The following is a 906,972-nucleotide window of genomic DNA, read 5'->3' as shown; positions in this document are numbered from 1 at the left end:
GAAGACCGGCGAAACGTGGAGCGGCCGCGGGCGCGCGCCGGCATGGCTCGGCAAGAACCGCGCGCGTTTCCTGATCAAGGACTGATTCCCGAAAAGTCTCACCTTTCACGCGCTGACTGACGGTGCGCATGGCCGAATGGCCATCGCACCGTTTTGTTTTGGTGCGCGCGCCGATCATTTGAGTCCCCTGCAGCGTGACGCGCTGATGCGCGATCGCCGCTCGCCGTTTCGGCAAATCGCTGCGATTTATCCGCGTTTCGCGCCGATTTCCGGTAAACAGCTGCGCAAACGCATGTCGCGCGTGCGTATCCGCAGGCGAATTGCGCGGTGCATGTGTCGAGGATGTTTCCATCACCTTTCGCCGTTTCGCGCATTCCCATGCGCAATTCCCGAACCTTCTCACCTTGGCTCCTGTAAATCCTCACCATTGCCGGACCGGCGCGGAGCAACGCATTTGCGTTTCGCGTGACGCTGCATGCCGGATGCCCGTGCATGGTGCACGGCTTGACCCAGGTCGAGTAGCTGGCCGTTCGGCATATAGGCAGCCGCGGGCGGTTCGCCTATGCTTTGAATTCGCGTCGGCCGGAGGGCGGCTCGTCGAGCCGCATCCGGGTCCGGCCGTCTTTCGTTACCGTATGGAGCCGATGTGACCGTTCGCCATCTCGATGCGCTGTTCCAGCCTAAATCCGTTGCGGTCGTCGGCGCGTCGTCGCGCGCGGGCAGTATCGGCGCGATGGTATGGGCGCGCGTGCTCGACGGCGCGTTCCAGGGGGCCGTGTGGCCCGTCAATCCGAAATACGACGCGCTGAACGGCTACAAGGTCGTGCCGGATGTCGACCGGTTGCCCGCGCCACCGTCGGTCGCGGTGATCTGCACGCCGCCCGCGACGTGGCCCGGCATCGTGCACAAGCTCGGCGTCCTCGGCGCGCGCGTCGCGGTGATCGTCGGCGAGGCGCGCACGGGTGCGCATCGCGCGGCGCTCGATCGCGCGCTCAAGGCGGCGAGGCCGTTCGTCCTCCGTATCGTCGGGCCGGGTAGTCTCGGCGTGCTGTCGCCGGCGCGGCATGCGCATTTCGGCGCGCCGGCGTATACGGTGCGCTCGGGCGGCGTCGCGTGGGTATCGCAGTCGAACGCGTTGACGAACGCCGTCCTCGGCTGGGCGGATGCGCGCGGCCTCGGCTTCTCGCACGTCGTGGCGCTCGGCGGCGAGGCCGACGTCGATGCGGGGGACGTGCTCGACTACCTTGCGAGCGATCCCGGCACGCGCGCGATCCTGCTCGAGCTCGACAGCGTGCGCGCCGCGCGCAAGTTCATGTCGGCGGCGCGCGCGGCCGCACGCAACAAGCCGGTGCTCGCATTGCGCACCGGCCGCGCGGACCCGGGCGACGCGCTGTACACGGCGGCGTTCCAGCGCGCGGGGATGGTGCGGGTCGACGCGCTCGACGATCTGCTCGACGAGATCGAGACGCTCGGCGTCGGCCGCGTCGCCGCACGCGGCGCGGCGACGCTCGTGACGAGCGACGCGGGCGTCGCGAAGCTCGCGGTCGATGCGGTCGCGGAGGTGCGCGACGTGCTGGCCGAATGGCCGGCTGCGGCAACGGCGGCTGTCGCGCAAGCGCTCCCGCACCTCGATGCCCCCGGCAATCCGCTGACGCTCGGCGACGATGCGCGCCCCGAGCATTTCGGCGCGGCGATCCGCGCGCTCGCGCCGTTTCCGCAGACCGGCACGCTGTTCGTCGTGCATTCGACGTCGCACAGCGCGCCGGCCGACGCGGTGGCGCGCACGCTGATCGACACGCGCCAGCACGCGCATCGCGGCATCCTCGCGTGCTTCTTCGGCGCGGTCGATGCGTCGACGCGCGACGCGCTGCACGCGAACGGCATTCCCGTGCATACGACGCCGCGGCGGCTGGCGCGCGCGTATGCGCGTCTTGTCGATTACAACCTCGGCCGCGAACTGCTGATGCAGACGCCCGAAGGCACGCCGCCGCAGCCGGCGGCATGCGTCGCGTCCGCACGGGAGGCGGCGCGCGGGTGGCTCGACGCGGGGCGGCACGAACTTGCCGGCGAGCCTGCGCTGCAATGGCTGGCGCATTTCGGCCTGCAGGGCGCGGCGCCGTCCGACGAGCCGCGCGATGCCGTGGTCGTCGACGTGACGGTCGACATGCACGACGACCCGAATTTCGGTCCGGTATTCCGCTACCTGGTGCCCCCCGCGGACGGCGTGTCCGCGCCGTTCGTCGTCTACGGGCTGCCGCCGCTGAACACGGTGCTTGCACGCGCGGTGATGGAACGCTCGCCGTATGCGCGCCGCGCGCCGGTCGAACCCGCGCTCGGCGCGTTCACAGCGCTGTCGCAGGTGGTGTGCGACGTGCGCGAGGTGGTCGCGCTGTCGGTCACGCTGCGCGTGCTGCCCGACCGCGTGCGCGTGATCGCGCCGCGCATCATGCTGGCGGAGGGGCGCAGCCGGCTCGCGATCATGCCGTATCCGCGTCATCTCGAGCAGACGCTTGCGTGGCAGGGCGACACGATGACGATCCGGCCGATCCGTCCGGAAGACGAGGCCGCGCACAACGAACTGCTCGGCGCGATGACGCCGGAGGATCTGCGGATGCGTTTCTTCGGCGCGGTGCGCAGCTTCGATCACTCGCAGCTCGCACGCATGACGCAGATCGATTACGACCGCGAGATGGCGTTCATCGCGTCGGTCGACGACGGGGCGGGCCGGTCGCACACGCTCGGCGCGGTACGAGCGGTGACCGACCCGGACAACGAGACGACCGAGTTCGCGATCGGCATTCGGCCCGACCAGAAGGGCAAGGGGCTCGGGCGTCTGTTGATGGCGCGCATCATCGAGTACGCGCGCTCGCGCGGCACCGCGTGGATGATCGGCGAGGCGCTGCGCGAGAACACCGCGATGATCGCGCTCGCGCGCGCGTGCGGGTTCACGATCACCGCGACAGAGGAGCCCGGCATCGTGGGCTTCAGGATGAAGCTGCAGGCGTGACGCGCGGCGCTTCTCGCCCTTTGCCGAATACGGCGTGCCGCACACCTATTCGCCCCGGATCGGATTGTGGGCGAAGGCGAGCAACGACGCCTTCGCACCCCCAACGTGTCAAAGGTGAGCTTTTTCGGGGGGCGTGCGTGAGCCTTTCCGGGAACGCGGGGGTGAGCTGTTTCGGGAGCCTTCGGTGAGCCCTTTCGGGAAGGGCCGGTGAGCGTCTCCGGGAGACGCCGGTGAGCTTTTCCAGGACTCAATGGTGAGCCTTTCCGGGAAGCCTCGGTGAGGACTTGCAGGAAGCACGGGTGAGCTGCTCCGGGAGCCCTCGGTGAGCCCTTTCGGGATATGCAGGTGAGCCCTTTCGGGACGTGCAGGTGAGTGCTTGCGGGAGGCTGAGGTGAGATTTTTCGGGAGCCCGTTTCGGCGGGGCTCCCGTGGGCACGGCGCCGGCCGTCGCGATGCGCGCGCCGGTGTCGGCCGTGCCGGGGGCCCGGTCAGGCGGCCAGTTTCGTCGCCGCGTCGTTCACCTGCTCGCGCGAGATCGCGAGTTCGGTCAGGTGCGCGTCCGCGTACACGGCGCCCGTTTCGTGCTCGAGACGGGCGATCGTCAGCGCACAGCGAGCCAGGTCCTTCGGCATCGCGATGAAGCGCTTGACGGACTCGCCGGCCTTGAACGCGTCGAACAGCGCGCCACGGACGTCGTCCGGCAGCGTCTTGGTCCATTGATACGGCTTGCCGTTGAACGTGATCGACGGCGGCAGCGTGCGTTCCTTCTTGGTCGCCGTGATGAGCCCGTAGGTGCGGGCGGCGTCGCCGATCTGGTCGGGCGAGAAGAGCTCGTCGGGCGTGATGTCGAACTGCTCGATGTAGTTTTCGATCGCCAGCATCGCGGCAGCGCGGTCGTCGCGCTTCTTCTGCGCACGCGCGACGATGTCGCGCAGTTCGTCCGCTTCTTCGGGCGTGATCGTGAAGCTTGCCTGCTTCTGCTGAAGTTCGGAGAAACGCTGGAATTCGAGATCGTTCAGAAGTTTGGCCATGACATTCATCAGACACGACAGCCGGCATCGCCGGCCGTCGTAGTTTTGGAGAGGGCCGCTATTCTAGCGTAGCGACCCTGCATGGCGCGGCCGTGCGAAGCATCGCGACACCACGCGATACGTGCGTCGTCGCGCGTGCCGCGTCGCGGCGCGCGTTGCCGCCGCACCCGCATCGGTCCGGCGCGGGCGGGGCCGCCGGTCAGTTCACGTCGATGCGGCTCATCGACAGCGTCGCGGCGGTGGCGCGCAGGCGCTCGAGGGCCGCGTCGACGGAAGGCGCCGCGTGCGCGTCGATGCGGCGCATGTACGGACAGGTCAGCGCGGCGATCGCGTGGCCGGCCGGGCCGACGATCGGGACGCTGATGTCGACGACGCCATATGCCTGGCGGCTGTCGCTGCACAGGAAACCGTCGCCGCGGATCGTCTGGCCCGCCTGCGCGAGCGCCTCTCCGTCGAGCGGCGCCTCGCCCTTGACCCTGCGGTGCTCAGCCAGCATATGCGCGCGTTGATCCGAGGCCTGGAAAGCCAGCATGACGCGTCCCGACGCGGTATCGGCGAGCCCGATGCGCGAGCCGAGCCGCACCGACACGCCCCACGGGCCGGGGCCGTCCACCTGCGCGATCACGAGCAGGTTGCCGTGGTCGTAGATGGCCAGGTGACAGGACTGTTCCGCTGCATCGGCGAAGCGCTGCATCGGCGGCAGCGCTTCGGTGATCAGGCGGCTCATCGGCGGATGGCGGTGGGCGAGCGCGAACAGCTTGAGGCTGAGCGTGTAGCGGTCGCCGCCCGTCGAGCGCATCACGTAGCGGCGCGCGACCAGGCGCTCGAGCATCCGGTAGATTTCGCTCGCGTTGCGGCCGAGTTCCTTCGTGATTTCGGTACGGGTGAGCCCTTCCTTCTGTTCGGACAGGAGTTCGAGGATGTCGAGCCCCTTGTCGAGCGCGGGGGCGCGATAGCGTTCAAGTCCCCCGCCGTCTCCATGGGCGTCGTTACCGGGGGACCGGTCGTTGATCATCTGCATCGTCTTGGTATCGTGGGTCGGTGAAATGCTCACGATCGGTCGGCAGCGCACGCGCAACGGCTCTGCAACGCCCATGTGCCAAGCCCGTGCGCGCCGGCGAGCGCACTTCGATCGAGCATAACAATAAACAATTGCGAATCAATTCGGCAGATTCTTACCGATTATTACCAATTGGGAACGGGTGAGTGACCACTTTCGGTGATAAATATGACAAGAATATGCATGTTTATTTTATGCGATGAAATAGTCGCAGTGAACCGATCACGCCCGTATGGCGAGTATTCATGTCGTGTTGCCCGGGGGAGCTGGCCGGCGCCCGCTGCCGCGTGACACCGGCACGGAACCTCGATGCTGCGCCGCAAGGCCAGCATGCGCTGCAATAGTCGGTATCCGTCGCGGGTCATTTCATGGCCGGCGGCGGGTGGTACAAAGTACGGCAGGCAAGCGCAGAAGCGCGCCATGCGGGCGGCCGGCAACGGTGGCCGCCGAGCGCGCCCGTTTCGCCGGCGTCGATCCGCACACCGACGGCCGCCTGTGCGTTGCGCGTGGCGGCAGGCCTTTGCGTGCGTCGGTACCCTGTCACATCCGATCAGAGAGGTTGAACTCGATGAAACTGCTTCGCTATGGCCCGCCCGGCCAGGAAAAACCCGGCATGCTCGACGCGGACGGCCGGATTCGCGATCTGTCGGCGCACGTCGCCGATCTCGCCGGCGACGCGCTGTCCGATGCCGGACTCGCGCGGCTGCGCGCGCTCGATCCGGCGACGCTGCCGCTCGTGCCCGGCGAGCCGCGCATCGGCCCGTGCGTCGGGCGGATCGGCAAGTTCATCGGCATCGGGCTGAACTACGCCGATCACGCGGCCGAAGCAGGCATGCCCGTGCCGAAGGAACCGGTCGTGTTCGGCAAGTGGACGAGCTCGGTGTGCGGCCCGAACGACGGTATCGATATCCCGAAAGGCTCGGTGAAGACCGACTGGGAAGTCGAGCTGGGCGTCGTGATCGGCGCGCCGTGCAAGGACGTCGACGAGGCGCGCGCGCTCGACTACGTGGCCGGCTATTGCGTGGTCAACGACGTGTCCGAGCGCGAATGGCAGCTCGAACGCGGCGGCCAGTGGGACAAGGGCAAGGGCTTCGACTCGTTCGGCCCGATCGGCCCGTGGCTCGTCACGCGCGACGACGTGCCCGATCCGCAGCGGCTCGACCTGTGGCTCGAGGTCGACGGCCATCGCTACCAGCAAGGCAATACACGCACGATGGTGTTCACGGTCGCGCAGCTCGTCGCGTACCTGTCGCGCTGCACGCGCCTGCAGCCGGGCGACGTGATCACGACCGGCACGCCGCCGGGCGTCGGCATGGGCATCAAGCCGGCGCCGGTGTACCTGAAGCCCGGGCAGACGGTGCGGCTCGGCGTCGAAGGGCTCGGCGAGCAACTGCAGCGCACGCGCGCCGCGCAATAGCCATTCGCGCGGCATGCCGATACGCTCCGGCCGCGCGCAGCGAGGCGGTTGACGCATGCGAAAAAGCAAAGGCCCGATTTGAACTGAACCCCAAGAGTTGGACATAGATCCGACCCTTGGGGTTTTTTCATGTTGAAGCACGACGACGCCTTGAATGGCTCGACGGCGCGCGCCATTGCGTCGCAACCGGCGGCGCCTACCTGCCGGACAGCTTCCGCCACATCGTCGTCTTGCTGATGCCGAGCATCGCGCATGCGCGATCGCGATCGCCGCCGCATGCGTCGAGCGCCGCGCGGATCTCGTCGGCTTCCGCGCGGCGGCGGCGCGCCTGCAGCGTCGGCGCATCGTCCGGATCGTCGCGCGCATCGGCCGGGTTCGCGAACAGTTCCGGCGCGATGGCCCGCAGTGCGTCAGGATCGAGCACGCCGCACGTCCCGGCCTGCCCGGCGTCGCCCGCTTCCTCCGCCAGCTCCACCGCGATCCGCTCGATCACGTTCTGCAATTCCCGCACGTTGCCGGGCCACCGGTAGCGCATCAGGATCGCCTGCGTCGTGTCGAGCACGCGCGCCGCGTCGCCCGCATCGCGCAGGGCGTCCGCGAGCCGCGGCTCGCGCCGCGCGGCCTGTACCAGCAGCGCGGCGGCGAGCGCGGGAATGTCGGCCGGGCGCTCGCGCAGCGGCGGCAGCCCGACGTTCAGGATGTTGAGCCGGTAGTAGAGGTCCGCGCGGAACGTGCCGTCCTCGACGGCCGCCAGCAGCGGCCGGTGCGTCGCGGCGATCACGCGCACGTCGATGCGGATCGGCTCGGTCGAGCCGAGGCGGATCACCTCGCGCTCCTGCAGCACGCGCAGCAGCCGGCTCTGCAGCGACGGCGGCATCTCGCCGATCTCGTCGAGAAACAGCGTGCCGCGATGCGCGGCCTCGAACAGGCCCGTCTTGCCGCCGCGCCGCGCGCCGGTGAACGCGCCCTCCTCATAGCCGAACAGCTCGCTTTCGAGCAGCGCTTCCGGAAACGCGCCGCAGTTGATCGCGACGAACGGATAGCTGCGCCGCGCGGACAGCGCGTGCAGGCTCTGCGCGATCATCTCCTTGCCGGTGCCGCTTTCGCCGAGCACGAGCACGGTCGCGTCGGATTTCGCGTAGCGGCGCGCGAGGTCGCGCACGCGCGTCATCGGCGCGGACGCGCCGACCACGTCGTCGAGCGTATAGCGCGCCGCGAACTGCTGCGTGCCCGGCTGCGAGCGCAGCGCACGGTCGAGCCGTTCGACCGCGCGCGATTCCTGGAAGGTCAGCACGCTGCCCGACGTGACGCCGCGATCGACGAGCGGGCCGCGATGCACGACGTAGCGCACGCCGCGCACGGTCGCGAGCGCATCGCCGTCGTCGCCGCGCAGCGTGCGCAGCTCCGGCGTCAGGTCGACGAGCGCGCGCCCGACGGCCGCCGCGGGTTCGACCCCGAGCGCCAGCGCGAGCCGTTCGTTGATCGCCTCGACCCGGCCGCGCGCATCGAGCGCGACGACGCCGTCGCGCAGGTGCTGGAGCAGGTTGTCGAGGCGCTGGCGGCGCAGCGCCTCCGCGTGCGTCGCATAGGCGACCTCGAGCGCGGTGTCGACGGCCTTGCGCACCGACGCATGCGAATACAGGAACACGGCGCCCATGCCGACGCTCGCGGCGAGGTCGGTGACGAGGCCGGGGCCGACGATCGTCTCGATGCCGCGGTCGCGCAGGTCGTGCACGCAGGTTTCCGCTTCCTGAGCGGACTGATATGACGCAAACTCCACGTCGAGGCCGTACGCGGCGACGAAGCGGCGCACCTCGGGCGGCGTCTCGCCGACGCTGACGAGCGCGATCCGCGACGCGTCGCGGCGGGCGCGCGCAAGCGCCTGCATCACGTCGAAGCCGGTCGGCGAGACGACCACGACCGGTACGCTCGCGCGCGTCTTCAGGAAGCCGCCGTTCGAGCCGGCCGCGACGATCACGTCGGGCCGCGCGGCGCCGGCCTCGGCGATTGCGTTGAGCGCCTCTTCATACGCGCGCGACACGATGCGCACGTCGGCGCGCTCGTCGAATTCGCCGGCGATCTCGCGAAAGAGGTCCCGCAGGCGGCTGATGCCCATCGCCCAGACGCGCGGGCGCACCGCGCGGTCGGCGGGGCCGACGGGCTTGATCGAGGAGAGGTCCATGACGACCGATTATGCGCGCGCGATTTCATTTTTGGAACGTGAAGTTTCTAAATTGAAATCATTCGACCACGGTGGCATGCGGCCGGTTGCTTAAGAATCAGTGGGTTAGCGACGACATACGAGCTGGCCCGGTACTTGCTGTGTAGCAGGCATTCCATCAGGAGGCCGTTCATGAGCAACACGCATCTTCAAAGCGCCGGCGCGAAATTCCGCGCGGCAGTCGCGGCCGAGCAGCCGCTGCAGGTGGTCGGCGCGATCACCGCCTACGCGGCCAAGATGGCCCAGGCCGTCGGCTTCAAGGCCGTCTACCTGTCGGGCGGCGGCGTCGCCGCGAATTCGCTCGGCATCCCCGATCTCGGCATCAGCACGATGGAAGACGTGCTGATCGACGCGAACCGGATCACCAACGCGACCGACCTGCCGCTGCTCGTCGACATCGATACGGGCTGGGGCGGCGCATTCAACATCGCGCGCACGGTCCGCTCGTTCATCAAGGCCGGCGTCGCGGCCGTGCACCTCGAGGATCAGGTCGGCCAGAAGCGCTGCGGCCATCGTCCGGGCAAGGAAGTCGTGCCGACCGAAGAAATGGTCGATCGCGTCAAGGCCGCGGTCGACGCGCGCACCGACGACCAGTTCGTGATCATGGCCCGCACCGACGCGGCCGCCGCCGAAGGGATCGACTCGGCGATCGAACGCGCGGTCGCCTATGTCGAGGCCGGCGCGGACATGATCTTCCCGGAAGCGATGAAGACCCTCGACGACTATCGCCGCTTCAAGGCGGCGGTCAAGGTGCCGATCCTCGCGAACCTGACCGAATTCGGCTCGACGCCGCTCTTCACGCTCGACGAGCTGCGCGAGGCGAACGTCGACATCGCGCTGTACTGCTGCGGCGCGTATCGCGCGATGAACAAGGCCGCGCTGAACTTCTACGAGACGCTGCGCCGCGACGGCACGCAGAAGGCGGCCGTGCCGACGATGCAGACGCGCGCCGAGCTGTACGACTACCTCGGCTATCACGCGTACGAGCAGAAGCTCGACGAGCTGTTCGCGCAGGGCAAGAAGTAACGCGGCCCGCCCCCCACGAGACACGATTCTGAGCTTTGCATGGGGCCAGAGTGCGCTTTGCGTGGGACCGGAGTAAGTGCTGAAGCACTAACACCGGTCGACAAGCGCTGAAGCGCCAACACTGGCCGACAAATTGGAGAACGGAAACATGAGCGAGACGAAAGACGCAGCAGCACCGGCCGCCGCAGGCGCGTTCAAGCCGAAGAAGTCGGTCGCGCTGTCGGGCGTGACGGCCGGCAACACGGCCCTCTGCACGGTCGGCAAGACCGGCAACGACCTGCACTACCGCGGCTACGACATTCTCGACGTCGCCGAGTCGTGCGAGTTCGAGGAAATCGCGCACCTGCTCGTGCACGAGCGGCTGCCGAACCTGACCGAACTGGCCGCCTACAAGTCGAAGCTGCGCGCGATGCGCGGCCTGCCGAGCGCGCTGAAGGCGGCGCTCGAGCAGATCCCGGCGTCCGCGCACCCGATGGACGTGATGCGCACGGGCGTGTCGGTGCTCGGCACCGTGCTGCCGGAGAAGGACGATCACAACCTGCCGGGCGCGCGCGACATCGCCGACCGCCTGATGGCGTCGCTCGGCTCGATGCTGCTGTACTGGTATCACTTCTCGCACAACGGCAAGCGCATCGAGACCGAAACCGACGACGATTCGATCGGCGGCCACTTCCTGCACCTGCTGCACGGCAAGGCGCCGTCGAAGTCGTGGGTCGAGGCGATGCACACGTCGCTGATCCTGTACGCGGAGCACGAATTCAACGCATCGACGTTCACGGGCCGCGTGATCGCGGGCACGGGCTCGGACATCTACTCGGCGATCACCGGCGCGATCGGCGCGCTGCGCGGGCCGAAGCACGGCGGCGCGAACGAAGTCGCCTACGAGGTCCAGAGCCGCTACCGCTCGCCGGACGAAGCGGAAGCCGACATCCGCCGCCGCGTCGAGAACAAGGAAGTCGTGATCGGCTTCGGCCACCCGGTCTACACGATCTCCGATCCGCGCAACAAGGTGATCAAGGGCGTCGCGCACAAGCTGTCGAAGGAGGCCGGCGACCTGAAGCTGTACAACATCGCCGAGCGTCTCGAATCGGTGATGTGGGACGCGAAGAAGATGTTCCCGAACCTCGACTGGTTCAGCGCGGTGTCGTATCACATGATGGGCGTGCCGACCGCGATGTTCACGCCGCTGTTCGTGATCTCGCGCACGTCCGGCTGGAGCGCGCACATCATCGAGCAGCGCGTCGACAACAAGATCATCCGCCCGAGCGCGAACTACACGGGTCCGGAAGACCTGCAGTTCGTGCCGATCGAGAAGCGCTGACCCGCAAGCAGCGCGCGCCGGCCCCCGCCACGCGGGCGGCCGCCGCGCGCTGAACGTCATACCCTGGTTGCCCCCACATCATGAATACCGCCTACCGCAAACCCCTGCCCGGCACGTCGCTGGACTACTTCGACGCGCGCGCTGCGGTCGACGCGATCGCGCCCGGCGCCTACGACACGCTGCCGTATACGTCGCGCGTGCTCGCCGAAAACCTCGTGCGCCGCTGCGATCCGGCGATCCTCGCCGATTCGCTGAAGCAGATCGTCGAGCGCAAGCGCGAACGCGATTTCCCGTGGTTCCCGGCGCGCGTCGTGTGCCACGACATTCTCGGCCAGACGGCGCTCGTCGATCTCGCGGGCCTGCGCGACGCGATCGCCGAGCGCGGCGGCGACCCGGCGAAGGTGAACCCGGTCGTGCCTGTGCAGCTGATCGTCGATCACTCGCTCGCCGTCGAGTGCGGCGGCTTCGATCCGGACGCGTTCGCGAAGAACCGCGCGATCGAGGATCGCCGCAACGAGGACCGCTTCCACTTCATCGAGTGGACGAAGAAGGCGTTCGAGAACGTCGACGTGATCCCGCCGGGCAACGGCATCATGCACCAGATCAACCTGGAGAAGATGTCGCCGGTGATCCAGGCGCAGGACGGCGTAGCGTTCCCGGACACCTGCGTCGGCACCGACAGCCACACGCCGCACGTCGACGCGCTCGGCGTGATCGCGATCGGCGTCGGCGGGCTGGAGGCGGAGAACGTGATGCTCGGCCGCGCGTCGTGGATGCGCCTGCCGGACATCGTCGGCGTCGAGCTGACCGGCAAGCGCCAGCCCGGCATCACCGCGACCGACGTGGTACTGGCGCTGACCGAGTTCCTGCGCAAGGAAAAAGTGGTCGGCGCGTACCTCGAATTCCGCGGTGAAGGCGCGGCGAGCCTCACGCTCGGCGACCGCGCGACGATCTCGAACATGGCGCCCGAATACGGCGCGACGGCCGCGATGTTCTTCATCGACGGCCAGACGACCGACTACCTGCGCCTCACCGGCCGCAGCGACGAGCAGGTAAAGCTCGTCGAGACCTACGCGAAGCAAGCGGGCCTGTGGGCCGACACGCTGAACCACGCGCAGTACGAACGCACGCTGACGTTCGATCTGTCGTCGGTCGTGCGCAACATGGCCGGCCCGTCGAATCCGCACAAGCGGCTGCCGACGTCGGACCTCGCCGCGCGCGGGATCGCCGGCCAGTGGGAAGAGAAGGCGGGCGAGATGCCCGACGGCGCGGTGATCATCGCCGCGATCACGAGCTGCACGAACACCAGCAACCCGCGCAACGTGATCGCCGCGGCCCTGCTTGCGCGCAACGCGAACGCGCGCGGCCTGGTGCGCAAGCCGTGGGTGAAGAGCTCGCTCGCGCCGGGCTCGAAGGCGGTCGAGCTGTATCTGGAAGAAGCGAACCTGTTGCCGGAACTCGAGAAGCTCGGCTTCGGCATCGTCGCGTTCGCGTGCACGACCTGCAACGGGATGTCGGGCGCGCTCGATCCGAAGATCCAGCAGGAGATCGTCGAGCGCGACCTGTACGCGACGGCCGTGCTGTCCGGCAACCGCAATTTCGACGGCCGCATCCACCCGTATGCGAAGCAGGCGTTCCTCGCGTCGCCGCCGCTCGTCGTCGCGTATGCGATCGCGGGCACGATCCGCTTCGACATCGAGAAGGACGTGCTTGGCCACGATCAGGACGGCAAGCCGGTCACGCTGAAGGACATCTGGCCGACCGACGAGGAGATCGATGCGATCGTCGCGTCGAGCGTGAAGCCGGAGCAGTTCCGCAAGGTCTACGAGCCGATGTTCGCGCGCAGCGCCGACGCGGGCGAGCGCGCGGCGCCGCTGTACGACTGGCGCGCGCAGAGCACGTACATCCGCCGTCCGCCGTACTGGGAAGGCGCGCTGGCCGGCGAGCGCACGCTCAAGGGCATGCGTCCGCTCGCGGTGCTCGGCGACAACATCACGACCGACCACCTGTCGCCGTCGAACGCGATCCTCGCGAACAGCGCCGCCGGCGAATACCTCGCGAAGATGGGCCTGCCTGAAGAAGACTTCAACTCGTACGCGACGCACCGGGGAGACCACCTGACCGCGCAGCGCGCGACCTTCGCGAACCCGACGCTGGCCAACGAGATGGCGGTCGTCGACGGCGCGGTGAAGAAGGGCTCGCTCGCGCGCGTCGAGCCGGACGGCACGGTGATGCGGATGTGGGAAGCGATCGAGACGTACATGAATCGCAAGCAGCCGCTGATCGTCGTCGCGGGCGCCGACTACGGCCAGGGCTCGTCGCGCGACTGGGCCGCGAAGGGCGTGCGGCTCGCGGGCGTCGAGGCGATCGTCGCCGAAGGCTTCGAGCGGATCCACCGCACGAACCTGATCGGGATGGGCGTGCTGCCGCTCGAGTTCAAGCCGGGCACCAACCGGACGACGCTCGGCATCGACGGCACTGAAACCTTCGACGTGATCGGCGAGCGCAAGCCGCGCGCCGACCTGACGCTCGTGATCCATCGCAGGAATGGCGAGCGCGTCGAGGTGCCGGTCACGTGCCGGCTCGATACGGCCGAGGAAGTGTCGATCTACGACGCGGGCGGCGTGCTGCAGCGTTTCGCGCAGGACTTCCTCGAATCGTCGCAGGCGGCGGCTTGACCGAGTCACATTGGGATAACACGGACATGGCTCACATTCCTCAAATCAGGATTCCCGCGACCTACCTGCGCGGCGGCACCAGCAAGGGCGTGTTCTTCCGCCTGCAGGACCTGCCCGAGGCCGCGCAGGCGCCCGGCGCCGCGCGCGACGCGCTGCTGCTGCGCGTGATCGGCAGCCCCGATCCGTACGGCAAGCAGATCGACGGGATGGGCGGCGCGACGTCCTCCACCAGCAAGACGGTGATCGTGTCGAAGAGCACGCGGCCCGGCCACGACGTCGACTACCTGTTCGGGCAAGTGTCGATCGACAAGGCGTTCGTCGACTGGACCGGCAACTGCGGCAACCTGTCGGCGGCGGTCGGCCCGTTCGCGATCGGCGGCGGCCTCGTCGATCCGGCCCGCGTGCCGCGCGACGGCGTCGCGACCGTGCGGATCTGGCAGGCGAACATCGGCAAGACGATCGTCGCGCACGTGCCGATCACGAACGGCATGGTGCAGGAGACCGGCGACTTCGAGCTGGACGGCGTCACGTTCCCGGCCGCCGAAGTGCAGCTCGAGTTCATGGACCCGGCCGCCGAGGAAGAAGGCGCGGGCGGGTCGATGTTCCCGACCGGCAACCTCGTCGACGATCTCGCGGTGCCGGGCGTCGGCACGCTGAAGGCGACGATGATCAACGCGGGCATCCCGACGATCTTCGTCGAGGCCGAGGCGATCGGCTATACGGGCACCGAGCTGCAGGATGCGATCAACGGCGACGCGAAGGCGCTCGAGAAGTTCGAGACGATCCGCGCGCACGGCGCGCTGCGCATGGGCCTGATCGACACGCTCGACGAGATCGCGACGCGGCAGCACACGCCGAAGATCGCGTTCGTCGCGAAGCCGGCCGACTATGTCGCGTCGAGCGGCAAGCGCGTCGCGGCCACCGACGTCGACCTGCTGGTGCGCGCGATGTCGATGGGCAAGCTGCATCACGCGATGATGGGCACGGCGGCGGTCGCGATCGGCACGGCCGCCGCGATTCCCGGCACGCTCGTCAACCTGGCGGCGGGCGGCGGCGAGCGCCAGGCGGTGCGCTTCGGGCATCCGTCGGGCACGCTGCGGGTCGGCGCGCAGGCGAAGCAGGAAAACGGCGAGTGGACCGTCACCAAGGCGATCATGAGCCGCAGTGCGCGCGTGCTGATGGAGGGCTGGGTGCGCGTGCCGGGGGATGCGTTCTGACGCGGCGCGACCGGCCCGGTCTGTCGCGCGAAGGCTAGCCCGATCCCTGCGAAGCGGACCCCGCCGAGCAGGGATTTTTCATTTGCAGGGGGCGTCGCGAACGCCATCCGACCGCCAAGCATGGAGAACCGCATGCCGCTCGATTCGCCGCTGAAAGGCGTCCATCTCGTCGAATTCGAAGGCCTCGGCCCCGGCCCGCTCGCGGGCTGGATTCTCGCCGGGATGGGCGCGCAGGTCACGCTGATCGCGCGTCCGTCGGGCCGCACGAGCGCGCCGGACGCGCTGCAGGGCCGCGACGGCGACCTGCTGCGCGAAGGCAAGACGATCGTCCCGCTCGACCTGAAAACGCCGGCGGGGCGTGACGAAGCGCTCGCGCTGATTTCACGGGCCGACGCGCTGATCGAAGGGCTGCGGCCCGGCGTGATGGAGCGCCTCGGGCTCGGTCCGCAGGACTGCGCACCGCACAACCCGCGGCTCGTCTATGGCCGGATGACCGGCTGGGGCCAGGCGGGCCCGCTCTCGGCTGCCGCCGGCCACGACCTGAACTACGTCGCGTTGACCGGCCTGCTGTCGCTCGCCGCGCCGCGCGGCGACAAACCCGGCCTGCCGCCGACCGTCCTCGGCGATGCGGGCGGCGCGCTCGGGCTCGCGTTCGGGATCGTCTGCGCGCTGTTCGACGTGCGCGCGGGCGGGCCGGGGCGGGTGGTCGACGGCGCGATCGTCGACATCGTCGCGATGCTCGGCACGCTCGCGCTGTGGGCGCGCGCGAACGGCCAGCTCGACGGCGCGCAGCCGAGCCTGTTCCACGACGCGCCGTTCTACGACGTCTACCGCTGCGCGGACGGCGAATGCGTGACGATCGGCGCGCTCGAGCCGCCGTTCTATGCATTGCTGGTCGAACGGCTGGGGCTGACGGACGTCGATCCGGCGTCGCAGTATGACCGCGCGCGCTGGCCGGCGCTGAAGGCGCGTTTCGCGGAGGTGTTCGCGCGGCAGCCGTCCGCGCACTGGCGCGCGCTGCTGGAGGGCACCGACGCGTGCTTCGCGCCGGTGCTGAGCGTCGCGGAGGCGGCGCAGCATCCGCATAACGTCGCGCGCGGGATCTATTGCACCGATGCGGGCGGCAACGTGCGCGCGAAGGTCGCGCCGCGTTTCCTGCCGCTGGCGGGTGATGGTGCGGAGTAGGCGCGTCTGCATGCCGGTGTAGTTGCGCCTCCTCACGGGATGAGTGTCAGCGGCTCAGGCAATTGCGCAAGCTGTTGATGCGCGGCGCATCGGACCTTGCAGCGGCAGAGAGCTATGCCGGGCGCGATTCGCGCGGCAGGGCTTCGAGGGTGCGAGAAGACTAATTTTGGCGCTAAATTTGGTGCTAAATGACGTACGATTGGCTCTTATTTGAAGAAGGAGCCGAAATGCCTCACACGATCCTGGCAAGCGTTACGGCGAGCGTCTCCGAGCTGAAGCGGAACCCGATGGGAACCGTCGCGGCGGGAGAGGGTTTCCCGGTGGCGATCCTGAACCACAACGAACCGGCGTTCTATTGCATCCCGGCGAAGACTTGGGAGGCGATGCTCGAACGTCTGGAGGATATCGAAGACAACGCGCTGGCTGATGCGCGTATCAAGGAGAAGGCCGTCAAGGTCAAGCTGAATGACCTTTGAACTCGCATTTCTCGAACCCGCATTGAGAGAGTGGAAGAAGCTTGATCGCACAGTTCGCGACCAGTTCAAATCCAAACTCGCCGAGCGGCTTGAAAAGCCTCGCATACCCTCGGCAAAGCTGCACGGCCACCCGGATCGCTACAAGATCAAGCTACGCAGCGCCGGCTACCGACTCGTCTACGAAGTGCGCGACACGGAGGTCATCGTGCTGGTTGTCGCAGTCGGTCGGCGCGAGCGCGATGCAGTCCATCTTGCTGCAATGAAACGTTAGAACGAGACGCGCAGCGCATCGGCTGCGGCCGCTTGTCCGCATGCTTGGCCGTTCAGGTCGGGCGCGCCTCGTTGCCCTGCAGCTCGATTTCTGTCCGCGCAGCGCCTCAGGCCGTTTCCTCCGGCGCCCCCGGCACCTTTCCGTCGCCGACGCGGTTGATCGTGCCCTGCGCGATCGCGACGAGCCGCTCGTGATCGCCGTCGATGACGAACACGTGACACTGGCAGGTCGCCTGTTGCCGCCCCGCATAGACGAGCTTCGCGCGGGCGACGAGCGTGCCGTTCACCGCCGGCCGCAGGTAGTTGATCTTGTATTCGGCCGTGATGACGCGCGGCCCGAGCGCGAGCGCGCCGGCGAACGTCAGCGCGTTGTCGGCGAGGTAGCTGATGACGCCGCCGTGCACGTAGCCGTGCTGTTGCCGCAACTCGTCGCGCACGGGCAGGCACAGCGACACTTCGTGCTCGCCGATGTGCATCAGCTCCGTGCCGAGCAGCATGCTGAACGGTTGCGCCCGCAATGCGCCGCGGGCGTGATCCACGATGTCCGTCATCGACTTGCCTCGCAATGAGTGGCCGCTTGCGCTGAACTCTAGGAAGCGGGGCGCGGATAAGCAAGGAAATCTGTCCGCATTTCCTGCGATTGGCGGCGCCGCGCAGTGCGATTATTGCGTCGCACGTGCGCGACCTCCCTAATTTGGAGGAGATTCTCGGGCTTACCTGACCGGCGAGCCTAAAGTCCGCCCGGGAAATGCCGCTAACGCCGGGGCATTGCTCCATCGTCGCTTTCCAGGAATTTCCATGTTCAGCAAAATCAAGCTCGCGTCGGGTCTGCTCGGCGTGTTGACCATGTTCTGTCTCTTCATGCTGGCGGTCGAGGCGCTCGGCTTCTGGTCGCTCACCTCGACACGCAGCGGCGTCGACGACCTGTCGAACGTCGCGATCGCGCAGGTCGGCGCGGCGAACCAGGCGACCGAACGCCTGCTCGACGCGCGCATCAACCTGTCGCGCGCCGGCACGCGGATGGTGCGCGGCGGCCCGAAGCCGGACGACATCATCCGCCATGCGAGCGATTCGCTCGCCGAGGCGGACAAGGCATTCGCCACGCTCGCCGCGGCGCAGCCCGTCGACGAGGAGAACCGCACGCGCGTCGCGGCGCTCACCGACCGTTACCGGAAAATCCACGCGGCGCTCGTGGAACTCGTGCAGTTCCTCGACGGCGACAACATCCAGGCGTTTCTCGACCAGCCGACCCAGAGCATCCAGGATGCGTACCTGACCGAGCTGCATCGCTTCGTCGAGTACGGCAGCGCGTCGAGCCGCACCGCGCTCGGCACGATCGACGCGGGCATGAGCTGGTTCAAGTGGGTCGGCATCGTGCTGCTGGCCGCGATGCTGGCGAGCAGCGCGGCGATCTACGCGGCCGCGCGGCGCGCGGTCGTCGCGCCGCTCGACGAGGCGGGCCTTCATTTCGAGCGGATCGCGCAGGGCAAGCTCGACGAGGATGTGCGCGCCGGCGGCGTGTACGAGATCGACCGCATGCTGCGCGGGCTCGCCACGATGCAGGCGAGCATCGCGGAAACCGTGCGCGTCGTGCGCCACGCGTCCGACGCGATCCACCTCGGCGCGGGCGAGATCGCGAGCGGCAATGCGGACCTGTCGGCGCGCACCGGCACGCAGGCCGCGTCGCTCGAGGAAACCGCCGCGAGCATGGAGGAGCTGACCGCGACCGTGCGCCAGAACACCGACAGCGCCCGCGCGGCGAGCGTGCTGGCCGACGACGCGCTCAAGGCGACGAGCCACGGCGGCGGGGTCGTCGACAGCGTGATCGACAAGATGCGCGGCATCGCGCAAAGCTCGGGGCGCATCGCGGAGATCATCTCGGTGATCGACGGGATCGCGTTCCAGACCAACATCCTCGCGCTGAATGCGGCGGTCGAGGCGGCGCGCGCGGGCGAGCAGGGCCGCGGCTTCGCGGTGGTGGCGGGCGAGGTGCGCTCGCTCGCGCAGCGCAGCGCGCAGTCGGCAAAGGAAATCAAGACGCTGATCGAGGATTCGGTCGCACAGATCAACGGCGGCGCGGAGCTCGTCGAGCGCGCGGGCGAAGCGATGCGCACGGTGTCGACGTCGATCTCGCGCGTCGTGCAGACGATGACCGAGATCACGTCGGCGTCGGTCGAGCAGACCGTCGGGATCGAGCAGGTCAATCAGGCCGTCACGCAGATGGACCAGCTGACCCAGCAGAACGCGGCGCTGGTGGAGCAGGTCGCCGCGGCGGCCTCGTCGCTGAGCGACCAGACCACGCACCTGATGCAGGCGGTGTCGGTGTTCGAGCTCGGCGACGTGCGGGCGCTCGGCGGGCGCGCCGCGCCGTCGTTCGGTGCGCCGGCTTACGCGTCGGCGGGCAGCGCCGCGTAAGCGGTCGCGAGGTGGTAGGGCGTCGTCGACGGCATGTCGGCGCGCGCCACCTGCCCATCGGCCGTCTTGCACTCGAACCAGCCGCGCGGATGCAGGAAGCGCGCGGCGAAGCGCTCGATCTGCGCCGCCAGCGGCGCGGATGCCGGCGTGCCGCCGTGCGTCGCGAGCGCGCGCAGATACTCCGTCTGCGCCCAGATCCGCTGCGTGCCGTCCAGGCACGCGCCTTGTGCGTCGAGCGCGGCGCTGACGCCGCCCGTCTGCGCATCGACGCCGTGCCGTTCGGCGAACGCGAAGGCCCGCGCGAGCGCGTCGCGCAGGCCGGTATGCGCGACCCGCGCACCGGCCGCGTCGACCAGATAGAACCATTCGAATTGATGTCCCGGCTCGAAGCGGTTGTCCGCCGAGCCGAGCGGCAGCTCGGCGACGCAGCCGGTGGCCGCGTCGACGAATGTGCGCTCGACCGCCTGCGCGGTGCGCGCGAGCGCGTCGTCGAACGCGGCGTCGCCGAACGCGTCGGACGCGGCGAGCCACGCTTCCGTCAGATGCATCAGCGGATTCTGCAGCGGGCCGCTGCCCGACACCGAGAAATCGGCATAACGCGCGGCGTCGAGCAGCGCGTCGCCGCGTTGCGGCGCGAAGCGGTCTTGGATCAGCGCGGCCGTGTCTTCGGCGACCGTGCGCGCGGCGCGCTCGCCCGAGGCCGCGTGATAGGCGGCACAGGCGAACACGATGAACGCGTGCGTGTACAGGTCCTTGGTCGTGTCGAGCGGCGCACCGGCCGCGTCGATGCTGTAGTGCCAGCCGCCGTGGCGGGCGTCGCGGAAATGGCGGCACAGCGCGTCGAACAGCGTCGCCGCGTGATCGGCCTCGCCCGCCTGCGCGAACACGAACAGCTGCCGCGCGCAGGCCATCGCGCGATAGCGCTCGGCCGGCAGCGGCGCGTGGGTGGCCGGATCGACGGCTTCGAACGGCAACTGCAGCGTGCGTTCGAACCCTGAACCCCGCCAGATTGGCAAGACGACGTGCGCGAAATGGCGGCGCAGTTGAGCGGCCTGGGCGGAAGCGGAGTCGAAATCGGACATGACGGGGTTGGGCGCGTGAATCGAAACGTGTCGGCGCGCGCCGGATGCGCGCGGCCGGGGCCAAGGATAAAGCATTCGGCGGCCCGCACTGCAAAAAGGAGGGAAATCCGATGCTCGGCAACGTTGAACGCGTGATGCGGCTCATCCTGGCGGCGGCTCGGCGCTGTTCATGATCGTGTCGGCGTTCGGCTTCTTCGACGTGCTTGGCCCGCCGCACATCGTGCTCGATCCGTCGCGGGGCGTCGCGCGGGTCGTGTCGGGCATCGGCTTCCTCGGCGCGGGGGCGATCCCGCTGCGCGGCGAGATCGTGCGCGGGCTGACGACGGCCGCGGACCTCGAATACCAGGCGATTCGCGACAAACTGCGCGCGCTGCCCGGCGTGACGCGTTGCGACGACGGCAACGGCGGGTCCGGAGATGAATAGGCGACAGGTCATGCGACAATGCGCGGTCACTGATTCCGTTTGACGCCCCGGTCCCGCGTTCGCGGGGCCACGCATCCCGACCTCCATGACCGAATCCGTAGCCACGCCCCATTCCCGTTCCAACCGTCCGTCCGCGAAGCCGCGCCGTCGCGCTGCTGCCGCCGCGGGCCGCGCGCCGGCTCGCGCGTCGATACAGCCCGGCGGCGACGCGCATCGCGACGAGCGGACGCTCGACCTGTTCGGCGATCCGGTGATGGAGGCTGGCGAAGTGGCGCCGGCCGCGGTGCGCAGCGAGGCGGCCGAGGCCGCGGCGAGCGATGCGCCGGATCATCAGCAAGCGACGCTTGATGGGTTCGGCGCGTCGGAGGCGCGCGTCACGGACGGCGAAACCGATGACGGCGGTGCGCGGGAGGTGGCTGCGCCTGGCGGCGAGGTTGCTGCCGATGGCGTAACGGCGGAGGCCGGGCATGCGCCCGGGGCTGCTGACGCCGCAGCGGAGGCGGCGTTCGAGTCGACGGGGAAAGACATGCCGGCTCGTGCGGATTACGAACTGACCGCCGAGGCGGCGGTGGAAGTCGCCCCCGACGTGACGGCGCAGGATGTGTCGGTTCACACCACCGACGCCGCGTCGGCGGACCGCGTCGTGCCGAACAGTACCGAGGACATCGCGATCGCCGGTGCAGCGGCGACGCTGCCGCTTGCAGCGGCTGCCGCCGTTTCCACGAAAGATGACGGCGGCGCGGCAACGAAGCCGGCGACCCCGCGCGCGGCAGGCGCCCGTTCGTCGACGGGGACGAAGCGCCGCACGTCGACGGCAGCTGCCCGCGAAGCGGCCGCACAACCCGCGCCGGCAGCGGCCGACGCAGTTTCCGAGCCGCGCATGACCGCCCCTGCCGTGAGCGCCGAGCCTTCCGTCGCCGCGCCCGAACGCGACGCTGCGGCTGCGTCGGCCGCGCGGCCGGCGGCCTCCGCGGCGACGTTCGTCACGAAACCGTCGGCGGACCGCGCCGAGCCGTCGTTCGACGCCGATGCGCATCTGCGTCCGCTCTCCGACCGTCTCGCCGCATTGCAGGCGGAGACGACCGCGCTGCACCGCGCGGCCGATCGGGAAATGCGCCGGGTGAACCGCCTGTTGCTGGCGCTGGCCGTCGTCGTGCTGGCCGGGCTCGTCGCGCTGGTGATGCAGACGATGCAGTTGTCGCACCTGAAGCTCGGCGCCGTCGCCCAGCAGCAGCGAATCGATCGCCTGACCGCCGATCTGGCGACGCAGCAGGCCACGATCACGACGCTCGAGCAGCACAACGACGCGCTCCTGTCGCAAGTCGACCGCCTGGAACGCCACGCGAGCCGCCAGCCGGCGGTGGCGAAGCGGGTCCGTCGCGGCCGCTGAACGTTCAGACCCTACCTGGCGAGCCGCGCCGCGCCTGGATCGGCATGTGCAGCGCCTGGCTCGTCGTCGACCGGTTGCGGCAAATTGCTGCGGCACGCTGGCAGAGTCTAGGGAAAACCCTTAGAATGGAGTCCATCTAAGGGATAACCCTAGCCATACTTGTCGGGAGTCGCACATGAGCTTCATCCTCGCCCTGCTGCAAAAGATCGACGATCTCTTCGTTTCGCCGCACCTGCCGCTCGATGCGGAATACTCGTACGCCGCGCGTCGCGCCGAAGCCGAGCGCGTGCGCCAGTCGCACCTCGTGCCGCTTTGCCTGTACCGTCGCTGATTCGCTGATTCGCTGATTCGCTGATTCAGCGCGGCGCCCGCCGCACCTGCCCGCCCGTTTCCGCCGCCGCACCGCACGTGTGCGTGCGCGACCGTCCCGCTACACTGGAAGTCGGATTCCTCTCACGGCGACCGGGCCATGCTGCAGATGCGGCCGATGACGGCCGGTGAATTTCATGCGTACCGCACGCGAGCCATCGACGGCTACGCGCGCGACCTTGTCTCATCCGGGCAGAACGCCGTCGAAGACGCGCCCGCCCGCGCCCGGGCCTGTTTCGACACCTTGTTGCCGGACGGCCTGCTGACACCCGGCCAGATACTCGTCTCCCTTGTCGACGCCGCCGATGGCGATGCGCTCGGCGATCTCTGGTACGCGATCGTGACCGAAGGTCCGAACCGCACGCTGTTCATCTACGATCTCGAAATTGCACCGTCCAGGCGACGCCAGGGCTGGGCCACGCGCGTGCTCGACGCGCTCGAGGCCGAGGCGCGCCGGTACGGCGTGACCGAGATCGGCCTGTCCGTGTTCAATCACAACACGGCGGCGCGGGCGCTGTATCGCGCGTGCGGTTTCGTGCCGATCACGACGACGCTGATCAAGCCGGTCGTGTCGGGCTAACGACGAAGATTTGAATGCTCGCACGTGTAGCGTTTGCAGTTCGACACGCTTTCGCGTCAGAGCGCAGATTGGGTGGTAGTTCGCTTCGTATAGGCCTGTGAGCTCGATTCAACGTCTTGAGGGTGGCGCGCTCGAATCCGCAGACCAACTGGCACCCTGCAGCGCAGCTTATGATCGGCAGGCCAATGCTTTGGCACACTCGAATTGCTAAAAAAAGCCGAGGATAACGAACGATGGAGAACAAGTACGCCGCCGAACGCGGTAATCCGAGTGTACCCGCGTGCGCGCGCGCTTCCATTTCACTCCGATTCGATGGCCGCTTTTTTGGCCATGACTGGTAGTGCGACCAAGATATATCCCGCTGTTTCCGGCCGTCCGGATAATCATGGCAATTTTGATTATTCGAGCGCTCGACAACAGATGGGAAATGTTGGCCCTATACCGCCTGGACAATACTGGATTCAACCTTCCCAGATGTGGACAAATCGCTGGTACAACATCGATCCGCGTGCAGCGTGGGGAGATCACCGACTGACCATCCACGTGATGCCCGGCACCCAGACGTACGGTCGCGGTGGATTCTTTATTCACGGCGGCGATCACGCCGGGTCCGCCGGTTGCATCAATCTTCACGCAGGAATGGAGGATTTCGTTCGCGACATCGAGGCGGCAACGAAGGCTGCGTCGGAGTGCTACATTCCGCTGACGGTTCAATACTGACATGCGAAAGCACCCGTTGCGCATGTTGACCGGTGCGGCACTGCTGGTCATGCTCGTGCTCGTTTTCGCGTTCAATGCGATCAACCTCAAGGAGGCGTACGGCGACGGTCCGCCCTACTACGCACGCACAACCAACATGGACAAATGGACGGACCCGCTTCCGATGCTCGGTATCGTCGATGGAGCGATGTTGGTCGCGATCGGAGCGTACTTCTTCTGGATTCGTCGACATCGATGAACCGGTTCTCCAAGCGGCTCCATGCAAACGGGCCCGGCGAAACCGGGCCCGTCCTTTCCTCTCCTTTATTGCGCCGCGCTCCGTCGCGCGGCCCGCCGCGTCACCGCGCGCGCCCCTTCCATCTCCGCAGCAGCAGCGCGTTCGTCACCACGCTCACGCTGGAAAACGCCATCGCCGCGCCCGCGATCACCGGGTTCAGCCAGCCGAGCGCCGCGAGCGGCACGCCGACCAGGTTGTAGACGAACGCCCAGAACAGGTTCTGCTGGATCTTGCGGTACGTGCGCTTCGAGATGTCGATCGCGTCAGCGACGAGACTCGGGTCGCCGCGCATCAGCGTGATGCCGGCGGTGTGCATCGCGACGTCGGTGCCGGTCGCCATCGCGATGCCGACGTCGGCCGCGGCGAGCGCGGGCGCGTCGTTGATCCCGTCGCCGACCATCGCGACGATGCCGTCATGCGTGCGCTTCAGTTCCGCGACGACGCGCGCCTTGTCGTCCGGCAGCACCTGCGCATGGACCTCGCCGATGCCGAGCGACGCCGCGACGGCCGCCGCGCTGCCGCGGTTGTCACCCGTCAAGAGCACGCTCGCGACGCCGCGCGCGGCGAGCGCCGCGATCGCGTCGCGTGCGCCGGGCTTCACGGTGTCGCCGAACGCGATCAGCGCGAGCGGCGCACGCGGCGCGTCGGCGCGCATCAGCCACGAGATCGTGTTGCCGGCGCGTTCGAGCTCGGCCGCGCGCGCGTCGAGCGCGGGCGGCACGGCGACGCCCAGCTCGTCGCGCCAGCGCGTGCTGCCGAGCGCCAGCAGCCGGCCGTCGACACGCGCCTCGACGCCGCGTCCGGCGACCGCCCGCGCGTCGGCCGCGACGCTCGCCGCGGTTGCGCCGCCGCGCGCCGCGACGTCGGCATGGTGCGCGGCGACCACGGCGCGCGCCAGCGGATGATCGCTGTGACGCTGCACCGCCGCGGCGAGCGCGAGCGCTTCGTCGCGCGGCAGGCCGACCGCGTCGAACGCGGTGACGGACGGCTTGCCTTCGGTCAGCGTGCCGGTCTTGTCGAACGCGATCACGGTCGCGCGCTGCGCGAGCTCGAGCGCCTGCGCGTCCTTGATCAGCACGCCGTGACGCGCGGCGACGCCGGTGCCGGCCATGATCGCGGCAGGCGTCGCGAGGCCGAGCGCGCACGGGCACGCGATCACGAGCACCGCGACCGCGTTGAGGATCGCGGTTTCCGCGCCCGCGCCGGCGATCAGCCAGCCGATCAGCGTCAGCGCCGCGATGCCGAGGATCGCCGGCACGAACACCGCGCTGACGCGGTCGACGAGCCGCTGGATCGGCGCCTTCTCCGCCTGCGCGGATTCGACCAGCCGGATGATGCGGGCGAGCGTCGTCTCCGCGCCGATCGCGGTGGTCTCGACGACCAGCGCGCCTTCGCCGTTGATCGAGCCGGCCGTCACCGGATCGCCGTCGTCCTTCGCGACCGGCAGGCTTTCACCGGTGATCAGCGATTCGTCGATGTGCGAGCGGCCCGACACGACCCGGCCGTCCACCGGCACCCGTTCGCCGGGCCGGATGCTGACGGCCGTGCCGACGCGCACCTGCGCGAGCGGCACGTCGCGTTCGACGCCGTGTTCGACGATGCGCGCGCGGTCCGGCCGCAGCGCGTTCAGCGCGCGGATCGCTTCGGTGGTCTGGCGCTTCGCGCGCGCTTCGAGCCATTTGCCGAAGCGCACCAGCGTGATGATCACGGCCGACGCCTCGAAATACAGATGGCCCGGATGCATGGGGTCGCGCAGCAGCATCCACAGGCTCAGGCCGTAGGCGGCCGACGTGCCGAGCGCGACGAGCAGGTCCATGTTGCCGGCGCGCGCCTTGATCGCGTGCCAGGCCGCGCGGTAGAAGCGTGCGCCGAAGCCGAACTGGACGACCGACGCCAGCGCCAGCTGGAGCCAGCCGTTGAGCATTGCGTCGACGCCGAACGGCGCGGCGAACATCGGCGCGATCAGCGGCGCGCTCAGCAGCGCTGCGGCGATCACGAGGTTGCGTTCGCGGATCGCTTCGCGGCGCTTGCGCGTGTCGGCGTCCGGTTTCGTGCCGGCGGGCGCGTCGGATGCGCCTGCCGACGGCGCGGCGGCGCGCGACGCCTGATAGCCGGCGGCCGTGACGGCGGCAATCAGCGCGGCCGGGTCGAGCGGGGCGACGCCTTGCACCGTGGCGCGCTCGGTCGCGAGATTGACGGATGCGCGGGCGACGCCCGGCACGTTCGCGAGCGCTTTTTCGACGCGGCCGGCGCAGGATGCGCAGGTCATGCCGCCGATGTCGAGCTCGACAGCGCCGGACGCGGCCTCCGGCGCGATGGCGGCCTCCGGTTCCGCGACCGGCGTCGCCTGGTAGCCGGCCTGCTTGACTGCGTCGACCAGTTGGGTGGTCGTCACGCCGGCCGCCGCGTCGACCGTGGCGCGCTCGGTCGCGAGATTGACGGACGCGCGGGCGACGCCCGGCACGTTCGCGAGCGCCTTTTCGACGCGGCCGGCGCAGGATGCGCACGTCATCCCGCCGATGTCGAGCTCGGCATGTAGGGCAGCGGGAGGCGGTGCGACGGCCGCGTCCGGTTCGGCGACGGGGCGCGCGACGAGTGTCGCGAGATAGCCGGCCTGCTTGACCGCGTCCGCCAGCCGGGACGCTGGAACGCCCGCCGCGTCGACCGTCGCGCGCTCGGTCGCGAGATTGACCGACGCGCGCGTGACGCCCGGCACGCCGGCCAGCGCCTTTTCGACGCGCGCGACGCACGATGCGCAGGTCATCCCTTCGATTTCGAGTTCGATTGGCGCGGTCGCGGTGGTGGCCGGCGATGCCGGCGCAGGCTCGTCGGCGTGGCGCCCGTTTGCGTCCGCCGGCTCGCGCAACGTCGCGCGATAGCCCGCGTCGCCGATCGCCTCGACCAGCCGGGCCGGATCGACCGTGTCGTGCGCGCTCACGGTGGCCGAGCGATCGTCGAGATCGACGATGGCGTCGACGACGCCCGGCACGCCGGCCAGCGCGCGCTGCACACGCCCGGTACAGCCGCCGCAATGCATGCCGTCCACCGTCAGCACGATCGTGTTCAGTGCCGCCGAGGCGATAGGTTCTGTCATGTCGGGTCCCCAAAAAACGCGGTCTGAGCCGCAGACAGGTCGAGTATCAACATTCCCATGGTGGGAAGGTCAAGCGGCAGCGGCGATGCGCCGCAGGGGCGACGCCCGGTCCGCCACGCCGCTTGGTGTACGAACAGATTACGGTCAACGCCGTCATAAAGCTGTTCAAGGGTTCCGGCTGTAAAATCCGATGCTTTATACAAACAATAAGGGCCGCGGGATGTTTGATTTCAAGAATGCCACCAAAGAAGCACTGAAGATCGAGTATGACCGCATCGCTCGTGAAATCGGCGACGATCAGTTTTTCACGAAAAAGGAACTGAATCACCTTCCCGAAATCCTGATGGACGGTGAGCAGGTGCTGGCCTTCTCGTCTGGAATGATGGATGGCAATACGTGGCTGATCGTGCTGACCGACCACCGAATCCTGTTCCTCGATAAAGGTCTGATCTACGGCCTCAAGCAGATCTCGATCAACCTCAACAAGATCAATGCGGTATCGGGAAAGACCGGCATGATGCTGGGTGAAATCCGCATCGAGGATGGCGCCAGTGAGCGGATCATCAAAAACGTCTGGAAGAAGACGGTCGTGCCGTTCACGAACAAGGTGAGAGATGCGATTCACGAGTACTCGCGCGCGGCGCATTCCCCCGCCGCCGCGTCCGCGCCGCCGGCTGCGGACGACGTCGTGTCGAAACTGGAGCGACTCGCCGCGCTGAAAGAGCGAGGAATACTGACCGACGCGGAATTCGCCGAGCAGAAGGCGAAGATCCTGGCGTAAAGGCACAGTGGCGGGTGGTACATGGCGGCCCATTGCACCGCCGCAAGCAATGGGTCCTTTTAAATCCAGTGCCGCCTGCGACCGTTTTACCCCCCCAAAAAGGGAAGGCGGTACTTTTCACTCCACGCCCGGACAGTCGATCTCCGGCACCTCGCTCGCGTTGACCTCCGGGTCGAGATTCGGCATACGACCTCCGCTGCAGTCCGACGGGTGCGCGATTCCGTCGCCGCACCCTGAGCCAGGAGCGGGCCATGTAACAACGCGAGCGGTCTCCGCACGCTCCTGTCGCCTTCCGCAGCCTTCATGCCGTCAACGGCGGCAATATCAGGCATTCGGCACATTGGGGAATGCCCCGAGGCGCTATGATACCGGCCTGACGATAGCGCCCACTGCAGTGAAATTGCAGCGTGGCCAGGCCGGGGCAGCCTTGATTGACCTTGTTTAGCCTTGGATTCGCAGTTTGCGAGTTGAGCAAGGCATTGATTTATAAAGAATTAGATACGGCCAAGAATCAATGATTAAAACCCGACGAGAATCCGTTTCTCTGCGGCGCGCCTGTGCGTCGCTGGCCATCGCGGCCCTCCTGGCCGGATGCGCCACCCAACCCGACGCGATTCCGCGCAAGACCGGCTGGATGCGTGCCGAAGTGGCCGACGCCTATATCTATGCGTACCCGCTCGTGATGATGGACGTCGCGAAGGACGCCGCCACCGGCGGCGACGGCGCGCAGCCCGGCCAGGCGCCCGTCAACACGCTGCGCCACGCGCAGGCGCTGCCGCCCGTCGGCGCGGTCAATCCGCCGCTGCCGGGCGTCGACACGCTCGATTCGACCGGCTGGCTCGACGTGGCCGCCGAGCCGGTGATCGTCACGCTGCCCGACACTCGCGGCCGCTACTGGGACGCCCGCGCGCTCGACATGTGGACCAACGTGCTGTGGTCGTCGAATTCGGCCGCGCGCGGCCCGCGCGGCGGCCCCCGATCGCAAACGATTGCCTTCGCCGCGAAGGACTGGCAGGGCACGCTGCCGAAGGGCGTGACGCGCGTCGACGCGCCGTCGCGCAACGCGTGGCTCGAAGTGCGCCTGCAGACGAGCGGCGGCCGCGACCTGACCGCCGTGAAGAAACTGCAGCGCGCGATCCGCGTGGTGCCGCTGTCGGTGTATACGGGCGCGGCGCGCGGCGCGTCGGTCGCGGTGCACGCCGGCAGCGCAGCCGCTGAGGCGGCGAGCGGCGGCACGCCGGCCGAGCAGGTCGCGGCGCTCGACCCGAAGGCGTACTTCACGCGCTTCGCACAGGCGCTGCAGGACAACCCGGCGCCCGCCGACGACGCGCATGCGCAGCAGCAGCTCGACGAAATCGGGGTGATGGCCGGCTATCCGGTGCTGTGGACGGGCGACCGCCTCACGGCCGCGACGGCGGGCGTCGCCGAAGCGCGCGCGCGGCTCGCGGCGCCACCGCCGAACCTGCTGAACGCGAACGGCTGGAGCTGGATCGGCGACACCGCCGGCAAGTACGGTCAGGACTACGCGCTGCGCGCCTACGCGGCCTACACGCAGTTCGGCACCGCGACGCGCGACGACGAGACGCTCGCGGTGGTGCGCGTCGACAGCGACGGCCATGCGCTGAACGGCGCGAACCGCTACACGCTGCATTTCGCGCCGAGTGCGCTGCCGCCGGTGCGCGCGTTCTGGACGCTCACGCCCTACACGATGGGCGGCGCGCTGCCCGACGTCGGCGCCGCCCGCCGCTCGCTCGGCGATCGCGACCGGCTGCGCCGCAACCGCGACGGCTCGATCGACATCGTCGTGTCGGCGACGTCGCCGGGCGGCGCGAACGCGGCGAACTGGCTGCCGGCGCCGCGCGCGGACTTCGCGCTGGCGCTGCGGCTCTACGCGCCGAAGCCGAAGGCGAGCGACGGCTCGTGGATGCCGCCCGTCGTCGTGCGCAAGTGAACGCGCCGCCGCCGCGCCGGTCCGACCGACAGGCGCGGCGGCGGACCCATCTGCGTTCCGTCATCCCCTGAGCCTATACTTGCGGGAAACGGGCCGGATCGCTCCGATTCCCCGGATTCCCTGAACGTTGCTCCCAAGGCAATCCAGCATGGCAAGCCCCAATAAAGAAACCGTTTCCTCGACGCTGCATGCGCTGCGCGACGTCGCGCGCGCGCGCCGGACCCGGCGCATCGGCCTCGGCGTGCTGATCTTCCTCGTTTTGTTCGGACTGCTCGGGTTCTTCGCCGCGCCGCCGCTGATCCGCCACATCGCCGAACAGCAGTTGAGCCGGCAGCTCGACCGTCCCGCGACGATCCGGCGCATCGCGCTCAACCCGTACACGCTGAACCTCGAAGCCGACGGCATCCATCTCGGCGAGCGCGGCGGCCAGGGCGATTTCATCGACATCGGCAAGCTCGTCGTGCGCCCGTCGTGGACGTCGCTGTTCCGCGGCGCACCGATCGTCAACGAAGTCCGCCTCGATGCGCCGCGCTTTCACATCGTGCGCTACGACGCGCAGCGCTTCAACTTCACCGACCTGATCGAGAAGTTCTCGACGCCGTCGAAGCCCGAAAGCAAGCCGACGCACTTCTCGGTGTCGAACATCCAGATCAACGACGGCCGGATCGACTTCGACGACCGCCTGCTGAATGAGAAGCACGTCGTCGACAACTGGACGCTCGGCGTTCCGTACATCGCGACGCTGCCGTCGAAGACCGACATCTTCGTCCAGCCGAAGCTGCGCATGCGATTCGACGGCAGCCCGATCGCGATCGACGGCCGGACCAAGCCGTTCGCGCAGTCGCGCGAATCGGAGATCGAGCTGAAGTTCGACAAGCTCGATGTGCCGAAGCTGATCTCGTATGCGCCGGCGAAGCTGCCGGTCGCGGTGACGAGCGGCCTGCTCAGCAGCAACCTCAAGCTCAATTTCGTGATGAGCGGCGAGACGCCGACGCTGCGCGTGTCGGGCACCGTCGACCTGAACGACGCGAAGGTGACGAGCGCGGCGTCCGAGCCGCTGTTCGCCGCGCGCGGCGTGCACGTCGCGGCGGCCGGCCTCGAGCCGCTGCGCAACGTGCTGCATTTCGACGAGATCCGGGTCGACCAGCCGGTCGTCGATCTCGCGCGCGACCGGCAGGGCGTGCTGAATGTCGAGAAGCTGGCCGCGCACCCGGCGGCGCAGCCCAACGCGAAGGCGCCGTCGGCCGCGCCGGCGGCGTCGGGCGTGGCCGCGCCGGCAACGGCGAGCGCGGCGCAGGCCGCATCGGGCGCCGAAGCGCCGGCCGAAACGAAAGCGCCGCCGCTCGACCTGACGATCCGCCATGTCGCGATCGACGGCGGCACGATCAATCTGGACGACCGCGTGCCCGCGACGCCGACCGCGCTGTCGCTCACGAAACTGGCGGCGACGCTCGACGGCTTCACGCTGCAGGGCAACACGCCGGCGAAGTACACGCTGTCGACGTCGCTGTCGCGCGGCGGCGACGTGAAGGCCGAAGGCGCGTTCAGTGTCGCGGCGAAGCAGGCCGACACGAAGCTGACGGTCGATGCGCTCGCGCTGCCCGCGCTGCAGCCGTATCTCGGCGAAGCGACGCGCGCGCGCGTGCTCGACGGCACGCTCGGCGCGACGGTCAACGCGAAGGCCGACTGGGGCAAGACGCCGCTCGACGCGCAGGTCGCCGACAGCGTGGTGAGCCTGAAGTCGCTGAAGATCGCGACGCCGGACGCGAAGACGCCGGCCATCGTGCTGCCCGACGCGAGCGCGAAGATCGCGAAGGTCGATCTCGCGACGCGCACCGCACAGATCGCGAGCGTCGACGCGAGCGGGCTCGCGCTCGACGTGAAGCGCCTGAAGGACGGCACGATCGACCTCGCGGCGCTGGCGGGCCCCGAGCAGAAGGCGCTGCCCGCGCGCACGGTCGCGCACAAGGCGGAGGCCGCCGCGCCGTCGTGGCATTACCGGATCGACGCGCTGAACGTGAAGGATTCGGCGGCGAACTACACGGACCTGTCGACGCCGCGTCCGGTGAAGCTCGCGATCAAGCCGCTGGCGTTGTCCGTCCAGAAGATCAGCGACGACCTGACCAAGCCGCTGCCGGTGGAGCTGAAGGCGACCCTGAACCGCAAGGGCTCGCTGAACGTGTCGGGCGACGTCACCGCGCAGCCGCTCAAGCTCGGCCTGAAGATCAACGGCAACCGCCTCGACGCGGCCGCGTTCGAGCCGTATTTCGGCAGTGCGCTGAACGCGACCGTCGCGAGCGCGCTGCTCAATGCGAACGGCAACCTGGCGTTCGCGCAGGCGAACGACGCGATCCGCGCGTCGTATCGCGGCGACGCGGCGCTCGTCGACGTGCGGATGCTCGACAAGGCGACGTCCGACCCGTTCGCGGGCTGGCGCTCGCTCGCGCTGTCGAACCTGAAGGCGACCTACGACGAGAAGGGCACCGACGTCGACGCGGCGCGCGTGACGTTCTCGAACTTCTACGGCCGCGTGCTGCTCGACGCGCAAGGGCGGCTGAACCTGAAGGACATCGTCGCGAAGGAATCGGGCCCCGCGCAGTCGCTGACGCGCGACACGAGCAAGGGCGAGCCGGTGCCGCTGTCGCCGCAGGGCGCGTCGGCGACGGCCGTCGCGCAGGCGGCGTCGGCCGCGCAGCAGGCGTCCGCGCCGGCCGCCGCGTCGGCGACGGCGGTCGTCAAGGCCGCGCCGCCGCCGCAGAACCCGGTGCGGGTGCATTTCGGCGAGTTCGTGCTGCAGAACGGCCGCGTGAACTACACCGACAACTTCATCAAGCCGAACTACACGGCGAACCTCGTCGCGATCAAGGGCACGATCGGCGCGTTCGGCACCGATTCGACCACGTCCGCACCGGTCGACGTCGCCGCGAACCTCGCGGGCAACGGGCCGATCTCGATCAAGGGCTCGGTCAACCCGTTGATCGCGAAGCCGGCGCTCGACCTCACCGCGACCGCGCACGACATCGAGCTGACCAACCTGACGCCGTATTCGGCGAAGTACGCGGGCTATCCGATCACGAAGGGCAAGCTCAACGTCGACCTGCATTACGAGCTTGCGAACGACCAGCTGTCGGCGAACAACCACATCTTCATCGACCAGCTGACGTTCGGCGACCGCGTCGAGAACGACACGGCGACCAAGCTGCCGGTGAAGCTCGCGATCTCGCTGCTGAAGAACTCGCGCGGCGAGATCGACGTGAACCTGCCGGTGTCGGGCTCGCTGTCGAATCCGGAGTTCAGCGTCGGCGGGCTGGTCTGGCGCGCGGTGCTGAACCTGATCGCGAAGGCGGTCACGTCGCCGTTCACGCTGCTCGCGCACGCGTTCGGCAGCGGCGGCGAGGAGCTCGGCTACGTCGAGTTCGCGCCGGGCTCGGACGAGCTCGCCGACGCGCAGCAGAAGAAGCTCGACACGGTCGTGAAGATGCTGAACGAGAAGCAGTCGATCCGCCTCGACCTGATCGGCCGCGTCGATCCGGACAAGGACACGCCGGGGCTGCGCCAAACCTACGTCGAGCGGCTCGTGCGCCAGCAGAAGCTGAAGGACGTCGTCGGGCAGGGCGAGAGCATCGATCCGCGCTCGGTGAAGGTCGAGCCGGCCGAATACCACACGTACCTGACGCGTGCGTACAAGGCCGCCGACTTCAAGAAGCCGCGCAACCTGATCGGCCTGCAGAAGACGCTGCCGGACGACGACATGAAGCAGGCGCTCGCCGAGCACGCGCCGGTCGACGAAGGCAGCCTGCGCACGCTCGCGCAGGCGCGCGCGCAGTCGGTGCGTCAGTACCTCGAAGGGAAGATCGATGCGAGCCGGATGTTCATCGTCGCGCCGAAGCTCGATGCGAAGGGCATCGAGGACAAGGGCGCGACGACGCGCGTCGACTTCGGGTTGAAGTAATCCCGCCGCGCGCCGTCACCGCCGTGCCAGGCGCGCGGCGGTGACGGCAGCGTGTTCAGCGCGCGACTTCGGGTTCGCGCTTGTCCAGCTCCTTCCTCGCCGCCAGCGGCAGGCGCGCATCGTCCCATTGCGTCAGCCACTGCACTTCCTTCGCGGTGAAGACCTGTCCGTAGTTGCGCAGCGCGTACTGCAACGCGTCGACGACGTGATGACGAATGATTTCGGGGGTGCGTGCATCGTCCAGCACGAACCGGAAGGCTTCCAGGGTCGACATTCTCGTGCTCCGGGTCAGGGAAAACCCTTTATCGCATGACAATAGTCGGGCGCCAAGGTGGAAGAAATTCCTGGTGGATTTTCGGGGATGTCGCTTGCCGACCCCGATCCGCCGTTCGTATAAACAAACCTCTAGTTACGACCGCAATCGGAGCTAGGCGGTCGTGTGGCCGTGAGTCAAAGGCGTGTGTTACAAGCCTCCTAAGGGCCTTCACCATCTGCAATCTACTGAACTCACTCGGACGGTGGTACGGCTTGCTATGCGCATTGTCTGGCTCGATAGATTTCTGTCATTGAGGACGCGCGGTCATTTTTTGTGAACCTGCCGCATCTGTTCCTGTTACGTGGTCGAGGCTTTCTTGGTGGTAGCGCTCTTCTTGCTACCTTTTCTCCTATGCAGCTTGCTCGTCCTTGAACTGCGATCCGTGCTTGCTTAACCCTTGTATGTAGTCCAGTAGACGCACCTTCTCTGCACTCGCATCACGAAATGTACTTCTGCGACGTGTGCGATTGAGTGTAAAGTTGTGGAAGTAAGCAGATGCTAAACGCGTATGCAAAACACATATGGTGTTTTAATGGGCCGTCACTGGGCGATAGTCTACGTCCGGCACTTGCTAGTCTCGACTGTCAGTTAGATTAAAGAAGGGGAAAATGCTTAATAAGCTTGAAAGAGTTCGGGTTGTCGGCCTTCATGGTTCGACGACAATCGACGCGGAAGTCGTGGATGGGACGCTGATTATTGTTGGCGAAAACGGCTCCGGGAAAACAACGTTTCTTCGGATTATTTTCTACGCACTTGCGGGGCGCTGGATTTCACTATCCGCATTTAAGTTTAATTACATAACTCTCGTTATTGGTGGGGTGGAATTCAAGATATTAAAAAAAGATATCCTGGCCACAACAAAATTTGATAGAGCTGCACTGTACTCGATGCCGTCCGCATCACGTCGACGCTATCAACTCGCTCTTGAAAACGGAAACTTACCTGAAGATGTGGCAATTGAGTTGCAGCGCGCGTACCGACACGGCGATTTCGCATCTGCTGATTTATTGAGGCAAGCTGAATTGTTTGATGGTCGCCTCAAGGGTGCTGCAAAGGAATTGCAAGAGTTGCGAGTCAAAATCAGAGCGGCAATCGATGCTCAAATTTTGTATTTGCCTACTTATCGTCGAATTGAGCGAGAATTGGGCAGTATTTTTGAGGGTGTGGATTCTGATGGCATAAAAAAGGGGAGGCTACGCAATCGACAGCCGGAAAACGAATCTGCCTATATCGAACTTGTAGAATTCGGCATGAGAGATGTCGAATTTGCTATCGAGCGAACCTTGGATGGCTTGAAGGAGTTTGAGCGTGAAAATCTTAATAGCTTGACGTTGCGTTACTTGGGCGACGTAGTGAATAGGGAGTACGAGCGCACTGATGTTAGTGAAATAACTAATGCATCCGAAAATACTATCCGTTCAGTATTGAATCGGATTCACGATACGATTTTGGGTCAATCTGATCGAGAGCATCTATATAATGTAATTGCATCTGCGCAGTCGAAGGGTGCTATAAATGAGCACGCTAAGATCGTTACTCACTATTTTATAAAGCTGCTTAGATTTCAGCAATCTCTCTCGGAAAGGGAGATGAATATTGCGCGATTTTGCGAGCTTTGCTCTCAATATATCACCGATAAAAAATTCAATTACAATAGTGCGACGTTCTCTTTCGAGATTGTGCCCAAAGAGCCGAGGGCGGGCCTGGAGCGTATCGATTTGAAGGAGCTGTCTTCCGGTGAAAAGCAGATTGTTTCGCTATTCAGTCACGTTTATCTTTCTGGAAATAAGAACTATCTGGTCCTCATCGACGAGCCAGAGTTATCACTTTCCGTGCCTTGGCAGCGTCGATTCCTGCTGGATATCTGGAAGGCGACGTTCTGCTCTGGATTGATTGCTGTTACGCATTCTCCGTTCATTTACCAAAATGAACTTAAACCATATGCCCATTCAATGGGTGAGTTTGTAAGTAACTGATAATCGTCGTATGGAAATGCTAAAAGAACATGAGATCGCGGCGGATGGCGCGGAGACGATTTACCACGAGTTTTTACTCTGGTACAAGAGGGGCAAAAGAGAGGTCTACGCGATTGTAGAAGGCGACGAGGATCCCATCTTTTATCGTGGCGTTGTTGAGAACATACTTCCAGACGGTTGGAATGTTCGAACCATCGCGGCGGGGAGGAAAGATAAGGTTCTGGGCACTTTGGCATCTATGGACTGGTCAAGATTTTCGACGAAACGGATTTGCTTTTTTGTTGATCGTGATCTTTCGACGTTCTTAGGCGGTCAAGTTGCGAGTGAGCATGGCAATCTCTACGTAACTGATAAATACTCGCTAGAAAACGAAATAGCAAATGAGTCGACATTGCTTCGTGCTCTCCGGGAAATCATGGGGGTTGCAAACATCTCTCCAGACGAAGAGGAAGTAATTTGCGAAGCCTACAGGCAAAGCTTTATAGATTTTTCGGAAGCATTCTCTGTGGTGATGGCACAGATCGTCTCATGGATGAGGGCGAAAAAGAGTCCCTGCCTGAAGAATATTGATCCATCAGTAATGTTCCGATTTAATGGTGAATTGGTGCAGCTAAAGCATGAATTCTTGCCTGCGCGCGCAAGGGTCGAATATGCAGCTCAGCAAGTTGGGCAGCAGCCTGACGACCAAGACGTGCTCGACGCGGTCTTAGAGGAGTTTCTGCAAGCGAATGGTTCGCAAGCGTTCGTTCGTGGTAAATACGTTTTCTGGTTCTTTACCAAATCTGTTCTGCAGTTCCATGCAAACATTGGAAAATACTGTGGGACTTACCCGGCGCCGCCGCGAGCGAAAGTAGCGTTCGGGCCGAAGAACGCAATGGCTGTACTGGCGGGTAAAGCGCGGTGTTGGGCTTCGCTGCGAGAATTTATCGAAGGGAATTTCGTAGCACATACGGCAGCTCATGGCTGATTAGTCTCGTCGTCGTGTTCGATTGTGCGCTATGATCGTCCGAAAGAGCCCGCTTGAAGTGGGCTTTTCTTTTTCGTTGGCTTCCTTGCGCGACGAGCCGTGACACTCACCCATCCAATCAATCACTCGATTTTTTATTGGGAGTCGCGCTTCATTGTATCAACTGTGGATGGAAGACCTGCGGCGCTTGCGATTCTTGACCAGTCAGGGTATTTATCCGCACAGGCCATTAGCCGATACCAAATGCGTTGAATGACCGAAACGCGTCGAGCTTCAGCCATTTATCGCCGTTGATCGGCCGGCGCTTCCTAACCGAACGCGGACAGTCTGAATTGCGTTCCACGGTGATCTTCGATGAACCCCCAAAAAACTGATGAAAGCCGCACGACGCGCGCCATTGGCCCGCATGCACCCGCCTGGTGCGGCTTCATGCGAAATTACCGCCGCATCGCACCCATCTCATCACGATCCCCTCACGCCACTTGCGATTGGTTACGTTTGACAGACAACAGAAAGCCTTGCTTCACGGAGCCGCCGCACGGCTCGGCGATATTGACGCGCCTGTTCGCAGGCCTCGCAGTTCAACGTCTATCGATGAGGTGGGGTGATGATTTCGTTCTTCGGCAAGCAGCGGAAGATGGCAATGGTGGTGGCGGGCGCGCTGGCGCTCGCGAGCGCGGGCGTCCACGCGCAGGGCGACAACGAACAGCATGAGCACGGCCGCCGCGTCGTGAAGCACGTGCTGCTGCTCAGCATCGACGGCCTGCATGAGCAGGATCTCGCGCGCTGCATCGGCGCGAACACGTGCCCGAACGTGGCGGCGCTCGCGCAAAGCGGCGTGACGTATACGAATGCGCACACGCCGGGCCTGTCGGATTCGTTCCCGGGCCTCGCGGCGCTCGTGACGGGCGGCTCGCCGAAGACGGCCGGCCTGTTCTACGACGTGTCGTATGACCGCAACCTGTACGCGCCGACCGACACGACCTGTTCGGGCAAGCAGGGCTGGAACGTCGTGTTCGACGAAACGACGGGCAAGGACGCGATGAACGGCGGCCCGCTCGTGAACCTCGACGGCGGCGGCGGATTCAACCCGCAGGCGATCCCGAACGCGCTCGTCGGCGGCCAGTGCGTGCCGGTCTATCCGCACAACTACGTGAAGACGAACACGGTGTTCGAGGCCGTGAAGTCGGCGATGCCGAGCGCGCGCACCGCGTGGGCCGACAAGCACGCGTGGGGCTACGACTGGCTGAACGGCCCGTCGGGCAAGGGCGTCGACGATCTCATGCGCACCGAGATCAACTCGATCGACCCGGTGACGAAGACGGACTACACGGACGTCTATTCGCATACCGCGCAGTTCGACAACCTGCACGTGCAGGCGCTGATCAACCAGATCGACGGCCTGGACTCGACCGGCAAGACGGCCGCGCCGGTGCCGACACTGTTCGGCGCGGACTTCCAGACGCTGAGCGTCGCCCAGAAGGCGCTGGTGACGAAGGGCGGCGGCTACGTGGACGCGAACTTCACGCCGAACGGGGAAGTCGCGAACGCGATCACATATGTCGACAACTCGATCGGCCGGATCGTCAACGAACTGAAGCAGCGCAACCTGTACAGCACGACCGCCGTGATCGTGACGGCGAAGCATGGCCAGTCGCCGACCGATCACACGAAGCTCGTGAAGAACGGCGACACGCTGACGGCGCTGCTCGAATCGAAGAGCTACCTCGACCCGAACGGCAACTTCGGCCAGAACAACACGAAGACGGGGAACCTGAACGACGGCACGGGCCTCGTCGGCACGGGCTTCGTGCAGACCGACGACGTCGGCTTGATCTGGCTGCGCGACCGCAGCCAGCGCAACGCCGTCGTCACGACGCTGAAGGCGAACCTCGGCTGCAACGCGCCGGGGATCTGCGCGGACGGCCCGCAGGCGTACATCCTGTACGGCTCGGCGCTCGCCGAGCGGTTCGGCGATCCGGCCAACGGCCGCACGCCGGACATCATCGTGCAGCCGAACCCGGGCGTGATCTACACGTCGAGCAAGAAGAAGGACGAGGAGCACGGCGGCAACGCGCCGGACGATAACCACCTCGGCCTGCTCGTGTCGTATCCGGGCCTCCATCGTGCGCGCGCGGTCAACGACTATGTCGGGACCAAGCAGGTCGCGCCGACGATCCTCGGGCTGCTCGGCGTCGAGCCGGAACTGCTGCACGCGGTCGTCGCCGAGCACACGCACGTGCTGCCGGGGCTGGGCATCGAGCACTGACCGGGAGAATCGCCTGCCGCCCGCGTGCGGCAGGCGCACTGCGCGGCGCCGGGCGGTCGACGGCGCCGCGCTTGGCGCATGCGAGCGACGCGCGGCGCTGCGGTCACTTCGCGAACAGCACCGGCATCATCTTCACTGCACAGTCGCGCATGCGCTCGCCGCTTGCCCGGATTTCCGGATCGTCGTTGGCGGCCAGCGCGTCGCCGACGTTTTTCATTGCCGAATAGCTGCCGCGCATCGCCGCGTACAGGTAGATCGGCGAGCTGGGGCCCGGGCTGGGGCCCTCGAAAAAGCCGGTCGAGGCAAGCAGGTTCAGGTAGTGCGTGTAGAGCGCGCCCACGTGGTTGGCCTGCAGCCACGTCATCAATTGCGTCCGCCGGTATGCGCTGACGAGATCGTCCTGCGGCCGCGAGTTGAGCGCGAAGTAGAGCTGCAGCCGCGCGAGCCAGTTGCCCTTGCGCGCAGCCTCGACGAGCGCTCGCCATTGCTGGCGCGTCGTCGCTCCGGGCGTGCGCAGGCTGTCCAGATAGTCGACGACGGCCTGCTCGTCAGGCGCAGGCCCGATCTGGTCCGGCGACTTGCAGACGAAGCGCGTCACGTCGACGTCGGCGGCGCTCATCGTGTCGAGGTCGTGCTCGATCTTGTGGAAGACGTCCTTGATCTGCCGGCTAACGTCGTCAGCGGACCACTCGGCCGGCAGCGGGCCAAGCCACGCGAGTTCGTCGTCGTTGGCGGCCGCGGCCTTGCGATAGCGAGCCAGCGCCGCATCGCGCCGTGTCTTCGCTTCCTCGTCCTCGGCGTGCTCCTCCTCTTCGCGCTGCTGCGAGACCTTGTCCACGGTGTCGACCATCTTGACGCAGCGCCCGAAGTCGGCGCCCTGGCGCGCCCAGCACGCGTCGTCGACCGTGTAGTTCCAGCGGAGATTGATCGTGTCCAGTGCGTAGCGCGTCTCGCCGGCTTGCCGCGCGACGGCCGCGCGTCCATTTGCGTCGGTCACGCCCTCGCGCAGCACCTTGCCGCCGTGCGTGATCCAGCTATAGGGTTCGTCGCTCCACGGCAGCTTGCCGGCGCCGTCGCGGCTCAGGCTCAGATAGTGGCGGGGTGCGGCGTTGTCGGCGGCTTGCGCGGCGCTGGCCATGCCGGCCATGCATGCCGCGGCGAGCGCGGTTGCCGCGATGCGTTTCCAGACTGGACCGCGCGCGCCGGCATGATGCTTGTTCATTGCCCTCTCCGAATTCGTTTTTGTTGATTGTTGGAAGGCGGCAAGTATAGCCGGCGCGTTCAGGCCGGCTTCGTGACGGCGTACGGCCGGCGGCCTCGCTTCACCCGTTCGCGCACTCGTCCAGCATCCATTCCCTGAAGCGCCGCAACGCTTCGCTCGTCTCGAGGCGCTCCGGCGCGTAGCACAGGTAGTGTCCCTGCGCGTCGACGTCGACCGGCGCGTCGAACGGCTCGACGAGCGTGCCGGCCGCGAGATTGTCTAGGATCAGGAAGCGCGGCACGAGGGCGATGCCGAGCCCTGCCTGCGCCGCCTGGATCAGCACCGAATACTGTTCGAAGCGAGGCCCCGCGAGCGCGTTCATCTGCGTCGCGCGATGACGCTCCGCCCATGCGGACCACGCGATCTCGGCCTGTTCGTGCACGAGACGCGGCGCGGCCGCGGCGTCGGCGGGCGCGCGCAGCGCATGCCGGTCCGCGAATTCGCGCGTGCACACCGGCGCGAAGGTCCGCCCGTCCAGGTAATCGCTTCGCACGCCTTCCCATGCGCCGTCGCCGTAGCGGATCGCCGCGTCGAGCCCGAACGGGAACATGTCGCCGTGCGCGAGATGGCGGCGAAAGCTCAGCGTGACGCTCGGCGCGGTGGCGAGAAAGCGCGCGAGCCGCGGCACGAGCCACTTGGTCGTAAAGGTCGGCACGCTCGCGATCGTCAGCAGGTCGCTGTTCTCGCGTGCGCTCAGCAGTTCGATCGATGCGTTGCCGATCTCGCGCAGCGGCCCGACGACACGTGCGTGATACACCTGCCCGGCGCGCGTCAGCGCGAGATTGCGTCCCTCGCGCACGAACAGCTTCACGCCGAACAGCGCTTCGAGATTCGCGATCTGCCGGCTCACCGCGCTGGGCGTCAGGCCAAGCTCCCGCGCCGCGTACGAGAAATTCAGGTACTTCGCAGAACTGGCGAACGCGTGCAGTTCCGCCACGTTCGGATACAGGTGCTTCATCTCCGACTATTCCTTGCGCGCACAGATCGATGCGGGCTTTGTACGTTTTTTTCATGACGATGCCATGTCGAAACCGCACACTGCGCCTGTCTCGATCAAGCGTGCAGGCCCCGTCCGGCGGGCGTTGCGCGACGTTTCTCCTCATCGGCAGCGAGCGTACCCATGCATCCGTCTACCGCCCCGGCACTGGCCGATGGTGTTCCGATTCGTCGTAACAATGCCGTGCGCCCGAGCGCGTGGCGCTTCGTGCTGCAGGCGCTCGTCGCGGTGTTCGGGGTCTACCTGCTGCTGCCGATCGCACTCCTGCTGATCGGCTCGGTCGGGCAGTCGTGGACGAACACGCTGCTGCCGACCGGCGTCACCGGGCACTGGTTCGCGGATCTCGCGGCGAACCGCAGCTTCACCCGCGCGTTCGGCGTGAGCCTCGTCGTCGCGCTGGCCTGCTGCGCGATCAACGCGGTGCTGGGGCTGCCGCTCGCCTATGCGCTGCATCACCGCGCGCAGGCCGGCCGCGGCCTCGCGACGCGCGTGGTGATGCTGATGCCGATCGCCGTGCCGGCGCTGACGCTCGGCTTCGGCTACATCGCGATCTTCAGCGGCGACACGCTGCCGTGGCTCGGCACGCTGCCGCTGATGATCGCCGCGCACGCGGTGCTGACGCTGCCGTACCTGCTGCAGACGCTGCTGAGCGACCTGCGCCACCTGGGCCTCTCGCATCTGGAGGCGTGCGCCGCGACGCTCGGCGCGACGCCGCTGCGCCAGTTCGTCACGATCGTGCTGCCGAACCTGCGGCACAGCCTGTTTTCCGGCCTCGTGATGGTGGCCGCGCTGTCGATCGGCGAATTCCAGATGTCGAACCTGATCGCGGGCTTTCGCTACCGCAACTACCCGATCGTGCTGCTGCAGGCGTTCTACGGCGCGTCGGGAATGGCCTGCGCGGCGACCGTCGTGCTGCTCGTCCTCGCCGTGCTCGCGACGCTCGCGTCCGTCGGCACCGTGCAACGCTTGAAGTGAAACCGTCATGAGCCTCGATTTCGAAAACGTCAGCTTCCAGTATCCGGGCGCCCGTCACGGCGTCGACGCGGTCACGCTCGCCGCGACGCCGGGCGAACTGCTCGCGGTGATGGGCCGCAGCGGCTCCGGCAAGTCCACGCTGCTGCGCCTGGCCGCCGGCCTGCTCGACGGCTATCGCGGCCGCATCGCGATCGGCGGCGACGACATGGCCGGCGTGCCGGTGTGGCGGCGCGAGGTCGGGATGGTGTTCCAGCATTACGCGCTGTTCCCGAACCTGTCGGTCGTCGACAACGTCGGCTACGGCCTGAAGATGCGCGGCGTGCCGGCGGCGCAGCGGCGCCGGCGCGCGCTCGAGATGCTCGAGCGCGTCGGCCTCGCGGCGCAGGCGGATCGACGCACGACGATGCTGTCGGGCGGCCAGCAGCAGCGCGTCGCGCTGGCGCGCGCGCTCGTGATCGAGCCGAAGCTGCTGCTGCTCGACGAGCCGCTCGCGGCGCTCGACGCCGGCATCCGTCACCAGCTGCGCGACGAGATCCGCGCGCTGCAGCGCGCGTGCGGCGCGACGACGCTGCTCGTCACGCACGACCAGGACGAGGCGCTCAGCATGGCCGACCGCGTCGCGATCGTCGACGGCGGCCGCGTGTTGCAGGCCGGCACGCCGCGCGACCTGTACGAGCGCCCGGCGAGCGCGCAGGTCGCGCGCTTCGTCGGCCATTCGACGGTGCTGCGCGGCCGCGTGCTCGCGCAGGGCGCGGTCGACGTGCGCTTCACGACGCTGTGCGCGGAAACGGGCGCGCACCGGCCGGGCGACACGGTCGACGTGCTGGTGCGGCCCGAACACGTGCAGCCCGATCCGCCCGCGTATGCGGTGAACCGCATCGACGGCCGGGTCGGCGAGGTGCGCTACTTCGGCGCGACGCAGCGTTTCGACTTCATGCCGGCGGGCGCAACCGATGCATTGCTGGGCGAAGGGCGCGAACTGCCCGCGCGCTGCATCGCGATCGAGCCGCGCCATCTGCTCGTGCTGCCCGCCGCGTAACCATGCGGGCGACCTCATTCATTCAACGGAGAACCTCGATGTCCGCACGCAGCCTCTTCCTCCATGCCTTCCGCCGTGAGATTGGCCGCCGCCTGCTGGCGCTCTGCGCGCTCGCGACGCTCGCGCCGTTGAGCGCCCATGCCGCGCCGCTTTATTCCGGCGAAGACGCGCTGTACGAGAAGGCCGCCGACGAAGGGCTCGTCGTGTCGTTCGACACCGGGCCGGAATGGGCGAACTGGAAGGCGCTGTTCGCCGAATTCCGCAAGCGCTATCCGAAGGTCGAGATCACGTACAACGACATCGGCTCGGCGGCCACCGTCGTCGCGCTCGACAAGTCGCGGCGCCGCCCGCAGGCCGATACCGCGTACTACTTTGCGGCGTCGGCGCTCGACGCGGCGGGCAAGGACGTGGTCGCGCCGTTCAAGCCGCTCAACTTCGACAAGCTGCCGACGGTGTTCCGCGCGGCCGACGGCCGCTGGTTCGCGGTGCACTCGCTGAACATCGCGTTCCTCGTCAACAGGAAGCTCGTCAAGAACGTGCCGCAGCGCTGGTCCGACCTGCTGAAGCCCGAGTACCGCAACGCGGTCGTCTATCTCGATCCGCGCTCGACCGGGCAGGGGCAGGTCGCGGTGTTCGCGGCCGCGTATGCGAACGGCGGCAGCGTCGAGAACCCGAAGCCGGGCGCGGAATTCTTCGGCAAGCTGAAGAACGCGGGCAACGTGCTGCGCGTCGAGGGCACGACGCCCTACGCGAAGTTCGTGAAAGGCGAGATCCCGATCCTGATCGGCTACGAGAACGACGGGCTCAAGGCGAAATACGCGGACGGCATGGGCGACGCGGCGGAAGTCGTGATTCCGCAGGACGGTAGCGTGTCGGCACCGTACGCGATGAGCCTCGTGAAGAACGGGCCGAACCCGGCCGCCGCGCAGCTGTGGCTGAACCTCGTGATGAGCGACGTCGGGCAGGCGCTGTTCGCGCAAGGCTACGTGCGCCCGGCGGTGCCCGGCACGCCGGTGGCGCAGGACGTCGCGGCGAAGCTGCCGAATGCGCCGCAGGTGCGCCCGCTCGACGTCGCGAAGGCCGCGGCGCGCAAGGCCGAAGTCGACCAGCTGTGGTCGCAGGCGACGCTCGGCAAGTAAGGGGCGCACGATGCGGATCTCGTCCATGGAGCGCGGCGTGATGCGCCGCTACGGCGCCGTGCCGGCCGCCGCGCTGCTCGCGGTGTGCTTCGCGCTGCCGCTCGCCGCGCTCGTCGGCGCGGCGTTCACCGACGGCGGCCGCGCGTTCGCCGCGGTGCTCGGCGATCCGCTCGTCGCCGATGCGATCGTGCGTTCGCTGGCGCTCGCGGTGGGCGCCGGCACGCTGTCCGTCGGCATCGGCGTGCCGGTCGCGTTCGCGCTCGCCGGGCAGTCGCCGGCGCGGCGGCGCTGGTCGCTCGCGCTGCTCGGCGTGCCGCTGGCGTTTTCCGGGCTGGTGATCGCGTATGGCTTCATCCTCGCGTTCGGCCGGGCCGGCTTCGTGACGACGCTGCTCGCGTCGCTCGGCGCAGACGCCAACGTCGTGGGCGGCGCGATCTACACGATGCCGGGGCTGGCGCTCGCCTACGCGTACTACCTGATCCCGCGCGTCGCGCTGATTCTCTATCCGGCGCTCGCGAATCTCGACCGGCGCCCGCTCGAGGCGGCGCTGACGCTCGGGGCGCAGCCGTGGCGGGCGTGGCTCGACGTCGCGTGGCGGGAGCTGTGGCCGTCGGTCGCGTCGGCGTGGTGCCTCGTCAGCGCGATCGCGCTCGGCACGTACGGCACGGCGCTCGCGCTCGCGGGCACGCAAATCAACATCCTGCCGCTGCTGATGTACCTGAAGCTGTCGGACGGGCAAACCGATTTCTCGCAGGCGGCCGCGCTGTCGATCGTGCTGACGGCGCTCTGCACCTGCGTTCTTGCACTGGGGGAAGGCCTTGTTCGGCAACGGCGTCATTGAATGGTCGGAAGCCACGCGCGACGCGCTCGCGCGGCTCGCGGAGCGGCAACGCGGCGCGCGCCGGCACCGGATGCCGGTCGGCGTGATCGGGCCGCGCGACGCGACGCAGATGCAGTTGCGCGTCGCCGAGCAGATCGCGCACGGGATCGCGGCGGCGGGCGTCGCGCTCGTCGGCGGCGGCAAGCAGGGCGTGATGGAAGCCGCCGCGCGCGGCGCGCATGCGGCCGGCGGATGCGCGATCGGGCTGTTGCCCGAGGATGACGCGCGGGAGGCGAACCCGTACCTGAGCGTCGCGCTGCCGACCGGCCTCGGCATCACGCGCAACGCGCTGATCGCGCGCGCGTCGCTGTGCCTGATCGCAGTGGGCGGCGGCCTCGGCACGCTGTCCGAGATCGCGCTCGGCCTGCAATGGGGCAAGCCGGTGTTCACGATTTGCGACGCGCCGCAGGTGGCGGGCGTCGAATGCTTCGACGAAGCGGATCAGCTCGTCGCGCGTGTCGCGCGCTGGCTGTCCGATTCGGCGTAGGTCGGCATCTCGCTCGGGGGGATGCATCGTTTCAGGCGGCATCGGTTCAATAAACAGGATTCCTATTCATGAAGAAGATCACTTTCGCGCTCTGCGTCGCCGGCGGCCTCTGCACCGCGGCGCATGCGCAAGGCACCGTCACGCTCTACGGGATCGTCGACGCGGGGCTCGGGTACGCGAGCAACCAGCGCGTCGCGACGAGCAAGGGTTCGCTGGGCGCGCCGGTCGCGTATCGCGGCGCATCGAGCTACAGCTTCGCGAGCGGCACGTGGTCCGGCAGCCGGTGGGGGCTGAAGGGCAAGGAAGACCTCGGCGACGGGCTCGCGGCGGTGTTCCAGCTCGAGAACGGCTTCAACATCGGCACCGGGCAGCTCGGCCAGGGCGGCCGGATGTTCGGCCGCCAGGCGTGGATGGGGCTGTCGAGCACGCGCTACGGCACGCTGACGATGGGCCGCCAGTACGACCCGATCGTCGACTTCGTCGGCTCGATCGGGCCCGGCTCGTTCCTGACCGGGATGGGCGCGCATCCGGGCGATCTCGACAACATCGACAACCAGGCGCGCGAGAGCAACTCGGTCAAGTACGTCAGCCCGAAGTTCGGCGGCTTCACGTTCGGCGCGCTGTACGGCTTCGGCAACCAGGCCGGCAGCGTGAAGAACCAGAACACGTGGAGCGTCGGCGGCCAGTACGTGAACGGGCCGTTCGCGATCGGCGCCGCGTACCTGTACGCGACGAACGCGTTCGGCGCGAACGGCGGCGCATGGACCGGCTCGTACGACGGCACGTTCGCGTCGTCGATCAACGAGGGCTTCGCGTCGGCGAAGAGCATGCGGATCGTCGCGGCCGCGTCGACCTACCAGATCGGCGCGGTGACGATGGGCCTGTCGTACAGCAATACGCAGTACCGGGCGGGCGCGTTCTCGACGTTTGCCGGCACCGCGACCTACAACTCGGTCGGCGGCACCGTGTCGTGGCAGGCGTCGCCCGCGCTGCGCGTCGCGGCGGGCTACGACTTCACGCGCGGCAGCTCGGTCGGCGGCGAAGCCGCGCCGAAGTATCACCAGCTGAACCTCGCGTCGTATTACTTCCTGTCGAAGCGTACCGCGCTGTACGGCCTCGTCGGCTACCAGAAGGCGAGCGGCAGGACGCTCGATCCGTATGGCAACGTCGTCAATGCGACGGCGTCGGTCGGCGACGTCGGCAACGGCATTTCGTCCGCGAGCGATACGCAGACGCTCGTGCGGGTGGGCGTGCGGCATACGTTCTGATCGCCACGCGAGATTTTCTCCGGCGCTTTGACACGGCCCTCGTGCGATGCGAGGGCCGTTTCCTTGACGCATGGGTGGAGCGGAATGCGTCGAAGGCCGGGGGCGGAAGTTCGTCGACGAACTCCCGCGAGGGTTGACCGGAGGACGTCATGTATCGCCGGCTTGCTTGAATTCCACCGGGCGCAGCGCCATATTGATCGCGCACGCTCCTTCGACAACGTCCCAAGAGGTCTCCGATGCGCCTGCTTCTCGCCTTGCTGGTCCCGTGGCTGCAATTCTTCACGATCGGTCGCCCGTTTGCCGGGCTGATCTGCCTGATCCTGCAACTGACGCTGATCGGCTGGATCCCGGCCGCGATCTGGTCGGTCTACGCACTGAGCCAGTACAAGACCGACCGCAAGATCGAGGAAGCGTTGGGCGCCCGCCGCTGAGCGGGGCCCGATATCCAACGCTTTGCATCATGGGGTTTTCTGTTCGTCATTCTCATATTTAGGCAGAAATCTATATAATTCATGTAGGTGAATCGGCATGAATGATATAGATTTCTACTGAAATGAGCCAAGCGTGCACCATCCAGCTCCATGCCGACGGCATCTGGCATGACGTCGGCGCTGTCAGTCTGCTCGGTCAATCCGGGGAGGGCTGGCGTTGCCGCACGTACACGGGATATGACGTCGAATGGGCAGTCGAACACCAGCCTGCCAGGGACGCGCACGCGATGACGTGCCGCTTTCCGGTGGGACTCGAGTCGCTGGAACAGCCGCATTGGCCGGTATTCCTGATTGACTTGCTGCCGCAGGGTTTCGGCCGATTCGAACTGCTTCGTCGCGTCGGGTTGCCGGAGACAGCGGAGGAGGGCGCCGACTGGCCGCTGTTGCTGGCGGGTGCGGGCAATTCGATCGGCAACCTTCGCGTCAAGGAGGCGGCGCAGTGGCTGGCCGAGAGGCGCGGGCCAATGCGGGGCTTCACGGACGACGAGGTCGCCGCGCGCGGCGATGCGTTCAGCGAATATCTCGCCACACACGGGTTCTTTGTTGCCGGCTCATCCGGTGTACAGGGCGAATGGCCCAAGCTGCTGCTGACTCGAGCCGACGACGGCCTCCTCTATCTGGACCACACGCTGCCCGACGAGCGAGCGATGGAACACTACATCGTAAAGTTCGGACGCGGCCCGAACGAGCGCCTCGCACAAATTCTGCGGCACGAGGGGCCGTACATGGCGCTCGCGAAATTTCTCGGCCTGCGCGTGCATGCGCCGCTCACGCTGCGCGGCCGATCCCTCTTCATTCCTCGCTTCGACCGCGTGCGTGGCGTGGCCGGCGTCGCCCGCCTTGCTCAGGAAAGTATTGCGTCGCTGACCGGCAAGGCCGGTTTCGGCGTCGTGCCGACTCACGATGAGGTTTGCTGGAATCTCGTACGCGAATGCACGGATCCGCAGGCCGAAGTGAGTGAATATCTGTGTCGCGATGTCGCGAACCTGGCGCTTGGCAACAAGGACAATCACGCGCGTAACACCGCGTTGCAGCGCGATTTCGACGGCCGCATCACGCTTACGCCGCTGTACGATTTCGCGCCGATGTACTTGCATCCGGACGGCATCGCCCGGCGCATTCGCTGGCAAGACAATGACGGTGGCAGGCCGGATTGGGCGCGAGTGCTCGACGCAGTCGTCCGAGCGAGCGAGCCACAACCCGGCGAAACACATCGCGCGCTCGATCGCATCGCATTGGCGGCGCGGCTTCGCGACATGGCGCCCCGCCTGCGGGACGTCGCCGATCGCGGCACGGATTTCGGCCTCGAACCGGACGTGCATGCGCAACTGCGGCTGGGCATTGCATGGCTTGCGGACGAACTGGCCCGGCTCTGACACGACAGAAGACACGATGGACAAACGCTACACCGCACTCTCGCTTCCGGATCAACTGGCGCTGCGGCGGCAGGCGGTCGAGGATGTCCTTTCGCATCCCGAATGGACGCTGCGGGAATCCGTCTGTCATCTCAAACGCACGATGCGTCTGACCAGCGCGGAAATGGCGAAGCTCGCGGGCGTGTCGACGAAAACGATGCAGGATATCGAACAGGGGCGCAGCGATGGCACCGTGCAGACGATGAATCGCGTCTTCGGCATGCTGGGGCTGAAGCTCGGCGTGGTGCGTCAGTCGTCGTAACGGCGGCTGCCGTCGTCACCCCTGCACCGGCCCGTCGAGTTCCTCTGCCCGCGCGAACAGCCAGTCGACGAACGTGCGCAGCGGCTGGTCATCGTCATCGTCGCGATACAGGCAATGAAACGGCGGCCCTTCGAGCCGGACCTCGGGAAACAGCGCGACGAGCCGGCCGTTTTCGACGTCGTCGCGCACGACGGCGCGCGTGGCGAGGCATACGCCGAGCCCGCTGGCGGCGGCCTTGAGCAGCAGGAAGAAGTCGCGATAGAACGGGCCGCGCAGCGTCTCGCTGACGTCCGTGCCGGCCTGATGGAACCAGTACTGCCAGGCCTGCGGCACGCCCGCGTAGTGCAGCAGCGGCGCATTGCGCAGGTCGGACGGCACGCGCAAGCGCTCGAGCAGCGGATGGCCGGGCGCACAGACGGGCACCGCGACGCCCGCGAGCAGCGGCCGCGACACGAAGCCCTTGCGGCGCAGCTCCGGCGTATAGCGGCGGATCACGACGTCGCAGGTCTCGTCGAGCCGATCCTGCTCGGCGTCGGGCGTCGCGGCGAGCTGCACGTCGATGCCCGGATGCGCGGCCTGGAACGCGGCCAGTTGCGGCAGCAGCCAGCCGTGCGCGAACGACGCGGACGTATCGACGCGGATCGGCGGGCGGCCGACGGCGTCGAACATCTGCCCGGTCGCCTGCGCAAGCCGCCCGAGGCAGCTCGCGACGTCGACCAGATAGTGCCGCGCGCGCGGCGTAAGCCGCAGCGAGCGCCCGTCGCGCTCGAACAGCTTCTGGCCGAAGAACGATTCGAGCACGCGGATCTGCTGCGCGACCGCGCTCTGGGTCACGTTCAGCTCCTCCGCGGCGAGGGTCAGGCTTTGCAGGCGTCCGGCAGCTTCGAAGCTGCGCAGCGCGTTCAGGGGCGGCAGTCGGCGCATCGTGCGATCGCGAAGAAAAGCTACACAGTCGGTCAGAAAATGTCGTTTGTCGAGGGCAGCGCGCGTCCCTATCATGGCGCCGACAGGAGAACGCCCGATGACGATCATAGTGCCGCCCGATTGCCGATCAACCGGATTCCGCCGTTTTCGGCGGGTCCGGCGGACACTGCCGCGATCGGCGCGCAGCGGCCGCGCGCGGGTGTTCGCCTGTGCAGGCTTGTTCGCGGTGCTGACCGGATGTGCCGCCCAGCCGGCGACCGAGCGCCAGATCGGCAGCGGCGGCTCGCTGGTGCGCTACAGCTCGAGCCAGACCGAGGTCGACCTGACGGAGGCGGAGCAGCAGGCGCTGCGCATGCTCAGCGATCGCCGCTATGCGGGCGCGACGCAGGCGCATGCGCTCGACGTGGTGGCGGACGTGCTGCGCGCGCAGGGCTATGCGCCGGTGACGGTCGAGCGCGACACGGGGCTGGTCGAGGCGGGCCGCAGCGATACGCTGCTCCCGAAGTGGAGGCAACTGCTGCGCGGCGCGGTGAAGGCCCGCATCGGCTTTTTGCCGGCGAAGCCGGATCACGAACGCGTGGCCGCGATCGTGACGGTACGGGAGACGAGCACGCGCGACATGGTCGTGCGCGCGCGCTTCAACCGTACGGTGTGGGACAGCAACGGCGACTCGCGCACCAAGACCGTCGTCGAGCCGGCGTTCTATCAGACGTTTTTCGAGGAAGTGGACAAGGCGATGTGCGCGGCGCCGTGCGGGCGCTGACCGGTGCCGCGCACGGCGCATCCGCTGCGCCGCCACGGATGGCGCGGCGCGCTTACTTCACCGCGAACAGCGTCAGGTTCATGAAGATCTTGAACGCATAACCGAGCGTGACCGCGCCGGCGACGCCGCCTGCCCACAGCAGGACGAACCACATCCAGCCGCGCAGCCGCGAGCGCGGCGCGGGCTGATGTTCAGTGGTGGTAGTAATGCTGGTCTTCATGGCGCACCTTGCCTCGGAATACCCAGTAGCCCATCGTCGTGTAGGCGATGATGATCGGCAGGATAACCGCTGCGCCGACCAATGTGAAGGTCTGGCTGGAGCGCGGCGCGGCCGCTTCCCAGATCGTCATGCTCTGCGGGATCGCATACGGGAACAGGGTGACGAGCAGGCCGACGTAGCCGAGCAGCACGAGCGCCAGCGCGAGCACGAACGGCGTCATGTCGTGCCGGTCGCGCACCGCGCGACGCATCCACATTGCGCAGCCGACCACGAGGAACGGCACCGGCAGCAGGCGCCAGAACAGTCCCGAATCGAACCAGCGCTGCGCGATTGCCGGGTCCTGCAGCGGCGTCCACAGGCTGACGATCGCGATGAAGCCGAGCAGCACGACGGTCAGCGGCCACACGACGCGATGCAAGCGGCGCTGCAGGTCGCCTTCGGTCTTCGCGACGAGCCAGCAGCAGCCGAGCAGCGCATAGGTGGCGACGAGGCCGAGGCCCGTCAGCAGGCTGAACGGCGTGAGCCAGTCGAACGCGTCGCCGGCGAACACGCCGTCCTTCACGTTGATGCCCTGCAGGAACGCGCCGAGCGCGATGCCCTGGAACAGCGTCGCGCCGGTCGAGCCCCCGATGAACGCGAGATCCCACAGCTGCTTGGTGCGGCGCGCCTTCGCGCGGATCTCGAACGACACGCCGCGGAAGATCAGGCAGATCAGCATGAAGACGAGCGGCAGGTACAGCGCGGACAGCACGGTCGAGTAGACGACCGGAAACACCGCGAACAGGCCGGCGCCGCCGAGCACGAGCCACGTCTCGTTGCCGTCCCACACGGGCGCGACCGTGTTCATCATCAGGTCGCGTTCCTTCTCGTCCGGGAAGAACGGGAAGACGATGCCGATGCCGAGGTCGAAACCGTCGAGCACGACGTACATGAAGAGCCCCAATGCGATGATCGCGGCCCAGATTACGGTGACGTCCATGAATATCCTCGTATGCGTGTGTGGTGAGCCGGTCAGACGGTCTCGATCAGCTCGTCGACGGCCGACATCGGGCGGCGCGCGGTGTGGTCGGGGCGCGTGTCCGGCGTGTCGTCGTGCTTGACGTCGGGCAGCGCGGGGCCGGCCTTCATCAGCTTGAGCATGTAGTAGACGCCGGTGCCGAACACGAGGAAGTACACGACCACGAACGTCATCATCGAGATGCTGACCTGCTGCGCGGTGAGCGGCGACACGGCATGCGCGGTGCGCATCACGCCGTACACGACCCACGGCTGGCGGCCCGCTTCGGTCGTCACCCAGCCGGCGAGCAGCGACACGAAACCGGTCGGGCCCATCACGAGCGCGAAGCGCTGGAACCCTTTCGATTCATACAGGCGGCCGCGGCGGCGCAGCAGCCACGCGAGCGCGGCGAGGCCGATCATCGCGAAACCGAGTCCAACCATGATCCGGAAGCTCCAGAACACGACGGTCGAGTTCGGACGGTCTTCCGGCGGGTATTCCTTCAGGCCGCGGATCTCGCCGTCCCAGCTGTGCGTGAGGATCAGGCTGCCGAGGTGCGGGACCTTCACCGCGTAGCGCGTCGTTTCGGCCTTCATGTCGGGAATGCCGAACAGGTTGAGCGGCGTGCCGCCCTTCTCGGTTTCCCACAGGCCCTCGATCGCGGCGATCTTCGCCGGCTGGTACTTCAGCGTGTTGATGCCGTGCTGGTCGCCGATCAGCGCCTGCACCGGCGCGAGCACCAGCAGCAGCCACAGCGCCATCGAGAACATCTTCTTCACGCCCTGGTCGCGGCGGCCCTTCAGCAGGTGCCATGCGCCGGTCGCGGCGACCACCAGCGCGGCCACGATGAACGCGGCGATCGCCATGTGGAAGAGGCGGTACGGGAACGACGGGTTGAAGATGATCGCGAACCAGTCGGTCGGCACGACGCGGCCGTCGACGATCTCGAAGCCCTGCGGCGTCTGCATCCAGCTGTTCGACGCGAGGATCCAGAACGTCGAGATGATCGTGCCGATCGCGACCATCAGCGTCGCGCCGAAGTGCGCGCGCGGGCTCACGCGGTTCCAGCCGAACAGCATGATGCCGAGGAAGCCGGCTTCGAGGAAGAACGCGGTCATGACCTCGTACATCAGCAGCGGGCCGGTGACCGAGCCGGCGAAGCTCGAGAAGCCGGCCCAGTTGGTGCCGAACTGATAGCTCATCACCACGCCGGAGACGACGCCCATCCCGAACGCGACGGCGAAGATCTTCGACCAGAAGAGGCAGAGGGTTTTGTAGTACGGCTTGCCCGTCTTGAGCCAGCGGTATTCGAGCACGGCGATGAAGCTCGCGAGGCCGATGCTGAGCGCCGGGAAGACGATGTGAAACGAGACGGTGAACGCGAATTGCAGGCGGGCCAGATCGAGGGCCGAAAATGCGGTATCCATACCAGTTGACCGAAGCTGTCGATACCCGCCGGCGGGCCTGCCGGCGGACCCTGGCCGAAGGCGGTTGCAGGGTTGGCTGGAGTATGGGACGCGATATTGCGGCGCGAAATGTGCCAACTCGTCGCAGATGTCCAGACCCCGCGCGGCGGCGGCGCGTTAAATCGTTGATTCGTATCAAGATCGCGGCGTGGCGCGCGGCGAGTGGGGCGCGGCGGCCCGCCGCACCTGCGTCAATATGGCGCGTCGCATCGTCGGGAACACGACGCCCGCGCGTCCGTTTCAACCCGTTGGCCGGTAACGCACGCGCACGCGCCGACGGCCGCCGCGCGCGGCTTTCGTGACGCCGGTAACGTCTTGCAACATTGCCGCGCGCCTTCGTAATGGATGCGGGAGCGGGTGCGGCGTAGCGTTGAAGACATCGGGTTCGCGTGGCGAGCCGGTTTGTCGGAGAACGAGACGTGAACGCATCGAAGCTTGCGCTGGGCGCGCTCGCCGCCGTCGCAATCGGCGCGGCGGGCGTGGCCCACGCCGCCCGCGTCGGGGTCTACATCGGCCCGGGCTATCCGTACTACTACCCCGTCGCGCCCGCGCCCTATTACTACCCGCCGCCCGTCGTCGCGGTGCCCGTCGCGCCGCCCCCGCCGCCGGAGTACATCGAGCAGGGCCAGGCGCAGGAGGGCCCCGACGCGAACGACGGCGGCCTCTGGTACTACTGCGACGCGTCGAAGCACTACTACCCGTACGTGAAGACATGCAAGTCGGGCTGGCGGTCGGTGCCGGCGCGGCCGCAATGATGGAGGCGCGACGATGAGCAACACGATCCGATATGCGCGCTGGCCCGTGCTGGCGGTGTTGGCCGGCCTCGTCAGCGCATGCGCGTTCGTGCCGAACGGGCCGACCGTGCTGGCGCTGCCCGGCACGGGCAAGTCGTTCGACCAGTTCCGCGCCGACGACGCGAACTGCCGCCAGTACGCGTTCCAGCAGTCGGGCGGCGTGACCGCCGGGCAGGCGTCGACGGCGAGCGCGGTCGGCAGCGCGGCGGTCGGCACGGCGCTCGGCGCGGCGGCCGGCGCTGCGTTCAACGGCGGCAGCGGCGCGGCCGTCGGCGCGGGCGCGGGGCTGCTCGCGGGCAGCGTGGTCGGCGCGGGCGCCGCGCAGGGTTCGGCATACGACGTGCAGCGCCGCTACGACTATGCGTACCTGCAGTGCATGTACGCGACCGGCAATCGCGTGCCGGTGCCGGGCGGCATGAGCGGCGGCTATGGGGGCGCGCCCGCGCCGCGCGCCGCGCCGCCGATGCCGCCTCCGGGCGTCCAGCCGCCGCCGCGTTATTGACGCGTCCGGCAGGCGCCCGACGAATTGCGTACACTCTGAGTCTCGTTTCGGCAGGCCGGTTCGGGCGCGCCCGTGCCGGCCCGCGTTCACTCAGGGACCACCGATGATCGATCTGCGCAGCGATACCGTGACACGCCCCAGCCCCGCGATGCTGGCCGCCATGACAGCCGCCGAAGTCGGCGACGACGTATGGGGCGACGACCCGACCGTCAACCGCCTGCAGGCCGTGACCGCCGAGCGCGCAGGCAAGGAGGCGGGCCTGTACCTGCCGAGCGGCACGCAGAGCAATCTCGCCGCGCTGATGGCGCATTGCGAACGCGGCGACGAATACATCGTCGGCCAGCAGGCGCACACCTACAAGTACGAAGGCGGCGGCGCGGCGGTGCTCGGCAGCATCCAGCCGCAGCCGATCGAGAATGCGCTCGACGGCACGCTGCCGATCGACAGGATCGTCGCCGCGATCAAGCCGCTCGACGACCACTTCGCGCGCTCGCGGCTGCTCGCGCTCGAAAACACGATCGGCGGCCGCGTGCTGCCGACCGGTTATGCGGAAGAGGCCGTCGCGGTCGCGCGCAGCCACGGGCTGTCCGCGCACCTCGACGGCGCGCGCGTGTGCAACGCGGCCGTCGCTTCAGGCCGCACGATCGCGGACGTGTGCGCGCCGTTCGACTCGGTGTCGATCTGCTTCTCGAAGGGGCTCGGCGCGCCGGTCGGCTCGGTGCTGGTCGGCAGCCGGCCGCTGATCGAGCGCGCCCGACGCTGGCGCAAGATGCTCGGCGGCGCGATGCGGCAGTCGGGGCTGCTCGCGGCGGCGTGCCTGTATGCGCTCGAGCACAACGTCGAGCGGCTCGCGGACGATCACGAGAACGCCGCGCGCCTCGCCGCGGGGCTCGCGCGCATCGACGAGGTGAAGGTGCTGTCGCAGGCGACGAACATGGTGTTCGCGCAGTTCCCCGAGGCCGATTGCGCACCGCTCGAGGCGTGGCTCAAGGAACGCGGGATCCTCACGCAGATGCTGTACGCATCGCGTTTCGTCACGCACCGCGACGTGTCGCGCGACGACGTCGATACGTTCGTCGCCGCGGTCGGCGCGTATTTCGCGCAGCGGCGCGCGTAACCGGGCGGCGGCGCAGCAGCGCTGCGTCGTCGAAGCGATCAGCGCGCGAGCGGCGCGAGCAGCCGCCGCGCCGCTTCGACGACGCGCGCGGACAATGACGCCATCGCCGGCGACTGCACGGTCCACGCGTGCCAGTACAGCGTGACGTCGGTCGGATGCGCGGGCGCGAGATCGACGAGGCCCTGCGCGTCGAGCGGCGTGTCGCCGAGCAGCGGCGCCGGCACCATCGCATAGCCGAGCCCGTGCTGGACCGCTGCGAAATGCGCGTGCGTGCCCGGCACGTAGTGGCACGGGTATGCGCCGACGGGCAACCCGAACTTTTCCTCGAGAAACGACGATTGCAGCGTGTCGCGCCGCGAATACGCGACGACCGGCGCGCGGCGCGCGCTCGCGCGATTGAGGCCGCGCGGAAACCAGCGCGCGGCGAACGCGGACGCGGCGAGCAGCCGGTAGCGCATCATGCCGAGCGGCGTCGCGACGCAGCCGCGCATCGGCTTCGGCTCGGTCGTCACGCAGCCGACCGCCATCCCGCTTTCGAGCAGCGCGAACGTATGGTCCTGGTCCTCGACGATCAGCTCGAACAGGATGCGCTCGCCGGCGAGCACCGACGTCAGCGCGGGCAGGAACCAGGTGCCGAGGCTGTCGGAATTGAGCGCGATCGTGACGGAGATCGGCGATGCACGCTCGACCGCGAGCGCGCTCTGCAGGTCGGCCTGCAGCAGCGCGACGCGGCGCAGGTGCTGCAGCACGCGCTGCCCGGCGACGGTCGGCCGGCACGGCCGCGTGCGCAGCACGAGCGGCGTGCCGAGGCTCGCCTCCAGCGCGCGCACCCGCTGCGTGACGGCGGACGCGGTCACGTGCAGGCGCACCGCCGCCTGCTCGAAGCTGCCGGTGTCGGCGACGGCCAGCAGCGCGGCGGCCTGCTTCGGATCGATCGTCAGCGGCATGCGCGGAACACGACGTCCGGTATCCAGTTGCGCTTGCGGCGAGCGAGACGCTCGTCCGTACCCTCCCCGTCGAACGAAGCGGCAGCGGCCGGCTCGATGAGCGCAGCGTCGACCCCATCGAACGTGTTGACGTTGACGACCCCATAGAGCCGGCCGTCCACTTCGCTCGTCACGACCGGCACGACGCCGCACGTGCCGCACACGTGGAATCGCGCGGTGCGCGTGCCGAACGCATAGGCGCTGACCTGCGCCGGGTCCTTCACGGTGACTTCGAGCGAGCCGACCGGACAGGAGGTCCAGGTGCCGCCATGCTTGCGGCAAAACGAACAGGTGCAGGCGCGCGCGGCAATGCGAGGCGGGGCATCGCGCCAGTCGAGCGCGAAGGAGATGTTGCCGCAGTGACAGCTTCCCGAGGTGATCATTGATCCGCTCCTAGGCTGAGTCGCCGGATTCCGGCTGAAGGGGAAGCGGGATTGTTTCACAGATTTCCGAGTGATCCAAAGGCGCCGGCCGGCGCCCGGGCTGTGGATAAAAAACGCCCGCCTTGCGGCGGGCGTCGTCAACTCGCGCCTCCGTGACGCGGTATGCCTGTCGACATGCTATTGCCAGGCGGGCGCCGGCGCGATCGGCATCGTATAGGCGGCCGCAGGGAGCAACGTGATCGTGGAGTTGCTCTGGCCGCCATACGTTTCGTGCACGGTGCCGAACGTCACGCCGGTGATCGGCACCACGACGGGTTGCCCGTCGCTTCGCGGCGGTGCGCTGACGATGATCGACACGCCGGGCTTCAGCGTGGCCGTCACGTTCGACGAGTTGAACACGAGCCGCTGCTTCGCGAGCACGCCTGCGTCGGACAGGTACGGACTGCGAATCGGCAGACCCTTGTAGTACTTGTTGTACTTCGTCAGCACCGCGTTCAGCAGGTCGCCGAGCAGCGTACTGGTGCCGCTGTACGCGCGCAGGTTCGACTGGTGGAACATCAGCGGGCGCATGTCGAACGTGAGCAGGTAGGACACCAGCGTGTCGGACACGTGGTCGAGCACTTGCGCGTAGGTCTGATCGACGCCCCACCGTGTCGGATCGATCCCGTTCGCGCCGTAGAAGTAGTTGTATTCGGCGACCCATTCCGACGGTTGCGACACGTTGTAGAACAGCGCCGTCGGATAACGCGGGATTTCGAAGATGTTCTGGTTCACGCAGTTGTACTTGCCGGCATTGAACGGCGGAAGCGACCAGGCGACGCCGTTGTTGTTCGTCGGGCAGCCGGCCGTGCCGACCGGCGGCGTCGGCTTCGACGAGTCGGACACGAGCACGTTGATGCCGTACGACTGGAGCGCGCCCAGCGTCGGCGCGTAGTAGAGGCCGGAGATCTCGGGCGTCACGATAACGGTCTTGTTGTATTTTTCGAAGCCGAAGCTCTGCGCGACCGCGTTGTTGTTCTGCAGCTCGGTCGTCACCTGGCTGGGCGTGATCGTGATCGGCGGGTTTTGTATCGGCTCAAGCAGTGCGTGGTCGTATGTATGGGTAATCCACTTGAATTCGAACTCGTTTGCGTTCACCTCGGTGCTCAACGAGTCGGTGCCGCTCGGCGGGTAGTTGCCGAGACCGCCGTCGGCCGTGTCGAAGCCCGCGCCGTTGAACGCGAACGTGAGTTTCAGCGCGCCCGCGTTCGCGGTGCCGGCGTTGACGTTGTCCTGCCAGGCCATCATGTTGTCGAAATCGGCGCCGGTCATCCGGTACTCGCACGCGGTCATGCCGGTGGTCGGCGAGACGTCGCCGAGCGGGCACAGGCCCGGAGGGCTCGTGCTCGTCGTCGCGCCCGTCGTCACGTTGTACCAGTAGCCGTAGAGCGACTCAGCATACGGGTAGATCTCATCCGGGATGCCGATATCGTCGACCTGCGGATCCATGTACGCGTGCCGCACGCCGACGAACAGCCCGCGCGTGACCCAGTTGACGAGGCCATACGACAGCGTCATCGAATGCATCAGGTACGGGTTGTTGTCGAACGACACCGCCATGATTTCGCGCGACGTGCTGTCGCCCGCGAGCGGCGTCGTGTTGCCGAACAGGCAGGTTGATGCGACCGAATAGGTGGCGCCGGTCGACGCCGTGCCCTGGATCTGCGTCGTCGTGGTCGTGCCGGCCGGCAGCGGGCTCGCGGGCGACATGAAGTACGTCCACGCGTTTTGCACGGTCAGCGGATTCGTCGTGGTCGTGCCGGCGTTCATGTACGGGAACAGCGTCTTGCCGGTGGCCGTCAGCGTCGTGTTGAGCGGCGACGCGGTCGTATCCCGGTAGCCGACGTACTGCATGCAGCCGGTGTCGCCTGGCCATGTGTAGGCGCTCGCGAGCCGCACGTTGTACTTGAACTGGTAGCGCGCGAGCGTCGTCGCGAGCGCGCCGCCGGAAAACGGGTTCATGTAGCGCGCGTCGCTGATCGGCATGATGACGCCCTGGTACATCGCATGGTCGCCGGTTTCGAGCGTCGGCAGCGTCGGGGCGGTGGTGTCGTAGTAGTAGATCGTGTACGGCACGCCCAGCCGGTCGAGGATCGTCAGCGTTGCCTGCAGCTCGGGCGTATTGCCGGCCTGCTGGCTGGCGAGCACCAGCACCTTCAGGTCGATCAGCGCATCCAGCGGGACGGCGTGGACGACCTGCGCCGCGACGCAGAGCCCGGCCGCGGCGAGCCCGCGCGCCAGCGGCCCGGAGGAGCGGAACAACGTTCGTATTGCACTCATGGCAAACCTCACGCATCGGTGATCGAATGAATGAAACTTTTCCCCGACAATGACTTCAGCGTGATGCCTATAGTTGTTGCGGCTTGAACTTGCCTGCGTTCTTCGCCTCGCTCGGATGCGGGCTCGTCGGCAGCGTCGGGAACTTCGCCGGGATGTTCCCTTTCGACGGCAGCGAACCGTGGCCGGTGTGACGGGGCCCCTTGCCGGCGGCGAACGCTGCCGGCGTGCCGAGCGCGGCGAACGCGACGGCGCTCGCGCAAAGACCGGTCAGCACCGCGCGCCACACGCGCAGCGATCCGGTCGTTCCTCGCACTTTCATGGTGTCCTCCTGAAGCGACTCGCATCGTTCGAGACGTTGCAAAAATGACCGACCGTCCGGCGGCCGGTCCGGCGCGTCGCGCCGGGCAGCGGCCCCTGGAGGCGTCGGGTTCAACGAAATGGGTCTCCCGTGCGGGCCGGCGGCCTGCTCTGGCGCGGCATTCGCGATGCCGCCGTGTCGCTGCGGGCGCGGCCGTGCCGGCGTGCGCATGCCGGCTGCACGCGCGTGCGGACCTGCCTACCGTTGTAAGCGAGCACCGTGCCATTGAAGCTAACGTGATGATTCAATGGATGAATTTCTTCACGTGACGGGCGCGTTACGCGGCAACGCGGGCAAAACGTTTCACACGTGATCCACGCGGGGAACGGTATGCGAGTGGTGCGGCTGCGCAGCGCGCCGGCCGGCGAGGCGTGCCGGCGCGGCGGGGGCGAAGGGGAGGCGCTGCGGGGTGAGGGGTCGGCTGAAGGCGCGTCAGCGGAGTGGGCGGGCCGGTCACGCCTGCCGGGGCGCTTCGGCGGGCGGCGTGCCGTCGTGGAACAGCGTCGCCAGTTGCGCGCGCAACTCGGGCGTGTCGGTGTGCTGGTGCACCGCGACCGCGTGCTGGACCGCGGCCTCCAGCAGCTCGCTGTCGGAATCGGCGGAGATCGCGACCGAGCAGTGCGTCGCGCTGGGAAACTCGCGGCAATCGATATAGCGGCGAGACATGATCTTCTCCTCACAGGAAAGGGGGCCGGCCGGGTTCGCGCGACCGCCGGTGCATCGCGACGCGGGCGCGCGTCGCGTTCGGGGAATCGATGAAAAAAGTATAGGCGGCGCAGCGCGGCGATTCGGCGCCGCGGCGGGCGCATGCGGGATCGGACACCTTGCGGCCGCGCGCGTCGCGCAGCGTCGCCCGTGACGCGCGCAATTTGACCTACGCTATAAGCGCGCGCGGGACGCGGCGCGTGCCTGCCTGCGTCCCGCGCGCGTCATGAGGGTTTCGAGGGTTCCATGTCATGGAGGACGAAATGTCGATTCGACTAGGAGAAGACGCACCCGACTTCACGGCCGAGACCACGGAGGGGACGATCCGCTTTCACGAGTGGATCGGCGACCACTGGGCGATCCTGTTCTCGCATCCGAAGGATTTCACGCCGGTATGCACGACCGAGCTCGGCTACATGGCCGGGCTCAAGCCGGAATTCGACAAGCGCAACACGAAGATCATCGGGCTCTCGGTCGACCCCGTCAGCGATCACCAGCGGTGGGTGAAGGACATCGAGGAGACGCAGGGACACGCGATCAACTATCCGATGATCGGCGACGACAGCCTGGTGGTCGCCAAGCTGTACGACATGATCCACCCGAACGCGAGCGGCGGGCCGCGCACCGCGGTCGACAACGCGACGGTGCGCTCGGTGTTCATCATCGGCCCGGACAAGAAGGTCAAGGCGATGCTGGTGTACCCGATGAGCGCGGGGCGCAATTTCGACGAGGTGATGCGGCTGCTCGATTCGCTGCAACTGAATGCGCAGCACACGGTTGCGACGCCGGTGAACTGGAAGCCGGGCGACGATGTCATCATCCCGACGTCGGTGTCGGACGACGACGCGAAGAAGAAATACCCGCAGGGCTTCAGGACCCTGAAGCCGTATCTGCGGTATGTCACGCAGCCGCGTTGACGCGCGGCGCCGGGAAAGGCGACAGGACAGGTGGCAGGACAAGCGGCGGAGCGACATCGTGATGATCTTCCGGCAACTCTTCGATCAACAATCGTCTACCTATACGTACCTGCTGGCTGATCGCGCGTCGCGCGAAGCCGTGCTGATCGATCCGGTGTTCGAGCAGGTGCGCCGCGACGCGGCGCTGATCGACGAGCTCGGCTTGCGGCTCGACGTGACGATCGACACGCACGTGCACGCCGATCACGTGACGGGCGCGTGGCTGCTGAAGCAGCGCACCGGCAGCGACATCGCCATTTCCGCGGCGAGCGGCGCGGCGGGCGCGGACCGCTATCTGCGCGACGGCGACCGCTGCGCGTTCGGCGGACGCTACCTGACCGTGCGCGCGACGCCGGGCCACACGAACGGCTGCATCAGCCTCGTGCTCGACGACGAATCGATGGCGTTCACCGGCGATTGCCTGCTGATCCGCGGCACCGGCCGCACCGATTTCCAGCAGGGCGACCCGCGCGCGATGTATCGCGCGGTGCACGGCCGGCTCTTTACGCTGCCGGAAAGCTGCCTGCTCTATCCGGCGCACGACTACCGCGGGCTGACCGTGACGAGCGTCGGCGAGGAGCGGCGCTTCAATCCGCGTCTCGGCGGCGATCTCAGCGAGGACGATTTCGCCGGCTACATGACGAACCTCGGGCTGCCGCACCCGCGCCAGATCGACGTCGCGGTGCCCGCGAACGTGAAATGCGGGATCGCGGCAAGCGCGCCGGAGCGGCAGGACGAGCCCGGCTGGGCGCCGCTCGTCTACACGTTCGCCGGATTCTGGGAAATCGATCCGCAGTGGCTCGAGGATCATCTGAACGCGGTGCAGGTCGTCGACGTGCGCGAGCCCGCCGAATTCACCGGGCCGCTCGGGCACATTCCGGATGCGACGCTGATTCCGCTCGGCGAACTGGCCGCGCGCGCGGCCGAGCTCGCGCGCGACCGGCCGATCGTGACCGTGTGCCGCGCGGGCGGGCGGTCCGCGCAGGCGACCGTGATCCTGCGGCACGCGGGATTCGACGCGATCGCGAATCTCGGCGGCGGCATGCTGCGCTGGCGCGCCGACGGGCGCGCCGTCGTGAACGGCCGGCTTTAGGGTCTATTTACATATGGACCGCGCATGCGTTGCCACGAGAACGGCCGCTCGCGAGGCGCTGGACGTATTCGCAAGGCGCGCAACGCGGCGAGCGGCCGTTCTCGTGGCAACCCCAAATTTAAATTTCATTCCAGGGGAATGCCCGAAATCGCCCGTATGGCGGCGTCGCTCGTCGCTTGTTTGGCTCGGCCAAACGGCGCTCCTCGCTTCTTGCCATACGGGCGATTTCGGGCATTCGCATGCGCGTTCCATATGTAAATAGACCCTAACGCCGCCGGTGGCGGCGCGGCGACATCCCCGTTCCATGCGTACCGGACGTATCGCGCGTACTTTCCGCGCCGCACGTCCGATCGAGATCGACGCGCGGGCCGGCGGCCGCATCGCGGGACGCCGGCGGGAGCGGCCGGCAGCGCGCGGTGGTTCGACGTGACAGCAGCAGCGGCAGCATCGCGACACCCCCCGATTACAGCGTGTGCTTGGCCGACAGCGCGAGCGTCAGCAGCTCGTCGAACTGCGTGATCAGCTCGAAGCACAGCAGGAACGCAAACGTGTACGCCGGCGCCGGAAAGCGCCCGATCAGCCGCAGCACCGCCGGCGCATAGTGCGCGCGGATCGCGTCGCGCGTCATCAGCCACGTGATCGCGACGCCGATCGCGGCGCCCGCCAGCAGGTCGGTCGGATAGTGAAAGCCGAGATACGCGCGCGGCACGCAGATGAACACGATCGTGTACAGCAGCGCGATCGCGCCGATGCGGCGCGACATCAGGAAAATGCCGGTCGAGATCGCCATCCACAGCATCGCGTGGTCGCTCGGAAACGAACTCCAGGTCTGCAGCGTCGCCGCGCGCAGTTCCGCGGACGGGAAGTGCAGGTGCAGCTCCGGGTTGTAGATCGGCCGCAAGCGGAACGGCAGCGTCTTCGCGAGCAGCCGGCCGGCCGCGAGCGCGACGAGGCCGCTCGCGATCGTCGCGACGATCATCTCCCGCTGCCGCTCGCTGTGCGGGCCGGGCTGGAACCACAGCCAGCACAGCACGGGAACGAGCACGAAGCCCTTGAACGTGTACAGGCCGGCGACGACGCGGATGGCATGATTCAGCAGCGGGCTGAGCGTGATCCGGGTGAGGTAGAACTGGATGGCGGTATCGAAATGGTTCATGGTCTGCGGTCACCGGCGGACGCGCCGCGCATCGGATGAGCGGCCGGCGGGATTCGAAACGCGCTTGGGCTGCAAGCGCAACGGGGGGCAAGTATGTCCACCCGGAATTGCGAAGAAAATGCGAAAAAATACCGGGAATCCCCTGATGAAACGAATCGTTCGACAGAGGGACGGATGCGTGCGGGCCGTGCCGCAATGCGCGTGCGTCGTTGTGCCGGTGCGGACGCGATCGCCTGAAAAATATTTCGGTGAACTGGAAAATTGAACCGATTGGTCTGCGCATTGCATCGCATGAGCGCATCGCGGTTGCGAGCCGGGTGATCCTGCCGGACGGTGCGCGCGCGTACGTGCGCCACACGAAAAATAAAAAAAACGGGCGGGCGCGATGTGCGCCCGCCCGATGTGCAACGCGTCGGCCGTGCCGCCCCGCGTGCCGCGTCAGCGCCGCCAGATCCGCGCGGCGAGCGCCGCGAGCGACGTCGCGACGGCGAGGGCGAGCACCGCGGTCCAGCCGAACTGCGCGAGCAGCTGGCTGCCGATCGCGGCGCCGGCCGCCATGCCGATGAACATGCCGACGAACAGCACCGCGTTGAGGCGGCTGCGCGACGCGGGATCGATGCGATACACGATCGACTGGTGCGCGATCAGCGTCGCCTGCACGCCGAGGTCGAAGCCGATCGTGCCCGCCGCGAGCAGCGCGAGCTGGGCGTGCGCCGGCAGCATCGGCGCGAGCGCCATGATCGCGAACGACAGCGTGGCGATGCCGATGCCGAGCCGCGTGACCCGCTCCGGCCCGTGGTGGTCGGCGAGCCGTCCGGCGACCGGCGCGGCCAGCGCGCCGGCCGCGCCTGCGAGACCGAACGCGCCGGCCGCCGCGCTGCCGAGATGGAACGGCGCGCCGTGCAGCATCACCGCGAGCGTCGACCAGAACGCGCTGAAGCCGACCGACAGCAGGCCCTGCGCCAGCGCCGCGCGCCGCAGCGCGGGATGACGGCGCCACAGCTCGCGGAGCGAGCCGATCAGCGCGCGATACGGCAGGCGTGTCGTCGGCTCGAAGCGCGGCAGGCCGCGCGCGGCCACGACGCCGATCGCCGCGACGCTCGCGGCGGCGATCACGAACATCGCGCGCCAGCCGACGTTCTCGGCGACGAAGCCGCTGACCACCCGCGACAGCAGGATGCCCATCAGCAGGCCGGTCATCACGGTGCCGACCGTGCGGCCGCGATGCGCGTCGTGCGCGAGCGTGGCCGCGGCCGGCACGACGTCCTGCGCCATCGTCGCGGACAGGCCGATCGCGAAGCTCGCGGCCAGCAGCAGGCCGATCGACGGCGCGGCCGCGGCGAGCAGCAGCGCGCCGACCAGCACGGCCGCCTTGGTCACGATGACGCGGCGGCGGTCGAAGCGGTCGCCGAGCGGCGCGAGCAGCAGGATGCCGAGCGCATAGCCGAGCTGCGTCAGCGTCGGCACGAGGCCGACCGCGCGCGCGGACGCGCCGAGATCGGGCCCGAGCACGCCGAGCATCGGCTGGCTGTAGTAGAGCGGCGCGACCGCCAGGCCGGCCGCGGTGGCGAGCAGCAGCACGAGCCGGCCGTCGAGCGGCGCGGCGGCGGTCGCCGCGTGCGGCGGGGCAAGCGGCGCGCGGGCCGCGGCATCGAGGTTCGTCGGGGTGGACATGAGGGACATCCTGCGTCGGGTGAATGAATGGACGCGAGTGTGCCGGCGTGGCGCAGGCGACGGTAGTACCGTGCGGTGCAGATTTGTTATACGCTCGACGTATGAAAGAAAAATCTCCTGTCAAGTCCGATGCTGGCGGGTCTGCGCGACATCGCACGGTTCCGATGGAGGGCGCCGGCTATCGCTTCGAGCTGATGGAAACCTTCGTGCGCATAGTCGAATCGGGCAGCCTGTCGGCTGCCGCCGCGCAATTGAACACGACCCAGCCGACGATCAGCCGCCGGCTGCAGGCGCTCGAGCGCTCGCTCGGCGTGCGGCTGCTGCAGCGTACGACGCACACGATGCGGCTGACTGTCGACGGCGAGCGCTGTTTCAAGCGCGCGAAGGAGCTGCTGGCGAGCTGGGCGTCGTTCGAAGCCGACCTGCGCGGCGCGCAGGAGGAGCCCGAGGGGCTGCTGCGGGTCGCGGTGCCGCACGCGTTCGGGCAGGAGCGCTTCGTCGGGCCGCTGGCGCGGTTTCTGCGCGACTATCCGCGCGTGTCGGTGGAATGGCTGCTGCAGGACGAGGTGCGGGATTTCATCGGCAGCGGCATCGACTGCGCGATCCAGGTGGGCGAGCCGACCGATCCGGGCGTCGTCGCGATCCGGCTGTCGAAAGTGCCGCGCTTCGTGGTCGCCGCGCCGTCGGTGCTGGACGGCGCGCCCGTGCCGGTCGAGCCCGATGCGCTCGCCGCGCTGCCGTGGCTCTCGCTGAGCACTTACTATCGCAACGAACTGGCGCTGACGCATGCGGTCACGGGCGAGACGCGGCGCATCGCGATCCGGCCGCGCGTCAGCACCCTGAACCTGTATGCGCTGCGCAGCGCCGCGCTGCTGGGCGTTGGCGCGTGCGTCGGCTCGTCGTGGCTGCTGGCGGACGATCTGGCGCACGGGCGCCTCGTGCATCTCGCGCCGCAATGGGAGGCCGCGCCGCTGCCGGTCTACCTGACCTATCCGCACGCGCAGTTCTATCCGTCGAGACTCGTGCGGTTCGCCGCGCTGATGCGGGAGGCCGTGCCGGGGCTGGTCGAGGGACACGCGCGCTGACGCCCGGCGCCGCTGCCGGCGCCGGCGTTGCGGCAAGCGCGCTCAGCCGCGCCGGATGCCTTCCGGCAGTGCGCTGATGCGTTGCACTTCGGGCGAGTCGAGCCACGCGCGCGACGCGACGCAATCGACGAACATCGCGGTCGCATCCTCGCCCCAGAACAGCTCGCCGTCCCATTCGAACGTCGGCACGCCGAACACGCCGCGCGCGATCGCGTGGTCGGTATGCGCGCGCAGCGCGTCCTTCACGGATGGCGCGTCGACGGCCGTGACGCCCTCCGGAAACCCGACCGCATCGCACAGCGCGGCGAAGCCCTCCGGCGACCCGACGTCGTGGCCGTCGCGCCAGATGTGCCGGAAGATGCGCCGGATCACGTCGAGCGAGCCGCCCATCGCGATCGCGAGGCGCAGCGGGCGGATCGGATTGAACGGATGCGCGGGCGGCATCCGGAACGGGATGCCGAGCTTGTCGGCGCGATACTGCGCGTGACGATAGGTGAAGACGCGCTTCGCCGCGATCTCGGCGGGGGCCTTTTGTCCCCAGTGCGCGAGCAGCGCGCCGAGTACGATCGGGCGCGGCTCGATGGTCAGCGTCGGCGGCAGGCGCTCGAACTGCTCCTGCTGCAGATAAGCGAACGGCGAAACGAAATCGAAATACCAGGTGGCGGTGGTCGCGGTGCTCATCGCGGGTGCCCTCCGAGGCGTGTGCGGGTGCGGCCGCCGGTGACGACGGCGGCAATGCACGGCATGTCGAGGCGGTCGCGGATGCGGGCCAGTGTCGCATGCGGGCGGGTTTCGCGCACCCTCGTTACGCGAGCATCGTTGCCACGGGCATGGAGTAGGAGCGGTGCGCGGCGCGTGGGTGGGCGTCGAGGCCAGCGAGCAATCCGATGTGGTCGCTCTTCGGTTGCGTGTGGTGCTACATACGCGATATCGGCCGGACCGTTTGCGTTACGCATTTCAATATATGCTGAAGCCCGTTCTCGACGCGCCGCGGATGACAGGAGAAAGAATGCCAAACATCAGACTGCATCACCAAGTATGTGCGTTTATCGACGTGCTCGGAGGCGCAAGGCTATTCAGGGGTAAGGATCGTCAGCGGGCCCGGGAGTTCTTTTCTTGTTTGGACGTGTTCGAACAACGCATGAACGGCTGGTCAGGACATTTTCCGAAGAAGCGACAGACGAGAGCCCTCGTCAAGACATTTAGCGACAACATATTCGTGGCATTTCCTCTGCGATCGAATCCGAAGTTGACGAACGAGCGGGTCGTTGCCATGTTTCTGACAGAGCTCACGGATCAGATCGCTCAACTCACGCTCATGTCGAGATTCCCGCTGCGTGGAGCAGTTACCGTAGGTCCGCTGATGTTCTCGGAGAAATTTCTCTTTGGTCCGGCATTGGTCGAAGCGGTTGAACTTGAGAAAGCCGCCGTGTTCCCGAGAATCATGCTGAGTAAGTCTGTACTCCGCCATATCACGCCGGACAGTCCGTACCAGTCGCTGGTGCTACGGGACGCCGATGGCAGTGCGTTCCTGGACTATCTCGGCAGGAAAGCCTTAATTCCATCGGCGATCAAATGGCATCGCGAATTTGTTCAGAAGGGACTGGCAGAAAACGCCTCTCGTGTTCGCGAGCGCCAGAAATACGAATGGCTCGCTCAATATCACAATTTTCACGCGATGAAGGTCGGCATGTCGGATCAGTGTGTTTCGATCGATCGCGGGATTGCATTTGAGCCATACGGTGACGAGGTCGACGTCATTTCTCCGGTCAAGCAACGTCGCTCGGTGTCGGCTACCGGTCGAAGCCAAGAGTAGGGAGCATGGTACCGAGGCTCAGACAGCAGGGCGGCGATTTGGCCGCAGCACCCGCATCGCGTGGTGTTTGACCCTCAACCGGTTTCGACCAGCGCCGCGAGCTTCGCGAGCGCCATGCGCCAGCCCGTCTCGTTGTCGGCGGCCGGCACGCCGGGCGGCAAGCCGTCGTGCGTCGCGTCGATGCGTGTGCCGCCCGCGTCGTCGGACAGCGTGATCGTGATCGTCATTGCGCCGCGCAGCGCGGGATCGTCGGTTTCGAATGCGTCGATCTCGACGACGCGTTCATCCGGCACGAGCGTCACGAAGCGGCCGTGATAGGAGTCGGTGCGTGCGGTGGTCTTGCCGGCGTCGGTCGGTGCGTCGTAGGTCAGCGTGATGCGGAACGCGCCGCCTTCGCGCACATCGAACGCATCCACACGGCAGGTCATGCCGTCGGGCGCCTTCCACTGCTCGATCGCATGCGGATCGAGCAGCGCGCGATAGACCTTCGCGCGGGGCGCGTTCAGATGCCGGCTGACGTGGGTCGAGTTCATGCGAGCCATGTCGTTCCCTCCGGAAGAACGTTCGAGCGAACATGGGGTGTGCAGCCGCGCGCCGGCCGTCAGCGCAACGCGCCCGCCAGCTCGTCGAGCTGCGTGATGCAGATGTTCCAGCCGTCGAAGAAGCCGAGTTGCTCGTGCCGGTCGCGCGTCGCCGCGTCGGGATGCATCACGCGGGCTTCGTAACGGCATCCTGCGTCGTCGTCGCGCATCGTGACGATCGCCGTGAACCCGAGCCACGGCGTCTGCGGCCGCCAGCCGCCGGTGAGCATCGACGAGAACACGATGCGCGTTTCGGGTGCGACCTCGAGGAAGCAGCCAGGGTTGTCGCTGGTACCGCCGTCGGGGCCGCGCATGAACGTGTGGAACGCGCCGCCCGGCCGCAGATCGAACGCGCGCACCTCGGTGGTCCAGGGCTTCGGGCACCACCATGCCTTCAGCAGTTCCGGATCGGTCCATGCGCGCCACAACGCGGCGCGTGGCGCACGCAAGACGCGGGTGATGACCAGGTCGTGGGTGTCGGCGGGTTCGGCGGGAGGGGATGACATCGGCTTGCTCCTCTGCATCGACATGATGGCGTTCGACGAATTCGGCCACGCGGTCCAACGGCGCCACCAGCGCGGATACGGTCTGCTCGCCGCGGCCGAGCGCGCTGACGATCGCGCAGCGGGTCGGATCGGACAGCGCATGGAACACGTCGCTGATGCCGGCATCAAGGTTAGCCATGCGGCCAAATATAGGACAGGGCCGGGCGAATCGCCAGGCGTCGATCGATTAAATTCCGATCTGAATTATATAAATAATAGAAACGATTTGATTTTCAGTGCGGCAATTTGATTTGCATCTGGAATGTTGCTTTCGCACGGGATCTGGTCCGAAATAACGTCCTGATATCCCGCCCTTATATTGGCTGGCCGCGGTTCGGCCGGAAATGTAAAGCATTGCAATATCTGATCCTGGATGGCGCTTTGCGGTTGCGGTTGGCTGATTTATTTGGCAGGATTTTCAGTGAGTTGCTCAGATTTAAAATAACAAAAAGGTCGATTGTTTTATTGGCCGAAAAAATGTGCCGGGCGGGCAACGATTCAACAGATGGCTGACGGAAACAGGTAACGAGGCGGCGAACATGCCGAACGTGTTCGCGATCATTGAATCAATCGCTTGCCCGGCTGCGTCGATGCTTCTCTCGAGCGATCCGGGCGAATCCGAAACGGGGCAGTCATGGCGACGCTCAAGAACGATTCTTCTGGGGAAGCATGCCTGCTCCGCCCGCATCACGTGTTCGGTCGCGACACCGCGCGCTGCGACACGGTCATCCTGGATCCGTCGGTATCCCGCGTCCATGCCCATATCCGCTGGATCGGCAGGTGCTGGGAACTCCACGATCACAGCAGCAACGGCACGTCGGTATCGGGCACGCCGCTGCGCGACGGCGAGCACGCGGTGCTGAAGCACGGCGACGTGATCCGGTTCGGGAAGATGGGCCTCGCGCCGTGGCGCGTCGATTCGCTCGACGACCCCGCCGATACGCTCTGGCCGATCCGTGGCGCGGCGCATCCGATCGTGCTCGAAGCGCGCCAGATCCTGCCCGCGCACGCGGCGCGGCCGGTGACGATCGTCAAGTCGCCGGCCGGTGAATGGCTCTGCGACGACACGTTGCCGCCGCGAACCTTGCGTCACGGCGACGAAGTCGCCGCCGGAGACGCCGTGTGGCGCCTGGCGCTCGTGCGCAGCAGCTCGACGATGCTGCTCGGCGCGCCCGCCGATCTGGCCGCGCCGGCGCAATTGCTCGAATTCCTCGTCAGCCAGAACGAAGAGCACGTGCGCATGCTGCTGCATGTTCGCGGAGGCGTGGTCGACCTCGGCGAGCGCGTCCATCACTACAGCCTCGTCACGCTTGCGCGAGCGCGCGCCGTCGACATGCAGGCAGGCTACGACGCCGCCGCGCAAGGCTGGATCGAGCTTGACCGGCTGGCACGCATGCTCGGCATCGATAACTCCCATGTGAACGTGCAGATTCACCGCGCGCGGACGCAATTCGCGGCCCTGCCGGGGCTCGACACGAACCAGCTCGTCGAGCGCCGGCGCGGCAGCGTCCGCTTCGGCGACTTTCCGTTCCGCATCATTCGCGGCGAGCACGTCGAGTGCCAGTCGGCAGCGGGCATCGATCCGCGCATCGGCATGCGCCGCCTGTCGCCGGCTCCGGCCGTCCAGACGCCATGAGCACGACGGAAACGGACGTGGCGCTTCCCGCGTACCGCGAGCCGGTCGTGCCGGGCGCGCCGTTCGCCGAACTCGCCGGCAAGCGGCGCTACCGTCTCGGCCCGCTGCTGGGCGAAGGCGGCTACGGCGTGGTTTTTCGCGCCACCTGCGGCGACACGGGGCAGGACGTCGCCATCAAGCTGATGCGGGACGATGCGGCGAAGTCCGCGGCGGAGCGCGCGCGCCAGCGGGCGCGCTTTCGGCGCGAGACGCATCTGTGCGAAGGGCTGCGACACCCGAATATCGTGGCGCTGCTGGACAAGGGGGAAGCGCCTGACGGGCGCCTGTTCGCCGTATTCGAGTTCGTGCAGGGCCGAACCCTGCACGACCGGCTTGCGGACGACGGGCCGCTGTCGGCCGTCGACACGGGCCGACTGATGACGGAGGTGCTCGACGCGCTCGCGGCCGCGCATCGGCGAGGCGTCGTGCATCGGGACCTGAAGCCGCAAAACATCGTGATCGCCTTGGCCGACGACGGGCCGCACGCGAAGCTCCTCGATTTCGGCATCGGCGCATTGCTGCCCGGCACGGAGGATGTCGAGAGCCGGACGGCGACGCAGGCGACCGAAGTGCTCGGCTCGCCGCAATATTGCGCGCCCGAGCAATTGCGCAACGAGGCGCCGACGCTCAAGAGCGATCTGTACGCGTGGGGCCTCGTCGTCATCGAATGCCTGACGGGCGAGGTCGTCATGCATGGCGCGAGCGTGGCCGACATTCTCTATCAGCAGCTCAGCCCGGTCGATATCGCGCTGCCTCCGTCGATCGCGTCGCATCCGCTCGGCTCGGTACTGCGCCGCGCGTTGAACAAGAATCCGGAGCAGCGCGCCGCATCGGCCGACGAACTCGCCGTGCAGTTTCGCGCGCTCAACTTCGCCGCGCTCGTCGGCCAATTCGATGCGTGCCGTGCGAGCCGGCGCGCGCGCACGCTCGCGCCGCGCGGCGAGACGACCGGCGCGGTCGGCGAGTACCGGCAGATCACCACGCTGTGCTGCTGCGTCACGATCGCCGGAGAGGGCCGGCAGCGGCATGCCGGCGCCGATCACGGGGACGCGCTCGACGGCTATGAAGAGCAATGGCTGACGAAGTGCGCGGACATCGCCGTCGGTTATGGTGCACAGGCCGGCGGGCGGCTCGGCGACACGCTGCTGTTCCATTTCGGCGTACAAGGCGATATCGACCGGCCCGCGCGCCGTGCGGCGCGCGCGGCGCTCGACATGGTGCGGGTCGCCGCGCGCGCGCGGCTGCCGGCGCCGCCGGCTTCCGGCAGCCGCACCGCCGGCGAAAGCTGGCGCGTGGAAGTGGCCGCCGCGATTCACGTCGGGCAGGTTCTCGCTCACGCGTCGCTGATGTCGGGCGTGTCGACGCCCGCCGCGACGTCGAGGCTGCTGCGTCTTGCCGAGCCGGGGCAGATTCTGATCAGCGACGATGCCCGGCGGTCCCTCGAACGGCATGCAGACTATCGGCCGACCCCGCTGCGGCTGACGCGCGCGGGCCTCGCGCCGCAGCCGGTCCATGAATTGCTCGGCGAGCGTCGCGCCGACACCCCGTTCGATTCGCTCGACGAGCGCGTGATGGCGCCGATGGTCGGCCGCGCGCGCGAACTCGACGCGCTGCTGCGCGCGTGGCAGGCGGCGCTCGCATGGCAGCGTCGCGAGACGCGTGGCGAGCCTGCGCCGCACGGCGTGCCGAAGCTCGTCGTCGGCGAGGCCGGCATCGGCAAGTCGCGCCTCGTCCACGAGCTGTGCGAGGCGGTCCGGGCGCAGGGCCATGCGTTCGCGCATTGCGCATGTCTGCCGGAGCGGGAGAATCATGCGCTGTTTCCGATCCTGCGGTTTATCGGCGCGCATTGGCACATCGACGCCGATTGCCCCGTCGATCTCGCACTCGCGGCGATCGACGAGATGATCGCGCCGCTCGAATGCGATCATGCGGCGGCCCGTGTCGCGCTCGCGACCTGGCTCGGGCTGCCGTGCGACGCCAAGGGGTTCCTGTGGTCGAGCGCGCGCGAACAGCACGCGCTGTTCGACGTCCTGGTGCAACTGATCGTCTCGCTCGGCCACGATGCGCCGATCCTGCTCGTCGTCGAGGACGTCCAGTGGCTCGACCGCTCGACGGAGGACTTTCTCGCGTTCCTGCGGCGTTCGTCGCGCGCGCGGGCCATCTGCGTCGTGCTCACGTCGCGCCCCGACAAGCTCGGCCGCTGGCGCGGCTCGACCGAGCGCCTCGTGCTGCGCCGCCTGTCGCGCGACGACGCGCAGCGCCTGGTCTCGGCGCTGCTCGGCCAGCGCGCGCTCGATCCGGCCTGGCTCGGCCAGCTTGCCCAACGCACGGCGGGCATTCCGCTGTTCATCGAGGAAGTCGCGCGCGAGCTCGTGACGAGCGGTGCGATGACCCACGCGGACGGCGCGCTGCCGGGGCTGCGGACAACGGACCCTGATCCGCTGCCGGTCAGTCTCGGCGGCATGCTGGGTCTCGCGTTCGACTGGATCGACGACGCGCGCGACACCGCGCAGCTCGCCGCGACCATCGGGCTCGAAGTGGATGCGCAATTGCTCGCCGGCGCGTCGCCGCACGATCGGGCCACGCTCGACGCGCATCTGCGGCTCCTGCTCGAGGAGCGCATCGTGTACGCGCAGCATCGGCGCGATCGCGTGTTCTATTCGTTCCGCCACGCGCTGATTCGCGATGCGGCCTATGAATCGATGCCGCCCGCCGTGCGGCGCAGCAACCATGCGCGCGTGGGCCGCGCGCTGGCCGTGGAAGCCGATCGCGGGGCCGGTGCGCATGCGTTCGGCGTCGCCAGGCACTTCGCGCACGCGGGCGCCTTCGCTGACGCGATCGGCCATGGGATCACAGCCGCGCGTCGCGCACTCGAACGTTCCCGGTACGACGACGCGATCCGCTACGGGCAGGCCGTGTCCGACTGGCTCGTCGACGCCGACTACGCACAACGCGAGCACGACAGCGCGCGCATCCGCGCCACGTTGACGCACGCGACGATGGCGCGGTTCGGCTGGGCCGATCCGCAGGTGCGCGAGCATGCGGAGCAGCTGTTGCGGCAAGTGCAGACGCTCGACGACCAGGAGCTCGCGATCAGCGCGCTATGGACGCTGTCGACCTACTACCACGTCGCCGGCGATCGCCCCACCGTGCGCGGGATCAGCAGGCGGCTCGACGCGCTCGCCGCCGAGCGCGGCGACGCCGGCGTCCAGGTCGCGGCGGACGCGATGCGCGGCATGGGCCTGTGGGTCGACGGCCACTATGCGCGCGCCCGGGTGGCTTTCGAGGCGGCGCTGGCCGGCTACGACGTGCGGCGCGACGTGGACCATCGGCGCATCCTGGGGCTCGATACGCGTGCGTGGACGATGGCGTCGCTCGCAAGCGTGCGCTGGTGCGTCGACGACGATCCGCAGGGGGCGCTCGCGATGGCGCGCGAGGCCGTGTACTGCGCGGCCTGCCTTGACCATTTGCCGACGCTGGGCGTCACGATGATGTACCTCGCGCGCATGCACCAGCTGGCCGGCGACCGCGGCGCGGCCCGCGCCGCGGCGGACGCGATTCTCCGCCTGTCGGACGCGCATCGGCTGCGCGCGGTCGAGCACTACGTCGCGATCATTCATGCATGGACGCGAGCGGATCGCGCGGAGGCCGCCGTGCACCTCGAAGCGCAGCGGCAATCCGGCGGGCTGCTCGGCCTGACCTACTACGCGTCGCTGCTCGCCGAGATGGATGCCGAGCGCGGCGACTACGACGCCGCGCTCGCGCAGATCGAGCAATGCCTCGCATGGTGCGATGCGACCGGGGAGCGTTATTACGAAGCGCAACTGCTGCTGAAAAAGTGCGAGTACCTGCGCCAGGCCGATCGGCGCGGCAGCGGCGAGGCTGGGTTGGCCGCGTGCCGGCGCGCATTCGGGATTGCAACGACGGCGGGCATGGTCCGTATCGTCAGGCAAGCCGAAGAGATGTTGCATGCGTTGCAGTAAGTGGTTCCATTCTTCTGTCAGGAGAACACACCGATGAACGAAAAGCACCGTTTGCCGACGTACGAACAGTTTCTCGAATATCGAGCCGTGATCATCCGGGCGATCGCCCTCGCATGGCAGTCCGAGGATTTTCGCAAGGAACTGGAGAAACATCCGGTCAAGACGTTGAAAAAACAATTCAAGTACGACTTTCCATTTCAGCTCGACCTGAAGGTGCAGGACAAATCGTCGAAGTGGACACCGGACGTCAACGGAGACTGGACCTCCGGCCACAACAACAAGCTCACCCTGGTCCTGCCTCCCGCACCGAAGGATGAAGCGCAATTCGCGCAGGCGCTCGCCGCCTATAACGCGAACCACATCACCATCATGGATTGATGACACCAGGGAATCCGACATGGCAAAGAACAACGCTAATCCGACGCTCGAATCGATGCTCGAGTTTCAGAAGGTCTATTTGCGCGCGATCGCGCTTTCCTGGAAGGATCCGGAATTCAAGAAGGATTTGCTGAAGAATCCGTTCGATGCGCTTGCGAAACATTTCGGTTATCAAAGCCCATGGATCATCGACCTCGAGATCGTCGAACCGGGCAGTGCCTATGGCTGGAAGAGTAGCGGTGACGGGAGCGGAGAAGGGAAGTGGCACCTGCCGCTGAACACCATGTGGGTCGGCATACCGGAGAAACCGGCGCCCTTGAGCGAGGAGGCTGTCGCGCTCGCGGCCTATTGCGACGCCGGGCCGAGCTACCTGTTCACCTGCTGCTGATCTTGCGCGCCTGAGTCACGCACCGCGGTGTGGCCCGTGCCGGACGGACGGGCCGCGCCGACCTCGCTAGCGATTCCTTCCACGGAACCCGACGATGCTCGACGATTTTTCCCGCGTGTTGCGCTTCAAGCCGCATTTGCTCGTGCTAGATGTGGGGCTCGAGACGCTGTTCGTCGTCGACGAATTCAAGCGCGCGATGCTGTCCGGCGCGATCTTCGTGCGGATTGCCGCCTGCTTGCGGGCGCGGATGACGATCGCCGAGATCGTGACATCGCTCGCCGGCACGTTCGGAGAATGGGACGTGCTTGCCGGACTCGATCATCTGGTGCGTCGCGGGTACGTGCGCGCCGATTTGCCGCACGACGACGATTCGGCGCGCGGCTTTTTCGAACGCGCCGGACTCGACGGCGACGCCGCGTGCGCGCGCGCCGCGCAGCTTCGCGTCGCGGTCGAAGCGTTCGGCGCCGACGCTGCCGCGTTCAGGCAAGCGCTTGCGACGGCAGGCATCGACGTCGCGCCGGACGCCGCATTGACCATCGCGATCGTCGACTCCCACGACCGCGACGATCTTGCCGATTTCGCCGCGCGCATCACGTCGCGCGGCGGCGCGCTGCTCGTCGTGGCGGCGAACGGCGTGCAGACGCTGATCGGGCCGCTGCTGGCCGACGACGGCACGCTTGCCGATGCACCGTGCATCGAATGCGTGCGCTACTGGATTCGCATCAACCGGCCTGTCGAAGCGCTGCTCGCGCGCCACCACGGCAGCGGCGCGATTCGTCTGCCGCCGGCCGTCTCGCGCGCCGGGGCCGCCGCCGCCGCGGCGCTCGTTGCGGCGGCGGTCGAGCAGATCGCGGTCGGCCGCGCCGCAGCGGAGCGCGCGCGAACGCGTATCGTGTCGCAGCGCATCGACACGCTGGCCACCGAGCAGCACCGTGTGCTCAGGCGACCCCAATGTCCGCGCTGCGGCAATCCCGCATGGATGCACGAGCAGGCGGCGCGTGCGCCGCAACTCGCCGATCGCACGCTGTTCAAGCGTGCCGACGGCGGCTACCGCACCGCCGATCCGCACCAGGTGTTCGAGCGCCATGCCCATCTGATCTCGCCGATCTGCGGCGCGATCACCTATCTGCACCCGATGCCGAAACGACACGCCGGCATGCGCAAGGTCTATGCGTCCGGTTTTCTCGTGTGTCCGGCCGCCGTGCCGAGCAGCAACCGGTTCGACCGGATCTGCTCCGGCAAGGGCCGCACCGACGATCAAGCCCGCGCGAGCGCGCTGTGCGAGGCGCTCGAGCGATTCAGCAGCGTTTATCAGGGTGACGAAGCGACGGTGACCGGCAGCATGGAAGGGCTTCTCGCCGATCCGGCAGGTGATGTCGCACCGATTCACGTCAACGATCTTCAGCAGTTCAGCGAACGGCAATTCGACGAGCGCGAGGCCATCAACGCATTGACGCGCGACGTTCGAAAGCAAGTGCCGCCGCGCTTCACGGCGCGTGACGTCATCGACTGGACGCCTGCGTGGTCGCTCGTGACGGGCAAGCGCCGCCTCGTGCCGCTGAGCTACTGCTATGCAGAGACACCTGACAGCGCGCAACCCGACGCGGCATGCGTGCACAACCCCAACGGCTGCGCGGCGGGATCGTGCCTCGACGAGGCGATTCTGCAAGGCATGCTCGAATTGATCGAGCGCGATGCGGTCGCGATCTGGTGGTACAACCAGATCCCTCGCCCCGGCATCGATCTCGCGAGTTTCGCTGATCCGTATTTCGATGCGCTCGTGCAGGAATACGAAGTGCTCGGGTGGCGTCTGTGGGCGCTCGATATCACGCACGATCTCGGCGTGCCGGCAGTGGCCGCGCTTGCCGAAAATCCGGTCGACGGACGCTTCTCGATCGGCTTCGGCTGTCATCCGGAAGCCCGTATCGCTGTGCAGCGCGCGCTGACCGAAGTCAACCAGTTGCTCGATCTCGCGGCGGATGCACCGCACCCGTGGGATCGCACGCAGCTTTCCGTTACGGAATTCCTGTATCCGGCGAACGGCGTGCGCTGCACGACAAGCTCGACGTGGCAGTCCGTCGACGCGGACACGTTGTCGGAGGCCATTGCGCATTGCGTCGGGAAAATCGCGTCGGCCGGCATGGATGTGCTCGTGGTCGACAAGACGCGGCCCGACATCGGGTTGTCCGTTGCGCAAGTCATCGCGCCGGGGCTTTGTCATTTCTGGCCGCGTTTCGGTGCGCGGCGTCTCTATGCGGTTCCGGTGGAGTTGGGGTGGTGCGAGCAGCCGCGACGCGAATCGTCGTTGAACGACGCACTGCTCTTTCTTTGACGCCGTGACCCGGCTGATCAGCTTTCCGGGCACGTTCTCGGTGACGGTAACCAACGTTACGACGACCGGATTCAGCGTCAACATTACGCGGGAAGATGCGGTGTTCTCGGAATATTCGGGCAGCAGCTGGGGGCAGAATCTATATATTTCGTATATCGCCGAAGTTCCGAGCAAATAAAAATCAAACTGGAATCAGGCGGCTGGTGCTTTTTTGAGCCGAGGCGGTTCTGCCGCTGAACATTTGACGGGGTCGTGCAGGAGATGGCCAGCCGCCGTGGTCCACGGCGGCTGGCCGTTTTCGCCGAACGCATTGGCCATGCGTCGCCCCCCACGATCCGTGCATGGGGGCAGCATGCGGCTCGACGCGCGCGATGCTGGATGCGTTGGCGTGAGCGCATTGATCGATGTCGCCGCTCCGCGAGGGAGCGCCCTTGTTTTGTCGCGACCAAGGAGGCATTTACTCGATTCCCCTCGTCAGGGTGCGCGCAATACCGGCTGAGATGAATTTGATGTCGGTATTGGTGCAAGGTATTGGTCGGAGTAAATGCCTGTGCGGATCGTGATTTAGCTGGTCTGGCCTTGCTTTATTTGAACCGATCCAAGTGGTATTGCATAAATTGGCGGGGTATTTTGAGCGTCCTCGGGAGTTCTGGATGTGCGGCGCTCGCGTATAACTCCGAGCTTTTGCTCTTCCTCGAAGAGCGATGCCGATACGCCTCTTTCAGTGGGAATTTGATCATAGTAGATGGTGAAGGTGGCATCTTTCGGGAAAGGGCTGCCATTTGCGGTGGAAAACGTGAATGCCATAGTCATCGGTTGATTCAAGGTCGAGTTGCCGATGTTGGCTGGCACTGTGAGATCGAAGTGATCCCAGCCATCTTTATAAAGAGAGTTATAGGGTTTGTCGAGAAAGCCACGGTCGGTGAAGGGGGTGGTCTCCAATCTTTGGTCGCCACAGTAAGCAGCCCACGACGTATCAGATGGAATGTTCTGTCCAAGCATGGAAAATCTGAAGGTGCTTGGTAGCCAGTTTGCATTGCCGAACGTCATGTATTCCGTTATGCGGGAGTTCGAGCCGGGGTGGATTGAAATGTTTCGCTGGGCTACGTTGGGATGGTCCAGAACCCAAGCGGCGAATGCTGCGTTGCTCGAAAAGCTATCCGGGATTTTGAATTTTACGTTGTCGTTGTTGACAACGGCGATGAAGCAATAATGGCGGTCGGGTGGGAGATGGCTTAGATTGAAAGGCGCTGTTACGAGTGCGATCTCTCCTGGAGGAATACTGCGGATCGGGTCTCCGTGTTGGCTGGTTGTAAAGACATTGCCATTGGTCGGCGACATAAGCTGCCAGCCGGTGGGATATAGAAATAGCGAGGCGTCGGCGTAGTACAGATTTACATTGCCCTGCATTGGGGTGTTAGCCAGGTTCTTGCAGCGAACATAGATGTTGTTGTTGAGATTGTTGGTTATCGCTTGCCCTATGTCCTGATTGTAGGTTGAAAGGGCGCGATCGTAAGTGAGCGTTCCCTGCCCATACGGAATAATGTCCGGAGATACCCAGTGGGGACCCGAGGCAGGTTCGTTGCCAACGTCCTGAAGGTTGACGCGCACTAATAATCCTGAATAATGTGACATGACATTTATCCCAATGCGTGCAGTTTAATGATTAAAAGTGATCGCTTGGTTTCCCCTTTAGGGGGGCTTGCGTCAGCCGCGCGATCGTTGTGTTCCGATGCAGCAGTGCATATCAATCTATCGCCTGCACTATGGCGATTGGCGCTTGCCTTTGTGGTGAAATAATGCGATGGAGTATTGATTGATTCGTGGGATCGAGGCTCTATGGTGAGATTGATCTGGGGCTTATATATTGTCGGGCGGCAAAAGCAATGCGTGAAAGGTCTGTCTTAATGATTTTATGTTTTGATGGTTAAATCAACTGTCAAAAATAATAGGCATTCAAATTGGTCGACAAATGACAAGCCCGCTGCGCTTTCAGTTGGCTACTAGCGCCAGATCCGGACGTCACCGGCGCAATCGTCGAACCCATCTGCGGTGCGTAGCACCCCCGATACCGGAACAGTCACTCATCTTTTCCCGCTTGCGCGCGGCGCGTAAGCTGTCTGCGGCCCTGAACCGGAGATCGGCATGGCGACTGCCACGAGACACGACGAGCGTTACCGCGTCGCATTGACGTCCGGCCGCCACCGGATCGTTGCGGACACCAGCAAGAACGGTATCGGCGGCGACGCCGGCATGCGCCCTCACGAACTGTTCGAATGCGCGCTCGCGGCATGCATCTGCATGTCGATCGAAATGGCGGCCGACCGCGCGGGCATCGTGCTGCCCACCGCCACGATCGACGTCACCGTAGCGCGATACGACACCGAGACCCGCTTCAACGTGAGCGTGCGATTCGACGCGATGCTGCACGACGACGAGGGGGGCATGGTGCGCGCCGCGGTGCTCGCATCGCCGGTCGCGCGTACGCTCGGCAAGCCGGTTCAGGTCGTGCTGTCTTCAATCGAATCGACGTTGCGAACGGAGGATTGAATGGACCGGATCACGATCGACACCTACGACACGGCGGCGCAGGCGTTTGCCGACGAATGGCAGGACCAGCCCGCGCCGGCCGACATGTATGCGCTGTTGGCGCAGCACTTCACGCCGGGTGGGCGAACGGCGGATATCGGCTGCGGCGCCGGGCGGGACGTCGCGTGGCTGAATGCGAACGGCTTTCCCGCCGAGGGCTATGACGCGTCGCCGGGGCTGCTCGAACAGGCGCGCACGCGCCATCCGCATCTGCGCTTCTTCAACGCGGCGCTCCCGGCGCTCGACGGGATCGACGACGCGTCGTTCGACAACCTTCTGTGCGAGACGGTCATCATGCATCTCGCGCCCGAGGAGATCGGCGACGCGTGCAGCCGCCTGCTCGCGATCCTGAGGCCGGGCGGCGTGCTCTACCTGAGCTGGCGCGTGTCAGAAGGCGAGAGCCGGCGGGATGCGTCCGGGCGACTGTATGCATCGTTCGATGCGGCGCTGGTCACCGCGGCATTGCGCAATGCGACGATCGTTTCGGATACGGAAACGATCAATCAGTCTTCCGGCAAGCGCGTGCATCGCCTGATCGTCCGGCGCGCGTCGTGATGGTGTACTGTCTTGCTTCGCCGGCCTGTCAGGTTGACGCCCTTCGCATATCGCCATGAAACGAAGATCCCTCGCAGTTATCGCCATCACCGGCCTCCTGATCGCACTCCCGATCGCGGCATTCGCGTTCGTGAAGCCGCTGCGCGTCGTCGCGCCCGCGCTGATTCCGGGCGTCACGTGCCCGGACGCGGACATCTGCACCGACGACGCCTCAAAGCTCGGCGAAGCCCGGCAACTGTACGGCGCCGGCTACGCACGCGCGGCGGCGGTCACCGGCCGGTTTCACGCCGCGCCGCGCGTGGTGTTCTGTGCGACGCAAGCGTGCGCCGACGCGTTCGGCCTCGGGCGGCGCGCGGCGGAAGCGGTCGGGAATGCCGGCGTGGTGGTCGCGCCGCGCGGCTGGCAGACCTTCTATCTGGCGCACGAGCTGATCCACTTCCGGCAGGCCGAAGTGCTCGGCAACGTGGCCGTCGCGACCCGGCCGAGATGGCTGATCGAAGGGATGGCGTACGCGCTGAGCGACGACCCGCGCCACCCGCTCGGCGAGCCGTTCGAATCCTGGCGCACGCAGTTCGACGCGTGGCATGCGGCGCTGGGTGCGCGCGATCTCTGGGACGCGGCGCGCGGCGTGCGGTGACGTGCGCCGCCTGCCTGCGCGCCCGGCGTCACGCCGGCGTCGACGGACGATCGAGCGCGTCGGCGAGCGACCGGCGGCCCGCGTCGAGGATTTCGTCGGCGAGCGCCGGATCGGCGTTGGCGATCGCGCGCGACAGCAGCAGCGTGCCGACCATCTGGCTGAATGCCGCGATCGCGTCGCGCCGGCTTTCCGGCGTTGCGCCGCGTTGCGCTGCGACGCGTTCGGCGAACCGGTCGAGATACGTCGCCAGCCCGCCCGCGTAGCATTCGCGCGCCGCGGCGCCCAGCCGCGGCGCGTCGCCGGCGAAGCCGGCCAGCGGGCATCCCGCTGCGACGTCGTCGCGATGCCGGGCGGACAGATAGCGCTCGACCTGCCGCTGCGGCGAGTCGGCCGGCGCATCCGCGCGATCCTGCATCGCCTTCTCCATGATCGCGGCGACCAGCGCGTCCTTCGACTTGAAATGGTTGTAGAAGCCGCCTTGCGTGAAGCCGGCCTCCTTCATCAGCTCCGTCAGCCCGACCGCATCGACGCCGCGCGCCCGGAACAACCGTTCGGCCGCCGCGACGATCGCGCTCCGGTTCTCGGCCGCCTGCTGCCTCGATACGCCCATCGATTCCTCCCTGTTTCCTCAATCCCGTTCATCGACTATGACAATTGCGATCACCATTGACATCGCCGGCGGCACGCTGACACAATGCCCGTCAAAGACAATGGTGATCGACATTGACATCAAGTGTAGCCGACTTCGCGTGGACTGCGAAACGGCCGGTGCGCACGCGGTGCCGCGCGATCGAGGTCTTTTTTGCCGGGGCCGCCCGGCCCCCTCGTTTCCAGCGGATTTCGCGTGCGTCGCGTGCTGGCGTGCGTGCGGTCCAATGACGCTACAGGACGAATCATGAAGATCGAAGGCGCTGTCGTTTTTGTCACGGGTGCGAATCGCGGGCTCGGCCTGCAGTTCGCGCAGCAGGCCCTGGAAAGAGGGGCGAAGAAGGTCTACGCGGGCGCGCGCGATCCGTCGAGCGTGACGCTGCCGGGCGTCGTGCCGGTGAAGCTCGACGTGACCCGCCCGGCCGACGTCGCGGCCGCCGCCGAGGCTGCGCGCGACGTCACGCTGCTCGTCAACAACGCGGGCATCGCGCGGGTCGGCAGCCTGCTGGACCCGGATGCGGAAGCCGCGTTGCGCGACCATCTCGAAACCAACGTGTTCGGGATGCTGGCGATGGCCCGGGCGTTTGCGGGCATTCTCGGCGCCAACGGCGGCGGCGCGCTGCTGAACGTGCTGTCGGTGGCGAGCTGGGTGAACCGGCCGATCCTGTCGGGCTACGGCGTGTCCAAGTCCGCCGCGTGGGCGTTGACCAACGGGCTGCGCCACTCGCTGCGCGAGCAGCACACGCAGGTCGTCGGGCTGCATGCGGGGTTCATCGACACGGATCTGACGCGGGACCTGCAGGTGCCGAAGGCGTCGCCGGCCGATGTCGTGCGCCAGGCGTACGACGCAATTGAAGCCGGGGCGGAGGAAGTCGCCACCGACGAACGCACCCGGCAGGTGAAGCAGGCGCTGTCGGCGGGCGTCTATCTGGAGGACGGCGCGGCGCTCTGAGCGCGCCGCGCGTCAAGCGGCCCGTCGTGCGCCACGCGGCGCGCGACGGGCGCGATGCGGCCTGGGGTCAGGCCGACACTTCGATGATGCCGGGGATCTGCACGTCCGGGTTCACGTCGGCGTCGTAGTCGACGCCGGCGATCGCGAAGCCGAACAGGCGCAGGAACTCCGTCTTGTAGCCGGCGAAATCGGTCAGCTCGTACAGGTTGTCGTTGGTGACCTGGTCCCAGAGCGCGACGACTTTCGCCTGCACCTGCGGATCGAGCTCCTTGTAGTCCGCGCGCAGGCGGCCTTCGTCGTCCACGTGCGGCGTCGCGCCGTACAGGCTGTCCTTGAGCAGCCCGTAGACCTGCTCGATGCAGCCTTCGTGCGTGCCCTTTTCCTTCATGACCTTGAACAGCAGCGACAGGTAGAGCGGCATCATCGGGATCGCCGAGCTTGCTTGCGTGACGACCGCCTTCAGCACCGACACGCGCGCATCGCCGCCGGTCGGGGAGAGCGTGTCGCGAATCGCGAGCACCTTCTTGTCGAGATCCTTCTTCGCGGCGCCGATCGAGCCGTTCCAGTAGATGTCGTGCGTGATCTGCTCGCCGAGATACGTGAACGCGGTGGTCTTCGCGCCGTCGGCCAGCACGTCGGCTTCGCGCAGCGCGTCGATCCACATCTGCCAGTCCTCGCCGCCCATCACCGCGACGGTGCCGTCGATCTCTTCCTGCGTCGCCGGCTCGAGCACGGTTTCGCGGATCACTTCCTTGTCGGTGTCGAGGCCGCGGAAGCTGACCGACTTGCCGATCGGCTTCAGCGTCGAGCTGATCGTCTCGCCCGTCTTCGGATGCGTACGGCGCGGCGCGGCGAGGCTGTAGACGACGAGGTCGACCTTGCCGAGATCGCGCTTGATGGTGTCGATCGTGACCTGCTTGACCGCGTCGGAGAACGCGTCGCCGTTGATGCTGCGCGCATACAGGCCCTTGGCGGCCGCGAATTTCTCGAATGCCGCGCTGTTGTACCAGCCGGCCGTGCCGGGCTTCGTTTCGCTGCCGGCGCGCTCGAAGAACACGCCGAGCGTGTCCGCGCCCGAGCCGAACGCTGCCGTGATCCGGGCGGCGAGGCCGTAGCCGGTCGATGCGCCGATCACGAGCACCTTTTTCGGGCCGTCGGCAATCGGGCCATGCGAAGTCACATAGTCGATCTGTTCCTTGACGTTGGCTTCGCAGCCGACGGGATGAGTCGTCACGCAGATGAAGCCACGCACGCGCGGTTTGATGATCATGGAACCCTCTTGTGTAAAAGCGGAAAGCCTGGAAACGGCGAAGTTCGCGCATTGTAAAGGAAGCGGCGGCCGACGCGGCAAGCGCCCCCAAAACCCGCCGGCCCTCCACCGGTTATTTCTCTCTTGACAGAAATAACTGAAACGCCTAAATTTCGCGACATGGAACTCACACCGATTGCCGAACGATTCATCCTCCACTGGGGCGAAATGGGCTCCCGCTGGGGCGTCAACCGCACCGTCGCGCAGATTCACGCGCTGCTGTACCTGCTCGGGCGGCCGGTCGCCGCCGACGAGATCGCGGAGACGCTCAACGTCGCGCGCTCGAACGTCAGCACGAGCTTGAAGGAACTGCAGGCGTGGCGGCTCGCGAAGGTGGTGCACGTGATGGGCGATCGGCGCGATCACTTCGAGACGTCGACCGACATCTGGGAGCTGTTCAAGCTGATCGTCGAAGGGCGGCGCCAGCGCGAGATCGAGCCGACGCTCTCGGTGCTGCGCGATTGCCTGACGAGCCCGGAGCTCGCCGACGAAAGCCGCGAGACCGAGCAGCGCCTGCGCGACACGCTGCAGTTCGTCGAAACGCTGACGACGTGGTCGGACGAAATGCTGCGGCTCAAGCCGGACACGCTGATGAAGGCGCTCGGCATCGGCGCGAAGATCAGCCAGACCGTCAGGCGCAAGCCGTCGTCGAAGTAAGCCGGAGCGGGCGCGCAGCCCGCTTTTTTTGGGGTATAAATTTCTGTCAATACAGAAATAACTGTAATGAGAGGATAAAAATGAGTGCAGCCACGCTGCTGGTGTTCCGGTTCACGGTCTCTTTCACGGCCTCCATCGCGCGCGATCTGCCACGCGATGCGCAGCCGGCGCGCGCGACGGAGGCCTCGGCATGAACATCCTGGTCTGCGGGGCGAACGGATTCATCGGGCGTGCGCTGTGCGCACGTCTCGAGGCCGGCGGCCATCGCGTCGTGCGTGGCGTGCATCGTGCGGCGGGCCCCGGCGAGATCGCGATCGACTATGCGCGCGACGTGCGGCCTGAACACTGGCGCGCGCGGCTCGACGGGATCGATGCGGTGGTCAATGCGGTCGGCATGCTGACCGGGCGGCACGGCGTGACGCTCGACGCCGTGCATCGTGCGGCGCCGTGCGCGCTGTTCGATGCGTGCTGTCGTGCCGGCGTCAGGCAGATCGTCCAGATTTCCGCGCTGGGCGTCGAGCGCGGCGACACCGCGTATTTCGCGAGCAAGCTCGCTGCCGACGCGTACCTGCAGACGCTGCCGATCGATTTCCGGATCGTGCGGCCGGCGCTCGTGTACGGCGCGTCGGGCGCATCCGCGCGCTTTTTCCGGATGCTCGCGAGCCTGCCGGTGCACGTGCTGCCGGCCGGTGGCCACCAGTTGCTGCGGCCCGTGCACGTCGACGACCTGGCCGAGCTCGTCGCGCGGCTGATCGAGCGGCCTGCCGCGTGCGAGCGGATCGTCGAGCTGGTCGGCGCGGACGAAGTCGAGTACCGCGAGATGCTCGCGACCTACCGGCGCGCGATGGGGTTTCCGCCTGCAATGCGCGTCAGTGTGCCGGGCGCGCTGTGCGCCGCGGCGGCGGCGCTGTCCGGGCGGATGCCGGGGGCGATGCTCACGCGCGACACGTGGGCGATGCTGCGCTCAGGCAATACCGCGGACGTTACCGCGTCGAGCGCGGCGCTCGGCCGGCCGCCGCGCGGCCTGCGCGCGTTCATCGGCGCGGAGTCCGTCGCGCTGCGCCGGGAAGCGCTCGCGGCGTGGCGGCGTCCGCTGCTGACGGGTTCGCTCGCGATCGTCTGGATCTGGACGGCCATCGCGAGCGCGTTCATCCATCCGCTGCGCGACAGCCTGGCGCTGCTTGCGCAAGTGCACCTGACGGGAATTCCCGCGCTGGTCGCGCTCTATGCGGCATGCGCGCTCGATTTCGGGTTCGGCGTCGCGACCGTCATCGCGCCGTCGCGCCGCCTGTGGGCCGCGCAATTCTTGTTGATCGTCGCGTATTCGGCTGTCATCGCGGTCGCGATGCCCGGCCTGCTGGCTGAACCGTTCGGCCCCGTGCTCAAGAACGTGCCGATTCTCGCCGTCCTGTTGATCCTGTTTGCTGAAGAGGAGCGTTCGTGAATACCTATCTCGTCGTCAAGGCATTGCATATCGTGTCGTCGGTGCTGCTGGTCGGCACCGGGCTCGGCACCGCGTTCTACCTGTTCTTCGCGAACCGCACGCGCTCGGTGCCGGCGATCGCCGCCGTGTCGCGTCTCGTGGTGCGCGCCGACTGGTGGTTCACGACGCCGGCCGTGATCTTCCAGCCCGCGTCGGGGCTGTGGCTCGCGCATGCGGCCGGCTGGCCGTGGGACACGCCGTGGCTCGTCGCGTCGCTCGGTCTGTACCTGCTCGCGGGCGCGTGCTGGCTGCCGGTCGTGTGGCTGCAGATCGAGCTGGCCGCGATGGCGAGGCTCGCGCATGCGAACGGCGCCGCCGAGCTCCCGGACCGCTACTGGCGTTACGCGAAGACCTGGGAACGGCTCGGCTACCCGGCGTTTCTCGCGATGCTGGCCGTCTATTTCCTGATGGTGCTGAAGCCGATGTGAGCAAGGTGTGCGAACCGTGAATTCGGCCGAACAGGCACTGCGCGATCTGACGAACCGATGATTCGCCGCGTCCGGGCTTTTCGCGTCGAACGCGAGCATCGATGGAGCCGATCCGCGATAATCGGACGATTCCGGAATCGCCGTACCCGACCTCACCAGGAACAAGGAGCCTGCATGCTGCACATCCTCGGCAAGATCCCGTCCATCAACGTGCGCAAGGTGTTGTGGCTGTGCGCCGAACTGAACCTGCCGTTCGAACGCGAAGACTGGGGCGCCGGCTTCCGTTCGACCAACGATCCGGCCTACCTCGCGCTGAATCCGCACGGCCTCGTGCCGGTCATCAAGGATGACGATTTCGTGCTCTGGGAATCGAACACGATCATCCGCTACCTCGCGAACCGCTACGGCGGCGAGTCGCTCTATCCGGCCGAACCGCAGGCTCGCGCGCGGATCGACCAGTGGCTCGACTGGCAGGCGTCGGACCTGAACCGTTCGTGGGTTTTCGCGTTTCAGGGCCTCGTGAGAAAGTCGCCCGATCACCAGGATCCGGACGCCATCGCGCAGTCGATCGCGAACTGGACGAAGCACATGCGCGTGCTGAACGCGCAACTCGACGCGACTGGCGCATTCGTGGCCGGCGACCGCTTCACGCTCGCCGACATCGCGATCGGGCTGTCGGTGAACCGCTGGTTCGGCACGCCGTTCGAGCATCCGGATTTCCCGGCGCTCACGCGCTATGTCGAGCGCCTCGCCGCGCGTCCGGGCTTCGAGGCCTATGGCGGCAGCAAGAATCCCTGACCGGGGCTAGCGGCGCGAACCGCGGCCGGCGCACCCCGGCGCGCGGCCCCGGCCGCCTTCACTCGCCGCGCGCCGGCACCGCGTCGAGCACGCGCGCGAGGAATGCTTCGTGATTCCACGCGGATTCCGGCCGCGACAAACCGAGCCGCACGACCACCAGCTGCCGGCTCGGCACCACGCTCACGAACTGGCCTTCGTGCCCGACCGCATGGAACGCGTCCGCCGGCAGCGCCGGCGCATGCGGATCGGGGTCGTTGAACGGTTCGGGCACCTTCACCCACAGATGCGCGCCGAATTCCTGGCGCGGCGCTTGCGGCGTCGCGCGCGTCATGTAGCGCACCCAGCCTTCCGGCAGCAGGCGCCTGCCGTCCCACACGCCGTCCTGAAGCAGCAACTGCCCGAACTGCGCCCAGTCGCGCGCGCTCGCGTACATGAACGACGCGCTCGCGAGCGTACCGGACGCATCCGGCTCGAAGAACGCATCGCGCATGCCGAGCGGCGCGAACAGCGCGCGGTGGGGGAACGCGAGATAGTCGGCTTCCGTGCCGCCCATCGCTTCGCGCATCACGCGCGCGAGAATCGCGCTCGTGCCGCTCGAATAATGCCAGCGCGTGCCCGGCGGCACCGCGAGCGGCTTGGCCGACGCGAAACGCGCGGTGTCGGGCTGCGTGAACAGCATCACGGCGACGTCGGACAGCGGGTCGTCGTAGTCTTCGTTGAATCGCAGGCCGCTCGTCATCCGCAGCAGTTCGTCGAGCGTGATGCGCGCGCGTGGATCGCCGGCGTCGCGCCATTCGGGAAGCAGCGCCGATGCGTCCGGCGACAGCTTGTGCTGCGCGACGAGCATGCCGATCAGCGCGGCGGTCACGCTCTTGCTCATCGACCAGCCGGGCAGCGGCATGTCCGCCGAAAAGCCCGGCGCGTAGCGTTCGGCGATCACCTGCCCGCGATGCAGCACGACCACCGCGCGCGTGCGCCGCGGCCGCGCGGGATCGGGCTCGTCGAACGCGCGGTCGAGCGCCGCCTGCAGCTTGCGCGCGTCCACGCCGTCGTCCGGCACGGGCGTTGCCGCAGGCGCGGCGGGCGGCGCGGCCGGGTCGGGCAGCGCAGCGGGCAGCGCGTCGGTCGACGGCCCGAGCGCGAGCGTGCAGCCGAGCCCCGGCCGGAATACCGCTTCGCGCTCGGCGAAGCCGGCGAAGGTGGCGCGCGCCAGGTGACGGGCGGGGTCGACGGACGGACGGACCAGCTTGAGCAGTGGATGCACACCCGCCATGATGTCCACGTCGATCACCGACGCCGCCTGGCGTCCCGAGACGAACACGCCCGAGCACAGCGCCTTGGCCGCATAGCCGGTCGCGATCGGCGCGAGCCGGGACAGCATGTAGCCGGCGTAGCCGAGCGCGGCGATCAGCGCGAGCGCGGCGGCGCGTCGAAGCAGCGGCGTGAAGGGTGTCGTCATGCGCGAGCGTCCTGGGTTGTCTGCCGGGCGGGCAACGAATCGGCAGTGTCGCAGGTTCGGGCGCGTAGTGGCAATCGCGGGCGTGTCGCGGCGCGGCGCATGATACCGCCGTCCCCCCGGGCAAGGCCCGGGGGCGAGCGGACTCCCCCCGGCCGGAACACAAGGAACAGGCCGACGCGCGGCGCGCCCCCGGCTGCGCATCGCCTGTGATCGAACGGGCCGCGGCCGATTCCGGCGTGGGCGGCTCGCCCGCTTACCGCGTTATTGCTGATTGTTGCCGTTCAGACGCAGCGTCCAGACGGTCGCGGTATTCGTGTTGTCGTTGACGGCGGCGAACTGCGGCTGGCGCTGGCTGCCGAGCCCGAACGCGAGCCCGAACGCCGCTCCCGGGACGATATCGACCTGCATCTGCGCGACGAATTGCCCGTCCACCGTGAACTCGACGATCTCGCTCGGCTGTTGCGGATCGGGGTTCACCGCGTCGCCGTTGGCGGTCACGAGATGGCCGTTCGGCGCGAGCGCCAGCGCGAGCGGACCATGCAGGTGTTTCTTGTCGAAGTAGATCAGCCGTCCGGTGCCGCCGCCATTCGTCGACGCTGCGTTCTGGATTGCGAACACGGCGTTGTCGCCGGTGGACGCGACATACAGGATGTCATTGTCGGCGTCGTACGCGAGGCCGGTCGGGCCGACGACCAGCGCGCTGGGATCGGTCCGGAACGTGTAACCCGACGCGATGATGCGCGAGCTCTTCAGCATCGTGACGCCGCCGTTGTTGTCGAACATGAGATCGATCCGCGCAACCGTTCCGTTCAGCACGTTCGACACGAACGCGGTCACGCGCTGGCCACGGTCGATCACGGTCATGTCCCATGGTCCGTCGAGCAGCGTGGCATCGACCAGTGGCTTGACGAGATTGCCTTGCGGATTGATGACGAGCAGCGAGCCCGGCGGGACGACGTGCTGGCCGTCCGACGTCGGCACGTTGCCGACCAGCACGAAGCCGTTGCGCAGCGCCGCGAGTGCGGTCGTGAGACCCAGGTTCTGGCCCTGGAAGAAGACCGTCGGCGAGTTGTCGGGCGACAGCTTCACGATCGTCGTGCCGGTGCCTTGCAGGTTCGCGCTGTTGTTGAAGTTCGACACGATGACGTCGCCCGGTTTCAGCGTGCTCCATGCCGGCACGTCGGGCGGGACGAAGGCGATGCCGTACGGGTTGAGGTCGCCGTTCGCCGGCGCTGCTGGCACCGTCGACGCGATGACGGACGACGGCGGCAGGATCGTTCCGCCGTCAGCCCATGCGAAGGTCGACGATAGCGCGACCAGGCCGGCGCCGCAGACCACTCGGCGTAGCGTGCGGGCCATCGCGCGCGACGTGCGGGCGATGGCCGGCAGGTCGGGGGAACGACAGGACGGGAGAGGGTTCATGGCATGACTCCGGTAGACGATCACGAAAGATCATCCGGGCTGCCGGGCAGCGCAGTCGACGGGTGTCCGGCGCCGGCTCGCGCGCGGGGGTGCGGCGCGAATCGGCGCTGTCGGTTAACGAATTGCCGCACACGCTTATTCCTTTCGTCTGCTGCATAGGTTGCGCATGCATCGATGCGTGCCGCGCACCGGCGCAACCTGACAGGTTGAAATCCGTCCAGCGGTCGGCCGATAATCGTCCGGACTCGATCGACATCCCGGACTCACCTCTTTGGAACCTGCCATGTCTTACGACCACAACAACCCGTTCGCAAAAATCCTTCGCGGCGACCTGCCGTGCGTCAAGGTCGCGGAGGACGACGCCACGCTCGCGATCATGGACCTGATGCCGCAGGCGGACGGTCACGTGCTCGTGATCCCGAAGGAGCACGCAGCGGAAATCTTCGACCTGTCCGCCGATGCCGCGGCTGCCGGCATCCGCATGACGCAGCGCGTCGCGACCGCCGTGCGCGATGCGCTGCAGCCGGACGGCATGTTCATCGGCCAGTTCAACGGTCGCGCCGCGGGCCAGACGGTCGCGCACGTGCACTTCCATGTGATCCCGCGCTGGGAAGGTGCTGCGCTGAAGCTGCATGCGCGTGATGTCGCTGATGCGGCGACCCTCGAATCGATCGCGCGGCGCATTCGCGAACGCTTCGTCTGACCAGGGCGGTAGCGTCCGGCTCGCCGGGTGTTTCAGCGGTCATCCCGGGTAACACGTGTAACGGCGCGCGAAACGTGTGGCAGGCGCGCCGGCGCTACACTCGGTTCATTGCTTCATCGGACGATATGGACCGCTGTTCGAGCCTTTCGTAGTGGGCGCATCGCGTCCCGCGGCGCAGCCTTGGCACGGCGTCATTCGTCCTGTACCGGAAACCCTCATGTCCAGACTTTTCCTCACGCTCGCGCTGATCGGCGGCCTGTCCGGCTGCGTCGTCGCGCCGCCGTACGGCTATGCGCCTGCGCCGGCCTACTACGGCTACGCGCCCGCCTATTACGCGCCGCCGGTCAGCATCGGTATCGGCGGTTCCTTCCGCGTTCGCTGACGCGGCGCCGGCCGCAAACAGGCGCCGGCTCGCTGGGCCGCGCACCGCGACGCGAGCGGCGGGACGCCGTCCTATACTTCTGCGGAAAGCGCTCGTCCCAGCGAGGCAGCCATGACGCTCACGCCCAAGGTCGCGGCCCTGTCGGTCGCGGCCACGCTCGTCTACCTCGGGCTCGCCGTGCTCGGCAGCGGCGGGTTCGCCGCGTTCTTCTCGCATCCCGCGCTGACGGTCGTCGCGATCGCGACGATCGTCATGACCGTCGTCGCGGCCTTCAGCAGCGGCAATCTGAGCCCCGGCGAGCGCGAGGATCGCGGCAATCGCTGGGTGCTCGCCGCGTTCGGCGCGATCGGTTTCGGCGCCGCATACCTGCCCGCGGTCACGGACCGGCTGGACGTCTGGACGCTCGATGGGGAAACGCTGCGCTGGGTCGGCGTCGCGCTGTATATCGCCGGCGGCGCGTTGCGCCTCTGGCCGGTGTTCGTGCTGGGCCGCCGCTTCAGCGGACTGGTCGCGATCCAGCCCGGCCATACGCTGGTCACGGACGGCATCTATCGCGTGATCCGCAACCCGAGCTATCTCGGCCTGCTCGTCAATTCGCTCGGCTGGGCGCTGGCGTTTCGCGCCGGCGTCGGCGTGCTGCTGACCATGCTGACGATTGCGCCGCTCATCGCGCGCATCCGTTCCGAGGAAGCGCTGCTGCGCTCGCATTTCGGTGCCGAGTACGACGCGTATTGCGCGCGAACCTGGCGGCTGATTCCCGGCGTCTACTGACCCTCTTTGCCCGTCGCGCACAACCGCGAGCCCTCGATCGGCGTCCGGCGTTGCCGCGAGTTGCGTTTGCGCGACGCGGCCGGCGCCTCGTTCCAGAGGTGCCGGAACCTCTGCGCAAGCGAGTGCCGGCGCGGGTTTCCGGACTTGCCGCGACATGTACGCCGAGTGTTTCCAAAGCGCAAACATCTTGTTACCACAATGTAGAGGGCAAGCGCCGGGGACCGATGCTATTCTTCGCCGCAAGCTCGTTGAAATGAATTCGTCCGACCCTCCGCACGCTGCATCGAACGGCCCGGTCGACACGAATCGTCATACCAGAGCGAACTCTCGATAACCAGATTGCGAACAAGGAAGAATACGGGCATGTGGAAGAAGATCGCCCCCACCCTCGTCGTCGCCGCTCTTGCCGGCGCGACTGCGCTGCCGGCAGCAGCTAGCGATTTGAACAACGCGCTTGGCGGCGCGCTCGGCGGGGTAGCCGGCGCGGCGGTCGGCGGCGCGGTCGGTGGCAGCACCGGCTCGGTGATCGGCGGCGCGATCGGCGGTGGCGCCGGCGGCGCGATCACGTCGAACCGTCGCGAGCGCACCGGCGCGATCATCGGCGGCGCGCTCGGCGGCGGCGCAGGCACCGCGGCGGGCAACGCGATGGGCGGCCGCTCGGGCGGCCTCCTCGGCGCGGCCGTCGGCGGCGGCGCAGGCGCGGCACTGGGCGGCAACGTGTCGCGCAGCAACTCCTATGACGACGATCGCGGCTATCGCCGTCACAAGCATAAGCATCATCGTCGCGACTGGGACTGATCGTCCCCGCGTGTGACACGCCGGCGTGAGCGGTGCGCGACTGGCGCGCCGCAGTACGCGGCGGTCACGCTCAAGACCCGGCCGGGCGGCACGCGCCGCCCGCGTCCGCCGGGCACTGCAGGTTTCCTCGCCACACCCGCTTCCCTGAATTTCTCCCGATCCGCACGCCGCGTGCGTGTGCCTTCCTGATTCCACGCATATTTTTCGTACGCCGCTGCGCGCCGCGCGGGCAGTGCGAAAACGAATGGCATCCATCCCAACATTTAATTGGTGAATCGCGGACGACTCCGATATCGTCAACCGTGCCCGCCGCCGTTGCGTCACCGCAAGGCCGTGCGGGCCGGCGAGCGCCGCCGCGTCGCGAACCTGGCCGACCGACCGGAAGCCGAACCGCTTTCACGTTTCCCCGGCAACGGCGTCACGCCGCCGGGGAACGGACCAACCCATTGCCTGGATGCTTATGTCTAAGACAACGTATTACGCGCCGCACGGCGGCCACCCGCCGCAGACCGACCTGCTGACCGATCGCGCGATGTTCACCGAGGCGTACGCGGTGATTCCGAAGGGCGTGATGCGCGACATCGTGACGAGCTGGCTGCCGTTCTGGACGAACACGCGCCTGTGGGTGATCGCGCGTCCGCTGTCGGGCTTCGCCGAGACCTTCTCGCAGTACATCGTCGAAGTGAACCCGGGCGGCGGCAGCGACAAGCCCGAGCAGGACAAGGAAGCCGAAGCCGTGCTGTTCGTCGTCGAGGGTGAAGTCGAACTGACGCTGCAGGGCTCGAAGCACGTGCTGAAGCCGGGCGGCTACGCGTTCATTCCGCCGGGCGCGAACTGGACGCTGCACAACGTCAGCGATGCCGCCGCGCGCTTCCACTGGATCCGCAAGCGCTACCAGGCCGTCGACGGCATTGCGCTGCCGGAAGCGTTCGTGACAAACGAGCAGGACGTCGAGCCGATTCCGATGCCGGGCACCGACGGCGCCTGGGTGACGACGCGTTTCGTCGACATGAGCGACATGCGTCACGACATGCACGTGAACATCGTGACGTTCCAGCCGGGCGGCGTGATTCCGTTCGCGGAGACGCACGTGATGGAGCACGGGCTGTACGTGCTCGAAGGCAAGGCCGTCTATCGCCTGAACCAGGACTGGGTCGAGGTCGAAGCGGGCGACTTCATGTGGCTGCGCGCGTTCTGCCCGCAGGCGTGCTACTCGGGCGGCCCCGGCCGCTTCCGCTACCTGCTGTACAAGGACGTGAACCGTCACATGAACCTGACGCTGAACGCGGCGCGCTGAGCGAAACGCGTGATCGTTGAAAAAGCCTGCCGGCGAAAGTCGGCAGGCTTTTTGTTTTCGTTCGTCGAAATGTGCTTTACGGTATTTATTCCGAACTATTCAGCGAGAGATCGCGTGATGGCCGGTTTGCTATCCTGTTATGCCGCCGACATTTCGAACGATCTGCAAGCTCGATCGCACGCACAGGAAAACAGTTCATTGAAGACAGCTCGTCACACGATCAGAGGATTTTCAGCCTGCTGGATTGCCCTTGTTCTCTTCCTCGGTAATGGGAGCATGGCGTCCGCTTCGCCAAAGCCGAAGGCCTTGCCGGCTCCGGTGGAGTCAAAGTGGATCCAGGCCGTCAAGCAACACCGGACGAAAGATGGTGCGACCGTCTCCGACGTGCTGGCGTATGCGGAGAAGATGAGGCCGGAGAAGTTCAAGGTCGGCCGATTCGATATTGGCTACAACGGCGCGACGGGGGCCGCCCAATCGGTGACCATCACCTATTGGATCGGAACGCTACGCTCATCAGACGATGCTTTCGTGGATCTCGGCTACGCTATGTCGCCTGACGGACGCGTCATGCCCGTACCGTCCGCAGAGCATCTTGCGGTGGCCTTGGAGGGCGGACGCAAGGCATTTCTGCGCGCCGTGGATAAAACTTATCTGGAGGTATGCCAGGCGGATCCGGATCACGAACCGTCGTGCTGACATCACCGGAATCATCAGATGAAGTTTGATCTGCCATCAAGCCGTTCGCCAAAGCCGATCTTGAGCAGTTGACCCGGCACAAGGTTGAAGTGGCCGTCGACGGTATTCAAACGAATACTTTTGCGTTGATCCACGTACCCAAGGGTTGGAGCGACGGCCCATTCACATCGAAGACCGGCTACTTTGTGTTCGCATTGGTCGGGCCGATGGAAGTGCAGAAGCTGTGAGCTCAGTCGGCAACCGATGACTGCGCCGTCACCTCGCGATAGAACGCATCGATCGCATCCACCATTTGACCGAGCCCCGGCTGCTCGAGCGGATAGTGCCCCGCGTTGTCGAGCATGACGACTTTCACCGGCACCTTCCGGATCCGCTCGAGGAACGGCTCGCTGAGATGCAGCGGCGTCCATCGGTCGGCCGCGGGCTGGGTCAGCAGGACCGGGCAGACGTCGAAATCCTCCGGCTCCGTCACAGGCCGATACGACACATAGGAACTGAGAAAGGCCATCGTCATCGCGTTGCCCGCGGAGCGCCGGTCGGACAGCCAGACCTTCAGCGCGGCGTCGTTGTTGACCAGCGCGGACATCTTGCTCGCCAGCGTCATCGGTACGCGCAGCGTCTTCAGCGGCGTCTTCGCGGCGAAGTTCGTCATCGGGCCGCCGACGCGGCTCATGAACAGATTGCGCGCGGTCTCGTCGCGCACCTGTTGAGTGCGCTGATCGAGAAACGTCATGCCATCCCCTTCACCTTCCGGTTCATCGCCGCAACGTGGTACGTGAGCATGCCGCCCGCGCTCAGTCCGTAGAGCACGATGGGACGGCCGTCGCGGGCTCGCTCCGCGTCGACGAGATCGCTGCCGGCGCGCACCCAGTCGTCGTAACGGATCAGCGCGCCCTTGGCGACCTCGGTCATCCCGTATTCCGGCATGTCGACCGCGATCGTCTCGTAGCCGCGCCGCGCGAGCTGCTCGCCGAGGATCATCGACATCTGCCGCCCGTTGGTGCCCACGCCGTGGAACAGGATGACCTTCACCAACGCCCGCGGATTGCGGTACGTGTCGAGATGGAGGCGATTGCCGTGCCAGCTCCACCATTCCTCTCGGGGCAGCTGGTCGTCCTTCCACTGGAAGTCGGGCGGGAGGAACTTCTGCATGTCGCGCCAGACGGTCTGGCTTGCGTAGGTCTTGGGCATGGTGGCGGTGTCCGGTGGGTTGAACGGGGCGGCGTCGTCGGCGTGCGCGGGTGCGCCCAGGCCGCTCGACAGGCCGAGGACGAGCAGCAGGGCCCGGGCTCGACGGATAACTGGGGCGACGTTCATGGCGACGTTGCGGTGCGGGTTGCGATGCCGCCAATCTTGATCCGGCGGCCCCGGTGCGGTCCATGCCGGGACAGGCCAATCGCTTTAGAATCTAGGCCAACCCCCGTGGCGAGGCGCCCCATGAACGTCTGGAACTTTGCACGCAGTCCGGCTTCCGTCCTGCTCATGATCGAGTATGGACGCGGCAGGCAGATCGCGCCGTCGGCGTTGCTCGAGGGCTCGCAACTCACGCTGAAGCAACTCGCCGACCCCGACTTCACGGTGCTGGCCGCGCAGGAGCTGACGGTCGCGTCGAACCTGTTGCGGTTGACCCGGCACGAATCCGGCCTCGGCCTGAAGGTCGGCCTGTCCTACCACCTGTCGGCCTACGGGCTGCTCGGGTACGGCCTGCTCAGCAGCGCGACGGGCATGGCGGCCGTTGCGCTCGCGCGCCGCTATCCGGCGCTGACCTATACCTTCGTCGGAATCGCGCATCGCCGCGCGGGGCGTGATGACGTGATCACGTTCGAGCCTTCGCCGGAGCTGTCCGGGCCATTGCAGCGCTTCTTCGTCGAGCGGGCGATGGGTGCGACCTGCCGGGTGCTGCGCGACGTGATCGGTAGCGCGTTCGAACTCGCCGCGTTCGACCTCGCTTACGGCGACGAGCCGGGCGGACGGAGCCACGTGCTCGGCGCCAAGGTCCGGTCGGGTCAGCCCGCCAACACGCTCACGTTCGAGCATGCCCATCTCGAACGGCCGCTGCCGCAGGCGAATGCCGTCACGGCGGCGATGTGCGAGCGCATGTGCGCCGAGCTGCTCGCGCGCAGGCGCACCCGCCTCGACATGGCGTCGTTCCTGAACGAATACCTGGCCACCCGCACATTCGACAGCCCTCCGAAGCTGAAGGACATCGCGACGCTGCTCAACACCAGCGAGCGCACGCTCAAGCGCCGGCTTCAGGAGCAAGGCGCATGCTTCCGGGACATCTCGAACGCCGTGCGCAAGGCCCGCGCGCAGGTACTGATCGCCGAGGGGCGCCTGCCCATCAAGGAGATCGCGCAGGCGCTGGGGTTCTGCGACGTGTCGTCGTTTTCGCAAGCCTACAAGCGGTGGACCGGCGAGGCGCCGAGCGTTGCGCGACAACAGGCGAATCGCTCGCCGCGCGCGACTCCGACCGATCCCTAAATAAAATTTAGCCAGCCCAACATTGGCTAAAGAATGTTCCGGTTTCGGGGCATCCCTTCGACAATGCGCGCCTTTCGCGACGAGCGGCGACAGGCCGCGCGCCGCTGATTCACGGCATCGAAGAAGGAGCCCGACATGACCGACACCCCCGCTTCCCCACCTCCCGCACCGTCGCGCCGCCGCGTCTGGCGTACGCTCGCCGGCGTGCTGCTGGGGCTGACGGTCGCGTGCGCCGGCATCGGCGCGTGGACGATCCATCGCATCTGGACGCAGTTGCCGTCCGTCGAGCATCTGGCCATCTATCGTCCGGCGCTGCCGCTGCGGGTCTTTGCGCGCGACGGCGAACTGCTCGCCGAATACGGCGTCGAACGCCGCGAGTTCGTGCCGCTCGAACGCATGCCGCCGCTGATGCGCGACGCGCTGCTCGCGGCCGAGGACGCGCAGTTTTACCGCCATGGCGCGGTCGACCTCGGCGGGCTCGCGCGCGCGACGTTCGCGAACCTCGTCACCGGGCAGCCGGGCCAGGGCGGCAGCACGATCACGATGCAGGTCGCGCGCAACTTCTACCTGACGCGCGACAAGGTGCTGAGCCGCAAGCTCGCCGAGATCCTGATGGCGTACAAGCTCGAGCGCGAATACAGCAAGGACAAGCTGCTCGAGCTGTACATGAACGAGATCTACCTCGGCGAGCGCGCATACGGCTTCGCGGCCGCCGCGTCGGTGTATTTCGGCAAGCCGCTCGCTGCGCTGAGCGCGGGCGAGGCGGCGGTGCTGGCCGGATTGCCGAAGGCGCCGTCCGCGTTCAACCCGGTCGTCAATCCCGCGCGCGCGACTGCGCGCCGCAACTACGTGCTCGGCCGCATGCATGCGCTCGGCCGGCTCGACGACGCGACGTATCGCGCGGCCGTCGACGCGCCGATCGCGCTGTCGACCACGCCGCCGCCCGGCATTCTCGCCGCGCCGTATGTGGCCGAACGCGCGCGGCGCATGATGGTCGAGCGCTTCCACGACGATGCGTACACGCTCGGCCTCGACGTGACGACGACGATCTCGATGCGCGACCAGCACGCGGCCGAAGCGGCGCTCGCGCGCGGGCTGCGGCGCCAGCCGGCGGCGCGCGATGCGAAGCCTGCGCTCGAAGGCGCGCTGGTGTCGCTCGACGCGGCGACCGGCGACATGCTCGCGCTCGTCGGCGGCGCGGATTTTGCCCGCAACGGGTTCGATCACGCGCTGCAGGCGTATCGCCAGCCGGGGTCCAGCTTCAAGCCGTTCGTCTATTCGGCGGCGCTGGAGAAAGGCTATTTCCCGGGCGTGCTCGTCGACGATGCGCAGCGCACGCTGACCCGCGCGGAAACCGGCGCGCAGTCGTGGCGGCCGCGCAATTTCGGCAACCGCTACGAAGGCTTCATCCCGGTGCGGCGCGGCCTCGTGCGCTCGAAGAACCTCGTCGCGGTGAGCCTGATGCAGGCGGCCGATCCGCAATACGTGCAGCAGCATGCGATGCGCTTCGGGTTCGACGCGCAGCGCAATCCCGCGTCGCTGCCGCTCGCGCTCGGTTCGGGCGCGGTCACGCCGCTCGAGCTGGCGAGTGCGTATGCGGTGTTCGCGAACGGCGGGATGCGGCTGGAGCCGCGCCTGGTCGCGTCGGTGAAGCAGCGGCACGGCGGCGTGCTGTACGAAGCGCCGCCCGCGGCCGGCGCGCGCGTGATCTCCGCGCGCAACGCGTTCATGATGGACAGCATGCTGCGCGACGTCGTGAGCGCGGGCACCGGACGCGGCGCGCTCGCGTTGCGCCGCGACGACGCGGCGGGCAAGACGGGCACGTCGAACAGCTCGAAGGACGTGTGGTTCGCCGGCTATTCGTCGGGCGTCGTCGCGGTCGCGTGGCTCGGCTACGACACGCCGCGCGGCGTGGGGCGCGCGACCGGCGCGACGCTCGCGCTGCCGGTGTGGCTCGACTACATGAAGACGGCGGTCGACGGACGCGCGCCGGTCGTTGCCGCGCAACCGCACGACGTCGCGATCGTCGACGGTGATTTCGTCTACGCGGAATACACGCAGGGCACGTGCACGGCCGACGTGCCGCCGTTCGTGCGCAGCGACTTCGCGTGCGCGGCCGCGCCTGCGCCGGTTGGCGCGTCCGAGGCGGCGGCGGGCGTTGCGATGCCCGCCGCGGTCGACGCGGCCGAGCGCGAGCGCGTGCTCGACCTGTTCCGCACCGACGACTGAGGCGACGCGACATGCATACGCTGTATCTGATCGCGATCGTCGCGGAAGCGATGTCGGGGGCGCTGATGGGCATGCGGCGCGGGATGGACCGCTTCGGCCTCGCGCTCGTCGGCGCGGTGACGGCGCTCGGCGGCGGCACGGTGCGCGACGTGCTGCTCGGCCACTATCCGCTCGGCTGGATCGCGCATCCGGAGTATCTCGTCATCACGCTGGCCGCGGCGACCGTCGCGTCGTGGGCGGCGCGCCGTCTCGCGCGGATGAAGACGCTGTTCGTCACGGTCGACGCGCTCGGCCTCGCGGCGTTCACGATCATCGGCTGCGACATCGGCGCGAAGACCGGCAGCGCGCCGATCATCGTCGTGCTGGCCGGCGCGATCACCGGCGTGTGTGGCGGGATGCTGCGCGACCTGCTGTGCAACGAAATGCCGCTGATCCTGCGCGAGGAGCTGTATGCGAGCGTCGCGTTCTGCACGGGCGCGCTCTACGTCGGGATGCAGTACCTGGGCATCGACGCCGGCGTGGCGACTGTGATCTCGCTGGTGTCCGGCTTCGCGATGCGGATGCTCGCGGTGCGGCAGGGCTGGAAGATGCGGACGTTCGGCGTGGCCGACGTCGAGCATTGACGGGCGCGACCGGCGTTCAGTCTGCCTGCATCACCTGAAACACATTGCCCTCCGGATCGTGCCCGTCGTACATCCGGTACGGGAAGCCCTCGTAGCGCTTGACTTCCCGGACCGCGACGCCGTCGCGGGCGAGCCGCTCGCGATGCGCGTCGATGTCCGATTCGATCGAGAAGACGAGCTTGACGTGCGTCGCGTCCGGGCGCACGGACGCCACCGCGCGCCGAAACGCCGGGCCGGCGAGATGCAGCGCCAGCTCGACGTTGCCTGCGTCGAGCACGACCCACTCGCCGTCGATTTCCTCGACGACGCGCAAGTCGAAGCAGCGCAGGTAAAACGATTTGAGTGAAGCGACGTCGTGCACGTACAGCAGCACGCGGGTCATCGGAAGCGGCATGCGAGTCTCCTGTTCCTGATTAAAAAATTGGCGGGCCTGCGCACGCTCGCGATCGGCGTGAACGGACCCTAAGCCGGCACCATCACCGGCGGCGCGCCGTCGCCGGTCTCGACCATCCTCACCGAAAACCCGTAACAGCGCGCGATATGCGCGGGCGTCATCACGTCGCGCGGCGCGCCGTGCGCGATGATCGTGCCGTCGGCCAGCATCGCGATGCGGTCCGCGTGACGCGCGGCGAGGTTCGGATCGTGGACGATCGCGAGCACGCCGAGCCGCCATTCGCGCGCGACCGCGCGCACGGTCTCGAGCAGCCGATGCTGGTGCGCGAGATCGAGCGCGGCGGTCGGTTCGTCGAGCAGCAGATAGCGGGGTTGCGCGGCATCGTCGCCGTCGTCGTCGGGCCACAGCTGCGCCAGCACGCGCGCGAACTGCACGCGCGCGAGTTCGCCGCCCGACAGCGTCGTGACGTCGCGGCCGACCAGCATGTCGGCCCCCGCGCGTTCAAGCGCGCGCCACGCGATGTCGCGGTCCCGGCGCGACGCCGCGCCGCCGCGGCGCGCGTGCGGATAGCGGCCGAGCAGCACGATCTCGTCGACGCTGAACGGAAACGCCGGCTGCGCCGCCTGCGGCAGCACGGCGCGCAGGCGCGCGAGCCGGGTCGCATCGATCTGCGCGAGCGATTCGCCGTTCAGCGTGACGGCGCCGGACACGCGCGCGCCGGCCGGCGTGCCGCGCCCGGTCAGCTCGCCGGCGAAGGTCTTCAGCAGCGTGCTCTTGCCGGCGCCGTTGCGGCCGAGCAGCGCAGTGACGCAGCCGGGCTCGATCGACAGCGACAGGTCGCGAAGGATGACGGCGCGGCGGCGCGCGACTTCGAGTTGATGGGCGATCAGCATGGTCGTGAAGGAAGGGCTCGCTGGCGTGGAAAACGGCGGGGCGTCAAACCGCGCCGGGCGCGGTCTCGGAGATGTGCCACAGCACCCCGGCCGGATCGAACAGGAAGGCGACGCGTCGCCCCCACGGCTGCATCTTCGGCTCGATCGGCGCGTTGACGGCATAACGCTCGCTCAGCCTGAGCGCATCGATGTGCCGCCACCACGCGTCGAGATCGCTCACGACCATCTGCAGCATGCTGTTGTTCGCATGGGCCGGCTCGTAGAAATCCTGCAGCAGGATGCTGTACCGGCCGAAGTGCAGTTCGGTGAGGGCGTCGCCGTCGTAGGTCAGCGTGAAGCCGAGCTCGACATAGAAGCGCTTGCTCGTGTCGAAATCCCGGGACGGCACGAACGGGCGCAATGCGTTGATCGTCGATGCGAGTGATGACAAGGCAATCTCCAACGGGGTGGGGCGGATCGATCCTGCAAGACGTCGAACGTCCGGCGCGCTCATCCGCCGAGCGCGCCGCGGCTTTTCCACAGCAGCGCGAGAAAGAACGGCGCGCCGAGCAGCGCGGTCAGCACGCCGAGCGGAATTTCCGCCGGCGCGGCGACGGTGCGCGCCGCGAGATCGGCGGCGAGCGTCAGCAGCGCGCCGAGCAACGCGGCGCCGGGCATCACGATCCGCTGGTCGGGGCCGCACGCGAGGCGAATGCAGTGCGGCGCGACGAGCCCGATGAAGCCGATGATCCCCGCGCACGACACGAGCGCGCCGACGGCGAGCGCGACCGCGACGAGCACGCGCCGCTTGAGCCGCTGCACCGGCACGCCGAGGTGCAGCGCCTCGGTTTCGCCGAGCTGCAGCGCATTCAGCGCGTCGCGCTCGCGCGCGAGCAGCGCGCAGCCGATCGCGACGCACGGCGCGACCGCCGCGAGCGCCGGCCATTGCGCGCCGCCGAGGCTGCCGAGGCTCCAGAACGTCAGAGAGCGGAGCTGCGCATCGTTCGCGGCGAACGTGAGCAGCCCGATCGCCGCGCCGGCGAGCGCGTTGATCGCGATGCCGGCGAGCAGCAGCAGCGGCAGCGCGAGCCGGCCGCGCGACGCGGCGAGCCGGTAGACCAGCGTCGCGACCGCGAGCGCGCCCGCGAACGCGGCAAAAGGGAGCACAGCGGGCAGCACCGCGGCGCCGAGCACGATCGTCGTGGTCGCGCCGAGCGCCGCGCCGCTCGACACCCCGACGAGCCCCGGGTCCGCGAGCGGATTGCGGAACAGCGCCTGCATCGCGGCGCCCGCCGCGCCGAACCCGCCGCCGACCAGCAGCGCGAGCACGACGCGCGGCGCGCGGATGTCGAGCAGGACCGCGCGCGCCTGCTGCGCGGCGGCGTCGCCGGTCAGCGCGGCCCAGAGTTCGGCGGGCGGAATGCGATACGCGCCGACGCACAGCGCGGCGACGGCGGCAGCGGCGACCAGCACGGCAAGGGCCGCCAGTGCGAACGGCGCGAGCCGGCGCGATGCGCCGACGCGCGCGGCGCCGGATGAGGCCGCGTGCGGTGTTGCGGCAAAGGGCGAAGCATGAGCGGGCATCGGGACGATCCGGAATCAGGCGAGCGCATCCGACAGTTGCCGGTGCAGCGTGGTGAGGGCGAGCGGCAGGCGCGGGCCGAAGCCGAGCAGCAGCAGCGCGTCGAGCGACACGACGCGCCGCGCGCGGCCGGCCGGCGTCGCGGCGAAGCCCGGCGCGGCCAGCAGCGCCGCCAGGCCGCCGACCGCGGCGAGCCCTTCGTCGGAGATCAGCACGACGTCGGGCGCGGCGGCGGCGAGCGCCTCGGTCGTCAGCGGCTTGTAGTGATCGAAGCCCTGCATCGCGTTGCGCGCGCCCGCGTAGCGGATCATCGCGTCGGCGGCGGTGCGCTGGCCCGCGGCGAGCGCCTGGTTGCCGGTGTGGTTGAGCACGAACAGCACGCGCGGCGCCTGCGCGCCGCCGGGCGGCTGCGCCGCGACGGTCGCGCGCGCGACCTGCCAGTCGCGGTCGAAGCGCTGCAGCAGCACCGCGCCCGCGTCGCGCACGTCGAGCGCCTGCGCGACGCCGGTGATCTTCGCGCGGGCGGAATCGACGTCGTGGCCTTCGTGGAACGTCGTCACCGCGACGCCCGCGCGCTTCACCTGCGCGAGCGCGATCGGCGGCCCGGCCTCGGCCGACGCGAGCACGAGGTCGGGCCGCAGCGACAACAGGCCCTCGGCCGACAGCGCGCGCTGGTAGCCGACCTTCGGCAGGCGGCGCGCGGCGTCGGGATAGGTGCAGGTCGTGTCGGCGCCGACGAGCGCATAGCCGCGCGCGTCGGCGGCGCCGAGCGCGAATGCCGTTTCCGCGAGCGCGCCGCCGATCACGACGACGCGCTTCGCCGGCGTCTGCGCGTGCCCCCGGCCCGGCAACGCGCCCGCGAGCGCACCGACCGCCGCGCTCGCGAGCAGGATGCGGCGCTGCCGGTTGAACGGCCCGCCGCTCACCGTGCGTCTCCGTGCTCCGCCGGCGGCAGGCCCGCGACCAGCGCCCGCCAGTCGTCGCGTTCCGGCCGGCCCGGCTTGCGTTCGCCGAACAGCAGCGCGACGTGCTCGCCCTGTCGGTCGAACAGCTCGAGCGACGTGACGATGCCGTCGCTCGTCGGCTTCTTCACGACCCACGCGGCGGCGATCATGTCCTCGCGCACGTGCAGGTTGAAGCCGGGATCGAGCACGTTGATCCACGCGCCGACGTCGCGCACGTTCGCGATAGGCCCGGTATGGATCTGGATCATCCCCGCGTTGCCGACGAACACCATGATCGGCTGCCCGCTGCCGGCCGCGCGTTCGAGTGCGTGACGCAGTGCACGCGTGCCGACCGGGTAGGCGTACTGCGGAGCGGCGAGCCGCAGCGCCTGCATGCGGCTCACGCCGAAGCGCTGCGTGATGCCGAAGAACTGATGCGTGTCGGTCATCGCGTCCCACGCCGCGCGGAAGCCGGCGACGTCGATCTCGCTATCCGCGCGCTCGGGCGCCTTCGGCGCGGCCGGCGTGACCGCGAGGCCCGGTTCCTGCGACGGCGCGCGCCAGCGCGCGACGAATGCGTCGTACGCCGCGTGATCGCTGTGCGTGCGCAGATAGACCTTGTGGATCGCGTCGCCGTGCGCGTCGAAGAACTGCAGGCTCTTCAGCGTGCCGTGCGCGGTGGCGTCGCTGACCGCGAACGCGGAGGCCCAGTGACGGTAGAAGATGCGCAGGTCGATGTCGCCGAGCGCGAGGCCGACCGGGCCGTCGTGACTCATCTGCGCGTACTCGCCGTCTTTCTCGTGGACGGCGGTCTCGTTGCGCGTGAGCGCCATCACGCGGCCGAGCCGCGGCATTTCCTCGAACATCGCCGGGAAGCGCGCGTCGAGCCGCACGACGTGCTCGCCGACGAACGCGGCGAGCGCCTCGCCTTCGCTGACGCCGAGCGCCTGTGCGGCGTCGCGGTTGCGCAGCTGGCGCTCGGCCTTGAGCTTGACGAACGCGTCGCGCAGCGCGGCGGCCGTGCGCACTTGAGCGGCCGGTTGACCGGAAACGGCGGATTGCATCATGTCGGACTCCTTCGGGTGACGGGGGGAGGGAAAACGGGCGGCGGGCATCAGAAATCCACCTTCATGCTGACGGCGACGGTGCGCCCCGGCGCGGTATATGCGTCGAGCACCTGCGAATCGGCCGCGATGCCGCGCACGTCCGACCAGTTCCAGTACTTGCGGTCGAACAGGTTGCGGATGCCGATCGTTGCGCTCACGTGCTTGTTGAAGCGATAGCCGCCGCGCACGTCGACGACGAACGACGACGGCGGCGCGAAGCACGGCTTGTTGGCCTGCGAGCACGCGCCGGCCGGGATGTCCTTGTCGCGCTTCGCGGCCTGGAACAGCAGGTCGGTCTGCACGAACCAGCGTTCGCCCGGCTCGTAGCGCACGCCGAACACCGCGGAGAACGGGTTGATCGAGTCGAGCGGCTGGCTGGCCGCGCCGTTGTTCCGCGTCGAACCCTTCGTGAAGGCCAGCGCGGTCTTCAGCGTGATGCCGTTGGGCATGATCCATTCCGCGCGGCCTTCGAGGCCGTGAATGCGCGCGTCGGAGAAGTTCACGTACTGGAACACGAACGGATCGTTCGGCCGGCCGCTGCCGGCGATCGTGGTGCGAGAGATGAAGTTGCGATAGCGGCCCGTGAACGCGGCGGCGCTGTAGCGCACGACGCCGTAGCCGGTGCCCGTCTTGCCGCGCAGGCCCGCCTCGAAGGTGTCGCTCGTCTCGGGCTTGAGGTCGGGATTGCCGATCGACGTATAGCCGAATACCGGATTCGAGAAGCTGCTGTTGACCTGGTCCGGCGTCGGCGTGCGGAACCCGTGCGCGTACTGCACGTACGGAATCAGCGCCGGCGTGATCTCGTACAGCACCGCGACGCGCGGCGACAGTTCGCGCGCGCTCGTCGACACGGCCTTGCCGGTGAACAGCGGATCGTTCGCGCCCGGGTTCAGCCGGTACGCGTCGAAGCGCAGCCCCGGCGTGACGAGCAGCCGCCCGTAGCCGATCTGGTCCTGCACGAACGCGCCGAGCAGCGTGTAGTCGGTGTCTGGAAACGCCTTGTTCGGGAATGCCTCGCCGACACCCGGCACCGTGCCGTTGCGGGTGTTCTTCACGCGCGACAGGCTGCCGTCGACGCCGTACAACAGCTTGTGCGCGAACGGGCCGGTCGAGAAGCCGCTTTCCGCGAACGCCGAGCCGCCGAACGTGCGCTCCTCGTAATGGTTGTCGCGCGAGCGGGAGCGCAGCGAGCCGCCGCGCGTCTCGAATGCGAACTGGTCCTGCGTCGCTTCCTGGTAGTAGAACTGCGCGTGCGCGTTCTGGAACCAGCGGTAGGCATCGTCGTGGAAGTCGTAGTCGATGCTGAAGCGGTTGCGCTCGAGCCGGTCGCTCGTCGTGAGGCCGAGCGTCGTCGGCGGATTGATCGCCGACAGCACGTTCGTGCTGATGCGCCGCTGCACGGTTTCCGCGGTGAGCTTGATCGTGTCGCGCGAGGTCGGCTTCAGGACCAGCTTGCCGAGCAGCGATTCCGAGTAGACGTCCTGAGGATTCGACGTGGTGCGCAGCGTGCTTGCCGTGTTGTTGCTGCCGCGCGTGTCGATCTCGTGGCCACGCCGGCCGTCGGCGATGATCATCCCCTGCACGCGATCGTTGCCGGCCGCGGCCGACACCGTCGCGCCGATGCTGCGGTCGGTCGAGTCGTAGCTCGGCCGGAACGAGAAGTAGTAAGGCTTGCGATAGATCGACAGCAGGTCTTGCGGGTCCTTCGTGATGAAGTTCACCGCGCCGGTGAGGCCGTCGCTGCCGTACAGCGCCGACGCCGGCCCGCGCAGGATCTCGATGCGCTTCAGCGTGTCGAGGTCCGCGTAGTCGCCGCGGCCCGCCTCGAGCGGGCCGAACGAGAACGCGCTCGGCAGGCGGATGCCGTCTTCCATCAGCAGCACGCGATTGCCTTCGAGGCCGCGGATGTTGATGCTCGAGTCGCCGTCGCGGCCGCCGCCGAGCGCGGCGCTGCCGGGCCGGTACGCGGTGCGCCGCACGGTGACACCCGGCTCGTAGCGCAGCGCGTCCTTGATGTTCGCCGCCTGCTGTTCCTCGAGATCCTCGTCGGTGATCACCGATACGGACGCGGCCGTGCGGCTCGCCGCCGTCGCGGTGCGGGTGGCCGTGACGGTGACGGGGTCGAGCAGCGCCGCCGCGCCGCGCGTCGACGCGGCGAGCAGGGTGGGCGGGGTGGCGCCTTGCGGCAACGAATCGGCGAAAGCCGGGGCGACGGACAGGCCGAACGCGCCGAACAGCGCAGCGCAAATCGGCCGCCGCGCCAGGGTGTAGCAATGCACAGGTGGTCTCCCAGTGATGAAACAAGCCCGAAGGCTGGCTGGGTGACGCGTTCACCTGGCTGGCCCGTTCGCGCGCGCGAGGCGGCGAACGGCTGGATGAAAGGAAAAAGGGTAAAACGTGCCGAATTGTAAATGAGAATTATTATCAATTCAAGGCGGATGAGCGCGTCGGGTGCCGCGAGGCGGCAATGACGCGCGGATGCCGCATGCGCGTACGCCGCGTTACGACAGCGATTCGAGGCGGATCAGCAGATTGCGCGCATGGGCGATGAACGCATCGTGCGTGTCGTGCTCGCTGCGGCTTTCGAGGTGGCGCTCTTCGGCGAACGCGATCTGCTCGGCGAAGATTTCGCCGAGCGCGTGGCGGGCGTCGGGGGGAAGCGCACGGATCATCGAGACGAGCAGTAATTCCTGCGCGCGGAGCATGCCGGACAGCGATTGAGCGTTCATGCCGACCCCCTTTGGTCGATGCGGCGCCGGGCGCCGGTCTTTCCATACTAGGCGGTTGGCGCGCGAGCGTCGTATTCGCGGGAGCGTGCGGAGGCCCGCGCCCGTCACACGTAACGGAGAGAAGGCGACGGAATTGATGTCACCAGATTTCCTATAAAAATCAGCGATTTAATAGAGTTGTGAGTGTGTTTCTTGCTGCCAATCGCGCTACCACAGGTGTGTTTCCTGCAGTATTTCACATTCGTTCACAATAGGATGGCCACGATTTCAGGCATGTCATACGATGCGGCCTCGTTCCATTGAGGAAATGAGGGGGGAGAGAAAATATTTATGGTAAATACATATAATTATGGAATTCACGCCAATCTTACACCGTCAGAGCTTTTTTTGCTTGATTGTTATTGACGTTGCTTGTGATGAGTTGGGTATTGATGATGTTGTCGGGGTTGCAATGATTTTATTGGGTCAAAGGTTTCTGCCGACAAGAGGGAAATTCGGTGGGGCAGTCAAGGGAACATCGGTAGCTTCCAGAGTTTCCCGAAAATTACTTCCTTATGAGATCAAGCACAAGATTCTTCCAACGGTAACGTCGTTCAAGAGCCTCATGCTTCTTAGGGTTAAGTTTACGAGAGAACTTGGCGTATTTGTTGGGCGGGCGATCCCGGTGGTCGGATGGGTTATTACCACGGTCGACATATCAATCATAATGCATCGGTCTGGAGTCAAGTACAATGGTTTGGTTAAGCCGGAGGATCGCCTTTAATGGATGCTCGTCTAATAGAAATGGTGAGGGATGAGGCGGATTCACCGTTGTGGGGAGAGCTTGAAATCACCCCGGAGACGGATCTCTGCATTGATCTGGAAATTTCCGATAGAGCCATGTTGAGGCTGATGAGGAAATTTTCGGTAACTTTTGGCGTTGATATCAGTGATTTTGATATAAATTATTACTATCCGTCAAGAAATTTGAAATTTGGTCGATTTATTTTTGAAACATTGAAGTCGCCATTCAGTGCAAGCGCAAGAGATAAAGTACTGGAACGCCCTCTCACAGTTGGGATGATGGAAGTTGCAATTAAAACTGGGCGGTGGGAAATGTGATTGGTCCATGCACATGAAATGGCTCTATGCTTCCCTGACTGAACGGAACGAATGAGCAACAAAGCCTGGAAACATTGGCGAGAAGCCGGTGATTGGTCCGCTCACGAGGCTGCGTGAGCGTTTGATGGTCGATTCGAGTGCTATAAAACAGAAACCCCGTTAAATCAATGATTTATGGGGTTTTGTGCCATATTCTGGCGGAGAGAGGGGAAAAGCAGCCTGAACCGGTCAGTCGACAGCGGTGGCCGCCGCCTGCGCATCGCGCACGACCTGCGCGACCTGCTCGACGAACCCGACGTCGACGCTCGACAGCGCCTCGCGCTTGCCGTCGGGCATCTCGACGATGAGCCGGTACGTGACGTCCTGCGTCGTCCATGCAAGGTAGCCGACGACGGTCAGCATCACGCCGACGACGAGCGCGGCGTTCGACCCGTAAAGGCCGCCCGCGACGGCCGACACCGCGCCGATCAGCGAGATGAGCGACGGCACGAGTTTGTTTTTCGGGATCTTGACGACATCGACGCGACGAATGTCACGCAAGGGAAAGACTTGCCCGGCGGCCGACAGGCCGTTGCGCGTGACCGTCACGCCTCGTTCGTTGAAAGCGTGTTCCATCGTGTGTGGCGTTGACGAAAACGCGCAGCGTAACAGACTTCAATGCCGCGTCAAACGGGGCCGAGTGCCGCATGCGGAGCGGCAGGACGTCAGAACTGCAGCCGGCCGTCGCCGTAGAGCCGACCCGGCACGTGCGACGCGACCACTTCGGCGATTTCCGTGTCGGTCGATTCGGCCGGCACGACCTGGCGCCGCGCGGGCGCGTCGAGATGCATCGTCCATTCGACGAGCCGGTACGGGCGCCCCCACGGGCGCTGCATCTCGACCGACACGCGGCAACTCTGGACGGGCAGCGAGTGCTCGCGCGTCAGAATCGCATGCAGATGGCTGAAAACGGTATCTTCGATCATCATGGCCTCCGATCCTGTCTCGTGGTGGCCGGCGACTGCGCCGCCGGAGTCTCAAAAAAAAAGCCGCCGATGCTCAGGCGGCCAACAGGGGGGGTGAGTGCATCGTCGCAGCCCAGAATTAAGCGAAACTTAAAAGCCCATAAAAAAGCGCCCCGCCTTGGAGGCGGGGCGCTTTTGCCGTCGTGATCCGCGTGTTAAGCGAACGCTTTAGAACTTGTGACGGATGCCGACGCGAGCGGCGACCTGGTTCGACGAGTTGGTGCCCGACGTGCCGAAGTAGCTCGACGCGTTCGAACCGATCTGCGCCTGGACGTTGTCGCCCGACGCCTTCTGGTAGATCACGAGGCCGTACACGTCGGTACGCTTGCTGAGCGCGTAGTCGAGCGCGAGGTTGCCCTGGTTCCAGTGGGCCGAACCGCCGTTTTGCGTCGCGTTCGTGTACGTGTAGCCCGCAGCGGCCGACAGGGCCGGCGTGATCGCGTACTTGAGGCCGGCTTCGTACGCGTTGTAGAACGTGCCGCCCGAACCGGAGACCGTGGAGAACTGCGTGCGCGTCCAGAGCGCCCATGCCGTTGCCGGGCCCCAGATGTAGCGGCCGCCGACACCGTAGGTGCGCAGGTCGCGGACGTTGCCCGTGACGACGTTCGCGAACGTCGACGAGATCGCCGGCGTCGACTGGCTCGGGTAGCGGATGTCCGTGTACGCGGCGCCGACCGAGAACGGGCCGTTCGCGTAGTTCAGGCCGAAGCTGTATGCACGCGACGAACCGCCCGAGTTCGAGGCGCCCGAGCCCGGTGCGCCGGCGAAGTCCGTCGAATTCGAGAAGCCGTACAACGCGCCGAACGTGAAGCCGGCGTAGTTCGCGCTCTGGAACTTGACCGCGTTGTTGATGCGGCTCGACGTGAGCTGGTCGACGTCGTTGGCGTGGTAAGCGTAGTTGCCCGCGACTGTGTTGCCGCCGGTCGAATAGTTCGCGCCGAGGATGTCGGTCGAGAACGAGTACTGACGGCCGAACGTCACTGTGCCGTACTGGGCCGTGCTCAGGCCGACGTAGGCCTGACGGCCGAACATCGCGCCGCCTTGACCCGCCGCGCCCGTGCCGACGTTGAAGCCGTTCTCGAGCACGAAGATCGCCTTCAGGCCGCCGCCCAGGTCTTCCGTGCCGCGCAGGCCCCAGCGGCTGCCTTGCGCAATGCCGTCGTCAAACTTGAACAGCTTGCTGCCGACGCCCGAGGCCTTGGGGCTGCTGTGGTTCACATAGCTGATACCAGCGTCGATCAGGCCGTACAGCGTGACGCTGCTTTGTGCATGGGCCGCGCTGGCCGTGGCTGCCAGGACGGCAGCGGTCAACAGTTTCTTGTTCAAAGGAATCTCCGAGCGAGTAAATGGCGTGTCCAGTTGCGGTTCCGGCGCTCTTCAGGCGCTTTCACGGACCGGCCACAACTTTACCGAGAGGCGGCGTAATGAATGTGACAGTTACTGTCATATGAAGAATGTGTGGCGCCGATGCGACACCAAATCATGCCCGGTTGCCGTCGCAGCGGTTATGCCGATTTCGGGTGACCTTCGACCCGGATCGGGAATATGCACATGAAATAAGTTTCGTTGGTGTCGGTCTGGCCCCGTGCGACGATGCGCGCTCATACAACGACATGCGACAGAGGACACCCACATGCGACGCTCGAACTGGTTGACCGGCCTTGCCGCGCTCGGCGCGGCCCTGATGTTCGCGGCGCCCGGCGCGCACGCCGACCCGCAGGCGCTGAAGATCGGCACGATGAGCGGCCCCGACGCCGACATCTGGGCCGTGGTGACGAAAGTGGCCGCGCGCGACGGCCTCGCGATCAAGGTCATCGAATTCAACGACTACGTGCAGCCGAACGCCGCGCTCGACGCCGGCGATCTCGAGGCGAACGGCTTCCAGCACCAGCCGTTCCTCGACAGCCAGGTCAAGCAGCGCGGCTACAAGATCGTCAGCGTCGGCCTGACCTACACGATGCCGATGGCCTTCTATTCGAAAAAACTCAAGTCGATCAAGGATTTGCCGGTGGGCGCGAAGGTCGGCATCCAGAACGACCCGTCGAACGGCAACCGCGCGCTGCTGCTGCTGCAGAAGTACGGCGTGATCAAGCTGAAACCGGGCGCGGGCACGAACGGCGTAAACGCGACGCCGCTCGACGTCGCCGAGAACCCGAAGAAGATCAAGCTCGTCGAGCTCGACGCCGCGCAGCTGCCGCGCGCACTGCCGGATCTCGACGCCGCCTCGATCAACACCGATTACGCGGTGAAGGCCGGGCTCACGCCGGTGAAGGACGCGATCGCGATCGAGGACCTGAAAGGCCCGTACGCGAACCTGATCGCGGTGCGCGCGCAGGACCGGGACAAGCCTTGGGTGAAGAAGCTCGTCGCCGCCTACGAGTCGAACGACGTGCGCCAGTTCATCGAGACGAAGTTCGGCGGCGCGATCGTGCCGGCGTTCTGACGCAACGGGCCGGCGCGCGTCGCGTGGCCGGCTGTGGAAACGACATCGCCCGCGCAAGCGGGCGATGGTCTTTTGAAGGCCGCCTGGCCTGGCGGGACGCTCAGGCCGTCAGCAGCGAGCCCGTGCGGATCGGCGTCGCGCCGGCGATGCGCGCGACTTCCATGCCGGCGGTCGCGAAGCGCACCACTTGGCGCGCGTACAGCACGCCCGACACGCTGCTCTTCAGCGTGACGACGCGGTCGGTCAGCGGATCGACGATGTCGGCCACTTCCTGTCCCGCCTCGATCCACGCGCCCACCGGCGTGCGGAACACGATCACGCCCGACACCGGCGCGACGAGCGGATCGGTGCCCGCGAGCGGCGTCGCCGGATACGCGAGCGGCGGCAGCGGCGCGGGCGTGCCGTCGATCACGCCGCGCGCGGTCAGGTATTCGACGATCGCCTGCGCGTCCTTTTCCGCGAATTCGTACGACACGTCGCGTTCGCTGCGCAGCTCGACGGTGACCGAGATCGCGCCGTTCGGGATCGGGAAGCGGTCGCCGAAGCGCTCGCGCAGGTCCGACCAGCAGAAGCTGTGGATCTCGTCGAACGGATTGCCGACCGAGTTCAGCGCGAGCAGCGACGCCTGCGCGTCGAGGTAGCGTGCGAGCGGCTCGACGTCTTCCCACAGGTCGGGGTTCGTGTACAGGTGCATCACCGCGTCGTTGTCGCAATGCAGGTCGAGCACGATGTCGGCGTCGAACGACAGCTTCTGCAGCGCGAGGCGCTGCGATTCGAGCTCGGTGCGCGGCGCCTGCTCGTCGAGCGCTTCGCGCATCGCCGCGCGCACGGCCGCGACGTTGCGCGCCCCGTCCTTCGTCAGGCGTGCTTCGACGCGCGGCAGCACGAGCGCCGCGAGATCGTAGAAGTTGCGGTTGAAGTTCTGCATCGAGCCGAGCTCGAAGCGGCCGAGGTGATCGCCGAACACGTGCTGCGCGAGGCCGATCGGGTTCGGCACCGGCACGATGACGATTTCGCCGCGCAGCTTGCCGGCCGTCTCGAGCGCGGCAATCTTGCGGCGCAGCAGCGTGGCGACCAGCATGCCGGGCAGCTCGTCGGCGTGCAGCGACGACTGGATATAGATCTTGGTGCCGCCACGCGGGCCGTAGTGGAAGCTCGTGATGTGGCGCTCGGTGCCGACGGCGGGGGAAATCAGCGGATGGGTCTGCGTTTGCATGATGAGAAGAGTGCGGCGCAGCCGCGAATGATCCGGTGTGCGGGGAAGATCGATTGTACGTTGCCTTTCGCGAACCCATCAAACCGCTTCCGCCGCACCGTTTTTTCCGTTGCGAATCATTCGGTTAACGCGGAAAAAAACGTGCATTCCGGCACCGGCGCCAGCGTGTTTCACGCGATTCGTTGCGCGTGCGCATGAAAAAATTGCTGCGGCCAATGCCTGGGCGCAGCCATGCGGCAGCGAAAAAGTCATCGGCACCAAGGTATCCGGCGATATCCGGCAGGATCGCCTTGGCGAGGCTCGACTCCGCGACCCGCTTCTCGAGCCGCACATCCTCAATCCGAAGCTGCTTCGGATCGCGGACCTGGTTCGATGCCAGGCCCGCGTACTGCTCCTTCCAGCGGTAATACGTCTGCTCGGCAATCCCCAACTTCCCGTTTACATTGGGAAACTCGCGTCGAAACACCAACACTCATTTCTGTGCAGGATCTCTATGGCAGATCACCGGGAGACCCCACATATCCTGTCAATTGGACGCAGAGGGAGAGAGTTTCGATTGGTCTGTCGGACATAGGCGATCCCAAACGAACACGGCGAAAAGTCCTGCCGACAGACATACCAATGGCACCGTTGGCGTCCCGCTCATGTCGGCAACCATGCCGAAAATCAACGGTACTGCCGCTATCGCCACCTGATTGACTGCCATGGCGGCACCGATGACCTCGCCCACCTTGTTGTGATCGGTTGATTCCGATAGCCACACGACCCAGGGTCCGTACCAGCCGAAGCAAAAAAATCCGGTAAAAGCGGCGCACGCCAGAATAGGGAATCCATGGCAAGAACTGGGCAACAACGCCGTGGCCAGCAGCGCCACGGGTGCCAGCACCAGGCAGATAATGACGACGCGTCGCCGCCCGCCTCGGATATGATCGCTCAAGGCAGAAAGCGTGATTCGGCCAAGCGAACCGCTCATTTGCACAACGAACAGCGACCATGCCGCAACCGATGGCATGAGATCGAAGCGGCGTTGGACGAACATGATCCAGAAAACGGCCACGGCCGTCTGCAAGGCAACAAGCATCGCACCAATCAATGCAATCCGCCGGAATGCGGCTTCCGAGAAATTCCCCAACAGGTGCTGCCACATTGATCTGGCCGATGGCGATCCCATGTCAGGCCTGGAGGCATTGCGGAATACCGCAAGATAGATCCCCGCTGTAACGGCGATGACAACCGCCGCCACGGTCATGGTGGAGGCCCACCCGGCGCGCAGCATCAGTCCCGGGAAAAAGACGGCTGCGCATGCTCCGCCCAGGGGCAAGGCCGCTTGCCGCACGCCCATCGCCATCCCTCGCTCGTGCGTAGGGAACCAGTGGTAAATCGCCTTGCTTCCGCCGGGCTGGATCGGGCTATATCCAATGCCCATCATCAGCATCGCAACAGCTAGTGCTCCGTATCCGGTAGACACAGCCAGCAGCAGCATCGAGAAGCTCAGCACCAGCATTCCGAGGAAAACCGGCAATCGCTCCCCATGCCGATCAAGTGCTCGTCCGACTAATGCCAAACCGAAAATCGGTACGATATTTGCGAGCGTTGCAAGGCCGCCGATCTGCTGGGCAGAAAGATGCAAGGTATCTTGAGCGTAGAGGCCCCACGCGCCGATGCCTTGGCTCGCCAGCCCTGCGACGAGCTGTGTCAGGGTGGATACCCCCAGTATCCACCACCGGTAGTAGTGACGCATTCGTCAGTCTCCTGCTGTTCAACCTTTGCCGAGATCGTCGTCCCACGCCCCCGGGGGGGGGCGTAGGCGACAGCGTCAACTTATGCTGCAAGCGGGAGCGCTGGCATTTGCGTGTTTTGAATCTTCGGATCGAAAACCCGCTCTTGCAGCCGGGTGAACGATCGGAAGTTCCAAAGATTTCGCGCGACGAATACACGTTGAACCCATCGGTAGGCTCGTCCGTTCTCGTCGTATTGCGGTGCGAATTTGTCTCGAGAATGAAGCGTAAAACTGTTGTTGATGAGGACGAGTTTCCCCGGGGTGATTTGCACGCCGAAAGAAATTTCCCTTATCGCCTGATACAGGTTGTCGAGTGCCTGTTTGGCTCGCGAGTTGGCGGCAAGCACCATGTCCGGATAAAACGCCACCGTCACATGCGGAGATTCGTATGGACCTGACAGGATGGGGCGCAAGTCAGTGTTGTCGCGCGGTGTAGAGGTTGCACCTCTCCAGCGATATGGAACGCGGATGATGTAATTATTTTTGTAAAGCTGATCGATATCCTCGGGCGAGAGCAATCGAAGTGCCTTTCGCGCGTCGGCAAGGCGAGTCATCGGCCCCCCGCCTGGTTCAGCTCTTACGCCCAGCAGCAAGAGGGCTGACGGAGATGTGTCTCCTTCGGGCATATGAACCTGAGCAGCATTCTCGATGTGGAAGTCCAGTTCTACATCGGAGCCCAGACCGGTGTATTCTTGGGCGTTCTCCTTGTGCGGGGTGAGGTTGTTGACGAGCTCACGGCCTTCATGAGCGATCGAATACGGCTCGCCTGCCAGCGCCCCGATGGCGACAAGAAGGTTCTCGCTCAGGACGCCATCCTTGAATGCCCGGCCACTCTCTGAAAAGAACGGGCTACCACATACGCCGTGGTCCACCGGAAGACCATCGATTTCCAAATAACCTAGCGCATCCGCGCCGACACTTTTGGTTCGTTCGATGGCGTCAACAACCCTGGCCGGCAATGCGGTGTACGCGGTCTTTCGTAACGCATTGAGGTACCGGGATCCTCCTGCCGGGTCATATGGAATACTGCTAAAGGCATCTTTCAGTTGGTCTGCATCCCTTGCAGTCAATACAACTCGTTCATCTACCTGAGTAATCATGATCCATTCCAATACTGGTGGCGGGGTCTCGCATCCTTATCTTTCTGCCCCGTGCGAACGCCATTCGGTGTTGACGATTGACCCGAGTGGTATCGGGTGCTCGCATTATAGTGAATATTGGTTATATATAGTTAATTTTATGTATAAGAAGTGATTATATGAACGTTGCACTTTTAGAAATTTTTTGCGCAGTTGTTCGAGAAGGCAGTGCCTTGCGAGCAGCGGAGAAATTGGGTTGTTCACAACCCAACGTCACCTCTCGAATCAGGCAACTGGAAGAGTCGCTGGAAACACCGCTGTTCGAGCGACAGGGCAAGCGTCTTGTGCTGAACGATGCAGGCCGTCGGCTCATCCCCTACGGCGATCGGATATTGCAACTCATCCAGGAGGCCGAGCGAGCTGTTCTGGAGAAACCATTGACCCAAACACTGAGTTTGGGGGCGATGGAAAGTACCGCGGCCACACGGCTGCCGCACATTCTGGCAATGCTGAAGCGTGAGCAGCCCGAACTCACGATATCTGTTGAAATAGGATCGGAGCTCGTGCTGTTGGACCGGATTGAAAGCGGGCGGTTGGATGCTGCTTTGACTGCACGCACAAAGCAGCGAGAGGGATTCCGATATCACCCTGCCTTCAACGAAGAGGTCGTCGTAATAAGCGCGCCCGGCATTGGGCGCCACCAGTTATTCGCCGGCGGAACCACCACGCTTTTCGCATTCAAGGAGGGGTGTCCCTATCGGGTAGCCGCGCAAGAATGGTTACGGGAACAAGGCATTAAGGATTACGTGACACTCACTTTGGACAGCTATCCCGCCATCATTAATTCCGTCGTGGTGAATATGGGAGTGGCGGTCGTTCCCCGGAATGTCACTACGGAACATGTCGTGCGAAACGAGTTGGTTGCGCACAAGTTCGCCAATCTCAGGGAGGTGCCAACCTACCTCATTACAAAGCACGCAGACAGGCCGGATCTGGAGGTAGAGCTTCTGAAGCGCATGTTGACTACCGGTTCCACGCGTATCCCTCTGCTGCAATAACCATGGGATCAAGTCGCCGGACTGCGGGCGAGTGCGGTTCCACCCTTCAAAGCCTATGCAGCAGAGTTGCCACGGCAGCGGCCCGTTTCCGTGCAGCGTCTTGCACGCATAGGCTGAACTCGCCTAAATCCTTGATAAACCTGACGTATCGTGGTCAGGCATCGTCCGGCGGATTTCAGTGCCGGAGCCATCGTGAAATAAAAAACGGGCTCCTCGCGGAGCCCGTTTGCGGGCGCGGAAACCGCGCCGATCGATCCTGCTTGCGTTACTTGCCGTAGACGTCGAAGTCGAAGTACTTCTTCGCGATCTTGTCGTACGTGCCGTCCTTGCGCATGTCGCCGATCGCCTTGTCGATCTTCGTCTTCAGGTCGCCGTCTTCCTTGCGCAGGCCGATGCCCGCGCCGTTGCCGAGCGTCTTCGGATCGTCGAGATCCGTGCCGACGAACTGGAAGTCCTTGCCGCGCGGGGTCTTCAGGAAGCCGATGTCGGCCTGCACCGCGTCCTGCAGCGCGCCGTCGAGGCGGCCCGCGATCAGGTCGGCGTAGACCTGGTCCTGGTTCTGGTACGGCACGACCGTCGCGCCGGCCGGCGCCCAGTAGGTCTTCGCGTACGTTTCCTGGATCGTGCCCTGCTCGACGCCGATGCGGTGGCCCTTCACCGACTTCGCGTCGGGCAGCAGCGCGGAGCCCTTCTTCGCGACCAGGCGCGTCGGCGTGTTGAACAGCTTCGCCGAGAACGAGATCTGCTCCTCGCGCGCCGGCGTCATCGACATCGACGACAGCACGCCGTCGAACTTGCGGGCCTTCAGCGCCGGGATCATGCCGTCGAAGTCATTCTCGATCCACACGCACTTCGCGCTCATGCGGCGGCAGATTTCGTTGCCCAGGTCGACGTCGAAGCCGACCACCTTGCCGTCCGGGCCTTTCGATTCGAAAGGCGGGTAGCTCGCGTCGACGCCGAAACGGACGGTCGACCAGTCCTTCGCGTATGCGCCGCCGGCCGATACGGCGAGCAGGGCAACCGTTACAGCCGCAAGAATTTTTTTCACTCGGTGACTCCTCGTTTTGTTCGATGGGTGCGCGGTCGTGCCGCGCCGTAAGCCTTCGGCCCGGCGCGGCTTCGCGTCGGACTGTCCGTTTCGCCCGCCCGATGGGGCGCACGACGTGCGCAGATTATCAAGACAAAATACCGGTGGTGCGCCTAGGACATGCCCTTAGGGGTTGTTGGCGCGGATAACGGGCCTGCGCGACCGTATCAGTGAGAGGAACGAATCAGCCCAGCGTTTCGTTGACGGCGCGCCGCAGGCACGTGACGAACCGGGTGACGGCCGGCGTCGGCAGCAGGTCGCGCCGCGCGATGATCGACAGGTCGAAGCGCGGCAGGCGTTCGTCGAGCTCGGCCGTGCGGATGCCGAGCGGCGCGACCATCGCCGCCAGCGGGCGCGTGAAGCAGCCGATCACGTCCGAGCGCGCGACGAGCCCGAGCGTCACCGCGAACGACATCGGCGAGTGCAGCAGGCGTTGCGGCGGCGGCAGACCGTGCGCGTCGAACATCGCGATCATCACGCTGTGCGGGAACTCGTCGGGGCCGACCGTGACGATCCATTCCGCGTCGACCAGGTCGGCGAGCCGGCTCGCGCCGGCGAGCGGATGGCCTTCGCGCATCGCGACGACGAACTCGGTCGAGAACAGCGGCCATTGCGTGAAATCGCGGTCCAGCGCGGGGACATGGTGCATCGCAGCGATGTCGAGCGTGCCGTTGCGCAGCTGCGCGAGCGCTTCCGGCACCGTCACTTCCTCGAGATGCAGGTTCACGCGCGGCATCGCATGCCGGAACGCCGTGACCGCGTGCGGCAGCGCGGTCAGCGCGATCGACGGCATCGTGCCGACCGCGACGCGCCCGGACATTTCCCCCTTCACCTGCTCGACCGCCTCGACGGTGCGGCGCATGTCGCCGAGCAGCTGCTCGGCGCGCGGCAGCAGCGCATGGCCGCACGCGGTCAGTTCGACGCCGCGCACGGTGCGGACCAGCAGTTCCGCGTTGAGCGCCGTTTCCAGCTCGCGGATCGTGTGCGTGATCGCAGGCTGCGTGACGCCGAGCTCGCGCGCGGCGGCGCGCAGGCTGCGGTGGTGCGCGGCGCAGACAAAGGCCTGCAACTGCGCGATGTTCAGGGGGCTGCGGATGCGGGTCATCGATCGGGTCCTGAAGTGCGGGAACGCCCGCGCGCGACTTCGAGCGGGATGTTCATTCTGCCTGCGACCGCCGAATTTCCATGACGCCCTACGCGCCCGACCGGGCCCGGAACGCCTGACGATACCGCTGCGGCGACGTGCCGACGATGCGGGCGAACCGCTCGCGGAACGCGGTGACCGAACCGAACCCGGCCTCCGTCGCGACATGCTCGATCGACAGTTCCGTGACCTCCAGCAACTGCTGCGCATGCCTGACGCGCGCGGTCTGCAGCCATTGCCGCGGCGATGTGCCCGTCTGCTCCTGAAAGCGCCGCGTCAGCGTGCGCACGCTCATCGACGCCTTGCGGGCCATCGCGTCGAGCGTGAGCGGCTCGCGCAGGTTCGCGTGCAGCCAGTCCAGCAGGTTTTGCAGCCCGTCGCCGCCGGCCGGCCATTCCGGGGCGATGAATTGCGCCTGCCCGCCTTCGCGGACGCGCGGCGCCACCGCGTAGCGTGCGGCGTCGACGGCGACCGCGGCGCCGTAGTCGGCCTGGATCATGTGCAGGCAGAGATCGAGGCCCGCCGCCGCGCCGGCCGACGTCAGCACCTGCCCGTTGTCGACGAACAGCACGTTCGGGTCGACCGTCACGCCCGGATAGCGGCGCGCGAGTTCGCCGGCCGCCAGCCAGTGCGTCGTCGCGCGCAAGCCGTCGAGCAGCCCCGCTTCCGCCAGCACGAACGCGCCGCTGCAGATCGACGCGATCCGGCAACCGCGTGCGGCCGCCGCGCGCAACGCCGCGATCACGCGGCGCGAGGTGGGCGCGAGCGGCACGGACGTGCCGGGGACGATGATCGTATCGGCATCGGCAAGCCCGTCGAGACGAAACGCGGGCCGCAGTTCGAACAGGTCGCCGGCGACGCGCGGATGCTCGCTGCACACGCGCACGCGGTAGGCGTCGTCGACGTTGGGCGAACGCACGCGTGCGAACGTGTCGCACGCGACGCCCAGATCGAACGGGACGACGTCGGGCAGCGCAAGAACGGCGACGGTGTGCATGACGATGAGGTGAGAGGGGGCGTGGCCAGAATCCGTTGGAATGTGGCATTTTAGCCAATGGATCGCGCCTGCTCCACACGCGATAATCGCCTCCGGCAAACATGGAGGCCTGCACATGAAACAAGACGACCGCAATGCGTTGCGGAACCTGCAATACCTGTCGTTGCTGGAAGCGACCACGCTCGTCGCGCTGGTTTGCGTCGCCGTGCCGCTCAAGCATCTGGCCGGCTATCCCGCCGCGGTGTCGATCATGGGGCCGATTCACGGCATCGCGTTCGCGATGTACGTGTGGGCGGTCGTCGGCACCGCGTCGAGCGGGCTGTGGAGCAAAGGCGAGGTCGCGCGGCTCGTGCTGTCGGCCGTCGTGCCGTTCGCGGGGCTGGCGAGCGCCGGATGGATCGCGCGCAGGCGGGCTGCGCAATGAGCTACCTGTTGCTCAAGGCCGTTCACGTTCTGGCCATCGTCACGTTCGTCGGCGGGCTGCTGATGTTGTCCGTCGGTGTCCGGATCGCCAATTTGGCAGTGCATCGCGCGGTGCGGCGCTGGGATCGCGCGGTGACGGCGCCGGCGCTCGCGATCGTGTGGATCACCGGAATCGCGATCGCGTTGCAAGGACACTGGTTCGGCGATGGATGGCTGTCGGCGAAGCTCGTGGTCGTCACCGCGCTGTCGGCCTTGCACGGCATCCTGGGCGGCACGCTGCGGCGCATGGCGCGCGACGACCTCGTCGTCGCGCCGGCGCAATGGCTCGGGCAGGCCGGGGGCGCCGTCATTGTCGCGACGGGAATCGTCGTCGGGCTGGTCGTGGTCAAGCCGTTCTGAGGTGCGCGGCCGCTCCCGTCACGCTAGGCGAGCGCCGTCTCGACGGCCGCCAGCGTGCGGCGGCGGATCCAGCCGCTCGCCAGCCGGATCGCCATCCAGTAAGGCGTGAACAGGAGTCGCGTGCGCATCGTCGGGCAATGCACGAAGGTTTCGGTGCGCAGCGCGTGTGCGCCGCGACCGCACTCGACCACCTGGAAACGCAGCACGAGCTTCGCATCGCGCGGGGCGGCGTGGCGCATGAAGCTGTCGGCGTCGTCGATGGTCCGTATGTCGGGATCCGGGCGCCAGAACCGTCCGACGAGGCCGAGCGTCAGTGACCGATCGTCCCGCTGCAACAGTGTGAACGTGTCGAAGCCGAAGCGCTCGCGGCGCGCCGCTTCGTTGCGCAGCGCACCGATGACGGTCGACGGGAATTCGCGCACGGTCAGCAGCGCGTCGACGATCGGGTCGGCGCGCATGTCCAGCGACGCGACGGCGTCGATGATGCGGCGCGCGTCCGCGTCGATCGGCCGCGATTGATGGATTTCATGGAAGCCGAACGACGGAATGAACGGCGGCTTGCGGTCGGACGTCCGGCTCGCCGATTCGGAAATGATCCCCAGCGCGTTCATCGCGGCTCCGTGGCGTAAAGCCCGATCGTAGCATCGGCCCCGGGATGCCGTACTTTTGCGTTGCCGCGGCATGAACCCGACGACGAAGCGCTACGAGAGCGCCCGCAACTGGTCGCGTAGCCGATCCATCTCGTCCGGTGAAAACGGCTTCTCGATTTCGGCGTGCGTCTGTTGCCACAGGGGAAACGCCTTGGCCAGCAGGCGATGGCCGGCCGGCGTCAGGCTGAGCAAGCGGCTGCGCTTGTCGTCGGGGTCCGGCTCGATGGCGACGAGGTTGCGGCGCTCGAGCGGCTTGAGCGCGGCCGTCAGCGTGGTGCGATCCATCGCCAGCAGCGACGCCACGTCCTTCATCGCGGGCGGATGAGGGCGATTGAGCGACATCAGCAGCGAAAACTGCCCGTTCGTGAGATCGAGCGGGCGCAGTGCGTCGTCGAAGATGCGCGCGAGGTTTCGCGCCGCCCGCTGCATGTGCAGGCACAGGCAGCAGTCGCGCACCATCAGGGTCGTTTCGAAGGGGAGCTTGGCTGTGCGGGACATGTTGCAATTGTGTTGATATCAACCTATTGTGTCAAGGGCCGGGAGCGACATCCCGTTGCTCCTTTGATCTGACGGAGGCGTCATGAGCGATCAACAGTTGTTTCTCGTGGTTTTCCTCGCAGGCAAGGACAGCCCGCGCATGAAGGCGTGGCAGTCGATGACGGAACAGGAGCGGCATGCCAGGGAGCGGGAGGGCATCGCGGCCTGGAAGGCGTGGGTTGAAAAGCATCAGACGTCGATCGTCGAGCTCGGCGGGCCGCTCGGCAAGACCAAGACGATCGGCGAACGCGGCATCGCCGATACGGCCAATGCGCTGACGGCGTTTACGGTCGTGCGCGCTGCTTCGCACGAAGACGCGGCCAGGATGTTCGAAAGCCACCCGCATTTCACGATCTTCCCGGGCGAGACGATCGACGTGATGCCGGTCCTGCCGATTCCCGCCGCGTGAACGTCGCCGGCGGGCGCTTTTCCCGACACTTCGGAGATTCGCCATGAAACTCTACGGATTCGCCGGAACCCGTTCGCAACGCGCGCTATGGGGGCTCAAGGCGCTCGATGCGGATTTCGAATTCATCTCGGTCAACCTGCTCGAAGGCGAGCACAGGCGGCCCGAGTTCCTTCGCCTCAATCCCGCGGGCAAGGTTCCCGTGCTGGTGGACGGCGACCTCGTGATTCCCGAATCGGCGGCAATCGTGCTGTACCTCGCGGACAAGTATCCGCAGAAGGCGTTGCTGCCTGTCGATCTTGCCGCGCGGGCGCAGGCCTATCGCTGGGTCATGTTCGCGGTCACCGAGCTCGAGCAGCCGCTGTGGAGAATCACCCGGCATACGATGCTCTATCCGCCTGACAAGCGCCTGCCGGCCGATATCGCGCTGGCGCGCGAGGATTTCCAGAACATGGCGGCGATCCTCGACAGGCATCTCGAAGGGCGTGCGTTCATTGTCGGCGACACGCTGACGGTTGCCGACTGCGTGACCGCCTATCTGATCGACTGGGCCAATGAGTTCCACCTGATCGACGCATTTCCGCAATTGCAGGCGTATCTCGAACGCCTGTATGCGCGGCCCAACGCGCCGCAGCGCATCGCCGACGCGCGCAGGGCGGCGTGACGACGCAGGTCGGCGAAGCGATGCGGTAGCGCGTCCGGCCGACGGGGAGGGGGCGATCGTGCAACGATCGCGTCCCTCGTCGGCGCTTGTCCCCTTGCGGGATAACCCTGATAAAAAAACCTTATCGCGGTGAAAAATTCCGCATCTTATTGAACGGGATTTGGCTCGATATAGTGGCTCGCCTTCATCGCCCCATCGACGCGGGCGCTATACGAGACACAGGAACCCGAGCCGGAGCCCGTTCATGACCGACCCCCGCTTCACCGAAATCGACGATCTGCAGCCCGCCGCCGACAGCCTGCGCGAGATCCGCCATCACCTCCACCGCCATCCCGAGCTCGCGTATGAGGAAGTCGAAACCGCCGGGCTCGTCGCCGACAGGCTCGAACAATGGGGCTGGCAGGTCACGCGCGGCGTCGGCAGGACCGGCGTGGTCGGCACGCTGCGGGCCGGCGACGGCGCGCGCAGCATCGGCATCCGCGCGGACATGGACGCGCTGCCGATCGTCGAGGCGACGGGCCTGCCGTATGCGAGCGCGACGCACGGCAAGATGCACGCGTGCGGGCACGACGGCCACACGACGATGCTGCTCGGCGCCGCGCAGCATCTCGCGAAGACCCGCAACTTCTCCGGCACCGTGCACCTGTATTTCCAGCCGGCCGAGGAGCACGGCGTCGACAGCGGCGCGAAGAAGATGATCGACGACGGCCTGTTCGAGCGCTTCCCGTGCGACGCGGTGTTCGGCATACACAACCATCCGGGCGCGGCGCCCGGCGTGTTTCTGACGCGGCGCGGCCCGTTCATGTCGGCGGGCGACAAGGCGATCATCTCGATCGACGGCGTCGGCGGGCACGCGGCGCGGCCGCACCTGACGGTCGATCCGGTCGTCGTCGCCGCGAGCATCGTGATGGCGCTGCAGACGATCGTCGCGCGCAACGTCGATCCCGCGCAGCCCGCCGTGGTCACGGTCGGCTCGATGCACGCGGGCACCGCGAACAACGTGATTCCGCACGGCGCGCGGCTCGAGCTGAGCGTGCGCTCGTTCAGCCCCGACGTGCGCGCGCTGCTCAAGCGCCGCATCGTCGAGCTCGCCGAGTCGCAGGCCGCGAGCTACGGCGCGAGCGCGCAAGTCGAGTACATCGAAGGCTATCCGGTCGTCGTCAATTCGGATGCCGAAACCGATTTCGCCGCGCAGGTCGCGCGCGAGCTGGTCGGCGACGCGAACGTCGTCGAGCAGGCCGACCTGCTGATGGGCAGCGAGGATTTCGCGTTCATGCTGCAGCGGCGCCCCGGTTCGTTCGTGCGCCTCGGCAACGGCGCGGGCGAGGACGGCTGCATGGTGCACAACCCGAAATACGACTTCAACGATCGCAACCTGCCGATCGGCGCGGCATTCTGGGCGCGGCTCGTGGAGCGTTACCTGGGCCGCTGACACCGGCAGCACGCGGCCGGCGGTTCCGGCCGATTCGATCGGAGACCTGAACGATGCGGAAAGATCATCTTGCATTGCCTGCCGCCGCGACTGCCGCCATCGCGGCCGACGCCCGGCCCGACTCCCCGCCGGTCACCCGGCGCGGCGCGATCGCGGCGGCCGTGATCGGCAACTGGCTGGAATTCTTCGATTTCACCGTGTACGGGTTCTTCGCGGTGCTGATCGGCAAGCTGTATTTCCCGTCGGGCGATCCGACGACGTCGCTGCTGCTGTCGGTCGCGACGTTCGCGGCGGGCTTCTTCACGCGGCCGCTCGGCAGCATCATGCTCGGCGTCTACGCGGACCGCAACGGCCGCAAGGCCGCGCTGAACCTGACGATCATGCTGTTGACGTCCTCGCCCGTCTAAAGGCAGGCGATTCCCACACCTGGCGATGCACGTCCGCATCGGAGCATGTTCAACGCAGCGTTGGTATCACGATCATGCACGACACCACAGCCATCGCAGGTCCACTCTCTTATTCTCAGTCCCGCGATACCTTTCGGCCGCGTCGTGCTGTCTTTCGATCCGCACGCCGAACAGGACTGGGTCGAACCGCTTTCGTCCACTTCCTCGAACGTGGCTCCGTGCGCCATCGCCTTGTAACGGAGCTTGTCCCGGAAGGACGACCAGGATGCGTCGTAGACGCTTTTCGCCATCCTGGTTCTGGCGAGTTTCACGGCCGACACGTTGCCGACCGCGATGTAATCGAAGCGTCGCACCAGATCGAGCGCGAGCTTGTGCTGGAAGTCGGCGCGGGCATTGGCCACCTTGGCGTGCAGTTTCGCGATATGCCGCTTGTGCTTGCGTGCCCGTTGCGCTTTCGCCAGCTTCTCGGCCGCGCATCGGCCGAACCGGTCATTGGGCAGCTTCTCGCCGGTCGAAAGTGTGGCGAAGTCTTTCAGGCCGAGATCGATGCCGACACCGGAGCGGATCGGGCGCGCCGGAACCTCGGGCTTCTCGATCACGATGTTGAGGAACCAGTTACCGCGCGCATCCTGCGCGAAGTTGGTGCCGTCCTTGATCTTGCCTTCGGGAAGCGGGCGACTATTGAACACCCGGAAGGTGTGGCCGGCGAAGCGAAACGCGTCGCCCTCGCGTTTCAGGTCACGGCCCTTCAACGGCACCCAGCCGAGCGACTTCCTGCCGCGATAGCGCAAGTACGGGCGGCGGTGCTGGCTGCGCGATTTCGCGTACTGCTCGCACGTTGCGTTGACAGTGCCGGAGTGGATGCCGAGTTCCTTGCTGCTGCCAGTCGTCAGCACATTCAGGTCGAAACCCGTCGGCCACTTCTTGCTCCACTTGAGTGCGTGCTTCTGCGTGTCATTGCAAAAGTTCCACACGTAGTTCACCGCTCGGCTCTGCTTGTTAAGGAGTCCGTTGAGCGACTTCACCCGGTAGCGGTAGACAAGGATCATGCCGGCCATCCTAACCGGTGGAAGAAGCGGCCTGTCAAGCGCACTCCTTTCCTCCCCGCCATCAACGACGGGTTTCTCGGATCTACTGATGAACCGCCATCCGTCGCTGTCGGTCATCATGCCGCTGACCGCGCTGATGCTGCTGTTCTATTCGATGGGTTCCGCATCGGAGTTCGCACTGATGTGCGAATCCTTTCCGCGCCGCGTGCGCGCAACCGGGATCTCGATCGCGTATGCGCTCAGGGTGACGATCTTCGGCGGCACGTCGCAGCTCGTCGCGACGTGGCTCGTGCAGTCGACCGGCAGCAAGCTCGCGCCGGCGGGCTACGTCGCGGTGTGCGTGCTGGTGTCGCTGGCGGCGGTGGCGATGCTGCGGGAGACGGCGGGGGAGCGGGGCGACTGACGGCGCAACGGCGCGTCCGATTTGCCGCTTGCCGGCCCGTCATCCCCGCCGCGCAACCAGTTCCGACACCGTCTGCGCAGCCTGCTGCAGCGGCCCTAGAAACTCCTTCACCATCTGCTTGGCGTTGTGCCGCTGCGCGTTGCCGCTCACGTTCATCGCCGCGATGATCTGTCCGCGCCGGTTGCGGATCGGCGCCGAGATCGACAGCAGCCCCACTTCCAGCTCCTGGTCGACGATCGCCCAGCCCTGCTGGCGCGCGAGCGCGATCGAGGCCTTCAGTTCGCCGAGGTCCGTGATCGTGCGCGGCGTGTGCGCGCGAATGCCGCTTTGCGCGAGCGTGGCGTCGAGTGTCGCGTCGTCGAGCGCGGACAGCAGCACGCGGCCCATCGACGTGCAGTACGCGGGCAGCCGGCTGCCGATCGACAGGTTGATCGTCATGATCTTGTGCGTCGGCACGCGCAGCACGTAGACGATCTCGGTGCGGTCGAGCACGGCCGCCGAGCAGCTTTCGTGGATCTGCGCGGACAGCTGCTCCATCACCGGTTCCGCGAGATTCCAGAACGGCATCGACGTCAGGTACGCGAAGCCGAGCTCGAGAATCTTCGGCGTGAGCCGGAACAGCCGGCCGTCCGCCTCGACGTAGCCGAGCGTCTGCAGCGTGAGCAGGATCCGGCGCGCGCCGGCGCGCGTCAGGCCGGTCGCCGAGGCGACCTCGGTGAGGGTCTGTTCGGGACGATCCGCGTCGAACGCGCGGATCACCGCGAGCCCGCGCGCGAACGACTGGACGTAGGAGTCGCCGGGTTTTGCCTGGATGTCTTCGGTAGTCATGACCTGTCGGAATATCGTGCAGCCGAGAAGATAGCGCATGGGGCCTGACACGCCAACCGCGCGGCCGCCGCCGGCGCTTGACAGGCCATCCCCGCACTCCCTATGATGCATCGAACGTTCGATACACGATCTAATGTTCGTATAAAGAACATTTAAGCGCATCCCGGCGGGCAATGCAATGGGGGCGCCCATTTCATTTCCTCCCGGAGACACTGATGACCGAAGCTTTCCTGTGTGATGCGATCCGCACGCCGATCGGGCGTTACGGCGGCGCGCTGTCCGGCGTGCGCGCCGACGATCTGGGGGCGGTGCCGCTCAAGGCGCTCGTGGAACGCAACCGAGACGTCGACTGGTCGGCGATCGACGACGTGATCTACGGCTGCGCGAACCAGGCGGGCGAGGACAACCGCAACGTCGCCCGCATGTCGCTGCTGCTCGCGGGCCTGCCGCAGGTCGTGCCGGGCTCGACGATCAACCGCCTGTGCGGCTCCGGGATGGACGCGGTCGGCTCCGCCGCGCGCGCGATCAAGTCCGGCGAGGCCGGGTTGATGATCGCGGGCGGCGTCGAGAGCATGACCCGCGCGCCGTTCGTGATGGGCAAGTCCGCAAGCGCGTTTGCGCGCCAGGCCGACATCTTCGACACGACGATCGGCTGGCGCTTCGTCAATCCGCTGATGAAACAGCTGCACGGCGTCGATTCGATGCCGGAGACGGCCGAAAACGTCGCGACCGACTACGGCATCAGCCGCGCCGACCAGGACCTGTTCGCGCTGCGCAGCCAGCAAAAGGCCGCACGCGCGCAGCAGGACGGCACGCTGGCGGAGGAGATCGTCGCGGTGACGATCCCGCAGAAGAAGGGCGACCCGCTCGTCGTGTCGCGCGACGAGCACCCGCGCGAGACGTCGCTGGAGACGCTGGCGAAGCTCAAGGGCGTCGTGCGCCCGGACGGCACGGTCACGGCCGGCAACGCGTCGGGCGTCAACGACGGCGCCGCGGCGCTGCTGCTCGCCAACGAGGAAAGTGCGAAGCGCTTCGGCCTGACGCCGCGCGCCCGCGTGCTCGGCATCGCGACGGCGGGCGTCGCGCCGCGCGTGATGGGCATCGGCCCGGCGCCGGCCACGCAGAAGCTGCTCGCGCGGCTCGGCATGACGATCGACCAGTTCGACGTGATCGAGCTGAACGAGGCGTTCGCGTCGCAGGGGCTCGCGGTGTTGCGCATGCTGGGCGTCGCGGATGACGACCCGCGCGTGAACCCGAACGGCGGCGCGATCGCGCTCGGCCATCCGCTCGGCGCGTCCGGCGCGCGTCTCGTGACCACCGCGATGTACCAGCTGCATCGCACGAAGGGCCGCTATGCGCTGTGTACGATGTGCATCGGCGTCGGCCAGGGCATCGCGCTCGCGATCGAACGCGTCTGACGCGACGCACTGCGGTGAAGCGGCCGGACATGGGCCGCTTCACTGTTTGACCCGACACCGTCAGGCTCACCGCGCGGCGGCATCTTCCCTCCCTCCTTTCGTTCCGGCGTCGCCTACACGGCGGATAACTGCTGAATTCGGCACACGCAAGAGTTTGCCGGCGTGTTAATCCGGAAATTGCAGTTTCTTGCCTGATAGGCAAATTTCACGCGGGAAAATATCCGCGTTTCCGCCTCGATTCGTTTTCCGTTTTAAAACTCGAAATAATCGCATTGCTATTCATTTCATTTCGGCTATTCGTCGCAAGACCGATAGTGGCGGCGGGAATAATCGCGCGATAACCCGGAGAGGCTTGTTCGGCGCCGAATTTGTTTTGCCGCAAACGATAGGGTTGACATAAATCAATGCGCGCCATTTCTTGACATATTTTTTACACACAAGGGGTAAGGTTTTAGAAAAGTTTGCCGAAAGAGCAGAGGCATGATCATTCGCGAATGGTGAAGCCGGACGCGAATGGTCCCGAGTCGTCAATCCTGAAGCGGGCGCAAGACCCGCCAATCGGAGCTCTGCTTGATGCGCAACAACCAGCCCGTTACCCAACAAGAATTCGAATTCCCCGACGATGCGACGCTGATGTCGACCACTGACGCCGACAGCATCATCACCTATGCGAATGCGACATTCGTCCACATCAGCGGCTATTCACGCGAGGAGATAGAAGGCCAGCCGCACAACCTCGTCCGCCACCCGGACATGCCCAAGGAAGCGTTCGCCGACATGTGGGCGACGCTCAAGGGCGGCGAGCCGTGGACCGCGCTCGTGAAGAACCGCCGCAAGAACGGCGACCATTACTGGGTGCGCGCGAACGCGGTGCCGGTGAAGCGCAACGGCCGCACGGAAGGCTACCTGTCGGTGCGCACGAAGGCGCCGCGCGACCAGATCGCGGGCGCCGAGGCGCTGTACCGCGCGTTTCGCGAAGGCCGCGCCGGCAAGCGGCGTTTCCACAAGGGGCTGGTCGTACGCACCGGCCTGTTCGGCTTCACGTCGCTGTTCCGGACGATGTCGGTGCGCTGGCGTCTCCATTCGGTGCTGCTCGCGTTTGCGCCGGTGGTCGTCGGGGCGGGCTGGGCGTGCGGTCTCGACGGCGGCCCGCTCGCGGCGTTCGCCGCGGTAACGGCCGGCGCCGCCGTGGCGGCCGGCCTGTGGCTCGATGCGCAGATCGCGCGCCCGCTGAAGCAGTTGCGCGAACAGGCGCTGAACGTCGCGTCCGGCGATCGCCGCGGCGGCGCCGGCATGGATCGCGTCGACGAGATCGGCATGACGCTGCGCACGATCAACCAGCTCGGGCTGATGTTCCGCTGGCTGGTCGACGACGTCAGCGAGCAGGTGCTCAACGTGCAGCGCGCGAGCAACGAGATCGCGCAGGGCAACAACGACCTGAGCGCGCGCACCGAGCAGGCCGCGTCGAGCGTGCAGGAGACGGCGGCGTCGATGGCGGAGATGACGGCGACCGTCGACAGCAACGCGCAGACCGCGCTGCAGGCGAACCAGTTGTCCGTCTCGGCCAGCGAGGCGGCGGAACGCGGCGGGCATGCGATGTCGGAGATCGTCGATACGATGAACGACATCACGGACAGCTCGCGCCGGATCTCGGACATCATCGGCGTGATCGACGGGATCGCGTTCCAGACCAACATCCTCGCGCTGAACGCGGCGGTCGAGGCGGCGCGCGCGGGCGATCAGGGGCGCGGTTTCGCGGTGGTCGCGGGCGAGGTGCGGGCGCTCGCGCAGCGCAGCGCGAATGCGGCGAAGGAGATCAAGACGCTGATCGAGAACAGCGTGGGGCGCATTTCATCGGGCGCGCAGCTGGTCGACGGCGCGGGGCGGACCATGGAAGACATCGTCGCGCAGGTGAAGCGGGTGTCGGACCTGATCGCGGAGATCAGCGCGTCGACCGCCGAGCAGAGCTCGGGTGTCACGCAGGTCGATCAGGCGGTCGTGCATCTCGACAGCATCACGCAGCAGAACGCGGCGCTCGTCGAGCAGAGCACGGCGGCGTCGGAGAGCCTGAAGCAGCAGGCGACGCGGCTCGTCGACGCGGTGAACGCGTTCAGGTGACGCGGGCGCGGCGCCAAGGTGCCGGCCCGCGTCGGGCCGCCCGGTTCCGGCCGGGCGGCTTAGGGCCTGTTCCCGCTAATAACGGGCTTGCGAACGTGCCGTTCCGCCCGCAGTGCAAGGAAAGAGGAGGCGCAATAGCCGTAGCTATTGCAACGACGAACGACGCCGCAATGCGGGCGGAACGGCACGTTCCCCTGATTGAAAAAACCTTCGTGGGGCTGGCCGCCAGAAGGGCCGATCGCGGCGTCATGTTCCTTGCGAATACGTTGAGTATTCGCTTCGTCGCATTCCTTGCGCTCGGCCCTTCTGGCGGCCAGCGCAAGCCCGTTATTAGCGGGAACAGGCCCTAACCGTCAGACAGCCAGGCAGAGATACTTGATCACGACGTAGTCGTCGATGCCGTAGTGCGAGCCTTCGCGGCCGAGGCCGGACTGCTTCACGCCGCCGAACGGCGCGACCTCGTTCGAGATCAGGCCGGTGTTGACGCCGACCATCCCGTACTCGAGCGCCTCGGCGACCTTCCACACGCGGCCGATGTCGCGGCTGTAGAAGTACGCGGCGAGGCCGAACTCGGTGTCGTTCGCGAGGCGGATCACCTCGTCGTCGCTGCCGAACTTGAACAGCGGCGCGAGCGGCCCGAACGTCTCTTCCTTCGCGACCTTCATCGCCGGCGTGACGCCCGTCAGCACGGTCGGCTCGAAGAAGCCGTGGCCGAGCGCGTGGCGCTTGCCGCCCGTGACGACGGTCGCGCCCTTCGCGAGCGCGTCCTCGATGTGCGCCTCGACCTTCAGCACGGCCGCTTCGTTGATCAGCGGGCCCTGCGTGACGCCCGGCTCGGTGCCGCGCCCGACCTTCAGCTGGCCGACCGCCGCCGCGAGCTTCTGCGCGAACTGGTCGTACACGGCTTCATGCACGTAGAAGCGGTTCGTGCACACGCAGGTCTGGCCGCTGTTGCGGTACTTCGACGCGATCGCGCCCTGCACCGCGGCGTCGAGGTCCGCGTCGTCGAACACGATGAACGGCGCGTTGCCGCCGAGCTCCAGCGACACCTTCTTGACCGTCGGCGCGCACTGCGCCATCAGCAGGCGGCCGACCGGCGTCGAGCCGGTGAACGACAGCTTGCGCACGACCGGGTTCGACGTCAGCTCGCCGCCGATCGCCTTCGGGTCGCCCGTTACGACGCTGAACACGCCGGCCGGCACGCCCGCGCGCTCGGCCAGCACGGCCATCGCGAGCGCGGAGAACGGCGTCGCCTCGGCCGGCTTCACGACGATCGGGCAGCCTGCTGCGAGCGCCGGGCCGACCTTGCGGGTGATCATCGCCGCCGGGAAGTTCCACGGCGTGATCGCCGCGCACACGCCGACCGGTTCCTTCGTCACGACGATGCGCTTGTCGCTCGCCGGCGTCGGGATCGTGTCGCCGTACACGCGCTTGCCTTCTTCCGCGAACCATTCGAGGAACGACGCGGCATAGCCGATCTCGCCCTTCGCCTCGGCCAGCGACTTGCCTTGCTCGGTGGTCAGGATCAGCGCCAGGTCGTCGGCGTTTTCCATCATCAGGTCATGCCACTTGCGCAGGATCGCCGCGCGTTCCTTCGCGGTCTTCTTGCGCCACGCGGGCCACGCGGCGTTGGCGGCGTCGATCGCCTGGCGCGTCTCGGCCGCGCCCAGCACCGGCACGACGCCGACGAGGCCGCCCGTCGCCGGGTTGCGGACCTCGAACGTCTCGCCGTTCGCCGCGCCTTGCCATGCGCCGTTGACGTAAGCCTGCTGGCGGAACAGCGACGGGTCCTTCAGGGACAGGGATTCCTGGACAGTGCTCATATGAATAGTCTGCTTTGAAGATGAAACGGCCGCCGCCGTCCTGACGACGGCGGCGGCGCGATCGGTTGACTGGACTGGACCTCAGGCCGGCACGCCGACCGTTTCCTTCAGCACTTCCTCGAGGATCACGAGCGCTTCGTCGAACACGGCCTGGGTGATCGTCAGCGGGAACAGGAAGCGCACGACGTTCGAGTACACGCCGCAGACGAGCAGCAGCAGGCCGCGCTCGAGCGCGCGCGCCTGCACGCGCTTCGTGAATTCGGCGTCCGGCTCGCCCGTGCCCGGCTTCATGAACTCGACCGCGATCATCGCGCCCGGGCCGCGCACGTCGGCGATCTGCGGCACGTCGGCCTGCAGCGCGTTCAGCTTCGCCTTCAGCACGTCGCCGAGCTGCGTCGCGCGCTCGCACAGCTTCTCTTCGTCGATGATCTCGAGCACCGCGTGCGCCGACGCGACCGCCAGCGGGTTGCCCGCGTAGGTGCCGCCGAGGCCGCCGGGGGCGGCCGCGTCCATCACGTCCGCGCGGCCGACGACGCCCGACAGCGGCATGCCGCCCGCGAGGCTCTTCGCCATCGTGATCAGGTCGGCCAGCACGTCGTAGTGCTGCATCGCGAACAGCTTGCCGGTGCGCGCGAAGCCCGTTTGCACTTCATCGGCGATCAGCAGGATGCCGTGCTCGTTGCAGATCTTGCGCAGCGCGCGCACGAACTCGGCCGGCGCCGGGTTGAAGCCGCCTTCGCCCTGGACCGGCTCGAAGATGATCGCGGCGACGCGCTTCGGGTCGATGTCGGCCTTGAACAGCATCTCGATCGCCTTGATCGAGTCGGCGGTCGTCACGCCGTGCAGCGCGTTCGGGTACGGCGCGTGGAACACGTCGCCCGGGAACGGGCCGAAGTTCAGCTTGTACGGCGCGACCTTGCCGGTCAGCGCCATGCCCATCATCGTGCGGCCGTGGAAGCCGCCCGAGAACGCGATGACGCCCGGACGGCCGGTCGCCGCGCGCGCGATCTTGATCGCGTTCTCGACGGCTTCGGCGCCGGTCGTGAAGAACGCGGTCTTCTTCGTGAAATCGCCCGGCGCGCGCGCGTTGATCTTCTCGGCCAGCTCGACGTACGACGCATACGGGACGATCTGGTACGCGGTGTGCGTGAAGCTGTTCAGCTGGTCGGCGATCGCCTTGACGATCTTCGGATGGCGGTGGCCCGTGTTCAGCACCGCGATGCCGGCGGCGAAATCGATGAAACGGCGGCCTTCGACGTCCCACAGCTCCGCGTTCTCGGCGCGGGCCGCGTAGAAGTCGCACATCACGCCGACGCCGCGCGGGGTGGCGGCGTTCTTGCGGGCCTGCAGGTCGGCATTCTTCACGGTCATCTCCTTGATGTTTCGTATCCGGTGGGAAGGAAGTCGGGCGCGCTTCGGCAGCCCATGACGGCGACTATAATCAGATTTGGCTCTGACAATCAGAGCCATTTCAATAAATAGTTAGGAGCCAATCATGCGGGCAAGCGTGTTGTCGGACTGGCTGGCGCAGCGTCTCGTGCGCGGCGGCGCGCAGCCGATCTACCGGCAGCTGCACCGGCTGCTGCAGCAGGCGATCCTGTCGCGGGAGCTGCCGGCCGGCACGCGCGTGCCGTCGTCGCGGCTGCTCGCGGCCGAGCTCGGGATCGCGCGCAACACGGTGACCCAGGTGTACGAGCAGCTCGCGCTCGAAGGCTATGTGAGTTCGGCGACCGGCCGCGGCACGTTCGTCGCCGACAGCGCGCCGGATGAGCTCGTCGGCGTGCCGGCGGACGCCGCGGGCCCGAACCCGGCCCCGCGGGCCGCCGCGCGGCCGCTGTCCGCGCGCGGCGCGCGGCTCGTCGAAGGCGCGGGCGTGTCGAAGCGGCAGGGCGGCGCGTTCATGCCGGGCGTGCCCGATGTGTCGCGATTTCCGGCGCGCGTGTGGACGCGCCTGCACAACAAGTACTGGCGGCGCCTGCGCCCCGACCTGCTGACCTACGCGCCGGGCGGCGGGCTCGCGCTCCTGCGCGAGGCGCTCGCCGACTACCTGCGCACGTCGCGCTCGGTGCGCTGCGCGCCGGAGCAGATCGTGATCACGACCGGCATCCACCAGTCGATCGATCTCGCGGTGCGGCTCTTGACCGACCCGGGCGACGCGATCTGGACCGAGGACCCGTGCTACTGGGGCGTGCGCAGCGTGCTCAACGTGTCGGGACTGACGACGCGGCCGATCCCGGTCGACGACGAGGGAATCGCGCCGTCGCCCGCCGATCGTGCCGAGCCGCCGAAGCTGATGCTCGTCACGCCGTCGCACCAGTATCCGCTCGGGATGGTGATGAGCCTCGCGCGGCGCCGGATGCTGCTCGAATACGCGCGGCAGCACCGCTGCTGGATCATCGAGGACGACTACGACAGCGAGTTCCGCTACGGCAGCCGGCCGCTCGCGTCGCTGCAGGGGCTCGACACGGCGGGGCAGGTGATCTACGTCGGCAGTTTCGGCAAGACGCTGTTTCCGGGGCTGCGGGTCGGCTACCTCGTCGCGCCGGAGCCGCTCGCGGAAAGCTTCGCGACGGCGAGCGCGGAGCTGTACCGGGAAGGGCAGCTGCTGCAGCAGGCGGTGCTCGCGGAATTCATCGCCGAAGGGCATTTCGTGTCGCACATCCGCAAGATGCGCACGCTGTACGGGCAGCGCCGCGAGATGCTGCTCGACGCGGTCGCCCGCCGCTACGGCGACGCGCTGCCGGCGGCCGGCAGCGATGCCGGGCTGCACCTCGTCATGCGGCTGCCGGACGGCGTCGACGATCGCGCGGTCGCGCAGGCCGCGCTCGCGCGCAACATCGTCGTGCGGCCGTTGTCCGGGTATTACGCGGACAGCGCGCGCGCGGCGTCGGGGCTGCTGCTCGGTTACGCGTGCGTGCCGGAGGAGGAGATCGAGCCGGCGTTCGCGACGCTGGCGGAGGCGATCGACGAGCGGGCGTTCGGGCGGGCATTCGGGCGGGCAGGTGTCGTCGCCGCGTGATCGTCGTGTTGCCCGATTGAATCTCTCCCCGTCGCGGAGAGATTCCTCGTGCGTAACCGGCTCGTTCCGTCAGGTGGCCGCACGCGCGACGGCGGCGGGCGGCGCAGCCCGGGTCAATACCCGCTCCACACCGCCAGCGTCAGCACCACGCACGACAGCGCGAGCAGGATCGCGAACAGCGGCAGCACGAAGCGGATCCACGCGCCGAAATCGACGCGCGCGGTCGCGAGATACGCGAGCAGCATCCCCGAGGTCGGCGTGACGAGATTCGTCAGGCCGCCGCCGAGCACGAACGCGAGCACCGACGTCTGGCCGCTCACGCCGGAAAGCTGCGCGATCGGCCCGATGATCGGCATGCTCACCGCGGCCTTGCCGGAGACCGACGGAATGAACACGTCGAGCACCATCTGCACGGCCATCAGCCCGTTTGCGACCCACACCGGCGACTGGCCGTCCGCGAGCCGCGTGAAGAAGTGGATCAGCGTGTCGAGCACGAGGCTGTTCTGCAGCAGCAGCTCGACCGACGCGGCGAGCCCCATCAGCAGCGACGCGAGCATCATGTTCTTCATCCCGTCGACGAACGCATCGGACGCGCTGCGCGAATCGAGCCCGCCGATCGCCGCGGTGACGAGGCTGACGAACGCGTAGAACGCGGCCAGCTCGACGTTGCCCCACTTCAGTTCGCGCGTGCCGACGATCAGCATCGCGACGGCCGCGGCGAACACGGCGAGCGTCGCCTTGTGGCGCAGCGACAGTTTCGCGGGCGGCTGCGCGCCTGCCGTGGTCTGCCCGGCGCGATAACCGCTGTTCCGGACATAGCGCAGCAGGTACAGGATGCCGATCGTCAGGAACACGACGAACACGGCTGCGCGCAGCGCGACGCCGCTGAACAGCGGCACGCCGACGAGCGGCTGCGCGACCGCGAGCGCGAGCGGGTTCGTGACCGACGCGATGTAGCCGATCTTCGCGGCGAGCGCGACCAGCGCGACCGCGAACAGGTCGGACAGGCCGAGGCGGCGCGCGATCACCATCACCATCGGAATGATCACCAGGTACTCGGAGATGAAGCCGAGCAGCGTGCTGCCGAGCCCGATCAGGATCATCAGCAGCGGCGTCAGCAGGTACGCGTTGTTGCCGGTGAGCTGCAGCAGCCGGTCGATGCCCGCATCGACGACGCCCGTCCGGCGCATCACGCCGAACATCCCGCCGACGAACATCACCATCACGATCAGCGGCGCGTTCTTCAGGAGGCCCTGCGGCACCGCGACGAAGGCGGACACGAGGCTCGCGGGCGTCGCTTTGTCGGGGGTGCTCCTGCTGACGGCGGGCGCGACGAGCGTCGCGAGCGCGGTCGTCTTCGGCACGACGTGATAGGTGCCCGGCACGACGAGCCGGCCGTTGCGCTCGAAGCGGCCCGAGTCGACGCTCCACGTGAGCGCGATCGCGGCGGCGAGCACCCACAGCATCATCACGACCGGATGCAGCATCTTGCCGTGCGGACGCGGCGCGCTGCCGGCAGGCTCGGCGGCGGACCGCGTGTCGGCATCCGGCGCAGGCGCGGCCGGGCCGTCGACGGGGGATTGGGCAGCGCGCGCGCTGGACGGATTCGGAAGGGAAGCGGGCATCGGTTCCTCGCGGGTGACGGGGCCGTCAGGCCGGTTGCAGCGCGGCGCGCGCCGGGACGTAGCCGAGTTCGGCGGAAATCGCCTGGCTGCAGGCCTGCAGGCGTTCGAGATAGTCGGGGATGTCGGCATGGCTGATGCGCACCTCGGGACCTGCCACGCTGACCGTTGCGACGGTCGCGCCGCTCAGGTCGCGCACGGGCACCGCGATCGCGACCGCGCCGGGCGTCACTTCGCCGCTGCTGACCGCGTAGCCCTTGCGCGCGACCGCGTCGAGTTCGCCGGCGAGCTTCGGCGGATCGGCCGCCTGACCGAGCTTGCGCAACTGCGCGAAGAACTCGTCGCGCACCGCGTCGGGCGCGAACGCGAGCAGCACCTTGCCCGATGCGCCGAAGTGGATCGGCCGGCGGTTGCCTACCGCGCCGACCGTGCGGATCGCGTGCGTCGTCTCGCAGCGCGCGACGCACACCGTTTCGAGCCCTTCGCGCACGCGCAGCACGACCGTTTCGTTGATCGCCTGGTTGAGCGCGAGCATGTGCCGGTGCGCGGCGCGCACGATCGCGTTCTGCTGCGACGCGGCCACGCCGATCACGAACGCCTGCGGCCCGAGCGCATAGGTGGACGTGCGCGGGTCCTGCACGACGAAGCGGTGCAGCTCGAGCGTGCACAGCATCCGGTAGGTGCGCGACTTGTTGATGCCGAGCTGCGATGCAAGCTCGGTCACGCCGAGGTTCGGATGCTCGGCCACGTAGGTCAGCAGCTTGAGCGCGCTGTCAACGGCGTCGACGATGTAGGTCATCGGGTGTCTCCGGGTTGCGCGAGCCGCATGCGGACGTAGTGCGCGAGCGCGTCGAGGTACGCGTCGACCGCGCCCTTCAGCGCGTCGAAGCCCGCGTGCTTCTCGCACGTCGCTTCGTCCATGTAGCGCGCGCGGTTGAATTCGATCTGAATGCTGTGGCGCCGCCGCGCCGGATCGGCGAGCGCGGTCAGCAGGTCGCCGCCCTGGTACGGCTCGTTGATCTGCACGCGGTAGCCGGCATCGGCGAACCACTGCGCGGTCCACGCGGTGAACGCGGGATCGGCGCTCGTGCCACGCCGGTCGCTGACGACGACGTCCGGCCGCGCGGCGCCGGCATCGACGTTCATCGCGTTGCCGCGCGATTTCATCGAATGGCAATTGACGTGCCACAGCGCGCCGTGCGCGGCGTACAGCGGCTCGGCCACGTCGGCCAGCGCGCGGCGGTACGGCCGGTAGTACGCGTCGATGCGCCGGCGCACCGCGTCGAGCGGCAGCTTGCGGTCGTAGAGCGGCACGCCCGGCAGCGCGAAGCGCCGGATCAGCCCCATGCCGCGCAGCGTGTAGGCCTGCGGCGCGAGCGGCGCGGGCCACGGCTCGGCGAGCAGCTCGGCGTCGATATCGGTTTCCGCGCGGTTCGGGTCGATGTACGCGCGCGGGAACGTCGCGCCGATCAGCGTGGCGCCGCGCGCGCACGCGCCGGCCCACAGCTCGTCGACGTACGCGTCCCACGACGTGCGGATCGCGTCGTGCGGCGCGACGGGCGCGAAGTCCGGCGGATAGGCGAAACCGCTGTGCGGGGAGTCTACGACGATCGGCAGCGCGCCGGCCGACGGCCGCGCGACGAAGTACGCGGACGGTTCGCAGCCGTCGGCGGTGTTGCAATTAAACGTCACCATGGGGATCAGGATCTTTACCTAGTTGCTCGATTTGTTTTGATCGCTCGTTTTAATCATTAAAACAGCGTATCAATATTTCACAACGACCGAAAAAACCGGTCAAGCGCTTTTTGCAGCGTCACGGTTGAACCGCTGAATCCGGCGCTTTCCCTTGTCGGCATTGGGTTTGTTTCATTCATCGAAACGGCGGTGGAACAGGCCATGGCGCGAGCGTTCGCATGATTTTTGACGCAGATTGACGTCCATAACGTCCGAATTCAAAAATTAATAAGACGATGTTTTATTCAATAAAACACGTCTTGGGCGAATGAAATCGCTCCCCATATACAACCGACAAAGGGGTCAGAGATATGAAACGGACGGAAATGGCGGCGGCGCTGATGGGTGTCGCGATCGGCGCGGGCGCGTCGCAGGCTTGCGCGCAGTCGAGCGTGACGCTGTACGGGATCGTCGATTCGGGCATCACGTACACGAACAACCAGAAGGGCCACGCGACCTGGCAGGCGACGGGCGGCAACGAGCAGGGCACGCGCTGGGGGCTGCTCGGCAAGGAGGACCTGGGCGGCGGCACGAGTGCGGTGTTCCGGCTCGAAAACGGCTTCAACCTCGAGACCGGCGCCGCGAGCCAGGGCGGGCGCCTGTTCGGGCGGCGCGCGTACGTGGGCCTCGCGAACGACCGCTGGGGCACGCTGACGATGGGCCGCCAGTACAACGCGGCGCAGGAAGTGCTGGAGCCGCTGCAGATCGGCGCGACCACCGCGCTCACGCAGTACGCGCTGCATCCGTTCGATGCCGACGACCTGAACAACACGTTCCGCACCAACAATTCCGTGCAATACCGGACGCCCACATGGGGCGGGTTGAGCGCGGTCGGCATGTACGGCTTCTCGAACACGACGTCGTTCGCGCAGAACCGCGTGTGGAGCGTCGGCGCGAGCTACGAGCACGGCCCGCTGCAGCTCGGCGCGGCCTATGTGCGCGTCGACCACCCGGCGCTCGACACGACGGGCGCGGTCGCGTCCGACAACTACTACACGTTCATCAAGGGCGTGACGCGCCAGCAGATCTGGGGCGCGGGCGGTGCGTATGCGTGGGGCAACGCGACCTTCGGGCTGCTGTACACGAGCGCGCTGTTCAACCTGCAGACGGGCGGCGCGACGCGCTTCAACAACTTCGAAGGCAGCGTGCGCTACCGCGTGACGCCGGCGCTGCAGGTTGCGCTCGGCGAGACCTACACGCAGGTGATCGCGTCACGGAGCGCGACGCCGAGCGCGCACTACCTGCAGACGAGCACCGGCGTGCAGTACTTCCTGTCGAAGCGCACCGACGTCTACCTGAACGCGTTCTGGCAGCGCGCGTCGTCGAACGCGGTGGCGGCGATCGAGGGGATTTCGAACCCGTCGAGCACGCGCACGCAGATCGTCGCGGTGACGGGGATCCGCCACCGGTTCTGACCCGGCGCCGGCGCGCTCGCGTGCGATCACAGCCGGATCAGCGCCGCGCCCGCGACGACCAGCGCGCACGCGACGAGGCGCTGCGCGCCCGGTCGCTCGCGCATCGCGAACCAGCCGATCGCGACCGCGAAGATCGAGCTCGTCTCGCGCAGCGCCGACACGGTCGCGACCGGCAGGTGGCGGTACGCGAGCACGACGATCCCGTATGCGACCAGCGAGATCGTGCCGGCCACGACGCCCTGCCGCAGCGCGTCGCGCGACCCGAGCACGCTGCGCGGGCCGCCGCGCACCGCGCACACCAGCAGGATCTGCGGCACGCTCCACAGCAGGTACACCCATGCGATGTAGCCGAGCGCGCTGCCCGCGACGCGCGCGCCGATGCCGTCGCAGATCGAATACGCGGCGATGAACACGCCGGTCAGCAGCGCATACGGCACGCTTTCGCCGGAGAACTTCAGCCCGCGCCGCAGCGCGAGCGACATGATGCCGAGCGACACCAGCGCGATGCCGGCGAAGCCGAGCGGCGTCGGCCGCTCGTGCAGCGCGGCGAACGCGAGCACCGACACGAGCAGCGGCGACAGGCCGCGCGCGATCGGGTAGATCTGCCCGAACTTGCCGCTGCGGTACGCGCGCGCGAGCGTGAAGCAGTACGCGACCTCGAGCGCGGCGGACCCTGCGACATACGGCCACGCGGCGCGATCCGGCGCCGGCAGCAGCCACGCGCCCGCGATGCCGAACGCGAGATACGGCAGCGACATCGTGCCGAGCTGCGCGAGCCGGTCTTCGCTGACGTGCAGGAAGGCGTTCCAGACGGCGTGCAGCAGCGCCGAGCACAGCACGAGGCCGATGAAGAGGTGGTCCATGAAAGACGGTCGGACGGTCGACGGGGAGGGTGGACGGAGGCAGCGCCGTCATTATCTGGGCGGCGGGCACGCCGGCGCGGAATTGTCGATAATAGGACGTTGCTATTCACCCCGATGCCGACGATGACCGAAGCCACCCAGACCCCGCCCGCCGTTCCGCGCCTCACGAGCCTGTCTCATGGAGGCGGCTGCGGCTGCAAGATCGCGCCTGGCGTGCTGTCCGAGCTGCTGAAGCGCGCGACGCCGCCCGCCCTGTTTCCGGACCTGCTCGTCGGCACCGAAACCTCCGACGATGCCGCGGTCTACCGCCTGAACGACGAGCAGGCGATCGTCGCGACCACCGATTTCTTCATGCCGATCGTCGACGATCCGTTCGATTTCGGGCGCATCGCGGCGACCAACGCGCTGTCCGACGTCTACGCGATGGGCGGCAAGCCGCTGCTCGCGCTTGCGCTGGTCGGCATGCCGATCAACGTGCTGCCGCACGAGACGATCGCGGCGGTGCTGCGCGGCGGCGAGTCCGTGTGCGCGGACGCCGGGATTCCGGTCGCGGGCGGCCATTCGATCGACTCGGTCGAGCCGATCTACGGGCTCGCGGCGATCGGCGTCGTGCATCCGTCGCGCGTGAAGCGCAATGCGGCGGCGCGCGCGGGCGACGTGCTGGTGCTCGGCAAGCCGCTCGGCGTCGGCGTGCTGTCCGCGGCGCTGAAGAAGAACCAGCTCGACGACGCCGGCTACGCGCAGATGATCGCGACCACGACCAAGCTGAACCGGCCGGGCACCGAGCTGGCCGCGCTGCCGGGCGTGCACGCGCTGACCGACGTGACCGGCTTCGGCCTGCTCGGCCACACGCTCGAGCTCGCGCGCGGCGCGGGGCTCACGGCGCGCGTGAACTACGCGGCGCTGCCGTGGCTCGCGGGCGTCGAGGCGTTCGCGGCGGCCGGCGTGTTCACCGGCGCGTCGGGCCGCAACTGGGCGGCCTACGGCGCGGACGTGCGGCTCGGCGACGCGCTGCCCCCGGTCGCGCAGGCGCTGCTGACCGATCCGCAGACGTCGGGCGGCCTGCTCGTCGCGTGCTCGCCCGATGCGGTCGACGACGTGCTCGCGTGCTTCCGCGCGGACGGTTTCGATCGCGCGGCGGTGATCGGCGAGATGACGGACGGGCCGGGTCGCGTCGACGTCGCCTGACGCGCTTGCACCGAACATTTTTGCGCTCGCTAGAATCGGCGTTTTCCATCGAAGACGTCGATTCCCGATGAACGACTTCCTGTTCGGGCTGATGATCGCGCTGTCGGTCGGCCCCGTCGCACTGATGATCGCGAACTACGGGATGCGCGCCGGCACCGCGAGCGGCGTGCGCGCGGCGGCCGGCGTCGCGACGGCCGACGGTTGCTATGCGGTCGTCGCCTTCACGATCGGCGCGCTGCTCGCGAGCACGCTCGCGTCGCACCTGTCGCTGTTCCGCCTGGCCGGCGCGCTCGTGCTGCTCGCGATGGGCGCGCGGATGATGTGGCAGGCGTTGCGGGATCGCCGCCGCACGCTCGACGGCGACGCGCCTGCACCCGGCAGCCGCCCGTTCACGTCGATGTTCTTCGTCACGCTCGCGAACCCGCTCACGATCCTGCTGTTCTACGGCTACGCGACGGCTGCCGCCGCCGCGCATCGTCACTGGCTGATCGGCGCCGCGTGCGTGTTCGCGGGCAGCCTCACCGGCCAGCTCGTGTTCGCGTTCGGCGGCAGCGCGATCGGCCGGCTCGTCACGTCGCCCGCGCTGCTCGCCGCGAGCCACGTCGTCGCGGCGCTCGTCGTGCTCGGGTACGGGGTCGCGGGGCTCGCGCGGCTGTAGCCGACGCTCGCCCCGATAGCATTCCTCACGTTCTCGCGGAACCGGTCGCACCGCGTTGCTGCGTGTTCGGCCCACCATTGCGCATCGCAATCGAGTTCCGCATCGGACACCGGCCGTTCTATACTCCGTCGCGCAGTCTCCGAGAGTCGTTCACACTCAACATCACCAACACAAAGACACAAAGGACACTGATGCTGACTCGCTCCATTCTTTCCGCCGCCGCATTTTCGCTCGCGGCCTGCGCGACCGCGCCGTCGATCGCGCAGGGCAACAACGCGGACCAGGCATTTGCCGACACCGGTGCACAGGGCCGCCCGGTCAAGGTCATGATCATCACGATGTTCGCGCCGGAAGGCCAGGCCTGGCTCGACCGCCTCGGCCCGTGGCGCGACGTGACGGTGCCGGGCCTGTCGCCCGATTACCCCGCGGTCCACTGCAACAAGCAGGACGTATGCGTGATGACGACCGGCATGGGCTATGCGAACGCCGCGGCGTCGATCATGGCGCTGACGTTCTCGCAGCGCTTCGATCTGCGCCGCACGTATTTCCTGGTCTCCGGCATCGCGGGCGTCGATCCCGCGCAAGGGACGGTGGGCTCCGCCGCGTGGTCGAAATACCTCGTCGATTTCGGCCTGCAGTGGGAGCTCGACGCGCGTGAAATTCCCACCGGCTGGAACAGCGGCTATCTCGGCATCAATACGAAGAGCCCGAGCGACAAGCCGCCGCTCGACTACCGCAGCGAAGTGTTCCAGCTGAACCCGCAGCTGGCCGACGCCGCGTACGCGCTGTCGCGCAACGTCGTGCTCGCCGACAGCGCGCAGGCGCAGGCCGCGCGCGCGAAATTCAGCTACGCGCCCGCGAACCAGCCGCCTTCGGTGATCCGCTGCGACACGTCGTCGGGCAATACGTGGTTCTCGGGCACGCTGCTCGGCGAGCGCGCGCGGCAATGGACGAAGATCCTGACGGACGGCAAGGGCACCTACTGCATGACCGCGCAGGAAGACAACGCGACCTTCGAGGCGCTCAAGCGCGCGGCGAGCGTGAAGCGGGTGGACCTGTCGCGCGTCGCGGTGCTGCGCACCGGCTCCGACTTCGACCGGCCGTATGCGGGCCAGACGAGCGTCGACAACCTGCTGAACTACGCGGACCAGGGCGGCTTCGTCCCGGCGACCGAGAACCTGTACCGCGCGGGCAATCCGCTCGTGCAGGACATCGTGTCGCACTGGGGCGAATGGCGCGACGGCGTGCCGCGCCGTTGACCGTGCGTCAGTGCGATTGCGGGCGGAACGGCGTCCAGACCGGCGTATCGCTGTCCCAGTGATCGAGCGGCGAGGGCAATTGATCGTTCATGACAAGCTCCTGCAACGAATTGGCTGACTGATTGATGCGAACACGACGCCGCGCGCGGGGCGACCCGATGCGCGGCGTCGTCCGTTTACCGGCCCGCGCCGGCGAGCTGGTTGCCTTCCGGCGTTGCGCGATACGGGCGCGGCACGAGGTCGAGCCCTTGTGCGTACGACGTGGCCTTGCGGATGTACGCGACGGTCCCGTCGCGTTGCGCCTGTTCGAGTTCCGCGCGGACTTCGGCGCGGGTGCGCGGGCCGTTGCTTTGCGTGTACCACGACGTGTTGCCGTAATCGCCGGCGTGGCCCGTGTTGGTGTCGGCGAAAGCCGGCGCGGACACGACGAGTGCGAGGGCAAGGGCGGAGAGCAGACCGCGGCGTTTCATGATGGGACTCCTGTCGATTCGATGCGCATGTTGCTGCGCGACAGGATCTACTCTAGGAGCACGAGCGCCGCCGATAAATGGTGTTGCGGTGAATTGAATTGTCGCCTCAGTGGAACAATCGGAAACCGCACCGTGGATAGGGATTTCGCGGAACGCCTTGCCGCGCGAGGCTGGGCGAGGCGCGGCGCGTGCCGTTTCGGGGGCGCAGTGCGTGCCGCGTAATTCGATTGGTACTATCGGCGCAATAGTCTTGTGCGGATCGAGGAGAGAGCGCACATGCTGCGATGCGGCGTCGTCAGGCCGCTTCGAGCCGGTAGCCGAGCGTGTAGATCGTGCTGAGCCGCACGCCGTTCGCCGGATGGAGCGCGAGCTTCATCCGCAGCCGGTAGATGTGCGTGTCGAGGCTGCGGGACACGCCGGCCATATCGCGTCCCCACAGCGAGCGTATCAGCTCGTCGCGCGGCATGATGCGCCCGAGATTGCGAAACAGCAGCACGGCGAGATCGAATTCGCGCGGCGTCAGCCTGACCGGCACGTCATGCAGCAGCACGGTCCGCGCCTTCGTGTTGATCCGGTAGCCGCCGACGTCGAGCACGTTCTGCTGGACGCCGCCGCCGTGGTACGCGCGGCGCAGCAGCGCATTGACCCGCGCCAGCAGTTCGAACTCGTTGACCGGCTTGACCATGTAGTCGTCGGCGCCCGCGTTGATTGCGGAGTACATCACGTCCTCCCGCACGCGATTCGTCAGGAACAGGATCGGCAGGCGCCCGCCGATGCGTTCGCGGGTCCATCTGAGCACCTCGAATCCGGACAGCCCCGGCACCAGCCAGTCGAGGATCAGCAGATCGACGACAGCGCTTTCCAGATGACGGATCGCATGGTGGCCGTTGCTGACCGCATGCACGTGGTATCCCGATTTTTCCAGTATTGCGGTGATCAATTCGACATAAGCTTTGTCGTCCTCGAGATATAGAACGTTCATCTTCAGTACTCCTTCGGTAGCGAGCGAATCGATCGGGCTGCATCGGGCGTATGAGGGGAGAGGCTCACGATTCGCGTGAAACCGGCCGGAAACGGGCAATCAGTCGCGATATTCGCATCGGTGCTTGATTTAATTGTCAACAATTTTGAACGTTGAAAACGTTATCCAATAAGCAAGAGGCTGAATTTCGTCCATTTAAAAATCGCTGTCGATGGAGGTTTGTCGACAAAAGTTGTCAATTGGAACGGCTCGGACGATTACGCTTGGACGTGCCGTCATGGCGCCGATGCGACGACGGCGGCCGCGCGTTTTTCGGAGGCAGGCATGCTGATTTACAGATCGTTCATGGAAAAGAAGGCGCTGCTCGAAGAGCAGCTCGAGCGGGAGCGTCTCGCCATAGCGGCAACCGTGTTGCTCGAAGTGCGGCGGTGCATCGAAGAATTCGGGTTCAGCCATGACGTGGTTTTTCCGGGTATCGGTGCTCGGGGCAAGAAGCGTCGCGTGAAGTATTTCAATCCGCAGACCGGGCAGACGTGGTCTGGCGTCGGCCGGGAGCCGACGTGGCTGCGCGGTCAGGATCGCAGCCGGTTCGAGATCGATGCGCTGTCGGCTGAATCGCCTGAGGGTGAGGAATCCTGATCATCTGATGAATGAAGTGTCGCCTTATCGGTGTCGAGAGGAAGCAGCGTGTCGTATGCCGCATCGGCAGTTGCTGCTGCTGACGGGTGATGCGATGCGTGGGCGGAGGTTCGCCGTGCGACGGCCGCGAATGCGCTGCTGTCGCAGATGGAACCAGTTCCATTTAGTTATCTTACATTTTGTTTGTGACAGTTCTCGCTGTCAAGATCGACGTTCACGCCGGTTTGTGCGGGTGGACGGGGACACCACGGGGGTGCGAAATCGTATGAGCAATTGGGCAACCCAACAGGAAGGCGAGGTGCTGGCGCCCGATCAGGTGTGCGTCGGCATCAGCGTCGCGACCGAGATCGTCGAAATCTCCGTGTCGTCGCTGAGCGCGATCCTCGGATACCGGAACGAAACGTTCGGCATCGAGTCGCTGACCGATGCGATTGCCGAATGGTCGCCGGCGCTCGTCGTGCTGGAGGCGGCCGGCGGCTTCGAGGTCGAAGTGGCGTGCGCGCTGCAGGCCGTGCGGCTGCCGGTCGTGGTGGTCGATCCGCATCATGCCCGCGATTTCGTCGCGGGCGCGGCCGAGCGGCCACTCGAAGGGAAAGGGGTGCGCGCACGTGTGCTGGCGGAGCTGGCGTGCGCGCTCGTCCGGCATCCGTCTTGCGGTCGGATCGCCGCGCCGCTACCCGATCCGCAACTGCGATACGTGCAGGCGCTGGTGCAGCGCCGCCGGCAACTCGCGCGCACGCTGGTGGCCGAGTATCAGCTGCTGACGTGGTGCCACGCGAGCGTGCGCGGCGGCATCGAACAGACGATCGCGTTCCTGAAGAACCAGATCGGCGTGGTCGACCGCCATTGCGCGCGGCACGTGAGCGCGCAGCGCGCCGACGTTGCGCGGGCGCTGGTGCGAGTGAAGCGAACGGAGCGCGGCGCGCTCGCCGGCCGGGCCGGCGAATTCATGAGTGCTTGGCGGGCGAAGTGACGGGACGGGACGGCCGACGTGCGTCGGCCTTGCGCACTCCTTATGCGACCCACTCGTTGAGCACCGGCGTGTCGAGCGCCGGCGCGCGTTCCGCTTCCTCGAACGTGCGCTTGCTGCACGTCGCGTCGAGGCTGCCCTTGCCGCTCAGCAACGGACAGCGGTCGAACACCTCGGCGATCCAGTCGACGAACACGCGCACCTTCGGCGACAGGTGGCGGCTGTGCGGATAGACGACCGAGATCGGCATCGGCAGCGGCTTGATGCCGGGCAGGACTTCCTTGAGCCGGCCCTCGCGCAGGTGCGGCAGCACCATGAACAGCGGCGGCTGCACCAGCCCGAAGCCTTCGAGCCCGCACGTCAAGTACGCGTCCGCGTCGTTCACCGACACGACGCTGTCCATCTTGATCTCGACTTCCTTGCCGTCGATCAGGAACGTCCAGTCGATCACGCGGCCCGTGCGGCTCGAGAAGTAGTTGACGGCCTTGTGCTGGCTCAGGTCCTCGATCGACTGCGGCTCGCCGTACTTCTCGAGATAGGCGGGCGACGCGACCGACGTGCATTCGAACAGGCCGATGCGGCGCGCGACGAGCGACGAGTCCTGCAGCGCGCCGACCCGGATCACGCAGTCGACGCCTTCCTGCAGCAGGTCGACCGGGCGGTCCGACAGGCCGAGCTGCAGGTCGATGTCCGGGTAGCGCGAATGGAATTCGCATAGCGAAGGAATCACGAGCAGCCGCCCGATCGAGCCCGGCATGTCGATACGCAACTTTCCGTGCGGCTTGCGGTTGTTGTTCTGGAAGCTTGCCTCGGTTTCCTCGACGTCCGCGAGGATTCGCACGCAGCGCTCGTAATAGGCGGCGCCGTCGGGCGTCAGCGACAGCCGGCGCGTGGTGCGGTGCATCAGCCGCACGCCGAGGAAGGCCTCCAGGTTCTGGATGATCGTCGTGACGGATGCCCGCGGCAGGCCGAGCGTCTCCGCTGCCTTGGTGAAGCTGCTTGTGTCGACGACGCGTGTAAACACCTGCATGGCCTGAAGCCGGTCCATCGCAACCTCCGCATTTGACGGGCCGAACAAAGAGGCTGCGTTGCCTCGAAAGCAAACGCAGCCCGTGATTGTTCGGAGTCGTTGAATTGTGTTGCCGGATTATAGGCATTTATCCGGATGTCTGCCGGAGCCAGAATGCGTTCCATCTTGAAATGGATGCCGTTTCCTCATGGACGCCTCTGAATTCAGCAAATTCCTGAAAGCCGCGTTGCCGGCGGAACCCAGCGCCGGTGCGGCTCTGACGGTTACCGAGGTCGAAATTCCCGGCTACGCGCAGGACATCGCGCTGCGTCTGTACCGTCGCCCGGACAAGACCGGGCTGCCGGTAGTGCTTTATTTCCACGGCGGCGGGTTCGTGCGCGGCACGCTCGACGACGCCGATTTCGCCGCGCGCTTTTTAGCAGAACGCTTACCGGCGCTCGTCATCTCCGTCGATTATTCGCTCGCGCCGGCCTATCCGTTTCCGGCCGCGCCGGAGGACGCGTATCGCGCGGCGGTGTGGGCCGCGACCCGCGCCCGCGCGTTCGGCGGCAATCCGAAGAAGATCGGCGTGGCCGGCCACGACGCGGGCGGCCAGCTCGCGAACTGCCTCGCGTTCATCGCGCGCGACCGCGGCGAGGTGCCGATCGCCGCGCAGGCGCTGTTCGGCCCGATGCTCGACCCCAGCATGACGCGCATCGGCGACGCCGAGCGCCTCGCGTCCGACATCACCGCGCGCGAATGCGCGGCGTGCTATCGCGCGTACCTGCCGCAAGCGGCGCAGCGGATGCACCCGTACGCGGCGCCGCTCGAGTCGGTGCGGCTCGCGGGCCTGCCGCCGACGCTGATCGTCACCGCGCAGAACGACGTGCTGCACGTCGAGGCGGAAAAGTATGCGGGCTGCCTGATCGAATCCGGCGTGCTCACGCAGGTGATCCGCTATCCGGACATCACGCACGCGGCGCTCGCCACGCACGAACTCGCTTACGAGGAAGCCGTGCGCTTCTTCCAGTGCCGCTTCCAGGCGCGTCCACCGAACCGAATCGCGAATTGAACTGCGAATTGAACTGAATAACCAATCCAATCCACGTTCACTGGAGATCTAAATGGCCATCCTACGCACCCCTCGTTCCCGGATCGCAGCCGCGGTCGCGACGCTCGCCGTCGTCGGCCTGGGCACGTTCGGCGCGATCCGCGTCAGCGCGAGCGCGCCGGAGAAGCCGGCGGCGCCGCTGCCGGAAGTCGACGTCGCAACCGTCGTGCCGCAGACCGTGACGGACTGGCAGGCCTATTCGGGCCGCCTCGAAGCCGTCGAGAAGGTCGACGTGCGCCCGCAGGTGTCGGGCACGATCGTCTCGGTCAACTTCAAGGACGGCGCGCTCGTGAAGAAAGGCGACGTGCTGTTCGTGATCGACCCGCGCCCGTACCAGGCGGAAACCGACCGCGCGGCCGCGCAGCTCGCGGCCGCGCAGGCGCGCAACGGCTACGCGCAGAGCGACTGGCAGCGCGCGCAGCGGCTGATCGGCGACAACGCGATCGCGAAGCGCGACTACGACGAGAAGCAGAACGCGGCGCGCGAGGCGAGCGCGAACCTCAAGGCTGCCGACGCCGCGCTCGAGACCGCGCGCATCAACCTCGGCTATACGCGGATCACCGCGCCCGTGGCGGGCCGCGTGTCGCGCGCGGAGATCACGGTCGGCAACGTGGTGTCGGCGGGCGCATCGGCCGCGCCGCTGACGACGCTCGTGTCGGTGTCGCCGATCTACGCGTCGTTCGACGCGGACGAGCAGACCTACCTGCAATACATCGGCGGCGCGCGCGACGGCCGCAAGGTGCCGGTCGAGCTCGGCCTCGCGAACGAAGCCGGTTATTCGAGGAGCGGCGTGATCGACTCGGTCGACAACCGGCTCGACACGTCGTCCGGCACGATCCGCGTGCGCGCGCGCTTCGACAACGCGGACGGCTCGCTCGTCCCGGGCCTCTACGCACGCGTGAAAGTCGGCGGCAGCGCGCCGCACCAGGCGCTGCTCGTCGACGACGCGGCGATCAACACCGACCAGGACAAGAAGTTCGTGTTCGTCGTCGACCAGCAGGGCCGCGTGTCGTACCGCGAGGTGCAGCAGGGGATGCAGCACGGCAACCGGCGCGTGATCGTCAGCGGCCTCGCCGCCGGCGACCGCGTGATCGTGAACGGCACGCAGCGCGTGCGGCCGGGCGAGCAGGTCAAGCCGCACATGGTGCCGATGACGGGCGGCGATGCGCCGTCCGCGCCGCTCGCCGACAACGCGAAGCCTGCCGCGCCGGCCAAGGCGAATTCGTAAGCGCGCCAGCGCCACGCATTCGCGTCGAACCAGACAGAGCCAGCCATGAACATATCCAAATTCTTTATCGACCGGCCGATCTTTGCAGGAGTCCTATCGGTGATCATCCTGCTCGGCGGGGTGATCGCGATGTTCCTGCTGCCGATTTCGGAATACCCGGAAGTCGTGCCGCCGTCCGTCATCGTCAAGGCCCAGTATCCGGGCGCGAACCCGAAAGTGATCGCCGAGACGGTCGCGTCGCCGCTGGAGGAGCAGATCAACGGCGTCGAGGACATGCTGTACATGCAGTCGCAGGCGAACAGCGACGGCAACATGACGATCACCGTCACGTTCAAGCTCGGCACCGATCCGGACAAGGCCACGCAGCTCGTGCAGAACCGCGTGAACCAGGCGCTGCCGCGCCTGCCGGAAGACGTGCAGCGGCTCGGCATCACGACGGTGAAGAGCTCGCCGACGCTGACGATGGTCGTGCACCTGATCTCGCCGGACAACCGCTACGACATGACGTACCTGCGCAACTACGCGCTGATCAACGTGAAGGATCGCCTGTCGCGGATCCAGGGTGTCGGCCAGGTGCAGCTGTGGGGCTCGGGCGACTACGCGATGCGCGTGTGGCTCGATCCGCAGAAGGTCGCGCAGCGCGGCCTCGCCGCGGAGGACGTCGTGCAGGCGATCCGCGAGCAGAACGTGCAGGTCGCGGCCGGCGTGATCGGCGCGTCGCCGTCGCTGCCGGGCACGCCGCTGCAATTGTCGGTGAACGCGCGCGGCCGCCTGCAGACGGAAGAGGAGTTCGGCGACATCGTCGTGAAGACGACGCCGGACGGCGGCGTCACGCACCTGCGCGACATCGCGCGCATCGAGCTCGACGCGTCCGAGTACGGGCTGCGCTCGCTGCTCGACAACAAGCCGGCCGTCGCGATGGCGATCAACCAGTCGCCGGGCGCGAACTCGCTGCAGATCTCGGACGAGGTCCGCAAGACGATGGCCGAGCTGAAGCAGGACATGCCGGCGGGCGTCGACTACAAGATCGTCTATGACCCGACGCAGTTCGTGCGTTCGTCGATCAAGGCCGTCGTGCACACGCTGCTCGAAGCGATCGCGCTGGTCGTGATCGTCGTGATCGTGTTCCTGCAGACCTGGCGCGCGTCGATCATTCCGCTGATCGCGGTGCCGGTGTCGATCGTCGGCACGTTCTCGCTGCTGCTCGGCTTCGGGTATTCGATCAACGCGTTGTCGCTGTTCGGGATGGTGCTCGCGATCGGGATCGTCGTCGACGACGCGATCGTCGTCGTCGAGAACGTCGAGCGCAACATCGAGAGCGGGATGACCGCGCGGCAGGCGACCTACAAGGCGATGCAGGAGGTGAGCGGGCCGATCATCGCGATCGCGCTGACGCTCGTGGCCGTGTTCGTGCCGCTCGCGTTCATGTCGGGCCTGACCGGCCAGTTCTACAAGCAGTTCGCGATGACGATCGCGATCTCGACGGTGATCTCGGCGTTCAACTCGCTGACGCTGTCGCCGGCGCTGTCCGCGATCCTGCTGAAGGGCCACGGCGACAAGGAGGACTGGCTGACGCGCGTGATGAACCGCGTGCTTGGCGGCTTCTTCAAGCGCTTCAACAAGGTGTTCCATCTCGGCGCGGAGAACTACGGGCGCGGCGTGCGCGGCGTGCTGTCGAGAAAGGCGGTGATGCTCGGCGTGTACGTGGCGCTGGTCGGCGCGACCGTGATGGTGTCGAAGATCGTGCCGGGCGGCTTCGTGCCCGCGCAGGACAAGGAGTACCTGATCGCGTTCGCGCAGCTGCCGAACGGCGCGTCGCTCGACCGCACCGAGAAGGTGATCCGTGACATGGGCTCGATCGCGCTGAAGCAGCCGGGCGTCGAGAGCGCGGTTGCGTTCCCGGGGCTGTCGGTGAACGGCTTTACGAACAGCTCCAGCGCGGGCATCGTGTTCGTTACGCTCAAGCCGTTCTCGCAGCGGCACGGCAAGGCGCTGTCGGCCGGCGCGATCGCGGGTGCGCTGAACCAGCAGTACGGGGCGATCAAGGATTCGTTCGTCGCGGTGTTCCCGCCGCCGCCGGTGCTCGGTCTCGGCACGCTCGGCGGCTTCAAGCTGCAGATCGAGGATCGCGGCGCGGTCGGCTACGCGAAGCTCGCCGATGCGACCAACGACTTCATCAAGCGCGCGCAGCAGGCGCCGGAGCTGGGCCCGCTGTTCACGAGCTACCAGATCAACGTGCCGCAGCTCAACGTCGATCTCGACCGCGTGAAGGCGAAGCAGCTCGGCGTGTCGGTCACCGACGTGTTCAACACGATGCAGGTGTACCTCGGCTCGCTGTACGTGAACGACTTCAACCGCTTCGGCCGCGTGTACCAGGTGCGCGTGCAGGCGGATGCACCGTTCCGCCAGCGCGCGGACGACATCCTGCAGCTGAAGACGCGCAACGCCGCGGGCGAGATGGTGCCGCTGTCGTCGCTCGTCTCCGTGACGCCGACGTTCGGCCCCGAGATGGTGGTGCGCTACAACGGCTACACGGCCGCCGACATCAACGGTGGCCCGGCGCCGGGCTTCTCGTCGGGGCAGGCGCAGGCGGCGATCGAGCGGATCGCGCACGAGACGCTGCCGCGCGGCGTGCGCTTCGAGTGGACCGACCTCACGTACCAGCAGATCCTCGCGGGCAACGCGGCGATCTATGTGTTTCCGATCAGCGTGCTGCTCGTGTTCCTCGTGCTCGCCGCGCTGTATGAAAGCCTGACGCTGCCGCTCGCGGTGATCCTGATCGTGCCGATGAGCATTCTGTCGGCCTTGACGGGCGTGTGGCTCACGCAGGGCGACAACAACATCTTCACGCAGATCGGCCTGATGGTGCTGGTCGGGCTGTCGGCGAAGAACGCGATCCTGATCGTCGAGTTCGCGCGCGAGCTGGAGCACGACGGCAGGACGCCGCTCGAGGCGGCGATCGAGGCGAGCCGGCTGCGGCTGCGGCCGATCCTGATGACGTCGATCGCGTTCATCATGGGCGTCGTGCCGCTCGTCACGTCGACCGGCGCGGGGGCGGAGATGCGCCACGCGATGGGTGTCGCGGTGTTCTTCGGGATGCTCGGCGTGACGCTGTTCGGGCTGATGCTGACGCCGGTGTTCTACGTCGTGCTGCGCACGCTCGCGGGCGGCAAGATCCACGTCGCCGGCAAGGACTCGGCCGGCTACGGCGTGCCGGCTCCGGGCGTACCGGCTTCGGATGCTTGAGGACAACAACATGGATAACTCGAAGACTCAATCTGGCTTGATGCGCATCGCGAAGCTGGCGGCGGCGAGCGGCCTGCTCGTGTCACTGCTGGCCGCATGCGCGGTCGGGCCCGACTACAAGCGGCCGGATGTCGCGACGCCCGCCGCGTTCAAGGAAGCGCCGACGCTCGCACCGGGCGAGCAGGCCGGCACGTGGAAGACCGCCGAGCCGTCGGACGCCGCGCATCGCGGCGAATGGTGGAAGGCGTTCGGCGATCCGGTGCTCGATTCGCTCGAGGCGCAGGCGCTGGCCGCGAACCAGAACCTGAAGGCCGCGGCGGCGCGCGTCGAGGAAGCGCGCGCGTCGACCCGCGCGGCGCGTTCGCAGTGGTTCCCGCAGATTGGCGCCGGCTTCGGGCCGACGCGCCAGGGGCTTTCGTCGGCGTCGCAGTCCTTGCCGCAAGGCAGCGGCCCGACTACCTCGACGCTGTGGCGCGCGCAGGGCACGGTGTCGTATGAAGCCGACCTGTTCGGCCGCGTCGGCCGCAACGTCGAGGCGTCGCGCGCTGACCAGGCGCAGAGCGAAGCGCTGTTCCGCTCGGTGCAGCTCGCGCTGCAGGCGGACGTCGCGCAGAACTACTTCGAGCTGCGCCAGCTCGATTCGGACCAGGACCTGTACCGCCGCACGGTCGAGCTGCGCGATCAGGCGCTGAAGCTCGTGCAGCGCCGCTTCAACGAAGGTGACATCAGCGAGCTCGACGTGTCGCGCGCAAAGAATGAGCTGGCGACCGCGCAGGCGGATGCGGTCGGCGTCGCGCGTCGTCGCGCGGCGTCCGAGCATGCGCTTGCGATCCTGCTCGGCAAGGCGCCGGCGGATTTCGCGTTCAAGGAAACGCCGCTCGTGCCGGTCGCGGTGAAGGTGCCGGCCGGCCTGCCGTCGGCGCTGCTCGAACGGCGACCCGACATCTCGGCGGCCGAGCGCGCGATGGCGGCGGCGAACGCGCGGATCGGCCTCGCGAAGTCCGCGTACTTCCCGAAGCTAGACATCACCGGGGCGTTCGGCTATGAAGCGTCGACGCTCGGCAGCCTGTTCATGTGGTCGAGCCGTACGTTCCTGCTCGGGCCGTTCGCGGGCACCGCGCTGACGCTGCCGCTGTTCGACGGCGGACGGCGTGCGGCGGGTGTGCAGCAGGCGCGCGCGCAGTACGACGAGCAGGTCGCGAACTACCGGCAGCAGGTGCTCGTCGCGTTCCGCGAGGTCGAGGACAACCTCGCCGATCTGCGGCTGCTCGACGACCAGATCCGCGCGCAGGATGCGGCCGTCAACGCGTCGCGCCGCGCGGCGAAGCTGTCGCGCACGCAGTACCAGGAAGGTGAGGTCAGCTATCTCGATGTGATCGACAGCGAGCGTTCGGTGCTGGTGTCGCAATTGCAGGCGAATGCGCTGACGGGCACGCAGGCGGTGTCGACCGTGAACCTGATTCGTGCGCTGGGCGGTGGGTGGGGGGATGCGCCGGCGGCGGTTGGTGATGCGGCGCGCAAGGAGGATGTTGCTGCGCGTTGAGCAAGTGGTGCGCGTGGCGGCTTGTGACGGGCCGCCGGAACAGGCGCGTAGCGAAGAACCCCGATCCGTGGTGACGCGGATCGGGGTTTTTTGTCAGAACATCGAGGATTATCGGGGAGCGCGGGGCTGGCTGTCGGCGTTCGTCCAGGAAGCGTCACTCGTCCGTGGCGCCATCGGGACGTCCAAGCGTCTGTTCGGCGCCGGAAAGCGGCCATTGAACGTTGAATATGTTTTGTGGCTGAAGATCGGCGCTACAGCGCCGGATGGATTCCTGCTGCCGTGGAATTTAAGCCCCTGTCACTTCCACGTACTGTCCGAACGACTCTATCAGCAGAGACAGTATCGCTCGGATTTTCTTACCAAGGTCGTCGGGTGTGACGACTTCCTTGTCAAAAGTTTGATGTGCCAAGCGGTGGCGCAGTTCGGTGATTTTCTCAATGGCGTCAGCTTTGAGCTTTCTCACCGTGTCTTCGTCGGCATCAGGAGCTAATTCTCGATCAAGACACAGTTTTGCAAAAGCCGTCCCGCCATAATCGGCCGCAGCGCGTGCGCCATACTGATGGTTTACATTCCAGTTGAGGCTTGCCCTGCAATATTCGCGTAACTGCAACATTGATCCCGTAAATTCGAGCTGGGCTTTAAGAGACATCAGCCCCTTCATGGGGAAAAAGAATTCGAAGATTCTGTAAAGGGCTAGATACAGATGCTCTGGTCGTCGGCAGGATATAGCAAAATAAACCTGGTCGAAGAGCCAATCATGATCTTTCTCCGGCAAAGTTACCGCAAGCTCAGCAAAATCCAATCCATTTTGCCGTACGAGAGCATTGTCAATTTCTAGGTTTACTAACGCTTTAGAGACTAATACTCGATCACTCTCGACCCGAGACGGGTCATCCATGCTAAGTGACCACGTCTCCACTTTGGGAAGATAATCTTCCAAATCCGCCTCAAGAATTGGCTCTTTTGACGTGGTTGCACTCAGCAATATACGATTGGGAATTGGGCGTACGGCAGAAAGCCCCATTTCTATTATGAGGTCAAGTCGCTGCAAAAAGGTCGATTTCCCAATTTCGAACGGAAATAGAAACCCTGCTTCACTGGTTTCGAAGAAACCGCGAAGGTTGGCAATCATCACCTGTCGAGCCCCGGATTCGTCAACAATACGGAAGCGCCAGAGATCGACCTCATGCTGACTCGTCACTTTCGTTGACTCGAAACGGGTGATAAGCTGCTTTTCCTTCTCGGTTGGTTTCGAATCTGTCTTTACGAATGGCTGAATCCAAAAATTCTTGCGATTCAACCCAGCAACCTGTGCTGGGTCGGACGAATTTTGCACGAGCCAATCGAAAATATCATTCTGTATGAAATTTTTTATATTTTTACTCATTTTTCGACCCTAGCGCGCTTGCCAGCATGGGGTCATTGAGTTTTGCTTGATAACTTGCGCCGTCTTCTCCATGAGCACCGTGAACGCTTTCTTGTAGACGTTTCGTTGGTATTCACCTATCCGACTCGACTTTACTGTGAGTACTTGATTTAGGGTTCCCAGATCGAGAAATTCGGCGAGATCGGTATCAGATTTTTTCTTAAGAAAAGTAATGAGCTTATCCATTTGGGCGCGGACGATTTTGAGCTCGCTTTTCGCGGCCGCCAGATCGTAATCGAAGCCGGCCGCGCCCAACAATTTTTCCGCCACTGCGGCCATAAAACCAATAGAGCCAGGCGCAGAAGTGAAAATATCGCGACCCGCTTTGATTTTTGCCTCAGCTATGGCGCCCGCTTTCCTATTTGCGCGGTCAAAAGCACCGTCGACTGCGATCATCAATTTCATTGAGTCAATGAATAAAGGCATGAACTCTTCGTTCGCTGTCGCCTCAGTTATGTCGATCTTAGCGAACTCTTCAGCAACGCGCTCCTTGATATCTACGTCCGTAGATCGAGAGGTAAACGCCAAGAAAAGTTCAATAATCCGAGTGCTCCGATATTCGCCTGCCTGGGAACGACGGAACGTCTCATCCAAAGCAATAATTCTTGCCCCCGGGACGGACTGTTCGACCTTCTTTACGATCGGCCGATACAAGGTGTCCAACTGTCGCTTTAGATCCCAAGGTACTTGACCAGTATTGAGCACCAACATTCTATAAATCAAACTATCAACCTTCTTTGCGACCCATAACTCAATTCTTATCAGAGTTTTGTTGGCATTTAGCTTGGCGTCTTGCAAAGCAGTCGTGCGCTGCATGCCGTCGATAATCGACAGATCAACACTCTTCGCGCGAAGCAAGTCGACTAGTTCCTGTGAGGTCGTCAGTCGTTGAAGTTGACTCACGATCGTAGAAGCGCAAACGGCACCCACAACAATTGGCGGGATTACTGCGCCATTTTTTAGGTCGTTGACGAGCCGGCTCCGGATTTTCATGCCGGTCTTTGTAGTAATCGGGGCTCGCTGCCCGTCTAAGCCGCCTTGGTCTTCGTATGCTCCTGCAATGAGGGCAAAATAGTCAGTAAGAGTAACGGTCGCAAGCAGTGAGAGGCATTTGCTATTCTTGTCTTCCAAAATTACTAATGGTTGGCCGCTCAATTATTCGCTCCTCAGATGTCGGGCATAACGCTATGTCGAACCCCATCGCCTAGCTGATCGAGATGAAGGGGGTGACGTGAACAGCGCACTATATCGCAGGTGCGCCGGCTTGCGGTTAACCCCCTGTCCGTGGGGATGGCCTCGCCTAACCGTATGGCGCTCAAAGTGACGAGTCGGTTATCTGATGACCGGCTGGACAATCTAGGAACGAGTGACAGTTGTATCTTCGAAGCCGTCGTTAGCGTTCGGTCGGGCCGCAGGGCTGAAATGGGTTGGTAAGCGACATCCACGGAAATCCACGAAGAACCGTCTTATCTGCAGTCCGCTATTCCCGTTTCTCCGGCTGCGCCTCCTTGCCTTCCGCAATCACGACCGCATACCGCCCGACAGCATCTGCGATCCGCTCCGCCAGCGCGGGATCGCGCACCGCGCGCGCGAGCGTGGTGCCACCCGAAAGCAGCGCGAGAAACGCGATCGCGCGCGCATCGTCGGGCGCATCCCCCATCCCGGCCGACACTTCGTCGACGATCTGCCGCAACGCCTGTTCATAAGCATCGCGCGTGTCGTCATCGGCGCGCATCACTTCCGGCGACAGGCTCGGCAGCGCGCAACTCTCGCCGAGCGCGCAGGTGCGCCGCGGCCCCATATAGAACGACACGAACGGCGACCACCAGCGCGCGCCGTGCTCGGCCTTGAACGCCGCGACACCTTGCCGGAGCTGGTCGAGGCCGGCGAGGACCACATTGCGGAACGCTTCGCCTTTCGATTTGAAGTGGCCGTAGAACGCGCCGTTGGTGACGCCCGCCGCCTTCGTCAGCGGACCGATGCCGGAGCCGCCATACCCTTCCTCGCGGAACAGGCGGCTCGCGGCATCGAGGATGCGCGCGCGGGTTTCGTGCTTGTGCTCGATCGAATAACGCATGACTGGCTCGTTTCAGAGAGACCGCTCTTTATCTTGAATAGAGAGCGATCAGTGTCTAAGGTATAGAGAGTGACTGATATTTATATTACGTCACGATTCCGATGACCTGACCAGGAGGTGTGCGATGCCGATCACGCTGACAGTATCCGAAGGGGTTTTCACGCCGGACGACGAGGGGCCGGTGTTTGCCGAGCTGACCGATGCGCTGCTGGATGTCGAAGGACTGACCGGGAATGCGTTTCTGGCGCCGAACGTGGTGGGCACGCTCACCGTGCTGCCGCGGAACCGGACTTTCGTGCGCGGACGCGCGGATCTCGCGGCGTTCGTCGAACTGAAGCTGCCCGCCGTGGCGCTCGCGGCGCCCGACGCGCAGCGGCAATTCGTCGAACGGGCGACCGCGATCGTGCTGCAGCGAGCGGGCGGGCGGCTGACGCCGGCGCAGGTCTGGGTGAATGTCGTCCATGCGGTCGACGGCGGATGGGGCATCGCCGGACGACGCTACGACAACGCGTCGCTCGTCGATTCGATCCGGAGCGCCGCGGCGGCACAGTGACCGCAACTAACGGTCGACCCCGCCCGGCGCCGGCCAACGGTGCGACGGTATCCCGCCGCACCGGTCACACCTCGTCACCGGCCGCCCGCAGCGCGCGCACCAGCTCTCCGGCCGCCTTGCCGAGCCCCGTGTGCTTCGGCAAGCGCAGATACACGGGCAGCGCCAGGCCGTTGCGGATATTGGCGAACGTCAGCGGCGCGAGCTCGCCGTCGGCGACGTGACGCCCGATGACCAACTCGGGCAGGTTCGCCCAGCCGTGGCCGGCCTTCACGAGCGAGATCGCGGTGGCCATGTCGTCGACCTTCCACGTCCGGTTGCCGATCACGGGCCGGATGTCGGTCAACGGCCGATCCGCGTCGGCGATGACGATCTGCCGGAAGCCCGACAGCCGCTCGATCGCTTCCGGCCGCGCGCATTCGGCGATCAGCGGATGGTCCGGCGCGGCGACCGCGACGAGGGTCTCGGTCCACAGCGCATGAATCTGCTCCTGCGGATGGAGATCGAGCCCGCCGTAGGCGACGCAGAGATCCACGGCGGAACGGTGCAACGCGTCGACGATCACGTCCTGCAGCGCCGTGACGACGCTGATCGCGAGCGCGGGGTATTTCGCGGCGACGGCGGTCAGCGCCCGCGCGACGGGCGCGCCGTCGATCTCGGCGGCGATGCCGATCCGCAGCGTGTCTTCGACGCCTTCCGACAGGTGCTGCGCATGCGCGCGAAGCGCCTGCAGCCGTTCGGCGATCGAGCGCGCGTCGGGCAGCAGCGCCGCCATCGCCGCGGTCGGCGTGGGCTCGCGGGTGCCGCGGTCGAACAGCACGAGGCCCAGTTCGGCCTCGAGGTTCGCGATGGCCATGCTGACGGCCGACGGCGTGCGGCCCAGCGCGCGCGCCGCCGCGGAGAAGGAGCCTTTGTCGATGACGGTCAGCAGCATGTCGATGTGGTCGCTGGTGAGCACGGGAGGCCTCCTTTAAGCGAAATTGAAAGAACCTGACTTTTGCGGACCGCGGGTCCACTGCTAGTCTCGACGCCTTGTCAGATTCGAAGGTGGATGTTCATGCAAGGATGGAAGAGACGCATAGTCTATGTCGTGCTGTTCGAGGTGCTCGGCATCCTGATCGCCTCGGCGACGCTGGGCGCGCTGAGCGGCGCGGGCGCCGCGAAAAGCGGCATGCTGGGCGTGATGATCTCGACGACGGGCGTCGTCGTCAATTTTCTGTACAACCTCGCGTTCGAGGCGTGGGAGCGTCGTCGCGCGGCGACGACCCGCTCCGTGGGGCGCCGCGTGCTGCACGCGATCGGCTTCCAGGTCGCGCTCGTGACGTTCCTGATCCCGCTGATCGCGTGGTGGCTCGATGTGTCGCTGCTGCAGGCGTTTCTGTATGACGCGGTACTGATCGTGTTCTTCCCGATCTTCACGTTCGTCTACAACTGGTCGTTCGATGGCGTGTTCGGGCTGCCGGACGCGGTGACGCGCAAGGCCGAGCCGCAGGTCCAGACGGCGTCGGAGGCCCATTTGTAGAACACCTCTAATGTCGCAATCGTCCGGTTTTTCGTCGCGGCTTAACAAAATTGTCCGGTCACGCTTCCTAGAATTCGTCGCAGCGATATCGTGCGTGGCGGGCAAGCGGGGGCCGCCGACGCGCCGCGTTCCGGCTTGAGCCGGCGCGGAGAGGCCGGTTCGACGGTCGCGCATCGCAGCGCGCGACATCGTTGCGCGCTCATCCATTCCACCCCGTCCGCCAGAAGAACGAGGAGAGTGTGTCGATGCCGCGACTCGATCGCCGTACGTTTTTGATCCGCTCGGCGCAGGCCGCCGGCGCTACCGCGCTCGCGGCCGGGGTGCCCGAATCCATCCGGCGGGCGCTCGCCGTCGAGCCGGCCCGCGTGACGGGAACGATCCGCGACGTGCAGCACATCGTCGTGCTGATGCAGGAGAACCGCGCGTTCGACCATTACTTCGGAACCTTCCCGGGCGTGCGCGGCTTCAACGATCCGCGCACGGTCGCGCGCCCCGACGGCAAGGCGATCTGGTATCAGAACTACAAGGGCCGCGACTACGTGCCGTGGCATCTCGACACGTCGAAGACGTGGGCGCAGTGGATGACGTCCGAGTACCACGACTGGGACCCGTTCCACCAGCTGTGGAACGAAGGCCGCAACGACAAGTGGATGGCCGTGCAGTGGCCCGAGGCGATGGGCTATTTCAAGCGCACCGATTTGCCTTACTACTATCCGCTCGCGAGCGCGTTCACGATCTGCGACGCGTATCACCAGTCGATGATGGGGCCGACCAACCCGAACCGGCTGTACCTGATGACGGGCCGCGCGTCGCCGAACGCCGACGGCAGCCAGGTCGCGACCTCGAACTTCATGGGCGACCGCACCGGCACGGTGTCCTGGACGACGTTTCCGGAACGCTTGCAGCAGGCGGGCATCGACTGGCGCGTCTACCAGGAAGGCGGCGTCGGCTCGTACCAGGACGTGTGGAATTTCGTGTCGAGCCGCTACTGGATCGACAACACGAACAATTTCGATTGCAACGCGCTGGCGTGGTTCGCGCAGTTCAAGTCGGCGCCGACGAACTCGCCGCTGTACCAGCGCGGGATGACCGCGCGCGGCATCGCGTCGCTGCGCGACGACGTGCTCGCCGACCGCCTGCCGCAGGTGTCGTGGATCGTGCCGCCGTTCTCGTCGTCCGAGCATCCGTGGTGGGGGCCGTCGTTCGGCGAGGAATTCGTGTCGCGGATTCTGGATGCACTCACGTCGAACCCGGCCGTGTGGGCGAAGACGGTGTTCCTGCTGTGCTACGACGAAGGCGACGGCTTCTACGATCACGTGACCGCGCCCGTGCCGCCGTGGAAGGCAGGCAAGGGGCTGTCGACGGTCAGCGTCGAAGGGGAGATCGAGCAGCAGTCCGGCTTGCCGATCGGGCTCGGCACGCGCGTGCCGCTGCTCGCGATCTCGCCGTGGTCGAAGGGCGGCTGGACCTGCTCCGAGGTGTTCGATCACACGTCGGTGATTCGCTTCATCGAGAAGCGTTTCGTCGACGATCATCCGGCCGTCCATGAAACCAACATCACGCCGTGGCGTCGCGCGGTGTGCGGCGACCTGAGCTCGGCGTTCGATTTCGCGGGCGACGCCGATCGCGCGGTGCCGCCTGCGCTGCTCGACCTGACCGCGACGAAGGCGCAGCTCGACAACGCGTACTGGGTGCAGTACTACCTCGCGAAGCCGAGCTATCCGGCGGGCTATCCGGCCGAGAACGCGCCGCTGCCCGTGCAGGAGCCGGGGCAGCGCAAGCTGCGTCCGGTGCCTTACGAGCTGTTCGTCGAGGCCGCGCTCGACACGCGCGCGGGCGTGCTGAACGTGAGCTTCGCGAACAACGGCAAGGCGGTGCCCGGCAACGCGGCCGGCGCGTCGGCCGCGGTGTTCCATGTGCACGACGCGGTGGCGCAGAACGGCCCGCGCTTCTACACGATCCAGAGCGGCCGCGTGCTGAGCGACCAGTGGTGGCCGGTGCGCGACACGCAGGGGCGCTACGATCTCGCCGCGTACGGGCCGAACGGCTTCTATCGGCGCTTCAAGGGCGGCGCGACCGCGAGCGCGGCGCTGGTCGACGTGACGGTCGGGTATCGCGCCGACGGCGGGCTCGTCGTGCGGATGCGCAACGCCGGCCGCGCGCGGCTCACCGCGACGATCGCGGACAACGGCTACGGCGCCGCGTCGCGCTCCGGCGCGATCGAGGCGGGCGCGATCGTCGAGACGGTCTGGGACCTGTCCGCAAGCGGCGGCTGGTATGACTTGAGCGTGACGGTCGATGCGGACGCGGACTATCTGCGCGCGCTGGCCGGTCACGTCGAGACGGGCGCCGCGAGCGTCACCGATCCGCTCTTCGCGCGCGTGACCGGGAGCGCGTGATGAACCGCAATCGAGTGGGGCGGCGCGGCGCGGCGCTGGCGGCGGGCGCGGTGGCGTCGGCCGTCGCGCTTTGGGCCGGCCGCCCGGGCATCGAGCGGCTGGCCGCCTTGCAATTCGCTTCGCAACCCGTTCTTCACCAGGAAGCCAGCATGACGAACGATTCGATTGCGTCGCCCGCCGATTTCCATGCGCAGCTCGACGGCTATGCGCGTGATCGCGCGGCCTTGGGCGGAGCCGATCGGCAGGCGCGCGCTCGCGCGCTGCTCGCGCAACTGCGCGCCGATGCGGATGCGGGCACGCTCGATCCGCACGAGGCGTCCGGCATCGCGGATCTGCTGTGGCAGGACGCGGAACCCGACGCGGCGGCGCGGCGGGCGGGCAGCGATGCGCTGCGCGAGCACCTGCGCGATCTCGCGATGGGCGCGCGGCCGCCGTCACCTGCGCGCGAGCGGCAGGACGCAGCCTATGTTGCGGAGAGCCGCAAGATCATCGAGGAAGTCACGCGAACCGTGCCGGATCGCGAGCAGCAGCGCGCGGCGCTCGATAGCCGGCTCGCCGAACTGCGCAAGCGGATCTACGGGACCGCGGCGCCGGCGCCGCATGGCGGGTGAGAGAGCGGGCGCGCCGCTCGAAAGATTACGCCGCGATGAACTCGTGAACGTAGCGATTGAACACGGCCGGCGCCGCGGCGTTCATCCCGTGCGACGCGCCGGCGACGGTTTGCCGTTGCGCGTCGCCGAGCCACTGCGCGAGCGTGTCGACGTTGTGGCGGAACATCTTCGGGCTGCGCTGACCGTCAATCAGCAGCGTGCGGCATGCAACGTCGGCCGCCGCGTCGCGCGAATATGCGGGCAGCGGATCACGAAGCTGCTTCGGCAGCGTGCTCGCGTTGTCGATCGCCATCGTGCGGAAGGATGCGGTGCTCTTGTTCCACGCGCCGGGGATGCTGACGGAGTCGACGAACATCTCGAGCCCTGCCTCGACGTCGCCGTTCTCGATCAGGCTCACGGCCTTCGTGCGCAGCGCGATCGCGGCCGGCGGCAGCGTGGCTTCATGCACGCCTTCCTGCCGCAGCGGGCCGCCCGGATCGGCGAGCGTCAGCGTTTCGACGAGGTGGGGATGGTGGCGCGCGACGTTGAACGCGACGCTGCCGCCGCGCGAGTGGCCGACGAGATGCACCGGGCCGAGATCGAGCGCGTCGATGAATTCGGCGAGCTCGTCGACGTGGTTCTGCCAGCCGAACTCGTTCTGGATGCCGGCTTCGACCGCCGGCCAGTAATGGCTGAGGCTCGGCGCGATGCAGCGATAGTGCGCCGACAGTGAAGCGAGCTGCGGATCCCAGTAGCGATAGTCGCAAAGCGATCCATGAACGAACACCATCGGCGCGCCCGTGCCCCGCTCGACATACGGCAGGCTGATGCCTGACGACAGCGTCGCAAATTGCAGGTCGGGGTTCGCGAGCACCGAAGGCTCGATTCGCATGTTCATGACTGAAAAAACTCACAGGTGCGTCATCACGTCGCAACTATGCCCGAGCGCGGCATTTAAGCAAAACGCATAATTTTCATCGCATCGATCAATTTTATTGATGGCGATCCCGCAAAGCCCGATCAGGTCGAGAGCGCTCGATCGAGCAGGATATTTGTCTGATGGTTGTATGCGAAACGAAAGGCGGAATGCCGCGTGCCGACGCGGCGCGAAGGAGGGGCGGGAGAGGGGCTTGGAGGTTGGAGGCGGCGGGTTTACGCCCGCCGTCAGCGCACCACGAAGCCGGTCGCGGAGCGCGCGTCGACCGGCAGGTCGTTGTCGTCGGCAAACCGCATCACGAACTCGAATGCGTCGGGGCACGCGGCCCGCAATTCGTGCGACACGAGCAGGCACTTGACGCCGCCGTCGACGACGGGCGTTGCAAGCCGCGTCAGCGCGCTCGGGAAGCCCGGCCGCTTTTCGCCGACGAACAGCGTGATCACGCCCGCGAGGCGCTCGGGCCAGTCGCCCGGTCGGAACGTCTTCTGCGCGCGGGTGACGCCCCGGATCAGATAGCCGTCGGTTTGGCCTTGCTCGGTGAGGTTGATGCGATCCATGCCTGTACGATCCTCGTTCGCCTGCTGTATGCGTTACGCGTCGCCGCCTTCAGCCGGCGCGTCACCGCGCAAGTGGCGCAGCTTGTGATAAAGCGTCTTCTTCGGCATGCCGAGCGCGTCGCTGGCGTCCGCGACGTTGCCGTTGTGCCGGCGCAGCATGTCCTCGATCAGCATGCGTTCGAAGTACGCGAGCTGTTCCGCGAGCGTGCCGCCCTTCGCCGGCGCGCCGCCGGCCGTCGACAGCAGGCTGTCGCCGGTCAGCCCGAGCACGAAGCGGTCGGCGACGTTCTGCAGTTCGCGCACGTTGCCGGGCCACTGGTGCGTCATCAGTTCGGACACCTGCGCAGCGCTCACGACCGGCGCGGGCTGCCCGAAGCGGCGCGCGGCCGCGAGCACGAAGTGCTCGAACAGCAGCGGCACGTCCTCGCGGCGCTCGCGCAGCGGCGGCAGCTCGATCTGCGCGACGTTCAGCCGGTACAGCAGGTCCGCGCGAAAGCGCCCGTCGGCCGCGAGCTCGGCGAGGTCCGCCTTTGACGCGGCGACCACGCGGCAATCGACCGGAATCAGCTCGTTCGCGCCGAGCCGCTCGACCACGCGCTCCTGCAGCACACGCAGCATCTTGACCTGCAGCGCGACCGGCATCGTCTCGATCTCGTCGAGGAACAGCGTGCCGCCGTGCGCCCACTCGACCTTGCCGATGCGCTTCTTGATCGCACCCGTGAACGCGCCGGCCTCGTGGCCGAACAGCTCGCTCTCGAACACCTGCTCCGGCAGGCCGCCGCAGTTCAGCGCGACGAAATGCGCGTCGCGCCGCCCGCCGAAATCGTGCAGGCTGCGCGCGATCAGTTCCTTGCCGGTGCCCGTCTCGCCGGTGATCAGCACCGACACCGACGTATCGGCGAGCCGCAGGATCTTCTTGCGGACGTCCGCCATCGCCGGCGACTTGCCCAGCACGAGCGCCTCGATGCCCTGCCAGTTGTGGAGCGCCGCGCGCAGGCCCTGCACCTCGAGCGTGAGGCGGCGCTTCTCGACCGCGCGCGCGACGCGCCCCGCGATCACGTCGGACGAGAACGGCTTCTCGATGAAGTCGTACGCGCCGACCTGCATCGCGCCGACGGCCGTCGAGATGTCCGCGTGGCCGCTGATCAGCACGACCGGGATCTGCGCATCGATCGCCATCACGCGGTCGAGCAGCTGCAGCCCGTCGATGCCCGGCATCCGCACGTCCGACACGATCACGACCGGCGCGCCGGGTGCAACGTGCGCGAGCGCGTCGGCCGCCGACGCGAACGCGCTCACCGGAAACCCGGCGAGCGCGACCGCTTGCTCGACGCCGATCCGGACGTTCTCATCGTCCTCGACGACCAGCACCCGAATCTCATCTTCCATGCTCTGTCCTTTGCGGCGTGGCCGCCGCGAATTCGATACTGAATGCCGCGCCGCCGTCGGCGCGGTTGGCCGCGGCGATCTTCGCGCCGAACCCTTCGACGATGCGCGACGTGATCGCGAGGCCGAGCCCGAGGCCCTGCCCGCGCGGCTTGGTCGTCACGAACGGCTCGAACAGGTGCGGGAGCACGTCCGGCGCGATGCCCGCGCCGCTGTCGGCGATCGTGAAGCGCACGCGGCCTTGCGGATCGGGCTCGCCAGCTTCGATGACGATCGTGCGCGCGGCGGCGTCGCGCACCGCGTCGAGCGCGTTGCCGAGCAGGTTCACGATCACCTGCTGCAACTGGCTCGATTCCGCGTACACGGTCGTGCCGGCCGGAATCCGCACGTCGAGCGTCACGCCTTCGTCGCGAATCCGCGCATCGTAGATGAGCCGCGCATGCGCGACCGCTTCGGCCAGCGACACCGCGACGCGCTCGATGTCCGGCTTGCGCGCGAACGTCTTCAGTTCGCCGGTGAGCACCGCCATGCTGTCGACGAGCTTGCCGATGCGCTCGAGATTGGCGAGCGCCGGTGCCGGCTGGCCGCGTTCGAAGAAGGTGCGCGCGTTGTCGCACAGCGTGCGGATCGCGACGAGCGGCTGGTTCAGCTCGTGCGTGAGGCCCGCGGCCATCTGCCCGAGCACCGCGAGCTTGCCCGCATGCACGACTTCCTGCTGCGAATCGCGCAGGCGCTGCTCGGTGCGCTCGCGCTCGACGATCTCCTGCTGCATCCGTGCGTTCGCAGCCGTCAGCGCGGCCGTGCGCTGCGCGACGGTCAATTCGAGCTGGTCGTTCGCGCGGCGCAGCGCGTCCTGCGCATTGAGCCGCGCGGCGAGCGTGCGGCGGCGCTGGATCGCATACGCGGCATAGAGCGCGGCGATCAGGAACGCGCCCGTCACGAACGCGAACGCCATCTGCTGCTGGCGCCGCGCGCCGGCGACGTCGAGCAGCACCATCAGCGAATCGCCGGCCTGAGGCGCGGGCCGCGACATTACCAGATAGCGCGCGGTGCGTCCCGGGCGACGCAGGTCGGGAAACTGGCCGAGCCACGCGGCGGCGTTCCAGCCGCCGACGCGCCGGTACGGCAGCGCCTCGACCGTGCGGCCCGCGTATTGGCGCGAGGCCTGGATGTCGCGCTGCTGCTGCGCGGTGATCGGCTGCAGCGCGGCGAACTTCCATTCGGGTTCGGTCGAGATGACGATCACGCCGTTGCCGTCGACCACCATCGCCGCGACGCCGGGCGCGCGCCACGCGAATTCGAGCGCGTCGACGCTGACCTTGACGGCTGCCGCGCCAAGCGTGCGGCCGTCGTCGCGGACCGCGCTCGCGAAATAGAGCCCGGGAATGCCGGTGTTGGTGCCGATGCCGAAGAAGCGGCCGCTGCCGTGCGCGAGCGCGTCCTTGAAGTAAGGCCGGTACGACACGTTGGTGCCGACGAAGCTGACCGGCTGGTTCCAGTTGCTCGCGGCGATCACCGAGCCTTGCAGGTCGATCACGTCGACCGCGCCGCTGCCCGCGTCGCGGTTCACGGCTTCGAGGTAGGTGTTGACGGTGTGCAGCAGGTCGGGCGCTTCAGCAGGCGGCGTCTTCAGCAGCGTGCGCACGCCGTCCTGCCGCGCGACGAGCGCGGGCAGCAGCTCGAAGCGGCCCAGCTCGCTCTTCAGGCTCGCCGCGTACAGGTCGAGCCGGTGCGCGCCGACTTCCTCGAGCCCGTCGATCGCGCGGTCCCATGCGAACTCGACCGCGGCGGCCGTCACGCCGACATACAGCGCGGCCGCCGCCGCCCAACCCCACCACGCGATTCCCTTGAAACTCGTCTGCACGTTCGCCCTCATCGATGCCCGCCGCCGGCCTGCCGCCCACCCACCTAATGCAAGCGCCGCGCGCCGGGCGAACCGGCGGCGGCGCTGCGCGTCATGCGGCCGTCGCGAGCGGACGCGCGGCGACGCGTCATCCGAGATGCGCCAGCAGGATCAGCGTCACCGTGACGACGATCGCGCCGCCGATGCGCGTCGCGATCTGCGCGAACGGCATCAGCTGCATCCGGTTCGCGGCGGTCAGGATCGCGACGTCGCCGGTGCCGCCTTGCCCGCTGTGGCACGCGTTCACGATGGCCGTGTCGATAGGGTACATCTTCATCAGGCGGCCGACCACGAAGCCCGTGCCCATCAGCGTCGCGACGGTCGCGACGATCGTGATCACGTTGACCAGCGTGAACGCGGCGGTCAGCTTGTCCCACGGCGTCATCGCGACGCCGATCGCGAACAGCAGCGGATAGGTGACGGCGGTCGAGAAGAACTTGTAGACGACGAACGCGCCTTCCTGCAGCGGCGGCGACACCGCGCGCGCGAGCTTCACGAGCACCGCGAGGAACAGCATCGCGACCGGCGCGGGCAGGCCGAACAGCTTGTGCGCCATCAGGCCGACGAGGTACAGCGTGATGGCCGTGATGCCGGCGCCCGCGATGTGCGTAACGTCGACGTGGCCGCGGATTTCTTCGTTTTCCGGCGTCATGTCGCCGGTCTCGCCGACCTGCAGGCGGCCGTTGCCGGTCAGGTGCGGCAGGCGCTTGCCGAGCATGTCGAGCGCGCCCGACAGGATGATCGCGGTCAGGCTGCCGAGCATCACCGGCGGCAGCACGGCCGCGAACATCTCGCCTTGCGGCAGGTGCAGGATTTCCGAATAGCCGATCGACAGCGGAATCGCGCCTTCGCCGACGCCGCCCGCCATGATCGGCACGACGATGTACAGCAGCGTGTGCCGCGCACCGAGGCCGAGCGCGGTGCCGACGGCCGTGCCGACGATCGCCGCGGCGACCGAGCCGGCCGCGAGCGGGATGAAGATCTTCAGGAAGCCCTGGATCAGCACGCGCCGGTCCATGCTCAGGATGCTGCCGACGATGATCGACGCGATGAACAGGTACAGGAAGTTGGTCGACTTCGTGAACTCGGTCGTGAGGTTGAGCACGGGCTTCGGCAGCACGTGATAGTAGGTCAGCGCGGACGGCACGAAGGTCGCGAAGATCGCCGCCGCGCCGATGTTGCGCAGGAGCGGCAGGCGCTTGCCGAGCTCGGCGCAGGTGAAGCCGAAGAACGCGAGCACGGCGATCGCCATCGAGATCTCGCCGGGCACCTTGCCGGTGACCGAGAAGCCGACGATCAGCGCGAGCAGGATGAAGTAGACCGGCAGCGGGATGATGCCGATGCGGACTTCCATCAGCTTCCACCAGCCTTCCGGCCAGAAACGGGTGCTGGTGGCGGAACGGGGCTCGGCGATCGGCTCCGCGTGGATCGGGGTGGGCGTAGAGGTCTGCAAGACGTGTCTCCTTGGATTTTGAATGCCGGCGTTGCTTCGCGGCATGTGTGCGAACCATCACGCAACGTTCATGCCAGAAAAGGACCAGCCGGTACGTTTGCAGGCTATTGATTTTTAACGGATTTGTTTGGTCTTCGGAAAGGGCTGCAGGGTGGTCGTTCCGATGTTTCGGAATTCCGCCTGCCGGCCGGGCCGAGATTTCAGCCTGGTCTCGGTCGCCGCTATGGCGTCGCTTGCCACGGATACGTAGCCCCCGGCATGAATGAGGCGACAACTACCTTGGCGCGCGGCAGTTCATCGCGCTTGTTTTTTTGAGAGGCATCTCATATCAGATCAGATAACCTTGCGTTATTAATTTGAAAGGAAAGGAGGCCATGCCAAAGTCAAATCCACCCGGGGTCATCGATTCTGGCGACAGCAAATCTCTCGAAATCGCGCTAGCTGAGCTACAAGCAACAGCAGCCCAGTTCTCAGCAACATGTATCAGCGATTCACGCGCTCGCACACGGTATGCAAAAGACATTGCCGCCGCCGCCAACGAGTTCCGGCTAGCAGCCTACTCTGGTCGACTTTCGATGCGAGATGCAGCAGAACAGGCTCGCGCGATGCGGAACCAGATCATGGAGTTATCACGTCTTCGCAGCAGTCCTGTGATTCGCGCCTATGCCACCCGTATCAAAGGAAAGGGGCGCTCCCTTTCATTTCTCACTGAGAAATATGCGCAGGTACGGTATAGCATCCCTTTCAGTGTGCTATCCGAACAGCAACAAGCCAGCGTCTATGCGGACATCATTCGCGCCTCGGGTAGGCCAGACCAAAACATCATGAAACTGGCCGAGAAAATGGGGAGAGCCGGTCGGCGTGCGCTGCTTGTATCGCTGGCGATTGCCGTTTATGAAGTCGCGGAATCGGACAACAAGCCGCGCGAAGTCGTTCGACAAGGAACCTTGGCCGGCGCCGGAATCGTCGGTGGCTGGGCAACTGGCGCGGCCGCGGTGGCGGGTGGACTATGCGCTGCTACCGCACCGGTATGTGTCGCCGTTGTCGGGTTCGTATGAGGCATGCTGGCCGTCTATGGTGCGGACGCTGCCTTTGGTACGCTATACCCACGAACCCGGCCGATAACACCGTGATGGAACCATTGGACACGAAGCGCCGCGCTCCCGTATGGCAAGCGCTAGCCGAACTCTTCGTCGGCCGCGAATTGCAGGACCACGACTATAAGTGGGTCGCTGGCGTCCTGCAGACCTCCGGATATTCGATTGACGAGCTTGAACACATACTCAGGGAAGAGGTTGCGCCAGTCTATCGGCACAACATTTCTGCTTTGGCGATGCCTGATGAAATGGACGGCTGGACCCTGGACGAAGTGACGACCGACATTCGCGCTTATCTGGCACACCCGCGCCACGGTTTGCAGGAGCGATTGAAGCGCTTCGTGACACGTAAGCTTCCGGTGCCCGTCGATATCCGATGGGACAAGGTTCGGTCGCTGCTCCCCATGACGGCATGAACGAGGCGGCAACGACCTTGACGCGCGCCGCCCGCCATATCTTCTGGTGCGATTTTCTTCGCACGATCGCTTCGTAGACCGCTTCCCCCAACGCGCTCTATCATCGGCTGATCCTTTTCCGATGCGACGACCGTCCGGAGAACGCCCGCGCGTTCGCCGCGGGTTCGCTCATGCGTCGATACCGTCTTTGGACAGGAGAGTGGTTTCTATGCCCCATGCCGTTTTTTTTGCCCGCTTTTCCTTCTGGTCGCTCGCGCGTCCCCTTCGCCTGTTCGCGGTCGCGCTGCTCGGCGCGACCCTGCTGGCCGGCGCGCAGGCCGAACCCGCGCCGCTGAAGGTCGGCGTGTCGACCACCCCGCAGATCGACGCGCTGAAGATCGCCGCGAAGGAAGCGAAGGCGCAGGGGCTCGACGTGAAGATCATCGAGTTCACCGACTGGAATACGCCGAACGCGGCGCTCGCGAACAAGGACATCGACGTCAACTACTTCCAGCACATCCCGTTCCTCGAGAACGCGAAGAAGCAGCGCGGCTACAACTTCGTGTCGATCGCGCCGGGCACGATCATGAAGATTGGCCTCTATTCGAAGAAGGTGAAAAGCTTCAGCGAGCTGAAGGACGGCGCGACGGTCGCAATCGCGAACGATCCGGTGAACGGCGGGCGCGGGCTGTTGCTGCTGCAGCGCGCGGGGCTCGTCACGCTGACGCCGGGCGTCGACTACCGCGCGACGACGCACGATATCGTGTCGAACCCGAAGCACCTGAAGATCATCGCGCTCGAGGGGTCACAGCTCGCGCGTTCGCTCGACGACGTCGATCTCGCGCAGGGCTACCCGAGCTTCATCAAGCTCGCGGGCACGACCGACCCGAACAGCGCGCTGCTGTTCGACGGCACCGAGAACAAGAGCTACGCGCTGCAGTGGGTCGTGCGGCCGGAGAGCGCGAACGACGCGCGCATCCGCAAGTTCATCGCGATCTACCAGACCTCGCCCGCGGTGCGCAAGGCGCTCGACAACGCGTTCGGCTCGCTGTACGCGATCGCGTGGTGACGGAGGCGCGCATGGCGAACCAGAAGAAGATCCTGCTCAACGCGTTCAACATGAACTGCGTCGGGCACATCAACCACGGCCTGTGGACGCACCCGCGCGACCGCTCCGCGCACTACACCGATCTCGACTACTGGGCGGATCTCGCGAGGACGCTCGAGCGCGGCAAGTTCGACGGCATCTTCCTCGCGGACATCGTCGGCGTGTACGACGTGTTCGGCGGCGGCCCGGACGCCGCGCTGCGCGAAGCGGTGCAGGTGCCCGTCAACGATCCGCTGCTGCTCGTGCCCGCGATGGCGCAGGTCACGCGGCATCTCGGCTTCGGCGTGACCGCGAACCTGACCTACGAGCCGCCGTACCTGTTCGCGCGGCGCATGTCGACGCTCGATCACCTGACGAAGGGACGTGTCGGCTGGAACATCGTCACCGGCTATCTCGACAGCGCGGCGCGCGGGATGGGCCTCGCGCAGCAGATCGGCCACGACGATCGCTACGAGCGCGCGGACGACTACATGGAGGTCGTCTACAAGCTGTGGGAACAGAGCTGGGACGACGACGCGGTGATCCGCGACGCGCACGCGCGCGTGTTCGCGCAGCCGGGCAAGGTGCGGCGCGTGAAGCACGACGGGCCGTTCTATTCGCTCGACGCGATCCATCTGTGCGAGCCGTCGCTGCAGCGCACGCCGGTGCTGTACCAGGCCGGGTCGTCGGCGCGCGGCGTCGAGTTCGCGGGCCGGCACGCGGAGTGCGTGTTCGTGAACGGTCAGAGCAAGGCGGCCGCGCGCGCGGCGGTGCTCGATATCCGCGCGGCGGCGGCGCGGCAGGGACGCGATCCGCAGTCGATCAAGATCTTCGCCGGCGTAACCGTCGTCACCGCCGAGAACGAACGGCTCGCGCGCGAGAAGTTCGACGAATACCGGCGCTATGCGAGCCCCGAGGCCGGCCTCGCGCATTTCGCGAGCTCGACCGGCATCGACTTCGCGAAGTACGGGCTCGACGAGCCGATCTCGTATGTGAAGACCGATTCGATCCAGTCCGCGGTCGACGCGATCTCGAAGAAGAGCACGAGCGGCGCGTGGACCGTGCGGCGCATGCTCGACCAGATGTCGCTCGGCGGCCGCTATCACCCGATCGTCGGCTCGCCGTCGCAGGTCGCGGATGAACTGCAGGCGTGGATCGACGAAACCGGCATCGACGGCTTCAACCTGACCCGCACGGTGATGCCCGAGTCGTTCGAGGATTTCGTCGACTGGGTCGTACCGGAGCTGCAGAACCGAGGCGTGTACAAGGAAGACTACGATCCCGCGCCGACGCTGCGCGAGAAGCTGTTCGGCGCCGGCGCGCGCCTGCCTGCGTGGCATGCAGGCGCGCGGCACCGGCCGGCGCCCGAGCAGGCGCATGCGTGAGCGCGACGGAGTAGAGCGATGACGCAATTCCTGGATACGCTGGGCTTCGTCGAAGCGTCGGCCGCGCATGCGGGGCGCGCTGCGCGTGCTGAGGCGGTTTCGCTGGCCGGCGGCAGCGCCGTCGCGTTCGAACACGTCGGCAAGGTATTCGCGTCGCCGCGCGGGCAGGCCGCCGCGCTGCGCGATGTGACGCTGGACGTGCGGCGCGGCGAGGTGTTCGGCATCATCGGCCGCAGCGGCGCGGGCAAGTCGACGCTGCTGCGGCTCGTCAACGGGCTCGAACGGCCGACGTCGGGCCGCGTGCGCGTGCAGGGCGTCGACGTCGGCGCGCTCGACGAGGACGGCCTCGTCGCGCTGCGCCGCCGCACCGGGATGGTGTTCCAGCATTTCAACCTGCTGTCCGCGAAGACGGTCGCCGAGAACGTCGCGCTGCCGCTGAAGATCGCCGGCGTGCCGAAGGCCGAGCGCGCGCGCAAGGTCGCGGCGCTGCTCGAGCTGGTCGGCCTCGCGGCGAAACGCAACGCGTATCCGGCCAGCCTGTCCGGCGGCCAGAAACAGCGCGTCGGCATCGCGCGCGCGCTCGTGCACGATCCGGAAGTGCTGCTGTGCGACGAGGCGACGTCGGCGCTCGATCCGGAGACGACGCAGTCGATCCTCGCGCTGCTCGCCGACATCAATCGCCGCCTCGGCCTGACGATCGTGCTGATCACGCACGAGATGGAGGTGATCCGCGCGGTGTGCGACACCGTCGCGGTGATCGAGCAGGGCGAGGTGGTCGAAACGGGGCCGGTGTGGCGCGTGTTCGGCGCGCCGCAGCACGGCGCGACGCGCGCGCTGCTGAGCACGCTGGTGCACGACCTGCCGGCCGAACTCGCCGCGCGCGTGCAGCCGCTGCCCGCGCACGCGGCGCTGCCCGACGGCGCGCAGGTCGTGCTCGACCTCCGCTATACGGGCGAGAGCGGCGGCGAGCCGGACGTCGGCGCGCTCGCGGCGGCGCTCGGCGGCTCGGTGCGGTTCCTGCACGGCGGCATCGAGCGCATCCAGGGGCGCGCGCAGGGGCGCCTCGTGATCGCGTCGGCGGCCGACGCGCGCGCGCCCGGCGCGCTCGCCGCGCTGCTCGAACGCGTGCGCGTGCATGCGAACCACGCGGAGGTGCTCGGCTATGTTTGAGCTCTGGTGGCCCGAACTGCTCGACGCGATGCGCGACACGCTGTCGATGGTCGCGGCGTCCGCGGCGATCGCGGCGCTGTTCGGCATCCCGCTCGCGGTGATCCTCGTGACGACCGCGCCGGGCGGCATCTACGCGCGGCGCGGCCTGAACGCGGCGCTCGGCGCGCTCGTCAACGTGTTCCGCTCGACGCCGTTCATCATCCTGCTCGTCGCGCTGCTGCCGTTCACGCGCATGCTGATCGGCACGACGATCGGCGTGTGGGCGGCCGTCGTGCCGCTGTCGATCGCCGCGATCCCGTTCTTCGCGCGCGTCGCCGAGGTGAGCCTGCGCGAAGTGGATCGCGGGCTGGTCGAGGCCGCGCTCGCGATGGGCGCGAAGCGCCGTCACATCGTGTGGCACGTGCTGCTGCCCGAGGCGCTGCCCGGCATGCTCGGCGGCTTCACGATCACCGTGGTCGCGCTGATCGGCTCGACCGCGATGGCGGGCGCGGTCGGCGCGGGCGGGCTCGGCGATCTCGCGATCCGCTACGGCTACCAGCGTTTCGACACCACCGTCATGGCGACCGTGATCGTGATCCTGATCGCGCTCGTCTCGGCCGTGCAAGCCACGGGCGACCGCCTGGCCCGACGACTGGCCAGGCGCACCTGAGCGGGCGCCACAAGCGCCCGCGCTTTCAATCAACGATCCTGAGAGACCGATTCATCATGACTTTGCCCATCGGCGCGCCGCGCGAGTGGAACGCCCAGTTCGAGGAAGCCCTGTTCCTGGACGTGGCGCGACGCCATCGTCCCGATTTCCCGGCCAAGCTCGCCGCGCCGCCGCGCGAGCCGCGCAACGCGGACGAGCTGGCCGCCGTCGCGGACTACTACACGAAGATGGCGTCGCACGACCTGTTCATCGTGCAGGTCGTCGCGAAGGCGATCGACACGCTGTTCCGCGACGATCCGCATTTCCAGCTGATCCTGTCGCGCCAGCTCGGCGACGACGGCGCGCACGCGGTGATCGGCCGCGAGCGCGTGCTGGAGCTGACCGGGCGCGATCCGCTGCCGGAGATCGACGCGCTCGTCGCCGCGCACTGGGCGCGCGTCGGCGATCTGCCGGTGCGCGATCTCGCGGGCTTTCTCGCGTTCGAATGGCATTACGAGCTGCATATCCTCGCGAAGCTGTGGATTCAGCGCAAGACCGGCCGCATCGCCGACGGCGCGATGCGCGAGCACGGCGAGAACCGCATCCGCCCCGACGAGGAATGGCATCGCGTGCAGATCGTGCAATGGTGGTTCGAGAAGCTGGCCGCGTTGCCGGCGGCCGAGCGCGATGCGCTGATCGAGCGCGTGATCGACGCCGACGAGGAAACGCAGCGGCGGCTCGACGGCTATCTGCACGACGAATACGCACACACTGCCGAGGTGTTCGGCGCGGACATTGCCGACTATCGCGCGATCTACGACGACTGGCGCCGCGAGATCCTCGCGCGGCTGGTCGGGCGGCCCGCGCTCGGTTCGCTGGTGCCGCTGTCGGGCGCACCGGTTGCGCAGGAAGCGCTCGCATGAACGATCCGCGCGGCCCGGCGACGCTTGCCCCGCTTGTTCCGGACGCGGGCGCGTCCGCCTTCGATCCGGCGGCGCTTCCCCGCGTGATCGACGCGCTGCGCGCGAGCGCAGCCGCGCGCGATCGCGCGGGCGGTCACGCCGCGCAGGAAAAGCAATGGCTCGCCGATGCGGGCCTGCTGACGCTCGCTGTGCCGCGCACGTTCGGCGGGCAGGAAGCCGCCTGGCCCGTGATCTACGACGCAATCCGGCAGATTGCGCGCGTCGACAGCGCGCTCGCGCATCTGGTCGGCTTCCAGTGCCTGCAGGTCGTGAGCGTCGACGTGTGGGGCAGCCCCGCGCAGCGCGAGCGCTATCTGCGCGGCACCGTCGCGCATCGCTGGTGGTGGGGCAATGCGGTCAATCCGCTCGACACGCGGCTCGTCGCGACCGCGACGCCCGACGGCGGCTACCGGCTCGACGGCGTGAAAGGCTTCTGCTCGGGCACGCGCGGCTCACAGCGGATGACCGTGTCCGCGCACGATCCGGCACTCGGCCGGACCGTGTTCGGCGTGGTGCCGACCGCGCGCGCGGGCATCGCCGTGAACGACGACTGGGACCCGATCGGCCAGCGCCAGACCGACAGCGGCAGCGTGACGTTCGACGGCGTGACGCTCGCGCCGGACGAAGTGCTGCACCGCTCGGAAGCGCCGCCGACGCCGCGTGCGACGCTGCGCACGCTGGTGTCGCAACTGGTGCTGACGAACCTGTTCGTCGGGCTCGCCGAAGGCGCGCTGGCCGACGCGCGCGAGTACGTGCTGCGCAACGGACGGCCGTGGATTCATGCGGGCGTCGAGCGCGCGACCGACGATCCGTACACGCTGCAGCGCTTCGGCGACATGCGCGTGCAGGCGGTGGCCGCCGCTGCGCTCGCCGATCGTGCGGCCGACGCGCTGCAGCAAGCGTGGTTGCAGCACGATGCATTGACGGCCGACGGGCGCGCCGAAGCGGCGCTCGCGATTTCCGATGCGAAGATCGTCGCGCAGCGGGCCGCGCTTGCGAATGGCGAAGCGCTGTTCGACGCGTGCGGCGCGCGCGCGACGGCCGCGTCGCTCGGGCTCGACCGGTTCTGGCGCAATGCGCGCACGCATACGCTGCACGATCCGCTCGACTATCGGCTGCGGGATGTCGGCCGGTTCGCGCTGACGGGGGAGTTGCCGCAGGCGTCGTTGTATACGTGATGTGTTGCGCCGCGACGGACGCGCGCGGCGCATTCAGGTGATCCCTACTTCGAATAGAGCGCGTAGACCTTCCCCGAAGGGGCCTGAGCCACGAACCTGACGTCGGGCATCGCGCCCTTTTCCTTGCCAATAGCCGGTTGGCCTGGTTCGAGGCTAAAGACCCAGGTACCGGGATATTTTTCTCGCAGGCCGCGCTGGGCCGAGGAGACCTCGGTTCCGGCAGGGTAGGTGATATCGCCGAGGGTGAATGCACGCGCCAATTCGGCGTAACTGAAAGCGACGACGTTGTGCTGCTTGTCCAGTTGCATACTCGGATGCCGCAGCGGCAGGCCCGCCAGTTCGAATACGCTGCCGTCGGGGACATCAATGCGCCAATAGTCGTTGTCGCGCAGACCGTCGCCATAGGTGGTGGTGCTTCTCATCAATGTCGAATTGACCGGAATGACGGAATGGGCCACCCGATTGCCTTCAGCCAGATGGCACGCCCAAAGCGTCTTGATCCTGGCGTCGCGACGCAAGACGATTTCCAGCGGTCCGCCCGTGCCGCAGACCCAGCCGTCGACCGTCGCGTTGCCGGTTCCGGTAAGCGACAGGGCGGTGAGGGAGGGCGGGAGTTGGCCGTCGTCCCGGGGGGCCTCGTCGTCATACTCTGCCCTGACTCCCAACGCCGTGGCCGGAATTCCGTACACGCTGACCGCGTGCGGAAACTCGGCGTCGCTTATCGAGGTCATGTCGCCGGCTCTCGTAAGCGTCAGCTTGGTGCCGGACGGCATATCGATGCCAAGCAGGTGTTCGGCGTGCGCCAGTGTGGGATGCAGCGCGGCTTGCTCTCGGCTAATTTTCCGGTCGACCTCCAGTGATACGAGCGTGACATGCACAAAGACGAGGCTCATCACGCACAGCGCGCCGAGTATGCCGATCGAGCGTCCCTGGCGCGCACGAAAGGATCGCCGCACACGTGGAATCAAGATCAGCGCGGCGGCCCAGACAAGGACGGACACGGCCGCCAGAAACGAAATGCCGAGAATGATAAGGAAGACACCGGAGAAAATCGGGACGGGAATCATGGAAAAAATCAGCTCGGAATCGTTTCCGGAGTTGCCCCTGTAACGCAGGACACTCGGCTATTGTTATTGAATCAAGGCTGCTCCTGCTCTCTTGAGCCCCCGTGGCGAACGGCATTTCAACGCCTTGTGCGAATGGCGCTCATTGTAGTGTGCAAACGCAACGCCGACCGGCGTGGGCATGACCTCCGAGGCAGGCATCTCGCTGCGCTACCATAGCGCCGTGCAACCTGAGAGGCGGCGCCGGACCGGCAGCCGCGCACATCGACAACAAGCCATTCCAGGGGAATCCAACCATGAGAAAAATCGTCGCACTGTTCGCCTGCACGGCGTTCCTCGCGCTCGCCGCCACGACCGGCCGCGCGCAGACCGAATCCGCGCAAGCGGAAATGAAGGCCGCGGCGGCGGCCGTGAACAAGGCCGTCGTGAAGGGCCCGGCCGATATCGACCTGAAGCATCAGGCGATGCTGAAGCTGACGCAGGGCGAGGCGTTCGTGCCGGCGGCCGAGGCGGGCCGCTACCTGCGCGCGATGGGCAACACCGTCGACGAGTCGAAGCTGGTCGGCATGGTGCTGCCCGCCGATCCGGACGCCGACTGGATGTCGGTCATGTCGTTCGAGCCGAGCGGCTACATCCGCGACGACGACGCGAAGGACTGGAAGCCGGACGAACTGCTCGCGAGCCTGAAGGAAGGCACCGAGGAGGGCAACGCGTCGCGCAAGGAGCGCGGCCTGCCCGAATTCGAGGTGGTCGGCTGGGCGCAGCCGCCGGCGTACGACGCCAGCAAGCACCGGCTCGTCTGGTCGTCGATCATGCGCGACAAGGGCGCGCTCCCGAACCCGATGACCGACGGCGCAAACTACCGGACGCTCGCGCTCGGCCGCGACGGCTATCTGTCGCTGACGATGGTGTCGAGCCTCGAGGACCTGCAGAAATACAAGCCGTCGGCCGACGATCTGCTCGCGCACATCGATTTCAAGGACGGCAAGCGCTACGCCGATTTCAACAAGTCGACCGACCACGTCGCCGAATACGGCCTCGCGGCGCTGATCGTCGGCGTCGGCGCGAAGAAGCTCGGGCTGCTCGCGGTGATCGGCGCGTTCGCGGTGAAGTTCTTCAAGGTCGGCCTGGTCGCGTTGCTGGGAGGCGGCGTGGCGCTGAAGCGCCTGTTCAAGCGCAAGCCGAAAGCGGCCGCCGTGCCCGCCGTCGCGGAAGCGGCCGACGCGGAGCGCAAGGAATGACCAAGCTGCTGCTGCTGATCTTCGGCGGCCTGAAGCTCGGCAAGGTGCTCATGTCGGCGGGCACGATGCTGGTTTCGATCGCGGTCTATGCGCTGTTCTACGGCTGGCGGTTCGCGGCCGGCTTCGTCGCGCTGCTGCTCGTGCACGAAGCCGGCCACTACCTGGCCGCGCAGCGGCGCGGGCTGGCCGTCGGGCTGCCGACCTTCATCCCGTTCGTCGGCGCGTGGATCCAGCTGAAGGAGATGCCGCACGACGCCGAGACCGAAGCCTACGTCGGGCTCGCCGGACCGTTCGTCGGCACGCTCGGCGCGCTTGCCTGCTACGCGGCGGCGCGCCATTACGGCAGCGATCTGCTGCTCGCGCTCGCGTATACGGGCTTCTTCCTGAACCTGTTCAACATGATTCCGCTGTCGCCGTTCGACGGCGGGCGGATCACCGCGGTGCTGTCGCCGCGGATCTGGTTCGCGGGCGTGCCGGTGCTGGTCGCGTTGTTCGTGTACCGGCCGAGTCCGCTGCTGATCGTGATGGCGATCCTCGCGCTGCCGCAGTTGATGCGCGCGTGGCGCTATGACCCCGACGCGCCGGAGAACCGCGTCTATTACGCGACGTCGATCGAGACCAAGGCGACCTATGCGCTCTGCTACGTCGGCCTGCTGGCGTTTCTCGCGCTGATGACGTCCGGCGTGCACGACATGCTCGGCGCCGTGCGTTCCGCGAGCTGATGCAAACGGCGGCCGCTGCGCGCGGCCGCCGAACCCCCGCCGAACCTTCACGCGGCGCGATGCCGCAATTCGACCCGCCGGATGTCCTTCACGATCACGAGGTAGCTCAGCACGGTGACGAGCGCGTTGAGCCCGACGAACACCAGCGCGCCGTTGAACGAGCCGCTCGCGCCGACCAGGTAGCCGATCGCGATCGGCGCGACGATCCCCGCCGTGTTGCCGAACATGTTGAAGAGGCTGCCCGACAGGCCGATCGCTTCCTTCGGCGCCGTATCCGCGACGACCGCCCAGCCGAGCGAGCCGATCCCCTTGCCGAGGAACGACAACGCCATCAGCACGATCACGAGCGCTTCGCTGTCGACGTAGTTGCAGCCGATGATCACCATCGACAGCAGCATGCCGGCGACGATCGGGATCTTGCGCGCAAGCGTCAGCGACACGCCGCGCCGGATCAGCGCGTCCGACAGCATCCCGCCCAGCACGCCGCCGAGGAACCCGCAGATCGCGGGCAGCGACGTCATGAAGCCGGCCTTCAGCAGCGACATCCCGCGCGCCTGCACGAGATAGATCGGGAACCACGTCAGGAAGAAGTACGTGAGCACGTTCACGCAGTACTGGCCGAGATAGATGCCGATCAGCATCCGGTTCGACAGCAGCTGGCGCACGTAGTACCAGCCCGCGACCCTGCTGCCTTCGGACGGCGCGTCCTGGCCGCGCGCACGGGTCGGCCCGCCCGTCGTGCGCACGAGGCCGCCGCCTTGTTCGATGTGCTCGAGTTCCGCGCGGTTCACCGCCGGATGATCGGCCGGGTCCTTCACGACGCGCAGCCACAGGAACGCGAGCGCGATGCCGGCGAGGCCGAGCCACAGGTACACGTGATGCCAGCCGTAGGCGTGCGTGAGCCACGCCATCAGCGGCGAGAACACGACCGCCGCGAAGTACTGCGCGGAGTTGAAGATCGCCGACGCGGTGCCGCGCTCGGCGGTCGGGAACCAGCTCGCGACGACCTTCGCGTTCGCGGGGAACGCGGGCGCCTCGGCGACGCCGACCGCGAAGCGCATCGCGAACAGCGCGGCGACCGCGAACGCGGCGCTGCCGCCGAGCCCGATCGTGCTCTGCAGCAGCGTGAACGCCGACCACAGGAAGATGCTGCCCGCATAGACGCGCCGCGCGCCGAAGCGGTCGAGCAGCCAGCCGCTCGGCAGTTGCGCGAGCACGTAGGCCCAGCTGAACGCGGAGAAGATGTAGCCCATCGTCACCGGGTCGATGCCGAACGCCTGGCGGATCGGCGTGCCGGTGATCGACAGCGTCGCGCGGTCCGCGTAGTTGAGCGTCGTGACGACGAACAGCATCGCGAGGATCCAGTAGCGCACGGCGGTGCGGCGCGCGGCCCGGGCCAGGTCGATCGGGAGATCGCGGGAGGAGGTCTGATTAGGCACTTTAATGTACGTCGTCATATGACATGGCGTGCAGTTTAGTGACGGGCGGCAGCGTGGCGTAACTCGGGTTTTCCCTTTTGTGGGCAGATGAGCAGGCCTTGATAGGCTGGAAATCCAGTCTCTGCAAGGATGTGAGGCGATTGCACGGCCCACGGTCGGACGCTCAATCTCGAAATGAAGTCGGCAGACATCGTATCAGTTGGGCTACAATGGCCCATCCAACCCATTCCCGAACCACGGAGCACACCCCATGCAACTGACAGGTGAGATGCTGATCGGCGCCGATGCGGTCTACGGCTCGGCCGGAACCTTGCACGCGTTCGACCCGACGCGGGGCGCGCCGATCGACGCGCCGGCGTTCGGCGTCGGCGGGCTGGCCGACGTCGAGCGCGCGTGCGAGCTCGCGCGCGACGCGTTCGACGCGTATCGCGCGCAGCCGCTCGCGGCGCGCGCCGCGTTGCTCGACGCGATCGCGGACGAGATCGTCGCGCTCGGCGACGCGCTGATCGAGCGCGCGCACGCCGAAACCGGCCTGCCGGTTGCGCGCCTGCAAGGCGAGCGCGGCCGCACGGTCGGCCAGCTGCGCCTGTTCGCGCGGGTCGTGCGCGACGGCCGCTTCCTCGCCGCGTCGATCGATCCGGCCCAGCCCGCGCGCACGCCGCTGCCGCGCGCCGACCTGCGGCTGCAGAAGATCCCGCTCGGGCCGGTCGCGGTGTTCGGCGCGAGCAACTTCCCGCTCGCGTTCTCGGTCGCCGGCGGCGACACCGCGTCGGCGCTCGCGGCCGGCTGCCCGGTGATCGTGAAGGCGCACGAGGCGCATCTCGGCACGTCCGAGCTGGTCGGCCGCGCGATCCGCGCGGCGGTCGCGAAGTGCGGGATGCCGGCCGGCGTGTTCTCGCTGCTGGTCGGGCCGGGCCGTGTGATCGGCGCGGCGCTCGTCAGCCATCCGGCGATCCGGGCGGTCGGCTTCACCGGTTCGCGGCAGGGCGGCGTCGCGCTGACGCAGCTGGCGAACGCGCGCCCGCAGCCGATTCCGGTCTATGCGGAAATGAGCAGCATCAACCCGGTGCTGCTGTTCCCGGCCGCGCTGGCCGCGCGCGGCGACGCGATCGCGACCGGCTTCGTCGATTCGCTGACGCTCGGCGTCGGCCAGTTCTGCACGAACCCGGGGCTCGTGCTCGCGCTCGACGGTCCGGATCTCGACCGTTTCGAAGCGACCGCCGCGCAGGCGCTCGCGGCGAAGCCGGCGGGCGTGATGCTGACGCGCGGCATCGCCGATGCGTACCGCGCCGGCCGCGGCCAGCTCGCCGAGCTCCCGGGCGTGCGCCCGCTCGGCGCGGGCGGGGCGGCGCAGGGTGCGTGCGACGTGAGCGGCGCGCTGTTCGAGGTGTCCGCGCACGCGTTTCTCGCCGAGCCGGCGTTCAGCCACGAGGTGTTCGGGCCGTCGTCGCTGATCGTGCGCTGCCGCGACGTCGACGAACTGGCGCGCGTGCTCGAGGCGCTCGAAGGCCAGCTGACGGCCACGCTGCAGATGGATGCCGGCGACCGGCCGCTTGCGCGCCGCCTGCTGCCGGTCCTGGAGCGCAAGGCGGGGCGTCTGCTCGTCAACGGGTTCCCGACCGGCGTCGAGGTGTGCGATGCGATGGTGCACGGCGGGCCGTTCCCGGCGACGTCGAACCCGGCGGTGACGTCGGTCGGCGCGACCGCGATCGAGCGCTTCCTGCGGCCGGTGTGCTACCAGGACTTCCCGGACGACCTGCTGCCGGAAGGGCTGCGGGAAGCGAATCCGCTCGGGATTCCGCGTCTGCGCGACGGCAACGCTGAGTGAGCGCGGACCTGCGGGAACGCTGAAGAGGATGGCGCCCGCTCGCGGGCGCTATCGCGCTGTTCCTCGTACCCCGGTCAGGACAGGTCGTCGGGTCCGCCGAGCGCGCAACACAGCATCGACAGGTCGTGAATGGTGAGGTGCGGCGAGCGGGTGTCGGGCTCCACGCGCTTCATCCCGGGATGATTCCGGCGCACCAGCCACGCAGCCTGCAGCCCGGCGTTCAACGCCCCGAGAACGTCGAGATGAAAATCGTCGCCGACATGCAGCAACTCGGCGGGATGCACGTCCACTGCCCGCGCGGCCGCATGGAATATTCCAGGCTCCGGCTTCGCGGTGCCCAGCGCGCCCGCACTGAACGTGTCCCGAAAGAATTCGCTGCCGCCCGTCTGCCGGAGGTCCGCGTTGCCGTTCGTCACGGCGACGAGCGGAAACCTGGCGCTCAGCCATTCCAGCGCCGGCCAGACGTCTTCGTAGAACTCGACCTGCTGCCGCGCGGAAAAGAACACGCGGTATGCGTGTTCAGCCAGGTCGACATCTTCCTTCGCCAGTTCCAGCGCGAGTCTGATCGAACCGATTCTCAACGCACGATAGTCGTTGACGAGGTCCGGGCGCGAGCGCTCGTACTCGTTGCGCAACTGGCTCAGCGTTTGCCGCGTCGGCAGGATGCGCGCCGTGTTGGGCGCATGCTCGAGCAGCCATGCATGCAGCGTCGCTTCGGCCCGCTCGACGGCCGGCCCGAATGGCCACAGGGTGTCGTCGAGGTCGAACGAGATTGCGGATACTTTGCCTAGACGCATAGCGGCTGAAGGAGGGGATTGGCGATCCGGACGTAATCGGCCGAGCTGAGCACGATGGACCTGTCGAGCCGGCCGGCGTTGAACGCGATTTCATCGAAGCCGCCGATCAGGTCCGGATCGACGATCAGCCTGATCGTCGACGAGAACGAGAACGGCGGGATTGCGCCGATCGCGCACCCGGTTTCATGCTGCGCTTCGTCGGCTGACGCGAGCGTGGCCTTCTTGAGCCCGGCCGCTGCCGCGACCTTCTTGAAGTCCAGCTTCCTGTCCCCGGGCAGGATCGCGAGAACCAACGCTTGCCCGGCATCCTTGCCCTTGCAGAGCATCGCCTTCGCGCCTTGCCCCGGCGAGGTCCCGCGAATGGCCGCGACCAGGTCGGAGCGTCCCTCCGCCGGGTGTTCGATCACCCGATACCTGGCGCCTTCGCGGTCGAGCAACGCGACCAGCTTCTCGTACATGGATGACATGGTATTCAGTTGTCCAGACACATTGCAGGTCGCGTCGCCAGGATTGCACTTACGACGCCACGAGGGCGCAGAACCGCTCGAGGTCGATATTGCCGCCGCTGATGATGATGCCGACGCGCTTGCCCTTCAGCGATTCCTTCGCATTCAGCGCGGCGGCCAGCCCGAGGCATCCGGTCGGCTCCACGATCATCTTCATGCGGGCCGCGAAAAACTTCATGGCGTTTACCAGATCGCTATCCGACGCGGTGAGGATATCGTTCACGTCGCGTTTGATGATGCTGAACGTGTAGTTCCCGAGGTGCTGGGTTTGCGCGCCATCGGCGATGGTCTTGGGCGTATCGATGTGGACGATTTGTCCGCTGCGCAGCGAGCGCTGGCCATCGTTCCCGGCCTCCGGTTCGACGCCGTACAACATGCATTGCGGCGCGAGCGCGCGGGTCGACAGCGCGGTGCCGGAAAGCAGCCCACCGCCGCCCAGCGGCACGAACAGCGCATCGAGCGCACCCACTTCGTCGAACAGCTCCTTCGCGGCAGTGCCTTGTCCGGCGAGCACGTCCGGGTGGTCGTAAGGCGGAATCAGCGTGAGGCCCTGCTCGTCGGCGAGACGGCGGCCGATTGCTTCGCGGTCCTCGGCATAGCGGTCGTAAGTGACGACGTCGGCGCCGTATCCTTTCGTCGCCGCGATCTTCGCTGCGGGGGCATCGTGCGGCATCACGATCGTTGCCGGGATGCCCAGGATCTTCGCGGACAGGGCAATGCCCTGCGCGTGGTTACCGGAGGAGAACGCAACGACGCCGGCCTTGCGTTGTTCCGGCGAAAATCTCGACAGCGCGTTGAAGGCGCCCCGAAACTTGAAGGCGCCCATGCGCTGGAAATTCTCGCATTTGACGAACACCTCGGCGCCGATCAGTTCGTTCAGCGTGCGTGACGTGTGAACGGGCGTGCGATGTGCAATGCCGGCGATGCGCGTTGCCGCGGCCTCGACGTCGGCAAAGGTGGGGAGTTCGAAAGTCGTGGTCATGTGAGATTCGCTGGTCAGATGTCATTCACCAGGGCCACGGAACGGAGATGCCGGTTCCGTTCTCGATGGCCCGTTCATACAGGAAACGCGCGACCGTCAAGTCCTGCAGCGCGAGCCCGGTCATATCGAATACCGTGACGTCACTCGACGCGCGATCGAAGGACGCCGTTCCCGCCAGAAGGTCGCCGATTTCAGCGCACGGCAGCGCCGGCGCCCATTGACACTCGCCAATGCTGCGCGCCTGCTCGCGGTCGTCCACGACGATGCGTGCACGCGCCAGCACGCCCTCCGGAAGTTCGCGCTTGCCTGCCGTGTCGGCGCCCACGCAAGTCAGGTGGGTGCCCGGCTGAACCGCATCGGCATCGAACAACGCGCCGCCGCCCGGCGTGGCGGTGATGACCACGTCGCTGTCGGCCACCGCATCGTTACGGTCACGTGCGACGCGGATCGCGCATCGGTCCTGGAATGTCGATTCGAACGCCGGATCCGGCTCGCCGCTGACGTTCACATACTGCACCGTGCAGCGTTGCGGCAGCAGCTTCAGTGCGTAGGCGAGCTGGACGCGCGCCTGCACCCCCGTGCCGAATACGCAGATTCGGGTGCTCTCGGGGCGCGCGAGCAGTTGCAGGCCCAGGCCGCCCGCCGCGCCGGTCCGGGCCGTGGTGATCGCATTGCCGTCCATGATGCAAAGCGGGCGGCCCGTATGCGGGTCGAACAGCGCGACGGTCGCCTGGTGAGGCTCGCCGCCTCGGCCCCGGTTGCCCGGCCAGAATCCTGCCGCCTTGAAGCCGAGCAGGTCCTGGCTTGCGACGTCGCCGGACTTGATGCCGAATACGCCGCCCGTGTGCAGCTTCTCGCGGACCACCGGAAAAACCCGTCCGGCCCTTTGACTGTGCAGCACAAAGGCCTCGCGAACCGCAGCCATGACTTGCTCGGCTTGAAGGGCGGGTGCGACGGCATCCCGGTCGAGGAGTAGGAGTTGGGCGTCTGTCGGCATCGTCAGGTCAGCCTGTCTGGCGCAACGCCAGTCGAGGGTTTTGCAGTGTGTCTAAATTTAGACAAACAGTCAAGGCGTGGACGGCATGAAGAACCTATACAATGCGACCAAATTTAGATGAAGAGTCCAGGATGGCTAAGAAAAGACTGACCAGCGAACAGCAGGTAATTCTTGAGCAGGTCAAGCAGATCGCGGCGGCGCTGGGCGAGACGTTGGCGCCGTTTACCGAGGTGGTGGTTCACGACCTTCGCTCGCCGAAGCACGCGATTCTCGCCATCCACAACAACCTGTCCGGGCGCGAGGTGGGCGACCCCGCGACGGAACTCGGCCTGGCCCGCATTGCGGACGACAGCTACCCGCAAGTGCTCGCGAACTATGCGAACCGGTTCAGCGACGGGCGCCAGGCCAAAAGCACGTCGATCGGCATCAAGGATTCGGACGGGCATTATTTCGCCGCCCTGTGCCTGAACGTCGACGTGACGCTGTTTCGCGGCATCACGACATTGCTGGAACAGTTCTCGGCGCCCAGCGGGGAGGTGGTCAAGGAGTCGCTGGACCCGTCGCGCGCCCACTCGCTTCGCGAGCGGATCGACCGCTTCGCGGTCGGCCTGGCGACCACGCCGCAAGCGCTCCGTACCGACCAGCGCAGGGCGCTGATGCAGGCGCTCAAGGAAGAGGGCTATCTGGACTTGCGGCGGTCGATGGAGACGATTGCGCAACACCTGGGCGTCTCGCGCGCAACCGTGTACAACGACACCAAGTAACGGCGAACGCCGCGCATTGCGGCATGCGTCCCGGCCCGGGATGTCGCTCACCATCCGTAGAATCGCGGCCACGTCTGTACGGCGCCGTCTTCGCCTACGGCGTGATACTCGGGATGTTGCGCGCCGGTGGCGCACGCGTGGTTCGGCAGAATGCGCAGGCGGGTTCCGATCGGGAATTGCTTCGCGATGTCCGGGTCCGGCGCGCCCAGGCGCGACACGATGCCGTGCTCCTGGTTGGCTGCGCTCACGACATACTCGCCGAGCACCTCGCCGTCTTCCGCGCATACCTGTCCGTAGCCGAAATCCCGGGCCTGACGCTGCGTTCCACGGTCCCGGCTCATGGCCATCCAGCCCGCGTCGATGATCGCCCAGCCTTTCTCTTCCTGATGTCCGATGACGGTGGTCAGCACCGAGAGCGCGATCTCGGACAGCGTGCAAACGCCCACGTTGTGCATGACGAGGTCGAACATCACATAGACGCCGGCCCGAACTTCAGTGACACCGTCGAGGTTTTCCGCCGAGAGTGCGGTTGGCGTCGACCCGATGCTCACGACCGGGCAAGGCAACCGCGCGGCCCTGAGGCGTTCCGCGGCGCGCACGGTGCGGCTGCGCTCCTGCTCGGCGATCTGCGCCAACGCTTCCCGCGTGCTGTATTCGTAGCTGGAGCCGGCGTGAGCCAGGACGCCGCCGAGGATCATGCCGCCATCGACGAGTGCACGCCCCACGTCGATCAACAGGTCGTCCTCCGGCGGGATGCCCGAGCGATGACCGTCGACGTCGATCTCGATCCAGACTTCGAAGCGCTCGCCTTGCTCGCGCCCGAAGTCGGCGATCGCGTTCGCGGCATGCAGGCTGTCGGCGACGATCTTCAGGTCGCAGCCCTGCCGGCGCAGCGCAAGCGCCTGGCCAAGCTTGGCGGGAACCATGCCGACCGCGTAGACGATGTCGCGGACGCCGCCCGCGAGGAACTGCTCGGCTTCCTTGAGCGTCGAGACCGTGATGCCTTGCGCGCCCGCCGCGATTTGCGCGTCGACGACGTGCCGGCATTTGGTCGTTTTGACGTGGGGCCGGAACTTGACCCCGAGTTTGTCCAGATGCGCTTGCATGCGGTCGACGTTATGACGCATGCGCGCGGCATCGATCAATGCGGCGGGGGTGTTGAGCGTTTGCATGCCCATGATGCGTTTGCCTCGATGTGATATCGACGCGAACACTATAGGCCCGACGATTGCCGCCGTGCTTAACGACGGCCTAATCCGTCATTAAGCGCCATTTAATCGTCATGCATTGCTGCGCCAGGGCGGCGGACTGAGAAATTGCTTGGCGGTTTCGAGGAAAATCCGCTGTCGGACGGACCGGCCGGTTCGCGACGGCAAGAGCGCGGTCACCGGTGCCGACGGCAGGCGCCAGCCGGGCAGCAACCTGACGAGCTTGCCGTCCGCCAGCAAATGCGCGACGTCCCACTCGGAGCGCTCCACGATCCCGAGCCCGTCCAACGCCCATTCCGTGATGACGGTGCCGTCGTTGGAGGAGAGCGCGCCCGCGACGCGGATGACGGCGGACCGTCGAGGGTCGCCTTCACCGGCGCCTTCTTGCGAGAAGCGCCAGCGCGGCACGTCCTCGTCGTTTTCCCGCAGGCACAGGCAGTTGTATCGCGCCAGGTCGGACGGGTGATTCAGCGCGTCGATGCGGCGTGCGTACATCGGGCTCGCGCACAGGAATCGCTCGTTGGGCGCGAGCGGATACCCGACCCAGGATGACGACTTGAGGGTGCCGATGTGCACGACCACGTCGGCGCCCGCCGCATTGGCTAACGGGCTCTCCGACAGGTGCAGCGATATTTCGAGCTTGGGATGAGCCAGTTGTACGTCGCGCACGATCCGGGACACGTACTTCCGCCCGAAGCCAAACGGGGCGACCACGCGGAGCGTGCCGTGCACCTCGCCGTGGTCTCCCGAGATGTGGACCGGGAGCGCTTCCACGCGCTCGAGAATATCCAGCGCTTCGTGGTACAGCCGCTGCCCCTCGTCGGTCAGCGAGATCCCGTTCGATTTCCGCACGGCGAGCCTGACGCGCAATCGCTCCTCCATTCTCTGCAGGCGAATCGTGACGGCAGGGGGCGTGAGATCGAGCAACCGCGCGGCGGAGGCCAACGAACGCGACGCCCCGATGGCGCGAATGAGGCGAAGGTCTTCCAGATCGAGCATTTTGCGTACCTTAATGGCCGGGCATTATGCGTTGCCGGCTTTCGCGTCGCCGGATTTTCTCCTACAGTAGCGGAGCTTCGGGCCGTCAGGTCCGCGAGCGGAGCCTGAGAGATCGAGAAAAATCAGAACGAGGGAACAGACGCAATGAACATCAGCAAGCGTGGCGATCACCTGTTCGCCGCCGGATTGTGGAAGGTGATCGGCGACGTCGCACGATCGGTCCGCAGCCAGGTCGGCGAATACAGCGAAGGGCGCGTCCTCAGCAACGAACTGTTCGCACTGCAGCGCGAATTGGGGGGCAGCGATTTCGACGTGACGATCAACAAGGGCCGCCCCGTCACCGGGGCCGATGCGCATTCGCTCGCCTTCGGCGTGGCCGTGCGCCGCTTCAAGCTGGATATGGAAGCGCTCGTATTCGCGCTGCAGTACCGGCGCAGCATCGACGACACGGATCAGGCCGCCCGCTCCGCCGCACTGACCCAGGCCAACGAGCAGCTCGCACACGCGAAGCAATACGCGACGCTGACCGTGCGGCAGTTCTTCGATACGGTCGTCGACCCGAGTGTCCGGGACCAGCTTCTGGGCGACAAGCCGAGCGGCGGCGACAGCACCCGTTTCGCCGTGGCCAGCGCGAAGCTGGAGCGGGTGCGCCGCGCGATCGTCGCGAGCATTTCGAAGATGTGACGGCGGGGGCCGTTCCCGCCCGAACGCATACAGCCCGGCGCGTGCCGGGCTGTTTTTCATCATGCGCGAAGCGGCGGCCGGCCGCGCCGTCATACCCGAGCGCGAACCGCTTACTGCGGCCCCATCTTCCTGATCAGCGCGTCGAGCTGCGCGACTTCGTCGTCGTTCAGGTCGACGAGCGGCGCGCGCACCGGGCCCGCATCGCGGCCGACGAGCTTCGCGCCCGCCTTGACGATGCTGACCGCATAACCCGCACGGCGGTTGCGGATCTGCAGATACGGCAGGAAGAACGCGTCGAGCAGGCGGCCGACCGTCGCGTGATCGTCCTTCGCGATCGCTTCGTAGAAATCCATCGCGGTCTTCGGGATGAAGTTGAACACTGCCGACGAATACACGGGCACGCCGAGCGCCTTGTACGCCGCCGCATAGACTTCGGCGGTCGGCAGGCCGCCGAGGTACGCGAAGCGCTCGCCCAGGCGGCGGCGGATCGTGACCATGCTCTCGATGTCGCCGACGCCGTCCTTGAAGCCGATCAGGTTCGGGCAGCGGTCGGCGAGGCGCTCGAGCATGTCCGCGTTCAGCTTCGAATTCGCGCGGTTGTAGACCACCACGCCGATCTTCAGCGCGCGGCACACCTGCTCGACGTGCTCGGCGATGCCTTCCTGGCTCGCTTCGGTCAAATAGTGCGGCATCAGCAGGATGCCGCTCGCGCCGAGCCGCTCGGCTTCCTGCGCGTATTCGATCGCGACCCGCGTCGCGCCGCCCGCGCCGGCCAGGATCGGCACCTTGCCCTTGCAGGTCTCGGTCGCGACGCGGATCACGTCCGAGTACTCGCGCTGCGTGAGCGAGAAGAATTCACCCGTGCCGCCCGCGGCGAACAGCGCCGTCGCGCCGTACGGCGCGAGCCATTCGAGGCGCTCGGCGTAGGTCGCCGGGTGGAAGTTGCCGTTCGCGTCGAAATCCGTCAGCGGAAACGACAGCAGGCCGTGGGAAATGATCTGTTTGAGTTCTTGCGGATAAGTCATGGTTGGGTCGTCCGTCTAGCGCGAGTGCTGGGTTCGTCGGGAACGGCATGCGGGCCAACAGTGGCGATGTCGTTGTATGTCATCGTACAACATGGGGCGTGGCGGTGCAAGCGGTTTGCTATTGGAACGGTGGTAGGGTCTTTCCGGATAGGGGTTTACGGATGATGCTCCGGTGGTGTTCAATGTCATATGATGACTAACGATTTGGCCGGTAGCCTCCAGGAATTCCGATGACTGCTTCTCCTCTTTATATCCGCGTGCATCCGGACGACAACGTCGCGATCGTCGTCAACGACGGCGGCCTGCCCGAGGGCGCGACGTTCGCCGACGGGCTGACGCTGCGCGAGGGCGTGCCGCAGGGGCACAAGGTCGCGCTGGCCGATCTCGCGGCCGGCGATCCGATCGTCCGCTACAACGTGGTGATCGGCTATGCGCTCACCGACCTGCGCCGCGGCAGCTGGGTCAACGAGCGCACGATGCGCATGCCCGAGCCGCCGGGCCTCGACGACCTGCCGCTCGCGACCCGCCGCGCGCCGCCGCTGCCGCCGCTCGAAGGCTATACGTTCGAGGGCTTCCGTAATCCGGACGGCTCGGTCGGCACGCGCAACATCCTCGCGATCACGACGACCGTGCAGTGCGTGGCGGGCGTCGTCGAGCACGCGGTGAAGCGGATCAAGGCCGAACTGCTGCCGCGCTATCCGAACGTCGACGACGTGGTCGGGCTCGAGCACACGTACGGCTGCGGCGTCGCGATCGACGCGCCGGACGCCGACATCCCGATCCGCACGCTGCGCAACATCAGCCTGAACCCGAACTTCGGCGGCGAGGTGATGACGGTGAGCCTCGGCTGCGAGAAGCTGCAGCCGGAGCGCCTGCTGCCGCCGGGGACGATCCCGGTCGCGGCCGGCGACGACGCGGGCGTTCCGGGTGGCAACGCCGGCGTCGTGTGCCTGCAGGACGCCGCGCACGTCGGCTTCAACTCGATGATCGACTCGATCATGACGATGGCCGAGTCGCATCTCGAGCGGCTGAACCGCCGCCGTCGCGAGACCTGTCCGGCGTCGGATCTCGTGGTCGGCGTGCAGTGCGGCGGCAGCGACGCGTTCTCCGGGCTGACCGCGAACCCGGCGGTCGGCTTCGCGGCGGACCTGCTGGTGCGCGCAGGCGCGACGATCATGTTCTCCGAGGTGACGGAAGTGCGCGACGGCGTCGCGCAGCTCACGTCGCGCGCGGCGAACGAGGACGTCGCGCGCGCGATCATCCGCGAGATGGACTGGTACGACCGCTACCTGCAGCGCGGCCGCGTCGACCGCAGCGCGAACACGACGCCCGGCAACAAGAAGGGCGGCCTGTCGAACATCGTCGAGAAGGCGATGGGCTCGATCGTGAAGTCGGGCAGCGCGCCGATCGCCGGCGTCGTGCCGCCGGGCGAGCGCGCGCGGCAGAAGGGGCTGCTGTACGCGGCGACGCCCGCGAGCGATTTCATCTGCGGCACGCTGCAGCTCGCGGCGGGCATGAACCTGCACGTGTTCACGACCGGGCGCGGCACGCCGTATGGTCTCGCGCAGGTGCCGGTGATCAAGGTCGCGACGCGCAGCGACCTCGCGCGCCGCTGGCACGACCTGATGGATCTCGATGCCGGGCAGATCGCGACCGGCGCGGCGACGATCGAGGACGTGGGCTGGGAATTGTTCCGGCTGATGCTCGACGTCGCGAGCGGCAAGCGCCGCACGTGGGCCGAGCAATGGCAGCTCGCGAACGCGCTGGCGCTGTTCAATCCGGCGCCGGTGACCTGACGCGCGGGCGATCGGAAGGTCGATCGGCATGCGGGCGCCTTCGCGGCGCCTGTATTCGTTTGGGGCGCGCGCGATGCGCGAAGCCTGCTTGCCTCGAACGTAGCCCGCCGCCGGCGTGTCGTGAACGTCGTGCGCCGAGCGCAGCGGCCGCCGGGATCGGGTAACGTATGCGGTTCGTTCACGATTCCGGAGACCTGCCGTCATGTTGAAGAACCTCGATCCGCTGCTGCACGCCGACATCCTGCACGCGCTGCGCGCGATGGGCCACGGCGACGAAGTGGCGATCTGCGATGCGAATTTTCCGGCGGAGTCCGTCGCGCGTCATACGGCGGTCGGCCGCGCGCTGCGCATCGACGGCGCCGATTCGGCGCGGGTCGTGCGTGCGGTGTTGTCGGTGCTGCCGCTCGACACGTTCGTCGATGCGCCCGCGGCGCGGATGGAAGTCGTCGGCGATCCGGTCGCCGTGCCGCCGGTGCAGCGCGAAGTGCAGGCCGAGATCGACCGCGCGGAAGGGCGCGCGGTGCCGCTCGCCGGCGTCGACCGGTTCGCGTTCTACGCGCGCGCGCAGCAGGCGTATGCGGTGATCGTCACCGGGGAATCGCGTGGCTATGGCTGCTTTCTGTTCAAGAAGGGCGTGTTGTTGAGCGACGCGCGTTGAACATTTGTGAGGTTTCTCCGCGCAGTGGCTCCTGCGTCGTCTTAAGACGTGCTGCGACGTTACCTGGCCGCTTTGATTCCATTAAGCATTTGATTTGAAGGGGGAATATTTTTCTTGCATCCGACAGCGAATCGAATCAAGCAGATACGCCCGTCGCGTTTTCATACACGATAAAGCCGGTCCTGAAGCGGCGAGCCGTTTCTACGTTTCCCGATCAGATAATGTAGCGACTTCGCGCGATATGCCCTTGCGCCGAGAGAGCAGCGCCGCCACGCTTGAAAATTTGGGAAACGATGAGCGATAACCGATATACCTATGGCGTTCACCACAACCTCACGCCTGCCGACCTGTTCGTGTATGTGGCGATCGACGAAACTCAGAAGCAACTCGGATTCTCCGACCTTGCCGGTGCAGCAGCAATATTGCTAGGTCAGAACGATGTGCCGGTTTCGGGGAAGCTCGGCGGTGCGGTACCTGGAACATCGGTTATATCGATGGCCGCGCGAAATATGCTGCCCTACAATGTCCGAATTCGCTTGCCTACCATTACGAAGGCAGGTGTTGGCGGTCTCCGCATCGCAACGACTCGGAATCTTGGGGCGTTTGTCGGGCGGTCTATTCCTGTGGTTGGGGTCGTGGTAGTGTCGGTAGATGTTTTTCTCATCATGCGAAACACGGTGGTATCGTACAACCGGATCGTGAAACCTGAAGATCGGGTGCTGTAATGGCGGATGCGATTTGGGATCAACTTGAAGCCTTTGCCCGGGAAGAACTAGGCAAGCCGATCTTCGGTGGTCCGTTGAAGTTGACGCCGGACAGCAGACTCGAAGAGGACTTGCGCTTGACGGGCCTTGATGCCGTCGAGTTCGTCGACAAATGGGCCGAGAAGTTCGGCGTGGAGGCCCAAGGCTTTCCATACAGTCGGTACTTCGGTCCCGACAGTCTCGACGTAATCAAGTCGATTCTTGGGCTGTTCTCGAAGAAGCATCGAGACGCGGACCTAGTCCCGCTGACGCTTGGGATGTTGGCTGAGGCGATGCGTCGAGGACGTTGGGATACCACTGATATTGAAGCGCTAACGGTCAACAGCCGGTAGCGGGCAGGACGATGGACGAGTTAAGCCGCCTTCGGGCGGCTTAACTATTTCCGGGGAGAGGATTAACGGTGACAACCCTAACCGCAAATGGTCGCTCTCATGGCCGGTAGACAGGTCGCAGTCCCCGTCGCGTTTGCCGTCACGTAGAAGGAGTCGGTGCACCGCCACTCGCTTTACATGGGCAGGGTAAGACCATGAATCTGCTGATGAATTTTCGGCAGATGCGTCGGGATTGAACGAGGTTGCAACGTTTTGCTACAACCTTTTGCTTTGACTCGCCCGAAAGAGCCTCTATTCTGGCCCATTTGCCGGGCCCCCCAGGCCCGCGAGCCGCACGGGTCGCGATCCCGCGCGGCAGGCCGAACTGCAACGAGGAGAAAGGCATGACGCGTCCCGTCGATTCCGGCGTCATTTTTTTCGCGCGCCTGGCGCTGGCGGCGCTGTTTCTGTGGGGCGGCGTGATGAAGCTGCTCGGCTACGGCGATTTCGTCGGCTATCTGCGGGGCCTGAACGCGCCGTTTCCGACCTATGTCGCGCCGGTCATCGTCGCCATCGAAGGGCTCGGCGCGCTGCTGCTGATCGTCGGCTACAAGGTGAAGCCGCTCGCGTTGCTGATGGCGTTCTACACGCTCGCGACCGCAGTGATCGGGCACAATTTCTGGGACGCGACCAACCCCGCCGTCCAGCACGAGATGGTGATCCATTTCTGGAAGAACGTCGCGATCGCCGGCGGCTTCCTGCTGCTGTTCGTGACCGGCGCGGGCGGCGTGAGCATCGATGGCGTGCGCCGGCCCGCTTCGTCGTACGGCTCGGGCCTGCGCTGAACGCGCGCCCGGCCGCTTACTGGAACGGCAGGCCCGGCGGCTCGGCGCGCGCGGCGGACGCGGGATCGTGACCGGACAGGAAGTGCAGTAGCGTCCAGTTGAACGTGTCGGCGCGATCGACGTTCGGATGGTGACCGCTGCCCGGCAGCGAACCGAACTGCGCGCCCGGGATCATCGCCGCGAGACGCCGTCCTTCGACCGGCGGATACACGCCGTCGTCCTCGCTGTGCAATACCAGCGTTGCGCTGCGCACGAGATTCAGGCGGCGCCGCACATCGTAGTTCGCGATGCCGTCGCACATGCGTGCGAGATGCGCCGGGTCGGTCGCGGCCGCGCGCGCATGACCGACCTGATACGCAATTTCCCCTCGCTCCGACTGCGCGAATTCCGCGCTGACCAGCGACGGCCACATCTCCTCGAACCAGCGCACCGCGCCGTCGCCGCGCTGGAATCCCGCTTTCCACTGCCCGACGCGGCGCACGTGGTCGTCGGCGACCAGATTCGAACAGCCGTTGCATACCACCAGCTTGCCGACCCGCGACGGCGCGTCGATCGCGACCGTCAGCGCAATCGCGCCGCCGAGCGACAGGCCGACGAGCGTCGCGCTGTCGAGACCGAGATGATCGAGCAGACTCTCCAGGTCGGCGGCGAGCTCGCCCATCCCGAGCGTGCGCATCGGATACGACGACGCGCCGTGACCGGGCAGGTCCGGCACGATCACGCGATAACCCGCGTGACGCAGGAACGGCACCTGGCGTGCCCAGACGAGTCCGCAGCTGCCCAGATCATGAATCAGCATGATCGGCAGGCCGCTGCCGATGTCCGCGTAATAGAGATCGTGGTCTTTGAATGATAGTTTTGCCATTTATGCTCCGTTGCGCGCCCACGTGCGCTCTCGTGGTTATCTTAATATTGAGATATATTCATGACAAGCGGGGTTCGATGACCTCTTCAGATGCGAGGATATTCATGGGCGCTCAGGCATCCAGCGATCAAGTCGATCACGTCGACCGGGTCGTCGCGCAATGGCGCGACGAGCGGCCCGGGCTCGACGTGACGTCGATGGAGATCTTCGGCCGGCTGGCGCGGCTGGCGAAGCACTGCGAAAAGGCGCGCACCGAGGCGTTGTCGCCGTTCGGCTTCAAGGAAGGGGAGTTCGACGTGCTCGCGACGCTGCGGCGCGCGGGAAAGCCGTATGAATTGTCGCCGACGCAACTGTATCGCTCATTGATGATCACGTCGGGTGCAATCACCAACCGGCTGATGCGGCTCGAACAGGCGGGCTTCGTCGAGCGCGTGCCGAATCCGCACGACGGCCGGGGGCTCGCGGTGCGGCTCACGCCGGACGGGCTCGCGCTGATCGACCGGGCGGTGGCGGTGCACGTCGAGACGCAGGACCTGCTGCTCGGCGGGCTGACCCGCGACCAGCGCGGGGCGCTCGCCACGCTGCTGAAGACCGCATTGCTCGCGCTGCCGGGCGAGGCGCTGGCGCCGGACGACGGGACCGGCTAGCCACGCGGCCGGCACGCATGGACCGCGCGCCGGACCGTCCGGGCTTGAGAGGGCCCGCACGCATCACAACGACAACGAAAACGACCAGGACATATCGTGCTCAACAACAACGTATTGCGCCAACTCGACTTGCAGGACGTGATGGTGTTTCTGTGCCTGTACGAACACAAGAGCGCGCGCCGCACCGCAGAGGTGCTGAGCATCAGCCAGCCGACCGTCAGCTATTGCCTGAAGCGGCTGCGTAACTGCTTTCACGACGTGCTGTTCGATGTCGACCACGGCAGCCTCGTGGCGACGTCGAAAGCCGAGGCGATCGAACCGTATCTGCGCAACGTGATCGATGCGGTCAACCATTGCGCGGACATGGACGACGACCAGGTCGCCGCGGCGGCGCACCGCGTGATCCGCGTGTGCGCGCCGGAGTATTTCGAGCTGCTGCTGCTGCCGGGCGTGCTCGAATCGTTCATGAAGCGCGGCCGCGAGACGTCGCTGATCGTCGAGCGGCTCGGCCGCGAATTGCCGGTCGAGCGGCTGCTCGCCGGCGAGATCGATTTCGCGACCGGCTTCGGCCCCGGCTATCACCGGCTGCATCCGGACCTGCAATGGGAATCGGTGCTGTCCGACACGTTCGTGTGCCTGACCGCGTCGCGCAAGCTCGCGCCGACGACGCGCGTGACGCTCGACGAATTCTGCGACATGCATCACGTGTTCCCGACGCCGTGGATCTCCGAGCGCAACATGATCGACGGCTGGCTCGAGAAGCTCGGGCGGTCGCGCAACATCGTCGCGCGGGCGAACACGTATCAGGCCTGCCTGAACATCGTCTCGCGGCTGCCCGTCGTGCTGACGCTGCCGCAGCGGCTGATTCCGTACCTGTCGATCCCGCCGTCGGTGCAGATCTGCGACGTGCCGCTCGGCTTCCCGACGTTCACGCTCGACGTGATCTGGGCGACCCAGATGGAGAAGAACCACGACATCCGCAGCATGCGGATGCTGTTCAAGGACCTCGCGAGCGCGAACGCGCTCGAACCTGGCGCGGCGCACGCCCTCTGAGCGGGGGCCGGGCGGCGCGCGCCGCCCGGCCGATTCTTTCGCGTGAGGCAGCACCCGGGCGCTTTCTCACGAATCTCTCAACAAAATTACATTCAGCTTTTAATTTTTAAAACGGCGTGCCGCTTCGTGTCGGTAAATTGGGTGGTGTTCGACGAGGCCAAGACTCGAACACACCAACACTAACCACACTGAGAGTGAGAGGCACACATGATGGATGTTGACGTAGTCACCGCGCAGGTCCACCACAAACCGTTGCCGCGTTTCGGTTTCGAACTGATCGAGAGCCTGGAGCCGGGCCAGAAGGCGATCGACATCGTCGATACCGATCAGTTGTACGAAAATCTCGCCCACTCGGGCGTCGTGATCTACCGCAATTTCGCGGACACGCTCGAGGATTTCAACCGTTTCGTCAGCCAGCACTCGGCGCGCGTCACGTTCGATCCGGCGCGCAAGGCGTCGACCGAGAACACCGCGGAAATCGACGCGGGCCACCTCGAGATGGGCCTGCACCAGGAAAACGGTAACCTGCCGTTCACGCCGGACCTGCAGTGGTTCTTCTGCCTCGAGCCGGCGCGCGTCGGCTCCGAGACGACGATCTGCGACGGTCAGCGCGTGCTGCACGAACTGTCGCCGGCCACCCGCCGCCTGTTCGAGCAGCGCAAGATCAAGTACGCGCGCCGCATTCCCTGGCCGAACGTGCAGCGGTTCCTGAGCATCGAGCTGCAGGTGCCTGCGCATGAGGTGAACGACACGCATCTCGAAGTCGTCAACCAGCGCGTGCCGGGCCAGCACTACCGCCGGCTCGACCCGTTCCTCGTGTCGTCCGAACGCGTGACGAACGCGATCACCACGAGCTGCTTCTCCGGCCGCCGCGCGTTCTGCAATTCGCTGCTCGGGCCGAGCGTGAATTACGAACCGCCGCTCATCACGTGGGAAGACGGCACCGACATCGATTTCGAGGTGTGGGACGAGATCAAGGACGCGACCGCACGCTACACGTACGACCTGTTCTGGAACAAGGGCGACATCGTCGTGATCGACAACACCCGCGCGATGCACGGCCGCCGCCGCCTCGTCGACACGGGCCGCCGGATCTTCGGCGCGCAAAGCTATCGCAAAGGAGCCATTGCATGATCAGCGCACTTCTCGAACGTCATTTTGCCGAAGCGCCGGACCGGATCGTCGTGCGCGAGATGGAAGGCCGCGACTATTCGCTCGCGGAACTGCGCGCCGACGTGGAGCGCATCGCCGCGACGCTGCAGGACGTGTACGGCGATTGCAGCGGGCTCGTGTTCGGGATCGCCGCCCGCTCGAGCTACACGTGGGTCGCGACGATGCTGGCGATCTTCCGCGTGAAGGCCGTGCTGCTGCCGGTGCCGATCGAATTCGCCGACGAGCAGATCGGCAGCCTGCTGCACAAGGCCACCGCGATCTTCGCGCAGGACGCGCGCACCGCGGCGCGCATCAGCGCGATCCTGCCGGGCATCGCGTGCCTCGACGCCGCGAGCGAACGCAGCGCGTGGCCCGCGCAGGGCGCGCCGGCCGGCGAGCGGATCGAGCCCGGCATCTGCGGGATCATCCATACGTCCGGCACGACGTCGAAGCCGAAGGGCGTGAAGATCCGCGACGAGGCGGTCGGCCTGCTCGTGACGAACGTGCTGAAGCGCGTGCCGCAGGCGCCGCTCGACTACCTGTCGATCGTGCCGATGAGCCTGCTGATCGAACAGGTGCTCGGCGTGTTCCTGCCGATCCTGTCCGGCGGCTCGCTGACGCTGATGCCGGCGCGCTATGCCGAGTACGGCGCGCGCAGCGGCAATGCGCGCGACTACCTGGACCTGATCGCGCAGGTCGATCCGAACTTCCTGTACCTGCCGCCGAAGCTGCTCGAGGAAGCCGACGCGCTGCTCGATTCGACCAGCGTCACGAGCCTGTTCGGCCGCCGCAATCCGCACATCATCACGGGCGGCGCGAAGATTCCGGCCACCGTGCTCGAATCGCTCGACAAGCGCGGCGTGCAGGTCTATGAAGCGTACGGCCTGAGCGAGAACAGCTCGATCATCTCGCTCAACTATCCGGGGCATCGCCGCATCGGCTCCGCCGGCCCGCTGCTCGACGGCATCGTGCCGACGATCGTCGACGGCGAGCTGCGCGTGCTCACCCCGACGCTCTGCGCGGGCTACTACAACTCGGACGACACGTCGTGCGAGCTCACCGACGGCTATCTGCACACGGGCGACATCGCGGAGATCGTCGACGGCTACCTGTACATCACCGGCCGCAAGAAGCACGTGATCATCCTGTCGACGGCCCGCAACATCTCGCCGGAGTGGGTGGAGACGGTCTACAAGGAAAGCGCGCTGATCGACGACATCGTCGTGTTCGGCGAAGGCCGGGAAGAGCCGGCGGCGATCGTGCTGTCGCAGCACGACGAGGCGGCGATTCGCGGCGAGATGGCGCGCCTCGAGCCACGGCTCGCGGATTTCGCGCGGGTGCGGCGCGTGCGGGTCGTGACCGACATCGAGGGCTTCCGCAAGGACTATTACACGGTCACGGGGCGGCCGCGCCGCCAGCTGATCGAGCGCGATCTCGCGGCGTCGCTGTACTGATCGGGAGCCGAACGTGCACATCGTACGAACTTTCCATCCGGGGCAGGCCGCCTATCGCGCGATGCAGCTGGCGGTCGCCCAGAACTACTACCAGGCGCACGGCGCGCGTCCCGAGCCGCGTCCCGACCAGTTCTGGTGCCTGACCGACCGCGCGATGACGCTGCCCGGCTACGCGTGCGTCGGGTTGAGCTGGGGCGACAGCGCCCAGCTTTTCTCGGAGCATTATCTGGACGAGTCGCTGACGAACCTGTACGGGCTGTCGCGCGCGGAGCTCGTCGAACTCGGGCAGTTCTCGTCGTTCGGTTCGAAGGGCGCGGGGCGCTACCTGATCGCGAACGTGTTCCGCACGCTTGCCCAGCATCACTACCGGTACGTGCTGATGACGGCGACCGAGCGGGTGCGGCACATCGTGCAGTCGCTGCAGATCGGCTATGACGATCTCGGTCACGCATGCGTGAGCCGCGTGCGCGACCCGCACGTCGACTGGGGCACTTACTACGACAACGCGCCGCGCGTGATCATGGTGAAGATCGACGGCATGGCCGCGCGCGGCGAGCTGCCGGCCTGGAGCCCGCTCGACGACAAGCCGCCGCCGCGCTGCGCTTCCCGGCACGTCGCGCTTGCCGCGACCGGTCATTGATCCCGGTGGGCCGTGCGCTTCGGCGCCGGCCCGCCTTGTTACATCTGGAACGTCCCCATGTCCGATTCCAAACGATACGAAAACTTTCTCGTGTTCCTGGCGCCGCTGATCAACAGCGTCGGCGGGATTGCGATCGACCTGTACGCGCCGAGCATTCCGGCGATCGGCCGCGAGCTCGGCGTCGCGCCGAGCATGATGCAGAACACGATCACCATCACGCTCGTGTTCTATGCGATCGGCCAGCTCGCGTTCGGCATGCTCGCCGACTGGTGGGGGCGACGGCCGTCCGTGCTGGCCGGCCTCGTGCTGTTCATCGCGGGCAGCGCGCTCGCGGTCGCCGCGCCGACGTTCGAGGCGCTGATGATCGGCCGCGCGATCCAGGGCTTCGCGATCGGGTCATGCCAGGTGGTCGCGCGCGCCGTGCTCGTCGATACCGTGAAGGGCGACCGTTTCCGCGTCGCGATCGTCTACCTGAGTCTCGCGTTCGGGCTCGGCCCGGTGATCGCGCCGTACGTCGGCGGGATCGTGCAGGAGATGGCGGGCTGGCGTTGGAACTTCGTCGTCTATTGCGGCTACGGGCTCGTCGTGCTGTCGTTCGCGTTCGCGGGGCTGCGCGAGTCGCTGCGGCCCGAGATGCGGCGCACGCCGGCGCAAACGATAGCGGGCTACCGCGAGATCCTGTCCGATCCGCATTTCCTGTCCGCCGTCGGGATGCTCGGGATGAGCTTCTCGGCGTTCCTGATGTGGAACGTGATCGGGCCGTACATCGTGCAGCATCGCCTCGGGCACAGCGCGTCGTACTTCGGCTCGACGGCGCTCGCCGTCGGCCTGTGCTACCTCGGCGGCACGACGCTGAACCGCAGCCTGATCAAGCGCTTCAGCGGCGAGCAACTGATGCGCGGCGGGATCGTGCTGTTCGCGCTCGGCGTCGCGTGCGTCGCGTCGAGCGGCACCGCGCTCGTGCTCGTCACCGCGCTCGGCGGGATCATGCTGATCGCGTTCGCGCAGGGCTTCATCTTCTCGAACGCGATGGCCCGCTCGATGGCGCTGTTTCCGGGGCGCGCGGGCGCCGCGGCGAGCCTGCAGGGCTGCCTGATGCTGGTGCTCGGTTCGCTCGCGTCGGGCGTCGTGAGCGCGCTGCCGATCGCGACCAACGCGGCGATCGCGGCCATGTTCGTCTGCCTGCTCGGGGTGACCTCGCTCGCGTTCCGGCAACTGCATCGGCTGCACGTCCAGGTGGCGCGATGAGGACGGCCGCCGCGCTCGCGCTGCGGCTCGTGCTCGGCGCGTTCTGGGCGTGGGCCGGGCTGTCGAAGCTCGCCGGGAGCTTCGATGCCGCACCGTTCCTCGCGGCCGTGGCGTCCCGCTCCGCCGCGGCGCCCGACGCGGTGCGGCTCGCGCTCGTCGACGCGATCGGCCGCTTCGCGCTGCCGCACGTCGCCGCGATCAACGTCGTGGTGCCGTGGCTCGAGCTCGGCGCGGGCCTGTCGATCCTGCTCGGCGTCGCGGCCGGCTGGGGGATCGCCGCGGCCGCCGCGATGTCCGCGCTGTTCCTGATGTGCGGGGCCGTGAGCACGAACCCGTTGCTGCTGCTCGGCGCTGTGCTGCTCGCGATGTGGCATCCGTATGCGCGCGCGTGGTCCCTTGACGCGCTGCGCCCGCCCACTCCCCGATCCTGACCACGGCGGTGGGCGATTTCTCGCCGCACGTCCGGTTTTCGCCTGACGTGCGGCGCTTTTTTTTGTACGGACGCCGCACGAAATATTTAAACGGGCCTTCAAAAAATTGACATCTGGCGCGTGTGGGCCCGACCACACTGACACCATGACTCACTTCATCGGGAAGATTCGAATGAGACGCTCAACGTTCTATACCGTCGGCGCGCTGGCCGTCCTGTTCGGCGCGCTGTTCCTGTGGCGCATGGAACGCGTGTCGGCCGCCGATCGGCCGGCCGCGCCCGCCGCGCCGCTGCCTGTCGAAACCGTCGTCGTCGCGCCGCGCGCCGATCAGCCGTCGCTCGATGCGGTCGGTTCGCTCGAAGCGGTGCGGCAGGTGACGATCGCGCCCGAAGTCGCCGGGCGCGTCGTCGACATCCGCTTCGTCGCGGGCTCGCGCGTGAGCGCCGGACAGCCGCTCGTGCAGCTCTACGATGCACCCGAGCAGGCAAAGCTCGCCGGGCTGCAGGCGAAGGCCGACTACACGCGCCGGCAGTTCGCGCGCGCCGAACAGCTGGTGCCGAACGGCGCCGAACCGAAGGCGACCTTCGACGCGCGCCGCTACGAGCTCGACGCTGCGCGCGCCGACATCCGCGAGACGCAGGCCGTGATCACGCAGAAGCTGATCCGCGCCCCGTTCTCCGGCGTGATCGGCCTGCGGCGCGTGAACCTCGGCCAGTACCTGAATCCGGGCGACGCGATCGTGACGCTCACCGATCTCGACGCGCTGCACGCGAACTTCACGGTGCCGCAGAAGGCGCTGAGCCGCGTCGCGCTCGGGCAGACCGTGCGCGTGACGACGGATGCCTACCCGGGCCGCACCTTCGAAGGGCGCGTGACCGCGATCGAGCCGCAGGTCGGCGACGAGACCCGCAACATCACCGTGCAGGCGACCGTGGCCAACGCCGACCAGCTGCTGCGCCCGGGCATGTACATCGATGCGCACCTGGCGCTGCCGGGCCGCGATACGGTAATCAGCGTGCCGGATACCGCGGTGCAGACGTCGCAGGCGGGCGACACCGTGGTCGTGGTCGAGCAGCGCGACGCACGCGGCGTCGGCGTGGCGCGCGTGCGCCAGGTGCGCATCGGCGCGCGCGACCGGGGCCGCATCGTCGTCGAGGACGGGCTGCGCGCCGGCGACGTGGTCGTGACGACCGGGCAGCTGCGCGTCGCGCCGGGCGCGAAGGTGCAGGCGCTCGCCGATGCGTCCGCGCAACCGGAGGCCGTGCGATGAGCCAGCCCACGCAGGGACCCACGCAAGGACCCACCCAAGGCGCGCGCTTCACCGACATCTTCGTCCGGCGGCCGGTGCTGTCGCTCGTCTGCAGCCTGCTGGTCCTGCTCATCGGCCTGCGCTCGCTCGGCGCGCTGCCGGTGCGCCAGTACCCGATGCTCGAGAGCGCGACGATCAGCGTCGAAACCGCATACCCGGGCGCGTCGCAGGCGCTGATGCAGGGCTTCGTGACGACGCCGATCGCGCAGTCGATCGCGACCGCGGACGGCATCGAGTACCTGAGCTCGACGTCGACGCAGGGCAAGAGCGTCGTGAAGGCGCGGCTGCGCCTGAACGCGAACGCCGACCGCGCGATGACGGAAATCATGGCGAAGGTGCAGGAGGTCAAGTACAAGCTGCCCGAAGGCGCGTACGACTCGGTGATCACGAAGCTCACCGACGCGCCGACGGCCGTCATGTATCTCGGCTTCTCGAGCGACACGCTGTCGATTCCGGAGATCACCGACTACGTGGTGCGGGTGGCGCAGCCGCTCGTCACGACCGTGCCGGGCGTCGCGTCGGCCGAGATCGTCGGCGGGCAGAACCTCGCGATGCGGGTCTGGCTGGACGCGTCGCGGCTCGCCGCGCACGGGCTGTCGGCCGCGGACGTCGCGAGCGCGCTGAAGGCGAACAACGTGCAGGCCGCGCCGGGCCAGGTGAAGGGCGCGCTCACGGTCGCCGACATCTCCGCGAATACCGACCTGACCGACGTCGGCGCGTTCGGCAACCTCGTCGTGAAGTCCGACGCGAACGGCAGCTTCGTGCGGCTGCGCGACGTCGCGACCATCGAGCTCGGCGGGCAGCAATACAACGCGAGCGCGCTGATGAACGGCCATCGCGCGGTGAACATCGCGATCAACGCGACGCCGTCGGGCAACCCGCTCGACATCGTGCGCGGCGTGCAGGCGCTGCTGCCGACGATGGAGCGCAACAAGCCGGCCAGCATCCGGATCGGCGACGTGTTCGACGTCGCGCGCTTCGTCAATGCGTCGATTGACGAGGTGCGCGAGACGATCATCGAGGCGATCGCGATCGTCGTCATCGTGATCTTCCTGTTCCTCGGCTCGTTCCGCGCGGTCGTGATCCCGGTCGTGACGATCCCGCTCGCGCTCGTCGGCTCCGCCACGCTGATGCTCGCCGCCGGCTTCTCGCTGAACCTGCTCACGCTGCTCGCGATGGTGCTCGCGATCGGGCTCGTCGTCGACGACGCGATCGTCGTCGTCGAGAACATCCATCGGCACATCGAATCCGGCGAGCCGCCCGCGCGCGCGGCGCTGCTCGGCGCGCGCGAGATCGCGTCGCCCGTGATCGTGATGACGATCACGCTCGTCGCCGTGTACGCGCCGATCGGCCTGATGGGCGGGCTGACCGGATCGCTGTTCCGCGAATTCGCGTTCACGCTCGCGGGCGCGGTGTGCGTGTCGGCCTTGATCGCGCTGACGCTGTCGCCGATGCTGAGCTCGCTGCTGCTCGACAGCCGGATGTCGGAGGGGCGCATCGCGCGCGCGATCGAGCACACGCTGTCGCGCGTCACGCACGGCTATCGGCGGATGCTGCACGCGAGCCTGGCCGCGCGGCCGGCGGTGCTGGTGTTCGGCGCGGGCGTGCTGCTCGGCATCGGGCTGCTGTTCAGCGGCGTGAAGCGCGAGCTCGCGCCGCAGGAGGACCAGGGCTCGATCATGCTGCAGGTGAAGGCGCCACAGTACGCGAACCTCGACTACCTCGAACGCTACGCGCCGCAAGTCGAGAAGGTGTTCCGCTCGCTGCCGGAAGCGGATACGAGCTTCGTGCTGAACGGCGTCGGCGGCGCCAACCTCGGCTTCGCCGGCGTGAACCTCGTCGACTGGTCGAAGCGCACGCGCGGCGCCGCCGATCTGCAGGCGCTCGTGCAGGCGCGCGCGAACGCGATTGCCGGCGACCAGGTGTTCACGTTCCTGCTGCCGTCGCTGCCCGCGTCGAGCGGCGGCCTGCCGATCCAGATGGTGCTGCGCGCGCCGGCCGACTTCAAGGACATCTTCGCGACGATGGGCAAGCTGAAGGAAGCTGCGGCGAAGAGCGGGCTGTTCGCGGTCGTCGACAGCGACCTGACGTTCGACAGCCGCGCGGTCGGCGTGACGATCGACCGCAACCAGGCGAACGCGCTCGGCGTGACGATGAAGGACATCGCCGATACGCTCGCGGTGCTCGTCGGCGAGAACTACGTGAACCGCTTCGACCACAACGGGCGCTCGTACGACGTGATTCCGCAGGTCGCGCGCGCGGAGCGCCTGTCGTCCGACATGCTGAACCGCTATTACGTGAAGACGCGCAGCGGCAAGATGGTGCCGCTCGCGACGGTCGTGCACGTGTCGAACGGCAGCCAGGCGAACGCGCTCACGCAGTTCAACCAGATGAACTCGGCGACGCTGTCGGCCGTGGCCGCGCCGGGCGTGACGATGGGGCAGGCGGTCGAGTTCCTGCAGAAGCAGCCGCTGCCGGCCGGCTACGACATCGACTGGCTCGGCGAATCGCGCCAGTACGTGCAGGAGGGCAACCGGCTGACCGTCACGTTCGTGTTCGCGCTCGTCGTGATCTTCCTCGTGCTCGCCGCGCAGTTCGAGAGCCTGCGCGATCCGCTCGTGATCCTCGTGTCGGTGCCGCTGTCGGTGTGCGGCGCGCTCGTGCCGCTGTATCTCGGCTTCGCGACGCTGAACATCTATACGCAGATCGGGCTCGTCACGCTGATCGGGCTGATCTCGAAGCACGGGATCCTGATGGTGAGCTTCGCGAACGAACTGCAGCGCACGCAGAACCTCGACCGGCGCGCGGCGATCGAGCACGCGGCCGCGGTGCGGCTGCGGCCGATCCTGATGACGACCGCGGCGATGGTCGCCGGGCTCGTGCCGCTGATCTTCGCGCGCGGCGCGGGCGCGGCCAGCCGCTTCGCGATCGGGATCACGGTCTCGACCGGCATGCTGGTCGGCACGCTGTTCACGTTGTTCGTGCTGCCGACCGTGTACACGCTGATCGCGAAGCGGCATCGCGAGGCGGCGACGAGCGAACGCGCGCGCGTGCTGGAGACGGTTTGAGCGCGCAATCGACAACGCGCGCCGCGACGGCGCGCACCGGGAGAATCATGAATCGAATCCGTGTTGCGGCCGCCGCGGCGGTCGCGCTCTTCGCCGCGGGCTGCACGATGGCGCCGCATTTCCAGCGACCGGATGCGCCTGTCGCGCAGGCGTTTCCTGCGGGCGGCGTCTACGCGACGCAGCCGGCCGCGAAGGCCGGCGCGCGCAGCGCGAACGGCCGGGCGGCGACCGACATCGGCTGGCGCGAGTTCTTCGTCGATCCGCGCCTGCAGCGGCTGATCGAGATCGCGCTGAAGAACAACCGCGACCTGCGGGTCGCGGTGCTGAACGTCGCGGCCGCACGCGCGCAGTACCAGATCACGCGCGCGGACCTGATGCCGACGCTCGATGCGACGGGCACCGGCTCGATCCAGCGCTTCCCGGCCGGCGTGTCGACGACCGGCGCGCCGCTGATCACGCGAATCTACAACGTCGGGCTGCAGGCGCAGTGGGAACTCGACCTGTTCGGGCGGCTCCAGAGCCTGAAGGACCAGGCGCTCGCGAAATACTTCGCGACCGCGCAGGCCCGCAAGGCTTCGGAGATCCTGCTGGTGTCGCAGGTCGCGGATCAGTACCTGACGGTGCTTGCGTTTGACGACCTGCTGAAAGTGACGGAAGACACGCTGAAGACCGCGCAGGCGTCGTACGACCTGACGAAGCTGAAGTTCGACAACGGCACCGGCTCGGAGCTCGACCTGCGCCAGGCGCAGACGATCGTCGAGACGGCGCTCGCGAACCAGCAGGCGCAGGCGCGTCTGCGCGCTCAGGCGCTCAACGCGCTGGTGCTGCTCGTTGGCGAGCCGCTGCCGGACGACCTGCCGGCGGGCATGCCGCTCGACGCGCAGAATTTCCTGACCGACATCCCGGCCGGGCTGCCGTCGGATCTGCTCGCGCGTCGTCCGGACATCATGGAAGCGGAGCAGAACCTGCTCGCCGCGAACGCGAACATCGGCGCGGCGCGCGCGGCGTTCTTCCCGCGCATCTCGCTGACGGGCGCGTTAGGCACCGCGAGCCCGACGCTCGGCGGGCTGTTCAAGGCCGGCACCGCGGCGTGGTCGTTCGCGCCGCAGATCGCGATGCCGATCTTCGAGGGCGGCGCGAATCTCGCGAACCTCGATCTTGCGCACGTGCAGAAGCGCATCGAGATCGCGAACTATGAAAAGGCGATCCAGTCGGCGTTCCGCGAAGTGGCGGACGGGCTCGCCGCGCGCGGCACGTACGACCAGCAGATCGGCGCGCTCGAGCGCAACGAGCACGCGCAGCAGCGCCGTTACGACCTGTCGAACCTGCGCTACAAGAACGGCGTCGACAGCTACCTGTCGGTGCTGACCGCGCAGACCGACCTGTACTCGGCGCAGCAGACGCTGATCACCGCGCGGCTCGCGCGCTGGACCAACCTCGTCGACCTGTATCGCGCGCTGGGCGGCGGCTGGATTCAGCGGGCCGGCGAGACGCCGCGTCCGGCCGACCAGCCGGTCGACTACGGCAAGGCGGCTGCGCCGGCGTCGGCCGCTGCGGCGAACGGCTGAGCGCTGCCGGTCAGGCGCGTGCGATGCCCCGCAAACGACAACGCCACGGACTTTCGACCGTGGCGTTGTCTGTCATGCGCGAGGTGTGTTGTTTTCCGCGCTCAGTCCGCGTCCTTCGCGAACTGCACCGCGATCGCGCCGAGCACGCAGATCGCCGCGACGTACACCACCGGCGCGAGCGGATTCGACTTCATCATCAGCGACACGATCACCGGCGTGAGGCCGCCGAAGATCGCATAGGCGACGTTGTACGAGAACGAGATCCCCGAGAACCGCACGACGGCCGGGAAGCTCTTGACCATCACGAACGGCACCGCGCCGATCGCGCCGACCGCGAAGCCCGCGATCCCGTAGTAGACCGGCAGCGTCGACGCGTCGGCCGCGACCTGCGCGAACAGCAGGTAATAGCACGCGGCCAGCACGAGGCCGCCGATGCCGAGCACGCGCTTCGCGCCGATCCAGCCGGCGAGCGAGCCCGCGGTGATGCAGCCGGCGGTCAGGCACAGCGTCGCGACGCTGTTCGCGAACAGCGTCGTGGCCGGCGACAGGTGGAACTGCTTCTGCAGCAGCGCGGGCGTCATCAGGATCACGACGACGATCGCCGCGGACAGCATCCACGTGAGCAGCATCGACACGATCACCGCGCGGCCGTGGTCGCGCAGCACGGCCTTCAGCGGAATCTCGGCCGCGAGCGCCTTCTTCGCCTTCATTTCGGCGAACACCGGCGTCTCGTGCAGCCAGCGGCGCAGGTAGACGGAGAACAGGCCGAACACGCCGCCGAGCAGGAACGGGATGCGCCACGCGAACGCGGTGACCTCGGCGGGCGCGTAGCGGCGGTTGATGCCGGCCGCGACGAGCGAGCCGAGCAGGATGCCGGCCGTGAGGCCCGCGGTCAGCGTGCCGCACGCGTAGCCGATGTGGCGCGACGGTACGTGCTCGGACACGAACACCCACGCGCCCGGCACCTCGCCGCCGACCGCCGCGCCCTGCAGGATGCGGAACAGCAGCAGCAGCACGGGCGCGAGGATGCCGACCGTGTCGTAGGTCGGCAGGAGGCCCATCAGCAGCGTCGGGACCGACATCATCAGCACGCTCAGCGTGAACATCCGCTTGCGGCCGACGAGGTCGCCGAAGTGCGCCATGATCACGCCGCCGAGCGGACGCGCGAGATAGCCGGCCGCGAAGATGCCGTAGGTCTGCAGCACGCGCAGCCATTCTGGGATGTCGTGCGGGAAGAACAGCTGCCCGATCGCGGGCGCGAAGAACACGAAGATGATGAAGTCGTAGAACTCGAGCGCGCCGCCGAGCGCGGCGAGGCCGAGGGTCTTGTAGTCGCTGCGCGTCAGCGCGCGCTCCGCGGCGCGCGGGACGCCGCTCAATTCGGAAGCTTGCATGGTCAGGGCGATCGATATTCGAATTAATTGTTTGAATCGGCGCCGCGTCTCCAGGGCGCGGCCTGCCTCGTTGACGAGGTGCGCCGGGCGCGGATGGCGCACGGAACACGCATCGCGTCGCCCGGGTCGGGCAAGCGGGGACGAGTGTCAAGCGAGTGGGAGGATTCTACAGGAGCACGAACGTGCGCAAGGCGGGCATGAAACTTTCCGGCGGCAGCTGCGGTGGCGGCGAGCGGGCGCGGCGCAGGCGGGCGAACGGGTCGCCGCCGCGCCGCGCGCGGTGCCGCTGCGTCAGTTGCCGGCGATCGTGTCGACCGGCTTGAACGCGCCGCCCTCGACCCGGTAGATCGTCACCGGCGCATCCTTCAGGTCGCCCTTCGCGTCATAGGCGATGCGGTCCGCCGACACGCCCTTGACCGTCACCTTGCCGAGATACGGCGTGTAGACCTTCGGGTCGGTCGAATTGGCGTCCTTCATCGCGGTGAGCAGCGCGATCGTCCCGTCGTACGAGTAGGGCGAATAGGTGATCACGTCTTCGTTGAAGCGCGCCTTGTAGCGCGCCGCGTAGCCGGCGAAGCCGGGCATCTTCTCCTTCGGCAGTCCGCCCATGTAGACGATCGCGCCTTCCGCCGCCGCGCCGCCCACCTTCAGGAACGTCGGCGAGCGCGACATCTCGCCCGTCACGAACGCGGCCTTGATCCCGAGCTGGCGCATCTTGCGGATCATCGGCGACGATTGCGCGTCGCCGCCGCCGTAGAAGATCGCGTCGGGGTTCATCCCCTTCAGGTTGGTCAGGATCGCGGAGAAGTCGAGCGCCTTGTCGTTCGTGAAGTCGCGCTTGATGATCGTGCCGCCCGCGGCCTGCACGGCCTTCGCGAATTCGTCGGCGATGCCCTGGCCGTACGCGGTACGGTCGTCGATGATCGCGATGCGCTTGAAGCGCAGGGTCTTCACCGCGTAGGTGCCGACGATGCGGCCCGCCTGCGCGTCGCTCGTCAGCAGCCGGTAGGTGGTCTTGTAGCCGCGCGCGGTGTATTGCGGCGAGGTCGCCATCGAGATCTGCGGCAGCCCCGCGCGATCGTACAGGTCGGACGCCGGGATGCTGGTGCCCGAGTTGAAGTGGCCGATGATGCCGCGCACGTTGTCGTCGATCAGGCGCTGCGCGACGGTCGTGCCGGTGCGCGGGTCGGCCTGGTCGTCCTGCGAATCGAGCTGGAACGTGACCGGCTTGCCGCCGATCGTCGGATTGGTTGCGTTGAAATCGGCGATCGCGAGCTGCACGCCTTTCTGCATGTCCGTGCCGTAGTTAGATTGCGGGCCGGTCAGCGGCGCGACGAAACCGATCCTGACGACGTCGGCGGCGATCGCGTGGGCGCCCGACAATGCGCAGGCAGCGGCCAGCGCGACGTGCGATACCTTCAGCTTCACTTTCACTTCCCCTTGATGGCGTGGTTGGGCCGGCGCCGGAATGTGGGCCGGCGGCCGGTGAACCGGGCGAGACGCTGTGCTGAAATCGGCGCGTCGGGCGGCGATTGCGGCACGTCATGCGGGTCGCACGCCGGCAGGGCCGTGTGGCGTCTCGTGACCGTGAAGCAAGTCTAGGTAGCGAAAATGCGCGCGTCTTGCGCGTTCCGAGCGCGGCCGGCGACGATTTCGGCATATCGTCGATAACCCTGATATATGCCGAAATCGTCATTTCGCATGCGCAATCGCGCCAAGACGCGACGCGGCCGCGTTTTTTAGGATGGCGGATTCGCGCGCGCCCGACTGCACGCGCGGGATCACTCGCCCGGCGCGCCGCAAGTGGGGCGCGCTCCTATAATCGACGCCATCAGCCACTCGCCTAGCGGATGCCGGGATGACGACCACGCTTGCCGTACCGTCCATGAGCCTGTCCGACACCTTGCGCTACCAGCCCGACAACGCCGATTTCGGCGCGATGCTCGCGCACTTCCGGCTGCTCGAGCCGGTCTTCGACGCGCTGCCCGACGTGGCGTTCTTCGTGAAGGATGCGGACGGCCGCTACGCGCTCGTCAACCGCACGCTGGCGATGCGCTGCGGCTACAAGGACAAGCGCGACCTGCTCGGCAAGACCACCGACGAGGTGTTCCCGCGCCGCTTCGGCCGCAGCTACTTCGAGCAGGACATGGCGACGATCACCGCCGGCCACCAGCTGATGGACCAGCTCGAACTGCACCTGTACCCCGGCCGCCAGCCGGGCTGGTGCCTGACCTGCAAGGAGCCGCTGCGCGACGCGGCCGGCAAGGTGGTCGGCCTCGCGGGCATCTCGCGCGACCTGAAGGCGCATGAAGGGTCGCATCCCGCGTACAGCAAGCTCGCGGACGTGGTCCAGTACATCCAGGATCACTACGTGCAGCCGCTGAACCTGAAGCAGCTCGCGCTGATGGCCGGGATGTCGGTCGCGCAGCTCGAGCGCTATTTCCACAAGGTGTTCCACCTGACCCCGCGCCAGGTGCTGCTGAAGACGCGGCTCGACGCCGCGACCGCGTTGCTGGTCACGCACGACAAGGTGACCGACGTCGCGGCGCTATGCGGGTACACCGATCACAGCGCGTTTACGCGCCAGTTCAAGGCGACGGTCGGCGTGACGCCGACGGAATACCGGATGATGCTGCAGGATCGCGCGGGATGACCCGGAGCGCCCGGAAAATGAATCTCGCCACATTTGTCACTCCCACCATTCGATGACCGGCGACTAAAACTGTCTCATGACCCACAGCGAGCGATCGCTCTGACCTGGAGGCAGCCATGACCACGACCACATCACCGGACGACGGAAGGAAGGAGGGGCAGCCTGCGATGAAGACGCCGCCGATCGTGTCGCCGCAGGACTGGGCGGCTGCGCGCGAGCGGCTGCTCGCCAAGGAGAAGGCGCTGACCCGCGCCCGTGACGCACTGGCCGCCGAGCGCAGGCGGATGCCCTGGGTTGCCGTGGAAAAAGAGTATGCATTTGACGGCCCTGACGGCAGAGCGAGCCTGCTCGACCTGTTCCACGGGCGCCGCCAACTGATCGTGTACCGCGCGTTCTTCGAGCCCGGCGTGCACGGCTGGCCGGAGCATGCATGCATCGGCTGTTCGATGGTGGCCGACCACGTTGGCCACCTCGCTCACCTGAACGCCCGCGACACCACCCTCGTGTTCGCGTCACGCGCGCCGCAGGCCGACATCACGCGCCTGAAGGCGCGGATGGGATGGAATATCCCGTGGTACACGATCACCGACAGTTTCGACGCCGACTTCGGCGTGGACGAATGGCACGGCCACAACGCATTCATCCGCGACGGCGAGCGCGTGTTCCGCACGTATTTCATCAACAGTCGCGGCGACGAGGCGATGGGCACCACGTGGAGCTATCTCGACATGACGGCGCTCGGCCGTCAGGAGACGTGGGAGGATTCGCCGGAGGGGTACCCGCAGGGCCGGCCGTACAAATGGTGGAATTGGCACGACAGTTACGTGCCCGACGCCGCGCCCGACCCGAAGTGGGTCGAGGTGTCCGACGCGGGAGAGGCGGCCTTTCGGAAGCGCGACAGCTAGTTCGTCGCGGTATTGCGCCTCGACAGCAACGGCGGCGGGCTGCCGCCGCCGGTTCAGCGATAGCCGAGGCCTTTCAGCACGGCCGTGCCGTTTGCCGTCAGGCGGAAGCTCGGCTGCGCATCGGCGTCGAGCTTGACCATTTCGACGAGGCCGGCTTCCTGCAGCGCCGGCAGTTCGGGTTTCGCGTTGGCGCCGATCGGCGCGTGCAGCAGCACGAGCAGCGTCGCGATTTCGTGATGGCTGAGCAGGCGGCGCAGCATCGTCTTGGGTTTGGCAGGGGGCGCGGCCGGGCGGCCCGCGGGTGCAACTACGGCGCTCATCGCTGTCCTCCTAGTTCGACAGAGTCTTCGGGTATGGTTGCGGATGGTGCCGTCGAAGACTTAAGCGATTCTTAAAACGCCCCGGTCGTTGACCGGCCACGGCGAGCCGGTGGTTACGGCATGTAACGGCACGGCGGTGGCTTCGCGAACCAGATCGGCGCAAGCCGCTTCAGGCGGGCGTCCAACGGCACTTGCGCCAGCGTAGTGCATGCGTGGCCGATTCGCCAGACAAATAGGCGATGACCTTTCGTCGCACCCGGTTTTTCCCCGTCCCTTATTTTCTCCGCTGCGCCTGCGCCGCCAGGCGAACGGCCGCGTTCGCCGCGCCGTAGCCGTCGTACCCGCCGCGCCGCTCGACGATCTCGAGCGAGAAGCGGTTGTCGACCAGTTCCGTATACGCATGCAGGAACTCGCCGCCGCTGTCGTCGCGGTCGTACAGCAGGTGGTGGGCGCTCAGCGTGTCGATGACGTCGTCCGGCAGCGCGTAGCGCGCGGCGAGGTCGTCGTAGTAGTTGCGCGGAATGCGCAGGAACGGCACGCCGTCGGCCGCGAATTCGGCGACCGTCTTCACGATGTCGTCGGTGCGGAACGCGACGTGGTTCAGCCCGGTGCCGTGGTAGCGGTCCAGCGATTCGGCGACCGCGGTGTGGCGATCGACCGACGCGTTCAGCGCGATCCGCACCGAGCCGTCCGCGCTGCGTACCGCGCGGCTGCGCATCAGGCCGTACGGATCGGGGACGAGCCAGCTGCGCTCGGCCTCGAAGCCGAACGCGGTCTTGAAGAACAGGATCCAGGTGTCGAGCGCGTCGCCGGGCAGCGCGAGGCACACGTGGTCGATGCCGGTCAGCGGGCCGACCTCGCTCGGGCCGTCGATGTCGGTCAACACGAAATCGGATTCATAGAGCGTCGGCGCGTTCGGCGCCTCGTCGACGAAGTATTCGAGGCTGCCGTCCGGCGCCTGCACGCTCGGCAGCACGCGCTCGTTCGGGCCGACGCGCCCGGAAAACGGCGCATAGCCGAAGCCCGCCGCGCGTTCGAACGCAACCTTCGCGTCGTCCACGCGGAACGCCGACGCGCACAGCGACAGCCCGTGCTGCTGGAAGAACGCGTCGGCGAACGAATCGCGCTCCGCGTTCAGCACGATCGACGCGGCGCCGTGCTGGAACAGCGTCACGTCCTTCGAGCGGTGCCGCCCGGCGAGCCGGAAGCGCATCTTGCCGAGCCACTCGCCGACGTTGGCCGCGGCCGGCGCATCGACCGCGAATTCGATGAACTGGAACCCGACGTGCGTGGGCGGCGCCGGCGGCGCGAACAGCGGCTGGCCGGCGCCCGGCGCGCGGCCTTCCCGCGCCAGCCGCGCGCGCGTCTGCTCTTCCAGGTAGAGCAGCGAGCGGTGGCCGTCGGCGGCGGTGAGCGCGGTCGGCGCCGCGCGGAAGCCGTCGTTGAAGATCTCGAGCGACAGCGGCCCCGTGTAGCCGGCCTCGATCACGCGCGCGGTGAAGCGCGCGAGGTCGAAGTCGCCCTGGCCGGGGAACGAGCGGAAGTGGCGGCTCCATTCGATCACGTCCATCACGAGCTTCGGCGCGTCGGCGATCTGCACGAACGCGATTCGGTCGCCGGGGATGTCGGCGATCGCGTCCGGCGAATCATCGAGCGACAGCGTGTGGAAGCTGTCGAGCGCGAGCCCGAGATGCGGGCTGTTCACCGCGTTCACGAGCCGCCACGCGTGGCCGTAGGTTTTCACGACCCGCCCCCACGCGAGCGCTTCGTACGCGGCGACCACGCCCGCCTGCCGCGCAGCCTCGGCGAGCGCGCCGAGCTGGTCGACGAGCAGCCCGTCGCTTGCGATCGTATCGGGCGACACGTTGCTGCAGACGAGGATGCGGTCGGTGCCGAGCGCGTGCATCACGTCGAACTTGCGCTTGATCCGGTCGAGGTTGCGCGCGAGCTGCGCGGGGCTCACGCCCTCGAAATCGCGAAACGGCTGGAACAGCACGATGTCGAGGCCGAGATCGGCGGCCATATTCCGCACGTCGGCGGGCGAGCCGTCGAAGTAGACGAGGTCGTTCTCGAAGATTTCGACGCCGTCGAAACCCGCGGCCTGGATGGCGGCGAGCTTCTCGGCGAGCGTGCCGGACAGGGACACGGTGGCGATCGAGCGCTGCATGGGCGAATCCTGCGGATGAACGGGGCGGCGCCGGCTGGACTTGACCCTGAATGAACCAGTCGTGGAGTCCTGGGAACGCGCCATATCCCGAATTTACTGGGTTGATGGAGTGGATTATACAAACTAACTAGGTGGTACAAATTAGCGAAAACCCGAAAAGACTTTGCGTTTGCGCAAGCGCACACTAGCGTCGAATCTTGACGTGAGGGGGCGAAGTCGCATAGCGATGAGCCCCCGTTTTCGGAGCAACTGACATGAGCAAGCGCAAGGTCCTGGTGCTGAACGGCCCGAACCTGAATCTGCTGGGGACGCGCGAACCCCACATCTACGGCGCGGAAACGCTCGCCGACGTCGAGCAGCGCTGCCGCGTCGCGGCGGATGCGCTCGGGCTGGAAATCGAATTCCGCCAGTCGAACGCCGAGCACCAGCTGATCGACTGGCTGCACGCGGCGCGTCACGACACGGACGGCGTCGTGATCAACCCGGCCGCGTATACGCACACGTCGGTCGCGCTGGCCGATGCGCTGTCGGCGATCGCGAAGCCGGTGATCGAGGTCCACATCTCGAACGTGCACCGCCGCGAGCCGTTCCGCCACCACTCTTACGTGTCGGCGGTCGCCGAAGCCGTGATCTGCGGCTGCGGCACCGAAGGCTACGTGTTCGCGCTGCAGCGCATGTCCACCATTCTTTCGCAAGGAGCCGCGCGATGAGCCGCCCGTCCTTTCTGATCGGCCTGATCGGCCAGGGCATCGGCGGTTCGCTGTCGCCCGCGATGCATGAGGAAGAAGGATTCCGCCAGGGATTCGGCTATGTCTACCGGCGCATCGATTTCGACGCGCTCGGCCTGAGCGTCGACGCGCTGCCGCAACTGCTCGCGGCCGCCGAGCAGATGGGCTACACGGGCCTGAACATCACGCATCCGTGCAAGCAGCGCGTGATCGAGCATCTCGACGCGCTGTCCGACGACGCGCGCGCGCTGGGCGCGGTCAACACCGTGCTGTTCAAGGACGGCAAGCGGATCGGCCACAACACCGACTGGTCGGGCTTCGCGAAATCGTTCCGGCGCGGGCTGCCCGGCGCATCGCTCGAACGTGTCGTCCAGCTCGGCGCGGGCGGCGCCGGGGCGGCCGTCGCGCATGCGGCGCTGCAGATGGGCGCGGCCGAACTGGCGATCTTCGATGTCGACGCGTCGCGCGCCCGCGCGCTCGCCGACGAGCTGCAGCAGCGCTTCCCGGCCGCGAAAGTGACGCAGGGCGACGACCTCGCGAGCGCGGTGCGCGCCGCGACCGGCCTGATCCACGCGACGCCGACCGGCATGGCGAAGCATCCGGGCCTGCCGCTGCCGGCCGAACTTCTGCATGCGGGGATGTGGGTCGCCGACATCGTGTACTTCCCGCTCGAGACGGAACTGATCCGGGCGGCGCGCGCGGCGGGCTGCGCGACGCTGCCGGGCGGCGGGATGGCGGTCTACCAGGCCGTCGACGCGTTCGAGATCTTCACCGGACGCACGCCCGACGCCGAGCGGATGTTCGGCCACTTTCAGGCGCTCGTTGCGCGCTGACCCTCGATAGATTCAGAGAAAGACGAGACCAGGAGACGACCATGCAGCACACCACCCACACGAACCATGCGCCGGTTCAGCCAGCGCAGGCGGCCGGCACGGTCCGGCGCACGTCGGCGCGCTACAGGATTCTCGCGCTGCTCGCGATCGGCACGATGATCAACTACCTCGACCGCACCGTGCTGGGGGTGGCAGCGCCGCAGCTCACCAAGGAGCTCGGCATCAACGCGGCGGTGATGGGCATCATGTTCTCCGCGTTCTCGTGGACCTACGTCGCGATGCAGGTGCCGGGCGGCCTCGTGCTCGACCGCTTGGGCAGCAAGATCACCTATTACTGGTCGATGACGCTGTGGTCGCTGTGCACGCTGCTGCAGGGCTTCGTGCCCGGCGTCGCGACTCTGTTCGCGTGCCGCCTCGGCCTCGGCATCACGGAGGCGCCGTGCTTCCCGACCAACAGCCGGGTGGTCGCGACGTGGTTCCCGCAGAACGAGCGCGCGATGGCGACCGGCACCTACACGGTCGGCGAGTACATCGGCCTCGCGTTCTTCAGCCCGGTGCTGTTCGCGCTGATGGGCGCGTTCGGCTGGCGTTCGCTGTTCTGGGTCGTCGGCGGCGTGGGCATCGCGTTCGGTCTCGTCTGGTGGAAGCTCTATCACGAGCCGCACAACCATCCGGGCGCTAACAAGGCGGAGATCGAGTACATCGAAGCGGGCGGCGGCCTCGCGCACGGCGCGAAGAAGAACGACCGGCCCGAGCAGGCGAAATTCAGCTGGCGCATGGCCGGCCAACTGCTGAAGAAGCGCCAGCTCGCCGGCATCTGCCTCGGCCAGTTCGCGGGCAATTCGACGCTCGTGTTCTTCCTGACCTGGTTCCCGACCTATCTCGCGACCGAGCGCCACATGGGCTGGCTGAAGATCGGCTTCTTCGCGGTGATGCCGTTCATCGCCGCGTCGGTCGGCGTGATGTTCGGCGGGATCTTCTCCGACTGGCTGCTGCGCCGCGGCAAGTCCGCGAATCTCGCACGCAAGCTGCCGATCATCGCCGGCCTGCTGCTCGCGTCGACGATCATCCTCGCGAACTACGTGCAGAGCAACGAAGCCGTGATCGCGATCATGTCGGTCGCGTTCTTCGCGCAGGGGATGGCCGCGCTCGGCTGGACGCTCGTATCCGACATCGCGCCGGACGGCCTGCTCGGCGTGACGGGCGGCATCTTCAACTTCGCGGCGAACCTCGCCGGCATCATCACGCCGCTCGTCGTCGGCTTCATCGTCGCATCGACCGGCTCGTTCGTCGGCGCGCTGGTGTTCATCGGCGTGATCGCGCTGATCGGCGCGGCGTCGTACATCTTCGTCGTCGGCGACATCAAGCGGATCGTGCTGTAACGCGGACACGCGGCAGCAGGACCTCGGGCCCGGCGGGTGCAATCCGCCGGGCCCTTTTTTCGTTCAGGACGCGCGGCGCAGCGAGATGCCGAGCGCCTCGATCGCGCGTGCGATCGCGGCGACCGCGCGCCGGACGTCGTCGGCGTCGATCGCGCCGATGCAGCCGACGCGGAACGTTTCCAGCTGCGTGAGCTTGCCCGGATAGAGGATGAAGCCGGCGTCGCGCACCGTGTCGTAGAAGCGCTTGAAGTCGTATGCCGGATCGTCCGGCGCATGGAACGTCACGATCACCGGCGCCTGCACGCGCGCATCGAGGAACGGCTCGAAGCCGAGCGCATGCATCGCGTCGACCAGCGTCCGGCAGTTCGACGCATAGCGCGCGCCGCGCGCGGGCTGGCCGCCTTCGGCGAGAAATTGGTCGAGCGCCACGCGCAGCGCGGCGACCACGTGCGTCGGCGGCGTGAAGCGCCACTGGCCGGTCTTGCGCAGGTACGCGTACTGGTCGTGCAGGTCGAGCGCGAGCGACGGCGAGCGGCCTTCGCACGCTTCCAGCGCGTCGCGCCGCATGATCGCGAACCCCATCCCCGGCACGCCTTCCAGGCATTTGCCGCTGGCCGAGACCAGCGCGTCGATGCCGCTGCCGTCGAGCGTGATCGGCAGCGCGCCGAACGAGCTCATCGCATCGACGATCAGCCGCTTGCCATGCCGCCGGCAGCACGCGGCGATCTCGTCGAGCGGATTCAGGATGCCGGCGCTCGTCTCGAGATGCACCAGCGCGACATGGGTGATGCGCGGGTCGCGCGCGAACGCCGCCTCGATCGCCGCGGGATCGGCCGCGGACGCCTCGCCGAACGGCAGCGCGATCGCCTCGATCCCGAGCCGGCTGAGGATCTTCAGGATGCGCGCGCAGTACGCGCCGTTGTCCGGCACGACTACGACGCCGTCGCGCGGCACCAGCGTGCCGAGCGCGGCTTCGACCGCGAACGTGCCGCTGCCCTGCATCGGCACGCACACGTATTCCGCGTCGCCGCGGGCGATGCCGACGAGGTCGGTGCACACGCTTTCGGTCAGGCGATTGAATTCGGTATCCCACGAGCCCCAGTCGCGCTGCATCGCGTCGCGCGTCGCGGCGGACGTGGTGAGCGGGCCGGGGGTGAGCAGGATCGGGGCGGTGGCGGACATGAGTTTTGCTCCAACAAAGGTCGGATGAAACGCCGGGTGGCGTTTCCGGGTGACGGCCATCATAGTGGCAAATTGTGTCATTTTGTGGAAATGTGGGCGGTCGTCACGGGGTTGTCATCGAACGCTGTGATCCTTCGCTTGCCGCACGAAACCGCATCGGTCCAGTACCGGTCGGGCGGCGACGAGGCGGGCCCGCTGGCGGTTCGCCCCCTATTACTGCTCTGCATGGGGCCAGAGTAAGCGCTGAAGCGCCAACTCTGGCCGACAGAGCCGGTCGTGCCCCGGCCGTTTGGTGTTCCGTCTACGGAGAAGTGAGATGACACTGCAGAATTCCTCGCGCGCCGCTGCCGGCGCGTTCCGCAAGCTCGCGCTGGCCGCCTGCGCCGCCGGTCTGCTGCAAGGCGCCGCGCTGCCGGCGCACGCGGCGAATGCGGTCGTGCTGTATACGGCGGACGGCCTCGAAAACCTCTACCGCGACGTGCTGCCGGCCTTCGAGAAGAAGGAAGGCGTGAAGGTCAACATCGTCACGGCGGGCAGCGGCGAAGTCGTCAACCGCGCGAACATCGAGAAGAACTCGCCGAAGGCCGACGTGATCGTCACGCTGCCGCCGTTCATCCAGCAAGCCGGCCAGATGGGCCTGCTGCAGCCGTACCAGAGCGTCAACTACAAGAACGTGCCGGCGATCGCGAAGGCGGAAGACGGGACGTGGGCGACGTTCGTGAACAACTATTTCTCGTTCGCGATCAACCCCGAAGTCGTCAAGCAGCAGCCGAAGACGTTCGCCGACCTGCTGTCGCCGACCTACGCGGGCAAGGTCGCGTACTCGAACCCGGCCACGGCCGGCGACGGGATGGCGGTGCTGATCCTGACGACCACGCTGATGGGCGAGGACAAGGCGTTCGACTATCTCGCGAAGCTGTCGCAGAGCGTGAAGTTCCACACGAAGGGCACGGGCTACCTGAACGTGCTGCTGTCGCGCAACGAGATCAGCTTCGCGAACGGCGACCTGCAGATGGATCTCGACGACGCCGAGCACGGCGGCCTGTCGATCAAGCCGATCTTCCTCGCGGCGAAGGACGGCGACCAGCCGACGACGTTCCAGCTCCCGTACGGCATCGGCCTGATCAAGAGCGGCCCGAACCAGGACGCGGGCAAGAAGCTGATCGACTACCTGATGTCGACGGACGTGCAGTCGAAGGTGCCGGACATGTACGGCATCCCGGGCCGCACCGACGTGCCGCTCGCCGGCAAGAACGGCGAGGCGGTCAAGCGCGCGATCGCGGGCGTGAAGCTGATCCCGGTCGACTGGAGCCAGGTGATGGCGAAGAAGCCGGTGTGGCTGGAGCGCTGGAAGAAGGACGTGATCGGCAGCTCGGGCAAGCAGACCGACGTCGTCAAGCCGAAGTGAAAGGATGAAACCGGTGGACACCGCCATGACCCATCCCGGCGCATTCGGCGCCGCCGAACCGCGTGCGACGCTGCGGTCCGGCGCGCCGGGCGGCGTTCAGATCGAGCACCTGAGCGTGCGCTACGGCGCGCGCACGGTGCTGGACGATCTGACGCTGTCGATCGGCGCCGGCGAATTTTTGACCGTGCTCGGCAAGAGCGGCTGCGGCAAGACCACGCTGCTGCGCTTCATCGCCGGGTTCGTGAAGGCCGACGGCCTGACCGGCACGCTGACCGTTGCCGGACGTGACCTGACCTATGCGCCGCCGCACAAGCGCAATCTCGGTCTGCTGTTTCAGAACTACGCGCTGTTCCCGCACCTGTCGGTGTTCGAGAACGTCGCATTCGGCCTGCGCGCGCGACGGATGTCGTCGGCCGAGGTCACGCGTCGCGTCGCCGACGCGCTGAAGCTCGTCCAGCTCGGCGACGCCGGCCACCACATGCCGGCGCAGCTGTCGGGCGGGATGCAGCAGCGCGTCGCGCTCGCCCGCGCGCTCGTGATCGAGCCCGACGTGCTGCTGCTCGACGAGCCGCTGTCCGCGCTCGATGCGAACCTGCGCGCGTCGGTGCGCAGCGAGCTGAAGGCGCTGCACGAGCGCCTGCCGAACTTGACCGTCGTGTGCGTGACGCACGACCGCGACGACGCGCTGGTGCTGTCCGACCGCGCGCTGCTGATGCGCGACGGCCACGTCGCGCAGCTCGGCACGCCGCAGCAACTGTACGACACGCCGCGCAACGGCTACGTCGCGCGCTACCTGGGCCCGGCGAACCTGCTGCCGCCGCGCGTGATCTTCCCGCTCGGTGATCCGCGCCACGACGTGCGCGACAAGGTCGCATGCGTGCGCCCGGAGCAGTTGACCGTCAGGCCGCTTGCGGCGGGCGGGCTGCACGGCACGGTCGCGTCGGTCGAATGGCAAGGCGCGGAGCTGTCGATCGCGGTCGTGGTCGACGCGGCGCCGGAAGAGCCGGTGCGCGTGACCATGCAGCGCGGCCGCGGCGCGGCACCCGAGCGCGGCGCGCGTGTTTCCCTGCATTGCGAGGCAGACGATGTCGTCGTTATCGAGCCCTGACACCGCGCTGTCGCCAAAGGCGCTCGCGTCGGCGGCCGCGCATGCCGCGGCCGCGAAGCGCCGCCAGCGCGCCGGCGACTGGCATCTGATCCTGCTCGCGATCGTCGTGCTCGGCCCGCTCGTCGTCTATCCGCTCGTGCGGCTCGTGCTGCTGAGCCTGACCGGTGATCACGGGCTGAGCTTCGCCGCGTACCGCAACTTCTTCGGCAACCCCGACACGCGCAACGTGCTGCTGACGACGCTCGGCGTGCTGTTCGCGAGCGCCGGCACCGCGTCGGTGCTCGGCGTGCTGCTGGCGGCGCTGCTGTTCTTCAGGCCGTTTCCGGGCGCGTCGCTCGTCACGCGCTTCCTGGAGCTGTACGTCGCGTTTCCGTCGTTTCTCGTCGCGTTCACGCTGATCTTCCTGTACGGCTCGCAGGGCTCGGTCAGCATCGCGCTGCAGCAGGTGTTCCATCTCGACCAGCCGCCGCTCGATTTCCTGTTCGGCTTCGGCGGCGTGATCCTCGCGCAGACCGTGTTCTACACGCCGTTCGTCGTGCGGCCGACGCTCGCGTCGTTCGCGACGCTCGACCTGCGCCTGATCGAAGCGGCGCGCAGCCTCGGCGCGTCGGGCTGGATGCTCGCGCGGCGCGTTGTGCTGCCGATCGCGTGGCCCGGGATCGCGGCCGGCACCGTGCTGTGCTTCCTGCTGACGCTGAACGAATTCGGGATTCTGCTCGTGCTCGGCAGCGCGAGGCTCGTCACGCTGCCGGTCGCGATCTACAGCAGCGCGACCGTCGATCTCGACCTGCCGACCGCGTCGGCGGGCGCGGTCGCGATGCTCGCGCTGTCGCTGGCGCTGTATGCGATCTATCGCCGGGTGAACCGGCGTGCAACGGGAGGGACGCGCGATGTCCGCTGAATACCGTATCGGGCAGGCCGTGCCGCGCCACGAAGTGGGCTGGAGCGACACGCTGCTCAAGCATGCGTCGCGCGCCGCGCTGGCGCTCGCCGCGTTCGCGTGCTTCTGGCTGTTCGTGCTGCCGGTGATCGTCGTCGCGCTGTCGAGCGTGTCGAGCCGCTGGTCCGGCACGATCCTGCCGGCCGGCTACAGCCTGCGCTGGTTCGAGCAGCTCGGTTCGCAGGAATACGGCGCGCTCGCGACGAGCCTCGAGATCGGCTTCGGGGTCGCCGTGATCGGCACGGCCGTCGGCCTGTGGCTCGCGCTCGCGCTCGAAGGGCGCGACCGGCGCGGGATCGGCGCGGTCGTCGACGCGCTCGTGATGGTGCCCAACGGCGTGCCGAGCGTCGTGCTCGGGCTCGCGGTGCTGATCGCGTATCACCAGAGGCCGGTCGATCTGTCGAGTTCGGCGGCGATCGTCGTGCTCGTGCAGCTCGCGCTGATCCTGCCTTTCTGCTATCGCTGCGCGGCGGCGGCGCTGCGCCCGGAGCTGACGGTGCTGCGCGAGGCCGCGGCCAGCCTCGGCGCGCCGCCCGCGATGGTGCTGCGGCGCGTGCTGCTGCCGCAGCTCGTGCCCGCGCTGCGCGCGAGCCTCGCGCTCGGCTTCGCGCTGTCGCTCGGCGAGCTCGGCGCGACGCTGACGGTCTATCCGCCCGGCTTCGCCACCGTGCCGATCGTCGTGATCGGCCAGGTGGAGCGCGGCTATTACCTGCCTGCGTCGGCGCTGGCGCTGATGATGCTCGGCGCGTCGCTCGCGGCGCTGCTGCTGATTGCCGCCCGCGTGCCGGGCGGCCGGCGGGCCGCGCCATGAACGCCGCATTCGCCATGCGGCTGCCCGGCGACGCGCAGGCCGCCGGGGCATCGACGGGCCTGCCGGACCAGTCCGTCGACGTCAACGGCCGCCGCTACCGGCTGCCGGCGGTGCCGACCGTCGTCGTGTGCGTCGACGGCTGCGAGTACGACTATCTCGAGCGCGCGGTGGAGGCGGGCGTCGCGCCGTTCGTCGGCAGGATGATCGCGGAAGGCACCGCGTGGCGCGCCGATTGCGTCGTGCCGACCTTCACCAACCCGAACAACCTGTCGATCGTCTGCGGCGCGCCGCCGTCGGTGCACGGAATCTGCGGCAATTACTTCTGGGACCCGGACGCCGACGGCGGGCGCGGCGCCGAGGTGATGATGAACGATCCCGCCTACCTGCGGGCCGGCACGCTGCTCGCCGCGGCGTCCGACGCCGGCGCGCGGGTGGCGGTCGTGACCGCGAAGGACAAGCTGCGCCGCCTGCTCGGCTGGCGGATGCGCGGCATCTGCTTTTCCGCGGAGAAGGCCGCGCAGGCGAATCTCGCGGAAAACGGCATCGTCGACGTGCTCGACTGGGTCGGCCTGCCGTCGCCGGACGTCTATAGCGCGGCGCTGTCCGAATTCGTGTTCGCGGCGGGCGTGCGGCTCGCGCAGACGCGCCAGGTCGACCTGATGTATCTGTCGACCACCGACTACGTGCAGCACAAGTGCGCGCCCGGCAGCGCCGGCGCGAATGCGTTCTACGCGATGATGGACCGCTATCTCGCGCAGCTCGACGCGCTCGGCTGGGTGATCGGGCTGACCGCCGACCACGGGATGAACGCGAAACACGATCCGGCGACGGGCCGGCCGAACGTCGTCTATCTGCAGGATGCGCTCGACGGCTGGTTCGGCGCGCAGGCCGCGCGGGTGATCCTGCCGATCACCGATCCATACGTCGTGCATCACGGCGCGCTCGGTTCGTTCGCGACCGTCTATCTGGCGGCGGGCGTCGACCGGGCGGACGCGATGTGGCGCATCGGCGGGCTCGACGGCGTCGAGCTCGTGCTCGACAACGCGGAAGCCGCGGCGCGCTTCGAGCTGCCGGCGGACCGGATCGGCGATCTGGTCGTGATCGCCCGGCGCGACATGACGCTCGGCACGCGCGAGCGCGAACACGACCTGTCCGGGCTGACCGTGCCGTTGCGCTCGCATGGCGGCGTGTCGGAGCAGGAAGTGCCGCTGCTGTTCAACCGTCGCATCGCGCGCGACGATCCCGCGCGCCGTCCGCGGAATTTCGACGTGTTCGATTTCGCGCTGAACCGGATCGCATCATGACTTCCCCTGTTCGGCAGGACCATCCGGCATTTCGTGCCGAGGCATTGCGCTGGTGCGGCCTTCGCGCGACGCGCGAGCGGACTTTCGACGTCACCGATCCCTATACCGGCATGCGCGTCGGCACGGCGCCGCTCGCGAGCGGCGACGACGTCCGCGCCGCATTCGATTACGCGATGGCTTACCGGCCGGTGCTCACGCGCTACGAGCGTTCGCAGATCCTCGAACGGGCGGCCGCGTTGCTGCGCGAGCGCACCGAGGAAGCGTCGGACCTGATCACGCTCGAATCCGGTTTGTCGAAGCAGGATTCGCGCTACGAGATCGGCCGCGTCGCGGACGTGCTGAAGTTCGCGTCGGTCGAGGCGCTGCGTGACGACGCGCAGAGCTTCTCGTGCGACCTGACGCCTCACGGCAAGGCGCGCCGGGTGTTTTCGCAGCGTCAGCCGCTCGACGGGGTGATCGTCGCGATCACGCCGTTCAATCATCCGATGAACCAGGTTGCACACAAGATCGCGCCGGCGATCGCGACCAACAACCGCGTGATCGTGAAGCCGTCCGAGAAGGTGCCGCTGTCGGCGTTCTATCTGGCGGATCTGCTTTATGAGGCCGGCCTGCCCGAGCCGATGCTGCAGGTCGTGACCGGCGATCCGCGCGAGATCGCGGACGAACTGGTGACGCACTCGCACGCGTCGCTGATCACGTTTACCGGCGGCGTGGCGATCGGCAAGGCGATTGCCGCGAAGGCCGGTTACCGGCGCGTCGTGCTCGAGCTGGGCGGCAACGATCCGCTGATCGTCCTCGGCGACGCCGATCTCGACCGCGCCGCGTCGCTCGCGGTGCAGGGCTCGTACCGGAATTCCGGCCAGCGCTGCACGGCGGTCAAGCGCATCCTGGTCCAGCGTTCGGTTGCGCCGGCGTTCACTGAGCGATTGGTGGCGAAGACGCGTGCGTGGTCGTACGGCGACCCGTTCGACCCGGCGAACGAGATGGGTACGGTGATCGACGAAGCGGCGGCGCGCCTGTTCGAGGCGCGTGTCGATGAGGCGGTCGCGCAGGGCGCGCGGCTGCTGACGGGGAATGTCCGCCGCGGTGCGCTGTATGCGCCGACCGTGCTCGATCGCGTCGATCCGGCGATGGCGCTGGTGCGCGAGGAGACGTTCGGCCCGGTGTCGCCGGTCATCGCGTTCGACACGATCGACGATGCGATCCGGATCAGCAACGGCACGGCGTTCGGGCTGTCGTCGGGCGTCTGCACCGACAGTACGGAAGCGGTCGTGCGGTTCGTGAACGAATTGAACGTCGGCACCGTGAACGTCTGGGAGGTGCCGGGCTACCGGATCGAGCTGACGCCGTTCGGCGGGATCAAGGATTCGGGATTGGGTTACAAGGAAGGGGTGCAGGAGGCGATGAAGAGCTTCACGAACCTGAAGACTTTCTCGTTGCCATGGGGATGACGGAATGGCGTTGACGCTCGAAGAGATTCGCGGCCTGTATCGCGAGCATGGTCATGTGGCCTACAGCGGGGAGCCGGTCACGCAGCTCGAGCATGCGCTGCAGAGCGGGCTGCTGGCGGAGGAGGCGGGCGCGGACGACGCGCTGGTCGCGGCGGCGTTCCTGCACGACCTCGGGCATCTGCTGAATCGCCAGGGGGAGACGCCGAGTGCGCGCGGCATCGACGACCTTCATCAATATTATGTATTGCCGTTCCTGCGGCCGCTGTTGTCGGATGCGGTGCTCGAGCCGATCCGGCTGCACGTCGATGCCAAGCGCTGCCTGTGCCGGACGGACGCCGGCTACTTCGAGAGCCTGTCGCCGGACTCGGTGCGCAGCCTTGCGCTGCAGGGCGGGATCTTCAGCGACGAGGAGGCCGCGGCGTTCCTGCGGCGCCCGTTCGCGGAGGGCGCGTTGCGGCTGCGCCGCTGGGACGATACGGCGAAGGTGGAAGGGAAGGCGACGCCGAATCTCGAGCACTATATGGAGATCGTCGCGCGCCAGGTGCGCACGGCCTGACGGGTTGGGAGCCTCTATTCAAGGCCCCGCACGCGGCAGCGTGCGGGGCCTTGAATTTATTTCACGAAACCCCTTGCGCGGAACGTAGGACGTGCCTAGAATCACGCCTCTTTCGCGCTAACGGCAACGCGGCGCGGAAGAGGGGAAGCGAAGCTGGTTGGATGTCGTGGTTGGGCGCCCGGTCAGCGAAGGAAGATGAACCCCGCAGTCGCAACGATGTAGTAAAAAAGTTGTTGACGAACTGCGAAACAGAGTTCATAATCTCATTTCTCTGCTGCTGACAACGCAGCGCTGCTGAGAAAGCGGTACTTCTCGCAGAAATGCTCTTTAAAAATTAACAGCCGATAAGTGTGGGCGCTTGATGACAGCGAGCCGATCCTTGGATCGGATTAGCAAAAGTATCAAGAGTCTCACACTAAAGTAAGTCAGGTTTATGAAGCAATTCATATTCCTGTCAGCTTTGAGTGAGCGACCGGTTCTACGGAACCGAAAACAGTAACAGGTTTGAACTGAAGAGTTTGATCCTGGCTCAGATTGAACGCTGGCGGCATGCCTTACACATGCAAGTCGAACGGCAGCACGGGTGCTTGCACCTGGTGGCGAGTGGCGAACGGGTGAGTAATACATCGGAACATGTCCTGTAGTGGGGGATAGCCCGGCGAAAGCCGGATTAATACCGCATACGATCTACGGATGAAAGCGGGGGACCTTCGGGCCTCGCGCTATAGGGTTGGCCGATGGCTGATTAGCTAGTTGGTGGGGTAAAGGCCTACCAAGGCGACGATCAGTAGCTGGTCTGAGAGGACGACCAGCCACACTGGGACTGAGACACGGCCCAGACTCCTACGGGAGGCAGCAGTGGGGAATTTTGGACAATGGGGGAAACCCTGATCCAGCAATGCCGCGTGTGTGAAGAAGGCCTTCGGGTTGTAAAGCACTTTTGTCCGGAAAGAAATCCTTGATCCTAATATGGTCGGGGGATGACGGTACCGGAAGAATAAGCACCGGCTAACTACGTGCCAGCAGCCGCGGTAATACGTAGGGTGCGAGCGTTAATCGGAATTACTGGGCGTAAAGCGTGCGCAGGCGGTTTGCTAAGACCGATGTGAAATCCCCGGGCTCAACCTGGGAACTGCATTGGTGACTGGCAGGCTAGAGTATGGCAGAGGGGGGTAGAATTCCACGTGTAGCAGTGAAATGCGTAGAGATGTGGAGGAATACCGATGGCGAAGGCAGCCCCCTGGGCCAATACTGACGCTCATGCACGAAAGCGTGGGGAGCAAACAGGATTAGATACCCTGGTAGTCCACGCCCTAAACGATGTCAACTAGTTGTTGGGGATTCATTTCCTTAGTAACGTAGCTAACGCGTGAAGTTGACCGCCTGGGGAGTACGGTCGCAAGATTAAAACTCAAAGGAATTGACGGGGACCCGCACAAGCGGTGGATGATGTGGATTAATTCGATGCAACGCGAAAAACCTTACCTACCCTTGACATGGTCGGAATCCCGAAGAGATTCGGGAGTGCTCGAAAGAGAACCGGCGCACAGGTGCTGCATGGCTGTCGTCAGCTCGTGTCGTGAGATGTTGGGTTAAGTCCCGCAACGAGCGCAACCCTTGTCCTTAGTTGCTACGCAAGAGCACTCTAAGGAGACTGCCGGTGACAAACCGGAGGAAGGTGGGGATGACGTCAAGTCCTCATGGCCCTTATGGGTAGGGCTTCACACGTCATACAATGGTCGGAACAGAGGGTCGCCAACCCGCGAGGGGGAGCTAATCCCAGAAAACCGATCGTAGTCCGGATTGCACTCTGCAACTCGAGTGCATGAAGCTGGAATCGCTAGTAATCGCGGATCAGCATGCCGCGGTGAATACGTTCCCGGGTCTTGTACACACCGCCCGTCACACCATGGGAGTGGGTTTTACCAGAAGTGGCTAGTCTAACCGCAAGGAGGACGGTCACCACGGTAGGATTCATGACTGGGGTGAAGTCGTAACAAGGTAGCCGTATCGGAAGGTGCGGCTGGATCACCTCCTTTCTAGAGCTATCTCGCGAAGTTGAGCGCTCACGCTTATCGGCTGTAAATCAAGACAGACTCAGGGGTCTGTAGCTCAGTCGGTTAGAGCACCGTCTTGATAAGGCGGGGGTCGTTGGTTCGAATCCAACCAGACCCACCATTGTCTGACGTGGAAACCTGGGGAAGTCTCTGTACATGGGGGCATAGCTCAGCTGGGAGAGCACCTGCTTTGCAAGCAGGGGGTCGTCGGTTCGATCCCGTCTGCCTCCACCAATCTTCAATGACAAACATTCGAATGATGATTGTTCGAGTCTTTGTCATTGGCGATTGAGCCAGTCAGAGTGATATGAGTAACACCATATCGGCTGTCGTTCTTTAACAATCTGGAAGAAGTAAGTAATTTGGATAGCGGAAGCGTCTTGAGATGGACGTGAAAACTATCCGGGTTGTGATTGTATCGATGTATCTCAAGATGATTCGAACTCTATGTTTGACTCAATTGGAATACGGCACAACGCGAGAACTCAACCTGTAACAGTCGTCGCAAGACAGACTCGTTATAGGGTCAAGCGAACAAGTGCATGTGGTGGATGCCTTGGCGATCACAGGCGATGAAGGACGCGGTAGCCTGCGAAAAGCTACGGGGAGCTGGCAAACGAGCTTTGATCCGTAGATGTCCGAATGGGGAAACCCGGCCCTTTTGGGTCATCCTAGACTGAATACATAGGTCTAGTGAAGCGAACGCGGTGAACTGAAACATCTAAGTAACCGCAGGAAAAGAAATCAACCGAGATTCCCAAAGTAGTGGCGAGCGAAATGGGATGAGCCTTGTACTCTTTATTTGTATTGTTAGCCGAACGCTCTGGAAAGTGCGGCCATAGCAGGTGATAGCCCTGTAGGCGAAAACAGTATGAAAGAACTAAGTGTACGACAAGTAGGGCGGGACACGTGAAATCCTGTCTGAAGATGGGGGGACCATCCTCCAAGGCTAAATACTCGTGATCGACCGATAGTGAACCAGTACCGTGAGGGAAAGGCGAAAAGAACCCCGGGAGGGGAGTGAAATAGATCCTGAAACCGCATGCATACAAACAGTCGGAGCCTCGTAAGGGGTGACGGCGTACCTTTTGTATAATGGGTCAGCGACTTACGTTCAGTAGCAAGCTTAACCGTATAGGGCAGGCGTAGCGAAAGCGAGTCCGAATAGGGCGTTCAGTTGCTGGGCGTAGACCCGAAACCAAGTGATCTATCCATGGCCAGGATGAAGGTGCGGTAACACGTACTGGAGGTCCGAACCCACTAACGTTGAAAAGTTAGGGGATGAGCTGTGGATAGGGGTGAAAGGCTAAACAAACTTGGAAATAGCTGGTTCTCTCCGAAAACTATTTAGGTAGTGCCTCGTGTCTCACCTTCGGGGGTAGAGCACTGTCATGGTTGGGGGGTCTATTGCAGATTACCCCGCCATAGCAAACTCCGAATACCGAAGAGTGCAATCACGGGAGACAGACATCGGGTGCTAACGTCCGGTGTCAAGAGGGAAACAACCCAGACCGCCAGCTAAGGTCCCCAAATATAGCTAAGTGGGAAACGAAGTGGGAAGGCTAAAACAGTCAGGAGGTTGGCTTAGAAGCAGCCACCCTTTAAAGAAAGCGTAATAGCTCACTGATCGAGTCGTCCTGCGCGGAAGATGTAACGGGGCTAAGCTATATACCGAAGCTGCGGATGCGTGCTTAGCACGCATGGTAGGAGAGCGTTCCGTAAGCCTGCGAAGGTGCCTTGTAAAGGGTGCTGGAGGTATCGGAAGTGCGAATGCTGACATGAGTAGCGATAAAGGGGGTGAAAGGCCCCCTCGCCGTAAGCCCAAGGTTTCCTACGCAACGTTCATCGGCGTAGGGTGAGTCGGCCCCTAAGGCGAGGCAGAAATGCGTAGCTGATGGGAAGCAGGTCAATATTCCTGCACCATTGTTAGATGCGATGGGGGGACGGATCGCGGAAGGTTGTCCGGGTGTTGGAAGTCCCGGTCGCTGCATTGGAGAAGGCGCTTAGGCAAATCCGGGCGCAGGATTCAAGGGTGTGGCGCGAGCTCCTTAGGGAGCGAAGCAATTGGAAGTGGTTCCAAGAAAAGCCTCTAAGCTTCAGTCTAACGATGACCGTACCGCAAACCGACACAGGTGGGCGAGATGAGTATTCTAAGGCGCTTGAGAGAACTCGGGAGAAGGAACTCGGCAAATTGGTACCGTAACTTCGGGATAAGGTACGCCCTTGTAGCTTGACTGGCCTGCGCCAGGAGGGTGAAGGGGTTGCAATAAACTGGTGGCTGCGACTGTTTAATAAAAACACAGCACTCTGCAAACACGAAAGTGGACGTATAGGGTGTGACGCCTGCCCGGTGCCGGAAGATTAAATGATGGGGTGCAAGCTCTTGATTGAAGTCCCGGTAAACGGCGGCCGTAACTATAACGGTCCTAAGGTAGCGAAATTCCTTGTCGGGTAAGTTCCGACCTGCACGAATGGCGTAACGATGGCCACACTGTCTCCTCCCGAGACTCAGCGAAGTTGAAGTGTTTGTGATGATGCAATCTACCCGCGGCTAGACGGAAAGACCCCATGAACCTTTACTGTAGCTTTGCATTGGACTTTGAACCGATCTGTGTAGGATAGGTGGGAGGCTATGAAACCGGAACGCTAGTTTCGGTGGAGCCGTCCTTGAAATACCACCCTGGTTTGTTTGAGGTTCTAACCTTGGCCCGTGATCCGGGTCGGGGACAGTGCATGGTAGGCAGTTTGACTGGGGCGGTCTCCTCCCAAAGCGTAACGGAGGAGTACGAAGGTACGCTAGGTACGGTCGGAAATCGTGCTGATAGTGCAATGGCATAAGCGTGCTTAACTGCGAGACCGACAAGTCGAGCAGGTGCGAAAGCAGGTCATAGTGATCCGGTGGTTCTGTATGGAAGGGCCATCGCTCAACGGATAAAAGGTACTCTGGGGATAACAGGCTGATACCGCCCAAGAGTTCATATCGACGGCGGTGTTTGGCACCTCGATGTCGGCTCATCTCATCCTGGGGCTGTAGCCGGTCCCAAGGGTATGGCTGTTCGCCATTTAAAGAGGTACGTGAGCTGGGTTTAAAACGTCGTGAGACAGTTTGGTCCCTATCTGCCGTGGGCGTTGGATATTTGAAGGGGGCTGCTCCTAGTACGAGAGGACCGGAGTGGACGAACCTCTGGTGTACCGGTTGTCACGCCAGTGGCATCGCCGGGTAGCTATGTTCGGAAGAGATAACCGCTGAAAGCATCTAAGCGGGAAACTCGCCTTAAGATGAGATATCCCTGGGGACTAGATCCCCTTGAAGGGTCGTTCGAGACCAGGACGTTGATAGGTCAGGTGTGTAAGCGCAGTAATGCGTTCAGCTAACTGATACTAATTGCCCGTAAGGCTTGATCCTATAACAAGTCTGTTTTACAGAGCGGTTGAATGACCGCGATGTGCTGATACGCACAACCCAAGATTACTGCTTCTTCCGGATTGGTCGCGTTGCGAAGCAACGTGACAACCCTCTTTGCCTGATGACCATAGCGAGTCGGTCCCACCCCTTCCCATCCCGAACAGGACCGTGAAACGACTCTACGCCGATGATAGTGCGGATTCCCGTGTGAAAGTAGGTAATCGTCAGGCTCCCTTAGCCAGAAACCCCCGCCTAACCGGCGGGGGTTTTTGCATTTCCGGCGCCGGAAATGTATGCAATGGTGCGAAGCCCTTTGCCTCAAGCCGTTGCCGCTCGGAATGGACAGATTTCCCGGAGTCAACACCCGATGAAAAAACTCGTGCCGCTTCTGTTTTGCCTCTCCTTGCTGGGGTGTGCCGGCCAGCAGGAAGCGGGCTGTATCCGAGCACCGTTCCACGCGAAGTTCCAGGATGCAGACGGTGACGTCGGCCCATTCGCCAACATGAAGTTCTCGTTGATCCGTGCATCCGATGGCGCCGTGGTCTACCAAGGGACAACCGACGAGCAGGGTCGCGCCCGCTGGGATCATGCGTGCCGAGGAGAGCGGTACACGATTCGTCAGGACGGCCTCCTGGACGAGTAAAGCAGTCGATCGAACGACAAATTTGCTCAACAGGCGCCTTCAGCTTCGAATCGCATGCATTGATTGGCCGTTGTCGGGTCAAAAATCTATGCGCATAAAGTGCATTTAACTGCACGCGTCGGCAAAGCGAAGAGCAGGCGCTTCGAGGTACTATCGACACTCGTCCCGGCTCCGGCGCTTGTCTGCGCCCGTTAGAGGCCGGCGTCTCCCGCATTCCGTCTACTGCACCGTTCATGACTGCCGCCTCCGCCGAGGGTGATCGGACGACCGACATCCTGCCGTATCTCGTCGCCGCGACCTTCTTCATGGAGTACCTCGATACCACCGTGATCGCGACCGCACTCCCGCAGATGGCGCATACCTTCGGTGTCGGGCCGAACGCGCTGAGTCTCGGGATGACAGCCTACATGCTCGCACTCGCGGTATTCATCCCGATCAGCGGCTGGATCGCCGATCGATACGGCTCGCGTACGGTGTTCGGCAGTGCGATCGTCATCTTTACCGGCGCGTCGGTGTTGTGCGGCTTGTCCAACGGCGTCGCGACTTTCACTGCCGCACGGCTGCTGCAGGGCATCGGCGGGGCGATGATGGTGCCCGTCGGGCGGATGATCGTCGTGCGCAGCACCGAAAAAGCGCGCCTGATGCGTGCGATCGCGACGATCACGTGGCCGGGGATCGTCGCGCCGGTCGTCGGGCCGCCGATCGGCGGCTTCATCACGACGTATGCGTCATGGCGCTGGATCTTCCTGCTGAACGTGCCGTTCGGCATCGCGGCGTTCGTATGTACGTGGTTGATCGTCAGGAACACGCGCGCCGACGAGCAGCGGCCGCTCGACTGGATCGGTTTCGTGCTCGCCGGCGCCGCGTTGACGTGCTTGCTGATCGGGACCGAAGCGGCTGGGCAGCAGGATGCGCAGTTCGCGCACGCCGCGGTGCTCGTGGGGGCGAGCGCGCTGTTCGGCCTCGCCGCGTGGCTGCATGCCCGGCGATGCGCGCATCCGTTGCTGGATTTCACCACGCTCACGGTGCCGACGTTCTCCGTGACGGTGATCACCGGCTCGGTCACGCGGATCGCAATCAACGCCGTGCCTTATCTGCTGCCGCTGCTGTTCCAGATCGGCTTCGGCCTGTCGCCGTTCCAGTCGGGCCTGTTGCTGCTGGCGAGCGCGGTCGGCAATCTCGGCATGAAGGCGGGGACGTCCTGGATCCTCGATCGGTTCGGATTCCGGCGCGTCGCGCTGGTCGATGTGACGATCGTCGGCCTGTTCACGATCGCATGCGGCTGGTTGACCACATCGACGCCGCTCGCGATCACGCTGCTCGTCGTGTTCGTCTACGGGCTGACGCGATCGATGCAGTTCACGACGCTCGCGACGCTGGCCTACGCGGACATCCCCGCCCGGCAGACGAGCGCCGCGAGCACGTTGTGGAGCGCCGCGCAGCAGATGACGATCGGCATGGGGATCGCCTTCGGCGCGCTGGCGTTGCGCGTGGCCGCTTCGTTACGCGGCGACGCGACCGGCGTGCATTACGTGCTCGAGGATTTCCGCTGGGCGTTCGTCGCGGCCGGCGTGCTCGCATTGCTGACCTTGCCCGGCTATGCGCGGCTCGCAGTCGACGCGGGGGACCGGCTGAGGGCGAGCGCCGCCAGAGGATGACCGGAACTGCCTGCCCGATGCGCAGGCGACGCCGTGCGTGTCGCAATCCCGCACAGATCATCCGCGTGCTGCGGATCGGAACGTTCTGACGAATGATGTCCGTGGATGTCATTCACCGCCGCATGCAGGGGCAATTGTCGCCTGCGTGATCGCTCGGCTTCGATCACTGCGCATCGTGGAAGATGATGCCGACCGTATGACGATGCCCCGACCGGATACGGCTCACGCCGTGACGCAGATTGACGCGATAGACGCCGCGCGTGCCCTGCACCGGCCGGCCGTGCACCGCGAAAATCACGGCGTCGCCCTGTGCCAGCGGGACCACTTCCGCGCGCGACTGCATGCGCGGCCGTTGCTCGGTCAACACGAACTCGCCGCCGGTAAAGTCCCGTCCGGGCGCCGACAGCAGGATCGCAACCTGGAGCGGAAACACGTGTTCGCCATACAGGTCCTGATGCAGGCAGTTGTAGTCGTCCAGGCCGTATTGGAGGATCAGCGGTGTCGGGCGCGTCTGCCCCGCCGCGTGACAGCGGGCGAGAAATTCCGAATGCTATCGACGGATAGCGGACATCGACGCCAAGGGCGGCATTCCAGCGATTCGCGATCGGCGCGAGGTGTGGATAGAGCCTCGAGCGCAGCGTATCGACGGTCGGCGGCAACGGATAGGCGAAGTACTTGTATTCACCGCGCCCGAAACCGTGACGCGCCATCACGACGCGCGAACGGTACAGCGCATCGCGCGGATAGAGTGACGCCAACGCGTCGCATGCGGGCGCCGACAACAATCCGGGAATGAGCGCACACCCCTGGCGGCCCAGTTCCGCTTCGATGGCGGGCCAGTCCAGCGTGTCGACGTGCCGGGCGATGTCGCAGGCGCCGGGGCGCCATGCATCCATCGATGAGGAGAGGACGGGATGGAGTGGGTAAGCGGTGTCCGGCGGAGCAGGGGGCATGACTGTATTCACGACAAGGATCGATGGATCCAGTCTAGCGACGTCGTTTCGCGGATACGCTCCGCATCTTGCGCTCCAATCTACAAACGTCGCACCGCCGAGCCGCAGCTCCGCTCACCCCACCGAACGAAACAGCCAGTACAACCCGCCCGCGAGCGCGATCGACGCAGGCAGCGTCAGCACCCACGCGAGCACGAGGCCGCGCACCGTGCCCCATTGCAGCCCCGACCCGTTCGCGGCCATCGCGCCGGCGACGCCCGACGACAGCACGTGCGTCGTCGAGACCGGCAGCCCGTAGACGTCGGCGGCGCCGATCGTGAGCATCGCGACGAGCTCCGCCGACGCGCCCTGGCCATAAGTCAGGTGCTGCTTGCCGATCTTCTCGCCGACGGTCACGACGATGCGCTTCCAGCCGACCATCGTGCCGAGCCCCAGCGCGATCGCGACGGCAACCTTCACCCAGGTCGGGATGAACTTGGTCGCGTGGTCGAGCTGCTTGCGGTAGTTGTCGATCCCGAGCCGGTCGGCCGGCGCGAACGCCGGCTGCCCGGATTTCTCCATTAGCCGGATCGCTTCGGACACGAGGTACATCGTATTGCGAACGTTGTCGATGTCGCGCTGCGGCACCGCCGCCATCGAGCCCGACGCGCCGACCGCGTGCGCCAGCGAAACCGACAGCTGCTGCACCGCAGGCAGCACGGCGGGCGTCATCTCGCGATGCTGCACGTACTGCTCGACGTCGGCGCGCGGATTGGCGGACGGCGCGACGCCGTTCGTATATTTCGCGAACGTCATGGCCGCCTGGTTCGCGACCGCGACGAAGGTCTGCGATTCCGCGGGCGTCACGGCCTTGTTGAGCGCGTAGGCGGTGGGCACGGTGCCGATCAGGATCAGCATGATGAGCCCCATTCCCTTCTGGCCGTCGTTCGAGCCATGCGCGAACGACACGCCGGTGCAGGTCAGGATCAGCAGGCAGCGGATCCAGAACGGCGGCGGCTGGTCCTTCGGCGGCTCCTTGTACAGTTCCGGCACCCGCGCGACCGCCTTCAGCACGAGCAGCAGCAGGCCCGCGCACAGGAAGCCGACGATCGGCGAAAACAGCAGCGACTTGCCGACGCCGAGCGCCTGGCCCCAGTCGACGCCGCTCGTGCCGGACGGCCCATGCATCAACTGGTTCATCAGCCCGACGCCGATGATCGAGCCGATCAGCGTGTGCGAGCTCGACGACGGCAGTCCGAAATACCAGGTCGCGAGGTTCCAGACGATCGCGGCGATCAGCAGCGCGAACACCATCGCGAAGCCGGCGCCGCTGCCGACCTGAAGGATCAGCTCGACGGGCAGCAGCTGCAGGATGCCGAACGCGACGGCGCCGCTCGAGAGCATCACGCCGAGGAAGTTCCACATGCCGGACCAGATCACTGCGATGTTCGGCGTCAGCGAATGCGTGTAGATCACTGTCGCGACCGCGTTCGCGGTGTCGTGGAAACCGTTGACGAACTCGAAGCCGAGCGCGATCAGGAGCGCGGCGCCGAGCATCAGGTACGGAAACAGCGAGCCTTCGCGGACCGGCGCTATGTCCGAGATCAGGTGCGTGGCGACGTAGACGGCGCCGATCGCGAGCACCAGCAGGACCACGGCGTAGCCGGCATGCCGAGTGCGGGCGAGGGACGCCTGATCATTCGCGGCGGACGAAGCGGGTTGATTCATGGCGGCGTCTCGTAACGGAAACGCGTCCGATCCTAGCGTCGGCTTTCAGTCAGTTTGATGACAGCAAAGGACGCGAGCGGCGTTTCCGGCCGTCGTACTGTGGAAGTTCCGCGTGCGTCCATCGGCGTGCAGGAGATCATGTGGACGACGATCGGCCTGCTGTCCGGCGCCTGGGTCGACCTCGTCGGGGCGCGCGCCTGATGCGCGATCCAGCCGGCGCGCCTAGCGAAGCATGCGGGGCGCGCTCCACGTCGATTCGCGGGCGAGATCGACGAACGCCGCCAGATAGTCGATCGATGCGTCCGCTTCGCGGATGCCGAGGAAGATCTGCTTCGCGATGCCGTTTTTGCCGAGCTTGACCGGCACCACTGGCATCCGGTCCGCGTATTCGTCGGCCAGCCATCGCGGGAGGGCGGCCACGCCGCGCCCGCTCGCCACCATCTGCAGCATGATGTCCGTCGTCTCGATTGTCTTGTGCCGCTTCGGCACGATGCCGGCCGGCGTGAGGAACTGGTTGTAGATGTCCAGCCGGTCGGTTTCGACCGGATAGGTGATCAGGGTCTCGTCCGTGAGTTGCCCGGGCGTCACGTAGTCGGCATTCGCGAACCGGTGGTGGTCGGCGACGACCAGCACCTGCTCGTAGTCGAACACGGGATCGAAGCGCAATCCGGGCCTGTTCAGCGGATCGGGCGTCACGAGCACGTCGATGTCGTAGCCGAACAGCGCACCGATGCCGCCGAACTGGAAACGCTGCTTGACGTCCACGTCGACGTCCGGCCAGCGCGACAGGTACGGCGACACGACCTTCAACAGCCATTGATAGCACGGGTGGCATTCCATCCCGATGCGCAGCGTGCCGCGCTCGCCGTTCGCGTACTGCTTCATCCGCGCCTCGGCGTGCTCGAACTGCGGCAGCAGCCGGTTGGCCAGCGAGAGCAGGTACTGCCCCGCCTGCGTGAGCCGCAGGCCGCGCCCCTCCCGATCCCAGATCGCCGTGCCGAGCTGCTGCTCGATCTTCCTGACGGTATGGCTGAGCGCCGACTGCGTGAGATGCAGCGCGTTGGCCGCCGCGGTCAACGAGCCCTGGCGCTCGACTTCACGGATGACGACGAGATGAAACCGTTCCAGCATGGATATCGCCCACTTAGCAGATGCATGAACAGATTTAATGGATGAATGAAATAATGCCATTTTATTTCATGGGTTGATATCCCTATGATGGCTGCCGGATCTTTCAACTTCTCTGGACGGCGCCTTCATGGTTACGACACACAATCTCGGCTTCCCGCGCATCGGCGCGAAACGCGAACTCAAGTTCGGTCTCGAACGCTACTGGAAAGGCGAATCGTCGCGCGACGAGCTGAAGGCGCTCGGCGCCGCGCTGCGCCAGCGTCACTGGGACGACCAGCGGGACCTGGATCTCGCGCCGGTCGGCGATTTCGCGTTCTACGACCAGGTGCTCGACATGAGCTTCACGCTCGGCAACCTGCCGAAGCGCGTGCAGGGCTTCCACGGCGATGCGCTCGACAACTATTTCCGCGTGGCGCGCGGCCGCTCGGCCCAGTCGGCCGACGAACACGCGGCCTGCTGCGGCGGCGTCGCGGCCGGTGAAATGACGAAGTGGTTCGATACGAACTACCACTACATCGTGCCGGAGTTCCACGCCGATACGAACTTCTCGCTCGACCCGTCGCGCCTGCTCCGGCAACTGACGGAAGCGCGGGCCCACGGCGTGAACGCGAAGCCCGTGATCATCGGCCCGGTCACGTACCTGTGGCTCGGCAAGGCGAAGGACGACTCGGACCGCCTCGCGCTGCTGCCGAAGCTGCTGCCGGTGTACGGCGCGCTGCTGGATACGCTGACCGCGCAAGGCGTCGAATGGGTGCAGATCGACGAACCGATTCTCGTCACCGAGCTCGACGCCGAATGGCAGCAGGCGTTCAGGATTGCCTACGAGGCGCTGGAAACGCGGCGGATCAAGCTGCTGCTCGCGACGTATTTCGGTCGGCTTCAGGGCAACCTGGCGCTCGCGAGCGCGCTGCCCGTCGACGGCCTGCACGTCGACGCGATCAACGCCCGTGACGAAGTCGACGCGCTGGCGCGCGAGCTGCCGGCCGACCGCGTGCTGTCGGTCGGCGTGATCAACGGCCGCAACATCTGGAAGACCGACCTGAACGCCGCGCTCGACTGGCTCGAACCGCTTGCGAAGCAGCTTGGCGAGCGCCTGTGGATTGCACCGTCGTGCTCGCTGCTGCACGTGCCGGTCGATCTGGCGAGCGAGGAGAAGCTCGACGCCGAGATCCGCTCCTGGCTCGCGTTCGCGCTGCAGAAGCTCGACGAGCTGAAGGTGCTTGCGACCGCGCTGAACGCCGGCCGCGACAAGGTGGCCGATGCGCTCGCGGCGAACGCCGCGGCGATCTCGTCGCGCCGCAATTCGCCGCGCGTGAACAACCCGTCGGTGAAGGCCGCGATCGCCCGCATCGACGCGCAGCTCGGCCACCGCGCGAGCCCGTACCCGCAGCGCGCGCCGAAGCAGTCTGCATGCCTTAACTTGCCGGCGTTCCCGACGACGACGATCGGCTCGTTCCCGCAGACCGGCGAAATCCGCCAGGCACGCAGCCAGTTCAAGGCCGGCGCGCTGGATGAAGCAGGCTATCGCGCCGCCATGCGGGCCGAGATCGAACGCAGCGTGCGCGAACAGGAAGCGCTGGAACTGGACGTGCTCGTGCACGGCGAAGCCGAGCGCAACGACATGGTCGAATACTTCGGCGAGCAGCTCGACGGCTACGCATTCAGCCAGTTCGGCTGGGTGCAGTCGTACGGTTCGCGCTGCGTGAAGCCGCCGATCCTGTTCGGCGACATCAGCCGCCCGAAGGCGATGACCATCGAGTGGATCACGTACGCGCAGTCGCTGACGAACAAGCCGATGAAGGGCATGCTGACCGGTCCGGTGACGATCCTGAACTGGTCGTTCGTGCGCGACGACCAGCCGCGCTCGGTGTCGTGCTGCCAGCTCGCGCTCGCGATTCGCCAGGAAGTGCTCGACCTCGAGAAGGCCGGCGTGCGCGTGATCCAGATCGACGAGGCCGCGCTGCGCGAAGGGCTGCCGCTGCGCCGCGCGCAATGGGGCGAGTACCTGAAGTGGGCGGTCGAATCGTTCCGCATCGCCGCGAACGGCGTGCAGGACGACACGCAGATCCACACGCACATGTGCTATTCGGAGTTCAACGACATCATCGCGTCGATCGCCGACATGGATGCGGACGTGATCACGATCGAGACGTCGCGTTCGGACATGGAGCTGCTCGACGCATTCGACGATTTCCGGTATCCGAACGAAATCGGGCCGGGCGTGTACGACATCCACTCGCCGAACATCCCGACGCAGGAGCATATCGTCGGCCTGATGAAGAAGGCGGCCGAGCGGATTCCGGCGGAACGCCTGTGGGTGAACCCGGACTGCGGCCTGAAGACGCGCCAGTGGGCGGAAGTGATTCTGGCGCTGACGAACATGGTTGCTGCCGCGAAGACGCTGCGCAACCGCGCGCAATGACGCGGGAGCGTTGACCGCGCCATCACCACGAGGCCGGGCCGTCGAGGGCAATCAGCCGACTGCTCGGTCGTTCGCGTCAATCCCGCCGCGTTACTGCACCGAGCGGCACCGCGGCGAGGTCGACGTAGCGGAATGCCGCACGCGCGCCACGAATCGCCGCGGAATCGAGCGTGACATCGACAAGCGCCTCGCGATCGCCGGGCGCGACCGAGACGCACGCGCCGTCCGGCGCCGCGACGAGACTCGTGCCGCTGAACGTGTAGCGGTCGCCGGCGCCGACGCGGTTTGCCATCGCGACGTACAGCTGGTTTTCCAGCGCGCGCACCGGGATCATCCGGCGATGCACGTCCCCGTACGGGTTCATCATCCCGTCGAGGATCACGATCAGCTCCGCGCCGGCATGCGCGAGCGCGCGCGCCGTTTCCGGAAACTCGAGATCGAAGCAGATCAGCAGGCCGACCGTCATCCCGCGCCACGTGCAGACCGGAAACGCGTCGCCGGCCTCGAACACGCCGAGGTCGGATTCGTACAGATGCGTCTTCCGGTAGCGCAACAGCACGTCACCGTTCGCATCGATCAGCAGCGCGGTGTTGAAGAAGCGTGAGCCGTCGCGTTCCGCGAAGCCGAACGCGACGGCGACCGCCGCGTCGCGTGCGGCATCGCGCACCGCGGTGACGGACGGTCCGTCGAGCGGCTCGGCCAGCTGCGCGACGTCGTCGGGTGTCGGAAAGCCGCTGGCGTAGGTTTCGGAGAACACGACGAGGTCGGTCGCGCCGCGCGCGGCGGCGATGATCGCGAGCGCTTTCGCGAGGTTGCCGGCGACGTCGCCGTCGCGCAATACCGATTGGACGAGGCGAAGGCGCGGGCCGTTCATCGTGCGTCTCCCGGCGCATCGGGCGCGGGCGTTTCCGCGATCACGCGCCGCTCGTGGTCGAGGTCGAGCGAGCGCGACAGCAGCCCGTAGACGCCGCCCGCGACGACCAGCCCGACGAGCCACGCGAGATCGACGCCGCCGAGCATCCGCGCGAACGGCCCGACGAACACCTCGCGGTTCGCTTGCGCGTCGAATACGTAGAAGAACGGCACCATTGCCGCGAAGCCGATCAGGTACGACAGGATGCCGCGCCGCTGCCACGCGCCGTACAGGCCGCGCGGCGTGAAGAAGTGCGCGATCGCGTAGCGGCCGCGGCGCACGAAGAAATAGTCGACGAGGTTCACCGCGGTCCACGGCACGAGGAAGTAGAGCATCAGCGTGAGGAACGTCTGCAGCAGCGCGATGCCGTTGCCGCGGATCGCGAACACGCAGCCGAGCACGAACGCGCTGATCGCGACGATCGCCACGACGCGCGCGCGCCGGGTCGGCCTGATCGGCACGAGCGAATCGACACCGGTGAGCACGGTCAGCATCGCGCTGTACGCATTGAGCGCGATGATCGGCAGGAAGCCGGCAAGCGATACGATCGCGATCAGCTTGCCGAGGCCGGGCGCGAGCGACGCGCCGACCTCGTTCATCGCGACCAGCGCGTCGGCCGCGTGCAGTTTCTGCGCGAGCCATGCACCCAGGCCGATCATCCATGCGCCCGACAGCGACGCGCCGGCGAAGATCACCGCGATCAGCTTCGCGCGGCTCGTGTGCTTCGGCAGATAGCGCGAATAGTCGGACACGTAGGGCGCATACGAGATGTTGTAGCTCGCGGCGATCGCGAACTGCGTCGCGAACGCGATCCAGCTGAAGCTCGGCACGGCGGTGGCGCCTACATGTGCGGGCGCCGCGTGACCGAACGCGAGCGCGAGCGTGACGAGCGCGTAGAGCGGCAGCGTCGCGATCAGCGCCCACGTGAAGGTGCGGTGCATCAGGTCGTGGCCGTAGATCGCGAGCAGCGCGCCGATCGACACGGCTGCGACGGCGACGAATCCGCCGTCGATCCCGAACACGTTATGCACGCCGTCGACCATCAGCGACACGTTCACGACGTTGAAGCCGACGAACACGAACAGCGTCGCGAGCAGCGCGACGATCACGCCGCGATAGCCGAACTGCGCGCGTGACTGGATCATCTGCGGCAAACCCATCTCCGGGCCCTGCGAGCCGTGGAACGCCATGAAGAGCGTGCCGAACATGATGCCGAGCGCGCCGGCGAGCGTGGTCCAGCCGGCCGACAGCCCCATGCCGGGCCCGACGAAGCCGATCGAGATCGTGAAGAAATGGAAGTTGCCGAGGAACCAGAACGGGCCCTGGCTCGCGAGTTTCGCGTGGCGTTCGCTTGTTGGGATGTAGTCGATCGAGCGATGCTCGATCCCGACGCCGGCCGGTTCGGCGCGGCCGGGCTCGAGGGGGGCGGTGCGGTTCATGACGGCGGTGTCTCCTGGCGCGCGACCACCATGCCGGGGCGTGCGCGGGCCTGCCGCGACAGCGTCGCAGCAGGCGATGAATGATGGTACGTGGGGGAGGGTGGCCTGGAAGGCCGCCCGTTGTCGAAAGGGCGCCGCTCTACGCGGTGCGTGCCCCGCGCGGCAGCGCTTCACGCGGTGAGCCCGCATCGTCGGTGCCGACGCGCCGCGCGATCAGCCACACGCACACCGACGACAGGATCGCGGCGCTCGTGTACTGGAGCGCAAGCGGCCACCATTGCGGCGCGGTGTTCTGTGCGATCACGGTCGCGACGAGCGGCGTGAGGCCGCCCGCGAGCGCGCCGCACACCTGGTACGCGATCGAGATCGCCGTATAGCGGATGCGCGCGATGAAGATGCCGCTGACGAAGCCCGCGACCACCGAGTAGTAGCCCGACTCCGCGAGTGTCGCGAGGCCGACGCCGACCGTGATCGACAGCGGCGTGCCCGCGTGCACGAGCGGCAGCATCACGAACGGCACGACGGCGGCCCATGCGCCGGTGATCAGCAGCACGCGCGTGGTGCCGAAGCGCTGCGCGAGGAACGCCGCCGCGAGCTGCACGACGAACTGCAGCACGGCAACGAGCGTCATGCATTGCAGCACCATCGACCGGTCGAGCGACAGGAACTGCGTCGCATAACTGATCATGAAGATGTTGCTGAAATACACGCCGGCGATCCCGTACACGTTCGCGCCGATCGCGAGCAGCAGCAGCGGCCAGTACTTGAGCGCTTCGCGCACCGGGTTCTGCGCGGTGTTGCCGCTCTTCCTGACTTCCTCGAACTCGGGGGACTCGGACACGCTCGCGCGGATCACGAAGCCGACCGCCAGCAGCACCGAGCTCGCGAGGAACGGCACGCGCCAGCCCCAGCTCATCAGGTCGTCCTTCGACAGCGTGCTGATCGCGCCGAACGCGAGCATCGACAGGATCAGGCCGCTCGCGCTGCCGAGCTGCGCGAACGACGCGAAGAACGTGCGCTTGCCTTCCGGCGCATGCTCGCCGGCGAGCAGCACCGCGCCGCCCCATTCGCCGCCGACCGCGATGCCCTGCAGCACGCGCATCAGCACGAGCAGGATCGGCGCGACCGCGCCGGCCTGCGCGTAGGTCGGCAACAGGCCGATGGCGACCGTCGACACGGCCATCAGCATCAGCGTCGCGAGCAGCGAACGCTTGCGGCCGAAGCGGTCGCCGAGATAGCCGAACATCACGCCGCCGAGCGGCCGCGCGAAGAAGCCGACCGCGAACGAGCCGAACGAAGCGAGCAGGCTGATGAAGCGGTTCTCGCCGGGAAAGAACAGCGGCCCGAACACGATGGCGGCGGCGGTCGCGTAGCTATAGAAGTCGTACCACTCGATCGTCGTGCCGACGAACGATGCGAGCGCCGCCCGCTTCGGTTGCTTGACGGAAGTCCCCATCTTTTATTGGCTCCTCTCGAATCCTCTGGATTGGAATATGTCGTTTTGTTCTGTCCGGATCAGTCGCGGTACTTGACGCCCGGCAGCACGCACAGCAGCTCGTACGCGAGGTTCGCGCCGAGCAGCGCCGTGGTGCCGAACGGGTCGTACGGCGGCGCGACTTCGACGAGATCGCAGCCGACGATGTTCAGCCCCTTCGCGCCGCGGATGATCTCGAGCGCTTGCGGCACCGTCAGGCCCGCGATTTCCGGGGTGCCGGTGCCGGGCGCGTAGGCCGGGTCGATGCCGTCGATGTCGAAGCTGATGTAGACAGGCGTGTCGCCGATCCGCTCGCGCACTTCGTCCATCAGCGGCGCAAGCGACTTGTTCCAGCATGCCTCGGCCTGGACGACCCGGAAGCCCTGCTCGCGGCACCAGTCGAAGTCCTCGGCGGCGTAGCCGGTGCCGCGCAGGCCGATCTGCGTGACCTTGTCGCCGTGCAGCAGGCCTTCCTCGACCGCGCGGCGGAACGGCGTGCCGTGCGCGATCTTCTCGCCCATCATCGTATCGTTCACGTCCGCATGTGCATCGACGTGAATCAATGCAACCTTGCCGTGCTTGCGGTGGATCGCGCGCAGGATCGGCAGCGCGATCGTGTGGTCGCCGCCCAGCGTGATCGGCTTGCAGCCGTGCTTCAGGATCGCGTCGTATTCGACTTCGATACGGGCGATGGAATCGTGCAGATTGTAAGGATTGATCGCCACGTCGCCGATGTCCGCGACCTGCAGCGAGTCGAACGGCGCGGCGCGCGTCGCCATGTTGTACGGGCGCAGCAGCACGGATTCGGTGCGGATCTGGCGCGGGCCGAAGCGCGCGCCGGTGCGGTTCGACGTGCCGAGATCGAACGGCACGCCGACGAAGCACGCGTCGAGGCCTTCGGCGCTCGGCACGTGCGGCAGGCGCATCATCGTCGCGATGCCGCCGCAGCGCGGCATTTCATTGCCGCCGAGCGGCTGGAAATGGGTATGGTCGTTCATCGTGCGTCTCTTCCAGTGTGGGGGTGCCGTATCATGCGACGCGGCCTGGCGCACAGTTGTACGCGCTCCGGCTCCAAAGAAGAATGCGAAGATATCGACGTAAACATCGATATCAATCGATGTATCGAAGGGGAATGGCGTGCTGGGCAATCTGTCGACTCTCGATCTGCGGCTGATCCGCGTGTTTCTCGCGGTCACCGACGCCGGCGGCGTATCGGCCGCGCAGACGGTGCTGAACGTCGGGCAATCGACGATCAGCGCGCAGCTGTCGTCGCTCGAGACCCGGCTCGGCTACCGGCTCTGCGAGCGGGGCCGCGGCGGCTTCCGGCTCACGCCGAAGGGCGAGCGCTTCCATGCGATGAGCCGCAAGCTGCTGACGGCGCTCGACGAATTCGGGATGGCGGCGCGGCACATGGACCGGCAACTGGTCGGCACGCTGAACATCGGCCTGATAGGCCATACGCCGATCAGCCAGAACGCGCGGATCGCCGAGGCGATCGCTGCGTTCCGCACGCGCGACGAGGCGGTGCGCTTCTCGATCTCGGTACGGGCGCCGGGCGATCTCGAGGAAAAGCTGCTGAGCGACGAGATCCAGATCGCGGTCGGCTATTTCTGGCACCGGGTGCCGTCGCTGCACTACACGCCGCTCTTCATCGAGCGGCAGGTCGCGTACTGCGGCCGCGGCCATCCGCTGTTCGCGCGCGCCGGCGCGCTGAAGCCGGCCGACGTGGCCGGCTTCGAATGGGCGTGGCGCTCGTACCCGCTGCCCGAGGCGCAGATGTCGACGACGCCCGACCGCGTGACCGCGACCGCCGACAACATGGAGGCGGTCGCGCTGCTGATCCTGTCAGGCCACCATCTCGGCTATCTGCCGCAGCACTTCGCGGCGCCGTACGTCGCGCAGGGAATGCTCGCGCCGCTTAACCCGGAGCGGCTGCACTACGACGTCACGTTCCACATGGTGGTCGCGCGCAATGCGCGCGGCAATCCGCTGGTGCAGGCGTTTCTCGAGGATCTCGAGCACGCGCACCAGCCGCCCGACGCGTGAGCGGACGCAGGCTCACGGCACCGGGAAGCCCCCCTCGCGCTTGACCTCGCGCAGCGACAGCGCCGATTCGATCGACGTCACGCCGGGCAGCGTCCGCAGCGATTCGCGCAGGAACGTGCCGTAGTCGTCGAGATCGCGCGCGACGACCTGCAGCAGGTAATCGGCGGTGCCCGACACGTTGTGGCACGACAGGATCCGCTCGATCCCGAGCACCTCCCGTTCGAACCGGTCCGCGACCTTGCGGTCGTGCGTCGCGAATCGCACCAGCACGAACGCGACGACGCCGAAACCGAGCGCCTTGCGCGAGAGCTGCGCGCGATAGCGCTCGATGTAGCCGTCGCTTTCGAGGCGCTTGAGCCGCCGCGCGCACGGCGTTTCGGACAGGCCGACGCTGTCGGCGAGGCGCGCGATCGGCAGGCGGCCGTCGCGCTGCACCGCGGCAAGGATTGCGCGGTCGGTTTTGTCGAGATCCGTCATATGGGTGGAATCCGTGGTGTGTTTGGGTAATTTTGGGGGAATCCGCTCTGCATGGACAGATGGAGACCGAATAAGGCCAATAATCCCTCATCCGTTGGCGGCACCATATCGTCATCGATGGACGGGGCAGACCATGATTTCCACGCATTTGCTGTTGATCTACCTGGCCGCGCTGGCGGCAATCTACGCGGTGCCGGGGCCGGACATGGCGCTCGTGCTGCAGACCAGCATCGGGCGCGGCGTGCGACCGGGCATGGCCGCGGCGGCCGGCCTGTCACTGTCGCGCACCGCGCACGTGACGCTGTCCGCGTGCGGCGTCGCGGCGCTGATCCGCAGCGCGCCGTGGCTCTATGAAGTGATCCGCTACGGCGGCGCGCTCTATCTCGCGTATGTCGCGATCCAGGTGTTCCGCTCGCCGGTGTTCGCGCTCGGCGACGGCGCCGCCGACGCGGCGGGCGAACTGCGCCAGGCCTTCGTGAAGGGATTGCTGACGAACCTGCTGAACCCGAAGGCGCTGCTGTTCTGCTCGGTGCTGCTGCCGCAGTTCGTGCGGCCCGAGGCGGGCCCCGTCGTCTGGCAGATGTTCGAGCTCGGCGCGCTGCTGGTGGCGGCGGGCGTGTGCTTCGACCTCGCGTGCGTGTTCGGCGCGTCGCGGATCGCCGCGTGGATGCGCGCGCATCCGCTCGCGCAGACCGTGCAGCGCTGGACCTTCTCCGCGGCGCTGATCGGTTTCGCGCTGCGCCTGTCGATGGACTGAACCGGCGTCGCGGACCCGCCGTCCGCGACGCGCGCCACCCTCGCGACCTTCTCCCCCCTCGTGCATGCCCGCAGTGACCTACCGCAACCGCGATTCATCAGACTTGTTCTAAACTTCCGGTAAGTCGCCGTGCTGCTGCGAGCGCGGCGAACCGGACGGAACCTTCTTTCGTCTGCCATATCCGATTTTCTGGCTGTTCCGTGCAACGCGGTACCAAGGAGGTCAACACATGGCAAGGCACCTTCACGCCGACCGTGAACCCCGAATCGTCGCCGATTCCACGTGCCTCGGCCCGTGCGATCCGGCTGAGCGCATCCACGTCACGATCATGTTGCGGCGGCAGGAGGAAGCACATCTCGACGCACTGCTTCACCAGCTCGCGAGCGGCGACGCGGCCGCGAAGCCGCTGTCGCGCGAAGCGTTCGCGCAGCGCTTTTCCGCCAATCCCGACGACATCCGCAAGACCGAAGACTTCGCGCACCGCCATCAGCTGACGGTGGTGCGGGTCGATCCCGCGGAAAGCGTCGTCGTGCTGTCCGGCACGATCAGGCAGTTCGAGGCCGCGTTCGGCGTCACGCTCGAGCGCTTCGAGCATCGGTCGATCGGCCAGTATCGCGGCCGCTCCGGCCCGATCGCGCTGCCCGACGAGCTGGGCGACGCGGTCACCGCGGTGCTCGGCCTCGACAGCCGGCCGCAGGCGCGGCCGCACTTCCGGCTGCGGCCGCCGTTCCGGCCCGCGCGCGGCGGCGCGGCCGTCACGTTCACGCCGCCGCAGCTCGCGTCGCTGTACGGCTTTCCGGACGGCGACGGCGCGGGGCAGTGCATCGCCATCATCGAGCTGGGCGGCGGCTATCGCGCGGCCGACATCCAGCAGTATTTCCGCGGGCTCGGCATCGCGACGCCGCCGGCGCTCGTCGACGTGAACGTCGGCAGCGGCCGCAATGTACCGACCGGCGAGGCGAACGGCCCGGACGGCGAGGTCGCGCTCGACATCGAGATCGCGGGCGCGATCGCGCCCGCCGCGAAGCTCGCCGTCTATTTCGCGCCGAACAGCGACGCCGGCTTCATCCAGGCCGTGAACGCGGCGGTGCACGACACGGCCAACCGGCCGTCGGTGATCTCGATCAGCTGGGGCGGGCCCGAGGCGACCTGGCAGGCGCAGTCCGCGCAGGCGTTCGACCGCGTGCTGCAGTCGGCGGCCGCGCTGGGCGTCACCGTATGCGCGGCGTCGGGCGACAGCGGCTCCGGCGACGGGTTGCAGGACGGCGCGCAGCACGTCGATTTCCCCGCGTCGAGCCCGTACGTGCTCGCGTGCGGCGGCACGCAGCTCGACGCGTTGCCGGGGCAGGGCATCCGCCGCGAGGTGACGTGGAACGACGAGGCGTCGGGCGGCGGCTCGGGCGGCGGGGGCGTCAGCACGCTGTTCGACGTGCCCGTGTGGCAGCAGGGGCTGGCCGCGAAGCTCGCCGACGGCAGCCGCGCGCCGCTCGCGAAGCGCGGCGTGCCGGACGTCGCGGGCGACGCATCGCCGCAGACCGGCTACGAAATCTCGGTCGCGGGCACGCCGGCGGTGATGGGCGGCACGAGCGCGGTGTCGCCGCTGTGGGCGGCGCTGATCGCGCGCATCAACGCGGCGGCGAACGCGTCCGTCGGCTGGATCAACCCGACGCTGTACAGGCATCCGGACGCGTTGCGCGACATCACCGAAGGCAGCAACGGCGCGTATGCGGCGGCGCCGGGCTGGGACGCGTGCACGGGGCTCGGCAGCCCGAACGGCGCGCAACTGGCCGCGATCCTGCCGCCGAAGCCGTCGAGCTGACGGCGGCGGTTGCCGCGCATCACGGTTGTCGCTGGTTTCCTGCTTCCCCCCTTACTTCTAGGAGCAGCACGATGGGCAACGATTCCGCATCTTCCGGCGGCGTGTTTCCGCTGCATCACGGCGATCACAATTCGCACGGCGTGCCGCCGACCATCAGTCCGGTCGCGCTGAGCCACGGCCGCGACCAGCCGTTCTTCGATCCGGTCGCCTATGGCAACGGGCCGGACGATTCGGTGACGGACACGACCGAGGCGGCCGCCGTCACGCATCACGCGGTCACGATCGGCGGGCGGCGCATCGCGTACACCGCGACGGCCGGGCATCTCGTGACGGTCGATCCGAGCAGTTCGCTGCCGGACGCCAAGATTTTCTACGTCGCGTTCACCGAGGACGGACAGAAGGAGGAAGCGCGGCCCGTCACGTTCTTCTATAACGGCGGGCCGGGCTCCTCGGCGGTATTCGTGCTGCTCGGCTCGTTCGCGCCGCGCCGCATCAAGGCCTCGATGCCGGGCTTCACGCCGCCTGCGCCGTTCCAGATGGAGGACAACCCGGACAGCCTGCTCGACCGCAGCGACCTCGTATTCATCAACCCGGTGGGCACCGGCTACTCGGCCGCGGTCGCGCCGCGCAAGAACCGCGATTTCTGGGGCGTCGACCAGGATGCGAACTCGCTGAAGCAGTTCATCAAGCGCTACCTGACGAAGAACAACCGCTGGAATTCGCCGAAATACCTGTTCGGCGAATCGTACGGCACCGCGCGCAGCTGCGTGCTCGCGTACAAGCTGCACGAGGACGGCGTCGACCTGAACGGCGTCACGCTGCAGTCGTCGATCCTCGACTACCGGCAGGCAAGCAACCCGGTCGGCGCGCTGCCGACCGCGGCGGCGGACGCGTGGTATCACCAGCGGCTCGGCGTGTCGCCGGCGCCGACCGACCTCGGCGCGTTCGTCGAGGAGGTCGCGCAGTTCGCGCGCACCGACTACCTGGACGCGCTGCGCAAGCTGCCGCATCCCGATCCGGCCGTGGTGCAGAAGTTGGCCGACTACACGGGGATCGACACGGCGACGCTGCTGTCGTGGAGCCTCGACATTGCCCGCGCCGACGCGCGCGGCAATTCGCTGTTCCTGACCACGCTGCTGCGCGCGCGCGGGCTGGCGCTCGGCGAGTACGACGGCCGCGTGACGGGGATCGAGACCGGCATCGCGGGCAAGATCGATCCGAATTCGGGCGGCAACGATCCGACGATGACGGCCGTGTCCGGCGTCTATACGGCGATGTGGAACAGCTACCTGAACGAGCAGCTGAAGTTCACGTCGAACTCGTCGTTCACCGACCTGAACGACCAGGCGTTCCAGAACTGGGATTTCAGCCACATCGACCCGACCGGCGCGCAGCAGGGCGTCGACGCGAACGGCAACGTGATCCTCTACACGGCGGGCGACCTCGCCGCGGTGATGGCGCTCAACGTGGACCTGAAGGTGCTGTCGGCGAACGGCTTCTACGATTTCGTCACGCCGTTCTACCAGACCGTGCTCGACCTGCAGCAGATGCCGCTCGAAGATGCGACGGTGCGGCAGAACCTGTCGGCGCGCTTTTATCCGTCGGGGCACATGGTGTATCTCGACGGCGGCTCGCGCACCGCGCTCAAGCACGATCTCGCGGCGATGTACGACAAGACGGTCGCCGATACCGGCGCGCAGCTGCGGATTCGTGCGCTGCAGGCGAAGAAAACGGCGCCCGAGGCGGCCGGGCATGCGTGATCCGTGCGGGCGACCGAGGCCGCCCGCCGGGCTGCGCGCCGGCGCGCGCCGTCAGTCGCGCTGCGCGGGCCAGTCGAACGGCGTGTACGGCAGCGCGCGCTTGTGCCGCGAGCCGTCGTGGAAGCGCAGCACGGTTTCGTATGCGTGGTCGCTGACCGGCTTGCCTTCGAGGAAGTCGTCGATCTCGTCGTAGCTGACGCCGTATGCGTGCTCGTCGGGGCGCAGCGGCCGCAGCTCCTCGAGATCGGCGGTCGGGACCTTCATCACGATCGTCTCCTCGCCGCCGAGCGCGCGGGCCACCGCGCGCACGCGGCGCTTGTTCAGGCCCGCGAGCGGCAGGATATCCGCGCCGCCGTCGCCGAATTTCGTGAAGAACCCCATCAGCGATTCGGCCGCGTGATCGGTGCCGATCACGACCCCGCGCCGCGCGCCGGCCACCGCATACTGCGCGATCATGCGCTCGCGCGCCTTGATGTTGCCGTGCACGAAGTCCTGCTGCGCGTGATCCGCGAACGCCAGCCCGCCGGCCACGAGCGACGCGAGCATCGCGTCGGCGGCCGGTTTCACGTCGACCGTCAGCACCTCGTCCGCGCGGACGAACGCGAGCGCGCGCTGCGCGTCGGCTTCATCGTTCTGCACGCCGTTCGGCAAACGCATCGCGACGAAGCGCGCGTCATAGTCTTCCGCGCGCAGGCGTTCGACCGCGAGCTGCGCGAGCCGCCCGGCCGTCGACGAATCGACGCCGCCGCTGATCCCGAGCACGTAGGTCCGCAGCCCGGTCGAGCGCAGGTACTGGGCGAGGAAGTCGACGCGGCGCGCGATTTCGGCATCGGCGTCGAAATGCGGGGCGACGTTCAGTTCGGCGATGATCGCGCGTTGGCGGCTGGCGTAATCGGCGGAGGTCATGGAAGAAGGATTCCGGAACAAGATGCAGGGCGCTCATCATAAGCGCATTCGCGGCGGCCCGCCTTGCTGCGTGGAAGGTGAACCTAGCGCCGCGCAAGCACGACGCCGACGAGTGCCACGCCGAAACCGGCGAGCTGGACGGCCGCAAGCGTCTCGCCGAACAGCAGGTAGCCCTGCAGCGCGGCCAGCGGCGGCGCGAGGAACAGCAGCGACGTCGCGCGCGCGGCGTTGCCGCGCCGGAGCATCCACATCAGCATCGTGACCGCGCCGCCCGACAGGAACACGACGCCCCACACGAGCGACACCCACAGCGCGGGCGCGCTTGTCCAGCGCGTCTCGTGCAGCAGCCCCGCGAAGACGGCGGCGACGAGCGCCGCGCCGAGGTTCTGCACCGCGACGGCGGTGCGCAGGTCGCTCTGCGCGAGCTTCCCTTTCTGGTAGAGCGAGCCGGCCGTGATCGCGCCGACCGACAGCACCGATACCGCGACGACGAGCCACGCCGGCGCCGCGCCGGGCGGCGATGCGACGCCGCCCGCGACCTTCGGCGCGAGCACCAGCGCGACGCCGGCGAGGCCGAGCGCCATCCCGAGCCAGCCGCGCGCGGGCAGCCGTTCGTTGAACAGCGGCACCGCGAGCACGGCGGTCGCGAGCGGCTGCAGCGCGCCGAGCAGCGCCATCACGCCCGCGTTCAGCCCCTGGGCGACCGCCCAGTAGCTCGCGCCGAGGTACACGCCCTGCAGCAGCGCGCCGGCGATCAGGTGGCGCGGCCATTCGCGGCGCGCCGGCCACGGCGCGCGCGCGGCGAGCGCGACCGCGCCGAACAGCATGGCGGTGCCCGCGAAGCGCGCGAGCAGGAACAGGTTGGGATCCGCGTAGGGCTTGATCGCCCGCGCGACGATGAAACCGGTGGACCAGAGCGCGACGAAGGCCGCGGCGACAATCGAGGTCGGCATGCAAGGCGGGCCGCGGACGGCCGGATGGAATCACGAAGTCCGGCAGTATCCGGCGGCGCGGCGCCGACGTCTTGTCGAATCCTGCAGTCGCCCGCGCGTCGTTAGTCGAGCGAGAAAGTGTCGAGCGGCTGGTTCGCGCTCGTGTCGGTCGCGAAGCGCGCGGCGAGCTGCTGGTGCAGGCGGCGCGCCTCGTCGAGCGTCAGGTCGATCCAGTAAGGATCGCCGGCGGCGTCGTTGAGTCGTTCGGGCGGAAACTGGATTTCGAGCACTATGCCTTTGCGATACATCGCGCAAGCCCCTTGTCATTCGTTTGGCGAATTGCGAAGTGTAGCAATGCGCGCCGCGCCGATTCCCGCGCTGTCGGCAATTCAGAATTTCTCCGCCCGGGATCGACCGGCCGGCTTACACGCGGCCGTCAAACGACCGTACTACAATGGCGCGCTACTCATTTACTGGTCGCCTCGGGCGCGTCGCGAGATGCTGGCGGAACAACGTCACCAATTCATCCTGTCGGAACTTGGAAGGTCGGGCGCGCTGTCCGTCGCGGAACTGGTGCGCTCGCTCGACGTGTCGCGCGAGACCGTGCGGCGCGATCTGAACGCGCTGGCGGCGCGCGGGCTGCTGGTGATGACGCATGGCGGCGCGCTGGCCGCGGACCGCCGCGAGCCGAGCCTGTCCGAGCGCGAGGCGGCCAACGCCGACGCGAAGCGCGCGATCGGGCGGCGCGCGGCCGAATTCGTGCCCGACGGCGCGTCGGTGCTGATCGATTCCGGCAGCACGCCGCACGCGGTGGCGCTCGCGCTCGCCGACAAGCACCGGCTGTCGGTCTATACGAACGACTGGCGCACCGCGTTGGTGCTCGCGCGCCGCAACGGCAACCGCGTGACGCTGCTCGGCGGCGAGCTGTCGGACGACGAGGACGCGACGTTCGGGCTCGACACGATCCAGCAGCTCGCGCAATACCACGTCGATTTCGCGTTCGTCGGCGCGGGCGGCATCACGGCCGACGGCGAATTCACCGACTACTCGCGGCTCGCCGCCGAAGTGCGCAGCCGCATGATCGCCGCAGCCGCGACGGCGGTCGTCGTCGCCGACCATTCGAAGTTCGGCCGCGTGACGCCGGTGCGGATCAACGGCACCGAAGCGGCGCGCTATCTCGTGACCGAGCGCGCACCCGACAAGGCGGTGCGCCGCACGCTGGTCGCGCGCGGCATCGAGCTGCTCGTCTGCGACTGACGCGCGCGACACACAAGATTCATCGAAGTGTCATCCCCACGGCAAAACTGCGCGGAAGACTGACCCGTTCGCCCTGGAGCCAAGGAGAACGACGATGTCCGTGAGCGTGCGCAGTTATCTTTCCCCGACGTTGGTGCTGCTGGCCTTCGACTGGCCCGGCGCGCAGGCGCGAACCGATTTCCTCGGTTTCGCGATCCGGCGCACGCCGGGCTTCTGGTCGGCGGACGGGAGGACGCGCGCGCCGTATAGCTGGCTGCCGAACCGCCTGACGTTCGACGGCCCGGCCGCCGATACGCAGGGCGACGCGCCGACCGACCAGGCGCCGATCCAGAAATTCATGTGGTGGGATGCGCGGATCGACCCGCAGGACCGTGGCGGCGCATTCCGCTACGACGTGTATCCGGTCGTCGGCACGCCGGCGAGCCTGAAGGTGCTCGACGCGGAAGGCGGCGCGTGCGACGTCGTGCTGCCCGCGCACGTCGAGGACGGCGTCGGCACGTGGTTCAACCGCGCGGTGGTCAGCTCGCAGGCGTTCGCGAAGCAGGTCGCGGCGCTGCATCTCGCGCCGGGCGAGGCGCCTGCCGCCGATCAGGCGCTGAAGCTGCGCACGTGGCTCGCGAACGACATGGAGCAGGTGTTCGCGCAGATGCTCGATCCCGCGTCGCGCGCGGTGTCGGCCGTCTATCACCTGACCGACACGCTGTGGGCGCTGCCCGCGTTCGAGGCGTTCGGCCATGCGCATGGCGACGCGGCGCTCGCGATCGTCTACGACGCACACGTGACGGCGCGCAAGGGCCAGCCGCCGCTGCCGTCGCCGAACCAGCCGGCCGTCGACGCGCTGCAGGGGCTCGCGGCGCTCGCACCGCGCGACCGGACGCACATCATGCACAACAAGTTCGTCGTGACGGACGCGCCGGGGAGCGCTGCGCCGGCGCGCCTGCTGACGGGCTCGGCGAACTTCACGACCGAAGGCCTGACCGAGCAGGCGAACGTGCTGCACACGTTCGATTCGCCGGCGCTCGCCGCGCTGTACAACGCGCGCGCGCATGCGCTCGCCGCGAATCCGCCGATCGCCGAGACGGCGCGGCTGTCGCCGGGCTGGTCGGAGCCGGTGACGGTCGGCGACGCGCAGGTGCGGGTGTCGTTCTCACCCGAGCCGGCGGGGCAGCGCACGCAGATCGACACGATCGTCGCGGCGATCGAGGCAGCGCAGCATTCGGTCGCGTTCTGCCTGTTCATGCCGACCGACGCCGCGTTGCGCGATGCGTGCTTCGCGGCCGGCGACCGCGGGCTGATGATGTTCGGGCTCGTCAACCGGATCAACATCGGCAGCGCGACGAAGGCGGATGCCGCGCAGCAGAACGGCCAGACGCTCGATGCGGCGACGCTCGCGAACCTCGAGCTGTACCACCGCAGCCGCGACCATCGCGACGTGATCGACGCGCAGTATTTTTCGCCGGCGACGGTGCCGCAAGGCTTCGAGCCGGAGCTGCGGCTGTTTCCGGGCGAGCCCGCGCCCGCGTATCCGCCGGTCGTGATCCATCACAAGTTCATCGTGATCGATGCGGAAGGCGCGAACCCGATCGTCTACAGCGGATCGGCGAACATGAGCCGCAATTCCGAGCAATACAACGACGAGAACCTGCTCGAGATTCGCGACGCGCGGATCGCGGCGATCTATCTGGCGGAATTCCTGCGGCTGTACGAGCACTACCGCGCGCGGGCGCTGGCTATCGATGCGAAGACGCGCGGCGCGGCGCCGCATCCGCGGCTCGCGCTGGCGCCCGATTCGAGCTGGGCGAAGAAGTATTTCGTGGCGGGAAGCCCGGAGGAGAAGGCGCGGGTCGCACTGGCCGCGCCCGCGCCGAAGGGCTGACGCGCGTCGCTACGCGGCGGCGACGTAGCGCAGCACGGCCTCGGCGATCGTGTCGCGATGCCGCGCGCGCAGGCGCGGCGCCGACGGATCGCGGCCGAACGCGGCGCCGAACGTGTAGCGGTTCGACACGCGATGGAAGCAGAACGAACTGATCAGCAGGTGCAGGTCGAACGCGTCGACGTCCTGGCGGAACGCGCCGCTCGCCGCGCCGCGCTCGAGCAGTTCCTCGAGCGTCTTGATGATGCTGACGTTGCGGTTCTTGAACGACTTGAGCTGCTCGAGATACTTCGCGCCGTGGATGTTCTCGATCGACACGAGGCGAACGAAATCGCGATGCTTGTCGTGATAGTCGAACGTGAACTCGACGAGCCGACGCATGCCTTCGAGCGGCTCCATGTCGCCGACGTGCAGCTCCTGCTCGAGCGCGCGGATGTCGCCGTAGACCTTCTCCAGCACGGCCTCGTACAGGCCTTCCTTGCTTTCGAAGTAGTAGTAGAGCATCCGCTTCGTGGTGTTCGTGCGCTCGGCGATCGCGTCGACGCGCGCGCCGGCGAGCCCCATCGCGGAAAACTCCTGCGTGGCGACGTCGAGGATGTTGCGCTTGGTCTGCTCGGGATCGTATTTGCGCCGCGTATCGGACGGAACCGCGCGGCTGTCGGACGTGGCGGCCCTGCTTCCTGTTTTCATGTGACGTTATTGTGGCTTCACGGCGGCTTGGACAGGGCATTCTAGCATGTGGAAATTCGCCGATTTGCCGACCTTTCGTTCTAGTCCGAATAAGCCGGGCAGCGCCCGGCGGGCCGCCGGGCGGGCGCTCAGTGGCGCTCAGTGGCGATATGCCGCGAGCGCGTCGCGCGCCTGGTACGCGGTGTACGTGAGCTGCGCGGCGGCGAGGCCCGCGAGCCCGAACGTGCGGGTCAGGCCGAACGCGGCGAAGCCTTCCGGCACCGGCCGCTCGCCGGCCAGCGCGGCGGCGAGCGTTTCGCCCGCGACCGTGGTCGGCGCCATCCCGTGCCCGCCGAACGCGATCGCGTGCCAGACGCCGTCGGCGTCGCGGCCGATCTGCGGCATCTTGTGCCGCGCGTAGCTCATCAGCCCGCCCCACGCGTAGTCGACCTTCGCGTCCGCGAGCTGCGGATACACGCGCGCGAGGTCGCGCTTGAGCAGGCGCGCGATCGCGTCCGGGCCGCGGTCGAGCACCGAGATCCGGCCGCCCCACAGGATCCGCGTGTCCTGCAGCGGACGGTAGTAGTCGAACGCGAAGCGCGTGTCGTAGATCGCATACGGTGCGTCGATCGCATCGGCAAGGCGCGCGCCGAGCGGCTCGGTCGCGATCACGTAGGTCGCGATCGGCAGCACCGCGCGCTCGATGCGCGGCGACACGCCGCGCGCGTAGCCGCCGCCCGCGAACACGACGTCCTTCGCGCGCACCGCGCCGTGAGCGGTGCGCACGACGTACCCCGCGCCGTCGCGGGCGATGCCGAGCGCGGCCGACTGTTCGTAGATGCGCGCGCCGCCGCGCGCCGCGGCCGCGGCGACGCCAAGCACGTACTTGAGCGGATGGAAATGGAACGCGTTGGGCTCGAACAGGCCGCCGTGATAGCGCGCGGTCTTCAGCCGTGCGCGCAGCGCGTCGGTTGCGACCGGCTCCCAGTCGACGTTGAATTCGGTCTTCATCAGCGTGCGCAGCCCGTCGAGCCGCGACGGATCGTCGAACCAGTTCGCGAGCATCACGCCGCGGTCGACGATGTCGCAGTCGATGCCGTAGCGCGCGATGCGCGCGCGGATCAGGTCGACCGCGTCGACGGTCAGCCGGTACAGGCGGCGCCCTTCGTCGCGGCCGAGCGTGCGCAGCAGGTCCGCGTTGTCGAGGCTGTAGCCGCCGAACACGAAGCCGCCGTTGCGGCCGGACGCGCCGTAGCCGACCCGTTCGCCGTCGAGCACGACGACGTCGCGCACGCCGCGCTCGACGAGTCCGAGCGCGGTGCACAGGCCGGCGAGGCCGCCGCCGACGATGCAGACCTGCGTGTCGACGGTGTCGGTCAGTTGCGGATAGGGCTGGCGGGAAACGGTGGCTTCGTAGAAATTCTGCATGCGATTCGATGACGGAGGAACGGCGGAAACACATACGGCACGCGTCGATCTTGCCTGAACGCGCGCGCCGCGTCGATTGCGGACGCCGCCGCGCCGGCCGCCATCGTCATGCGGCAGCCGGCGCGGCGGGCCAGGTCATGCGCCCGATGTCGGGTTCGCCGGCCCGGCGACGTAGGCCGGATAGGCGGGAGCGGCGGCAGGCGCCGGTTCGGGCGCCGCATTGCGCTCGACCCAGGGCGCGATCTCCATGTCCTCATAGCGGACGAGCCGGCATTTGCGCACGACCGCGTAGCCGAGCCAGATCGCAAGGAAGAACGGCAGCCCGATGTAGGTCGCGGCGACGCTCACCCAGTCGATGCGGGCGGCGAAGAACGCCTGGTAGTCCTGGCCGAGCGCGACGACGACGCACAGCACGAACGCGAACAGCGGCCCGAACGGAAACCACTTCGCGCGATACGGCAGCTGGTCGAGCCGGTAGCCCTGCTTCAGGAAGCCCTTGCGGAAGCGGTAATGGCTGACCGCGATGCCGAGCCACGTGATGAAGCCCGCCATCCCCGACGAGTTCAGCAGCCACATGTAGACCGTCTTGTCGCCGTACAGCGAGGTCAGGAAGCACAGCGCGCCGATGGCCGTCGTCGCGTACAGCGCGTTGCGCGGCACGCCGCCCGGCGACAGCTTCGCGAACAGCTTCGGCGCGCGGCCTTCGACCGCGAGGTTGTACAGCATCCGCGTCGACGCATACATCCCCGAGTTGCCGGCCGACAGCACCGCGGTCAGGATCACCGCGTTCATCACGCCCGCCGCGAACGCGAGGCCCGCGTGGCGGAACACCAGCGTGAACGGGCTCACGCCGATGTCGGTGACGTCGCTCTTCAGCAGGTTCGGGTCGGTGTAAGGAATCAGCAGGCCGATCACGAAGATTGCCAGCACATAGAACAGCAGGATGCGCCAGAAGATCTGGCTCACCGCGCGCGGGATCGTCGTGCGCGGATTCTCCGATTCGCCGGCGGCGACGCCGATCATCTCGGTGCCCTGGAACGAGAAGCCCGCGATCATCGCGACGCCGAGCATCGTCGCCCAGCCGCCCGCGAACGGCGCGTCGCCGATCGTGAAGTTGCCCCAGCCGGTGCTCGGGCCGCCCTGCATGATGCCGAAGATCATCAGCAGGCCGACGCCGATGAACGCGAGCACGGTCAGCACCTTGATCAGCGCGAACCAGTATTCGGCCTCGCCGAAGCCGCGCACCGACAACGCGTTGAGCGCGAAGATCAGCGTGAGGAACAGCGCGCTCCACCAGACCCCGGGCACGTGCGGGAACCAGTAGTTCATCACGAGCTGCGCGGCGACCAGCTCGACCGCGAGCGTCACGGCCCAGCTGTACCAGTAGTTCCAGCCGAGCGCGAAGCCGAAGCCTTCGTCGACGAATTTCGCGCCGTAGGTCGCGAACGAACCCGACACCGGCATGAACGACGCCATCTCGCCGAGGCTCGTCATCAGGAAATAGACCATCAGGCCGATCACCATGTACGCGATCATCGCGCCGCCGGGGCCGGCCTGCGAGATCGACGCGCCGGACGCGACGAACAGGCCGGTGCCGATCGAGCCGCCGATCGCGATCATGCGCAGGTGGCGCGCCTGCAGGCTGCGGTGGAGATGGGGCTGGGACCCGCGCGAGCCGGACGCTCGCGTGGAATCGGGGTGGGAATCTGGACGCATGGGTGTTGGGCGCTGTCTCCGGATTGTTTTGGGGAGACGAAGCGCGGCGTGTCCGCCCGCCGCCTGCCGGGCGGCGTCGACACGCGTGGCTCGGGGTGTCCGGCCGGGGTGCATGTCGACTTCGTCTGAGGTCCGGCGGCGCCCGGCAACGCGGGCCGTGGCGGCCATCGGCGCGTCGGGTGCTGTGCCGCACGCCTTGACGCTGGTCAAATTGTGTGGGGTCGAAGCGCAAGCGGCAAACGATATTTCCGAACTAGTTGATGCGTCCTCATCATCAAGTGATGACGCATCGCAGCGTACGCCGAGGTCGCTCGGCCAGCCATGCCGCAGGGCTTCTGACCTGTCCGATCCGGGGCCGGGAAAGGTTGGACCGGACCCGGCACCGTGATGCGTTTTGGGAATGAAGTCGTGAGTTAATATCAATAGCCGCCCGACTTGTGGCCATTGACAATGCTGGCCATGGATCGCACGCCGCGACCTGAGGAGACGCGCGGCGGCGCGGCCGGGCCGCCGGACGGCCGCAGGGCCCGCCGGGCGCGCATCCGCTTGCACAGGGCGCGCGAACGCGCTCCAATCGAATCACGCGGGCGGCGCAGCCGCCGCACCGATCAATCTGTCCCTGAAGAGGAAGTGATGCAATTCAACGACATTCTTGCCGCGCTCGACATTGATCTCGCCCAGTGGAAAGGCAATGCGCTGACCGCGCGCTCGCCGCTCGACGGCGCGACGCTCGCGACGCTGGCCGTCGACAGCCCTGCAGACGCCGAGCGCAAGATCGACGCCGCGCACGCGGCATTCCTCAAGTGGCGCACGGTGCCCGCGCCGGTTCGCGGCGAACTGGTGCGCGTGTTCGGCAACGTGCTGCGCGAGCACAAGGCCGCGCTTGGCCGGCTCGTCACGCTCGAAGCCGGCAAGATCACGTCGGAAGGGCTCGGCGAAGTGCAGGAAATGATCGACATCTGCGATTTCGCGGTCGGCCTGTCGCGCCAGCTGTACGGCCTGACGATCGCATCCGAGCGCCCGGGCCACCGGATGATGGAGACGTGGCATCCGATCGGCGTGTGCGGCGTGATCTCCGCATTCAACTTCCCGGTCGCGGTGTGGGCGTGGAATGCGGCGCTCGCGTTCGTGTGCGGCGATCCGGTCGTGTGGAAGCCATCGGAAAAGACCCCGCTCACCGCGATCGCCTGCCATGTGCTGCTCGGCAAGGCGCTGCGCGAGTTCGAGAAGACGCATCCGGGCGTGGCGCCCGAAGGCCTGAGCCAGCTCGTGCTCGGCATGCGCGACGTCGGCGAGGTGCTGACGTCGTCGAGGAAGGTGCCGGTCGTCAGCGCGACGGGCAGCGTGCGGATGGGCCAGGAAGTCGCGAAGGTGCTGAGCCAGCGCCTCGGCCGCGGCATCCTCGAGCTCGGCGGCAACAACGGGATGATCGTCGCGCCGAGCGCGGATCTCGATCTCGTCGTGCGCGCGGTCACGTTTGCCGCGGTCGGCACGGCCGGCCAGCGCTGCACGACGCTGCGCCGCCTGTTCGTGCACCGCAGCGTCGTCGATCAGCTGCTGCCGCGCCTCGAGAAGGCCTATGCGTCGGTGACGGTCGGCAGCCCGCTGGAAGCCGGCACGCTCATCGGCCCGCTGGTCGACCGCGCGTCGTTCGACGCAATGCAGAAGGCGCTGGCCGATGCGCGCGAGCAGGGCGGCGAGGTGAAGGGCGGCGAGCGCGTCGACGTCGGTCATGCGGATGCGTACTACGTGCGTCCGGCGATCGTGCGGATGCCGAAGCAGTCGGCGGTGGTCGAGCGCGAGACGTTCGCGCCGATTCTCTACGTGATGGTGTATGACGACTTCGCGGATGCGATCGACGTGCACAACGCGGTGCCGCAGGGCCTGTCGTCGGCGATCTTCACGAACGACATGCGCGAGGCCGAGCAGTTCATGTCGGCGGCGGGCAGCGATTGCGGGATCGTCAACGTGAACATCGGCACGAGCGGCGCGGAGATCGGCGGCGCGTTCGGCGGCGAGAAGGAGACGGGCGGCGGGCGCGAGTCGGGTTCGGATGCGTGGAAGGCGTATATGCGCCGGGCGACGAACACGATCAACTACAGCCGCGAGCTGCCGCTGGCGCAGGGCGTGAAGTTCGACGTGTGATGCAGCGCGCCGCCGCGCGGCGGCGCATGTGCCGGCATTGAGGGCACCGAGAAAAGGGCGTTTGCGGTCATCGCAAACGCCCTTCGCGTTTGTGCCGGGTTAGGGCCTGTTCACGCTAATAACGGGCTTGCGCTGGCCGCCAGAAGGGCCGAGCGCAAGGAATGCGACGAAGCGAATACTCAACGTATTCGCAAGGAGATGACGCGGCGATCGGCCCTTCTGGCGGCCAGCCCCACGAATGAATTTTAAATATCAGGGGAACGTGCCTTGCCGGCCGTATTGCGGCGTCGGTCGTCGCTTGTTTGGCTCGGCCAAACGGCGCTCCGCCCTCCTTGCACTACAGCCGGCAAGGCACGTTCGCAAGCCCGTTATTAGCGTGAACAGGCCCTAAGCATCCGCCGCCGGCATGTTCTGCACCATCAGCATCCGCGGGCTCGACAGCGCGATCTGCGACGCGCGCAGCCGCTTCAGGATCTCGAACAGCAGGTCGCTCTTCGTCGACCCCGCGATCCGCGGGCTCGCGACATAACCCGTCACGCTCAGCGTGATGCCGTCCGGCGTGAGCTGGCTGAACGTCACCGACGGCGCGGGCTTCTCCAGAATCGACGGATGCTCGCGGTACGCGTCGAGCAGCAGGTCGCGCACCTGCTCCGGATCGGTGTTCAGCGGGAACGTCAGCACCAGCGTCGCGACGCCCTGCGTGCTGTTGCCCATCGTCACGTTGCGCAGGTTCTGCGAGATCAGCTGCGAGTTCGGCACGATCACGGTCGAGCGGTCGCTGAGCTGGATCTCGGTCGCGCGCACGTTGATCCGGCGGATGTCGCCCTCGACGCCGCTGATGCTGATCATGTCGCCGACCTTCACCGGGCGTTCGGTCAGCAGGATCAGCCCCGACACGAAGTTCTTCACGATCTCCTGCAGGCCGAAGCCGATACCGACCGACAGCGCGCTGACGATCCACGCGAGCTTGTCCCACCGCACGCCGAGCAGCGCCAGCGTCATCAGCACGATCAGCGCATAGCCGACGTTGCTGAACAGCGTGACGAGCGACGCGCGCATGCCGGGGTCCATGCCGAGCGCCGGCATGAACTCGCTGTCGAGCCAGCGCCGCACGGAGCGCAGCAGGTAGAGGCCGATCACGAAGCCGATCACGGCGTTGATGATCCGGTCCGGCATGATGTTCAGGCTCTGCAGCTTCTGGCCGCCGACCACCGCGACCAGGCTGTCGAGCAGGTCGCCCGGCGTCGTGCCGAAGCCGCCCGTCAGCAGCGCGATCACCGCGAACAGCATCAGCAGGCTCGTGCCGAGGCCCGACAGCACGGTCTGCGCCTGTTCGAGATGCTTGTCGCCGAGCCCGAACAGGTTCTTGATCTGCCTGCCGCTCGACAGGTTCGCGTTGAACAGCGTGGCGCACGCGTCGCGCGTCAGTTGCGTCAGCACGTAGATGCTGCACAGGACGATCTCGAACCAGACCAGCTCGAAGGTGATGAAGCGGGCGACGGTGATGTAGCCGATCATCAGCGCGAGCAGCGACACGACGATCGCGAGCGACACGCCGGCGTGGATCAGCCCGGCGAGCGTCGAGCGCTGCTCGGGCGCTTCGCCGGCCGCCGCGAGCGCGCTGCGCACGCGGTTCGCGCGCAGCAGCGACGCGCCAACGGTGAGCGTAACGACGAGCGCCACGATGCCGCGGCCGAACAGCGTGACCGACAGGCTCGTGTCGACGATCCGGTTGAGTTCCTCGATCGTGCCGGACACGAGCAGCAGCCCGGCCAGCACGCCCGGGAACGGCCGCATCGCGCGGGCGACCGGATCGGCGAGCGCGGGCAGCCGCCACGACGGATGACGCGTGCACAGCAGCGCGCGGCCGAGGCCCGCGATCAGCGCGCAGGTCAGCGCGAGCTTCCCGAATTCGTCCCACAGGTCGCTGAGCGTCGGCGTGAGATCGTAGTGGCGCGCCAACGCGACATAGAGGAGCTGCACGGCGATGCCCGTGGTCAGCAGCGTCGTGACCGCGGTCGACAGCGCGAGCGCGCTGCGGCGCAGGCGGGTTTCGGGCAGGCGGTTCACGCAGAACCACGCGAGCCAGCGTTCGATGAGCCGCCGGCCCACGATCCAGACTGCCAGCGCGGCGAGCAGCAGCAGCGTGGTGACGAAGCGCTGCTCCGGCTGCCAGGCCGACTTCAGCATCGCGACGAGCTGCTCGTCGAAGTCGCCGAGCCGCTGCGCGTCGCCGGGCGGCAGCCGGAACAGCGGCAGCCAGAATTGCGCGCCGAAGATGCTGCCCGAGCGCAGCACGAGCTGGTTCTTCAGCAGGCTGCGATTGAGCTTCGCGAACTGGTCGGTCAGGTTGGCGAGATTGCTCTTCTGGTCGGCGGCCTGCTTCAGCGCCGCATCGATCTGCGCCCTGCGCGCGTTCATCGTCGCCCGCTGCTGCTCGACGGCCGGGGTCTCGGGCGCCGCGCCCGGCGCGGGCGGCGGCCCGAGCACGTCGAGCTGCGCCTGGATCTTCGCGCGTTGCGGGACCAGCTGCGCGCTCAGCCTGTCGACGGCGGCGCTCAAGGCCTGGGTCGAGTCGGCCAGCGAGTCCAGCGCCTTGCTGTTCGTCGTGGTGGAGGTCTGCTGCTTGATGCGGTCCTGCTGCACCTGCATCTGCTTGAGCTCGGCGACCGCGTCGCTCAACGAAATCGTCGGGGCGGATGCACCGTCGGCGGTGGCCGCGCTGGCTTGGGAAGCCGGCGACGGAAACGCCGACGCCGCGGCAGCCGGGATCAGGGCCAGCAGCGCGATCAGCGCGACCCGGCGTGCGAAAGTGGAAAGGTGTTGTATATGCATGGAATCCTTGCGATTTGCTGACATGGTCGCTGTCGGCAGATCGTCCACGGGTTGTCACGGTTGGGCAGACGGCATGTTACCGGTGTGCGCCGGCGTCGGCCGCTGCCGAGGAATCTTCCGAGGATAGCCGCATGCGGGGCGCGATGGGTTGACGGTGTGCTGCGGCGGCGCTGTTGCACCGCGCGCAGACTGGCGGGGCGCGCTTGCGCGGCGCGACGCGGCGGCCGATCCGCCATATGGCGCGGCGGCGCGCCGGCCGACAGATGGTTACGAAATTTACACAACAGGCGGGCCGGCGGCGGGCGTTTGCCGCGCGGGGCGCCGCCGTGTCGGGGCCGGTACAATGGAACCGATTCGCATGACGGCCCGGTGACGGTCGCCCAACGGCCGCCCAACGACAAGACCACATCAGGAGACGCGCCCACGATGGCTTCAACGGAAACTTCCCCACGGGCGCCCGCGACGCCGAACGCCACGCTCGACGCCGGCACGATCTCCGCCCGCCTCGACCGCCTCCCGCCGACCCGCAGCGTCTGGAAGCTCGTCGTGCTGCTGAGCCTCGGTTTCTTCTTCGAACTCTACGACCTGCTGTACAGCGGCTACGTCGCGCCCGGCCTCGTCAAGAGCGGTGTCCTGACCGCGACGACGCACGGGCTGTTCGGCACGACCGGCGTCGCGAGCTTCATCGCCGCGCTGTTCGCGGGCCTCTTCATCGGCACGATCGCGTGCGGCTTTCTCGCCGATCGCTTCGGACGCCGTGCGATCTTCACGTGGTCGCTGCTGTGGTACACGGCCGCGAATGTCGTGATGGCGTTCCAGGACACCGCCGCCGGGCTGAACTTCTGGCGCTTCGTCGTCGGCCTCGGGCTCGGCGTCGAGATGGTGACGATCGGCACGTACATCTCGGAGCTCGTGCCGAAGCAGATCCGCGGCCGCGCGTTCGCGTGCGAGCAGGCGGTCGGATTTGTGGCGGTGCCGGTCGTCGCGTTCCTCGCGTACCTGCTCGTGCCGCGCGCGCCGCTTGGCCTCGACGGCTGGCGCTGGGTCGTGCTGATCGGCGCGCACGGCGCGATCTTCGTCTGGTGGATCCGCCGCGCGCTGCCGGAAAGCCCGCGCTGGCTCGCGCAGCAGGGCCGGCTCGACGAGGCGGACCGCGTGATGCGCGCGCTCGAGGCGAAGGTCGAGGCCGAATACGGCCGCCCGCTGCCGCCGCCCGCGCCCGCGCAGCCGGTGCCTGCGCGCGGCAGCTTCGGGGACATGTGGGTGCCGCCGTACCGCAACCGTACGATCATGATGACGATCTTCAACGTGTTCCAGACGGTCGGCTTTTACGGCTTCGCGAACTGGGTGCCGACGCTGCTGATCAAGCAGGGCATCACGATCACGACGAGCCTCGCGTATTCGAGCGTGATCGCGCTGGCCGCGCCGATCGGCCCGTTGATCGGACTCCTGATCGCTGACCGCTTCGAGCGCAAGTCGGTGATCGTCGCGATGGCGGGCGCGGCGGTGGTCTGCGGGCTGCTGTTCAGCCAGACGACCGTGGCCGCGTTCCTGATCGTGCTCGGCATCGGCCTCACGCTCGCGAACAACATCATGTCGTACAGCTTCCACGCGTACCAGGCCGAACTGTTCCCGACCGCGATCCGTGCGCGCGCGGTCGGCTTCGTCTATTCGTGGAGCCGCTTCTCGGCGATCTTCACGTCGTTCGCGATCGCCGCCGTGCTGAAGGGCTTCGGCACCGCCGGCGTGTTCGTGTTCATCGCGGGCGCGATGGCGGTCGTGATGGCGGTGATCGGGCTGATGGGGCCGCGCACCAAGGGCATCGCGCTCGAAGCGATCTCGAAGTAGCGGCCGCGCGGCGCGCAAGCGCGGCATTTCCCACGCGCGTAGAATGAAAAGTCAGACGACTCTCGTGCCCCCGTCGGCCTGATCGCGCTGCGCGCGGCCGGGCGCGCAGCGGCGAGGCGTCGGCGTTCGATGCGTCGTGGCCTCACGCGGACTGTGCGCTCGTTCAGCACGCGCGATGGCCGCTCCGGCCGATGGCATCGATCGTATGAAGTTTCCTCGCGTGACGTGGCGGCTCAAGTCGCCGCGCCGTCTTGCCGCTTCCTTTGCCGCGTGCGCATGCGTCGCGGTTTCGGCACTTCCCGCTTTCGCTGCGTCGCCCGCATCCACTGTGTCGCAGACGGCAACGGCCGCGCCGTCGTCTGCCGTGTCAGGTGCATCATCCGCCGCGCCAGCCGCCGCCTCCGGCGCGCCGGCCAGCGAGGCGGCGGTCCCGTTGCCGCGCATGCGTCCGCCGCTGTCTCCCGCCGACGCCGCGAGCGCGACGACGCGCGCGGTCGACATGCGCAAGCGGTTCGCGCAGGAGGTGACGCACCGGCTGAAGGTGCCCGTGAGCGAGCAGCGCGCATATGGCCAGCGCCTGCAGCAGGCACTGGCGTCCGGCGATCTCGCCGACCTCGCCGGCGAATACGTGGTGCTGGTCGATCGCGCGCCGGCCGTGCAGGCGCTCTTCATCTACTTCCGCGCGACGCCGGCGAACGCGTGGCTCATGATCGGCGCTGCGCCGGTCGCGACCGGGCTGCCCGGCAAGTACGACCACTTCCTGACGCCGCTCGGCGTGTTCACGCACACGCCGGACAACATGGATTTCCGCGCGGAAGGCACGACGAACGACAACGGCATTCGCGGCTACGGACGCCGCGACATGCGGATCTACGACTTCGGCTGGGTGGACAGCGAACGCGGCTGGGGCAAGGGCGGCGTGTCGGCGATGCGCTTCCAGATGCACGCGACCGATCCGGAGCGCCTCGAACCGCTGCTCGGCATCCGCCATTCGAAGGGCTGCGTGCGGATTCCGGCGTCCCTGAACACGTTCATCGACCGGCACGGGATGCTCGACGCCGACTACGAGGCGCGCGCGGAGGCGGGCAAGTCGTTCTGGGTGCTGCACCCCGGGCGCGACATCACACCGATCGAGGGCCGCTATCTCGTCGTCATCGACACCGCGCGCAAGACGCGCCCGGCGTGGGCGCCGCTGCCGGGCCGCAACGCGTGGTCGAAGGTGCCGAAGGGCGGGGATACGGCGGACTGACGTCCGGTCCGGCGCGACAGCGTGTGCCGAGACGAGAATAAATCCGTTTTATCAGCGCATCAGAAAACCAGACTTTCGTGATCACGACCGGGTCACGGTCGCGGACCTGAAGCAGTTCATGCTGAACGGGATCGACGACGCGACGAAGGCCGCGTGGCGCGCGGCGTGGTCGCGGGAGTATGACCGGCTGGCGGTGGCGCTCGCGGCGGGCTGAGCGTTCTCGCGGGGGCAGGGCGGCTGGCGCGGGTCGCAGGTCTTCGTTATATTTGGCACCCTGGCGGCGACCGGCCGTGTCGCCACTGCCGGACGCGTGTGCGCCGGACTTCAATACAACAATTCGAATATCGAGGACCCAGTCGTGCCGATCCTGCTGTTCTGCCTGCTTCTGTTCATGTCCGTTTCCGCGCGAGCGGGCAGCGCGTGCGACGCGCTGCTCGGCGATTACGCGCCGGCGCCAAACAAGCCCGCAACGTTGCGCGTCGAGAAGATCGGCGGCGAATTCGCGCTGCGCGTCAGGGACGCCGGGCAATGGGCCGCCGAAACCGAGCCCGCGCGCGAAGATCCGCCCGATCCCGACGGCGCGGACGGGCGGCCCGCGGGCGCCTGCGTATTGATGATCCCGGGTGGCGAGCTGATCCGGATGCCGGTGGGCGCGCCGTATCAGGTCACGTCGATCACCGGCAACGGCTGGACCACGAAGCACTCGACGACCGGCGTGCTGCTGTTGTCGATGCAGGGTTTCCAGGTCGACGGCGACGAGCTGTATCCGGTCGCCCGCAGCGGCGATTCGCCGACGTCGCCCGCGAAGGACGCGCCGGGGCGCTAGGTATCGCGCATCGGCCCGTGCCGGGGCGCTTTGCCCCGGACATGGGCCAGGCGAGCTTCGACGCGCTGCCGGCTCCGGCGCGCACGTTCTTCGTGGGCCGGGAGCCGCGCGGCCAGCCAGAGCCCCAGCGCTTTCTGCCAGCGGCGACAGCCCGCCGACACCGTCACGGCCGCACGCGAAACCGGATCGTCGACCACGACAAGGACAAGCATTCCGATGGGCAATCGAGCATGGCTGTACCTCCAGGCAGGCGCGGGAGACGACGCGCGAACGATCGAGTTCGCGGAGACCAACAACCACTTTCCGGTGCTGTGGCGCGTGCTGCTCGCCGACGGCGACGCGGGCGAAGCGATCACGCTGCAGCGCGTGTTCGGCGACGCGGGCACGCCGAACCTCGTCAGCGACGCGCGCGCCGCGCATGCGCGGATCAGCCGGCTCGCGGCATTCGTCGCCGCGTATCCGCTGAAGGGCGATGACCCGGCGCTCGCGCGCCAGTTCGACGCGCTCGCGCGCCACCTCGGCGAGCAGATCGACGCGCTCGGCGACGCGCAGCGCACGCCGCTGTTGTCCGCGAACCTGGACGAGCTGTCGTGGTTCGACGACGGCGACCCGAACGACTACATCGATGCCGAGCGCGATACCTGCACGCGCCTGTGGTGGCGCGTCGCCAACTGCATGGACTTTCGCGACGTGCGCGGCGTGCGCGACGTGCTCGAGATCGAGCGTGCGTCCGGCTGGGATGCGTGGGCGTGGCATTTCGGGTTCGGCGGGATGTCGCACGTCTACTTCGGACGCCAGAACCCGCCGCGTGGCGTCGCCTACGCGGACTTCGTCGGCGCAGGCGAGGTGCACGGCGACTATCTCGACCATGCGCTCTACAGTTTCCGGGCGCGCAATGGGTTGTGGGGCGCGCGCCGCGACGCGGGCGACGCGTGGGAGATCGTCGTGCCGCCCGAATGGACGGGCCTGTGGCGCAGCGGCGCGCGCGACTGGAGCCTGATCTGGGCGGCGCGCGACGGCCGCGTCGGCCTGATGCGGTTCGACGACGACGGCCCGCAGATCGTGCGCGAGCCGGCATTCGACGAGGTGTGGGATTTCGACGGCGACGTCGCGTGTGTGCGCGTCGGCGACCGGTTCGGGCTCGTGCGGATGGACGGCGCCTGGGTGCTCGAACCGTCGCTCGACGATTTCGGCGAGTTCGTCGGCGGGCTCGCCTCCGCGAGCGTCGACGGCCGCTGGGGCTTCGTCGATATGCGCGGCGCGTGGGTGATCCCGCCGCGCTTCGACCACGCGGAGGCGTTCGTGCGCGGCGAGGCGGCGGCGGTACGCGAAGGCGATCGCTGGGGGCTCGTCGGCCGCGACGGACAATGGCGCGCGCAGCCCGAATGGACGTCGCTCGAATGGTCGGCCGAGTGCGACGCGTACCTCGCGCAGCGCGACGGTCATGCAGGCCTCGTCGACGTGAAAGGCCGCATCGTCATCGAGCCGCGCTACGCGCAGGTGGCCCCGCTGACGGACGACAGCCGGATGGAGGTGCTGCGCGAGCTCGGCGCGACGCGCTACATCGTGCAGCGCGACGACGCGCGCTGCGCGATCGTCGACGGCGACGGCCGGGTGCTGACGCCGTTCGATTTCGTGAACGTGGGCGCGCTCCAGTGGCTGCCCGGCGACGACGAAGTGCCGGCCGAACTGCTCACGCGCCATGCGGTCGGCGTGATGCCGGGCGAACCGGCGTCGCTGGCGGTCTGTGACCTCGACACCGGCGCGACGATCGCGCTCGGTCACTACGACGACGCGATGGGCCTGTACTGGGGCGCCGATCACGGCTGGCTCGCCTGCCGTTACACGGAAGACGGCGACGACGTGCACGCGGCGGTGTTTCGTGCCGACGGCACGGTGCTGCATCCCGCGCGCTATGCGCGGATCGGCGACTCGGCGCTGTTCTACGGCGAAGGGCCGCACGCATCGGATGCGACGCTGCCGCCGTGGTTCGTCAGGCGCGTCGAGCTCGCGCAGAGCTGGAGCGTCGACGAGCCGGTCGCCGCGCTGCGCGACGACGGCGTGCCGGTGTGGCTCTACGCGGACGGTCGAGCCGACACGCACCGATGACGCCGCGTTATCGGAACAGCCTCAGCCAGTCGAACAGTCCCGGACGCGGATGTTGCTTCGGCCGCGGCGGGGTGGTGGTCCTCGGCCGGAAATCCGGCGACAGCTGCGCGCGCGGATCGATCACGCGCGCACGCAACGCGGCGTCATAGAACGTGCCGACGATCGGCAGCGCGCTGTGCGCGCCCTCGCCCCAGTAGTCGCTGCCGAGCGTCACGTGGCCGTCGTCGAAGCCGACCCACGCGCCGGCCACGAGCTGCGCATGCATCAGGATGAACCAGCCGTCGGCGCTGTCCTGCGTCGTGCCGGTCTTGCCGGCCACGTCGGCGCGAACGCCGTAGCGTGCGCGGATGTCCGCGCCGGTGCCGTAGTCGACGACGTCGCGCATCACGTCGACGAGCGTCAGCGCCGCGTTCGCGGGCAGCGCCCGTTCCGGCGGCGAGCTTGCGAACACGGCCAGCACCTTGCCGTCGTGATCCTCGATGCGCGTGACCATCTGCGGTTCGACGTACAGGCCGCGGTTCGCGATCGTGCCGTACGCCGACACCATCTCCTTCAGCGTGACCGGGCTCGTGCCGAGCGCGAGCGACGGCACCGCGTCGAGCGGACTCTCGCGCACGCCCATCGCGCGCGAGAGCCGCACCACCTTCGCCGGGCCTTCGTGCTGCATCAACTGCGCGGTGATGCGGTTGCGTGAGTGCGCGAGCGCGTCGCGCAGCGTCATCGGCAGGCCGGTCGGCGGTTCCGCGTCGGTCGGCCGCCACACCGCGTGCCCGTCGAGCGGGATCGCGACATTGCGGTCGACGAACGTATCGCCCGGCCGCAGGCCGTCCGCGAACGCCGCGCCGTAGACGAACGGCTTGAACGTCGAGCCCGGCTGGCGGCGCGCCTGCTGCACGTGATCGAACGGTTCGTCGCGGAAGTCGGGGCTGCCGACCCACGCGCGGATCTGGCCGTTGCGCGGATCGATCGCGACGAAGCCGGCCTGCACCTGCGTCTTGTTGCGGCACAGCGCGCGCATGAAGTCGCGATTCGCGCCGAGCCTGCGCAGCGCGACCGGGTCCGTCAGGCCGGCATCGCGTGCGTTGCGGTAATCGGGTGTCTGGCGGATGAAGCTGCGGAACAGGTCGTTGCGCAGCCCGCAGCCGTTCGGGCCGCGCCACGCGTCGTTCGCGATTTCCTGCAGCCGGTCCGTCTGCTGTTCGACGGCCTGCGTCGCGATCTCCTGCAGGCGCGAATCGATCGTCGTGCGCACGACGAGCCCGTCCGAGTAGATGTTGTAGTTGTTGCGGTCGGCCCACGCGATCAGCCACTTGCGCAACAGCACGGCGAAGTGCGGCGCGAGGCTTTGCGACGCGGCTTGCGGCTCGAAATCGACGCGCAGCGGCTGGCGGATCAGCGCGGCGTACGCGCCGGGCCGCAGCTTGCCGTATTTCTCCATCTGGCCGAGCACGGTGTTGCGCCGCTGCAGCGCGCGCTCGGGGTTGAGCACCGGGTTGTAGGTGCTGTTGGCCTTCAGCATGCCGACGAGCGTCGCGCTTTCGAGGATGTCGAGCTCGGCGGCCGATTTGCCGAAGTAGGTGCGCGCGGCCATTTCGATGCCGTACGCGTTGTACAGGAACGGCACCGTGTTCAGGTAGGTCTCGAGGATCTGGTCCTTGCTGTACACGCTCTCGATCTTGAACGCGGTCACCAGTTCCTTCAGCTTGCGCGTGAGCGTCGGCGCGCGGCCGACTTCGTCGGGGTACAGGTTGCGCGCGAGCTGCTGCGTGATCGTCGAGCCGCCCTGGCGGTCGCCGGAGAACGTATGCAGCGCGGCGCCGAGCGTGCGACGCCAGTCGATGCCGTGATGCTCGTAGAAGCGCCGGTCCTCGGTGGCGACCAGCGCGTCGACCATGTGCGGCGAGATCTGCGACAGCGTCACCCATTCGCGGTTCACCGGCCGGAATTCGGCGATTACCTGGCCGTCCGCCGACACGATCTGCGCGGGGCGGTCGATGCGCGCCTTGCGGATGTCGCCGATGCTCGGCGTGAACGGCACGAATGCGAGCAACGCCAGCAGCCCCAGCACGGGCACCGCCGCGAGCGTCAACGCGATGCCGCGCCGCGTCGGATGCCGCACGCGGCGCAGGCCGGCGGCGAGCGCGGCGCGGGTCGCGGCGGCGCAGGCGGCCGCCGGCGGACGGACGCGGGCGAGCCATCTTGCGCACAGTTCGCGGAAAAACGATACGGTTCGGCGATTCACGTTGGCGGGGCGCGGGCGGAAAAGGCGCGATCGTAGCAAACGGAACGGGCGCGCCGGCGGCGGAAACCGGCTCCGGCTTGCAGGATTTACAGACGATTACACTTGTTTCCCGCCGACAACGTCTCGTCGCATGATCGACGTCGATTTGCCTGACGAATCGCCGGGTTCGGGAGTGTCGCGGTCAGCGCCGCGAAGGCTGCGCGGCGACCGCGGCGATCACGTCGGCGAGCCGTTGCGCGGCGGCCTCCATCTGCGCGCGGTCGAAGCCGCCGAAGCCGAGCACGAGGCCCGGGCGGCCGGTGCCCGGCGCGAACATCGGCGACACCGCGCGCACCGCGACGCCGGCGTCGGCCGCCCGCGCGACGACCTCGCGGTCGTCGAGGTGCGCGGCGAGCCACAGCACGACGTGCATCCCCTGATCGCCCGGCTGCAGCCATGCGAGCGCGTTCGGCAGCCGCGCGCCGAGCGTGTCGATCAGTTGCGTGCGATGGTCCGCGTAGACGCCGCGCACGCGGCGGATGTGGCGGTCGAGATGGCCTTGCGCGATGAACGCCGCGAGCACGTGCTGGTCCGCGGTCGGCGCGTGGCGATCCATCAGCACGCGCGCGCCGCAGAACGCGGCGACCAGGTCGTCGGGTGCGATCACGTAGCCGAGCCGCAGCGACGGGAACAGGATCTTGCTGAACGTGCCGAGATAGATCACGCGCTCGGGATCGAGGCCCTGCAGCGACGGAAACGGATAACCCTCGTAGCGCAGCTCGCTGTCGTAGTCGTCCTCGACGATCCACGCGTGGTTCGCGCGCGCCCACGCGAGCAGCGCGTTGCGGCGCGCCATGCTCATCGGCATCCCGAGCGGATACTGGTGCGACGGCGTGACGAACGCGGCCCGCGCGTGCGGCGCCATCCGGATGCCGGCCTCGACGTCGATGCCGTCCGCGTCGACCGGCACGCGCACCATCGCGTCGCGTCGGCCGGTGCTTTCCAGCAGCGCGGTGATGCCGCGGTATGCGGGGTTCTCGACCCAGGTCTGGTCGTGCGCGCCGAGCAGCACCTGGCATGCGAGATGGAGCCCTTGCTGCGTGCCGCTCGTGATCACGACCTGACCGGGTTCGCAGCGCACCGAGCGCGATTTGCGCACATGATCGGCGATCGCTTCGCGCAGCGGCAGCGCGCCGAGCGGATCGGCATAGGCGGACGGCGCGCCCGCGCCCCGCGCGCGCAGCCGGTTGCCGAGCCGGCGCCAGATGTCGTCGGGCGCGGTCGGGCCGACGGGCACCGAGATCGCGAACGGCACCGCCGGCAGCGGGCTGAATTCCTGCGCGATCCGCGCGAACGCCGCCGCCGGCTCGGGCAGGCCGCGCGGGCGACCGGCGCGGGCCGGGCGCCGGCGCGCCGCGACCGGTTCGACGGCCTGCGGCGGCTCGGCCAGCGCCTGCGCAACGCGCGTGTCCGCGCCGCCGCGCGATTCCAGGAAGCCCTCGGCGACCAGTTGCGCATAGGCGTCGACCACCGTGCCGCGCGCGATCCGCAGCGACGCCGCGAGCAGGCGCGTGGACGGCAACGCGTCGCCCGGCCGGATGCCGCCGTTGCGGACTGCGTCGCGCAGCGCCTGCGCAAGCTGGCGGCTCAGGTTGCCGGCAGCGCGATCGAGCGCGCCGAGCGACGGGATTTCGATGAGGCGGGCGGTGCGCGCCATGATTCTGGTTCGCTGAAATTGCGTCAATCCGGCTCTACAGCATAAACCAGTTTGCGGCCACAATCAGGGCGTCACGGGGGCGATCCCGTGAGCCTCTGGACCTTTGCCCGATCGTGGAGCCGCCATGTATGTCCCTGCCCATTTCGACGAATCCCGCCTCGAGACGCTGCATGCGCTGATCGCGCAGCACCCGTTCGGCAGCCTGATCACGCACGGCAGGAGCGGGCTCGACGCAAACCACATTCCGTTCGAGCTGATCGCCGGCGACGGCGGGCTCGGTGAGCTGCATGCGCACGTCGCCCGCGCGAATCCGGTCTGGCAGGACGTCGCGGACGGCGACGAGGTGCTGGTGATTTTCCGGGCCGGCGATGCGTACATCTCGCCGAGCTGGTATCCGAGCAAGCACGTGACGCACCGGCACGTGCCGACGTGGAACTACGTCGCCGTGCATGCGCATGGGCGCATCACGGTGCGCGACGACGAGCGCTTCGTGCGCGGCCTGGTCGCCCGACTCACGCGTACGCACGAAGCATCGCTGCCCGAACCGTGGAAGATGGGGGATGCGCCGAAGGACTACCTCGACATGATGCTGCAGTCGATCGTCGGGCTGCAGATCGAGATCACGCGGCTGGTCGGCAAGCGCAAGCTGAGCCAGAACAAGGCGGCGGACGACATGCGCGGCGCGGGGGAGGCGCTGGTCGCGCGCGGTGAGCGCGTGATCGGCGAGGCGATGGTCGCGGAGGCTGACGTGAAACGGGAGTGAGACCGGGGAGGCGCGCGCAGCCATGGGCGTGCGCATGGCCGATGTCCGTATCGCCATACCATCGGATGATTCGTGCACTATAGTCAATGCTGCCGAGCAAATCGACCGTAGCGTTGCGCAACGGATTTTCCGCGCGCGATGGCGCAGCACGGGCCTCGTCCACCAGCAGGCCGCCAGAATGCAGCAGATCCGGAAGGAGAAGCCATGGCCTTGCCTGCCGTCAAGCACCTCGATCCCGTGATCGGCGTCGACGTCCATATGGTCGCAGTCGGCCCCGACCCGGAAGTGCCGTTGCCGCATCCGCATGTCGGCTTCGTGCTCGACCTGCGCGAATACATCGAGGCGGCGAAGGGCGTGATCGGCAGCATCGTGTTTGCGTTCGTCGAGGACGAGGTCGTCGAGTATCTCGACGCGCATCCTGACGTCGAGGCGCAGATCGAGGAGACCTTGAGCCCGGTGGCGGACGCGCTCGGGCAGGCCCAGGCGGACGTGATGAGCGAGCCGGTGGCCGCCGAGGCCATCAAGCTTGCCGGAAAGGGCATGACGATCGCCGGCGAGGCCGCAAACGCGCTGGGCGCGGGCGTCGGCATGGGCGGCATCGCGGGCCGGCCGGTGTTCGTGAATGGCTTTCTGCGGGCCACGGCCGGCACGCACACGTTCCACGTTCGCGGGCTGCATTTTCCTTTGGGCGAGGCGTTCGCTCCGCCCGACAACGAGCCGATGCCCTCCAACGACGCAGAGTCGTACATGGGCAGCCGGACGGTGCTGGCCAATAACGATCCGATGTCGTTCATGGCGCTGCCGGCGATGAGCTGCTGGGCCGTCGGCATCGAACCGCCGCCGCACAACGGCGCCCATACGGCGCGCACGTACCCGTCGATGCCGTCGTCGGTGATGCTGCCGATCCCGGCCGGGCGGCCGGTGCTGGTGGGCGGGCCGCCGGTGATGAACATGGCGGCGCTGGCGATGGGGCTGTTCAAGGCCTTTCAGGGCAGCAAGTGGGCGAGAAAGCTGGCCGACAAGCTGCATCTGAAGCCCGGATTCCTGCGCTGCAATGTGCTGCACGCGGAGCCGGTGGACGCGATCACGGGTGAGGTCGTGGTCCAGCAGCATGACTTCACGGTACCCGGGCGCCTGCCGCTCGTGTGGGATCGGCATTACGCCAGCCGCGACACCTATGCCGGCGCGATCGGGATCGGCTGGCGGACGCCTGCCGATACGCGGCTGGCGTTGATCCGGGACGAGAACGGAGTCGGCGTCGCGGCATATTTCCCGGGCCATGCGACGGCGTTCGACATGATGCCGTCCGACAGCGGCTGGCCGGGCCGCGTGCATGACTGGCAGCATGGGCACGCGCTGTACCGGCGCGACGATCGGCTGGTGCTGCGCACGCGCGCCGGCATCGAGTGCGGGTTCATGCTGCCGGCGCGGTGGAGAGGTGCACTCGCCGAAGATGCGCGGCTGATATTGCCGGTCGAGCGCATCGCCGATCTCAACGGCAATGCGTGGGTGTTCGAGCGCGGGCCGGACGGCAGCCTCACGCGTCTGGTCGAGTGGCGGGGGGACGTCGCAACCGGGCGCGTGATCGCATGCACGACCGGCAGCGGCATGGTGTCGGGCCTGCTTGCCGGGTTGACGCTGATCGACGCCGGCGGTCGCGCGCATCCGCTCGTCGGCTATGAGCATGATCACGCGCGGAACCTGATCGCCGTCGTCGATGCGATGGCGCAGCCTCACCGTTTCGACTACGCCGGCGAGCACCGGATGGTGCGCCATACCGGCGCCCGAGGGGTGTCCTTCCACTACAGCTATCAGCAGCATGACGATGGCGCCTGGCGCGTCGACCATGCGTGGGGGGACAACGGCCTCTTCGACTACCGCTTTGCCTACAATCCGGCGCGTCAGGAAACCCGCATCACGAATTCCCTGGGACACACGACGGTCCTGCAATCCAACGAACGCGGCATGCCAGTTGCCCGGATCGATCCGCTGGGCGATGTGACGAGCTATGGGTACGACGCGCAGGGCCGCGCCAACGCGGAAACCGACCCCGCGGGACGGACCGCCGCATGGGAATACGACGCTTGCGGCAATCTGCTCGTGCAGACCCTGCCGGATGGCGATGCGCGGCGCACCGAGTACAACGCCGACCACAAGCCGGTGTGCGTGACGGAGCCCGGCGGCGGGCAATGGCGCTATGCGTGGGACGAACGGGGCAACCTGCTCTCGCAGACGACGCCGGCGCAGGCCAGCGATCACTACGCGTACGACGAGTACGGCCAGCTCATCGCGCATACCGGGCCACACGGCGCGGTCACCCGGTTCGAGTACGATCCCGATGGTTATCTGGCTGTCCTAACCGATGCGCTCGGCCATCGCACGCAGTACACGCATGACGCGCTCGGCAACCTGATTCAAGTCATCAATGCGCTCGGCCAGGTCAGTCGTTACGAATACGACCGCAACGGCAATCTGACGCGCGCCATCGAAGCGGGCGGGCATGAGGTCCACTGCGTCTACGATGCCGAAGGCAATCTGCTGCGCTACCGCGATCCGGCCGGTAACGTGACCCAGCTGGCGTATTCGGCGCTGGGGCAGATCAGCGCACGGCAGACGCCGGACGGAAGCGTCGTCGAATACTGCTACGACACCGAGGAACAACTGGTCGGCGTGGTCAACGAGCGCGGCGAATGCTACGAGCTCAAGCGCGACGGGCTGGGCCGGATTGTCGAGGAAGTCGATTACTGGGGCCAATCGCGCCGCTACGAGTACGGTCCGCTGGGCGAACTGGCGCGCAGCATCGATCCGCTGGGGCAGGCGATTGTCTATTGGACCGACCCGCTCGGGCGCATCGTCCGGAAGCAGGTGCCGGACCCGCGACAGCGCGACGGGTTTCGTATCGAGACGTTCGAATATGACCGTAGCGGCAGGCTGACCGTCGCGGCCAATCCCGACAGCCGGGTCGAACTGCGCTACGACGACGCCGGCCAGTGCGTTGAAGAACGGCAAGGCGACGATTTCGCGATCGCTTGCCGGTACGACGCGACCGGCCAGTGCATCGAGCGCCGCACGCGGCTCGACACGGGCGGCGGGACGGTCGCACATACCGTGCGCTACGCGTATGACGTGCTCGGCGCGCTCGCGTCGATCCGGATTGACGATGCCGCGCCGGTCATCCTCGAACGCGATGCGCTCGGGCGGGTTTGCGTCGAACACCTGGGCGACGCGTTGCGGCGCGAACTGGCGTATACGCCGGATGGGCGATTGGCCCGGCAGACGCTGCTGGCCGGCACCGGTCCGGTGTTCGCCACGGAATACGCATACGACGCGAATGGCGAGATGACCGCGAAACGTGATTCCCGACTCGGCATCGAGCGCTTCGACTACGACCCGGTGGGCCGGCTGACTGGCCACCTCGACCCGACAGGGAAACTGCACCGTTTCCTGTGCGACCCGGTGGGCGCTTTGTTGAAGACGCGGGTTCGTCAGGACAATCGCGCCGGCGGGTTCGGCCACGGGCCGCAAACCGGCACGTGGTTGCGCGAGGGCGAGCACGATGGCTGCCACTACACGTTCGACCGTGTCGGCAATCTGTTGCGCAAGCAGGACGCGCAACAGGACCTGCAGTTGCGCTGGGATGGTGACGGGCTCCTGATCGAAACGCTGGCGGTGCGCCTGACGGAGGACGGCGCGGCAACCGGCGCGTTGCGCATCCACACCCGCTACGCGTATGACGCGCTCCACCGGCGCACCCGAAAGATCACGCAGATCCAGCGCGAGCCCGGCGCACGGACGGGCTCAAGCTCCGGCTGGACCAGCGGGTCGCGCACCTGCAGTTTCTTCTGGGAAGGCAATGCGCTGGTGGGGGAAATCGCGCACGGCAACGCGACCGCCGACCTGCATCCTGATCGCGAGAATGTGGCGGATGAATACAGCGACGCGCGCGAGTGGGTCTTCTATCCGGGGACGTTCCGGCCACTGGCGGCGATGCCGTTCTTCGCGCCGGCGTCCGAGGGACTGCATGTTTTCCATACCGACCCGAACGGCGCGCCGGTGCGACTGACCGACCTTTCTGGTTCGATCGTCTGGGAGGGCCATTACGGCGCGTGGGGTCAGGTCAGTCCGGTCGGGATGCAGGCTGCATTGGATCAGCCGCTGCGGTTCCAGGGGCAGTATTACGACGCTGAATCAGGGCTGCACTACAACCGCCACCGCTACTACGATCCCGCCATCGGCCAGTTTCTGAGCCCCGATCCGATCCACCTGCTCGGCGGCGTGAACCTCTACGCGTACGCGCCGAACGGATTGGGCTGGGCCGATCCGTTGGGGCTCTCGGGAATTCCGATCCGGCCGACGCCGCATTACTTCGGCCACGACAAGCCGGAGACCCAGGAGGGGGTGCGGCGCGCCGTCGAAGAGTATTTGAAGGATAACCCGGCGCTTCGAAAGACCGGCGGCAAGAATATCGCTGCCGTCCTGTTGCACGACGGCCAGTACAAAGTCTTGCATGGTGGAGACAAGGGGGGCCATCCTGACCGGCTGCTGCTGGAGAAATACGGGAACGATGTGAAGGTATTGTGGACAGAGCTGTCGCCCTGCACGATGAAGGATTGGGAAAAAACGGTGAAGGACCGGAGCATGGCGTCCGTACAGCCCTGCCACGATGTGATCAAGAATATGGAGGAGTTCGATAACCCGCACAAGGGGCTCAAGGAGGTTTGGTATTTCACTCCTGTCGGAGGAAAGGACAACAAGGGCCTTTTAAAAGCCTTTCGCGGTAATCGGAAGATGTGGGACTCGGTCACGCGCGACAATTACCTTTATCCCTGGCGAAATTAGCGCGGACCGTCCGGTAGACGGTCTGCGCCGCACCCCCGGACAGCGGCTACTGCGTGCGCGCTGCCCCCTGCGGGTTTTGCGCAATCGGCGCGGTCTTCGCCGTCCGCGCGAGCGCGTCGCGAATCGCCGCTTCGGTCTTGTCATACGCCCCTTCACCAAAGCGCGTATAGACGATCTTTCCATTCCCGTCGATCAGATACAGCGCAGGCCAGTACTGGTTGCCGTATGCTCGCCACGTGTCGTAACGGTTGTCCTGCGCGACCGGATAACGAATGCCGAAGCGCTTGATCGCCTCCGCAACATTGCCCGCATCGCGCTCGAACGGATACTCGGGCGTGTGCACGCCGATCACGACCAGCCCCTGATCGCGGTACTTGCGATACCAGTCGTTGACATACGGAATCGTATGAATGCAGTTGATGCACGAATACGTCCAGAAATCGACGAGCACGACCTTGCCGCGCAACTGGTCAAGCGTCAGCGGCGCGCTGTTGTGCCAGCGCTCGATGCCGGCGAACCCGGGCGCCGGCGCGCCGGATTCGGCCATCGGCGGGACGGTCTGGCCGTGCGTTTCGGCGAACGCCGCGAATGCGGCGGCGGCGGCGAAGGCGGTAACGACGGCGGTGGTCTTGAAGCGGCTGAACATGGGGCATCCTCCGTGGATCGGGGCCGCGGCCGGCTCGGGCGGGCCGCGGTCGTTCGGGTTTCGACAGACCGTATTGGGCCGCGCGGGCGTATCCGGCATGTGTCGGCCACCCCGCCTGTTTGCAATGTCGTGTATCCGCGGCCGGGCCGGATACACTGCGATACAAACCGGCGCGCGGCTTGCGGTATAAAACGGACATCGCCCCTCCGGATCCCCGCGGCACGCGCCGCATCTTTGACCGCCTTCATGGACAAGACCGACCACGTACTGATCGTCGACGATGATCGCGGCATTCGCGAGCTGATCGCCGACTACCTCGAGAAGAACGGCATGCGCGTGTCGCTGGCCGCGAACGGCCGCGAGATGCGCGCCGTGCTCGACAGCGGCGCCCCCGACCTGATCGTGCTGGACCTGATGCTGCCGGGCGAGGACGGCCTCGTGCTGTGCCGCGAGCTGCGCGTCGGCAAGTTCCGCGCGGTGCCGGTGCTGATGCTGACCGCGCGCGGCGAGGAAACCGACCGCATCGTCGGCCTCGAGATGGGCGCCGACGACTATCTCGCGAAGCCGTTCGCGGTGCGCGAGCTGCTGGCGCGGATCCGTTCGGTGCTGCGCCGCACGCGGATGCTGCCGCCCGGCATGCAGGTGACGGAAGCGGCCGGGATGCTCGGCTTCGGCGAATGGCGGCTCGATACGACGGGGCGGCACCTGCTGGACGCCGAAGGCACGCTGGTCGCGCTGAGCGGCGCGGAGTACCGGCTGCTGCGCGTATTCCTCGACCATCCGCAACGGGTGCTGACCCGCGACCAGCTGCTCAACCTGACGCAGGGGCGGCAGTCCGATCCGTTCGACCGCTCGATCGACCTGCTCGTGAGCCGCCTGCGGCAGCGTCTGCGCGACGGCGCGCGCGAGCCGCGCTATATCAAGACGCTGCGCAACGAGGGCTATGTGTTCTCGGCGGCGGTGACCGTCATCGAAGGCACGTCATGACGCCGCGCACGACATGGCGGTGGCCGCGCACGCTGTTCGCGCGGCTCGCGCTGATCCTGTGTGTGGGCCTCGCGCTCGCGCAGACGCTGTCGTTCTGGCTCACGGTCATGGAGCGCGACCAGGCCACCACCAACCTGATGATGGGGTACATCGAGCGCGAAGTCGCGAGCTCGGTGGCGCTGCTCGACCACCTGCCGCCCGCCGAGCGCGCCGATTGGCTGCCGCGGCTCGCGCGGCGCAGCTACCAGTTCATCCTCGGGCCGGGCGAGACCGGCACGCCGCCGGAGGCGCGGCTGTCGGCGCGCGTCGAGCGGTCGATCTCGGACGGCATCGGCGGCGAGTACCCGCTGACCGCGAACGCGATGCCCGGCGACAGCGAGCATCTGCAGGTGCATCTGCGCCTGACCGACGGATCGCCGCTGACGATCGACATCCATCCGATGTCGACGGTGCCGCTGTCGGGCTGGCTGCCGTTCGTGCTCGCGCTGCAGCTCGCGGTGCTGGCCGCGTGCTGCTGGCTCGCGGTGCGGCTCGCGACGAGGCCGCTCAAGCAGCTCGCGCAGGCCGCCGATGCGCTCGGCCCGGACCTGAAGGCGGAGCGGCTGAGCGAGGACGGCCCGTCCGAGGTCGCGCGTGCGGCGCGCGCGTTCAATGCGATGCAGGACCGCATCGCGCAGTACATGGCGGAGCGCATGCAGATCCTCGCGTCGATCTCGCACGACCTGCAGACGCCGATCACGCGGATGCGGCTGCGCGTCGACGTGATGGACGACGACGCGCAGGGCGCGAAGCTGCGCCAGGACCTGCTCGAGATGGAGCACCTCGTGAAGGAGGGCGTCGCCTATGCGAAGACGCTGCACGGCACCGAGGAAGCCGCGCGGCGCACCGATCTCGATGCGCTGCTCGACAGCATCGTGTGCGACTACGCGGACGCAGGGCAGGCCGTCACGCTGCACAGCCGCGCGCCGATCGCGCTCGTCACGCGGCCGAAGGCGCTGCGCCGCATCGTCGGCAATCTCGTCGACAACGCGCTGAAGTTCTCCGGTGCGGCCGAGATCGACGTGACGGCCGCGCCGGACGGCGGCGCGGTCGTCGCGGTGCTGGACCGCGGGCCCGGCATCCCGGACGACCAGCTCGATGCGGTGTTCGAGCCGTTCCGGCGCGTCGAGACGTCGCGCAATCGCGAGACGGGCGGCACGGGGCTCGGCCTCGCGATTGCGCGGCAGCTCGCGCTCGCGATGGGCGGCGTGCTGACGCTGGCGAACCGGCCCGAAGGCGGGCTCGAGGCGCGGTTGACGTTGCGCAATCTCGCCGGCTAGATGTGAAGCGTGCCGTTCAGCCGATCAGACCCGCTGCAGATGCGCATCGACGAGCGGCGCGAGCGTGCGCGCATGCACGGCGGCGAGATCATGCTGGCCGCCCGGCACGACGTGCAGCCGCGCATCGGGCAGCCGTTCGATCAGGCGCCGGCCGGCTGCGACCGGACTGAACGGGTCCGCGTCGCCCCACAGCAGCAGCGTTGGCTGCGCGACCCGGCCCAGCTCCGCCGACAGGTCGGCGCGAAACGACAGGAACCAGTCCGGCAGGTGCGGATTCTCGGCGGCGAATCCGCTGCGCCAGTCCTGCGCGCCGAGACCCTGCATGTCGAGGCCGCCGGACGTGACCGTCAGCACCAGATGCGTGACCCATTCGGGCCGCTCGAGCGCCGCGCGCAGCGCGATCACGCCGCCCATCGATTGCGCGATCACCGCGGTGGGCCGGTCGAGGCGCCGCAGCACGCGCCGCACGAGGCCGTCGAAGTCGCAGACGTCCGGATCGCCGGGCTCGTCGCCGAAGCCGGGATAGGCGACGACGCGTCGCTCGGCAGGGTGGGTCAGGTTGTCGATCAGTGGCTGCCAGAACGCGGTGCTGCCCGAGGCGCCCGGCAGGAAAAGCAGTTGCGATGGAACCGGCATGTCGGTTTGGTTTCTCGTGATTGACGTGATCGGTTCGACGCCTGGCCTGTTCATCCGGCCGTGAGACGCACCACGGCTTTCTGCAGGGTGTCTTGCCCAACGCGCCATGATGTGCGCGTCAGCATCGCCCGCTGGTCAGGTCGTCGAGGGGGGAGCGGCGATTGTCGTCAATTCGGCACAGGCCGTCCATCGGCCGGCGGGCGCTGCCGCGTGCCGCGCGTCAGTCGGTCGCGACGCGCGCATACATCGCGAAATCACTGGGCGCGCCGCGGACCATCCGGTATGCGCGCAACAGTCCTTCGTAGCGGAAGCCGCACTTCTGCAGCACGTGCGCCGAGCGCAGGTTGGTCGAGAGGACGACGCCCTGGATCCGCACGAAGCCGTACCCGGCGAACGCCCATTCGGTGACGGCCGCGCATACGGCGCGTGCTGTCTTCCCTGTCTGCGGCGCGCATGCGACGTCGCTGACTATCTCACTTTCCGCAAGAAACTATTTTCATTCTTCCGCTTTTCTATGGAATCGGTTCCATTTACCATTGCGAGCCGTTTCGGGCGCGCCCAGCGTGCCTGGCGCGCGTCACGTTCGTAGAAGCCGGCGGCCATGCATCGCCGCGCACCCTGTCAACTCGCACCTAGAACAACGGGTTTCACGCCCGGAGACAAGTCAAAACCATGAACAAGCAACTCGTCGCAGCGTCGCTGCTGCTTCCGCTCGCGGGCAGCGCTTTCGCGCAGAGCGCCGTCACGCTGTACGGCATCGTCGATGCGGGCGTCACCTATCGCAGCAACGAACGAGTCGGCACCGCGGGCAACTATACGGGCCACTCGAACGTCGGGCTCACGACCGGCAACCTGTCCGGCAGCCGCTGGGGCATCAAGGGGACGGAAGATCTCGGCGGCGGCCTGCGCGCGCTGTTCGTCCTCGAAAACGGCTTCGACATCACCAACGGCACGTCCGGGCAGGGCGGCCGCCAGTTCGGCCGCCAGGCGTTCGTCGGCGTCGGCAGCGAGCGCTACGGCACGGTGTCGCTCGGCCGCCAGTACACGTCGCTCGACGACTTCGTGAGCCCGGTCGGGCCGTCGGCCTACATCGGCGGGTTCGGCGCGCATCCGGGCGACATCGACGACCTCGACCAGACCGCGCGCGTCGACAGCTCGATCAAGTACACGAGCGCGAACTACGCGGGCTTCACGTTCGGCGCGCTGTACGGCTTCGGCGGCCAGCCGGGCAGCATGAAGCAGCGCAATACGTGGAGCGTCGGCGCCGCGTATGCGGCGGGCCCGCTGCGCGTCGGCGTCGGCTACGAGCGCTCCGACAACAGCAAGACCGGCGCGAACGACAAGACGGTCGGCAAGTGGCAGAGCACCGACGACGGCCTGTTCAATTCGTCGATCAACGAAGGCTACGCGAGCGCGCAGTCGCAGCAGGTCATCGCGACCGGCGCGACCTACGACTTCGGCCCGGCGCTCGTCGGCGTGAACTACAGCAACGTGCAGTACCGCAGCGGCGACCGTTCGCTGTTCTCCGGTCACGCGACCTTCAACGTCGCGGGCGTCTTCACGCGCTGGAAGGTGCAGCCGCAGACGCAGCTGTTCGCCGGCTACAGCTACACGCGCGGCAGCGAGATCGAAGGCGCCGACGGCCGCGCGCAATATCACAACGTGACGCTCGGCGCGGTCTACGACCTGTCGAAGCGGACCAGCGTGTACCTGCTCGGCGCGTACCAGCGCGCGTCCGGCACGACGCTCGATGCGCAAGGGCGCCCGGTGGCGGCGACCGCGTCGGTGTCCGACAAGGCGAACAGCCACTCGTCCGATGCGCGTTCGCAGGTGATCGTCAGCCTCGGCATGCGCCAGCGATTCTGACGAACGGCCGGCGGGCGGCGCGCTGCCGCCCGCCTGGGGTTCACCGGCTGCAGCGGCGCTTCTCTATACTTGGGCCTCTTCACAAGGAGGCGAAATGACTCGAGAGCGTTCCGTGCGCTGCCTGTGCGGCGCGGTGACCGTCACACTGCAGGGCGAACCCGCGGCAAGGGCGAATTGCCATTGCCGGACGTGCCGCGACTTCTACGGCACCTCCATGTTGTCGGCCACCGCGTGGGGCAGCGAGCAACTCGCCGTCACCGGCGCGAATGCGACGTTCGCGCATCCGTCGAAAGCGATGTCGCGCACGTACTGCGCATCGTGCGGCGAAATCATGTTCGGCACGAACCGGCTCGGCATGCGCGTCGTGCCCAACAGCCTGAACGCCCGCGCGCACGACGGCCAGCTGCCCGACGAACTGCAGCCGACGATGCACCTGTTCTATCGGCAGCGGGTGATCGACATCGTCGATCCGCTGCCCAAGTATCTCGACGGCTGGGACGGCCCGACCTGGGATGGCCTGCCCATCGCCCCCGCGAGCTGACCGTCCCCGGAGCGGGACGTCGTCGCGGCGCGCGCATGATTCCCGCTCCCTTCGCAACCGGCCGCCGGCCGGCATCGAATGCACCTGCGCAAAAAAATATAAATATTCGAACATTAATTTTTGCTTGCATTCGAATTTCAATTCGCAATGATTGAGTCTGGCGTCGGCGAAATCGAAAAACGCGTGGCAGTACGAAAAAATGACGCGCGCTTTTCGAAGGGGTCGGCAGAAAATGCCGAAAAAACGGCATTGGAATGCGCTCGTGCAGCGGCCCGACGAAAAAGCCTGGCATGGCCGGATGCGCATGATGAACAATGCATTGCATCATCGGCGCGTGATGCGCGGCCAATCACCCATGTTTCATGTCCTGCGATTTACATTGTCGAGGGACGATCGTCACAGGAGCATTATTCATGTTCATGAAACAAATCCGCGCGGCATTGCTTGGCGCATTGCTCGCGACGATCGTGTCGGCCGTTCACGCGCAATACTCGACCGACTGGATCGCGAATACGTTCGGCACGATCGCCGCGCACGTCGGCAACGGCGCACGATCGATGTGGGTCGCGCCCGAAGGCGTGATCTACACGTCGTCGCGCTGGGACGAAAACGCGGGCGGCGTCGCGATGTACCAGAACGGCCAGGGCATCGGCACGATCGGGCTGCACGACGAGTTCCAGGGCGGGGCCATCACCGGCAACGCGTCGTCGCTGTTCGTCGCGCTCGGCTACAACCGCAACTTCGGCAGCGGGTCGGTGGGGCGCTACAACCGCTCGACGAACACCCGCGACCTGCGCATTCCGGTCAGCGTGTGGACGGGCGTGCAGTACGCGGACGTGATCACCGGGCTCGCGACGGCCGGCACGCTGCTGTACGTGAGCGATTTCTACGGCAATCGCGTGCGCGTCTATACGACCGCCGGCGTCTGGCAGCGCGACATCAACGTGACGGGCCCCGGCGCGCTCGCGCTCGACGCCGCGGGCAACCTGTGGGTCGCGCGCAAGAGCGCGGGCGTGGTCGTGCAGTACAGCCCGGCGGGCACGCAGATGAACACGATCGAGATGGGCGCCGTGTCGCGGCCGTCGTCGCTGTATTTCGACGCGTCGACGGGGCAGTTGATGGTCGGCGACGAAGGCCCCGACATGAACATCAAGACCTACAACCTGGTCGGCATTCCGGCGCAGGTCGGCACGTTCGGCGTGCAGGGCGGCTATCTGGACACCACGTCGGGCATCAAGGGGCAGGTCGGCGACAAGCGCTTCACGCGCGTCGCGGGCATCGGCAAGGATGCGGCCGGCAACCTGTACGTGCTGAACAACGCGTGGGGCGGCGGCTGGGATCTCGGGCGCAACGGCAGCACCGACCTGCACGCGTACAGCCCGGCGGGCGCGCTGCAATGGAAGCTGCAGGCGCTGAACTTCGAGGCGATCGCCGCGCCGGACCCGGTGACGGACGGCGCGCTCTTCTACAGCGGCGCCAACATCTATACGGGCACCTCGGGCGGCACGTTCGTCGCGAACACGATCGATCCGTTCACCTATCCGCGCGACCCGCGCCTCGACATCAAGGACTATCAGCGCGGCCAGCATTTCGGCCAGCTCGTGTCGGTCGGCGGCAACCGGATTCTCGTCGCGTCCGGCCAGAACCCCGGCAACTTCAACTTCTACTACTTCAACGCGACGAGCGGCTACATCGCGATTCCGGCCGGCTCGCTGCCGGGCAAGCCGTTCAACACGACGCTGCAGGTCACCGCGGGCTTCGCGATCGACGGCAACGGCGACGTGTGGGCCGGCCTCAACGGCACGAACACCCTCACCCACTATCTGATGACGGGCTTCGACGCGACCGGCAAGCCGTCATGGGGCAAGCCCACGACGATTCCAGTGCCGGCCACGGTCGCGCCGGTCACGCGCATTGTTTACCAGTCGGACAGCGACACGATGATCCTCGCGCAGGGCCTCGCGGGGAACTGGGACTGGACGGCGATGAACGGCTACATCGAGATCTATCACGGCTGGAAGGCCGGCAACACGACCGCACCGAACCCGGTGATCACGCTCACCAGCCCGAACCCGAAAACGATCGCGGCGGCCGGCCATTACCTGTTCGTCGGCTACGTGCACACGGTGCCGAACATCGACGTGTTCGATCTCGACACGGGCGCCCTCGTCACCACGCTGACGAATTCGAATACGACGGCGATGGACGTCGGCAACGACGTCGACTCGATGTACGGCATTCGCGCGTATCTCCGCTCGACCGGCGAGTACGTGATCACGAAGGACAACTACAACGGCTCCAGCATCGTCGTGTATCGCTGGCATCCGTGATCACGTTTGCTCCCGCGTCAGTGCGGGCCGGGTGCGCCTAGCACGCGTCCGTTCACGGTCCGCCCGTACATCGAGTCGGGGTTGTCGTGAAAGCGCGCGCGCGTGGCCTCGACCGACCTCGTGAAGCGCGGATCCTGCGGCCGTTCGTGGCTGTCCATGAAGGTCGCGACGTCCCACGCCTGCTGGTCGGTCAGCGTGCCGCCGAGCCCGAGCGGCATGTTGGCCTTGATGAACCCGGCCGCGTTGCGGATGTCGCCCATGCCCGCGCCCCAGTTGAACGAGCGCGCGCCCCACAGCGGCGGGAACACCGTCTTGCCGCCGCTCGACTGCCCCTGTCCGTCGGCGCCGTGGCACAGCGCGCAATGCTGCGCGTAGACGGCGGCGCCGCGCGCATAGTCGGGTTTCAGCGCGGGCGGCGGCAGTTTCGGAAAGCCCTGGCCGGGCAGCTTGCCGCCGATCGGCGCGCCCTTCGCGAGCCAGTACGCGTAGGTTTCGAGCGCGACCAGGATCGGGTCGCCGTTCGGTGGCGCCTTGCCGTTCATGCTGTAGCGAAAGCACCCCTGCAGGCGTTCGGCGAACGTGTTCACGTGGCCGTTCTTGATGCGGTAGGCGGGATACAGCGGATACGCGCCCCACATCGGGCTCGAATCCGCGCGGCGGCCGGCGTCGAGATGGCAGCTCGCGCAGGTGAGCGGGTTGCCGACGTATTTGCCCGCGAACTCGGGCGTGTGCATGAAGATCCGTTCGCCGAGCTTCACGGTCTTGCCGAATTCGTCGTCGGGCAGCGCGGATTCAGCGGGTGGGGTGAACGGCTGCGCGGGCGTGGGCGTCGCGGCTGCGACGGCGGTTGTTGCGGCAGGGGCGGACGCGGCCGACGGATCGGCCGCGGCGAACGCCGGCCCGCAGGCGGCTGCGCCCAGCAGGGCGGCCAGCGCGCGGCGATACGGGCGGAATCGATCGGTCATTGTTGGCCTCCTTGCGATGCCGAACCGGCCGACGGCGCGCCGGTGCGGGCGTAATAGGCGGTCACCGCGTCGATGTCGGCGTCGGACAGCTTGCTCGCGACGCGCTGCATCAGCGCCATCGGCCCGGGCGGGCGCGCGCCGTGTTTCCAGCCGTGCAGCTGGTTCGCGAGATAGGCGGCCGGCTGGCCGGCCAGCGGCGGAAACGCGCTGCCCACGCCGATGCCGCCGGGCCCGTGGCATTGCGCGCAGGCGGGCAGCCCCTGCGTCCAGCGTCCGCGCGTCGCGAGCCATGCGCCGGTGTCCGACGGCGCGGCCGGCGTATCGTCCCTGGCCGCGATGCCGGGCGGCGCGGGCAGCGACGCGAAGTATGCCGACACCGCGTTGCGCTCGTGGGCGGACAGCCCTTTCGCCATCGGCTGCATGACGGGATTCGGGCGGCTGCCGTCCGCGAACGCGGCCAGCTGCGCGGACAGATAGGCGGCCGGCACACCTGCCAGACGCGGGAACGCGGCCGCCGCGTTGCCTTCGCCGTTCGCGCCGTGGCAGCCGATGCAGGCGGCGACGCCGGCTGCCGTGCCTTGGGTCGCGATGGTCTTGCCGAGCGCCGCGTCGTCGGCGTGGGCGCCGGACATGGCCGACAGCAGGCCGGTCGCGGTCAGCCACGCGCAGATGAAGCGGCGGCGCGGCGTCACGATCGAATCGTTCAAGTCTCCTCCATTGCGGGGTCGCGTTGTGTCGTTGTGCGGCGGGGGCGCTCAGCTCGAGTCGGCTTGATTGCGCGGCGCTGCTTGCGTGCCGGTGTCGATAGCCGTCCCCGTGCTCGCACCATTGCCGGTGCTCGTGGCCGGCGCCGATGCCGCATCGTACCGGCCGAAGCCGTATCGCTGGAAGATCCGGAACGCGTCGGGCGACCGGATGAACGCGAGCCACTGGCGAGCCGCTTCCGGATGCGGCGCGCCATCGACCAGCGCGCCCGCATAGATCTCGGTGGTGTTCTGGCCGGCGGGAATGTCGACGTGCGCGAGCGGATGCCCGGCCTGTTCGTGGAAGATCGCTTCGGATTTCCACAGCACGCCCGCATCGGCGCGCCCCTGCATCAGGAACAACGCCGTCTCGCGATGGTGGATGCGGGTCAGCTCGGCCGTGCCGGCTTGCACCTTGTCCTCGTAGACGGCGCGCGCGAGCGCGTCGCCGCCCGCCTTCACGAGCGACGCCTTGATCTGCCGCGCGACGCCTTCGAATGCCGGGTTCGGCATCGCGAGCCGCAGCGCCGGCTTCGCGAGATCGTTCAGCGACGCGATGCGCGCCGGGTTGCCCGCGCGCACCATGATCGTCAGCTGGTTCGTCACGTACGGCACGGCGGGGCCCGTCAGCGTGCCGTCGGCGATCAGCGCGTTGACTTGCCCAAGGCCGGCGAAATACGCGTCGGGCTTGACCGTCCACGTCATGTTGCCGACGGTGATCGTGCCGCCGGCCTTGATCTGCGTGACGAGCAGGCCGGGCGGAATCGTTTCCCAGAAGATCTTGCCGCGGTATTCGGGGTGATCCTCCTCGAACTTCGCGACGAGCGGCGCCATCACGAAGAAATAGTTGCCGCCGACGAACAGCACGAGCTTCGGCGCGCTCAGGTCGCCGTGGAAGTCGGCGAGCACGTCGACTTGCGGCACCGTGAATTCGAGGCCGCGATGCAACGCGTCGTTGTTCCGGCCGTGCTGCCACGGCGGGAAGATGTCGGTCTGTTGTGCGGGCGCGGGAAATGCGGCGGGGGCGGCGACGCACAGCCAGCCCGCCAGCATCGCATGCAGGATGCGGCGGGTCCGGCGCGGCCGTGCGGGCGTGTGGAGAGAGGCCATGTCGATCCTCATTTCGCGTACGAGAAGCCGACGCGCTGCAGTTCGGGCAGCGTGCCGACCGCGCCGGGCGTGATGATCGCGCTCGGGATCACGTGATTGGTCAGGTCGGCGGCGAGCGCGTCGAGCGGCAGCTTGTCCGGGTTCGCGTTTGCGCCGTCGAGCCGTTCGGCGAGCTCCCAGATCGCGTTGTGGCACGACAGGAACACGACGCCGCGCTGCAGCAGCGCCGCAATGCTGTTGTCGTGCGCGGAAAACGCGCCGCGGGCGCTTTCGTGATCCTGCGCGCCCTGCGACTGCGCGGGCTTCGCGTCGAGCAGCGTGTTGGCCGGGAACGCGTCGCCGGCCAGTTTCGCGAGCCCGTACTTGTCCCACGCGGCCTGGTCGTACAGCGCGAGATGCGCGCTGCCGTGCGTCGCCGACACGACCAGGAAATCCGGGTGCCGGAACGACCAGACCTGCGCGTTCAGCGCATTGCGCATCAGGTTCAGCCACGGGCCGCCGAGCTCGGTGTTGTCCCAGGCCTGCTTCGGGCCGCCGCGATAGCCGATTACTTCGGACAACGCCGCGTGGTCCCATTGGTCGGGATGCTCGAGGATCATCGGCACCGTCTTGAAGTCGCGCCGCCTTGGCGTGGCGGCCAGGCGGCGCGTGAGGTCCGCGAGGCGGGCGCCGCCCCCGGGCAGCAGTGATCCGGTGTCGGACTGTGCTGCCTGCGTTCGGCTCGCGGCCCCCAGGATGGCCGTGCCGGCCGCGAGGCCGAATGTCTTCAGCGCGCTGCGGCGCGCATGCCGCTCGGTCATGACGTGTCCCCCGATGAGGTTGTTGTCTGGCAGTCGCTATTGCGCAGCCAGTCTAGAGGGGCACGATCGCGAGCGGAAATCGCAAAATCGGATGGAAGCTATTCGAGGGTCCGATGATTGTTCGGATGAATGGGGCGCGGCGGGCGCCCGCCATTCGAGACCGTCAGAACGACACGGTCGTCGTCAGCGTGACGAGGCGCGGCTCGCCGACCGCGACGATCAGGTTGTTGTTGCTCGACGGGTAGTAGGTCTTGTCGAGCAGGTTCTTCACGTTGAGCTGGATGCGCGTCGGGAACTTGCCGATCGTCGTCTCGTAGGCCGCGAACGCGTCGACGCTCACGTAGCCGGGCAGCGTGAAGCGGTTCGCCGTATCGCCGGGCCGCGCGCCGACGAAGCGCGCGCCGCCGCCGAAGCGCCAGCGGCCCGGCAGGTTCGCGATGGCTGTGTCGTACACGGCGAACAGGCTGCCGGTGTGGTGCGCGAATTGATCAGCGGCTGGTTGGCCTCGCGGTCGTTCGCGTTCGTGTATGCGTAACTGCCGATCAGGCTCCAGTGGCGCGTGAGCTGCCCCGCGACGTCGAGTTCGATCCCGCGCGAGCGCGCGGTGCCGATCGTCGACGTCACGTTGTCGACGGACACCGCGACGTTGCGCTTGTCGATCTGGTAGACCGCGAGCGTGCCGGTGATCGCGGGCCTGAGGCTGAACTTGAGCCCGGCCTCGACCACGCGGCCGAATTCCGGCGCGAGCGGCGCGGCGGCGTTCGACGACACGTTCGGCTTGAACGAGCGGCTCACGTTCGCATACGCGGTCAGCGCCGGCGTGATCGCATAAGCGAGCCCGAACTGCGGCAGCCACACGTGCCCGTGCGAGCGGTCCGCGAACACGAACGGCCGCCCCATCCCGGATTCCTGCTGCCAGTCCTCCCAGCGCAACCCGGCCACCGCGGTGAGCCGTTCGGTCAGGTTCACCGAGTCCTGCAGGACGATCGAGTACGCGTGCACCTTCGACAGGTTGTCGCTTTGCGTCGTGCTCGGCATGCCGCCGGGCGCGAGCAGGCCGTAGACCGGATCGAACAGGTTGAAGCCGGGCGTCGCCTTGCCGCGGATCGTGTCGCCGCGGAAGCTGCGCTGCCGCTCGTATTCGCCGCCGACGTAGAGCGCGTGCTTCATCCCCGCGAGCGTCACGTTGCCGAGCAGGCCGAGCGTCGCGATCTGGTCCGAATCGTTGCGCCCGAGGTTCGCGTCGGACGAGCGCATCATCGCGCCCGTCGCGCTGTTCAGGCCGGTGGCGCGCGTGATGTATTGCGCGTAGCGGTCGCGGCCCCAGCCGTAGGTCGCGCGCAGCCGCCACGCGTCGGACAGGCGATGCTCGACGCGCGCGCGGAACGTCTCCTGGATGCCGCTGCTCTGCGACCACGCTTCCTCGTAGCGGCGATAGCGCAGCGCATCATCGAGGCGGCCGTTGACGAGCGCGGCGCCGCGATCGAACGGCGTCGTGTAGTCGACGTACTGGTAGCTGACGTCGATCGACGTATTCGCGTCGTGCCACGACAGCGCGGGCGCGATCAGCGCGTCGCGGGTGCGGCCGAAGGTGCGCCAGTAGCGGCTCGTGTCGTATTCGCCGGTCAGGCGGAACGCGAGCGTGCCGCCCGCGACCTGGCCGGGCTTGCCGAGCGGGCCGGTGAGATCGAACGTCGCGCCCGCGCCGCCGTGGCTCGTGCGCGTCGCGGAGAGCGAGCCGCCGAACGTGTCTTCCGGCTTGCGCGTGACGAGGTTGATCACGCCGCCGGGGTCCTGCATGCCGTACAGCAGCGACGCGGGGCCCTTCAGCACTTCGACGCGGTCGATCGTCGCGAGATAGCTGTGCAGCACCGGCGTGCGCATGCCGTCGACGAGCACGGAGCCGTCGTTGTTCGAGCCGAAGCCGCGCTTGATGAACGCGTCGCGCGTGCCGCCGAGCGTGTTCGTCTGCGTGACGCCGCTGATGTTGCCGAGCACGTCGTCGAGCGAACGGGCCTGCTGGTCCTGCATCACCGTGCTGCTGACGACGGCGACGGATTGCGGGATCTTCTCGAGCGGCGTGTCCTGCGCGCCCGCGACGGACGTGGTGCGCGGCTGGTAGCCGATCGTCGGGTCGCCGACGGCCGATGCGTTGACGCTGATCGTCGGCAGGTCGGGGGCGGCGGGGGAAGTCGAAGAGACCGGGGCGGCGGTTTCGCCGGCGGCGGCATGCGCGCCGCTCGCGACGCACAACGTGATCAGGGCGGGCAGGCTCGTGCGCAACGGGCGGAAGGCGCCGGTGCGCCGGGACGTTCGGCGGACATGCATGAATCGGTGACGAATGGAGTACTAAGGATCGGGTAAGGGAATGCCGGCGCTTGGGCGACCGGAGGCGGCATCATATTGCTAATGAGAATCATTTGCAATAAAAGATTACACGATCGAAAGCAGGGTGCCGGCTCGAGTGGCCGTTGCGCGGCGGCCGTTTCCGCTGAAACCTTTCGTGTAGCGACGATATTGCGCGCTCACGCGCGCGCGCCGTTCCCTTCCAGCCGCTGCACGGCCTCCGCCACCTCGTTCCTGAACCGCACGAGCGCCGCCTGTTCCGGCGCCGGCGGCTGCACGGCCGCCCACAGCATGTCGACCAGGTGCGCGGCCGTCGTTTCCGTATCGAGCTTCCGGTGCCCGAGGATCGCGTCCCACAGCACGTGCTCCATCGGCCCGAACACCATCGAGCGCAGCAGGCTCAGCGGCATGTCGGTGCGCACCTGGCCGGCCGCCTGCCCGCGCGCGAGCACGTCCATCAGCGGCGCCGTGTAGCGCCGCTGCAGCGCGGTCAGCTCGTCGCTCAGCGCGTGCTGCTTCGCGCGCCCCTCCGACAGCACGAGCGCGCACAGCCCGGTGCCGTTCACGAGCATCAGCCGCAGGTGGGTGCGCACGATGAACGCGAACTGCTGCTGCACCGGCGCATCCTGCGGCATCCCCTGCTCGAACGCCGCGATGATTTCGTCATACCAGTCCGCGATCACCCGCGCGCACAGCTCGCGCTTGCCGCGGAAATAGCTGAACACGGTCGCCTCGGACACGCCGACCCGCTGCGCGATCTCGGCGGCGGTCGCGTGCTCGTAGCCCTTTTCGGCGAACACTTCACGTCCGGCGCGCAGGATGTCCTGCACGCGCTGCTGCGATTTGCGGCCGGCGGGCGCGCGGGGCGCGTCGGCGCGTTCGGCCTTGACGGTGTCGGTCATGGTGTCGGTCGGATACACGGCTGTCATCGGGCCATGATATCTGAGTGTCACTCAAAAAACTATTGACGACGTCCTGCGCGAAGCGCGACACTACGCAAAATTTCCGCAGTATTGGCTAACGAATCGGCGCGACAACCGGTTTTGAGCAAAACTCAGAAATCGGTGCGTGCAACGCATTTTCTGGAGACGGAGGAGACATGATCAACTTGCCCGGCGTGCAATTCATGCTCGGTGAAGACATCGAGATGCTGCGCGACGCCGTCGCGAATTTCGCGGCGAAGGAAATCGCGCCGCGCGCGGCGGAAGTCGATCGCACCGACCAGTTCCCGATGGATCTGTGGAAGAAGTTCGGCGACCTGGGCGTGCTCGGGATGACCGTCTCGGAAGAATACGGCGGCGCGAACATGGGCTACGTCGCGCACATGGTCGCGATGGAGGAAATCTCGCGCGCGTCCGCGTCGATCGGCCTGTCGTACGGCGCGCACTCGAACCTGTGCGTGAACCAGATCCACCGCAACGGCACCGAAGCGCAGAAGCAGAAATACCTGCCGAAGCTCGTGTCGGGCGAGCACATCGGCGCGCTCGCGATGAGCGAGCCGAACGCCGGCTCCGACGTCGTCAGCATGAAGCTGCGCGCGGACAAGCGCGGCGACCGCTACGTGCTGAACGGCACGAAGATGTGGATCACCAACGGTCCCGACTGCGACACGCTCGTCGTCTACGCGAAGACGGACCTCGACGCGGGCCCGCGCGGCATCACCGCGTTCATCGTCGAGAAGGGGATGAAGGGCTTCTCGGTCGCGCAGAAGCTCGACAAGCTCGGGATGCGCGGCTCGCACACGGGCGAGCTGGTGTTCCAGGACGTCGAGGTGCCGGAAGAGAACATCCTCGGCCAGCTCAACGGCGGCGTGAAGGTGCTGATGAGCGGCCTCGACTACGAGCGCGCGGTGCTGTCGGGCGGCCCGACGGGCATCATGGCCGCGTGTCTCGACGCGGTCGTGCCGTACATCCACGACCGCAAGCAGTTCGGCCAGGCGATCGGCGAATTCCAGCTGATCCAGGGCAAGGTCGCCGACATGTACACGACGTTCCAGGCGTGCCGCGCCTACCTGTACGCGGTCGGCCGCCATCTCGACTCGGCGGGCAGCGACCACATTCGCCAGGTGCGCAAGGACTGCGCGGGCGTGATCCTCTACACGGCCGAGAAGGCGACGTGGATGGCGGGCGAGGCGATCCAGATCCTCGGCGGCAACGGCTACATCAACGAATACCCGGTCGGCCGCCTGTGGCGCGACGCGAAGCTCTACGAAATCGGCGCCGGCACGAGCGAGATCCGCCGGATGCTGATCGGCCGCGAGCTGTTCGCGGAAACGCTGTAACGTCCACGCCACGCGAACGGAGCCCCGTCGATGCCGATCATCGAATCCAAGCTGAACCCGCGCTCGGAAGAATTCCGCGCGAATACCGCGGCGCTCGAGGCGGTCGTCGCCGACCTGCGCGCGAAGATCGAACAGCTTTCGCAGGGCGGCGGCCCTGCCGCGCGCGACAAGCACCTGTCGCGAGGCAAGCTGCTGCCGCGCGATCGCATCGCGCAGCTGCTCGATCCTGGCACGCCGTTCCTCGAGCTGTCGCAGCTCGCGGCGAACGGCATGTACAACGATGACGCGCCGGGCGCGGGGATCATCACCGGCATCGGCCGGATCGCGGGCCGCGAGTGCGTGATCGTCTGCAACGACGCGACGGTCAAGGGCGGCACCTACTACCCGGTCACCGTGAAGAAGCACGTGCGCGCGCAGGAGATCGCCGCGGAAAACCGCCTGCCGTGCGTGTATCTCGTCGATTCGGGCGGCGCGAACCTGCCGAACCAGGACGACGTGTTCCCCGACCGCGACCACTTCGGCCGCATCTTCTACAACCAGGCGACGATGTCGGCGGCGGGCATCGCGCAGATCGCGGTCGTGATGGGCTCGTGCACGGCCGGCGGCGCGTACGTGCCGGCGATGAGCGACGAGTCGATCATCGTGAAGAACCAGGGGACGATTTTCCTCGGCGGCCCGCCGCTCGTGAAGGCGGCCACCGGCGAGGAGGTGAGCGCCGAGGATCTCGGCGGCGGCGACGTGCACACGCGCCTGTCGGGCGTCGCGGACCATCTCGCGCAGAACGACGCGCATGCGCTGTCGATCGCGCGCAATATCGTCGATCACCTCGCGCCGAAGATCGCGTCGCCGGTGACGCTGCGCGAGCCGAAGCCGCCGCGCTACGACGCGCGGAGCCTGTACGGCGTGATTCCCGTCGACACGCGCAAGCCGTTCGACGTGCGCGAGGTGATCGCGCGCATCGTCGACGATTCCGAGTTCGACGAGTTCAAGGCGCGCTACGGCACGACGCTCGTCACGGGCTTCGCGCACATCTGGGGCCATCCGGTCGGGATCGTCGCGAACAACGGCATCCTGTTTTCCGAATCGGCGGTGAAGGGCGCGCATTTCATCGAGCTGTGCTGCCAGCGCAAGATCCCGCTCGTGTTCCTGCAGAACATCACGGGTTTCATGGTCGGCCGCAAGTACGAGAACGAAGGGATCGCGCGGCATGGCGCGAAGATGGTGACGGCCGTGTCGAACGCGAAGGTGCCGAAGTTCACGGTGATCATCGGCGGCTCGTTCGGCGCGGGCAACTACGGGATGTGCGGCCGTGCGTTCGGCCCGCGTTTCATGTGGATGTGGCCGAACGCGCGGATCTCGGTGATGGGCGGCGAGCAGGCCGCGTCGGTGCTCGCGACGGTGCGCCGCGACGGCATCGAGGCGAAGGGCGGCGCGTGGTCGACCGAGGACGAAGAGGCGTTCAAGCAGCCGATTCGCGACCAGTACGAGCGCCAGGGGCATCCGTACTACGCGAGCGCGCGGCTGTGGGACGACGGCGTGATCGACCCCGCGCAGACGCGCGACGTGCTGGGCCTGGGCCTCGCCGCGTCGATGAACGCGCCGATCGACGAGACGCGCTTCGGCGTGTTCCGGATGTAACGAGCAAGGAGCGGACGATGCGATACGAAACCATCAAGGTATCCGAAGCAAACCGCGTCGCCACCGTCACGCTGGCGCGCCCCGACGTGCGCAACGCGTTCAACGAGACGATGATCGCCGAGCTGACGACCGCGTTCGAATGGCTCGACGCGCACGCGGGCGTGCGCGCGGTGGTGCTCGCGGCGGAAGGCCCCGCGTTCTGCGCGGGCGCGGACCTGAACTGGATGAAGAAGATGGCCGGCTACTCGGACGACGAGAACCGTGCCGACGCGCGCAAGCTCGCGCGGATGCTCGAGGCGATCCACCGCTGCGGCAAGCCGGTGATCGCGCGCGTGCATGGCGATGCGTATGCGGGCGGCGTCGGTCTCGTGGCCGCTGCCGACATCGCGATCGTGGCGGACGGCGCGAAGTTCTGCCTGTCCGAAGCGCGGCTCGGGCTGATCCCGGCGACGATCGCGCCGTATGTGGTGCGCGCGATGGGCGAGCGCGCGGCGCGGCGCTATTTCACGACGGCGGAAGTGTTCGACAGCGCGCGCGCGGCGGCGCTCGGCTTCGTGCACGAAACGGTGCCGGGCGATGCGCTCGACGAGACGGTCGAGAAGCTCGCGGCGACGCTGGTCGCGAACGGGCCCGATGCGGTGCGCGCGTGCAAGCGGCTCGTGGCCGACGTCGCGGGCCGTCCGCTCGACGCGGCGCTGATCGAGCAGACCGCCGAGTGGATCGCGCGGACCCGCGCGGGCGCGGAAGCGCGCGAGGGCATCGCCGCGTTCCTGGAGAAGCGCACGCCGTCATGGCGGACCTGACGTAACCGGCTGCGGCAGCCGACAGCGCTTCGCGTGGCATGACGCACGACTGAAGCGCGAACCCCATCCCTTACCGGACGACATCGAAGCCATGTTCGACAAGATTCTGATCGCCAACCGCGGCGAAATCGCCTGCCGGGTCGCCGCGACGTGCAAGCGTCTCGGCATCGCGAGCGTCGCCGTCTATTCCGACGCGGATGCGCACGCGAAGCACGTCGCCGCGTGCGACGAGGCCGTGCATATCGGCGGCGCGGCGGTCGCCGACAGCTACCTGCGCATCGAGCGCATCATCGAAGCCGCGCGCGCGACCGGCGCGCAGGCGATCCATCCCGGCTACGGGTTCCTGTCCGAGAACGAGGACTTCGCGCATGCGTGCGAAAAGGCCGGCCTCGTGTTCATCGGGCCGCCGGTCGACGCGATCGCCGCGATGGGCTCGAAGGCCGCCGCGAAGGCGCTGATGCACGTGGCCGCGGTGCCGCTCGTGCCCGGCTATCACGGCGACGCGCAGGATACGGCGCTGCTGCATCGCGAGGCCGATGCGATCGGCTACCCGGTGCTGCTGAAGGCGAGCGCGGGCGGCGGCGGCAAGGGGATGCGCGTCGTCGAGCGCTCCGACGATTTCCCGGCGGCGCTCGCGTCGTGCCAGCGCGAGGCGGCGAGCAGCTTCGGCAACGACCGCGTGCTGATCGAGAAGTACCTGACGCGCCCGCGCCACGTCGAAGTGCAGGTGTTCGGCGACACGCACGGCAATACGGTCTACCTGTTCGACCGCGACTGTTCGGTGCAGCGCCGTCACCAGAAGGTGCTCGAGGAAGCGCCGGCGCCGGGCCTGGCCGACGACGTGCGCCGCGCGATGGGCGAGGCGGCGGTCGCGGCCGCGCGCGCGGTCGGCTATGTCGGCGCGGGCACCGTCGAATTCATCATGACGGGCGACGCGTTCTACTTCATGGAGATGAACACGCGCCTGCAGGTCGAGCATCCGGTCACCGAGATGGTGACGGGCCTCGATCTCGTCGAGTGGCAACTGCGCGTCGCGGCGGGCGAACCGCTGCCTTTGCAGCAGGCGCAACTGCACGTGAGCGGGCACGCGATCGAGGCGCGCCTTTACGCGGAGAACCCCGCGCGCGGCTTCCTGCCGTCGACCGGCACGCTGAAGCACCTGCGCTTGGCCGAAGGCGTCGAGTTCGCGACCGGCGCGCCGGTGCGCGTCGACAGCGGCGTGCGCGAGGGCGATGCGATCACGCCGTTCTACGATCCGATGATCGCGAAGCTGATCGTGCACGGCGCGGACCGCGAGGAAGCGCTCGGCCGGATGATGCGCGCGCTGCGCGAATGCGAGGTGGTCGGTCTCCATACGAATGCCGCGTTCCTGCAGCGGATCGTCGCGTGCGAGCCGTTCGCGACGGCCGATCTCGACACCGGCCTGATCGAGCGCAACCACGACACGCTGTTCGCGCCGCAACAGCCGCCGCGCGCGGCGCTCGCGCTCGCCTGCGCGGCGCTGCGCGCGCGTGAGCGCGATGCGCTCGCGGACCGCGGCTCGCCGTGGGCGGCGCTGTCGAACTGGCGCCTGAATGCCGGCTACCGCCGCACGCTCGAATGGCGTGCGATCGATCGCGAGACGGACCTCACCGTGACCGTCGACGACGACGCGGCCGGCAAGCGGCTCGCGATCGGCGACGCGCCGGCGCAGCCGTTCGCGTGGACGCGCGGCGCGAGCCCGCTCGACTTCGACGTGACGCTCGACGGCGTGCGCAGCAGCGGCCGCGTGTATGCGGACGGCGACACGTTCCACGTGTTCACGCAGGGCGCGTCCGAATCGTTCGAATGGCGCAACCTGCTCGCGCACGCGGGCGACGCCGAGCACGGCGGCGGGCGCCTGACCGCGCCGATGCCGGGCAAGGTGATCGCGGTGCTGGTCGAGGCCGGACAGGCGGTCGAGCCGGGCACGCCGCTGATCGTGATGGAAGCGATGAAGATGGAGCACACGATCGGCGCGCCGAGCGCGGGCGTCGTCGCGGAAGTGCTGTACGGCGTCGGCGATCAGGTCGCCGACGGCGCGCAACTGCTCGTGATGAGCGAGGACGCTTCATGACGAGAATGAGCATGGAGAAGAGGGCGTAGTCGGGATGCCTGATCGTTGATGCTTGTGCCAGGCGACGCACAGCCGGTCTCGTCGTCGCCTGGCGGTAATCTGGAGGAAAGCCTGGCCTAATGCCGGCGCATTCCGCCGAAACCGTGCATGCCGCCGGCCCCATGCATGCCGCCGAATCCCCTTACACCACCGAAGCCACGCACACCGCCGACGGGGAACGGGCCGCGATGAAAGCCCGCTCCGATTGGCGCGCCGAAATGGCCGTGATTGATCGGATGGAAATGATTGAAGTGGTGAAAGTGATGAAACCGATCGACAAAGATCAGGCTCACGCCCCCGCCGATGAATAACGGCGGGCCCCACCACCACGGGTCGGGATAGGGATAGGCAGCGACCGGATACCACAGCACGCTGCCATCCGGGCTTTGCACGATCTGCCAGGTGCCGTCGCTTTGCAGGCACGCGCGTCCGACGATCTGCTGCATTGTCCCGTCGATCTCCGCCTGCCCGACCACGGCGCGGCAATTCGTGCTGTCCGTCCCGTCGGCCAGCAGGGGTAACTCGTCATACGTTTGCGCCAGCGCCGGCGCAGCAAGGGCGAGGCAGGCGAGCAATGCCCCGAAGCGAAGCGGATTGTCCATGATGGTTGGCCGCATGAATCTCCCGACGTTTTCGACGTCGCGTCATCGGCGTCACCCAGCACATCGGTGTGCTGGCGCACATTCACGCCGCCGGCTTGCCGCTCGGGACGTGGTTGCCCATTCGGTAAACGTTGGAGTGGGCCGGCTTATTCCGGTGCCAGGGCATCGCCGCGCGCATGCCGTGCTAACGATAAGTGACAGTTTGGCTGCCCGCGATCCGCTAGACTGTCGCGGCGCGCAGGCGCGCAGGCTCGCTTGACGCGAGCGGCGCCGCGCGCGCTACACTCCGACAACCCATCACGCCCCTTTGCCGACGATGACGTCACCTGTTGTCCTGAACGGCCTGCGCATCGGCATCACGATCGGCCTGCGCGCCCCCGACGAAAGCCTGTGGATCAACGGCATCAAGCAGAACGCGCTGTTTCTCGCGAAGCTGCTGATGGCGTCGCCGCACGGCTACCGCGTGACGCTCGTCAACACCACCGACGTGCCGCTGACCGACGCGCTGCCGTGGGATCGCGCGGTGTACGACACGCGCGCGTTCGCGGACGCAAAGGACACGCTCGACGTGCTGATCGAGCTCGGCGGGCAGATCGACGCCGCGCAGACCGCGTACCTGAAGGCGCGCGGCGCGAAGATCGTCAGCTACTGCTGCGGCGTCGAGTACATCAACGCGATGGAATCGATGCTGTTCGGCCGCCGGCTGTGGGATTCGCTGTTCATCAACCGGGGCTTCGACGAGGTGTGGGCGATCCCGCAGATCGCGCCGTCGTCGCTGCCGTTCCTGCAGTCGCTGCGCCGCTGCCCGGGGCGCGTGGTGCCGTTCGTCTGGGATCCGATGTTCCTGGCCGAGCGTGCCAGCACGCTGCCCGGGCATGGCGAATACCGGCCGAGCGGCACGCCCGCGAAGCGGCTCACGGTAATGGAGCCGAACCACAACGTCGTGAAGTTCTGCGTGTATCCGCTGCTGATCATCGACGAGGTGTTCCGCCGCGAGCCGGACGCGATCGCGTTCACGCACGTGACGAACGCGGACCGTCTCGCGCGCGAGAGCCAGGAGTTCGTGATGCTGATGAACCATCTGGAGGTCGTGCGTGCCGGCAAGGCAAGCTTCGTCGGGCGCTTCGACACGCCGGCGTTCCTGTCCGAGCTGACCGACGTCGTCGTGTCGCACCAGTGGGAGAACCCGCTCAACTACTTCTACTTCGACGTGTGCTGGCAGGGCTATCCGCTCGTGCACAACGCGAGCCTCGCACCCGATCTCGGCTACTACTATCCGGACAACGACGTGCAGCAGGGCGCGGACGCGCTGCTGCGTGCGCTGCGCACGCACGACGACGACTGGGAAGGGTACGCATTGCGCCAGCGCGAGATCCTGCGGCGCTATACCTGCGCGAACCCGGCGCTCGTTGCCGAGTACGACGCGCTGCTTGCGCAATTGATCGGCGCGACGGCGGCATAGCGGAAGATGAAAAAAAGACCACCGAAGGCGGGGGCCTCGGTGGCTTTCAAGGCACAAAGCTGACGGATCCGGGGGTGGTCCGTCGGAATTGATTTTAATGTTAACTACCTTGTAAGACTGTCAAAGACGGTCATTTATAAATGCTGGCGTGTGGCGGTTGATAATCCGGAAAATCATCCTTCATTGAAAATCATAATGAACGAATGGTTGATCTTCCGGGCCCGTGAGGTCGAGCGCGTTCATGCCGGGAGCGCTGCGCAAAAGGCATGATTTTATTCGTATTGTCATATGAATGAAGCGCGAGCCGCCGAGCTGGATAATAAGAAATCAAAGCTTTCATCAATGTAATTTTAATATCGTTAACAGTATTGGATTTTGCTTAAATCTAGAATGGCTCCCGGGTATTCCAGCGAAGGCCGGATTTGCGATTCGATCGATTTTCGTTGGCCAGGTGCGGGAGGAAATTTTTTCATTCTCCGGCGTTTATTGTGAGGAATGGGCCGGTTCGTGCGGCTCGACGGTTCCCGGAGCGCCGGAATGTATGCGGTCGACGCTCGCCTTGAGGCGCAGATGCACAACAATCATGACGACGCCGGCCAGCTGTTCGATCCGACCGCCACGCATCCCGACCCCGTCGCGGTATGCCGCTTCATCGAGCGTCGGCTCGCGTTTGCGCGCGAGCCCGTCTGCAGGACCGACCTGTCGGGCGGCGTGCTCTACCACGAATGCCTCGCCCGCCTCGCACGCGGGCAGCGCGACCTGTTGCGGCCGGTCGCGTTCCTGCCGCGTCTCGTGTCGATGGGGCTGATGTGCTGGTTCGACCAGCTCGTGGTCGGCAGGACGATCGACAGCCTGCGCGCCGATGCGAAAGCCGTCTACGGCTGCAACGTGTCGGCGTCGAGCGCGACGGAAGACGCGCAGTGGCAGGCGATCTTCGACCGGCTCCACGCCGAGCCGGCGGTCGCGCAGCGGCTGGTGCTCGAGATCACGGAAACCGCGCCGCTCGACCCGGTATCCGGCCGACCGTTCGTCCAGCAGGTGAGGCAGACCGGATGCCGGATCGCGATCGACGATTTCGGCGCGGGCTACAGCGCGCAGAACCACCTCGTGGTCGGTCAACCGGACATCGTGAAGCTGGACCGCTCGATGCTGTCGATGATCCGGAACAACGCGGTCGGCCGGTATCAGGTGCGCCGGCTGGTGGCGCTCGCGCACGAGACCGCGGGGCAGGTCGTCGTCGAAGGCGTGGAGACCGAGCTCGACCGGCAGATGGTGATCGACGCCGGCGTCCGGTGGGCGCAGGGCGATCATTTTTCCCGGCGTTCGGATGTCGCGCGATGAGACCGGTTCGATGCAACGAAGCGGGGCGGGTTGACGCAGTCTTGAGAAGCGGGGCGGCCGTGGAAGAACACAGCAGGATGGCGATGATTCGCGAGCCGGCGGCGATCCGGGAGGTGGCGGCCATTCTCGTCCGCCTGGGCGCCGGATCCGCCGACCGGCAGGTCGACCTGATCCGCTATCTCGACGGCCTGGAGGCGGTCGCGCGCCGTATCGCGGCGGCGCGCCTGCCGGACCCGGCCAGCCGTGAACTGGCGGCCCGCTACTACTGCGCGGGGATTCTGACGAGCGTGTACGGGCGTGAATCGGCGATTGCGCGCGGCATCGCCGGCAGTCTCGAGCAACAAGCGAACGGCGGCGCCCGGTACGGCCGCGCGTCGCGGCGCATCTTCGCGTTGCTGATGCGCGCGGGGCGGCGGCAGGGGCGGGCGTTCATGGACGCGTGCGGGCATCTCGTGCGCGGGTAGCGCTTCCCGCGTCCCCGCGTCAGCCGATCGCGCGGTCGCCGAACAGTTGGAGAATCCGCTCCGAATGCGCGCGGACATTGGGCTCCGCGAGCGCATCGACGCCGGCCAGGTACTGCCGGGCCGCCCGCGCGTACTCGTCGAGCCGCGCATCGTGGGTCTGCGCGGCGGTGGCGATTGCCCGCGCCGCGTCGAAGATGTCGAAGTCCGCGTAGTAGTAGCCGACATCGCGCAGGAACGGCGAGTTGTGCACCAGCGGGTAGTTGCCGTACAGCGCGTCGTACAGCAGGTAGTTCAGGCCGTTTTCCCAATGGTGCGACACGACGATGTCGGTGTGATGCGCGGCCCACGCGACGAACGGCGCGCGCACGTCCGCGGTCGCCTTGCCGTCGCGGACCATCTCGAGCCCGAGCGCGAGATGCTTGAAGGCGACGTTTTCCTTCTTGTCGAACGTGTTGGTCATGTAGACGTGCTCGACCAGCTCCGGATGGGCGACGTAGCACGCGTTCGCCGCGAGCATCGGCACGACCGCGCTCTTGACGACGTTGAGGTTCGGCTCGAAGAACGCGATGCGCTTGGCCGGACCGTGATTCCGGTAGCCGAAGCGCGCCTTCAGCTCGGGATCGGCGTCGAGGCTCCGCTCGATGAAGTACGGCGACCAGATGTGCGGCAGCACGAACACCGGCGCGCGGTAGACCGCCTGGAAATAGGCCGCGCAGGTGTGCGCATGCTGCGGGTTGGTCCAGATCTCGTCGAACTGGACGCGATGCGGGTTGGGCCGCCAGTCGTTCTTCCCGAAGTTGATCGTCTCGACCGCGATCACGTAGTCGTTCCCGAAGCGGTACGACACGCACTTGCCGCCGCGCTGCCGGACCGCGTCCGCGTGACTCGGATGAATGAACGCGTTCATCTCGACCAGCAGGTCGGTCTGGTGGACGATCGCCGACAGCGGCCGCAGCGCGTCGCGTAATTCGCCCATCATCAGCGCTTCCGGATAGTCGGCGACGCCGTCGTCGTGCGCGAGCCACACGTCGCCGACGAGCGGCGACTGCTTCAGCAGCATGTACAGGTACACGCAGTGCTGGTTCGCGCCGTTGTACCAGATCGACTGCGCCGCATCGCGCTGCACGTTGATCGTTATCGCGACGTTGATCTTCATGTCAGCCTCGGCGTCGGCGGCGCGTCACGCGTCGCGATAGAGCGCCGCGAGCGCGTCCGAATACGCGGCGACGTTGTCCGGGTTGTAGATGCTGACCGAGTCGAGCACGCGCTTCGACCGTTCACGATACGCGTCGAGATTCGCATCGTGCTCGGCAAACGCCTTCAGCAGCGCGCGGCCGCCGGCCTGGCAGTCGAAGTCCGGATAGAAATACCCGGCGTCGCCGAGGAACGGCGAGTTGTGGATCAGCGGATAGTCGCCGTACAGCAGTTCGTAGTACAGGTAGTTCTGCGCGTTCTCCCACGTGTGCGACACCACCGCGTCGCCGAACGCCGCCATGAACTCGTACACCGCATAGCGGCTCTCGAACGTCGTGATGCCGTGATTGACGATGTCGAGGCTTTTCGCGAAGTGGACGAACGTCGTGTGGTCCTTCAGGTGCAGCGTGTTGCACACGCGCACGATCTCGAGGAAATCCGGCTGCGCGCGATACGCTTCCTCGGTCACCAGCATCGGGATGATGCTCGTCTTCACCATGCAGATGTTCGGCTCGAACATCGTCACGCGCCAGCGCGGCTTGCCGGGCTGGTAGCCGAACGAGAGGCCGGCCCCGAGCGTCGCGCGCGCCTTGTCGAACAGCATTGGATGCCAGATGTGCGGCACGATCGTCACCGGCGCGCGCAGGCCCGTCTGGTAATAGTGCAGGCACGAGCGCTCGAATTCGGGAATCGTCCACACGCTGTCGTACGGCGCGCCGGAGAACAGGAAGCCCGACGGCTTGTTGAACATCGCGCGCTCGATGTCGATCACGTAGTCGTTGCCGACCCGCATCGTCACCACCTTGCCGCCGCGCTCGCGGAACGCGCGCAGGTAATCGGCGTTGAACTGCGCGCTCATCTCGATCAGCACGTCGCAGCGCTGCAGCGCGTCGTCCATCGACAGCAGCGGCACGTTCCATTCGCCGAGCATCATCTGCGGATCGGCGATTTGCTCGCCGCCGTTCACCATCACCGCTTCCGCGACGAGCGGCGACTGCCGCAGCAGCAGGATCAGCAGCAGGCAGTTCTGGAAGATGCCGTTTTCCCACAGCGACTGGCCAGCGCCGCGCACATACAGCGAGACGCCGACGACGAGACGCTTGCCCTCGCCGGGCGCTTGACGGGCCTGGGTGTCCGACATGCGGTTGCTCCGGTTCAGGCGACCAGACGCGCGACGAACGCGTCGAGGTTCGCGGGGTTATCGATCGAGACGGACTTCAGCAGTGCGTCCGCCTTCTTGCGGTAATCGTCGAGCCGCGCGTCGTGATGCTGCCACGCGTCGAGCAGCGCGCGGCCGCCCGCCGCCGCATCGAAATCCGGGTAGTAGTAGCCGGCGTCGCCGAGCAGCGTCGAGTTGTGGATCAGCGGATAGCCGCCGTACAGCACGTCGTAGTACAGATAGTTCTGCGGGTTCTCCCAGTGATGGGAGACGACCGCGTCCGCATGGCGCGCCATGAAGCCGGGCAGGTCGATGCGCGGCTCGAAGGTCGCCTTGTGCTGGCGGACGAGGTCGAGGCTGTTCGCGAAGTGCAGGAAGGTCGGGTGTTCCTTCAGGTGCATCGAATTGACGACGAACAGGTGCTCGACCGCTTCCGGCCGCGCGCGATAGAGCTCCTCGCACGCGAGCATCGGGTAATGGCAGGTCTTGACGACCGAGATGTTCGGCTCGAGCGTCGCGAGCCGCCAGGCCGCGCGGCCCGGCTGGTAGCCGAACGTCGCGCCTTCGCTCGCGAGCGCGGCGATGCGGCGGTCGAGGAAGTACGGCGACCAGATGTGCGGAATCGTGTAGACCGGCGCGCGCGTGAGCGTGCGCAGCAGCGGCACGTCGATCGTTTGCGATTTCTCCAGCACCCACACTTCATCGAACGGCGCGCCGTTGAAGATGTGCCCGGACGGCTTCTCGAAGATCGGCGTTTCGGCGAGGCCGCTGTAGGTATGGCCGACGAAGCATGCGATGCGCTTCTTGCCGAGCGCCTGCAGGTGCTTGAGCCATTCGACCGGCAGCTGCGCGCCTATCTCGATCACGACGTCGAGGGCGTGCGTGACGTCGTTCGGCTGCACGAGCGGCACGTCGAGGCCGTCGAGGTCGAGCCCGGCGGGCAGCGCGCGTGCGTCGCCGCCGTTCAGGAAGTAGACGGGGCCGACACGGTCCGAGCGCTTCAGCATCATCGCCAGGTACGCAATGTTCTGGTGGATGCCGTTTTCCCAGATCGCCTGGCCGTCTCTCGCGAACAGCGAGATGCCGACGGCCGGGCGTTCGTTGCGGGCGCCGCGCGAGGCGGCTTGATTGATGTCCGTCACCAGCAAAATTCCTGTGCGGCGCCGTCGGTCCGGCGGCGTCGAATGGCGACGCGCGGACCCGGCAGGCCGTTGGTTGTCACGTGTGCGCCTGCGGCGGCGCGGCCCGCGGAAACGGGCCGGGCCGCGCGGATGGCGACATTGGCGGCCCAAGCCGGTCCGACGCGTCGCCACGCGCTGCCGGGCTGGCCGCCAGCGGCGATTGTGGCACGGAAATCGCCGGTTTGTGGAGTCGGGGCGGCCCCGACGCGGCCCGCGCAGGCCGGCGCGTTGCCGGCTCCTGCTGCCCGCGTTGACGGCCGAGCGGATCCGCGCGGCACGCCGGGATCGGGCCAGGGTCCGTCGTGCGTATTCCGAAGCGTCGGCGCGGGCGGTGCGCGACGCCGCGCAATCAGCGTTCCAGCGAGATCTCGACGCGCCGGTTGCTCGCGCGGCCTTCCGCCGTGGCGTTGGACGCGACCGGATCGGCGCTGCCGCGTCCCGTCACCGCGACGGTGCCGGCGTTCAGGCCGTGCGACTTCAGGTAGCCGGCGACGGCTTGCGCGCGCCGCTGCGACAGCGCGAGATTGGATGCGTCGCTGCCGACCGAATCCGTGTAGCCGGTGACCGATACGCGCGTGAAGGCCGTATCGCCTTGCCTGGCCAGCAACGCGTCGAGCGAGGCGCGGGCGGTCGGCGTGAGCGTCGCCAGCCCGGTGGCGAATAGCGCGTCGCCGGCGAGATTTACATGTTCGACGGCGGCGGGCGCCGCTGCCGCTGCCGCGGGCGACGAGGCCGGCGCCGGCGTCGCGGCTTCCGGCGCGCCGCACTGGAACACGAGCGTGGCCGGGTCGGCGTTGTCGCGCAGCGCTTTCGCGGTATCGAGCGTGCGCACCGGCTGGTCGCCGCAGAGGTGTCGTGCGGCCTTCATGCAGGTGTTCGGGCCGGAGAAGATCCCGTGGCAGTCGACCTGGTACGTGCGCACGCCGTCGCGCGGCTGCAGCTCGGAAGCGCTGAACGTCGGGCCGGATGCGCTCGAGCAGGCGGCGAGGGTTATCGTGGAGAGCGCAAGCGCGAAAGAGAGTTGGTTCACGGTGATGTCCTGAATGCGATCGTTGACGGAAGCCCGCTGCGTCGATCGGGCAGCGCGGCGTGCCGGGCGCTGACGACTGCGCCCGGCCCGCGCGGCTCGGCTTATTTCCACTGATACAGCATGCCTGCGCCGATCACCTTCTGGCCGCCGCTGAAGCCGCCGTTGATCGACGCCTTCAGGTTCTCGGTGATCCGCGCCTGCATGTTGACCGCCATCGCCTTCTGGCCGAGGAAGGTCGACGTGCCGACACCCATCCCGAAGTTGGCGTCGCGGTCGAGCTGCGGGATCGACGCCATCGCGCCGACGGCCGCGATACCCTGCTTCGCCATCTGGTCGGTCTGCTGCAGTTGCGAACCGAGGCTGTTGATCTGCGCCTGCTGGCCCGACAGCGCCGTCGACAGCGTCGACTGCACCGCGGTCAGCTGGTTGACGTTGACCGCATCGGTGCCTTGCGTGCCCGGCGCGACGTTGATGATCTGGCGCTGCTGGGTGTCGTTGCCGACCGAGACCACGTTCGAGCGGTTGCTGTCGTTCGACGCGGCGCCGATCGCCACCGAGTTCGAGCCCGTCGTGACGGTCGGGCGGTCGCTGCCGGTGCCGTTCATGTCGGCCGCGATGCCGTTGTTGTTCACCGTGCGCGTCGTGTTGTTGTTCAGCGTCGTCGACAGCTGGTTCAGCTGGGTGTTGATGTTCGTCACGCCGGTCGACAGCGACGCCACGGTGCTGTTCGTCGAGCTGAGGCCCGTCGACAGCGAGGTCAGGCCGGTCGAGGTCGACGTCGACAGCGACGTGAGGTTGCTGTTGGTCGACGACAGGCCCGTCGACAGCGAGCTGATGCTGGTCGACGTCGACGTGGACAGCGACGCGACGGTGCTGTTGGTCGAGCTCAGGCCGGTGGACAGCGAGCTGATTCCGGTCGACAGCGAGCCGATGCTCGTCGACGTTGCCGTCGACAGGCTGTTGACGGCCAGGTTCGTCGCGTTGAGCTGGCTGCCGTTGATCGCGTCCGTGCTGGTGGCCGACACGCGGCCCGCGGCGACGTTGGTGATCTGGCGTTCCGCGCCCGGCGCGCCGACGCTCACCACGCTGGTCGGCGTGCTGCCCGCGAAGAAGTACGTGATGCCGCCGATCGTCGTGCTCGACGTCGGGTTCGCGGCGGCCGTGACGGAGCCCGTGCCGAGCGCGACGTCGTTGAGGTTGTTCGCGACCGCGTTCGAGCCGAATGCCAGCGAGCCTGCGCCGGCGGCCGTCGCCGTGTTGCCGAGGGCGAGCGAGCCGTTACCCGTCGCCGTGTTGGCGTTGCCGATCGCCAGCGCGCCGTTGCCGGTCGCCGTGTTGTTCGCGCCGAGCGCGACCGCGCCGGTGCCGGTGGCCACGTTCGGATCGCCGATCGCGACCGCGCCGTCACCGCTCGCCGTGTTCGCGACGCCGATCGACACGGCCTTGCCGCCTGTCGCCGACGCGTTCTGGCCGATGGCGACCGCGCCGTTCGACGACGCGTTCGCGCCGTCGCCGACCGCGACGCTGCTCGCGCCCGATGCGCTTGCGTTCACGCCTGCCGCGATGGCGTTGACGCCGGTTGCGCCGTCGTTGTTGTAGTTGGCCTGCTGCGTGCCGTTGTCGTTGACGCTGTAGTAGTGCGTCTTCGCGGCCTGGATCGCGGTCGAGGTCGACGTCGACAGCGACGTGAGGTTGCTGTTGGTCGACGACAGGCCGGTGGACAGCGAGCCGATGCCGCTCGACGTGGAGGTCGACAGCGACGCGACGGTGCTGTCGGTCGTGCTCAGGCCGGTGGACAGGGAGCCGATGCCGGTCGAAGTCGAGGTGGACAGCGATGCGACGGTGCTGTTGGTCGAGCTCAGGCCGGTGGACAGCGAGTTGATGCCGGTCGAGGTCGAGGTGGACAGCGAAGCGACCGTGCTGTTGGTCGAGCTCAGGCCGGTGGACAGCGAACCGATGCCGGTCGAGGTCGAGGTGGACAGCGAAGCGACGGAGCTGTTGGTCGAGCTCAGGCCGGTGGACAGCGAGCCGATGCCGGTCGAAGTCGACGTGGACAGCGACGCGATCGAGCTGGTGGCCGTCGAGATGCCGGTCGACGTGGAAGTCGACAGGGACGCAACCGAGCTGTCGGTCGAGCTCAGGCCGGTGGACAGCGAGCTGATGCCGGTCGAGGTCGACGTGGACAGCGACGCGATCGAGCTGGTGGCCGTCGAGATGCCCGTCGACGTGGAAGTCGACAGGGACGCGACGGAACTGTCGGTCGAGCTCAGGCCGGTGGACAGCGAGCTGATACCGGTCGAAGTCGACGTGGAGAGCGACGCGATCGAGCTGGTGGCCGTCGAGATGCCGGTCGACGTGGACGTCGACAGCGAGGCGACCGAACTATCGGTCGAGCTCAGGCCGGTAGACAGCGAGTTGATGCCGGTCGAAGTCGACGTGGACAGCGACGCGATCGAGCTGGTGGCCGTCGAGATACCGGTCGACGTGGAAGTCGACAGGGACGCGACGGAGCTGTCGGTCGAGCTGAGGCCCGTCGACAGCGAGCTGATGCCGGTCGAGGTGGACGTGGACAGCGAGGCGACCGAGCTGTTGGTCGAGCTCAGGCCGGTGGACAGCGAGCTGATGCCGGTCGAGGTCGACGTGGACAGCGAGGCGATCGAGCTGGTGGCCGTCGAGATGCCCGTCGACGTGGACGTCGACAGGGACGCAACCGAGCTGTCGGTCGAGCTCAAACCAGTCGACAGCGAGCTGATGCCCGTCGAGGTCGACGTGGAGAGCGAGGCGACCGAGCTGTTGGTCGAGCTGAGACCGGTGGACAGTGAGGTGATGCCGGTCGAGGTCGACGTGGACAGCGACACGATCGAGCTGGTGGCCGTCGAGATACCGGTCGACGTGGAGGTCGACAGGGACGCGACGGAGCTGTCGGTCGAGCTGAGACCGGTGGACAGCGAGCTGATGCCGGTCGAAGTCGACGTGGACAACGAGGCAATCGAGCTGGTGGCCGTCGAGATGCCGGTCGACGTGGAGGTCGACAGCGAGCTGATACCGGTCGAGGTCGACGTGGACAGCGAGGCAATCGAGCTGGTGGCCGTTGAGATACCGGTCGACGTGGAGGTCGACAGGGACGCGACGGAACTGTCGGTCGAGCTGAGGCCCGTCGACAGCGAGTTGATGCCCGTCGAGGTGGACGTGGACAGCGAAGCGATCGAGCTGGTGGCCGTCGAAATGCCGGTCGACGTGGACGTCGACAGGGACGCGACGGAGCTGTCGGTCGAGCTCAGGCCCGTCGAAAGCGAGCTGATGCCGGTCGAGGTGGACGTGGACAGCGAGGCAATCGAGCTGGTGGCCGTCGAAATGCCGGTCGACGTGGAAGTCGACAGGGACGCGACGGAGCTGTCAGTCGAGCTGAGGCCCGTCGACAGCGAGCTGATGCCCGTCGACGTCGAGGTGGACAGCGAGGCAATCGAGCTGGTGGCCGTCGAGATACCGGTCGACGTGGAAGTCGACAGGGACGCGACGGAGCTGTCGGTCGAGCTGAGGCCGGTGGACAGCGAGCTGATGCCGGTCGAAGTTGACGTCGACAGCGACGCAATCGAGCTGGTGGCCGTCGAGATGCCGGTCGACGTGGAGGTCGACAGGGACGCGACGGAGCTGTCGGTCGAGCTCAGGCCCGTCGACAGCGAGCTGATGCCGGTCGAAGTCGAGGTGGACAGCGACGCGACCGAGCTGTTGGTCGAGCTGAGGCCAGTGGACAGCGAGCTGATACCGGTCGAGGTGGACGTGGACAGCGAAGCGATCGAGCTCGTGGCCGACGAAATGCCCGTCGAAGTTGACGTCGACAGCGAAGTCACGCTGCTGTCCGTTGTCGAGAGTCCGGTCGACAGCGACGCGATCGCGCTGTCAGACGACGACAGCGTCGAGGACAGCGACGCGACCGTGCTGTTCGTGCTCGACAGGCCGGTGGACAGCGAGCCGATGCCGGTCGAAGTCGACGTGGACAGCGACGTGATGCTCGAATTGGTGGTGCTTGCGACTGCGTAGAGCTGGCTGCCGTTGATCGCGTCTGTGCTGGACGACGTGATCCGGCCGGCCGCCACGTTGGTGATCTGACGTTCCGCCCCAGCGCTGCCGACGCTCACGACGCTCGACGGCGTGGCGCCGGCGAAGTTGCCGTACGTCGTCGAGCCGATGGTCGCGCTGCTGGTCGGATTCGCGGCTGCGGTGACCGACCCGCTGCCGAGCGCGACGTCGCTTGCGTTGTTCGCGACGGCGTTCGGACCGATCGCGACCGAGTTGGTGCCGAGGGCCTGACTGTCCGGTGCGGTCGAGTTCGCGTGGAAGTACTTGATGCCCTGGCTGTTGATGTTGTCGATCGCAGCGCCGACGCTGTTGGCGGTGGTCGTCGTGCCGTTCGCGTTGTACGTGGTGTACGACGGGGCCGAGATCGTGCCGGTCGTCGGGTTGTACGTTGCGCCGCCGCCGAGCGCTGCGGCGGTGCTGTTGCCGAGGTTGTTGGTGTTGGTCGTCACCGAGCTCAGGCCGGTGGACAGCGAGCTGATGCCGGTCGAGGTCGACGTAGACAGCGAAGCGATCGAGCTGTTGGCCGTCGAGATACCGGTCGACGTGGAGGTGGACAGCGAGGCGACAGAGCTGTTGGTCGAGCTCAGGCCCGTCGACAGGGAATTGACGCCGCTTTGTGCGGTGCTGATACCGGTCGACGTGGAGGTCGACAGCGAGGCGACGGAGCTGTTGGTCGAGCTCAAGCCCGTCGACAGGGAGTTGACGCCGCTTTGTGCGGTGCTGATGCCGGTCGACGTGGAGGTGGAGAGCGAAACGACCGAGCTATCGGTCGAGCTCAGACCCGTCGACAACGAGCCGATGCCGGTCGACGTCGAGGTGGACAGCGAAGCGATCGAGCTGGTGGCCGTCGAGATTCCCGTCGAAGCAGAGGTCGACAGCGAGGCGACAGAGCTGTTGGTCGAGCTCAGGCCCGTCGACAGGGAATTGACGCCGCTTTGTGCGGTGCTGATCCCGGTCGACGTCGAGGTGGAGAGCGAAACGACCGAGCTATCGGTCGAGCTCAAGCCGGTGGACAGCGAGCCGATGCCGGTCGAAGTCGAGGTGGACAGCGAGGCGATCGAGCTGTTGGCCGACGAGATACCCGTCGAAGTCGAAGTCGACAGCGACGCGACGGAGCTGTTGGTCGAGCTGAGGCCGGTCGACAGCGAATTGACGCCACTTTGTGCAGTGCTGATGCCGGTCGATGTGGAGGTCGACAGCGAAGCTACCGAGCTGTCGGTCGAGCTCAAGCCGGTGGACAGCGAATTGATGCCGGTCGAGGTTGACGTTGACAGTGACGCGATCGAGCTGCTAGCCGACGAGATGCCGGTCGAAGCGGAAGTCGACAGCGAGCTGATGCCGGTCGAAGTCGAGGTGGACAGCGAGGCGACAGAGCTGTTGGTCGAGCTCAGGCCCGTCGACAGGGAGTTGACGCCGCTTTGTGCGGTGCTGATCCCGGTCGAGGTCGACGTGGAGAGCGACACGATCGAGCTGTTAGCCGACGAGATGCCCGTCGACGCGGAAGTCGACAGCGAGCTGATACCGGTCGAAGTCGAGGTGGAAAGCGAAGCGATCGAGCTGTTGGCCGACGAGATGCCCGTCGACGTGGAAGTCGACAGCGAGCTGATCCCGGTCGAGGTCGACGTGGAAAGCGAAGCGATCGAGCTGTTGGCCGACGAAATGCCGGTCGAAGCCGAAGTCGACAGCGAAGTGACGGAGCTGTTGGTCGAGCTCAGGCCGGTCGACAGGGAATTGACGCCGCTTTGCGCGGTGCTGATCCCGGTCGACGTCGACGTGGAGAGCGAGGCAATCGAGCTGGTGGCCGACGAGATACCGGTCGAAGCCGAGGTCGACAGCGAAGCGACGGAGCTGTTGGTCGAGCTCAGGCCGGTCGACAGGGAGTTGACGCCGCTCTGCGCGGTGCTGATGCCGGTCGACGTGGAGGTGGACAGCGAAGCGACGGAACTATTGGTCGAGCTGAGGCCGGTCGACAGCGAATTGACGCCGCTCTGCGCCGTGCTGATTCCCGTCGAAGCGGAAGTCGACAGCGAGCTGATGCCGGTCGACGTCGACGTGGAGAGCGAAGCGATCGAGCTGGTGGCCGTCGAGATGCCGGTCGAAGCCGAGGTCGACAGCGAAGCAACCGAGCTGTTGGTCGAGCTCAGGCCCGTCGACAGCGAACCGACGCCCGTCGAGAGCGAGGAAAGCGCGGACGAGCTCGAACTCAGGCCGGTCGACAGCGAGCCCACGGCCGTCGAGGTCGACGTCGACAGCGTGTTGATCGCGGTGTTGGTCGCGTAGAGCTGCGAGCCGTTGATGGCATCCGTGCTGGTGGCGGAAATTTGGCCGGCCGCGACGTTCGTGACCTGGCGCTCGGCGCCGGCTGCGCCGACGCTGACGACGCTGCTCGGGGTCGAGCCGGCAAACGAATAGCTCGTGCCGCCGATGGTGGCGCTGGCGGTCGGATTCGCGGCTGCGGTGACGGAACCGCTGCCGAGCGCGACGTCGCTTGCGTTGTTCGCGACGGCGTTCGGGCCGATCGCGACCGAGTTGGTGCCGAGGGCCTTGCTGTCTGGCGCAGTCGAATTCGCGTGGAAGTACTTGATGCCCTGGCTGTTGATGTTGTCGACTGCCGAGCCGACGCTGTTCGCGGTGGACGTCGTGCCGTTCGCGTTGTACGTGGTGTACGACGGTGCCGAGACCGTGCCGGTGGCCGGGTTGTAGGTCGAGCCGCCGCCGAGCGCCGCGGCGGTGCTGTTGCCGAGGTTGTTGGTGGTGGTCGTCACCGAGCTCAGGCCGGTGGACAGCGAACTGATGCCGGTCGAGGTCGACGTCGACAGCGAAGCGACGGAGCTGTTGGTCGAGCTCAGGCCGGTGGACAACGAGTTGACACCGCTCTGCGCGGTGCTGATACCGGTCGAAGCGGAGGTCGAAAGCGAGGTGACCGTGCTGTTGGTAGTCGACAGACCGGTGGACAGCGAATTGACACCGCTCTGTGCCGTGCTGATGCCCGTCGAAGCCGAGGTCGACAGCGACGTCACCGTGCTGTTCGTCGTGCTCAGCCCGGTCGAAAGCGAGCTGACGCCGGTCGAGGTCGACGTGGACAGCGAGGCGATCGAGCTGGTGGCCGACGAGATACCCGTCGAAGCCGAAGTCGACAGTGAAGCGACGGAGCTGTTGGTCGAGCTGAGGCCGGTCGACAGCGAATTGACGCCGCTTTGCGCCGTGCTGATGCCGGTCGATGCCGACGTCGACAGCGACGCAACGGAGCTGTTGGTCGAGCTGAGGCCAGTCGACAACGAATTGACGCCGCTCTGCGCCGTGCTGATGCCGGTCGACGCCGACGTCGACAGCGACGTTACTGTGCTGTTGGTGGTACTCAGACCCGTCGACAGCGAATTGACGCCGCTTTGCGCCGTACTGATACCGGTCGAAGCGGAGGTCGAAAGCGAGGTGACCGTGCTGTTGGTGGTCGACAGACCGGTGGACAGCGAATTGACACCGCTCTGCGCGGTGCTGATGCCGGTCGAAGCGGAGGTCGACAGCGAGGTGACCGTGCTGTTGGTAGTCGACAGACCGGTGGACAGCGAATTGACGCCGCTCTGTGCCGTGCTGATGCCCGTCGAAGCCGAGGTCGACAGCGACGTCACCGTGCTGTTCGTCGTGCTCAGCCCGGTCGAAAGCGAGCTGACGCCGGTCGAGGTCGACGTGGACAGCGAGGCGATCGAGCTGGTGGCCGACGAGATACCCGTCGAAGCCGAAGTCGACAGCGAAGCAACCGAGCTGTTGGTCGAGCTCAGGCCCGTGGACAGCGAGTTGACCCCGCTTTGCGCGGTGCTGATCCCCGTCGAAGCCGACGTGGAGAGCGATACGATCGAGCTGTTGGCCGACGAGATGCCGGTCGAAGCCGACGTCGACAGGCTCGTGATGCTCGACGTCGTCGTGCTCGCGACCGCATAGAGCTGGCTGCCGTTGATGGCATCCGTGCTGGTTGCGCTGATCAGGCCGGCGCCGACGTTCTGGATGCGGCGCTCGGCGTTCACCGCGCCGACGCTGACCACGCCGCCCGCCGATGCGGCGCCCGCGTACGTGCCGAACGTCTGGGTGCCGATCGTGGTGCTGCTGACCGTGCCGGTGCCGCCGGTCACGGTCGACGCGGTGGCGGTGGTCACCGAGCTGCTGCCGAGGGCAACCGAGTTCGCGACGTTCGCGTTCGAGCCGACGCCCATCGCGATGGCGTTCGTGGCCGACGCGTTGGCGTTCTGTGCGACCGCGACGGAACCGGAGCCGGATGCCGTTGCATTCGAACCGACCGCCGTCGCGTAGCCGTTCGAGGCCACGCTGGCCGCACCGAGCGCGACCGCGCCGGCAGGGCCGCTTGCGGTGGCGCCGTTGCCGAGCGCAAGCGCGTCGACGCCGGTGGCCTGCGTCTTGGCCAGGAAACTGCCGACGTTGCCGAGCGCGATCGCGCCCCGGCCCGTCGCGGTGGCGGAGCTACCGATTGCAACCGAGCCGTCCGAGCCGGTTGCGGTTGCCGTATTGCCGATCGCCACCGAGCTGTTGTTCGACGTGCTGGCGTTGCCGATCGACACGGCGCCCAGGCCGGTCGCCGAGTTGCCGTTGCCGAGCGCGACGGCGCCCTGGCCGTTCGACGTGTTGTTGGCGCCGACCGCCAGCGCGCCGGTGCCGGTTGCGCTGTTCGGGTCGCCGATCGCGACCGCGCCGTCACCCGACGCCGTCTGGCCGCGACCGATCGCAACGGCGCCGCCGGCTGCCGTGCCGCTGTTGGCCGTCGTGCCGCTCGAGCCGATCGCGACGTTCTGGCCGGTCGCGCCGGACACGATGCCGTCGCCCTGGGCGATGCCGTATGCGCCGTTGACCGTCGCGCCGCGGCCCACCGCGATGCCGGAGGTTGCCGTCGACGCGACCGACGCCTGCAGGCCGGCGGCGACCGAGTTCACGCCCGCTGCGGTGGAGGAACTGCCGAGCGCGGTCGCTCCCGTTGCCGATGCCGTTGCATTGAAGCCGTACGCATTGCTGGATGTCCCGGAAGCGGTGGCAAAGGAGCCGACCGCGGTCGCGCCCTGCGCTGCCAGCGTGCCAAGGCCGATCCCGACGGCGCCGTCACCCGACGCCGTTGCGAACGAACCGAACAACGTCACGCCGTTGAAGCCGACGCCATAACCGCCCCCGTTGGCATTGCAACCTGCGACGTTCGACCAGGTGCCGCTGCCATCGACCGGGCCGGATGTCTGGGCCGGAAGCGAATGACCGAGCACCGTCCCGGCGCCGCTATTGCAGGTGAGTGATCCGGTGTAGGTCGACGCATACCCGGCAGGCGCCAACGTTGCGAGCAGCAGGCTGACCAGCAGCTTGACCGAGGCCGAGCGTTTGCCTTTGCCGTGAGCCGAGTCGAGCTCCGATGCGGCGACCCAGGTGCCGAGCGATTCGTTCCAGATCGAGCGGTATGCGCGGTTCATAACCAACTACCTCCAAATAATCACGCAACACACCGGGCTCTTTCGTTAGATGAATATGCCGTGCGCTCGTGCAATCTCAAAAAATGTGATCGGAGTTTATTTGAGGTGGATTTTAGAGATTGCTAAAAAGTGAAAAATTGGTGCGCGAGAAAGTTGAAATTTGGTTAATAAGTGGTGAGGGTGACGATTGAATCGTCAGGAATCTTTAAATCGTAAGAATGCAAAATGAAAGGCATTCAGTGTGACGTCTTGGTGCGCGATAGCCTTGTATATCAATGTGTTGGCGATGGTGGTGTCGATGGATGGACAAGCGCCATGGCGATAAAGTAAGACAAATGAAATGGAAAACGTTTGCGCCTTGCTTGCCGTGTTGTGTGTTTGTAATGTTAAAAAATGGAATTTAGATGGCTTGGTGGTTGTTTAAGTTAAGTTATTAATAGTATGTTTTTGTTTGTTTTGATTTTGATTTTTTGGTGAAAATATGAAATGGGAAATTCGTGAGGGGCGACAATTCGGCTATGCCGTTCTGCGCATTGCGCATCGCCGGGATGCGCCCGTCTGGCGGGGCGGTGCGGGCAGCGGACTGATCGTGGGCAGGCAAAAAAAAGAGGTCGGACGCGAGCTTTCGCGGCTGCATGTCCGTTTCGAATTCTTTGGGGTGTGGGCTATTGAGATTCCTCAACAATCAGCGGAATTGTGGAGGTAATTGGCACCTCACGATTCGGCGCCGGCGTTCGCGGCAGCCGCCGCCCAGCGGCAGCGGGGCGCCGTCAGGACGGGCGGGCGTGTCCTGACCGATCGGATCGGGCCCCGGATGCGGCAAGTCGCAGTCCGACGGTTCCGCGTAGATGGGGCGGGACATGAAGCGTGAAGAAAGGGCTGCCGCATGCGGCGGGATGTTGCGTCACGGGGGCTGATTCGCTCGGCCCACCTTCACGCAGGCGGTGGCGGCATCGCGAGGCGGCCGGCCGACAATCGAAACCGATCATCGCGCCGAGACGCCGCGCACCACATCCGACGCTATTTCCGGATGAACCGCAGCGCGAAGCGCGTCATCCGCGGCACGAACATCGGCCGCAGCAGCCGCTTGTCGTAGCCGGCCATCCGCCGGTCATTCTCGGCGAGGCACAGTTCGATCAGCTCGCGCGGATCGAGCGCGTCGCCGACTGCCGCGTGGCCGGTCGCCGAAAAGTTCGCATCGTGCGCGACGCCGTCGGCGTCGATGCCGCGTGCGATGCCGATCCGTTCCCAGATCAGGAACGCCCACACGGCGGCGACCTTCGCAAAGAGCCACGGCCGGCGCCACCACGCCATGTTGCGCCAGTACCATGCGTACCAGTTGACGAAGAACAGGATGTGCCGGCCTTCTTCCTGGATCACCGGCTCGAAGGTCTCGACGAGCGCTTCCGGGAAAAAGCCGGAACGCTGCGCGGTGCGGAACAGGCCGAACGCGAAGAAGCTGTCGATGCACTCGCTGAAGCCCGTCACCATCCACGCCCATTCGGCGTCCTTCGGCGCGGGATAGGCGGGTTCCGGCGCAAGCTTGATGCCGTACGCGTCGACCAGCTTCGACAGCACGACCTTGTGGCGCGCTTCCTCGCCGCCGTCCATGTCGAGCGCCTGCTTCAGCAGCGGGTCGCGGATGGTCGACGCGAACGTCGCGACGCGAATCGACGCGCGGCCTTCCGTCTGCACCGCGATGTCCCAGATCGGCAGCGACGTGAGCCGCTCGAGCGCTTCGAGCTTGAGCGGCGGCCAGTCGAGGACGGCCGGCTTGTACGGGTTGTGTGTGTCGAGCAGCATGCGGCAGAACATCTGCTTGTGCGCATCGGAACCGATTTTCACCGGACCTTGCCTCTCGAAGGTCCAGTTGCGCATTGCATGATCTGCTGCCTGCTCGCGCTGCAGCGTATCAGTCATGGCATTGTTATCGCGATTACGGAGTGAGAGAGTCTCCCATAGCTCCGGTATTCGCGTATTTTGGTTCAGCCATGCGTGCGCCGCGTGACGCAGGTCAAGCGTGCGCGTCCACCCACAGGCGGCCCCAGCGGGACGCATAGGCGAGCGCGTGCTCCTCCTCGAAGAAGAAATCGATCGCGTCGAACGTGACGGCGCGCGACGGGCCGCCGCTCGCTTTTTCGATCGTCAGGTTGGCGGCGAACAGGCCGTTCGGCAGCCGCGCGGCGGCGGGCGCGACTTCGTAGCCCTTGTAGCGGATCGTGCGAATCATGGCGCGCTCGAAGAGGGTTCGGGCTTTCAGCGTACGAAAACCCGCGACCGGCGTGAACCAATCTTTCGGCCAATGCAAATCACGCGGTGGGCTGAATCGTTATCGACCGTGGACGGCCGTGCGTACGGTGGCCGGCGGCGCCGGATGCGCGCCGCCCGCGCGCGGGCGAGCCGCCGGGCGCGGGCGGGGAAAGAGAACGGGTTACTGGTTGGCGATCTTCAGCACCGGCGCGAGCGCGTCGACCGATGCCGCATGCGACGCCGCGCGATGCGACGCGAACGCGAGCGCGAATTCGGCGGCTTGCGTGCCGACCGTCTCGAGCTGTGCGACGACTTTTGGATCCGAGCAGCTGTCGGCGCTCTCGAAGCGCGTCTCGAGCGTGTTCACGGTCGCGCCGAACGGCGTCGGCCAGCCGCGCAGCGCATGGACGATCGAGCGCAGCGACGTCAGCACGGTGCCGGCGGCCTGCCAGCCATACGCGGTCACGATCAGGCCGACCGCGCGGCCGTCGAGATAGGGCCGCTGGTCGGCGCGCAGTTCCTCGAGCGTGTCGAGCGCGTTCTTGACGAGGCCCGACACGCCGCCGTGATAGCCGGGCGTCGCGATGATGATCGCGTCGGCTTCGCGCACGGTGTCGATCAGCTCGCGCTGCGCGTCGGTCAGCGCATTGTGTTCGGGCGCGTAGTGCGGCAGCGTGTGCAGGAACGGACCGTCGAACAGGCGGGTGCGGGCGCCGGCCGCCTGCGCGCCGCGCAGCGCGAACGTCAGCGCGCGCTCGGTGGACGAGGCCGCGCGGGTGGTGCCGCCGATGCCGACGACGAACGGCCGGCGGTGTTGATCGAATGCAGTCAAGGGGCGCTCCTCGGGGATCGGGTGCCCGGCTCAGCACAGGCTTAAACACGGGCTTAAAAGCTGCATGGTAACGACCCCGCCGCCAGTCTGAAAACGACTTTTCGTTCTATCGATATGCCGCGCGGCCCGGTGAATCGCGTGCGCGGCGGCGCAGATCGATAGCAGAAATGCTTGGTTGGGAGCGCGGCGGGCCGTCGATATGATGGCTCCGTCTCCTCCATGATGTCTCTACTGACATGGGTTGGCCCCGCCGGCGCGAATGCAGGCGGGGCTTTTTTTTCGTCCGGGCGGCGTCTTCGATGCGCGCTTACTCGAATACCGGCCGGAAGAAGCTGCGCTCGTAGCTGACGATGCACCGGGTTTCTTCCGCGTACCGGAACGCGGCGAGGCACGCCTCGTCTTCCTTCGAGCGCTGCCGGTAGGTTTCGTAGGCGGCGAGGCTCGGGAACGAGAACATCGCCAGTGCGATGTCGCTCGCGCCTTCGGACGGCAGGAAGTAGCCGTGGTGCGTGCCGCCGAACTTCTCGACCAGCGGGATCCACATCTTTCCGTAGGTCTCGAACTGGTCCAGCTTGTACGGGTCGACGACGTAGCGAATGTAGCAAGTGATCATGGGCGTGTGCGAGCGGGCGAGGACGCTCGAGTCTGGATCGCAGGGATCGGGCTGTCAATCGGCCCGTCAATCGGGCAGGCGACGACCACGCGCGACGCAACTTTTACGACATTTTTTCTTGCGACGGAAAAGCCGGCGCTCATAGACTTCGGGCAACGAAGCGAAGGAGCCAAGCCATGTCGACATCCTCGGACGAAGTCATCGAACGCCTGCACGTCACGCCGCCGGCGCCACGCGCCGAGCGCGTCGTCGTGCGGCGCTTCGATCCTGCGTTCGACGGCTATGCGCTGCTCACCGACATGCTGCACCGTGCGTTCGCGCGGCTCGGCGCGATGGGCTTGAACTGCACCTGCGTCGACCAGGCCGAAGACATCACGCGTCGGCGCGCGGAGGCAGGCGAGTGTTTCGTCGCGGTCAGCGGCGGCCGCGTGATCGGCACGATGACGCTGTATGCGACCGATCCGGCGTCGGCCTGCTCGCTGTACCGCCAAGACACGGTCGCGAGCGTGCGGCAGGTCGCGGTCGATCCGGACTGGCAGGGCCGCGGCGTCGGCGCGATGCTGCTGTCGTTCGCCGAGCAATGGGCCGCGACGCGCGGCTATACGCTGCTGGCGCTCGACACGCCGCAGCCGGCGTCGCACCTGCTCGCGTTCTATCGCTCGCAGGGGTTCGAGATCGTCGACGTCGTGACGTTCACCGGCAAGCGCTACGACAGCGCGATCCTGTGCAAGCGGCCGGTCGCGATGCTGGCGCGGCGGGTGTCGCCCGCGTCGCAGATGGCGGTGCGCGTGGCGGCCGTGCGGCGCATCGCCTACGTGCTGCGGTCGCGCGTCGCCGCGATGGCCCGGGATGGCATGCGGGCCCGCCCGTGCGCGCGGATGGCGGCGCGCCGCGCCGCGGGCGCGGCCAGCTGGCGTTCGTCGCCGTGGCGCGCGCGGGTGCACGGGCGCATCGCGCTGAAGTAAGCGCCGGCGCTCGGTCGCCCGCGTCCGCTTTTACGCGATGTTTACGTTTCGCGTGACGCCTTTACCGCGATTTTCACGCGGGCCTGTCTAGGATGGTTGGTGTGGAATCCGATGCCGCGCACTTTGCCGCGGCACGAGGAGATCGCCATGTCCCTTGCTCCAACGACCGGTCATCGTCCCGACAATCTCGGGCAGGCGCGCACCGCCGCGCACTCGATGTTCGATCCCGCGATCGTGCGGCCCGCGCTCGCCGATGCGTTCCGCAAGCTCACGCCGCGCACGCAGTTCCGCAACCCGGTGATGTTCTGCGTGTACGTCGGCAGCATCCTGACCACGCTCCTCTGGTTCGCCGCGCTCGTCGGCCAGGCCGAGGCGCCGGCCGGCTTCATCGTCGCGATCGCGCTGTGGCTGTGGTTCACGGTGCTGTTCGCGAACTTCGCGGAGGCGCTCGCCGAAGGCCGCTCGAAGGCGCAGGCCGCGTCGCTGCGCAGCGTGAAGCACAACGTCGTCGCGAAGAAGCTCGCTGGGCCGCACGCGACGGCCGCCGTCGAGGTGATGGGCTCCACCGACCTGCGTCGAGGCGATTTCGTGCTCGTCGAGACCGGCGACACGATTCCCGCCGACGGCGAAGTGATCGAAGGCGTCGCGTCGGTCGACGAATCGGCGATCACCGGGGAATCCGCGCCGGTGATCCGCGAGTCGGGCGGCGACTTCTCGTCGGTCACGGGCGGCACGCGCGTGCTGTCCGACTGGATCGTCGTCGAGGTCACCGCGAACCCGGGCGAGGCGTTCCTCGACCGGATGATCGCGATGGTCGAAGGCGCGAAGCGCCAGAAGACGCCGAACGAGATCGCGCTGACGATCCTGCTCGTCGCATTGACGATCGTGATGCTGCTCGCGACCGCGATGCTGCTGCCGTTCTCGATGTTCTCGGTGGAGGCGATGAAGGCGGGGCACGTCGTGACGATCACCGCGCTCGTCGCGCTGCTCGTGTGCCTGATCCCGACGACGATCGGCGGCCTCCTGTCGGCGATCGGCGTGGCGGGCATGAGCCGGATGATGCAGGCGAACGTGATCGCGACGTCGGGCCGCGCGGTGGAAGCGGCGGGCGACGTCGACGTGCTGCTGCTCGACAAGACCGGCACGATCACGCTCGGCAACCGTCAGGCGTCGGCGTTCATGCCGGCGCCGGGCGTGACGGAGGAAGCGCTCGCCGATGTGGCGCAACTGTCGTCGCTCGCCGACGAGACGCCGGAAGGCCGCAGCATCGTCGTGCTCGCGAAGGAGCGCTTCAACCTGCGCGAGCGCGACATGCGTGCGCTGCATGCGGTGTTCCTGTCGTTCAGCGCACAGACGCGGATGAGCGGCGTCGACCTGCCGGGGCGCGAGATCCGCAAGGGCGCGGCCGACGCGGTCAGGCATTACGTGGAGACCCACGGCGGGCGTGTCGCGCATGAAGTGGATACGCTCGTGACCGACGTTGCGCGGCGCGGCAGCACGCCGCTCGTGGTCGCGGAGCTGCGCAACGGCGCGGCGCGCGTGCTCGGCGTGATCGAGCTGAAGGACATCGTGAAGGGCGGCATCAAGGAGCGCTTCGCGGAGCTGCGCAAGATGGGCATCAAGACCGTGATGGTGACGGGCGACAACCGGCTGACGGCGGCGGCGATCGCGGCGGAGGCCGGGGTCGACGACTTCCTCGCGGAAGCGACGCCGGAAGCCAAGCTGACGACGATCCGCGAGCACCAGGCGGCGGGCCGCCTCGTCGCGATGACGGGCGACGGCACCAACGACGCGCCGGCGCTCGCGCAGGCGGACGTCGCGGTCGCGATGAACAGCGGCACGCAGGCGGCGAAGGAGGCGGGCAACATGGTCGACCTCGACTCGAACCCGACCAAGCTGATCGAGATCGTCGAGATCGGCAAGCAGATGCTGATGACGCGCGGCTCGCTGACGACGTTCTCGATCGCGAACGACATCGCGAAGTATTTCGCGATCATCCCGGCCGCGTTCGCGACGACCTATCCGCAGTTGCGCGTGCTCGACGTGATGCACCTGGCGTCGCCGTCGTCCGCGATCCTGTCGGCGGTGATCTTCAACGCGCTGATCATCGTCGCGCTGATTCCGCTCGCGCTGAAGGGCGTGCGCTACCGGCCGCTCGGCGCCGCGCCGCTGTTGCGCCGCAACCTGCTGGTCTACGGCCTCGGCGGCGTGCTGCTGCCGTTCCCGTTCATCAAGCTGATCGACATGGTGCTGGTTGCGTGCGGATGGGCATGAGCGAGCCGGCCGTCGTGGTCGTCGTCGTGGACGACGACCGCTTCATCCGGCATTTCGTGCATGCGGCGCTGAAGGCCGAGCACATGCACGTGTGCGAGGCCGCGACGGGTGCGCAAGGTATCGCGGCGGTCGCCGCGCACCGTCCCGACCTGATCGTCGCGGATACGAGCGTGCCCGATGTCGGCGGCGTCGCGCTGATCCGCGCGCTGCGCGGCCAGTCGATCGCCCCGCTGATCGTGCTGTCGGCGCTGAGCGCGGAGGCCGACAAGGTCGCCGCGCTCGATGCCGGCGCGGACGATTACCTGACCAAGCCGTTCGGAGCCGCCGAGCTGATCGCGCGGATTCGGGCCCACCTGCGGCGCCAGGCCGGCGGCGGGCGCATCGGCGACGCACGAGTGTGCTTCGGCGACGTGACGGTCGACTTCGGCGACCGGCAGGTGCTGCGCGACGGCGTGCGCGTGCATCTGAGCCCGATCGAGTACCGGCTGCTGGCCGCGCTCGCGCATCACGCCGGACAGCTGATGACGCAGGACCGCCTGCTGAATGAAGTCTGGGGGGCCGCGCACGAGAAGGACCCGCACTATCTGCGGGTCTACGTCGGGCATCTGCGCCGCAAGCTCGAGCGCGACCCGCGCCGGCCGGCGCTGATCGTCACCGAGGCGGGGATCGGCTATCGGCTGGTCGGCGGCGCGTAGCGCGCAGTCGTCGAGCCGTCAGGCCGTTCACGGATTGCCGGTAGCGCCCGGCTCGCCGGCCGTCCGGCGCAACTGCGCGTCGAACTGCTGCACGCGCAGCACGACGCGCTGCGCGTAGCGTTTCGTGCCGCCGTTGTAGCGCACGAGCGCGGCTTCGATGTCGCCGTCTTCATCGTCGAGATAGCCGCGGAAGATCGCCGCGCCGATCCGCACGTTGGTCGCGGGATCGGACAGGTCCTTCACGTGCGCGACGAGATCGCGGTGCGACGCGGGCAGCACCTGCATGAGCCCGCGCGCGCCCGCGCCGCTGACCGCATGGCGGTCGAAGCTCGATTCGACCGCGATGATCGCGAGCAGCAGCGCCGGCGCGAGCCCGTAACGCTCCGATTCGGTCTGCACCGCATGCGCGATGGTTCGCGCCTCGGCGTACGCAACGTGAAAACGGTCGCGCAGCGTCGCGGCGATCGCGTCGAGCGCGGGGATGAACGTCGCGTCCGGCGCGCTGCCGGCGATGGGGGCGGCGGGCGTGACGGACGAGACCGGCGCCGCGCTGTCGGCGCTGGCGGGCGATGCGACGGCCGCCAGCGAAAGGGCGGCCGCGACGACTAGGACATTCAGTGGCGAAACCGGGCGCTTGCCCGGCGAGTGTGTTTCCTGCATGTCTGCGCATCGTTGTTCCGATGTGATCGACTGTACGCAGTCGCGCATTGCGAGCGTCGAAAGAATTGCGTGTGCCGGATAAAGACGCCGTAAAGACACGTGCCCAGGCCGGAAGGAACCCGAAGCATGTCGGCGGACTCGGCGGACGCGCCCGTTTCCGCACGGGCAAGTGCTCTTCATACGATCGGGTTGCGACGCGTGCCGGCTCGCCGTCGCGCACCAGCCCGGTGCGGCGCGAACCGATCTGACCCGATCGGACGCGGATTTGTCCGAAAGCGACGCGCGGCCGATGCGATTTCGCGCCCGCCGCAGCCGAATCCGCGGCACGTTGCTCCGCACAAGTTCTGCTCGCGATGTCCGCCAGTCAGGGCGACACGCGTTTTGCGCCGCCGCAAACCGCCCGCGCCGGCCGCGCCGACCCGCCCGGCGCGGCCGGACGCCGTCTTTCCCCCGTGTCGTATTTGCGCAAGCGTTTGTCGTAATTCGTCGGCAGGCCGGGGTTTTTTCTGGCAACTATGTAGGCACGCTGTGACACGCGTGAGTCCCCGCTACACGAGGAGAAGGTTTCGATGGATGCCCCCAAGGTCGTGGTCGAAGGTCTGTGCAAGGTATTTGGAAGCAATCCGCAGCAGGCGCTCGACATGCTCGCCGCCGGCGCGACGAAGGACGAAGTGCTCAAGCGCACGGGCCAGGTGGTCGGCGTGCACAACGTATCGTTCGACGTGCAGGAAGGCGAAATTTTCGTGCTGATGGGCCTGTCCGGCTCCGGCAAATCGACGCTGATCCGCCTCGTGAACCGGCTGGTCGACCCGAGCGCCGGCAAGGTGACGATCGACGGCCTTGACGTCGCGTCGGCGCGCCGCTCGGCGCTCACCGCGCTGCGCCGCAAGGACATGAGCATGGTGTTCCAGTCGTTCGCGCTGATGCCGCATCGCACCGTGGTGTCGAATGCCGCGTTCGGCCTCGAGGTCGCGGGCGTCGGGAAGAAGGAGCGCGAACGGCGCGCGATGGAGGTGCTCGAGCAGGTTGGCCTCGCGCCGTTCTCGCACAAGCTGCCGTCCGAGCTGTCGGGCGGCATGCAGCAGCGCGTCGGCCTCGCGCGCGCGCTCGCGGTGAACCCGTCGCTGATGATCATGGACGAGGCGTTCTCCGCGCTCGATCCGCTGAAGCGCAGGGAAATGCAGGATGTGTTGTTGCAGCTGCAGAAGGAGCAGCGCCGCACGATCATGTTCGTGTCGCACGATCTGGAGGAAGCGCTGCGCATCGGCAACCGGATCGCGATCATGGAGGGCGGGCGCCTCGTGCAGGTCGGCACGCCGCAGGACATCATCGCGAACCCGGCCGACGACTACGTGCGCGCGTTCTTCGACGGCATCGACACGAGCCGCTACCTGACTGCCGGCGACCTGATGCAGACGGGCGCCGTGCCGATCGTGTCGAAGTTCGATGCCGCGAACGTCGCGGCGACGCTGAACGGCAGCGCCGAATACGCGTTCGTGCTCGACGCCGAGCGCAAGATCCGCGGCTTCGTCACGCGCGACGCGATCGGTCAGGCCGCGCCGTCCGTGCGGCCGATCGAGAGCATCCGGCGCGATGCGTCGCTCGAACATGTCGTCGCGCGTGTGGTTGCGAGCCCGAATGCATTGCCCGTCGTCGACGACGACGGCTGCTACTGCGGCTCGGTCGATCGTGCGCTCATCCTGAAGGCCATCACGCGTTCGCGAGGCTCCCATGTCTGAAATGATTCCGCTCGGCAGCTGGGTCGACCAGTCCGTTCACTACCTGCTCGACCACGACGCGAAGACGTTCGACGCGATCGGTCAAGCGATCGAGGGTCTCGCGGCATTCGTCGAGCACAGCCTGCAGGCAATCCCGATGTGGCTGATGATGGCGATCTTCATCGGCGTCGGACTGTGGCGCGTGGGCTGGCGTTTCGCGCTGTTCACCACCGCGTCGCTGCTCCTGATCTTCGCGACGGGCTTCTGGGATCAGACGGTCATCACGCTCGGCCTCACGCTGTCGTCGACGATCATCAGCCTCGTGCTCGGCATCCCGCTCGGCATCTGGGCCGCGAAGAGCAAGTGGGTCGCCGCGACCGTGCGTCCGATCCTCGACCTGATGCAGACGATGCCGGCCTTCGTCTACCTGATTCCGGCCGCGATGCTGTTCGGTCTCGGCCGCGTGCCGGGGATCCTGTCGACGGTGATCTTCGCGATGCCGCCGGCCGTGCGCCTCACGAGCCTCGGCATCCGCCACGTGAACCGCGAGATCGTCGAAGCCGGCCAGGCATTCGGCTGCACACCGTGGCAGCTGCTGTACAAGGTGCAGTTCCCGAACGCGCTGCCGTCGATCATGCAGGGCGTGAACCAGACGATCATGATGGCGCTGTCGATGGTGATCATCGCGTCGATGGTCGGCGCGGGCGGCCTCGGCAACGACGTGCTCGCCAGCATCCAGCGTCTCGACATCGGCCTGGGCTTCGAAAGCGGCCTGTCGGTCGTGCTGCTCGCGATCATCCTCGACCGCATCACCGAGAGCTTCGGCCGCGCGCCGGGCACCGTGAAGGCGCCGCTGTTCGCGGGCCTCAAGCAGCTGTTCCGCGTCAAGGCCGCGCCCGCGCAGGCCTGACCGACCGGCGGCCGGCGACTTGTCGTTGTCCTTGTCCGGCCGCCTTCTCCGTTCCAGCACCGGCTTTTCGCGGCATCGGCCGCGGGGCTGACCGCCTGCAACCTGCTTGTTAGGAGAGCGATGTGACGTCCGCCGCCGCTGCCGCTTTTGCGCCCGCCGCCTGCGTTTCACCGGTTTCGTCCCTCGCGCATTTCGGCTTCCTGACGCTGCCGAATTTCTCGATGATCGCGTTCTCGAGCGCGGTCGAAGTCCTGCGCATGGCGAACTACGTCGGGCGCGCCGATCACTACCGGTGGTCGATCTATTCGCTCGATGGCGCGCCGGTGCACGCGAGCAACGGCATCGCGGTGCGGCCGACGCAGGCGCTCGACCCGGAACGCTTGCCCGACGTGATGATCGTCTGCGGCGGCATCCGCATCCGCGACGTGGTCGACGAGGACGCGCGCGCGACGCTCGGCGGGCTCGCCGAGCGCGGCCTGCCGCTCGGCGGCATCTGCACCGGCGCGTATGCGCTGATGTCGAGCGGGCTGCTCGACGGCTACCGCTGCACCGTCCATTGGGAAAACCTGTCGTCGCTGCATGCGGAGTTCCCGCAGGTGCGTTTCGCCGACGAGCTGTTCGTCGTCGATCGCGACCGCCTGACCTGCACCGGCGGCACCGCGCCGCTCGACCTGATGCTGAACCTCGTCGGCGCGCGCTTCGGGCAGCAGCTCGCCGCGCAGGTGTCCGAGCAGTTTATCCTCGAGCGCATCCGCAGCGCGACCGATCCGCAGCCGATTCCGGTCGACGCGCGCGTCGGCTTCTCGCGCGCGGAGCTGATCGAGGTCGTGCGGCTGATGGAGGCGAACATCGAGGAGCCGCTGTCGCTCGACGAGCTCGCGCGGCTCGTGCGGCTGTCGCAGCGGCATCTGCAGCGGATGTTCAAGGTCTACCTGAACGTGTCGCCGACCCACTATTACCTGACGCTGCGCCTGAAGCGCGCGCGCGACCTGCTGCGCACGACCGACGCGTCGATCGCGCGCGTGACGACGGTTTGCGGGTTCCATTCGCCGTGCCATTTCAGCAAGGCATACCGCGCGCAGTTCGGTCATGCGCCGAGTGTCGAACGCCGGCTGCCTGGGCGCTGAGCGGAGCCGATTTCTTACGGTCCGTGCCGCTGCCGGGATCGCAGCGCACGGCTTTGATCCACGATCCCGGATTTCATGCGAACGACAACACTTTGAGGAGAAGAAGGATGAAGCGACTACTGATCGCAGCGGCATGTGGTGTCGGGATTGCCGCCGCGCCGGCAACGGCTGTGTATGCGGCCGATCCGCCGGTGTGCAAGGCCGTGCGCTTCGCGGACGTCGGCTGGTCCGACATCGCCGCGACGACCGGCCTCGCATCGACGATGCTGCAGGGCCTCGGCTATGCGCCGACCAAGACGATCGCATCGGTGCCGATCACGTTCGCGGGGATCAAGAGCAAGCAGATCGACGTGTTCCTCGGCTACTGGTCGCCGACGATGGACCCGATCATCCAGCCGTTCACGAAGGCCGGCACGATCAAGGTGCTCGCGACGCCGAACCTGACCGGCGCGAAATACACGCTCGCGGTGCCCGACTACGTGTACCAGGGCGGCCTGAAGTCGTTCGCGGACATCCAGAAGTTCGCGGACAAGCTGAACGGCAAGGTCTACGGGATCGAGCCCGGCAACGACGGCAACGCGCTGATCAAGAAGATGATCGACGGCAACCAGTTCGGGCTCGGCAAGTTCAAGCTGGTCGAGTCGAGCGAGGCCGGGATGCTGGTCGAGGTGAACCGCGCGATCCGCGACAAGCAGTGGATCGTGTTCCTCGGCTGGGAGCCGCATCCGATGAACGTGCAGATGAAGATCGACTACCTGACCGGCGGCGACGACGTGTTCGGGCCGAACTACGGCGAGGCGAAGGTGCTGACGGCGACGCCGCCCGACTACGCGCAGCGCTGCCCGAACGTCGCGAAGTTCGTGTCGAACCTGCAGTTCACGACGGCGATCGAGAACCACGTAATGATGCCGATCATGAACAAGGAGGACCCGAACAAGGCCGCGGCCGCATGGCTGAAGGCGAACCCGCAGTCGCTCGACAAGTGGCTCGCGGGGGTGACGACGATCGACGGGAAGCCGGGGTTGCCGGCGGTGAAGGCGTATCTCGGGATTCACTGACGTAACGGGCGGTGCGCGCGATCGGCGCGCGTATCGGTGGCGGCCTTCTCGCTCGCGGCGGGAAGGCCGTTTTGCTTTTTGGGGGATCTTGGCGCGATTTCCATTCGCAAATTGCGCACGCTGGTTCAGTAGTCGGAATCCTGTATCGTCCTGAACGTTTCGCTTCCTTTTAGGCGCGACCACGACGTTGTCGGACAAAGACTCAACGGCCGCTAACACCTCGCAGCTCACGCGTAAGACCAAGATCGCATGCTGGCTGAAAAGGTCATTAAAAATTAGTGCTGCGAATTTCGTATTCGTCAGATTGATTCTTCGTTCTCGTTCGCGCAAATTTTGTGTGAAGCAATCCTCATCAATTCGTCGAGAAAGGAAATCCGGATGAAGAACGAGCAGACGGTATCGACTTACCCCTTCGCCACCATTGGCGCACTCACAGAACGCGGCGGTCGAGTGACCAAGGCAACCAGTAGCCTGGCTATCGCCGGGCTTGCCGTTGTCCGCGTTGGCGATGTCGTGACCTGCGAGGACGGCAGCGAGGCCATTATTACGGACGGTGCGGGCAATTACGCGGTTTCCGGCAACAAGCCGTTTGCACTAGTGGGCAGCCGATTGAGCAACGGCGACCTTATCGTCGAAACGCTTCAGCGGTTATGGGGAATTTCTGTTCAGGCTGCCGAAACAGTCGAGGGATTGTTCGACGCGGCTTATGTGCCGCCACCTTCGCCGCCGCGCTATCGGCTGGCGGTACGAGGGGCAACGACCGCGCGCGGTGGCGTGCTACGTAAGGCTTACCGGCAAGTGGGATACAGGTATTCGGCTCGGCATGGCTGGCGTCGTGGGTAATCAGGTTCACTATGCAGACGGCTCAATCGCACGAATCGTAAGCGGCCTTGGGCTGGCGGATAACGGAGACTTCGAGCCGCTGGCTTTCGTCGGTAGCGAGTTGGACAACGGCGACGCCGTTACCGACAGCCCGGAGCGCGAAGGGCTTGTATCCGCCTGCACCTTTGCGGTGGTGAAGCGTTCGACTGTTGTGCGCCAAGGGGAGGGCTCATGATTCGCTATTTCCTTGCCAAGGGCGATCGTGGCGGCAGCGCGACGATCACGGAAGGATTGGTGGACGTCACCTGTTCCGATCCGCCGCCATGCGTGCAGATCGCGACGCTTTACATGAAAACCTACTGCACAGCCTGCAAGCAGGAAGGGTTTATCGCACCGAATGGACCGCGCTGGCCTGGTACCGGGTCAAATGGCGAACCTTGGGCACTGAGCGGCGACATCAACGTCTGTGGTTGTAATCCGTCGCCCGTCTTTTATGCCGAGCGTGGCATGAGCATGTCCTTCACGGCTGAGCAGGTTGCGGGGTTGACGGGGCAAAGGAAAAGCGATTTCCGTTCTGCGTCGGTAAATGGCGTCGAATACGGCGAGCGATATTTTCTGAGCGATGCCGATAGGGGGCGACCACTATCCGGCATCCGATATCGCATACGGACTGCATCGGGGCGAATTTTCAGCGGCGTCACAGACTCATCCGGTCACACGCAACGTGTGGAGACAGGCAGTGCGGAAACGCTACAAGTCGAGATCTCGCTGGAAACGTAACTGTTCGGCGCGTGTGGCTATTGTTGATTTCGCGCTAAACATGGCGGCGTAATGAATTGACGTTGGTCGGGTCATGCCTTTGAGAGTTAATGGGGTCGTGGAGTTGGATAAATGGAAGAATTTGATGTCAACGATGATGGTGAATGGTTTCTTGTCCATTCTGGTGCTGTGACTAACACAAATCCGGGTTCGGTTGTAACTGTATTGATTAATACTGAACGGATATGTGAAAATATGACGAACAGACAATTCAGGGAAATGGTTCTGAAAATGCGAGATAAAGCTGTCTCGCTCGTCGAAATTAGGCTCGAAGATCTGCGTCGATGGTCTGCTCGTGATAAGACTCGAGTGCAGCAGTGGTTTGGTAGAAGTGACGAAGGTACGCGAATCAGATTGACTCATGGTCTAACTGCAATTGTTGGTGCGTTGAAGGAGTTGACGGGATTCAACTTCACCCGCTGGGACAGTGGGCGATACGCTTACATAGGTTGCGTTCCCAATCCCAACACATCAGGCGTTGTGGCATCTGTTTGTGCTCCCGATACTGCGACTCATACGATTGCAATCCATCCGGATTTTTGTACAATGCGCGATTTTTCGTGGGAAAAGGATTCGATTGTTTCGACGTTGATTCATGAGGTCAGTCATTTTCGCGACACCATGGGCACGAAGGATCATCGATACTATATGAATGAGTGTGTAAATTTTGGTTCGGAGGATCCCGATCTTGCTATTAATAACGCAGATAGTGTGGCTGGGTATGTTATCTATAATGAATAAAATAATTGTCGTCCTGTGCCTCCTTGGTTATGGCTCCTCGTTTGCGTGCACTGCGAGTGAGAATTTTGATATCTATTTTCCGAGAAATAGTGCGAACGTGCCGGGCGACGAAATCATTCGACTCGCGAGCTGGGTGATTGATAAGAATATTGCTTACGCTAACCATAAGACCAAGGAAGTGACGCTGGTCAGTGGCCACGCCGAAGAAGACGAGCGTCGTCCACAGGAACTTGCCAAGTTGCGTCTGGAGGCCGGAAAGGCACTGCTTGAACAGTTCAGGTTTCTACGTGGAAATGTGAAAACGAGCGTGCGTGTCTATACGCATCGAGACGTTGATAATGGACGGCGTGTCGAGATTTCATTCGAACCAGATTGCCCGAACAAGTGTTGTACCGGCGAATAGTCTTGGCGGTACGCCGCTGCAACCCGATTTGTGACCACATACGAGCATGCTTGGGAAGCTCGCGCACAATCGTGTTCACCTCACAGCTGCTTCGTCGCAGCCGGCACGTCGAACACGCGGTCGAACGCCCACTGGAACACGAACGCATAGCAGAAGAAGAACGCAAACAGCCCGAGGTCGACGAGGAACGCGTCTAGCCACGAGATCTTCAGCCACCACGCGACGACCGGCACCAGGATGAAGATCAGCCCGCCTTCGAATCCGCACGCATGAATGATGCGGCGCCCGAGCGTCCGGGTGCGCTGCAGGCGCGTCGCTTCCCACCGTTCGAACAGCGTGTTGTAGACCATGTTCCACAGCAGCGCGATTGCGGACATCGTTGCCGACAGCGCGCCTGAGTAAACGAGGCCTTGCCCGAAGAGCGCGGCAATCGCGGGCGAGATGCAGGCGATAGCGATCGCCTCGTAGAGGATTGCCTGCGTGATCTTGCGGGGTAGGCCTTGCACGATGCGTCTCCGTTCCGACGAAAAGGTGGCGCGGCACGATGCCGCGACGCCTCGCCAGACTAGGCGCGTTGCGCGCCGGGTTCAATTCACCTAATCTCAACCGGATTGAATCGAACTCAACCCGGATCGCGTCCGGCTTGCCCAGCCCGTGTTCTCGAAAATTCCCCTGACCGCGTTGCGTGTATTCGAATCGTCGGCGCGCCTCGGCACGTTCAAGGCCGCCGCGCAGGAGCTGTCGGTGACGCCCGCCGCGGTGTCGCACCAGATCAAGTCGCTTGAAAGCCGGCTCGGCGTGCTGCTGTTCGAGCGCGACCCGGGCGGCGTGCGGCTGACCGGCGACGGCGAGCGCTTGTTCCGCGCGTGCCACGACGCGCTCCTCGCGCTGAGCCGCGGGCTCGACGCGGTGCGGCCCGAGCCGGCCGAGCGCACGCTCGTGCTGACCACGACACCCGCGTTTGCGTCGATGTGGCTAATTCCGCGTCTCGGCCGCTTCCAGCAGGCCGATCCGCCGCTGCACATCAAGGTCGAGACCGGCAACGCGCTCGTCGATCTCGAACGCGACGCGCGCGTGGACCTCGCGATCCGCGCGAGCGCGCGCGACTTCCCGGCGCTGTTCCAGCACGAACTGATCGACGAGTATTTCGGCGCATATGCGGCGCGCGGCTTCGACGCGAACCGCCCGGATGGGCGGCTGGACCTGATCGAGATCGCCTGGGAGAGCGCCGTGCCGCTGCCGGTCGACTGGCCGTCGTGGTGCCGGGCGGCCGGCAGGACCGAGTGGCTGCAGCGCGCGGTATTCCGGCATTACGACGACGAACACTACGCGTTGCAGGCCGTGCTGCACGGGCAGGGTGTCGTGCTCGCCAGTTCGGTACTGGTGGCCGAGCACGTCGAACGGGGCGCGCTGACGCCGATCGAGCCGTCGGTGCGGCTCGCGGGCACGCGCTATGTCGCGCTGTGCCGGCCGGGGCGCGAGCGGCAGCCGCGGGTCAGGCAGTTTCTCGACTGGCTGGACGACGAACTCGCGCAGACGCACGCGGCGATCGGGCGGATGACGCGACGCGGTTCGCCGGCGCATGGCGCGCGAAGCACCGATGCGTGTTGCCGCCGCTAGACCGGAATCGACCCGCCCCGTATCCGTATCCCGAGCCGCACGACCCCGATCACCGCATTCGACAGCCACGTCAGCCCGCGCGGCATCCCGCGCCGGCGGATGTCGAGCAGCAGCACGATCCGCACCTCGCCGCTGTCGTTCCACACCTCGTGCTCGAACGTGTCGTCCCACAGCAGGAATCGGCCTTCGTCGAGACGGTATTCGCGGCCATCGACCTTCAGCACCGCGGCGGGCGAGCCGTCCGCGCGCCTGGGCATCTTCAGCACGAGATAACCGCGCAGGATGCCGCGAAACGGGCCGCGGTGCGGCGGGATGTGCTTGCCGGGCGCGAGGAACGACAGCGACGCGGACAGCACGTCCGGCGACGTGGCGACCAGCGACGCGACCGTCGGGCAGCGCGACAGGTTGCGCGGAAACGGCTGCCCGTAGGCCTGCATGATGAACATCCGCCAGTCGCGCGCGTCGTTCGCGGAGATGTCGCGCTGCTCGCGCATGATCTCGTGAAAGCGCGGGATGCGCGGCAGGTCGCGCGCGACCGCGAGCGCTTCCGCGCGGATGGCCGGCCACGCGCGAACGAAGCGCTCGGCGTCCGGAAAGGCGGCGGCGTCGAGCACCGCTCCGCCGTCGATGTGGCGGTCGTAGAGCGTACGGAGCAGGCCGGCAGCGTACTCGTAGGCGGCGGACATGGTCGGTCGGGCGGCAGACGGGGCGATGGACTGCGGACAGTCTGCCTGAAGCCTCCGCTGGGTTAGGTTACGTCAGGTTACACCCGCTGACGAAAAGGTGACGGAAGCGATCAAGCGCCCGCCGGCCCGCCGCCGTCGACACCGCGCCGTCGAAACCGGTCAATACCGCGCATCCTTGGGTTTGCCGCCTTTCGGCCAGTCGTGGATCTTGTCCGGGAAATCCGGGCGCGGCCGCGTCGTGAACCACGCGGCGACGTCGACCGCGTCCTGGTCGCTCAGCCCGCCTTGTCCGAGCGGGAAGCGATTGTGCGACCCGATCGACATGTTGTTCTTCACGAACGCCGCGGCGGTGTAAAGGCGCGCCATGCCGGCCCCGATGTTGAACGACTGGTCGCCCCACAGCGGCGGATAGATCGGCGTGCCGTCGGCGCGCCGCGTCCCGGCGCCGTCCGCGCCGTGGCAGGACGCGCATTGCGCGGCGTACAGCGCCTTGCCGTGCGTCAGGTCGGGTTTCAGCGCGGTGTCGATCTTGCCGACCCCGCGCCCCGGAAGCTTGTCCTTCGGGTGCGCGCCGGCCTGCATCCAGTCGAAGTACGCGACCATCGCCTTCATGTCGTCCGAATCGACCGGCAGCGGCGTGCCGTTCATCGAGCGCCGGAAACAGCCGTTGATGCGATCCGCCAGCGACAGCACCTTGCCGGCGCGCGGCGCATAGCTCGGGAACTGGGCGGACAGGCCGAGGTACGGCGACGCGAGCGCGACGGTGCCGCTGTTCAGGTGGCAGCTCGCGCAGTTGAGCGACGCGCCGACGTGGTTCGGCAGCAGCGCTTTCGTGTCGAGATTCAGGCGCATCCCCCGGATCAGTTGCGCGGCATTCGGCTGGTCGGGCAGCGTCGCGAAACGCGGGGTAGGGAACGAGGACGCATCGCCGTTGCCGATGGCCAGCGTCCGGCGCATCTTGGCGACGTCCGACGCGAGGATCGGATCCTCGCGGCCGCCCCATGCGGAACGCACGAACGTCAGGATCTCGGCCAGCTCCTGGTTCGAGAGCGGGTTGAACGCCGGCATCGTATAGACGCGCGGATGGGCGCCGGTCCGTGGCGATGTCCATCCAGTCAGCACGACGTGAATCAGCGAGGCCGGATCCTTCGACAGCACCGCGGGATTGCGGGACAACGGCGGAAACACCGGCGAGAACCCGCCGCCGTCGGCCTGATGGCAGCCGATGCAGAACTGCGCATAGCCGAGCCCGCCCTTCGACGCGTACAACGCGTCGGGCACGCTGCTCGCCGGTTCGCCGCGCATCGGTGCCGCGGCGGCCTGCCGGTCCGCCGTCAGGTTCGGCAGCGATTGCAGATAGACGCCCACGGCGGTGAGATCGGCGTCGCTGATGTACTGCGTACTGTGGTGCACGACGTCCGTCATGCCGCCGCTGGCGATCGCATAGCGATTCCTGCCGGTCTTGAGGAACGTGACGAAATCCTCGACGGGCCACAGCGCGCGCAGGTTGACGGCCCGCCACGACTCGACCGTCGCGCCGGACAGGTAGAGCGGCCCGTTGCCGCCGGACTCGGACATGGCCTTTTCCTGGAACGCGAGGCCGCGCGGCGTATGACAGGCGCCGCAATGCCCCGGGCCCTGGGTCAGGTAGGCGCCGCGGTTCCACGTCGCGTCCTTGGCCGGATCGGGCCGATAGGGCGTGTCGTCGAGGAACAGCACGTTCCACAGCGCCAGCCCCCAGCGCTGGTTGAACGGCCATTTGATGCCGAGCGGCTTGTTCGCCTGCCTGACCGGTGCGACGCCCTGTTTCAGGTACGCGAAGAGGGCGCGCATGTCGTCGTCGCTGAACTTCGCGAAGGACGGGTAGGGCATCGCCGGATACAGGTGATGGCCGTCGGCCGCGACGCCCTTGCGCATCGCCCGGTCGAATTGCTCGAACGTGTACCGGCCGATGCCGGTCGCGTCGTCGGGCGTGATGTTGGTCGAATGGACGGCGCCGAACGGCGTGCTCATCGACAGGCCGCCCGCGAGGGGCCGGCCGTTCGGCGCGGTATGGCACGCGACGCAGTCGGCGATGCGCGCGACGTATGCGCCTTTGTTCAGCAGCTCGGCATCGCCGGCCTGCGGGGCGGCCGACGCCGTGGCCGGGATGAGGTGGAACAGTGCGGCGATCGATGCGGCCGCTGTGAGGAAGGTCCGAATCAAACTGCTTGTCGATGATTTCATGGCGTGTGGAAATTTATTGTTTTGCGCAACGATTCATCGTATCGCCGCGGGCCATGGCACTTTCCTGACGGGAATCAAGAAGCAGCCGATCGGTCGTGGAATGCCTGTTCAATCAACTTCGCATCGGCGGCAGTGCGCAAGAATGTCGCATCGCCTGCCGTCGAGCGTGCACTAGAGTCGATGTCGTACCCGCAGAGGCGACGTCGAATCATGGCCAAGAAATTTCCGTTGCATCCCGTTCACCCGGAAAGAATTTGCTGGGGCTGCGACAACTACTGCCCGACCCAGTCGATGCGTTGCGGTAACGGCTCCAGCCGTACCCAGCATCCCGCCGAGCTGCTTGGCGACGACTGGTATCAGTACGGCGACTGGGGCATCGAATGTCCGGACGCGCCGGCCGAGACAGGTTGACGCAGGCTCTCTTTTCTTGATCGGCATCAGGGTATTCAAACGGCGGACGGAACATCATAAAAAAGATGCACGAAATAAGCATCTTGAAGCGGGCGAGATGCCTGGCCGAGTGGAACGCACGTTCCACCGCCGTCTTCGCCGACCCGCGCCCCACGATCAAAAAGGAGAAAACCGTGTTTTGCTACCAATGCGAACAGACTGACCGGACCGGTGCGCGGCCCGGCTGTGCGTCGGCGAAGGGGAACTGCGGCAAGGACGCGACGACGGCCGACCTGCAGGACCTGCTGGTTCATGCGGTGAAGGGCATCGCGCAGTACGGCGCGCTGGCGCGCGGCATGGGTGAGCCCGACCGCGAGGCCGACCGGTTCGTGCTGTACGCGATGTTCACGACGCTGACCAACGTGAACTTTCATGCGGCGCGCTTCGTCACGCTGCTGCGCGAGGCCGCGCAGATCCGCGATCGGGTGAAGGGCGTATGCGAGGCGGTCGCACGGGACACGGGCACCGCGTTGCCGACGCTGTCGGGGCCGGCAACGTGGCAGCCGGCGGCGGAGCTGGCCGGCATGCTGGAGCAGGCGGCGAAGGTCGGCATCGAGGCAGGCGCGGACAAGGTCGGCCCGGACATCATCGGCCTGCGTGCGCTGGTGGTCTATGGCCTGAAAGGCGTGTGTGCGTATGCGCACCATGCGCAGGTGCTCGGCTACGAGAGCGACGAAGTGTATGCGGGCGTCGAGGCGGCGCTCGAATTTCTTGCGAGCGATCCGGACGACGTCAACGCGCTGCTGGCGAAGGCGCTCGAACTGGGCCAGCTGAACCTGAAGGTGATGGAGCTGCTCGACAGCGCGAACACCGGCCGCTTCGGCGCGCAGCAACCCACCGCGGTGCGCGTGACGCCGGTGGCGGGCAAGGCGATCCTGGTGTCCGGCCACGACCTCGGCGACCTGCATGCATTGCTCGAACAGACCGCGGGCACCGGCATCCAGGTCTACACGCACGGCGAAATGCTGCCGGCCCATGCGTACCCGACGCTCAAGGCATTCCCGCATCTCGCCGGCAACTATGGCGGCGCGTGGCAGGACCAGCAGAGCGACTTCGCGCATTTCCCCGGCCCGATCCTGATGACGTCCAACTGCATCATCGAGCCGTTGCCGCAGTACCGGCAGCGCATCTTCACGACGGGGCCGGTGGGCTGGCCGGGCGTGCGCCATCTCGAGCACCACGATTTCTCGATGCTGATCCAGGCGGCGCGGGCGTTGCCCGGCTTCCCGGCGACGGCGCCGGAAGAGACCATCACGGTCGGCTTCGGCCGGCACGCGGTGCTCGGCGTCGCGGACAAGGTGATCGACGCGGTCAAGGCCGGCCAGATCCGCCATTTCTTCCTGATCGGCGGCTGCGACGGCGCGGCGCCGGGCCGCAACTACTACACGGAATTCGCGGAGCAGGCGCCCGACGACACGGTCGTGATGACGCTCGGCTGCAACAAGTACCGCTTCAACCGGCACGCATTCGGCGACATCGGCGGCATTCCGCGCCTGCTCGACATCGGGCAGTGCAACGACAGCTATTCGGCGATCCGCATTGCGACCGCGCTTGCCGATGCGTTCGAGTGCGGCGTGAACGACCTGCCTCTGTCGCTGGTGATCTCGTGGTTCGAGCAGAAGGCGGCGGCGGTGCTGCTGACGCTGCTTGCGCTCGGCATCCGCAACATCCGTCTCGGGCCGACGTTGCCGGCATTCCTCACGCCGGGCGTGCTCAACGTGCTGGTGGAGCAGTTCGGCATCCAGCCGATCGGGGAGGCCGGCGCCGATCTCGCCGCGTCGCTGTCGCGCCAGGCCGCCTGACGCGCGTCGTAAAGGAATCCTTCGGATGACCTATCAGATCGAGATCACGACGCGCGACGGGCAGCCGTTCGGCTTCGCTTGCGAGGATGGACAGGACCTGCTCACCGCGGCTGCGGAGGCCGGCATCACGCTGCCGTCGCAATGCCGGCGCGGCAGCTGCGGCGCGTGTCATGCCACGGTCGCCGAAGGCGACTACGACCTGCAGGCGCACAGCGCCGACGCGTTGCCGGTGGGCCAGCCGGGCGCGATCCTGTTGTGCCGGACGACGCCGCGCAGCGACTTGCGCGTCGTCGCGCCGTACGACCACGCGAAGGTGCTGCTGCAGCCGGTGCCGGTGCGCATCGCGCGGATCGCGACGCTCGACATGATCGCGGACCAGACGATGCGCGTCGAGCTGCAGGTCGAGCCCGACGACGCGAACGGCTCGGCCGTGGAGTTCGAGGCCGGCCAGTTCGCGGAGCTGGAGGTGCCGGGCAGCGGCGTGCGCCGGCCCTTTTCGCTCGCCAACACGAGCAACTGGGAGGGCCGCCTCGAGTTCCTGATCCGCCTGCGGCCGGACGGATGGTTCTCGACGTACCTGCGGGATCGCGCGCAGCCGGGCGATCCGCTGACCGTGCGCGCGCCGATGGGCGGCTTCGGGCTGTTCGCGGAAAGCCTGCGGCCGCGCTGGTTCGTCGCGGGCGGCACGGGGCTCGCGCCGATCCTGTCGATGCTGCGCCGGATGGCCGAGTATCAGGAGATGGTTGACGCACGGCTGTTCTTCGGCGTGAACCAGCAGAGCGATCTGTTCATGCTCGACGCGCTGCAGCAGTTGCAGGAAGACTTGCCGCAGTTGCGGGTGGATCTCTGCGTGTGGCATCCGCGCGATGACTGGGCGGGTTTTCGTGGCACGCCGGTGGATGCGTTGAGCGCGGCGTTGGCGGGGGCCGGGGTGCGGCCGGATATCTACGTGTGCGGGCCGCCGGCGCTCGTGCGGGGCGTGCAGGCTGCTGCCGCAGCGGCCGGCGTGCCCGACGCGCAGTTCGTGAGCGAGCGCTTCACGGCGTGAAGCGTGTGGGTGGTGACGGGCGCGTGCGCTGTGTGCGCTCCCGTTTGAGACATTGGCCGTGCGACAGGACGCCACAGGTACGCGGCTGTTTATGGATGTGTGTTGAAAATCATTGTCACATTAGTAAGGAATCCAAATGCTGAACGTCACCTCCGTTTTGATCAGTCTCGCTCCGATGTGGGCAATTTTGCTTGGCGCATCCTCGTTGGCCGCCTATCTGGTGTTTTGGCGTAAGGTAATCAAATGAATGCCGCGGGACGTGCTGTCGATGAACCGATAAAAAACCCTCGCAACCGTTCGGCATGCGAGGGTTTTATCGCGCAGTACAAATGCTGAATCAGCGCCGATCATCCTCGAGATATGCGCGGACCACGTCGACAAACGACGTATCCCCCTTCAACCCGAGCGCTTCCGCACGCGACGTATCCCACCGTCCCGGCCAGCTTCCGGCGATCTTCTCGACGCGCTCGTCCGGCGCGCGACGGATCGGCTTCACGACCTTGTCGCCCGCGACCTCGCGCAGCGCGGCGATCATCTCGTCGACCGTCACCGAAATCCCCGGCAGGTTGATCACGCGCTTGTTGCCGAGCCGCGCACCGTGGAACTAGCAGCCCGCGACGAGCGCGTCGATCGCGCCGCCGGCGCTCGTGCGGGGCGTTTTGGAGACTTCCGCGGAGGTCGCTTGCCGGCCCTCCTGCGTCATGCGTCTCGCACGTGCAAGGGTCCGCTATCCAGTCATTGACGCAGGTCGCGACGGCGGCGACGTTGCGCGACCTGTTCGTTGCGCGCGACCGCTTTCGTCGAATGCGACGCGCTTGGCATCGCGTGACGGCGCCACAGGTTCGCAAGTGGCGATTCGTCCGATAAACATCATTGCGGCTCTACGGCTTCGGGCCGACGTCCGGAAATGGGGAAACAAAAGTTCCCGTTCCCCCGGGGCGACGCACATAATGCACATGGTTGCCCGCCAGTGAACGCCGAAGAATTGGGAGAGCCATGATGCGCTTGAGTCGAATTCTCGGACGTATCGTCCTGATCGGCGTGCTGCTGATCGTCGCGACTCCCGGCGTGCGAGCGGCAGATGGCGCAACGCTGGCCCAGGCGAGGGCGCGCGGCGTGCTGCGCTGCGGCGTCAGCGAAGGCATCGCGGGTTTTTCGTCGCGCAACGCGTCCGGCGCCTGGACGGGCATCGACGTCGATTTCTGCCGGGCCGTCGCGGCCGCCGTACTGGACGGCCCGGACAAGGTCGAATACGTTCCGCTTCGCGCATCGGAACGCTTCCCGGCGCTGCGCGAGGGCGCGATCGATCTGCTTGCCCGCAACACGACCTGGACCTTGCTCCGCGAGGGTGCGCTCGGCGTGCAGTTCGCGGGCATTCTCTTCCATGACGGCCAGACGTTCTTGGTGAAGGCGCAGGGCGCGCCGCAGACGCTCGCTGGCCTCAAGGACGCAACCGTGTGCGTCAAGAAGGATACGACGAGCCAGGACCATCTTCTTGCGTATTCCACAGCGCACAGCCTGAACCTGCGGCCGGTCGTGGTTGCCTCGACGACCGAAGCAAGTGCCGCATTGTTCTCCGGACGGTGCCGCGCGTGGACGAGTGACGCGTCGCAACTCGCCGCGGCGCGTTCGATTGCCCCTGGCGGCCCGTCGTCCTGGATCATCATGCCGGAGCGCATTTCCCAGGAGCCACTGGGCCCGGTCGTCCGCGACGATGACCCGAAATGGCTCGTTCTCGTACGCTGGGTCCTGATTGCGCTCGTGCGTGCCGAACAGCTCGGGCTCACGCGGGAAAACGTCGCGTTCCGGTCGCACGAAGCCGCTGTGCGGGCGTCGCTGGTTACCGACGATGATGTCGACCGTAGCCTCGACGTAGCGCCGGGCTGGATGCTGCGCGCCGTGCGGGCGGCCGGCAGCTACGGCGAAATGTTCGATCGCAATCTCGGGGCGCGCAGCCCGCTCGGTCTCGAACGCGGGGCGAACCGTCTCTGGACGCAGGGCGGACTGATGTACGCGCCGCCCCTGCGCTAGGAGACCCGGCACATGAGCGAACTCCAGATCGTCGTCGTGCTCGCCGTCTTTTCGGCGGTCATTCTCGTCATTGCGTTCGATCTCGTCGACATGGCGGTTGCCGCGCTGGTCGGCACTTGCCTGCTGGTCGCGCTCGGCATTCTGACCGCCCAGGACATCGCCGACGCGTTCCGCGGTTCGAGCGGACCGATGAGTCTGTTGTTCGGGGGAATGGTCGTCGCGCGCATTCTCGGCACCACCGGCGTATTCGATCTGGTCGGCGACTACTATCTGCGTGCGACCGGTGGCAGCGGCCGGAGGTTCCTGCTCCTGCTGATCCTGATCGTCGCGCCGCTGTGCGCGGTGCTGCCGAACGCGACGACGGTCGTTCTGCTCGCACCCGTCATCATTCGTGTCGCACGGGCGCTCGACGTGGACATTGCGCAACCGATGATCCTGGCCGCGATCGTCAGCAATTCCGCCGGCTTGCTGACGATCGTCGGCGATCCGGCGACCTATCTCGTCGGCAGTTCGGTCGGCATGACGTTCGAGTTTTATCTGCGCCATGTGAGCGTTGGCGGTTTCGTCGCGATTGCGATCGTCGTGCCACTATTGCCGCGGTTGATGCCGGGCGTGTGGAGTCTGCGACGCACGTTGCCGCCGGCCGGGACGTCGACGCGCATCGAGCGGCCGGTCTATGCGAGTCTCACGGTCGCGGTGCTGGCGGCGATGGTGGGCCTCTTCGTATTCGGCGAGGATCTGCCCGCGCCGATCGTGCCGCCCGCCGCCGCGCTCATCGCGAGCGCGCTCGCCTTGCTCGTCGGCTATGCGGCGCGCGTCGAGCCGACCGACAGCGTGTTGCGCGACGTGGACTGGAAGACGCTCGTGTTTCTGGCCAGCATCTTCTGTCTCGTTCAGGCGATCGTGAAGACGGGCATGCTCCAGCTCATGGCGTTGCGGCTCCATGACCTGTTCGGCGTCCAGCTCACGCTAGTCGCACTGACCTTGATCGCGGTGATCGGCATCCTGTCGAGTCTGCTCGCGAACGTTCCCGTCGCAGCGGCATCGATCGTGATGGTCAAGGGCTATCTGGTGGCTGCCGAGGTCGTGCCCGAGACGGCGCTGTCGACGCACTTCACGCATTGGCCGGCCGTCGCGATTCCGGTATTCGTCGCGATGATGTTCGGCGCGACGCTCGGCGGCAACGCGACACTGATCGGTGCATCGGCCAATATCGTGTCGGCGGGCATCTGCGCGCGCCAGGGCGCGCCGGTCACGTTCATGCGATTCCTGCGGATCGGGCTGCCGGTGACGCTGTGCCAGCTCGCCGCGTCGGCGCTGTACGTGATCGTGCTGTCGCGATTGATGAGATGAACGGCGTTCCGACATATCAATGACTTCGATCAAGCCTGTCGAAAATAATCGCGTCATGACGGCGAAGAATGCCATCGGAACTGGAATCGAATCAGTCGGTATACCTAGAATTTCTTGCGAGTACGCGAGTAATCGCGGCTCACGTCGCCGATTTTCAGACGGCGGGTAGCGCAACGCAGCACCACGCATGGAGCGCCGGAACGCGGTGGAGCATCGCGCTTATCGCGGTTCGTTCCGCGGTCCGCTCCGCGGGCGGACTGCCGGAGCGACCGCGCGCCGCGGCAGGCGTGACAGTGCGGGGGCCGCGCGTCGCCACGGAGAAAAGCAGTCATGTCTCTCCCTACGCTGGGTATCGAGGTTGTGCTGGCGGCGGCCATGGCATCGTTCGTGTGGTGGTTACATAACATGCACACGCAACGGCAATCGCCGGTCGGCACGAGCAGCGGCCCGGCAGGCCGGCATTCGCCGCGTCACGCGCGCGAGCGCAGTGCGCCGTTCAGCATGGCGGCGCCGCAATGCGCGGCACCACGGCGGGAACCCCGCGGCGAAGGATTCCTGGAGCATGCGGGTCTGCACATTCCGCCGGCGCTGCGTCGCGCGTCGGACGCGGCAGCCCGTATCCCGTGGTTCGGCAAGCGTTTGAAATCCGATCCGGATCATCGCCAAACGGCAACGCCGATGCGCGATGCGTTGGAGCGCGTACCGGTGGCAATCGTCGGTTTCAACGAGCGTGATGAAATCGTCTTTGCCAATGAAAAGGCGAGGGCGCTGTTCGGTTACCACGGCGATGCGTTGACCGGCGCGTCCGGTCGGATGCTGTTTCCCGACTGTCACGCGAGCGTCGAGTGCAACGTGCCGCCGCCGGTGCAGTCGATGCAATCGGTGGTGGCGAGACGCAGCGACGGAGCGGAATTCCCGGCGGAAGTGACGACGAGCGAGTGCTGCGTCGACGGCGCGCCGATCCGGCTCGCGGTCGTCGTCGATCGCAGCGACCGGGTCGAATTGCAGCGGAACCGGCAGGAGCTCGCGCATCTGACCCGCATCTCCGCGCTCGGCGAACTGGCGGGTTCGCTCGCGCACGAATTGAACCAGCCGCTGACCGCGATCCTGAGCAACGCGCAGGCCGCGCAGCACTTCCTGGACGCGGATCCGATCAACCTGGCCGAGGTGCGGGAGACCCTGAAGGACATCGTGGCCGACAATTGCCGCGCGGGTGAAATCATCCGAAAAATGCGCGCGCTCGTCCGCAAGGGCGACGTGGATCTGCAGCCGCTCGACGTCGGCGGCGTCGTCCGGGACGTCGTGCTGCTCGTGCATAGCGACGCGATCCTGCGCCGCATCCGGACGACGTTCGACATCGAAGACGCGCTACCTTCCGTGCGTGGCGACCGGGTGCAACTGCAGCAGGTCGTGCTCAATCTCCTGCTCAACGGATTCGATGCAGTGCATGACGGGCCCGCCGCGGATCGTGTCGTCACCGTGCGGGTATGGGCCGAGCCCGAAGGCGCGGTGCGCATCTGCGTGTGCGATCGCGGGCGCGGACTGACGGTCGACCAGTTCGACAGGATCTTCAAGCCGTTCTTCACGTCGAAGCCGCACGGGCTGGGATTGGGCCTGTCGATCAGCCGGACGATCGTCGCCGCGCACGGCGGCCGTCTCTGGGCGGAAAACAACGCGGACCGCGGCGCTTCGTTCCATGTCGCGTTGCCGGCAGGGGGCCCGGCGGAATCGAACCACGTGCGCCGGCAACCATGAACGATCCCGCTTCGATTGTCTTCATCGTGGACGACGACCTTGCGGTCCGGCGCGCGCTGTCACGGCTCGTCCGCTCGGCAGGCTACCGGGCCGAGTCGTTCGAATCGGGGCGCGCATTTCTCGCCGCGGCCGATCCGACGAACTGCCCCGCATGCCTGCTGCTGGATCTCCAGCTGCCGGACGTGAACGGACTCGACATCCAGCGCGAACTGAATGCGGCGCTGCCGATCATTTTCATTACCGGGCACGGCGACATCGGCACGACCGTGGACGCGATGAAGGCCGGCGCGGCCGACTTCCTGCCGAAGCCGGTTAGCGATACGGTCCTGCTCGACGCGATCCGGCGCGCGCTCGAGCGTTCGATGCAGATGGGCGAACGCCGCCGGGAGCTAGCGAGCCTTCAGGCGCGCGCCGGCCGCCTGACGCCGCGAGAGCGGGAAGTCATGGCGCTCGTCGTGACGGGCCGCTTGAACAAACAGGTCGCCGACGATCTCGGCATCACCGAAAAAACCATCAAGATTCACCGCGCACGCGTGATGGAAAAAATGGAAGCGGCGTCGCTGGCGGACCTCGTGCGTCTCGCCGACAAGCTCGGCATCGGCGCTTCGACATCCGTGCGCCCGGTTCGCTGAGGGCCCGCGCGGCGCATCGTCCGTCACAACGGTGGACCAAAGTCTTATACCGGTTTCGCTCCTCGCCTGATAGCCTCAATCTGCGGGATCGCTGTGACGCGGACAACGGCCGAATCCGGAATTCTCACAATGGGTAACGTCAAGCCATTCGTTGCGGTTGTCGACGACGATGAATCGGTGGGCCGGGCGATCAAGCGTCTGTTGCGATCTGTCGGCATCGGCGCGGACACGTTTTCGAGCGGCGACGATTTTCTGGACACGCTAGCGTCGATGCCCTCATACCGCCCCGCATGCGTGATTCTCGACATCCAGATGCCCGGGCTCAACGGACTCGAGGTGCAGCGGCGCCTCGACGGCACGGGGGTGCCCGTCATCGTGATCACCGCCTACGACGACGTCGCCGTGCGCGAACAGGCGCTCGCGGCCGGGGCGATCGCCTATGTGCGCAAGCCGTTCAACGATGCGCTGCTGATCAAGACCGTGTGCACCGCGCTGGGCATCGCGTCGCCGCCGTGAAGGCGTATCCGCGCGCCGGTGCCGCCGTTGCCATATGGGACCAAAGTCCCATTGTTCTTGATGTATGCGGCAACCACACTTGAATCCGACACCGTGCGGCAGATGCCATGGTAAATGGCGCGGGCTTGCACGATTGCGGGAAATCAACGGGAGTACGCATCATGATCGAATGCATTCGCAAGCTGGCCGGGATCTCGCTGCTGGCCGTGACGGCTGCCTGCTCGACCGGTCAATCGCCGTCCGCATCCGGTAGCGGAGGGGCGGATCCCGTTCTCGACCAGGATGCGCAGGCGGCGCTGGCGAACCTGTACGTCGCCACGCCCCAGGCGAAGGACGTGGCGGCCAAGGCCAAGGGCATTCTCGTGTTTCCGAGCGTGGTGAGAGCCGGGTTCATTGCCGGCGCCTCGCACGGCACGGGCGAATTGATCGAGGCTGGCAAGGTCACCGGATACTACGCGACGACATCGGTGACTTACGGCCTTCAGGCGGGTGTCCAGACATACGGCTACGTGATGATGTTCATGTCGGACAAGGCGCTCGACAACCTCAAGACGAGTTCCGGGTTCGAAGTCGGCATGGCGCCGACCGTCGTGATCGGCGATGCGGGCGCTGCCAGGAATCTGACGACGACCACGCTGCAGTCCGATATCTACGCGTTCATCTTCGATCAGAAGGGCTTGATGGCCGGGATCGGCTTGAGAGGGTCGAAGATTACCCGCCTCAATCGATGAAGCAGGCGTCCGTCGCCTGCCGCATGCTGGCGAACGGCGGCCCGGATTGCGATCGGAAGATTGGATGGAAGCGAGGCCACTCATGGAATTCGCGTTGCGGCGATCGAAGCCTCCACGGCCACGCAAACGTGGAGCGGCCCGCAAGCGGCGGCTCGCACCGTTCGCGATGGGTCTCGTCGCATTGACGATTGCCGGCTTCGCGTGCGCGCAGCAGCCGATCTTCTATCCCGCGAAGGGGCAGAGTGCGCAAAAGCAACAGACCGACACGGCGGAATGCCAGGTGTGGGCAAAACAGACCACGGGCGTCGATCCGGTTGCCCTCGCGCAGCGCGCCGCTGCTCCGTCCGCACAGCCGCCGTCGCAGGGTGGCGTGCTGCGAGGCGCTGCGGGCGGCGCAGCCATGGGGGCCGCAATTGGGGCGATCGCCGGCGATGCCGGCAAGGGCGCGGCGATCGGCGCAATCACCGGCACGGCCGGCGGCGGCATGCGCCGGCTTCGCCGGGAGCAGGCCGCTGCCCAACAGGAGCAAGCCATGCAGAGCAGCACCGCGAGCCAGCTGTCGACGTTTACGCGCGCCGTGACCGCATGCATGAACGGGCGGGGCTACACGAGCCAATAGCATCGGAGGCGAGCGGTGGATGCGGCCATGAACAATCTCGTACGTACGGCACTGGCGGCGACCTTCCTGCTGGATTGTGCAGGCGCATGCGCGGGCGATTTCGATGGAAGCAAGCCGTTGCTGTGCGCGACGATCGAGGCTCACGCATGCGATCCGGGCCTTTCCTGCGCGCGTGCGCTGCCTGCGGACCTCGGTGCGCCAAGGTTCCTGTCCATCGACTTCATCAAGAAGACGATTGCCGGGCCCGCGCGGCGCTCACCGATTCAATTCATCGAGAAAGGCCAGAACCAGATCGCCATGCAGGGCACCGAACTCGGCTTCGCGTGGACACTCGTGCTCGACACGCGCGACGGGACGATGACGGCGACCCTCGTCAATCGCGAAGACGCCGTGGTGGTGTTCGGAGACTGCACGGCGATGTAGCGTCGGGAACCGTCCCATGAAGCCCGCATCCCTCATTTGTTCGCTGCCGCTGCTCGCGGCCCTCGCCGTCTGCGCCGGATGCAAGAAGCCGGCGGCAATCCCGAAGCTCGGCGAGCCTGAAGTGACGGTCGTGACGGTCGCGCCGCGCGATACGCCGGTGGACTTCGAATTCACCGCGCAGACGCAGAGTTCGCACGAGGTCGAGATTCGTGCACGGGTGGACGGCTTCCTGGACAAGCGCACCTATGTCGAAGGGCAGATGGTGAAGTTCGGCCAGACGCTGTTCCTGATGGACCACAAGCCGTTCGATGCCGCGCTGCAGACTGCGAAGGGCCAGTTGGCGCAGCAGCAGGCGAGGCTCAACGTCGCGAAGGAAAATCTCGCGCGGGTCAGGCCGCTCGCCGCGCAGAACGCGCTGAGCAAGAAGGACCTGGACGACGCGGTCGGCAACGTGCAGCAGGCCGAGGCTGCGGTGATCGCCGCGCAGGGGCAGGTGCAGACGGCGCAGCTCAACCTCGGCTATACGACGATCAAGTCGCCGATCACCGGCCTGTCGAGCTTCGCTCGGCAGCAGGACGGCAGCTATGTCACAGCCACCGCCGCGGGGTTGCTCACGTACGTGTACCAGCTCGACCCGATGTGGGTGAATTTCAGCATTTCCGAAAACGAGATGCTCAAGCGCCGCGACGAAATTACGAGAGGGAAGCTGCGCTTTCCGCCGAACGACGAATTTGTCGTGACGCTCGTGCTGGCCGACGGCACCGAATTTCCGCAGCGCGGGCGGATCAACTTCGCGAACCCGGCATTCAGCACCGACACCGGAACGTTTCTGGTGCGCGCCGTGTTCGACAACCCGAACGGCACGTTGCGGCCCGGGCAGTTCGTGCGCGCGCGCGTGTCCGGCGCGCTGCGGCCCAGCGCGGTGCTGGTGCCGCAGCGCGCCGTCCTGCAGGGGGCCAAGAGTCACTACGTATGGGTTGTCGACAACGCGTCGAAGGCGCATGAGCGCGTCGTGGAAGTCGGGGAATGGCACGGCGACGACTGGTTCATCACCGACGGGCTGAAGGCCGGCGAGCGCGTGGTGGTCGACGGCGCGATACGTGTCGCACCGGATACGCCGCTGAAGATCGTCCCGGCGGCGGCGCCATCGGCCGCGAGCGGATCCGGCGTCGCCGCAGCCCAATGACGGGGCGGTGTCATGAACATCTCCCACTTCTGCATCGACCGGCCGATCTTCGCGTCCGTCATCTCGATCGTCATCACGCTGGGCGGCACATTGACGATGCTTTCGCTGCCGGTGGCCCAGTACCCGGACGTCACGCCGCCGCAGATCACCATTGCTGCGTCATATCCGGGCGCGAGCGCGGACGTCGTCGCCAACAACGTGGCCGCGCCGATCGAGCAGCAGGTCAACGGCGCGGACAACATGATCTACATGGAATCGTCCAGCTCGTCGACCGGCAACCTGACGATCAACGCGTTCTTCGAGATCGGCACCAACCCGGAACTCGCGCAGGTGGACGTGCAGAACCGCGTGAACCTGGCGCTGCCGCAACTGCCGCAATCGGTGCAGGCGCAGGGCGTGCAGATCCAGAAGAAGTCGTCCGCGTTCATGATGGTCATCGCGATCTATTCCCCGCAGGAGCGCTACGACGCGACCTATATCGCCAACTACACGAACATCTACGTGCTCGATGCGATCAAGCGCATCGGCGGGGCCAATCAGTCCGCCATCTTCGGCACGCCCGACTATGCGATGCGCATCTGGCTGAAGCCGGACCGCATGGCGCAACTGGGCATCACCGCAGCCGACGTCCAGCGCGCGGTCGCCAACCAGAACCAGCAGTTCGCGGTCGGGCGGCTCGGCCAGGCGCCGACCGGCGGCGCGGTCGAGCAGTCGTTCGCGGTGACGACCCCGGGCCGCCTCGCCGAGCCGGCCGACTTCGACAACATCATCGTCCGGGCCGCGAGCCAGGGCACGGCGATCGTCCGCCTCAAGGACATCGGGCGCGCCGAACTGGGGCAGAAGGACTATTCGATTCGCAGCCGCTTCCAGGGCAAGCCGGCCACGATCATCGCCGTCTATCAGCAGCCGGGCGCCAATGCGCTCGATGTGTCCAAGCAGGTTCGCGCGACGCTCGCGGACATGAAGAAGTCGTTTCCCGAAGGGCTCGATTACCGGATCGCGATGGATACGACGGATTTCACGCGCGCGTCGATCAACGACGTCGTGCATACCTTCTTCGAGGCGCTCGTATTGGTCGTGATCGTCGTGTTCGTGTTCCTGCAAAGCCTGCGCGCCACCATCATTCCGGTGCTGGCCGTGCCGGTGTCGATTCTCGGCACGGCGATGGGCATGGCGTTGCTAGGCTTCTCGATCAACATGCTGACGCTGTTCGGCATGGTGCTCGCGATCGGCATCGTGGTCGACGACGCGATCGTCGTGATCGAGAACGTCGAGCGCAACATGACGGTGCACAAGCTCGACCCGAAGGCGGCCGCCAAGCGGGCGATGGACGAGGTGGCCGGGCCGGTGGTGGCGATCGTGCTGGTGCTGTGCGCGGTGTTCGTGCCGGTCGCGTTTCTCGGCGGCATCACGGGGCAGCTCTACAAGCAGTTTGCGATCACGATCGCGATTTCGGTGGTGATCTCGGGCGTCGTCGCGCTGACGTTGTCGCCGGCGCTGGCCGCGCTGCTGCTCACGAGCGCGCACCACGAGAAGAAGGGCTTCTTCCGGTGGTTCGAAAACGTGTTCGCGCGGCTGACGGCCGGCTACACGCGCGCGGTCAGGTTCGTCATCAAGCGTTTCGTGTTCGCACTCGTCCTGTTCGGCGGCATGATCGCGCTGACGGTCGTGTTGTTCCGGACGATCCCGGGCGCGTTTCTGCCGCCGGAGGATCAAGGCTACCTGCTCGGCGCGGTCATCATGCCGGACGCGGCGAGCCTCGACCGCACAGGCGACGTGTCGCAGCGGGTCGCCGACTACTTCATGAAGCAGGCGGCGGTGGACAGTGTGACGACGGTCGACGGCTTCAGCCTGCTCGACAGCCAGAACAAGAACAACGCCGGCACGTTCTTCGTCGGCCTGAAGGGCTTCGACGAGCGCTACAAGTTCGCGAACATCCGGACGCAGAATGCCCGCGCCGTGCTGATCGATGCGTATTTGAACCTGTCCGGGATCAAGCAGGGGATCGTCGTTCCCGTCAATCCGCCGTCGATTCCGGGGCTCGGTACGACCGGCGGAACCGAGGTGTGGGTGCAGAGCAAGGGCGACGCATCGATCGCGCAGCTGGCCGGTGTCGTGGAGGAATTCGTGAACAAGGTGAAAGCGCGGCCGGAGCTGTCGGGCGTGACGTCGACCTTCAACGCATCGTCGCAGCAGCTTCTGGTCGATGTGGATCGCGATAAATCCGAGACGCTCGGCGTGCCGATCCAGGACGTGTACAGCGCGATGCAGACGATGTTCGGCTCGCTCTACGTGTCGCAATTCAACCGGGCGAGCCGGCTCTGGCAGGTCATCCTGCAGGCGGAGCCGTCCTACCGCCTCAAGCCGCAGGACCTCGACCAGATCTACGTGCGCAGCACGAACGGCAGCATGGTGCCGCTCAGGTCCGTGGTGACCTACCGGTACGTGACCGGCCCCGACCTGATCACGCGGTTCAACAATTTCCCCGCGGTCAAGATCACGGCCAATGCGGCGCCCGGCTACAGCTCGGGCCAGGTCATCGCGGCACTGGAGGCGGTGGCCGCGCAGATGCCGCCCGGCTACGACGTCGCGTGGAGCGGCGAGGCCTACGAGGCGCGCAAGTCGGGCGGCACGTCCGGCTTGGTGTTCGTCTTCGGCCTCGTGATGGTGTTCCTGATCCTCGCCGCGCAGTACGAGAAGTGGTCGCTGCCGTTCGGCGTGCTGATGGCGGTGCCGTTCGCGATGTTCGGCGCGCTGGTCGCGATCCTGCTGCGCGGGCTGAATAACGACGTCTACTTCCAGATCGGGCTGACCATGCTGGTCGCGCTGGCCGCGAAGAACGCGATCCTGATCTTCGAGTTCGCGGTGATCAACCGCGAGGCGGGCGCGTCGCCGTACGACGCGGCGCTGACGGCGTCGGAAGAGCGCTTGCGGCCGATCATCATGACCTCGCTGGCGTTCATCCTCGGCGTCGTGCCGCTGGCGATCGCGCTCGGCGCGTCGGCGAACAGCCGTCACTCGATCGGCACGGGCGTCATCGGCGGGATGCTCGGGGCCACGGCGATCGCCGTGTTCTTCATCCCGATGTTCTATTACCTGCTCGAGGCGCTGTCGTCACGCTCGCGCGGCCAGGCCCTGCCGCCTTCGTCGGCGGCAGGGCCCGGCTCGCCGCACACCGCGCCGTCCGCGCCTTGCAAGGACGACTGACATGCGACGCGCCGCGCTCTGGCGCCTCTGCGCGCCGGTCTTGCTGATGGGCTTGGGCGGCTGCCTGCTCGGCCCGGACTACGTGCGGCCCAAGGTCGACGTGCCGGTGTCGTTCCGGTTCGCGCCCGACGAGGCCGCGGACGTCGCCAACAGCGCGTGGTGGGAGCAGTTCCAGGACCCGACATTGAATGCGTTGATCGCGACCGCGCTGGCGGAAAACCGCGACGTCAAGGCGGCGTCGGCGCGCGTCGACGAATTCCTCGGGCAGTTCGTCAGCACGCGCTCGGCGTTGTTTCCGCAGCTCGCCGCCGGGTTCGACGCCGAGCGGCAGCGGTCGTCGCGAAGCGGTGCGATTCCGCTGCCGCCGACGGTGCCGTCGGTCTCGAACCAGTTTCAGGCGACCCTGTCGGCATCGTGGGACCTCGACCTGTTCGGCAAGGTCAGGCGCGAGACCGAAGCCGCGCGCGCCAACCTGCGCGCGAGCGAGGAAGCGCGTCGCGCGACGATCCTGACGCTGGTGGCGTCGGTCGCATCGTCCTACATCACGCTGCGCAGCCTCGACCGCCAGCTGGAGATCGCGAAAGCGACGACCGCGAGCCGCGCGGACTCCGTCAAGGTGTTCACCGCGCGCTTCAACGGCGGCGAAGTGTCGCAGATGGAGCTGGCGCAAAGCCAGTCCGAATACGAGGCGACGCTCGCGACGATTTCGCAGCTCGACACGCAGATCGCTCAGCAGGAGCACGCGCTGTCCGTGCTGCTCGGCCGCAATCCCGGCCCGATCATGCGCGGCCGCCCGCTCGCCGAGCTCGAGACGCCGGCGGTGCCCGCCGGGCTGCCGTCGGACCTGCTCGAACGCCGGCCCGACCTGCGGCAGGCGGAACAGAACCTGATCGCGCAGAACGCGCTGATCGGCGCGGCCCGCGCGCTGTACTTCCCGTCGATTTCGCTGACCGGGCTGTTCGGTTCGGTCAGTGCGCAATTCTCGAATCTCTTTACCGGGCCCGCGCGCGCGTGGTCGTTTGCCGGATCGGCGACGCTGCCGATCTTCACGGGCGGCAACATCACCGGGCAGGTCCACCAGGCCGAGGCGCGTCAGCAGGAAGCGCTTTACGCGTACCAGAAGGCGATCGAGGTCGCGTTCCAGCAGGTCGAGGACGCGCTGATCGGATTGCAGAAGTCGCGCGAGCAGCTTGCCACTCAGGCCCGGCAGATCGACGCGTTGCGCACGTACGAGCGGCTTGCCCGGCTGCGCTACGAGGGCGGCTACACGAGCTACATCGAAGTGCTCGACGCCGAGCGCACGCTGTTCAATGCGGAGTTGTCATATACGCAGACACGCAGCGCGACGCTCACGTCGCTCGTCAATCTCTACATGGCCATGGGCGGGGGCTGGGTCGTCACGGCCGAACGGATGACCGTGCCGCATGCCGCCGCCGATCGGCCCGTGGCCGACGAGGAGGCGAAGTGAACCGCGCCGGCCTGCTTGTCTGCCACGAATGCGACCTGCTCCAGCGGGACGCGCCGGTGGCGCCCGGCTGCGCGCTGCGCTGCCGGCGCTGCCGCGCCGAGCTTTACCGCAACCGCCTGGACAGCCTGGAGCGCGCGCTGGCGTTTGCCGCGGCCTCGGGCGTGCTGTTCGTCATCTCCAACCTGTATCCGATCGTCGGCCTGTCGGTCGGCGGGACGCTGGTGGAGACGACGCTCGCCGGCGCCGTGCGGGTGCTGTATGCGGACGGCATATGGCCGCTGGCCGGACTCGTGTTCGCGACCACGATCCTGATGCCGCTCACGCAGATCGCCGGCATGCTCTGGCTGCTGGTGCCGCTGCGGATGAATCGCGTGCCGGCGGGCGCGGCGCGCGTGTTTCGCATCTGCCATCTCGCGGCGCCGTGGGGGATGACGGAAGTGCTGATCCTCGGCCTGCTGGTGGCGCTGGTCAAGCTGGCCCATATCGCGAGCGTCGTGACGGGCGTCGCGCTCTATTCGTTCGGCGCGCTGATGCTGGTGCTCGCTGCCGCCGGCGCTGCGTTCGATGCGCATGAACTGTGGTCACGGATCGACGCGGCGCGGGGCGGTGGGAGGGACGGCAGCGGCGTGTCCGTGCCGCGCGGCGTCGTTACCGCCGCCGATTGCGGCCTCGCGCTGTGCCACGACTGTGGGCAACTCGCGCGCACGCCGGCGGATGCGCACGATCTGGCCTGTCCGCGCTGCGGCGCGGCGCTGCACGTGCGCAAGCCCGCGAGCGTGTCGCGCACGTGGGCGCTCCTGATCGCCGCGATGGTCCTTTACATCCCCGCGAACGTGTTGCCGGTGATGTACACGAGTTCGCTGTTCGGTGCGCAGAAGGACACCATCCTGAGCGGCGTCGTCTATCTGTGGGTGTCCGGATCGTGGCCGCTCGCGGTCGTGGTGTTCATCGCCAGCATCGCGGTGCCGCTGCTCAAGATCCTCGCGCTCGCGTATCTCGCGTCTTCGGTCCAGCTGCATTCACGATGGCTGCCTGAACAGCGCGCCCGCATCTATCGAATGGTCGAATTCGTCGGGCGCTGGTCGATGCTCGACATCTACGTGATCACGATGCTCGTTGCCCTCGTGCAGTTCCAGGCGCTGGCGACGATCAAGGCCGGTCCTGCGGCGATCGCGTTCGGAGCGGTGGTCGTGCTGACGATGTTCGCGGCGACGACATTCGACCCCCGCCTGATCTGGGACACTGGGGAGCAGCATCATGGGTGGCCCCGAGAAAACGCCTGACATGCCGGACATTCCGGAAGCCGTCGCCACGACGCGCTCGCGCTGGCGCATGCAACTCGTCTGGCTCGTGCCGATCGTCGCGGTGCTGATCGGCGGATGGCTGGCGGTGAAGGCCGTCATCGAACAAGGTCCGACGATCACGATCACCTTCAGGACCGGAGAAGGGCTCGAAGCCGGGAAGACGAAGATCAAGTTCAAGGACGTCGATATCGGCGTCGTCAGGTCGGTGGTGCTGTCCACCGATCACAAACGCGTGGTCGCGACCGCCGACATCTCCAAGGACGCGACGACGCTGCTGGTCGACAACACGCGCTTCTGGGTCGTGCGCCCGCGCATTGCCGGCGGCACGGTGTCGGGCCTCGGCACGCTGCTGTCCGGTTCGTTCATCGGCGCCGACGTCGGCGATGCGAAGGGCGCGCGCCGCGCGTTCACCGGCCTCGAAGCCCCGCCGGTTTTCACGAGCGACGAGCCCGGTCGCGAGTTCGTGCTGAAGAGCGCGGACATGGGGTCGGTCGACGTCGGCGCGCCCGTCTATTTTCGGCGGCTCCAGGTCGGACAGGTCGTGACCTACGCGCTCGATCCGGACGGCAAGGGCGTGACGCTGCGCGTGTTCGTCAATGCGCCGTATGACCGGTTCGTGACTGCCGATTCGCGCTTCTGGCACGCGAGCGGCATCGACGTCGCGCTGAGCCCCGACGGCTTGCGGGTCGAAACGCAATCGCTGGTGTCGATCATGATCGGAGGCATCGCGTTCGAGACGCCGGTCGATTCGCTCGATCAGCCGGTCGCGGCAACTGGCGCGCCGTTCACGCTGTTCCACGACCGGGCGGAGGCGATGAAGCGACACGACCGGATCGTCGAGAAGTACCTGGTGAACTTCACCGAATCGGTGCGCGGCCTGGCGGTCGGGGCGCCCGTCGATTTCCGCGGCGTGACGGTCGGCGAGGTGACGGGCATCTATACGCGCTTCGATCGCGAAACCCGCAAGTTCAGTATTCCCGTCGAATTCAATCTTTATCCGGAGCGTTTCACGTCGCGCTACCGGACGGGCGTAAAAGGCGGGCGCCTTTCCCAGCATCCCGAACAACTGGCGAACGTGCTCGTGGAGCACGGGCTGCGCGCCCAGTTGAGGACCGGCAACCTGTTGACCGGGCAACTCTACGTCGCGCTCGATTTCTTTCCGGATGCGGCGAAGGCGACGATCGACTGGGCCGCCAGCCCGCCTGAAATACCGGCGATTGCGGGGTCGCTGCAATCGCTGCAGGATTCGGTGACACGCCTGATGGCGAAACTCAACGGCGTTCCGCTCGACAAGATCGGCAACAACGCGCAACAGACGCTGGCAAGTGCCAACCTCCTGCTCAAGCAGCTCGACACCGTGGTGCCGCAGGCGCGCGATACGCTGGCGTCGGCGCATTCCGCGCTCGATTCGGCGAACAGTGCGCTGCAGCCGGGCTCGGAGCTGCAGCAGAACACCGGCGACGCGATGCGCGAGATCGCCCGCACGGCCGCGGCGTTCCGGACGCTGGCCGACTACCTCGAGCGGCATCCGGAAGCGCTGGTGAGGGGCAAGTCGGAGGGCCGGCCGTGAAACGCATCCATTTGCTCGTCGCCGTCGCGCTGCTCGCTGCACTGCTTGGCGGCTGCGGCAGCTCGCCGACGGCTCGCTTCTACACGTTGAGCCCCGACGCGACGCTCACCGGCGACGGCGCCGCCACGCCGGTTCATGTCGTGGTCAATCCCGTGACGGTGCCGGAACTCGTCGACCGTCCGCAGATCGTCACGCGGGTCGCCGGCAGTCAGGTGGCGCTCGACGAGTTCGCGCGCTGGGCCGAACCGTTGAAGACGGACATTGCCCGCGTCATTGCAGCCGATGTTGGGCGGTTGCTGGGTTCGGCGCGCGTGAACGTGTTCGATACGGGAACGGATGCGGCGCCGGCATGGCGCGTCCGCGTGGACGTCATGCGCTTCGAGTCGACGCCGGGCGATTCGGTCACGATCGAAGCACTGTGGGCGGTGCGGCCGCCGGGAAAGGCTGCGGCGCTCACGGGCCGTTCCGTCGCACGCGAGCCCGTGCAGGGGCCGGGCTACGACGCGCTCGTCGCCGCGCACGATCGCGCTCTTGGCTCGGTGAGCCGCGATATCGCGTCGGCTATCCGAACGAGCTTGCCGTAGCCAAGCGATTCGACGCGATCAACGCGCTTGCGCTCCCCGCGAATGTGCGATGAACCATTAAAAAACCCTCGCAACCGTTCGGCATGCGAGGGTTTTATCGCACAACGCGAACGCTGAATCAGCGCCGCTCATCCTCGAGATACGCGCGGATCACGTCGACAAACGACGTATCCCCCTTCAACCCGAGCGCTTCCGCACGCGACGTATCCCACCGCCCCGGCCAGCTGCCGACGATCTTCTCGACGCGCTCGTCCGGCTCGCGACGAATCAGCTTCACCGCCTCGTCCCCCGCGACCTCGCGCAGCGCGGCGATCATCTCGTCGACCGTCACCGAGATCCCCGGCAGGTTGATCACGCGCCTGTTGCCGAGCTGCGCACAGTCGAGCTCGCAGCCCGCGACGAGCGCGTCGATCGCGCCGCGCGGCGACAGCAGCCACAGGCGCGTCGAACCGGGCACCGGGCACACGCTTTCCTCGCCGTTCAGCGGCTCGCGGATGATGCCGCTCGCGAACGACGACGCGGCCGCGTTCGGCCGGCCCGGCCGCACGCTGATCGTCGGCAGGCGCAGCACGCGGCCGTCGACGAAGCCGCGCCGCGCGTAGTCGCCCAGCAGCAGCTCGGCGATCGCCTTCTGCGCGCCATACGACGATTGCGGGTTCAGCGCGGTGTCGTCCTGCACGACGTCCGGCAGCGCGCCGCCATAGACGGCCACCGAGCTCGTGAACACGACGCGCGGGCGATGGCCGCGCGCGCGGCACACTTCGAGCAGCGTGCGCGACGCGTCGAGGTTGATCCGCATCCCGAGGTCGAAGTCGGCTTCGGCCTGGCCGCTGACGATCGCCGCGAGGTGGAAGATCGCGCTCGTCTGCGTGTCGATCGCGCTTTCGAGCACCGCGCGCTCGGCGATGTCGCCGACGATCGACGTCACGCGCGGATCGCCGAAATCGCCGCCCTTGACGACGTCGAGCAGAACGAGCTCGGAGATGGGTTGCGTCCGGCCGTCCGCGCCGGTCAGCGCGCCGCGTTCGAGCAGCTTGCGCGCGAGACGCTGGCCGAGAAACCCGGCGCCGCCGGTGATCAGTACTTTCATATGCGTTGCCTCGTGGAAATGCGTGAATTACAGGTAAGGCGTCAGCCAGCCGAGGCCAGCGGACGTGCCGGCTTTCGGGCGGTATTCGCAGCCGATCCAGCCGTCGTAGCCGAGCGCATCGATCAGGTCGAACAGGTACGGATAGTTCAGCTCGCCGATATCGGGCTCGTGACGCTCCGGCACGCCGGCGATCTGGATGTGGCCGATCCCCGCGAAGTCGCGCTTGAGCTTCATCGCGAGGTCGCCTTCGACGATCTGGCAGTGGTAGCAGTCGAACTGCACCTTCAGGTTCGGCGCGCGGACTTCCGCGCAAATCTCATGCGCATCGTCCTGGCGGCTCACGAAGTAGCCCGGCATGTCGCGCTGGTTGATCGGCTCGACGAGAATCGTGATGCCATGCGCGAAGGCCGCCTGCGCGGCATGCGCGAGGTTCGCGACATAGGTCGCGCGATGGCGCGCGCGGTCCTGGCCCGGCGCGATCAGCCCGGCCATCACGTGCAGCTTCGTGTTGCCGAGCACGCGCGCGTAGTCGAGCGCGGTGTCGATGCCGCGCCGGAACTCGTCCTCGCGGCCCGGCAGCGACGCGATCCCGCGCTCGCCGGCGGCCCAGTCGCCGGGCGGCGCGTTGAACAGCGCCTGCGTGAGGCCGTGCTGGTCGAGGCGTTCGCGGATGTCTTCGGCGGCGAAGTCGTACGGGAACAGGTACTCGACCGCCTTGAAGCCGTCGTACGCGGCGGCGGCGAAGCGCTCGAGGAACGCGTGTTCGTTGTACATCATCGAGAGATTGGCGGCGAAGCGTGGCATGGCGGCAGATCCTGTCAGTGAAGGGGCGGGGGCAGCGCCCCCGCGTCGGTTAACGGTTGACCAGCCTGGTCGGCGTGAGCCACACGGCGATCGCGCCGATCACGAGCATCGCCGCCAGCACGTACATGCCGGACGACGTGCTGTGCGTGGCGTCCTTCAGGTAGCCGATCACGTACGGGCTCGCGAAGCCGGCGAGGTTGCCGACCGAGTTGATGATCGCGATGCCGGCCGCGGCCGCGCTGCCCGCGAGGAACGCGGTCGGCAGCGACCAGAAGAGGGGCGCGCAGGTCAGCACGCCGCCCGCCGCGATCGACAGGAACACGATCGACACGGCCGTATTGTGCGAGTACGACGCGGCGACCGCAAAGCCGGCCGCGCCCATCAGCGCCGGCACGATCAGGTGCCAGCGGCGCTCGCGGCGCTTGTCCGCGCTGTGGCCGAACAGGTTCATCGCGACGATCGCGAACAGGAACGGGATCGCGGACAGCAGGCCGATCTGCAGCGTGTCGGTGATGCCGGTCGACTTGACGAGCGTCGGCATCCAGAACGTCAGCCCGTACTGGCCGGTGACGAACGCGAAGTAGATCAGCGACATCCACCACATGCGCGGGTCCGCGAACACGGCCTTCAGCGAGTGGCTGTGCTGCTGCCGTTCCTGCGGCTGCGCGGCGATCTCGTCCTCGAGCAGCTGTTTTTCGCCGTCGCTCAGCCACTTCGCGCCGCGGATGTTGTTGTCGAGATAGAGCACGGTCGCGATGCCGATCAGGAGCGCCGGCACGGCCTCGATCATGAACATCCACTGCCAGCCGTGGAAGCCGGAGCCGCCGTGGAAGCGCTCCATGATCCAGCCCGACAGCGGATTGCCGAAGATGCCGGACACCGGAATCGCGGACATGAACACCGCGATGATCTTCGCGCGGCGGTGCGACGGGAACCAGTACGTGAGGTACAGGATCACGCCCGGGTAGAAGCCCGCTTCCGCGAGGCCGAGCAGGAAGCGCAGCACGTAGAACTGCGTGGGCGTCTTCACGAGCGCGAACAGCGCCGACAGGATGCCCCACGTGATCATGATCCGCGCGATCCAGATGCGCGCGCCGAGCCGGTGCATCAGCAGGTTGCTCGGCAGTTCGAACAGGAAGTAGCCGACGAAGAAGATCCCGGCGCCGAGCCCGAACACGGTTTCGCTGAACGCGAGATCCTGCGACATCTGCAGCTTCGCGAAGCCGACGTTCACGCGGTCGAGATACGCGACCACGTAACACAGCATCAGGAACGGCACGATGCGCCAGAAAACTTTCTTGTAGGTCAGGTCCAATTCGGCCGAACGGGCGGCCACGGTGGGCGAACGGCCTGCGGCCGCGTCGAGAGCTGTCATCGTCGTCTCCAATCCAATGATGGGGGGTGCCGGCGACGCGTACGGCGCCGGTCGTTGGTGTGTGCTGACGAAAAAGGCCCGCGCACACGGCGGGCGGAAATGGCGGGTTACCAGCGTGCGCCGAATGCTTGCCTGAGCTCGTCGAGCGCCGCTTCGGACAGCGGTTCGGGTTTCGGATCGCTCATCAGCCACAGGCGCGCCGTTTCCTCGAGCTCCTCGAGCGCGTACGACGCCTGCGACACCGATGCGCCCCACATCACCGGCCCGAGCCGGTCGAGCAGCACGCCGCGTACGCGGTCGGCAAGCGCGGCGACCTCGGCCGCGACCTCCGGGTCGCCGGGGCGGCGATAGCGGATCAGCGGGATGTGGCCGACCTTCATCACGTAATACGGCGTGATCGGCGGCAGCACGTCGGTGTCGCGCCACACGCCCGCGAGCGTCAGCGCGACCAGGTGCGTCGAATGCGTATGGACGATGCCGTTCGCTTCAGCGTTGCGCGCATAGATGCCGCGATGCAGCGTCAGCGTCTTCGACGGCCTGCCGCCCGACAGCGGTTGCCCGTCGAGGCCGACCTTCGCGATGTCGTTCGGGTCGAGCCGGCCGAGGCACGCGTCGGTCGGCGTGATCAGCCAGCCGTCGTCGAGCCGCGCGCTGATGTTGCCCGCACTGCCGACCGCGTGGCCGCGCGCATACAGGCTCGCGCCGACCGTGCAGATTTCCTCGCGCAGTTTCGCTTCGATGCTCATCGGCCGGCTCCGTCCAGTTGGCGCAGCGCCTTGTCGAAGAAGTCGACCGCGCCGAAATTGCCCGACTTCAGCGCGAGGCCGAGCGGCGCCGCGTCGATCGTCGCGGTCGCGGGCACGCCCGGATCGATCTGCGCGCCGATCTGCAGCGACTTCACGTCGAGCGCCTGCACGACCGCGCCGGAGGTCTCGCCGCCCGCGACGACGAACTTGCGCACGCCGAGCGCGCGCAGGCCCCGCGCGATCGCGGCGAGCGTGCTTTCGACGAGATGGCCGGCCGCTTCGACGCCGAGCGCCTGCTGGACGGCCTTCACTGCGTCGGGCGTCGCGGTCGCATAGATCAGCACCGGTTCTGGCAGGTGCGAACGCGCGAACGCGAGCGCCTGCTCGACTACCGGCTCGCCGCGCGCCGCCGCCATTGGATCGATGCGGAAGCTCGGGCGGTGCGCGCGCCATTCGGCGACCTGCGCATTGGTGGCCTTCGACGCGCTGCCGGCGAGCACGGTCGAGCCCCCGTCGATGCGCGGCAGCGAGGCGGCGTTGTCGCGCTCGGGCAGCAGGCCCGCGGTGCGGAAATTGGCCGGCAGGCCGAGCGCGACGCCCGAGCCGCCGGTGACGAGCGGCAGGTCCGCGCACGCTTCGCCGAGCACGTACAGGTCGTGATCGGACAGCGCGTCGGCGATCGCGAAGCGCGCGCCTTCCGCGCGCAGCTGCTCGATCGTCGCGCGCACCGCGGCGGCGCCGAGGCCGATCGCGTCGTAGCGGATCAGGCCGACTTTCGACGGCGTCTGCCGCTGCAGCACGCGCACGAGGTTCGCGTCCCGCATCGGCGTGAGTGGATGGTGCTCCATGCCCGACTCGTTCAGCAGCACGTCGCCGACGAACAGATGGCCGCGGAAGATCGTGCGGCCGTTCTCCGGGAACGCCGGGCAGGCGATCGCGAAGCCGCCGCCCGCCGCGTCGAGCAGCGCGTCGGCGACCGGGCCGATGTTGCCCGCGTCGGTCGAGTCGAACGTCGAGCAGTACTTGAAGAAGAATTGCCGGCAGCTCTGCGCGCGCAGCCATTCATACGCGGCGAGCGATTGCGCGACGGCGTCGGCGGCGGCAATCGTGCGCGACTTCAGCGCGACGACGATCGCGTCGGCGTCGAGCGCCGCTTCGCGCGTGGCATCGCCGGCGGGCACGCCGATCGTCTGCACGGTGCGCATGCCGCTCTTGACGAGCATGTTCGCGAGATCGGTCGCGCCGGTGAAATCGTCGGCGATGCAGCCGAGCAGGGGGCGGGAAACGGGTGCGTTCATGGTCGGGGCCTCGGCTGGATCAACGGGACGGCGGCAGCGTGATGCCGGGGAAGGTCTTGATCACGGCGGAATCGTCCTCGCCGCCGTGGCCGGCGCTCGACGCGCTCATGAACATCTGGTGCGCGGCGGCCGACAGCGGCAGCGGGAATTTGCTGCGGCGCGCGGTGTCGAGCACGAGGCCGAGATCCTTCACGAAGATGTCGACCGCGGACAGCGGCGTGTAGTCGCCGTTCAGGATGTGCGGCACGCGGTTCTCGAACATCCACGAGTTGCCCGCGCTGTGCGTGATCACGTCGTACAGCGCGTCGGGGTCGACGCCTTCGCGCAGGCCGAGCGCCATCGCTTCGGCGGCCGCCGCGATGTGCACGCCCGCGAGCAGCTGGTTGATGATCTTCACTTTCGAGCCGACGCCGTGCGCGCTGCCGAGGCGGTAGACCTTGCCGGCGATCGCGGCCAGCACGTCCTCGCATGCGGCGTAGGCGGCGGCCGGGCCGGACGTCATCATCGTCATCTCGCCGGACGCCGCGCGCGCGGCGCCGCCGGACACCGGCGCGTCGAGCATCTGCAGCCCGGCCGCCTCGATGCGCCGGCCGAGCGCGACCGCGAACTCGGGCGCGACGGTGGCGCTCGCGATCACGACGCCGCCCGGCTTCATCCGCGCGACCGCGCCGTGCTCGCCGAACAGCACCGTTTCGGACTGCTCTGCATTGACGACGAGCGTAACGACGGCGTCGCACTGCGCGCCGAGTTCGGCGGGCGTCGCGCATGCGATGCCGCCTTCGGCCGCGAACGCGTTCAGCACCGGCTCGCGCACGTCGCACGCGTGCACGCGAAACCCGGCGCGCAGCAGCGAGCGGGCGACGCCCAGGCCCATCGCGCCGAGGCCGATGACTCCAACATTTCGTGACATGGTCAACCCCGATCGGTTCGTGAGAGGAGGGCGGCGGGCCGCCGCGTTCAGCAGATGCCGGCTTCCGTTAGGGCCTGTTCCCGCTAATAACGGGCTTGCGCTGGCCGCCAGAAGGGCCGAGCGCGAGGATTGCGACGCAGCGAATACTGGACGTATTCGCAAGGAGCATGACGCGGCGATCGGCCCTTCTGGCGGCCAGCCCCACGAATGAATTTTTCCAAACAGGGGAACGTGCGTTGCCGGCCGTATTGCGGCGTCGGTCGTCGCTTGTTTGGCTCGGCCAAACGGCGCTCCTCCTCCTTGCACTACGACCGGCAACGCACGTTCGCAAGCCCGTTATTAGCGGGAACAGGCCCTAAGCGGCGGGCGGCGTTGTACATGTGCGTGCGGGCGGCGTTGCGCGCCGCCATCGGGTCGCGCGCGCGGATCGCGTCGGCGATTGCCGCGTGTTCGTCGCGAACCTGCCGCGAGAAATCCTCGCGCGTCGCCTCGTTGCCGCGCGTGACCTTCACGCCCGCTTCGAGGTACTGGTTCAGGAACTGCAGCGTCTTCAGGAAATACGGATTGCCGGTGACGGCCGCGATCGTGCGGTGGAACGCGACGTCCTCGGCGACGCCGTCGCGGCCTTCGGCCACCGCGTCGTCGATCTTGCGCAGCGCGTCGTCGATGTCGGCCATGTCGTCTTCGGTGTGATGCAGCGCGGCTTCGGCGGCGACTTCCGCCTCGATTGCGCGACGCACCGCGAGCAGGTGCGGCAGCGAGGTCGCCTCGACCGCTTCCGCGTAGTCGATGCGCAGCGGCCGGATCGCGCCGTGCTGGTTCACGTATACGCCGCTGCCCTGGCGCGGCTCGACGACGCCTTCGTTCTTCAGGCGCGAGATCGCCTCGCGGATCACGGTGCGGCTCACGCCGAATTCCTGCGCGAGCACGGCCTCGGTCGGCAGCTTGCCGGTGGCCGCGAAACTGCCGACCTCGATCTGCTTCAGAAGCTGTTGCGCGACGTGATCGCTCATCGCGCGGGCGGGAATTTTCTCGAACATGGTGCTCATGTTTGTAAGGTGATGTGGTCATCATACAAATTTGAGTGGGCGGCAGCATCCGGAATAACCCTCTATCGACGCGGCGCAACCTGGGCGAGATTTGACCCGCCGCACCCCGGCAGGCCGCCGTGACGCCGCGCCGATCGCCTACTACACTGGATCAACCGGGGCGGGTCCGGCCATTGCTACCACCAGCGAGGCAAGCCATGTTTGTGAGCCAGCCAGAACGAATGAAATTGCCGGGGCAAGTCGTGCTCGTCCTGCAGGGCGGCGGCGCGTTGGGCGCGTACCAGCTCGGCGTGTTCCAGGCGATGAACGAATCCGGCATCGAGCCGGACTGGGTCATCGGCACCTCGATCGGCGCGATCAATGCGGCGTTGATCGTCGGGAATCCGCCCGAGCATCGTTTTCAGCGGCTGGCGGAGTTCTGGCGCCGCGTGACCGAGCGAACCGACCTGGCGGGGCCGCCCGGCCTGCCGGGCTGGGACAAGCTGTTTGCCGAGATGATGATCATCGGCGGCGGCATTACGGGGTTCTTCGAGCCGAATCCTGCGTCCTGGCTCGGGCCGATGGCCCGCCTGGGCGTCGATCGCGCGTCGTATTACCTGATCGCGCCGCTGCGCGACACGCTCGTCTCGCTGATCGAACCCGAGTTGCTGAACGCGGGCCGGCCGCGCCTGACCGTCGGCGCCGTGAACGCGTGCACGGGCGAGATGCGCTACTTCGACTCGCGCGACCATCACGACCCGCTGACCGTCGAGCACATCATGAGCTCGGGCGCGCTGCCGCCGGCGTTTCCCGCGGTGCGGATCGACGGCCAGCCGTACTGGGACGGCGGCATCTATTCGAATACCCCGGTCGAGGTGGTGCTGGACGACATGCCGCGCCGCAGTTCGATCATCTTCTCGGTGCAGATGTGGAATCCGGCGGGGCCCGAGCCGGAAAGCATCTGGCAGGTATCGGAACGGCAGAAGGACATCCAGTACGCGAGCCGCACCGACAGCCAGATCGAGCGTCAGCGGCAGCTCCACCGTCTGCGCCACGTGATTCGCGAACTGGCCCGCTACGTGCCGGAAGCCGAGCGCGCGACGCCCGAAGTCCGCGCGCTCGCCGCGTGGGGATGCCAGACCACGATGCGCGTGATCAAGCTCGCCGCGCCGCGGCTCAGCGGGGACAACCAGTTCAAGGACATCGATTTCACGCCGGCCGGCATCGCCGCCCGCCGGCAAGCCGGCTACGACGCCGCGATGCGCGCCATTGCGGCGCGCCCGTGGGAGGCGCCGATGGACCCGTTCGAGGGATTGAGCGTCTACAGTCCTGACGAAACCGCGACTGGCGAAGCGCGCGTTTGACGCGAGCGTTGCAGCCGCCGTCGGGCGCGCCGGACGGGCGATCAAAGCTGGTATGCTGCCCTGATCATATCCATGGAGGAGGGCGTCATGGCTGCAAAACAAGTGTCGAAGAAAAAGTACCTGAAGATCCTCAACAAGCGCCTGCGCGCGCTGCCGGACGCGCCGGCCGGCACGTCGTTCGTCTTCTACCCGCCGGGTGCGAAGGCGAAACAGGCAACCGGCGTCGTCTCCAGCGAGCCGGGCAGCAAGCGCGAACTGGCGATGATGGCCGCGATCCAGCGCAAGGCGGCCGAGGAGTTCGTCGTGACCGACGCTCAGGCGAAGTAACGGGCGTCACGACGTGTAGCGGCAGTTCGTTCGCGGGGCGGCATCGCGTTGACGCGGATGCGTCGCCATGCCGTCGGCTACGTTCGGGTGTTTCGGCAACGCGCCGACGTCGATGGCGTGGCAATCGCCGTCAATCCGTCGTTCCCGCATAGGCGGCTTGCAGCGCGGCGACGTCGAACTTCGTCATTTGCATCATCGCGCCGGCAACGCGCGTGGCCTTGACCGCGTCGGGGTCGGCCATCATCGCGATGAGATCGTCCGGAACGATCTGCCACGAGACGCCGAAGCGGTCTCTCAGCCAGCCGCAGCCGTCGGCCGTGCCTCCCTCGAGCAGCGCGCTCCAGTAGCGGTCGAGCTCTGCCTGGTCGCGACAGTTGACCATGAGCGAAATCGCGTGGTTGAACGACTCGGTGCGTTCATGGCTCATCGCGATGAACGGCTGCCCGAACAGCACGAACTCGACGACCTTGGTGGAACCGGCGCCCGGCACCGACGTGACCCGAAGCACGCGCGAGTCCGGAAAGACTCCCGCATAGAAAGCGGCGGCCTCCTCGGCTTGCGTGGCGTACCAGAGAAAAGGCGTGATTTTCTGAATCGTCATGGCACATCTCCTGTCAGTGTGGGCCAAATGCCCGGGCAAGCTGCGTGCCGCCATAGAGACGACGGAGAGAGGCCACCAAAATTAACACGTCGGGAAGAAAAACCTCACACCTTTTTGTCCGCTTCGGGCACGCGGATATGACCCCGGTTGGTCTTCTGTTCACGTCCCCGATCAGGTATCCGAAAGGATGCCTGTCGTCGGCAACGGTTACTTCAACGACGCCGCCGCCAGCGCCCGCTGCATCCGCTCGATCAGCGTCAGCACTTGCGGTCGACTCTCCCCTTTCGCATGGACGAAGTAGTACCGGAGCGGCGAGACGATCTCGTGGCGGCTCACGCGTACGAGGCCGCTGCGCTCGAGATAGGCCGCGGCGAGCGGCGTGCGCGCCAGCGCTACGCCGAGCCCGGCCTCCGCGGCGGCCAGCACCAGCGTGTAGTCCTCGAAACGGCGATCCTGGGCGCGCGGCTTGAGCGGAATGTCCAGCGCATCGAACCACGCACGCCAGCCGGTCGCGTCGCCGTCGTGCAGCAGCGGCACGTCGAGGAGCGCGGCGTCGCCGCGTCGATGGCGCTGCTTCGCCAATTGCGCGGCGAGCGCGCGATTGGCGACCGGATACAGCGTCTCCGGCATGAACGGTTTGACCTCGAGTTCGCGCCAGTTGCCGCGCCCGTAGCGAATCCCCAGATCTGCGTCGCCGCGGGCGATTTCCGCGTTGCGATGCTCGATATCCAGCTCGATGCGCAGGGGCGGCGCTTCGCTCTCGAAAGCGGCCTGATGCTCGAAGAGCCACAGCTTGGCGAATCCGGGCACCACGCTCAGCTTGACCAGTTGCGGGCTGCGCGGCGAGCGCCACTGATCCGCCGCACCGTCGATGATGCCGAACGCCTGCTCGATCCGGCCGACGAAGCGCTGCCCGTCGGGCGTCAGCCGCACGCCTCGCGCATGGCGTTCGAACAAGCTCATGCCGAGCCAGTTCTCCACCGCCGCGACGCGCCGGCTGATCGCGCCGTGCGTGAGTCCGGCGACTTCCGCGGCCGCCAGAAAGGAGCCGGCGCGTGCGACCGTGCAAACCGTTTCGAGGCTGGCGAGCGGCGGCCGGTTGGAAGAGCTGTGAGTCATTTTCACATCACGACGTTTATCTGTGCGCTAGCTTAGCATCTCGCGACACGGCACCATCGCTGCATGAACACACTGTCATCTACTCCGTCACGCGACGCACGGCGGCCGCTCGTCGCCGCAGGCGCGGTTGCCTTCACGATTCTCTCGTGGGCGTCCGCTTTCCCGTTCATCCGGATCGGCCTGCAGGGTTTGCCGCCGGTCCAGCTCGCAGCGGCACGTTTCGCCACCGCTGCCGTGCTGGTGATCGCGTGGCTCGCCTGGCGCCGCCCGCGCGTGCCGGCATGGCGCGATGCATGGCGTTTCCTGCTGTGCGGTTTTGTCGGCATCGCGCTTTACAACGCGCTGCTCAACGCCGGCGAGCAAACCGTGGCGCCGGGCGCGGCCAGTTTCATCGTCAATACGTTGCCGATTTTTACGGCGCTGCTGGCATCCGTGTTTCTCGGCGAGCGATTCAACCGCTGGGGATGGCTCGGGTCGCTGGTCAGTCTGGCCGGCATTGCCGTGATTGCGCATGACCAGCCGGGCGGCTTGGCGCTCGGAGCCGGCAGCACGCTGATTCTCGGCGCGGCGTGGTGTGCGGCGAGCTTCTTCGTGTTGCAGCGGCGGCTGATTCCGGTGTACGGCGCGCTGACCTGTACCGCGTACACGCTGCTGGCGGGCGCGCTATGGCTCAGCCCATGGCTCCCCGGCGCGCTGGAATCGCTCGGCAGCGCGCCGAGCGGGACGTGGCCGGCGGTAGTGGTGCTCGGTGTGTTTCCCGCTGCCCTCGGTTACGCGACGTGGACCTTCGCGCTCGGTTACTTCGGCGCGGCGCGCGCGGCGAACTTTCTGTATCTGACGCCGGCGGTGGCGACAGCGTTGTCGACGGTGCTGACCGGCGAGCGTCCCGGCATCGCGACGTTGTGCGGCGGCCTGACGGCGATTGTCGGCGTGGTGGTCGTGGCATTGCGTGGGCGCTCGTAAGGCCGGCTCGAAACGCGCGATGCATCTCGACTCACACCAGTCGTCGACGATCACGCGACGATGAGCGTGGCTCAAAGGGCTCGCGACGACTTTTCAACAAGGTAAAGGGATCATGACAAGGGTCGGACTGGTAGGTTGGCGTGGCATGGTGGGCTCCATGCTGCTGAAGCGGATGCGCGACGAGGGCGATTTTTCGCGAATCTCGCCGACGTATTTCAGCACGTCGGCGGCGGGGCGCTCGTATCGCGATCCGCTCGGCGTCGAGCACCGTCTGCTCGATGCGAACTCGGTCGAGCAACTCGGCGAGATGGACATCGTCATCACCTGCCAGGGCGGCGACTACACGAGGGCCGTCTATCCGGCGCTGCGCGCTTCGGGCTGGACCGGCTTCTGGATCGATGCTGCGTCCGCAAAACGGATGGACGACGATTCGATCATCGTGCTCGATCCGGTCAACCGCGCGCAGATCGAGGCCGGCATCGCTTCAGGCGTGCGCAACTACATCGGAGGCAACTGTTCGATCACGCTCACGCTGATCGGTCTGGCGGGGCTGTTTCGCGCCGGGCTGGTCGAATGGATGAGCATGATGACCTACCAGGCGGCGTCGGGCGCCGGCGCACAGCACGTGAAGGAATTGCTCGGCCAGATGTCGGCCGTCGCGAAGCGTGTCGACGATAGCCTCGCTGATCCGAATACGCCGGTGCTCGATGTGCTGACGAAGGCGCACGCGGCCGCGCGCGCGAGCGATTACCCGATCGACGCGTTTGGCGTGCCCCTCGCAGGCAGCATCGTTCCATGGATCGACAGCGACCTCGGCAACGGCGTGAGCCGTGAGGAATGGAAGGGCGAGGTCGAGACGAACAAGATCCTCGGGCTGCCGCCGGGCACGATCCGTGTTGACGGACTCTGTGTGCGCGTCGCCGCGCTGCAAAGCCACTCGGCGGCGATCACGCTGAAGCTGAAGGAGAACTGCGAGCTCGACCGTCTTGAAGCGCTGATCCGCGACGCGCACGAGTGGGTCGACTTCGTGCCGAACAACAAGCAGGAGACGATCTACCGACTTTCGCCAGCCGCCGTCAGCGGGTCGCTGAAGATCGGTGTCGGCCGACTGCGCCGCCTCAACGTCGGGCCGCAGTTATACAGCGTGTTGACCACCGGCGATCAACTTCTATGGGGTGCGGCCGAGCCGCTGCGGCGTGCGCTGAATCTCATTCTCGACGCGCGGTAGGCTGCCGGCGCGCCGGGCGCGACCCATGCGGCGTGGGGCTGCTTCGGCGACGACGGAACAAAGGGCGTGGGCAAGATGCCGGCCCATTCATCGGCGCGGAGCTTCAGCGCACGCCCGCGAAGCGAATGTCCGGATAGGCCAGCCGCGGCATCCGGCTTTCCAGGAACGCATGAAGTTCGCGAACCTGCGCCGCCTTGCCGGAGTCTTCCGGCGAGATGAGGTAATACGCGTCGCCGGCGTTGACCGCTGTCTTGAACGGCAGCGCGAGCTGCCCCTCGTCGATGGCGCCGGCGCACAGCGCCAGATCGCCGATCGATACGCCGTGGCCGGCGACCGCCGCCGCGATGCCCTGTTCGAGCATGTCGAAGACCTGTCCGCCGCGCGTGATGTCCACGTTGAACTCGCGGCCGTTTCCGTTGAGCCAGCGGCGCCAGTCGCGACGGTCGGGCGACGGATGGATCAGATCGCACGCCGCAAGATTCTCACGGGCCGCCGGCGCGAGCGCGCGCGAGCAGATCGGGATCAACCATTCGTCGAACAGCTTCACGCAGTGCGTGTCTTCGCCGAACTTGCCGGCGCCGAGCAGGATCGCGCAATCGTAGGGTTCGCTGAAAAAGTCGACGGTATCGACATCCATCCATACGCTCGTGATCTGCACCTCGAAGCTCGGTTGAGTCTTGCGAAACGCGGCGAGCGCATCGAGCAGCCAGCGCATGGTGAGCGTGGAAGGCGCCTTGAGCCGCAGCACGTCGCGTTGCGTCTGGAAGAGCGTGCACGCTTCCTCGATTTGCCGGAAACCGCGCCTGAGGCCCGACGCGAAGATGCGTCCTTCCGCCGTCACGCTCATTTTTGGGCCCCGCCGGACGAACAGCTTCCGGCCGAAGTACTCCTCGAGCGTCCGGACGTGCTTGCTCACTGCGCTTTGCGTGAGGCTCAGTTCCTCGGCGGCCAGCGTAAACGAGCCGGTGCGCGCCGCGCTCTCGAACGCGCGCAATGCGTAAACAGGGGGAAGCGGCTTTGCCTTCACGGAATCAGAGATGAATAAAACTCATGGTTTCAGGTAGGATTTTCCGTTTTTCAGCGGCGGTCCTGACGCGCAATACTACACGCATCTCGCAACCATGGGCGCTGGGCCGGCATGATGCCGACCCGGGCGGCGTGCGAGCCTGACCATTAAACAACTTTTATTCATGGCGCTCCATTATCCGCTGCTGTTGGCCTATCTCGCCGCGATCGTGCTGCTCATCGCGACGCCCGGACCCGTCGTCATGCTCGTGGTCGGCACGGTCGCCCGGCGCGGCTTCCGTCAGGGCATCCTGACCGCGATGGGCGCGAATGCCGCAAGCCTCGTCCTGATCGCGCTGGCGATGCTGATGGTGTTCGGCGTGGTGCTCGTCAGTGATCGCCTGATCAAGTGGCTGCATGTGCTGGGTTGCGTGTTCATTGCGGTCCTGGCAATCCGGACGCTGCATGGCGAATGGCGCGCCGGCCGCACGCGCGGCAGCCATGGCGAAAGCGAACCGGCGCCAAGGGCGCGGCGTTTGCCGGGCGTGGTGCACGGCTTTCTCGTCGGCATCGCGAATCCGAAGGACCTGCTGTTTTTTGTCGCCTTCTTCCCGCAATTCGTGGGCATCACCCCGGATTCACGTGCGAGTCTGGCAATCCTGGCTGCGCTGTGGATCGCCGTCGATTTCACGATCCTCACCGGCTACATGGCCGCGGTGAATCATCCGCTGATTCATCGAAAGCAGCGCTGGATCACGGCATCGTCGGCGGGTGTGCTGCTCGTGATCGCGCTCGCCGGTTTCGTCGGGGGGATCGGGAGCGTGGCGTAGCGTGCTGGAGACCTGCGGCACAATGTTTCCCGGTCAGGAATCCCGACTCGCTCCCCATACCCCTTTTAACGAGGTCATCATGTCCATTACCAACCAGACTTTCTCCGAGCAGCTTTTTTCTTACGGCACGCTGCAACTCGAACAGGTGCAGCTGGCGACCTTCGGCCGCAAGCTCGACGGTCGTGCGGACGTCATGCCGGGATACGCGATGACGATGGTGAAGATCGACGACCCCGAAGTGGTCGCGACGAGCGGGAAGACCCATCATCCTGTCGTCGCCTATACCGGCCATCCCGGCGACCAGGTGACGGGCACCGTGTTTGCGGTCACGCGCGAAGAACTCCAGCACGCGGACGACTATGAAGTCGACGCGTATCGCCGCGATCGGGTCGTGCTCGCGTCGGGCGTCTCGGCCTGGGTGTATGTGGACGCCAATTCGTCGCGCCCGGGATGATGCGCTTTCGCGTCAGTTGCTCGACATCGTCATGCCCTGGCTTCCCCTCCCGGTCACCAGGCAGCCCGACATGAATGCCTCGCCCTGACTGCTGGCCGCGGCATCGTCGAAGCCCCGGCCGAGCGCGTCATGCTTCACCCGCTCCGCGCCCTGTTTGCACGCAAGCGGGCTGGCGTCGAGCCCGTGGGCATGCAGCAGCGCGCGATCGGCGACGAGATACGCCAGCAGCGCGACAACGGCGATATGCAAAGTTCTTCTCATCATGGTGTGTCTCCTCGCCGTCCAAGCGTAACGCGGACACACGTCGTGCGGCACTTGGGGCTTCCCCTGTAAGCGCTCGCTTAATCGGCGGCCCGGCATGCCGCCGGGGAAAGCCGGGCACGGCGGGCGCCGGTCAGTCCACTTCTTCCTCGACCACGTCCGGCACCGCCGCCGCCTCGCCGCCGCGCTCCCGATAGGCCGCCGGCGGCATCCCGAACTGCTTGCGGAACTCCCGCCCGAGATGCGACGCATCGGCGAACCCGCAGCTCGACGCGATATCGGCGACCGTCCGGTCCGAACTCGTCAGCAGCCACGCGGCCGTGCGCAGCCGCACCTGCTTCGCGAACGCCTGCGGGCTCTTGCCGGTCTCGGCCTTGAACAGCCGTTCGAGCTGGCGCGCCGACAGGTCGAGCTTGCACGCGAGCTCCTCGAGCGGCAGCGCGCGCCCGACGTGCTGTTCCATCAGCAGGATCGCGCGCTTGACCTTCGGGTGCGTCGCGGGTTCGAGCCCCGGCGGATGCGGCTGCGGCGCGTTGCCCTTCTGCATCTCGCCGACCAGCAGGATGCGCAGCGCCTTTTGCACGGTCGCGTGGTCGAAGTGGCGCAGCAGGATCGCGGCGGCCACGTCGATCGACGCGCGCCCGCCCGAGCAGGTGATGCGCCGCCGGTCGATCACGAACAGCCGGTCGGCGATCAGCAGGTCGGGGTCGGCGGCCGGGAAGCGCTCGATGAAATCCCAGTAGTGGAACCAGCTCACGCAGGTGCGGTGCCCGTCGAGCACGCCCGCGCGCATCAGCGTGAACACGCCGGTGCAGATGCCGACGATCGTCGCGCCGCCGGCGGCCGCGCGGCGGATGAAGTCGAGCGTTTCCGGCCCCGCTTGCGGCCCCGAATGCAGCAGGCCGCCCACGACGACCACGTAGTCGAACGGCTCGGCGTCGTCGAAGGTCTCCCACGGCGTGACCTGGATCCCGCAGCTTGCGCGCACCGGCGCGAGGGTTTCCCCGATCACGCTCCACGCGCAGCGCACCGGCTTGCTGTAGTCGCCGTCGTCGGCGGACAGCCGCAGCATGTCGACGAAACCGGAGAACGCGGTCAGCGTGAAGTTCGGCAGCAGCACGATGCCGAAGCGGATGCGCTTCGGCGCAGGTTCGGCGAGGGGGGAAGCGGGTACGTCGGGTGTCATCGCGGCAAATCTCGTCACGGCTCGCCGGGGCGGGCGGGTCTCACTCTCTTACAGGGTCGGCACGGGCGGCGCGGATGTCCCAGCGTCGCCGATCGATGGCGCGCGGACTTGCGTTTTTCCGTCGGGAACCATCGTCAAAACGCACTTTCGGGCCACGCGGCGCACCGCTTGGCGGCGGCGTCCCACGCCGATGCCGTTTTTGTTCTATCGGCCGATTTTACGCTTTGGTGTACTGGCGTCCAACGTCACTTCACGTGTGCCCACCCAGAGGAAGCCAGATGAACGTCAGCGTCTTCGACCTGTTCAAGATCGGCATCGGCCCGTCCAGCTCGCATACGGTCGGCCCGATGATCGCCGCTTGCCGCTTCGCGTCGCATATCGAGGATGCCAACCTGCTCGGCTTCGTGCGGCGCGTGCGGGTCGAGCTGTACGGCTCGCTCGGCGCGACCGGCAAGGGGCACGGCACCGACAAGGCGGTGCTGCTCGGCCTCGAAGGCCATCTGCCCGATTCGATCGACCCGGACCTGATCGAGCCGCGCCTCGCGGAAATCCGCGCCGGCAAGACGCTCTCGCTGCTCGGCAGGCAGGCGGTCCGTTTCGACGAGAAGGAGCACATCGGCTTCTACCGCAAGCTGATGAGCGGCACGAGCATCGTGCACCCGAACGGGATGCGCTTCCAGGCGTTCGACGAGCACGGCCAGCTGCTCGTCGAGAAAGAGTATTACTCGGTCGGCGGCGGCTTCGTCGTGAACCGCGACGGCGACCGCGTGAACGGCGTGCGCGCGGCGGCCGAGGTGCCGTATCCGTTCCGCACCGGCGACGACCTGATGCGCCAGTGCCGCGAGCACGGCCTGTCGATCGCCGAGCTGATGCTGCGCAACGAATGCGCGCTGCGCCCCGCCGACGAGGTGCGCGGGGGCCTGCTCGCGATCTGGCGCACGATGGCCGCGTGCGTCGAGCGCGGCTGCAAGGTCGAGGGCGAGCTGCCGGGCCCGATGCGCGTGAAGCGCCGCGCGGCCGAGCTGTACGGGCGGCTGCGCGCGCGTTCGGAGGAGTCGCTGCGCGACCCGCTGTCGATGCTCGACTGGGTCAACCTGTACGCGATGGCCGTCAACGAGGAGAACGCGGCGGGCGGGCGCGTCGTCACCGCGCCGACCAACGGCGCGGCCGGCGTGATCCCGGCGGTCCTGCACTACTACGTGAAGTTCGTGCCGGGCTCGAACGAGGCCGGCATCGTCGAATTCCTGCTGACTGCTGCCGCGATCGGGATCATCTACAAGGAAACCGCGTCGATCTCCGGCGCGGAAGTCGGCTGCCAGGGCGAGGTCGGCGTCGCGTGCTCGATGGCCGCGGCCGCGCTCGCCGCGGTGATGGGCGGCACGCCGGACCAGGTCGAGAACGCCGCCGAGATCGGCATGGAGCACAACCTCGGGATGACCTGCGATCCGGTCGGCGGCCTCGTGCAGATCCCGTGCATCGAGCGCAACGCGATGGGCGCGATCAAGGCGCTGAACGCCTCGCGGATGGCGCTGAAGGGCAACGGCCAACACTACGTGTCGCTCGACTCGGTCATCAAGACGATGCGCGAGACGGGCGCCGACATGAAGACGAAATACAAGGAAACGTCGCGCGGCGGTCTGGCCGTGAACGTCATCGAATGCTAACGAAGGACCAAACCATGAGCCGCTACTCGATATTCAGCCTGTTCCGCAACGGCCTCTCGTATCACGAGAACTGGGAAAAGCAGTGGAAGAGCCCGGAACCGAAGAAGGAATACGACGTCGTGATCGTCGGCGGCGGCGGGCATGGCCTCGCCACCGCGTACTACCTCGCGAAGGAGCACGGCATCACCAACGTCGCGGTGCTCGAGAAGGGCTGGATCGGCGGCGGCAACACCGCGCGCAACACGACGATCGTCCGCTCGAACTATCTGTGGGACGAATCGGCCGCGCTGTACGAGAAGGCGATGAAGCTGTGGGAAGGGCTGTCGCAGGACCTGAACTACAACGTGATGTTCAGCCAGCGTGGCGTGCTGAACCTCGCGCACACGCTGCAGGACGTGCGCGACACCGAGCGCCGCGTGAACGCGAACCGGCTGAACGGCGTCGATGCCGAATTCCTGACGCCCGCGCAGATCAAGGAAATCGAGCCGACGATCAACCTGAACAGCCGGTACCCGGTGCTCGGCGCGTCGATCCAGCGGCGCGCGGGCGTCGCGCGTCACGATGCGGTGGCCTGGGGCTTCGCGCGCGGTGCGGACCGTGCGGGCGTCGACATCATCCAGAACTGCCAGGTGACGGGCATCCGCCGTGAAGGCGGCGCGGTGGTCGGCGTCGAGACGGTGAAGGGCTTCATCAAGGCGAAGAAGGTCGCGGTGGTCGCGGCCGGCAACACGACGACGATCGCCGACATGGCCGGCATTCGCCTGCCGATCGAAAGCCACCCGCTGCAGGCGCTGGTGTCCGAGCCGATCAAGCCGGTCGTCAACACGGTGATCATGTCGAACGCGGTGCACGCGTACATCAGCCAGTCCGACAAGGGCGACCTCGTGATCGGCGCGGGCATCGACCAGTACACGGGCTTCGGCCAGCGCGGCAGCTTCCAGATCATCGAAGGCACGCTGCAGGCGATCGTCGAGATGTTCCCGGTGTTCTCGCGCGTACGGATGAACCGCCAGTGGGGCGGCATCGTCGACGTGTCGCCGGACGCATGCCCGATCATCAGCAAGACCGACGTGAAGGGCCTGTACTTCAACTGCGGCTGGGGCACGGGCGGCTTCAAGGCGACGCCCGGCTCGGGCTGGGTGTTCGCGCACACGATCGCGCAGGACCAGCCGCATCCGCTGAACGCGCCGTTCGCGCTCGACCGCTTCTACACGGGCCACCTGATCGACGAGCACGGCGCTGCCGCCGTCGCGCACTGAACCCCACCAATTGGAGAACGAAACATGTTGCTGATCGAATGTCCGTGGTGCGGGCCGCGCGCCGAATCCGAGTTCTCGTGCGGCGGGGAAGCCGACATCGTGCGCCCGGTCGCCAACGAGAACATGACCGACCGCGAATGGGGCGAATACGTGTTCATGCGCGAGAACAAGCGCGGGCTGCACCGCGAGCAATGGCTGCACACGCAGGGCTGCCGCCGCTGGTTCAAGGTCGAGCGCGACACGGTCACGTATGAAATCAAGGGCTACGAAAAGTTCGGCGGCACCGCCGCCGCCCACGCACAGGAAGAGGGCACCAGCAAATGAGCCAGAAAGACCGTCTCGGCACCGGTGGCCGCGTCAATCGCGCAATTCCGCTGACTTTCACGTTCAACGGCCGCACCTATCAGGGCTTCCAGGGCGACACGCTCGCGTCCGCGCTGCTCGCGAACGGCGTGCACTTCGTCGCGCGCAGCTTCAAGTACCACCGTCCGCGCGGGATCGTGACGGCCGGCGTCGAGGAGCCGAACGCAGTCGTGCAGCTCGAATCGGGCCCGTACAGCGTGCCGAACGCGCGCGCGACCGAGATCGAGCTGTACCAGGGCCTCGTCGCGACCAGCGTGAACGCGGAACCGTCGCTCGAGAACGACAAGTACGCGTTCAACCAGAAGCTGTCGCGCTTCCTGCCCGCCGGGTTCTACTACAAGACCTTCATGTGGCCGCGCAACATGTGGCCGAAGTATGAAGAGAAGATCCGCGAGGCGGCCGGCCTCGGCAAGGCGCCCGATACGCTCGACGCCGATCGCTACGACAAGTGCTATGCGCATTGCGACGTGCTCGTCGTCGGCGGCGGCCCGTCGGGTCTCGCGGCCGCGCATGCGGCGGCGACGGCCGGCGCGCGCGTGATCCTCGTCGACGACCAGCGCGAGCTCGGCGGCAGCCTGCTGTCGTGCCGCACCGAGATCGACGGCAAGCCCGCGCTGCAGTGGGTCGAGAAGATCGAGGGCGAGCTGCGCAAGCTGCCCGACGTGACGATCCTGTCGCGCAGCACCGCATTCGGCTACCAGGACCACAACCTCGTGACGGTCACGCAACGCCTGACCGATCACCTGCCGGTGTCGATGCGCAAGGGCACCCGTGAGCTGCTGTGGAAGGTCCGCGCGAAGCGCGTGATCCTCGCGACCGGCGCGCACGAGCGGCCGATCGTGTTCGGCAACAACGACCTGCCTGGCGTGATGCTCGCGGGCGCGGTGTCCGCGTACATCCATCGCTTCGGCGTGCTGCCGGGCCGCGACGCGGTCGTGTTCACGAACAACGATCGCGGCTACCAGGCGGCGCTCGACCTGAAGGCATGCGGCGCGAAGGTGACGGTCGTCGATTCGCGCGCATCGAGCAACGGCGCGCTGCCGGCGGCGGCGAAGCGCCAGGGCGTGACGGTGATGAGCGGCGCGGTCGTGACGGCCGCGTCGGGCAAGTGGCGCGTCTCGTCGGTCGACGTCGCGTCCTACACGAACGGCCAGGCCGGCGGCAAGCTGAAGACGTTGTCGTGCGACCTCGTCGCGATGTCGGGCGGCTTCAGCCCGGTGCTGCACCTGTTCGCGCAATCGGGCGGCAAGGCGTGCTGGAGCGACGAGAAAGCCTGCTTCCTGCCGGGCAAGGCCGTCCAGCCCGAGGCGAGCATCGGCGCGGCCGCCGGTGAATTCGGCCTCGCGCGTGCGCTGCGGCTCGCGGTGGACGCGGGCGCGGAAGCGGCGAAGGCGGCCGGCCTGACGGCCACGCAGCGCCCGGTCGCACCGAAGGTGGCCGAAGCCGCGGAAGGCCTGCTGCAGCCGTTGTGGCTCGTCGGCAGCCGCGAGGCCGCCGCGCGCGGGCCGAAGCAGTTCGTCGACTTCCAGAACGACGTGTCGGCCGCCGACATCCTGCTCGCCGCGCGCGAAGGCTTCGAGTCGGTCGAGCACGTGAAGCGCTACACGGCGATGGGCTTCGGCACCGACCAGGGCAAGCTCGGCAACATCAACGGGATGGCGATTCTCGCGCAGGCGCTCGGCAAGTCGATTCCGGAGACGGGCACGACGACGTTCCGCCCGAACTACACGCCCGTGTCGTTCGGCACGTTCGCGGGCCGCGAGACCGGCGATTTCCTCGACCCGATCCGCAAGACCTGCGTGCACGAATGGCACGTCGAGCACGGCGCGATGTTCGAGGACGTCGGCAACTGGAAGCGGCCGTGGTACTTCCCGAAGAACGGCGAGGACCTGCACGCGGCCGTCAAGCGCGAATGCCTCGCGGTGCGCAACAGCGTCGGCATTCTCGATGCGTCGACGCTCGGCAAGATCGACATCCAGGGCCCCGACGCGGTGAAGCTCCTGAACTGGATGTACACGAACCCGTGGAACAAGCTCGAAGTCGGCAAGTGCCGCTACGGGCTGATGCTCGACGAGAACGGGATGGTGTTCGACGACGGCGTGACGGTGCGCCTCGCCGACCAGCACTTCATGATGACGACCACGACGGGCGGCGCGGCGCGCGTGCTCACGTGGCTCGAACGCTGGCTGCAGACGGAATGGCCTGACATGAAGGTGCGCCTCGCGTCGGTGACGGACCACTGGGCGACCTTCGCGGTCGTCGGCCCGAAGAGCCGCAAGGTCGTGCAGAAGGTTTGCCAGGACATCGACTTCGGCAACGAAGCGTTCCCGTTCATGAGCTACCGGAACGGCACCGTCGCGGGCGCGAAGGCGCGCGTGATGCGGATCAGCTTCTCGGGCGAGCTGGCCTACGAAGTGAACGTGCCGGCGAACGCGGGCCGCGCGGTGTGGGAAGCGCTGATGGCCGCGGGCGCCGAGTTCGACATCACGCCGTACGGCACCGAGACGATGCACGTGCTGCGCGCGGAGAAGGGCTACATCATCGTCGGCCAGGATACCGACGGGTCGATCACGCCGTACGACCTCGGGATGGGCGGGCTCGTCGCGAAGTCGAAGGACTTCCTCGGCAAGCGTTCGCTCACGCGTTCGGACACCGCGAAGGAAGGCCGCAAGCAGTTCGTCGGCCTGCTGACCGAAGACGAACAGTTCGTGCTGCCGGAAGGCGCGCAGATCGTCGCGAAGGACACGCACGTGTCGACGACCGAGCCGACGCCGATGATCGGCCACGTGACGTCGAGCTACTACAGCCCGATCCTGAAGCGCTCGATCGCGCTCGCGGTGGTGAAGGGCGGCCTGAACAAGATGGGCGAGAGCGTCGTGATTCCGCTGGCCAACGGCAAGCGCATCACCGCGAAGATCTCGAGCCCGGTTTTCTACGATACCGAAGGGGTGCGCCAGCATGTGGAATGAAACCAGAAACCAGACGCAGGTGGCGGGCGCGGGCGGCGTGCCGCTCGAATCGCCGTTCGTCGGCGCGGCCGACCTGCTGAAGGCGCAGCAGGCGCGCGCATCGAAGAAGTTCACGCTGCGCGAGCGGCCGTTCCTCGACCTCGTCAACGTGCGCGGCGAGCTGGGCGACCCGGCGTTCGTCGCCGCGTTCGAGCGCGTGGTCGGCTGCCGGCCGCCTGCCGCGCCGAACACGGTCGCGCGCGGCGCCGAGTACGACGTGCTGTGGCTCGGCCCCGACGAATGGCTCGTGCGCTCGAACGGGCCCGTGCAGGCGGGCGTGCTCGAGGCGGCGCTCGCCGACGCCGTGCAGGGCGCGTATGCGGCGGCGGTCGATGTCGGCAGCGGCTATACGGTCGTCGAGATCAGCGGCGAGCGCGTGCGTGACGTGCTGGCGCGCGGTTGCCCGCTCGACCTGCATCCGAGCCTGTTCAAGCAGGGGCAGTGCGCGCAGTCGCATTACTTCAAGGCGGGCGTCGTGCTGGTGCCGACCGGCGACGACACGTTCGAGATCGTCGTGCGCCGCAGCTTCGCCGACTATTTCATCCGCATCATGCTCGACGCGGCCGCGCCGCTCGCATCATGAAGCCGGTCGACGAACCGTTCGTGTCGATCGACGCGCCGCGCCTGCGAGGGCGCGGCTGGAGCGTGTTCGTCGACGAACTGAAGGTGCCGGCGCGGATCGGCATCCATGCGCACGAGCATGACGCGCCGCAGCCGATCGTGATCGATGCGCAGCTCGGGTATCGCTGCGAGCCGAGCGAGGCGGGGGCGTGGATCGACTACGACGGGTATTGCGCGCGGGTGGCGGCGTTTCTCGCGCACAAGCCGCATACGCGGCTGCTCGAGACGCTGGTCGCCGAGATCGCGGTGCTGTCGTTTCGCGAATGGCCGGCGCTGGAGACGCTGACGCTGTCGGTGCACAAGCCGAAGATCCGGCCGGGGACGAAGCGCGTCGGCGTGTCGCTCGACTGGACGCGGGGGGATTATCTGCGGTGGACGGGGGAGGTCGGGCGGATTTGACGGGCGTGCGGATCGCAAGTCGGTGCGTTTCGCACGGCAACGGCAGTTCGCACTGCGACGATCTAGGGTCGTGGCCCGGCCGTCAGGATGCGATCTTGCTGATTGCCTTGACCACGAATCCGCCGCCAGGCACCAACGCGCCCGCAAGTTCGGAGGCTGCCTCGATGAGCATTTCCCTGGTCAATACACGATCCAGTTTTTCGCGGAACCATTGACCGTTTTCATCGGTTTCGCCGGTCAAGCCGTTGACCTCGATAACGCCCCGTCGGTCCCCGGCCGACCAGATGAATTCGAACGCATAGACCGGCCGGTAGTAAAGGCAAAGTGCGTAAAACACCGTCTCGTCATTGACGATTTCCGTGGCGTTGATCGCTTGCCCCTGCAGTTGAGCGAGGGTTTCCTGAACGACGGACACGATGGTCAATTTGGGCCGCAATGCTTCGGGATTGTCCATCGCGACGACTTCGTGATGCGCGTATTTCGCAAGGTATGCGCTCAGCGTCGACCCGGGAATATCCCGCTCCAAAGCATCCCGAAAGGCGCTGACCTTCAATGACCGGATGCAATGCTCGACAGCGGGGATTTCTATTTTTCTTTTGTCCGCGCTATCGATCACGTCGAAATCACTGTCGCTCAAGGACACTTGCCGGGCATAGGGATTGAGTATGGTAATCGGGTAGTTTACCTGGCAGGTATAGTCGACATTGCGGATGGCTTCGACCTTCCAGAAGGGCTCGTAGCGAAGCACGCTTTGCCCTGCCAGCACCGTGTCGTCCTTGGGGTGTTTCAACGGATTGAATTTTGCAAACATCCCGAAGGCATTGAGTTTCTTCTTGTCTGCCTGCTCTTGCGCGGCCCGCTCGGGATACACGGCGTCGAACTCGAAAATCGTGACTGGAATGGTCGTCATGATCCTCACCTTCGATGTTCGCCGCTTGGATCGAAGTATAAGTTGCACCGCCTGGATTACAAGATTGCCGACCCGGGCCGCGACGGCTTCTATCTGATCGTAAGAACATTCGAAGCGCCGCAGTCGCCGGGACGTCCTACTTCCCCGCCTTGCGCCGCGCCATGTACCCGAGATACGCGACGATCAGATCGATCTCGCGATCGCTCAGCTGATCCGGCGAGAACGCCGGCATGGCCCGCCCGGGCCAGTCCCGAACCGAAGCCGGATTGCGAATGTAGCGGTGCAGCGCGGCGGGCTGGAAGTAATCGACCGGATTCATCGGCGCGTCGAGGTCGGGGCCGGTGTTCGCGCTGCCCGCGCCGTCGAGCCGATGGCATGCGAAACATTGCGTGATGAACAGGCTCTGGCCCGCGCGGGCCGGATCGGTGGCCGGCAGCGCCGGATCGACGGCAAGGGCCGGCCAGCGCGCGACGGGCGACTGTTGCATCTCGAGATGCACGATCTGGAAAGGCCATTGCTCGTTGCGGACGGATGACGCTTGCTTGCCGACCCAGATCAGGTAGAACGGTCCGGCGCTGACCGGCTTGCCCGGCAGCTTCGGCCAGGGGTGCGCCGGGTCCTCCACCGCGAGCCATGCGACGGCGCGCGCGGCGTCGCGATTGCGCGCGAGGTCCATCGGCAGTTGCGCGGCGAAGCCGTCGGCCGCGCGCGTTTCGAGCACGCTGTCCGAAGGCAGGGCCGCGCCGTCGAGCAGGCTGGCCAGCGGCACCGCGCGGAAGGTCATCGGCCTGCCGTACGCGACATCGCGCGGCACGTGGATCTCCGTCGCATCCGGGCGCGCCAGCAACGCCTGCGAGGTGAGCGTGCGGGTCTTGCCTTCCGTCGTGAGTTCGAGCGTGGACTGGGCGGCCGCGTGACGTCCGATCACGCAGATCGTCAGCAGCAGGAGCGAAAACATCGCGCGTTTCAGCATTCGTTCTCCATCGATTGTCGTTCTATGCGACGGCGGCAGCAGGGTTGCCACAACCACCGGAAATGATCAGCCGCCAGTGTATCCGCCCGGGACCCGCGGATCATGTCAGCGATGGCGGAATGTCGAGCGTCCGCACTGACTGTGCGCGCGCGCCGATTCGTGGGCCGACACGCGCGCAATCGTCGCTTGGCGTGGAGACGTTCGTGTTCGACCCGGAGAGCAACATCGTGGAATCGACGCCCCTTTCCAGCCGTTTTGCCCTCGATTTGCGAGCATCAAGGCGGCCGTGCGTCGCCGGCTACTTTATTGGGATGAGCCCCGCATCGGTAGGTTTGAATCCGCAAGCACCAACGTAGAAAGGTCGAAGGTGCGACTCAAAATCTACGTGGAGCCATTCGCAGCCGGTTTGTTTCACCCGACCAACCGCCTCCGCAATCAGGTTCTTTGCTATGCCCTGACGCTGAAAAGCAGGCGATACCATCGCGTCCAAAATAAAGGCGTGGGCCCCTCCATCCCACGCCACGTTGACGAAACCAATCAGCTTCCCCGATCGACGGACGCACACCCAGCCAAGGCTGAAACGGTTGACTTGCGACCACCAGTCATTGTCTAAAATTTGATGCTCGAAACATTCGGCGTGAAGGGCGTTGATTTCAGCGTTCTTGAACGCGCCTCGCCATTCCGTCGTGTTCTCCATAGGGCTGGATCCCTGCGTTGATGTTAAGGAAACCTGCCAACCACGGGGCAATGTCCGCGACGTATCGCCCGTTGTTGTAACGAGTGGTAGTTTCCGTCACCTGACAGGCGGTTCAATGCCGCGGACTCGCGCTTGCAGCGTATATTTTGTGCGGCGGCGACAGGCGCGCCGCAACCGCTGGGGGTGATCGGCCGACAGTTTATCCGGTGGGACGAAGCTGCACGATAACCGGCATCGGCGCTACGATCCGGTAAAACGACTCGGGTTCGCTACTCTACCAACCGGAACAGCAAGCAGCCGCTCGATCAAATGGGCGATGCCGGGTTGGCGAATGCGGGCATGACAAAGCGGGGTGAAGGTGCAGAAAAATAATGAAGAGATTGTTTTCTCCGGGGATGAGGCGCTATCCGCGCTCGTTGAAATCGAATATTTGCTGATTTCCCTGAGAAATATTGGGCGGTATTACCATGCCGATCGGAACGAGTCCGGCGACGTGAATTTGACGTACTCGCTGGAGACGACGCGATTCATTGATGAAAGCGGGGTAACCCGGAGACTGGCAAAGCTGAGGGAAATGCTATCCGCGAAGTTCGATCACTCGCTGGGCGAGGATGATATGGATGACATCGAGCGAGCAGTCGAGGATCTCAAGGTCTGGGAGAAGCCGGGAGATTGATCTCCAGCGGATCGATCTCCCGCGACGCCGCGCCGAAACGGCCGTCGACAATCAACCCCCTCAAATCGACCCGAACAACGCCCGTGGCCGATCCTTCAACGTCCCCGCCAGAATCCGCAGCCCGTTGACGAGCTGATCACGCGTTGCCGCACAGGCAAGGTTGATCCGCACCCCATGCTCGATCTCGGCCCGATCCACCGCGAACGCCGACGACGGCATCACCACCACGCCGCGCGCCTTCGCGTTCGCGGCGAAATCGTCCGCGCGCCACGGCGGCGGCAACCGCAGCCACACGAACATGCAGGCGGGATCGGACTTCAGGTGCCCGGCCGGCAACAGCTCCCGAGCGAGGTCCACGCGCGCGCGGATCTCCGCCAACTGCGCGTTCATGATCCGCTCGGCAGTGCCGTTCTCGATCCACGCGGTCGCGATCAGCATCGACATCGGCGCGGGCATCCACGCGGTCGTGCGCACCGCTTCCGCGCACAGCGCGACGCTGTCCTGCGGGCAGCACAGATAGCCGAGCCGCAGGCCGGGCGCGAGAATCTTCGACGTCGCGCCGATATGGAACGTCAGCTCCGGACAAAGCCCCGCGATCGTCGGCAGCCGGTCGCGCACGAGCGGGCCGTACACGTCGTCCTCGATGATCGTGACCCGATAACGTCGAGCGACGTCGACGAGCGCCATGCGTCGCTCGAGACTCATCGTCGTGACGGTCGGATTCTGCAGGTTCGGCACGACAAAGATCGCCTTCACCGGCACGCGCTGGCAGATCCGCTCGATCTCGTCGGGAAGCAGGCCGTCGTCGTCGGCCGGCGCGCTGACGATCTCGAACTGGAACACCGGCGCGAGCGCCTTGAGCCCGTAGTACGTGAGCCGGTCCGCGACGATCACGCCGTCGGTGCCGATCAGGCTGTTCAACACCGCATACAGGCCATGCTGCGCGCCGCTCGTCACGACGATCCGGTCGCGCGACGGCGCAAAGCCCGGCGCGGCGAGCCATTGCGCGCCGGCCGCGCGCGCCCAGTCGGGGCCTTGCGGCGGCTGGTACTCCTGCAGCGACGCGAAGCGCGGGTCGCCCGGCAGTGTGCCGAGGGTCTGCGCGAGACACGCCAGGAATTCGCCGGTGGCCGGCCGGTTCACGGTCAGGTCGAGCGGGCCGCTGCCGGCGGCGAGCGCCGTGCGCGCAGGCTCGATGCTCGGCATCGCGCCGCCGGTGACGAGCGACCCGCGGCGCTTGCTGCCGATCACGAGGCCGCGCAACTGCAGTTCCTTGTACGCACGGGACACGGTTGATACGTTGATGCCTAGCTCGGTCGCGAGTTGACGCTGCGGCGGAAGACGGCTGCCCGGCGGGTACGTGCCGCTGCGGATCTCTTCCTCGATCGAACTCGACACCTCGACGTAGGTCGGGCGCTTCGCCGGCGTGCCGTTGCCGCGCGTGTCGGAATGTTTGTCTGATGCCATCTGTCGCCTTGTGCCACACAAAAAGCGTTTGTCTGATGCGTTTGCCTGCAGCGATTGTATCCGACACCCCGGTTACGTCAAACATCATCATAAAAATCAGACATTTAGAAGAAAATCCGATCGGGTAAACACCGGCCCCACACAATGCAATTTTGATTGCACACAAAAATCCAATGTGTGATTCTTGATTCCATCTTTGTGTGTTTTTTAGGTCCGGAAGGAGGGCGGTCATGGCGAACGTCGCGATTGTCGGAGCGGGCTTCATCGGCCTCGGTGCGGCGGCCTGGCTGCAGCGCGACGGGCATCGCGTGACGCTGTTCGACGCGGCCGGCATCGGCGAGGGCGCGTCGTTCGGCAATGCGGCGACCTTTGCGCCCTATGCGTGCGTGCCGCCGAACAGTCCGTCGGTGTTCGGCGCGATCCCGCACTACCTGTGCGGGCGCGACAGCCCGCTGCGGATCCGCTGGCCGTACCTGCTGCGCGGCGCGCCGTGGCTGATCCGCTTCCTGATCGCGTCGCTGCCGGCGCGCCACCTGCGCAGCGCGGGCGCACTGGCCGCGCTGCTCGCGCTCGCCCGCGACGGCTATGCGCCGCTGCTCGACGCGCCGCGGCTCGCCGCATTCGTGCGGCCGCGCGAATGCCTGTACCTGTACGCGCGGCAGGCGTCGTTCGACGCGGCGCAGCCGGCGCTCGAGTTGCGGCGACGGTTCGGCGTCGCGTTCGAGACGCTCGATGCGGCCGGGGTTCGCCGGCTGGAGCCGGCGCTCGCGCCGATCTTCGCGCGCGGCGTGCTGTTCGGCGGCAGCTGGCATTTCTCGGATCCGCACGGCTTTCTTGGCGCGCTGTTCGCGCATCTGGCGGAGGGCGGCGTGACGCTCGAACGCGCGAACGTCGAGCACGTCGCGCCGGCGGGCGACGGCGTGCGGGTGCTGGCCGGCGGCGCGACGCGGACGTTCGACCATGTCGTGATCGCGGCGGGCGCGCGTTCCGCGCCGTTCGCGGCGGCGTGCGGCGACCGCGTGCCGCTCGACACCGAGCGCGGCTATCACGTGCAGTTCGCGGATCGCGAGCAGGTCGTGTCGCGGCCGGTCGGCTGGGCCGAGCGCGGCTTCTACATGACGCCGCTCGACGAGGGGCTGCGCGCGGCCGGCACGGTCGAGCTGGGCGGGTTGCGCGCCGGCAAGAACCCGGCGCTCGTCGACCTGCTCGCGCGTTCCGCGCGCGAGGCGTTGCCGACGCTCGGCGCGCCGACGCGCAGCTGGCTCGGCTTTCGCCCGACGCTGCCGGACGGCGTGCCGGTGCTGGGCCGGGCGCGGCGCAGCGAGCGCGTGATCTATGCATTCGGCCATCAGCACCTCGGCGTGACGCTGGCCGGCGTCAGCGGACGGATCGTCGCGGACCTGGTCGCGCAGCGCGCGCCGCCGCTCGACCTGACGCCATACCGGGCCGCGCGTTTCTGACGCGGTCCGCCGGGGAGGGCCGGCCGCCCGGCTCCCGATACAGCTTCGAGGCGTCGCGATCGAAGCGGCCGGTCGCACGGATGACGACCCGCGACTTCAATCACCGCAAGGAGGCATCATGAATCGTCGTAACTGGCTGATATGGCTGGCGGTCTGCTCGATCGGCACGGCCGCCGCGTCCGCGCATGGGGCGGTGTCCAGACCGTCAAGATCGGCTTCGCCGGCCCGCTGACGGGCCCGGTCGCGCGGGTCGGCAAGGATCTGCAATACGGTGCGCAGCTCGCGCTCGACGAGGAAAACGCGAAGCACCCGACGATCGGCGGCAAGCCGGTGCAGTACGTGCTCGACGTGCAGGACGACCAGGCCGATCCGCGCGTCGCGATCCAGGTCGGGCAGAAGCTCGTCGACGATGGCGTGGCCGGCGTGATCGGGCATTACAACTCGGGCTGCAGCATTCCGGCGTCGGCCGTGTATCGGCAGGCGAACGTCGTGATGATCACGCCCGGCTCGACGAATCCGCAGCTGACGATGCAGGGCTTCAAGAACGTGTTCCGCACGATGGGACACGACGGGATCGGCGGCGTGGTCGCGGGCCGCTTCGCGGTCGAGCAGCTGAAGGCGAAGCGGATCGGCATCATCGACGACCGCACCGCGTTCGGACAGGGGCTGGCCGACGCGTTCGAGAAAGGCGTGAAGGAAGCGCACGGCACCGTCGTCAGCCGTGAATACACGAACGACAAGGCGGTCGATTTCCGCGGCATCCTGACGACGCTGAAGAGCGACAACATCGACCTGCTGTTCTTCGGCGGGCTCGACGAGCAGGGCGCGATGCTCGTCAAGCAGATGCGCTCGCTCGGCATTCGTGCGCAGCTGTTCGGCGCGGGCGCATTGAAAAGCAACGCATTCCTGAAGATTGCCGGAAGCTCGGGCGAAGGCACGCAGGACCTGGAGCCGGGGCCGGCGCTCGACAAGCTGCCGTCGGCGCAGGCGTTCGCGCAGCGCTACAAGGCGCGCTTCAACCAGGACGTCGAGCTGTATGCGCCGTTTGCGTACGACGCGGCGCTGGCGATGATCGCGGCGATCCGCAAGGCCGATTCGCTCGATCGCGGCAAGATCGTGCAGAGCATGCCGAGCGTGTCGGTCACGGGCGTGAAGGGGAAGATCTCGTTCGACGAGCGAGGCGACCTGATCAAGCCGCCGTATACGCTGTTCCGCGTCGAGCAGGGGCAGTGGCACAGCATCCGGACGGTGGGCGGCTCGGGTAGCTGAGCGCGGGGTCGAGGGCGGTGTCGCGTTACCGGGAATCGCGCACGGACACCGCCCGAACGTCCGACGCCGGCGCGCTCACCGGGATCATGCCCGCGTTCGCATCGTCGCGCGGCTCGAGCACGAACCGGAACGACTCGACGCGTTGCAGCACTTTCGACGCATACGCGTGCGTGCCGCCGTAGCTCTTCAGCGCGGCGCCGATGTCGCCGCCGGCGGCCTTCACGTAGCCGGACAGGATCGCCGAGCCCGCATTGACGTTGGCGTTCGGCTCGGTCAGGTCCTTCACGTTGCGCAGCAGCCCGCGGTGCGCGCTGGGCACCACCTGCATCAGCCCGGTCGCGCCGCCTCCGCCGCGCGCCTTTTCCTGGAAGCGCGATTCGATCGAGATGATCGCGTAGACGAGCGCCGGCGGCAGCGCGTATTTCGTCGCGGTGGCGTTCACGATGTCGGCGAGCTTCGTGGCCTTTTCCCTGGCGAGGCCGAACTTCTTCGTCAGGTAGCCGATGATGCGGCGGTTTTCCTCGTTCGGCTGATTGGCAGCCAGCGGCGCGGAAGCGTCCGAAGCCGCAGCGGCAGGCGCGGACGCCGGTTGCGCGGGCAACGGCTGCGCAGGCATCTGCTGCGCCGACACGTATTGCGCACTGCCGAGAAAGAATACGATCAGCCAGGGAAACCGTCGCATGGTCAGGGTGGTGGAAACGGGAGGGGCACAGTATATCGGCCAATCGGCGCGATCGTCCGCAAACCGCGCCAGGATGAAAGCCGGATGTAGGTTGTTGTCCGGACACGTATCGGAGTCCACATGAAGCGCGTGCTTCACGGCGTGCCGCCACTACGCGCGCCGGCCCACCATCCCGGCGATCGCGCCGATCGCGTCGCTGACCAGCACCGCGAGCAGCCCGACGATCATCCCGCCCTGCAGCACGAACGCGGTATTCGCGGTCTGCAGGCCGGCGATGATCACGTCGCCGAGCCCGCGCGCAGCGACCGTCGAGCCGATCGTCGCGGTGCCGAGGTTGATGACGACCGCGAGGCGGATGCCGTTGACGATCACCGGAAACGCGAGCGGCAGCTCCACCGACGCCAGCTGCTGCCAGCCGCTCATCCCCATCCCGCGCGCGGCGTCGACGACGTCGCGCGGCACGTCCTCGATGCCCGCGATCGTGCTCTCGAAAATCGGCAGGAGCCCGTACAGTACGAGCGCGATCAGCACCGGCTTCAAACCGAAGCCGACCGCGGGCACCGCGAGCGCGAGCACGGCCACCGGCGGAAACGTCTGGCCGATGTTGACGACGCTGCGCGCGACCGGCAGGAAATCCGCGCCCCACGGCCGGGTCACCGCGATGCCGGCGGCGATCGCGATCAGCGTGCCGATCAGGCTCGACGCGGCGACCGTGCCGAGATGCGCGAGCGTGAGGTCGAGCAGGCTTGCGCGATCGTAGATGACGGGCGCGCCGTGGTCCGCGAACGGCGCGAACAGCCCCTGCAGCCAGGCCGGACGCAACAGCAGCACGAGCAGCAGCGCGAGCGCGGCCGCGCGTGCGGCGGCCGGCACGAGTTTCCGCGCGACGGTTGCCGCAGCCCGCAACGTCATCCGGGCCGCCGCGCGTGCGCGCGGATCGCGTCGAGCGTGATGCGGCGCGCGCCGTTGCCATCCCGCGGCCCGCGACCGGTTCCGGCCTGGTGCGGGGACGGGTTCCCGTTGTCGTCGTCCACGACCGGCAGCGCATCGACGCCGCGCCACAGCAGTTCCGAGATCGCGTCGCGCAGCGAGCGTGTCGCGGCGATCGGCGGACCGTCCGCGACGCCGGGCTCGGCCACGTCGCCGACCGGCGTCAGCGCGAGCAGGCGCAGCGGCCGGTCGACGCCCGCGACGAGCTGCTCGACGACGCCCGCCGCCGGCCGGCCGAGGATCTCCGCGGGCGGCGCGACCTGCAGCAGCCGGCCGCCGTCCATCACCGCGATCGTGTCGCCGAGCTTCAGCGCTTCCTCGATGTCGTGCGTGACGAGCACGACCGTGATGCCGAGCCGCCGCTGCAGCGCGAGCAGGTCGTCCTGCGCCTTGCCGCGGATGATCGGATCGAGCGCGCCGAACGGCTCGTCCATCAGCAGCATCGCCGGCTCGGCCGCGAGCGCGCGCGCGACGCCGACGCGCTGCTGCTGGCCGCCCGACAGCTCGTGCGGCAGCTTGTCCGCGAATTCGTCCGGCGCGAGATTGAAGAGCGCGAGCAGTTCGCGCACGCGCGCGTCGATGCGCGCGGCGTCCCAGCCGAGCAGGCGCGGCACGGTCGCGATGTTGCGCGCGACGCTCCAGTGCGGAAACAGCCCGTGGCCCTGGATCACGTAGCCGATGCGCCGCCGCAGCTGCTCGGGCGGCACGCTCGCCGTATCCACGCCGTCGATGCGAACCGTGCCGGCGCCCGGCGCGATCAGCCGGTTGATCATCCGCAGCAGCGTCGACTTGCCGCTACCCGATGCGCCGACGAGCGCGGTGATCGTGCCGCGCTGCATCGTCAGCGACACGTCGTCGACCGCGACGAGCTCGCCGAAGCGCTTGCCGAGGCGTTCGATCTCGATCATGCGGTGCGTCCCCTCGCGAGCGCGGTTGCGGCCTCGAACACGACGGCGGCGACCAGCGCGAGCGCGATCGTCGGGATCGCGCCGAGCAGCACGAGATCGGCGGCCGATTGCCCGATGCCCTGGAAGATGAAGGTGCCGAAGCCGCCGCCGCCGATCAGCGCGGCGACCGCGGTCAGCCCGATGTTCTGCACCAGCACGATGCGCACGCCGCTCAGGATCACCGGCAGCGCGAGCACGAGGTCGACCTGCAGCAGGCGCTGTGCGCCCGTCATGCCCATCGCGCGCGCGGCTTCCGTCACATGCGCCGGCACCTGCGCGAGCCCCACCGCGACGCTCGACGCGATCGGCAGCAGCGAATACAGGAACAGCGCGAGCACGGCCGGCGCGACGCCGATCCCGCGCACGCCGAGCGCGGCCGCGAGCGGCACGTGCGCGGCGAGCATGCCGAGCGGCGCCATCATCAGCCCGTACATCGCGATGCTCGGCACCGTCTGCACGACGTTGAGGACCGGCAGCAGCGCCGCGCGCACGGCCGCGACGCGCGCGCACGCGATGCCGAGCGGCAGCCCCGCGACGAAGGCCGCCGCGACCGAGCCGCCGGCGAGCGCGACGTGCCGCACGGCCTCGCGCCAGAAATCGTCGCCGCGCACCGCGTATTCGCGCATCACGGACAGGCCGTCCCACCAGCCGCTCGACAGCGGCAGCGCGAGCGCCGCGGCGGCGACGGCCAGCGCGGCGAGCCGCCGCCACGGCCCGAACGCGAGCCGCGCGAGCGCATCGGCGACCAGCACGGCCCACGCGAACAGCAGCAGCCAGATGCCGGCGGTCGGCGACACGCGTGCGAGCGCGTCGTCGGGCGCGACGAGATGCGTCGCGGCCGCGCCGGCGGCGTAGCCGAGCGTCGCGAGCAGGCCGCAGCCGGCGGCGAGGCGCCATGCGGGCCGGCTCGTCGTCATCGTCCACAGTGCGGCCGCGATCCACAGTGCGGCGAGCGTAGCGGCCTGCGCGGCCGGCAGCGCGCCGAACACCGGCAACCCGACGCCCGCCGCGATCCGGTTCGGCCGCAGCACGACGAACGGCGCGAACAGCACCGCGCCGATCGTCAGCGCGCCGGCGAGGACGCCGACCTTGTCGATCGCGACGCGTCGCGCGCGGGCCGCCGCGCGTGCCGTCATTTGACGAAGCCCTTCGCTTTCAGGTATTGCGCGGCGACGCCCGCGGCCGGCTCGCCGTTGATCTGGATGCGGCTGTTGAGCGTCTGCAGCGTCTTCAGGTCGAGGCTCGCGAACACCGGCTTCAGGTAGTCGGCGATCTGCGGATGCGCCTTCAGCACCGTTTCGCGAATCACCGGCGCCGGCGCGTAGACGGGCTGCACGTGCTTGTCGTCGTCGAGCACCGCGAGGCCGCTCGCCGCGATCCCGCCGTCGGTGCCGTAGACCATCGCCGCGTTCACGCCGTCGGTCTGGTTCGCGGCGGCCTTGATGGTCGCCGCCGTGTCGCCGCCGGACAGCACGACGAGCTGGTCCGGCTTCAGCTTGAAGCCGTACGCCTTCTCGAACGACGGCAGCGCGGACGCGCTGTTCACGAACTCGGCCGACGCCGCGAGCTTGACCTTGCCGCCGCCGGTAATCCACTTGCCGAAATCGGTGAACGTCTTCAGGCGCTGCGCGTGTGCGACCGGCGCGAGCACCGCGACGCCCCACGTATTGTTGGCGGGCGACGGCGTCAGCCAGACCAGGTGATTGGCCGCGTAGTCGAGCTTCTTCGCGGTGTCGTAGCCTTGGCTCGCGTTCTTCCACACCGGGTCGTCGGCCTTGTTGAAGAAGAACGCGGCGTTGCCCGTGTACTCGGGATAGATGTCGATCTCGCCGCTGACGAGCGCCTTGCGCACGATCGGCGTCGCGCCGAGCGCGATCTTTTCGGTGACGGGAATGCCGTGTGCTTTCAGCACCTGGGCGATCAGGTTGCCGAGCAGGTTGCCTTCGGTATCGATCTTCGACGACACGACGACGGCGTCGGCGGCGTGCACGGCGGGCGCCGCAAGCGCGGCGGCGACGGCGAGGCCCAGCATCCGGGCGGGCAGGACATGCTTCATTGGGCCAATCTCCTGCGAGTGAAAAGAAAGGGACGTACGCCGAAACTTACTTGACCGGGCCTGCTTTGGCAAACCGCGCGACCCGTTGCGCGTGCGGGTTATCCCGGGCGTGGCCCGACGTCTTGCTATACACTGCCACGCATCCCTGCCGATGCGGAATTCAGCCATGAAGCCCCAACTGCTGGTCCTGATCCCGTTGCGCGACGGCGCGCATCGCGAGATCGCCGCGTCGTTCGACGTGCTCGATGCGCCGACCGGCGACGCGCGCGAATGCGCGATCGCGGAGCATGGCGGCGCGATCCGCGCGGTGCTGACCAACGGCAGTACGGGCCTCACCGCCGCCGAGATCGACCGGATGCCCAGGCTGACCCTCATCAGCGCACTCGGCGCGGGCCATGAGCACATCGACGTCGCGCATGCGAAGACGCGCGGCGTGGTGGTGGTGACCGGCGCGGGCACCAACGACGACTGCGTCGCCGATCACGCGTTCGCGCTGCTGCTGGCGGCCGTGCGCGGCGTCGTGCGGCTCGATGCCGCGACCCGCGCGGGCGTCTGGCGCGACGCGTTGCCGATGCCGCCGAACGTTTCCGGCCGCAAGCTCGGCATCGTCGGGCTCGGCAGGATCGGCGAGAAGATCGCGCGCCGCGCGGCCGGCTTCGATCTCGAGACCGGCTATCACAATCGCACGCCGAAGGACGGCGCGCCGTACCGCTATTTCGACCGGCTCGATGCGCTGGCGCGCTGGGCGGACTTCCTGATCGTCGCGACGCCGGGCGGCGCGCTCACCCGGCACCTGATCGGCCGCGACGTGCTCGACGCGCTCGGCCCGGACGGCTTTCTCGTCAACGTGTCGCGCGGCAGCGTCGTCGATACCGCTGCTCTGGCGGACGCGCTGCGCGAAGGCCGGCTCGCGGGCGCGGGGCTCGACGTGTATGAAGGCGAGCCCGATCCGCCGCGCGCGCTGGTCGAGCTCGACAACGTCGTGCTGACGCCGCACCTGGGCGGCTGGTCGCCCGACGCGTTCGATCGCTCGGTGCGGCAGTTTCTCGACAACGCGGCGCGGCATTTCGCCGGCGAGCCGGTGCTGACGCCGGTTTGAGCGCTGCGCGCGCCACGATTTTTTCGTCAACGAAGGAACCACGATGTCCACGTATTTCGCAGAAGTCGAATGGCAGGCAGGACCGGACGAGAAGTTCACCGACAACCGCTACAGCCGCCGACACGAATGGCGTTTCGACGGCGGCGTGACGGTGCCCGCGTCGAGCTCGCCGCACGTGGTGCGGGTGCCGTTCTCGGACCCCGCCGCGGTCGATCCCGAGGAAGCGTACATCGCGGCGCTGTCGAGCTGCCACATGCTGTGGTTCCTGTCGGTCGCCGCGCAGCAGCGCTTCGTCGTCACGCGCTATCGCGACGCGGCGGAAGGCACGATGGAGAAGAACGACGCGGGCAAGGAGGTGGTGACGCGCGTCGTGCTGAAACCGGCCGTGACGTTCGGCGGTGAACGCACGCCGACGGACGACGAGGTGAGGGCGCTGCATCATGCGGCGCATGAGGAATGCTTTCTCGCGAACTCGGTGCGCACGGTGATCGATATCGAAGGGACGTGGGAGCATCGCGGGGCAGTTTGAGTGACAGCATGAGGCAGCAGGACTTTGACGACCGGTCTGCTCGCTCCGGCAGACCGACAGCCCCATTCGTCATCGTCAGGTAGCGGCAACGCCCCCCGTTGCCGCGAGTTCGAAACGTACTCCTGCTCTGGTCCAGGCGATCATCAGGGTTTCCGTTCTTTCGCGTCTGACCCGGCCGTTTCACGTCGGTGTTTCCCCACGCCCGGTCATGGGTGATCGCGCTCGTACCGAGCCGTGTCGCCGATTCGACCCCGCCGCCCGAAACCTCGGGCCCGCGCGGGGCGCCCACCTTGCATTCGCCTGACATATACCCCTCTACCCTATATGGGCAATCATTCGGATATATACTCCCCCACCGTATTTGCGAGGATCGCCATGAGTCACACCGTCAGGGAAAAACAGAAGCTGCTGAATCGGGTACGCCGCATCAAGGGGCAGGTCGAGGCCATCGAGCGGGCGCTCGAGGAAGAGCGCGGCTGCAACGATGTCCTGCAGCTCATCACGAGCTGCCGCGGCGCAATGAACGGCCTGCTCGCGGTCGTACTCGAAGATCACATTCGAACCCATCTGGTCGACGCCGACGAACCCGACGCGCATGAGGGCAGCGCCACCGAACAGCTGATCGACGTCGTACATAGCTACTTCAAGTAATCGGACAAGGAAATGAGCGAATTCAGGGATGTCGCCTTCGGCGCGGGACATGACCACATCTTTCTCGGCGCGGCGCACGAGCAGAACGAGCGCAGGACCTGGATGGTCATCGGACTCTGCGCGGCAATGATGGTGGCCGAGATCGTCGGCGGGTCGATTTTCGGCTCGCTGGCGCTGGTGGCGGACGGGCTGCACATGTCGACGCATGCCGGCGCGATGCTGATCGCCGCGCTTGCGTACACCTATGCGCGCAAGCATGCGAGCGATCCGCGGTTCGTGTTCGGCACGGGGAAACTCGGGGACCTGGCGGGTTTCACCAGCGCCATCGTGCTTGCGATGATCGCGCTGCTGATCGGGTATGAAGCAGTCAGCCGCCTTCTGTCACCCGTGCCGATCCATTTCGGCGAAGCGATTCCGATTGCGGTGGTCGGTCTGCTCGTCAACATCGCGAGCGTCTGGCTGTTGAGCGGCGACCACCATGGCCACAGTCATGGTCACAGCCACGGTCATCATCATGGTCATGCTCACGACGACCACGGCCACGAAGAGGAAGCGCAGCGGGTCTTCGATCGGCACGGCGTGTTCCTCGTATCGGTATTCGAGGAGGGGGTCCCGCCTGTATTCCGGATTGGCCCTGCGACAGACGGCACGAAGCTCGGCGACATTGCGACCGCGTCGATCACGACGATCCGTCCGGACGGCAGCCGACAGACATTCGCGATGGAGGACCGCGGCGGCTACCTGGAATCGGCCGAGGACATTCCCGAGCCTCACCAGTTCAAGGCAATCGTTCAATTGAACGACAACACGCACGCATTGGCATTCGAGGAGCACGACCACGAAGCGCATGCGTCCGTGGCGAGGGACCACAACATCCGCTCTACCTATATCCACGTGATCGCGGATGCAGCGGTTTCCGTTCTGACCATCATCGGCTTGCTGCTTGCGCGCGCTTTCGGCTGGATCTGGATGGACCCGCTCGCAGGTATCGTGGGCGCGCTGGTGATCGCGAACTGGTCGTACGGCCTGATGCGCGACACCGGCGGCATTCTGCTCGACATGAATTCGGACCGCCGGTTGGCGGACAACGTGCGCACCGCGATCGAAGGCGGCGGCGACAGCGTCAGCGATCTGCACGTCTGGCGTCTCGGGCCGGGGCACATGAGCGCGGTCGTGTCCGTCGCGACTGACGATGCCACGCGGGATTCACGCTTCTATCACGGCCTGCTCCAGCGCTTCAAGGATCTCTCGCACGTCACCGTCGAGGTCGTGCCGGCCGCGCGGGTTCGCTGAACATGGCAGTCAAGTCGCCCTGCGTCGAGGTTTGCTCGTTCGACGGCAAAACCGGCTATTGCGTGGCCTGCCTTCGTACGCGGGAAGAGGCACGCACGTGGAAGAAGATGACCGACCATCGGCGCCACCAGATCGTGAATGAAGGCGCCAGGCGGCGGACCAAGCTGGTTCGCGAAACGTCCGGTTGAGCGCGCCGCCGCTCCCGCGTGAACGGAAGCGGCCGGCACGCCACGCGCTGCATCGAATGCGTCAGTCGTGCTCCTTCGTGAAATCGGACAGCATGGCGAAGTCCTGATGCAGGCTCGCCATTGCGTCCACGCGGACCTTCGGATCCCGATGCTGCAGGGCCGTCTGGAGATCGCGCCCGGGCCCGAAGGTCAGCGAAGCCGCGGCATTGAGCGCCGAACCGGCCGCGGTGACCACGCCGTCCCGGAGCTCTCCATTCTGAAAATGCTTGATCGCGTCTTTGCCGAACGACAGACTTTCGGTCATGTGCGCGCCGGTGTGCGTCTGCTTGCCTTGTGCGATGCCGTCGAGATTTCCCAGCACGCTGTCGTGCGACTGCTGCGTGATGCCGAGCCGGTTGTTCTGCAGCACCGTGCTGACCCCTTGCACAGCCGCCGAATAGTACGTCGCGCCCTGTTGCTCCGCGTATCTGCCAGCCTCGTTCGTCACGCCCTCGCGGCGGTCGAGCGGCGTCGACTGACCGCCGCGATTCTGCAGCGCGCCCAGCGGCCCGCCGACCGGCGGTCGGGTATGCGGCTGCGTGGTCGGCTGCGACTCACTGCTCGATGAGGAAGTCGTGGAGGACGTGTGCAGCGGCGTGGTGCTGCCGCCGGAGATATTGTTGACTGGCATGGTCGGTACCTTCGATCAGGAGGAGGAAAGTGCGTCGGGCACGGTGGCGCGCGACACAGGGATGATGCGCGTCGCAGCGGGGACGATGGCCGGGTGCGCGAAGCGCTCGGCGCGAACGCGAAATGCCGGACGCGCGCGTCGTTCGCTCATCGCCGCTGCAGCACCGTGCGCATCGCCGTGACGTCGTCGGGCGCGCGCTCGCCCGATGACGCCTGCTCAGCGTACTTCCGGCCTGAATCCGTCGCGCGGGCGCGCGACGTCGTCGCATCGTTCGCGAGACCGATCTCGATGCGCCGCGCGATCAGGCTTTCGATCGCGACGCGCGCCTCGCCGTCGCGCATGCCGAGATCGCGCATCAGGTGGAACGCGTCGACGAGATCGGCGTCGCCGTCGATCGCATCGCGCAGCGCGCGCTTCTTCTGCGACGTCGATGCGTTCTTCGCATGAATGCCCTCGTAGAACGCATGCAGCTTCGTATCGCCTGCGCCGGCGAAGCGATCGATGCTGCGATCGACGATCGTCATCGCATGCTTGGCCGTCAGGTCGGCCATCTCGTTCTTGTTGGTCGTCGATTTCTTCTCGTTGATCCAGCGACCCGGGAAGACCTTGCCGAACCGCTTGCGGTCGGCTTCGATCCGGCCGTTGTCCTTCTGCACCGCGTGGATGCCCTTGATCGCTTCGTCGGGCGTCTCGTCGTCGATGTCGCGCGTATCGAGCGTCATGCGGCTACGCAGCGCGTCGCGGTCGATCTCGCGCGCCTTGTCGTTGCGCATCCGCTGCTTCAGGCCACGCACGCCCTTGCCGATGTCGAGGGCGTTCACCAGCGCGAGCGCGAAGCCCGCCTGCTTAGCTCCGAGGGCGGCCGCGCTCGCCGGCGCGGCCGCGAGCCCGTGCGTGCCGGCGATCAGCGCCGCGCCCGACGCAATGCCGAGCGCGTTGCGTCCGACCTCGTAGGCGGCGCGGCTCATCCGCTTGCCGGCGACTTCGTGGCGGATGTACAGCGTCAGCAGCACGTCCTTCGCATGCGCGCTTTGCGCCGCGAGTAGCGGATCGTCGTTCGACGCGAGCTTCATCACCTTGTCGAGGTCGTAGTCGAGCTTGCCCTTGCGATCGCGCGTGAGCATCAGCCGGTCGAGCCGACGCGCATCGCTGCCGACGGCGGCGCCGCTGAACGCCGCGACGTCGCGATCGCGCATCGCCGTCAACTGCCGGTCGTAGCGCTGGCGCTTGCGCCACGATGCGAACAGCGCATGGCCGTTCATGCCGGCGCCGACCGTCTCGTGCGCGAGGCCGGCCCCGAGCCCGCCGATCGCGAGGCCGGTCGCGACTGCGCCGTGCTGATTGGCGGCGGTGGCGCTGAACAGCGGCGCGAGCGGGCGGATGCCGTTCGTCTCGGCGAGCGTGAAGCCCGGCTTGCTGCGGTCGTAGGCCTGGCCGGGCTGGCGCTCGGGGCGCGGCACGTGGAATGCGTCCGTGGCGGGCGGCGGCGGGGCGGTCTGCCGGGTCGCGGTCGGCGGCGTAGGCGTAGGTGGCGGTGACGGTGGAGGAGGCAGAGGCTCGCCGACGATGCCGCCGAGCGAAAGCGGCTCGCCGAGCGATAGCGGCGGCAACCGCGGCGGTTCGTCGTTGCGGGCTTGATTGGCCGTTTCGCGCGCGCTGCGCAACTGCCCGTGCGAGAACGCGCCGAGCGAGCGCCTCGGCCGCTGGCCCGACCGGCTCGACGATGGGTCCGACGCGCTCCGGTTCGAATCGGCGACGGTGGACGATTGCGTTGACTGCTGAACCGACTTCAACATGACGACGTGCCTCCTGAATGGATCGGTGCCGGAAAAACGACATGAGCAGCGATGCGCGCTTCCCGCTGATTTCCCGCTAATGACCGGCGAGCTGTTTCACCTGCTGCGCGAGCCCCGCCAGCGAAATCTGCCCGCGCATCTCGCTCACGAAACTCCCCGCCAGCACCGCGACGATTAGCACCGCGACCGCGCCCTTGATCGGCTGGCTGACCGACATCAGATCGAGCTTCTGCGCCGATCGCGAGATGAACGCGAGGCCCAGGTCGACGAGCAGCAGCATCGCCATCATCGGCGTCGCGATCCGCGCGACCATGTTCATCAGCATGTCGATCCGCGCCTGCGCGAACATCTCGAGGAGCGGCGCGGGAACCGGATCGAACGACCCGAGCGGCCACCACGCATACGATTCGTACAGCGCGCCGAGCAGGAACGTCATGCCGCCGAGCATCCAGAACGACGCGATCGTCAGTTGCCCGAACAGCGTCGCCATCAGCGACGTCTGCGAGCCGGAGCTCGGATTCTGCATCTGCACGTTGTTGAAGCCGGCGAGGTCGTCGACGTACGTGCCGATCGCCTCGGCGGCCCAGAACACGGTCGACGCCGCGATGCCGAGCACGAGCCCGATCACGGCCTCCTTCGCGCACGCGATCAGGAGGAACGCGCCGTGGAGCTGCGGAATCAGCGCCTGCTGTCCGCACGCGACGAACAGGCACCAGACCGCGGCCGAGCCGCTGCGCAGCGGGCCTTTCAGCAGGTTGTCGGAGGTGGCGGGCAGGATCGTCATGATCACGAGCAGCCGCTCGCTCGACAGCGCGAGCAGCACGATGAAGCCGATCAATTCGTCGCCCAGGTGCTGCAGCGGAAAGATGTCGTAGGTCGTCATGCGGTGGTCTCGTTGGAAGCCCGCGCGGCCGCGAGCCGGCGTGCGAGCACGCCTTCCTCGATTTCCTCGTCCTGCACGTCTTCGGCGGCCGCCTCGGCCGCGCGCGCGAGCCGGCGGATCCGCTCGCGCACGACGTCGATTTGCGCGTCGTTGCGCGCGATCCGGCGCGCGGTCGCGGCGAGCTGGTCGACCTTCGCCTGCAGCGCCGCACGCAGCCGCGCACACTGCGCGCTCGCGAGCGCGTGCTCGTCGAGCAGCGCGTCGCGATAGCGGCGGCACGCCGCGTAATCGCCGATCGCGAACGGCGCGTGGCCGGCCGCCATCGCGTCGACGCGCGCCGCATAGCGGTTCGCCGCGTCGAGCTTCGCGTGCGCGTGCGCTTCGCCCTGCGCGAGCTCGTGCGCGGCCGCGTCGCGTTCGGCGCGCAGTGCGCCTTGCTCCGCGCGCAGCTTCGCGCCGCGCTGCTCGCGCCGCGTGAGCAGCATCTCGAAGGCGCGCTGGGTCCGGCTCTTCATTGCACGAGCGCGTGCAGCGCGGCGAGCGTCGCGTCCGGCGGCGAGTACTCGTCGGTGCGCTGGTTGAGGAACTCGCGAATCCGGTCGATCTTCGCGACCGCTTCGTCGGCCGCCGGGTCGCTGCCCGCCTGGTATTCGCCGAGCTGCAGCAGCGTCTCGATCTCGCGGTGCTTCGCGAGCAGCTGGCGCAGCCGGCCGGCGGCGCCGACGTGCTCGCGCGTCGCGACCTGCGGCATGATCCGCGACAGGCTGCCGAGCACGTCGATCGCCGGATACTGGTTGCGCGCGGCGATTTCGCGCGACAGGATGATGTGGCCGTCGAGAATGCCGCGCACTTCCTCGGCGATCGGGTCGCTGCCGGAATCGTCTTCGGCGAGCACCGTGTAGAGCGCGGTGATCGAGCCTTGCTCGCCCATCCCGGTGCGCTCGAGCAGGCGCGGCAGCTCGGCGAACACGGACGGCGGGAAGCCGCGCCGCGCGGGCGGCTCGCCGGCCGCGAGGCCAATCTCGCGGCCGGCGCGTGCAAAGCGCGTCAGCGAATCCATCATCAGCAGCACGCGCTTGCCCTGGTCGCGGAAATATTCGGCGATCGCGGTGGCCGCGTAAGCGGCCTTCGCGCGCTCGATCGACGAGCGGTCGGACGTCGCGCACACGACGACCGAGCGCGCCATGCCGTCCTCGCCCATGATCAGCTCGACGAACTCGCGCACTTCGCGGCCGCGCTCGCCGATCAGCGCGATCACGTTGATGTCGCACGACGCGCCGCGCGCGAACATCCCGAGCAACGTGCTCTTGCCGACGCCGGCGGGCGCGAAGATCCCCATCCGCTGGCCTTCGCCGAGCGTGATCAGGCCGTCGACGATGCGCACGCCGGTCGCGAGCGACGCGTCGACCATCCGCCGCGACATCGGGTTCGGCGGCGGTGCGAGCACCGGGCGCAGCGCGTCGTAGTCGAGCGGGCCGCGCCCGTCGATCGGCTCGCCGAAGCTGTCGATCACGCGCCCGAGGATGCCGTTGCCGACCTTCACCGACAGCGGCCGCCGCAGGCCGATCACGCGCGTGCTGCGATTGACCTCGCCGAGCGTGCCGAACGGCGACAGCAGCGCGACGTTGCGCGTGAAGCCGACGACTTCCGCATGCTGGATCAGCGCGCCCGACGCGCTGCGCAGCTCGCACAGCTCGCCGAGCGTCGCCTCGAGGCCGACGACGCGCACGAGCGTGCCGATCACTTCGAGCACCTTGCCGGTCATGCCGACGGCGGGCTCGAGCGCGATGCGCGCGGCCATCGCGTCGGCGACGCGGGACAGGTCGGTCAGTGCGTTCATGAGCGGCTCGCGTCGTCGAGCGCGCGGGCGAGCGCCGCGCGGATGGCGTTCAGTTGGGTGTCGAGGCTCGCGTCGACGGTGCCGAAATCGGATTCGCACACGCAGGTGCCGCGCGCGACGCGCGGCTCGACGACGACATCGACGGGCACGTTGCGCCCCTGCCGGCGCCACGCGTCGGCGAGCAGCCCGAACTGCTCGCGCGCGGCGTCGTAGTCGGCGTCGCACACGCGCACCGTCAGGTAGCTCGCGCCCGCGACGACGCGCTCGACCGTCTCCGCCGCGCGCGCGAACAGCCCGCGCGCGTCTTCCGCGCGCACCATCTGCTGGACGGCCGCGGCGACGAGCTCCGCGAGCCGTTCACGCATCCGGTCGCGTACGCGCCGCTCCTGCTCGAACGAATCGGCCGCCTGCGCGTGCCAGTCGGCGATCGCTTGCGCGCGGCCGGCGTCGTAGCCGCGCGCGTATGCGCTGTCGTGCTCGCGCCGCGCGGCGTCGACGAGCGCGTCGGCCTGCGTGCGCGCGTCGGCGGCGATCCGTTCGGCGTCGTCGCGGGCCGCGCGCAGCACGGCGTCACGTTCCGTCGCAAGCGCGTCGAGCGCGGCGTCGAGCGCCTCGACCGTCTCGAACGCGTCGCGGCGCAGCACGCCGTGCGGCGCGTCGATGCAGAGATCGTCGGCGAGCGGAATCTGCCGGTTCTTCAGCCAAAAAGCCATGACCACTCCGGAAACAGCGACGGCAGGCGCGCGAGCAGCGTCGCGCCGTCCGCGTCCGCCGCCGCGCGTTCGATCCATGGCGCGCGCGCGGCGTCGCGCGGCAGCGCGAGGCGCACGATGCGCATCGGCCCCGCCGGCGACCAGGTCCGCTCGCGCTCGAACAGGCACCAGCCTTCCCATGCGAGGTCGTCGCCGGACCGTTGCGCGAGCGGCGCGATCGGCTCGCGGCGATCGAGATCGCGCGCCCGCGACGCGTCGGGCAGCGCGCAGAGCGCGGCGAGCGCGCGGCAGCCGTCGGCGCCGACCCAGCCCGCGAGCCGCTCGCGGCTCGCGCGGTCGATCCAGTGACGCAGCTCGGTGCGCCGGAACAGCAGCGCGCGCACGCGCATGAGCCGCAGCGCGTCGGCGACGGGCAGCGCGGCAAGCCGGTCCGCCGGCGCATCGAAGCCGTCGAGCGACGGCGACGGCACGCCAAGCATGCGCAGCAGCCGCAGCGAGCACGCGGCGCGCAGCGCCGGCGCACGTTCATGCATCGTCGCGACGAGCGGCGCGAGCGCGCCGTGCCAGCTCGCGTGAACCCAGTCGGCCGTGCATCGCGCGTTCGCGTCGTAGCCGGCGAGCCACGCGGCCCGGGTCGGGACGCTGGCGACGCTCGCGACCGGCGCGCCGCCGCTCATCGCGCGCCGGCCTGCTGAGGCGCGGCCGCGGCATTCGCGCCGCCGCCGCCATTGCCGCCGCGCAGCCGTGCGGCGAGGCCGCCCGCACCTGCGCCGCCTTGCTTGCGCGCGCGCCACCACAGCGCGCCGCCCGCGGCCGCGAGCGCGACGCACACGAAGAGGGCGATCAGCACGCCGACGAGCGTCGCGCCGCCGGACTTCTGCGCGCCCGGCTGCGCGGCCGACACGAGATCGACCGGATCGGCGGCGACCGACGTGACGCTCACTTCGTCGTAGGTCAGCCCTTCGACGCTATGGACGACGAGGTTCTTGATCTGCGGCGTGAGCGTCGCAAGGTTCGCGTTCGGCCGGTACTTGATGAACACCGACGCCGACGACGGCTTCGCGACCTGCGCGAGCGGATCGTTGTTCGGCAGCACGATGTGCACGCGAGCGACCACGACGCCGTCGATCTTCGACAGCGTGTCCGACAGCTCCTGCGACACGCCGTAGATGAACCGCACGCGCTCCTCGGTCGGCGTCGACACGAGGCCGTCCTTCTTGAACAGCGCGCCGAGATCGTCGTAGCGCGTCGCGGGCAGCCCGCGCGCGCGCAGCACTTCCATCGCCTTGACGATCTGCTTGTCGTCGACGGCGAGCGTCCACGTCTTGCCGCCGTCGGGCGTCTTCTTCTGCGCGTCGACGCCGTTCTGCAGCAGCGCGGCCATCATCTCGTTGCAGTCGCGCTCGGCGAGGCCGCCGTACAGCTCCTGCTGGCAGCCGGCGACGAGCGCCGCGCACGCGAGCAGCGCGGCGAGCCGGGCCGCGCGGCGGCCGGCGGCGGCGGAGATCGGGAGACGGAGTCGGTTCATGATTATTGGTTCTTCATCAGCGAGCCGATCGCGTCCTTCGTCGACGTGACGACGCCCATCTTCGCCTGCAGGTCGATCTGCATCGCGGTCGCCTCGGTCGACGCCTGCAGCGACGCGGCGAACATCTGGTTCATCGTCAGTTCGTTCGCGTGCAGGTTCAGGTATTCGACGTTGTCGAGCACTTTCTTGAGTTCGGCATCCGAGGTTTCGACGAGCTTCGAAATCGCGCTGGCGTCCTGCGCGTGCGCGACGGGCGGCGTCGGCACCGCGTTCGACATCAGCGCCTGGAAGCGGCCGGCGACTTCCGCCGGCACGTCGGGCAGCGCCGTGGCGGGCGCGTTCGCCGGCGCGGCGGCCGCGTCGGAAAACGCGACGTCGAGCGCGCGGGTCAGCGCGGTCGGGGAGAGCGGGGTGGTCATGCCGGGCTCCTTGTCAGAGACGCAGGTATTGCTGATGCGCGAAGGCGGCCTGCGGATCGAAGCCGCCCGCCGGATTCGCGGGCGAAGCGTTCGCCCCGTCGGCCCCAGCGGCTGCATCGGCCCCATCGGCCGCCTCGCCGCCCGCCGCCGCGACCGACGCCGGCAGCTCCCAGACGCCCGTGCGCTGCGCGTGCTCCTTCGCGAGCAGCACGTCGTGCTGCCGCTCGAGCGCGCGCACGAGCGCGATCGCCTGCGCGGGGCCGCCCGCTGCGAGCACCTCGTCGGCGGCGAGTCGCCATTCGGGATCGCGCTTCACCTGAAGCGCGAGCGCGAGCAGCGCCTTGCCGTAAACCGCGTTCGACGTGCCGTTCGAGATCTCCGCGAACGCGCGCGCCGCATCGTCCCAGTTGCCGAGCGCCATCTGCAGCATGCCGTCGAACATGTCGGCGGCGGGCAGCTGGGGCGCGAGGACGCGCAACGCGTCGACCAGCAGGCCGATGTCGTAGGGATCGGCGGCCGGGCCGTCGAGCGCGCCGCCGAGCCCGAGGTTGGTGGCGTCGATCAGTGCGTTCAGCGCCGCTTGACTGCATCGCAGGTAGGTCGGCCGGGATTCGTCCATGGTGTGCGCTCCGTGTCGCCGCGTCCGCGGCGCATGACGTTGAGGGGAAAGGCGTATGGGCCGCAAGGTAGCAGCGCGGCGTGCGCCGGCGGCCGCCGATGCGAAGCGCGCGCGCCGGATGCGAAGCGCCGCGCGCGCTTCGCGCCGGACGGCGCCGCTTCGGGTCGGCGCGCGCGTGTCGCGCCGCGCGCCGCTAACGTACGCGCCATCTCCGACTCTCGACAGGAACGGCGGCGATGGCCGAAGAGAAAACCGAAGAGCCCACCGATCAGAAGCTTAAGAAGGTCCGCGAGAAGGGCCAGGTCGCGAAGAGCAAGGACATCGCGGACGCGGTGACGCTGTCGGCCGCGATCGGCGTGCTGACGGCGTGCGAATCGATGCTGACGGGCGGCCTGACGCGCGTGATCCGCACCGCGCTCGATTTCGTGCACGGCGAGCGCACGCCGCAGGCGACGCTGTCCGCGCTGCACGACCTCGCGGCGAGCGCCGCGCTGACGATGCTGCCGTTCGTCGCCGCCGCGATCGTCGCGGGCATCGTGTCGCAGGCGCCGCAGGCGGGGTTCCTGATCTCGCTCGAGCCCGTGATGCCGAAGTTCGATGCGATCAATCCGATGGCGGGCATCAAGCGGATCTTTTCGCTGAAGTCGCTGCTCGAGCTCGTGAAGATGATCGTCAAGGCGGTCGTGCTCGGGTGCGTGGTGTGGAAGATGATGACGTCGCTGTTTCCGCTCGTCGTCGCGAGCGTGTACGAGCCGACGCCGCAACTGTCGCGCGTGCTGTGGACCGTGCTGATGAAGCTGTTCAACGTCGTCGCGCTCGTCGTCGCGGTGCTCGCGGCGGCCGACTACAAGATCGCGCGCGTGATGTTCATCCGCGACAACCGGATGACGAAGGAGGAAGTGAAGCGCGAGCACAAGGAGAACGACGGCGATCCGCACACCAAGGGCGAGCGCCGCCGGCTCGCGCACGAGATCGCGACGAGCCCGCCGCCCCGGCAGAAGGTCGGGCAGGCGAACGTGCTCGTCGTCAACCCGACGCACTACGCGGTCGCGATCCGCTACGCGCCCGACGAGCATCCGCTGCCGCGGGTGATCGAGAAAGCCGTCGACGACGGCGCGCTCGCGCTGCGCCGCCACGCGCATGCGCTCGGCGTGCCGATCGTCGGCAACCCGCCCGTCGCGCGCGCGCTGTACCGCATCGAGCGCGACGCGGCGATTCCCGAAGAACTGTTCGAAACGGTGGCCGCGATCCTGCGCTGGGTCGAATCGGTCGGGCTTGCGCGCGCCGATGCCGCCGTCGTTCCCTCCGCGAGGTCGTCATGACGCTGAAAACCCTCAAACTTCCCGCCGGCGGCGAGGTCGGCATCACGGTGCTGATCGTCGCGATCGTGTCGCTGATGATCCTGCCGCTGCCGCCCGAAGTGATCGACGTGCTGCTCGGCATCAACATCGCGATCAGCGTCACGCTGCTGATGGTGACGATGTACGTCGGCAGCATCGTGTCGCTGTCGGTGTTTCCGTCGATCCTGCTGTTCACGACGCTGTACCGGCTGTCGCTGAACATCGCGTCGACGAAGTCGATCCTGCTGCACGCGAACGCGGGCGACATCATCGAAAGCTTCGGCGAGCTCGTCGTCGGCGGCAATCTCGTCGTCGGCCTCGTCGTGTTCCTGATCATCACGATCGTGCAGTTCATCGTGATCGCGAAGGGCTCGGAGCGCGTCGCCGAAGTCGGCGCGCGTTTCACGCTCGACGCGATGCCCGGCAAGCAGATGAGCATCGACGCCGACCTGCGCGCGAACATCCTGACGCCCGACGAGGCGCGCCGCAAGCGCGCGACGCTCGCGAAGGAGAGCCAGCTGCACGGCGGGATGGACGGCGCGATGAAGTTCGTGAAGGGCGACGCGATCGCCGGGCTCATCATCACGCTCGTCAACATCGTCGCGGGCATCGCGATCGGCGTGATGTACCACGGGATGACGGCGGGCGACGCGGCGAACCGCTTCTCGATCCTGTCGGTCGGCGACGCGATGGTGTCGCAGATCCCGTCGCTGCTGATCTCGGTCGCGGCGGGCGTGATGATCACGCGCGTCGCCGACGATCACGACGAAGGCGAAGGCACGTCGCTCGGCGCGGAAATCGCGAAGCAGATGGGCGGCAGCCATCGCGCGCTGTATTTCGCGGCGGTGCTGCTGGTCGGCTTCGCCGCGGTGCCGGGCTTCCCGGCGGCGCTGTTCGTGCTGCTGTCGGCAATGCTCGCGTTCGCCGGCTACCGGCTGCAGAAGGGCGCGCGTCGCACGACCGCGCGCGGCGAGCCGGTGATCGCGCTGCAGCGCGCGGGGGCGAAGAGCAGCACGCCGTCGATCCTGCCGCGCGCGCCGCTGTTCACCTGCGCGATCGGCGTGCGGGTGTCGCCGGATCTCGTCGCGCGGCTCGCGCCCGCCGCGCTCGATCGCGCGTTCGACGAGGAGCGCGCGAAGCTGCAGGAGGAGCAGGGGCTGCCGTTTCCCGGCATCACGCTGTGGACGAGCCCAGCGTTGCCCGAAGCGACGTGCGAGATCCTGATGCGCGACGTGCCGCAGACGCGGCTCGAGCTGCCGGCCGACCAGACGATGCTGCCCGACGCGGCGTCGGACCCGGCGCTCGCCGGCCGCTGCACCAGGCGCGGGCCCGCGGGCGGCCTGGCCGAGAGCTACTGGATCGACGACAAGGCGGTGCCGGCCGGCGCGCGCGCGTGGCGCGCCGAGCAGGTGGTCGCGCACGAGACGATCGCGCTGTTGCGGCGCAACGCGAACCTGTTCCTCGGCATCCAGGAAACCCAATGGATCCTCGACCAGCTCGGCATCGACTATCCGGGGCTCGTCGCCGAGGTGCAGAAGGCGCTGCCGACGCAGCGGATCGCCGACGTGCTGCGCCGCCTGCTCGAGGAGCACATCCCGATCCGCAACGCGCGCGACATCATGGAGAGCCTCGTCGCGTGGGGGCCGAAGGAGAAGGACATGCTGATGCTCGCCGAATACGTGCGCGGCGACCTGTCGCGCTATCTCGCGTATCGCGCGTCGCGCGGCACGCGGCAGCTGCCGGCCGTGCTGCTCGACCTGCCCGTCGAGCAGCACATCCGGCAGTCGATCAAGCAGACGCCCGCCGGCAACTTCCTCGCGCTGCCGCCCGAGCAGGTGCGCTATCTCGTCGACAGCGTCGCGTCGTTCGTCGGCGAGGCGCCGCGCGACGACGTCGCGCTCGTCACGTCGATGGACGTGCGCCGCTACACGCGGCGGATGATCGAGGCGCGGCTCGGCTGGCTGCCCGTCTATTCGTACCAGGAGCTCGGCGACCAGGTCGAATTGCAGCCGGTCGGCCGCGTGACGATGCCGACGGCGGCCCACGCATGAGCGCCGCCGACCTGAGGCCCGTGCGGATCATCGCGGGCGAGCCGGCGGCCGAGCCGGGCGGCGCGTCCGCGACGCGCACGGCCCGGCGCGGCTTCGACTATGCGCAATTGATGCGGCGCTCGCGCGTCGCGCCGGCCGGCGAGCGCGCGGCGGCCGGCGACGAGCGCCGCCGCGACGCGTCGCCGACGTGGCGCGACGGCGCGCTGCCGTCGTTCGAGCGGGAGCCGGACGCACTGCCCGACGCGGTCGGCCGCGCAGCGATGGCGCGCGCGTGCGCGGGCGCCGATGCGTTCGTCAACCAGGTATTCGCGCAGCGCGAGCGGATGGTGCGCGTGGCCGAGACGCTCGCGACCGAAATCGCCGCGCTGTGCGGCGACGACGCGGCGGGCCAGTGGGAGATCAGCCTGCCGCTCGACGCCGCGCTGCTGCCGGACACGGTGCTGCATCTCGTTCTTTCGCGTTTCGACCTGCGGCTTCGGTTCGCGACGCCGGACGCGGCGACGCGGCACGTACTCTGCACGCATGGCGCGACGCTGCACGCGCGACTCGACGCGCTGCTCGCGCATTACGGCACGCCGCGCACGATCGAGATCGACGTCGACTGAGCGCGCGCGCAACCGAACCCGACCCACCGCGACGATGGATACCGAGCCGATCGAACTGGAACCCGACACCGCCGAGCCGCGTGGCATCGACACCGCGCTGCCGCTGCCCGCGTGCAGCGCGTTCGACGCGGCGCTTGCGCGCATCGTCGCCGATGCGCGGCTCGCCGCGTGGCTCGCGCGCTTCCCGATGGTGTCCGACTGGCGCGCGGCGATGCAAGAGCGGCCGCGCTTCGAGCGCCCCGGCGTACTCGACCTGCGATGGAATGGCGCGAGCGCGCGCATCGCGATCGACCTTGCGGCGTTTCCGGCGCTCGACGTCGTCGCCGCACCGGCGCTCGACGCGCGCGGCGACGCGAGCGTGTCGCTGCGCACGGCGCTCGCGTCGACGCTGCTGGCGCCGCTCGTCGCCGCGTTCGCGGCGGCGGGGCTCGACGGCGTGACGATCGGCGGGCTGCGCGCGGCGAACGCGGCGGCGCTCGACGCGACCCGCTGCGTGCTGTCGTTCGCGCTCGACGGCGCGCCGCTGCACTGCGCGCTGCTCGACGCGCAGGCGCCGTGGCTCGACGCGCTCGCGGCCCGGCTGCGCGGCGAGCGGCCGCGCGACGCGGCGGGCCTGCTCGCGCGCGTGCGCCTGCCCGGCCGCGTGCGGCTCGGCTCGCGCCGGCTGCCGCTCGCGGTGCTGCGCAGCCTGCGGCCGGGCGACGTGCTGCTGGACCTGGCGCCGGCCGCGCTCGGCGCCGCGCAGACGGGCCCGCTGCACGCATGGTGGGGCGCGCGTCGCGCGACGCAATGGCATGCAACCGTTCTGATCGAGGGAACCACGATGACGATGACCGAAACACCCGACACCGCCGACGACCTCGACGAGCCGATCGTCGCGGGCGACCTGCCGGCCGAATCACGAGCCGAATCACGAGCCGATTCGCCGGACGACGACGCGCCGGGCGCCGCGCCCGAGCCGGCCGATCTCGGCGACGTCGACCTGCCCGTGCACGTCGAGATCGACACGCTGTCGCTGTCGATCGCCGAGCTGGCCGCGCTGCGGCCGGGCTACGTGCTCGAGCTGCCGCTCGCGGCGCGCGACGTGCCGGTGCGGCTCGTCGCGTACGGCCAGGCGATCGGCGGCGGCAGGCTGGTCGCGGTGGGCGCGCATCTCGGCGTGCGGATCGAACGGATGGCGGGCGACGATGGTTCAGTTTAACGACATCACCGGCCTGCTGATCGCCGTGCTCGTGATGAGCATGGTGCCGTTCATCGCGATGGTGGTCACGTCGTACGCGAAGATCGTCGTCGTGCTCGGCCTGCTGCGCAACGCGCTCGGCGTGCAGCAGGTGCCGCCGAACATGGTGCTCAACGGCATCGCGATCCTCGTGTCGCTGTACATCATGGCGCCGATCGGTTTCGCCGCGCAGCAGCAGCTGCAGGGGCAGGCGCTGTCGCCGCAGCCGACGCAGGCGATGCTGCAGGCGTTCGGCGCCGCGAAGGAGCCGTTCCGCCAGTTCCTCGCCGCGCACTCGCGCGAGCGCGAGAAGCGCTTCTTCCTGCGCTCCGCGTCGGTGGTCTGGCCGAAGGCCGCGGCCGCGCAGCTGCGCGAAGACGACCTGATCGTGCTCGCGCCCGCGTTCACGCTCGCGCAGATGACCGACGCGTTCCGCATCGGCTTCATCCTGTACATCGCGTTCATCATCGTCGATCTCGTGATCGCGAACGTGCTGATGTCGATGGGGATGAACCAGGTGCAGCCGACCAACGTCGCGATCCCGTTCAAGCTGATGCTGTTCGTCGTGATGGACGGCTGGTCGACGCTCGTGCACGGCCTCGTGCTGACCTATTCCTGATTCCCGATTCCCGCTTTCGAGGAGGCTCGCCCGATGGAAATCGACGACCTGATCCGGCTCACGTCGCAAGGCATGATGCTGTGTCTCTACATCTCGCTGCCGGTCGTGCTCGTCGCGGCCGCGTCCGGGCTCGCGATCTCGTTCCTGCAGGCGATCACGTCGCTGCAGGAGCAGAGCATCTCGTACGGCGTGAAGCTCGTCGCGGTGACGGTGACCGTCGCGATCGCCGGGCCGTGGGCGGCCTCGGAGATCCTGCATTTCGCGCAGCAGCTGCTGTCCGCGGCGGTGCCGTCATGAACCGCATCACGCGCGCGATCGCGCAGACCATCCAGGCGGCGAAGCCCGATCCGCGGCGGCGCAGGCCGGTGCGCGCCCGCACCGCGACGACCTACGGCAAGTACGGCACGCGCTTCACGTATTCGAACGGCTATCAGGCGACCGCGGCCGCCGCGCGCAACCAGATGCTCGCGAAGCTGAAGCCGCGGCCGAAGACGGCCGCGGCAGGCTCGCGGCGCCGCCGCCGGGCCGACAGCCAGGCAGACGCGTTCGACGCCGGCGACGAAGCGGCGGTGCCGCACGCGCACGTCGCGCCGCATGACGAGCACGACCGGCATTCGGGCGGGCAGGGCGGCGGCAGGCAGCAGCGCGATCAGGACGAGCGCGACGGCGAGCCGGCGAACGTCGCCGCGCTGCCGCGCGTGCGCGCCGCGCGGTCACGGCCGGGCACCGCGCCCGCGCAGCGCGCGCTGAGCGACATCGCGCGCACGCTCGCGGACGCGACGCAGCGCGAGCATGCGCTGCGGCATCTGTGGGCCGACACGCTGCTCCAGCTCGGCCGGCGCGTCGATGCGCAGCCCGACGCGCGCATCACGGCCGCGCTGCTGAATCACCAGGCGGACTTGCTCGCCGCCCGCTTGCGCGGCGGCCCGTGGACGCCGATCGGCTGGAGCGGCGTCAAGCAGGTGCTGCTCGACGCGCTGCACGGCGCGGGCGGCGCGCCGCGCGACGCGTCGGCCGCGCGCAGCGAGCGCGCAAGCACGCACTATCTGTTGCTGCCGCTCCTCGTGTTCAACGCGGAGCGTCCGTCGACGAACGTGCAGCTCGCACGCGCGTTCGCGAGCGTCGAGACGCTGCGCGGCGGCGTGTCGGTCGCGCCGCGGCCGCGTTCGTGAGCGTCGCGGCACCGGCGATGCTTCGCGAATGCGGCGAAGAATTCGCATGACGAACGAACGACGCGGCCGCACCGGACTATTCTGGCTGCATGGACGAACGATGCGGCGCGATCGAAGCAGTGCACGAAGCGCGATCGAGTCGACCGAGGCAAGTGACACGCACGACGCAACGTAAAGGAGCAACCGATGAAGCTGCTGCGAATCCTGACCGGCCTGCACGCCGGCGCGGAAATCGCGCTCGGCGCGGGCGAGCACCGGATCGGCGCGGGCGAGGACGCGGAGATTCGCATCACCGACTGGCGCGACGGCGATCTGCAGCTGTCGATCGATGCGCAGGGCGTGACGAGCGCGCGCCGCGTGGCGCCGGTGCCGCCGGAGACGGCGGCCGATCCGTTCGACGCGGACGGCTCTGCGCTCCTGATGCTCGACTTCGTGCCGGTGCCGTTCGGCGAGACCGCGCTTTGCGTCGGGCCGGCGGACGGCGCATGGCCGAGCGATCTCGAGCTGCTCGCGACGCTGTGGGCGCCGCCGCCTGGCGCCGATGCGGCACGGCGCGGCGCGCAGCGCAAGCTGGCGGCCTGCGCGGCGGCGGGCGGCGCGCTTGTCGCCGGGCTGCTCGCGATGGGCGCGATGCTGGCGAGCGCGCATCCGAGCGCGCCGCCCGCGATCGAACCCGCCGACGCGCTCGCGAATCGCGTGGGCGCGGAGCTGAAGCGCGCGGGCTACGCGGAGCTGCATGCCGCGCCGCGCGGCGCGATGGTCGCCGTCACCGGGATGGTTGCGACGCCCGCCGACGATCTCGCCGCGCGCAAGCTGCTCGACCGGCTCGCCGCGCACCGCGTCGAACGGCAGTACGACGTTGCGCAGGACGACGCGCAGAGCATCGGCGAATCGCTCGGCGTGTCGGGCGCGACGGTCGCCTATGCGGGGCAGGGGCGCTTTCGGGTGTCGGGCGTCGTGCCGGACGTGGCGCAGCTGCGTGCGTCGGTCGAGCGTGTGCGCGCGGATGTCGGGCCGAACGTGCGGGCGATCGACGTCGATGCGCGCCAGTCCGGCGACGCGCCCGTGCCGGTCGCGTACTCGGGGATGCTCGAGATCGGCGACGTGCGCTACATCGAGACCCCGGATGGCGTGAAGCATGTGTTTGCGGGCGCGTCGGCGGACGGCGCACCGAACCTCAACTGAACGGAGAAACGGCATGTACGAAGCACTGGAACGAGCCGCGGACGCGCACGGTCCGCTCGAGCAGGCGCTCGGGGCGCCCGACGCGGCGATGCGGATCGGCGCGATCCGCCAGGCGCTCGGCGAGGCGGCCGAACGCGTGAGCGCGGCCACCGCGCAGGCGGCGAGCGACTACGACCGCGACGCGATGCAGAAGATCTATCGCGGCTTGCTGGCGGCGCAGCGGATCGTGGCGACGCTGCACGAGGCGAACGCGGCCGCATAGCGGCCAAGGTTTCGCCGCGCGGCGTGCGGCGGTGGACGGAGCGGCGCGAACCGTTCCCGACAATGCCGCACGCCGCGCGGCAAAAAAGCGGCGCGTCGCGATACGACGCGGCGGCGCCGAATGTTTGTCAATGCGTGCGTCGAAGCACGCACTTTTCTGGAGAGTGATCATGGCAGCATTGGCTGGAGCAGGTGAAGCGATCGCGAGCATGACCGCATCGATGAACGCGGGCATCGCGATGTCGAACGCGGCAACCGAGATGCAAATGAAGATGTCGGAGACGAACACGAAGAACGACCTGAAGAAGCAGGCCGTCAAGATGCTGGCCGACGCAGCGAAACCGCCGCAATAAGGCGGGCTGCTGCTCGGCATCGTGTTGGGCAGCCGGCGCGCGAGCGCCGGCTGGTTTTTTTGGGGGACGCCGAATACCGGGGTGGAGCGCTCATGAGTTGGGAACGTTATGCACAGGTCGTCGCGGAGGTCTGCGCGGTCGTCGATTTGCCGGACGTCGATTACGTGCTCGAGACGCGCACGATCGACGTCGAGGGCTTCGACGTGCGCATCGAGTACTTCGACGAGGATCCGGAGTCGATGTACGTGAACTTCCATTACGGGATCGTCAGCGCGGGCCGCACGCTCGCCGTGTATCGGCTGCTGCTCGAGGCGAACCTGCTGATCTACGCGCAGGACCAGGCGCAGCTCGGGATCGACGCGGACACGGGCAGCATCGTGCTGCTGATGCGCTTGCCGCTCACGCCGGACGTGACGGGCGAGACGGTCGCCGACCTGTTCGCGCACTACGCGGAGCATGGCCGCTACTGGCGGCAGAACATCATCGAATCGGGCGACGAGATGTTCAGCGGGATCGCGTCCGGCGAATATTTCTGGCTGCGGGTGTAGCGACGGGTGACCCCGACGGGTATCCCAATCGTAACGGAACGTCACAAACTGCTGCGCGGACCCGGCGCGAACGAGACGATAGCGGCACGCATCCACGCGCTGCGCCCCGCGACGAGCGGCGGCACGGCGCACGGATCGAGCCCTTCGTATTCGAACCCGCTTGCCGAGAGGATCCGCCATGTTTTCGACACTTTATTTCGCCGCCGCCGCCGCGCTCGCCAATCCGTCGTCGAACGACACCTACGCCGCGCGCGTGTTCGACGGCCGCTTCGCCGACGCCGCAGCGCTCGTCGCCGCGCGCTGCGACGCCGAGCCGGGCGACCCGGCCGCCGACGAGCGCGACGTGCACGCGTATGCCGACATCCAGCTCGTGCTCGGCCGCTTCGAGGAAGCCGAGGACACTTTCCGCCGCGCGCAGAAGCTGCTGCGCGAGTCGCGCGACCAGACGCGCGTGATGACCTGCCGCAACGCGAGCTGGCAGGCGTTCTTCCAGAACCGCTTCGGCGTCGCGCAGACGGGCTTCCGGCGGATCGCCGACGATCGCGCGGCGAGCGCCGGGCAGAAGCTCGAGAGTCTCGTCGGCGCGTGCGTCGTCATGCATCATCTCGGCCGCGCCGAGGACGCGATGGCGGCGCTCGACGCGCTCGACGCGGCCGCCCGCGACGCCGATCGGCGCTGGCAGCAGCTGGCGGGCGCGCTGCGCGCGGACCTGCTGCTGCAATACCGGATCGGCCGCGCCGACGCGCTCGGCGACCACGTGTACTGGCGCTCCACGCTGGCCGATCTGCCGCTGTCGGCGTTCGCGGAAACGAGCGTGCCGGCGGTTGACGCCGACGCGCTGCCGCTGCTGCGGATGCGCGTCGACTACCTGCGGCAGGCGTGCGCGCTCGCGGCCGGCGACCACGCGGCGCTCGCGCGGATCGATGCGCACGTGAGCTGGTGCGCGAAGACGGGCCTCGCCGACTACCAGCGCAGCGTGCGCCTCGAGGTCGCGCTCGCGGCGCTGGCCGGCCAGGCGCCGAATGTCGCCGACACGATGATCGCGCCGTATCGCGACGCGGCCGGGCGCTGCGGCTCGCACGTGCGCTGGACGCTCGACTATCTGTATTGCGCGGCGAAGGTGCGCGAGCTGCAGGGGCGGATTCGCGAATCGTCGTCGCTGTATGCGCGCTATGCGCTCGCGTCGGTGCGGCACGTGCGCTCGGACGGCGCGGCGCTCGCGCCCGCGCTGGCGATCGCGCGCTGCGGCACGCAGGCGGCCGCGCCGAGCGACGACGTCAGCGCGCGTCTGCCGGGCAAGTACCGGCGCGCGTATCGCTACCTGATGGAACGGCTCGACCAGCGGGACCTGTCGGTGCGGGAGATCGCCGCGCACATCGACGTGACCGAGCGCGCATTGCAGGCGGCGTTCAAGACCTATCTCGGGCTGTCGCCGAGCGAGCTGATCCGCCGTCAGCGGATGGAGCGGATTCGCGGCGAGCTGCTGTCCGACGCGCCGCGCGCGGCGAGCGTGCTGGAGATCGCGAGCCGCTGGGGCATCCAGCATCGGTCGACGCTCGTGAACGGCTATCGGCGGATGTACGACGAGGCGCCTTCGCAGACGTTCGATCGGTGACGCCGCGCGGCGACGCATCGTCTCGCCGTGACGCCGAACACGCCCAAGGCCCGACGCCGCTGCGCGGCGTCGGGCCGTTTCCGCGAGATTCCGGTTACGCGGGAAGGGGGGGGCGCCCCGGCACGACGACCGGGCCGGCCGCGGCAGCGTTGCATCAAGGCGGCGACGCCGCCTTCTTGATCATCTCGATCACCTTCTGCATGAAACTGTTGAGCATCTCCGCGATCGCCAGCCGCTGGTTCGCCTGGCCGAGCGCGTGCTGCATCGCGATCGTCTGGTCGGTCGTGTGGTGAATGTCCTGGAGGCTCGGCATGCCGGCCGCCGCGAGCGTATGGGCGGGCGGTTGCGCACCTTGAGGCGCCGGCGGGGCCGCCGAATGAAGCACGGTCGGTTGAAGGACGGGCGTATGCACCGCATGCAATTCGGCCGGCGTCGCTTCGAGCAGCGACGGTTGCGCGGCGGCGGGCTTCGTCGTCGGCGGCGGATCGCTCAGGTCGATGAGATCGGCTTCGTGCGCATTCGCCTGCACTTGCGCGTGAGGCTGCGATGCATCGGTCTTCGGCGCTTCCGGCCTGGATGTCGTTGCGCCCGACTGCGCGATGCCGTTCTTGCGCGCCATGCGCGCCGCCTGCATCGGCTTGCCCGAGGACTTCAATCCCGGCAGCTTGACGTGGATGGCGGGCCGCCGCTTGAGCGCGCCGGCGCCGGTACCGCCCGACGGCTGAGCGTGGTCGGTCTGACCGATGCGCGTGGTGTTCGTCGATGGCGACGATAGGATTCGGGGCACGATACGGCTCCTGGAGGAAGGCCAGCCTTTGGGGGCCGCCCGCCGCGCCGTACGCGCGCCGGGCGATGTGACGGCACTGTACGTGGGCGGGTGCGATCCGCCTGGCCGCGACGCGAAGCGATGCAGCCGCGCGCGAACGCCGCCACGGCGACATGGCGCGTGTCGATCGCGGTTCGGGCCCGCGGCCGGCGCTTCGCGCGCGTGCGGCGCCGGCGCGCGGCCGCGCTCGACAATCGATGCGTTTGCCGATTGCACAGGAGCCGCCGATGAATGCCTTCCGTCCCCCCGAACTGATCGAATCCGAGCGTTTGCGCCTGCGGCCGCTCACCGACGACGATGCCCCCGAAGTCTTCGACGCGCTGTTCGGCGATCCGGCGACCACGCTCGATCTGCCGTGGCCGACTCATCGCAGCGTCAGCGAATCGCGCGCGAGCATCCGACGCATGGGCGAAGGCTGGCGCAGCGGCGCGTTTTTCTGCTGGGGGCTGTTCGAGAAGTCCGGCGGCCGCCTGATCGGCACGCTGGAGATGCATGGCCGGCTGCCGCGCGTCGAGATCGGGCTCCTGACGAGCTTCGCGCCGGGGCGGGTGCGCACGCGCGCGTGGTCGGAGATGCTGAGCAAGTTTCTCGGCTGGCTGATCGCGCAGCCCGACGTCTACCGGATCGAGGCGTTCTGCTCGGTAACGGGCAAGGCCGCGCCGCTGATGCCGCATTTCGGCTTCGTTTGCGAGGGGACCGTGCGCAATTACGAAGCGCGTCCCAATCGCGGGATGAGCGCGGGCGACAGCTATCTGTTCGCGATCACGAAGGCGCCGATGGCGCTGGGCGAAGCCGGGCAGGACGGGCGGCACGCGTCGTCGCGGCAGGCGGCGTGAACGGCGCGCCGATCGGCGCGGCGGCTCAGCCGTTCGGGGCGCCGGGCCGAGCCGTCAGGCGATCCCGTTCGCATGCGCGTGCCGCGCCCACTGATAGCGGTTGAGCCGCAGCAGCTGCGCGATCCGCGCGGCGACGTCGTCATCGTCGTGCCCGCCGGCGCCGTCCGCGAACGCGTCCACTTTCAGGAACCGTCCGACCAGCACGGTCGATGCCCGATCCCCCGACAGCACCACGGTCTGCGCATAGCGTCGCCAGTCGTCGTCCTGCAGCGCGTACAGGCACCAGCTCTGCAGCGCCGCGCACAGCGGCGTGCCGCGCTCCTGTTCTTCCAGCGTGCGCAGGATGTGCAGCGCGCCGATCCAGTCGCGCCGGCCGATCCGCAGCCGCACGTCGCACAGGTCGACCGCGGCGTTGCGCGGCTGCAGCACCCGCAGCGCGAGCAGCAGTTCGTCGAGGTCGGCGTGCGCGCCCGCGCGCAGCCCGGCCGAGAAGACCGAGAGCAGCGCGCGCAAGGCGGCCTTGTTGCACGGTTTGATCGCCATGTCGGTGCGATGCGTCGAGTAGAGATGAGCCGTCGACGATGATCGCCGTTACGCGCGCGCGAGCGAGCGGCGCGTGCGAAGCGCGGTCGTACGCGGCGAAGCCGGTACGGTCGTTTCGGCCGCCGCGACGTGGCTTCGCGCGCTTCGCGGCGCCCGTGGGCGCGCTGCCTAAGCTTGTCGTCGAACCGCGGGCGCACGAAGGCCGCGCGCGTTCCTTTCCCTTTCCCTCAATCGATTCACATTCATAGCGAGACGGTCATGAGCGTTAACGGCATTACGAACCAGACTCTCAACCCGACGCAGTACCAGTCCTCGTCGAAGCCGTCGAGCAGCCGCGATCAGAAGATCGAGGAACTGCTCCACGAAATCGAGGATCTGCTGCTGCAGGACGATTCGGGCGACGGCGACGACACGAGCGTCGGCGGCGATCCGGCCGACAACACGCCGACGGGCGGCAACACGCCGGCCGGCAGCAACGGCCCGACGAACCACGCGGCGACGCCGACGGGCGGCAAGCCCGGCGAGGACATGCGCGACGTGAAGCTGAACACGAAGGCGGGCGGCGACGCGCTGCACCTGAAGATGGACTCGCAAGGCAACCTGTACAACGGCAGCGGCAATTCGGTCGGCGTCATCGACAAGGACGGCAACGTGAAGCTGAACTCCGGCGCGACCAAGGAGCTGGAGCGCCTCGAGACGGGCGGCAATCCGTTCATGAACGCGAACGTCGGCAAGCAAGGCGCGGGCGGCAACATGGAGTTCACGCCGGACGAAGTGACGGTGAGCGCGGGCGACATCGACCAGAAGGCCGACTTCTGATCGCGCGGGCGACGCGGCGCGGCGGCACTGGACAAGCGCCTTTGAATCGGGTCACACTGCGCGCTCGCGCCGCCGCGTCGCGGCCCGTCCAATCTTTCGCGGACCGCGACGTCCGCCGGAGCAGAACTTGAGCGTGTCGCAACGGGCCGACGCCCGGATTTTCGAGGTGATGCAGGCCCGGCAGGCGTGGGGCACGCTCGCGCTCGACCGCGACGGTGCGATTCTCGCGGCCACCGGGCGCGCGCACGCGCTGTTCGGCCGCACGCTGCCGGCCGGGCTGCCGCTCGCCGCCGTGCTCGGCGATGCGGCGCTCGCGGAAACCACCGTGCTGTTCGACACGCTCGAACAAGGATTCGAATTCGAAACCGACGACGCGATCCTGTGGCTCACGCTGCAGCCGGTCGAGCACGATCCGGAGATCGCGGCGACGGTCACGGTCGCCGACGTCACGCCGCTGCGCCGCGCGCTCGACGAGCGCGTCGCGTCGCTGCGCTTTCTTGCGCACGACCTGCGTTCGCCGCAGAATTCGATTCTCGCGCTGACCCAGCTGCACGACGCCGAGCCCGATGCGTTCGCCGCGTGCGGCGGCCTCGAACGGATCGCGCAGCTCGCGCGGCACGCGCTGCTGCTCGGCCAGGACTACCTCGTCGCGTCGGCGGCGGACGATCTCCGGCAGCGCCATTTCGTGCGCTTCGACCTGCGCAAGATGCTGCGCGAGCTCGTGCCGAAGTTCGAAGTCGGCGCCGTCTATCGCGGCGTCGCATTGCAGCTCTGGCTCGACGACGCCGCGCCGCTGTGGTTGCGCGGCGCGCGCGTGTTCGTCGCCCGCGCGCTGCAGAACCTGATCGACAACGCGGTGCAGGCGTCGCGCCAGGGCGCGCGCGTCGAGATCCGGCTGCACGTGCGCGACGCGCACGCGGAACTGACGATCCGCGATTGGGCGGGCGGCCTGCCGGGCCTCGCGACGGACGGCCGGATGACGGATTTCGCGTCGCTCGCGAAGCGTGGCTCGATGGGCTTCGGCCTCGGGCTGCAGCTCGCCGCGCAGGTGGTCGCCGCGCATGCGGGCACGCTGTACGCCGAATCGAATCGCGGCGTCGGCACGACCTTCGTGATGCGCCTGCCGATGCTCGCGCCGGCCGCCGGCGCCGCGCCGCCGGCCGTGCCGGAAGGCATCGCGCGCTGGCGCGCGAGCGTCGCGCCGGACGGCTGAGCGCCCGCGCGTACCTTTTTTTCGCTTGATGATCCTTAATTTCACGATGTCCGAACCGAACATGCAGCGCACCGTGCAGCAGCCCAAGCAGATCGTCGTCGTCGAGGACGATCCGGTGCAGCGCACGCTGCTCGTCACCTGGCTCAAGGCCGAGGGCTACCGCGTCGAGGCGTTCGACGACGGGCTCGACGCGCGCCGCTTCCTCGGCGACAGCTGGGCCGACCTGCTGCTGCTCGACTGGGACCTGCCCGGGATGAGCGGCGAGCGGCTGCTCGCGTGGGTGCGCGGCCGCGCGCGCTCGATCGTCCCGGTGATCTTCCAGACCGTGCATTCGGACGAAGAGGACATCGTGAAGATCCTCGACGCCGGCGCGGACGATTTCCTCGTCAAGCCGCTCGAAAAGCAGACGCTGCTCGCGCGCGTGCGCGCGTTGCTGCGGCGCTTCGCGGCGCTGTCGGTCGACAGCGGGCGCATGCAGCTCGGCGGCTACGTGCTGTCGCGCGCGACGCTGAGCGTGTCCGACGACAGCGCGTCGCATGCGTTCAGCACGAAGGAGTTCGACATTCTCTGGCACCTGGCCGAGCATCCCGGCACCGTCGTGCAGCGGCAGGACTTGCTGCGGCTCGTGTGGGGCGCGGACGCGTCCGCGCAGACCCGCACCGTCGACATGTACGTGAGCCGGCTGCGCAGCCGGCTGAAGGCGGCGGGCATCGGCTGGACCGTGCATGCGGCGTACGCGACCGGCTATCGCCTGAACCTGGGCGCGGACGCGGAAGCGGCGGATCGCGCATCGTGACGCCGCGCGCGGCCGCATCGGCCGCCGCCGTGGCGCTCGCGCTCGCGAGCCATGCGCCGGCGCTGCACGCGGTGCCGCTCGCGTGGCCGCTCGCGCGCTTCGACTATCGGGTCGGGCCGGTGAGCGCCGCCGACGCGCTGCGCGAGTTGAGCCGCCGCTCGGGCGTCGCCGTCGACGTCGACCCGCACGCGCCGTGCCGGCTCGACGTGCGCGAAGCGCTGCCGCCGCAGCGCTTCGTCGACTGGGCCGCGCGCACCTGCGGGTTCGCGTCGTACTACGACGGCGCGGTGCTGCAGCTCGTCGCGCCCGATGCGTTCGAGCGCGCGGCGGTGCGGCTCAATTACGCGACGCCTGCCGAGCTGCGCGCGACACTCGCGCGGCAGCGGATCGTCGACGCGCGCTGGCGGCCCGCCTACGACGACGCGGCGCGGATCGTGCGGGTTGCCGGCCCGCCGCGCTATGTCGCGCTCGTGCTTGCCGCCGCGCGCGCGCTCGACGAGGCCGCGCAGGCGCGCGTGCGGACCGAGACGCGTGCGTTCCGGCTGCGCATGCGCGCGGCGGCCGACCGAACCGTGCGCGGCGATGAGGGGGATGGGGGCGATACGACGCTGTCCGGGCTGGCGACGCAGCTGCGCCGCCGGCTCGAGCAGGACGGCGTCGCGCCGCGCGCGGCGCCGGGCGTGCGCGAATTCACCGCGCCGCTGCCGATCATCGACGCGGACGCACGCTCGAACACCGTGCTGATCCGCGATGTACCTGCCCAGCTGGCGCGCGACGCACGGCTCGTCGCGCAGCTCGATACGCTGCCCGCGTCGATCCGGATCGACGCGTACGGCGCGACGCTCGCGCCCGCGCGGCTCGACGCGCTGGGGCTGCGGTGGCGCGATGGCGCGCAGGCGTCCGGACCCGCCGGCGCATCCGCGCCGCGCGTCGCGATTGTCGCCGCGCCGGACGGCTGCGCGGCAACGCGCGCCCGCGTCGCCGAGCTCGCCGCGCACGGCGACGCATCGATCGATGCCGACGGCTCGACGCTGACGCTCCCCGACGGCAGCGCGGATTTCGGCCGACTGCGGCAGGCGTTCGTCGCGTCGGGCGACGGCGATGCGCGCTCGCTCGACGCGCAGCGCAACGGCTTCGCGATGCGGGTCACGCCGCGCGAGACCGCGCAGGCGGGCCGCTACGCGCTCGACATGCGGATCGTCGAGCGCTGGGCGGCGGGCGCAACGACGTCGCGCGAAACCGTGTCCGGCGTGACGCTCGCGGCAGGGGAATGCGCGGCGCTCGCGCTGCCGCTTGCCGCCGGGCGGGGGGAGCAGCGGCTCGTCCTAGTGACCCCGCGCGTGACGGCGGCCAGCCTGCCCGAAACCGCGAAGCCCGCGACACGGCCGCGTGCGCCGTCACGCGCGCTTTCGCCGCCGCCGGACGGCCTCGGCCTCACGACGCAGACGCGCCTGCTCGGCAATTGATGCCCATTGCGTTCATTATTAAACGACGATCGCGCCCGATTTAACCGCGCGACGGCAAGCGCATTTTAATTAATTCGGCAAGTCAATTAACGCAGGGCCTGGCTTGTTTATATTGTTTTTCTTCGATTTTAGATCGACGGCTAAAAATGCCGGATCGGATGCGCGCGCGGCTAATGGTCAACTATCTGTTAACAATGGACTGCATCATTTCATTCAGCTCGATCCGGTTGTAAGTCGCCCGTAACGCGTCCTTCGGCGTGATCCGGTTGCGGGCCGCGAGCGTGGCGAGATCGTCGTTGAGCGAGCGCGACATGTTGTCCTCTCGGCGCCGCAGGAACTCGTTGACGAGGTGCAGCTTCGTCGGATCGGCGATCAGCTTCGCGATCTGGTTGTTGTTGTTGAACAGCAGCTCGCTCGCGAGCACGAGGCTCTCGCCGTCCGCGCTCGGCACGAGGCTCTGGCAGACGATGCCGATCAGCGATTCGGCGAGCGCGACCGCGTGCCGGTCGCGCTGCTCGCCCGGAAAGAACGACAGCAGCTTGTTGAGCGCGCTGACCGCGCTGCCCGTGTGCATCGTCGCGAGCACGAGATGCCCGGATTCGCCCGCCTGCAGCAGCGTGTCGGCGGTCTGCGCGTCGCGCACCTCGCCGACCATCACGACGTCCGGCTTCTGCCGCAGCGCCTCGCGCAGCCCGTGCGCGAAATTCGGCGTATCGGTCGGCACTTCGCGCTGCGAGATGATCGACTGGCGGCGCTCCAGATAGTATTCGATCGGCTCCTCGATCGTGACGATATGCGTGTTGCGCGTCGCGTTGACGTGCTCGAGCAGCGACGCGATCGTCGTCGTCTTGCCCGAGCCCGTCGGGCCGGTGACGAGGATGATGCCCTTCGTGTTGTCGAGCATCGAGCGCACGTAGACGGGCAGGCCGAGCTCCTCGAGGGGCAGCGGCTTGAGCGGCAGGCGGCGCATCGAGATCACGATCTTGCGGCCGCCGCCCGCGCGATACACGTGGCAGCGCAGCCGGCAGCGCGTGAGAACGAACGGGCGGTCGAGCGTGCCCTGACGCAGCGCGGTCTCCCAGTGCTCGTCGATCGCGTCGAGCAGCGGTCGCATGTCGTCGAGGAGCACCGGCTCGTCGCTCGTCTCGACCCAGCCGCGCGGCGTCTTGATCGTGACGGGGCGGTCTTGTTCGATGTGGATGTCGGTGAACATCTGCTTCAGATCGATCAGGCCGAGCACTTCGCCCGCGAGATCGCGCAGCGGGGCGGCAGCTTGCTGGTTCATCTTGTCGATTCGGGTGATTGAAAAGGACGGCGCAATGCGCGCGGTGACTGGGAAATTGAATGGTCTATTTAATTTTGCACGCAACCTAGCTTTTGTCAAACTGTTCGGGGTATATTTGCCGCGCAATAATCAATTCAATAATGCGACTGCATGCGTAGACCTATTATGTAAAGCCGAGGTAATCCCGGATTCGGAAAGTCATTTCCGGCCGCGCAGGCGTTCCGAGGCGCCGGATGCGGCCTCCGGGATCGACACCAGGCAAAGCGCGGGGGCCAGCGGCGTACAGCAGTCGAGTAACGAGGACAATCATGATGCACGGCGCCACGGTCGCCGCGGCCGCGCTCGTCGCGATCGCGCTTTTTGCAACCGATTGCGCGGCGAGCGGCCCGCCCGCCGGCACCGATCCGGCGCCGGGCGGCCCATTTGCCGAGCGCTTCGATCACACACCGCTGACGGCGCAGCGCGGCGACGTCTTGCGCGCGCCGGCATCGGCGCCGCCATCGCCATCGGCCGGGGCGACGCCGGGCGCGCAGGCGCCGTCCGCGGCGGCAATAGCGCCGGTCCCGGCCGCATCCAGCTGGGACGTGCGTGCATCCGACGGCACGATTCGCGGCGTGCTGTCGCGCTGGGCGCGTACGGCGGGCTGGCAGCTCGTCTGGGATGCGCCGGTCGATTTCAGCATCGACGCACAGGCGACGCTGCGCGGCTCGTTCGAGGACGCGCTGCAAGCGCTCGTCGCGAGTCTCGGCCGCACGTCGACGCCGATCCAGGCGATTCTCTATCAAGGCAATCACGTGTTGCGCGTCGTCGCGCAAGGAGCGGGCTGATGCGCGTCTTTTTCGCCATTTCGTTACTCGCCGCGCTGTTGAGCGGCTGCACCGGGCTGCGCGGCGGCATCGAGCGGGACACGCAACGCGATTCGAACGAATCCGGCGCGATCCTGAAGCGCGTATCCGACGGCGACAACAGCGTGCACGCGCTCTCGCCCGTCGTCGTGAACGACGGGCTGTGGGTGTCGGCGGGCGCCGTCAAGCTGCAAAGCGGCGAGCAGCTGCCGTCGCTGTTCGACGAGCCGGCGTCGTTTGATCGCCCGGTCTCTTCGTTGTCCGAATTCGCGCAGCAGATCACGCGGCTCACGCAGGTGCCGACGCAGGTGGCCGCGAGCGCGCAGCAGGCGGCCGCGCGTTCGCAGAACGGCGGTGCGGAGGGCGCCGCGCGCGGCGCGCCCGCGTTCCTCGACGCGGCGGGCGGGCGCTCGGTGCCGCCGCTGCCGCCCGGCATGCCGGGCGGCGCGTCGTCCGGCGCCGGCAAGGCGGGCGGCGGCGGTGCGGGCGCGGACGGCGGCGGCACGTCGTTCGCGCCGGTGCGCATCCTGTATGCGGGCGGCACGCTGCGCGGCCTGCTCGACTCGGCGTGCGCGCGCTTCGGCGTCTTCTGGAAATACGAGCAGGGGACGATCCGCTTCTTCTTCACCGATACCCGCACGTTCCAGGTCAACGCGATTCCCGGCGATTCGTCGCTGAACGCATCGGTGGTGAGCGGCGCGACGAGCGACGGCACGTCGGGCGGCTCGCAGTCCGGCGGCGCGGGCGGCGGCACGAACGGTTCAAGCTCGGGCTCGACGGGCCTCACCGCGAACAACACGGCGAACACCGCGGTGAATTCGCAGCTGTCGGTGTTCAACGGCCTGCAGAGCGCGATCCAGTCGATGCTGTCGCGCTACGGCAGCTCGGTGTCGTCGCCCGCGACCGGCTCGATCTCGGTGACCGACACGCCCGACGTGCTCGAGCGCGTCGCCGCGTTCATGACGCAGCAGAACCGCTCGCTGTCGCGGCAGGTGCTGCTCAACGTGACCGTGCTCAGCGTGTCGCTGAACGCGGGCGACGCGTACGGGATCGACTGGAGCCTCGTCTACAAGACGATGTCGGCGAGTTTCGGCATCGCCAATCCGTTCACGCCGGTCGCGCTGACGTCGCCGGCCGACTTGTCCGCGACGGTGCTCAGCCCGACGAGCCGCTTCAACGGCACGAAGCTGCTGATTCGCGCGCTGTCGAAGCAGGGGACGGTGCGGCGCAAGACGTCGGCGTCGGTCACGACGCTCAACAACCAGCCGGTGCCCGTGCAGGTCGCGACGCAGACCGGCTACCTCGCGGCGGTGTCGACGACCAACACCGCGAACGTCGGCTCGTCGACGGCGCTCACGCCGGGCACCGTGACGACGGGCTTCAACATGACGCTGCTGCCGCACGTGCTCGACGACGGCACCGTGATGCTGCAGTTCTCGACGAACATCTCGTCGCTGCTCCAGCTGAAGGACGTGTCGAGCAGCACCGGCGCCGGCGCGACGAAGATCCAGACGCCCGACGTCGACATGCGCAACTTCCTGCAGCGGGTCGCGATGAAGTCGGGCGAGACGCTCGTCATCAGCGGCTACGAAGGCACGAACGATTCGCTCGACGAGCGCGGCGTCGGCACGCCGAAGATGATCGCGCTCGGCGGCGGCTACGAGGCGCAACGCGCGCGCGAGGTGATCGTGATCCTGATCACGCCCGTCACGCAGCGCGGCGGCGCCTGACGGAGCCGGCGATGAGCGCGCAAGTGATTCAAATCGGCCGCCAGCGCTTCGTCGGCGGGCTGTTCTGGCAATCGCTGTCGCGGCGCAACGAGCTGCGCGCCGAAGCGGTCGAGCTCGCGAAGAAGCTGAAGTTCGACCTGATGGTGCTGCGGATCGATCGCGGCGTCGCGGCGGCGGGCTATGCGAACACGCGCGACGGCTTCGCGCCCGGGCATCTGTCGCTCGGCGCGATGGTGTCGCGCGCGATCGCGCTCGAAGGCGCGTTCTACAACGGCCGCCGGCAGCCCGCGCCGAACTGGCTCGGCGCATTCGCGCTGCCCGACGGGCGCTGGGCGTATTTCGCGGTGCGCGACCACGCGTTCATGCCGAACGGCGACTGGGTCGGCAGCCGCGAGGAAGCGCTGGAAAAGCTGCACACCGATTACGCGTGGGGCGGCTGGAACGTCGTGATCGGCGAGCCGGAGCTCGAGAAGCAGGGCTTCCAGAATTTCCAGCCGAAGCGGCTCGACGATCTGCTGCCGCGCCGCGGCGGCCGGCCGCGCACCGAGCGCTGGTGGGCGCTGCGGCCCGTCGAGCGGCGCCTGTCGGCGCGCACCGCGCTGATCGCCGCGACGCTCGTGTGCGTCGCGGGCGGCGGCGCGCTCGCGTATTGGCATCATCGCGCGAAGGTCGAGGCCGAGGAGCGCGAGGCGGCGCTCGAACGCGTGCGCGCGGAGCTCGCCGCGCGCCAGGCGACGAGCGCGCCCATCGTGCATCCGTGGGCGACGCTGCCCGACGCGGTCGAGTTCGCGCGCGCGTGCGCGACGGGCTTCGGCCGGCTCGCGCCGGGCGGCTGGCGGCTCGAGCGCTACGAATGCACGCCGGGCACCGCGCACTTCGCGTGGGCGCGCAACGGCTCGAACGTGCGCTACCTGCTCGCCGTGGAGCCCGCAGCGAGCGTCGACACCGACGGCGAGCGCGCGACGCTCGACGTGCCGCTCGCCGCGCCGGCGGCGGGCGACACGCCGCTCGTCGACGATTCGGCTGTCAGGACACAACTTCTGTCGCGTCTCCAATGGCTCGACACGGCCGCTAAACTCGACCGGCTGCTTCCCGATCAGGCATCGGGCGCCCCGCTCGCGAATCTCGCGCAGCAGGCGGCCGCCGTGACCGGGTGGCGCGCGTACCGGCTGAACGCGACCCTCGGCGGCGTCGCGCCGCCCGAGTTCGTGCGCGCGATCGACGTGCCGGGGCTGCGCGTGCAGCGCATCGCTTACCAGAACAATCAGTGGACTCTCGAAGGAGTGCTCTATGCGAAATAGTCGCGTTCGATCGATGTGCGCGCTTGGCCTGGCGTTGCTCGCCGGCGTTGCGCGCGCGGCGGGGCCCGCGTCGTCCGACGACGGCACCGCCGCGCGGCTCACGCAGCTGCAAAGCGAGACGGTGCTGCTGCAGGCGCAGCTGAAGAAGCTCGAGACCGAGCAGCAGGTCGCCGAGCGCACCGCGCAGCTCGCGCGCGTGCGCGGCGGCGGCGCGCCGGCAGCCGGGCAATTCACGGTGACGGCGATCGAAGGCGTCGGCAAGCGCATGTTCGCGACGCTGCGGATGAACGGCGGCGCCGAATTTGAAGTGCAGCGCGGCGACGCGCTGCCGGACGGCGGGCGCGTCGTCGCGATTGAGCCGCGCGCGGTCGTCGTGTCGAATCGCGGACGCACGCTCCGGCTGTCGACGGCGTCGCCTTCCTATGCGGGCAATCCGCCGCTGCCGGCCGACGCGGCCGCGCCGCTGCCGACGCTGCCCAGCCTGCCGGCGAGCGGCTCATGAGCCAGGACGCGCAACGACCCGACCCGGCGTTCGCGCGCGCGACGCCGCCCGCCGGCGCCGGCGCCGACGCCGCGCAGCCGCGCGGCCTGCGCGCCGTCAGCGAAGCGGGCGATTTCGCCGCGAGCGTCGAGGAGCGCAAGTTCGTCTGCCTGTTCGACGACGGGCGCCTGCTGATTGCCGAAGGCCACGAGATGAATCCGTTCGTGCTGTCGTATCGCGCGCGGCTCGACCGGATGGGCCGGCCGTACCGGCCGGCGCCGGCGACGCTGATGCAGGTGCGCGAGGCGTACCGGCAGCACGTCGCGGGCGGCGGCGAGCGGCTCGATCACACGGTGATGCAGGTGCTCGCGAAGGAGCTGATCGGCCGCGCGTGCCGCGAGCGCGCGTCCGACATCCATATCCGCGTGCGCCGCTTCAGCACCGAGGTCTTCTTCCGGATCCACAACGAGCTCTTGCGCGTGAACGAGCACACGCGCGAGCACGGCGAGCGGCTGCTCGCGACGCTGTACGGCGCGATGACGACCGTGTCGGACAACAGCTACCGGCCGAACGAGCGGCAGGACGCGAGCATCGGCGATCGCGACAAGCTGCCGGACGACCTGTACGGCGTGCGGATCGCGACGACGCCGACCAACGAAGGCAGCCTGATGGTGCTGCGGCTGCTCTACAACGACGCGGGCGACGCGACCGATCTCGCGGCGCTCGGCTTCGCGCCCGAGCACGTCGCGGCATTCCGCACGCTGCGCGCGCAGCCGCACGGGATGAACATCATCAGCGGGCCGACGGGCTCCGGCAAGTCGACGACGCTGCAGCGGATGCTCGCCGCGCAGATCGACGAATCGCGCGGCAGCCTGCACGTGATCACGGTCGAGGACCCGATCGAATATCCGATCGGCGGCGCGGTGCAGACGCCGGTCGCGAACGCGCCGACCGAGGAGGCGCGCGCGCTCGCGTTCGCGGCGGCGATCACGAACGCGATGCGGCTCGATCCGGACACGATCATGATCGGCGAGATCCGCGACCGCGCGTCCGGGCAGACGGCGCTGCGCGCGTCGATGACGGGCCACCAGGTGTGGACGACGGTGCACGCGAACAGCGCGCTCGCGATTGCCGACCGGCTGATCGATCTCGGCCTGCATGCGCGGATGGTCACCGATCACACGGTGGTCTCCGGGCTCATCAGCCAGCGTCTCGTGAAGCTGCTGTGCCCGCATTGCAAGCTGCGGCTCGTCGATCATCCGGACCGCATCGAGCCGGGCCTGTTCGCGCGGCTGCGGCTCGCGCTCGACAGCCGGATGCACGACGTGTGCATCGCGGGCGACGGCTGCGCGCATTGCCGTACCGTCGGCACGATCGGCCGCACGGTCGTCGCCGAGGTGATCCTGCCCGACGCGCGGCTGTTCGAGTTCCTGCGCGACGGCGACAAGGCCGGCGCGCTCGAGTACTGGACCCGCACGCTCGGCGGGGTGACGCTCGGCGAGCACGCGTTGCGCAAGGTCGCGGCGGGGCTCGTCGATCCGCGCGGCGTCGAGCGCATCGTCGGCACGCTCGCGCCGGTGTCGGGCGAAGCGCGGCAGCAGCTGTCGCTCGTCGGATTCAGCTATGGCACTTGAGCTGAATCGCCGCTGGGCGAAGCTGTGCCTGAATGCCGACGAGCGGCTGCGCGTCTATCGGAAGATCGCGAAGATGCTCGGCAACGGGCTACCGCTGCTCAAGGTGCTCGAAGAGCTCGAATGGCGTGCGTCGCGCGAGGGCCGCAAGCCGCGCGAGCCGCTCGCGCTCGTGCTGGCCGACTGGCGCCTCGCGGTGCAGAACGGGGGGATGCTGTCCGAGGCGATGGAAACGTGGGTGCCCGCGACCGAGCAGATGATCGTCGCGGCGGGCGAGCAGGCGGGGCGCATCGAGGACGCGCTCGCGTCGGTGGCCGACATCGTGCAGTCGGGCCGCAAGATCAGCCGCGCGGTCACGGGCGGCGTCGCGTATCCGGTCGGGCTCGTCGTGATGGTGATCGGCTACCTGTACCTGTTCGGCACGCACGTGATCCCGAAATTCGCGCTGATCGCCGATCCGACGCACTGGCACGGCGCCGCGCGCTCGCTGTACCTGATGTCGCTGTTCGTGCAGGGCTGGATGCTCGTCGTCGTCGCGCTGCTCGTCGCCGCGTTTGCCGCGCTCGCGTGGTCGCTGCCGCGCTGGCGCGGGCCGCTGCGCATCTACGCGGACCGCGTGCCGCCTTATTCGATCTACCGGCTCGTCGCGGGCAGCGGTTTCCTGATCGCGTTCTCGGCGCTGCAGGCGTCGGGCGTCACGGTCGAGAAGGCGCTGCTCAAGATCGGCGCGGTCGCGGGGCCGTGGCTGCGCGAGCGGATCGACGACACGCTGGTCGGCGTGAAGTCCGGCCTCAACGCCGGCGAGGCGCTGCACAACACCGGCTATCACTTTCCGTCGCGCGAGATCGTCGAGGATCTGTGCATCTACGCCGAATTCGGCGGCTTCGACGCGGCGCTCAAGATGCTCGCCGACGAATGGCTCGAAGAGGGCGTCGCGCGCATCACCGCGCAGATGCGCGTGCTGAACGGCGCCGCGATCGTCGTGCTGGCGATGCTGATCGGCTGGCTCGTGACGGGCTTTTTCGGTATCCAGCAGGAAATCGCCGCGATGACGCGCGCGATGCATTGACGTCGCGCATTTTCAATCCAGGAGAACACACCATGAAACCACTCGCCAACCCTCCCGCCTATCGACACCAGCCGGCGTTCTGCCGGCGCCACCGCAAGCAGCGCGGCGCATCGCTGCTCGAGAGCATCGCGTATCTCGGCGTCGCCGCGATCGTGATCGTCGGCGCGATCGCGCTGCTCGGCTCGGCGTTTTCGAGCGCGAACACGAACCGGCTCGCCGAGGAGCTGAATGCGATTCAGACGGGGACCAAGAAGCTTTATATGGGGCAGGTGAACAATTACGGCAATAACGTCGATCTCAACGCGAACCTGATCGCGGCGAAGGTGTTTCCGGGCACGCTGCCTGTCAACAATGCAATCGTATCGAACGCATGGGGCGGGAACGTCACGGTGACGGGGCAAGGACAGACCTTCACCGTTCAGTACACGAACATTCCGCGCGATATCTGCATCAACACGTTGACGGCGGGCGGCAACTGGCGGTTGGTTGCGGTCGGTCAGAATGCCGGGATCAACTATCCGGTCACGCCGGCCGCCGCGACGGCGGCCTGCGTGGACAACGCCACGATCATCTGGACGTCGAACTGACGCCACCCGACTCGTTCGCCATCGCCCACGCCGCTCATGTACGCCCTCGCCGCCGTGCTGTCCTTCGCTTCGATCGCCGCTGTCTACGCGACGCTGCAAGGCCAGTCCGCCATTCCCGCGCTGCAGCCGCCGCGCATCGCGCAGGCGCTCGCCGACAACCTTGCGATCTATCGCCAGGCGGCGCTCGACTACGCGCGCCTGCATCCAGGCACGCGCGGCGCGGTGTCGGCGACACAACTGACGTTTCCTTCGTGGTATCCGGGCGCGAACCCGTTGTGGCGCAACTACGTCGCGGGCGGCACGGTCGTCACCTATGCGGCCGCACCGCCGCCCGTGAACATCTCGGGCGAGATTGCGACGCTCGCGGACGGCTCGCTGCTCGCGGGCGTCGCCTATCGCGGCGCGGTCGTGCGGGCGGGCTACGCGCGCAGCGATCTTCCTTCGAACGGCGTGCCGCTGCCCGCCGGGCTGAAGATTGCGAACGGCCTTCCGGTATGGATGGGGCAAGCGTACTGATGCATATCAAGTCTTATCGCCGCCGCGCGCGCGGCTTCGCGCTGATCGAGATGCTCGGCGCGCTGGCGATCGCCGCGCTGATGCTCGCCGGTATCGCTGTATTGATGGATACGTCGCTCGACGACGTGCGCGCGCAGCAGGCCGCGCAATACCAGGCGCAGGTGACGGCCGCGGCGACGCGTGCGTTGAAGCGCGATTACGACGCGTGGATACAACGGACCGGCACGAAGCAGCCGGTCGTGATGACGCTCGCCGAATTGCAGGCGAGCGGTGACCTGTCGGCCGCGCTGCAGTCGCGCAACGCCTATGGCCAGAACACCTGCGTGATGGTCAAGCAGACCGCGAACGGGCGCGGCCTCGATGCACTTGTCGTGACGACGGGCGGCGAGGCGATCGGCGACGTGGAGCTGGGGCCGATCGCCGCGGGGTCCGGTCCGGGCGGCGGATCGATCAGCGCGCGCATTCCGACGGAGGCGCGCGGCGCATACGACGCGTGGCGGATGCCGCTCGCCACGTTCATGGGCGTTGCCGCGCCGAAGTGCGATCCGAACGACGCCGCGCCGCCGAACGCCGGTCACCTCGCAAATGAAATCTTCTTCAACGGCCCGGGCCAGCAGGTCAACAACGAATACCTGTACCGCGTCGACATCGGCGGCCATCCGGAGGTGAACACGATGCAGGTGCCGATCTGGCTCACGCATACGTTCGTCGAAGGCACGCCCGACGCCAAATACTGCGGAACGGCCGGCAGCTACGCGAACGGCAAGCTCGGCGCCGACGCGGCCGGCAATCTGCTGAGCTGCAGGAACGGCATGTGGCGCGGCGCCGGCGGTCATTGGAAAAATCCCGTCGACACGGCGAACGACCTGCCGGTCGACCCGGTGAACACCCCGCCCGCCGAAAAGGTGAACGAAACCGGCGACGTTCGCCTTACGCTCGACAAGTTCCGCGCCTACGCGTGGACGGGCTACGGCTGGCAGGCGCTCGCCGTGGACCAGAACGACAACCTGATCGTGCCCGGCGTCGTCTCGGCCAAACAGTATGAAATCACCGGGCGCGTCGTCGTCAACACGCCGTGCGCGCCCGATTCGAGCCGGAAGGATGCAGGGCTCATATCGATGGGCCAGGACGGACAAGTGCTGTCATGCCAGAACGGCAAGTGGCTGCCGCAGTCCGGGATCAAGATCGGCAGCACCGACATGGACTGCCAGATCCTGATGGCGACGCCGGGCGCGACCGATTTCTCGCAATGCTCGTACACCTACACCGGCGGCTATCCGAACGGCTCGTTCATCACCTACGCAGAGGACGGCACCTACACGTACCGGATCGAACGTCCCGTCACGCTCGACAACAACGGGCTCATTTCGGTGAGCGCGTACATGCACATGAGCTACGCGATCTGCAATTCGAAAGGCTGGGAAGGACAGATGCGGCTCGTCGTCGACATTGTCGATAACCAGAGCAAGAAGATCATCGCGCATGGCGACGCGCAGTCGCCGAAGCTCATCGACGATGCGGCGACGATCAACGTCACGCTGAACCAGGCCGCCGAGCCGAGGCAGGGCTACACGGTCGTGCTGTACAGCAACTGGGCGACCTACGACCGCCCCGCGACGCCGTGGACGTCGAATTACTGCAACAGCAGGAAGACCTTCCTCCAGACGCCGCTCGCAACCGGCTGGACCATCAATTCGTTCTATTGAACGGAGCTTCGCCGCGCGCGGCCTCCGCCGCGCGCGGCTGCGGTTTACTGCACGGGTCTCCCATCTGCGGCGCGCGCCTGTCCTCTCGACGGCCGCGCGCCCCCACCGGACGGACCCATGAAGGCCAAGATCCCCGTTTTGCTGTCCCTGCTGTGCTCGCTCGCGAGCCTTTCCGTCGACGCCGCGCCGATCCGCTGGCGCAGCCCCGAAATCCAGTACGCGGCGGAAGGCAAGGACGTGAAGGACGTGCTGCGCGATCTCGCCGCGAGCCAGAACATCGCGGCGAACGTCGCGCCCGGCGTGGGCGGCGCCGTCAGCGGCAAGATGAAGATGTCGCCGCAGCGCTTCCTCGACACGCTCGCCGCATCGTTCGGCTTCGTCTGGTACTACGACGGCACCGTGCTGCACGTGACGCCCGCGAGCGACATGAAGAGCACCCTCGTCAAGCTCGACCACGCGAACACCGGCGACCTGCGCGACCTGCTCGAGCAGATGAAGGTTGCCGACCCGCGCTATCCGGTCACCTACAACGCGCAGCAGCGCACCGCGCTCGTCGCGGGGCCGCCGCGCTACGTCGAGCTCGTGACGAGCGTCGCCGCGCGGCTCGACGAGAATTCCGCGCGCACGGGCGGCACGCGGATCCGCGTGTTCTCGCTGAAGCACGCGTGGGCCGCGGATCGCGACGTGAACGTCGACGGCACGACCGTGACGATGCCGGGCGTCGCGTCGCTGCTGAACCGGATGTATCACCCGGGCGAAGGCAAGCACGCGTCGCAGACGACGGTCGGCAAGCCGATCAGCCGCGCCGCGCCGATGATGGATCTCGGCGGCGGACGCAGCGGCGTGCCGCCGTTGCCGCCGCTGCCGCCGTACATGCAGGGCGCCCAGTCGGGCGACGGCGCGCTCGCGCAGGGCGGCGGCCAGGGGGGCGACCCGCGTCCGAGCGGGATGCTCGCCGCGGCGATCGCGAATGCGGGCCCGGCGCGGGCGCCGGGCGGCGCGCCCGACGCGAGCGGCGGCGGCGCGAACGGCGTGCCCGTGGGCGCGGCCGACGCGGCCGACCTGCCGGTGATCCAGGCCGATCCGCGCACGAACTCGATTCTCGTGCGCGACGTGCCGGAGCACATGACGCAGTACCCGGACCTGATCGCGCTGCTCGACGTGAAGCCGCGCCTGATCGAGATCGAGGCGCGCATGATCGAGATCGACGAAGGCGCGCTCAGGCAGCTCGGCATCGACTGGCGCGCGCACAACAGCCATTTCGACCTGCAGACGGGCACCGGGCTGACGTCGCAGAATTCGTATGCGAACGGCTCGCTGAATCCGACCTTCGGCTCGATCTCGCTGTCCGGCAACGATTCGGGCGGCGTGTCGGCGAGCCCGCTCGGCCTGTCGCTGACGGCCGTGCTCGGCGACGCGGGCCGCTATCTGCTCGCGCGGATCAACGCGCTCGAATCGTCGAACCAGGCGCGCACCGACGCGAGCCCGAAAGTCACCACGCTCGACAACGTCGAGGCGGTGATGGACAACAAGCGGCAGTTCTTCGTGCGGGTCGCGGGCTATACGTCGGCCGACCTGTACAGCATTTCGACCGGCGTGTCGCTGCGCGTGCTGCCGATGGTCGTCGAGGAGGGCGGGCGCACGCAGATCAAGCTCGACGTGCGGATCGTCGACGGCGAACTGTCGCGGCAGACGGTCGACAACATTCCGGTGATCGTGTCGACCGAGATCAACACGCAGGCGTTCATCGAGCAGGGGCAGGCGCTGCTGATCGCAGGCTACAAGATGGATGCGCGCTCGAGCACGCAATCGGGCGTGCCGGTGCTGTCGAAGCTGCCGCTCATCGGCGCGCTGTTCCGCTCGACCGACAAGCAGGACAGCCACAGCGAGCGGCTCTTTCTCGTGACGCCGCGTGTGATCGAGCCTTGAACGGGTGTCGATCGGCCGGCGCATGCAGCCGCCGGCCGGGTGTTCGTCAAGCTTCGATTATTGCGGCTTGCGATAGCGAATGCCGTCGACCTTCGTGCTGACGCGCGTGCCGGCGCGGCCTTCGGAGATCGCGACGATGTCCGCGAGCGAGCCGATCACGGCGTCCCGCCCGGTCTCGCGCGCGAACTCGATCGCCGCCTGGACCTTCGGCCCCATCGAGCCGGCCGCGAAGCCGAGCCGCTCGAGCTCATCCGGATGCGCGGCCTCGATCAGCGACTGGGTCGGCTTGCCCCAGTCGATGTATGCGCCGTCGACGTCGGTCGCGATCACGAGCAGGTCCGCGTGCAGTTCGCGTCCGAGCAGCGCCGCGCACAGATCCTTGTCGATCACCGCCTCGACGCCCGAGAGCTTGCCGTTCGCGTCGTAGCGCGTCGGAATGCCGCCGCCGCCCGCGCAGATCACGATCGTGCCTTGCTCGAGCAGCCACTTGATCGGCCGGATCTCGAAGATGCGCCGCGGCCGCGGGCTCGGCACCACGCGGCGGAACTTGTCGCCGTCCGGCGCGATGCTCCAGCCTTTCTCGTGCGCGAGCCGTTCGGCCTCCTCGCGTACGTAGACGGGGCCGATCGGCTTGGTCGGATGGTCGAACGCGGGATCGGCCGGATCGACCTCGACCTGCGTGAGCAGCGTCGCAAACGGCGCGTCGGGCGGCAGCAGATTGCCCATTTCCTGTTCGATCAGGTAGCCGATCATCCCTTCCGTCTGCGCGCCGAGCACGTCGAGCGGGTAGGGGGCGACCGCGGTGTAGGCCGCGCCCTGCAGCGCGAGCAGGCCGACCTGCGGCCCGTTGCCGTGCGCGATCACGAGCTCGTTGCCGGGCGCGATCTGCGCCATCTGCGCGACCGCGATCTTCACGTTCTCGCGCTGCTGGGTTTCGGTCATCGGCTGATTGCGCTGCAGGAGCGCGTTGCCGCCCAATGCGATGACGATACGCATCGTGTTTCTCCTTGAAGATGCGCACGGCACGCTGTTGCGCGCCGTGCGCGTGGACGCGTCAGATGCCGCCGAGCGTCGACACGAGGACTGCCTTGATCGTGTGCATGCGGTTTTCCGCCTGCTCGAACGCGATGCAGCGCGGGGATTCGAACACCTCGTCGGTGACTTCGATGCCGTCCTTCAGATGCGGATAGCGCTCGGCGATCTGCTTGCCGACCTTCGTCTCGCAGTTGTGGAACGCCGGCAGGCAGTGCATGAAGCGCGTGCGCGGGTTGCCGGTCGATTCGATCAGCTTGCGGTTCACCTGATACGGCAGCAGCGCCTTGATCCGCTCGTCCCACGCTTCGACCGGCTCGCCCATCGACACCCACACGTCCGTGTGGATGAAGTCGACGCCCTTGACCGCTTCGAGCGGGTCTTCGGTCAGCGTGATCCGCGCGCCGCTTTCGGCCGCGAACGCCTCGCACTGCGCGACGAGCTCGGCGGAGGGCCACAGCGACTTCGGCGCGCCGATCCGCACGTCCATCCCGAGCTTCGCGCCGATCAGGAGCAGCGAGTTGCCCATGTTGTTGCGCGCGTCGCCGAGATACGCATAGCTGATGTCGTGCAGCGGCTTGTCGCTGTGCTCGCGCATCGTCAGCACGTCGGCCAGCATCTGCGTCGGATGGTATTCGTCGGTGAGGCCGTTGAACACGGGCACGCCCGCATGATGCGCGAGCTCCTCGACGATCTCCTGGCTGAAGCCGCGATACTCGATCGCGTCGTACATCCGGCCGAGCACGCGCGCGGTGTCCTTCATGCTTTCCTTGTGGCCGATCTGCGACGACGTCGGGTCGATGTACGTGACGTTCGCGCCCTGGTCGTATGCGGCGACCTCGAATGCGCAGCGCGTGCGGGTCGACGTCTTTTCGAAAATGAGCGCGATGTTCTTGCGCACGAGATGCGGCTGCTCGGTGCCGCTGTACTTCGCGCGCTTCAGGTCGCGCGCGAGATCGAGCAGGTAGCGCAGCTCGCGCGTGTTGTGGTGAATCAGGCTCAGCAGGTTGCGATTGTGCAGGTTGAAGCTCATCTGGTTTCTCCAGGGTGTGTCGGGGTGGGCGCGGCGCCGGGGCGCCGCGCTGCGGGTGTCAGTAGTCGATCGGATCGCGCAGGACCGGGCAGGTCATGCAGTGGCCGCCGCCGCGGCCGCGCCCGAGCTCGCTCGAGCTGATCGTGATCACCTCGATGCCCGCCTTGCGCAGCAGCGTGTTCGTGTACGTGTTGCGGTCGTAGCCGATGACGACGCCCGGCTCGACGCACACCATGTTGTTGCCGTCGTCCCATTGCTCGCGCTCGGCCGCGAAATCGTTGCCGCCGGTCTCGACGACGCGCAGCGCATTGAGGCCGAGCGCCTGCGCGACGACGTCGACGAACGGCTGGTCCTCGCGCACGATGTCGATGCCGTCATGCGCATCGTCGCTCGGGCGCAGCGTGAACGGCACGATCCGGTTCACGACTTCCGGGAAGATCGTCACGAGATCGCGGTCGCAGAAGCTGAACACGGTGTCGAGGTGCATCGCCGCGCGCGAGGCCGGCATGCCGGCGACGATCACGCGCTCGGCCGCGCCCTTCGCGAACAGCGACTGCGCGAGCTGGCCGATCGCCTGGTGCGACGTGCGCTCGCCCATCCCGACGAGCACGACGCCGCGGCCGATCGGCATCACGTCGCCGCCTTCGAGCGTCGCCATCCCGTGATCGCGGTCGGGATCGCCGTACCAGATGTCGAACTGCGCATCGGCGAACGCCGGATGGAACTTGTAGATCGCGGTGACGAGCAGCGTTTCCTGCCGGCGCGCGGGCCAGTGCATCGGGTTCAGCGTGACGCCGCCGTAGATCCAGCACGACGTGTCGCGCGTGAACATCATGTTCGGCAGCGGCGGCAGCACGAACGACGACTTGCCGAGATAGTCGCGGAACAGCGTGAGCACCTTCGAGCGCTCGGCGCCCGGGATGTCGCTCGCCGCGACGCCGCCGATCAGGAATTCGGCGAGCGTGCGCGGCTCGAGGCTTTCGAGCCACGCGCGCACCTCGCCGACGAGGCCCGTGCCGACGCTGTCCGGCGTGATCTTGCGATCGAGGATCCACTTCAGCGCGGCCGGGTTCTTGACGGTCTCGGTCAGCAGGTTGTGCATCTCCAGCACTTCGACGCCGCGCTCGCGCATCTTCGACACGAAGTCGAAGTGGTCGCGCTTCGCCTGGTTCACCCACATCACGTCGTCGAACAGCAGGTCGTCGCAGTTGCTCGGCGTGAGGCGCTGATGCGCGAGCCCGGGCGAGCACACGAGCACCTTGCGCAGTTTGCCGGCTTCGGAATGGACACCGACTTGAGGAATGGCGTTGTTCATATTGGTTACCTTTTCGATCAAAGGGTGAGGAGCCCGCTATGGAGCGCGTAGGCCGCGGCGAGCGCGGCGGCGGCCACCGCCGCGAAGATCAGCTTTTCGGTGGCGGTGAAGACCGGTTTGCCGAGCTCGCGCTTCGCCTTCGCGAAGAACAGCGCGCCCGGCGCGTAGAGCAGTGCGGACAGCAGCAGGTACTTGACGCCGCCCGCGTACAGCAGCCACACCGCGTAGAGCACGGCGAGCGCGGCGACGAAGCCGTCGTTGCGGCGCTGGCGCGCGTCGCCTTCATAGGCCTCGCCGCGCACGGCGAGCAGCAGCGCGTAAGCGGCCGACCAGAAGTACGGGATCAGGATCATCGACGTCGCGAGATAGATCAGCGACAGATAGGTGCTTTGCGAGAACAGCGTGATCAGCAGGAACACCTGGACCATCGCGTTGGTGATCCAGAGCGCGTTCGCCGGCACGTGGTTCGCGTTCTCCTTGCGCAGGAACGCAGGCATCGTGTGGTCCTTCGCGGCCGAGAACAGGATTTCCGCGCAGAGCAGCACCCAGGACAGCAGCGCGCCGGCGAGCGACACGACGAGGCCGACGCTGATGAGGATCGCGCCCCAGTGGCCGACGACATGCTCGAGCACGGCCGCCATCGACGGGTTCTGCAGCTTCGCGAGCTGCGGCTGCGTCATGATGCCGAGCGACAGCACGTTGACGAGCACCAGCACGAGCAGCACGCCGACGAAGCCGATCACGGTCGCGCGGCCGACGTCGCTGCGCTTTTCCGCACGCGCCGAGAAGATGCTCGCGCCTTCGATGCCGATGAACACCCACACGGTGACGAGCATCATGCTGCGCACCTGGGTCATCACCGAGCCGAGCGACGGATGCGCGTGGCCCCAGATGTCGGTGCGGAACACGTCGAGCTTGAACGCGAACACGCAGATCAGGATGAACAGCGCGAGCGGGACGATCTTCGCGACGGTCGTGACCAGGTTGATGAACGCCGCTTCCTTGATCCCGCGCAGCACGAGGAAGTGCACGGCCCACAGCAGCACCGAGGCGCCCGCGATCGCGGCGGGCGTGTTGCCTTCGCCGAACACCGGGAAGAAGTAGCCGAGCGTCGAGAACAGCAGCACGAAGTAGCCGACGTTGCCGAGCCACGCGCTGATCCAGTAGCCCCACGCCGACGAGAAGCCCATGTAGTCGCCGAAGCCGGCCTTCGCATACGCGTAGACGCCGCCGTCGAGCTGCGGCTTGCGGTTCGCGAGCGTCTGGAACACGAACGCGAGCGTGAGCATGCCGATCGCGGTGATCGCCCAGCCGATCAGGATCGCGCCGGCCTCCGCGTTGGCGGCCATGTTCTGCGGCAGCGAAAAGATGCCGCCGCCGATCATCGAGCCGACCACGAGCGCGGTCAGCGCGCCGAGTCGGAGTTTGTGCGCGGCGGCGGGTTGTGCCGCGACGTCTTCGTTTTGAGTTATTTCAGCCATGATGTTTCCTCTCGGTCGCGTTCGCGCAAGATCGCGGCGTGCGTGCGGCCATCGCGCTGCCGCCGGGATGGCGGAGCGCGGCGTGGTGTGCCGCTTGCATGCGCGGTCCGGCGGAACGCGCGTGGTTGGAAAGTCGAAGGAGCGTGCCCGGTTCGGGCGCTATCGGCGGAGCGTCGTCATCGGTGCGCTCCCGGTGGATTGCGTCCGGGCTTCGCGTTGACGCCGCGCCTCGGCGGCGTCGCTGCTGTCCCAGAACGAAAAGAGCCAGACGCCGAGCCGGCGCCGCTTCCAGTACATGCCGTTCAGACGGCGGCGGACTTCCGCGAGCAGGCGCCAGTCGGCGCCGTCGACGCCGATCAGCGCGCCGGGCCGCAGGCCCGATTGGCCGATGAACTGAATATCCGTGAACTGCTTGCCGGTGTACTTGAATAGAAAATCCTGAAGCTCTTCTTTCGTCACTTCAGGCTGGAGATTATCGACAAAGATTCTCATCGCACTTCCTGCCTTGTTGTTCAATTCCGTGCTCGACCGCTTGTGACGATCGAATTTGCGCACGCTCAGGCATCGAGCCGTTTTCCCGATTCCCGCGTGCGAAACGAGCCGATCAAATCCACACCGTATCCGTCGAATTTCGTATCTGAATTTGCTTTCGTTGATTCAATTCTTCCCGATGGCTCACCAATTGGAAACAATTTAACGGGCACTTTATGTCGTGGATCAAAGATCGCGGGCGGGGGGTAAACGGCGTCAGGCGGGGGGGTAACGCGAGGGGGGGGAAGTCGACGCAACGGGCAATGCGACGCAAGGCCGCGGGCGATGTGGCCGGGACGGGTTCCGGACGACCGCATCGACCGCGCGGCTTCGTTGCTTCAGATATCGAAATACAAATAGAACTCCCAAGGATGCGGACGCAGCCTGACCGGGTCGATTTCGTGCTTGCGCTTGTAATCGATCCAGGTCCGGATCACGTCGTCGCTGAACACGTCGCCCTTGCGCAGGAACGCGTGGTCGGCTTCGAGCGCCCGCAGCGCGGCCTCGAGCGAATCCGGCACTTGCCGGATGTTGCGCGCTTCTTCCGGCGGCAGGTCGTAGATGTTCCGGTCGAGCGGATCGCCGGGATCGATCCGGTGTTCGATGCCGTCGAGCCCGGCCATCAGCATCGCCGCGAACGCGAAGTACGCATTCGCGGACGGGTCGGGGCAGCGGAACTCGACGCGCCGCGCGCTCGGCGAATCCGAGACCATCGGGATGCGCGCGGCGGCCGACCGGTTGCGCTGCGACATCGCGAGGTTCACCGGCGCTTCGTAGCCGGGCACCAGCCGCTTGTACGAATTCGTCGTCGGCGCGCAGAACGCCATCAGCGCGGGCGCATGCTGCAGCAGGCCGCCGATGTACCAGCGGCACAGGTCCGACGTCAGCGCCCAGCCGGCCGCGTCGTAAAACAGGTTGCGCTCGTCGTCCCACAGGCTCTGGTGACAGTGCATGCCGCTCGCGTTGTCGGCGAACAGCGGCTTGGGCATGAAGGTGGCGACCTTGCCGTGCCGGCGCGCGACGTTCTTGCAGATGTACTTGTAGATCATCACGTTGTCGGCCATCCGCGTGAGCGTCGCGAAGCGCATGTCGATCTCGTTCTGTCCGGCGGTCGCCACTTCATGGTGGTGCACCTCGACCTGCACGCCGGCCTGCTGCAGCGTCAGCGCGATCTCGGAGCGGATCTCCTGCAGCGTGTCCTGCGGCGGCACCGGAAAATACCCTTGCTTGTAGCGCGCCTTGTAGCCGAGGTTGCCGCCGCCGTACGCGCCTTCGTCACGGCCCGTGGTCCAGTCGCCTTCGGCCGATTCGACGTAGTAATAGCCGCTGTGCTGATCCTGCCCGAAGCGGATCGAGTCGAAAATGAAGAATTCGAGTTCGGGCCCGAAATAGCAGGTCGTCGCGACGCCGCTCTGTGCGAGATACGCCTCGGCCTTCTTTGCGACATGGCGCGGATCGCGCGAGTACGGCTGCCGCAGCACGGGATCGACGACGTCGCAGATCAGCGACAGCGTCGGCGTGCCGCACACCGGATCGACGAACGCGGTGGCCGGATCCGGCCGCAGCAGCATGTCCGACTCGTGGATCTCCTGGAAGCCGCGAATCGACGAGCCGTCGAAACCGATGCCGGCTTCGAACAGGCCTTCGTGAAGTTCGGGGAGCGTAATCGAGAAGTGCTGCCAGAGTCCCGGCAGATCGGTGAATTTCAGGTCGACGATCTGGATCGCGTGCTTGTGCACCAGATCGATCACGTCGCTCACGCTTTCGGGACGGGCGACGCGATAGCTGCCTGCATCGACGGATACCGAGGAAGGCGCCCCGGGGTTGGCTTGCGTATCGGGCATGGACGTTCTCCTCTTCCGGCCCTTTGCCTATGTTCCTGCTTGGTCTGCCCGCATGCGAAAGCCGCGCGGGTCCACACACGCAAGCGCCCGGTTACCGGTCTTCCCGCATCCCGGCCAGGCGGGCTTCGCCGGCGTCCCGCGCGGCGGCGGCCGTGCCGAACGTCTCGTCCGACACGAGCGCGCGCTTCACGTGCTGCGCATCGAAATCGACGAGCGAGATGACCCAGACGAACGCGCCCGCATGCTCCGCGGTCTGCACGAAGGCACGGACATTGCTGCTGGTTTCCGCATTCATGGTGATCTCCTGAAAAAGGGGCACTTCGATCGGCCGGGAATGCCGCATCCTCCGTGCGTCACGCGGGGCCGGCGGGGTTGCACCTTGATTGTAGGCAATGGGAACGGGCGAATCGCATCGGGTTTTTGCGACGCAGCGCGGCGTCGATGACATCGTCAGCGACATCTCGTCGCAGATGCGGGCCGTGACGCTCGGGAATCCCGGAGGCGGTGCCGGACAAGATCTTGCCGAAAGCGCCGGCATGCCGCTGATTTTCAGATCGGAATATTTAATTTGTTATGCAAAGGGATGATGGGCGATTGGACGGAATGCGAACGGTCGTATTTGACCGGTAAAGTACATTTTGATACGATCGTCGCGTTTTAAAATTCCATCCTGTTCGATCAAGCGAATACCCATAGCAGTTCTACGGAATCAATGCGTCGCCGGCCCGCTTCGTTGAAGGCAGGCGAGCGCGATTCAACGTGATGGCATCGCCCGGATGCCATCGCCATCGGTACAGCGACACTCGCCACGAAGCCCGCGGACCTCGTCATGCGGCGCGCCCCTCTTTAGCCATGTCGTCAGCGTCCGTCTCGACGCGCATCCGTGTGATGCGCGCAAGACCTCGGACGTTCCGCCCGGACGCGCTTTTGCGCGCCTGACCCGCCATTCCTGAATCGATTCGTTCGCCGCCATCGAAGCGGGCGTCGATCGCATTCATGCAATCGGAAGTGCACAGCCCATGTGAAATCAGCAGACCCGTTCGAAAGGAAAGCAGCGTTTCAACCCGTCACGACCACTATGAGGAGTCCAACCGATGACCTTCCGAACCTGTTCGAAACATGCGCGCAGCGGCGCCAACGCGGGCGTCGCCGTGCTGCTGTGCATCGCGTCCGCCGGATCGAACGCCGCGCTGCAGCCGGTCGACGAAGCGCCGGTGGCGCGGCGCACCGACATGACCTGCCGGATCAACCGGGATGCGAGCAAGGACTGCACGACGCACGAAAAGCTGACGATCCTGCGTCCGGCCGGACGCGCGCAGCTGTCCCGGCTCGACTTCGACTTCCGCGACAACGACCGCCTCGAGATTCGCGATGCCGCGGTGATCCAGCCGGACGGCCGGCGCGTCCCGCTTGCGGCGAAGCAGATCGACACGCGCACCGCGCCGAACCCGGAGGCCGGCTTTCACCGCAACCGGCAGACGTCGGTCGCGTTCCCCGGCTTGCGGGTCGGCAGCACCATCACGTACACGCTCGTCGAGCACGTCGCCGCGACGCCGAATGCGACGGAATTCCACGAGCGCGCGGTGTTCGGGCCGATGCCCGTGCGGCTCGACGCGTACCGGGCCGAGTTTTCCGCCGACCGGCCGATCGCGTGGCGCGGCGAGCAGCTCGACGAATTCGACGTCGAGCCGTCCGGGCAGGGCCGGCGTGTCGTGGTCACGCTGAAGGCGCCGCGCTATTTCAACCTGATCAACGAGGACGGCACGATGGCGCGCCGGGTGCCGCGCATCGAGCTGACCAGCAGTCTCGACCGGCAGGCGCACTTCGGCCCGTTCGCGGCGCGCTACAACGCGATTCTCGCCGCGCCGCTGCCGGCCGGTGCGGCGGGCGCGGTCGCGGCGGCGCGGGGCAAGCCCGAGGCCGAGCGCGTCGCCGCGCTGATGAAGCACATCAGCGCGCACTACCGCTACATGGGCGACTGGCGCATGAGCGAGCGCGGCCTCGTGCCGTTCGATCTCGCGCAGATCGAGGCGAACGGCTACGGCGACTGCAAGGATCTCGCCGTGCTGCTGGCGGCCATGCTCGACGCGAGCGGCATCGACGCGCGGCCCGCGTTCGTGTTCCGCGGCGTCGACGCGGGCCCGCTGCTGGTGCCCGGCCTCGCCGCGCCGAATCACGCGATCGTGCGCGCGGTAGTCAACGGCGAGACCTGGTGGCTCGACCCGACCAACAACGTCTATCTGCCGGGCAATACCCCGCCCGACCTGCAGGAGCGATGGGCGCTGGTCGTCGAGCGCAACGGCACGGTCGAGGAGGACCGCATCGCGGCGCAGGCGCCGCGGGTGATCTTCGACGGCACGTACCATGCGAGCGTGCTCGACGACGGCAGCGCGCGCGTCGACTTGCGCGTCGACAAGGACGGGAACCTGCTGTGGGCGCTGATGGATGGCGACTATGCGCAGGGCGCGACCGCCGTCGACCAGCATCTGTGCAACACCTGGTTCAAGGAGCCGGTCGAATGCCGGATCGACCGGCCTGACACGAGCGCCGCGGGGTTCGGCCGCTACCGGATCAGCGCGCACGGCGTGGACCGGCGCGCGCTCGACCGGACGTCGAGCGGCTACGTGTACAACGGCGGCTCGGGATGGCGCGACAAGTGGGAACGGCTGGCCAACTACCGGCGCAACGGCGATGTCGGCGACCTGTATCTGGGCGACCAGGAGGAAAGCCGGGCCGAGGTGCGGCTCGACGGCGTGCGGGTGGAGCAGCCGCTGGCCGCCTGCAGCGTGCGGTCGCCGTGGTTCGATCTCGACGTGACGCCCGAGCCGGCGGCGCAGGGCATCGCGTATCGTCAGCGCCTCGTGCAGAAGCAGCGCTGGCTGACCCACGACGAACTGACGAGCGACGCGTTCGGCCGCTTCCTCGACGACGCGCAGCGTTGCACGAACGCGTTGCGGCAGACGGTGTCGGTTGCGTCGCCGGCCTAGTGACGAAGGGCTGCGCCGCCGCGCGCGGCGCCCGCGCTCACTTCCACGTCGGCGGCAGCGCGGGCATCTCCAGGCGCGGGGCCGTCACGCCCTGCACGTCGCCGAAGCCGCGCTGCGCGTTCCACGCGTCGGCCGCGGCGACCATCTCCGCCGGGCTGCGCGCGACGAAGTTCCACCAGATCAGCAGGTCTTCCTCGAACGGGGCGCCGCCGAGCACGATGAATCGCGAAGCGGCCTGCGTCGTCAGTTCGAGCCGGTCGCGCCCGGTGCCGAGATAAAGCAGCACGTTCGGCTCCAGCGCCGCGCCGTCGACGGCCACGTCGCCCGTCAGCGCGAAGACCGCATATTCGAACGCCGGATCGAGCGGCATCGCGAGACGGGCGGCGCCGTCCGACGCGAAGTCCAGCCCGACCATCGGCGAATACACCTGCGCCGGCGACACGCGATCGAACGCGGCGCCGGCCAGCACCGTGATCGTGAACCCGCCGTCGCGGTGAACGGGCAGGTTCCGGTAGTTTTCGAACGCGGGCGCGCGATCGCGATGCGCGTCGGGCAGCGCGATCCAGAGCTGCACCGCATGAAAGCGCCCGCCGGGCAACAAGGAGTCCTCGGTGTCCTCGGCGTGCGCGATGCCGCGGCCGGCGGTCATCAGGTTGACCTCGCCGGGCCGGATCACCTGTTCGTAGCCGAGGCTGTCGCGATGCAGCACCGAGCCTTCGATCATCCAGGTGAACGTCTGCAGGCCGATGTGCGGATGCGGGCCGACGTGCATGCCGGTGTCGGCGGAAAGGGCGACCGGGCCCGCGTGGTCGAGGAAGCACCACGCGCCGACGGTCTTGCGCTGACGATTGGGCAACGCGCGGTGGATCGGCAGCGCGCCGACTTCGGCGGCGCGCGCCGGGTAGCGTTCGGCGGCCTGCGGGCCGGGTGCGGGGGAGGTCGACGGGGTTTCGAGGCGCGTGTCCATGTCGTGAATGTCCTGTAATCGTGTCGCGTCAGGCGCTCAGGCGGCTGTCGATCTCGACGTCGCCGGTGAGCAGCCGGTGAATCGGGCACGCGTTCGCGATTTCCAGCAGGCGGTTGCGCTGCTCGGCCGTCAGGTTGCCGCTCAGCGTGATGTCGCGCGCGATCTTCGTCGGCGATCCGGGCTGCTCGTCGGTGATCGCGAGCCGCACGTCGATGCCGTCGAGCGGCAGCTCCTTGCGCTGCGCGTACATCGCGACGGTGATCGCGGTGCAGGAGCCGAGCGCGGACAGCAGGAGGTCGTGCGGATCGGGGCCGCTGTCGCCGCCGCCGAGACGGGCCGGCACGTCGCTCAGCCATTCGTGGGCGCCGGTGCTCAGCGTGACGCGGTAGCGGATCGCGCCGAGATGCGCGACGACGGTCGAATTTGCCATGGGAAATCCTGATGAACGAGAAAGCGGGGAAAGGGGCCGGCCGGATGCCGCGGGTCAGCGGTCGTTGATCCGGACGACGGCGTAGCCGGCATCGTCGAACGCGACGAAGAACTCCTCGGCGAACAGCCACGAATCGACCTGGACCATCTGGTTCGGCTGGTCGACCTGAACCTTGGCGTCCGGGTCAACGGTGCGGATCTGATGCGCGATGTCTTGTGCCGCTGCGCCATCGATGGCGTGGTCGAGCAGAAATTCCATGATGTGCTCCTGATCGAATACGAATGTCTGACTGCCTGCGTGCGCGGCAGGCGTGCCGCGCAACCTGATCGCAACCTTACATCGGCTTGACGGCGCACAAAAGCCGGTGCGCGCGGAACGCACTGTCGCCCGCCGGGCAACAACGCGTGCGCCGCCTTCATCGACGGCCTGCCTGCGCGGTCGCGCCCGCCGCGTCGACGCTCCGAGGGCGAAGGGTGACGGTGCAGGTCGTGCCGGCGGCCAGCAGCGTATCGGCCGGCAGCGCATCGAGACGAATGCGCACCGGCACGCGCTGCGCGAGGCGCACCCACGTGAAGACCGGATTGACGTCCGCGAGCAGCGACGAGCCGGTCGGGTTGTCGCGATCGCTGATGCCGCGCGCGATGCTCTCGACGTGTCCGCTGAGCGGCGCGCCGCCCGACAGCAGCCGCACTTCCACCGGGTCGCCGACGCGCACCTGCGGCAGCTTGGTCTCTTCGAAATAGCCGTACACCCAGTAGGAATGGGCGTCGATCAGCGCGAGCCGTGCGACGCCCGAGGTCGCATAGTCGCCGGGGTACAGGTTCAGGTTCGTGATGTAGCCGTCGACGGGCGCGCGCACCACGCTGCGTTCGAGATTGAGGCGCGCGATGTCCCGCGCGGCGAGCGCGGCCTGGTAATTGGCCTGCGCCTGGTGGGCCGCCGCGCCGGAATCGTCGCGCACTTCGGCCGAAATGACCGCGCCGTCGAGTTGAGCGCGGCGCGCGGCCTGCCGGCTGCGCATGTCGAGTTCGGAGCGCCGCAGCGCGACCTGCGCGTCCGCTTGCGCGAGCGCGTAGCGGAAGCGGTCCGGATCGATGCGAAACAGCACGTCGCCGCGATGCACCGGCTGGTTGTCGGCGACGAGCACGTCCGTCACGATGCCCGACACGTCCGGCGCGATGTTGACGACCTTCGCGCGCACGCGGCCGTCGCGGGTCCACGGCGCGTACATGTAGTGCGTCCAGAGCGCATGGGCGAGCAGCACGGCGGCGCAGAACAGCAGCAAGGTTGCCGCGACGCGAAAGAAGGATTGGGCACGCATGATGACTTCGGAGCGGGTAGGGAGTTATTGGGCGAACAGCAGGCCGATCGCGCAGAAGACGCACACGAACAGCGACACCCGGAACAGCGCCGGATGCCAGACGCGCCGGTAGAGCCCGGCGCGCGCGATCCAGCGGTCCGCGATCCAGAACGCGACGCCGCAGCCGACGAACGCCGGCAGCAGGCCGGGGAAGAGCAGCGAGACGAACGACATTTCAGCGAACATCGGGGCCTCCCGGCGGCGGCATGACGGCGTCGGCCGGCATCGGTTCGACGCCGCCGCCGAGCGCCGTCATCAGCTGCGCCCAGCTGTCGAGCCGCGCCGCGCGCGTGTTCGCGAGGCTTTGTTGCGCCTGCAGCAGCTCCGTCTGCGTCGACAGCACGTTCAGGTAATCGGTGAGGCCGGCGCGATACGCGCGCGCCGCATAGTCGAACGCGCTTTGCGCGGACTGCACCGACGCCTCGACGTCCTGCTGCTGGCGCGCGAGCGACTGCAGCGACACGACCTGGTTGGCGACGTCGCGAAACGCGCCGAGCACGGCCTCGTTGTATGTCTCGACCGCGGCGTCGTAGTCGGCGACGGCCACCCCGTAGCGGCCCTTGCGCACGCCGCCGTCGAAGATCGGCAGCGACAGCGCGGCGCCGAAGCCGTGCGTCATCGCGTCGTTGTTCACGAACGTGAAGAAGCCGCCGAACGCCGCCGACGCCAGCCCGGCGCTCGCGATCAGGTCGATGTTCGGATAGAAGTCGGCCTTCGCGGCCTTGATGCCGTGCGTGGCGGCTTCCACACGCCAGCGGGCGGCGACGATATCCGGGCGATGGCCGACGAGCTCCGCCGGCAGGCTCGCCGGCAGCGCGGCGGGCACGTCGAGCCGCAGCGCCGGCCGCGCCAGTTTCGCGCCGGCCCCGGGGCCCTGGCCGGTCAGCACGGCCAGCTCGTTGCGCATCACCGCGATCTGCCGGTCGAGCTCCTCGACCTGCGCGCGGGTCGCCGCGATCGGCGTCGTCGCTTGCGTCACCTCGAAGCGGCTCGCCAGTCCCGCCTTCACGCGGCGCTCGATGATGTCGACGATGTTCTGCTGCCGCTTCAGCGTCGCGAGCTCGACGTCGCGCTGATCGAACGCGCGTGCGAACGACACATAGGTGCGCACGACCGCGGTTTCGAGCGTCAGGCGCGCGGCGCGGGCGTCGGCTTGCGCGGCCCATGCGCTGTCGAGCGTGCCCTCGCGCAGCGCGCGATCCTTGCCCCACAGATCCAGCGAATAGCTCAGGTCCGCGCCGACGGCGTTGTTCCAGACGGTATTGCCGCCCGGCGGGCTGGGGCTCGCAAAGCGCGCGAAGCGCCTGCGCGTGAAGTCGCCTTGCACGCTCGCCGACGGGTAGCGCGACGCGCCGGCGATGCGAGCGAGCTCGAGCGTGCGATCGACGCGCGCAAGGGCGACGCGCAGCGCCGGATTGCCGGCGACCGCGTCGGCGACCAGCGCGTCGAGCTGCGGATCGCGCCACGCGAGCCACCAGTCGTCGCGCGGCCACGCGGCCGCGGCGTCCTGGGTCGAATGCGGGAACGGCGCGGCGACGCCGGACGGGTCGAGCATCCGCGCCCGTGGCGCGATCCCGTTCGTGTCGGCGCACGCGCCGAGCAGCAGCGCGCATGCGACGGCCGCCGCGCCGGCGGCGACCCGGCGGCCCCGGTCAGGCGCGCGCGTCATGGTGCGAGGCCGGCGCGAGCCGGAGCGGAATCAGGTTGCATTGCAGCGAGACGCGGATGAAGTTGACGCAATGGCGCAGGTGGGTGTTCGTGTCAGGCGCCGGCGGCGCGGCGGCGTCCAGGGTCGCGAGTGCGGCGGCCGCGTCGCGCTCGGCCGCCTGCAGCGTGTCGAGCGACGGCGCGTCGAACAGGCGCGACACGGATGCGCACAACGCGCGCTCGCGCGCATGCCACGTGTCGGGCATCGGGTGCTGCGCGGTCGCGGTGCGCAGGTCGACGATGCCGCGGCCGATTTCCAGCGACGCGAACGTCCAGGCGAGCAGCGTGTCCTGGCCGAGCGGGCCGGAAGCCGGCCGCGCGGCGATCTGCAGCACGAAATCGCGCACGCCGGCATCGAACCGCGGCATCAGCCCGGCGAGCGCGCCGTGGCAGGCGTCGCGCGACACCAGCCGCCGGAGCTGGCGCAGGTAGAGGCCCGTGGCCCAGTCGCCGCCGTACGGCGCGACGACGGAATAGGCCAGCGACGCGGCGCCGATGCCGAGGATCGCCGCGAAGCCCGCGTCGAGCGTCGCTTCGGGCGCGTAGACGCCCGGATTGGTCAGGTTGCCGAGAAACAGGAAGTAGATGTTGAAGCCGAGGCCGACCGCCGCGGTGGCGGGAAACGTGTTCAGGTACGACCCGATGCAGACGAACAGCGCCAGCGCGGCCGCCAGTGCGGCGAAGCCGTCGATCGACGGCAGCAGCCCGAAGTTGAAGAACAGGCTCGCGATCCACGCGGCCGCGCAGCCGAGCGCGACCTGACGCGTGGCCGCGGCGGGCGCGGGCATGATCGAGTAGAGCGCGCTCGCGATCGTCGCGGCGATCACCGCGCCCGCTGCCGCGTTCCACCCCGAGGCGATCCAGAACAGCGAGACCGCGCCGATGGCCGCGATCGCCCGCAGGCCGGAGGCGGCTGAGACCATCCGGTTCGCGGCGGTGCCGATCCGCGGCAGGCGGGCCGGCGCCGGCGGCGCGTCACCCGCGGCCGGCTGCCGGATCGCGATGAAATCCGCGAGATAGCGGCGCACGCTGACGAACGCTTGCCGCAGCAACGACACGCCGGTGCCGACGTCGCGCCGCACGGTCGCGTCGGCGTGCGCGGGGACCAGCGTGTCGCTCGCCGGCAGCTGCGCGAGCCATCGATCGATGTCGTCGACGACGCGCTGGACGGCCAGCAGGTCGAACGGCTGCGCGTCCGCTTCGGCGGGGATCAGCCGCGCGGCGTCCGCGCACAGCCGATCGACGATGCGCGCTGCCGGCCCGTCGGCATCGCGGCCGATGCGGAGGCGAAACGGGTGGAGCGCATGAAAGCGCGCGCTCGCGTCGAGGAACTGGTCGGCCATCCGTGTCATCACATCGTCGCGCGCGCGCAGGTCGGGGTCTTCGAACACGGCGGCGCTGCGCAGGTTCTCGAGTTGCGCGCGCGCGGCGATGAGTTGCAGATACGCGCGATGCTGCTCGCCGGCGGGCAGCGCTTGCGTGAGCGCGGCGCGGACGACGCGCATGAAATCGGCATAGTGATGCTCGCCGGTCTGCATCAGCATCGCGCGGACGTGGCGCGGCAGGATCAGCGCGCTGACGAGACTCGCCGACAGGATGCCGATCGAGACCTCGCTCAGCCCGGTCACGACGTTGGCGATGATGTCGTACGGCCGGTCGACCGACGGCAGTGCCGCGATGCAGGTCGCGTAGCCGGCCAGCACGAAGCCGTACGACTGGTAATTGCGGAAGTAGGCCGCGCCCCACGTGCAGCAGCCGATCCACAGGGCGAGCGCCGTCAGGAACAGCACCCGCTCCTGCGGAAAAGCGCCGATCAGCACGATCGCGGCCAGGTTGCCGACCAGCATCCCGACGCCGCGGTAGAACCCGCGCGCCATCACCATCCCGCTGTGCTGATGCATCATCAGGATCACGACGGTCACCATCGCGGTCCGCGGCGCGGCGAGTTCCAAGCGCATCGACACGCCCGCCGCGATCACGACGGCGAGCGCGGTCTTGAGCACGTGGATCAGGCGCGCGCCGTCCGTGCGTCCGAACGCGCGGAACAGGTCGAGCGCGGTGCGCGCGAAACCGGCTCGGCTCACGGCGGGAGGGATCGTGTGCTGAGTCTCTGGCATGGCGTGGCGACTGGGCGGTAGATACGCTGCATTGCGGCGCGGCGCTTGATGTCCCGGCACGCCCCGGCGCGCGCCGCGAGGGCGGGCGTTCGGCGGCGCGCGAACGGCGCCGCGGGCACGCGTGGCGAGGGGATGCGCCGGTCCGGCGCGGAACGCGCACGACAGACTCTACGGAAGCCCGCGCGCGCGCGGTAGTGCCGGAACGTGAAACTCTCTGTTCGACCGCGGGAAACGCGGCGCGCGTGTTCCGTCATGCGGAGGCCGCCTGCAGCGCCTCCGCCGGCTGCGCATCGTCCGCGAGCGTGGCCCACGGCCGGTCGAGCAGCGCGATCCGCACGTGTTCGATGAACGCCTTCAGCTTGTTGCTGGCGAACGGATTGCGCGGATAGACCGCATAGATCACTTCTTCCTGCGGCGTCTCGTCCGGCAGCAGCCGCACGAGCCGGCCATCGCGCAGCGCGGGGTCGGCGACGTAGGCGGGCAGCATCGCGATGCCGATCCCTTGCATCGCGGCATCGCGCAGGGTCTCGCTGTTGTTCGCGAGGAACGCGCTGGCCGGACAGAGCGTCTGCGGCTTGGCCGGCCCGTTCGGCGATTCGAACGACCACGTCTGCGACGGCGACGCATGCGTGTAGTTCAGGCACCGGTGTTCGAGCAACTGGTCGATCGAATCCGGGCGGCCGTGGTGTTCGAGATAGCACGGGCTGCAGACGACGACGCGTTCGCATGCGGCGATCCGGCGCGCGATCAGCGCGCTGTCCGACAGGCGGGCGGAGCGGATCGCGACGTCGAGGCGCTCGGCCTCGATGTTGACGATGCGGTCGTCCGTCTCGAGCGTGACGCGCAGGTGCGGATGGGCGGCGGCGAATTGCGCGATCGCGGGGCCGAGCCACAGCCGCGTGAGGCTGACCGGCGCCGTGATGCGCAGCTCGCCGCACAGGCCGTGCGATTGCTCGGCGATCTCCTCCGCGACGTCGATGAGGCGCCGCATCGATTCCGATGCGGCTTCATAAAAGATCATGCCGGCATCGGTCGGCACGACGTTGCGCGTGGAGCGCATCAGCAGTTGCACGCCAAGGGTGCGCTCGAGATCGCTGATGCGTTTGCTGACGACCGATTTGGACAGGCCGAGCCGCCGCGCCGATTCGGTGATGCTCTGTCGTTCGACGGCGAGCAGGAAGGCCTGGATCTCGTCGTTGTTCAGGGATTTCATGGTGCGATCTCGCTGGGTGTCGTGTGCTGGGCATGCCACTTCAGTGGCGCCGGCGGACGGTTGCGTCGGCCGGGTCACGGCGCGCTGCGTTTCCTCGGGTGACGGGGGAGCGGTTGTTTCAGACTAGGGCGCTTGCGCGGTTTGTCGAGACGATTTATCGCGCCGTCGCGCGCCGCCGGCACGGACGGCGCGCCGCGTATGAGCACGAGCGTCGACGGCGCGAGCGATTCGATGTGCGCGGTCGTCCCGGCGCGCGCGAGCACGACGAGGTGCGACGCGCTCACTTCCTGGTCGCCGTTGATCAGCAGGCGGCCGCGCAACACCGCGATCGCCAGCGGCGCATTCGCTTCGGATCGCACCGGAACCGCGGCGCGCGACGGCAGTTCGAGCTCCCACACGTCGACGCGCGCGGGCGCCGGCACGGGGCCGATGCGTCCGCGATGGCTGCCGGCGATCACGCGGATCTCGCCAGCGCCCGGCAACGCCACCGCGGGCGCGTGTTCGGCGTGCAGCACGCGGCTGCCGTGCGGCGCGGCGTCGATCGCGCGGGCGTCGTCGACGGCCAGCCGCACGATCTCGGCAGGCGGGGTTGCGACGTCCGTCGGTTGGCCGTCCCTGGCATCGTCTGATGATTGCGCCGCGCAGCGATGCAGGATCGACACGGTTGCGCCGGCGCCGGCGCCGTCGTCCGGTGCGCGGGCGGATGCCGGCGCATCGTACGGCGCGCGCACCTGCGTCACGTGGTCGAGCCGCGTGAACGGGCGCAGATAGCGGCCGAGCGTGCGTTCCGAGAAGAACGTGCGCACGACCTGCCCCGCCGCGTCGCGGTGGGGATGGGCGCAACTGAATACGCCGAGCACGGGCTTGAGCATCGTCGCCTCGCAAATGGATCTCGATCGGACGACGTAAGCGTAGGGCAACCCCTTTTGCGTCGGTAGACCGCGCAGGCTATCCTCAGTGTCTCATTCATGGAACGATGAACGGCGTCGATGCAGGATCTCAACGATCTCTATTTTTTTGTGCAAGTGGTTGAATACAAAGGGTTCGCGCCTGCCGGGCGGGTGCTCGGCGTGCCGAAGTCGACGTTGAGCCGGCGGATCGCCGCGCTCGAGAAGCAGCTCGGCGTGCGCCTCGTGCACCGGTCCACGCGGCAGTTCTCGATCACCGAAATCGGCCAGCGCTACTACACGCACTGCAAGGCGATGCTCGTCGAGGCCGAGGCCGCGCAGCAGGCGATCGACCAGATGCGCGCGGAGCCGCAGGGCGTGGTCCGGCTCACGTGCCCTGTCGCGATCCTGCATGCGCGCGTCGGCGCGATGCTCGCGGAGTACCTGGCCCGCACGCCGCGCGTGACGATTCACCTGGAGGCGACCAATCGCGTCGTCGACGTGGTGGGCGAAGGCATCGACGTCGCGATCCGGGTGCGGCCGCCGCCGCTGAAGGACAGCGACCTCGTGATGCGCGTGCTCGGCGAGCGGTCGTGGTGTCTCGTCGCGAGTCCGTCGCTCGTGCGGCAGCACGGCGACGCCGAGACGCCGGCCGACCTCGCGGCGTGGCCGAGCCTCGATTTCGGGCCGGCGCAGTCGCAGCACGCGTGGCAGCTCGACGGGCCGGACGGCGTGCAGGTGACGATCCGCCATACGCCGCGGTTCGTCACCGACGACATGACCGCGCTGCGCCAGGCGGCGGTCGCCGGCGCGGGCGTCGTTCAGTTGCCCGTGATGATGATGATCGACGAGTTGCGGCGCGGCGAGCTCGTGCGGGTGTTGCCCGGCTGGTCGCCGAAGAGCGGGGTCATCCATGCGGTGTTTCCGTCCCGCCGCGGGCTGCTGCCGTCGGTGCGGTCGTTGCTGGATTTCCTCGCCGAGCGTTTTGCGGAGGTCGATGAGGCGTAGACGCTAGCCCTCCGCGATCGCGTCGAAGCGCTGCGCGAGAAAGTCGAGCAGCAGCCGGATCGCATGCGGCATGCCCTTTCGGGTCGGAAACAGCGCATGGATCATGTCGCGCTGCAGCGACCAGCGCGGCAGCACCCGGACGAGACTGCCGTCGTCGAGCGCGGCGCGCGCGACCATCAGCGGCAGCTGGACGACGCCGATGCCGGCGACCGCCGCGCGGCGCAGCGTGAGCAGGTCGGTCGTGACGAAGCGCGGCCGATGACGTACGAGCGTCTCCGTGCCGCTCGGGCCGACGAGCGTCCACGCGTGCCCGGTGACGGGCGGGCCGAAGCCCATGCTCGGCCACGCTTGCAGGTCGGCCGGCAGGCGCGGCTGCCCCAGCCGGTCGAGCAGCGCGGGGCTCGCGACGAGCAGCTGGGTCGAATGGCCGAGCACGCGGACGACGAGGTCGGGGCTGTCCCACGGCTGCGGGCGCGCGTAGAGCGCGAGGTCCAGCCGTTCGCGGACGACGTCGACTCGCCGGTTCATCCCGACGAGCTCGATGTCGATGTCCGGATATTGCGCGGCGAACGCGACGAGCATCGCGCCGACATGCGCGTGCAGCAGCGCGATCGGGCACGACACGCGGATCGTGCCGCACGCGTGCGTGCGCGCGGTCTTGACCAGCGCCTGTGCGGCGTCGGCATTCTCCAGCATCGACTTGCATCGCGCGTAGTAGGCCGCGCCGATCTCGGTGACGGCGAAGGTCCGCGTCGAGCGCCGGATCAGCATGACGCCGAGCCGTTTCTCCAGCAGCGCGATGCGGCGGCTCAGGCGCGAGCGCGGCAGCCGCAGTGCGCGCCCGGCCTGCGCGAAGCCGCCGTATTCGACGACCTGGACGAAATAGTAGAGGTCGTTCAGGTCGTAGCCGAGCGTGGGTGCAACCGTACGGGACGAAAGGCGTGACAGCGGGGGCGTGCGGCTGCTCTCTGGCATGAACGATGCGGTGGTGAACGAACGCCGCAATCGCACGGCGTCGGGGGATGGACGTCGCGCGATGCGTGGTCGCGGCGGCGCGTGATTCAGGGATGAAGGACGAGGCGACCGGGGCCGGCCGCGATCAGGCTCATGAAGCCGCCACGACAGCGCAGGAAGTGGAACGGGATCCCGATGGTCGGCGGCCCGATTTGTCAGCTTATGCGATCAGCGACGGATTGCGTAGCCCGCGCGCGTCGAACATTGTGTTCTCACCGGACGAACGGCGGGCGAGTCACAATATCGACTGATACGCGTGTCGATTTGTTTGTATCGCTAATCAATTCTCAAGGAAAATCCGGAAGTGGCGCGGCCGACAGGATTCGTCCTGTGACACCGTGCGCGACAAGTTCCGCGCAGCAGCGTGGGATCAGGACCGGCAGATCGATCCCTCGCAGGAAAGCGACGATCCCGGTCAAACGATTCGTCACGCCGACAGGATACGCATGAACATTTGGCAGAGTTGTGCGGTTGCCGCACTGGCGTCGCTATGCGCGCCCGGCGCGCACGCGCAAAGCAGCGTCACGTTGTTCGGTCTGCTCGACGCAGGCGTGAGCTACGTCAGCAACGAAGGCGGGCATGGAAGCGCGAAATTCGACGACGGCATCTATACGCCAAGCATGGTCGGCTTGCGCGGCAGCGAGGACATCGGCGGCGGAACGCGGGTGATTTTCCAGCTGGTGAACCAGTTCGCGTTCGGCAACGGGGCGATCATCGGCAACGGGCTCTTTGCGCGCACTGCCTACGTCGGCATGCAGAACGACCGGTTCGGCACGTTGACGCTCGGCAACCAGTACGAGTTCATGGCCGACACGCTGTTCTTCAGCGGCATCGACGCCGCCGGGGATGTCGGCGGGCTTTACAACCTGCGCAACGGGCCGTTCCAGAAGCTTGCACTGCCCGGCAATCCGACCGGCGCGTTCGACTGGGACCGGATGGCGGGCAGCCAGCGCGTCGCGAATTCCGTCAAGTACGTGAGCCCCGTCGTCGGCGGATTGAAGGCGGGTGCGCTTTATGCGTTCGGCGGCGTCCCGGGGTCCATCGGCGCCGGCAACACGGTGAGCGTGAGTCTCGACTACGAGGCCGGGCCGTTTGGCGCGGCCGCGGCATATACCAACCAGAAGTATGGCGCGCAGCCGGGTTCGGTTGCGACGAGCGTGCGCAACTGGGGCGCGGGCGCGCACTACCAGCTCGGCCAGGTGAAGGTGAGCGCGCTTTTCACGACGGTGCGCAACGCCGCCAACGGCGGCGCGGCATGGATGAGCGAGTTCGGCGGCGTCTGGCAATTGACCGGCCCGATCCGGATCGGCGCCGACTACATGTACATGAAGGGCAACGCGGTGCTCGACGACAATCACGCGCATCAGGTCACCGCGACACTCCAGTATTCGCTGTCGAAGCGGACGATGGTGTACGCAAGCGGCGTGTGGCAGCGCGCAAGCAGCGGCGCGCACGCGCAGATCAACGGCGTGATGGACCCGGACGGCGCATCCTCCGGCGCGAACCAGGCGATTGCCCGCGTCGGCATTCATACGATTTTCTGATCAGCTCCGCGAGACGGAGAACGGCGTTCCATTCCCGGCGAAAGACATCGTGAACGCATCGTGGCGCACGATGCGATGCCGGAAGCGGGAATGACCCGATATTGGCGGTGGTTCGCGGTCGATATACTGCGCGACGTTGGGGGCTGGAATCTCGTCATCCTGCCCGCGAAGCGCCGGGAAGACACGACAACGATCGTCGGAGAGACCGATGAGCAATAGATGCGCTGCTGCTGTGCCGCCGGAAACCCGAGCGCAACGGGTGCGCGCGCAATCGATCGCGACCTCGCACGGCCGGATCGACGCCGCCGTCGAATCCCTGAACCCCGCGATGACCGCATCCCCGATGCCCGAACCCCGCCCGGCTCGACGCCGACCTCGAATCCGCCCGGCGGCAAGCCACAGATGACGCGGGATAGGGAGGGTTTCACCTACTGCGCGGCACGGTAAATCACCAGGCACATCACGGAAAAGATCATCGATGATCGGCAACGGGCGGCACGGTCGGTGGCGTGGCGATGCCCGAGCGGGCAGGGCATCGCCGGTGCGCGCGTATGGCGTGCTGGGCGCCTTGCTCGTTGCGGCGCCATGCGCGTGGGCGCAGGGTTCGGTGACGCTGTACGGTCTGCTCGACACCAGTATCGAGGTCACGAATCCGGGCGGCGGGTGGGTGCCGCGGATGGATTCCGGCGCCTATCGCGGATCGCGGGTCGGCCTGCGGGGCCGTGAGCCGATCGGCGGCGGCACGAGCATCCTGTTCGCGCTCGAGAGCGGTTTCAGCACGGCCGACGGCACGTTGTCGACGGCGGGCACGCTGTTCAGCCGCCAGGCGTGGATCGGCATGGGCGGCCCGTGGGGCGAAGTGCGGGTGGGGCGGCAATATTCGCCGATCTATATTCCGTTCAAAGGATCGATCGACGCGTTCGGCGCGGGCACGATCGCGTCCGGGCTGAACAACCTGTCGAAGATCACGCCGTACGTGAGCAATGCGATGACGTATCTGTCGCCGACGCTCGCGGGATTCGATGCGACCGTGATGATGGCGCTGCGCGCGCCGGACGACAAGGACGGCAACGGGCTCGCCGGCAACTTCGAGACGGTGTCGTACCGGTACGGGCCGTTCCGGATCGCCTACGCGCACCAGCAGACGCACGGCAGCGGCGCGCTGCGCGCGAACCTCGGCGGCATATCGTATGACGTTGGCAAGGCAACGTTGTTCGCGGACTGGTTCAATGGATCGGGCGGCGGCAAGCCGGCCTATCGCGACGACGGCATCGCCGTCTCGCTGCGCTATGCGTTCATGGCGAATGTCGATGCGTCGCTCGGCTATGCATATGTGCGCGACCGCTCATCGGCGCGCAACAATGCCGATCAGTTCAGCGCGATGTGCGAGTACAGCCTCTCGAAGACGCTGCAGCTCTACGCAAGTGCGGGCTGGCTGCGCAATCGCAACCAGGCGACGTTCACGCTGCGCGGCGTCAATGTGACGGGCCTGCCGCCGACGTACCCCGGCGCGCCGGTGCGCGGCGTGCAGTTCGGCATGATCGACCGCTTCTAGGCAGCACGATCGATCCGCGCAGAGGCGTCGCATTCGTCGTCGCGGCGCATCGTTTCGCGATCCTTGTAATTGGACAGGGCGCTCCCTATGCTTTTACCGAAATTCGTCTCTGCATCGAACTCGCCGTGGACGCCGTGAAGGGTGGATGCGGGGCATCCGCTGTCCATCGAAAAATCGGCCAGGCGGGGTTTGTTCTTCGGGAGGCCGGCCGGGCGCCGGCCAGGCAATCAACCGTCTCATGGAGGGGGAAATGCTAAACGAGTTCAGCAGACAAAGCGCTTGTCGGCCGTCGTCGCCGCGCCGGCGGATTCTCGTCGCGGTGGCGCTGGCGGGAGGTGTCGTGGCCGCCGGCCATGCTGCAGCACAAAGCGCAGGGGATTGGCCGATGGCGGGGCAGAACGTCCATAACACCCGCAGCGCGCCGGGCGAGCGCGCGATCGGGGTGGACAGCGTCGCGAAGCTGGCGCCGCGCTGGACGCTCGACACGGACGGCAATGTCGCCGCCACGCCGACGGTGGTCGACGGGGTCGTCTACGTTCCCGACTTCGGCGGCACGTTGTGGGCCGTCGATGCCGCGAACGGGCAGGTGAAGTGGCACAAGAAGGTCAGCGACTATACCGGGATTCCGAACGACGCGTCGCGCACCAGCCCGGCGTATTGGAACGGCACGCTGGTGATCGGACAGGGCACGCAGATCGCCGTCAATCCGACCGGCGCCTACGTGCTGGGCATCAAGGCCGCGGACGGGGCGCCGCTGTGGCGCACGCAGGTCGAGACCGAACCGACCGCCATCATCACCAGTTCGCCCGTCATCGACGATGGCGTGGTCTACGTAGGCGTATCGTCGCGGGCCGAAGCGCTCAAGGACGTTCCCAAGTACCGGGGCAGCGTCGCGGCGCTCGACGCGACGTCGGGCAAGCTGCTCTGGAAGACGTACATGGTGCCCGTGGGCTATACGGGCGGCTCGGTCTGGGGCAATACGCCGGTTGTCGATCGCGAGACCGGGCTCCTGTATGTCACCACCGGCAACAACTTCACCGTTCCGGCCGGCGTCTGCCGGTATCCGACGCAAAAGAAATGCAAGCCGACGGCGGCGGCCAATCACATCGACAGCTTCGTCGCGCTCAACCTGAAGACCGGCAAGATCGCGTGGGCCACCCGCACGCTGCCTGCCGACATGTCGACGAACTACGACCACGAAGATGGTCCGGATTACGACTTTGGGTCAGGTCCCAACCTGTTCAAGACGACGATCGGCGGGCATGAGCGGACCCTGCTCGGCGCCGGCCAGAAGAGTGGCGTCTATTGGGCGCTCGAGCCAAAGACGGGCAAGGTCGTCTGGCATACGCAGGTCGGCCCCGGCAGCCTGCTCGGCGGCATGCTGTGGGGAACGGCCGCCGACGGCAAGCGGGTCTACGTGTCGATCGGCAACCTCAAGCACGAGCCGATTCCCGTCGATTCGCCGAAGGGCACGACGACCACCACGGGCGGGATCTGGGCGGCGGTCGACGCGGCGACGGGCAAGGTGTTGTGGCGCACGGCCGATCCGCAGCAGATGATGGACACCGTCGCGATGTCCGCGGCGAACGGCCTGGTCTATGCCGGTTCGCTCGCCGGCAGCGGCGCGAACATGTATGCGCTCGATGCGGCGACCGGCGAAATCAAGTGGAGCTTCGAGAGCGGCGGCGCGGTCGTGTCCGGCGCGGCGATCGTCGACGGCACGGTGTACTGGGGGAGCGGCTATCACACGAAGGTGCTCGGGCTGCCTTATGCCGGCGACAACCACAAGCTCTATGCGTTTGCCATCACGAAGCAGTGAGCCGGACGGTTGAAGGCCCGGCTCGCAACGGCTGAATCCCGTGTCAAGCGGGATTCAGCCGTTTGTCAGGCGATACGGGACAGCTCGAAGACTTCGGCCCGCTCGATATTCTGCGCGCCGCCCGCGTGAAAGCGCAGAATGTGTTCGCCTTGCGTGTGATGTTTCGCCCGCAACGCCGCATCTGCCCAATGCTCGACGAACACGAACCGGCGCGGGTCCTGGTTGTCGACATGCACCTCATATCGCAGGTTTCCCTCCTCGTTTTGCGATGGCGCGGCCAAGGCAGTCAGGTCCTTGCGCAACTGCGCCTCCTGCCCTGGCTTCGCGTACAGGACGGCGACGATATGGAGATCTTTCATGCTCTGCTCCGGTGGTGAGCGCGTGTTCGGATGCGATTCGGATGGGTCGAAAGCGCCGGATGGATGGCGACCCCGCCAGGCGCTTACAGGTGAATGGCCAGCCGCCCCGGACCGGCCGCGATCAGGAGCGTGAACCCGCCGATGATGCTGATGTGCTCGAGAAAGCCGGTCAGCATCAACGTGCGCTGATTGCCCTGCTGATTCCAGAAGTCGTAAAACACGACGGCCGTCGCCAACGTGAAGGCGGCCAGCAGGAGCGACGCGATGGTCGTATGGAATCCGGCCATGATGGCCCCGCCGCACGCGAGTTGAACCGCGATCGTGCTCGCCAGCGCGAGCTTCGGCAGCGGCAGGTTCCTGGCCTCGACTTCCTCGAGGCCGTGCTTGAAAAACAACAGCTTGTTGATGCCGCTCAGCACAAACATCAATGCGATGAACAGGCGCCCTGCGAACAGGAGGTAGTCGTTCATGATGTGTCTTGACTGGAGAGGACGCGATCTCGACGGGAGGTCCGGCGCGTCGCGGCGCCGGACCTCGGGCGAACGCCGCGCATCGGATGCGCGGCGCGCGGCACGCGTCAGCTCTTGTCGTACGAGAACTGGATGCCGGCCGTGCCGCCCGTCTCGATGAACAGGTTGATGAACGCGGGCACGGTGTCGCTGCGCGCCCAGTCGCGTTGCAGTTCGCAGAACAGCTGCGCGACGCTGATCAGCTGGCCGCCGGCTTGCTCGATGCGGCGCAGCGCGGCTTCGTGCGCGGCGACCGACGTGCCGCCGACCGCGTCGGCCACCACGTACACCTCGTAGCCGGCCTTCAGCGCGTCGAGCGCCGGGAACGTCAGGCACGCTTCCGTCCAGAGCGCGGTCATGATCAGTTTCTTGCGGCCGGTCGCCTCGACGGCCTTGCGGAACTCGACGTCTTCCCACGAGTTGATCGACGTGCGGTCGTAGGTCGGATGGTCGCCGAGCACCGCGCGCAGCTGCGGAATCGGCGGCTTGTTCAGGCCCGTCTTCACGTTCACGGTCGAGTGCACGATCGGCAGCTTGTACGCGATCGCGGCCTTCGACGCGCCGACGATGTTGTTGATCAGCAGTTGGCGATCCATCGACGCGATCGAATTCACCTGAACCGGCTGGTAGTCGATGACGATGAACGCGGAATTCTGCGGCGTGAGCAGATGGTCGTTTGCGGGGTCGCGAATCGGTTCGCTTGCCATGGCTCTCTCCTGGTGGGGGTAACGGGTGGAAATGGGACGCCCGATTGCGGCGCGCCGCAATCGGGAGAGGCCCGATACGAATGCCGTTGCCGGCGGCCCGATGCATGCGAGGCCGCCGGCGAGCCCAGTCAGATTAGGCGAATGCCCGCGCGCTGCGTAGCCGGCAGGGACAGAACTCTGTGTTCTCGCTCAGCGAACGGCGCGTACGCGCGGCGGGGGACCGGCGGGCCTTCGTCGCGAAGTAGATGCCCGTGACCATTGCGATCCAGATCGGCCCGACGACCACCGCGATGCGCGTGTCCGGATACGCTGCCATCAGCGCAATCACGACGACGAGGAACGCCATCGCGACGGCGTTGCAATACGGAAAGAGCGGTGCGCTTTGCGGCATGTCGTCTCCTTCCGTGGCCTGCGCACGGGCGGCGCTTGCCTGCCCGTTGCGGCCGTTGTCTGTTGTCAGTTGGGGATGGTGGGGATCGCGCGGAATTGGGCCGCACGAACCGTGCAGCGATTATTTCGAAGAGCCGCGCCAACAGACAGCTGGCAAAGAGGCAGGATCGGCAGGCGATGTGCGCAATCTGCTCGCCGTGGCCGGCGTTTTGCATGCGCCGAAACGACACGCGGGCGGCGACGAATCCCGTTCGCCGTCGCCCGCGCTATTCATGCTGCATGTCGCGCGCTGGCCGATCGCCGCGCGCCTTCCCGCACCGTCAGCCGTCGTCGGCCTTGGCCTGCAAATCCTTCAAACCCTTGATCACGACCAGCAACGCGCGCCCGTGCTCGTCGGAGCCGTCCCACGCGTCTACGATCGCGTCGCGCAGCAATTCGTTATAGCGGCGCTGCGACGGATGCACGTCGACGCCATAGAAAGTGCATAGCTTATTGAATGGGGTGCTGCGACGCAGGCGCCGGCCGTTCGACTGCCGAAGGCGCGACACGGTCGGCTGGCTGACCCCGGAAAGCCGCGCTATTTCGCTGGATGAGCGGGTATCCGCCGACAAGCGGCGCAACAGGTCATCAATGGGAAAATCATCGTCAGGGGCTTCCATGTCATGCATTATACCTATACAGTTACGGTTGTTGAATGACTTGCTGAAACTGGCAAGCGGCTGCGCCCTGAGAAAGTTGATGACACTGAAACACCTCCCTCGTACGTTTTGCTGGACCAAGATCGGCGCCGAGCCCGGCGAAGAACTGGCCACCGTGGTGCTCCGCAAGGAATGGGAGCGCCGGCTGGGAGGCGGGCGGTTTTTGTGGGGGATCAACCAGCCGCTCGGCAACAGCGCGCAGGTCGCCGCGCATCGCACGGGCTCGCTGCTCGCGCTGTTCTCGCCGGTCGCGGCGCGTACGCGCGCGGCTGAGCGTGGGCGGGGCAACGTGCTGTTGTGGAATGCGTGGGTCGATGCGAGCGGCCAGGTGCGGCCGCTGCCGCCGCACACGTTCATCACGAGCCGCGCGAAGCTGCCGTCCGGCCGGCCGCGCGAGCATCACTACGCGCTCGTGTGTGCGTCGTCCACCGCGCTAACGATCGGCACGCGCCTGCGCGTGTATCCGGAACAGCTGCGCAGCGTGAGCACTGGCAGGGCGCTCGGCGCCGCGCAAGGCGCGGTCGTCGTCGACTCTCTTGGCCGGCCCGCGGAGCAGGGCGGCAAAAGCTATCCGATCGCGCTGTCGGTCGAGCTCGAGGCGCCGTATTTCGTGCGCCTCACGCAGCCGAGCGTGCTGAAGGCGCGCGATCTCGCGGCGGTGAACAAGGCGACGCGCGACGGCGATTTCGACCGTTTCGTCGAGCTGGTCACGCGCTTGCGCGGCCGCTCGTCGACGGACGACGTGCGTGGGGTCACGCGCGACCTGTTCGACGTGCCGCTGATCGAAACGGCGTCGGCGTATGTCGCGCCGGCGCATGCCACGCGCCTGCGCAGTCGTCCGGCTACGGAGGATGCGCGCGGCTTCACGCGCGATCTGTTCGATTTGTCGCCGGGCGAATCCGCGCCGTTCGGCGGGCTGACGCATCCGCGTGTCGGCCGCGCGTAACGCACTCGGCGGTTGAACAGAGTGGCAGAGTCTTGAGAGGGGCAGCGCAATTGAAGCGCGTGCGGCGGACGTTCCGCTTCACGCAAGAAATTGTTGCAATCTCGTCGTGGCGGATCGGCGAGCGCAGAGGGACAATCGGCTGATGCGCGCAGCGCGGCGGCCGATGCGTTGACCGGCAGTTGGCTTTGTTCATGCCGTCGCCATGCGCACCACGCACACTGAGCGTCGGCATGCTTCACACAGCATTCTGAGGGAGAAGTGTCGATGTCCACCCACATCTGTTCGCGAGAAGCCCGGGCCGCACAACGCTTCGTCGAAGCGACGCGCAACGTCGATCAGGCGTTCCGCGCGGTGCGCGGCGAAGCCGACGACGACGCGTCGTCGGTCGAATATGCGATGGCGATGTCCCGGCTGGATCGCGCGCTCGACGAGCTGGCGCGCGCACAGGAATTCTTCGACAAGGTCGTGAGCGACGACGCGCGCGAGCGCAACTGATTCCCCGATTCCCCTATTCCCCGTCTCCCGCTTGCATGGCGTCGATCGCAACGATCGACGCATTCCTGTCCTTCCGTATGCGGCGCTGAAGGCCGCGCGCTGAATTTTTCCGCTGACGTGCGATAGCGCGGCGCTCGCACGTGATGTGGAAGGTGGTGCGTCAGCCGGCGTGTGATGGTGCGGTGGTCGCGGGGCCTGCGACGTCGGTGTGCCGGCGGAATGCGTAGCCGCTGCGCTGGAACGACGACGCGAAGAACAGCACCTGGTAGCGGATCGCGTTCGCCCAGTAGTCCCACGTGTGGCCGCCGGGCCGCTCCGCATAGTCGTGCGGCACGCCGAGCGCGATCAGCCGTTCGTGCAGCGTGCGGTTTGCGCCGACGAGGGAATCGTCGGATCCGCAGTCGATCGTCAGGTCCATGTGCGCGTGCGCGAATGCGCGGGCGCTCTCGACGATCGCATTGCGGCTCCAGAACGACGGATGCCGCCCCGGGTCGCCGAACACGTGATCGATGCCCGGCTCGTCCTCGCATTTGCGCGGATCGACCGCGCCGCTGATGCTGCCGGCCGCGCCGAACGCGTCCGGCCGGTCGAGCGCGATGCGCAGCGCGCCGAAGCCGCCCATGCTGAGGCCGGTGATTGCGCGGGCCCGCTTCGTCGCGATCGTGCGGAAATGCGTGTCGATGTATGACACGACTTCCTTGCCGACGAAGGTTTCGTAGCGGCTGCCCGAATCGAACGGGCTGTCCATGTACCAGCTTTCGTGGCCGCCGTCGGGCATCACGAGAATCACGTGATAGCGGTCGGCCAGTTCGCCGATCCGCGTGTTCGCGGTCCAGTCGGTATGGTTGCCGCCCGAGCCGTGCAGCACGTAGACGGCGGGGAAGCGGTCGGCGTGGGTACTGTGCGTGTAGGCGTCGGGCAGCACGACGGTCGCCGCGAACGACTGGCGCATCGTCGCGCTGGGAATCGTGACCACGCGCGTCTGGAAGGCCCAGACGGGGCTTGCGACGGCAAGCAGCAGGAACAGCTGGAGGGCGCGCGCCATGTTCGTCGATCGTCGCATTCGTCGTGTCCGCCAAATGGCCGGGCAGGGCCGGAAACCCTATGTGGAATCACTTTAGCAACGGTGCCTTTCAACCAAATTTCGGTGGTGCATGCGGGTTGTCAGGTTGGCGGGGCGGTCGCTTTACCCCAGGCAGCGCTCGACCGATGCGCGGAAGGCTTCGGGCTGTTCCGTCGTCATCATGTGTCCGCCTCCGCCGATGATCTCGAGGCCGGCGCTGCGCGCCAGCGCCCAGTCCGGCACATGCCAGCCGTCGCGCGAACGTTCGCCGGCGATCAGGTAGACCGGGTGGCGTTCGAACACCTGCGCGAGCGCGTTCAGGTAGGCGGCGTCGCCGGTCGTCGCGACTACCGAGCGGCCCATCGCGCGCAGCGTCGATGCGGGCTGATGGGCGAGCCAGCGGGTGGCCTTGGTTGCCAGCTCCGGAGCTGGATCGGCGATGGCGCCGCGCAGCCAGGCGAGCGGGTCGGCGCGCAATGTGTCGAGCATCGCATCGGCTTCGGCGGGCGACATGCGTCCGACCGATGCTGACCAGAACGCGTCGTCCAGCGTGAAATTCCCCTCGACGTTGACGATCCGGCGCACGCGCGCGGGATGTGCATGCGCGAACAGCATCGCGATCGCGCCGCCGACGGAGTGGCCGACGATGTCGACAGGTGTGTCGCCGAAGTTGGTGTTGATTGCTTGCCGCAGATGTTCGACCTGTGCAGCGAGCGTGATGGTGTCGGGCGGTGCTGCGCGATGCGTGCCGTAGCCGAGCAGGTCCGGCGCGAGGTGCGGGCCGGGCCAGGACGGCATGTCGAACGTGCCGATGAAGCCGTGGATGAAGACGACGGGTGTGTGGAGGCTCATGCGAGGCGCGGGTTCAGCTCGGCGAGCAGTTCGCCGAGTTCGACGGAATGGGTGCGGTCGTGGTCGAGCAACTCGTGCACGAGCTCATCGAGCGACATGCGGCGGATGCCGTCGCGTAGGCCGCAGCGCGTCAGTTCGGCCGGTGAAAGCGTCGCGAGTGTTGCGCACAGATGGCGCCGCGTGGTGCGGAACGCATCAAGTGCTTCGCCCAGATCCTGATGCAGGTAGTCGCGCTGTTCGGCGAGCACGGTGCCGTCGACCGATGCGATCACCGGCAGGTCGGCGGTGCGCACTGCGTCGATGCGCGCGGCGAATATCGCGTCGAGGTCGCGCAGGTGGCATGCGTGTTCGACGAGTGAGAAGCCGGTGCCGTCGGGGCGTTGGGTTCTCAGTGCGGTGGGTATGTGGGTGACGAATGCGGCGAACGTGTCGGGCATGCGCGCGAGTTCGCTGACGATGTCGGCAAAAGGCAGCTGTTGCGGGTACGGGCTGAATACGGCGCCGTAGCTGAACAACGCGCCGCCGAGGCGGCCGCGCGCCTGGACGACATCGTGGCCGTGGCGCCGCATCACGTCGGCGACCATCGCGCCGCAGAACTGGCGTGCGGTGGTTTCGGTCGAGATTTCGGGGAATTTTTGGGCGATTTCGTCCTGGATCGCGCCGATCGCGGCGACGCCGACGCGGGAAAGGGCGGCGAATTCGAGGTAGCGGTCGGGTTGGGCGATCAGGGCTTCGAGCTGTGCGCCGAGAGGGGTGGTGCGGAAGCGGTCGAAGCGGGAGTGCATCGCGGGGCGGGTCTGGATTGTAACGTTGCAAAACGATACGTTATTGAGGAGTGCCGTGTCAATCTGCCGGCTTGGGCGGCGCAGCCGGTCGTGTGAAGCGGGAGGCGTGACGAGGGGGTATCGAGAGCCATTCAACATGGAGGTATGTTTGCTCTCCTCGAAATTGGATACCGATTTGATCGATTCGCAAATAACGCTATCGGGAACTTGGCAAGCAATTAGTTGGGCGACTGCCCATTGTCGGCCAGAAGGCGTCAATCGCGATGGTCCGGCGTTGCGCGGCTTACTAACTTACATTACCGAACCGTTCTACGTCTCACGACCGTTCCTTGCAGAATACGGAGATTGATTTTTTCCTTCCAGGCCTTCTGTGCTGATGAAAGAATCCGCTTTCGAACTGTTGCTCGGAGAAAGTCGGGTTCTTTGTCGAAAAGAAAACCCCTAGCCTCTGCGTAGGCAATCACTGCCAAGTTCGGGTTTGCCGATGGATTCTCCTTGATGCGACGTAGGCCGTCAAAGAGATTTCCAGTATCAATCCCAATGAACTGGTTAACGCATACGTTACCGACATAGGTTCGATGTCCAGTCACTGTATTGCGGATATAGCAGTGCTCCTTGATATCTTGACCGCACGGGCAAGAATCAAATTCATCACTAACTTCGACAGATTCAAGAACCCACTCGGTTCGCGCTGCTTCGAAATTTTTCGATTTAGAAAGTGGCAGGATATGCTCCCGCAAGCGTTCGAAGTTGTGAGTCATGTGGTCCTCCGAGTCGTGAGTGATGAGTCTTCCCGTATTTTTCAGATATGTAAGATCGCCTATGATTTCGAGTTCGTCTCTCGGATCTTCGTGCAAATTGACGCCAGTCCGAGTGAGTTGGACAAACAATGGTCTGTAGTTAAAAATCTCCGCGCCAGTGTAGTTTGCTCACGATCGCCTATGGTGCAATGCGGCGGAACCAATCCCGCATGACTTGACGTACCCGAGCGATCTCTTCATCTGGTATAGCAGACATGTGGCAAATCGCATTTCGAAGATGGCCAATCATCCGGGCTTCCTGAATGAGAGTCTTGTCGCGCAACATATCTTCAAAATGACTTTTCCAGCAATGGTCAATCACTCGGATAATCTGAGGATACGTCATAAGGGCAGATTTATCCCGGGAACCAAGAGCCATCCAACTCTTCGACTCCTCGTTTTCTTCTAGCTTGACAATTTCATCGCGAACATCTTGTGGCAATTTCTGCCACCAATCGTCAGCAGCATCATTCGAAAGAACTTCAACAGCAAACTCTCTAAGATAATTCTCGAATGCAAAAAATAGCTTGTATGCCTCGGCAGCTTCCATTGCTTCACGGACAGTCTCTGGCATGGTGGCTGCCAAATCGTGCGACGCAGAGATTCGCAGAGGTTCTGGGGGAACAAGACCAGGCAAATTTCGCATCTCGCGAGATGCGGTTTGACCTAACATAAGAAAGAGTGCAAGCCGTTGATCGTTCATGATTCAAATGATCGGCGAAGGGCATTGAAGATATTTAGATACGTCTCTTCGGCAGCGTTGGCTGGCAAATGAATTTGAATATTGTAATGAAACTCCGGCTTGAGTCGGGCGCCCAGTGCGCGTTCGACGTTTGTCGATGAGCCATCAACTTCCCTTGTGGCAGTTGTATCTGGTTCGTTTTTGACGGATTCCTCGCCGCTAAAATCTGAAATCTTAATAAGTGAGGCATAAGTCCCCTGAATTTTCATCGTCATGCCGGTATCTGAGCCAGCAACTTGAGAAATAAGTCCCTTAAGTTCGGAGCTCGATAAATTATGTGCATTCTCATTTGCAGCATATAGTGGTTCATATGCTCGTCGAACTGCATCGGCGATGGCTTTCGGTGCGCGATTTGAATTTTTTAGTTGGTCGTAGTTCGGTGTTGGGCGTCCGGCACTGTCCAGAAACCCTAGCGTCTTAAGTAAAGCTATAAGTTGGCGATCGGTGGAGTTTTTTAGACCAATTGTTTCGGCTAAGTATCGAGTCGTGAAATTTTCTGGCTTCTTCGCTGACGAAATTCGTTGAAAAAGCTCCGCAACGTTCTTGTAGCTTGCGAGATAAGGAAGTTCGGCTGCCATCGTGTCCCCGACAATATGGAATTTTTTGTGATGTACCGCTGCGCGTCCTAATGGGCGGCACCCTCTAATCTATCAGAGAAAAATGCAACCTCGTCGACCAACGGGTTCCCCCGTTGGGGCTGGCTGCTACCTGGTCAGGCAGATGATGACGGAAGGGGTTATTTATGGTTGATCGCCGATTTCCGGAATACGTCGCGCAGCCAACTACGGACGTCGACTTCTGCTTCCACAGGGAGGTTCTAACGTCGGCTGCTCGCAGAAAGCGGACCTTCGTTCGCTGATAGTTCGGACTGCGTCGCGGTGCTTCGACACGCTTGCCGCTCGGGTTCACTCCCTGGTAAGGACGGCCATTCGATCGAAAAACCGCTTGGCCCAAGGAGACGCAGCGGCGATGCGCTCAGGATCTAATGTTTTCAGTATCTTGAACGAGTGCGCGCCCTTCCCATATGGATCTTTCGTTTTGCAATCTTTGCTCGCGTTCGCCAAGGCGTCATACAACAACTCCTTCGCGACGGTCTCCAGGTTTGCTTTGGGTAGCCTGGATACTTGAAAGCCTGCACCAAAAAACGCAGAAAGCGCAGATGGGTCCGCAACCAACCACATCTCCATGCATTGCGTCATCAAATGACAATCATCAGCGCTGGCGGGTTCCGGCTTAGCCCATTCATCTCCTGCACGTAAGCGCAGATGTTCCCACGGGTGCTCTGTGGTGACACTGGACTCGCTATCGACGAGCAGCACGCACGGGGCGTCGCCACGCTCGACTGCTTTTGTGTACGCGCGATACGTAGTCGAGCGACCGCCGCAAGCTTTGACGGTGAACCTATGCGAAGGCACCTTGCTGCTCTTAAGCAACGTCTTGAAGGCGTCTCGGCACTGGGAGCGGAGATCACTGTCATCGCCACCTCCTTCAACATAAAGCGTTGTTGTCTCAAGCGCTTGTGTTTTCACAGGGGGGTAGTGCTCAACAAACCAGTCGCGGATGGCAGCAACATCTGTACTTGAAGTTATCTGCTGGGTTTGCACCACTGTTTCTAGGACATGTTCTCCATCGGGGCTAAGCGCTCTACGGACGAGTTCAACTACAGTGCCAGCTACTGCACTACTTTCAAGGTTGACTGCGACGCCCTGATGACATGAGGCCGCGCCGAGGCCAAAGACGTTTGTGCCATTGTGCAGATAGTCAACTCCATGTGTTATTCCTTCTGTGAGCCATGCCGAGTGCGGCTTGTACGGCGCGCGTCTCAGAAGCTCGAGCAGAAACGCCCAGTGATCGCGATAACGGTCGCCCGCCAGTACTTCACCCAGAGTGAGAGGCTGCTCCGTGTTATCCAGTGCGAAGCTTGAAATGTTGTCGGTGTCAAGACACAACCAGAAAGACGAAGAGAGTTCGTTAAGAGCGTGCAGTACTGACACAAATCGTTCCACGGCGGCAAGTGCCTGTTGCGTAGATGGCCTGGCTGAAAACCGCGACTGCTCATTGAAGAAGATACCTGGCACTTTTTTTGTACCCTCTCATGCATCGCGCAAAAGAGCGCGCAGGGCTTTTTCCCACTGATCGAAAAACCCGGATGGCCACTGATCAAGTCTTCCCCCGGCATCAATTTCTGGCTGGTCATGAGCGACCTTTCCCGAAGCATGTCGCCCAAAAAAATGGAATGCTACTTGTATCGGTGTGAGCGTTTTGCACTTCACCGCGAGCCGAATCGCATTTAAGACATGGTCACTGTGCGTTTCAACGAGCACCTGAACGCCATCTGCGGCAGTTTTCGATAACAAGTCCCCGAGAACGGCCTGTCCTTCCGGATGCAGATGCGCTTCCGGATTCTCTATGAGCAGCAAGTCGCCTTTCCTCGCACTCAGGCACGCAGTGATGACGGGAAGAACGCAGGTAAGGCCGAATCCCACGTGCGTTGAGCGGCGCGCATTCTCCGCCACGTCACCCGCGCGTCGATAGCTGAAGCCAAGCTTGACGTAATCGAGGCCTGAGACCGGCGATACCTTGACTCCAACCCCAGCGCTGATCGGTTCGAGCCACTGGTTTATAGCCTCATCAAGTTTCAGCGCATCGCCGTCAGAGACGATTCTTTGTCGCCGCTTCTCGACCCGCTCGTCCTTGTGTCGAAGGATAAAGTCGGCAGTATATTCGCCACGCGGTCCGAGGAACCGGCGATCCATCACCATATGTGAAGAGCGGGGGAAAACTTGCTGAGGCGATATGCGATCCGCTCGTAAATATTGGAATGACTTGGGAAGAAGCAACGGCCGTTCGATCGGGCCGTCAGCGAGATTCAGAACGTCTCCCTCAGACTCGAAGTGCATTTTCCAGTCGGTTGAGGTTGATTCATCCTCCAGCCGTACGTCGATAGTAGACGTCAAACCCTCAGAGAAATATATCTCGTTGCCGGATCCGAGCTCGACCAGTTCGCCGTTAAGCTCTATGGCAGTGATCCGGTCGTCGCGCAAATAGGCTTGTTCAAGCAAAGCGACGGCTTGCAGCACAGAGCTCTTTCCGGAACTGTTATTTCCCGATAGAACAGTAAGCTCCGCGAGAGGCAAGGAAAGCCGTTCGAATAGCTTGAAATTACGAAGCAGAAGATGATTAAGCAAGATCGGCCCTTTCAAAGATTCGCTGCATTACTTCAAAACGTGTGAATACGGCTCTTGCGCTGCCGGTAGCTTGAGACACGGCACGCCAAAAATCGACATTGCTTTCGAGCTCTTTGGCAAGGCGCCGCGTCACGGTCGTTCGCCGCTCGGCGAGAGTCGACCGGTTGACCATTGAAATACGGCCGCACAATACCGCTTCTGCCTCAAACAAAGCTCGATTAATCGGAAAAGGGCGGTACGTATCAAGCGAAACTTTGCGAAAGGCGTGCTCCCCAAAAAGACGAGCTGCATTGGCCATTGCAGTCTTGAAGTCTCCGATTTTTTTGTCCGCAAACCCATGGCTCCAGTTGTTCATGGCGTGCATCGCATCATTCAAGAACGACTTCCCGACTGAATGGTCGAAGTATTCCCAAGGCCAAATCTGATCAAAAGCGAAATAACGAAGAATGAGCTCTTGATCGGCGAGGCGCTCCTGAGAGACAGAACCAGCCGTCGCCTCCAGAAACTCGGGGCTATCTGCCAGAGCGCGGAGAATGTCTCTTGCCCGTCCCCCGATGAGTGCGGAACGCAACTCTTGTCCGGAGAGAGGCAGCCCCCCCGTATTGATTCGTTCAAAGACATTGAACTTGACGATCTCAGGAGTGCCCCGTCGGATTACGTGCATGACGAGCGGGGTGTCGAGTATACGTCGCTGGAGCGCAAACGGTAGATCCCGGAAGGTACATCCCTCAAATCCGGACATATATTCGAGACCGACCAGACGAAGGGGGTGAGATGACCTCGTGTCAACGTGACGCTCCAGGGCCTCGGGATCGACGAAACGCATGATTGCGCTGAGTCGTTGCACGCCGTCCACGACGGAATACCTGCCGTCGTCGTCTTCCGAAAGGTAGAGGCTCGGGATGGGCAGGCGCAACAACAGCGATTCGATAAGCCGGCTTTGCAGATGATCGTCCCAAAGCCCATATCGCCGTTGATACTCAGGCATTAGGATGAGCTCAGACAAACGCGTGAGTTGCACTATGTGGTGCACGGTCATGGCGCGGGTGTCTATATCAAGGCTCGCCGGATCAAAGGGTAGCTGTTGATACTCCCTGGCTTCCTCCGTCGAGGCCTCAATTCCCGTAGCGTCCCCCGTAGACGTCAGTTCTTCCAGCACACGGTCGCCCTTGTTCGGCTTGTTGCGAGGAAACTTCTTAAGTGTCATTCCCGATGCCCAGACGTTCTGACGCGTGAAACCATAGTCCGCACACTCTCGCGTAATACGCTGCGTGAGCCCCTTAATCCGATCGATATAAGGCGAATGATCCTTCCGGGTGGGCCGTGGTCGGCCCCGCCACGCGGTTGACGCGCCAACGCTCCAGTTGGCGCCGTAATTTTTTCAGACCGCAGTGTAGCATTTCGGCATAAAGGTGACCCAAGGCCGTCGCGCCTTCGTACGACGGCTTGGCTTGACTCCTGCCTGCGGCGCGCACACCGTGCTAGGTGCGGCGGGCCGATGCTGCCGTGTGTGACGACGGGAGCTTCGTCTGGGGGGGGCACGTGTAATCGACGATCATGCCACCCCGAACGCTGCCGGTGGCGTATTGACCGCCGCACGCCCACCACATCGATTTGGACTGTGACCGCAGGGAACGTCTGGGCCGTTTCGAATCCCGTCCCGACATGGTTGCAGTCCAGAAATGGCGGCCCTAAAGCATCGACCCAGGCGGGAGGAACTCGCTGGGAATCCTGTGTGATGGCTTTAGCCGCGTCGCCTGCTGGATGGGGCAATCCTTGCAGGACGTAGCCTCGATCCGACATAAGCTGTCGTCGATCAGAATCTCGGTAACGGACAAATCGATTTACCGGATCGCATGCAGACAGCTTGCACCCGGAAAAATTGATTTCTTGTATGGAGGCGAGCGTCACGATGACGGCAATCTCAATCCTTCCGTGTCAACCCATCCAGGTACCTGAGATCCAAGAGGCGACTTATTCTCGTTGAGTCGCCATACCGAGCGACTGCTCGACTCTGTTACCTGCCGTTGCGCCTTTGACTACTCGACGGTCGGCTTCGGGTCGATCTGCGCCAGCCGAAACCACAGAGCAATAGCAACCGCCCCGCAGATCGACCCGGCGCATCGCCCCACCCATGTTTCGACGCATCTACTCCCGCGTACTAACCCCCGTCAGCGCCCGCACCCGATTCTCATCGGCGGCGAGCTCCCGCGAGCTGCCCGAATAAACGATGCCACCATCGTCCAGCACATAAGCGTAGTCGCTGATCCTGAGACCCATGCGCGCGTTCTGCTCCACCAGCAGCACCGAAATCCCCTCGTCGCGCATCTGCGATACGACGCGAAACACCTCGCGCACGATCAGCGGAGCCAGGCCTTGCGACGGCTCGTCGAGAATCAGCAACCGGGGATTGAGCAGCAGCGCGCGGGCAATCGACAGCATTTCCTGTTCGCCCCCGGAGAGCTGGCGCCCGCGGCTCTCCTTGCGCTCGGCGAGGCGCGGAAACAACGCGTAGATGCGCGCAATCGTCCACGGCCCGCGGCGCACGAGCGGCACCTTCAGGTTTTCCTCGACACTGAGATTGGCAAATATTCTCCGCCCCTCCGGCACGTAGCCGACGCCGCTTGCGGCGATCCGGAAGGTCGGCCAGCGCGAGGTATCCGCGCCGAAGATCGTCACGCGTCCCCGACGCGCAGGCGTCAGGCCCATCAGCGTGCGCAGGGTCGTGGTCTTGCCGGCACCATTGCGGCCGAGCAAGGCCGTGATCTTGCCTTCCTCGACGGCGAGGCTCACGTCACGCAGGATATGACTCTCCCCGTAATAGGTATGCAGGCCGTCGGCGACGAGTGCCGCGTTCATGTCGAGTCCCCCAGGTAAGCGGCCTGCACGGTCTCGTTCGACGCGATCTGCCGCGGCGCGCCCTCGGCAAGCAGGCTGCCGCGGTCGAGCACCGTGATCCGGTCGGCAAGATCGAACACGACGCGCATGTCGTGCTCGATCAACACGATCGTCACGTCACTGCCACGGTACAAGCGGCGGATGAGTTGCGTGATCTCGTGGGTCTCCTGGTCGCCCATGCCGGCGGTCGGCTCGTCGAGCAGCAGCAGGCGCGGATGAAGGGCCAGCGCCATGGCGATTTCGGCAACGCGCTGATCGCCATGCGAAAGCTCGCCGACCAGCCGATCGCCCTTGGCGCCCAGGCCGGTGATGTCGAGCGTCTGTTCGACGCGCTCGCGCACCCGCATCCGCTCCGCGCGGCTGATCCATGGGCGCAGGCGAAGACCGGCCGTCACCTCCGTGCTGATGCGCACGCTCTCGAACACCGTGAGTTCGGGAAAGATCTCGGTGATCTGGAAGGTGCGCGCGATACCTGCCGCCACGCGCCGATGCGCCGGAAGCGCCGTGATGTCGCGTCCGTCGAATACGATGGTTCCCGTGGTCGGCGGGAAAAAGCCGCTGATCAGATTGAAGAAGGTGGTCTTGCCGGCGCCGTTCGGTCCGATGATTGCGCGCAACTCGCCTTTCTCGACGGCGAGCGATACGTCGCGCACCGCCGCGAGGCTGCCGAAGCGCTTGCTGACGCGCCTGACTTCGAGAACGCTCATGACTCGCTCTTGCGTCGGATGAAGCCGAGCAGGCCGCGCGGGAAAAACAGCACGATCGCGACGAACAGCATGCCGATGAAGGACATCCAGTTGACGGTGACGCTCGACAGATAATCCTGCAGCACGACGAACACCGCGGCACCGAGGAGCGGCCCCCAGAAGCTGCGCATGCCGCCCATCACGGCCATCATCACGAAATCGCCGGACTGGCTGAAATGCAGCCCGCGCGGATCGGCGAAGTTGTTCAGGAGCGCGTAAAGCGCGCCGGCGAAGCCCATGAAGAAGCACGACAGCGTGAATGCGATCCAGATGTGGCGATCGACGGGAATGCCCAGAAAGCGGGCGCGCTGCTCGTTCTCCCGGATCGCGATCATCGTGCGTCCGAACGGCGAGCGCAGGATGAATCCCATCGATCCGACCGCCAGCGCCAGGCAAAACAGCGCGAAGTAGTAGAACGCGTCGGCGTTCGAGAGGATGTCGATCGTCGCAACGCCAAGATGGAGGGGCATGCGTGAAAAACCGCGCAGTCCGTCGTCGCCGCCTGTCACCGAGCTCCATTGAAAGGCGATGTAGTAGAAGACTTGCCCGAAGGCGATGGTGACCATCGCGAAGTACACGCCCCGCCGCCGCGCGCAGAGCGCACCCAGCAGCGCGCCGGCGATGCCGCCGAGCAACGTGCCGCACAGCAGCGCGAGCGGCGTGCTCGGCGCCGCGAATTTCAACGCGAAGCCCGCACCGTAGGCGCCGAGCCCGAAATAGGCCGCGTGACCGAACGAAAGCACGCCGGTGAAGCCAAGCAGGAAGTTCACCGACATCGCGGCGAGGCCAAGCACCAGCACGCGTGTGCCGAGCGCGGTATAGCCGCCGAGCGGCGGCATCCAGTAGGGGGCGAGCAGCAACGCCGCCCAGATTGCTGCGAGCGCCAGCAGCCGGCGCCGGCGGGATCGTGGCCGTTCGCTCATTCCAGCATGCCCTCTTCGCCAAGCAGGCCACGCGGGCGCAGCAGCAGCACCACGGCCATCATCACGTAGATGATCGCCTCGCTCGCGGCGGGCAGGAACACCGCCGTGACGCCCGACGCGACCCCGATCAGCAAGCCGCCGAGCAGCGTGCCGGTGAGGCTGCCGACCCCGCCGACGATGATGGCGATGAAGCTCGGCATCAGCAACCCGGTTCCCATGGTCGGCTCGAGCCCAAGCTGACCGGCTGCGAGCACGCCGCTCAGGCCGGCGAGAAACGCCCCGACCGCGAAATTGAGCGAGCGCAACCTGCCCACATTGATGCCGAGCGCCGCGACGGTTTCAAGGTCGAGGGTGCCCGCACGGATACGGATGCCAAGCCTGCTGTAGCGCAGCAGAATGAACAGCAGCGCCACCGCCACCGCGACCGTGCCGACCATGAACAGGCGGTAGCCCGTGACGAAGAAGAACGTATCGCTCAAAGGCTGCGCGAGCACGGCCGGCACGGTCACGGGTTTGCCTTGGGCGCCCCATATGAAGCGGGTGCCGTCCTCGAAGATGAAGGCGAGGCCGAACGTCAGCAGCAGGCTGTACAGCGGATCGCGCCCGTAGACTCGCCGGATGAGCAACCGCTCGAGCGCGAGGCCGATCAGGGCGATGCACGGCGGCGCGATCAGCAGCGCGCCCCAGAAGCCGACGTACGGCGTGATGGTGTACGCAACGTAGCCGCCGGCGACAAGGAAGCCGCCATGGGCGAAGTTGATCACATTGCTCAAGTTGAGGATGAGCGATAACCCGAGCGCCATCAGCACATAGAACGCGCCAATGATCAGCCCGTTGGTGACGTTGAACAGGAGAAGCTGGGTCATCGCACACCGTTCTTGTTATCGTGCATGCCACGTACGCGCGTCGCCCGATGCGCCTGCGCCGTCCGGACAGGGCTGCGGGAATCAGGCCGGCCACTGCAGCTTGCAGCCGGTCTCGCTCTCGGGCGGCGCGGTCTTGTCGCCGGCGACCACGTGTTCGACGCGGAACAGGTCTTCGGGATCGCCGGCCGGCCTGGACAGCGCTTCGCCGACGAACGCCGACGTCATCAGTTGATGGTCGCCCTTGCGGTAGTAGACCTTGTTGGGTTGCAGCTTGATGTCGTCCGCCAGTTCGAATCCGCCGAGCGCTTCGGCAAGCTTTCTGGCGTCGAGGGTTTGTTCCTTGTTGGCGATGGCGGCCAGCGTGCGGACCGACGTGTACCCGAACCAGTGACGGGCGGTGGGCACCTTCCCGCCGTTCACCTTGCGGATGTCGGCCACGAACTTCTCGACGCCCGGCACGCCCGGCTGTTTCCAGTACCACTCCAGCATCCAGATACCGACGCGCGCTTCGGGCGGCATCGACTCGAGCGATTCCAGCTCCTGCTGCAGGCCGGCGACGTGAATATCCTTGCTGATGCCGAACTGTGCGATCTGTTTCAGACAGTTGACCATATCGGAGCCTTGCGGCAACACCAGCAGAACGTCCGGCTTCGCCGCGCGCGCCTTGATCAGATAGGCGGAGAAATCCGTCGTGCCGAGCGGCGTGAGCTCGTTGCCGGTGATCGTGCCGCCCAGCTTCTGCAGGTCGGTCGCCGCGGCCTTCTGCAGGGTATGGCCGAACGCGTAATCCGGTGTGATGAAATGCCACTTCTTGCCGTACTTGGTAAACAGCAGGTCGGCGACGGCGTTGGCCTCCATGCTCGTCGTGTTGCACACGCGAAAGACGTTCCATTTGCAGTCGCTGCCCGTGATCGTGTCGGTATGGCCGCCGGAGACGATGTGCAACACCTTCTTCTCGTTGCTGACCTGGGCAATGGCCTGGGCGATGCCTGAATTCACGTCGCCGATGAGGAACGTGACCTGATCGCGTTCGATCAGCTTGCGCGCCTTCTGCACGCCGGTCCCGACGTCGTTCGCCGAATCCTCCACCATCAGCTCGACAGGCCGCCCGAGGATGCCGCCCCGCGCATTGATCTGCTGGGCGGCAAGCCTTGCACCGATCACTTCGTTCTGTGCGTCTGCAGCATAAACGCCGGTCAAAGGGTCGACCATGCCGATTCGCAGCGGCGCTTCGCCGCGCGACTTGATGATGAACGGAGGCGCCAGTTGCACGGCCGTTGCGGCGGCAGCCGCCTTGAGCAAGGCACGACGATTCAAGTTAGGAATGCGACTCGGTGTTTTCATAGGGTTCTCCCTCACCGTTTGTCGATCCGGGGTGAGCGCATATGCGCTTGCTCCGGTCCCACACAAAGCTGTCGAATCCGTCGATCGCCTCAATGCCTGATCGGCGCGTGAGATAGCCCGCGCCATTCAATCTTGGACGCGTCGATTCGAATTCACAATACGCAATACCCCGCCATCGGGATCTTGCGGCAGCGGCATCGCGCAAGCACGTCAAGCGGCGGGCCCCCCTCAGGGGGTTCGTCCCAGCTTTACGCCGCCACCTCCCACTGCCCACAATGCCTGATCGGCATCACGGACCGGACCGACCCGCGCGCGGACGCATTACCCGCCCCGACCGCCCCGGAACAACGCGCAACGCCGCCCGGGGAACGCACCGTCAATTGTGTGTGGGGGAGCCATGTCACCGCGCGCTCATCTCGTGCTCGTTCTAGCGATCGGCTGGCTCGCCGCCATCCCCGGCCGGGCATCGGCCGACGATAGCCGCCTGCATTTCGAAGCCCACGTCGAGGCCGCCCACAACCAGCTATCGGACCGCCCGACCGAAACGGACGACCCGCACCATGTCCTCGTCATCCAGGGCCGCAAGGACCCGAAAGTCGAGCTGTGGCTCGGCATCGACTTCGCGTCCACCCACCCGGGCTGCCAGTCCCAGACATGGTTCGGCCGCCTGTTCGGCGCGCCGGACCTCCCGCAGGTCGTCACGGACAATGTCCGTTTGCCGGCCGGCCAGGACCGCTTCGAGGTCCGATTCTTCGTTGATCGATATGCGTCGGGCCGCTGCGGATGGCAGCCGCTGGGCGTTCGCCACGCCGAATTCGTCCCCGGCGTCAGCGACGGACCGAGTGGATGGGGCGGGCTGATCGCATTCAGCGACTCGGGCAGGAGCGAAGCGACCCTCGCGTGGTCCTGCCAGCTCGGCGTGTCCGGCGCGTCGTCGACCGACCTCGACTGCCTGACGAGAACGCGGGGTGCCGGCGCGATGCGAATCTCCAGCCAGGGCGGCACGGTCAACGTGACGTTCGAGCTGTTGCCGCGGTCGCCGCTGCCGCGCGGGCTGCAGGCCGCAAGCGGCGGGAAGGCGATCCGGGGTTGAGCGCGGCCGCGGCGGGCGCGCGACCGCGGAACACCGCCGCCGTCAGTGCTTCTTCTGCGCGGCCTCGATCTCGGCCCGCAGCCGCGCCTCCTGCTCCTGCAGTTCCGGCGTGAGTTCCGCGCCGAAGTCCTCGGCTTCGAACACCGGCCGGATCTCGATCTCCGAGTCGCTCTTCATCGGATTCGGACAGCGCTTCACCCATTCGACGGCTTCGTCCATCGACTTCACCTGCCACATCCAGAAACCGGCGATGACCTCCTTGGTCTCGGCGAACGGCCCGTCGATCACGCTGCGGCCCGTTCCGGAAAAGCGCACGCGCTTGCCGCGCGAGCTCGGGTGCAACCCTTCGCCCGCAAGCATCACGCCCGCCTTCACCAGTTCCTCGTTGTACCGGCCCATCGCGGCCAGCAGTTCGGTGTCCGGCATCTCGCCGGCCTCGGATTCTTTCGTCGCCTTCACGATCACCATGACACGCATGTTCCATTCTCCTTGAGTGGGGGAAAGATCGCGCTCCCGCCGACAGTCATTGCACGTCGACGTGCGCCTCCGACACTACGACGAATCAGGATATCGAAAATCGACACGCGGCAGATCATCCGGCGATCCGCCGCGCTCCGGAGTGCGGGTTTACGAGGGGGCGATGACGCTTAAGTCTCGCGGCCGGGCGTCGTTATATGTACCGGTTAGTTAACAAATCGGGGCATTCGCATGAAGCTTTCCACGAAACTGCTGTTGCTCGTCGGCGCGGCGCTGCTGGGCGTCGTGCTGCTGGCCGCGACGGCGCTGCACACGTTGCGCGGCGCGCTGATCGACGGCCGGCGCGAGGAAATCGTCATTCTCCTGACGAAGGCCGAGCATCTGGTCAACGCGTACCGCGAACTGCAGACGAGCGGCGCGCTGACGCGCGAGCAGGCGCAGCAGCAGGCGAAGGAGGCGCTGTCGCGGCTCAACGCGAACGCCCGCAGCTATTACTGGGTCACGACGGCCGACGGCGTCAATCTGGTGCACCCGAACGCGAAGTTCGTCGGCACGAAGGCCAAGGGCAACCGGACGACCGGCGGGCTGACCGATAGCGAGGCGTACCGCGCCGGAATGGCGCAATCGCATTTCGCGCTCGTCGACGTGCTCGTGAAGCGCAGCCCGGACGCGGAACCCGAGCCGAAACTGCAAGGCGTCGTGGCGATCCCGGACTGGGACTGGTGGATCGGCACCGGCTTCTTCTACGACGACATCGACGCCGCGTTCTCGAAGCTCGCCCTTGTGCTCGGCGCGATCGCGCTCGGCGTCGCGGCAAGCCTCGGCGCGATCGCGTGGGCGATCCTGCGCAGCATCAAGCGCACGCTCGGCGGCGAACCCGCGCACGCGACGCAGATCGCGCGCGCGATCGCGACCGGCAACCTGAACGTGCCGCTCGACGTCGCGAAGGCGGCGCCGGGCAGCCTGCTCGCGGCGCTCGCCGAGATGAAGGCGGGGCTTGTCGGGATGATTGCCGAAATCCAGTCCGCGACGCACTCGATCGCGATCGGGGCCGGCGAAATCGCGCAGGGCAATCTCGACCTGTCGCAGCGCACCGAGGAGCAGGCCGCCTCGTTGCAGGAGACCGCCGCGAGCATGGAGCAAATTACCGCGACGGTGAAGCAGAACGCCGACAACGCGCGGCAAGCCAACGGGCTCGTCGCGACGGCCAACGATGCGACCGAGCGCGGCGGCGCGGCGGTGGAGGAAGTAGTGTCGACGATGCAGCAGATCGCGCAGCAGTCGGAGCAGATCGCCGACATCACGTCGGTGATCGAAAGCATCGCGTTCCAGACCAACATCCTCGCGTTGAACGCGGCGGTCGAGGCGGCGCGCGCGGGCGAAGGCGGGCGCGGGTTCGCGGTCGTCGCGTCCGAAGTCCGGTCGCTTGCGCAGCGCAGCGCGGCCGCCGCGAAGGACATCAAGGCGCTGATCCAGGCGTCGGTCGAGCAGGTCGGCCACGGCAGCCGGCTGGTCGGCGTCGCGGGTGAACGGATGACGGCCATCGTCCAGTCGATTCGTCAGGTCGCCGGCATCATGGGCGAGATCACGGCGGCGTCCGACGAGCAGAGCACCGGCATCGAGCAGGTGAGCCGGGCGGTCACGCAGATGGACGAGGTGACGCAGCAGAATGCGGCGCTCGTGGAGCAGGCCGCCGCCGCGGCGTCGTCGCTCGACGAGCAGACGACGCGCCTGCGGGCGGCGGTGTCGGTGTTCAGCGTCGGGTGACGTCCCGGTCAGGTCACGACACCTTGTCCACTGCGGCCGCGTACCGGCCGCCGTCGCGCGCGTCGTCGCCCGCCGCAAGCGTTTCCAGCGCCATCCCCTTCGTTTCGATCCCGAGCGTCCATACGGCCAGCGCCGCCGCCGCGAACGACAGCGCGCCGAGCGTGAACACGCCGCCCTGCCCGAACACCGGCAGCACGACGCCGACCACGTACGGCCCGATCAGCGAGCCGACGCGCCCGATCGCCGACGCGAAGCCCGACCCCGTCGCGCGCGCGCCGGTGCCGTACAGCTCCGGCGTGTACGTATACAGCGCCGCCCACATCCCGAACAGGAAGAACTGCATCGCGAGGCCCGTGCCGATCAGCAGCGCGGTGCTGCCGCCGTACAGCGCGCTTTGCCCGTACGCATACGCCATCGCGCCGCCGCCGAGCAGCGACGCGATGCAGGTCGGCTTGCGCCCCCAGCGCTCGACGAGCCACGCCGCGCACAGGAAGCCCGGCACGCCGCCGAGCGAGATCAGAACCGTATAGAACACCGATTTCGTGACCTCGAAGCCGGCCTGCTGCAGCAGCGCGCCGAGCCACGACGTGAGCCCGTAGAAGCCGAGCAGCGCGAAGAACCACAGCAGCCATACCATCGTCGTGCGGCGGCGGTACGCGCCGCTCCAGATCTCGCGCAGCGCGCCGCGGCCGCGCTGCGCCGGCGCTTGCGCGAGCCGCGCCGGCGGCGGCAGCGTCGCGACGCCGGCCGAGCGCATCACCTTCGCCTCGATGTCGCGCATCACCGCGTCGGCGTCGCCGAGCCGGCCCGCGTGTTCGAGCCAGCGCGGCGATTCGGGCACGACGCGGCGCACGATCAGCACGAACACGGCGGGAATCGCGAGCAGCGCGAACACCGTGCGCCAGCCGAATTGCGGCAGCACGAAGTACGACACGATGCCGGCGGTGATGAAGCCGAGCGGCCAGAAACCGTCCATCAGCGCGATCAGGCGGCCGCGCTTCGCGGCCGGCACGAATTCGGACAAGAGCGTCTGCGCGACCGGAAACTCCATCCCCATGCCGATGCCGAGCAGCACGCGGTAGACGATCAGCGCATCGACGCTCTGCGCGGTCGAGCACAGGTACGACGCCGCGCCCCACAGCACCATGCTCCACTGGAATACCGGGCGGCGGCCGAAACGGTCGGCGAGCAGCCCCGCGACCGCCGCGCCGAGCACCATCCCGAAGAAGCTCGCGCTCGCGACGAGGCCGGCCATCGCGGTCGACAGCCCGAATTCCTTCTTGATCGAGCCGAGCACGAAGGTCATCGTGCCGAGGTCGACCGAGTCGAAGAAGAACGCGATCGCGATGATGAAGAAGATCAGCTTGTGATACCCGGAAAACGGCAGGCGTTCGAGCCGGGCGGCGGCGCTGGCGCGCGCGAAGGGGGCGGTGGCGGCGGGCATGGCGTCCTCTGAAATGAAAAAGGGCCTCGAAGCGACATGCTTCAAGGCCCCGAGCATTCAGTAGACGCGACCACAAAAGGCCGCATAGGAGGAAAAGCGCCGCCGGTTTGTTCAAATGCGTCATCGGCGCGGCGCGCCCGCCGTCAGTTCTTCAACCGATACCCGGTGCGGAAGATCCACGCGACGATCGCGAGCAGCACGGCGAGGAACAGCGTGGTGGCGCCGAGGCTGATCCCGACGTGCACGTCCGCGAGGCCATAGAACGACCAGCGGAAGCCGCTGATCAGATAGACGATCGGGTTGAACAGCGTGACGATGCGCCACGCGGGCGGCAGCATGTCGACCGAGTAGAAGCTGCCGCCGAGGAACGTCAGCGGCGTGATGATCAGCAGCGGCACGAGCTGCAGCTTCTCGAAGCTGTCGGCCCAGATGCCGATCACGAAGCCGAACAGGCTGAACGTGATCGACGTCAGCACGAGAAACAGCACCATCCAGAACGGATGCAGGATGTGCAGCGGCACGAACAGGCCGGCGGTCGCGAGGATGATGAGGCCGAGCAGCATCGACTTCGACGCGGCCGCGCCGACGTAGGCGATCACGATCTCCCAGTACGACACCGGCGCGGACAGGATCTCGTAGATCGTCCCCGTGAAGCGCGGGAAGTAGATGCCGAACGACGCGTTCGAGATGCTCTGCGACAGCAGCGACAGCATCACGAGGCCCGGCACGATGAACGACCCGTAGCCGATGCCGTTCACGTCGCTGATGCGCGAGCCGATCGCGGAGCCGAACACGACGAAGTAGAGCGACGTCGAGATCACCGGCGCGATGATGCTCTGCATCAGCGTGCGCCGCGTGCGGGCCATTTCTGCGCGGTAGATCGCGCGGATTGCTTGGAAATTCATGTCAGGGATGCCTCTCGTGCGCCGTTGCGGCGGTTGTCGATCAGACTGACGAAGATGTCCTCGAGCGAGCTCTGTGTCGTGTGCAGGTCGCGGAAGCCGATGCCGGCCGCGCCCAGGGCGTTGATCAGCGTCGCGATGCTCGCGTCGTCGCGCTGCGAGTCGTAGGTGTAGACGAGCGCGCCGCCGGCGTCCGCGAGTTCCAGCCCGAACGACGCGAGCGTGGGTGGCAGCGCGGCGAGCGGCTGTTCGAGCTGTACGGTGAGCTGCTTCTTGCCGAGCTTGCGCATCAGCTCGTGCTTGTCTTCGACGAGCACGAGCTCGCCGCCCTGGATGATGCCGATCCGGTCGGCCATTTCCTCGGCTTCCTCGATGTAGTGCGTGGTCAGCACGATCGTCACGCCGCTTTCGCGCAGCGAGTCGACGAGCTTCCACATGTCGCGGCGCAGCTCGACGTCGACGCCCGCGGTCGGTTCGTCGAGGAACAGGATGCGCGGCTCGTGCGACAGCGCCTTCGCGATCATCACGCGGCGCTTCATGCCGCCCGACAGCGTCATCAGCTTGTTGTCGCGCTTGTCCCACAGCGACAGCGCCTTCAGCGTCTTCTCGATGTGCGCGGGGTTCGGCGCCTTGCCGAACAGGCCGCGGCTGAACGATACGGTCGCCCACACGGTCTCGAACGCGTCGGTCGTCAGCTCCTGCGGCACGAGGCCGATCATCTCGCGCGCCGCGCGGTACGCGTCGCGGATGTCGTGGCCGCCGACCGTCACGCGGCCGTCGGTCGGCGTGACGATCCCGCAGATCGAGCCGATCAGCGTCGTCTTGCCGGCGCCGTTCGGCCCGAGCAGCGCGAAGATTTCGCCGGGACGGATGTCGAGATTGACGTGCTTCAGGGCCTGGAACCCTGACGCATAGGTCTTGGACAGGTTCGAGACGGACAGGATCGGGGGCGTGCTCACGGGCGAAGTCCGGTTTGAGAGAGGGCGGGCGCCGGCGCGGCGGCGCGCGGGCGCGAAGGGCGAAGCGTGGCGCGGGCAGGCGGCATCGGGCGTTCGATCGGCGTTCGTCTAAGCGATGGGACCGCTATCTTAGCAACGGCGACCGGAGTTTGCCGGAGTGCGCAACAGCCATGCGGGAAAGTTGCCGATTAGTCGGTTTGGACGAACAAACGCTGATTGAGGCGACGGTCGGCGCCGATTCATTGCGAAGTACCGGATTTCAAGGCGCGCTGAACGTTTCCAGTACGTAACGAACCGGGTGGAACCGGGCGCCGTGGGTCGATTCCTGGCGATTGGCTTCTACGCCGGGAAGGTGTTGTGCCAAACTGGCAACGATAGCGGCGACAACGGAACGGCTTGATGAAGAACTGGCGAAGCATGATCCGGCCGAAGATGCCAAGGACGATCCTGTTCACATTTGACGTAACCGAACCCGCATCCCGATCACATCAATCAAAACGATCAATCAGATGTCGACACACAACAAGAAAATCCTCCTGCTGAGCGTCAGCGCCGGAGCGGGCCACACCCGAGCGGCCGAAGCGATCCGCGCCTTCGCGGACCATCACCCCGCAGGCATCGAAGCCACGCACCTGGACGTGATGGATTTCGTTTCCGCCGGCTTCCGCAAGCTCTACACCGACCTCTACATCAAGCTCGTCAGCAGCCAGCCGGCGCTTTGGGGCTACCTGTACCAGAAGACCGACGAAGCGGACCCCAGCGCGCCGTCGCAGAAGATCCGGCGCGCGATCGAGCGGCTCAACTGCCGGCCGTTGCTCGCGGAGATCGAACGGCAGCGCCCGGACGCCATCATCTGCACGCACTTCCTGCCGGCCGAGCTGCTGTCGCGCGAGATTCGCAAGGCGCGCGTCGACGCGCCGGTGTGGGTGCAGGTGACCGACTTCGACCTGCACAGCATGTGGGTCGTGCCGAACATGAGCGGCTACTTCGCCGCGAACGACGAGATCGCGTGGCGCATGCGCGCCCGCGGGATGGCGCCCGACACCGTGCACGTCAGCGGCATCCCGATCATGCCGGCCTTCGGCCAGCCGCTCGATCGCACGGCCTGCGCGGCCGAGTTCGGCCTGGACCCGGCGCGCCCGACCTTCCTGATGATGTCCGGCGGCGCCGGCCTCGGCGGGCTCGACGTGCTGGCGACGCGTCTGCTGGAGATGGACGCCGACTTCCAGCTGATCGCGCTGGCAGGCAAGAACCAGGCGATGCTCGCGTCGTTGCAGGCGCTCGCCGCGCAACATCCCGGCCGGCTCTTTCCGCAGGGATTTACGCAACAGGTCGAGCGCCTGATGGCATGCGCGGACCTCGTCATCACCAAGCCGGGTGGCCTGACGACCTCCGAATGCCTGGCGATGCAGTTGCCGATGATCGTCAACTCGCCGATTCCGGGCCAGGAAGAGCGCAATGCGGATTTCCTGCTGGAGCAGGGCGTGGCGCTGAAGGCCATCGACGACGATGCGCTCGTCTATCGCATCCGCGCGTTGCTGCAGGCGCCCGAGCGTCTTGCCGACATGCGCCGGCGTCTCGCTCCGCTCGGGCGGCCGCAGGCCGGACGCTACGTGCTCGACCGTGTACTGGGCCTGGAGCCTGCCGCATGAGCGTGTCCTGCATTCTCCCGACGCGCCGCACGCTGGTTCTCGTTGCCTGGGTCGTGCTGCTGGCGTTCTTTTTCGCGAACGTCGAGATTCAGATCGAGGGCAGCGCGGGTTGGGCCGCCAACCTGCCGACCTGGCGCATCGAGAAGCACTGGCTGCTCGATCTGTTCTGGGGCGGGCGGCCGATGACGGGATACCACGCGTGGGTGTTCCCGTTCGTGGCGCTGTTCTTCCATCTGCCGCCGATCTTCAACGGACAGTGGTCGTGGCGCATCGAAGCCCGGCTCATTGCCTGCATCATGGTGTTCTGGCTGGCCGAGGATTTTCTGTGGTTCGTCCTGAACCCGGCCTATGGCCTCGCCCGGTTCAACCCGGCCAACGTGCCGTGGCATATCCACTGGCTGGGCGTTGCACCGACCGACTACTGGACGATGAGCGCCGCTGCGATCGTCCTGTTCTTCCTGTCCCGTGCGCGCGAGCGCACCCCCACCTGAACCGACATGAAAATTACCGTCATTGCCGTGATCGCCGTCACGCTCGCGGGGCTCGTGCAGCCGGTCAGCGCGGAGCCGTCTTCCGATGGCTCTGCGCGACCGCTTCAATGGGCGCAAAGCGTTGCCGATGCGCGCGTGAACAACCTGCATCGCATCACGCCGTCGCTGTACCGCAGCGCGCAGTTGTCCAAAGAGGATGTGCCGCAATTGCAGAAGCTCGGCATTCGCAAGGTCATCAGCTTCCGAGCGTTTCACTCGGACGACCGCATCCTGGCCGGCACGCAGATCACGATGCAGCGCATTCCGATCAACACCTGGTACATCCGCGACGAAGACATGGTCACGGCGCTCAAGGCGCTGCGCAACGTGGACAAGGATGGTCCGGTGCTGATCCATTGCCAGCACGGCGCGGATCGCACCGGCCTCGTGTCGGCGCTGTATCGGATGGTGTACCAGGGCTGGACGAGGGAACAGGCACTCGACGAGCTGCAGCATGGCGGCTACGGGTTCCACGCGATCTGGCAGAACATCACGTATTACCTGCAGCACGTTGACGTCGAGCGGTTGCGGCAGCAGGTCAACAACGGATAAGGCGGAAATGCAAACGCCGCTGACAGGGGCTGTCGGCGGCGTTTCAGGCGGCGACGGGCCGGCGTGCACCCGCGAACGCTGTCGGTGATCGTGATCGTCGATTTGCGATTGGACACGTATTTTTTATTTCGTTTGAATTTTCGAACAAGTTCTATTTCCTTCGTTCTACTTGGAGATTAAGGTCGTGCCGGGATATCTGACAAACGTTTGACCAGGAGGAGATTCTTGGGCCCGAGCACCGCTTTTGTCGATACGTCCGCGCGGGCGGGCGTCAACGTTCACGCGTTTTACAGCCTTGACATGCCGCAGGCAAAAAGTGCGGCGCTGGCCGATATCTTCGCTTTCGACGGCATGCGCGGTATCGGCGAGCCAACAAAATACACGATCCAGTTCACCCATCCGCAGCACGATTTGTCGCGCGCCGAGTATCTGAACAAGCGCGCCGCATTCGTGATCCAGCCGCCACCGCGTGACCGCTGGAGCAAGCCGGAGGATGCGCGGCGCGTGCATGGCGTGGTGACTGGCTTTGCGCTGTTGAACAGCAACCGCGACCAGTCCACCTACGAGGTCGTGCTGGAATCGCGCTTGGCGCTGCTGCGCGGCACCCGGCGGTGCCGGTTCTTTCTCGACATGAGCGAGCCTGAGATCATCCGGCAGATCCTGAAGGAACACGACTTCAACCAGATCTTCGCTCGCTTCGAGTTCACGCTGTATCGCGAGTACCGCAAGCGCCCGTTCGTAATGCAATGGGGCGAGGACGATCTTTCGTTCATCACGCGTCTGTGCCGCCGCACCGGTATCTGGTTCGTCTGCGAGGCCGGCGAAAAGCGCGAGCACGTACGCTTTGGCGACGACTTCACGCATTATCGTCACGACCCGGCGCTGACCGTTGCGTACCGCGAGCCCAGCGGCATGGAAACGGCAGGCGTGGAGTCCGTCAGTTCGCTGGAAATGCGCGCGACGACCGTTCCGAAACGTCACACCGTGCGCACGTATCACACCGAGCGGCAACCGGCGGAGCCGATCGAAGCATCCAAGGACATCCACGAAGACCGCACCGTGTATGGCGAGGCCTATGTGTGGGGCACGCCGTATCTGACGGACGACGAGGCGAAGCAAGAGGCGTTGCTTCGCCACGAGGCGGCGCTGGCGACGCAGGTCGAGTATCGCGGCACTTGCGACCTGCTGGACCTCACACCCGGCTCGGTGTTGAAGCTGTCGAACCGCACGCTGCCCGATGCGAAGCATGGGCTGCTCGCCGTGCGGGTCACATGCCGCGCCTCGCGCAACAAGCCATACCACGTCGAGTTCTCGGCGATTCCGTCCGACCGGCTGTATCGGCTGCCACTGCAGGAAGAAGCGTGGCCGAGGATCGAGGGTGTCATTACGGGTACGGTCGCCTCGTCGGGAGGATGGCGGGATCCGTATCTGGATGAGCAGGGCCGCTACACCGTCCATATCCACCCTGACCGGGACGCACGCACGCCGGGCCTGCAAAGCTGTCCGATGCGGCTTGCAAAGCCGTTCGCGGGAGCAGGCCGAACCGGGTTTCACTTCGGGCTCGTAGAGGGCACGGTCGTGACCGTGGGCTTCTTGTGGGGGAATCCGGATCTTCCGTTTATCAGTCAAGTGCTTCATACGGCTGAGGACATGGATCCCGTCATTGCGGGCTATCCATGGGGCACGCGCAACACGATTCGCACGCGTTCGAACAACACCCTCGAGTTGGACGACAGGAAGGGCAAGGAACACATCAAGCTTGCGACTGAACACGGCAAGACGCAGCTGAACCTGGGTTACACGGTGGATCGGGACCAGAAGCTGCGAGGCACGGGCTTCGAGTTGCGTACGGATGGTCCCGGGCAGGTGCGCGCGGGCGAGGGCGTGCTGGTGTCGGCCGACATGCAGGAAAAGGCGAATGGCGTGCACGCCGACATGGAGCCGGCGATGCGGCAGTTCGAATCGATGCAGGCGCGTGTGCAGATGCTGGCCGCGTCGGCGGAGGCCTCGAAGGCGGAGGTTGCGGATCTGAAAGCGGAAAACACGTGGCTGAAGAACGAACTGGCCGGTTTGAAGAAATCCGTGATCGCGCTGTCCGCGCCGAACGGCATCGGCATGGCGACGCCGGACCGGGTGATGGTGTCGGCGGGCAAGGACGTGAGCGTCGGGAGCGGGGCCGGGTTTCATGTGAACGCGCTCAGGCGCTTCACGGCGGCGGCAGGGGAGCGGCTGTCGCTGTTCGCGCAGAAATTGGGGATCCGGATTTTTGCGGCGAAGGGGCCGGTGCAGATTCAGGCTCAAAGCGACTTGCTGTCACTGGCGGCCGAGCAGGACGTCACGGTGTCGAGCGTGAACGGGTCGGTAATGATGCGGGCCCAGAAGGAATTCATCATCGAATGCAAGGGGGCATTCATCAAGCTGGCCAACGGATGCATCACGCTGGGCGCGCCGTATGACCTGTATTGGGAGGTGGCCCGGTTCAACCGGCGTCCGGCATCGCAGATGCATTTGGGTGCACCGGCGTTTGCACCGGCATTGTTTCCGTTCGAGGTGGGCTGCGAGGCGTGGCGGAAAAACGCGGCTCTCGCACGGGAGACGTCGCCCGCGCTGGTCGCTCAGGATGGCGTTTCCGCTCCAGCGCCGATGACGGGGCAGACCTCGTCATCAGGCGGGACCGTCGACACGTGGGCGTCGAGCGATTCGCCCGACGCGCCGAACGCCGGTCACGGTGCCGAGCGTGAGTCGACGCCGTCGGCCGGGAAGGATCCGAGCGTGCCGATCCAACTCGACAAGGCGGTTCCTTGCAACTGGCACATGCCGGACACGCGCCGGGAATGCACGGACGAGACGGAGATGGAGACCTACGAGGCGCTGCGAGCCGATAAGTCGCTGATGGGTTTGAACGCCGGCTACAAGTTTCCCACGGCCTTCGAACTGACCTACGACGACCGGCACAAACTGCTGGAGGCGACGGTGCGGATCAAGGTTGTGCCGGTCGACTTGTTCAAGACAGACGCGACCGGTAAAGAACTGCTCGGGCTGGACGGACAAAAGCAGCGGGTTCCCTTTCATCATGATGTGCATGCCTCCGCGCGTCCTATGGCGGTAGATATTCCGACCAACGGCTCAGATGGCAATTTCTATGTAATGCGCTACCGCGACGGGGCGGGTCGGAAATTCGACGTGAAGCAGAGCAAAAAGCGGGTTGAAAGCGTGCTGAACGAGCACGGCAGCATGCTGATCCTAGACGGCTGCTCGAAGGAAGCGGCCTGCGGGTGTCGCGTGGTAGTGCGCTTTCGGGTCGAGTTTCTGATTGGAGTGAGAGATGCCGCGGTGGGTGACGGCAAGAAGATCCACAAGACGATTTTCTTGTTCCCGCAAGCCGAGCGGGCCGATGCTGGTATGTGGGGCGAGATACAGGTCATCAAAGGGGGCGCGAGAGATTTGGGCCAGTTCGTGTCGCTGCCGGAATCGAATATCGTCGCCCACGAATGCGGGCATCTGTTCAATTTCCCGGACGAGTATTGGGAATGGGGAGGATATGTGCACAAGCGGTACGTGAAGGACGGCCAGCTAGATTTCGAGGCGGGCGAATGCTTCAAGGGGCAGGAGGTCTGGCAGATCCGCTCCGACAAGAATGTCATGGGTTACGGGGCGAATCATCCGGTTTCACCGGTTGCCGATGCGCCGCTGGGCGCGCTGGTGCAACCCTATTACCTCGAGTACATCAGGCGGCATTTTTGCGAAATGACGCACAAGCAATGGAGGATCGGTTATGAGCGGAAATAAGCTTGCGCTCGTGGTTCGAGCTTGCGCCTCGCGTCTAACAGAAATCTTGTTCATTCTCGGTGGGGTATGGGTCATGTCGAGTGTTTCGGTGGCGGTGGCTGGTGGCAATCTTGATATCGGTGGCAGTGGGGAGGGGTTTGGGATAGTGGGGTTAGGGGGGCATGGATATGGAATGAATACCGTCTCTGTCTGGCTGTCTGGAAGCATTCGAGTCACGATGGGTGACACAATCGACAATATGGATTTCCATGGTGTCGGCGTTTTCGATGGCAAGCTTTCGCCGGACGATCGGAAGCTGGCTCGGGAGGTCCACCGTCAGCTTTGTGAGACGGTAGACGCGGGGATCAAAAGCAATGTAATCCCCTCACCCACCGATGGACGATACTCAGTTGATTGCCTGCGGGATGGAAAGCTCGAGATACATCATGGTATTACGTCCCAGTTACCGGAAATGCTTATTAAAAGTATATTAGGCCTTTATGTGCGTGGGCGTAATGACTACTTGGCGGAAAGCCGGACGGTGGTCCGGCTAGATGCCGAGGTTGTAAATGTCGAGCAGGAAAAGGGCCGATTCCTGGTGTCGATCCGGTTTGTCAACGGCGGGCAATATCCGATCGCGATGGATACGCCGGACAAATGGTCGAAAGTGATGGGATATCAACTGGATTTCGGTGGAAAAAACGAAGACGGCACAAGCACATGGGGAGCCAGTCTCGCGGGCCTGCCCTTGATTAACCAATCGGAGTTTCCTGACGGCAGGGTCGTAATACCTGCGAAGGGCAGCGTGACGTTCAGGTTTCTGACCTTGCCGGATGAGAAATTCAAACGCGGAACCTACAAGTTCAACGTTGTGGTGAACGCGGCCGTTACGGCTCGCGAGGTGGCACCCAGCATGGGCCGGGTCGATTTCCACTCGGACACCGGCAGGCGGGTGCCGATCACGCTCGACCGCGACTGGCCGTCGACGCCGAGGGAAATGGAGGAATTCGAAGCGATGCAGCGCGAGAAGTTGTCATCACATCCGGTATATCCGGGCGCGACATTTGCCGAGGACGGCTATTACCGCGCCGTGTCGGGCAGCACGCAGCGCAGCCGGTTCGTGAAGGCGTTTCGCGCAGGCGAGCGCGCGCCGGACATGGCGGGCGTGCTGGACGAGCGGGGCGAGGCGATTTACGGCCGGCATCCCGGCTGGTTCTGGGAAGCCGATCTGGATGCTGCCGCGCGGAGCCAGCCGGGCGAGGTCTGTCCGCGCAGCGGGCGCTGGTTTGCACGGATCGAATCGCCGCTGTATGTCTGGCCACCGACTTATGAGGATGATCTCAACGAGGTGATCCTGTGCAGGCAGGGTGATTTGCTTCCACCATCCAGACGCGCCAACGAATGGGCGCGCGACCAAGTGCGCTGGGAATGGATCGGAGTCTGAGCCATGACACGACGAGCATACGTCATGCAGTTCGACCGGACCACGAGCGGTGGTCTGGTGCTCGACGGCGATCCCGACATGAATGCAATGGGCCGCAGTTTCAGCTATCTGTACGCGCGGGTCTCATGTCCGGCGTGTAACACGACAGGCTTCATCGCACCGAGCGGGGATCGCCCCGAGGACCGCATGCTGAACCGGGAACCCGCGCTGCATGGGGACCTCTGCCACTGCCAATGCGATCCCAGACCACACGTGCTGGCTTCGCAGGATGATATGGCTGCCTGGACATAGATCCCTTCGGCGGATTTCGGAGCCAATCGAGCGTGCGTTCAGCCAGGAAGCGGCGCGTTACCAAGAGCGCAGGCCGGGATATCGCAGACTTTATATACGAATCCCGGCCTTGCCTTTTTCGGGCGTCACGACTCCGTCAAACCCTCTCCGGCGCCCTCGCCACCTTCGCGACATTCCGCGCCGGCGCACCATTCGCAACGAAATAAGGTACATCCGCACGCGCTAGCGCCTGCCTGCCGCGAATCCTGTCGGCGATCTTCTCGGCGATCATGATCGTCGGCGCGTTCAGGTTGCCGGTCGTGATGATCGGCATGATCGACGCGTCGACCACGCGCAGCCCTTCGAGCCCGTGCACGCGGCCTTCGCTGTCGACCACCGCCATGTCGTCGTAACCCATCTTGCACGAGCATGACGGATGGAACGCCGTTTCCGCGCGCGCACGCACGAACGTGTCGAGGTCCTTGTCGCTCTTCAGATCCGCGCCGGGATGCAGCTCGTGGCCGCGGAAGCGATCGAGCGCCGGCTGCCGCATGATCTCGCGCGTCGCGCGGATCGCGTCGCGGAACTCGCGCCAGTCGAGCGCTTCGGCCATGTAGTTGAACAGAATGCTCGGATGCTGGTTCGGATCGCGCGAGCGCAGCTTCACGCGGCCGCGGCTCGGCGAGCGCATCGAGCCGACGTGCGCCTGGAAGCCGTGCATCTCGATCGCGTTCGAGCCGTTGTAATTGATCGCAACCGGCAGGAAGTGATACTGGATGTTCGGCCACAGGTCGTCGTCGCGCGTGCGGATGAAGCCGCCCGCTTCGAAGTGGTTGCTCGCGCCGAGGCCGGTGCCGTTCAGCATCCATTCGAGGCCGATCTTCGGCTGGTTCCACCACTTGAGCGCCGGGTACAGCGACACGGGCTCCTTGCACGCGTACTGGATGTACATCTCCAGGTGGTCCTGCAGGTTCTGGCCGACGCCGGGCAGGTCGAGCACGACGGGGATGTCCAGTTCCTTCAGCCACGCGCCGGGGCCGACGCCAGAGCGTTGCAGCAGTTGAGGCGACGCGATCGCGCCGCTGCACACGAGCACTTCGCGGCGCGCATGCGCGGTCGCGCGCTCGCTGCCGCGCAGGTAGGTGACGCCTGACGCGCGCTTGCCGTCGAACAGGATCCGGTCGGCGAGCGCGTGGGTGACGATCTCGAGGTTCGGCCGCGCGCGGGCCTGGTCGAGGTAGCCGCGCGCGGTGCTCGCGCGGCGGCCGCGCGGCGTCACGGTGCGGTCCATCGGGCCGAAGCCTTCCTGCTGGTAGCCGTTCAGGTCGTCGGTGCGCGGATAGCCGGCCTGCACGCCGGCCTCGACCATCGCCTCGAACAGCGGGTTCACGCCCGGCTTGCTGGTCGTGACCGACACGGGACCGTCGCCGCCGTGATAGTCGTTCGGGCCGACGTCGCGGGTCTCCGCCTTCTTGAAGTACGGCAGGCAGTCGAGATACGTCCAGTTCTCGAGGCCCTTGTGCGTCGACCAGTTGTCGTAGTCGAGCGCGTTGCCGCGGATGTAGCACATCCCGTTGATCAGCGACGAGCCGCCGAGCCCCTTGCCGCGCCCGCATTCCATCCGGCGGTTGTCCATGTGCGGCTCGGGGTCGGTCTCGTACGCCCAGTTGTAGCGGCGCCCCTGCAGCGGATAGGCGAGCGCCGCCGGCATCTGCGTGCGGAAGTCGAAGCGGTAGTCGGGACCACCGGCTTCGAGCAGCAGCACCGTGACGTCCGGATCTTCCGTCAGGCGCGTCGCGAGCACGTTGCCCGCGGAGCCTGCGCCGCAGATGATGTAGTCGTATTCGCGCGTCGTCATGACGGTCAATCTCCTTTCCTGAAACTTAAAACACCGGGTTGTAGCGGCCGAGCTCGACCTGCACCGACTTGATTCGAGTGTAGTGCTCGAGCGTCGTGATGCCGTTCTCCCGTCCGACACCGGATTGCTTGTAACCGCCAACCGGCATTTCGGCCGGCGACTCGCCCCACGTGTTGATCCAGCAGATGCCGGCTTCGAGGCGGTGGATCGTGCGGTGCGCGCGCGACAGGTTCTCGGTGACGACGCCGGCCGCGAGCCCGTAGTGCGTGTCGTTCGCGCGGGCGATCACTTCGTCCTCCGATTCGAATTCGAGGATGCTCATCACCGGCCCGAAGATTTCCTCGCGGACGATCTTCATGTCGTCGCGGCAGTCGCCGAACACGGTCGGCGCGACGTACTGGCCGTTCGCGAAGTGGCCGTCGGTCAGGCGCGCGCCGCCCGCGAGCAGCTTCGCGCCCTCGGCCTTGCCGCTGTCGATGAAGCCGAGCACCTTGTCGAGCTGCGCGGCGGACACGAGCGGGCCGAAGTTGGTGTCGGCATCGGTCGGCTTGCCGACGCGGATGCGTTTCACGCGTTCGAGCACGCGCGCGGTGAATGCATCCTTGATCGAGCGGTGCACGAATACGCGCGTGCCGTTCGTGCAGACCTGGCCCGAGCTGAAGAAGTTGGCGGTCACCGCGATGTCGGCGGCGCGGTCGAGATCGGCGTCGTCGAACACGATCAGCGGCGACTTGCCGCCGAGCTCCATCGTCACTTCCTTCAGCGACGATGCGCCGGCGAGCGACATCACCTTCTTGCCGGTCTCGACGCCGCCGGTGAACGACACCTTCGCGATGTCCGGATGGCCGGTGAGCAGCGCGCCGACCGAGCCGTCGCCCTGCACGACGTTGAACACGCCGGCCGGCACGCCGGCTTCCGTGTAGATCTCCGCGAGCTTCAGCGCCGTCAGCGGCGTGACCTCGCTCGGCTTGAACACCATCGCGTTGCCGGCCGCGAGCGCGGGGGCGGTCTTCCAGCACGCGATCTGGATCGGGTAGTTCCACGCGCCGATGCCCGCGCACACGCCGAGCGGCTCGCGGCGCGTATAGACGAACGACTCGGCGCGCAGCGGCACCTGCAGCCCTTCGATCGCGGTCGCGAGGCCCGCGTAGTACTCGATCACGTCCGCCCCGGTGACGATGTCGACCGCGAGCGTCTCGGCGATCGGCTTGCCGGTGTCGCGCGTCTCGAGCGCGGCGAGTTCGTCGTTGCGCTCGCGCAGCAGCTCGACCGCGCGGCGCAGGATGCGCGAGCGCTGCATCGCGGTCATCGCCGCCCATTCGCGCTGGCCTTCGCGTGCGGACGCGACCGCGCGGTCGACGTCGGCGGCGCTCGCCTGCTGCACCTGCGCGAGCAGTTCGCCGGTGGCCGGATCGAAGGTGTCGAAAGTCTTGCCGCTGGTGGCGTCGACGTAGCCGCCGCCGATGTAGAGGCGCTGCAAACCGCGCGGTAAACCGATTACGGACATGAGGATCTCCTTGGTGGGGCGACCGTGCGACGCGTCACGCCGACGCGAGCAGCAGATCGATGTAGTCGTGGGCGAGCTTCAGCGCCGCCCGGGTGTCGAACGGGCCGCCGGCGAGCGCTCCGCGCAGCCACAAGCCGTCGATCAGCGCGGCGAGGCCGCTGGCGGCTTCCCGCGCCTTCACGTGCGGCAGCGCTTTCGCGAATTCCGCGCACAGGTTCGAGTAGAGGCGCCGCGTGTTGACGTGCTGCAGGCGCTTGAGCGTCGGCTCGTGCATGCTCTGCGACCAGAACGCGAGCCACGTCTTCATCACGGGCGCGCTGATCTGCGTGTCGTCGAAATTCGCGGCGACGATCGCGCGCAGCCGGGCGCGCGGGTCCTTGCGCGCGGCGACGCGGCGGCGCGTGGTGGCCGACCACAGGTCGCGCAGCACGTGCCGCATCGTCGCTTCGAGCAGGCCGTCCTTGTCGCCGAAGTAGTGGCTGACGATGCCGGTCGAGATGTTCGCGCGCTGCGCGACCGACGCGAGCGTCGTGCCGGGCAGGCCCGCCTCGTCGATCGAGCGCAGCGTCGCATCGATCAACTGCGCGCGGCGGACTTCCCGCATTCCCACTTTCGGCATCGCGACTCCCTGTGCACGGACGGCGGATGAATGGAAGCCGAGAGCTTAGCGGTTTTTTATTGAACGTTCAATCAATAAAAAACGGGGGTCGGAAGCCCAGCGTGAGGGGAGGGGGTGACCGATGCGGCGCAAACGATGTACGGTTGCGGAAAACACAATCGCAAGACTGCTAAATAAAGCAAAGTTTGTTTAAAACAGATTTCAAATTGAACGAGATGGTTGACGAATGGCACGAATATTTGCGAATCCATCCTCAATGAAAGAATGTTGACGCTGACGATTTTAGTGGCGCTCCGGAAAGCGAAGAAACATTCGAATGGGCAGGGTGCTGGCGAGGTGCGATTCAGAAATGCGTTTGAAACGTTGTAACTTATTGAATATTAATATGTATTGAGCGATTTTGATGGCCGGGCAGCCTCGCAATGAAAACGATTTCTGGCGGCGCCGTGCCTTTCCGCATACCATAAAAAATGCGGGAAAAATTCGAATTCGATGTATTTCCTACTTGAGTAGAGGGGATATTTGGTGCGGCTTGAGTAATCAATTTGACGCGTATTAATATTTCGCCGCATTGACGAGAATCAATCGACGCAGCCGAACCTGACGCAGTGCGTCGGCGACGGCGCGCTCGAGGATCGCGCCGGGGGGGCCGGCGCGCGCCATCGCGCACCTGTGCGCCCGCAGCAAGCAACGATGCCGAGACGCCGAATCCACCGGGAGAACGACGATGCCGACGGAAAAACACGTGGTCCCGCTGCCCAATGGTCTGAGGGTTTACGTCGAACGCCAGATATTCGATCCGGCTTTCGACACGGCCATTCTCGTCAACGGCGCGCTCGCGACCACGGCGTCGTTCGGGCAGACCGTCCAGTACCTCGGCGAGCGGATGAACACGGTCTGCTTCGACCTGCCGTATGCGGGGCAGTCGCGCCAGCACAATCCGGGCTGCTTCGTGCTGACGAAGGACGACGAGGTCGAGATCCTGCAGCACCTCGTCGAGCGCTTCGCGCCCACGTTCCTCGTGTCGGTGTCGTGGGGCGGCGTCGCGTCGTTGTTCGCGCTCGCGCGCGGCTGCCCGAGCGTGCGGCGCGCGGTGATCTGCTCGTTCTCGCCGTTCCTCAACGACGCGATGGTCGACTACGTGACCCGCGCGCGCGACCACATCGCCGCCGGCGAGAACCTGAAGGCCGCGCAGCTGCTCAACGACACCGTGGGCCGCTACCTGCCGCGCATCATGAAGCTGTACAACTACCGCTACCTGACGCGGCTGCCGCGCGACGAGCAGGACCAGGTCGCGTTCCACGTCGACCAGATCCTGTCGCTGCAGCCGGAGCGCTACCTGAGCGAGTTCTCGAACATCCGCTGCGAGCTGAAGTTCGTCAACGGCGCGCTCGACGAATACACGACGCCGGCCGAAGTCCGCAGGCTCGCCGCGCACGTGCCGCGCGCGCAGTTCGCGACGATTCCGGCCGCCGGGCATTTCCTCGACATCGAAGGCCGCGCGCAGCGCGAGAGCACGCGCGCGGAACTGCTCGGCTTCCTCTGCGGCGGCGCGCAGGTCGCGGCCGGCGAGTCGCCCGACGTGTCGCAGGCATGCGTGGGCGCGCCGTGGCCCGTGCTGTCGTCGTGACGCCGCGCAGCCATCCGTCTTTCCACTCCACACGAGGCAGGCCAGCCGTGAATATCGTTCAGAGCATCGCCATCGTCGTTCCGTGGGCCGCGTGGCTCGCATACTGGATCGCCACGTCGCAGGCGGTGAAGGCGACCGTGCGCAAGGAGGCGTCGCGCTCGCGCACGCTGCAGTCGATTCCGCTGATCGTCGGCGGCGCGCTGATCATCCTGCCCGACCCGACGTGGCAGGCGTTCACGCCCGACTGGCAGCGCTTCGGCCTGCAGGCCGCGGCCGGTCTCGCGGTGCTGATCGCCGGGCTGCTGTTCTCGGTGTGGGCGCGGCGGCATCTCGGCACGAACTGGAGCGTGTCGGTCACGCTGAAGGACGGCCACGAGCTCGTTCGCAGCGGCCCGTACGCACTCGTTCGGCATCCGATCTATACGGGCTGCCTGCTCGCGCTCGCCGGCGCGGCGCTGCTCGGCGGCGAGTGGCGCGGCGCGCTCGGCGTGCTGCTCGTGTTCGCGTCGCTCGCCTACAAGGTGCGCGTCGAGGAGAGCTGGCTGACCGGCCATTTCGGGGCGGCCTACGCGCAGTACCGCCGCGAGGTCGCGGCGCTGATCCCCGGCTTCTACTGACTCCCGCGAGGCGCGCGATGGCGAAGGTGATCGTGACCGCGATCGGCTCGGCGGGCGACGTGCATCCGCTGCTCGGCGTCGCGCGCGCGCTCGCGGCGCGCGGCCACGCGATAGTGTTCTGCACGCATCCGCCGTTCGAGGCGGCCGCGCGCCGCTTCGGCTTCGCGTTCGTGCCGGTCGGCACCGCCGCCGAATACGACGCGGCGATGGCGAATCCGGCGCTGTGGGACCCGCGCACGTCGTTCCGCACGCTGTGGCAGGTGATCGCGCCGGTGTTGCGGCCTCACTACGACACGCTGCGCGCGTTGGCCGACGCCGACACCGTGCTCGTCGGCACGCTGTGGGCGTTCTCCGCGCGCTTCATGCAGGAGCTGCACGGCACGCCGTATGTGTCGGTGCAGGTGTCGCCGTCGACGCTGCTGTCCGCGCACGTGCCGCCGACGCACCCGCGCCTGACGATCCCCGCGCGCTGGCCGCTGCCGGTCAAGTCGGCGCTGATGACGCTGATCGAGCGGCTCGTGCTCGACCGCGTGTGCGGCCGCGCGCTGAACGCAGTGCGCGCGGACCTCGGGCTGCCGCCCGCGCGGCGCGTGCTCGGCCGCTGGCTGCACTCGACCGACGGCGTGCTGTGCCTGTTTCCCGACTGGTTCGCGCCGCCGCAGCCGGACTGGCCCGCGCGGCATCTGCAAAGCGGTTTTCCGCTGTTCAACGACGTCGGGGAGCGTATGGAAGACGCCGAACTCGACGCGTTTCTCGCGGCGGGCGAGCCGCCGGTCGTGTTCACCGCCGGCTCGACGCTCGTCGATCACGCCGCGTATGCGCGCGCGGTCGGCGAAGCGCTGCGCGCCACCGGCGCACGCGGCATCCTGCTGACACCCGCCGATGCGCCGGCGGACGACGGCCGCCTGCTCGTGCGGCGCTTCGTGCCGATGCGCGCGCTGCTGCCGCGTTGCCGTGCGCTCGTGCACCACGGCGGCATCGGCACCGCGGCGCTCGCTTGCGAGGCCGGCATTGCGCAGGTGGTGACGCCGTTCGCGCACGACCAGTTCGACAACGCGCAGCGTGTCGCGGACAGTGGCTGCGGCGTGCGCCTCGACGGTCCGGTCGACGGCGCGCGGCTCGGCGCTGCGCTGCGGCGCGTGCTGGACGATCCCGGCTTCGCGGCGCAGGGCGCCCGCGCGCGGGCGAGGATCGCCGGCGCGGCGGATGGCTGCGAGCGCGCGGCGGATTTCATCGAGCGCTTCGCGCCGGGCAGCAGGGCCGGGCCGTCCGCGCCGGCCGCCGTCGCCGCGGCGGGCGCATGAGCACCGCATCGTCGCTGCGCGACGCGAGCGCCGCCCCGGCCGCCCCGGACGAAGCGCAGGCGGTGCAGGCGGTGCAGGCGGTGCGGCCGCTGCGCGGCGCGCGCCTTGCGCTGCTGACGTTCGCGCTGTCGCTCGCGACCTTCATCGAGGTGCTCGACTCGACCGTGACCAACGTCGCGGTGCCGGCGATCTCGGGCAGTCTCGGCGTGTCGAACAGCCAGGGCACGTGGGTGATCAGCTCGTATTCGGTCGCCGCCGCGATCGCGGTGCCGCTGACCGGCTGGCTCGCGCGCCGCATCGGCGAGCTGCGGCTGTTCGTCGGCGCGGTGCTGCTGTTCACGCTGACGTCGCTGCTCTGCGGCCTCGCGCGCGACCTGCACGTGCTGGTGCTGTGCCGCGCGCTGCAGGGGCTGTTCTCCGGGCCGATGGTGCCGCTGTCGCAGACGATCCTGCTGCGCGCGTTCCCGTCCGAGAAGCGCACGGTCGCGCTCGCGCTGTGGGCGATGACGGTGCTGCTCGCGCCGATCTTCGGGCCGGTGGTCGGCGGCTGGATCATCGACAGCTTCTCGTGGCCGTGGATCTTCCTGATCAACCTGCCGATCGGCATCTTCTCGTTCGCGGTCTGCACCGCGATGCTGCGGCCCGACGCGCAGCGCGGCGCGGCCGGCCCGATCGACGTGCCGGGCATCGTGCTGCTCGTGATCGGCGTCGGCGCGCTGCAGGCGGTGCTCGACCTCGGCCACGACGAAGGCTGGTTCGGCTCGCCGCTGATCGTCACGCTGGCGATCGTCGCGGGGCTCGCGATCGTTTCGCTGCTGATCTGGGAAGCGGGCGAAGCGCATCCGGTGGTCGAGCTGGGCCTGTTCCGCGACCGCACGTTCTCGTTCTGCGTGCTGATCATCTCGCTCGGGATGATGAGCTTCTCGGTGGTCGGCGTGGTGTTCCCGCTGTGGCTGCAGGCGGTGATGGGCTACAACGCGTTCCATGCGGGGCTCGCGACCGCGCCGCTCGGCATCCTCGCGCTGGTGTTCTCGATCCTCGTCGGGCTGCACGCGCACCGTTTCGATGCGCGCGCGCTCGCGACCTTCGGCTTTCTCGTGTTCGCCGGCGTGCTCGCGTGGGACGCGCACTTCACGCTGAACATGACGTTCGCGCAGATCGTCGCGCCGGGGCTGATCCAGGGCATCGGGCTGCCGTGCTTCTTCATTCCGCTGACCGCGGCGACGCTGTCGCGCATCCCCGACGACAAGCTCGCCGCCGCGTCGAGCCTGTCGAACTTCCTGCGCACGCTGTCGGCCGCGTTCGGCACCGCGATGAGCGTGACGCTGTGGGACAACCGCGCGACCTATCACTACGACGTCGTGTCGCAGGCGGTCACGCAGGCCGCGGCGAACACGCAGCGCTTCGTGCACACGCTCAACGCGATGGGCATCGACGGCACGCGCGAACTGACGACGCTGCACCGCATCGTGCAGCAGCAGGCGTACATGATGGCCACGGGCGACATGTTCTGGATGGCGAGCATGACGTGTCTCGTGCTCGCCGCGATGATGTGGCTCACCCGGCCGAAGCGGGGCGCGGCGGCGTCCTTCGGTCACTAGGCATTGCTTCCCGGAGGCAACATGGCGGCACTCGGCGCGCTCGTGATTCTCTACCACCCGACCGACGCGCAGCTCGCGGCGCTCGACGCGCTGCGGCGCGCCAGCGACGCGCTGCTCGTCGTCGACAACACGCCGCAGCCGGACGCGCGGGCCCGCGACGTCTGCGCGCGCGACCGCATCGCGCTGCTGCATCACGGCAACCGCGGCGGCATCGCGGGCGCGTTCAACGCGGGGCTCGCGACGCTGTTTCGCGAGCAGGTCGACGCGGTCGCCTTGTTCGACCAGGATTCGACGGTGCCGGAGGCTTACTTCCCGGCGATGCGCGGCGTCTGCGCGGGGCTCGCGCCGCGCGCGTTCCTGGCCGGCCCGCGCATCTTCGACGAGAACGCGCGCAGCTTCCTGCCGGAGCTGTCGTCCAACGGCCTCACGCTGCGCCGCCTGTCGATCGAGCCGGGCGCCGCGATGCAGCGCTGCGCGTTCCTGATCTCGTCGGGCTGCGTCGTGTCGCGCGACGCGTACGACGCGCTCGGCCCGTTCGACGAGACGCTCTTCATCGATCACGTCGACACCGAATACTCCTTCCGCGCGCTCGCGCGCAACGTGCCGCTCTACGTCGTGCCGTCGCTCGTGCTGCCGCACCGGATCGGCGCGAAGCGGCGCCATGCGATCGGTCCTTTCGCGATCACGTCGACGAATCATCCGTGGCAGCGGCGCTATTACGGCGCGCGCAACGCCGTGCAGCTCGGCATGCAGTACGGCCTGCGCTTTCCGGTGGCGATCGTGCCGAGCCTGCTGACGCTATGGCAGATCGTGCAGATCGTGCTCGTCGAACGCGACAAGCTCGCGAAGCTCGGCGGCATGGTGCTCGGCATCGCCGACGGGCTGTTCGGCCGGCTCGGCCCGCTCGAGCGCACGCGTCCGCGCCTGGCCGCGCGGGTGCCGCACGTGCGACAAGGGTGAGGGCGGCGATGCGGAGTTCGAGGAAGAAGACCGGCTGGACGGCCGGCGCGTTGGCCGCATTGCTGGCGTTGAGCGGCTGCGCGCCGTCGGGGTTCCTGCCGTCGCTGTCGTTGCGCGCGCCGGCCGACGATGCGCTCGCGCACACGGCCGGCCCCGGCGCGGCCGGCGCGTGGCCCGCGCCGGACTGGGTCAGGCAGTTGCAGGACCCGCAGCTCGATCAGCTGGTCGCGGAGGCACTGCAGCAGAATCCGGACCTGCAGGTCGCGCAGGCGCGGCTGCGGATCGCGCAGGCGCAGCTGCAGCAGTTCGACGCGCTGACCGGGCTGACCGGCACCGCCGGCGCGACGGTCAACCGCGCGCGCATGCCGCAGCCGGGCGACATCGCCGACGTGACGATCGGCGGCTACAAGGTGCCGGTGCAGATCTTCGGCGATCCGGCCGCGTCGCCGTCGTCGGCGTTCGTCGCGCTGAACTACCAGCTCGACCTGTGGGGCAGGAACAAGGCCGCGACGAAGAGCCTGATGTCGCTGCGCGACGCGGCGCGCGTCGAGGCCGACCAGGTGCGGCTTGCGATGTCGACCGCGATCGTCACCGTCTACTGCCAGCTCGACCAGGCCTACGCGGCGCGCGACCTGCTGCAGCAGAAGATGAAGGTCAGCCAGCGGGTCACGACGGTGCTGCGCGAGCGCACCGCGCGCGGCATCGACAACGCGTACGACGCGAGCGACGCATCGATCAAGCGCAGCCGCCTGCTCGGGCAGATCGCGCTGAACGACGAGCAGATCAAGCTCGCGCAACTGCAGCTCGGCGTGCTGTCGGGGCGCGGCCCGGAACGCGGTCTCGCGCTGCAGCGGCCCAACGTCGGCAAATTCGGCGCGTTCGGCGATGCGGCGCTGCCCGCGCGGCTGCCGGCCGGCCTGCTCGGCCGCCGGCCCGACATCGTCGCCGCGCGGCTGCGCGTCGAGGCCGCGTATGCGAACGCCGACTCGACGCGCGCGCAGTTCTTTCCGGACGTGAACCTCATCGGGCTCGGCGGCGTGTTCGCGCTGACGCCCGCGTCGCTGTTCTCGCGCGACGCGCTGGCTGGCTCGGTCGGCCCGGCGGTGTCGCTGCCGATCTTCGACCGCGGCCGGCTGAAGGCGAAGCTCGGCGCGGACGTCGCGCAGGCGGACGTCGCGATCGGCCTGTACAACAAGACCGTCGACGACGCGCTCGGGCAGGTCGCGCAGCTCGTCTCGTCGCTGCAGACCTCGCAGGCGCTCGTCGCGCAGCAGCAGGACGCGGTGGCCGCCGCGCAGAAGATCGTGCAGATCGCGACCGACCGTCACCGGCGCGGGCTGCTGATGCAGAAGGACGTCGACGTCGCGCAGCTGTCGCTGATCGACGAGCGCACGCAACTGATCGACCTGCTCGGCAAGCAGCGCACGCTGCGCGTCGGGCTGATCGGCGCGCTCGGCGGCGGCTTCGACTCGGACCCGGCGCCGGCGGCGCGCGCAACGCCGAACGCACATGCGAAGCGCGGCGCTGCATCCGCTAACCGAACCGCGATCGCGCGCGCGCCGGCCGCCGGCCCAAGCCTGTCCGACGCGCCGTCGAATCCGATGTTCCAGCACGACCGCCTGGTCGTCACGCAAAGCGACTGAATGCACCACGACAACCTTCACACCGCTCCCATGCCGGCATCGCAGGCCGATGCCGCACTCGACGCACGGCGCGCGACGCGCCGCAAGCGCTTTCTCGTGTTCTTCGCGGCCGTGCTGCTGGCCGCCATCGCGTGGCTCGCGGCGTGGTGGATCCGCGACCGCTACTACGAGGAAACCGACGACGCGTACGTGGCCGGCGCCATCGTGCAGATCGCCGCGCAGGTGCCGGGCACGGTCACCGACGTGCTGGCCGGCGACACTCACCCGGTGCGCGCCGGGCAGGTGCTCGTGCGGCTCGACGACACGGAGGCGTCGGTTGCGTTCGCGCAGGCGAAGGCGCAGCTCGCGCAGGCGGTGCGGCAGGTCGCGAACGCGAAGATCTCGAACACGATGTACGTGGAAGCGGTGAACGCGCGGCGCGCGGACCTGTCGCTCGCGCAGCGTGCGCTCGCGGCGCGCGCGGGCGCATCGGTCGAGATCGTCGCGCCGGAGGAGCTGGCGCGCGCCCGCGCGGCCGTTGCAGGCGCGCAGGCGAATCTCGCGGCCGCGCAAGCGCAGCTAGACGCGGCGCGTGCGCTCGGCAGCAAGCTGCCGGTCGACGAGAGCCCGGCCGTCGTGCAGGCGGCCGCGCAGTTCAAGCTTGCGTACCGCAACCTGAAGCGCACGACGATCGTCGCGCCGGTCGATGGCACCGTCGGCCAGCGCGCGGTGCAGGTCGGGCAGCAGGTCGGACCCGGCGTGCCGCTGATGTCGATCGTGCAGTTGAAGCGCCTGTGGGTCGAGGCGAACTTCAAGGAAGGGCAGATCCGGCACATGCGCGTCGGCCAGCCGGTCGAGATCGTGTCGGACATCTATGGCGCGCGGGTCGTCTATCGCGGCCGCGTGCAGGGTTTTTCGGCGGGGACGGGCAGCGCGTTCTCGATGCTGCCGTCGCAGAACGCGGCCGGCAACTGGATCAAGGTCGTGCAGCGCGTGCCGGTCGTGATCTCGATCGACGCGGCGGATCTCGCCGCGCATCCGTTGCGCGTCGGGCTGTCGATGCGGGCGAGCGTCGATACGCACGATCGCGGCGGGCACGCGCTCGACAGCGAGCCGCCGACGCCGGCGGAAAGCACGCGCGTGCACGACGGCGTCGCGAGCGAGGCGGAGGCGGCCGCAGCGGCGGTGATTCGCGACAACCAGGGAGGGTGATCCATACGGGTGATCCATACGCGCCGGACCGCTGGCGCGAAAAAGCCGGCGCCTTGCCCATCCACGTCCTCCGGCCGCCGATGTCGGCACGATTCAAACGCATGTCGCGTTTGAGACATCGGTGCCCCCATGTCCCGGTCTACTCTCGAACAGCACGCTGTCGTGCGCGGCAGCGCCATCCAACGAGACATGGAGACAATGCGATGAGCAGCAATCGAGGGGTCGTCTATCTTGGGCCGGGCCAGGTCGAGGTGCAGAATATCGATTATCCGAAGATGGTCGATCCGAGCGGCCGCGCGATCGGCCACGGCGTGATCCTGAAGGTGGTGAGCACGAACATCTGCGGTTCCGACCAGCATATGGTGCGCGGCCGCACGACGGCGCCGGTCGGTCTCGTGCTCGGCCACGAGATCACCGGCGAGGTGGTGGAAGTCGGCCGCGACGTCGAGACGCTGAAGCTCGGCGATCTCGTGTCGGTGCCGTTCAACGTCGCGTGCGGCCGCTGCGCGATGTGCAAGGAAACGCATACCGGCGTGTGCCTGAACGTGAACCCGTCGCGCGCGGGCGGCGCTTACGGCTACGTCGACATGGGCGGCTGGATCGGCGGGCAGGCCGAGTACGTGCTGGTGCCGTACGCGGATTTCAACCTGCTGAAGTTCCCCGACCGCGACCAGGCGATGGCGAAGATCCGCGACCTCACGTGCCTGTCGGACATCCTGCCGACCGGTTATCACGGCGCGGTGAGCGCGGGCGTGAAGCCCGGCTCGACGGTGTACATCGCGGGCGCGGGCCCGGTCGGGATGGCGGCGGCCGCTTCCGCGCGCCTGCTCGGCGCGGCGGTCACGATCGTCGGCGACATGAACGCGGAGCGCCTCGCGCATGCGCGGGCGATGGGCTTCGAGACGGTCGACCTGTCGCTGGATGCGACGCTCGGCGAGCAGATCGCGCAGATTCTCGGCACGCCGGAGATCGATTGCGCGGTCGATTGCGTCGGCTTCGAGGCGCACGGCCACGGCTCGTCCGGCCACTCGGAAGAGGCGCCCGCGACGGTGCTGAACTCGCTGATGGAAATCACGCGGCCGGCGGGCGCGATCGGCATTCCGGGCCTGTACGTGACCGACGATCCGGGCGCGAAGGACAAGGCCGCGCAGCACGGCAGCCTGAGCATCCGCTTCGGCCTCGGCTGGGCGAAGTCGCATTCGTTCTTCACGGGGCAGACGCCGGTGCTGAAGTACAACCGCAACCTGATGCAGGCGATCCTGTTCGACCGGCTGCCGATCGCGCAGATCGTCAACGTCACGGTGATCTCGCTCGACCAGGCACCGGAGGGCTACAAGAAGTTCGACGGCGGCGCGCCGCGCAAATTCGTCATCGATCCGCACGGCCTGCTGGCGGCGTAACGCGGCTGACGGCGCGGTAATCGAAGGGGCCGGGGCGGTCGAACGCCCCGGCCCCTTCGTGCATGCGGGCTGCTAGTGCCCGCGATAGAGTCTGGCAAGATCCATCTCGTTCGACGCCGGCCGCCGTCCCGGCTCGGGGCGCGCGCCGACGCGGCGTATCCCATGCGTGTGATGCGTCGGGAAGGGCCTGTTCCGCAGTTCCGCGGTGCGTATCGGCGCGGCATGCGCTCCCGCGCAGCCGGGTGCGGCACGGGCCGTGCACGGGCGCGCGGCAACCATCGCATCCGGCGCGCGCGCGGTGGTCGGATGCTGCGCGTCGGCCGGCGCAGCGCTTGCGATCGTCCGGTCAACGGCTTGACCCGCGCTCGGGCCGCTTTCCGTGTTGGCCGCGAGTTGTTCTTCGTCGAGCGAATAAAACGGATAGGCGGGCGGCGGCATCGGCAGCGCCGGATCGCCAGGCGGCGTCACCCGTTCCGCCGGCGCGCGCAAGCCGCCGATGATCACCGTTGCACTCGGCAGGTCCGGTGCGCGGCAGACGGGGTCCGCCTGGCACATCTTGTCGAACGCGACGTACCCGCCGAACACCAGCACGAGCGTCACGAGGCTCAGCAACGGCGCCGACGACGCGCGCGGCTGATGGATGGCGGCGTGATGAAGTGAACGCGCGATGCGCATGGGCCAGCTGTCGAACGGCGGCCGCGCCGGGCTGACGGCACGCGCATCGAACGGCCAGTTCCGCATCCCGCACACGGGGCAGTGCTCGAGCGCGCGGAAAGCGACGAAGCCGCACTCCCTGCAGCGATAACAGGCCGCCTGTCGCGATCTGGCATGCGCGTTCAGCGCACCCGTCAGGGTGTCGCGCGCGATGACTTTCCGGTTGAGCAGGACTCGCATCGTTCGACGAGGGCAGATCCGCGCAACCGACTGAACGAAATCCACCCGAATCCATTCACGCAGCGCGCTCCATGGCGGCGTCGTACCGACCGCGGCACGCCGCACCGTTCAGGCGCGCGCGCAGGAGCAGCGCTTGCTGCGCGTCGCGCACATTGGCCGCCTGTCCCTTCCAGGCTGCAAGCGGCGGTTCCTGCAGCGCGCGTCCATAGGAAAAGCTCAACAGCCACGGCCGTCCGGACAGGCGATTCATCGCGTCGAGATTGGCCGTCGCTTCCTCGGGCGTCTGCCCGCCGGACAGGAAGAAGATGCCGGGGACTTCGGCCGGCACGACGCCGCGCAACAGACGAACCGTCGCGTCGGCGATCACCGCGGGTGCCGGCTGCGCCGCATGCGCTTTGCCCGGGACGACCATGCTGGGCTTGAGCAGCATGTGCGCCAGCACGACCCGATGCCGATGCAGCGCGTCGAACACCGCGTGCAGCACCGCGTCGGTCACGGCCGCGCAACGCGCGAGCGAATGATCGCCGTCGATCAGCACTTCCGGCTCGACGATCGGCACGACGCCGGCCTCCTGGCAGATCGCCGCATAGCGTGCCAGCGCCTCGGCGTTCGCTTCGATCGCGACGCGGCTCGGCAGCGTGTCGGACACGTTGTACACCGCGCGCCACTTTGCGAAACGCGCGCCTTGCTGCTTGTAGCGATCGACGCGAATCGCGAGCCCGTCCAGCCCTTGCGTGATTTCGTCGCCCGGCGCGTGCGCGAGTGGGATCTTGCCCGCGTCGACCTTGATGCCGGGCACGATCCGTTGGCGCTCGGCGAGTTCGGGCAACGGCGTGCCGTCGTCCGCGCGTTGTCCCAGCGTCTCTTCATACAGGATGACGCCGCTGATGAATTCGCCGAGGCCCGGCGTCGACAGCAACAGGCTGCGCCACGCGCGGCGGTTCTCGTCAGTCGATTCGACCGCAATCGTCTTGAAGCGCTTCGCGATGGTCGGTCCGCTTTCGTCGGCGGCCAGCAAGCCCTTGCCGTCCTGCACGAGGGCGTCGATCGTCGCCTGGAGTTCGCTGTCGGTGCTCATCTGATCCTCCATGAAGACCGCGATGCGACGCCACGCGGGTGCTGGTCAGACGGTTGCGCGTCGCAACGCCGGCCTTCCGATCTTCATTTTTGGTCGCGCGTCGATCAGAACGCAAGGCGCGCAATGATTAAGATGGGCGCGCGCGTGCGAGGCATGCCCCGTGCTAGCGCACGTGCCGCTGCCGGGCCGCGAGCGCGCCGATGGTCCGCATCGCGTTTTCGACGGCGGGCGTCCACGGGCGGCCGTAGTTGAGACGGACGTAGCGGCGGAATCCCCCGGTCGCGGAAAAGATCGGCCCGGGCGCGATGCTGATGCCGTTCTCCATCGCGGCGCCGAACAGGCGCAGCGCGTCCACGCGCGGCGGCAATTCGAGCCACAGGAAATAACCGCCGAGCGGGGCGAACACTTCGGTTCCCTGCGGAAAATACGCGCGCACCGCGGCGAGCATCTGCTCCTGATGCGCGGCGAGATTGCGCCGCAGCTTGCGCAGGAAGCGGTCGTATCCGCCGTCCTGCAGATAGCTCGAAATCGCCAGTTGCGCCGGCACGTCGGCCGATGGCGCCGCGACGCATTTCGCCTGCCGGATCTGGTGCACGTAACGCCCGGCTGCGACCCAGCCGATGCGGAAACCCGGCGCGAGGCATTTCGAAAACGAGCCGCAATGAAGCACGAGTCCGCTATCGTCGTACAGTTTCGCCGGGCGCATCGGCGTCGACCCGAAATACAGTTCGCTGTAGACGTCGTCTTCGATCAGCGGCACCTGATGCGCGGCGAGCAGGTCGATCAGCGCGCGCTTGCGCTCGTCGGACAGCGTCGCGCCGGTCGGGTTGTGGAACGACGTCATGAGCCAGCAGGCGCGGATCGGATGCCGGTCGAGCGCTTCGGCGAGTGCGTCGAGATCGAGCCCCGTGCGTGGATCGACCGGAATTTCGACGGCCTTCAGATGCAGGCGCTGCACCGCCTGCAGCACCGCGTGGAAGGCCGGGCGTTCGATCGCGATCACTTCCCCCGGGCGCGTCAGCGCCTGCAGGCTCAGCGTCAGCGCTTCCAGCGCGCCGGTCGTGATGACGATTTCGTCCATCGGCAACGACGCGCCCGCGATCAGGTACCGCAATGCAATCTGCCGGCGCAGCCCTTCGTCCCCGGGCGGAAAGCCGGACAGCAGCCGCGTGCGATTCATGTTGCGCGCCACCGACGTCACGCAGCGCCACAGGCTGCCCATCGGGAACAGCGAATAGCTGGCGAACGCCGAACCCAGCTGAACGATGTCCTGATCCTTGATGGAATCCACGAGCCTGACGAGCGCATCGTCGACGCCGCTGCGTGCAGCGGGCGTCTTGCGGGGCGGGCCGTGGCCCGGCCGCACGCGCTTGGTTTCGACGTCCGAAACGAAATAGCCGGAACGCGTTCGCGCGACGATCAGGCCCTCGCTCTCGAGCAGGTAATAGGCGCGGAACACGGTCGTCGGGCTGACCTTGAACGCCTTGCTGGCGTCGCGAATGGTCGGAATGCGCGCACCGGGCACCAGATCGCCGCGCCGAATGGAATCGGCTATCGTCTGCGCCAGCGCCGCGTATCGCTTCATGCCTGTCCTCGGCCGAGCCGTGCCTCGCTGAAAAAAGAGTAGCACGGCACGCGTCGCACACCATCTGGTCCTCATATCTGATCCGCTTGATTTTTTAAGACTCTGATCCTTTTCATTCGTCCGGTTCGCGGGCATCCTCTCGGCACCTCTTTCAACCGGCGTTCAACTCATACGGAATTCACGCTGCCTGACGGCTGATCCGTGGTCTCGCGCGTTTGCGCGGGGTCTTGTGTGTCGGCGTCTCCACCTCCACCCAGGAACACCCAGCGTGAAATCGAAGACCCTCGTCGCGGGCCTTGTGGCCGGTATCGCCCTCAACCTGTCCGGCGCCGCCGCCGAAGCGGCCTGCATCAGCAATCCGCCGGCCCAGTCCAATGCGTCGTTCCCCGCCGCCCTCACGGGCAAGCTCGTCTATCACAGCTACGTCAACTACGGCGACGGCACGAGCCAGCTGTTCCTCTACGATTTCGCGGCGCACTCGCTGACCCAGTTGAGCAAGAGCTCGTGGGGCATCACCGATCCGATGAACGCGGTGTTCAGCCCGGACGGCAAGTGGCTCGCGTTCATGGGCATCATGAACGGCGCGTGGAACGTGTTCATGGTTCAGCTCGGCACCGGCAATCCGCCGATCAACATGACGAACAGCACGGGCGCCACCCGCAACGAAGACCCGAAATTCAGCGCGGACGGCAAGACCCTCGTGTTCAAGCAGAACGGCGACGTCAAGCAGGCGACGCTGTCGTACACGAGCGCGGGTCCGGTGTTCACGTCGGTCGTGAGCCTGACCAACGCGCCGGCCGGCGCCGAGTATTCGATGCCGTTTCTCGCGCCCGACGCGAGCGCCGTCTACTACGCCACCGGCACCGGTGCGAACATGGGCCTGATGAAGCGCACGATCGCGACCGGCGCCACGGCCGTGTTCGACAATCCGGCGGGCCTGCAGACCTACTATCCGATCGTGCGCGCGGACGGCGCGGTGTTCTACGCGCGCTGGAAGGACACGAGCCAGCTCGATCAGATCTATTCGAAGACCGCGGACCCGGCGTCGACGCCGAATCAGCTCGCGCTCAACGACTGCATCAGCAACAACTCCGACCCCGCGCCGGTGAACGGCACGAACTACCTGTTCTTCTCGTCGACGACGGCCGGCGGCTATCAGCTCTACGTCGGCGACGTGACGACCGGCCAGCGCTGGAGCCTGTCGCAGTTCGGCGTGAACGCCGACACCACGAAGGCCAAGCTCGGGTCGAGCTACTACGGCGGTACGGTCGCCGGCCAGACCACGCTGCTGTCGCAAGGGCGTCCCGCTGCCGCGTCGGCCAGCTACAACGCGTCGCTGACGCCGGACAAGGCATTCGACGGCAACACCACCAGCACGCGCTGGGATTCGCCGGAGGGCGCCGGCGTCGATCCGCAATGGATCTCCGTGGATCTCGGGTCCGTGAAGACCATCAACGGCGTCGATCTCTACTGGGACGCCGGCGCGCTCGTCTACCAGATCCAGACGTCGAACGACAACGTGAACTGGACGACGATCTACTCCACCAACAACGGCGTGGCGTGGGGGCATGTCGCGATCCCGAATCTCAACGGCCACGGCCGCTACGTGCGGATGTACGGCACCAAGCGCGCGACGCAGTGGGGCTACTCGCTCGACGAAATGCAGGTGTGGGGGTATTGAGCGTCCACCGGAAATGAAAAAGCGGCCGCAAGGCCGCTTTTTTTTACGTCACGCGATGCAGGCGTCACGCATGCATCATCGCGAGTGTCGGGATCGATGCGCTGCCGGGCCCCTGCGCGAGCGGCGCGACCTGCTTGCGGCGCTCCCGCGTCGGCGCCACGCCGAACGCGTCGCGGTAGCTCTTGCTGAAATGGCACGCCGACTGGAACCCGCACGCCATCGTGATGTGCATGATCGACATGTCGGTCTGCAGCAGCAGCTCGCGCGCGCGGCGCAGCCGCAGCGTGAGGTAGTAGTGCGTCGGCGTCATGCCGAGATGCTCGCGGAACAGCCGCTGCAGTTGCCGCTGCGACATGTTCGCGAGCCGCGCGAGCTCCTCGCGCGACAGCGGCTCCTCGATGTTGTTCTCCATCAGCGAGATCACTTCGAACAGCGACTTGTTCGCCGAACCGAGCCGCGCGACGAGCGGCATCCGTTGCTGCGCGCTCGTGTCGCGCACGTGCTCGACGATGAACTGCTCGGCGATCTGCGTGACGCGCGCGGTGCCGACGCGCGCGGCGATCAGGTTCAGCATCATGTCGAGCGGCGCGACGCCGCCCGTGCACGTGATGCGGTCGCGATCGATCACGAACAGTTCCTTCAGGAAGCGCGTGTCGGGAAACTCCTCCTTCAGCGCGGACATGTTCTCCCAATGGATCGCGCACGCGTAGCCCGCGAGCAGGCCCGACTTCGCGAGCGCATAGGTGCCCGTGCACAGGCTGCCGAGCGGAATGCCCGAACGCGCGAAGCGGCGCAGCGTCGACAGGTGGGCCGCGCTGGTCGAGCGCTGCACGTCGACGCCGCCGCACACGAACACGATATCCGGCTGCCCCGCGCATTCGGCCGGGCCGGTGTCGACGGTCAGGCCGTTGCTCGCCGTGACCGGGCCGCCTTCCGGACTGATCACCGACCAGCGGTAGAGCGGCTGGCCGCTCAGGTAATTCGCCATCCGAAGCACCTCGATCGCATTCGTGAACGCAATCATCGTGAAGCTGGGCAACGGCATGAACGCGAAATGAGACAGCGACGCTGTGCGGTCGGGCGACATGGGGAGCGTTCCTTGAATCTCTACTAATAGCTATTGGCCCGGGGCACGGAACGGGCTGCGGTATTGTGTGAGCGAGCGCAACAAGCGTGCCATACGGCTAAACCCTAGCTACATACGTTGACTTGGCTCAAACGCGCTGCTGCACTGCACCGAATCCGTGACCGGCTGCACCCGCGGCGGGCGACGGCGGCACCGCCACAGTGCCTGCCGGCCGTTGGCGCGCTGCGGCGGCGATGCCCGGCGATCCGAAAAAGCACGACCGATCACTTGTATAAAACGGACGCGCATGGCGGAAAAGGCAAAGAACGCGTCTAAATTCATCAATCGACCGAAAATCCGAACGACAAGAATAGAGCCGTCGGCAGCCATGCCCTGGACATGCCGGAAACCCAGGCGTGGCGGGCCTTGCGCATCGATCGCCGCCTCCCCATTCTTCGTCACGGATGCTCTATGTCGAACACCCAGTCTTTCTTCTCGCAGCCCCTCGCCGAGCGCGACGCGCCGGTCCGCAACGCCATCCTGAAGGAACTCGAACGCCAGCAGTCGCAGGTCGAGCTGATCGCGTCGGAAAACATCGTGTCGCGCGCGGTGCTCGAAGCGCAGGGGTCGGTGCTGACCAACAAGTATGCGGAAGGGTATCCGGGCAAGCGCTACTACGGCGGCTGCGAATTCGCCGATGAAGTCGAGGCGCTCGCGATCGAGCGCGTGAAGCAGATCTTCAACGCCGGCTATGCGAACGTGCAGCCGCACTCGGGCGCGCAGGCGAACGGCTCGGTGATGCTGGCGCTCGCGAAGCCGGGCGACACGGTGCTCGGCATGTCGCTCGACGCGGGCGGCCACCTGACGCACGGCGCGAAGCCGGCGCTGTCGGGCAAGTGGTTCAACGCGGTGCAGTACGGCGTGAATCGCGACACGATGCTGATCGACTACGACCAGGTGGAGGCGCTCGCGCACGAGCACAAGCCGAACCTGATCATCGCGGGCTTCTCCGCGTATCCGCGCAAGCTCGACTTCGCGCGCTTCCGCGCGATCGCGGACAGCGTCGGCGCGAAGCTGATGGTCGACATGGCGCACATCGCGGGCGTGATCGCCGCGGGCCGCCACGCGAACCCGGTCGAGCACGCGCACGTCGTCACGTCGACCACCCACAAGACGCTGCGCGGCCCGCGCGGCGGCTTCGTGCTGACCAACGACGAGGAGATCGCGAAGAAGATCAACTCGGCCGTGTTCCCCGGCCTGCAGGGCGGCCCGCTGATGCACGTGATCGCCGGCAAGGCCGTCGCGTTCGGCGAAGTGCTGCACGCGGACTTCAAGACCTACATCGACAACGTGCTCGCGAACGCGCAGGCGCTCGGCGAAGTGCTGAAGGCGGGCGGCGTCGATCTCGTCACCGGCGGCACCGACAACCACCTGCTGCTCGTCGACCTGCGGCCGAAGGGCCTGAAGGGCGCGCCGGTCGAGCAGGCGCTGGAGCGCGCGGGCATCACCTGCAACAAGAACGGCATTCCGTTCGACACCGAGAAGCCGACCGTCACGTCGGGCATCCGCCTCGGCACGCCGGCCGGCACGACGCGCGGCTTCGGCGTCGCGGAATTCCGCGAGATCGGCCGCCTGATCCTCGAGGTGTTCGACGCGCTGCGCGCGAACCCGGAAGGCGACCACGCGACCGAGCAGCGCGTGCGCCGCGAGATCTTCGCGCTCTGCGAGCGCTTCCCGATTTACTGATCGACACCGACAAGACCAGAGACTCAAGCGAGAGGCAGATATGAGCACGCTGCATCAGGACAGCATCATCATCGACGGGCTGAACATCTCGAAGTTCGAGAAACCGGTGTTCGAAGACATGCGCAAGGGCGGCATCACGGCCGCGAACTGCACGGTGTCGGTGTGGGAGAACTTCACGAAGACCGTCGACAACATCGGCGTGATGAAGAAGAAGATCCGCGACAACAGCGAGCTGCTGACGCTGGTGCGCACGACGGACGACATCTTCCGCGCGAAGCGGGAAGGCAAGACCGGCGTGATCCTCGGCTTCCAGAACGCCCATGCGTTCGAGGACAACATCGGCTACATCGAGGCGTTCGCCGACATGGGCGTGCGCGTCGTGCAGCTCTGCTACAACACGCAGAACCTGGTCGGCACCGGCTGCTACGAGCGCGACGGCGGGCTGTCGGACTTCGGCCGCGAAGTGATCACCGAGATGAACCGCGTCGGGATCATGGTCGACCTGTCGCACGTGGGCGGCAACACGTCGTCGGAGGCGATCGCGTTCTCGAAGAAGCCGGTGTGCTACTCGCACTGCCTGCCGTCTGGCCTGAAGGAGCATCCGCGCAACAAGAGCGACGCGCAGCTGAAGGAGATCGCCGATGCGGGCGGCTTCGTCGGCGTGACGATGTTCGCGCCGTTCCTGAAGCGCGGGATCGAAGCGACGATCGCCGACTACATCGAAGCGATCGACTACGTCGTGAACCTGATCGGCGAAGACGCGGTCGGCATCGGCACGGATTTCACGCAGGACTACGCGAAGGAATTCTTCGACATGCTGACGCACGACAAGGGCCGTTATCGTCAGCTGACCAACTTCGGCAAGGTGATCAACCCGGACGGCATCCGCACGATCGGCGAATTCCCGAACCTGACCGCGGCGATGGAGCGCGCCGGCTGGAAGGAATCGCGCATCCGCAAGATCATGGGCGAGAACTGGGTGCGCGTGTTCAAGGACGTCTGGGGCGCGTAAGCGCCACGCCGGGCCGGACAGCCACAAGCGATTCAACACTAGAAAAATCGGGACGTGCCCGCGCAAGCCGCGCGGGCGCGCGGACGATGCCGCGCCTGCTAGACCTGCGAAACTGCGGGCGGCGCGCGGCGAATTTTCCTCACGGAGTCACCACGATGCAACCGCAACTGCCGATCAACGTCGATCCCGATACCGGCGTCTGGACCACCGACGCGCTGCCGATGCTGTACGTGCCGCGCCACTTCTTCACGAACAACCACGTCGCCGTGGAGGAAGCGCTCGGCGTCGAAGCGTATGCCGAGATTCTCTACAAGGCCGGCTACAAGTCCGCGTACCACTGGTGCGACAAGGAAGCGAAGCAGCACGGCCTGACCGGCATGGCGGTGTTCGAGCATTACCTGAAGCGCCTGTCGCAGCGCGGCTGGGGCCTGTTCTCGATCATCGAGGCCGACCCGGCCAGCGCGCGCGCGAAGATCGAATTGCGCCACTCGTCGTTCGTGCTCCAGCAGCCCGGCAAGGAAGGCAAGCTCTGCTACATGTTCGCGGGCTGGTTCGCCGGCGCGATGGACTGGGTGAACGACACGACGCCGGAAGGCCAGGGCGCGCCGCGCGCGCGATCGTCGGAAGTGCAGTGCGCGGCGGAAGGCCACGACCACTGCGTCTTCGAAGTGTCGCCGATCGCTCACTGACACAGCAGACACGGAACAACACCCGCAACACGAGACACACGAACGCCAGAGGTCGCCAGCGATGCGTTATCCCCACCTGTTCAAACCCATGCAGCTGAACCAGCTGACGCTGCGCAACCGGATCGTCAGCACCGCCCACGCGGAGGTGTATGCCGAGCCGGGCGGCCTGCCGGGCGACCGCTACATCCGCTATTACGAAGAGAAGGCGAAGGGCGGCGTCGGCCTGGCGATTTGCGGCGGGTCGAGCCCGGTGTCGATCGACAGCCCGCAGGGCTGGTGGAAATCGGTGAATCTGTCGACCGACAAGATCATCGATCCGCTCACGCGCCTGGCCGACACGATGCACAAGCACGGCGCGAAGATCATGATCCAGGCGACGCACATGGGCCGCCGCTCGTCGTTCCACGGCGAGCACTGGCCGCACCTGATGTCGCCGTCGGGCGTGCGTGAGCCGGTGCACCGCGGCAACGCGAAGATCATCGAGATCGAGGAAATCCGCCGCATCATCGGCGATTTCGCGGCGGCCGCGAAGCGCGTGAAGGCCGCCGGCATGGACGGCATCGAGATCTCGGCGGCCCACCAGCACCTGATCGACCAGTTCTGGAGCAAGCGCTCGAACCATCGCACCGACGAATGGGGCGGCAGCCTGGAGAACCGCCTGCGCTTCGGCATCGAGGTGCTGACGGCGGTGCGCGAGGCGGTCGGCAAGGATTTCTGCGTCGGCCTGCGCATGTGCGGCGACGAATTCCACGAGGACGGCCTCGATCACGACGCGCTGAAGGAAATCGCGCAGGCGATGTCGGAGACGGGCCTGATCGACTACCTGAGCGTGGTCGGCTCCGGCGGGGATACGCACAACACGATCGCGAACTGCATGCCGCCGATGGCGTTGCCGCCGGAGCCGTTCGTGCACCTCGCGGCCGGCATCAAGTCGGTGGTGAAGATTCCCGTGATGCACGCGCAGAGCATCCGCGATGCGGGCCAGGCCGAGCGCCTGCTCGCCAACGGCATGATCGACCTGGTCGGCATGACGCGTGCGCAGATCGCCGATCCGCACATGGTGATCAAGATCCGCGACGGCCGCGAGGACGAGATCAAGCAGTGCGTCGGCGCGAACTACTGCATCGACCGGCAGTACAACGGCCTCGACGTGCTCTGCATCCAGAACGCGGCCACCTCGCGCGAATCGACCATGCCGCACATCATCGAGAAGTCGCGCGGCCCGAAGCGCAAGGTGGTGGTGGTGGGCGCCGGCCCGGCGGGCCTCGAGGCGGCGCGCGTCGCGAAGCTGCGCGGCCACGACGTCGTGCTGTTCGAGAAGAACGCCGAAGTGGGCGGGCAGGTGATGATCGCGGCGAAGGCGCCGCAGCGCGAACAGATGTCGGGGATCATCCGCTGGTTCGACATGGAAACGAAGCGCCTGGGCGTCGACCGCCGCCTCGGCGTGGCCGCCGACGAGAAGATGATCATGGCCGAGAAGCCGGACATCGTCGTGCTCGCGACGGGCGGCTCCAGCTTCACCTGGCAGGTGCCGGGCTGGGGCGTGGCCGAGGGCCTGGCCGTCAGCTCATGGGACATCCTGACCGGCAAGGTCGAGCCGAAGCAGAACGTGCTGCTGTTCGACGGCGTGAGCACCCATGCGGGCGCGGGCGTGGCCGACTTCATGGCGAGCCGCGGTTCGAAGGTCGAGGTCGTCACACCCGACGTGAAGGTCGCCGACGATTGCGGCGGCACGACCTTCCCGATCTTCTATCGCCGCCTGTACGCGCTTGGCGTGATCCCTACACCGAACTATATGCTCGACCGCATCTATGAAGAGGACGGCAAGAAGATCGCCGTGCTGCGCAACGAGTACACGGAAGAACTGGAAGAGCGCGCCGTTGACCAGGTGGTGATCGAGAACGGGTCGTCGCCGAACGACGAGCTGTACTGGAAGCTCAAGCCGGAGTCGCTGAACCGCGGCCAGATCGATCCGCACACGCTGTTTGCGGCCGAGCCGCAGCCGTGCCTGTCGGAAGAGCTCGGCAACGGCCGTTTCCTGCTGTTCCGTGTCGGCGACTGCATCTCGATGCACAACGTCCATGGCGCGATCTACGACTCGCTGCGTCTCGTGAAGGATTTCTAACGCCATGAATCCGTCCTTCCTGATTACCGCATTGCTGTGGCTGTCGGTGGCGGGGCTCGCGTTCGCGGTCGCGAAGCGCTCGTCATACTGGCGTCTCGGGCGGGCCACCGCGCCCGGCGCGTTCGGCGTCGCGAACCTGTTCGCGATCCCGAAGCGCTATTTCGTCGACCTGCACCATGTGGTCGCCCGCGATCCGTACATCGCGAAAACGCACGTCGCGACGGCGGGCGGCGCGATCGCCGCGCTCGCGCTGGTGTTCGTCAACTACGGCCTCGCAATCTATTCGCCGTGGCTCGACAAGCTGATCTTTCTCGCGGCGCTCGCGATGCTGGTCGGCGCGGTGTTCGTGTGGCGCCGCCGTCACGCGAAGAACGTGCCGGCGCGGCTGTCCAAAGGCCCGTGGAATACGCTGCCGTGGCTGCTCGGCTCGTTCGCGCTCGGCCTCACGCTGTATATGCTGGTGCCGGCCGGCGCGATGTCCGGCGCGTTCGCGGTGCTCTGCGCGGTGCTGATCGGCGTCGGCGCATTCGCGATGACGTTCGGCGCCGCGAAGGGCGGCCCGATGAAGCATGCGATCGCGGGTCTCTTGCATCTCGCGTTCCACCCGCGCCAGGAGCGCTTCGCGGCGACCCGCGAAGCGTTCACGGGCAACGGCACCGCAACGCCGCCCACCGCGCTGAAGCTGCCCGACATCGAGCAGCAGGAGTACGGCGTTGCGAAGCCGGTCGAGTTCCGCTGGAACCAGCTGCTGAGCTTCGATGCGTGCGTGCAGTGCGGCAAGTGCGAAGCCGCGTGCCCCGCGTTTGCATCGGGCCAGCCGCTGAACCCGAAGAAGCTGATCCAGGATCTCGTCGTCGGGATGGCGGGGGGCAGCGATGCGGCGTATGCGGGCAGCCCGACGCCGGGCATCGCGGTCGGCCAGCATCGCGGCGAGCCGAACGGCCCGATCGTGTCGGGCCTGATCGAAGCGCAGACGCTGTGGTCGTGCACGACCTGCCGCGCGTGCGTGCAGGAATGCCCGATGCTGATCGAGCACGTCGACGCGATCGTCGACATGCGCCGCAACCAGACGCTCGTGCACGGCACGGTGCCGGGCAAGGGCGCCGAAGTGCTCGCGAACCTGCGCGAGACGGGCACGATGGGCGGCTACGACACGGCCGCGCGCTACGACTGGTCGGTGGACCTGAATGCGCCGGTCGCGCAGCCGGGCCGGCCGGTCGACGTGCTGTTCGTCGCAGGCGAGGGCGCGTTCGACATGCGCTACCAGCGCACGCTGCGCGCGCTCGTCAAGGTGCTGAACAAGGCGGGCGTCGACTACGCGGTGCTCGGCGGCGGCGAGACCGACACGGGCGACGTCGCGCGCCGTCTCGGCGACGAGGCGACGTTCCAGCAGCTCGCGAAGCGGCTGATCGGCACGCTGTCGACGCTGTCGTACCAGCAGATCGTCACGGCGGACCCGCACGTGATGCACAGCCTGCGCAACGAATACCGCGCGCTCGGGCTGCGCGTGACGGTCAAGCATCACACCACCTATCTGGCCGAACTCGCCGAGAGCGGCAAGATCGCGCCGAAGGCCGTGGACGCGCTGAGCGAGAAGCGCACCACCTATCACGACCCGTGCTACCTCGGCCGCTACAACGGCGAGACGGACGCGCCGCGCAAGCTCCTGAAGACGATCGGCATCCAGGTCGTCGAGATGGAGCGCAACGGGATGCGCGGCCGCTGCTGCGGCGGCGGCGGCGGCGCGCCGCTGACCGACATCCCCGGCAAGCAGCGCATTCCCGACATCCGCATCGCCGACGCGCGCACGATCGGCGCGGAAGTGGTCGCGGTTGCCTGCCCGAACTGCACGGCGATGCTCGAAGGTGTCGTGGGCCCGCGCCCCGACGTGCTCGACGTGGCCGAACTCGTCGCTGCCTCGCTGGAGTGAATCGATGAACACGATCAAACGAATCGATCCGCGCCGGCCGTTCATCATCACGGCGGCGGGCCTGAAGCGCATCACGCTCGGCGAGACCGGCAGCGCGGACGCGAGCGCCGCGCACTGGTCCGCGCACGCTCACGGCGCCGCGGCCGCGAAGCCGCGCCGCGCGGTGCAGGACCCGAAGCACGTGCTGCTTGCGGTGGCGCACAGCGAGCGCGGCGCGCTCGACGACCATGCGCGCCAGGCGATCGCCGCCGCCGCGTTGCTCGCCGACGCGCAGACCGAAGTCGCGCTGCTGGTGTTCGGCGAACTGAAGGACGACGCGGCCGAACTCGGCGTCGACAAGCTGATCGAGCTGACTGGCTTCGATCGCCGCGCGTTCGCGCCCGAAAGCGAATTGCAGGCCTTGCAGGCGTGCGTCGCGGCGCTCGCGCCGAAGCACGTGTTCGTGCCCGACAACGCGACCGGCGACGGCGATCTCGGCCGGCGCCATGCGGCGGCGGCCGGCGCGAGCGTCGCGACCCACGTGGTCGAGCTCGACGCGCGGCACGTCGGCGCGTATGCGCAGGCGAAACGCGCGTTCGCGACCCGTGGGCTGCCGGACGTGATCCTGCTTGCACCGAACGCGGTGGACCCGAAGCTGCCGTTCGTCGGCGCGGGCGAGCGCCTTGCCGGCGATTTCATTCGCCCGGCCGCCGACGCCGGCGCGCCGTACCGCGATCTCGGCCTCGAGGAACTCGACGCGGCGCAGGTCGCGCTCGAGGAAGCGGATTTCATCGTGTCGGCCGGCAACGGCGTGACCGACATCGGCGCGTTCGAGCGGCTGGCCGGCGCGTTCGGCGCGGCGATCGGCGCGAGCCGCGTCGCGGTCGACAACGGCCACTTCGCGCGCGACAAGCAGGTCGGCGCGACCGGCAAGACGGTCGACGCGAGCGTCTACATCGCATTCGGCATTTCCGGCGCGGTGCAGCACCTGCAGGGCATCAAGGACTGCCGCCACGTGATCGCGGTGAACCTCGACGGCAGCGCGCCGATCGCGAAGCGCGCGAACCTGACGGTGGTCGGCGACGCGCAGGGGACGATCGCCGCGTTGATCGAGCAGATCCAGGCCGCGCGGGCCGCGCGCGGCGCATCGCCGGCCGCGGCCGGCGCCCGTCAACCGGAAGGAGTCGCAGCATGAACGCCCCCCGATTGTTGAAGCGCATCGCGGTGCTGGTGTCGGTCGGCCGGCACCCGGTCAGCGGCGCGCCGCGCTACAGCCGCAACGACGCGGCCGCGCTCGAGCTCGGCTGCACGCTGGCCGAGCGCCATCATTCGCAGCTCGACGTGATCCACGCGGGCGACCCGATCACGCCGGCGCTCGCCGAATACCTGGCGCTCGGCGCGCGCGAGGTCGAGGTGCTGACCTGCCGCGACGGCGACGATGCCGCGCACGCGCTCGCCGCGCGCGTGGAAGGCTACGACCTCGTGCTGACCGGCACGCGCGCCGAGGGCGCGTACGACACCGGAATGCTGCCGTATCGCGTGGCCGCGGTGCTCGGCTATCCGCTCGTCGGCTCGGCCGTCGACGTGACGATCGATGCGGGCCGCGCGACGGTCCGGCAATTCTTGCCGAAAGGGCTGCGCAGGCGCGTCGATGCGGCGCTGCCGGCGGTCGTCGCCGTGCATCCGCTCGCGAACGCGCAGCCGCGCTACGCGTATGCGCGGCTGAAGGCGGGCAACGTGCGCCCGGTGCGCGTGTCGCCCGGCGCGGACGCCGACGCGGACGCCGACGCGGCCGCGTGGACGGTCGGCGCGATCGAGCGCAAGCCGGTCAGGCTGGCCGCCGCCGAGAAGCGCTCCGGGCATGCCCGGATGCTGTCGGCGACCACCACCGAAAGCCGGGGCGGGAACGTCGTAAATGAAGGGAGTTCGGTCGAAAAAGCACAAGTGATCCTCGCGTATTTGCGCGAGCATCAGCTCATCGACTACTGATTTTGATGCCTGTCGGCAACCACAATGGGATGCAAGGAATCCGGAGCAAACGATGAAAGTATCGGCAGACATTCGTGCACTGATCGAACGACGCAAGGCAGGGCACAGCCTCGAGGCGCCGTTCTATACGAGTGAGGAGATTTTCGCGCTCGACATGGAGGCGATCTTTCGCCAGCACTGGATCCAGGTGGCGGTCGAGCCGGACGTGCCCGAGCCGGGCGACTACCTGACGGTGCAACTGGGGAACGATTCGATCCTGATCGTGCGCGACGACGACATGGAGATTCGCGCGTTCCACAACGTGTGCCGCCATCGCGGCGCGCGGCTGTGCAACGAGGACAAGGGCTCGGTCGGCAACATCGTGTGCCCGTACCACAGCTGGACCTACAACCTGACGGGCCAGCTGATGTTCGCCGAGCACATGGGCGAGCAGTTCGACCGCTGCAAGCACAGCCTGAAATCGGTGCACGTGCAGAACCTCGCGGGCCTGATCTTCATCTGCCTCGCGGACGAGCCGCCGGCCGACTTCGCGCAGCTGCGCGCGGCGATGGAGCCGTACCTGCTGCCGCACGACCTGCCGAACGCGAAGATCGCCGCGCAGATCGACATCATCGAGGAAGGCAACTGGAAGCTGACGATGGAGAACAATCGCGAGTGCTATCACTGCGTCGCGAACCATCCGGAGCTGACGATCTCGCTGTACGAATACGGCTTCGGCTACCAGCGCTCCGACGCCAACGCCGAGGGCATGGACGCGTTCGCGGAGACTTGCATCCGGCGCGGGAAGGAATGGGCCGAGATGGGCTTGCCGTCCGTCGAGATCGAGAAGCTGCTCGACGTGACGGGCTTCCGCACGCAGCGCCTGCCGCTCGACCGCAGCGGCGAATCGCAGACGCTCGACGCGAAGATCGCGTCGAAGAAGCTGCTCGGCGAGTTCCGCCAGGCCGATCTCGGCGGGCTGTCGTTCTGGACCCAGCCGAACTCGTGGCACCACTTCATGAGCGACCACATCGTCACGTTCTCGGTGATCCCGCTGTCGGCCGGCAAGACGCTCGTGCGCACCAAGTGGCTCGTGCACAAGGATGCGAAGGAAGGCATCGACTACGACGTGAAGAACCTCACGGCCGTGTGGAACGCGACCAACGACCAGGACCGCGCGCTCGTCGAGTTCTCGCAGCGCGGCGCGACGAGCAGCGCGTACGAGCCGGGCCCGTACTCGCCGTACACCGAAGGCCTCGTCGAGAAGTTCGCGGCCTGGTACATCGACCGTCTCGCCGAACAAACCGGCGCATAGCAACAAGCGTGAAAGCGGAGCAATTGATGAAACAACCCCCACGCTCACTACGTTCGCTGCCCCCCGAGGGGGCGGTCAGCCTCCTTGGGGCGGCCCTTCGGAGGCTGACATGATGCGAGATGCGGCGAATTTCGAGCCGACCGACAGCCGGGTGACGCGCCCGGCGTTCTGGAACGCGCTCCCCGAGCGCTGGACGAGCGACGTCGAGGAAACGCTGGTGTGCTGCCAGGTGCGGCAGGAAACGCACGACGTGAAGAGCTTCTTCTTCCGTTCGCCGCAGGGTCGCGCGTTCTCGTTCGAGCCCGGGCAGTTCATCACGCTCGAGCTCGACATCGACGGCGAGACGATCAACCGGTGCTACACGATTTCGTCGTCGCCCGCGCGGCCGCACACGATTTCGATCACGGTCAAGCGCGTGCCGGGCGGCAAGGTGTCGAACTGGCTGCACGACAACCTGCAGCCGGGCGCGCCGATCCGCGTGCTCGGCCCGGCGGGCGAATTCACCTGCGCGCGGCATCCGGCGCGCAAGTACCTGTTCCTGTCCGCCGGCTCCGGCATCACGCCGCTGATGTCGATGAGCCGTGCGCATCACGATCTCGCCGAGGATCGCGACATCGTGTTCGTGCACAGCGCGCGCACGCCCGACGACATCATCTTCGCGCGCGAGCTCGAGCTGATCGCGTCGAACCACACGAATTTCCGTACGTCGTTCGTCGTCGAGCGGGTCGGCGTGCGCACCAGCTGGCCGGGCGTGACCGGCTTCCTGTCGCTGTCGCTGCTGAAGCTGATCGCGCCGGACTTCATGGAGCGCGAGATCTTCACGTGCGGCCCGGCACCGTACATGAAGGCCGTGCGCGACCTGCTCGACGAAGCCGGCTTCGACCGGAAGCAGTACCACGAGGAGAGCTTCTCGTTCGAGACGCTCGCGCAGGCTGCATCCGACGAGCTGATTGCCGACCTTGCGCCTGCGACGGACGGCGAGGCCGGCGCAGGCAGCGATCAGGCAGCGACGCAGTTCACCGTCAGCTTCGCGAAGAGCAACCGCGAGATCGCGTGCGGCTCGGAGCAGCACGTGCTGGATGCGGCCCGCCAGTCGGGCGTGCGGCTGCCGGCGTCGTGCACGCAGGGCATGTGCGGCACCTGCAAGGTGAAGCTCGTGTCCGGCCAGGTGGAGATGAAGCACAACGGCGGGATTCGCCAGCGCGAGATCGATCAGGGGATGGTGCTGCTGTGCTGCAGCAAGCCGCTGACGGATCTCGTGATCGACAAGTAGCCGCCGGCGTCGCGACCGGACAATCGCGCGTCGGAAAACAACGATACCGCGGAATTGTGGTTGAAGAACCTAGAGAGGCAATGGGGGCATCCGCGCCCGATTCAATGGAGATCGATCATGAAATTCCTCGGGAAAATGTTGTGGACCGGCGTGCTGTCGGCGATGGTGGCGTTGAGCGCGTCCGCGATTGCGGACACGAAGCCGACGCTGAAGATCGGCTATGTCGAAGGCTGGGATGACAGCGTCGCGACGTCGAACGTCGCCGCGCGCATCATCGAGAAGAAGCTGGGCTACCAGGTGCAGCTCGTGCCGGTCGCGGCGGGCGTGATGTGGCAGGGCGTCGCGCGTGGCGACCTCGACGCGACGCTGTCCGCATGGCTGCCGGTCACGCATGGCGCGTACTGGGACCAGTACAAGACCAAGGTGGTCGATCTCGGCGCGAACTTCAGCGACGCGAAGATCGGGCTGATCGTGCCCGACAGCGTGAAGGCGAAGAGCATCGACGACCTGAACGCCGAGAAGAGCGACTTCGGTGGCCGGATCGTCGGCATCGATGCGGGCGCGGGCGTGATGCGCAAGACTGACGAGGCGATCAAGAGCTACGGCCTCAGCTACACGCTGATGCCGAGTTCCGGCAGCGCGATGACTGCCGAACTGGCCCGTTCGATGAACGCAAAAAAGCCGGTGATCGTGACCGGATGGGCACCGCACTGGATGTTCGCGAAATGGAAGCTGCGCTTCCTCGAGGATCCGAAGAAGGTCTTCGGCGGCGCGGAGCACGTCGACAGCGTGGCGAACCCGGGCCTCGAAACGAAGGCGAAGCCGGTCGCTGCGTTCCTGAAGAAATTCCAGTGGAAGCCGGGTGAAATCGACAGCGTGATGCTCGCGATCCAGAGCGGATCGAAGCCGGATGCCGCCGCCGACGCGTGGATTGCGGCCCACGCGGACCGCGTGAATGCGTGGACGGAGGGCGCGCAGTAATTCGTCGCACGAAACCAGAAAAACATTGTCCGGGAGTGACTTGCAGTACTCCGAATCAATTGCGCGGAGATGCCGTCATATCCCGGAATTATTTTGACGATCCTGCAAGAAAGCGCAAAAGTTGTTACACTGCGCCTCTTGTGCGGAGTCATCACAGGAGGATTTGGATGAGTCAGGCAGGACTGCGTGCGAATAGCACCAGTGATGTTGGGGCAACCATCTCACATGATTCGACGGGCCACACGCTGCATCGTGGCCTGACTTGGAAGGATGCATTCTGGGTAACGAGCGGCGTGCCGGCAGGCGTGCTGTTCACGATCGGCGGCGTATGCGCGACGATCGGCCAGCCCGCGTGGGCGATCTGGATCGCCGCGATCACGATGGGGCTGATTCAGAGCGCGACTTATGCGGAAATTTCCGGGCTATTTCCCCATAAATCGGGCGGCGCGTCGGTGTACGGCGCGATCGGCTGGGTGCGTTACAGCAAACTGATTGCCCCGGTATCCGTGTGGTGCAACTGGCTCGCGTGGTCGCCGATGCTCGCACTCGGATGCGGTCTCGCGGCGAGCTACGCGCTGACGAGCCTCTTTCCCGCCGATGCGGCGGTGCTGCACTGGCAGCTCAAGATAGCAGACCTGAGCTTCATCAAGCCGGGCCTGTCCCTGCGGATCAACGCGACGTTCATCATCGCGACGATCCTGCTTCTCGTCACATTCAAGCTTCAGCACAGCGGCGCATCGAAGGCTGCGCGCACGCAGCGCATTCTCGGCATCGCGTCGCTCACGCCGCTCTTGATCGTCGGCATCGTGCCGTTCGTGACCGGCGACGTGCCGATGTCGAACCTGCTGCCGCTGTTGCCGCTCGGCCACGACGCGCAAGGCAACCTGACCACCGCGACCTTCGGCTCGTGGAACGGCCAGGGCGTCGTGATGGCGCTCGGCGCGATGTTCATGGCCGGCTGGGCGTCGTACGGCTTCGAAACGGCCGTCTGCTACACGCGCGAATTCCGCGATCCGCGCCGCGACACCGCGAAGGCGATCTTCTGGTCGGGTGCGCTGTGCCTCGTCGTGATGACGCTCGTGCCGATGGCGTTCCAGGGCGCGCTCGGCACGCAGGCGATGCTCGATCCGGCGATCGGCGACGGCACCGGCGTGGCGGCTGCGATGGCGAAGATCGTCGGCGGCGGCGCGTGGGTCGCGAACGCGGTCGTCGTGATGCTGATGCTGTCGATCCTGCTGATCGTGATGACGTCGATGATGGGCTCGTCGCGCACGCTGTACCAGGCGTCGGTCGACGGCTGGCTGCCGAAGTACCTGTCGCACGTGAACGAGCACGGCTCGCCGACGCGCGCGATGTGGACCGATCTCGGCTTCAACCTCGTGTTGCTGATGATGTCGGACTACATGACGGTGCTGTCGATCTCGAACGTCTGCTACATGCTGTTCGTATTCCTGAACCTTCAATCGGGCTGGATCCACCGGATGGATCGCGGCAACTGGGAGCGTCCGTTCCGCTGCCCGACGTGGCTGCTCGTCGCGGGCTCGCTGTGCGGCTACGCAAACCTCGTCTACGTCGGCGCGGGCGCGAACCTGCAGGGCGAAGGTACGCTGCGCAACGGGTTGATCGCGATGCTGCTGATCGTGCCGGTGTTCCTGTATCGCCACTACTGGCAGGATCGCGGCCGCTTCCCCGCGCAGATGCAGCGCGACATGGAGCTCGAAGTGCCGAAGCGCAGCGCGTGGCGCGATCTCGCGCCGTATGCGGCGTTGATCGGGGCCGCGCTGACGATCGGGCTGTCGTATTACTTCGCGTGGGTGAAGTAAGCGGCGCATAGCAAGTGAAGCGATGCTCGCACCGGACACGGAAACCGCACACGGGTCCGGCGCGTGAGTCGCTTTGCACGAGATCAAGCTGCATGACGAAGGCCGAACCGGCTTGCACCGGTCCGGCCTTCGTCGTTGTTGCGTGCGGTTGCCGTGACTTACGGAAACACGACCGTCCGGTCCCCGTTCAGGAACACCCGCCGCTCGATGAACGCCTTCACCGCGCGCGCGAGCGTGATGCATTCGACGTCGCGGCCGACCGCGAGCAGCTGCTCCGGGCGGTACGCGTGATCGACGCGCTCGACGACCTGCTCGATGATCGGGCCTTCGTCGAGATCGTCGGTGACGAAGTGCGCGGTCGCGCCGATCAGCTTCACGCCGCGCGCATGCGCCTGGTGATACGGTTTCGCGCCCTTGAAGCCGGGCAGGAACGAGTGATGGATGTTGATCGCGCGGTTCGCGAGCTTCGCGCTCGTTTCCTGCGACAGCACCTGCATGTAGCGCGCGAGGATCACGAGCTCCGCGCCGCTCGACTCGAACACGTCGAGCCATTGCGCTTCCTGCTGCGCCTTCGTGTCGGCGGTGATCGGGAAATGGCGGAACGGCAGCCCGTGCTGCGCGGCGAGCGGCTCGAAGTCCGGATGGTTCGACACGATGCCGACGATGTCCATCTTCAGCTCGCCCATCCGCCAGCGGAACAGCAGGTCCGCAAGGCAGTGCTCCAGCTTCGACACCATGATCAGCACCTTCGGCCGTGCGTTGACGTCGTGGATCGCCCACTGCATGTCGAAGCCGGTCGCGATCGGCGCGAACTCTTCGCGCAGCGCGTCGATGTGCAGCGTTTCGTCAGTCGGATGGAACACGCAGCGCACGAAGAATCGGCTGCTGAGATCGTCGTCGAACACGTTCAGCGCATCGATGTAGCAGCGGTGGCGGTCGAGAAAGCCGACGACGGCGGCAACCTGGCCGGCCTCGCTCGGGCACGACAGCGTCAGGATGAATTGTTCGGGGCGTTGGACGTCGCTCATGGGGCTCCTCGGGTCTCGATAAGCGCCTGGCGGCGCGGGGCACGACGTGCCGCACCGCCAGGCGCGATGCCCAAGTAAATCAGGCCAGATTTCGAGCGGATAGAACCGACCCGCCGTGTGGCTGGTATCGGCGCGTCAGCACGGGGCCGCGCGCCGTGTCACGCAAGCGCGCACGCGTCGAGCAGCCAGCGGCGGAACACCGGCGCCGCGCTGGGCTCCGGCCGCGACGGCGGCCGCACCAGGAAATACCCGCGCGACGTGACCACGGGCGCATCGACGAGCGTCACCAGCTGCCCCGACGCGACGAGTTCGTCGACGAGCGGCGTCCAGCCGAGTGCGACGCCTTCGCCGAGCAGCGCCGCGTGGATCACGAGCGCATAGCTGTTGAAGGTCACGCCGTGCGCGGCCGCCGGCGCGGCGAGGCCATGCGCGTCGAACCAGCCGCGCCACGACAGCCAGCGCTCGGGCCGGGTCGGCTGCACGTGCAGGAGCGGCAAGTCGAGCAGGTCGGCGGGCTGCGCGACCTGCGGATGCGCGGCACGGAACGCGGGCGAGCAGACCGGCGTGACGGTTTCCGGAAACAGTCGCGCGGCCGTGCACGACGGCCAGTGGCCGTCGCCGAACAGGATCGCGATGTCGGCGTGATCGCGCTGCGCGTCGAAATCCTGCGACGTGACGACCCGCACGTCGACGTCCGGCATCATGCGCTTCAGGCCCGCGAGGCGCGGCATCAGCCAGTAGGTCGCGAAGCCGAAGTCGGTGACGAGCGTCAGCGTGCCGTGCTCGCGTCGCGCGCGCAGCGTCGCGGTCGCGGCGCGCAGCGTATCGAGGCTCGCGCGGACCGCTTCGTACAGGCATCGGCCGTCTTCGGTCAGCGTGACGCCGCGCGGGCTGCGCTCGAACAGCGGCACGCCGAGCTCGGCCTCGAGCTGGAACACCTGCTGGCTGACGGCCGGCTGCGTCGAGCCGAGTTCGCGCGCGGCGGCAGTGAAGCTCGCGAGGCGCGCGGCCGATTCGAACGCGCGCAGCGCCTGCATCGACGGCAACGGATCGGGTTTCGACATAAGCGTCTCTAATGGCCCCATAAGGGCCGGATACCTTCCCGGGTGGGTTTCGGCGCGCAATAGTGCACGCGTGCGACGCGCTGCGCGGCACTGCACGCAGGGCTTCCGGCCATTCTAGCGAGTCGCGGCCGCGCGCCGCGCGGCTTGCGCCGGCCGTGTTCCGTTATGACAGGCGAATCGTTGCCGGAGCGTCGCGCACGCATCCGACCTGAACCGACTTTCTCCACGACCGACGATGACGCACCCGACACCGAACCTCCTGATCCTGATGGCCGACCAGCTGACGCCGTTCGCGCTGCCGGCCTACGGCAACCGCGTCGCGCGCACGCCGACGCTCGACCGGCTCGCCGCGCAAGGCGTCGTGTTCGACGCCGCGTACTGCGCGAGCCCGCTGTGCGCGCCGTCGCGCTTCTCGCTGCTGACGGGCAAGTTGCCGTCAGCGATCGGCGCCTACGATAACGCCGCCGAATTGCCGGCGCAAACGCTGACGTTCGCGCACTACCTGCGCGCGGCCGGCTACCGCACCGTGCTGTCCGGCAAGATGCATTTCTGCGGCCCGGATCAGTTGCACGGCTTCGAGGAGCGGCTGACGACCGACATCTATCCGGCCGATTTCGGCTGGGTGCCCGACTGGGCGCATCCGGAAGAGCGGCCGAGCTGGTATCACAACATGAGCTCGGTGCTGGACGCGGGGCCGTGCGTGCGCACCAACCAGCTCGATTTCGACGACGAAGTCGCGTTCGCCGCGCGCCAGAAGCTGTTCGACCTCGCGCGCGAACGGGCGGCCGGACAGGATGCGCGGCCATTCTGCATGGTCGTGTCGCTCACGCATCCGCACGACCCGTACGCAATCACGCGCGACTACTGGGACCTGTACCGCGACGACGAGATCGACATGCCGGCCGTGCGGCTCGGCCTGGCCGACAGCGATCCGCACTCGCGGCGGCTGCGCGCCGTCTGTGAAAACGACCGCACGCCGCCTACCGACGCGCAGATCCGCAACGCCCGCCACGCGTACTACGGCGCGACGTCCTACGTCGACACGCAGTTCGGCAACGTGCTCGCGGCGCTCGAGCAATGCGGCTTCGCGGACGACACGATCGTGATCGTCACGTCGGATCACGGCGACATGCTCGGCGAGCGCGGCCTCTGGTACAAGATGACGTTCTTCGAGGGTGGCTGCCGCGTGCCGCTGATCGTGCATGCGCCGCACCGCTTCGACGCGGCGCGCGTCGCGGGACCCGTGTCGCACGTCGACCTGCTGCCGACGCTCGTCGAGCTCGTGGGCGGTGCGCCGGGCGGAGGCTGGCCGGACCCGGTCGACGGCGCGAGCCTCGTGCCGCACCTGCGCGGCGCGCCGGCGCACGACGTCGCGCTTGGCGAGTATCTGGCCGAAGGCGCGATCGCGCCGATTGTGATGATCCGGCGCGGCGACTGGAAATACGTGCATTGCCCGGCCGATCCCGACCAGCTCTACCACCTGAAGGACGACCCGCGCGAGCTGCACAACCTCGCCGGTACGCTGCACGCGGCGGACGTGCTCGCGGCGTTCCGCGCGGAAGCGGCGGCGCGCTGGAACCTGCCCGAGCTGCACCGGCAGGTGCTCGCGAGCCAGCGCCGGCGGCGCTTCCATTTCGCGGCAACGACGCAGGGCCGGATCCACGCATGGGACTGGCAGCCGTTCGCCGACGCGAGCCAGCGCTACATGCGCAATCACATCGAACTCGACACGCTCGAGGCGATGGCGCGCTTTCCGCGCATCGCGCGCTGAGCGGCGCGCATTTCGATCACTGAAGACGGAGCGGACGATGAAGCGCGAGATGAAACGATATGGCAACACAGCACGAACGATCGCCGGCGCGGCGTGCGCCGCCGCCCTTTGCATCACGGCGGCCCGCGCGGCCGAGCCGCAGGCCTGCCGCGACGTGCGGATGGCCGGGCCCGGCTGGACCGACATCGACGCGACGAACGCAATGGCCGGCGTCGTGCTGAAGGCGCTCGGCTACCGGCAGGACGTGGCGAACCTGTCGGTGCCGATCACCTATCAGGGGCTGAAGAAAGGGCAGGTCGACGTGTTCCTCGGCAACTGGATGCCCGCGCAGGGGCCGCTCGTGAAGCCGTTCGTCGACGCGCGCGCGATCGACGTGCTGCACGCGAACCTGAGCGGCGCGAAGTTCACGCTCGCGGTGCCCGACTACGTCGCCGCCGCGGGCGTGCGCACGTTCGCCGATCTCGAACGCCACGCGGACCGCTTCGACGGGAAGATCTACGGGATCGAGCCCGGCGCGCCGGCCAACCAGAACATCAAGCGGATGCTGGCCGACCACGCACTCGGCCCGGCGAGCTGGGCGCTCGTCGAATCGAGCGAGACGGGGATGCTGACGCAGGTCGAACGCGCGGTGCGCGACCAGCGCTGGGTCGTGTTCCTGGCCTGGGAGCCGCACCTGATGAACACGAAATTCCACCTGACCTATCTCGCGGGCGGCGACACGTACTTCGGCCCGAACTACGGCGGCGCGACGGTCAACACGGTCGCCCGCGCGGGGTTCGCCGACCAGTGCGCGAACCTTGCGCGCCTGTTCCGGCAGATGACGTTCACGGTCGACATCGAGAACCGGATGATCGCCGACATGCTGAACCACAAGACGCCGGCCCCGCTCGCCGCCCGGCATGCATTGCAGGCCGAGCCGTCGCTCGTCGCGCTCTGGCTGGACGGCGTGACGACGGCCGCCGGCGCCCCCGGGCTGCCGGCCGTGCGCGCGGCGCTGGACGGCCGCTGACGCGCCGCGCAACGAGGCCGCCGGACCTCCGTGTTTTCCCGGGCGGTCGTAACCAGACCATTTGATGTCGTCTTCAGACGGGTGACGCGAAATATGGGTTTGTATTTTTTGCTCGTGGCTCCCGTTATTGCGGAAAACGAAACGGCGAAGCCATCAGACGAACCGAATGCAAATCAGGCGGCGCTCGACGCCGCGATCGAGGTCTGGGGTTCTTTCCATCGAATGGTCAGGGAGGGTGGTCGACAATGAAGCAGACGAAAATGGCCGCAGCAGCCGCGCTTGCATGCGCGGCGGCCTGCGCACCGGCAGTGAGCCATGCGCAGAGCAGCGTGACGTTGTACGGGATCCTGGATGCGGGCGTGACGTGGGTGAACAACACGGGCGGCGCGCACGTGTTCAAGTTCGACGACGGCGTCGCCTACGGCAACCGGTTCGGGCTCAAGGGCACCGAGGATCTGGGCGGCGGCCTGAAGGCGGTGTTCGCGCTCGAGAGCGGTTTCCGGCTCGGCACCGGACAGACGACCTTCGGCGGCGCGCAATTCGGCCGCCAGGCTTATGTTGGACTGCAGAACGACTGGGGCACGCTGTCGTTCGGCAACCAGCTCGACATCACCAACGAGCTGGTGTCGATCTACAACATCTCCGCGTGGGGCAGCGGCTATGCGATCCACCAGGGCGACTTCGACCGTTTCAACGGCGACCGCCTGCCGAACTCGGTGAAGTTCCTGTCGAACGATCTCAGCGGCTTCAAGTTCGGCGCGATGTACTCGTTCGGCAACGTCGCGGGCAGCCTCCACCGCGACAGCGCATGGAGCGCGGGCGCGAGCTTCACGAAGGGTGACTTTTCGATCGGCGCCGCGTACACGCGCCTGAACAATCCGCACGGCATCTACGCGTTCGACCCGTACGCGATGATCGGCACGCACACGTTCCTCGGCCAGCAGACCGTCACCGTCGATCCGGCGACCGGCGCGCGCACCGACCTGTTCGCGAACACGCCGATGAACGTCGACAGCCAGGGCACGTTCGGCGTCGGCACGAGCTACACGATCGGCCAGCTGACGCTGGACGCGAACTACTCGTACACGACGATCAAGGGCTTCGGCAACTCGTCGCACATGCAGTCGTACGAAGGCGGCGGCTCGTACCAGTTCACCCCGGCGCTCAGCCTGATCGCGGGCTACCAGCACACGCGCTTCGAAGGCCACCACTGGAACATGGGTACGGCTGGCCTCCATTACATGCTGTCGAAGCGCACCGACGTCTACATCTCCGGCGATTACCTGCGCGCGTCGCAAGGCGTCGATGCGGTGATCGGCTACAGCTTCACGCCGTCGACGACGCAGACCCAGGCCGACGTGCGGATCGGCATGCGGCATTCGTTCTGAGCGAGGCAAGCGACGCGGCATCCAGTCTTCAGCGAGGTCTCTCTTTGGCGCGAACCCAGGTTCGCGCTATTTTTTTGTTCATCGAGGCCTACCGGGGAATGCGGGGGGATCGTTGGCGTACAGCCAACGCTGCATCGCGCCCTATTCGTTGGTGCTAGGATCAAAAGACGACCACACTGGAGGCGATCATGGCCCGCGCTGAGAATACGCACAATGGCTTTGAATATTCAGTTCAAACGCTCCTGAAACAAGGCGTCGGCAGTGCGGATTTGCAGATATTCGGGTTCCACGGCTTCGTGCTTGTCCCGAACGACACCGATGCTCAGCCCGCCACGCAAATTCCGATTCAATGCCTTGAGGAAGAGGGCTACCGTCGCGAAAACTGGGCGTTGGATGCTGCCATCGACGAAGCAAAAGCGATCATCGACGGCAAGCGACCACTGAAAGACCCGACAGCGCGCCGATAAGGGATAAGGGCGGCAGACTTATGCCGGCCTGAGATCTGCCGTTCGCTGCTCGAGACCGAACGACCGATACGGGGCCAGCAGCGCCGGCCGGCATTCGGTCGATACGGGTCATTCCCGAATTCGTGCCCCGACCCGACCGGCCTTGACGGCGCTCGTCATTGCGCGTTCGGATTGTCGACGTTGTCGGCACGACACCGGCGGAGGCGGGTATGCGCTTCGAAGCATTTTCGTTTGGTTTCATCCGTATTGATGGCGTGACCTACGAGCATGACGTGGTCGTTGACCACGGGCAGGTTCGCAAACGCAGGAAGAAGCCGTCCCGGCAGTTTCGCGACGCATTCGGGCATACACCGCTGTCTGCGGCGGAGGATATACCTTGGAAGTGCCATCGGCTTGTGATCGGTACGGGCACCGGGGCGTTGCCGGTGATGGACGAGGTGAAGCACGAGGCCAAGCGTCGAGGAGTCGAACTGGTCATCCTGCCGACGGCGGAAGCCATCGCCAAACTCAAGGAGCACCCTGGCCAGACCAATGCGATCCTGCATGTCACGTGCTAGACCCCACATCCGCACGGTTTTCGGGTTCGACTCATGATGCATCCTGGCCGGAGGGCCCGACGGCGGGCGAAATATGCGCTGCCCGGCCGGTTGTCGCCTGTCGCGATCGCCCCGGTCCGGCCAGAAGCGTCATCCGTCCATGCTGCTGTCCGGACGCTCCGACGTCCTCTTTGAAGATCCCTGACCCTCAGTCTCTCCATCGCATGCACTCGAATCGCGTTGATTGCCGCTGCGGATATCCGAAGGCGTGAGTGCAAACCATTGGTGGCAGGCGCGCGACAATGCGGACTGAGCCGGATAGCCGAGCATCATCGAAATCTGGCCGATCGTCAGTCTGGTGTTCTGAAGGTAATGCACCGCGAGCTGCTGGCGAACCTCGTCCTTGATGGTTTCGAAACACGTGCCCTCGTCCGAAAGACGGCGCTGCAGCGTTCTTGGATGCAACGCCAGCAGCGCGGCGACACTGGATTTGTCGCAGCTCGACGCGCCAAGCGTTTGCCGCAGCACTTGGCGAACGCGATCGGACACGCTCCCTTGGGCTGCACCGAAATTCCGGAAAATGTAGTCTTCCGCGATCTGACGAAACGCGGCGTTCGCGCCTTGAACGTTGGCGGAAAACGTATCACGCGCAATGTACAACGTTGCGCCGACCGGTTCCGCCAGCAGTCTCGCCCCGAAGAAGCGCTCGTACACCGCGCGGCTGATGACGGGTTCGTGCGGTATCGATACGGCGCGTAGATCGTATTTGTCTCCGGCAAACAGCCGCAGGAAATTATGTGCGTCCGCGAGGCAAAGATCGCTGTTTTGCCGCGTGACGATTGGGCCGGACAGGCGAATGAGGATGGATATCGCGACTGTGTTCTTCACGACCGGGCTGCGCTCGTCGACCGACACGACGATGCCCGGGCTATGCACGAACAGGTAGCGAATCAAATCGTTCAGGGCATCCCTGATCGTGGGGGCGTTGCGCAGCACGATGCTCAACGGCCCCAGCACGTCGATGCTCTGATGCGACGACAGGCGCAGACCGAAATCGCCGCATCCCGTCACTGCGGCGCTGGCTTCCAGCAGATGCGTGGCGGAGCGAAGCGATATCAACGCATCGTCCTGGTCCAGCGACGCCTCCGCAATGTGGTAGCGGCGCAGCAACGGCACGGGATCGTGGCCCATGTCGCGCATCAGTGCCGGATAGCCGCGAAGGCCGCTTGATCTGACCAATGGATCCATGTCTCAAAATGTAAAACATTAGTCTCATGACGTCAAACGTCAGCCTGTCGCGGTCGCTAGAGTGCGGATGTCGATCAAAGATTCAGCGAGGAGACATCCGATGAAAACCGACTACGACGTGTTGATCATTGGCGCAGGCATTTCCGGTATCGGCATGGCGTGCCATCTGGCCAGAGCGTGTCCGGACAAACGCGTCGCGATTCTGGAGCGACGCAATGCGATCGGCGGGACATGGGACCTGTTCCGTTATCCGGGGATCCGGTCCGATTCGGACATGTTCAGCTTCGGCTATGCATTCCGGCCGTGGCACGACTACAAGGTCCTCGCTGACGGGCCATCGATCCGGCAATACATTGCCGACACCGCGCGCGAGCATGGTGTCGACCGATTCATCCATTTCGGCGTCAAAATCGACGACGCGCGCTGGTCGACGGAGCAGCGCCGCTGGACGGTCAGCGCCCGGCATGAAGACAGCGGCGACACGTCGACCTTCACCTGCAACTACCTCGTTCCGTGCACGGGTTACTACAACCACGACCGCGGATATCTGCCGCATTTTCCGGGGCAGGAGCGATTCACCGGCTTGCGCATTCATCCGCAGCACTGGCCCGAGGAGCTCGACTATCGCGGCAAGCGCGTCGTGGTAATCGGCAGCGGCGCAACGGCCGTCACGCTCGTGCCCGCGATGGCCGGCCGGGCGGCTCACGTCACCATGCTGCAGCGGTCGCCGAGCTACATCTTTTCGGTGCCGGCCTACGACAAGATCTCGGCCGTGCTGGATCGTGTGTTGCCGACCCGCTGGGTATACGGGATGGCCCGCTGGCGCAATATCCGGCTGCAACGCTTCATTTACAAGGCGGCCAAGCGATGGCCCCGGCGAATTCGGTCCTGGCTGCTGGCCCACGTCGAGAAGCAGGTCGGCGACGGCGTGGACATGCGTCACTTCACGCCCGGGTACAACCCGTGGGACGAGCGGTTGTGCGCGGTGCCGGACGGCGATCTGTTCAAGGTCATCCGCGCAGGAAAGGCATCCGTCGTGACCGACCACATCGAGACGTTCACGGAAAACGGCATTCTGCTGAAGTCCGGCAAAGTGCTTCACGCGGACATCATCGTCACGGCGACCGGCCTCCAGCTCCAATCGCTCGGCGGCATGAAGCTGCACGTCGATGGACGACAGCTCGACATCAGCGCCCTGATGACATACAAGGGCGTGTTGCTTCAGGACGTTCCGAATTTCGCCTACCTGTTCGGCTACACGAACGCACCGTGGACACTGAAGGTCGATATGGCAGCGACCTACGTTTGCCGCTTGATGAAGCACATGGATGCGGAAGGTTTCGACATGGTAACGGCGCACGCGCCGTCGGGCGAGATGCTCGACGAATCGATCCTGGGTTCGCTGCAATCCGGCTACGTGCAGCGCGGTCAGGGCGTCCTGCCGCGTCAGGGCCAGGCGTTGCCGTGGCGAGTTCTTCACAACCTCGAGGCCGATCGCGAGATGCTGCTGAAGGAGACGATCGCGGACCCTGTACTCGAATTCAGGCGCCCCGGGAGCGGCGTGCCGGCCTCTCCGGCACGCCGGGCAGACAAGCGGACCGTGTCCGCGTGAAGCGGCATGCATGCACGACACTCGTCAACTGACTGAACCGGAAGCAACCATGCTCAGTTTCGACTCCACGTTCCCGAGCCAGGGCGAGTACTGCGCCGGGACACTCATGCTGCCCGACGCGGGCGGCAGCCCCCCCGTCATCGTGATGGCGCACGGCTTCGGCGCGATTCGCGCTGCAGGTTTGCCCGCTTTTGCGCGACGTTTCGTTGACGAAGGGTATGCGGTGTATCTCTTCGACTATCGCAATTTTGGCGATAGCGAAGGCATGCCGCGGCATTGGGTCAGCCCGCGCCGGCACCTTGCCGACTGGACTGCGGCGATCCGGCACGTGCGGACGCTTTCCGGCATCGATACCGCGCGCATCGTCCTGTGGGGCACCTCGTTTTCAGGCGGGCACGTGATCGAAACGGCCGCAAACGATCAGCGGATTCATGCGGTGATCGCCCAGGTGCCGCACGTGAGCGGTGTCGCGAGCCTGCGGCAGGTGCCGGCGCGCGTCACCCTTCGCTTGGCGATAGCGGCGCTGCGCGACCAGGGCGGCAGACTGTTCGGCTGTCCGCACTACAGCCGAATCGTCGGGCGCCCCGGCGACGCGGCGGCGCTGACGAGCGCCGAGTGCTGGGAGGGCTATGCCCGCTTGGTTCCGGAGGGAACAAGCTGGGAAAACAGGGTGCTGTCGCGAATCTTTCTGGAGATTCCGTTCTACAGCCCGGTTCGCTCCGCGCGTCGGGTGAAAGCACCGACGCTCATCGTTGCTGGTCGACGCGACACAGTCACGCCGGCCTCGGCGGCATATCGGGCAGCGATGCGCATTCCGGACTGCGAATTTCACCTTGTGGATGGAAATCACTTCGAGCTGCATCTCGAAGATGAAGCGGTGTGCTTGCAGAATATCGCGCTGCAGCTGGCATTCCTGAAAAAACACGTCGGCGTCGACCGACCCATCGAAACCGCGGCTGTCTAGCCTGGGCGCGCCAACACGATTCACGGATGCGAGTATGAAGATGAGCGGGAAATTGTTGATCTACGGAGCATACGGCTACACGGGCGAACTGGTCGTGCGCGAAGCGGTACGCCAGGGCATGCACCCGATCATTGCGGGACGGGACAGCAAAAAGCTCGAGCCGTTGGCGGACGCGTTCGGTTTGGAATCGAGAGCGTTCGAGGTTGCCAAGGCGAAAGCGAATCTCAAGGACGTCGCCGTCGTCCTGAACTGTGCTGGGCCGTTCTCCACGACCGCCAGTGCCTTTGTGGAGGCCTGCCTCGAATCTCGTGTGCATTACGTGGACATCACCGGCGAAATCCCGGTCTTCCAGTTCTGTCACGCGCAGGATGCGCGTGCGGCCAGCGCGGGTGTCGTGCTCTGTCCTGGCGCGGGTTTCGATATCGTTCCCACCGATAGTCTTGCTGCGGCGCTTAAGGCGAGCATGCCCGATGCGTCGCGGATCGACCTCGCATTTTCGTTCGGAACGAAGCCGAGCATCGGAACCGCGAAAACGATCCTGGAGTCCGCCGCGAGCGGCGGGCTCGTCCGACGGAATCATCGTCTCGTTTCCGTGCCCAATGGCTATCGCATTCGACGTATCCCGTTTCCCGGCGGCACGCGCTGGGCCGTATCGATTCCGTGGGGCGACGTGTTTACCGCCGGCGTATCGACCGGCGTGCCGGATGGCCTCGTGTACTGCGCGCTGCCGCTCGCGCTCGGGTTGACGATGCGGCTCACCAACTTCACGCGTCGGCTCTTTGCCGTCTCCTTCGTATCCAGGGCGCTCTATCGGCTGGCGGAGCGATTCTTTGCCGGCGGACCGGACGCGGGCGCGCGCGGCGTCGAGCGAACGGAGTTCTGGGCCGAGGCGACCGATGCCCAATGAAGGACGGTCGCGATGAAGATGTCGGCACCCAATGTTTACGCGATGACGGCGGATACGGCGCTGGCGATTGCCCGCCGCTGCCTGACCGATCCTGGGCCAGGAGGCTACAAGACGCCATCGATGCTGATGGGCAGCGCGTTCTTTCTCGAACGCCCGGGTTTTGACGTGTCGTACGCTTGAGCTTCGGTATAGGGACTCGGTAAAGGGATCGGGGATCGCGCTTGGAGATCCATGCGTTCCACCACGACATGCTCATGGCGTAGGGACGAACGGCCGCCAGATGTCGACGATGATCAAGGTCAGCCCGCCAATATTGAAGCCGAATGGCCAAGCTTGTCTGCGGATTCAACCCGTCGATGCAACGAATTGAACGACCGCTCCGGGGCGGCAAGCGACATCTCCCGCGTTCATATAAGAACCGTTTACTGGGAGCTGCCCCGGTCCACAGTCGAAGCGGACGCTCGACTCGACACAGCAGCGCTCGCCGCGAGAAATGCACGAGCCTCCCGAAGTGCTGCATTGGGGCAGGCCGCAAACGGGCCTGGTGCTGCGGGAAGGCATGGTGTTCACCATCGAACCGATGATCAACCGGGGGCGGCATGCCGTTCGGACCGAAGAAGACGGCTGGACGGTCGTCACGCGTGACGGCCAACTGTCCGCGCAATTCGAGCACACCGTCGCCGTGACGCGAGACGGCGTGCGGGTCCTGACGTTGCGCCCCGACGAAAAGTTGCCGAACTGACCGGCCGGCAAGCGCGAGCCGCGTCAGAAGTCGCGCGCCAGCGCGCGCGCCGCTTCTGCCGCGGCGTGCCGACCCGATCGGCCGTCGTCGCCCAGCAGCGTCTTCTCGACCACGATGCCCTGCACGTCGGTCACGCCGACGAACTTCAGCCACATCTCGACATAGGGCCGCTGCAGATCGTATTCGCGCGCCGGCGTGAACGATCCCGGCGAAGCATAGTCGAGCCCGCGCGCATAGACGACCGCCGCCTTCCTGCCGGCGAGCTTGCCGGCAAACCCCGTGCCGTCGAACGTGAACAGTACGTCCTTCTGCGAAATGACGTCGATCAGGTGCTTGAGCTTGTACGGGATGCCGAAATTCCACAGCGGGATGCCGAACAGCAGCTTGTCGGCCGCATGAAACGGCGCCGCGAGCGCCTCGATGCGCGCCCAGGCCGACGCCTGGGCAGGCGTCAGCGCGGCGCCTGCGAGCCCCGCGTATTTCGCCGCCATCGCGTCGCCGTCGAATTCCGGCAGCGCGAGATTCCAGACGTCGAGCGTGTCGACGGTATCCGCCGGGTGGGCTTCCAGGTACGCGTCGAGAAAGGCGCGGCAGATGTCGATGGACGCGGAATCGCGCTTGCGCGGCGAGCATTCGATGTAGAGCAGTCGAGCCATGTCGGTCATTCCTGTGGAAGGGGAGAAGGCGCGAGCGGAAGCTCGCGAACACAGCGACAAGGCTAGCGGGTCGGCGTATCATCTGGAAACGATATTAATTCGTTTCACTTACTCGATTTGGTGATGAATGAATACGCCACTCGACACCGCGCTGCTCCAAACCTTCGTCACGGTCGCGGACGCGCGCAGCTTTACCGGCGCGGGGCGCCGGCTGCATCTGAGCCAGTCGGCGGTCAGCGCGCAGGTCGCGCGGCTCGAGGAGCCGGCCGGATGCTCGCTGCTGATGCGCAATACCCGCACCGTGTCGCTGACCGACCAGGGCCTGCTGCTGCTCGGCTATGCGCGCGCGATGCTCAATCTCAGCGCCGAGGCCAGGGCGTGCCTGGGCGGCGCGGGCGCACCGGGGCGGCTGCGCGTCGGCGCGTCGGACGAGTTTGCGTGCGGCTGGCTGCCTGACATCCTGCGCCGCTTCGGCGCGCGCCATCGCGGGCTGGCGCTCGAGCTCGCCGTCGACGTGCCGGGTAACTTGGTTCAGGCGTTCGACGCGGGACGCTTCGATCTGGTGGTCGGCAGCCGCTGCGAACACGACGAGCGGGGCATCCGCCTCGGCGCCGAGCCGCTCGTGTGGGCGTTCGCGCGCCACGAACCGTTGCCGGACGGCGCGCTGCCGCTCGCGTGCATTCCCGAGCCGTGCCCGTTCCGCGAGGCAGCGCTCACGGCGCTCGCACGCGCCGAGGTCGCGTCGCGCATCGCGTGCGTCAGCCCGAGCATGGCCGGCGTGAAGGCGGTGGCGCGGGCCGGGTTCGCGGTGACGCCGCTACCGCGCAGCGCGATCGACGACGGGTTGCGGGAGCTGACCGCGGCGGATGGCGTGCCGCCGCTCCCGAGCGTCGAATACGTGCTGATGCACGATGCCGGCGGGGCGGTCGTGCGCGAACTCGCGCAGACGATCCGCGACGAGTTTGAAATGCGGCCGCTCGGCGGCGCGGCTGCCGCGCATGCGCGAGGGGCGGCGGGGGCAACCATCGGCTGAGCGCGTGTGGCGCGTTTCCGGCCCGGCTCCGGTCGTGTATCGAGATGCAAGCACCCGGGGAACGCCGCGAAGCGACGCGGCATCCGGTCTTCGGTGAGGTCTCCGTTGGGCGCGCAGGTCGGTTCGCGCGTCTTTTGTCGTGCGTCAGCGTCGCGCCCGCGTGTCCGAAGGCCGTTCTCCGAACGCCTTCCGATAGTCCGCGGCGAACTGTCCGAGATGGCCGAAGCCCCAGCGTGTCGCGATCTCCGTGACCGAAGCGGTTTCGTCCGGCGCCTGCAGCGCCGCTCGCGCACGCTGCAGGCGGACTTCCTTCAGATAGCGCATCGTGCCGATGTCGCGCCACTGATGAAACGCGCGCTGCAACGTACGCACGCTGCAATGCGCGGCTGCTGCAATGTCGGACAGCGTCAGCGGCTGGCCGGCGTGCTCGTCGATGAATGCGATCGCGCGCTTCACGCAGGCCGGCGCGACGCTGCCGCCTGTCGGCAGCACGTCGGCCAGCTGCTCGCCGACGAGGCTCATGATCAGCATCTCCTCCGCCAGCGGCAACTGCATCGCCTTTACTGCGCCAGGCGTATCGGGATGCAGCAACTGCCTGAGCGTCTCGACCGACGCGAGCCAGCGGTCGCGGCGCCGTGCTTCGAGCAGCACGCGCGACGGCAGCGCGGACGGCGGTTCGCGCCCGGACACGCGGCGCCAGACATCCGAAATACGCTGCGCGTCGATGCGCACACCCATCTGCACGTTGTCCTCGCTGTAGCGGAATCTCGAAGACTCGTTCGATGCGATGACCACCGTCGAGCCGGGTCCGCCCGCGTGAGCGAGCCTGCCGCTGCGGACGTCCGAGTGCCCGGCCAGCGTGGTCAGCACGAGCACGAAATTGCCGAAGATCTCGGGCCGGATGGCGATGTCCGCTCCGTACGCAAACCATGAGAGCGCGACACTGTCGCCGTCCAGTTTGAACATGGTGGCCGGCGTTGTACCGCGGTGCGCCGCGGTGAAACGATAGGGACGGTAAACCTTGCTGATTTCGCAGCGGGCGCGTTCAAGATCGACGGACTCGAACAGCATCGCGCTGCGGGGGATGTCGTAGTCGGACAGCAGCGGCGGCATGCCGGATCGGGAGAGCAGTGGGTTCACGCTTGTCCCTCCTTGTGAAAATGACTCGGGGCCACGGCCTCAAAGAATGGCGCGTTTCAGATGCCGATGGCACGGAATCGATAGTCGGTCGCGCGCGCGCCGGCCATCATGGAGCGGTGTTGAACGTTGAACGTTGAACGGGGCGCGCGCAGCCGTGAAGCTTTCAATAAGCGGAAATTATACGGCGTACATCAATGGCGGGTTCGCGCGGCCGGGCGGCGGCGGACAGCGACTTTTATTTGAAAACGACGACATTCATCGAAACATGACTACGACCACCCTTTATCGAGGCATGGACCGCCTCGCACTCGACGCCGCGTATGACAACACGAAGGCGGTTGCTGATTTTCCCGCTGTGCTGGCCGACTTCCAGGCGCGCAGCGCGAAGCTCTATGACGCCGCTTCGTGCCGGCGCGATCTCCGCTACGGCGACCGTCCCCGCGAACGCTACGACTGGATCGCATGCGGCAAGCCCGACGCGCCGACCTTCGTGTTCATCCACGGCGGCTATTGGCAGAACTGCGCGAAGGAGGATTTCGCGTTCGTCGCGAGCGGGCCGCTTGCGCAGGGTTTCAACGTCGCGCTGGCCGAGTACACGCTGGCGCCCGACGCTTCGATGACACAGATCGTCGGCGAGATCGGCCGGCTGCTCGACCATCTCGCGGCCGACCGAGACGCTCTCGGCGTCGCGGGCAGGCCGCTCGTGCTGAGCGGACATTCGGCGGGCGGGCACCTGACGGCGCAGTATCGCGGGCATCGGGCCGTGACGGCCGCGCTGCCGATCAGCGCGCTCGTCGACCTGGAGCCGATCTCGCTGTCGTGGCTCGACCGCAAGCTGAAGCTGTCGGCGCAGGAAATCGACGTGTACAGCCCGCTGCGGCATATCGGCAAGGGCGCGCCGACCGTCGTCGCCGTCGGCGGCGCGGAATTGCCGGAACTCGTGCGTCATTCGGACGACTATGCGGCGGCGTGCGTTGCGGCCGGCGAGCGGGTCGAACTGGTTCACGTGCCGGATTGCACGCACTTTTCGGTGCTCAATGATCTGGCGCGTCCCGACGGCAGGCTGTTGCGGGCGCTGTCGACGCTCACGGGGCGCTGACGGGGCGCGCTGCTGAACGCGAACGGGTCACGGCGTCGGGCGCCGTGCACGCCGATTCACGCCGGCGCGCGCGCCACCCGCACCGCCGTGCCGTAGCAGATCACTTCCGTGACGCCGGAGCCGATCTCGGTCGAGTCGTAGCGCATCGCGACGATCGCATTCGCGCCGAGCTTGCGCGCATCGGCGAGCATCTTGTCGAACGCCTGCTGGCGCGCCTTCTCGCACAGGGACGTGTAGAGCGTGATGTTGCCGCCGAACAGCGTCTGCAGCGCCGCGCCGAACGTGCCGACAATCGAGCGCGAGCGCACGACGATGCCCTGCGCGACGCCGAGCGAGCGCACGGTCGCGTGGCCGGGCAGGTCGAACGCGGTGGTCACGCGTTCGGGTGTGAGGTCGTCGAGGGAGCGGTTGGTGTCTTGCATGGTCGATGGGCGCTCGGCGGCGCGTGGAAAGCGAGCGACGATTCTAGCGGATGTGACAACGGGCGCGAACACCGGTTCGCGCCCGTTTTGCGCCCGTTTCGCTTTCGCACAGGCGAGCGGCTCAGCCGCGCGCCGTCAAGGCCGGGAAGCCGCGCCGCCGTCGCCGAGATCGACGGCATAGGCCAGCGCCAGCTTGCCGAACTTCAGCGCGTGGTTGGCCTGGCGATCCGAGTTCTCCAGCGTGTCGTTCACGGTGTGGATGTACGGACTGTCGTTCTTGTCCGCCTCGAACGGGAACGACGCCGGATAGCCCTGCGCGTTCCACGACGCATGGTCCGAGCACGCGTAGCCGCACTGCGACGTGCCGACCGTCAGCTCCGGCAGGTAGGTCCGCGCCAGGTTCGACAGGTAGGTATTCTGCGCGGCGTTCGTGTAGTCGGAGATCAGGTAGATGTCTTTCGCGTCGCCCTTGTAGTTCGTCATGTCGAGCTGCAGCACGCCGACCACGTTCGCGTTCTGCGCGCGAAACTGCTTCGCGATCGCCTTCGAGCCGAGCAGCCCGGCTTCCTCCGCCGCATAGCCGATGAACTTGATCGTCCGCTTCGGCTTGTAGTTGTTCGCGAGCAGCACGCGCAGCGCCTCGGTCAGGCTCGCGATGCCGGATGCGTCGTCGTCCGCGCCGGGCGAGCGGGTGTTCTCCGTCGTCCAGCCTACGGTCGAGTCGAGGTGGCCGCCGAGCACGACCGTGCCCGCCGCCGGATCGCTGCCCTTGATCGTCAGGATCACCGATTTCTGCGGCCAGCCGGTATGCGCGAACTGCTCGACGGTGACGTCGGCGCGTGCGCCCGCGAGCTGCTTCCATTGCAGCGCGAGCCAGTCCGACGCGGCGACGCCGTGCGACGTCGTGTAGTAGCGGTTCGTGAAGCCGGACAACGACGTGATCGTGCCGACGATGTTGCTGGCCTGGAGCTGCTGGACCCAGTTGCGGATCTGCTGGGAATCCGCGACCTTGAACTCGGGCGCGGCCTGTTTCGCGAGCGGCAGCGGCTGCAGCGCCTGGCGCGCTTCGTCATAGGAGTCGTGCACGACGTAGCCCGGTCCGTGGCCGCGGCTGTGGTGCACCGCAGCCGCGAGTGCGCCCAGCACGGCGTCGTCGACCTGCACGACGTGGACGGTGTCGCGGCGGGCGGCGCCGTCGGCGGCCTGGCCGGCTGCGACCGTCGTCGTGTACCGCGCGCTCGCGCGGGCGTCGATGCGCTGCAGCTGGCGGTAGGCGCCGTCGCCGAGCGTGATCCACACGGGCGCCGCGTGCGCGGCCACGGCGAACAGCGTGCCGCATAGCGCGGCGCTCAGAAGTTTCAGCGATGAAGTAGGCATGTTCGATCTCATCAGGGTAGTGATGTGGACGAATCGGGGCGGATCGCAGGTTGTACGATCCACCCCGTCCTGCTGCGGTGTCACGACTTCTTCGGCACGGTCACGGCGTACGTGCAGCTCTTGTTGTACGCGTTGCCGATCGCGGCGATCTGCGTGGCGCTGTAGCCGAGCGTGGCGGCGGCGTTGATGACGGCTTGCGCGGCCGCCTTCTGGTTGGTCGAGCCGTTGGTCATCGACAGCCCTTTCAGGAACGCCTTGTCCATCGCCTGGCCGCCGATCGCGTCGCGCGCGACCAGGTTGCACGACGCCCAGTACTGGCCGGCCGTGTGGATCTCGGCGCCGCGCGCCTGCGCATAGGTGCGGCCGACGTTCCAGTTGGTCACGCGGCCGCCCCAGTACTCGTTGTGGCCGTCCCAGTTGAAGACCCAGTTGTACTGCGCGTCGGTCGGGCTCCACTGGTTGAAGTCGCGGCTGTACGCGGCGGCGAGGTAGTCGCCCGTGCCTTCGGAGAGCCCTTCCTGCTGCGACAGGCCGCCGTTGGTGATCCAGTCGTGGATGCCGTGGCCCAGTTCGTGGATTACCACGTCGGCGTCTTCCGCGTCGTCGACGCCGCCCTGGCCGAACGTCAGCTTGCCGCTGCTCGACGAGTACGACGAGTTGTCCGCGCCGGATTCGCCGTGCGGGTCGTACTGGACGCCGCCCGAATACTGGTACGGCAGCGCCTTGACGCCGAGCGTCTGGTTCACGTAGCGCAGGAACGAATCGATGTGGTAGTACGCGTTGACCGCCTCGAAATAGAGGTTGCCGCGCGTGAACTCGAAGTTCGGCGTCGCCTGCACCGGGCACGCGTTGTCGAACGGCGCGTCGAAGTCGACGCACGACGCGTACGGGCCGGCGAGCTTGTAGGTCGAGCCCGATTGCGCGAGATCCTTCAGCGTCACGCGCACGCGCGCGGCGGTCAGCTGCGGCGAGTCGGCGTCGTTGTTGTCCTTGTAGCCGGCGCTGCCGTAGCTGCTTTTCGTCGACGACAGCGGATCGGGGCGGAACACGAAGCCGGTGCCGTCGGTTGCGTAGAACGCCTTGTCCTCGGCGCGCAGCACTTCGCCGCTGCCCGCGTCGATCAGCAGCTCCCAGTCGCCCTTCGGGCCGTTCTGCGGCTTGCCGCGCACTTTCCACGCGGTATGCGTGCCGGTGGCGTCGACGAACGCGACGAGTTTCGCGTCGACGTTCGTGAAGCCGCTCACGCCGAGATACGCGCGCGCGCGGTCGAGCGCCTGCTGCTGGTCGACGGGCTGCGACTTGGCGGACTTGGGGGCCACGCCGCTGATCGCGTTGCTCGCGACGTACAGGATGCGGCCGTCCTTGCCGACCGTGACCGCGATGTCGCTGCCGTAGACCGGCAGGCCGGCCGCCTGTTGCTGGAAGCGTACGACGGTGAAGTCGGGGTCCTTGCGCTCCGACGTGACGACGAGGCTGGCGAGTGCGGTCGCGTCGAGCCCGAGCTGGGCGGACTGCGACGCGATAAAGTCGCGCGCGGTCGCCGCGGGCGTGGTGGCCGCCTTCTTCGTCTGATAGGGCGGGTTGTACAGCGTGACGGCGACGCCGTCCGCGCGGAACTGACCGGTCGGCGCATCCGATTTCGCGGCGGGCGGCGCGACGCCGCGCGTCAGGCTCTCGCGCAGGCTGGACGCCTGCGGGTCCCCGTTCTTGTGGTCGGCGGCGGCGCTGGTTGCGACGCCGAAACCCAGCGCGATGCTCAGTGCCAACGGCAGTGCCTTGCGTGATGTTTGCATACGTCATCCTCGATTCAACGGTTGGGGAAGCCCGCGCCCTCGTGAGGCGCAGGTACGACACGGCCCGCGCGCCGGCTTGAAAAAACCGGTGCGTCCAGGCGCGTTGCGGTGCTTCGACTGACTAAGGAGAGCTAAACGTCAGGTCGAAGAAAAACAGGAGAAAGGTGGAATGCGAACGGGCCGCCGGACGGCGGTAGATGAGGAAAAACGGACGGCGGGCAGGTGCTGCGACGGATTATCGAGCATCGTCATGTCATACCCCTCGGATCAAAGTTGGAGTGGCAGCCTGCATGCTCGACTCGTGTCGGCAAACGTTTTCATCTCATTAGGCTGCCTATCTATTTTTTCCCATGTTACAGAATATTTTCGCGAACATTGCAAATTATTTTCGATGTTAGCTTCGGGTTGTCGAACAATTGGCGGGATTGTTCATTGAGCGGCTGAAGATGATGTGGGATTGAGCAATATTCCGCTGTTTTGTGCGCAGGCGCGACGACCTGCGCGGGGATCGTCAGCGCAGCGCGCGGCGGTCGCTGCGCGGGCTCATCCCGAAACGCGTGCGATAGGTGCGCGAGAAGTGCGACGGCGATTCGAAGCCGCATGCGACGCACACCGACGTGATGCTCATGTCGGTCTGCTGCAGCAGCTCGCGCGCGCGGTCGAGCCGCAGGTTCAGGTAGAAGCGCGTCGGCGTGTCGTTCAGCGTCGCGCTGAACAGCCGCTCGAGCTGGCGCCGCGTGATCGCGACTTCGTCGGCGAGCGCGTCGGGCCCGAGCGGGTTCTCCATGTGGCGCTGCATCGTGCCGATCACCTGGATCAGCTTGCGGTTGTGCACGCCGTAGCGCGCGGCGATCTCGAGCCGCTGGCTGTCCGAGCGCTGGCGGATCCGGCTGACGACGAACTGCTCGGAGATCGTCGCGGCGAGGTCCGCGCCGTGTCGCCGCCCGATCAGGTCGAGCATCATGTCGATCGACGCGGTGCCGCCCGCGCAGGTGATGCGCCGTTCGCCGATCTCGAACAGCTCCTGCGTCGCCTTCAGGCTCGGGTAGCGCTCGCGGAACGCGGCAAGCGCTTCCCAATGCAGCGTGAGCGGATGCGACGCATCGAACAGTCCGGCCTCGGCGAGCACGAAGCTGCCGGTATCGATGCCGCCGAGCGTCGCGCCGTGCCGGTGCTGGCGCCGCAGCCAGTCGCCGAGCGCGCGCGTGTAGCAGACGAGCGGGTCGAAGCCCGCGACGACGAACACCGTGCCGACGCGCTCGACGTCCGCATACGCGGCTTCCGCGGCGACCGGGATGCCGTTGCTCGCGGCCACCGGGCCGCCGTCCGCGCTGAGCACGTGCCAGCGGTAAAGCTCCGAGCGGAAGCGGTTCGCGACGCGCAGTGGTTCAACCGCGGACATGAAGCCGAGCGCGGAGAAGCCGGGCAGCAGCAGGAAGTGGAAATCCTCGGGCATCGGAATGGGGGAGCTGGAGTGCAATGGACGTCGCGCGTCGCACGGCCGGAGCCGGCGCGTCCGAGTGGGGCGGTCAGCTCGGATTATCGCGGGTTTCGCCGCCGTCTCAGCGCATTTTCGTGCTGCGCGCCGACCGGCGCGCGGTCATCGACGGCAACTCGCCGAACTGGGCCTTGTACGCGTTCGCGAAATGCCCGAGATGGATGAAGCCCCAGCGGGCGGCCGCCTCGGCGATCGGCAGGTCCGCCTGCCGCGTGTCGAGGAGCAGCCGCCTGACCTGCGCGAGCCGCAGCGAGCGCATGTAGCTCAACGGGCCGGTCTGCACGACGGACTGGAAACTGTTCTGCATCGTGCGCCGGCTCACGCGCAGCTGCGCGCACAGGCTCTGGATGTCGACCGGCTCTTCCGGATGATCGATCACGTAGTCGTGAACGCGCCGCACGATGTCGGCCCGGCACGCGTGCGTGAGGCGGTTCGGCGGCGCGGGCACCCGGTACGCGAGCAAGTCGGCGAGCACGTCGCCGACTTCGCCGCGCAGCGCGCGCTGCGCCTGCGGATCGTCGAACACGGCAGGCGCCGACAGCACGCGTTCGAGCAGCGTCGCGATCCGCAGCCCGGTGCGCCTGCACACGGCCTGCGGCATGTCGACGACGCCGCGCCGGAACACGCTGTCGTCGAGCCCGATGCCTGCCGCATCCGCCACCTGTTGCAGCAGGTCCGCATCGACGACGACGCAGATCACCGACATATCGTCGGGAGAATGGAGTTCGAACGGCGCGCCGCCTTGCGCCATCACGATCGCGCCGTGCTCGATGCGCGTGCCGCCGAACGCGAACGCGCCCGCACCCGTGAGCGGGATGCCGAACACCGTGTGGCCGGGCGGCAGCCGCCCGCGCTGGATGATGCGGACGTTGGCGGTTTCCTGGAACAGCTGCATGCCGTCCAGCGCGGCCTGTTTCACGACGCTGCGATACGCGCCCGGGCCGATCTGGTCGTAGCGCTGGTCCCAGCCCCGCAGCGCCTCGGCGTGCCGGTCCGCGTCGTCGAATTGCTGGTGATGCACGAACACAAGGGCCTCCGGCGTGTCGATCGGGTCGCGCAAGCCTAAACCGGCCGGGCGGTCGGCGCAAGCTCGTTATGAGCGCGAACAGGCCCCAATCCGGGCGGCGCGCGATGACGTTCAGGAGTGCTCGCAGCGGTCCCTTTCAGCCGCATTTCCAATATCCCGAATCGGCACGCACGCGTTGCCGGTCTCGGTGCTGACCGGATTTATTGTCGATCTACAGTCGCCCCACACAACATGAATCGCGACTGGAGGCGACATGAGGACAAGGCGACGCACCGCGGCCCTCGCGGCGATGCTGTCATGCGCGGCAGCGTGGAGCGGCCACGCGCACGCGATGGAGAAACCGGAGGAACTGGTCGTGCAGAAGATGCCGCCGTGGCATCCGCACGAGATCTTCGTCGTGGACTTTTCGCTGCCGGTGATGACCGATGGGCGCGTCCACGTGTACGACGCGGACGCGAAGAAGCTGCTCGGCCAGATCGATGCCGGGTTCGGCCCGGGCTTTGCGATCTCGCCCGATCACAAGACGAGCTTCGTCGCGACGACGTACTTCTCGCGCGGCTCGCACGGCACGCGCACCGACGTCGTCGAGATGACGGACAACGCGACGCTCGATCGCACCGGCGAGATTCCGATTCCGCCGAAGCATGCGCAGCATGTGCCGTCGCCGTACAACACGGCGTTCAGCGCGGACGGCAAGCGGCTGTACGTGGCGAACATCACGCCGTCCGCATCGATGACGGTGATCGACGTGGCGTCGAAGCAGGTGCTGTCGGAGATCGACATGGCCGCGTGCGTGCTCGCCTATCCGTCGGGGAACGACCGCTTCACGTCGCTGTGCGAAAGCGGCAAGGCGCTGACCGTCACGCTCGACGCGAACGGCAAGGAGGCGAAGCGAACGATGTCGGACGCGTTCATCGACGTGGACCAGGACCCGGCCTACGTCAACGCGTCGCCGTATCAGGGCGGCTACCTGTTCACGACGTTCCACGGCAGGGTGGGCAGCGCCGATTTCCGCGGCGATCAACCCGTGTTCGGCAAGCCGTGGTCGCTGCTGACCGATGCCGAGCGCGCCGAAGGATGGCGCCCGGGCGGCATGCAGCAGACGGCGGTGCAGGCCAGGCTGCATCGCTACTACGTCGCGATGCACAAGGGCGGCGAAGGATCGCACAAGGAGCCCGGCACGCAGGTCTGGGTGTACGACCTGAAGACGAAGCAGCGCGTCGCGCGCTGGGATCTCGCGCAGCGGAAGATCGATCCGCTCATCTCGATCCAGGTCAGCGAGGACGACAAGCCGCTGTTCTACGGCCTCACGCCGACCTCGGATCTGGTGATCATGGACGCGCGCACCGGCAAGCTGCAGCACGTCGAGAAGCAGGTCGGCAATACGTCGTCGCTGCTCGTCAATCCGTGAGGCCGTGATGACGATCGATCCTGTACTCGCGACGGGTGCGCAGGCCGGCACGGCCATCGTCGTGCTGCTCGGCGCGATCGCCAAGGGGCGGCGGCCGGCCGCGTTCCGTCAGGCGCTCGGCGCGTACCGCCTGCTGCCCGACGCATTGACCGCGCCCGCGGCATGGGCGCTTCCGCTCGCGGAAGCGCTCGGCGCAGCGGCGCTGCTGTTCCCCGCCACACGCACGCTCGGCGCGATCGTGCTGGTCGCGCTGCTGCTCGTGTTCGCGGCCGGCCTCGCGATCAACATCCTGCGCGGCCATACCGACATCGATTGCGGCTGCTCGGGCTTCGCCGCGACGCGCTCGGCCACGCAGGCGGATGCGCCGCGCGGCATCGGCTGGTTCCATGTCGCGCGCGTGCTGCTGCTCGCGGCGCTGGCCGCGACGGCGTTCGCCGAATCGACCGTGCGCCCGGTCGTGTGGTTCGACTACCTGACGCTGTTCTTCTCCGTCCTGCTGATCGTCTGCGCGTTGCTCACGGTCGACGTGCTGCTCGCCAACGTACCGCGCCTTGCCCACTTGAGGAATTCATGATGCAAACCGCTCTCACCGTTTCCACCGCGCTGCTGTGGGCCGCCGTTCTCGCGCTCGGCGCGATCTGTCTCGCGCTCGTGCGCCAGGTCGGCATCCTGTACGAACGCATCATGCCCGCCGGCGCGCTGATGATCGACAAGGGCCCCGCGGTCGGCGCGATCGCGCCGGCGTTCGAACTGTCCGACATTCGCGGCGCGCACGTGAAGGTCGGCGGCATCGAGCTGTCGGGCAAGGCGACGCTGCTGTTCTTCCTGTCGCCGACGTGCCCCGTCTGCAAGAAGCTGTTGCCGCTGCTGCCGTCGCTGCAGGCAAGCGAGGCGACGCCCGTGAACATCGTGCTCGCGAGCGACGGCGATCTCGACGAGCACGCGCGCTTCGCGCAGAAGCACGACCTCGGGCGCTTCCCGTACGTGCTGTCGCAGGAGCTCGGCCTCGCATACCAGATCGGCAAGCTGCCGTACGCGGTCCTGCTCGACGAATTCGGCACGGTGCGCGCGAAGGGGCTCGTCAATACGCGTGAGCACCTCGAGAGCCTGTTCGAGGCGAAAGAGCGCGGCGTCGAATCGCTCCAGGCGTTCGTGCACGGCAGCGCCCGCCACGAAGGCCATGCGCGGCACGCGTGACGCGCGCCTCTCTTTCAATCTCGGTGGAGAACAACGAAATGGGCTTGTTTGATTCATGGTTCGAGCGCTCGGCGCGCAGTGTCGCGCAACGCAGCTCGCGGCGCAGCGCGATGGCGACGCTCGGCAAGGTGCTGCTCGGCACGTCGATGCTGCCGCTGCTGCCGGTCGACCGCACCGCGCATGCGGCCGAGGCCGGATCGGGCGCCGCCGCATCGGGCGCGAGCGACGATCCGATGAGCTGTGACTACTGGAAGTACTGCGCGATCGACGGCTGGCTCTGCAGCTGCTGCGGCGGCACGTCGAGCAGTTGCCCGCCCGGCACGACGCCGTCGCCGATCACGTGGATCGGCACCTGCCGCAATCCGCACGACGGCTCGGATTACATCGTGTCGTACAACGATTGCTGCGGCAAGACGTCGTGCGGCAAGTGCTTCTGCAATCGCAACGAGCGCGAGAAACCGCTGTACAAGCTGTCGCTGAACAACGACATCAACTGGTGCATGGCGAACGGCAACGCGAATTACCACTGTTCGGTCTCGGTCCTGCTTGGAGCAGCAAAACAATGAGCGTGAAGCATGCTGGAAAGATTCTCGCCGTCTGCATGGCGGCAGTCGCATCGTTCGCGGCGCCCGGCCTCGCCCGTGCGCAGCAGGCCGCGCATTACCCGGCGGGCAAGAGCCTGTTCGACGCGCAGTGCGCGGTGTGCCATCAGGCGGGCGGCAAGGGCCTGGACGGGCTTGCGCCGCCGCTCACCGAGTATCCGGGCAAGTACGCGATGGCCGCGCAGGGACGCGCGCAGCTCGTGGCGACGCTGCTGCACGGGATGTTCGGCGAGATCAAGGTGCACGACAAAAGCTACAACTTCAAGATGCCGTCGTTCGCTGGCGCAAGTGACGACGATATCGCACAGGTGCTCAATTACGTCGTGTTCGACCTGAACGCGCAGCACGGCGACGCGAAGCCGTTCACGCCGGCCGACATCCGCGCGGCGCGCGCGCAGGCGCTGGACGGCGCGGCCGTTCATGCGCAGCGTGCGGTCGTGACGAAGGGACTCGGGCTTTGAAAGCCGACCGAGCGTCCAGCCGGATCGCACTGCTGCTGTTCGCGTGGGCCGCGTTCGGCGGCGCGCCGTCGGTCGCCCGCGCGGAGGGCGCCGCCGACGCGGCGCTCGCGCGACAGCACTGGGTGCTCAACTGCATGGGCTGTCACACGGCGACGGGCGGCGGCATTCCGGGCAAGGTGCCGCCGCTCGCGAATTCGCTCGGCTACTTCACGCATCTGCCTGCGGGCCGCGACTACCTGATGCGGGTGCCGGGCGCGTCGAACTCGGCGCTGTCGGACCAGGCGCTTGCCGACGTGCTCAACTGGATTCTCACGACGATGAACCGCGATGCGCTGCCGCGCGACTTCAAGCCCTACACGGCCGCCGAAGTCGCCGCGCACCGGCGGCCTGCCTTGCCCGACGTCGCGACCGTGCGCTCGGGCCTGGTCCGTGCGTTGCGCGAACGCGGGATCGACGGCGTCGCAGACCACTACTGACTGTCCCCGACTTGGCGCGCGTGTCGACGCATGAACCACGCGCCGCTCAGCGCGGCGTCAGCCCGAGCTTGCAGAGAAACGTGCCCGCCTCGATCCGCCGATGCGCTTCGTCCGCGCGCGCGAACGGCCAGGTCTCGCTGATCGACAGCAGCGGCCGGGTGGCCATCCAGTCGCGCATCGCGTCGGTGGCGGCCGCGAACTGCGGCGTCCTCAGGTAGTCGGTGGCGGAGAACAGCTTGAGCCCGTAGGTCTTGCCGACCGCGAACGGCTGGAACGGCGTCTTGCCGGCGACATAGCCGTAAAGGACGATGTCGCCGAAGCGCGACACGATCAGCGGATCGCGGTTTACGGTCTCGCCGCCGACGCCGTTGAACGAATACCGGACGCCCTTGCCGCCCGTCGCGTCGAGCACTGCGTCGACGTAATCGGTCGTCAGCGTGTCGAACGCCCGCGTCGCGCCGATCGACCGGCAGAACGCCGCCTCCTCGTCGCCGTGGCACAGCGCGGTGACGTCGCAGCCGGCCGCCACCGCCAGTTGCACGACCATCGCCCCCATTCCGCCGGCGGCGCCGTGGACGGCGATCGCATCGCCGGCCCGCACGCTCGTTACCGCGTTCAGCACGAGGTGGGCCAGGCGGAAATTCACCAGGTACACGAGTGCTTCGCGGAAGCTCACGCGCTCGGGCAACACCTCGATGTCCGCCGGCGGACCGGCCGGTGCGCGCCCGGATTGCGGCGCGCCCGGCGACGCCAGCACGTATTCCGCATAGCAGCCGCCCGACGGCACGAGCGCCATGACGCGCGCGCCGACGTCGAGGCCTTTCACGTTCCGGCCGCGCGCGGCGATGACGCCCGTCACTTCCCGGCCGGGATTCCACGGTACCCGGGTCGGCGTGAAATAGGTGCCCTTGCGCGCCTCGACGTCGCCGTAGATGATGCCGGCGATTTCGGTGCGGATCAGCACGTCGTCGTCGCCGACCGCCGGCACCGGGCACTCGGCGACCCGCAGATTCTCCGGCGGCCCGACTTGGTCGAGACGCACCGCGCGCATCGTCGACGGGATCGCGTCGTGTTGGCTCTTCATCGTTGTCCTCGGCCGGTTGTGTGCGCGGCGCGCGCATCCGATTGCGGCCCGACGGCGCGCGGCGGGCGGGCCGCGTCGATGCGGCGAGACGGCTTATCCGCGCTGGCCCGTCGCCTGGCGATGCGGATACGCGTCACCGAGCTTCCACGGGAAGTAATGCAGGTTCCAGGTGTTCAGGCAGTTCGCATACAGCGCGAGCGCGTTCAGCAGCGAAAAGTACTCGTCCTTGGTTTCCAGCCGGTCCAGCGCCGCGATCACCTGCTGGGTGAACGTCCACAATTCGTCGAGCCCGCAATAGCCGAGGAATTCCGCCGGCGTGCGGATGAAGTTCGCGGTGATCGCCTTCAGGGTGCCGAGCGTCATGTCGTGCGCGCGGCTCAGGCGCACGAGGCCATTCAGCGCGTCATAGCCGAGCGGCCGGGTTTCGCCGTTGACGAACACCAGCGTCGACAGGTACTGGCCGTAGCTGCCCGCGCCGCTGGCGATCCGGCCTTCATGCAGGTCGACGATGTCCTTGGGCGGATCGATCCAGATGCGCTGCGTCGCTGCGCGGATGTCGGCGGTCAGCTTCTGCACCTCGGGCGAGCCGGCCAGCGGCCCCCATTGCACGGTGCCGTCGCTGGACGGCCCGTCCTTGCGCGACACGTACGCGATGATCGGCTGCTTCGACGTGTGGGCGGCTTCCCAGCACGCGCGCCCGGCTTCGCGCAGCAGCGGCAGGTGTTCCGGAATCACCCGGCCGACCGGCGCGGCCGGAATGTACTCGCTCAGCGGGCCGTACTTGATCGCCAGGTGCTGCAACTGGGACAGGAACAGCGTGCCGTCCGCCGACAGGGTCCGATCTTCCTTGAATTCGGACGCCGTGTAGATCAGTTCGGGAAACGGGGCGAGGTTGTACAGATGGTTGCCCGACACGAGCGCATGGTTCTGCAGGCTCGCATACGGCAATTTTTCCCATAGCAGCGCGGCCAGCCGGGGATTTTTGTCGTATTCGAGCGTTGCAGTTACCGTAATGTTCAACGGCATCCACTTCAATTCAATTTGATGCATGAATGTGTCTCCAGGTAAGAGGAATTGCACAAGCAAATTGCGAGGCGGATTTTAGGTTTTTGTAAATGGAGAAATCCAGGGATTTTTTGTAATAACCGGATTTTAAAATTATCGGCCGGTTTGAGTGCGTAATGAAATAAGCCGCGCCAGGTCTGCATGCGGTCATCCCGGAAATTGTTGAGATAATCAAAATATGGGATTTTAAGAGGTTAATTTCGGAAGGGGAATATATTGTCGGTTATTGTTGTTCTTGTGATGCCGGATCGCATGAGGATTGTCTCGAATTTCCGATCCTGATCCGGTATTTGCCGAAAACGATTGAAAAATCGCAAATAACATCGAGTACTGCCGGGAACTTCTCGAGCGCCGGCTGGAAAACGTCATCGATCACGCGAGACGTGGCCGGCAACGCGGCGTCCGCCAGCCCCGCGCCCGCGACGCACCGGGACAAGCCTCCATCCGCCGGAATCTGCCCCAAAACCCCGCCCGGAAAGGCATTCGCCCGCTCTAGTGGTTTCTCCGCATAGTCGCATCCAGTCAAGAAAATGTCGCCGGCGGTCGCCTTGCGCCGAATATGGCTCGTTACTTTTGAGTCCACGATGCAGGACGGGACGCATCCCGCACACCCGCTGCTCACTGAGTCGAACCGGGAGGGAACCATGAAGTCGAGAACGATCGCCGCGCTCGGCGCGGTCTTGCTGGCGGCGGGCGCGTGGTCGACCGCGGCGCTTGCCGAGCAGGACCCCGCGACCTGTCGCACCGTGCGCTTCGCGGACATCGGCTGGACCGACATCACGTCGACGACCGCGATGGCGTCGACGGTGTTCGAGGCGCTCGGCTACAAGCCGACGACGACGATCGCGTCGGTGCCGATCTCGTTCGCGGGGCTGAAGAGCAAGCAGCTCGACGTGTCGCTCGGCTACTGGTGGCCCGTGCAGCAGAAGCAGCTCCAGCCGTTCCTCGACAGCAAGTCGATCAACGTCGTCGAGCCGCCGAACCTGTCCGGCGCGAAGGCGACGCTCGCGGTGCCGAGCTACGAATACCAGGCCGGCCTGAAGACGTTCGACGACATCGCGAAGCATCGCGCGGAGCTCGACGGCAAGATCTACGGGATCGAGCCCGGCAGCAGCGCGAACGCGACGATCCAGAAGATGATCGACACGAACCAGTACGGGCTCGGCGGCTTCAAGCTCGTCGAATCGAGCGAGGCCGGGATGCTCGTCACCGTCGAGCGCGCGATCCGCGACAAGAAGTGGGTCGTGTTCCTCGGCTGGGAGCCGCATCCGATGAACATCCAGATCGGCATGAACTACCTGTCGGGCGGCGATGCGTCGTTCGGCGCGAACTACGGCGAAGCGCGCGTCTACACGCTGACCGCGCCCGACTTCATCGCGCGCTGCCCGAACGCGGGCAAGCTCGTCACGAACCTGCGCTTCTCCACGCAACTGGAAAACCAGCTGATGCAGGCGGTGATGAACAAGACCAAGCCGGCCGAGGCCGCGAAGGCGTACCTGAAGAAGAATCCGCAGGTGCTCGATCCGTGGCTCGCGGGCGTGAAGACGTTCGACGGCAAGGACGGCCTGCCGGCGGTGAAGGCGTATCTCGGCCTGTGACGGCCGCGGCGCGCAGCGACGATCCACGACACACACGACACAACCCGAACACAACGAGGCAACCCAGCATGAATCACGAAGTCATCGTGACGTGCGCCGTCACCGGCGCGGGCGATACGGTCGGCAGGCATCCGGCGATTCCGGTCACGCCGAAGGAGATCGCGGTCGCCGCGATCGAGGCGGCGAAGGCCGGCGCGACGGTCGCGCACTGCCATGTGCGCGATCCGCAGACGGGGCGCGGCAGCCGCGACCCGAGCCTGTATCGCGAGGTGGTCGACCGGATCCGCTCGGCGGACGTCGACGTCATCATCAACCTGACGGCCGGCATGGGCGGCGATCTCGAGATCGGCCCCGGCGAAGACCCGATGCGCTTCGGCAAGGGCACCGATCTCGTCGGCGGGCTCACGCGGCTCGTGCACGTCGAGGAACTGCTGCCGGAGATCTGCACGCTCGATTGCGGCACGCTGAATTTCGGCGACGGCGACTATATCTACGTGTCGACGCCCGCGCAGCTGCGCGCCGGCGCGAAGCGCATCCAGGAGCTCGGCGTGAAGCCGGAGCTGGAGATCTTCGACACCGGGCATCTGTGGTTCGCGAAGCAGCTGCTGAAGGAAGGACTCCTCGACGATCCGCCGCTGTTCCAGCTGTGCCTCGGCATTCCGTGGGGCGCGCCGGCCGATACCGGCACGATGAAGGCGATGGTCGACAACCTGCCGCCCGGCGCGCACTGGGCCGGCTTCGGGATCGGCCGCATGCAGATGCCGATGGTCGCGCAGGCGATGCTGCTCGGCGGCCACGTGCGCGTCGGCCTCGAGGACAACCTGTGGCTCGATCGCGGCGTGCATGCGAGCAACGGCACGCTCGTCGAGCGCGCGCGTGAAATCGTCGAGCGCCTCGGCGGCCGCGTGCTGACGCCCGCCGAAGGGCGCCGCAAGCTCGGCCTGCCGGCGCGCGGCGAGCGGCCGCTCGAACGCCGCGCGATCGCCGAGTTCGCCTGACCTTTCCATTGCAGCACGACGGCGGCTTCGACGCGAAGACCGCCGCCGCACTTCACCCGCTTTCAAGGATGCGTTTGACATGGCAGTGATTACCGACATCAAGACGTTCGCCGCGATCGGCGCCGGCGTGATCGGCAGCGGCTGGGTTGCTCGCGCGCTCGCGCACGGGCTCGACGTGATTGCCTGGGACCCCGCGCTCGGCGCGGAGCACCAACTGCGCGCGAACGTCGCGAACGCGTGGCCCGCGCTCGAACGCGTCGGCCTCGCGCCGGGCGCCGATCCCGCGCGCCTGCGCTTCGTCGCGACGATCGAGGAGTGCGTCGCCGACGCCGACTTCATCCAGGAAAGCGCGCCCGAGCGCGAAGCGCTGAAGCTCGAGCTGCACGAGCAGATCAGCCGCGCGGCGAAGCCGGACGCGATCATCGCATCGTCGACATCCGGGCTGCTGCCGACGGATTTCTATGCGCGCGCGTCGCACCCGGAGCGCTGCGTCGTCGGCCATCCGTTCAATCCGGTGTACCTGCTGCCGCTCGTCGAGGTGCTCGGCGGCGCGGGCACGGCGCCGGAGGCAGTCGAAGCCGCAATGGAGATCTACCGCAAGCTCGGCATGCGGCCGCTGCACGTGCGCAAGGAAGTGCCCGGCTTCATCGCGGACCGGCTGCTCGAAGCGCTGTGGCGCGAGGCGCTGCATCTCGTCGACGAAGGCGTCGCGACGACCGGCGAGATCGACGATGCGATCCGCTTCGGCGCGGGCATCCGCTGGTCGTTCATGGGCACGTTCCTGACCTACACGCTCGCGGGCGGCGATGCGGGCATGCGACACTTCATGCGGCAGTTCGGCCCGGCGCTCGAATTGCCGTGGACGAAGCTCGTCGCGCCGCGGCTGACCGACGCGCTGATCGACCGCGTGGTCGACGGCACGGCCGAGCAGCAGGGCGCGCGCAGCATCAAGGAGCTCGAGCGCTATCGCGACGAGTGCATCACCGAAGTGCTGCGCGCGATCGCCGCGGTGAAGGCGCGGCACGGCATGCGATTCGAGGACTAGGGTCTCTTCCCGCTAATAACGGGCTTGCGCTGGCCGCCAGAAGGGCCGAGCGCAAGGAATGGGACGAAGCGAATACCGGGCGTATTCGCAAGGAGCATGACGCGGCGATCGGCCCTTCTGGCGGCCAGCCCCTGGAAGGAATTTTTTTAATCACGGGAACGTGCCTTGCCGGCCGTATTGCGGCGTCGGTCGTCGCTTGTTTGGCTCGGCCAAACGGCGCTCCACCCTCCTTGCACTCCGACCGGCAAGGCACGTTCGCAAGCCCGTTATTAGCGGGAAGAGGCCCTTGATGACGACCGGCGATACCCCACTGACGATATACCGCGACGTCGTGCGGCCCGAATGGGTCGATTACAACGGACACCTGCGCGATGCGTTCTACCTGCTGATCTTCAGCTTCGCGACCGATGCGCTGCTGGACCGGATCGGTCTCGACGACGCCGCGCGTCGCGAGCGGGGGCGCTCGGTCTACACGCTCGAGGCGCATGTCAACTATCTGCAGGAGATCAAGGAGGGAGCCCGCGTGCGCGTCGATGCGCGCGTGGTCGCGCACGATGCGAAACGGCTGCATCTGTATCTGGAGCTGTTCGCCGACGGGCGCGACGATGCGGTATCGGCGAGCGAGCAGATGCTGCTGCACGTCGATACGCGCGACGGCGCGAAGTCGGCGCCGTTCGACGATGACGTTGCCGCGCAGGTCGCCGCGCTGCATGCGCTGCAGCGCGATTGCCCGCCGCCCGCTTATGCGGGGCGCGTGATCGGCTTGCCGCCACGCCGTTAGCGCGGCGCGCGAACGATGCTCGAAACGGAAATCGCGGCGTTCGTCGCGGCAGTCGATGCGTGGTACCCGGCCGATGCGGCCACGCGTTCGCCGGCGGAGCAGCGGCGCATCTACGAACGGTTCGCGGCGGCATGGACGCCTGCCGGGCTGCCGCCGGGAATCGTGCAGGACGACGGCGCGTGGCGCGCGCCGGATGGCCGCGTGATTGCGCTGCGCCGCTACCGGTACGCGCACGCGGCACCGCGCGGCACCGTGCTGTTCTTTCACGGCGGCGGCTTCGTCGTCGGCTCGCTCGACAGTCATGCGCTGATCACCGCGCGTCTCGCGGCCGACACGGGGCTCGCGGTGATCGCGGTCGATTACCGGCTCGCGCCCGAGCATCCGGCGCCGGCCGCGCTCGACGATTGCGTCGCCGTCGTGCGCGCCGCGCGCGATGCGGGGTGGCTGTTCGGGCCGTGCGCGCGGCCGCTGACGCTCGCGGGCGACAGCGCGGGCGGCATGCTCGCCGCGGCCGTCGCGACGGCGCTGCGCGATGCGGGGGAACGTGGCATCGACGGCGTCGCGCTGGTCTACCCGATGCTGGGCTTCGAGCCGCAGCCGCCGGCGCGCGATAGCGAAGCGCATGCGCCGATGCTGACGCTCGACGACGTTTACCGCTATCGCGTGCTGTACTGCAACGGTCGCTTGGACGCGCGTGCGCCGCTCGACGCCGTGCGCTTCGACGGGCTGCCGCCGATGCTCGCGATCGGCGCGGAGCACGACCCGCTGCGCGACGATGCGCGGGTCTACGTCGAGCGGATTCGCGCGGCGGGCGGCGCTGCGCATTTCTGGTTGGGAACGGGGCTGGTGCATGGCTGCTGGCGCGCGCTCGACACGAGCCCGCAGGCGGCGCGGATGCACCGGATGGTCGGCAATTTCCTGCGCGCGCCGTGCGCGTAGCGTTCGATTCGAGGAGGCAACGATGCAGGCAGCACCATCGCGTATCGAGGACTGGCGGACGTTTTCCACCGACGTGACGATCGCGGCCGCGACGCTCGGCGACGGGCTGGTGAGCGTCGCGTGGAGCGACGGACGGCGCTCGCCGTTTCATTTCGACTGGCTGCGCGACACCTGTTCGTGTCCGGCCTGCGTGCATGCGCAGACCCGCGAGCAGGTGTTCGAGATCGTCGACGCGCCCGACGCGCTCGCGGTGCGCGGCGTGCAGGTGGGCCACGACGGCGCGCTGCACGTCGAATGGTGCGACGGCCACCGCAGCGCGTGGTCGCCCGCCTGGCTGCGCGCACACGCGTACGACGACGCGTCGCGCGCGGAGCGTCACGCGGCGCAGGGTCGCCATGTGTGGACCGGCGACGATCCGGACGCGATCGCGGTATTCGCGTGGCGCGACGTGATGCACGACGATGCGGCGCTGTGCGCGTGGCTCGGCGCGCTGCAGCGCACGGGGCTGACACTGGTCGAGGGCGTGCCGCCCGAACGCGGGCGGGTCGACGAGATCGCGCGCCGGGTCGGGATGGTGCGCGAGACCAATTTCGGCGCGCTGTTCGACGTCGAGTCGAAGCCGCGTCCGGACAGCAATGCGTACACGTCGATTAACCTGCCGCCGCATACCGACCTGCCGACCCGCGAATTGCAACCGGGCGTGCAGTTCCTGCATTGCCTCGCGAACGACGCGACGGGCGGCGACAGCATTTTCATCGACGGCTTTGTGCTCGCCGACGCATTGCGCGACGAATACCCGGACGATTTCGCGCAACTCGCGGCGACGCCGTTCGAGTTCTGGAACAAGAGCGCGGCCAGCGACTATCGTTGCTCGGCGCCGGTGATCGGGCTGAACGCGCGCCGCGAAGTGATCGAGGTGCGCCACGCGAATTTCCTGCGCGGGCCGGTCGATGCGCCGGCCGCGTCGATGCCGGCGATCTACCGCGCATACCGGCGCTTTCTCGCGCTGGCGCGCGAGCCGCGCTTTCGCGTGCGGCGGCGGCTGCGCGCGGGGGACATGTGGGCGTTCGACAACCGGCGGGTGCTGCACGCGCGCACCGAGTTCGATCCGTCGACCGGACGCCGGCACCTGCAGGGCTGCTACGTCGATCGCGACGAGCTGCTGTCGCGGTGGCGGGTGCTGTCGCGCGCGGCGATGTCCACGGAGTGAGTTTTCGCGCCGGCGAAAAAGCGCCCGGACGCGGAGCGCCCGGGCGAAGCCACCCGTTGCCAGGCGGCGGAGGTATGTCGTTCACAAAAAAGACGAGCCCTGTTCAAGGGCTCGTCCGGATACGGGGTGCGCGACGCGCGGCGCCCGCGCGGGGCGCGTCGGCTTACTGGCCGAAGAAGATCGAGTCGCGCGGGTTCGACGACGTCGCGGTGACGGGGCTGCCTGCGCGGACGACCGGCGCGGCTTGCGCACCGTAGCCGCTGTTGTCGGCGCCGTGCACGCGCGCTTCGGCCGTCTGGATGTCTTGCGGGTAGTACGGGCTCGACACGCCCGGCTTGTAACCGGCCTTCTCGAGCTGGACCAGCTCGTCGCGCACTTGCGCGCGGGTCACGGTGCTTTGCGCGAATGCGCCGAACGAAGCGGACAGGGCGGCAGCGGCAACGACTGCGGTGATGAGCGATTTCATGATGACCTCCGATGTTGTATTGAGTTTCGCTTTCGACTCGATGTCTTAAGCGATTGAGTAAATCTTAGTCACCGAGGTCTTCAGGGTAAACGCTCATTTTCGCTAAAGATTGTTTACTGGGCGGTAAAAATAAAGCGCTGGATCGTGCTTTCAATGAGCTTTCGTTTCAAACGGTGCAATAAGCATGACGAAAATGGGCCGGCGATCGGCCGCGCTCAGCGGGAATCGGGCGCGCGGGTGGCGGCGCCGCCCAGCCGGGGTGCTGTGCGGTTCGTATGCGACTCTCCGCTGAGGAAACGCACGCCCGTCGCGGCTTCCGACGCCTGCCACAGCAGCGCCGCCGCGCCGGCGTCGCGCGCCGCGCGCGGCACGCCCGCCGGCGCCGGCAGGCCGCGCGCGCCGAACCAGCCGGACGGGCCGACATAGGCGCCGCCCGCGAGATCGGGCGACGTGGCTGCGAAGATCGCGGGCAGCGCGCCCATGTCGGCGGGCTGCGCGAGATAACGGTTTGCAACGTGCATCAGCGCGGTGCGCCAGCGCGCGCGGTCCATCTCGGGGCCTGCGAACTGCAGGTTGGTCGCTGCGTAGCCGGGGTGCGCGGCGACGCTGATGCCCGCCAGCGCCGCACGCTCGAAACGGTGCTGAAGTTCGATCGCGAACGCGAGATTGGCGAGCTTGCTGTCGCAATAGGCGAGATAACGGTTGTAGCGCCGCTCGGCGCGCAGGTCGTCGAGCCGGAGCCGGCCGCCTCGGGCGAAGCCGCTCGACATCGTGACGACCCGCGCGCGGCGGGCGGCCTGCAGCATCGGCAGCAGCCGGCCGGTCAGCGCGAAATGGCCGAGGTGGTTCGTGCCGAACTGCATCTCGAACCCGTCGCGGGTATGCCGCAGCGGCAGGAACATCACGCCGGCGTTGTTGCAGAGGATGTCGACGCGGCCGTGGCGGTCGCCGATGCCGGCGGCGAAGCGTTCGATGGACGCGAGGTCGGCCAGGTCGAGCGCGGCGACTTCGACGCGTGCTTGAGGATGGAAAGCGCGGATCGCGTCGGCCGCCGCCGTGCCGCGCGCGGCATCGCGGCAACCCATCACGACCAGCGCGCCCTTCGCGGCGAGCGTCTCCGTCAGTTGCCAGCCCAGGCCGCTGTTGGCGCCGGTCACGACCGCGACCTTGCCGCCTTGCGCCGGGACGTGGCGCGCGCTCCATGCATGCATGTCTGCCTCCGTCGGTTCGGCGGCGGCAAGACGCACCGCGCCGCGCAATCATTACATTGTTTGATGTGACGATAATGCGCGGCTGCGGGACAGACAAGCGGGGGAAATAGACCGGCGCTTCTAACGCCGGTTCGGCATTACTTGCCGCCGGCCAGGGCGAGCACTTCGGCGGCGGAGATCATTGCACCGGCGTTCGCGGGCGCGGGGCGTTCGGCGGGACGAAACACTTCGTCGCCGCGCTGGATCACCTGGCGCGACAGTGCGCAGGTGCCGGTGCGCTGCGCGAAGCGGCGGCGCCAGCGCTGTTCGCCGTAATGGCAGCGGCCGGGTTCGACCCAGCGGACGACGAGCAGCGTATCGGAACGTTCGAGAATTTCGACGTAAACGTCGGCGGGATCGAGCGCAGGCAGGGATTGGGAGGACTTCATTTGCCGTTTCCTAAAGCTCGTGCGGATCGGCGCCGGCAGTGGATGGCACTGGCCAAGGTCGATTCCGTAGCGGTTTCCAGTGGTGGTGCGCTAAATGTAAGCGTCTGTGACCGGAAAAAACATCCTGCTTCGTTCAAATTACCTTTTGCCGATTTAGAAACAATCCACGTTTATTTACGCTGGAAATCGCTGACAAAAGCGCCCCGGACGGTAGTCCGGGGCGGAAAAGCGGGTTGCGCCGCCTCGTCTGCTCGCTCAGACGGGGGCGGCGCCGCGCAGGACGGAGTGCCCGCGACGGTTGTCGACGAGCGGAAAAGCGCGGCATCGCCGGCAGCGCGACCCGGCATCGACATGATCGCGCGGCGCGCCCGTTGCGACGCTGACACGAACATGAAGTTTCTGACAGGTTGACGCGGCGGGCCGCTGCGGCTAGCGGCGAATGCACGCAAAAACCCCATTTCCGTCCCCGGGAAAACACTGAATCCCATTTCCGTGACAAATCGCCAATCGCTTCCTATGATTGGCTGGACCTTTAGTCCTTTGTGCCAATCAGCCGGCCACGATGCCGGCCTCCATCGGGAGCGGTGCTCATGAGATTGCAGGGCAAGCGTGCGCTCGTCACGGCGGCGGGGCAGGGCATCGGCCGCGCGACCGCGCTGCGGTTTGCGCGCGAGGGCGCGGACGTGCTGGCGACGGATATCGACGAAGCGTCGCTGGCGCGGCTCGCGGCCGACGCGCAAGCCGAGGGCGGCGTGCTGTCGACGCGGCGGCTCGACGTGACGAGCGCGCGCGACGTGGGCGAGCTGGCGGCGGCGCAAGCCCCGTTCGACGTGCTGTTCAACTGTGCCGGCTACGTGCACCACGGCACGATCCTCGACTGCGACGACGACGCGTGGGCGTTCTCGTGGAACCTGAACGTGACGTCGATGTACCGGCTGATCCGCGCGCTGCTGCCCGCGATGATCGCCGCGGGCGGCGCGTCGATCGTCAACATGGCGTCCGCCGCGTCGAGCGTGAAGGGCGTGCCGAACCGCTTCGTGTACGGCGCGACCAAGGCCGCCGTGATCGGCCTGACGAAGTCGGTCGCCGCGGATTTCGTCGAGCAGCGCATTCGCTGCAACGCGATCTGCCCCGGCACGATCGAGTCGCCGTCGCTGGACGCGCGGATCGCGGAGCAGGCGCGCGTGCGCCAGGTTTCCGCGGACGTGGTGCGCGAGGCGTTCATCGCGCGCCAGCCGATGGGGCGCATCGGCCGCGCCGACGAAGTCGCCGCGCTCGCGCTGTACCTGGCGTCCGACGAATCGTCGTTCACGACCGGCGCGATTCACCTGATCGACGGCGGCTGGTCAAACTGACCGCACGTCGCAACCTTCACCTTCCTCATACCCGACGTCATGAAACTGCTGCGATACGGCGCGAAACACCACGAAAAACCCGGCCTGCTCGACGCGCAGGGCCATCTCCGCGACCTGTCCGGCGTGGTCGACGACATCGCCGGCGACGTGCTGGCGCCCGCGTCGCTTGCGCGCCTCGCGGCCATCGACCCGGCGACGCTGCCGCGCGTCGACGGCGCGCCGCGGCTCGGCGCGTGCGTCGGCCGGGTCGGCAAGTTCATCTGCATCGGGCTCAACTATTCCGATCACGCGGCCGAATCCGGGATGGAGGTGCCGAAGGAGCCGGTCGTGTTCGGCAAGTGGACGAGCGCGATCGCGGGGCCGAACGACGACGTCGAGATTCCGCGCGGCTCGGAGAAGACCGACTGGGAAGTCGAGCTCGGCGTCGTGATCGGCCGGGGCGGCCGCTATATCGACGAGGCCGACGCGCTGTCGCACGTCGCCGGCTACTGCGTCGTGAACGACGTGTCGGAGCGGGCATTCCAGCTCGAACGCGGCGGCACCTGGGACAAGGGCAAGGGCAGCGACACGTTCGGCCCGCTCGGGCCGTGGCTCGTGACGGCCGACGAGGTGCCCGACCCTCACGCGCTGCGGCTGTGGCTCGACGTCGACGGCCGGCGCTACCAGGACGGCACGACCGCGACGATGATCTTCCGCGTGCCGTTCCTCGTCAGCTACCTGAGCCGCTTCATGAGCCTGCAGCCTGGCGACGTGATCTCGACCGGCACGCCGCCGGGCGTCGGGCTCGGGCAGAAGCCGCCCGTCTACCTGCGCGCCGGGCAGGTGATGACGCTCGGCATCGACGGGCTCGGCGAGCAGCGCCAGCGCACCGTGCAGGCCTGAAGCTTCCCGGACCCACCGAACCCCCGGACCCTTTTCTCGGATCGTTCGCCATGCCTATCATTCGATCGATGCGCGTCATCGACGTGCGCTTTCCGACCTCGCGCGCGCTCGACGGCTCCGACGCGATGAACCCGGACCCCGATTACTCGGCTGCCTACGTCGTGCTCGAGACCGATCGCGCGGGGCTCGAAGGCCACGGGCTCACGTTCACGATCGGGCGCGGCAACGAGATCTGCTGCGCGGCGATCGATGCGATGCGCCATCTCGTCGTCGGTCTCGACCTCGACTGGATTCGCGAGGACATGGGGCGGTTCTGGCGGCGCATGACGTCGGACAGCCAGCTGCGCTGGATCGGGCCGGACAAGGGTGCGATCCATCTCGCGACCGGCGCGATCGTCAACGCGGTGTGGGACCTGTGGGCGAAGGATGAAGGCAAGCCGCTGTGGCGGCTCGTCGCCGACCTGTCGCCGGAGGCGCTCGTGCGCGCGATCGATTTCCGCTACCTGCGCGACTGCCTCGCCGAGGACGAGGCGCTCGCGATCCTGCGGCGGCAGGCGCCGGCCAAGGCCGAACGCATCGCCACGCTGGAGCGGGAGGGGTACCCTTGCTACACGACGTCCGCGGGCTGGCTCGGCTACGGCGACGACAAGCTGCGCCGCCTGTGCCGCGAAGCGGTCGACGCCGGATTCGACCACGTGAAGCTGAAGGTCGGCGCGAATCTCGAGGACGACATCCGCCGCGTGACGATCGCGCGCGACGTGATCGGCCCCGATCGCAAGCTGATGATCGATGCGAACCAGGTATGGGAAGTCGACGAGGCGATCGACTGGGTGCGTGAGCTCGCATTCGCGCGGCCGTGGTTCATCGAGGAGCCGACGAGCCCCGACGACGTCGAAGGGCATCGCAAGATTCGCGAGGCGATCGCGCCGGTGCAGGTCGCGACCGGCGAGATGTGCCAGAACCGCGTGATGTTCAAGCAGTTCATCGCGCGCGGCGCGATCGACGTCGTGCAGATCGACGCGTGCCGGCTGGGCGGCGTCAACGAGATTCTCGCGGTGATGCTGATGGCCGCGAAATACGGGCTGCCGGTCTGCCCGCACGCGGGCGGCGTCGGACTGTGCGAATACGTGCAGCACCTGTCGATGATCGATTACGTGTGCATCTCCGGCACGAAGGCGGGGCGCGTGACCGAGTACGTCGATCATCTGCACGAGCATTTCGTCACGCCGTGCGTGGTGCGCGGCGCGGCCTACCTGCCGCCGACGGCGCCGGGTTTTTCGATCGAGATGAAGCCCGAGTCGCTGGAGCAGTACCGCTTCCGGGGCTGACGCGGCACGCGACGACAACAGGAACGACGGAGACGCAACGTGGACTTGAACCTGCAGCACAAGGTCGTGATCGTGACCGGCGGCGCGTCGGGCATCGGCGCCGCGATCTCGACGCGGCTCGCCGACGAGGGCGCGATTCCGGTGGTGTTCGCGCGCCACGCGCCGGACGACGCGTTCTGGCGCGACCTGGAGCGCAGGCAGGCGCGCGCGGCATTCTTTGCGGTCGAGCTGCAGGACGACGCGCAGTGCCGCGCCGCGGTCGAGCAGACCGTCGCGCGCTTCGGCCGGCTCGACGGCCTCGTGAACAACGCAGGCGTGAACGACGGCGTCGGCCTCGACGCGGGGCGCGACGCGTTCGTCGCGTCGCTCGAGCGCAACCTGATCCACTACTACGTGATGGCGCATTACTGCGTGCCGCACCTGAAGGCGGCGCGCGGCGCGATCGTCAACGTGTCGTCGAAGACGGCCGTCACCGGGCAGGGCAACACGAGCGGCTATTGCGCGGCGAAGGGCGCGCAGCTCGCGCTGACGCGCGAATGGGCGGCGTCGCTGCGCGACGACGGCGTGCGCGTCAACGCGGTGGTGCCCGCCGAGGTGATGACGCCGCTCTACCGGAACTGGCTCGCCGGGTTCGACGATCCCGACGCGAAGCTGGCCGGGATCGCCGGCAGGATTCCGCTCGGCCGGCGCTTCACGACCGTCGACGAAATCGCCGACACGGCGGTGTTTCTGCTGTCGGAGCGCGCGTCGCACACGACCGGGCAATGGCTGTTCGTCGACGGCGGCTATACGCACCTCGACCGCGCGCTCGGCTGAACGTCGCGAACGTGGCCCGCACCCAGGACGCCGGCATGCAACCCGACCCGACCTCGCCCCCGCAGCCGCCGCACGCACCGCTGATCGCGCTGCGCGGCATCGGCAAGCGCTTCCCCGGCGTGCAGGCGCTCGACGACTGCCGCTTCGACCTGCAGGCGGGCGAAGTGCACGCGCTGATGGGCGAGAACGGCGCGGGCAAGTCGACGCTGATGAAGATCCTCGCCGGCGTGGTCGAGAAGGACGGCGGCGAGATCCTGCTGGACGGCCGCGCGGTCGAGATCGCCGAGCCGCGCGCCGCGCAGGCGCTCGGCATCGGCATCATCCATCAGGAACTGAACCTGATGAACCACCTGAGCGTCGCGCAGAACATCTTTATCGGGCGCGAGCCGCGCGGCCGGTTCGGCGCGTTCATCGACGAGGCGCGGCTGAACCGCGACGCCGCCGCGATCTTCGCGCGGATGCGGCTCGATCTCGACCCGCGTACGCCGGTCGGCCGGCTGACGGTCGCGCGCCAGCAGATGGTCGAGATCGCGAAGGCGCTGTCGTTCGACTCGCGCGTGCTGATCATGGACGAGCCGACCGCCGCGCTGAACGACGCGGAGATCGCCGAGCTGTTCCGGATCATCCGCGACCTGCGCGCGCACGGCGTGGGCATCGTCTACATCTCGCACCGGATGGACGAGCTGCGCCGGATCGCCGACCGCGTGACCGTGATGCGCGACGGCAAATACGTCGCGACCGTGCCGATGGCGGGCACGTCGATGGACGCGATCATCGCGATGATGGTCGGCCGCCAGCTCGACACGCAGGTCCGCAGGCCGCCCGACACGTCGGGCAATGACGTCGTGCTGGACGTGCGCGGCCTGTCGCGCGGCCGCGCGATCCGCGACGTCGGCTTCACGCTGCGGCGCGGCGAGATTCTCGGGTTCGCGGGCCTGATGGGCGCCGGCCGCACCGAGGTCGCGCGCGCGATCTTCGGCGCCGATCCCGTCGACGCGGGCGAGATTCGCGTGCACGGCGCGAAGGCGACGATCCGCACGCCGGCCGACGCGGTCGCGCACGGCATCGGTTATCTGTCGGAAGACCGCAAGCATTTCGGGCTCTCGGTCGGCATGGACGTGCAGAACAACATCGCGCTGTCGAGCCTGCGCCGCTTCGTGCGCCGCGGCGTGTTCCTCGATGCGCGCGCGATGCGCGACGCCGCGCACGCATACGTGCGGCAGCTCGCGATCCGCACGCCGTCGGTCGCGCAGCCGGCGCGCCTGCTGTCGGGCGGCAACCAGCAGAAGATCGTGATCGCGAAATGGCTGCTGCGCGACTGCGACATCCTGTTCTTCGACGAGCCGACGCGCGGCATCGACGTCGGCGCGAAGAGCGAGATCTACAAGCTGCTCGATGCGCTGGCGGCCGACGGCAAGGCGATCGTGATGATCTCGTCCGAGCTGCCCGAAGTGCTGCGCATGAGCCACCGCATCCTCGTCATGTGCGAAGGCCGCGTCACCGGCGAGCTGAGCGCGGCCGAGGCCACCCAGGAAAAGATCATGCAGCTCGCCACGCAGCGCGAGTCGACCGTCATCCCCTGAATCCGACATCCGACGCTGACCGATGACCATGTCCAACCCATGTCAAACGATATGCATCCCGTTCCGCAGATCACCTCCCCCGACACGCCGGCCGGCGCGTCCGGCTTCCGCGCGCGCTTCTTCAATCCGGCCGCGCGCCAGCGGCTGCTGGCGTTCGCCAGCCTGCTGCTGCTGATCGTGTTCTTCAGCGTCGCGTCGCCGAACTTCCTCGAAGTCGACAACCTCGTCACGATCCTGCAGGCGACCGCCGTCAACGGCGTGCTGGCGGTCGCGTGTACCTACGTGATCATCACGTCGGGCATCGACCTGTCGGTCGGCACGCTGATGACGTTCTGCGCGGTGATGGCCGGCGTCGTGCTCACTTATTGGGGCATGCCGCTGCCGGTCGGGATCGTTGCGGCGCTCGCCTTCGGCGCGTTGTCCGGCTGCGTGTCGGGCATCGTGATCGCGAAGATGAAGGTGCCGCCGTTCATCGCGACGCTCGGCATGATGATGTTGCTGAAGGGGCTGTCGCTGGTGATTTCCGGCACGCGCCCGATTTACTTCAACGACACGCCGGGCTTCACGTCGATCGCGCAGGATTCGCTGATCGGCAGCCTGATTCCGGCGCTGCCGATCCCGAACGCGGTGCTGATCCTGTTCCTGGTCGCGATCGGCGCGTCGATCGTGCTGAACAGGACGATCTTCGGCCGCTATACGTTCGCGCTCGGCAGCAACGAGGAGGCGCTGCGGCTGTCGGGCGTGAAGGTCGACGCGTGGAAGATCGGCGTCTATACGTTCAGCGGCGCCGTGTGCGGGATCGCCGGCCTCCTGATCGCGTCGCGCCTGAACTCCGCGCAGCCCGCGCTCGGCCAGGGCTACGAGCTCGACGCGATCGCGGCGGTCGTGATCGGCGGCACGTCGCTGTCGGGCGGCGCGGGCAGCATCCTCGGCACCATCATCGGCGCGTTCATCATGAGCGTGCTGACCAACGGCCTGCGCATCATGTCGGTTGCGCAGGAATGGCAGACGGTCGTGACCGGCGTGATCATCATCCTGGCCGTCTACCTCGACATCCTGCGCCGGCGGCGCCGTTGACCCGACGCGCAATACCGCAATACGACAAGGAGACGCGAAGTGATCAGGAACACGCTGTTGAACGCGATCGTCGGCGTGACGTTCGCCGTCGGCCTCACGGCCGCCGCCTACGCGCAGGAAGCCTACATCCCGCTGATCTCGAAGGGCTTCCAGCACCAATTCTGGCAGGCCGTGAAATCCGGCGCTGTGCAGGCGGCGAAGGACTATCACGTGAAGGTGACGTTCGAAGGCCCCGAGACCGAGGCGATGATCGACAAGCAGATCGACATGCTGTCGGCCGCGATCGCGAAGAAGCCGGCGGCGCTCGGCTTCGCGGCGCTCGACAGCAAGGCCGCGCTGCCGCTGCTGAAGAAGGCGCAGGCCGAGAGGATTCCGGTGGTCGCGTTCGACTCCGGCGTCGACAGCGACATTCCGGTGACCACCGCGGCCACCAACAACAAGGCCGCCGCGTCGCTCGCGGCGGACAAGCTGGCGGAGCTGATCGGCAAGGAAGGCGAGGTCGCGGTCGTCGCGCACGACCAGACGAGCCGCACCGGCATCGACCGCCGCGACGGCTTCGTCGAGCGGATGAAATCCGCGTATCCGAAGATCCGGGTCGTGACCGTGCAGTACGGCGAAGGCGACCAGCTCAAGTCGACCGAGGTCACGAAGTCGATCCTGCAGGCGTATCCGACGCTCAAGGGGATCTTCGGCACCAACGAAGGGTCCGCGATTGGCGTCGTCAACGGCGTGCGAGAGATGAAGCGCAAGGTCGTGATCGTCGGCTACGACTCCGGCAAGCAGCAGAAGGACGCGATCCGCAGCGGGCTGATGGCCGGCGCGATCACGCAGAACCCGGTCGGCATCGGCTACAGGACCGTCGAGGCGGCCGTGAAGGCGACCAAGGGCGAGAAGCTGCCGAAGATCATCGACACCGGCTTCTATTGGTACGACAAGACCAACATCGACGATCCGAAGGTGGCGGCGGCGCTGTATGACTGAGCCGGGCCGACGCACTCCGACATTCCCATGACCGACTTGCGCATCGATTCCCATCAGCACTTCTGGCGCTATCGCGCGGAACACTACCCGTGGATCGGCGCGGGCATGGACGTGCTTGCCCGCGACCGTCTGCCGGCCGAACTGCATCCGCTTCTGCACGCGCACGCGCTGGACCGGTCGATCGCCGTGCAGGCGCGCGCCGGACGCGACGAAACCGCATTCCTGCTCGGCCTCGCGCGCGGCGACGCGCGCATCGCGGGTGTCGTCGGCTGGGCGGACCTCGGTTCCCCGCGGCTCGCGGACCACGTGGCCGAGTGGGGGCGAGACAAGCTGCTCGGGTTTCGCCATCAGGTCCAGGACGAAGGCGACGTCGCCGCGTTCGTGTCCCGGCCGGCATTCGATCGCGGCATCGCGTGGCTGCAGGCGCAGCGCTACGTGTACGACGTGCTGGTGTTTCAGCGCCAGTTGCCGGACGTGCGCGATTTCTGCGCCCGCCATGATGCGCACTGGCTCGTGCTCGACCATCTCGGCAAGCCCGCGCTCGCCGAATTCGACCGCGACGAAACGGCCTTTCCGCATTGGCGCGACGCATTGCGCGCGTTGGGTGCGCTGCCGCACGTCGCGTGCAAGCTGTCCGGGCTCGTGACGGAAGCGGACTGGGCGCGCGGCCTGCGGCCGCGGGACTACAGCCATATCGAGCGTTGCGTGGATGTCGCGCTGGAGGTCTTCGGTCCGCAGCGCCTGATGTTCGGTTCCGATTGGCCCGTGTGCCTGCTGGCTGCTTCGTATGACGAGGTCGTCGCACGGGTCGAGCGATGGGCGGCGACGCGCTTGTCGGAGCCCGAGCGGCGCGCGGTGTGGGGCGGCACGGCGGCGCGTTGCTATGGGGTGGCGGCGTGACGCGCGGCTTCGATGCCGGCATATAGAATAACGATAACGTTTGCGGCGGGAATTTCTTCCCGCCGCATCCCCCGAAACCGACGACCCGCTTCAGCGTATGTCCATCCAGCCGATTCAGAACCGCCGCCTCTACCAGCAGATCGCCGACCGGCTGAGCTCGATGATCGCGTCCGGCGCTTTTCCGCCGGGCAGCTATCTGCCGCCCGAGCGCGAGCTGGCCGAGCAATTCGGCGTGTCGCGCACGTCGGTGCGCGAGGCGCTGATCGCGCTCGAGGTGAGCGGGCTCGTCAGCGTGCGCGTCGGCGACGGCGTGAAGGTCCGCCATCCCGAGGCGGCTGCGCTGCCGCCCGAACGGAGCGCGCAGCCCGGCGCGCTCGCGGTGATCGAGATCGACCCCGAGCTCGGCATCGCGCTCGATCTCGATACGGAAATCCCGCCGTTCGCGTTGCTGCAGGCGCGCCGGCTGATCGAGCCGGAGGCCGCGGCGCTGGCCGCGACGCACGGCTCGGACGCGCAGATCGCAGGTATCCACGAGGCCTTCCTGCGCAACGAGGAAGACAACCGCAGCGGGTCGCTCACGCACCCCGGCGATCGGCTGTTTCATATCCGGATCGCCGAAGCGAGCGACAACCCGGCCTATGCGCTGATGATCAAGCAACTGCTCGCGCACAAGTACGACCCGATGTTCCAGCGGCTGCAGTCGCTCTATATGCCGAGCGACATGCCGCACCGTTCGGAACTCGAGCACCGCGCGATTCTCGACGCGATCCGCGCGCGCGACGCGGACGCCGCGCGGCGCGCGATGGCCGAGCATCTGGATTCGGTGATCCGCATCTTCGGGCGCGCCTGCGATTGAGCTTGACGCGGCGCCGCCGCGCGCCGTTCAGAAGCGGTCGGCGCGATACGGCGACGGGTCGGTAAAGGGCGCTTCGCCGGTCATCATTTCCGCGAGCAGGCGGCCCGTGACGGGCCCGAGTGTCAGCCCGTGGTGGTTGTGCCCGAACGCGAACCACAGCCCGCGATGCGCGGGCGCGGGGCCGATCACCGGCGCGCGAGCCGTTCCGTGCGGTTGAGCTGCACGTTGGTCAACGTTCCTTCGATCGTCGCTGCTGCGTTCGGATCGTAATAGCCGGCCGTCATCAGCTCGATCCACACCGCATCGTTCAGTTAGCCAGACCCCGAACCGTTCCTCGGCGCCGCGCATCGAGCATGGACGTGAGTCTATGGAATTATTCTGATATTTACTATCTAAAAAAATATCGACCTATAATAATTTTTCTTATGAATAAGTCGGTGGTTTGACGGAGGGGATTTCGCATGGGTCAAGATATTTTTTGAGGTTGGATGGCATAAATGGTGAATATCGGGATGCAAGCCATGGGAATGAAATTGAGGTAATTACATGGAATTGGACTGTCAGCCAGCAATCGAATATGCGTTTGGGGAGCGGCGGAGGCACAGGCAAGGCTACAGTCGGGGATATGCTGTTCGAGCATTACATCGATTGCGCAAGCCCGAATCTTGTTCAGTATTATTTGCTTGGTAAGCATATTCCGGAGGCGGTATTGGTGATGCGAAAAGCGGGAGGTGAACCGCTTGAGTATCTAAAAATCACGATGGAAGGTGTGCTGATAGCGCAAGTCACTGCCGCGAGCAATTGCAATATGGCGATGCCGCGAGAAGAGGTGCGTTTGTCATTCGCTCGTGTGAGACAAGAGTACGTGATCCAGAACGCCAGAGGTGGCAATGGTGGAGCGGTGACGATGGGCTACGACATCAAGGCAAACACGATTGTTTGAATGATAAGGAGGTTGAGCGTGCTGTTCATTTCGAAAAATGGCCATGTGGATGCGGAGCGCGTCACGGTGAAAATTTTTCCGGCAATAGAGCGCGGGGCAATGGACATCGTGAATGGCATTGTCGTGCATCAAACGGATAGTTTTACGAAGGATAGTGTGTTTGGTAGCTACAGTGAGAAGGGGGCGGACGGTGCGCATTTCCTGATCGATAAGAATGGGGAAATTTACCAAACGGCCTCTTTGCTTAAGAAAACAAATCACGTCGGAAGAATGCAATCCCGTTGCATCGTGACAAGCAAGTGCACTCCTGTTGAACTCAAGGCAGCAATCGGGATGAGTAAAAGCCCTGTCGCGCTCACAAGGCACGAAATGAAGAAAACATTTCCTGATCGGTTTCCGTCTAATGGTGATTCCATTGGAATTGAGCTGGTCGGAAAGGCGATTGGCCCGGAGAAGCAAGAGGTGTACGAGGCCGTTACGGATCAACAGAATGCATCGCTGAAATGGCTGGTTGCAGAGTTGATTTGCACCTTTAAGGTTTCTGCTCAGGAAATTTACAGGCATCCGGAGATCGGGCGTAAGAATTTGACTGAAGCGAGTACGGCAAAATGGTAATCCGACTTTCTGGTTGCATCTTGCATGCACTCGTAGCCATGAGTCTTTCTTTTTTTATGCAATGTAGCTACTCGCGGGACATCACTCGCTTGACTATTGATGGGATCGGGCTGAGCAAAAACGAAAATGATCGAGGAATTGTCGAGGCGTGTAAGACGTTTGTGCCAACGTTGAGTCAGGTGCGTAGATATTTTCTAAAGGCTTATCCTGTTGAGAGCTATGTTGGGACGACTCAACGCTATTCTGATTGTTATGCAACAGGGTCGATTGAATACAGTGATAAGAGCAAGGGAGCGTGGACGATATCATCCAGCGGAACTGGCGGCATCGTGTGGGCGCGAGGAGACTACGTCCACTTGTTTTATAAATACAATAAGTGGCACGATCCATTTGCGTGCAGTTATGGATTGGATGACGAGGGGGAGTGTTAGTCTCTCTTCTCTCTCAAAAATTGAAATCGAAGGTTGAGAATTAATGCACGCTGCGGTGATCCGCATCTTCGGGCGCGCCTGCGATTGAGCTTGACGCGGCGCCGCCGCGCGCCGTTCAGAAGCGGTCGGCGCGATACGGCGACGGGTCGGTAAAGGGCGCTTCGCCGGTCATCATTTCCGCGAGCAGGCGGCCCGTGACGGGCCCGAGCGTCAGCCCGTGATGGTTGTGCCCGAACGCGAACCACAGCCCGCGATGCGCGGGCGCGGGGCCGATCACCGGTCGCATGTCCGGCGTGCACGGCCGGAAGCCGAGCCACGGCTGCGGATCGAGCCGCTCGCCGAAGCCGAACAGCGGGCGCGCGAGCCGTTCCGCGCGGTCGAGCTGCACGCCGGTCGGCGGCACGCGGCGGCGCGCGATCTCGACGCCGGTCGTCAGGCGCAGCCCGCGCTGCATCGGCGCGATCACGTAGCCGTATTCGCGATCGACGATCGGCGCGGACAGCGCGCCGTGCGCCGACGGCGCGTAGTGCATGTGATAGCCGCGCTTCTCGCGCAGCGGAATCCGGTAGCCGAATTTCCCGAACACGGTGTCCGACCACGGGCCGAGCGCGACGACGACGGCCGGCGCCGCCGCCGCGCCGTCGTGCGTCGCGACCTGCCAGCCGGGCGACAGCGCGTCGAGGCTCGACGCGTCGCCGTGCAGCAGCGTGCCGCCGTTTTGTTCGAAGAGCCGCGCATAGGCTTTGACGAGGCCGGCGGGATCGACGACGCTCTTCGGGTCGAGCCAGTGCAGCGCGCCGCAGAAGCCTGGCGCGAGGCTCGGCTCCTGCGCGAGCAGCGCCGCCGCGTCGAGCGGCGTCACGCCGAGCCCGTGGCGGCGCGCGGTGAGCTGCGCTTCGGCGATGCCGCGCTGGAAGGCGGCGGGTGAGCGGAACGCTTCCAGCCAGCCGCTCGCGCGCACCAGCGCGTGGGCGCCCGCGCGCGCGATCAACGCGTCGTGCTCGACGATGCAGCGCTCGATCAGCGGCAGCATGTCGCGCGCGGCCGCCGCGTGGCGCTGCGGCGCGGATTCCCACCAGAAACGCGCGAGCCACGGCGCGAACGCGGGCAGCGAGGCGCCGTGCCAGTAGAGGTCGGTCGAGCGGTTCAACGCGTAGCGCAGCAGCGTGAGCGGGCTGCGCGGGAACGGGTAGGGCTCGACGGACGAGCGCTCGATCAGCCCCGCGTTGCCGAAGCTCGTGCCTTCGCCGGGCGCGCCGCGATCGACGAGGGCGACCTTGCGGCCGCGGTCCTGGAGATGGAGGGCGGTGGAGACGCCGACGATGCCTGCGCCTAGAACGATGACGTCGAAATCCATCGATGTTTGCTGAAAGCGAGTGATCCGGGGACGGGGGGCGGGCTGGTTCGGTCGATGTGTGCGGCTGGGGGCGGCCGAAGGGCCCGTGCGAGGATCAAGCATACCCGCGACCGGGGGCGCGGGCCAAGTGCGCCCGAAAGCGGATGCCGACACTGCTTCTTCATACAGTTGTTGGCGGGTGGCCCCCATGTTTTAATGGGCCGCCCATTTTTCATGCCTGCCCGCCTGCCGCCATGCCATTGTTCGAGCCCGTCACGCTGACCACCGCCCGCCTGAACCTGCGGCCGCTTCGAGAAGATGACGTACACGCGCTGTTCGCGATCTGGTCGGATGCGGAGGCGATGCGCTATTTCTCGTTTCCGGCGATGACGCGCCTGGATCAGGCAACGGAGCGCGTCGCTTGCAAGCTGAGGACGTTCGCCAGCGGCGAGGACCTTACTTGCGCCATCGAGTTGCGCGAAACCGGTGAAGTGCTCGGGGAATGCGCGCTGTTCAACTTGCATGAACCCTGCCGGCGGGCGGAAATCGGTTTTTGCCTGACCCGCACGCATTGGGGACGCGGATATTCGAGTGAAGCGGCTGCCGCGCTGGTCGAGCACGCGTTCGGCACGCTGGATCTGCGCCGGATCGAGGCGGATATCGACCCGCGCAATGCCGCGTCGGCGCGTGTGCTCGAACGGCTCGGATTTGTTCAGGAGGGGCTGCTGCGTGAGCGCTGGATGGTCGGGGACGAGGTGTCGGATAGTGCGTTGTATGGGTTGCTCAAGCGGGAGCGGCGGGCGTAGATGGACTTTGGTTACTGTCGGGGACGGCCACTGTGTATCGCCCAGAGCGGTTTCAACCGTGCTCGTTGCCGTCAGCGCATATGCGACGCTCCGGTCGCGTAGTCAATCTGGTAAATATCGTGATTGAAATCGATAGCCTCGATACAGTCAGGCAGCAAGCGAACGCGTTCGGTGAATATGTCTGCACCGGATGCCGACCACATGACCTTACCCTGTAGCGACAGGCGCGCAATTTCGATTTCCCCGTGCGAGATCAGGGCAGCCCGGTCGCTTTCCCAGTAAATGCCAAAGCATGTCGCCATATCAACGCGGGTCGACCAGACCAGCGGATGCGGTGAACTCAACGACAGGCAGGCGACATGATTGCCTACGGCCAGGTACAGCCTGTCGTCGATCGCGACGGCCGAATGCGCATGTACCGCTGAGCATCCGGCGCCGGCACCGACGACCGCAACGCGACACCCATTCAGCTCGACTCCGTGAACGGAAGACGGGGAGTCGTTCCCGAGACGTAATTCGAGAGGATAGGCGTGAATATTGTCTTGCGATCCGAATGTATAAGTCGGCTCATTCACGATCGTGACTACGCCAAATTGTGTGTCGAGTTGCATAGGCATTTTTAAGGGTGCTCGATTAATTGTCGTAATAGATCGCGACCGCGAATCGATAATCCCGCCCCTGTGCCGCGCACCAGTCTGGAAACGTGCCGACCGGATTCCGGAGCCACACTTGCCAGTCCGCGATGAGACGGTCGAAATGGTCCACTTCCGACGCGAGGCGGGCAAACGCCGCGGAATCCGGCGCATCGGCGATGAGATTCCTGGCGCGATCCAGCTCCGAGCGCGCGTAATCGACGCTGCCGATGAAGACCGATTCGTCGAGGTGATGCGTCCCGAAGTCGGCGCTGTCGAGTGCATGCTCGACCAGCATCTTCCTGACCGGCGTGTCGTCGGGGCACATCGCGAGCGCGCCGGCCAGCAGCGCATCGTCGCGCTTGAGGATGCCGAGCCACCGGACCGGCAGGTTCGCATGTGGCGCTTCGACCCTCCACGTCTGCAATGTCGGAAACAGGAACCGCGCCGTCAGCGGTTGCGTAAGGAACTGATGGGCTTCCGAAGTCCGCGCATTGGCCTCGAGGATGTCGACGGCGGCACGCCGGGCCGTCGCGCTGTCGAACGCCCGCGACGCGACCAGGAAGCCTTCGAGCGCGGCGAACGCGTCACGACGCAGCCCCTGCTCGCGAAAGCGGCAATAGCTGGCCAGCGGCTTCAGGTCGGGATGGGCATCGAACTCTTCCGCCAGCTTCAAGAGTCCTTCGAAATTGGGCTGGTTCCAGTAGTACAAGGCGGTAAACGTCGAGAAGAAACGGGACAGTATATTCGGGCCTGCAACAGCTGTTGGCCGTCAGGGCAGTCGTCTTCGGCGATATCGCCTGCCCATGTCTGCATTTACTGTCCGGATGCCGGCGCCGCTCGCTTCGGACGCCGTGCGAGCGTCTCCGCGACGTCCAAGGCGACTTCGATGAAGGCGCGCGCAGCGGCCGTCTGGTAGGCGCCCTTGCGCTGCATGAGGACCGCCGTTCTTTGCAGCGGCAATGGATCCAGGGCGACGGCAACCAGATCATCCCGCCCACGCGCAATCGTCGCCGGCAGCAAGGTGGACAATTGGGTCCTTTGAATGACCTCGATCACCGCGCTGATCGAATTGGCCTCCATGAGCACCTGAGGGCGCACGTCGTTCTGACGGCAATAGCGATCGACATGCTCGCGCGTCGCAAACTCGGAACTCAGCAAGATCAGCGATTCGTCGTTCAGCGCGGATACGCGCACCGAGCGCCGCTTCGCCAACGGATGACGCCGCCCGACGACCAGCGCAAGCGTCTCGACCAGCAGGCGTTGCGTATCGATGTCCCGTGACTGGACATCTTCGAATGCAATGCCGACGTCGAGTTCGTCGTCGACCAGCCGTTCCTCCATGCGCTCCTGCGACATCTCGCGCACCGTCAATGTGATGCCCGGGTAACGGCCGTGAAACGCCTCGACGAGCGGCCCGATGAAATAGGAAGTGAACGTCGGCGTCACGGCGATACGCAGCGAGCCCCGGCTCAGGTCCCCCACGTCGTGGATCGCGCGCTTGCCTTCCTCCAGGCCCTGCAACGCACCGCGCGCATACCGGAAGTACACCTCACCGGCGTCCGTCAGCCGCGTCGCTCTCCCGGTTCGATCGAAGAGCTGCGCCCCGAGGCTTTCTTCCAGCTGCTTGATCTGCTGCGACAAGGCCGGCTGGGACACATGCAACGCAGTGGCGGCACGCGTGAAGCTGTGGTGTTCCGCAACGGCCAGGAAGTATTTGATGTGGCGTACGAGCATGCCGATTTCACATAAGCAAATCCAATAGACTGCATAATAAATCGGTATTTTTACTTATGCAAGTTGGGGCGTAACCTTCGGTCCATCGCATCGCGCAACACGATGACCCACGGAGGATTCGCCATGAAAGACATCATTGAAGGCTTCCTGCAGTTCCAGCGAGACGCCTTTCCCAAGCGCGCCGAACTGTTCAGGAACCTGGCCACGCATCAGAGCCCTCGAGCGCTGTTCATCTCGTGCTCCGACAGCCGTCTGGTGCCCGAACTCGTCACGCAACGCGAGCCCGGCGACCTGTTCGTGATCCGCAATGCCGGCAACATCGTCCCGTCCTACGGACCTGAGCCGGGCGGCGTCTCGGCGTCGGTCGAATATGCGGTTGCCGCACTGCGCGTATCGGACATCGTGATCTGCGGGCATTCGGACTGCGGCGCCATGACCGCGATCGCCACCTGCAAATGCATGGATCACATGCCGGCGGTGGGCAACTGGCTGCGTTACGCCGATTCGGCTCGCGTCGTGAACGAGGCGCGCAGCCACGAGAGCGAGCATCACAAGGTGGATGCGATGGTGCGGGAGAACGTGGTCGCGCAACTCGCGAACATCCAGACGCATCCGTCCGTACGCCTGGCCCTCGAAGAGGGGCGGGTTGCGCTCCACGGCTGGATCTATGACATCGAAAGCGGCCGTATCGATGCGTTCGATGGCGCCACCGGCAAATTCGTTTCCCTGGCGGACAACCCCGAAGTCCGCGCGACTCACCATCAGCTTCAGGCAGCTGCCTGATTTTCGTCCCTCACTCAAGGAGATATCACCATGATTCAATCGCAATTCAGCAAGAACGCTCGCCTCGACCTGGCAGACGCCATCCTCCTGTCCAAGGCGAGGAAGGACCTGTCGTTCGCCCAGATCGCGGAGGGCACCGGCCTGAGCGAAGCGTTCGTGACCGCGGCGTTGCTCGGACAGCATCCGCTGCCGGCCGAAGCCGCCAGGCACGTCGGCAAGACGCTGGACCTCGACGCCGATGCCGTTGCGCTGCTGCAGACCATCCCGCTGCGCGGCAGCATCGAGGACCGTGTGCCGACCGATCCGACCATCTACCGCTTCTACGAGATGCTGCAGGTCTACGGCACGACCCTCAAGGCCCTGGTTCATGAGAAGTTCGGCGACGGGATCATCAGCGCGATCAACTTCAAGATCGACGTGAAGAAGGTCGACGATCCGGAGGGGGGCTCGCGCGCCGTCATCACGCTGGACGGCAAGTACCTGCCGACCAAGCCGTTCTGAATCCCCGTCGAAACGACACGGCTGGCGCGACGCGCCGGTTCGCGCTCACGCTTGCTGGCGAGATCACCAGCGGATGTTGCACGACGACCGCGACGCGCTGCCGCCGCCCGTCGCCGTGCAGCGCGTGCCCGCGCCGTTGTCGTAGAACGTGCGCGTTTCCGGTTGCGGGACCGACGGGTCGAATGGATTCGGCGTGCCGGGCACGCCGCGGGTGCCGTCGAATCGGCGCAACGGCGCGCGCGGGGAGTAGGAATCGAATGTGCGGTTCGGGCTCGTGAGCCGCGTGTCGGTGGCGCGCAGGTACGCATCCCAGTCGAGAATGCGCCGCTCATGCTCGGGCACGCGGCGGCCGAGGCTGTCGCCGCCGCCCGCACCGATCGCAGCGCGGGCGGCGGCCCAGCGGTCGTCGTCGGCGCGATGGTCTGGCGAACGGGGCGTGAGCCGCCCGCCGGAAATGCGAAGTTCGCGCGTGTCAGGCGTGTCGAACGGACTGCGCGACGCCGGCGCGGCAAAGCGCCCGTCGCGCCCGCCACGCGCGTCGCGTCTGATGCGCACGTCATCCACGGCGCGTCGTTCCGCGCGGAATACGTTCGTGCCGGTCGTGGCGTCGGTGGACGTATCGTGACTCCACGCGCAGGAAGTCGATACGGACAACGCACAAGCCAGCGCGGCGGGAGCAAATCGAAGGGCGTGATTCATCGGCGATCGGAAGCAACGGACATGCATCGGAAAAAAACGGGCAGGTCACTGGCTGGCGGCTGCATGCGCGGCGGCGCGGCAAGGGATGCGGCGCGTGGCGCACGATGGACGCGAATCGCGGCGGAAGCTGGCTGGACTGCGGAATAGGGCGCCTATTATTTCACAAAAATAACAGCGAGCTTTCTAATCAACGTGTTCGGTCTGCCAATCGAATGGTTGGCCGTCCCGCCCCGATTCCCCGAAATGGTGCGGCACACGCCTGCCGTTCGGGCGTCCTGTCCACCCGATATCGCCCTTTAAATCACGTGCTTGCGCGGTCGAACCTCCCGGATTCCCGAACGCCTTGTCCTGCCGAACAGGATGGCGAAATCTCGTCCGCCGTCGCAACCGGATTGCACTGCGAGCAAGCGTGCCCTTTTAAATCCGGTTGCTCCGCCATCGCTACCGCACCCCGATTCCGCCTACGTGTTTTCCCTTGGTTGGTCGGCATTTTTGACAGACGAAAGAAAAACGCCCATATAATTTCGACTGCCTTGCCAACGGCTGTCGGACCATCCATCCGACGAGCGCTTTGGCAAGCGGGGCAGGCGAAACGCTTGCGCAATGCAAGACGCATCACGTTGTCTTTCCGAACCAGACGTCCCCTTCGGGGGATGGTAAGAGCCGGGCCCCGCACAGTCCATTCCGCCGCAGGTCCGTCTCCGCGTCTCGGGCGTGTCCCATGTCCTCGCCCCGGGTGCTGTTCGATTGCGCAAGTCATGCCGCCTTTGCCCGTATGACTAACAACATCGAGGAGCTCCTAATGACGCTGTCCCGTCTTACGTCCATCTCCGTCGCCGCCGTGCTGTTCGCCGCCGGCGCCGCCGCCGCGCAAGCGGAAACCGTGAAGATCGCCATTGCCGGGCCGATGAGCGGCTCGGTCGCCCAGTACGGCGACATGGTGAAGGCCGGCGCGCTGACCGCGATCGAGCAGATCAACGCAGCGGGCGGCGCGGGCGGCAACAAGTTCGAAGTGGTGATGATGGACGACGCGTGCGAGCCGAAGCAGGCCGTCGCGGTCGCCAACAAGATCGTCAGCCAGAAGATCAAGTACGTGATCGGCCACGTGTGCTCGGGTTCGACGATTCCCGCGTCCGACATCTACGAGAACGAAGGCATCGTGATGGTCACGCCGTCGGCCACCGCGCCGCAGCTGACCGAAGGCAAGAAGCGTCACTTCATCTTCCGCACGATCGGCCGCGACGACCAGCAAGGCCCGGCGGCGGCGAAGTACATCATCACGCACGTGAAGCCGAAGAAGGTCGCGGTGCTGCACGACAAGCAGTCGTACGGCCAGGGCATCGCATCGTCGGTGAAGAAGGACCTCGAAGCCGCGAAGATCCCGGTCGTGCTGTTCGAAGGCGTCAACGCCGGCGATTCGGACTACTCGGCGATCATCACGAAGCTGAAGTCGCAAGGCGTCGACTTCGTCTACTTCGGCGGCTACCACCCGGAAATGGGCCTGCTGATGCGCCAGGCGCGCGAGCAGGGCGTGAAGGCCACCTTCATGGGGCCTGAGGGCGTCGGCAACAAGGACGTGACGGCGATCGCCGGCCCGTCGTCGGAAGGCATGCTCGTCACGCTGCCGGCCGACTTCACGGCCGACCCGGCCAACGCATCGCTCGTGAAGGCATTCGCCGACAAGAAGCGCGACGCGAACGGCCCGTTCCAGATGCCGGCGTATGCGGCGGTGAAGGTCATCGCCGACTCGATCGCGGGAGCGAAGTCCACCGACCCGACGAAGGTCGCCGCGTACCTGCACAAGACGACGTTCGACACGCCGATCGGCAAGGTCGCGTTCGACGCACAGGGCGACCTGAAGGCGTTCAAGTTCGTCGTCTACACGTGGCACAAGGACGCGACGAAGACCGTCGCCGCCAACTAAACGGAGTACCCGCCCGCGCACCCGCCCCGCCCGAGACCCGGGCGGGGCGGGTGCGTATTGTCGCCGCGCGAGCGGTCGACGGGCGGCTCGTGACGACACCGTGCGTTGCCCGCAGCCCCGCCGTGATCCGGCGGCGGCGCATGGCGCGGCGCTACCGGGAGCTTCCCGCACATGACTGATTTCTTTCCGCAATTCGCCCAGCAGCTGGTCAACGGCCTGACGCTGGGCGCGATCTATGCGCTGATCGCCATCGGCTACTCGATGGTCTACGGCATCATCGGCATGATCAACTTCGCCCACGGCGAGATCTACATGATCGGCGCGTACGTGGGCCTCGTGACCCTGACCGCGATCGGCGTGTCCGCCGGCTATCCGCTGCCGCTCGTGCTCGGCGCGGCGCTGATCGTGTCGGTGATCGTCACCGGGCTGTACGGTTTCGCGGTCGAGCGCGTCGCGTACCGGCCGCTGCGCGGCGGCCCGCGCCTCGTGCCGCTGATCTCCGCGATCGGCATGTCGATCTTCCTGCAGAACTACGTGCAGATCGGCCAGGGCGCGCGCGACGTGTCCGTGCCGGTGCTGATCTCCGGCGCGTTCGAGATCCACCTCGGCGGCGACTTCGACGTGACCGTGCCGTATGCGCGCCTCCTGATCGTCTGCGTGACGATCGTGCTGATGATCGCGCTCACGCTGTTCATCTCGCACTCGCGGATGGGCCGCGCCTGCCGCGCGTGCGCCGAGGACATGAAGATGGCGAACCTGCTCGGCATCGACACGAACCGCGTGATCTCGTTCACGTTCGTGCTCGGCGCGATGCTCGCGGCCGTCGGCGGCGTGCTGATCGGCCTGACGATCGGCAAGCTGAATCCGTACATCGGCTTCGTCGCGGGTATCAAGGCGTTCACCGCCGCGGTGCTCGGCGGCATCGGCAGCATTCCGGGCGCGATGCTCGGCGGCGTGCTGCTCGGCCTTGCCGAGACTTTCGCAGCGGGCTACATGCCGGCCGAGTACAAGGACGTCGTCGCGTTCGGCCTGCTCGTGCTGATCCTGCTCTTCCGCCCGACCGGCCTGCTCGGCAAGTCGGATATCGAAAAGGTTTGAGGGAGGCGCAGATGAGCCAAGTCATTTCCGTCCGCCGGCCGGCTGCCGGCGCCTCGTTCGGCGACACGCTGAAGAACGCCGTGGCCGCCGCGCTCCTGACGGCGATCCTCACGGTGCCCGTGCTCGGCCTGCAACTGAAGCTCGACGGCTACCAGGTCGTGCTCGAGCCGCACTGGCGCCCCGTGTGGATCGCGGTCGCGGCCGTGTTCCTGTTCCAGCTGTTCAAGCCGTGGCTCACGCGCGCGAAAGCCGCGGTGACGCTGCCGGCGATGCCCGCGATGGGCGCGACGCAGCAGCGCGCGATCGTCTGGGTGCTGCTCGCGGTCGGCCTCGTGTGGCCGTTCTTCGGGTCGCGCGGCGCGGTCGACGTCGCGACGCTCGCGCTGATCTACGTGATCCTCGGCCTCGGGCTGAACATCGTGGTCGGCTTCGCGGGCCTGCTCGACCTCGGCTACGTCGGCTTCTACGCGGTCGGCGGCTACACGTATGCGATGCTCAACCAGTACTTCGGGCTCACGTTCTGGGAATGCCTGCCGCTCGCCGCGATCGCGTCGGCGACGTTCGGCTTCCTGCTCGGCTTCCCGGTGCTGCGGCTGCGCGGCGACTATCTCGCGATCGTCACGCTCGGCTTCGGCGAGATCATCCGCCTGCTCGCGAACAACCTGACGAGCCTCACCGGCGGGCCGGACGGCATCTCGAGCATTCCGAAGCCGACCGTGTTCGGCTTCGAGATGGCGCGCACCGCGAGCGTCGAAGGCGCGAAGACCTTCCACGAGCTGATCGGTCTGGAGTACAGCGGCGAGCACATGGTGATCTTCCTGTACCTGCTCGCGCTGCTGCTGGTCGGCTTCACGCTGTTCGTGACGAGCCGCCTGATCCGCATGCCGATGGGCCGTGCGTGGGAAGCGCTGCGCGACGACGAGATCGCGTGCCGTTCGCTGGGGCTCAACCCGACCCGCATCAAGCTGTCGGCGTTCACGCTCGGCGCGGCGTTCGCGGGCATCGGCGGCGCGTTCTTCGCGGCGCGCCAGGGCCTCGTGAATCCGGAATCGTTCACCTTCATCGAGTCGGCGCTGATCCTCGCGATCGTCGTGCTCGGCGGGATGGGCTCGCAGCTCGGCGTGATCCTCGCGGCGATCCTGCTGACCGTGCTGCCGGAAGTCGCGCGCGGGTTTGCCGAGTACCGGATGCTGATCTTCGGCCTGGTGATGGTGTTGATGATGATGTGGCGTCCGCAGGGCCTGTTGCCCGCGAGCCGTCCCCACGTGGAGCTGCCGCAATGAGCGCGAATGCAGAACTGTTGAAGGTCGCTGGGCTGCAGATGCGCTTCGGCGGGCTGCTCGCCGTCGACGGCATCGATTTCGACGTGCGCCGCGACGAGGTGTTCGCGATCATCGGGCCGAACGGCGCGGGCAAGACCACCGTGTTCAACTGCGTCGGCGGCTTCTACAAGCCGACCTCGGGCGAGGTCGTGCTCGACGGGCACCGCATCGCGGGGCTCGCGAGCCACCAGATCGCGTTGAAGGGCCTCGTGCGGACGTTCCAGAACATCCGTCTGTTCAAGTCGCTGACGGTCGTCGAGAACCTGCTCGTCGCGCAGCACCGCAAGGTGAAGTCGGGGCTGCTGCACGGCCTGTTCGCGACGCCGGCGTACCGGCGCGCGGAGAAGGAAGCGCTCGAACGCGCGGCCGTGTGGCTCGAGCGGATGAACCTGACGTCGGTCGCCAACCGGCCGGCGGGCACGCTGTCGTACGGCCACCAGCGCCGGCTCGAGATCGCGCGCTGCATGATCACCGAGCCGCGCCTGCTGATGCTCGACGAGCCGGCGGCCGGCCTCAACCCGCAGGAGAAGATCGAGCTGCAGCACCTGATCGACCGGCTGCGTCGCGAGTTCGGCGTCGCGGTGCTGCTGATCGAGCACGACATGAGCCTCGTGATGGGCGTGTCGGATCGCATTCTCGTGATGGAGCACGGCCGGCCGATCGTGATCGGCTCGCCGGAGGCGGTCCGCAACGATCCGCGCGTGATCAAGGCGTATCTGGGGGAAGAGTGATGCTGAAGCTGGAACAGGTCCATACGCACTACGGCGCGGTCGAGGCGCTCGCGGGCGTATCGATCGAAGTGAACAAGGGCGAGATCGTCACGCTGATCGGCAGCAACGGCGCCGGCAAGACGACGCTGATGATGACCGTGTGCGGCACGCCGCGCGCGTCGTCGGGCCGCGTGCTGTTCGAGGGCAAGGACATCACCGGGATGTCGACGCACCAGATCATGCGGCAGGGGATGGCGATCTCGCCGGAAGGGCGGCGCGTGTTCCCGAGCCTCACGGTGCTCGAGAACCTGAAGATGGGCGGGTTCTTCGCGAGCCGCGACGAGATCGACGCGGGCGTCGAGCACGTGTATCGCCTCTTTCCGCGCCTGAAGGAGCGCGCATCGCAGCGCGCCGGCACGATGTCGGGCGGCGAGCAGCAGATGCTCGCGATCGGCCGCGCGCTGATGAGCAAGCCGCGCCTGCTGCTGCTCGACGAGCCGACGCTCGGCCTCGCGCCGCTCGTGATCGCGCAGATCTTCGACATCATCCGGATGATCCGCGATGAAGGCGTGACGGTATTCCTCGTCGAGCAGAACGCGAACAAGGCGCTGCAGGTCGCCGATCGCGGGTACGTGCTGGAGACGGGGCGGGTCGTGCTCGCGGATACCGGCGCGAACCTGCTCGCGAACGACCGGATCAAACAGGCTTATCTGGGCGGGTGATGCAGGAAGCCGCCGGCCTGCAACGGGCCGGCGGCGTGGCCGGGGTGTTTGCTGCCGGATCGTGTTGGAGGCGTCGGCACGGCGGTTTGCAGGAAATTTGTAGCTGATTTGGCTTCGATCGTAGTCAGGTCAACTACATTTGTCACGCGCACGGCGCCGGATGCGGGTGTCGCGATCACGGCAGCGGCGCTTGACGCAACGAGAAGCGGCGGTGCGCCGAACGCCGGTCGGTCGCGCGGCGTTCGTTACAAGCCGGCCCCGTTGCGGCGCATGAAGTTCATGATGTCGCTGAAGCCGACGGTTCCGCTACCCGTCCCATCCATTGCGTCGAAGTTTCGTACAACGTAGCCCCATCCGGCGCGACGCGCCTGTTCTTTGGTGATGCGGCCCGCTCCTTGCACGTCGGCCGCGTCGAAACGTTGTCGGTAACGGTCGCGCAAATGTTGTAGCAGATCTTGTCCTGACAAGGGCGGTTCGGTCGGCTGCCGGATGTCGCGCGGAATCTCGATGCGCTCCGGTTGCGTGCGCTGTCGCTCCGCGCCCGGGCCATATGCGGCATTCGCTGCCGCGTCGGCGCTGGCGAGTCTCGGGGCGCACGACAGCACGCCCGTCAATGCGATGGCGAAGACGCGCGCGCGCAGCGCGGGATGGACCATGCTGCGTGGCCAAGCGGCGGCCGGGTGGAATGGGCGAGGTGTCTTGACGGTCATGATCCGGCTCCGGGGTGTCCGTAGAAATCGCGCAATGCCTGTCTCAACGGCTCGGGCGACGCTTCGGTCAGGTAGGTCATGTGCCCGCCGGCGAATGTGTACGAGCGCACCTGCGACATCTTGCCGATTCGCGCCAGTTCCAGATCGGTCTGGAAAAATGGACAGTTCAGGTCGTGGTAGCCGTTCAATGCGAGGATCTTCATATCGGGATTCTGAGTGAGCGCCGAGGCGAGATCGGGAATTGCATCGGGCAATGGCAGCCCGTCGTGCGTCCATTGCCAGGAGTCACCCGCGGCCATCGAATAGGTTGATCCGCTCCGGTAGCCGAGGAAGCCGGGGAGCAGCGTGCGGATGTGGCTTTCGAACGCGTCGCTGTATGGATCGCTCCAGTCGCCGCCGGCCGGCGTGGCGAGACGTCCGTCATTGATGTCGACGACGTATCCCGGCTTCACGTTGACGGAGTAAATGTCGGGCGTCAGGTTGAGATGATTCGCCCACAGGCTCGACGCAAGACCGGTGTAGCCGTTCAATGCCGACAACAGTGCGATGGATGGTGCGGTGCCGAGGTCGATGCTGGCCCGCAGCGCGGGCCGATACGCGTCGATGGAAAAGCGGCGAGCCTGCTCGATGTAGTCGGCGGGCGACATCGCCTCGGGCTTGTTCGACACGCGGTGATACGTGGATACCGCGGCGTAGGTCGGAACGAAACCTGTGCAATCCGGCGCACCGAGGTCGCATGCGGTGTTGAAATTCAGGATCGGCGAGTTCAGCACGACGCCGCTCACCTTGATGCCCGCCGTTTCGAGAAGATCGGCGAGCACGCCCGCGCGAATGCCGCCGTACGATTCCCCGTAGAGATAGATTGGGGATGCGCCGCGTCCGTTGACGGCGACGTAACGCGAGATGAAGTCGCGGAATACGGTCGCGTCCGCGTCCACGCCCCAGAAATCCCGATTCACGCTCGGCGCGATCGCTTGCGAATAGCCGGAGCCGACGGCATCGACGAACACGAGATCGGTCTGGTCGAGCAGGCTGTCGCTGGAATCGATCAACGGGTAGCTGCTTCCGTCCGCGGCGCGTGTCTCCGTCGAAATCCGCTTGGGCCCCCAACTGCCGAGATGCAACCAGACGCTCGCGGTAACGGGACCGCCGTTGAACAGGAACGTGACCGGACGTCGGACGGGATCAATATTGTCGACCGAGTACGCAACGTAGAACATCGAAGCGCGCTTCCCCGTATCGCGGTCCGTCGCGGACAGATGTCCCGTGGTTGCCGTGTAGGGCAGCGTGCGGCCGCCGACCATGATCTGTCGATGAACGACGGCGGCCGCTTCGGATGCATCGTTCAGCGCGGCGTCGCCGCGATTCGAGTACGAGCGCTCGTCGACGAACGGCCGGTCGATGCCGGCCGCCGGCTGTGACGCGGATGCGGGCAATGGAGGCGATTGGCCGGGTGCAGCATCATGGTCCTGACCGCCGCATGCGCAAAGCAGCGTCGTCAGTGCCGCGAGCAGCCGCCACGCATGTCGAGAGTTCGGGAGGTTGTTTTTCATTAACCGATCTTATGAGAGTAATTGATTCGAATGGTGAATTTATTTCGTGTGGAATCGGCGTGATTGATATTTAATATGAACATTTTTAATCAATTGGGAAATATTATCCGGGCTGGATTGTTGCGGATGAGGATTTTTCCAATAGAATTACTTCGGCATTACGGTTTGCTTGATAATATATGAAGCATTCGAAATGCTTGAAGTTTTTCTGTCTTCTTTTTTTGCGAATCATGTCTGGTTGTGATTTTTTGAATAAGGAGAGGTTAAATGGATCAGCAACAGGAAATCGTTGAAGTTCTGGATTTCGAAGAAGTCGAGACGGTGAATGCGACCGAGTCTACGCAAGGCACCCGGGGCGGGTCGATCCTGGAAATCGGTGCGTGGGTGTATAAGTTCTAAGCGCTTCGTTCACTGATTCGAGCCCGCCCCGTCAGTTGGGGTGGGCGAGCGGATAATATGAATAGAGATATTCATTTTGCCTGGTTCGAAAATCAGCTAATCAGCCTCGATATGGCGAGTGACGCCTATACGGTATTTTCCGAGCGGCAATCGAGGGAGTTGAGGCGCCGCGCCGACGAAGCTCGCGCGGGCAGTGGCCGTGGTGGCGAGATGGGGTTCGGCGTCGCATTGCCGAATGACGAGTCGGCGCTCGAATGGATCAGTGCTGGCCCGCGCAGCGCATATTCCGGCGTGTCGCTGAACTGCTGGATGCTCAAGGAGCGCGACGTATCGTTTTCGGCGAACGTGCTGATCGTTGCGCGAGCGCTGGCGCTGCTCCGCTGCGTGCATCGCTGCGCGAATGCCGAGCGGATGATTGGACTGAAACGCCTGATCGAGCGGAAGCGGCTTGCGCGCAGCAAGCGCAGCACGGTTGGTATCGATGTGCTGATCCGTTCGCTGAATGCAGCCTGCATGTTGTACACGAAGAAGACCAAGTGCCTTGAGTGGGGGGCGGTGCTGGTTTTGCTCGGCTTTCGCTACGGTCACGATCTTCGGCTGGTCGTCGGCGTGCAGAGCCGGCCGTTCTATGCGCACGCATGGGCCGAACTCGACGGCGAGGTGGTCGGGGACGAAAGCACGCTCCGCGATCAACTGGCGGTCATTCTCGAAATCTAGTGATTCGACGGTGCGTTGATCATGGCATATGCGGTATTGCAACCATCGATGCGGCCGGAGGCCGTATCGCGCCTGCGCGGCGAACGTGTCTGGTCGAACGAGGGCGGTTGTGTCGCGGTGTTTTTCGGCGCGTGCGAGTCCGACGGACGGCGGCCGCCGGTGTTCGGAGAAAATTCGAATGCGGCATGGGCCGTCCAGGGCCGGCTGTTTGAGCGCGACGGCGCGCCCGTGTGCGTGGAGGACATCGTGCGCACGGCGTTGATCGATCACGAAGACGTGAGCCGGCGGTACTGGGGCGACTATTCGATCATCGTGTATGACAAGCGCGCGGACCGTTTCCTGATTCTGTCGGACCCATGTGGCCAGCGATCGGTCTTCTATCATCGGGCGGCTGACGGCGCGGTCCACGTCGGCGGCACGATCGACGAACTGATCGAACCGGGCCGGGTGCCGGGGGAGCCGGATGCGCGTTATCTCAGCCAGTTCGTGACGTACGGCTGCGGAGACCCCGGGTCGACCGGATGGCGCGACATCTCGCTTCTTCCCCCCGGCCAGGCAGTGCTTTGGAAACGTCACCAGCCGCTCGAGTTCCGGCGCGCGTGGTCACCCTGGAACTGGACGGCTCGTCGTGATGGACGTGACTTCATCGATGTGCTGACCATGGTCCAGCGGTCGTGCCTGGACGGCGACGCGACGATCTTCCTCGAGTTGTCAGGCGGCATCGATTCGACGTCGCTGGCGGTCGCGTTGCGACGAGCGGATTTGCATCGGCGGACGGTTGCGGTCACGCATTTCGATCCGCTGCGCGCGTCATCGAACGAGGTGTCGATTGCACGCGCCGTTGCCGATCACTGTCAGATCGAGCATCGCACTTATCCGCTGCTTGCGCGCCTGCCGTTCACGCCGGTCGAGCGTGCGCCGACGGTGGCGATCCCGGCGACGAAGCTGTGCTTTCTCGCGCATGCGAACGGTCTTGCCGAGTCGGGCGTTCCTGGGGGCGACGGGCTCATGCTGAACGGACATGGCGGCGACGCGCTGTACCTGGCGCAGCCGCCGTTCGGCGTGCTCGTCGATGCGGCGTCGAGCCTGCGGTTCAGGCGCGTCTGGCGCGCGGCGCGCGATCTCGCGATCCATTACCGGGTGCCGCTGTGGACCGTGCTCGCGCAGGCTCGGTCCGAGGCGTCCCGCTATCTGGGAGAGCCTGCGGTCCAGCCGGCGTCGCAGGCGGTCGTACCGCCCGGTGCGCCGCGACCGATGACGGACCTGAACGGAGATATCATGCGCAGGCTATCGCTGCGGCTGAAGCCGGCGCGGCGGTACCAGATCGCGGCGACAAGCGCGATCATCGACGACGCACTCGTGCAGACTGCGCACGCGCGTCCCGTGATGCCGTTTCTGACCCAACCCATCGTGGAGCACGCGCTGGGCATGCGAATCGATGAGATGTTTTCTGCGGATCACAGCCGGCTCGCCGTCCGCCGATCGGTCTTCGCGGCTTCCGGCCTGCCGAATCTATGGCGGACCGACAAGGGAGACATCATGCATTCGGCACTCGAGGGAATCAAGGTCAATCATGCGCACGTGCGCGAGACTTGCGTCGACGGCTGGTGTGCGGCAAACCGGCTCGTCGAGCCAGACGCGCTGGCCAGGCTGATCAAGCGTGCCGCGCTGGGCTTTCCGGACGGTCTGGTGGAGATCACCCGCATCTATGCGACCGAAATGTTCGTTCGAGCGCTGAAAGATTCATCCGATGCGACGCGCGAACGCCCGGTGTCCGATGCGCGGATCGGACCGGGGAAGGCGCAGTCGGAGGCGGACGTTTCAAGAGGAATTCAATGTCCTTCGTAACGGAACTGGTCAGTGATTACGTCACGGCTTACAGGATCACGGTCAGCCGCTATCCCCGGCTGCCGGTGCATTTCATCCTCGCAACGCTGTTCATGGCGCTCGTTGCGACGTTGTACACCCTCGTGCCGTATCTGTTGCGGCAGGCGACCAATGCGCTGTCGCTCGGCGCGGTGCACGGGTATGCCGCATCGGCGGTCGTGCTGACGGCCGCGTACGGTGTGACGTGGACGGTCGCTCACGCGTGCGAGTGGCTGAAGAACATGATTGCGGCTGCCGTTCTCGCGCGATGCGACGCGGCGTTTCATCACGCGATCTACGCGCGGTTGATTCGGGTCGACTATGCCCGGCTGACGGAAATCGACCCCGGCACACTGGTATCGATCGTGGCGCGCAGCAGGGACGCGTTCAGCGCAATTTCGATGGCGCTGTTCTGGATCATTGCGCCGACGTTGTTCCAGCTGGTGCTGTCGGGCGCCGTGCTGTGGCAGGTGACGAACGGCGCATTCGCGCTCGCGTTCGTCGGTGCGATGCTCGTCCTGTTCGTCGTGACATGGGGTATCGCGAACAAGAGCAAGGGCGCGCACGCGGAGGTCTTCAGTGCGGCCGACATGCTGTCGAGCCATCTCGTCGAGAAGCTGGGCTTCATGCTCGACATCAAGCTCAATAATGCCTACGTGCGCGAGGATGCGGCGCTGCACCGGATTCTTGGCGTCTACACGGCCAAGCTGACCCGCGGCAACGCCCGCCTGGCGTTGCTGCTCGCCGCGCAAACGGTGTGCACCGGGGTGCTGCTGACGGTGTTCACCGTCGTCACGGCAGTCGAAGTGACGCGCTCGACGTTTCAGGTCGGCGACTTCGTGATGATCGTCGGCTATATCGTCGCGCTGACGATGCCATTTGCGAGTCTCGCCGCTTCGCTGTCCGATCTGCGCCGCAACCACATCGCATTGCGCGACGGCTTCGGCCTGCTGGAACTTCCGGCCGAGCGAACGGATACGCGCGCATCGTTCGATCGTTCGGCCACCGAAGTCTATCGTCTCGAGCACGTCGACGTTGCATGGAGCGGGCGGACGATGCTGCGCGACGTGAACATGAAAATCGCTCGGGGCGAGCTGGTCGTCCTGATGGGGCCGTCCGGCGGCGGAAAATCCAGTCTGGCGAATCTGATGCTGGGTCTCGCGAAGCCGGCGCACGGCACGGTGGCGTTGTACGGTGCAAACGTATGCGATGTGGCGGTCGGCGACATCGCGAGCGAGGTGGCCGTTGCGCCGCAATCGCCGCTGATCCTGACCGGAACGTTGCGCGAGAACCTAGTCTATGGCTGCGACGACGCGCCGCCCGATTCAGCGCTGCGCGAGCTGGTCGACATGCTGGAGCTGCACGAGCTCGGCAATGGCGGCGACGGCGACGTGCTGGACCGGCCGCTCGGCATCCAGGGCCGGGCGCTGTCGGGGGGCGAGCGCCAGCGCATCGCATTGGGGCGCGCGCTCGCAAGGCGCCCGTCCGTCGTGATTCTCGACGAGCCGACGTCGTCGCTCGACGGCGCCCGCGAAGCGCGGATCTTCGCCCGCATCCGGCAACGCGTGCCGACGCTCGTCGTCATTACGCACCATCACTCGCTGTTGAAGCTCGCCGACCGGGCCTATCGCCTCGAGGATGGCACGGTCCGCGAATTCGTTCCGCTGTCGTAAGCCGGACGCGCGTCAATCGCAGAGGATGTGCAGCGCCGCCGCATCGTCCCGCGATTTCATCTCGGGATGGACGTAGTTTTCCTCGTGGTGTCTCAGGCGCGCAAACAACGCCGGGAGGCCGTTGCTCGACACGAAGTCGATGACGTCGCCCTGATCGACGAGGCCGTAGTATTCCCACGCGCGCGATACGCCGTCGGTCCCCAGCAGCACCTGGCATGGCGCGGCGAAAGTCTGCCGGATGTGCATGCCGTTCGCGGCGCTGTCGGGATTGAGCGTCAGCGCGGTCGTATTCCGGTTGTGCTGTTGCTCGATGCGACGCTCGCGCTGACGCGCCAGTTGTTCGCCTGAGAATCCCGAACGCGGCCGCCATTGAATCCGCGACGCGGTCGACCGGAAATCGTTGACCGCGGGCGCCGGCTCGTCGCTGCGGCCCGCGCCGAACAATGCGAAGCAGTCCGCGTACTGGTGAATGTCCGCGACGACGTGGTCGCCGGAGCGTTGCAATTCGACGATCGTGCACGCCGCGGCCGGATAGGCCCACAGCGGCGTATCCGGGGACAACGACAGATAGCGCCGCCGCAAATCTTCCAGCACCGGACGAAGCCGGGCGGCGTCGAATTCCCGTTCGCGCAGCTCGTGCGCGAGGTACGCGGAGAGCTCCGCCGCGAACCAGTGCGCGTCGGACCGATCGCCGAACGTGGTGAACGGATGGTCCGTCAGGAACGATGCGCCGTCGATCGCCCATGCGTTGAAGCGGTCGCCGCGCTGCACGTGACCGAGGACATCTTCGGACGCGATGCACGCGCAGGGGTCGGAAAGCGTGGAAAGGATTCGGTACATGTCGAGTGCCGGTATGCGGTTGTGGAAGGGGCTGCGCCGAGCGACGCGCAGGCTTCAAGGGCCGATCCTGAAGGTGCTCTTCAGCACGTCGCGACGCTATGCGCTAGTTTGGTTCGCTGCCGTCGGTCTCGTCCAGGTTCCTGCGCAGTCCCGCGATGACGCGCCGCGTCGCCTCGAGATCGTCCACCGACAACCCGTCCGACAGACGGTTCACCCACGCGGCCTGCAGGCTCATCGCCGCGTCGAACGCCTGCTTGCCGCTGTCGGTCGGCACGACGAGCTGCGCGCGCCGATGGTGCGGGTTCACTTCGAAGCGCACCAGTCCTTCCGCTTCCAGATCATTGACGATGCGCTGCACATTCTGGCGGTTCGCACCGAGATCGCGCGCAATCCACGCGACCGGCTGCGGCTGCCCGGCGCCGGCGATCGCGCCGAGAATCTGCCAACGCGCGCTCGTCAGCCCGAGCCCGGCGACCAGCCGGTCGCCGGACGCCAGCATCCGGCTGTTGAGCCGGAAGAAATCGAGAATGAAATCGGTCAGGATCTCGCCTGCCGGCGTACGTTTCGCTTTTCTCATCTGTCACCATCAATGCATATTGACATCATGATGTCGATTTGCTATACATGTGTCATGTCGAATTGACATCATACAACCAAATTGATGGAGCCGATCATGCCACAGTTTCGCCCGCTCGATCCCGCCTTTCCGATCGACCGCCAGCTCGCCGAGGAGGTCGCGCCGGTCGTCCTCGTCAACGTCTTCACGCTGGAGCCGGCGGATGAACAGACATTCCTGCGGGTCTGGCAGGACGATGCCGCGTTCATGAAGCGGCAGCCGGGCTTCATCTCGACGCAATTGCATCGCGCGGTCGGCGAGCGTCCGACGTATCTGAACTATGCAGTGTGGGAGTCCACCGCGCACTTTCGCGCGGCGTTCACCGATCCGGCGTTTCGCGCGAAGCTGTCCGCGTATCCGGCGTCGGCGGTTGCGTCACCGCACCTTTTTCAGAAGGTGGCGGTGGAGGGAATCTGCGTCGCGTGAACGCTTACGCCTGCCGGGACGTGAGCAGCCGGATGCCCAGCCCGACGAACAGCAGGCTGCTCGCGCGCTTGAGCGCGTGCACCCAGCCGGTCATGCCGAAGCCGCGATGAAACTGGTGCACGCCGGCCGAGTAGACGCTGTGGACGAGCACCACCATGCACGCGATCGTCAGGTACATCACGGCGAATTGCATCGGTAGCGGGCGGTCGTGCGCAATGAACTGCGGCATGAACGCGGACAGGAAGACGAGCGTCTTGGGATTGCTGGCCGACACCAGCAGCGCTTCCCGGAACAGCTTCTTCCGGTCCGGCATCTCGTGCGGCTGCATGCGGGTCTGCGCATCGGCCCCGGTGCGCGGGCCGCGCAGTTGCCTGACGCCCAGCACCATCAGGTACAGCGCGCCGACGACCTTCATCGCGACGAACAACGGCGGCATCGCGGCCAGTACCGCGCCGACGCCCAGCGCGACGAGCACGACCACGAACAGTTGCGCAACCAGATTGCCGGCGATGGTCGCGGCCGTGCCGTGGCGGCCGTAGCGCACGGTATTCCGGACGACGAGGAGCACGTTGGGCCCCGGCGACAGCGTGGTGACGAGATAGGCTGCCGCAAAGATCATCCAGGTCTGAACGGACATGCGTCGCTCCGTGAAGTCGATGCCGCGTGTGGGGATGCAGGGATGATGCCACGCCGGCGCCGCGATGCGCGCGTCAGTCTTCCGCGCAGACGGCGCGCAACGCGCGATCCAGGAACGCCAGCGTCGCGCCCACCTTCGGCAAGCGCTCCCGGTGACGCGCCCAGATCAGGTTGACGGGCAATCCCGCCGTCGCGCATGCGGGCAGCACGTCGACGAGTTCGCCGCTGCGCAGCGCGTCGCGGATCATCCAGGTCGCCAGCTGCGCGACTCCGTAACCGGCCTTCACCGCCTGAACCTGCGCTTCGCCGCTGCCGACGACGATCCGGCCGTTCATCGTGCGGCGTTCGACCTGCCCGTTCGGGCGGGCCACGACCCACGGACTCACGCTGCCGTCCGCGCGGCCGTAGGTCACGCAATCGTGGTGCTCGAGATCCGCCACCTCGCGAATCGCCGGACGCTGCTGCAGATAGCGCGGCGCCGCACAGAAGATCACGCGCTCCCGGCAGATGGTCCGATGCGCGAGCAGGTTGGAAAGCAGGTCGACGCCGCCGATCCGCACCGCGACGTCGATGCCTTCCTCGACCGGATCGACGAAGCGGTCGGTGAACGACGCGTGCAGCTTCAGGCGCGGATGACGCTCGGCGAATTCGAGCAGCAGCGGCAGCACGTGCAGGTGGCCGAACGTCACCGGCACGTCGACGCGCAGGCGGCCGGCCGGTTCGACGTGCTCGGCGGCGAGGTCGATTTCGGCCGCTTCGAGGTCCGTCAGGATGCGGGTGCAGGTGCGATGGAACGCCTCGCCCGCGCCGGTGAGCGCAAGGCGGCGCGTCGTGCGCTCGAAGAGCCGGGCGCCGAGCCGCGCTTCCAGCCGCGCGATGGTCTTGCTGACGGCCGAGGTCGTGAGATGGAGCCGTTCCGCCGCGGCCGTGAAGCTGCCGGCCTCGGCGATGGCGACGAAGACTTCGATACCTTTGAGACGTTCTGTCGACATCGGCGCGGGCGATAGGTGGACGAGGGCTCAATTCTCCATGCATTTCCCGTCGCTTGGCGAGATTGCCGTTTGACCGTGGTCAGGGCCCGGGGGGAGCGCGGCGTATTCGCTATTGCCCGGCAACGCCCGGCGAGCCGAGGCCGGCGTCGACGCGCGCCGGTCGGCGGCGGCCGATGGCGAGCGCAATCAGCGCGGCGAGCAGCGCGATCGCGGCGGCGACGTAGCCGACGTTGGCGAGCGCGCTGTGCTCGATCGTGTAGCCGCCGACGATCGCGCCGAGGCCGATGCCCGCGTTGGCCGCGGACACGTTCAGCGTGCCGGCCAGCGCCTGCGCATGCGACGCGGCTTTCATCACGCGCACCTGGCAGACCGGGTAGAGCGCGGTATAGGCGATGCCCCAGACGGCCAGCGCCGCGCCCAGCCAGCGCGTCGAGGACGCGAGCGGCATGCTCGCAGCCATGCCGATGCCCAGCAGCAGCACGAAGGCGGCGGTTGCGCCGGCCGGATGGCGATCGACGTAGCGTCCGCCGAGCCAGTTGCCCGCGAGTCCGACTGCGCCGAAGCCCATCAGCCACCAGCCGACCTGCGCGGGCGGCACGTGCGCGACGCGTTCCAGCAGATCGGCGAGATAGGTGTAGGCCGTGAACATCGCGGTGAACACGACGACCGACAGCGCGACGTTCGCGATGACATGCCGGTCGCCGAGGATGCTCAATTGCGCCGCGATGCGCATGCTTTCCGGCCGCGCGCGGGCAGGCATGAAGGCCGCGAGGAGCGCGGTCATCACGAGCGACAGCACCGCGAGCCCGAAGAACGCGCCGCGCCAGCCGATCGCGTTGGCCGCGACGGTGCCGAGCGGGATGCCGAACAGCGTGGCCGCGGCGATCCCGAGATAGACCTGAGAAACCGCGCGGCCGGCCTGACCGGGGCCGGCCAGCTGGCTCGCCGTTTCGCTCGCGGTGCCCCAGAACACGGGCAGCAGCAGTGCCGGGATGAAACGGGCGATCGCGAGCACCCACGGATTCGGCGCCAGCGCCGCGAGCGTGTTGGCGGCGGCGAACACGCACATGATCGCGACGAACAGCCGCTTGCGCTGGACGTGCGACAGGGCCGCGGTCAGCAAAGGGCCGAACAGCATCACCGTGAATGCGAACAGGGTGACGAGTTGTCCGGCGGTGGAAATCGAAATCCGGAAGTCGCGCGCGAGCGCGGGAAGCAAGCCGACGATCAGGAATTCGGTGGTGACGATGACGAATGCGGAAATCGCGAGCAGCGCGATGGACAGGCTGCGTGGGGAAGTGTCGAGGTCGGACATGGGATACGGTCTTGTGAGGCGCGAAGGTTCTCACAGCGTATTGGCAGTCCGGCTTCTTATCTTGGGTGAATATTCATTGCAGTGTTGAAGGCGGGGAAACAATCGAACAAGCCGAAGCGCGGGTTGTGCGACAACGGGATGCGTACCGCTGCGAACAGTACGCATCCCGCGGGTGTTGGCGCTCAATAGGCCGCGACCTCTTCGGTATTCGATCGTTCAACGGGCTTCCTGGATTTCGCCAGTGCCGTGATGAACAGCATGGCGGCAATTCCACCAGCAATCAGTGCCGGGTAAGCTGCCAGGATCTGGAACAACGAATATTTCCAGCTCAACGGACGCCCGACGCCCAGCATGGCCGCATAGAACCACGAGACTGCGGAAACCACGCCCAGGAAAATGGCAACCATGCGTCGTTCAAAGGAGAGCTTCAGCAGGGATCCTGCTTTCTGCAGTGCCGGGAGGACCGTGGAGTGCAAAGCGATACCGTTGAAGGTCAGCAAGGCGACGATGCCGATCTTGGCCTGCAGTTTGGGATTGTGGAGATACGTGAGACCCTGAGTCCGCATATCGAACGCAATGACCGCAACGCCGGTGATCCAAAGCACCGTCAGCGCCAGCGTGACGGTGCGCTGCAGACTGGGCAGGTGGACCTGGTCAAGATCGGCGGGCCCGTCAGTATCCAAGAGCCGCTTGACCATCGCGATGTCACTGGTCAGCACGAGACCAATCGCGACACAGCAGGCGATCAGATGAACAAAGACGATTCCCATTCGTACGAATTCCATTTTCTGTCCTCCTTCGCAAATTGCGCAAAATTAATTGGTGCCGTCGAAAATCCGGTCGAGTCTCCTCAATGCATTAGGAGTGCGATGCAAATATAAAAATTCGACTATGTGTCCCGCTGTCACGCCGGATCAAGTCCGTCATGACAGGAACGACTCGGCGAGCCCGCTACGGCGCGTCGGGCCCTATCGGGCTGCATGTAGTCGAATCGATACTCAGTGCTAGTTCGACAGCTTGATCAAGTCCGCACGGCGTGCGGACTTGCAGTGTCGGATGGCGGGCCATCCTGGTATCCGGCATGCGTGATATGCAGAATGAAACATCGCCCAACTGCCGGATGCCGCCGGGCGACGGGCAAAATTTACGGCAGGTGACCCTAACGAATCAACCCAAGTTGTTACGAAATGCAAAGATCGTCACGACTGATCAATTGGGTCGGCGAAGGGTCCGACCCGTGCGCGGCTCCCACGATCAGGAGTGCGGCGTAATGTCGCCATTTCGATTGGGGCGGAGATCGGCGCGTCGCTCCTTTTACATTTCCACGGAAAATGCTGAAGGGGTCGCAGGCAACAATGCACGTTGCGAAATTTTCATATGTGGAATGGAGCAATTTCGACTGATTAAAAGGACATCGATTTTTCAGACGGAATGCCAACGCCACAAGCACCATCAATGCCTGGTTGAACGGGCGCGCCCGGATTGCTGCATGAACCTCAAAAGTCATCGCGCCCATTCATCAAACTGATCAAGCAGACGAAAGCCGACATAGTCGTGCTTTCGCTTGTACAGCCAACGGTAGTAGCAATCCCAGTAGCTGACCATGCGGTCGCGCGTCTTTCGGTAGAACGCGGGATTGTCCCGAATGAACGCGCCGTAAATGTCGCGATCGTGGCGAGACAGGAGACGCTCGACGTCGTCGAGAATCTCGATGACGTACTCGCCGCAGAGTTGAATGATGAAAGGCGCAATCCAGTCCCGGGATTCGGCCGTGAGTCTTTCAATTTGCCGCTGGCGCACGCGGCCGTCGGTGTGCCGAGTGAGAACGCAAGAGTAAATCGCTGCCTGTACGCCGCTCAGGTCGGCCAGCAGCGCTTCGCCTTCTTCGTGATGAATGCGGTATGGCAGGTTCAGCGCTTCGCCGCGAACGGTGACGGACACGCCGGGAAGTGTCGTGGTGGGGCATCGCATCCGACCGGCGACGGCGCTTGCGTCGGCACGCAGGATGTCGGGGAACGCCGCGACGATCGTTCCGTGTGCCGTTCCGCCCATCGTTGCTGAATGACGAATCGGATTTGCTGTCTTCGGGATCGATATTTCCATGGTGGCGGCATGATGCCACGCCGCCGCCCGCACCTCATGGGTGCTTCGCCAGATACTTCCCGATCAGCGTCATCTGCGCAGCCCACCCCTGGTCGTTCATCTCGTACGCCTTCGCGCGGCGTTCGGCGAACAGCTGGTCGAACCCGGCTTCGGTGAGCGTCAGCAGCGTGCCGTCCGCTTTGGCGTCGAGCGTGAACGTGATCAGCGTCATCGGCTCGCTCGAATAATCGACGTCCGGATTGATCGCGAACGGATGCCAGCGGAACGAGAACAGGCGCTTGGGCTCGACGCGGTCGACGACGATCTCGAATACCGCGCCGGCATACGGCTCCTGCGCCTTCGCGACGTCCGCGTCGACGGTCGTCGGCGTGATCCGTCCAAAGAGCCGCTGGCCGGCGACGAACGGCCCGTCGAAGGTCACGCCGAACCAGCTGCCGAACTCGCCGGCGTTGCTGACGGCTTCCCATACGCGTTCCAGCGGTGCGGACAACAGGGTCTGCTTTTCGATGCGATCGGTTTGCTGGGTCATGGCGCTCTCCAAGCGTGGGTGAAGCGTTACCGTTGCGGACGGATCGCGCGCCGCGCGCGTCACAGCATGACTGCGTCCGGCACGTCGATCACGACGTCCGACGTCGCGACCGCGACGCACGGCAGCGTGTAGCCGTCGGCCTTCTCCTCGCGGCTCAGGCCCGGCCATTCGATCGTATAGCGCACGCTGCCGCTGACGATCCTGCACAGGCACGTCCGGCACGTTCCGTTGCGGCACGAGCGCGGCAGCGACACGTTGGCGAACGCGGCCGCTTCGAGCAGCGTCAGCGAGTCGGGCGCGTCGAAGCTCACGCCAAGCGGTTCGACGCGGACGAGGGGAGGGCGTTCGGAATCGGTCATGTCGGAATAAAGCGGCGGATCGCAACGGCAAGCCGCCAAGCATACCCGATGCCGTCCGCACACCCGCCGCGTTCGCCGTCAGTGCCGGCGCAGATGCCGGTACACGGTATTGCGCGCGAGCCCGAGCTCGCGCGCGGTCGCCGACACGTTGCCGCGGTGTCGCGTGAGCACCGCGTCGATCACCGCCGACTGGTGATCCTGCAGCGTCGTCGCGTCGCGCATCGGCGCCGGCGGTGCTTCCGGTGCTTCCGGCGCGTCCGGCGCCGCATCGCAGTCGAGCCAGAAGTCGTCCGGCAAATGCGCGAGCGCGATTTCCGCTTCGTCCTCGGCGAGCATGCCAGCGGTGCGCAGCACGTTGGTCATCTGCCGCAGGTTGCCCGGCCAGCGATGGCGCGCGAACGCGTCGAGCACGTCGGGCGCGAGCCGGCGCGGCATCGGCTCGCTGCGCGCGAGCCGCGCGAGAATCCGGTCGACGAGCGCGGGCAGGTCGGTGCGCGTCGCGAGCGGCGGCAGCGTCACCGCGAGCCCGTTGATCCGGTAGAACAGGTCCTCGCGGAACGTGCCGTCGGCGATCATCGCGCGCAGGTCGCGGTGCGTCGCGCACACCACGCGCACGTCGACCGGCACCGCGCGCGCGCCGCCGAGCGGCATGACCGCGCGTTCCTGCAGCACGCGCATCAGCCGCACCTGCTGCGCGAGCGGCATGTCGCCGATTTCGTCGAGGAACAGCGTGCCGCCGTCGGCCTGGGCGATCTTGCCGGGGCTGCCGCGCTTGCGCGCGCCGGTGAACGCGCCGTCCTCGTAGCCGAACAGCTCGGCCTCGATCAGCGAATCGGGCAGCGCCGCGCAGTTCACCGCGACGAACGGGCCCTCCGCGCGCGGCGATGCATGGTGCAGCGCGCGGGCGAGCCATTCCTTGCCGGTGCCGGTCTGGCCGAGGATCAGCAGCGGCAGGTCGCGCCCGCGGATCTTCGCGACCCGTTCGAGCACCGCGGCCATCCGTGCGTCGCCGGTGTCGAGCGTCGCGAACGTGATCGCGTCGGGATCGGTCACGGGAGCGCGCACCTCGGGCGACGCGCCGGGCGTGACGGCGACGGGGGTTTTCTGCGCGTCGGCGAATTCGCAGCGCGCGAGCACGCGCACGCCGCTCGACAGCGTCAGCCGGAACGTCGCGCCCGGCGCGCGGGCGGCCTGCTGCGCGAGCAGGCCGAACGACATGCCGAGCAGCGCGTCGCAACCCTGATGCCGCAGCGCGTCGAACGGTGCGCCGAGCTGGAATTGCGCGCTGCGGTTCGCGGCGATCAGCCCGCCGTCGGGCCCGAGCGCGACCAGCCCGGCGAACAGCGAATCGACGCATTCCTCGTGTGCGTGAAAGCGCACGCGCAGCGCTTCCGCGCACTGGTTCGCGAACAGCTGGTTCTCGATCAACTGCGCGGACATGCGCACGAGCGCGAGCGTGTGCGAACTGAAGCCGCGCGGGTCGCCGCTCACGTCGAGCGCGCCGAGCGTGCGCCCGAACGGATCGACGATCGGCGCGCACGAGCAGGTGAGGATGCGGTTGGCACGCAGGAAATGTTCGGTGCCGTGCACCGCGAGTGCCTGGCCCGACGCGAGCGCGGTGCCGATTGCATTGGTGCCGCGCGCGCCTTCGGCCCACGAGACGCCCGGGCACAGCGCGACACGGTTGGCTTTCTCGATGAAGTCCGCGTCGCCGATGCTGTGCAGGATCACGCCGTCCGGGTCGGTCAACAGCACGAGGCTTTGCGTGTCGGCGATCTGCGCGTGCAGGTTTTCCATCACCGGGCGCGCGTGCGTGTACAGCGAGTGATGGCCCGAGATCAGTTCGCGCAGCGCAACGCGCGACAGCGGCGAGAAATCGGGCAGGTCGCTCGTGCGCAGGCCGACCGCGGTCGAACGGGCATGCGCCTGCGAAAGCAGGTCGACGCGGCCCGCGGTGGCGGGCAGCACGGAAGATTGGGGCATGACGTGTCTCCAGTGACCAGAGCGTGCGCCTTGGCGCGCGCTCCCGATCCCATGCTGATCTGTAGCTGCCGGCGGGGTGCGTTCCCCGCTCGCGCGACGTCCGGCGCAGGGCCGGCCACGCGGGAACGCTCCATCATACAAGCGCCGCGCGAGATGCGCGACCGCGGGCAAATTCTGCTTGCTTTTAAGCGGACGCATGCAATGATGAAATTGGATCACGCCGCGCTTTGTTCCGCATTGCAGCACGCATGCGCCGCGACATGCATCCGTTCGGGAGACGCATCATGGTTCGGACGGAACTGAGGGTCATCCTGGCGGCCATCGCCACCTTCGTCATGCTGGGCGGCATCGGTGTGGCGATCCACGGCCTGCTCTTCGATATCCAGGACGCGCTGCTGTACGGCGCGGCGGCGATCGGGCTGGGCGTCGCGACGACCGCGGTCGCGCTCAACGTGTGGCCGAAAGATCCCCACTGACGCCGGACCGGATCCGGCGCGCCCGGCGCCGGATTGGCCTGACGAAAACCGCGGCGGAACGCCGCGCGCGCAAAATTTGCCTCCTGCGCGAAACCGTCTAAAGTGAATGCAACCGGCATGCATTGTCCGCGCCAAACTCCGCGGGCCGTGTCGTTGCCGGCCAGCCCGCGAACATTTCGTCCGGCCGGTAGCAGACGACGTACGCGGTCACTCATTTTCTACCGGACGGTCGAGGCGGCTCCCCCATGCAGATCCATTTCCCGAACGAGGCGCCAGAGTATTCGGGGCGCGAACTGATGCTTGCGTTTCCGGCGTTGGTCAATGGCGAGCGCGTCCAATGCCAGATCACTGCGGAGGCGCTGGAAGACCACTTCGGCGCGGCATCCCCGCGTTTCGAGGACATGGTCGGCGCGTTCGACATGCACCGCGACCGCATCGAGGCTGCGGCCCGGCGCCTGCTGTCGGAAACGCGCGCGCAATGCGTGACGCTGCGCAGCGGCTACGTGCGCTTCTACGAGGCGAACTGGCGCTGAACGTCGAGCACGTGTCGAGCGGGCGCCGCTGAGCGCAGCGGGCCCGATCGGCGTCAAGTCTGCACGCGCCGCCGTGGCGCGCGGGCGGTTTGCCGTCGCCGTCTCGTCGCCGCCCGATGCCTGCGCACCAATGCAAACGCCACCCGAAGGTGGCGTTTTTCGTTATGCGGCGCGTTGCGCAACGCTCATTCGCTGCCGAGATAGAAGAAGCGGAACAGGAACACGGCGGCGATGATCCACACGACAGGCTTGACCTGCCGCACCTGGCCCGTCAGCAGCTTGAGGCCGCCATACGCGATGAAGCCGAACGCGACGCCGTTCGCGATCGAGTACGTGAACGGCATCAGCAGCGCGGTCAGCGCGGCCGGCACGGCCTCGGTCGCGTCGTCCCACGGCACGTCGACCATGTCGCGCAGCATCAGGCACGACACGTACAGCAGCGCGGGCGCGGTCGCATAGCCCGGCACGACGCCCGCGAGCGGCGCGATGAACAGGCACGCGAGGAACAGCACCGCGACGGTGATCGCGGTCATGCCGGTGCGCCCGCCGGCCTGCACGCCGGACGCGCTTTCGATATACGCGGTGGTCGACGACGTGCCGAGCACCGAGCCCGCGACGATCGCGGTGCTGTCCGCGAGCAGCGCCTTGTTGAGGCGGCCCATCTTGCCTTCGACGAGCAGGCCCGCACGGTTCGCGACGCCCATCAGCGTGCCGGTCGCGTCGAACAGCTCGACGAGGAAGAACACCAGGATCACGTTGATCACGCCGGTCGACAGCGCCGCGCCGATGTCGAGCTTGAACAGCGTCGCGTCGATCGACGGCGGCGCGGAGAACACGCCGTGGAATTCGTTGCCGCCGAAGAAGAACGACAGGATCGTGACGCCGATGATGCCGATCAGGATCGCGCCGCGCACGCGCAGGTGGTCGAGCGTGACGATCGTGAAGAAGCCGATGATCGACAGGATCGTGGTCGGCTTGTGCAGGTCGCCGAGCGTGACGAGCGTGGCCGGGCTGCCGACGATCACGCCCGAGGTCTTCAGCGAGATGATGCCGAGGAACAGGCCGATGCCGGCGGTGATCGAGATGCGCAGCGATTTCGGGATGCCGTTGACGATCGCTTCGCGCACGCGGAACAGCGTGACGAGCAGGAACAGGCAGCCGGACATGAACACTGCGCCGAGCGCGGCCTGCCACGTGAAGCCCATTCCCTTGACGACCGTGTACGCGAAGTACGCGTTGAGGCCCATGCCGGGCGCGCATGCGATCGGATAGTTCGCGTACAGCCCCATGATGATCGACGCGAGCGCCGCGACGAGGCAGGTCGCGACGAACACGGATTCCTTCGGCATGCCGGCGTCACCGAGAATCGCGGGGTTGACGAAGATGATGTAAGCCATCGTCAGGAACGTGGTGACGCCCGCGAGTATTTCGGTGCGGAAGTCGGTGCCGGCTTCAGCGAAGCCGAAATACCGCTTGATGGATTCCATGTAGGCGTTTCTCCGGTCGGGTTGTCGTGTTGCTTGTTGCGTTGCTTTGTTGTACCTGCGCAGCCAGCCGGGTACGGCCGGCGTACTGTAACCAGCCACTATTGCGCGACTATCGGCGGATTGTAATAGCCGGGATAGGTCGGACGATATAGTTACGGGGCACGATCGGCGGCTGCGCGCGAACGGGTGGAAAACCCGGCCGCGCGAAGAAGGCGCGCATTTTACCGGTTCGGACGGAAAAGGGCGGAAAACGGTGGAAAACGGGGCGTCGGGGGAGCCGAAGCGGAGGCAACGGTGCCGACATGCGGATGAAACGGAGCGTACGCATGCTGGATGCAAGCCGTGCATGCGCCGCATCGTTCGCGAGCGGCGGGGGCGGGCGTGAACGCGAATGCGAACCGCTTCGTCGATTCGTCAGTCCAGCGCCGCGCGGGCATCGGGCTATGCTGCGCTGAAGCCGTTCCGCACGCAACAGTCATCTCGTGCTGCAACGCGGACTGTGGTTTCTGTGTAAAAGAGTGCAAGACCCCATCGCGTTAACCGGCAACTGTTTCTAGGATAGAGAAACCGTGCATGCGCACCGGGCCGATGGCCGCTAACGCGGGGAGTCGGCGGCCCGTGGAGCGCCCGGTGGTGAAGCACGGCGGCCGTTGCGCGCACGGGCGGCGCGCGGCCGATTGCGATTGCCCGATGCGGGTTCGTCCGTTATCACGGAGGTCAGCATGTTGAACTGGATCAGCCGTTGGGCGTTGCGGCACGCCCCCACGCCGGAGAAAACCGCTGCGTCGATGCTCGTCACGGCACGCATGGAACTGTTCACGGCCGAGCAGCGCGTCATCGATGCGAAATTACAAGCGGATTACTGGCGTACGCGCGTGTCCTTTCTCGAGGAAGTGCAGAGGCAGGGCATCGAACCTTGGGTGAGCGCGCAGCCGTCGCAACGGCCTGAAGTCGAATCCAGTCCGCGCGGCACGGGCCCGCGTCTCGCCGCCAGCACCTGATGGCCGCGCGCGGCGCGCGATTGCTCGCGGCACGCAGCGGCGTGCCGCGTCATTCGATGCGCACCTGCGATGCGCCGCATCGCAGGTGCACGCGTTTCCTCACGTCGCTTACGTCGCTAACGTTGGCATCGCGCGCGCCGCGCGCGTGAAAACAGCCGCCTCATTCCCGACTTCGCCAAGGCCCGCGCAGCATGCGCCGCATCTGCGCGAGCGCGCGTTGCAGCCATCCGCCGCGCATCGCGTACGCGGTCGTGATCGACGCCTCGGCCGGCAGGTCGCCGTCCGTGCTCAGCCAGATGCGTTCGCCGCGCGGGATGCGCAGCACGTCGCCGGGCCGGATCCAGTAATCGTCGACGCTCGTCTGGCGCGTGAGCCACAGCGGCGCATCGTGCGTACGGATTTCGGCGTCGTTCGGCGCGCGCCACGTCAGCGTCTTGCGCGGCGCGACGGCGAAATGAATCACGACGCTCGGCAATGCGATCGCGCCGGGGCGGCGCAGATCGGGACGAACAAACAACGGGCTTGCCTGGTCCATCGTCATCTCCATTCGTTGAGCCGGGCGGATGACGCGCACCAAAACAAAAAGCCTCATCCGTTTCCGGTGAGGCCTTGTGACATGCAGTGCTGCTCTGGATGCTAACGCACAAGCGCCCCCGGTGATTCGCCCGCATGGGCATTCACTCGGCGATTAATCGCAATGGCGATGAGCTTGAACGTAGGCATGCGAACGAGTTTGTCGCGCAGCCGTCGTGTTGTCAACGAAAATTTCGAGATACGTGCGGGTCACGCGTCGCGCTGCGCGAGCCCGTTGACGAGCAGTTCGGACAGCAGGCCGGTCATGCCGTCCGGATGCGTCGCCGCGCGCGCCTTCAGCTGCTCGACGAGTTCCGCGTTGAGCTTGCACGCGAACGGCACGAGCCCTTGTTCCTGGTCGAGCTTGCGCTGCGCGCGGCGGTCGAGCGGCGCCGCCGTTTCGCTGCCCTTGCCGAAACGCGCGGAGCCGGATTGCTTCATCGCGTGCGTCAGCTTGAGCGCCTTGTTTTTCTCGAGATCGGTTTTTTTCATGGCCATCGCGGCACCTCCAGGGAAATGAAGCCGCGATTGTACGCATTTCGGCGCGGGCCGCACGCGCCGCCGCGCGTCACGCGCCCTTCGTCGCCCCCCAGTTGCCGCCGTGCGCGGCCGCCTGCGCGGCCGGCGAGCGCGCGAGATAGGCGAGCGCCTGCTCGGTCGACCCTTCGTGGTGCGGCGTGTAGCTCGGCTTGAAGTAGCGCAGCGCCGCGCCGATCACCTTCCAGAACGACGGCAGATGCCCGCGCCGCGAGCCCTGCCACCACGCCCGCGCGAAACCCGGATAGCGGCCCGCGCCCGGGTCGCGCCGGTACATGAACTTCGCGCCCGTCGTGATGTAGTAGAGCAGCAGCACGATCACGAACGCCATGTGCACGCAGCGCTCCGGATACGTGCCGCCCAGGTGGCGGTAGATGTCGAACGCGACGGTGCGGTGCTCGACTTCCTCCGCGCCGTGCCAGCGCAGCAGGTCGACCATCGTCGGATCGGCGTGGCCTTCGTCGAGCCCGTGCGCGTTGAGCACCCAGTTGCCGAGATAGCCGAAGAAGTGCTCGAGCGACGCGATCACCGCGAGCTGCTGGCGCAGCCAGAACCGCGTATGGCCGATCTTCAGCCCGAGCGGCGCTTCGCCGAGCACGCGCGTGAACAGCCGGTTGAGCTTCTGCGTGAACGGCTTCGTGTCGATCCCGTGGCGGTCGTAATAGTGCTTGAGCACGCCGCCGTGCGAGCGCGAATGCACGGCCTCCTGCCGCAGGAAGCCTTCGGCCTCGTCGCGCAGCCGCGCGTCGGCGATGAGCGGCAACGCCTTGTTGTACACGCGGCAGAACCACAGCTCGCCTTCCGGAAACAGCAGGTTCAGCGTGTTGATGATGTGCGTGCTGCCCGGATCGTTCGGCACCCACGTGACCGGCGTGTCGCTGAAGTCGAACTTCACGTGGCGGGCCTTGATCTTGTGGTATTCGGCGGTAGTGGTCATGTGTGTCTCCCTGTGCGGCGTTGTTGTTGCGTAGTTGCGCCGTCAATGCGATGCCATGCTGACGCGGGCGATCATCCGGCCGAGCCATGGCATGAAGCGGCCGACGAAGCGCAGCGCGTGCGCCTCGGCGCCGACCGCGACGACCGGCCGGTTGCGCAGCACGCCGTCGACCATCGCCTGCGCGACGGTTTCGGGTTTCAGGCCGCGCATCTGGTAGAGCTTCGTCGCGCGCTTGCGCAATCGCGCTTCGTCCTGCGCATCGGCGCCCGCGTATTGCGTCGACGCCATGATTCCGGTTTCCGCGAAGCCCGGGCACACGGCCGTCACGCCGATGCCTTGCTCCGCGAGTTCCGCTCGCATGCATTCGCTGAGCATCAGCACCGCGGCCTTGGTCGTCGCATACGCGGGCAGGTCGCGCGACGGCCCGAAAGCGGCCGCCGACGCGGTGTTGACGATGTGGCCGCCGGTGCCGCGCGCGGCCATCTGCTGCGCGAACAGCCGCGAGCCATGGATCACGCCCCACAGGTTCACGTGCAGGATCCGCGCCCAGTGCGCGGCGCTCGTGTCGAGGATGCCGCCCGCCAAGCCGATGCCGGCGTTGTTGATCACGACGTCCGCGCCGCCGAGCGCGCTGCCGACCCAGCCGGCGAGCGCTTCCATCTCGTCGGCGGAGCCGACGTCGACGCGTTTCGCATGGGCCTGCGCGCCGATCAGCCGGACCAGCAGGGCAGTGCGCTCGGCGCTTGCCGTGTCGATGTCGACCGCGACGATCGTCGCGCCTTCGCGCGCAAACGCCAGCGCCGCGCAGCGGCCGATCCCGCTGCCCGCGCCGGTGACGACCGCGACCTTGCCGCTGAAGCGTCCGCTCGTCGCGCGGCGCCGAGCGTTGGCGAGCGCGGGCGGTTCTTCGCCGCGCTCGACCGCATCGATCAGCTGCTGCGCGAGGCCCGCGAAGCGCGCGGGATCGGCGAGCGGCAGCCAGTGTCCGGCGGCGACTTCGCGACGGTAGTACTGCGGCACCCAGCGCGACAGGTTTTCGGACAGCGCGGGGCTCACGTACTTGTCGCCGAGCGGCACGATCGTCTGCACCGGCGCATGCGCATGGCGCTCGCGCGGCGTGAACAGGCGGCGGAGGAAGTTCGCGCGATAGAGCCGCACGCCGCGCGCGCCGTCGTCGGCCTGCGTCGCGCGCGGCGCGACGCGCGTCTTCTCGACGCGGCGCAACAGGCCCGGCCATGCGCGGCCGAGCCACAGCCGCCAGCTCAACTCCGGAATGAACGGCAGGTGAAACAGGTACACGTACCACGAACGCACGAGCTGGCCGCCGAGCTTGCCGAGCGATGCGGGCGTCGGACGCAGCAGGCGTTCGCGCAGCCAGAAACCGACGTGGTCGAGGCACGGGCCCGAGCACGACGTGTACGACGCGATGCGGCCCGCGAGCCGCGGCTCGGTGACGAATTCCCAGCCCTGGATCGAGCCCCAGTCGTGCGCGATCAGGTGGACGGGGCGGCAGGGGCAGAGCGTGTCGATGACCGCCGTGAAATCGCCGGTCAGCTTCGCGAGCCGGTAGTCGGCGGTGCGCCGGGGCGCGCCCGACAGCCCCGCGCCGCGCACGTCGTAGGCGATCACGTAATGCTGGCGCACGAGCAGCGGCGCGACGTCCTGCCAGACGCTGCTGTTGTCCGGATAGCCGTGCACCAGCACGACCGGTGTGCGGGCCGGATCGCCCCAGGTCCGGACCGCGAGCGTCAGGTCACCCGACGCGACGGCGGTTTCGGTGAAGACGGAATCGAACAGGGCCAGCGGCGCTTCGTCGGAAAGTGGCTGCATCGTGGGTCCGCTCAGGTTCGGAAAAGGGTGGGGCGTCAGGCCGCGACCGCGTGCTCGGCCTGGCGGCGCTGCCAGCGGCGCACGTGCGGCAGGTCGTCGTTGAGCCAGTACGCATCGTCGTCGGTGATCACGAGCAGTTCCTCGAATTTCGCGCCGACGCCCGCGAAGCCCAGGTGCGGCTCGACCGCCCACAGGCCCGGCACCGGCGCATGCTCGGAGCGGCGGTCGATCGACCACAGCGGCGACCAGCCCTGCTGTTTCGCGGCGCGGCCCTGGTCGAGCAGCAGGTTGCGGGTCGCGTTCAGCCCGAAGCGCGCGACGAAGCGCGGCTTCGACAGCTTGTGGATCTTCGCGACGCGATGCGCGAGCACCTTGAACGGATAGGCCTTGTGGCGCGGCTCGACGCCCTGGCGGCGGCACAGCGCGTCGACTTCCTGTGCGACTTCGGCCATCGGCCGGCGCGCCTTGACGAGCCGCACGATCAGCTCGCGGTGGTCCATCAGGTCGTCTTGCAACTGCTCGAGGATCGGGTTCTCGCCGAGGCAATGCGCATAGCCGACGTCGGCGACGATGCCGTCGAGCACCGGCGCGACGTCGAGGATCACCGGCATGTCGGTTTCGAGCTGGCGATTGCTCGGGAAGAACGCGAGATTGAAGCCGCCCATGTGCTTGAGGCCCGAGAAGCCCTCGAACGCGGTGCGCTCGCCGAACCACGCGAACGGCTTGTGCAGCCAGTCGCGCACGCCGTGGTCCTGCAGCCATTCGGCGAGCAGGCGCGCGGCTTCCTTCTCGGTGATGCCGGGGTAGAGCAGGCCGCCGACGGTTTCCACGCAGCGGTACGCGAGCTGCTGGACCGCGCGGAACTGCGGCAGTTCGTCGAGGTGGACTTCCGGCAGGGGATGGTCGGTCATCGTGGCGTCTCCGGTTTCGTACAGGCTTGTCGTCGCTGATCCCGAACACGCCCGCCGGGTGCCGCCGCCGCCGCCGGGTTATTCAGTCAGCTTTAAATGTGCCATTGAACAATGTAAGCATAATAGACGGTTCCGCCGGACGCGCCAGCCCCTGCAGATGAGGATTTCTCCCAATGGAGCGGGGAATTGGAGGGGACGCTCTAGCGCCACGGCCCGCCCGACGCATTGAAACGGGCGGGAGCGGCTTCCGGCGGCGAAGGGGAAGTCAGGAACAAGCGCCGGTCGATTGACCGGCAGGAGAGAGGTTCACGACCCGACGCGCAGCGGACGAGGCGCCCGTCGCCGGGGCCTTGTCCGAACTGCATCGGTGGCTGTCAGCGAAATCGGCGCTGCGTCACTGCCACGTGCGCGGCGAGACGGAGAGCCGCTTGTTCTGCTCGGCAAGCGCCTGGATCAGCCCGTCGACGCCCTTCTGCTGGATGACTTCGTTGAACTGATGCCGGTAGATCTGCACCAGCCACACGCCCATCACGTTCAGGTCGTACACGCGCCAGCCCATCGGCGAACGGTAGAGGCGGTAGTTGATTTCGACGGGTTCGCCGTTGTAGACGGCAATCGTCTTGACGACGGTGTCGGTCGCATCGGCCGGGCCGTGGGACGGCGGATAGCGGAACTCGAGGTTCGGCGTCACGAGCCCGAGCGCGCCCGAATAGGTGTGGATCAACAGTTGCTCGAACTGTTTCTGGATCGCGTCTTTCTGCGCGGGCGTCGTCTTTTTCCAGGACTGGCCCATCGCCAGTTGGGTCGTGCGGCGCAGATCCGTGTACGGCAGGATGTTGCGATTGACGATCTCCACGATTCGCGCGGTGTCGCCCGGCGCGATCGCGCGGGTCCGCATTTCCTCCTGGATTTCCCGCGTGACGGTCTGGATCAGCGACTGGGCGGCGGACTGATCGTCGATATGAACCTCTGCCGTCTCGCAACACGCGGGTGTCGACCAGGCAGTCAATGGCGCGGCCAGAACCAATGCCGTGGCGAACGTAATGATTCGAGCATGTTTCGACATGATTGATCCGACGAGTTGCTGACCTCCTTGAGGATACTAAAAATGTCGTCGGCGGACAGGTTCGTCAAATCAACCTTTGCACGCGGGGTTGGGCGCTCGAGCGCCGCCCCGAACGATTCGGCATGTCGCGGCGGATCAACTCCCTGTCGCATCGTGACGAGACGCTGTCAAATTGCCGCAATATTTTCGCCAGATCATTCGCCACCGTTCCGAAGCCGCCCCGGCTCGACCGGGCGGATGAACCGCCGGTGCACCGCGATGCGCGCCGCGTGTCGAGCAGGGTAGCGACCGAAGTCGAATCGTCAATTCCAAGGAGAGAGACCATGCAGCGCCGCACCTTCCTGAATACCTTTGCCGCGGCAGCCGCCGCGACGTCGCTCGTGCTCAAGGCCGGCACGACCGACGCGAAGAACGCGGCCGCGCCGGCCGCGCTGGACCCGGGCCGCTGGTCGCCGTTCAACGCCGCGCGCCTGCAGGCGGTGCTCGATCGGCATGGCGCGGCGAGCCCGGGCTACGACGCGAAGCGGCGCCCGTATGCGGTGTTCGACTGGGACAACACGTGCATCATGAACGACTGCGAAGAGGCGTTGCTGATGTACCAGATCAACCAGCTTCAGTACAAGCTGACGCCGGACGAGTTCGTCGACGTGATGTGGAAGGACGTGCCGAAGGGCGCGTTCGCGAAGGACTACACGACGGTGGACGGCAAGCCGGTGACGATGGAGGATCTCGCCGCAGATGTCGAGGCCGACTATCGCTGGCTGTACGCGAACTACAAGGGATTCGGCGGCGACAAGAGTCTCGACGAGATTCGCGAGACCGACCAGTTCAAGGATTTCCGCGCGAAGCTGTACTTCATGTACGACGCGATCTGCGACACGCATCCGCTCGAGATCGGCTACAAGTGGATCATCTATTTCTACCGGAACATGACGACCGCCGAACTGCAGGCGATGGCGCAAGCGTCGAACGACCACGGCATCGGCGACGCGCTGCGCAAGGTGAAGTATGAAAGTCCGAAGACGCTGCCGGGCAAGGCAGGCGTCGTCGCCGACACGCATTTTCACGGCATCCGCATTCACGAGGAAATCCGCGGGCTGATGCACACGCTGCGCGCGAACGGCATCGACGTGTACGTGAGCACCGCGTCGCTCGACGACGTCGTGCGCGTGTTCGCCGGCAACCCGAACTACGGTTACGGCGTGCCGCCGGAGAACGTGATCGGCCTGCGTCTCGACATGAAGGACGCCCGCTACGTCAGCCACTACCCGGACGGCTGGCACTTCAACTACGGCCCGGGCAAGACCGTCGGCATTCGCAACGTGCTGGAAGCGAAGAAGGGCTACGGCCCGGTGCTGGTGGCGGGCGACAGCGACGGCGACGCGTGGATGCTGCGCGACTTCAAGGACACGGCGGTCGGCGTGATCGTCAACCGGATGAAGAAAGGCGAGATCGGCGCGGACAGCAAGCTCGCGGCCGCGCAGATCGGCAATCCGGACGCGCGCTTCATCCTGCAGGGCCGCGACGAGCACACGGGCCTGATGATCCCGGACGAGAAGTCGATCAAGTACGGCAAGACGGAGCGCAGGCTGCTGGCGTAACGGCCGTTCGCGCAGCGAGGCGGCCGGAGCGGGCGTGCGGCCTTCGACCGCCGCCCGCGCCCGGTGGCTGCGCTGCGGTTGCGGTGCGTCGCTCCCTCAACGCTCTCGCGACGGCCCGAACCGGTCGAGCACCGCGGTCAGCAGGTCGACCGGCAGCGGAAACACGATCGTCGAGTTCTTGTCGGCCGCGATCGTCGTCAGCGTCTGCAGGTAGCGCAGCTGCATCGCCTGCGGCTGCAGCGCGAGCCGCTGCGCGGCCTGCAGCAGCTTTTCGGACGCCTGCAGCTCGCCTTCCGCGTGGATCACCTTCGCGCGCCGTTCGCGCTCGGCCTCCGCCTGCCGCGCGATCGCGCGCACCATCGTCTCGTTCAGGTCGACGTGCTTGATCTCGACCGTCGATACCTTGATGCCCCACGCGTCGGTCTGCGCGTCGAGCGTCTTCTGGATGTCGGCATTGAGCTGCTCGCGCTCGGCGAGCAGCGCGTCCAGCTCATGTTTGCCGAGCACTGAACGCAGCGTCGTCTGCGCGAGCTGGCTGGTCGCGTCGAAGAAGCGCGCGACCTGGATCACGGCCTTCTCCGGATCGACGACGCGGAAATACACGACCGCGTTCACCTTCACCGACACGTTGTCGCGCGTGATCACGTCCTGCGCGGGCACGTCGAACACGACGGTGCGCAGGTCGATGCGCACCACCTGCTGGACGATCGGGATGATCAGCACGAGCCCCGGCCCCTTCACTTTCCAGAAGCGGCCGAGCATGAACACGACGCCGCGCTCGTATTCGCGGAAGATGCGGATCGACGACGCGACGAGCAGCACGCCGAAGACGATCAGAAGGCTGCTGAAGCCGAACGTATAGCCAATCATTGTTGTTCTCCTTTGCGTTGTTCTCGGGCGAGCGCGGGCGGCGGCTTGTCGTAAAGCGGGGCGACCGTCAGCATCAGCCCCTGGCGGCCCGTGACGCGCACCCGGCAGCCCGCGGCGAGCGGCGCGCTGCACGCGACCCGCCAGCGCTCGCCGCGCACCAGCGCCCAGCCGGCGGCGGACGGCGCGGGGCCGGCGGCCGTTTGCGGCTGGTCGGGCACGAGGCCGTCGTCGAGCACTTCGCCGATGCTGCCGACCATCGCCTCGGCGCCGGTGACGACCGGCCGGCGCCGCGCGCGCAGCGCGAGGCTCGACACGCCGGCCACCAGCAGCCCGCCGGTGAGCCCGAGGCTCGCGATCAGCGGCCACGGAATCCCGTAGCCGGGCACGTCGGTGTCGATCAGCATCAGCGCGCCGATCGTGAACGATGCGATGCCGCCGAAGCCGAGCACGCCGAAGGTCGGCAGGAACGCCTCGGCGACGAGGCACGCGAGGCCCAGCAGCACGAGGCCGAGGCCCGCGTAGCTGATCGGCAGCAACTGCATCGCGAACAGGCCGATCAGCAGGCAGATCGTGCCGACGAGGCCCGGCAGCACGAATCCCGGGTTCGCGAATTCGAAGAACAGCCCGTAGATGCCGAGCGTCAGCAGGATCAGCGCGACGTTCGGATCGGTGATGATCGACAGGAAATGGCTGCGCCAGTCGGGCTCGACGACGACGAGCGGCGCGTGCGCGGTGGCGAGATGCTGCGCGCCGGCGGATGTCGTCACGGTGTGGCCGTCGACCTGGCGCGCGAGGTCGGCCGGGTCCAGCGCGATCACGTCGACGACGTGCTGCGCATGCGCCTCGTTCGCCGACAGGCTGACCGCTTCGCGCACCGCGCGCTCCGCCCAATCGGCATTACGGCCGCGCAGCTGCGCGAGGCCGCGGATGTAGGCGGCCGAATCGTGCATCACCTTGCGGGCCTCGGTCGATTGCGTGTCGCTCGGCAGCGTGCCGGACGCGCCCGATGCGGGCGACGTGGGCGACGTGGGCGATGCTCCGCCGGTCGGCGACGGCGGGGCGCCCCCGGGCGCGCCGCCGATGCCGAACTGGACCGGCGACGCCGCGCCGAGGTTGGTGCCCGGCGCCATCGCCGCGACGTGGCTCGCGTACACGATGTAGGTGCCCGCGCTCGCCGCGCGCGCGCCGCTCGGCGCGACGAACGCGGCGACCGGCACCGGCGAGCCGAGGATCGCCTTGATGATCACCCGCATCGACGAATCGAGGCCGCCCGGCGTGTCGAGCTGCAGGATCGCGAGCGGCGCGCGCTCCTTCGCCGCGCGCTCGAGCGAGCGGATGATGAAATCGGCGCTGGCCGGCCCGATCGCGCCGTTGACCGGGATCACGATGATGGGCGGACGGGCCGCGGGCGCGGGCGCGTTCGCGGCACGCGGCGCCGCGGCGATCGCACAGACGACGAGCAGCGCCGCAAACAGCGCGGCGCGCGCGACCCGCGTCGACAGCGGGTGGTGGGCATGTCGGCCCGACGCGTCGTGCGTCGGCAGATGCCAATGGCGTTGAAAGCGCATCGGGGCGTCCGGGCGGCGCGCGGTTGCACGCTGTCCGGCCCGCAGGAAGGGCGCTGGCCCGATGTTTAAAGAGTAGGCGGTTTCTGCGGAAAGCGCGATGGCGGGGCCGGAGTGGCGCACGCCGTATGCCCCTGGCCGCGCACCCCTGGCCGGGCGCCCCTAGCCGGGCGCCCCTAGCCGGGCGCCCCTAGCCGGGCGCCACGAAATCAGCGCGCGTCGCCCCCGCGCGCCAGCGCCTCGTCGCGAAACTCGGCCGGGCTGCGCCCGCTCCACTTGCGGAACGCGCGGTAGAACGCGCTCGGCTCGGCGAAGCCGGCCGCCGCGGCGACGTCGGCGATCGTGCGCGCCGGATCGGCGAGCGCCTCGAACGCGAGATCGCGCCGCAGCGCGTCCTTGATCGACTGGTACGCGTGGCCTTCCTGGTGCAGCTTGCGGCGCAGCGTCGCCTCGGCCACGTGCAGCCGCACGGCCATCCCGGCCGCGCCGGGCCACGCGGCGGGCGGCATCCCGCGCAGCACCGCGCGCACGCGCTGCGCGAGCGCGTTCGGGTTGCGGTACTTGACGATGAAGCTGGCCGGCGCGTTGCGCAGGAAGGTCTTCAGCGTCTTCGCGGTCTGCACGACCGGCAGCGTCGCGAATTCGGGATCGAAATCGACATACGAATCGGGCTCGTTGAAGCGCATGTCGTCGCAGAACATCGACGGGTATTCGTGCTCGGCGGGCGGCGTGTCGCAGCGGAAGCACGCGGCGAGCAGCGGGATGCGCCGGCCGATCAGCCAGCAGGTGAGCCCGTAGACGATGATGAAATAGGTCGCGTACGTGAACATCGCGGGCGTCGCGCCGTTGTTGCGGTGCACGAAGCGCAGCCGCACGCGCTGCGGGTTCGCGTCGAGCTCCGCGTGCAGGTCGTCGAGCACGCAGTGCATGAAGTTCACCGCGCGCGCCATCGCGTGCAGGCCGTCGCGCGCCGACAGCGCCGCCTGGCTCATCGCGATGAAGCTGCCGCTGCGCATCGGGTGGCGGTCCTGGCCGAAGAACTCGTCGTCGAGCGTGCGCGCGATCGCGTTCCACAACGCGCCGTACTGCTGCGCGGACACCCGCGCGCGCGGCTGCTCGAGCAGCGCGGGCGGGATGCCGGCCTGCGCGAGCAGCGGCTCGGCCGCGACGCCGCGCCGTGTCGCGAGCGCGACGCTGTACGCGACGAGACTGATCGCGATGGTTCCCTTTTCTTCTTGCTTCATCGACGGCGCCGCTATGGCAAAAACGCTCAGTGTAAATGAGCGGTGCGAGCATCGAACAGTCGTGCACGGTTGCCTACACTTGATTCATCGAAAACACATCGCGGCCGCGCTTCGCCGGCCGCCGGGAGACGGCAGCGCCATGGACGAGCTTTACACCGAAGACCAGCGGATGATCCGCGACGCGGCGCGCGCTTTTGCCACCGAGGTGCTGGCGCCGAACGCCGCGCAGTGGGACCGCGACGCACACCTGCCGGACGCGGTCGTCGCGCAGCTCGGCGAGCTGGGCCTGCTCGGGATGATCGTGCCGCAGGAGCTGGGCGGCGCGTATACGGATTACGTCGCGTATGCGCTCGCGATGGAGGAAATCGCCGCGGGCGACGCCGCGTGCGCGACGATGATGAGCGTGCACAACTCGGTCGGCTGCGGGCCGATCCTGGGCTTCGGCACGCCTGCGCAGAAGGAGCGCTGGCTCGCCGACATGGCGGCCGGCCGCACGATCGGCGCATTCTGCCTGACGGAGCCGCAGGCCGGCTCCGAGGCGCACAACCTGCGCACCCGCGCGGAGCTGCGCGACGGCAAGTGGGTGCTGAACGGCGCGAAGCAGTTCGTGACCAACGGCCAGCGCGCGGGCATCGCGATCGTGTTTGCCGTCACCGATCCGGACGCCGGCAAGCGCGGCATCTCCGCGTTCCTGGTGCCGACCGACACGCCGGGCTTCATCGTCGGCAAGCCGGAGAAGAAGATGGGCATCCGCGCGTCGGACACCTGCCCGATCACGTTCGAGAACTGCGCGATTCCCGAGGAGAACCTGCTCGGCGCGCGCGGCGAAGGGCTGAAGATCGCGCTGTCGAACCTCGAAGGCGGCCGCATCGGCATCGCCGCGCAGGCGCTCGGCATCGCGCGCGCCGCGTTCGACAAGGCGCGCCGCTATGCGGGCGAGCGCGTGCAGTTCGGCAAGCCGCTCGCCGAGCACCAGGCGATCCAGCAGAAGCTCGCTGACATGGCGACGCAGATCAACGCCGCGCGCCTGCTCGTGCATCACGCGGCGAAGCTGCGCACGGCCGGGCTGCCGTGCCTGTCGGAGGCGTCGCAGGCGAAGCTGTTCGCGTCGGAGATGGCCGAGCGCGTGTGTTCGGACGCGATCCAGATTCACGGCGGATACGGCTATCTCGCCGATTACGAAGTCGAGCGTCATTACCGCGACGCGCGCATCACGCAGATCTACGAGGGAACCAGCGAAGTGCAACGGATGGTGATCGCGCGGCAGCTTTGATGTCGCGCCGGTTGCCTGGTGACAGCAGCCAGCCCCAGAGACCGAAAAACGGCCGGGGCATCGCGGAGCGCGGGGGCCTCGAGCCCGCCGCGCTGCGCAACCTGGATGGAGACAATTCGATGACGGCACAGGCTTTCCTGAACGCACGCGACTTTCTGCTGCGCCATCGCACCGACTACGAAACCGCGTACCGCGATTTCCAGTGGCCGACGCTCGACCATTTCAACTGGGCGCTCGATTATTTCGACGTGATGTCGCACGGCAACGACCAGCCCGCGCTGTGGATCGTCGACGCGGCGACGGGCAATGGCGACCCGTATTCGTTCGCGCAGATGTCCGAGCGGTCGTCGCGGATCGCGAACTGGCTGCGCGGCATCGGCGTCGTGCGCGGCGACCGGATCCTGCTGATGCTGCCGAACCGCGTCGAATTGTGGGACGCGATGCTCGCCGCGATGAAGCTCGGCGCGGTCGTGCTGCCCGCGACCACGCAACTGTCCGCCGACGACGTGCGCGACCGCGTGCAGATCGGCGGCGCGAAATACGCGATCGTCGACGAGAACGAAACCGCGAAATTCGAGCAGCCTGACCTCGGCCTCGCGCAGCGGATCGTCGCCGGCGCGCCGCGCGACGGCTGGCTCGCGATGAACGACGGCTACGCGGCGCCGGCCGCGTTCGAGCCGGACGGGCTCACGCACGCGAGCGATCCGATGCTGCTGTATTTCACGTCGGGCACGACGTCGAAGCCGAAGCTCGTCGAGCACACGCACCGCACGTACCCGGTCGGCAGCCTGTCGACGATGTACTGGGTCGGCCTGCAGCCGGGCGACATCCACTGGAACATCAGCTCGCCCGGCTGGGCGAAGCACGCGTGGAGCTGCTTCTACGCGCCGTGGAACGCGCAGGCGTGCGTGTTCGCGTTCAACTACGCGCGCTTCGAGCCGAAGGTCGTGCTCGACGCGCTCGTCAAGCACCAGGTGACGACGCTGTGCGCGCCGCCGACCGTCTGGCGCATGCTCGTGCAGCAGCCGCTCGCGTCGTTCGACGTGAAGCTGCGCGAGATCGTCGGCGCGGGCGAGCCGCTGAACCCGGAAATCATCGAGCGCGTGAAGAAGGCGTGGGGCATCACGATCCGCGACGGCTACGGCCAGACCGAGACCACCTGCCTGATCGGCAACTCGCCGGGCCAGCCGGTCGTCGCCGGTTCGATGGGCCGCCCGATGCCCGGCTACCGGATCGAACTGCTCGACCCGGACGGCGCGCCGGTGAGCGAAGGCGAGGTCGCGCTGCCGGTCGGCGCGGGCGTCGAGCGCCCGGTCGGCCTGATGACGGGCTACGCGAACAACCCCGACGCGACCGCGCATGCGATGCGCGACGGCCACTACCGCACGTCCGACATCGCGATGCGCCGCGACGACGGCTACTTCGTCTACATCGGCCGCGCGGACGACGTGTTCAAGTCGTCCGACTACCGGCTGAGCCCGTTCGAGCTGGAGAGCGTGCTGATCGAGCATCCGGCGATCGCGGAGGCGGCGGTCGTGCCGAGCCCGGACCCGCTGCGGCTCGCGGTGCCGAAGACCTTCATCGCGCTGCGCCAGGGCTACGAGGAAAGCCCGGCGCTGGCGCTCGAGATCTTCCGCTTCTCGCGGGAGAAGCTCGCGCCGTACAAGCGCATCCGCCGCCTGCAGTTCGCGGAATTGCCGAAGACGATCTCCGGCAAGATCCGCCGCGTCGAGCTGCGCCGCCGCGAGATCGAGCGCGGCGACGACACGAGCGCGCGGATGCCCGGCGAGTACTGGGAAGAGGATTTTGCTGCCGAACTGAAATGACCTGAGCGCGGGCCGCGCGAGTCGCGCTGCCCGCCGATGCATCGAACCGGCCGCCTGTGCGCGACGTCGCGCGGCGGCACTCCCAAGGAGAGTCAAACGATGAATGCGAATCCGACGCCCCAGGCGGGGCAAGACGTGCCGACGGTCAAGCTGTTGATCGACGGCGAATTCGTCGAATCGAAGACGCACGAGTGGCGCGCCATCATCAATCCGGCCACGCAGGACGTGCTTGCGCGCGTGCCGTTCGCGACCGTCGCCGAAGTCGACGCGGCCGTGCAGGCCGCGCAGGCGGCGTTCGCGTCGTGGAAGAACACGCCGATCGCCGCGCGCATGCGCATCATGCTGAAGTTCCAGGATCTCGTGCGCGCGAACCAGCAGCGGATCGCGAAGACGCTGACCGCCGAGCAGGGCAAGACGCTGCCGGACGCGGAAGGCGACATCTTCCGCGGCCTCGAAGTGGTCGAGCACGCGTGCTCGGTCGGCACGCTGCAGCTCGGCGAATTCGCGGAGAACGTTGCGGGCGGCGTCGACACCTACACGCTGCGCCAGCCGCTCGGCGTGTGCGCGGGCATCACGCCGTTCAACTTCCCCGCGATGATTCCGCTGTGGATGTTCCCGATGGCGATCGTGTGCGGCAACACGTTCGTGCTGAAGCCGTCGGAGCAGGACCCGCTGTCGACGATGCAGCTCGTCGAGCTCGCGATCGAGGCCGGCGTGCCGAAGGGCGTGCTGAACGTGGTGCACGGCGGCAAGGAGGTCGTCGACGCGATCTGCACGCATCCGCTCGTGAAAGCGATCTCGTTCGTCGGCTCGACCGCGGTCGGCACGCACGTGTACCAGCTCGGCAGCGCGAACGGCAAGCGCGTGCAGGCGATGATGGGCGCGAAGAACCACGCGGTGGTGCTGCCCGACGCGAACCGCGAACAGACGATCAACGCGCTCGTCGGCGCCGGGTTCGGCGCGGCGGGGCAGCGCTGCATGGCGACGTCGGTCGCGGTGCTGGTCGGCGAGGCGCGCGACTGGCTGCCCGATCTCATCGAGAAGGCGAAGCTGCTGAAGGTCAACGCAGGAGCCGAGGCCGGCACCGACGTCGGCCCGGTCGTGTCGAAGACCGCGAAGGAACGCATCCTGTCGCTGATCGAAGCGGGTGTGAAGGAGGGCGCGAAGCTCGAGCTCGACGGCCGCGGCGTGACGGTGCCCGGTTACGAGAGCGGCAACTTCGTCGGCCCGACGATCTTCTCCGGCGTGAAGACCGACATGTCGATCTACACGCACGAGATCTTCGGCCCGGTGCTCGTCGTGCTCGAAGCCGAATCGCTCGACGACGCGATCGCGCTCGTCAACGCGAACCCGTTCGGCAACGGCGTCGGGCTGTTCACGCAGAGCGGCGCGGCCGCGCGCAAGTTCCAGAGCGAGATCGACGTCGGCCAGGTCGGCATCAACATCCCGATCCCGGTGCCGGTGCCGTACTTCAGCTTCACCGGGTCGCGCGGCTCGAAGCTCGGCGACCTCGGCCCGTACGGCAAGCAGGTCGTGCAGTTCTATACGCAGACGAAGACGGTCACCGCGCGCTGGTTCGACGACGACACGACGGCCGGCCCGGTGAACACGACGATCCGTCTGCACTAAACAAGGGGCTGAAAAATGAAGATCGGTTTTATCGGCCTCGGCCACATGGGCGCGCCGATGGCGCTGAACCTGCTGAAGGCCGGCCATGAAGTGCATGTGTTCGACCTCAGCGCCGATGCGCTGCGCGCGCTGCAGGACGCGGGCGCGCAGGCGGCCGGCTCGCCGCGCGACGCGGCGGCCGGCGCGGAAATCGTGATCACGATGCTGCCGGCAGCGCCGCACGTGCGCTCGGTGCTGACCGGCGAGCAAGGCGTGCTGGCCGGGCTCGGCGCGGGCGCGATCGTGATCGATTCGAGCACGATCGACCCGGCGAGCGCGCAGGCGTTCGGCGCGCTCGTGCGCGAGCACGGCGGCGCGTTCGTCGATGCGCCGGTGTCGGGCGGCACCGGCGGCGCGGCGGCCGGCACGCTGACCTTCATGGTCGGCGGCAGCGACGCGGATTTCGAACGCGTGCAGCCCGTGCTCGCGGGGATGGGCAAGAACATCGTCCATTGCGGCGCGACCGGGATGGGGCAGGTCGCGAAGGTCTGCAACAACCTCGTGCTCGGCATCTCGATGGCGGCCGTGTCGGAGGCGATGTCGCTCGGCGTCGCGCTCGGCATCGACCCGAAGGTGCTCGCGGGCATCGTCAACACGTCGACGGGCCGCTGCTGGAGCTCGGACACGTACAACCCGTATCCGGGCGTGATCGGCACCGCGCCGTCGTCGCGCGGCTACACGGGCGGCTTCGGCACCGACCTGATGCTGAAGGACCTCGGCCTCGCGAACGACGCGGCGAAGCAGGTGCGCCAGCCCGTCTATCTCGGCGCGCTCGCGCAGCAGCTGTACCAGACGATGAGCAGCCGCGGCGACGGGCAGCTCGATTTCTCGGCGGTGATCCGCCTCTACCAACCGACCCCGAAGAAGGACGCGTGATGATCGAACTGGACTTCGTCGACGACGGCGCGATCGCGTTGGCGACGCTCAAGCGGCCGCCCGCGAACGCCTTTACCGCCGACGGCCTGCGGCAGCTGCAGGAGACCGTCGGCGCGCTCGACGCGAACCCGCGCGTGCGCGCGCTCGTGATCACCGGCGACGGCCCGAAATTCTTCAGCGCGGGCGCGGACCTCAACACGTTCGCCGACGGCGACCCGGCGGTCGCGCGCGCGATGGCCACGCGTTTCGGCTCGGCGTTCGAGACGCTCTCCGACGCGCGCTTCGTGACGATCGCGGCGATCAACGGCTATGCGATGGGCGGCGGGCTCGAATGCGCGCTCGCGTGCGACCTGCGCATCGCGGAGACGCATGCGCAGATGGCGCTGCCCGAGCCGTCGGTCGGGCTGCTGCCGTGCGGGCTCGGCACGCAGACGCTGCCCTGGCTCGTCGGCGAAGGCTGGGCGAAGAAGATCATCCTGGCCGGCGTGCGCGTCGACGCGGCGACCGCGCTGCGGATCGGCCTCGTCGAGGACGTGGTCGACACGGGAGCCGCGCGCGACGCGGCGCTCGCGCTGGCGCGCAACGTCGTGCGGCAGAGCCCGCACGCGGTCGCGTACAGCAAGGAGCTGATCGGCCTCGCGAGACGCGGCGTGCCGCGCAGCGCGGCGCTCGCGGTCGAGCGCGAGCGCTTCGTCGACCTGTTCGACACGAACGACCCGCGCGAAGGCGTGGCCGCGTTTCTCGGCAAGCGCGCGCCGCAGTGGCACCCCGATGGAGAGCAAGACCGATGAGCACGCCGATCACGACGCATGACGCGTTTGCCGATGCGGCGCCCGAGGTGCTGTGTCGCGTGCTGAACCGCGTGGCGCTGATCACGCTGAACCGGCCGGCCGCGCTCAACGCGCTGTCGCACGGGATGGTGCGCGAGCTGGCGGCACTGCTGGAGCGTTGCCGCGCCGACGACCAGATCGTTGCCGTCGTGCTGCGCGGCGCGGGCGAGAAGGGCTTCTGCGCGGGCGGCGACGTGCGCGCGCTTTACAGGAGCGCCGCGCAGTGCGACGCGTGGCTGCCGTTCTTCGTCGACGAATACCGGCTCGACTACGCGATCCATACGTTCCCGAAGCCGGTCGTCGCGCTGATGGACGGCATCACGATGGGCGGCGGCATGGGGCTGGCGCAGGGCGCGGCGCTGCGGGTCGCGACCGAGCGCAGCAAGATCGCGATGCCGGAGACGCGCATCGGCTTCGTGCCGGACGTCGGCGCGACGCATTTCCTCGCGCGGATGCCGGTCGAGCTGGAGCTGTACGTGGGGCTGACGGGCGCGACGCTGTCCGGCGCGGATGCACTCGCCGCGAAGCTCGCGGACCTGTGCGTGCCGTCGTCGTGGCTCGACACGTTCGAGACGCGCATCGAGAACCTCAAATGGGACAGCGACGTGCTCGCCGCGCTGCGCCGGGTGTTCGAGCCGCCGTGCAACGTCGTGCCGCATGCGGCGCTCGACACCCAGCTGCCATGGATCGTGCGCCACTTCGACAAGCGCTCGACGGTCGAGCGGACCGTCGCGACGCTCACGCAGGAACTCGGGCGCGAAGAGCTGTCGCGCGAGCATCGCCAGTGGCTGCAGGCGACGCTCGACGCGCTGCTCGGCCATTCGCCGACGATGCTCGCGGTGACGCGCGAGGCGCTGCTGCGCGGCCGCCAGATGACGCTGGCCGAATCGCTCCGGATGGAGCTCGGCATCGTCGCGCGTTCGATCGAAGAGGGCGATTTCCGCGAAGGCGTGCGCGCGCATCTCGTCGACAAGGACCGCAAGCCGCGCTGGGCGCCGGCGTCGCTCGTCGAACTGCGCGCCGAACGCGTGCGGCATTTCCTCACGTCGCCGTGGAAGCTCGCCGCGCATCCGCTCGCCGAGCTGGGCAACGCGTGACGTGAATGCACGCCGCGCTGCGTGCATTGACGACGGGGCCGCGCAACGCGGCCCCGTCGTCGTTCAATCCCCGATCATCGACGGAATCGCCGCGGCGAGCGCGTCGATCGCGCAGCGCGTCTTGCGCGGCAGGTAGCGCGTCTGCGGCCAGACTGCGTGGACGTCGCCGGTCTCGACGAAACACCGGTCCATCACGACCGCCAGCTCGCCGCGGCGCACGTGGTGCGCAAGCAGCCAGCTCGGCAGCCACGCAATCCCGAAACCCGATATCGCCGCCGCCGCGATCGCCTGCACGTCGTCGAAGCTGAGCTGATGCCGCAAGTCGATGCGCGTCGGCGTGCCGTCCGGCGCGCGCAGGTCCCACGGCTGCGGCACGCCCGCGCGCGAGTACGCGATCGTCCGGTGATCCTTCAGCGCGTCGAGCGTCGTCGGCATGCCGAAGCGGGCCAGGTACGACGGCGCCGCGCCGAGGCTGCCGTGCTGCGTGCCGAGCCGGCGCGCCGCGAGGCTCGTGCTGTCGGGCAGCTTGCCGATCCGCACCGCGAGGTCGAAGCCTTCCTCGACGAGATCGACGAAGCGGTCGGAAATCGCCACGTCGATCCGCAGGTGCGGATACGCGTGCGCGAGATCGAGCAGCACGGGCGTCACGCAATGGTGACCGAACGCGAGCGGCACGCTCACGCGCAGCCGCCCGCGCGGCTCGTGGCGGCCGCAGTCGAGGTCGGCCTCCGCGGCTTCCAGCTCCGCGAGCGCGCGCACGCAGCGGTCGTAGTACGCCTGGCCGTCGTCGGTCAGGCTCTGGCTGCGCGTGGTCCGCTGCAGCAACCGCGCACCGAGCCGCTTCTCCAGCCGCGCGATCGCCTTGCCGACCGCCGAGCGCGTCATGTCGAGCCGCTCCGCCGCGAGCGCGAAGCTGCCGGATTCGACCACCTGCACGAAGGTCGTCACGCCGTCGAGTCGGTCGGTCATGGTGCGATGTTGCCGATTGGTTCCTGATGGTCCCGAGTCATGAGAAATGGATGCCTCAATGGGGAGTGAAATTCTCACTATAGTACCGACTCCCGTTCATCGCGTGCGACGCCGCAGGCCGCGCGCAGCGAACGCCTGCCACGAACCTGGAGGCGTCGCCGTCCGGCCGCCGGGCAACGACGCGACATCGCATGACGCAATCCGACACCCGACGAAATGCGGTCGCACTCGCGGCCGTCTGCCTCACTTCCCTGATGTTCGGCCTCGAGATCTCGAGCGTGCCGGTGATCCTGCCGACGCTCGAGGACGTGCTGCACGGCGACTTCAACGGCCTGCAGTGGATCATGAACGCGTACACGATCGCCTGCGCGACGGTGCTGATGGCGGCGGGCACGCTCGCGGACCGTTTCGGCCGCAAGCGCGTGTATGTCGCGGGCACGCTGCTGTTCGGCGCGACGTCGCTGTTGTGCGGGTTCGCGCCGAACGTGCCGGTGCTCGTCGCGGGCCGGCTGCTGCAGGGCGCGAGCGGCGGCGCGATGCTGACCTGCCAGATCGCGGTGCTGTCGCACCAGTTCCGCGAGGGCCGCGAGCGCGGCCGCGCGTTCGGCGTGTGGGGGATCGTGTTCGGGATCGGGCTCGGCTTCGGGCCGATCGTCGGCGGCGCGATCGTCGCGGTCGCGAGCTGGCCGTGGGTGTTCCTCGTGCATGCGCCGCTCGCGGCTGTCGCGCTCGCGCTGATCGGCGGCGCGGTGCGCGAGTCGCGCGATCCGCACGCGGGCACGCTCGATGTCGCGGGCATCGTCACGCTGTCGCTCGCGCTGCTCGGCCTGTCGTTCTACATCACGCAGAGCGCCGAGATCGGCCTGACCAGCGCGACCGGGCTCGCGGTGCTCGGTGCGACCGCGCTGGCGCTGGCGTGTTTCGTGGTCGCCGAGCGCCGCAGCGCGCGCCCGATGTTCGATTTCTCGGTGTTCCGGATCCGCGCGTTCACGGGCGCGATCTTCGGCTCGATGGGGATGAACTTCAGCTTCTGGCCGTTCATGATCTACCTGCCGATCTACTTCCAGGTCGCGCTCGGCTACGACAGCGTGACGGCCGGCCTCGCGCTGCTTGCGTACACGCTGCCGACGCTGGTCGCGCCGCCGGTCGGCGAGCGGCTCGCGCTGCGCTACGGGCCGGGCGTCGTGATTCCGGGCGGGCTCTTCACGATCGCGGCGGGCTTCGCGCTGATGCGGGTCGGCAGCGCGGCCGCGCACGCCGACTGGCTGACGATGCTGCCCGGCTGCCTGATCGCGGGCCTCGGGCTCGGCCTGACGAACACGCCGGTCACCAACACGACGACGGGCGCGGTGCCGAGCGCGCGTGCCGGGATGGCGTCCGGCATCGACATGAGCGCGCGGATGATCTCGGTCGCGCTGAACATCGCGATGATGGGCTTCGTGCTGGTCGCGGGGATCGTGTCGGGCCTGAAGGCGAGCGTCGGCGGCGCGGTCGGCGATGCAGCGCTCCGTGGGCTCGCGCAGGAGATCGCGGCCGGCCGCACCGAAGGGTGGCGCGCGCTGGCCCCGGCGCTGGCGCAAGCCGATCCGACCGGCGCGGCGCTGCATGCGGCGCTCGTGCACGGGTTCGGGTGGGTGATGGTGTATGGCGCGGTGGGCGTCGCGGTGCTGGCGACGGCGAGCGTCGTCGCGTTCGCACCGGCGCGGCGGCGCACGGCGGTCGCGGAATGACGATTGCGGGCGGCGTGGCCGTCGCGCCGCAACCGATTGCTACGCGCCGCCGCCGAGCGCCCGATACAGCGTCATCTGGTTGTTGAGCCGGTTCAGCCGGTTCAGCGATTCGGCGCTCTGCGCGTCACGCAGCCGCTGCTGCTGGTCGAGCCACGGCTGCACGTCCGTCGCGCCGGCGGCGAACCGCGCGGCGGCGAGCGTTTCCGCGCGCTGCGCCTGCGCGAGCGACAGCGTGCGCTGTTCCGCCTCGCGTTCGAGCTGCACGCGCGCAGACAGCGCGTTCTCGACCTCGGCCAGCGCCGAATAGAGCCGCTGGCGGAAACCGACGACCGCTTCCTGGTACTGCGTCTGCGACACCTTGATCTGCAGCTGCATCGTGTTCCACTGGATGAACGGCAGCGCGAGCCCGAGCCCGAGCGTGCCGATCGGGTTCGCGAGCACGCGCTCGAGGCTCGTGCTCGACGTGCCGACGTTGCCCGTCAGCGTGAAGGTCGGATAGAAGCTCGTGCGGGTCGCGTCGACGTTCGCCAGCGATTCGCGCAGCCGGAATTCCGCCGCACGCAGGTCCGGGCGCCGGCCGAGCAGGTTCGCGGGCAGGCCGGCCGCGACCGCCGGGAGCGGCCCGTCGGGCAGCGTCGGCGGTTCGGCGGCGCTCTGCTGCGGCGGCCGGTCGAACAGGATCGCGAGCGCGTGGCGGTTTTCGGTGCGCTGCTGGAGCAACTGCGTCTGCGCGGCCCGCTGCGCGGCGAGGCTCTGCTCGGCCTGCGCAAGATCGAGCCCGGAGGTCGCGCCGGCCGCGTGGCGCGAGCGCACCAGCGCGACCGTGCGCGCCGCATACGCGATGTTCGCGTCGCCGAGCGCGATCTGCCGGTTCAGGTAGCCGATCTGCCAGTACAGCGCGGCCGTCGTGCCGATCAGCGACAGCCGCGCGGCTTCGCGGTCGGCCTCGGTCGCGTCGGCTTCCCAGCGCGCGGCGTCGCGCAGCGCGGCGAGCCGGCCCCACAGATCGAGCTCGTAGCTCAGCGTGCCGGTGACGCCGCTCGCGCGGCTCATCTGGTGCGTATCGAGCGTGCGCGACACGCTGCCGTTCGCGCCGAGCGTGACGCCGGGCGTCAGGTTCGTGTCGGCGAGCCCGGCCTGCAGCCGCGCGCGGTACACGCGGATCGCCGCGATCGCGAGGTCGTTGTTGGTGCGCAGCGCGTCGTCGATCAGGCGGTCGAGCACCGGGTCGCTGAAGCTGCGCCACCAGTCCACGGGCGCGTTGGGCGCGCTTGGCGGCACGGGCGATTCCCAGTGGGCCGGCATCGTGACCGGGGGCAGCGGCTGGTTGCGCGTGGCCGCGCAGCCGGCGGCGAGCGCGGCGGCGCAGGCGAGTGCGCCCAGGCGGCGGATCGGGTGGGGCAGGGTCATAGGCATGTTTCGTCAGTCCCGCGCGAGCGCATCGATCGGATCGAGCCGCGACGCGTTGCGCGCCGGCATGAAGCCGAACACGACGCCGGTGAGCGTCGAGCACAGGAACGCGGTGGCGATCGCGCCGGCGGAGAACACCATCTTCCATTGGTCGACGAACATCGAGAACAGGAGGCCGACGCCGAACGACAGCGCGATCCCGACCGCGCCGCCCAGCAGGCAGACCAGCACGGCCTCGACGAGGAACTGCTGCAGGATGTCGGTCTGGCGCGCGCCGACCGCCATCCGGATGCCGATCTCGCGGGTGCGCTCGGTGACCGACACGAGCATGATGTTCATCACGCCGATCCCGCCGACCACCAGCGAAATGACCGCGATCAGCGACAGCAGCAGCGTCAGCGACCGGCCGGTCTTCTCGACCGTCTTCACGACGCTGTCCATGTTGTACGTGAAGAAGTCCTTGCGCCCGTGCCGCTGGGCGATCAGCTTCGTCAGGCTCTGCTCGGCGGCCTGGCTCGGCTGGCCGGCGCGCACGCGCACGGTGATGCTGTCGACATGCTGCTGGCCGAACAGGCGTCCGCTCGCGGTCGTGTACGGCACCCACGCGTTCAGGCTCTTCACGTCGCCGAACGCGCTTTTCTTGTCGGCCACGACGCCGATCACGACGCACGGCAGATTGCCGATCAGGATCACTTCGCCGAGCGGATTCGGGCGCGCGCCGAACAGCTTGCGCCGCGTGTTCTGGTCGATCACCGCGACCTGCGCCTGGCGGCGCACCTCGTCCGCGCCGAACGCGACGCCCAGCGCCAGCTTCATCCCGCGCACCTGGAAGAACCGCTCCCCGACGCCGCTGACGAGCGCGTTGACGTCGACGTTGCGATAGCGCAGCAACTGCGTGCGGGACGTTTCGGGCGTCGCGCTGTCGACATACGGCTGCTCGGCCAGCGCGGCGACGTCGGCGGGCACGAGCGTCTGGATCGCGTCCGCGCGGCTGTCGCCCCAGTCGAGGCCCGGATACAGGTTGATGGTGTTCGTGCCCATGCTGCCGATCTCGTCGAGCATGTAGCGCTTCGCGCCTTCGCCGATCGCGACGATCGATACGACCGACGTGATGCCGATGATGATGCCGAGCATCGTCAGCACCGTGCGCAGCCGGTGCGACACGAGCGCGCGCCACGCCATCCGGAATGCCTCCGCGAAACGGCCGGCGCCGGCCGACAGGCGGCGCGCGGGCTGCGCGGGTCGTGCGGCGGCGACGGCGAGCGCCGGGTCGGCGTTGGCGCCGGCGTGCGCGAGCAGCACGGGTGTCGCGTGCCACGCGGTATCCGGCTCCGCCGCCGTGTCGGCGGCTGCGACGGTGTGCGGATTCGACCGGTCCGCGACGATCTCGCCGTCGCGGATCTCGACGATGCGGCGCGCGTGCCGGGCGACGTGTTCGTCGTGCGTGACGATGATCACCGTGTGGCCGAGCGCGTTCAGCTCGCGCAGGATGCGGATGACTTCCTCGCCGCTTTTCGAGTCGAGCGCGCCGGTCGGCTCGTCGGCCAGGATCACTTCGCCGCCGTTCATCAGCGCCCGCGCGATGCTCACGCGTTGCTGCTGGCCGCCCGACAGCTGGCTCGGCCGGTGGTCTTCGCGGTCCGCGAGCCCGAGGCGCGCGAGCAGGCGCTGCGCGCGTGCGCGGCGCTCCGCCGGCGCGCTGCCGGCGTAGATCGCCGGCATCTCCAGGTTGGCGACCGCGCTCAGGTGCGGCAGCAGGTGATAGCGCTGGAAGATGAAGCCGAAGCGCTCGCGGCGCAGCTGCGCGAGTTCGTCGCCGTCGAGGGTTCGGGTCTCGCGTCCGCCGACCGTGTAGCTGCCGGCGCTCGGATGGTCGAGACAGCCGAGAATGTTCATCAGCGTCGACTTGCCGGAGCCCGACGCGCCGACGATCGCGACGATCTCGCCGGCGTCGATCGACAGGCTGACGTTCTTCAGCACCACGACGTCCCGGTCGCCGGCGGGGAAGCGCCGCGTGACGTCGGTCAGCTGCAGCAGCGGCCGCGACATCGTCACGCTCCCGGCGCCGACGCGGCGAGCGCGTCGGCGTCGGCGTCGCCGATCACGACCTGCTCGCCTTCCTTCAGGCCAGCCAGCACCTCGACCTTCACGTTGTTGTTGATGCCGGTGCGGATCGTGCGCGTCTCGGTCTTGCCGTCCGCGTGCAGCACGCGCACCGCGTACGTGCCGTTCTTGTCCTTCGCGCCGAGCGCGGCGGCTGGGATGCTGAGCGCGTTGCGCGCGCCGCCGAGGACGATGTTGACCTGCGCGGTCATCGAGATGCGCAGCCGATGGCCGGGGTTGGGCACTTCGAACAGCGCGTTGTAGAACACGGCGGCGTTCGTTTTCGAGCTGCCGCCGCCGGCCGCGCCGCCAAGCCCGGCCTGCGATTCGAGGAAATTCTGCGGCGCCGGCTCGATCGCGCGGAGCTTGCCGTAGTAGCGCCGGTCCGGTTCGCCGAGGATCGTGAAATACGTGGTCTGGCCGGGCTGGACGCGGATCACGTCGGCTTCGGAGACCTGCGCCTTGACCGTCATCGTGTCGAGATCGGCGAGCTTGAGGATCACCGGCGCCTGCTGCTGCGCGATCACGGTCTGGCCTTCCTGCGTGACGATCGCGACGACTTCGCCGTCCATCGGCGCGACGATGCGCGTGTAGCCGAGATTGGCCTGCGCGGTGTCGATCTGGATGCGGGCCGCGCGGATCTGCGCGTCGAGCGACGCGAGGTTCGCGCGCTGTACGTCGAGCGCCGCGCGCGCGGACTCGAACGCCTCGCGGGAGGTGGCATCGTCGGGCAGCATCGTCTGCTGGCGACGGAACGCGAGGTCGGTCTGCTTGAGCTGCGCGGCGGTCGCGCGCTGCTGCGCGAGCAGGCTTTCCTCGCTGGTGCGCGCCTGCCGCAGCGCGTTCTGCGAGATGACCGGATCGATTTCCGCGAGCCATTGCCCCTTCGCGACCTTGTCGCCGAGCCGGACCTTCAGCGTCTTCAGCTGTCCCGACACCTGGGCGCCGACGTCGACCTGCCGGAACGCCTGCAGCGCGCCCGTCGCCAGCACCGCGTTCTCGAGGTCGCCGCGCGCGACCGGCGCGCTCAGGTAGCGCGGATGCCGGTCGGGCGAGAGATAGTGGAGCGACAGGCCGCCGGCGATCGCGACGACGACAACACTGGCCAGCGCGATGCGCCAGCGGCGGCGGTTCTGTTTCATGAGGGCGCGGCGAAGGTGAATCGGGCGTCGGCGACGCGTGCGGCCGATCGGGCAATCAGGTGGTCGGAGACCGGAACGGTGGGCCGGATCGGAGCCGGCATGCGTTGCGATGCGGCCAGGATGAATCGGGTCGGGCGCCTATGATAAGCGAATTCGTCTGCTGAATTGCTGGCGAATTGTGCGCGATTGTGCGCGTTTGTGGGCAATCTTTACGGCGCCGCGACGGCCGGCGTCCGCGTCGCGTGCGCTCGCCGCAGCCCGATCACGCGTCCCGCGCGCCGGCGTCGATCCGGCCTTGCGTGTCGGCGTCGACGATCGCCCGGATCGCGCGGAACAGCGGGCTCGCGTCCGTATGGCGCCGGCCGTAGCCGAGATTGAACGCGTAGTCGAAGTCCGGCGGATTGTCACCCTGGTTGTGCTGCAGGATCGTTTCCAGCTTGTCCAGCGCCTTGACGGCCTTCGCTTCCGGCGACGCGGCCTGCTCGTATTCGTCCCACAGCGACACGATCTCGTCGCGCAGCGCGGCGTCGAGGCCGACGGTCAGCGTCAGCAGGTCGCGCCGCTCGTGCGCGCTCTTGTCCGGGTGCGCGGCCTGCTCGACCGCCGGGATGTCGCCGTGCAGCGCTTCGCCGAGGTCGTGGACGACGCACAGCTTCAGCAGCTTCAGCGGGTCGACGCCGTCGAGCGCGTCGGCGAACACCAGCGCCATCAGGCACAGCCGCCAGCTGTGCTCGGCGGTGCTTTCCGCGCGGCCGGCCGACGTGTGGCCGCTGCGCAGCACGTCCTTCAGGCGTTCCGCTTCGCGCAGGAAGGCGAGCCGGGCGTGGATCGTGTCGGGAGTCATCGGTGAGGTCCGCAAGGTCCGGGTTGGGGGCCGTCAAGCGTAGGCCGGATGCCGGTGGGCTGTCCACGCATGAAATATGCGCGGCGCGTCACAGCGTTTCGACGAGCCGCGCGGCCGAGCCGTCCGACAGGATCATCCGGGTCCAGCGGCAGGTGCTGCGGCGGATCGGCACGATGCGCGACGCGTTCGCGCCGCTGTCGAACTCGACGCACGGCGGGCCGGCGCTGTCGCGCCAGCCGAGCGTGTCGAGCGACGCCTCCAGCGCGGCGATTTCCGGCGTCGCATAGCGCCACAGCGACGCGCCGAGCATCGTCGGCAGCGGTTTCGCGAATTCGGCGGCGCGCAGCGACGAGCATGCCAGCAGCCGGTGCGTGAGGTCGCACACGAGGTGCACGCGGCCGGGATGGTCGCCGACGAGCCGCGCGAGCGCGCGGTCGCCGGCGGAATCGAGCCGCGCCGCGAGCAGGCGCTCGGCGATCGCGCGCTCGTCGGGCGACATCTGCTGGACGCCGGCTTCCCAGCGGGAAATCGTCGATTGCGCGACGCCGAACAGCTCGGCCGCGTGGCTCTGCTTCACGCGGCGCAGGAGCCGCCAGCGTTTCAGCAGCGGGCCGAGCGGCGGAGTGTGAAGCGGCGAGGCGGTCATGTGGAGGCTCCGGTGCGGGCGTGGCGAACGATCAGGGGATGTGGAGTCCGCCTTGCGCCTCGATCGCGACGAGCGCGAACGGCAGCAGCACGACGCCGCCCAGCACCAGCACGCCGTCGGCCGCGACGGTCACGGGCGTGGCCAGCAACCGGAGGCCCTTGTCGAACGCGGACAGCGGTTCGTGGATCCAGACGCGGTACGGCTTGTTGAACGGCTGGGCGGCGGTCTTCTGCATCTGCGCGAAGCCGTCGGCGCTGTAGCGCTTGCCGCTGATCTCGCCGTCGAACGCGAGGCCGTTCTTTGCTTCCGTGAAACCGTCGGCGACGGCCGCCTGCCGGTCCTCCGCGGACGCGTCGGGCGGCAGCACGGTGCGGTAGTGGCCCGTCACGGCGCTGCCGTCCACCTTGAAGCGGTCGAACGACGAGCGCAGCGATTTCCGGTAGCCGGACATCAGCACCGGCCGCAGCTTGTCCGGCAGCGCGAAGATGTAGTGGTAGCGATCGCCCAGCACCACCAGCTGCTTGCCGTCCTCGGTGATCAGGAAGGCGGACACGGATTCGACGTAGTCCTTGTCTTTCTTTTCGTACAGGTCCTTCGTGAAACAGCCGGACAGCGCGAGGCTGCTCGCAACCATGCCGGCGGCCAGCAGGCGCCGGCGCATCATCGAGGTTTTCATCGGTTGTTGTTCCGTCTTGCGCGGTTAAAAGGGGCTTTCGCCCTCGGAGCCGACGATTCTGGCGCAATTGCCGGACCTTGTCGAACCGCGGCGCGGCGGTGCCGCCATGCGCCACCCTGCGTGACGCAATCGGTTACCGGTAGCCGCTGGAATCGGCGCTCGGGCGGGACAGCGCGGCATTCATATTCGTGCCATGTTGTTGCGGCAACAATCGCGTTCAGCCGTACGACAATCTCGCGGCGCATCCCGCGACCGCGAGTCCTTTCCGAGGGAATCCCCATGCTCAAGACGCTCATCCGCGCCGCGACCGCGCTCGCCGTTACTGCCGCCTCGATGCACGCCGGCGCGCAGACCAGCTACGACTACCTGCTGCTTGCCTCCTCGTGGGAGCCGGGCTTCTGCGCGACGCATGCCACGCCGGAGTGCTCGAACCTCGCCGGCTCGTATGCGGCGACCAGCCTGTCGCTGCACGGGCTGTGGCCGAACAGCTACGACGGCAACCAGCCGTTCTTCTGCGGCGTGCCGCAGAGCGACATCGATCTCGACAACAGCCACCAGTGGTGCAGCATGGACGCATATCCGGTCAGCGCCGCGACCCGCAACACGCTGTCGACCTACATGCCGGGCGTCGCGTCGTGTCTCGACAAGCACGAGTGGTTCAAGCACGGCACCTGCTCGAACGCGGCGTCGCCCGATGCATACTGGAACCAGGCGGCCGGCATGATCAGCCGCCTCGGCAACACGTCGTTCAACGCGTTCCTGCAGGCGAACGCGGGCCGGACCGTGACCCGCAACCAGCTGCTGACCGCGTTCGAAGGCGCGTTCGGCAGCAACACGCGCAGCGCGGTGTCGCTGAAATGCACGAAGGCGAACGGCGTCAGCTATTTCACCGAGGCGTGGATCGCGGTGAAGACGGACGCGACCGCGCAGTTCCCGAGCGCCGCGTCGCTCGTGACCGACGGCAGCACGCAGGGCACGTGCCCGACGACGGGCGTGACCATCGCGAAGTAAGCAGGGTGGGGCGGCGCGGGCCCGGCGGCCCGTGCCGCGTCCTGCGGATGCGGCTGGCCGAATCGCTCGATCAGGTCGATCGACGAAATTCTGCTGGATAAATGACTGAATTATTCAAATTAATAGATTGGTTGAATTATTCAGTAGTGGAAAAATATCTCGGCGGGTGGCTCGGTTAATTCAATTTTGCGATTCCATATTTGCAAATTAAACTTTGTAAGCTATGCTCAGAATGGCTCGAATCAGGCCGGTTCGAGCCAGGCAGGGCGGTTCAATCCGATGCATGAAAATCCGACGTGTTGAAGCAAACTTTGACAGGAGTGGATCATGTCTTCTTCGGGCTATATCGCAATTGCATTGCAGGCGGACGATGGGCTGTATCTGAGCCGCATCAATCGGGGCAGTGAAAATCCGATCGAGGCGGCAAAGAAGGAAATCGATGTTTTTTCAAAATTCCGGGTGGTGACTGTCGGTCCGCAGCAGATCGCGCTGCTCGCCGACAACGGCCTGTACCTGAGCCGGATCAATCGCGGCGCGACCAATCCGATCGAGGCCGCCAAGCAGAACGTCGACGTGTTCTGCCTGTTTACCGTGGCAAACGTCGGGCCGAACAAGATCACGCTGCGCGCCGACACCGGGCTCTATCTGAGCCGGATCAACCGCGGCAGCATCAATCCGATCGAAGCGGCCAAGGAGCGCCCGGACGTATTCTGCGAATTCGCCGTCACGACGTCCTTCGAGTAAGCGCCGGCCTGTGTGGAGCCGTGCGCCGAATCCGTCGCACGGCTCCGTGACCAGCATGCCGGCGTTGCGCGGCGAACCGGCCGATCGGTTCGTCGCGCTTGCCTCTGCCCATCCTGGCGAATCCGCCCGCAGGTGAAACGCACCGATGCGCGCGTCCGCAGCCCGGCACGAACAACGGGTATGCGCAAGACGGCTACACCGGCGGCTCGTACAGCAACTGCTCGGACCCGAAGCAACCGGGCGTCGACGCGATCGTCGGCTCTCTCGGCAAGCTGCCGTATCACCCGAACCCGAACTGCGCGGCGAACACCGACTACCCGCTGAACAGCTACAACCCGGGCTACAACGGTGACGGCTCGCTGCTGGAGAAGCACATCTCCTGGAAGTGTTACGGAGAAGGCTGGAACACGTTCAAGAGCCCGGACCCGAAATTCAGCGGCGCAAGCGTCTACTGCAACATCTGCAACCCGTTCCTTTACGAAATCGCGATCACGGCCATCACGGGAACGACGACAGCGACAATTAGCATGATGTGCACGACGGCCCCGGCTGGTCCGAAGGCTGCCGTTCGCCGAAGCTGACGGCGAACGGCAGGAACAGGGCGGTGGCGGCCGGCCGCGCCTGCCGTCCTCCCTGGAGCGTGTTATGTACGTTTCGGAAGTTTCGGCTTCTAGTCGATGTCGTTCCGTTCGCTGTAACGAATAACGACAGGCCGTGAACACGTTCCCGCCATCGTCACTGGTTGGCGTCGCCCGACGCGTTCGTCCTCCGCAATCTGCGCCAGCACTTGATCGACGTATCCGAAATAGCCCAACACGCCATTCCAATCCCCATCGAAATCAATGGTCGGGCAGTTGCCCAACTCAGGACGTCCACTCCATGTGAGATGGATGAACGAGTAACGCCCTGGCTCGTCATTGTGAGCACAAAGAACGTCGTCATTGCCTTTGGCATGTGCAAGTACCGTCAGCGCGCGTCCATGGAACGGGTGGTCCGGGTGAATCTCGATGTCCAGCTCCGCCTGAACGCGCGTGTGGTCGACATCGCATTCCGAGTGAGGGTGCGCAAATTCGCACCAGTCCTCGGGAAGCGACACGTTGCGCTCGTGTTCCATGAAATTCACTCCGATCCACAGCCAATGACGGGCAGCAGTGTACGTTGGACAAGGAAAAACGGGGTTTTCGCCATGCATGCCCGACAGACTGATGCTTGCGGACACAGTCCCGATTCCGAAAAGTGCACGACACGCTCTAGCTTCGCGATTCGAGTGCGATACGCACCGCCAATCCGGCCAGCACGGTGCCCATCAACCCGCGCTGAACCAACGCCCAAACCGGCCGGCCGGCGAGAAAACCCGCGATCGAACCGGCCATACTTGCGATCAGCGTGTTGACGCTCACGCTCACCGCGATCTGCACGCAGCCGAGCGCCAGCGATTGCGCGAGCACGCTGCCATGTCCCGGCGAAATGAACTGCGGCAGTAGCGACAGATACATCACCGCGATCTTCGGATTCGCGAGATTCGTGACGAAGCCCATCGTGAAGAGTTTTCGGCGGCTGTCGTGCGGCAACCGGCGGACCTGAAACGCCGAGCGCCCGCCCGGCCTGAGCGCCTGCCAAGCCAGGTACAGCAGATACAGCGCGCCGGAAATGCGCAACGCGTCGTACGCATACGGCACGGTCAGCACCAGCGCGGTGATGCCGAACGCCGCGCAAAACATATAGAACACGAACCCCAGCGCAACGCCGCCGAGCGACAGCAGACCCGCACGGCGGCCTTGGCAGATCGAACGCGAAATCAGGTAGATCATGTTCGGGCCGGGCGTCAGGGCCATGCCGAGCGACACGAGTCCGAAAGCAAGCAGAGTGGGCAAGGCAGGCACGGCGGTCTCCTTCGGCGCAGAGAAGTCGGGTTGATGCGTGCCGTACAAGATATTGCATATCGGTCGCCTTCAGCGTGAATAAACTGCAAGCCACCCATGAGCGCTTTTCATCGCGCCGGCGACCTATTGCGCTCCCTTCTTCGCCCGCGTTCTGGTCGCTTTTCCCGCCTTGACGCGTTGTGCGGCGGCGAGCCTGACAAATTCATCGATCACCGCGTTGCCGGCCGTGTTCCACGACAGCCGCACGGAACGATGCAGTCTCGGTGACAACGCCAGCACCCGGCCGCCGAACGGCGTGTAAGTGAGCGTGATGCGCGGGACGATCGACACGCCCATGCCTGCCTCCGCCATCGAAAGAATGGTGCGCATCTCGACCACGTTGAACGCGGCCCGAAGTTGCGCGCCAGCACGCGCGAAGTAATCCGCGATCACCGGCCCGCAACCTGCCTTCGAGAAAATAAAGGGCAACGCGGACAACTGTTTGGCCGACACGCTCTTGCGGCCGTCGAACGTGCCGGCTGCCGCTACCGCGACGAAATCCTCGTCGAGCAGCGGCAGATTGTTCGCGAACGTCTTCGTGCCCGCCACCACGCCGACGTCGGCGGTGCCGTCCTCGATCCACCCTTCGACTTCTATGTCCGTGCCTTCGAGCAGCACCGCCGACACGCCCGGATGCATTTCCTTCAACGCCTCGAGCGCGGGCGCGACGAACGCAAGCGATACGCTCGGCAGCGAGGCGACCACCAGCCGCCCTTCGAGCTTGCCGCGCGACAGGCTGAACTGCTGGCGCAGCGTCTGCGCTTCCCGCACCACGTTCCGGACGTAAGGCCACAGACGTTCGCCGGCAGCGGTCAATACGACCGGCTGCCGGTCACGCATGAGCAGCTTGACCTGCGTGATGTCCTCCAGCTCGGTCAACGCATGGCTGATCGCGGATTGACTGCGACTGAGCCGGTCGGCGGCAGCCGTAAGCGAACCGAGTTCGACCACGGCGGCGAGTGCCTGCAATTGGGCTAGCGTCATCCAGGCTCCTTGTGCCGATGCATGTGCATCGTGCATGAAATTTTGACGGATCGTGAATTATATTCAACGGATGCGCGCGGGCGGGAAGTTACGCCAGGCTTGACTGCCGGGTTGCGTACGGAATCGTGGATTGAGGCACGGACCCAACGAGGTGGGAACGCCTCCGGCGGGGGCCATACGGAAATGGCTCGGCGAACCGCTCGCAATCCTTCCGGCCTGCTAGACTGGAAGTTCCCCTGCAAACCATGGAGGGAGACATGACGACCGTCTATGTCGTAAAGACCGGTGAGCAATTCCTCTGCACCGCCGAGGACGGCGACGTCGGCATGGCACCGGCGATTGAAGACGCCATGTCCTTTCTCTCGTATGAGGAAGCAAAAAAAGCGGCGACCATGCACGCCGATCCCGGATACGAGATCGTAGCCGTCAACATCGCCGGACGCTGACGCGGAGTCCGTTTGGGCGCTCGATTCAGCGTTCGTAATAGATCGCAAGCCAGACGGTTTGCTCTTCCGCATGCGTCCACGCGACGCGATGCCGGCAATGCGGCTCGATCAGCACGTAGTCGCCGGGACGCATGTCGTGCAGCGTCGAATCGTCTTCGAACTCGAGCACGGCCGCGCCCGACAGCAGCACAACCCATTCGGCGCGCGAGTCGTCATACCAGAATCCCTCGGGACTCGCGTGTCCCATCGACACGATCCGCTCCACGTTCAGGCGTTGCCCCGCGACGAGTACGTCGATCCGCTCGTCGTCGCCGCGCTTCGCTTCGAAACTGAACAGGTTACCGGTTTGAAGTGGCATCGCTTGACCTCGCGTCAACCTTCGTGTGAAGGCGGTTGGCTCAAAGGCGTCGGGAAAATACCCACTGTAGTCCGGACGCCGCCATTGCAGTGGAATGTTTCCAGGGCCCGAAGCGGGGCGGCGGGCCGGATGCCGTCCATGAACAAGCGGCTCGACGCGCAGGCTACCCATCAGGGTGGTGCGTGAGCGTCGCGCGCCTGTCATCGTGAATCCACTCGTCCGCGCTTGCCCGCCTGTCATCTTCAGGCAGGTCGGCCGCGCGAGCATCGATTCAGGTAGCACATGGCAGGAGTCGTCACATGGAAACCCCAACCCCCAGCGGAAATCCCTTGCAGGATCTTTCCGACAACCTGGCGGCCATCGCCGAGCGCGTCGGCCAGAGTGTCGTCGCGGTGCACGGGCGGCGCCGCTTTCCGTCTAGTGGAGTAATCTGGCAGCCGGGCGTGGTGGTCACGGCGGCGCATACGCTCAGGTACGAAGAAGGCATTGAAGTCAGCCTGGCCGATGGTCGCACCGTGGCGGCCGCCCTGGCGGGACGGGACCTCGGCACCGACCTGGCCGTACTGAGGATCGGTGACGTGGCGCCGAACCCGGTCGAGACCGGTGACGCGCGCTCGCTCAAGGCAGGCCATCTGGTGCTCGCGGTGGCGCGCGTGGACCGGCTCGGCGCCAGCGCGGATTTCGGCGTCGTCGGCACGGCCGGCGGGCCATGGCGTACCTGGCGAGGCGGCCAGTTCGACGCCTTCGTACGACTGGACGGCGGACTGCGCCCCGGTTTCTCCGGCGCAGCCCTCGCGGATATGCAGGGACGGGTGATGGGGTTGTGCACTTCGGCACTTGCACCCGGCGCGGGCATGCTGATTCCGACGATGACCGTGGCGCGCGTGTGCGACGAGCTGTCGAGAAAAGGGCGTGTCTCACGCGGCTACCTGGGCGTCGGCACGCAGACGGTGAACCTGCCGCAGGCGTGGGCGACGAAACTGAATCTGGCTTCGGAGCGCGGGCTGCTGGTGGTGTCGCTGGCTGCGGGCGGGCCCGCGGAGCAGGGCGGGGTGCTGATCGGGGACGTGCTGATCGAACTCGACGGCCAGCCGTGCCGCGACATGGACGACATGCATGCCGCGCTTGGCGGCGACCGCATCGGACAGTCGTTGAAGATCGGGCTGATCCGGGGCGGCGAGCGCAGCGCGTGCTCGGTCACGGTGGGCGAACGCCCGCAACGGAATTCATGCTGCTGAGAATCGTGCAAGGGCCCGCATGCCGAATGCCGGGATGATACCGATGAGCCCCGTCAGGGTCGCCGTCGTCGCTGCGTCGCCGCAAGCGCGCGCAAGCCTGCAGGCGCTTGTCGATGCCACGCCGACGCTGGATTTCGCAGGAAGCGCGGCCGACGTTGCCGCGCTCGCAGACCGCCTTGCCGGCGAATTGCCGGATGTGGTCCTGGTCGAACTGGAGCCGCAGGCCGGCGACTTGCCGGCGCTGGGCGCGGACCGCCATCCCGCGATGCCGGCGCTCGTCCTGCTCACGGACGAGGCCGACAGCGACTGGATCCATGACGCGCTGGCGGGCGGCGCCACGGCGCTGCTGCCGCGCGGCGCGACGCCCGGCGAGATCAGCGCCGCGATCGAAGCCGTGGCCGCGGGCCTTTGCGTGCTATCCCCGGAGATCCTCGCCCGGCTGATGGCGGAGCGCAAGGCGCCGCGCCAGATGGCATCCGCGGCGCTGGTCGAAATGCTCACCCCGCGCGAGATCGAAGTGCTGACGATGCTCGCCGAAGGGCTCGGCAACAAGGAGATCGCGCGCCAGCTCGACATATCGGACAACACGGTGAAGTTCCACCTGTCGTCCATTTTCGGCAAGCTCGGCGCAAGCAGCCGCACCGAGGCCGTCATGCAGGGGATGCGGCACGGCCTCATCATGGTTTAGCCGGTCATGAACGGCGACCTGCGCGCTTGATCCGCGCGCGAGAATGCGAACCCTCTCAGGGTTTCCGAGCGTGTTGGTTGGCACCTGCCTTGACTAGAAACAAAAGAGTCTCGTCACTCGCTTCCTTCCATCCGGGCCACGCGCGGCGACCCGAGGCCTTTCCCACGGCAATGGCATCGTGACGGACAGCACCGCCGGGCCGCCCGGCACCCCTTTCGACGATCGTGCGTGAAGTACGCCCTTCGCTCTGCGGAGGAGGTCACCATGAATCACAAGCAGGTAATCAGCGCATGCGCGCTCGCGATCCTCGCAGCCGCTCCCGTGCTCGCTCAACACGAAGAACATGTCGCTGCGGCGTCGGGGGGCGGGAAGTTCGGCACGGTGAAGTTCCCGACTTCATGCAGCGCCGCGGCACAAGTCCAGTTCGAAAAGGCACTGGCGATGCTGCATTCGTTCTTTTACCCTGCGACGCTCAAGGCGTTCGAGGCCGTGATCAATACCGATCCGCACTGTGCGATTGCGTATTGGGGCCTTGCGATGGCGCAGCCTCCCAATCCGCTGGTGCCGCCTTTCGACGAGACGATGCTCAAGCGCGGTTCGGATGCGGTGGAGAAAGGCCTCGCGCTGGGTCCCGGGACCGAACGGGAGCGCGACTGGCTGTTGGCGGCCGAGGCGTTTTACAAGGATTACGACAAGGTCCCCCAAAGTCAGCGCACGCTGGCATACGAGCACGCCATGGCGCGCTTGACGCAGAAATATCCCGACGATTCGGAAGCCGCGATTTTCTACGCGCTTGCACTCAACGAGGCCGCGCTGCCCAGTGACAAGACGTACGCCAATCAACTCAAGGCGGCGGCAATCCTGGAGAAGATCTACCGTGAGCAGTCCGACCATCCCGGTATCGCGCACTACCTGATCCACAGCTACGACTATCCACCGCTCGCGCAGCGTGGATTGCCGTTCGCCGACAAATACGCGAAGATCGCGCCGGCGGCGCCGCACGCAGTGCATATGCCCTCGCACATCTACTCGATGCTCGGCATGTGGGCCGCGTCGGTCAAATCGAACGAAGCGGCGCTGAAGGTGATGCGCGAAGAAACCGCGAGGAGCTGGCCGGGTGCCACCCACCCGTCGGCGCCTCATTCATGGGACTTCATGGAGTACGCGTACCTGCAGCTGGGCCAGGAGGCGCTAGCAAGACAGGTCCGCGACGACGCCAACGCCGCCACGAAATTCCCGTTCGACCGACTGGGAACCTATACCGGGCTGGAAGCCATCCCGGCACGCTATGCGCTCGAGCGCGGCGCCTGGCAAGAAGCTGCCGCGCTGGAGCCGCGCGGCAGCCGCTGGCCGCAGGCCGAGGCGATCACGTACTTTGCCCGCGCGCTGGGCTGCGCTCGCAGCGGCAAGGCGGACATCGCGCAGACGAATATCGACATGCTCACGCAGTTGCGCGCGAAACTCGAACAGTCAAGCCAGCCTTACTGGGCCGAGCAGGTCCAGGTGCAGATTCTGGCCGCGTCGGCGTGGCTGGCTCATGCCCGGGGCAAGGACGACGACGCGCTCAAGCAGATGCGCGCTGCGGCCGACCTCGAGGATGGGAGCGAGAAGAATGTTGCGATGGAGAACCGGCTTTACCCGATGCGCGAACAGTTGGGCGAGATGTTGCTCGATCTGAAGCGGCCTGCCGATGCGCTGAAGGAATATGAAGCATCCATGCAGGCGACTCCCAACCGCTTGCGCGGCCTGTATGGCGCGGCGACGGCGGCAGATCTGGCGCAGGAAAAACAGAAGGCGAGGCTCTACTACGGAAAGCTCGTTGCGCTCACGCAAGACGCGGACACGGTTCGGCCGGAGGTTCGCCAGGCCAGGCTGTATCTTGGCCAGCATTGAGGTGGCCGGCATTGACCGATGCGCGTTGAGCGGCGTCGCTTCGAGCGTCGGATCCGGGGCGACTGCTGCAGAAGGGCGAATTCTCCGTTGCGCAGGCCAGCGCGCGCCGCGATTGACCCGCCGCCGTGGCGCCGGATCAGTCGCGCTCGACCTCGGCACGTCAAAAACTCGACCGCCCCGAATAAGTCGTCAGCCATTCCAGCGCCAACGTGCTGGAACTCCGGCAATATAAACCGACTATGTCATCCCGGCGCCACCCAAGCGGGCGAGCGCTGTGCTGCCTTCGATGACCGGGTTCGGCCGTGAAGCGACAATCGCCCAACGTCGTCACGCTGACACTCAAGTGGCGGCTTCATTCATAAAGTGGTCGCTCGATCGCCGAGAATTAGCGTCGCGTCTTCGGTCCCTTCTACTGATGAGCCGGCACGAAACGAGCGGGTGTTTTGGGAAAACGAGTCAATAGCGAATTGCGCGCCCGATCAATGACCTTCCAATTCTAAGCGCTGTCAGAAGTCGATATAATTCATGACTTGATACGGTCCCGGACGTCGGTAGCCCAATTTCTGCGAGGTTTGCCTAGCCTACCGCCAATGAATTTTGCGATAGGAAATGCTCAAACGTTCCGATAGCTTTTCGGCAACAGTTTTCCACGATCGGAAGAATACTAACGTACTTGTCTATCTGTCGAAGGTCGCTAACATTTAAGGTCGTGCCATCCTTCAAGACAAAGTGGGCCACGGCGTCTCTGTATCGCTTGGTCAGATATTCGCTCATGAAGAGTTGCATCGATTTCCCGACGTACTCCATCTGCTTCGAATCGTAGAAGTCGTGCTCGGTTGGTTCCGGAACCAAGTGTACAAGGGACTCGGAAGAAATCCCAGCCGCCTTAGCCGCCTTCTTCAGCTTTGGCTGGAGTGCGGTCATAAGACCGTCGAGTATCTTGTAGTAACAAAAAAACTTATAGATCATACTGGTCGAGTTCTTCCCCTCTCGGTACATGGCGTAGTAAGGGACCAATAGCCCTAGCACGGGAGTTGCGCCAGTTCCCAGCACTTTCGAGATCTCAGAGTGAAATACTTCGACATCTTGTATGTGGTGAAGCTCATCAACGATTGAAATCTGGTCGATGTGGTATGGAACATCCGCGAGATAACAAAAGTAATCGAGTAACGGCCGGACGACGTTGTGAAAAACTAAACGTGCCTCGCCTGACGAGTACGCGTCACATCGGAAACTGACCGCTGCAAGCTCCCGCCGGGAATTCAGTTCAATCGTGCACTTGACGTCATTGGTTGTTGAGATCTCATAGGCCTCCCCGGTACTGGCAATGAAGAAAGAGCCACCTGTCTCCGCATCGAAGTTGACTTCAATTCCCTTAGGGTGTGTCATAGCTTTTGCTAGGCGCGCTCTCACATGGAACGAACGGGCGGAAGTGTCGTTCACTCTGGCACGTGACATTGTCTCAGTCTCATCTTTATAGACTGGCACGATAGTGAGTCGAGAGGGAAATCCTGCGCGACCGAATTGGTCGAGAGTAGTTGATGTTTGACCGGTGTCAGTGATCTTCTTGATGGGCATATTCGAGTCGGCTATCCGCGAATGAGTTACAGGATCTCAGCAATTGCTATGCTTTCGCGCCATATTGTGCCTTGTCGGCGACGCCCATGCTCGACGCACCACCTTCGGCAATCCGCCAGAGTGCAGACGAAGGCCCCGACCCGCGCCCACGTCGATAAAGTGCGATGATCCGCCAGTAGCCTTCCTGCGACGGAAGTCCGCTTGACTTCGTAAAGAGCCGTTGGTGCTTCGACATGCCGAAAGACCGTTCCGGGTCGATCTCGGTCGACCGCATCGGACAGTAGCCGGCCACAACCGGACAGTCGACAGCAGGTGCAAGATCCTCGACAATCCGCCGGATGCGCGGCAGATCACTTTGCACGCGTGTGCCGGTGCGATAGATTTAGCAATGGCGCCGATATTCCAAAGACAAAATCCAGATGCCGGAAGACCAATCGATAGCGGTGCATAGGGACCAATGTTGACCATTCGAAATCGCTGCGTGAGGCGTCAGCGATCCTTTAGTGAATTTAAATGAAAATTCTCAAACTGTCGTTTTTCGTACTTCTACTGACCACACGTGTTGCTCAAGGTTGCGCTGCACAGGTTGATAAAGAAGTCGCCAAAAATTCAACAATTGCGCTGACACCAGAGGAATCCGCTGCCGTCGACGCAGCAGTGCAAATTATCAAGCGTGCTCCCGGCGCGTTGCGTCCGCCTGCGATCCGGCGTGATTTGGAACGAGAAGATCTAATCAAACAACTGGTGGCGTGCATTGGTGGTGGAGATCCAATGCGAGTCGAGCATTCAATGGCGGAAAATCTGCTCGCTGATGTCCAAAAGCGTAACCCTCAGATTGCTCCCGAAGTGTGGAATGCTACTCGTCAAACGATGAATGAAGACATTTTCGCACTGTACTCGACCAATATGCCTTCTTCTCTCTATTTCGCAACGATTAATAGAATCGATGCGGCTCATCTATCAAACGATGATATTAAACATCTGATCTCCATTTATCAGCGGGAACCTCTTTTGTCTAAGTTTGAAAATTCGCCCACCCCCGATGCCGCACATGGTGTAGATGCGTTGGTAATGGGTAACGCACGAATTGTGGCCAAGATCGTCAACGATGCGCTTGCGATCAACAATACGGGAGTTCGAGTTTCGACGCCAATCTCATCATCGAATGCGTCGCCGGTACCACGTTGATTGTTGCATGGGAGGAGCCTCGTGCCGCACGATAGCAGTTATCCGACAAACCGATACGCGTCAACCCGATAGGGAATCGCTACGCTCCATTACGCCCTGGCTCCGGCATCGTCGATTATCTTCGAAGTCGTGAACTGAGCATTGTCCATGTCGCCGACATATGGCCTCGTATGGCATTTGGCAAGAGCGCGGGAGCACTGTAGTGGATCAAATTATACCGACGCCGAAACGCTATAACGAATGACCGCTAGCGGCAAATTCGACAGACCGTTCTGGGTCGGTTTCCGCCGATCACCACCGGCAGTTGCCGGCCAGCTTCAGCCGCTCGCGATCGCCGCAGCCTAGACATCCAAATGTCTAATCGGGCACGAAAAACCGCCATTCGATTCGAGAGCACCCCACGATTCGCGCAGTTGCGCGCCTTTCCATCCGATGCTTCTCGATACACGTGCAACGAATGGCGCTGGAGACGCATCAGAAGATCGCGCCCAAGAGCCACGAAAACTCTAAAGATTACAGCGCACGTGTCGATAAAAGGGATGCCGACAACTAAATTCAGCGATCGAGTCATGTCCATCTGGGATTCAATTGCGGACGCATTCAGTGGGATCAAAGACGCAGTGGAAAGCTTCCCCGCGATCATGAAAGACCCGTACGCCGTTTCGATTGGGCACGGAACGGTGCCGAAGCTCTCGATGAACAATGCGCTTACAAAGGGTGCAGTGGTCAAGGTTAGCCGCCGTCTCGGGTTATACGACCATTACGGTATCTACATTTCAGATTCGGCCGTCGTGCACTTCAACAACAGGAATGGGGCAGGCGAACTATCAGGCGACGCCAACCGAATTATCAAAACGACGCTCAAAGAGTTCATGGACGGCTCAACGGAACTGAAGGTAGTGACGTTCCCGGCATCGATTTATGAGTCTCGCAGGCACGAAACCTATCGGGTTTCGTCCTTCATTGCAAAGCCGCGACAACCGTGGAGCCGCCCGGTGCTCAGTCCAAATGCTAATCTATACAAGACATTTTCTGCCGATGAGATTGCAGACCGAGCGCTCGGCCAGTTGGGGAAGGGCGGCTATGACCTTGTGTTCAACAATTGCGAACACTTTGCTGTCTGGTGTGCAACCGGCGTTAGTGAGTCGATACAGGTCCAGCGCATTATGGAAGTGCTTTCGCAGGGGGGCGGCCCGTATCGTTAACGGTTGAACTCGGTGCGGGCGGGCAATCAGGTGACTGAGTCAAACAGTTTGTCGATATGGCGATTGTGGAGAGTCTTTCTCGCCACGAACATGTACTTACGACCAGAAGCCCGCATTCAAGGCCCGGCGACGATATTGGATGACGGAAAGGATTCGACAGGAATATGAATCAAGAGGCAAAGAGGTTCGGGGACGCAGTAGCGGCGTATTTGGATCCGCACGTCGGGGTACTAAAGGACTACAAGTGGAAGATGGGTAAGGGCGTTCCGAAAGAGGCTGCAAAGCTGGGTCTTATCGCGATCGACAAGGAAGGTGGTGTGGCCGCCACCAATGCACTGCGGTCTGACGTCGCGAGAAAGGCGAGAGAAGTTCACCTGCTGGCTGGAAACACGCGGCAGTTCAAGATGAACGAGCTTTGCAAATTTGTGATCTGTCAGTGGGGCGCGCTGGGAAGCAACGGGGACGATACCATTGAAGCATATGCGCGCGTGTACACGAATGCCGCCATCCCGGACCTCTCTGCCATATGCTCACTCCAGGAACTACGTGTTCAAGCGAACTGCAATTTTCCTTTCAAGGGCATCGCAAGTTGGTCGAAATGGCTGAACTTCGTTTGGCCTGAATGGGCGTTGATTTATGACGCCCGGATCGCCTTCGCGCTGAATGCGATCCACGTTATGAAGGGGGTTGATGCGCGGGCGTTTCCGGTTCCCCCTGGCCGCGATAAGCTGCTCAGCACCTTGGACTCACAAACACTGGCGGCGCTGAGCTACCTCAAGCGACAACGCAAGCACATCCCAGACGTCCCGAACGGTGAGTATGTCAATACGCTGGCCGACTGGCTGAAATCGGGCACTATCGCTGAAGGCGACGCCTATGAGTTTTACTTGATGGTGATGAGGCGCGTACAAGACGTGATTGGTCGCGTGAGTTTTCCCGCTTTCGTTGATGTTGAGATGTTGCTGTTCTATCTATCGAATCGCCAGCTCGTACACGACCTTCTTTTGCTGATGAGCGATTCTATTCGTAGGGCGTAGCCCGCGCGACTTCTGATAGTGTAGCTGTAAGACGAATCCCGCTTGGCCCGAGGCAGCCAGTAGTCACGGAGGCCGAGTTGCTCTAAACGGGCGGTCTTGATCGTTGAGCGGTCGCCGTCCCGCTGACGGTGGTGAACCGCCCGCAAATACCGATGACTTGCCAGCGTGCCTCGCGCTCGATTGACCGCTGCCCGTCATCAAGAGACGTCCGGCCTACCCGATGTCGAACGGCCGAGGTGGGCCGATTGCTGCCGATGGCCGAATTCCCCATTGAGCGCGCCGGCGCGCGCCGATAGGAATCTGCCGCCGTTGCGCCAGATGAGGCGCGCCTAACTTCGCCGCTTCAAAAAATCGACCTTCCCGAATAAGTCGTCAACCACTCCAGCGCCAACGTCCCCGCAAGCGAGTTCCCATTCGCGTCCAGCCCCGGCGCCCACACGCACACGGCCATCTCGCCGGGCAGCACCGCGACGATCCCGCCGCCGACGCCGCTCTTCGCGGGCAGGCCGACCCGGTACACGAAGTCGCCGGCCGCGTCGTAGGTGCCGCAGGTCAGCATCAGCGCCGAAAGCCGTTTCGCGGAGCTCGAATCGACGATCCGTTCGCCGGTGGCCGGCGCGACGCCGCCGTTCGCGAGGAACAGCGCGGCGCGCGCGAGCTCGACGCAGTTCATCTCGATCGCGCACTGGCGGCAGTACGCGTCGACGACCGTCTCGGGCGGCATCTGCATGTTGCCGAAGCTCGCCATGAAGTGCGCCATCGCGCGGTTGCGCTCGGCGTGCTGCAGCTCCGACAGCGCGACGCGCGAATCGTAGTCGATGTCGGTCGCGCCGATCAGCCGCCGCACGAATTCGACGAGCGCGGTCTCGGCCTTCACGAAGCGGCGGCACAGCACGTCGGTGACGACGAGCGCGCCCGCGTTGATGAACGGGTTGCGCGGCTTGCCGCGCTCGGTCTCGAGCTGGACGAGCGAGTTGAACGCGTTGCCCGACGGCTCGCGCCCGACCCGCTCCCACAGCGCGTCGCCGAGTAGCTGGAACGCGAGCGTGCACGCAAACAGCTTCGAGATGCTCTGGATCGAGAAGCGCTCATGCGCGTCACCGACCGCGTAAACGTTTCCGTCGAGCGTCACGACCGCCATGCCGAACTTGTCGGCGGGCACTTTCGCGAGTTCGGGGATGTAGTCGGCGACACGGCCCTGGCCGATCCAGGGGGCGAGTTCGGTATGGATGCGTTCGAGGATCGCTTGGTATTTCATGACGTCAGGCGAGGGCGGCGCGGCGCCCGGATTGCGGCGAGCCCGTATGGAACCGTCTCGGCGCGGATTCGTCAAGCGCCATGCGTCGCCGGGCGGCATTTGTGCCCTCATTTTTGAGATATGAAGATGCGCGACCGGCAGGCGCAGTATCATGCGGTACGTTTCGGCCGCCGAACCTTGTCCGTTTCGGCGCCGCTTCCCTGTTGAACCGATTGTTTGCCCATGTCTTTCCGGATCCTGCTCGTCGAAGACGACACTCGCCTATCCACGCTGATCGCCGGCTATCTGCGCAAGAACGACTATGAAGTCGACACCGTGCTGCACGGTGATGCCGCCGTGCCGGCGATCCTGTCCACCCGCCCGGATCTCGTCATCCTCGACGTGAACCTGCCGGGCAAGGACGGTTTCGAGATATGCCGCGAGGCGCGCAAGCAGTACGACGGCGTGATCATCATGGTGACCGCGCGCGACGAGCCGTTCGACGAGCTGCTCGGCCTCGAGATCGGCGCGGACGACTACGTGCACAAGCCGGTCGAGCCGCGCATCCTGCTCGCACGGATCAAGGCGCAACTGCGCCGCGCGCCGGCGCGCGTCGCCGACAGCTCGGCCCCGCAGCCGGAGCGCCATACGTTCGGCAAGTTCTCGATCGACCGCACCGACCGCACCGTCGTGCTGCCGGACGGCAGCTTGCCGGACCTGACGTCGGCCGAGTTCGACCTGCTGTGGGTGCTCGTCTGCCATGCGGGCGAGGTCGTCAGCCGCGACGACCTGATGCTGCAGCTGCGCGGCGTCGAATTCGACGGCCTCGACCGCACGATCGACGGGCGTATCTCGAAGCTGCGCCGCAAGCTGCGCGACGACGCGAGCAACCCGCAGCGGATCAAGACGATCCGCAGCAAGGGCTACCAGTTCAGCAAGCATGCGTGGGACTGACGCCGCGCGGGCCGGCGCAAGCCCGTTGTTAGCGTGAACAGGCCCTGGCCGAGACCCGAGATGATCAAACGAACCGCCGCGCATCCCGATGCGCCCCCCCTGTCGCCGCTGCGCTACGTCAAATGGCGCTGGATGCATTTCCGCCGCGCATGGACCGACACGCGCGCCGACCGCATCCCGAGCTGGTCGCGCCTGTACGTGCGCACCTACCTGCATCTGCTCGGCCTCGTGCTGCTGACGGCGCTCGTGCCGGCGCTCGCGCTCTGCTTCGTGCTGTCGCCGCGCCTCGTGTGGCATGCGTTCGACGCGCTGCCGGGCGACGTGTGGCTCGTGCTTGCGTTCGTGTTCGCCGCGCCCGCGCTGGCCGCGTACCGCTGGATGCGGCCGGTGTGGTCGGACCTCGTGATGGTGCGCGAGCGCGCGATCGACTTCACGGGCGGGCGCTTCAACACGCGCGCGCGCGAATCGCACAGCGTGATCATCGGCCCGCTCGCGCGCACGCTGAACGCGCTCGCGATGCGGATGGAGCGCCTGATCGCCGCGCAGCGCGACCTCACGAACGGCATCTCGCACGAGCTGCGCACGCCGCTCGCACGCGTGCGCTTCGCGCTCGAGATCCTGCGCGAGCCCGGCTCGGCGGCCGAGTACGAGAGCGCGCTCGACAGCATCGCGCTGGACGTCACCGAGCTCGACGACCTGATCGACATGAGCCTGACCTACGCGCGGCTCGAATACAGTTCGCTGCAGTCGAACCTCGAGCCGACGGCGCTGGCCGCATGGCTCGAGCATCAGGTCAACGACGCCGCGCTGCTGTATCCGGAGAAGACGATCGAGACGCGCATCGCGATCGCGACCGACGTGCGCGTGGAGATGGACCGGCGGCTGATGTCGTACGCGATGCGCAACCTGCTGCGCAACGCGAGCAAGTACGCGCGTTCGCGCATCGCGGTCGGCATCGCGATCGACCACGGCAACATCGGCGTCTACGTCGAGGACGACGGCCCCGGCGTGCCCGAATCCGAGCGCGAGCGGATCTTCGACGCGTTCGTGCGGCTCGACCGCCGCACCGGCGGCTACGGCCTCGGCCTCGCGATCACGCGGCAGGTGCTGCATGCGCACAACGGCCGGATCGCGGCGGTCGATCCGGCCGAACTCGGCGGCGCGCGCTTCGAAATCAGCTGGCCCGCATGACCGGCGCGGCAGCCGGCCTTGCGCGCGCCCGCGCGCCGCGTCAGTACGTGCGGCCGAGCTGCACGTAGATGTTGCGCCGGCCGCCCGGCGCGAGCGCGATACCCATGTACACCGGACCGAACGTGGTCGTCAGGCTGGTGAAGAACGTGTAGCTCTGCTTGAGCGCGCCGCCGCCGATCCCCGAGCCGCCCGACCACACGTTGCCGACCTCCGCGCTCGCACCGACGAAGAGCGCCTTGACGGGCGACGAAGTGAACGTCGCCAGCTGGTTCATGTAGGTCATCTGCCCGTAGACGAGCGAATCGCCGTTCAGCTGGTCGGCCGCGTAGGCCGACAGGTGCTGGAACCCGCCGAGCGTGAAGTTGAATGCGTTGATCAGGTTCGTGCCGCCGATGCTCTTGCCGCCCTCGACGCCCGCGCTGACGCTGTGCCGGCCGAACTGCTGCGCGACCATCAGCTTGCCGTACAGCTCGGTGTACGGCGCGTCGGTGATCCTGGAATCGATCGTATCCGACGACGCGCCGTTGCGCGACATCAGCGAGCGTTCGACGCGGAAATCGGCGAAGTAGCCCTTGCGCGGGAACATCGGATCGTCGAGCTGGTCGATCACGAGCCGCGCACGGGCCGACAGCGCGTCCGCGGAGTAGCTGGAGAACAGCAGCGTCGTCTGGCCGTTGTCGTCGAAGTTGAATGGCAGGTTGTAGGTCGGCGAGCCGTGGCTGTGCGTATAGGCGAGGCCGATCCGGAAATCGCCGAGCCGCCCTATCGGCACGCCGAAGTCGATGCCGGCGCGCGCCGTCTGGATCATGTACTGCGTGACCTTCACGTCGACGTTTTCGTCGTACAGATTCGCGTAGCGGCGCTGGTATTCGGCGTACGGCGCGATGTAGTCGCCGTACTTCACCGACAGCGGCTGGCGCAGCTCGACGTGCACCGCATCCAGGTCGCTGCCGACCGTCGCGTCCGTGCGGAACTCGAGGCCGGATTCGGTGAGCCACGGGCGCCGGTAGCCGACGTGCAGCCGGAACCCGCCCTGGTCGGTCGAACTGCTCGACATGCCGAGGCCGAACAGCAGGAAGTTCGGACCCCAATATTTCTCGCGCGCGTCGATCACGAGCCGGTTCTCGTCGCCGTGGCTGACGACCTGCTGCGTGACGCTCTCGAAATTGCCGCTCGTCGTGAGCGACAGCAGGTCCCGGCTGACCGCGTTCGGGTCGTAGGTGTCGCCGGGCTTCACGTGCAGCGCGTCCCGGACGACCCGTTTCGGCACGCCGCCGTTGGTCCGGATCTCGATGTCGGTGATCCGGACCGCCGGCGGCAGCGGCTGCGTGTGCGACGCCCGGTAGGCGGCGTACTGCTCCGGCGTGAGCGCGTAGCGCTTCAGGCGCGGCAGCGCCGCGGTCGCGGCGGCCGCGCCGGCGGCGATCGCCTCGTTCGCCTTCTGGAAGTCGGTGAACGTGAGCGAGCCGAGCTCGGGCGTGAGCAGCACATCCTGCGACGTGAGCTGCTTGCGTTGCGACGCCACGTTCTGGCGGATCAGGATGCCGACCATCTGCTGCATCACGTCGGCAGGCGACGCGAGCGCGTCGAGCGGCCGCAACTGCGAGCCGATGTCGACCGCGATCACGACGTCCGCGCCCATCTGCCGCGCGGTATCGACGGGCAGGTTGCTGACGAGGCCGCCGTCCACCAGCGCCCGGTCGTTGATCTCGGCGGGCGCGAACAGGCCCGGCATCGCCATGCTCGCGCGGATCGCGAGCGGCAGCGAGCCGCGGTCGAGCACCACCATCTGCCCGGTCTGCAGGTCGGTCGCGATCGCGCGATACGGGATCGGCAGCTGGTCGAACGGCTGGTTGATCGGCATGGCGGCGGTCCAGTCGGCGAGCAGCGCCTGCAGCCGGTTGCCCTGCACGAGCCCGGCCGGGGCTTTCACGCCCTTGCCGCTGAAGCCGAGCGTCACGCCGTTCGCGTACAGCCGCTCGTCCTCGCGGCGGCTCTGCGGCAGGTCCGCGCGCTCGGTCACGTCGAACGCGACGTCCGCGAGATTCGTTTCCGACAGGCGCTTCTGCATGTCGGCGGCGGGCATCCCGCTGGCGTACAGGCCGCCGACCACGGCGCCCATGCTGGTGCCGGCGATGCAATCGATCGGGATGCGGTTTTCCTCGAGCACCTTCAGCACGCCGAGATGGGCGTAGCCGCGCGCGCCGCCGCCGGACAGCACGAGGCCGACCGCCGGCCGGCCGGCCGGGCCGCCGTCGGGATGGCAGGCGTGCGAAGCATTCGGGGGCGGGGCGGCGTCGGGCGAAGCGGACGCGCCCGCGGCCGGCACGGGTTGCGCGATGGCGGCGCAGCACCACAGGGCGGCGAGCGTCGGGCAGAGGCTGCGCACCCCTCGCCAGCGGTAAGAATCAGGCGCTGTCATCGTGGTTAGCAGGCGTGATGGGCGTCGGAAGCCTGCGGGAAGCAGGCAAAACCGAGAGATTAACGTGTTTTGCGGGGCGGAAGCGAGACCCGGAGCGCGTTGTCGGGACGCAGTCGGCGTGGCGCAAACGATACCTTCGCGAAAAAATCACGTGAACTGTCTAAAGTGTCGGCATAATTTGCCGCTAAGGCGGGGATGGGCCGGCACGCGTCGTGCGTCGCCGGAAACGTTTTTGCCCGCTCGTAAAGGTTTGATCATGTCGACACCGCTGTTCGGAAAGCTGTTCGCGCACCCCGTCGCGATCGATCCGGGTACCGCGAGCACGCGGATCTACACGCATGACCGGGGCGTGGTGCTGAATCAGCCTTCGGTCATCTGTTTCCGCAAGCCGGACAGCGTGGTCACGCGGCCGACGCTCGAGGCGGTCGGCGAGCGCGCGAAAGCGCTGCTCGGCCGCGAGCCCGTCCATCTGGAGGCGGTGCGGCCGCTGCAGCACGGCGTGATCGCCGACGCGCACGCGGCCGAGCAGATGATCCGTCACTTCATCGACATGTCGCGCACGCGCTCGCGGTTCGGCCGGCGCGTCGAGGTCACGCTGTGCGTGCCGTCAGGCGCTACGGCCGTCGAGCGGCATGCGTTGTCCGAGGCGGCGCTCGCGGCCGGCGCCGCGCGCGTCACGCTGGTCGACGAGGCGCTCGCCGCCGCGTTCGGCGCGGGCCTGCCGGTGACCGACGCGATCGGCTCGCTGGTCGTCGATATCGGCGGCGGCACGACCGAGGTCGCGGTAGTCGCGCTGGGCGGCGTCGTCTATCGCGAGGCGATCCGCGTCGGCGGCGAACAGTTCGACGCGGCGATCGTCAACCACGTCCGCGCGCTGTACGGCGTGCAGCTCGGCGAGCAGACCGCCGAGCACGTGAAGAAGACGATCGGCACCGCGAGCGCCGGCGTGCCGCGCGAAACAATGCGGGTGGTCGGGCGCAGCGTCGTCGACGGCCTGCCGCGCACGATCGAGCTCAGCAACCACGACGTCGCCGACGCGCTTGTCGCGCCGCTGAACGCGGTGGTGGGCGCGGTCAAGCGCACCCTCGAGAACGCGCCGCCCGAACTCGTCACCGACATCGCGGACCGCGGCATCGTGCTGACGGGCGGCGGCTCGCTGCTCGCGAACCTCGGCAAGCGGCTGCACGACGAGACCGGGCTCGCGGCGCGGGTCGCCGACGATCCGCTGACCTGCGCGGTCCGCGGCGCGGCGGCGGCGATGGGCCGCGTGCCGATGCGCGCGGCGGCCTGACACGCGGCGCGTTCCGCTTCCTTTCTTCCTTTCCTTCCACGCGGCCCGGCTCCCGGTGCCCGCTGCCGGCGTCGGCCGGCGATCTCCGTCTCCCCGGTTCGTGGACAGGTTTCGGCGCGGCATGCTAGTGTCACGCGCCGTCGCGTCCGCGCGAGCGGCGCGTGACGCGCACCGGCGACGCCGGTTGCGGAATCGGGCGACCTGAGAGGCCAACCATATTGAAGCAGGCAGGAAACCGGGGAATCATCGGCCGGATCGGCCGCGCATGCGCGTTCGTCGCGTTCGTGTGGCTGCTGTGCGCCGTCGGGCTGGTCGTCGGTGGTTTGCGCATGCCCGACGGGGCGGCCGACGTCGCGGTGATTTTCGGCAATGCGCTCGATGCGCAAGGCGCCCCGAAGCCGCTGCTGGCCGCCCGCCTCGACGTGGGCGTGCGTTGCCACCAGGCCGGCCGGTGCCCGGTGATTTTCGTCAGCGGCGCGATCGACGGGCCCGGGCTCGACGAAGCCGCCGCGATGCGCGCTTACCTGATCGCGCGCGGCGTGCCGGCCGACCGGATCGTCGTCGACGACCAGGGCGACAACACGCTCGCGACGGCGCAGCATGCGATGGCCTACCTGCGCGCGCATCGGGCGTCGCGCGTGCTGCTCGTCAGCCAGTACTACCACCTCGCGCGGGCGCGGCTCGCGTTCCAGCGCATAGGGGCGGGCGACGTGCGGATCTACGCCGCGTATCCGCGCCAATTCCAGCTGCGCGACCTCTACTCGAGCTGGCGCGAGGCGCCGGCCTACGCCGTGTATGCGATCCGTTTGTGGCTGGATCCGGATGCCCGGCCAATCTCGTTCCGTCCGATGCTGTTCCTGCAAAGCCTGTTTTCGTAACGGATCAGGCCGTTGCAACAGCAGCTTTCATGCCATTCGATTCAGGCGAATCGAAAATCGAAATGATCCAGATCAAATTGAGCGGATGTAATCGATTTTGATGCGGTGCATTCGGATTTGAATTATGGATGTATTTAATAATTCTACGGGCATCCATTTATCGCGATGCAAGAATTCAGGGAATCGTTCAATTAATTTGGATTTGGCGCTCTTCTGATTTGCCAGTGAAATCGGAGCGCAATGCGACGCCCGCCAGTACGGGAAATTCAGTGCGGGAAAATACCGACGTATTCTAATTTTCACGCCAACGACGACATATCGTTTGGCAAATAGGGCCTCTTTGATATACCTTGTCTGACAATTAGCAGGGCAGTTATCAAATCAACCAGAACGTCGCTGCCAGAGGGGCCACCGTCATGTCATTCGGCTAACACCGCTTTCGCGTTTCCGGGCTGATTTTCCGCATTGCAACCTGAATGAATCCGACTCCATTTCCGGACCGTCGGAGGGGCTTCGTTCGTCCCGTGTTTTCCGCTTGCCGCGGTGGCCCGCAGTTGTCGTTTCGCGCCTTCGATTCGTTTCTTGCCGTCTGTTTCCGACTCAGGGAGAGAAAGCATGAGCCGCATGCGTACGAGAAAAATCAGAGAGCCACTTCCGCGATTCCTGCTGCCCACCGGCGTCTGCCTTGCGCTCAGCGGGGCCGGCATCGTGCCCGCGTACGCGACCTGCAGCACGGCGGGCACCACCGTGACCTGCTCGGGCGTCGCCAACCCGCTCCAGCCGAGCTATGCGAACAGCGCGAACAACATCAACGCGACCGTCAACCCGGGCGCGAGCGTCGGCGTGCTGCTCGGCGTCGGCGGCACGGCGATGTCGCTGACGGGCAACAACACCACGCTGACCAACAACGGCACGATCGACCCGTCGGCGCTCGGCTCGGGGCTCGGCGTGCTGTCGAGCGGCGCGGTCGTCGGCAACGCGTCGGCGAGCATTTCGACCAACGTCATCAACAACGGCACGATGAACGGCTCGACCGGGGTCGCGGTCAGCGGCGTGACGGGCATGGCGCTGTCGGTCCAGAACGGCACGGGCGGCACGTCGCACATCACGAACACAGGCACGATCGGCTCGAACCCGCTGGTCGGCGCGACCCTCGTCGGCGCGGATGCGCCCGTGGTCGCCGCGTACGGCGGCGGCAAGGTCGAGATGACGAACAGCGGGACGATCAACGGCCGCGTCTCGTTCGGCTCGAACGGCACGCCCGGGCAGGGCAACACGTTCGTGAACTCGGGCACGATCAACGGCGGCGTGTCGATGGGCGCGAACAGCAACAACACGTTCACCGCGGTCACCGGCTCGTCGGTCAACGCGGCGGGCGGCACCGGGGGCGCGTTCAACATCACGGTCGGCCCGAACACGCTCAACGTGGCGCAGACAGGCATCGTCGACGGCGGCGCGGGCGGCAACAACACCCTCGTGCTGCAGCAGGGCACCCCCGCGAACGGCACGATCGCGGTCAACAACTACATCAACTTCAATCACCTGAACCTCACGAGCGGCAACTGGACGATCAACGGCGCGTCCACCGCGCAGGACGCGACGCTGGCGGGCGGCGTCGCGATCATCAACAACAACGCGTCGCTCGGCACCGGCAACATCACGGCCTCCGGCGGCGCGCTGCAGGCGGGCACGGCGGGGCTCAACGTCGCCAACACCGTGACGCTCACCGGGGGCGGGCTGACGGTGCAGGGCGCGACCGGGCTTACGCTGTCGGGCACGGTGTCGGGCGGCGGCGCGCTGACGAAGAACGACGGCGGCACGCTGACGCTGTCGGGGGCGAACAACTTTACGGGCGGCACGAACCTGAACGGCGGCGGCCTGGTGGTCGGCAACAATGCGTCGCTCGGCACCGGCGACCTGAACGTCAATGCGTCGGCGTCGCTCGACACGAGCACGAACGTGACGCTCAGCAACACGGTCAATCTCGCCAACAGCTCGACGCTGACGATCGGCGGCAGCAACGATCTCGGGCTGGCCGGCGCGATCAACGGCAACGGCGGCCTCGTGAAGAACGGCGCGGGGAGGACGACGCTGAGCGGCGTGAACACGTACACGGGCGGCACGACGATCAACGCCGGCACGCTGGCGATCGGCTTGGGCGGCAGCCTGGCGGCGACGGGCACGGTGAACCTGGCCAACGCGGGCGCTGCCTTCGACATCAGCGCAGGCGGCGCGCAGACGATCGGCGGGTTGACGGGCGTGGCCGGCACGAACGTGAGCCTCGGCGGCAACACGCTGACGCTGGCCGGCAGCGGCAACGCGACGTATAACGGCGCGATCGGCGGCCCCGGCAGCCTGACGCTCGCCGGCAGCGGCACGCAGACGCTGAACGGCGCGAGCACCTACACGGGCGGTACGAACCTGAACGGCGGCAGCCTGGTGCTCGGCAACAACGCGGCGCTCGGCGTCGGCGTGGTGAACGTCGGCGGCGCGGCGACGCTCGATACGACCACGAGCATGACGCTCGGCAACGCGATCAACCTCGGCACCGGCACGGCGCTGACGCTCGGCGGCAGCAACGCCCTCGGGCTGAGCGGCCCGATTTCCGGCGGGGGCGGTCTCGTCAAGAACGGCGATACGACGACGACGCTGACCGGTGCGAACAACTATACGGGCGGCACGACGATCAACGCCGGCACGCTGGCGATCGGCTTGGGCGGCAGCCTGGCGGCGACGGGCACGGTGAACCTGGCCAACGCGGGCGCTGCCTTCGACATCAGCGAAGGCGGCGCGCAGACGATCGGCGGGTTGGCGGGCGTGGCCGGCACGAACGTGAGCCTCGGCGGCAACACGCTGACGCTGGCCGGCAGCGGCAACGCGACGTACAACGGCACGATCGGCGGTGCCGGCAGCCTGACGCTGGCCGGTACCGGCACGCAGACGCTGACCGGCGCGAACGTGTTCACGGGCGGTACGAACCTGAACGGCGGCAGCCTGGTGCTCGGCAACAACGCGGCGCTCGGCGTCGGCGTGGTGAACGTCGGCGGCGCGGCGACGCTCGATACGACCACGAGCATGACGCTCGGCAACGCGGTCAACCTCGGAACGGGCGCGTCGCTGGCGCTCGGCGGCAGCAACGCGCTCGCGCTGAGCGGCACGATTTCCGGCGGAGGCGGTCTCGTCAAGAACGGTGCGGCGACGACGACGCTGACGGGCGCGAACAACTACACCGGCGGCACGACGATCAACGCCGGCACGCTCGCGCTCGGCGAGGGCGGCAGCCTGGCATCGACGGGCGCGGTGAACCTCGCCGGCACGGGCGCGACCTTCGACGCGAGCGGCGCGACGGGCGCGCAGACGATCGGCGCGCTGTCCGGCGTGGCCGGCACCAACGTGAACCTGGGTGCGAATGCGCTGGCGCTGAACGGCAACGGCGCGGCGTTTGGCGGCACGATCGCCGGCTCGGCCGGCGTCACGGTGGCGAGCGGCACGCAGGTGCTGACCGGCAGCAACACGTACACGGGCGGCACCACGATCGCGGCCGGCGGCACGCTGCAGCTCGGCAACGGCGGCACGTCGGGCAGCGTTGCGGGCAACATCGCCAACAACGGCGCGCTCGTCTTCAACCAGTCCGGCAACGTGACGGTCGCCAGCGTACTGTCCGGCACCGGCTCGCTCACGCAGGCGGGCAGCGGACAGCTGACGCTGACGGGCACCAGCACGCTGTCCGGGCCGACCACGGTCGGGGCCGGCACGCTGGCCGTCAACGGCTCGCTGGCCGCGTCGACCGTGACCGTGCAGGGCGGCGCGACGGTGACGGGCACCGGCACGATCGGCGGCCTCGTCGTCTCGAGCGGCGGCACCGCGTCGCTGTCGCAGCCGGGGCAGGCGCTGAACGTCGCGGGCAACGTGACGTTCCAGCCGGGCTCGACGATGCAGGTCGCCACGACGCCGCAGCAAAGCGGCAGCCTCGCTGCGACGGGCAGCGCGACGCTGAACGGCGGCAACGTGCAGGTAATCGCGAGCCAGGCGTCGTACCAGGCGAACCAGCAGTACACGATCATGAGCGCGGGCGGCGGCGTGACGGGGCAGTTCGCGGGCGTGAGCTCGACCTATGCGTTCGTGACGCCGACGCTCAGCTATGACGCGAGTCACGTGTACCTGCAGCTGTCGACGAACGGCACGTCGTTCACGTCGGTCGCGACCACGCCGAACGAAGTGGCGGTCGCCCAGGCGATCGGCTCGCTGAAGGACGGCAATCCGGTGTACGACTCGGTGCTCGTCGCGGACGCGCCCACCGCGCGCACCGCGTTCCGGCAGCTCGACGGCGAGTTCTACGCGAGCGCGAAGAGCATGCTGATGACCGACAGCCGCTATGTGCGCGATGCGGTGTCGGACCGCGTGCGCCAGGGGCTCGCGGCAGGGTCGGGACCGCTCGCGGCGCTGTCGTCGGGCGGCTCGGCGCTGTGCGACGACACGGGCGCCGCCGCGGCGCGCGGCAACGCGCTGCCGCCCGAGCGGCGGCTCGGCTCGCACGCCGGCTGCGTCAGCAACGTGCCGTACCGGCCGGTCGTGTGGGGGCAGGGCTTCGGCGGCCGCAGCCGGCTGGCCGGCGACGGCAACGCGTCGACGATCAACCGCAGCATGACGGGCTTCATCGCCGGCGCGGACATGGCGCTCAACGACCGCACGCGCGTCGGCCTCGCGGGCAGCGTCACGCACAGCTCGCTCGACAACGACCAGGCTTCGTCGGCCTCGCTGAACAGCTACTCGGTCGTGCTGTACGGCGGCGCGCAGTTCGACGCGCTCGGCGTGCGCGGCGGCGCGGCCTATACGTGGCACCGGATCAACGCCGACCGCCATCCGTCGTATGCGGGCTTCAGCGACAGCAACTCGGCCAGCTACGACGCGAACACCGCGCAGGTATTCGGCGAGGTCGGCTACGCGCTTCCCGTCGGGCGCTTCGCGCTCGAGCCGTTCGCGGGGCTCGCTTACGTGCGCCTGCATACGAACGCCTACACGGAAAGCGGCGGCGCGGCCGCGCTGAGCACGGGTTCGGACACGAGCCACGTCGGCTTCTCGACGCTCGGCGTGCGCGCGGCGACGGAACTCGGCGTGCTCGCGACGAGCGCGTTGACCGCGCACACGACGGTCGGCTGGCGGCACGCGTTCGGCAACGTGCGGCCGACGTCGACGTTCGCGTTCGCGGCCGGCAGCACGTCGTTCCAGGTCGCGGGCGTGCCGATCGCGCGCGACAGCGCGGTGCTCGAGCTCGGGCTCGATGCGAGCGTCACGAAGAACCTGACGCTCGGCGTGTCGTACAGCGGCCAGTTCGGCAGCGGCGTGCGCGACAACGCGGTGCTCGGCAACATCCTGTGGAAGTTCTGACCCGCCTCTGACCCGCGCCTGGCACGGGAGCGGCCCCGCACGGCACCGACGCCGCGCGGGGCCGCGGTTTTTTCGTCGCTGCGGAGGCGGCGCAATCTGGCCTATCCTGTGCGGAACGAGCGACGCGCGCTGCGCGTGCTGCCCAACACAGGAGCATCGATGCCGAATCACGCCGACGAGACGACGACGCGCGGCCCCCAGGTCGCGCCTGTGCCCCCGACCCAGGCGTCGGGCCCCGCATTCATCGCGCCCGAGGCCGACCCGCAGGCGGCCGCGCGCAACAACCAGTACGTGCTGAAGGCCGGCGACGCGTTCGTGGTCAGCGACGCGCTCGGCGACATCGGCGGGCACGACGACGGCCTGTTCGTCGACGACATGCGCGTGCTGTCGAAATGGCGGCTGACCTTCGGGGGCCGCGCGCCGTCGCTGCTGTCGGGCGCGACCAGCGCCGACAACGCGTCGTTCACCGCGCACCTGACGAACCGGCCGTTGCCGCCGCTCGGCGGCCACGAGACGCCCGAAGGCGTGATCCATATCGAGCGGATGCGCGTGCTCGCGAACAACGTGCTGTACGAAGCGCTGACGTTGACGAACTACGGCGCGAGCGAGGCCGAAGTGCCGCTGTCGCTGTCGTTCGCAGCCGATTTCAAGGACATGTTCGAGGTACGCGGCACGCGCCGCACGCGGCGCGGCACGATCGCGCCGCCGCGCATCGACGCGGGCGCGGTGCGGTTGCGCTACGACGGGCTCGATCGCGTCGAGCGCGCGGTGACGCTCTATTTCTCGCCGGCGCCCGACGCGCTGTCGGTCGACCGCGCCGATTACCGGCTGACGATCGCCGCGCAGGCGTGCGTGTCGATCTACCTGACCGTCGAGGCGACGGTCGGCGCGGCGCGCGGCGAGGCGCCGGGGTGCGGCCGCGCCCCGTTGCGCACCGCGCTCGTCGCGGTGCACCGCGCGATGCGCGCGCGGCGCGCGACGATGGCCCGCGTGCGCACCGGCAACCCGCTGTTCAACGCGTGGCTCGACCGTTCGCTCGCGGATCTCGGGCTGCTGACGACGCAGCTCGACACCGGCCCGTATCCGTATGCCGGGATTCCGTGGTTCTCGACGCCGTTCGGCCGCGACGCGGTGATCACGTCGCTGCAGATGCTGTGGCTGCAGCCGTCGCTCGCGCGCGGCGTGCTGCGTTTTCTGGCTGCGAATCAGGCGCGCGAGACGTCGGCGTTCCGCGACGCCGAGCCGGGCAAGATCATGCACGAGTTCCGCAAGAGCGAGATGGCGGCGACGGGCGAGGTGCCGTTCGCGCTGTACTACGGCGGCGTCGACACGACGCCGCTGTTCGTCGTGCTGGCGGGCGCGTATGTCGAGCACACCGGCGACGACGCGCTGATCGACGAACTGTGGCCCGCGCTCGAACGCGCGATCCAGTGGGTGAGCGACAAGTGCGACCGCAATCCGTACGGACTGCTCGATTACCAGCGCACGTCGGAGCGCGGGCTCGCGAACCAGGGCTGGAAGGACAGCCACGATTCGGTGTTCCACGCGGACGGGCGTTTCCCCGATGGGCCGATCGCGCTCGTCGAAGTGCAGGCGTATGCGTGCGCGGCGTTCGAGGCGATGTCGGCGTGCTCGCAGCGGCGCGGCCATGCGGCTGACGCGACGCGCTATGCGCTGCGCGCGAAGATGCTGCGCGAGCAGGTCGAGGCGCTGTTCTGGATGCCCGACGCGAATTTCTACGGGATCGCGCTCGACGGCCACGGCGAGCTGTGCCGCGTGCTCGCGTCGAACGCCGGGCATCTGCTCGCGTTCGGCCTGCCGGAGCCGGCGCGCGGCGCGGCGGTCGCGGACGCGCTCGGCTCGACGCTGTTCCAGACCGGCTGGGGCGTGCGCACGCTGGCGGCCGGCCAGCCGCGCTTCAATCCGATGGCGTATCACAACGGCTCGGTGTGGCCGCACGACAATGCGCTCGCCGCGCGCGGGCTCGCACGCTACGGCGACAAGGCCGCCGTGCTGAACCTGCTGCGCTCGCTGTTCGAGGCGGCGGTGAGCTTCGAGATGCGGCTACCGGAACTGTTCTGCGGGTTCCCGCGCCGGCGCGGCGAGCCGCCGACCGCGTATCCGGTCGCGTGCCTGCCGCAGGCGTGGGCGGCCGGCGCGCCGTTCATGATGCTGCAGGCATGCCTCGGCGTGAGCGTCGACGCCGCGCGTCACGAAGTGCGGGTCGAGCGGCCGGCACTGCCGGAAGGCGTCGACTGGCTGCGGATCGACGATCTGCGGGTCGGCGACGACAGCGTGTCGCTGACGTTCCGGCGCGTCGACGGCCAGGTGGTCGCGGCGGCGGAGCCGGGGCGCGTGAAGGTCGTCGCGGTGCTGTAGGGGCGCGGCCGGCTGCGGCCGCACGAACGTTGCGCGAAGTCGCGCCACGTTCGCGCGCAGCGGCATAGAATCGCGACATGACCCTCGAACATTCCCGGAGGCACACGATGACGACCGACAAGCGGCCCGACGACGGCGAGCAGAAGCTCGAGCATCTCGAAGCGGCGGTCAACCACCTGCACGAGTCGATCGAATCGCAGAGCATTGCCGTCGGCGCGGCGAAAGGCATTCTCTTCAGCCTGATCGAAACCCTGGGCGCGCTGATCGGCGACCCGGACCTGCCCGAGCATGCGCGCTCCGGCTACGAGGCGCTGCGCGACAAGGCGCGTGAACTGCGCGGCTCGCTCGACAAGCGCTGAGCCCCTACGCGGCGGCGCGCTCGCGCCGCCGCGCTTCCATGCGGGTTCCAACCGCGCTGCCCAATCGTGCATGCGCGACACAAAATGCCGTGCGCTCAATGAGTTAGGGGGCGCATGCGCAGGATATCCACAAGCTTGCCAACAAAATCTGTGGAGAACGTACGCGCCACCGGTGCGGCGCGCGGCGATCGCATCACGCGTGCCTCGTGCTTGCCACCTGGGTGGCGCCAGATCGAATTCCCTGTTGCGTCAAATGCTTACGCGCCGCGTCAGCAGGATATCCACAGGCTTGCCAACAAAATCTGTGGACAAGCTGCGCGCCATTGCGTCGCCAAGGTTGGCAATGCGGGGCCGCGGCACATTCGCCGCGGCGCTGCCCGGGCGGCCTGCCCGATCCGTGCATCGCAATGAGAAGTCGTGTGGGATCAATGGGTTAAGGGCCAGATACCCAGGATATCCACATCCTTGCCAACACAAACTGTGGACAAATGGGGGCGGACGCGCCATCGGGCGATCACTCGACGGGCGCTGCGCCGGCCGCCTCGCTCGCGATCCAGTCGCGAAACAGCGTCATCGCCGGCGTGAGCGGCTTCGATTTCAGCGATGTGAGCCAGTAGCCGCCCGCCTGCACGTCGATGTCGAACGGCCGCGCGAGCTGGCCGAGCTGCAGCTCGTGCGTGAACATGCAGGCCGGCGCGAGCGCGACGCCCGCGCCCTGCATGGCTGCCTCGACCATCAGCCGCGACGAGTCGAACACGGGGCCGTTGACCGGCCACGGTTCGAGCTGCGCGGCCGCAAACCAGCCGAGCCATTCGTCGGTGCGGTACGAGCGCAGCTGCGTTTCGTTCGCGAGATCGCCGGGCTGCGCGAGGCGCGTGGCGATCTCCGGCGTGCACAGCGCGGTGAGCGGCGCGTCGAGCAGCCGTTCGTTGCGCGTCCCCGGCCAGTTGCCGACGCCGAAGCGGATCGCGAAATCGAGCCCCTCGGCCGCGAGGTCGACCACGTTGTTGTTGGTCCGCAGCCGCAGTTCGACGAACGGATGGACGTCGCCGAAGCGCTTTAGTCGCGGCATTAGCCAGCCTAGGGCAAACGTGCCGACAACCCCGAGCGACAACACCTCGCGGAAGCGCCCGCCCTCGAACTGCTTGAGCACCGTCTCGATGCGGCTGAACGCATCGCTCAGCACGGGCAGCAGCGCGCGACCCTCGTCGGTGAGACCTAGCCCGCGCGGCAGGCGCGTGAACAGCGTGCAGCCGAGCCGCTCCTCGAGCGCGCGGACTTGCTGGCTGACCGCGGCCTGGGTCACGCTCAGCTCAAGGCCGGCGCGCGTGAAGTTCAGGTGGCGCGCCGACGATTCGAAGGCGCGCAACGCATTCAGCGGAAGGTGAGGGCGGAGCTTTGTCATAAGAAATTCTTTTGTCAGCACTCAATTATCGTTGCTTGTCAGACAACCGTAAAGTCGCGATATTTCGTCTCGCCGGGCCGGCAACTTGATTCTATCCACCACGAGATAAACGGAATGACCTACTCATCGCAACGCCGAACCCTGCTGCTTGCCGCCTTGACGGCGCCGCTCGCGCTGACCCTGAAGGCGGGCGCGTCGCCGCAGGCGAATGCCGCCTCCGCGGGTTCGGCGACATCGCTCGCGGAACTCGAACGCGCCGTGGGTGGCCGCCTCGGCGTGTGCGCGCTCGACACTGCGACCGGCCGGCGCGTGGAGCATCGCGCCGGCGAGCGGTTCCCGTTCTGCAGCACGTTCAAGGCCATGCTGATCGCGGCGGTGCTTGCGCAGTCCGTCGCGCGTCCGGCGTTGCTCGCGCAGCGCGTGACGGTTCGGCAGACTGATCCCGTGGGGTGGTCGCCGGTGACGAAGAAACACGTCGGCACGAGCATGACGGTCGGCGAGCTGTGCGAGGCGACGGCCCAGTACAGCGACAATGGGGCCGCGAACCTGCTGATGAAACTGCTCGGCGGGCCGGCGGCGGTGACCGCGTTCGCACGCTCGATCGGCGACGATACGTTCCGGCTCGACCGTTGGGAACTCGAATTGAATACCGCGCTGCCGGGCGACGCGCGCGATACGACGACGCCCGCCGCGATGGCGGCGAGCCTGCGCGCACTGGCGCTCGGCGATGCGTTGCCGGCGCCCCAGCGTGCGCAGTTCGCGCAATGGCTGCGCGGCAACAAGACGGGCGACAAGCGGATTCGCGCGGGCGTGCCGCCGGGATGGCAGGTCGGCGACAAGACCGGCACCGGCGACTACGGGACGCTCAACGACATCGGCGTACTTTGGCCGCCCGCGCGCGGGCCGATCGTGCTGACCGTGTACTACACGCAGGCGCACGCCGATGCGAAGAGGGACGACGGCGTGATCGTGGCGGCGACGCGCATCGCGATCGCGGCGCTCGGCTGAGCGAAGCAAGACGCGGCGCAAGTCCGTGCCACATGCGTGGCGCGCGTGTCGAAGCGTTGTGAGATCAACCACTTACGTCACGCATGCTCAGGATATCCACACGCTTGCCAACAAAATCTGTGGACAAGCGGCCGGCTTGCGCATGCGTGCCTCATTCGCGCCCGCGCGAGGAAAGTCTTTCGGATCAAGCGGTTGATCGGGGTATGCGCAGGCTATCCACATGCTTGCCAACAAAATCTGTGGACAAAAGCGCCGGGCCTGCGCCTGCCCGCGATGGCGTGCGTCGCGTGGATCGACGTGCCGGTGCCTCATTCGCGACAGCGCAAGAAAGGCCTTTCTGATCAAGTGCTTGATCGCGGTATGCGCAGGCTATCCACATCGTTGCCAACAAAATCTGGGGAAAAGTCGGGCCGCCGCGATCGTGCGATCGCGTGTCGACGGACGGCGAGGGTGTGCGAAGCGTCGCGAACCGGCCGGCCGCTTCGCGATACGGCGACGCTCAGCTGCTTTGCTGATCGTCGACGGCCGGCCAGCGCACGAACGCGAACACCCAGAGCATGATGAAGTTCAGGATCGGCACGATCATCGTCAGCACCCACCAGCCCGAGTGGCCGGTTCGGCGGACGATGCGGACATACGGATAGAAGCAGACGGCGAAGACGACGAGTACGGCGAGCAACTTCAGCGCGCTGAAATGATGCATGGCCTTCCCCTCGGACACGTTGACGGTCGTTGTGCGGCGTGGACAGGGTGTCGCTGTGCGTGTCGTACGAAGCCGGCGCCCGCCTAGCCTCATGCGGCAAGCTCGATCTTGAGGTGTCGCACGCGCGGGCGTCAAGTTGCCGGCGCGCCGCGGTGCCGCATCCGTGACGCGCAGCGTGTTTCGCTGCGCGATCAAGGGGTTATCGCGGGCTTGCGCAGGATATCCACAAGCTTGCCAACAAAATCTGTGGGTAAATGGCGCGATGCGGCGCTTGCGCCGGACGCAGCATCGGCAGGTGGCGCGCGCAACGGGCGCGGTGCGAGCCGCGAAACAATCGCACGCGGCGCGCCGCTTCCGCGCGCCCGCCCTGCATCACGCATGCCAAAGCCCGTCGGATCAAGGGCTTAGCGCGATGGTGCGCAGGATATCCACAAGCTTGCCAACAAAATCTGTGGACAAGCCGGGCATCGCGACGGCTTCACACTGGTGCATTGAAGCGCACCGTGACGGTGAGTCCGCGTCCGCCCGAGCTCGTGCCGAGCGTGACGGTCGCGCGATGCTGCTCGGCGATCCGCTTGACGATCGACAGGCCGAGCCCGCTGCCCGACGACGTCGCCGTCTGCGCGCCGGCGCCGCGATAGAACCGCTCCCACACGTCCGCCCGTTCCGCTTCCGGAATGCCGGGGCCGTCGTCCGACACTTCGAGCACGGGCGTCGCGCCGTCGACGCGCGCGCTGACGTCGATGCAGGCGCCATCGCCCGCGTAGCGGATCGCGTTGTCGACGAGATTGTTCAGCAGCACGCGCAACGTGTCGGCGTTGCCGGCGACCGTGACGGGCGACGTGCCGATCACACCGAGGTCGACGCGATGCGCGTCGGCGACGCGCGCGCGATCCGCGACCACCGCGCGGCACAGCGCGGCGAGATCGATCGGCGCGAAAGCCGCCGTCTGCGCGTCCGGTTCGAGGCGGGCGAGCGTGAGCAGCTGTTCGGCGAGATGGCCGAGCCGCGTCGTGCCGGCGTGGATCTGCGCGAGGATGCGCTCGCGTTCGTCGGGCGTCGTCGCGCGACGCAGCAGCTGCGACTGGATCGACAGGCCCATGATCGGCGTGCGCAGCTCGTGCGCGGCGTCGGCGATGAAATGCCGCTGCAGCGTGAACGAGCGGTCGAGGCGGGCGAGCAGGTCGTTGATCGCTTCGGCGAGCGGACGCACCTCGTTCGGCATGGACGCGACGTCCACCGGTTCGAGATTGTTCGCATTGCGGCGCTTGAGCCCGGCGGCGATCAGGCGCAGCGGCCGCAGCCCCGCGCCGATGCCGAACCACAGCCCGATCGCCAGCACGGGCAGCATCGACAGCACCGGCCACAGCAGGTGGACGGCGATCCCTGCGATCGCTTCCCAGCGCGCGTGGCGCGCCTGCGCGACACGTATCGTCGTGCCGCCGCGTTCGGTCACGTAGGTGCGCCACGACTGGCCGCCGACGTCGACGCTCGCGATGCCGGTCTGCGCCGGCGGCGGCAGCGTCAGATCGCGGTCGGTCGAATAGACGAGCGCGCCGTTGCGCCACACCTGCAGCAGCACCGCGTCGGGATCGTCGACCTTGAAGTGGTGCTTGCCGCCGGCGTCGCGGCTGAACGACAGCTCGCCGTTCGGGCCGACGACGATCTGTTTCGTCATGCTGCGCATCTGGTCGTCGAGCAGGTCGTCGAGTTCGCGCAGCGCGCCCCAGTAGGTGCCCGCGCTCGCGAGCAGGCCGATCACGCAGGCGGCGGGCAGCAGCCAGAACAGCAGGCGGCGCCGCAGCGATGCGCCGCGCCAGCGCATGAGCGCGCGCCGTACGCTCGTCATGCCGCGTCACCGATCCGGTAGCCGACGCCGCGCACCGTGCGGATCATGTCGTGGCCGAGCTTCTTGCGCAAGTTGTGGATATGCACCTGCACCGCGTTGCTTTCGATTTCCTCGCCCCAGCTGTACAGGCGCTCCTCGAACTGCTCGCGGGAAATCACCGCGCCCGGCTCGCGCATCAGCTCGTGCAGCAGCACGAATTCCTTCGGCGACAGCGTCACTTCGGCGTCGTCGAGCCAGACCTCGTGCTTGACGGGGTCGAGCCGCAGCGGACCGACCGCGAGCGTGGTCTGCGCGCGTCCCGCGTGGCGCCGGTTGACCGCGCGGATGCGCGCGAGCAGTTCCTCGAGCGCGAACGGCTTCACGAGGTAATCGTCAGCGCCGCTGTCGAGTCCGGCGATGCGGTCGGACAGGCCGTCGCGCGCGGTGATGACGATCGCCGGCAGGTTCTCGTCGCGGCGGCGCAGCGCGGCGAGCACTGACAGGCCGTCGCGGTTGGGCAGGCCGAGATCGAGCAGCAGCAGGCCGTAGCCGGTCGTGCGCAGCGCGAGCGACGCGGCGTCGCCGTCCTTCACCCAGTCGACCGCGAAGCCTTCCTGCTTCAGACCCTGTTCGAGCCCGCTGCCGATCAGCGGATCGTCTTCGACGAGCAGTACGCGCATGGGTTCGTGTTTCTCCGTGAGGGCGCAAGGCCGCGCCCGATGCGCCCATGATAAGCGCGGGCGTCTTAGCGGGAGCTTAAGCGAGGCGAGCAATTGTGCAGCAGGTTGCTGCACAAATTCAGGTGCCGGCCACGCCGGTGCGAGACATTGAGGTTGCGCGGCAAAATCCCGCGCATGTCGTGAAAGGCGGCTTCGTACTCGTCCAATGCGTCTCCACGTCGCGTCGCCGTGGCCTTCAGCTTTGCTTAATCTTACGTTCCGTAATCTGCGGGCGTCGCGTTCATCGGGAACGCGGCATCACGACAACAAATGGAGCTCATCATGAAGCAACTGGCCAGAATCCTGACGATCGCGCTCGCCGCGCTGCCGGCCGCCGTCTATGCGCAATACACCGGGCCGTCCGCGCTGACGCCCACCACCGTGAAGGAACTGCTCGCGAACGGCAAGGACGATCAGCACGTGCAGCTGCAGGGCCGCATCGTCAAGCACGTCGGCGGCGAGGACTACGAATTCGCCGATGCGACCGGCACGATCCGCGTCGAGATCGACGACAAGCTGTGGGCCGGCGGCCAGCCCGTCAGCGACAAGAGCGAAGTGAAGCTGACCGGCGAATTCGAGCGTAAATGGTCGGGCCGCGTGAAGGTCGACGCCGACCGGATCGACGTGGTGCGCTGACGGGCGCGGACGGGGCCGGTGATACCATGAGCGACCGGTTCCCGTTCTCACCAAGATGGCCGCCAATTTCGACGAACTCGCGTCCCGGATCCGGGCGCAATTTTCCGAGCTGAGCCCGCAATTCCAGGCGGGCGCGGCATTCCTGCTCGATCATCCCGACGAAGTCGCCGTGTCGTCGATGCGCAAGGTCGCGCAGCGCGCGCAGGTGCAGCCCGCGTCGCTCGTGCGGCTCGCGCAGCAATTCGGTTTCCCCGGCTGGAACGAGTTGCGCGACCTGTGCGTCGCGCGCGTGCGCACGCGCCCCGAGCCGTTGACGCAGCGCGCGCGCTCGCTCGTGCGGCCCGACGCGAAGGCGTCGCTCGCGCACGACCTGCTCGCCGCGCAGCAGCACAACCTCGCCGCGACCGCCGCGCAAAACGCGGACGCACTCGCCGAAGCGGCGAAGCTGATCCGCAAGGCATCGCACGTGCACGTCGCGGGATTCCGCTCGTGCTACCCGGTCGCGTTCGGGCTCGTGTACGGCTACCGGCTGTTCCGGCCGACCGTGTCGCTGCTCGCCGGCGTCGCCGGCTCGCTCGAAATGGAACTGCGCACGATCGCGAAGCACAGCGTGACCGTGATCGTCAGCTTCGCGCCGTATTCGGCGGAGGCGACGCGCGTCGCGCAGGCCGCGAAGGCGCAGGGCAGCCGGATCGTCGCGATCACCGACAGCGCGGTGTCGCCGATCGCGCTGCATGCCGATGCGCAACTGATCTTCACGCACGACAGCCCGTCGTTCTTCCCGTCGCTCGTCGCCGCGCATGCGCTCACCGAAGCGCTCGTCGCGCAGCTGCTCGCGCTCGAGGGCAGCGACGCGATCGCCGAGCTCGAACGCGCGGAAGCCGAACTGCACGCGAAGGGCGCCTACGTGGCCTGATTCCGATGGATGGCGAAGCGCGGCCCGCCCGCTTCGCGCATCCACATTTCAACGCGCGCCGAATCGTCGCTGCACGCCACGCGCGTATGCTGGGGCTTCCCCATTCCGACGGAGCCCGCGATGACCCATCCTGACCTTCAGTCCCGCCACGCGCACGCATTCCGCGCGCTGCATGCGCAGCCCGGCGCGTTCATCCTGCCGAATCCGTGGGATGCCGGCACCGCGCGCCTGCTCGCGATGGCCGGCTTCCGCGCGCTGGCGACGACGAGCGCCGGCTACGCGTATGCGCGCGGGCTGCCGGACAACGCGGTCGGCCTCGACGCGATGCTGGCGCATATCGCCGAGATCGCCGCGGCAGGCGGCTTGCCGGTGAGCGCGGACCTCGAGAACGGCTTTGGCGACGCGCCGGACACGGTCGCCGAGACGATCCGGCTCGCCGCCGAGGCCGGTGCGGTCGGCGGCTCGATCGAGGACGCGACGGGCCGCGCCGACGCGCCGATCTATCCGCACGACGCGGCGGTCGAGCGCATCGCGGCGGCGGTCGCCGCGGCGCGTGCGCTGCCGTTCCCGTTCACGCTGACCGCGCGTTGCGAAAACTACCTGCACGGCCGGCGCGACCTGGCCGACACGATCGCGCGCCTCGTCGCGTATCGCGACGCGGGCGCCGACGTGCTGTACGCGCCGGGCCTGAGCGATCCCGGCGAGATCGCCGAGCTCACGCGCGCGGTCGACGCGCCGGTCAACGTCGTGATGGGGCTGCAGGGTGTGTCGCTCAGCGTCGATGCGCTCGCGGCGCTGGGCGTGAAGCGCATGAGCGTGGGCAGCGCGCTGGCGCGGGCCGCGCTCGGCGCCTTCCTGCGCGGCGCGACGGAAATGATGCGGGACGGCACGTTTTTGTTCGCGAATGACGCGATTCCGTCGCGCCAGCTCGACCATTGGTTCGCCGCGGAGAATAATCTGCCGCTATCGTTCGAAAACTGACGCCGAAATTAAGCGTGGGATCGTTTCCAGCCGAAATTCCGATTGACGTTAATCAATCGTGGCGGCTTTCGATTAAATAACTGCTGGCCAACAGGGGCGCGCCGAAATCCCGGTCCCCTGTCTTTTTGATCAGGGTTTATAAGCAGAAGCGGCAGATTCCCGCGGATCATTCCGGTAAATCGCCCGGCTGGCGGGCGTTTGCGGGGTGTATTTTGTGTTTTTTTGCATCTGGCAGTTGCCGGTTTTTATTGTGATTGATAATCTCCATGGCGATGTAAAAATACCGGCGGAAGGGCGCCGGAAAATGAATATATAAATTTTCTGAGAGAGCCATGACGATCCGAGATATGCACCGTACCCGGTTTCGCGTCGGCGACGTCGTGACGTTGAAAACCGGCGGGCCGCGCATGACGGTGATCTATGCCGGCCCGGTCGTGTTTGACGACGCCGACTGGCTGATTTGCCAGTGGTTCGACGACAGCGGGCACTTCCGGCAGGAGATGTTCCATCACGAGACGGTCGTGCCGGAACCGCGCGCGATTTCGGCCGGCCGGGTGCGCGTGAGGATGCAGGCGCAGCGCTACCGGTCCGCCGCATAGCGCGCACCCGGGCAAATCGCGCGGTCGGCGGCCCGGCCAGGCGGCGGCGCCGGCTGCATCGACGTTTCACGCCGGCCGGAAACATGCGGCGCGCGGCCGGGCCGATACTGCGTGCATGAACCCGACCGATCCGATTGCCGCGGTCACGCACCGCGATCCCTACCCCTACTATGCGGCGCTCGTCGACGGGCCGCCGCTCGTGTTCGACGCGACGCTCGGCTTGTGGGTGGCGAGCCGCGCCGCGACCGTGAGCGCCGTGCTCGGCCATCCCGCGTGCCGGGTCCGGCCGCTCGCCGCGCCGGTGCCGCCCGCGTTGCGCGGCACGACGGCGGGCGAGCTGTTCGGCCAGCTGATCCGCATGAACGACGGCGCGCTGCGGCACGACGCGCCGAAGCGGGCAATGCAGGCGGCGCTCGCGTCGGTCGACGCCGGCGCGTTGCGCCGCCGCACGGCCGCGCTCGCCGCGCAGCGCTTGCCGGCGCACGCGGCGCCGGATGCGCTGAATGCGTGGTGCCTGACGGTGCCGGTGTGCGCGGTGGCCGAGCTGCTCGGTTTCGACGACGCGCAGCTGGATGACGTCGCCGCGTGGGTGACCGACTTCGTCGCCGCGCTGTCGCCGCTGTCGACGGCGGCGCAACTGGCCCGTGCAAGCGACGCGGCCGGGCGGCTGCTCGAGCGGATGACGGCACTCGTCGCCGCGGCGCGCGCGGACGACAGCAGCCTCGTCGCGGCGGTGCAATGCGCCGCGCACGAGGCCGGCTGGCACGCGAGCGGCGCGCTGATCGCGAATCTGGTCGGGTTGCTGTCGCAGACTTGCGAGGCGACGGCCGCGTGGCTCGACCCGGCCAAGCGTCCCGCCGGAGAACCGCCGGTGACGGACGACGCGACGCTCGATGCGTTCGTCGCGGAAGTCGCGCGTTTCGACGCGCCGGTGCAGAACACACGCCGCTTCGTTGCGGCGCGCACGACGCTGGACGGCGTGACCGTCGACGCGGGCGACGCGATCCTGGTCGTGCTCGCGGCGGCGAACCGCGATCCGGCCGTGCAGCGCGATCCGCACCGTTTCGTGCCGGACCGGCCGCCGGGGCCCGGGTTCGGCTTCGGCGCGGGGCCGCACGGCTGTCCTGGCGAGCGGATCGCGCGGGCGGTGACGGTGGGGGCGATCAGGGCGCTGTTGCGCGGCGGCGGCTTGCCGCCGGGCGACGCGCCGGGCTGGCGCTACCGGGACTCGACCAACGTCAGGATGCCGAAGTTCGAGGCGGTGCGATGAGTGAACGACAGGAGTTGGCGTTCAGCGGCAGCCCTGCTTCTGCGCCCATTCCTCCTGGGCGGCGACGCGGCGCTGCACGCGTTCGATGAGGCCGGTCGAGAAGGTGCGCATGCTGATGCCGCGGCGCTGGGCGAGGATCGTCTGCGCGACGTCGGCTTGCGGATTCGGCTGGCAGGCCCAGTACAGGGTCATCAGCCAGCCGATGCCGGTCCACGCGAACAGCGCGTTGAACAGCGCGATCGTCAGCTTGTCGTGGCGGCGGCGCCGGTCGGCGATGATCGCCGGCAGAAAATAGAGCGCGACCGCGGCGACTGAGCCGGCGGCTTGAATCAGGACTTCGGTCTGCATGTTGCTGCTCCATCCGGACTGCAATGGGACCGATTGTCGCGCTTTTCTCGTACGCGTGCCGGCAATTGATTGTTGCGTTTTTGGATTCGATCAGGCGGCCAGATGGTCCGCCGGGCCGGCTTCGTTACGCAACGCGAAACCTTCATCGCGCCAGCCCGTGATGCCGCCGATCATCAGCTTGACCGGCCGGCCGAGCCGCGCGAGGCGGACTGCGGCGCGGGCGGCGCCGTTGCAGTGCGGCCCGGCGCAGTAGACGACGAACAGCGTCCCGGCCGGGTAGCCGGCGAGCTTGCCCGCGACGATCTTGCGATGCGGCAGGTTGCGGGCGCCGGGCACGTGGCCGGCGGCGAACTGCTCGGGGCCGCGGACGTCGAGCAGCACGAAATCGGGCGCGCCGGACGCGAGCGCGTCGTGCACGTCCCAGCAATCGGTCTCGAAGCGCAGCGACGCTTCGAAATGCGCGAGGGCGGCGGGGCTGTCGGCGGCGGGAACGTCGGTGACGCAGGACATGCGAGGTTTCTCCAGGTGGCGATGCGCGGTGAACATGGGGCCAGTATCGCGGTTCGGCACGCCGCGCGGCAGTGGCGCGATCGACAAGTTCCGGTAACATCGCGCCATGCAAAACCATCTCGTCGTCGCGCTCGCCTACGATCGCCTCTGCACGTTCGAATTCGGCTGCGTGGTCGAACTGTTCGCGCTCGAACGCCCGGAACTGGGCGTCGACTGGTATCGCTTCGCGGTGTGCGCGAGCGAGCCGGGCCCGGTGCGCGCGGCCGGCGGCATCACGGTTGCCGCGCCGTACCGGCTCGCGATGCTCGACCGCGCGGACACGATCGTGATTCCCGGCTGGCGCGATCCGGACGAGCTGCCGCCTGAACCGCTGCTGAAGAAACTGCGCGCCGCGCACCGGCGCGGCGCGCGACTCTGCTCGATCTGTTCCGGCGTGTTCGTGCTGGCCGCGGCGGGCGTGCTCGACGGCCTGGCCGCGACGACCCACTGGCGCTACGCGGAGCGCCTGCAGGCGCGCTATCCGGCGGTGCGCGTGAATCCGGACGCGCTGTACATCGACGAAGGGCAGGTCGTCACGTCGGCCGGATCGGCGGCGGGGCTCGACATGCTGCTGCATCTCGTGCGCCGCGATCACGGCGGCGCGATCGCCAATCGCGTCGCGCAGCGCCTCGTGCTGCCGCCGCATCGCGACGGCGGCCAGGCGCAGTTCGTGCCGCGTCCGGTCGCGCCGGGCGGCAGCGACCGGCTCGCCAGGCTGATCGACTGGATGCGCGCGCACGCGGCCGAGCCGCATACACTCGCGTCGCTCGCCGCGCAGGCCGCGATGAGCCCGCGCACGCTGCAGCGGCAGTTCGCCGACGCGACCGGCATGTCGCCGCTCGCGTGGTTGATCCGCGAACGCGTGAACGTCGCGAAGGACCTGCTCGAAGCGAATCCGGCGCTGCCGCTCGCGCAGGTCGCGGCGCGCGCGGGCTTCGGGTCGGAGGAGTCGCTGCGCCGGCATTTCCGGCGCATCGCGGCGACGAGTCCGGCCGCGTACCGGCGCGGGATGGGTCGTGGCGTGACGGCGCGCTGACCGGGGCGGCGCCACGCCATCGCTCACGCGCGTGGCCGCAGCACCACGATGCCCGGCGTGTTCTTCACGTACTCGAGAAACGGCGAATCGACGACTTTCATGTTGGCCTTTTTCGACGACGCATTGCGCAGCATCGGCCCGTCGCGCGTTTCGACGAAGAAGCCGACGTGCGTGACGTCGAGGCCGTCCGCCTTCGCGTAGATGCCGATGAAGTCGCCGGTCCGAAGCTGGCTGACGACGTAGTCGTCGACGAATTCGCTCGGGATATGCACGACGTCGCGCTGGACGACCGGCAATCCCGGCAGGTACGCGCCGCCGTCGCCTTTCCGGTTGAGCTGCTTCGTGACCGTGGCGGCGCGCGCGCTGATCGACGCGGTCAAGTCGTCGGCCAGCACCTGCGGCCGGGCGGCCCAGTCGGTGAAGAAATGACGGCGGTGCTGGAAGCTGATGTCGCCGTTCACGTAGCGCGTCTGGACGAGACGACTCGCGTATTCGGTCCTCGTCGTTGCCCGTCTCGCGGCCTCGACATAGTCGAGATAGGTAAAGCAATCGAGCCCGCTGAAGTCGATCACCAGTTGTTCCGGCGTGGTTGCCGATCCCTTGAGCATGTTGTCGCGATAAGGCGTGCCAAGAAATTCGCGGGACAGCGCTTCGACGAGCTGGCCGGCATCGTCGCCCTGATGCGCCGCGCGTATCGCCAGCAAGGCATCCAGCTTGCCGGAGGTCGCTTCGTTCAGGTTCGCTATCGCGGCCGGTTGCTGCGTCGTCGCTTCACCCGGTTGCGGCAAGGACGAAACGGACGCGTCTCCACCGCAGCCGGCCAAGGCCAGGGCGACCGCGAGCGGCGCCAGTTTTCTGAGATTCATTTCAATCGCCATAAGCAAGTTCGTGCCGAAAAATTTGGTTCATCGTGAGCGGTCGTCGGATGCGACCCGCGCTGCACGATATTGAATGGACGAACGAGCCACAAGAAATCTCAAGGAAATCTGAATTTCACCGGGGGTGCCGCGGTGGCCTCGCGGGCTGCGCGACTCCGCCGGCGGCGAATTGCCTTGCGGCGTATCATCGTGCGTTACTTGACCCCGATTTCGATTTCGCCCATGAACATCGTCGATTCCGCTCTCGATCACGGCACGCGCACGGCGTCCGGCGCGCCGCTGCCTTCCCCGCTGCCTTCGCGCCTGCCGCTGGTTCAGGCGCCGATGGTCGGTTCCTTCAGTCCGCTTGCGATCGCCGTCTGCGAAGCGGGCGGGCTCGGCTCGCTGGCCTGCGCGGCGCTCGGCCCGCAGCAGTTGCGCGACGAGATCGCGGCGATCCGCGCGCGCACGCCGGCGCCGTTCAACGTCAATTTCTTCTGTCACACGCCGCCCGCGCCGGACGACGCGCCGGACGACGCGGTGGACGCGCGCTGGCGCGCGGCGCTCGCGGGCTACTACGCCGAAGCCGGACTCGATCCGTCGACGGGGAAGGGCGGACCCGGGCGCGCGCCGTTCGACGACGCGATGTGCGCGGTCGTCGAGGACCTGCGGCCGGCCGTCGTGAGCTTCCATTTCGGCCTGCCGGAGGCGGCGCTGCTCGAGCGGGTGCGGCGCACGGGCGCGCTGGTCGTCTCGTCCGCGACGACCGTCAAGGAAGCGCGCTGGCTCGACGCGCGCGGCGTCGACGCGATCATCGCGCAAGGCGCCGAGGCGGGCGGCCATCGCGGGATGTTCCTGACCGATGACATCCATGCGCAGCCGGGCCTGTTCGCCTTGCTGCCGCAGATCGTCGATGCGGTGCGCGCGCCGGTGATCGCGGCGGGCGCGATCGCCGACGGCCGCGGCATCGCGGGCGCGTTCGCGCTCGGCGCGCGCGCGGTGCAGATCGGCACCGGCTACCTGCTGACGGCGCAGGCCGGCCGCTCGGCGCTGCATCGCGCAGCTGTGAAGGCGGCGCGCGACGACGGCACGCGCTTGACCAACCTGTATACCGGCCGCCCCGCGCGCGGCCTGCTGACCCGCTTCATGCGCGAGCAGGGGCCGATGAGCGCGCTCGCGCCCGCGTTTCCGCTCGCGACGGCCGTCGTCGATCCGCTGCGCCACGCGTTCGAGCGGCAGGGCCGCGACGACTTCTCGGTGCTGTGGGCGGGCGAGGCCGCGGCGCTCGCGCGCGACGAGGACGCGCTCGCGTTGACGCGCCGCCTGTGGGACGATGCGCTGGCTTGCGCGGCGGGGCTTCGCGCTGCGTTTCCGCAGACCGACTGAACGGCGCGGAAAGGGGCGCGGGCAGGAGGTCATCGGCGTATCATCTGGTTTTTCGTCAGCCCGATCCAGGCACCCACGATGACCTCCGTCGACACTACCCCCGTCCTCGACCATGACAAGCTCGTTACCTTCATCGAGCGCAAGTGGAACGATGAAATCCTCCATGCGCTGACCGACTACATCGCGATTCCCGCGAAGAGTCCCGCGTTCGATCCCGACTGGGAGAAGCGCGGTTACCTCGAGCGCGTCGTCACCGACGCCGCCCAGTGGGCCGAGCGCCAGCCGGTCAAGGGCCTGAAGCTCGAGATCGTGCGTCTGCCGGGCCGCACGCCGGTGATCTTCTTCGAGACGCCCGCGACGCGCTCGGGCAGCACCGACACGATCCTGCTGTACGGCCACCTTGACAAGCAGCCCGAATTCGACGGCTGGCGCGCGGACCTCGGCCCGTGGACGCCGAAGTTCGAGAACGGCAAGCTGTACGGCCGCGGCGGCGCGGACGACGGCTATGCGATCTACGCGAGCCTCGCGGCGCTCGGCGCGCTCGACGAGCAGGGCATCGAGCGGCCGCGCTGCGTCGGCCTGATCGAGACCTGCGAGGAGTCGGGCAGCTACGACCTGCTGCCGTACGTCGACGCGCTGCGCGACCGGCTCGGCCAGGTGTCGCTCGTCGTGTGCCTCGATTCCGGCGCCGGCAACTACGACCAGATGTGGCTCACGACGTCGCTGCGCGGGCTCGTGTCCGGCGACCTGCAGGTCGAGGTGCTCGAAGAAGGCGTGCATTCGGGCGTGTTCGGCGGCATCGCGCCGTCGAGCTTCCGCGTGATGCGCCAGCTGTTCGAACGGCTCGAGGACGCGAAGAACGGCAACCTGCTGCCGGGCGGGTTCCATTGCGAGATTCCGGCGAGCCGCCTGCGCGAAGCGGAGGCGACCGCCGCGATTCTCGGCGACACGGTGTGGAAGGGACTGCCGTGGGCGTGCGGCGCGGACGGCAAGCCGGTGCTGCCGACCACGACCGACCCGCGCGAGGCGCTGCTCAACTCGACATGGCGGCCGTCGCTGTCGGTGACGGGCGCGGCGGGCATGCCGCCGCTCGCCGACGCGGGCAACGTGCTGCGTCCGCGCACCGCGTTCAAGCTGTCGCTGCGCCTGCCGCCGCTCGTCGACGCCGCGCAGGCCGTGCAGCAGTTGAAGGAACTGCTCGAAGTCGACCCGCCGTACAACGCGAAGGTCACGTTCAAGCCCGACGCGGGGGCGGCGACCGGCTGGGCGGCGCCCGACGTCGCGCCGTGGCTGGCGGCGTCGCTCGACGCCGCGTCGCGCCGCCACTTCGGCGCGGACTGCGCTTACATGGGCCTCGGCGGCACGATCCCGCTGATGAACGTGCTGCAAGCAGGCTTCCCGGCCGCGCAGTTCATGGTGTGCGGCGTGCTCGGGCCGAAGTCGAACGCGCACGGCCCGAACGAGTTCCTGCACGTGCCGTACGCGAAGAAGCTGACCGCGGCGGTCGCCGACGTGATCGCCACCGCGCGCTGACTACGAGGAGACGCGCCGATGGCCGAGCCGCGGCCGCCCGAAACCGACCCGCTGCGCGTGCGCGCCGAACCGCTGCACGCGTTCGTCGCCGCGATCCGGGCGCAGGCGGGCAGCAGCGAGCGCGAGGCGCGTCTCGTCGCCGATCGGCTGGTCGGCGCGAACCTCGCGGGCCACGATTCGCACGGGATCGGCACGATCCCGAACTATGTCGCGTCGTGGCTTGAAGGGCAGTTGCAGTTGAATCGCCATGCGGCGATCGTCCGCGACGCCGACGCGGTGCTCGACGCGTGGACGCAGCGCTGCACGGAGTGCGCATGAGCTGGCAGGCGGAAAAGGCGCACGGCGAGGAAATCGCCTGTCGGCTCGGGGCGCTCGGCACGGTCGAGGTCGCGCGATTCTTCAGCGGCGCGGCGTTGCGGATCGACGGCGTGATGTTCGGGTTCATGTCGCGCGGGTCGCTGTTCCTGCGCGTCGACGACGTGAGCCGGCCCGCGTTCGTCGCGGCCGGGATGGGGCCGTTTTCCTATTCGGGTCGCACGCGCACCGTCAACCTCGAGGGTTATTACGAAACCCCGGCCGACGTGCTCGAGGATGCGGGCGCGCTGTTCGACTGGTGTCGCGGCGCGTATCGGGCCGCGTTGCTGGCAGGGCCGCCGAAGCGCAAGGCGAAGCGCGCAGCGGCAGCGCCGCGCGCGCGTTAGTTTTTACAGCAGTTCCCACTGCGGGCGTTTGGATGCCGCAGTTTCCCGGCGCGGCATGCGCCATTGCCGCGACGCCGTTCGATCGGCGTGAGTCGGTCCGGCTTTCTCCTTTCGCTTTCTCGCCTCCAACCTGCTTACGGCGTTGCCGTGATGACGGACAGGGGCGGTAGCTTGCCGCAGCCCGCGCGCTTCACAACGGCCGGCCCGGCGTTTATGATCGGCGCGTTTGTCGTGGCGCACGCTTCCCCACTCACGTCCAGACGGAGACAGCCGATGCTTGTCCTGATTCTTGGTTTAGTGATCTTTCTTGGTGTGCATTCGATCCGCATCGTCGCGGACGACTGGCGGTCCGCGCAGATCGCGCGGCTTGGCGAAAAAGGCTGGAAAGGGGGCTATGCGATCGCGTCGATCGTCGGCTTCGTGCTGATCGTCTGGGGCTACGGGCTCGCGCGCGCCGGCGCCAGCTTCCTGTGGATGCCGCCGGTCGGCGTGCGGCACCTGACCGGCGTGCTGACCGCGCTCGCGTTCGTGCTGATCGCGGCGGCGTACGTGCCGGGCAACCGCATCAAGCGGCTCGTCGGCCACCCGATGCTGGCCGGCGTGATGGTGTGGGCCGTCGCGCACCTGCTCGCGAACGGCACGCTGCACGCGGTCGTGCTGTTCGGCGCGTTCTTCGTCTGGTCGCTGGTCGACTTCCTCACCTCGCGCGCACGCGATCGCCGCAACGGCGTGCGCTATCCGGCGGGCAACACGTCCCGTAATGTGGTCGCCATTGCGGTCGGGCTCGTGGCCTGGGCCGTGTTCGCGCTGTTCCTGCACGGCTGGCTGATCGGCGTGCGGCCATTCGGCTGAACGGGCGGGGCGCGGCAGTCGCGGCGTGCGCCGCGTGCGTCACAGCGGCCTGACGAACAGCCCGATGGTCAGCGCGACGCCGATGCCCACGATGCCGATCCGCAGCACCCGCTCGTTGACGCGGTGCAGCGCCCACGACCCGCACAGCCCGCCGACGACGGCGCCGCCGCCGAGCGCAAGCGCGGCGGGCCAGTGCAGGTGCGGCGAGGTCAGGAACAGCACGACCGCCGACGCGTTCATCACGCCCGCGAGCGCGTTCTTCGTCGAGGCCGCGTGACGCGGCGACAGGCCCGCCATCGTCAGCGCCGCCATCATCAGGAAGCCGATGCCCCCGCCGAAGTAGCCGCCGTAGATCGCGATCGCGAACTGCGCGACGGCGGTCGGGACGGGGCCGAGATGGACCGTCTCCTCGCTCGGCCTGCGCAGGAAGCTGCCCCACGCGAACACGGCCGTCGCGAACAGCACGAGCCACGGCACGAGCCGCGAGAAGATCGACGACGGCGTCTTCAGCAGCAGCAGGCCGCCGAGCGCGCCGCCGACGATGCTGATCAGGAACAGCGCGCGAAACGGCAACTGGCCCGCGCCCCGCACATGGTGGCGGCTGGCCCAGCCGGTCGTCACCTGCGCGGGAAAGAGCGCGACCGTCGACGTGATGTTGGCGGAGAGCGGCGACAGGCCCGACACGATCAGCGCGGGCAGCGTGACGAACGAGCCGCCGCCCGCGAGGGAGTTTTGCAGGCCGGCCCAGAGGCCGGCGAGGATGACGAGCGTGAGCATCGGTGCGGGAGCGGAAGGATGGCGTGGGTGGCGGGGCCGGCTACGACGCCGGGCCGGGCGCGGCGGACGCGAGATGGTAATGCAGGATCGCGGACGCCGGAAGGCCCGGCTGCGGCGGGGTCGCGCGCACGTCGTGCGACCGGACGCGCGCCGGATTCATTCGGCCCGGCCCGAACCCGCGTCCGGCGCTTCGATGTCGGCGTCGGCGTCGCTGCGCGGATAGACGATCGTTCCGTCCGGTTGAACGGCGGCGCCCGGCGTGAGGCGCGCGGGCTCGATGCGGTTCGGCCCGATGATGTGGAAGACGGTCTCGCCGCGCGCGATCAGATAGTCGGCGACGATGCGCCGGTGACAGCGCCACCACACGGCTTCCGCGCACATGACGGCGCAGCGCCGCCGATGCCCCTGTTCGATCAGGTGATCGAGGCCCGCGCGAAATGCCGCGGACAGTGCGTAGTCGGCGTAGCGATGAAAGCTGTCGTTGGTCCAGAAGCCGTTGACGTCGTCCGGCACGGCTCGCGCTGGGCCGCGCAGGCCGCCGAGCGCTGCGACGTGCTCATAGGCGATGTCGAACGGCGCCAGCGCGACCGGCAGCGTCGCTTCGTTGAACTGCGGATTGGTGCGCGACCTCGGCATCTTCCTGACGTCCGCGAGCAGCGCGATGTCGGCGTCGTTCAGCAATCCGATGAAGTCTTCGAGCGAGCGGTCGGAATGGCCGACCGTGAAGAACGGGAGCTTCATGCGTCGTCCTCGTCGGCGATGCGCGTGAGCACGCGGCCCCGATGCGCGGCGATGTGATCGGTCCAGCGGACCCGGTCCCCCAGCTTGAACTGCGTCGTCATCGTGAGCGTCCTCCTGTCGTGCGTATCGCCATCATGCCGGCGTCGCTTGCTCGAACGCGGCTTCCGCTTCGAGACTCGCCCGGTCGCGCCCGACGGTGGCAACCGCAAGCTGCTGGCCGTCGCGCCAGTAGGTGACCGTGCAATCGTGCGCGGCCGGATCGCCGTCGACGTCGATGCGATCCCAGTGCTCCGCGTGGCCGACGTAGTTGATCGCCACGTCGTAGTGCTGGCTCCAGAAGAACGGCACCGCCGCGAAGCGCTGCCGCTCGCCGAGGATGTTCCGCGCGGCCGTCGCGCCCTGGCGCTCGGCGACCACCCAGTGTTCGACGCGGATGCGCTCGCCGGTTCGCGGGTCCGGCCAGCGCGCGATGTCGCCCGCCGCGTAGACGCCCGGTGCGCTCGTCTGCAGAAAGGCGTCGACCGTCACGCCGCGATCCGTCGCGAGGCCGGCATCCTCGGCGAGTGCGAGGTCGGGGCGCACGCCGATTCCGACGACGACCAGGTCGGCGGGCAGCGCGACGCCGGTCGACAAGGTCACGCGATCCACTTCTATCGCGGCGACTGTCGCCCCCAGATGGAACACGACGCCGTGCGCTTCGTGCAGCGCCCTGACCATGTCGCCGAGCGCCGCGCCGAGGATCCGCTCCATCGGACGCGCTTCGGGGGCGACCACCTGCACGTCGAGCCCGCGCGTGCGCAACGCAGCCGCGACTTCGAGCCCGATGAAGCTCGCGCCCACCACCACGCATCGGCGTGCAGCGCCAACCTGCGCGATCAGCGCATTGCAGTCGGCCAGCGTACGGAGCACCGCGACGTGCGCCAGCGTGGCGCCGGGGACCGTGAGGTGCACCGGTTCGGCGCCGGTGGCGAGCAGCAACGCGCCGTAGTCGACCTCGCTGCCGTCCGATAACGTGAGGGATTTCCGGCCGGGCTCGAGACTGACCGCGCGCATGCCGCAGTGCACGGAGATGTCGTGATCCGCATAGAACGTCGGAGGATGCAGCGGCAGCCAGTCGGGCTGCGCGGTGCCGGCGAGATAGTCTTTCGACAGGTTCGGCCGGTCGTACGGCAACGCGCGATCGGCACTCAGCAGCGTAATGGGGCCCTGATAGCCTTGCCGCCGCAACGTGCTGGCCGCCGCGTTGCCGGCCGCGCCGCCGCCGACGATCACCACCGATTCGGGGTGCGCCGCGGCCGACGCCGTTGACGGGATTGGCGCCGGCCCCGCCGGCAGCGCGTCGCGCACGAACACCTTGCCGTCCTGCTGCTCGACGCGCCAGCATGTCAGGTCGGTCAGCGCCGGCGCGCCGAGCACCTCGCCGGTGCGAACGCTGAAGCACGCGTGATGCCACGGGCAGCGGAGCGTGTCGCCGACCAGCAGGCCGTCGGCGAGCGGGGCGCCGTAATGCGTGCAGGTTGCGCCGACCGCGAAGCATGCGTTCGCCTGCCTCACGAGCAGCACCGGTTCATCGCCGACATGGCCCGCGATCATGCCGCCTTCGGGAACATCGGCCAACGGCACGCCCTGGGCAAGATCGGGGTCGTCGGGGGACGGAGCGCGCTCGGTCATGGCGTCTCTCCTGGCTGGTCAGGAACAGCATCATTATCGACCTCGATTTCGGCGGAGGAAAGGTACAGTCGGCGAGGCCGTCGGGACGGGCTTCGGCCTGCGACCCGGCGCCGGAGCCGTCGAATCGGCGCCGCCTGCCGCGTCGCCGCCGTGCGCCTTCACGCGTGCCCGCCACGCAGCAAGCGGAGATAGGCCGGCAACGCCAGCGAGCCGATCAGGCTGGCCCACAGAAGCGGCGCGATGCCGGCGAGCGTGACCGTGCGGCCGCCGAGCAGCCACGCGCTGAGCGCGAACGCGACGGTCGTGCCGAGATGCGTCGCCGCCGTTTGCAGCGCGCCGAAACCGGCGCGGCGCTCCGGCGCGGGAAACGCCGCGCTCACGCTGGAGGTCGCGACGAGGCGCACATAGGTCGACGCCATGAACACGATCATGAAGCCCTGGGCGCCGATCGCGTCGCCCATCAGCAGCGCGATATCGATCACCATGCCGGCCGTCGCGAGCCACGCGAGCCGCCGTTCGCCGAGCCGGCGCGCGAGGCGGCCGGCCGCGTGCGATGCGACGAAGCCGGCGACGCCGCCCGCGAAGAAGAGCCGCGGCAGGCTGCCCGGATCGGCGGAAAGCAGCGCGAGCAGCGGCGCCAGCACGGGCACGATCAGCAGCGACGGCAATTGCGAGACGGCGTTCGCGGCGGCATGCAGGACCGTCCCGGCGTCGAGGTCGAGCGCGCGCGGCCGGACGGCCGGCGGCGCGATCGCGGGTATCCGCGTCGCCGCGACGAGCGCGCAGCCGGCGCAGCATGCGGCGATCAGCCGGAACGCCGCAGGCCAGCCGACTCGTTCGGCCGTATGCAGCACCATCGGGATGCCGACGATGCTGACGAGCGAAAACGACGCGATGACCGTCGCGAGCAGGCGCGGCCGCTCGGCGGCGGATGCGCAGGCCAGCAACACGCCGAGCCCGCAGCCCATCGTGATGCCGCCGGCGATGCCGGCCAGCGCGCGCAGCACGAGCAGCCATGCGAAGCTGTGCGTTTCGGCGATGGCGAGCGTCGTCGCGGCGAGCGTCGACAGCGTGACGATCAGCGTGCGTCGCGGATCATGGCGGTTCAACCGGAAATACGCGGCGAGCCCCGACAGGATCGCCGTCAGCGTATAGACGCCCGTGACATAGCCCGCGTACGAGTCGGGTACGCCGAAGTCGGGCGCCATCCGCCGGAACAGCGGGCTGACGGCCATGTACTCGAGCGCGTTGGTGAACTGGATCGCCGCGACGACGACGGCGATACCGCGTGCGGAAGGGGGCGGACGGTGCTGTCCGGTTGACGGATTCGGTGCGGCCATGGGCTTCTCTCGTGCTTTCTCGTACGCAAAGCCGCGATGGTCGCCTCAGGCGGGGCGCGTCGCCTAGTCGCTGAAATGGAACACGCGATGATCAAAAGGAGAACGCTCGAATGGCGCGGATGAATCTCAATGCGGTTCGGGTCTTTGCGACGGTGGCGGCGAAAGGCAGCTTCACCGCGGCCGGGCGGGAATTGCAGATCCCGACTTCCAACGTGAGCCGGCATGTCGCGCAACTGGAGGCGAGCCTGCAGACGCGCCTGATCGAGCGGCACGCGCGCCGCCTGACGTTGACCGACGCGGGCCGGCTGCTGTTCGAGCGATGCTGGCCGATGCTCGATGCGCTCGACGAAACCCTCGACGAACTGGCGTCCGAGCAGACCAGCCTGCAGGGCCGGCTGCGCGTGAGCCTGCCGAGCGAGGTCGGCCCGCAACTGTTCGGTGCGGCCGTGGCCGATTTCGCGTGCCGTCACCCGGCCGTGGACCTGCGCTGCTCGACGAGTCTCGCCGGGCTCGAGACGGGGCTCGAGGATCTCGATCTGGCGGTCATCGTCGGCCGCGGGGCGTTGCCGGACAGTTCATGCGTCGTGAAGCCGATGCTGAGCTGGCCGAGCGTGGTCGTCGCGGCGCCGTCGGTGATCGATGCGCATGGCTGTCCGGAACGCATCGAGTCGCTCGAGGCGTTGCCGTGCATCACGACCGTCGGCGCGCTGGACGGTCGGCCGTGGCGTTTCCTGGGCGCGGGCGGGCGCGTGATCACCCTGCGTGTGCAGGAGCGGCTGCGTGTCGACAGCGGCACGCTTGCGGTGGCGGCCGCGCTGCGCGGCGTCGGCTTTGCGATCGTCGTCGAGGCCGCGTGCCGCGACCTGATCGAGCGCGGGGAGCTGGTGCCGATCGCGCTCGACAAGCCGGCCGCGCCGCTGGAGCTGTATGTCGCCTATCCGCAGCGCAGGCACCTGCCCGCGACGGTGCGGGCATTCATCGATCATCTGGTGGACGCGGCGGGAAGGGCAAGCGCAATTGTCGATGGTGGCCGCCGATCGGGCGCGCGGCAGGCCGGCTGAGCGGACCGGGTGGGCGCGTTGGGGCGGGCCGGCAGGTGCCGCGCGCGTGGACGCGCGACGATCAGCGTGCCGTCGTCACGCAAACCAGGCGCCGGTCGTGCCGCCCGTTCTTACGCAGGTGCCTTTCGGGACGTTCTTGACGTCGCCCTTGTCGTTGTCGACCCGGGCCTCGCCCGCGCAGTCGTGCACACCGGTCTTGCTTGCGCAGTCGTTCTGGCCAGCCTTCGCGATGCCGAAACACCGCACCGTGTCTTCGGCCCGCGCGGGGGCGGCGGCCGCCGCGGCAACGCCGGCGAGCGCGAAGGCAAGCAGCGTTCGCCGGCTGAGATTCGAATTCATCGTGGTTTCTCCCGTGTAGCGAACAGGCTTCGCGGATCGTGCCACGAGTATGCCGCAACGTCTCGTGCCGCGTGTGTGCGGGCGGAGGCGTTGGCCCGGCCGCTGTCCTGCAACCGGCGGCACGGTCTTCCGTCAACGCATGTTCCCCGTGTGGCCGAGCGAAAAGCGTCCGGGTTGCGGCCAGACCGCCAGGCCGTGCGGCTCCATGCCGACGGGAATCGACCTGACCGTTCCGCTCGTGGTGTCGATCGCATAGACCACGTCGTCGAAGCGGCCGGACAGCCACAGCGTCTTGCCGTCCGCGCTGACGTTGCCCATGTCGGGGCTGCCGCCGCCCGGAATCGGCCAGGTCGCGAGCACGCTGCGCGTCGCGAAGTCGAGCACCGACACGCTCCCCTTGCCGCGGCGCGTCCCGTGGACGAGGTTGGAGCCGCGATTGGCCACGTAGAGCTTCGTGCCGTCGCGGCTCGGATACAGCCCGTGCGCGCCGACGCCCGTCCTGATGAAGCCCGTCTTCGTGAAGCGGTCGCCGTCGACGAGGTACACGCCGTCGGCCATCATGTCGGCGACGTAGAACACCTTGCCGTCCGGCGACACGCGGATGTCCTGCGGCATGCCCTTCTTGTCGAGTTCCAGGTAGCCGGTCACCTGGCGGTTTACGAGATCGATCCTGGCCAGCTTGCCGCCGAACTCGCACGTGAAGATCGCGTACCTGCCGTCGATGGAAAAGTCGGCGTGGTTGATGCCCTTGCATTGCGGGACGTCGAGGCTCGACTTGAGCGCCATCGTGTGCGGATCGCGGAAGTCGAGCCGCGCATGCGCTTCGGCCACGACGATCGCTTCCTTGCCGTCGGGGGTGAAATACATGTTGTACGGGTCGTCCACCGTGACTTCCTTGCCGGGCTTGCCCGATTTCGGATCGATCGGCGTCAGGCTGCCGTCGGTACGGCCTTCGGCGTTGTTGGCGACCCATAGCGTGCGCAGGTCCCACGATGGCACGACGTGCTGCGGACTGCGGCCGACGGGGAATCGGTCGACGACCTTGAACGTGGCCGGATCGATCACGTAGATGTCGTTCGAGCGCAGGTTCGGCACGTAGACGCGCGGCAGCGCGCCCGCCACGGCGGTGCTCATGTGGCCCGATTGCGTGTCGTCGTAAAGATTGGCCGGGTTCGACACGGGCGGCATGCCGGGCACGGTCGTGACGGCGGGCGCGGCAAGCGCGCCGCCGGCGTCGAACCCGGCGAGCGCGGCGGCCATGAAGATCGCGAGACGGGAGAAGCGGATGGGGCGGCGGGAGCACGCTTGCATGACAAGGTCCGTGAGCGGTTGGATGAGAAGACTGGGGCCGCGTGCGTCAGCGGCCAGCGATGTCCTTCCTGATGGCATCGATCGTGCGCGACACGATCGCATCGGTGCCCAGCCGGCCGAGCTCGACACTGGCGTGACGCGGATCGCCTCCGTAGACGCCATCGGCCGCGCCGGGTTTCGGCGCGCCGCGCAGCCTGTCGAGCCTCACCATCTGCGGGGCGACCGCCAGCAGCAGCGACGTGTCGGCGAGCCCCGCGTGGGTGCCGATATCGGCGTCCGGCACGCCGTGCTGGCGCAGGATCTGCGCATAGCCGTCGGAGCTGGCGGCGTAGTACTCGGGCGGCGCGAACGCGCGCGCGCCGGAGCCGGCCCAGGATTTGTTGAGCCGGGCAACCGCCTGCCGGATGTCGTTCTGGTAGCCGCCGTGATCGCCGAGAAAGACGATGTTCCGGAAACCGTGAATCCTGAAGCCGTTGGCCGCGGACTCGAGCGTTTTTTCGAATGCGTCGTCGGGCACGGTGATCGTGCCCGGGAAGCGCATGTGAGAGGTCGGCGGCGCGTAGCTGCCCTCGGGCACGTAGGCGATGACCGGCGCGACGATGGCATTGCCGAGGCCGGCCGCGATGCGTTCGGACAGCGCCTTGACCCGCGCGTTGTGCTTGCCGAGCGCGACATACGGTCCGCTTTGCTCGGTCCCGCCGATCGGGACGAGGATCGTGGTCTTGCCCGCGTGTACGTTGTCGCGCAGTTCGGTCCAGGTCATGTCCTCCAGCTGCACCGTTGCCGGCGCCTGCGCCATGGCGGCTTGAGCGATGGCGAAAACGACGGATGCGAAAGCAGCGCGTGGCGGGCGTTTCATCGTGGATCCTCGAAGGGAAGGGGGCGTCGTTGAGATCACACTCTCCATCAACGATCTCGTCGCGCTTCCAGTTGACCTGGCCGCGGTGCGCTTCAAAGCGCAAGTAAAAATCGCATAAATGAAACCGGATGCTGAATGTTCAGGAAAATCGTTGCGTCGATGTGCATGATTTGCGTTTCCGCCTGCATTTCTTTCATTTGTGTTTCGTCGTTGCGAATCTGAAAGGGGGGATTTGAAAGGACACAATGCTGACGAAAGGATGTATTGAAAATACCTTGGTTATGCTTAGCGAATCGTGTTGACTTCGCGTTCTCATGACGCCTAGAATTTAAAAGTCGTCACAAAAGGGGCTGATACCTTGGACAGTTGTAGTTGTAGACCTTCGACCAGTTTCGCTGCCTGATCGGCAGGACGTCCGCGCTCCTTTTTCCCAGCCGCCGTCTTGCCATCAGGCAGACGGTGCGCGCCCGGCAGTACCTCCGTGCACCTTGTTGATTAGCGCCATATGGGCGCGCGCGTTTGCGTGCGTTCCGCATGGCATTGCGTCGCGAGCATCAACGCGCGGCCACGCTCGTTCGCGCCTGGACGATTCGTTCCTGGGCGCGTGGATAAACGCGTACGTAGCAATCGTGCGCAACCACCGTTGATAAGGAGCCGAAATGCCGGGCACTGACAGTTATCCCTTATGCCGCTCACCTCTGCTTTCATCATTGATCGAGAAAAGTGAGTAGACCTCTGTCGCCGCGCCCATGATGCGCCCGGTCTCCGTGTCTGCTGGCTTTTCGCAATAGCGCGTCAAGCCGGACGCACGGAGAAAATCATGAATTTCGGCCTTCTTCTATCGAACCTGCCGCATATCGACGAATCGCGCGCCAGCTACGCCGCGATGCTGTCGCTGAAATCACGCGAATCGCACCGGATCGCCGCTTTCTGGCTCAAGCTCAAAGCCCTTGTTTCGTAACCGCAGGCGCGCCGCTCCGGCCTGCGCAAACGACGCCCGTCGTTCGACGACTCACGCCCTTGCACATGCCGGCTGGCGCACATTTTCGTTCTACTAATTGCTCATCAGGGAAGCAGAGAAAATGTTCTCACCCGCAAACATCTCGCCGCACGACACTGTGCGCGAACGCAGTGCAGTCCTCGACGACGCGCATCTCGGCGACATCAAGGGCGCGCTCGGCACCATCGCCCACCACGACGTCGCGCCACGCACCAGCTGGTGGGCGCGCTTCCGGACGCTGCTCGCGATTCTCGGCCCCGGCCTCATCGTGATGGTCGGCGACAACGACGCAGGCGCGTTCGGTACCTACACGCAGGCCGGGCAGAATTATGGCACCACGTTGCTGTGGACCATGCTGCTGCTGGTGCCGGTGCTGGTCTCGATCCACCCGCCGGTCGGCCAGATGGCGCGGGATTTCTTCATCCCGAACTGGCCCGCGCACTCGAAGCTTTCCGACGTGATGCTGCTCGTGATTGGTATCGTCGGGACGACGGTGGCGCCGTGGCAACTGTTTTTCCAGCAGAGCTACGTGGTCGACAAGCGCATCACGCCGCGCTTCATGAAGTACGAGAAGGCCGACCTGTGGATCGGCATCGCGTTCGTGCTGATCGGCGCCGTGGCGATGATCGCGTTCTGCGCACAGCTCTTTGCGGGCAAGGCCGAGTTCGGCAACTTTACCGACGCCGGCGGCATCATCGCCGGGCTGGACAAATACGCGGGCCATACGGCGGCCGTGCTGTTTGCCATTGCGTTGTTCGATGCGGCCGTCATCGGCGCAGCCGCGGTATCGCTGTCGACCGCTTACGCGATCGGCGACGTGTTCAGGATTCGCCATTCGCTGCATCGCAGCGTGACGGATGCGAAGGGCTTCTATCTGGTGTATTTCGGCATCATCGCCGCCGCCGCCGCCATCGTGCTGATTCCCGGCAGCCCGCTCGGCCTCTTGACCGAAGCCGTGCAGACGCTGGCCGGCGTGCTGCTGCCGAGCGCGACGGTATTCCTGCTGCTGCTCTGCAACGACAGGGCGGTGCTGGGTCCGTGGGTCAACTCGAAGAAGCTGAACCTGTTTACCGGCGCGGTCATCTGGGTGCTCGTGATGCTGTCGATCATCCTGACCGCGTCGGTGCTGTATCCGGACATGGCCGGTGAAACGATTCTCGAGCTGCTCGCAGGCGGCACGCTGCTGGCCATCGTCGGCTATGCGGCGACGGTTGCCGTTCGCAAGCTGCGCCGCGAGTCGTCGGACGGCGCGAGCACGGTGCAGGCGTGGCCGAAAGGCGCACGTGACACATGGCGGATGCCGCCGCTCGACGAACTGCCGCCGCCGAACCTGACGCTGGCCAAGCGCGTCTGGATGGGCGTGCTGCGCGGTTATCTGCTGATTGCGGTTGCGCTGGTCGTCGTGAAGGTGGTGCAGATGACTTTCCTGAAGTAGTCGCGGCGCCGCGCGGCTCGCACGAGCCGCGCGGCATGCCCGCATGCGTTGCAACCATGCCTGCCGCGCGCCGTGCGTTCAGGTCGACAAAAGGGTGGACATCTTGAGCCGGATTCGAGCCGCTTCGGCACGCTCGCTGAGACTGGCGGGGCGACATACTCGCGTTCGTCTGGCACGCGTTCGACGCACTTTGCGCGGTGCGCCGTTGAGCCTGATCGAGCGCATCTTGCTGGTGATGTGGGCGTGTTTCCTGACGTCGCTCGTCTGGGTGTCGTTGCTCGTCGGCGTCATTCGCGCCATGCGAGTCGTACCGTGACGCCGGCGCCTCACGTCGCCGCGACGCGCGGCAGCCCCTGAATTTTCAAACGCAGTTCACACGCAAACAACGGAATCGAAACATGAAGAAATTTCTTTACGTCGCAGCGCTGACGGCAGTCATGGCACTCGCAGCGTGCAGTCATGCCGACGACGATGACGTGGGCAGCACGCCGGGCAATGCGGCGTCGGCATCCGGATCCGTCGCCGCATCGGACGGCAGCGCCGCGGCTTCGGACGACTCGGCTTCGGCGAACGATACGGCATCGGCGTCGCCCGCATCCGGCGCCAGCCGGTAATCGGGGGACCGGACTCGCTGGGGAGACGCTCACGGGGGCACTGCGATGAATCGCGCGCATCCGCATCACAAGAAGGCATTCGCACTGTGCGTCGCCGGCGCACTCGCACTCGTTGCCGCGCTGGCGGCCCTGGGCCTCGTCTTGCACACGCCCGTTGCCGGAAGCGCCGCCGCTGACGTCGCGTCCGGCAGCGGGGCCCCGGAAGCCGGTCCGGACCATTGCCTGATTTACGGGAAATACTGTCTGACGGCCTTGCTGCGTGGCCGCTAGCATCGTCCGACCGGGGCGGCGTCAGCGGATCGTCGCAGACATATGCCCGAGCACCGCCGCGATCACGAGCGCGGCCAGCATGGCGAGCGCTTCAGCGGTCAGCCACGCGTCGAAGCGACCTTGCGCTGCCGTGAAGCCGGGGCTGTCCTGCTGCGCTTGCGCGCACAGATCGGGCAGCGCCATTAGCCTGTTACCAGCCGGTCAGCCGGATGCGGCGCGACTGGCTGCGCGCGGCCGGCAGCCTGGCGGTCGGCGCGTCCCGCGCCCGGAGTGGTCCTGCACACGCACGATGGACCAAGCATCTCCACCGAAGACCTGCGCTGAAACGTCGTCATCCTGAACATTTGGGCGGCCTGGTGCGAGCCCTGCCGAACCGAACTGCCGCTGTTGTCCGCCTATGCCGCGCGTCATGCGGCCAAAGGCTTGCGCGTGCTCGGCTTCAGCCTGGACGGGCCGGAGAATCTCGCGGACGTCCGGCAAGTGGCGGCCGGCCGGAGTTTTCCGGTCGGCCTCCTCGGCAGTGCGCACGCCAGCGCCTATGGTCGCGTCTGGCGCATCCCGGTGAACTTCACGATCGACCGCAACGGGCTCCTCGTCGACAACGGCTGGGACGACCCGCATCCATCGTGGACGGCCGAGCGGCACGAGCGCATCATCACGCCGCTGCTGCGCGGATAGCCTCATCTTCCGCGTCTTCGTCTGGACGATGCTCACTGTCACGCACGCGTGATCGTTCGACGTGTGTCGCGCACTTGATACGATCGATGACAACGCGGCGGCGCGGCCTCATGAACAGGGGCTGCGCCGTTTGGCGAATGTAACGGCGTAACGCGTTGAAACAAGCCGGTAGCGGTTCGGCTTTTTTTGCCGGCTAGGATGCTTCGGACGGCTGGATAGCGACTCACGTCGATTGGAGAAGCGAATGCTCAGTCCCCACGAATTATCCACGTTGCTGCTCGTGCAGCGTTCCCCGTATCAAGTGGCAGTCCAGCGCCTCGATTTCGTGACGCTTCAGCGTCAGGCGCTGGTCGAGATCGAGCGGCGCGAGAGCGGTGCAAGGATCGCCCGGTTGACGCAGCGCGGCTCGGAGTTGCTGCGCAAGCTTGGAGGGGGCACGGTGGACGGCACGATTTGACGCGGCATGGAAGACGCCCGCCTGGTGGCGGGCGCCTGTCGCGCGGCGGGTGTCGCCGTCGTGCGCATGCCGGGACGGCGCTCACTGCCACGCCGGCGCCGGCGTGATCTGCGTCGTATAGGCGGTTGCCGGCAGCAGCGTGAGGTTGGAAATCTTCTGCCCGCCATAGGTTTCGGTCGACCCGCCGAACGTGACGCCCGTCACCGGCACGGCGACCGACTTCCCGTCGGTGCGCGATGCGCTGACCACGATCGACTTGCCGGGCGTGAGCGTCGCCGCGACGCTCGACGAGTCGTACACCATCCGCTGGTTCGCGAGCGTACCGATCGTCGACAGGTACGGACTTTGGATCGGCAGGTTCTTGTAGTACGTGTCGTACTTCTTGAACGTCGCGTTCAGCAGGTCGCCCAGCAGTGTGCTCGTGCCGCTGTACGCACGCAGGTTCGTCTGGTGGAACATCAGCGGCCGGTTGTCGAACGTGAGCAGGTAGACGACGAGCTGGTCGGACACCTTGTCGAGCACCTGCGCGTAGGTCAGGTCATAGCCCCAGCGGGTCGGGTCGATCCCGTTCGCGCCGTAGAAGTAGTTGTATTCGGCGACCCATTCAGACGGCTGCGACACGTTGTAGAACAGCGCGGTCGCGTAGCGCGGCACTTCGAAGATGCCCTGGTTCACGCAGTTGTACTTGCCCGCATTGAACGCCGGCAGCGCCCAGGCCACGCCGCTGTTGTTCGTCGGGCAGCCGGCCGTGCCGACGGGCGGCGTCGGCTTCGAGCTGTCGGATACGAGCACCTGCGTGCCGAACGCGACGAGCGCGCCGAGCGTCGTCGGGTTGTACAGCCCCGAGATTTCCGGCGTCACGAGCGTCCACTTGCTGAAGTTCGTGAACCTGAACCTGTTCGCGACCTTCACGTTGCTCTGCATCTCGGCCTGGACTTGCGCGGCGGTCGTCGTATACGGCGGATCCAGCAGTTCGTGGTCGTAGGTGTGGCTGATCCATTTGAAACTGCCCTGCTGCAAGGCCGTCTGCAGCGACAGCGAATCGATGCCGCCCGGCGGGTAGAGGCCCTGGCCGCCATACACCGTGCTGTAGCCTTCGCCGTTGAACGCCAGCGAGAGCTTGACCGCGGATGCGTTCGGGGTTGTCGTGTTCACGAGCGACTGCCAGGTCACGGCGTTGGCGAAGTCCGCGCCGGTGGTCCGGTATTCGCACGCGGTGAGGCCGGTCAACGGGTTCGTCGAACCGAGCGGGCACTGGCCGGGCGGGGTCGTGCTGGTCGTGGCGCCGGTCCTCGCGTCGTACCACAGGCCGGTCGCCTCGGATTGCGCGTACGGGAAGATCTCGTCGGGAATGCCGTTGTCGTCGACCTGCGGATCGACGTACACGTGGCGGCTGCCGACGAACAGGCCGCGCGTGAGCCAGTTCGCGATTCCGTAGGACAGCGTGATCGAGTGCGTTAGGTACTGGCTGTTGTCGAACATCAGCGACATCGTCTCGCGCGACGCGCTGTCGCCGGTGAGCGGCGTCGTGTTCGCGAACAAACAGGTGGCGCCGACCGAGTACGTCGTGTTGCCCGGGCCGGTGGCCTGCACGATCGGCGTGACGGTCGTGCCGATCGGCAGCGGGCTGGCCGGCGACGCGAAATACGTCCACGCGTTCGCGATCGTCAGCGGATTGCCCGAAGAGGTGCCCGCGTTCATGTATGGGAACAGGCTCTGCCCCGTCGACGTCAGCAGCGACGACAGCGGCGTCGCGGTCGTGTCCTGGTAGTTGACGTACTGCAGGCAGCCGCTGTCGCTCGGCCACGTGTAGAAGCTCGCGAGCCGCACGTTGTACTTGAACTGGTAGCGCGCGAGGGTCTGCGCGAGCGCGCCGCCGGCGAACGGGTTCATGTAGCGGTAGTCGCTGATCGGCAGGATGATGCCCTGGTACAGCGCGTGGTCGCCGTTTTCCAGCGGCGGCAGAGTCGGGTTGTTGGTGTCGTACGCGTAGACCGTGTACGGGATGCCCACGCGATCGAGGATCGACTGGGCGGCGGTCAGTTCGGGCGAGCTGCCGGCCTGCTGGCTCGCGACGATCAGGATCTTCAGGTCGATCTGGGCATCGCTCGGCACCGCATGGCAGACGCCGGCCGCCCCAAGCAGTCCTGTCGCGGCCGCACAGCGCGCCAGCGGCCCGAACCGGCGGGATAGTGTTCGCAAAACGCTCATGTCAATCCTCACGCGTCGTGTCCGAAGGTTCGGACGAGTCCCCCGACATTCGAGAAAGGTGTGGCGTCTGTCGTTATTGGTTCGAAGTCCGATTTTTCGTCGTCGTCTTGTTGACGGTGTCGCCCGGATGCGGGCCCGATGGCGGATAGGCCGGCTTGCCCCAGGCTTCCTTGCCGGACGGAAGCTGGCCGTGACCGTGCGGTGGGGGCTTGCCGTCCGCGTATGCGTTCGGCGGCGCGATCGCGGCTGCCGCGACCAGCGCCGAGAAAACGCCGCAGAGCACGACGCCCGGCCAGCGTGACGACCGTTTCGGTCCAAGGGTTTGCATGGTGTCCTCCCGACGCCGCCGGTGTGATGCGGCGCGTTTCAGAAATGATCAGGTGGGCGGCGCGAACGGTCCGGCATGTCGGGCCGGGCCGTTGCCGCGAACGCCAGTGCGTTCGAACCGGAACGCTTCCGTACGGGCCAGGATATTTCGATCCGGCCGGCCGGGAGTGAGCGGGAACGGACGACTGCGGATCGATTGCGCATGCGGGCGGGGACGGCCGCCATGCGTGCGCTCGAATCCGGTTGATTTGGAAAGCGAACTATGTGCCAGCGGCCGGAAGCCCTTCATTCCGTTGAAGTAACGTTACGTAATGAAAGCTGGCCGGCTGAAAATGTTTCAGTCGTGACCGATTGCGGGGCGGTTCGCCCGAAACACGTTTCGTTTGGGTAACAAGACGATCACGCGCGCCAGTTCGTCGGGAGATTCGTCGGTCTGGCGGGCGCCGGCGGCATCGCGCAGGATGTCGGCCAGCAACTGCTGGAACCGCACGTAGCTTTCACGGATCGACTGAAACGCGAGATTCATCAGGTCACGGGCGTCGGGGTTCGCGAGCAGGGTCTCGAACGCGTCGACGCTCCACGTCTTGCAGGCGAACGCTGATGCTATCCGGTCGATGAAGCCGTGACGCGCGCTCCGATGCCCCGATCGCGGTCACGCCGCAGGTCAAGCGCATCCCGGCAGGGGATTCACGAAATGAATGCCGCTCGATTCAAAAGATAAATTTCAGGAAGACTCTGACGCTCGATATGCTTGGCACCTCCGATCCGTTTGGCAAGGGAGCCGGATTGTCGTCGTCGACAACGCGGCGGCGACTTCTTCATGTCGGTAGAGGCGGGCAGGATGATGAGGGCGCAGAGCGGCGGCGTGATGGTCAATGCGGAGTCGGTTCGTGCGCCGCAGCCGAGCGCCCGCCACACAATCCACACTTGAATCTGGTAGCTTGACAGGCCGGCCCGAGATCCTTGCGACGGCCACTACGAATAATTCTCAATATGACATTACGGATTGGAATTCCTCTGGAGACAGCCACTGGGGAACGGCGCGTGGCGACCGTGCCCGAGGTGGTCGAGAAACTGATCAAGCTGGGGTTCCCGGTGGCCGTGCAAAGCGGCGCCGGCGCGGCCGCGAACTTTGACGACGACGCCTACCGCGCGGCCGGCGCCGAGGTCGTGGCTTCGGCCGCCGAACTCTGGGCCGGCAGCGACATCGTGTTCAAGGTGCGCCCTCCGGGCAGCGACGAAGTGGCGCTGATGCGCGACGGCGGCACGCTGATCGGCTTCGTCTGGCCGGCGCAGAACCCCGAGCTGATGCAGCAGCTGGCCGCCAAGCGGGCCACGGTGCTGGCGATCGATTCGCTGCCGCGCACCTTGTCGCGCGCACAGAAGATGGACGCGCTCACGTCGATGGCCGGCATCAGCGGCTACCGCGCGGTGATCGAGGCCGCGCATGCGTTCGGCCGCTTCCTGAACGGGCAGGTCACCGCTGCCGGCAAGGTTCCGCCGGCCAAGGTGTTCATCGCCGGGGCCGGCGTGGCGGGCCTGGCTGCCATCGGCACCGCCGCCAATCTCGGCGCGATCGTGCGCGCCAACGACACGCGCGCCGAAGTGGCCGACCAGGTCAAGTCGCTGGGCGGCGAGTTCGTCAAGGTCGACTACGAGGAAGAAGGCTCGGGCGGCGGCGGCTACGCCAAGGTGATGAGCGAGGGCTTCCAGCAGGCGCAGCGCGCGATGTACGCGCAGCAGGCCAAGGACGCCGACATCATCATCACCACCGCGCTGATTCCCGGCAAGCCGGCGCCGAAGCTGATCACGGCCGAGATGGTGCAGTCGATGAAGCCCGGCAGCGTGATCGTCGACATGGCCGCCGAACAGGGTGGCAACTGCGAACTCACGGTGCCCGGCGAGGCGGTGGTGCGCCACGGCGTGACCATCGTCGGCTACACGGATCTCGCGTCGCGCCTCGCCAGGCAGTCGTCCACGCTGTATGCGAACAACCTGCTGCGCGTGATCGAGGAGCTGTGCAAGGCCAAGGACGGCACGATCAACGTCGACTTCGACGACGACGCGATCCGCGGCCTCACCGTCATCAACGAGGGCAACGTCACGTGGCCGCCACCGCCGATCAAGCAGGCGGCCGTCGCGCCCAAGCCGCAAGCGGCCGTGCCCGCAGCGGCCGCAGCAGCGAAGTCGAAAGGCCACGGCCACAGCGGCGAACCGATGTCGGCCAAGGCGCTCGCGATCGTGTTCGCGATCGGCGCGCTGGCTTTCCTGCTGGTCGGCCAGTATGCGCCGGCCAGCTTCCTGTCGCACTTCACGGTGTTCGTACTCGCGTGCTTCGTCGGCTACATGGTGATCTGGAACGTCACGCCGTCGCTGCACACGCCGCTGATGAGCGTGACCAACGCGATCTCGTCGATCATCGCGATCGGTGCGCTGGTGCAGGTCGCGCCTCCGCTGGGCGAACTGGCAGGCGGCGCGGGCGACCGGCCGTCGGGGCTGATCCTGGGCCTAGCGGTGGGCGCTCTGACGCTCACGGCCGTCAACATGTTCGGCGGTTTCGCGGTGACGCGGCGCATGCTGGCGATGTTCCGCAAATAAGGGGGCGACAACAATGAGTTCCAACCTGACTACCGTCTCCTACATCGGCGCGGCCATCCTCTTCATCCTCAGCCTCGGCGGGCTGGCCAATCCCGAGACCGCGCGGCGCGGCAACCTGCTCGGCATGATCGGCATGCTCATCGCCGTGCTCGCCACCGTGCTCGGTCCGCGCGTGTCGGCCGAGGGCATTCCGTACGTCGTCGCTGCGCTGGTCGTCGGCGGTGCCGTCGGCCTCATCGCCGCGAAGAAGGTGCAGATGACGCAGATGCCCGAGCTGGTGGCGCTGATGCACAGCCTGGTCGGCCTCGCGGCCTGCCTGGTGGGCTTCGCCAGCTACATCGATACGTCGGTGCAGTTCACCGGCGCCGAGAAGGCCATCCACGAAGTCGAGATCTACGTCGGCATCCTGATCGGCGCGGTGACCTTCGCGGGCTCGGTCGTCGCGTTCGGCAAGCTGTCGGGCAAGATCGGCGGCAAGCCGCTGCTGCTGCCGGCGCGGCACTGGCTCAACCTGGCCGCGCTGCTGGTGGTGATCGCCTATGGCCGCACGTTCCTGCATGCGGAAAGCATTCAGGACGGCATGACGCCGCTCGTCGTGATGACGGTGATCTCGCTGCTGTTCGGCGTGCACATGGTGATGGCCATCGGCGGCGCCGACATGCCCGTCGTGGTGTCGATGCTCAACAGCTACTCGGGCTGGGCGGCGGCGGCCACGGGCTTCATGCTCGGCAACGACCTGCTGATCGTGATCGGCGCGCTGGTGGGCTCGTCGGGCGCGATCCTGTCGTACATCATGTGCCGCGCGATGAACCGCAACTTCATCAGCGTGATCGCGGGCGGCTTCGGTACCGGCGCGGGCGCGCCCGCGGCAGCAGGCGGCGGTGCGCAGCCGGCCGGCGAGGCGGTCGCGGTGAGCGCTTCGGAAACGGCCGAGCTGCTGCGCGAAGCAAAGCGCGTGATCATCGTGCCCGGCTACGGGATGGCCGTCGCGCAGGCCCAGCACACGGTCTTCGAACTCACGAAGCTGCTGCGCGAAAAGGGCGTCGACGTGCGCTTTGCGATTCACCCAGTGGCAGGCCGCATGCCGGGGCACATGAACGTGCTGCTGGCCGAAGCCAAGGTGCCTTACGACATCGTGCTCGAAATGGACGAGATCAACGGCGACTTCCCCGAGGCCGACGTGTCGATGGTGATCGGCGCGAACGACATCGTGAACCCGGCGGCGCAGGACGACCCGGCGAGCCCGATCGCCGGCATGCCGGTGCTGGAAGTCTGGAAGGCGAAGACCTCGATCGTGATGAAGCGCAGCATGGCCTCGGGCTATGCCGGCGTGGACAACCCGCTCTTCTACAAGGACAACAACCGCATGTTGTTCGGCGACGCGAAGTCGATGTTGAGCGAGATCTTCGGGGTGCTGAAAGCCTGAGCGCGGAGATGCGCTCGACGCGGGTGTGCGTGGCGATCGACGCAGCGTCGGGCATCAAGGGCGACGAAGTGTGAGTGGCCACCCGTAAACCGCGCTGTCCTGCGCGAGGCGGACAGCGCACCGAAAATCTCGCCTCGCATCGGGCATCCGTGCGAGGCGAGTCGCGCGCTTGCCTTCGTGAAATTGTCATGCTAGTTTTTCATGAAATTTCTCGACAGAAATTTCATGGGAGCGCGCATGTTCCTGCAGTCGGATCGCCACGTCGCAAGCTACTACGCCGGCACGCACCCGGCGCCGATCCCGGTTCGTCCGGTGCTGGAGTCGCGTGTCGACGCCGACGTGCTGGTCGTCGGCGCCGGCTTCAGCGGGCTGCATACGGCGCTGCGCCTTGCCCTCGCGGGCAAGCGCGTCGTGATGCTCGAAGCGAGCCGGGTCGCGTGGGCGGCGTCGGGCCGCAACGGCGGGCAGGCGCTGCTCGGCTGGTCGTGCGACATGCCGCCGCTCGAGGACGCGCTCGGCCGCGACGGCGCACGCGCGCTATGGGACAGCATGCGCTGGGCCGCGGCCGAGGTGCGCGACTTGCCGGCGCGCCACGGCTTCGACATCGATTACCGGCCGGGCAGCCTGTGGGCGGCGGTGCGGCCGCGCCGCGTCGCGATGCTCGCGCAGGCGCGCGACGAGGCGGCCGAGCGCTGGGGCTACGACCGGCTGCGCGTGATTCCGCAAGCCGAGATGCCCGAATGGATCGGCAGCGCGCGCTATCTCGCGGCGCTCTACGACCCGGAGGCCGGGCACCTGAATCCGCTGAAACTCGCGCTCGGTCTCGCGCAGACGATCGAGCGCGCCGGCGGCCGCATCTTCGAGCAGAGCCGCGTGCTCGACTTGAGCGAGACGGCCGGCGGCTACGTCGCGCGCACCGCCGCCGGCGAAGCGCGCGCGGACGTGCTGGTGCTCGCGTGCAATGCGTACGTCGACCGGCTCGATTCCGACCTGTCGCGCCGGCTGCTGCCGGTCGGCACCTACCAGGTCGCGACCGCGCCGCTCGACCCCGAGGTCGCGCGCACGCTGCTGCCGCGCAACAGCTGCGTGATCGACAACCAGTTCGTGCCCGACTACTTCCGCCTGAGCCCCGACTCGCGGCTGCTGTTCGGCGGCGGCTGCACGTATCTCGGCGGGATTCCCGCGGACATCGCGGCGGCGACGCGGCGGCCTCTCGAACGCGTGTTTCCGCAGCTGCGCGGCGTGCCGCTCGACTACGCATGGGGCGGCCACATCGACATCAGCATGCGCCGCACGCCGGACCTCGGCCGGCGCGGGCAGCGCTACTGGCTGCAGGGGTTTTCCGGCCACGGCGTGCTGCCGACGCTCGCGGGCGCGCGCGCCGTCGCCGACGCGGTGCTCGGCGACGACCGGCTCCTCGCGCTGTACCAGCGCATCCGCAACCCGCGCTTCCCCGGAGGCGGCCGCTTCGCCGCGCCGCTGGAGGCGCTCGGCAAGGCCTGGTACCGGCTGCGCGACACCGTCTGACTTTCACTGGAACACACGATGAACGAACAGGAAGAAATCGAAAGCCTGGCGATCCTGATCCGCGATCTGCGCAAGCACCGCAAGGTCACGCTGAACGAGCTGGCCGACAGGATCGGCCGCTCGGTCGGCTTCCTGTCGCAGGTCGAGCGGGGGCTGTCGCGTCCGACCGTCGCGGACCTGACCGCGATCGGCGAGGCGCTCGGCGTGCCGACCACGTACTTCTACAGCCTGGACAAGCCGCGCTCCGTGCCGTGGGTCACGCGGCCCGGCGAGCGCCGCACCGTGTACTACGCGGCCGGCATCACGGACATCCTCGTGTCGCCGAGCATGCGCGCGCGCTTCTCGGTACTCGAGAGCCATCTCGCGCCGGGCGCGAGCAGCGGCGACCGGCCCGTCGACGACAGCGACGAGCAGGGCGGCTTCGTGCTCGAAGGCGAACTGACGATCTGGCTCGACGGCGACGACACGCCCGTCACGCTCGGCCCGAACGATGCGTTCCAGCTGCCCGCGCACAAGCGGTTCCGCTACGCGAACCTGACCGACCAACCCACGCGGGTCATCTGGGTGTTCACCTGAGCCGTCATCGCGGCGACATGCCGCGTTCGACGCACATGGTTTGACGTACTGATCGATGAGGGCGTGCGGCGCTGCGCCGGCCGTTCGACCCCGCTTCGCCGCGTTGCGGCATCGTCGCACTCGAACGAAAGGATAAATCATGGCTGACGTCGTTTCCGCGCTGGTCGATGAAGTCCGTGCATTCCGCCACGCGCACCCCGAGATCCGCTATGTGGACCTGATTTGCCTGGACCTGCCTGGCCACTTCTACGGCAAGCGCTATCCGATCGATGCGCTCGAGAAGGTCGCAACGGGCGCGCTGCTGAAGCTGCCGCAGAACTGCGTGCTGCTCGGCACGCAAGGCGGCCTGTACAAGATCGGCGACTACTGCTTCAACGACGGCGACCCGGACGCGCCGCGCCGGCTGGTTCCCGGCACGCTGAAGCCGGTGCGCTGGGAAAGCCAGCCGCTCGCGCAGATGCTGATCAGCTCCGACGGCACCGACGCGCCGATCGAGTTCGAGCCGCGCGAAGTGCTCGCGCGCGTGCTGCGGCGTTTCGCGAAGCGCGGGATTCGCCCGGTCGTCGCGTTCGAGCTCGAGTTCTACCTGTTCGCCGCGCAGCTCGCGGACGGCCTGCCGCAGTATCCGCGCGACCGCCTGAGCGACGACCGCGACGATCAGCCGAACATGCATATCGAGCGCCTGTCGCGGTTCGCCGACGTGCTGCACGAGATGGTCGAGGCTGCGCGCGAGCAGGGCGTCGATGCGACGGTGATCACCGCCGAGCTTGGGCCCGGCCAGTTCGAGATCAACTTCGGCCACACCGACGACGGGCTGCGCGCGGCGGACTGGTCGGCGCTGTTCTGCCGCAGCACGCGCGGCGTCGCGCTCAAGCACGGCTATCGCGCGAGCTTCATGGGCAAGCCGTACCTGCATGCGCCGGGCAGCGGCATGCACGTGCATGTGAGCCTGTACGACGAAGCGGGGCGCAACCTGCTCGCGGTGGACGGGCAGCGCCCGCTGCGCCATGCGGTCGCGGGCTGCCTCGCGCTGCTGCCGCACTGCATGCCGGTGTTCGCGCCGAACCACAACGCGTTCCGCCGCTACGGGTCGATGGTGAACGCGGCGAGCCGCGCGAGCTGGGGATTCGAGGATCGCGACGCATGCATCCGGATTCCCGAATCGGACGCGGGCAACCTGCGGATCGAGCATCGCCTCGCGAGCGCGGATGCGAATCCGTATCTCGTGCTGGCGGCGATCCTGGCCGGGATGGAATACGGACTCGACGCGGGCAACGAGCCGATCGCGCCGCTCAACGACGATCGCGGCAGCGGCATCGCTTTCCCGAAGGACATGCTGTCGGCGGTTGCCGCGATGCAGGATCATCCGGCTGTGCGCGAGGGCCTCGGCAAGGAGTTCGTGATGGTTTACTGCGAAAACAAGCGGCAGGAGCAGATCGACTTCATGAACGAGATCGGGGCGCGGGAGTATCGGTGGTTTCTGTGAGGCGCGCCGGATGACCGGTCAGCTTGTCTCGATGTCGATGGCGGCCACCCGGTGTCCGGCCAGCGCCAGTCCCTGGGCCAGTCGAGCCAGCGGCAGCCGTTGCTCTGCCGATGTTGCGGTCGAGCACAATTGCAGGGGCGCGACGTCGACGGGATTCGCATCGTTGTGCAGCTGGAACTCGGCAAGCTGATGGTCGACCCGTCGTGCGATTGCGGTCGCGGTCTCGATCAAGCGGAACTGAGTGCCGAAGACCCGTCGAATGCTCGGTATGAGCAACGCATAGTGCGTCGAGCCCAGCACGAGCGTATCCGCGCCTGCGTCGATCATCGGCTTCAGATACTCTTCGAGCAGCGCCTCGACGATCGATCCCGTGGCTTCGCCTTGTTCGATTTGTTCGACGAGGCCATGCCCCGCCTGACATACAAAACGGCACGCGTGATCGTTCTCCGAGAGCAGCGCCTGCAATCTTTGGCTGCGCAGCGTTGCGGCTGTCGCCAGCACGCCGACGACTTTCGAAACCGAGGTCTGCACGGCCGGTTTGATCCCGGGTTCCACGCCGATGATCGGGATCGCGAACTGACTTCGGAGATAGGAAACGGCATGCGTCGTTGCCGTGTTGCATGCAATCACCAGCATTTTCGCGCGCTGTTGCACCAGCCATTCCGTGAGTGCGTGGCTGCGCGCCCGGATGAACGCATCGGACTTCGGGCCATAGGGCGCGTACCTGGAGTCCGCGATATACAGGATGGCTTCTCCGGGAAGCCGCTGACGGATCGCCTCGACAACCGACAATCCGCCCAGGCCCGAATCGAACACGCCAATGGGGGCGATACCGTTGTGCATGAGTGTGTGCATTGGCCCTGGACAGTACGTTTGGAGCGCGGCAGGGATGCCGGAATCGCGAGCGTGCGGATCCCGGTCCCAACGATGGCGCTAAAGGTCTTACTGCCCGATCTTCGACGACACGCAGCCCGTGCTCGAGCATTCGCGATCGCGCTCACGCAGGAACGACAGGCGCGACTGCGTCATGTCGATCGCGCACTCGAGGTTCACGTAATACCCGTCGTCGCGCGTATAGCTGCACTTGTCGTCGCGCTGCTTCAGCCACGCGAGCTGGCCCGTCTTCAGCGACGACTGCTGGTCGCCGCTCAGCTGCTTGCGCAGGCGGCCGTACTGGTCGTTCAGCTCGCGGTCGAGCTGCGAGAACTGCGTGCTGCTGCAGTACACCTGGTCGAATGCGCTGTGCGGCTTCGCACAGCCGGCCGCGTGCGCGGAGAACGGAACGGCAAGCGCGAACAGCGCGCAGGATGCGGCGAGCAGATTCTTTTTCATGTGGATGCTCCTGGCTGGGTAAAAACCGGTGACGCACGCGCGTCGCGTCGTCATTCGGACGCGGTGCACGCCTCGATGCCGCCCGCGATCGCGGCGGACAGGCGCTGGATCGTATCGTGCTGCGCGAGCCGCTTCTCCTCGTCGGGATTGACGATCACGCCGGCTTCGACGAGCACGGCCGGAATCGGCGCGGTGCGCAGCACGACGAGGTCGTCGAAGCGGTGGATGCCGAGGTGCGGATCGATCAGCGGACGATTCTCGCCGCGGATCGGCTGCGCGTGATAGAGCGACGGCGTTTCGCCCGCCGCGACGAGCTTCCCGGCGATCGCCTTCGCGCAGCGCAGGCTCTGTTCGTAATGCGGATTGCGTTCCGACACGAACACGGAGAAGCCGTGGAATTCGCGTTGCCGGCCGGCGTCGATGAATTGCTGCTGCATCGAGTCATGATGGATCGACACGAACAGGTTGGCATCGGGCGCCTGCGTCGAGCGCTGTTCCAGCTTGATCTCGCGGCCGTCCGCGGACGTGCGCAGCACGCGGTCGCCGTCGTCGCTCAGCCGCTTGGCGACTGCGCCCGACAGCTCGAGGTTGTACAGGTATTCGACGCGGCCGCTCGCGCCGGTCGAGCCGGGGCGCGCCGGCGTGTGGCCGGTGTCGATCACGATGTAGGGAGCATGTGCGCTGGCGGCCGGCGCGGCGTCTGCGGCGCGCAGCGCGAGCGGCACGCCGAGCAGGGCCGCGCAGGCGAGCACGCGCGCGGCGGCGCCTGCGAACGGGCGAAGGCGTTGGACGGTTCGGTTCATTCTTGTTGTCGCGTGAATGCGGCTGCGCTCGACGAAGCGGCGCGGTGCCGTCGGCCTGCAAGATGCAGTCGGAATGTGGCGCGATTATAGCGGCTGCCGGCGGCTCCGCAATGACAGAACTGCGGGTGTCCGGCTGGCTGAAAGCAAGTTGTAAAGCATGCGGTGGGGTCCGTCAGGCGAGCACGCGCTGCGCGGCGCGCATGCCCCAGTACGACGCCTCCTCGAACAGCGACATCCCCGACAGATCCGCGTGCGCGAACACGACCGGCCCGTCGGCGTCGCGCAGCGCGAGCAGCCCCGGTCGGCTCAGGAACCCGACGTCGGGCGTCGCCATCGCGTGGCCGCGCACGGTGATCTCGAGCGCGCTCGCGTGCTTCCACAGCGCGCGGCCGTACACCGCGCGCAGGTCGGTCGCCGCCTGGTCGCGCAGCTCGTCCGGCTTCGCCGCGGCGAGCCAGCGGCGCGTGTCGTCGGGCGTGCGCGTGCTCAGCGCCTGGTACGCGGAAAACACCGAGCGTGTCGGCGGCGACAGCCGGATCAGCTGGTGCGTCGACACCACGTAGCCGAGCCCCGCGCCGCCGTAGACGACGTTGTCCCACGCGAGCGGCGCGCCGGCGGCCTCGGCCGGCATCCCGTCGAGCAGGAAGTTGGACACGAGCCACGGCGCGCGCGGCGGCAGGTCGCGCGCGGGCTCGAAGCCGTATTCGCGCAGCTGCGGGAACACGCGCGCGGCGACGAACAGCGGCATCGCGCAGACGACGCGCCGCGCCCTCAGCGTGAAGGTGGTCAGTGCGCCGTTGTCGACGCGCGCGCACAGCACGTCGACGCCGCCCGCGCGCTCGGTGGCGCGGACCGCGAAGCCGGCCTGCGACCAGTCGTGCGACCCGGTGCGCGCGGCGATCGAAGCGGACAGCCTGGTCACCATCGTGTGCAGCCCGTCGGGCCAGGTCAGCACCGCGCCGTCGCCGGCATCGCTCGCATGGCCGGCGCGCGACGAGAAGTAGTGCAGCCCGGCCCACGCGGACACATGCTCGTAGCCCGCGCCGTAGTCGTCGCGGCAGCAGTAGTTCAGGTACCAGTGCAGCGACGGCGCCGTATAGCCTTCGTCGAGCAGCCACTGCCGGAACGAGCGCGTGTCGAGCGCGCGCCAGCGCGGGTCGCGCGACGATTCGGCGAGCGGAATGCAGAACGCCTTGCGGCCGTCGTTGCCGCGCGCGGTGCGCAGCGCATCGGTGTACGCGAAGAAGCGCGCCTGCTGCGCGAGCTCGTCCTGGCCGATGCCGATCGTCGGCACGAGCCCGTCCTGCCACTGGCCCGCGATGTAGAGCCGCTCGTCGGGCGCGTGCACGATCGCGCGTTCGTCGTAGTCCGGCCGCGCGGCGAACGGCGCGGCTTCGATCACGCCGAGGTCGGCGAGCATGTCGCGCAGATGCACGGATTCGCGCGACGGCAGCGGCAGGTAATGCGCGCCCTTCGGATAGCCGAGCTCGCCGAAGCGGCCGCCGGCCGCATTGCCGCCGAATTCCGGCCCGGCGAGCACCGTGAAGCGGCGGTGCCCGGCGCGCGCGAGCTGCCACGCGCACGACAGGCCGGCCGCGCCCGCGCCGAGGATCGCGATGTCGGTCTCGAACGTGCCGGACGGCGGCGGAAGCGCCGCATGATCGCGCAGCGCGTGGCCTTCGCGCATGCCCGGATAGTCGATGCGCGGCGTCGTCTCGATCCAGCCGAGCCGGCCGCAGGCGGCAAGCGACGCAGAGGCGGACGCGACGATGAAGGTGCGGCGGTCCATCAGCGCAGCACGTGCTTCCAGTCGTCGTCGAAGCGGCGCACGAGCGGCTGGTCGTTGAGTTCGTTCGGCGACATCGGCAGCGCCGGCATGTCGGCGGGGAAGTGGAACATCTCGGCGGCCGTTTGCGCGTCGAGCCAGCGCGTCGGCACCGAGTAATGCGTCGGCACCGTGAAGTCGCGGCGCTTGCCGGCGATCACGAAGCCCCAGTCGCCGAACGACGGCACGTAGCAGTGGTACGGCCATGTATTGAGGCCCGCCTCGTGCAGCGTCGCGATGATCGTCCAGTACGCGTGCGGCGCGAAATACGGCGACGTCGACTGGATCACCGCATAGCCGTTCTCGGACAGGTGCCGCGCGAGCAGCCGGAACACCGGCACCGAATAGAGGCGGCCGAGGCCGAAGTTGGTCGGGTCCGGGAAGTCGACGACGATCGCGTCGTACACGTCGGCATTCGCTTCGAGCCAGCGCACCGCGTCGTCGTTGATCACGTGCACGCGCGGGTCCTTCAGCGAACGCTGGTTCAGCTTCACGAGCGGCGCGGACGTCGAGAACAGCCGCGTCATCGCCGGGTCGAGGTCGACGAGCGTGATCCGCTCGAGATTGCGGTGCTTGAGCAGCTCGCGCACCGCGAGGCCGTCGCCGCCGCCGAGCACGAGCACGCGCTTCGCCCACGGCAGCGCGTCGAGCGTCGGGTGGATCAGCGCCTCGTGATAGCGATGCTCGTCGCGCGACGAGAACTGCAGGTTGCCGTTCAGGTAGAGCCGCATGTCGTCGTGCCACTGCGTCAGCACGATGCGCTGGTACGGCGTGGTTTCCGCATAGATCGTCTCGTCGCCGTACACGCCGTGCTCGGCCCAGTGCGTGATTTTCCCCGACAGCGCGAAGCCGGCGGCGAGCAGCCCGATCACGAGCGACGCGCGCATCTGCTTGGCGCGCACCCGGCGGATCTCGTCGCGGAACAGGTGCATCGTCCACAGCGCGACGAGCGCGTTCAGGATCCCGAACAGGAAGCTCGTGCGCAGCAGGCCGAGGCGCGGCGCGAGCACGAGCGGGAAGATCAGCGACACCGCGAGCGAGCCGAGATAGTCGAAGCTGAGCACTTCGCTGACGGTATGGCGGAACGCCTGGCGTCGCTGCTGGAACGCGCGCATCACGAGCGGGATCTCCATCCCGATCAGCACGCCGAGCGCGAACACGAGCGCGTAGAGCGCCGCGCGGAACGGCGCCGCGAGCCACGCGAACACCGCGAACAGCAGCGCGGCCGACACGCCGCCGAGCAGGCCGACGAGCAGCTCGATGTCGACGAAGCGGTCGAGCACGTCGTCGTCGTCGACGAACTTCGCGAGCCACGAGCCGACGCCCATCGCGAACAGGTAGCAGCCGATCACCGACGAGAATTGCAGGATCGAGTCGCCGAGCAGATAGCTCGACAGCGCGCTGCTGATCAGTTCGTAGCCGAGCCCGCACGATGCGAGCACCAGGATCGACAGGACGAGCGCGCGCCTATGCAGCATGGTGCGTCCGTTGTGCCGGGGTCGGCAATGTGGATATACTGGCGCGGATTTTTGCGGGGCGGCCATCCGCGGGCCGGCCAACCGTGGGGCGGCCACCCGCCGGCCGGCGAATCGAGCACACAATCCGAGGAAAAGAATGAATAGTGCCTTTTCTTATGCGGTTCATTTACTGTCGGCTTTCGTGCTGCTCCTGGCGTTCGCGGCAGTGTACCTGAAGGTCACCCCGTTCGACGAACTGGCGCTGATCCGCGACGGCAACGTCGCCGCGACGCTGTCGTTCGGCGGCGCGCTGGTCGGCTTTTGCCTCACGCTCGCATCCAGCATCGCGCACAACTCGACGCTCGGCGCGGTCGTGCTGTGGGCGATCGGCGCGATGCTCGTGCAACTGCTGACCTATGTGGCGCTGACCCGCCTGATGCCCGGCATGAACCACGCGATCGAGGACCGCAACGCCGCGATGGGCGGCCTGATGGGCACCGCGTCGCTGGTCGTCGGCATCATCAACGCAGCCTGCCTGACCTGACGCCGCGCGCGTTTCGAGGAGACCCTGATGAGTTTCGGTTCGTTCATCCGCAAGCAATTCATCGACGTCCTGCAGTGGACGGAAGACACGGACGGCGTGCTCGCCTGGCGCTATCCGATGGAAGACCAGGAGATCCAGTATGGCGGCAAGCTGACCGTGCGCGAATCGCAGGTCGCGGTGTTCGTCAACGAAGGGAAGGTCGCCGACGTGTTCCAGCCGGGCCTCCATACGCTGACGACCCAGACGCTGCCGGTGCTCACGTACCTGCAGAACTGGGACAAGCTCTTTCAGTCGCCTTTCAAGTCCGACGTCTATTTCTTCAGCACGCGGCTGCAGCTCGGCCGCCGCTGGGGCACCGCGCAACCGGTGACGATCCGCGACCGCGAATTCGGCATCGTGCAGCTGCGCGCGTTCGGCGTCTACTCGTACCGGATCGTCGACGCGCTCGCGTTCCACCGCGAGATCAGCGGCACGCGCGCGCAATACACGGTCGACGATCTCGAGCAGCAGTTGCGCAACCTCGTCGTGACCGCGATGAGCACCGCATTCGGCTCGGCGGACGTCCCGTTCGTCGACATGGCCGCGAACCAGATGCAGTTGTCGCACCGGGTGGCCGAAGCGCTGGTGCCGGCGTTCACGCGCTACGGTCTCGCGCTCGACGCGTTCGTGGTCGAGAGCGTGTCGCTGCCGGCCGAGCTGCAGAAGGCGCTCGACCTGCGGATCGGCGCGAGCATGGCGGGCGACCTCGGCCGCGCGACGCAATACCAGACCGCGCAGGCGATTCCGCTCGCCGCGCAGAACCCCGGCGGCATCGCCGGCGTCGGCGCGGGCCTCGCGGCCGGCGCGGCGATCGGGCAGGCGATGGCCGGCCAGATCGCCGGCAGCGCGCCACCGGCCGCAACCGCCCAACCGCCGGCCGCGCCCGGTGTCGCGACCGGCGTCGATTACGTGCAGCGTCTCGAACAGCTCAAGGCGCTGCATGACAAGGGGCTCGTGACCGACGACGAATACGCGCGCGCGAAGGCGGAGATTCTCGCGAAACTCACTCAATAAGCGTCCCGCATGTTCAGCACTTCGTGCCCCCAGTGCGGCGCGCCGGTCACGTTCCGCTCGGCGGCGGCGGTGATGGCCGTCTGCGCGTTTTGCCGCAGCACGCTGCTCAAGCGCGGCGCCGACGTCGAGCGGATCGGCGAGCTGGCCGCGGTGGTCGACGACGCGTCGCCGGTGCAGATCGGCGCCGCCGGCCGCTATGGCAAGCGTGCGTTCACCGTGCTCGGCCGGATCGAGTTGACCTACGACGCCGGCGCGTGGAGCGAATGGTATGTCGTGTTCGACGACGGCGCGTTCGGCTGGCTGTCGGATGCATCCGGCCAGTATGCGATCACGGTCCGCCAGCCCGACGACGCGCTCGGCTCGTGGCCCGCCTTCAACGCGCTGCAGCCGGGCATGCAGATCAATCACGGCGGCTTGCGCTACCTGGTTTCGGACGTGCGCACCGCGCGTTGCACGGGCGGCGACGGCGAGTTGCCGTTCCGCGTCGACGCAGGCTGGGAAGCGCGTGTCGCCGACCTGCGAACCGGCAGCGCGTTCGCGACGTTCGACTACTCCGATGCGGGCGGCGACGGCCGTCCGGCGCTGTATGCGGGCGAGGCGATGACGTTCGACGCGCTGGCGTTCACCGGGCTGCGGGAGGTCGAAGCCGACACGCGTGAGCCGCGCGGCTTGCAGATGCAGGCGTTCGCGTGCCCGAGCTGCGGCGCGCCGCTGTCGTATGCGCCGAACGTCGCCGACTACGTCGTGTGCGGCTCGTGCCATGCGGGTGTGCAGTGCACGGCCGAGCAGCAGACCGTGTTCGCGAAGCAGCGCGAGCTCGACGCGGTGAAGGGCGCGCTGGAGCTCGGCGCGGCCGGCACCTTCGACGGCGCGAAGTATACGGTGATCGGCATGATGCGCTGCAAGGTGCCGGGAGATAACGAGACGTGGGACGAATACCTGCTGCTGCACCCGAAACGCGGCTTTCTGTGGCTCGTGCAGAGCGAAGGGCGCTGGGAGCGCGTCAGCGTGCTCGACCACTGGCCGACGATCGGCGACGACGCCGAAGTCACCGACGGCGGCAAGACCTACCGCAAGCGTGACGCGTATGCGTCGGAAGTCGTGTACGTGGTCGGCGCGTTCAACTGGCGCGTGCAGGTCGGCGATCGCACGTCGATCGTCGACTACGGCTGGCAGAACGACAAGCTGACGATGGAGCGCAGCGCGAACGAGATCGTCTGGTCGCGCGCGCAGCGGATCTCGGCCGGCAAGCTCGCCGAGCGCTTCGGCGTGCCGGCGCTCGCGGCCGGCGGCGCGGCGGCTGCGACTGCGGCCAAGGCCGCGAAGCGCAAGGATGCCGAAGCAAACGGCAAGCGCCCGCATAGCTTCGCGCCGTTGCCGATCCTGTTCAGCGCGCTGCTGGTGTTCCTCAACTTCGACGAGCTGTTCGCGTTCAACGGCCGCACGGTGTATGTGCTGCTCGGCCTGTTCGTCCTGTGGCTGCCCGAATGGGTGTGGAAGGGATTCGCGTCGGATGGAGGCGAGTCGTGACCAAGTACATCCTGTACGGCATCTACGCGACGATCGTCGTGACCCTGTTCAGCTGCTCGCCGCCGGGCGGCGGCGGAGGAACGAGCGGGTGGGGCAGTTCGTCGGCCCGCAGCGGCTACTCGTCGTACGGGTCGCACAAATGACGGCGGGCGCCGCAATCGCCGCGCCGCGCGCGACACTCGGCTCGCACGTGCTGGCCGATCTCGACGGCATCGATGCGATGCTGCTACGCGATGCCGCGCGGCTCGAAACGGTACTGACCGACGCGGCGCGACGCGCGGGCGCGCGCGTGATCGGCGCGCATTTCCATCATTTCGGCGGCGAGCATGGCGTGACGGGCGTCGTGCTGCTCGCCGAGTCCCACATCACGATCCATACGTGGCCCGAGCACGGGTTCGCCGCGGTCGACGCGTTCATGTGCGGCGCGGCGCGCGCAGCCGATGCGGTCGATGCGATCGCGGCCGCGCTCGGCGCGCACGCGCGGGTCCGGCGGCAGGTGGCGCGCGGCGGGGAGTGATCGTCGCGCGCATGCCGCGCCGGCCCGCGCCAGGGAAGCGCTCGACTTCCTCGGGCGTGCCGCGGCCGAACGTCGACATCCATTTGCCGTTTTCCTGCTGCTTGCCTCCGGCTTCCCTTTCCACGACCGGTTCGCGCGGTACTCGAACGAGATTGCTCGCGCATTCGGAGTGCTGGATCGGTGTTGCCAAAATAATGCACGTCGTATACAGTTGCCCGTAGTGCACTGAATGGTGTTGCACGCGAAGTCACTGCATCTGCGGTGGGACTGACGCTATTCCGTGGCTTTAGAAGTTTTCCTGAAACGCTTTCGCACGTCATCATGGATGCAAATCGACTCCTTCAACAAGCGCACGAAATCGTCGCCAATTGCACCTTCTGTTTTGTGTGCTCGAACGACGCTCATGGTCAAATCAACGCCAGGGTCGTTGAGATTCTGGAGATCGGGAGCGATCTCACGATTCGTTTCATGACCGACTCGAGAACGCGCAAAGCGTTGGAGATTCGCCAAGGGAAGACGATCAGTCTGTCCTTCCTCAGTATGGTTGATCGAGGATACGTAACGATTGGGACCGTTCCGGCAGTCTCCGCGGAGACCGCGCTGAAGCAAAGCATCTGGAAGGAGTCGCTGCGCACCTGGTTCCCCAACGGGCCGGATGACCCTTGCGTGGTCACCGTTACCTGTGAGCCCGCCTGGGTTGAGCTTTGGTCGCGCATGCGCGGCGTTGCTCCCGAGCCGCTGGGCCTGAACTCGGTTCGACTGACTCGGAAGGGGAACGACTGGCACGCGCATCATACGTTTCCAGCCGATGGCGAACCATCGCATCCCTGACGGTCCTCATCACCTTGTTATCGCAGGCGTTTGAGCTGCACCGCGAATGATGCGCTTCGCGGGAAACCGGTCTCAACTATCCAACCATGATGGGCAAACAATTTACGCTGGAGAAAGACGGCTTCGTGGTGACTTCGCTCGACACCGTCATGGCGGCCGCACGGAAAAACAGCCTTTGGTATATGACGTTCGGCCTCGCATGCTGCGCGGTCGAAATGATGCATGCCGCGGGCGCCCGATATGACATGGATCGCTTCGGCATGATCCCTCGCGCATCACCCCGACAATGCGATCTGATGATCGTGGCCGGCACATTGACCAACAAGATGGCTCCGGCGATGCGCAAGGTTTACGATCAAATGGCCGAGCCGCGATATGTGGTGTCGATGGGATCGTGCGCCAACGGCGGGGGCTATTATCACTACAGCTACTCGGTGGTGCGCGGCTGCGACCGGATAGTGCCGGTGGACGTTTACGTTCCGGGATGTCCACCGACTGCCGAGGCGTTGATCTATGGATTGATGCAATTGCAACGCAAGATCCTGGAGCAAGACACCCATAGCCAGCCGCGCGTACTTGTACGGCAGTGAATGCGTTTTCATCCATCTGCCCACTGCATCGCGCGTCAACGCGGCGCGGCCTCCGCTTCGGCCCAGCGCTTGAACGCATCGAGCCGCCGGCGCGTCTGCACGAGATAGAACGCGCCGATCAGCGGCTCGACGAGCCAGCGCAGCCAGGCCGGCCGCGCACGGAAGTGGTACGTGAACTTGACGTCGGTCGTGCCCGGCGTGCGTTCGATGAAGTTCCAGCTGCCGCTGAAACGCGCGAGCACCTTCGGGCCGTTCACCATCTCGACCGCCGCGACCTGCGGCGGCTGGTACGAGATGTAGCGCGACACCATCGTCGCGCCCGTGGTGCTGCGGCAGAACGCGTCGATGCCGACGTCCGCCGTCTTGCCGTCAGGCAGGTACGCGTCGGTGAGGAAGCTGTCCCACACGAGCCGCCGCGCGTAATCCTGCGACCACGTGAAGAGGCGTCTGCGATCGACGCCGACGGTGCGGCTGACTGAGATCCTCATGATAGGGGCGCGTCCGCGCAAGTTCGGATGAAGTCGGGTGAGTGTAACGTGCCAGTCTCGCGATTTCCGTCATGCATCGTCAAGTCGAGGGTGCGTTCGATTGACGCATCTCAAAAAAAAGCCTACGATCCCCTCCATGCCTTCGGGACAGACCCGAAGCGTTTCAATCTCTTGAGGGAGCCTCATGAGTACGCAACACACCAGGCGCTTCGACGCGCTTGTCTTCATCGGTCGTTTCCAGCCCCCGCATCGTGGCCACCTGAATGTGCTGAAGTCCGCACTGAGCCGGGCCGAGCGCGTCTGCGTGCTGATCGGGTCGACCGACAAGCCCCGCACCATCAAGGATCCGTTCTCGTTCGACGAGCGCCGCCAGATGCTGGCCTCGCTGCTCGACGCGTCCGAGCGTGACCGCGTGACGATCGCGCACGTGCAGGACTCGACGTACAACGATGGCGACTGGGTGCGCTGGGTGCAGGATGCCGTCGCGTCCGCGCTCGGCGACATCGCGCACAAGAAGGTCGGGCTGATCGGCCACGAGAAGGACGCCACGTCGTATTACCTGCGGATGTTCCCGCAATGGGAGCTGGTCGAGGCCGACGCGACGGAAGACATCTCCGCCACCGAAATCCGCGACCAGTACTTCGCGGAACGCCCCAACAGCTTCGTGCAATGGGCCGTGCCCGAGCCCGTGTTCGGCTGGCTCGAGCGGTTCCGCACGCAGCCGGAATTCGCGCAGCTCAAGGCGGAAGCCGAGTTCATCGCCGCGTATCGCAAGGCGTGGGCGGCGGCGCCGTATCCGGTCACGTTCGTGACCGTCGACGCGGTCGTCGTGCATTCCGGCCACATCCTGCTCGTGCGCCGGCGCAGCGAGCCCGGCCGCGGCCTGTGGGCGCTGCCGGGCGGCTTCGTGAACCAGGACGAACGGCTCGACACCGCCTGCATCCGCGAGCTGCGCGAGGAAACCGGCCTGAAGCTGCCCGAGCCCGTGCTGCGCGGCTCGCTGAAGGATCGCCAGGTGTTCGATCACCCGACCCGCTCGCTGCGCGGCCGCACGATCACGCACGCGTGCCTGTTCAACTTCCCGACCGGCGAGCTGCCGCGCGTGAAGGGCAGCGACGACGCCGACAAGGCGCGCTGGGTGCCGCTCAACGAATTCGCGCAGATGCGCAGCGTGATGTTCGAGGATCACTTCGACATCGCCTATCACTTCCTGGGAAAGCTGTGATCCGCTGATTCCCGCATTCCGGTCCGCCGCGACAGACGCGGCGGCCTCTCAACGGCCTAGAGGAGCTCTAGCCATGCAAAACGATCTCGGCGGCTTTGCCGCGGTTCTCGCCAATCCGATCCTCAACACGGATTCGTACAAGGCATCCCACTTCCTGCAATATCCGGCCGACGCGACCGCGATGTTCTCGTACGTCGAGTCGCGCGGCGGCCGCTACGACCGCACGCTGTTCTTCGGCCTGCAGATGCTGCTGAAGGAATATCTGTGCAGGCCGGTCACGCACGCGATGATCGACGACGCACGCGATTTCTTCACGGTGCACGGCGTGCCGTTCAACGAAGCGGGGTGGCGCTACATCGTCGAGCGCTACGACGGCTACCTGCCGGTGAAGATCCGCGCGGTGCCGGAGGGCTCGGTCGTGCCGACGCACAACGTGCTGATGACGGTCGAATGCGACGACCCGCAGGTGTTCTGGCTCGCGTCGTACCTGGAGACGATGCTGCTGCGCGTGTGGTATCCGGTGACGGTCGCGACGCAGAGCTGGCACCTCAGGCAGACGATCCGCCGCTTCCTCGAAAAGACCGACGACGATCTTGCGCAACTGCCGTTCAAGCTGCACGACTTCGGCGCGCGCGGCGTGTCGAGCGCGGAATCGGCGGCGATCGGCGGCGCCGCGCACCTCGTCAGCTTCATGGGCTCGGATACGGTGCTCGGCGTGCTCGCCGCGAACCGCTTCTACCGCGAGCCGATGGCCGCGTATTCGGTGCCGGCGGCCGAGCACAGCACGATCACGTCGTGGGGCCGCGAAGGCGAGGCCGATGCGTACCGGAACATGCTGCGCCGCTTCGGGCTGCCGGGCGCGATCGTGTCGGTCGTATCGGATTCCTACGATTTGTTCGCCGCGCTCGACCTGTGGGGCGGCGAGCTGAAGCAGGCGGTGATCGAATCGGGCGCGACGCTCGTCGTGCGGCCCGATTCCGGCGATCCGGTGACGATCGTGCTGCAGACCGTGCGTGCGCTCGACGCGTCGTTCGGCTCGACGCTCAACGCCAAGGGCCGGCGCGTGCTGAACCACGTGCGCGTGATCCAGGGCGACGGCGTCGACGCGAATTCGATCGAGGCTATCCTGAGCGCGCTCGACGACGCGGGCTATGCGGCCGGCAACGTCGTGTTCGGGATGGGCGGTGCGCTGCTGCAGCAGGTGAACCGCGACACGCAGCGCTTCGCGATGAAGTGCTCGGCGATCCGGCGCGGCGGCGTGTGGCGCGAGGTCTGCAAGGACCCCGTCACCGATCAGGGCAAGCGGTCGAAGAAGGGGCGGCTCACGTTGCTGCGCAATCGCCGTACCGGCGAATACCGGACCGTGACGCTGCCCGTCGCGTGGGACGATCGCGCGGTCGAGAGCGAATGGGACGACGCGCTCCAGACGGTGTTCGATACCGGGCGGCTGCTGGTCGATGTCTCGCTGGCCGACGTGCGGGCGCGGGCACACGCGGGCGAGGCGTGAGGTGAAGGGCGGGTGGTCTGCGCGTTATCATGACCACCCGCGCCGCAGCCGCCGGCCTGACCCTCCCATCACGAGGCCCCGAACGATGCCGTTGCTTCACGCCATCCCCATCCTGCGCATCTTCTCGATCGAGAAGGCGTACTGCTTCTATCTGGACTACCTCGGCTTCACGCTCGACTGGGAGCATCGCTTCGAACCGGGGCTGCCGCTCTACGCGCAGATCAAGCGCGATTCGGTGCTGCTCCACCTGAGTGAGCACCATGGCGACAGCACGCCCGGCTCGGCGATCTTCGTGCCGGTCGACGACATCGACGCGCTGCATCGGGAACTGCTCGAGAAGAACTACACGTATGCGCGCCCCGGCGTCGAGACGCTCGACTGGGGCCGGCAGATGCAGATCACCGACCCGTTCGGCAACCGGCTGCGCTTCTGCGAGCTGTCATAGGTCACAGATCGCGCACCAGCGCGCGATCTTTCGCGTCCGGCGCGGCCGCGCATCCGTCGCGCCGCGCCGCCTCCATCGCACGCGCCAGCGCATCGAATACCGCCGGCCCCTTGCAGCGCGACACGTTGAAGCGCAGATACGACGTCGCGCTGCGCGACGCACTGAACACGTTGCCCGGCGCGAGCACGACGTCGTGGTCGAGCGCGTGGCGCGCGACGCGCGCGGCGTCGAGTCCGTCCGGCAACTGCGCCCACACGAACAGGCCGCCGCGCGGCTCCGTCCAGATCCCGAGCCCGGCGCGCGCGAGGCGCCGGATCGTTTCGCCCATCGCGTCCGCGAGGCGCGCGCGCAGGCCGTCCAGATGGCGCCGGTACGTGCCGTCGACGAGCAGCCGATGCACGACGTTCGCGCCGATCTGCGCATTGCCGAACGACGTCGCGAGCTTCAGGTCGACGAGCGCGTCGATCCATTCGGGGCGCGCGGCGACGTAGCCGCAACGGATCGCGGCCGACAGCGTCTTCGAGAAACTGCCGATCGACACGACGCGCGACAGCCCGTCGAATGCCGCGAGCCGCGGCGCGGGCGTGCTCTCGAAGTCCGCGAAGATGTCGTCCTCGACGATCAGCAGGTCGTGCTCGGTCGCGAGCGTCAGCAGCCGGTGCGCGACGGGCGGCGCGAGCGTCGCGCCGGTCGGGTTGTGCAGCGCGGCGTTCGTGATGTAAAGGCGCGGCCGGTGCTCGACGAGCGTCTGCTCGAAACGCGCGAGATCGGGGCCGTTCGGCGTGTACGGGACGCTGACGATCCGCGCGCGGTGCGCGCGCAGCAGCGCCTGGAAGTTGAAGTAGCACGGGTCGTCGAGCACGACCGTATCGCCGGGCTCCAGCAGCAGGCGGCACACGAGATCGAGCGCATGCGTGCCGCCGTCGGTCAGCATGATCTGCGCGGGTTCCGCATGGACCCCGTGCTGCGCGAGCCGCCACGCGAGCTGCTGGCGCAGCGCGGGCAGGCCGAGCGGCGTCGCATAGTCGGTGAGCGCGTCGGGCTCGTCGCGCGAGACGGCGCGCAGCGCGCGGCGCAGGCTCTCGTCCGGCAGCCACGACGACGGCAGCCAGCCGCAGCCGGGCTTCACGGTCGTCGGAGCCGCTTCGAGCGACTGGCGCGACAACCATAGCGGATCGAGGTCGCGGTCGAGGCGCGGCCCGAGATCGGCGAGCGCAAGCGGCGGCGCGTGGCCCGACACGTAGAAGCCCGACCCGCGCCGCGCGACGAGCACGCCTTCGCCGGCGAGCCGCTCGTACGCGTCGACGACGGTCGACTTCGACACCTGCAGCGCGTCGGCCATCATCCGGATCGACGGCACCCGCGCGCCGGGCATCAGCGCGCGGCTCGCGATCCGCGCGCGCAGCGTGTCCATCACGGTTTCCACGCGCGTGCGCGACGGCGCGGGCGGGGCCAGGTCCTGATCGAGGTGGTTCATGGCGAACGGCACGAACTGTACGGACGTTTGTCCAGTACAGTTTGGCGGAATTGTATTGCGCTGTAGCTTACGCGCTTTTGGCGGCGGGCGGATCATCGGCTATTCACCTTCGATCAGGAATCCCCGTGCAAAAGTCTACCGACGGATGGCTCAGCGGCCTGCTGGGCGTCATCATCTTCAGCGGCTCGCTGCCCGCGACGCGGGTCGCGGTGCAGGGGCTCGATCCGATGTTCCTGACGTTCGCGCGTGCGACGATCGCCGGCGTGCTCGGCCTGCTGCTGCTCGTGGCGTCGAAGCAGCAGCGGCCGACGCGCGGCGAAGCCGCGTCGCTGGCGGTCGTCGCGCTTGGCGTCGTGGTCGGTTTTCCGCTGCTGACGGCGCTCGCGCTGCGGCACGTGACGTCGGCCCACGCGATCGTGTTCGTCGGGCTGCTGCCGCTCGCGACCGCGCTGTTCGGCGTGTGGCGCGGCGGCGAGCGGCCGCGGCTGCCGTTCTGGGTCTTCTCGCTCATCGGCGGCGGCGCGGTCGTCGCGTTCGCGCTGCGCAACGGCGGCGAGGCCTCGCCGGTCGGCGACGCGCTGATGTTCGCCGCGATCGTCGCGTGCGGGCTCGGCTACGCGGAAGGCGCGCGCCTGTCGCGGCATCTCGGCGGCTGGCAGGTGATCTCGTGGGCGCTCGTGCTGTCGCTGCCGGTGATGCTGCCGCTCGCGTGGGTCACGCGGCCCGCGTCGTTCGACGGCGTCGACGCCGGGGTGCTGTGGGGGCTCGCGTACGTGTCGCTGTTCAGCATGCTGATCGGCTTCGTGTTCTGGTATCGCGGGCTCGCGCTCGGCGGCATCGCGGGCGTCGGCCAGCTGCAGCTGCTGCAGCCGTTCTTCGGGTTCGTGCTCGCTGCCGGGCTGCTGCACGAGCCGGTGCCGGCGTCGATGATCGCGGTGACCGCGATCGTCGTCGGGTGCGTGGCGGGCGCGAAATATTTCTCGCGAGGGATGCCGGTGCGCCGGGCGGGGTGACGCCTGCGGCGCTCAGTCGTCCGGCGTGCAGACGCGCAAGCGATGGCCGTCCGGATCGAGCGCGACGAAGGTCCGCCCGAACACGGCCGTCATCGGCGCCTGCTCGATCCGCACGTCGAGCGCCTGCCACGCTTCATGCATGCGGTCGACTTCCGCATCGCCGTCGACCATGAACGCGAGCTCGGTGCGATGGCCGGCGCCGTGCGACACGAAATCGCGGGCGCTCGTCGACCACAGGCCGACATGAAGCCCGTTGTCGAACGCAAACGCCGCATAGGTGGGAAACGCGGCGACGGGCGCGCGCCCGAACAGCTTTTCATAGAACAGCGCGCTGCGCGCCGGATCTTCAACATAGAGAATGACGAGGTTCGGGGAGGTCATACGGGATCGTCCTGAAGGGCTGGAGGTGCGAACCATTCTATTGGACGACACTGCCAGAAAATGGCAGCATCGATCCATGACACGCTCCGAACGCCTTCTGTCGCTGCTGCAAGCGCTGCGACGCCACCGCCGGCCGGTCAGCGGCCGCCTGCTCGCGCAGGAACTCGGCATCAGCATCCGCACCCTCTATCGCGACATCGCGTCGTTGCAGGCGCAGGGCGCGGACATCCAGGGCGAACCGGGAATCGGCTATGTGCTGCGTCCCGGGTTCATGCTGCCGCCTCTGATGTTTTCGCCATCCGAACTGGAAGCGTTGACGCTCGGCTTTCGCTGGGTCGCGAAGTTCGCCGACGCGCAACTGACGTCGGCCGCGTCCGACGCGCTCGCGAAGATATCCGCCGTGCTGCCCGCCGAACTGCGCCGCGACCTGGACAGCACCACGCTGCTGGTCGGTCCGCGCACGGTCGCCGACCGGGAAACCGTCGACATGGACGCTCTTCGTGTTGCGATCCGCACCGAGCGCAAGCTTCGGATCACGTATGGCGACGGCCGGGACAAGCGCTCCGAGCGCACCGTCTGGCCGTTCGCGCTGGGCTATTTCGAGGACGCGCGGATACTGGTCGCGTGGTGCGAACTCAGGAACGACTTCCGACACTTCCGGACCGACCGCATCGTCGCGCTGAAGCCGCTCGGCGAACGCTATCCGCGACGCCGCGCGGCGTTGCTGAAGGCATGGCGGGAGGCCGGCCTCGACGTGCGCGTTCCGGTTTAGGGCGGTCAGCTCGCGGGACGACCCGTGGCGGGGTGACGCATGCACCGATGCGGCCCGAACGGACTCCGCGAACCTTGCGGCGCGCGAAGCCCGTGACCGCGTACACCGGTCAGCGCGTCATGACGCGACGCGCGCCGGCTCACGCGACATGCGCGACGCCATACTGCGACGACAGGTAGCGCCGGATATCCGCCGGCGCATCGATGAAGCGCCGGCCATTGCTTTCCTTCACCTCGATCGCTTCATCCTTCGGCGTCCGGGCCTGCCCGAGCACGAGCACGGGCGCCGACTGGTTGTCCTCGCCGATCAGCGCGACGATCGGCCGGCGCGGCCGCGGCGCGTCGACGTATTCGACGTCGAGCGCGTCGCGCAATTGCGGGAAGAAACTCAGCAGCCCTTCGACGGCAACGGAATCGCCGCAGTAGAACGGGCCGTCGGCATCCTTGAAGAAACCGGGACGCAGGATGAACAGCGTGTCTTTCATGCTTGCCTCGCTAAGGTTGGGGTCGAACGTTGAAGAAACTTCGGTGCGCTGCGGCTCGTGCGACGCGCGCGCCGCAGCGCGGATGCATCAGTCAGGCTTGCGCGAGCGCAGCCGCGCGCAGGCGTGCGAAGCCCGCGTCGAGATCAGCGATCAGGTCGTCGGGATGCTCGAGGCCCGCGTGAATCCGCAGCAGCGGGCCGTCCCACGGCCAGCGCGTCGCCGTGCGGTGGCGCGCCGGGCTGGCCGGGATGATCAGGCTCTCGAAGCCGCCCCAGCTGTAGCCCATGCCGAAGCAGGTCATCCCGTCGAGCATCGCGCGCATCGCGTCGGCGGCTTGCGGATGCAACACGACGCCGAACAGCCCGCACGCGCCGGTGAAATCGCGCTGCCAGAGCGCATGGCCCGGATCGTCCGGCCGCGCCGGATAGAGGAGGGTCGCGACCTCGGGCTGCTGCGCGAGCCACGCGGTCAGCGCATGCGCGGTGCGTTGATGCCGTTCGAGCCGCACCGACAGCGTGCGCAGGCCGCGCAGCGCGAGATACGCGTCGTCGCCGCTGACGGTCATGCCGAGCTGCCGGTAGCAGCGCGTGATCTTCGGCGCCAGCGCCTCGGTCGCGAGGATCGCGCCCATCAGCACGTCGGAATGCCCGGCGATGTATTTCGTCGCCGCGTGGATCGACACGTCGACGCCATGCGCGAACGAACGGAAATTCAGCGGCGTGCCCCACGTATTGTCGAGCAGCACGACCGCGCCGTGCCGGTGCGCGACGCGGCTGATCGCCGGGGTGTCCTGCACCTCGAAGCTCAGCGAGCCGGGCGATTCGGTGAAGACCGCACGCGTGTTCGGCCGCATCAGCGACGCGATGTCCGCGCCGAGCAGCGGGTCGTAGAAGGTCGTCTCGATGCCGAGGCGCGCAAGCGTTTCGTCGCAGAACGAACGGGTGGGGTCGTAGACGGAATCCGTCATCAGCAGATGGTCGCCCGGGTTCAGCACCGCGAGCAGCGCGGTGGTGATCGCGCTGAGCCCGCTCGGCGTGAGCAGCGCGGCATGCGCGCCCTCGAGGCGCGCGAGCGCCTTCTCGAGCGCGCGCGTGGTGGGGCTGCCGTGGCGGCCGTACGCGAGCGGCGTGCCGCGCACGGTGTCGAGCGCCTCGGTGTCGTGGAACAGCAGCGTGGACTGCCGGTACACCGGCGGGTTCACGGGCGCACCGGGCTGGCCGTGCGAGCGGCCTTCATGGGCGAGTACGGTGTCGGTCGAATGCAGGGTCGTCAAGGCGTCGTCCTTTTTGTGATTGGGTCGATCGGTTCGCCGCGGCGGCGCGGCCGCCATGCGGTCAGTGCAGGATCTTGTCGAGGAAATCGCGTGCGCGGTCCGAGCGCGGCGCATGGAAGAACGCGTCGCTGGACGCGTCCTCGACGACCGCGCCCTGGTCCATGAAGATCACGCGATGCGCGACCTTCCTGGCGAACCCCATCTCGTGCGTGACGCACACCATCGTCATGCCGTCGCGCGCGAGCTCGACCATCACGTCGAGCACCTCGTTGATCATCTCGGGGTCGAGCGCGGAGGTCGGCTCGTCGAACAGCATCGCGACCGGGTTCATCGACAGCGCCCGGGCGATCGCGACACGCTGCTGCTGCCCGCCGGACAGCTGCCCCGGATACTTGTGCACGTGCGCGCCGAGCCCGACGCGCTCGAGCAGCGTCACGCCGTTGTCGGTCGCTTCGTCCGTGCGGCGGCCGAGCACCTTGATCTGCGCGAGCGTCAGGTTGTCGATGATCGACAGGTGCGGAAACAGCTCGAAATGCTGGAACACCATGCCGACGCGCGCGCGCAGTTGCGCGAGCTTCACCGCCGGATCGCCGAGCCGCGTGCCGTCGACGGTGATGCTGCCTTGCTGGAACGGTTCGAGGCCGTTGATCGTCTTGATCAGCGTCGACTTGCCCGAGCCCGACGGCCCGCACACGACGACCACTTCGCCTTTCGATACCGCCGCGCTGCAATCGGCGAGCACCTGATGCTTGCCGTACCACTTTGAAACGTTGTCGAGCGTAATCATGTTCTGTCCGTGGTTCTGGTCTGGAGAAGGAGCCGCGCGCTCAATGCGCGGTCGGCAGCGCGAGACGGCTTTCGACGCGGACCTGCAGCCGCGTGAGCAGCGTGCTCAGCACCCAGTAGATCGCGGCAGCCGCGAGATAGAGCGGCAACGGCTGGAACGTCGCGGCGATCACTTCCTGGGTCGAGCGCAGCAGTTCGGTCACGGTGATCACGGAGACGAGCGACGTGTCCTTGATCAGGCTGATCAGCGTGTTGCCGAGGCTCGGCACCGCCAGGCGCAGCGCCTGCGGGCAGATCACGTAGCGCAGCGTCTGCACGTGCGTGAGGCCGAGGCTGTGCGCGGCGGCCCATTGCCCGCGGCCGATGCCGAGGATCGCGCCGCGCATGCTCTCCGACAGGTACGCGGCCGCGTTGAGCGTCAGCGTGAAGATGCCGGCCGACGTCGGATCGAGCGTGATGCCGAGGTCGGGCAGCCCGTAATAGACGACGAACATCTGCACGAGCAGCGGCGTGCCGCGCATCACGCTCACGTAGCCCTGCGCGAGGCCGGCCGCGAGCCGGTTGCTGCCGATGCGCAGCACCGCGATCGCAAGCCCCGCGAGCAGGCCGAGCGCCATCGACGCCACCGCGAACTTCAGGGTAAGGGCCGCGCCTTTTGCCATCGCGGGCAGGGTGTGGACGACCAGGTCGAGTGCTTCCATCACGTGTCTCCTGAGTGTTGGCCGCACGCGTCGCGCGACCATGCGCGCGGCGCGTGCCGGTGGGGCTGCGTCATTGCATGGCGGGTTTCGTCGTATCGGCGCCGAACCACTGCATCGAAAGCTTCTTCAGCGTGCCGTCCTGCCGCAGCGACGCGAGCGCATCGTCGAGCGCCTTCGCGAACTTCGGGTTGCCCTTGCGGAACGGGATGCCCATCTGGTCCTCGCCGCCTGCGAGCACGGAGCCGGGGCGCAGCGGCAGGTGCGAGTTCCTGATCAGGTAGCCGAGCATCAGCCGGTCGTTGACCGCCGCGTCGATGCGGCCGGCGGCGAGGTCGCGCAGGTTCTCCGGCGTGCCGGGATACACCTGCAGGTCGATCGCGGGAACCGTCTTCACGAGGTCGACGTAGTTGCTGCCCATCGTCACGCCGACCTTCCTGCCCTTCAGCTCGTCGAGCGACTTGAACGCGCGCGTGTCGTTCTGCCGCTGCAGCAGTTGCGCGGACGAATACACGTACGGCTGGCTGAAATCGAGCGCCTGCCTGCGCGCCGGCGTGATCGCGACCTGGTTGACGATCACGTCGAACTTGCCGGCCTGCAGCCCGGCGAGGATGCCGCTCCATTCGGTCGTGACGAACTGCGGCTTCACGCCGAGGCGCGCGGCGACCGCCTTCGCGACGTCGACGTCGAACCCTTCGAGCTGGCCGTCGGCGTTGCGGTAGTCGAACGGCGGGTAGGTGCCTTCGAGCGCGATCTTCAGCACGCCGGCCTGCTTGACGGTGTCGAGCAGGTCGGCCGCGTGCGACGTCGCGGCGACGACGCACAGCAGCGCGGCGGCGAAACCTTGCTTGAACTTGAATGTCGGGGCGAGGCGCTTCATGGTTGTCTCCTGGGTGGTCGTCGAAAAATTCAGGGTGTGCGCGTCCGCGGCGACGGGCGGCGTCGCCGTGGGCGGGCAGGGGGCCGTGTGTTGCACGGCGCGGAAAACGCGGGGGCCGGTGTGGACCGGCCGCATGCGTGCGTGACGGTGCGTGTTGTCGCGGGTGTGGGTTACGGCGTGCGATCCCGCGCGGGCGCGGCATGGCGCAGGCGCGGGGTGGCGAGGCGAAGGAGGGCGGCGGAGAGTTCAAGCATGGTGTTCATGATTGCCCGTGCGGCTTGTGAGTGTTGTAGACCGGCTGCAGCGGCGCTGCGTGTCCGGCGACCACGACTGCTGAACGACTGAGGGCCATCTTAGTTTTGTCAAAAAGGAAAGTGCTTCCAAAAACGCGCGGACTTTCTGCGTTGCGTGGAACGTTTTTCTCTCGCCGGCGACGGTGACACACACGATCTGCTGCGGTTGCGCGCACTGCGCAGCATCGGGTGCTACGACGCGAGATGAGGGTTCACCCGGCCCCGTGCGGGGCGATGCAGGTCGTCGCGCCGATCAACGGCTTCTTCACGCTCGGCTGCGCGTATGTGTGGATGGCGATCTATCCGTGCGAGCTGTTCACGTCGACGGTGCGCTCGACCGCGATCAGCTTCGTGTTCAACGTGGCGCGCCTGATCGCATGGGTGTTCCCGATCATTTCCGGCGCGATGATCAAGGCGTTCGGCGGCGTTCCGCACGCGGCGGTCGCGATGAGCGCGTGCTACGTGATCGGGATCATCGTGTCGTGGTTCCTGCCGGAAACGCGCGGGCAGGGCATGCCCGAGTGACGACGCGGCGCGGCGCGCGTGATGCGCGCGCCGCCCGGTGTCGCCGGGCTCAGCCCATCACGACGTTCGCGAGCTTGAACTGGTACGGCGCCGCGGTCGTGCCCCCGCCGCCGCCCGTCATCACGATGTCGGCGCTCTTGATGCCGAGCAGCGACAGCTCGGTGTTGATGTCGGAGATCACCGCCGAGTTCATCACCGCGCCTTGCTCGATCTGCGATGCGGTGCCGATCCACAGCGTCGGCTTGAACTCGAACACCGCCTTCTGCCCCGGCACGATGCCGGTCTTGCGCGCGAGCAGGCGGCTGTCCTTGAAGACCGACGCGGTGATCGCGCCCTGGCGCAGGTCATTGCGCAGCTGGATCTCGCGCGACGTCGGCGCCGGGCCGGCGAGCGCCAGCACGTTGCCCGACGTCGAGCGAGACACGGTGAACAACTGACCGTTGTCCGCCCGCTTCTGCGGCATGTAGTTGCCGTCCGCATCGCTCGCGGAAACGGTCGTCAGCAGCGGGAAGACGAACGGATGATTGTCGCCGCGCCCGCAGTTCGTGATCACCTTCCACGCGATCGAGAGCTCGTCGAAGTCGGTCGACACGTTCTTCTGGAAGATCACCACCTGACTGTTGTTGACGTCGTTCGACAGATTGACGAAATTGAGCTTGATGTCCATGAGTCACCTTGGTTCGGATGCCTGAATGAAAGCGGCCGGCGGAGACCGCCGGCGCGCGTCGGGGGTTACGCCATCACGACGTTTTCGAGGAGGAACGTGAACGGCAGCGAGCGCGGGCCCGGGCCGCCGCCGGTCATCACGATGTCGGCGCTCGCGATGCCGAGCAGCGACAGTTCCGTGTTGATGTCGGAGATCACCGCGGAATTCAGCAGCGCGCCTTGCTCGATCTGCGACGCGACGCCGATCCACAGCGTCGGCTTGAACTGGAACACCGCCTTCTGGCCCGGCGCGATCGACGTCTTGCGCGCGAGCGCGCTGCCGTCCTTGTAGATCGTCGCGTTCACCGCGCCCCCCGGCAGGTCGTTGCGGACCTGCACCTCGCTGCTGGCGCCGGGGTCGCCGCCGAGCTGCAGCACGTCGCCCGAGCTGGAGCGCACGACCTGGAACACCTGGCCGTTGGTCGCGTTCTGCTGCGGCATGTGGTTGCCGTAGGCGTCGCTCGCGCTCACGCTCATCGTCATCGGGAACTTGAACGGATGGTTGTCGCCCTGTCCGCAGTTGCGGATCACCTTCCACGCGATCGCGAGTTCGTCGAAATCGGTCGCGACGTTCTTCTGGAAAATCACGATGCTGGAGTTGTTCGCATCGTTCGAGCGGTTGATCAGGTTCAGTTGAATATCCACGTCGTTGCTCCTTGAGTTGAAAGACGGCAATCGGTTTGCCGCGCACCTTCCCGCCGGCCCGGCTGTGAAGCCGGGCCGCCAAACCATGTAAACCAGGCAAAACGGATCAAAAAACGCGCCGGCCGCTAGCGCCGCTCGACCTGCTCGAGCGCGAAGCTGAACGGCTGCGCGTCGGCGCCGGTGCCGCCGCCCGTCATCACGATGTCCGCGGCGGCGACGCCCGCGAGCGGCAGCAGCGTGTTGGCGCTCGACAGCACCGCGGCGTTCAGCGCATGGCTTTCCTGCACCTGCGACGCGACGCCGATCCACAGCGCGGGCGTGAAGCGGAACACGGCCTTCTGGCCCGGCGCGACCGCGTGCTTCGCGGCGATCAGCCGGCCCGCGCAGAACGCGTTGACGTTCACCGCGCCGCGCGTCAGGCGGTTCACGACTTCGACGTCGCCGCCCGCGGCGTCCGCCTCGTCGGGCGCGAGCCGCCCGCGGCCGCTCGCCAGCGGGTCGATCGCGAAGCGCGCGCCCGCCGGCGCGGCGATGCGCGGCGAGAAGTTGCCGTGCTCGTCGCCGAGCGCGACCTCGATGTCGGTCGCATAGTCGAACGGATGGACGCAGTCGCGCCCGCAATAGCGGATCACCTTCCACGCGATCGCGAGCGCGTCGAAATCGGGCATCACGTCGCGCTGGAACAGCACCACCTCGCTGCTGCCGCAATCGTTCGAGCGGTTGACGAACCGGAGCCGGATGTTCATGACGCCTGCTCCGTCGCGCTCGCGTCGGGGTCGTCGCGCAGGTTGCGGTCGGCCCATTGCGCGAGCGCCGGCGCGATGCCGGTGGTCAGCGACGACACGTGCAGCGCGTGCGCGCGGGCCTGCGCGTGCAGGTCGCCGGCGAAGCGGCCGAGCGCCATCGCGGCGTCGCCGGGGCCGCGCGTGCGGCCGAGATCGTCGAGGCATTGCGCGGCGGCGTCGGCGAGCGCGCCCGCGTGCTGCAGGTGGCTCTGCGTGAAACGCGTCGCGAGGTCGGCGTTCAGCGCGGCCAGCTCCTTGAGCGCGGCGGCGGACTGCTTCAGCCCGACGCGCTCGACCTGGTCGCGCCACAGCGTGTTGGTGGCAGCCTGGCAGGCGTCGAGATAGCGATGTCCGGTCAGCAGCGCGGTATGCGCGAACGCGCGCCAGGCGGGGCCGCGGGGCGCGCTGCCGGCGCCGGTCGTTTGCGCGACGACCTTGCCGAACAGCTCGAGCGCGCCGAGGTTCGCGCTTTCCCATTGGGCGATCAGCGAAGAAAACATGACGGGTCCTTGTCGTGTGAATCGAGTGAGGATCATGGAAGCGGCGTGCGGCTCACGGGCGCGCGGCGCCGAGGCGCTGCACCATCTGCATCACGGCGGCCATCTGCGGCGCGTCGCGGCGATAGAAGCCGGGCCGGGTCGGCTCGGCGTTCGTATAGCCCCAGAAGTCCCAGCAGCCGAGCGGGTTCGCCACCGACTTCGCGACCTGCGGATAGAGCACGATCAGCCGGTTCGTGTCGGCGATCTCGTTGTAGCCGACGCCGCGGATCATCCGCTCGCCGACCGTCGCGGCGTTCTGCACGCAGCCGTGGAACACGACGTGCACCGCGCACGTGTCGCGCTCGCACGCTGCCGGGACATACACGTAGCCCGTGTCGTCGAGCGATGCGCGCCGCTGCGGGTCGAACGCGCGCTGGTCGAACGCGAGCAGCTTGCCGCCGGCCTGCACGGCGGGCGGGTTGAGCGGCTTGCCGGGCGTCGCGTAGATCCAGCGGACGATGTCGTGCGCCTGCTCGAAGCCGCAGTTGTCGATGTACGGGCTCGCGTTCGCGCTGCATGCGGCGTCGCCGGGGCGGTCCGTGACGAATGCGTGGCCGGCGTCCGGATGGCGCCGGTACTGCAGGTTCGCGGCGCTCACCTGCGCGAGCTCGTAGAAGCGCGCGGTCTGGTCGACGACGCGGGTCGACACGACCGTGTCCTTCGCGCCGCTGAACACGTAGATGCGCTGGCTGCGCAGGTTCGCCGGATCGTCGATCTCGCCGTGCTGTGCGAACGTCCGCGCGTAGCGCCACGCGTCGTTCGCGGACGGCGCGGGGCCGACCGGCTGCATGCACAGCGTCATCGCGGCGACCGCCGGGGCGACCAGCTCGTTCTCTCCCGCGCAGTAGAACGGCCCGCCGGCGACGATGCCCGCGCCGATCAGCCGGCTCGAATACGCGACGTCGAACTGCATCGCCATGAAGCCGCCGGACGACAGGCCGGACACCGACGTGCGCGTCAGGTCCGCGGCGTAAGCGGGCAGCGGCGCCGCGCCGGCCGCGCTTGCCGCGAGTGGCGCGGCCGCCGCGACGGCGAGCGCGGCCGCGGCAACGGCGGCGCGCGCGGCGCGGGGCAGGCGCGCGAAGAAGACACGGGGCGGCGTCGGGCGGCCGGGCGGGGGAATGACATGCATGCTGGGCTCCTTTCTTGAAATGCGTTGAGGTGCGGGGGATGCGGCTTCGTAAGACGACGGCTTCAGCTTAGGCGCGGCGCGCGGCGCGGTGAATGGCGCGAACGGCAGGGTCGGCGACCCGTGACGATCGTTGCGCGCCGCGTGCGCTGTTCACGAGAGGAACAGCGCGCGTTCGGCCTGGCGCCGCCGCGTGAGGCCCGCGAGCGGCCGCCCGCCCGCCTTGTTCCAGACCAGGAACTGGTCGGCCGCGCGGGCCGGCGCGCCGGCGTTCAGGTAGCGCAGCAGCGTCGACGCGCGCAGGCGGCCCGAGCCGAGGTTGAAGACGAACGACATCAGCGCGTCGAACTGCTGCTGCGTGACCGGCACGCGCAGCAGCTTGCGCAGGTTCAGCTCGGCGCTGCGCAGGTCCTGCCGCAGCAGCGCGTCGGCTTCGGCCGGCGTAAGCGGGCGGGTGAAGCGCTCGTGCGGCAGGATCAGGTGGCCGTAGCCGATGGTCGGCTTGCCGACCGCATCGAGATACCGCGCGAGCCGCAGGCCCTCGAAGTGCTTGATCAGCTCGATGCCTTGCGTGCCGGTGCGTTCAGGCTGGTTCGCCATCGTGGTGCTCCTCGTTGCCGTGCCGTGCGCGCGGCACCAGGCGATGCGTGTATTCGTCGATCACGCGCATGATCGCTTCGGGCGGCGCGAGCGCCGCGAACTGCATTTCGATGTCGATGTGCTCGGTGTCGCGGTGCCCCGCGTTGCCTTGCGCATCCTTCTTCGACGAGCGCGGCGCGAGCGTCACGTAGAAGCGCCCGCGCTGGTCGTCGCCGGCGAAGCCGCCAGCCGGATGCGCCTCGGTGAAATCGCCGCGTACCGTCAGGTGCACGACCATCCGTTCGAGCGCGAGGCCGCGCGGCGTCGCGAGCGCGACGAGCGGCACCGGCATCGTGTGCTCGGCGTCGAGCGCGACCTGGACTTCGCGCGGCGCGAGCAGGCCGTCGTCGCGCCGGTCGAAGAATTGGTCGAGCACGGCCGTGTACTGATGCGCGAGCAGCTGATTCGCGGCTGCCGCGGCGTGCTGCATGCCGCGCGCGATCTCGTCGAGCGCGAGCCCGCGCGGCGGCGGGCGGTCGGCGTCCGCCGGCTCGCCGGGCGGCGTGCCGGCAGGGGGCGCGGGCGGGGCGGGGGGCGGCGCGTCGGACGGCGGGGCGCACGCGTGGCCGTCCGGCGTGCCCGATGCCGGCCCGGGGGACGCCCCCGGCGCCGTGTCGGGCAACGTGCCGGATGCCGCGCCGGACGACGACACGCCGACGGCGGGCGCGGCATCCGGTGCGGCGAACGGGGCGGCCGTCGCGGCCGTCGCGTCCGGCTGCCCGCCCTGAGCGGCGCTCGCCGGTGACGCCGGCGGCTCGCCGGCGTCGGACGGCGCGAGCGCCGCCGCGTCGGCGGCTGGCCGGTCATCGCGTGCGGCCGCGTTGCGCCGCCTTTTGAAGAGCCTGAACATGGCCGGACCCGGGCGCGCTTACGCGTGCTCGCCGGCCTGCGCGGGCGCGCCCGCCGCCGGTGCGCCGTCGCCGGCGGCGCCCGCGCCCGACGTCTCGCCGATCAGCTTGCCGTCGGTCGGCGTCGCGGGCAGCGGCTTCACGTCCTTCGCCTTGTCCGCGGCGACGACCGGCTTGGTCGCCGCGTCGGTCAGGAAGTCGATCACGCGCATCAGCGCTTCGGGCGGCTGCTGGCGCTTGATCTGCGTGTGGATCGAGTATTTCGCGCGCGTGTCGGTGCTGCGCGTCTGCTCCGACTTGTGCGACACGCGGCCGGACAGGTTGACGCTGACGGGGCCCCAGCCGATCTTTGCCTTGAACTCGCCGCCGGCCTCGGTCGACGACGACGCCTTTTCCGACTGGGTGATCTCCATCTCGAAGTCGATCGTGCCTTCCTCGATCGCGATGATCGGGTGGACGATCGCGGCGAGCAGCGGGATGCGCATGGTCTTCTGCACGACGCCCTTCGACACGCCGCTTTCGTCGACGAGCGTTTCGTCGTAGTCGAACTGCACGGCCACCGCCTTGCCACCCTGGATGCAGACCTGCATCAGGAAATCCGCATAACTCTTCGCGGCTTGCGTTTGCGCGCTGATCATCGCCTTTAATGGTCCGGCGATCATTTGGTCCATCGGTAAAGCGTTAATCACCGAACCAATGAAATTAGCGTCCATGAATAAACTCCTCTGCCAGTTGAAGACAACGGACATTCGCTGTCGTTAATCAAGTTAGGCAATTGGAAGCGTCTTGCGAAGATGACGCTCGTCACGCCCGGTCTCCCGGGAAGGCCGTTGTAACGGGATGAAATGCGACAGCGGGGCTGAATTAGGACATTCTTCCCGGAGCGACGAGCCTAGTGCGCGGTTAAACAAACAGCGGTAAAAAGCCGGCGGAAGGGGAGTAAAAAAAACCTAAATCCCGCTATCGAGGAAACCGTGCAAATGAACGTCCTGATGATCGACAGCCCGCCGTTGTTCGTGGCAGGCGTGGCAGACGTAATGTGTAAACGCGACATGAGCTGGCATGTGTGGTCCGCCCAGCGCCCCGAGGACCTTCATCGCTTGCGCGACGCGCTGCTGCCCGACACGGTCGGCGCAGTCACGATCGAATGCGACGACCACGCGCCGCCCACGATCTGGCCGAACGTGCTGCACGAGACGTTCGGCGCGACGCCGTGGCTGTGCGTCGTCGGCGGCGTGTGCCGCCGGACGATCGCCGACGCGCTGCTGGCCGGCGCCGCCGGCATCATCGACCGGCGCGCGAGCGCGGACGAGTTCGCGGACGCCCTCGCCCGGGTCGCGGCCGGCGCGATCTACGTACCTCCGGGCGAAGGCGGGGCGGGGCCCGCGCGCGCGCCCGGCGCGTCGGCCGGCGACGAACGTGCGTTCGAGCGGTTGACGCCGAGGCAGCGCGAGGTGCTGCGGCTGCTGGCCGAAGGCAAGTCGAACAAGCAGATCTGCCGCGTGCTGAACGTCGCGGAAGGCACGATCAAGAACCACCTGTATGCGCTGTTCCGGCAGATCGGCGTGAGCAACCGGACGGAGGCGGCGTTGTGGCTGTCGCGTCACGTGCCGGCCGATCCGCCGTCCGGCTGCCTGTTCATGCCGGCCTGCAATCCGCCCGGCTGACGTGCGCCGCCGGCCCCGCGCCGGCCGGCGCGGCCAGCTCGGCGCGCAGCCGGTCGAGCGCGTGCCGGATCGGCGTGGCGCGCACGCTCACCTCGCCGGCGAACGGGCGGTCCACCGCCAGCACGAAAAAGAACGCGAGCCCGAGCGTGACCGCCCAGATCGACACGAGGCAGACATTGAAGCGCGTGCCGGGCAGCGCGTACAGCAACAGCAGCGACAGGCTGCTCGACACCAGCATCACGGCCCAGAGCGTTCCCGGCATCGCGGAATGGAGATTCTGCAGGCGGTTCTGCCGGTGCTTGACCATCTCGTTCGCGCGCGCCAGCACTTGCGCGAGCAGCACGCGTTCGCGCTCGTCGGTCGGCGCGATGCGATTGACCGCCGCGAACAGCCGGTCGAACGCGGCTTCGGCGCGCGGGTCGGCGCGGCCGTGCTGCTGCATCTGCGGCCACTCGTCGTCGGCGGCCCGCGCGAGGTAGTCGGCGAGCGCGCGGCGCGCGGCATCGGCGCCGCCGCCGCCGCCGGCGACGCGGAACGCGACGAGGTCGCGCGCCAGCTCGGTCGCGCAGGCGGCTTCGGCCGCGACGGTATCGGTCGCGGCCTGATAGGAATTCCACACCGACACGGCCGAGAACGCGACGAGCAGCGAGTTGATGGTCGTGACCGCCGACAGCATCGCGACGATCATCCCGCGCTGTTCGGCGTCGATCCGCGCGGGCAGCACGCGCCGGAACGCGGCATAGCCGAGCAGCGCGGCCGCGAGCGTCGCGGCCACGATCAATGCGCCCATCGCGGCGACGGGAATGTTGTAGAGAAACAGCATGGCGCTACTCCGGGTGGTCGTTGGGCGGCGTGGGGGGAAGCGGCGCGCCGCGCTGCGCGAGCGATGGATCGGCGGCGAGCATCGCGCGGGTGAACGCGGCGAGGCGCGCGCGGATTGCGTCGGCGGACGCGGACGCGTCGAGCGACTGCTGCAGGTCGAGCAGGCTCGCCGCGAGCTCGCCCTGCCAGTGCGCGCGCTCGCTGGCGGCGCGGGCGCGGGTGGCGACGAGCGTGGCGTCGACGTCGGCCGAGCGGTCGCCCTGCACGAGGGTCTCGAGCGTGTCGACGAGCCGCTGCAGCACGCGGTGCACGGCCGTCGCGGAGAAGCCGCCGAGCATCGCGAGCGCGGGCCGGCCGAAGCTGTGCATGCTGCCCTGCGCGAACAGCTGGGCCGGCAGCATCTCGACGAGGATCAGCCCGGCGATCACGCCGAGGATCAGCCGCGCGCCGTACGACGCGTCGTACTTCGGGTCGTAGGTCGACGCGGCGACGTAGCGGTGCGCCTGGAACAGCGTCGCGAACGACGCGCCGAGCCCCGCGCAGCACAGCAGGAACAGCGTGTTCCACAGCAGCAGCGTGCCGTCGGACTGCAGGAAGCCGCGATCGATGTTCTCGCTCGACACGTGCGGCGACAGGCTCGTCGCAATCACCGCGAACAGGAAGCCGAGCGCGGAGACGGTCAGCAGCCGGATCAGCGGCACCGGGCCGAGCCACGCGAGCGGATGCGCGTTGCGGCGATGCAGGTCGAGCAGCGTGACGGCCTGCGGCGTGGCGGGCGCGACGAGCGCGGCGAGCTTGCGGTGGAGCGTCGCGAGCAGGCGCTGCTGCGCGGGGGTGAGCGGCGGGTCGGCCGGCGCGCGGCCGTCGGCGATCAGTGTCGCGAGCTGCGCGACGGTGTCCGGCTCGACGGGCAGCCCGTGATGCAGCGCGAAGCGCGCCATCGCTTCGCATTCGTCGCAAAGCTGCGCGGCGAGCCCGTCCGCCAGGCGCGGCACGGGCGCGCGGCGCCGGCCGTCGAGCCAGCGCGCGAAGCGGAACGTGTCCATTTCATTGCGCTCCGCCCGGGGCCGGCACGTCGACCGTGAATTCGTGGATCGCGACCCGCTCGCCGGCATCCGCGCCCAGATGGCGCATGCAGGCGGCCGGCGCGACGCGCGTCCAGCGCAGCCGCGTGCGGTCGACCTCGAACACCGCGACCTGCCGGGCGGCGCGGCCGTCGTTGTGCGCGATGTACTGCAGCGACCTCGGCACGGGGAAGGCGACGTCGGTGACGGTGGCGCCGTACGACGGCACGAAGTCGATCACGTAGCGCGGCGCGTCGGGATGCGCCGCGTTGCAGTCGGTCGAGCCGGGCGGCGGCTCGCCGCGCCATTGAAGGAAGTCGCGGCAGAGGTCGATGCCGAACGCGGGCACGCCGCCGAGCCGGTCGGACAGGTGCGCGCCGCGCGCGTGCACGGTGGTCGTGCCTTGCAGTGCAATGCCGCTTTCCTTCAGCACTTCGACGAAGCTGCCGTCGGCAAGCTCGAAGGTGCGCGAATACGGCGTTTCGAGCGCGGGCTTCTGCCGCCCGTAGTCGATGCGCGACGTATGGCGCTTCGGCCACGCGAGCGCGCGCCGCAGTCCCGCGTCGTCGCCCGGCGCGAACGGCGGCGGGAAGTTGGCCGCCGCATACAGGCAGTTCAGCGATTCGAGCAGCGCGCCGCCGTGCGCGGCGACCGCCGCGCTCGCGCGCCGGCCGGGCGGGCGCGGCACGTCGATCAGCAGCGCCGCGGTGCCGGGCAAAATCACGATGCGCCCGACATGCTCGACCGGAAACCGCGCGGCGACTTCCGCGATCGCTTCGCATACCGGATCGATCTGCAGTGCGGGCAGCTGGCGCACCTCGCGCAGGTCGTGCAGCGCGTGCCACGGCACGCTCCAGTAGAACTCCGGCGCGGTCACGAACGTGACGGGCCGGCGGCGCGCGTCCGGCGCGCCGTGCTCCGCCTGGACGGCGTACAGCGCGAGGGAGACCGCCTCGTGCAGATGTTCGAGCAGATGGCTCTGCAAGCGAGTCGCATAGGCCGCGAGCGGTTCGCGCGGATGACGCGCGGGCTTGGCCGCGCAGTCGTAGCGCACGGAGATGACGCGGACGAACTGTTTCATGGCGGGAATCCTTTGACCGGGAATCGCGCGGCGTGCGCGAACCCGTAGCGGCACTTTGCGTGGCGCGCGGCGCACGGACAATGCGGCAGTCGTCATGGGACGCGGCGTGACGAACGGCCTATGGCGCCGTGCCGGATGCGCGGTTAGCGTGGATGGGCCGCGATGCGCGTGCGCAGCGGGCATCCCGAAACGAAATGGAGAGGAGTACGACCAATGACGCTGATCGGTTACCACGCGACGCGATCCGGGCATCGCGCGTCGTTGTCGGCGGGCGTGAAGCAGGTGACGCACGGCTGGAACCCGGCGTCGGGCGGCGCGCTCGGCTACGGTTTCTACGTGATCGTCGGCCTGTCGAAGCCGAGGGCGCTGTACCTGACCGGCTATGGCGTCGCGACCGCCGTGCATCCGCCGGAAAGCGTCGACATCTGGGAAGTGTGGTGCGACACCGATCTCGACCGGCTGGCCGCCTGCGCGGTGCCGGCCGGGCGGCAATGGAGCCGGATCACGTCCGACCTGTGCGAGGACTACGACTGGCTCAGCCATGCGAGCGAGCGTCCGCCGATGGAGATCAAGTTCAATCCGCGCGCGTATCCGCGCCTGAGGGTCCGGCTGAATGAAACGCTGTGCGTGGCCGAAGCCGAGCACCGCGCGTTCGAATAGCGGTCAGGGGGAGGCGGGGAGAAACCGGCCGCCGCCTGTGTGCGGCGGCCGGTCGCGACAACGCATTTACGCCTGCAATTCCAGCGCGAGCAGTTCGGCGATCGTCTGCCGGCGGCGGATCAGGCGCGGCGCGCCGCGATCGACGAGCACTTCCGGCGCGAGCGGCCGGCTGTTGTAGTTCGACGACATCGACGCGCCATACGCGCCCGCATCGTGCAGGAACAGCAGGTCGCCGATCCGCGGCTGCGGCAGGTGGCGGTGCGTGACCACGCCGCCCGCGTCCTGCGTGAACACGTCGCCGGATTCGCACAGCGGCCCCGCGATCGCGACATGCGCTTGCGGCCGGCCTTCCGGCGTCGCGCCGTCGGGCGTGTGCACGCTGACGCCGTGATAGCTGCCGTACATCGCCGGGCGCATCAGGTCGTTGAAGCCCGCGTCGATCAGCACGAAGTCGTGCTTCGGCCGGCAGTTGACCGACTGCACTTCGGCGACGAGCGTGCCGGATTCGGCGACGAGGAAGCGGCCCGGCTCGATCTCGATGCGCACCGCGTGGCCGAGATGCTGCTCGATCCGCTTGCGCGCGGCGTCCCACTGGCTGAAGTAGTGATCGACGTCGACGCGCGGCTCGCCGTCGCGGTACGGGATCGACAGGCCGCCGCCCGCCGAGATCGCCTCGATGTCGTGGCCGAGCGACGTGACGAGGTCGACCATCGCGTCGCACACCTGCGACAGGTGGCCGTAGTCGACGCCCGAGCCGATGTGCATGTGGATGCCGACGAGCTTCAGCCCGTACTGGCGCACGATCTCGATCGCGCGCGGCACGTCGTCGATCCAGATGCCGTGCTTGCTCTGCGGGCCGCCGGTGTTGGTCTTGTTGCTGTGGCCGTGGCCGAAGCCCGGGTTGATGCGCAGCCACACGCGATGGCCGCTCGCGTGCTCGCCGATGCGCGCGAGCATGTCGAGCGAGCCCGCGTTCACGGTCACGCCGTGCTTCAGCACCGCCGCGAGCGTCGGGCGGTCGATCAGGTCGGCCGTGAACACGACGCCTTCGGGGTCGCCGTCCGGCCGGAAACCAGCGGCAAGGCTGCGCTCGATCTCGCCGAGCGACACCGCGTCGACGAGCACGCCTTCGTCGCGCATCAGCTTCAGGATATGGACGTTCGAGCACGCCTTCTGCGCGTAGCGGATCACGTCGAACCGGCGCAGCTGCGCGATGCGGTCGCGGATGACGTCGGCGTCGTAGACCCACAGCGGGGTGCCGTATTGTTGCGCGAGCGTCGCGAGCTGGCGGGAATCGAGGGACATGACGGAGGAATCGGGTCGAATGAACGGATAGGGGGCATGATGCGCCCGAACGGTCATCCAGTAAAATGCCGATTTATCGACATTCGATTCATTACGGATATACATGGCTACGCTCACGCATCGCCACATCGAGGTGTTTCGCGCGCTGATGGTCACCGGCAGCGCGACCCGCGCGGCCGAGATGCTCTACACGTCGCAGCCGACGGTCAGCCGCGAGCTCGCGCGGATGGAGCGGATCGTCGGCTTCGCGCTGTTCGAGCGCGCGCACGGACGGCTGCGGCCGACGATGGCCGCGCTCACGCTGTTCGACGACGTGCGGCTCGCGTATGTGGGGCTGGAGCGTGTCGCGGCGACGGCCGCGCGGCTGCGCGAGTTTCGCGACGGCCAGCTGTCGGTGATCGCGCTGCCGGCGTTCTCGCACGCGATCCTGCCGGGCGCGTGCCGGCGCTTTCATGCGGTGCATGCGGGCGTCAGCGTGTCGGTCGCGACGCAGGAATCGCCGGTGCTCGAGGAGTGGCTGACCGCGCAGCGCTACGACCTCGGCCTCACCGAGCACGACGTCGCGCCAGCCGGCACCGTGCTCACGCCGCTGTTCGAGGCCGACGAGGTGTGCGTGCTGCCGGACGGCCATCCGCTGCTCGCGAAGCGGACGATCGAACTCGCGGATCTCGCGGATCGCCCGTTCGTCAGCCTGTCGCTGAACGACCCGTACCGGATCATGATCGACGAAGCGTTCGCGCAGCTCGGCGTCGCGCCGCGCTCGGTCGTCGAGACGCCGTCGGCCGTGTCGGTGTGCGCGTTCGTGCGCCAGGGGCTCGGCGCGGCGATCGTCAATCCGCTGACCGCGCTCGATTTCGCGGGGCGCGACCTGCAGATCCGGCCGCTTGCGCGTTCGTTCCCGTACCGGGTCAGCGTGATCGTGCCCGAGCACCGGCCGAAGAGCCTGCTCGGCGATGCGTTCACGGGCGCGCTGCGCGACGAGGCGGATGCGATCCGGGGCCGGCTCGCCGCGCATCTCGGCCGGCGCGCGGCCGTATGATGGAGGCTTCGCGCCGCCGCTCCCCTTCGTCGTTTCCCTTCGTCGTTTCCCTTTGACCCGCCTCCGGGAAGTCTCATGACCGCTTCACCCGTTCTGCCCGAACAACCGACCCTCACCGGCGAGCACGTCGAACTGCAGCCGCTGCACCCGTCGCATGCGCAGGCGCTGCTGGCCGCCGCCGCCGACGGGCGGCTATGGAACCTGCGGATCACCGTCGTGCCGGGGCCCGACACGATCGACGCGTATCTCGCGACCGCGTTGCAGGGGCGCGCGGACGGCACCGTGATGCCGTTCGCGATCGTCGAGCGCGCGACCGGCCGGGTCGTCGGCAGCACGCGCTTCTGGAAGATCGACCGCAAGAACCGCAAGCTCGAAATCGGTCACACGTGGCTCAGCGAATCGGTGCAGCGCTCGCGCGTGAACACCGAGGCGAAATGGCTGCTGCTCACGTATGCGTTCGAGACGCTGCAGTGCGTGCGCGTGCAGTTCACGACGGACGAGCTCAACGAGAAGTCGCGCGCGGCGATCCTGCGGATCGGCGCGAAAGAGGAGGGGATCGTGCGTCACGAGCGGATCATGCCGGACGGCCGCAAACGCAACTCGGCGCGCTTCAGCATCATCGACGACGAGTGGCCCGACGTGAAGGCGCGGCTGCGGGACAAGCTCGCGCGGTAGCGGGCGGTCGGGCCGCCGCCGGGAGAGGGACCGGCGGCGGGACGGCGGGAAGCGGTCATGCCGCGCCAAGCGTGGCGCGGCGGGCGCGTTACTGCGCCGAGGCGAGGTGATGACGCTGCGCGAGCTTCTGCGCTTGCGCGTAGTGCGCCTGCAGGATCGGCAGCGCCTGGCGCGCGACTTCCTTCAGCTTCGCGTCGCGGCCTGCCGCGATTTCGGCCTGGAATGCCGAGATCGCCTTTTGCTGGCCGGCCAGCGCGACCTGTTCGATATAGGCCTTGTCGAATTCCGCACCGCGCAGGGTCTTGATGCTGTCGAGCACGGCCGTGTCCGGATCGTTGTGCGGCACGTCGACGCCGCGCGGGCTTGCGGCGCGCATCGCCTGGATGATCTTTTCATCGTCGGCGGCCACGCGTTGCGCGAATGCCTTGACCTGGCTGTCCGACGTGCGGGAGTCGGCGATGCGTGCCGCGCCGCGTTGCGTCGAGACGGTTTTCGTGCCGTCCGTGATGAACGACTGGTCGGCTTCGTGGAGCCGCGTCGCGCCGCCCGACGGCGCGGTTTGTGCCGGTTCGGCCGGCTGGCCGGGTTGAGCCGGTTGGGCGGTTTGCGCGGTCGCCGTCACGGCGACGAGAAGCAGACCGGCGGCAGACAGCGCAAGGCGCGAAGCGTTCGGAAAACGGTTCATGGGATCTCCTTTCAATCGGGGCTCGAGTTGACGGACGGATAGTGTGATCCGTAGCTGTGCGAGAGACCGGGCGCGTGCCCGGGCCGGGTTCGACCGCCGCTCTGCCGCGGCGCCGGTCGAAGCGAGTCCCGGCCCGATTGATTCTAGGAGAGGGGTTTGCCCGTAGGTGAAACCGCGCTGTCGCTTGTGTAACGGTTGGTAAGACGAATGGACGCATGCGGACGATTGTCCGGGTGCGTGTGCTACGGATGGCGCGCGAAGATCGCGCACAGTGCGGCGCGGACGCGCCATGTCACACCACGTCGAGCAGCGCGTCGAAGCGGGTCAGCAGCGGCGTCGCGCAGTGCTTCTGCAACGCGTCGGGCGCGGTGTAGCCCCACGCGACGCCCTGGAACGCGACGTTCGCGCGGCGCGCGGCGTCCGCATCGCGGATCTCGTCGCCGACGTACAGCACGTCGGCGCCATGCAGCCCCGCGTCGCGCGCGAGCGCGCGCAGCCGGCGCGACTTGCCGAACAGCGGAATGCCGCACGCGAAGTGCCCGACGTGACGGCACGCCTGCGCGCCGAGCCGGTCGCGCACGACCGCTTCGCTGTTCGACGTCGCGATCGCGATCTGCACGCCGCGCGCCGCGAGCATATCGAAGGTTTCGGCAACGCCCGGAAACAGCGTCACGTCAGCGATGCGCTGCCGCATCAGGCGGCGCATGTCGATCGTCACGCGCGGCACTTTCCACGGCGGCACGTCGAGCGCGCGGATGATGTCGCGCGCGGACAGGCCGCGCAGCGTGGCGACGAGCGTGTCGTCGACGTCGCGGAAGCCGTGCAGGCGCGACGCTTGCGACAGCGCCGCGAGGAAGCAGTCGAACGAGTCGGCGAGCGTGCCGTCGAAGTCGAACGCGATCAGTCGGTAGGTCATGGCAGGCAGTGCAACAGTGGCCGCGATTGTAATCGGTTCGTCGTTCCGCCATGCGCTTTGCGCGAATCATGAAGACCTTATTGCGCAAAATCGCTTGGAGCGAGTGCCGCGCGTCCTCTAGCATGACCGCTCCGCTCGCGGCGCGTCGCGCCGCGAGGTTTCTCGACACGTTTTCAAGGGGGCTCATCATGGCATTGCGTTCGCTCGGCACGTCTTCGATCCAGGTCTCGCCGCTCGTGTTCGGCGGCAACGTGTTCGGCTGGACGGCCGACGAATCCGCATCGTTCTCGCTGCTCGACGCGCTGGCCGATCACGGGATCAACTTCATCGACACGGCCGACATCTATTCGGCGTGGGCGCCCGGCAACCGCGGCGGCGAATCGGAGACGATCATCGGCAAGTGGCTGAAGCGCCGCGGCCGTCGCGACGACGTCGTGATCTCGACCAAGGTCGGCCTGCTCGAAGGCCGCGCGGGCCTGTCGCGCGACAACATCCTGAAGGCCGTCGACGAGTCGCTGGGCCGCCTGCAGACCGACTACATCGACCTCTATTTCTCGCACGCGGATCTGCCGGATTCCGCGTCGCTCGAGGAGACGCTCGGCGCGTACCGGACGCTCGTCGACGCGGGCAAGGTGCGGATCATCGGCGCGTCGAACATCAGCGGCGCGCGCCTGCGCGAGGCGGCCGGGATCAGCCGCCGCGACGGCCTGCCCGCGTATCAGGTCGTGCAGCCCGAATACAACCTTTACGATCGCGCCGAATACGAACGCGACATCGAGCCGGTCGCAACGGAGCTGAAGCTCGGCGTCGTCAATTACTACGCGCTCGCGAGCGGCTTCCTGTCGGGCAAGTACCGGTCGACGGACGACCTGACGAAGAGCACGCGCGGCGAGCACGTCGCGCGCTATCTCGACGCGCGCGGGCTGCGGATCCTCGCCGCGCTCGACGCGGTCGCGGACAAGCATCGCGCGACGCCGACGGCCGTCGCGCTCGCGTGGCAGATCGCGCGGCCGAGCATCACCGCGCCGATCGCGAGCGCGACGTCGCTCGCGCAGCTGCGCGATCTCGGCGCGGCGATCCGGCTCGCGCTCGACGCGGACGACGTGAAGCAGCTCGACGAAGCCAGCGCGTACTGACCGGCGCGCGCGGCGTGATCCGACGCCGCGTGCGCTGCGTCGTGTCGCATCCGTAAGCATTTCGTCAGCCTGCATCGCGCCGGATCGCGGATGAGCCCGCGCGATCCGGCGTGCAATTGCAGCGCCCGCGCACAGGCCCCAGAATAGCCGCACCAATCGGCATTCAGACCAGCATACGGGCAGCGCGTGGGCATCAACTTCGATCTCACCGACTTGCAGGCTTTCCGGGCAGTGGTTCAGCTCGGCAGCTTCCGCAAGGCGGCGGACGCCATCAACATTTCGCAGCCGGCGTTGAGCCGGCGCATCGAGAAGCTCGAGGAGGCGCTGGGCGTGCGGCTGTTCGAGCGCACGACGCGCAGCGTCACGCTGACGACGGTCGGGCGCGTGTTCGCGCCGAGCGCCGAGCAGGTGCTCGACGATCTCGACGCCGCGCTGCTCGGCATCCGCGACGTGTCGTCGAGCCGGCTCGGGCACGTGACGATCGCATGCGTGCCGTCGGTCGCGTATTACTTCCTGCCGAACACGATCGCGCGGTTCCGCACCCGCTATCCGAAGATCCGCATCAAGCTGATCGACGCGAGCGCGAACGAGGTGCTCGACGCGGTGATGAGCGGCGAGGCCGACTTCGGCGTCGGCTTCATGGGCAGCCAGGAAGCGGACGTCGAGTTCACGACGCTGCTCGAGGAGCGCTTCGTCGCCGCGTGCCGGCGCGACCATCCGCTCGCCGCGAAGAAGCGCGTGACGTGGCGCGAGCTGTACGAGTACGACTACGTGTCGGTCGACAAGACCTCCGGCAACCGGCTGCTGCTCGACCAGGCGCTCGCGGGCGTCGCGCCGCGCGCGCCGAGCGTCTGCGAGACGCGGCACGTGACGACGATGCTCGGGCTCGTCGAGGCGGGCCTCGGCGTCGCGGCGGTGCCGTCGATGGCGATGCCGCTGCCGACGCATCCGATCCTGACGAGCGTGCCGCTCGTCGAGCCGGTCGTCACGCGGCGCGTCGGCATCGTGCGGCGGCGCGGCCGCACGCTGACGCCGGCCGCGCAGGAATTCCTCCAGCACGTGGTCGAGGACCGCAAGCCGGCCGCGCGGCGCAAGCGCGCGGCGGGGGATCACGCATGACGCTGCCGCGGCCGCTCAGGCTGCTGTACGTGCAGGTGCTGGTCGGGATGGCGCTCGGCGTCGCGGTCGGGCACCTGTTTCCGCATGCGGGCGTCGCGCTCAAGCCGCTCGGCGATGCGTTCGTCGCGCTCGTCCGGATGATGGTCGCGCCGATCGTGTTCTGCACGATCGTGACGGGCATCAATGCGCTCGGCGACGGCGCGCGCATCGGCCGCACGATCGTCAAGGCGCTCGCGCTGTTCTACGCGCTCACCGCGGCCGCGCTCGCCGTGGGGCTCGTGATCGCCCATGCCGCGCGGCCGGGCGACGGCCTGCATGTCGCGGCGCGCCATCTCGACGCGTCGGCGCTCGCGTCGTTCACTGCACGCGCGCCGGCTGCGGGCGTCGCGTCGTTCCTGCTGCGGATCATCCCCGATACGCTCGTCGGCGCGTTCGCCGCCGGCGAGGTGCTGCCGGTGCTGCTGGTCGGGCTGCTGTTCGGCTTCGCGCTCGCCGCGACCGAAGGGCGCGAAGGCATCGTGCATGCGTTCGTCGAAGGGATCGCGCGCGTGCTGTTCCGCGTGCTCGCGCTCGTGATGCGGCTCGCGCCGCTCGGCGCGTTCGGCGCGATCGCGTTTGCGGTCGGGCGCTTCGGCATCGATTCGCTCGGCTCGCTCGGCAAGCTGATCGTCGCGATGTACCTCGCGTGCGCGCTGTTCGTGATGCTCGTGCTCGCGCCGCTCGCGCGCCTGCACGGATTCTCGCTGTGGCGGCTTTTGCGCTATCTGCGCGAGGAGTTGCTGATCGTGCTCGCGACGTCGTCGACCGAGCCCGTGCTGCCGCGCCTGCTCGTCAAGCTCGAGGCGCTCGGCTGCGACAAGGGCGTGGTCGGGCTGGTGCTGCCCGCCGGGTATTCGTTCAATCTCGACGGCACCGCGATCTACCTGACGCTCGCCGCGCTGTTCATCGCGCAGGCGTGCGACGTGCCGCTGTCCGCCGCGCAGGTCGCGACGCTGCTCGCGGTGATGCTGATCACGTCGAAGGGCGCGGCGGGCGTGTCGGGCAGCGGGCTCGTCGCGCTGATCGCGACGCTGACGGTGGTGCCCGACCTGCCGGTCGCGGGCGTCGCGCTGCTGGTCGGCATCGACCGCTTCATGTCGGAGGCGCGCGCGTTGACGAGCGTGATCAGCAATGCGTGCGCGGTCGTCGTCGTGTCGATCTGGCAGCGGGGGTGCGATCGCGAGCGGCTGCGTGACGTGCTCGATGCGGGGAGGGAGGCGCCGGCTCGGGGCGTTTAGCGGATCGGACAAGGCGGGGCGCACTGCCGTCGATGCGGCTTCTCATGCTTCGATATTTCGACTATTATCGAATAATGGAAATGAACCAGACCATTGCCGCACTCGCGGCGCTTGCGCACGAGTCCCGGCTCGCCGTCTTCCGCGCGTTGGTGCAAGCGGGACCGCAAGGCTTGCCGGCCGGCCAGATCGCGTCGCTGCTGGACGTGCCCCCGTCATCGCTCTCGTTCCACTTGAAGGAACTGGCGCATGCGCAGCTCGTCACCAGCCGCCAGGAGGGCCGCTTCGTGTTCTATTGCGCGAACTTCGCAACGATGAACGGCCTGCTGGCGTACCTCACCGAGAACTGCTGCGGCGGCAATCCCTGCTCGCCGGCGGCCGCGTGTTCGACATCCAGCGAGCCTTGCCGATGACCACGAACGTATTGATCCTCTGCACCCACAACTCGGCGCGCAGCGTGCTGGCGGAAGGGATGCTCAATCATTGGGCCGCGAAGCTCGGCAAGGACGTGCGCGCGTACAGCGCCGGCAGTGCGCCGAGCGGGCGGCTCAATCCGTTCGCGCTCGACGCGCTGACGGGCGCGGGCATCGACGTCGGCGGCTACCACAGCAAGAGCTGGGATGAGTTCGTCGGCGACGGCGCGCCTGAAATGCGCATCGTCATCACGGTGTGCGACAGCGCGGCGGCCGAGACGTGCCCGTACTGGCCCGGCAGTCCCGTCAAGGTGCATTGGGGCTACGCCGATCCGTCGAACGCGCCGGGCGGCGACGACGGCAAGCGGCTCGCGTTCGAGCTCACCCGCCAGGCGATCGGCTATCGGATGCTGCAGATGCTGATGCTGCCGCTCGATCGCATGGGCAATGCCGAGCTCCAGGCGGCCCTGGTCGACATCTCGCAAAACTGATCGGATACCTGAGCATCGAGCCGTCCAATGAACACGTCCAACGTCGTCCCGCCGGAAAGGGCAGGCGCAAAGCCCGCCATCAACTTCTTCGAACGCTATCTGACAGTGTGGGTGGCGCTGTGTATCGTCGCCGGCATCGCGCTCGGCCAGGCGCTGCCCGGCCTGTTTCAGCAGATTGGCCGGATGGAATATGCAGAGGTCAACCTCCCCGTCGGGCTGCTGATCTGGGTGATGATCATCCCGATGCTCGTGAAGGTCGACTTCGGCGCGCTGCATGAAGTCCGTCAGCACGTCAAAGGCATCGGCGTCACGCTGGTCGTGAACTGGCTCGTCAAGCCGTTCTCGATGGCGTTTCTCGGCTGGCTGTTCATCCAGCATCTGTTTGCACCCATGCTGCCGGCGGCGCAGCTCGACAGCTACATCGCCGGCCTGATCCTGCTGGCCGCCGCGCCCTGCACGGCGATGGTATTCGTCTGGAGCCGGCTGACCGGCGGCGATCCGTTGTTCACGCTGTCGCAGGTGGCGTTGAACGACAGCATCATGGTGATCGCCTTCGCGCCGCTGGTCGGCCTGCTGCTGGGCATGTCCGCGATTACGGTGCCATGGGCCACGCTGCTCACGTCGGTCGTGCTCTACATCGTCATTCCGGTGATTCTCGCGCAGGTCTGGCGCAAGCTGCTGCTTGCGAAGGGGCAGGCGGCGTTCGACGCCGCGATGGCGAAGATCGGCCCGTGGTCCATCACCGCGCTGCTGGCCACGCTGGTGCTGCTGTTCGCGTTCCAGGGCGAAGCGATCCTGACGCAGCCGCTCGTGATTGCGCTGCTCGCGGTGCCGATCCTGATCCAGGTGTTCTTCAACTCGGCGCTCGCGTACTGGCTGAATCGCGCCGTCGGCGAAAAGCACAGTATCGCGTGCCCGTCGGCGCTGATCGGCGCATCCAACTTCTTCGAGCTGGCGGTCGCGGCCGCGATCAGCCTGTTCGGCTTCCATTCCGGCGCAGCGCTGGCCACCGTCGTGGGCGTGCTGATCGAAGTGCCGGTCATGCTGCTGGTGGTGCGCATCGTCAACCAGTCCAAAGGCTGGTACGAGCGGGCTTGAGCAAACACGAGGACCAAACCATGACTGACCTGCCGCAGCTCGACGCTGCACTGTTCCGCGTGCCGGACGCCAGCCGCTTGCGGCCGTCGTCGCCGTCGACCCATCCGCCCCGATTCCTGCTCCTGTACGGTTCGCTGCGGGAGCGTTCGTTCAGCCGCCTGCTGATCGAGGAAGCCGCACGCCTGCTGACGGCGATGGGCGCCGACGCGCGCGTATTCGATCCGAGCGGTTTGCCGTTGCCCGATGACGCGCCCGAGAGTCACCCGAAAGTCGTCGAACTGCGTGAGCTGGCGCAATGGTCGGAAGGCATGGTGTGGTGCTCGCCCGAACGGCACGGCGCGATGACCGGCATCATGAAGTCGCAGATCGACTGGATTCCGCTGTCGGTCGGCGCCATCCGGCCGACCCAGGGAAAGACGCTTGCCGTCATGCAGGTCAGCGGCGGCTCGCAGTCGTTCAACGCCGTGAACCAGATGCGCGTGCTGGGGCGCTGGATGCGCATGCTGACCATCCCGAACCAGTCGTCGGTGGCGAAGGCGTTCATGGAATTCGACGACGCGGGCCGGATGAAGCCGTCCGCCTATTTCGATCGCGTCGTGGACGTCATGGAGGAACTGGTCAAGTTCACGCTGCTGACCCGGGACATCGGCCCGTACCTCGTCGACCGGTACAGCGAACGGAAGGAAAGCGCGGACGCGCTGTCGAAGCGCGTGAATCAGGCCGGCATCTGAAGGGCCTGGGCGGCGTGTTCATGCGCGTCCGGCATGTCAGCGCGCCGTCACCGAATCGAGCCCGGTCGCCCGCACGACCGGCTGCGCCTGCGGCGACGCGAGATAGTCGAGCAGCGTCTTCGCGTTCTCCGGATGCGCGGCGCCGACCGGAATGCCGCCCGCGAAGCGCGTGACCGACTGCACCGCTTCGGGCACCTTGCCGACGTACGTGACGCCCTGCGCCGGCAGCAGTTCGCTGACCTGCTGGAAGCCGATCTCGTAGTCGCCGTTCGCGACGACCGACGCGACCGGGATCTTCGGCACCATCGACGCCTTCGGGCGAACCTGCGCTTCGATGCCGAGCTTCCTGAACATTTCCTGCTCGATGTAGACGCCGCTCGCGCTGTCCGAGTACGCGACCGACTTCGCGCGCAGCAGCGCGTCCTTCAGCCCGTCGACGGTGCCGATGTCCGGTTTCGGCGCGCCCGCGCGCACGACCATGCCGATCCGCGAATCGGCGAGCTCGACGCGCGACGCAGGGATCACCTTGCCTTCCTGGATCAGCTTGTCGAGCGCGTAGCCGACCATGATCAGCACGTCGGCCTGCTCGCCGCGCGCGAGGCGGTTCGGAATCGCCTCCTTCGACTGGCCCATCGACGGGCCGCGGATCGTGTCGAGCGTGTCGCCGGTCGCGGCGGTGAAGCCGGGGCCGAGCTGCTGGTAGGCGGCGGTGAAGCCGCCGGAAATCATCACGTGCAATTCGGCGGCGCGGGCCTGGAGCGCGACGGAGGCGAGCGCGGCGGCGAGCCAGATTGCCGCGCGGCGGGTGAGCGGTCGATTGTTCATCGGGCGGGTTCCGGAGGTCGGGAGAAAGCGCGGCGCACCGGCGCCGCACGTGAGTGAGCCGCCGGGCCGATCACGCGGCGCGCAGCGCGTCGCGGCGGCGGCTGTACAGCAACACCGTCGCGCCGAACGCGCACGCGGCGGCGAAGCTCATCCAGTAGCCGGGTGCGGCCTTGTCGCCGGTCGAGTGGATCAGCGCGGTCGAGATCGCGGGCGTGAAGCCGCCGAACACCGCGGTCGCGAGGCTGTACGCGAGCGAGAAGCCGGCGACGCGCACGTCGGCGGGCATCACCTCGGTCAGCGCGGCGACCATCGCGCCGTTGTAGAGGCCGTACATGAACGACAGCCACAGCAGCACGAGCAGCATGTTGACGAAGCTCGGCGCGTGCGCGAGCAGCGACAGCGCGGGGTACGCGGTCAGCACGTTCAGCGCGGTCATCGCGAGCAGCACCGGGCGGCGGCCGAAGCGGTCGGACAGCGCGCCGCCGATCGGCAGCCAGATGAAGTTCGACACGGCGACGCACAGCGTCACGAGCAGGCTGTCCGCGGTGCTCAGGTGCAGCACGGTCTTGCCGAAGGTCGGCGCGTAGACGGTGATCAGGTAGAAGCTCGTCGTCGTCATCGCGACGAGCAGCATGCCGCCGAGCACGACGCCCCAGTTGCGCGCGAGCGTCGCGAACACCTCGCGCATCGACGGGCGATGGCGGCGCTGCGCATATTCTTCGGTTTCCTGCAGATTGCGGCGCAGCATGAAGATCGCCGGCACGATCAGGCAGCCGACGAGGAACGGCACGCGCCAGCCCCACGCGGCGATCTGCGCGGCACTGAGCCACTGGTTCAGCGCGAAGCCGAGCGCGGCCGCGACGACGATCGACACCTGCTGGCTGGCCGACTGCCAGCTCGTGTAGAAGCCCTTGCGGCCAGGCGTCGCCATCTCCGCGAGATAGACGGACACGCCGCCCAGCTCCGCGCCGGCCGAGAAGCCCTGCAGCAGGCGGCCGGCGAGCACGGCGGCCGGCGCGAGCAGGCCGATCGACGCGTAGCCGGGCACGAACGCGATCAGGATCGTGCCGCTCGCCATGATCGACAGCGTGACGATCAGCCCCTTGCGGCGGCCGACCTCGTCGATGTACGCGCCGAGCACGATCGCGCCGAGCGGGCGCATCAGGAAGCCCGCGCCGAACACCGCGAAGGTCATCATCAGCGACGCGAACTCGCTGCTCGACGGGAAGAACACCGACGCGATCTGCGTTGCATAGAAACCGAACAGGAAGAAGTCGAACTGCTCGAGGAAGTTGCCGGCGGTGACGCGGAATACGGCCGCGGCCCTGGACGGGGAGGGGGTGGCCACGGAATGTGACATCGGGTTGTCTCCGGATATTTCATTGGATGGCGTCCGGGCGGGGCCGGAGCGAAGCGCACATGGTGGTCCGGATCGGCGGCCGCGAGAAGTGCATTTTTTCGAAGGATTGATGCGCGTGGGCTATCAATCGGCCAGGACGGCCCGGAGCGCGACATGTCATCACGCGGCAAGTCGCTCAAAGTAGATTTGTAGATGTCGTGACGTGTGAGTAGTATTGTCTACATGGATACTATCTCAACGTGGTCGCTCCTTGTCCTGACCCTGCCGACGGAGAACGCAACGGCTCGCATGCGGTTCTGGCGCGCGCTCAAGGCAAAGGGCTGCGCGGTGTTGCGCGACGGCATTTACCTGCTGCCGTACACGGAAGAGCGAGAAGGCATGCTGCGTGAGCTCGCGGGTGCGATCGCAGAAAGCGGCGGCACCGCCCACCTGTTGCGGGCGCCGAGCCTCAACGCGTCGCAGGAAGGGGAATTCCGCGCGCTCTTCGATCGCGACGAGGAATACGCCGCCTTCACCCGGGCGCTCGCGGATGCCCGCAAGACGCTTGCCGGGCAGTCCGCCACGGAATTGACGCGCCTGTTGCGCCGCCTGCGCAAGGACTTCGACACCATTCGAGCGATCGACTACTTCCCGGGCGACTCGGCAACCCGGGCCGAAGTCGCGTTGCAGGACTTCGCCGCGCTCGTCGACACCGTGCTGTCGCCGGGCGAGCCGCACGCCGCGGAGCGCGCCATCCGCCTGCTCGCGATCGACGAGTACAAAGGGCGCACCTGGGCGACGCGTCAGCGCATGTGGGTCGATCGCGTCGCCAGCGCGTGGCTGGTCCAGCGCTTCATCGACGCGCGGGCGCGCTTCATCTGGCTCGCGTCGCCGGCCGAGTGCCCGCCTGACGCGCTCGGCTTCGATTTCGACGGCGCCGCATTCACGCACGTCGGCGAGCGCGTGACGTTCGAGGTGCTGCTCGCGAGTTTCGGGCTCGACAAGGACGCGGCGTTGATGCGGCTCGGCGAGATCGTGCATGCGCTCGACGTCGGCGGCCCGGCCGTGCCTGAAGCGGTCGGCTTCGAGGCCGTGATGGCCGGCACGCGACAACGCGCCGAAAACGACGATCAGTTGCTGGAACAGATGAGCGCGGTGCTCGATGCGCTGTACGCGCACTTTGCGTCGAATGGAAAAAGCGAGACCGGGGGACGTTCATGACCACGACAATTGCCACCAACGCGCCGAGCTACTCGCTGGGTCAACTGGTCGGATACATGCTGCGCCTCGGCACGTTCGGATTCGGCGGCCCGGTCGCGCTCGCCGGCTACATGCGCCGCGATCTCGTCGAGAAGCACGGCTGGATCACTGAGGCCGATTACAAGGAAGGGCTCACGCTGGCCCAGCTCGCACCGGGGCCGATGGCCGCCCAGCTCGCGATCTATCTCGGCTTCGTCCACTACCGGATCCTCGGCGCGACCCTCGTCGGGCTCGCGTTCGTGCTGCCGTCGTTCCTGATGGTGCTCGGGCTCGGGTTCGCCTATGTGCACTTCGGCGGACTGTCATGGATGCAGGCGGTGTTCTACGGCGTCGGGGCCGCGGTGGTCGGCATCATCGCGATGAGCGCCTACAAGCTCACCACCAAGACCGTCGGCAACGACAAGCTGCTCTGGGCGATCTTCCTGACGCTGGCTGCCGTGACCTTCATCACGGAATCGGAAATCGCGTGGCTCTTCATTGTCGCCGGCCTGTTGGGCTGGTTCTGGCGCGCCCCGCCCAAATGGCTGCACAAGGGCGGACTGAATGCCCTCGCCGGTGCGAACCTGCCGGCGGCAAGCGGCCTGTTGAGCGGAATCGATCTGCCGCAACTCGCGCAGATCGGCGTGTTCTTCGCTAAAGCCGGCGCGTTCGTGTTCGGATCGGGGCTCGCGATCGTGCCGTTCCTGTACGGCGGCGTCGTGACCGAACATCACTGGCTGAACGACAAGCAGTTCGTCGACGCGGTCGCGGTCGCGATGATCACGCCGGGGCCGGTCGTGATCACGGTCGGCTTTATCGGGTACATCGTGGCGGGCCTGCCCGGCGCGTGCGTCGCGGCGCTCGGCACGTTCCTGCCTTGCTATCTGTTCACCATCATTCCTGCGCCCTACGTGAAGAAGTACGGCCATCGGCCCGACGTCAAGGCATTCGTCAACGGCATCACGGCGGCGGCGGTCGGCGCGATCACGGGCTCCGTGCTCGTCATCGCGAAGCGCTCGATCGTCGATATCCCCACCGCCATCCTCGCCGTTGCAACGGTCGTGCTGCTGTGGCGCTTCAAGAAGCTGCAGGAACCGGTGATCGTGACCGCCGCGGCACTCTTCGGGCTGGTGGCTTACCCGCTGCTCCATCGATGACTCGCATGGCGGGACAGGAGACGTGAAATGAAGTGGATCACGCGGGAACGACCGAAGATCGATCGCATCGCTTGCCCGTGGCTGATCGCCCGCTTTATCGACGAGGCCCCCGAGTTCCTCTACGTCCCGGGCGCGGACGTGTTGCGACTGGCGGGGGAAACCGGCGCGATTCCTTACGACGTGCCTGACGTCGAGCTTGGACACCACGACGACCGTTGCAGCTTCGATGCGTTTCTCGACAAGTACCAGTTGCATGACCCGGCCTTGCTCAAACTCGCCGAGATCGTGCGCGGCGCGGATACCGGGCGGCTCGATCTCGCGCCGGAAGCGGCCGGCCTGTATGCGATCTCGATCGGCCTTTCCAGGAACTTCGCCGACGATCACGAGCAGCTACGGCACGGGATGGTGATGTACGACGCGCTCTACGCGTGGTGTCAACGCGATGCACGTGCCTAGCGGCCGCGTGGCCGTCTCGTTCGCGATCCGTCTCTCGCGCCGATTCCTTCCGGCCGGCGTCGAGCCTGCCGCGTGGCTCATCCTCGTGAGCCGTGGCCTGCGCGGGTTCTGTGACGGCTTCATCGCGGTGCTGCTCCCCGCGTACTTGCTCTCGCTCGGTTTCGCGCAAATCGATGTGGGACTGATCAGCACCGCGACGTTGATGGGCTCGGCCGTCGCGACAATCGCGGTCGGCATGGTGGCCAGCCGTTTCCCGCACCGTCGCATGCTGACCCTCGCGGCGATCCTGATGGCCGCCACCGGCGTCGGTTTCGCCAGCCTGTCGAGCATGTGGCCGCTGCTTGTCGTCGCCTTCGTCGGCACGCTCAATCCGAGTTCGGGCGACGTCAGCCTGTTCTTGCCGCTCGAGCAGGCGCGTCTCGCCGAAGCGGCAACCGGTCATGCACGGACCTCGCTGTTTGCGCGCTACAGCCTGGTCGGCGCCGTGTCAGCCGCCTTGGGCTCGCTCGCCGCGGGCCTGCCGCTTTGGCTTGCGTCGCATGCCGGGATTTCGCTGCTGGCCGCAATGCGCGCGATGTTTGTCGTGTATGCGGCGACAGGCCTCGCGGTCTGCGTGCTGTACACGAGGTTGCCGCGCACAGGATCGCACGCGGCGGCAGCGGCGCCTCCGCTCGGGCCATCGCGGCACATCGTCACGCGGCTTGCGCTGCTGTTCAGTGTCGACGCGTTCGCGGGCGGCCTCATCGTCAACTCGTTGCTGTCGCTCTGGCTGATGCAGCGATTCGGGTTCTCCGTCAGCGCAGCCGGCCAGTTCTTTTTCTGCACCGGCCTGCTCGCCGCAGGCTCCCAACTCGCGGCGGCACCGCTCTCACGCAAGATCGGCCTGCTCAACACGATGGTCTTCACGCACATCCCGTCGAGCATATGCCTGATCGGCGCTGCCCTGGCGCCGTCGCTGCCGGTGACGTTGGCGCTGCTGCTGATGCGCAGCGCGTTGTCGCAGATGGACGTGCCGACGCGAACCGCTTACGTGATGGCCGTCGTCACGCCGGCGGAGCGCCCGGCCGCCGCCAGCTTCACGTCCGTGCCGCGCAGCCTGGCAGCGGCGATCGCGCCTACGCTGGCCGGCGGCCTGTTCGGCCTTGGCTGGCTCGGGGCGCCGCTGGTCGCATGCGGTGCGCTGAAGATCGCGTATGACCTTTCGCTGCTGGTCGCTTTCCGCCACATCAAGCCGGACGAAGGGGCCAAGCCATAGGGGAATCCGCGATCACGCCGCGAGGAGCCAACACGAAGCGAAGCATCGCCGCGTGACAAGGATGCGCGCTTTTCACTGACCGACTGTCAATGGAGGCATCACCGATGTCACGTCCAAGCAAACTCACGCAAGCGGCCGCCGCCGTATTGATTGCCGGCGCAGTTGCCGGTCAGGCCGGCGCGCAGCAGCATGCGGGGATGAACACCGAGCAAATCGAGCAGATCACCGGCATGAAGGGAACCTATTCGGCGAAAGAGAACGTCTTCAAGGTCACGAAGCCACGCAGCGATGTGAGAATCCAGGTCGATGAATGGGCGATGCGACCGTTCATGGGGCTGACGTCGTGGGCCGCGTTCACGCCGGGGCATCACGGGCAGTCGATGATGATGGGCGACACCGTGGTGTTCGAGGACGAAGTCAATCCCGTGATGAGTGCGGCGCTCGATGCCGGGCTCGACGTGACGGCGCTGCACAACCATTTCTTCTTTGACCGGCCGAAGGTCTATTTCATGCACATCGCCGGCACGGGCGATCCGGCGAAGCTCGCTGAAGGCGTGAAACAGATCTACGACAAGATCGCGGAGATCCGCGCCGCGCACCCGACTCCGGAAAACGTCTTCCCCGGCCACATCGCCGAGCCGAGCGCCATCACGGCCGCACCGCTCGAGGCGATCTTCGGATCGAAGGGGCAGACGAACAACGGCATGTTCAAGATCGTGATCGGCAAACCGTCGAGCATGCACGGCGTCAAGATCGGCAACGAGATGGGCGTCAACACGTGGGCGGCATTCGCCGGCTCGGACGACGAGGCGGTGGTTGATGGCGACTTCGCCATGCGCGAAAGCGAACTGCAGGCCGTGCTGAAAAGCATGCGTGCATCGGGAATCAACATCGTTGCAATCCACCAGCACATGGCGGGCGAATCGCCACGCATTCTGTTTCTGCATTTCTGGGGGAAGGGCAAGGCCGTCGATCTGGCGAAGGGTGTGAAGGTTGCGCTGGATGCCCAGTCGGCCGCTGGTCACTGACGTTTGAGGCGTCGCGTCGCCGCCGCACTCGGCTCGCAGCAGATGCGGCGGTAGCGGCTGTCACTGGATGAAATCATGAAACACATCCGAAACCGGCGTTTCTGCCTTCTCGCGCTGGTCGCAATGTCCTTCGCACTGGCGGTAACGGGCGTCGTTATCCAAAGGGTCGACGCCGCGGCGGACGATCTTTCGCTCGGCAGCCTGCCGTTGACGCACGTGGCGGACGTTCCGCTACCCGGCCGCCCGACGCGGCTCGACTACGCGAGCCTGGACCCGAGCCGCAACCTGCTCTTCATCGCCCATCTCGGTGACAGCGAAGTGATCGTTTTCGATACGCTTGCTTCGCGCGTGACCGCGCGGATCGCGGACGTGTCTTCGGTGCACGGCGTCCTCGCGATTCCGGAACTGTCGCGCGTGTACGCATCCGCGACCGGCACCGACGAGGTCGTCGCGATCGACGCCGCGACACTGAAAATCGTTGCCCGCATGCCGGGAGGGCATTATCCGGACGGGATGGCCTACGCCCCCGACGTGCGCAAGCTGTACGTCTCCGATGAATACGGGAAAACGGAAACCGTCATCGACGTCCGGAGCAACCGGCGCGTCGCCACGATTCCCCTCGACGGCGAGGTCGGCAATACGCAGTACGACCCGGTTTCCCGTCACATCTTCGTGAACGTCCAGACGCGCGGTCAGCTCGTCGAAATCGATCCGGCGACGGACCGTGTCGTCGGCCGGTTCGACCTGCCGGGCGCCGAAGGCAATCACGGCCTGTTGATCGATGCGCGTGACGGTCTCGCCTTCATCGCGTGCGAGGGTAACGACAAGCTGATCGTGTTCGATTTGCATACGAAGCAGGTTGGCCGGTCATTCGATGTCGGTGCGGATCCGGATGTGCTGGCGCTGGATCCGGCGCCGGGCACGCTTTACGTCGCCGGTGAAGCCGGCACGGTTTCGATGTTCCGCGTGCAAGGCGCCAACGTGGCCAGGATCGGCGAAGGCCGCGTCGGACCCAATGCGCATGTCGTCGCGGTCGACCCGACCACGCACCGCTCGTATTACCCGCTGAAGCGGGTTGACGGGCGGCCGGTGCTGCGCATTTTCGAACCCCGATAACGCGGTGGCGAAGGCCGCCGATTTGCGGGGCATGCTTCGTGCGCTGTCCATCGCAAGCAGTTCGACTTTCCACGCAGACAGGTCTGGCCTGTTGCGTCGCCTGACGGAATCGCTGGAATAAAGCGGCCTGCTCGTTCGTTTAGGTCATCAGTGAATGCGTGATGCCGCCCGTCTTCGCGGCCGCGGGTACACGCATGTCGCCAAATACCTTGATGCCCGATCCAATGTCGACGGACACGCGCAACGTCAGGCGCCATCCGGCAGGCAGGGTTCCTGGTCTGCTTCATCTCGACCCGGAGGCACGTCAAATGAAACGCATCGTGCTGCGGCTCCTTCCGGCAATCCTGTTGGCCGGGGCAGGGTGCGACGACCTGGAGCGGTCCCGGGCAATCGACCAGCCGGCCGTCGCGGGAAAAACCATCGCGCTGCAGGTGTGTTCGAACTGTCACGGCGCGAACGGCGTCTCGGTATCGCCCATGTTTCCCAAACTGGCCGCCCAGCCGCGGGAGTATCTGATCGCCCAACTCACGGACTTCAGGAGTCGTCGCCGCTCCGACCCGAATGCGCAGAAATACATGTGGGGTGTCACGCATTTGAGCGACACGCAAATCGAGCAGCTTGCCGCGTACTTTTCCAGTCGGTCTCCTCCGCCGGGCAAGCCGGGCGATCCGCCACGCGTCGACATGGGCCGATCGATATTTGCGTCAGGCTTGCCCGACAAGGGCGTGGCGGCATGCATCGGCTGTCATGGCTTGCATGGCGAGGGCGCGGGTGAAGTGCCGCGACTCGCCGGCCAACACGCCGATTACATCGTGAAGCAACTATTGGTTTTTCGACACCGCGGACAAAGGCCCCGCGGCGAACCGATGAAGGCCGTCTCGAGCAATTTGTCGGAGCAGGAAATGCGAGCGGTAGCGGCTTATCTGGAGGTGCTTGGGACCGGCCCGCTGCGACAAACGAGTGAAGCAACCGCGACCGGGACGGAATAATCATGACCGCCTGTCCGTTTACTAGTGGTTCTCGCGCGCTCGGAGCGCAACCATGAAACAGGTCCATACGGCGCTCGGCGCTGCGTTGGCGGCTGTCGTGCTGGCGAGCGTCGTCGCGTGCGGCGGCGGTTCCTCCCATATCAGGCAGTACGAGGTCAGTGCGCTGGTTTCCGACGGCGCGCTTCCGGCTGCTCACGTGGATGCCAACCTGAAGAATCCGTGGGGCATTGCCTTCAATCCCAAGGGCTTCGCATGGGTCGCGGACAACGGCACGCAGCACGCGACGCTCTATGACGGCAACGGCGTGCCGCAGCCGCTCGTCGTGACGATCCCGCCGGGCACGAGCGGCGGCCCCGATCCGACCGGCATCGTGTTCAACGGCACGACCGACTTCATGGTGACCCAGGGCGCCAAATCGGGGCCCGCAGCCTTCATCTTCGTGGGAGAGGGCGGGACCCTGACCGCAGGGTCGCCCGCGGTCAACCCGACGTCGGCCGTCACGGTGTTCGACAGCGGCGGCGCGGCCGTCTACAAGGGGCTCGCGATGGCCAGCAACAACGGGGCGAATTTCCTGTACGCGACGGACTTCCACAACAACCGGATCGACGTGTTCGACCGGACCTTCGCCAAGGTCACGGCGGCCGGCGCCTTTCAGGATCCTGCCTTGCCTGCGGGATTTGCGCCGTTCGGCATCCATGCGATCGGCTCGAAGCTGTTCGTCAGTTATGCGAAGCAGGACGCGGCGGCGCACGATGACGTGGCGGGCGCGGGCCTCGGCGTGATCGACGTGTTCAGCCCGTCGGGACAATTCCTGCAGCGCTTCGCCACGGGCGGGCCGCTGAATGCGCCGTGGGGCATGGCATTGGCGCCCGCGGACTTTGGCCGCTTCGGCAATGCCGTCCTGATCGGCAACTTTGGCGACGGCATGATCCACGCGTTCGATGCGACTTCCGGGATCATGCTCGGGACCATCGAGAAAGACGACGGTAGCGCGATCGTCGAGCCGGGGCTGTGGGGCATGGCATTCGGCAATGGCCTCGACAGTCAACCCGTCAACACGCTGTTCTTCGCGGCGGGACCCAACGGCGAGGCCGACGGCCTCTACGGCCGCATCGACGTCGGTCCGTGATTGCGGGCGTGACTGTGTTTGGTGCAGATCGGGCGCGCCCGCCGGGGGATATACTGGCTGACATCCAACGCGGTTCCGGAACGCCTGATGTCCAGTCTCCCCGCCACGCTCCTGAAATCGATCGACGCCGACAAGGCGACGCTCGATGCCGCGCGTCCGCTGTCGCGGCAGGCGGTCTTGTTGTTACGCGAGCGGCTCGTGCGGGAATGGGCCGGTCAGGCAAGCGCGAGCGCGATCGAGGACAACAACCCGACGCTGCATGAGACCCGGGCCGTCCTCGAATGCATCCCGGTCGACGGGACGCCCCTGCGCGAACATCTCGACGCGACGCATCATCGCGACGCAATCCGCTATCTCGAAGACATCGTGTCGAAGCGCGAGGGGCTGTCCGAGCGGCAGATCCGCAACCTTCACCGGCTGGTGCTGAACCGGGTCGGCGACGGCGAGGTGCGGCGCTACCGCCACGAGAACGTCGCGATCGCGGGCGCGAGCACGATGCCGCCCGGCTTCCTGGACCTGCCCGCCGACATGGCGGCGCTGATCGACTGGTATCGCGCGGCCGGCGCGATGCACCCGATCGCGCGAGCGGCCGAACTGCATGCGCGGCTCCTGAAGATCCATCCGTTCGTCGACGGCAACGGCCGGACCGCGCGGCTGCTGCTCGACCTCGAGCTGATGAAGGACGGCTATCCGCCCGCGATCATTCGCGACGAAGACCGGCCCGCCTACCATGACGCGCTCGACCACGCGTGCGCCGGCGGCGAGTTCGGCAACATCACGCGCGTGGTCGCGGAAGCGGTGCAGCGCGCGCTTCACCTGTATCTCGACGTGCTCGGGCTGCGGTATGCCGCGCAGCCCGGCGCGGATCATTATCCCAACCGTTCCAACGGAGAGCCCACGTGTCCGCTGCCACCCCCGTTACGCTGAGATTTTCGACCGACAAGCACGAACTCGACGTCGACGCGATCTACGACTTCCTGCATCGAGACGCGTACTGGTCGAAAGGGATTCCGCGCGACGTGTTCGACCGCGCGATCGACGGGTCGCTGTGCTTCGGCGCATACGTCGGCGCGCGGCAGGTCGGGTTCGCGCGGCTCGTCACCGATCACGCGACCTTCGCTTACCTGTGCGACGTGTTCGTGCTGCCGGCCGAACGCGGCAACGGTTACGGCCGCGCGCTGATCGACCACGTGTTCGCGCAGGACATGGTGCAGGGGCTGCGCCGCATCATGCTCGTGACGTCCGATGCGCACGCGCTGTACCGGCCGGTCGGCTTCGAGCCGCCGTCGCATCCCGAGCGGGTGATGGAATTGCGGCGGCCCGACATCTACACGGCGCGCTGACCGGCGGCGCGCATACAATACGCGCTTTTGCCACGCTGAAGGAAGCGCACCATGACCGAACAGGAAGCCGAACAACTCGCGACCCACCGCCATTACAAGGGCGGCCTGTACCGCATGATCGGCGTCGCCCGCCATTCCGAAACGGAGGAATCGCTCGTCGTCTACGAGCACCTGTGGCCGCATGCGCGCGGGCTGTGGGTGCGTCCGGAAGCGATGTTCAACGAAACCCGCGAGGACGGCACGCCGCGCTTTCGCAAGCTGCGCGACTGACCGTCGCGCGCGCGGGCAGCATGCGCCCGCGACGGGCGCGGGCGGCCCTCAGCCTGCGCCGCCCGTCCGTTCCCCCGGCGCGCCTTGCCGCAGCGCCAGCAGGAAGAACCGCCGAATCTCGTCCATCAGTTCCGCGCGCGCGGCCGCGAAATCGAACGCGCGCCGGCTTTCCTGCGCATAGCGCCGGCGCCAGTCGTTCGCCGCGTCGCGCGCCTCGCGGGCCCGCAACGCGTCCAGTTCGGGCGTGCGCAGCGCGTGATCGGCGATCAGCGTCACGCCGTCCCGACTCACCTCCAGCACGCCGCCCGCGACGAGAATCCGGCGATGCTCGCCGGTCTTCGCGTCGGTCACCGTCACGACGCCGGGCCGCAGCCGCGTGAACAGCGGCGCATGGTGCGGATGGATGCCGAGTTCGCCGCTCTCGCCGGGAACGATCACCGAGCGCGCGACGCCGGAAAACAGCACTTCCTCGATGCTCAGGATGTCGAGCTGCAGCACAGCGACAGGTTCCACGATGCGCCTCCTTCAGACGGCCGCCGCGCCGGCGACGATCTCGCACAGCTCGGTGGTGATCTGCGCCTGCCGGGTCTTCTGGTACAGGTTCCGCAGGTCGCGCAACACGCGGTCCGCGTTGTCGGTCGCGGTCTGCATGCTGAACATCCGCGCGCATTGCTCGCACGCGTAGTTTTCGACGACGGCCTGATAGAGCACCGCCTCGACGTAGCGCAGCAGGATGGTGTCCGCGACGGGGCGCGGCCCCGGCTCGTACAGGTAGTCGGATGCCATGCCGCCGGCGTCAGGCGCGTCGTCGAGGCCGACGACCGGCAGCACCGTGTCGATCCGCGGTTCGTACGTCAGCGCGCTCGTCAGCCGGTTGTACGCGACGCGCACTTCGTCGAGCTCGCCGTTGATGAACGCGGTCAGCGGCACGAGCAACGCGCCGAGCAGCGCGTCGAAACGCGGCTCGCCGGCGAGACTGCCGGTGCGGGCGGTGATGTGCGCGCCGTAGCGCGACAGCGGCGCGACGCCGCGCGCGCCGATCACGCTCAGTTCGAACGGGATGCCGGCCTGGTCCCATTGCGCGAGCGCGTCGACGCAGTGGACGAGGAGCCGCGCGTTGAGCGGGCCGCACAGCCCGCGATCGGTGCTGACGACGATCAGGCCGACGCGGCGCACCGGGTCGCGCCGCGCCATCAGCGCCGACATGTAGTCGGGCCGGTCGCGGATCAGGCGCTCGGCCATCGCTTTCACTTTCGCGGCATAGGGCCGGAACTCGCGCGCACGCTTTTGCGCGCTCGCCATCTTGGTGCGCGCCATCATCTCCATCGCACGCGTGATCTTGCGCGTGGACGAGGTGCTGGCGATCTTCGAGCGGATTTCACGGATATGCATGAGGGTCCCGGCGGAAAGGGCGCGGCGGTTGCGGGTGCGCATGCCGTCACGGACGAATCGATGCTATCGGGACTTCTCCCGACATGTCTGACCGATGTCAAGAAACTGTCGCGGAATTCGCACAAGAATGCGTTGCAGCATGCAGCACGTTCCCCGCCCACATGACAAGGGAGCCTTGCCCGATGTCCGATTCCCACGATTCCCGCCTGCACCCGAAGTACGACGCGCTGATCGCGCGTTGCCGCACGCTTTCCCCGGTCAAGGTCGCGGTCGCGCATCCGTGCGACGACGTCTCGCTGCGCGCGGCCGTCGACGCCGCGCGCGCCGGCATCATCGAGCCCGTGCTCGTCGGCCCCGAGGCGCGCATCACCGCGCTCGCCGCGTCGCTCGGCATCGGCCTGTCCGGCTACCGGCTCGTCGATGCGCCGCACAGCCACGCGGCGGCGGCGCGCGCGGTCGAGCTGGTGCGCGCGGGCGAAGCCGACGCGCTGATGAAGGGCAGCCTGCACACCGACGAACTGCTCGCCGAGGTCGTGCGCGACGGCGCCGGCCTGCGCACCGAGCGTCGTCTCAGCCACGTGTTCATCATGGACGTGCCGACCTACCCGAAGCCGCTGTTCATCACCGATGCGGCGGTCAACATCCGTCCGACGCTCGAGCAGAAGGCCGAAATCGCGCAGAACGCGATCGATCTCGCGCGCGTGCTCGGCGTCGACCGGCCGAAGGTCGCGATCCTGTCGGCGGTCGAGACGGTCACGTCGAAGCTGCCGTCGACGATCGACGCCGCGGCGCTCTGCAAGATGGCCGAGCGCGGCCAGATCACGGGCGCGGCGCTCGACGGCCCGCTCGCGCTCGACAACGCGATCAACCTGGAAGCCGCGCGGCTCAAGCATCTCGGCTCGACCGTCGCGGGCGATGCGGACATCCTGCTCGCGCCCGATCTCGAAGCCGGCAACATGCTCGCGAAGGAGCTGACGTTCCTCGCGAACGCCGATGCGGCCGGCATCGTGCTCGGCGCGCGCGTGCCGATCATCCTGACGAGCCGCGCGGACAACGAGCGGGCGCGGATGGCGAGCTGCGCGGTCGCGGCGCTTTACGCACACGCGACGCGCGCGTCGGCCGGCCGCGCCGGCGTTGCCGGCATCGACGAGGCAGCGCGATGAAACATCCCGTACTCGTGCTGAATGCCGGCTCGTCGAGCCTCAAGTTCTCCGTCTACGACACGCTGGAGGACCGCTCGCTCGGCGCGGGCGTCCACGGCCAGGTCGACAGCCTGCACGACGCGCCGCACCTCGTCGTCAAGGACGCGCGCGGCGCGACGCTGGCCGATCACCCGGTCGCGCGCACGGGCCACCACGGCGCGATCGAGGCGCTGCATGAATGGTTCGCGCGCCATGTCGGCGACGAAGCGGCGTTCGACGGCGTCGGGCACCGGGTCGTGCACGGCGGCCGGTATTTTTCCGCGCCGGTGCGGATCGACGGCGACGTGCTCGCGAAGATCGCGTCGCTGTCGCCGCTCGCGCCGCTGCATCAGCCGCATCACGTGGATGCGATCCGCGCGGTGAGCGCGCTCGCGCCGGACCTGCCGCAAGTTGCGTGCTTCGACACGTCGTTCCATCACACGCTGCCGGCGCTCGAACGCGAATTCGCGCTGCCGCGCGCGCTGACGGAGCAGGGCGTCCTGCGCTACGGGTTTCACGGGCTGTCCTACGAATACATCGCGACGGCGCTCGCCGCGCTCGACGCGTCGTGGACGCAGCGCCGCACGATCGTCGCGCATCTCGGCAACGGCGCGAGCCTGTGCGCGCTCGCGGAGGGCCGCAGCGTCGCGACGACGATGGGCTTCACCGCGGTCGACGGGCTGCCGATGGGCACGCGCACGGGCGCGCTGGACCCGGGCGCGATCCTGTATCTGCTGCGCCACGAAGGGCGCACGCTCGACGAGGTCGAACACCTGATCTACGAGGAATCCGGCCTGCTCGGCGTGTCGGGCCTGTCGAGCGACATGCGCACGCTGCTCGCGAGCGACTCGGCGTCGGCCGCGCATGCGGTCGACCTGTTCGCGTATCGCGCGGCGCGCGAGCTCGCGGCGCTGGCCGGCGTGCTGGGCGGCCTCGACACGCTGGTCTTCACCGCCGGCATCGGCGAGAACGCGCCCGCGGTGCGCGAGCGCATCTGCCGCGCGGCGGGCTGGCTCGGCATCGAGCTCGACGCCGCCGCCAACGCCGGCAACCGGCCGGTGATTTCGGCCGGCGCATCGCGCGTGACGGTGCGCGTGATCCCGACCGACGAGAACCTGATGATCGCGCGGCACACGCGCGGCCTGCTGGACCGCTTGTCCATTTGAACTGCTCGTTTTGTTTCCGGAGAGACCATGACTCAAACCCCGCCCGCCGGCGTGCCGTTCCCGATTCCCGCGCTGCCGATCTTCTGGCCGATGGCCGCCGCCACCGCGATGTTCAAGGCCGGCACGGAACTGACCGCGCGCAACCTGCGCTTCCTCGCGGAAGAGGAAAAGCTGCATTTCGGGCTGCATCCCGCGCTGGCGACCGCGAACCGGCCGCTGCTCGAACTGCGCACGATGATCTTCCGCGACTATTCGGACGGCGCGGCGCGCGGGCTGCCGACGATCGTCGATGCGCCGTATGCCGGGCACAGCGCGATGATCGCCGACTACCAGCCGGGCCAGAGCCTGATGCAGACGCTGCGTGAGCAGGGCGTGAGCCGCCTGTACCTGACCGACTGGCGATCCGCGACCGAGGACATGAAGGATCTCGAGATCGACCAGTACCTGGCGGAGCTGAACGTCTGCGTCGACGAGCTCGGCGGCCGCGTCAACCTCGTCGGGCTGTGCCAGGGCGGCTGGATGTCGGCGATGTACGCGGCGCGCTTTCCGCACAAGGTCGCGAGCCTCGTGCTCGCGGGTTCGCCGATCGACACCGACGCGGGCAACGGCCCGATCCGGCAGATGGTGCACACGTATCCGACGTCGTTCTACGAGGAGCTCGTGGAAATGGGCGGCGGGCTGATGCGCGGGCGCTTCATGCTGCGCGGCTGGAAGAACATGCATCCGGACCAGCATTACCTGACCGAGCACGTCGACCTGTACGAGCACCTCGACGATCCGGACTACCTGCGCAAGCAGGAGGCATTCGCGAGCTGGTACGAAAGCCCGATCGACCTGCCCGGGCGCTGGTACCTGCAGGCGATCGTGCAGCTGTTCAAGGAGAACCGGCTCGCGAAGGGCACGTTCGTCGCGCTCGGCCGCACGCTGAACCTGAAGGACGTGACCTGTCCCGTCTACCTGCTCGCCGGCGAGGCCGACGACATCACGACGCCGGAGCAGGTGTTCGATGCGGCCAAGTATCTCGGCACGCCCGCGGCGCAGGTGACGAGCCGGCTCGTGCCCGGCGGGCACATCGGCCTCTTCATGGGTTCGCGGACGCTGAAGGACGCGTGGCCGGACATCGCGGCGTGGATCGCGGCGCAGGTGTAATCCGCGCGAAGCGTCGTTGCGGCGGATAAACCGACGCTGCAGCGACGCCGCTGCGCGTCAGCCGCCCGCCAGCGCGCGCGCGAGTTCCGGCGGCGCGCTGCCGACCTGCACGTCCGGCGTGCCGTGCCACGCCGCCAGCTTGTGCACGGCATTCGCGACGTCGCGCATCAGTCCGGCGCCGATGCGCACGTGCGGCTCCAGATGCACGGCCTTCAGCTCGAACACCTGTTGCGCGCGATGCGCTTTCGCATCGATCCGGCCGACCAGGCGGCCGCGATGCAGCACCGGCAGGCAGAAATAGCCGTAGCGCCGCTTGTGCGCGGGCGTATAGCACTCGATCGTGTAGTCGAAATCGAACAGCGCGGACGCGCGCCGCCGGTCCCACACCACCGGGTCGAACGGCGACAGCAGCGTCGTGACGGTCGAGCGCAGCGTGTCGGCCGCGGCGGCCGGCAGCAGCGCGTTCAGCGAAGGGTGCACGTACGCCGGCTCCTTCCAGCCGTCGACGGCGACCGGGATCAGGTCGCCCGCGTCGGCGAGCGCGTCGAGTTCCGCGCGGTACGAACGGCGCGGCAGCCGGTAGTAGTCGGCGACCCAGTCGGCGCGCACGACGCCGAGCGCGCGGCACGTGGTGTCGAGCAGCGCCGGCAGCACGGCTTCGCGCGGCGGCAGGTCGCGCGCGTCGTCCCAGCCGGGCAGGACCCGCTCGCGCACGTCGTACACGCGCTGGAAGTTGCGGCGCTCGGCCACCATCAGTTCGCCGGTCGTGAACAGCACTTCCAGGTGACGCTTCTCGGGCTTGCGGTCCCACCAGCCGTTGCCCTTCACGCCGTCCTCGCGCACGAAGTCCGCCGAGCGCACGGGCCCGTCCGCGTGAATCCGCGCGAGCAGCCGGTCGATGTCGGCGCGGTGGCGCGCATGCCAGTCGGCCGCGTATTTCCATCCCATCCCCGACGGATCGAGCATCTTGTAGCGCATCAGGCCGAACTGCTCGATCGGCAGGAAGCACGCTTCGTGCGACCAGTATTCGAACAGCTGCGCGTCGGCGAGGTGCTCGTCGAGCCATTGCGGCGCATACGCGCCGAGCCGGCTGTACAGCACGAGGTACGGGCTGCGCGCGACGACGTGAATCGTATCGATCTGCAACTGCGCCATGCGGCGGATCGTGTCGAGCACGTCGGCCTTGGTCGCCTTGCGGCGCGGCGGCGTCAGCAGGCCCTGCGCGGCGAGATGCAGCGCGCGGGCGGCGGCGGGCGAGAGCGTAAGCATCGGATGGGCGGGGAAGGGTGGCGGTCGGGCACCACTTTAGCGCGAAAGCGGCGCGTGCGCGCGAGGCGCGGCCGCGCCGCATCTGACAATCGTTGACAGATGCGTTGCCGAAGATTCCTTATAGTGCATTCCAGAGCGCGCTGCAGTGCGCGCGCCGATTCAGCTTCCGACGCACATACGTCCATGGCACGCAGGAAGCGAAGCCGGAGTGCTTGCCCCCATTAAGCGCTTCGGAGCCCTGAGCGGACATCCATGCGGCTGTGCACCGGCCCCGTGTGGATGTCCGCTGATTTTTTCCGCCGCGGGCTTCCGCCGAGTCTCTTCCGCCGTTTCCCGACCGTTGCTTCCTACTGGCGCCTGCCGCGCGCGACTTCGTCGCCGGCGTTCAGCGGCAGCCTGCGCGTGATCGGGATCGACGCGAACGAGCACAGCCCGACCACGACGAACGCCGGCCAGAAGTCGGACCAGGCCATCTTCGCGTGCCCCTGCGCCCAATGCGACAGGTGCAGCACGAGCCCGGCGACGGTGACGCCCAGCCCGAGCGACATCTGCTGCACGACGCTGCCGAGGCTCGTCGCACGGCCCGCGTCGCGCGGCGAGATGTCCGCGTAGATCATCGAGTTGAGGCTCGTGAACTGCAGCGCGGGGAAGATCCCGCCGACCAGCACGATCAGCCAGATCGCCCACGTCGGCATGCCCGGATGGAACACGCCGTAGGCGGCGATCGCAAGCCCCGCGAACGCCGCGTTGTAGATCAGCACCGTGCGAAAGCCGAAGCGGCGCAGCGTACGGGTGGCGGTCGAGCGGCTCACCGCGCCGCCGAGCGCCGATGCGCAGGTGATCAGCCCCGAGTGGAACGCGGACATGCCGAGGCCTTCCTGCAGCGCGAGCGGCAGCAGGAACGGCACCGCGCCGAGGCCGATGCGGAACAGCGAGCCGCCGACGACGCTCGCGTGATAGGTCGGGATGCGCAGGAACGTCAGGTCGAGCACCGGCCGCTCCTTGCGGCGCGCGTACGGCACGTAGAGCGCGAGCAGCGCGGCGCCCGCGACGCACATTGCCAGCGCGTTGCCGCGCGAGGTCAGCGCGCCGTCGATCAGCGTGAGCCCCATCAGCAGCAGCGCGGCGCCGCTCGCCGACAGCAGGAAGCCGAACCAGTCGAGCGGGCCCGGGTCGGGCTCGTGCGTGTTCGCGATGTGCTTGCTGGCGACATAGATGCCGTACAGGCCGATCGGCACGTTGATGAAGAAGATCATCCGCCAGTGCAGGTAGGTCGTGATGAAGCCGCCGAGCAGCGGCCCGACGGTCGGGCCGAACAGCGCGGGGATCGCGAGGTAGTTCATCGCGCGGACGAGATCCGCGCGCGGCACCGCGCGGAAGATGATGATGCGCCCGACGGGCACCATCATCGCGCCGCCGACGCCCTGCACGAAGCGCGCGAACGTCAGCAAGCCGAGGGAATTGGAGGCGGCGCACAACAGCGAGCCGGCGACGAAGATGCCGATTGCGGTGCGGAACACGGCGCGTGCGCTGAAGCGGTCGGCGAGCCAGCCGCAGATCGGGATGAACACGCCGAGCCCGACGACGTACGCGGTGATCGCGATGTTCAGCGTGACGGGGCTGTGCCCGAAGTCACGCGCCATCGCGGGCAGGGCCGTGACGATGATGTTTGCGTCGACGCTTTCCATGAACAACGCACAGGCAACGATGAGCGGTGCAAGAAAGACGGGCGACATGGGCGGGGCGCGCGTAAAGACGCCATTATGCACCGTTTGCTCCCGGCACGTCACGCTCGGCAACGGTTGTTTCGCATGTTGCAACAGTTGTTCTTTCGGCGGGGCGCGTGGAAGAGACGACTTCATCGCGTGACAGATGGTTGCGCGGTCATCGAATGTCACCCGCATGCCCCGTTTGACGGTGTGGACATCGCGTTCCTAGAATGTGAGCATCGACTCGCTTTCTCGACCCGCCTCCGCACCATGCCCCGCACGCCTGCCCGAACGCCGCTCGCTCCACGCAAATCGCCGCGCCAGCAGCGCTCGGCGGCCACCGTCGACGCGATCGTCGAAGCGGCCGCGCGCATTCTCGAGCGCGAAGGCTTCGACGGCTACACGACCAATGCGGTCGCCGCGCATGCGGGCGTCAGTATCGGCTCGCTCTATCAGTACTTCCCGAATCGCGACGCATTGACCGCCGCGCTGGCCGAACGCGAAAGCGCGGTGCTGCTCGACGATGTCGCGCGCGCGGCGTCGTTGCCGTCGTGCGAGGCGATCCTGCGTGCGCTGGTGCGCGCGGCGGTCGCGCATCAGCTGCGCCGTCCGGCGCTCGCGCGGCTGATCGACTTCGAGGAGGCGCGCCTGCCGCTCGGCGCGCAGTCGCAGCGGGTCACGGATCGCATCCATGCGGCGGTGCTGCTCGCGTTCGGCCGGGACGACGCGCCGCGGCTCGCGGCGCCGGACGTCGTCGCGCACGATCTGCTGGCGATGATCAAGGGCGTCGTCGACGCGGCGGGCCGGCGCGGCGAGACCGATGCGGACGCGCTCGACGCACGCGTGTGGCGCGCGGTGCGCGGCTATCTGCGCGAATCGTGCGAGTCGCGCGATGCGTCGCTTGCGTGACGCGCGCGTTTCGTGCGACAGTCGGGCGCACATAACGACGCGCATCGATCGACGGCCATCGAATCGGGCGCACCACGCGAATCGAGACCTCGTGCCGATCCACTCACCATCGCAAGGAGGGGACACGTCATGACGTCACGTCGTGCCGCATCGATTGCATCATCGCCGCCCGTGCGGCGCATCCGCTGGGCCACCGCGCTGGCGGTCGCTTATCTCGCCGTCGCGGGCTGCGCCGCGCAGGGCGACAGCGCGAACCAGGCGGCACACCATGCCACGACAAGCGCCGCCGTCCAGTCCGCACCGCCGGCAGCGAATGCGGTGCTGCCGTCGCCGAGCCAGCTGTACGGCGACCTGTTCGTCGCGGTGCAGACCGCGCAGCTCTATCCCGACCAGAAGACCTTCGTCGACGCGACGCCGGACACCGATCCCGCGACGATCGTCCGCTTGTATCGGCAGCAGCAATCGCAGCCGGGCTTCTCGCTGAAGGCGTTTGCCGGCCAGCACTTCACGCCGCCCGTCGACACGGGCGTCACGCCGCCGCCGAACCAGACCCTGCGCGAGCACATCGACTGGCTGTGGCCGAAGCTCACGCGCACGAGCGTGACGGTCCCGCCGTACAGCTCGCTGATTCCGCTGCCGAAGCCGTACGTGGTGCCGGGCGGGCGGTTCCGCGAAGGCTATTACTGGGACACCTATTTCACGATGCTCGGCCTGCAGGTGTCGGGGCGCGAGGATCTCGTCGACGCCATGCTCGACAATTTCGCTCACCTGATCGATGTGGTCGGCCACGTGCCGAACGGCAACCGCACGTACTACGCGAGCCGCTCGCAGCCGCCGTTCTTCGCGTACATGGTGACGCTCGCCGCGCAGGCGGAAGGCGACAAGGTCTACCAGAAATACCTGCCCGCGCTGCGCAGCGAGCATGCGTACTGGATGCAGGGCGAGCGCACGACGCCGCGCGGCGGCGCGACGCGCCACGTGGTCGCGATGCCCGACGGCGCGATCCTGAACCGCTACTGGGATGCGAGCGACACGCCGCGCGACGAGTCGTATCTCGAGGACGTGCAGACCGCGCAGGCGGCGCCGGGCCGCCCGGCGAACCAGGTGTGGCGCGACCTGCGCGCGGGCGCCGAAAGCGGCTGGGACTACAGCTCGCGCTGGCTCGGCGACGGCAGGACGCTCGCGACGATCCGCACGACGTCGATCGTGCCGGTCGATCTGAACAGCCTGATGTTCCATCTCGAGACGACGATCGTGAAGGGCTGCACGCTCGCGCGCGACGTTGCGTGCGTCGCCGATTTCACCGCACGCGCGGAGCAGCGCGCGAAGGCGATCAATCATTACCTGTGGAACCGCCGCGGCTATTACGGCGATTACGACTGGCAGCTGCGCCAGCCGCGCGATGCGGTTACCGCGGCCGCGCTGTATCCGCTGTTCGCGGGCGTCGCGTGGCCGGAGCGCGCGAAGGCGACGGCCCGCGAGGTGCGCAAGACATTGCTGCAGCCGGGCGGACTCGCGACGACGACCGCGACGACCGGCCAGCAGTGGGATGCGCCGAACGGCTGGGCGCCGCTGCAGTGGATCGCGGTCGACGGGCTGCGCCGCTACGGCGAGCGCGCGCTCGCGAGGGAGATCGGCACGCGCTTCCTGACGAGCGTGAAGCACGTGTATGCGACCGAGGGCAAGCTCGTCGAGAAATATGTGGTCGAGGGCGCCGGCGCGGGCGGTGGGGGCGGCGGCGAGTATCCGCTGCAGGACGGCTTCGGCTGGACCAACGGCGTTATGCTGAAGCTGCTCGGGCTGTATGGCGAGTGACGCGCTCGCCGTGAACGGCGAGCAGCCCGGCGGCGTGCAAGCCGCCGGGCTTTCCCGCATCAGAACGTAATCGTCGTGCGTACGCCGACGACCGTCTCGTCGCCGATGCGTGCGCCCGGCGCGCTCGGGTTCGGGACGCCGCCCGACGGACGGAAGAAGTGCTGCAGGTCCGCCTGCAGTTGCCACCACGGCGTGACCTGGTACTGGTAGGTCGCTTCGACGACCGTCTCCGCGCGGCGCACCGGATAGCCGGGCGTCTGGAATCTGCCCATGTCACCGTCGAGCGCGCGTGCGTGCGAGCCGATCTTCGCGTAGCCGACCGCGATGCCGGCGACGTCGTTGTCGCGGCCCGCGAACGGCGCCTTCAGCGTGACGCCCGTGTTGACCGCGAGATCGACGACGTTGCGGTCGCCCGGCGCGCCCATCACGCGCGCGAACACACCCAGCGAGCGCGGGCTGTCCGGCGCCTGGCGCCACACCATCTGGTCTGCGACCGCATAGAACCCGTAGTTGCCGTGATGGCTCACCGGGATGCCGTTGCTGTGGTCCGTATCCGCGAGCGGCAGGCCGTCCGTGCCGGTGCGCAGGTCGTCGAAATGCTGCGACTGATACCAGACGCCGACCTTGTAGGTGCCCGGCAGGCCGGCCGGCTGCGGCGCTTTCGGGTCGGCCGGCGGCGCGTTGAGCGCGTACTGCACCTCGCCGATCAGCAGCGCGCCGCTGCGCAGGTTGAAGTTGGTGCCGTGCGCGTTGAGCTGCTGCGCATCGCCGCCGAAGCGGCCGGCCGGGTTGCCGTCGAACACGCCGCCCATCACGGTCCATGCGTCGGACGGTTTCACGCGCAGCCGCACGCCGAGCGACGACAGCGGATACGCGGGGCCGCCCGCCGGCAGGTCGGCCGACGGCAGCACGGGCCAGCCGAACGTCGCGTTCATGAACGACGCCGCGTACTGGCTCACCATGAATTCCTGGTCGAGGCTCTGCTGGCCGATCTTCACGTCGGCCTTGCCGTCGAGGAACGCCTGCTGGTACCACAGCTCCCACAGGCGGGTGGTCGAATTCGCTTCGATGCCGGTCGCGGTCTGCAGCGTCTGCAGGTTGCGCTGCGTGAGGTTGGTGCCGTGGATCTGCAGTCCGGACACGTTGAACGTGCCGCCCGGCAGGCCGATCGCCTTGCTCGTGTCGACGTTCAGGCCGAACTGCGTGAGCCCCTGGTATGCGCCGCCGCGTGCGGTGCCGCCCGACGTGTTGTACAGGTATTCGCTGGTCTCCTGCAGGTTCAGCGTGACGCCGTGATCGCCGAGCAGGTCGCGCAGGCCGCCCATGTTGCCGAGCAGGTTCGAACGCTCCCAGAAGCCGGTGGGCGCCGGCGCGGCGGCATCGGCGGCCGGCGCTTGCGCGGCGGCGGCATCGCTGGCGCCCGCGGCCGGTTCGGGCGCGGGCGACGCGGATTGCGCGAACGCGGGCGCGGCGGCGAGCGACAGCAGCAGTGTCGCGCATGCGTGGAGACGGGTCTTGCGCAGGGTGGGCTCGAGGTGGTTTTTCATGCGAGTTCCATTGACGGATTGATTAGTGTGACTAATGGAATGAACCGGTGATGCAAAGGGGGCGCGGACGGTGCGCGGCACGCGGCCCGTCCGCGCGGCCATGCTTTACGGCAGCCAGCCGCTGACGCGCCAGACCTGCGCGAAATCGAGGCGCGACGCCGCCGAGCATAGCAGCGCGACCAGTGCCACGGCGCAGGCCATCCCGCCGAGCACCGCGCAGTCGGAGGCGCGAGCCGGGAGCAGCGCGTCCACGAGCGCATTGCCGCGCCAGTTGCTGGCGGCATGCGCGAGCGGCGACAGCGCCGAGACGAGCGAGCGGTTGCAAGCGACGTGCACGTACCGCTTGAGTCTGACCGCGAACGATTGAAAGAACATGACGTTGCCTCCGTCCGGTCCGGCGGCGAAGCCGGACGACGTGATGGATCCCGGGCGCGCGCGGTGCGGCCTGAGATCGGCGTTTGATACGGTACGGAGCGTGCGACGGATGAACCGGCGATGGCCGGTTCGGAAGGAGGCGCGCTAACCCGACGAATGCGAGCTAGCGGCGAAGGACATGCCCTGGGCTGCTGCTATCTCGCGATGGCTTGGCCGGCTTGAACCGGCATCGAACTGCAACTAGAGCATGTGTCCACGGAGGGACTCCTGTGTTGAATTGCGGCGGATTGTAGTCGCGTCGTTTGCTGCAGCGCAAGTAAAAATCACACAAAATTTGCACCTGTTGCACATGCATCGAGTCGACGCACCGCGATCATTTCAACGCGCGCAATCGGCCCGCGCCGTCGTCCGGACCGTTGCGCATGCGCACCGGCGGCCGGGAGGGGATACGCACGCGCTGAAAGGTTCGGGCGCGTCATTTCGGGAACAAATCTTTCAGTGCCCGAGCCCCGGAAATATTTTTCCGAAAACGGGGATTCAAGGGGTTGACTTCGGTTTCGGGCGGTCCATAGAATCCGCCATCTTCACTCTTGGGGCGAACGCCTTGGACGCTTGCAGTAGTCGATCTTCGAACGAGTTTTCCGCCTGAGCGACCAACGTCCGCGCCTTTCCAACGCCGCCGTTTGTCACTGAGGCAAACGGTGCGCGCAGCAGTACTTCGCAGTAACTCCCTACGTGCACCCTGATTCGCGCCAGAAACGCGTGCTGCCATCGCGCATGCGCCGTCTGGTTTCGCCGCCGCCCGGCATGCGGCCGCGTTCGCGCACGCCTTTCGCAGGCCTGCGCACGCGGTGTCCCGCATGCAGGGCGGCGGTCAACCGTGTTCTTCCGGAACACCGAACAGGAGCCGCCATGAACGACAGTGACAGTTGTCCCTTATGCCGCCAGACCCCTTTCAATCCGGGTCGCAGGGACACTCCGGCCGCATAGCCTGATTTCGCTCAGGCGCCGGACTGGCCCCGCGCCCACGACGCGGCCGGCACGCACGCTGCCGCCGCACGGAGCCAGACCATGAACTTCGGCCTTCTGCTGTCGCAACTCCCGCACGTGAACGAATCGCGCCCGTACTACGACGCGATGCTGTCGCTCGAAAAACGTCAGACGGTATTCGTCCGCCTGCTGAACCAGCTGAAATCGTTAGTCCACTAAAAGCCGAGCGCGCCTCGGCATGCGCATGCGCGGCTGCCGCCACGCGGCTGCGCACGCTCATGCCAAGGTTACACGCTTGAAAAATAACCATTAGTCGTACGGAACACATCATGTCCACGCCATCCAACGTTTCTCCACCGATCGCCGTCGAACGCAGCGCCGTGCTCGACGAAGCCCATCTGGGCGACATCAAGGGCGCGCTCGGCACCATCGCGCATCACGACACTGCCGCGCGCGGCACGTGGTGGGCACGCTTCCGGACGCTGCTCGCGATCCTCGGCCCGGGCCTGATCGTGATGGTCGGCGACAATGATGCGGGTGCATTCGGCACCTACACGCAAGCGGGCCAGAATTACGGCACGACGCTGCTGTGGACGCTGCTGCTGCTCGTTCCCGTGCTGTACGTGAACCAGGAAATGGTGCTGCGCCTCGGCGCGGTGACGGGCGTCGGCCATGCGCGCCTGATCTTCGAGCGCTTCGGCAAGTTCTGGGGCGCGTTCAGCGTGATCGACCTGTTCCTGCTCAACGCGCTGACGATCGTCACCGAGTTCATCGGCATCACGTTCGTGCTCGACTTCTTCGGGCTGCCGAAGGTCGCGGGCGTGTGCGTGGCCGCCGCGCTGACGATGGCGGCGGTCAGTACCGGAGACTTCAGGCGCTTCGAGCGGTTCGCGGTGGTGCTATGCCTGCTGAGCCTGCTGCTCGTGCCGGTGCTGGTGACGATCCATCCGCCGGTCGCACAGATGACGCGCGATTTCTTCGTGCCGAACTGGCCCGCGCACGCGAAGCTCTCCGACGTGATGCTGCTCGTGATCGGCATCGTCGGCACGACGGTCGCGCCGTGGCAGCTGTTCTTCCAGCAGAGCTACGTGATCGACAAGCGCATCACGCCGCGCTTCATGAAGTACGAGAAGGCCGACCTGTGGATCGGGATCGTGTTCGTGCTGATCGGCGCGGTCGCGATGATCGGCTTCAGCTCCGCGCTGTTCGGCGGGCGTCCGGAGTTCGGCAACTTCACCGACGCGGGCGGCATCATCGCCGGCCTCGAGAAGTACGCGGGCCGTACGAGCGCGACGCTGTTCGCGGTTGCGCTGCTCGACGCGTGCATCATCGGCGCGGCGGCCGTGTCGCTGTCGACCGCGTATGCGATCGGCGACGTGTTCAAGATCCGCCATTCGCTGCATCGCAACGTGTCGGACGCGAAGGGCTTCTATCTCGTCTACTTCGGCATCGTGGCCGCCGCCGCCGCGATCGTGCTGATTCCGGGCAGCCCGCTCGGCCTGCTGACGGAAGCGGTGCAGACGCTCGCGGGCGTGCTGCTGCCGAGCGCGACCGTGTTCCTGCTGCTGCTCTGCAACGACAAGCAGGTGCTCGGCCCGTGGGTCAACTCGACGAAGCTCAACATCTTCACGGGCGCGGTGATCTGGGTGCTGGTGATGCTGTCGATCATCCTGACCGCATCGGTGATGTATCCGGACATCAGCGGCGAGGCGATCGTCGACGTGCTGGTGGGCGGCAGCGTGTTCGCGATCGTCGGCTATCTCGCGACGGTGCTGATCCGCCGCAACAAGCGCGTGATCGAGCCGGGCGTCGACCGCTCGTTGCGCGGCACGTGGCGCATGCCGCCGCTCGACACGCTCGAGCCGCAGGTGATGACGCTGACGACGCGGATCTGGATGGGCGTGCTGCGCGGCTACCTCGTGATCGCGGTCGGTCTCGTGATCGTCAAGGTCGTGCAGATGATGCTGCTCAAGTAACACCGCCTGACGGATGCGGCGCCGGACCCGGCACCGCGTCGCTTCCCGTGCATGCCGGCCTGCGTGGCCGGCATGCGCGTTTACGGCGTGCGAAACAGTGCAAAACGGTGCAAAGCGCCCGCGGTGTCCGGCTCAGATCAGTTCGAGCTTCGACGTCAGGTAGGTGAGCTGGATCCGGTTCGCGACGCCGAAGCGCTTGCGCAGCTTGCGCAGGTGATAGTCGACGTTGTGCGCGCTGGTGTCGAGGCGTCGGCCGATCTCCTTGTCCGACGCGCCTTCGGCGATGCCGATCAGCAGTTCCTGCTCAAACGGCGTGAGGTCGTTGACCATGCGCTCGCGCGACGTCGCGATCAGTTGCGGCGATGCGAACCGGTGCACCGACAGCCCGATCGACAGCGCCTGCTCGACCGTCGCCGGCGTGATCCATTCGCGCGTGCGGCGCGGCGCGGTGAAGCTCATGAACGCATTCAGCCGCGTGCCGGGCACGGCCATCGAATACATGATGCCGCTGCACATCCCGTCGTCCTCCAACGTCTGCAGGAAACCGTCAAGCGCGGCGCACGGCACGAGCGCGCCGTCGTCGCGCTGCCGGCGCAACTGCTGCAGGTCCCACACGATCGGCATGTTGCACATGCGCGCGCCGAGCGTGCGCGGATCGACGTCGTAATGGCCGTGCCGCACATAGTCGCCGCGATAGGCCGCGGGCGTGAACGCTTCGTGGAGATAGACGCGCTCGACGCGCTCCTGCGCGAATTCGAGCGCGAAATACGCGAACGTCGTGAAACCGGTCAGATGCAGCAGGCACGTCACGATGCGATGGCGCTCGGCGGTGCTTTGCGCGTGGGCGAGCGTGTCCGCGACGCCGAGCCGCGGCGCGTGCGGCTGCTCGACGCCGCCGCGCTTCACGTCGTCGCACCAGACGACCTGCACCGGGCGCGCGCGCGGCGCGTCGGCGCGATACGTGGCGTCATCTGAAGGAAATTGAAAGCCTGGGGCGACCGCTTCTTCATGCAAGGCAATATCGGACATGAGTCATCCCTCGGAATCGACGCGCACCGTCGCGGCGGGCCATATCGTGAACGGCCGGCCGCGGCAGTGCGATCGAAGCATCATGTTTATATGCGCCGATCATCATCCTGACAAAACGCGGGGGCATTGTACAAAAACGGTGGCGGGCGCGTAATATGCCGTAATACTAATCGCGCTGAAAGTTTCATGCAGGCGTACGAATAGAAATGTAAGAAACGTAATAAAAAAGAACAGACCAAGTCGTGTCGGGGCTTCTGGATTCACATCATTGGGACAGGGGACGGGCTCTTCATGACACGTGTCGACGGTATGCCACTCGTCGAGTGGTTCTCGCAGGCCGACCTGGCGGTCGCTGCCGCGGGTTCGGCCGAATGGCAGGCGATGAACCGGGATGTTTTTCCCATTGCGCAATCCGCGGCCGGTAAAGCCGACCCGGGCGCATTCGATTTCGCGCAATGCCATGCGCGCTTGAGCCAGATCGGTTTCAGCACGCTCGGTTACGGCGCCTATGAAATGATCGGGCGACGCATGCTGTGCGCGCATGTGCTGCGCGATCTCGCGCCGGCGACCTTCATGCAGCCGTATATCGAGGGCATGCTCTACGAGGCCGATCCGCGTTTCGCGCAAGCGCGCCAGAGCGGCTTTCCGGTTGCGTGGCAACTCGACGAGATCGAGGCGGCGGCCTGGCGCGACGGCGATCGCAAGGTGCTCGCGCTCGCGGGCCACCTGCGCGCGCATGCGATGAACAGCGGCGTGATCTTCAGCCTGTCGGCGCCGCGGCTCGACCTGCGGGTCGCGGTCAACGTGACGTCCGAGACGCACGGCACCGACTGGATCGACGATCGCGTGATCGGCGGCGCGCTGTCGGTCAGCCTCGCGGTGCATCGCGTCGCGCTGCCGTTTCTCGAGGCGCGCGTCGCGCGCGCGCGCGGCTTCGCGCTCGGCCAGGAACAGCAGGCGGTGCTCGACCGGCTCGTGCACGGGCTGTCGGACCAGGAGATCGCGAGCGCGCTGCGCACGTCGCTGCACAAGGTCGGCCTTCACATCCGTTCGCTCGAGAAACTGTTCAACGTGCAGAACCGCGCGCAGCTCGCGTATCTCGCCGCGCGCCGGCTGCGCACGTAGGCGCCGTTCGCGCGCATCACGAGCGTGCGCCGGCGGCCGGGAAGGGGCGCAACGCCCGACATCGCGCATGAACACGCGACGATGGGAGCGGTTCCGGCCATGCACGTCCAGGCCATTCCCCTTGGTTGCGCAGTCCGGCTCGTTCGTCTCAATCGTTTCGTTATCCGATTTTGTTTCGGATTTCGCGCCGATTCCATCAATCGTTGCGGTTTTCGTTTCCGTCCGACGCTGCCGTAGCGAAAACGTTGCGATACGCGTCGGGCGCGAACGTTTACGCGCGCCTGCCGGAAGGTCCGAAACGCCATCCGACGCGCTTTTCGTTCCGCTCATCGAATACGCGGCGCTTGACGTCGATTTTTTTAGCTGTCCATGACGCGGTGCATCGATTTATTGATGAATTATTTCTTCGTAAGATGGCCCGACCGTCGCGCCTGACGGCGTGCAGCAAGGCGCCGCGCAAGACGGAATCGGTCAACAGACAGGCAAGAACATGTGCGGAATCGACGGCTTTCTGAACAGCGCCGCTTTCGATGAGGAGACTGCGCGCGCGACGCTCGCGCGGATGACGGCTAGCCTCGCGCATCGCGGGCCCGACGCGCAGGGAACCTGGCTCGATGCGCAAGCCGGGATCGCGCTCGGCCACCGGCGGCTCGCGATCGTCGACCTGTCGGTGCACGGCCGCCAGCCGATGGCGTCGGCATGCGGACGCTTCGTCCTCGTCTTCAACGGCGAAATCTACAACCACCAGGCATTGCGCGCGGAGCTGGAGCGTACCGGCCGCGCGCCGGCGTGGCGCGGACACTCGGACACCGAAGTGCTGCTCGCGGCGGTCGCCGCGTGGGGCGTCGAGGCGGCGCTGCGCCGCGCGACCGGCATGTTCGCGTTCGCGCTCTGGAACCGCGCGTCGCGCGTGCTGACGCTCGCGCGCGACCGGATCGGCGAGAAGCCGCTCTATTACGGCCGGATCGGCGACGCGCTGGTGTTCGCGTCCGAGCTGAAGGCGCTGCGCAGCTATCCGGGCTTCGACGGCGCGATCGACCGCGACGCGCTGTGCCTGTACCTGCGGCAGTCGAGCGTGCCCGCGCCTCACACGATTTATCGCGGCATCCACAAGCTGCCGCCCGGGACGTTCGTCCAGTTCGAGCATGCGCGCGACACGCCGCGCCTGCGTGCGTACTGGTCGCTCGAGCAGGCGATCGACGCAGGGCGCGCGGAGCCGTTCGAGGGCAACGAGCAGGCGGCGGTCAGCCAGCTCGACGCGATCCTGCGCAAGGCCGTCGCGCAGCAGATGGAGGCCGACGTGCCGCTCGGCGCGTTCCTGTCGGGCGGCGTCGATTCGTCGACGATCGTGGCGCTGATGCAGGCGCAATCGGCGACGCCGGTCGACACGTTCACGATCGGCTTCCACGAGGCCGGCTACGACGAGGCCGGCTATGCGAAGGCGGTCGCGCGGCACCTCGGCACGCGGCATACCGAGCTGTACGTGACCGCGGATCACGCGCTCGCGGTCGTGCCGAAGCTGCCGTCGATCTACGACGAGCCGTTTTCGGACGCGTCGCAGATCCCGACCTTCCTCGTCGCCGAACTGACGCGCCGCCACGTGAAGGTGAGCCTGTCCGGCGACGGCGGCGACGAGCTGTTCGGCGGCTACACGCGCTATTTCCTGACGCCGCGCCTGTGGCGCAAGCTGCATCGCGTGCCGGCGGCCGTGCGCGCGCGGATCGCCGCCGCGTTGCATGCGCTGCGGCCCGATCACGCCGACCAGCTCGCGGCGGTTGCGCAGAACGCGTGGAGCGGCGCCGAAGCGCGCGAGACCCCGCCGCGCATCGGCGACCGGCTGCACAAGCTCGGCCATGTGATGACCGCCGAGAGCCGCATCGGGCTGTACCGGCTGCTGATGTCGGCGGTGCATCATCCGGAGCGCATCGCGCTTGCGGGGCAGGAGCCGCCGACGCCGCTCGACACCGCGAGCGCGTGGCCCGCCGACCTGACCTTCGCCGAGCAGGCGATGGCGATCGACACGCTCACGTACCTGCCGACCGACATCCTGACCAAGGTCGATCGCGCGGCGATGGCCGTCAGCCTCGAAACGCGGATGCCGTTCCTCGATCACCACGTCGTCGAATTCGCTTGGCGGCTGCCCGCGGCGGTGCGTTTGCCGGACGGCCAGTCGAAGGTGCTGCTGCGCCGCCTGCTCGATGCGTACGTGCCTTCGTCGCTGATCGACCGGCCGAAGCAGGGCTTCTGCGCGCCGATCGATCACTGGCTGCGCGGCTCGCTGCGCGACTGGGCGGAGACGCTGCTGCATCCCGCGCGGCTGCGCGAGGAGGGCTTCTTCGACGCGGCGGCGGTCGAGCGCCTGTGGCGGCAGCACCAGACCGGCCGGATGAACTGGCAGCATCAGCTGTGGACGGTGCTGATGTTCCAGGCGTGGCTCGAGGCGCAGCGCGCGACGTGACGCAGCGTACGCGAGCCGTGCGCGGCCCGCGCGTGGGGAGCGATCAGACGTAGTCGGCGACCCTGTCGTGCTGCGACACGGCGCGCACGACGGGCGCCGGTTCGTGGCGCTCGGCGTGCGTCATCGCCGCGCCGAACAGCACGAGCCGATAGCCGACCGCGTAGATCGGGATGATCCGCAGGTTCTTGTCATGGTCGAGGCGCAGCTTCGCGCGGATGCGCGAGATGTGCGTGTCGAGCGTGCGCGACGACACGCCGAGCTCGCGGCCCCAGACCGCTTCCTGGATCGCCTGGCGCGGCACGATCTTGTTCATGTTGTCGAGCAGGAATTCGACCACGTCGAATTCGCGCGGCGTGACGTCGACCAGTTTGTCGTCGATCTCGATCGTGCGGCGCACGAAGTTGATCTTGATGTTGTCGATGTACAGGTATTTGCAATCCATGTCGGCCCTCGTATGTCCGTTAAAGGAGTGTTTGCCGATGGATTACTGCAAATTCCGGGCCATGCAGATCGACGCGCGCGGCGCGACGTTGCGCCGGGTGGCGGTAAGCCGCGTCGCTGTTGAATCTAAAAGAATTTTTAACGCGGCGCGGATGGGCGCGGGCGATGCGCCGCTGAAGGATTGTTACGTAGCATCGGCGGGGGACGTTACGGGCGTTACGTCGGACGTAACGCCGGGGGACGGTGACGGGCCGTCGACAGCGGCTGCGCCGAAGCCGAGCGGTGGAGCCAGCCGGTGCGCATGCCGGAACAGCGCGCCGGTCCGCCCCGCGCGAGACGCTTAGGGGAACCGGCGCGCCGCACCGTCACGCCTTCGCCGCATCCCCCGCATCGAACGGCAGCGTGTAATGCCGCTTGCCCGTCGCCGCGAAGATCGCGTTCGCGACGGCCGGCCCGACCGGCGCGACGCCGGGCTCGCCGACGCCGGTCGGCGCCTCGGCCGACGGCACGATGTAGACCTCGACCTTCGGCATCTCGGCGATGCGCAGCACCTGGTAGCCGTCGAAGTTGCGCTGCTCGACCCGGCCGTCCTTCAGCGTGATCGCGCTGTGCATCACCGCGCCGAGCCCGAAGCCGATGCCGCCTTCCATCTGCGCGGCGACGATGTCGGGGTTGATCGCGATCCCGCAGTCGACCGCGCAGACGATGCGCTCCACCTTCACCTTGCCGTCCGCGCCGACCGACACCTCGGCGACCTGCGCGACGTAGCTCTTGAACGCCTCGGCCACCGCGATCCCGCGCCCGCGACCCTTCGGCAGCGGCTTCGCCGGATCCCAGCCGGCCTTCTCGGCCGCCAGCTCGAGCACCGCGCGCATGCGCGGCTCCTTCGCGAGCAGGTCGCGGCGGAACGCGTACGGGTCCTTGCCCGCGGCGTGCGCGGCTTCGTCGATGAACGCCTCGACCGCATACGCCGTGTGCGAGCTGCCGACGACGCGCCACCACAGCACCGGCACGCCGGCCTTCGTGGTGGTCAGCTCGACCGACACGTTCGGCACGGCGTACGGCAGGTTCGCCGCGCCCTCGACCGACGTCGCGTCGATCCCGTTCTTGACCATGAACGGCTCGAACGGCGTGCCGGTGAGGATCGACTGGCCGACGATCCGGTGCCGCCAGCCGACCAGCTTGCCGTCCGCGGTCAGCCCCGCGTCGAGCTTGTGGACGTACATCGGTCGGTAGAGGCCGCCCTGGATGTCGTCCTCGCGCGTCCACTGCAGCTTGACCGGCTTGCCGTTCGCGCCGAGCGCCTTCGCGATCGACACGGCCTCGACCACGTAGTCCGACCACGCGTTCGCGCGCCGGCCGAAGCTGCCGCCCGCGTACATCGTGTGGATCTTCACCTGCTCGGGCTTCAGGCCCGCGACCTGCGCGGCATTGGCCTGGTCGACGGTCTGGAACTGGTCGCCGGCCCAGATCTCGCAGCCGTCGGGCGTCAGCTTGACCACCGCGTCGAGCGGCTCCATCGGCGCGTGCGCGAGGTACGGGAATTCGTACGACGCGCTGAGCTTGCGCGCCGCGCCGGCGATCGCGGCATTGGCGTCGCCGTCCTTGCGGGCCGGCGCGCCGGGCTGGTTCGCAAGCTGCCGGTATTCGTGCAGGATCGCGTCCGAGCTGCGCTTCTCGGCGTGCGTCTCGTCCCATTCGACCTTCAGCGCGTCGCGGCCCTGTTTCGCGGGCCAGAAGCCCGTTGCGACCACTGCGACGCCGCGCGGCACCTGCACGACCGACACGACGCCCGGCACCGCCGTCGCGCCCGACGCGTCGAACGACTTGACGGTGGCGCCGAAGCGCGGCGGCCGCTGCAGCAGCGCGACCAGCATCCCCGGAAACGCGACGTCGAGCGTGAACTGCGCGGTGCCGTTCGACTTCGGCGCGGCGTCGACGCGCGGAATCCGGTGGCCGATCAGGCGAAACTCGGCGGGCTGCTTCAGCGTCACGTTCGCCGGGACCGGCAGCTTCGCGGCTTGCGCGACGAGCGCGCCGTAGCTGGCCTGCTTGCCGGTCTTCGCATGCGTGACGAAGCCGTCCTTCGTCGTCAGCTCGCCGGCCGGCACTCCCCAGCGTGCCGCGGCGGCCGACACGAGCATCGCGCGGGCCTTCCCGCCGGCTTCGCGCAACTGCTGCCACGAGTTCGCCATCGCCGAGCTGCCGCCCGTGCCCTGCATCGTGCCGAACGCAAGGTTCGCGTAGCGTTTCGCGTCGGCAGGCGCGCTCTCGACGCGCACGCTCGACCAGTCGGCGTCCAGCTCTTCGGCGACGATCGTCGCGATGCCGGTGTATGCGCCCTGGCCCATCTCGACGTGCTTGGCGACGACGGTGACGATGCCGTCGGGCGTGATGCGCAGGAACGCGTTCGGCGCAAATTCGGCGGCAGGCGCCGTCGCGGCGAGCGCGCGGCGGCCCAGGCCGAACCATTCGAAGCCGATCGTCAGGCTGACAGCGGTGGCGCCGGCGGCCTTCAGGAAGGTGCGGCGGGCTGCGTTCGGGGAATCGATTCCGGTCGTCATGATCATGCCCCCAGGGTTGCCGCGGCGTCGTGGATCGCGGCGCGGATGCGGGCATAGGTCGCGCAGCGGCAGATGTTGCCGTTCATCGCGGCGTCGATGTCGGCATCGGTCGGCTTCGGGTTCTGTTCGAGGAGGGCGGTTGCGGACATGATCTGCCCGGACTGACAATAGCCGCATTGCGGCACCTGCAGCTTGACCCACGCGGCCTGCACGGCCTGGGCGGGCTTGCTCTGAAGTCCTTCGATCGTCGTGACGTGCTTGCCCGCGATGCCGGCGAGCGGCAGCACGCACGAGCGCACGGCCTGGCCTTCGAGATGGATCGTGCACGCGCCGCACTGCGCCATTCCGCAGCCGAACTTGGTGCCCGTGAGGCCGGCGTGTTCGCGGATCGCCCAGAGGACGGGCGTCGTCGGATCGACATCGAGCGTGACGTTCTTGCCGTTGAGGACAAACGATGTGGACATGGGGTGTGTCTCCGTGGGGAAAACCCGGTGCGAAGCCCGGATAGGCGGCAGTGTGCGCGACGGTGCGGTTTTTTCGTCTACCTAATTCTGCAAATTTCTTGAACGATCCTGCAAATCCCCGTCGCGACCGCGTGGGCTTCGCTAAGCTCCCGCGACACGGGGAAATGGATGAACCGAGGGAATCCTGATGGACATGACCGATATGGCTGCGTCGCGTGAATCCGGGCGGCGCGAACTGGCGGCGCTGATCAGCCGCTTTGCGCCGGTCGACGGCTCGCATGCGACGGCGATCTCGGCGCTGGCGTTTCACAAGCATACCCATCCGGTCGATCTCGGCTGCGGCGTGTCGCGCGCCGCGTTCGTGCTTGCCGCGCAGGGCGCGAAGCGCGTGGTGGTCGCCGACCAGGCCTATGAATACGACGCGCAGCATTGCCTGATTACGTCGATCGACTTGCCGATCCTCTCGCGGGTGACGAAGGCGTCGCCGGACGCGCCGTATCTGTGCCTGTCGTTCGCGCTCGATCCGCAGCGGGTCGTCGAGCTGGCGGCGGAGATGCGGCTGCCCGACGCGCAGCCCGGGCCGGAAGGCGAGGGGATCGCGCTGGCCGAGCTGACGCCGCCGTTGCTCGATGTCGCGTTGCGGCTGGTGCGGCTGCTCGATGCGCCGGCCGACATTCCGGTGATGGCGCCGCTGATCGAGAAGGAGCTGATCTACCGGCTGATGACGAGCGAGCAGGGCACGCGGCTGCGACACATGGCGGTGGCGGGGAGCCAGACGCACCGGATCGCGCGCGCGATCGAGTGGATCCGCGATCACTTCGCGGAGCCGATGCGGGTGGAGGCGCTGGCGCAGGTCGTCAACATGAGCGTGTCGTCGCTGCATCATCACTTCAAGAACGTGACGACGCTGAGTCCGCTGCAGTATCAGAAGCAGCTGCGGCTGCACGAGGCGCGCAGGCTGCTGTTGCGGCAGGGCGGGGACGTCGGGTCGGTGGCCGCGAGCGTCGGGTATGAGAGCGCGTCGCAGTTCAGCCGCGAATACAGCCGGCTGTTCGGCGCGCCGCCGTTGCGGGATGTCGTGCAGTTGCGGCGCAAGGAGTGGTTGGGATGAACCCCGCGGCAGGCTGATGAGGTCGCTATCGGGGGCAGCTTGAGCGCGATAATTGCGCTCACAAAAAAGCGCTCGGGAACCTGGCGTCCTTCTCGTCGATGGCCGCCGCTACGGGCTATCGGAAAACAAGCGCAGATATGCCTGACAAAATCACTGCAACCGATGTTGCAGAAGAAATGACCCGGGTCCGGATCGACGGTACGGGTGAGTTCAATTCCAGCATGGACCCGAAGAGGCCGAGTCTGTCACGCCTGGATCGCCAACCACACCGTGTCGTATCGGCTCTGGATCATTCACAGACTTGATGTGCACGCGAAACCCAAATGACTTGTCGTAAGATTGCGTGGCTTCGAATTGCACGAGGGTTCGATGAGTGAGACCACGGGAAAAAAATTCAATCACGAAGTGACCAGAGGGTTGCTTGCAGGCTGGGCCACAGCAAATGAACGCCGCGATCCCGGCATATGGTACTGGGACTTGGCAGGCGCAGGCGTCGCTCCCGAATTCGAAGAGGGCAGGCGCGCGAAATTTGCGGGTGTTGACTCGCTTTATGTGGGAGACGTTGGCGGCCGGCCGCTCGACGTGACGATTGAAAATCGACTCGCCAGATATGAAAGCGATCTGGTGCGCCTGGCTCGCGCACTATGGGACAAAACCCTGCTTGCTGGGGATGCTGGCCAAGGCGTGATGAAAAGGGCCCTTCTCGGGATTTTCGGTTATGTGAATCGCGGTGCTTGGTCGGTATTGGGTACGAGCAGTTTTCTTTCCCTGTCCGATCAGGCACGGCTTGAGTACCTCAACGAACAATTCACCGCGGCGGCGCGGTCATTCGCCGGCTGGGACTTCCTTTTCTTCAAGGATTCGAAAACGCGGCTGCTGATTTGCGATTCGCCGTTGTTCGACCTGCGAGCCGCGGCAGATCGAATGGATGGCATGGATAGCAGATGTTGTCTGATGCCATTAGGCCCGCGCGGTGCGGTCGTTGCCTGGAAATCGGAACGCAAACTCCCCGAGATCCCGGTATTGCACTGGTTCGACCGTTTCGATCCAGACGTTCTGGGCATCGAAACCCGTCTCGTTGAGGGGCCGCTGCCGGATAAGCTGGCTGAGATGTGCAACACATTTGCATTGCACCGCGCGCGACGCTGGATCGCGGCGAGCAGCGAGAATGAGTTGCTCGCCCATTCGAAATTCTTGCAGCCGACCGAAGTCGAACAGCGGGTCAACACCGATACCCTGGTTGTCTACACGCCGGCCAGCCACATTGCGCGATCGAAACTTTCATGAGTATTTCGTTCTGTATAAATCGCGTCGTTTTTCGTTCGTGCATTTTCCAATAACACACAAACCAGCTACTCGGGGATAAACGTGGCAAAAGACTGGAACTACACAGTGCTGCTATCGAGAATTGATGAATCGATCAAGCAGGAATTCTATCTGGAGGCAAGCTGGCTCGTCTATGCGATTCTCGAGGACCGGTTGGTTTCCGCTCTCGACGAGACGGGCGGTGCGGTGACCGCGAATGGAAAGCCAATCCGGATGCTGGGGCCAAAGCTAGTCGCGCTCGAGGCGCGCAGGCAGGAAACGCTCAATCTGCGGAAAGCATTTTTCGGTGACATGCTCAGCAAGCTGGACGCGTGGAAAGAGCAACGCAACGAACTGATGCACGCGATGGCCGACGAATCCAAGGAAATCCCGGAAATCGATGCGTTTGCCGCCAGGGTCGCAATCAGCGGCCGTGAACTGGCTCGCGATTTCTGCTCCGCATGTCGGCGCCTTAAAAAATTCAACAGTGCCTGATTTGATCTGTCGCTGCGCCAGACGATTGTTACCGATTCGAGGCGAGTGAATTGGGCGGGGGCGAATTGGCCGGATTGATGATCATTTAAAAAAAGAGAAATATATGCATCTGGAGCGGAAAGCAAGGCAGCATTATGTTGCGAGATTCTACCTGAAGCGCTGGCAGGCGGAGGGTAGGAAGAAAAGAATGTGGGTCAAGAGCAAGGAGGAAAATAAAACATACTCGATTACAAATTTGAGCTCGGTATGTCAAAAGAGAGATTTTTATAAGATTGATGTTGATGAGGTGGTGTACGGCATGCTCGATTATAAGTATGGGCATTTGCTGGATGAGCCGGTAGTCGGCGAAATGATGGCGTGCTTCGATGCCTTGCGAAGGGTCGATTCCTACATGTCGAGAAAGCTGCCGAAGCATGAAAAGCTCGGCGTTCTCGGAAACAATTTCATTGAGGATCGCTATTGTGAAATCGAGAACAAGATCGCGTTGGCGCTGACGAACATCGTCGATGCAAAAGAAAAGATCGTCGAGGTCCTGCAGCAAGATTTGGTCGGGTACTACTCTGACTTGCTCGGGTTGTTCTGCACGCAGCATTTCAGGACTTTGAGGGCGCGCGCGAACATGCTTTCGAATATCAAGGGGATGGTCCTTGAGCGAGACGGGGAGACGGTGCCGCTGACCGATGAGCAAATGGAGACGACTGTCAAGGCGATCATGTTCGTCGAGTCTTTACGTCTCGTGGAAAATCTGCGCCGGCAGGATGTCACTATTTCGCTGAATTTCAATGCGTCGGGGGTGGACCTGCTGACATCGAGTGCGCCAACCATCCTTCTTCCAGGCGGGACGAATGCGTCCGGGTTCAACGACGGTCTTTACGGTTTCATGGCGTTGAGCCCGGGTCTCTCGATGAGCATTTCGAAGGGCGCCGGGAAAAAAAGAGCAATCGAGATTGGACGGTCGGATATTGCGGCGGTGAATTTTGTCAATCGCCTTATCTATGACCGGTCGGATCGCGATGTTTACTCCACCAGCCTCCGGCAACTGAGCGATCTGGAGGCCGACTGATCAGACCTGGCAATCCGACCGCCCGCTGAGTCGGCGCATCCCGCTGTCATCAAATATTTGCTCAAGACGACCCGCCGCATGCCGATAAGTCAGGTGTCGATTCCGTTTCATCACGAGTCGAGTCAACGACGACAGACTGGCCGGACAAACCGGCCACTCCACGACTCCACCGGATCGACCCGACACGCACGACATAAAAAAACGCATCCGGGGGTAACGTGGCAGAGTGCAGCAATTGCGGCAAGACATTCTTCATCGGCGGCCAGACGATCGACCGCCACCGCTATTGCGGCGCGCAATGCGCGCAAGCGCACTCGGTGCTCGTCATCGCCGAGCGCCTGCCCGCCGTCACGGTGCATCAATACGTCGACGACTGCCGGCACGGCCCGTGCCCGATCTGCAAGCGCGAGGACGGCCCCATCGACGTCCACGCGGTCCATCGGGTCGTGTCGCTGGTGTTCGTCACGCAATGGGCGACGCGCCGGCACGTCTGCTGCCGGCGCTGCGGCCGCAAGAAGCAGGCGATGGCGATTCTCACGTCCGCATTGTGGGGATGGTGGGGGCTGCCGTGGGGCGTCGTGTTGACGCCGATTCAGATCGTGCGCAACGTCCTCGGTTTCGCGCGACGCGAGCCCGCCACAGCGACGCAGCAATTCGAGCTGACCGTGCGGCGCAGGCTGGCCGCGCATCATCTGCGGCGCGCGCAGCATGCCGCCGAGCCGAGTCCGAGTCCGGAGATGGTATGACGGCATCCCGCCGTGCCCGCACGACGAGATGCCGATCGATCGAAGTCCTCCCGATTGCCGTTACTTCACGAGCGCCCTCAGGCTATCGACGATTTCCGGGTTGGCGAGCGTCGATACGTCGCCAGGGTCCTGATGGTTCGACAGCGCCGCGAGCACGCGCCGCATGATCTTCCCCGACCGGGTCTTCGGCATGTCCGGGACGATCAGCACGCGATGCGGCTTCGCGATCGATCCGATCCGCTCGACCACCGATTCCGACACCTGCTTTGCCACTTCCTTCGACGCTTCCACGCCGGGCTTCAACGACACGTACAGTTCCGGCACCTTGCCCTTGATCTCGTCGGTGACCGGCACGACCGCCGCTTCGACTACGTCAGGCACCAGCAGCGCCGCCGACTCGATCTCCTTGGTGCCGAGCCGGTGGCCCGCGACGTTGATCACGTCGTCGATGCGGCCGAGGATCCGGAAATAGCCGTCCGCGGCATCGACGGCGCCGTCGCCCGCCATGTACGGCCAGTCGCGCCAGTCCTTGCTCTTCGGGTTACGGCAGTAGCGGCTGTAGTACGTCGACACGAAGCGCTCCGGGGCTTTCCAGATGGTCTGGAACGCGCCGGGCCACGGGTTGCGGATGCAGATGTTGCCGGCCTTGCCGGACCCCTGCGGCAGCTCGTTGCCGTCATCGTCGTAGATCACCGGATGAATGCCGGGAATCCCCGGGCCGGCGCTGCCCGGTTTCATCTTGTGCAGCGCCGGCACGGTGCTGCACAGGAAGCCGCCGGTTTCCGTCTGCCACCACGTATCGACGATCACGGCCTCGCCCTTGCCGACCGTCCGGTGATACCACTTCCACACTTCCGGCTCGATCGGCTCGCCGACGGTCGTCATGTGCTTGAAGCGATAGTGGTACTTCGCGGGCTCGTCCGGCCCGGCGCGCCGCAGTGCGCGGATCGCCGTCGGCGACGTGTGGAAGATGTTGACCCCGAGCTGCTCGGCAATGCGCCACGGCCGGCCGGGGTCGGGGTAGACCGGCACGCCTTCGTAGATGACCGTCGAGGTCGCGAGCGCGAGCGGGCCGTAGACGATGTACGAATGCCCGGTGATCCAGCCGATGTCGGCCATGCACCAGTACACGTCCTCGGGATGGATGTCCTGGATGTATTTCGAGGTCCACGCCACGTACGACAGGAAGCCGCCGGTGGAGTGCTGGCAGCCCTTCGGGCGTCCGGTGGTGCCGCTCGAGTACATGAGGAACAGCGGCGCTTCCGCCGGCATCTCGACGGGGTCGACCGTCTTGCCGCGGAACGGCTTGAGGGCGTCGTTGACGATCACGTCGCGGCCTTCGACGAGCGGCGTCGGGCTCGAGTACCGGTCCGGATAGCGCTGCCAGACCAGCACCTTCTCGGCCTTGTGGCCTTTCGCGGCCGCCTCGGCGAACGCGATGTCCGCCTTTTCCTTGTGATCGAGCAGCTTGCCGCCGCGGTAGTAGGCATCCATCGTGATCAGCAGGCGGCTTTCCGAATCCAGGATGCGGTCGGCGCACGCCGCGCCGCTGAAGCCGCTGAACACCTGCGAATGAATCACCCCGAGCCGCGCGCAGGCGAGCATCGTGATCGGCAATTCGGCCACCATCGGCATGTGCAGCGTGACGCGATCGCCGGCCTTCAGGCCGAACACGTCACGCAACAGCGCGGCGAATTCGTTGACGCGGACGTAGAGCTCCTGGTACGTCACGTGCTGGACCGCCTCGGCTTCGAGTTCGGGCACGAAATGGATCGCGGTCTTGTTGCGGTACTTCGGCAGATGGCGATCCACGCAGTTGTAGCACGCGTTGAGCTTGCCGCCGACGAACCAGCGCCAGAACGGCGGATGGCTCGCGTCGAAGGTCGTCTCCCAATACTTGTACCAGTCGAGCAGGTCCGCGAACTCCTTGAAGCATTCGGGAAACTTGTCGAGGGAGAAGCGCTCGAACACGCCCGGGTCGGTCAGGTTGGCCTGGCCGATGAACGAGGCGGGCGGCAGGAAGTAATCCTCCTCGGGCCAGTGGACGGCGATTTGCGCCTCGGAAACGTCGGCCGCGTGCGATTCGGCGGCAGCGCGGTGCGACGACTTGTCTCGTGACATGACAGATCCTCCTTTCTCCCAGGTGCCTGGAGCACGAAGCGGACGTGCTGCCGGCGGCGGCGCGTCATGGGTCCGTCTTTCACGGGTCGAGGCACCAGGTGCGATGGGGTGCGTGAGCTACATGACGAAATCCGGTTCAGGACCGATGCGATGGCCGGCGGCGCCGGCCGGCGCGTCCGATGCGCGCCCGCCGGTCCGCCGGTGGGTCACGCCGCTCGCGGATGGCCTTGCGACCAGTCGTGCGTCGGGAGCACGGTATGGCCGAAGGCTTCGTTGATGATCATGGCCGCCGATGCGTAGAACGCCAGCAGCGCGGTCACGAGGCCCGTGTAGCCGCCGATCTGCGTGGCCAGGCTCGACCCGGTCCAGGCGCCGATCGCCAGCATCAGGAACGTGATCCACAACGACAGGAATACGAGTTGCACGGACGTGCTCGTGTGCAGCGAGCCGATCCACATGTAGAACGTGAAGACGCCCCACGCCATCAGGTACCAGCCGACGAACGACTCCGGCACCTTCGTGCCCAGGAACGCGACGAACAGCGCGAAGGACCACCAGAAGGCGCCATAACTGAGGAACGCCACGGTGCCCAGCGTGTTGCCGCGCGGAAACTCCATCACGCCCGCGATCATTTGCGCGGTGCCGCCGAAAGCGAACGCGACCGCCAGCACGAGGCCCAGCGCGTCCGCGCTGTACCAGCCGGCGTTCACCATGCTGAGCAGCCAGGTCGTGAGTGCGAACCCGGCCAGTCCGAGCGGCGCCGGGTTGGAAAGCTTACTGTTCATAACCGCCTCCGTGGTGGTTTGCCCTCGAAACGAATCCGGAGACGATACGAATGCCTCGGTCGCCGCCGAACGCGACCGTGCGGTGCTCGCTATCGATGGCTGCTGGCTCGGAATATGCGTTTGACCCCTTTCGTGACGCAGCCTCATGCCGCCCTGCGCGGTCCAACTTAAGTGTAGGCCGCATCGCGCAAAGCGGAGCCGGATGGCATCGAATTCGCTAGCGGGCGACGGCGCTGCCGCCGCCTTCCCGTACGTCGGCACGGTTCCACCACCCGCCGCCCAGCGCCTGGAACAGCGCGACGACATCCGAGTAGCGCGCGACCCGCGCCTGGATCTCGCCGAGGCGGGCCTGCTGGTAGGTCCGTTGCGCGTCGAGCAGCGCGAGATGGCTGATCACGCCGATGCGGAACTGGCGTTGCGACGCGGCGAGGCTGTCCGCGGCGGCGCGTTCGGCGGCCACCTGGGCGTTGACCGCGTCAGCGTCCGATTGCAGCGCGCGCAGCGCATCCGCGACGTTCTGGAAGGCGGTGACGACCGTGACGCGGTACTGCGCCGCCGCTGCGTCGTAAGCGGCGATCGCCGCGCGCCGGCGATGCAGCAGCGTGCCGCCCTCGAAGAGCGGTTGCAGCAGCCCGGCGCCGATGTTCCAGACCGCCGTTCCCGGTCCGAACAGCGTCTGCGCGGTCTCGCTGCCGTAGGCGGCGCTGAGCGTCAGTTGCGGCAGCAGGTTGGCGGTGGCGACGCCGATCTCGGCGCTCGCGGCATGCAGCAGCGCTTCCGACGCACGCACGTCGGGGCGCTGTTCGACGAGTTGCGACGGCAGGCTGACGGGCAGCGTAGCGGGCAACTGCAACGCGTCGAGCTCGAATGTTTCCGTCGGCGCGTCGTTCGGGAAGCGGCCGAGATAGGCGGCGAGCTGGTTGCGCGTTTGCGCGAGCTGCTTCTGCAGCGGCGGCAGCGTGGCGCGCGCCTGCGCCAGCGCGGCGTCCTGCGCCAGCACCGCGGTATTGGCCGCGGCGCCGATCGCGAATTCGCGCTGCAGCCCGGCGAGCTGCTGCGTCTCGATGCCGACGATCTCCTGCGTCGCGGCGATCTGCGCGCGCAGCGACGCGTCCTGCAGCGCGGCCAGCACGACGTTCGAGATCAGCGTCAGGTAGCTGGCCTCGAGTTCGAACCGCTGGAATTCGGCCTGCGCCGCCAGCGCTTCGACCTGTCTGCGCGTGCCGCCCCAGACGTCGAGCAGATAGGTCACGTTCACCGACGCGCTCTTGAGCGTGAAGGGCGGGATCGCGTTGCCGTTGCCGACCGTAGCGGACGCCGTCTTTTCGCGCGTGACCGACGCGCCGGCGCTGAGCGTCGGAAAGAGGGCGCCTTCGGCCGCGAGACGCGTTTCGTTCGCCTCGCGCAGCGCTGCCTGTGCGGCTTGCAGGCTCGGGTTGGCCGCCAGCGCGCGCTCGATGATCGCGTTGAGCGCGGGTGAGCGGAACAGCGTCCACCAGTCGCCGGGCAGGTCGAGCCCCGGCACGAATTGCTGCGCTTCGCCGCCGTGGATATCGGACGCGACCGTCTGCGCCGGCAGCGGCTCGCGCGCATAGCCGCCGGCTCGAGGCGGCGCCGGCCGAACGAAGTCGGGCCCGACCGCGCAGCCGGCAAGCAGCGCGGTCGCAAGGGCGACGCCGGCGAGGCCGGAGCCGGCGCCGACGCAACGCGGGCGGGCGCGACGGGCGGTCATGGCGCGCGGCTCCCGGCCGGCGTCGGCCGCACCAGCGTGCCCGGGCCGAGCTTCAGCAGGTTGCCGACGACGACCGTTTCGCCGTCGGCCACGCCCTGGCGGACCGCGACGAGCGGCGGGTAGTCGGCGCCGAGCGCGACATAACGCTGTTCGACACGGTTGCCGGGGCCGACGACGTACACGTACTGGCCGAGCTGGTTCGAGCCGACGGCGACCTGCGGCACCAGCAGGGTGGCGGGCTGGTCGGCGACATGCAGGCGCACGTGGATGAACTGCCCCGGCAGCAGCGTATGGCGGGGGTTGTCGATCGTCGCGCGCGCGGTGATCGTGCCGGTGCCGCGCACGATGCTGTTGTCGAGCAGGGTCAGCCTGCCGTGGTATTGCGGCGCGCGCGCCTGGCCGACGGCGACCTCCGCCGGAATCGCGCCCTGCGCCTGGCGCGCCTGGATCGTGGGCAGGTCGGTGTCCGGCGGATTGAAGGTCGCGTAGATCGGGTCGAGCTGCACGAGGGTGTTCAGCTGCGTGCCCGCCGTGCTGATCAGCGCGCCTTCGTGGACGAGGCTCAGGCCGAGACGGCCGGCGAACGGCGCGCGGATTTCGGTGAATTGCAAATTGATCCGCGCCGTTTCGATCTGCGCGCGGTCCGCCGCGACGGCCGCGCGGTCCTGCTGCTCGGTGCTCGCGGATTGCTGCAGCGTGTCGGTCGAGACGTCGCCGCTCTCGTTCAGGACCGCATTGCGGCGATGGCTCGCGCTCGCGTAGTCGAGCGCGGCCGCGTCCTTTGCCGCCTGCGCGGTCGCCGCGTCGAGCGTCGCCTGATAGGTGCGCGGGTCGATCCGGTACAGCAGCGCGCGGGCAGCCACGTCGGCGCCGTCCGGCGCGGCCTGCTTCAACAGATAGCCGGTGACTTGCGCCTGGAGCGTGACGGTGCGAATCGCATCGGTGGTGCCGACATACTCGAGATAGACGGGCACCGTGCGCGTGACGACCTGCGTCACGGGCACGTCGATCGCGACGGCGGGGCGGGCCGGCGGCGGGTCGACGGCGGCGCGCTGCGCGCCGCGCGGAACGAGCAGCGCCGCGCCCAGCGCGACGGCAATCGCGGCGGCGGCAAGCAGCGCGAATCGGTGGGCTTTCATCATCGCCTCGCGCGCCGGTCATGCCGCGGGCGGCGGGCCGTGCTGCCCGTGGGCGCGTGCGAGCTTCTCGCGTATCGATTCGCGCAGCCGCTCGATCACCGAGTAGAAGATCGGCACGAAGCCGAGCGACAGCAGCGTCGCCGCGAGCATGCCGCCGACCACCGTGGTGCCGATCGACTGCCGGCTCGCGGCGCCGGCGCCCGTGGCGACCATCAGCGGGAGCGCGCCGAAGATGAACGCGAACGCCGTCATCAGGATCGGACGCAGCCGCAGGCGCGCCGCCTCGGTCACCGCGTCGACGATGTCGAGGCCGGCCTCGCGGCGCCGTTTCGCGAACTCGACGATCAGGATCGCGTTCTTCGCGGCGAGCCCGATCAGCAGCACGAAGCCGATCTGCGCGTAGATGTCGACCTGCATGCGGCGCAGCCACAGCAGCCCCAGCGCGCCGAACAGCGCGAGCGGCACCGTGAGGATGATCGTGAACGGCAGCGACCAGCTCTCGTACTGCGCCGCCAGGAACAGGAACACGAACACGATCGCGAGCGCGAACACGATGCCGGCGACCGAGCCGGCCTGCAGCTCCTGATAGGTGATGCCGGTCCAGTCGTAGCCGAAATCCGCGGGCAGCACGCGGGCGGCGCGCTGCATCGCGGCGATCGCCTGGCCCGAGCTGTAGCCGGGCGCCGCGCTGCCGGTGACCTCGGCAGCGCCGTACACGTCGTAGCGCGGCACCGTCTCCGGTCCGACCATCGGCCGGAGCTGCCCGAGGGTCGCGAGCGGCACCATGCCGCCCGCGGCATTGCGCACGTAGAGTCGCGACAGGTCGTCCTTGCTGCCGCGCGCGCGGCTGTCCGCCTGCACGACGACCTGGAAATTGCGGCCGAACAGCGTGACGTTGTTGACGAACAGCGAGCCGAGATAGATCTGCATCGTGCGGAACACGTCGTCGACGTTCAGGCCCAGCAGCTTCGCCTTGTCGCGATCGAGCCGGAAATCGAATTGCGGCGTCGACGTGTTGAAGCTGGTCAGCAGCGTGCGCGCGTCGAGCTCGGGCTGCCGGCGCGCTTCCGCGAGAAACGCATGCGTCGCCTCGTCGAGCGCGACGCTGCCGCGGCCCGTCAGGTCCTCGATCTCGAAATCGAAGCCGCCGAAGGTGCCGAGCCCGGAAATCGCCGGCGGGTTCAGCGCGAGCGACAGGGCTTCGGGAATCCGCGCGAGCCTGGGCTGCACCTGCGCAATCAGGCGGGCGACGCTTTGCCGCTCGCCGCGCTCGTCCCACGGCTTCAGGATCACGAACTGGGCGGCGCTGTTCGACGCGGTCGCGCGCGTCACGAAATTGAGGCCGCTGATCGACAGCACGTTGGCGACGCCCGGCGTCGCGCGCAGCAGCGCGCGGGTCTTCTCGATCACGGCTTCGGTGCGTTGCAGCGACGCGCCGTTCGGCAGCTGCGTGATCACGTAGAAATAGCCCGGGTCCTCGACCGGCAGGAACGCATGCGGAATCGTCGCATTCAGCAGCCAGGTGACGGCGAGCCCGCCCGCGAACAGCGCGAGCGCGAGCCAGCGCGCGCCGATCAGCCGGCGCACCGAGCCGGCGTAGTGCTGCCGCGTCCAGTCGAAGCCGCGGTTGAACACGCGGAACAGCACGAACCGCCGCGTTTCCCCCTGGCGCAGCAGCACCGCGCACAGGGCCGGGCTGAGCGTCAGCGAATTGAACGCCGACAGCATCACGGAGATCGCGATCGTCAGCGCGAACTGGTTGTACAGGCGGCCCGTGATGCCCGGCAGGAACGCGATCGGCACGAACACCGCGCCGAGCACCGCCGAGGTCGCGACGATCGGCCCCGTCACTTCGCGCATCGCCTGCTTGGCGGCCGCCATCGGCGCCAGCCCGCCCTGGAGCTGGCGCTCGACGTTCTCGACCACGACGATCGCGTCGTCGACGACGAGACCGATCGCGAGCACCATGCCGAGCAGGCTGACGGTGTTCAGCGAGAAGCGCAGCACCAGCATGATCGCGAGGGTGCCGACGAGCGCCACCGGAATCGCGATCATCGGAATCACCGTCGTGCGCCAGCTCTGCAGGAACAGGTACACGACGCCGAGCACGAGCAGCAGCGCGAAGCCGAGCGTCTTCGCCACTTCGGTCATCGACGCGGACACGAACATCGTGGTGTCGTAGGTGATGCCCCACGCCATGCCCTTCGGAAACCGCCGCGCGAGCGATTGCATCGTTGCCTTCACGCGCCGGTCGAGATCCAGCGCATTCGCGGTCGGCAGCTGGAACACGGCGATCAGCACGGCCGGGTTTTCGTTGACGGACGCGCTCGACGTGTATTGCTGCGCGCCCAGGTCGGTGCGCGCGACGTCGCGCAGGTGCACGGCGGCGTCGTTCGCGGTGCCGGCGCGCAGCACGATGCCGCCGAATTGCCGCGCATCGGCGAGCTGGCCCTGCGTGTTGATCTGATACTGGAACGGCGTGCCGGGCGGCGACGGCGCTTCGCCGAACTTGCCGGCCGCGACCTGCACGTTCTGGTCGAGGATCGCGTTCTGGATGTCGGTGGCGGTCATGCCGAGCGCGGCGAGCTTGTCCGGGTCGAGCCAGATGCGCATCGAATAGCGGCGCTCGCCGAAGATCGTGACGTCGCTGACGCCGGGCAGGCGCTTGAGCGCATCGACGACCTGCAGGTACGCGAAGTTGCTGAGCGTGACCGGGTCGATCGAACGATCGGGCGAATAGAGGTTCACGGCCAGCACGAAGTTCGGGTTCTGCTTCTGGATCGTGATGCCGGTCTGCGTGACGATGCCGGGCAGTTGCGCGGTGGCCTGCGACACGCGGTTCTGCACGTCGACCGCGCCGATGTTGATGTCGTAGCCGACGTCGAACGTGACCGTGATCGTCGAGCTGCCGTCGTTCGCGCTGACCGACGAGATGTAGCTCATGCCCTCGACGCCGTTGATCTGCGCTTCCAGCGGAGTGGTCACGGTGTCCGCGACGACTTGCGCGCTGGCGCCCGTATAGGTCGACTTGACGAGCACCTGGGGCGGCGTGATTTGCGGAAAGCGCTCGACCGGCAGGTTGAACCACGCAATGAGGCCCGCGAGCACCATGACGATGGCGATCGATGACGCGAAGACCGGACGCTCAATGAAGAAGTCGACCATTGACCGCGCCCCTGTGGGTCGGGTAGGTTTGCCGTGCGTGGAACAGGAAACGCAACGGTATAGTTTCCGCCGCGCATCCCGGATGTCAATAGGATCGATCGGAATGCGAACAGTCCAGATTCCTAAGACGAAAGCCGGCGGTCGCCCGACGCAGCAGGAATCGGCGGACCGCCTGCAACGCCTGCTCGACGTCGCCCGACGGCAATTCCTGAGCGCGGGCTATCGCGAGACGAGCATGGAAAGCCTCGCGCGCGAGGCCGGCGTCGCGAAGAAAACCCTCTATAGCCGATTCGGCAGCAAAGCCGGCCTGTTCACGACGATCTGCGACACGCTGCGGCGCAAATGGATCGAGGAACTGCGCGGCCTCGTGCTCGAATCGGATCGTCCCGAAACGGTGCTCGAGACGGTCGCGCTGCATCTTCTCGAAGTCGGCACGCGGGCCGACATGATCGAGCTGTATCGGCTGCTGCTGCTCGACGCGCATCGCGTCCCCGGGCTGATCGGCGGGTACTACGACAAGCAGGGCGGCCTGAGCGGGATGGAGCCGCTCGCCGATTACCTGCGCGCGGCGGTCGACGCGGGCGAACTGGCGATCGACGACGTGTCCGTTGCGACCGAGCAGTTCGTCTACCTGGTGCTCGGCGGCATCCGGACCCGGTTGCTGCTCGGGGCCGCCCGGCGCCCCAATGCGGCGGCGCGCGCCCGTCTTGCGCGCCAGGCCGTGCGGATTTTCCTGGCAGGGGCGGAACAGAGGAAATAGACAGCGTCTGCCGCGGATGGGAAATCGCATGCGATTCGCGGCGGTCGATTTCAGCTATGCCCTTCACCTCTTTGCGTTCTTTCACGTCAGCCGGAATGAGGGGGCGCGGCCAAAACTAGTATGCGCGGATTAATGTTCCTACACTGGGATTATTGAAGGTGGGTGGTCGTGCTGTATTTATTCGAAATCTGCCTTGGTGTTTCGCTGGCGTAAATTATGCCTCGAATTTATTTGAGAGTGAATGAAGTGGTTGACTCCTGGTGCGAGACCAAAATGAGGGCGAAAAAATGAAAAAGCACTATTTTGTTTCATCGCTTCTATTGCTTTGCGCTGCAGCACTGTTGTCCGGAACCCCGGGGTACGCGCAGACGGCCAAATCGGCACCACCTCCCGCTGCCTGCAAGCTGCCGACGACAGTCCCGACAGGCAGCACCCGATATGAACAGCTGGCATGGCAGTTTTTTGTCGCCGCCAACTGTAATACTGGAAATCCTGACTTGCCGTTCGCGTGGCAGACATGGCCTGAGCAGACGTGTCTGGCCTCGGGGGGAAAGGACTGCGCGAATGTAACGGGCGCCCAGCGTCTGCATGCGAGCGTGCTTGCTTCCAAGGGGAGCGATCTCCCGAAGTTATGTCAGCCGATGACGACGATAGACAATATTTCCGGTCTCGGGCCGGGTTACAAGGGTTATGAGAAATTTATCCCGACGAACCTGACGGACAATCCGTTGTTTTGCGAGGAAGTGCATGTCAACAAGACGGAGGCGGACTACATCATATCGCCAAAAGGGAAGGGTTCTGCCGTGCACAATCTGCAAACCCTCGCGGGCCAGAAGGCTTTCATTAGAGACGGGAATTTTATCAGTTTCCCGAAGGAGTCTCTTGAAATAAAGGCCGACTGGATTCCGGCAGCCTCGATTCAATCGGGAAAGACGTTTGATTGCAAAAATCCGCCTGCCGATTTGATCGTGCAGACCATAGAAAATAACTGCTATGCGCTGGTTGCCATGCATATTTCCTCGAAACTTGAGCCGAAATGGGTCTGGGCGACTTTCGAGGCGCAAAGCACGATGACCAATCCCAATGGCTGCGATCCGGAGCTTTACTCCAATTGCAAGGATCCGTGGGGCTCAAAGAACGGGTCGACCGGAAAAGGCCAGAAGACCGAGCCATCGCAAGCGCTGTTGGATCTGATGAAGGCGGCAAACATCGATCCGAAGTTCAAGAACTATCGATTGGTTGGCGCCCAAAGCCAATATTATTCGCCTCAGGTTCTATCGAATTCGTTTACTGAATTCAATGCGCAAGTGCGCAGGGAGCATGCCTCGTGCATGACCTGCCATTTCTATACGCTGTTTACCAAAGATACGACGCCGATACTTGAAAATCCGAATTTCGGACCATTCCCGGGCTATGCGGGCACCGGCAATCCGTTTCCCGTACCAAAGGGTTGGTATGACCAGGATTTTTCGTGGCTGTTGGGGATCATGCCCGAGACCAAGGAGGGGAGCGCCCTGAAACGGCAGGAAAATAAGGTTCTTCCCCGGGTACCGGGATAGGCAGCCTTGATCCCGACGAAGAAGCAGGCGCTGTTGCGGTAGCCGTAGACCACGCGCTTCGCGGTCGTCGGCTGCCGGAGATCCTCGAGTCGCGATGGCGCATGATCGGCCATGAAAGCGGCGGCCGTTGGAATCGTCTGCTTGGCCGGACAACCCGTCCATGCGTTCGGGCGCCGCTTTCACGCCAATCCGTGAAAAAACCGGATTCAGCCCGACGTCTGGATGAGCCGGATCAGGGTCCCGTCCGGATCGATCAGCGCACCGACCGTGCCGCCCCACGCCTCCCGCCGCGGGCGGTGCGCGCGCGGCCAGCCGCTGGTCGCCTCCGGCACGCCGGCGGCGAGCACGGCGTCGAAGAAGGTGGCGACGTCATCGAGCCTGAAGCAGCAGCTGAACCAGCTCGTGGCCGGATCGAGATCGGGATGCGGGAAGAATTCCAGCATCAGGCCGCCGCGCTTGAGAATCATCCAGCCTTCGTCGCGCCACGCTTGCACGAAGCCCAGCTTCCCGTAGCGTAGAACAGCGACGTCGCTTCGAAATCGCGCGACGGCAGGTTGGGGCTCGCGAAGTCGGTCAGGCAGATCCTCCTTTTGATGATGGGGGCGGAGCGCTTGCGCTGCCTGCTGGGCGCTCGAGCGACCGGGCTCAGGCCGGCCGCCCGAACCCCGACTCGACCCAGCGCTCAGCGCTCGCCTTTGTGAGCTTGAACGCCGCCGACACCTTCGCTTCGCCGAGCAGCTCGCCGAAGCGGTCGAGCGCCTTGAGTTCCGCATAGGGCTCGAACTCGTCCGGCACGATATCGAGCGTCACCGTCACCTCGTCCTCGCCGGCCCAGACCGTCGCTTCCTTGTGGAGCATCGCGCGCCGCTGCTGCGCGTGCCGCATCAGCACCTCGGTCGCCGTCTTGACCAGCGTCCGGAACGCGTTCGCGTCCATCGGCTTCGGGTTCTTCTTGTCGCGCCCCATCGTCCAGGGCCCGACCAGCGCCGGCTCGGCTTCCCCGTCCTTGATCATCTCGACGGCCCAGCCGTCGTCGTCTTCGTTCTTGATGATGCGGGCGGTCCAGCCGGTGTCGCGCCAGAGGGTGTCTTCGTGGATCGTGGTGTCGTCGGCGTGGAGGTCGGAATCGGTCATGAATCGGTCGGAGAAAACAGGCGAGGGCGCATGCGGCACGTGAACGGCGCGTCGCCCGGATTGGCATTCGAAGGCCGCAATTTTACCCGTAGCGCCGCCCGCCGCAGCGCGCCGGCCTTCACGTTGGCCGAACGGCCGGCCGCGCGCCCCGCCCGGCAGGGTTTTCAGCAACACCGGATTGCGCCGGCCCGGTCCATCATCACGAATGACAGGCCCGGCGCCCCGCGCCGCATCCACCCGCACGGAGTCCGATCGTGCCGCCCGACCCCATCCCGTCAACCGCGTTCGTCTTCGCCGGCGGCGGCAGCCTCGGCGCGATCGAAGTCGGCATGCTTCGCGAGCTGGTCGCGAGCGGCGAACGGCCCGATTGCGTGATCGGCGCATCGGCGGGCGCAATCAACGCCGCGTATTTCGCGGGCCGTCCGGACGCGGACGGCGTCGCGATGCTCGCCGCGCTCTGGTGCAAGATCCGGCGGCAGGACATCATGCCGCTGTCGATGCGCAGCCTGCTCGCGATGATCCTGCGCAGCCGGCCGCATCTCGTCGAAGCCGACGCATTCCGCCTGCTGCTGGAAAAACACCTCCCGTACCGCCGGATCGAGCAGGCCGCGCTGCCGCTGCACATCGTCGCGACCGACATGCTGAACGGCACCGAAGTCGTGCTGTCCGCCGGACCGGTCGTGGACGCCGTGCAGGCCAGCGCGGCGATTCCCGGCGTGTTTCCGCCGGTGCGGATCGGCGGGGTGGCGCTCGTCGACGGCGGTGTCGCCAACAACACGCCGATCTCGGTGGCGGTCGCGCTCGGCGTCAAGCGGATCGTCGTTCTGCCGGCCGGGTTCGCGTGCGCGCTGCACGCGCCCCCGCGCAGCGCGATCGCCCACGCGACGCATGCGCTGACGCTCGTGATCGCCCGGCAACTGGTGCGCGATCTGGAGCAGTACGCGGCTCGCGCGCAGATCCACGTCGTGCCGCCGCTGTGCCCGCTCGACGTGTCGTCCTACGATTACACGCAGTGCGCGCAGCTGATCGACCAGGCCGCCCACCGGACGCGCCTATGGATCGACCGTGGCGGACTGTCGGACAGCACGATCCCGGGCGAGCTGCGCGAACACGCCCACACGCCCGCGTCGGCGCATTGACGGGCCGCGCGAGCCGCGCGCGGCCAAATATAAAACTCGTATCACCGCTCGGCGGTGCATTTAAGTTCCTGTCCGATATCTCCCGCGCCGCCGGATCCATAGAATGACGATCGGGCTATAAATAGCCTGATCGGGAAAGCCGAACCGGACCGGCGGGGGGCGGCGCCGATGCCGCTTGCCGAATCCGCCGGAACCAATGGAAACGCGTATGGGGAAATTCAGTGTCCGTATCGTCTTCGCCTATGACTGGCCGCTGACGCTGGCCGGCATGGAACATATTGCGGGCAGCGCCTGCGCGATCGATCTGGTCGGCGTCTACCAGCGCGCCGGCGACATGGTCGCGTCGATCGGCGACGTCGACTGCGACATTGCGCTCATTGATTACGCGATGCACGGCGACGGGCAGATGGAGTTGCTGAAGCTGCTCGACTGCCTGCGGGGCGCGCGCCCGGGCGTCGGCATTGTCGTGCTGGTCACGCACGAGAGTCCGGTGATCATCCGCTCGATCCTCGCGCGGGGCGCGCAGAGCGTCGTCAGCAAGCTCGACGACGTCGGCCACATCGTGACCGCGATCCATTCGAGCTATGGCGGCGGCAGCTATCTGTCGCCGACGGTCAAGCACACGCTCGCTTCAGCCGACGACGGCAGCGAGGGTGCGCCGAAGCTGTCGCAGCGCGAGATCGAGGTGATCCGTCTTTACCTGTCGGGCGTGTCGATCAAGGCGATCGCCGAGCGCCTGAACAAGGGCAAGCAGACGGTCAGCGCGCAGAAGATCAGCGCGATGAAGAAGCTCGGCGTGAAAAGCGACGTCGAGCTGATCCGGCGCGCGGCGACGCTCGGCCTGCGTCACGACGCGAACGCGACCGAAAACGGTGCAGCATCGGCGTGAATGAAGGACCGGAGCGGGGCGGCGCAGCGCGCGGCCGCCCGTCCGGAGGGGGGCCGCGAACCGCGTCAGGCCGGCAACGCGAAGCGCGTGACCGCGTCGCGCAGCGCTTCGGCCTGATCGCGCAGCGAATGCGCGGCGGCCGCCGCTTGTTCGACGAGCGCCGCGTTCTGCTGCGTCACCTGGTCCATCTCGCCGACCGCGCGATTGACCTGTTCGATCCCGGCGCTCTGTTCGCGCGACGCGTGGCTGATCTCGTCGAGGATCTCGTTCACGCGCCGCACCGACTGCACGATCTCGCCCATCGTCTCGCCCGCCTGCGTGACGAGTGCCGCGCCGTGGTCGACGGTTTCGTTCGACGACACGATCAGCGACTTGATCTCCTTCGCCGCGGTGGCCGAGCGTTGCGCGAGCGAGCGCACTTCGGCAGCGACGACCGCGAAGCCGCGGCCCTGTTCGCCCGCGCGCGCGGCTTCGACGGCCGCGTTCAGCGCGAGGATGTTGGTCTGGAACGCGATGCCGTCGATCACGCCGATGATGTCGCCGATCTTGTGCGAGCGGTCGGTGATCTCGGCCATCGTGCGCACGACGTCGTCGACGACTTCGCTGCCGCGCGTCGCGACCTGCGCGGCCTGGTCGGCGAGCGTGGCGGCCTGCGCGGCGCTGTCCGCGTTCTGCTTCACGTTCGCGGTCATCTGGTCCATGCTCGACGCGGTCTGCACGAGCGCGGCCGCCTGTTCCTCGGTGCGCTGCGACAGGTCGGTGTTGCCGGCGGCGATCTCGCCCGCGCCGACGTTGATGTTCTCGGTGCCCATGCGCACGCGCGACACCATGTCGATCAGCCCGCCCTGCATCGTGTGCAGCGCGTGCAGCAGGCTGCCGCGATCGTTCGGCCGCAAGTCGACGCGCGCGGTCAGGTCGCCCTGCGCGATGCGCTGCGCGGCCGTCAGCGCGTCCTCGAGCGCGCCGCCGAGATTCGCGCGCACGCTCTTCAGCACGAGCACCATCACGAACGTGGCGATCGCGCCGAGCACGGCGGTCATCGCGCACCAGCGGCCGACGCTCGCGAGCACCGCCGTATGCACGTCGTTCATGTACATGCCGGTCACGAGATACCAGTCCCACGGCGCGAAGCGCTGCACGATGCTCGTCTTGTCCTGCGGCCTGTCCGCGCCCGGCTTCGGCCACTGGTATTCGACGAAGCCCTTGCCGCCGGCCTGGTCCGCGGCTTTCACGATGTCGACGAACAGGTGCCTGCCGCCCGGATCGGTGAAGCCGGACATGTCCTTCCCGTTGATTTCAGGCTTGATCGGATGCATCACGATCACCGCCTTCGAATCGTTGATCGAGATGTAGCCGTCGGCGCCGTAGCGCATCGCGGCGATCGCTTCCAGCGCCTTCTGCTTCGCATCGGCTTCCGGCATCGCGTTCTGCTGTGACAGCTTGTAGAAGTGATCGGTGACGCTCGCGGCCTGCGACACCAGCGTCGAGAGCTGGTCGCGGCGGCCTTCGATCATCGACGCGCGCGTCTGCCACGCACCGAGCCCTGCGATCACAAGCAGGCCGAGCCAAAGGATGACGATCATCGAAGCGAGTTTCTGATTCAGGGAGAGATTGCGCATGGTCGGTTCGGTCGGTCGATCGGAGAAACGCGCCGCTCGCGGCGTGACGGGATAACTTTCTTGTCGGCGCAAGCGGCGGGTGACCGTAGGCGGGAAATCCCTAGGTGACGACGCCGATCAAGGTTTGCGCAACGGGATGGGCGCGTGGCGTCGGTCGCGCGGTGCAAGGTTCGCGCTCGAACGGGGCGTCGGTGGAGAGGATCGGGCGACGTGACGGGCCGGTGTCACGGAGCGAAGCGGTGAAGCGAAGTGAGGAGCCGATGCGTGACGCATCGGCGATGCGGACCACCCACCGCGAGCCGCCCCGCACCAAGCCGGTGCGTCCGACGACGCGTGCGGGAACAGGCTGCGCGTGGACCGACGCCTAGACCGGGTCCTTGCTGGGCGGCCCCTCCGGCTGCTGAGGATTGTCCGGATGATGTCCGGGCGACGGCGGCACGAGCGGATCGCCTTCCGGATCGCGGGTCGGGTCTGCCGGGGGTTCGGGCAGCGGAGTCGTGTGATCGTCGGTCATGGAGCGCTCGCGAGTCGTGACGGCCGCCGCGTGGTGCGCCGGCACCTCGTCTCATTTATAGGCAATCGGGCCCGCGTTTGCACCCGGATTCGTCAGCGGTCGCCGCGTCCGTGCGCGAGGTCCGCGGGCGTGTCGACGTCGCGCAGGATGGCCGGATCGTCGACGTCGAGCAGCGTGATCCGCTCGCGCGCGAACAGCGCGCGGGCGCCGGTGTCGCCGTCGAGCGCGGCGAGCGCGTCGTAATGGCGCGACGCGAACCCGACCGGATGGCCGCGCATGTCGCGGTGGACCGGCGCGACGATCGACGTATCGCCGGTGTCGAGCGTGCGGGTGACGATCTCGTAGGTGGCCGGCGCGATCCACGGCATGTCGCCGAGCGCGACGAGCCAGCCGCTCGCATCGGCGCTCGCGCGCACGCCGGCGGCGAGGCTCGCGCCCATGCCGCGCACCGCGTCGGGCGCGAACACGACCCGGCAGCCGGCTTCGTTCAGCAGAAAGGCGAGTTTTTCGGCGCCGGGGCGCACGACGGCGACCACGTCGGCGGTGGCCGTCGCGAGCCTGCGGGCGGCCGCGACCGCGACCGGCGTGCCGTCGGGAAGCAGGGCGAGCAGCTTGCTGTGCAGGCCGCTGGGATCGAAGCGCTGACCGAGGCCGGCGGCCAGGAGAACGCCGGTGGCGAGCGACGCATAGGACATCGGCGAAGCGGGGACGAGAAGCAGGTGCTGGAATTGTGCGGGACCGGGCTGCGATGGGCAAGTGCGGGTTCGCCCGCGTGTGCGCGCGCTGTAGCGGGGCAGTGCACCGGTTTCGTGCAGGAGGGGCGTGTGGCTCGCGTCAAAGGGTCCATTCCTGAACGACGTGTTCGTCGACGGGACCATAGATGGCGTTCGGCTGGCGTTGCACGACGGCCCAGTATTTGTCGCCGAACGACCAGTGCCACCATTCGGACGGATAGTTGACGAAGCCCGCGGTCGTCATCGCTGCCGACAGGCGGTGCCGATTGCGTACCGCGTCCCGGCTGATGAATTGGCTGTCGGTGTAGCAGGCGCCCGACGACTCCTCGTCCGTCGCGTCGAGCACGCAGCCCAGGTCCGCTTCGCTTCCGTCCGCCGAGATCAACGTCAGGTCGACCGCCGCGCCCGTCGGATGCGCGGCGACGTCGGGCGGCGCGACATAACGGCTTGCCAGTTCGAACAGCGTTTCCTCCGGGGTGGCGGACGGCAGCGTGCGGCGCAAATCGGCGAGATGCTTTTCGAAGTACGTGCGTTGCAGCGCCAGCGGCCGGTAGCCTTCTTTCACCAGCAGGCGCAAGTTGTCCGGCAGGGTGCTCGCGGCGATGACGAGCCGGTCGGCCACGCCGCGGCGGACCTTCAGGAAATGTTCGCTGTCGCCCGGCACGATGCTGCGGGTGAGATCGACCGCCACGCGATGATGGAAGGTCGCGAGGTCGACGAACCGTTCATGCGATTCGATCAGGCCGACCGCGCGAACGACGGGATCGGAAAGAGAGATCACGATGGCTGGAGGAAACGGTGAAATGGAAAATCGCCGGTCACGCGTCTGACAACGCGCACCGGCGCAACGTGTCGAGCCGAACAGGAAACCATTGCCGATATGCGGCATCGATTCGGCAATATGCCAGAGTTTCGACGTGATGGTTGGGCGTCCTGGTGACGTTCCGGCCTTCCCATGAACCGGGCGCGTCGAACTCGCATGCCCTGCACGACGTCATTTGCGACGACAGGTCCGATCGATACGCTACTCGCCTTGCCGGTGTGCCGTCGGTGAAGTAGATTTTTTTTATCGAGGTGCAACAGGCAGGAGGGACTGCCATGGAACTGAGCGTAGAACGTGTCGATGTCTGGGCCGCCACCATCGAAGACAAACCGGGCGGCCTCGCCAACGTATTGAGCGCGCTGCGGGATGCCGGCGCGGATTTGCAGTTCATCGTCGCGCGCCGCACGTCGGAGGCGGCGGGCAAGGGCGTCGTGTTTGTCGCGCCGCTGCAGGGAGACGCGGTGATTCGCGCCGCCACGCAGGTGGGATTCAACGTGACCCCGAGTCTTCACTCCGTCCGTGTGATGGGTCTGGATCAAATGGGCGTCATCGCGCAATTGACCCAGGCGCTCGCTGACGGGGGAATCAATCTGCGCGGCGTGTCGGCTGCCGTGCTGGGCACCCAGTTCATCGCGTACATCGCGGTCGACTCGCTGGGCGATGCCGAGAAAGCCATCGACATCCTGCAGCGGGCGTGAGGGGTTCGCGCCGGATGGTCGAGGCAGGGGCGCTGACATCATGACTCGACCGGATGGGGCGCGCGCTTTGTCGAACGCGAACCCGCGGCGCGTTGATGCCGCCCAATCGACCCCTTGGCGCCCGATCCGGACGAAGGCCGGTTGACGTTTCGTACCGGTCGTTTCATAATCGCCGCCACTGGTAATACGGCCAAGTGGAGGGCGATGATGGCGCGGCCGCGGGAATTCGATGCCGCAGAGGTTTTGCACAAGGCGATGGAAGTCTTCTGGCGCAAGGGATATGAAGCGACTTCCGTTGTCGACCTGGTCGACGCGACGGGGCTGGGCAAGAGCAGCCTCTACGGTGCATTCGGCGGAAAGCGCGAGCTCTTTCTCGCGGCATTCGACGCGTACCGGAGCGACCGCGCACGCGACATGCACCGGATCCTCGACCACGGGCCGGCTCGCGACGCGATCGAGACTTTTTTCCGCATGATCGTCAGGGATGCCCATGCGCCGAAGTTCGCGAACGGATGCATGAGCATCAATCAAGCGGTTGAAATGGCGCCGCACGACCCGGAGGTGCGAGAGCGGGTGCAGAGCGACTTTCAATACATCGAGGACGCGCTGACGCGCGTGATCGAACGCGGTCAGGGAGAGGGTTCGGTGAACGGCACCCGGCCTGCGCGAGACGTGGCGAGGCTCCTCGTTGTCGCGTTCCCGGGGCTTCAGGTGATGGTGCGAGCCGGTTACGGCAACGAGCGGCTCGACGACGCTTTGCGACTGCTGTTCCTGAATCTCGATTGAAGAAGTTCGAAGGCGTGCATGCCATCCGCATGCACTTTTTTTACCTGATTTTGTAACGATCGGTACTTAAAAATCCCGCGTAGAAGGAGTGTCCCCATGAAGGTCCAGCAGATCCGCAATGCAACCGTCATCATCGAAATCGCCGGCACGCGGTTCCTCGTCGATCCCGTGCTCGCGCCGAAGGGCGCCTATCCCGGATTCGAAGGCACGGCGAACAGCCACCTGAAATGGCCGACCGTCGAGCTGCCTCTGCCGGTCGAACAGATCCTCGATGTGAACGCCGTCATCGTGACCCACACCCATCTCGATCATTGGGACGATGCGGCCCAATCCCTGATCCCGAAAAGCCTGCCGGTGTTCGTCCAGCATGGACAGGATGCCGCGATCGTGAAGGGGGCGGGATTCACGGATGTGCGCGTGCTCACGGACAACACGTCATTCAACGGGCTGACGCTTATCAAGACGCCTGGTCAGCACGGGTCGGACAAAGTCATGCACGCGATTGGCGATCTGATGGGCCAGGTGAGCGGCGTCGTGTTCAAGCACGCCGCGGAAAAGACCCTGTACCTTGCCGGCGATACCGTCTGGAACACGTTCGTGGAAGACAACCTGAAAGCCCATCGGCCGGATGCGGTCATCCTGAATTGCGGCGATGCGCAGGTTCCCGGACTGGGCCCAATCATTATGGGCAAGGAAGATGTGCACAAGGTCCATCAGGCCGCGCCCCAGGCCACGCTGGTTGCAACCCATATGGAGGCGGTCAACCATGCAATGCTGACCAGGAACGAACTGCGTGATTTCTCGGCAGAGAAGGGGATGACGGATCGGCTGCGCGTTCCTGAGGATGGCGAAGTGTGCGTCCTCTAAGAACGCGTCCAGTTTCCGTTCCAGGCTTGGCGCGCTGAAGGGCGCCCGGGCGTTGACGCGCATGATCAACGGTCACGCGTCCGCCCAGCGCCGCAACAGGTTGTGATAGATCCCCGTGAGCGCGATCACGCCCGCATCCTGCGCGCCTTTCTCTGCCGACAGCGTCTGGATCTGCGTATCGAGCTGGAACAGCAGCGTGCGATCCGCGTCATCGCGCACCATGCTCTGGATCCAGAAGAACGACGCCACTCGCGCGCCGCGCGTGACCGGCGTCACGTGATGCAGGCTCGACGCCGGATACAGCACGAGATCGCCGGCCGGCAGCTTTGCGCGATGCACGCCGAACGTGTCTTCGACACACAGCTCGCCGCCGTCGTAAGCCTCGGGCTCCTCGAGAAACAGCGTCGCCGACAGGTCGCTGCGCACCCGGAAATCGGTGCCGCGCAGCAGGCGGATCGCGTTGTCGACGTGCGTGCCGAACGCTTCTCCGCCCTCGTAACGGTTGAACAGCGGCGGAAACACCTTGAGCGGCAGCGCCGCCGAAAAGAACAGCGCGTTGCGCGCCAGCGCATCCTGGATCGCGTCGCCCACCGCGCGTGCCGCGGGCGACTCCTCGGGCAATTGTCGATTGCGTTTCGCGAGCGCGGACTGCGCGCCCGACGTCGCGTTGCCGTCGGTCCATTCGGCCTGGTCGAGCACCTCGCGGCATTGCGCGACCTGCGCCTTGGTCAATACCCCGGGAACATGCAGCATCATGATGCGAACTCCAGATCGTCCGGCTGCAGCCGCGCGGCTGCCTGCCGGAACGCGTCGAACGGCGACGCGGCGAGATACGCGCGCATCTTCGCGACGAACGCCGGCGTCGCGGTGGCCGGCACGCGCGCGAGCCACGCGAGCGCGTCGTCGAGCTGGCCGCGCTCCGCGAGCAGCCGCGCATAGTTGAATTGGCCGCGGAAATCGCCGGCTTCGGCTGCACGGCGGTAGTGGTCGAACGCGAGATCGGCGTCGGCGGCCACGACCCAGCCGTCCTCGTAGAACCCGCCGATCAGGTTGATCGACTTCGCATGACCGAGCGCGGCCGCGCGCCGGAACCAGTCGAGCGCGTCGGCGCGGTTCTCGTCGACGCCGTTGCCGAGCGCGAGCGCGGTCGCGTAGTTGTACATGCCCCAGTCGAGCCCCGCCTGCGCGGCGAGCCGGTACCAGTACACGGCGACCGGCGCGCACGCGGCGGTGCCCCAGCCGAACTCGTAGCAGCGGCCGAGCATGTTCATCGCCATCGGATGATTCGCGTGCGCGGCATGCCGGAACCACGTCAGCGCAGCGGCGGGATCGCGCGGCACGCCGTGGCCGTCGAGCAGGTACTGCCCGTAGACGGCCTGCGCGTCGACGATGCCGTGGCCGGCCGCCGCCGCGACCCACGCGGCGGCGCGCTCGGGCGGCCCGGCCAGGATCGCGGCGAACCCGCGCGGCGACACCGACGCGAGCGCCTTCAGCGACACGGCTTCCATCGATCAGTAGCGCGCGTTCAGCGTGACGAACGCCGAGCGGCCCGGTGCGATCGACGCGTAGTGCGCCGGATACGCCTGATCGAAGTACGTGCGGTTGAACAGGTTGTTCACGTTCAGCTGCAGGTCGAGCTTCTTGTTGATCCGGTACTGCGCCATCGCGTCGAAGCGCCAGTACGACGGCACCGCGCGCTGGTTCGCCGGGTCGCCGAACACTTCGGACATGTAGAACGCGCCGCCGCCGACGGTGAATTTCGGCGTCACGTCGTAGTTCGACCACATCGTGAAGCTGTGCTTCGGCGTGTTCGGGAACCGGTTGCCGTTGTTCGCCGTGTCCTTGCCGTTGTCGCGCAGCTCGCTCTTCATGTACGTGTAGCCGCCGAACACCTGCCACTGCTTCGTGATCTGACCGGCGACGCCGAGCTCGAGGCCCTGCACGCGCTTGTTGCCGACCATCGCGTACTGGTTGTTCGGCAGCGTCACGCGTGCGTTCGTCGTATCGATCTGGAACAGCGCGGCGGTGAGCGCGAGCTTGTCGTTAAGCACGTTCCACTTGGTGCCGAGCTCGATGCTGCGGTTCTTCTCGGGGGCAAGCTGGTCGGCGTTCGAGCCGACGCCGCCGCGGCCCGGCGTCAGCGACTGCGTTTCGCTGCCTTCGCCGAGCAACATGCCGGCCGGCGTCGACGACGTCGCGTACGACGCGTAGATGCTGCCGTTCTGCGCGGGCTTGAACACGAGGCCGGCCTGCCAGTTCACGAGCGTGTCGTCACGCGTGGTGGTCTTGCCGCCGTTCGCGCGGGTGTCGGTGAAGCGCGTCGAGTAGTCGTCGATGCGCAGCCCGCCGTTCACCTGCCAGCGCGGCGTCAGCTCGATCGTATCGAAGCCGTAGATCGACTTTGTCACGGTGCGTGCGCGCGCGTAGTCGTTGTTGCGCGTGATCGACCCGGCCCACGGATCGTTGGGGTTAGGCGACCACAGGCTCGTGCAGTTGTAGCCCGACGCCGCGCCGATGCCGTTCTGGCAGATCTTGCCGTTCGCGGCGGCGACGTTGTAGGTGTCGCGCTTGCCCCATTCGCGCGACAGCTCGATGCCAGTCGTGAAGCTGTGCTTGAACGGGCCGGTACGGAATTCGCCGAACAGCTCGGTCTGGTTCGCGATGCTGTTGACCGAGCTGTTGCGGTTGTTGTTGCGGCGCCAGACCTTGCCGTTGATGACGTTGCCCGAGCTGTCGTCGGGCTGCGTCCAGATGTAGTCCTGCGTGGACTCGGTGTAGCGCGTGGTGTTGCGGATCGTCAGCGACGACGTGATGTCGTGCTCGATCTTCAGCGTGCTGATGTCCGACGTCGTCTTGCGGAAATCGCGGTCGCGCAGCCCGTAGAAGTTGTGGCGGTCGACGTTCGCCGGGCCGTCGGTGACGCCCTTCGGGATGTTGAAGCCATAGACGTACGGGATGCCGCTGTCGGGCAGGTCGTCGGTGGCCAGGTGGTAGTAGCTCGCGACGACGCGGGTCGGCGTGCCGAGGCCGAACGCGATCGACGGCGCGACGCCCCAGCGCTCGTTGTTGACCGCGTCGCGGCCCGCGACGTCGTTGTTGTGGCTCATCAGGTTCAGGCGGAACGCCGCGTGATCCGCGAACTGCCAGTTGCCGTCGGCGGTGAAGCGGCGGTAGCGGTCGGTGCCGAGGCCCGCGCTGGCCGCCGCCGTCGTGCCGAGGTGCGGCGCCTTCGTGATCAGGTTGATGCTGCCGCCCGCGCCGCCGCGGCCGCCGAATGCGCCGTCCGAGCCCTTGGTGATCTCGACGCGCTCGGTGTTGAAGATCTCGCGGGTGGTCGCGCCCGTGTCGCGCATGCCGTCGGCGAACATGCTGCCCTGCGTGTCGTAGCCGCGGATGAACGGCCGGTCGCCAAGCGGGTTGCCGCCTTCGCCGGCGCCGAACGTGATGCCGGGCACGGTGCGCAGCGCCTCGGTCAGCGTGGCCGCGCCGCTGTTCTGGATCAATTCCTGCGGGATTACGGTGACGGACTTCGGCGTGTCGACGAGCGGCGCGGTGAATTTCGCGGAAGCGGAGAAGTCCGCCTTGTAGCTGTGCTCGGTCTTGCCCTTGATCTCGATCGGCGCGAGATGGCCGTCGTTGTTCGCGGGTGCGGGTGGCGGCGCGCCGTCGGCGAACGCGGGGCCTGCCGCGAGCATGCTGCACAGGGTGGTGAGTTTTCCGAGCTTCAGCTCGTCAGGGCGGGACTTCATCAACGCAACGACCTCGACTGGTGTGGCCCCGGAAGCGAACGCTGCAAAAGCGGGAATGCCGCCGGGAATTATTACGATTTGTTTTCAGGCGGCATTCTATGTAATTTTTCATTGAATGAGAAGCGTTCTTGTTTGAGTTGTTGCGGAAGTGTTGACAAGTGTTGCGGGCAGGGGTTACGGGGCGGCTGTCCGGATGGCTAGCTGGGAAGCGGCGCGCGGCGGCGGTAGATTCTTCTTGGTGTGGCTTTCTCCCGGTGACAGCAAAGTGCTAGGATGACTGCATTGAAATCAATGTCTGAGAATGCATCATGCCAGTGATAACCGTTCGGAACTTGCCTGACGAAGTCCATCGCGCGCTTCGGATTCGCGCGGCGGAGCATGGACGCAGCACCGAAGCGGAGGTGCGTGACATCCTCGAGAAAGCGGTCCAGCCGGAAGGGCGTCTCAAATTGGGAACGTTGCTGGCGGAAATCGGGCGGGAAATCGGGGGTGTCGATCTCGACATTCCGCGCGACAAAACCCCAACCGAGCCGATGAACTTCGAATGATTCTTGTCGATACCAACGTCATATCCGAGCCGCTTCGGCCTGCGCCGAATGCGTCAGTGCTGGAGTGGCTCGACGCCCAGAATGTCGAAACCTTGTTTCTGGCGGCGATCAGTCTGGCCGAGATGAGATTCGGCGTCGCCGCGATGCCTGAAGGCAAGCGGCGAGACTGGCTGCATCGAAGCATTGAACAAAGAGTGGTGCCGGTATTCCGCGGCCGGATTTTGCCGTTCGACACGGCTGCGAGCGAGGCCTATGCCAGGCTTCGCGCACGCGCGCGGGCGGCCGGCAGCGCGATCGCGCCTGCCGATGGCTATATCGCCGCGACCGCCGAAGCGAACGGATTGATCGTGGCGACGCGCGACATCGCGCCATTCGAGGCGGCTGGCCTGAGGGCGATCGATCCGTGGGCGGTCTAGTGGGGTTTAGTGCGTCGGTGGTGCGGATGGGGCGGGGGCCGGCGCATGGCACCACAAGTGCGGAGTTACCTCACGCCCGGAAAGGAGTCGGTCCACTTCACTTCAATGTCCTCGAAGCTATCGACATACTGGATCGTGAAATCGTAGTCCGAGTCGACAAACTTCCATCTGCCGCATTCGGATGGATGGATATCAACGCGCTGGACGAAGAGATCGGGAAAGTACTTGTTGATCCGCACTTTCAGATCGGGGTGAAACTTCACGACCTTGACCCTGCCTTGCAGGTGAATGCCCTTGTACGTGCAGCTTTTGTCGAGCTTGCCCGCGCTGGCCAGGCACGGAGCCAGCAGCAGCGCGAGCGTCATCGCGGCTTTGAGTTTCATGTGGACGGAATCGGAAAGGGTGGAGCGGCATGCGCCGAAAGCGATACGTAAGATGCGCCGGGCATTTTGCCTGATGAATCGAATGGCTGCCGGCGATTGGGTCAATCGCGTGCGTCGTCGTGCCGCTCGCTCTGCTCAATCGATCCCGTGAAACACCGCATCCTCCGGCCCGAGGTACGCGGGCGGACGCCACGTCGCGTCGCGCATCGAGTGCTGGACGAGGTTCTCCACGCCGAGCAGCACCGCGAAGATCGCCATCCGCACCGGAATCCCGTTGTCCGTCTGCCGGAAGATCGCAAGTCGCGGGTCGCGGTTCAGGTCGACCGACAGGTCGTTCGCGCCGGGCCGGCTGTCGCGTGGCAGCGGGTGCATGATCAGCGTGTCGGGCCCGCAGACGGCGTCGACGAGCGCCTGGTTGATCTGGAAATCGGGCGTGTAGCCCTCGAACGATTCGTCGGTGAAGCGCTCCTTCTGGATGCGCGTCGCATAGACGACGTCCGCGCCCTTCAGCCCTGCCGCGAGATCGTGCGTCTGCTCGATCACGTGACCGTTCTTCGAAATCTGGTCGACGATGTACGCGGGCATTTCGAGCGTCGGCGGCGACACGAGCGTGAACTTGAGCCCGCGATACAGCGCGAGCAGCTTGACGAGCGAATGCACGGTGCGGCCGTACTTGAGGTCGCCGACGAGCGCGACGTGCGCGCCGTCGACGATCTTGCCGAGCCGCGAGAATTCGCGCTGGATCGTGTACAGGTCGAGCAGCGCCTGGCTCGGGTGCTCGCCGGGGCCGTCGCCGCCGTTGATCACCGGCAGGTTGGTCGCGCGCGCGAATTCGGCGACCGAGCCTTTCTCCGGATGGCGGATCACCAGCGCGTCGACGTAGCCGGACATCACGCGGCTCGTGTCGTAGATCGATTCGCCTTTCGCCATCGACGAGAACGTGAAGCCGGTCGTGTCGCACACCGAGCCGCCGAGCCGGCAGAACGCCGCGCCGAACGAGACGCGGGTGCGCGTGCTGGCCTCGAAGAACAGGTTGCCGAGCACCGCGCCCTCGAGCACGCGCGAGATCTTGCGGCGGCGCGCGATCGGCTGCATCACGTCGGCGACGCGGAACAGCGCCTCGACCGAATCCCGCGAGAACTGGTCGACCGACAGCAACTGCGGCTTGCCCTCGAACAGGAACTGCTTCGCGAGCCCGTGATGATCTACGCTTTGCGTATGGTTGCCGTTTTCCGGCGCGGGGCGGCCGACGATCTCCGACACGAAGCGCTCGACGATCTCCGGCATCCCGCGCGACTCCTGCGAATCGTCTGGCAACAGCCATGTATCAAGCGCGCGGCGGCTGACGCCGATGCGGTTCGCGAACGTTTCGCGGGTCATGTTGAGGCGGCGCATCGCGTCGCGGAGGAAGGCTTGCTGGGGAACGGTCATCGGCGGCACCTCACGGGAAAATATACGCGGTGCGTATATTAGTTCGGCGATGGCTGAAGTCAAGGAAAACTTGCGCGACGGCACGCGTCGCGCGGGGCGAGGCCCACTGGCGTGCGCCGGCGGGCCTCGTATAATCAGGTCAGGCCCCGCGTCCCGCGCGCCGCAGGACGCCGCGCCGCAGACGATTCACGCTTCGCCCGCTCGGGCTTTTCGACTCGAAGGAGATTGAGCATGACGCGTACGATTGCTGCAATGCTGCTGGTGGTGACCGCCGCGCTCGCCGGTTGCAACACGGTTGCCGGTGTGGGTCAGGATATTTCGAAGGGTGGGCAGGCGATCAGCGACACCGCGGAAAAGGCGAAGTAAGCCGCGAACCGCGTCGGGAAATGACGAGCGCCGTGCCGCTCCCGCGATGGCGGGGCGGCACGGCGCCGTTTGTTTGCGTCGGGGCGGGCGCAGGCGGCCTCAGGCGTGCTCCACGAACGCGTAGCGGTTGTCCACCTTGCGCGGCCAGAACCACACGTAATCGGGAAACAGCCGGTTGCGGACGAAATAGACATAGGCCACGAGCGCGATCGAGATCGCAAGGCCGGCCAGCGAAGGGGTGAGGTCGGCGGCAAGGCGCCCGATCAGCTTTGGCATCTGCACGATCAGCAGCGCGATGTACGCGTGATAGGCGCCGACCCGGTGCGTCGCGAACCCCCAGATGAACAGCAGCGAGATCGGCACCGTGATCGCGAGGAAAAGCCCGATCACCGCCCAGTCGCTCGCGGTCACCGGGCCGACCGTCGCGGCGTCGATTGCAAGCGTGACGGCAACCCACAGGCTGAACAGCAGTTGCAGGATGCCGAGCCCGACCAGGATGCGGACATGCAGCTTGTTGCGCCGGCAGCGTTCCGGGTCCGGGCGGGACGCGATCAGGCTCGCCAGCACGCGATCCTTGAGGCCTTGTCCGGAGAGGGCGGCAAACGCGTCGCCCTTCGTCGAGCCCGCCGACAGCATGGCCGCGAGTTTGGTCCTGGCTTCTTTCCTGTTCATGGCTTTCCGTGTTGTTTTCGATGCGCTCAGAGACGCGAATATTGCATCTTGCGCGATGGCGCGCAACGGTTTTGCGCCGGGCGGACACATTCCTTAAGTGCATGCGTGAGCATGTCATGCTCGCCTGGCGAGCGGCATACGGATGAACAGGGATGCCGGTTTTTCATGCGACGGGGCGTGTGACGCGAGTCACGCGGACGAGCGGATCGAGCGCCGCGTGTGCGACGTCGTCGTGCGGCGCCGCAGCGCGCCGACCAGCACGCCTGCGACGACCAGCGCGATGCCGGCAAGCCGCGCGGCGTTCAGCGTCTCTCCGAACAGCGTCACGGCGAACAGCACCGCAGAGACCGGCGCGAAGGCGGTGAACAGCGCCGCTTCGGTTCCGCTCGTGCGTGCCGAACCCGCATACCAGCACAGGTAGCCGAGCACGGTCGGCACCAGCGCGTAGTAGACGACTGCCGCGATCGCGCCCGAGGTCCAGCCGGTCGTGGCCGCGTGCCATTCGAATGCCGCCGGTACGAGCGCGAGCGCGAAGCCGAGCCCGGACATCGTCGTCGACAGCGCCAGCGGCGCGAGCGGAACCGCGAGCCGCCGGTTGAGCAGGATGAACACGGCTTCGCATGCGACGGCTGCCAGCACGAGCGCGTCGCCGGCCAGCGCCCGCATCGACGGCGCTGCGTGGCCGGGCGTGAACGTGACGAGCAGCACGCCGCACGTTGCCAGCGCGGCGGCGGCCCAGTCGCGCGGCGTCTGCCGCTCGCGGAGCAGCACGGCGGCGATCAGCGTCGACATCGCGGGCAGCGTGCCGAGCATCACGCCTGCGTCGAGCGGCGACGACAACCGCGTGCCGCAGATCAGCAGCACCGTGTAGCCGACGCCGCCCGCCGCCGCCTGCACGACGAGCAGCCCCGCGTCGCGTCGCGACAGGCGCGGCCAGCGCAATCGTTGCGCGCGCATCAACGCGAACAGCAACGGTGTCGCGATCAGGAAGCGCAGCGCGGTCGCGGTGAACGGCGGCAAGCCGCCGGCGGCGAGGCGGCTCGCGATGACGGTGCTGCCGACGCCCGTCATCGCGGCGGCGAGATAGAGATAACCGATCAGTCGTGTCTTCATGCGCCGCATCGTCGCGTGACGGGGCGGCGCGCGTCTTGAACGAAATTGCAGCGTAATGGTGCGCATGACGGCGCGCGCCGCATCGGCTATCGCGTCGCCTGCGCGAACTGTCCGGGCGTGATCCCGAACTGGCGCGCAAACGCGCGCGTCAGGTGGCTCTGGTCGGCGAATCCCGCTTCGGCCGCGGCGTTGGCGATCGGGTGGCCGCGCGCGAGCAACGCACGGGCAAGGCGCGCACGCGCCTGGATCAGGTACGCATGCGGCGTAATGCCGAGCTCGCGCGCAAAGCCGCGCAGCAACTGGAAGCGGCTGATGCCGCTCAAGCCCGCCAGTTCCGCGAGCGAGACCGGCGCGGCGGGGGCCGCATCGAGCCGTTCCCGCGCGGCGCGGATCGCGGGCGTGGCGCCGGGCGCGGGCAGCGCGCGGTTCGCATGCCGCGCGAGCAGCCCCGCGACGAGCATCACGAGCGCTTCGTCGCGGGCGAGCGGCGTGCCGTCCTCGTCGCCGACGATGCGCGCGTAGAGCCGGCTCACGGCGGCGGCCAGCCGCGCGTCGCGCACCGAAGGATGCGCGAGCTCGACTTCGCCGAGCCCTTCTTCGGCCGCGACGCGCGCGACGAGCGCGGGCGCGAGGTACAGCATTCGCCAGCTTCGGCCTGCGTCGCTGCCGAGCGGCGCGCCGTCGTGCACTTCGCCCGGGTTGACCATGATCGCGTCGCCGGCCTGCGCGTCGACCTGCCCGCGGCCGCTCCACGACCGGTGCGCGCCGCTGACGATCAAGCCGACGCCGAATTCGTCATGCGCGTGTCGCGGGAACGCGCGGTCGGAATCGAGGCTGATCGCCTCGACGCCTTCACAGGTGCGGCGGTAATGCGTGACGCGATGCATGTGTGCTCCTCGCGCGCCGGGCCGGCGCGGATCAGACGCACTTTAGCGCGTTCGGCCGGCGCGCGCAGTTCATCCATTTGGCCGATACCGCGCGCCGCGCACTGCAAGCACCATGTCGAAAGAGCAGCGTACACGGCCCGCCGGGCCTGAAGCTGCGCGGGAGACGGCAGTGGAACGACAGGATCCGGTATTCATCCAGGTGGGCGCGCTCGCGGACGGCTTCGCGCCGGACGCGAACCTCGTTGCGCCCGCCGATGCGCTCGCGGGACAGACCCTCGCGCTCGACGACGCATCCGGCGCATCGCGCGTCTATACGTTCGGGCCGCGCATGCTGCAGTGGCGTGATGCGGCAACCGGTGAAGAGGGCTGCGAGCCGTGCCGCGTGACGCAACTGCGCGGCGGGCTGGTCTTCGTCGACTATGTCGATTCGACCGCGCGCGCGACGTCGGTGAGCCTCGTGATCGACACGGAGCGCGGCGTGTGGACGTCGGTGACCGGGACGCTGCCGACCGAGGCGGACACGCGCATCGACGCCTTCACGCGCGTCGCGCACGGGCTGCCGCTGACCGGTGTCGGCGTCGCATTCCGGCACGGCACCATCGGCGGCCATGCGCAGCCGGGGCCGCTGCACGCGCCGACCCGCGAGCTGATCGGCAAGCGGACGATGTATCGCTACAGTCCGACCGAATGCTACGAGCACATCTACCTGAACGAGCACTTCTATGCGTGGCAATGCCTGGAAGGCGTCGAGCGCGGGCTGGCCGACGTGGACCGCTGCCACTGTTTCAAGCTCGCGGACGCGCTGTACCTGTTCGTGTGGCGCGAGAAGGTGGTGCCGACGCTCGGCGTCGTGCTGATCGATCTCGCACAGCGCAAGACGGACGGCAAGATCTTCGGCTATCGGGGCGGCGATTTCGGGTCGCTGTCGAATTTCCCGGTCGGCGCGCATGCGCGCGTGCTGAACGAAACCGTGCATCCGCGCGACGGCGAGGCCGGGCAATGAGCGCCGCGCTCGGCAGCGGCCGGCTGAACGCGGATTTCGCCGGACGGGTCGTGCTGGTCACGGGCGCCGCGCAGGGCATCGGCGCGGCGATCGCGCGGCGCTTCGCGCAGGCCGGCGCGGCCGTGGCGCTCGCTGACCTGAAGCAGGAAGCCGCCGCCGCGCAGGCGGCGGCGATCGCCGACGCGGGCGGAACGGCGCGCGCGTATCGCGTCGATGCGGCGAGCCGCGACGAACTGAACGCGCTCGTCGCGGCGGTCGAGCGGGACGGCGGGCGGCTCGACGTCGTCGTCCATAACGCCGCGTACTTTCCGCTGACGCCGTTCGCACGGATCGACGAAGCGCTGCTCGAGCGGACGCTGTCCGTCAACCTGTCCGCGCTGTTCTGGCTCGCGCAGGCGGCGCTGCCGGCGTTCGTCCGCGCGGGGGCGGGGCGGCTGCTCGTCACGTCGTCGGTCACGGGGCCGCGCGTCGCGTATCCGGGGCTCGCGCATTACGCGGCATCGAAGGCGGGCGTGAACGGCTTCATTCGGGCGGCGGCGCTGGAACTCGCGCGCAGCAACGTGACGGTCAATGGCGTCGAGCCGGGGATGATCCGGACGCCGGCGGCGGACAATCTCGGCGGTGCGTCGGTCGCCGCGCAGATCGCGCGCGACATTCCGCTCGCGAGGATGGGCGAGCCGGAGGATGTCGCGAATGCAATGCTGTTTCTCGCGTCCGCGGATGCGTCGTATGTGACCGGACAGACGATCGTCGTCGACGGCGGCGCGACGTTGCCGGAGAGCGGGGCGGTCCTCGCGTGACGGCCGAGGACGAGGCGCGGCTACAGCCAGCCGTTGCGCACGAACTCCATCACCGGATAGCGGCGCTTTTCGAGCGCGTGGCGGCCCACCGCTTCGACGATGCGCGACACGCCGTCCGCGTAGGGCGACGCACCGTAGACGCGCGATTCGAGCTGCAGGCTGCAGGCGCCGTCTTCGATGCGGACCCGATGATACGCGTGGCGGCCGAGTTCGTCGTCGGGGATGTGCAGCTCGCGGCGCTGCACGTCGGGGTCCCGCACCGACTGGATGTCCTGCGGCTGCAAGCCGAGCGATCGGCCGATGCCGACCGCGGTGCCGGGCACGGACGTCTTCGTTGCCTGATGCGATTCGACGAGGCTGATATCGCAGTTGCGAAACAGATGGCCGCTCGTTTCCAGCATGCTCATGAACTTGAGCATCAGGATATTCGTGTTCGGACAGAGCACGACCGGGAAATCGTGAGACCCGGTTTCGAGATCGGAGCCCGTGGAAAGCTCGACGAGCGGCGAACCGGTCGCGTTGCAGAACGCGATCACGGCGGGGAGTTCCCGGCCGGACCCCGCGTGTACGACGATCGACGCGACGTCCGCTCGCGCGCTGTCCGACCACGATACGACCTGATAAGGGGTGTCCAGGTTGTGCGAGCGGAGCAGCTCGGTTGCCAGCTTGCCTGAACCAACGACGACGACTTGCATGTGATTGACTGGATGAGATTCGATGAAACGATTCGGGCGTTTCGCGCACCGTTGCGTTGACGGATGAAACGGTTCGATGCGCCAGCGCCCCGATTTGCCGGACGCATTATGCCCGGACATCGGCGCGCGCGCCGGCCGGCGGCGCGCATGCATGCCAGAATGGCCGAGGGCGGCGCGTACACCGCACATCGCATGCGCACCGCAATCGACCAACCAGGAGGTGGAATCGATGGAAACCGGCATCAACGGATCGGTGGTGGCGATCACCGGCGGCTTCGGTCATCTCGGCCTCGCGACGGCGGCGTGGCTGGGCGCGCGAGGTGCGCGCATCGCGCTGATCGGCCGGGGCGCGGCGCCGGCCGCGGAAACGCTGCCCGCCGGGCTTGACGGCGCGTACCGCGTCGGCGGCGTGGACCTGGTCGACGAGCAGGCCGCCGTGCAGGCGCTCGATGCCGTGCAGCGCGAGTTCGGCCGGCTCGATGCGCTGCTCAACATCGCGGGCGCGTTCGCATGGGAAACGGTGGCCGACGGCGACGTCGCCACCTGGGACCGGATGTATGCGCTCAACGTGAAGACGGCGCTGAACGCGTCGAAGGCGGCGCTGCCGCATCTGCTGCAACGTCCGTCGGGCCGGATCGTCAACATCGGCGCGGGCGCGGCGCTCAAGGCGGGGCCCGGCATGGGCGCGTATGCGGCCGCGAAGTCGGGCGTCGCGCGGCTGACCGAAGCGCTCGCGGCGGAGCTGCGCGACACGGGCGTGACGGTCAACGCGATCGCGCCGAGCATCATCGACACGCCGCAGAACCGCAAGGACATGCCCGATGCGGATTTCACGCGCTGGGTCCAGCCGCACCAGATCGCGGCGACGATCGGGTTCCTGCTGTCCGCGGATGCGCAGGCGATCCGCGGCGCGTGGATTCCGGTGACCGGCCGGGTCGAGTAGGCTGGCGCCGCGCCGCGCGACCGGCGCAACGCCGGGGCGGACATCCGCGGCCGGCGTTTTTCGATGGGCCTGCCGGTGCCGTGCGTAAAATATCGGACCGCATAGTGCGAGCAGACCCAAAAACAATGACTCAACCCAATATCCTGGTGGTCGAAGACGAAATGGCCATCGCGGACACGATCGTCTACGCGCTCGGCACGGACGGCATGCAGACCGTGCACTGCACGCTCGGGCATGCCGCGCTCGAACGCCTGCGCGAAGCGCGCTTCGATCTCGTCGTGCTCGACGTCGGCCTGCCCGACATCAGCGGCTTCGAAGTCTGCCGGACGCTGCGCACGTTCACGGACGTGCCGGTGATCTTCCTCACCGCCAGGCACGACGAGATCGACCGGATCGTCGGACTGGAAATCGGCGCGGACGACTACGTGGTCAAGCCGTTTTCCCCGCGCGAGCTGGCTGCGCGGGTGCGGGTGATCCTGCGCCGGCTCAGCCGGCCGGCCGTGCCGCCGCCCGCGCAGGGGCCGAGCGCGCCGGACGTGGCGCCGGGCTTCGCGCTGGACGTGGACGGCGCGCGGCTTGCGTGGCTCGGCCAGACGCTGAACCTGACGCGCTACGAATTCGGCCTGCTGGCGCTGCTGGTCCGGCACCCCGGGCGCATCTATTCGCGCGACCAGCTGATGGACCTCGTGTGGCGCGACGCGATCGACACGACCGACCGCACGGTCGACACCCACATCAAGACGCTGCGCGCGAAGCTGCGTGCGATCGATCCGGCGCGCGACCCGATCCGCACCCATCGCGGGATGGGCTATTCGCTGCAACCGTAACGCGGGCCACTCCACATGCATATCGGACTGCGGATCTTTTTCGGCTTCTTCCTGATCGTCGGCCTCGCGGCGCTGATCACGCTGCGGGTGTTCGTCCAGGAAGTCAAACCGGGCGTGCGCGAAGCGATGGAGGACACGCTGGTCGACACGGCCCAGGTGCTCGCCACGCTCGCCGCCGACGACATGGCGAGCGGCCACATCGGCGACGGCGCCTTTGCCCGGCAGCTCGAAAAGCTGCATGCGAGCCCGGTGCGCGCGGATGTCTGGGGCATGCGCAAGGACACGATCAGCTACCGCATCTACGTCACCGACGCGCACGGGATCGTGCGTTACGACTCGGCGGGCGAGGCGCTCGGCCAGGACTATTCGCGCTGGAACGACGTCTACCGGACGCTGCGCGGCGAGTACGGCGCGCGCAGCACGCGCGTGGACCCGAACGACGAAGGCAGCACCGTGATGCACGTCGCCGCGCCGATCCGCAAGGGCAACGCGATCATCGGCGTGCTGACCATCGCGAAGCCGAACCAGGCCGTCGCGCCGTTCATCGCGCGCAGCCAGCGCAAGATCATGCTGTACGGGGCGCTGCTGATGGGCGGCGCGATCCTGATCGGCGTCGCGTGCACGTGGTGGCTGGTGCTCGGCCTGCGCCGGCTGCAGCGCTATGCGCGCACGATCGCGTCGGGCGAGCGCGCGGTCATGCCGCTGCAGGGCGCCAACGAGCTCGCGGAACTCGGGCGCGCGGTGGAGAGCATGCACCAGCGCCTCGAGGACCGGCAGTACGTCGAGAACTACATCCACACGCTCACGCACGAGATGAAGAGCCCGCTCGCGGCCATCAGCGGCGCGGCCGAGCTGCTGCAGGAAGAGATGCCCGTCGCGCACCGCCGGCGCTTCACGGACAACATCCGTCACCAGGCCGGCCGTCTCGAGCACATGATCCGCAAGCTGCTGGCGCTGGCCGAGGTCGAGCAGAAGCAGCGCCTGTCGGTGCACGAAACGGTCGCGTTGACGCCGCTGCTCGAACAGCTGCTGGAGGATGCCGAGCCGCGCGCGCGGCAGCGCGGGGTGACGCTGCAACTGGAGCGGCCGGCGGCGCGCGGGGACGCCGCGGTCGTGGCAGGCGATGCATTCCTGCTGCGCCAGGCGCTCGGCAACCTGCTGGAGAACGCGCTGGATTTCGCGCCGCGCGGCAGCGTCGTCAAGGTCGCGGTGGAGCGGCAGGCGGCGGGCAGGACGCACGTCACCGCGATCCGCGTGACGGACGACGGCCCGGGCATTCCCGACTACGCGATGGCTCGGGTGTTCGAGCGGTTCTATTCGCTGCCGCGGCCGGACGGCCGCGATCGCAGCACGGGCCTTGGCCTGTGCTTCGTGCGCGAGGTCGCGATGCTGCACCACGGCGGCATCGCGCTCGCCAATCGCGAGGAGGGCGGTGCCTGCGCGACGCTGACGCTGCCGTCGGCGGGCTGAGCCCCGGAGCCCGCTTCACGTTCGCCACACATTCGCTTCACCCCCGCTTCGGCGGCGCTTCACCCGGCACGATCATGCTTACCGGACTGTTCCACTCCGGTATCCGCTCACATGAATCGAGTCCTGTTGTTCAAGTCCCTGATCACTGCATCCCTCGTGCTGCTCATCCTGATTCCGCTGCAACTGGTGAGCAGCATCGTGCGGGAGCGCGCGTCGTACCGCGAAGACGCGTTGAAAAGCATCTGGTCCAGCTTTGCGGGGCCGCAGACGGTGACCGGGCCGATCCTGGTCGTGCCGTACAAGGAAATCACCCGCGTGCGGACCGACGCGGCGCCCGGCCAGCCGGCGAGCGAGCGCCTGCAGACCGAAGAGAAACGCCTGCTGGTGTTCCCGAAGACCCTGAACGTCAAGGGCGGTCTTGCGACCAGCGTCCGCTATCGCGGCATTCACAAGGCGCTGGTGTACGACCTGCAGAGCCGCTGGGAGGGCACGCTCGCGTTGCCGGACCTGAAGCAGCTGGGGCAGTCGGCCGGCCACGTGAGCTTCGCGATCGGCAATCCGTACCTCGCGGTCGGCATCAGCGACATTCGCGGCCTGATGGCGCAGCCGGTGCTGGTGCTCGGCGGCAAGCGCCTGTCGATGGCGCAGGGTGCGCAGCTCGCGAGCCTGCGTCAGGGCGTGCATGCGGACGTCGACCTCGGGGCGTTCCCCGCCGCGTCCACCGTCGCATCCGCCGAAAACGTCGTACCGTTCAGCATCGAGCTGCCGCTGTCGGGGGCCCAATCCGTCGCGTTCGCGCCGATCGCCGACCAGAACGATTTCTCGCTGAAATCCGCGTGGCCGCATCCGAGTTTCGATGGCGCGCTCCTGCCGCGCACCCGCACCGTCGATGCCGGCGGCTTCACGAGCGCGTGGAGCCTGACGTCCTTCAACACGAAGGTGCGCGAGCAGATCGCGGCGGGCAGCGGGGACGAGGTGCTCGAAGCCGCATCGGTCTCGCTGATCGAGCCGGTCAACGTCTATCTCGAAGCCGAGCGCGCGACGAAGTACGGGGCGCTGTTCGTGATGCTCACCTTCGCGAGCTTCTTCATGTTCGAGCTCGTGAAGCGGCTGCGCATTCACCCGATCCAGTACCTGCTGGTGGGCCTGTCGCTCGCGCTGTTCTTCCTGCTGCTGCTGAGCCTGTCCGAGCACATCGCGTTCTGCTACGCGTATCTCGCGGCGAGCGGCGCGTGCATCGGCCTGCTCGGTTTCTACCTGTCGTTCGTGCTGGACAGCGCGAAGCGCGGGGCCGCGTTTGCGGGGCTGCTGGCGACGCTGTACGCGGCGCTCTATGGGCTGCTGCTGTCGGAAGACAATGCGCTGATGCTCGGTTCGCTGCTGCTGTTCGCGATCCTCGCCGGCATCATGACGCTCACCCGGCGTATCGACTGGTATTCGGTCGGCGCGGCGTGGCAGCCGCTGGCCGACAAGCCGGATACGGGGGCGGCGAAGCCGGACGCGCCGGCGCGGTGATCGCGCGCAATTGACGGAGGTGGCCGGCCGGGATGCTCCCGGCCGGCGTGCCTCAGCGACGACACTCGGAGAAATGGGCGCGCGGGATTTCGGCGCTCGCCGCGATCTCGATCGTCAGGCTGTCGACAGCGCCGCCCGGTTCGCCGACAATCGCGCCGTTATGGATGAATGCGCGACGACGCAGCGTCGTGGCGACAACGACACATGGACGATATCCGGATCATCAGGGATCTCGCAGAGCTCGAGGGCACCGCGTACATCGAGCTCATGGGCGGGCCGTATGCGCAGAAAAGCTGGAATGCCGGCTCGCTGTTCTTCGAGGAGGAAGTCTTCGGCCTGCTCGAGCCGGCGATTGAGCGACAGATTCCCGACTACGACCATTTCGCGTTCACCGGAATCGGCATGACCTACTGGCTGTTGATCGTCGCCGAACTGAACGACACGCGCCGGATGCTCGGTGACGCCGCGCAGCGAACCGAGGCGCTCGACCGGCTCGGTTTCGTCTTCCGCGGTTCGCGGCAGGCGTTCGTCGATCGTCTGGATGCCTGCTGCGATGCGCTTGCGAATGTCATTGCCGAGATCGACGCATGGACGCGCGACGTCCGCACGCTGCACGACAGGGTGACGATACTCGGGATCTGACGTCACGGCGTTGCCGGCAGGTCGCGCGGCATCCACTTATACTGGGCGTTCCCCGTCACCCGATCCGCGCCGTGCCCAAGCCTGCTTCTCCGGCGTCTGCGGAGCCGTCCGCCGACGATCCGCGTCCGACCCCGCCTCAGCAACCGGAACTGGAAGACTGCTGCAACAGCGGCTGCTCGCCGTGCATCTTCGATCTGTACGACGATGCGATGGAGCGCTATCGCGTCGAGCTGGCCGAATGGGACGCGCGACAGGCGAAACGCAAGCGGCGCCGGTGAGCCGCAAGCTCACGCGGTCGCGTGCAGCCGCCGATGCCCGAAGAAAGGGACGTGGTGACGCGGGCGCACGAGGTGCTGGCAAGACAGTTGCTGGTGCGACGGGAAACCGGCGCGGCGGGATGCCGGCTCGATTCGAGTGGACAAAGATGAAAATATCGAGAGACTTCGGGATCGTGATTCGACGTGCGGCCCTCGTCGACAAGGCCATCGACCTCTCGGCGATCTACGCCGAATTCAATTTCTCACGCTGTTTCGACGAGTCCGACACGATGGTGTCGCTCGGACCATTCTTCGGGGGCGATGCCGCGGACGCGTGCACGAGATCGCTGGAACGACTCGGGCTCGCCTATATCGACGATTTCTTCATCTGCGAGCAATACGTTCCCGATTGGTTTGAGTTGCAAGCGCTCTGAGCGCAACGCAAGGTTCGGCGCGAGCGGATGCCTCGCTGCCGTCTATCGGTCTCCGGGGTGACGTTCAGTCTCGTCGCCGACATACGCAAGCAACCCCCGCACCAGCGCATCGAACGTCGCCCGGCAGCGCGGGCTCGCGCGCAAGTCTTCGTGCATGACGACCCACGTTTCCAGCGTCAGCGCGACCTGTTCCGGCAGCACGCGCACGAGCCGCGCATCGCGTTTCGCGAGCGCCGTCTGGCAGATGCCGATTCCAAATCCCGCGCGGATCAGCGCCAGTTGGGCCAGGTTGTTGTCCGTGCGCAGCGCGAACGCGTCGCGATTCCAGATGGGCAGCGCGCGCGCCGCCGCGCGCACGAACGGCGTCATTGCGTCGAACCCGATCAATGCGTGCCGCGCGAGCTCGGCCGTCGTCGCCGGCGTGCCGTGCTCGGCGAGGTAGTCGTCGCGCGCATACAGCCCCAGGCCGATGTTCCCGATGCGCCGCGCGACGAGCGCATCCTGCGCGGGCGGCGCCATGCGGACCGCGATGTCGGCTTCGCGGTTCAGCACGTCCTGGATGCGGTCGGTCGGCACCAGTTCCACGACGAGCCCGGGATGGTCGCGCCGCAACTGCGTCAGCATCGGCGGCAACACTTCGACGCCGATCACGTCGCTTGCCGAAATCCGCACGACGCCGCTGACCCCGGCGCCGTGACTCGCCGCCGCGCGTTCGAACGCGGCGGCCGCGCTGCGCAGCGTCTCGGCATGGCCGCGCAGCGCCAGCGCGGCCTCGGTCGGCAGCAGCCCGGACGGCGAGCGGGTGAACAAGGTCTGGCCGAACGCCGCTTCGAGCGCGGCGACGTGCCGGCCCGCCGTCGGCTGCGTGATGCCGAGCGCGCGCGCCGCGCCCGACAGCGACCCTTCGGTCAGCACCGCGAGGAAGGTTCGATACAGTTCCCAATTGAGATCAGAGGCCATACGGAAATGTATAGCGGATCGACTATGTTCTCCAATTCCTTGTTATCCCGATGCAGCCCAGAATGCGCTCACGACGGATGCATTTCAGGAGAGCGGCAATGGCGGCGGAAGGTCATCGAAAGGAACGGCAGGCGCTGGTGCTCGGCGCGACAGGGGGCATCGGCGGGGAAGTCGCGCGGCAGCTGCGTGACGCGGGCTGGCAGGTGCGGGCGCTGCGGCGCGGGCTGGCGGACGAGACGGCGCAGCTCGACGGGCTGACCTGGGTGCGCGGCGACGCGCTCGACCGCGACGCCGTGATGCGGGCGGCGCGCGGCTGCGCGGTGATCGTGCATGCGGTCAATCCGCCGGGCTATCGCCGCTGGTCCGAATGGGTGCTGCCGATGATCGACAACACGATCGCGGCGGCCGCGGCGGCGGCGGGCGCGACCGTCGTGCTGCCGGGCACGGTCTACAACTACGGCGCCGACGCGTTTCCGGTCCTGCATGAAGATGCGCCGCAGCATCCGTCCACCCGCAAGGGGGCGATCCGGGTCGAACTGGAGCGCCGGCTGCAGGACGCGGCCGGGCGTGGCGTCAGGACGATCGTCGTGCGTGCGGGCGATTTCTTCGGGCCGCGGGCCGGCAACAACTGGTTTTCGCAGGGGCTGGTGAAGCCCGGGCAGCCGCTCAGGACCGTGAGCCTGCCGGGGCGGCGCGGCGTCGGCCATCAATGGGCGTACCTGCCGGACGTCGCCCGCGCGATGGTGGAGCTGATCGCGCGGCGGGAGACGCTGGCGCCGTTCGCGCGCTTCCACCTGGCCGGGCACTGGGACGCGGACGGGACGGAAATGGCGCAGGCGATCTGCCGCGTCGCGCAGCGGCACGGGGTGCGTCCGGCATTGCGGCGTTTCCCGTGGTGGCTCGTGCGCGCGGCGTCGCCGTTCGTGCTGACGCTGCGCGAGCTGCTCGAGATGCGCTACCTGTGGCGCGAACAGGTTCGCCTGGACAACGCGCGGCTGACCGCGGTGCTGGGGCGGGAGCCGCATACGCCGCTCGACGTGGCTGTCGAGGCGACGCTGTTGGGGCTGGGGTGTTTGCGGTGAACGGCGCGCCGATCGGACGAGGAAGCGCCGGCGTGTTGGCGGCTCGCGACAGGACGTACATCACCGCCTTCCCGTCCGCGATGCGCTTCTGCTAAGATCCGCGCTCCCTTCCTTGACGCTGCTGCGGGAAGGTACTCGAGACCACCGGTTTGCCGGAGGTCGCGTCGTACCTTTTTCATGCCAAGCAGCGATGTCTACTTTTCCCCGCTTGAAAAAAGCCTTGCAACGGCAAGGCATCCGCGTCGACTACCAGGCCGGCGTCTACCACCTGCGCAACGAACAGTCGCAGGCCTCCGTGCTGTTGCCCGCCGCCTTGCCGCTCGAGGAGAAGGCGGTGCGGCAACTGCTGTCCTTCGCGGCGGTGCGTTCGCCCGATCATCGCCACGGCGTCTGCAAGGCGTGCGCGACGCCGGACTTTCATCCGGGCGGCATCGCGCCCGTCGGATCGATCGTCGCGACCGACGACGCGTTCGTGATTCCCGCCGCGGTCGGCACCGACATCAACTGCGGGATGCGCCTGCTGACGACCGGACTCAAGCGGTCGTCGCTCGCGCCGCTCGAATCGCGCATCGTCGAGCGCCTGACCCGCGCGATCCTGGCGGACCACCGGGATGTGCCGGTCAACGGCGCCGCATTCCGGGCGCTGTTCGACACGGGCCCGGAGGCGTTCGTCGATCGTGTCGCGCCGCAGGGCATCTGGCAGCAGGTCGATCGCGACCGGCTCGTGCGCGAGCTGTCTGCGTGCATCGGTCTCGACCGGTTCGACGGCAGCTCGAAGTACGCGCCGGACGCGCACGTCGGGGCCCGGGAAACGTTTCGCGATCCGTGCCTCGGCACGCCGGGTTCGGGCAATCATTTCGTCGAGCTGCAGGTCGTCGACGAGGTGCTCGACCGGCATGCGGCCTATCGCGCCGGGCTCGCGCGTGACGACGTCGTCGTGATGATCCACAGCGGCTCGCGCGATGTCGGCTTCTACGTCGGGCGGCGCTGGATGGATCGTGCGCGTGCGGCCTGGCCGGCGGGCTTGAAGCATCCGGAGAGCGGCCTGTATGGACTCTCCGGGGAGCTGGCGCGCGAGTATCTGGCCGCAATGGGCACGGCCGCGCGTTATGCGTGGCTGAATCGCGTGGTGCTCGCCGAGATGGTGCGCAAGGAACTCGCCGAGCTGACGGGCGCGGCGAATTCGACACTGGTCGTGGACGTTCCGCACAACGTCGTGCTTCGGGAGGACGGGATGAATATCCATCGCAAGGGCGCCACGCCGGCCCGCGAAGGCGACCTCGCGTTGATCCCGGGGTCAATGGGCGACGCGTCGTTCCTGGTGACGGGGCTCGGTCATCCGGACTGGCTGTGGTCCTGCAGCCACGGCGCCGGCCGGAGCGTGCGCCGGCAGGCCGTCAGGCGGCTGCGCACGGAGCGGGCGCCGGGCGCATGGACGTGCGTCACGCTGCGCGAGGAGCGTCGCATCGAGGAAGCGCCGGAAGCGTACAAGCCGATCGGACCGGTGATCGACGCGCAGGAACAGGCCGGCCTGATTCGCAGCGCGGTGCGGCTCAAGCCGTGGATCACGTTCAAGGCGTGACGGAGGCCGGCGTTGCACGTCGCCGCATCACAGACCGGCGAATGCCAGCGTCGGCACGTCGACGACCATCGCGCCGCCGTCGGCGACGAGCGTCGCGCCGGTGACGAACGACGCGTCCGGCGACGCGAGGAACGCGCACACCGCTGCGATTTCGTCCGGCTCGGCCGCGCGCCGCAGCGGCACGTCGGCGCTGACGCGCGCATAGGCAGCGTCGAGCGATTCGCGGTGCCGCGCCATCAACGGTTCCATTTCCGCGTCGGCCATCGGCGTGCGCACCCATCCCGGACATACCGCGTTCGCGCGCACGCCGTGCGGCCCGTAGTCCCGCGCAAGCGAGCGCGCGAGCCCGAGCAGCGCATGCTTGCCGACCGTGTAGCCGCACACGCCGGGCCCGGCCGCGAGCGCCGCGATCGACGCGACCAGCACGATGCTGCCGCGTTGCGCGATCAGGTCGGGCAGGCACGCGCGGGCGCTGACGAACGCGGTGTCGAGGTTCGCTTGCAGCGCGTCGCGCCACTGCGCATCGCCGGTTTCGTCCGCGCGGCCGAGGCCGTGCCCGCCCGCGCAGGCGACGAGCGCGTCGATGCGGCCGAAGCGCTCGGCGATACGCGGCATGAAGCGGAGCCAGTCGGCCGTGCTCGCGGCGTCGCCGGCGAGCGCGAGGCCGCCGGTTTCGGCCGCCAGCGCGTCGAGCGGCGCTTGACGCCGGCCGATCAGCACGACCCGGTCGTCGTGGCCGGCGAAGCGCCGCGCGCACGCGGCGCCGATGCCGGTGCCCGCGCCGGTGATCACGATCGTGCGGGGAGGCGCGTGGGTCATGTCATTCTCCGGTTGGGTGTCGATCCCGGTTACTGTAGGCGGCGCGAGGCCGCGCGGGTATCAGCCGAATGGGTGAATGTGAAGCGGGGAATAACGTCACGCAGCAAATCGTTAGCGAAGGCGACCAGCACCGGCTCGTGATCGACGCGCGGGAGAAGTACTGGGGGCCGAACTTCCTGCTGCTCGGGCTCGGAATGTCGAGCAGTTCGAGCGACGAAGGAGGCTTTAGGCTGCGCGTCGGCTACCGTCGGCCGTGGCTCACGCTGTCCGGCCTCGGATTCCGCGCGGACACGACGCTCGGCAGTGACATGCAGTCGGCGCCTGTCGCGTTGCGCCAGCAGCCGTCGAACACGATCGACTACTACATCGCGCCGTACGCGGAATTCGTGCGACGCTACGCGAACGCTTACGATCCCAGCGTCGACATCAAGATCACGCAGTACAGGCTGAAGACGCAGCGGGTTGGCATCGACTTCGGCTTGTCGATCAGCCGCCTCGGCGACTTCCGGATCGGCCTCGCGTACGCGCACGGTACCGGCTCGGCGACCTACAACATTCCGTTCTACACCGATAGGTCACCTGCATGAACCAGTTGATGACGTTTAATGCGTCGCCGATCAAGGCTCTCTACGTCGGCGCGAGCGCAGAGGCAGGCAACGTGTGGACACTCAACGCGCTAACCATTGGCGATTCACGAATCGGCGGTGGTTCACTCGAGCAGAGCTACTCGTTATTCACCAGCCTCACGACCGCATTTGGGCCCGTGGACGTCGGCGTCGCGCTCGCACCCGGCGGCTGGCGCAACATCTATTTCCAGCGCGGCCGCACGTATTGAGTCGGCTATGCCCGGGCGCAGCAGTTCGGAGTGGTGCGGCGCGGGCTGGCGCTTCGGCTGAATACGCGTGCCTGTTTCGCACGCCGGTGATCAATCTGTTTTCGTGCGACGTCGAGCCGGTCGAGACGCGGGCGCGAACGTCTTATTAGCCGTTGAAGCCGCTGGCGCAGAAGACCGTGATGCAAACGGCCATCCGGCCGATCGACACAGTGCAACCGACCTTCGCACCATTCGAATCGTTGCGGCACGAATTGGCTTACGGTGCGTTGGTTGACATTTGCAATCGAAATCAATCCAAACGAGCCATTTGGCTACTATCTCGGGCTCAAGGATTGCAAGTGTCCGAAATTTTAAATTATAAAGTCGATCGTTTGCATCCTGGAAATTTTATAAATCGATCTTGAATTTCTTAAGAGATTTACTATACATAGTTATCGATAAATTAAACGGTAACCATACCTAACATGGAAAATCTTCGTAATGTCGCCAATCGTTTTATTGTGACCGCTTCGGTTCTAATGGGGGTGGTTTTTGCTGGTGCCGCCTGGGCGAATTCGCAGCCTATGCACGCAAAGCAGGCGCGTATGCCACGCACACCGCAGAATCTCCCACTGTCGCCGGACCAGGCCAAATACAACCTGCCGCTCAGCAAGTATGATCGCGCAACACTGATGGAGCCGTTGCGGCAGAAGCAATCAGTGAAGCCCAACAAGCGCACTCAGCCTGGAGCCGATTGTCGCGACATGTCAATAATGACCCAATATCACGGTGCAGCGCTTGCCGATTACATAGCCAATCTCCCGGATTATGAATGTCATTATGGGCTATTCTCGGTTGATAGAGTGATGGCCGCGCAGATTTTCAATGCGGAAAATGTGCAGGCCGTTGCGAGCCGTTTCGCTCAAGAAATAAATCGTTATGATGCAAGCAACCTGATTTTGGTAAATTTGCTGATTTATCTGAGATCTGCTTATTTCCAATATGATGCATCCGGACTTTCTGATCCGGTTCCAGGTCTCGTGGTCTGGCTGCGTTCGTATATTTTGCAGAGCCTCGCCGGCGACGCGCTTTATCGCGAAAATTCGCGCGCGCCGAGTACCGCTAACGAGCTGATGAACCTCATCACGAACATGAAGGACGAGGCGTACTACCTGCCGGCGCTGAAGGACCGGGTCGCGTTCTACACCGCGAGCGCAACCAACCCGCAGGCTGCGGCACCACTGCTGCAGCGAAGCGCGGCGGGTGGCTTCACCGGCTTGCTGAGCGTGTTCTTCTATGCGCATCAGCGCAGCGGCGCGCAGCAGATGCTCGACAGCGATGCGACGCTGCCGGAGACGCTCAATCTCTTCGTCACGGCGAATCGCGCGTACTTGTCGAACACCAGTGCCGCCTATCAGCTCGCCGACGCGGCGCGCGAAACGTATCGTTTTCTCCGCTATCCGTCGCAGAAGCCGCGTGTGAAGAGGATGATTCAAGACATGCTCGCGTCGACGACCATGACGGGCACGGACAACGACCTATGGCTCGCGGCAGCGGAAGCGGTCGATTACGGCGATCCGGGAAACTGCGCGGACTACGGCACGTGTGACTATCAGAAACGGCTCATCGATGCGGTGCTCACGCATCGGTACTCATGCAATGCGAGCGTGCGCATTCTCGCGCAGGACATGACGGTGCCGCAATTTCAGTCGGCATGCATGGCGGTCGCGCAGGAGGAGGACTATTTCCACCGGATGATGAAGACGGGACATGTGCCGGTCGCGAACGATCACAATGACACGATCGAAATCGTCGTATTCGGCGATTACGACAATTATCGAAAATATGCTTCGGTAATCTACGGAATCAGCACCGATAACGGTGGCATGTACGTTGAAGGCGATCCGTCGGCGCCCGGTAATCAGGCGCGCTTCATCGCGCACGAAGCCTCGTGGCTGCGGCCGGAGTTCAAGGTCTGGAACCTCGAACACGAGTTCACGCACTATCTCGACGGCCGTTACGACATGGAGGGCGACTTCACGGCAAGCACCGCGAAGCCGACCGTATGGTGGATCGAGGGTCTTGCCGAGTATATCTCCAGGAAGAATGACGACCAGGAATCGATCGACGCCGCGCGCACGGCTGCATATCGGCTCTCGGACGTGTTTCAGACGCTTTATTCGTCCAGCGACTACGTCGCGCGCGCGTATCGATGGGGCTACATGGCGACGCGCTTCATGTTTGAACGTCATCGTGCTGACGTCGATACGATCGTGTCACGTTTCCGCGTGGGCGATTACGACGGCTACGCGAACTATGTCGCGTACATTGGAAACCGCTACGACAGCGAGTTCGTTGATTGGGCGCGCGGCGCGACGACGGCAGGTGAGCCACCGTTGCCATCAACGAAAACGGGGCGTTAGCCCTGTCGTCCCGGACACGGCCTCACACTACGGGTGATGAATCTGTGGCCCGCCGGAACAACGGGTTCGTCAAGAGCTATAACGTCAAGCTGCGTGACGAATTGCTGAACCGGCAAGGGCTCAGCAGTAGTGCCGAGGCCAAGGTGATCATCGAACGCTGGCGGCAGTTCTACAACGAGCGCCGGCCTTACAGCGCACGTCGCTATCAACCTCCGGCCTCGATCCGTCGAGCCTGGCTGGATTCCGAGAATATCGACGCAAGGCTCACTGCCTGATTGGGCACAAAATTCCGCTCAGGTCACCTGCCACACGCCGTAGGTGGCGAGCGGTTTGTCCCGTCGCGCCTGTGGAAGTAACGCGATCGCTGCACGGTCGCATGCCCGGCCAAGCACCGTCGGACATCGCGACCGTACGCGACGCCCGCGCGCAATGCACCGACAGGCACAGTTCTCATCCGCTAGAATTCGGATTTTCGCCCGCCCGGCTCCGGCATCTTGACGCGACCAGCGCCTATGGTACGGGCCACGCGCAGACAGGGCGCGGGCGCGCTCCACCTGACCGGGCGGCGCATGCACCCACGCGGCGCAGCACTTGAGGATCTCTCGATGAACACCACACGCTCCCGGCCCGGATTCGTTGCCGCGCTACTCTGGGCGGCACTGTATCTCGCGAGTGGTTATATCTCGCATCTCTTCAACGGCCCGGTCAGGATGACCGGCTATATCTGGCTGCCCGCGGGCGTTGTGGTCGGTGCATTCATGCTGCGGCCGCTGCGCGAATGGCTCGCGCTCTTCGGCGCGTTTCTCGTCGCGCAGCTCGCCCTGACGAGCATCGAGCAAGGCAATCTGTTCAACGCGTTGCTGTTTACGATTGATGAGGTCGGCGCAGCCGCTCTCGCGGTTTGGCTCGTGCGGCGCATCCGCTTCTCGCTCGACGGGCTGTACTTCCTGCGCTCGGTGATCTTGGCCGGGCTGATCGCGGGCATGCTTGGCGCGCTTGGCGGGGCGGCGTGGTACACGATCAATAAGGGCGCGTCGTTCATCGACGTCGGCTTCGTGTGGGCGGCGTCCGACTTCGTCGGCGTCTTGCTGATCACGCCCGTGCTCGCGTCGTGGTCGCGCTTTCGCGCGCATCGCTCAGGCGATCAAGAACACTTCGACATGACGCTCGGTATCGTGTCGTTCATGCTGCTGGCGATCGGCGCGCTCGCGATCTTCGATGGCGACGTCGCGCGGAAATTCGGCACGGGTGTCGGTTTCACAATGACCTACATTCCGCTGTTCCTGACGGTGGCGATCACGGTGTTGCTGGGCGGCCGCGCCGGCTCGTTGTCGGTGCTGGTGCTCGCGCTGATCGTTATCCTGCAGACCGCGCTGGGCGGCGGCCCGTTCGTGCTGATTGACGAACATCACGGCCGCTCGCTACTCGAGGCGCAGCTGTATCTCGCGATCGCGTCGCTGCTGGTGCTGACTGTAAGCACGCTCAAGACCACCCGCGAACGCGTGCACGAACACGCGGCGGTTCTGCAGAACAACATGGAGCTCGCGCTCGCGAGCGCTGGCCAGATCGCTTACGTGCTCGATCCGGAATCCGGTCGGATCGAATGGAGCGGCGACGTGGAGCGCGTGTTCGGCCTCGGCGTCGACGCCACGCAGATCGCGAGCGTACCGCTCGTGTTCGAGCGCGTGCATCCGACCGACCGCGACACGCTGCGCAGCTACTGGCGTGCGGAGATCGCGGGCGAGGACCGCGCCGCGATAACGCTGCGGGTCGTGCGTCCGGACGGCGGCACGCAGGCGGTCACCGATCACGGGGCGCCGCTGCTCGATTCGAATGTCGACGTGACGGTGGTCGCGGGCGTGTGGCAGATCGAGCGCCACTATCCCGCCGATGAATGAGTCGGAGCGGGCGATCATCATGGCCGACCGCATAGGTGTCCTGCTGGTCCACGGACTCGGTGGCACGCAATATGACCTCGGTTCGCTGCACAAGGCCGTGCGGCGAGCGGGCGGAGATGCACACATCATCACGCTTCCGGGACACGGAACGTGCCCCGAGGATCTCGCGGGAGTGCGTGCGGAAGCATGGCTCGACGCCGTCGCCGCACAGTACCATGCGCTCGCGGCCGAATACGATACGCTGCACGTCGCCGGCATGTGCATGGGTGCGCTCGTCGCGCTGCTGCTGTGTCATCGCGTCGGGCACGCGCGCGGCCGGCTCGCGCTGCTGGCCGCGCCGGTGTTCATCGACGGCTGGTCGACGCCGTGGTATAGCGCGCTGCGGCACGTGCTGTACCGCGTGCCGGGGGTGTCGGAGCGGCTGCGGGTCGAGGAGGGTGAGCCGTTCGGGATCAAGAATCCCACGATCCGAGCGATTGTGAAAAAGAAGTTCGAGCGCCAGGACAATTTTCATTATCCGTGGGTGCCGCTCGCATGCATCCGCCAAGTGGACCGGATGCGCGCCTGGGTGCGCGCGGCCGCGCCCGAGACACGCTGCCCGACGCTCATCCTGCATGCGCGCGAGGACGAGCTGACCAGCCTGCGCTCCGCCGAATTCCTTCGCTCGGCGCTCCCCGACGCGCGTGGGGTTGTGCTCGAGAACAGCTATCATATGATCTGCGCGGACAACGACCGCGACGAAGTCGCGCGTCAGGTGCTTGCGTTCTTCGGCTTCGATCCCATGCATGCGGGAAGCCCCGCGATGGCGCGCAGGATGGCGCGGTCCGGCCCCTGACCGTGCGCGGGTGGCGCAGGCGCATCACAGGTGATGCGCCTCCGTGTTTGACAGGGGCGGCATGCGCCAGTGGATGATCGAGCAGTGCAATGTCAGCGGTGACGCATACGGCCCGCTGCTGAAGGTTCCAGGGGCCTTGGTCATCCATGTTCGTGGACAGAGTCACGATACCGGTGCGGGTATCGGCAATCCCGGGTTCAAATATCAAGCCGATTACATCGAATTCTGGTTGAAGTTCTTCGGTGTGGAAGACGTTAGAAGCCTTGTGGTGGAACACACCTGGGACGCCAATGTGCAGGAAACCCTCGAACGAGGGAAAGCTCGGGCGATTGTGATGGCCCTGGATTTCTGATCCTGGGGCGCGCCGGCGTATGCGGGCGGAGGCCGGTGCCTTGTCGCGTCAGCAAGGCGCATATCGTCACCGCGACGAATTGCCGATTTGCGCTCATGCGCCGCTTGCCGCCGCCCGTAGGCTGCGCTGACGTTCGACGCGTCTGTCCGCCTGCCGATATCCATCATGCCGACCTTATCCGCTCCGTCCGATCCCGACGCCGCCGACTGGCGCCGCGCGCTGCGCGCGTGCGTGGCGGCATTCGACGCATTCGCGAGCCCATCGGCGATCGTGTTCTACCGGCTCGACGCGAGCGGCGAGCCCGCCGACTTCGAGCTGTTCGGGATGCCGGAATCGATGCACCGCACCTACGTCGCCCGCTACCGGATGCTCGATCCGCTGCATCCGTCCCGCTGCGCGGCGGGCGAGGGCGCGGTCGTCACGCTCGCGTCGCAACTGCCTGACGCATGCCGCGACGCGTCCGCGTACTGGACTCGCTTTCTAAGGCGGCATGACGTCGCCGACGTGGTCGAAATCTGGCTGCGCGATGCGGGCGTCACGGTCGGCGCGTTCTCGCTGCTGCGCGTCGGCGCGGCCGGCGAAGGTGCGACCGGCGAAGGCGCGACCGGCCGATTCGCGCCGGGCGAGATCGATGCGCTCGCGCGCCTGCAACCGGTCGCCGAAGCCGCGCTGAGCCCGCTGCTGCGCGCGCGGCGCGGCATCCACCGGATCGGTTGCGAGGAACGCCTGACCTACCGCGAGGAGCAGATCGCGCGCCTCGTGCGCGACGGCTGCTCGAACAAGGAGATCGCGCGCGATCTCGCGCTCGGCCAGCCGACGATCAAGACTCACCTGATGCGCATGTACCGCAAGCTCGGCGTATCGAACCGCACCGAACTGGTCGGCGCGCTGTTCCTGTCATCGTCCCGATCCTGATCTTCAGAAACCAGGCGGGTATCGGCACGCGTCGGATGCGATCGTCTGTCTGAACATTCGCACGCGACGCAAGGCACGCGCTTGCCAATTTGCGCTCACGGCGCTCCCGACGCGCCCGATACAGTGGTCCGACGCCCGCGTGCCCCGGCACGCGGCCTCGCCAGGACCCTTATCGAGACGCCCATGACCTCATCGACCTTCGTCGCCGTCAGCGACACCGTGCGCCGCTTCGTCGCGCGCGACTTCGGCCTTTTCATCGACGGCGGCATGCAGCCCGCGCACGCGTCGGCGCGGCTCGACGTGCACGACCCCGCGACCGGCGACCGGCTCGCGACGGTCGCGGATGCCGACGAGCACGATGTCGAGCGCGCGGTTGCCAGCGCAAAACACGCGTTCGACGCGCGCGTGTGGAGCGGCCTGCGCCCGGCGGACCGCGAACGCATTCTGCTGAAGCTCGCCGACCTGATCGAGCGCGACGCCGAAACCCTCGCGCAGCTCGAAACGCTGAACCAGGGCAAGTCGATCCACGTCGCGCGCGCGTTGGAGGTCGGCGCGAGCGTCGAATACGTGCGCTACATGGCCGGCTGGGCAACCAAGATCACCGGCCAGACGCTCGACGTGTCGATCCCGTTCCCGCCCGGCGCGCGCTACACGGCCTACACGCGCAAGGAGCCGGTCGGCGTGGTCGCCGCGATCGTGCCGTGGAATTTCCCGCTGATGATCGCGGTGTGGAAGCTCGTGCCCGCGCTCGCGGCCGGCTGCACGATCGTGCTGAAGCCGTCGCCGGAAACGCCGCTCACCGCGCTGCGCCTCGCTGAGCTCGCATCGGAAGCGGGCGTGCCGCCGGGCGTGTTCAACGTCGTCACGGGCGGCCGCGTGTGCGGCGCGGCGCTCGCGCGCCATCCGTCGATCGCGAAGATCTCGTTCACCGGCTCGACCGCAACCGGCAAGCTGGTCGGCACGGCGGCCGTGCAGAACATGACGCGCTTCTCGCTCGAACTCGGCGGCAAGAACCCGATCGTGATGCTCGACGACGTCGACGTGCAGCAGGCGCTCGACGGCGTCGCGGCCGGTGCGTTCTTCAACCAGGGGCAGGTGTGCGCGGCCGCGTCGCGGATCTACGTGCACCGCAGCAAGTTCGCGCAGCTCGCGGACGGCCTCGCGGGCATCGCGCAGTCGATGAAGCTCGGGCCGGGGCTCGACACGGCCGCGCAGGTCAATCCGCTCGTGTCCGCGCACCACCGCGACAAGGTCGTCCAGCACATCGAGCAGGCGCGCCGCGACGGCCTTACGTTTCTCGCCGGCGGCACGCCAGCCGACGACCTGCCCGGCTATTTCGTGAAGCCGGCCGTGATCGCCGACCCGCGCTCCGACAGCGCGATCGTGCGCGACGAGGTGTTCGGCCCGGTCGTCGTCGTGCTGCCGTTCGACGACGCGGCCGACGCGGTGCGGCTCGCGAACGCGTCGCCGTATGGGCTCGCCGCGAGCATCTGGAGCAACGACCTGACGCGCGTGATGAACCTCGTGCCGCAAATCGAGGCCGGCACGGTTTGGGTGAACTGCCACATCCCGCTCGACCCGTCGATGCCGTTCGGCGGCTACAAGCAGTCGGGCATCGGCCGCGAGTTCGGCCAGTACGCGATCGACGGCTTCACCGAAACCAAATCCGTCTGCATCGCGCACTGACGCGCGGCGCGGCCCTGCACACCCATCCCAAAGCGGAGACTGCAATGAGCTACAACGAAGCGAAGTTCTGGCACCCGATGCTGCACCCGAACGAAATGAAGCGGCGCGCGCCGATCCGCATCGTCCGCGGCGACGGCTGCTACGTATACGACGAAACCGGCAAGCGGCTCGTCGACGGCGTCGCGGGCCTGTGGAACGTCAACGTCGGCCACAACCGCAAGGAAGTGAAGGACGCGATCGTGCGCCAGCTCGACGAGCTCGAATACTTCCAGCTGTTCGACGGGATCAGCCACCCGCGCGCGGAAGAGCTGTCGAAGCTGCTGATCGACATGCTCGAACCGGAAGGGATGCGCCGCGTGCTGTACAGCTCGGGCGGCTCCGATTCGATCGAGACCGCGCTGAAGATCGCGCGCCAGTACTGGAAGGTGCGCGGCCAGGCCGACCGCACGAAGTTCATCTCGCTGAAGCAGGGCTACCACGGCACGCATTTCGGCGGCGCGTCGGTGAACGGCAACACGGTGTTCCGCCGCAACTACGAGCCGAACCTGCCGGGCTGCTTTCACGTCGAGACGCCGTGGCTGTACCGCAACCCGTTCACGCAGGACCCCGAAGCGCTCGGCCGGATCTGCGCGGAGCTGCTGGAGCGCGAGATCCTGTTCCAGAGCCCCGACACGGTCGCCGCGTTCATCGCCGAGCCGATCCAGGGCGCGGGCGGCGTGATCGTGCCGCCGGCCAACTACTGGCCGCTGGTGCGCGAGGTGTGCGACCGCTACGGCGTGCTGCTGATCGCCGACGAAGTGGTGACCGGCTTCGGCCGCAGCGGCAGCCTGTTCGGCAGCCGGGGCTGGGGCGTCCGTCCGGACATCATGTGTCTCGCCAAGGGCATCTCGTCCGGCTACGTGCCGCTCGGCGCGACCGCCATCAACGCGCGGATCGAGGACGCGTTCGCGCAGAACGCCGATTTCGGCGGCGCGGTCATGCACGGCTACACGTACGCGGGCCATCCGGTCGCGTGCGCGGCCGCGATCGCGAGCCTCGACATCGTGCTGAAGGAAGACCTGCCGGCCAACGCGGCGAAGCAGGGCGCGACCCTGCTGGAAGCGTTGCAGCCGTTCGCCGGGCGCTTCGCCGCGGTCGGCGAGGTGCGCGGCAAGGGGCTGATGCTCGCGCTCGACCTCGTCGCTGACAAGCAGACCCGCGAGCCGATCGACCCGCTGTCCGGCTACGCGAACGCGGTGGCCGAAGTCGCGCGCGAGCACGGCGTACTGGTGCGTCCGGTCGGCACGAAGATCATCCTGTCGCCGCCGCTCGTGATCCAGCGCGAGCAGCTCGACCGGATCGTCGATGCGCTCGCGGCCGGCTTCGAAACCGTGCCGTTCGCGTAACGGCGCCGGTCGCCGGGGCGGGCGGTGCGAGCGCCGCCCGCCGGTTTGCCGATTTGCGCTATCTCAAGGTTTTTTTGCCTGCGTATTTTTTCGACATCGAATGATTGAACAGGAGACAAGGATGTCGGGATCGTCAGGGTTTACCAGCGCGGCCGCCGAGGCATCGGCCGGCACGCCGGCGGCGGGGGCGGGCGGCACGGCGCTGAAGGCGGGCGCGGTCGGCTTCCCGACCGCGCTCGCAAGCGCCGTCGGGCTCATCATGGCGAGCCCGGTGATTCTCACCGCGACGTCGGGCTTCGGGATGGGCGGCTGGGCGTTCGCGGTCGCGATGCTCATCGCGTTCGTGATGATGCAGGCGCAGGCGACGACGTTCGCCGAAGCCGCCGCGATGCTGCCGACCGCGGGCTCGGTTTACGATTACCTGTCATGCGGGCTCGGCCGCTTCTGGGCGATCACCGGCACGATTTCCGCGTACTTCCTCGTCCACGTGTTCGCCGGCACGGCGGAGACGATCCTGAGCGGCATCATGGCGCTCGTCAACTTCGAATCGCTGAACGCCGCGTTCGAGCAGCACAACAGCGCGTGGCTCGTCGGCGTCGGTCTCGTGATCACGTTCGCGATCACCAACATCATCGGCATCAAGGTGTTCAGCAAGCTCGAGATCGTGCTGACGGCCGGCATGTGGCTGTCGCTGATGATCTTCGGCATCCTCGGCATCGCCGCCGCGCCGGCCGTGCAGCTCGACGGCTGGTTCGGCCGCTCGGAAGTCGGCACGTCGCTGCCGGCGGTGCTGTCGCTCGTCGGGATGGCGATGTTCATGTTCGTCGGCTGCGAGTTCGTCACGCCGCTCGCGCCGGAAATGAAGGCGCCGGGCCGGACGATCCCGCGCGCGATGGCGCTCGGCCTCGTCGGCGTCGCGATCTGCATGTTCCTGTACGGCGCGGCGATCCGCCGCCAGGTGCCGAACGTGCCGGTCGGCGCGGACGGCCTCACGCACCTGCTCGACACGCCGGGCGCGATCCCCGCGTTCGCCCTGCAGGTGCTCGGGCCGTTCGGTCGCGTGTGGTTCGGCGTTGCATTCCTGTTCGCCGGCGCCGCGACGATCAACACGCTGATGGCGGGCCTGCCGCGCATCCTGTACGGGATGGCGATCGACGGCGCGCTGCCGCGCTGCTTCGCGTACCTGCATCCGCGCTTCAGGACGCCGGTGGTCGGCATCGTCGCGGCGGCGGTCGTGCCGATCGCCCATGCGTGGCTGATCAACGGCAACCTCGACAGCATCCTGCACCTCGTGCTCGCGGCGACCTGCGCATGGGGCACCGCGTACCTGCTCGTCACCGCGTCGGTCGTGATGCTGCGGATCCGCCGGCCGGACCTGCCGCGCCCGTACCGCTCGCCGTGGTTCCCGCTGCCGCAGATCGTGTCGAGCGTCGGCATCGTGCTCGCGATCTGGTACATCACGCCGCCGGGGATGAACCCGCGCGACATCTACGTGCCGTTCGGCGCGATGCTCGGGCTGACCGCGCTGTATGCGCTGTTCTGGACCGTCGTCGTGCAGCGCCGGCACCCGTTCAAGCCGGTGCCGGTCGAGGACGTGCTGCGCAACGAGCACGTCGCGGGATGAAGGCCGCGCTCGCCCGGTGGCGCGCCGCGCCCGCTGCGCCGCCGCCCGGCTACCGGCCCGGCGCGACCGCCGCGCGCGTGCTGGCCGACCTGCGCGCCGCGCGCGACGGCGACGGCGGGGTGAGTGGGGGGGCGAGGCTGCCCAACGGCGTGCGGGTGCGCGTCGCCGAGCAAGTCGAGCGGCAGTTCCTGATGCACACGGTGAGCGTGCGGATCGCGGTGACGGTGCGCGGCCCGGCCGCACACGGCGGCGCGCGCGTCGCGCAGGCCGGCTGGCTGCGGCGCACCGGCGTGCGGGCCGCGCTTCGGCACGGTTGCGACGCCGGTTTCGCGCGCACGGTCGCGGCGCTGGTCGCCGAGCCGTCGCTCGCCGACGCGCTGCGCCCCCTGCATTTGACGGATTGCACGCTCGACGCGCATGACGGACGCTGGACGTTGGCCATCGTGCCGTTCGGCGGCAGCGAGGTCGTGAGCCGGATGCCGTCGTTTCGCCGCTATGTCCGGCTGACCGGCGAGCAGGCCGCCGCGCTGTCGGCGGCCGTGATGGCGTTCGAGCGCGCACTGCGCGGGTTTTTGCGCAGGTAAGCTGTGGCGTCGCGTGCCGCCGCACGATGCCGGCGGCCGCGCGCACAGGGATCAGGGTTTTAGCGGAGGCGCCGATGCTGTTCCAGTCAGGCTCACATGAAGACGTCCACGAGCACGGGCTTGCCATCGCGGGCTGGCGCCAGGTCTACCGCCAGATGACGCCCGGCCGCTTCAAGGGCACGGTCACGCAGGTGCTCTACGACGATTTCCATTTCTTCCGCGAGACGACCAACCGGCGCGTCGCGCAGACCGGCGTCGCGCCCGCCGACCGCACGTCGCTCGCGGTGCCGCTGTCGGTGCCGCTCGTCGGCACCTTCCAGGGCCAGCCGGTCGACGGCTATGCGCTGCTCGCGCTGCGCGCCGACGAGGATTTCGAATTCCATACGCCGGAAGGGATGGGGCTCGTCGGTATCAGCGCCGCGTCGGACATGATCGACGAGCTGTGCGACGCCGAGTTCGGCGCGGCTGGCTCAGGCGCGGGCGCTTCAGGCGCGACCGGCGCGCGCAGGCTGCACCACGTGACGCGGCTGTCCGACGCGCAGGGCGTCGCGCTCGGCGAGCGGCTGTCGGCGCTGATCGACGCCGCGCAGCGCAACCCCGGCTGCCTCGACTACGCGGCGACGCGCCGGATGTTCCGCGACGCGATGCTCGGCATGTTCCTCGATGCGCTCGACCAGGGGATCGGCGCGGAGCGCCGCGACATCACGCACGCGACCTACAGCGACATCGTGCGCCGTTGCGAGAAGCATCTGCGCGAGCGGCCGGAAGAGCCCGTCACGGTGCTCGAACTGTGCCGCGCGCTGCGCTGCAGCCGCCGCACGCTGCAGACGAGCTTCCAGCGCGTCGCCGACGTGACGCCCGTCGCCTACCTGCGCACGATCCGCCTGAACGCGGTGCGGCGCCTGCTGCGCACGACGTCCGCGCAGCAGCTCGGCGTCGGCGAGGCGGCCGCGAGCTGGGGCTTCACGCACCTCGGCTATTTCGCGAGCGAGTACCGCGACCTGTTCGGCGAGCTGCCGTCGCAGACGCTGCGCCCCGTGTGAGCCGGGCCCGCCGCCTGTCGCATCCGTTTGCCGATTTGCGATAAAGGTCCGGAATTTTCGCTGGATAGAGTCCCGTCACCACATCATCAACCCCATCGATTCGTAGAGCGAAGCGATGGACGACAGGGGACGGGACATGACGATCGGAACAAGACTGGCCGCCGCCGCCGTGGCGGCCGCAGTTTCGTGCATGCACGCGCAGGCACAGACCTCGGGCAGCGTGACGCTCTACGGCACCGTGGACACCGGCATCATCTACTCGACGAACCAGCAGTTCACGCGCGCGGACGGCAGCGTCGGCGGCGGTCATGCGTGGCAGATGGGCGGCGGCAACCTCGTGCCGTCGCGGTTCGGCTTCCAGGGCGCGGAGCCGCTCGGCGGCGGGCTGAACGCGGTGTTCACGCTCGAGCAGCAGTTCCTGTCCGCGAGCGGGCAGGCGCTGCAGGGCGGCGCGGCGTTCAGCCGCCAGGCGTGGGCCGGCCTGCGCCAGGACGGGCTCGGCACGCTCGGTCTCGGCCGGCAATACGACTCGTATACGGACATGCTCGGCGCGTACGTGTCGAGCAACAACTGGGCGACGCCGTACGGCTCGCATCTCGGCGACGTCGACAACCTGAACGCCGCGTTCAACTTCAACAACGCGGTCAAGTTCACGAGCGCCGATTTCAACGGCTTCACGTTCGGCGGCACGTTCAGCTTCGGCGGGCAGGCGGGCGACTTCTCCGCGAAGCGCGGCTATGCGCTGGCCGTGTCGTACAACCGCGCGCCCGTGTCGCTCGCGCTCGGCTACCTGAACCTGCGCCAGCCGCTCGATGCGGCGCTCGGCGGCGCGAACGGCTATATCGGCGACTTCGCGTGCAGCAACCCGGGCGCGATGTACTGCCTGCTGCAGGACGCCGTGTCGATGCGCGCGTTCGGCGCGGGCGGGGCGGTGGCGCTCGGCGACGCGACGGTCGCGCTGACGTATACGCATACGCGCCTCGGCGACAGCCGCTATTTCTCGACGCCCGCGCAGCCGCGCGCGCAGGCGTTCACGTTCGACGTCGGCGAGCTGAACGTGTCGTACATGTTCTCGCCGGTGTGGCAGGGCGCCGTCGCCTACATCTTCAACGCGGCGCATACCGACGGGCGCGGCACGACGCGTTTCCATCAGCTGAACCTCGGCACGAACTACCAGCTGTCGAAGCGCACCGCGCTGTACGCGGTCGCGATCGGGCAGCTCGCGAGCGGCACGGGGCTCGGCACCGACGCGAACGGCCATGCGGTGAACTACGCGCAGATTCCGGTGCTCGGCAACAGCAATTCGAACCGGCAGCTCGCGGTGATGGGCGGGATCCGCGTGAACTTCTGACCGGGTGCGGCGGCGGCACGCGGCCGCCTGCCACAAATCCTTAACGATCGGCGTGAACAATGGCGTTCGCATCGGGCGGCTCGATTCGCCGCCCGCGTTGCACACGTGTGCAACGGATTGCCGTTTCGCCACCACGCTGATCGTGAGAGAGACCCCATGACCCTGCTGAGCCGCCTGCGCGCGCTGTCCGCCGCCGTTGCGCTTTCCGTCTTCGCGTCGCATGCCGTCGCCGCGGACCTCGTCATCGCCGGCCGCGACGACATCTACGGCAAGGGGCTGGCCGACGCCGTCGCCGGCTTCACGAAGCTGCATCCCGGCATCGAGATCGAGCTGCTGAAGCTGCCGAACGCGAACCTCTACCAGAAGCTCAAGCTGTCGATGCGCGAGGGCACCGGCGCGTACGACCTCGTGATGATGGACGACACGTGGTCGCCGGAATTCATCGGCAACGGCTGGCTGAAGCCGCTGCCGGCGACGCTCGCCGACGCGGACCTGGTGCCGTCGACGGTCGCGCTCGGCCGCAACGCGGCGGGCGCGCTGTTCGCGCTGCCGGTGGTCGGCAACGTCGAGATGTTCGCGTACCGAAAGGATCTGCTCGCGAAGTACAAGCTGCAGCCGCCGCGCAACTGGGACGACGTGCTGAAGATCGCGCAGACGGTCGGCGGCGCGGACAAGAGCGTGTCCGGCGTCGTGTTCCGCGGCACCAAGGGCAATCCGGTCGTGACGGGCTTCCTGCCGATCCTGTGGGCGTACGGCGGCGACGTGCTCGACCGTGCGGGCAACGTGACGATCGATTCGCGCGAGGCGCAGGCGGCGCTCAAGACCTTTCTGGCGCTGAAGGCGTCCGCGCCGAAGGACGTCGACGTGTATGGCGCGGCGGAAGTGCGCGATGCGCTGCAGCGCGGCGCCGCCGCGCAGGCGATCGAGGTGTGGCCGGCGTGGATTCCGGCGCTCGACGATCCGAAGCAGTCGCGCGTCGCCGGCCAGATCGCGCTGCAGGCGCCGCCGGGGCAGACGGCCGGCCCCGCGCCGATGCTCGGCATCTGGCAGATGGCGATTCCGAAGGACGCGCCGCACGCGAAGCTCGCGCAGGATTTTCTCGCATACCTGACCGCACGCGACACGCAGGCGCGCCTCGCCGCGCTCGGCATCCCGCCGACTCGCCGCAGCGTGTTCGCCGACCCGGCGCTGGTTCGCCAGTACCGCTGGTATCCGGATCAGCTGAAGGCGCTCGAAGCGGGTCGTGCGCGGCCGCGCGTGAAGGACTGGCAGCAGATCGAGAGCATTCTCGGCGACCAGCTGCAGCTCGCGCTGACGGGGCAGGCCGCGCCCGACGCGGCGCTGCGCCAGGCGCAGCAGAAGATCGCGCAGGCGATCGCGGCGGCGGGCAAGTGACCACGCGCGCCCGTTCGCAGCGGGAGCGCCGAGCATGAAGGCGTTCTCGCGCAGCCTGCCGTTCGTCGCGCTGCTCGGGCCCGCGCTGCTGGTGCTGGCCGGCCTCGCGCTGTACCCGGTCGTGCAGGTGCTGATCGATTCGTTCTGCCACGTCGACTACACGGCGGGCCGCCGTGCGTTCGCGGGCCTCGCGAACTACCGCGCGGTGCTCGCCGACGACGCGTTCACGGCCGGCTTCGGCAACACGCTGCGCTTCACGATCGCGGCGTCGCTCGCCGAGGTCGCGCTCGGCTTCGGCCTTGCGCTGCTGTTCGTGCGCGCGTTTCCGGGCCGCCGCATCGCGCTGCCGCTCGCGATCCTGCCGATGATGCTGTCGACGCTCGTGTGCTCGGCGATCTGGCGCAACTGGCTGAACTTCGACGGCTTCCTGAACGCGCTGCTCGCGGCGCTCGGCGTGGAAGGGGTGCGCTGGCTGTCGGATCCGCATCTGGCGTTGTGGTCGCTGATGCTCGTCGACGTGTGGCAGTGGACGCCGATGGCGTTCCTGATCGTGCTCGCCGGGCTGCAGTCGATTCCGCAGGAGCTGTACGAAGCCGCGCGGACCGACGGCGCGAGCGAATGGCAATGCCTGCGCGACATCACGCTGCCGCTCGCCGCGCCGCAGATCGGGCTCGCGCTGCTGCTGCGCTCGATCGACACGTTCAAGCTGTTCGACAAGGTCTATGCGCTGACGGGCGGCGGCCCCGGCAACGCGACGCAGACGCTGTCGACCTACATCTACGACACGGGCTTCCGCTTCTTCAACGTCGGGCCGGCGAGCGCCGCGTCGGTGCTGATGCTCGCGGCGTCCGCGCTGCTGGTCTCGGGGTACGTATGGCAAACGGTTCGCAAGCGGCGCGCGTGACGGCGCGCGCCGGACGCACGCAGCGTCGGCCCGCGCGCGGTCGCGCAGGTTTCGCACGGTCGGTGCCGTGGGCGCTGCGCGCCGTCGCGCTCGCGGTGCTGCTGCTGCCGTGCCTGTGGATGGCGGGCGCGGCGTTCATGCCGGCGCTCGAACGGCTCGACCACCCGCTGCGGATCTGGCCGGCCGCGCCGACGTTCGAGCATTTCGCGTCGGTGTGGACGAACGGCCTCGGCGGCCCGCTGCTGAACTCGCTGCTGGTCGGCTTCGGCACGACGCTGCTCGCGCTGGCGCTCGCGTTTCCGGCCGCCTATGCGCTCGTGCGCCTGCGCTTTCCCGCGCGGCTCGACCTGCTGTTCCTCGTGCTCGTGCTGGCGCTGAAGCTGATGCCGCCGATCACGATCGCGGTGCCGCTGTTCGCGCTCGCGAAGCGGCTCCATCTGCTCGATTCGACGCTCGGGCTGATGCTCGCGTACCAGATCTATGCGTTGCCGATGGCGATCTGGATGCTGCTCGCGTTCGTGCGCGACGTCCCCATCGAATACGAGGAAGCCGCGTGCATCGACGGCGCGGGGCTGGCCCGGCGGCTCGTGCAGATCGTACTGCCGCTGTGCGCGCCGGGGATGATCGCGACCGCGATCTTCGTGTTCATCGCCGCCTGGAACGAATTCCTGCTCGCGCTGCTGTTCGTGTCGACGCCGAGCCGCTTCACGCTGCCGCTCGCGATCGCGGGCTACGTGACCGAGAACGGGATCGACTGGGGCGACCTGATGAGCGCGGGGCTGATCGCGTCGCTGCCGACGCTCGCGGTCGCGGGGTATGTGCAGCGCTATCTGCTGCGCGGCTTCGCGGGCGGGTTGAAGTGACGGGCAGGGCCGGTTCGAACCTGTTGCAGCGTTGCGCCGGACCTCAGCCGCAGCTGTGACGGATCACGGTCGCGACCGGCACGACTTGCGTGCGCGACGCGCCGGCAGGCGCCTGCATCCGCTCGGCGAGCATGTCGACCGCGGCGTTCGCGAGGCCCTGCGTGTCCTGCCGGAGCGTCGTCAGCGCATAGCCGTCGAAGGCGGCGGCGGGGATGTCGTCGAAGCCGATCACGCGCAAGTCGTCCGGCACGCGCAGGCCGAAGCGTTGCCGCGCGGTGTCGATCACGCCGAGCGCGAGCAGGTCGGACGAGCAGAACACGCCGTCCGGGCGGCTGTCGCCGGCGAGCAGGTGTTGCGCGGCTTCGACACCGCACGCATAGGTGTCGGACGATGTGCCGTGAATGTGCGCCAGCGCGGGGCCGCCGGGTTCGCCGCGACGGAGTGCGTCCGCGAAGGCGTCGGCGCGCGATTGCGCGCTGTAGCTCGTGTCGCGCGGCCCGACGAACGCGAGCCGGCGTGCGCCCGCCTGCGCGAGCAGGCGCGCGGCGCGGCCGGCGCCTTCCGCGTTGTCGCTGACGACGACGTCCGCGCCCGGCAGGCTTGCCGCGCGGTTGATCATCACGACGGGAATCCGGTGCGCGAGGTACTGGCGCGCGACCGACAGCGGCGGCGACGCGGACGTCATCACGAGCCCGGCGATCCGGTAGCTGAGCAGCCGTTCGAGCGACTGGCGGATCTGGCGCGGGTCCTCCGCGTTCGTCACGAGCGGCGTGAGCCCGCGATGCCCGAGCGCGGCCATCAGGTCCGACAGCAGCCGCGCGCGAAACGGATTCTCGAAGCCCGCGGTGACGACGCCGATCATGCTGCTGCGCTGCGTGATCATGTCGCGCGCGATCAGGTTGACCTGGTAGCCGAGCGCGCGCGCCGCGCTCATCACGCGCTCGCGCGTTTCGGGCGCGATGCTCGCGGAAGGCGAGAACGCGCGCGACACCGCCGAGCGCGATACGCCGGCCCGCGCCGCGACGTCGGACGCGGTGACCCACTGTTTTTTCTGTCTGTCTGCCATCGACTCAATGATCCATTCGCACCACGACCCACGCCTGCCGCTCGCCGACTGGATGTCGAAGCTCGACGACGGGCGATCGCTGCATACCCTGACCGTACCGGGCAGTCATGACACCTGTGCGTATACCGTCGACGATGCGCTCGCCCGCACGCAATGCGCGCCGCTCGACGCGCAGCTGATGCACGGCGTGCGGATGCTCGACATCCGCTGCCGGCACGTGCGCGACGAATTCGAGATTCATCACGGCGGGATCGCGCTCGGCATGACGTTCGACGACGTGCTCGCGACCTGTGCGGATTTTCTCGCCGCGCATCCGGGCGAGTGCATCGTGATGTCGGTGAAGGACGAATGGCCGGCGCACGCGTGCCGCCGCGGCTTCGACGCGACGTTCGACGCGCATCGCGCGCGGCATCCGGGGCTGCGCTGGCATGCGGGCGGCGCGATTCCCGCGCTCGGCGACGTGCGCGGCGCGATCGTTCTGTTGCGGCGCTTTCGCAGCAGCCGCCCGCTCGGGATCGACCTGACCGCGTGGCCGGACAACATGACGTTCACGATCGACCATCCGGATGCCGCGTTCGTGATCCAGGACGAATACCGGGTGCCGGTGGCGGCGTCGATCGAACACAAATGGCAGGCGATCGACGCGCTGCTCACGCATATGCCGTCCGCCGACAGCGGGCGCTGGGCGATCAATTTTTGCAGCGGCACGGGGATGGGCGCGAATCCGTCGGTCGTCGCGCACGGCAGCGGCATCGTGAAAGGCATCCACACGCGGCTCGGGGAACGGCTGCGCACGCATCACGGGCCGTGCGGGATCGTACTGCTCGATTTCTGCGACGACGACGACTGGGCGCTCGTGCGCGCGCTGGCGGCCCGGAACGGGTAGCCGTGCCCGCTGCGCGCGCGGCGCTAGATCTCGACCCGCGCGCCGACTTCGATCACGCGGTTGGCCGGCAACTTGAAGAATGCGGCGATATTGCCGACGTTGTGCAGCATCACCGCGAACAGGCGTTCGCGCCATAGCGCCATCCCATGGCCTGGCGTCGGCACGACCGACGCGCGGCTCAGGAACCATGAGGTCTCCGCCGGTTCGAATGTGAGCCCCGCCGCCTTGCTCTCGCTGAGCGCCTTCGGCAGATCCACTTCGTCCTTGAATCCGTACATGATCGTCACCTGATGACAGCCGGGGCAGAGCAACTGCACCCGCACGCGCTCGCTGTCGGGCACCCATGGCACCTCCGCGGTGATCACCGTCACGAACACCACGCGCTCATGCAGCACCCGGTTATGCATCAGGTTGTTGACCAGCGCATGCGGTACCGCCTCGGGGGTCGGCGTCAGGAAAATCGCGGTGCCGCCCACGCGGGCCGGCGAGCGCGCGAGCAGCGCGTTCAGGTAGGGCTTGAGCGGCGTCGTGCCGGCGCGCACGCGCGCTTCGGCCATCAGCATTTCCCAGCCGCGGCCCCAGGTCGCCATGATCGTGAACACCACCGTGCCGATCGCGAGCGGGAACCAGCCGCCCTCGACGATCTTCAGCAGGTTCGCGGAGAAGAACATCGCGTCGATCGCGAAGAAGAACGCGGTCGCGAGCACGCAGAGCAGCCAGTTGTAATGCCATGCGTAGCGGACGACGAAGAACGTGAGGAAAGTCGTGATCAGCATCGTGCCGGTGACCGCGATGCCGTAGGCGGAGCCGAGCGCGGTGGACGAGCCGAAGCCGAGCACCGCCGCAACCACCGCGGCGAGCAGTGTCCAGTTGATGCCGGGCACGTAGATCTGGCCCATTTCCTGCCCCGACGTGTAGACGATGTTCATCCGCGGCAGGAAGCCGAGCTGCATCGCCTGCTTCGTCATCGAATAGGTGCCGGAGATCACGGCCTGCGATGCGACGACCGTCGAGATTGTCGCAAGCACGATCATCGGGAGAATCGCCCATTGCGGAAAGAGTCGATAGAACGGGTTCTGCAGCGCGCCGGGATGGGCGAGCAGGAGCGCGCCCTGGCCGAGGTAATTGAGCGCGAGTGAGGGGAACACGACGCCGAACCATGTGACGCGAATCGGCCGTTTGCCGAAATGCCCCATGTCCGCATACAGCGCTTCGGCCCCCGTCAGCGACAGCACGACGGCGCCGAGCGCGACGAACGCGAGCCAGCGGTGATGCAGGCAGAAGGCGAGACCACGCAGCGGATCGAGCGCGGCCAGGATGGCCGGCGCGTCGGCGATATTGACGAGGCCCGCGATGCCGATCACGACGAACCATGCCACCATCACCGGTCCGAACACGGCGCCGATCCCGCTCGTGCCATGCTTCTGCATGATGAAGAGTGCGATGAGCGCCGCCAATGTGACCGGAATCACATAGGTTTTCAGCACCGGCGCCACGACCTCGAGGCCTTCGACGGCGCTCAGCACCGAGATGGCCGGCGTGATCACGCTGTCGCCGAAGAAGAGCGACGCGCCCATCACGCCGACGACGAGCAGCGCGCGGCGCAGCCGCGGACGCGTCACGACCGACGACGCCGCGAGTGCGAGCAGCGCCATGATGCCGCCTTCGCCATGGTTGTTCGCGCGCAGGATCAGCACCACGTACTTGAGCGAGACGACCACCATCAGCGACCAGAAGATCAGCGACACGATCCCGACGAGATTGAATGCGTTGAGCGCCAGCCCGTTGACCGGATCGAACACGGTCGACAGCGTGTAGAGCGGGCTCGTGCCGATGTCGCCGTAGACGACGCCGAGCGCGGCAAGCGCGAGCGCCGGGAGGGCCGGCTTGTGTGGACCGGGCATGCCGAGCCGGTCGGCGTCGGACGCGGCGGATGCGGAATGTCCCATCTGTCCCTCCGGATTCTGTCGCGCGGCAGCGAAACGGCTGCACGGGCCGTTGTGCATCGTCGGTCGTGGCTCTGGGCGCTGCGGTTACAGAAAGTATAGGAACTGCCGGCAAGACATTGGAAACGGGGGCAATGCGGCGGGAGGGGCAGGCTGGCCGACGAATTGATGCACGCGCGTCTCGCAAACATCGTCGCGCGCCGGCCGTTCGAAACATATGAAGTTTCGATTATAGTGAGGGCCCTTCGAACCCCGCCCCGAACTCATGACCGTTCCTGTCAGGATCCGCGTCGCGACGCGCGACGACGCCGCCGCGATGGCCGCGGTGGAAATCGCCGCCGCGCAGCGCTTTCGCGACATCGGCATGGCGCACATCGCCGACGCCGATCCCACCGCCACAGCCGACGCGCTCGTCCGCATCGACGCGGGCCGCGCATACGTCGCGATCGACGCGCACGGCGCGTGCGTCGGCTTCGCGTTCTACCGGCTGCTGGATGCGCACCGGCTGTATCTCGAGGAACTGGATGTCGCGCCGTCGCACGCGGGACAGCGGATCGGCGTGCGCCTGATCGACCAGGTGACGGCGCGCGCGGCCGCGGACGGCGTCGCGCAGATCGTGCTGTCGACGTTCCGCGCGCCGCCGTGGAACGCGCCGTATTACCGGCGCCTCGGGTTTGCGGACATCGACGAGGCCGCGCTCGACGAGACGCTGAGCCAGATTCGCGCGCACCACGTCGCGCTTGGCCTCGACGAGACGCAGCGCGTGTTCATGCGCCGCGACCTGCGCGATGAACACGCGGCGGGCGGCCGTCAGGCCGCGTCGCTGAGCGCCGGGTAGTCGGTGTAGCCCGTCTCGCCTTCCGCGTAGTACGTTTCCGGCACCGGCTTGTTGAGCGGTGCGTCGAGTTCGAACCGGCGCGGCAGGTCGGGGTTCGCGATGAACAGCTGGCCCCACGCGATCGCATCGGCGTCGCCGCGTTCGAGCACCTGCTGCGCGCTGTCGAGCGTGAATTTCTCGTTCGCGATCAGCGGGCCGCCGAACGCTTTCTTCAGTTGCGGACTCAGGTGGTCGCCCGTGTACGACTCCCGCGTGAAAATGAACGCAATCTTGCGGCGGCCGAGCTCGCGCGCGACATAGCCGAACGTCGCAGCCGGGTCGGAGTCGCCCATCGTGTGCGCGTCGCCGCGCGGCGCGAGGTGCACGCCGACGCGTCCGGCGCCCCACACGTCGATCGCCGCGTCGACCACTTCGAGCAGCAGGCGCGCGCGGTTCTCGACCGGGCCGCCGTACGCATCGGTGCGGCGGTTGGTGCTGTCCTGCAGGAACTGGTCGAGCAGGTAGCCGTTCGCGCCGTGGATCTCGACGCCGTCGAAGCCGGCCGCCTTCGCGTTTTCCGCGCCCTTGCGGTACGCGGCGACGATGCCTGGAATCTCGTCGAGCTCGAGCGCGCGCGGCGTCACGAACGGACGCTGCGGCCGCACGAGGCTCACGTGGCCGCCCGCGGCGATCGCACTCGGCGCGACCGGCAGCGCGCCGTCGAGGAAGATCGGGTCGGAGATCCGGCCGACGTGCCAGAGCTGCAGCAGGATGCGGCCGCCCGCGTCGTGCACGGCGCGCGTCACGCGCTTCCAGCCCTCGACCTGCTCGTCGGACCAGATGCCCGGCGTGTCGGCATAGCCGACGCCTTGCGGCGTCACCGACGTCGCTTCGCTGATGATCAGGCCGGCCGACGCGCGTTCGGCGTAGTAGCGGGCCATCAGGTCGTTGGGGACGCGCACGTCGCCCGCGCGGGCGCGGGTGAGCGGCGCCATCACGATGCGGTTCGGCAGGGTCAGGTCGCCGAGGGTGACGGGGTCGAACAGGGTGGGCATGGCGATTTCCTTTTCACGGAAGACGGGACGGGGGCCGGCGCGCGCTCAGAGTTCGCGGCGCATGGCGTCGAGAAAGGCGTCGATGACTGCTTCGTTGCGCTTGAAGAACGCCCACTGGCCGACCCGGGTCGACGTCACGAGCCCCGCGCGCTGCAGCGTGGCAAGGTGCGCGGAAACCGTGGACTGCGACAGGCCGCAACGCGCGTCGATCTGCCCCGCGCAGACGCCGTCGTCGTACGACAGGGTCTGGTTCGGAAAATGCGCGGCCGGCGTTTTCAGCCAGTCGAGGATTTCCCGGCGGACGGGGTTGGCGAGCGCCTTGAGGATCGCGTCGATGTCGAGGTCGGTCGGCATGGGTGAGGTTTGTTCAGGCAAATGAGCATCGTCGATGGCCGAATCTTATATCGGAATCTAGCGATATGTTCGAAGACATTGTTCTCAATGGGGGTGATAGTTTTTCGCAGGGGAGCGCGATGGCCGCCGTCGGGCGCGGCCCGCGGCGCGATTACGGCCCGGGACGAACGTCGCGCAGCAGCGTGGCCAGTTCGAGCGCGGCCTGCTTGAGCGCCGGCACGATGCGGCGCCGGATCGCGCCGACATCCGGCTCCGGTTCGACCGCGCCGCAGCTCAGCGCCATCAGCGTCTTCGACACCCCGACGCGGACCGGCAACGCAATGCCCCACGCATCATGCCGATTTTCGCCGAGCGACATGCAGACGCCGGTCGCGCGCAGATCCGCGAAGGCCGCTTCGATGCCGGCCGCGTCGGTCAGTTGCGCGATCTGGCGGCGCCGCAACGGGTCGGGCAGGCCCCACAGCCACGCGCGCCCGATCGCCGTCGCGCCCATCGGCGCGAGCGAGCCGACGCCTATCCGCGGCGTGGCGATCCGCGCGGAGGAGCGGTGCGCGACAACCAGCATGTCGAGGTGGTCGGGCACGGCGAGTGTGACGGAGACGTCGAGCCGGTCGGCCAATTGCTGCATGAACGGATGCGCGAGCGGCGTGACCGGATTGGTCGCGAGGTAGGCCTGTCCGATGCCGAACACGCCCGGGCATAGCGCGTAACGCGAGCCGCCCGCGATGCGGTGAATGAAGCCGAGGTCGATCAGCGTCGACGTCAGGTCCGACACGGCCGATGTCGGCAAGCCGGTCCGGGACGCCAGCTCGTCGTTCGTCAGCGGCGCACGGTCGGCATGAAACGCGCGCAGCACCTGAAGCCCGCGATCGAGGGTCAGCGTGACGGGGCTGGATGTGGACATGGCGATGCCTGGCTGGCGCTCAATCGCCTGTTGCGAGGCGTGCCTGCAGCGCGTGCGCGAGCGCGACGAGCCGGGCCCCGAGTTCCTGTTCGATGCTGACGGCGCGGCCGATGCAGCCGAGCACCAGCGGCGGCCGGCCGCGGATAGGGAGCGGCGCGGCGATGCACGCGCGTTCCGGCTCCCGCTCGTCGTGCAGCATGCCGAAGCCGAGTTCGTGCACCTGCGCGATCTTTTCGGTCATGCGAGGCAGAATCGACGGCCATTCGCGGCCCGCCTTCCGTTCGATCTCGCCCTGCAGATTGAGGCGCTCCGATTCGGGAAGGGACGCCAGCAGCGTCCATCCCATCAGCGAATCCGCGAGCGGCATGCGCATGCCCGGCAGCCGCCGCGAGTCGGGCGCCGCGCGGCTGCCGGCCTGCGTATCCAGGATGAGCACGTCGAGCTGGTCGCGCGCGCCGAGCAGCACGCAGGTATCGGTTGCCTCGGCGAGTGTGCGCATTTCGTCGCGGGCGGCCTGCTGGATGCCGGGATCGGCGATGGCTGCGTAGCCGAGCGACAGTGCGGCGGGCGCGAGCGCGTACTTTCGGCTCGCGTCGTCGTGATGCAGGTAGCCGAGCGCGACCAGCGACTGCAGCAGCCGCGACACGGTCGGCGCGGGAATGCCGGTCTCCAGCGCGATTTCCCGGTTGCCGAGCCAGCCCTTGTCCGGCCCGAACGCGCACAGGATCGCGAGGCCGCGTGCCAGCGGCGTGACCGTCGCGTCGCTTTGCGCCCGCTTGCGCCGGGGCGGCTTCGGGCGTGCAGCGTCGACACCGTGCGGACCATTGCGCGACCGCGTGCCGGCGTCGTGCGACAAGGGCCTGTCGGAATGCATGGCAGTCTCCGTGTCCTCCGTCTGGGCCGGACCGTGAGCCGGTGCGGCGCATTGTGCGGGTAATCTTTGAATCCTACTATGGCGTCGGCGAATCGGGCCGCATGCTAGGGCATGTCCCATCAGGGTTCGCGCGTGCGTCGCGCCCCCGCTCCTCACCCCTGGCCGAGCACCGCGACGTTGTCGTAGCGGTCGCCGCGATACAGCGAGCGCGTCAGTTCGAGCGGGCATCCGTCGCTCGAGAACGAGCGGCGCTCAGCAGATTGGCGGGCAGCGTCGCGCGTTCGATGGCCATCGGCGCCGCATCGGCCGTTCTGACGCGTTCCAGGCGGATCGCGCGCGCGTCCGGCGCGAGCCCGAGCGCGAGCAATTCGTCGGGCGACGGCCGGTCGAGCTCGCGGCGCAGCCACTGCGAACCGGGATGGAGCCCGCGCCGGGATTCGATCAGGCCCTGTCGCGTCAGCTTGTCGATCGCGCGCCGGACCGTGTCGCGCGACACCTGGAAGCGCTCGGCGAGGTCGCGTTCCGGCGCCCGTCAAGCGGGCCCGGTTTGCGGGAGCGACGCGAGCGCGTTGCGGATCGAGCCGCCGGCCGCGCCGGCGAGCCGCTCGGCGCTGGCGCGGTCGATGCCCGCGGCGAGCATCAGGATCGCGATGCGCGGGCGGTTGCCCGCCTGTTCGAGCGCACGCTCGGCCGCGTCGGTCGGTACGCGGGCCGCCTGCGACACGATGCGGATCGCCCGTTGCCGGAGCTTGTGGTTGTGCGCCTGGACGTCGACCATCAGGTTGCCGTACGTCTTGCCGAGCGCGACCATCGAGATCGTCGACAGCATGTTGCAGATCATCTTCTGCGCGGTGCCGGCCTTCAGGCGCGTCGAGCCCGTCAGCACTTCCGGGCCGCAGTCCACCTCGATCGCGACGTCGGACAGCTTGCCCGCCTCGCTGCCGACGTTGCACGCGACGCAGACGGTGCGGCATCCGGTGCCCCGCGCATGGCGGAGCGCGCCGATCACGTACGGCGTGCGTCCGCTGGCGGTCAGCCCCACGACCACGTCGTTCCGCGTGAGGCCGATCGCTTCGAGATCGCGGCGCCCGAGCGCGTCCGAATCCTCGGCGGATTCGGTGATGCCCGCGAAGCCGCCCGCGACGATGCCGACGATGTCGCCGGGCCGCGTGCCGAACGTCGGCTGGCACTCGAGCGCATCGAGATAGCCGATGCGCCCGCTGTTGCCGGCCCCGATGTAGATCAGCCTTCCGCCCGCCCGCAGCGCGTCGGCAATTGCGGCCACGCCGGACGCGATCGCGGGCAGCGCATGCGCGACGCACGACGCGACGCGCGCGTCCTCCCGATTCATCAGCGCGAGTGCTTCGCCGATGCCGAGCGCATCGAGATTCGCGCTTTGCCCGTTGGGCTGTTCAGTGACGAGGTGCTCGAGGCGCATGGCGGTGTGCCCTCCCGGAAACGGTCCGTCAAATGATCATCGGCATGGTCAAATTATCACGGATGCATACCTTTCGCCGGAACGTGCCGGCGCTCGCCCGGAAGGGGGGCGACGCGGATCGGCGCACGCGCCACGTCGTCGCCGCTTCGTCCCCGCGTCAACGCGCCACGGGATACTTCATCAGATAGAACTTCAAGTCCGGGCGAGTCGGCATCGAGAACGGCGGCGAATCCGTGACGAAGCCCAGCGCGCGGTAGAAGTCGCGCGCGGATTCACGCGCCGTGCACCAGACCAGCTCCGCGCCGGCCTGCCGGGCCCGGCGGATGCTCAGGCGCACCAGGAGCTGGCCGAAGCCGAGCCCGCGCATCGGCGGGGTGACCGCCATCCCGCGAAGGCGCCACGCGCGCGGTGCCGGGTCGTCCTTCAAGCGTTCCTCGCAGATCGATGCGACCGCAACGATGTCCGCGTCATCGCGGACGGCGAAATGCAAGGTCGTCGGATCCTGATCTCCCGGTAACGGGCACGCGTGTTCATTTCCGACCAGCAAAACTGCAGCCCGAAGCGGGTAGGTCTGTTCCGCCTGAATCTCTGCAATAGTGAACAATGCTCCTTTTGGGGGCATGGGGTTTTTCCTTTTTCGGCACTGGTTTTTAACCACACTACAAAATCCACAGTACGAAATTTACCGCACTCGCATAAATTACAGTTGCCGGAATTCGAGCGGAAGGATAATCTCACACCCGGCCGAATCATTTAAAACAACCAGTGAAACTGTGATCGCAGATGACGGGGAAAATATTGACCAATGCCGAGAGCGCCTACGAGGAGATTCGCACGCGAATCTTTGACGGCCGGCTCACGCCTGGACAAAAGATCTCTCATCGCGGCCTTGCGGACGAACTCGGTTTCGGTCAGATGCCGGTTCGCAGCGCGCTTCATCTGCTCGAGGCCGAAGGGCTCGTCACGGTGGTGGGCAAGAGCGGGACGTACGTCACGTCGCCCACCAACGACGACCTCCGGGAAATTTACGAAATGCGGCTGGCGCTCGAGAGCACCGCGGCCTATCTGGCCGCCCAGCGCGGGGTGACCGACGGGCTCAGGGAGTCGGCCGAGCGAATGAGCCGGATTCTCGAAGCGGATACCGGCGACATCATGCTCGAGCAGCGCGTGGGATGGGTATTCCATCAGGAGCTGTTCGCGGCGGCGAAGAACCCGAGAATCTCGACGGCATACGAATTATTGCGCGGCCAGACCCTCGCACTCAATGAATTGCCGCGTGGCGACGCTGAAACGGTGCGTCGCGGCACGATAGAGCATCTCAGGATTTATCAGGCGATCGTCGATAAAGACTGCGAACTCGCTCGGCGGCATATGTGGAATCACATCATCGACGGAACGCCCGCGCGTATCAAACTAATCCGGGCACAACAATGAATAACGAGACCAATAAATCCTTGCTTCCGATCAAGATGTTCGCCGGCCTGGTGCTCGGGGGCGCTTGCGGCGTATTCCTGCCGGACGTGGGTTCGAAGCTGGGATTCGTCACCGCGATTTTCGGGCATGCGATCAAGATGGTCGTCATGCCGCTGATCTTCCTGTCGGTGACGGTCGGCGTGTTTCGCGCGAGGCAGCAGCGCGGCCGGCTCGGCACCGTCGCGACGCTCAGCATCGTGTTCTTCGTCGTGATGACCGCGCTGGCGGCGGCGCTCGGACTGCTGCTCAACTGGGCGTTCCGCCCCGGGCTCGGCGCGAGCCTGACCCAGACGGGCACGATGCCCGCGCATCTGGCGTCGTCGATCGACTGGCTGCAATTCGTGGTCGACCTGATTCCCGCCAACGTCGTCGCCGCGCTCGCCGCGGGCAACTCGCTGCCGGTGCTGGTGTTCGGCGTGCTGCTCGGGTCCTCGCTGGCCGCGGTCGCGGATCGCGCGGAACCGGCGATCGCGGTGTTCGAGGCGTTGCTGGCCGGCCTGTTCAAGATGGTCGAGTGGGTGATCGCGTGGTCGCCGCTCGCGATCTTCGCGGCGCTCGCGCTGCTGTTCTCGACCAAGGGCGTCGCCGCGCTTCATCCGCTCGTCAAGCTGCTGGGTGTCGCGTACCTCGGCATGGCGATGCTTGCGATCATCCTGACGGCGGTCATCAAGGCCACGGGCCATTCGCCGCTCGCCGTGCTCCGGAAGGTGCGGGAGCCGCTGATCCTGGGCTTCACGACGCGTTCGTCGGAGATCACGTTCCCGCTGCACCTGAAGAAGCTGACCGAGATGGGCGTGCCGCGCGGCGTCGCGTCGACGATCCTGCCGCTCGCGTACATCTTCAACCGCGACGGCGCGGTGCTCTATACGGCGCTCGCGGTCGCTTACCTCGGCGATGCGTACCACATCGTCTGGACGTGGCCGGTCGTGATGATGATCGTGATCCTGACGATCGTCACGATCGACGGCGCGGCAAACGTCCCGTCCGGCGCGATCGTCGCGATCACCGTGATCCTCACGTCGATCGGCCTGCCGGCGGACGCGGTGCTGCTGATCCTCGGCGTCGATGCTTTCTTCGACATGGGACGCACCGCGCTGAACGTCTATGCGAGCACCGCGGCCGCGACCGTCGCCGTGCGGCTCGCGGGCCCGGACCATGAGCAGGGCGAGGCCGAGTTGCGGCAGCCGAATCGGCAGCATGCGTGACGTTCACGTCGTGATGAACAACCGGATGCACGAAGCAGGAAGGATGTAGAGAGGCAGGGCGGTCGTCGCTCGTGTTGCGAGGCAGGCGATGACCGGAAGTGAAACGGCCGACGGCGGTGTTGCGAACACCGGCATCGGCCCGACCATCGGAAGCATTGGACAGAGACCACCTATGGCTGGCCGTATTCGACGGCAACCTCGGTGCCGTCGGACATGCGCCTGTTGGGCGGCAGCCCCCGGATCATTGCAGATTGTCGGGAGCGCGCGCACCAGCCGTATCGACGCGGCCACGACGTTACCATCTGCGATCACAGTTTTTGCGTCGCGGCTCGATGCCGCGGCTGTACACAGCAATGTCGACCGTGCCGAACACGGCGGGTTGACGGAGGTCGACACGCGCGCATGGCGGCGTGGAGTGCGCAGCGAACCGGCTGCGCAATTCGCGACTTCAGCGAGTTTCAACGGTTCTCACTCGGCACGGGCCCCTAGTCTCGTGTCCCACCTGACGGCGTTTACTGCCCGGTTGGCGCCTCGGATTCGTCAGGTGGCTTTACCGCGCGCTTCTTCTCCTCGGGGGAAGCGCGCGTCTTTTATACCGATCTCGTCGAGCGCCGCATGCCGGCCGCTCGGGGAGACACCTCCGTGAGCAGGCCTCGACCCGGCGGATTGGCCGGGTCGGACCTGCGAATCTCCGCCGCCGGCATCGCGTGCCGCTACCTGCCGGCTTGCGCGGGCAGGCCGGCTGACGGCGTACCTGCGTCGGCCGCCGCCGATTTCGCTGCCTGCTGCGCGGCGGCGACTTTCGCTTCCGCCGCCTGAATGTCCGCGGGATACGTGCCCTGGTCGCCGGCGGACGGATTGTAGCCGGCGGCTTCAAGTCGATAGAGTTCCTCCAGCACCTGCGCGCGCGTGAGCGGCGCGGAGGTCTGGGCCGATGCCGCATCGCCGGCGAACAGCGCGGCGACGATCAGCAAACCGATCGGGTGCTTCATGATGGTGCTCCGGAAACCGTGAATGCAATGGCGAGCAGGCGACGGACGATGCGCGCGTCTCAGCTGCCGAAATACGGCGTGCAGAAACTGACGGGGCCGACGCATGCCGCGTCGCCCGGCGTCGCGGGCGCGAGCGCGCGCTTGCCCGCATCGGTCGAACCCGCGGCCTGACTACCGGTTCCGCTGCGCTCGGGCGCGGCCTGCATCCGGTCCGCCTGCGTTTGGAACAGCGGGCTCACACCGGGGTACGACGTATCGGTCACGAAACGCAGGCCGTGGTTTTCCGCGTCGATCAACTCCTGACGGACTTCCGCGCGCGTCCTGCCTTGCGCCGACGCCTGCGTTGCAAAACCGGCGACGCAAAGCATCGCGATGGAAACGCCTACCCGCAGAGGCTTGTTCATGTCCAGCTCCTTCGAAAGTGAAAACGGTGCGTGCTGCAATCGTTCCAACTTCGCGGCGGGCGCGTTTATTCCGCTCATCCGGAATCCTTGAAAAAATCCTCGGCGTCGTCGTGGCATGCGCACGACGGGAATAGAACCCGCGTGTCGGGAGTTATCACTTGTGCGGTGTGGTTTCGATCAAGTGACGATCCGGGTGCGGAATGGACGAGCAGACTCCTGTCAGGCGCTTCGATGCGCTGATGTCGCCTCACATGCATGCCGCGTACAACGTCGCCCGCTGGCTTGCCCGCAACGACCAGGATGCGCAGGACATCGTTCAGGAAGCGTATGTCCGCGCCTTCAGGTTCATCGACAGGTTCGACGGCGACGATGCGCGCGCGTGGTTGCTGAGCATCGTCCGCAACGTGTTCTTCACGTGGTATCGGCAGAACCGGCGCCGCACGGCCGAATCGCTGTCGCTCGACGATGACGACGCCGCGCCGGTATTGAGCGACGAAGGCTGCCTCAGTCCCGAGACCCTGCTGATGCGCGCGCAGGACCGCAGGCAGGTCGTCAAGGCGCTGGAGAGCCTGAGCGTCGAGCACCGCGAGGTCGTCGTGCTGCGGGAGATCGAAGGGCTGTCGTACAAGGAAATTGCGAGCATCGTCGGCGTGCCGATCGGCACGGTCATGTCGCGCCTCGGGCGCGGGCGCCGGCAGCTCGCCGCGATTCTCGTGAACATGGGGCAGGAGGCGTGATGGATCATCAGCAAGCATGCGACGTGCTCGCGGCATACGTCGACAACGAGTTGAGTCTCACTGAGAGTGCGGCGCTCGAGCGTCACCTGGCCCGCTGCAACGCATGCCGGCGCGCACTCGCGACCCAGCAGCAGGTGAGTGCGCTGCTGAAGTCGGCCGACCTCCGGTTCGTCGCGCCTGACGCACTGCGCGCGCGGATCGCGGCGGATCTGCGTGCCCGCCGATCCGTGCGCCGGCGCCTGTCCGGCTGGCTGAGGCCGCGGAGGGCGATCGGCATGCCGATCTGGGCGCCGGCGGGCGCGCTGGCCGTCAGCGCGCTGGCGCTGGCGTGGAGCGGCGCGCTCTGGCTGTCCGTTCCGACGGCCGACGAGCAGCTCAGGACGGAACTCGTCGACAGCCATGTGCGCTCGCTTCAGCTGGATCACCTGACCGACGTCGTGTCGACCGACCGGCATACGGTCAAGCCGTGGTTCGACGGCAAGATCGATTTTGCGCCGCCGGTGCGGGATCTGGCGCGGGACGGCTATCCGCTCGTCGGCGGACGGCTCGATTACGTCGGCGGGCGGACCGTCGCGGTGCTCGTGTATCGGTACCAGCGCCATCCGATCAACGTCTACGTGTGGCCGGGGAACGGCGCCGGCGGGCAACCGCGCGTCTACGAGCAACAGGGCTATCACGTCGCGCGCTGGTCGGCCGGGCGAATGAACTACTGGGCCGTCACCGATGCGGGCGCCGGCGAGCTCGGCGGGTTTGTCGAACGGTTGCGCGCGGTGGCCGGATCGTAGGCGTTCGCGGGCGCACGAGACTTGCGCAGCGACGCATGCCCGGTTGCGGCATGCATCGTCCGGCATGGAGCGCGGCGATCCGGCTTACTGCACCGTGATCGTTTCCTTCATGAACGGGTGAATCCCGCAGAAGACCTTGTAGACTCCGGGCTTGTCGAACTTATAGGAGTACGTTTCATCCTGGTCGAGTGCATTCGAATGAAAGATGCCCGCGTCGTTGACGATGGTGTGCGGTTCCGCATCGAGGTTCTTCCAGGTGAGCGTCGTGCCGGCCTTGATCGTGGTCGACATCGGCGAAAACATGAAGTTCTTGATGGTCACGAGCGGACCGCCCGCGCTCTGCGCGAACGCCGCGCCGGGCGACACGGACGCGGCCGCGCAGAGCGCGAGTGCGACGAGGGTGCGGGGCAATGCACGATTCTTCATGATGGCCTCCTTGCCGCTTAGCCGAGCGTGGCGTCGTGAAGCGCCGACGCCACGGGATGGCCGGCGAACGCGACGGTCGTCACGCCCAGCATCTTCGCGAGCTGATCATGCGGCACCGTGAGCGGCACCGGGCCGGGGCCGTTGCCGGCGGTCGGCTGCGGGAAGGCGGTGGAGCGTGCGGTATGGAACGTGATGTTGCCTTCCACCTTGGAGACGATCTGGTGGATATGCCCGTTCAGCACGGTGACCGAGCCGAAGCGCCGCAGCATGCCGACGACCTGCGGCGCGTCGCCGGTTCCCCAGCCCCACGGTTCGTAGATCGTCCACATCGGCATGTGCGAGAACACCACGATCGGCGTGCTCGACGATTTGCCCTTGAGATCCTGTTCCAGCCACGCGAGCTGGTCCTCGCCGAAGCTGCCGAGCCCGTTGGGCTTGAAATGCATCACGTTGACGAGCCCGACGAAATGCACGCCGTCATGGTCGAAGCTGTAATAGCCACGGTTGTCCGACGCCTTGCCGAACCGGCTGAAATACTCGGCGCCCGAACCATCGGTCACGTCGTGCTCGCCGGGCACCGTGTGCAGCTCCGGCACGCGCAGCCCGGACAGCAGCTGCGACGCGCGGTCGAACTCCGCGGCCTTGGACAGGTGCGTGATGTCGCCCGTGTGGATGGCCAGCGCGGGTTTGGCCGACATGCCGTTGACGAGGTCGATGGTCTGCTGCAGTGTGGCCGCGACGTCGGGATTCGCGTCCTTGTTGAAGCCGATGTGCGTGTCGCTGATCTGCAGGAACAGCGGTCGCCCCGCATCGGCCGGGCGGGCGCCGCTGTCCTGCGCGAGCGCGAGGTCGAACGGCGTCAGGATGCCGCCCGACAGCGTGAACAGCGTGCCGAGACCGCCGAAGGCCATGCACTGCAGGGCCCTGCGGCGCGACGGGCGGGTAGGGTTCGATGAAGACATGTCAGCCTCGCAATCGTATGACGGAACCGGACGGCCGGATCGTCCGGGAATAAACCGGCGCTTTCGCGTGCGATACCGGCGAAGCGGCGGATTTATTCCCGCGAATGGCGAGGTAAGGCGAGGTCGGCCGCCGGAGCCGGCGGCCTGCGAGGCGGTGCAATCGCGTCAGATGACGATCACTCGGGCAAATCCCGCTGGTTCGTATCCTGTTCGATGCCCCCCGTGTTGAGATATTCGATCTTCTCCATCCGCTGCCGCGCCAGTTCCGGATGCTGGTTCGTCACGCCGATCACGAGTGCTTCGGCAAGCGCAAGCGCGGGCACGTTGGTCTGCAGCATCGCGAAAGGGCGCCCCTGGATCCGCAGCACGATCTCGGCGAACGCGCTGATCGGCGAGTTCCATTCGTCGGTGATCAGCAGGATCCGGGTGCCGAGCCGGTGCGCGGCTTGCGCGAACCGGATGCTGTCTTTCTGGTAACGGCGGAAATCGAAGATGACGAGCACATCGCTGGCGCCCATGTCCGCCAGCGAGACCGAGGCCAGGTTGACGTTCGGTTCGACATACTGAACATGCGGGCGCGCGTAGGCGAGGGTAAAGGAAAACAGCGAAGCGAGCGGCGCCGTGTAGCGCCCGCCGCCGCAGAAGATGCGGACGTCCGGTTTCGCCAGCAGCGTCACCGCTTCGTCGAATGCGGCCGCGTCGAGCCCTTCGATCGTGGTGGCCAGCGACCGGGAGAGCCGTTGAAAGATCGCCGAATGACTGTCGCGCATGCCGGAGGCGCAGTGGAACGCATCCATTCGCGCGAGCGGCGAGTTCATCGCGGTGTCGATTTCGTCGTACAGCGCCTGCTGGAACGACGAGTAATTGGGAAAGCCGATCCTGACGACGAAGCGAAAGACGGTCGGGTCGCTGACCTCGGCCTGCTTCGCAAAGTGTGCGATGGGCCCCAGCCCGAGACTGGGATAGCGATCCAGCAGCGCGTGCGCGACCTTCTGTTCCGACGGCGTATAGCTATCCATCTGGGATAACAGCAACGCCCTGATGCTCGTCCCCATCGGGCACTCCCACTTCAGATTCGAATGACAAACGGCAGACCTGCGTCCGCCGGTGAACCCACGCATGTTAGCCCATCGGCGGACGGGAATCGGGCCGTCGGCCAAAATTTGAGGGACGCATCGACTGGCGGCATCCTGATTCGTGAATGTAATGAATCAAACATTCTGCGCTTCACCTTTTGTCGTCAATTTCGCTGATATTCGGTGATAACCCTAGGTATTTGATGTGAAATCCCGCGTGCTATGATCGCGCCCTCGCTTGGATGTACTGTTTATTACATCAAAAAATTAGCAGCGTCGGCGTACCGACCGGCAGCTGTGCATCCCGGTCTGGCCCGGTAATTTCTCTGGAGGATTCCGTCATGAGGCGGCTTGTTGTACTCACCCTGTTGTCGGCATTGCACGTGTGCGCGTTCGCCGCTTCGGAGCCCGCGGTCGAAGCGACGAACGGCATGGTCGTCTCGTCGCAGCACCTCGCATCGCAAATCGGCATCGACATCCTGAAGGAAGGCGGCAACGCGGTGGACGCCGCCGTGGCGGTCGGCTATGCGCAGGCGGTGACCAACCCGTGCTGCGGCAATATCGGCGGCGGCGGTTTCATGACCCTCCACATGGCCGATGGCCGGGACCGGTTCATCAATTTCCGCGAGACCGCGCCGGCCGCGGCATCCGCGAACATGTATCTCGATGCGTCGGGCAATGTCCGCCCGGATGAAAGCCTGTACGGTTATCGCGCCGTCGGCGTGCCGGGCACGGTCGCCGGCCTCGATCTCGCGCTGCGCAAATACGGGAAGCTGACGCGCAAGCAGGTGATGGCGCCCGCGATCCGGCTCGCGCGCGACGGCTTCATCCTGACGCGCGGCGACACGGACATCCTCGACACGACGATCCAGCGCTTCAAGACGGACCCGGAAGCGGCCCGCATCTTCCTCCGCCCCGACGGCACGCCGCTGCAGCCGGGCGATCGCCTGGTGCAGAAGGATCTGGCCCGCACGCTGGAGCGCATCGCGGCGCAGGGGCCCGATGCGTTCTATCACGGCGAGATTCCGAAGATCGTCGCGGCGGCGTCGAAGCGCGCCGGCGGCGTGATCGCGGCGAGCGATTTCGCGTCCTATCGCGCGGAAGACATGGCGCCGCTGAAATGCACGTATCGCGGCTATGAATTCGTGTCGGCGCCGCCCCCGAGTTCCGGCGGCGTGACGATGTGCGAGACGCTGAACATCCTCGAAGGGTATGACCTGCGCAAGCTGGGCTATCACTCAGCGGCGTCGATCCACTACATGACCGAAGCGATGCGGCATGCGTACGAGGATCGCAATACGCTGCTCGGCGATCCGAACTTCATCGACAATCCGGTCGCGAAGCTGACGAGCAAGGCATACGCGGCGGACATCCGCAAGAGCATCCACGCCGATACGGCGACGCCGTCGGTCGACGTGCAGCCTGGCGTCGGCGTGCACGAGAAGCCGGAGACCACGCACTATTCGATCATCGACCGGGACGGCAACGCGGTGTCGACGACTTATACGGTGAACGGCCGCTTCGGCGCCGTGGTCATTCCGCCGGGGACGGGCTTCTTCCTGAACGACGAGATGGACGATTTCACCGTGAAGGTCGGCGCGCAGAACCTGTTCGGCCTGGTGCAGGGCACCCGCAATTCGATCGCGCCGGGCAAGCGCCCGCTGTCGTCGATGGCGCCGACCATCGTGACGAAGGACGGCAAGGTGTTCATGGTGGTCGGTTCGCCGGGCGGCTCGCGCATCATCACGATCACGCTGCAGACGGTGCTGAACGTGATCGACTACGGGATGGCGCCGCAGGATGCGGTCGATGCGCCCCGCATCCACCATCAGTGGCTGCCCGACGAGGTCTATTACGAAACCTATGGCCTGTCGCCCGATACGCGCGCGATCCTGCGCAACATGGGCTACAAGATGGTCGAGCAGACGCCGTGGGGCGCGGCCGAGCTGATCATGGTCGGCTTGCCCGGCACCGAAGCGGCGAGCCGGCAGAGTTCCGGGAACGACTCGTCGGTATCCGGCAACGTCCGGGTCGGCTTCGTCTACGGCTCCAACGACCCGCGCCGCCCGGCCGGCTCGGCGATCGGCTACTGACCCAGGCGCCCGGCGCCGGACCGCCGGTTCGGCGCGCGCCGTTCACGACGGCTCAACCCGTTCGCAACGCGCGTCCCATCGCACGGCATGGGGCGCGCCATTTCATCTTCATCCTTGCGGCGCCGTCACGTGCGCCGAATCTCGCCATGAACAAACGAATGTCCGCGGCAGGCTGGATCCTGCTCGCGATGGCGGCCGGCATCCTGATCGGCTACATGATCCATACGCAGTTCCCGGACAAGCAGTCCGCGGAGGAGATCGCCGGCTACATCTCGCTGGTGTCCGACGTGTTCCTGCGTCTGATCAAGATGGTGATCGGTCCGCTGGTGTTCTCGACGCTGGTCGTCGGCATCGCGCACATGGGCGACGCGTCGTCCGTGGGGCGCGTGTTCGTGAAGGCGCTGGGCTGGTTCGTCACCGCGTCGCTGATTTCGCTGCTGCTCGGGCTGCTGATGGCGAACCTGCTGCGGCCCGGCGAGAGCCTCGGGCTGCCGCTGCCGGATATCGGTGCGTCCGCGCATCTCGCGACCTCCAGGTTCACGTTGAAGGATTTCGTGGGTCACATGGTGCCGAAGTCGTTCGCCGAGGCGATGGCGAACAACGAGATCCTGCAGATCGTCGTGTTCTCGATGTTCTTCGGCGTCGCGCTCGCGGGGCTCGGCGAACGCGCCAGGATCCTCGTCGCGGCGATCGACCAGCTCGCGCACGTGATGCTCAGGATCACCGGCTATGTGATGAAGCTTGCGCCGCTCGCGGTGCTGGCGGCGATGGCGTCGACCGTCGCGATCAACGGCCTGTCGATCCTGCTGAAATTCGCGGTGTTCATGGGGGACTTCTACGTGAGCCTGTTCCTGCTGTGGAGCGCGCTCGTCGCCGCCGGGCTGTTGTTCCTCGGCCGTCGCGTGTTCAGGCTGCTCGTGCTGATCAAGGAAGCGTTCATGCTGTCGTTCGCAACCGCGAGCTCGGAAGCCGCGTATCCGAAGATCCTCGACGCGCTCGACCGTTTCGGCGTCCGGCGCAAGATCTCGAGCTTCGTGATGCCGATGGGTTATTCGTTCAACCTCGATGGCTCGATGATGTACTGCACGTTCGCGTCGCTGTTCATCGCGCAGGCATACGGCATTCACTTGTCGCTCGGCACGCAGGTCACGATGCTGCTGATCCTGATGCTGACGTCGAAGGGGATGGCCGGCGTGCCGCGCGCGTCGCTCGTCGTGATCGCGGCGACCCTGCACCAGTTCGACATTCCGGAAGCGGGGCTGCTGCTGATCCTCGGCGTCGACGCGTTCCTCGACATGGGGCGCTCGGCCACGAACGCGGTGGGCAACTCGATCGCCAGCGCGGTGGTCGCGAAGTGGGAAGGTGCGCTGATGTCGGAAGCCGAGGCCGAAGCGAATGCGGCGCGGCTGGATGCCGAAGCCGAAAAGCAGATGAACGAGCCGGCTCGTGACGCCGATCGTGTCACCGCTGCCTGAACTCAGGCCGCCTCGGCGGCCCGGGCCGCATCGATGCACGTCGCCAGCACCATCGCGGCGGCGTTGCCCGGCGTCGATCCCAGCAGTTGCGGCGAATACACGCTGTCGCCGATCTCGATCGGCCGTCCCGACAGCGCACAGGTGCCGCGCCGCCGCGTCGTGAGCAGCCGCCACTTCTGGTAGCCGTAGTGCCCGGTGCATGCGTCGCACCACGAAATCATCACGGTGTCGGGCGTCGGACGTTCGAGCACGCTGATCGTCGGCCGGCTCGCCGCGTCCCACGACGGCAGCCGGTCGCGCGTGGTGCTGCGTCGGCGGGGCGCGCCCGGCATGTCGAAGCTGCCGATCGCGGCGACGGTCCTGAGCCAGGGCGCTGCGCTGTCGTTCATGTCTGATTTCCTCGAAACGTTACGCGATGCCGCGACGCGCGGCATCACGACAGGCGGATGCGAGGCTGCACGCAGCCGTTGATCCGTTCCGCGATCCACAGCAGCGTGGCCTTGGAGAAACCGTGCAGCGCCTGCTGGTGACGGCGGTACAGCATCAGGTGGCTGAACTGCGCGAGCCGCCCCTGGATGAAGCCGCCGCGGAAGAAGCCGAATTGCCCGAGCGTGCCGAACGCGTCGTAGTCGCTGATCGACACGAGCGCGCCGAAATCGTGGAACGCGAAGGCGGGCATCGGCTTGCCGTCGAGCCACGCGGGCAGGTGCTTCGCAAGATGCTCGGCTTGCTGCGTCGCGACCTGCGCGGTGGGCGGCAGCGGCCGCTCGTGGCCGTCGGGCAGCAGGCTCGCGCAATCGCCGATCGCGAACACGCGCGCGTCGCCCGTCGCCTGCAGCGTGGGCCCGACGACGATCTGGTTCGCGCGGTTCGTGTCGAGCCCGCCCAGCGCCTGCATGAAATCGGGCGCCTTCACGCCGGCCGCCCAGACCATCAGGTCCGCTTTCGCGAACGCACCGTCGCCATGGTGGAAGCCGTGCGCGTCGGCCGACGTCACGCGCGTCGACGTCAGCACATGAAAGCCGATCTGTTCGAGCCGCCGCTGCGCGGACGCGGAAATCCTCGGCGGAAATGCGGCGAGGATGCGCGGGCCGCTTTCGAGCAGCGTGAGCCGCAGCCGCTCGCGCACCGTCGCGTCGCCGTATGCTTGCGCCACTTCCAGCAGCCGGCTCAGTTCCGCCGCGAGTTCCACGCCCGTCGCGCCCGCGCCGACGATCGCGACACGGAACGGCTCGTCGCGCGCGACGCTGCGGAATACGCGCATCCGCAACGCTTCGTTGAAGGTTTCGGCCTGCCGCTGACTGTCGATGAAGTAGCAGTGCTCGCGCACGCCCGGCACGCCGAAATCGTTGGCCTGGCTGCCGAGCGCGAGGATCAGCACGTCGTATTCGAGTTCGCGCGCTTCGAGCACCAATGCCCCGTCCTGCGAGCGGATCTCGCCGAGCCGCACGCGCTGCCGCGCGCGATCGAGCCCCTGAAGTTCGCCAGGCTGGTACGCGTAGCCGTGCTCGCGGGCGTGGGCGAGGAAGATCACCTGCTGTTGCTGGACATCGCGCGTGCCGGCCGCGATCGTGTGCAGCATCGGCTTCCACACGTGCGTCGGGCTGCGGTCGATGACCGTGACCTGCGCGCGTCCGGACTTGCCGAGCCGCTCGCCCAGGCGGGTCGCGAGCTGCAATCCGGCGATGCCGCCGCCGACGATGACGATACGGACGGGGTCGGATAGTGTAAACATTGTTAAATCATCACGTGATGAATAAGGTATGATCCTAGCGCTTCCCCGCCTTGCGTGTCAACGCAGCCGGGCAGGCCAGCCGGTTCCGATGACGCAAAATCGGGGCCTGAATACGGGCATGCGAAGCATTCAATGGGAGCAGGAAAACGTGGCTGAAGTCACTGAGCGCGCACCGTCGCGGCGTACGCGCGGGCGGCCGCTGGCGGGTGCGTCCGTCGGTCCGGACGTGATATTGCGGGCCGCGCGCCGCACGTTCGCGAAGCGCGGCTACGACGCGACGAGCGTGCGGGAAGTCGCGCGGGAACTGAGCGTCGACGCGGCGCTGATCGCCCATCATTTCGGCACGAAGGAAACGTTGTGGCTGGCCGTCGTCGAGCAGATCGTCGAGCTGGCCGAGCCGATGTTCGACGCGATGCACGCGCTGCGCACGTCGTCGCTGGCGCACCGCGACCGCGTGCGGCGCGCGATCGAGCTGTGCGTCGAGCACGAGTTCGGCGAGCCCGACATGGGCATGTTCTTCTCGACGGCGGCGACCGAGGAGGGTGGGCGGCTCGACCGGCTGCAGGAGCGGCTCGTGCGCCCGTTTCACGAGGCGATGTTTCCGCTGCTGGCGGAGGCGGTGGAGGCCGGCGAGATTCGCGCCGCGGACCCCAATGTGTTGTTCTTCATGCTCGCGAGCGCGATCGGCACGACGGTCTCGTACAGCCACATGATGCTGGAATTCACGTCGCTGCCCACGCGGCAGCTCGAGTTCAAGCAGGCCGTGCTTGCCGTCGCGCTCAACATCCTCGGCGACTGAGCGCCGCGCATGCGGTCACGTCGCCAGCGCGAGCCCCGGTTCGCGGACTGCGTTGCGCTCGGGTTCGCGCAGCGCGTCAGTCGAGGTCGGTGGGCGGCGGGTCGCCGAGCCAGCGTCGCGCGCCGGGCCCGTTGCGGCCTGCGCGATCCTCGGGGTTGGTCAGCTTGCAGTGCTTCAGCGACAGGCAGCCGCACCCGATGCATTCGTCGAGGTTGATGTAGAGCCGCTGCAGTTCCTCGATCCGGTTCGCAACCCGCTGCTTCCACCCGCGCGACAGCCGTTGCCAGTCCTTGTTGGTCGGTGCCGTGTCTTCCGGCAGGCTCACGAGCTGTTCGGCGATCTCGTCGAGCGAATAGCCGATCTTCTGCGCAAACACGATGAACGCGATCAGGCGCAGCACCGAGCGCGAATACTGGCGATGGCTCGAGCCGCTGCGGTGCGACTTGATGAGGCCGCGCGATTCGTAGAAGCGCAGCGTCGATGCCGGCACGCCGCTGCGCGCGGCGACTTCGCGGATCGACAGCAACGGCCCTTTCGACTCTTCCGCAGTACCCATGACGTCCTCCTGGAAAACTTGACTTAAAGTTAACTTCAACTTTTAAGCTACGCGGCAGTTTAACGTACCGCGAGGCTCCATGCTCTCTTTTCCCGTACCCAGGACGGCGCCGCTGGGCGCCGTCTGCGCGCTGCTGCTGGCGTTGTCCGGCTGTCATGACGGCAACGGCGATCGGCCGGCCCAATCTCCCCCCGAAGTCGGCGTCGCGACGATCGCGCCGCGCACCGTGCGTCTTGCCGATGAATTCAACGGCCGCGTCGAGGCGGTCGACGCGGTCGAGCTCAGGCCGCGCGTGAGCGGCTACCTGCAGCGCGTCGCCTACAAGGAGGGCGACCTCGTGCCGCAAGGCGCGGTGCTGTTCGTGATCGATCCGCGCCCGTACCGGATCGCGCTCGACCGCGCGATCGCGCAGCGGCAGCGCGCCCGCGCGGCGGCCGGTCTCGCACAGGTGCAGCTCAAGCGCGTGCAGACGCTGATCGATTCGCACGCGACGTCGCAGGAGGAGCTCGACAACGCGCGTGCCGCCGACGCGCAGGCGCGCGCCGACCTGCAGGCGGCCGACGCCGCCGTCGCCGATGCGCAGCTGAATCTCGGCTTTACCGAGGTGCGCGCGCCGATCTCCGGCCGCGTCGGCCGCGCGATGGCGACGGTCGGCAACCTCGCCCGCGCCGACGACACGCTGCTCACGACGGTCGTATCGCAGGATCCTGTCTATGTGTATTTCGATTGCGACGAGCAGAGCTACCTGCGCTACAACGCGCGGCGCACCGATCCGAAGCATCGCGCGATCGGCGCCGATCCGGTGCGCGTCGGGCTCGCGAACGAGACGGGCTTCCCGCACGCGGGCACGGTCGACTTCCTCGATAACCGGCTCGATTCGACGACCGGCACGATCCGCGCGCGCGTGCGCCTGGCCAATGCCGACCGCACGTTCACGCCGGGCCTCTATGCGCGCGTGCAGCTCGTCGGCGGCCGGGCCGAGGGCGCGCTGCTGGTCGACGACAAGGCGGTGCTGACCGATCAGGACCGCAAGTACGTCTATGTGGTCGGCCCGGGCGACAAGGCGCTGCGCCGCGACGTGACGATCGGCCGCGCGCTGGACGGCGAGCGGATCGTCGAGAAGGGGCTGAAGGCGGGCGATCGCGTGATCGTCGACGGCGTGCAGCGGGTCTTCTATCCGGGCGCGCCGGTGAAGCCGAAGACGCTGGCCGCGTCCGTCGAAGCCGCCGCGCCCGCGGCGCGGTAACGGGAGGCCGCAGCATGGATTTCTCCCGTTTCTTCATCGACCGGCCGATCTTCGCGGTCGTGCTGTCGATCGTCATCTTCGCGCTCGGGCTGATCGCGGTTCCGATGCTGCCCGCGGGCGAGTATCCGGAAGTGGTGCCGCCGAGCGTCGTGGTGCGCGCGACGTATCCGGGCGCGAACCCGAAGGCCATCGCCGAATCGGTCGCCGAACCGCTCGAGGAAGCGATCAACGGCGTCGAAGGGATCATGTACATGAAGTCGGTGGCCGGCTCCGACGGCAGCCTGCAGGTGGTCGTCACGTTCGTGCCGGGCGTCGATCCGGACACGGCCGCGGTGCGCGTGCAGAACCGCGTGAGCCAGGCGCTGTCGCGACTGCCCGACGAGGTGCGCCAGTACGGCGTGACGACGCAGAAGCAGTCGCCGACGCCGCTGATGTACGTGAGCCTCTACTCGCCCGACAGCAGCCGCGATTCGCTGTACCTGCGCAATTACCTGACGCTGAACGTGAAGGACGAGCTGTCGCGGATCACCGGCATCGGCGACGTCGGCGTATACGGCTCCGGCGACTATGCGATGCGGATCTGGCTCGACCCGAACCGGCTCGCGTCGCGCGGGCTGACCGCGAGCGACGCGATTGCCGCGGTGCGCGAGCAGAACGTGCAGGTATCGGCGGGCCAGCTCGGCGCGGAGCCGTCGCCGAAGGCGACCGACTTCCTCGTGTCGATCAACGTGCGCGGCCGGCTGCGCACGGTGCAGGAATTCGGCGACATCGTGCTGCGCAACGGCGACGACGGCCAGGTCGTCAAGCTGTCCGACGTCGCGCGGCTCGAACTGGGCGCCGGCGACTACACGTTGCGGTCGTTCTTCAACGACAAGCAATCGGCGGTGGTCGGCGTGTTCCTGTCGCCGGGCGCGAACGCGCTCGACGTCGCGAAGGCGGTGTACGCGAAGCTCGACGAGCTGTCGAAGCGCTTCCCGCCCGGCATCGCGTACCGGCCCGTGTGGGACCCGACGGTGTTCGTGCGCGAATCGATCCGCGCGGTGCAGCACACGCTGATCGAGGCGGTCGTGCTGGTCGTGTTCGTCGTGATCCTGTTCCTGCAGACGTGGCGCGCCTCGATCATTCCGCTCGTCGCGGTGCCGGTGTCGGTGGTCGGCACGTTCGCGTGGCTGCTGCTGCTGCTCGGCTATTCGATCAATACGCTGACGCTGTTCGGGCTCGTGCTGGCGATCGGGATCGTCGTCGACGACGCGATCGTCGTGGTCGAGAACGTGGAGCGCAACATCGCGCAGGGGCTGAGCCCGCGTGATGCCGCGCACCAGGCGATGAAGGAGGTGTCGGGCCCGATCGTCGCGATCGCGCTGGTGCTGTGCGCGGTATTCGTGCCGATGGCGTTCCTGTCGGGCGTCACCGGCCAGTTCTACAAGCAGTTCGCGGTGACGATCGCGATCTCGACGGTGATCTCCGCGATCAACTCGCTGACGCTGTCGCCCGCGCTCGCCGCGAAGCTGCTGCGGCCGCACGGCGCGCCGCCGGACGCACTCGCGCGCGCGCTCGACCGTGCGTTCGGCTGGCTGTTCCGTCCGTTCAACCGCTTCTTCGAGCGCAGCTCGGACCGCTATCACGGCGTCGTCGGCCGCACGCTGAAGCGGCGCGGCGCGGTGTTCGCGGTCTATGCGGCGCTGCTCGCGGCGACGGCGCTGCTGTTCAACACGGTGCCCGGCGGCTTCATCCCGGTCCAGGACAAGCTGTACCTGTTCGCCGGCGCGAAGCTGCCCGAAGGCGCGTCGCTGTCGCGCACGAACGCGGTGGCGGAGGAGATGGCGCGGATCGCGCGCAGCACCGAAGGCGTCGAAATGGTGGCGGGCTTCTCGGGCCTGAACGCGCTGCAGGGCGTGAACACGCCGAACATCACGAACTCGTACGTGATCCTCAAGCCGTTCGACCAGCGCAAGCGCAGCGCCGCGCAGATCAACGCCGAACTGGGTGCGCGGTTCGCGGCGATCCATGGCGGCATCGCCTACGCGATGATGCCGCCGCCGATCCAGGGGCTGGGCAACGGGTCGGGGTATTCGCTGTACCTGGAGGATCGCGCGGGGCTCGGCTACGGCGCGCTGCAGAACGCGCTGACCGCGTTCCAGGCCGCCGTCGCGAAGACGCCGGGGATGCGCTATCCGGTCAGCTCGTACCAGGCGAACATCCCGCAGCTCGAAGTGAAGGTCGACCGGCTGAAAGCGAAGGCGCAGGGCGTCGCGCTGACCGACCTGTTCAGCACGCTGCAGGTCTATCTCGGCTCGATCTACGTGAACGACTTCAACCTGTTCGGCCGCGTCTACCGCGTGATGGCGCAGGCGGACGCCGGTCATCGGCAGACCGCGGAGGACATCGCGAACCTGCGCACGCGCAACGCGAAAGGCGAGATGGTGCCGATCGGCTCGATGGTGACCGTCGAGCCGACCTACGGGCCGGATCCGGTGGTCCGCTACAACGGCTATCCGGCCGCGGACCTGATCGGCGACGCGGACCCGAAGGTGATGTCGTCCGCGCAGGCGATCGCGAAGCTCGAGCAGATCGCGAAGGACGTGCTGCCGCCCGGCATCACGCTCGAATGGACCGACCTCAGCTACCAGCAGGTCACGCAGAGCAACGCGGCGATCGTCGTGTTCCCGCTCGCGGTGATGCTGGTGTTCCTCGTGCTCGCATCGTTGTACGAAAGCTGGACGCTGCCGCTCGCGGTGATCCTGATCGTGCCGGTGTGCATGTGCGCGGCGCTGTTCGGCGTGTGGCTGTCCGGCGGCGACAACAACGTGTTCGTGCAGGTCGGTCTCGTCGTGCTGATGGGGCTGGCGTGCAAGAACGCGATCCTGATCGTCGAGTTCGCGCGCGAGCTCGAGATCCAGGGGCAGGGGACCGTCGAGGCCGCACTTGAAGCGTGCCGGCTGCGGCTGCGCCCGATCGTGATGACGTCGGTTGCGTTCATCGCCGGCTCGGTGCCGCTGCTGATCGGCAGCGGCGCGGGCAGCGAAGTGCGCGCGGCCACCGGCGTCACCGTGTTCGCGGGGATGCTCGGCGTCACGTTGTTCGGGCTGTTCCTGACGCCGGTGTTCTACGTTGCGATCCGCAAGCTCGCGGGCGGCACGCCGGCCGTCTGGAGCGAGCAGCATGGCACCCTCGAAGGAGAAAACCGATGAGCGCAGTGTTTCGTCTTTCCGCGCTCGCGACGTCGCTGGCGCTTGCCGCGTGCGCGGTCGGTCCCGACTACGAGCGGCCCGCGTCGGCGGTTTCCGCGCGGTTCGCGCGCGACGAATTGCCGGCGACGCAGCGTGACGCTGTGCCGGCCGGCACGTCTGCGGACGCGGACGCCGCGTTCTGGCGCGGCTTCGGCGATCCCGCGCTGACCCGCCTGATCGACGCGGCGCTCGCCGCGAACCAGGATCTGCAACTCGCGGTGTCGCGCTACGACGCGTCGAGCGCGCTGCTGCGCGAGACCCGCTTCGACCAGATTCCGACGCTCACCGCGAGCGGGCAGATCGGCCACCGGCTGATGAGCAAGGACCAGGCGTTCGGCGCGCCGCGCGATCAGCGCGACAAGCCGACGTCGAGCGTCGGCATCAACGCCGCGTGGGAACTCGACCTGTTCGGCCGCGTGCGGCGCGGGGTCGAAGCGCAGCGCGCGGAAACGGCCGCGAGCGCGGCGGACGTCCGCGCGGTGCGGATCGCGATCGCGGGCGAGGTCGCGCGCACCTACGTCGACCTGCGCGGTTCGCAGGAACGGCTGCGGATCGCGCGCGAGAACGCCGACAACCAGCGGCAGACGCTTGCGCTGATCGACGCGCGCGTCGGCGCGGGGCGCGGCTCGGAGCTGGACGCCGCGCGCGCTCGCGCGCAGGTCGAATCGACGACGTCGCGGATCGCCGTCTACGAGGCGGCGATCGGCGTCGACGAGCACCGGCTCGCGGTGCTGACGGGCCAGCCGCCGGGCGCGCTGATCGGCGAGCTCGACGCGCCCGCGCCGCTGCCCGCGCTCGTCGCGGACATCGATCCCGGCACGCCGGGCGACCTGCTCCGCCGGCGTCCGGATGTCGCGGCGGCCGAGGCGCGCCTGCACGCGGCGACCGCGCGGGTCGGCGTCGCGACCGCGGACCTGTTCCCGCGCTTCACGCTGACGGGCCTGCTCGGCAGCATGACGAGCAGCTACGGTTTCTTCCGCTCGGGCAGCGACACGAACCTGGTCGCGCTCGGCGTCGACTGGTCGTTCCTCGACGTCGGCCGGGTGCGCGCGCGGCTCGCGGCGAGCAACGCGGATGCGGCCGGCCAGCTCGCGCAATACCGGCAGACGGTGCTCGGCGCGCTCGAGGAAACGGAGAACGCACTGCTGCGCGCCGCGCGCACGCGCGACGAGACCGTGCATCTGGAGCGTGCGGCGACCGACAGCGCGCGCGCCGCGCAGCTCGCGCATGCGCGGTTCACCGCGGGGGCGATCGACTACTACGAGGTGCTCGATGCGGAACGCACGCTGCTGCAGGCGCAGGACGCGGCGGCCGACGGCCGGATGCGCAGCGCGGACGCGACGGTCGCGCTGTACAAGGCGCTCGCGGGCGGCTGGCCGTCGGGCGCGGGGCCGGATGCGCCGCTTGCGCGGCGGTGACGCTGGGCGGGGTGCCGGGCCGCTGCGGGCGGGTGCTCGCAGCGGCCTGCGAAGCGGTCTGCGAAGCGCGCTCGATCGCCGCGCCGGCGACGCGTTCCCGTTGCGCGTCGCTTGCTTGAAAACACGGGGCAGGCTGGCGCTGTGCGGGCCGTCGTCCCCGGCGTCCCCGGCACCCCCGTCGTCCGATTGGCCCGATCCTTTCCGATGTTGTTCCGCGGGCCGCTGTCGCGTGCCGCCGCGCGGCCCGACACTGGCGCCTCGCGGCCTGCGCCGTGAGCGGCGCGGCCGGCGCAGGCCGGGCGATGCCGTCCCGTTTCCCATCCACATCGAGAGAGCGACGCATGCAACATCCCACCATCCGCACCCTGGCCGGCGCGACCGCGCCCCGGTCGATCCGGGCCGCCTCCACGGCGCTGCTGGCCATCGATTTCCAGAACGAATACTTCAGCGGCCGGCTTCCGATCCCGGACGGCCTGCGCGCGCTGCGCAACGCGCAACGCCTGGTTGCGCTTGCGGATCGTGCGGGCATGCCGGTATTTCACGTCCAGCACGTCGCGGCGGCCGGCAGCCCGATCTTCGCCGACGCAAGCGACGGCATCCGGCTGCACGCCGACCTGCAGCCGGCGCCGCATCATGCGGTGGTGAGGAAGACGTCCGTCAGCGTGTTCCCGACGACCGATCTCGACGTGCGCGTCAAGGCAGCGGGCATCGACACGCTGATCGTGACCGGGCTGATGACGCATGCGTGCGTGGCCGGCGCGGCGCGCGATGCGGTGCCGCTCGGCTATGCGGTCATCGTCGTCGACGACGCGTGCGCGACGCGCGCCCTCGACGCGGCGGACGGCAGCGTGGTGCCGCACGATGTGCTGCATCGCGCGACGCTGGCCGCGCTCGACGATACCTTTGGCGATGTCCTGACGACGGAACAGGTGCTGAAGCTCGACCTGATCCGATAACGGTCAGAACATCGTATTCGCGTTCGCGGATTGTTCCGGCACCGGTTGGATCACGTCCCAGTGCTCGACGATCTTGCCGTCCTTCACGCGGAAAATGTCGATGACCGCTTGCCCGCGATCGCCGGGGTGCTCGGTCGAATGGACGTGCAGGTAGACGAGATCGCCGTCGGCCGCGCTGCGCACGATCTGCGCGCGCGACCGCGGATTGTCCTTGAAGGCGCCGGTGAAATACGAGACGAACGGCTGCTTGCCGTCGGGCACGTAGGGATTGTGCTGCTTATAGTCGTCCGCCACGACGGTCGCGGCCGCGGCGATCTCGTGCTTGTTGAAGAAGCGGTCGTAGAACGTCAGCACGAGCTGGCGGTTCGCTTCCTCGGCTGCCGGGTTGCGCGGTGGCGTCGGCGGATTGGCCAGCGCTGCCGTGGCGCCGGCCAGCAGGACGATGGCGATGGCGAGGGAGCGAAGGGGCGAGCGGGATGATGCCATGAGCGTGTTCCTTGTATGCGGGTGCTGTCGTCGACCCGGCGCATCGACGCGAAGGTTTCCTGATGAAACCGTGGGCGTCGTGGTTTCCGGCGGATCAGATACGGGCGGGATGCGCCATCCGGGCGTTGTCGACATGCTTCGTAGAACAGTCGAACCAGGCCGGATGCGAGTCGCCGGGATGGTACAGTGGCCGCACAACCGTCACAAGAAGTCACCGCCGCGTGAGCAGGTCACGTCGCGGTGACCGCATTCATTCCCGTGAAAGACACTCAGGCATTGCCGACATCCTCCGCCGACGATCCGCTCGCGTTCGACCAGCCGTGCCCGATCCGCGACGTGCTCGACCGGATCGGCGACCAGTGGAGCTTGCTCGTGCTCGAGGCGCTCGCCGATGGAACCTTGCGCTTCAATGAGCTCGGCCGTGCGATCGGCGACATTTCGAGGCAGATGCTGTCGCGCACGCTCAAGCGGCTGGAGCAGGACGGCTTCGTCAGCCGCACGCTGTTCGCCGAAGTGCCGCCTCGCGTCGAATATGCGCTGACCGCGCTTGGCCGGTCGTTTCTCGTGCCCATGCGTACGCTGATCCAGTGGGCGGACGAGAACCATCGCGCGATCTGCGACGCGCGCCGTCACACGCGTGAGCGCGACGGCGACGTGCGTTAGCGGCAATTCCGGGGGCCGCGCGTTCGACCGGCGTGTCCGGTCATGCTCGGCATTCTGCGCGGGCCACGCAGACTGGTTTCGTCATCCGAACGTTTTGCGCGGCGCGCGGGCGCCGGCTCGATCGACGTTGCCGTTTCGCGTGGTTCTTGCCTGCGGCCTGTCGGCGGGCTGGGCGACGCGAGCGCGCGGCTTCACAGCTAGCGCCAATACCCGTCGACGTACACCCATGCCGGCCCCTGCCGTCGCCAGTAGCCGGGAATCCAGCGATGTCCGGGGCGTCGCGCGATCCAGCGGCCGGGGACCCATCTATATTGCCCGCCTTGCCAGCGCCAGTAGCCGTCCGTCCAGAGATAGCCGTGCGCCCGTGGCGGCGGCGGGCGGCGGTCATGACGCAGCGGCGGCGGCGCGACGCTCGGGCGGTTGTCGTAGGGCGGGCCGCCGGGCACGCGGTGGGGGCCGGACGGCCGGTAGACGGGCGGAGCGGGCTGGGCCGAGGCGGCGCGCAGCCATGCGGTGGCGCCGGCAAAGGCGGCAGTCAGTCCGAGGGCGCGCAACAACGAGCGTCGATTCATCGTGTGTCCTGTTCTGCTGTCGGGTTCGTCACACCTTAGCCTGTCTGCGCAACGGCCGGGTTACGCGTCCGGTCAAGGCTGTTACGGCGTGTCACGGCTGCAGCGATCTGCCCGATGACGCCGCGGGTCGAGGACGGGCGGAATCACCGGCGTCGCCGGCCATTCATCGGAAGTTTGCCGTCCGTGCGCCCGTTCCGGCCGCCGGAAGCTCAATATTCGAGACTGATTCAGGTAAAAATTACCGAATTTGTGTCATTTGTACGATTCTGCTTGTTGTTTCTATGCAACCGTCAAGACGGTGACACGGACGATTGTTGGGATGAATGCAACCAAAAAACCCCTGTCAAGACGCCAAAAAGAATAGTCAAAACAAATACTTATGACGCATCCCCATTTTCATTATTTCTATTTATGGAAAAGCTTATTTCTTTATTTGCGAATGGCGGCCCTAGGGTACACCCCTAAACTCACGGTTCCCAAACGGGCAACTATCCGGACGCAGCCTGCAGGACCGATGGCGTTTCCGGGCGGTTGCAGACCGTTTATGAACAAGGTCGCGAGACCTGCCTCTTTTTATAGAAGGGAGCTCCACGAATGAACAAGACTCTGATCGTTGCAGCAGCTGCAGCATCGTTCGCAACCGTCGCTCACGCGCAAAGCAGCGTCACGCTGTACGGCGTGCTGGACGCAGGCATCACCTACAAGAGCAACGTCAGCAACGCTGCCGGCAATGGCAAGTCGCTGTTTTCGATGGGCAGCGGCATTGACCAAAGCCGCTTCGGCCTGCGTGGTTCGGAAGACCTCGGTGGCGGCCTGAAGGCAATCTTCACGTTGGAAAGCGGCTTCGGCATCGGCGACGGCAAGTTCCGCAACAACAACGGCATGTTCAACCGTCAGGCGTTCGTTGGCCTGTCGAGCCAGTACGGCACGGTCACGCTGGGCAAGCAGTATGACGCAGTTCAAGACTACCTGGCACCGCTGACCGCAACGGGCAGCTGGGGTGGCACGTACTTCGCGCACGTCGGCAACGTCGACCGCCTGAGCACGAACGGCGACGTTTCGCTGAACAACACCGTCAAGTTCACGAGCGCAAACTACGCTGGCCTGCAATTCGGCGGCACGTACTCGTTCTCGAACGACACGAACTTCGGCAACAACCGTGCATACAGCGCGGGTGTGTCGTACCAGTTCCAAGGCCTGAAGCTGGGTGCAGCGTACGCGCAAGCGAACAACGCAGGTGGCAACAAGACCGGTGCAGTTAGCGCGACGGAATTCGACGCGTTCGGCAACGCGATCGGCACCGGCGGCCGTACCCGTTCGTACGGCGTTGCTGCTGCGTACGCATTTGGCCCGGCACAAGTCGGTGCAGCATGGACGCAAGCGCGTCTCGACAACCAAGCTGATGGCTCGCCGTCGGTTCGCTTCGACAACTACGAAGTCAACGCAAAGTACAACCTGACGCCGGCTCTCGGCCTGGGTGCTGCTTACACGTACACGAACGCGAAGGCCGCCGGCGCGAGCACGCACTGGAACCAGTTCGGTCTGCAAGCTGACTACGCACTGTCGAAGCGCACCGACGTGTACGCACAGGCTGTGTACCAGCGTGCGGCGAAGAACGCAGGCGGCGCGTCGATCTACAGCGGCGACAGCGTGGCAGCGAGCACGTCGATCAACCAAACCGCAGCAACGGTTGGTCTGCGTCACCGCTTCTAAGCGTGACAGCTGGGTAACCAGCTCTGAAAAAGGCGCCTTCGGGCGCCTTTTTTTCGTCCGTTGACCCGGATAGAAAAAAGCGAGGCATCCAGTCAGGATGCCTCGCTTTTCCATTTGCGGCAGGCGGCGAAGCCGCCGCCTCAACGCGTGTATTCGCCGTTGGCCTCCGGCTGGAACACGATTTCCACGACCTTCATCAGCTTTTCCGTGCCGCTCGGCTGCATCACCTTCACCAGTTGGCCGCGTTGCGAGCCCAGCAGCGCCATGCCGACCGGCGAAAAGACGTTCAGGCGCCCTTGCTCGAGATTGGCTTCCTCCGGATAAACAATCGTCCAGGTCGTCTTCTCGTGGCTCGTCTCGTCGAGCAGCGTGATCTGCGAGTTCATCGTGACGACGTTCGCCTTGATGGCGTCGGGCTGGACGATGTCGGCGCGTTCGAGCAATGCGTCGAGCATCGCCTGGAAGCGCGGGTTGTGTTCGGCATGCTTCTCGAGGCGTGCGACGTCGAGTTCGGTCAGCTGATAAAGGCGTTGTTTCATGGCAGTTCTCCAAATGATCGGCAGGGGCAGGCGGGGCTTACCTACGTGGATCGCCCGGAGCCTGTCTGACTTGGCTCCGGGAGGAGGCTGGCTGGTCAGATCAAGCGCCGGGCAGGGGCGAGCGGAGCCTGGGCCGCGCGTCGAGCGAGGGGATGCGCCGGGTTGCCGGCGAACGCGCGCACGCCGTCCGGACGGGACGGCGAAACAACGGAAAGCAGGCGTGCGCGCATGGTGGTGAGGATTCGTCAGTCGTATAAGACCTTACGATTGTACAACACCCCGGAAAGCCGTTGATCGACATGTCAGCGATTTGTCAGGGATTGTTGTCGGAATGGCGTAAGTGGGTGGGATTAAACCGCTTGGTGGCGTCCGATAGTTGTCAAAAACGCAACACAGTATGTTCAAGCTAAGGGTTTCCCCTCGGTCATCCGGCGACTAGACTGATCTCAATCGCTTCAGACAACCCTGCCGGAAGCGACGTGAAAAACAGAACGCACTCGGAGGTAAGTCATTATGAAGTCGATCATCTACGCAGCGATTGCCGCTTCCGTCCTCGCCACCCCGATCGCGTCGTTCGCGCAGTCGGAGCAGGGCTTGACCCGCGACCAGGTCAAGGCGGAACTCGTCCAGCTCGAGCAGAACGGGTACAAGCCCCAGGCTGCCGATTCGCAGTATCCGGCCAACATCCAGGCCGCCGAGCAGCGGATCCAGCCGAGCCAGCCGCTGCTCGCGCACGCCGATACGAGCGGCTACGGCGCCGTGGCGATCGGCGCAGCCCAGTCGGGCCGCCCGATGCGGGAAGCGCCGAATCCTGTGAATTCGGTCTACTTCGGCAACTGAATTGAACAGCCCGGGTCTGCCCGCACGCATCCAATACCGCCGAGCGGCGCGCGCCTGACGCGCGCATCGCTCGCACGCAGGAGCAGAACCTCCGTCGCCGCATTCCGGCGGCTTTCCCGCCCAGACGCTCGCGCGTTTGGGCCTTTTTTGCTGGGAGCGCCGTCAGACGGACGTGACGGCCGGGGTTCCGTGAATGTAGTGCTCGAGCTGGCTGATCGTGAACTGCTGGTCGGCAATCACGCTCTTGACGAGGTCGCCGATCGAGATGAGGCCGATCAGCTTGCCGTCGTCGAGGACAGGCAGGTGGCGCATCCGGTGCTCGGTCATCAGCGCCATGCATTCGTCGCTGGATTGCGAGGGTTCGACGTAGCGGACCTTCGCGGTCATGATCTCCTCGACGCGCGTGGCCTTCGACGAGCGGTCCTGCAGCACGATCTTGCGCGCGTAGTCGCGCTCGGTGACGATGCCGGATATGTCGTCGCCATCCATGACCAGCAGCGCGCCGATGCCTTTTTCAGCCATCAGCTTGATGGCGTCGTAGACGAGGTCGGTTTTCCTGACGGTGTAGATGGTGCGGCCGGAATCCGGCTTGGCCTTGAGAATCTGCGCGACAGTCGTGCTCATACGCTTTCTCCGTGTGCAGGACAATGCAGGGAAGGCTGGGCGTGATGCGCGGCACCCGATTGGTCCAGTATAGCCGGGTGCGCGGCAGCGGCGCGTGACAGATTGCAGATTAGCGGTAAACTGCCGTCACGTGCCATCCAGAAAATTCCTATATTCCTGATCGTTCGATTGATTTCATGATGTCTTCGCGTCCCCAATCGCCCACGCAGGGCAATGACCGGGCCGACGAGTGCGTGACGCTCGTGGCAACCGCGTCGCTGCCCACGCGCTACGGCACGTTCACGTCGTATGCCTTCCGTGTCGCAGGTAGCGACGCCGAACATCTCGCGCTCGTCATGGGCGATGTTGCCGGCGAGCAGTCCGTGCTGACGCGGCTGCATTCCGAATGCCTGACCGGCGATGTGTTCGGCTCGTATCGCTGCGACTGCGGCGAGCAGCTCGATCTCGCGTTGCGCTACATCGCCGCGGAAGATCGCGGCGTGCTGCTGTACCTGCGCGGCCACGAAGGGCGCGGCATCGGCCTGAGCAACAAGATCCGCGCGTATGCGCTGCAGGAGCAGGGGCGGGATACCGTCGAGGCGAATCTCGACCTCGGCCTGCCCGACGACGCGCGCGAATACGATTCCGCCGCCGCGATCCTGCGTATCCTCGGCGTGACCTCGGTGCGCCTGATGAGCAACAATCCGAAGAAATTCGACACGCTCGTGAAGCACGGCATCCCCGTATGCGAGCGGGTCGCGCTGGCGGTGCCGGTGCGCGAGGAAAACGAGCGCTATATCCGCACCAAGCAGGCCAAGTTTGGCCACTACTTCGAGGAAAACGAGTGACGGAAACAAGGGGCCCTGCAGGGCCCCTTGTTTTATAAGGGTGTTGAGCCGGAAACCCCCGTGAATAAAGGCTGAGAGCGGAAAGTTGCGTTTTCAACTAGCCTCATCGTCACTTGACGAAACACGGTAAAACTTGGCACTCTGGCGTAGGATTTTTACTGGTCGGGCAAAAAAGTTACGCTTTCCGACTGGTTATCGAAGAAAACTTACGCCTACTTCCAATGAGATTCGACGCACGTACCGCGAGCAAGCTGCCCGCGGGCCAACACCTGACCTTTGACGGCTTCCCAGGCCTGCGCCTGCAGGCGAGCGAAAGCCGTCGCTCGTGGATCTACCGATACAAGTCGCCTATAGACGACCGCATGCGTCAGGTGAAGCTGGGTGAGTGGCCGACGATGGGATTTCCTTCGGCGATCGCCGAGTGGGAGCAGAAACGTTCGGCGCGGGATGGCGGGGTCGATCCTGCGGCCGAGAAAAGGGAAAAACGCCAGTCCGTCGCGACGACGCGTGCCATCGATGCCTATACGGTCAAGCAGGTGTGCTTCGATTACATGGGGGGCTATCTCGAGCCGAATCGTAAAGAGAAGGGTGTGCTCGAGGTGCGCCGCATGTTTAAGGCGATGCTGACGCCGATTGCCAGTCTGCCGGCAGCATCGATTACGCGCGCACAGGCTTTCGAATTCCTCGACGCGTATCGCGCAACGCCTGCGCTTGCAGCCCGGTTACGTATGGAGCTGGGTGGTGCCTGGGACTATGCAATGGACGCTGGCCGGCTGCCTGATGGCACGCCGAACTGGTGGCGCATGATTCTGCGTGGCAAGCTGCGCAGCAAGGGCCGCGTGATCGATGGCGTTGCGATGGGCACGAAAAAGCGCGTGCTGAGCGAGGAAGAAACCGGAACGTTGCTGCGTTGGATGCCGAATTTTAGCCTAACGGTTTCGGACGCAATTGCCCTTTACCTTTGGACCGGCGCCCGCGGCGGCGAGATCATTTCCATGGAGAAGCACGAAATCGCTGAAGAGGGTGACGGACTCTGGTGGACTGTGCCGAAGGAAAAGACGAAGAACTCGTGGCGTTCGAATGCTGGCGACCTGCGTGTGCCACTCATCGGTCGGGCAGAAGCGGTGGTTCGGCGACGCCTCGATCAAGCCGTCAACGGCTATCTATTTCCGACGTCGACTGGCGAAATGATGAAGCAGACCGTGATTAAGGCGGGCGTCTATTACCATCAACCATACTGCAAGCAGGCGCCGAAGCATGAGCGTCCTCGGCTAGCCGTAACGCATTGGTCGCCACATGACCTTCGTCGAACTACGCGGACCTTCCTCGCTGCGCTTGGTTGTCCGCACGACGTTGCCGAGGCTGTACTTGGCCATATACCGCCAGGCGTGGCCGGCGTATACAACCGGCACCATTACGACCGTGAGCGGCGCGAATGGCTCGCGCGCCTATCGCTGTTCCTTGAAGAGCTCGCGCTCCGTTATCCGAAGAAGTAGCTTTTCTGCGTCGATTGCTGTGGCCGGTGTTGGGCGGCGGAGCGAGGTCTGAGACAGGGCAGCCTTCAGCCCATGTTTCAATCTCGCGCGTCAGCCAAGCCACGCGGCGATCCGACAAAATGCGAGGCTTCGGGAATTTTTTCTCTCGCACAAGTTTCTGAATGGTCGCTTCGGAGAGCGTCACCGCCTCTGCTACGGCGAGCAGGTCAAGATAGATTGGTTTCATATTTGTTTGTTTTCCTAATGCATGGCCCTTGCTGTCATCGCCGCCAGCTCGTCGGCCGGCGCTGCTGCGACGATCGGCGCGCGCAGGTTCCAGAGGAACGCGCAGAAATTCGCCACGTCGCACGGGTCACCTTTCTCCACGTGCTCGCGAAGCATCCGCGACAGTGCTGCCGGCGGGCATAGCTCCCAGCCGCCGCGCCCCTTCGCGCGGGCGCCCGCCAGTTTCGATTTCATCTCGGCCGCGAAGCGATCGACGGCTAGGTCGTCGGAATGGATCGGCGCTGCTGCGGGCTGCTCGACACGGGATGCGGCGCGACGATTCCACTCGCGAAGAGCTGCGCTCCGTCCGGGCATTTCCTCGTCATCGCTATCCTGAATGCCTATGGGGCCGCGCATTCCGCAAGCCTCGCCCGCATTCACGATGCTGTTGCACTGGACAAAGCAGGCAGTGTAATCAAGGCGTTCGACGAAAACATCGGTGCCCCCACGGAACGGGCACGGCAGCGAGTCCGTCAGCGCATCAGCGCGGCTCTTTTCATATTCGGTGGTCATGGCATTGTCCTCGCAATTAGCTGTTGGTGTTCTCGATGCCGAGAACCCATCGGAGTGCGTCTGCGCGTTCGCCTGAGCACTTCGAGAGTTCGTCCGCGATCTGCTTCCGAGTTTTCATCCGAGCCGACGAATCGCCCATCACCTCACGCTGAGCGCGGGCGCGTTCGTGGCCTTGCTTCGTGTCCGCCGCGGTGACCAGTTCGCGGACCTTGGTGCGCTGGACGTCCGGCTTCATTCGCGCCAGCCTCGTTGCGTGTGCGACGGGCACCTTGCCGGCGTCGACGGCTTTCTGTACGTCGGCGCAGCAGTCGAGCAGGGCAAGCGTTGACCGCACGGTCGCGACTTTGCAGCCGAACAAAATCGCGACTTCTTCCTCGGTGTGATGCCCGAGTTGGCGCGCCATCTTCGCCGCGCGCGTCATCGGCGTCTCCTGCTGGCGGATAGCGTTTTCGCTGGCGATTGCGGCCGACAGCTTCTTGCTTCGGTCTTTCGGTGCGATGCGGCGGACGAAGGCGGGGATTAACCAAGGTTTTTCGCCGCGCTCGCGTCGTCGGCGATTCGCCTCGCGGCAGTTCTTCACGCGCTGGCGGCCGGTCACCACTTCGGTGGCGCCCGTCTCGGGGTTCTTCGTGACTTCGATCGGTTGGATGATTCCCTGAAAGTCGATGTTGCGAACCATCGCCTCGTCCAGTGGTAAGTGAACGCGCTCGTCATACAGCGGATGCGTTTCGTCGGTCACGAGTGTCAGGTCATCCGGATCGAAGTCGAGCAGGTTGCCTTTTCCTTTTGCGCCGTAGGCGTCAACTGAATTCTTCGCCATATTATTTGTCTGCCTTGGTGGTGGGCTGATGTGCCTGTACGATCATCGGCCGCACGTTGCCGGTCTTGAGGTTGATGAACGCACCGCACCAGGTCAGGCGCGCATGCCGGAAAAACTCCCACAGAATCGCGAGCCCTTGCGTCACGACAGCCTGGTTGATGAACAGCTCTTGCCGCTCGAGCGCTTCGGCGAGGCTGCAGCTCGGGGTGTCGTCTTCGGGGATCGAGGTGTCGACCAGCTCGGGCAGCACGTCGTACGGCCAGCGCAGCGGCGTGCTATCCGCGGTTGCGGTGTTTCCTGAAGCGGAAGGCGACGCGCCTAAAATTACCTGGCCGTCGCTCGCGCGGTTGCCGAGATCCATCACGTAGCCGCCCGTTTTTTTCAAGGACGGCGCGAGCTTTGCCCGTGCCGCTGCACTGTCGACGCACATCACGACAAGGTCCGGGGCTCCACGTACGATCGCGTCGGCGCCGGCATGTACCGGTCGGCCGCACCAGTCGAGCCCGAAGAACGCGTTGAGGCGATGCACGAGCACTACGCTTTTGCGCTGGCCGACGTCGGCCGGGCTGAACATTTGCCGGCCGACATTCGCGGCGCTGATGGTGTCCGCGTCAAACGCGGTCACGTGCAGGCCCGGGTGGCCGAGCTCGACGAGTGCATGATTGAGGCGCGCCAGCCCGGTCAGCATTTGCGAGCCGGTGCCGCCACAACCGATCAACGCGACCGTTACGCGTCGATCGCTGAGAAAGCGTGCCGGTGTCTTGTGTTGGGTCATACCGTCCTCCACCAGGGCGCACCGACGTCGCGCCCGATCAGTGCGGCGCATTCGGTGATCGCGCGGCGCGTGGCGCGCTCGCGCTCCACCTGCTGCGCACCGACGTCGTATCGCGCATCGATGTCGTCGTGGATGAAGTGGCGGAATGCGCCTGCGCCAGCATGTGCGGTCACGTAATCGGCGAAATGCGTCACGTCGATGCGCGCTGCGCTCGACAGTTCGAACGCATCGGCGCGCGAGCCGATCGAATCAAACGCACGCCATGCCGCCGT

General features: G+C 67.1%; 836 protein-coding genes, 2 tRNA genes, 3 rRNA genes and 22 pseudogenes (2 of these 863 cut by a window edge). 487 read left to right on the top strand and 376 right to left on the bottom strand.

Annotated features, from left to right (window positions below; translation table 11 throughout):
- From B7P44_RS31910 to B7P44_RS31905, 3 genes are all read left to right on the top strand, one after another.
- On the top strand, positions 1-85 hold the end of the coding sequence (locus B7P44_RS31910) for an H-NS histone family protein (RefSeq protein ID WP_084909796.1). The gene continues 206 nt to the left of window position 1, outside the view; only the last 85 of its 291 coding nucleotides appear in the window; its start codon lies beyond the left edge, outside the window; the stop codon is at positions 83-85.
- 51 nt (positions 86-136) lie between these two features.
- The gene (locus B7P44_RS37295; RefSeq protein WP_157915386.1) at positions 137-469 is read left to right on the top strand and encodes a hypothetical protein; all 333 of its coding nucleotides are present in this window, start codon (positions 137-139) and stop codon (positions 467-469) included.
- Positions 470-646: 177 nt separating this feature from the next.
- Positions 647-3,007, top strand: coding sequence for a bifunctional acetate--CoA ligase family protein/GNAT family N-acetyltransferase (locus tag B7P44_RS31905; protein WP_084909795.1), 2,361 nt, complete (start codon positions 647-649; stop codon positions 3,005-3,007).
- A gap of 488 nt (positions 3,008-3,495) precedes the next feature.
- On the opposite strand, the gene B7P44_RS31900 is transcribed toward B7P44_RS31905, so the two are convergent.
- Together B7P44_RS31900 and B7P44_RS31895 are read right to left on the bottom strand one after the other, a co-directional pair.
- Positions 3,496-4,047: a hypothetical protein gene (locus B7P44_RS31900; protein WP_084909794.1), complete on the bottom strand. Its 552-nt coding sequence runs from the start codon at positions 4,045-4,047 to the stop codon at positions 3,496-3,498.
- 190 nt (positions 4,048-4,237) lie between these two features.
- Positions 4,238-5,059, bottom strand: a complete 822-nt coding sequence (locus tag B7P44_RS31895; protein ID WP_084910141.1) for an IclR family transcriptional regulator — start codon at positions 5,057-5,059, stop codon at positions 4,238-4,240.
- 607 nt (positions 5,060-5,666) lie between these two features.
- Here B7P44_RS31895 and B7P44_RS31890 point away from each other — a divergent pair.
- On the top strand, positions 5,667-6,515 hold the full coding sequence (locus B7P44_RS31890) for an ureidoglycolate lyase (RefSeq protein ID WP_084909793.1): 849 nt from the start codon (positions 5,667-5,669) through the stop codon (positions 6,513-6,515).
- Positions 6,516-6,711: 196 nt separating this feature from the next.
- On the opposite strand, the gene prpR is transcribed toward B7P44_RS31890, so the two are convergent.
- The gene (gene prpR, locus B7P44_RS31885) at positions 6,712-8,697 is read right to left on the bottom strand and encodes a propionate catabolism operon regulatory protein PrpR (protein ID WP_084909792.1); all 1,986 of its coding nucleotides are present in this window, start codon (positions 8,695-8,697) and stop codon (positions 6,712-6,714) included.
- A 171-nt stretch (positions 8,698-8,868) separates the two neighbouring features.
- Here prpR and prpB point away from each other — a divergent pair, with 171 nt between their 5' ends.
- From prpB to B7P44_RS31850, 7 genes are all read left to right on the top strand, one after another.
- The gene (gene prpB / locus B7P44_RS31880; protein ID WP_084909791.1) at positions 8,869-9,762 is read left to right on the top strand and encodes a methylisocitrate lyase; all 894 of its coding nucleotides are present in this window, start codon (positions 8,869-8,871) and stop codon (positions 9,760-9,762) included.
- A gap of 148 nt (positions 9,763-9,910) precedes the next feature.
- Positions 9,911-11,083, top strand: coding sequence for a bifunctional 2-methylcitrate synthase/citrate synthase (gene prpC / locus B7P44_RS31875; RefSeq protein ID WP_084909790.1), 1,173 nt, complete (start codon positions 9,911-9,913; stop codon positions 11,081-11,083).
- An 80-nt stretch (positions 11,084-11,163) separates the two neighbouring features.
- A complete protein-coding gene (gene acnD / locus B7P44_RS31870) occupies positions 11,164-13,761 on the top strand; it encodes a Fe/S-dependent 2-methylisocitrate dehydratase AcnD (protein WP_084909789.1) in 2,598 nt (865 codons plus the stop codon).
- A 26-nt stretch (positions 13,762-13,787) separates the two neighbouring features.
- Complete coding sequence (gene prpF / locus B7P44_RS31865; RefSeq protein ID WP_084909788.1) at positions 13,788-14,978, top strand: 2-methylaconitate cis-trans isomerase PrpF; 1,191 nt, start codon at positions 13,788-13,790, stop codon at positions 14,976-14,978.
- A gap of 132 nt (positions 14,979-15,110) precedes the next feature.
- Entirely contained in the window at positions 15,111-16,163 is a 1,053-nt protein-coding gene (locus B7P44_RS31860) for a CaiB/BaiF CoA transferase family protein (protein ID WP_084910140.1), read from the top strand.
- Positions 16,164-16,390: 227 nt separating this feature from the next.
- The gene (locus B7P44_RS31855; RefSeq protein WP_059610554.1) at positions 16,391-16,639 is read left to right on the top strand and encodes a type II toxin-antitoxin system Phd/YefM family antitoxin; all 249 of its coding nucleotides are present in this window, start codon (positions 16,391-16,393) and stop codon (positions 16,637-16,639) included.
- Positions 16,629-16,910 carry a type II toxin-antitoxin system RelE family toxin gene (locus tag B7P44_RS31850; protein ID WP_084909787.1) on the top strand — a complete coding sequence of 94 codons (282 nt, stop codon included), beginning with the start codon at positions 16,629-16,631 and terminating at the stop codon, positions 16,908-16,910. Before B7P44_RS31855 ends, B7P44_RS31850 begins: the two co-directional genes overlap by 11 nt.
- A gap of 106 nt (positions 16,911-17,016) precedes the next feature.
- Here B7P44_RS31850 and B7P44_RS31845 read toward each other — a convergent pair whose 3' ends face one another.
- Positions 17,017-17,460, bottom strand: a complete 444-nt coding sequence (locus B7P44_RS31845) for a PaaI family thioesterase (RefSeq protein WP_017331055.1) — start codon at positions 17,458-17,460, stop codon at positions 17,017-17,019.
- Between the two features lie 247 nt (positions 17,461-17,707).
- On the opposite strand from B7P44_RS31845, the gene B7P44_RS31840 reads away from it, so the two are divergent.
- The gene (locus tag B7P44_RS31840) at positions 17,708-19,324 is read left to right on the top strand and encodes a methyl-accepting chemotaxis protein (RefSeq protein WP_084909786.1); all 1,617 of its coding nucleotides are present in this window, start codon (positions 17,708-17,710) and stop codon (positions 19,322-19,324) included.
- On the opposite strand, the gene B7P44_RS31835 is transcribed toward B7P44_RS31840, so the two are convergent.
- Positions 19,297-20,406, bottom strand: a complete 1,110-nt coding sequence (locus B7P44_RS31835; protein ID WP_084909785.1) for an AGE family epimerase/isomerase — start codon at positions 20,404-20,406, stop codon at positions 19,297-19,299. The genes B7P44_RS31840 and B7P44_RS31835 overlap by 28 nt on opposite strands.
- Before the next feature lie 154 nt (positions 20,407-20,560).
- On the opposite strand from B7P44_RS31835, the pseudogene B7P44_RS31830 reads away from it, so the two are divergent.
- The 6 genes and pseudogenes from B7P44_RS31830 to B7P44_RS31810 all read left to right on the top strand — a co-directional run.
- Positions 20,561-20,743 (top strand): annotated as a pseudogene (locus B7P44_RS31830) (MgtC/SapB family protein); the annotation flags it as partial.
- A 172-nt stretch (positions 20,744-20,915) separates the two neighbouring features.
- Positions 20,916-22,220, top strand: coding sequence for a hypothetical protein (locus tag B7P44_RS31825; RefSeq protein ID WP_084909784.1), 1,305 nt, complete (start codon positions 20,916-20,918; stop codon positions 22,218-22,220).
- Positions 22,221-22,395: 175 nt separating this feature from the next.
- Positions 22,396-22,551: a hypothetical protein gene (locus B7P44_RS37290; protein ID WP_167389833.1), complete on the top strand. Its 156-nt coding sequence runs from the start codon at positions 22,396-22,398 to the stop codon at positions 22,549-22,551.
- A 138-nt stretch (positions 22,552-22,689) separates the two neighbouring features.
- A complete protein-coding gene (locus tag B7P44_RS31820) occupies positions 22,690-23,169 on the top strand; it encodes a GNAT family N-acetyltransferase (RefSeq protein ID WP_084909783.1) in 480 nt (159 codons plus the stop codon).
- 312 nt (positions 23,170-23,481) lie between these two features.
- Positions 23,482-23,889 (top strand): tlde1 domain-containing protein, encoded by a 408-nt coding sequence (locus tag B7P44_RS31815; RefSeq protein ID WP_231716763.1) that lies wholly within the window; start codon positions 23,482-23,484, stop codon positions 23,887-23,889.
- A gap of 1 nt (position 23,890) precedes the next feature.
- Positions 23,891-24,127, top strand: a complete 237-nt coding sequence (locus B7P44_RS31810) for a hypothetical protein (RefSeq protein ID WP_084909781.1) — start codon at positions 23,891-23,893, stop codon at positions 24,125-24,127.
- Between the two features lie 100 nt (positions 24,128-24,227).
- Here the strand turns inward: B7P44_RS31810 and B7P44_RS31805 are convergent, their stop codons facing one another.
- Positions 24,228-27,260, bottom strand: a complete 3,033-nt coding sequence (locus B7P44_RS31805; RefSeq protein ID WP_084909780.1) for a heavy metal translocating P-type ATPase — start codon at positions 27,258-27,260, stop codon at positions 24,228-24,230.
- 220 nt (positions 27,261-27,480) lie between these two features.
- Between B7P44_RS31805 and B7P44_RS31800 the strand changes: the two genes are divergently transcribed.
- From B7P44_RS31800 to B7P44_RS31790, 3 genes are all read left to right on the top strand, one after another.
- The gene (locus B7P44_RS31800; RefSeq protein ID WP_084909779.1) at positions 27,481-28,041 is read left to right on the top strand and encodes a PH domain-containing protein; all 561 of its coding nucleotides are present in this window, start codon (positions 27,481-27,483) and stop codon (positions 28,039-28,041) included.
- 514 nt (positions 28,042-28,555) lie between these two features.
- A complete protein-coding gene (locus B7P44_RS31795; RefSeq protein ID WP_084909778.1) occupies positions 28,556-29,992 on the top strand; it encodes a DUF1254 domain-containing protein in 1,437 nt (478 codons plus the stop codon).
- A gap of 148 nt (positions 29,993-30,140) precedes the next feature.
- A complete protein-coding gene (locus B7P44_RS31790) occupies positions 30,141-33,944 on the top strand; it encodes a DUF748 domain-containing protein (protein ID WP_084909777.1) in 3,804 nt (1,267 codons plus the stop codon).
- 55 nt (positions 33,945-33,999) lie between these two features.
- Here B7P44_RS31790 and B7P44_RS31785 read toward each other — a convergent pair whose 3' ends face one another.
- Positions 34,000-34,218 carry a hypothetical protein gene (locus tag B7P44_RS31785; protein WP_084909776.1) on the bottom strand — a complete coding sequence of 73 codons (219 nt, stop codon included), beginning with the start codon at positions 34,216-34,218 and terminating at the stop codon, positions 34,000-34,002.
- Positions 34,219-34,868: 650 nt separating this feature from the next.
- Between B7P44_RS31785 and B7P44_RS31780 the strand changes: the two genes are divergently transcribed.
- From B7P44_RS31780 to B7P44_RS31770, 3 genes are all read left to right on the top strand, one after another.
- A complete protein-coding gene (locus B7P44_RS31780) occupies positions 34,869-36,236 on the top strand; it encodes an AAA family ATPase (protein WP_084909775.1) in 1,368 nt (455 codons plus the stop codon).
- Positions 36,237-36,246: 10 nt separating this feature from the next.
- Positions 36,247-37,203, top strand: coding sequence for a DUF4435 domain-containing protein (locus tag B7P44_RS31775; RefSeq protein WP_084909774.1), 957 nt, complete (start codon positions 36,247-36,249; stop codon positions 37,201-37,203).
- Positions 37,204-37,810: 607 nt separating this feature from the next.
- The gene (locus tag B7P44_RS31770; RefSeq protein ID WP_084909773.1) at positions 37,811-39,472 is read left to right on the top strand and encodes an alkaline phosphatase family protein; all 1,662 of its coding nucleotides are present in this window, start codon (positions 37,811-37,813) and stop codon (positions 39,470-39,472) included.
- A 103-nt stretch (positions 39,473-39,575) separates the two neighbouring features.
- Here the strand turns inward: B7P44_RS31770 and B7P44_RS31765 are convergent, their stop codons facing one another.
- Both B7P44_RS31765 and B7P44_RS31760 read right to left on the bottom strand, forming a co-directional pair.
- On the bottom strand, positions 39,576-40,694 hold the full coding sequence (locus B7P44_RS31765; protein WP_084909772.1) for a hypothetical protein: 1,119 nt from the start codon (positions 40,692-40,694) through the stop codon (positions 39,576-39,578).
- A 100-nt stretch (positions 40,695-40,794) separates the two neighbouring features.
- Positions 40,795-41,691 carry a LysR substrate-binding domain-containing protein gene (locus B7P44_RS31760; protein ID WP_084909771.1) on the bottom strand — a complete coding sequence of 299 codons (897 nt, stop codon included), beginning with the start codon at positions 41,689-41,691 and terminating at the stop codon, positions 40,795-40,797.
- 162 nt (positions 41,692-41,853) lie between these two features.
- Here B7P44_RS31760 and B7P44_RS31755 point away from each other — a divergent pair, with 162 nt between their 5' ends.
- The 9 genes from B7P44_RS31755 to B7P44_RS31715 all read left to right on the top strand — a co-directional run bounded on the left by B7P44_RS31755 (position 41,854) and on the right by B7P44_RS31715 (position 49,686).
- Entirely contained in the window at positions 41,854-42,705 is an 852-nt protein-coding gene (locus B7P44_RS31755) for an ABC transporter permease (RefSeq protein WP_084909770.1), read from the top strand.
- A gap of 7 nt (positions 42,706-42,712) precedes the next feature.
- The gene (locus tag B7P44_RS31750; protein WP_084909769.1) at positions 42,713-43,744 is read left to right on the top strand and encodes an ABC transporter ATP-binding protein; all 1,032 of its coding nucleotides are present in this window, start codon (positions 42,713-42,715) and stop codon (positions 43,742-43,744) included.
- Between the two features lie 38 nt (positions 43,745-43,782).
- Positions 43,783-44,883: an extracellular solute-binding protein gene (locus B7P44_RS31745; protein ID WP_084909768.1), complete on the top strand. Its 1,101-nt coding sequence runs from the start codon at positions 43,783-43,785 to the stop codon at positions 44,881-44,883.
- Positions 44,884-44,893: 10 nt separating this feature from the next.
- Positions 44,894-45,724, top strand: coding sequence for an ABC transporter permease (locus B7P44_RS31740; RefSeq protein WP_084909767.1), 831 nt, complete (start codon positions 44,894-44,896; stop codon positions 45,722-45,724).
- A gap of 70 nt (positions 45,725-45,794) precedes the next feature.
- Positions 45,795-46,250, top strand: coding sequence for a TIGR00725 family protein (locus tag B7P44_RS31735; protein WP_088511596.1), 456 nt, complete (start codon positions 45,795-45,797; stop codon positions 46,248-46,250).
- 68 nt (positions 46,251-46,318) lie between these two features.
- The gene (locus tag B7P44_RS31730; RefSeq protein WP_084909765.1) at positions 46,319-47,518 is read left to right on the top strand and encodes a porin; all 1,200 of its coding nucleotides are present in this window, start codon (positions 46,319-46,321) and stop codon (positions 47,516-47,518) included.
- Between the two features lie 236 nt (positions 47,519-47,754).
- Positions 47,755-47,949: a YqaE/Pmp3 family membrane protein gene (locus tag B7P44_RS31725; protein WP_084909764.1), complete on the top strand. Its 195-nt coding sequence runs from the start codon at positions 47,755-47,757 to the stop codon at positions 47,947-47,949.
- Between the two features lie 122 nt (positions 47,950-48,071).
- A complete protein-coding gene (locus B7P44_RS31720; RefSeq protein WP_084909763.1) occupies positions 48,072-49,385 on the top strand; it encodes a type II toxin-antitoxin system HipA family toxin in 1,314 nt (437 codons plus the stop codon).
- 16 nt (positions 49,386-49,401) lie between these two features.
- Positions 49,402-49,686: a helix-turn-helix domain-containing protein gene (locus tag B7P44_RS31715; RefSeq protein ID WP_084909762.1), complete on the top strand. Its 285-nt coding sequence runs from the start codon at positions 49,402-49,404 to the stop codon at positions 49,684-49,686.
- 15 nt (positions 49,687-49,701) lie between these two features.
- On the opposite strand, the gene B7P44_RS31710 is transcribed toward B7P44_RS31715, so the two are convergent.
- Entirely contained in the window at positions 49,702-50,610 is a 909-nt protein-coding gene (locus B7P44_RS31710; protein ID WP_088511559.1) for a LysR substrate-binding domain-containing protein, read from the bottom strand.
- A gap of 226 nt (positions 50,611-50,836) precedes the next feature.
- Here B7P44_RS31710 and B7P44_RS31705 point away from each other — a divergent pair, with 226 nt between their 5' ends.
- Entirely contained in the window at positions 50,837-51,373 is a 537-nt protein-coding gene (locus B7P44_RS31705; protein ID WP_231716762.1) for a hypothetical protein, read from the top strand.
- A gap of 52 nt (positions 51,374-51,425) precedes the next feature.
- Here the strand turns inward: B7P44_RS31705 and B7P44_RS36035 are convergent, their stop codons facing one another.
- From B7P44_RS36035 to B7P44_RS31695, 3 genes are read right to left on the bottom strand one after another with little or no spacing between them, the layout of a single operon-like run.
- Positions 51,426-51,593, bottom strand: coding sequence for a hypothetical protein (locus tag B7P44_RS36035; protein ID WP_088511558.1), 168 nt, complete (start codon positions 51,591-51,593; stop codon positions 51,426-51,428).
- A complete protein-coding gene (gene cydB / locus B7P44_RS31700) occupies positions 51,565-52,572 on the bottom strand; it encodes a cytochrome d ubiquinol oxidase subunit II (protein ID WP_084909759.1) in 1,008 nt (335 codons plus the stop codon). Before cydB ends, B7P44_RS36035 begins: the two co-directional genes overlap by 29 nt.
- A 32-nt stretch (positions 52,573-52,604) precedes the next feature.
- Positions 52,605-54,017, bottom strand: a complete 1,413-nt coding sequence (locus B7P44_RS31695) for a cytochrome ubiquinol oxidase subunit I (protein ID WP_084909758.1) — start codon at positions 54,015-54,017, stop codon at positions 52,605-52,607.
- A gap of 458 nt (positions 54,018-54,475) precedes the next feature.
- On the opposite strand from B7P44_RS31695, the gene B7P44_RS31690 reads away from it, so the two are divergent.
- From B7P44_RS31690 to ltaE, 3 genes are all read left to right on the top strand, one after another.
- Positions 54,476-54,811: a hypothetical protein gene (locus tag B7P44_RS31690; RefSeq protein ID WP_084909757.1), complete on the top strand. Its 336-nt coding sequence runs from the start codon at positions 54,476-54,478 to the stop codon at positions 54,809-54,811.
- A gap of 13 nt (positions 54,812-54,824) precedes the next feature.
- Entirely contained in the window at positions 54,825-55,352 is a 528-nt protein-coding gene (locus B7P44_RS31685; protein WP_084909756.1) for a YMGG-like glycine zipper-containing protein, read from the top strand.
- Positions 55,353-55,455: 103 nt separating this feature from the next.
- Positions 55,456-56,469, top strand: coding sequence for a low-specificity L-threonine aldolase (ltaE, locus tag B7P44_RS31680; RefSeq protein WP_084909755.1), 1,014 nt, complete (start codon positions 55,456-55,458; stop codon positions 56,467-56,469).
- Positions 56,470-56,507: 38 nt separating this feature from the next.
- Here the strand turns inward: ltaE and B7P44_RS31675 are convergent, their stop codons facing one another.
- From B7P44_RS31675 to B7P44_RS31655, 5 genes are all read right to left on the bottom strand, one after another.
- Positions 56,508-57,416 carry an HTH-type transcriptional regulator ArgP gene (locus B7P44_RS31675; RefSeq protein WP_084909754.1) on the bottom strand — a complete coding sequence of 303 codons (909 nt, stop codon included), beginning with the start codon at positions 57,414-57,416 and terminating at the stop codon, positions 56,508-56,510.
- Positions 57,407-57,838, bottom strand: a complete 432-nt coding sequence (locus B7P44_RS31670; protein ID WP_084909753.1) for a GFA family protein — start codon at positions 57,836-57,838, stop codon at positions 57,407-57,409. The genes B7P44_RS31675 and B7P44_RS31670 overlap by 10 nt, the downstream gene beginning before the upstream one ends.
- 177 nt (positions 57,839-58,015) lie before the next feature.
- Positions 58,016-60,157 carry an Agd3-related carbohydrate deacetylase gene (locus B7P44_RS31665; RefSeq protein ID WP_231716761.1) on the bottom strand — a complete coding sequence of 714 codons (2,142 nt, stop codon included), beginning with the start codon at positions 60,155-60,157 and terminating at the stop codon, positions 58,016-58,018.
- A gap of 67 nt (positions 60,158-60,224) precedes the next feature.
- Positions 60,225-60,476: a hypothetical protein gene (locus B7P44_RS31660; protein ID WP_231716760.1), complete on the bottom strand. Its 252-nt coding sequence runs from the start codon at positions 60,474-60,476 to the stop codon at positions 60,225-60,227.
- 492 nt (positions 60,477-60,968) lie between these two features.
- Positions 60,969-61,181 (bottom strand): DUF1059 domain-containing protein, encoded by a 213-nt coding sequence (locus B7P44_RS31655; protein ID WP_084909752.1) that lies wholly within the window; start codon positions 61,179-61,181, stop codon positions 60,969-60,971.
- Positions 61,182-61,483: 302 nt separating this feature from the next.
- On the opposite strand from B7P44_RS31655, the gene B7P44_RS31645 reads away from it, so the two are divergent.
- Complete coding sequence (locus tag B7P44_RS31645; RefSeq protein ID WP_084910137.1) at positions 61,484-62,137, top strand: peroxiredoxin; 654 nt, start codon at positions 61,484-61,486, stop codon at positions 62,135-62,137.
- A gap of 61 nt (positions 62,138-62,198) precedes the next feature.
- The gene (locus tag B7P44_RS31640; RefSeq protein WP_084909750.1) at positions 62,199-63,269 is read left to right on the top strand and encodes an MBL fold metallo-hydrolase; all 1,071 of its coding nucleotides are present in this window, start codon (positions 62,199-62,201) and stop codon (positions 63,267-63,269) included.
- Between the two features lie 463 nt (positions 63,270-63,732).
- On the opposite strand, the gene B7P44_RS31630 is transcribed toward B7P44_RS31640, so the two are convergent.
- Together B7P44_RS31630 and B7P44_RS31625 are read right to left on the bottom strand one after the other, a co-directional pair.
- A complete protein-coding gene (locus B7P44_RS31630; protein WP_084909748.1) occupies positions 63,733-64,425 on the bottom strand; it encodes a phosphatase PAP2 family protein in 693 nt (230 codons plus the stop codon).
- A 438-nt stretch (positions 64,426-64,863) separates the two neighbouring features.
- Positions 64,864-66,099 carry an MFS transporter gene (locus tag B7P44_RS31625; RefSeq protein WP_084909747.1) on the bottom strand — a complete coding sequence of 412 codons (1,236 nt, stop codon included), beginning with the start codon at positions 66,097-66,099 and terminating at the stop codon, positions 64,864-64,866.
- A 101-nt stretch (positions 66,100-66,200) separates the two neighbouring features.
- Between B7P44_RS31625 and B7P44_RS31620 the strand changes: the two genes are divergently transcribed.
- A complete protein-coding gene (locus B7P44_RS31620; RefSeq protein WP_084909746.1) occupies positions 66,201-67,184 on the top strand; it encodes a LysR family transcriptional regulator in 984 nt (327 codons plus the stop codon).
- 42 nt (positions 67,185-67,226) lie between these two features.
- Here B7P44_RS31620 and B7P44_RS31615 read toward each other — a convergent pair whose 3' ends face one another.
- A complete protein-coding gene (locus tag B7P44_RS31615; protein WP_084909745.1) occupies positions 67,227-67,865 on the bottom strand; it encodes a 2-hydroxychromene-2-carboxylate isomerase in 639 nt (212 codons plus the stop codon).
- Between the two features lie 328 nt (positions 67,866-68,193).
- Between B7P44_RS31615 and B7P44_RS31610 the strand changes: the two genes are divergently transcribed.
- Entirely contained in the window at positions 68,194-69,000 is an 807-nt protein-coding gene (locus B7P44_RS31610) for a hypothetical protein (RefSeq protein ID WP_133118069.1), read from the top strand.
- A gap of 74 nt (positions 69,001-69,074) precedes the next feature.
- Here B7P44_RS31610 and B7P44_RS31605 read toward each other — a convergent pair whose 3' ends face one another.
- Both B7P44_RS31605 and B7P44_RS31600 read right to left on the bottom strand, forming a co-directional pair.
- Positions 69,075-69,542, bottom strand: coding sequence for an SRPBCC family protein (locus tag B7P44_RS31605; RefSeq protein WP_084909743.1), 468 nt, complete (start codon positions 69,540-69,542; stop codon positions 69,075-69,077).
- A gap of 59 nt (positions 69,543-69,601) precedes the next feature.
- Positions 69,602-70,087 carry an SRPBCC family protein gene (locus B7P44_RS31600; RefSeq protein ID WP_084910136.1) on the bottom strand — a complete coding sequence of 162 codons (486 nt, stop codon included), beginning with the start codon at positions 70,085-70,087 and terminating at the stop codon, positions 69,602-69,604.
- A 4-nt stretch (positions 70,088-70,091) separates the two neighbouring features.
- Here B7P44_RS31600 and B7P44_RS37285 point away from each other — a divergent pair, with 4 nt between their 5' ends.
- The 7 genes from B7P44_RS37285 to B7P44_RS31575 all read left to right on the top strand — a co-directional run bounded on the left by B7P44_RS37285 (position 70,092) and on the right by B7P44_RS31575 (position 78,882).
- A complete protein-coding gene (locus B7P44_RS37285; RefSeq protein ID WP_157915387.1) occupies positions 70,092-70,376 on the top strand; it encodes a hypothetical protein in 285 nt (94 codons plus the stop codon).
- 104 nt (positions 70,377-70,480) lie between these two features.
- The gene (locus tag B7P44_RS36900) at positions 70,481-70,639 is read left to right on the top strand and encodes a hypothetical protein (RefSeq protein ID WP_157721120.1); all 159 of its coding nucleotides are present in this window, start codon (positions 70,481-70,483) and stop codon (positions 70,637-70,639) included.
- Positions 70,640-70,760: 121 nt separating this feature from the next.
- The gene (locus B7P44_RS31595) at positions 70,761-71,762 is read left to right on the top strand and encodes an FHA domain-containing protein (RefSeq protein ID WP_084909742.1); all 1,002 of its coding nucleotides are present in this window, start codon (positions 70,761-70,763) and stop codon (positions 71,760-71,762) included.
- Entirely contained in the window at positions 71,759-75,784 is a 4,026-nt protein-coding gene (locus B7P44_RS31590) for a TOMM system kinase/cyclase fusion protein (RefSeq protein ID WP_084909741.1), read from the top strand. The genes B7P44_RS31595 and B7P44_RS31590 overlap by 4 nt, the downstream gene beginning before the upstream one ends.
- A 33-nt stretch (positions 75,785-75,817) precedes the next feature.
- Positions 75,818-76,162: a BMA_0021/BMA_0022 family TOMM bacteriocin gene (locus tag B7P44_RS31585; protein WP_084909740.1), complete on the top strand. Its 345-nt coding sequence runs from the start codon at positions 75,818-75,820 to the stop codon at positions 76,160-76,162.
- A 19-nt stretch (positions 76,163-76,181) separates the two neighbouring features.
- Entirely contained in the window at positions 76,182-76,550 is a 369-nt protein-coding gene (locus B7P44_RS31580) for a BMA_0021/BMA_0022 family TOMM bacteriocin (protein ID WP_084909739.1), read from the top strand.
- Between the two features lie 94 nt (positions 76,551-76,644).
- Positions 76,645-78,882, top strand: coding sequence for a TOMM precursor leader peptide-binding protein (locus tag B7P44_RS31575; RefSeq protein WP_084909738.1), 2,238 nt, complete (start codon positions 76,645-76,647; stop codon positions 78,880-78,882).
- 564 nt (positions 78,883-79,446) lie between these two features.
- On the opposite strand, the gene B7P44_RS36895 is transcribed toward B7P44_RS31575, so the two are convergent.
- The gene (locus tag B7P44_RS36895; RefSeq protein WP_133118070.1) at positions 79,447-80,517 is read right to left on the bottom strand and encodes a hypothetical protein; all 1,071 of its coding nucleotides are present in this window, start codon (positions 80,515-80,517) and stop codon (positions 79,447-79,449) included.
- Positions 80,518-81,027: 510 nt separating this feature from the next.
- Here B7P44_RS36895 and B7P44_RS31565 point away from each other — a divergent pair.
- Genes B7P44_RS31565 through B7P44_RS31555 form a run of 3 tightly spaced genes read left to right on the top strand, consistent with a single transcriptional unit; the run spans position 81,028 to position 82,663 of the window.
- Complete coding sequence (locus B7P44_RS31565; protein ID WP_084909736.1) at positions 81,028-81,432, top strand: OsmC family protein; 405 nt, start codon at positions 81,028-81,030, stop codon at positions 81,430-81,432.
- Positions 81,433-82,026 (top strand): class I SAM-dependent methyltransferase, encoded by a 594-nt coding sequence (locus tag B7P44_RS31560; protein ID WP_084909735.1) that lies wholly within the window; start codon positions 81,433-81,435, stop codon positions 82,024-82,026. It abuts the gene before it with no gap.
- A gap of 55 nt (positions 82,027-82,081) precedes the next feature.
- Positions 82,082-82,663, top strand: coding sequence for a hypothetical protein (locus tag B7P44_RS31555; RefSeq protein ID WP_084909734.1), 582 nt, complete (start codon positions 82,082-82,084; stop codon positions 82,661-82,663).
- Positions 82,664-82,691: 28 nt separating this feature from the next.
- On the opposite strand, the gene B7P44_RS31550 is transcribed toward B7P44_RS31555, so the two are convergent.
- Positions 82,692-83,273, bottom strand: coding sequence for a TetR/AcrR family transcriptional regulator (locus B7P44_RS31550; protein ID WP_084909733.1), 582 nt, complete (start codon positions 83,271-83,273; stop codon positions 82,692-82,694).
- 285 nt (positions 83,274-83,558) lie between these two features.
- Here B7P44_RS31550 and B7P44_RS31545 point away from each other — a divergent pair, with 285 nt between their 5' ends.
- The gene (locus tag B7P44_RS31545) at positions 83,559-84,263 is read left to right on the top strand and encodes an SDR family oxidoreductase (protein WP_084909732.1); all 705 of its coding nucleotides are present in this window, start codon (positions 83,559-83,561) and stop codon (positions 84,261-84,263) included.
- 67 nt (positions 84,264-84,330) lie between these two features.
- On the opposite strand, the gene fabV is transcribed toward B7P44_RS31545, so the two are convergent.
- Positions 84,331-85,533, bottom strand: coding sequence for an enoyl-ACP reductase FabV (gene fabV, locus B7P44_RS31540; RefSeq protein ID WP_084909731.1), 1,203 nt, complete (start codon positions 85,531-85,533; stop codon positions 84,331-84,333).
- A gap of 159 nt (positions 85,534-85,692) precedes the next feature.
- Here fabV and B7P44_RS31535 point away from each other — a divergent pair, with 159 nt between their 5' ends.
- The 4 genes from B7P44_RS31535 to B7P44_RS31520 all read left to right on the top strand — a co-directional run bounded on the left by B7P44_RS31535 (position 85,693) and on the right by B7P44_RS31520 (position 88,938).
- The gene (locus B7P44_RS31535) at positions 85,693-86,229 is read left to right on the top strand and encodes a GbsR/MarR family transcriptional regulator (RefSeq protein WP_084909730.1); all 537 of its coding nucleotides are present in this window, start codon (positions 85,693-85,695) and stop codon (positions 86,227-86,229) included.
- Positions 86,230-86,419: 190 nt separating this feature from the next.
- Positions 86,420-87,673: an SDR family oxidoreductase gene (locus tag B7P44_RS31530; protein WP_084909729.1), complete on the top strand. Its 1,254-nt coding sequence runs from the start codon at positions 86,420-86,422 to the stop codon at positions 87,671-87,673.
- Positions 87,670-88,140 (top strand): DUF2269 family protein, encoded by a 471-nt coding sequence (locus B7P44_RS31525; RefSeq protein WP_084909728.1) that lies wholly within the window; start codon positions 87,670-87,672, stop codon positions 88,138-88,140. The genes B7P44_RS31530 and B7P44_RS31525 overlap by 4 nt, the downstream gene beginning before the upstream one ends.
- 174 nt (positions 88,141-88,314) lie before the next feature.
- Complete coding sequence (locus B7P44_RS31520) at positions 88,315-88,938, top strand: glutathione S-transferase family protein (RefSeq protein ID WP_084909727.1); 624 nt, start codon at positions 88,315-88,317, stop codon at positions 88,936-88,938.
- 58 nt (positions 88,939-88,996) lie between these two features.
- Here the strand turns inward: B7P44_RS31520 and B7P44_RS31515 are convergent, their stop codons facing one another.
- Together B7P44_RS31515 and B7P44_RS31510 are read right to left on the bottom strand one after the other, a co-directional pair.
- Complete coding sequence (locus B7P44_RS31515) at positions 88,997-90,397, bottom strand: serine hydrolase domain-containing protein (RefSeq protein ID WP_084909726.1); 1,401 nt, start codon at positions 90,395-90,397, stop codon at positions 88,997-88,999.
- A 261-nt stretch (positions 90,398-90,658) separates the two neighbouring features.
- Positions 90,659-91,819, bottom strand: coding sequence for an NHL repeat-containing protein (locus tag B7P44_RS31510; RefSeq protein ID WP_193834346.1), 1,161 nt, complete (start codon positions 91,817-91,819; stop codon positions 90,659-90,661).
- A gap of 283 nt (positions 91,820-92,102) precedes the next feature.
- Between B7P44_RS31510 and B7P44_RS31505 the strand changes: the two genes are divergently transcribed.
- From B7P44_RS31505 to B7P44_RS36890, 6 genes are all read left to right on the top strand, one after another.
- Positions 92,103-92,522, top strand: a complete 420-nt coding sequence (locus tag B7P44_RS31505; protein WP_084909725.1) for an HIT family protein — start codon at positions 92,103-92,105, stop codon at positions 92,520-92,522.
- Between the two features lie 217 nt (positions 92,523-92,739).
- A complete protein-coding gene (locus tag B7P44_RS37280) occupies positions 92,740-92,904 on the top strand; it encodes a hypothetical protein (RefSeq protein ID WP_167389832.1) in 165 nt (54 codons plus the stop codon).
- 111 nt (positions 92,905-93,015) lie between these two features.
- Complete coding sequence (locus tag B7P44_RS31500) at positions 93,016-93,675, top strand: methyltransferase family protein (RefSeq protein WP_084909724.1); 660 nt, start codon at positions 93,016-93,018, stop codon at positions 93,673-93,675.
- A 363-nt stretch (positions 93,676-94,038) separates the two neighbouring features.
- A complete protein-coding gene (locus B7P44_RS31495) occupies positions 94,039-94,473 on the top strand; it encodes a hypothetical protein (RefSeq protein ID WP_084909723.1) in 435 nt (144 codons plus the stop codon).
- A gap of 460 nt (positions 94,474-94,933) precedes the next feature.
- Positions 94,934-95,770 (top strand): bifunctional allantoicase/(S)-ureidoglycine aminohydrolase, encoded by an 837-nt coding sequence (locus B7P44_RS31490; protein WP_084909722.1) that lies wholly within the window; start codon positions 94,934-94,936, stop codon positions 95,768-95,770.
- Between the two features lie 9 nt (positions 95,771-95,779).
- Positions 95,780-96,466, top strand: coding sequence for a hypothetical protein (locus tag B7P44_RS36890; RefSeq protein ID WP_133118071.1), 687 nt, complete (start codon positions 95,780-95,782; stop codon positions 96,464-96,466).
- A gap of 229 nt (positions 96,467-96,695) precedes the next feature.
- Here B7P44_RS36890 and B7P44_RS37670 read toward each other — a convergent pair whose 3' ends face one another.
- Together B7P44_RS37670 and B7P44_RS37665 are read right to left on the bottom strand one after the other, a co-directional pair.
- On the bottom strand, positions 96,696-97,199 hold the full coding sequence (locus tag B7P44_RS37670; protein WP_231716758.1) for an alpha/beta fold hydrolase: 504 nt from the start codon (positions 97,197-97,199) through the stop codon (positions 96,696-96,698).
- Entirely contained in the window at positions 97,196-97,657 is a 462-nt protein-coding gene (locus B7P44_RS37665) for an alpha/beta hydrolase (RefSeq protein WP_231716757.1), read from the bottom strand. Before B7P44_RS37665 ends, B7P44_RS37670 begins: the two co-directional genes overlap by 4 nt.
- Positions 97,658-97,903: 246 nt before the next feature.
- Here B7P44_RS37665 and B7P44_RS31475 point away from each other — a divergent pair, with 246 nt between their 5' ends.
- The 3 genes from B7P44_RS31475 to B7P44_RS31465 all read left to right on the top strand — a co-directional run bounded on the left by B7P44_RS31475 (position 97,904) and on the right by B7P44_RS31465 (position 101,799).
- On the top strand, positions 97,904-98,947 hold the full coding sequence (locus B7P44_RS31475) for an AraC family transcriptional regulator (protein ID WP_084909720.1): 1,044 nt from the start codon (positions 97,904-97,906) through the stop codon (positions 98,945-98,947).
- A gap of 135 nt (positions 98,948-99,082) precedes the next feature.
- Positions 99,083-101,176, top strand: coding sequence for a penicillin-binding protein 1A (locus tag B7P44_RS31470; protein ID WP_084909719.1), 2,094 nt, complete (start codon positions 99,083-99,085; stop codon positions 101,174-101,176).
- Between the two features lie 11 nt (positions 101,177-101,187).
- A complete protein-coding gene (locus B7P44_RS31465; protein WP_084909718.1) occupies positions 101,188-101,799 on the top strand; it encodes a trimeric intracellular cation channel family protein in 612 nt (203 codons plus the stop codon).
- Positions 101,800-101,815: 16 nt separating this feature from the next.
- Here the strand turns inward: B7P44_RS31465 and B7P44_RS31460 are convergent, their stop codons facing one another.
- From B7P44_RS31460 to B7P44_RS31425, 8 genes are all read right to left on the bottom strand, one after another.
- On the bottom strand, positions 101,816-102,193 hold the full coding sequence (locus tag B7P44_RS31460; RefSeq protein WP_084909717.1) for a VOC family protein: 378 nt from the start codon (positions 102,191-102,193) through the stop codon (positions 101,816-101,818).
- A 68-nt stretch (positions 102,194-102,261) separates the two neighbouring features.
- On the bottom strand, positions 102,262-103,086 hold the full coding sequence (locus B7P44_RS31455) for a heme ABC transporter ATP-binding protein (protein WP_084909716.1): 825 nt from the start codon (positions 103,084-103,086) through the stop codon (positions 102,262-102,264).
- 43 nt (positions 103,087-103,129) lie between these two features.
- Positions 103,130-103,516: a VOC family protein gene (locus tag B7P44_RS31450; protein WP_084910134.1), complete on the bottom strand. Its 387-nt coding sequence runs from the start codon at positions 103,514-103,516 to the stop codon at positions 103,130-103,132.
- 59 nt (positions 103,517-103,575) lie between these two features.
- Entirely contained in the window at positions 103,576-104,649 is a 1,074-nt protein-coding gene (locus B7P44_RS31445) for a FecCD family ABC transporter permease (protein ID WP_084909715.1), read from the bottom strand.
- Positions 104,650-104,664: 15 nt separating this feature from the next.
- Positions 104,665-105,573 (bottom strand): heme/hemin ABC transporter substrate-binding protein, encoded by a 909-nt coding sequence (locus B7P44_RS31440; protein WP_084909714.1) that lies wholly within the window; start codon positions 105,571-105,573, stop codon positions 104,665-104,667.
- Positions 105,570-106,658, bottom strand: a complete 1,089-nt coding sequence (locus B7P44_RS31435; RefSeq protein WP_084909713.1) for a hemin-degrading factor — start codon at positions 106,656-106,658, stop codon at positions 105,570-105,572. Before B7P44_RS31435 ends, B7P44_RS31440 begins: the two co-directional genes overlap by 4 nt.
- 47 nt (positions 106,659-106,705) lie before the next feature.
- On the bottom strand, positions 106,706-108,976 hold the full coding sequence (locus B7P44_RS31430; RefSeq protein WP_084909712.1) for a TonB-dependent hemoglobin/transferrin/lactoferrin family receptor: 2,271 nt from the start codon (positions 108,974-108,976) through the stop codon (positions 106,706-106,708).
- Positions 108,977-109,198: 222 nt separating this feature from the next.
- Positions 109,199-109,426: a hypothetical protein gene (locus B7P44_RS31425; RefSeq protein WP_084909711.1), complete on the bottom strand. Its 228-nt coding sequence runs from the start codon at positions 109,424-109,426 to the stop codon at positions 109,199-109,201.
- Between the two features lie 330 nt (positions 109,427-109,756).
- Between B7P44_RS31425 and B7P44_RS31420 the strand changes: the two are divergent.
- Both B7P44_RS31420 and B7P44_RS31415 read left to right on the top strand, forming a co-directional pair.
- A pseudogene (locus B7P44_RS31420) lies at positions 109,757-110,189 on the top strand (STM2901 family protein).
- Positions 110,189-110,527, top strand: coding sequence for a DUF1493 family protein (locus tag B7P44_RS31415; RefSeq protein ID WP_084909710.1), 339 nt, complete (start codon positions 110,189-110,191; stop codon positions 110,525-110,527). Before B7P44_RS31420 ends, B7P44_RS31415 begins: the two are co-directional and overlap by 1 nt.
- Before the next feature lie 228 nt (positions 110,528-110,755).
- Here the strand turns inward: B7P44_RS31415 and B7P44_RS31410 are convergent, their stop codons facing one another.
- From B7P44_RS31410 to B7P44_RS31400, 3 genes are all read right to left on the bottom strand, one after another.
- Positions 110,756-111,142 (bottom strand): DUF6232 family protein, encoded by a 387-nt coding sequence (locus B7P44_RS31410; protein WP_084909709.1) that lies wholly within the window; start codon positions 111,140-111,142, stop codon positions 110,756-110,758.
- 89 nt (positions 111,143-111,231) lie between these two features.
- The gene (locus B7P44_RS31405) at positions 111,232-111,492 is read right to left on the bottom strand and encodes a DUF2866 domain-containing protein (RefSeq protein WP_084910133.1); all 261 of its coding nucleotides are present in this window, start codon (positions 111,490-111,492) and stop codon (positions 111,232-111,234) included.
- A 207-nt stretch (positions 111,493-111,699) separates the two neighbouring features.
- On the bottom strand, positions 111,700-112,857 hold the full coding sequence (locus B7P44_RS31400; RefSeq protein WP_084909708.1) for a porin: 1,158 nt from the start codon (positions 112,855-112,857) through the stop codon (positions 111,700-111,702).
- Between the two features lie 307 nt (positions 112,858-113,164).
- On the opposite strand from B7P44_RS31400, the gene B7P44_RS31395 reads away from it, so the two are divergent.
- Positions 113,165-113,974, top strand: coding sequence for a MetQ/NlpA family ABC transporter substrate-binding protein (locus tag B7P44_RS31395; RefSeq protein WP_084909707.1), 810 nt, complete (start codon positions 113,165-113,167; stop codon positions 113,972-113,974).
- A gap of 100 nt (positions 113,975-114,074) precedes the next feature.
- On the opposite strand, the gene B7P44_RS31390 is transcribed toward B7P44_RS31395, so the two are convergent.
- From B7P44_RS31390 to B7P44_RS31380, 4 genes and pseudogenes are all read right to left on the bottom strand, one after another.
- Positions 114,075-115,190, bottom strand: a complete 1,116-nt coding sequence (locus B7P44_RS31390; RefSeq protein WP_084909706.1) for a succinylglutamate desuccinylase/aspartoacylase family protein — start codon at positions 115,188-115,190, stop codon at positions 114,075-114,077.
- 268 nt (positions 115,191-115,458) lie between these two features.
- Positions 115,459-115,623: pseudogene (locus B7P44_RS37660) on the bottom strand (transposase); the annotation flags it as partial.
- Positions 115,624-115,716: 93 nt separating this feature from the next.
- Complete coding sequence (locus B7P44_RS31385; protein ID WP_084909705.1) at positions 115,717-116,931, bottom strand: MFS transporter; 1,215 nt, start codon at positions 116,929-116,931, stop codon at positions 115,717-115,719.
- An 80-nt stretch (positions 116,932-117,011) separates the two neighbouring features.
- Positions 117,012-118,070, bottom strand: a complete 1,059-nt coding sequence (locus B7P44_RS31380) for a TauD/TfdA family dioxygenase (protein WP_084910132.1) — start codon at positions 118,068-118,070, stop codon at positions 117,012-117,014.
- 158 nt (positions 118,071-118,228) lie between these two features.
- On the opposite strand from B7P44_RS31380, the gene B7P44_RS31375 reads away from it, so the two are divergent.
- Entirely contained in the window at positions 118,229-119,107 is an 879-nt protein-coding gene (locus B7P44_RS31375; RefSeq protein WP_084909704.1) for a LysR family transcriptional regulator, read from the top strand.
- Positions 119,108-119,372: 265 nt separating this feature from the next.
- Here the strand turns inward: B7P44_RS31375 and B7P44_RS31370 are convergent, their stop codons facing one another.
- The 3 genes from B7P44_RS31370 to B7P44_RS31360 form a co-directional block, all read right to left on the bottom strand.
- The gene (locus B7P44_RS31370) at positions 119,373-120,155 is read right to left on the bottom strand and encodes an ABC transporter substrate-binding protein (RefSeq protein ID WP_084909703.1); all 783 of its coding nucleotides are present in this window, start codon (positions 120,153-120,155) and stop codon (positions 119,373-119,375) included.
- A 223-nt stretch (positions 120,156-120,378) separates the two neighbouring features.
- The gene (locus B7P44_RS31365) at positions 120,379-121,299 is read right to left on the bottom strand and encodes a LysR family transcriptional regulator (protein ID WP_084909702.1); all 921 of its coding nucleotides are present in this window, start codon (positions 121,297-121,299) and stop codon (positions 120,379-120,381) included.
- A gap of 88 nt (positions 121,300-121,387) precedes the next feature.
- Positions 121,388-122,335 carry a GlxA family transcriptional regulator gene (locus tag B7P44_RS31360; RefSeq protein ID WP_084909701.1) on the bottom strand — a complete coding sequence of 316 codons (948 nt, stop codon included), beginning with the start codon at positions 122,333-122,335 and terminating at the stop codon, positions 121,388-121,390.
- A 115-nt stretch (positions 122,336-122,450) separates the two neighbouring features.
- On the opposite strand from B7P44_RS31360, the gene B7P44_RS31355 reads away from it, so the two are divergent.
- Together B7P44_RS31355 and B7P44_RS31350 are read left to right on the top strand one after the other, a co-directional pair.
- Positions 122,451-122,759, top strand: coding sequence for a DUF3817 domain-containing protein (locus B7P44_RS31355; RefSeq protein ID WP_084909700.1), 309 nt, complete (start codon positions 122,451-122,453; stop codon positions 122,757-122,759).
- A complete protein-coding gene (locus tag B7P44_RS31350) occupies positions 122,756-123,157 on the top strand; it encodes a CopD family protein (RefSeq protein ID WP_084910131.1) in 402 nt (133 codons plus the stop codon). Before B7P44_RS31355 ends, B7P44_RS31350 begins: the two co-directional genes overlap by 4 nt.
- Positions 123,158-123,180: 23 nt before the next feature.
- Here B7P44_RS31350 and B7P44_RS31345 read toward each other — a convergent pair whose 3' ends face one another.
- On the bottom strand, positions 123,181-123,768 hold the full coding sequence (locus tag B7P44_RS31345; protein ID WP_084909699.1) for a hypothetical protein: 588 nt from the start codon (positions 123,766-123,768) through the stop codon (positions 123,181-123,183).
- A gap of 90 nt (positions 123,769-123,858) precedes the next feature.
- Entirely contained in the window at positions 123,859-124,305 is a 447-nt protein-coding gene (locus tag B7P44_RS31340) for a MarR family winged helix-turn-helix transcriptional regulator (RefSeq protein ID WP_084909698.1), read from the bottom strand.
- Positions 124,306-124,387: 82 nt separating this feature from the next.
- On the opposite strand from B7P44_RS31340, the gene B7P44_RS31335 reads away from it, so the two are divergent.
- From B7P44_RS31335 to B7P44_RS31320, 4 genes and pseudogenes are all read left to right on the top strand, one after another.
- Positions 124,388-124,753 (top strand): hypothetical protein, encoded by a 366-nt coding sequence (locus tag B7P44_RS31335; protein ID WP_084909697.1) that lies wholly within the window; start codon positions 124,388-124,390, stop codon positions 124,751-124,753.
- 43 nt (positions 124,754-124,796) lie between these two features.
- Entirely contained in the window at positions 124,797-125,414 is a 618-nt protein-coding gene (locus B7P44_RS31330) for a glutathione S-transferase family protein (protein WP_084909696.1), read from the top strand.
- Positions 125,415-125,658: 244 nt separating this feature from the next.
- Entirely contained in the window at positions 125,659-126,846 is a 1,188-nt protein-coding gene (locus tag B7P44_RS31325; RefSeq protein ID WP_084909695.1) for a M20 aminoacylase family protein, read from the top strand.
- A gap of 53 nt (positions 126,847-126,899) precedes the next feature.
- A pseudogene (locus tag B7P44_RS31320) lies at positions 126,900-127,235 on the top strand (MFS transporter); the annotation flags it as partial.
- A gap of 14 nt (positions 127,236-127,249) precedes the next feature.
- On the opposite strand, the gene B7P44_RS31315 reads toward B7P44_RS31320, so the two are convergent.
- Positions 127,250-128,302 (bottom strand): RNA-guided endonuclease InsQ/TnpB family protein, encoded by a 1,053-nt coding sequence (locus tag B7P44_RS31315; RefSeq protein WP_084910130.1) that lies wholly within the window; start codon positions 128,300-128,302, stop codon positions 127,250-127,252.
- 82 nt (positions 128,303-128,384) lie between these two features.
- On the opposite strand from B7P44_RS31315, the pseudogene B7P44_RS31310 reads away from it, so the two are divergent.
- A pseudogene (locus B7P44_RS31310) lies at positions 128,385-128,705 on the top strand (MFS transporter); the annotation flags it as partial.
- A gap of 39 nt (positions 128,706-128,744) precedes the next feature.
- On the opposite strand, the gene B7P44_RS31305 reads toward B7P44_RS31310, so the two are convergent.
- Complete coding sequence (locus B7P44_RS31305) at positions 128,745-129,533, bottom strand: IclR family transcriptional regulator (protein ID WP_084909694.1); 789 nt, start codon at positions 129,531-129,533, stop codon at positions 128,745-128,747.
- A 215-nt stretch (positions 129,534-129,748) separates the two neighbouring features.
- Between B7P44_RS31305 and pcaF the strand changes: the two genes are divergently transcribed.
- Entirely contained in the window at positions 129,749-130,951 is a 1,203-nt protein-coding gene (pcaF, locus tag B7P44_RS31300) for a 3-oxoadipyl-CoA thiolase (RefSeq protein WP_084909693.1), read from the top strand.
- A 573-nt stretch (positions 130,952-131,524) separates the two neighbouring features.
- Positions 131,525-133,069 carry a methyl-accepting chemotaxis protein gene (locus B7P44_RS31295; protein ID WP_084909692.1) on the top strand — a complete coding sequence of 515 codons (1,545 nt, stop codon included), beginning with the start codon at positions 131,525-131,527 and terminating at the stop codon, positions 133,067-133,069.
- Between the two features lie 353 nt (positions 133,070-133,422).
- Here B7P44_RS31295 and gabD read toward each other — a convergent pair whose 3' ends face one another.
- Both gabD and B7P44_RS31280 read right to left on the bottom strand, forming a co-directional pair.
- Positions 133,423-134,892 carry an NADP-dependent succinate-semialdehyde dehydrogenase gene (gene gabD, locus B7P44_RS31285; protein ID WP_059610428.1) on the bottom strand — a complete coding sequence of 490 codons (1,470 nt, stop codon included), beginning with the start codon at positions 134,890-134,892 and terminating at the stop codon, positions 133,423-133,425.
- A gap of 81 nt (positions 134,893-134,973) precedes the next feature.
- On the bottom strand, positions 134,974-136,257 hold the full coding sequence (locus B7P44_RS31280) for a 4-aminobutyrate--2-oxoglutarate transaminase (protein WP_088511594.1): 1,284 nt from the start codon (positions 136,255-136,257) through the stop codon (positions 134,974-134,976).
- Positions 136,258-136,387: 130 nt separating this feature from the next.
- Here B7P44_RS31280 and pdxR (B7P44_RS31275) point away from each other — a divergent pair, with 130 nt between their 5' ends.
- Complete coding sequence (gene pdxR / locus B7P44_RS31275) at positions 136,388-137,911, top strand: MocR-like pyridoxine biosynthesis transcription factor PdxR (RefSeq protein WP_084909689.1); 1,524 nt, start codon at positions 136,388-136,390, stop codon at positions 137,909-137,911.
- 113 nt (positions 137,912-138,024) lie between these two features.
- Here the strand turns inward: pdxR (B7P44_RS31275) and B7P44_RS31270 are convergent, their stop codons facing one another.
- Genes B7P44_RS31270 through B7P44_RS31260 form a run of 3 tightly spaced genes read right to left on the bottom strand, consistent with a single transcriptional unit; the run spans position 138,025 to position 141,228 of the window.
- Positions 138,025-139,536 carry a YfcC family protein gene (locus B7P44_RS31270; protein WP_084909688.1) on the bottom strand — a complete coding sequence of 504 codons (1,512 nt, stop codon included), beginning with the start codon at positions 139,534-139,536 and terminating at the stop codon, positions 138,025-138,027.
- Between the two features lie 25 nt (positions 139,537-139,561).
- On the bottom strand, positions 139,562-140,332 hold the full coding sequence (locus tag B7P44_RS31265) for an IclR family transcriptional regulator (protein WP_084909687.1): 771 nt from the start codon (positions 140,330-140,332) through the stop codon (positions 139,562-139,564).
- A complete protein-coding gene (locus B7P44_RS31260) occupies positions 140,329-141,228 on the bottom strand; it encodes an N-formylglutamate amidohydrolase (RefSeq protein WP_084909686.1) in 900 nt (299 codons plus the stop codon). Before B7P44_RS31260 ends, B7P44_RS31265 begins: the two co-directional genes overlap by 4 nt.
- A 350-nt stretch (positions 141,229-141,578) precedes the next feature.
- Here B7P44_RS31260 and B7P44_RS31255 point away from each other — a divergent pair, with 350 nt between their 5' ends.
- The gene (locus B7P44_RS31255) at positions 141,579-142,682 is read left to right on the top strand and encodes a porin (protein ID WP_084909685.1); all 1,104 of its coding nucleotides are present in this window, start codon (positions 141,579-141,581) and stop codon (positions 142,680-142,682) included.
- A gap of 26 nt (positions 142,683-142,708) precedes the next feature.
- Here the strand turns inward: B7P44_RS31255 and B7P44_RS31250 are convergent, their stop codons facing one another.
- Entirely contained in the window at positions 142,709-143,545 is an 837-nt protein-coding gene (locus B7P44_RS31250; RefSeq protein WP_084909684.1) for an EamA family transporter, read from the bottom strand.
- A 123-nt stretch (positions 143,546-143,668) separates the two neighbouring features.
- On the opposite strand from B7P44_RS31250, the gene selD reads away from it, so the two are divergent.
- From selD to B7P44_RS31235, 3 genes are all read left to right on the top strand, one after another.
- Positions 143,669-144,733, top strand: a complete 1,065-nt coding sequence (gene selD, locus B7P44_RS31245; RefSeq protein ID WP_084910129.1) for a selenide, water dikinase SelD — start codon at positions 143,669-143,671, stop codon at positions 144,731-144,733.
- Between the two features lie 67 nt (positions 144,734-144,800).
- Positions 144,801-145,391, top strand: a complete 591-nt coding sequence (locus B7P44_RS31240) for a LysE family translocator (protein ID WP_084909683.1) — start codon at positions 144,801-144,803, stop codon at positions 145,389-145,391.
- 191 nt (positions 145,392-145,582) lie between these two features.
- Positions 145,583-146,650: a purine-nucleoside phosphorylase gene (locus B7P44_RS31235; protein ID WP_084909682.1), complete on the top strand. Its 1,068-nt coding sequence runs from the start codon at positions 145,583-145,585 to the stop codon at positions 146,648-146,650.
- A 176-nt stretch (positions 146,651-146,826) separates the two neighbouring features.
- Here B7P44_RS31235 and B7P44_RS31230 read toward each other — a convergent pair whose 3' ends face one another.
- Positions 146,827-147,120 carry a DUF4148 domain-containing protein gene (locus B7P44_RS31230; protein WP_084909681.1) on the bottom strand — a complete coding sequence of 98 codons (294 nt, stop codon included), beginning with the start codon at positions 147,118-147,120 and terminating at the stop codon, positions 146,827-146,829.
- Positions 147,121-147,415: 295 nt separating this feature from the next.
- The gene (locus tag B7P44_RS31225; RefSeq protein WP_084909680.1) at positions 147,416-148,102 is read right to left on the bottom strand and encodes a response regulator transcription factor; all 687 of its coding nucleotides are present in this window, start codon (positions 148,100-148,102) and stop codon (positions 147,416-147,418) included.
- Between the two features lie 324 nt (positions 148,103-148,426).
- Between B7P44_RS31225 and B7P44_RS31220 the strand changes: the two genes are divergently transcribed.
- Entirely contained in the window at positions 148,427-148,741 is a 315-nt protein-coding gene (locus tag B7P44_RS31220) for an H-NS histone family protein (protein ID WP_084909679.1), read from the top strand.
- Between the two features lie 265 nt (positions 148,742-149,006).
- Positions 149,007-149,714, top strand: coding sequence for a hypothetical protein (locus tag B7P44_RS31215; protein ID WP_096645255.1), 708 nt, complete (start codon positions 149,007-149,009; stop codon positions 149,712-149,714).
- 40 nt (positions 149,715-149,754) lie between these two features.
- On the opposite strand, the gene ceoR is transcribed toward B7P44_RS31215, so the two are convergent.
- The gene (gene ceoR, locus B7P44_RS31210; RefSeq protein ID WP_084909678.1) at positions 149,755-150,759 is read right to left on the bottom strand and encodes a putative multidrug efflux transcriptional regulator CeoR; all 1,005 of its coding nucleotides are present in this window, start codon (positions 150,757-150,759) and stop codon (positions 149,755-149,757) included.
- A gap of 169 nt (positions 150,760-150,928) precedes the next feature.
- Between ceoR and B7P44_RS31205 the strand changes: the two genes are divergently transcribed.
- From B7P44_RS31205 to opcM, 4 genes are read left to right on the top strand one after another with little or no spacing between them, the layout of a single operon-like run.
- Positions 150,929-151,792, top strand: a complete 864-nt coding sequence (locus tag B7P44_RS31205; protein WP_084909677.1) for an alpha/beta hydrolase — start codon at positions 150,929-150,931, stop codon at positions 151,790-151,792.
- Positions 151,793-151,844: 52 nt separating this feature from the next.
- The gene (locus tag B7P44_RS31200) at positions 151,845-153,059 is read left to right on the top strand and encodes an efflux RND transporter periplasmic adaptor subunit (RefSeq protein ID WP_084909676.1); all 1,215 of its coding nucleotides are present in this window, start codon (positions 151,845-151,847) and stop codon (positions 153,057-153,059) included.
- A 45-nt stretch (positions 153,060-153,104) separates the two neighbouring features.
- Complete coding sequence (gene ceoB, locus B7P44_RS31195) at positions 153,105-156,305, top strand: multidrug efflux RND transporter permease subunit CeoB (protein ID WP_084909675.1); 3,201 nt, start codon at positions 153,105-153,107, stop codon at positions 156,303-156,305.
- A gap of 10 nt (positions 156,306-156,315) precedes the next feature.
- On the top strand, positions 156,316-157,848 hold the full coding sequence (gene opcM, locus B7P44_RS31190) for a multidrug efflux transporter outer membrane subunit OpcM (protein WP_084910128.1): 1,533 nt from the start codon (positions 156,316-156,318) through the stop codon (positions 157,846-157,848).
- 286 nt (positions 157,849-158,134) lie between these two features.
- On the opposite strand, the gene B7P44_RS36880 is transcribed toward opcM, so the two are convergent.
- The 3 genes from B7P44_RS36880 to B7P44_RS31175 form a co-directional block, all read right to left on the bottom strand.
- Positions 158,135-159,235 (bottom strand): hypothetical protein, encoded by a 1,101-nt coding sequence (locus B7P44_RS36880; RefSeq protein ID WP_133118073.1) that lies wholly within the window; start codon positions 159,233-159,235, stop codon positions 158,135-158,137.
- Positions 159,236-159,244: 9 nt separating this feature from the next.
- A complete protein-coding gene (locus B7P44_RS31180) occupies positions 159,245-160,429 on the bottom strand; it encodes a hypothetical protein (protein ID WP_084909673.1) in 1,185 nt (394 codons plus the stop codon).
- A 325-nt stretch (positions 160,430-160,754) separates the two neighbouring features.
- Positions 160,755-161,351 (bottom strand): TetR/AcrR family transcriptional regulator, encoded by a 597-nt coding sequence (locus B7P44_RS31175; RefSeq protein ID WP_084909672.1) that lies wholly within the window; start codon positions 161,349-161,351, stop codon positions 160,755-160,757.
- A gap of 124 nt (positions 161,352-161,475) precedes the next feature.
- On the opposite strand from B7P44_RS31175, the gene B7P44_RS31170 reads away from it, so the two are divergent.
- Positions 161,476-161,904: a Tautomerase enzyme gene (locus B7P44_RS31170; RefSeq protein WP_084909671.1), complete on the top strand. Its 429-nt coding sequence runs from the start codon at positions 161,476-161,478 to the stop codon at positions 161,902-161,904.
- Between the two features lie 64 nt (positions 161,905-161,968).
- On the opposite strand, the gene B7P44_RS31165 is transcribed toward B7P44_RS31170, so the two are convergent.
- Complete coding sequence (locus B7P44_RS31165) at positions 161,969-162,859, bottom strand: LysR family transcriptional regulator (protein WP_084909670.1); 891 nt, start codon at positions 162,857-162,859, stop codon at positions 161,969-161,971.
- A gap of 99 nt (positions 162,860-162,958) precedes the next feature.
- On the opposite strand from B7P44_RS31165, the gene B7P44_RS31160 reads away from it, so the two are divergent.
- The 3 genes from B7P44_RS31160 to plcR all read left to right on the top strand — a co-directional run bounded on the left by B7P44_RS31160 (position 162,959) and on the right by plcR (position 166,433).
- Positions 162,959-163,423: a PACE efflux transporter gene (locus tag B7P44_RS31160; protein ID WP_084910127.1), complete on the top strand. Its 465-nt coding sequence runs from the start codon at positions 162,959-162,961 to the stop codon at positions 163,421-163,423.
- A gap of 245 nt (positions 163,424-163,668) precedes the next feature.
- On the top strand, positions 163,669-165,822 hold the full coding sequence (locus B7P44_RS31155; RefSeq protein WP_084909669.1) for a phosphocholine-specific phospholipase C: 2,154 nt from the start codon (positions 163,669-163,671) through the stop codon (positions 165,820-165,822).
- On the top strand, positions 165,822-166,433 hold the full coding sequence (gene plcR / locus B7P44_RS31150; protein WP_084909668.1) for a phospholipase C accessory protein PlcR: 612 nt from the start codon (positions 165,822-165,824) through the stop codon (positions 166,431-166,433). Before B7P44_RS31155 ends, plcR begins: the two co-directional genes overlap by 1 nt.
- A gap of 25 nt (positions 166,434-166,458) precedes the next feature.
- Here plcR and B7P44_RS31145 read toward each other — a convergent pair whose 3' ends face one another.
- The 5 genes from B7P44_RS31145 to B7P44_RS31125 all read right to left on the bottom strand — a co-directional run bounded on the left by B7P44_RS31145 (position 166,459) and on the right by B7P44_RS31125 (position 172,648).
- Positions 166,459-167,310, bottom strand: a complete 852-nt coding sequence (locus tag B7P44_RS31145; RefSeq protein ID WP_084909667.1) for an alpha/beta fold hydrolase — start codon at positions 167,308-167,310, stop codon at positions 166,459-166,461.
- Positions 167,311-167,576: 266 nt separating this feature from the next.
- A complete protein-coding gene (locus B7P44_RS31140; protein WP_084909666.1) occupies positions 167,577-167,906 on the bottom strand; it encodes a DUF3579 domain-containing protein in 330 nt (109 codons plus the stop codon).
- A gap of 33 nt (positions 167,907-167,939) precedes the next feature.
- Positions 167,940-169,295: a sigma-54-dependent transcriptional regulator gene (locus B7P44_RS31135; protein ID WP_084909665.1), complete on the bottom strand. Its 1,356-nt coding sequence runs from the start codon at positions 169,293-169,295 to the stop codon at positions 167,940-167,942.
- On the bottom strand, positions 169,285-171,168 hold the full coding sequence (locus B7P44_RS31130) for a sensor histidine kinase (RefSeq protein ID WP_084909664.1): 1,884 nt from the start codon (positions 171,166-171,168) through the stop codon (positions 169,285-169,287). Before B7P44_RS31130 ends, B7P44_RS31135 begins: the two co-directional genes overlap by 11 nt.
- Positions 171,169-171,283: 115 nt before the next feature.
- Positions 171,284-172,648 (bottom strand): 2-hydroxycarboxylate transporter family protein, encoded by a 1,365-nt coding sequence (locus tag B7P44_RS31125; RefSeq protein WP_084909663.1) that lies wholly within the window; start codon positions 172,646-172,648, stop codon positions 171,284-171,286.
- A gap of 374 nt (positions 172,649-173,022) precedes the next feature.
- Here B7P44_RS31125 and B7P44_RS36875 point away from each other — a divergent pair, with 374 nt between their 5' ends.
- The 8 genes from B7P44_RS36875 to B7P44_RS31090 all read left to right on the top strand — a co-directional run bounded on the left by B7P44_RS36875 (position 173,023) and on the right by B7P44_RS31090 (position 180,550).
- On the top strand, positions 173,023-173,706 hold the full coding sequence (locus B7P44_RS36875) for a hypothetical protein (RefSeq protein WP_133118074.1): 684 nt from the start codon (positions 173,023-173,025) through the stop codon (positions 173,704-173,706).
- Between the two features lie 74 nt (positions 173,707-173,780).
- A complete protein-coding gene (locus B7P44_RS31120; RefSeq protein ID WP_084909662.1) occupies positions 173,781-174,161 on the top strand; it encodes a DUF7079 family protein in 381 nt (126 codons plus the stop codon).
- A gap of 208 nt (positions 174,162-174,369) precedes the next feature.
- Entirely contained in the window at positions 174,370-175,209 is an 840-nt protein-coding gene (locus B7P44_RS31115) for a MetQ/NlpA family ABC transporter substrate-binding protein (protein ID WP_084909661.1), read from the top strand.
- An 11-nt stretch (positions 175,210-175,220) separates the two neighbouring features.
- The gene (locus tag B7P44_RS31110; RefSeq protein WP_084910126.1) at positions 175,221-176,612 is read left to right on the top strand and encodes an LLM class flavin-dependent oxidoreductase; all 1,392 of its coding nucleotides are present in this window, start codon (positions 175,221-175,223) and stop codon (positions 176,610-176,612) included.
- 18 nt (positions 176,613-176,630) lie between these two features.
- Complete coding sequence (locus tag B7P44_RS31105; protein WP_084909660.1) at positions 176,631-177,782, top strand: methionine ABC transporter ATP-binding protein; 1,152 nt, start codon at positions 176,631-176,633, stop codon at positions 177,780-177,782.
- Entirely contained in the window at positions 177,775-178,431 is a 657-nt protein-coding gene (locus B7P44_RS31100) for a methionine ABC transporter permease (RefSeq protein WP_084909659.1), read from the top strand. The genes B7P44_RS31105 and B7P44_RS31100 overlap by 8 nt, the downstream gene beginning before the upstream one ends.
- A gap of 56 nt (positions 178,432-178,487) precedes the next feature.
- Entirely contained in the window at positions 178,488-179,333 is an 846-nt protein-coding gene (locus tag B7P44_RS31095; protein ID WP_084909658.1) for a hypothetical protein, read from the top strand.
- Positions 179,330-180,550 (top strand): acyl-CoA dehydrogenase family protein, encoded by a 1,221-nt coding sequence (locus B7P44_RS31090; protein WP_084909657.1) that lies wholly within the window; start codon positions 179,330-179,332, stop codon positions 180,548-180,550. Before B7P44_RS31095 ends, B7P44_RS31090 begins: the two co-directional genes overlap by 4 nt.
- 44 nt (positions 180,551-180,594) lie before the next feature.
- On the opposite strand, the gene B7P44_RS31085 is transcribed toward B7P44_RS31090, so the two are convergent.
- Positions 180,595-181,617 (bottom strand): hypothetical protein, encoded by a 1,023-nt coding sequence (locus B7P44_RS31085; protein WP_084909656.1) that lies wholly within the window; start codon positions 181,615-181,617, stop codon positions 180,595-180,597.
- Between the two features lie 293 nt (positions 181,618-181,910).
- Here B7P44_RS31085 and B7P44_RS31080 point away from each other — a divergent pair, with 293 nt between their 5' ends.
- Positions 181,911-182,855 carry a DUF2167 domain-containing protein gene (locus B7P44_RS31080; RefSeq protein ID WP_084909655.1) on the top strand — a complete coding sequence of 315 codons (945 nt, stop codon included), beginning with the start codon at positions 181,911-181,913 and terminating at the stop codon, positions 182,853-182,855.
- Positions 182,852-183,577, top strand: a complete 726-nt coding sequence (locus tag B7P44_RS31075; RefSeq protein WP_084909654.1) for a site-2 protease family protein — start codon at positions 182,852-182,854, stop codon at positions 183,575-183,577. Before B7P44_RS31080 ends, B7P44_RS31075 begins: the two co-directional genes overlap by 4 nt.
- A gap of 47 nt (positions 183,578-183,624) precedes the next feature.
- Here the strand turns inward: B7P44_RS31075 and B7P44_RS31070 are convergent, their stop codons facing one another.
- Complete coding sequence (locus B7P44_RS31070) at positions 183,625-185,016, bottom strand: MFS transporter (RefSeq protein ID WP_084909653.1); 1,392 nt, start codon at positions 185,014-185,016, stop codon at positions 183,625-183,627.
- 250 nt (positions 185,017-185,266) lie between these two features.
- Here B7P44_RS31070 and B7P44_RS31065 point away from each other — a divergent pair, with 250 nt between their 5' ends.
- Positions 185,267-186,844, top strand: a complete 1,578-nt coding sequence (locus tag B7P44_RS31065) for an aldehyde dehydrogenase (NADP(+)) (RefSeq protein WP_084909652.1) — start codon at positions 185,267-185,269, stop codon at positions 186,842-186,844.
- A gap of 74 nt (positions 186,845-186,918) precedes the next feature.
- Here B7P44_RS31065 and B7P44_RS31060 read toward each other — a convergent pair whose 3' ends face one another.
- From B7P44_RS31060 to B7P44_RS31045, 4 genes are read right to left on the bottom strand one after another with little or no spacing between them, the layout of a single operon-like run.
- A complete protein-coding gene (locus B7P44_RS31060) occupies positions 186,919-187,641 on the bottom strand; it encodes an HAD family hydrolase (RefSeq protein WP_084909651.1) in 723 nt (240 codons plus the stop codon).
- Entirely contained in the window at positions 187,632-188,099 is a 468-nt protein-coding gene (locus B7P44_RS31055) for a YbaK/prolyl-tRNA synthetase associated domain-containing protein (RefSeq protein WP_084909650.1), read from the bottom strand. The genes B7P44_RS31060 and B7P44_RS31055 overlap by 10 nt, the downstream gene beginning before the upstream one ends.
- Positions 188,100-188,157: 58 nt before the next feature.
- Entirely contained in the window at positions 188,158-189,129 is a 972-nt protein-coding gene (locus B7P44_RS31050) for a threo-3-hydroxy-L-aspartate ammonia-lyase (protein WP_084909649.1), read from the bottom strand.
- 25 nt (positions 189,130-189,154) lie between these two features.
- Positions 189,155-190,126 carry an ornithine cyclodeaminase family protein gene (locus tag B7P44_RS31045; RefSeq protein ID WP_084909648.1) on the bottom strand — a complete coding sequence of 324 codons (972 nt, stop codon included), beginning with the start codon at positions 190,124-190,126 and terminating at the stop codon, positions 189,155-189,157.
- A 131-nt stretch (positions 190,127-190,257) separates the two neighbouring features.
- On the opposite strand from B7P44_RS31045, the gene B7P44_RS31040 reads away from it, so the two are divergent.
- Complete coding sequence (locus tag B7P44_RS31040; protein ID WP_084909647.1) at positions 190,258-190,890, top strand: helix-turn-helix transcriptional regulator; 633 nt, start codon at positions 190,258-190,260, stop codon at positions 190,888-190,890.
- A gap of 47 nt (positions 190,891-190,937) precedes the next feature.
- Here B7P44_RS31040 and B7P44_RS31035 read toward each other — a convergent pair whose 3' ends face one another.
- Together B7P44_RS31035 and B7P44_RS31030 are read right to left on the bottom strand one after the other, a co-directional pair.
- The gene (locus B7P44_RS31035; RefSeq protein WP_084909646.1) at positions 190,938-192,068 is read right to left on the bottom strand and encodes a DSD1 family PLP-dependent enzyme; all 1,131 of its coding nucleotides are present in this window, start codon (positions 192,066-192,068) and stop codon (positions 190,938-190,940) included.
- A gap of 102 nt (positions 192,069-192,170) precedes the next feature.
- Complete coding sequence (locus tag B7P44_RS31030) at positions 192,171-193,097, bottom strand: LysR family transcriptional regulator (protein WP_084909645.1); 927 nt, start codon at positions 193,095-193,097, stop codon at positions 192,171-192,173.
- A gap of 144 nt (positions 193,098-193,241) precedes the next feature.
- On the opposite strand from B7P44_RS31030, the gene B7P44_RS31025 reads away from it, so the two are divergent.
- A complete protein-coding gene (locus tag B7P44_RS31025; protein WP_084909644.1) occupies positions 193,242-193,781 on the top strand; it encodes a hypothetical protein in 540 nt (179 codons plus the stop codon).
- Between the two features lie 110 nt (positions 193,782-193,891).
- Here B7P44_RS31025 and kdgD read toward each other — a convergent pair whose 3' ends face one another.
- The gene (kdgD, locus tag B7P44_RS31020) at positions 193,892-194,806 is read right to left on the bottom strand and encodes a 5-dehydro-4-deoxyglucarate dehydratase (protein ID WP_084909643.1); all 915 of its coding nucleotides are present in this window, start codon (positions 194,804-194,806) and stop codon (positions 193,892-193,894) included.
- Positions 194,807-195,036: 230 nt separating this feature from the next.
- Between kdgD and garD the strand changes: the two genes are divergently transcribed.
- The 5 genes from garD to B7P44_RS30995 all read left to right on the top strand — a co-directional run bounded on the left by garD (position 195,037) and on the right by B7P44_RS30995 (position 199,180).
- Positions 195,037-196,602: a galactarate dehydratase gene (garD, locus tag B7P44_RS31015; protein ID WP_084909642.1), complete on the top strand. Its 1,566-nt coding sequence runs from the start codon at positions 195,037-195,039 to the stop codon at positions 196,600-196,602.
- Between the two features lie 202 nt (positions 196,603-196,804).
- Positions 196,805-197,260 carry an RbsD/FucU family protein gene (locus B7P44_RS31010; protein ID WP_084909641.1) on the top strand — a complete coding sequence of 152 codons (456 nt, stop codon included), beginning with the start codon at positions 196,805-196,807 and terminating at the stop codon, positions 197,258-197,260.
- Positions 197,261-197,553: 293 nt separating this feature from the next.
- Positions 197,554-197,985: an STM2901 family protein gene (locus B7P44_RS31005; protein ID WP_084909640.1), complete on the top strand. Its 432-nt coding sequence runs from the start codon at positions 197,554-197,556 to the stop codon at positions 197,983-197,985.
- Positions 197,985-198,356, top strand: coding sequence for a DUF1493 family protein (locus tag B7P44_RS31000; RefSeq protein ID WP_060256727.1), 372 nt, complete (start codon positions 197,985-197,987; stop codon positions 198,354-198,356). The genes B7P44_RS31005 and B7P44_RS31000 overlap by 1 nt, the downstream gene beginning before the upstream one ends.
- A 383-nt stretch (positions 198,357-198,739) precedes the next feature.
- Positions 198,740-199,180 (top strand): DoxX family protein, encoded by a 441-nt coding sequence (locus B7P44_RS30995; protein ID WP_084909639.1) that lies wholly within the window; start codon positions 198,740-198,742, stop codon positions 199,178-199,180.
- 16 nt (positions 199,181-199,196) lie between these two features.
- Here the strand turns inward: B7P44_RS30995 and B7P44_RS30990 are convergent, their stop codons facing one another.
- A complete protein-coding gene (locus B7P44_RS30990; protein WP_084909638.1) occupies positions 199,197-200,045 on the bottom strand; it encodes an alpha/beta fold hydrolase in 849 nt (282 codons plus the stop codon).
- 104 nt (positions 200,046-200,149) lie between these two features.
- Here B7P44_RS30990 and B7P44_RS30985 point away from each other — a divergent pair, with 104 nt between their 5' ends.
- The 10 genes from B7P44_RS30985 (at position 200,150) to B7P44_RS30940 (ending at position 212,615) form a co-directional block, all read left to right on the top strand.
- Positions 200,150-200,692, top strand: a complete 543-nt coding sequence (locus B7P44_RS30985) for a MarR family winged helix-turn-helix transcriptional regulator (protein WP_084909637.1) — start codon at positions 200,150-200,152, stop codon at positions 200,690-200,692.
- A gap of 96 nt (positions 200,693-200,788) precedes the next feature.
- Entirely contained in the window at positions 200,789-201,745 is a 957-nt protein-coding gene (locus B7P44_RS30980) for a LysR family transcriptional regulator (RefSeq protein WP_084909636.1), read from the top strand.
- Between the two features lie 207 nt (positions 201,746-201,952).
- Positions 201,953-202,879, top strand: a complete 927-nt coding sequence (locus B7P44_RS30975) for a TauD/TfdA family dioxygenase (RefSeq protein WP_084909635.1) — start codon at positions 201,953-201,955, stop codon at positions 202,877-202,879.
- Entirely contained in the window at positions 202,876-204,351 is a 1,476-nt protein-coding gene (locus B7P44_RS30970) for an AMP-binding protein (RefSeq protein WP_084909634.1), read from the top strand. Before B7P44_RS30975 ends, B7P44_RS30970 begins: the two co-directional genes overlap by 4 nt.
- Positions 204,352-204,364: 13 nt before the next feature.
- Positions 204,365-204,991, top strand: a complete 627-nt coding sequence (locus B7P44_RS30965; protein WP_084909633.1) for a thermostable hemolysin — start codon at positions 204,365-204,367, stop codon at positions 204,989-204,991.
- Between the two features lie 57 nt (positions 204,992-205,048).
- Complete coding sequence (locus B7P44_RS30960; protein WP_084909632.1) at positions 205,049-206,239, top strand: multidrug effflux MFS transporter; 1,191 nt, start codon at positions 205,049-205,051, stop codon at positions 206,237-206,239.
- A complete protein-coding gene (locus B7P44_RS30955; RefSeq protein ID WP_084909631.1) occupies positions 206,236-206,670 on the top strand; it encodes a DoxX family protein in 435 nt (144 codons plus the stop codon). The genes B7P44_RS30960 and B7P44_RS30955 overlap by 4 nt, the downstream gene beginning before the upstream one ends.
- 172 nt (positions 206,671-206,842) lie before the next feature.
- A complete protein-coding gene (locus tag B7P44_RS30950; protein ID WP_193834348.1) occupies positions 206,843-207,940 on the top strand; it encodes an efflux RND transporter periplasmic adaptor subunit in 1,098 nt (365 codons plus the stop codon).
- The gene (locus B7P44_RS30945; protein WP_084909630.1) at positions 207,937-211,047 is read left to right on the top strand and encodes an efflux RND transporter permease subunit; all 3,111 of its coding nucleotides are present in this window, start codon (positions 207,937-207,939) and stop codon (positions 211,045-211,047) included. Before B7P44_RS30950 ends, B7P44_RS30945 begins: the two co-directional genes overlap by 4 nt.
- Before the next feature lie 47 nt (positions 211,048-211,094).
- Positions 211,095-212,615: an efflux transporter outer membrane subunit gene (locus B7P44_RS30940; protein ID WP_084909629.1), complete on the top strand. Its 1,521-nt coding sequence runs from the start codon at positions 211,095-211,097 to the stop codon at positions 212,613-212,615.
- 101 nt (positions 212,616-212,716) lie between these two features.
- On the opposite strand, the gene B7P44_RS30935 is transcribed toward B7P44_RS30940, so the two are convergent.
- Complete coding sequence (locus B7P44_RS30935; RefSeq protein WP_084909628.1) at positions 212,717-214,009, bottom strand: MFS transporter; 1,293 nt, start codon at positions 214,007-214,009, stop codon at positions 212,717-212,719.
- Between the two features lie 291 nt (positions 214,010-214,300).
- Positions 214,301-215,437 (bottom strand): branched-chain amino acid ABC transporter substrate-binding protein, encoded by a 1,137-nt coding sequence (locus tag B7P44_RS30930; protein ID WP_084910124.1) that lies wholly within the window; start codon positions 215,435-215,437, stop codon positions 214,301-214,303.
- A 430-nt stretch (positions 215,438-215,867) separates the two neighbouring features.
- On the opposite strand from B7P44_RS30930, the gene B7P44_RS30925 reads away from it, so the two are divergent.
- Together B7P44_RS30925 and B7P44_RS30920 are read left to right on the top strand one after the other, a co-directional pair.
- The gene (locus tag B7P44_RS30925; protein ID WP_084909627.1) at positions 215,868-216,662 is read left to right on the top strand and encodes an AraC family transcriptional regulator; all 795 of its coding nucleotides are present in this window, start codon (positions 215,868-215,870) and stop codon (positions 216,660-216,662) included.
- Between the two features lie 116 nt (positions 216,663-216,778).
- Positions 216,779-217,567, top strand: coding sequence for a DUF899 domain-containing protein (locus tag B7P44_RS30920; protein WP_084909626.1), 789 nt, complete (start codon positions 216,779-216,781; stop codon positions 217,565-217,567).
- 53 nt (positions 217,568-217,620) lie between these two features.
- Here the strand turns inward: B7P44_RS30920 and B7P44_RS30915 are convergent, their stop codons facing one another.
- Positions 217,621-217,887, bottom strand: a complete 267-nt coding sequence (locus B7P44_RS30915) for a hypothetical protein (protein WP_084909625.1) — start codon at positions 217,885-217,887, stop codon at positions 217,621-217,623.
- Between the two features lie 274 nt (positions 217,888-218,161).
- On the bottom strand, positions 218,162-220,054 hold the full coding sequence (locus tag B7P44_RS30910; protein ID WP_084909624.1) for a bifunctional sugar phosphate isomerase/epimerase/4-hydroxyphenylpyruvate dioxygenase family protein: 1,893 nt from the start codon (positions 220,052-220,054) through the stop codon (positions 218,162-218,164).
- A gap of 254 nt (positions 220,055-220,308) precedes the next feature.
- On the opposite strand from B7P44_RS30910, the gene aroQ reads away from it, so the two are divergent.
- Genes aroQ through B7P44_RS30895 form a run of 3 tightly spaced genes read left to right on the top strand, consistent with a single transcriptional unit; the run spans position 220,309 to position 222,997 of the window.
- The gene (gene aroQ, locus B7P44_RS30905) at positions 220,309-220,764 is read left to right on the top strand and encodes a type II 3-dehydroquinate dehydratase (RefSeq protein ID WP_059614160.1); all 456 of its coding nucleotides are present in this window, start codon (positions 220,309-220,311) and stop codon (positions 220,762-220,764) included.
- Positions 220,761-221,615, top strand: coding sequence for a shikimate dehydrogenase (locus tag B7P44_RS30900; protein WP_084909623.1), 855 nt, complete (start codon positions 220,761-220,763; stop codon positions 221,613-221,615). Before aroQ ends, B7P44_RS30900 begins: the two co-directional genes overlap by 4 nt.
- 41 nt (positions 221,616-221,656) lie before the next feature.
- Entirely contained in the window at positions 221,657-222,997 is a 1,341-nt protein-coding gene (locus tag B7P44_RS30895) for an MFS transporter (protein ID WP_084909622.1), read from the top strand.
- A 63-nt stretch (positions 222,998-223,060) separates the two neighbouring features.
- On the opposite strand, the gene B7P44_RS30890 is transcribed toward B7P44_RS30895, so the two are convergent.
- Positions 223,061-224,179: a 2-aminoethylphosphonate--pyruvate transaminase gene (locus tag B7P44_RS30890; protein ID WP_084909621.1), complete on the bottom strand. Its 1,119-nt coding sequence runs from the start codon at positions 224,177-224,179 to the stop codon at positions 223,061-223,063.
- 316 nt (positions 224,180-224,495) lie between these two features.
- Between B7P44_RS30890 and phnS the strand changes: the two genes are divergently transcribed.
- The 14 genes from phnS (at position 224,496) to B7P44_RS30810 (ending at position 239,521) form a co-directional block, all read left to right on the top strand.
- The gene (gene phnS, locus B7P44_RS30880) at positions 224,496-225,587 is read left to right on the top strand and encodes a 2-aminoethylphosphonate ABC transporter substrate-binding protein (protein ID WP_084909620.1); all 1,092 of its coding nucleotides are present in this window, start codon (positions 224,496-224,498) and stop codon (positions 225,585-225,587) included.
- 4 nt (positions 225,588-225,591) lie between these two features.
- Positions 225,592-226,695, top strand: coding sequence for a 2-aminoethylphosphonate ABC transport system ATP-binding subunit PhnT (phnT, locus tag B7P44_RS30875; RefSeq protein ID WP_084909619.1), 1,104 nt, complete (start codon positions 225,592-225,594; stop codon positions 226,693-226,695).
- Positions 226,673-227,596, top strand: coding sequence for a 2-aminoethylphosphonate ABC transporter permease subunit (gene phnU / locus B7P44_RS30870; protein WP_084909618.1), 924 nt, complete (start codon positions 226,673-226,675; stop codon positions 227,594-227,596). The genes phnT and phnU overlap by 23 nt, the downstream gene beginning before the upstream one ends.
- Positions 227,586-228,446 (top strand): 2-aminoethylphosphonate ABC transport system, membrane component PhnV, encoded by an 861-nt coding sequence (gene phnV, locus B7P44_RS30865; protein ID WP_084909617.1) that lies wholly within the window; start codon positions 227,586-227,588, stop codon positions 228,444-228,446. Before phnU ends, phnV begins: the two co-directional genes overlap by 11 nt.
- Positions 228,443-229,750, top strand: coding sequence for a phosphonoacetate hydrolase (gene phnA, locus B7P44_RS30860; protein ID WP_084909616.1), 1,308 nt, complete (start codon positions 228,443-228,445; stop codon positions 229,748-229,750). Before phnV ends, phnA begins: the two co-directional genes overlap by 4 nt.
- Positions 229,747-231,201, top strand: coding sequence for a phosphonoacetaldehyde dehydrogenase (gene phnY, locus B7P44_RS30855; RefSeq protein ID WP_084909615.1), 1,455 nt, complete (start codon positions 229,747-229,749; stop codon positions 231,199-231,201). Before phnA ends, phnY begins: the two co-directional genes overlap by 4 nt.
- A gap of 4 nt (positions 231,202-231,205) precedes the next feature.
- The gene (locus tag B7P44_RS30850) at positions 231,206-231,757 is read left to right on the top strand and encodes a phosphonate degradation HD-domain oxygenase (RefSeq protein WP_084909614.1); all 552 of its coding nucleotides are present in this window, start codon (positions 231,206-231,208) and stop codon (positions 231,755-231,757) included.
- Positions 231,758-232,263: 506 nt separating this feature from the next.
- Positions 232,264-233,796, top strand: a 16S ribosomal RNA gene (locus B7P44_RS30840).
- A 62-nt stretch (positions 233,797-233,858) separates the two neighbouring features.
- Positions 233,859-233,935, top strand: a tRNA-Ile gene (locus B7P44_RS30835).
- A 37-nt stretch (positions 233,936-233,972) separates the two neighbouring features.
- A tRNA-Ala gene (locus tag B7P44_RS30830) sits at positions 233,973-234,048 on the top strand.
- Between the two features lie 290 nt (positions 234,049-234,338).
- A 23S ribosomal RNA gene (locus B7P44_RS30825) occupies positions 234,339-237,220 on the top strand.
- A gap of 117 nt (positions 237,221-237,337) precedes the next feature.
- Positions 237,338-237,450, top strand: a 5S ribosomal RNA gene (gene rrf, locus B7P44_RS30820).
- Together the 16S, 23S and 5S rRNA genes with 2 tRNA genes alongside form the textbook arrangement of a ribosomal RNA operon.
- Before the next feature lie 137 nt (positions 237,451-237,587).
- The gene (locus tag B7P44_RS30815) at positions 237,588-237,863 is read left to right on the top strand and encodes a hypothetical protein (RefSeq protein ID WP_084909613.1); all 276 of its coding nucleotides are present in this window, start codon (positions 237,588-237,590) and stop codon (positions 237,861-237,863) included.
- 233 nt (positions 237,864-238,096) lie between these two features.
- Entirely contained in the window at positions 238,097-239,521 is a 1,425-nt protein-coding gene (locus B7P44_RS30810) for a DHA2 family efflux MFS transporter permease subunit (protein WP_084909612.1), read from the top strand.
- Positions 239,522-239,684: 163 nt separating this feature from the next.
- Here B7P44_RS30810 and B7P44_RS30805 read toward each other — a convergent pair.
- Positions 239,685-240,417, bottom strand: a pseudogene (locus tag B7P44_RS30805) (2OG-Fe(II) oxygenase).
- A gap of 171 nt (positions 240,418-240,588) precedes the next feature.
- Positions 240,589-242,181 (bottom strand): inorganic phosphate transporter, encoded by a 1,593-nt coding sequence (locus tag B7P44_RS30800; RefSeq protein ID WP_084909611.1) that lies wholly within the window; start codon positions 242,179-242,181, stop codon positions 240,589-240,591.
- A gap of 76 nt (positions 242,182-242,257) precedes the next feature.
- Here B7P44_RS30800 and B7P44_RS38050 point away from each other — a divergent pair.
- Positions 242,258-242,382: pseudogene (locus B7P44_RS38050) on the top strand (CbtA family protein); the annotation flags it as partial.
- 21 nt (positions 242,383-242,403) lie between these two features.
- On the opposite strand, the gene B7P44_RS30795 reads toward B7P44_RS38050, so the two are convergent.
- The gene (locus B7P44_RS30795; protein WP_084909610.1) at positions 242,404-243,312 is read right to left on the bottom strand and encodes a LysR family transcriptional regulator; all 909 of its coding nucleotides are present in this window, start codon (positions 243,310-243,312) and stop codon (positions 242,404-242,406) included.
- A 127-nt stretch (positions 243,313-243,439) separates the two neighbouring features.
- Here B7P44_RS30795 and metE point away from each other — a divergent pair, with 127 nt between their 5' ends.
- Positions 243,440-245,734 (top strand): 5-methyltetrahydropteroyltriglutamate--homocysteine S-methyltransferase, encoded by a 2,295-nt coding sequence (gene metE, locus B7P44_RS30790; RefSeq protein ID WP_084909609.1) that lies wholly within the window; start codon positions 243,440-243,442, stop codon positions 245,732-245,734.
- A 76-nt stretch (positions 245,735-245,810) separates the two neighbouring features.
- Here metE and B7P44_RS30785 read toward each other — a convergent pair whose 3' ends face one another.
- The 4 genes from B7P44_RS30785 to speB all read right to left on the bottom strand — a co-directional run bounded on the left by B7P44_RS30785 (position 245,811) and on the right by speB (position 250,558).
- The gene (locus B7P44_RS30785) at positions 245,811-246,608 is read right to left on the bottom strand and encodes a nitrilase-related carbon-nitrogen hydrolase (protein WP_084909608.1); all 798 of its coding nucleotides are present in this window, start codon (positions 246,606-246,608) and stop codon (positions 245,811-245,813) included.
- Complete coding sequence (locus B7P44_RS30780; RefSeq protein ID WP_084909607.1) at positions 246,605-248,086, bottom strand: purine-cytosine permease family protein; 1,482 nt, start codon at positions 248,084-248,086, stop codon at positions 246,605-246,607. The genes B7P44_RS30785 and B7P44_RS30780 overlap by 4 nt, the downstream gene beginning before the upstream one ends.
- Positions 248,087-248,225: 139 nt before the next feature.
- The gene (locus tag B7P44_RS30775; protein ID WP_084909606.1) at positions 248,226-249,542 is read right to left on the bottom strand and encodes an MFS transporter; all 1,317 of its coding nucleotides are present in this window, start codon (positions 249,540-249,542) and stop codon (positions 248,226-248,228) included.
- Between the two features lie 59 nt (positions 249,543-249,601).
- A complete protein-coding gene (gene speB / locus B7P44_RS30770; protein WP_084909605.1) occupies positions 249,602-250,558 on the bottom strand; it encodes an agmatinase in 957 nt (318 codons plus the stop codon).
- Between the two features lie 139 nt (positions 250,559-250,697).
- Here speB and B7P44_RS30765 point away from each other — a divergent pair, with 139 nt between their 5' ends.
- A complete protein-coding gene (locus B7P44_RS30765) occupies positions 250,698-251,606 on the top strand; it encodes a LysR family transcriptional regulator (RefSeq protein ID WP_084909604.1) in 909 nt (302 codons plus the stop codon).
- A gap of 12 nt (positions 251,607-251,618) precedes the next feature.
- On the opposite strand, the gene B7P44_RS30760 is transcribed toward B7P44_RS30765, so the two are convergent.
- A complete protein-coding gene (locus B7P44_RS30760; protein ID WP_084909603.1) occupies positions 251,619-252,083 on the bottom strand; it encodes an Lrp/AsnC family transcriptional regulator in 465 nt (154 codons plus the stop codon).
- Positions 252,084-252,216: 133 nt separating this feature from the next.
- On the opposite strand from B7P44_RS30760, the gene B7P44_RS30755 reads away from it, so the two are divergent.
- From B7P44_RS30755 to B7P44_RS30745, 3 genes are all read left to right on the top strand, one after another.
- Positions 252,217-252,840, top strand: a complete 624-nt coding sequence (locus B7P44_RS30755; RefSeq protein WP_084909602.1) for a LysE family translocator — start codon at positions 252,217-252,219, stop codon at positions 252,838-252,840.
- A gap of 229 nt (positions 252,841-253,069) precedes the next feature.
- Positions 253,070-254,659: a S53 family peptidase gene (locus B7P44_RS30750; protein ID WP_084909601.1), complete on the top strand. Its 1,590-nt coding sequence runs from the start codon at positions 253,070-253,072 to the stop codon at positions 254,657-254,659.
- A gap of 71 nt (positions 254,660-254,730) precedes the next feature.
- On the top strand, positions 254,731-256,419 hold the full coding sequence (locus B7P44_RS30745) for a S10 family peptidase (RefSeq protein ID WP_084909600.1): 1,689 nt from the start codon (positions 254,731-254,733) through the stop codon (positions 256,417-256,419).
- Positions 256,420-256,470: 51 nt separating this feature from the next.
- Here B7P44_RS30745 and nadE read toward each other — a convergent pair whose 3' ends face one another.
- The 3 genes from nadE to B7P44_RS30730 form a co-directional block, all read right to left on the bottom strand.
- The gene (gene nadE, locus B7P44_RS30740) at positions 256,471-257,325 is read right to left on the bottom strand and encodes an NAD(+) synthase (RefSeq protein ID WP_084909599.1); all 855 of its coding nucleotides are present in this window, start codon (positions 257,323-257,325) and stop codon (positions 256,471-256,473) included.
- An 83-nt stretch (positions 257,326-257,408) separates the two neighbouring features.
- A complete protein-coding gene (locus B7P44_RS30735; protein WP_084909598.1) occupies positions 257,409-258,278 on the bottom strand; it encodes a DMT family transporter in 870 nt (289 codons plus the stop codon).
- A 101-nt stretch (positions 258,279-258,379) separates the two neighbouring features.
- Positions 258,380-258,565 (bottom strand): hypothetical protein, encoded by a 186-nt coding sequence (locus B7P44_RS30730; protein WP_084909597.1) that lies wholly within the window; start codon positions 258,563-258,565, stop codon positions 258,380-258,382.
- A gap of 190 nt (positions 258,566-258,755) precedes the next feature.
- On the opposite strand from B7P44_RS30730, the gene B7P44_RS30725 reads away from it, so the two are divergent.
- Positions 258,756-259,514: a DeoR/GlpR family DNA-binding transcription regulator gene (locus B7P44_RS30725; RefSeq protein ID WP_084909596.1), complete on the top strand. Its 759-nt coding sequence runs from the start codon at positions 258,756-258,758 to the stop codon at positions 259,512-259,514.
- Between the two features lie 94 nt (positions 259,515-259,608).
- Positions 259,609-261,390, top strand: coding sequence for a phospholipase D-like domain-containing protein (locus B7P44_RS30720; RefSeq protein WP_084909595.1), 1,782 nt, complete (start codon positions 259,609-259,611; stop codon positions 261,388-261,390).
- Between the two features lie 9 nt (positions 261,391-261,399).
- Here the strand turns inward: B7P44_RS30720 and B7P44_RS30715 are convergent, their stop codons facing one another.
- From B7P44_RS30715 to B7P44_RS30705, 3 genes are all read right to left on the bottom strand, one after another.
- Positions 261,400-262,077 carry a TetR/AcrR family transcriptional regulator gene (locus tag B7P44_RS30715; protein WP_084909594.1) on the bottom strand — a complete coding sequence of 226 codons (678 nt, stop codon included), beginning with the start codon at positions 262,075-262,077 and terminating at the stop codon, positions 261,400-261,402.
- Between the two features lie 138 nt (positions 262,078-262,215).
- On the bottom strand, positions 262,216-263,484 hold the full coding sequence (locus B7P44_RS30710) for an NAD(P)/FAD-dependent oxidoreductase (protein ID WP_084909593.1): 1,269 nt from the start codon (positions 263,482-263,484) through the stop codon (positions 262,216-262,218).
- Between the two features lie 135 nt (positions 263,485-263,619).
- Positions 263,620-265,200: an amino acid permease gene (locus B7P44_RS30705; RefSeq protein WP_084909592.1), complete on the bottom strand. Its 1,581-nt coding sequence runs from the start codon at positions 265,198-265,200 to the stop codon at positions 263,620-263,622.
- A gap of 633 nt (positions 265,201-265,833) precedes the next feature.
- Between B7P44_RS30705 and amaB the strand changes: the two genes are divergently transcribed.
- On the top strand, positions 265,834-267,345 hold the full coding sequence (gene amaB, locus B7P44_RS30700) for an L-piperidine-6-carboxylate dehydrogenase (protein WP_084909591.1): 1,512 nt from the start codon (positions 265,834-265,836) through the stop codon (positions 267,343-267,345).
- A gap of 387 nt (positions 267,346-267,732) precedes the next feature.
- On the opposite strand, the gene B7P44_RS30695 is transcribed toward amaB, so the two are convergent.
- Positions 267,733-270,180, bottom strand: coding sequence for a mechanosensitive ion channel family protein (locus tag B7P44_RS30695; RefSeq protein WP_084909590.1), 2,448 nt, complete (start codon positions 270,178-270,180; stop codon positions 267,733-267,735).
- Between the two features lie 426 nt (positions 270,181-270,606).
- Here B7P44_RS30695 and B7P44_RS30690 point away from each other — a divergent pair, with 426 nt between their 5' ends.
- From B7P44_RS30690 to B7P44_RS30670, 5 genes and pseudogenes are all read left to right on the top strand, one after another.
- Positions 270,607-272,028, top strand: coding sequence for an MFS transporter (locus B7P44_RS30690; protein ID WP_084909589.1), 1,422 nt, complete (start codon positions 270,607-270,609; stop codon positions 272,026-272,028).
- A gap of 205 nt (positions 272,029-272,233) precedes the next feature.
- Positions 272,234-273,277 (top strand): hypothetical protein, encoded by a 1,044-nt coding sequence (locus tag B7P44_RS30685; RefSeq protein ID WP_231716755.1) that lies wholly within the window; start codon positions 272,234-272,236, stop codon positions 273,275-273,277.
- A gap of 82 nt (positions 273,278-273,359) precedes the next feature.
- Positions 273,360-273,491, top strand: a pseudogene (locus tag B7P44_RS37845) (adenosine deaminase); the annotation flags it as partial.
- 144 nt (positions 273,492-273,635) lie between these two features.
- Positions 273,636-274,103: a hypothetical protein gene (locus B7P44_RS30680; protein WP_167389831.1), complete on the top strand. Its 468-nt coding sequence runs from the start codon at positions 273,636-273,638 to the stop codon at positions 274,101-274,103.
- Between the two features lie 216 nt (positions 274,104-274,319).
- The gene (locus B7P44_RS30670) at positions 274,320-276,212 is read left to right on the top strand and encodes a WG repeat-containing protein (protein ID WP_084909586.1); all 1,893 of its coding nucleotides are present in this window, start codon (positions 274,320-274,322) and stop codon (positions 276,210-276,212) included.
- Positions 276,213-276,219: 7 nt separating this feature from the next.
- Here B7P44_RS30670 and B7P44_RS30665 read toward each other — a convergent pair whose 3' ends face one another.
- Positions 276,220-278,454 (bottom strand): penicillin-binding protein 1A, encoded by a 2,235-nt coding sequence (locus B7P44_RS30665; protein ID WP_231716754.1) that lies wholly within the window; start codon positions 278,452-278,454, stop codon positions 276,220-276,222.
- A gap of 181 nt (positions 278,455-278,635) precedes the next feature.
- Positions 278,636-280,150, bottom strand: coding sequence for a MocR-like pyridoxine biosynthesis transcription factor PdxR (gene pdxR, locus B7P44_RS30660; RefSeq protein WP_084909585.1), 1,515 nt, complete (start codon positions 280,148-280,150; stop codon positions 278,636-278,638).
- Between the two features lie 124 nt (positions 280,151-280,274).
- On the opposite strand from pdxR (B7P44_RS30660), the gene B7P44_RS30655 reads away from it, so the two are divergent.
- A complete protein-coding gene (locus tag B7P44_RS30655; protein WP_084909584.1) occupies positions 280,275-280,913 on the top strand; it encodes an FMN-binding negative transcriptional regulator in 639 nt (212 codons plus the stop codon).
- A gap of 204 nt (positions 280,914-281,117) precedes the next feature.
- Positions 281,118-285,752 carry an RHS repeat-associated core domain-containing protein gene (locus B7P44_RS30650; protein WP_084909583.1) on the top strand — a complete coding sequence of 1,545 codons (4,635 nt, stop codon included), beginning with the start codon at positions 281,118-281,120 and terminating at the stop codon, positions 285,750-285,752.
- A gap of 46 nt (positions 285,753-285,798) precedes the next feature.
- Here the strand turns inward: B7P44_RS30650 and B7P44_RS30645 are convergent, their stop codons facing one another.
- Positions 285,799-286,398: a thioredoxin family protein gene (locus B7P44_RS30645; RefSeq protein WP_084909582.1), complete on the bottom strand. Its 600-nt coding sequence runs from the start codon at positions 286,396-286,398 to the stop codon at positions 285,799-285,801.
- A 246-nt stretch (positions 286,399-286,644) separates the two neighbouring features.
- Here B7P44_RS30645 and B7P44_RS30640 point away from each other — a divergent pair, with 246 nt between their 5' ends.
- Positions 286,645-287,385: a response regulator gene (locus B7P44_RS30640; RefSeq protein ID WP_084909581.1), complete on the top strand. Its 741-nt coding sequence runs from the start codon at positions 286,645-286,647 to the stop codon at positions 287,383-287,385.
- Positions 287,382-288,704, top strand: coding sequence for an ATP-binding protein (locus tag B7P44_RS30635; RefSeq protein ID WP_084909580.1), 1,323 nt, complete (start codon positions 287,382-287,384; stop codon positions 288,702-288,704). Before B7P44_RS30640 ends, B7P44_RS30635 begins: the two co-directional genes overlap by 4 nt.
- Positions 288,705-288,728: 24 nt before the next feature.
- Here the strand turns inward: B7P44_RS30635 and B7P44_RS30630 are convergent, their stop codons facing one another.
- The gene (locus B7P44_RS30630) at positions 288,729-289,340 is read right to left on the bottom strand and encodes an alpha/beta fold hydrolase (protein ID WP_084909579.1); all 612 of its coding nucleotides are present in this window, start codon (positions 289,338-289,340) and stop codon (positions 288,729-288,731) included.
- Between the two features lie 220 nt (positions 289,341-289,560).
- A pseudogene (locus B7P44_RS30625) lies at positions 289,561-289,773 on the bottom strand (GNAT family N-acetyltransferase); the annotation flags it as partial.
- 239 nt (positions 289,774-290,012) lie between these two features.
- Between B7P44_RS30625 and B7P44_RS30620 the strand changes: the two are divergent.
- The 4 genes from B7P44_RS30620 (at position 290,013) to B7P44_RS30610 (ending at position 294,077) form a co-directional block, all read left to right on the top strand.
- Positions 290,013-291,206: a porin gene (locus B7P44_RS30620; RefSeq protein WP_084909578.1), complete on the top strand. Its 1,194-nt coding sequence runs from the start codon at positions 290,013-290,015 to the stop codon at positions 291,204-291,206.
- A gap of 94 nt (positions 291,207-291,300) precedes the next feature.
- A complete protein-coding gene (locus B7P44_RS30615) occupies positions 291,301-291,747 on the top strand; it encodes a GFA family protein (RefSeq protein ID WP_084909577.1) in 447 nt (148 codons plus the stop codon).
- Positions 291,748-291,867: 120 nt separating this feature from the next.
- On the top strand, positions 291,868-292,170 hold the full coding sequence (locus B7P44_RS36865; protein ID WP_133117952.1) for a hypothetical protein: 303 nt from the start codon (positions 291,868-291,870) through the stop codon (positions 292,168-292,170).
- Positions 292,161-294,077, top strand: coding sequence for an SMP-30/gluconolactonase/LRE family protein (locus B7P44_RS30610; protein ID WP_084909576.1), 1,917 nt, complete (start codon positions 292,161-292,163; stop codon positions 294,075-294,077). Before B7P44_RS36865 ends, B7P44_RS30610 begins: the two co-directional genes overlap by 10 nt.
- Positions 294,078-294,094: 17 nt before the next feature.
- Here B7P44_RS30610 and B7P44_RS30605 read toward each other — a convergent pair whose 3' ends face one another.
- The 6 genes and pseudogenes from B7P44_RS30605 to B7P44_RS30580 all read right to left on the bottom strand — a co-directional run bounded on the left by B7P44_RS30605 (position 294,095) and on the right by B7P44_RS30580 (position 300,970).
- Positions 294,095-295,042: a c-type cytochrome gene (locus B7P44_RS30605; protein ID WP_084909575.1), complete on the bottom strand. Its 948-nt coding sequence runs from the start codon at positions 295,040-295,042 to the stop codon at positions 294,095-294,097.
- The gene (locus B7P44_RS30600) at positions 295,039-295,734 is read right to left on the bottom strand and encodes a c-type cytochrome (protein WP_456264004.1); all 696 of its coding nucleotides are present in this window, start codon (positions 295,732-295,734) and stop codon (positions 295,039-295,041) included. Before B7P44_RS30600 ends, B7P44_RS30605 begins: the two co-directional genes overlap by 4 nt.
- A gap of 63 nt (positions 295,735-295,797) precedes the next feature.
- Positions 295,798-296,895 (bottom strand): molybdate ABC transporter substrate-binding protein, encoded by a 1,098-nt coding sequence (locus tag B7P44_RS30595; RefSeq protein WP_084909573.1) that lies wholly within the window; start codon positions 296,893-296,895, stop codon positions 295,798-295,800.
- 8 nt (positions 296,896-296,903) lie between these two features.
- Positions 296,904-297,695 carry a thiosulfate dehydrogenase gene (gene tetH / locus B7P44_RS30590; RefSeq protein ID WP_084909572.1) on the bottom strand — a complete coding sequence of 264 codons (792 nt, stop codon included), beginning with the start codon at positions 297,693-297,695 and terminating at the stop codon, positions 296,904-296,906.
- A 163-nt stretch (positions 297,696-297,858) separates the two neighbouring features.
- Positions 297,859-300,023, bottom strand: a pseudogene (locus B7P44_RS30585) (TonB-dependent siderophore receptor).
- 197 nt (positions 300,024-300,220) lie between these two features.
- Positions 300,221-300,970, bottom strand: a complete 750-nt coding sequence (locus tag B7P44_RS30580) for a TetR/AcrR family transcriptional regulator (RefSeq protein ID WP_084909571.1) — start codon at positions 300,968-300,970, stop codon at positions 300,221-300,223.
- 170 nt (positions 300,971-301,140) lie between these two features.
- On the opposite strand from B7P44_RS30580, the gene B7P44_RS30575 reads away from it, so the two are divergent.
- The 4 genes from B7P44_RS30575 (at position 301,141) to B7P44_RS30560 (ending at position 306,858) form a co-directional block, all read left to right on the top strand.
- Entirely contained in the window at positions 301,141-302,322 is a 1,182-nt protein-coding gene (locus B7P44_RS30575) for an isovaleryl-CoA dehydrogenase (protein ID WP_084909570.1), read from the top strand.
- Positions 302,323-302,352: 30 nt separating this feature from the next.
- Positions 302,353-303,960 carry a carboxyl transferase domain-containing protein gene (locus tag B7P44_RS30570; RefSeq protein WP_084909569.1) on the top strand — a complete coding sequence of 536 codons (1,608 nt, stop codon included), beginning with the start codon at positions 302,353-302,355 and terminating at the stop codon, positions 303,958-303,960.
- Positions 303,961-303,977: 17 nt separating this feature from the next.
- Positions 303,978-304,763: an enoyl-CoA hydratase/isomerase family protein gene (locus B7P44_RS30565; RefSeq protein WP_084909568.1), complete on the top strand. Its 786-nt coding sequence runs from the start codon at positions 303,978-303,980 to the stop codon at positions 304,761-304,763.
- Between the two features lie 91 nt (positions 304,764-304,854).
- Positions 304,855-306,858 carry an acetyl-CoA carboxylase biotin carboxylase subunit gene (locus B7P44_RS30560; protein ID WP_084909567.1) on the top strand — a complete coding sequence of 668 codons (2,004 nt, stop codon included), beginning with the start codon at positions 304,855-304,857 and terminating at the stop codon, positions 306,856-306,858.
- A 116-nt stretch (positions 306,859-306,974) separates the two neighbouring features.
- Here the strand turns inward: B7P44_RS30560 and B7P44_RS30555 are convergent, their stop codons facing one another.
- Positions 306,975-307,499 carry a hypothetical protein gene (locus B7P44_RS30555; RefSeq protein ID WP_084909566.1) on the bottom strand — a complete coding sequence of 175 codons (525 nt, stop codon included), beginning with the start codon at positions 307,497-307,499 and terminating at the stop codon, positions 306,975-306,977.
- Positions 307,500-307,815: 316 nt separating this feature from the next.
- On the opposite strand from B7P44_RS30555, the gene B7P44_RS30550 reads away from it, so the two are divergent.
- The 3 genes from B7P44_RS30550 to B7P44_RS30540 all read left to right on the top strand — a co-directional run bounded on the left by B7P44_RS30550 (position 307,816) and on the right by B7P44_RS30540 (position 310,766).
- Positions 307,816-308,961 (top strand): DUF2827 domain-containing protein, encoded by a 1,146-nt coding sequence (locus B7P44_RS30550; RefSeq protein ID WP_084909565.1) that lies wholly within the window; start codon positions 307,816-307,818, stop codon positions 308,959-308,961.
- Between the two features lie 537 nt (positions 308,962-309,498).
- Positions 309,499-310,302, top strand: coding sequence for an EAL domain-containing protein (locus tag B7P44_RS30545; protein ID WP_084910121.1), 804 nt, complete (start codon positions 309,499-309,501; stop codon positions 310,300-310,302).
- Positions 310,303-310,379: 77 nt separating this feature from the next.
- The gene (locus tag B7P44_RS30540; protein ID WP_084909564.1) at positions 310,380-310,766 is read left to right on the top strand and encodes a hypothetical protein; all 387 of its coding nucleotides are present in this window, start codon (positions 310,380-310,382) and stop codon (positions 310,764-310,766) included.
- Positions 310,767-310,785: 19 nt separating this feature from the next.
- Here the strand turns inward: B7P44_RS30540 and B7P44_RS30535 are convergent, their stop codons facing one another.
- The 5 genes from B7P44_RS30535 to B7P44_RS36860 form a co-directional block, all read right to left on the bottom strand.
- The gene (locus B7P44_RS30535) at positions 310,786-311,922 is read right to left on the bottom strand and encodes a DUF2827 family protein (RefSeq protein ID WP_084909563.1); all 1,137 of its coding nucleotides are present in this window, start codon (positions 311,920-311,922) and stop codon (positions 310,786-310,788) included.
- Positions 311,923-311,946: 24 nt separating this feature from the next.
- The gene (locus B7P44_RS30530) at positions 311,947-313,101 is read right to left on the bottom strand and encodes a DUF2827 domain-containing protein (protein ID WP_084909562.1); all 1,155 of its coding nucleotides are present in this window, start codon (positions 313,099-313,101) and stop codon (positions 311,947-311,949) included.
- Positions 313,102-313,115: 14 nt separating this feature from the next.
- Complete coding sequence (locus tag B7P44_RS30525) at positions 313,116-314,261, bottom strand: DUF2827 domain-containing protein (protein WP_084910120.1); 1,146 nt, start codon at positions 314,259-314,261, stop codon at positions 313,116-313,118.
- 388 nt (positions 314,262-314,649) lie between these two features.
- Positions 314,650-315,330 (bottom strand): OmpA family protein, encoded by a 681-nt coding sequence (locus tag B7P44_RS30520; RefSeq protein ID WP_084909561.1) that lies wholly within the window; start codon positions 315,328-315,330, stop codon positions 314,650-314,652.
- Positions 315,331-315,431: 101 nt separating this feature from the next.
- Positions 315,432-324,869: an ESPR-type extended signal peptide-containing protein gene (locus B7P44_RS36860; protein WP_133117953.1), complete on the bottom strand. Its 9,438-nt coding sequence runs from the start codon at positions 324,867-324,869 to the stop codon at positions 315,432-315,434.
- Positions 324,870-325,350: 481 nt separating this feature from the next.
- Between B7P44_RS36860 and B7P44_RS36855 the strand changes: the two genes are divergently transcribed.
- Complete coding sequence (locus B7P44_RS36855) at positions 325,351-325,575, top strand: hypothetical protein (RefSeq protein ID WP_133117951.1); 225 nt, start codon at positions 325,351-325,353, stop codon at positions 325,573-325,575.
- Positions 325,576-325,889: 314 nt separating this feature from the next.
- Here B7P44_RS36855 and B7P44_RS30475 read toward each other — a convergent pair whose 3' ends face one another.
- The 4 genes from B7P44_RS30475 to B7P44_RS30460 all read right to left on the bottom strand — a co-directional run bounded on the left by B7P44_RS30475 (position 325,890) and on the right by B7P44_RS30460 (position 328,564).
- Complete coding sequence (locus tag B7P44_RS30475) at positions 325,890-326,789, bottom strand: aminomethyltransferase (RefSeq protein ID WP_084909558.1); 900 nt, start codon at positions 326,787-326,789, stop codon at positions 325,890-325,892.
- Between the two features lie 94 nt (positions 326,790-326,883).
- Positions 326,884-327,099 carry a hypothetical protein gene (locus B7P44_RS30470; RefSeq protein WP_059609854.1) on the bottom strand — a complete coding sequence of 72 codons (216 nt, stop codon included), beginning with the start codon at positions 327,097-327,099 and terminating at the stop codon, positions 326,884-326,886.
- Positions 327,100-327,300: 201 nt separating this feature from the next.
- Complete coding sequence (locus B7P44_RS30465; RefSeq protein ID WP_084909557.1) at positions 327,301-327,951, bottom strand: NADPH-dependent FMN reductase; 651 nt, start codon at positions 327,949-327,951, stop codon at positions 327,301-327,303.
- A 307-nt stretch (positions 327,952-328,258) separates the two neighbouring features.
- Positions 328,259-328,564 carry an NIPSNAP family protein gene (locus B7P44_RS30460; protein WP_084909556.1) on the bottom strand — a complete coding sequence of 102 codons (306 nt, stop codon included), beginning with the start codon at positions 328,562-328,564 and terminating at the stop codon, positions 328,259-328,261.
- A 176-nt stretch (positions 328,565-328,740) separates the two neighbouring features.
- Between B7P44_RS30460 and B7P44_RS30455 the strand changes: the two genes are divergently transcribed.
- The 3 genes from B7P44_RS30455 (at position 328,741) to B7P44_RS30445 (ending at position 332,498) form a co-directional block, all read left to right on the top strand.
- Positions 328,741-329,529, top strand: coding sequence for a GNAT family N-acetyltransferase (locus B7P44_RS30455; protein WP_084909555.1), 789 nt, complete (start codon positions 328,741-328,743; stop codon positions 329,527-329,529).
- Between the two features lie 216 nt (positions 329,530-329,745).
- The gene (gene kdpB / locus B7P44_RS30450; protein WP_084910117.1) at positions 329,746-331,803 is read left to right on the top strand and encodes a potassium-transporting ATPase subunit KdpB; all 2,058 of its coding nucleotides are present in this window, start codon (positions 329,746-329,748) and stop codon (positions 331,801-331,803) included.
- Complete coding sequence (locus tag B7P44_RS30445; RefSeq protein WP_084910116.1) at positions 331,800-332,498, top strand: response regulator; 699 nt, start codon at positions 331,800-331,802, stop codon at positions 332,496-332,498. The genes kdpB and B7P44_RS30445 overlap by 4 nt, the downstream gene beginning before the upstream one ends.
- Before the next feature lie 27 nt (positions 332,499-332,525).
- On the opposite strand, the gene B7P44_RS30440 is transcribed toward B7P44_RS30445, so the two are convergent.
- A complete protein-coding gene (locus B7P44_RS30440) occupies positions 332,526-333,158 on the bottom strand; it encodes a lytic transglycosylase domain-containing protein (RefSeq protein ID WP_084909554.1) in 633 nt (210 codons plus the stop codon).
- Between the two features lie 204 nt (positions 333,159-333,362).
- Here B7P44_RS30440 and B7P44_RS30435 point away from each other — a divergent pair.
- From B7P44_RS30435 to B7P44_RS30400, 8 genes and pseudogenes are all read left to right on the top strand, one after another.
- A pseudogene (locus B7P44_RS30435) lies at positions 333,363-334,897 on the top strand (quaternary amine ABC transporter ATP-binding protein); the annotation flags it as partial.
- Positions 334,890-335,786, top strand: a complete 897-nt coding sequence (gene choW, locus B7P44_RS30430) for a choline ABC transporter permease subunit (protein WP_084909553.1) — start codon at positions 334,890-334,892, stop codon at positions 335,784-335,786. The pseudogene B7P44_RS30435 and the gene choW, both read left to right, overlap by 8 nt.
- Before the next feature lie 122 nt (positions 335,787-335,908).
- Entirely contained in the window at positions 335,909-336,913 is a 1,005-nt protein-coding gene (locus B7P44_RS30425) for a GlxA family transcriptional regulator (RefSeq protein ID WP_084909552.1), read from the top strand.
- Between the two features lie 107 nt (positions 336,914-337,020).
- A complete protein-coding gene (locus tag B7P44_RS30420) occupies positions 337,021-337,971 on the top strand; it encodes a choline ABC transporter substrate-binding protein (RefSeq protein WP_084909551.1) in 951 nt (316 codons plus the stop codon).
- 378 nt (positions 337,972-338,349) lie between these two features.
- On the top strand, positions 338,350-338,814 hold the full coding sequence (locus B7P44_RS30415; protein ID WP_231716753.1) for a PAAR domain-containing protein: 465 nt from the start codon (positions 338,350-338,352) through the stop codon (positions 338,812-338,814).
- A gap of 210 nt (positions 338,815-339,024) precedes the next feature.
- On the top strand, positions 339,025-339,573 hold the full coding sequence (locus B7P44_RS30410) for a PAAR domain-containing protein (protein WP_084909550.1): 549 nt from the start codon (positions 339,025-339,027) through the stop codon (positions 339,571-339,573).
- A gap of 111 nt (positions 339,574-339,684) precedes the next feature.
- Complete coding sequence (locus B7P44_RS30405) at positions 339,685-340,353, top strand: M35 family metalloendopeptidase (protein WP_084909549.1); 669 nt, start codon at positions 339,685-339,687, stop codon at positions 340,351-340,353.
- Entirely contained in the window at positions 340,346-340,756 is a 411-nt protein-coding gene (locus B7P44_RS30400) for a hypothetical protein (protein ID WP_084909548.1), read from the top strand. The genes B7P44_RS30405 and B7P44_RS30400 overlap by 8 nt, the downstream gene beginning before the upstream one ends.
- An 80-nt stretch (positions 340,757-340,836) precedes the next feature.
- Here the strand turns inward: B7P44_RS30400 and B7P44_RS30395 are convergent, their stop codons facing one another.
- Positions 340,837-341,262: a PACE efflux transporter gene (locus tag B7P44_RS30395; RefSeq protein WP_084909547.1), complete on the bottom strand. Its 426-nt coding sequence runs from the start codon at positions 341,260-341,262 to the stop codon at positions 340,837-340,839.
- 148 nt (positions 341,263-341,410) lie between these two features.
- Here B7P44_RS30395 and B7P44_RS30390 point away from each other — a divergent pair, with 148 nt between their 5' ends.
- Entirely contained in the window at positions 341,411-342,376 is a 966-nt protein-coding gene (locus B7P44_RS30390; RefSeq protein ID WP_084909546.1) for a LysR substrate-binding domain-containing protein, read from the top strand.
- On the opposite strand, the gene B7P44_RS30385 is transcribed toward B7P44_RS30390, so the two are convergent.
- Both B7P44_RS30385 and B7P44_RS30380 read right to left on the bottom strand, forming a co-directional pair.
- On the bottom strand, positions 342,373-343,062 hold the full coding sequence (locus B7P44_RS30385) for an aspartyl/asparaginyl beta-hydroxylase domain-containing protein (protein ID WP_084909545.1): 690 nt from the start codon (positions 343,060-343,062) through the stop codon (positions 342,373-342,375). The two genes, B7P44_RS30390 and B7P44_RS30385, sit on opposite strands and share 4 nt — an antisense overlap.
- Positions 343,063-343,221: 159 nt before the next feature.
- Positions 343,222-345,288, bottom strand: a complete 2,067-nt coding sequence (locus tag B7P44_RS30380; RefSeq protein WP_084909544.1) for a c-type cytochrome — start codon at positions 345,286-345,288, stop codon at positions 343,222-343,224.
- Between the two features lie 210 nt (positions 345,289-345,498).
- Here B7P44_RS30380 and B7P44_RS30375 point away from each other — a divergent pair, with 210 nt between their 5' ends.
- From B7P44_RS30375 to B7P44_RS30365, 3 genes are all read left to right on the top strand, one after another.
- A complete protein-coding gene (locus tag B7P44_RS30375; RefSeq protein ID WP_010089345.1) occupies positions 345,499-345,699 on the top strand; it encodes a DUF3079 domain-containing protein in 201 nt (66 codons plus the stop codon).
- 173 nt (positions 345,700-345,872) lie between these two features.
- Positions 345,873-347,540, top strand: a complete 1,668-nt coding sequence (hcp, locus tag B7P44_RS30370) for a hydroxylamine reductase (RefSeq protein WP_084910114.1) — start codon at positions 345,873-345,875, stop codon at positions 347,538-347,540.
- Positions 347,541-347,565: 25 nt separating this feature from the next.
- A complete protein-coding gene (locus B7P44_RS30365) occupies positions 347,566-348,588 on the top strand; it encodes a 2Fe-2S iron-sulfur cluster binding domain-containing protein (RefSeq protein ID WP_084909543.1) in 1,023 nt (340 codons plus the stop codon).
- A gap of 337 nt (positions 348,589-348,925) precedes the next feature.
- Here B7P44_RS30365 and B7P44_RS30360 read toward each other — a convergent pair.
- Positions 348,926-349,222: pseudogene (locus tag B7P44_RS30360) on the bottom strand (D-erythronate dehydrogenase); the annotation flags it as partial.
- Between the two features lie 362 nt (positions 349,223-349,584).
- On the opposite strand from B7P44_RS30360, the gene B7P44_RS30355 reads away from it, so the two are divergent.
- From B7P44_RS30355 to B7P44_RS30290, 14 genes are all read left to right on the top strand, one after another.
- Positions 349,585-350,619 carry an amino acid ABC transporter substrate-binding protein gene (locus tag B7P44_RS30355; RefSeq protein WP_084909541.1) on the top strand — a complete coding sequence of 345 codons (1,035 nt, stop codon included), beginning with the start codon at positions 349,585-349,587 and terminating at the stop codon, positions 350,617-350,619.
- 12 nt (positions 350,620-350,631) lie between these two features.
- The gene (locus tag B7P44_RS30350; protein WP_084909540.1) at positions 350,632-351,972 is read left to right on the top strand and encodes an ArsB/NhaD family transporter; all 1,341 of its coding nucleotides are present in this window, start codon (positions 350,632-350,634) and stop codon (positions 351,970-351,972) included.
- Between the two features lie 330 nt (positions 351,973-352,302).
- Entirely contained in the window at positions 352,303-353,727 is a 1,425-nt protein-coding gene (locus tag B7P44_RS30345; RefSeq protein WP_084909539.1) for a PAS domain-containing sensor histidine kinase, read from the top strand.
- Positions 353,724-354,359 (top strand): response regulator transcription factor, encoded by a 636-nt coding sequence (locus B7P44_RS30340; RefSeq protein ID WP_084909538.1) that lies wholly within the window; start codon positions 353,724-353,726, stop codon positions 354,357-354,359. Before B7P44_RS30345 ends, B7P44_RS30340 begins: the two co-directional genes overlap by 4 nt.
- 129 nt (positions 354,360-354,488) lie before the next feature.
- Positions 354,489-354,875 (top strand): response regulator transcription factor, encoded by a 387-nt coding sequence (locus B7P44_RS30335; protein WP_084909537.1) that lies wholly within the window; start codon positions 354,489-354,491, stop codon positions 354,873-354,875.
- A gap of 161 nt (positions 354,876-355,036) precedes the next feature.
- On the top strand, positions 355,037-355,606 hold the full coding sequence (locus B7P44_RS30330; protein ID WP_084909536.1) for a lipid-binding SYLF domain-containing protein: 570 nt from the start codon (positions 355,037-355,039) through the stop codon (positions 355,604-355,606).
- Between the two features lie 82 nt (positions 355,607-355,688).
- On the top strand, positions 355,689-356,225 hold the full coding sequence (locus tag B7P44_RS30325) for a glycine zipper family protein (protein WP_193834324.1): 537 nt from the start codon (positions 355,689-355,691) through the stop codon (positions 356,223-356,225).
- Between the two features lie 15 nt (positions 356,226-356,240).
- Complete coding sequence (locus B7P44_RS30320) at positions 356,241-356,648, top strand: hypothetical protein (RefSeq protein WP_231716752.1); 408 nt, start codon at positions 356,241-356,243, stop codon at positions 356,646-356,648.
- A 16-nt stretch (positions 356,649-356,664) separates the two neighbouring features.
- Positions 356,665-357,834 (top strand): efflux RND transporter periplasmic adaptor subunit, encoded by a 1,170-nt coding sequence (locus B7P44_RS30315; RefSeq protein WP_084909534.1) that lies wholly within the window; start codon positions 356,665-356,667, stop codon positions 357,832-357,834.
- A 12-nt stretch (positions 357,835-357,846) separates the two neighbouring features.
- Entirely contained in the window at positions 357,847-361,041 is a 3,195-nt protein-coding gene (locus B7P44_RS30310) for an efflux RND transporter permease subunit (protein ID WP_084909533.1), read from the top strand.
- Between the two features lies 1 nt (position 361,042).
- Positions 361,043-362,509, top strand: coding sequence for an efflux transporter outer membrane subunit (locus tag B7P44_RS30305; protein WP_084909532.1), 1,467 nt, complete (start codon positions 361,043-361,045; stop codon positions 362,507-362,509).
- The gene (locus tag B7P44_RS30300; RefSeq protein WP_084909531.1) at positions 362,506-363,792 is read left to right on the top strand and encodes a paraquat-inducible protein A; all 1,287 of its coding nucleotides are present in this window, start codon (positions 362,506-362,508) and stop codon (positions 363,790-363,792) included. The genes B7P44_RS30305 and B7P44_RS30300 overlap by 4 nt, the downstream gene beginning before the upstream one ends.
- The gene (locus B7P44_RS30295; RefSeq protein ID WP_084909530.1) at positions 363,767-365,383 is read left to right on the top strand and encodes a PqiB family protein; all 1,617 of its coding nucleotides are present in this window, start codon (positions 363,767-363,769) and stop codon (positions 365,381-365,383) included. Before B7P44_RS30300 ends, B7P44_RS30295 begins: the two co-directional genes overlap by 26 nt.
- Positions 365,384-365,394: 11 nt before the next feature.
- The gene (locus B7P44_RS30290) at positions 365,395-365,967 is read left to right on the top strand and encodes a PqiC family protein (protein ID WP_231716750.1); all 573 of its coding nucleotides are present in this window, start codon (positions 365,395-365,397) and stop codon (positions 365,965-365,967) included.
- A gap of 118 nt (positions 365,968-366,085) precedes the next feature.
- Here B7P44_RS30290 and denD read toward each other — a convergent pair whose 3' ends face one another.
- The 7 genes from denD to B7P44_RS30250 form a co-directional block, all read right to left on the bottom strand.
- Positions 366,086-367,057 (bottom strand): D-erythronate dehydrogenase, encoded by a 972-nt coding sequence (gene denD / locus B7P44_RS30285; protein ID WP_084909528.1) that lies wholly within the window; start codon positions 367,055-367,057, stop codon positions 366,086-366,088.
- 27 nt (positions 367,058-367,084) lie between these two features.
- Entirely contained in the window at positions 367,085-367,861 is a 777-nt protein-coding gene (otnI, locus tag B7P44_RS30280; protein ID WP_084909527.1) for a 2-oxo-tetronate isomerase, read from the bottom strand.
- Between the two features lie 49 nt (positions 367,862-367,910).
- The gene (locus B7P44_RS30275; protein ID WP_084910112.1) at positions 367,911-369,236 is read right to left on the bottom strand and encodes an MFS transporter; all 1,326 of its coding nucleotides are present in this window, start codon (positions 369,234-369,236) and stop codon (positions 367,911-367,913) included.
- Between the two features lie 107 nt (positions 369,237-369,343).
- Positions 369,344-369,982 (bottom strand): 3-oxo-tetronate 4-phosphate decarboxylase, encoded by a 639-nt coding sequence (gene otnC, locus B7P44_RS30270; RefSeq protein WP_084909526.1) that lies wholly within the window; start codon positions 369,980-369,982, stop codon positions 369,344-369,346.
- Positions 369,979-371,280, bottom strand: a complete 1,302-nt coding sequence (gene otnK, locus B7P44_RS30265) for a 3-oxo-tetronate kinase (protein ID WP_084909525.1) — start codon at positions 371,278-371,280, stop codon at positions 369,979-369,981. The genes otnC and otnK overlap by 4 nt, the downstream gene beginning before the upstream one ends.
- A 19-nt stretch (positions 371,281-371,299) precedes the next feature.
- On the bottom strand, positions 371,300-372,190 hold the full coding sequence (gene ltnD, locus B7P44_RS30260; protein ID WP_084909524.1) for an L-threonate dehydrogenase: 891 nt from the start codon (positions 372,188-372,190) through the stop codon (positions 371,300-371,302).
- Between the two features lie 305 nt (positions 372,191-372,495).
- Positions 372,496-373,230 carry a FadR/GntR family transcriptional regulator gene (locus tag B7P44_RS30250; RefSeq protein WP_084910111.1) on the bottom strand — a complete coding sequence of 245 codons (735 nt, stop codon included), beginning with the start codon at positions 373,228-373,230 and terminating at the stop codon, positions 372,496-372,498.
- 206 nt (positions 373,231-373,436) lie between these two features.
- On the opposite strand from B7P44_RS30250, the gene B7P44_RS30245 reads away from it, so the two are divergent.
- Complete coding sequence (locus B7P44_RS30245; protein WP_084909522.1) at positions 373,437-374,582, top strand: patatin-like phospholipase family protein; 1,146 nt, start codon at positions 373,437-373,439, stop codon at positions 374,580-374,582.
- Positions 374,583-374,669: 87 nt separating this feature from the next.
- Positions 374,670-374,909, top strand: coding sequence for a hypothetical protein (locus tag B7P44_RS30240; RefSeq protein ID WP_084910110.1), 240 nt, complete (start codon positions 374,670-374,672; stop codon positions 374,907-374,909).
- A 130-nt stretch (positions 374,910-375,039) separates the two neighbouring features.
- Here B7P44_RS30240 and B7P44_RS30235 read toward each other — a convergent pair whose 3' ends face one another.
- The gene (locus B7P44_RS30235; RefSeq protein WP_084909521.1) at positions 375,040-375,510 is read right to left on the bottom strand and encodes a VOC family protein; all 471 of its coding nucleotides are present in this window, start codon (positions 375,508-375,510) and stop codon (positions 375,040-375,042) included.
- A gap of 207 nt (positions 375,511-375,717) precedes the next feature.
- Complete coding sequence (locus B7P44_RS30230; RefSeq protein ID WP_084909520.1) at positions 375,718-376,629, bottom strand: LysR substrate-binding domain-containing protein; 912 nt, start codon at positions 376,627-376,629, stop codon at positions 375,718-375,720.
- Between the two features lie 63 nt (positions 376,630-376,692).
- Here B7P44_RS30230 and B7P44_RS30225 point away from each other — a divergent pair, with 63 nt between their 5' ends.
- Both B7P44_RS30225 and asd read left to right on the top strand, forming a co-directional pair.
- A complete protein-coding gene (locus B7P44_RS30225; RefSeq protein WP_084909519.1) occupies positions 376,693-377,592 on the top strand; it encodes a DMT family transporter in 900 nt (299 codons plus the stop codon).
- A gap of 112 nt (positions 377,593-377,704) precedes the next feature.
- Complete coding sequence (asd, locus tag B7P44_RS30220; RefSeq protein ID WP_084909518.1) at positions 377,705-378,820, top strand: aspartate-semialdehyde dehydrogenase; 1,116 nt, start codon at positions 377,705-377,707, stop codon at positions 378,818-378,820.
- Between the two features lie 103 nt (positions 378,821-378,923).
- Here asd and B7P44_RS30215 read toward each other — a convergent pair whose 3' ends face one another.
- The gene (locus B7P44_RS30215; protein WP_084909517.1) at positions 378,924-379,847 is read right to left on the bottom strand and encodes a LysR substrate-binding domain-containing protein; all 924 of its coding nucleotides are present in this window, start codon (positions 379,845-379,847) and stop codon (positions 378,924-378,926) included.
- Positions 379,848-380,010: 163 nt separating this feature from the next.
- Between B7P44_RS30215 and B7P44_RS30210 the strand changes: the two genes are divergently transcribed.
- Both B7P44_RS30210 and B7P44_RS30205 read left to right on the top strand, forming a co-directional pair.
- Positions 380,011-380,655, top strand: a complete 645-nt coding sequence (locus B7P44_RS30210) for a LysE family translocator (protein ID WP_084909516.1) — start codon at positions 380,011-380,013, stop codon at positions 380,653-380,655.
- Between the two features lie 79 nt (positions 380,656-380,734).
- Entirely contained in the window at positions 380,735-381,109 is a 375-nt protein-coding gene (locus B7P44_RS30205) for a gamma-glutamylcyclotransferase family protein (protein ID WP_084909515.1), read from the top strand.
- 12 nt (positions 381,110-381,121) lie between these two features.
- Here the strand turns inward: B7P44_RS30205 and B7P44_RS30200 are convergent, their stop codons facing one another.
- Positions 381,122-381,370 (bottom strand): adhesin, encoded by a 249-nt coding sequence (locus B7P44_RS30200; RefSeq protein ID WP_084910109.1) that lies wholly within the window; start codon positions 381,368-381,370, stop codon positions 381,122-381,124.
- Between the two features lie 133 nt (positions 381,371-381,503).
- A complete protein-coding gene (locus B7P44_RS30195; protein ID WP_084909514.1) occupies positions 381,504-382,556 on the bottom strand; it encodes a GlxA family transcriptional regulator in 1,053 nt (350 codons plus the stop codon).
- 278 nt (positions 382,557-382,834) lie between these two features.
- Here B7P44_RS30195 and B7P44_RS30190 point away from each other — a divergent pair, with 278 nt between their 5' ends.
- From B7P44_RS30190 to B7P44_RS30165, 6 genes are read left to right on the top strand one after another with little or no spacing between them, the layout of a single operon-like run.
- Positions 382,835-384,220, top strand: a complete 1,386-nt coding sequence (locus B7P44_RS30190; RefSeq protein WP_084909513.1) for an L-serine ammonia-lyase — start codon at positions 382,835-382,837, stop codon at positions 384,218-384,220.
- Positions 384,221-384,234: 14 nt separating this feature from the next.
- A complete protein-coding gene (locus tag B7P44_RS30185) occupies positions 384,235-385,479 on the top strand; it encodes a sarcosine oxidase subunit beta family protein (protein WP_084909512.1) in 1,245 nt (414 codons plus the stop codon).
- Positions 385,480-385,503: 24 nt separating this feature from the next.
- Positions 385,504-385,803 carry a sarcosine oxidase subunit delta gene (locus B7P44_RS30180; RefSeq protein ID WP_084909511.1) on the top strand — a complete coding sequence of 100 codons (300 nt, stop codon included), beginning with the start codon at positions 385,504-385,506 and terminating at the stop codon, positions 385,801-385,803.
- Positions 385,800-388,811, top strand: a complete 3,012-nt coding sequence (locus B7P44_RS30175) for a sarcosine oxidase subunit alpha family protein (RefSeq protein WP_084909510.1) — start codon at positions 385,800-385,802, stop codon at positions 388,809-388,811. Before B7P44_RS30180 ends, B7P44_RS30175 begins: the two co-directional genes overlap by 4 nt.
- The gene (locus B7P44_RS30170) at positions 388,801-389,433 is read left to right on the top strand and encodes a sarcosine oxidase subunit gamma (protein WP_084909509.1); all 633 of its coding nucleotides are present in this window, start codon (positions 388,801-388,803) and stop codon (positions 389,431-389,433) included. Before B7P44_RS30175 ends, B7P44_RS30170 begins: the two co-directional genes overlap by 11 nt.
- On the top strand, positions 389,430-389,870 hold the full coding sequence (locus tag B7P44_RS30165; protein ID WP_084909508.1) for a dihydroneopterin aldolase: 441 nt from the start codon (positions 389,430-389,432) through the stop codon (positions 389,868-389,870). The genes B7P44_RS30170 and B7P44_RS30165 overlap by 4 nt, the downstream gene beginning before the upstream one ends.
- 82 nt (positions 389,871-389,952) lie before the next feature.
- On the opposite strand, the gene B7P44_RS30160 is transcribed toward B7P44_RS30165, so the two are convergent.
- From B7P44_RS30160 to B7P44_RS30150, 3 genes are all read right to left on the bottom strand, one after another.
- Complete coding sequence (locus tag B7P44_RS30160; RefSeq protein WP_084909507.1) at positions 389,953-390,780, bottom strand: hypothetical protein; 828 nt, start codon at positions 390,778-390,780, stop codon at positions 389,953-389,955.
- Between the two features lie 136 nt (positions 390,781-390,916).
- Entirely contained in the window at positions 390,917-391,753 is an 837-nt protein-coding gene (locus tag B7P44_RS30155) for a c-type cytochrome (protein ID WP_084909506.1), read from the bottom strand.
- Positions 391,754-392,051: 298 nt separating this feature from the next.
- Positions 392,052-392,450 (bottom strand): GNAT family N-acetyltransferase, encoded by a 399-nt coding sequence (locus B7P44_RS30150; protein ID WP_084909505.1) that lies wholly within the window; start codon positions 392,448-392,450, stop codon positions 392,052-392,054.
- A 352-nt stretch (positions 392,451-392,802) separates the two neighbouring features.
- Here B7P44_RS30150 and B7P44_RS30145 point away from each other — a divergent pair, with 352 nt between their 5' ends.
- Positions 392,803-393,126 (top strand): hypothetical protein, encoded by a 324-nt coding sequence (locus B7P44_RS30145; RefSeq protein WP_205128718.1) that lies wholly within the window; start codon positions 392,803-392,805, stop codon positions 393,124-393,126.
- A gap of 60 nt (positions 393,127-393,186) precedes the next feature.
- Here B7P44_RS30145 and B7P44_RS30140 read toward each other — a convergent pair whose 3' ends face one another.
- A complete protein-coding gene (locus tag B7P44_RS30140; protein ID WP_084909504.1) occupies positions 393,187-394,593 on the bottom strand; it encodes an aminotransferase-like domain-containing protein in 1,407 nt (468 codons plus the stop codon).
- A gap of 230 nt (positions 394,594-394,823) precedes the next feature.
- On the opposite strand from B7P44_RS30140, the gene B7P44_RS30135 reads away from it, so the two are divergent.
- Both B7P44_RS30135 and B7P44_RS30130 read left to right on the top strand, forming a co-directional pair.
- Positions 394,824-396,053 (top strand): NAD(P)/FAD-dependent oxidoreductase, encoded by a 1,230-nt coding sequence (locus tag B7P44_RS30135; RefSeq protein WP_084909503.1) that lies wholly within the window; start codon positions 394,824-394,826, stop codon positions 396,051-396,053.
- Positions 396,054-396,171: 118 nt separating this feature from the next.
- Positions 396,172-397,322 (top strand): annotated as a pseudogene (locus B7P44_RS30130) (branched-chain amino acid ABC transporter substrate-binding protein).
- 25 nt (positions 397,323-397,347) lie between these two features.
- On the opposite strand, the gene B7P44_RS30125 reads toward B7P44_RS30130, so the two are convergent.
- The 5 genes from B7P44_RS30125 to osmF all read right to left on the bottom strand — a co-directional run bounded on the left by B7P44_RS30125 (position 397,348) and on the right by osmF (position 401,997).
- Positions 397,348-398,004 carry a transglycosylase SLT domain-containing protein gene (locus B7P44_RS30125; RefSeq protein ID WP_084909502.1) on the bottom strand — a complete coding sequence of 219 codons (657 nt, stop codon included), beginning with the start codon at positions 398,002-398,004 and terminating at the stop codon, positions 397,348-397,350.
- Positions 398,005-398,154: 150 nt separating this feature from the next.
- Positions 398,155-398,916: an ABC transporter permease gene (locus B7P44_RS30120; protein WP_084909501.1), complete on the bottom strand. Its 762-nt coding sequence runs from the start codon at positions 398,914-398,916 to the stop codon at positions 398,155-398,157.
- A complete protein-coding gene (locus B7P44_RS30115) occupies positions 398,913-399,902 on the bottom strand; it encodes an ABC transporter ATP-binding protein (protein ID WP_084909500.1) in 990 nt (329 codons plus the stop codon). Before B7P44_RS30115 ends, B7P44_RS30120 begins: the two co-directional genes overlap by 4 nt.
- Positions 399,899-401,077, bottom strand: coding sequence for an ABC transporter permease (locus B7P44_RS30110; protein ID WP_084909499.1), 1,179 nt, complete (start codon positions 401,075-401,077; stop codon positions 399,899-399,901). Before B7P44_RS30110 ends, B7P44_RS30115 begins: the two co-directional genes overlap by 4 nt.
- Positions 401,074-401,997, bottom strand: coding sequence for a glycine betaine ABC transporter substrate-binding protein OsmF (gene osmF / locus B7P44_RS30105; protein WP_084909498.1), 924 nt, complete (start codon positions 401,995-401,997; stop codon positions 401,074-401,076). Before osmF ends, B7P44_RS30110 begins: the two co-directional genes overlap by 4 nt.
- Before the next feature lie 166 nt (positions 401,998-402,163).
- Between osmF and B7P44_RS30100 the strand changes: the two genes are divergently transcribed.
- The 5 genes from B7P44_RS30100 to B7P44_RS30080 all read left to right on the top strand — a co-directional run bounded on the left by B7P44_RS30100 (position 402,164) and on the right by B7P44_RS30080 (position 405,757).
- Positions 402,164-403,096, top strand: coding sequence for a 2-hydroxyacid dehydrogenase (locus tag B7P44_RS30100; protein ID WP_084909497.1), 933 nt, complete (start codon positions 402,164-402,166; stop codon positions 403,094-403,096).
- A gap of 43 nt (positions 403,097-403,139) precedes the next feature.
- Positions 403,140-403,625 carry an OsmC family protein gene (locus B7P44_RS30095; protein ID WP_084909496.1) on the top strand — a complete coding sequence of 162 codons (486 nt, stop codon included), beginning with the start codon at positions 403,140-403,142 and terminating at the stop codon, positions 403,623-403,625.
- A gap of 375 nt (positions 403,626-404,000) precedes the next feature.
- Positions 404,001-404,276, top strand: coding sequence for a metal/formaldehyde-sensitive transcriptional repressor (locus B7P44_RS30090; protein WP_084909495.1), 276 nt, complete (start codon positions 404,001-404,003; stop codon positions 404,274-404,276).
- Positions 404,277-404,288: 12 nt separating this feature from the next.
- Complete coding sequence (gene dmeF, locus B7P44_RS30085) at positions 404,289-405,569, top strand: CDF family Co(II)/Ni(II) efflux transporter DmeF (protein ID WP_084909494.1); 1,281 nt, start codon at positions 404,289-404,291, stop codon at positions 405,567-405,569.
- A 2-nt stretch (positions 405,570-405,571) separates the two neighbouring features.
- A complete protein-coding gene (locus tag B7P44_RS30080; protein WP_193834323.1) occupies positions 405,572-405,757 on the top strand; it encodes a DUF1289 domain-containing protein in 186 nt (61 codons plus the stop codon).
- A 61-nt stretch (positions 405,758-405,818) separates the two neighbouring features.
- On the opposite strand, the gene B7P44_RS30075 is transcribed toward B7P44_RS30080, so the two are convergent.
- From B7P44_RS30075 to B7P44_RS30030, 10 genes and pseudogenes are all read right to left on the bottom strand, one after another.
- Positions 405,819-406,427 (bottom strand): hypothetical protein, encoded by a 609-nt coding sequence (locus B7P44_RS30075; protein WP_193834322.1) that lies wholly within the window; start codon positions 406,425-406,427, stop codon positions 405,819-405,821.
- Between the two features lie 146 nt (positions 406,428-406,573).
- Positions 406,574-408,223, bottom strand: a complete 1,650-nt coding sequence (locus B7P44_RS30070; RefSeq protein ID WP_084909492.1) for a hypothetical protein — start codon at positions 408,221-408,223, stop codon at positions 406,574-406,576.
- 85 nt (positions 408,224-408,308) lie between these two features.
- Positions 408,309-409,106 (bottom strand): annotated as a pseudogene (sctT, locus tag B7P44_RS30065) (type III secretion system export apparatus subunit SctT); the annotation flags it as partial.
- Positions 409,103-409,621 (bottom strand): type III secretion protein HrpB7, encoded by a 519-nt coding sequence (locus tag B7P44_RS30060; protein ID WP_084909490.1) that lies wholly within the window; start codon positions 409,619-409,621, stop codon positions 409,103-409,105. The pseudogene sctT and the gene B7P44_RS30060, both read right to left, overlap by 4 nt.
- Entirely contained in the window at positions 409,618-410,946 is a 1,329-nt protein-coding gene (gene sctN, locus B7P44_RS30055; RefSeq protein ID WP_084909489.1) for a type III secretion system ATPase SctN, read from the bottom strand. Before sctN ends, B7P44_RS30060 begins: the two co-directional genes overlap by 4 nt.
- Positions 410,943-411,659, bottom strand: a complete 717-nt coding sequence (gene sctL / locus B7P44_RS30050) for a type III secretion system stator protein SctL (RefSeq protein ID WP_084909488.1) — start codon at positions 411,657-411,659, stop codon at positions 410,943-410,945. The genes sctN and sctL overlap by 4 nt, the downstream gene beginning before the upstream one ends.
- Positions 411,644-412,336: a type III secretion protein HrpB4 gene (locus B7P44_RS30045; protein ID WP_084909487.1), complete on the bottom strand. Its 693-nt coding sequence runs from the start codon at positions 412,334-412,336 to the stop codon at positions 411,644-411,646. Before B7P44_RS30045 ends, sctL begins: the two co-directional genes overlap by 16 nt.
- The gene (gene sctJ, locus B7P44_RS30040; protein ID WP_084909486.1) at positions 412,333-413,187 is read right to left on the bottom strand and encodes a type III secretion system inner membrane ring lipoprotein SctJ; all 855 of its coding nucleotides are present in this window, start codon (positions 413,185-413,187) and stop codon (positions 412,333-412,335) included. The genes B7P44_RS30045 and sctJ overlap by 4 nt, the downstream gene beginning before the upstream one ends.
- Before the next feature lie 2 nt (positions 413,188-413,189).
- Positions 413,190-413,606 carry a type III secretion protein HrpB2 gene (locus tag B7P44_RS30035; protein WP_084909485.1) on the bottom strand — a complete coding sequence of 139 codons (417 nt, stop codon included), beginning with the start codon at positions 413,604-413,606 and terminating at the stop codon, positions 413,190-413,192.
- 13 nt (positions 413,607-413,619) lie between these two features.
- On the bottom strand, positions 413,620-414,225 hold the full coding sequence (locus tag B7P44_RS30030) for an HrpB1 family type III secretion system apparatus protein (protein WP_084909484.1): 606 nt from the start codon (positions 414,223-414,225) through the stop codon (positions 413,620-413,622).
- A gap of 236 nt (positions 414,226-414,461) precedes the next feature.
- On the opposite strand from B7P44_RS30030, the gene sctU reads away from it, so the two are divergent.
- The 12 genes from sctU to B7P44_RS29960 all read left to right on the top strand — a co-directional run bounded on the left by sctU (position 414,462) and on the right by B7P44_RS29960 (position 425,193).
- The gene (sctU, locus tag B7P44_RS30020; protein ID WP_084909482.1) at positions 414,462-415,547 is read left to right on the top strand and encodes a type III secretion system export apparatus subunit SctU; all 1,086 of its coding nucleotides are present in this window, start codon (positions 414,462-414,464) and stop codon (positions 415,545-415,547) included.
- On the top strand, positions 415,544-417,616 hold the full coding sequence (gene sctV, locus B7P44_RS30015; RefSeq protein ID WP_084909481.1) for a type III secretion system export apparatus subunit SctV: 2,073 nt from the start codon (positions 415,544-415,546) through the stop codon (positions 417,614-417,616). The genes sctU and sctV overlap by 4 nt, the downstream gene beginning before the upstream one ends.
- Positions 417,613-418,221 (top strand): type III secretion system protein SctP, encoded by a 609-nt coding sequence (sctP, locus tag B7P44_RS30010; protein WP_084909480.1) that lies wholly within the window; start codon positions 417,613-417,615, stop codon positions 418,219-418,221. The genes sctV and sctP overlap by 4 nt, the downstream gene beginning before the upstream one ends.
- A 34-nt stretch (positions 418,222-418,255) precedes the next feature.
- A complete protein-coding gene (gene sctQ, locus B7P44_RS30005; RefSeq protein WP_084909479.1) occupies positions 418,256-419,422 on the top strand; it encodes a type III secretion system cytoplasmic ring protein SctQ in 1,167 nt (388 codons plus the stop codon).
- A complete protein-coding gene (gene sctR, locus B7P44_RS30000; protein WP_084909478.1) occupies positions 419,409-420,059 on the top strand; it encodes a type III secretion system export apparatus subunit SctR in 651 nt (216 codons plus the stop codon). Before sctQ ends, sctR begins: the two co-directional genes overlap by 14 nt.
- A 33-nt stretch (positions 420,060-420,092) precedes the next feature.
- Positions 420,093-420,356 carry a type III secretion system export apparatus subunit SctS gene (sctS, locus tag B7P44_RS29995; RefSeq protein WP_084909477.1) on the top strand — a complete coding sequence of 88 codons (264 nt, stop codon included), beginning with the start codon at positions 420,093-420,095 and terminating at the stop codon, positions 420,354-420,356.
- The gene (locus tag B7P44_RS29990) at positions 420,353-421,231 is read left to right on the top strand and encodes a type III secretion system protein (protein WP_084909476.1); all 879 of its coding nucleotides are present in this window, start codon (positions 420,353-420,355) and stop codon (positions 421,229-421,231) included. Before sctS ends, B7P44_RS29990 begins: the two co-directional genes overlap by 4 nt.
- A 186-nt stretch (positions 421,232-421,417) precedes the next feature.
- On the top strand, positions 421,418-422,416 hold the full coding sequence (gene hrpD5 / locus B7P44_RS29980) for an HrpD5 family protein (protein WP_084909475.1): 999 nt from the start codon (positions 421,418-421,420) through the stop codon (positions 422,414-422,416).
- Between the two features lie 13 nt (positions 422,417-422,429).
- On the top strand, positions 422,430-422,678 hold the full coding sequence (locus tag B7P44_RS29975) for a type III secretion protein (protein ID WP_084909474.1): 249 nt from the start codon (positions 422,430-422,432) through the stop codon (positions 422,676-422,678).
- Between the two features lie 169 nt (positions 422,679-422,847).
- On the top strand, positions 422,848-423,030 hold the full coding sequence (locus B7P44_RS29970) for a hypothetical protein (protein ID WP_084909473.1): 183 nt from the start codon (positions 422,848-422,850) through the stop codon (positions 423,028-423,030).
- 92 nt (positions 423,031-423,122) lie between these two features.
- Positions 423,123-423,578 carry a CesT family type III secretion system chaperone gene (locus B7P44_RS29965; RefSeq protein WP_084909472.1) on the top strand — a complete coding sequence of 152 codons (456 nt, stop codon included), beginning with the start codon at positions 423,123-423,125 and terminating at the stop codon, positions 423,576-423,578.
- 178 nt (positions 423,579-423,756) lie between these two features.
- Positions 423,757-425,193 carry a helix-turn-helix transcriptional regulator gene (locus B7P44_RS29960; protein WP_084909471.1) on the top strand — a complete coding sequence of 479 codons (1,437 nt, stop codon included), beginning with the start codon at positions 423,757-423,759 and terminating at the stop codon, positions 425,191-425,193.
- Between the two features lie 154 nt (positions 425,194-425,347).
- Here the strand turns inward: B7P44_RS29960 and B7P44_RS29955 are convergent, their stop codons facing one another.
- Positions 425,348-425,938 (bottom strand): hypothetical protein, encoded by a 591-nt coding sequence (locus B7P44_RS29955; RefSeq protein WP_321970416.1) that lies wholly within the window; start codon positions 425,936-425,938, stop codon positions 425,348-425,350.
- Between the two features lie 308 nt (positions 425,939-426,246).
- On the opposite strand from B7P44_RS29955, the gene B7P44_RS29950 reads away from it, so the two are divergent.
- Entirely contained in the window at positions 426,247-426,855 is a 609-nt protein-coding gene (locus B7P44_RS29950; RefSeq protein WP_088511554.1) for a GNAT family N-acetyltransferase, read from the top strand.
- 54 nt (positions 426,856-426,909) lie between these two features.
- On the opposite strand, the gene B7P44_RS29945 is transcribed toward B7P44_RS29950, so the two are convergent.
- Positions 426,910-427,398, bottom strand: a complete 489-nt coding sequence (locus tag B7P44_RS29945) for an HrpB1 family type III secretion system apparatus protein (protein WP_084909469.1) — start codon at positions 427,396-427,398, stop codon at positions 426,910-426,912.
- A gap of 258 nt (positions 427,399-427,656) precedes the next feature.
- Between B7P44_RS29945 and B7P44_RS29940 the strand changes: the two genes are divergently transcribed.
- From B7P44_RS29940 to B7P44_RS29925, 4 genes are all read left to right on the top strand, one after another.
- The gene (locus B7P44_RS29940; protein ID WP_084909468.1) at positions 427,657-428,217 is read left to right on the top strand and encodes a hypothetical protein; all 561 of its coding nucleotides are present in this window, start codon (positions 427,657-427,659) and stop codon (positions 428,215-428,217) included.
- A 133-nt stretch (positions 428,218-428,350) separates the two neighbouring features.
- A complete protein-coding gene (locus B7P44_RS29935; RefSeq protein WP_084910105.1) occupies positions 428,351-429,430 on the top strand; it encodes a sensor histidine kinase in 1,080 nt (359 codons plus the stop codon).
- Between the two features lie 46 nt (positions 429,431-429,476).
- Complete coding sequence (locus tag B7P44_RS29930) at positions 429,477-430,226, top strand: response regulator transcription factor (protein ID WP_084910104.1); 750 nt, start codon at positions 429,477-429,479, stop codon at positions 430,224-430,226.
- Positions 430,223-431,692 (top strand): secretin N-terminal domain-containing protein, encoded by a 1,470-nt coding sequence (locus B7P44_RS29925; protein ID WP_084909467.1) that lies wholly within the window; start codon positions 430,223-430,225, stop codon positions 431,690-431,692. The genes B7P44_RS29930 and B7P44_RS29925 overlap by 4 nt, the downstream gene beginning before the upstream one ends.
- A gap of 181 nt (positions 431,693-431,873) precedes the next feature.
- On the opposite strand, the gene B7P44_RS29920 is transcribed toward B7P44_RS29925, so the two are convergent.
- Complete coding sequence (locus B7P44_RS29920; protein WP_084909466.1) at positions 431,874-432,977, bottom strand: type IV pilus twitching motility protein PilT; 1,104 nt, start codon at positions 432,975-432,977, stop codon at positions 431,874-431,876.
- Positions 432,978-433,285: 308 nt separating this feature from the next.
- On the opposite strand from B7P44_RS29920, the gene B7P44_RS29915 reads away from it, so the two are divergent.
- The 10 genes from B7P44_RS29915 to sctC all read left to right on the top strand — a co-directional run bounded on the left by B7P44_RS29915 (position 433,286) and on the right by sctC (position 444,772).
- Entirely contained in the window at positions 433,286-433,804 is a 519-nt protein-coding gene (locus B7P44_RS29915) for a toxin co-regulated pilus biosynthesis Q family protein (RefSeq protein ID WP_084909465.1), read from the top strand.
- Positions 433,804-435,552 carry a PilN family type IVB pilus formation outer membrane protein gene (gene pilN, locus B7P44_RS29910; RefSeq protein ID WP_084909464.1) on the top strand — a complete coding sequence of 583 codons (1,749 nt, stop codon included), beginning with the start codon at positions 433,804-433,806 and terminating at the stop codon, positions 435,550-435,552. Before B7P44_RS29915 ends, pilN begins: the two co-directional genes overlap by 1 nt.
- An 11-nt stretch (positions 435,553-435,563) precedes the next feature.
- Positions 435,564-436,853, top strand: a complete 1,290-nt coding sequence (gene pilO2, locus B7P44_RS29905) for a type 4b pilus protein PilO2 (RefSeq protein WP_084909463.1) — start codon at positions 435,564-435,566, stop codon at positions 436,851-436,853.
- Positions 436,854-436,866: 13 nt separating this feature from the next.
- A complete protein-coding gene (pilP, locus tag B7P44_RS29900) occupies positions 436,867-437,355 on the top strand; it encodes a type IV pilus biogenesis protein PilP (protein ID WP_084909462.1) in 489 nt (162 codons plus the stop codon).
- A complete protein-coding gene (locus B7P44_RS29895) occupies positions 437,352-438,968 on the top strand; it encodes a GspE/PulE family protein (RefSeq protein ID WP_084909461.1) in 1,617 nt (538 codons plus the stop codon). Before pilP ends, B7P44_RS29895 begins: the two co-directional genes overlap by 4 nt.
- The gene (locus tag B7P44_RS29890) at positions 438,958-440,034 is read left to right on the top strand and encodes a type II secretion system F family protein (RefSeq protein ID WP_084909460.1); all 1,077 of its coding nucleotides are present in this window, start codon (positions 438,958-438,960) and stop codon (positions 440,032-440,034) included. The genes B7P44_RS29895 and B7P44_RS29890 overlap by 11 nt, the downstream gene beginning before the upstream one ends.
- 32 nt (positions 440,035-440,066) lie before the next feature.
- Positions 440,067-440,621, top strand: a complete 555-nt coding sequence (locus tag B7P44_RS29885; RefSeq protein ID WP_084909459.1) for a type 4 pilus major pilin — start codon at positions 440,067-440,069, stop codon at positions 440,619-440,621.
- Between the two features lie 36 nt (positions 440,622-440,657).
- On the top strand, positions 440,658-441,137 hold the full coding sequence (pilM, locus tag B7P44_RS29880; protein WP_084909458.1) for a type IV pilus biogenesis protein PilM: 480 nt from the start codon (positions 440,658-440,660) through the stop codon (positions 441,135-441,137).
- Positions 441,137-442,843, top strand: a complete 1,707-nt coding sequence (gene pilV / locus B7P44_RS29875) for a shufflon system plasmid conjugative transfer pilus tip adhesin PilV (protein ID WP_084909457.1) — start codon at positions 441,137-441,139, stop codon at positions 442,841-442,843. The genes pilM and pilV overlap by 1 nt, the downstream gene beginning before the upstream one ends.
- A 117-nt stretch (positions 442,844-442,960) precedes the next feature.
- Positions 442,961-444,772: a type III secretion system outer membrane ring subunit SctC gene (sctC, locus tag B7P44_RS29870; RefSeq protein ID WP_084909456.1), complete on the top strand. Its 1,812-nt coding sequence runs from the start codon at positions 442,961-442,963 to the stop codon at positions 444,770-444,772.
- A gap of 57 nt (positions 444,773-444,829) precedes the next feature.
- Here sctC and arcC read toward each other — a convergent pair whose 3' ends face one another.
- The 7 genes from arcC to B7P44_RS29835 form a co-directional block, all read right to left on the bottom strand.
- Positions 444,830-445,768 (bottom strand): carbamate kinase, encoded by a 939-nt coding sequence (gene arcC, locus B7P44_RS29865; RefSeq protein ID WP_084909455.1) that lies wholly within the window; start codon positions 445,766-445,768, stop codon positions 444,830-444,832.
- A gap of 58 nt (positions 445,769-445,826) precedes the next feature.
- On the bottom strand, positions 445,827-446,837 hold the full coding sequence (locus tag B7P44_RS29860; protein WP_084909454.1) for an ornithine carbamoyltransferase: 1,011 nt from the start codon (positions 446,835-446,837) through the stop codon (positions 445,827-445,829).
- A gap of 58 nt (positions 446,838-446,895) precedes the next feature.
- Positions 446,896-448,152, bottom strand: coding sequence for an arginine deiminase (gene arcA, locus B7P44_RS29855; RefSeq protein WP_084909453.1), 1,257 nt, complete (start codon positions 448,150-448,152; stop codon positions 446,896-446,898).
- Positions 448,153-448,169: 17 nt separating this feature from the next.
- Positions 448,170-449,633, bottom strand: a complete 1,464-nt coding sequence (gene arcD / locus B7P44_RS29850; RefSeq protein ID WP_084909452.1) for an arginine-ornithine antiporter — start codon at positions 449,631-449,633, stop codon at positions 448,170-448,172.
- 159 nt (positions 449,634-449,792) lie between these two features.
- Entirely contained in the window at positions 449,793-450,125 is a 333-nt protein-coding gene (locus tag B7P44_RS29845) for a hypothetical protein (RefSeq protein WP_084909451.1), read from the bottom strand.
- A 377-nt stretch (positions 450,126-450,502) separates the two neighbouring features.
- Entirely contained in the window at positions 450,503-452,008 is a 1,506-nt protein-coding gene (gene glnA / locus B7P44_RS29840; protein ID WP_084909450.1) for a type I glutamate--ammonia ligase, read from the bottom strand.
- 91 nt (positions 452,009-452,099) lie between these two features.
- Positions 452,100-452,303: a hypothetical protein gene (locus B7P44_RS29835; protein ID WP_084909449.1), complete on the bottom strand. Its 204-nt coding sequence runs from the start codon at positions 452,301-452,303 to the stop codon at positions 452,100-452,102.
- A gap of 97 nt (positions 452,304-452,400) precedes the next feature.
- Here B7P44_RS29835 and B7P44_RS36850 point away from each other — a divergent pair, with 97 nt between their 5' ends.
- A complete protein-coding gene (locus B7P44_RS36850; protein WP_133117950.1) occupies positions 452,401-452,595 on the top strand; it encodes a hypothetical protein in 195 nt (64 codons plus the stop codon).
- A gap of 240 nt (positions 452,596-452,835) precedes the next feature.
- On the opposite strand, the gene B7P44_RS36845 is transcribed toward B7P44_RS36850, so the two are convergent.
- A complete protein-coding gene (locus B7P44_RS36845) occupies positions 452,836-453,006 on the bottom strand; it encodes a hypothetical protein (protein WP_157721118.1) in 171 nt (56 codons plus the stop codon).
- A 96-nt stretch (positions 453,007-453,102) separates the two neighbouring features.
- On the opposite strand from B7P44_RS36845, the gene B7P44_RS29830 reads away from it, so the two are divergent.
- Complete coding sequence (locus tag B7P44_RS29830) at positions 453,103-454,995, top strand: DUF3857 domain-containing transglutaminase family protein (RefSeq protein WP_084909448.1); 1,893 nt, start codon at positions 453,103-453,105, stop codon at positions 454,993-454,995.
- Between the two features lie 37 nt (positions 454,996-455,032).
- Here the strand turns inward: B7P44_RS29830 and B7P44_RS29825 are convergent, their stop codons facing one another.
- The 9 genes from B7P44_RS29825 to B7P44_RS29785 all read right to left on the bottom strand — a co-directional run bounded on the left by B7P44_RS29825 (position 455,033) and on the right by B7P44_RS29785 (position 463,661).
- Positions 455,033-455,962: a pirin family protein gene (locus tag B7P44_RS29825; protein WP_084909447.1), complete on the bottom strand. Its 930-nt coding sequence runs from the start codon at positions 455,960-455,962 to the stop codon at positions 455,033-455,035.
- A gap of 28 nt (positions 455,963-455,990) precedes the next feature.
- A complete protein-coding gene (locus B7P44_RS29820; protein ID WP_084909446.1) occupies positions 455,991-456,392 on the bottom strand; it encodes an OsmC family protein in 402 nt (133 codons plus the stop codon).
- Between the two features lie 54 nt (positions 456,393-456,446).
- Entirely contained in the window at positions 456,447-456,650 is a 204-nt protein-coding gene (locus B7P44_RS29815) for a hypothetical protein (protein ID WP_084909445.1), read from the bottom strand.
- Between the two features lie 157 nt (positions 456,651-456,807).
- Positions 456,808-457,713, bottom strand: a complete 906-nt coding sequence (locus tag B7P44_RS29810) for an efflux RND transporter periplasmic adaptor subunit (RefSeq protein ID WP_084909444.1) — start codon at positions 457,711-457,713, stop codon at positions 456,808-456,810.
- Between the two features lie 24 nt (positions 457,714-457,737).
- A complete protein-coding gene (locus B7P44_RS29805) occupies positions 457,738-457,938 on the bottom strand; it encodes a DUF1656 domain-containing protein (RefSeq protein WP_084909443.1) in 201 nt (66 codons plus the stop codon).
- Positions 457,928-459,421, bottom strand: coding sequence for an efflux transporter outer membrane subunit (locus tag B7P44_RS29800; RefSeq protein WP_084909442.1), 1,494 nt, complete (start codon positions 459,419-459,421; stop codon positions 457,928-457,930). The genes B7P44_RS29805 and B7P44_RS29800 overlap by 11 nt, the downstream gene beginning before the upstream one ends.
- Positions 459,405-461,543 (bottom strand): FUSC family protein, encoded by a 2,139-nt coding sequence (locus tag B7P44_RS29795; RefSeq protein WP_231716747.1) that lies wholly within the window; start codon positions 461,541-461,543, stop codon positions 459,405-459,407. Before B7P44_RS29795 ends, B7P44_RS29800 begins: the two co-directional genes overlap by 17 nt.
- Positions 461,544-461,826: 283 nt before the next feature.
- On the bottom strand, positions 461,827-462,789 hold the full coding sequence (locus B7P44_RS29790; protein WP_193834321.1) for a LysR family transcriptional regulator: 963 nt from the start codon (positions 462,787-462,789) through the stop codon (positions 461,827-461,829).
- Between the two features lie 74 nt (positions 462,790-462,863).
- Positions 462,864-463,661 carry a pirin family protein gene (locus tag B7P44_RS29785; RefSeq protein WP_084909440.1) on the bottom strand — a complete coding sequence of 266 codons (798 nt, stop codon included), beginning with the start codon at positions 463,659-463,661 and terminating at the stop codon, positions 462,864-462,866.
- A 117-nt stretch (positions 463,662-463,778) separates the two neighbouring features.
- On the opposite strand from B7P44_RS29785, the gene B7P44_RS29780 reads away from it, so the two are divergent.
- Positions 463,779-464,684 carry a LysR family transcriptional regulator gene (locus B7P44_RS29780; protein WP_084909439.1) on the top strand — a complete coding sequence of 302 codons (906 nt, stop codon included), beginning with the start codon at positions 463,779-463,781 and terminating at the stop codon, positions 464,682-464,684.
- A gap of 3 nt (positions 464,685-464,687) precedes the next feature.
- On the opposite strand, the gene B7P44_RS29775 is transcribed toward B7P44_RS29780, so the two are convergent.
- Positions 464,688-465,659, bottom strand: a complete 972-nt coding sequence (locus B7P44_RS29775; protein ID WP_084910102.1) for a LysR substrate-binding domain-containing protein — start codon at positions 465,657-465,659, stop codon at positions 464,688-464,690.
- Between the two features lie 47 nt (positions 465,660-465,706).
- Here B7P44_RS29775 and B7P44_RS29770 point away from each other — a divergent pair, with 47 nt between their 5' ends.
- Both B7P44_RS29770 and B7P44_RS29765 read left to right on the top strand, forming a co-directional pair.
- Entirely contained in the window at positions 465,707-465,949 is a 243-nt protein-coding gene (locus tag B7P44_RS29770) for a hypothetical protein (protein ID WP_084909438.1), read from the top strand.
- A 195-nt stretch (positions 465,950-466,144) separates the two neighbouring features.
- Entirely contained in the window at positions 466,145-467,242 is a 1,098-nt protein-coding gene (locus B7P44_RS29765; protein ID WP_084910101.1) for a porin, read from the top strand.
- On the opposite strand, the gene B7P44_RS36840 is transcribed toward B7P44_RS29765, so the two are convergent.
- Positions 467,243-467,731 carry a hypothetical protein gene (locus B7P44_RS36840; protein WP_133117949.1) on the bottom strand — a complete coding sequence of 163 codons (489 nt, stop codon included), beginning with the start codon at positions 467,729-467,731 and terminating at the stop codon, positions 467,243-467,245.
- Between B7P44_RS36840 and B7P44_RS29760 the strand changes: the two genes are divergently transcribed.
- On the top strand, positions 467,721-468,797 hold the full coding sequence (locus tag B7P44_RS29760; RefSeq protein ID WP_084909437.1) for a porin: 1,077 nt from the start codon (positions 467,721-467,723) through the stop codon (positions 468,795-468,797). The two genes, B7P44_RS36840 and B7P44_RS29760, sit on opposite strands and share 11 nt — an antisense overlap.
- Before the next feature lie 385 nt (positions 468,798-469,182).
- Complete coding sequence (locus tag B7P44_RS29755) at positions 469,183-470,616, top strand: outer membrane protein assembly factor BamB family protein (RefSeq protein WP_157721117.1); 1,434 nt, start codon at positions 469,183-469,185, stop codon at positions 470,614-470,616.
- Positions 470,617-470,681: 65 nt separating this feature from the next.
- On the opposite strand, the gene B7P44_RS29750 is transcribed toward B7P44_RS29755, so the two are convergent.
- From B7P44_RS29750 to B7P44_RS29730, 5 genes are all read right to left on the bottom strand, one after another.
- Positions 470,682-470,975 (bottom strand): putative quinol monooxygenase, encoded by a 294-nt coding sequence (locus tag B7P44_RS29750; RefSeq protein WP_084909435.1) that lies wholly within the window; start codon positions 470,973-470,975, stop codon positions 470,682-470,684.
- An 83-nt stretch (positions 470,976-471,058) separates the two neighbouring features.
- The gene (locus tag B7P44_RS29745; RefSeq protein ID WP_084909434.1) at positions 471,059-471,445 is read right to left on the bottom strand and encodes a DoxX family protein; all 387 of its coding nucleotides are present in this window, start codon (positions 471,443-471,445) and stop codon (positions 471,059-471,061) included.
- Between the two features lie 107 nt (positions 471,446-471,552).
- Positions 471,553-472,191 (bottom strand): hydrolase, encoded by a 639-nt coding sequence (locus tag B7P44_RS29740; protein WP_084909433.1) that lies wholly within the window; start codon positions 472,189-472,191, stop codon positions 471,553-471,555.
- Positions 472,192-472,324: 133 nt separating this feature from the next.
- Positions 472,325-472,582, bottom strand: coding sequence for a hypothetical protein (locus B7P44_RS29735; protein WP_084909432.1), 258 nt, complete (start codon positions 472,580-472,582; stop codon positions 472,325-472,327).
- Between the two features lie 319 nt (positions 472,583-472,901).
- A complete protein-coding gene (locus B7P44_RS29730) occupies positions 472,902-473,240 on the bottom strand; it encodes a helix-turn-helix domain-containing protein (RefSeq protein ID WP_084910100.1) in 339 nt (112 codons plus the stop codon).
- Positions 473,241-473,319: 79 nt separating this feature from the next.
- On the opposite strand from B7P44_RS29730, the gene B7P44_RS29725 reads away from it, so the two are divergent.
- A complete protein-coding gene (locus B7P44_RS29725) occupies positions 473,320-474,225 on the top strand; it encodes a hypothetical protein (RefSeq protein WP_084909431.1) in 906 nt (301 codons plus the stop codon).
- A 264-nt stretch (positions 474,226-474,489) separates the two neighbouring features.
- On the top strand, positions 474,490-474,720 hold the full coding sequence (locus tag B7P44_RS29720) for a hypothetical protein (protein WP_084909430.1): 231 nt from the start codon (positions 474,490-474,492) through the stop codon (positions 474,718-474,720).
- A gap of 160 nt (positions 474,721-474,880) precedes the next feature.
- Here the strand turns inward: B7P44_RS29720 and B7P44_RS29715 are convergent, their stop codons facing one another.
- The 14 genes from B7P44_RS29715 to B7P44_RS29660 all read right to left on the bottom strand — a co-directional run bounded on the left by B7P44_RS29715 (position 474,881) and on the right by B7P44_RS29660 (position 488,927).
- On the bottom strand, positions 474,881-475,783 hold the full coding sequence (locus B7P44_RS29715) for an alpha/beta hydrolase (RefSeq protein WP_084909429.1): 903 nt from the start codon (positions 475,781-475,783) through the stop codon (positions 474,881-474,883).
- 123 nt (positions 475,784-475,906) lie between these two features.
- On the bottom strand, positions 475,907-476,635 hold the full coding sequence (locus tag B7P44_RS29710) for an alpha/beta fold hydrolase (protein WP_084909428.1): 729 nt from the start codon (positions 476,633-476,635) through the stop codon (positions 475,907-475,909).
- Positions 476,632-477,420: a DinB family protein gene (locus B7P44_RS29705; RefSeq protein WP_084909427.1), complete on the bottom strand. Its 789-nt coding sequence runs from the start codon at positions 477,418-477,420 to the stop codon at positions 476,632-476,634. Before B7P44_RS29705 ends, B7P44_RS29710 begins: the two co-directional genes overlap by 4 nt.
- Positions 477,421-477,716: 296 nt before the next feature.
- Positions 477,717-478,181, bottom strand: a complete 465-nt coding sequence (locus B7P44_RS29700) for a hypothetical protein (protein WP_084910099.1) — start codon at positions 478,179-478,181, stop codon at positions 477,717-477,719.
- Positions 478,182-478,359: 178 nt separating this feature from the next.
- A complete protein-coding gene (locus tag B7P44_RS36835; RefSeq protein WP_133117948.1) occupies positions 478,360-478,923 on the bottom strand; it encodes a Swt1 family HEPN domain-containing protein in 564 nt (187 codons plus the stop codon).
- Positions 478,920-479,540 (bottom strand): DUF5343 domain-containing protein, encoded by a 621-nt coding sequence (locus B7P44_RS36830; RefSeq protein WP_133117947.1) that lies wholly within the window; start codon positions 479,538-479,540, stop codon positions 478,920-478,922. The genes B7P44_RS36835 and B7P44_RS36830 overlap by 4 nt, the downstream gene beginning before the upstream one ends.
- Before the next feature lie 327 nt (positions 479,541-479,867).
- Positions 479,868-480,956, bottom strand: coding sequence for a DUF4276 family protein (locus tag B7P44_RS36020; RefSeq protein WP_157721116.1), 1,089 nt, complete (start codon positions 480,954-480,956; stop codon positions 479,868-479,870).
- 99 nt (positions 480,957-481,055) lie between these two features.
- On the bottom strand, positions 481,056-482,099 hold the full coding sequence (locus B7P44_RS29690; RefSeq protein WP_407924046.1) for an AAA family ATPase: 1,044 nt from the start codon (positions 482,097-482,099) through the stop codon (positions 481,056-481,058).
- Positions 482,100-482,142: 43 nt separating this feature from the next.
- Positions 482,143-483,357 carry a DUF262 domain-containing protein gene (locus B7P44_RS29685; RefSeq protein ID WP_084909424.1) on the bottom strand — a complete coding sequence of 405 codons (1,215 nt, stop codon included), beginning with the start codon at positions 483,355-483,357 and terminating at the stop codon, positions 482,143-482,145.
- Between the two features lie 941 nt (positions 483,358-484,298).
- Positions 484,299-485,009 (bottom strand): ABC transporter ATP-binding protein, encoded by a 711-nt coding sequence (locus B7P44_RS29680; protein WP_084909423.1) that lies wholly within the window; start codon positions 485,007-485,009, stop codon positions 484,299-484,301.
- Positions 485,006-485,755 carry an ABC transporter ATP-binding protein gene (locus B7P44_RS29675; protein ID WP_084909422.1) on the bottom strand — a complete coding sequence of 250 codons (750 nt, stop codon included), beginning with the start codon at positions 485,753-485,755 and terminating at the stop codon, positions 485,006-485,008. The genes B7P44_RS29680 and B7P44_RS29675 overlap by 4 nt, the downstream gene beginning before the upstream one ends.
- Entirely contained in the window at positions 485,752-486,717 is a 966-nt protein-coding gene (locus tag B7P44_RS29670; RefSeq protein ID WP_084909421.1) for a branched-chain amino acid ABC transporter permease, read from the bottom strand. The genes B7P44_RS29675 and B7P44_RS29670 overlap by 4 nt, the downstream gene beginning before the upstream one ends.
- Complete coding sequence (locus B7P44_RS29665; RefSeq protein WP_084909420.1) at positions 486,714-487,583, bottom strand: branched-chain amino acid ABC transporter permease; 870 nt, start codon at positions 487,581-487,583, stop codon at positions 486,714-486,716. Before B7P44_RS29665 ends, B7P44_RS29670 begins: the two co-directional genes overlap by 4 nt.
- 81 nt (positions 487,584-487,664) lie before the next feature.
- Positions 487,665-488,927, bottom strand: a complete 1,263-nt coding sequence (locus B7P44_RS29660) for an ABC transporter substrate-binding protein (RefSeq protein ID WP_084909419.1) — start codon at positions 488,925-488,927, stop codon at positions 487,665-487,667.
- Between the two features lie 397 nt (positions 488,928-489,324).
- Here B7P44_RS29660 and B7P44_RS29655 point away from each other — a divergent pair, with 397 nt between their 5' ends.
- Positions 489,325-490,020, top strand: coding sequence for a hypothetical protein (locus B7P44_RS29655; RefSeq protein WP_084909418.1), 696 nt, complete (start codon positions 489,325-489,327; stop codon positions 490,018-490,020).
- A 42-nt stretch (positions 490,021-490,062) separates the two neighbouring features.
- Here the strand turns inward: B7P44_RS29655 and B7P44_RS29650 are convergent, their stop codons facing one another.
- On the bottom strand, positions 490,063-490,497 hold the full coding sequence (locus tag B7P44_RS29650; RefSeq protein ID WP_084909417.1) for a YciI family protein: 435 nt from the start codon (positions 490,495-490,497) through the stop codon (positions 490,063-490,065).
- Between the two features lie 231 nt (positions 490,498-490,728).
- Here B7P44_RS29650 and B7P44_RS29645 point away from each other — a divergent pair, with 231 nt between their 5' ends.
- Complete coding sequence (locus tag B7P44_RS29645; protein ID WP_084909416.1) at positions 490,729-492,264, top strand: methyl-accepting chemotaxis protein; 1,536 nt, start codon at positions 490,729-490,731, stop codon at positions 492,262-492,264.
- 13 nt (positions 492,265-492,277) lie between these two features.
- Here B7P44_RS29645 and B7P44_RS29640 read toward each other — a convergent pair whose 3' ends face one another.
- The 3 genes from B7P44_RS29640 to B7P44_RS29630 all read right to left on the bottom strand — a co-directional run bounded on the left by B7P44_RS29640 (position 492,278) and on the right by B7P44_RS29630 (position 495,569).
- Positions 492,278-493,708, bottom strand: coding sequence for an MFS transporter (locus B7P44_RS29640; protein ID WP_084909415.1), 1,431 nt, complete (start codon positions 493,706-493,708; stop codon positions 492,278-492,280).
- Between the two features lie 143 nt (positions 493,709-493,851).
- Positions 493,852-494,613, bottom strand: a complete 762-nt coding sequence (locus B7P44_RS29635) for an ABC transporter permease (RefSeq protein WP_059609714.1) — start codon at positions 494,611-494,613, stop codon at positions 493,852-493,854.
- Positions 494,610-495,569, bottom strand: coding sequence for an ABC transporter ATP-binding protein (locus B7P44_RS29630; RefSeq protein WP_084909414.1), 960 nt, complete (start codon positions 495,567-495,569; stop codon positions 494,610-494,612). Before B7P44_RS29630 ends, B7P44_RS29635 begins: the two co-directional genes overlap by 4 nt.
- Positions 495,570-496,078: 509 nt before the next feature.
- On the opposite strand from B7P44_RS29630, the gene B7P44_RS29625 reads away from it, so the two are divergent.
- The 6 genes from B7P44_RS29625 (at position 496,079) to B7P44_RS36825 (ending at position 503,806) form a co-directional block, all read left to right on the top strand.
- Entirely contained in the window at positions 496,079-497,221 is a 1,143-nt protein-coding gene (locus B7P44_RS29625) for an MGDG synthase family glycosyltransferase (protein ID WP_084909413.1), read from the top strand.
- The gene (locus B7P44_RS29620) at positions 497,218-497,712 is read left to right on the top strand and encodes a hypothetical protein (RefSeq protein WP_084909412.1); all 495 of its coding nucleotides are present in this window, start codon (positions 497,218-497,220) and stop codon (positions 497,710-497,712) included. Before B7P44_RS29625 ends, B7P44_RS29620 begins: the two co-directional genes overlap by 4 nt.
- A gap of 6 nt (positions 497,713-497,718) precedes the next feature.
- Complete coding sequence (locus B7P44_RS29615) at positions 497,719-498,303, top strand: dual specificity protein phosphatase family protein (RefSeq protein ID WP_084909411.1); 585 nt, start codon at positions 497,719-497,721, stop codon at positions 498,301-498,303.
- Between the two features lie 225 nt (positions 498,304-498,528).
- Complete coding sequence (locus B7P44_RS29610; RefSeq protein WP_088511549.1) at positions 498,529-502,092, top strand: type VI secretion system Vgr family protein; 3,564 nt, start codon at positions 498,529-498,531, stop codon at positions 502,090-502,092.
- Between the two features lie 172 nt (positions 502,093-502,264).
- A complete protein-coding gene (locus B7P44_RS29605; protein ID WP_133117946.1) occupies positions 502,265-503,515 on the top strand; it encodes a hypothetical protein in 1,251 nt (416 codons plus the stop codon).
- Positions 503,516-503,539: 24 nt separating this feature from the next.
- Positions 503,540-503,806: a PAAR domain-containing protein gene (locus B7P44_RS36825; RefSeq protein ID WP_157721115.1), complete on the top strand. Its 267-nt coding sequence runs from the start codon at positions 503,540-503,542 to the stop codon at positions 503,804-503,806.
- 136 nt (positions 503,807-503,942) lie between these two features.
- Here the strand turns inward: B7P44_RS36825 and betA are convergent, their stop codons facing one another.
- The 3 genes from betA to betI are packed head-to-tail and all read right to left on the bottom strand — an operon-like array spanning position 503,943 to position 507,769.
- A complete protein-coding gene (gene betA, locus B7P44_RS29600) occupies positions 503,943-505,643 on the bottom strand; it encodes a choline dehydrogenase (RefSeq protein WP_084909409.1) in 1,701 nt (566 codons plus the stop codon).
- Positions 505,644-505,668: 25 nt separating this feature from the next.
- On the bottom strand, positions 505,669-507,150 hold the full coding sequence (gene betB, locus B7P44_RS29595; protein ID WP_084909408.1) for a betaine-aldehyde dehydrogenase: 1,482 nt from the start codon (positions 507,148-507,150) through the stop codon (positions 505,669-505,671).
- A 34-nt stretch (positions 507,151-507,184) separates the two neighbouring features.
- Positions 507,185-507,769: a transcriptional regulator BetI gene (gene betI / locus B7P44_RS29590; protein ID WP_084909407.1), complete on the bottom strand. Its 585-nt coding sequence runs from the start codon at positions 507,767-507,769 to the stop codon at positions 507,185-507,187.
- Between the two features lie 727 nt (positions 507,770-508,496).
- Between betI and B7P44_RS29585 the strand changes: the two genes are divergently transcribed.
- The 8 genes from B7P44_RS29585 (at position 508,497) to fdhA (ending at position 518,115) form a co-directional block, all read left to right on the top strand.
- The gene (locus tag B7P44_RS29585; RefSeq protein ID WP_084909406.1) at positions 508,497-509,399 is read left to right on the top strand and encodes an alpha/beta fold hydrolase; all 903 of its coding nucleotides are present in this window, start codon (positions 508,497-508,499) and stop codon (positions 509,397-509,399) included.
- 47 nt (positions 509,400-509,446) lie between these two features.
- The gene (locus tag B7P44_RS29580; RefSeq protein ID WP_084909405.1) at positions 509,447-510,016 is read left to right on the top strand and encodes a methyltransferase family protein; all 570 of its coding nucleotides are present in this window, start codon (positions 509,447-509,449) and stop codon (positions 510,014-510,016) included.
- Positions 510,017-510,033: 17 nt separating this feature from the next.
- Entirely contained in the window at positions 510,034-511,320 is a 1,287-nt protein-coding gene (locus B7P44_RS29575) for a glycosyltransferase (RefSeq protein WP_084909404.1), read from the top strand.
- Positions 511,317-512,921: a DHA2 family efflux MFS transporter permease subunit gene (locus tag B7P44_RS29570; protein ID WP_084909403.1), complete on the top strand. Its 1,605-nt coding sequence runs from the start codon at positions 511,317-511,319 to the stop codon at positions 512,919-512,921. Before B7P44_RS29575 ends, B7P44_RS29570 begins: the two co-directional genes overlap by 4 nt.
- A gap of 21 nt (positions 512,922-512,942) precedes the next feature.
- Positions 512,943-513,881 (top strand): glycosyltransferase family 2 protein, encoded by a 939-nt coding sequence (locus B7P44_RS29565; protein WP_084909402.1) that lies wholly within the window; start codon positions 512,943-512,945, stop codon positions 513,879-513,881.
- Positions 513,882-513,889: 8 nt separating this feature from the next.
- Positions 513,890-515,524 (top strand): efflux transporter outer membrane subunit, encoded by a 1,635-nt coding sequence (locus tag B7P44_RS29560; protein ID WP_084909401.1) that lies wholly within the window; start codon positions 513,890-513,892, stop codon positions 515,522-515,524.
- A complete protein-coding gene (locus B7P44_RS29555) occupies positions 515,525-516,715 on the top strand; it encodes an HlyD family secretion protein (protein ID WP_084909400.1) in 1,191 nt (396 codons plus the stop codon).
- Positions 516,716-516,918: 203 nt separating this feature from the next.
- Complete coding sequence (gene fdhA / locus B7P44_RS29550; protein WP_084909399.1) at positions 516,919-518,115, top strand: formaldehyde dehydrogenase, glutathione-independent; 1,197 nt, start codon at positions 516,919-516,921, stop codon at positions 518,113-518,115.
- Between the two features lie 72 nt (positions 518,116-518,187).
- Here the strand turns inward: fdhA and B7P44_RS29545 are convergent, their stop codons facing one another.
- From B7P44_RS29545 to B7P44_RS29535, 3 genes are all read right to left on the bottom strand, one after another.
- Positions 518,188-519,009, bottom strand: coding sequence for a hypothetical protein (locus tag B7P44_RS29545; protein WP_084909398.1), 822 nt, complete (start codon positions 519,007-519,009; stop codon positions 518,188-518,190).
- Between the two features lie 55 nt (positions 519,010-519,064).
- Positions 519,065-520,087, bottom strand: coding sequence for a class I fructose-bisphosphate aldolase (locus B7P44_RS29540; RefSeq protein ID WP_084910097.1), 1,023 nt, complete (start codon positions 520,085-520,087; stop codon positions 519,065-519,067).
- A gap of 163 nt (positions 520,088-520,250) precedes the next feature.
- Entirely contained in the window at positions 520,251-521,672 is a 1,422-nt protein-coding gene (locus tag B7P44_RS29535) for an aminotransferase-like domain-containing protein (protein WP_084909397.1), read from the bottom strand.
- A 268-nt stretch (positions 521,673-521,940) separates the two neighbouring features.
- On the opposite strand from B7P44_RS29535, the gene B7P44_RS29530 reads away from it, so the two are divergent.
- The gene (locus B7P44_RS29530; protein ID WP_084909396.1) at positions 521,941-523,353 is read left to right on the top strand and encodes a discoidin domain-containing protein; all 1,413 of its coding nucleotides are present in this window, start codon (positions 521,941-521,943) and stop codon (positions 523,351-523,353) included.
- A 64-nt stretch (positions 523,354-523,417) separates the two neighbouring features.
- Here B7P44_RS29530 and B7P44_RS29525 read toward each other — a convergent pair whose 3' ends face one another.
- Positions 523,418-524,440: a GlxA family transcriptional regulator gene (locus B7P44_RS29525; RefSeq protein WP_084909395.1), complete on the bottom strand. Its 1,023-nt coding sequence runs from the start codon at positions 524,438-524,440 to the stop codon at positions 523,418-523,420.
- A gap of 108 nt (positions 524,441-524,548) precedes the next feature.
- Positions 524,549-524,881: a hypothetical protein gene (locus tag B7P44_RS29520; protein ID WP_084909394.1), complete on the bottom strand. Its 333-nt coding sequence runs from the start codon at positions 524,879-524,881 to the stop codon at positions 524,549-524,551.
- A 9-nt stretch (positions 524,882-524,890) separates the two neighbouring features.
- On the opposite strand from B7P44_RS29520, the gene B7P44_RS29515 reads away from it, so the two are divergent.
- The 11 genes from B7P44_RS29515 (at position 524,891) to B7P44_RS29465 (ending at position 539,260) form a co-directional block, all read left to right on the top strand.
- Positions 524,891-526,165: a serine hydroxymethyltransferase gene (locus B7P44_RS29515; protein WP_084909393.1), complete on the top strand. Its 1,275-nt coding sequence runs from the start codon at positions 524,891-524,893 to the stop codon at positions 526,163-526,165.
- 40 nt (positions 526,166-526,205) lie between these two features.
- Positions 526,206-527,177, top strand: a complete 972-nt coding sequence (locus tag B7P44_RS29510; protein ID WP_084909392.1) for a dipeptidase — start codon at positions 526,206-526,208, stop codon at positions 527,175-527,177.
- A gap of 155 nt (positions 527,178-527,332) precedes the next feature.
- The gene (locus tag B7P44_RS29505) at positions 527,333-527,866 is read left to right on the top strand and encodes a DUF5943 domain-containing protein (protein ID WP_084909391.1); all 534 of its coding nucleotides are present in this window, start codon (positions 527,333-527,335) and stop codon (positions 527,864-527,866) included.
- 61 nt (positions 527,867-527,927) lie between these two features.
- Positions 527,928-529,991, top strand: coding sequence for an NADH:flavin oxidoreductase (locus B7P44_RS29500; protein WP_084909390.1), 2,064 nt, complete (start codon positions 527,928-527,930; stop codon positions 529,989-529,991).
- Positions 529,992-529,995: 4 nt separating this feature from the next.
- Positions 529,996-531,921, top strand: coding sequence for a (Fe-S)-binding protein (locus tag B7P44_RS29495; RefSeq protein WP_084909389.1), 1,926 nt, complete (start codon positions 529,996-529,998; stop codon positions 531,919-531,921).
- 4 nt (positions 531,922-531,925) lie between these two features.
- Positions 531,926-533,095, top strand: a complete 1,170-nt coding sequence (locus B7P44_RS29490) for an electron transfer flavoprotein subunit alpha/FixB family protein (RefSeq protein WP_084909388.1) — start codon at positions 531,926-531,928, stop codon at positions 533,093-533,095.
- Complete coding sequence (locus tag B7P44_RS29485) at positions 533,092-533,889, top strand: electron transfer flavoprotein subunit beta/FixA family protein (protein WP_084909387.1); 798 nt, start codon at positions 533,092-533,094, stop codon at positions 533,887-533,889. The genes B7P44_RS29490 and B7P44_RS29485 overlap by 4 nt, the downstream gene beginning before the upstream one ends.
- A 52-nt stretch (positions 533,890-533,941) precedes the next feature.
- Positions 533,942-535,183, top strand: a complete 1,242-nt coding sequence (locus B7P44_RS29480) for an aromatic ring-hydroxylating oxygenase subunit alpha (protein WP_084909386.1) — start codon at positions 533,942-533,944, stop codon at positions 535,181-535,183.
- A gap of 109 nt (positions 535,184-535,292) precedes the next feature.
- Entirely contained in the window at positions 535,293-536,456 is a 1,164-nt protein-coding gene (locus B7P44_RS29475) for an FAD-binding oxidoreductase (RefSeq protein WP_084909385.1), read from the top strand.
- Between the two features lie 117 nt (positions 536,457-536,573).
- Positions 536,574-537,437, top strand: coding sequence for a glycine betaine ABC transporter substrate-binding protein (locus B7P44_RS29470; protein WP_084909384.1), 864 nt, complete (start codon positions 536,574-536,576; stop codon positions 537,435-537,437).
- Positions 537,438-537,604: 167 nt separating this feature from the next.
- On the top strand, positions 537,605-539,260 hold the full coding sequence (locus tag B7P44_RS29465; RefSeq protein WP_084909383.1) for a trimethylamine N-oxide permease: 1,656 nt from the start codon (positions 537,605-537,607) through the stop codon (positions 539,258-539,260).
- 158 nt (positions 539,261-539,418) lie between these two features.
- Here B7P44_RS29465 and purU read toward each other — a convergent pair whose 3' ends face one another.
- Together purU and B7P44_RS29455 are read right to left on the bottom strand one after the other, a co-directional pair.
- The gene (gene purU / locus B7P44_RS29460) at positions 539,419-540,288 is read right to left on the bottom strand and encodes a formyltetrahydrofolate deformylase (RefSeq protein ID WP_084909382.1); all 870 of its coding nucleotides are present in this window, start codon (positions 540,286-540,288) and stop codon (positions 539,419-539,421) included.
- A gap of 158 nt (positions 540,289-540,446) precedes the next feature.
- On the bottom strand, positions 540,447-541,352 hold the full coding sequence (locus B7P44_RS29455; RefSeq protein ID WP_084909381.1) for a choline sulfate utilization transcriptional regulator: 906 nt from the start codon (positions 541,350-541,352) through the stop codon (positions 540,447-540,449).
- A 235-nt stretch (positions 541,353-541,587) separates the two neighbouring features.
- On the opposite strand from B7P44_RS29455, the gene betC reads away from it, so the two are divergent.
- The 5 genes from betC to B7P44_RS29430 all read left to right on the top strand — a co-directional run bounded on the left by betC (position 541,588) and on the right by B7P44_RS29430 (position 546,544).
- Complete coding sequence (gene betC / locus B7P44_RS29450; RefSeq protein ID WP_084909380.1) at positions 541,588-543,123, top strand: choline-sulfatase; 1,536 nt, start codon at positions 541,588-541,590, stop codon at positions 543,121-543,123.
- 49 nt (positions 543,124-543,172) lie between these two features.
- A complete protein-coding gene (gene choX, locus B7P44_RS29445) occupies positions 543,173-544,132 on the top strand; it encodes a choline ABC transporter substrate-binding protein (RefSeq protein WP_084910096.1) in 960 nt (319 codons plus the stop codon).
- 245 nt (positions 544,133-544,377) lie between these two features.
- Complete coding sequence (locus tag B7P44_RS29440) at positions 544,378-545,520, top strand: porin (protein ID WP_084909379.1); 1,143 nt, start codon at positions 544,378-544,380, stop codon at positions 545,518-545,520.
- Between the two features lie 188 nt (positions 545,521-545,708).
- Positions 545,709-545,987, top strand: a complete 279-nt coding sequence (locus tag B7P44_RS29435; RefSeq protein ID WP_084909378.1) for a hypothetical protein — start codon at positions 545,709-545,711, stop codon at positions 545,985-545,987.
- Positions 545,988-546,196: 209 nt separating this feature from the next.
- On the top strand, positions 546,197-546,544 hold the full coding sequence (locus B7P44_RS29430; RefSeq protein WP_084910095.1) for an MTH938/NDUFAF3 family protein: 348 nt from the start codon (positions 546,197-546,199) through the stop codon (positions 546,542-546,544).
- 129 nt (positions 546,545-546,673) lie between these two features.
- On the opposite strand, the gene B7P44_RS29425 is transcribed toward B7P44_RS29430, so the two are convergent.
- Positions 546,674-547,771 (bottom strand): AraC family transcriptional regulator, encoded by a 1,098-nt coding sequence (locus tag B7P44_RS29425; protein WP_084909377.1) that lies wholly within the window; start codon positions 547,769-547,771, stop codon positions 546,674-546,676.
- 100 nt (positions 547,772-547,871) lie between these two features.
- Between B7P44_RS29425 and B7P44_RS29420 the strand changes: the two genes are divergently transcribed.
- From B7P44_RS29420 to B7P44_RS29405, 5 genes and pseudogenes are all read left to right on the top strand, one after another.
- Positions 547,872-549,383 (top strand): flavin-containing monooxygenase, encoded by a 1,512-nt coding sequence (locus B7P44_RS29420; RefSeq protein WP_084909376.1) that lies wholly within the window; start codon positions 547,872-547,874, stop codon positions 549,381-549,383.
- A 49-nt stretch (positions 549,384-549,432) separates the two neighbouring features.
- Positions 549,433-550,347: an alpha/beta hydrolase gene (locus B7P44_RS29415; protein ID WP_084909375.1), complete on the top strand. Its 915-nt coding sequence runs from the start codon at positions 549,433-549,435 to the stop codon at positions 550,345-550,347.
- 34 nt (positions 550,348-550,381) lie between these two features.
- Complete coding sequence (locus tag B7P44_RS29410; RefSeq protein ID WP_231716745.1) at positions 550,382-551,254, top strand: saccharopine dehydrogenase family protein; 873 nt, start codon at positions 550,382-550,384, stop codon at positions 551,252-551,254.
- A gap of 12 nt (positions 551,255-551,266) precedes the next feature.
- On the top strand, positions 551,267-551,434 hold the full coding sequence (locus B7P44_RS37655) for a hypothetical protein (RefSeq protein ID WP_231716744.1): 168 nt from the start codon (positions 551,267-551,269) through the stop codon (positions 551,432-551,434).
- 307 nt (positions 551,435-551,741) lie between these two features.
- Positions 551,742-551,996, top strand: a pseudogene (locus B7P44_RS29405) (M24 family metallopeptidase); the annotation flags it as partial.
- 23 nt (positions 551,997-552,019) lie between these two features.
- On the opposite strand, the gene B7P44_RS29400 reads toward B7P44_RS29405, so the two are convergent.
- Positions 552,020-552,652: an FMN-dependent NADH-azoreductase gene (locus B7P44_RS29400; RefSeq protein WP_084910094.1), complete on the bottom strand. Its 633-nt coding sequence runs from the start codon at positions 552,650-552,652 to the stop codon at positions 552,020-552,022.
- 127 nt (positions 552,653-552,779) lie between these two features.
- On the opposite strand from B7P44_RS29400, the gene B7P44_RS29395 reads away from it, so the two are divergent.
- The gene (locus B7P44_RS29395; RefSeq protein WP_084909374.1) at positions 552,780-553,685 is read left to right on the top strand and encodes a LysR substrate-binding domain-containing protein; all 906 of its coding nucleotides are present in this window, start codon (positions 552,780-552,782) and stop codon (positions 553,683-553,685) included.
- Between the two features lie 144 nt (positions 553,686-553,829).
- Here the strand turns inward: B7P44_RS29395 and B7P44_RS29390 are convergent, their stop codons facing one another.
- A complete protein-coding gene (locus tag B7P44_RS29390; protein WP_133117943.1) occupies positions 553,830-554,825 on the bottom strand; it encodes an AraC family transcriptional regulator in 996 nt (331 codons plus the stop codon).
- Between the two features lie 265 nt (positions 554,826-555,090).
- Between B7P44_RS29390 and B7P44_RS29385 the strand changes: the two genes are divergently transcribed.
- The gene (locus tag B7P44_RS29385; protein WP_084909372.1) at positions 555,091-555,924 is read left to right on the top strand and encodes an alpha/beta hydrolase; all 834 of its coding nucleotides are present in this window, start codon (positions 555,091-555,093) and stop codon (positions 555,922-555,924) included.
- A gap of 56 nt (positions 555,925-555,980) precedes the next feature.
- Here B7P44_RS29385 and B7P44_RS29380 read toward each other — a convergent pair whose 3' ends face one another.
- The 5 genes from B7P44_RS29380 to B7P44_RS29360 form a co-directional block, all read right to left on the bottom strand.
- Complete coding sequence (locus B7P44_RS29380) at positions 555,981-556,346, bottom strand: YbjQ family protein (protein WP_084909371.1); 366 nt, start codon at positions 556,344-556,346, stop codon at positions 555,981-555,983.
- 135 nt (positions 556,347-556,481) lie between these two features.
- A complete protein-coding gene (locus tag B7P44_RS29375) occupies positions 556,482-557,723 on the bottom strand; it encodes a M20/M25/M40 family metallo-hydrolase (RefSeq protein ID WP_084910093.1) in 1,242 nt (413 codons plus the stop codon).
- Positions 557,724-557,803: 80 nt separating this feature from the next.
- Positions 557,804-559,516 carry a M36 family metallopeptidase gene (locus B7P44_RS29370; RefSeq protein ID WP_084909370.1) on the bottom strand — a complete coding sequence of 571 codons (1,713 nt, stop codon included), beginning with the start codon at positions 559,514-559,516 and terminating at the stop codon, positions 557,804-557,806.
- A 511-nt stretch (positions 559,517-560,027) separates the two neighbouring features.
- A complete protein-coding gene (locus tag B7P44_RS29365; RefSeq protein ID WP_084909369.1) occupies positions 560,028-560,972 on the bottom strand; it encodes a GlxA family transcriptional regulator in 945 nt (314 codons plus the stop codon).
- Between the two features lie 106 nt (positions 560,973-561,078).
- On the bottom strand, positions 561,079-562,041 hold the full coding sequence (locus B7P44_RS29360; protein WP_084910092.1) for a helix-turn-helix domain-containing protein: 963 nt from the start codon (positions 562,039-562,041) through the stop codon (positions 561,079-561,081).
- A 253-nt stretch (positions 562,042-562,294) separates the two neighbouring features.
- Between B7P44_RS29360 and B7P44_RS29355 the strand changes: the two genes are divergently transcribed.
- The 6 genes from B7P44_RS29355 to B7P44_RS29330 are packed head-to-tail and all read left to right on the top strand — an operon-like array spanning position 562,295 to position 566,188.
- A complete protein-coding gene (locus tag B7P44_RS29355) occupies positions 562,295-563,452 on the top strand; it encodes an amine dehydrogenase large subunit (RefSeq protein ID WP_084909368.1) in 1,158 nt (385 codons plus the stop codon).
- Positions 563,453-563,459: 7 nt separating this feature from the next.
- Positions 563,460-564,026 carry a MauE/DoxX family redox-associated membrane protein gene (locus tag B7P44_RS29350; RefSeq protein WP_084909367.1) on the top strand — a complete coding sequence of 189 codons (567 nt, stop codon included), beginning with the start codon at positions 563,460-563,462 and terminating at the stop codon, positions 564,024-564,026.
- Entirely contained in the window at positions 564,023-564,649 is a 627-nt protein-coding gene (mauD, locus tag B7P44_RS29345) for a methylamine dehydrogenase accessory protein MauD (protein WP_084909366.1), read from the top strand. Before B7P44_RS29350 ends, mauD begins: the two co-directional genes overlap by 4 nt.
- A gap of 38 nt (positions 564,650-564,687) precedes the next feature.
- Complete coding sequence (locus B7P44_RS29340; RefSeq protein WP_084909365.1) at positions 564,688-565,215, top strand: methylamine dehydrogenase light chain; 528 nt, start codon at positions 564,688-564,690, stop codon at positions 565,213-565,215.
- On the top strand, positions 565,212-565,712 hold the full coding sequence (locus B7P44_RS29335; RefSeq protein ID WP_084909364.1) for a c-type cytochrome: 501 nt from the start codon (positions 565,212-565,214) through the stop codon (positions 565,710-565,712). Before B7P44_RS29340 ends, B7P44_RS29335 begins: the two co-directional genes overlap by 4 nt.
- A 23-nt stretch (positions 565,713-565,735) precedes the next feature.
- Positions 565,736-566,188: a c-type cytochrome gene (locus tag B7P44_RS29330; RefSeq protein ID WP_407924045.1), complete on the top strand. Its 453-nt coding sequence runs from the start codon at positions 565,736-565,738 to the stop codon at positions 566,186-566,188.
- Between the two features lie 46 nt (positions 566,189-566,234).
- Here B7P44_RS29330 and B7P44_RS29325 read toward each other — a convergent pair whose 3' ends face one another.
- The 3 genes from B7P44_RS29325 to B7P44_RS36820 all read right to left on the bottom strand — a co-directional run bounded on the left by B7P44_RS29325 (position 566,235) and on the right by B7P44_RS36820 (position 568,920).
- Positions 566,235-567,272 (bottom strand): quinone oxidoreductase family protein, encoded by a 1,038-nt coding sequence (locus B7P44_RS29325; RefSeq protein ID WP_084909362.1) that lies wholly within the window; start codon positions 567,270-567,272, stop codon positions 566,235-566,237.
- A gap of 93 nt (positions 567,273-567,365) precedes the next feature.
- The gene (locus B7P44_RS29320; protein WP_084909361.1) at positions 567,366-568,322 is read right to left on the bottom strand and encodes a cucumopine synthase-related protein; all 957 of its coding nucleotides are present in this window, start codon (positions 568,320-568,322) and stop codon (positions 567,366-567,368) included.
- A gap of 238 nt (positions 568,323-568,560) precedes the next feature.
- The gene (locus B7P44_RS36820; protein WP_162296934.1) at positions 568,561-568,920 is read right to left on the bottom strand and encodes a hypothetical protein; all 360 of its coding nucleotides are present in this window, start codon (positions 568,918-568,920) and stop codon (positions 568,561-568,563) included.
- Positions 568,921-568,981: 61 nt separating this feature from the next.
- Here B7P44_RS36820 and B7P44_RS29310 point away from each other — a divergent pair, with 61 nt between their 5' ends.
- From B7P44_RS29310 to B7P44_RS29285, 6 genes are all read left to right on the top strand, one after another.
- Positions 568,982-569,935, top strand: a complete 954-nt coding sequence (locus B7P44_RS29310) for a choline ABC transporter substrate-binding protein (RefSeq protein WP_084909359.1) — start codon at positions 568,982-568,984, stop codon at positions 569,933-569,935.
- A 68-nt stretch (positions 569,936-570,003) separates the two neighbouring features.
- Positions 570,004-570,933, top strand: coding sequence for a 3-dehydrocarnitine:acetyl-CoA trimethylamine transferase CdhC (locus B7P44_RS29305; RefSeq protein ID WP_084909358.1), 930 nt, complete (start codon positions 570,004-570,006; stop codon positions 570,931-570,933).
- A 79-nt stretch (positions 570,934-571,012) separates the two neighbouring features.
- Entirely contained in the window at positions 571,013-571,978 is a 966-nt protein-coding gene (locus B7P44_RS29300) for an L-carnitine dehydrogenase (protein ID WP_084909357.1), read from the top strand.
- A gap of 289 nt (positions 571,979-572,267) precedes the next feature.
- The gene (locus tag B7P44_RS29295; protein WP_084909356.1) at positions 572,268-572,759 is read left to right on the top strand and encodes a thioesterase family protein; all 492 of its coding nucleotides are present in this window, start codon (positions 572,268-572,270) and stop codon (positions 572,757-572,759) included.
- 15 nt (positions 572,760-572,774) lie between these two features.
- Positions 572,775-573,698 carry an alpha/beta hydrolase gene (locus tag B7P44_RS29290; protein WP_084909355.1) on the top strand — a complete coding sequence of 308 codons (924 nt, stop codon included), beginning with the start codon at positions 572,775-572,777 and terminating at the stop codon, positions 573,696-573,698.
- Between the two features lie 22 nt (positions 573,699-573,720).
- The gene (locus B7P44_RS29285; protein ID WP_084909354.1) at positions 573,721-574,908 is read left to right on the top strand and encodes a TauD/TfdA family dioxygenase; all 1,188 of its coding nucleotides are present in this window, start codon (positions 573,721-573,723) and stop codon (positions 574,906-574,908) included.
- 163 nt (positions 574,909-575,071) lie between these two features.
- On the opposite strand, the gene B7P44_RS29280 is transcribed toward B7P44_RS29285, so the two are convergent.
- From B7P44_RS29280 to B7P44_RS29270, 3 genes are all read right to left on the bottom strand, one after another.
- The gene (locus B7P44_RS29280; protein ID WP_084909353.1) at positions 575,072-575,374 is read right to left on the bottom strand and encodes a DUF4148 domain-containing protein; all 303 of its coding nucleotides are present in this window, start codon (positions 575,372-575,374) and stop codon (positions 575,072-575,074) included.
- Between the two features lie 215 nt (positions 575,375-575,589).
- The gene (locus tag B7P44_RS29275; protein ID WP_084910091.1) at positions 575,590-576,585 is read right to left on the bottom strand and encodes an oxidoreductase; all 996 of its coding nucleotides are present in this window, start codon (positions 576,583-576,585) and stop codon (positions 575,590-575,592) included.
- Positions 576,586-576,722: 137 nt separating this feature from the next.
- Positions 576,723-577,013 (bottom strand): DUF3331 domain-containing protein, encoded by a 291-nt coding sequence (locus B7P44_RS29270; protein WP_084909352.1) that lies wholly within the window; start codon positions 577,011-577,013, stop codon positions 576,723-576,725.
- Positions 577,014-577,055: 42 nt separating this feature from the next.
- Here B7P44_RS29270 and B7P44_RS36815 point away from each other — a divergent pair, with 42 nt between their 5' ends.
- The 10 genes from B7P44_RS36815 (at position 577,056) to B7P44_RS29225 (ending at position 586,791) form a co-directional block, all read left to right on the top strand.
- Positions 577,056-577,424 carry a hypothetical protein gene (locus B7P44_RS36815; RefSeq protein ID WP_133117942.1) on the top strand — a complete coding sequence of 123 codons (369 nt, stop codon included), beginning with the start codon at positions 577,056-577,058 and terminating at the stop codon, positions 577,422-577,424.
- 179 nt (positions 577,425-577,603) lie between these two features.
- Complete coding sequence (locus tag B7P44_RS29265; RefSeq protein WP_084909351.1) at positions 577,604-578,368, top strand: SDR family oxidoreductase; 765 nt, start codon at positions 577,604-577,606, stop codon at positions 578,366-578,368.
- 39 nt (positions 578,369-578,407) lie between these two features.
- Positions 578,408-579,250 carry an ureidoglycolate lyase gene (locus tag B7P44_RS29260; RefSeq protein WP_084909350.1) on the top strand — a complete coding sequence of 281 codons (843 nt, stop codon included), beginning with the start codon at positions 578,408-578,410 and terminating at the stop codon, positions 579,248-579,250.
- Positions 579,251-579,300: 50 nt separating this feature from the next.
- Complete coding sequence (locus B7P44_RS29255) at positions 579,301-580,578, top strand: L-fuconate dehydratase (RefSeq protein ID WP_084909349.1); 1,278 nt, start codon at positions 579,301-579,303, stop codon at positions 580,576-580,578.
- Between the two features lie 39 nt (positions 580,579-580,617).
- Complete coding sequence (locus B7P44_RS29250) at positions 580,618-581,394, top strand: SDR family oxidoreductase (RefSeq protein WP_084909348.1); 777 nt, start codon at positions 580,618-580,620, stop codon at positions 581,392-581,394.
- 35 nt (positions 581,395-581,429) lie between these two features.
- A complete protein-coding gene (locus B7P44_RS29245) occupies positions 581,430-582,977 on the top strand; it encodes a sugar ABC transporter ATP-binding protein (protein ID WP_084909347.1) in 1,548 nt (515 codons plus the stop codon).
- Positions 582,978-583,016: 39 nt separating this feature from the next.
- Positions 583,017-584,054: an ABC transporter permease gene (locus tag B7P44_RS29240; protein ID WP_084909346.1), complete on the top strand. Its 1,038-nt coding sequence runs from the start codon at positions 583,017-583,019 to the stop codon at positions 584,052-584,054.
- A 39-nt stretch (positions 584,055-584,093) separates the two neighbouring features.
- A complete protein-coding gene (locus B7P44_RS29235) occupies positions 584,094-585,035 on the top strand; it encodes an ABC transporter substrate-binding protein (RefSeq protein WP_084909345.1) in 942 nt (313 codons plus the stop codon).
- Positions 585,036-585,062: 27 nt separating this feature from the next.
- Complete coding sequence (locus tag B7P44_RS29230) at positions 585,063-585,935, top strand: L-fucono-1,5-lactonase (RefSeq protein ID WP_084909344.1); 873 nt, start codon at positions 585,063-585,065, stop codon at positions 585,933-585,935.
- 97 nt (positions 585,936-586,032) lie between these two features.
- The gene (locus tag B7P44_RS29225) at positions 586,033-586,791 is read left to right on the top strand and encodes a FadR/GntR family transcriptional regulator (protein ID WP_084909343.1); all 759 of its coding nucleotides are present in this window, start codon (positions 586,033-586,035) and stop codon (positions 586,789-586,791) included.
- Positions 586,792-586,818: 27 nt separating this feature from the next.
- Here B7P44_RS29225 and B7P44_RS29220 read toward each other — a convergent pair.
- Positions 586,819-586,983, bottom strand: a pseudogene (locus tag B7P44_RS29220) (NAD(P)/FAD-dependent oxidoreductase); the annotation flags it as partial.
- Between the two features lie 262 nt (positions 586,984-587,245).
- On the opposite strand from B7P44_RS29220, the gene B7P44_RS29215 reads away from it, so the two are divergent.
- Complete coding sequence (locus B7P44_RS29215; RefSeq protein ID WP_084910089.1) at positions 587,246-587,734, top strand: Hcp family type VI secretion system effector; 489 nt, start codon at positions 587,246-587,248, stop codon at positions 587,732-587,734.
- Between the two features lie 18 nt (positions 587,735-587,752).
- Positions 587,753-588,349 (top strand): peptidoglycan recognition protein family protein, encoded by a 597-nt coding sequence (locus B7P44_RS29210; RefSeq protein ID WP_193834320.1) that lies wholly within the window; start codon positions 587,753-587,755, stop codon positions 588,347-588,349.
- Positions 588,350-588,895: 546 nt separating this feature from the next.
- Here B7P44_RS29210 and B7P44_RS29205 read toward each other — a convergent pair.
- Positions 588,896-590,137, bottom strand: a complete 1,242-nt coding sequence (locus B7P44_RS29205; RefSeq protein ID WP_084909342.1) for an NAD(P)/FAD-dependent oxidoreductase — start codon at positions 590,135-590,137, stop codon at positions 588,896-588,898.
- A gap of 233 nt (positions 590,138-590,370) precedes the next feature.
- Between B7P44_RS29205 and B7P44_RS29200 the strand changes: the two genes are divergently transcribed.
- Positions 590,371-590,922, top strand: a complete 552-nt coding sequence (locus tag B7P44_RS29200) for a GNAT family N-acetyltransferase (protein WP_084909341.1) — start codon at positions 590,371-590,373, stop codon at positions 590,920-590,922.
- A 71-nt stretch (positions 590,923-590,993) separates the two neighbouring features.
- On the opposite strand, the gene B7P44_RS29195 is transcribed toward B7P44_RS29200, so the two are convergent.
- The 3 genes from B7P44_RS29195 to cynR form a co-directional block, all read right to left on the bottom strand.
- The gene (locus B7P44_RS29195) at positions 590,994-591,533 is read right to left on the bottom strand and encodes a hypothetical protein (protein WP_231716743.1); all 540 of its coding nucleotides are present in this window, start codon (positions 591,531-591,533) and stop codon (positions 590,994-590,996) included.
- Positions 591,534-591,555: 22 nt separating this feature from the next.
- Positions 591,556-592,266, bottom strand: a complete 711-nt coding sequence (locus tag B7P44_RS29190) for a hypothetical protein (RefSeq protein WP_084909339.1) — start codon at positions 592,264-592,266, stop codon at positions 591,556-591,558.
- A 104-nt stretch (positions 592,267-592,370) separates the two neighbouring features.
- Positions 592,371-593,291, bottom strand: a complete 921-nt coding sequence (gene cynR / locus B7P44_RS29185) for a transcriptional regulator CynR (protein WP_084909338.1) — start codon at positions 593,289-593,291, stop codon at positions 592,371-592,373.
- A gap of 123 nt (positions 593,292-593,414) precedes the next feature.
- Between cynR and B7P44_RS29180 the strand changes: the two genes are divergently transcribed.
- Positions 593,415-594,074, top strand: a complete 660-nt coding sequence (locus B7P44_RS29180; protein ID WP_084909337.1) for a carbonic anhydrase — start codon at positions 593,415-593,417, stop codon at positions 594,072-594,074.
- 30 nt (positions 594,075-594,104) lie between these two features.
- Positions 594,105-594,575, top strand: a complete 471-nt coding sequence (gene cynS / locus B7P44_RS29175; protein ID WP_084909336.1) for a cyanase — start codon at positions 594,105-594,107, stop codon at positions 594,573-594,575.
- Between the two features lie 63 nt (positions 594,576-594,638).
- On the opposite strand, the gene B7P44_RS29170 is transcribed toward cynS, so the two are convergent.
- Complete coding sequence (locus B7P44_RS29170; RefSeq protein WP_321970414.1) at positions 594,639-595,130, bottom strand: hypothetical protein; 492 nt, start codon at positions 595,128-595,130, stop codon at positions 594,639-594,641.
- A gap of 946 nt (positions 595,131-596,076) precedes the next feature.
- Here B7P44_RS29170 and B7P44_RS29165 point away from each other — a divergent pair.
- The 5 genes from B7P44_RS29165 (at position 596,077) to B7P44_RS29145 (ending at position 601,050) form a co-directional block, all read left to right on the top strand.
- Positions 596,077-597,198 (top strand): branched-chain amino acid ABC transporter substrate-binding protein, encoded by a 1,122-nt coding sequence (locus B7P44_RS29165; RefSeq protein WP_084909334.1) that lies wholly within the window; start codon positions 596,077-596,079, stop codon positions 597,196-597,198.
- A gap of 171 nt (positions 597,199-597,369) precedes the next feature.
- Positions 597,370-598,296 (top strand): high-affinity branched-chain amino acid ABC transporter permease LivH, encoded by a 927-nt coding sequence (gene livH, locus B7P44_RS29160; protein WP_084909333.1) that lies wholly within the window; start codon positions 597,370-597,372, stop codon positions 598,294-598,296.
- An 11-nt stretch (positions 598,297-598,307) separates the two neighbouring features.
- Complete coding sequence (locus B7P44_RS29155) at positions 598,308-599,579, top strand: high-affinity branched-chain amino acid ABC transporter permease LivM (protein ID WP_084909332.1); 1,272 nt, start codon at positions 598,308-598,310, stop codon at positions 599,577-599,579.
- Positions 599,576-600,349, top strand: coding sequence for a high-affinity branched-chain amino acid ABC transporter ATP-binding protein LivG (gene livG, locus B7P44_RS29150; protein ID WP_084909331.1), 774 nt, complete (start codon positions 599,576-599,578; stop codon positions 600,347-600,349). The genes B7P44_RS29155 and livG overlap by 4 nt, the downstream gene beginning before the upstream one ends.
- Positions 600,349-601,050, top strand: a complete 702-nt coding sequence (locus B7P44_RS29145) for an ABC transporter ATP-binding protein (RefSeq protein WP_084909330.1) — start codon at positions 600,349-600,351, stop codon at positions 601,048-601,050. The genes livG and B7P44_RS29145 overlap by 1 nt, the downstream gene beginning before the upstream one ends.
- A gap of 245 nt (positions 601,051-601,295) precedes the next feature.
- Here the strand turns inward: B7P44_RS29145 and B7P44_RS29140 are convergent, their stop codons facing one another.
- A complete protein-coding gene (locus B7P44_RS29140; RefSeq protein WP_133117941.1) occupies positions 601,296-601,760 on the bottom strand; it encodes an EF-hand domain-containing protein in 465 nt (154 codons plus the stop codon).
- Positions 601,757-603,064 carry a S10 family serine carboxypeptidase-like protein gene (locus B7P44_RS29135; RefSeq protein WP_157721114.1) on the bottom strand — a complete coding sequence of 436 codons (1,308 nt, stop codon included), beginning with the start codon at positions 603,062-603,064 and terminating at the stop codon, positions 601,757-601,759. The genes B7P44_RS29140 and B7P44_RS29135 overlap by 4 nt, the downstream gene beginning before the upstream one ends.
- Before the next feature lie 516 nt (positions 603,065-603,580).
- Between B7P44_RS29135 and B7P44_RS37785 the strand changes: the two genes are divergently transcribed.
- Genes B7P44_RS37785 through B7P44_RS29120 form a run of 4 tightly spaced genes read left to right on the top strand, consistent with a single transcriptional unit; the run spans position 603,581 to position 607,968 of the window.
- Positions 603,581-603,712, top strand: a complete 132-nt coding sequence (locus B7P44_RS37785) for a hypothetical protein (RefSeq protein ID WP_265341366.1) — start codon at positions 603,581-603,583, stop codon at positions 603,710-603,712.
- Between the two features lie 57 nt (positions 603,713-603,769).
- The gene (locus B7P44_RS29130; protein WP_084909327.1) at positions 603,770-604,429 is read left to right on the top strand and encodes a lasso peptide biosynthesis B2 protein; all 660 of its coding nucleotides are present in this window, start codon (positions 603,770-603,772) and stop codon (positions 604,427-604,429) included.
- A gap of 21 nt (positions 604,430-604,450) precedes the next feature.
- Positions 604,451-606,277, top strand: a complete 1,827-nt coding sequence (locus B7P44_RS29125) for an asparagine synthase-related protein (protein ID WP_084909326.1) — start codon at positions 604,451-604,453, stop codon at positions 606,275-606,277.
- Positions 606,265-607,968, top strand: coding sequence for an ATP-binding cassette domain-containing protein (locus B7P44_RS29120; RefSeq protein ID WP_084909325.1), 1,704 nt, complete (start codon positions 606,265-606,267; stop codon positions 607,966-607,968). Before B7P44_RS29125 ends, B7P44_RS29120 begins: the two co-directional genes overlap by 13 nt.
- Before the next feature lie 12 nt (positions 607,969-607,980).
- On the opposite strand, the gene B7P44_RS29115 is transcribed toward B7P44_RS29120, so the two are convergent.
- Together B7P44_RS29115 and B7P44_RS29110 are read right to left on the bottom strand one after the other, a co-directional pair.
- On the bottom strand, positions 607,981-608,808 hold the full coding sequence (locus B7P44_RS29115) for a hypothetical protein (RefSeq protein WP_084909324.1): 828 nt from the start codon (positions 608,806-608,808) through the stop codon (positions 607,981-607,983).
- Positions 608,809-608,911: 103 nt separating this feature from the next.
- Positions 608,912-609,385, bottom strand: a complete 474-nt coding sequence (locus B7P44_RS29110; RefSeq protein WP_084909323.1) for a MarR family winged helix-turn-helix transcriptional regulator — start codon at positions 609,383-609,385, stop codon at positions 608,912-608,914.
- Positions 609,386-609,481: 96 nt separating this feature from the next.
- Here B7P44_RS29110 and B7P44_RS29105 point away from each other — a divergent pair, with 96 nt between their 5' ends.
- Positions 609,482-609,850: an antibiotic biosynthesis monooxygenase family protein gene (locus B7P44_RS29105; protein ID WP_084910088.1), complete on the top strand. Its 369-nt coding sequence runs from the start codon at positions 609,482-609,484 to the stop codon at positions 609,848-609,850.
- 4 nt (positions 609,851-609,854) lie between these two features.
- On the opposite strand, the gene B7P44_RS29100 is transcribed toward B7P44_RS29105, so the two are convergent.
- From B7P44_RS29100 to B7P44_RS29065, 8 genes are all read right to left on the bottom strand, one after another.
- A complete protein-coding gene (locus B7P44_RS29100; RefSeq protein WP_084909322.1) occupies positions 609,855-610,487 on the bottom strand; it encodes a LysE family translocator in 633 nt (210 codons plus the stop codon).
- Positions 610,488-610,560: 73 nt separating this feature from the next.
- Positions 610,561-611,478 carry a LysR family transcriptional regulator gene (locus tag B7P44_RS29095; RefSeq protein ID WP_084909321.1) on the bottom strand — a complete coding sequence of 306 codons (918 nt, stop codon included), beginning with the start codon at positions 611,476-611,478 and terminating at the stop codon, positions 610,561-610,563.
- Between the two features lie 109 nt (positions 611,479-611,587).
- Positions 611,588-612,793: an MFS transporter gene (locus B7P44_RS29090; RefSeq protein ID WP_084909320.1), complete on the bottom strand. Its 1,206-nt coding sequence runs from the start codon at positions 612,791-612,793 to the stop codon at positions 611,588-611,590.
- A 182-nt stretch (positions 612,794-612,975) separates the two neighbouring features.
- The gene (locus B7P44_RS29085) at positions 612,976-613,578 is read right to left on the bottom strand and encodes a hypothetical protein (RefSeq protein WP_084909319.1); all 603 of its coding nucleotides are present in this window, start codon (positions 613,576-613,578) and stop codon (positions 612,976-612,978) included.
- Between the two features lie 718 nt (positions 613,579-614,296).
- Positions 614,297-614,896 (bottom strand): hypothetical protein, encoded by a 600-nt coding sequence (locus B7P44_RS29080; RefSeq protein WP_231716742.1) that lies wholly within the window; start codon positions 614,894-614,896, stop codon positions 614,297-614,299.
- 34 nt (positions 614,897-614,930) lie between these two features.
- Positions 614,931-615,425, bottom strand: a complete 495-nt coding sequence (locus B7P44_RS29075; RefSeq protein WP_084909317.1) for an SRPBCC family protein — start codon at positions 615,423-615,425, stop codon at positions 614,931-614,933.
- Positions 615,426-615,484: 59 nt separating this feature from the next.
- Positions 615,485-615,784 carry a 2Fe-2S iron-sulfur cluster-binding protein gene (locus tag B7P44_RS29070; protein ID WP_084909316.1) on the bottom strand — a complete coding sequence of 100 codons (300 nt, stop codon included), beginning with the start codon at positions 615,782-615,784 and terminating at the stop codon, positions 615,485-615,487.
- Between the two features lie 78 nt (positions 615,785-615,862).
- A complete protein-coding gene (locus B7P44_RS29065; RefSeq protein ID WP_084909315.1) occupies positions 615,863-617,767 on the bottom strand; it encodes a sigma-54-dependent Fis family transcriptional regulator in 1,905 nt (634 codons plus the stop codon).
- Between the two features lie 284 nt (positions 617,768-618,051).
- Between B7P44_RS29065 and B7P44_RS29060 the strand changes: the two genes are divergently transcribed.
- On the top strand, positions 618,052-618,243 hold the full coding sequence (locus B7P44_RS29060) for a DUF2964 family protein (RefSeq protein WP_042588930.1): 192 nt from the start codon (positions 618,052-618,054) through the stop codon (positions 618,241-618,243).
- A 245-nt stretch (positions 618,244-618,488) separates the two neighbouring features.
- Positions 618,489-618,776 carry a DUF1488 family protein gene (locus B7P44_RS29055; protein ID WP_084909314.1) on the top strand — a complete coding sequence of 96 codons (288 nt, stop codon included), beginning with the start codon at positions 618,489-618,491 and terminating at the stop codon, positions 618,774-618,776.
- Between the two features lie 185 nt (positions 618,777-618,961).
- On the opposite strand, the gene B7P44_RS29050 is transcribed toward B7P44_RS29055, so the two are convergent.
- The gene (locus B7P44_RS29050) at positions 618,962-620,263 is read right to left on the bottom strand and encodes an NCS2 family permease (RefSeq protein ID WP_084909313.1); all 1,302 of its coding nucleotides are present in this window, start codon (positions 620,261-620,263) and stop codon (positions 618,962-618,964) included.
- 722 nt (positions 620,264-620,985) lie between these two features.
- On the opposite strand from B7P44_RS29050, the gene B7P44_RS29045 reads away from it, so the two are divergent.
- The gene (locus B7P44_RS29045; protein WP_084909312.1) at positions 620,986-621,264 is read left to right on the top strand and encodes a hypothetical protein; all 279 of its coding nucleotides are present in this window, start codon (positions 620,986-620,988) and stop codon (positions 621,262-621,264) included.
- Between the two features lie 160 nt (positions 621,265-621,424).
- On the opposite strand, the gene B7P44_RS29040 is transcribed toward B7P44_RS29045, so the two are convergent.
- From B7P44_RS29040 to B7P44_RS29015, 6 genes are all read right to left on the bottom strand, one after another.
- The gene (locus B7P44_RS29040) at positions 621,425-621,799 is read right to left on the bottom strand and encodes a DUF2917 domain-containing protein (RefSeq protein ID WP_084910087.1); all 375 of its coding nucleotides are present in this window, start codon (positions 621,797-621,799) and stop codon (positions 621,425-621,427) included.
- A gap of 248 nt (positions 621,800-622,047) precedes the next feature.
- Positions 622,048-622,335 (bottom strand): hypothetical protein, encoded by a 288-nt coding sequence (locus B7P44_RS29035; protein WP_084909311.1) that lies wholly within the window; start codon positions 622,333-622,335, stop codon positions 622,048-622,050.
- A 70-nt stretch (positions 622,336-622,405) separates the two neighbouring features.
- The gene (locus tag B7P44_RS29030) at positions 622,406-623,311 is read right to left on the bottom strand and encodes a metal-dependent hydrolase (RefSeq protein WP_084909310.1); all 906 of its coding nucleotides are present in this window, start codon (positions 623,309-623,311) and stop codon (positions 622,406-622,408) included.
- 42 nt (positions 623,312-623,353) lie between these two features.
- Entirely contained in the window at positions 623,354-625,141 is a 1,788-nt protein-coding gene (locus B7P44_RS29025) for an SDR family oxidoreductase (RefSeq protein ID WP_084909309.1), read from the bottom strand.
- 35 nt (positions 625,142-625,176) lie between these two features.
- Complete coding sequence (locus tag B7P44_RS29020) at positions 625,177-626,052, bottom strand: M24 family metallopeptidase (protein ID WP_084909308.1); 876 nt, start codon at positions 626,050-626,052, stop codon at positions 625,177-625,179.
- A gap of 394 nt (positions 626,053-626,446) precedes the next feature.
- The gene (locus tag B7P44_RS29015) at positions 626,447-627,118 is read right to left on the bottom strand and encodes an MlaC/ttg2D family ABC transporter substrate-binding protein (protein WP_084909307.1); all 672 of its coding nucleotides are present in this window, start codon (positions 627,116-627,118) and stop codon (positions 626,447-626,449) included.
- Positions 627,119-627,441: 323 nt separating this feature from the next.
- Between B7P44_RS29015 and B7P44_RS29010 the strand changes: the two genes are divergently transcribed.
- Complete coding sequence (locus B7P44_RS29010) at positions 627,442-628,719, top strand: HAD family hydrolase (protein WP_084909306.1); 1,278 nt, start codon at positions 627,442-627,444, stop codon at positions 628,717-628,719.
- Positions 628,720-628,815: 96 nt separating this feature from the next.
- On the opposite strand, the gene B7P44_RS29005 is transcribed toward B7P44_RS29010, so the two are convergent.
- From B7P44_RS29005 to B7P44_RS28995, 3 genes are all read right to left on the bottom strand, one after another.
- Positions 628,816-629,589, bottom strand: coding sequence for a slipin family protein (locus tag B7P44_RS29005; protein ID WP_084909305.1), 774 nt, complete (start codon positions 629,587-629,589; stop codon positions 628,816-628,818).
- Positions 629,586-631,157 carry an NfeD family protein gene (locus B7P44_RS29000; protein ID WP_084909304.1) on the bottom strand — a complete coding sequence of 524 codons (1,572 nt, stop codon included), beginning with the start codon at positions 631,155-631,157 and terminating at the stop codon, positions 629,586-629,588. Before B7P44_RS29000 ends, B7P44_RS29005 begins: the two co-directional genes overlap by 4 nt.
- A gap of 206 nt (positions 631,158-631,363) precedes the next feature.
- Positions 631,364-632,398 carry an AraC family transcriptional regulator gene (locus tag B7P44_RS28995; RefSeq protein WP_084909303.1) on the bottom strand — a complete coding sequence of 345 codons (1,035 nt, stop codon included), beginning with the start codon at positions 632,396-632,398 and terminating at the stop codon, positions 631,364-631,366.
- Between the two features lie 139 nt (positions 632,399-632,537).
- Here B7P44_RS28995 and B7P44_RS28990 point away from each other — a divergent pair, with 139 nt between their 5' ends.
- The 6 genes from B7P44_RS28990 to B7P44_RS28965 all read left to right on the top strand — a co-directional run bounded on the left by B7P44_RS28990 (position 632,538) and on the right by B7P44_RS28965 (position 639,968).
- Positions 632,538-633,671, top strand: coding sequence for an acyl-CoA dehydrogenase family protein (locus B7P44_RS28990; RefSeq protein ID WP_084909302.1), 1,134 nt, complete (start codon positions 632,538-632,540; stop codon positions 633,669-633,671).
- Positions 633,672-633,790: 119 nt separating this feature from the next.
- Entirely contained in the window at positions 633,791-635,497 is a 1,707-nt protein-coding gene (locus tag B7P44_RS28985; protein ID WP_084910086.1) for an AMP-binding protein, read from the top strand.
- 99 nt (positions 635,498-635,596) lie between these two features.
- Positions 635,597-637,126, top strand: a complete 1,530-nt coding sequence (locus B7P44_RS28980; protein ID WP_084909301.1) for a CoA-acylating methylmalonate-semialdehyde dehydrogenase — start codon at positions 635,597-635,599, stop codon at positions 637,124-637,126.
- 15 nt (positions 637,127-637,141) lie between these two features.
- A complete protein-coding gene (gene mmsB / locus B7P44_RS28975; RefSeq protein WP_084909300.1) occupies positions 637,142-638,041 on the top strand; it encodes a 3-hydroxyisobutyrate dehydrogenase in 900 nt (299 codons plus the stop codon).
- Positions 638,041-638,832 (top strand): enoyl-CoA hydratase, encoded by a 792-nt coding sequence (locus tag B7P44_RS28970; protein ID WP_084909299.1) that lies wholly within the window; start codon positions 638,041-638,043, stop codon positions 638,830-638,832. The genes mmsB and B7P44_RS28970 overlap by 1 nt, the downstream gene beginning before the upstream one ends.
- The gene (locus B7P44_RS28965; protein WP_084909298.1) at positions 638,829-639,968 is read left to right on the top strand and encodes an enoyl-CoA hydratase/isomerase family protein; all 1,140 of its coding nucleotides are present in this window, start codon (positions 638,829-638,831) and stop codon (positions 639,966-639,968) included. The genes B7P44_RS28970 and B7P44_RS28965 overlap by 4 nt, the downstream gene beginning before the upstream one ends.
- 63 nt (positions 639,969-640,031) lie before the next feature.
- On the opposite strand, the gene B7P44_RS28960 is transcribed toward B7P44_RS28965, so the two are convergent.
- The gene (locus tag B7P44_RS28960; protein ID WP_084909297.1) at positions 640,032-640,937 is read right to left on the bottom strand and encodes a LysR family transcriptional regulator; all 906 of its coding nucleotides are present in this window, start codon (positions 640,935-640,937) and stop codon (positions 640,032-640,034) included.
- Between the two features lie 191 nt (positions 640,938-641,128).
- On the opposite strand from B7P44_RS28960, the gene B7P44_RS28955 reads away from it, so the two are divergent.
- On the top strand, positions 641,129-642,667 hold the full coding sequence (locus B7P44_RS28955) for an MFS transporter (RefSeq protein WP_084909296.1): 1,539 nt from the start codon (positions 641,129-641,131) through the stop codon (positions 642,665-642,667).
- Positions 642,668-642,706: 39 nt separating this feature from the next.
- On the opposite strand, the gene B7P44_RS28950 is transcribed toward B7P44_RS28955, so the two are convergent.
- The 6 genes from B7P44_RS28950 to B7P44_RS28925 all read right to left on the bottom strand — a co-directional run bounded on the left by B7P44_RS28950 (position 642,707) and on the right by B7P44_RS28925 (position 649,488).
- Entirely contained in the window at positions 642,707-644,077 is a 1,371-nt protein-coding gene (locus tag B7P44_RS28950; protein ID WP_084909295.1) for an efflux transporter outer membrane subunit, read from the bottom strand.
- A 12-nt stretch (positions 644,078-644,089) separates the two neighbouring features.
- Positions 644,090-646,126 carry a MacB family efflux pump subunit gene (locus B7P44_RS28945; protein WP_084909294.1) on the bottom strand — a complete coding sequence of 679 codons (2,037 nt, stop codon included), beginning with the start codon at positions 646,124-646,126 and terminating at the stop codon, positions 644,090-644,092.
- Positions 646,127-646,128: 2 nt separating this feature from the next.
- A complete protein-coding gene (locus B7P44_RS28940) occupies positions 646,129-647,322 on the bottom strand; it encodes an efflux RND transporter periplasmic adaptor subunit (RefSeq protein WP_084909293.1) in 1,194 nt (397 codons plus the stop codon).
- 262 nt (positions 647,323-647,584) lie between these two features.
- Entirely contained in the window at positions 647,585-648,166 is a 582-nt protein-coding gene (locus B7P44_RS28935) for an HD domain-containing protein (RefSeq protein ID WP_084909292.1), read from the bottom strand.
- 88 nt (positions 648,167-648,254) lie between these two features.
- Positions 648,255-648,812, bottom strand: coding sequence for a helix-turn-helix domain-containing protein (locus tag B7P44_RS28930; protein WP_084909291.1), 558 nt, complete (start codon positions 648,810-648,812; stop codon positions 648,255-648,257).
- A gap of 31 nt (positions 648,813-648,843) precedes the next feature.
- Positions 648,844-649,488, bottom strand: coding sequence for a hypothetical protein (locus tag B7P44_RS28925; RefSeq protein ID WP_084909290.1), 645 nt, complete (start codon positions 649,486-649,488; stop codon positions 648,844-648,846).
- Between the two features lie 279 nt (positions 649,489-649,767).
- Here B7P44_RS28925 and B7P44_RS28920 point away from each other — a divergent pair, with 279 nt between their 5' ends.
- The 3 genes from B7P44_RS28920 (at position 649,768) to B7P44_RS28910 (ending at position 651,824) form a co-directional block, all read left to right on the top strand.
- Positions 649,768-650,499, top strand: a complete 732-nt coding sequence (locus B7P44_RS28920) for a ribonuclease T2 (RefSeq protein ID WP_084909289.1) — start codon at positions 649,768-649,770, stop codon at positions 650,497-650,499.
- A gap of 327 nt (positions 650,500-650,826) precedes the next feature.
- Positions 650,827-651,243 carry a fascin domain-containing protein gene (locus B7P44_RS28915; protein WP_084909288.1) on the top strand — a complete coding sequence of 139 codons (417 nt, stop codon included), beginning with the start codon at positions 650,827-650,829 and terminating at the stop codon, positions 651,241-651,243.
- Positions 651,244-651,341: 98 nt separating this feature from the next.
- The gene (locus B7P44_RS28910; RefSeq protein ID WP_321970413.1) at positions 651,342-651,824 is read left to right on the top strand and encodes a hypothetical protein; all 483 of its coding nucleotides are present in this window, start codon (positions 651,342-651,344) and stop codon (positions 651,822-651,824) included.
- Between the two features lie 89 nt (positions 651,825-651,913).
- Here the strand turns inward: B7P44_RS28910 and B7P44_RS36810 are convergent, their stop codons facing one another.
- From B7P44_RS36810 to B7P44_RS28900, 3 genes are all read right to left on the bottom strand, one after another.
- The gene (locus B7P44_RS36810; protein WP_133117940.1) at positions 651,914-652,357 is read right to left on the bottom strand and encodes a hypothetical protein; all 444 of its coding nucleotides are present in this window, start codon (positions 652,355-652,357) and stop codon (positions 651,914-651,916) included.
- Between the two features lie 136 nt (positions 652,358-652,493).
- Positions 652,494-653,126 carry a LysE family translocator gene (locus B7P44_RS28905; RefSeq protein ID WP_084910085.1) on the bottom strand — a complete coding sequence of 211 codons (633 nt, stop codon included), beginning with the start codon at positions 653,124-653,126 and terminating at the stop codon, positions 652,494-652,496.
- Positions 653,127-653,249: 123 nt separating this feature from the next.
- Positions 653,250-654,149 carry a LysR family transcriptional regulator gene (locus B7P44_RS28900; protein WP_084909287.1) on the bottom strand — a complete coding sequence of 300 codons (900 nt, stop codon included), beginning with the start codon at positions 654,147-654,149 and terminating at the stop codon, positions 653,250-653,252.
- Between the two features lie 257 nt (positions 654,150-654,406).
- Between B7P44_RS28900 and B7P44_RS28895 the strand changes: the two genes are divergently transcribed.
- Positions 654,407-654,595 (top strand): hypothetical protein, encoded by a 189-nt coding sequence (locus B7P44_RS28895; RefSeq protein WP_084910084.1) that lies wholly within the window; start codon positions 654,407-654,409, stop codon positions 654,593-654,595.
- Positions 654,596-654,620: 25 nt separating this feature from the next.
- On the opposite strand, the gene B7P44_RS28890 is transcribed toward B7P44_RS28895, so the two are convergent.
- Complete coding sequence (locus B7P44_RS28890) at positions 654,621-654,953, bottom strand: cupin domain-containing protein (protein WP_084909286.1); 333 nt, start codon at positions 654,951-654,953, stop codon at positions 654,621-654,623.
- Positions 654,954-655,252: 299 nt separating this feature from the next.
- Between B7P44_RS28890 and B7P44_RS28885 the strand changes: the two genes are divergently transcribed.
- From B7P44_RS28885 to B7P44_RS28875, 3 genes are all read left to right on the top strand, one after another.
- Positions 655,253-656,191 carry a S1C family serine protease gene (locus tag B7P44_RS28885; RefSeq protein ID WP_084909285.1) on the top strand — a complete coding sequence of 313 codons (939 nt, stop codon included), beginning with the start codon at positions 655,253-655,255 and terminating at the stop codon, positions 656,189-656,191.
- A 43-nt stretch (positions 656,192-656,234) separates the two neighbouring features.
- The gene (locus B7P44_RS28880; protein WP_084910083.1) at positions 656,235-656,879 is read left to right on the top strand and encodes a LuxR C-terminal-related transcriptional regulator; all 645 of its coding nucleotides are present in this window, start codon (positions 656,235-656,237) and stop codon (positions 656,877-656,879) included.
- A gap of 264 nt (positions 656,880-657,143) precedes the next feature.
- On the top strand, positions 657,144-658,772 hold the full coding sequence (locus B7P44_RS28875; RefSeq protein WP_084909284.1) for a tetratricopeptide repeat protein: 1,629 nt from the start codon (positions 657,144-657,146) through the stop codon (positions 658,770-658,772).
- Positions 658,773-659,348: 576 nt separating this feature from the next.
- Here the strand turns inward: B7P44_RS28875 and mauJ are convergent.
- Both mauJ and B7P44_RS36805 read right to left on the bottom strand, forming a co-directional pair.
- Positions 659,349-660,350, bottom strand: a complete 1,002-nt coding sequence (gene mauJ, locus B7P44_RS28870; protein ID WP_133117939.1) for a methylamine utilization protein MauJ — start codon at positions 660,348-660,350, stop codon at positions 659,349-659,351.
- 46 nt (positions 660,351-660,396) lie between these two features.
- On the bottom strand, positions 660,397-660,711 hold the full coding sequence (locus B7P44_RS36805) for a hypothetical protein (RefSeq protein WP_133117938.1): 315 nt from the start codon (positions 660,709-660,711) through the stop codon (positions 660,397-660,399).
- A 152-nt stretch (positions 660,712-660,863) separates the two neighbouring features.
- Between B7P44_RS36805 and B7P44_RS36800 the strand changes: the two genes are divergently transcribed.
- From B7P44_RS36800 to B7P44_RS28860, 3 genes are all read left to right on the top strand, one after another.
- Positions 660,864-661,538 carry a hypothetical protein gene (locus B7P44_RS36800; protein WP_133117937.1) on the top strand — a complete coding sequence of 225 codons (675 nt, stop codon included), beginning with the start codon at positions 660,864-660,866 and terminating at the stop codon, positions 661,536-661,538.
- A gap of 569 nt (positions 661,539-662,107) precedes the next feature.
- A complete protein-coding gene (locus tag B7P44_RS28865; RefSeq protein WP_157721113.1) occupies positions 662,108-662,743 on the top strand; it encodes a lecithin retinol acyltransferase family protein in 636 nt (211 codons plus the stop codon).
- A 164-nt stretch (positions 662,744-662,907) separates the two neighbouring features.
- Positions 662,908-663,780, top strand: a complete 873-nt coding sequence (locus B7P44_RS28860) for a hypothetical protein (RefSeq protein ID WP_084909281.1) — start codon at positions 662,908-662,910, stop codon at positions 663,778-663,780.
- 343 nt (positions 663,781-664,123) lie between these two features.
- Here the strand turns inward: B7P44_RS28860 and B7P44_RS28855 are convergent, their stop codons facing one another.
- Positions 664,124-665,038 carry a glutaminase gene (locus B7P44_RS28855; protein WP_084909280.1) on the bottom strand — a complete coding sequence of 305 codons (915 nt, stop codon included), beginning with the start codon at positions 665,036-665,038 and terminating at the stop codon, positions 664,124-664,126.
- A gap of 222 nt (positions 665,039-665,260) precedes the next feature.
- On the opposite strand from B7P44_RS28855, the gene B7P44_RS28850 reads away from it, so the two are divergent.
- Both B7P44_RS28850 and B7P44_RS28845 read left to right on the top strand, forming a co-directional pair.
- Positions 665,261-665,971, top strand: coding sequence for a response regulator (locus B7P44_RS28850; protein WP_084909279.1), 711 nt, complete (start codon positions 665,261-665,263; stop codon positions 665,969-665,971).
- Positions 665,972-666,031: 60 nt separating this feature from the next.
- Entirely contained in the window at positions 666,032-667,162 is a 1,131-nt protein-coding gene (locus B7P44_RS28845) for an ATP-binding protein (RefSeq protein WP_084909278.1), read from the top strand.
- 40 nt (positions 667,163-667,202) lie between these two features.
- On the opposite strand, the gene B7P44_RS28840 is transcribed toward B7P44_RS28845, so the two are convergent.
- The gene (locus B7P44_RS28840; protein ID WP_084909277.1) at positions 667,203-669,584 is read right to left on the bottom strand and encodes a patatin-like phospholipase family protein; all 2,382 of its coding nucleotides are present in this window, start codon (positions 669,582-669,584) and stop codon (positions 667,203-667,205) included.
- Positions 669,585-669,840: 256 nt separating this feature from the next.
- Between B7P44_RS28840 and mreB the strand changes: the two genes are divergently transcribed.
- The 5 genes from mreB (at position 669,841) to B7P44_RS28815 (ending at position 679,879) form a co-directional block, all read left to right on the top strand.
- Positions 669,841-670,875: a rod shape-determining protein gene (gene mreB / locus B7P44_RS28835; RefSeq protein ID WP_084910082.1), complete on the top strand. Its 1,035-nt coding sequence runs from the start codon at positions 669,841-669,843 to the stop codon at positions 670,873-670,875.
- Positions 670,876-671,093: 218 nt separating this feature from the next.
- A complete protein-coding gene (locus B7P44_RS28830) occupies positions 671,094-671,753 on the top strand; it encodes a YdcF family protein (RefSeq protein ID WP_084909276.1) in 660 nt (219 codons plus the stop codon).
- Positions 671,754-672,368: 615 nt separating this feature from the next.
- Positions 672,369-677,141: an autotransporter domain-containing protein gene (locus B7P44_RS28825; protein ID WP_084909275.1), complete on the top strand. Its 4,773-nt coding sequence runs from the start codon at positions 672,369-672,371 to the stop codon at positions 677,139-677,141.
- Between the two features lie 159 nt (positions 677,142-677,300).
- On the top strand, positions 677,301-679,520 hold the full coding sequence (locus B7P44_RS28820; RefSeq protein WP_084910081.1) for an amylo-alpha-1,6-glucosidase: 2,220 nt from the start codon (positions 677,301-677,303) through the stop codon (positions 679,518-679,520).
- 107 nt (positions 679,521-679,627) lie between these two features.
- Positions 679,628-679,879 carry a hypothetical protein gene (locus B7P44_RS28815; RefSeq protein WP_084909274.1) on the top strand — a complete coding sequence of 84 codons (252 nt, stop codon included), beginning with the start codon at positions 679,628-679,630 and terminating at the stop codon, positions 679,877-679,879.
- Between the two features lie 514 nt (positions 679,880-680,393).
- On the opposite strand, the gene penR is transcribed toward B7P44_RS28815, so the two are convergent.
- Entirely contained in the window at positions 680,394-681,284 is an 891-nt protein-coding gene (gene penR / locus B7P44_RS28810; RefSeq protein WP_084909273.1) for a beta-lactamase transcriptional regulator PenR, read from the bottom strand.
- 114 nt (positions 681,285-681,398) lie between these two features.
- On the opposite strand from penR, the gene blaPEN-bcc reads away from it, so the two are divergent.
- Positions 681,399-682,292: a PEN family class A beta-lactamase, Bcc-type gene (gene blaPEN-bcc, locus B7P44_RS28805; protein WP_084909272.1), complete on the top strand. Its 894-nt coding sequence runs from the start codon at positions 681,399-681,401 to the stop codon at positions 682,290-682,292.
- A gap of 499 nt (positions 682,293-682,791) precedes the next feature.
- Here blaPEN-bcc and B7P44_RS28800 read toward each other — a convergent pair whose 3' ends face one another.
- From B7P44_RS28800 to B7P44_RS28790, 3 genes are all read right to left on the bottom strand, one after another.
- Positions 682,792-682,995, bottom strand: coding sequence for a DUF805 domain-containing protein (locus B7P44_RS28800; protein WP_084909271.1), 204 nt, complete (start codon positions 682,993-682,995; stop codon positions 682,792-682,794).
- Positions 682,996-683,473: 478 nt separating this feature from the next.
- Entirely contained in the window at positions 683,474-684,844 is a 1,371-nt protein-coding gene (locus tag B7P44_RS28795) for an ATP-binding protein (protein ID WP_084909270.1), read from the bottom strand.
- Complete coding sequence (locus B7P44_RS28790; RefSeq protein WP_084909269.1) at positions 684,841-685,503, bottom strand: response regulator; 663 nt, start codon at positions 685,501-685,503, stop codon at positions 684,841-684,843. Before B7P44_RS28790 ends, B7P44_RS28795 begins: the two co-directional genes overlap by 4 nt.
- Before the next feature lie 321 nt (positions 685,504-685,824).
- On the opposite strand from B7P44_RS28790, the gene B7P44_RS28785 reads away from it, so the two are divergent.
- From B7P44_RS28785 to B7P44_RS28775, 3 genes are all read left to right on the top strand, one after another.
- Positions 685,825-686,178: a YgiW/YdeI family stress tolerance OB fold protein gene (locus B7P44_RS28785; protein WP_084910080.1), complete on the top strand. Its 354-nt coding sequence runs from the start codon at positions 685,825-685,827 to the stop codon at positions 686,176-686,178.
- Between the two features lie 55 nt (positions 686,179-686,233).
- Positions 686,234-687,094, top strand: coding sequence for a MurR/RpiR family transcriptional regulator (locus B7P44_RS28780; RefSeq protein WP_084909268.1), 861 nt, complete (start codon positions 686,234-686,236; stop codon positions 687,092-687,094).
- Between the two features lie 120 nt (positions 687,095-687,214).
- Entirely contained in the window at positions 687,215-688,075 is an 861-nt protein-coding gene (locus B7P44_RS28775) for an isocitrate lyase/PEP mutase family protein (protein ID WP_084910079.1), read from the top strand.
- A 166-nt stretch (positions 688,076-688,241) separates the two neighbouring features.
- On the opposite strand, the gene B7P44_RS36795 is transcribed toward B7P44_RS28775, so the two are convergent.
- On the bottom strand, positions 688,242-688,409 hold the full coding sequence (locus B7P44_RS36795) for a hypothetical protein (protein ID WP_157721112.1): 168 nt from the start codon (positions 688,407-688,409) through the stop codon (positions 688,242-688,244).
- Here B7P44_RS36795 and B7P44_RS28770 point away from each other — a divergent pair.
- Complete coding sequence (locus B7P44_RS28770; RefSeq protein ID WP_029226212.1) at positions 688,408-688,674, top strand: YodC family protein; 267 nt, start codon at positions 688,408-688,410, stop codon at positions 688,672-688,674. The two genes, B7P44_RS36795 and B7P44_RS28770, sit on opposite strands and share 2 nt — an antisense overlap.
- Positions 688,675-688,789: 115 nt before the next feature.
- Positions 688,790-689,944, top strand: a complete 1,155-nt coding sequence (locus B7P44_RS28765) for a cytochrome P450 (RefSeq protein WP_084909267.1) — start codon at positions 688,790-688,792, stop codon at positions 689,942-689,944.
- A 21-nt stretch (positions 689,945-689,965) separates the two neighbouring features.
- Here B7P44_RS28765 and B7P44_RS28760 read toward each other — a convergent pair whose 3' ends face one another.
- Positions 689,966-690,292 carry a superinfection immunity protein gene (locus tag B7P44_RS28760; RefSeq protein ID WP_084909266.1) on the bottom strand — a complete coding sequence of 109 codons (327 nt, stop codon included), beginning with the start codon at positions 690,290-690,292 and terminating at the stop codon, positions 689,966-689,968.
- A 90-nt stretch (positions 690,293-690,382) separates the two neighbouring features.
- Positions 690,383-690,802, bottom strand: a complete 420-nt coding sequence (locus B7P44_RS28755) for a rhodanese-like domain-containing protein (protein WP_084910078.1) — start codon at positions 690,800-690,802, stop codon at positions 690,383-690,385.
- A 106-nt stretch (positions 690,803-690,908) separates the two neighbouring features.
- Here B7P44_RS28755 and ftrA point away from each other — a divergent pair, with 106 nt between their 5' ends.
- Positions 690,909-691,877, top strand: coding sequence for a transcriptional regulator FtrA (gene ftrA, locus B7P44_RS28750; RefSeq protein ID WP_084909265.1), 969 nt, complete (start codon positions 690,909-690,911; stop codon positions 691,875-691,877).
- Between the two features lie 23 nt (positions 691,878-691,900).
- On the opposite strand, the gene B7P44_RS28745 is transcribed toward ftrA, so the two are convergent.
- Entirely contained in the window at positions 691,901-692,743 is an 843-nt protein-coding gene (locus B7P44_RS28745) for a DUF1460 domain-containing protein (protein ID WP_167389830.1), read from the bottom strand.
- A gap of 234 nt (positions 692,744-692,977) precedes the next feature.
- Here B7P44_RS28745 and B7P44_RS28740 point away from each other — a divergent pair, with 234 nt between their 5' ends.
- The 5 genes and pseudogenes from B7P44_RS28740 to B7P44_RS28720 all read left to right on the top strand — a co-directional run bounded on the left by B7P44_RS28740 (position 692,978) and on the right by B7P44_RS28720 (position 697,206).
- The gene (locus tag B7P44_RS28740) at positions 692,978-694,120 is read left to right on the top strand and encodes an NAD(P)H-dependent flavin oxidoreductase (RefSeq protein ID WP_084909263.1); all 1,143 of its coding nucleotides are present in this window, start codon (positions 692,978-692,980) and stop codon (positions 694,118-694,120) included.
- 78 nt (positions 694,121-694,198) lie between these two features.
- Complete coding sequence (locus tag B7P44_RS28735) at positions 694,199-695,653, top strand: M20 family metallopeptidase (protein WP_084909262.1); 1,455 nt, start codon at positions 694,199-694,201, stop codon at positions 695,651-695,653.
- Positions 695,654-695,671: 18 nt separating this feature from the next.
- A pseudogene (locus tag B7P44_RS28730) lies at positions 695,672-695,935 on the top strand (Ldh family oxidoreductase); the annotation flags it as partial.
- A 32-nt stretch (positions 695,936-695,967) separates the two neighbouring features.
- Positions 695,968-696,354, top strand: a complete 387-nt coding sequence (locus B7P44_RS28725) for a TfoX/Sxy family protein (RefSeq protein ID WP_084910077.1) — start codon at positions 695,968-695,970, stop codon at positions 696,352-696,354.
- Positions 696,355-696,627: 273 nt separating this feature from the next.
- A complete protein-coding gene (locus tag B7P44_RS28720) occupies positions 696,628-697,206 on the top strand; it encodes an NnrU family protein (RefSeq protein WP_084909260.1) in 579 nt (192 codons plus the stop codon).
- Positions 697,207-697,245: 39 nt separating this feature from the next.
- Here B7P44_RS28720 and B7P44_RS28715 read toward each other — a convergent pair whose 3' ends face one another.
- From B7P44_RS28715 to B7P44_RS28700, 4 genes are all read right to left on the bottom strand, one after another.
- Complete coding sequence (locus B7P44_RS28715) at positions 697,246-697,983, bottom strand: sulfite exporter TauE/SafE family protein (protein WP_084909259.1); 738 nt, start codon at positions 697,981-697,983, stop codon at positions 697,246-697,248.
- Between the two features lie 156 nt (positions 697,984-698,139).
- Complete coding sequence (locus B7P44_RS28710) at positions 698,140-698,724, bottom strand: DUF488 domain-containing protein (protein ID WP_084909258.1); 585 nt, start codon at positions 698,722-698,724, stop codon at positions 698,140-698,142.
- A gap of 132 nt (positions 698,725-698,856) precedes the next feature.
- Positions 698,857-700,395 (bottom strand): FAD-dependent oxidoreductase, encoded by a 1,539-nt coding sequence (locus B7P44_RS28705; RefSeq protein WP_084909257.1) that lies wholly within the window; start codon positions 700,393-700,395, stop codon positions 698,857-698,859.
- Positions 700,396-700,553: 158 nt separating this feature from the next.
- Positions 700,554-701,735, bottom strand: coding sequence for an MFS transporter (locus B7P44_RS28700; protein WP_084909256.1), 1,182 nt, complete (start codon positions 701,733-701,735; stop codon positions 700,554-700,556).
- Between the two features lie 110 nt (positions 701,736-701,845).
- Here B7P44_RS28700 and B7P44_RS28695 point away from each other — a divergent pair, with 110 nt between their 5' ends.
- On the top strand, positions 701,846-702,796 hold the full coding sequence (locus B7P44_RS28695; protein WP_084909255.1) for a LysR family transcriptional regulator: 951 nt from the start codon (positions 701,846-701,848) through the stop codon (positions 702,794-702,796).
- Between the two features lie 75 nt (positions 702,797-702,871).
- Here the strand turns inward: B7P44_RS28695 and B7P44_RS28690 are convergent, their stop codons facing one another.
- The 3 genes from B7P44_RS28690 to B7P44_RS28680 all read right to left on the bottom strand — a co-directional run bounded on the left by B7P44_RS28690 (position 702,872) and on the right by B7P44_RS28680 (position 705,305).
- On the bottom strand, positions 702,872-703,135 hold the full coding sequence (locus B7P44_RS28690) for a BufA1 family periplasmic bufferin-type metallophore (RefSeq protein ID WP_084909254.1): 264 nt from the start codon (positions 703,133-703,135) through the stop codon (positions 702,872-702,874).
- A gap of 132 nt (positions 703,136-703,267) precedes the next feature.
- Positions 703,268-704,446: a YncE family protein gene (locus B7P44_RS28685; RefSeq protein WP_084909253.1), complete on the bottom strand. Its 1,179-nt coding sequence runs from the start codon at positions 704,444-704,446 to the stop codon at positions 703,268-703,270.
- Between the two features lie 46 nt (positions 704,447-704,492).
- Positions 704,493-705,305, bottom strand: a complete 813-nt coding sequence (locus B7P44_RS28680; RefSeq protein WP_084909252.1) for a creatininase family protein — start codon at positions 705,303-705,305, stop codon at positions 704,493-704,495.
- 820 nt (positions 705,306-706,125) lie between these two features.
- Between B7P44_RS28680 and B7P44_RS37270 the strand changes: the two genes are divergently transcribed.
- The 3 genes from B7P44_RS37270 (at position 706,126) to B7P44_RS28665 (ending at position 708,624) form a co-directional block, all read left to right on the top strand.
- Positions 706,126-706,266, top strand: coding sequence for a hypothetical protein (locus tag B7P44_RS37270; protein WP_167389829.1), 141 nt, complete (start codon positions 706,126-706,128; stop codon positions 706,264-706,266).
- A gap of 121 nt (positions 706,267-706,387) precedes the next feature.
- Positions 706,388-707,740: an NRAMP family divalent metal transporter gene (locus tag B7P44_RS28675; protein ID WP_084909251.1), complete on the top strand. Its 1,353-nt coding sequence runs from the start codon at positions 706,388-706,390 to the stop codon at positions 707,738-707,740.
- 659 nt (positions 707,741-708,399) lie between these two features.
- A complete protein-coding gene (locus B7P44_RS28665) occupies positions 708,400-708,624 on the top strand; it encodes a hypothetical protein (RefSeq protein ID WP_084909249.1) in 225 nt (74 codons plus the stop codon).
- Positions 708,625-708,645: 21 nt separating this feature from the next.
- Here the strand turns inward: B7P44_RS28665 and B7P44_RS36790 are convergent, their stop codons facing one another.
- Positions 708,646-708,807, bottom strand: a complete 162-nt coding sequence (locus B7P44_RS36790) for a hypothetical protein (RefSeq protein WP_157721111.1) — start codon at positions 708,805-708,807, stop codon at positions 708,646-708,648.
- Positions 708,808-708,833: 26 nt separating this feature from the next.
- On the opposite strand from B7P44_RS36790, the pseudogene B7P44_RS28660 reads away from it, so the two are divergent.
- Both B7P44_RS28660 and B7P44_RS28655 read left to right on the top strand, forming a co-directional pair.
- Positions 708,834-709,302 (top strand): annotated as a pseudogene (locus B7P44_RS28660) (peroxiredoxin family protein).
- A 244-nt stretch (positions 709,303-709,546) separates the two neighbouring features.
- On the top strand, positions 709,547-709,759 hold the full coding sequence (locus tag B7P44_RS28655; RefSeq protein WP_096645118.1) for a hypothetical protein: 213 nt from the start codon (positions 709,547-709,549) through the stop codon (positions 709,757-709,759).
- Positions 709,760-709,840: 81 nt separating this feature from the next.
- On the opposite strand, the gene B7P44_RS28650 is transcribed toward B7P44_RS28655, so the two are convergent.
- The 4 genes from B7P44_RS28650 to B7P44_RS37995 form a co-directional block, all read right to left on the bottom strand.
- Complete coding sequence (locus tag B7P44_RS28650) at positions 709,841-711,970, bottom strand: Agd3-related carbohydrate deacetylase (protein ID WP_231716741.1); 2,130 nt, start codon at positions 711,968-711,970, stop codon at positions 709,841-709,843.
- A gap of 73 nt (positions 711,971-712,043) precedes the next feature.
- Positions 712,044-712,298, bottom strand: coding sequence for a hypothetical protein (locus tag B7P44_RS28645; RefSeq protein WP_231716740.1), 255 nt, complete (start codon positions 712,296-712,298; stop codon positions 712,044-712,046).
- A 336-nt stretch (positions 712,299-712,634) separates the two neighbouring features.
- Positions 712,635-712,823, bottom strand: coding sequence for a hypothetical protein (locus B7P44_RS28640; RefSeq protein WP_084909246.1), 189 nt, complete (start codon positions 712,821-712,823; stop codon positions 712,635-712,637).
- Positions 712,824-712,984: 161 nt separating this feature from the next.
- Positions 712,985-713,173: a hypothetical protein gene (locus B7P44_RS37995; RefSeq protein ID WP_133117936.1), complete on the bottom strand. Its 189-nt coding sequence runs from the start codon at positions 713,171-713,173 to the stop codon at positions 712,985-712,987.
- A 117-nt stretch (positions 713,174-713,290) separates the two neighbouring features.
- Here B7P44_RS37995 and B7P44_RS28635 point away from each other — a divergent pair, with 117 nt between their 5' ends.
- From B7P44_RS28635 to B7P44_RS28615, 5 genes are all read left to right on the top strand, one after another.
- Positions 713,291-714,895, top strand: coding sequence for a Re/Si-specific NAD(P)(+) transhydrogenase subunit alpha (locus tag B7P44_RS28635; protein WP_084909245.1), 1,605 nt, complete (start codon positions 713,291-713,293; stop codon positions 714,893-714,895).
- A gap of 13 nt (positions 714,896-714,908) precedes the next feature.
- Positions 714,909-716,321 (top strand): Re/Si-specific NAD(P)(+) transhydrogenase subunit beta, encoded by a 1,413-nt coding sequence (gene pntB, locus B7P44_RS28630; protein WP_084909244.1) that lies wholly within the window; start codon positions 714,909-714,911, stop codon positions 716,319-716,321.
- Between the two features lie 237 nt (positions 716,322-716,558).
- The gene (locus B7P44_RS28625; protein ID WP_084909243.1) at positions 716,559-717,848 is read left to right on the top strand and encodes an NAD(P)/FAD-dependent oxidoreductase; all 1,290 of its coding nucleotides are present in this window, start codon (positions 716,559-716,561) and stop codon (positions 717,846-717,848) included.
- 18 nt (positions 717,849-717,866) lie between these two features.
- Positions 717,867-718,424: a helix-turn-helix domain-containing protein gene (locus tag B7P44_RS28620; protein ID WP_042588360.1), complete on the top strand. Its 558-nt coding sequence runs from the start codon at positions 717,867-717,869 to the stop codon at positions 718,422-718,424.
- A 139-nt stretch (positions 718,425-718,563) separates the two neighbouring features.
- Positions 718,564-719,910 (top strand): glutamine synthetase family protein, encoded by a 1,347-nt coding sequence (locus B7P44_RS28615; RefSeq protein WP_084909242.1) that lies wholly within the window; start codon positions 718,564-718,566, stop codon positions 719,908-719,910.
- Positions 719,911-719,928: 18 nt separating this feature from the next.
- Here the strand turns inward: B7P44_RS28615 and murI are convergent, their stop codons facing one another.
- The 5 genes from murI to B7P44_RS28590 form a co-directional block, all read right to left on the bottom strand.
- Complete coding sequence (gene murI / locus B7P44_RS28610) at positions 719,929-720,753, bottom strand: glutamate racemase (RefSeq protein ID WP_231716739.1); 825 nt, start codon at positions 720,751-720,753, stop codon at positions 719,929-719,931.
- 99 nt (positions 720,754-720,852) lie between these two features.
- A complete protein-coding gene (locus B7P44_RS28605; protein ID WP_084909240.1) occupies positions 720,853-721,242 on the bottom strand; it encodes a lysozyme inhibitor LprI family protein in 390 nt (129 codons plus the stop codon).
- 50 nt (positions 721,243-721,292) lie between these two features.
- Entirely contained in the window at positions 721,293-722,045 is a 753-nt protein-coding gene (locus B7P44_RS28600) for an N-acetylmuramoyl-L-alanine amidase family protein (protein ID WP_084909239.1), read from the bottom strand.
- A gap of 172 nt (positions 722,046-722,217) precedes the next feature.
- Positions 722,218-723,834, bottom strand: coding sequence for an NAD(P)-binding protein (locus B7P44_RS28595; protein WP_084909238.1), 1,617 nt, complete (start codon positions 723,832-723,834; stop codon positions 722,218-722,220).
- Positions 723,834-725,348 (bottom strand): polyamine aminopropyltransferase, encoded by a 1,515-nt coding sequence (locus tag B7P44_RS28590; RefSeq protein WP_084909237.1) that lies wholly within the window; start codon positions 725,346-725,348, stop codon positions 723,834-723,836. Before B7P44_RS28590 ends, B7P44_RS28595 begins: the two co-directional genes overlap by 1 nt.
- Before the next feature lie 136 nt (positions 725,349-725,484).
- Between B7P44_RS28590 and B7P44_RS28585 the strand changes: the two genes are divergently transcribed.
- The 7 genes from B7P44_RS28585 to B7P44_RS28555 all read left to right on the top strand — a co-directional run bounded on the left by B7P44_RS28585 (position 725,485) and on the right by B7P44_RS28555 (position 730,392).
- The gene (locus B7P44_RS28585) at positions 725,485-725,871 is read left to right on the top strand and encodes a DUF350 domain-containing protein (RefSeq protein ID WP_084909236.1); all 387 of its coding nucleotides are present in this window, start codon (positions 725,485-725,487) and stop codon (positions 725,869-725,871) included.
- A 27-nt stretch (positions 725,872-725,898) separates the two neighbouring features.
- Entirely contained in the window at positions 725,899-726,924 is a 1,026-nt protein-coding gene (locus B7P44_RS28580) for an SPFH domain-containing protein (protein ID WP_084909235.1), read from the top strand.
- Positions 726,925-726,933: 9 nt separating this feature from the next.
- The gene (locus tag B7P44_RS28575; protein WP_084909234.1) at positions 726,934-728,454 is read left to right on the top strand and encodes a DUF4178 domain-containing protein; all 1,521 of its coding nucleotides are present in this window, start codon (positions 726,934-726,936) and stop codon (positions 728,452-728,454) included.
- A complete protein-coding gene (locus tag B7P44_RS28570; protein ID WP_231716738.1) occupies positions 728,451-728,597 on the top strand; it encodes a hypothetical protein in 147 nt (48 codons plus the stop codon). The genes B7P44_RS28575 and B7P44_RS28570 overlap by 4 nt, the downstream gene beginning before the upstream one ends.
- Complete coding sequence (gene speD / locus B7P44_RS28565; RefSeq protein ID WP_084909232.1) at positions 728,594-728,971, top strand: adenosylmethionine decarboxylase; 378 nt, start codon at positions 728,594-728,596, stop codon at positions 728,969-728,971. Before B7P44_RS28570 ends, speD begins: the two co-directional genes overlap by 4 nt.
- Before the next feature lie 321 nt (positions 728,972-729,292).
- Positions 729,293-729,802: a pyridoxamine 5'-phosphate oxidase family protein gene (locus tag B7P44_RS28560; protein WP_084909231.1), complete on the top strand. Its 510-nt coding sequence runs from the start codon at positions 729,293-729,295 to the stop codon at positions 729,800-729,802.
- A gap of 89 nt (positions 729,803-729,891) precedes the next feature.
- Positions 729,892-730,392 carry a NuoB/complex I 20 kDa subunit family protein gene (locus B7P44_RS28555; RefSeq protein ID WP_205128733.1) on the top strand — a complete coding sequence of 167 codons (501 nt, stop codon included), beginning with the start codon at positions 729,892-729,894 and terminating at the stop codon, positions 730,390-730,392.
- Positions 730,393-730,427: 35 nt separating this feature from the next.
- Here B7P44_RS28555 and B7P44_RS28550 read toward each other — a convergent pair whose 3' ends face one another.
- Entirely contained in the window at positions 730,428-730,880 is a 453-nt protein-coding gene (locus B7P44_RS28550; protein ID WP_084909229.1) for an SRPBCC family protein, read from the bottom strand.
- A gap of 184 nt (positions 730,881-731,064) precedes the next feature.
- Between B7P44_RS28550 and B7P44_RS28545 the strand changes: the two genes are divergently transcribed.
- The 3 genes from B7P44_RS28545 to B7P44_RS28535 all read left to right on the top strand — a co-directional run bounded on the left by B7P44_RS28545 (position 731,065) and on the right by B7P44_RS28535 (position 734,057).
- Positions 731,065-732,105, top strand: a complete 1,041-nt coding sequence (locus tag B7P44_RS28545; protein WP_084909228.1) for a bifunctional nicotinamide-nucleotide adenylyltransferase/Nudix hydroxylase — start codon at positions 731,065-731,067, stop codon at positions 732,103-732,105.
- Between the two features lie 73 nt (positions 732,106-732,178).
- Entirely contained in the window at positions 732,179-733,612 is a 1,434-nt protein-coding gene (locus tag B7P44_RS28540) for a nicotinate phosphoribosyltransferase (RefSeq protein WP_084909227.1), read from the top strand.
- Positions 733,613-733,697: 85 nt separating this feature from the next.
- Positions 733,698-734,057 (top strand): glyoxalase superfamily protein, encoded by a 360-nt coding sequence (locus B7P44_RS28535; RefSeq protein WP_084909226.1) that lies wholly within the window; start codon positions 733,698-733,700, stop codon positions 734,055-734,057.
- A gap of 1 nt (position 734,058) precedes the next feature.
- Here the strand turns inward: B7P44_RS28535 and B7P44_RS28530 are convergent, their stop codons facing one another.
- A complete protein-coding gene (locus B7P44_RS28530) occupies positions 734,059-735,534 on the bottom strand; it encodes an aminotransferase-like domain-containing protein (RefSeq protein WP_084909225.1) in 1,476 nt (491 codons plus the stop codon).
- A 125-nt stretch (positions 735,535-735,659) separates the two neighbouring features.
- Here B7P44_RS28530 and B7P44_RS28525 point away from each other — a divergent pair, with 125 nt between their 5' ends.
- Entirely contained in the window at positions 735,660-736,547 is an 888-nt protein-coding gene (locus tag B7P44_RS28525; protein ID WP_084909224.1) for a DMT family transporter, read from the top strand.
- 12 nt (positions 736,548-736,559) lie between these two features.
- On the opposite strand, the gene B7P44_RS28520 is transcribed toward B7P44_RS28525, so the two are convergent.
- Positions 736,560-736,928 carry a VOC family protein gene (locus B7P44_RS28520; protein WP_084909223.1) on the bottom strand — a complete coding sequence of 123 codons (369 nt, stop codon included), beginning with the start codon at positions 736,926-736,928 and terminating at the stop codon, positions 736,560-736,562.
- A 76-nt stretch (positions 736,929-737,004) separates the two neighbouring features.
- Between B7P44_RS28520 and B7P44_RS28515 the strand changes: the two genes are divergently transcribed.
- Positions 737,005-737,700: a helix-turn-helix transcriptional regulator gene (locus B7P44_RS28515; RefSeq protein WP_084909222.1), complete on the top strand. Its 696-nt coding sequence runs from the start codon at positions 737,005-737,007 to the stop codon at positions 737,698-737,700.
- Between the two features lie 139 nt (positions 737,701-737,839).
- Here B7P44_RS28515 and B7P44_RS28510 read toward each other — a convergent pair whose 3' ends face one another.
- The 5 genes from B7P44_RS28510 to B7P44_RS28490 form a co-directional block, all read right to left on the bottom strand.
- Positions 737,840-738,184, bottom strand: coding sequence for a DUF3088 domain-containing protein (locus B7P44_RS28510; protein WP_084909221.1), 345 nt, complete (start codon positions 738,182-738,184; stop codon positions 737,840-737,842).
- A 91-nt stretch (positions 738,185-738,275) separates the two neighbouring features.
- Complete coding sequence (gene metC, locus B7P44_RS28505) at positions 738,276-739,457, bottom strand: cystathionine beta-lyase (protein ID WP_084910075.1); 1,182 nt, start codon at positions 739,455-739,457, stop codon at positions 738,276-738,278.
- 61 nt (positions 739,458-739,518) lie between these two features.
- Entirely contained in the window at positions 739,519-740,244 is a 726-nt protein-coding gene (locus tag B7P44_RS28500) for an amino acid ABC transporter ATP-binding protein (protein ID WP_084909220.1), read from the bottom strand.
- Positions 740,245-740,284: 40 nt separating this feature from the next.
- A complete protein-coding gene (locus B7P44_RS28495; protein ID WP_084909219.1) occupies positions 740,285-740,944 on the bottom strand; it encodes an amino acid ABC transporter permease in 660 nt (219 codons plus the stop codon).
- Between the two features lie 70 nt (positions 740,945-741,014).
- On the bottom strand, positions 741,015-741,821 hold the full coding sequence (locus B7P44_RS28490; protein ID WP_084909218.1) for a transporter substrate-binding domain-containing protein: 807 nt from the start codon (positions 741,819-741,821) through the stop codon (positions 741,015-741,017).
- Between the two features lie 497 nt (positions 741,822-742,318).
- Between B7P44_RS28490 and B7P44_RS28485 the strand changes: the two genes are divergently transcribed.
- Positions 742,319-742,639 carry an MFS transporter gene (locus tag B7P44_RS28485; protein WP_133117935.1) on the top strand — a complete coding sequence of 107 codons (321 nt, stop codon included), beginning with the start codon at positions 742,319-742,321 and terminating at the stop codon, positions 742,637-742,639.
- Positions 742,640-742,688: 49 nt separating this feature from the next.
- Here B7P44_RS28485 and B7P44_RS28480 read toward each other — a convergent pair whose 3' ends face one another.
- The 8 genes from B7P44_RS28480 to B7P44_RS28445 form a co-directional block, all read right to left on the bottom strand.
- On the bottom strand, positions 742,689-743,306 hold the full coding sequence (locus B7P44_RS28480; RefSeq protein ID WP_084909217.1) for a hypothetical protein: 618 nt from the start codon (positions 743,304-743,306) through the stop codon (positions 742,689-742,691).
- A 65-nt stretch (positions 743,307-743,371) separates the two neighbouring features.
- Positions 743,372-743,989 carry a hypothetical protein gene (locus B7P44_RS28475; protein ID WP_084909216.1) on the bottom strand — a complete coding sequence of 206 codons (618 nt, stop codon included), beginning with the start codon at positions 743,987-743,989 and terminating at the stop codon, positions 743,372-743,374.
- Positions 743,990-744,114: 125 nt separating this feature from the next.
- On the bottom strand, positions 744,115-744,735 hold the full coding sequence (locus B7P44_RS28470; RefSeq protein WP_084909215.1) for a hypothetical protein: 621 nt from the start codon (positions 744,733-744,735) through the stop codon (positions 744,115-744,117).
- Positions 744,732-745,274 (bottom strand): hypothetical protein, encoded by a 543-nt coding sequence (locus B7P44_RS28465; protein ID WP_084909214.1) that lies wholly within the window; start codon positions 745,272-745,274, stop codon positions 744,732-744,734. Before B7P44_RS28465 ends, B7P44_RS28470 begins: the two co-directional genes overlap by 4 nt.
- Positions 745,275-745,326: 52 nt before the next feature.
- Entirely contained in the window at positions 745,327-746,445 is a 1,119-nt protein-coding gene (locus B7P44_RS28460; protein ID WP_084909213.1) for an extracellular catalytic domain type 2 short-chain-length polyhydroxyalkanoate depolymerase, read from the bottom strand.
- 150 nt (positions 746,446-746,595) lie between these two features.
- Positions 746,596-747,042, bottom strand: a complete 447-nt coding sequence (locus B7P44_RS28455; protein WP_084909212.1) for a lysozyme — start codon at positions 747,040-747,042, stop codon at positions 746,596-746,598.
- Positions 747,026-747,931 carry a DUF2589 domain-containing protein gene (locus B7P44_RS28450; protein WP_231716737.1) on the bottom strand — a complete coding sequence of 302 codons (906 nt, stop codon included), beginning with the start codon at positions 747,929-747,931 and terminating at the stop codon, positions 747,026-747,028. The genes B7P44_RS28455 and B7P44_RS28450 overlap by 17 nt, the downstream gene beginning before the upstream one ends.
- An 18-nt stretch (positions 747,932-747,949) precedes the next feature.
- Positions 747,950-748,642, bottom strand: coding sequence for a DUF2589 domain-containing protein (locus B7P44_RS28445; protein WP_084909211.1), 693 nt, complete (start codon positions 748,640-748,642; stop codon positions 747,950-747,952).
- Positions 748,643-748,909: 267 nt separating this feature from the next.
- Between B7P44_RS28445 and B7P44_RS28440 the strand changes: the two genes are divergently transcribed.
- Positions 748,910-749,596: a response regulator transcription factor gene (locus tag B7P44_RS28440; RefSeq protein ID WP_084909210.1), complete on the top strand. Its 687-nt coding sequence runs from the start codon at positions 748,910-748,912 to the stop codon at positions 749,594-749,596.
- On the opposite strand, the gene B7P44_RS28435 is transcribed toward B7P44_RS28440, so the two are convergent.
- Genes B7P44_RS28435 through B7P44_RS28425 form a run of 3 tightly spaced genes read right to left on the bottom strand, consistent with a single transcriptional unit; the run spans position 749,568 to position 752,563 of the window.
- Positions 749,568-750,419 carry a bestrophin-like domain gene (locus tag B7P44_RS28435; protein ID WP_084909209.1) on the bottom strand — a complete coding sequence of 284 codons (852 nt, stop codon included), beginning with the start codon at positions 750,417-750,419 and terminating at the stop codon, positions 749,568-749,570. The two genes, B7P44_RS28440 and B7P44_RS28435, sit on opposite strands and share 29 nt — an antisense overlap.
- 4 nt (positions 750,420-750,423) lie before the next feature.
- Complete coding sequence (locus B7P44_RS28430) at positions 750,424-751,464, bottom strand: hypothetical protein (protein ID WP_084909208.1); 1,041 nt, start codon at positions 751,462-751,464, stop codon at positions 750,424-750,426.
- Between the two features lies 1 nt (position 751,465).
- A complete protein-coding gene (locus B7P44_RS28425; RefSeq protein ID WP_084909207.1) occupies positions 751,466-752,563 on the bottom strand; it encodes a hypothetical protein in 1,098 nt (365 codons plus the stop codon).
- 213 nt (positions 752,564-752,776) lie between these two features.
- On the opposite strand from B7P44_RS28425, the gene B7P44_RS28420 reads away from it, so the two are divergent.
- Entirely contained in the window at positions 752,777-753,223 is a 447-nt protein-coding gene (locus B7P44_RS28420; RefSeq protein ID WP_084909206.1) for a hypothetical protein, read from the top strand.
- 66 nt (positions 753,224-753,289) lie between these two features.
- On the opposite strand, the gene lysA is transcribed toward B7P44_RS28420, so the two are convergent.
- Positions 753,290-754,528, bottom strand: coding sequence for a diaminopimelate decarboxylase (gene lysA, locus B7P44_RS28415; protein ID WP_084909205.1), 1,239 nt, complete (start codon positions 754,526-754,528; stop codon positions 753,290-753,292).
- A 103-nt stretch (positions 754,529-754,631) separates the two neighbouring features.
- Here lysA and B7P44_RS28410 point away from each other — a divergent pair, with 103 nt between their 5' ends.
- Together B7P44_RS28410 and B7P44_RS28405 are read left to right on the top strand one after the other, a co-directional pair.
- Positions 754,632-755,567 (top strand): LysR family transcriptional regulator, encoded by a 936-nt coding sequence (locus B7P44_RS28410; RefSeq protein ID WP_084909204.1) that lies wholly within the window; start codon positions 754,632-754,634, stop codon positions 755,565-755,567.
- A gap of 75 nt (positions 755,568-755,642) precedes the next feature.
- Positions 755,643-756,242 (top strand): GNAT family N-acetyltransferase, encoded by a 600-nt coding sequence (locus tag B7P44_RS28405; RefSeq protein ID WP_084909203.1) that lies wholly within the window; start codon positions 755,643-755,645, stop codon positions 756,240-756,242.
- Positions 756,243-756,330: 88 nt separating this feature from the next.
- Here the strand turns inward: B7P44_RS28405 and B7P44_RS28400 are convergent, their stop codons facing one another.
- A complete protein-coding gene (locus tag B7P44_RS28400) occupies positions 756,331-756,927 on the bottom strand; it encodes a DUF4142 domain-containing protein (RefSeq protein ID WP_084909202.1) in 597 nt (198 codons plus the stop codon).
- Between the two features lie 292 nt (positions 756,928-757,219).
- Positions 757,220-757,843 carry an HAD hydrolase-like protein gene (locus B7P44_RS28395; protein WP_084909201.1) on the bottom strand — a complete coding sequence of 208 codons (624 nt, stop codon included), beginning with the start codon at positions 757,841-757,843 and terminating at the stop codon, positions 757,220-757,222.
- Between the two features lie 188 nt (positions 757,844-758,031).
- On the opposite strand from B7P44_RS28395, the gene B7P44_RS28390 reads away from it, so the two are divergent.
- The 7 genes from B7P44_RS28390 to arsH all read left to right on the top strand — a co-directional run bounded on the left by B7P44_RS28390 (position 758,032) and on the right by arsH (position 764,105).
- Positions 758,032-758,979 (top strand): aldo/keto reductase, encoded by a 948-nt coding sequence (locus tag B7P44_RS28390; protein WP_084909200.1) that lies wholly within the window; start codon positions 758,032-758,034, stop codon positions 758,977-758,979.
- Between the two features lie 186 nt (positions 758,980-759,165).
- Entirely contained in the window at positions 759,166-760,098 is a 933-nt protein-coding gene (locus tag B7P44_RS28385) for a LysR family transcriptional regulator (RefSeq protein WP_084909199.1), read from the top strand.
- Positions 760,095-761,375 carry a C4-dicarboxylate transporter DctA gene (dctA, locus tag B7P44_RS28380; RefSeq protein ID WP_084909198.1) on the top strand — a complete coding sequence of 427 codons (1,281 nt, stop codon included), beginning with the start codon at positions 760,095-760,097 and terminating at the stop codon, positions 761,373-761,375. The genes B7P44_RS28385 and dctA overlap by 4 nt, the downstream gene beginning before the upstream one ends.
- A gap of 74 nt (positions 761,376-761,449) precedes the next feature.
- Positions 761,450-761,785 (top strand): ArsR/SmtB family transcription factor, encoded by a 336-nt coding sequence (locus B7P44_RS28375; RefSeq protein WP_193834316.1) that lies wholly within the window; start codon positions 761,450-761,452, stop codon positions 761,783-761,785.
- Complete coding sequence (locus B7P44_RS28370; protein WP_084909197.1) at positions 761,782-762,276, top strand: arsenate reductase ArsC; 495 nt, start codon at positions 761,782-761,784, stop codon at positions 762,274-762,276. The genes B7P44_RS28375 and B7P44_RS28370 overlap by 4 nt, the downstream gene beginning before the upstream one ends.
- A gap of 27 nt (positions 762,277-762,303) precedes the next feature.
- Positions 762,304-763,374, top strand: coding sequence for an ACR3 family arsenite efflux transporter (gene arsB / locus B7P44_RS28365; protein WP_084909196.1), 1,071 nt, complete (start codon positions 762,304-762,306; stop codon positions 763,372-763,374).
- 20 nt (positions 763,375-763,394) lie between these two features.
- Entirely contained in the window at positions 763,395-764,105 is a 711-nt protein-coding gene (gene arsH, locus B7P44_RS28360) for an arsenical resistance protein ArsH (protein ID WP_084910072.1), read from the top strand.
- Between the two features lie 36 nt (positions 764,106-764,141).
- Here arsH and B7P44_RS28355 read toward each other — a convergent pair whose 3' ends face one another.
- Positions 764,142-764,930: a substrate-binding domain-containing protein gene (locus B7P44_RS28355; RefSeq protein WP_084909195.1), complete on the bottom strand. Its 789-nt coding sequence runs from the start codon at positions 764,928-764,930 to the stop codon at positions 764,142-764,144.
- A 70-nt stretch (positions 764,931-765,000) separates the two neighbouring features.
- Positions 765,001-766,290, bottom strand: coding sequence for an MFS transporter (tcuC, locus tag B7P44_RS28350; protein WP_084909194.1), 1,290 nt, complete (start codon positions 766,288-766,290; stop codon positions 765,001-765,003).
- A gap of 222 nt (positions 766,291-766,512) precedes the next feature.
- Between tcuC and B7P44_RS28345 the strand changes: the two genes are divergently transcribed.
- The 11 genes from B7P44_RS28345 to B7P44_RS28295 all read left to right on the top strand — a co-directional run bounded on the left by B7P44_RS28345 (position 766,513) and on the right by B7P44_RS28295 (position 776,251).
- Positions 766,513-767,490: a chromate resistance protein ChrB domain-containing protein gene (locus B7P44_RS28345; protein WP_084909193.1), complete on the top strand. Its 978-nt coding sequence runs from the start codon at positions 766,513-766,515 to the stop codon at positions 767,488-767,490.
- A complete protein-coding gene (locus tag B7P44_RS28340; protein WP_084909192.1) occupies positions 767,487-768,665 on the top strand; it encodes a chromate transporter in 1,179 nt (392 codons plus the stop codon). Before B7P44_RS28345 ends, B7P44_RS28340 begins: the two co-directional genes overlap by 4 nt.
- 27 nt (positions 768,666-768,692) lie before the next feature.
- On the top strand, positions 768,693-769,121 hold the full coding sequence (locus tag B7P44_RS28335; protein ID WP_084909191.1) for a chromate resistance protein ChrB domain-containing protein: 429 nt from the start codon (positions 768,693-768,695) through the stop codon (positions 769,119-769,121).
- Positions 769,108-770,376 (top strand): MFS transporter, encoded by a 1,269-nt coding sequence (locus tag B7P44_RS28330; RefSeq protein ID WP_084909190.1) that lies wholly within the window; start codon positions 769,108-769,110, stop codon positions 770,374-770,376. The genes B7P44_RS28335 and B7P44_RS28330 overlap by 14 nt, the downstream gene beginning before the upstream one ends.
- Before the next feature lie 89 nt (positions 770,377-770,465).
- Complete coding sequence (locus B7P44_RS28325; RefSeq protein WP_456264003.1) at positions 770,466-771,404, top strand: DUF1259 domain-containing protein; 939 nt, start codon at positions 770,466-770,468, stop codon at positions 771,402-771,404.
- A 75-nt stretch (positions 771,405-771,479) separates the two neighbouring features.
- The gene (locus tag B7P44_RS28320) at positions 771,480-772,520 is read left to right on the top strand and encodes a YncE family protein (protein ID WP_084909188.1); all 1,041 of its coding nucleotides are present in this window, start codon (positions 771,480-771,482) and stop codon (positions 772,518-772,520) included.
- A gap of 308 nt (positions 772,521-772,828) precedes the next feature.
- Positions 772,829-773,509, top strand: a complete 681-nt coding sequence (locus B7P44_RS28315) for a c-type cytochrome (RefSeq protein WP_084909187.1) — start codon at positions 772,829-772,831, stop codon at positions 773,507-773,509.
- A gap of 52 nt (positions 773,510-773,561) precedes the next feature.
- Positions 773,562-774,638, top strand: coding sequence for a TIGR03118 family protein (locus tag B7P44_RS28310; protein WP_084909186.1), 1,077 nt, complete (start codon positions 773,562-773,564; stop codon positions 774,636-774,638).
- Between the two features lie 87 nt (positions 774,639-774,725).
- On the top strand, positions 774,726-775,565 hold the full coding sequence (locus B7P44_RS28305; RefSeq protein ID WP_084910071.1) for a Fic family protein: 840 nt from the start codon (positions 774,726-774,728) through the stop codon (positions 775,563-775,565).
- Complete coding sequence (locus B7P44_RS28300; protein ID WP_084909185.1) at positions 775,538-775,981, top strand: GNAT family N-acetyltransferase; 444 nt, start codon at positions 775,538-775,540, stop codon at positions 775,979-775,981. The genes B7P44_RS28305 and B7P44_RS28300 overlap by 28 nt, the downstream gene beginning before the upstream one ends.
- 51 nt (positions 775,982-776,032) lie before the next feature.
- Positions 776,033-776,251: a DUF1653 domain-containing protein gene (locus B7P44_RS28295; protein ID WP_084909184.1), complete on the top strand. Its 219-nt coding sequence runs from the start codon at positions 776,033-776,035 to the stop codon at positions 776,249-776,251.
- A gap of 48 nt (positions 776,252-776,299) precedes the next feature.
- On the opposite strand, the gene atpC is transcribed toward B7P44_RS28295, so the two are convergent.
- Both atpC and atpG read right to left on the bottom strand, forming a co-directional pair.
- Positions 776,300-776,764 (bottom strand): ATP synthase F1 subunit epsilon, encoded by a 465-nt coding sequence (gene atpC, locus B7P44_RS28290; RefSeq protein WP_231716735.1) that lies wholly within the window; start codon positions 776,762-776,764, stop codon positions 776,300-776,302.
- 12 nt (positions 776,765-776,776) lie between these two features.
- Positions 776,777-777,643: an ATP synthase F1 subunit gamma gene (gene atpG / locus B7P44_RS28285; protein WP_084910070.1), complete on the bottom strand. Its 867-nt coding sequence runs from the start codon at positions 777,641-777,643 to the stop codon at positions 776,777-776,779.
- Positions 777,644-777,825: 182 nt separating this feature from the next.
- On the opposite strand from atpG, the gene B7P44_RS28280 reads away from it, so the two are divergent.
- From B7P44_RS28280 to B7P44_RS28270, 3 genes are read left to right on the top strand one after another with little or no spacing between them, the layout of a single operon-like run.
- On the top strand, positions 777,826-778,806 hold the full coding sequence (locus B7P44_RS28280; protein WP_084909182.1) for a phosphate acetyltransferase: 981 nt from the start codon (positions 777,826-777,828) through the stop codon (positions 778,804-778,806).
- Complete coding sequence (locus B7P44_RS28275) at positions 778,803-779,990, top strand: acetate/propionate family kinase (RefSeq protein WP_084909181.1); 1,188 nt, start codon at positions 778,803-778,805, stop codon at positions 779,988-779,990. Before B7P44_RS28280 ends, B7P44_RS28275 begins: the two co-directional genes overlap by 4 nt.
- A gap of 27 nt (positions 779,991-780,017) precedes the next feature.
- Complete coding sequence (locus tag B7P44_RS28270) at positions 780,018-781,139, top strand: alpha/beta fold hydrolase (RefSeq protein WP_084909180.1); 1,122 nt, start codon at positions 780,018-780,020, stop codon at positions 781,137-781,139.
- 57 nt (positions 781,140-781,196) lie between these two features.
- Here B7P44_RS28270 and B7P44_RS28265 read toward each other — a convergent pair whose 3' ends face one another.
- On the bottom strand, positions 781,197-782,408 hold the full coding sequence (locus B7P44_RS28265) for a winged helix-turn-helix domain-containing protein (protein WP_084909179.1): 1,212 nt from the start codon (positions 782,406-782,408) through the stop codon (positions 781,197-781,199).
- A 347-nt stretch (positions 782,409-782,755) separates the two neighbouring features.
- Positions 782,756-784,144, bottom strand: coding sequence for an MFS transporter (locus B7P44_RS28260; protein ID WP_084909178.1), 1,389 nt, complete (start codon positions 784,142-784,144; stop codon positions 782,756-782,758).
- A 243-nt stretch (positions 784,145-784,387) separates the two neighbouring features.
- Between B7P44_RS28260 and B7P44_RS28255 the strand changes: the two genes are divergently transcribed.
- Positions 784,388-785,026 carry a TetR/AcrR family transcriptional regulator gene (locus tag B7P44_RS28255; protein WP_084909177.1) on the top strand — a complete coding sequence of 213 codons (639 nt, stop codon included), beginning with the start codon at positions 784,388-784,390 and terminating at the stop codon, positions 785,024-785,026.
- A gap of 129 nt (positions 785,027-785,155) precedes the next feature.
- Positions 785,156-786,841 carry an alpha,alpha-trehalase TreA gene (gene treA, locus B7P44_RS28250; RefSeq protein WP_084909176.1) on the top strand — a complete coding sequence of 562 codons (1,686 nt, stop codon included), beginning with the start codon at positions 785,156-785,158 and terminating at the stop codon, positions 786,839-786,841.
- A 59-nt stretch (positions 786,842-786,900) separates the two neighbouring features.
- Here treA and B7P44_RS28245 read toward each other — a convergent pair whose 3' ends face one another.
- Together B7P44_RS28245 and B7P44_RS28240 are read right to left on the bottom strand one after the other, a co-directional pair.
- Complete coding sequence (locus B7P44_RS28245; RefSeq protein ID WP_084909175.1) at positions 786,901-788,388, bottom strand: carbohydrate porin; 1,488 nt, start codon at positions 788,386-788,388, stop codon at positions 786,901-786,903.
- Between the two features lie 105 nt (positions 788,389-788,493).
- A complete protein-coding gene (locus B7P44_RS28240; RefSeq protein WP_084909174.1) occupies positions 788,494-788,763 on the bottom strand; it encodes a hypothetical protein in 270 nt (89 codons plus the stop codon).
- A gap of 1,071 nt (positions 788,764-789,834) precedes the next feature.
- On the opposite strand from B7P44_RS28240, the gene B7P44_RS37265 reads away from it, so the two are divergent.
- Complete coding sequence (locus B7P44_RS37265; RefSeq protein ID WP_167389828.1) at positions 789,835-789,972, top strand: hypothetical protein; 138 nt, start codon at positions 789,835-789,837, stop codon at positions 789,970-789,972.
- 110 nt (positions 789,973-790,082) lie between these two features.
- On the top strand, positions 790,083-791,729 hold the full coding sequence (locus tag B7P44_RS28235) for an NRAMP family divalent metal transporter (RefSeq protein WP_084909173.1): 1,647 nt from the start codon (positions 790,083-790,085) through the stop codon (positions 791,727-791,729).
- A 132-nt stretch (positions 791,730-791,861) separates the two neighbouring features.
- On the opposite strand, the gene B7P44_RS28230 is transcribed toward B7P44_RS28235, so the two are convergent.
- Entirely contained in the window at positions 791,862-792,758 is an 897-nt protein-coding gene (locus B7P44_RS28230) for a helix-turn-helix transcriptional regulator (protein ID WP_084909172.1), read from the bottom strand.
- Positions 792,759-793,049: 291 nt separating this feature from the next.
- On the opposite strand from B7P44_RS28230, the gene B7P44_RS28225 reads away from it, so the two are divergent.
- Positions 793,050-793,883, top strand: a complete 834-nt coding sequence (locus tag B7P44_RS28225) for an autoinducer binding domain-containing protein (RefSeq protein ID WP_084909171.1) — start codon at positions 793,050-793,052, stop codon at positions 793,881-793,883.
- Positions 793,884-794,373: 490 nt separating this feature from the next.
- On the top strand, positions 794,374-796,341 hold the full coding sequence (gene asnB, locus B7P44_RS28220) for an asparagine synthase (glutamine-hydrolyzing) (protein WP_084909170.1): 1,968 nt from the start codon (positions 794,374-794,376) through the stop codon (positions 796,339-796,341).
- A 43-nt stretch (positions 796,342-796,384) separates the two neighbouring features.
- Here asnB and B7P44_RS28215 read toward each other — a convergent pair whose 3' ends face one another.
- The 3 genes from B7P44_RS28215 to B7P44_RS28205 form a co-directional block, all read right to left on the bottom strand.
- On the bottom strand, positions 796,385-796,783 hold the full coding sequence (locus B7P44_RS28215; RefSeq protein WP_084909169.1) for a winged helix-turn-helix domain-containing protein: 399 nt from the start codon (positions 796,781-796,783) through the stop codon (positions 796,385-796,387).
- 364 nt (positions 796,784-797,147) lie between these two features.
- A complete protein-coding gene (locus B7P44_RS28210; RefSeq protein ID WP_084910069.1) occupies positions 797,148-799,346 on the bottom strand; it encodes a xanthine dehydrogenase family protein molybdopterin-binding subunit in 2,199 nt (732 codons plus the stop codon).
- Positions 799,347-799,348: 2 nt separating this feature from the next.
- Positions 799,349-799,810 (bottom strand): (2Fe-2S)-binding protein, encoded by a 462-nt coding sequence (locus tag B7P44_RS28205; protein WP_084909168.1) that lies wholly within the window; start codon positions 799,808-799,810, stop codon positions 799,349-799,351.
- 187 nt (positions 799,811-799,997) lie between these two features.
- Here B7P44_RS28205 and B7P44_RS28200 point away from each other — a divergent pair, with 187 nt between their 5' ends.
- The 5 genes from B7P44_RS28200 to B7P44_RS28180 all read left to right on the top strand — a co-directional run bounded on the left by B7P44_RS28200 (position 799,998) and on the right by B7P44_RS28180 (position 804,530).
- A complete protein-coding gene (locus tag B7P44_RS28200; RefSeq protein ID WP_084909167.1) occupies positions 799,998-800,921 on the top strand; it encodes an AraC family transcriptional regulator in 924 nt (307 codons plus the stop codon).
- Positions 800,922-801,290: 369 nt separating this feature from the next.
- A complete protein-coding gene (locus B7P44_RS36780; RefSeq protein WP_133117927.1) occupies positions 801,291-802,208 on the top strand; it encodes a hypothetical protein in 918 nt (305 codons plus the stop codon).
- Between the two features lie 81 nt (positions 802,209-802,289).
- Positions 802,290-802,721, top strand: a complete 432-nt coding sequence (locus B7P44_RS28190) for a hypothetical protein (RefSeq protein WP_084909165.1) — start codon at positions 802,290-802,292, stop codon at positions 802,719-802,721.
- Positions 802,722-802,824: 103 nt separating this feature from the next.
- Complete coding sequence (locus tag B7P44_RS28185; protein ID WP_084909164.1) at positions 802,825-803,784, top strand: DUF4238 domain-containing protein; 960 nt, start codon at positions 802,825-802,827, stop codon at positions 803,782-803,784.
- A 218-nt stretch (positions 803,785-804,002) separates the two neighbouring features.
- Positions 804,003-804,530 carry a hypothetical protein gene (locus B7P44_RS28180; RefSeq protein ID WP_084909163.1) on the top strand — a complete coding sequence of 176 codons (528 nt, stop codon included), beginning with the start codon at positions 804,003-804,005 and terminating at the stop codon, positions 804,528-804,530.
- Between the two features lie 60 nt (positions 804,531-804,590).
- Here the strand turns inward: B7P44_RS28180 and acs are convergent, their stop codons facing one another.
- The 5 genes from acs to B7P44_RS28155 all read right to left on the bottom strand — a co-directional run bounded on the left by acs (position 804,591) and on the right by B7P44_RS28155 (position 813,472).
- Positions 804,591-806,651 carry an acetate--CoA ligase gene (gene acs / locus B7P44_RS28175; protein ID WP_084909162.1) on the bottom strand — a complete coding sequence of 687 codons (2,061 nt, stop codon included), beginning with the start codon at positions 806,649-806,651 and terminating at the stop codon, positions 804,591-804,593.
- Between the two features lie 206 nt (positions 806,652-806,857).
- Positions 806,858-807,436, bottom strand: coding sequence for an acetate uptake transporter (locus B7P44_RS28170; RefSeq protein WP_084909161.1), 579 nt, complete (start codon positions 807,434-807,436; stop codon positions 806,858-806,860).
- A 217-nt stretch (positions 807,437-807,653) separates the two neighbouring features.
- On the bottom strand, positions 807,654-809,168 hold the full coding sequence (locus B7P44_RS28165) for an efflux transporter outer membrane subunit (protein WP_084909160.1): 1,515 nt from the start codon (positions 809,166-809,168) through the stop codon (positions 807,654-807,656).
- A complete protein-coding gene (locus B7P44_RS28160; RefSeq protein WP_084910068.1) occupies positions 809,165-810,307 on the bottom strand; it encodes an efflux RND transporter periplasmic adaptor subunit in 1,143 nt (380 codons plus the stop codon). The genes B7P44_RS28165 and B7P44_RS28160 overlap by 4 nt, the downstream gene beginning before the upstream one ends.
- 18 nt (positions 810,308-810,325) lie before the next feature.
- Entirely contained in the window at positions 810,326-813,472 is a 3,147-nt protein-coding gene (locus tag B7P44_RS28155) for an efflux RND transporter permease subunit (protein ID WP_084909159.1), read from the bottom strand.
- 103 nt (positions 813,473-813,575) lie between these two features.
- Here B7P44_RS28155 and B7P44_RS28150 point away from each other — a divergent pair, with 103 nt between their 5' ends.
- Positions 813,576-814,232, top strand: coding sequence for a TetR/AcrR family transcriptional regulator (locus B7P44_RS28150; protein WP_231716734.1), 657 nt, complete (start codon positions 813,576-813,578; stop codon positions 814,230-814,232).
- A 287-nt stretch (positions 814,233-814,519) separates the two neighbouring features.
- Positions 814,520-815,791 (top strand): hypothetical protein, encoded by a 1,272-nt coding sequence (locus B7P44_RS28145; protein ID WP_133117928.1) that lies wholly within the window; start codon positions 814,520-814,522, stop codon positions 815,789-815,791.
- 206 nt (positions 815,792-815,997) lie between these two features.
- Here B7P44_RS28145 and B7P44_RS28140 read toward each other — a convergent pair.
- Positions 815,998-816,368: pseudogene (locus B7P44_RS28140) on the bottom strand (bleomycin resistance protein).
- A 68-nt stretch (positions 816,369-816,436) separates the two neighbouring features.
- Entirely contained in the window at positions 816,437-816,925 is a 489-nt protein-coding gene (locus B7P44_RS28135) for a hypothetical protein (protein WP_084909156.1), read from the bottom strand.
- Positions 816,926-817,179: 254 nt separating this feature from the next.
- On the opposite strand from B7P44_RS28135, the gene B7P44_RS28130 reads away from it, so the two are divergent.
- Both B7P44_RS28130 and B7P44_RS28125 read left to right on the top strand, forming a co-directional pair.
- Positions 817,180-818,064, top strand: a complete 885-nt coding sequence (locus B7P44_RS28130; RefSeq protein ID WP_084909155.1) for a patatin-like phospholipase family protein — start codon at positions 817,180-817,182, stop codon at positions 818,062-818,064.
- Between the two features lie 208 nt (positions 818,065-818,272).
- Positions 818,273-818,953: a LuxR C-terminal-related transcriptional regulator gene (locus B7P44_RS28125; protein ID WP_084909154.1), complete on the top strand. Its 681-nt coding sequence runs from the start codon at positions 818,273-818,275 to the stop codon at positions 818,951-818,953.
- A gap of 65 nt (positions 818,954-819,018) precedes the next feature.
- Here B7P44_RS28125 and B7P44_RS28120 read toward each other — a convergent pair whose 3' ends face one another.
- The 4 genes from B7P44_RS28120 to B7P44_RS28105 form a co-directional block, all read right to left on the bottom strand.
- The gene (locus B7P44_RS28120) at positions 819,019-820,572 is read right to left on the bottom strand and encodes a methyl-accepting chemotaxis protein (protein ID WP_084909153.1); all 1,554 of its coding nucleotides are present in this window, start codon (positions 820,570-820,572) and stop codon (positions 819,019-819,021) included.
- A gap of 364 nt (positions 820,573-820,936) precedes the next feature.
- The gene (locus tag B7P44_RS37260; RefSeq protein WP_010089444.1) at positions 820,937-821,086 is read right to left on the bottom strand and encodes a hypothetical protein; all 150 of its coding nucleotides are present in this window, start codon (positions 821,084-821,086) and stop codon (positions 820,937-820,939) included.
- Positions 821,087-821,178: 92 nt separating this feature from the next.
- Positions 821,179-821,781 carry a nucleotidyltransferase family protein gene (locus B7P44_RS28110; RefSeq protein WP_084909151.1) on the bottom strand — a complete coding sequence of 201 codons (603 nt, stop codon included), beginning with the start codon at positions 821,779-821,781 and terminating at the stop codon, positions 821,179-821,181.
- 139 nt (positions 821,782-821,920) lie between these two features.
- Positions 821,921-822,709, bottom strand: a complete 789-nt coding sequence (locus B7P44_RS28105) for a M15 family metallopeptidase (RefSeq protein ID WP_084909150.1) — start codon at positions 822,707-822,709, stop codon at positions 821,921-821,923.
- A gap of 209 nt (positions 822,710-822,918) precedes the next feature.
- On the opposite strand from B7P44_RS28105, the gene B7P44_RS28100 reads away from it, so the two are divergent.
- From B7P44_RS28100 to B7P44_RS28090, 3 genes are all read left to right on the top strand, one after another.
- Positions 822,919-823,341 carry an ACT domain-containing protein gene (locus B7P44_RS28100; protein WP_084909149.1) on the top strand — a complete coding sequence of 141 codons (423 nt, stop codon included), beginning with the start codon at positions 822,919-822,921 and terminating at the stop codon, positions 823,339-823,341.
- Positions 823,342-823,482: 141 nt separating this feature from the next.
- On the top strand, positions 823,483-824,127 hold the full coding sequence (locus B7P44_RS28095) for a TetR/AcrR family transcriptional regulator (RefSeq protein WP_231716733.1): 645 nt from the start codon (positions 823,483-823,485) through the stop codon (positions 824,125-824,127).
- 96 nt (positions 824,128-824,223) lie between these two features.
- Positions 824,224-824,994: an MBL fold metallo-hydrolase gene (locus B7P44_RS28090; RefSeq protein WP_084909148.1), complete on the top strand. Its 771-nt coding sequence runs from the start codon at positions 824,224-824,226 to the stop codon at positions 824,992-824,994.
- 72 nt (positions 824,995-825,066) lie between these two features.
- On the opposite strand, the gene B7P44_RS28085 is transcribed toward B7P44_RS28090, so the two are convergent.
- From B7P44_RS28085 to B7P44_RS28075, 3 genes are read right to left on the bottom strand one after another with little or no spacing between them, the layout of a single operon-like run.
- Positions 825,067-825,750, bottom strand: coding sequence for a Fe2+-dependent dioxygenase (locus tag B7P44_RS28085; RefSeq protein WP_084909147.1), 684 nt, complete (start codon positions 825,748-825,750; stop codon positions 825,067-825,069).
- Positions 825,747-826,502, bottom strand: coding sequence for a tetratricopeptide repeat protein (locus tag B7P44_RS28080; protein WP_084909146.1), 756 nt, complete (start codon positions 826,500-826,502; stop codon positions 825,747-825,749). Before B7P44_RS28080 ends, B7P44_RS28085 begins: the two co-directional genes overlap by 4 nt.
- 3 nt (positions 826,503-826,505) lie before the next feature.
- Complete coding sequence (locus tag B7P44_RS28075; RefSeq protein WP_084909145.1) at positions 826,506-828,743, bottom strand: TonB-dependent receptor; 2,238 nt, start codon at positions 828,741-828,743, stop codon at positions 826,506-826,508.
- A 308-nt stretch (positions 828,744-829,051) separates the two neighbouring features.
- Between B7P44_RS28075 and B7P44_RS28070 the strand changes: the two genes are divergently transcribed.
- Both B7P44_RS28070 and B7P44_RS28065 read left to right on the top strand, forming a co-directional pair.
- Positions 829,052-829,291: a FitA-like ribbon-helix-helix domain-containing protein gene (locus B7P44_RS28070; protein WP_084909144.1), complete on the top strand. Its 240-nt coding sequence runs from the start codon at positions 829,052-829,054 to the stop codon at positions 829,289-829,291.
- Positions 829,288-829,707 (top strand): type II toxin-antitoxin system VapC family toxin, encoded by a 420-nt coding sequence (locus B7P44_RS28065; protein ID WP_084909143.1) that lies wholly within the window; start codon positions 829,288-829,290, stop codon positions 829,705-829,707. The genes B7P44_RS28070 and B7P44_RS28065 overlap by 4 nt, the downstream gene beginning before the upstream one ends.
- 65 nt (positions 829,708-829,772) lie before the next feature.
- Here the strand turns inward: B7P44_RS28065 and B7P44_RS28060 are convergent, their stop codons facing one another.
- Entirely contained in the window at positions 829,773-830,090 is a 318-nt protein-coding gene (locus tag B7P44_RS28060) for a 7(1) septoil knot domain-containing protein (RefSeq protein ID WP_084909142.1), read from the bottom strand.
- Between the two features lie 135 nt (positions 830,091-830,225).
- The gene (locus B7P44_RS28055; RefSeq protein WP_084909141.1) at positions 830,226-831,521 is read right to left on the bottom strand and encodes an aspartate carbamoyltransferase; all 1,296 of its coding nucleotides are present in this window, start codon (positions 831,519-831,521) and stop codon (positions 830,226-830,228) included.
- A 231-nt stretch (positions 831,522-831,752) separates the two neighbouring features.
- On the opposite strand from B7P44_RS28055, the gene B7P44_RS28050 reads away from it, so the two are divergent.
- Positions 831,753-831,887 carry an entericidin A/B family lipoprotein gene (locus B7P44_RS28050; RefSeq protein ID WP_021158165.1) on the top strand — a complete coding sequence of 45 codons (135 nt, stop codon included), beginning with the start codon at positions 831,753-831,755 and terminating at the stop codon, positions 831,885-831,887.
- A gap of 99 nt (positions 831,888-831,986) precedes the next feature.
- Here B7P44_RS28050 and B7P44_RS28045 read toward each other — a convergent pair whose 3' ends face one another.
- From B7P44_RS28045 to B7P44_RS28035, 3 genes are all read right to left on the bottom strand, one after another.
- Positions 831,987-832,559: a permease gene (locus B7P44_RS28045; protein ID WP_084909140.1), complete on the bottom strand. Its 573-nt coding sequence runs from the start codon at positions 832,557-832,559 to the stop codon at positions 831,987-831,989.
- A 189-nt stretch (positions 832,560-832,748) separates the two neighbouring features.
- Positions 832,749-833,672 (bottom strand): DMT family transporter, encoded by a 924-nt coding sequence (locus B7P44_RS28040; protein ID WP_084910066.1) that lies wholly within the window; start codon positions 833,670-833,672, stop codon positions 832,749-832,751.
- Between the two features lie 86 nt (positions 833,673-833,758).
- Positions 833,759-834,559, bottom strand: a complete 801-nt coding sequence (locus B7P44_RS28035; RefSeq protein WP_084909139.1) for an AraC family transcriptional regulator — start codon at positions 834,557-834,559, stop codon at positions 833,759-833,761.
- Between the two features lie 169 nt (positions 834,560-834,728).
- Here B7P44_RS28035 and B7P44_RS28030 point away from each other — a divergent pair, with 169 nt between their 5' ends.
- A complete protein-coding gene (locus B7P44_RS28030; RefSeq protein ID WP_084909138.1) occupies positions 834,729-835,562 on the top strand; it encodes a MoaF C-terminal domain-containing protein in 834 nt (277 codons plus the stop codon).
- Positions 835,559-836,362: an SDR family oxidoreductase gene (locus B7P44_RS28025; protein WP_084909137.1), complete on the top strand. Its 804-nt coding sequence runs from the start codon at positions 835,559-835,561 to the stop codon at positions 836,360-836,362. Before B7P44_RS28030 ends, B7P44_RS28025 begins: the two co-directional genes overlap by 4 nt.
- 20 nt (positions 836,363-836,382) lie before the next feature.
- Here B7P44_RS28025 and B7P44_RS28020 read toward each other — a convergent pair whose 3' ends face one another.
- Complete coding sequence (locus B7P44_RS28020) at positions 836,383-837,057, bottom strand: dihydrodipicolinate reductase C-terminal domain-containing protein (protein WP_084910065.1); 675 nt, start codon at positions 837,055-837,057, stop codon at positions 836,383-836,385.
- A 229-nt stretch (positions 837,058-837,286) separates the two neighbouring features.
- Between B7P44_RS28020 and B7P44_RS28015 the strand changes: the two genes are divergently transcribed.
- From B7P44_RS28015 to B7P44_RS36775, 7 genes are all read left to right on the top strand, one after another.
- Positions 837,287-838,000 (top strand): SDR family NAD(P)-dependent oxidoreductase, encoded by a 714-nt coding sequence (locus tag B7P44_RS28015; protein ID WP_084909136.1) that lies wholly within the window; start codon positions 837,287-837,289, stop codon positions 837,998-838,000.
- Between the two features lie 125 nt (positions 838,001-838,125).
- The gene (gene creB, locus B7P44_RS28010; RefSeq protein ID WP_084909135.1) at positions 838,126-838,827 is read left to right on the top strand and encodes a two-component system response regulator CreB; all 702 of its coding nucleotides are present in this window, start codon (positions 838,126-838,128) and stop codon (positions 838,825-838,827) included.
- A gap of 15 nt (positions 838,828-838,842) precedes the next feature.
- A complete protein-coding gene (gene creC / locus B7P44_RS28005; RefSeq protein WP_084909134.1) occupies positions 838,843-840,297 on the top strand; it encodes a two-component system sensor histidine kinase CreC in 1,455 nt (484 codons plus the stop codon).
- Positions 840,298-840,408: 111 nt separating this feature from the next.
- Positions 840,409-841,812, top strand: coding sequence for a cell envelope integrity protein CreD (creD, locus tag B7P44_RS28000; protein ID WP_084909133.1), 1,404 nt, complete (start codon positions 840,409-840,411; stop codon positions 841,810-841,812).
- 204 nt (positions 841,813-842,016) lie between these two features.
- The gene (locus B7P44_RS27995) at positions 842,017-842,454 is read left to right on the top strand and encodes a hypothetical protein (RefSeq protein WP_231716732.1); all 438 of its coding nucleotides are present in this window, start codon (positions 842,017-842,019) and stop codon (positions 842,452-842,454) included.
- A gap of 71 nt (positions 842,455-842,525) precedes the next feature.
- Entirely contained in the window at positions 842,526-842,732 is a 207-nt protein-coding gene (locus tag B7P44_RS37645) for an oxidoreductase-like domain-containing protein (protein ID WP_231716731.1), read from the top strand.
- Positions 842,729-843,145: a hypothetical protein gene (locus B7P44_RS36775; RefSeq protein ID WP_133117929.1), complete on the top strand. Its 417-nt coding sequence runs from the start codon at positions 842,729-842,731 to the stop codon at positions 843,143-843,145. Before B7P44_RS37645 ends, B7P44_RS36775 begins: the two co-directional genes overlap by 4 nt.
- A 42-nt stretch (positions 843,146-843,187) precedes the next feature.
- On the opposite strand, the gene B7P44_RS27980 is transcribed toward B7P44_RS36775, so the two are convergent.
- Positions 843,188-844,105 carry a LysR family transcriptional regulator gene (locus B7P44_RS27980; RefSeq protein WP_084909130.1) on the bottom strand — a complete coding sequence of 306 codons (918 nt, stop codon included), beginning with the start codon at positions 844,103-844,105 and terminating at the stop codon, positions 843,188-843,190.
- 98 nt (positions 844,106-844,203) lie between these two features.
- On the opposite strand from B7P44_RS27980, the gene B7P44_RS27975 reads away from it, so the two are divergent.
- Positions 844,204-845,187: an NAD-dependent epimerase/dehydratase family protein gene (locus B7P44_RS27975; RefSeq protein ID WP_084909129.1), complete on the top strand. Its 984-nt coding sequence runs from the start codon at positions 844,204-844,206 to the stop codon at positions 845,185-845,187.
- Positions 845,188-845,377: 190 nt separating this feature from the next.
- On the top strand, positions 845,378-846,769 hold the full coding sequence (locus B7P44_RS27970) for an RtcB family protein (RefSeq protein WP_084909128.1): 1,392 nt from the start codon (positions 845,378-845,380) through the stop codon (positions 846,767-846,769).
- Between the two features lie 27 nt (positions 846,770-846,796).
- Here the strand turns inward: B7P44_RS27970 and B7P44_RS27965 are convergent, their stop codons facing one another.
- On the bottom strand, positions 846,797-847,588 hold the full coding sequence (locus tag B7P44_RS27965) for an SDR family NAD(P)-dependent oxidoreductase (protein WP_084909127.1): 792 nt from the start codon (positions 847,586-847,588) through the stop codon (positions 846,797-846,799).
- A 92-nt stretch (positions 847,589-847,680) separates the two neighbouring features.
- On the opposite strand from B7P44_RS27965, the pseudogene B7P44_RS27960 reads away from it, so the two are divergent.
- The 16 genes and pseudogenes from B7P44_RS27960 to B7P44_RS27885 all read left to right on the top strand — a co-directional run.
- Positions 847,681-848,423: pseudogene (locus B7P44_RS27960) on the top strand (hypothetical protein); the annotation flags it as partial.
- A 464-nt stretch (positions 848,424-848,887) separates the two neighbouring features.
- The gene (locus tag B7P44_RS27955) at positions 848,888-850,825 is read left to right on the top strand and encodes a collagenase (RefSeq protein WP_084909126.1); all 1,938 of its coding nucleotides are present in this window, start codon (positions 848,888-848,890) and stop codon (positions 850,823-850,825) included.
- Positions 850,826-850,884: 59 nt separating this feature from the next.
- Positions 850,885-851,100: pseudogene (locus B7P44_RS27950) on the top strand (integrase core domain-containing protein); the annotation flags it as partial.
- 330 nt (positions 851,101-851,430) lie between these two features.
- Positions 851,431-852,723: an MASE1 domain-containing protein gene (locus tag B7P44_RS27945; protein WP_084909124.1), complete on the top strand. Its 1,293-nt coding sequence runs from the start codon at positions 851,431-851,433 to the stop codon at positions 852,721-852,723.
- A 19-nt stretch (positions 852,724-852,742) separates the two neighbouring features.
- A complete protein-coding gene (locus B7P44_RS27940; RefSeq protein ID WP_084910063.1) occupies positions 852,743-853,558 on the top strand; it encodes an alpha/beta hydrolase in 816 nt (271 codons plus the stop codon).
- A gap of 61 nt (positions 853,559-853,619) precedes the next feature.
- The gene (locus tag B7P44_RS27935) at positions 853,620-853,910 is read left to right on the top strand and encodes a hypothetical protein (RefSeq protein WP_084909123.1); all 291 of its coding nucleotides are present in this window, start codon (positions 853,620-853,622) and stop codon (positions 853,908-853,910) included.
- A gap of 165 nt (positions 853,911-854,075) precedes the next feature.
- Entirely contained in the window at positions 854,076-854,825 is a 750-nt protein-coding gene (locus tag B7P44_RS27930; protein WP_084909122.1) for a helix-turn-helix transcriptional regulator, read from the top strand.
- Positions 854,826-855,008: 183 nt separating this feature from the next.
- Complete coding sequence (locus B7P44_RS27925) at positions 855,009-856,511, top strand: aldehyde dehydrogenase family protein (RefSeq protein ID WP_084909121.1); 1,503 nt, start codon at positions 855,009-855,011, stop codon at positions 856,509-856,511.
- Positions 856,512-856,555: 44 nt separating this feature from the next.
- Positions 856,556-857,896 (top strand): aspartate aminotransferase family protein, encoded by a 1,341-nt coding sequence (locus tag B7P44_RS27920; RefSeq protein WP_084909120.1) that lies wholly within the window; start codon positions 856,556-856,558, stop codon positions 857,894-857,896.
- Positions 857,897-858,017: 121 nt separating this feature from the next.
- Complete coding sequence (locus tag B7P44_RS27915; protein ID WP_084909119.1) at positions 858,018-859,520, top strand: APC family permease; 1,503 nt, start codon at positions 858,018-858,020, stop codon at positions 859,518-859,520.
- Entirely contained in the window at positions 859,517-860,104 is a 588-nt protein-coding gene (locus B7P44_RS27910; RefSeq protein WP_084909118.1) for a DUF3156 family protein, read from the top strand. Before B7P44_RS27915 ends, B7P44_RS27910 begins: the two co-directional genes overlap by 4 nt.
- 74 nt (positions 860,105-860,178) lie before the next feature.
- On the top strand, positions 860,179-861,147 hold the full coding sequence (locus B7P44_RS27905; RefSeq protein ID WP_084909117.1) for a helix-turn-helix domain-containing protein: 969 nt from the start codon (positions 860,179-860,181) through the stop codon (positions 861,145-861,147).
- A 136-nt stretch (positions 861,148-861,283) separates the two neighbouring features.
- On the top strand, positions 861,284-862,498 hold the full coding sequence (locus B7P44_RS27900; protein ID WP_084909116.1) for a porin: 1,215 nt from the start codon (positions 861,284-861,286) through the stop codon (positions 862,496-862,498).
- A 156-nt stretch (positions 862,499-862,654) separates the two neighbouring features.
- Positions 862,655-863,893, top strand: coding sequence for an ABC transporter substrate-binding protein (locus B7P44_RS27895; protein ID WP_084909115.1), 1,239 nt, complete (start codon positions 862,655-862,657; stop codon positions 863,891-863,893).
- 34 nt (positions 863,894-863,927) lie between these two features.
- A complete protein-coding gene (locus B7P44_RS27890; protein WP_084909114.1) occupies positions 863,928-864,797 on the top strand; it encodes a carbohydrate ABC transporter permease in 870 nt (289 codons plus the stop codon).
- The gene (locus B7P44_RS27885) at positions 864,767-865,660 is read left to right on the top strand and encodes a carbohydrate ABC transporter permease (protein ID WP_231716729.1); all 894 of its coding nucleotides are present in this window, start codon (positions 864,767-864,769) and stop codon (positions 865,658-865,660) included. The genes B7P44_RS27890 and B7P44_RS27885 overlap by 31 nt, the downstream gene beginning before the upstream one ends.
- A gap of 43 nt (positions 865,661-865,703) precedes the next feature.
- Here B7P44_RS27885 and B7P44_RS27880 read toward each other — a convergent pair whose 3' ends face one another.
- Complete coding sequence (locus B7P44_RS27880; RefSeq protein ID WP_084909113.1) at positions 865,704-866,726, bottom strand: LacI family DNA-binding transcriptional regulator; 1,023 nt, start codon at positions 866,724-866,726, stop codon at positions 865,704-865,706.
- A 7-nt stretch (positions 866,727-866,733) separates the two neighbouring features.
- Between B7P44_RS27880 and B7P44_RS27875 the strand changes: the two genes are divergently transcribed.
- On the top strand, positions 866,734-867,612 hold the full coding sequence (locus B7P44_RS27875; protein ID WP_157721110.1) for a phosphatidylinositol-specific phospholipase C: 879 nt from the start codon (positions 866,734-866,736) through the stop codon (positions 867,610-867,612).
- Between the two features lie 23 nt (positions 867,613-867,635).
- Here the strand turns inward: B7P44_RS27875 and B7P44_RS27870 are convergent, their stop codons facing one another.
- Complete coding sequence (locus B7P44_RS27870; protein WP_084909112.1) at positions 867,636-869,561, bottom strand: potassium transporter Kup; 1,926 nt, start codon at positions 869,559-869,561, stop codon at positions 867,636-867,638.
- A 262-nt stretch (positions 869,562-869,823) separates the two neighbouring features.
- On the opposite strand from B7P44_RS27870, the gene B7P44_RS27865 reads away from it, so the two are divergent.
- Positions 869,824-870,396: a GNAT family N-acetyltransferase gene (locus B7P44_RS27865; protein WP_084909111.1), complete on the top strand. Its 573-nt coding sequence runs from the start codon at positions 869,824-869,826 to the stop codon at positions 870,394-870,396.
- Here the strand turns inward: B7P44_RS27865 and B7P44_RS27860 are convergent.
- The 7 genes from B7P44_RS27860 to B7P44_RS27830 form a co-directional block, all read right to left on the bottom strand.
- Positions 870,369-871,430, bottom strand: coding sequence for an alkene reductase (locus B7P44_RS27860; protein WP_084909110.1), 1,062 nt, complete (start codon positions 871,428-871,430; stop codon positions 870,369-870,371). The two genes, B7P44_RS27865 and B7P44_RS27860, sit on opposite strands and share 28 nt — an antisense overlap.
- A 45-nt stretch (positions 871,431-871,475) precedes the next feature.
- Entirely contained in the window at positions 871,476-871,784 is a 309-nt protein-coding gene (locus tag B7P44_RS27855) for an ArsR/SmtB family transcription factor (protein WP_084909109.1), read from the bottom strand.
- A gap of 151 nt (positions 871,785-871,935) precedes the next feature.
- A complete protein-coding gene (locus B7P44_RS27850) occupies positions 871,936-872,688 on the bottom strand; it encodes an IclR family transcriptional regulator (protein ID WP_084909108.1) in 753 nt (250 codons plus the stop codon).
- A 19-nt stretch (positions 872,689-872,707) separates the two neighbouring features.
- On the bottom strand, positions 872,708-873,562 hold the full coding sequence (locus B7P44_RS27845; RefSeq protein ID WP_084909107.1) for an IclR family transcriptional regulator: 855 nt from the start codon (positions 873,560-873,562) through the stop codon (positions 872,708-872,710).
- Positions 873,563-873,773: 211 nt separating this feature from the next.
- Positions 873,774-874,058, bottom strand: a complete 285-nt coding sequence (locus B7P44_RS27840; protein WP_231716728.1) for a UTRA domain-containing protein — start codon at positions 874,056-874,058, stop codon at positions 873,774-873,776.
- Positions 874,059-874,094: 36 nt separating this feature from the next.
- The gene (gene murQ, locus B7P44_RS27835; RefSeq protein ID WP_084909106.1) at positions 874,095-875,000 is read right to left on the bottom strand and encodes an N-acetylmuramic acid 6-phosphate etherase; all 906 of its coding nucleotides are present in this window, start codon (positions 874,998-875,000) and stop codon (positions 874,095-874,097) included.
- 157 nt (positions 875,001-875,157) lie between these two features.
- Positions 875,158-875,622: a GNAT family N-acetyltransferase gene (locus B7P44_RS27830; protein WP_084909105.1), complete on the bottom strand. Its 465-nt coding sequence runs from the start codon at positions 875,620-875,622 to the stop codon at positions 875,158-875,160.
- Positions 875,623-875,783: 161 nt separating this feature from the next.
- On the opposite strand from B7P44_RS27830, the gene B7P44_RS27825 reads away from it, so the two are divergent.
- Positions 875,784-876,434 carry a GntR family transcriptional regulator gene (locus B7P44_RS27825; RefSeq protein WP_084909104.1) on the top strand — a complete coding sequence of 217 codons (651 nt, stop codon included), beginning with the start codon at positions 875,784-875,786 and terminating at the stop codon, positions 876,432-876,434.
- A complete protein-coding gene (locus tag B7P44_RS27820; protein WP_084909103.1) occupies positions 876,431-877,678 on the top strand; it encodes a dicarboxylate/amino acid:cation symporter in 1,248 nt (415 codons plus the stop codon). The genes B7P44_RS27825 and B7P44_RS27820 overlap by 4 nt, the downstream gene beginning before the upstream one ends.
- Positions 877,679-878,391: 713 nt before the next feature.
- On the opposite strand, the gene B7P44_RS27815 is transcribed toward B7P44_RS27820, so the two are convergent.
- Complete coding sequence (locus B7P44_RS27815; RefSeq protein ID WP_084909102.1) at positions 878,392-878,670, bottom strand: DUF4148 domain-containing protein; 279 nt, start codon at positions 878,668-878,670, stop codon at positions 878,392-878,394.
- Between the two features lie 59 nt (positions 878,671-878,729).
- The gene (locus tag B7P44_RS27810; RefSeq protein WP_084909101.1) at positions 878,730-879,074 is read right to left on the bottom strand and encodes a DUF4148 domain-containing protein; all 345 of its coding nucleotides are present in this window, start codon (positions 879,072-879,074) and stop codon (positions 878,730-878,732) included.
- A 200-nt stretch (positions 879,075-879,274) separates the two neighbouring features.
- On the opposite strand from B7P44_RS27810, the gene B7P44_RS27805 reads away from it, so the two are divergent.
- A complete protein-coding gene (locus tag B7P44_RS27805) occupies positions 879,275-879,811 on the top strand; it encodes a sigma-70 family RNA polymerase sigma factor (protein ID WP_084909100.1) in 537 nt (178 codons plus the stop codon).
- Positions 879,811-880,596 carry an anti-sigma factor family protein gene (locus B7P44_RS27800; protein WP_084909099.1) on the top strand — a complete coding sequence of 262 codons (786 nt, stop codon included), beginning with the start codon at positions 879,811-879,813 and terminating at the stop codon, positions 880,594-880,596. Before B7P44_RS27805 ends, B7P44_RS27800 begins: the two co-directional genes overlap by 1 nt.
- Before the next feature lie 84 nt (positions 880,597-880,680).
- Here B7P44_RS27800 and B7P44_RS27795 read toward each other — a convergent pair whose 3' ends face one another.
- From B7P44_RS27795 to B7P44_RS27785, 3 genes are all read right to left on the bottom strand, one after another.
- Positions 880,681-881,022: a cupredoxin domain-containing protein gene (locus B7P44_RS27795; RefSeq protein ID WP_045565185.1), complete on the bottom strand. Its 342-nt coding sequence runs from the start codon at positions 881,020-881,022 to the stop codon at positions 880,681-880,683.
- A 17-nt stretch (positions 881,023-881,039) separates the two neighbouring features.
- Positions 881,040-881,984, bottom strand: a complete 945-nt coding sequence (locus B7P44_RS27790; RefSeq protein WP_084909098.1) for a metallophosphoesterase family protein — start codon at positions 881,982-881,984, stop codon at positions 881,040-881,042.
- Positions 881,985-882,160: 176 nt separating this feature from the next.
- Entirely contained in the window at positions 882,161-883,039 is an 879-nt protein-coding gene (locus B7P44_RS27785) for a MurR/RpiR family transcriptional regulator (RefSeq protein ID WP_084909097.1), read from the bottom strand.
- A gap of 362 nt (positions 883,040-883,401) precedes the next feature.
- Between B7P44_RS27785 and ggt the strand changes: the two genes are divergently transcribed.
- Both ggt and B7P44_RS27775 read left to right on the top strand, forming a co-directional pair.
- A complete protein-coding gene (gene ggt, locus B7P44_RS27780) occupies positions 883,402-885,153 on the top strand; it encodes a gamma-glutamyltransferase (protein WP_084909096.1) in 1,752 nt (583 codons plus the stop codon).
- 146 nt (positions 885,154-885,299) lie between these two features.
- A complete protein-coding gene (locus tag B7P44_RS27775; protein WP_084909095.1) occupies positions 885,300-886,628 on the top strand; it encodes a dicarboxylate/amino acid:cation symporter in 1,329 nt (442 codons plus the stop codon).
- 2 nt (positions 886,629-886,630) lie between these two features.
- Here B7P44_RS27775 and B7P44_RS27770 read toward each other — a convergent pair whose 3' ends face one another.
- Both B7P44_RS27770 and B7P44_RS27765 read right to left on the bottom strand, forming a co-directional pair.
- Positions 886,631-887,017, bottom strand: a complete 387-nt coding sequence (locus B7P44_RS27770) for a DUF3331 domain-containing protein (RefSeq protein ID WP_084909094.1) — start codon at positions 887,015-887,017, stop codon at positions 886,631-886,633.
- 44 nt (positions 887,018-887,061) lie between these two features.
- The gene (locus B7P44_RS27765) at positions 887,062-888,363 is read right to left on the bottom strand and encodes an NAD(P)/FAD-dependent oxidoreductase (RefSeq protein ID WP_084909093.1); all 1,302 of its coding nucleotides are present in this window, start codon (positions 888,361-888,363) and stop codon (positions 887,062-887,064) included.
- 148 nt (positions 888,364-888,511) lie between these two features.
- Here B7P44_RS27765 and B7P44_RS27760 point away from each other — a divergent pair, with 148 nt between their 5' ends.
- Entirely contained in the window at positions 888,512-889,162 is a 651-nt protein-coding gene (locus B7P44_RS27760) for a TetR/AcrR family transcriptional regulator (protein ID WP_084909092.1), read from the top strand.
- A gap of 76 nt (positions 889,163-889,238) precedes the next feature.
- Here the strand turns inward: B7P44_RS27760 and soxR are convergent, their stop codons facing one another.
- A complete protein-coding gene (soxR, locus tag B7P44_RS27755) occupies positions 889,239-889,718 on the bottom strand; it encodes a redox-sensitive transcriptional activator SoxR (protein ID WP_084909091.1) in 480 nt (159 codons plus the stop codon).
- Between the two features lie 79 nt (positions 889,719-889,797).
- Here soxR and B7P44_RS27750 point away from each other — a divergent pair, with 79 nt between their 5' ends.
- The 4 genes from B7P44_RS27750 to B7P44_RS27735 all read left to right on the top strand — a co-directional run bounded on the left by B7P44_RS27750 (position 889,798) and on the right by B7P44_RS27735 (position 896,568).
- Positions 889,798-890,964 carry an efflux RND transporter periplasmic adaptor subunit gene (locus B7P44_RS27750; protein ID WP_084909090.1) on the top strand — a complete coding sequence of 389 codons (1,167 nt, stop codon included), beginning with the start codon at positions 889,798-889,800 and terminating at the stop codon, positions 890,962-890,964.
- A 14-nt stretch (positions 890,965-890,978) separates the two neighbouring features.
- The gene (locus tag B7P44_RS27745) at positions 890,979-894,155 is read left to right on the top strand and encodes an efflux RND transporter permease subunit (RefSeq protein WP_084909089.1); all 3,177 of its coding nucleotides are present in this window, start codon (positions 890,979-890,981) and stop codon (positions 894,153-894,155) included.
- The gene (locus B7P44_RS27740) at positions 894,152-895,612 is read left to right on the top strand and encodes an efflux transporter outer membrane subunit (RefSeq protein ID WP_084909088.1); all 1,461 of its coding nucleotides are present in this window, start codon (positions 894,152-894,154) and stop codon (positions 895,610-895,612) included. Before B7P44_RS27745 ends, B7P44_RS27740 begins: the two co-directional genes overlap by 4 nt.
- A 341-nt stretch (positions 895,613-895,953) precedes the next feature.
- The gene (locus tag B7P44_RS27735) at positions 895,954-896,568 is read left to right on the top strand and encodes a cysteine hydrolase family protein (RefSeq protein ID WP_084909087.1); all 615 of its coding nucleotides are present in this window, start codon (positions 895,954-895,956) and stop codon (positions 896,566-896,568) included.
- Positions 896,569-896,571: 3 nt separating this feature from the next.
- Here B7P44_RS27735 and B7P44_RS27730 read toward each other — a convergent pair whose 3' ends face one another.
- A complete protein-coding gene (locus B7P44_RS27730) occupies positions 896,572-897,054 on the bottom strand; it encodes a nuclear transport factor 2 family protein (RefSeq protein ID WP_084909086.1) in 483 nt (160 codons plus the stop codon).
- A gap of 276 nt (positions 897,055-897,330) precedes the next feature.
- Here B7P44_RS27730 and B7P44_RS27725 point away from each other — a divergent pair, with 276 nt between their 5' ends.
- Positions 897,331-897,717 carry a winged helix-turn-helix transcriptional regulator gene (locus B7P44_RS27725; protein WP_084909085.1) on the top strand — a complete coding sequence of 129 codons (387 nt, stop codon included), beginning with the start codon at positions 897,331-897,333 and terminating at the stop codon, positions 897,715-897,717.
- 197 nt (positions 897,718-897,914) lie between these two features.
- Here B7P44_RS27725 and B7P44_RS27720 read toward each other — a convergent pair whose 3' ends face one another.
- Entirely contained in the window at positions 897,915-898,289 is a 375-nt protein-coding gene (locus tag B7P44_RS27720; protein ID WP_084909084.1) for a YXWGXW repeat-containing protein, read from the bottom strand.
- A gap of 594 nt (positions 898,290-898,883) precedes the next feature.
- Here B7P44_RS27720 and B7P44_RS27715 point away from each other — a divergent pair.
- A complete protein-coding gene (locus tag B7P44_RS27715) occupies positions 898,884-900,002 on the top strand; it encodes a porin (RefSeq protein ID WP_084909083.1) in 1,119 nt (372 codons plus the stop codon).
- 140 nt (positions 900,003-900,142) lie between these two features.
- Here B7P44_RS27715 and B7P44_RS27710 read toward each other — a convergent pair whose 3' ends face one another.
- Positions 900,143-900,541, bottom strand: a complete 399-nt coding sequence (locus tag B7P44_RS27710; protein WP_084909082.1) for a GreA/GreB family elongation factor — start codon at positions 900,539-900,541, stop codon at positions 900,143-900,145.
- Positions 900,542-901,054: 513 nt separating this feature from the next.
- On the opposite strand from B7P44_RS27710, the gene B7P44_RS27705 reads away from it, so the two are divergent.
- The gene (locus B7P44_RS27705; protein WP_084909081.1) at positions 901,055-901,381 is read left to right on the top strand and encodes a DUF4148 domain-containing protein; all 327 of its coding nucleotides are present in this window, start codon (positions 901,055-901,057) and stop codon (positions 901,379-901,381) included.
- Positions 901,382-901,543: 162 nt separating this feature from the next.
- Here the strand turns inward: B7P44_RS27705 and B7P44_RS27700 are convergent, their stop codons facing one another.
- Positions 901,544-902,005, bottom strand: coding sequence for a CBS domain-containing protein (locus B7P44_RS27700; protein WP_084909080.1), 462 nt, complete (start codon positions 902,003-902,005; stop codon positions 901,544-901,546).
- Positions 902,006-902,181: 176 nt separating this feature from the next.
- Here B7P44_RS27700 and ribA point away from each other — a divergent pair, with 176 nt between their 5' ends.
- Entirely contained in the window at positions 902,182-902,832 is a 651-nt protein-coding gene (gene ribA / locus B7P44_RS27695) for a GTP cyclohydrolase II (protein ID WP_084909079.1), read from the top strand.
- Positions 902,833-903,053: 221 nt separating this feature from the next.
- Positions 903,054-904,328 (top strand): tyrosine-type recombinase/integrase, encoded by a 1,275-nt coding sequence (locus tag B7P44_RS27690; RefSeq protein WP_084909078.1) that lies wholly within the window; start codon positions 903,054-903,056, stop codon positions 904,326-904,328.
- Positions 904,329-904,410: 82 nt separating this feature from the next.
- Here the strand turns inward: B7P44_RS27690 and B7P44_RS37640 are convergent.
- The 5 genes and pseudogenes from B7P44_RS37640 to B7P44_RS27665 all read right to left on the bottom strand — a co-directional run.
- Positions 904,411-904,554: pseudogene (locus tag B7P44_RS37640) on the bottom strand (helix-turn-helix transcriptional regulator); the annotation flags it as partial.
- Positions 904,555-904,568: 14 nt separating this feature from the next.
- Positions 904,569-905,105, bottom strand: coding sequence for a hypothetical protein (locus B7P44_RS37635; RefSeq protein WP_088511543.1), 537 nt, complete (start codon positions 905,103-905,105; stop codon positions 904,569-904,571).
- 16 nt (positions 905,106-905,121) lie between these two features.
- Positions 905,122-905,925: a ParB/RepB/Spo0J family partition protein gene (locus tag B7P44_RS27675; protein WP_084909077.1), complete on the bottom strand. Its 804-nt coding sequence runs from the start codon at positions 905,923-905,925 to the stop codon at positions 905,122-905,124.
- Between the two features lies 1 nt (position 905,926).
- Complete coding sequence (locus tag B7P44_RS27670; RefSeq protein ID WP_231716727.1) at positions 905,927-906,700, bottom strand: PRTRC system ThiF family protein; 774 nt, start codon at positions 906,698-906,700, stop codon at positions 905,927-905,929.
- Positions 906,697-906,972 carry the 3' portion of a hypothetical protein gene (locus tag B7P44_RS27665; RefSeq protein WP_084909075.1) on the bottom strand. Its footprint extends 105 nt past the window's final position, so the window shows 276 of its 381 coding nt (coding positions 106-381); its start codon lies beyond the right edge, outside the window; the stop codon is at positions 906,697-906,699. Before B7P44_RS27665 ends, B7P44_RS27670 begins: the two co-directional genes overlap by 4 nt.

The sequence above is a fragment of the Burkholderia ubonensis subsp. mesacidophila genome (assembly GCF_002097715.1).
Lineage (GTDB): Bacteria > Pseudomonadota > Gammaproteobacteria > Burkholderiales > Burkholderiaceae > Burkholderia > Burkholderia mesacidophila.
Note: the sequence above shows the minus strand (reverse complement) of the source record. Positions and strands in the feature narration are given on the sequence as shown.

Excerpts from the sequence above, each read along its gene's own strand:
- arsH (WP_084910072.1), top strand. The coding sequence starts at position 763,395 with ATGACTGACCTGCCGCAGCTCGACGCTGCACTGTTCCGCGTGCCGGAC.
- B7P44_RS28075 (WP_084909145.1), bottom strand. The coding sequence starts at position 828,743 with ATGAAGTCCCGCCCTGACGAGCTGAAGCTCGGAAAACTCACCACCCTG.
- B7P44_RS28735 (WP_084909262.1), top strand. The coding sequence starts at position 694,199 with ATGACCTCCGTCGACACTACCCCCGTCCTCGACCATGACAAGCTCGTT.
- B7P44_RS30175 (WP_084909510.1), top strand. The coding sequence starts at position 385,800 with ATGAGCCAGAAAGACCGTCTCGGCACCGGTGGCCGCGTCAATCGCGCA.
- B7P44_RS31030 (WP_084909645.1), bottom strand. The coding sequence starts at position 193,097 with ATGCTCGATCTGGAAGACCTTCGCCTCATTCGCGCCATCGGGGCGTCG.
- B7P44_RS29230 (WP_084909344.1), top strand. The coding sequence starts at position 585,063 with ATGACCGACTTGCGCATCGATTCCCATCAGCACTTCTGGCGCTATCGC.
- B7P44_RS29730 (WP_084910100.1), bottom strand. The coding sequence starts at position 473,240 with ATGGAAGCCCCTGACGATGATTTTCCCATTGATGACCTGTTGCGCCGC.
- B7P44_RS29895 (WP_084909461.1), top strand. The coding sequence starts at position 437,352 with ATGAGCCAGGACGCGCAACGACCCGACCCGGCGTTCGCGCGCGCGACG.
- prpB (WP_084909791.1), top strand. The coding sequence starts at position 8,869 with ATGAGCAACACGCATCTTCAAAGCGCCGGCGCGAAATTCCGCGCGGCA.
- B7P44_RS28435 (WP_084909209.1), bottom strand. The coding sequence starts at position 750,419 with ATGCTGTTTCTCTACAACATTCCCGTCGCCGCGATGGGCGCATTGATC.
- B7P44_RS29245 (WP_084909347.1), top strand. The coding sequence starts at position 581,430 with ATGCAACCCGACCCGACCTCGCCCCCGCAGCCGCCGCACGCACCGCTG.
- B7P44_RS28425 (WP_084909207.1), bottom strand. The coding sequence starts at position 752,563 with ATGAAACAGTTCGTCCGCGTCATCTCCGTGCGCTACGACTGCGCGGCC.
- B7P44_RS28110 (WP_084909151.1), bottom strand. The coding sequence starts at position 821,781 with ATGTCCTATGCGTCGCTCGCCACCGGCGTTCTCCTGGCCGCCGGCCTC.
- denD (WP_084909528.1), bottom strand. The coding sequence starts at position 367,057 with ATGAAAGTACTGATCACCGGCGGCGCCGGGTTTCTCGGCCAGCGTCTC.
- B7P44_RS28280 (WP_084909182.1), top strand. The coding sequence starts at position 777,826 with ATGTCCGATTCCCACGATTCCCGCCTGCACCCGAAGTACGACGCGCTG.
- B7P44_RS28740 (WP_084909263.1), top strand. The coding sequence starts at position 692,978 with ATGAACATCGTCGATTCCGCTCTCGATCACGGCACGCGCACGGCGTCC.
- B7P44_RS29105 (WP_084910088.1), top strand. The coding sequence starts at position 609,482 with ATGCCACAGTTTCGCCCGCTCGATCCCGCCTTTCCGATCGACCGCCAG.
- B7P44_RS30745 (WP_084909600.1), top strand. The coding sequence starts at position 254,731 with ATGGGCAACGATTCCGCATCTTCCGGCGGCGTGTTTCCGCTGCATCAC.
- B7P44_RS30940 (WP_084909629.1), top strand. The coding sequence starts at position 211,095 with ATGAATCGAATCCGTGTTGCGGCCGCCGCGGCGGTCGCGCTCTTCGCC.
- B7P44_RS30075 (WP_193834322.1), bottom strand. The coding sequence starts at position 406,427 with ATGCCAGTCAACAATATCTCCGGCGGCAGCACCACGCCGCTGCACACG.
- B7P44_RS29585 (WP_084909406.1), top strand. The coding sequence starts at position 508,497 with ATGCCGACGGAAAAACACGTGGTCCCGCTGCCCAATGGTCTGAGGGTT.
- fdhA (WP_084909399.1), top strand. The coding sequence starts at position 516,919 with ATGAGCAGCAATCGAGGGGTCGTCTATCTTGGGCCGGGCCAGGTCGAG.
- B7P44_RS31075 (WP_084909654.1), top strand. The coding sequence starts at position 182,852 with ATGACCAAGCTGCTGCTGCTGATCTTCGGCGGCCTGAAGCTCGGCAAG.
- B7P44_RS31620 (WP_084909746.1), top strand. The coding sequence starts at position 66,201 with ATGAAAGAAAAATCTCCTGTCAAGTCCGATGCTGGCGGGTCTGCGCGA.
- B7P44_RS29945 (WP_084909469.1), bottom strand. The coding sequence starts at position 427,398 with ATGGCGATCAAACCGTGCAACAAGGCCGCCTTGCGCGCGCTGCTCTCG.
- B7P44_RS28375 (WP_193834316.1), top strand. The coding sequence starts at position 761,450 with ATGGAAATGAACCAGACCATTGCCGCACTCGCGGCGCTTGCGCACGAG.
- tcuC (WP_084909194.1), bottom strand. The coding sequence starts at position 766,290 with ATGTCACATTCCGTGGCCACCCCCTCCCCGTCCAGGGCCGCGGCCGTA.
- B7P44_RS31100 (WP_084909659.1), top strand. The coding sequence starts at position 177,775 with ATGTTTGAGCTCTGGTGGCCCGAACTGCTCGACGCGATGCGCGACACG.
- B7P44_RS30205 (WP_084909515.1), top strand. The coding sequence starts at position 380,735 with ATGTCCATTACCAACCAGACTTTCTCCGAGCAGCTTTTTTCTTACGGC.
- B7P44_RS36875 (WP_133118074.1), top strand. The coding sequence starts at position 173,023 with ATGCCAAAGTCAAATCCACCCGGGGTCATCGATTCTGGCGACAGCAAA.
- B7P44_RS28775 (WP_084910079.1), top strand. The coding sequence starts at position 687,215 with ATGACCCATCCTGACCTTCAGTCCCGCCACGCGCACGCATTCCGCGCG.
- B7P44_RS30045 (WP_084909487.1), bottom strand. The coding sequence starts at position 412,336 with ATGAGCGGCGGCGCGCCGGTCGCGAGCGTCGCCAGCGTCCCGACCCGG.
- B7P44_RS31435 (WP_084909713.1), bottom strand. The coding sequence starts at position 106,658 with ATGATGCAATCCGCCGTTTCCGGTCAACCGGCCGCTCAAGTGCGCACG.
- B7P44_RS31645 (WP_084910137.1), top strand. The coding sequence starts at position 61,484 with ATGTCGATTCGACTAGGAGAAGACGCACCCGACTTCACGGCCGAGACC.
- B7P44_RS31670 (WP_084909753.1), bottom strand. The coding sequence starts at position 57,838 with ATGATCACCTCGGGAAGCTGTCACTGCGGCAACATCTCCTTCGCGCTC.
- B7P44_RS28800 (WP_084909271.1), bottom strand. The coding sequence starts at position 682,995 with ATGCATCATTTCAGCGCGCTGAAGTTGCTCGCCGTACTCGTCGTCTTC.
- B7P44_RS30415 (WP_231716753.1), top strand. The coding sequence starts at position 338,350 with ATGAAGAACGAGCAGACGGTATCGACTTACCCCTTCGCCACCATTGGC.
- B7P44_RS27825 (WP_084909104.1), top strand. The coding sequence starts at position 875,784 with ATGACGGGGAAAATATTGACCAATGCCGAGAGCGCCTACGAGGAGATT.
- B7P44_RS28840 (WP_084909277.1), bottom strand. The coding sequence starts at position 669,584 with ATGACAGCGCCTGATTCTTACCGCTGGCGAGGGGTGCGCAGCCTCTGC.
- dmeF (WP_084909494.1), top strand. The coding sequence starts at position 404,289 with ATGAGCGAATTCAGGGATGTCGCCTTCGGCGCGGGACATGACCACATC.
- B7P44_RS37270 (WP_167389829.1), top strand. The coding sequence starts at position 706,126 with ATGAATTTCGGCCTTCTTCTATCGAACCTGCCGCATATCGACGAATCG.
- B7P44_RS29570 (WP_084909403.1), top strand. The coding sequence starts at position 511,317 with ATGAGCACCGCATCGTCGCTGCGCGACGCGAGCGCCGCCCCGGCCGCC.
- B7P44_RS31145 (WP_084909667.1), bottom strand. The coding sequence starts at position 167,310 with ATGAACATGCGAATCGAGCCTTCGGTGCTCGCGAACCCCGACCTGCAA.
- B7P44_RS28320 (WP_084909188.1), top strand. The coding sequence starts at position 771,480 with ATGAAACACATCCGAAACCGGCGTTTCTGCCTTCTCGCGCTGGTCGCA.
- B7P44_RS28255 (WP_084909177.1), top strand. The coding sequence starts at position 784,388 with ATGCCCCGCACGCCTGCCCGAACGCCGCTCGCTCCACGCAAATCGCCG.
- B7P44_RS28410 (WP_084909204.1), top strand. The coding sequence starts at position 754,632 with ATGGCTACGCTCACGCATCGCCACATCGAGGTGTTTCGCGCGCTGATG.
- treA (WP_084909176.1), top strand. The coding sequence starts at position 785,156 with ATGACGTCACGTCGTGCCGCATCGATTGCATCATCGCCGCCCGTGCGG.
- B7P44_RS37655 (WP_231716744.1), top strand. The coding sequence starts at position 551,267 with ATGAAGATGTCGGCACCCAATGTTTACGCGATGACGGCGGATACGGCG.
- B7P44_RS29280 (WP_084909353.1), bottom strand. The coding sequence starts at position 575,374 with ATGAAATCGCTCATCACCGCAGTCGTTGCCGCTGCCGCCCTGTCCGCT.
- sctL (WP_084909488.1), bottom strand. The coding sequence starts at position 411,659 with ATGGCTTTTTGGCTGAAGAACCGGCAGATTCCGCTCGCCGACGATCTC.
- phnT (WP_084909619.1), top strand. The coding sequence starts at position 225,592 with ATGAAACCGGTGGACACCGCCATGACCCATCCCGGCGCATTCGGCGCC.
- B7P44_RS29015 (WP_084909307.1), bottom strand. The coding sequence starts at position 627,118 with ATGTCGAAACATGCTCGAATCATTACGTTCGCCACGGCATTGGTTCTG.
- B7P44_RS30775 (WP_084909606.1), bottom strand. The coding sequence starts at position 249,542 with ATGGGGACTTCCGTCAAGCAACCGAAGCGGGCGGCGCTCGCATCGTTC.
- B7P44_RS30170 (WP_084909509.1), top strand. The coding sequence starts at position 388,801 with ATGTGGAATGAAACCAGAAACCAGACGCAGGTGGCGGGCGCGGGCGGC.
- B7P44_RS28515 (WP_084909222.1), top strand. The coding sequence starts at position 737,005 with ATGACACGCTCCGAACGCCTTCTGTCGCTGCTGCAAGCGCTGCGACGC.
- ceoR (WP_084909678.1), bottom strand. The coding sequence starts at position 150,759 with ATGGACCGGCTTCAGGCCATGCAGGTGTTTACACGCGTCGTCGACACA.
- B7P44_RS30710 (WP_084909593.1), bottom strand. The coding sequence starts at position 263,484 with ATGCAGAATTTCTACGAAGCCACCGTTTCCCGCCAGCCCTATCCGCAA.
- B7P44_RS31710 (WP_088511559.1), bottom strand. The coding sequence starts at position 50,610 with ATGCGCCGACTGCCGCCCCTGAACGCGCTGCGCAGCTTCGAAGCTGCC.
- B7P44_RS28270 (WP_084909180.1), top strand. The coding sequence starts at position 780,018 with ATGACTCAAACCCCGCCCGCCGGCGTGCCGTTCCCGATTCCCGCGCTG.
- B7P44_RS27670 (WP_231716727.1), bottom strand. The coding sequence starts at position 906,700 with ATGACCCAACACAAGACACCGGCACGCTTTCTCAGCGATCGACGCGTA.
- B7P44_RS30365 (WP_084909543.1), top strand. The coding sequence starts at position 347,566 with ATGACCTATCAGATCGAGATCACGACGCGCGACGGGCAGCCGTTCGGC.
- B7P44_RS30670 (WP_084909586.1), top strand. The coding sequence starts at position 274,320 with ATGGGCAATCGAGCATGGCTGTACCTCCAGGCAGGCGCGGGAGACGAC.
- pilN (WP_084909464.1), top strand. The coding sequence starts at position 433,804 with ATGCGCGTCTTTTTCGCCATTTCGTTACTCGCCGCGCTGTTGAGCGGC.
- B7P44_RS28485 (WP_133117935.1), top strand. The coding sequence starts at position 742,319 with ATGAGGGTTCACCCGGCCCCGTGCGGGGCGATGCAGGTCGTCGCGCCG.
- B7P44_RS29480 (WP_084909386.1), top strand. The coding sequence starts at position 533,942 with ATGAAAGTATCGGCAGACATTCGTGCACTGATCGAACGACGCAAGGCA.
- B7P44_RS27945 (WP_084909124.1), top strand. The coding sequence starts at position 851,431 with ATGAACACCACACGCTCCCGGCCCGGATTCGTTGCCGCGCTACTCTGG.
- B7P44_RS29860 (WP_084909454.1), bottom strand. The coding sequence starts at position 446,837 with ATGAGCTTCAACCTGCACAATCGCAACCTGCTGAGCCTGATTCACCAC.
- B7P44_RS27765 (WP_084909093.1), bottom strand. The coding sequence starts at position 888,363 with ATGTTTACACTATCCGACCCCGTCCGTATCGTCATCGTCGGCGGCGGC.
- B7P44_RS31340 (WP_084909698.1), bottom strand. The coding sequence starts at position 124,305 with ATGTCCCGCACAGCCAAGCTCCCCTTCGAAACGACCCTGATGGTGCGC.
- B7P44_RS27925 (WP_084909121.1), top strand. The coding sequence starts at position 855,009 with ATGACCTCATCGACCTTCGTCGCCGTCAGCGACACCGTGCGCCGCTTC.
- B7P44_RS30750 (WP_084909601.1), top strand. The coding sequence starts at position 253,070 with ATGGCAAGGCACCTTCACGCCGACCGTGAACCCCGAATCGTCGCCGAT.
- B7P44_RS29325 (WP_084909362.1), bottom strand. The coding sequence starts at position 567,272 with ATGAAGAGCCAACACGACGCGATCCCGTCGACGATGCGCGCGGTGCGT.
- B7P44_RS29240 (WP_084909346.1), top strand. The coding sequence starts at position 583,017 with ATGTCAAACGATATGCATCCCGTTCCGCAGATCACCTCCCCCGACACG.
- B7P44_RS30540 (WP_084909564.1), top strand. The coding sequence starts at position 310,380 with ATGGCGATGATTCGCGAGCCGGCGGCGATCCGGGAGGTGGCGGCCATT.
- B7P44_RS30335 (WP_084909537.1), top strand. The coding sequence starts at position 354,489 with ATGGGTAACGTCAAGCCATTCGTTGCGGTTGTCGACGACGATGAATCG.
- B7P44_RS31580 (WP_084909739.1), top strand. The coding sequence starts at position 76,182 with ATGGCAAAGAACAACGCTAATCCGACGCTCGAATCGATGCTCGAGTTT.
- B7P44_RS31470 (WP_084909719.1), top strand. The coding sequence starts at position 99,083 with ATGACCGACACCCCCGCTTCCCCACCTCCCGCACCGTCGCGCCGCCGC.
- B7P44_RS31750 (WP_084909769.1), top strand. The coding sequence starts at position 42,713 with ATGAGCCTCGATTTCGAAAACGTCAGCTTCCAGTATCCGGGCGCCCGT.
- B7P44_RS27700 (WP_084909080.1), bottom strand. The coding sequence starts at position 902,005 with ATGAGCACGACTGTCGCGCAGATTCTCAAGGCCAAGCCGGATTCCGGC.
- B7P44_RS28580 (WP_084909235.1), top strand. The coding sequence starts at position 725,899 with ATGAGTTTCGGTTCGTTCATCCGCAAGCAATTCATCGACGTCCTGCAG.
- B7P44_RS29195 (WP_231716743.1), bottom strand. The coding sequence starts at position 591,533 with ATGCAACTCGACACACAATTTGGCGTAGTCACGATCGTGAATGAGCCG.
- B7P44_RS31085 (WP_084909656.1), bottom strand. The coding sequence starts at position 181,617 with ATGATTCCCGTCCCGATTTTCTCCGGTGTCTTCCTTATCATTCTCGGC.
- prpC (WP_084909790.1), top strand. The coding sequence starts at position 9,911 with ATGAGCGAGACGAAAGACGCAGCAGCACCGGCCGCCGCAGGCGCGTTC.
- B7P44_RS36855 (WP_133117951.1), top strand. The coding sequence starts at position 325,351 with ATGAAATGGGAAATTCGTGAGGGGCGACAATTCGGCTATGCCGTTCTG.
- sctJ (WP_084909486.1), bottom strand. The coding sequence starts at position 413,187 with ATGAACCGACTCCGTCTCCCGATCTCCGCCGCCGCCGGCCGCCGCGCG.
- B7P44_RS28015 (WP_084909136.1), top strand. The coding sequence starts at position 837,287 with ATGGAAACCGGCATCAACGGATCGGTGGTGGCGATCACCGGCGGCTTC.
- B7P44_RS27785 (WP_084909097.1), bottom strand. The coding sequence starts at position 883,039 with ATGGGGACGAGCATCAGGGCGTTGCTGTTATCCCAGATGGATAGCTAT.
- B7P44_RS28635 (WP_084909245.1), top strand. The coding sequence starts at position 713,291 with ATGACATTACGGATTGGAATTCCTCTGGAGACAGCCACTGGGGAACGG.
- B7P44_RS30595 (WP_084909573.1), bottom strand. The coding sequence starts at position 296,895 with ATGGCCTCTCTCCACACGCCCGCACGGCCGCGCCGGACCCGCCGCATC.
- B7P44_RS27805 (WP_084909100.1), top strand. The coding sequence starts at position 879,275 with ATGGACGAGCAGACTCCTGTCAGGCGCTTCGATGCGCTGATGTCGCCT.
- sctV (WP_084909481.1), top strand. The coding sequence starts at position 415,544 with ATGACGCTGAAAACCCTCAAACTTCCCGCCGGCGGCGAGGTCGGCATC.
- purU (WP_084909382.1), bottom strand. The coding sequence starts at position 540,288 with ATGAGCGACGTCCAACGCCCCGAACAATTCATCCTGACGCTGTCGTGC.
- B7P44_RS31860 (WP_084910140.1), top strand. The coding sequence starts at position 15,111 with ATGCCGCTCGATTCGCCGCTGAAAGGCGTCCATCTCGTCGAATTCGAA.
- B7P44_RS28820 (WP_084910081.1), top strand. The coding sequence starts at position 677,301 with ATGCCGAATCACGCCGACGAGACGACGACGCGCGGCCCCCAGGTCGCG.
- B7P44_RS31740 (WP_084909767.1), top strand. The coding sequence starts at position 44,894 with ATGCGGATCTCGTCCATGGAGCGCGGCGTGATGCGCCGCTACGGCGCC.
- B7P44_RS30100 (WP_084909497.1), top strand. The coding sequence starts at position 402,164 with ATGAAGCCCCAACTGCTGGTCCTGATCCCGTTGCGCGACGGCGCGCAT.
- B7P44_RS31315 (WP_084910130.1), bottom strand. The coding sequence starts at position 128,302 with ATGATCCTTGTCTACCGCTACCGGGTGAAGTCGCTCAACGGACTCCTT.
- B7P44_RS29685 (WP_084909424.1), bottom strand. The coding sequence starts at position 483,357 with ATGACACTTAAGAAGTTTCCTCGCAACAAGCCGAACAAGGGCGACCGT.
- B7P44_RS28745 (WP_167389830.1), bottom strand. The coding sequence starts at position 692,743 with ATGAATCTCAGAAAACTGGCGCCGCTCGCGGTCGCCCTGGCCTTGGCC.
- lysA (WP_084909205.1), bottom strand. The coding sequence starts at position 754,528 with ATGTCCCTCGATTCCCGCCAGCTCGCGACGCTCGCGCAACAATACGGC.
- B7P44_RS30375 (WP_010089345.1), top strand. The coding sequence starts at position 345,499 with ATGGCCAAGAAATTTCCGTTGCATCCCGTTCACCCGGAAAGAATTTGC.
- B7P44_RS27810 (WP_084909101.1), bottom strand. The coding sequence starts at position 879,074 with ATGAACAAGCCTCTGCGGGTAGGCGTTTCCATCGCGATGCTTTGCGTC.
- B7P44_RS29050 (WP_084909313.1), bottom strand. The coding sequence starts at position 620,263 with ATGGAATCCATCAAGCGGTATTTCGGCTTCGCTGAAGCCGGCACCGAC.
- arcC (WP_084909455.1), bottom strand. The coding sequence starts at position 445,768 with ATGCGTATCGTCATCGCATTGGGCGGCAACGCGCTCCTGCAGCGCAAT.
- B7P44_RS29725 (WP_084909431.1), top strand. The coding sequence starts at position 473,320 with ATGACACTGAAACACCTCCCTCGTACGTTTTGCTGGACCAAGATCGGC.
- B7P44_RS27905 (WP_084909117.1), top strand. The coding sequence starts at position 860,179 with ATGCTGTTCCAGTCAGGCTCACATGAAGACGTCCACGAGCACGGGCTT.
- B7P44_RS30735 (WP_084909598.1), bottom strand. The coding sequence starts at position 258,278 with ATGCCGACCTCGATTGTCGCCGCGGCCTTCGTCGCGCTCTGGTCCACC.
- B7P44_RS31530 (WP_084909729.1), top strand. The coding sequence starts at position 86,420 with ATGAACATCCTGGTCTGCGGGGCGAACGGATTCATCGGGCGTGCGCTG.
- B7P44_RS31010 (WP_084909641.1), top strand. The coding sequence starts at position 196,805 with ATGTTGAAGAACCTCGATCCGCTGCTGCACGCCGACATCCTGCACGCG.
- B7P44_RS29665 (WP_084909420.1), bottom strand. The coding sequence starts at position 487,583 with ATGACCCAGCTTCTCCTGTTCAACGTCACCAACGGGCTGATCATTGGC.
- B7P44_RS27855 (WP_084909109.1), bottom strand. The coding sequence starts at position 871,784 with ATGCCGACCGACCTCGACATCGACGCGATCCTCAAGGCGCTCGCCAAC.
- B7P44_RS28120 (WP_084909153.1), bottom strand. The coding sequence starts at position 820,572 with ATGCGCAATCTCTCCCTGAATCAGAAACTCGCTTCGATGATCGTCATC.
- B7P44_RS29065 (WP_084909315.1), bottom strand. The coding sequence starts at position 617,767 with ATGCCCCAATCTTCCGTGCTGCCCGCCACCGCGGGCCGCGTCGACCTG.
- B7P44_RS30910 (WP_084909624.1), bottom strand. The coding sequence starts at position 220,054 with ATGCAGCGCTCGATCGCCACCGTGTCCCTGTCCGGCACGCTCGCCGAG.
- B7P44_RS30920 (WP_084909626.1), top strand. The coding sequence starts at position 216,779 with ATGACCACGACCACATCACCGGACGACGGAAGGAAGGAGGGGCAGCCT.
- B7P44_RS31560 (WP_084909735.1), top strand. The coding sequence starts at position 81,433 with ATGGACCGGATCACGATCGACACCTACGACACGGCGGCGCAGGCGTTT.
- B7P44_RS30615 (WP_084909577.1), top strand. The coding sequence starts at position 291,301 with ATGACTCGAGAGCGTTCCGTGCGCTGCCTGTGCGGCGCGGTGACCGTC.
- B7P44_RS28150 (WP_231716734.1), top strand. The coding sequence starts at position 813,576 with ATGCGAACAGTCCAGATTCCTAAGACGAAAGCCGGCGGTCGCCCGACG.
- B7P44_RS31110 (WP_084910126.1), top strand. The coding sequence starts at position 175,221 with ATGGCGAACCAGAAGAAGATCCTGCTCAACGCGTTCAACATGAACTGC.
- B7P44_RS31630 (WP_084909748.1), bottom strand. The coding sequence starts at position 64,425 with ATGAACCATTTCGATACCGCCATCCAGTTCTACCTCACCCGGATCACG.
- B7P44_RS28795 (WP_084909270.1), bottom strand. The coding sequence starts at position 684,844 with ATGACGAGCGTACGGCGCGCGCTCATGCGCTGGCGCGGCGCATCGCTG.
- B7P44_RS29260 (WP_084909350.1), top strand. The coding sequence starts at position 578,408 with ATGAAACTGCTGCGATACGGCGCGAAACACCACGAAAAACCCGGCCTG.
- B7P44_RS28260 (WP_084909178.1), bottom strand. The coding sequence starts at position 784,144 with ATGTCGCCCGTCTTTCTTGCACCGCTCATCGTTGCCTGTGCGTTGTTC.
- B7P44_RS30470 (WP_059609854.1), bottom strand. The coding sequence starts at position 327,099 with ATGATTCGCACGATCCGCTACAAGGGCTACGAAGTCGCGCCCGCCGCC.
- B7P44_RS30975 (WP_084909635.1), top strand. The coding sequence starts at position 201,953 with ATGATGGATGTTGACGTAGTCACCGCGCAGGTCCACCACAAACCGTTG.
- B7P44_RS31615 (WP_084909745.1), bottom strand. The coding sequence starts at position 67,865 with ATGAGCACCGCGACCACCGCCACCTGGTATTTCGATTTCGTTTCGCCG.
- B7P44_RS28785 (WP_084910080.1), top strand. The coding sequence starts at position 685,825 with ATGAAGCAACTGGCCAGAATCCTGACGATCGCGCTCGCCGCGCTGCCG.
- B7P44_RS31515 (WP_084909726.1), bottom strand. The coding sequence starts at position 90,397 with ATGACGACACCCTTCACGCCGCTGCTTCGACGCGCCGCCGCGCTCGCG.
- B7P44_RS28760 (WP_084909266.1), bottom strand. The coding sequence starts at position 690,292 with ATGCAGACCGAAGTCCTGATTCAAGCCGCCGGCTCAGTCGCCGCGGTC.
- B7P44_RS30195 (WP_084909514.1), bottom strand. The coding sequence starts at position 382,556 with ATGACACCCGACGTACCCGCTTCCCCCCTCGCCGAACCTGCGCCGAAG.
- B7P44_RS30210 (WP_084909516.1), top strand. The coding sequence starts at position 380,011 with ATGGCGCTCCATTATCCGCTGCTGTTGGCCTATCTCGCCGCGATCGTG.
- B7P44_RS29495 (WP_084909389.1), top strand. The coding sequence starts at position 529,996 with ATGAATCCGTCCTTCCTGATTACCGCATTGCTGTGGCTGTCGGTGGCG.
- B7P44_RS27955 (WP_084909126.1), top strand. The coding sequence starts at position 848,888 with ATGGAAAATCTTCGTAATGTCGCCAATCGTTTTATTGTGACCGCTTCG.
- B7P44_RS28420 (WP_084909206.1), top strand. The coding sequence starts at position 752,777 with ATGACGCTGATCGGTTACCACGCGACGCGATCCGGGCATCGCGCGTCG.
- B7P44_RS29420 (WP_084909376.1), top strand. The coding sequence starts at position 547,872 with ATGAAAACCGACTACGACGTGTTGATCATTGGCGCAGGCATTTCCGGT.
- B7P44_RS31365 (WP_084909702.1), bottom strand. The coding sequence starts at position 121,299 with ATGACCCGCATCCGCAGCCCCCTGAACATCGCGCAGTTGCAGGCCTTT.
- B7P44_RS27995 (WP_231716732.1), top strand. The coding sequence starts at position 842,017 with ATGGACGATATCCGGATCATCAGGGATCTCGCAGAGCTCGAGGGCACC.
- sctC (WP_084909456.1), top strand. The coding sequence starts at position 442,961 with ATGAAGGCCAAGATCCCCGTTTTGCTGTCCCTGCTGTGCTCGCTCGCG.
- B7P44_RS30900 (WP_084909623.1), top strand. The coding sequence starts at position 220,761 with ATGAGCCGCCCGTCCTTTCTGATCGGCCTGATCGGCCAGGGCATCGGC.
- B7P44_RS28100 (WP_084909149.1), top strand. The coding sequence starts at position 822,919 with ATGGAACTGAGCGTAGAACGTGTCGATGTCTGGGCCGCCACCATCGAA.
- B7P44_RS29845 (WP_084909451.1), bottom strand. The coding sequence starts at position 450,125 with ATGAGAATCTTTGTCGATAATCTCCAGCCTGAAGTGACGAAAGAAGAG.
- B7P44_RS31375 (WP_084909704.1), top strand. The coding sequence starts at position 118,229 with ATGAACGTTGCACTTTTAGAAATTTTTTGCGCAGTTGTTCGAGAAGGC.
- otnC (WP_084909526.1), bottom strand. The coding sequence starts at position 369,982 with ATGAGCATCGAAGCGAAACTGCGCGAGGAAATCTGCACGGTCGGCGCG.
- B7P44_RS29285 (WP_084909354.1), top strand. The coding sequence starts at position 573,721 with ATGCAGGCAGCACCATCGCGTATCGAGGACTGGCGGACGTTTTCCACC.
- B7P44_RS31840 (WP_084909786.1), top strand. The coding sequence starts at position 17,708 with ATGTTCAGCAAAATCAAGCTCGCGTCGGGTCTGCTCGGCGTGTTGACC.
- B7P44_RS31900 (WP_084909794.1), bottom strand. The coding sequence starts at position 4,047 with ATGAATGTCATGGCCAAACTTCTGAACGATCTCGAATTCCAGCGTTTC.
- B7P44_RS27830 (WP_084909105.1), bottom strand. The coding sequence starts at position 875,622 with ATGCCCCCAAAAGGAGCATTGTTCACTATTGCAGAGATTCAGGCGGAA.
- B7P44_RS28340 (WP_084909192.1), top strand. The coding sequence starts at position 767,487 with ATGACCACGACAATTGCCACCAACGCGCCGAGCTACTCGCTGGGTCAA.
- pilP (WP_084909462.1), top strand. The coding sequence starts at position 436,867 with ATGTGCGCGCTTGGCCTGGCGTTGCTCGCCGGCGTTGCGCGCGCGGCG.
- fabV (WP_084909731.1), bottom strand. The coding sequence starts at position 85,533 with ATGATCATCAAACCGCGCGTGCGTGGCTTCATCTGCGTGACGACTCAT.
- B7P44_RS28215 (WP_084909169.1), bottom strand. The coding sequence starts at position 796,783 with ATGGATTGCAAATACCTGTACATCGACAACATCAAGATCAACTTCGTG.
- B7P44_RS28065 (WP_084909143.1), top strand. The coding sequence starts at position 829,288 with ATGATTCTTGTCGATACCAACGTCATATCCGAGCCGCTTCGGCCTGCG.
- sctP (WP_084909480.1), top strand. The coding sequence starts at position 417,613 with ATGAGCGCCGCCGACCTGAGGCCCGTGCGGATCATCGCGGGCGAGCCG.
- B7P44_RS28205 (WP_084909168.1), bottom strand. The coding sequence starts at position 799,810 with ATGTCCACATCGTTTGTCCTCAACGGCAAGAACGTCACGCTCGATGTC.
- B7P44_RS29130 (WP_084909327.1), top strand. The coding sequence starts at position 603,770 with ATGAATAGAGATATTCATTTTGCCTGGTTCGAAAATCAGCTAATCAGC.
- B7P44_RS31025 (WP_084909644.1), top strand. The coding sequence starts at position 193,242 with ATGAACATCAGCAAGCGTGGCGATCACCTGTTCGCCGCCGGATTGTGG.
- B7P44_RS31130 (WP_084909664.1), bottom strand. The coding sequence starts at position 171,168 with ATGAGGGCGAACGTGCAGACGAGTTTCAAGGGAATCGCGTGGTGGGGT.
- B7P44_RS31685 (WP_084909756.1), top strand. The coding sequence starts at position 54,825 with ATGAGCAACACGATCCGATATGCGCGCTGGCCCGTGCTGGCGGTGTTG.
- B7P44_RS29680 (WP_084909423.1), bottom strand. The coding sequence starts at position 485,009 with ATGAACGCGGCACTCGTCGCCGACGGCCTGCATACCTATTACGGGGAG.
- B7P44_RS37665 (WP_231716757.1), bottom strand. The coding sequence starts at position 97,657 with ATGCCCAAGACCTACGCAAGCCAGACCGTCTGGCGCGACATGCAGAAG.
- B7P44_RS29350 (WP_084909367.1), top strand. The coding sequence starts at position 563,460 with ATGACGATCGATCCTGTACTCGCGACGGGTGCGCAGGCCGGCACGGCC.
- B7P44_RS31855 (WP_059610554.1), top strand. The coding sequence starts at position 16,391 with ATGCCTCACACGATCCTGGCAAGCGTTACGGCGAGCGTCTCCGAGCTG.
- penR (WP_084909273.1), bottom strand. The coding sequence starts at position 681,284 with ATGACAAAGCTCCGCCCTCACCTTCCGCTGAATGCGTTGCGCGCCTTC.
- B7P44_RS28470 (WP_084909215.1), bottom strand. The coding sequence starts at position 744,735 with ATGAACATCCGGCTCCGGTTCGTCAACCGCTCGAACGATTGCGGCAGC.
- B7P44_RS37260 (WP_010089444.1), bottom strand. The coding sequence starts at position 821,086 with ATGACCGACGATCACACGACTCCGCTGCCCGAACCCCCGGCAGACCCG.
- phnU (WP_084909618.1), top strand. The coding sequence starts at position 226,673 with ATGTCGTCGTTATCGAGCCCTGACACCGCGCTGTCGCCAAAGGCGCTC.
- B7P44_RS28700 (WP_084909256.1), bottom strand. The coding sequence starts at position 701,735 with ATGGCCGCACCGAATCCGTCAACCGGACAGCACCGTCCGCCCCCTTCC.
- B7P44_RS27890 (WP_084909114.1), top strand. The coding sequence starts at position 863,928 with ATGAAGGCGTTCTCGCGCAGCCTGCCGTTCGTCGCGCTGCTCGGGCCC.
- betC (WP_084909380.1), top strand. The coding sequence starts at position 541,588 with ATGACGCACCCGACACCGAACCTCCTGATCCTGATGGCCGACCAGCTG.
- B7P44_RS29490 (WP_084909388.1), top strand. The coding sequence starts at position 531,926 with ATGAACACGATCAAACGAATCGATCCGCGCCGGCCGTTCATCATCACG.
- B7P44_RS29535 (WP_084909397.1), bottom strand. The coding sequence starts at position 521,672 with ATGAAGCGATACGCGGCGCTGGCGCAGACGATAGCCGATTCCATTCGG.
- B7P44_RS30970 (WP_084909634.1), top strand. The coding sequence starts at position 202,876 with ATGATCAGCGCACTTCTCGAACGTCATTTTGCCGAAGCGCCGGACCGG.
- B7P44_RS30350 (WP_084909540.1), top strand. The coding sequence starts at position 350,632 with ATGAGCGAACTCCAGATCGTCGTCGTGCTCGCCGTCTTTTCGGCGGTC.
- B7P44_RS29560 (WP_084909401.1), top strand. The coding sequence starts at position 513,890 with ATGCGGAGTTCGAGGAAGAAGACCGGCTGGACGGCCGGCGCGTTGGCC.
- B7P44_RS27865 (WP_084909111.1), top strand. The coding sequence starts at position 869,824 with ATGACCGTTCCTGTCAGGATCCGCGTCGCGACGCGCGACGACGCCGCC.
- B7P44_RS29785 (WP_084909440.1), bottom strand. The coding sequence starts at position 463,661 with ATGCTCAAGCCCGTGCTCGGCGTATTCAGTTGCGCCCATCCCCACCGC.
- B7P44_RS27920 (WP_084909120.1), top strand. The coding sequence starts at position 856,556 with ATGAGCTACAACGAAGCGAAGTTCTGGCACCCGATGCTGCACCCGAAC.
- B7P44_RS28980 (WP_084909301.1), top strand. The coding sequence starts at position 635,597 with ATGAATGCGAATCCGACGCCCCAGGCGGGGCAAGACGTGCCGACGGTC.
- B7P44_RS29120 (WP_084909325.1), top strand. The coding sequence starts at position 606,265 with ATGTCCTTCGTAACGGAACTGGTCAGTGATTACGTCACGGCTTACAGG.
- B7P44_RS37265 (WP_167389828.1), top strand. The coding sequence starts at position 789,835 with ATGAACTTCGGCCTTCTGCTGTCGCAACTCCCGCACGTGAACGAATCG.
- B7P44_RS30890 (WP_084909621.1), bottom strand. The coding sequence starts at position 224,179 with ATGTCCGCCACCGCCCCGATCCTGCTCACCCCCGGCCCGCTCACCACG.
- B7P44_RS29670 (WP_084909421.1), bottom strand. The coding sequence starts at position 486,717 with ATGAGCGAACGGCCACGATCCCGCCGGCGCCGGCTGCTGGCGCTCGCA.
- ltnD (WP_084909524.1), bottom strand. The coding sequence starts at position 372,190 with ATGTCACGAAATGTTGGAGTCATCGGCCTCGGCGCGATGGGCCTGGGC.
- B7P44_RS28620 (WP_042588360.1), top strand. The coding sequence starts at position 717,867 with ATGAACGAACAGGAAGAAATCGAAAGCCTGGCGATCCTGATCCGCGAT.
- choW (WP_084909553.1), top strand. The coding sequence starts at position 334,890 with ATGTCTGAAATGATTCCGCTCGGCAGCTGGGTCGACCAGTCCGTTCAC.
- B7P44_RS28335 (WP_084909191.1), top strand. The coding sequence starts at position 768,693 with ATGAAGTGGATCACGCGGGAACGACCGAAGATCGATCGCATCGCTTGC.
- B7P44_RS31335 (WP_084909697.1), top strand. The coding sequence starts at position 124,388 with ATGAGCGATCAACAGTTGTTTCTCGTGGTTTTCCTCGCAGGCAAGGAC.
- B7P44_RS31675 (WP_084909754.1), bottom strand. The coding sequence starts at position 57,416 with ATGCCGCTGACGATCGATCCGAAGCAGGCCGCCGCGCTGCTGGCCGTC.
- B7P44_RS28815 (WP_084909274.1), top strand. The coding sequence starts at position 679,628 with ATGACGACCGACAAGCGGCCCGACGACGGCGAGCAGAAGCTCGAGCAT.
- betA (WP_084909409.1), bottom strand. The coding sequence starts at position 505,643 with ATGACGACGCGCGAATACGACTACATCATCTGCGGCGCAGGCTCCGCG.
- B7P44_RS29810 (WP_084909444.1), bottom strand. The coding sequence starts at position 457,713 with ATGCGTGCCCAATCCTTCTTTCGCGTCGCGGCAACCTTGCTGCTGTTC.
- B7P44_RS28305 (WP_084910071.1), top strand. The coding sequence starts at position 774,726 with ATGTCCAGTCTCCCCGCCACGCTCCTGAAATCGATCGACGCCGACAAG.
- B7P44_RS30945 (WP_084909630.1), top strand. The coding sequence starts at position 207,937 with ATGAGCCAGCCCACGCAGGGACCCACGCAAGGACCCACCCAAGGCGCG.
- B7P44_RS29635 (WP_059609714.1), bottom strand. The coding sequence starts at position 494,613 with ATGAATTTCCAAGCAATCCGCGCGATCTACCGCGCAGAAATGGCCCGC.
- B7P44_RS31395 (WP_084909707.1), top strand. The coding sequence starts at position 113,165 with ATGCGACGCTCGAACTGGTTGACCGGCCTTGCCGCGCTCGGCGCGGCC.
- B7P44_RS29005 (WP_084909305.1), bottom strand. The coding sequence starts at position 629,589 with ATGATTGGCTATACGTTCGGCTTCAGCAGCCTTCTGATCGTCTTCGGC.
- B7P44_RS28985 (WP_084910086.1), top strand. The coding sequence starts at position 633,791 with ATGACGGCACAGGCTTTCCTGAACGCACGCGACTTTCTGCTGCGCCAT.
- B7P44_RS28145 (WP_133117928.1), top strand. The coding sequence starts at position 814,520 with ATGAAAAAGCACTATTTTGTTTCATCGCTTCTATTGCTTTGCGCTGCA.
- B7P44_RS29020 (WP_084909308.1), bottom strand. The coding sequence starts at position 626,052 with ATGACCGACCATCCCCTGCCGGAAGTCCACCTCGACGAACTGCCGCAG.
- creC (WP_084909134.1), top strand. The coding sequence starts at position 838,843 with ATGCATATCGGACTGCGGATCTTTTTCGGCTTCTTCCTGATCGTCGGC.
- B7P44_RS36780 (WP_133117927.1), top strand. The coding sequence starts at position 801,291 with ATGAGTGAGACCACGGGAAAAAAATTCAATCACGAAGTGACCAGAGGG.
- B7P44_RS28325 (WP_456264003.1), top strand. The coding sequence starts at position 770,466 with ATGGAGGCATCACCGATGTCACGTCCAAGCAAACTCACGCAAGCGGCC.
- B7P44_RS28550 (WP_084909229.1), bottom strand. The coding sequence starts at position 730,880 with ATGAGGATCTCAGTCAGCCGCACCGTCGGCGTCGATCGCAGACGCCTC.
- B7P44_RS30140 (WP_084909504.1), bottom strand. The coding sequence starts at position 394,593 with ATGGCATCAGACAAACATTCCGACACGCGCGGCAACGGCACGCCGGCG.
- B7P44_RS28865 (WP_157721113.1), top strand. The coding sequence starts at position 662,108 with ATGTCCATCTGGGATTCAATTGCGGACGCATTCAGTGGGATCAAAGAC.
- B7P44_RS29970 (WP_084909473.1), top strand. The coding sequence starts at position 422,848 with ATGGCAGCATTGGCTGGAGCAGGTGAAGCGATCGCGAGCATGACCGCA.
- B7P44_RS29975 (WP_084909474.1), top strand. The coding sequence starts at position 422,430 with ATGTACGAAGCACTGGAACGAGCCGCGGACGCGCACGGTCCGCTCGAG.
- B7P44_RS28040 (WP_084910066.1), bottom strand. The coding sequence starts at position 833,672 with ATGAAGACACGACTGATCGGTTATCTCTATCTCGCCGCCGCGATGACG.
- B7P44_RS31605 (WP_084909743.1), bottom strand. The coding sequence starts at position 69,542 with ATGGCTCGCATGAACTCGACCCACGTCAGCCGGCATCTGAACGCGCCC.
- B7P44_RS28970 (WP_084909299.1), top strand. The coding sequence starts at position 638,041 with ATGATCGAACTGGACTTCGTCGACGACGGCGCGATCGCGTTGGCGACG.
- B7P44_RS29070 (WP_084909316.1), bottom strand. The coding sequence starts at position 615,784 with ATGACCGATTCCGAACGCCCTCCCCTCGTCCGCGTCGAACCGCTTGGC.
- gabD (WP_059610428.1), bottom strand. The coding sequence starts at position 134,892 with ATGAGCACTGTCCAGGAATCCCTGTCCCTGAAGGACCCGTCGCTGTTC.
- B7P44_RS30720 (WP_084909595.1), top strand. The coding sequence starts at position 259,609 with ATGTCCGTGAGCGTGCGCAGTTATCTTTCCCCGACGTTGGTGCTGCTG.
- B7P44_RS29705 (WP_084909427.1), bottom strand. The coding sequence starts at position 477,420 with ATGCACTCCCGCTTCGACCGCTTCCGCACCACCCCTCTCGGCGCACAG.
- B7P44_RS36815 (WP_133117942.1), top strand. The coding sequence starts at position 577,056 with ATGGCACTGGCCAAGGTCGATTCCGTAGCGGTTTCCAGTGGTGGTGCG.
- B7P44_RS29820 (WP_084909446.1), bottom strand. The coding sequence starts at position 456,392 with ATGGCAAATTCGACCGTCGTCGCGCATCTCGGCGCGATCCGCTACCGC.
- pilV (WP_084909457.1), top strand. The coding sequence starts at position 441,137 with ATGCATATCAAGTCTTATCGCCGCCGCGCGCGCGGCTTCGCGCTGATC.
- pntB (WP_084909244.1), top strand. The coding sequence starts at position 714,909 with ATGAGTTCCAACCTGACTACCGTCTCCTACATCGGCGCGGCCATCCTC.
- B7P44_RS28060 (WP_084909142.1), bottom strand. The coding sequence starts at position 830,090 with ATGAAACTCAAAGCCGCGATGACGCTCGCGCTGCTGCTGGCTCCGTGC.
- B7P44_RS29080 (WP_231716742.1), bottom strand. The coding sequence starts at position 614,896 with ATGGAAATATCGATCCCGAAGACAGCAAATCCGATTCGTCATTCAGCA.
- B7P44_RS31250 (WP_084909684.1), bottom strand. The coding sequence starts at position 143,545 with ATGGACCACCTCTTCATCGGCCTCGTGCTGTGCTCGGCGCTGCTGCAC.
- mauD (WP_084909366.1), top strand. The coding sequence starts at position 564,023 with ATGATGCAAACCGCTCTCACCGTTTCCACCGCGCTGCTGTGGGCCGCC.
- B7P44_RS29835 (WP_084909449.1), bottom strand. The coding sequence starts at position 452,303 with ATGAATGCGGAAACCAGCAGCAATGTCCGTGCCTTCGTGCAGACCGCG.
- murI (WP_231716739.1), bottom strand. The coding sequence starts at position 720,753 with ATGCACAACGGTATCGCCCCCATTGGCGTGTTCGATTCGGGCCTGGGC.
- B7P44_RS27710 (WP_084909082.1), bottom strand. The coding sequence starts at position 900,541 with ATGAAACAACGCCTTTATCAGCTGACCGAACTCGACGTCGCACGCCTC.
- B7P44_RS31005 (WP_084909640.1), top strand. The coding sequence starts at position 197,554 with ATGAGCGATAACCGATATACCTATGGCGTTCACCACAACCTCACGCCT.
- B7P44_RS28355 (WP_084909195.1), bottom strand. The coding sequence starts at position 764,930 with ATGAACAATCGACCGCTCACCCGCCGCGCGGCAATCTGGCTCGCCGCC.
- B7P44_RS28395 (WP_084909201.1), bottom strand. The coding sequence starts at position 757,843 with ATGACCTACCGACTGATCGCGTTCGACTTCGACGGCACGCTCGCCGAC.
- B7P44_RS31355 (WP_084909700.1), top strand. The coding sequence starts at position 122,451 with ATGAAACAAGACGACCGCAATGCGTTGCGGAACCTGCAATACCTGTCG.
- B7P44_RS29825 (WP_084909447.1), bottom strand. The coding sequence starts at position 455,962 with ATGGACACGCGCCTCGAAACCCCGTCGACCTCCCCCGCACCCGGCCCG.
- B7P44_RS28520 (WP_084909223.1), bottom strand. The coding sequence starts at position 736,928 with ATGACCTCCCCGAACCTCGTCATTCTCTATGTTGAAGATCCGGCGCGC.
- aroQ (WP_059614160.1), top strand. The coding sequence starts at position 220,309 with ATGAGCAAGCGCAAGGTCCTGGTGCTGAACGGCCCGAACCTGAATCTG.
- B7P44_RS31095 (WP_084909658.1), top strand. The coding sequence starts at position 178,488 with ATGACTTTGCCCATCGGCGCGCCGCGCGAGTGGAACGCCCAGTTCGAG.
- creB (WP_084909135.1), top strand. The coding sequence starts at position 838,126 with ATGACTCAACCCAATATCCTGGTGGTCGAAGACGAAATGGCCATCGCG.
- B7P44_RS31520 (WP_084909727.1), top strand. The coding sequence starts at position 88,315 with ATGCTGCACATCCTCGGCAAGATCCCGTCCATCAACGTGCGCAAGGTG.
- B7P44_RS31445 (WP_084909715.1), bottom strand. The coding sequence starts at position 104,649 with ATGCCCGCTCATGCTTCGCCCTTTGCCGCAACACCGCACGCGGCCTCA.
- B7P44_RS30800 (WP_084909611.1), bottom strand. The coding sequence starts at position 242,181 with ATGAATCAACCCGCTTCGTCCGCCGCGAATGATCAGGCGTCCCTCGCC.
- B7P44_RS28070 (WP_084909144.1), top strand. The coding sequence starts at position 829,052 with ATGCCAGTGATAACCGTTCGGAACTTGCCTGACGAAGTCCATCGCGCG.
- osmF (WP_084909498.1), bottom strand. The coding sequence starts at position 401,997 with ATGAAGCATGTCCTGCCCGCCCGGATGCTGGGCCTCGCCGTCGCCGCC.
- B7P44_RS29375 (WP_084910093.1), bottom strand. The coding sequence starts at position 557,723 with ATGCCTACTTCATCGCTGAAACTTCTGAGCGCCGCGCTATGCGGCACG.
- B7P44_RS30070 (WP_084909492.1), bottom strand. The coding sequence starts at position 408,223 with ATGTTGAAGTCGGTTCAGCAGTCAACGCAATCGTCCACCGTCGCCGAT.
- B7P44_RS29135 (WP_157721114.1), bottom strand. The coding sequence starts at position 603,064 with ATGGTCGGCGGCCGCACGCTGCCCTACACGGCAACCACGGGACATCTG.
- B7P44_RS30530 (WP_084909562.1), bottom strand. The coding sequence starts at position 313,101 with ATGTCGGACACCCAGGCCCGTCAAGCGCCCGGCGAGGGCAAGCGTCTC.
- B7P44_RS30555 (WP_084909566.1), bottom strand. The coding sequence starts at position 307,499 with ATGGACAATCCGCTTCGCTTCGGGGCATTGCTCGCCTGCCTCGCCCTT.
- B7P44_RS29310 (WP_084909359.1), top strand. The coding sequence starts at position 568,982 with ATGAAGTCGAGAACGATCGCCGCGCTCGGCGCGGTCTTGCTGGCGGCG.
- B7P44_RS31230 (WP_084909681.1), bottom strand. The coding sequence starts at position 147,120 with ATGAAACGCCGCGGTCTGCTCTCCGCCCTTGCCCTCGCACTCGTCGTG.
- B7P44_RS27875 (WP_157721110.1), top strand. The coding sequence starts at position 866,734 with ATGATCCATTCGCACCACGACCCACGCCTGCCGCTCGCCGACTGGATG.
- B7P44_RS31240 (WP_084909683.1), top strand. The coding sequence starts at position 144,801 with ATGAACGACTTCCTGTTCGGGCTGATGATCGCGCTGTCGGTCGGCCCC.
- B7P44_RS31815 (WP_231716763.1), top strand. The coding sequence starts at position 23,482 with ATGGCCGCTTTTTTGGCCATGACTGGTAGTGCGACCAAGATATATCCC.
- pilM (WP_084909458.1), top strand. The coding sequence starts at position 440,658 with ATGTACGCCCTCGCCGCCGTGCTGTCCTTCGCTTCGATCGCCGCTGTC.
- B7P44_RS37670 (WP_231716758.1), bottom strand. The coding sequence starts at position 97,199 with ATGACGTTTCTCGATCAGCGCACTCAACAGGTGCGCGACGAGACCGCG.
- sctS (WP_084909477.1), top strand. The coding sequence starts at position 420,093 with ATGGAAATCGACGACCTGATCCGGCTCACGTCGCAAGGCATGATGCTG.
- B7P44_RS29915 (WP_084909465.1), top strand. The coding sequence starts at position 433,286 with ATGATGCACGGCGCCACGGTCGCCGCGGCCGCGCTCGTCGCGATCGCG.
- B7P44_RS30535 (WP_084909563.1), bottom strand. The coding sequence starts at position 311,922 with ATGAAGATCAACGTCGCGATAACGATCAACGTGCAGCGCGATGCGGCG.
- B7P44_RS28225 (WP_084909171.1), top strand. The coding sequence starts at position 793,050 with ATGACACGTGTCGACGGTATGCCACTCGTCGAGTGGTTCTCGCAGGCC.
- B7P44_RS28875 (WP_084909284.1), top strand. The coding sequence starts at position 657,144 with ATGAATCACAAGCAGGTAATCAGCGCATGCGCGCTCGCGATCCTCGCA.
- B7P44_RS28755 (WP_084910078.1), bottom strand. The coding sequence starts at position 690,802 with ATGTCCTGCGTCACCGACGTTCCCGCCGCCGACAGCCCCGCCGCCCTC.
- B7P44_RS28370 (WP_084909197.1), top strand. The coding sequence starts at position 761,782 with ATGACCACGAACGTATTGATCCTCTGCACCCACAACTCGGCGCGCAGC.
- B7P44_RS28690 (WP_084909254.1), bottom strand. The coding sequence starts at position 703,135 with ATGAATTCGAATCTCAGCCGGCGAACGCTGCTTGCCTTCGCGCTCGCC.
- B7P44_RS28020 (WP_084910065.1), bottom strand. The coding sequence starts at position 837,057 with ATGCAAGTCGTCGTCGTTGGTTCAGGCAAGCTGGCAACCGAGCTGCTC.
- B7P44_RS28675 (WP_084909251.1), top strand. The coding sequence starts at position 706,388 with ATGTTCTCACCCGCAAACATCTCGCCGCACGACACTGTGCGCGAACGC.
- B7P44_RS36800 (WP_133117937.1), top strand. The coding sequence starts at position 660,864 with ATGAAAATTCTCAAACTGTCGTTTTTCGTACTTCTACTGACCACACGT.
- B7P44_RS27850 (WP_084909108.1), bottom strand. The coding sequence starts at position 872,688 with ATGTCCACATCCAGCCCCGTCACGCTGACCCTCGATCGCGGGCTTCAG.
- B7P44_RS29440 (WP_084909379.1), top strand. The coding sequence starts at position 544,378 with ATGAAGCAGACGAAAATGGCCGCAGCAGCCGCGCTTGCATGCGCGGCG.
- B7P44_RS30445 (WP_084910116.1), top strand. The coding sequence starts at position 331,800 with ATGAGCGAGCCGGCCGTCGTGGTCGTCGTCGTGGACGACGACCGCTTC.
- metE (WP_084909609.1), top strand. The coding sequence starts at position 243,440 with ATGGTTACGACACACAATCTCGGCTTCCCGCGCATCGGCGCGAAACGC.
- B7P44_RS31565 (WP_084909736.1), top strand. The coding sequence starts at position 81,028 with ATGGCGACTGCCACGAGACACGACGAGCGTTACCGCGTCGCATTGACG.
- B7P44_RS27775 (WP_084909095.1), top strand. The coding sequence starts at position 885,300 with ATGAACAAACGAATGTCCGCGGCAGGCTGGATCCTGCTCGCGATGGCG.
- B7P44_RS31415 (WP_084909710.1), top strand. The coding sequence starts at position 110,189 with ATGGATGCTCGTCTAATAGAAATGGTGAGGGATGAGGCGGATTCACCG.
- B7P44_RS30115 (WP_084909500.1), bottom strand. The coding sequence starts at position 399,902 with ATGATCGAGATCGAACGCCTCGGCAAGCGCTTCGGCGAGCTCGTCGCG.
- B7P44_RS28155 (WP_084909159.1), bottom strand. The coding sequence starts at position 813,472 with ATGGTCGACTTCTTCATTGAGCGTCCGGTCTTCGCGTCATCGATCGCC.
- B7P44_RS28640 (WP_084909246.1), bottom strand. The coding sequence starts at position 712,823 with ATGAATCTCGCGTTTCAGTCGATCCGTGAAAGCTACGTGCGGTTCCAG.
- B7P44_RS28055 (WP_084909141.1), bottom strand. The coding sequence starts at position 831,521 with ATGACCGTTCCCCAGCAAGCCTTCCTCCGCGACGCGATGCGCCGCCTC.
- B7P44_RS31800 (WP_084909779.1), top strand. The coding sequence starts at position 27,481 with ATGTTTGATTTCAAGAATGCCACCAAAGAAGCACTGAAGATCGAGTAT.
- selD (WP_084910129.1), top strand. The coding sequence starts at position 143,669 with ATGACCGAAGCCACCCAGACCCCGCCCGCCGTTCCGCGCCTCACGAGC.
- B7P44_RS29885 (WP_084909459.1), top strand. The coding sequence starts at position 440,067 with ATGAAACCACTCGCCAACCCTCCCGCCTATCGACACCAGCCGGCGTTC.
- B7P44_RS36895 (WP_133118070.1), bottom strand. The coding sequence starts at position 80,517 with ATGTCACATTATTCAGGATTATTAGTGCGCGTCAACCTTCAGGACGTT.
- B7P44_RS31225 (WP_084909680.1), bottom strand. The coding sequence starts at position 148,102 with ATGAACGTTCTATATCTCGAGGACGACAAAGCTTATGTCGAATTGATC.
- B7P44_RS31795 (WP_084909778.1), top strand. The coding sequence starts at position 28,556 with ATGATTAAAACCCGACGAGAATCCGTTTCTCTGCGGCGCGCCTGTGCG.
- asnB (WP_084909170.1), top strand. The coding sequence starts at position 794,374 with ATGTGCGGAATCGACGGCTTTCTGAACAGCGCCGCTTTCGATGAGGAG.
- B7P44_RS29800 (WP_084909442.1), bottom strand. The coding sequence starts at position 459,421 with ATGACGCGCGCGCCTGACCGGGGCCGCCGGGTCGCCGCCGGCGCGGCG.
- B7P44_RS30305 (WP_084909532.1), top strand. The coding sequence starts at position 361,043 with ATGCGACGCGCCGCGCTCTGGCGCCTCTGCGCGCCGGTCTTGCTGATG.
- B7P44_RS28275 (WP_084909181.1), top strand. The coding sequence starts at position 778,803 with ATGAAACATCCCGTACTCGTGCTGAATGCCGGCTCGTCGAGCCTCAAG.
- B7P44_RS27720 (WP_084909084.1), bottom strand. The coding sequence starts at position 898,289 with ATGAATCGACGCTCGTTGTTGCGCGCCCTCGGACTGACTGCCGCCTTT.
- B7P44_RS28585 (WP_084909236.1), top strand. The coding sequence starts at position 725,485 with ATGAATAGTGCCTTTTCTTATGCGGTTCATTTACTGTCGGCTTTCGTG.
- B7P44_RS31115 (WP_084909661.1), top strand. The coding sequence starts at position 174,370 with ATGCCCCATGCCGTTTTTTTTGCCCGCTTTTCCTTCTGGTCGCTCGCG.
- phnA (WP_084909616.1), top strand. The coding sequence starts at position 228,443 with ATGAACGCCGCATTCGCCATGCGGCTGCCCGGCGACGCGCAGGCCGCC.
- B7P44_RS29780 (WP_084909439.1), top strand. The coding sequence starts at position 463,779 with ATGCAGGATCTCAACGATCTCTATTTTTTTGTGCAAGTGGTTGAATAC.
- B7P44_RS31215 (WP_096645255.1), top strand. The coding sequence starts at position 149,007 with ATGAGCAATTGGGCAACCCAACAGGAAGGCGAGGTGCTGGCGCCCGAT.
- B7P44_RS30295 (WP_084909530.1), top strand. The coding sequence starts at position 363,767 with ATGGGTGGCCCCGAGAAAACGCCTGACATGCCGGACATTCCGGAAGCC.
- B7P44_RS30275 (WP_084910112.1), bottom strand. The coding sequence starts at position 369,236 with ATGACAGCTCTCGACGCGGCCGCAGGCCGTTCGCCCACCGTGGCCGCC.
- B7P44_RS31255 (WP_084909685.1), top strand. The coding sequence starts at position 141,579 with ATGAAACGGACGGAAATGGCGGCGGCGCTGATGGGTGTCGCGATCGGC.
- livH (WP_084909333.1), top strand. The coding sequence starts at position 597,370 with ATGACTGATTTCTTTCCGCAATTCGCCCAGCAGCTGGTCAACGGCCTG.
- B7P44_RS28665 (WP_084909249.1), top strand. The coding sequence starts at position 708,400 with ATGAATCGCGCGCATCCGCATCACAAGAAGGCATTCGCACTGTGCGTC.
- glnA (WP_084909450.1), bottom strand. The coding sequence starts at position 452,008 with ATGCCCGATACGCAAGCCAACCCCGGGGCGCCTTCCTCGGTATCCGTC.
- B7P44_RS28135 (WP_084909156.1), bottom strand. The coding sequence starts at position 816,925 with ATGACCGATTCCGACCTCCACGCCGACGACACCACGATCCACGAAGAC.
- B7P44_RS36850 (WP_133117950.1), top strand. The coding sequence starts at position 452,401 with ATGGGAACGGGCGAATCGCATCGGGTTTTTGCGACGCAGCGCGGCGTC.
- B7P44_RS30815 (WP_084909613.1), top strand. The coding sequence starts at position 237,588 with ATGAAAAAACTCGTGCCGCTTCTGTTTTGCCTCTCCTTGCTGGGGTGT.
- B7P44_RS31160 (WP_084910127.1), top strand. The coding sequence starts at position 162,959 with ATGCAAGGATGGAAGAGACGCATAGTCTATGTCGTGCTGTTCGAGGTG.
- plcR (WP_084909668.1), top strand. The coding sequence starts at position 165,822 with ATGAACCGCAATCGAGTGGGGCGGCGCGGCGCGGCGCTGGCGGCGGGC.
- B7P44_RS31460 (WP_084909717.1), bottom strand. The coding sequence starts at position 102,193 with ATGCCGCTTCCGATGACCCGCGTGCTGCTGTACGTGCACGACGTCGCT.
- B7P44_RS31200 (WP_084909676.1), top strand. The coding sequence starts at position 151,845 with ATGGCCATCCTACGCACCCCTCGTTCCCGGATCGCAGCCGCGGTCGCG.
- B7P44_RS31390 (WP_084909706.1), bottom strand. The coding sequence starts at position 115,190 with ATGCAAACGCAGACCCATCCGCTGATTTCCCCCGCCGTCGGCACCGAG.
- B7P44_RS29715 (WP_084909429.1), bottom strand. The coding sequence starts at position 475,783 with ATGCGACGATCGACGAACATGGCGCGCGCCCTCCAGCTGTTCCTGCTG.
- B7P44_RS28230 (WP_084909172.1), bottom strand. The coding sequence starts at position 792,758 with ATGTCCGATATTGCCTTGCATGAAGAAGCGGTCGCCCCAGGCTTTCAA.
- sctQ (WP_084909479.1), top strand. The coding sequence starts at position 418,256 with ATGGATACCGAGCCGATCGAACTGGAACCCGACACCGCCGAGCCGCGT.
- B7P44_RS31655 (WP_084909752.1), bottom strand. The coding sequence starts at position 61,181 with ATGTCTCGCCGCTATATCGATTGCCGCGAGTTTCCCAGCGCGACGCAC.
- B7P44_RS31745 (WP_084909768.1), top strand. The coding sequence starts at position 43,783 with ATGTCCGCACGCAGCCTCTTCCTCCATGCCTTCCGCCGTGAGATTGGC.
- B7P44_RS28925 (WP_084909290.1), bottom strand. The coding sequence starts at position 649,488 with ATGAAAACCTCGATGATGCGCCGGCGCCTGCTGGCCGCCGGCATGGTT.
- B7P44_RS28725 (WP_084910077.1), top strand. The coding sequence starts at position 695,968 with ATGAGCTGGCAGGCGGAAAAGGCGCACGGCGAGGAAATCGCCTGTCGG.
- B7P44_RS37785 (WP_265341366.1), top strand. The coding sequence starts at position 603,581 with ATGGATCAGCAACAGGAAATCGTTGAAGTTCTGGATTTCGAAGAAGTC.
- B7P44_RS31465 (WP_084909718.1), top strand. The coding sequence starts at position 101,188 with ATGCATACGCTGTATCTGATCGCGATCGTCGCGGAAGCGATGTCGGGG.
- acnD (WP_084909789.1), top strand. The coding sequence starts at position 11,164 with ATGAATACCGCCTACCGCAAACCCCTGCCCGGCACGTCGCTGGACTAC.
- kdpB (WP_084910117.1), top strand. The coding sequence starts at position 329,746 with ATGTTCGATCCCGCGATCGTGCGGCCCGCGCTCGCCGATGCGTTCCGC.
- B7P44_RS28685 (WP_084909253.1), bottom strand. The coding sequence starts at position 704,446 with ATGCAAGCGTGCTCCCGCCGCCCCATCCGCTTCTCCCGTCTCGCGATC.
- B7P44_RS30080 (WP_193834323.1), top strand. The coding sequence starts at position 405,572 with ATGGCAGTCAAGTCGCCCTGCGTCGAGGTTTGCTCGTTCGACGGCAAA.
- B7P44_RS28855 (WP_084909280.1), bottom strand. The coding sequence starts at position 665,038 with ATGAAATACCAAGCGATCCTCGAACGCATCCATACCGAACTCGCCCCC.
- B7P44_RS31890 (WP_084909793.1), top strand. The coding sequence starts at position 5,667 with ATGAAACTGCTTCGCTATGGCCCGCCCGGCCAGGAAAAACCCGGCATG.
- choX (WP_084910096.1), top strand. The coding sequence starts at position 543,173 with ATGAAACGATATGGCAACACAGCACGAACGATCGCCGGCGCGGCGTGC.
- B7P44_RS31155 (WP_084909669.1), top strand. The coding sequence starts at position 163,669 with ATGCCGCGACTCGATCGCCGTACGTTTTTGATCCGCTCGGCGCAGGCC.
- B7P44_RS31345 (WP_084909699.1), bottom strand. The coding sequence starts at position 123,768 with ATGAACGCGCTGGGGATCATTTCCGAATCGGCGAGCCGGACGTCCGAC.
- B7P44_RS31545 (WP_084909732.1), top strand. The coding sequence starts at position 83,559 with ATGAAGATCGAAGGCGCTGTCGTTTTTGTCACGGGTGCGAATCGCGGG.
- B7P44_RS29205 (WP_084909342.1), bottom strand. The coding sequence starts at position 590,137 with ATGGATTTCGACGTCATCGTTCTAGGCGCAGGCATCGTCGGCGTCTCC.
- B7P44_RS28720 (WP_084909260.1), top strand. The coding sequence starts at position 696,628 with ATGCTTGTCCTGATTCTTGGTTTAGTGATCTTTCTTGGTGTGCATTCG.
- B7P44_RS37290 (WP_167389833.1), top strand. The coding sequence starts at position 22,396 with ATGAGCTTCATCCTCGCCCTGCTGCAAAAGATCGACGATCTCTTCGTT.
- hrpD5 (WP_084909475.1), top strand. The coding sequence starts at position 421,418 with ATGAAGCTGCTGCGAATCCTGACCGGCCTGCACGCCGGCGCGGAAATC.
- B7P44_RS31050 (WP_084909649.1), bottom strand. The coding sequence starts at position 189,129 with ATGACCACGACTTTCGAACTCCCCACCTTTGCCGACGTCGAGGCCGCG.
- B7P44_RS29455 (WP_084909381.1), bottom strand. The coding sequence starts at position 541,352 with ATGTCGAAACCCGATCCGTTGCCGTCGATGCAGGCGCTGCGCGCGTTC.
- B7P44_RS31360 (WP_084909701.1), bottom strand. The coding sequence starts at position 122,335 with ATGCACACCGTCGCCGTTCTTGCGCTGCCCGACGTCGTCCCGTTCGAT.
- B7P44_RS29565 (WP_084909402.1), top strand. The coding sequence starts at position 512,943 with ATGGCGGCACTCGGCGCGCTCGTGATTCTCTACCACCCGACCGACGCG.
- B7P44_RS29950 (WP_088511554.1), top strand. The coding sequence starts at position 426,247 with ATGAATGCCTTCCGTCCCCCCGAACTGATCGAATCCGAGCGTTTGCGC.
- B7P44_RS31305 (WP_084909694.1), bottom strand. The coding sequence starts at position 129,533 with ATGACTACCGAAGACATCCAGGCAAAACCCGGCGACTCCTACGTCCAG.
- B7P44_RS28315 (WP_084909187.1), top strand. The coding sequence starts at position 772,829 with ATGAAACGCATCGTGCTGCGGCTCCTTCCGGCAATCCTGTTGGCCGGG.
- dctA (WP_084909198.1), top strand. The coding sequence starts at position 760,095 with ATGACGCTGCCGCGGCCGCTCAGGCTGCTGTACGTGCAGGTGCTGGTC.
- B7P44_RS29735 (WP_084909432.1), bottom strand. The coding sequence starts at position 472,582 with ATGCCGCAAAGCGCACCGCTCTTTCCGTATTGCAACGCCGTCGCGATG.
- B7P44_RS28310 (WP_084909186.1), top strand. The coding sequence starts at position 773,562 with ATGAAACAGGTCCATACGGCGCTCGGCGCTGCGTTGGCGGCTGTCGTG.
- B7P44_RS30160 (WP_084909507.1), bottom strand. The coding sequence starts at position 390,780 with ATGACGACCATTCCAGTCACGATTTTCGAGTTCGACGCCGTGTATCCC.
- prpR (WP_084909792.1), bottom strand. The coding sequence starts at position 8,697 with ATGGACCTCTCCTCGATCAAGCCCGTCGGCCCCGCCGACCGCGCGGTG.
- B7P44_RS28400 (WP_084909202.1), bottom strand. The coding sequence starts at position 756,927 with ATGAACCGTTTTCCGAACGCTTCGCGCCTTGCGCTGTCTGCCGCCGGT.
- B7P44_RS29415 (WP_084909375.1), top strand. The coding sequence starts at position 549,433 with ATGCTCAGTTTCGACTCCACGTTCCCGAGCCAGGGCGAGTACTGCGCC.
- B7P44_RS28710 (WP_084909258.1), bottom strand. The coding sequence starts at position 698,724 with ATGAAGCTCCCGTTCTTCACGGTCGGCCATTCCGACCGCTCGCTCGAA.
- B7P44_RS31625 (WP_084909747.1), bottom strand. The coding sequence starts at position 66,099 with ATGTCCACCCCGACGAACCTCGATGCCGCGGCCCGCGCGCCGCTTGCC.
- B7P44_RS31775 (WP_084909774.1), top strand. The coding sequence starts at position 36,247 with ATGGAAATGCTAAAAGAACATGAGATCGCGGCGGATGGCGCGGAGACG.
- B7P44_RS29270 (WP_084909352.1), bottom strand. The coding sequence starts at position 577,013 with ATGAAGTCCTCCCAATCCCTGCCTGCGCTCGATCCCGCCGACGTTTAC.
- betI (WP_084909407.1), bottom strand. The coding sequence starts at position 507,769 with ATGCCGAAAGTGGGAATGCGGGAAGTCCGCCGCGCGCAGTTGATCGAT.
- blaPEN-bcc (WP_084909272.1), top strand. The coding sequence starts at position 681,399 with ATGACCTACTCATCGCAACGCCGAACCCTGCTGCTTGCCGCCTTGACG.
- B7P44_RS28345 (WP_084909193.1), top strand. The coding sequence starts at position 766,513 with ATGGATACTATCTCAACGTGGTCGCTCCTTGTCCTGACCCTGCCGACG.
- cydB (WP_084909759.1), bottom strand. The coding sequence starts at position 52,572 with ATGGACGTCACCGTAATCTGGGCCGCGATCATCGCATTGGGGCTCTTC.
- pilO2 (WP_084909463.1), top strand. The coding sequence starts at position 435,564 with ATGAGCGCGCAAGTGATTCAAATCGGCCGCCAGCGCTTCGTCGGCGGG.
- B7P44_RS30545 (WP_084910121.1), top strand. The coding sequence starts at position 309,499 with ATGTATGCGGTCGACGCTCGCCTTGAGGCGCAGATGCACAACAATCAT.
- B7P44_RS31555 (WP_084909734.1), top strand. The coding sequence starts at position 82,082 with ATGAAACGAAGATCCCTCGCAGTTATCGCCATCACCGGCCTCCTGATC.
- B7P44_RS27860 (WP_084909110.1), bottom strand. The coding sequence starts at position 871,430 with ATGCCCACCCTGTTCGACCCCGTCACCCTCGGCGACCTGACCCTGCCG.
- B7P44_RS37295 (WP_157915386.1), top strand. The coding sequence starts at position 137 with ATGGCCATCGCACCGTTTTGTTTTGGTGCGCGCGCCGATCATTTGAGT.
- nadE (WP_084909599.1), bottom strand. The coding sequence starts at position 257,325 with ATGACCTCCGCCGATTACGCCAGCCGCCAACGCGCGATCATCGCCGAA.
- B7P44_RS28050 (WP_021158165.1), top strand. The coding sequence starts at position 831,753 with ATGACGCGTACGATTGCTGCAATGCTGCTGGTGGTGACCGCCGCGCTC.
- B7P44_RS27980 (WP_084909130.1), bottom strand. The coding sequence starts at position 844,105 with ATGGCCTCTGATCTCAATTGGGAACTGTATCGAACCTTCCTCGCGGTG.
- B7P44_RS27690 (WP_084909078.1), top strand. The coding sequence starts at position 903,054 with ATGAGATTCGACGCACGTACCGCGAGCAAGCTGCCCGCGGGCCAACAC.
- B7P44_RS27735 (WP_084909087.1), top strand. The coding sequence starts at position 895,954 with ATGCAACATCCCACCATCCGCACCCTGGCCGGCGCGACCGCGCCCCGG.
- B7P44_RS31510 (WP_193834346.1), bottom strand. The coding sequence starts at position 91,819 with ATGAACCCTCTCCCGTCCTGTCGTTCCCCCGACCTGCCGGCCATCGCC.
- B7P44_RS30795 (WP_084909610.1), bottom strand. The coding sequence starts at position 243,312 with ATGCTGGAACGGTTTCATCTCGTCGTCATCCGTGAAGTCGAGCGCCAG.
- B7P44_RS27895 (WP_084909115.1), top strand. The coding sequence starts at position 862,655 with ATGACCCTGCTGAGCCGCCTGCGCGCGCTGTCCGCCGCCGTTGCGCTT.
- B7P44_RS36790 (WP_157721111.1), bottom strand. The coding sequence starts at position 708,807 with ATGGCGCTGCCCGATCTGTGCGCGCAAGCGCAGCAGGACAGCCCCGGC.
- B7P44_RS27915 (WP_084909119.1), top strand. The coding sequence starts at position 858,018 with ATGTCGGGATCGTCAGGGTTTACCAGCGCGGCCGCCGAGGCATCGGCC.
- B7P44_RS29395 (WP_084909374.1), top strand. The coding sequence starts at position 552,780 with ATGAATACGCCACTCGACACCGCGCTGCTCCAAACCTTCGTCACGGTC.
- B7P44_RS28540 (WP_084909227.1), top strand. The coding sequence starts at position 732,179 with ATGCAAAACGATCTCGGCGGCTTTGCCGCGGTTCTCGCCAATCCGATC.
- B7P44_RS31205 (WP_084909677.1), top strand. The coding sequence starts at position 150,929 with ATGGACGCCTCTGAATTCAGCAAATTCCTGAAAGCCGCGTTGCCGGCG.
- B7P44_RS28695 (WP_084909255.1), top strand. The coding sequence starts at position 701,846 with ATGGCGCGGATGAATCTCAATGCGGTTCGGGTCTTTGCGACGGTGGCG.
- B7P44_RS28090 (WP_084909148.1), top strand. The coding sequence starts at position 824,224 with ATGAAGGTCCAGCAGATCCGCAATGCAACCGTCATCATCGAAATCGCC.
- B7P44_RS28715 (WP_084909259.1), bottom strand. The coding sequence starts at position 697,983 with ATGCTCACGCTCGTCATCCTCGCCGGCCTCTGGGCCGGCCTGCAAAAC.
- B7P44_RS30715 (WP_084909594.1), bottom strand. The coding sequence starts at position 262,077 with ATGAAAACAGGAAGCAGGGCCGCCACGTCCGACAGCCGCGCGGTTCCG.
- B7P44_RS28185 (WP_084909164.1), top strand. The coding sequence starts at position 802,825 with ATGCATCTGGAGCGGAAAGCAAGGCAGCATTATGTTGCGAGATTCTAC.
- B7P44_RS30755 (WP_084909602.1), top strand. The coding sequence starts at position 252,217 with ATGATTTCCACGCATTTGCTGTTGATCTACCTGGCCGCGCTGGCGGCA.
- B7P44_RS28950 (WP_084909295.1), bottom strand. The coding sequence starts at position 644,077 with ATGACCCTGCCCCACCCGATCCGCCGCCTGGGCGCACTCGCCTGCGCC.
- B7P44_RS31090 (WP_084909657.1), top strand. The coding sequence starts at position 179,330 with ATGAACGATCCGCGCGGCCCGGCGACGCTTGCCCCGCTTGTTCCGGAC.
- B7P44_RS30355 (WP_084909541.1), top strand. The coding sequence starts at position 349,585 with ATGATGCGCTTGAGTCGAATTCTCGGACGTATCGTCCTGATCGGCGTG.
- B7P44_RS31550 (WP_084909733.1), bottom strand. The coding sequence starts at position 83,273 with ATGGGCGTATCGAGGCAGCAGGCGGCCGAGAACCGGAGCGCGATCGTC.
- B7P44_RS28450 (WP_231716737.1), bottom strand. The coding sequence starts at position 747,931 with ATGTTCAGGCTCTTCAAAAGGCGGCGCAACGCGGCCGCACGCGATGAC.
- B7P44_RS31790 (WP_084909777.1), top strand. The coding sequence starts at position 30,141 with ATGGCAAGCCCCAATAAAGAAACCGTTTCCTCGACGCTGCATGCGCTG.
- B7P44_RS28245 (WP_084909175.1), bottom strand. The coding sequence starts at position 788,388 with ATGAAAAACCACCTCGAGCCCACCCTGCGCAAGACCCGTCTCCACGCA.
- B7P44_RS28920 (WP_084909289.1), top strand. The coding sequence starts at position 649,768 with ATGCTCAAGACGCTCATCCGCGCCGCGACCGCGCTCGCCGTTACTGCC.
- B7P44_RS30110 (WP_084909499.1), bottom strand. The coding sequence starts at position 401,077 with ATGACGGCACGCGCGGCGGCCCGCGCGCGACGCGTCGCGATCGACAAG.
- B7P44_RS30895 (WP_084909622.1), top strand. The coding sequence starts at position 221,657 with ATGCAGCACACCACCCACACGAACCATGCGCCGGTTCAGCCAGCGCAG.
- B7P44_RS27715 (WP_084909083.1), top strand. The coding sequence starts at position 898,884 with ATGAACAAGACTCTGATCGTTGCAGCAGCTGCAGCATCGTTCGCAACC.
- B7P44_RS30995 (WP_084909639.1), top strand. The coding sequence starts at position 198,740 with ATGACGCGTCCCGTCGATTCCGGCGTCATTTTTTTCGCGCGCCTGGCG.
- B7P44_RS29425 (WP_084909377.1), bottom strand. The coding sequence starts at position 547,771 with ATGGATCCATTGGTCAGATCAAGCGGCCTTCGCGGCTATCCGGCACTG.
- B7P44_RS31040 (WP_084909647.1), top strand. The coding sequence starts at position 190,258 with ATGGCTAAGAAAAGACTGACCAGCGAACAGCAGGTAATTCTTGAGCAG.
- B7P44_RS29525 (WP_084909395.1), bottom strand. The coding sequence starts at position 524,440 with ATGTCGCCCGACCGCACAGCGTCGCTGTCTCATTTCGCGTTCATGCCG.
- B7P44_RS29300 (WP_084909357.1), top strand. The coding sequence starts at position 571,013 with ATGGCAGTGATTACCGACATCAAGACGTTCGCCGCGATCGGCGCCGGC.
- B7P44_RS31715 (WP_084909762.1), top strand. The coding sequence starts at position 49,402 with ATGGACAAACGCTACACCGCACTCTCGCTTCCGGATCAACTGGCGCTG.
- B7P44_RS27795 (WP_045565185.1), bottom strand. The coding sequence starts at position 881,022 with ATGAAGAATCGTGCATTGCCCCGCACCCTCGTCGCACTCGCGCTCTGC.
- B7P44_RS28705 (WP_084909257.1), bottom strand. The coding sequence starts at position 700,395 with ATGACCGAGCGCGCTCCGTCCCCCGACGACCCCGATCTTGCCCAGGGC.
- B7P44_RS28895 (WP_084910084.1), top strand. The coding sequence starts at position 654,407 with ATGACGACCGTCTATGTCGTAAAGACCGGTGAGCAATTCCTCTGCACC.
- B7P44_RS29790 (WP_193834321.1), bottom strand. The coding sequence starts at position 462,789 with ATGAAATCCCTGAACAACGACGAGATCCAGGCCTTCCTGCTCGCCGTC.
- B7P44_RS28575 (WP_084909234.1), top strand. The coding sequence starts at position 726,934 with ATGTTCAGCACTTCGTGCCCCCAGTGCGGCGCGCCGGTCACGTTCCGC.
- B7P44_RS36830 (WP_133117947.1), bottom strand. The coding sequence starts at position 479,540 with ATGGCAGCCGAACTTCCTTATCTCGCAAGCTACAAGAACGTTGCGGAG.
- B7P44_RS29940 (WP_084909468.1), top strand. The coding sequence starts at position 427,657 with ATGAGCGTTAACGGCATTACGAACCAGACTCTCAACCCGACGCAGTAC.
- B7P44_RS29085 (WP_084909319.1), bottom strand. The coding sequence starts at position 613,578 with ATGGAATTCGTACGAATGGGAATCGTCTTTGTTCATCTGATCGCCTGC.
- B7P44_RS29110 (WP_084909323.1), bottom strand. The coding sequence starts at position 609,385 with ATGAGAAAAGCGAAACGTACGCCGGCAGGCGAGATCCTGACCGATTTC.
- B7P44_RS28915 (WP_084909288.1), top strand. The coding sequence starts at position 650,827 with ATGTCTTCTTCGGGCTATATCGCAATTGCATTGCAGGCGGACGATGGG.
- B7P44_RS28465 (WP_084909214.1), bottom strand. The coding sequence starts at position 745,274 with ATGTTTTCTTCGCTGATCGCCCAATGGGAAAGCGCGAACCTCGGCGCG.
- B7P44_RS28995 (WP_084909303.1), bottom strand. The coding sequence starts at position 632,398 with ATGAAGCAAGAAGAAAAGGGAACCATCGCGATCAGTCTCGTCGCGTAC.
- B7P44_RS30340 (WP_084909538.1), top strand. The coding sequence starts at position 353,724 with ATGAACGATCCCGCTTCGATTGTCTTCATCGTGGACGACGACCTTGCG.
- B7P44_RS30925 (WP_084909627.1), top strand. The coding sequence starts at position 215,868 with ATGACGACCACGCTTGCCGTACCGTCCATGAGCCTGTCCGACACCTTG.
- acs (WP_084909162.1), bottom strand. The coding sequence starts at position 806,651 with ATGTCACGAGACAAGTCGTCGCACCGCGCTGCCGCCGAATCGCACGCG.
- B7P44_RS29645 (WP_084909416.1), top strand. The coding sequence starts at position 490,729 with ATGAAGCTTTCCACGAAACTGCTGTTGCTCGTCGGCGCGGCGCTGCTG.
- B7P44_RS28935 (WP_084909292.1), bottom strand. The coding sequence starts at position 648,166 with ATGACTCCCGACACGATCCACGCCCGGCTCGCCTTCCTGCGCGAAGCG.
- B7P44_RS28490 (WP_084909218.1), bottom strand. The coding sequence starts at position 741,821 with ATGAAGCGCCTCGCCCCGACATTCAAGTTCAAGCAAGGTTTCGCCGCC.
- mauJ (WP_133117939.1), bottom strand. The coding sequence starts at position 660,350 with ATGCCCATCAAGAAGATCACTGACACCGGTCAAACATCAACTACTCTC.
- B7P44_RS36835 (WP_133117948.1), bottom strand. The coding sequence starts at position 478,923 with ATGAACGATCAACGGCTTGCACTCTTTCTTATGTTAGGTCAAACCGCA.
- B7P44_RS30560 (WP_084909567.1), top strand. The coding sequence starts at position 304,855 with ATGTTCGACAAGATTCTGATCGCCAACCGCGGCGAAATCGCCTGCCGG.
- B7P44_RS28085 (WP_084909147.1), bottom strand. The coding sequence starts at position 825,750 with ATGATGCTGCATGTTCCCGGGGTATTGACCAAGGCGCAGGTCGCGCAA.
- B7P44_RS28160 (WP_084910068.1), bottom strand. The coding sequence starts at position 810,307 with ATGAAAGCCCACCGATTCGCGCTGCTTGCCGCCGCCGCGATTGCCGTC.
- B7P44_RS29060 (WP_042588930.1), top strand. The coding sequence starts at position 618,052 with ATGGTTCGGACGGAACTGAGGGTCATCCTGGCGGCCATCGCCACCTTC.
- B7P44_RS28960 (WP_084909297.1), bottom strand. The coding sequence starts at position 640,937 with ATGACCGACCGACTCGACGGCGTGACGACCTTCGTGCAGGTGGTCGAA.
- B7P44_RS29100 (WP_084909322.1), bottom strand. The coding sequence starts at position 610,487 with ATGTCCGTTCAGACCTGGATGATCTTTGCGGCAGCCTATCTCGTCACC.
- ltaE (WP_084909755.1), top strand. The coding sequence starts at position 55,456 with ATGATCGATCTGCGCAGCGATACCGTGACACGCCCCAGCCCCGCGATG.
- B7P44_RS30225 (WP_084909519.1), top strand. The coding sequence starts at position 376,693 with ATGAACACACTGTCATCTACTCCGTCACGCGACGCACGGCGGCCGCTC.
- B7P44_RS28655 (WP_096645118.1), top strand. The coding sequence starts at position 709,547 with ATGCTCAGTCCCCACGAATTATCCACGTTGCTGCTCGTGCAGCGTTCC.
- B7P44_RS30330 (WP_084909536.1), top strand. The coding sequence starts at position 355,037 with ATGATCGAATGCATTCGCAAGCTGGCCGGGATCTCGCTGCTGGCCGTG.
- speD (WP_084909232.1), top strand. The coding sequence starts at position 728,594 with ATGACGGCGGGCGCCGCAATCGCCGCGCCGCGCGCGACACTCGGCTCG.
- B7P44_RS28890 (WP_084909286.1), bottom strand. The coding sequence starts at position 654,953 with ATGCCACTTCAAACCGGTAACCTGTTCAGTTTCGAAGCGAAGCGCGGC.
- B7P44_RS30030 (WP_084909484.1), bottom strand. The coding sequence starts at position 414,225 with ATGGACGAATCCCGGCCGACCTACCTGCGATGCAGTCAAGCGGCGCTG.
- B7P44_RS30185 (WP_084909512.1), top strand. The coding sequence starts at position 384,235 with ATGAGCCGCTACTCGATATTCAGCCTGTTCCGCAACGGCCTCTCGTAT.
- B7P44_RS31770 (WP_084909773.1), top strand. The coding sequence starts at position 37,811 with ATGATTTCGTTCTTCGGCAAGCAGCGGAAGATGGCAATGGTGGTGGCG.
- B7P44_RS30310 (WP_084909533.1), top strand. The coding sequence starts at position 357,847 with ATGAACATCTCCCACTTCTGCATCGACCGGCCGATCTTCGCGTCCGTC.
- B7P44_RS28105 (WP_084909150.1), bottom strand. The coding sequence starts at position 822,709 with ATGCCGCATATCGGCAATGGTTTCCTGTTCGGCTCGACACGTTGCGCC.
- B7P44_RS29750 (WP_084909435.1), bottom strand. The coding sequence starts at position 470,975 with ATGAAAGATCTCCATATCGTCGCCGTCCTGTACGCGAAGCCAGGGCAG.
- phnV (WP_084909617.1), top strand. The coding sequence starts at position 227,586 with ATGTCCGCTGAATACCGTATCGGGCAGGCCGTGCCGCGCCACGAAGTG.
- B7P44_RS29380 (WP_084909371.1), bottom strand. The coding sequence starts at position 556,346 with ATGCAAGACACCAACCGCTCCCTCGACGACCTCACACCCGAACGCGTG.
- betB (WP_084909408.1), bottom strand. The coding sequence starts at position 507,150 with ATGTCCGTAATCGGTTTACCGCGCGGTTTGCAGCGCCTCTACATCGGC.
- B7P44_RS29165 (WP_084909334.1), top strand. The coding sequence starts at position 596,077 with ATGACGCTGTCCCGTCTTACGTCCATCTCCGTCGCCGCCGTGCTGTTC.
- B7P44_RS30810 (WP_084909612.1), top strand. The coding sequence starts at position 238,097 with ATGACTGCCGCCTCCGCCGAGGGTGATCGGACGACCGACATCCTGCCG.
- asd (WP_084909518.1), top strand. The coding sequence starts at position 377,705 with ATGACAAGGGTCGGACTGGTAGGTTGGCGTGGCATGGTGGGCTCCATG.
- B7P44_RS27800 (WP_084909099.1), top strand. The coding sequence starts at position 879,811 with ATGGATCATCAGCAAGCATGCGACGTGCTCGCGGCATACGTCGACAAC.
- sctR (WP_084909478.1), top strand. The coding sequence starts at position 419,409 with ATGGTTCAGTTTAACGACATCACCGGCCTGCTGATCGCCGTGCTCGTG.
- B7P44_RS30655 (WP_084909584.1), top strand. The coding sequence starts at position 280,275 with ATGTATGTCCCTGCCCATTTCGACGAATCCCGCCTCGAGACGCTGCAT.
- B7P44_RS28265 (WP_084909179.1), bottom strand. The coding sequence starts at position 782,408 with ATGCTTACGCTCTCGCCCGCCGCCGCCCGCGCGCTGCATCTCGCCGCG.
- B7P44_RS30635 (WP_084909580.1), top strand. The coding sequence starts at position 287,382 with ATGACGCCGCGCACGACATGGCGGTGGCCGCGCACGCTGTTCGCGCGG.
- B7P44_RS30850 (WP_084909614.1), top strand. The coding sequence starts at position 231,206 with ATGGCGTTGACGCTCGAAGAGATTCGCGGCCTGTATCGCGAGCATGGT.
- B7P44_RS31595 (WP_084909742.1), top strand. The coding sequence starts at position 70,761 with ATGGCGACGCTCAAGAACGATTCTTCTGGGGAAGCATGCCTGCTCCGC.
- B7P44_RS36825 (WP_157721115.1), top strand. The coding sequence starts at position 503,540 with ATGCAGTTCGACCGGACCACGAGCGGTGGTCTGGTGCTCGACGGCGAT.
- B7P44_RS28605 (WP_084909240.1), bottom strand. The coding sequence starts at position 721,242 with ATGAAAAAGAATCTGCTCGCCGCATCCTGCGCGCTGTTCGCGCTTGCC.
- B7P44_RS29500 (WP_084909390.1), top strand. The coding sequence starts at position 527,928 with ATGCGTTATCCCCACCTGTTCAAACCCATGCAGCTGAACCAGCTGACG.
- B7P44_RS30230 (WP_084909520.1), bottom strand. The coding sequence starts at position 376,629 with ATGACTCACAGCTCTTCCAACCGGCCGCCGCTCGCCAGCCTCGAAACG.
- B7P44_RS30095 (WP_084909496.1), top strand. The coding sequence starts at position 403,140 with ATGTCCACGTATTTCGCAGAAGTCGAATGGCAGGCAGGACCGGACGAG.
- B7P44_RS27675 (WP_084909077.1), bottom strand. The coding sequence starts at position 905,925 with ATGGCGAAGAATTCAGTTGACGCCTACGGCGCAAAAGGAAAAGGCAAC.
- B7P44_RS30120 (WP_084909501.1), bottom strand. The coding sequence starts at position 398,916 with ATGACGTTGCGGGCTGCGGCAACCGTCGCGCGGAAACTCGTGCCGGCC.
- B7P44_RS27705 (WP_084909081.1), top strand. The coding sequence starts at position 901,055 with ATGAAGTCGATCATCTACGCAGCGATTGCCGCTTCCGTCCTCGCCACC.
- B7P44_RS27770 (WP_084909094.1), bottom strand. The coding sequence starts at position 887,017 with ATGAACGACAGCGCAGCGCCCTGGCTCAGGACCGTCGCCGCGATCGGC.
- B7P44_RS31175 (WP_084909672.1), bottom strand. The coding sequence starts at position 161,351 with ATGCGTTATTCGATCGAGCACAAGCACGAAACCCGCGCGCGCATCCTC.
- B7P44_RS31850 (WP_084909787.1), top strand. The coding sequence starts at position 16,629 with ATGACCTTTGAACTCGCATTTCTCGAACCCGCATTGAGAGAGTGGAAG.
- B7P44_RS31080 (WP_084909655.1), top strand. The coding sequence starts at position 181,911 with ATGAGAAAAATCGTCGCACTGTTCGCCTGCACGGCGTTCCTCGCGCTC.
- B7P44_RS29960 (WP_084909471.1), top strand. The coding sequence starts at position 423,757 with ATGTTTTCGACACTTTATTTCGCCGCCGCCGCCGCGCTCGCCAATCCG.
- B7P44_RS30605 (WP_084909575.1), bottom strand. The coding sequence starts at position 295,042 with ATGACCGATCGATTCCGCCCGTATCGCCGCGCGCTGGCCGCCCTGCTG.
- phnY (WP_084909615.1), top strand. The coding sequence starts at position 229,747 with ATGACTTCCCCTGTTCGGCAGGACCATCCGGCATTTCGTGCCGAGGCA.
- B7P44_RS29435 (WP_084909378.1), top strand. The coding sequence starts at position 545,709 with ATGGCCCGCGCTGAGAATACGCACAATGGCTTTGAATATTCAGTTCAA.
- B7P44_RS31845 (WP_017331055.1), bottom strand. The coding sequence starts at position 17,460 with ATGACGGACATCGTGGATCACGCCCGCGGCGCATTGCGGGCGCAACCG.
- otnI (WP_084909527.1), bottom strand. The coding sequence starts at position 367,861 with ATGCCACGCTTCGCCGCCAATCTCTCGATGATGTACAACGAACACGCG.
- B7P44_RS30990 (WP_084909638.1), bottom strand. The coding sequence starts at position 200,045 with ATGGCAAAACTATCATTCAAAGACCACGATCTCTATTACGCGGACATC.
- B7P44_RS30785 (WP_084909608.1), bottom strand. The coding sequence starts at position 246,608 with ATGAACGGCCCGCGCCTTCGCCTCGTCCAATCGGTATTGCGCGACGGC.
- arsB (WP_084909196.1), top strand. The coding sequence starts at position 762,304 with ATGAACACGTCCAACGTCGTCCCGCCGGAAAGGGCAGGCGCAAAGCCC.
- B7P44_RS28880 (WP_084910083.1), top strand. The coding sequence starts at position 656,235 with ATGAGCCCCGTCAGGGTCGCCGTCGTCGCTGCGTCGCCGCAAGCGCGC.
- B7P44_RS30645 (WP_084909582.1), bottom strand. The coding sequence starts at position 286,398 with ATGTTCAGCCGCTTCAAGACCACCGCCGTCGTTACCGCCTTCGCCGCC.
- B7P44_RS30315 (WP_084909534.1), top strand. The coding sequence starts at position 356,665 with ATGAAGCCCGCATCCCTCATTTGTTCGCTGCCGCTGCTCGCGGCCCTC.
- B7P44_RS31735 (WP_088511596.1), top strand. The coding sequence starts at position 45,795 with ATGCCGGTCGGCGTGATCGGGCCGCGCGACGCGACGCAGATGCAGTTG.
- B7P44_RS28240 (WP_084909174.1), bottom strand. The coding sequence starts at position 788,763 with ATGTTCTTTCAATCGTTCGCGGTCAGACTCAAGCGGTACGTGCACGTC.
- B7P44_RS30650 (WP_084909583.1), top strand. The coding sequence starts at position 281,118 with ATGGCCTTGCCTGCCGTCAAGCACCTCGATCCCGTGATCGGCGTCGAC.
- B7P44_RS28900 (WP_084909287.1), bottom strand. The coding sequence starts at position 654,149 with ATGACGCTAGCCCAATTGCAGGCACTCGCCGCCGTGGTCGAACTCGGT.
- B7P44_RS30695 (WP_084909590.1), bottom strand. The coding sequence starts at position 270,180 with ATGCATATACAACACCTTTCCACTTTCGCACGCCGGGTCGCGCTGATC.
- kdgD (WP_084909643.1), bottom strand. The coding sequence starts at position 194,806 with ATGACTTATCCGCAAGAACTCAAACAGATCATTTCCCACGGCCTGCTG.
- B7P44_RS31755 (WP_084909770.1), top strand. The coding sequence starts at position 41,854 with ATGCATCCGTCTACCGCCCCGGCACTGGCCGATGGTGTTCCGATTCGT.
- B7P44_RS29400 (WP_084910094.1), bottom strand. The coding sequence starts at position 552,652 with ATGGCTCGACTGCTCTACATCGAATGCTCGCCGCGCAAGCGCGATTCC.
- B7P44_RS28940 (WP_084909293.1), bottom strand. The coding sequence starts at position 647,322 with ATGAAACAGAACCGCCGCCGCTGGCGCATCGCGCTGGCCAGTGTTGTC.
- B7P44_RS28615 (WP_084909242.1), top strand. The coding sequence starts at position 718,564 with ATGGCTGACGTCGTTTCCGCGCTGGTCGATGAAGTCCGTGCATTCCGC.
- otnK (WP_084909525.1), bottom strand. The coding sequence starts at position 371,280 with ATGAACGCACCCGTTTCCCGCCCCCTGCTCGGCTGCATCGCCGACGAT.
- B7P44_RS29035 (WP_084909311.1), bottom strand. The coding sequence starts at position 622,335 with ATGGCCATGAAAAAAACCGATCTCGAGAAAAACAAGGCGCTCAAGCTG.
- B7P44_RS29505 (WP_084909391.1), top strand. The coding sequence starts at position 527,333 with ATGCAACCGCAACTGCCGATCAACGTCGATCCCGATACCGGCGTCTGG.
- B7P44_RS31895 (WP_084910141.1), bottom strand. The coding sequence starts at position 5,059 with ATGCAGATGATCAACGACCGGTCCCCCGGTAACGACGCCCATGGAGAC.
- B7P44_RS30630 (WP_084909579.1), bottom strand. The coding sequence starts at position 289,340 with ATGCCGGTTCCATCGCAACTGCTTTTCCTGCCGGGCGCCTCGGGCAGC.
- B7P44_RS30955 (WP_084909631.1), top strand. The coding sequence starts at position 206,236 with ATGAGGACGGCCGCCGCGCTCGCGCTGCGGCTCGTGCTCGGCGCGTTC.
- B7P44_RS31295 (WP_084909692.1), top strand. The coding sequence starts at position 131,525 with ATGCGCAACAACCAGCCCGTTACCCAACAAGAATTCGAATTCCCCGAC.
- B7P44_RS29025 (WP_084909309.1), bottom strand. The coding sequence starts at position 625,141 with ATGCAGCCACTTTCCGACGAAGCGCCGCTGGCCCTGTTCGATTCCGTC.
- B7P44_RS29275 (WP_084910091.1), bottom strand. The coding sequence starts at position 576,585 with ATGCATGCATGGAGCGCGCGCCACGTCCCGGCGCAAGGCGGCAAGGTC.
- ftrA (WP_084909265.1), top strand. The coding sequence starts at position 690,909 with ATGCAAAACCATCTCGTCGTCGCGCTCGCCTACGATCGCCTCTGCACG.
- B7P44_RS31725 (WP_084909764.1), top strand. The coding sequence starts at position 47,755 with ATGCGCCTGCTTCTCGCCTTGCTGGTCCCGTGGCTGCAATTCTTCACG.
- B7P44_RS31780 (WP_084909775.1), top strand. The coding sequence starts at position 34,869 with ATGCTTAATAAGCTTGAAAGAGTTCGGGTTGTCGGCCTTCATGGTTCG.
- B7P44_RS31220 (WP_084909679.1), top strand. The coding sequence starts at position 148,427 with ATGCTGATTTACAGATCGTTCATGGAAAAGAAGGCGCTGCTCGAAGAG.
- B7P44_RS28390 (WP_084909200.1), top strand. The coding sequence starts at position 758,032 with ATGGCATTGCGTTCGCTCGGCACGTCTTCGATCCAGGTCTCGCCGCTC.
- B7P44_RS28770 (WP_029226212.1), top strand. The coding sequence starts at position 688,408 with ATGACGATCCGAGATATGCACCGTACCCGGTTTCGCGTCGGCGACGTC.
- B7P44_RS28530 (WP_084909225.1), bottom strand. The coding sequence starts at position 735,534 with ATGAACCACCTCGATCAGGACCTGGCCCCGCCCGCGCCGTCGCGCACG.
- B7P44_RS30440 (WP_084909554.1), bottom strand. The coding sequence starts at position 333,158 with ATGCAGGAAACACACTCGCCGGGCAAGCGCCCGGTTTCGCCACTGAAT.
- B7P44_RS31600 (WP_084910136.1), bottom strand. The coding sequence starts at position 70,087 with ATGTCATCCCCTCCCGCCGAACCCGCCGACACCCACGACCTGGTCATC.
- B7P44_RS28210 (WP_084910069.1), bottom strand. The coding sequence starts at position 799,346 with ATGACGACCGGAATCGATTCCCCGAACGCAGCCCGCCGCACCTTCCTG.
- B7P44_RS28025 (WP_084909137.1), top strand. The coding sequence starts at position 835,559 with ATGAGCGCCGCGCTCGGCAGCGGCCGGCTGAACGCGGATTTCGCCGGA.
- B7P44_RS30610 (WP_084909576.1), top strand. The coding sequence starts at position 292,161 with ATGTTCATGAAACAAATCCGCGCGGCATTGCTTGGCGCATTGCTCGCG.
- atpG (WP_084910070.1), bottom strand. The coding sequence starts at position 777,643 with ATGCATATCCGTGAAATCCGCTCGAAGATCGCCAGCACCTCGTCCACG.
- B7P44_RS30060 (WP_084909490.1), bottom strand. The coding sequence starts at position 409,621 with ATGAAGAGCCGGACCCAGCGCGCCTTCGAGATGCTGCTCACGCGGCGC.
- B7P44_RS27745 (WP_084909089.1), top strand. The coding sequence starts at position 890,979 with ATGGATTTCTCCCGTTTCTTCATCGACCGGCCGATCTTCGCGGTCGTG.
- B7P44_RS28765 (WP_084909267.1), top strand. The coding sequence starts at position 688,790 with ATGAACCCGACCGATCCGATTGCCGCGGTCACGCACCGCGATCCCTAC.
- B7P44_RS29045 (WP_084909312.1), top strand. The coding sequence starts at position 620,986 with ATGTTGAACTGGATCAGCCGTTGGGCGTTGCGGCACGCCCCCACGCCG.
- B7P44_RS29510 (WP_084909392.1), top strand. The coding sequence starts at position 526,206 with ATGAGCACGCTGCATCAGGACAGCATCATCATCGACGGGCTGAACATC.
- sctN (WP_084909489.1), bottom strand. The coding sequence starts at position 410,946 with ATGAACGCACTGACCGACCTGTCCCGCGTCGCCGACGCGATGGCCGCG.
- B7P44_RS30565 (WP_084909568.1), top strand. The coding sequence starts at position 303,978 with ATGCGATACGAAACCATCAAGGTATCCGAAGCAAACCGCGTCGCCACC.
- B7P44_RS29385 (WP_084909372.1), top strand. The coding sequence starts at position 555,091 with ATGACTACGACCACCCTTTATCGAGGCATGGACCGCCTCGCACTCGAC.
- B7P44_RS31495 (WP_084909723.1), top strand. The coding sequence starts at position 94,039 with ATGTGGAAGAAGATCGCCCCCACCCTCGTCGTCGCCGCTCTTGCCGGC.
- B7P44_RS30685 (WP_231716755.1), top strand. The coding sequence starts at position 272,234 with ATGAAGTTTCCTCGCGTGACGTGGCGGCTCAAGTCGCCGCGCCGTCTT.
- B7P44_RS31575 (WP_084909738.1), top strand. The coding sequence starts at position 76,645 with ATGCTCGACGATTTTTCCCGCGTGTTGCGCTTCAAGCCGCATTTGCTC.
- livG (WP_084909331.1), top strand. The coding sequence starts at position 599,576 with ATGAGCGCGAATGCAGAACTGTTGAAGGTCGCTGGGCTGCAGATGCGC.
- B7P44_RS28235 (WP_084909173.1), top strand. The coding sequence starts at position 790,083 with ATGTCCACGCCATCCAACGTTTCTCCACCGATCGCCGTCGAACGCAGC.
- B7P44_RS30165 (WP_084909508.1), top strand. The coding sequence starts at position 389,430 with ATGAAGCCGGTCGACGAACCGTTCGTGTCGATCGACGCGCCGCGCCTG.
- B7P44_RS29675 (WP_084909422.1), bottom strand. The coding sequence starts at position 485,755 with ATGAGCGTTCTCGAAGTCAGGCGCGTCAGCAAGCGCTTCGGCAGCCTC.
- B7P44_RS29475 (WP_084909385.1), top strand. The coding sequence starts at position 535,293 with ATGATGCGAGATGCGGCGAATTTCGAGCCGACCGACAGCCGGGTGACG.
- B7P44_RS29830 (WP_084909448.1), top strand. The coding sequence starts at position 453,103 with ATGACCTTCCGAACCTGTTCGAAACATGCGCGCAGCGGCGCCAACGCG.
- B7P44_RS28590 (WP_084909237.1), bottom strand. The coding sequence starts at position 725,348 with ATGCTGCATAGGCGCGCGCTCGTCCTGTCGATCCTGGTGCTCGCATCG.
- B7P44_RS29145 (WP_084909330.1), top strand. The coding sequence starts at position 600,349 with ATGCTGAAGCTGGAACAGGTCCATACGCACTACGGCGCGGTCGAGGCG.
- B7P44_RS29710 (WP_084909428.1), bottom strand. The coding sequence starts at position 476,635 with ATGAGCCTCCACACACCCGTCGTCTTCATCCACGGCTTCATCGGCACG.
- B7P44_RS31825 (WP_084909784.1), top strand. The coding sequence starts at position 20,916 with ATGACCGAATCCGTAGCCACGCCCCATTCCCGTTCCAACCGTCCGTCC.
- B7P44_RS28125 (WP_084909154.1), top strand. The coding sequence starts at position 818,273 with ATGGGGAAATTCAGTGTCCGTATCGTCTTCGCCTATGACTGGCCGCTG.
- B7P44_RS29545 (WP_084909398.1), bottom strand. The coding sequence starts at position 519,009 with ATGCGAGTCCTGCTCAACCGGAAAGTCATCGCGCGCGACACCCTGACG.
- B7P44_RS31785 (WP_084909776.1), bottom strand. The coding sequence starts at position 34,218 with ATGTCGACCCTGGAAGCCTTCCGGTTCGTGCTGGACGATGCACGCACC.
- B7P44_RS31065 (WP_084909652.1), top strand. The coding sequence starts at position 185,267 with ATGCAACTGACAGGTGAGATGCTGATCGGCGCCGATGCGGTCTACGGC.
- pdxR (WP_084909585.1), bottom strand. The coding sequence starts at position 280,150 with ATGGCGCGCACCGCCCGCCTCATCGAAATCCCGTCGCTCGGCGCGCTC.
- B7P44_RS30405 (WP_084909549.1), top strand. The coding sequence starts at position 339,685 with ATGGAAGAATTTGATGTCAACGATGATGGTGAATGGTTTCTTGTCCAT.
- B7P44_RS31120 (WP_084909662.1), top strand. The coding sequence starts at position 173,781 with ATGGAACCATTGGACACGAAGCGCCGCGCTCCCGTATGGCAAGCGCTA.
- B7P44_RS28495 (WP_084909219.1), bottom strand. The coding sequence starts at position 740,944 with ATGGAAGCACTCGACCTGGTCGTCCACACCCTGCCCGCGATGGCAAAA.
- speB (WP_084909605.1), bottom strand. The coding sequence starts at position 250,558 with ATGAACGACCATACCCATTTCCAGCCGCTCGGCGGCAATGAAATGCCG.
- B7P44_RS30125 (WP_084909502.1), bottom strand. The coding sequence starts at position 398,004 with ATGCGACGGTTTCCCTGGCTGATCGTATTCTTTCTCGGCAGTGCGCAA.
- B7P44_RS30400 (WP_084909548.1), top strand. The coding sequence starts at position 340,346 with ATGAATAAAATAATTGTCGTCCTGTGCCTCCTTGGTTATGGCTCCTCG.
- B7P44_RS29090 (WP_084909320.1), bottom strand. The coding sequence starts at position 612,793 with ATGTCCGACCTCGACACTTCCCCACGCAGCCTGTCCATCGCGCTGCTC.
- B7P44_RS28955 (WP_084909296.1), top strand. The coding sequence starts at position 641,129 with ATGACGCAATCCGACACCCGACGAAATGCGGTCGCACTCGCGGCCGTC.
- B7P44_RS29755 (WP_157721117.1), top strand. The coding sequence starts at position 469,183 with ATGGCGGGGCAGAACGTCCATAACACCCGCAGCGCGCCGGGCGAGCGC.
- B7P44_RS30725 (WP_084909596.1), top strand. The coding sequence starts at position 258,756 with ATGCTGGCGGAACAACGTCACCAATTCATCCTGTCGGAACTTGGAAGG.
- B7P44_RS37280 (WP_167389832.1), top strand. The coding sequence starts at position 92,740 with ATGTCCAGACTTTTCCTCACGCTCGCGCTGATCGGCGGCCTGTCCGGC.
- B7P44_RS29155 (WP_084909332.1), top strand. The coding sequence starts at position 598,308 with ATGAGCCAAGTCATTTCCGTCCGCCGGCCGGCTGCCGGCGCCTCGTTC.
- B7P44_RS31720 (WP_084909763.1), top strand. The coding sequence starts at position 48,072 with ATGAGCCAAGCGTGCACCATCCAGCTCCATGCCGACGGCATCTGGCAT.
- B7P44_RS27815 (WP_084909102.1), bottom strand. The coding sequence starts at position 878,670 with ATGAAGCACCCGATCGGTTTGCTGATCGTCGCCGCGCTGTTCGCCGGC.
- B7P44_RS29370 (WP_084909370.1), bottom strand. The coding sequence starts at position 559,516 with ATGCAAACATCACGCAAGGCACTGCCGTTGGCACTGAGCATCGCGCTG.
- B7P44_RS29265 (WP_084909351.1), top strand. The coding sequence starts at position 577,604 with ATGAGATTGCAGGGCAAGCGTGCGCTCGTCACGGCGGCGGGGCAGGGC.
- phnS (WP_084909620.1), top strand. The coding sequence starts at position 224,496 with ATGACACTGCAGAATTCCTCGCGCGCCGCTGCCGGCGCGTTCCGCAAG.
- B7P44_RS29225 (WP_084909343.1), top strand. The coding sequence starts at position 586,033 with ATGTCCATCCAGCCGATTCAGAACCGCCGCCTCTACCAGCAGATCGCC.
- B7P44_RS29075 (WP_084909317.1), bottom strand. The coding sequence starts at position 615,425 with ATGACCCAGCAAACCGATCGCATCGAAAAGCAGACCCTGTTGTCCGCA.
- B7P44_RS30760 (WP_084909603.1), bottom strand. The coding sequence starts at position 252,083 with ATGACGGATCTCGACAAAACCGACCGCGCAATCCTTGCCGCGGTGCAG.
- B7P44_RS29575 (WP_084909404.1), top strand. The coding sequence starts at position 510,034 with ATGGCGAAGGTGATCGTGACCGCGATCGGCTCGGCGGGCGACGTGCAT.
- B7P44_RS27940 (WP_084910063.1), top strand. The coding sequence starts at position 852,743 with ATGGCCGACCGCATAGGTGTCCTGCTGGTCCACGGACTCGGTGGCACG.
- B7P44_RS30575 (WP_084909570.1), top strand. The coding sequence starts at position 301,141 with ATGATCAACTTGCCCGGCGTGCAATTCATGCTCGGTGAAGACATCGAG.
- B7P44_RS28790 (WP_084909269.1), bottom strand. The coding sequence starts at position 685,503 with ATGCGCGTACTGCTCGTCGAAGACGATCCGCTGATCGGCAGCGGGCTC.
- mreB (WP_084910082.1), top strand. The coding sequence starts at position 669,841 with ATGTCGACACCGCTGTTCGGAAAGCTGTTCGCGCACCCCGTCGCGATC.
- B7P44_RS31350 (WP_084910131.1), top strand. The coding sequence starts at position 122,756 with ATGAGCTACCTGTTGCTCAAGGCCGTTCACGTTCTGGCCATCGTCACG.
- ceoB (WP_084909675.1), top strand. The coding sequence starts at position 153,105 with ATGAACATATCCAAATTCTTTATCGACCGGCCGATCTTTGCAGGAGTC.
- B7P44_RS29815 (WP_084909445.1), bottom strand. The coding sequence starts at position 456,650 with ATGGAATTTCTGCTCGACCACGCCATCGATGGCGCAGCGGCACAAGAC.
- pdxR (WP_084909689.1), top strand. The coding sequence starts at position 136,388 with ATGCGGGCAAGCGTGTTGTCGGACTGGCTGGCGCAGCGTCTCGTGCGC.
- B7P44_RS31000 (WP_060256727.1), top strand. The coding sequence starts at position 197,985 with ATGGCGGATGCGATTTGGGATCAACTTGAAGCCTTTGCCCGGGAAGAA.
- B7P44_RS27820 (WP_084909103.1), top strand. The coding sequence starts at position 876,431 with ATGAATAACGAGACCAATAAATCCTTGCTTCCGATCAAGATGTTCGCC.
- B7P44_RS28930 (WP_084909291.1), bottom strand. The coding sequence starts at position 648,812 with ATGACCGCCTCGCCGCTTCACACTCCGCCGCTCGGCCCGCTGCTGAAA.
- B7P44_RS30325 (WP_193834324.1), top strand. The coding sequence starts at position 355,689 with ATGGAATTCGCGTTGCGGCGATCGAAGCCTCCACGGCCACGCAAACGT.
- B7P44_RS31260 (WP_084909686.1), bottom strand. The coding sequence starts at position 141,228 with ATGGTGACGTTTAATTGCAACACCGCCGACGGCTGCGAACCGTCCGCG.
- B7P44_RS31640 (WP_084909750.1), top strand. The coding sequence starts at position 62,199 with ATGATCTTCCGGCAACTCTTCGATCAACAATCGTCTACCTATACGTAC.
- B7P44_RS28170 (WP_084909161.1), bottom strand. The coding sequence starts at position 807,436 with ATGAACAGTAAGCTTTCCAACCCGGCGCCGCTCGGACTGGCCGGGTTC.
- B7P44_RS30155 (WP_084909506.1), bottom strand. The coding sequence starts at position 391,753 with ATGCTGAAACGCGCGATGTTTTCGCTCCTGCTGCTGACGATCTGCGTG.
- B7P44_RS30180 (WP_084909511.1), top strand. The coding sequence starts at position 385,504 with ATGTTGCTGATCGAATGTCCGTGGTGCGGGCCGCGCGCCGAATCCGAG.
- B7P44_RS28440 (WP_084909210.1), top strand. The coding sequence starts at position 748,910 with ATGAACGTCCTGATGATCGACAGCCCGCCGTTGTTCGTGGCAGGCGTG.
- opcM (WP_084910128.1), top strand. The coding sequence starts at position 156,316 with ATGGATAACTCGAAGACTCAATCTGGCTTGATGCGCATCGCGAAGCTG.
- B7P44_RS31820 (WP_084909783.1), top strand. The coding sequence starts at position 22,690 with ATGCTGCAGATGCGGCCGATGACGGCCGGTGAATTTCATGCGTACCGC.
- B7P44_RS29055 (WP_084909314.1), top strand. The coding sequence starts at position 618,489 with ATGCAGATCCATTTCCCGAACGAGGCGCCAGAGTATTCGGGGCGCGAA.
- B7P44_RS27880 (WP_084909113.1), bottom strand. The coding sequence starts at position 866,726 with ATGGCAGACAGACAGAAAAAACAGTGGGTCACCGCGTCCGACGTCGCG.
- B7P44_RS29295 (WP_084909356.1), top strand. The coding sequence starts at position 572,268 with ATGACGACCGGCGATACCCCACTGACGATATACCGCGACGTCGTGCGG.
- B7P44_RS28780 (WP_084909268.1), top strand. The coding sequence starts at position 686,234 with ATGGCCGCCAATTTCGACGAACTCGCGTCCCGGATCCGGGCGCAATTT.
- B7P44_RS29650 (WP_084909417.1), bottom strand. The coding sequence starts at position 490,497 with ATGCGTGTCATGGTGATCGTGAAGGCGACGAAAGAATCCGAGGCCGGC.
- B7P44_RS31330 (WP_084909696.1), top strand. The coding sequence starts at position 124,797 with ATGAAACTCTACGGATTCGCCGGAACCCGTTCGCAACGCGCGCTATGG.
- B7P44_RS29485 (WP_084909387.1), top strand. The coding sequence starts at position 533,092 with ATGAACGCCCCCCGATTGTTGAAGCGCATCGCGGTGCTGGTGTCGGTC.
- ggt (WP_084909096.1), top strand. The coding sequence starts at position 883,402 with ATGAGGCGGCTTGTTGTACTCACCCTGTTGTCGGCATTGCACGTGTGC.
- B7P44_RS31265 (WP_084909687.1), bottom strand. The coding sequence starts at position 140,332 with ATGACCTACATCGTCGACGCCGTTGACAGCGCGCTCAAGCTGCTGACC.
- B7P44_RS31270 (WP_084909688.1), bottom strand. The coding sequence starts at position 139,536 with ATGCCCGCTTCCCTTCCGAATCCGTCCAGCGCGCGCGCTGCCCAATCC.
- B7P44_RS31695 (WP_084909758.1), bottom strand. The coding sequence starts at position 54,017 with ATGGATACCGCATTTTCGGCCCTCGATCTGGCCCGCCTGCAATTCGCG.
- arcA (WP_084909453.1), bottom strand. The coding sequence starts at position 448,152 with ATGAACAACGCCATTCCTCAAGTCGGTGTCCATTCCGAAGCCGGCAAA.
- B7P44_RS29920 (WP_084909466.1), bottom strand. The coding sequence starts at position 432,977 with ATGAACCAGCAAGCTGCCGCCCCGCTGCGCGATCTCGCGGGCGAAGTG.
- amaB (WP_084909591.1), top strand. The coding sequence starts at position 265,834 with ATGCAATTCAACGACATTCTTGCCGCGCTCGACATTGATCTCGCCCAG.
- B7P44_RS31135 (WP_084909665.1), bottom strand. The coding sequence starts at position 169,295 with ATGGAAGATGAGATTCGGGTGCTGGTCGTCGAGGACGATGAGAACGTC.
- B7P44_RS28480 (WP_084909217.1), bottom strand. The coding sequence starts at position 743,306 with ATGGACATCAAGCTCAATTTCGTCAATCTGTCGAACGACGTCAACAAC.
- B7P44_RS29640 (WP_084909415.1), bottom strand. The coding sequence starts at position 493,708 with ATGCCCGCCGCCACCGCCCCCTTCGCGCGCGCCAGCGCCGCCGCCCGG.
- B7P44_RS28650 (WP_231716741.1), bottom strand. The coding sequence starts at position 711,970 with ATGAGCGTTTTGCGAACACTATCCCGCCGGTTCGGGCCGCTGGCGCGC.
- B7P44_RS27730 (WP_084909086.1), bottom strand. The coding sequence starts at position 897,054 with ATGGCATCATCCCGCTCGCCCCTTCGCTCCCTCGCCATCGCCATCGTC.
- B7P44_RS31105 (WP_084909660.1), top strand. The coding sequence starts at position 176,631 with ATGACGCAATTCCTGGATACGCTGGGCTTCGTCGAAGCGTCGGCCGCG.
- garD (WP_084909642.1), top strand. The coding sequence starts at position 195,037 with ATGACTGCTTCTCCTCTTTATATCCGCGTGCATCCGGACGACAACGTC.
- B7P44_RS31035 (WP_084909646.1), bottom strand. The coding sequence starts at position 192,068 with ATGGGCATGCAAACGCTCAACACCCCCGCCGCATTGATCGATGCCGCG.
- B7P44_RS28625 (WP_084909243.1), top strand. The coding sequence starts at position 716,559 with ATGTTCCTGCAGTCGGATCGCCACGTCGCAAGCTACTACGCCGGCACG.
- B7P44_RS31760 (WP_084909771.1), bottom strand. The coding sequence starts at position 41,691 with ATGAAGCACCTGTATCCGAACGTGGCGGAACTGCACGCGTTCGCCAGT.
- B7P44_RS29410 (WP_231716745.1), top strand. The coding sequence starts at position 550,382 with ATGAAGATGAGCGGGAAATTGTTGATCTACGGAGCATACGGCTACACG.
- B7P44_RS28405 (WP_084909203.1), top strand. The coding sequence starts at position 755,643 with ATGACCGCTTCACCCGTTCTGCCCGAACAACCGACCCTCACCGGCGAG.
- B7P44_RS27930 (WP_084909122.1), top strand. The coding sequence starts at position 854,076 with ATGCCGACCTTATCCGCTCCGTCCGATCCCGACGCCGCCGACTGGCGC.
- B7P44_RS29760 (WP_084909437.1), top strand. The coding sequence starts at position 467,721 with ATGATCGGCAACGGGCGGCACGGTCGGTGGCGTGGCGATGCCCGAGCG.
- B7P44_RS29765 (WP_084910101.1), top strand. The coding sequence starts at position 466,145 with ATGAACATTTGGCAGAGTTGTGCGGTTGCCGCACTGGCGTCGCTATGC.
- B7P44_RS36795 (WP_157721112.1), bottom strand. The coding sequence starts at position 688,409 with ATGGCTCTCTCAGAAAATTTATATATTCATTTTCCGGCGCCCTTCCGC.
- B7P44_RS30730 (WP_084909597.1), bottom strand. The coding sequence starts at position 258,565 with ATGTATCGCAAAGGCATAGTGCTCGAAATCCAGTTTCCGCCCGAACGA.
- B7P44_RS28035 (WP_084909139.1), bottom strand. The coding sequence starts at position 834,559 with ATGCATCGCGTCACGCATTACCGCCGCACCTGTGAAGGCGTCGAGGCG.
- B7P44_RS28845 (WP_084909278.1), top strand. The coding sequence starts at position 666,032 with ATGATCAAACGAACCGCCGCGCATCCCGATGCGCCCCCCCTGTCGCCG.
- B7P44_RS30455 (WP_084909555.1), top strand. The coding sequence starts at position 328,741 with ATGTCGACATCCTCGGACGAAGTCATCGAACGCCTGCACGTCACGCCG.
- B7P44_RS29740 (WP_084909433.1), bottom strand. The coding sequence starts at position 472,191 with ATGGCAAGCGAACCGATTCGCGACCCCGCAAACGACCATCTGCTCACG.
- B7P44_RS30190 (WP_084909513.1), top strand. The coding sequence starts at position 382,835 with ATGAACGTCAGCGTCTTCGACCTGTTCAAGATCGGCATCGGCCCGTCC.
- B7P44_RS28965 (WP_084909298.1), top strand. The coding sequence starts at position 638,829 with ATGAGCACGCCGATCACGACGCATGACGCGTTTGCCGATGCGGCGCCC.
- B7P44_RS30915 (WP_084909625.1), bottom strand. The coding sequence starts at position 217,887 with ATGAGCGCCGTAGTTGCACCCGCGGGCCGCCCGGCCGCGCCCCCTGCC.
- B7P44_RS29290 (WP_084909355.1), top strand. The coding sequence starts at position 572,775 with ATGCTCGAAACGGAAATCGCGGCGTTCGTCGCGGCAGTCGATGCGTGG.
- B7P44_RS31055 (WP_084909650.1), bottom strand. The coding sequence starts at position 188,099 with ATGTACGAGAAGCTGGTCGCGTTGCTCGACCGCGAAGGCGCCAGGTAT.
- B7P44_RS29720 (WP_084909430.1), top strand. The coding sequence starts at position 474,490 with ATGTCCACCCACATCTGTTCGCGAGAAGCCCGGGCCGCACAACGCTTC.
- B7P44_RS31425 (WP_084909711.1), bottom strand. The coding sequence starts at position 109,426 with ATGAACGCTCAATCGCTGTCCGGCATGCTCCGCGCGCAGGAATTACTG.
- B7P44_RS29775 (WP_084910102.1), bottom strand. The coding sequence starts at position 465,659 with ATGCCAGAGAGCAGCCGCACGCCCCCGCTGTCACGCCTTTCGTCCCGT.
- B7P44_RS36880 (WP_133118073.1), bottom strand. The coding sequence starts at position 159,235 with ATGAGTAAAAATATAAAAAATTTCATACAGAATGATATTTTCGATTGG.
- B7P44_RS28460 (WP_084909213.1), bottom strand. The coding sequence starts at position 746,445 with ATGCATGTCATTCCCCCGCCCGGCCGCCCGACGCCGCCCCGTGTCTTC.
- B7P44_RS29770 (WP_084909438.1), top strand. The coding sequence starts at position 465,707 with ATGGACGTCGCGCGATGCGTGGTCGCGGCGGCGCGTGATTCAGGGATG.
- B7P44_RS28200 (WP_084909167.1), top strand. The coding sequence starts at position 799,998 with ATGGACATGACCGATATGGCTGCGTCGCGTGAATCCGGGCGGCGCGAA.
- B7P44_RS28990 (WP_084909302.1), top strand. The coding sequence starts at position 632,538 with ATGGACGAGCTTTACACCGAAGACCAGCGGATGATCCGCGACGCGGCG.
- B7P44_RS29095 (WP_084909321.1), bottom strand. The coding sequence starts at position 611,478 with ATGTCGACAGAACGTCTCAAAGGTATCGAAGTCTTCGTCGCCATCGCC.
- B7P44_RS27845 (WP_084909107.1), bottom strand. The coding sequence starts at position 873,562 with ATGCATTCCGACAGGCCCTTGTCGCACGACGCCGGCACGCGGTCGCGC.
- arcD (WP_084909452.1), bottom strand. The coding sequence starts at position 449,633 with ATGGCTGAAATAACTCAAAACGAAGACGTCGCGGCACAACCCGCCGCC.
- B7P44_RS29000 (WP_084909304.1), bottom strand. The coding sequence starts at position 631,157 with ATGCGCTTTCAACGCCATTGGCATCTGCCGACGCACGACGCGTCGGGC.
- B7P44_RS30950 (WP_193834348.1), top strand. The coding sequence starts at position 206,843 with ATGAGACGCTCAACGTTCTATACCGTCGGCGCGCTGGCCGTCCTGTTC.
- B7P44_RS27900 (WP_084909116.1), top strand. The coding sequence starts at position 861,284 with ATGACGATCGGAACAAGACTGGCCGCCGCCGCCGTGGCGGCCGCAGTT.
- B7P44_RS29365 (WP_084909369.1), bottom strand. The coding sequence starts at position 560,972 with ATGCCCGAGGATTTCCACTTCCTGCTGCTGCCCGGCTTCTCCGCGCTC.
- B7P44_RS29605 (WP_133117946.1), top strand. The coding sequence starts at position 502,265 with ATGAATACCGTCTCTGTCTGGCTGTCTGGAAGCATTCGAGTCACGATG.
- B7P44_RS31235 (WP_084909682.1), top strand. The coding sequence starts at position 145,583 with ATGCTGACTCGCTCCATTCTTTCCGCCGCCGCATTTTCGCTCGCGGCC.
- B7P44_RS28330 (WP_084909190.1), top strand. The coding sequence starts at position 769,108 with ATGCACGTGCCTAGCGGCCGCGTGGCCGTCTCGTTCGCGATCCGTCTC.
- B7P44_RS27975 (WP_084909129.1), top strand. The coding sequence starts at position 844,204 with ATGGCGGCGGAAGGTCATCGAAAGGAACGGCAGGCGCTGGTGCTCGGC.
- B7P44_RS27965 (WP_084909127.1), bottom strand. The coding sequence starts at position 847,588 with ATGACCCACGCGCCTCCCCGCACGATCGTGATCACCGGCGCGGGCACC.
- B7P44_RS27740 (WP_084909088.1), top strand. The coding sequence starts at position 894,152 with ATGAGCGCAGTGTTTCGTCTTTCCGCGCTCGCGACGTCGCTGGCGCTT.
- B7P44_RS29115 (WP_084909324.1), bottom strand. The coding sequence starts at position 608,808 with ATGTACCGAATCCTTTCCACGCTTTCCGACCCCTGCGCGTGCATCGCG.
- B7P44_RS30345 (WP_084909539.1), top strand. The coding sequence starts at position 352,303 with ATGTCTCTCCCTACGCTGGGTATCGAGGTTGTGCTGGCGGCGGCCATG.
- B7P44_RS31170 (WP_084909671.1), top strand. The coding sequence starts at position 161,476 with ATGCCGATCACGCTGACAGTATCCGAAGGGGTTTTCACGCCGGACGAC.
- ribA (WP_084909079.1), top strand. The coding sequence starts at position 902,182 with ATGATGTCTTCGCGTCCCCAATCGCCCACGCAGGGCAATGACCGGGCC.
- B7P44_RS27910 (WP_084909118.1), top strand. The coding sequence starts at position 859,517 with ATGAAGGCCGCGCTCGCCCGGTGGCGCGCCGCGCCCGCTGCGCCGCCG.
- B7P44_RS29890 (WP_084909460.1), top strand. The coding sequence starts at position 438,958 with ATGGCACTTGAGCTGAATCGCCGCTGGGCGAAGCTGTGCCTGAATGCC.
- B7P44_RS29625 (WP_084909413.1), top strand. The coding sequence starts at position 496,079 with ATGTCGACACACAACAAGAAAATCCTCCTGCTGAGCGTCAGCGCCGGA.
- B7P44_RS31835 (WP_084909785.1), bottom strand. The coding sequence starts at position 20,406 with ATGTCCGATTTCGACTCCGCTTCCGCCCAGGCCGCTCAACTGCGCCGC.
- sctU (WP_084909482.1), top strand. The coding sequence starts at position 414,462 with ATGGCCGAAGAGAAAACCGAAGAGCCCACCGATCAGAAGCTTAAGAAG.
- B7P44_RS29990 (WP_084909476.1), top strand. The coding sequence starts at position 420,353 with ATGAACCGCATCACGCGCGCGATCGCGCAGACCATCCAGGCGGCGAAG.
- B7P44_RS30245 (WP_084909522.1), top strand. The coding sequence starts at position 373,437 with ATGTTTGTGAGCCAGCCAGAACGAATGAAATTGCCGGGGCAAGTCGTG.
- B7P44_RS28295 (WP_084909184.1), top strand. The coding sequence starts at position 776,033 with ATGACCGAACAGGAAGCCGAACAACTCGCGACCCACCGCCATTACAAG.
- B7P44_RS31665 (WP_231716761.1), bottom strand. The coding sequence starts at position 60,157 with ATGAGTGCAATACGAACGTTGTTCCGCTCCTCCGGGCCGCTGGCGCGC.
- creD (WP_084909133.1), top strand. The coding sequence starts at position 840,409 with ATGAATCGAGTCCTGTTGTTCAAGTCCCTGATCACTGCATCCCTCGTG.
- B7P44_RS29335 (WP_084909364.1), top strand. The coding sequence starts at position 565,212 with ATGAGCGTGAAGCATGCTGGAAAGATTCTCGCCGTCTGCATGGCGGCA.
- B7P44_RS28945 (WP_084909294.1), bottom strand. The coding sequence starts at position 646,126 with ATGTCGCGGCCGCTGCTGCAGCTGACCGACGTCACGCGGCGCTTCCCC.
- mmsB (WP_084909300.1), top strand. The coding sequence starts at position 637,142 with ATGAAGATCGGTTTTATCGGCCTCGGCCACATGGGCGCGCCGATGGCG.
- B7P44_RS28165 (WP_084909160.1), bottom strand. The coding sequence starts at position 809,168 with ATGACCGCCCGTCGCGCCCGCCCGCGTTGCGTCGGCGCCGGCTCCGGC.
- B7P44_RS30250 (WP_084910111.1), bottom strand. The coding sequence starts at position 373,230 with ATGTTCGAGAAAATTCCCGCCCGCGCGATGAGCGATCACGTCGCGCAA.
- B7P44_RS31060 (WP_084909651.1), bottom strand. The coding sequence starts at position 187,641 with ATGCGTCTAGGCAAAGTATCCGCAATCTCGTTCGACCTCGACGACACC.
- B7P44_RS28885 (WP_084909285.1), top strand. The coding sequence starts at position 655,253 with ATGGAAACCCCAACCCCCAGCGGAAATCCCTTGCAGGATCTTTCCGAC.
- B7P44_RS28545 (WP_084909228.1), top strand. The coding sequence starts at position 731,065 with ATGAGTACGCAACACACCAGGCGCTTCGACGCGCTTGTCTTCATCGGT.
- B7P44_RS27970 (WP_084909128.1), top strand. The coding sequence starts at position 845,378 with ATGTCTACTTTTCCCCGCTTGAAAAAAGCCTTGCAACGGCAAGGCATC.
- B7P44_RS28850 (WP_084909279.1), top strand. The coding sequence starts at position 665,261 with ATGTCTTTCCGGATCCTGCTCGTCGAAGACGACACTCGCCTATCCACG.
- B7P44_RS36845 (WP_157721118.1), bottom strand. The coding sequence starts at position 453,006 with ATGAATGCGATCGACGCCCGCTTCGATGGCGGCGAACGAATCGATTCA.
- B7P44_RS27935 (WP_084909123.1), top strand. The coding sequence starts at position 853,620 with ATGCGCCAGTGGATGATCGAGCAGTGCAATGTCAGCGGTGACGCATAC.
- B7P44_RS30385 (WP_084909545.1), bottom strand. The coding sequence starts at position 343,062 with ATGTCCGCCGCCTACGAGTACGCTGCCGGCCTGCTCCGTACGCTCTAC.
- B7P44_RS31500 (WP_084909724.1), top strand. The coding sequence starts at position 93,016 with ATGACGCTCACGCCCAAGGTCGCGGCCCTGTCGGTCGCGGCCACGCTC.
- B7P44_RS31505 (WP_084909725.1), top strand. The coding sequence starts at position 92,103 with ATGTCTTACGACCACAACAACCCGTTCGCAAAAATCCTTCGCGGCGAC.
- B7P44_RS30705 (WP_084909592.1), bottom strand. The coding sequence starts at position 265,200 with ATGCGTCCAGATTCCCACCCCGATTCCACGCGAGCGTCCGGCTCGCGC.
- B7P44_RS29660 (WP_084909419.1), bottom strand. The coding sequence starts at position 488,927 with ATGAAAACACCGAGTCGCATTCCTAACTTGAATCGTCGTGCCTTGCTC.
- B7P44_RS31405 (WP_084910133.1), bottom strand. The coding sequence starts at position 111,492 with ATGATCGAAGATACCGTTTTCAGCCATCTGCATGCGATTCTGACGCGC.
- B7P44_RS29140 (WP_133117941.1), bottom strand. The coding sequence starts at position 601,760 with ATGACCGTCAAGACACCTCGCCCATTCCACCCGGCCGCCGCTTGGCCA.
- cynS (WP_084909336.1), top strand. The coding sequence starts at position 594,105 with ATGATTCAATCGCAATTCAGCAAGAACGCTCGCCTCGACCTGGCAGAC.
- B7P44_RS30960 (WP_084909632.1), top strand. The coding sequence starts at position 205,049 with ATGTCCGATTCCAAACGATACGAAAACTTTCTCGTGTTCCTGGCGCCG.
- B7P44_RS31810 (WP_084909781.1), top strand. The coding sequence starts at position 23,891 with ATGCGAAAGCACCCGTTGCGCATGTTGACCGGTGCGGCACTGCTGGTC.
- B7P44_RS30780 (WP_084909607.1), bottom strand. The coding sequence starts at position 248,086 with ATGAACCGCACCGCCCCCCTCGAGCCCGGCCGCGCCGAACCGGCCGGC.
- B7P44_RS28560 (WP_084909231.1), top strand. The coding sequence starts at position 729,293 with ATGGATGCAAATCGACTCCTTCAACAAGCGCACGAAATCGTCGCCAAT.
- B7P44_RS30550 (WP_084909565.1), top strand. The coding sequence starts at position 307,816 with ATGACGTCACCTGTTGTCCTGAACGGCCTGCGCATCGGCATCACGATC.
- B7P44_RS28555 (WP_205128733.1), top strand. The coding sequence starts at position 729,892 with ATGGGCAAACAATTTACGCTGGAGAAAGACGGCTTCGTGGTGACTTCG.
- B7P44_RS30035 (WP_084909485.1), bottom strand. The coding sequence starts at position 413,606 with ATGACCACCCCGCTCTCCCCGACCGCGCTGACCCGCGCGCTCGACGTC.
- B7P44_RS31610 (WP_133118069.1), top strand. The coding sequence starts at position 68,194 with ATGCCAAACATCAGACTGCATCACCAAGTATGTGCGTTTATCGACGTG.
- B7P44_RS30570 (WP_084909569.1), top strand. The coding sequence starts at position 302,353 with ATGCCGATCATCGAATCCAAGCTGAACCCGCGCTCGGAAGAATTCCGC.
- B7P44_RS30420 (WP_084909551.1), top strand. The coding sequence starts at position 337,021 with ATGAAGCGACTACTGATCGCAGCGGCATGTGGTGTCGGGATTGCCGCC.
- B7P44_RS28645 (WP_231716740.1), bottom strand. The coding sequence starts at position 712,298 with ATGCAAACCCTTGGACCGAAACGGTCGTCACGCTGGCCGGGCGTCGTG.
- B7P44_RS27790 (WP_084909098.1), bottom strand. The coding sequence starts at position 881,984 with ATGTCTTCATCGAACCCTACCCGCCCGTCGCGCCGCAGGGCCCTGCAG.
- B7P44_RS29305 (WP_084909358.1), top strand. The coding sequence starts at position 570,004 with ATGAATCACGAAGTCATCGTGACGTGCGCCGTCACCGGCGCGGGCGAT.
- B7P44_RS31380 (WP_084910132.1), bottom strand. The coding sequence starts at position 118,070 with ATGATTACTCAGGTAGATGAACGAGTTGTATTGACTGCAAGGGATGCA.
- B7P44_RS29700 (WP_084910099.1), bottom strand. The coding sequence starts at position 478,181 with ATGACTCACAACTTCGAACGCTTGCGGGAGCATATCCTGCCACTTTCT.
- B7P44_RS31535 (WP_084909730.1), top strand. The coding sequence starts at position 85,693 with ATGGAACTCACACCGATTGCCGAACGATTCATCCTCCACTGGGGCGAA.
- B7P44_RS29030 (WP_084909310.1), bottom strand. The coding sequence starts at position 623,311 with ATGACCACTACCGCCGAATACCACAAGATCAAGGCCCGCCACGTGAAG.
- B7P44_RS31765 (WP_084909772.1), bottom strand. The coding sequence starts at position 40,694 with ATGAACAAGCATCATGCCGGCGCGCGCGGTCCAGTCTGGAAACGCATC.
- B7P44_RS27870 (WP_084909112.1), bottom strand. The coding sequence starts at position 869,561 with ATGGGACATTCCGCATCCGCCGCGTCCGACGCCGACCGGCTCGGCATG.
- B7P44_RS31660 (WP_231716760.1), bottom strand. The coding sequence starts at position 60,476 with ATGAAAGTGCGAGGAACGACCGGATCGCTGCGCGTGTGGCGCGCGGTG.
- B7P44_RS30410 (WP_084909550.1), top strand. The coding sequence starts at position 339,025 with ATGATTCGCTATTTCCTTGCCAAGGGCGATCGTGGCGGCAGCGCGACG.
- B7P44_RS31585 (WP_084909740.1), top strand. The coding sequence starts at position 75,818 with ATGAACGAAAAGCACCGTTTGCCGACGTACGAACAGTTTCTCGAATAT.
- B7P44_RS31410 (WP_084909709.1), bottom strand. The coding sequence starts at position 111,142 with ATGGAACACGCTTTCAACGAACGAGGCGTGACGGTCACGCGCAACGGC.
- B7P44_RS30475 (WP_084909558.1), bottom strand. The coding sequence starts at position 326,789 with ATGACTGATACGCTGCAGCGCGAGCAGGCAGCAGATCATGCAATGCGC.
- B7P44_RS27885 (WP_231716729.1), top strand. The coding sequence starts at position 864,767 with ATGGCAAACGGTTCGCAAGCGGCGCGCGTGACGGCGCGCGCCGGACGC.
- B7P44_RS28600 (WP_084909239.1), bottom strand. The coding sequence starts at position 722,045 with ATGAACCGAACCGTCCAACGCCTTCGCCCGTTCGCAGGCGCCGCCGCG.
- B7P44_RS28535 (WP_084909226.1), top strand. The coding sequence starts at position 733,698 with ATGCCGTTGCTTCACGCCATCCCCATCCTGCGCATCTTCTCGATCGAG.
- B7P44_RS28445 (WP_084909211.1), bottom strand. The coding sequence starts at position 748,642 with ATGGACGCTAATTTCATTGGTTCGGTGATTAACGCTTTACCGATGGAC.
- B7P44_RS30240 (WP_084910110.1), top strand. The coding sequence starts at position 374,670 with ATGGCTGCAAAACAAGTGTCGAAGAAAAAGTACCTGAAGATCCTCAAC.
- B7P44_RS29655 (WP_084909418.1), top strand. The coding sequence starts at position 489,325 with ATGTCACCGCGCGCTCATCTCGTGCTCGTTCTAGCGATCGGCTGGCTC.
- B7P44_RS30580 (WP_084909571.1), bottom strand. The coding sequence starts at position 300,970 with ATGACAGCCGTGTATCCGACCGACACCATGACCGACACCGTCAAGGCC.
- B7P44_RS29340 (WP_084909365.1), top strand. The coding sequence starts at position 564,688 with ATGGGCTTGTTTGATTCATGGTTCGAGCGCTCGGCGCGCAGTGTCGCG.
- B7P44_RS30150 (WP_084909505.1), bottom strand. The coding sequence starts at position 392,450 with ATGGAGAACACGACGGAATGGCGAGGCGCGTTCAAGAACGCTGAAATC.
- B7P44_RS31490 (WP_084909722.1), top strand. The coding sequence starts at position 94,934 with ATGTCTAAGACAACGTATTACGCGCCGCACGGCGGCCACCCGCCGCAG.
- B7P44_RS30380 (WP_084909544.1), bottom strand. The coding sequence starts at position 345,288 with ATGAAATCATCGACAAGCAGTTTGATTCGGACCTTCCTCACAGCGGCC.
- B7P44_RS30640 (WP_084909581.1), top strand. The coding sequence starts at position 286,645 with ATGGACAAGACCGACCACGTACTGATCGTCGACGATGATCGCGGCATT.
- B7P44_RS28510 (WP_084909221.1), bottom strand. The coding sequence starts at position 738,184 with ATGAAAGACACGCTGTTCATCCTGCGTCCCGGTTTCTTCAAGGATGCC.
- B7P44_RS28455 (WP_084909212.1), bottom strand. The coding sequence starts at position 747,042 with ATGGCGAACCAGCCTGAACGCACCGGCACGCAAGGCATCGAGCTGATC.
- pcaF (WP_084909693.1), top strand. The coding sequence starts at position 129,749 with ATGACCGAAGCTTTCCTGTGTGATGCGATCCGCACGCCGATCGGGCGT.
- B7P44_RS29615 (WP_084909411.1), top strand. The coding sequence starts at position 497,719 with ATGAAAATTACCGTCATTGCCGTGATCGCCGTCACGCTCGCGGGGCTC.
- B7P44_RS29010 (WP_084909306.1), top strand. The coding sequence starts at position 627,442 with ATGCAGCGCCGCACCTTCCTGAATACCTTTGCCGCGGCAGCCGCCGCG.
- B7P44_RS31325 (WP_084909695.1), top strand. The coding sequence starts at position 125,659 with ATGACCGACCCCCGCTTCACCGAAATCGACGATCTGCAGCCCGCCGCC.
- B7P44_RS29200 (WP_084909341.1), top strand. The coding sequence starts at position 590,371 with ATGCCATTGTTCGAGCCCGTCACGCTGACCACCGCCCGCCTGAACCTG.
- B7P44_RS30200 (WP_084910109.1), bottom strand. The coding sequence starts at position 381,370 with ATGAGAAGAACTTTGCATATCGCCGTTGTCGCGCTGCTGGCGTATCTC.
- B7P44_RS30460 (WP_084909556.1), bottom strand. The coding sequence starts at position 328,564 with ATGATCACTTGCTACATTCGCTACGTCGTCGACCCGTACAAGCTGGAC.
- B7P44_RS30620 (WP_084909578.1), top strand. The coding sequence starts at position 290,013 with ATGAACAAGCAACTCGTCGCAGCGTCGCTGCTGCTTCCGCTCGCGGGC.
- B7P44_RS28080 (WP_084909146.1), bottom strand. The coding sequence starts at position 826,502 with ATGGAAGCCGTGTCGCTGAAGGCGCTCGCGTCGGTGTCGCCGCGCGGG.
- B7P44_RS28430 (WP_084909208.1), bottom strand. The coding sequence starts at position 751,464 with ATGGACACGTTCCGCTTCGCGCGCTGGCTCGACGGCCGGCGCCGCGCG.
- B7P44_RS29805 (WP_084909443.1), bottom strand. The coding sequence starts at position 457,938 with ATGTTCGCTGAAATGTCGTTCGTCTCGCTGCTCTTCCCCGGCCTGCTG.
- cynR (WP_084909338.1), bottom strand. The coding sequence starts at position 593,291 with ATGCTCGTACGCCACATCAAATACTTCCTGGCCGTTGCGGAACACCAC.
- B7P44_RS31140 (WP_084909666.1), bottom strand. The coding sequence starts at position 167,906 with ATGGATCGCATCAACCTCACCGAGCAAGGCCAAACCGACGGCTATCTG.
- B7P44_RS29430 (WP_084910095.1), top strand. The coding sequence starts at position 546,197 with ATGCGCTTCGAAGCATTTTCGTTTGGTTTCATCCGTATTGATGGCGTG.
- soxR (WP_084909091.1), bottom strand. The coding sequence starts at position 889,718 with ATGGGTACTGCGGAAGAGTCGAAAGGGCCGTTGCTGTCGATCCGCGAA.
- B7P44_RS29355 (WP_084909368.1), top strand. The coding sequence starts at position 562,295 with ATGAGGACAAGGCGACGCACCGCGGCCCTCGCGGCGATGCTGTCATGC.
- B7P44_RS29320 (WP_084909361.1), bottom strand. The coding sequence starts at position 568,322 with ATGCATCAAATTGAATTGAAGTGGATGCCGTTGAACATTACGGTAACT.
- B7P44_RS36810 (WP_133117940.1), bottom strand. The coding sequence starts at position 652,357 with ATGGAACACGAGCGCAACGTGTCGCTTCCCGAGGACTGGTGCGAATTT.
- B7P44_RS37635 (WP_088511543.1), bottom strand. The coding sequence starts at position 905,105 with ATGACCACCGAATATGAAAAGAGCCGCGCTGATGCGCTGACGGACTCG.
- B7P44_RS29255 (WP_084909349.1), top strand. The coding sequence starts at position 579,301 with ATGCCTATCATTCGATCGATGCGCGTCATCGACGTGCGCTTTCCGACC.
- B7P44_RS29180 (WP_084909337.1), top strand. The coding sequence starts at position 593,415 with ATGAAAGACATCATTGAAGGCTTCCTGCAGTTCCAGCGAGACGCCTTT.
- B7P44_RS29620 (WP_084909412.1), top strand. The coding sequence starts at position 497,218 with ATGAGCGTGTCCTGCATTCTCCCGACGCGCCGCACGCTGGTTCTCGTT.
- B7P44_RS36035 (WP_088511558.1), bottom strand. The coding sequence starts at position 51,593 with ATGAAGACCAGCATTACTACCACCACTGAACATCAGCCCGCGCCGCGC.
- B7P44_RS31455 (WP_084909716.1), bottom strand. The coding sequence starts at position 103,086 with ATGCTGATCGCCCATCAACTCGAAGTCGCGCGCCGCCGCGCCGTCATC.
- B7P44_RS30235 (WP_084909521.1), bottom strand. The coding sequence starts at position 375,510 with ATGACGATTCAGAAAATCACGCCTTTTCTCTGGTACGCCACGCAAGCC.
- murQ (WP_084909106.1), bottom strand. The coding sequence starts at position 875,000 with ATGCGCCTCGAGCACCTCGTCACTGAACAGCCCAACGGGCAAAGCGCG.
- B7P44_RS28680 (WP_084909252.1), bottom strand. The coding sequence starts at position 705,305 with ATGAAACGCCCGCCACGCGCTGCTTTCGCATCCGTCGTTTTCGCCATC.
- B7P44_RS27750 (WP_084909090.1), top strand. The coding sequence starts at position 889,798 with ATGCTCTCTTTTCCCGTACCCAGGACGGCGCCGCTGGGCGCCGTCTGC.
- prpF (WP_084909788.1), top strand. The coding sequence starts at position 13,788 with ATGGCTCACATTCCTCAAATCAGGATTCCCGCGACCTACCTGCGCGGC.
- B7P44_RS28860 (WP_084909281.1), top strand. The coding sequence starts at position 662,908 with ATGAATCAAGAGGCAAAGAGGTTCGGGGACGCAGTAGCGGCGTATTTG.
- B7P44_RS28500 (WP_084909220.1), bottom strand. The coding sequence starts at position 740,244 with ATGATTACGCTCGACAACGTTTCAAAGTGGTACGGCAAGCATCAGGTG.
- B7P44_RS29465 (WP_084909383.1), top strand. The coding sequence starts at position 537,605 with ATGAGTCAGGCAGGACTGCGTGCGAATAGCACCAGTGATGTTGGGGCA.
- B7P44_RS30690 (WP_084909589.1), top strand. The coding sequence starts at position 270,607 with ATGGCTTCAACGGAAACTTCCCCACGGGCGCCCGCGACGCCGAACGCC.
- B7P44_RS29540 (WP_084910097.1), bottom strand. The coding sequence starts at position 520,087 with ATGAGCACCGACAGCGAACTCCAGGCGACGATCGACGCCCTCGTGCAG.
- B7P44_RS28825 (WP_084909275.1), top strand. The coding sequence starts at position 672,369 with ATGAGCCGCATGCGTACGAGAAAAATCAGAGAGCCACTTCCGCGATTC.
- B7P44_RS30090 (WP_084909495.1), top strand. The coding sequence starts at position 404,001 with ATGAGTCACACCGTCAGGGAAAAACAGAAGCTGCTGAATCGGGTACGC.
- B7P44_RS29965 (WP_084909472.1), top strand. The coding sequence starts at position 423,123 with ATGAGTTGGGAACGTTATGCACAGGTCGTCGCGGAGGTCTGCGCGGTC.
- B7P44_RS29125 (WP_084909326.1), top strand. The coding sequence starts at position 604,451 with ATGGCATATGCGGTATTGCAACCATCGATGCGGCCGGAGGCCGTATCG.
- B7P44_RS31045 (WP_084909648.1), bottom strand. The coding sequence starts at position 190,126 with ATGCCGACAGACGCCCAACTCCTACTCCTCGACCGGGATGCCGTCGCA.
- B7P44_RS31590 (WP_084909741.1), top strand. The coding sequence starts at position 71,759 with ATGAGCACGACGGAAACGGACGTGGCGCTTCCCGCGTACCGCGAGCCG.
- B7P44_RS31385 (WP_084909705.1), bottom strand. The coding sequence starts at position 116,931 with ATGCGTCACTACTACCGGTGGTGGATACTGGGGGTATCCACCCTGACA.
- B7P44_RS29745 (WP_084909434.1), bottom strand. The coding sequence starts at position 471,445 with ATGAACGACTACCTCCTGTTCGCAGGGCGCCTGTTCATCGCATTGATG.
- B7P44_RS30935 (WP_084909628.1), bottom strand. The coding sequence starts at position 214,009 with ATGCAAGCTTCCGAATTGAGCGGCGTCCCGCGCGCCGCGGAGCGCGCG.
- B7P44_RS28045 (WP_084909140.1), bottom strand. The coding sequence starts at position 832,559 with ATGAACAGGAAAGAAGCCAGGACCAAACTCGCGGCCATGCTGTCGGCG.
- B7P44_RS31475 (WP_084909720.1), top strand. The coding sequence starts at position 97,904 with ATGAACGTCTGGAACTTTGCACGCAGTCCGGCTTCCGTCCTGCTCATG.
- B7P44_RS36860 (WP_133117953.1), bottom strand. The coding sequence starts at position 324,869 with ATGAACCGCGCATACCGCTCGATCTGGAACGAATCGCTCGGCACCTGG.
- B7P44_RS29515 (WP_084909393.1), top strand. The coding sequence starts at position 524,891 with ATGTCGAACACCCAGTCTTTCTTCTCGCAGCCCCTCGCCGAGCGCGAC.
- B7P44_RS29040 (WP_084910087.1), bottom strand. The coding sequence starts at position 621,799 with ATGGACCAGGCAAGCCCGTTGTTTGTTCGTCCCGATCTGCGCCGCCCC.
- B7P44_RS28595 (WP_084909238.1), bottom strand. The coding sequence starts at position 723,834 with ATGGACCGCCGCACCTTCATCGTCGCGTCCGCCTCTGCGTCGCTTGCC.
- B7P44_RS31805 (WP_084909780.1), bottom strand. The coding sequence starts at position 27,260 with ATGACAGAACCTATCGCCTCGGCGGCACTGAACACGATCGTGCTGACG.
- B7P44_RS29470 (WP_084909384.1), top strand. The coding sequence starts at position 536,574 with ATGAAATTCCTCGGGAAAATGTTGTGGACCGGCGTGCTGTCGGCGATG.
- tetH (WP_084909572.1), bottom strand. The coding sequence starts at position 297,695 with ATGACCGAGCGGCATGCGCGCCGCAGCGCGCTGAAGACATTCGGCCTC.
- B7P44_RS29930 (WP_084910104.1), top strand. The coding sequence starts at position 429,477 with ATGTCCGAACCGAACATGCAGCGCACCGTGCAGCAGCCCAAGCAGATC.
- B7P44_RS29555 (WP_084909400.1), top strand. The coding sequence starts at position 515,525 with ATGCACCACGACAACCTTCACACCGCTCCCATGCCGGCATCGCAGGCC.
- B7P44_RS30985 (WP_084909637.1), top strand. The coding sequence starts at position 200,150 with ATGGGCGCTCAGGCATCCAGCGATCAAGTCGATCACGTCGACCGGGTC.
- B7P44_RS30135 (WP_084909503.1), top strand. The coding sequence starts at position 394,824 with ATGGCGAACGTCGCGATTGTCGGAGCGGGCTTCATCGGCCTCGGTGCG.
- B7P44_RS31730 (WP_084909765.1), top strand. The coding sequence starts at position 46,319 with ATGAAGAAGATCACTTTCGCGCTCTGCGTCGCCGGCGGCCTCTGCACC.